Source organism: Sphingomicrobium sp. (assembly GCA_036563485.1).
Lineage (GTDB): Bacteria > Pseudomonadota > Alphaproteobacteria > Sphingomonadales > Sphingomonadaceae > Sphingomicrobium.
Genome location: DATCMI010000001.1, coordinates 1511346 through 2331341 on the forward strand (window position 1 = coordinate 1511346; position 819996 = coordinate 2331341).

Below are 819996 nucleotides of genomic sequence, written 5' to 3' on the forward strand. Positions count from 1 at the left end.
TGCGCCCGATCTCCTTCGCCTCAGCCTGGGTGATGGCGTAAGGCGGCACCGCCGTCGCGAGCGAAAGGAGCCTGCTGTGGATCATGGTGAGCCTCTAGAGCGAAGCACCTCTGTCCTCGTTCCCCCTACCGACTAAAGGATAGCACATGACCGTCCGTTCGGCCCTTCTTGCGACTGCCCTGCTCATCGCCGGGTGCGGCAGCCCGGCTTCATCGCCGGCGGCCCAGCCCGCGAGCGGCAATAGCGCGCGCCCGTTCACCACCGCTCAGGTCGCGACGTTCGATTCGCCCTGGGCGATGGATTTCCTGCCTGGCTCGGGAGTCCGCATGACCAACCGGGCGCTGGTGACGGAGCGCGGCGGCAAGCTGTGGCTGGTCGATGTCGCCACCGGGCAAAAGCAGGAGGTGAAAGGTGTCCCGGCCGTGCAGGTGGCGGGGCAGGGCGGCCTTGGCGACGTGGTCGTCCACCCTGATTTCGCGGGCAACCAGCGCGTATATTTGAGCTTTGTCGAGCCGGGCCCGAACGGGACCAGCGGCGCAGCGGTCGGGTACGGGCGACTGCTTTTCACCAGCGCGGCCGCGCCGGGGGCGCCGGTGGGCGTGTCGCTCGACGGTTTCAAGATCATCTGGCGGCAGACGCCGAAGGTGTCGGGGGGCGGCCACTTCGGTCACCGTATCGCCTTCGCTTCGGACGGCACGATGTACGTGTCCTCAGGCGAGCGGCAGAAGATGCAGCCGGCGCAGGATCGCGGCAGCGACCTCGGCAAGGTCATTCACTTGACCGCGGAGGGACAGCCGATCGGCGGCCGGTTCGTCACCATGGGCCATCGCAATCCGCTCGGCCTCGCCTTCGCGCTGGACGGTCGTCTATGGGAAGTGGAGATGGGCCCCGAAGGCGGCGACGAGCTCAACCTCATCGTGGCGGGCCGCAACTACGGCTGGCCCGAGGCTTCGTACGGCAGCCATTATGGCGGTGCCGAGATCGCCGACGATCATCGCGGCCGCGGCTTCGAGGAGCCGAAAATCTGGTGGAACCCGTCGATCAGCCCGTCGTCGCTCCTGATCTATTCCGGCGACCTGTTCCCGCAATGGAAAGGTGACGCGCTGATCGGCGCGCTGTCCGGCCAGGCGCTGATCCGCGTCGATGTGGACGGGGACAAGGCGCGCAAGGTGGACCAGTGGGACATGGGCAACCGCATCCGCGCGGTCGACCAGGGGCCGCGAGGCGAGGTCTATCTGCTGGAGGACGGAGACGGCGCGCGGCTGCTGAGGCTCGAGCCGCTCAAGTAGAGCGGGCGAGCGCGCCGGCATCGGCCTCGATGAGAGCCGGCTCAATCTTCGAAGACGAAGATCCGGGGTGGCAGCGCGGCCTTGAAGCCGGGCGTGTACGTGCCCTCGAGCTTGTTCGGTTTGATCTTCGCGAGCTTGGAAGCCTGGTGCTCCGCATAGGCTTCATAGGTTTCGTAGCGGCGCTGCCGGAACTGAGGGGAGCCGTCCCAAACCACCTCGTCGCTCATGCAGGCCTCCGCACATCCGTAAACAGCGCAGATCACACGCCGCGAAAAGAGGAAATCCCATTGCCCCCGGCAAGGTGACAGTCAATGTCCCGCCGCTCAGGCCACTCGACGGTAGCGGAGGTAATAAGGTCGGCGGCCCTGGCGTCGCGACTTGGCGCCATAACGCGTTTCGATCCACCCACCCGAAGGGTTGAGGAAATCGGCGGGCTTTTCGGCCAGCCATTCGAAGACCTGGCTGTGCCGCTGCATCACCATCAGAGACCAGTTCAAATAGGTCGGATCGTCGGTCGCGAGCCGGAACTCGCCGTTCGGCTTCAGCTTGCTTGCGAACAGCTCGACCGGGCGGTCGTTGACCATCCGCCTTTTGGCGTGGCGGGCCTTCGGCCAGGGATCCGGGTGGAGCAGATAAAGGAAGCTCAAGGCGCCGTCCGGCACGCGCTGCAGCACCTCGAGCGCATCGCCGCGCCAGATCCGCACGTTGCGCAGATTTTTGTCGCGGATGTGGCCGAGCGCTGTGGCGACCCCGTTGAGGAAGGGCTCGGCACCAATGAACGCGTGGTCGGGCAGCATGTCGGCGCGGTCGGCGAGATGCTCGCCGGAGCCGAACCCGATCTCGAAGTGGAGCGGCGCACGCTGGCCGAACAGCCGCTCGGCGGTGATCTCGCCATCGGCGGGCACTTCGATCTGCGGCAGGAGCTTGTCGATCAGCTCCTGCTGACCGTGGCGCAGCTTGTGCCCGCTCGAGCGGCCGTACAGGCGATTGAGGGTCAGCGGGTCGCCGGGCTTGTGGGCGGTCATCGCCGCCGCCTAATCGCTCAAGCCGTCGTTCAGCAAGCGCGGGGCAGGATTGAGCCATGAAGACGCGCATCCTCATCGCTCTGGCTGCCGGCCTCGTAGGCGCGAGCCCCGCTTATGCAAGCGGCGGGCTGGTCTGCCGAACCGCAGGCCCGCAGCCGGTCGAAGTGGCGATGGTGATCAGCCATACGGCGATTTCCTTGGTCGTCTCCGCGCGGCTGACCGACAACGGCCGCGGGGTCGCGGTAGCGCTGGCACAATCCTGGCTGGAGCCGAATGAGGTGCGCCTCGACCTCACCGACCGCAACGCGATGCGGCATGAGTTGCGGCTCCGCGCCAAGCGCAGCGGCAGCGTTTATGATGGGTCGCTGTGGCGCAACGGCCAGCGTCGCTGGGTCCGCTGCCGCGAAGCTTAGGCGCCGCTGAAGGGAACCAGTTCGCCGCCGTAGCCATTAACTTCCCGAAAAGGGGAGTTCGATGGCTGACACTCTGGGGCATCGCCGCTCGCGGCCGCTCGCCATCTCCGGGCGGCGCATTGCCTCAACGCTTCTCGCCATCCCGATTGTCTGCTTCGCCGGCGCGGTGCTGACCGACTGGGCCTATCTTGGCAGCGACGGTCATCTCACCTGGCTGTTCTTTTCGACCTGGCTGATCCCCGCGGGTCTGGTGGTCGGCGGCTTCGCCGCGGTCGCGCTTTTGATCGACGCGGTCCGCTTGCGCGGCGGGTGGCTCGCCTTTTTGCTGTTCGTCGCAGCCTGGGCCGTCGAGCTGATCAACAGCTTCGTCCATATGCGCGACGGTTGGACCGCAGTCGCCGGGCTGGGGATCATCCTGTCAGTGATCGGAGCCGTTCTCGCATTGCTCAGTGGCTGGTTCGCTGCCGGCGACCGGCCCGTCGCGGGATGGGAGGAGCGGCGATGATCCGGCGCTTCCTCATCAGCGCTGCGGTGCTGGCGCTCGCCGCTTGCGGCAAGAACCCGCAGCCGATCGACCCGGCTCAGCAGGTCGGCGCCAACCCGGTGCTGCCGGAGCCTGAGGAAGAGCTGATCGCCGCGGTGGGCGTCGCCAAGGTGGTCGGCTGGAAACAGGGCGAGACACCGCACGTGCCCGAAGGCTTCACGATCCGGGCAATGGCGAGCGGCCTTTCGCACCCGCGGACCGTCACCCCGCTGCCCAACGGCGACGTGCTGGTCGTGGAAAGCGACAAGGCCGGCATGGAGCCGGTCGACCGTCCCAAGGACCCGATCCGCGACTTGATCATGAAGATGGCGCACGGCGGCGGCGGCAAGAAACCGCCACAGCCGCAGCGGATCGTCCTGCTTCGCGACGCCGATGGCGACGGCGTCGCCGAACAGCGCAGCATATTGGTCGACAAGCTCAATTCGCCGTTCGGCATCGTCATGGTTGGCGGCGACCTCTATGTGGCCAATACAGACGCGATCCTGCGCTACCCGTTCACGCCCGGGCAGACGGCGATCACGGCACGGCCGCAGAAGATCGTCGATCTGCCGGCGGGGCCCATCAATCATCATTGGACCAAGGACCTGACGGCGAGCCCCGACGGGTCGAGGCTCTATGTCGGCATTGGTTCGAACAGCAACATCCAGGAGCGCGGAGTCGAGGCGGAAACGAACCGCGCCGCGATCTGGGAAGTCGACCCGAAGACCGGCGCCTACAAGGTCTTCGCCAGCGGCCTGCGCAACCCCAACGGGCTGGCCTTCTACCCCGGCAGCACAACCCTGTGGGCGGTGATCAACGAACGCGACGAGCTCGGGCCGAACCTAGTGCCTGATTATCTGACCTCGGTGCGGCCGGGCGCCTTCTACGGCTGGCCGTACAGCTATTATGGGCAGCATGTGGACCCACGAGTGCGGCCGCAGCGCCCCGACCTCGTCCGCAAGGCGGTCGCGCCGGACTATGCGCTCAGCTCGCACGTCGCGCCTTTGGGGCTCGCCTTCTACAATGGAACGAGCTTCCCGGCCGGCTTCCGCGGCGGCGCCTTCGTCGGCGAGCACGGCAGCTGGAACCGCACCGATCCCAACGGCTACCGCGTCGTCTTCATCCGATTCGAGGGCGGACGGCCGGTCGGCAAGCCGATGAACTTCGTCAGTGCCTTCCTCGACGGCAAAGGCAATGCCCGCGGGCGGCCGGTCGGGGTGGCGGTCGACCGCTCTGGCGCGCTGCTGATCGCCGACGATGTCGGCAACACGATCTGGAGAGTCACGGCCCGGCAGCCCGCCGGCGCGGCGCAACGAACCTAGGAACAGGAGAGAGAGCATGGCCCACGACACACGCTACGGCGACAATCCGCGAAGCACGGCGCAGATCGGCGGTCACCCGCTGCACCCGATGCTGATCCCGTTCCCGATCACCTGCCTGGTCGGCGCGTTCGTCACCGACCTGCTTTACCTGAACAGCGGCGACCGCGGCTTTGCCGTGGCTTCGCACTGGCTGCTCGGTTTCGGCATCGGCACCGCGCTCATCGCGGCGCTGGCCGGATTGACCGACTATATGGGTGACGACCGCATCCGCCGCCTCGGAGTCGCGCTTCAGCACATGCTGGCGAACGTCGCGGCGGTGGTGATCGCAGTCATCAACTTCGTGATCCGGATGGACGACGTGACCGACATCCGCGGTCTCGGCGTTTATCTCTCGGGCGCCGTGGTCCTCATCCTCGTCTATTCGGGATGGCTCGGCGGACACATGGTCTACCGCCACCGAGTCGCGGTGCAGGAAACGCCCGACAAATTCTCGGGCGATTCCGCTGCGTCAGGCGACCGCCGCCCGTAGGTCTTCGACCAGGTCGGTCTTTTCCCACGGGAACAGGTCGCCCTCTGCCTTGCGCCCGAAATGGCCGTAGGCAGCGGTCGCCTTGTAGATCGGCTTGTTGAGGCGAAGGTGGGTGCGGATGCCGCGCGGCGTCAGGCCGCCGAGCTTTTCGATGCGGCCGATCGCAGCCTCGATCTGCTCGTCGCCGACGGTGCCGGTGCCGTGCGTGTCCACATAAAGCGATAGGGGCTGGGACACGCCGATCGCATAAGCGAGCTGGATGGTGCAGCGGCGCGCGAGGCCTGCCGCGACGATGTTCTTGGCGAGATAGCGGGCGGCATAAGCGGCCGAGCGGTCGACCTTCGTCGGGTCCTTGCCGGAGAAGGCGCCGCCGCCGTGAGGCGCCGCGCCGCCGTAGGTGTCGACGATGATCTTGCGGCCGGTCAGGCCGGCGTCACCGTCCGGGCCGCCGATTTCGAAGCTGCCGGTCGGGTTGATGTGATAGACGGTCTCGTTGCCGAGCAGCTCGGCCGGGAGGACGTCGGCGACGACCTTCTTCACATAAGCATGAAGCTCCGCCTGCTTTTCGCCCTGGTCGTAGCCCGGCTTGTGCTGGGTCGACACGACGATGGCGGTCGCCTTGGCCGGCTTGCCGTCTTCGAAGCGAAGCGTGACCTGGCTCTTGGCATCGGGCTCGAGGAACGGGGCGCGGCCGGCGTGGCGGTCCTCCGCCATCCGCTCGAGGATCTTGTGGCTATAGTAAAGCGTCGCCGGCATCAGGTCCGGCGTCTCGTCGCAGGCGAAGCCGAACATGATGCCTTGATCGCCCGCGCCTTCGTCCTTGTCCTCGCCGGCATCGACGCCCTGCGCGATGTGCGCCGATTGCGGGTGGAGGTTGTTGGAGAAGTTCAGGCTCTCCCAGTGGAAGCCCTTCTGCTCGTAGCCGATCTGCTTGACCGTCTCGCGGACCGCTTGCTCGATCTCGGCGGGAACGCCGGGCGCCCAATTGCCCTCTTCGTCCATGATCCCTTGCCCGCGGATCTCGCCGGCCAGGACCACGCGCTGAGTCGTCGTCATCGTCTCGCACGCCACGCGCGCTTCCGGATCCTTCGACAGGAAAAGGTCGACGATGGCGTCCGAAATCTGGTCCGCGACCTTGTCGGGATGCCCTTCGGAGACGGATTCGGACGTGAACAGATAATTGCTGCGCATGGGCTGAAATCGACCTCGATTTTCGGGATATAAAGAAACCTTTATATCGCGCCTCTAGCGGCGCTTACGGCCCAGCACAATGCCGCCCGCCATCACTGCGAACGCGAGGAAGAGCGGGAGCAAATTGCCGAACCGGGCGAACAACGGCACGGCATCGCCGGGCGGCGGCAGAGCGGTCTGGATGACGCCGGCCGTGCGCCACGGGAGCGACTTCACGACATCGCCGCGCGCGTCGATGACGGCGCTGATCCCCGTGGGCGTCGACCGCAGCACGGGAATGCCTTCCTCGGCCGCGCGGAGCCGCGCCTGGGCGAGGTGCTGCGGCGGTCCCCAGGAACCGAACCAGGCGTCGTTGGACGGGTTGAAGATGAAGTCGGGGCGGTTTTTCCGGTCCACGACATGGCCGGAGAAGATGATCTCGTAGCAGAGCTGGAAGCCGACCTTGCCCCATTGGGTGCCGAGGTCGATCGAGCGGGGTCCCGGGCCCGGCGTGAAGTCGATGTCCCCGGGTGCGAGGCGGGACAGGCCCAGCGAGGAGAGGAGCGGCCGCATCGGGAGATATTCGCCATAAGGCACCAGATGCGCCTTGTCGTAGCGGCCGGCGAGACGGCCAGCCGGGCCGAGCACGAAGACGCTGTTCGCGGCCCCGTTCACGCGGACACCGTCGGGCGACGAAAGCGCGATGCCGCCGGTCAGCAGCAAGTCGCCGGGTCCGAGCAAAGCGGCGGCGCGCGTGCGCTGGAACTCGGCGAACGCCTGGTGCTCGCCGGTGCGCGCATCTTCGAGCGGGTCGGTGACGGCAGCTTCGGGCCACAGCAGTAGGCGCGGCTCGCCGGTTGGCCGCCCCGACAGCCCCGCCAGGCGCCGCGCCGCTTCCTCGTCGAAGCCCGGGCGCCATTTGTCTGCCTGGCCGATGTTCGGCTGGACGATGCGCACGGTGCGGATCGTCAGCGGGTCTTCCGGCACCTTCGACGACGGCAGCAGGTAAAGGAACAGGGTGGCGCCCAGGATCACCACCAGGGGCAGCCACTTGCGATAATATTCGAGCCAGATCGCGCCGCCGAGAAGAACGACGATCATCGACAGGCCGTAGGTTCCGATCAGCGGCGTCACGCCGATCAGCGGAGTCGGTACCAGCGCGGCGGCGGCCGGGTTCCATGGGAAACCGGTGAACATGGTGCCGCGCAGCCATTCGGTGATCGCCCATGCGGCGCCGAGGACCGTCACCAGGACCACGCGGTCGTCGCGGCCGAAGCGCCAGGCGAGACCGGCAGCGATCGCCGGATAAACGGCGAGATAGAGCGAGAGAAGGACCACGGCTATCCAGCCGAGCCAGGCCGGCATGTTCGCCTGGTAGGTGAAGCTCGTCGCGATCCAGTTCAGCCCGACGACGAATTGCCCGACGCCGAAGACCCAGCCGAGCAGCAAGCTTCTGCCGAGGGATTTGCTGCGGTCGAGCAGCTCGCAAAGCGCGGCGATGCCGACCAGCAGCAGCGGCCACCAGCCGACCGGCTCGAATGCGAAGGCGGAGACCGCGCCTGCGACAAGGGCGATGAGCAGATGAAGCATCTGGGCTGCTGGCTAGCCGCTACGCCGGAGGAACGAAAGCCTCGACAAGAGATGCGTGTCTTTGCAGGGCACGGGCATGAGCCTGCCGCCCTTCCACCTTGCCTTTCCGGTCGACGACCTTGCTGCCTCACGCCGCTTCTACGGCGGGCTGCTCGGCTGCCCCGAAGGGCGCAGCGCCGACGAATGGATCGACTTCGACCTGTTCGGCCATCAGATCGTCGCCCATCTGGCGCCCGAGGCGGTGCGGGCGCGCGCGTCGAACGCGGTTGATGGTCATGACGTGCCGGTGCCGCACTTTGGGGTCGTGCTGCCGATGGCGCAGTGGAAGGCGCTTGCCAAGCGGCTGGAGGCCGCGGGCGTGGAGTTCGTGATCGCGCCGACTGTTCGATTCGAGGGCGAGCCCGGCGAACAGGCGACGATGTTCTTCCACGATCCGGCCGGCAACGCCCTGGAATTCAAGGCCATGGCCGACCCCGCGAAACTGTTCGCGAAGGCTTAGTCTTCCGCGACCGCGCCGTCCGGCGCGTGCAGCCGGACGCGGATGATCCGCCGCGGGTCGGAATCGACGGCTTCCAGTCGCCAACCGGACGGATGGGTCACGCACTCGCGCTTGGCCGGGATGTGTCCGGCAAGAAGGAAGACGAGGCCACCCAGCGTGTCCACTTCATCCTCGTCCGAGGAGAGGCGCGGGTCGACGGCTTCGGCAAGCTCCTCCAGCTCGATCCGGGCGTCGGCTTCCCACAGCCCGTCCTCGAGCATCGCCAGCATGCCGGCCTCAGCCTCGTCATGCTCGTCCTCGATCTCGCCGACGATTTCCTCGACGATGTCCTCGATGGTGACCAGGCCTTCGGTGCCGCCGAATTCGTCGACAACAATCGCGAGGTGGACGCGCTCGGCGCGCATTCGGGCGAGCAGGTCGATGATGCCCATCGATTCCGGCACGAACAAGGGATCGCGCATCAGCGCGTCGATCGAGCGGTCGCGCTCAGGATCGTTGAGCGCGACGAACACGTCCTTGATATGGACCATGCCGGCGACCTCATCGAGGCTTTCGCCGTAAACGGGCAGGCGGCTGTGGCCGGCGTCGGCGAAGGCGCGGACAAGATCGTCGAAGGTGATGTCCTTGGGGACGGCGATAATCTCGCCGCGGGTCACGCATATGTCGCCCGCAGTTTCCTCGCCGAAGTGAAGCAGGTTGCGCAGCATCTGCCGCTCGGCCGGCGACAGGTCGCCCGGTGCAGGGCGCGAGCTGTCACCTTCCTCTGCTTCGTCGATCGCGTCCTCGATCTCTTCGCGCAGGGTGGGTTCGCTGTCCTCGCCCCAGATCAAATGCTGGATTCCGCGCCACAGCCGCGAGCCGCCGCCATCGTCGCCTCTCGTCGCCATCAGGCGGTCACCTCGTACGGACTGGCAATGCCGAGCGCGGCGAGCGCACGCACTTCGCGCGCTTCCATGTCCGCGGCTTCGGAATCGTCGTGATGGTCGTAGCCGAGCAGGTGCAGCGTGCCGTGCACGAGCAAATGGGTCGCGTGCTGCTCGATGCTCAGGCCCTTGTCCGCTGCTTCCGCCTCGCACACGCCGCGAGCGAGGATAATATCGCCGAGCAACAGTTCGGGTCCGGCAACATTTGCACGCTGCAGATCGCTCTGTTCGGCCATGGGGAAGGAGAGGACGTTGGTCGGCCGGTCCTTGCCGCGCCATTCGGCATTCAGCGCGCGCACCTGCTCGTCGCTGGTCAGCGTGACGGAGATTTCGACCGGCCGCTCCGAGGTCGCGAGCTGGGGGAAGGCGCTCTGCGCGACTGCGGCCTGAGTCGCTTTTCGAGCCAGCTCCTCCCAGGAGCTGCTACTGTCCCAGTCCTCGTCTGCGTCGAGCGCGATTTCGAGCATCACGCGTTCGGTCCCTCATAAGCTTCGACGATGCGGCCGACGAGCGGGTGGCGAACAACGTCGGCGCCGGTGAAGCGGATCGTGGCAATGCCCTTGATCCCGTCAAGCTTGGCGACGGCATCGGCGAGCCCGGACTTGCCGGGGTCCGGAAGGTCGACCTGGTTGGGGTCGCCGCAGATCACCATCCGACTGCGCATGCCGAAGCGGGTCAGGAACATCTTCATCTGCTGCGGCGTGGTGTTCTGCGCTTCATCGAGGATGATGAAGGCGTCGTTGAGCGTGCGGCCGCGCATGAAGGCGATCGGCGCAATCTCGATTTCGCCGGACGTGATGCGGCGCTCGACCTGCTCGGCGGGGAGCATGTCGTACAGCGCGTCGTAGAGCGGGCGGAGATAGGGATCGACCTTCTCCTTCATGTCCCCCGGAAGGAAGCCGAGCCGCTCGCCGGCCTCGACCGCTGGGCGGGAAAGGATCAGCCGTTCGACGCTGCCGGTGATCAGCTGCGACACGGCTTGCGCGACCGCGAGATAGGTCTTGCCCGTGCCCGCCGGCCCAAGCCCGAAGATCATGTCCTGGCTGGCGAGCGCCTCCATATAGGGCGTCTGCATGGCCGAGCGCGGGACGATGGTTTTCTTCCGCGTACGGATCATCACCCGCGGCGCGGAGGTCACGTCCTCCTGGATGATCCCGTCGAGGTTCGGCTGCGCGGCCATGCCGAGCACCGCTTCGACGGCCTCGGCATCCACATCGTGGCCGCTGTCCAGGCGATTGTAGAGGCCGGTCAGAACGTCGCGGGCGCGGGACGCGGATTCCGCATCGCCCTCGATCTGCACGCGGTTGCCGCGCGCCGCGATGTGGACGCCCAGCCGCTGCTCGATAGTGATCAGATGGCGATCGTAATCGCCGAACAAGGGGCCGAGCAGGTACGGCTGCTCGAACTCGACCTCGAGGCGAGCGCGGCCCTGTTCGTTGGCCGCTTCGGCCAGTTCGCGCCGCGCCATCAGGCGGCCGCTTTCTGGACCAGGGCACCGGTCATGCTGTTCGGGCCGGCCGCGACGAAGGTCACGTCGACAATATCGCCGGGCTGCGCCGCCGCCTCGACATGGACGGACTGAAGCCATGGCGAACGGCCGATCATCTGCCCTGCGTGGCGCCCCTTGCGTTCGATCAGCACCTGCGTGGTCATGCCCATGGTCGAACGGTTGAACGCCAGTTGGTGATCGTTGATCCGGGCCTGCAGGCGCTGAAGCCGGTCGTCCATGATTTCGCGTGCGATCTGGTCCTCCATGGTGGCGGCCGGGGTGCCCGGGCGCGGGCTGTACTTGAACGAATAGGCCGCAGCGTAACGCACCGCATCGACGATCTGCAGCGTCGCTTCGAAATCCTCTTCGGTCTCGCCCGGAAAGCCGACGATGAAGTCGCCCGAAATGGCAATGTCGGGCCGGGCGGCGCGCACTTTCTCGATGGTGGCGAGATAGCTGTCGGCGGTGTGGCTGCGGTTCATCGCCTTTAGAATGCGGCTTGAGCCCGACTGCACCGGCAGGTGGAGGTAGGGCATCAGCTTGCCGACCTCACCATGAGCAGCGATCAGATCGTCGCCCATGTTGACCGGATGCGACGTGGTGTAGCGGATGCGCTCCAGCCCATCGATCTTGTCGAGCGCCCGGATCAAGTCCGCAAGGCGGCGGCCGCCGTCTTCCCATGCGTTCACATTCTGGCCGAGCAGGACGATTTCGCGAGCGCCGGCATCGACTAACGCCCGGGCTTCAACGACGATGTCGTCCCACGGGCGGGAGATTTCGGCGCCGCGCGTGTAGGGCACCACGCAATAAGTGCAGAATTTGTCGCAGCCTTCCTGGACCGTCAGGAAGGCGCTTGGGGTGGCGCGGCGGCGCTGGGGGAATGCGTCGAATTTGCTGAGCGGCGGCAAATCGGTGTCTACCGGGCGCGCGCCACCCGTGGCCTGCGCCACCATCTCGGGGAGGCGGTGATAAGCCTGTGGGCCGACGACGATGTCGATCATCTGCGACCGGCGCTTGGCCTCGGCACCTTCCGCCTGGGCGACGCAGCCAGCGAGAGCGATCAGCGGCTTCGAACCGTCCTCGCGCTTCAGTCGGCCGACATCGGAATAGGCCTTTTCGGCCGCCTTCTCGCGGATGTGGCAAGTGTTGAGCACGACGAGGTCGGCATCGAGCGCTTCGTCGGCGGCCGTCATGCCCTGCGCGCTCAGCAATTCGGCCATCCGCTCGCCGTCGTAGACGTTCATCTGGCAGCCGAAGCTTTTGATCTTGAAGGTCTTGGGAGTCATTCTCCCGCACCTATAGGCGAGTGTGCGGGGGACTTGAAGCGGAGCATGGTTGCAATCGCCTCATGCGCCTCCTGTGTCAGTTTCTTCCGGTCTGCGGCGCGGTCCAGCGGCGGCAGGACGTGGATGACGACGGGCAGCGTTCCGCGCCGGCCGAGGATCCGAAGGACATTGTCCTTGCCTGCCTCCTCGAACCAGCCGACCTCTGCCGCCGCATCGCCATAGTCGATCGCGACCGGGCGGATCGCGACATCCTTTGCTGCGTAATTGGCCGCCTCCAGCAGGGTCGAGCGAAAGGGCAGGAGGTGCGTTCCCGGGCCGGTGGTCCCTTCGGGGAAGAGCGCGACCGCTTTGTCGCCCTCCAGCGCGCGGGCGATTGTGAGCGCCTGGTCCTTGGCTCCCTTGCGTTCGGAGCGCTTCACGTAAACGGTGGCGTTCTGGTCGGCGAGCCAGTGGATGAAGCCATGGCCAAGCTCGTCCTTCGACACGAACGCGCAGCGCGTAGCGCCTGCCATGACCAGGATGTCGAGCCAGCTGGTGTGATTGCACAGAAGGAACGTGTGCGGCCGCACCGGATCGCCTTCGAGCCTCACGCGCGCACCGATGATCCAGGCAACCGCGCCGAGAAAAAGCGGCGGCACCGGCGATCGCCTGAGCACGAGCTTCGCCAGCAGGTGAAGCGGGGCGAGCAAGAGGAACAGCAGCACGATCGCGGCGATGCGCAGCACCGCGCGCGTGGTGAGCGCCGCTGGCCTAGCGGTTGCGATCGAGCGCGACTCCGTACAGCTCCATGCGATGATCGACGAGGCGATAGCCGAGCTTCTCCGCGATCCGCCGCTGGAGCATCTCCAGCTCCTCGTCGACGAACTCGATCACATTGCCGGTCTCGACATCGATCAAATGGTCGTGGTGCGCGTCCGACGCGGCTTCGTAGCGCGAACGGCCGTCGCCGAATTCGTGCCGGTCGAGGATCCCCGCCTCCTCGAACAGGCGGACCGTCCGATAAACGGTCGCGATCGAGATGTTCGGATCGACCGCGGACGCACGGGCGTGCAGCGTTTCGACATCGGGATGGTCGTCGCTGTCGCCGAGGACCTTCGCGATCACCTTGCGCTGCTCGGTGATCCTCAGGCCCTTTTCGGCGCACAGCGCCTCGATATCGATCGTCCGCGTCATGACCTCAAACTAGGTCCGCGCCGCGCGGTCGTCCAGCAAGCTTACTTGCCGCCCCGGGTCTTGCGGCGCTTGGTGCCAAGTCCGATCGACTTGGCAAGGGTACGGCGCTGCTCGGCATAATTGGGCGCGACCATCGGATAGTCGGCGGAAAGTCCCCACTTCTGGCGATATTCCTGCGGCGTCATTTCGTGATTGGTCATCAAGTGGCGTTTCAGCATCTTCTGGCGGCTGCCGCATTCCAGACAGGCAATCGATTCCGGCTTCACCGATGAACGGATCGAGACCTTCGGCTCCGGCTTTTCTTCCGGCGCGCTACTCGAGCCGGAAATGCCCGAGAGGGCGGCGTGTACGTTTTGAATGAGGTTCGGCAAGTCATTCACGGCAACGCTGTTGTTGCTGACATGTGCAGCGACAATGTCGGCAGTTAGCGTCAGCAGTGTGTCTTCGGTCGCTTCATTATCGGCCATGTTCGTCCCCGAGCAGATGTTCGCGCGAAAGATTGCGCGCTAAGCTCGGCAGTAAGCAGCGACTGCGCGCAGTGCAACTGGACGAAAGGCAGTAGCGAAAAAGATCAGAGATCGCGGGCGAGCGTAATTGCGTCGAACCTGTCGCCGTTCGGCGCATGATAATAATTGCGGCGGCGGCCGACCGGCGAGAAGCCGGCGGCTTCGTACATCGAGGTCGCGGGATTGCCGTCGCGGACTTCAAGATGGACCCGGGATACCTGTTCGAGCCGTGCGCGGTCGATGAAGTCGGTGAGCAGCAACTTGCCGACTCCCCGCCGGTGATGGTCGGGAAGGACTGCGATCAGCAGCAGTTCGGCTTCGCCGGCAACGGTGCGGAACAGCGAAAAGCCGATCGCGGCATCGCTCCGCCGGTCGATTGCAAGGACCAGGAAGACGCCGCCCATCGGCAGGATTCCGCTCAGCTGCGAGCGCGTCCAGGCCTCGCCATAGCGGTCGCCAAAGGCGCCCTGCATGATGGTCATGACCGGATCGATCTGGTCGGCCGAGCCCGGTTCGATCTTCACGTCTTCGGTGATTGCCGGGGTGGCCATCAGGCGGCCCGCCGCGGCTGCGCATCGGGCGCGCGGGCGTAGACTGGACGCGCGGCAAGGCTGCGCTCGTGCGGGAGCAGGCGCAGCGCGTTGGCGGCGGACGGCCAGGCCTCGCGGGCTTCCCCAAAGCCGCGCGCTTCGACGAGCTGGGCAGCGCCCGACCCGACCACCAGCTGCGCGGACACGAACTGCGCTGCCTCAGCGGGGGCGAGGTTGCGAAGCTCGGACCTAGCTTGTCCGTCTGTGAACTGCTGGACGAACAGCTCGCCGTGACCGCCGACCACGGCAGCGGCGACTTCGCCGGATTGCTCGGCGCCAGCCGCGACAAGCGCGAGTGACGACATGCCCTTGAGCTCCGCCCCCCATCCGATCGCCAGTCCGTGCGCGGCGGCGATGGCCACGCGAATCCCGGTGAAGCTGCCCGGGCCGACGCCGACGAGAATGTGCTCGGCGCGGCGGCCGTCGAGCAGCTCGGCGATCATCGGAACCAGCCGCTCAGCATGGCCGCGGCCGATCAGCTCATCGCTTCGCGCGATGCACTGCGTTCCGTCGAACAAGGCGGCGGTGCAGGCTGAACTGGACGTGTCGAACGCGAGCAGCATCGCTTGGGATAGTGGTCACATGCGGCGCGGCGCCGCAACCCCTCACACCGCTTCGACGGATTCCACTTCGGGGACGTAGTGGCGGATCAAGCTTTCGATGCCGCGCTTCAGCGTCACGGTCGACGAAGGGCACCCGGAGCAGGCGCCCTGCATCGCCAAAAAGAGGCGGCCGTCCTTGTAGCCGCGATAAACGATATCGCCGCCGTCCTGCGCGACCGCGGGGCGGACGCGCGTTTCGATCAGATCCTTGATCTGGTCGATGATGTCGGCGTCCTCCGGGTTCTCGTCGAAGTCGTCGGCGGCGACATGGATGCCCGCAGCCGATCCGGCGGTGAACAGCGGTGCGCCGGTGACGAAATGATCGAGCAGGGTTTCCAACACCAGCGGCTCCAGGTCAGTCCACGAGACGCCGGGAGCGACGGTGACTGAGACGAAGTCGCGTCCGTAGAACACGCCTTCGACCATGCCGCTGTCGAACAAAGCCTTTGCTAGCGGCGAGGCCTCCGCCGCCTCCGCATCGGGGAAGTCACGGGTGCCCGCTTCCATGACCGTCTGGCCGGGCAGGAACTTGCGGGTCGCCGGATTGGGCGTCTGTTCGGTGCGGATCAGCATGGCCGCGATGTGGCCCTGATCGAGGGCTGCTTCAAGGCGCAGGTCATGATGCGCCGAACGTATGCGCCCACAGCTGGACCGCCGCCCACCAGGCCGCGGCAAAGGTGAGGGAGACCAGCACCAGGCTGGCGATGGTGGCGACGAAGCCGGCGATCACCAGCATGCCGTCGCGGTACAGGAGAGCCAGCGCGAAGAGGGTCAGCGCGAGAGCCGGCGCGTGATTGCCAAGCGGGATCGGCAGCCACAGGATGGCCGAGAGCGCGAGTCCGACGGCGCCAATCACGCGCGTTCCGCGGTGGTTGGTCAGCCAACACAGCCGGGGCTTGAGCACGCGGCCGATGCGCTGCTCCCAAGGAGCCATCTTGGCGGCAACCTTGGACAGCAGCGGCTTGCCGATGCCGCGGTCGTCGAGCTTGCGCGGGAACCACGGCCGGCGGCGGCCCCAGGCCATTTGCGCAGTGATGATGATGAGCGGGATGCCGGTGACGGTGGTCGTGCCCGGCGGAAGCGGAAGCAGGTTCACCGCCGCGAAGATCAGCAGCATTCCGCCCCAGGCGCGATCGCGCAGCCGCGCCGATAACTCGCGCAGCTTCAGGCGGTCGCTGCCGTGCCGCTCGGCAATGTGCGCGAGCAGCTGCGCGAAGGGCAAAGGCTGGGCCGTGGCGTCGATCGGGTTGCTGCTCATGCGGGGCGCTTAGGGGAGAGGTGCGCCGCCGACGACCCACCGCGTGACGGCGAGCGCAACGGCGAGGCAGAGGAGCGCCGCCCACCATTTGGCGCGCCGCATCGGCTCGACGCCCGCCGCGGCTTCGCCTCCGCCGGTGATCATCGGCATGATCAGCTTCTGGCCCCGCAAACGATAGAAGAGGATTGCCGCGACATGGAGCGCGATCAGCGCGAGGATGACGTTGAACAAGCTTTCGTGAATCTCGGTGGCGGCCGCCGAGGTTTCGAAGGACACAAGGCTCGCGAGCGGGCCGGCGAACAGCCCGTCCTCGTCCTCGGCGACGAGGCCGAGGCCCACCTGCGCGGCGATGACCACGAGCATGGCGATGACGCTAAGCGCTCCGAGCGGGTTGTGGCCGATGCCCTGCCACTTGCCGCCGAGATAATCGCGCACCGCCGACGGGCCACGGACGAAGCTGGAGAAGCGCGCCGTCGAGCTCCCGAAAAAGCCCCACAGCAAGCGAAAGAGCAGGAGCGTCATGACGCCGAAGCCGGACCAGATGTGCCAGTCCATGTGGTGGTTTTCCGCCGACCACCAGCTGAAACCGATCAGGCCGGCGAGCGTCCAGTGGAACAGTCGGAGCGGAAGATCCCACACCGGCTGCGTGCGGCTTCCGTCGTTCAGTGCTTCATCTCCGCCCGATACTTGTCGTGGCACGCCTTGCAGGTGCCGCCGAGGTCGGCGAAGCTCTTCTTGATCGCCGCGATGTCATTGCCGCCGGCCGCCTGGTTGAAGGCTTGCGCCGCTTGCTGGAAGTTCGCGGTTTTGGCGGTGAAGTCCTGAGCATTGGCCCAGATTTCCGGCTTCGCTCCCGTCTTGCCGACGTCCGGCCCCGAGCCCTTCGGGAACTGCGATGCCGTATATTTCGACTGTTCGGCAATGGTGCTGGCGGACTGCCGGATTGCGCCGAGATTGGGAGTGTCGGACTCGAGCTCGCGCCGAACCGCCTTCGACGCCTTGCCAATCTTCTCCATCGACTCATGGCGCTCGTGCATGGCGAGCTTCGCTTCTTCCTTGCTCACCGCCGCGCCGGTCATGGCGCTGAGGTCGGTCGAGGTCGCCGTCGCCGGCACGCGCTGGCCCATGCTGATGTTCGCCTGCGCATCATTGGCCTGGCTTTCCTGCGGGCCGCCGCAGGCAGCGAGCAGCGCGAGGGGCAGGGTGGTTGCGAGAAAGGCAATGCGCATGTCGGCTCCTACTTGTCCTGAGGCGGGATCCAGCTGTCGTCGATCATCTTGATCAGCGCCGAGAAATCCTTGTTGGCGCCGCCGCGGTCGACGAAGCGCTGGTACAGTTCCTCCGCCTCGGCGCCCATCGGCGTATAGGCCCCGACGCTCTGCGCGGCTTCCTCAGCGAGCTTCAAGTCCTTGAGCATCAGCGCGGCGGCGAACCCGCCTTCATAGTCGCGGTCGGCGGGGGTCTCCGGGCCGACGCCGGGCACGGGGCAATAGCTCGTCATCGACCAGCTCTGGCCCGAAGCCTTGGACGAAATGTCGAAGAAGGTCTGAAGGTTGAGGCCGAGCTTCTGCGCTAGCGCAAAGGTTTCGCAGGTGGCGGCCATCGTCGCGCCGAGGAGCATGTTGTTGCAGATCTTCGCCGCCTGTCCGGCGCCGGCCTCACCCGCATGGATCACGGCCTTGCCCATCTGCTCGAGGAAGGGCCGCGCGCGCTCGAAGCCCTCGTCCGAGCCGCCGACCATGAAGGTCAACGTGCCCTGGTTCGCCGCAGCGATGCCGCCGGAAACCGGCGCATCGACGAACTCGAAACCAAGGCCGCGTAGCGCTTCGCCGACGGTCTTGGCGGTCGCGACGTCGATGGTCGAACAGTCGATCATCATCACGCCCTTGGCGGCGTTCGGCGCGACCTCCTCATTGTAGACGGCTTTCACATGCTTGCCGGCCGGCAGCATGGTGATGACGACTTCCGCGTCCTTGACTGCGTCCGCCGTGGACGCTGCGCGGATCGCCCCATGACCTTCGGCACGCGCGAGCGCATCGTCGGAAAGGTCGAAGGCGTGAACTTCGTGCCCGGCCTTGACCAGGTTCGCGGCCATGCCGCCGCCCATGTTGCCAAGCCCGATGAATGCAATACGCGCCATCAGCGTCCCTTCCAGTTACCCGGCCGTTTTTCGACGAAGGCGGCCATACCCTCTTTTTGGTCCTCTGTGCCGAACAGGCCGTGGAACAGGCGGCGCTCGAAACGGATGCCTTGGCCGAGCGGAAGCTCGAGCGCGGCATTGACCATTTCCTTGCAGGCGATCGCCGCGAGCGGCGGCATGCCGGCAATCGTCTCGGCAGTCTTCATCGCCTCGTCGAGCAGCTGATCGGCCGGCACGACTTTGGCGACCAAACCGGCTCGCTCCGCTTCTTCGGCGCCCATCATCCGGCCGGTCAGGCACATCTCCATGGCCTTGGCCTTGCCGATCGCCCGAGTCAGGCGCTGCGAACCGCCCATGCCGGGCGTCACGCCGAGCTTGATCTCTGGCTGGCCGAACTTGGCCGTGTCCGCCGCGATGATGAAGTCGGCCATCATCGCCACTTCGCAGCCGCCGCCAAGTGCGAAGCCTGCGACCGCGGCGATCCACGGCTTGCGCGTCGCGGTGACTCGCTCCCAGCCCGCGAAGAAGTCCGACGAATACATGTCGGCAAAGCCTTGGCTCGACATCTCCTTGATGTCGGCGCCGGCCGCGAACGCCTTTTCGCCGCTGCCGGTCAGCACCAGGCAGCGCTGGCTGTCGTCGGCATCATACTTGCCGAACGCATCGATCAGCTCGCGCAGAACCTCGCTGTTGAGCGCGTTCAGCGCCTGCGGGCGGTTGAGGGTGACCAGCGTCACCGCGCCGCGCTGTTCGACGAGGATGTTCGTGTAGTCGCTCAAGAAACCGTCTCCACCTGGGGGAAGGGCGTCCATTCTTCGCTCGAGGGCAGAGGCGCGAAGAGGATGTCGAGCATTTCGTCGGTCACCGCTTCGGGTGTCGCCGGATCCCATTGCGGGTCGCCGCTTTTGTCGATCAGAAGCGCGCGCACGCCTTCGCGGAAATCATGTGTCCGGACGACCCGCGAAGCGAGCGCATATTCGGCGCGCATCTCGTGCTCGAAGCTCTCGCGCTTGCCGCCCTCCGCGAGAAGGCGCAGCGAAACCTTGCACGACAGCGGGCTCTTCGAACGGAGCGTCGCAAGCTCGCTGTTCGCCCAATCGCTGTCCTCGGCTTCCAGTGCGGCAAGCACGTCTTCGTAGCGGTCGGACGCGAATAGCCGGGTGATCTGGCTGATATTCGCTTCGATCTTCGCTTCCGGCGCGGTGCTGGCCGCTGCGCCGATGGCGCCCTGCACCCGGCCCGGGGACTTCATGATCCGGTCGAGCAGGTCCGCGATCCCGGCCTGTTCGACATAATGCGTCGCCAGGTTGAGGTAGGCGCAATCCGAGCCGTCGAGCCGGGCGCCGGTCAATGCCATATATTCGCCGACCCGGCCCGGCAGGCGCGACAAATACCAGCCGCCGCCGACATCCGGGAACAGGCCGATGCTGGTTTCCGGCATCGCGAACCGCGTGTTCTCGGTAGCCACGCGGTAGGTGCACGGAAGCGAAATGCCGACCCCTCCGCCCATGGTGATGCCGTCCATGATCGCGACCGTCGGCTTGTCGTAGGTGAACAGCAAATGGTTGAGGCAATACTCGGCGAAGAAAAAGCGCTTGGCGTCTTCCGCATCCTCGGCGCCGCTACGCGCAAGCATGACGACATCGCCGCCGGCACAGAAGCCGCGGCCTTCGGCATGGTCGATGACGACGACCTGCACGGCATCGTCGCTGCGCCAGTCGAGGAGCGCGCGGCTCATCTTCTCGCACATTGCGGTGGTCAGCGCGTGGATCGCCTTGGGGCGGTTGAGCCGAATACGGCCGACCCCGCTTTCGACGCTGGTCAGAACATCGTCAGTCACTGGCGAAGCATGTCCCGGCTGACGATCACGCGCATGATCTGATTGGTGCCTTCGAGGATCGAATGAACGCGAAGGTCGCGCCAGAAGCGCTCGATCGGATAATCCTGCAGATAGCCGTAGCCGCCATGCAGTTGCAGCGCGCGGTCGACCACCGACGATCCGGTGTCGGTGGCGAGCCGCTTGGCCATTGCCGCGAAGCGCGTCTTGTCGGGCGCGTTGGCGGTCACCTTCGCCGCTGCGACGTAAAGTAGGTGGCGGGCGGCCTGAAGCTCGGTCTCCATGTCGGCGAGCGTGAACTGCGTGGCCTGAAAATCGGCGATCGGGGTTCCGAACTGCTTGCGTTCCTTGGTGTAGTTGACCGCTTCGTCGAGGCAGCGCTGGGCCCCGCCGAGAGAGCAGGCGCCGATGTTCAGGCGGCCTCCATCGAGGCCCATCATGGCGATGCGGAAGCCTTCGCCTTCGCCGCCGACGCGGTTGGCTACGGGTACGCGAACCTCGTCGAAATTGACCTGCGCGGTCGGCTGCGAATGCCAGCCGAGCTTCTTTTCCTCCGCGCCGAAGCTGACGCCCGGCATGTCCTTCTCGATCACCAGGCAAGAAATGCCCTTCGGACCTTCTTCGCCGGTGCGGACCATGGTCACATAGACCTCGTTCTCGCCGCCGCCCGAGATGAAGGCCTTGGAGCCGCTGACAACGTAGTGGTCGCCGTCCAGCACCGCCTTCGTCTTGAGCGCGGCGGCGTCGGAGCCGGACGAGGGCTCGGTCAGGCAATAGCTGCCCATCCGCTCCATCGTGATCATCGACGGCAGATACTTCTGCTTCACTTCCGCCGAGCCGAAGCGGTCGATCATCCAGCTCGCCATATTGTGGATCGAGATGAAGGCGCTCGTCGACGGGCAGCCGTAAGCCATGGCTTCCATGATCAGCGCCGCCTCAAGCCGTCCGAGGCCGATTCCGCCGCTTTCTTCCGACACGTAGATGGCGCCGAAGCCGAGCTCGGCGGCTTCGCGGATCGTGTCGCGCGGGAAGATGTGCTTTTCGTCCCACTCGGCCGCGTTGGGCGTGATCGCGTCGGCGGTGAACTTGCGGGCCATCTCCTGGATCTGGAGCTGGTCTTCGGTCAGGTCGAATTGGCTCATATTGCGGGCGCTCTAGGATGCAGCCCGAAAGTCAGCAAGGGTGGGCAGGGGCGTTCATTCGGCGTTTTCGGCTGCCTCGTTGGCTTCGGGCGCCGTGATGCCGTTTTGCAGCTCGGACGAGGGCGTGGCGCTGCTCTCGTCGGCCGGAAGCATCTCGACATCCGCATTGGCGGGGATCTGCCCGGTCGGCATGCCTTCGTCGACGTCGATGTTCTCCTCGTTGGTGGCAGCCTTCTCGCCACCGCCGCAAGCAGTCAGCAGGGCAGCGGCGAGGGCGACGATGTAAAATCTAGCATTTGGCATAAGTGAAGCTCGCTGCTGGGTCGGTTTCGGTGCGTACCAGCTTGTTACCCTGAACCTGGAGCGCCTGAAACTTGCTCCATTCCATGCCTTCGCCGGTGAAGTTGAAACGGCCTTTGACGCTATCGTCGTCGAACACCACGTCGGCCCCGGGAACGGCCCGCGATTCGTAGAAGCGAAGCTCGGTCGCGCTGACGGTCAGGAGCCCCTTGGCATCGCCGCGCGTCGAGGTGCAGTCCGCCGGGTTGAGCCCCCAGCGGCCATGTAATGAGGCAGGGATCGACCCAGCCGACGTCGCGGTGACCGGCGCGACATCGCTAGTGGGCGCCTCGCCCGCCGCCTCGGGCCCGCGGTCGGTGCTCGGTTGCGGCAGGCTGGCGCCGTTCGCGTCGTTGTCGACGGGGTCGGGTCCGCCGCCGCACGAGGCTAGCAGAAGGCCTGCTAAAAGAAGGGAGAACCGGAACCGCATCGCAAAGGTAACGCGACGCGGCCCCGGTCGTTTCAACCGTCCGACTAGGGACTTAGCCCATGGTCGGGATGACGAAGGCGTTCTCGCCCGTCACCGAACCATCCGGCCAGCGCTGCGTCACGACCTTGTTCTTGGTCCAGAAGCGCAGGCCTTCCATGCCGTACTGGCCAATGTCGCCGAAGCCGGAGCGTTTCCAGCCGCCGAAGCTGTGATAGCTGACCGGCACCGGGATCGGCACGTTGACGCCGACCATCCCGACGTTGACGCGCGCGGTGAATTCGCGTGCCGCATGGCCGTTGCGGGTGAAGATCGCCACGCCATTGCCATACTGGTGCTCGGACGGCAGGCGAACCGCTTCCTCGAAGTCGCGGGCCCGGACCATCTGCAGGACGGGCCCGAAGATCTCGTCCTGGTAGCTCCGGAAGTCCGGCTTCACATGGTCGAAGAAGGTGGGGCCGATGAAGAAGCCTTCTTCGTGCCCCTGCAGCTTGAAGCCGCGGCCGTCGACGACGAGCTCGCCGCCCTCGTCGATGCACATCTGGATGTACTGCTCGATCCGCTCCTTGTGCGCCGAGCTCACGACCGGGCCGTAGTGGGCCTCGGCATCGGTCGATACGCCGACCCGCAGCGCCTCGATAGCTGGGATCAGCTTCTCGCGGAGGCGCTCGGCGGTTTCGTCACCGACGGGCACCACGACCGGCAGCGCCATGCAGCGCTCGCCTGCCGAGCCGAAGGCGGCGCCGGTCAGGTCGTTGACGACCTGGTCGAGGTCCGCGTCGGGCATGACGATGCCGTGGTTCTTGGCGCCGCCGAACGCCTGCACGCGCTTGTTGTGCGCAGTGCCGCGCGAATAGATGTACTGGGCGATGTCGGAGGATCCGACGAAGCTGACTGCGGCGATGTCCGGGTGGTCGAGGATCGCGTCGACCATTTCCTTGTCGCCGTGGACGACGTTGAGGACGCCGTCCGGCAGGCCCGCTTCCTTCATCAGCTCGGCAAGGCGCACGGGGACGCTCGGATCGCGCTCTGAAGGCTTGAGGATGAAGGCATTGCCGCAGGCGATCGCCATGCCGAACATCCACATCGGGATCATCGCGGGGAAGTTGAACGGCGTGATTCCGGCGCCGATGCCGAGCGGCTGGCGCATCGAATAGACGTCGATACCCGGGCCGGCGCCGACCGTATATTCGCCCTTCAGCGCCTGCGGGATGCCGCAGCAGAATTCGATGACTTCGAGGCCGCGCTGGATGTCGCCCTTGGAGTCGGCGATCACCTTGCCGTGCTCGGAGGAGAGCAGGTGCGCGAGCTCGTCCATGTTCGCTTCGACCAGCTCTTTATACTTGAACATGACGCGGGCGCGGCGCTGCGGGTTGGTCGCGGCCCAGGCCGGCTGGGCGGCCTTGGCGGCGTCGACCGCCGTCTGGAGGTCGGCTGCGGTGCCGAGCCTTACGCTCGCCTGCGGCTTGCCCTGATTGGGGTCGAAGACCTCGCCGGTCCGGTCGCCGGACACATAGCTCTCGCCGTCGATGAAATGGTCGATGTCACGCAACATGGGGGGTCGATCCTGCGCTGGTTTCTAGGGGTTGCGGCTCCCCTAGACCCCGCCCGGCTCAATTTCCAGTTGGGCAGTTCGCGTAATGGCCCCTGGTCAGCGCCTGCCATGCGGCTCGCCCTTTGGGCTGCAGCCGCTCCGCTGGCTATTGGTCCTTGGCCATCTTGGCGCGGTACGCCTCGATGCTGATCGGCCGGCCCAGGAAGTCCTGCACCAATTGTGCGGCGGGCTTGGTGCCGCCGGGCTCCAGGACCAGCCGGCGGTAGCGTTCGGCCGTGGCTCGGTCGTGCAGCCCGTTCTTCGCGAAAGCGGTGAACAGGTCGTCCGAAATCACCACTGACCAGCGGTAGGTGTAATAAGCGGCGCCATAGCCGCCGAGGTGGCTGAACGAGTCCTGGAACTGGGTGAATTCCGGGAGCGCCAGGAGGTTGTACTTGGCGTCATATTCGCGCGCCGCCGCGCCGAGGTCCGCCGGTGCCGGTCGCGAATAATATTGCAGCGCGATGTTCGACAGGCCGAGCTGGCGCATGTCGTCCATGCCGATGCTGAAATAGCGCGCCTTGTTCATCTTCTCGACAAGCTCGGCGGGGATCGGCTTGCCGGAGTCATCGACCGCGAACTGCTTCAGCGTGTCATAATCATAGACCCAGTTCTCGAGCATCTGGGACGGCGCTTCGACGAAGTCCCACTCGGTCGCGACGCCGCTCTGCGCCGCCCAGCGCTTGTTCTGCCCGCCGAAGATGGCGTGGAGCAGGTGGCCATATTCGTGGAGGAAGGTCTCGACATCCTCATGTTCCATCAGCCCGGTCTTGTGACCGCCGGCGGGCAGGTTCATGACCAGGGCAGCGACCGGCACGGAGCCGCGCACGCCGTTGCGAAGCGGGACCGCATTGGCATGCTCGTACTTGCCCGGGCGGGGGTGTGAATCGAAATAGAAGCGGCCGATCAGCTTGCCGCCGTCGTACATTTCATAAGCTTCGACCTTCTTTGCCCACAGCGGCGTCTTCCACGGGCGGATGTCGACGCCGAACAGGCTCTCGGTCAGCTTGAGAACGCCGTCGCGAACATTGTCGTAGGCGAAATATTTGCGCGCTTCCTGCCGGTCGTAGCCGTACATCTGCTTCTGGACGAGCTGGCTGACATAGCCATTGTCCCACGGCTGCAGCTTGGTCGCACCGGGCTGCAACTGCTGCAGGACGGCGAGTTTCTTCGCATAGTCGCGCTCCGCCGCAGGCCTTGCAGCCGCGGCCATCTCGTCCATCAGCGCCTGCACCTTTTCAGGCGTGTTGAGCATCCGGTCCGCGAAATTCAGCGAGGCGTAGTTCGGCCGGCCGACGAGCTTTGCAAGTTCGTCTCGTTTGTCGATCAGCTGGCGAAGCACGGGATCGTTCGCCGGATAGGCGCGCTGCATATATTCGCGGTAGAAACGCTCCCGGACCGCGCTGCTCTTCGCGTAAGTCATGACCGGGCCGTAGTCGGTATAGTCGGTCTTCAGCGTGATCTTGCCCTCGGTGCCGGGCTTGTGCGCGTCCATGAAGTCCTGCGGCAGTCCGTCGAGCTCGGCCGCAGTGGCCGTGATGCTCCGCTGGCCCTTGGGGACGTTGGCTTCGAACTCGGTAGTAAGCTTGGCGATCTCATCGCTCAGCGCCTGCGCCTTCGCGCGGCCGGCGGCGTCGAGGCCGATACCCGCGAGCTCGAAGCCCGTCAGAACTCGAGACAGATAATATCTGGTGGTTTCGTCAGCGGGTGCCGGAATGGCATTGATCCGCTCGTAGATCGGGCGCGACAGGGCCATTTTGTTACTCTCCGCCGCCGCCCGCACCTCGCACTTTTCGCCTGCGGTCCGCGCAGCCGCCGTGGCGCCGGTCTCGCGATAGAGCGTCACCTCGGCGTTGGTGGCGGCAACCTGGTTGACGAGATCGTCGAACGCGCGGAGCGTCCCGTCGACGGTCGCCGAGCCCTTGCTCTTCTCAAGCGCGGTTCGCATCGCTGCTGCCCGCCCGATCATCAGGTTGCACCGCTGGTTGATCTGCGCTGCCGTCGGCACACCGGTAAGGATGGGCGGGATCGCCGGGGCGCTCAGCGCCGCCGAACCGACCAGGCACGAGCTCGCGAACAGAAGCTTGGCAAAGTGACGCATCAGATCCCCCCGACGAATATGTGGCGCGCAGCCTAGCGGAGGCACTGTGCCTAGCCAATCGGCGGTTCGGCCCGCTAGGCAGCGGCGCGATGGCATCCCGCAAGAGCCGCCTTACCGACCAGCCGGCCGAGCAGCGCCCGCTGCTGGCCATCGCACTTCGGCTGGCGGCAGCCGTGCTCCTCGCCTTGATGTTCGCGGGCGTGAAATGGGCAGGGCGGCACGGCGTCGGCGTGATCGAGAGCTTGTTCTATCGCCAGCTCGGCACGGCCTTGTGCGCGCTCGGCTGGGTCGCGGTGGGGCCGGGGTTCGGCTCGCTGCGGACGCAGCGCGTCGGCGCCCACGTCGCACGGATGCTGATCGGGCTGGTGGCGATGGGCCTGAACTTCTTGGCCTTCATGCTCCTCCCGCTCGCCGAAGCGACGACGATCGGCTTTTCGGTACCGATCTTCGCGACCATGCTGGCGGCGCTGGTGCTCGGCGAGCCGACCGGCAAATGGCGGTGGGGCGCCGTCGTGATCGGCTTTGCGGGCGTCCTCGTGATCGTTCAGCCGGGGTCGAGCCACATCGGCCTTTATGGCGGTGCCGTGGCGATCGCTGCGGCCCTAACCACGGCGTGCGCGATTATCGCCATCCGCCGCCTCGGGGCTACCGAAGCGGTCGGGACCACCGTCTTCTGGTTCGGCGCCAGCTCGCTCGTGCCCCTGGCGCTGGCGATGCCCTTCCTCGGACAGTCGCATGCGCCGTCGACCTTCGCCGTCATTGCGGGGTTCAGCCTCGCCGGAGGGCTTGCCCAGCTGGCGCTGACCGGATCGTTGCGCTTCGGCCCGGTCGCGCTAGTCATGCCGATGGATTATAGCTCGCTGCTCTGGGCGAGCCTGCTCGGCTGGCTGCTGTTCGCGCAATTGCCGTCGCACTGGACGGCGCTCGGCGCGCCCATCGTCATCGCCGCGGGCCTGGTGATCCTGTGGCGCGAGCAGAAGCTGCGCAAGGCGGCCATGGCGGCTCCGGCACTCGGCGGCTGAAGCCAAGTCTGCGTTCGTGCGTTACGGGTACGAAAGGAGCTTGGCATGGCCGGCGGATGGACGCGCGACGGCGCGGTTCAGGACCAGATCGACGATACGGTGAAGGACGCCATCGCGCGTGCCCGTGCGCTGGCGCCGAAGGGTGAGAGCGCCGAGGAATGCGACGATTGCGGAGAGCCGATCCCGAAGAAGCGCCGTGAAGCGTTGCCGGGCGTGCGCACCTGCGTCGCCTGCCAATCGGAACGCGACAAGGCGATCGTTCATTCGACCATCAACCGCCGCGGCAGCAAGGACAGCCAGCTGCGCTAGTCGCTGTTGCAACTTGCGCGCTTTGCAGGCGTAGGAGAGGGGATGCCCCGCAAGCGCCAACCCGCCGAACTGCCCAGCCGCAAGCAGATCCTCGACTTCATCGCCTCGTCCGACCAGCCGGCCGGCAAGCGCGAGATCGCCAAGGCTTTCGGGATCCGCGGCGATGCGAAGATCCAGCTGAAGAAGCTGCTCAACGACATGGGCGACGAGGGGCTGATCGAAAGCGGCCGCGGGCGCGCCTTCAACAAGATGGGCGGCATTCCGCGCGTCACGGTTCTCAGGATCGTCGACAGCGACGACAGCGGCACCGTCTATGGAACGCCAGAGCAGTGGGAGGCGGATACGCCTGCCCCCAAGCTGCGCGTGATCGAAAAGGAGCGGCGCGGCGCGCTCGGCATCGGTGACCGCGTGCTCGCCCGCACCGAGGAGCGTGGCGGGAAGCATGTGGCGCACCCGCTCAAGAAGCTCGCGAAGAAGACGGAACTGGTGCTCGGCGTGCTCCGGCAGGACGGCAACCGCTTCTGGTTGACTCCCGTCGAGAAGAAGGAGCGGCGGGAGCTTGCCGTCAGCGACGCCGGAGAAGGCGAAGCCGGCGATCTCGTGCTGTGTGAGCTTTCTGGCCGCGGGCCGCGGGTCACCGCGCGCGTGGACGCGGTGCTCGGCGACCCGTTCGCGCCCAAGAGCTTCAGCCTGATCGCCATCCACAAATATGAGCTCCCGCACGAGTTCCGGCAGGCCGCGCTCGACGAGGCTGCGCGCGTGTCCAAACAGCCGCTCGGTGAGCGCGAGGACCTGACTCACCTGCCGATCGTCGCGATCGACCCGCGCGACGCGCGCGACCATGACGATGCGATCTGGGCCGCGCCGGACGACGCCGAGGACAATAAGGGCGGCTGGAAGGCGATCGTGGCGATCGCCGACGTCAGCTTCTATGTCCGGCCCGGATCGGAGCTCGACAGGGGCGCCCGTGCGCGCGGCAACAGCGTCTATTTCCCGGACCGCGTCGTGCCGATGTTGCCGGAGGAGCTGTCCGCCGACATCTGCTCGCTCAAGGAGGGCAAGGAGCGGGCGGCGCTGGCCTGCCACCTGACCGTCGCCAAGGACGGAACGCTCAAGAGCTGGCGCTTCACCCGGGCGAAGATCCGCGTCGCTGCGAACATCGCCTATGAGGACGCGCAGGTGGCGATCGACGCGGCATCGGAAGAGCGCACGTACGTGTCGTCTCCGACCTGTTCGATGCCCGACATCGAAACGGCAGTGCCGAAGCAACTCGTCGATGATGCGCTGAAGCCGCTGTGGGGCTGCTGGCGGGCGCTTCTCTCCGGCCGCAACAAGCGCGAGCCGCTCGAGCTCGACCTACCGGAGCGGCAGGTGGTGCTCGACGAGAAGGGGCGGATCACGTCCGTGGCGGCGCGCGAGCGGCTCGACGCGCACCGACTCGTCGAGGACTATATGATCGCCGCCAATGTCGCGGCGGCGCGGGCGCTCGAAGCCAAGAAGGCGCCCGTCATGTACCGCGTCCACGAGGCGCCGAGCCGGGAGAAGCTCGAAGCGCTCAAGGACTATCTCGAGACGTTCGGGATCGAATTCACGCTTGGCCAAGTGATCAAGCCGTCGACCTTCAACCGCATCATCGACCGGGTCGGCGAGAGCGACTTCCGGCCCGAAATCATGGAACAGCTGCTGCGGACGCAGATGCAGGCGCGCTATGGCCCTGAGCGGCTCGGGCATTTCGGGCTCGCGCTCGCGACTTATGCCCACTTCACCTCGCCGATCCGCCGCTATGCCGACCTGCTTGTCCACCGGGCGCTCGTAACTGCCTACAACCTCGGCGACGGCGGCCTTCCGGTGGAGGACGCCGGCAAGTTCGACGAGATCGGCGAAGCGATTTCGCGGCTTGAGCGGCGGGCGATGGAAGCGGAGCGCGAGACGGTCGACCGCTACGTCGCGGCTTACCTTGCCGACCATGTCGGCCAGATCGTCGAATGCCGGATCACCGGCGTGCAGCCGTTCGGCTTCTTCGCGACGGTCGTTGAGTTCGGTGGCGACGGGCTGGTGCCGGTGTCCACCATCGGCAGAGAATATTTCCGCTACGACGAGAAAGCGCAGCAGCTGGTCGGCGAAGACAGCGGCACGGCCTACCGGCAGGGCCAGAAGATCAGGCTGCGCATCGCCGAGGCCAATCCCGTCTCGGGCTCGCTGCGCTTCGAGCTGCCGGGCGAGAGCGAAGGTTTCCGTGATGAGGATGGGCCGCAGCGTGACGAACGCAAGCCACGCCGGGACCGGGTCCGCCATCCGCAGGGCCGCCGCGGGCGGCCCGGCAACATCAGACATCAATCGAAGCGGCGCTGAGCAGGAGAACAGTCATGGCTTACAAGATCGCGATCATCGTCGGCAGCTTGCGTGAGGAAAGCATCAACCGAAAAGTCGCGCGGTCCATCTGCGCCCTTCGCGACGACGGGCTCGACTGCTCGATGGTCGAGATCGGCGACCTGCCGCTCTACAATCAGGACTATGATGCGCTACCGGAGCAGCCGGAGGCTTATTCACGCTTCCGCGAGCAGGTCGGGTCGGCCGACGGCGTGCTGTTCGTCAGCCCGGAATATAACCGCGGCGTCCCAGGCGTGCTGAAAAATGCCATCGACGTCGGTTCGCGCCCGTATGGACACAGCGTGTGGAATGGGAAGCCGGCGGCGATCGTCACCGCGTCTCCAGGCTCGATCGGTGGGTTCGGCGCCAACCACCAGATTCGGCAGGCTGCGGTGTTCCTGAACATGCCGGTGATGCAGCAGCCGGAAGCCTATCTAGGCCATGTGACGGACGACAGCTTCGACGAAAGCGGCCGCCTCAAGGAAGCCGGCCTCAAGGACGTCGTCACGAAGCTCGCGCACGCGTTCCACGAGTGGGTCGACATGGTCCATCGCTCCCGCGCCGCGCTCGCCGCCGAATGAAGGACCACGCCTGACACTTGGCTCCGGCGCAGGAACCGGTAAGCTCCCGCAACGAACTGGGGAGGACGATCGATGCACATGACCTGGCTTTCACGCTTCGAGCCGCAGCTTCACGCGATCCTGCGGATCGTCGTCGGGCTGCTGTTCCTCGAACATGGAATGCAGAAATTCCTGTCCTTTCCGCCGGGCGACTATGCCGGCATGGGACTGGCGCTCGACAATCCGGCGGCGTTCGCAGGCATCGTCGAACTCGTCTGCGGTTTCCTGGTGCTGATCGGTCTCTTCACGCGTCCGGCGGCTTTCCTTGCATCCGGCACGATGGCTGTCGGCTATTGGATGGCGCATGCGCCGCAGAACCCGTTCCCGGTGAACAATGGCGGCGACGCGGCGATCCTCTACTGCTTCGTCTTCCTCTATCTTGCCGCTGCCGGCGCAGGGCCGTGGAGCGTGGACGCAGCGCGGCGCGACAACACGCCTAGGTGACCTTGGATCGCGCCTTGAAGCGCGGCTGATTCCATTCGCCGGTGCTGAGGATGTCCGCGAGGATCGCTGCAGCGCCGACCGCATCGGCGTAGTTGTTGTAAAGCGGCGCGAAGCCGAAGCGCATCAGATTCGGCGCGCGGAAGTCGCCGACCACGCCGCGCGCGATCAGCGCCTGCATCACCGCGTAAGCCTCCGGATGAGCGAAGACGACGTGGCTCCCGCGCTGCGCCGGGTCACGCGGTGACGCGAGCGTTACTTGCGCGCCGCAGCGACTTTCGACCTCGTCGATGAACAGTTGCGACAGCTTGCGGGACTTGGCCTGCAGGTCGGCCATCGCGATGCCGTCGAACGCGTCGAGCCCGGCGCTGAGCGCAGCCATGCCGAGGATCGACGGCGTACCGGTGAGGAAGCGGGAAATGCCGCCGACCGGCCGGTAATCGTCCGCGAAGGCGAACGGCTCGGCATGGCCCATCCAGCCTTGCAGCGGATTGGCGAGCTCCCCCTGAAGCCGCTCGGCGACATAGATGAAGGCCGGCGCGCCCGGCCCGCCGTTGAGATATTTATAGCCGCAGCCGACCGCGAGGTCGCAGCCGCTGCCTGTCAGGTCGAGTTCGACCGCGCCAGCGCTGTGCGAAAGATCCCAGACGGTGAGCGCTCCCGCCGCATGCGCGGCCTCGTTGATCGCGCGCATGTCCTGAACGGCGCCCGATCGATAATCGATGTGGGTCAGGGTGACGACGGCGGTCTGGCGGTCGATGGCGCTGATCAATTCATCCGACGCGACCGTGCTCAGCTCCAGCCCCAGCATGTCCGCCAGGCCCTGCGCGACATAGAGGTCGGTCGGGAAATTGCCACTTTGGCTGAGGATCGTCCGCCGTTCCGGCCGCGCTCGGACGGCTCCCGCCAGCAGCTTGAACAGGCAGACGCTCGTCGAATCGGCGATCAGCAGCTCGTTCGGCTTCGCGCCGACGATCGGTGCCAGCTTGCCGGCAATGCTCGCCGGCCAGTCGATCCAGCCATGCTTGTTCCAGCTGGCGATCAGGTCGTCGCCCCATTGCCGCTCTGCCGTCTCGGCAAGCGCCGCCGGCGCCGCCTTCGGCAATGCGCCTAGCGAGTTGCCGTCAAGGTAGATGACGCCTTCCGGCAACCGGAAGCGATTGCGTGCAGAAGCTAGCGGGTCGGCCGCGTCGAGTTCCTGTGCGTCTTCGGGGCTCACAGCCGCGGAAGCGTAACCCCGCGCTGGCCCATATATTTGCCGGCGCGGTCGGCGTAGCTGACTTCGCACGGCTCGTTGCCCTGAAGGAACAGGAACTGGCACGCGCCTTCGTTGGCGTAAACCTTTGCCGGCAGCGGCGTGGTGTTCGAAAATTCGAGCGTCACATGGCCCTCCCAGCCGGGCTCCAGCGGCGTGACGTTGACGATGATTCCGCAGCGCGCATAGGTCGACTTGCCGAGGCAGATGACGAGCACGTCGCGCGGTACCCGGAAATATTCGACGGTCCGCGCAAGCGCGAAGCTGTTGGGCGGGATGATGCAACAGTCGGTCTTTCGGTCGACGAAGCTGTTCGACGCGAAATCCTTGGGGTCGACGACGGCATTGTCGACGTTGGTGAAGATCTTGAATTCGTCCGCGACGCGCGCGTCATAGCCATAGCTCGACAGGCCGTAGCTGATGCAGCCTTCGCGCCGCTGCGCCTCGACGAACGGCTCGATCATGCCGTTCTCCTGCGCCTGTTCTCGAATCCAGCGGTCGGACAATATCGCCATGACAGACGCCTAACCGCGCCTCCGGACGCCTTCAATCGAGCCAATCTTTTTGCTGTGGATAGCGGGGCCGCGGATTGTGCCACTTTCGCAGACCCTGCATTGGGGAACTCACAACCTATCCACAGTTGTGCTATGTTTGTTCTCCTTGGGCCCGAGTGCCGCACAAGCCTAGGAGCACCGCCATGGCCGAGATCATCCGTATCGCCGAGTCTGCGTCAGAGACCGGCACCCCGTTCCTTCCGCAGAATGTGGAAGCCGAAGCGGCGCTCCTCGGCGCGCTCATGATCGACAACCGGCTGGTCGAGGACGTCCAGCTCAAGCTCAAGCCGCATCACTTCTTCGAGCCGCTGCATGGGCGCATTTACGAAGCGATCCTCAAGCTCACGGACTCGAATCGCGTCGCCAACCCGGTCACCCTTCGGCCGCTGTTCGAAGGCGATGAGTCGATCAAGGAGGTCGGCGGACCTTCCTATTTGGCCCAACTTACCGGATCGGGCGCAGCCGTGATCGGCGCGCGCGACTTTGCCGGGCAGATCTACGATCTCGCCTTGCTTCGCGCGCTCGTCGGCGTCGGCCGCGACCTGGTCGAAGGCGCGCTCGACACGAGTGAGGATGTTGCCCCCCTTGCTCAAATCGAGCGCGCCGAGACCGAGCTTTACAAGGTCGCCGAGCAAGGCGGTGTCGAAGGCAAGGCCAAGAGCTTCGCAGAAGCGACCCGCGAAGCCCTCAACATGGCCGAAAAGGCGCTCAACAGCGGCGGCCATCTATCGGGCTTCACTACCGGCCTCGATGCGCTGAACTCGAAGATCGGCGGCCTTCACAAGTCGGACCTGATCATCGTCGCCGGACGCCCGGGCATGGGCAAGTCGGCGCTCGGCACCAACATGGCCTTCGCCGCCGCCAAGCGCTTCCTGCAGGACAGCGCCGACGGCATCGAGCCTGAAAAAGCGGCGGGTGCGCCCGCGGCCTTGTTCAGCCTCGAGATGTCCGCCGACCAGCTGGCGACCCGTATCCTGTCGGAACAGTCCGGCATTACGTCCGAAAACCTGCGCACCGGACGAATCAGCCAGGCGGAATTCCGCGACCTCGCACGGGCCGCGGCGGAACTGGAGAGCCTGCCGCTGTACATCGACGATACGCCGGGCCTGACCATCGCGGCGCTGCGCACTCGCGCCCGGCGGCTGAAGCGGCAGAAGAATATCGGGCTGATCGTCGTCGACTATCTCCAGCTGCTTCAGGGCTCGGGGAGAAACGGCAGCGACAATCGCGTGCAGGAAATCTCCGAGATCAGCCGCGGCCTGAAGCAGCTGGCCAAGGAACTGGATGTCCCGGTGATCGCGCTGTCGCAGCTCAGCCGTCAGGTCGAGCAGCGCGAGGACAAGAGGCCGCAGCTGTCCGACCTTCGCGAATCCGGCTCGATCGAGCAGGACGCCGATATCGTCATCTTCATCTACCGCGAGGATTATTATCTGAAGGCGGTCGAGCCGGATTACCCGATGCCGAACGAGACGGAGAAGCTCGCCAAATATGAAGAGTGGAACGCCAAGTTCGCGGCTGCGGCCGGCAAGGCCGAAGTGATCGTCGCCAAGCAGCGCCACGGTTCGACCGGCATCGTCCGCGTCCGCTTCGACGGCCGCATCACCAAGTTCAGCGACGCCGTCGACGAAAACCACATGCCGGAACTGCGCGGCTAGCGCGATCGATCCTGGGGAGGGGGGATGAGGGCGCCGGTCGATCCGGCGCCCTCAGTCTTTCCTACGGCCCGACGTCGTCGCTGCTTTCCGGCTGGTCGATCTTCTGCGGGTTGCCGGGCGCGAGCTCCAGCGCCTTGGCGACGTTCGCGTCCCAGCCGTAATAATCCTTCGCGAAGCGGATCTTCGACCCGTCCCAATAGGCGGTGCGGTACAGCAGGCGCACGGTGATCTCCTGGGGGAGCGGGACGAACACCGGATCATCCTTGCCCATCGCTTCGCTGAACTTGTCGGCGACGCCCTCCTGCTGGGCGATCAGATTAGCGAATTCCACGGCATTCTCGACCCGAACGCAGCCGTGGCTGCGGTGGCGATTGTCGGCGGCAAACAGCGCCTTCGCAGGCGTGTCGTGAAGATAGATGGCCTGGTCGTTCTTCAGGTCGAACTTGACGAGCCCGAGCGAATTCTTCGGCCCGGACTGCTGGACGTACTGGCCGTTCTCGACCTTGAAATTGTTCCTGCTCAGCCAGCCGGAGCCTTTTTCGGCGAGTTCCTTTTCGGCGATGCCCTTCGGCACCGTCCAAGTCGGATTGGCGACGAGCCGGTACAGCGGCGACTGCAGCTGCGGCGTATTCTTGTCCGGTTCGCCGGCGACGACCTTGCGCTGCCCGACGAGCTGCCCGTCGCGATAATATTGCAGGACTGTCGCGGCAGTGTTGACGTCGATCCGGGTCTTGGGCGGATCGCGCTGCAGCCAGCGCAGCCGTTCCATCGAGACCGCGAGCTGGCGGGCGCGATCGACGGAGCCGTTGTTCAGCGATCCGAGCGTCTCGCCGCCCAGGACGCCGTCCGGCTTCAGTCCGGATTCTTCCTGAAAGGCTTTGACGGCCTGCACCATTTGCGGCGTGTAGGTCTGGTCGGCGCCCGCATTTTGGGCCGGCTGCGCGTCGCTCGCATTCTGCTCGGCTGCCTGGCCATCACCTTGCGCGTCGGCCTGCTCGCCGCCCTGAAGGTAGCCTGCGGAGCGAAGGAAGGCGGCGATCTTCGGAATGCGGGGATCCTTCGCACCCGGCTTGATGGCCTGGCTCGTGTCGATCGTCTCGTCCTGCTGGTTGCCGGCGATCTTCGCGTAGCGCTGGAAGGCTTCGCCGAGAGCGCGATATTCGTCGGTCTGCGGCGCGAGCGAGTTCAGATATTCCGCGACATTGCCGTCCTGCAGCGCCTTCTGCAGGCCGAGGCGCACGTCAGTGTTCGGGCGCGGGATGGTGTAGACTTCGAACAGCTTCTTGGGGTCGCTGTACCCGTTGGCGAGCGCGTTCGCATATTTCAGCGCGGCCTGGACCAGCTGGTCTCCGGACTCGCCGCCCTTCAGGAACAGGTCTGACCTCAGCCCATGCTGCGGTGCGTTGGCGATCGCCTCGCGGATCTGCTTTTCGGCGCGCGAATCGGCGGTCAGGCCGCTGCTCTCGCCCGACGCATTGCCGTTGGAGTTGTTGCCGACCGAGCAGGCGCTGACGGTGAGGCTCGAAAGGGCAAGCGCAATGGCGGTGCCCAGCATATGCTTTTTGTACGTCACGGCTGTTGAACGCAGCGGATCGCAAAACCGATCCAAGCTCAACGCTTTGGCCGGTCAGTCTTCGATCAGATTAGGGTCGCGCAGGCCCTCGCCGATGGCGCCGCGCGCCTGGTCCGCTTCGACGCTGGTCACCGGATAGGCGCAATAATCGGCGGCGTAGAAGGCGCTCGGACGATGGTTGCCGGACAGGCCGACGCCGCCGAACGGTGCATTGGACGGCGCGCCGTTGGTCGGCTTGTTCCAGTTGATCACGCCGGCGCGGACGTTCGCCCAGAAGCGGTCGTACATCTCAGGCGAGCCGCCGACGAGGCTGGCCGCGAGGCCGTAGCGGGTGTTGTTCGCCTCATCGATCGCGGCATCGAAATCCTTGACCCGGATCAGCTGGAGCACGGGCCCGAAAATCTCCTCGTCAGGGCGATCCTTGATGTCGGTGACGTCGATCATCGCCGGCGTCAGGTACGGGCGCTCCTCGAACGGACGGTCGAGGCGGCGGATCGGCATCCCGCCCTTCATCATCAGGTTGAGCCACTGCTCCTGCACATGGTCGGCCGCGCCATTGTCGATGACCGGACCCATGAACGGTTGCGGGTCGGCGAACGCTTCGTCGACGATAATCCGGTCCATCAGGTCGGTGATCGCATCGATCAGCGGCTGATGCTTGCCGTCCTCGACGATCAGCCGCCGCGCGCAGGTGCAGCGCTGGCCGGCCGAGAGGAAGGCTGACTGGACGGCGATCGCAGCGGCGGCGTCGAGATCTTTCGCGTCCCAGATGACCAGTGGATTGTTGCCGCCAAGCTCGAGCGCCAGGATCTTCTGCGGGGTTTCGGCGAATTGCTTGTGAAGCGACAGACCGCCCCGCACCGATCCGGTGAACAGCAGCCCATCGATGCCGGGATCGCCGGCAAGCGCACGCCCCTGGTCGGGACCTCCGGTGAGCAGGCGGACCACGCCTTCCGGAATGCCGGCCTCATGAAAGCAGTCAACCAGCATGGCGCCGGTGCCCGGCGTCTTTTCCGACGGTTTGAACACCACCGCATTGCCGGCGATCAGGGCCGGGACGATGTGGCCGTTCGGAAGGTGCGCGGGGAAATTGTAAGGCCCGAGCACGGCAAGCACGCCATGCGGCTTGTGGCGAACGGCGACGCGGTTACCCATCGCCGCTTCTTTCTTCCGCTGCGGCGTCCGCTCGGCATAGGCCTCGACGGAGATGTCGACCTTGTTGACGACCGCGGCGACTTCCGTCTTCGCTTCCCAGAAGGGCTTGCCCGTCTCGAGCGAGATGAGTTCCGCCAGCTCCTCTTCGCGCTTGCGCACCACGTTGGCGAAGCGGCGCAGCGCCTCGATCCGGTAGGCGTGCGAATGGGCGGCCCAGGCCGGCCAGGCGGCGCGCGCGGCGGCGACCTCGGCGGCGGCATCGCCGATCGGGCCAGACCAGACTTGTTCGCCCGTCGCAGGGTTGGTGGATGTCAGCATCTCGGCCACGGGCGCCCGCTCCACCACGGCGGGCATTTCGTCAAGCTGCTGGTCCATCCTGCTCCATTGCTTCGCCCATGCGGCGGATCGCCTCGACCTTTTCCTCGAACGGCTGCCAGTCGTCGCGCTCGGCGATGGCGGCCCAGATCGCCTCGACCTCGTCGATGTGCAGCGAACAGGGCCCGGCGTCCGACCAATATGGGTGCGACGGCGGCTTTTCACGACCCTGCAGCAGCCGTGCGAGCTTGCGGAACTCCGGCTGGGGGTATCGCTCGCTCCCCGGATCGCGTCCGCCGCGCCAGTCGAAGAAGATAGCGTCGATCGTGCCGGCGCGAGTCGCAAGCGCTTCGATCAGGGCCGCGGCGACTTCGCGATCATTGTCGCCGGGCGTAATGCCGAGCCGTCGGATGAACGCCTCGACCAGCGCATCTTCGAAGCGCGGGCTCCAGGCGGCGAACAGGTCGGCGATCGCCGGTGCGTCCGCGATCATCGAGAGACAGCCGGCAAGTTGGGCCAAATCCCAGTGGATCGCTTCGGGCTGGCGGCCGAAGGCGTAGAGGCCATAATGGTCGAAATAAGCGGCGGTGAAGTCCGGCTCCCATTCGGGCGTGAAGCGCCACGGGCCATAGTCGAAGCTCTCGCCGGCGACGTTGATATTGTCGCTGTTGAGCACGCCGTGGACGAAGCCGGCGGCGAGATATGATGCGGCGAGCCGCGCGGTTGCGCCGCTGACGAGGTCGAACAGACGAAGCGCATCCGCGCCGTCGTCGCCAGAGGGCTGCTCGGCGTAGAGGTTCTCGAGGCAGTAGCGGGTCAGCTTGGCGATATTCTCCGCCTGTCCGAAGAAGGCGAGGCGCTGGAAGCTCCCAATGCGGATGTGCCCGTGGCTCAGCCGCGTCAGCACCGCCGAGCGGGTCGGCGAAGGCTCGTCGCCGCGCTCCAGCTGCTCACCCGTTTCGACCAGGGCGAAGGTTTTGGACGTGTTGACGCCGAGCGCTTCCAGCATCTCCGTCGCGAGAACTTCGCGAACCCCGCCTTTCAGTGTCAGCCGGCCATCGGCGTGGCGGCTGTAGGGCGTCTGGCCAGAGCCCTTGGTGCCGAGGTCGAGCAATCGGCCACGATCGTCGCGAAGCTGGGCGAACAGGAAGCCGCGGCCGTCGCCGATCTCCGGATTGTACACCCGGAACTGGTGCCCGTGATAGCGGAGCGCCAGCGGCCGTTCGAGATTATCCGGCAGCGGTTGGAACCGGCAGAAGTGCGACGTCCACTCTTGCTCGCCGAGTTGGAATCCGATGCGCTCGGCACATCGTCCGTTCGCGAACCGGAGCGTGCATTGCGGAAAGTTCGCGGCTTCGACGGGATCGTAGAAATCCGTCCCGAGCGTCAGGATTTGCGGGTCGGGCCGGTAAGTCGTCATCGTTCCACAGCGCGCCCCGGCCATTAGGGTTCCGGCTTCAGCTAAGGCCCTTCAACGTGGCAAGCGCCTGCGCATCCGGCTCGGTGGCCGAGATGGTGCCCGCGAGCTTGCCGGCGCTGTCGAACAGCAGGGTGCTTCCGGTGTGCGCCATCTCCTGCCCCGCGGGCCCGTGCGGCACCGGTTCGGCGTAAATGCCATATTGCTTCTTCACCGCGTCGATCTGCGGCTGGGAACCGGTCAGGCCGATGATCGGTGAGTTGAACAGCTCGGCATATTGGCCGACTTCCTTCGGCCCATCGTTCTTCGGGTCGATGGTGACGAAGACGATGTTGAACGCGTCCGCGCCGCCGGCCTGGTTACGCAGGTTCACCAGCCGCGAAAGGGTGGTCGGGCAGACATCGCCGCAGCGCGTGAAGCCGAAGAAGATTGCGTAGGGTTTGTCCTTCAGCGCGGCGCTGGAGAACGGCTTGCCGTCGCCGCCGAAAAGGGTGAACTCGCCGCCCAAGCTTGCCTTGGCAGGCGCCTGCGTGTGCTCCGGCGAGCTGTCGCGGCGGGTTAGAAGCAGCGCCGCAAGCCCCAGCAGGGCGACGGCGACCAGCACCCACAGCAGCAGCCGAAATTGCTTCAGTCCTGATCTGGTACGGCTTGTGTCGGGCATGGTCACCGGCAGTTTCGTGGAACCCGCCGCCTAGGTCGCAGCGTCGACGCGTGCAACCGGGCTCGACCGCGTGTCGGGCTCGATTGTCGTGACCGCGGGTGCGAAGTGCTTGACGATCCTAGGCTTTTACCCGATCAGGCCGGCGCCGAATCGGCAGTTGCGGCCGACAGCCGCGCCGGACGGGAGGGGCTTCGGGACGCCGCTGAGACGGGCTTAGGCAGGTTCGGCCGCGCGGCTGGATACGGCGGCTGCCCTGCTCTATTCGGCGGCACGCGAGAAAGCCGCGAGGGTTGCGCCCGCGGATGGACTGCGGTTCACGCATGGGGATGGGGCGAATGAGCAAAGGCGGACAATTTTGATCGAAGCTTTGGGGACGCTTCCGGCGGCATTGCGCGCCGGGCTTGAGGCCTGCCGCCGCCATTTCATCTACGCGATGCTGTTCAGCGCCTTGCTGAACCTGCTGTTCATAGCGCCCATGCTCTACATGCTGCAGGTCTACGACCGGGTGATCCCGACTGCCGGCGGCGTCACTCTGCTGTTCCTGACCTTCGCGCTGCTCGGCGCGCTGGCGACGCTGTCGCTGCTGGACGCGATCCGCTCGCGCCTGCTGGTCCGTGCAAGCATCCGCCTCGACAAGGCTTTGTCGCGCGAAATCCTGCTGGCAACCCTGTCACGGCCGGAGCTCGGATCGCAGCGGATCGCCAAGCAGGCGCTGCGCGAGTTCGACGTGCTTCGGCAGGTGCTGACGGGCCCGGCGATCGTCGGCGCCTTCGATGCGCCCTGGGTACCCGTCTACGTCCTGATCGCGGCGCTGATCAGTCCGTGGATTGGCCTTCTTGCCTTCTTCGGCGCGGCGCTGACCTTGTTCCTTGCCTGGCGCAACGAAAAGGCGACCAGCACGCGGTTGCAGCAGGCAAACGAGGCGGCCGGCCGCGCTTATGCGAATTATGAATTCACCGTCGCGCAGGCCGATATCGTTCGCGCGCTCGGCATCCGCAGCGCGCTTGTGTCCGGTCACCTGAATGATCGCGACCGGATGATGGACCTGCAGTCCGGCGCGAGCTTCGACGGCAGCGGCTGGGCAGCGGTCAGCAAGTTCGTCCGCCTCACGCTTCAGTCGCTTGCGCTCGGCCTTGCCGCGCTTCTCGCCATCGATGCCAAGATCAGCCCCGGCGCGGTGTTCGCGTCGAGCTTCATCGTCGGCCGCGCGCTGGCTCCGATCGACCAGCTGGTCGGAAGCTGGAAGGCGATCGTCCAGGCTCGCGGCGCATTCCGCACGCTGAAGGACCTGTTCAGCGAAACCGCCGAGCAGCGGTCGCTCACGCAATTGCCGCCGCCGACCGGCCGCCTCGATGTCGAGAATCTGACGGTCGCGGATCCCAATGGGCGGGTGATCATCGGCAACATCAGCTTTCAGGTGAAGCCGGGCGAGATGATCGCGATCATCGGCCCCAGCGGCGCCGGCAAGTCGACGCTCGTTCGTGCGCTCGCCGGCGCAGTCGTGCCGCACGCCGGCACGGTTCGCTTTGACGGCGCGGATCAGCGCAACTGGGACCCTGAACGGCTGGCCGAACATGTCGGCTTCATGCCGCAGGAAGGCTCGCTGTTCGCCGGCACCGTGAAGGAAAATATCGCCCGCTTCACCGATCGCCTCGGGGAAGATCCCGCGGAGATCGATGAAGCCGCTGTCAAGGCAGCGCAACTTGCCGCCGCGCACGAGATGATCCTGCGCTTCCCCGGCGGTTACGATTATCAGCTGGGGCTTGGCGGCCGCGGCCTGTCTGCCGGGCAGGGCCAGCGCATCTCGCTCGCTCGCGCGCTGTTCCGTGATCCGAAATATCTGATTCTCGACGAACCGAACGCCAGCCTCGACGCCGAAGGCGACCAGCAGCTGGTGCAGACGCTTGAGAATGTGAAGAAGCGCGGCACGACCATCCTCGTCGTCGCTCATCGCCTCAGCGTGCTGCCGATCGTCGACAAGCTGCTGGTCATCCAGGAAGGCCGGCTGGCGATGTTCGGCGAACGTGACGAAGTCCTGCGCAAGATCGCGCCGCCGCAGCCGCCTGCCGGCCGCGTGGTCGCACGAGGGAAGGTCGAACAATGAGCACCGTCATCCGCGAAGGCGATATCGTCGAGGTCCCGGCGCGCCGCGTCGAGGTCGCCGACCACCAGCCGAGCGGCGATCCGTCGCGCGAAATCCGCATCGGGCTGATCATCGCCGGAATCTTCTTTGTGCTGTTCCTCGGCTGGGCCGCCGTGGCGCGGCTCGACGCTGCGGCCATGGCGCAGGGGCGGCTGACGGTTTCGGGGCAGCGGCAGACGGTCCAGCACCGTGAGGGCGGGGTCGTCAGCCAGATCCTCGTCAAGGAAGGTGCACGCGTCCAGAAGGGCCAGGTGCTGATCCGCCTTGCCGGCGCCGATGTCCGCGCCCAGGAGCGGGCATTGTCCGGCCAGGCGATCGGCCTCCTCGCACAGCGGGCACGGCTCAAGGCCGAGGAGAGCGGCCGCCGCACGATCACGCCGCCGGTCGAATTCGCCGACCTTCCGCCGGAGGACCGCGCGGCCGCGACCGAGGCGCTGCAGATCCAGGCGCAGCAGCTGCGTGCGCGGGCCGCCGTCCTTGCGGCGCAGCGGGGCGCGTCGGGCTCGCGTACGGCGCAAGCCAACAGCTCCGGCCAGGGTTATGGCCGCCAACTCGCCGCGCTCGATGAGCAGATTCGCCTGATCAACGAAGAGCTGAACGGCATGCGCTCAGCGGCGGAGAAGGGCTTTGTTTCGCAGAACCGACTGCGGGCGCTCGAGCGCGCAAAGGCCGAGCTCGAAGGCCAGCGCGGCCAATATGCCTCGACCATCGAGCAGACCCGCGGGCAGGCGGGCGAGTCCCGCCTTCAGGGGCTCGAAGCGCAAAGCAGCTACTTCGACAAGGTCGCGGCCGAGCTGCGCGAAGTCGAAGCGAGCCTCGCCGATGTCCTGCCAAAGCTGAACGCCGCGCGCGACCAGTTGGCCCGGACCGAAATCCGCGCGCCGGTGTCCGGGACCGTGGTGGGCCTGACGGTCTTCACGCCGGGAGGCGTGATCGAACCCGGCCAGAAGCTGATGGATATCGTTCCGGAGCGCGCAGCGCTGACGATCGAGGCCAAGCTGTCGACGACCGACGGCGACGACGTGACCGTCGGCAAGGAAGCGTTCGTGCGGTTCGAGGCCTTGCACGAGCGGTCGCTTCCGGCGCTCAAGGGCACCGTAACGCGGGTCTCAGCCGACGCCTTCACGGACGAGAAGACCGGGATGCCTTATTATACTGCGGAGGTGTCGGTGCCGCCCAGCGAGCTCGAGAAGATCAACGAGATTCGCGGGCCGGACGTGCTTCGCGCCGGGCTCCCGGTCAGCGTCCAGATCCCGCTGCGCAAGCGCACCGCGCTCCAATATGCGTTCGAGCCTCTGACTGGCGCGCTCGAGCGATCGTTCCACGAGCATTGATCGGGTGATGGACGGCTCACCGCCCTGCAGGGAGCGGCGGGGCGATTCGTCAGCTGATTTCTGGAAGGAAGTGGAGGCCCGAGCCGGAATCGAACCGGCGTGCAAGGATTTGCAGTCCTCTGCGTAACCACTCCGCCATCGGGCCGCCGTGAAGCGCCTTTCGGCGAGCTTAGGCGGCGGGTCAAGTCGGCAGTGGGCCGTTCCGGTGCGGCAGGAGCACAGCTGCCCGTCTTTCGATGAATGGCGGTTGGCCTAGGCGGCTGCTGCCGATATGACGACCTTGAACTTCAAGTGTATTACAGGCATATAACAGCCATGACGTTCCAGAGCCGCATCCCCGACTTCGCCGCTGCCCGGCTCGCGATGGTCGAAAGCCAGCTGCGCCCCCAAGGCGTGACCGACCGCGCCGTCCTCGACGCGATGGGTTCCGTTCCGCGCGAGAAGTTCCTCCCGCCGCAGACGCGCCCGCTCGCTTATGTCGACCGCGCGGTGCTGATGGGCGACGGCCGCTTCCTTCCCGCCCCTACGGTGCTCGGTTCGCTGCTGACCCAGATGATGCCGCTGAAGGACCAGCGCGCGCTCGTCGTCGGCTCGGGCAGCGGCTATTCGGCCGCTATCCTCCAGGCGATGGGGCTGCACGTGACCGCGCTCGAAAGCTCGGCCGAGCTTGCGGCGATGGCGCGGGACAATGGGCTCGACACGGTCGAAGGCCCCCTGGAGGCCGGCTGGAAGAAGGGCGCGCCCTACGACCAGATCCTGATCGATGGCGCAGTGGAAATCATCCCTGACACAATCGTCGCCCAGCTTGCCGACGGCGGCCGCCTCGGCACCGCTTTGCTTGACCGCGGCATCAGCCGCCTGGTGGTCGGGCGCAAGGCCGGCGGAGCGTTCGGCACGCTTTCCGTGAGCGATGCGGGGGTTCCGGCGCTTCCGGGCTTTTCGCAGCCCAAGACATTCACGTTCTGACGAGAAGGTATTTCAGGTGGTTCGCAAATTCATCACCGGCACGCTGATGGCCGCTCTCCTCGGCGGCACCGCTTCCGCCGACACGCTGCGCGAAGCGCTGGTCGCCGCCTATCGCACCAGCCCGACGATCAGCGCCCAGCGCGAAGCGCTCCGCGCCACCGACGCGACGGTCGCGATCGCCCGCGCCGCTGGCCGCCCCTCGGTCAGCGCCACGGTTGGCCTCAACCGCGATCTCGCGCGCAGCGGCATTCTCGAAGCGAGCGGCGGCAGCGGCCCGAAGCTCTCGGCAGGCCTCGACCTCAGCTACCCCTTGTTCAACGGCGGTAGCGTCAAGAACAACATTCGCGCTGCGCAGACCCGCGTCGAAGCGGGCCGGGCGACGCTGCGCGCCGTGGAAGGCGACGTCTTCACCCAAGCGGTCGCGGCCTACATGGACGTGATCCGCGATCGCGCCATCGTCGAGTTGAACCAGAACAATGTGAAGGTTCTCGGCACGAACCTCGAGGCGACCCGGGACCGCTTCCAGATCGGCGACCTCACCCGCACCGACGTCGCCCAGTCCGAATCGCGCCTGGAAATCGGTCGTTCGCAGCTCGCGACCGCACAAGGCCGCCTGCTCGCCAGCGAAGCTACCTACCGCCAGGTGATCGGCAACCCGCCGGGCACGCTGGCGCCGCCACCGCCGCTTCCGCCGCTGCCGCAAACGGCCGAGGAAGCGGTGCGTATCGCGCTTGCCAACAATCCGGACCTGATCGCCATCAGCCGTCAGGCGATCGCCGCCGGCTATGACGTCAGCGTGGTGCGCGCCAGCCGCCTGCCGACTCTGTCCGCGGGGCTTAGCGAAACCTATGTGAACAACCTCGGCGGCAACAACAGCGGCTTGCCGTCGACCGGCACCCAAACGACCGCCGGCCTCAACGCTCGCGTGCCTTTGTTCCAGGGCGGGCTTCCGGCGGCACGCATCCGCCAGGCGCAGGCGCAGCAGGGCCAGGTCCTCGAACAGGTCGTCGGCACCGAGCGCGCCGTCGTCCAGGCGACCCGCGCCGCCTTCGCCAATTATACCGCTGCGCAGGAAGCGATCCAGGCGCAGACCGTGGCCGTGCAGGCGAGCGAGCTCGCGCTCGAAGGTAACCGAGCCGAGCAGACGGTCGGCACCCGCACCATCATCGAAGTGCTGAACGCGGAGCAGGAGCTGCTCAACGCGCAGGTCGGCCTGGTGACCGCGAAGCGGGACGCTTACGTCGCCGGCTTCCAGCTGCTGAACGCCATGGGCCAGGCCGAAGCGCAGGACCTTGGCCTCGACGGTGGGCCGCTCTACGATCCGCTCGGCAATTACCGCCGCGTGTCGAGCGGCTGGAACGACTGGGCCAGCGACCTGACCCACCGCGTGACCTCGACGCGGACGGTGACTCCGCTGGAAATGCCGGCCAACCCGGTCGTCACGCGCCAGGTGCTGCCGTACACGACCACCACGGAGCCGGTGGTCACCTCAGGCGTGACTCCGCAAGCACAATAAGCGATAGCCGCGGCCGTCATGGCGTCCCGCGAACCTTCGATGGAAGACATTCTCGCGTCGATCAAGAAAGTGATCGCGGAGGAGAAGGAGCTGCGCGCGACCGTTCGCCCCGGCGGAGCCGGCGACGACGAGCCGCTGCCTGACGACGAAAGGGCCGAGCACGAAGAGGTGCTCGAGCTCGACCAGCCGCTCGCGCCGCCCGCCGACCTCGGCCCGCCGCTGATCGATGCGGAAGTCGCAGGGCAGAGCCGCCACGCGCTTGAACAGCTGCAGACGGTGGCGGCGAGCGTGCCGGCGATGCCGCAGGTCAACCCGCTCGAGGAGATGGTGCGTGAGATGCTGCGGCCGCTGCTCAAGCAATGGCTCGAGGAACATCTGCCGCAAATGGTCGAAGAGCATGTGAAGCGGGAGATTTCGCGGATCACCGGCCGCCCGCTCTGACGCTTGTTGAAGGCCTAACCACGGGCGGCTAGGTTCGCCCGATGACCAAATTCCCGCTCCTCCTCGCCGCCGCAGCCGTCGCGCTTGCGGCTTCGCCTTCTCACGCGCGGCCGATGACCGCTGTGGACATGCACTCGATGCACCGGCTCGGCAGCCCGGTCGTGTCGCCGGACGGTCGCCGCTCGGTGTTCACCGTGTCGAACACCGATTGGGCGAAGAACCGGCGAACCAACACGCTCCACGCGCTCGACTTGACGCGTCCGGGAGCGAAGCCGCAGCCGATCGCGGGGGCGGAAAAGGGCCACGACGCGATGTTCACCCGCGACGGGTCCCTGTGGTTCCTGATGACGGTCGGAGAGCGAGACCAGCTGTTTCGGATGGCCCCCGGCAGGAAGCCGGTGCAGGTCAGCGATTTCTCGGTCGACATCAGCGGCTTCAAGGTTTCCGACGACGGCTCGACGGTCGTGGTGTGGGCCGACCGCCCCGATTGCCCGGACCTCGCCTGCGCGACGGCGCAGTTCCCGGCGAAGGCGCAGGGTTCCGGCCGCACCTATGACAAATTGTTCGTCCGCCACTGGGACACTTGGGCGGAGCCCGGCACGCGCTCGCGCATATACGCCTTTCCGGTCCGCAACGGGCGGCTCAGCGGCGGGGGCACCCGCGTCACCACGGGGCTGGAGGGCGATACGCCGTCCAAGCCGTACGGCGGTGGCGAGGAGATCGCCTTGTCGCCCGACGGCCGCACCGTCTGGTTCGCGCTCCGCGAGGCGGGGCGTATCGAGGCGACTTCCACCAATCTCGACATCTTCCAGGCGCCGGCCGACGGATCCGCGGCTCCGGTGAACCTGACTGATGCCAATGACGGCACCGACAATCTGCCCACGCTTTCGCCCGACGGGCGCACTCTCGCCTATGTCGCGATGGCGCGCGCGGGATACGAATCCGACCGCCAGGTGCTGATGCTGAGAGACCTGGCGACGGGCGGCGTGCGGCCGCTCACGCAGGGCTTCGACCGCTCGGTCGGCTCGATCGAATGGGCGCCCGATGGCCGCAGTCTCCTGATCACTGCCGAGGACCGGATGGACGCGCCGGTGTTCCGCGTCGACGCCGCTACCGGCCGTGTTGCGCGGCTGACGACGGACGGTCACGCCGGCAATGTCCATGCGTTGCCCGACGGCAGCCTGCTGCTCACCGTCAACACCATCTATGCGCCGGACGACCTGTTCCGCCTCGATACAGGCGGACGGCTGATCAAGCTCACCACGCTCAACGACGGGCTGCTTGGGCAGCTCGACCCTGTCGACTTCCGCAAGTTCAGCTTCACCGGCGCGAATGGCGACCAGGTTTGGGGCATGACGGTGAAGCCGGCGACCAACAAGCCGCTGCCGATCGCTTTCGTCGTCCACGGCGGGCCGCAGGGCAGCTTCGGCAACGCCTGGTCTTACCGCTGGAATTCGCGCCTGTTCACCGCGCCTGGCTATGCCGTGGTCAGCGTCGATTTCCACGGCTCCACCGGCTACGGCCAGGCCTTCACCGATAGCATCAACCGCAATTGGGGCGGCTGGCCGCTCGAGGACCTGCAGAAGGGCCTTGCCTTCATCACAGCGCAGGACCGGCAGCTCCAGGCGAACAATGCCTGTGCGCTCGGCGCCTCCTACGGCGGCTACATGATGAACTGGATCGAAGGGAAATGGCCCGACCGCTTCAAGTGCATCGTCCAGCATGACGGGGTCTTCGATGCTCGCGCCATGGCTTATGAAACCGAAGAGCTGTGGTTCGACGAATGGGAGCATGGCGGAAAGCCCTATTACGAAGCGCCGGAAGAATATGAGCGCTGGAACCCGGTCCACCATGTGAAGAACTGGCGGACGCCGCAGCTTGTGATCACCGGCGAAAAGGACTTCCGCATCCCCTATACGCAGGGGCTCGCCGCCTTCACGGCGCTGCAGCGGCGCAACATCCCGTCCAAGCTGCTGGTGTTCCCGGACGAGAACCATTGGGTGCTGAAGCCGAAGAACTCGGTCCAATGGTATGACGAAGTGTTCGGCTGGATGCGCCGCTGGCTTGGCGAAGGCACGCCGGTTTCGGCGGAGGTGCCGGGCGGCAGTTGATGCTGCATCGCCGCACCGCTAGTCGCGGGCGGCGATGACCGAGCTTCCCAAGACCTTCGACCCTGCTGCGATCGAGCAGCGCTGGTACCAGCATTGGGAGAGCCGCGGCCTGTTCCGGCCGGAGCGTTCCGACGCGGAGCCGTGGACGATCGTCATGCCGCCGCCCAACGTCACCGGATCGCTGCACATCGGCCACGCTCTCGACAATACGCTCCAGGATATCCTGACCCGCCGCGAACGGATGCGCGGCAAGGATGCTTTGTGGGTCGTCGGTACCGACCATGCCGGCATCGCGACGCAGATGGTCGTCGAGCGCAATCTTGCGAGCCAGGGCCTCGACCGCGCGGAGATGGGGCGCGAGGCTTTCCTGCACCATGTCTGGGAGTGGAAGGCGCAGTCGGGCGGCGCGATCACCCGCCAGCTTCGGCGGCTCGGCGCTTCGTGCGACTGGGCCCGCGAGCGCTTCACCATGGACGAGGGCTTTTCGAAGGCGGTCACCCACGTCTTCGTCGAGCTGTACAAGCGCGGCCTCGCCTATCGCGACAAGCGGCTCGTCAACTGGGATCCGAAGTTCCAGACGGCAATCAGCGACCTCGAAGTCGAGACGCGCGACGTGCAGGGCAAGTTCTGGACCTTGCGCTACCCGCTCGAGGACGGCAGCGGCGCGATCGAGGTCGCGACGACGCGGCCCGAAACAATGCTCGCCGACATGGCGGTCGCGGTGCACCCCGAGGATGAGCGCTACCGGGCGCTGATCGGCAAAAATCTCAAGCATCCCATCACCGGGCGGCTGATCCCCGTCGTCGCCGACGAACATGCGGATCCGGAGCTCGGTTCGGGCGCGGTGAAGATCACGCCGGGCCACGACTTCAACGATTTCGAGGTCGGCAAGCGCGCCGGGTTCAAGTCCGCGGACATGCTCAACATGCTCGATGCCGAAGCGCGGGTGGTGCAGACGCAGGACGGGCTGATCCCTCAGGACCTGATCGGCCTCAGCCGGGAAGAGGCGCGCAAGGCGGTCGTCGAGCGCCTCGAGGCGGAAGGCACTCTGGTCCGCGTCGAAGACCGTGTCATCCCGACCCCGTTCGGCGACCGCTCGGGCGTGGTGATCGAACCGTGGCTGACCGATCAATGGTATGTCGATGCCGCCAAGCTCGTCGGCCCGGTGCTCGAGGCGACCCGGTCCGGCGAGATCAAGATCGTGCCGGAGACCTGGTCCAAGACCTGGTTCCACTGGCTCGAGAACATTCAGCCGTGGACCGTGTCACGCCAATTGTGGTGGGGGCACCGCATCCCCGCGTGGTTCGATGCGGACGGCAATATTTTCGTCGCAGAAACTGTTGATGAGGCACAACAGCAAGCCGGCGAGGGCGTGTCGCTGTGCCAGGACGAGGATGTCCTTGATACCTGGTTCTCCTCGGCGCTGTGGCCGTTCGCAACGCTCGGCTGGCCCGAACAGACTGAGGAACTCAAGCGCCACTATCCGAACGACGTGCTCATTTCCGGGTTCGACATCCTGTTCTTCTGGGACGCGCGGATGGCGATGCAGGGGATCGAGTTCATGGGGCAGGCCCCGTGGAAGACGCTCTACCTCCACGGCCTCGTCCGTGACGACAAGGGCGCTAAAATGTCCAAGTCGAAGGGCAATGTGGTCGACCCGCTCGGGCTGATCGACAAGTTCGGTGCGGACGCGCTTCGCTTCACCCTGGCGGCGATGGAAAGTCAGGGCCGGGACATCAAGCTCGATGAAAAGCGCGTCGAGGGCTACCGCAATTTCGCGACCAAGCTGTGGAATGCCGCGCGCTTCCTGCAGATGAACGGCGTCGGCGCCGGCGACAGCATCGCCGCGCCAAACGCGACGCTGCCGGTCAACCGCTGGATCATCGGCGAGGTGGTCGACACGCTCGCCAAGCTCGACCGCGCCTTCGACGAGCTCCGCTACGACGAGATGGCGGACGCCATCTACCACTTCACCTGGGGCACCTTCTGCGACTGGTATGTCGAGCTGGTGAAAGGTGCGTTCGACGAGGAGACCAAGCGCGTCGCCGCCTGGGTCTTCGACCAGATCCTGGTCATGCTCCACCCGCTGATGCCCTTCATCACCGAGGAGCTGTGGAACGCCAACGAGCGGCCATACGAGCTGATCGTCGCCAAATGGCCGCAGCCGGAGGCCCAGGTCGATGCAGCGGCAAAGGCCGAGGTCGAATGGCTCATCGACTTCGTATCTGAGGTCCGGGGCATGCGCGCCGAGCTCAACGTCCCGTGGAGCGCGACGCTCGAGCCGCTCGCGATCGGCGGCTCAGCAGACAGGCTCAACGCCCATGCGTCCACCGCCAACCGGCTTGCGAAGCTTAAGCCGGCGAGCACCGCCGATGCGCCGCCGCCTGGCTCGGCGCAGATCGTGGTGCGTGGGCAAACCTTCGCCTTTCCGCTTGCCGAGCATATCGACCTCGAGGCGGAGAAGGCGCGGCTTCAGAAAAGCGCCGCCGCGGCCGAGAAGGAGCGCGACAGCCTGGCTGGCCGCCTGTCCAACCCAAGCTTCACCGAACGGGCCAAGCCCGAAGCCGTCGAAAAGGCGCGTTCCGACCATGAGGCGAAATCGGCGGAGGCCGAAAGGCTTCGTGCGGCGTTAGAGCGCCTTGGTAGGTGAAGCTCCACAACGATCCGCAGCCGCGGTGGTGAACTTCACCCAGCCTTGAGGTCCTCGATCTCGACCTGCGTTCGGCGGACCGTGTCCCGGACCGTCTCCTGCCGCTCGTGGACGGATTTGCGGACGATGATCTCCTCGCGGACGACCGCGATCTTGCTGACGACCGGTTCCTCGCGCATTTCCGTGATCTCGAACATGCGTTCCTTGAACAGACCGGTGTCATCGAGGTCTCTTTCGGACAGGCGCCGCTCGGCAGGGCGGCGCTCGATGTCGACAATTTCATCCTGAAGCGAGACCTGCGCCTCGATAGGCTCCTCGGCCGTGAAGGAGCGCACCCGGGCGCCGCCGCGAGCGACCTGCCGCTTGCCGATGCGAAGCTCTTCCTCGACGACCGGCACCCGTGCTTCCTCGATGAGCTCAGCCGGTGGCTGCGGCGGTTCGGGAGGCTGCGGCGCTTCGGGCGGCTGGGGCGGCTCAGGCGGCGGGGCGGCCGCGCGTACCGGCGCATCGTGTGACTGCGCAGTCGGTAGCGCATCTGCCCGGTTGTGGGCTTCCGCGATCGGCTGAGTGGGGGGCTCCGCGACGGCGCGCTCGTCGCGCGCGTTGCCGACGTCGGGCAGTCTCACCTCGACACCTTGGCTGCGTTGAATTGGTCCGGGGTCATCCTGAGCATCGGCAGTCTTGTCAGCCGGTCGCTCGAGCATCTCGACGATGCGCGCGGGATCTGACCCGGCCGGTAGTTGCGCGACGAGCAGGTGAGCGCCCTGACGCAGGCTGTCCCGGTACTGCTGGACATCTGCAGGTGTGAAGCCGAGGCTATCGACCGCTGCCGCCGTTTCCCGCGAAATTATGCGCGGCGACATCGCGCCGGCTTCCGAAATAAGGCGTTCCCGAGCCTCCTCGGCCTCGGTCCGGCTGTCGTACAATATTGCGATATTCCTAGGCATGCTGCGACTCCTCGGCCTGCCGGGTTTCGGCAGTGGGCTCGCGCTCGACCCTCGCCTGCTCAACGCGCAGCGTCACCGGGATCTGAGCCTCGGTGGAGACCGACCGCCGGCTGACGTGGATTTCCTCCACAAGGACCAGGACCTTCTCCACCACCACCACTTCCTCGACCACGGGGACGATGGTGGTGTTGCCTTCATGACGAACGCGCGGGACTTCGGTCAGCCGGATGTTGCGGGGAACACGGTCGATCTGCAGCTCATCATGGGCGACCGCCTCGGTGACGAGCTCCTCATGTTCCTCGACGTCGACGTGCACCCGAACTCGGCCGCTTTCGACTTGGCGCTTACTGACGGACACCCGCTCCTCGACGAGCGGAATCGCCGCGATTTCCTCGACGAGCGCGCCGCCGTCCTTGCCGTCGCCAGCCCACCTGCTGTCCCTCTCGGCCATTACGCTACTCCTCGACGTATAATCAGGATTTCAACAACTTATGCGCCCATCAGCCGTTCCGACCGTTTCGGTGATGGACCGGAATGCCGGTCGGAACGAGAGGCCGCGGCGACGGTTGGAGAAAGCTCGCCGGCTTGAACCGGCAGGTTCACCAGGAGGATAAAATGCGCACCATGGCCCTGTTCATCGCCGCAGCTTTCCTAAGCCCGTCCGCAGCCGCGATCGCCCAGACCACGGACACCGGCGAAGTCGACGTGCGAAGCGACAGCGACGACAACGGAGACGATAATTCCAAGCTCGGGCTTCTCGGCCTGCTGGGCCTCGCCGGACTGCTCGGCCTCAAGCGCCGCGAACCTGACATCCACGTCGACGCCCGCCGCGGCAGCCGCGCCGACCGCTAGAAGCCGCCGTTCATGATTGCGCGGATCTCGCCGATGCGCGCGCGGTAAGAGTTGGCGATGCACGCTTCCGAGCCGCAGGCGTCGCGCACCCGGAGAAATCGGTTGCGCGACCGCTGCAGCATCGCCTTTTGACCCGGGCGCGCGACAGCCAGCGCGCTGTAGAACTCGGCGGCCATCTGGCGGTCAAGGCTGGCAAGACCTGAATTGCGGCAGACCGCGATCTCGCCCCGGGTCCGTGCGTAGCGGCAGTTGAAGCTCGGCCGGACAGCGGCCACCGGCGCCGGTCGCGCCTCGGCCGCCACCGGGCGGGGACTGGCCGCGGTACGCGGCGGGGCCGGCTTGCGCTGCGCGGAGGCCGTCTGGCTCTTGCGGGGCGGCGTGGGCGCTTTCGGCGGCTGGATGCGGCGCGGCGGCGCGGGCGGCGGCGCTGACCGGGTGACCGGTGGCCGCTGCGCTGCCCGCGGGATCGGTGGCGGCGCTGGCACGGTGACTGGCGGCGCGCTTTCCCCGCGCTCCGCCACAACCGGCTCCGTGACCTGAGTATTCGAGGGAGGCTGACCGCCCAGTGCGGCGAGGGGCACGACAAGTGCGTCGGCCTTATCAAGCTCGGTCAGGCGGACGCCGCCGTTGATGGACCGAAGCTCGTACGAGAGCGTGCCCGAGACGTTCCGCCTGCCGCCAACGATCGCGACGCCTGGCGGCAGGTCGATCGCGATGGTGCCCGTGCAGCTGGCCGAGCCGTTGCCCGGCCGTCGGGTCATGCGCGACGCGGCGCGGACTGACGACGCTTGGGCAGCTTGCGCAAAGCCGGGATCATTGCCGCCGCGGACTGCCGCCGCTCGACGGAACAGCTCGCGCTTGACCGCCTCTAGCGCAGCGGCATCGACGCAGTGGGGCGCCGAGGCCCGCTTGTCGCTGCGCCCGCTGGGGAAAAATACGAATGCTATCAGCAGCAGCGCGAGGACGGCAGTGATCGCCACTATGGCCGTGGTGCTGATTGAACGCATGGACTTGGTAACGCCCGGTTCGCGCGTCTGCTCCTTCAGCTGCGGGAGCACTTCAGCGCAATAAAAGCGCACCCAGGGGAGCGCCCTTGCTGACACGCAGCTACTCCTCACGGAGTGGGCTGCTCCTCGACGATCTTGCCGCGATCGGACGCAAGCGGCTCGCACAGGGGTTGATCTCAACAGCCGTCGTCTGTAGAGGCGCCTTCACCGACGGGGATTCGTCACCGTCACCAACATTCAGCTGAGGTCGTCCGTTAGCCCGAACCCGGGCCAAACGGGTGCGGCCTCTTTGTTTTCGGGCTGGCAACAGCCCGGCGGCTCTTTCGCATCGGTAGGGACATGGAAACGCAGAATATCCGTATTCGCCTGAAGGCTTTCGATCATCGAGTGCTCGACCAGGCGACCGGCGATATCGCCGACACGGCGCGCCGCACGGGTGCTCTTATTCGCGGTCCCATTCCCCTTCCGACGCGTATCGAGAAGTTCACCGTCAACCGTTCGCCGCACGTCGATAAGAAGTCGCGCGAGCAGTTCGAGGTGAGGACCTACAAGCGGCTGCTCGACATCGTGCAGCCGACGCCGCAGACGGTTGACGCGCTGATGAAGCTCGACCTCGCCGCCGGCGTCGATGTGGAGATCAAGCTGGCCTAACCAGCCAGGCGCGGCCGAACGGCCCGCGCGAGATAGGGTGATACCGCCGGAGGTTCTCTCCGGGCTGCGTCCCCGCCGCTCCCTTCAAGGGAGCAAGAGCCCAGGCGGGGCACGCAAGACAATTTGGGCTGCAAGCACCCGAAATCGGTCGGGTGCCTCTGTGGAGGAGCTAGATCATGCGCACTGGCGTGATCGCGAAGAAGGTCGGGATGACCCGCCTGTTCCAGGCGGACGGACGGCATGTGCCGGTCACCGTCCTGCAGCTGGACGGCGTGCAGGTCGTCGGCCGTCGTGAAATGGATCGGGACGGCTACACCGCCGTCCAGCTCGGCGCGGGCAAGGCCAAGGCGAAGAATGTCGCCAAGCCGCAGCGCGCCGCTTTCGGGAAGGCCGAAGTCGAGCCGAAGATGAAGGTCGTCGAGTTCCGCGTCGCTGAAGACGCGCTGCTTGACGTCGGCGCCGAAATCAGCGCCGACCACTTCGTCGCCGGCCAGATGGTCGACGTCGCCGGCGTGACGCAGGGCAAGGGCTTTGCCGGCGCCATGAAGCGCTGGAACTTCGGCGGTCTTCGCGCCACTCACGGTGTGTCCGTGTCGCACCGTTCGCACGGTTCGACCGGTAACCGCCAGGACCCGGGCCGCGTCTTCAAGAACAAGAAGATGGCCGGTCACATGGGCGCGCGTAACCGCACGCAGCAGAACCTCGAGATCGTCCGCACGGACCCGATCCGCGGCCTGCTGTTCGTCAAGGGTTCGGTCCCGGGCCACAAGGGCAGCTGGCTGACCGTCAGCGACGCGATCAAGCTTCCGCGCAACGAAACGGCGCCGTACCCGGCAGGCATTCTCGACAAGAAGGCGCTGGACGAAACCGAAGTTCCGGCTCCGGGCCTGGTCGACGACGCCGCCGTCCACGAGATCCCGGCGCTTCCGGGCGACGATGAAGTCGCCGCGATTGCTGCCGAGCAGGATGCCGGCGCTTCCGCCGACACCAACGAGACCACTGACGCTCCGGCCGGCGAAGCAACGCCTGAGTCCGGCGACGAGAGCAAGGAAGGCTAAGCGATGAAGGTCAAGGTACAGACCCTCGACGCCAAGGCTGGCGGCGACATCGAGCTCAACGACGAGATTTTCGCCGTCGAGCCGCGCGCCGACATCCTTCACCGCGTCGTCACCTGGCAGCTGATCAACCGCCGCGCTCCGGCCCGTGCCGCGCGCGAGCGCAGCGACGTCGCCCGCACCGGCAAGAAGTTCGGTCGCCAGAAGGGCGGCGGTACGGCCCGTCACGGCGATCGCCGCGCCCCGATCTTCATCGGCGGCGGCAAGGCACACGGCCCGCGGGCCCGCATCTTTGCTTCGAGCCTGAACAAGAAGGTTCGCGCGCTCGGCCTGAAGATGGCGCTGTCGTCGAAGGCTCAGGAAGGCAAGCTCGTCGTTCTCGACAACCTCGACGTTGCCGAGGGCAAGACCAAGGTGCTCAAGGAGCAGCTCGGCAAGCTCGGCTTCGGCAAGAATGCGCTGGTGATCGACGGCGACGCGCTCAACGTCGGCTTCGCCCGCGCCTCGTCGAACCTCGAGAGCATCAATCTTCTGCCGGCGGTCGGCGCGAATGTTTACGACATCATGCGCCACGACACGCTGGTCCTGACCCGCGCCGCGGTCGAGAAGCTGGAGGGGCGCTTCGCCCTCCCGGGAGGGGCTGAATAATGGCTAAGAAGCCGCAGGGCGTAACCGACGCGCGTCACTTCGACGTCGTCCTCGCGCCGCACATCACCGAAAAGTCGACCATGGTGTCGGAGCACAACGCGGTTGTGTTCAAGGTCGCGTCGAAGGCGAGCAAGCCGGAGATCAAGGCGGCCGTCGAGGCACTGTTCAACGTCAAGGTGACGAACGTGAACACGATCGTCTCCAAGGGTAAGACCAAGCGCTGGAAGGGCCAGCCCTACCAGCGTTCGGACATGAAGAAGGCGATCGTCACCTTGGCCGAGGGCCAGTCGATCGACATCACCGAAGGGGTCCGCGGCTAATGGCTCTCAAGCAATATAAGCCCACGTCGCCCGCGCGCCGTGGCCTCATCCTCGTCGACAAGTCGGCGCTGTGGAAGGGCAAGCCCGTCAAGGCGCTGACCGAAGGCAAGCGCAAGAGTGGCGGCCGCAACAACAAGGGCCATGTGACCAGCCGCGGCATCGCCGGCGGTCACAAGCAGAAGTATCGCTACATCGACTTCAAGCGCCGCACCTGGGATGTGCCCGCGACCGTCGAGCGGCTCGAGTATGACCCGAACCGGTCGGCGTTCATCGCGCTCGTGACTTACGAGGGCGGTGCGCAGTCCTACATCATCGCGCCGCAGCGGCTTGCGCCGGGCGACCAGGTGATCGCCGGCAAGAAGGTCGACGTGAAGCCGGGCAATGCGATGGAAATCGGCCAGATGCCGATCGGCACCATCGTCCACAATGTGGAGATGAAGCCGGGCAAGGGCGGCCAGATCGCCCGCGCGGCAGGCACTTATGTGCAGGTCGTCGGCCGCGACCGCGGAATGGTCATCGTCAGGCTGAATTCAGGCGAGCAGCGCTATGTGCGCTCCGACTGCATGGCCACCGTCGGCGCAGTGTCGAACCCCGACAATGCCAACCAGACGCTGGCGAAGGCCGGACGCACCCGCTGGCTCGGCAAGCGCCCGCTGACCCGCGGCGTCGCCAAGAACCCGGTCGACCACCCGCACGGCGGTGGTGAAGGCCGGACCTCGGGCGGCCGTCACCCGGTCACCCCGTGGGGCAAGCCGACCAAGGGTGCGCGCACCCGTCACAACAAGGCAACGGACAAGTTCATCATCCGTAGCCGTCACGCGAAGAAGAAGGGTTAATCCATGGCCCGTTCCGTCTGGAAAGGTCCGTTCGTCGAGCTTTCGCTTCTGAAGAAAGCGGAAGCTGCACAGGACAAGGGTGGCCGCGCGCCGATCAAGACCTGGTCGCGCCGTTCGACGATCCTGCCGCAGTTCGTCGGCCTCACCTTCAATGTCTACAACGGCCGCAAGTTCGTGCCGGTGTCGGTCAACGAGGAAATGGTCGGCATGAAGCTCGGCGAGTTCGCGCCGACCCGCTTCTTCCCCGGCCACGCCGCTGACAAGAAGGGCAAGCGCTAATGGGCAAGGCAGCAGCTCCCCGCAAGGTCGGCGACAAGGAAGCGCTCGCCGTCGGCACCACGATCCGTGGTTCGGCGCGCAAGCTCAACCTCGTTGCCCAGATGATCCGCGGCAAGAAGGTCGAGCAGGCCCTCAACATCCTCCAGTTCTCGCCCAAGGGAATGGCCGAGGACGTCCGCAAGGTGCTCGCTTCGGCGGTCGCCAATGCGGAGAACAACCACAACCTCGACGTCGACGCTCTGGTCGTTGCGGAGGCGAGTGTCGGCAAGTCGATCTCGATGAAGCGGTTCGCGACCCGTGCGCGCGGCCGTTCGAGCCGGATCGTCAAGCCGTTCAGCCGCCTCCGGGTCGTCGTTCGCGAGCAGGAAGAAGCCTAATGGGTCAGAAAACCTCCCCCGTCGGTCTGCGCCTGCAGATCAACCGCACCTGGGACAGCCGCTGGTTCGCGGAAGGCCAGGATTACGGCCGCCTGCTGCTCGAAGACCTCAAGATCCGCCGCTACATCATCGAGAAGCTGCCGCAGGCCGCGATCTCGAAGGTGGTGATCGAGCGTCCGGCCAAGATCTGCCGCATCTCCATCTATGCCGCGCGCCCGGGCGTGATCATCGGCAAGAAGGGTGCGGACATTGAGAAGCTGAAGCAGCAGCTTTCGAAGATGACGGGCTCGGAAGTCAGCCTGAACATCGTCGAGATCCGCAAGCCTGAAGTCGACGCCAAGCTCGTCGCCCAGGGCGTGGCCGACCAGCTCGAGCGCCGTATCGCCTTCCGCCGCGCCATGAAGCGCGCGGTTCAGTCGGCCCTCCGCCTTGGCGCGGAAGGCATTCGCATCACCTGCTCGGGCCGTCTCGGCGGCGCCGAGATCGCGCGCACCGAATGGTATCGCGAGGGCCGCGTTCCGCTGCACACGCTGCGCGGCAACGTCGACTATGCGGAAGCGCAGGCCCACACCGCTTATGGCGTGTGCGGCGTCAAGGTTTGGGTCTTCAAGGGTGAAATCCTTGGTCATGACCCGCTCGCTCAGGACCGGCTGATGATGGAGGCTCAGACCTCCGGCGTCCGTCCGGCGCGCGAAGAGCGCGGCAACCGGTAAGCCGAAGGTAAAAACAGATGCTGCAACCCAAGCGCACCAAGTTCCGCAAGGCCTTCAAGGGCCGCATCCATGGCAATGCCAAGGGCGGGACCGAGCTCAATTTCGGCGCCTTCGGCCTCAAGGCCATGGAGCCGGAGCGGATCACCGCCCGCCAGATCGAAGCGGCCCGCCGCGCGATCACGCGTCACATCAAGCGTAGCGGCCGTCTCTGGATCCGCATTTTCCCGGACGTTCCGGTCAGCTCGAAGCCGGCCGAAGTCCGCATGGGCTCCGGTAAGGGCAGCCCGGAATTCTGGGTCGCCCGCGTCAAGCCGGGCCGGATCCTGTTCGAGCTCGACGGCGTCCCTGGCTACCTCGCCAAGACCGCTTTCGAGCGTGCGGCCGAGAAGCTGCCGATCAAGACCAAGGTCGTTGCCCGCCTGGGCGAGACCCTGGCCGGAGAGGAAAAGTAAGATGCCTGCGATCGACGATCTCAAGCAGAAGACCGACGACCAGCTGCAGCAGCAGCTGATCGAACTGAAGCGCGAGCAGTTCAACCTGCGCTTCCAGTCGGCGACCAACCAGCTCGAGAAGCCGAGCCGCGTGCGCGACGTTCGCCGCACCATCGCTCGCATCAAGACGCTGCAGACCCAGCGCTCCAAGGCGCAAGGAGAATAACGAGATGCCCAAGCGCGTCCTCACCGGCACCGTGGTGTCCGACAAGGGTGACAAGACCGTGGTGGTCCGTGTCGAGCGGCGGGTGAAGCACCCGCTGTACGGCAAGATCATCAAGCTGTCGAAGAAGTACCACGCTCACGACGCGGCCAACGAGTTCCGCGCCGGCGAGATCGTCCGCATAGAAGAGTGCGCGCCGATTTCGAAGCTGAAGACGTGGACCGTCGTCGACCGGCTCGGCACCGCCAAGGCGCAGAAGTCGGACATCGACGACACCGAAGCCGCGCTTCCGCCGCAGCCCTCCGCTCCTGCGGAGCCGTCGGGTTCGAAGGGCAAGAAGGCCAAGGCCGAAGACGTCGCAGACGCGGACGCCTGAGAAGATTTTGAGAGGATAAGGGTCGAACAATGATCCAGATGCAGTCCAACCTGGACGTTGCGGACAACAGCGGCGCCAAGCGCGTCCAGTGCATCAAGGTGCTGGGCGGGTCGAAGCGGCGTGTTGCCGGCGTCGGCGACATCATCGTCGTTTCCGTCAAGGAAGCGGCGCCGCGCGGCCGCGTGAAGAAGGGCGACGTTCACCGCGCGGTGATCGTCCGCACCGCCAAGGACATCCGCCGTCCCGACGGTTCGGTGATCCGGTTCGATTCCAACGCCGCGGTGCTGGTTAACAAGAACGAGGAGCCGATCGGCACCCGTATCTTTGGACCCGTAGTGCGTGAGCTTCGTGCGAAGAAGCACATGAAGATCATCAGCCTTGCGCCGGAGGTGCTGTAACCATGGCTGCTGCGAAGATCCGCAAGGGCGACCGCGTCGTGATCCTGTCCGGCAAGGACAAGGGCCGCACCGGTGAAGTCGTCAAGGCGATGCCGAAAGAGAACAAGGTGATCGTGTCGGGCGTCAACGTCCACGCGCGTCACCGCAAGCCCGACCAGGCGAATCCGCAGGGCGGCATCGAGCGCAAGGAAGCGCCGCTGCACGTCTCCAAGGTTGCGATCGCCACCGACGACGGCAAGCCGACCCGCGTCCGCTTCGAAGTGCGCGACGGCAAGAAGGTCCGGGTCGCGGCCAAGACCGGAGAGCTGATCAATGGCTGACCAGAAGTACACCCCGCGCCTGAAGGGCGATTATGAAGAGCGCATCGTCGCGGCGATGATCGAGCGGTTCGGCTACAAGAACCGCATGGAGGTCCCGCGCCTCGAAAAGATCGTCATCAACATGGGCGTGGGCGAAGCGACGCAGGACAAGAAGAAGGTCGAGACGGCCGCTGCCGAAATGGAGCGGATCGCCGGTCAGAAGCCGGTGATCACCAAGGCCAAGAAGTCGATCGCCCAGTTCAAGCTGCGCGAAGGCATGCCGATCGGCGCCAAGGTCACCCTGCGCCGCGACCGCATGTACGAGTTCCTGGACCGGCTGGTCACGATCGCGCTCCCGCGCGTCCGCGACTTCCGCGGCCTGAACCCCAAGTCGTTCGACGGCCGTGGCAATTACGCCATGGGCCTGAAAGAGCAGATCATCTTCCCGGAAATCAATTACGACCAGATCGACAAGGTCCGGGGAATGGACATCATCATCACCACTACGGCGAAGACGGACGAAGAGGCACGCGAACTGCTGCGCCTGTTCAATTTCCCGTTCCCGTCCGAGGAGCAGAAGCAGGCCGCGTAAGCGGGCCTGCTTCGTAAGGAGAAGAACTTAAGTCATGGCGAAACTGAGTTCGATCAACAAGAACGAGCGTCGCAAGAAGCTCGTCCAGCAGAACGCGGCGAAGTACGCGAAGCTGAAGGCGATCGCGGACGATGAGTCCAAGGACGAGACGGAGCGCCTGATCGCGCGTCTCAAGATGGCGGAACTGCCGCGCAACGGGAATCCGACCCGGGTTCGCAACCGTTGCGAGCTGACCGGCCGTTCGCGCGCTTATTACCGCAAGTTCCGCCTGTCGCGGATCATGCTTCGGGAACTGGCCAACAAGGGCCTGATCCCCGGCGTGATCAAGTCGAGCTGGTAAGGGTTAAAGAATGGCGATGACCGATCCTCTGGGTGATATGCTCACCCGCATCCGCAACGGCCAGTCGGCGAAGAAGGATAGCATCCTGACGCCGGCGTCAAAGCTGCGCGCCAACGTGCTCGATGTGCTTCAGCGCGAAGGCTATATCCGCGGCTATTCGGAAGAAGAGCTCGCCGGCCAGAAGGGCCTGCGCATCGAGCTCAAATATTTCGAAGGCCAGCCGGCGATCCACCATCTGGCCCGCGTCTCGAAGCCGGGCCGCCGCGTCTATTCCGCGGCGCGTGAGCTTCCGCGCATCCGCAACGGCCTCGGCACTGTGATCGTGTCGACCCCGCGCGGCGTGCTGTCGGACGCCGAAGCGCGCGAGCAGAATGTCGGCGGCGAAGTGCTGGCGGAGGTATTCTAATGTCCCGTATCGGAAAACGGCCCGTGCCGCTGCCTTCGGGCGTGACGGCGAGCAAGGAAGGTGAGATCCTTTCCGTCAAGGGTCCCAAGGGCCAGCTGCAGCTGCAGATGCGCGACGAAATCGCGTATGAGATCGGTGATGACGGCATTCTCGTGAAGCCGGCCAACGACACGAAGCAGGCGCGCGCCTTTTGGGGCATGCAGCGCACGCTGGTGGACAACCTCGTCACCGGCGTGACCGAGGGCTTCACCAAGGTGCTCGAGATCAGCGGCGTCGGCTACCGCGCTACGGCCCAGGGCAAGAACCTGAGGCTGCAGCTCGGCTACAGCCACGACGTGAACTTCCCGGTGCCTGAAGGCGTCGACGTCAAGACTCCCGACCAGAATACGGTCGAGATCAGCGGCATCGACAAGCAGAAGGTCGGGCAGGTCGCGGCGGAAATCCGCCGTTGGCGCAAGCCGGAGCCCTACAAGGGCAAGGGCATCAAATATCGCGGCGAGTTCATCTTCCGCAAAGAAGGCAAGAAGAAGTAAGCCATGGCGAAACTCTCTCTCTTCGATCGTCGCCGCCAGCGCGTGCGTACGGCCCTCCGTGGCACCGCTTCGGGCAAGCCCCGTCTGTCGGTGCACCGTTCGGGCCGTCACATCTACGCGCAGGTCATCGACGACAGTGCCGGGCGCACGCTCGCTGCGGCCTCGACGCTCGAGCAGGACCTCAAGAACAAGGCCGCCGCGACCAAGGAAGGCGCAGCGCAGGTCGGCAAGGCCGTTGCCGAGCGCGCCAAGGCTGCCGGCGTGTCAAAGGTCGTTTTCGATCGTGGCGGCTTCCTCTTCCATGGCCGGGTGAAGGCCCTCGCCGACGCTGCCCGCGAAGGCGGACTGGAGTTCTAAATGGTGCAAGAGACTGAAACGACCCAGGAAGGCGCCGCCGAGGCGCAGACCGAAGTCACGATGGATGCCGGCGTTGCCGAGCAGACGCAGCCTGTCGAGCAGGCGCCGCAGGGCCGTGGCCCGGGCGGCGGGCGCGGCGGCCGTGGCCGTGGCGGTCCGGGCGGCGGACGCGACAATCGTGGCGGCCGTGGCGGGCGTCGCGACGATCGCCGTGGCGGCCGTGGCGGCGACGACGATGGCGGCGAGGAGCTGATTGAAAAGCTCGTCCACATCAACCGCGTCTCGAAGACCGTGAAGGGCGGCAAGCGCTTCGGCTTCGCAGCGCTCGTGGTCGTCGGTGACGGCAAGGGCCGCGCCGGCTTCGGCCATGGCAAGGCTCGCGAAGTGCCGGAAGCGATTTCGAAGGCGACTGCCGCTGCGAAGAAGGCGATGATCCGCGTTCCGCTGCGCGATGGCCGCACGCTTCACCATGACGGCCTCGGCCACTTCGGCGCTGGCCGGGTGACGATCCGCACGGCTCCGGCCGGTACCGGCATCATCGCCGGCGGCCCGATGCGCGCGATCTTCGAAAGCCTCGGTGTTGCCGACGTCGTCACCAAGTCGGTGGGCACGTCGAACCCGTACAACATGATCCGCGCGACATTCGAGGCGCTCAAGGATCAGTCGAGCCCGCGCGCTGTGTCGCAGCGCCGCGGCAAGAAGGTCGCCGACCTGCTCGGCCGCGGTGGCGCCAGCGCTGCCGAAGCCGAGGCTCAGGCCGAAGCGATGGCGGAGTAAGCAAGATGGCGAAGATCAAGATCACCCAGACCGGCTCGCCCATCCGGCGCGACAAGACGCAGCGGGCGACGCTCGTCGGTCTCGGCCTCAACAAGCTTCACCGCTCGGTGGAGGTCGAGGCGACGCCGGAAGTCATGGGGCAGGTCCGCAAGGTCCAGCACCTCATCCGCGTCGAAGAGAACGCCTAAAATCCCTGCCCCGCGAGGGGCTGCGCGACAAAAGCGAAAGCGAGTGCAACGATGAAACTGAACGAACTCAAGGACAACGAAGGCGCACGCAAGGGCCGCATGCGCGTCGGCCGGGGCATCGGTTCCGGCAAGGGCAAGACTTCGGGCCGCGGCCAGAAGGGCCAGACCAGCCGCTCGGGTGTGTCGATCAACGGCTTCGAAGGCGGCCAGATGCCGCTTCACATGCGGCTGCCGAAGCGCGGCTTCAACAACATCTTCGCCAAGGATTATGCCGAAGTGAATATCGGCGCGATCCAGAAGATGATCGATGCCGGCAAGCTGGATGCCAAGGGCACGCTCGACCATGACGCGCTCAAGGCCGCCGGTCTCGCGCGCGGCGGCAAGGACGGCGTCCGCCTGCTCGGCAAGGGCGAACTCAGCGCCAAGCTCGCGCTCAAGGTTGCCGGTGCGTCCAAGGGCGCCCGCGAAGCGGTCGAGAAGGCCGGCGGTTCGATCGAGCTGATCGAGCGCAAGAACCCGGCCGAGCTTGCGGCAGCCAAGAAGGGCTCGCGCAAGTCCGCTGCCAAGACTGACGCCTGACGGGTCTTCGACAAGCGGCAATGAGCCACTATATCGGCGGCGGGGAGGCGCTCAGCCTTTGCGCCGCCGTTTGTTTTTCCGGGGAATATTAGTCGATGGCATCCGCAGCCGAAAACATGGCTTCAAGCATCAGCTTCGCCAATTTCCAGAAGGCGACTGAGCTCAAGAAGAGGCTTTGGTTCACTCTCGGCGCGCTGATCCTATTTCGCTTGCTGTCGTTCGTCCCGGTGCCCGGCATCGACCCGGTCGCCATGCAGGCGCTCTATCAGACGCAGAGCGGCGGCATCCTCGATGTCTTCAACACTTTCTCCGGCGGCGCGCTCGAGCGATTCTCGATCGTGGCGCTGGGCGTCATGCCCTACATTACGGCCTCGATCGTCATTCAGCTCGGCGCGACCCTTTACGGACCGTGGCAGCAGCTCCGCAAAGAGGGCGAGACGGGCCGCAAGAAGCTCAACCAATATACTCGCTACCTGACCGTCGCGATCACGCTGGTCCAAGGCTATCTCGCGGTGCGCGGCCTTGAATCGCAGGGCGTGAACCAGGGCATCCGCGCGGTCGTGATGCCGGGCACTCTGTTCGAAGTCGCGGGCACGGTCAGCCTCGTCGGCGGTACCTTGTTCCTGATGTGGATCGGCGAGCAGATCACCAGCCGGGGCATCGGCAACGGCATTTCCCTGATCATCATGGCCGGCATCGTCGCCCGCCTGCCGCAGGGCCTCGCCCAGCTTCTCGAGGGCAGCCGCACCGGCGCCACCAGCGGCGTCCTGGTCGCCGGCATCGTCGTGCTGACGATCGGCCTCATTCTCTTCATCTGCTTCATGGAGCGCGCGCAGCGCCGCGTGCTGATCCAATATCCGAAGCGCCAGACCGCGCGCGGCATGCAGCAGGAGCGGTCGCACCTGCCGATCAAGCTCAACACCGCCGGCGTCATCCCGCCGATCTTCGCCTCGTCGCTGCTGCTGATGCCGCTGACGGTCATCAACTGGGCCGGCAGCCGCGGCGGCGAAGGCGAGAGCAGCGACTGGCTGATCACTGCCTCCACATGGCTGCAGCACGGCTCGGCGCCCTACATGATCATGTACGGACTCGGCATCGCCTTCTTCACCTTCTTCTACACCGCGGTTCAGTTCAACAGCGAGGAAACGGCCGAGAACCTGAAGCGCCACGGCGGCTTCATCCCCGGCATTCGACCCGGCAAGGCGACCGAGGAATATTTCGACTTCCTCCTCAACCGCATCACGGTGATCGGCGCCGCCTATCTGGTGTTCATCTGCCTCCTGCCGGAAGCGCTGATCGCCCAAGCCGGCCTCAACATCGCGCTCGGCGGCACCAGCCTGCTGATTGTCGTGAACGTGACGATGGATACGGTCAGCCAGATCCAGAGCCACTTGATCGCGCATCAATATGGCGATCTGATCAAGAAGGCGAAGCTGAAGACGACGCCGCGTCGGCGCTAGCGGCGCCCGCGAACAGGGAGAGCGCGGCAATGCTGAACATCATTCTTCTTGGGCCCCCGGGCGCCGGCAAGGGAACTCAGGCCGCGCGGCTCCAGGCGGAACGCGGGATGATCCAGATGTCGACCGGCGACATGCTCCGCGAGGCCGTCGCTGCAGCAACTCCCGTCGGCCTCAAAGCCAAGGAAGTGATGGACCGGGGCGAGCTGGTCAGCGACGCAATCGTCAGCGCGCTGATCGGTGAGCGGCTGGACAGCGCCGCCGACCAGGGCGCGATCTTCGATGGCTTTCCGCGGACCCGTCACCAGGCCGAGGCTCTGGAGATCCTGCTGGGCGAGCGCGGCCGCAGGCTCGACCATGTGATCGAGCTGGCCGTCGACGAAGAGGAGCTGGTCGAGCGGATCACCGGCCGCTTCAGCTGCGCGAAGTGCGGTGCCGGCTATCATGACGCGTTCCGGCCGACCAAGGCTCAGGGGGTGTGCGACGTCTGCGCCTCCACGGAATTCAAGCGCCGCCCCGACGATAACGAGCAGACCGTGCGTACGCGCATGGAGGAATATCGCGCCAAGACCGCGCCGATCCTCCCACTCTACGAGGAGAAGGGGCTGGTGCGTCGCGTGAACGGCATGGCGCCGATCGACGAAGTCGCGGCGCAGATCGACACGATCCTGGACGGCGACGCCTAGGCGCGCTGGAGAGTGACGAAGCGGAAGGCGGGCCGTCCGCCGTCCGTCTCATGTTCCTCGCTGAAGGTTTCGCGCCAGCTGCCGTCCTCTCGCGGATCGGGCATGGTCGTGTCGCCGGCTATGTTCGCCAGCACTTCGGTTAGCTCCAGCCGGTCGGCGAGCGGCAGGAACAAGCGGAAGATGTCGGCCCCTCCAATGACGGAGACTGGCTCTTCTCCGGCAGCTGCCATGGCTTCTTCCACGCTGTGAACGACTTCGGCGCCCGGTGCTGCCCACGCCCGATCGCGTGTCAGAACGATGTGCCGGCGGCCGGGCAGAAGGCCCGGCAAGCTGTCGAACGTCTTGCGGCCCATCACCATCGCGCTTCCCATGGTCAGCGCCTTGAAGCGCTTGAGGTCGGCGGGGATGTGCCACGGCAGCATGCCGTCGCGGCCGATGACGCCATTTTGCGCGCGAGCGACAACGATGGTGATCGGCGACCTTTCCATGCCTCGCCCTCTGCCGGTGTCGCGCCGTCCTGCCAAGCAGGCTAATGAACGGCCATGTCGCATGCGCAGAGCCAGATGATCGCCGAAGCCGAAAAGCGTCTCGGTTCGAAGGCCGTGATCACGAATGCTGCCGATATCCAGCCGTGGCTCACCGACTGGCGCGGGCGCGTCCACGGCAGCGCAGCGGCGATCCTAGCGCCGGGATCGACGGCCGAGGTGGCGGAGGTTGTCAGGCTCGCGTCCGAGTTCCGGGTGCCGCTGGTCCCGCAAGGCGGCAACACCGGCATGGCGGCGGGGGCGACGCCGCCCGGCGATGGAAGCGCCGTCCTGCTCTCGATGCGCCGGATGACCCGGATCCGCTCGATCAGCGCCGACGACCGCCTGGCCGTCACCGAAGCCGGCGTCGTGCTCCAGACCCTCCACGAGGCTGCGGGTGAACAGGGGATGCGCTTCCCGCTGACGCTCGGCGCGCGCGGCAGCTGCACCGTCGGCGGGCTCGCCTCGACCAACGCCGGCGGTACCCAGGTGCTGAAGTTCGGGACCATGCGTGCGCTCGTCGCGGGCGTCGAAGCGGTGCTTCCCGACGGCACGATCCACGACGGCCTGTCGGGATTGAAGAAGGACAATCGCGGTTACAGCCTCGATCAGCTGCTGATCGGCGCCGAGGGGACGCTCGGGGTCATCACCGCGGTGGCGCTGCGGCTGGTCCCCGCCGTCGCGAGCCGCGCTGTCGCCTGGGTCGGCCTCGACAGCCCGGAGCAGGCGCTTCTTCTCCTGCGTTTTCTCGAAGGGCGGACCTCGGCGATAGAGGGCTTCGAACTTGTGCCCCAGGATTCGCTCGACCTGGTCCTGAAGCATATTCCCGGCACGCGGCCGCCGCTCGCCGGCGAGCACAAGTGGCACGTGCTCATGGAGGCGACCACGTCCGACGCCGCGCATGACCTGGCTGCCGAACTCGAACAGCTGCTCGGCAAAGCGCTCAATCAGGGCCTCGCCGCCGACGCAGTGATCGGCGCCAGCGAGGCCCAGGCCGAGGCATTCTGGAAAATTCGCGACAGCATCTCGGAAGCCGAGCGGGCCGAAGGCCAGACGCTCGCCCACGACATTTCGGTGCCGGTCGGCGACATGCCGCGCTTCCTCGTCGAGGCCTCGGCCAAGGTCGAGCAGCGCTTCCCCGGCGTGACCGCCAGCGGCTTCGGCCATCTCGGCGACGGAAACATCCATTTCCACGTCCGCGCAGGCAGCCACACTGCACCCGACTGGTATGAAGGCGAGGGGAAGGAGATCACGCGCTTCGTCCACGACCTGGTGACCGCGGCAGGAGGCTCGATCTCCGCCGAACATGGGATCGGGCAGCTAAAGCGCGACGAACTTGCGCGCCTCGCGCCGCCCGGGCGCATCGCTGCCATGCGCGCGATCAAGCAGGCGCTCGACCCGCTCGGCATCATGAACCCGGGAAAGCTCGTCCCTTAGCGGTCGCGGTCGATCGCGAAGCGCGCGATCTGCGTCAGCAGCGAGGCCGGCCGCCCGTCGACAAAGTGAAGGTGAGCAAGCGCCTGCTCGACGAGCGCTTCGGCCTGGCGTCGGGCCCGCTCGGCGCCGAGCAGCGTCACGAAGTTGGTCTTGCCCTGCCGCTCGTCCTTGCGCAGCTTCTTGCCGCACACACCTTCGTCGCCCTGATGGTCGAGCAAATCGTCGGCAATTTGAAAGGCTAGGCCCAGGCTATGCGCGTAACCGCGCAGGCCGGTGCGGTGCTCGGGCGGCGCTTCGCCCAGGATAGCGCCGGCTTCAACTGCCCAGCCGATGAGCGCGCCGGTCTTGAGCCGCTGGAGCCGCGTTACCGTGGCTACATCCGCGTCCGGCTCCGGGAACAGGTCGAGCATCTGCCCGGCGGCCATGCCCTCCGCACCTGCGGCGCGGGCAAGCTCCACCACCAGTTGGGCGCGGACGGCGCCTGACGGGTGGGTGCGCTCGTCGCCCAGCAGCTGGAAGGCCAGCGCCAGCAGCGCGTCTCCGGCAAGCACCGCTGTCGCATCGTCGAACGCCACGTGCACGGTGGGGCGCCCGCGACGCATGTCGTCATCGTCCATGCACGGCAGATCGTCGTGGATCAGCGAGTGGACATGGACGCACTCGACGGCGAGCCCGGCGCGAAGCGCTTGCCCGAACGGCACGTCGTAAAGCTCCGATGCCGCGCAAACGAGCAGGGGGCGCAGCCGCTTGCCGCCGCCGATCGCCGCGTGGCGGATCGCGTCGGTGAGGCGCCGGCTCGAGTCCGCGGGGGAGCACAGTTCCCGGTTCAGCGCTGCGTCGATTTCGCGGGACACTTCGCGTATCCGCACGGCGAGAGCCGGTTCGGCCGGTGCGGCGGCAGCCTGGCTCATGCGACCGCCAGCCGCTTGAAGGAGACATTCTCCTCGACGCTCTCGAACTCCTGCGTGCTGACGACGAACTGCTCCGCAAGCGCATCGATGATCGCCTGCACGCTGGTCTCCGGGGTCGAGGCTGCGGCGGTGATGCCGATGACGCGCGCCCCCGCAAGGCGATCGCGGTCCAGCTCGTCCGGGCGTGCCACCAGCTGCACCTGCGGGCACAGCAGGCTGGCCACTTCCGCCAGCCGCGTCGCGTTGGACGAGAAGCTTTCCCCGACGACGATCACGGCATCCGCGCGGATGGCGATGTCCCGCACCGCGGTCTGCCGGTTGGTGGTCGCGTAACAGATGTCCGTCGTCGCCGGACCTTCGATGTCCGGGAAGCGAGTGACGAGCGCCTCGACCAACTGCGCAGCATCGTCGACCGAGTAGGTCGTCTGCACGGCATAGGCCATCGGCTCACCGGGCGCGAACCGCAGCGCGTCGATGTCCGCTTCGCTGCTGACCACGCTTGCCGCGCCGTCGGGCAAGTGGCCGACCGTGCCGTCGATCTCCGGATGGCCGCGATGGCCGATGACGATCACGTGCCGTCCGTTGCGCTGATGCCGCTCGACCTCCCGGTGGACCTTGGCGACCAGCGGGCAGACGGCGTCGAACGCGATCAAGCCGCGGTTGCGCGCGTCGCGCAGCACGGCGGGCGGAACGCCGTGGGCGGAGAGGACGACGACGCTGCCGCGCGGCACCTCGCCGAGCTCCTGAACGAAAATCGCGCCTTCCCCTTCCAGCGCCCTGACGACATCGAGATTGTGGACGATCGGCCGGCGCACATAAACGGGCGCACCGTAGATGGAGAGGGCGTCGCGCACGGCGTCGATCGCGCGCCGCACCCCGGCGCAAAAGCCGCGCGGCGTTGCGAGCAGGACTGTCACCTGCCGCGTGGCTGACCGGCTGTTTGAGGACGGATCATTTGCGGGCGGCGGACTGTGGAGCATGCTTTCTCCAGTTAGCCCCTTGATCCTCCTGCTAAGTGCCGGGGCTCCTTGGCTCCATCGCGGCTAAAGAAGGTATTGCATGCGAATGGCCAGACGGGTGTAGCCGGGCGGAATTTCGATGTTCACTTGCTCAAACTTCGGCGCACCGAAGCGCACCACCGGGTTGCGCGAGAAGCCGAAGCCCTCCCGCGGGATTCCGAGCAGGACGTCGAGCCGCTGGTTGGCATTTTCATCGTGAAACAGGGTGACCGCGTAAGTGCCGGGCTTCAGGCCTTGGATGCGCAGCTCGCGCGCGGTTGCCGAAAGCGTCTGCTTGCGCGCGTTCGGGTCCTTGCTGCAGTCGGGGAAGAAGCGCGGGTTCGCGCTGACGCAGGCGTGGATCTGCCCGCGCGCGTTGCGGAGGTTTGCCAACTGGATGTCGAGCGTTGCCGCCGACGCCGCGGCGAGTGCGAGGAACATAAGCATCGCTTCTCGTACTGGCCGGCTCGGCCGCGCGCGATGCCGCCTTTAGGACTGGCGCGATGACCCGAATTGTCATCGCCGGCGGCGGCCTTGCCGGCTGCCTCGCTGCCCTGGCGCTACGGCAGAAGCGTCCCGACGTGGAACTGCTGCTGGTGGAGCAGGAACGCACTTTCGGGGGCAATCACACCTGGTCTTTCTTCGACACCGACGTGCCGCTTCAGCAGCGTTGGCTCTTGGATGGGCTCGTCCACCGGCGCTGGCCCGATCACGAAATCCGTTTTCCGGCGCGCCAGCGGGTCATTCCGCTCGGCTACAACAGCATCCGCTCGCGCGACCTCGATGCCGCGACCCGGCGCGTCCTCGGCCCGCATCAGTATCGGCTCGGCACAAGCATCCAGGAAGTCTCTGAGGCGGAAGTCGTGCTCGGAAGTGGCGAACGGATAGGCGCCGACGCCGTGCTCGATGCGCGTGGTCCGTCTGAGATGACCGGCCTCGACCTCGGCTGGCAGAAGTTCGTTGGCCGCGTCTATCGTTTTGCGGAGGGTCATCGCTGCGAGCGGCCCGTGATCATGGACGCGACCGTCGACCAGCAGGACGGGTACCGCTTCGTCTACCTGCTCCCATTCACCGCTACCGAATTGCTGATCGAAGACACCTATTACTCGACCTCAACCCAGCTCGACCGGCAGGCTCTAGGGAACGGGATCGATCAGATCGCCGCCAAGATCGGGAACGCACCGCAGCAAGTCGAAGAGGAAACCGGCGTCCTCCCGGTCCTCCTCGGTGGCGAGCTGTCGGCCCTGTGGAGCGGCGGCGGCGAGGTCGGGCGCCTTGGCCTGCGCGGCGGCTTCTTCCACCCGACCACCGGCTACTCGCTGCCCGACGCCGTCACGAATGCGGTGCTGCTCACCCAGCAGCGCGACCTCTCGAGTCCCGCGCTCCACGCTTTCTTCCGCAGCCGGGCCGAACGCCTCTGGCGCGACCGGCACTTTTTCCAGCTGCTCAACCGCATGCTGTTCCGCGCCGCCGACCCCGCTGACCGCTACCGAGTGCTCGAACATTTCTACCGCCTTTCCACGCCGCTGATCGGCCGTTTCTACGGCGCGAGGCTAACCGGGCTCGACAAGCTGCGCATCGTCAGCGGACGCCCACCGGTGCCCATCGGCCGCGCGCTTTCCTCAATCCGGAGCAAGGCTGCGTGAGCCGCACCGCCGCTGTCATTGGTTCAGGCTTCGGCGGGCTCGCGCTCGCCATTCGCCTACAGTCTGCCGGCGTGCAGACCACAATCATCGAAGGTCGGGACAAGCCCGGCGGGCGCGCTTACTTTTGGGAAAAAGGCGGGCACGTCTTCGATGCCGGGCCGACCGTCATCACCGACCCAGCCTGCCTTCGCGAGTTGTGGGAGCTGAGCGGCTCCGACATGGCCGCCGACGTCGATCTCGTGCCGGTCTCGCCCTTTTACCGCCTGTCGTGGCCGGACGGCAGCTGGTTCGACTATGTGAACGACGACGCGCTGCTCGAACGGCAGATCGCGGCACTGAATCCCGCCGACGTCACCGGCTACAAGCGCTTCCTCGACTATTCCGCCGGCGTGTTCACGCAAGGCTATGAGAAGCTCGGCGCCGTGCCGTTCCTCGACTTCAAGTCGATGCTGAAGGCCGCGCCGCAGCTCGCCCGTTACCAGGCGTGGCGGTCGGTTTATTCGATCGTCTCGGGCTTCGTGCAGAACGAGAAGCTGCGGCAGGCTCTGTCCTTTCACACGCTGCTGGTCGGCGGCAATCCGATGACGAGCAGCGCCATCTACGCGCTCATTCACAAGCTGGAGCGGGATGGCGGTGTGTGGTTCGCGCGCGGCGGCACCAATCAGCTGGTTGCGGGGATGGTCCGGCACTTCGAGCGGCTGGGTGGCGAAGTGCGGCTCGGCGACCCCGTCGAACGGATCGAGACCGAAGGGGGGAATGCCAAGCGCGTACGCACGAAAATCGGCTGGACGGGCGAGTTCGACGCCGTCGCCTCCAACGCCGATATCGTCCGCACCTACGACATGCTCGACGCGCCGCGCGGCAAGCGGGCGGCGGCACGGCTGCGGCGCAAGCGCTTCTCACCCTCGCTCTTCGTTGTTCACTTCTCGACCCGCGGCGAATGGGCGGGCGTTCCTCACCATTCGATCCTGTTCGGTCCGCGCTACGGCGGCCTCGTCAACGACATCTACCGCGGCAGCAGCCTGGCCGACGATCCGTCCATCTACCTCCACCACCCGACCGCCACCGATCCGGAGATGGCGCCGCCGGGCAAGTCGACCTTCTACGCGCTCGCGCCGGTGCCGCATCTCGGCCGCACCAAGTTCGACTGGGACGAGGAGGGGCCGCGCTATGCTGAGCGGATCCTGCAGATCCTGGAGCAGCGGATGCTGCCCGGCCTTTCCGACCGGCTCGACATCCTGTTCCACTACGGTCCTGCCGACTTCGAGAGCGACCTCAACTCGCACCTCGGCTCGGCCTTCAGCCTGGAACCGGTGCTGACGCAAAGCGCCTTCTTTCGCGTCCACAATCGCGACGACGTGATCCCCAACCTCTACTTCGTCGGCGCCGGCACGCACCCGGGCGCCGGGATCCCCGGTGTCGTCGGCAGCGCCAAGGCGACCGCCGGCCTGATGCTGCAGGACTTTGGCGCATGACCCGCGAAGAGCTGGTCGCCGGCGCCTCCGACGCCATCCAGCACGGCTCCAAGTCGTTCCGCGCGGCCAGCCGGCTGTTCGACCGCGAGACCCGTGAACGCGCGTGGCTGCTCTACGCCTGGTGCCGCCATTGCGACGATGTCTGCGACGGACAGCAGCTCGGTTTCGGAGCGGGTCCGGCGGGCAGCGTCCGCGACCTACGCGAAAAGACGCGGCGCGCCGCGGCACGGAAAGAAATCGGCGAGCTGCCGTTCGACGCGCTCAGGCAGGTGCTGGCCGAGCGTCCGATCCCGCTGCGGTTTCTCGAGGATCATCTTGAAGGCTTCACCCTCGATGAAGGCGGGTGGCGGCCGCGGACCGAAGAAGACCTTGTCCGCTATTGCTATCATGTCGCGGGCGCGGTCGGGTGCATGATGGCAATTGTCATGGGCGTCGATCCGGACGAAACGGAGACGCTGGAGCGGGCCGCCGACCTTGGTATCGCCTTCCAGCTGTCGAACATCGCCCGCGACCTTCGGGAGGATTTCGCTGCCGGCCGCTGCTACGTGCCAACCGAGTGGCTGGACGAGTTCGGCGTGTCCGCCGGCAATCTGTTCACGCTTGAAAACAAAGCGGCGTTGCTCGCCATCGTCGATCGGCTGGTCGACAATGTCGCGATCTATGAAGACAGCGCCCGCAAGGGTGTCCACCGCCTCCCGTTCCGTTCTCGCTTCGCGGTGCTGACGGCGCTCCGCATCTACGGAGCGATCGGCCGCCGCGTAGGTAGCCTCGGCGCGTCGGCATGGGACCGGCGCGTCGTCGTCGGCAAGGCCGAAAAGCTTGCCATGCTGGTCCCCAGCTTCGCCGAGGCGTGCACGGCGCGGCGCCGCGCTTGATGGCGCATTTCGGCTTCCTCGCGCCGCCGCTCCCGGGCCACATCAACCCAATGCTCGCGCTGGCCAGAGAACTCGTCACGCGCGGAAATCGCGTCACCTTTCTCGGCTTCCCCGATCTCGGGCCACGGCTGCCCGATGACGTTCTGTTCTTCCCGTTCGCGGAACAGGAACAGCCGCTGGGCAGCCTGCAGCCCTATCTGGCGCGGCTTGGCCGGCTCGGCGGGCCGCTCAGCCTGATGCGGCTTGTCCGCGATCTCGCGGCCTTCGCGGACACGATCTGCCGCCACCTTCCGGGCGCGCTCGAGCGATTGCAGCCCGATGCCCTGGTCATCGACCAAACTGACGCGGCGGGTAGCCTGGCCGCTACCGCGCTCGGCGTTCCGTTCGTGAATATTGCCAACGCACTGCCGCTCAACCTCGAGCCCGGCGTTCCCCCGCCGGTGCTCGCCTGGGGCTATGACCCGTCCCCCAAGGGGTTGCGGCGCAACCGCGGCGGCTACCGCGTGGCGCGCTGGGTCGAGCGGCCGATTACGCGCGTCATCCGGCAGCACGCCGCGCGGCTCGGCCGCCCCGACATCCGCTTCGCCGACGAGACCTGGTCGCAGCAGGCGCAGATCACCCAGTGCGTGCCCGGCCTCGATTTCCCGCGCGCGCAGCTGCCGGCCAACTTCCACTATGTCGGCCCGATCCGCGGTCCCGACGAGCCGCTCGACTTCCATTTGCCGAATGACCGCCCGCTGGCATTCTGCTCGCTCGGCACCCTCCAGGGCTCGCGCGTTGGTCTGTTCCGGGCGGCGGCGAAGGCAGCGGCGACCCGGGGCGTCAAAATAGTGATCGCTCACGGCGGCGGCTTGTCGGAGCGCGACATGGCCAGCCTACCCGGTAGCCCGATCGTTCGCGCCTTCGTCCCGCAGCGGGCGGTGCTGGGGCGCGCTGATTTCGCCATTACCCATGCCGGATTCAACACGGTGATGGACGCGCTCAGCCTTGGCGTGCCGATGGTCGCCATGCCGATCACCTTCGAACAGCCGGCAACGGGCGCTCGCCTCAAGCGGGCCGGGGCAGCGGTCGTGCTGCAGCGCCGACGCACCGCTGGCCGCATCGCCGCCGCGATCGACAAAGTGCTGGCCGACCCGAGCTACCGACGCAGCGCGCAGTCGCTGCAAGAGGAGATTCAGTCGGCCGGCGGCGTCCGCCTTGCTGCCGACATTATCGAGCGGACGCTCGGCGTCGCCGCTCCGCCGGCAGCCGCCACCAGGGCACGTGCGGCGCCAAATGATGCTCGTGGTGATAGCCGAAGTGGAAGCAGCTCAGCAGCGATCCGATCCAGCTGAAGCCATTGCTCCGCGCCCGATGATCATCGGCGAACGGTGCGTCCTCGTGCCGGTGCGGCAGATAAGTGCCGAAGTAGAATAGCTGCACGGACGACAGGATCGCCGGCACCGCCCAGAACAGCATTACATTGGCGTAGCGCGCGCCGACCAGGAGCAGCGCGACGAATACGATGCTGAGGATCAGCAGCTGCTTCCAGCCGAAATAGCGGCGCATGAATCCGGTGTACCAGCGCCAGAAGTGCCGCGGGTATTCGGCGTCGAAATCCGGGTCGTGCTCGGTCCCCGGCTGGCGGTGATGGCCCATGTGCTTGGGCAGCAGCGCGTCGTAGGAAAAGCCGGCGTAGAGGAACAACGCGACGCGCCCGAAGGCGCGGTTCACCACCGACCGGCCCGGCGCCAGCGACCCGTGCATCGCGTCATGGGCGACGATGAACAGCCCGACATTGAGCCAACTGATCATGGCCACCAGTACGGGTGCAACCAGCAATGCGGTGCCGGTCAGCGGAAGGACGAACAACGCGAAGAACTCGATCGCCGCCCAGCTTCCGATTACGGCGGCGGCAAGCGCGATCCCGATCGTGGCCTGGCGCGGAACGATCATGCGCCCCGGTTCGCCCTTAGGCGCTCGCGCAAAGCCGCCACGGGCGGCGCATAGAGGAAGCCGAACGACACGGCGCCTTCCCGCTCATGGACTGCGTGGTGGAGACGATGCGCCTGAACAAGGCGCTTCAAATACCCGCTGCGCGGCGCCTTCATGAAGGGAAAGCGCTGGTGAACGAGGCCGTCGTGGACCAGGCCGTAAAGAATGCCATAGACGAGCGTCCCAAGGCCGACCCACCATATCAGGGGCCAGCGCGCACCGGCGACGAACAGACCCAGGCTCAATGCTGCGAACAGCAGCGCATAGAGGTCGTTGCGCTCGAACCGCGACCCGTGCGGCTCGTGGTGGGAACGGTGCCAGCCCCAGCCCGGCCCGTGCATGACGAAGCGATGCACGCCGGCGGCGACCAGCTCCATCGCCACGACGGTGATCAGCACGATTGCAACCGGGAGGAGCCAGCTTGGGGCCATGTCGTTGAAATAAGGCTCGTAAGCCCCCCCGTCCACGGTGGACCGCACCGCCTTAAGGGCAGGTCGGCTTGACGGCGGCGGGCTCGTCTGTGCGACAGTTGACGGATGTCCGACTTCGTCTCTTTCGCACTGAAGCTTGCCGAAGCGGCGCGGCGTGAGACGCTCGGCATCGGCTCCGGCGGCGCGGTCGATAACAAGGCAGGCGAGGGCGCTTTCGACCCGGTAACGGAAGCCGACCGCAACGCCGAGCGCGTGATGCGCGGCCTGATCCGCGCGGCTTACCCGGATCACGGGATCAGCGGCGAGGAATATGGCCACGAACCGGGCGCCGGGCCCTACGCCTGGAGCCTCGACCCGATCGACGGCACCCGCTCCTACATCTGCGGCCTGCCGACCTGGACGACGCTGATCGCGCTGCTTGATCGCGACCTACCGGTGCTCGGAGTCATCGACACGCCCCGCCTCGACGAAATCTATGTCGGGTCCGAAGATGGCAGCTGGCTGCGCACCGGTGAAACGCGGCAGCAGCTACGCGTCAGCGGCTGCACGGATTTAAGCGAGGCGCGGGTCGGCACGACCGACCCGTTCCTGTTCGCTGGCGACGCACTGGATCGCTTTCGCCAGCTTGCAATCGCCGCGCGAACGACGCGCTACGGCCAGGACGCTTATGCCTATGCGCGGCTTGCGGCCGGCGGCATCGACCTGGTCGTCGAATGCGGGCTCAAGCCGCACGATTATAACGCGCTGATTCCCGTCGTCCGCGGCGCCAGCGGTACCTTCGGAGACTGGTCGGGCGGGAGTAATTTTGGCGCCGGCAACGTCATCGCCGCCGCCACCCGAGAGCTCTACGAAGCCGCGGTCGAGATCATGACCTGTGCGAATGCCGCCGCTGAAGCACATCCATGATGTCGGTCCAACTCATGCCTCTGGCTTCGAGCAGCACCGCGAGGTGGTAAAGCAGGTCTGCGGCTTCCTCGGCGCAGCCCGCTGAGTCCCGCGTCACGGCCGCAAGCGCCAGTTCGACGCCCTCCTCGCCGATCTTCTGCGCGATCCGCTCCGTCCCCCCATCGAGCAATTGCCGCGTGTAGCTCGCCTCATCGCCGCCCGCCGCACGCTCCGCAACGACGCGGGATAAGTCAGCAAGCCAGCCCGGCCCTTCGACCCATGCGTCGCCGAAGCAGCTCCGCGTGCCCTGGTGGCAGGTCGGCCCCTGCGGGTCGGCAAGCACGAGCAAGGCATCGTCGTCGCAGTCGCTGGCGACGCTATGGAGTTTGAGCACATTCCCGCTGGTCTCGCCCTTGCGCCACAGCCGTTGCTTGGACCGGCTGAAGAAGGTGACAAAGCCGCTCTCGAGCGTCGCCTCGAGCGCCGCCGGGTTCATGTAACCGACCATCAGGACACGACCGGAGCCAGCATCCTGCACGACGGCGGGCAGCAGTCCGTCCATCTTCTTCCCGGCGAGGCTGCCGATGTCCTCGCGCGTCAGCGGCGCATTTCGATCCCGCATGTCGCGAGGAACTCCTTCAGATCGGGGATGGCGATGATCCGGTCGTGGAACACGGTGGCCGCAAGCGCGCCGCTCGCGCCGGCTTCGAACGCCTCGCGGAAATGCGCGGGCTCGCCGGCCCCGCCGGACGCGATCACCGGCACCGTCGCCGCATCGACGATCGCCGCCGTATGCTCGACGTCATATCCGCTGCGCACACCGTCACGGCGCATGCAGTTGAGGACGATCTCGCCTGCGCCGCGGTCCACCGCCTCGCGGACCCAATCGAGCGTCTCACGGCGCGTGTCGCGCGTGGCCTCCGGGTCGCCCGTATATTGCTTCACCCGGTAGATGCCGTCCTCTTCGAAGCTGTCGACCCCGACGACTACGCACTGCGCGCCGAAGTCGCGGGCAAGTTCGTCGATCAGCGACGGGCGCTCCAGCGCGGGCGAGTTGATCGACACTTTGTCGGCGCCCGCGTCGAGGCAGCGTGCGGCGGCATCGCGGCTGCGGATGCCGCCCGCGACCGCGAAGGGGACGTCGATCACCTCGGCAATCCGCCGCACCCAATCGAGGTCGAGGCTGCGGCCTTCGACGCTCGCGGAGATGTCGTAGAAGACCAGCTCGTCGGCGCCTTCGTCGCGATAGCGCATCGCCTGTTCGACAATGTCGCCCGCGTCCCGATGGTCGCGGAACTGCACGCCCTTGACCACGCGCCCGTCCTTGACGTCGAGGCAAGGGATGATCCTACGCGCGGGCAAGGCTGACCGCCTCCTCGAGTGCAATCCGGCCTTCCCACAACGCCTTGCCGACGATCGCTCCGGCGGTGTGCAAGCGGCGAAGGTCGTCAAGCGACGACACGCCGCCGGACGCCTGAACGGCAAGGTGAGGCAGTCGCTCGACGGCTTCGTCCAGCAGCTCGAAGTTCGGACCGGCGAGCTCGCCGTCACGGCCGATGTCGGTCAGCAGCAGGTGACGCGCTTCGGGGAAGCGCTGGGCCGCCGACCACAAGCTGAGCCCGCTGTCCTCCGCCCAGCCGGACACCGCCACCTGCGGCTCGCCGCCGATCATCCGAACGTCGAGCGCCAGCGTGATCCGGTCGGCGCCGAACTCCCCGACCCATCCGCGCACGAGCTCAGGGTCACGCACGGCAAGGCTGCCGAGGACCACCCGTTCAACGCCGCTGTCGAGCAGCGCTTCAACTTGTTCGCGCGACCTAACGCCGCCGCCGACCTGCAGCTTGAGCGGCGTTGCCGCGGCGAGGCTGCCAACGAGATCGTGCTGCGCCGGGGCGCCGGCCCGCGTGCCGTCGAGATCCACGACATGCGCCCATTCGGCGCCAGCATTGGCAAACGCCCGCAGCGCGTCGGCGGGCTCGGCCGGGTACAGCGTGGCTTCGTCGAACCGCCCCTGGCGCAAGCGCACGATTTGACCGCCCATCAGGTCCATCGCCGGATAGACGATCATGCGAGGAAGCTTTCGAGGAAGCGCGCGCCGGCAGGGCCCGACCTCTCCGGGTGGAACTGGGCACCGGTCCAATTGCCCTGACGCACAACCGCAGGGATCGGGCGGCCGTAATCCGCCACTGCGACTGTCGCGGTTCCGTCGTCGCAGGCGAAGCTGTGCGCGAAATAAAGATAGTCGCCGTCGTCCAGCCCGATCGAGCCGTCGCGTACCGCCACCCGGCTCCAGCCCATGTGCGGCACCGGCCTGCCGGGTGCCGGCTCCAGTGCCCGCACGCTCCCCGAGATAATCCCGAGGCACCCCGTGTCCGCTTCGTCGCTGCGCTCGAACAGCAGCTGCATGCCGAGGCAAATGCCGAGCGCCGGCTGCTTTAACGCGACCAGCGTTCGGCGAAGGCCGAGCGCCTCGATCCGCTCCATTGCGTAGCCCGCCGCGCCGACTCCCGGCAGGATCACCTCGTCCGCGCCCCCGATGGTCTCGGCATCGGCGCTGACCACCGGCTCGATCCCGAACCGCTGCATCGCCAGCCGTACCGATCCGATGTTGCCGCAGCCGAGGTCAACGATGACCAGCTTCACAACATGCCTTTGGTGCTCGGCAGTTCGGTGGCATTGCCTTCGCGGCGCACCGCCTGGCGAAGTGCGCGGCCAAACGCCTTGAAGCAGGCTTCGGTCTTGTGATGGTCGTTGTCGCCGCTGACGCTGACTTGGATCGCCGCGCCCATGCTGTCGGCCAGGCTGCGGAAGACGTGGGCCGTCATTTCAGTGGGATAGGCGCCGATGTGGCTTGCCGCGAACGTGCCGTCGAAGCGGCTGAAGGGGCGGCCCGACAGGTCGATGAGCACCTGCGCGCTTGCCTCGTCCATCGGCAGCGCGAAGCCGAAGCGGCCGATGCCACGCTTGTCGCCGAGCGCCCGCGTGAGCGCCGTTCCAAAGGCGATGGCGCAATCCTCGATGCTGTGGTGGCCGTCGATATCGAGGTCGCCGTTGCACTTCAGCGTCATCGCAAAGCCGCCATGCGCGGCGACCTGGTCAAGCATATGGTCGTAAAAGGGAATGCCGGTGTCGATCCGCCGCGGCTCACTGCGGTCAAGGTCGACGGCGACGGAGATCTTCGTCTCTTTCGTGTCGCGCACCACTTCCGCCCTACGCGCGGCGCCGGTGGGCGTACCGACATCAAACGCTGCGAGCGCTGCTGCATTCTCTTCCGGCGTGCCGATCGTCAGCCGCAGTCCGCCAGGCGCGGCGTTGGACCGAAAGCGGACCCGAATGCCAAGCCTGCGTAGCTTCGCCGCGAGCGACTCCGGATCCTCGACTTCAAGGAACAGGAAATTGCCGCCGCCCGACCGAACGGACTTCACGATCGGCGACGCGGCGAGAAGCGGCGCGAGCCGCTCGCGCTCGGCGATGATCGTCGCAATGCGCTCGAGGTGCAGCGGCCGGCGCGCGGGGGCCAGTGCGGCCACTGCGGCTTCGATCGACAGGGTCGGAAGCGGGTAGGGGGGCAAAGCCCGTGCGGCGATGGCGATAAGCTCCGGCTCGCCGATCGCACAGCCGGTGCGCGCGCCCGCAAGTCCGAACGCTTTCGACAAGGTCTTCAGGACCACGAGGTTGGGTCGCTGAGCCGCTTCGCCTGCCAGGCTCGGCACCGCCGAGAAGTCGAGATAGGCTTCGTCGACGACGATAAGCGTATCCGGCAGCGCCTCGGCAATGGCGAGGGCATCCTCCGGCGCCACTTCGTTCCCGGTCGGGTTGTTGGGCGAACAGATGAAGGCGACCTTCACATTGCCAGCTCGCCGTACCGCGTCGATGTAGGCGCCGCACTCGAAAGCGAAGGCCTCGCCCAGCGGCACCTCGACGACCGCCGCACCCTGCACCCCCGCAAAGTGCGCATATGCCGAAAAGGTCGGCGTGGGCACCGCGATCGCATCCCGGGCGGGCTGGCAGAAGGCGCGCACCAGCATGTCGATCGCATCGTCCGCCCCGCGCGTGACGATCACATTGTCTGGTCCGACGCCGTAGAGCGCCGCCATTGCCCGCGTCAGCCCCTGGGGCCGTGGCTCGGGATAGCGGTTGAGCCCGCGCGCCAGCGGCCCGTCCGACAACGGCGGGAACGGGTTCTCGTTGGCGTCGAGCTTGATGGCGTCCGGCCCGAAGTCGGATCCGCCGGCGATGTCGAAAGGCTCGAGTGCAAGAATCTCGGGCCGGGCGAGCCTTTGTGCGGTGGAGGTCATCAGACGATCTCCAGCCGCGCATCGGCGGCGCGCGCGTGTGCCTCGAGGCCCTCCATCCGTGCCAGGAGCGCCGCCGGCTTGGCAATGCGGCGCGCAGCGTCATCGGTGAGCGACTGGACCGTCATCGCTTTCATGAAGCTGTGGACGCCAACGCCGCTCCACACGCGCGCCGCGCCGTCGGTCGGCAGCACATGGCTCGACCCGGCGAGATAGTCGCCGAAAGTCTCGGCGACAGCCCGTCCGGCGAACACCGCCCCGGCGTTGCGGATCAGCGGGACGAGCTGTCCAGGCTGTGCGACCGCCAGCGAAAGATGCTCGGGCGCGTAGAGGTTCGCGACCTCGATCGCCTGTGCCAGGTCCGCCGTGACGATCACCCGCGCCTGCTGGAGCGAAGCGCGAGCCGTTTCGGCGCGGGGCAAGGTCGCAACCAGCGCCTCGACTTCGTCGACCACGCGCTTTGCCAAGATCCTCGAAGGCGTGACCAGCAGCACTTGCGCCGCGGCATCATGTTCTGCCTGGCTCAGCAGGTCGGCTGCGACCAGCCGGGGGTCTGCAGTATCGTCCGCGACAACCATCAGCTCGCTAGGGCCCGCCGGCATATCGATCGCCGGTCCGCCGGCCGCACTCGCAACCTGCCGCTTGGCTTCTGCGATCCATGCGTTGCCGGGCCCGCAGATCTTGTCCACCTTTGGGATCGATCCTGCGCCGAACGCCAGTGCTGCAATCGCCTGGGCGCCGCCGACGGTCCAGATCGCGTCGATGCCGCTCAGCTCCGCCGCGAGCGCAACCAGCGGCGACAGGCTGCCGTCCGCGCTAGGCGGCGTGGTGACGACGATCTCTGTTACGCCTGCCACGCGGGCCGGGATCGCGAGCATCAGCAGCGTCGAAAAGAGCGGCGTCGCTCCGCCCGGGACGTAGAGTCCGACGCGGTCGATCGGCCGCCAGACCTTGCTGACCAGTAAGCCGGGCGCGGTTTCGACCGTCACGTCCGCAGGCCGGCTCGCCTCGTGGAAGGTTCGAATGTTTGCGGCTGCAAGCTCGATCGCGCCAAGCTCATCGGAAGAAAGCCTCCGTCGCGCTTCCGCAGCACCGCCTGCCACCTCGACCAGCCGCGGCTCGGCGCCATCGATCTCGCGCGCGCGGTCGCACAGCGCTTCCCATCCGCTTTGGCGCACGGCCGCCAGGATCTCGGCAACGGACTGCTCCAGCGCCGCGTCGGTCCGCTGCTGCGGCCGCGCCAGCGCGGCTTCGCGGCCGCGCTCGTCCAGCGAGTTCCACTCGATCATGTCAGATCATCATCTTTTCGATCGGCACGACCAGGATCGACGAGGCGCCGGCGCCTTTCAGCTTCTCCAGAGTCTCCCAGAACACGGCTTCCTGGCACACGGCGTGAACCGCGAAATGGCCCGCGCGGCCGTGCAGCGGGACGATGGTCGGCGCCTCTGCGCCAGGCAGGATACGCGTAATCTCCCGCAGCGACTCGCTCGCCGCGTTCAGCATGATGTACTTCGAACCCTTGGTCGCGAGCACGCCGTCGACCCTCGTCATCAGCCCGTCGAGGATGGCAGTCCGCGTCTCGTCCAGCGGCTTGCGGGTGCGGATCAGCAGCGCCTGGCTGTCGAGCACCGTCTCCACCGGCCGCAGCCCGTTCGCTTCAAGCGTCGCGCCAGTCGACACCAGGTCGCAGATGAAGGGCGCGATTTGCAGCCGCGGCGCCAGCTCGACCGCGCCGTTCATCTTCACCACCGATGCGCTGATCTCGCGCTCTTCGAGCCAGCGCCGCAGCAACCGCGGATAGGAGGTAGCGACCCGCTGGCCGGCCAATGACTCCGGTCCTTGATAAGCAGCGCTTTCCGGCGCCGCGATTTTGAGGCTGCACCCGCCGAAGCCGAGCTCGGCCACCATTTCGATCCGCTCCTCGTCTTCACCTAGCGCGAACTCCTCGAGCACGTTCTGCCCGACGATGCCGAGTTCGCACACGCCGTCGCTGACGAAAGTCGGAATGTCGTCGTCGCGTACGAACATCAGCTCGGCGGGGAAATTCTCGACCCGCGCAGTCAGGCTGTTCTTGGTGCTCTGGATGCGCAGGCCCGCATCGCGCAGAAGGTCGCGGCTGAGGTCCGAGAGCCGTCCCGATTTCTGCAGGGCGATGTGCAGCCGCGTCCGGTCAGCGAGCATCGCGCGCCTCCATGCGGTCGATTGCCATTCGGTAGCCCTTGTGCGGCTCCTGCCGGAGGAACCGGCCGACGCGGACGATGGTCGTCGTGCTGACCCCCGTCGCTTCGTGGATGTCGCGGTAGGAGAGGTCGGTGCCGTCGAGCAGGCGAGCGACGTGCCAGCGCTCGGACAAGGTCCGGATCTCGGCCGGCGTGCACAGGTCCATCAGCAGCGCGCGCATCTCGGCGCGGCTCCCCGGCGTCAGCAGTGCGTCGCACAGCTGGTCGAGCAGCACTTCGGGATCGCGGGTTGGAACCGCCGTCGAAAGCTTCGTCTTCACCCTGCACCGTGTTACAACGTGTTAAAACGCTACAACGAGATAGTGACAGGGCGCGCAGAGTCAACACACGCGGTGAGGCCTTGATCCGGAGGAGGGGGGCTGGCGCGCCCGGCAGGATTCGAACCTGCGGCCCCAAGCTTAGAAGGCTCGTGCTCTATCCAACTGAGCTACGGGCGCGCGCCGATCCGGAAAGTAGCCGCAATTGACGCGGAGCGGAACTGCGCTACCCGTTGCCCATGGGGGATCGCCGGCCGCAGGCAGTGAATGCCGACGCGCTCAAGGGGCGCGACTTTCGCTATTTCGACTTCGTCATGGCGGCGTTCGTCGCCATCCTCTTGCTCTCGAACGTGCTCGGCGCCGGCAAAATCGCGACGATCACGATCCCCGGCGTCGGTCCGTGGCCGTTCGGCGCGGGCATCTTGTTCTTCCCATTGTCCTACGTGATCGGCGACGTCCTGACCGAGGTATACGGCTACGCCCGCGCTCGCCGCTGCATCTGGGCCGGCTTCGTTGGCCTGATCTTCATGGCGTTCATGAGCTGGGTGGTCGTGGCGCTTCCGCCCGACGCAAGCTGGTCCGGCCAGTCGGCTTATGAAAGCGTGTTCGGCCAGGTGCCGCGCATCGTGCTCGCCTCCATCTGCGCGTTCTGGGCCGGCGAGTTCGTCAACAGCTTCGTGCTGGCAAAGATGAAGGTGTGGACCGAAGGCCGGATGCTGTGGACCCGCACCATCGGGTCGACGGTCGTCGGGCAGGGCATCGATAGCCTGATCTTCTACCCGATCGCCTTCCTGGGCATCCTCGACGGCGAAACGGTGCTCAAGCTGATGCTCACCCAATGGGTGCTGAAAGTCAGCTGGGAAGCGCTTCTCACCCCTGTCACCTACGTGGTGGTCGGCTGGCTCAAGCGGCGCGAGGGCGTCGACGTCTATGACTCGAAAACGGATTTCACGCCCTTCGCCACTGGTGTATAGGACTAATTCACCTGCTGTTCAGTGTCGGGAGCCAAACATTCGCACCTGACAAGGGGATGATGATGCGTGCTGTTCGCTGTGCCGTTTTCGCTGCCGCGCTCGCCTGTGCCGGTGCTGCCCAGGCCAAGACCGTCATCATCTTCGTCGAGCCGATGACCCTGGAGCGCTACACGCAGGTGGTGGAAACGCCGGGTCCGGACCGCTTCCTCCTGTGCATGCAGCCGCCGTCGCTCAGCGGCTGCCGCGAAGTGCAGGCGAAGAAGCGCGCTTAGGCGACGGTTTCCAGCAGCCCTTCGAAAAGGCGCCGTCCGTCCGTGCGGCCATGCGCCGCTTCGACGACCCGCTCCGGGTGCGGCATCAGCCCCAGCACATTGCCCGCGTCATTGACGATCCCGGCGATGCTCCGCGCGGACCCGTTCACATTGTCGAGGTAGCGGAAGGCGACTCGCCCTTCGCCTTCAAGCCGGTCGAGCGTCTCGGCGTCCGCCTGGTAATTGCCGTCATGATGCGCGACCGGAAAGACGATCTCTTCGCCGGCTTCATAAGCAGAGGTGAAAAGGCTCTGACTGTTCTCCACCTTCAGGCGCGCATCGCGGCAGACGAAGCTCAGCCCCGCGTTCCGCATCAGCGCGCCCGGCAGCAGACCCGCTTCGGTCAGCACCTGGAAGCCGTTGCAGATGCCGATCACCGGCACGCCCCGCTCCGCCGCTTCGCGGACCGCACCCATGACCGGCGACCGGGCCGCCATCGCGCCTGAGCGCAGATAGTCACCGTAGGAAAAACCGCCCGGGACGCCGATGAAGTCGACGCCCTGCGGAAGCTCGGCGTCGCGGTGCCAGACCATTTCCGGCTTGCGGCCTGTCACCTGCTCCAGCGCGACGGCGAGGTCGCGGTCGCAATTGGACCCCGGAAAAACGATGATCGCGCTCTTCATGGCTCAGGCGTTCTCCAGCCGCTCGATCCGGAAATTCTCGATCACCGTATTGGCGAGCAGCTTGCGGCACATATCCTCGATGTCCGCATGGCTGGTGCCGTCGGCAAGGTCGAGCTCGATCAGCTTGCCGGCGCGCACGTCGTTGACGCCGGAAAAGCCCAGCCCCTCCAGCGCATGGTGGATGGCCTTGCCCTGCGGGTCGAGGACCCCGGACTTGAGGGTGACGAAAACGCGCGCTTTCATGTGCTGCCTGCCGGTTCTTGAGCGGTTCCCGCCCTATGGCCGGGGCGCATCGCACGGGCAAGCTTTACCCTCTGTTTACCGTCCTGCGCGCAAATGGCCTGGCGGCTGGTCAGTTCTTCACCGGCTGGTGGGAGGGACGCGATGATCGGCATCGCCATCGCCATGTTCATTGCCGTGTTCGGCTGGGGCTCGACCTATTTCGGTTGGTCGGACCCTGACGGAAAGGTTCAGTTGGCGCTCGCGGCCAGCTTCATCCTCGGCGCCATCACCGGCTTCAAAGGCAAGAGCTAAAAAGCGTCACGACCAGCCCTGGTCCGGCTGCGGTGCAAGCTCCCTGGCGGCCTCGACCACTTCCGTGAGGTCGATCGGCTGGTCGTAAGGGTCCTCGTCGAGTTCAGTGACCCGCCTCAGTCGCTCCTGCCATTGCCGCAGCGCCGAGGTGTACGGCAGGAACGGCTTCCGCATCAGCGCCCCGCTCGGCAACTCCTCGACATCGGCGATCCCCATGTGCAGCCACTCACCGGTGTGCCAGTCGGTCATGTCGACAGCTGGAAACAGGCAGATGCCGTGCAGGTCGACGCCGCGGTTCACCGCCGCCAGCGCTTCGCACGTGATGTCGTTGAGCCAGTCCGGCCGGCCGCCGTGAAGCCCCGAGGTTTCAGCGACGATGCACGGCCGTTTGTACTTGGCCCAGGCTTCTTCCAGCAGGTCGCAGACCGGGCGGATCCGGTCGTCGCCGGGCTCCAGCGGCTGGTTGGGCTTTCCGCCGCCCTGATATTCCATCTGCCCGAAGCTGTAATTGTTGAAGCCCAGGATATCGATCAGCTCCAGGCTGCCGCCATACTCCGGATTCTTGAACCCGGAGATCGTGTCCCAGGCGATATAAGCATCGTCATAGGCTTCTCGATGCGCCTCTTCCGCAAGGTCCGGCCGATCGCGCGGCGGCACTACCCAGACCAGCGGGTCGATGTGGACGAAGCGCGCGTCCGGGAACTCCGTCCTGATCGCTTTGCAAGCGGCGATGTCGGCGCGCGCCAGGGCGAGCGTGAAGCGGCGCCGGTCGTCCGCCGACTTGCCGAACGGCGCGCACCAGCCCCATTCGCCGCCCATATAGCCCCAGAAGGTCGGCTCGTTGACGGGCGTGATGCACAAAGGTTCGTGGTGCGCATGCTCGGCGACATGGCGGACCACCGCCAACGCATAAGCGACGAAGCGGCGGACGAAGCCGTCGACATCGTTCAGCGGGTCGAGGTCGTCGGGATAGCCGTAATGGCAAAGGTCCCAGATCGGCAGGATCTTGTGCCGCCGTTGCGCCGCCAGGAACGGGTCGATCAGCGAGAAATCATACTCGCCATTGCCCTTGTCGACGAGAGGCCACGGAATGCCTTCGCGAGCGACGGCGATGCCGAGCGGCGCGAGCATCGCATAATCCTCATCCGCGTGGGCGTAATGGCCAAGCTCGGCCGAGAGGTCGCGGCGCTTCTTCTCCTTGCCCCACAGGAAGCTTGAACATTCGAAGCCCGAAAGGAAGAAGGTCGGGAAAATACCATCGCGCCGGGACATGCCCGACCTACGCGTGAACGGCGGTTCCGTTGCACTTGCAACGCTGTCAGTAGCGCCTTAGCGCGTTGGGCATGAGCAGCCCCATCTCGACCCGCAAGCACGGCGACGTGCTGATCATCCTTTCGAATAATCCGCCGGTAAACGCGCTTAGCGCCGCGGTGCGCAAAGGCCTGGTGGAAGCAATCGAGGAGGCCGAGGCCGACGAGAGCGTCAATGCCGTCGTCATCGCCTGCGAAGGCCAGACCTTCTTTGCCGGCGCTGATGTCAGCGAGTTCGGCACGCCCAAGGCGTTCGAGCAGCCGATGCTTCCGCAGGTCGTCGACATCATCGAAGGCTGCAGCAAGCCGGTCGTCGCGGCGATCCACGGCACCGCGCTCGGCGGTGGACTCGAGGTCGCGCTGGCCTGCCATTACCGCGTCGCGGATCCCACAGCGAAGCTCGGCACGCCCGAAGTGAAGCTCGGCCTGCTGCCGGGTGCGGGCGGTACGCAGCGCCTGCCGCGCGTCGCCGGGGTCGAAAAAGCTCTCGAAATGTGCGCGGCGGGCAATCCGATCGGCGCCAAGCAAGCTGCGGAATGCGGCTTGGTAGACCGTCTAATCGAGGGCGATCTGATCCCCCACGCCGTCGCTTATGCTGAGGAAGTGCGCGACGTCCGCCCGCTCCAGAAAAGCTCCGAGCGCCAGAGCCGCGTCGACAATGTCGACCCGTCGGTGTTCGACGACTTTCTGAAGGCCAACGGGCGCAAGTTCCGGGGCTTCGATGCGCCGCTTAAGAATGTCGAGGCAGTGCGTATCGCTACCCAGAAGCCTTATGCCGAGGGCGTGCTCGAAGAGCGCAAATTGTTCATGGAGCTGATGAACGGCACCCAGGCGAAGGCGCAGCAATATTTCTTCTTCGCCGAGCGCAAGGCGAACAAGATCGAAGGCCTCGCCGAGGACGTGCGGCCGCGCGACATCAAGCGCGTCGGCGTGATCGGCGCCGGGACGATGGGCGGCGGCATTTCGATGAACTTCCTGTCGGCCGGCATCCCGGTGACGATCATCGAGATGCAGCAGGACGCGCTCGACCGCGGTACCGGCGTGATGCGCAAGAATTACGAAGCGAGTGCCGCGAAGGGCAAGCTCACGACCGATCAGGTCGAAAAAGCCATGGGGCTCCTCAACCCGACGCTCGACTTCGACGCGCTCGCCGACTGCGACCTCATCATCGAGGCCGTGTACGAGAATATGGACGTGAAGAAGGAAGTGTTCGGCCGGCTCGACAAGATCGCCAAGCCGGGCGCGATCCTCGCCTCCAACACCTCCTATTTGAACATCAACGAGATCGCAGCGAGCATCTCGCGGCCGCAGGACGTCGTCGGCATGCACTTCTTCTCGCCGGCCAACATCATGAAGCTGCTCGAGGTCGTGCGCGGCGACAAGACGGCGCCCGACGTGCTTCTGACCGCGATGCAGCTCGGCAAGAAGATCCGGAAGGTGCCGGTCGTCGCCGGCGTCTGCCACGGCTTCATCGGCAACCGCATGCTGATGCCGCGGCAGATCGAGGCGACCAAGCTGCTGCTCGAAGGCGCGACGCCCGAACAGGTCGACCGCGTCCATGTCGAATTCGGCATGCCCATGGGGCCGTTCCAGATGGCCGACCTCGCCGGCGTCGACATCGGCTGGCACCGCGACCCCAGCCGTATCGAGAATGTCCGCGACGCGCTCTGCGCGATCGACCGCTGGGGCCAGAAGAAGGGCGCCGGCTTCTACGACTATGACGACAAGCGCCGGCCGAGCCCGAGCCCCAAGGTCCAGCAGATCATCGAGGAATTCGCCGCCAAGCAAGGCGTCGAGCGTCGCGAGATCAGCGACCAGGAAATCGTCGAGCGCACGCTCTACACGATGGTCAACGAGGGCGCGAAGATCCTCGAGGAAGGCATCGCCCAGCGTGCGTCGGATATCGATGTCGTTTGGGTCTACGGCTATGGCTGGCCGGTCTACCGCGGCGGCCCGATGTTCTGGGCCGACACCGAAGGCGCGGCCAAGATCGTCGAAGGCCTGAAGCGCCAGGAAGAGCGGATGAAGCCGGAATTCAGCTTCTCGCAGCTCCTCCTCGACAAGGCCGAGAAGGGCGAGCGCTTCGGGCGCTAGTCCAACGTGGTCCGGTAGGCGCGGACCGCAAGGGTCGACACCACAGCCATGAACAGCGCCAGTGCGCCGATGCTCGGCAGCGCCGCATCCACGCCGACGCCTTTCAGCATTGCGCCGCGCACCACGCGCAGCATGTGTGTCACCGGAATGACGCTGCCGATCCACTGCGCCCACTGCGGCATGCCCTTGAACGGGAACAGGAAGCCCGACAGCAGGATCGACGGCAGGAAGTAGAAGAAGGCCATCTGCATCGCCTGCAGCTGGTTGCGCGCGACGGTCGAGATCAGGAAGCCGAGCGCCAGGCTGCCGATGATGAACAGGAAGATGCCGAGCACCAGCGCTGCCCAGCCGCCGCTCAACGGCACGCCGAACAGGAAGTGCGCGACGGTGATGATGATCGTCGCCTGCGTCAGCCCGACAAGCACATAGGGCGTCAGCTTGCCGACCATAACCTCGAGCGGCCGAAGCGGCGTGGCGAGCAAGGTTTCCATCGTCCCGCGCTCGGACTCCCGGGTCATTGCGAGCGCCGTCATCATCACGAGGGTCAGCGACAGCACGATCGCGAGCAGCCCCGGGACGATGTTGTAGGACGTGATCGATTCCGGATTGTAGCGCCGCTGGACGACTACCTCGAACGGCTCCGCGCTTGCGCCGCGGCTCGCCAGCGGGCCGGTCAGGTCGTGGCGCAAGGCATATTGCGGGAGTGCCGCCAGCGCCGAGACGCCGCCGCCGGTCGCGGTCGGATCCGATGCGTCTGTTTCGACCAGGATCTGTGGCTTCTCACCGCGCACTAAGCGCCGGCTAAAGTCCCCCGGGATAGTAACAGCGAACAGCACCTCGCCGCGCTCGATCATCCGGTTGAGCTCGCGCGGCGTGTTCGCGCTCCGCTCGATGTCGAAATATCCGCTGTTCTGCATCGATGCGATGATCGAGCGCGGATATTCGCCTTGGTCCTGCGCCAGCACCGCGGTCGGCAAATGTTTCGGGTCAGTGTTGATCGCGTAGCCGAACAGAAGCAGCTGGATCAGCGGAATCCCGAAGATCATCCCGGCGGTCAGACGGTCGCGGGACAGCTGCCGGAACTCCTTCGTCAGCACCGCGAGGATGCGTGAAAGCGACAGGCCGGTCATGCGGCCTCCTTCGGCCGCTCGGACAGCATCAGGTGGATGAACACGTCTTCCAGCGTCGGCTCGACTTCCGTCCAGCGGAACGGCTCGCGCCGGTAAGGGGCGATCGCCGCGTCGAGCGCAGCCTTGTCGGTGCCGCTGACGTGAAGCGCCGGGCCGAACGGCGAGACCATGCCGATGCCGGGCTTGCCGCGCAGCTCGCTTGCCAGCCGGTCCGCCCGCGGCCCCTCCGCCTCGAACGTGACGAGGCGCGAATCCGCAATCAGCTCGTCCGCTGTGCCGCGCGCGATCAAGTCGCCGTTGAAGATGTAGGCGATATCGTGACAGCGCTCCGCCTCGTCCATGTAATGGGTCGAAACGAGGACGGTGATTCCGCCGTCCGCGAGCGCATGGATCTCGTCCCAGAACTCGCGCCGCGCCTGGGGATCGACGCCCGCGGTCGGCTCATCGAGCAGCAGCAGCTTGGGTTCGTGGAGCGTCGCGGCAGCAAGCGCCAGCCGCTGCTTCCACCCGCCCGACAATTGCCCGGCCAGCTGGTGCCGCCGATGCGCAAGGCCGAGCTTTTCGAGCGCGTCATCGACCCGGCTTGCGACCTCGTCGAGGCTGTAGACCTGAGCGACGAACATCAGGTTTTCGTCGATGGTCAGGTCTTCGTAGAGCGAGAAGCGCTGTGTCATATAGCCGGTCTGGCGCTTGATCGCCGCGGCTTCGCGCGGGAAGTCGAGGCCCAGCACCTCGCCCGATCCGCTGTCGGGGGTCAGCAGCCCGCACAGCATCCGCAGGGTCGTCGTCTTGCCCGAGCCGTTCGGCCCAAGGAAGCCGGTGATGTGCCCGCGTTCGACCTGCAGCGCGACGTCCTTGACGACGCGGTTGCCGCCGAAGCTCTTGTTGAGTCCGGTAACGTCGATGGCCAAGGTCACGGCAGCGGCACCACCTCGACCGGCTGGCCTGGGTTCAGCTTGCCGCCGTTCGCTACCAGCGCTTCGACCATGAACACCATGCGGTCGCGGCTTTCGCGGCTGAAGATCACCGGCGGCGTGAATTCCGGATCCGGGCTGACGTACCTGATGCGGCCACTCAGCCCCTGCGCGCAGCCGTCGCAGGAGAAGCGCACGGTCTTGCCCGGCTGGTATTTTGCGACCGCCTTTTCGGGGACGAAGAAGCGCAGCTTCACCTTGGCATCGGGGATGATGCTGACGACCGGCTGGTTGGCCGCGACCCATTCGCCCTGCTGGTAATAAACCTGGCTGACGCGCCCCGCGGCCGGCGCGCTCGGGGAAAGCTGGGCCATCTGAATGTCCACGCTGCGCTTGCCGCCCTCGGCCTGCCGGGTCTGCGCCTGCGCTGCACCGATCTCGGCGCGGCGCGCGTCGGCGGCCTTGCGTGCTGCCACGACGGCGGCTTGGGCCTCGCGATAGGCCGCGCGGGCAGCATCCAGGTCCTTGCCGGCAACTGCTGCGGGATCGTCGCGCCGCACCGCCTCGAGCCGCGCGAGATCGCTCCGCGCCCGCTCCGCCGCCGCTGCGTTCGCCGTCACGTTGGCTAGCGCTTGGGTCAGGTTCGCCTGCGCGGTTGCGATCTGCGTCACCGTCGCGCTGATGTTCGCGCTCGCCTGCTGGCCTTGCGCTTCCAGCGTCGCCGGCGCGATGCGGAACAGCGCCTGTCCAGGCGTCACTCGCTGCCCGTCCGTGACCGCCACGCTTTCGACCGTGCCCGACACCGGCGCCGCCATGTCGAGATTGTCGCTGACGACGTATCCGGACAAATAGCTGCCCTCCTTCGGCGAGGCGAGCAGCCGCCAGGCGACGAGCGCCGCAGCGATGATCACGACGGCAATGACGATCGGGCGGGCTCGGCTCATGAGCGGGCTCCCAGCTCGGGCCAGCCGCCGCCAAGCGCCTTGGTCAGCGCGACGCTGTGCCTTGCAAGCTCGCCTCTGGTTTCGATCACTTGACCCTCCAGTGCGATGCGCCCGGCCTGCGCCTGCAGGACGTCGCTGTAGGTGACGAGCCCGCCGCGGTAGCGGGTGCGCGCAAGTTCCTCGGCACGCCGGGAAGCGGCGAGAGACGCATCCAGACTCGCGAGCTGGCGCCGGTCTTTCTCGATGTTGGACAGCGCATCCTCCACGTCGCGAAGCGCGAGGAGGATGGACTTGCGATAGGCGATCAGCGCCTGTTCCTGCCGCGCGTTCGTCACAGCGACATTGGCTTTTCGGCGGCCGCCATCGAATAGAGGCCAGTCGACCGCGCCTCCCGCCGTGAAGGCGCGGCTGCCCCATTCGAGCAGGCTGCCGAGCGCGGTGCTGACTAGGGCAGGGGCGGCGGTCAGGGAGAAGCGCGGGTAGAGGTCGGCGGTGGCGACGCCGATGTCCGCCGTCGCCGCGGCAAGGTTGCGCTCGGTCGCGCGGATGTCGGGGCGGCGCCGAAGCAGGTCGGATGGCAGGCCGGCGGGAACGTCGGGCACCCGCGGCAGTGCTTGGGGCTCGGCGAGGATGCCGATCAGCGATTCCGGGCTCGTGCCGGTCAGCACACCGAGCGCATGCATCTGCGCCGCGGCTTGCGCCTTCAGCGGCGGGAGCGCCGCGCTCGCTTGCTCCAGCGTCGAGCGCTGCTGGGCAAGATCCTGGCCCGTCACCAGGCCGCCGCGCACCCGTGCGTCGACGATGTCCAGCGCCCGCTGCTGCCGCGCCACTTCGGCTTCGGCGATCGCGATGCGCTGCTGCAGCGTGCGGAGCGTCAGGTAGGCATTAGCCGTCTCGGCGGCGACGCTGACCTGCACGTCGCGCCGGTTCCACAGCGCGGCTTCGCTGCGCCCGCGCGTTGCTTCGATGCTGCGGCGGTTGCGCCCGAACAAGTCGATCTCCCAGCTTGCATCGAAGCCGGCGCGGAAGGTCGTGAACTCTGATCCGGGCAGCCCGAATCCGCCGCCCTGCGGCCCGCCGGCACCGGGCGGTGCCGGAATCGCATTCTCGCTGATCCGCTGCCGAGCCACGGAGCCTTGGCCCGCGACCTGCGGTGAACTAGCGGCACCGGCCGCGCGCTCCTGCGCCCGCGCTTCACGGATGCGCGCCGCTGCGCTCTGGACGTCGAGGTTCTGCGCCACCGCGCGGTTGACGAGGTCGTCGAGCAATGGATCGCCGAACGACTTCCACCACTGGCCGAGTTCTTCGTCGCTCATTGCCTCAACCGGGGAGGCTTCCGCATAGGACGGCGGCACCGGCACGTTCGGGCGGGCATAGTCCGGGCCGACGGTGCAACCCGCAAGCAACAAGCTGGCCAACGCGACGCGCTTCACGGCGCCTGCTCCGTCAGCAGCCCGTGAAGCACCGTCTCGGCATGCTGCATCGCCAGTGCGTTGAGGTCGATCGGCGCCCCGCCGACCGGCTCGAGCGTCTCGCGCCAGATCAGCCCCATCAGCATCGCGCCCATGACGCTGACGGCGTGCAGGCGCGGATCGCCGGGGCGAATGTCACCGCGGTCCTGCGCTTTGGCCACCGCGCCGGCGAGCGTCGCCAGCGCCTTGCTGACCACCTCGTCGTGCCAGACCTTGGCGAGCTCGGGGAAGTTGCGGGACTCGCCGATCACCATCTTCGCAACCGAGCCGATGCGCCCCTCGGTCGCCTTCATCGCCACCATCGGCAGCAGCATGCGGACGACCGTCGGGAAGGGGACTTCCGCCGCTTCGATCTGGCTGCGGACTGCATCGACATTGGGCGATACCGTGTTGCGCACGACCGCGCGGAACAGCTCCTCCTTGCTTTGGAAATAAAGGTAGAGCGTGCCCTTGGAGACGCCCGCGCGCTTGGCGATTTCGTCGAGCTTGGCGGCCGCGAAGCCCTTCTCCGCGAACACATCCAGTGCCGCGGCGCAGATCTCCTGCGGGCGGTCCTCGGCGCGGCGTTGCCACCGTGGTTGTTTGTTGCTTTGTTTCATAACTGACCGGTCAGTTATATACGCGAGTAAACATTTTCTCGCAAACGCTAAGAAGCGCGGCGACTCAGTGGGTTGTGGTTTTTGGCCCCTCGTCGTGCAGCAACGCCAGCATGGCGATGGCGACGGCCGCGACTCCGGCGCTGGCGATGAAGGTCGCCGCGGCACCGTCCCGGTCCCAAATGATTCCGGCAGCCAGGCTGGCGAGCAGGGAACCGATGCCTGTCACGAAGTAGAAGGCGCCGAAGCTGGTGGCGCGCAGCTTCTCCGGCGCGCTGTCAGCGATCATGCGCGCGAAGATGCCCTGCGTCAGCGCCATATGGGCGCCCCACAGAACGGTGCCGGCCACCAAGCCCGCGAAGGTGTCGGTGTTCGCCAGCACGAGATTGCCCGCGATGAGCAGGCCGATGCCAGCCATCAGGATCGTCCGCGGGCTCATGCGGTCGCTCAGCGATCCAGCCGGATAAGCGAGCGCGACATACGCGAGGTTGAAGATGGCCAATGTCAGCGGTGACATGGCCTCGCTGAGCCCGACATCGAGGCCCTTCAGGATCAGGAAGGCTTCGGAAAAGCGGGCGAGCGCGAACAGGAAGCCGACGGCAAGCAGCCGCGTCGTCTGGCGGTCGAGCTCGCGAAAGCCGGCGAAGAAAGGCGACGCCTTCGTCGGCGCGGCACGCTGCTCCGGCTCGCGCAGCGCCAACCACGCGAGCAGGAAGGACAGAGCCGCCGGGATCACTGCGATCCAGAACACCGCACGGATGTTGCTCGCCAGAAGCGCCATGAGGCCAATGGCGGCGAGCGGCGCGAGCAACGCCCCGGCGGTATCCAGCGCCTGCCTGAGGCCGAAGGCGCGGCCGCGGATTTCCGGCGGCGTTTCGTCGGCGATCATCGCGTCGCGTGGACTTCCGCGAAGTCCCTTGCCGACGCGGTCAGCGAAGCGCGCCGCCATTACCGCGGGCGCGCTGCCGGCGAGCGGGAACAAGGGTTTCGACAGCGCCGCCAGCCCATAGCCCGCCATGATCCACGGCTTGCGCTTCCGGCTGCGGTCGGACAGCCGCCCCGACAGCAGCTTGCCGAAGTTCGCCGTCGCTTCGGCGATGCCGTCAATGGCGCCGACCGCCGTCGCGGGCAGCCCCAGGACGATGGTGATGAAGGCCGGGAGCAGCGAGTGATAGATCTCGCTCGACAAGTCCATCAACAGGCTGACGAAGCCGAGCACCCAGACGTTTCGAGGAAGGCGAGGGCGGCTGCTCACCTGCACCTGCTAGATGCAACATTGCGCGCCTGCAAATCTTTGCTACGCTGCAATGATGATCGGGGGCTCAACGCCAGAAGCGCTAGCGGCACGGTTCACCGGCGTCGCGCACATGTGGGTCGCCGACGGGCCAAGCGAACGCGCGGACAGGGCAAAGAGGCAATTGCTCGCGGCGATCGCCGCGGCAGAGCCTGCAACCCTCAACGACGTCGCCAAAGCCGTCGGCCGCGGCGCTCCGGCCGTCAGCCGCTCGGTGGACAGCCTGGTGCGCGCGGGCCTGGTCGAACGGACCGCCGACCCCGGCAACCGCCGGCGCCTTGCGCTACGCCTCACCGCCGCGGGGCGTGATCGCCTGCAGAGCGGCAATGCGGCGAGCGCCAACCTGCGCACCAAGCTGGAGCGGCTCGCCAACAGCGAACTCCGCGCCGTCGAACGCGCGATCGAGATCCTGGAGCGCGGTCCCTAGTCGCCACGCGGGCGTCCATGTTGCATTGCAACAGAGCGGCTTTTCGGCTACGGGCGCGCGACATCTTTTCCGGGAAAAATCAATGAACCTGCGTAACGTCGCGATCATCGCGCACGTCGATCACGGCAAGACGACCCTCGTCGACCAGCTCTTCCGCCAGTCCGGCACCTTCCGCGACAACCAGCGCGTTGAAGAGCGGGCGATGGATTCCAACGACCTCGAAAAAGAGCGCGGCATCACGATTCTTGCCAAATGCACCTCGGTCGAGTGGAACGGCACGCACATCAACATCGTCGACACGCCGGGCCACGCCGACTTCGGCGCGGAGGTCGAGCGCATCCTCAGCATGGTGGACGGCGTCATCCTGCTCGTCGACGCCGCCGAAGGCCCGATGCCGCAGACCAAGTTCGTGACCGGCAAGGCACTGAGCCTCGGCCTCAAGCCGATCGTCGTGGTCAACAAGATCGATCGCCCGGACGCGCGCGCCGCCGAAGTGCTCGACGAGGTGTTCGAGCTGTTCCTGAACCTCGAGGCCAACGACGAGCAGCTCGACTTCCCGACGCTCTACGCCTCGGGCCGCTCCGGCTATGCGGGCCGCGAAGACAGCGTTCGCGAAGGCGACCTGACCCCGCTGTTCGAAACCATCGTCAGCCACGTGCCGGCGCCGGCGCTCGATCCCGCGGGCGAGTTCAAGATGCTTGCGACGCTCCTCGACCGCGACAATTTCCTCGGCCGTATCCTGACCGGCCGCATCGAAAGCGGCACGCTCAACATCAACGATCCCATCCGCGCGATGGACGTTAGCGGCAAGGTCGTCGAGGACGGCCGCGTCACCAAGCTGTTCGCCTTCCAGGGCCTTGAGCGCGTGCCGGTCGAAAGCGCCAAGGCGGGCGACATCGTCGCCATCGCCGGCCTGATGAAGGCCACCGTGTCCAACACCATCGGCACGCCCGAGATCGCCGAGCCGCTTCACGCACGCGAGATTGACCCGCCGACGCTCAGCATGACCTTCGCGGTCAACGACTCACCCTTCGCCGGCAAGGACGGCGACAAGGTGCAGAGCCGCGTCATCCGCGACCGCCTGATCCGCGAGGCCGAAGGCAATGTCGCGATCCGTGTTACGGAGACGCAAAGCGGCGAGGCCTATGAAGTCGCCGGCCGCGGCGAGCTCCAGCTGGGCGTCCTGATCGAGACGCTGCGCCGCGAAGGTTTCGAGCTTGGCATCAGCCGCCCGCGCGTGCTGTTCCGCGAAGGTCCGAACGGCCGCGAGGAGCCGTACGAGACCGTCGTCGTCGACGTGGACGATGAATTCTCCGGCACCGTCATCGACAAGATGGCGATGCGCAAGGCGGAAATGACCGACATGCGCCCGTCGGGCGGCGGCAAGACGCGCCTGACCTTCTCGGCGCCGTCGCGCGGCTTGATCGGCTATCACGGCGAGTTCCTGTCCGACACGCGCGGCACCGGCATCATGAACCGGCTGTTCGAGAAATATGGCCCCTACAAGGGCCCGATCAGCGGCCGGCAGAACGGCGTCCTCATCTCGATGGAGCAGGGCGCGGCCGTCGCTTACGCGCTGAATGCGCTGGAAGAGCGCGGCATCCTGTTCGTCTCGCCCGGCGAGATGCTCTACGAAGGCATGGTCATCGGCGAGAATGCGAAGCCGCAGGACCTCGAGGTCAATCCGCTGAAGTCGAAGCAGCTCACCAACTTCCGTGCCAGCGGCAAGGACGAAGGCATCCGCCTGACACCGCCGCGCCGGATGAGCCTCGAGCAAGCGATCGCCTACATCCAGGACGATGAGTTGGTCGAAGTGACGCCCAAGGCGATCCGCATCCGCAAGCGCTTCCTCGACCCGCACGAGCGCAAGCGCGAAGCGAGGAAGCTCGAAGCGGCCTAGCCGCAGCCAAGCCGCTATGCTGACCATCAACGGCATCACCGTCCGGCTTGGCGGCCGCACGATCCTCGACCGCGCGTCGGCGGCCATAACCCCGCGCAGCCGCGTCGGCCTGATCGGCCGCAACGGCGCCGGCAAGTCGACGCTGATGAAGGCGATCATCGGCCAGATCGATCCGGACGAAGGCTCGATCGACCTGCCGCGCCGTACCCGCGTCGGCTACATCGCCCAGGAGGCGCCGGCCGGAACGGCAACGCCGTTCGAAACGGTGCTCGCTGCCGATGAAGAGCGCGCTCGGCTGATGGACGAGGTCGAGCATATCGACGACCCGCACCGCATCAGCGACATCCACGAACGGCTGCTGGCCATCGACGCCTACACGGCGCCCGCGCGCGCCGCCCGCATCCTGCTCGGCCTGGGTTTTGACGAAGAGATGCAGGGCCGCCCGCTCGACAGCTATTCCGGCGGCTGGAAGATGCGCGTCGCGCTCGCCGCGCTGCTGTTCTCCGAGCCCGACCTGCTGCTGCTCGACGAGCCGTCGAACCACCTCGACCTCGAAGCGACCCTGTGGCTGGAGAACTTCCTCAAGAGCTATCCGGGCACTTTGCTCGTGATCAGCCACGAGCGCGACCTGCTCAACAATGTCGTCGACACCATCGCCCACCTCGAGCGCGGCAAGGTCACGCTTTACAGCGGCGGCTACGACAGTTTCGAGCGGCAGCGGGCCGAGCGCGCGGCGCAGCTCGCCGCGGCCCAGGCGGCGCAGGATGCGCAACGCGCCCGGCTCCAGGACTATATCGCCCGCAACAGCGCCCGCGCCTCGACCGCCAAGCAGGCGCAATCGCGCGCGAAGATGCTGGCGAAGATGCAGCCCATTGCCGCGCTCGTCGATGATCCCAGCCTCAGCTTCGACTTCCCGAGCCCGTCGGAATTGAAGCCGCCGCTGATCACCCTCGACATGGCCGCCGTCGGCTATTCGGACGTGCCCGTGCTTCGTCGCCTTAACCTCCGCATCGACCCGGACGACCGGATCGCGTTGCTCGGCCGCAACGGCAACGGCAAGACGACCCTTGCCCGCCTCCTCGCCGCGCAGCTGCAGCCGATGGAGGGCGAGGTTCACGCGTCGGGCAAGATGCGCGTCGGTTACTTCACCCAATATCAGGTCGAGGAGCTGCACGGCGACGACACGCCGCTCCAGCACATGACGCGCGCCATGGCGACGGCTTCGCCCGCTGCGGTGCGTGCCCAGCTCGGCCGCTTCGGTTTCTCGGGCGACAAGGCAACGACACTGGTCGGCAAACTGTCGGGCGGCGAGCGCGCGCGGCTTGCGCTGGCGCTGATCACCCGCGACGCGCCGCACCTTTTGATCCTCGACGAGCCGACCAATCACCTCGACGTCGATGCGCGCGAAGCGCTCGTGCAGGCGCTCAACGGCTATGACGGCGCGGTCATCATCGTCAGCCACGACCGCCACATGATCGAACTGACCGCCGACCGGCTGGTGCTGGTCGACAATGGCTCGGCGGTCGAATTCACCGGCAGCATCGACGATTATATCGACCTGGTCCTCGGCCGGAACCAGCCCGCCGCCGACGCGAAGCCCAAGGCCGCCAAGCAGGATCGCAAGGCCGCCGCGAAAGCGCGCGAGGATGCCCGCGCGCTCAAGAAAGCCGCCGCGGAAGCGGAAGCCGCAAGCGCGCGGCTGGCGAAAGAATGTTCGGCAATCGACCGCGCGATGTTCGACCCCGCGAGCGCCGCGCCCGAACTCGCCTCACTGCCGATGAGCGAACTTAGCCGCCGCCGCGCGAAGGTCGTGGCCGAACTCGAAGCCGCCGAAGCGCGCTGGATCGAGGCCAGCGAACAGCTGGAGCAGGCGGAGGCCGCCTAGGCCGGTTTCGGCCGCCGCGGCTTCTTCTTCATGCGCGGCTTGTCGTGCGCCTGCTCGGGCCGATAGGTCGACTGCGCTGCCGGCGGAGCATCGCGCGGCGGCGCGGGCTCGATCACCATGCCTTCGTCCTCGGGCGCAAGCGCCGCCCGCTTCAATGCTTTCACGAACCCCGGCGTCGCGCGACGCGTGACCTGGAAATAGCTTTCGTTCGCGGCAACTCGGATGGCGCCGATGTCGGCCCGGCCGACGTGCCCGTAGCGGCAGATCACGGGCAGCAGCCAGCGCGCTTCGGCATTGTGGCGACGGCCGGCGTTGATCCGGAACCAGGTCGCATCTTCGAAGCCGGCCCGGTGCCCTTCAGTACCGCGCGCTTCGCTGCGCTCGGACGCCGATAAGATGTCTTCCGGCGCGGGCATGTCCGTGCGCAGCGAGTTCACCAATGCAGCGGCGATCGTCTCGGGCGAAAGCTCGGCCATCAGCTGCCGCGCAAGCTCCTGGTCTTCTTCTTCCAGCTCCACGGGCGCCGACAGTTCGCTGAGCAGGCGGTCCCGGTCGCGGCTGCGGATCTCGCCCGCCGTCGGCACGCCGATCCATTCGACATTGATCCGCGCGCCGCGCAGCATCCCTTCGATGCGCTTGCGGCGTTGATAGGGCACGATCAGGATCGCCGTGCCCTTGCGCCCGGCGCGGCCGGTGCGGCCGGACCGGTGCTGCAGCGCTTCGGCGTCGCGCGGCAGTTCGACGTGGATGACCAGCGAGACGGACGGAAGGTCGATTCCGCGCGCCGCTACATCGGTGGCGACGCAGACCCGCGCCCGCCGGTCGCGCAGCGCCTGGAGTGCATGGTTGCGCTCGCTCTGGCTATGCTCGCCCGACAGCGCCACCGCATCGAAGCCGCGTTCGGTCAGGCTCGCGTGGAGCCGCCGCACCGCATCGCGCGTCGCGCAAAACAGAATCGCCGTTTCCGCCTCGTGGAAGCGGAGCAGGTTGACGACCGCATGCTCGATGTCCGTCGGCGACACCGCCACGGCCTGGTAGGCGATGTCGTGATGGCCTTCCTTGTCGCCGGTCGTCTCGATCCGCAGCGCGTCTCTCTGATAGCGCTTGGCCAGAGCGACGATCGGCCGCGGCATGGTCGCGGAAAAGAGCAGGGTGCGCCGCTCCTGGGGCGTTGCGTCGAGGATCTCCTCCAGCTCCTCGCGAAAGCCCATGTCGAGCATCTCGTCGGCCTCGTCGAGCACCGCGACGCGAAGCGACGACAGCTCCAGCGCGCCGCGTTCGAGATGGTCGCGTAGCCGACCCGGCGTCCCGACCACGATATGCGCGCCGCCGTTCAGCGCGCGCCGCTCCTTCATCGGGTCCATGCCGCCGACGCAGGTGACGACGCGCGCGCCGGCATTGGCGTACAGCCAGTCGAGTTCGCGGCTCACCTGCATCGCGAGCTCGCGCGTCGGCGCGATCACCAGCGCCAGCGGTTCGCGCGTGAAGGGCAGGCGGTCCGCTTCGATCAGCTGCTCGGCCATCGCCATCCCGAACGCGACGGTCTTGCCCGATCCGGTCTTGGCGGAAACGATCAGGTCGCGCCCGGCCGCATCCTCGCCAAGCACCGCCGCCTGGACCGGCGTAAGCGCCTCATAGCCGCGCGCGTTCAGCGCCTGAGCGAGGGCGTCGTGAAGCCTGTCATGTTGCATGAGGTCGCGGTAGGCGCGCGCGTCCGAATTTGCCAGTGCGCGAAGCGGAGGGGAGCTCGACTTAGTCTTCAGCGGGCTTCTTGCCGCGAGGCGCGCCGCGCTTGCCCTCGCGTCGCCGCTCGTCCGCGCTCAAATGCCCAAGCCGTTTCAGCGGCTCCATCATCCACAAGGTGAACACGGTCGCCACGGCCAGCATCAGGGCGACGTCGTAGCTGCCGAGCCCGCAAGCGGCGCCGATCGCGCCGGTCACCCACAAGCTCGCCGCCGTGGCGGTACCCTTGACCGATTCCGTCTGCCGAAGGATCGCGCCGCCGCCGATGAAGCCCATGCCGGTGATCAGCCCCTCGATGATCCGGGCCATTGCTTCCGGGCTGTCGGCCGTGAGGTTTTCGGCGGCCTGCACAACCCCGCAAGTTGCCAGCGCCACCAGCGGAAAGGTCCTCAGGCCGGCGCTCCGCTCCTCCCGCTCGCGGTTCCAGCCGATCGGAATGGCCAACACGTAAGCGACCAACAGCGCCACCAGGTGGGGCAGCAGGTTGAAATCGTGTGCTCCGAGAATCGTGTCGGTCATGAGCGCCTTAACGCGCGTACGGAGGCTTGTGCCGCGAAACTAGCGGCGGCAACTGCTTTTGCTGGCGCCCATTTCAGCACCGACCAACAGGAGCCAGTCGTGTCGCGCGCGAAGTCGGCTTGAGACGGCGTTGCTCCCCAATCTCGATCCGGGGTTTCCAAAGCCGAAGAAGGGCGAGGTAATCCGCGGCGTTCCCAAGAGCGGGCCGGCATATTCCGCCGGCCTTCGCGACGGGATGATCTTCCTCAACGGGAAGATTTCGATCTCTGCCAGCAGCGGCACGGCAGAGATCGCATTTCGGGTCCGTGACGGGAATCGTGAGCGGGTGATCAATTTCCCGCCCGCGAGCAAGGAGCCGATCAAGGCGCAGGAGCTGAAGGACGTCGCTAATGGCGCCGCCGGTTCACCTTGTAGCGTACATGCAGCCCAATCCACACGTGCGACACGGTAACGTTTAGTGCGGCGCACCGACTGCACGAAAACTCTGTCCTACAGCGCGCAGTTTGTGCCTTAAGCTAGTGCATGGGGAACCCGGGCACCGCCACGCTGAAGTCATCATCCGGTCGAACTGGATTATGCCTCGGCCGACACCGGGGGCGAGGGCAGCCACCATGTCGAGGCGTCAACTTGGCCAACTTCCGGATGCGTTCGTCAGTTAGCATGCGCTCGCGTTCAGGTGACCGCTTTGGCAACTTTGGCCGCGCAGGAAAGGTCACAGCCGCGTGCGGCGACCGCTGTTGTTTCCCTCTGCTCGTCCGCAAGCCGTCCCCAATCGGCGGTGAACGTTGTGACCTTCGCTCAACCGTGCTCGCCGGCCATCTCCAGGATCACCTTCCACTCCTCCTCGCGAACCGGCGCGACGGACAGCCGTGACTGACGGATCAGCTCCATCTTGGCGAGACGGGGTTCGGCCTTGATCTCGGCCAGGGTGACGGGGCGGGCGAGGGGGCGAACCGGTTCCACGCGGACGCTCACCCAGTCGGCATCTTTAGGATCGGGGGCCGCTTCGCGAGTGATCTGCATGATGCCGACCACCGCCTTGTCGGACATGCTGTGGTAGAGGAACGCTTCGTCGCCCGGCCCCATCGCCTTGAGGTGGAGCCGCGCAGCATTGTTGCGGACGCCGTCCCATTCGGTGCCGCCGTCGCGCACCAGCTGGTTCCAGCTGTAAGCCGCCGGTTCCGATTTCATCAGCCAATATGCCATGATTCGCTCGCCTAAAGGCGCATTCATCTGGGGGAAAGCAGCGGAACGCCGAGCCGGCTGCGGTTAATCGTGCGGTGTCATCGACGAAACGCATAAAGTCTAATTAGTTCCGGCGCTTATCGCTTAGCTGGCTCGGTTCATCGCCGATCGCTGTCATCCGGCAAAAGGTTAACGTAAACGGGTTTCAGCGAATGAGAGCGAAGAGCCCAGCGGTTTTGAGCGGGCTCCAACGGCAAGACGGGCACGGGCCCGCTGGAGTTTCAAGGGCGCACGGGAGGCGCCGCCAGCGGACCGCCCGCCAACGAGGGCAAAAGAAATTGGTCAAGCTGCTTGGTGGACGCGTTGCGTCCGCGATCGTCGGTCTGTCTGCACTTGCCACCGGCACCAGTGCCGCTGCGCAGGACTATTCGAAGCTCAACGTCGCGGCGGCCGTCAAGGCTGCTGACGTAGACACGTCGGCCCAGGCGCTCGGCCTCGTCAAGAAGCCGGCGGCCGCGCTGGTCCAGCAGGCTGTCGCTTCGACCGCGACCGCCACGACCACGACGACCGGCACCATCGTCCAGGCGGAGCCGGCCAAGTCCGTGACCGTCTCGCTGATGCCGTCGATCGCCCGCGAGGCCGCCTGGCTGTTCAAGGGCGGTTGGGGCCTCCACGCGCTGGTCGACAAGTTCGCGACCAGCGCCCCGCTCGACCAGCAGACCAACTGCCTCGCCACCGCCGTTTATTTCGAAGCGCGCGGCGAGACTGTCGAGGGTCAGCTCGCGGTTGCCCGCGTCGTCATGAACCGCGCCGCCTCGGGCAAATATCCGGGCGACTGGTGCAGCGTCATGACGCAGCCTTGGCAGTTTTCCTTCGTGAACCCGCGCACGGGCGCGGTGCCGCAGGCCGACGTCAATTCCGCTTCGTGGCGCAAGGCGCAGGCTGTGGCGCTTCTCGCTGCGGCGAACATCGTCCCGAGCGTCGGCGAAGACGTGCTTTGGTACCACGCGACCTACGTCGCGCCGTCGTGGGGCCGCCGCCTCCAGCTTGCCGACCGCATCGGCACCCACATCTTCTACCGCGCTTAACAGCGTTAATTCGAGGGGGGCGAGAAGGCGCTCCGGGCTCACGCCCGGGGGCGTCTTTTTCGTTCGGGCGCAGCAACGACTCGGCTCGGCGTAAATCCGGTTCATGAGGGATTCGCACGGGACTCGGCCTAGCGCAGCATCGCGGCAGCGGAGCCCTTCAACGGCTCCCGTGAGTTCGGGGAGGGCTCGCCGATGCTACGGATCCTGATCGTCGAAGACGATTCACAACTTGCCGTCACACTCAAATATCTAGTCGAGGACAATCCGCGCTACCGGGTGATCGCCATTGCCGAGGACGCGGACAGCGCAGTCGCGGCGGCCGAAGCGGAGCAGCCGGACCTCGCGCTTGTCGATCTTCACCTGGCGCGGGGCTCAACCGGCTTTTCGGCGGCCGTGCGCCTCAACGACCTGGGCGTCGCGTCACTGTTCGTGACCGGGAAGGCGCCTGGTTTCGCAATGCCGGACCTGGCCCTTGGCTGCCTCGTCAAGCCGTTCACGGCCGAAGACGTGCACCGCTCCCTGTCGATGGCCGAAGACCTGCTGCGCGGCCGCGAAACGTTGCGGCCGAAGCTGCCCCGCAACCTCACCATCTACGAGCCCGAGGAGGAGGTTCCGGTGATGGAGGCGGGCTACATTCCCTCGCGGCGCTCGCTACGGACGCGCCTCGAGCACTGGATTTCCGGTCACCACCACTAAAGCCGCATCATCCCCGGGCGGGGTTCGCGCAGGCCGAGCGTCTCGGCCGTGAGCGGCGCGCCGGCGTCGAGCAGCGCCTGGCGTCGGCCCTTGATCTTGGCGCTGCGCTGCACGTCTTCGAAGCGAAGCAGGTCGGCGAAGCATGGGTGGGCGAGCGTGCGCTCAAGGAACGCCGCGGTGTGCGGCCAGCGGTCCGGATCGGTCTCCCACCCGGCATAGCTGCCGTTGCGAAAGAAGCTGGCGACGCTGATGTCGGCAGCGCCGATGTCGCCGAACAGAAAGCCGTCGCGGGGCACTTCACCTTCCAGGTAATCGAGCGCGGCGGGGATCTCCTCGTTCTCGGCGCGAGCGATGCGCGCCTGGTCCCCCGGCTCTCCCCAGACCAGCGGGTGGACCACGCGCTGATAGAAAAAACTCCAGATGAAAACCTCACCCAGGCGGGAGTCGGCGAATTCCTCGAACCAGCGCGCTCGTGCCCGATCCTTCACGTCGGCAGGGAACAAGGAGTGGCCGGGATAAGCCTCGTCGAGATAGGCGCAAATGACCGACGAATCGCTGGTGTGGAAATCGCCGTCGATCAGCACGGGAATCCGCCGCAACGGGCTCAGCCGCTGGAACTCGTCATTCCCGTAAAATGGCGTGATCGGGTCGACTTCATAGTCGAGCTGCTTGAGGTTCAGGCAGGCGAGAACCTTGCGAACATAAGGGCTTACGAAGCTGCCGATGATCCTGATCATGGGCCGTGAATGATCGCTTTCTCCAGCTTCGGCAACATGGGCTAGACACGCTGCAAATGTAGCGCTACAAATGTAGCACACACCGCCCGAAAGGACCTACAGATGCTTCGCTCGACTCTCCCGCTGTTCGCGTTCGCCTTCGCAGCTTCCGCGCCGGTGGTCGCTGCCGAGCCGATCGCGCTCCCCTTGTTCAAATCCATCGAGCTGCAAGCAGGCGGCGAGGTCACCATCGTTCGTGGTCCGGTGCAACGCGTGACCCTGGTCAACGGGAGCCGGCAGTTCACGAACTTCCAGGTTCGCAGGGACGGGCGGCTCGAAATCGCCACCTCCTGCCACATGCGCTGCCCGCGCAATTACAACCTGCAGATCCAGGTCGAGTCCCCGACAGTCCCGGATGTGGCCGTGGAAGCGGGCGGCACGATCCGCGTCGAGCCCGGCTTCGCGCCGCAGCGCCATGTATCGGCAGCCGTCAACGCCGGCGGCACGATCGATCTTCGCGCACTGGCCGTCGTCGGTGCCTCGGCGGCAGTCAACGCAGGCGGCAACATCTACGTCCGCGCGCGCGACCACCTGAACGCCGCCGTAAACGCCGGCGGAGACATCGAATATGTGGGCAATCCGCAGGTCACCATGGCAGTTGCCAACGGCGGCAACGTCACGCGCAGCCGCTAAGCCGCGCTAGCATCGCCGAGCGGGACGATATCGACCCGCTCGGGGGTGAACTTCAGCCCGACGGTGAGCAGCGCACGAAACGCATTGTAGCCGCCGTCGCCGGGATGGAAGGCGTGGAAGAACAGCTGCGGCTTTCCGTCGCGCCCCGGCGCCACCGACGCATGGCCGGGCGCAACCCACTCCTTTGTCGACTTCAGCAATGGCTCGCCTTGCTTGGTGTAGGGGCCGAGCGGGTGGTCCGCGACCGCTACGCCAATGCCATAAGCGGGCGTGCCGAAATCGTTACCAGCATAGAATAGCCAATAACGGCCGGCTTCGTAGGTCACGAACGGACCTTCGATCAGATGGCCTTCCCAATCCTGATCATTGGTGAGGACGATGCGGTCTTCCCCGATGAAGGAGCGTCCGTCGTCGGCAATCCGCTGGCCGTGGATCGGCGTCGTCATCGCGTCGACGATCGTGGTCGCGCCCAAGCCGAAATCGGAGAGCACCGAGCGCACCTGCTGCCAATTGTCGAGCGCGGCCTCGATCAGCGGCCCCATCGCGAAGAAGCGCGTCATCGGCCGGGCCTGGTTCGCCCAAGGGACGAGCGCCGCTGCGAAATGGGCGGACATCTGGTCGGCCTCGTTCGGGAACAAAGCGTCAATCAGCTCCGGGTGGCGGCCGAGAAGCATTGCCAGCGGCCGCGGCCACACGCCGTTAGTATCGTCCTTCCAGAAGACATATTGCTCGCCGGTCTGCGGATCGATGAAGAGGTGGGAGTCGATGACGCCGCCGCTCATGCGCGGCTGGCTGTCGTCATAGCCCAGGCCAGTGGTGTTGATTGGGTGGCCGGTGATCAGCGGGTGGCCGTTATCGACCCAGGGACCGGCCGGAGCCGGGGCACGGGCAAGCCCGATCGCGAGCGCATTATTCTTTTGCCGGGCGGTGAAGACGGTCCAATATTCATCGCCGATCTTCGCCATTTCCGGCGCCCAGAAGTCCGACACCTGGCGGCCCTTCGCCGCCCATTCAGGCTCCTGTCCCTGCGGGAAGATGAAGCCCCGCGGCTCCCACCGCTCGAGGTCTTCGGAATGGAGGATCGGGAATGCGTTGGGGGCGTCGTTCGATGTGGCGATGAGCCACCATCCATCGTCCGTCCGAAGGACAGCCGGGTCGCCGTAGCCGACCAGAATTTCGTCGTGGACGTTCTCGGTCAGGAGCGGCTGCCACGGGAAGGGTGCCGACTCCCGCTGCGTCATGCGCGTGTAGATGTGCGGCAGGCGCGTGCCGAAATCATCCGCGAGCTCGCGGTAGAAGGCATTGAAGTCCTGGTAGGTAGCGGTCGGCACGAAATAGCTGCGCTGCTTGCCGCGCGATCCGACATTGAACTCGAACCCGTCGCCACGCTCATGCGCGTTGACGGTGAAGAGGATCCCATCAGTGGGCCTTGAGAGCGTGTCCGGCATGCAGGCCGAGCTCCTGCGCAGGAGTGGATGCCCCGTGAGGATTCGAACCTCAATTGACGGAGTCAGAGTCCGTAGTCTTACCATTAGACGACGGGGCAGCTTGGGAAGCGGGCAGATAGAAAGCGGGCCCTGTACTGTCAACGCCGGCGGCGGCCCGGCGCGGACTTGCTCACAGCTATCAACTTGTGATTAAACCCACCTCAAGTCAGCCGCTCCATTCGGGGCGGTGAAGAAAGAGTGGGCTTGTGTGATGGCGCAGGGAGTCGCCAGTGCGCCGGCCCTGCGGCAGGACTATCGAGCGCAGGGCAGGCCGTCGGAGCAGGGTTTTTCGCCGAGGCGGGAACCGCACCGCCACACCTATGGCGCCATCGATCTCGGCACCAACAATTGCAGGCTGCTGATCGCCCGTCCGACAGAGGAGGGCTTTACCGTCATCGACGCATTCTCGCGCATCGTGCGACTCGGCGAAGGTCTGTCGCACACGGGGGCTTTGTCGCAGGCGGCGATGGACCGCGCGGTCGGTGCTTTGTCGGTCTGCGCCGACAAGCTTCGCCGAAGAAACGTTTCGCTGTCCCGCTCGGTAGCCACGGAAGCGTGCCGCCGCGCCACGAACGGGCGCGAATTCGCAGAGCGGGTTCGCGAGGAGACTGGCATCGCCCTCGACATCATCGCTCCGGCGGAGGAGGCGCGGCTGGCCGTGCTCGGCTGCCACAAGCTCCTCGAACCCGGCGACGGACCGGCGCTGATCTTCGACATCGGCGGCGGCTCTACGGAGCTCGTGCTGATCGACCAGGAAGAAGGAACGCCCAGGATCCGCGCCTGGTGGAGCGCGCCGTGGGGCGTCGTGTCGCTGACCGAAAGCGAGGGCAGGGAGGCGCTGGAAGGGCCGGACCGGCTGCTGGCCTATAACCGCATGCGCGAACGCGCCCGCCGGGCCTTCGCGAATTTCGCGATCATGTTGCCGCAGGCCCGCGAAGACATTCGCCTGCTCGGCACCAGTGGAACGGTGACGACGCTTGCCAGCGTCCACCTTGCGCTTCCTGTCTACGACCGACGCGCGGTGGACGGCCTCCACGTGCCGATCGAGGCGATGCAGAAGATAAGCGGCATGATCGCCGGCATGGACTTCGGCGAACGCTCGGCCCTGCCATGCATCGGCAGCGAGCGGGCCGACCTCGTCGTCGCCGGCTGTGCCATCCTCGATGCCATCATGGAGATTTGGCCGGCGCGAAACCTGGGCGTTGCCGATCGCGGCATTCGCGAAGGCATCCTGAGGTCGCTGATGGCCCGCGACGGCTGGGACCTGTGAAGCGGGTCAAGACCGCCAAGGGCCGCAAAGTTTCGTCGACGCGGTGGCTCGAGCGGCAACTCAACGATCCCTATGTGAAGCGCGCGAAGGCGGAGAATTACCGCAGCCGTGCCGCCTACAAGCTGATCGAGCTCGACGAGCGGTTCGGGTTCTTGCGGGGCGCGAAGGCTGTCGTCGACCTCGGCATCGCGCCGGGAGGTTGGAGCCAGGTGGTCCGCCGAAAGGTCCCGCAGGCGAGCGTGGTCGGCATCGACCTGCTGCCCACCGACCCGCTCGAGGGCGTCACGATCCTTCAGATGGACTTCATGGACGACGCGGCGCCGGACACGCTGCGCGAGGCGCTCGGCGGGCCCGCGGACCTCGTCCTCTCCGACATGGCGGCGAACACCGTCGGCCACCAGCAGACCGATCACCTGCGCACGATGGGCCTGGTCGAAGCGGGGCTCGAATTCGCTCGCGAGGTGCTGCGCCCGGGAGGCGCTTATGTCGCCAAGGTGCTTGCCGGGGGCGCCGACAACAATCTGGTCGCGGAGCTCAAGCGCAGCTTCACGACTGTGAAGCACGCCAAGCCGCCTGCCAGCCGCAAGGATTCATCGGAATGGTATGTCGTGGCACAGGGCTTCAAGGGAGCTGAGCCCGCCTAGCGCCCCGCGCTGGCAGCGGAGTTTCGGTATCGCCTGCGTAATCCTCGGAACTGCGAGCACTGCCGAGCGCTGGCACGACCAAACTAAAATTACAGGTGTTTCGATGACTGTTGATATGGAGTCCTGGGCCTGGAAGGTCCGGCTGGGATTTGGCGCGCTCATGGCGCTTTCCTTCACTGGGTGCATGCTAACCGGCTGAACCGACTAGGTCAGCCGTTCTTGCGCGCGGCCGCGATTGCGTCCTTGAGAGCGTCATAGCCGACAGCGCCGTTCAGCACCCGGCTTCCCACCACGAAAACCGGCGTACCGGTTGCGCCAAGCTGCCCGGCAAGTTGGAAGTTCTGCTTGAGCTCCGCCTCGACCGCAGGGTCGGGCTTCGGCTCGGCCGGGATCCCTGCGACCCTGGCCGCTGCGCCCGTCGTTTCCGGTCCCGGCTTGCCGGCATTCCATTGCGCGCCGTGGAACTGGTTGAAGCGGCCCTGCTTGGAGGCTGCCAGCGCGAGGCGAGCGGCGGTGACACTTTCCGGCCCCAGGATCGGCAGCTCGCGATAGACTACCCGGAGGCCCTTATCCTCTTGCAGCAGGCGGTCGACAATCGGGTTGCTCGCCTTGCAGTAAGGGCAGGCATAATCGTAAAATTCGACGAGCGTGATCTCAGGTTTCTCGGCGCCGCGCCACGAGCTTCCAAACGGCTTCTCCAGAGCCGCGCGATGAGCCGCCAGCACCGGCTCATATTGGGAGTCCCGCAGCGCATCGACGGTCTCGCTGAGGATCTTCGGATCGGACAGCAGCCCTTGGCGGACGATCCGGCTGCTGATCGCATTCGGCACAGCGAACAGCAGCAGGGCGGCCGTTATCAGCGCGCCGATGACGCCGCCGATCAGCGCCGGACCAAAGACGCCGCGCGGTTTCGCGGCCATGTTCGCTTCACTCACTTCTTGGCGTCTTCCCTGTAGCGCTTGTCTTTCTTAGCGAGCTCAGCCTTGGACACCATCATGATATCCTGCGCCCGCAGGTAATCCGGTGTGCCGGCGGGGATGCCGCGCATCGCCACCTGAGCGCTCGCCAGCGCGAGCTTCGGATTGCCTTCGAGATTGTTGCGCTCCGCGGTCGCCAATGATGCCCGCGCCGCGTCACCTTCGCGGTCGTAGATGATGCCGAGCTGGTACCAGGCGAACGGGTCCTGATTGTCCCGGTTGACCGCGGCCTTGAGCACTTGCTTCGCCTCGGCAAGGTTCTTGGGGTCTTGGGTTTCCACCAATGCGTGGCCCAGCATTGCGGCGATCATCGGCGCATTGCCCGACCGTTCGACCGCTTCGCGGAGCACCGGCAGTGCTTCGGCAGGCTTGCCGCTTTCGAGCAGGATCTGTCCCTTGAGCTCTAGGAAATAAGGATCTGTCCGATCCACAGCGAGCAAGGCGTTCGCCTCCGCCAGCGCCGTGTCCGGGTAGCCGCCGAGGTGATAGGCGTAGGCGCGCGCATAATGGGCCGGCACGCTCTTGTCGGATTGGGGATAGCGCTGGGCCGCCTGCTTCGCGTTGGTGAAGCCGAGCAGCTTTGCCTTCACACGCTGGAACCGCGCTTCGAGCGCCGGGTCCGTCGCTTTCTTCCACGAAGGATCGGCTTCAACCTTCTGCCTCAGCGCCTGGATACGCTCCGACGACAAAGGGTGAGTCCGGTCGAAGCTGTCCTTTGCATAGATCGCGAGACGATATTCCTGGTTCTGCAGCTTGCCGAAGAAGTCGAGCATGCCCTGGCCGCTGATTCCCGATTGCGAGAGGAGCCGCACGCCGGTCGCGTCCGCAGTCGACTCCTGCGTGCGCGTGAACGCGAGCAGTCCGCCGAGCGCCGCCTGCTGGCCGGCCATCATGATGCCGAGACCGGCGTCGCCTGCTCCTGCGGCCATGGCGGCAGCGCCAAGTACGAGCGAGAGGATGGTGATGCCGGTCGCTTGCTTTTCGCCCTGGCCGCTGCGGATCACATCGCCCGCCATGACGTGCCCCAGCTCGTGGGCGACGACGCCCTGCACCTGGTTCACATTGTCGGCGACGGCGATCAGGCCCGACTGCAAATAGACGGTCTGCCCCTGGGAGACGAAGGCGTTGATCTCGGGATCGTTGATCAGGACGACTTTGACGCTGTTCGGGTCGAGCCCGCCGGCGCGGATCAGCGGTTCGGCCATGTCGCTGAACAGCCGCTCCGTCTCCGTATCGCGGAGCACCTGGCCGGTGCCACTCTGCTGTGCGGCGGCGGGCTGCCAGGCCGACATGACCAGCATCAGCGCGAGCATCAGCATCCGCACGAAGCGGGAAATCGGCGACTTCATGGGCGAGCGATTACCATTTCCGCCGCTGAACCGGGCCTGAAAGCGAGAGCGCAGGCCGTCCGCATTGGCGTCGGACGGCCCACACGCTGCAGCCTAGCCGAACGTGCGCTGCCACCATCCGCGGCGGGGCGGCCCGCTCGATTCTTCGACGGCGGTGTCGTTGTTCGCAGCGGGCGCGGGCTTCGCCTCGGGCGCACTGGCCTCCGGCTCGGCAGTTGCCTGGGCTTCCGCGTCGACCGGCGCAGCCTCGTCTGCGGCAGCGGCCTTGGTCCGCCGCTTGCGCGCGGGCTTTGCCGGCGGCGCGGCCTGGTCGACGGTTTCGGCCGGCGGCGCGTCGGCGGGCGCAGGCTCTGGGACCGTGACTTCGGCTTCCGCAGCGGCCTTTTTCGACCGGCGGCGCTTCGGCTTCGGTTCCTCTGCCGGAGCGGTCTCGGCGATCGGCGGCTCGTCCTCGATCGGGCGCTCGACCATTGGCGAGCTGTCCGGCTGAACGCTCACTTCGGCCTCCTGCTCGGCCGGTGCAGCCTTGCCCCGGCGGCTGCGCGTACGGCGGCGCTTGCCGCCTTCCGGCTCATCAGCGGGCGCTTCGGCCTCGACCGGCGCTTGCTCCGGCGCGACATCGGCCTGGTCGCCAGCAGCGGAAGCATCGCTGTCCTGATGCTCGTCCTGGCCGCCTTCGCGGCGATTGCGGCCGCGGCCGCCACGACGCCGACGGCGCCGACGGCGGCCATTGCGCTCATCCGCTTCGCCGCGGCTCTCCGCCTGCTCTTCGGATTCCTCGTCCTCGTCGTCGCTGTCGACGATCGCGTCTTCCTCGTCCTCGTCCTCGAACTGCGGCGGCGCTTCGGCGACCGGCTGCGGGACCGCGACAGGCCGCGGACCTGAGCTCTCGACGGTCATCCGCGCGCCTTCAAAGCTTTCGTCGATCAGCACTTCGATCGAGACGCCGTAGCGCTGCTCGATTTCGGCGAGCTCGCCGCGCTTCTTGTTGAGCACGTAGACGGCCGCCTCGCGACCGGCGCGCAGGCATACCTTCTGGCCGCGGCCGCGCGCCGCCTCGTCCTCAATGATTCGAAGCGCCGAAAGGCCCGCCGACGCGGCGGTACGCATGAGCCCGGTGCCTTCGCAATGCGGGCACGCCTTGGTCGACGCCTCGAGGACTCCGGTGCGCAGGCGCTGGCGGCTCATCTCCATCAGGCCGAAGCTGGAGATGCGGCCGACCTGGATGCGGGCGCGGTCGTTCTTCAGCGCCTCCTTCATCGCCTTCTCGACCTTACGGACGTGGCTCGACTGCTCCATGTCGATGAAGTCGATGACGACGAGGCCGGCCATGTCGCGGAGGCGAAGCTGGCGCGCGATTTCCTGCGCCGCTTCGAGGTTCGTCATGAAGGCGGTCTGCTCGATGTTGTGCTCGCGCGTGGAGCGACCCGAGTTGATGTCGATCGAGACCAGGGCTTCCGTCGGGTTGATCACTAGGTAGCCGCCGGACTTCAGCTGCACGACCGGCTGGTACATGGCGCTGAGCTGGTCCTCGACCCCGGAGCGCTGGAACAAGGGCGTGCTCTCGGTGTGCAGCTTCACGCGCTTCACGTGGCTCGGCATGAGCAGCTTCATGAAGCCGCGCGCCGCCTTATAGCCTTCCTCGCCCTCGACGCAGACTTCGTCGATCTCGCGATGATAGAGGTCGCGGATCGCGCGCTTGATGAGGTCGCTGTCGCGATAGATCAGCGCCGGCGCGGTGCTGCCGAGCGTGCGCTCGCGAATCTCATCCCACAGGCGGGCGAGATAGTCGAAGTCGCGCTTGATCTCGGTCTTGGTGCGCTGAAGCCCCGCCGTGCGGACGATTAAGCCCATCGACTTCGGCAGGTTCAAGTCGCTCATGATCGACTTCAGCCGCTTGCGGTCGGCGCCGTTGGAGATCTTGCGGGAAATGCCGCCGCCGTGGCTGGTGTTCGGCATCAGCACGCAATAGCGGCCGGCGAGGCTGAGATAGGTGGTCAGGGCCGCGCCCTTGTTGCCGCGCTCTTCCTTGACGACCTGGACCAGCAGCACCTGGCGGCGCTGGATCACATCCTGGATCTTGTAGCGGCGGCGCAGCGCCTGACGCTTCTTGCGAAGTTCGTCCGCGGCGGACTCGTCTACCGGCGATCGGGCGGAGCCGGTGCCGGTTTCCTCGGCGCCATGGTCGCCTTCATCGCCGTGGTGATCCTCGGCATCCTCGCCGTGATCGTCATGATCGCCCTCGTAGCCGTTGTCATATTCGGCGGACCGGAGCCGCTCTTCCTCCGCGGCGTGCTCGGCTTCTTCGCGGAGCAGCGCTTCGCGGTCGGCCTTCGGGATTTGATAATAATCCGGGTGGATTTCGCTGAAGGCCAGGAAGCCGTGACGGTTTCCGCCATAATCAATGAACGCCGCCTGGAGCGACGGTTCTACCCTGGTGACCTTGGCGAGATAGATATTGCCTTTGAGCTGCTTGTGCTCAGCGGATTCGAAGTCAAACTCCTCGATCCGGTTTCCTTTGACGACCGCGACCCGGGTCTCTTCCGGGTGGCGCGCATCGATCAGCATGCGCATGGACATTGAATTTTCTCCGTGCGCGCGGGTTCAGCGTTCGGACGCTCCGGCGCGCAATGACTGTGGCCTCGCCGCCGGCGCGAAGGCGCGGCGGGACGGCAGACCTGTTGAAAAGCGTGTCTGCTCGAACAGCCATCCGGCAACGGTGCACCGGGAATGCGCCGGCCGCTTCCTTGCAGAGCGGACCATGGGCATTCTGTGGCGTCATTCGAGCGTCAACCTCGTGAAACCGCGCGCCGTCGCACCGGCCGCGGCATGGTTATTCCGGGCAGGAGCGCCGGAAAGCAGTTTCGGTTAGCACCGCAGAGTCGCACCCGCAACACTTCCTGCCGGCTCTTGAGCGCGTTTCCTTGGCTCCCGACGCTGGGTTAGCGGAGCGCGATTGCGCTGCGATCAGCCGCAATTTTCCGTTAACCATATCCGCGTGATACAAGGGCGTGTGAGATCAATGGGTTGGGGCATGGAACGGGTGGGCAGACGAGGGCTGATCGCCGGAGCCGGGCTGCTCGTCCTCGTGGGCGGGGGCGCGGCGCTGTCGCTGACCAGCCGCAGCGGCGCTGCCGCGCAATCCAGCCTTACGGTGAATGTGCCGCCGCCCGTCAGCGACCGCATCTATGCGGCGCCGCAAGCGCGCGGACGTCCGATTGTCGTGCTCGACGCGGGCCATGGCGGCCACGACCCCGGAGCGACGAGTGTCTCGGGCCAGGTGAGCGAAAAGGATTTGACGCTCGAGCTTGCCCGTGAGCTTCGCGACAAGCTGGTCGAACGGGGCCGGGTTCGCGTCGCGATGACTCGCGATGGCGACCGTTATCTGCTCCTCGACGACCGGGCAGCGGTTGCGCGCCGGCTCAACGCGGCGATGTTCGTGTCGCTGCACATGGACAGCGCGCCCAATCCGCTCGCTCGCGGTGCTACGGTATATTCGTTGTCCGACGTCGCTTCCGATGCCGAAGCCGCACGCGTCGCGGCGGCGGAAAATGCCGGCGCCCGGACCGATGCTCGCGCGGGCACCGTCGAGGCTGCACTGGCCGACCTCGCTACGCAGTCGCAGATGGCCGCGTCGGCGGGTCTTGCGTCGCGGCTCGTCAGTCGTTCAGCGGGGCGTTTTGGCCTGCGCCCGGACCCGCACCGGTTTGCGGCCTTCCACGTCCTTCGGCGCGCCGAAGCGCCCGCCGTGTTGTTCGAGGCGGGCTATATCAGCAACGCCGACGATGAAGTGCTCCTTCGCTCGCCCGATCAGCGCGCGAAGATGGTGCTTGCGCTTGCCCAGGCGATCGAAGCCGACGTTGCGGCGCACGCGCGTCGCTAACGGCATTAACCGGCTTTCCGCACCAGCGCCGAACGGCTAGACGCACCAGTCGAATGAATTCCGAGCCGCTGACCGTCCCCCGCCGCCGATCCCCGGACCTCGTCGCCTTCAACCGGAGGGTGCGTGACCGGCTCGACCCCTTGTGGGCGCACAAATGGGTGCGGTGGCTGGTGTGGCTTTTCGCCGGCGGACTTCTCCTGTTTGCCGCAATGTGGGTCTATTTCGCGAGCGGCCTTCCGTCGTCCCAAACCCTGCTCGCCTACCAGGCGCCGCTGCCCACCAATGTCCGCGGCTATAACGGCGACCCGATCCAGACCTTCGCCCGCGAGCGGCGGGTCGAGCTGTCCTACGACGAATATCCGCCGCTCGTTCTCCAGGCCTTCATTTCCGCCGAGGACAAAGGCTTCTTCAGCCATCACGGGATCGACATTCCGGGCCTGATCGGCGCCGTCGCCGACTTCACCGCGAAGAGCGTAACCGGCGGCGGCCGCGCGAAAGGCGGTTCGACGATCACCCAGCAGGTCGCCAAATATCTGCTGAAGGACGACACCTACAGCGTCGGCCGTAAGGCCCGTGAGGCGATCCTGGCCTTCCGGCTGGAGGACACGCTTTCGAAGCAGCAGATCCTGGAGATCTACCTCAATTCCATCTTCCTCGGGCGTAATGCTTACGGCGTACAGGCCGCATCACGCGCTTATTTTGACAAGGACGTCAACGAGCTGACGCTGCCGCAGGCCGCATATCTCGCGGTGCTTCCGAAGGCGCCGGCCAATTACGACCCGGTCCGGGCCACGCAGCGTGCACTCGACCGCCGCAACTATGTCCTCCGCGAAATGTACCGCAACGGCTACATTAGCGAGGCGCAGTGGGAAGAGGCCGCCGCGACGTCGCTCGGCACCATCCGCTACGGCAGCAATGAAAAGTTCGTGCAGCAGGGCGGCTACTTCATGGAAGAAGTCCGGCGCGAGCTGATCAAGAGGTTCGGCGAGGATGCCGACAACGGCTCCAATAGCCTCTATGCCGGCGGCCTGTGGGTTCGTTCGTCGATGGACCCGAAGATGCAGGATCCGGCCGCCGAGGCGCTGCGCGACGGGCTCGTGAAATTCGGCGGCGGCACCGCATGGGCCGACACCGGGCTCAGCGTCCATGTCGACAAGGACTGGGCGGGGCAGCTCGACCGGGCGCCCGTCGGTACCGGCTATCCCGACTGGATCAAGGCCGTGGTGCTGTCGAAGGCCGGCGGCGCGGCGACGATCGGCTTCAAGAATGGCACGACCGGCACGCTGCCCGCATCGGGCGCGTCGATGCCGATCCGCGGGGTCGGCGGCGCAGCCTTCGGCGCGCTCAAGCCGGGCATGGTGATCATCGTCAAGGAAAGCTCGCCCGGCACCTATGCTCTGCGATCGGTGCCGAAGATTTCGGGCGGCATGCTGGTCGAGGAGGTGAAGACCGGGCGCGTCCTTGCGATGCAGGGCGGATTCGACGTTCTCGGGTCGAGCTATAATCGTGCGACGCAGGCCCTTCGCCAGCCGGGTTCGACGTTCAAGCCGATCGTCTACGTGACCGCACTCGAAAACGGCATGACCCCGTCGACCATCCTCGTCGATGCGCCTTATTGCGTCTGGCAGGGCGCCGGCCTCGGCCAGAAGTGCTTCGTCAACTTCGACCGCCGTTCGGCGGGCCCCCACACGCTGCGCTGGGGTGTCGAGCAGTCGCGCAACTTGATGACCGTTCGCGCCGCATCGGCAGTCGGCATTCCGAAGGTCACGGACACTGCCCGCAAGCTCGGCGTCGGCGACTATGACAATTATCTCTCGATCGCGCTCGGCGCCGGCGACACCACGGTCGCGCGGCTCGTCAACGCTTATGCGATCCTGGCCAATCAGGGCCGGTCGGTGAAGCCGACGTTCATCGATTATGTTTCCGACCGCAATGGCAAGGTCATCTACCGCGCCGACGACCGCTGCGCCGTCATGGGGACCTGCAATGCGCGGGACTACAATGGCGGGGCGATGCCGCGCCCGCCGAGCCGCACGCGGCAGGTCCTCAACCCGATGGCGGCGTTCCAGATGGTCCACGTCATGGAAGGCGTGATCGAGCGCGGCACCGCGACCGTCCTCCGCGACCTCGACCGCCCGCTGTTCGGCAAGACCGGCACCACCAACGGCCCGACCAATGTGTGGTTCGTCGGCGGGACGCCGGACATCGTTGCCGGCGTCTATGTCGGATACGACAACCCCAAGCCGATGGGCGGCTGGGCGCAGGGCGGACGCATCTCGGCGCCGATCTGGAAGCAGTGGGCGAAGGTTGCGCTGAAGGATGCGCCGAAGACGCCGTTCGTCGCGCCCAAGGGCATTCGCTGGGTGCGCGTCGACCGGGCGAGCGGAAAGCCGGTGTTCGGCACCTTCCCAACGACCGAGGACCCGAAGTCGGGCGTGATCTGGGAGGCATTCCAGCCGCAGACGGATGTCGTCGAACGCGGGCGCAGCTCGATGGGCGACCCTTATGGTCCGCAATATCTGTCGCTGTGGCAGGAAGCGGCCCGCGCTGCGGCCCAGCCGAGGCCTGAGGAAAGCTCCGACGAGCCCGCGCCGGTGCCCGCACCGCGGCGGAGGCCCCGACCGCCGGTCGCCACCGCGCCTGAACCTCAGGCGCAGCCTGGCAACTTGCCAACTCAGAACGCGCTCTAGTACGCGCCTCGCCAGAAGAGGTTTTGAACAATGCGCGCCGAAGCGCAGGCCCATATCGACCAGATCAATGCCGCGACTGCGCTGCTGCGCCGGTTCCTCGACTGGGACCGGGCGCTCAAGCGCCTCGACGAGCTGAACGCCAAAGTCGAGGATTCAACGCTCTGGGACGATCCCAAGGCGGCGCAGGACGTCATGCGCGAGCGGCGGCGCCTCGAGGAAGCGATCGGTGCGACGCGGACGCTCGAGCGGGAGCTGGCGGACACGTCCGAGTTGATCGAGCTTGCCGAGAGCGAAGGCGACGATGCGCTGGTCGATGACGCAATCCGCAGCCTCGGCGAACTGGCGGAGCGCGCCGAGAAGGACAAGGTCGCCGCGCTGCTCGCCGGCGAGGCCGATCCCAACAACGCTTATGTCGAGATCAACGCCGGCGCCGGCGGCACCGAGAGCCAGGACTGGGCCGAGATGCTGCTGCGCATGTATACGCGCTGGGGCGAGCGGCACGGAATGAAGGTCGAGATGATCGATCACCATTCGGGCGAGCAGGCGGGGATCAAGTCCGCGACAATCCTCGTCAAAGGCGAGAACGCCTACGGCAATCTGAAGACGGAGAGCGGCGTCCACCGGCTGGTCCGGATCAGCCCGTATGACGCCAACGCCCGCCGCCACACCAGCTTTTCCAGCGTCTGGGTCTATCCGGAAGTCGACGACGACATCGACATCCAGATCAATGAAGCCGAACTGCGCATCGATACCTATCGCGCGTCCGGCGCTGGCGGGCAGCACGTCAACACCACCGACAGCGCGGTGCGGATCACGCACATTCCGACCGGGATCGTCGTCGCCTGCCAGAACGAGCGATCGCAGCACAAGAACCGCGCCTCCGCGTTCAAGCAGCTGAAGGCGCGGCTTTATGAGGCAGAGCTTCAGAAGCGGGAGGCGGAGGCCAATGCCGCCAATGCGGCAAAGACCGACATCGGCTGGGGTCACCAGATCCGGTCTTACGTGCTGCAGCCGTATCAGCTGGTGAAGGATCTGCGCACCGGGGTGACTTCGACAGCGCCAGGTGACGTGCTCGACGGCGACCTCGATCGCTTCATGGCCGCAGCCTTGTCGCAGCGCGTGACTGGTGAAACCGTCGAGGTCGAGGATGTGGAATAGAGCCGCGGCGCTTAGTGCGCTGCTGCTGCTGATTTCCTGCCGTTCGGAGCCCGACGAGCCGCAATTTCCGGCCGCGAAGCGCGACGTCGCGCCGATCGTCAGCGACCGCTTTTCGACCGAAGATGCACGCGACCGCCGCGGAGAAGCGGAGGAGGTCATGCAGCTTGCCGGCGTTTCGCCGGGCATGTGGGTCGCGGATGTCGGGGCAGGCGAGGGCTATTATGCCGTGCGGCTGGCGCGGATGGTCGGTCCGAAGGGTAGGGTGCTCGCCGAGGACATCGTCGAGGATGTCACCGCGAATCTGGGCGAGAGGGTGTCGCGCGAGCGGCTCGACAATGTCGCAATCCGCCTCGGCACGGCCGAGAACCCGATGCTGCCGGCGCGCTCCTTCCACCGGGTTTTCCTCGTCCATATGTATCACGAGGTGACGTCCCCTTACGCCTTCCTCTGGCACCTTCGCGATGGATTAAAGCCGAATGGCGAGATCGTCGTCGTCGACGCCGACCGCCCGATCGCCCGCCACGGAACGCCGCCGCAGCAACTGAAGTGCGAGTTTGCGGCCGTTGGACTCGCGCCCACGCGGTTCGCGATGCTGAGCGGTGGCGAGGCTTATTTCATGGCGTTCCGCGCCGCAGCGCCGCGTCCCGAGCCCGGCGCCATCAAGCCATGCAGGGACTAAAGGTAGCCTAAAGCCCTCAAGCTAGTGCAGTCGCCGCTTCCGAACACGAGGTGGTCGGCGATTTCGCATCCCAGCGCGCGGGCCGCGGTGGCGAGCTCCCGCGTGGCGCGCATGTCGGACTGGCTGGGTGTCGGATCGCCGCTCGGATGATTGTGGGCGAGGAGGATCGCGGCGCTGTTGTTGCGCGCCGCATCGACGATAATTTTGCGCAGCGGGAACTCGATCCCGGTACGATCGCCCTCATGACGGGTGAGCTGGACGCAGCGCGCCTCTTCATCGAGGTGCGCCACCCACAGACTCTCCCTGCCAGAGTCTTGGTCGGCGAAGCAGCCCGAGAAGAAATCGCGGGCCGCTTCCGGTCCGTCCAGCTTCTGCGGGGATTCGACACGCTGATACCGCACGGCGGAGGATGTACCGGACGGTCGCCGCCCATTCGAGGCGAACCGAGTCCGGTTTCGCAGGCAAATTTATCCGAATTGACGCAAAGCGGGCGTGGCGGGCGACGAGCGGCGACAAGCCCCTTCACAAGCGTGAAAATAGGATTATATCGGCCTCATCCAAGAAATAGACGGCTCCGCCGCACGTTTTCGTGCGCCCGGAGCTTTTCCCGTCCTCTCCGGGACAGGGTCCGGTTAAGCGCCCGGGCCGCAAGCATTGGAGAGGGTCGCGGGGCAAGCGCTCCACTCAATCGGCCGGCGCCACGCCGGCACATCAGCGGGGGCGCCCTTTCTTGCGCCTTCGCGTAGCGCAGGGAAGCACATGGCCACCAAAGCGATCGACGCACCCCGGAACACCTCGAGCGGGGCGAAGACCAAGCAGCGGCGCATCCGCAAGATCTTCGGCAACATCCACGAAATTTCCGACATGCCGAACCTGATCGAGGTTCAGCGCGAGAGCTACGAGCAGTTCCTGCGCTCGGATCCGAAGACCGGCTATGTGTCGGGCCTGGAAAAGACCCTGCGTTCGGTGTTCCCGATCGTCGATTTCGCCGGCACGGCGCACCTCGACTTCGACCATTATGAGCTCGAAGAGCCGAAGTACGACACCGACGAGTGCCGCCAGCGCGGCCTGACCTATGCCGCGCCGATGCGCGTCACCCTGCGCCTGACCACGTTTGAGATCGATCCCGAGACCGAGGCCAAGTCGGTGATCGATATCAAGGAGCAGGACGTCTACATGGGCGACATGCCGCTCATGACGATGAACGGCACCTTCATCATCAACGGCACCGAGCGCGTGATCGTCAGCCAGATGCACCGCTCGCCGGGCGTCTTGTTCGACCATGACCGCGGCAAGACCCACGCCAGCGGCAAGTATCTCTTCGCAGCGCGCGTGATCCCGTACCGCGGCAGCTGGCTCGACTTCGAATTTGACGCCAAGGACATCGTCAACGTCCGCATCGACCGCAAGCGCAAGCTGCCGGTCACAGCTCTTCTCCACGCGCTCGGCATGACCAGCGAGGAGATCCTCAACCAGTTCTACAACCGCGTGACCTACACCCGCGGCAAGAACGGCTGGCAGATCCCGTACAGTGCGGAGTCCTGGCGCGGCCAGAAGCCGAACCACGAGGTCGTCGATGCCGACACCGGCGAGGTGATCTTCAAGGCTAATGAGAAGATCAGCCCCCGGCTCGCCAACAAGGCGGCCAAGGACGGCCTGCAGAACGTCATCATCCCGACCGAGGAAATCTTCGGCCGCTATTCGGCCTATGACCTCATCAACGAGAAGACCGGCGAGATCTACATCGAGGCCGGCGACGAAGTGAGCGAGGAGAATCTCGCCAAGCTCGATGCGGCGGGCGTCAAAACGCTCGAGCTTCTCGACATCGATTTCGTGAATACGGGCCCGTGGATCCGCAACACGCTGAAGGCGGACAAGAGCGAGGACGGCGACAGCGCGCTGGCCGACATCTATCGCGTCATGCGCCCTGGCGAACCGCCGACGCGCGAGACCGCGGACGCGCTCTTCTACGGCCTGTTCTTCGATCCGGAGCGCTACGACCTTTCCGCCGTCGGCCGCGTCAAGCTCAACATGCGCCTCGGCCTCGATGCCGAGGACACGGTGACGACGCTGCGCAAGGAAGACATCCTCGCCGTCGTCCAGGAGCTGGTGAACCTCAAGGACGGCAAGGGCGACATCGACGATATCGATAACCTCGCCAACCGCCGCGTCCGCTCGGTCGGCGAGCTGCTGGAGAACCAATATCGCGTCGGCCTCCTCCGCATGGAGCGTGCGGTCAAGGAGCGCATGAGCAGCGTCGACGTGTCGACGGTCATGCCGAACGACCTGATCAACGCCAAGCCGGCGGTTGCCGCGGTGCGTGAATTCTTCGGCTCGTCGCAGCTGTCGCAGTTCATGGATCAGACCAACCCGCTGTCGGAAGTCACCCACAAGCGCCGCGTGTCGGCGCTCGGGCCGGGCGGCCTCACTCGTGAGCGCGCCGGCTTCGAAGTCCGCGACGTCCACCCGACGCACTATGGCCGTATCTGCCCGATCGAAACGCCGGAAGGCCCGAACATCGGCCTGATCAACAGCCTCGCCAGCTTCAGCCGCGTCAACAAGTACGGCTTCATCGAGACGCCGTACCGAAAGGTCGTGGACGGCAAGGTGACCGACGAGGTTGTCTACCTCTCGGCGATGGAAGAAGCGAAGCACACGATCGCGCAGGCGAACGCCGAGCTGACGGCCGAAGGCGGCTTCGGCGAAGAAATCGTCTCGGCCCGCCGCAACGGCGACTTCCTGATGGCTCCGCGCGATCAGATCACCCTGATGGACGTCAGCCCCAAGCAGCTGGTGTCGGTCGCGGCCTCGCTGATCCCGTTCCTTGAGAACGACGACGCGAACCGCGCTCTCATGGGCTCGAACATGCAGCGCCAGGCGGTGCCGCTCCTCCAGGCCGAAGCGCCGCTGGTGGGCACCGGCATGGAAGAGACGGTGGCCCGTGACTCGGGCGCCGCCATCGCGGCCCGCCGGCCGGGTGTCGTCGACCAGGTCGACGCGACCCGCATCGTCGTTCGCGTCATGGGCGACTTGAAGCCGGGTGAATCGGGCGTCGACATCTACACGCTGATGAAGTTCCAGCGCTCGAACCAGAACACCTGCATCAACCAGCGCCCGCTGGTGAAGGTCGGTGACACGGTCGACGCGGGCGAGATCATCGCCGACGGTCCGTCGACGCAGTTCGGTGAGCTCGCGCTCGGCCGCAACGTGCTCGTCGCGTTCATGCCGTGGAACGGCTACAACTACGAGGACTCGATCCTGATCTCCGAGCGGATCGTGAAGGACGACGTCTTCACGTCGATCCATATCGAAGAGTTCGAGGTCATGGCCCGCGACACCAAGCTCGGGCCGGAAGACATCACCCGCGACATCCCGAACGTCGGCGAGGAGGCGCTGCGCAACCTCGACGAAGCGGGCATCGTCTACATCGGCGCCGAGGTCGAACCGGGCGACATCCTGGTCGGCAAGATCACGCCGAAGGGCGAAAGCCCGATGACGCCGGAAGAAAAGCTTCTCCGCGCCATCTTCGGCGAAAAGGCGTCCGACGTCCGTGACACCTCGCTCCGCCTTCCGCCGGGCGTTGCCGGCACGGTGGTCGAAGTCCGCGTCTTTAACCGTCACGGCATCGACATCGATGACCGTACGCGGGCGATCCAGACCGAAGAGAAGGAGCGCCTGAAGAAGGACGCCGACGACGAGCGCGCGATCCTCAACCGCGCGACCTTCTCGCGCCTCAAGGAAATGCTGCTCGGCCAGACGGCGACGGCGGCTCCGAAAAGCATCAAGAAGGGATCGACGATCGACGATGCGGCGCTCGAGGCGACCGAGCGTCACGATTGGTGGAAGATCGCCGTCAAGGACGATGGCCGCCAGGCCGACATCGAAGCGCTGAAGGCGCAGTACGACGAAGCGGTCAACGTGATCACTGGGCGTTACCAGGACCGCGTCGGCAAGCTGGAAGCCGGCGACGAACTGCCGCCGGGCGTGCTCAAGATGGTCAAGGTCTTCGTCGCCGTGAAGCGCAAGCTTCAGCCGGGCGACAAGATGGCCGGCCGTCACGGGAACAAGGGCGTCATCAGCCGGATCTTGCCGATCGAGGACATGCCGTTCCTCGAAGACGGGACTCATGCCGATATCGTGCTTAACCCGCTGGGCGTGCCGAGCCGCATGAACGTCGGGCAGATCTTCGAAACGCACCTCGGCTGGGCATCGCGCGGTCTCGGCCGTCAGATCCAGGAGATGCTCGAAGGCATTCACGACCGCGGCAAGGATGTCGCCGGCAAGGATGCCAAGGAACTGCGGGCGAAGCTCAAGGACGTCTACGGCGACAATTATGCCGCCGAGATCGACGCCCGCGACGACAATGGCGTTCTGGAGCTGGCGTCGAACCTGACCGCGGGTGTCCCGATGGGAACGCCGGTGTTCGACGGCGCTCGTGAAGCCGACGTCAGCGCGATGCTGGAGAAGGCGGGGCTCAACACGTCGGGCCAGGTCACGCTCTACGACGGCCGCACGGGCAATCCGTTCGATCGGAAGGTGACCGTTGGCTACATCTACATGCTGAAGCTTCACCACCTTGTGGACGACAAGATCCACGCCCGTTCGATCGGACCGTACAGCCTCGTCACCCAGCAGCCGCTGGGCGGTAAGGCGCAGTTCGGCGGACAGCGCTTCGGCGAAATGGAGGTGTGGGCGCTGCAGGCTTACGGCGCTGCCTACACGCTTCAGGAAATGCTGACGGTGAAGTCGGACGACGTGATCGGCCGCACCAAGGTCTACGAAGCGATCGTCAAGGGCGACGACACCTTCGAAGCCGGCATTCCGGAGAGCTTCAACGTGCTCGTCAAGGAGATGCGCAGCCTCGGCCTCAACGTCGAGCTAGACAGCGTCGAAGACGAGGACGGCGAAGCGCCGACCGCACTGGCCGCAGAATAATCAAGGACTTGAACCCAGCCCCTCCGGTGCGCCGGAGGGGTCAGGAGCTGATATTATGAACGAACTGACGAACTTCGCGAACCCGGTGGCCAAGCCGGAGACCTTCGACGAGATCAAGATCGGCATCGCTTCGCCCGACAAGATCCGCAGCTGGTCCTTCGGCGAGATCAAGAAGCCGGAGACGATCAACTACCGCACGTTCAAGCCTGAACGTGACGGCCTGTTCTGCGCGCGCATCTTCGGTCCGATCAAGGACTATGAGTGCCTGTGCGGCAAGTACAAGCGCATGAAGTACAAGGGCATCGTCTGCGAAAAGTGCGGCGTGGAAGTGACCGTCTCGAAGGTCCGCCGCGAGCGCATGGGCCACATCGAGCTCGCCGCGCCGGTCGCCCACATCTGGTTCCTGAAGAGCCTTCCGAGCCGCATCGGCCTGCTGCTCGACATGCAGCTCAAGCAGCTTGAGCGCATCCTCTACTTCGAGAGCTATGTCGTCATCGAGCCGGGCCTGACCGCGCTCGAAAAGTACCAGCTGCTGACCGAGGACGAACTCCTCGCGGCGCAGGACGAATATGGCGAGGACGCCTTCTCGGCCGGGATCGGCGCCGAGGCCGTCAAGCACATGCTGATGGACCTCGACCTCGAAGGCGAGCGCACTGCGCTTCTCGACGAGCTGGCGACGACCAAGTCGGAGCTGAAGCCCAAAAAGATCATCAAGCGCCTCAAGGTCGTCGAGAGCTTCCTCGAATCCGGCAACCGTCCGGAGTGGATGATCCTGGAAGTCATCCCGGTCATCCCGCCCGAGCTTCGCCCGCTGGTGCCGCTGGACGGCGGCCGCTTCGCGACGTCGGACCTCAACGACCTCTACCGCCGCGTGATCAACCGTAACAACCGCCTCAAGCGGCTGATGGAGCTGCGCGCGCCGGACATCATCGTCCGCAACGAAAAGCGCATGCTGCAGGAAGCCGTCGACGCCTTGTTCGACAACGGCCGCCGCGGCCGCACGATCACCGGCGCCAACAAGCGTCCGCTGAAGTCGCTGTCCGACATGCTCAAGGGCAAGCAGGGCCGCTTCCGCCAGAACCTGCTCGGCAAGCGCGTCGACTATTCGGGCCGCTCGGTCATCGTCACCGGTCCGGAGCTCAAGCTCCACCAGTGCGGCCTGCCGAAGAAGATGGCGCTCGAGCTGTTCAAGCCGTTCATCTACTCGCGCCTTGACGCCAAGGGTCTGTCGATGACCCTCAAGCAGGCGAAGAAGTGGGTCGAAAAGGAGCGCAAGGAAGTCTGGGACATCCTCGACGAAGTCATTCGCGAGCACCCGGTCCTCCTGAACCGCGCGCCGACGCTTCACCGCCTCGGCATCCAGGCGTTCGAGCCGGTGCTCATCGAGGGCAAGGCGATCCAGCTTCACCCGCTGGTCTGCGCCGCGTTCAACGCCGACTTCGACGGCGACCAGATGGCCGTGCACGTTCCGCTGAGCCTCGAGGCCCAGCTGGAAGCGCGCGTCCTGATGATGTCGACCAACAACATCCTGTCGCCCGCGAACGGCAAGCCGATCATCGTCCCGTCGCAGGACATGGTCCTCGGCCTCTATTACCTCAGCCTCGAGAAGGAGAATGAGCCGGGCCAGGGCATGCTTCTCGCCGACATGGCGGAAGTGCACCAGGCGCTCGCCGCCGGCGCGGTCACGCTTCACAGCAAGATCGTGAGCCGCGTCCCGCAGACGGACGAGCAGGGCAACACCTACATGAAGCGCTTCGAGACGACGCCGGGCCGCATGCTGCTCGGCGAGACGCTCCCGAAGAGCCACAAGGTGCCGTTCGAGACGGTCAACCGGGTCCTGACCAAGAAGGAGATCGGCGATGTCATCGACACCGTCTATCGCCACACCGGCCAGAAGGAGACGGTGCTGTTCGCCGACGGCATCATGCAGCTCGGCTTCCGCCACGCGTTCGCGGCCGGCATTTCGTTCGGCAAGGACGACATGGTCATTCCGGCGGCCAAGGAGAGCCTGGTTGAGGAAACGCGCGCGCTCGTGAAGGATTACGAGCAGCAGTACCAGGACGGCCTGATCACCCAGCAGGAAAAGTACAATAAGGTGATCGACGCCTGGTCGCGTTGCGGCGACCAGGTCGCCAGCGCGATGATGAAGGAGATCCAGGCGACTCCGGTGCTCGACAACGGGCGCCAGGCGGACCTCAACTCCATCTACATGATGGCGCACTCCGGTGCCCGTGGTTCGCAGGCCCAAATCAAGCAGCTGGCGGGCATGCGCGGCCTGATGGCCAAGCCGTCGGGCGAGATCATCGAAACGCCGATCATCTCGAACTTCAAGGAAGGTCTGACCGTCCTTGAATATTTCAACTCGACCCACGGTGCCCGTAAGGGCCTTGCCGATACGGCGCTCAAGACGGCGAACTCGGGTTACCTGACCCGCCGTCTCGTCGATGTGTCGCAGGACGCCGTCATCATCGAGGAAGATTGCGGTACCGAGCAGGCGCTCGAAATGCGCGCGATCGTCCAGGGCGGCGCCGTCATCGCGTCGCTCGCGGACCGCATCCTCGGCCGCACGACGGCTGAGGACATCGTCGATGCGAAGAGCGGCGATACCATCATCCCCGAGGGCGAACTGCTCGACGAGGCGATGGTCGCCCGCGTCGAGGAGCTTGGCGTTCAGGGCGTGAAGATCCGCTCGCCGCTGGTCTGCGCGGCCAAGCAGGGCGTTTGCGCCAAGTGCTACGGCCGCGACCTCGCACGCGGTACGCCGGTCAACATCGGTGAGGCGGTCGGCGTCATTGCCGCCCAGTCGATCGGTGAGCCGGGCACCCAGCTGACGATGCGGACTTTCCACATCGGCGGCGCGGCGCAGCTCAACGAGCAGTCGAACCTCGAAGCGCCGGTCGACGGCACGATCGAGTTCCGCGACATGCCGACGATCACCGATCCGCGTGGCCGTCACCTGTCGCTGTCTCGCTCGGGCGAGATCGCGATCCTCGACATGGACGGGCGTGAGCTTTCGACGCACCGCGTTCCCTATGGCGCGCACCTGCTGTGCGAGAGCGGGCATATCGTCAGCCGCGGCGACCGCATCGCCGAGTGGGATCCGTCGTTCAGCCCGGTGGTCACCGAAAAGGCCGGTACGGTTAAGTACCAGGACCTGATCGAGAACCGGACCATGACGGAGCAGGTCGACGAGTCGACCGGCATCACCCAGCGCGTCGTCACCGAGGACACCGGCAGCAAGTCGAAGAAGGAAGCGCTTCACCCGCGCCTGACGCTGACCGGCGCCAAGGCCGAGGAAGCCGGCGTCTACCGTCTCGCGGCTGGCGCCATCGTCGCGGTCGAGGACGGCCAGCAGGTCGAAGCCGGCGAAGTGCTCGCTCGTATGCCGCGGGAAGCCGCGCGTACGCGTGACATCACCGGCGGTCTGCCGCGCGTCGCCGAGCTCTTCGAGGCCCGCAAGCCGAAGGAGAATGCGATCATCGCCAAGGTGTCGGGCAAGGTCAGCTTCCTGCGCGACTATAAGGCGAAGCGGAAGATCGCGATCGTTCCGGACGACGGTTCGGAACCGGTCGAGTATCTGGTGCCGAAGTCGAAGCTGATCGAGGTCCAGGAAGGCGACTTCGTGAAGCGCGGCGACAATCTCGTCGGCGGTTCACCCGATCCGCACGACATCCTGGAAGTGCTCGGCGTGGTCGCACTCGCCGAATATCTCGTGAGCGAGATCCAGGAAGTCTATCGACTCCAGGGCGTGAAGATCAACGACAAGCACATCGAGGTGATCGTTCGCCAGATGCTGCAGAAGGTCGAGATCACCGACGGCGGCGACACCACGCTGCTGGCCGGCGAGCAGGTCGATCGCGAGGAGATGGACGAGGTCAACTCCAAGCTGACCAAGGGCCAGAAGAAAGCCGAAGGAAAGCCGGTGCTGCTCGGCATCACCAAGGCGTCGCTGCAGACCCGCAGCTTCATCTCGGCGGCCTCGTTCCAGGAGACCACCCGCGTCCTCACCGAGGCGGCGGTCCAGGGCAAGGTCGATACGCTGAACGGTCTCAAGGAGAACGTGATCGTCGGTCGCCTCATCCCCGCCGGTACCGGCGCGGGCATGAACCGGATGCGCGTTGCGGCTTCGTCGCGCGATACGGCTCTTCGTGCGGCCCAGCGCCGCATGGCGGAAGCCCTCGTCGCGCCGGACTCGGCCGAGGAGCTTCGCGCGGCCGAGCTCGCGCGCAGCCCGCGTGACGACACGGCCGGCATCGGCGAGGACCCGCTCGCCGAAGTCACGCCGAGCGGCCACGGCACCGACGCTGACGCCGGGGACTATCTGCAGAGCTAAGCCCCGCAGCCCAGCGCAAACAAAAAACCCGCCGGAGAGAGCATCTCCGGCGGGTTCTTTTTTGCCGGTCAGGCCGGCAACGGGCTTACTTGCAATAGCCGCTCTTGATTGTGTTCTCGGTGCAGTTCGCAACCGACTGAACGTCCTGGCCAACGCCGCGGACCGCATTGCAGCCCGCGATCGCGAGACAAGCGCCAGTCAGCGCGACGACGACCAATTTCTGAACCATTGTCACTCCTCCTTGATGTTTCGGAGTGACAATGAATCAGTCGGCGGCTGTCTGTCTAGTGAACGATCAGCACTTACCCGTGCCGTCGATCGCGTTTTCGCCGCAGTTTGCCACTGACTGGACGTCCTGGCCGACACCGCGGACGGTGTTGCACGCGGCAACGGCAAGCGCCGCGCCAAGGACCGCAAGTGTGGTGAGCTTCTTGACCATCTCTCGTCTCCTGTTCTGACGAGGTTTGGTAACGCTGCGATTCCGAAACAGCTCCCTAACGGCGCCTTTTTCGAGCTTAGGCCATTGCCGGCACCAGCGGCGACGAAGCCGCTTGCGCGTCATCCGTGCGCCCTTGGAGCGCTTCGAGTTCCTTGGCGTCGTGCGAGCAGAAGATCGTGACTTCACGTCCGTGATCGCGCTTGAGCTCGCGCAGGCGCTCCTGGTTGGCGAAGCGAAGCTCCCGGTCGGTGTCCATCAGCCGCTGGTAGAAGCGAAGGCCGGGCGTGCAGCGGCGCCGGTCGGCATCGAGCTCGCGCCGATAGAAATAAGCGTCACCGGCGTTGAGCACCCATCCGTCCGGCCCCTGGACGGCGATGCCGGCGTGACCGAGGGTATGGCCGGGCAGCGGCACCATCAGGATTTCCGGCGGCAGGCCGTCCAGCGAACGTACCGCGTCCAACCCGAACCACTTGTCGCCTTCTCCGCCGCCATAGGTCCGCCAGTCGCGAACTTCATTCCATTGCGCCGGGCGATAGCGCCGCCGGGCGATGAAGCCCTGCCGTTTGCGTTCGGCGGCCTCTCGCTCGACCTCCATCACGTGGACTCGGGCGTTCGGAAAGTCCTCGAGCCCGCCGGCATGGTCGAAATCGAGGTGCGTGAGGACGATGTGCCGGACGTCATTTACCGAATAGCCGAGCGCGCGGATCTGGTGCAGGGCCGTCTCCTTCAGGCGGAAGCGGATGTTCAGCAGTGCATGGAATGTCTTGCTAAGGCGCGGGTGCGGGTGGCGCACGTCCTCGGTGCCATAGCCGGTGTCAATGAGGACCAGGCCTTCGTTCGTCTCGATCAGCTGGGCCGCGCACGGGATGAGGCCAAGGAGACCCTTGCTGAACCCGTCGAAGAGGGCGCCGCCTACCGGGCAGTCGGTCCCGCATTTGAGATAATGAATACGCATTGAGGGCGAACGCCCCCGCCGCGCTGCCCGTTCCTACCGCTGTTTCAGCTTAGACGGCGACGGGCGCTGAAATGTGCGGGTGCGGGTCGTAATTCTCGAAGACGAAATCGTCCGGCTCATAGTCGAACAAGCTCTGGCCGCGGTCTTTGACGACCAGCTTGGGCAGCGCCCTGGGCTCGCGGCTCAGTTGCAGCCGCGCCTGCTCGAGGTGGTTGGAATAGAGATGCACGTCGCCGCCGGTCCACACGAAGGTGCCGGGTTCGAGGCCGCATTCCCGTGCGAGCATGTGCGTCAGGAGGGCATAAGAGGCGATGTTGAACGGCACCCCCAGGAAGAAGTCGGCGCTGCGCTGGTAAAGCTGGAGGTTCAGCCGTCCGGCGGCGACCTGCGTCTGGAACAGGCAATGGCACGGCGCCAGCGCCATCTTGTGGATCTCGCCCGGGTTCCAGGCGGTGACGATTTGCCTGCGCGAATAAGGATCCTTGCGGATCAGCGCGACCAGCTCGGCAATCTGGTCGATATGGCGGCCGTCCGGCGCCTCCCAATCGCGCCACTGCTTGCCGTAGACGGGGCCGAGGTCGCCGTTATCGTCCGCCCACTCGTCCCAGATGCTGACCTTGCGGTCCTTGAGCCACCGGACGTTGGTGTCCCCGCGCAGGAACCACAGCAGTTCGACGATGATGGAGCGAAGGTGCAGCTTCTTCGTGGTGACAAGCGGAAAGCCGTCGGCGAGGTCGAACCGCATCTGCGCGCCGAACCACGATAAGGTGCCCGTGCCGGTCCGGTCCTGCTGCTCGACGCCCTTGTCGAGGATCAGCTGCATGAGGTCGTGATATTGCTGCATGCCGCGACCCTAAACGGGACGGCTCGAAACGAAAAGCGAATGACCGCTAGCAGCGCCGTGCTACGCGACGGTTCATGATTGCAGACGCCAAGTTCGAAACCGGCCACATCCGCGTGCGCGATGGGCTCAGCCTCTTTTATCGCGACTATCCTGGCTCGCCCGGCAAAGCGCCGCTGCTGTGTCTGCATGGGCTGACCCGCAACTCCCGCGATTTCCTCGAGTTCGCGGAGCGCTACTCGCCGCAGCGGCGTGTGATCACCCCTGATTTCCGCGGCCGCGGGCTGAGCGACTACGACCCGCTGCCCGCCCGCTATACGCCGCTCACCTATGCGACGGACGTCATCGAACTGCTCGACCAGCTCGGCATCGAAGAAGCGGTGTTTGTGGGAACGTCGCTCGGCGGGCTCGTCACCATGGCCGTCGCCGCGGTGGCGCCACAGCGGATCGCCGCGTCGATCCTCAACGACGTCGGCCCGGAACTGACGGACGCCGGGCTCGAACGCATCCGCACCTACGTCGGAAAGGACATTCGCTTCGCCAGCTGGGCCGCCGCCGCCGCCGCCATCAAAGCAAACAACAAGGGCCTGCCGGCCGGCTACAGTGATGAGGACTGGCTGAAGATGGCCTGGCGCAGCTGCCGCGAGGAAGATGGGCAGGTCGTCTTCGATTACGACATGGCGATCGCCGTGCCGTTCATGACCAGCGGAGCGGCTCCGTCGGTCGACCTCTGGCCGGTCTTCAACATGCTCGGCGCCAAGCCGCTGCTCCTCGTCCGCGGCGCGGAGAGCGACCTCGTCAGCGCCGACGCGCTCGCTCGAATGCACGCGGCCGTTCCCGACATGCAGTCGGTAACCATCCCCGGAGTCGGCCACGCGCCGATGCTTGACGAACCCGAGGCCGTCGCGGCGATCGACGCCTCCCTGGGCGGCATCTAACCTTCCGCTCGCGCGACGCGGGGCCTCCACAGGATCGGCGCGTAGACCACAGCATAGAGCAGCAACGCTCCGCCCCATGCCAGTCCGCCAAGCCGCAGGCCTACGTCATAAGGCAGCCACTGGAGCGAAGCCGAGACACGCAGCACTGCGCCGAGCGTGACGAGGCCATAAGCAACGGTCACGAGCGGTACGGCCTTCAGCTCGCGCCCCGTGTGGCCGAGGCTCGCGCGGCTCATCACGGCCAGGATCATGGTGGTCATTGCCCCGGCGCTGAGCGCGTGAATGGCGGCGCTGCGCGGCGCCAGCGCCAGGTCGGCAAGGCCGAGCAACGCCAGTCCAACCGGCACCCACGCGTAGCCGATGTGGAGAATCCACACGAGCGGGTCGGGCCAGGTCCGCATACCGCGCCAGCGAGCCAGGCGCGCTGCCTGGAACGCCGAGGCGAGAAGCAGGGGGGCGCCGGCAAACGCGCCTCCATCGGCGATCCACGCCAGAAGCGACACGGCCGTGAGCAGCAGCACGGCGACATCGAACCGATCCGGCTGCGTCGGCAGCGCTCCAGCGATCCGCTGCTTCGCCATCCAGTTGCGGGTGAACGAAGGGATGATGCGCCCGCCGATCAGCGAGATCAGCAGGATGATGATGGCTAGGGCGAGGCGCCAGCCGAGATCGGGCGCAATGACGGCACTGAAGCCGAGATAGTCGAGAAGGTTCGCGGCCGCGAATGCGCACACCATGGCGACAACGGGCAGGTTGCGCCTGTTGCCGCACGCCAGGATCTCTCGCGCCGCGACGCCTCCCACCACCGCGAAGAAGCCGACGTCGAGCACGGCAGCCGCGCCGAGCCCAACCACGCTTGAGAATAGCAGCGCGAGGCGTCCGGCGATCCACAAGGCGAAGAGGGCTGCTAGCGGAGAGCCGGCGATCGGCAGCCTGCCGGTCCAGTTGGGGATGGCGGTCAGCAGGAAACCGGCGATCGCCGCGCCGACAAATCCGAACAGCATCTCGTGACGGTGCCAGGCAAGCGGATCGACAGCGGCGGGAAGGGTGACCAAGCCCGACAGCCAGCCCAGCCAGAGCGCCAGCGCCACCACCGCCCACAGCGGCCCGCCAAGGAAGAAGGGACGAAAGCCGCCGCGGAAGAAGGGGTGCGAACTCGCCTCGCGGGCGCGGCGGAGCGCCAGCATCTGCTCGCCGCGAGTGACATAAGCTTGGTCGGCCATCGCCGCCGCCTAAGCGCTGTTGCGATCGGCCCGCACTACGCAATGTCCGCAGCGCAAACAAAAAGGGCGGCCCCGAAGAGCCGCCCTTCCTTGTCTCGAGTGGTTGAGAAAGAAGCTTACTTGAGGTCGACGGTGCCGCCGGCATCCTCGATCTGCTTCTTGATCTTCTCGGCTTCGTCCTTGCCGATGCCTTCCTTGATCGGCTTCGGAGCGCCTTCGACCAGCGCCTTGGCTTCGCCGAGGCCGAGGCCGGTGATGGCGCGGACTTCCTTGATGACGTTGATCTTCTTGCCACCGTCGCCGGTGAGAATCACGTCGAACTCGGTCTTCTCTTCAGCAGCCGGGGCAGCAGCGCCGCCAGCAGCCGGACCGGCAACCGCAACGGCGGCAGCGGCCGAAACGCCCCACTTCTCTTCGAGCGCCTTGGCGAGGTCAGCCGCCTCGAGGACGGTCAGTTCGGAAAGCTGGTCGACCAGCGAATTGATGTCAGCCATTTGATACTCCTTGGTGGGGCTCCACGGCCCCTGATTGTCGTGCGTTGAAAATCGAAATGCGTCTTAGGCAGCCTGGGCTGCGTAAGCGCCGAAGACCCGTGCCAGCTGGGCACCCGGCTCGTTGATCGTGCGGGCGATCTTGGTCGCGGGCGCCTGGATGAGGCCCACGAGGGTCGCGCGCAGTTCGTCGAGCGAGGGAAGCTCGGCCAGCGCCTTGATCCCGTTCACGTCGAGGACCGTGTCGCCCATCGCGCCGCCGACGATCTCGAACTTGTCGGTCGTCTTGGCGAAATCGACGGCCACCTTGGCCGCCGCAACGGGGTCGACGGACGTCGCAAGCGCGGTCGGACCCTTGAGCAGGTCGCCGATCGGCTTGTAGCGCGTGTCCTCGAGCGCAATCAGGGCAAGTCGGTTCTTCGCAACTTTGAACTGGGCGCCAGCATCGCGCATCTTCAGGCGCAGGTCCGTGGACTGCGCAACCGTCAGACCGAGGTTGCGAGTGATCACAACCACGCTCGTCTCGGAGAAGACGCTCTTCAGCTCGGCGACCAGATCGGCTTTTTGCGAACGATCCATGCCAACTCCAAATATTCATCCGAAGCCAAAGCTTCGAACGAGGTTCAACAAAGTCCCGCAGCAGCCGAAGCAGCCGCGCGACATCCGTGTCCGTGGGGTTGGGATCGATGGCGCTGCGCATATGCAACGCACGACGGGCGCGGCAACGCCGCCTCCCGAATGATTCCTGTCCCCGTCTAGGCCGGCAGAATTAAGCCGTTGCTCCTATGGAGCGCAGGCACCAGCTGTCTCGGACGGTCGCAGCGTCATGGACAAAGCCGTGCCGCTGCGGTCCGGGGCCTATAGCGAAAATCGCCCGCCAATCAACCTCTTTCGCCTTTGACCGGAGCCACGGCGGCGGCCGGCGCACTGGCGAGGCCCGGGTGGGCCGCAAGCCAGTCGATCACCTGCTGACGCACGCGCGGCCGGGTTTCCTGACGCACCCTGATGACGTTGATCGTCTGGTCGATCGGCTTGCGCGCGCTCGCCTCGAGGTTCGCCGCCGCATAGGACTGCAGTTTCGCGATCGTCTCGGCCTTCTCGCTGGCCGCGGCAATGCGCGCCACATAGCGCGACTGGGACGTCGCATCCACGAACTGCGACACCTTCGCCCAGTTCGACGTCACGAAATCGAGCGCCATCTCCGGGTGCCTGTTGGCGACCGAGGTGATGATGCCGGCGCTGACCGTCTTGCCCGGCTCGGCGGTAAGCGCGAGATCAAGCGCGCGGCGGGCAAGAGCCTCGTTCTCGACCGAACCGAGCAGCGAATAGAGGTTCTGCCGTTCGGTCGCGCTGGTCGCATTCCGCGCCATCTGATGGAGCCGTTCCCAGGTGGCGGCGTCGGCGTTCGCGGCGACGCGCGCAAGCCAAGTGCGCTTCAGGCTTCCGGGCACCGCCGACGGATTCGTCTGCAAGGCCGCGAACAACCGGCGCGCTTCGGCATTCACTTCCGCATTCCCGATCCGCCCGAGGGTGCCGATCAGCTGCGGACGAAGCGTGGCGATGGTCGGCGCTTCGCCCTGCCGCGGCACGTAACCGATCTGCGCGAGCACCGGTGCGAAGCGGCTCTGGATGATCGCGCCGACCTGCTTCTGGGCCGCAGGATTGGCATCGAGGATCCCGTAGAGATCGCTCCACTCACCCAAAGCCAGGGAGATGAGTTCCGGGCGAGCATTCGCCGGGATGGCGTTCACCAGGTCCAGCGCAGTGCCCATCGGCTGGTAATTGGCCCAGGCGAGCGCGACCTGGTCGGCAACCAGACCGAACTGATCGACGGCATCCAGCTGCGTGAAGGCGGTGCGAAGCTGCTCGGCCGCGGCAGGCTGGTAGAGGGTGCGGTAATAGCCGGTCTGGCCGGCGTTGATCAGCAGCGGACCGCAGCCCGGAACCGTCAGCGCCGTCTGCGGCCCTTGAGTAACTGCGCTCACGGGCGAGCCGCCGATCGTCATCGCCCGTACAGGCACGCGCCAGCTCAGCGGCTTGAAGGTGCCGGGCTTGCGATCGGCGGAGAATTCGTCCTGCTGCAGCGTGACCAGCGTCGACCCGCCTTGGCAGGTCGCGTTAGCGACGCGGATCAGCGGCACGCCCGGTTGGCTGGTGAAATCATGGGCGGTCTGGATCAGGCCCTTGGCGCCCGCTTGCTCGACCGCACGCCACAGATCGTCGGTGCGCGTATTCTGATAGGCGTGGCGGCGCATGTAGGCCTGAATGCCCTTCTGCCACACGTCCGCGCCGGCGAAGCCCTCCAGCATCGTGATGACGGCCTCGCCTTTCGAATAGGTGATGCCGTCGAATGCCTGGTTCGCCTGCTCGACCGTGCGCACGTCCTGGACGATCGGATGGGTCGTGACGAGCGCGTCCTGGCCCATCGCCCCTTCGCGCGAGCCGACGCTCTCGAACTCGGCACCCCAGTCGGGGTGGAAGTGCTTGGTTGCCTTGGTGGCCATCCAGCTTGCGAAGCCTTCGTTCAGCCAAAGGTCGTCCCACCAAGCCATGGTGACGAGGTCGCCGAACCATTGGTGTGCCATCTCGTGCGCCTGGACGCCGAAAATCGCCTGGCGTTCGCCCTCGGTCGTGACCGCCGGATCGTCGAGCAGGATGCGCTCGAAGGTGAAGATCGCGCCCCAGTTCTCCATCGCGCTGAAGAATTGCGACTGGCCCGGGCCGGCGACGTTATCGAGCTTCGGCAGCGGGTAGGGGACGCCGAAATAATCATTGTAATAGGGCAGGATCTGCGCCTCGGCGTCGAGAGCGGTCTGCGCCTTGGCTTCATTGCCGCGGCCCATCACGATCCCGACCTCGGTCTGGGGCGTCGCCATCTTCTTGATGCGGGAAAATTCGCCCGCGCCGAGGAACAGCAGGTAGGTCGACATCTGCGGCGAAGTCTGGAACTTCACCCGCTTCAGGCCGCCGGCAACATTCGCACTGCTGAGGGCCGGCATGTTGCTGACCGCCATCTGGTCGGCCGGCACGATCGCCGTGACGTCGAAGGTCGCCTTGTAATCCGGCTCGTCCCAGCTCGGAATGAAACGCCGCGCGTCGGCCGGCTCGAATTGGGTGAACAGCGCGCGCTTCTGCGCGCCCGCCGGGTTCTTGTAATCGAGCGCGAACAGGCCGTTCGCCTGCTCGTTGATCTTGCCCGAATAATCGATCGTCAGGCGGTATGCGCCCGGCGCAAGCGTGCCGCCGAAGGCAAGCGTCGCGGTTTGGTCATCGGCATTCATCGTCACGGTCGCGTTGCGCGGACCGCCCGGCCCGGAGAGGCTCGCCTTCGAAAAGGTCATGTCGAGCACGTTGAGGACCAGGGTGCTGGTCGGTTTTACGACCTGCAGGTCGATCACGACCTGCCCGTCGAAGGTCATCTTCTCGGCATGCGGGGTGATCGTCAGGGCATAATGGCGCGGCACCGCCGTGCGCGGCAGCTGCGTCGGAACCCGGGTGTCGACCGTGTCCTTCTGGACAGCGGGAGCGGCGGCGGCCGGCGCCGCGCTGACCACGGCCACCGAAGCGAGAAGAACCTTCAGCGATTTCATTGCGATTTCCCTCCAGGCAGCAGAGCTGCGGTTAACTTCCGCTAACGGGCAGCGTACCCAATGGAAAGCCGCTGCTTTGCCGTTTGTCGATTTGAAGCGCCCGCTCGTGTCTGGCCATGCGCCTGCACCCGCCGCTTGTCCGTTCATCGAAGCGCCGTTTGCGCCGGTCGCCAGCCGCCATAGCACGGAACCAACTGCTCAGGGGGAGATGTCATGTCCGTTCGCGTGTTTCTGGGGTCCGTCCTTCTTGCATCCGCCGCTACCGCGCCGGTCCATGCTGCAGTCGCTCCGGCAGTGGCGCCTTCGGCCGCTCCGACCGTGCCGCCGATCGAGTTCACGCAGCGGACGTTGAAGAACGGCCTCAAGGTCATTGCAATCCGCGACACGTCGACACCGAACGTGATGGTGTCGATGTGGTACGAGGTCGGCTCGAAGCATGACCCTGCGGGCCGCTCCGGCTTCGCTCACCTGTTCGAGCATATCCTCAGCCGCAAGACGGTGAACATGCCGTACAATGAGATCAACCGCATGGTCGACGACATCGGCGGCACCCGCAACGCGTCGACCTGGTACGACCGCACCAACTATTACGAGATCGTGCCCGCCGAATATCTCGAGCGGATGCTTTGGACTCATGCCGAGCGGATGGCGCGTCCGGTCGTCGACAAGGAAGTCTTCGAAACCGAACGCGGCGTCGTGAAGGAGGAGCTGCGCCAGCGCGTGCTTGCGCCGCCCTACGGCCGGCTGTTCAACTTCGCCGTCGGCGAAAACGTGTACAATCGATTGCCGCACCGCCGGCCGACGATCGGCAGCATCGCCGACCTCGACAGCGCGACGCTCGAGGACGCGCGTGCCTTCCACCAGGCCTATTATGGCCCGGACACGGCGACGCTGATCGTCTCGGGCAACTTCAAGCCCGCCGAACTGGACACGCTGGTCGACAAGTACTTCGCCAGCATTCGGCGCCGCGCCCGGCCGGTGCCGCTCGCCATCGCCACCAAGGACACGCCGATCAAGGCTCGGACGGTGACCGCAACGGGTCCGAACGTTCCGCTGCCTGTGGTCGGCAGCGCTTATCAGACGCCCGCGGCAAGCCACCCCGACAATGCTGCGCTGGAAGTGCTCCAGACGCTCCTTGCAGGCGGCGAGCACAATCGGCTCGACAGCGCGCTGGTGAAGACCGGACTTGCGACTGAGGTCGAAACTGATTTCAACCAGACCGAAGAGCAGGGTTATTTCGGCGTCTACGGCTATGTCGCGGGCGGCAAGGACCCGAAGGCCGTCGCGGCGGAGATGGACAGCGCGCTCGCCCGCCTTCGTACCGCGCCGCCGACGGCCGACGAGCTCAGCGAGGCGAAGAACGAGCTCCTGTCCGATACGCTCTCGGGCCGCGAGACCTTTTCGAGCCGCGCGTTCGAGCTTGGCGAAGCCTACGTCCGCACCGGCGACCCGCGCAGTGCCGACAAAAGATTGCAGAACATCGCCAAGGTGACGGCCGCCGACGTGCAGCGCGTCGCCCGCACCTACCTCAACCCGGCACGGCGGCTGGAGCTTCGCTATGTGAAGGGCGACGGCGATCCGAAGCAGTGGGCGAACCCGAGGCCGCTGCCCAAGTTCCGGACCGTGCCGCCCGCGACCGGTCCCGGGAATGCGCTTCGCCCTGAAGCCGAGCGCGAGAAGCCGCCCGCGCCAGGCGAGCGAGTCGCCTTTGTCGCGCCCAAGTTCACCGACGCGCGGCTGGCGAACGGCGTGCGCTTCATCGCCGCGCGCACGGGCGAAGTGCCGCTTGCGACCATGACCGTGCTGATCGACGCCGGTTCGGCGGTCGATCCGCGCAGCAAGGCGGGCCTCGCGAACCTCGTCGCCTCGATCGCCGACAAGGGAACGCCGACCCGCGACGCCGAGGCGATTGCCGCCGGGCTTGAGCAGCTTGGTGCCTCGCTGAGCGCCCAGGCGAATTCGGACGGCACCTACATCTCCTTGACCGCGCCGGAGGCGACGCTCGGCGCGGCGAGCGAGATCCTGGCGGACATCGTCCGCAATGCGTCCTTCCCGGACGAGGACTTCACCCGCGAGCGCAAGCGCGCCCTCGATGCGCTGAGCGTCGCTACCAAGGAGCCGGGGCAGCTCGCCGCGATGCTGGTCAATCCGGTGGTCTATGGCACGGCTCCGTACGGCAACATCGCCGGCGGCACCGAAGCGACGCTCGCCGGCCTTACACGCGCCGACCTGCTGAACTTCCGGCAGACCTGGTGGCGGCCGGAGACGACGACCGTGCTGGTGTCGGGCGGCATTGATCCGGACAAGGCGCGTGCCATCGCCGATCGCGCGTTCGGCGCCTGGCAGGTTTCCGGGACAGCTCCGGCACGCCCGGCCAATCTTGCCGGAAACGCCTTGGCCGGCCGCACGCTGGTGATCGACTTGCCCGGTTCCGGCCAGGCGGCGGTCTATGCGGCGGCTCGCGGACTGTCGCGCGCCGACCGCGCTTATTACGACGCGCTGATCGCCAATGCCGTGCTCGGCGGATCGACGACCAGCCGCTTGTTCGAGGAGATCCGCGTCAAGCGCGCGCTGAGCTACGGCGCGTCCAGCAGCCTGGCTGCCCAGAAAGGCGGCGGTGCGCTGATCGCCGCGGCCCAGACCAAGAACGAAAGCGCCGCGGAGGTCGCCAAGATCTTCCTCGACCAGTTCGCGCGGGTCGCCGCCGAGCCGCTGTCGCCGAAGGAGGTCGAGAACCGCAAGACCTTGCTGACCGGCAGCTTCCAGCGGCAGGTCCAGACCAGCGCCGGATTCAACGGCACGCTTGCGGGCGGCGTGCTGCGCGGCCTCGATCCGACCGAAGTGATCGCCTATCCAGAGCGCGTCGCAAGTGTCAGCGGTTCGGCAGCAACCGCCGCGATGGCGCAGCTGCTGAAACCCGAAGCGATCAGCCTGGTGATCGTCGGCGATAGTGCGAAGTTCGTCGACAAGCTGCGCGCGCTCAGGCCCAACGTCGAAGTCGTTCCGGCCGACCAGCTCGACCTGTCGACCGCCTCCGCCCGCCGCTGACACGAAAAAGGGCGGAGCCTCGCGGCTCCGCCCTCATCCGTTCGCGAGAAGCCTCGAGGGAGCCTTAGGCGCCCTGCACTTCCGCGAGGTCGATCTTGACGCCCGGGCCCATCGACGAGGTCAGCGCGACCTTCTTGATGAACTTGCCCTTGGCGCCCGTCGGCTTGTTGCGCACGATCGCGTCCATGAACGCGTCGAAATTTTCCTTGAGGTCCTCGGCCGCGAAGCTCGCCTTGCCGATCCCGGCATGGACGATGCCCGCCTTTTCGACCCGGAACTCGACCTGCCCCGACTTGGCGTCGTTGACGGCCTTGGCGACATCCATGGTGACGGTGCCGAGCTTCGGGTTCGGCATCAGGCCCTTGGGACCCAGCACCTTACCCAAGCGCCCGACGACCCCCATCATGTCGGGCGTGGCGATCACGCGGTCGAAGTCGATCGTGCCGCCCTGGATCGTCTCCATCAGGTCTTCGGCACCCACGACATCGGCGCCGGCCGCAGTCGCTTCGTCGGCCTTCGCGCCCTTGGCGAAGACGGCGACGCGGACGGTCTTGCCGGTGCCCTTGGGGAGGTTGACGACGCCGCGGACCATCTGGTCGGCGTGGCGCGGATCGACGCCGAGGTTCAGCGCGATCTCGACCGTTTCGTCGAACTTGGCGGTCGCGTTCTGCTTGACCAGCGCCAGCGCCTCATCGACGCCGTAGAGCTTGTCGCGGTCGACCGCGGTGAAAGCCTTCTGCTTCTTCGTCAGCTTCGCCATCCGATCAGCCCTCCACAACCTGGAGGCCCATCGCGCGGGCGCTGCCTTCGATGATCTTGGTCGCCGCCTCAATGTCGTTGGCGTTGAGGTCCTTCATCTTGGTCTCGGCGATTGCGCTAAGCGCCGAGCGCTTGATGGTCCCCGCGGAAACCTTGCCGGGCTCCTTCGAACCCGACTTCAGGTTCGCCGCCTTCTTGAGAAGGAAAGAGGCCGGCGGCGTCTTGGTCGCGAAGGAGAAGGAGCGGTCCGCATAGACCGTGATCACGGTCGGGATCGGCGCGCCTTTTTCCATGTCCTGCGTCGCGGCGTTGAACGCCTTGGTGAATTCCATGATGTTGACGCCGCGCTGGCCCAGGGCCGGGCCGATCGGCGGAGCCGGGGTCGCGGCGCCAGCCGGGACCTGCAGCTTGATATAGCCGGTAATCTTCTTTGCCATTATCTCACTCTGTTGCTTCGGTCGAAGTGGTACTTCGAGCGAGGTTCAAGTTTAGTGGTTCAGACGACAGCCGAAGCTGTCTCCCACACATTTGCGCGGTCAAACCATCCCCCGGACGGTCCGCTCCGCTCAATTCCGGTTGTGACGGAAGCGGCGCCCTTAGCCGAAGACCGCTGGAATTGGAAGGGGCGGCGCGATTGAGCGGTCGCATTGGTGGGGGGAGGGGGGTGTGTCGGCTTTGTCGGTTTCGACGATGAGGCGGCAAGCTTCGCATCGGCCATGATAAGCCACAGAAGGGATGACGTAGGACAGGATTTTCTTGCCGCTCTCTTCGCGCGCGCCAGGGCGCAGTCGCTCGGGGAGGCGGCCGGTCGGTTCCCGTAGCTCAACTCACATGAAAAGGGCCGCCCGAGGGGGACGGCCCTGCTCGTTCGAGGACGGCGGCTTAGTCGTCGCTGTCGAGGTCGTAAGCGGATGCGTCGTACATGAAGGCATATTCGCCGGTCTGCGTGCGCTCGCACGTGGTGGTGGCGCGGCTGGCCTTATTGAACTCGCTGCCGGAGAGGTTCTCATAGCCGGCGCCGCGAGCCTTTTCGCCCTTGCGCTGAGCGTTGCGTTCCTTGGCGAGGGCGGATTCGCACTGACCACGGCTGGCGAAGGTGCCATATTCGGTCAGCGGAATACTCTGCGCGAAGGCGGGGGTGGCGAGAAGGACGGCCGAAGCGGCCAGAAGTACGCTCTTCATACTGATATTCCTCAATTACTCGGGGAGAAGCCGGCTCAACGCGCGGGGCGCCGGGGCGTTGCTCCACCGGCCCGACAGGCGCACCCACGTACCGTAGGCGGACGGAAATCTTAGCGGCACGGGCTTGCGCGCCACGACAAGGGGTGGGGTAGCGGGCCGGCGTTCGCCGAGCAAAACATTGGCCGCTGCGCGCCCAGGCCGTTACATTCATCTCGTGATCGTCATCCCCCACATCCCCGATCCCGATGTCGAGCCGGCGATTGCTCTCGGCGCGCAGCTCGGGGCGGGGACCTTGTTGCTGGTGATCTCGGTGGTGATCCATGCGGCCGGGATATTGGCGGCGACGCGGTTTTTAGGGCTGGAGGACCGTAGCCTTCGCGCGCATCGGCTCGACATCCGCGCCTTCGGGCTGCTGGTGTCGATCGCGATCTGCCTGTTCGCGCTTCACTTCATTGAGATCGGGCTGTTCGCAGGTTTCTATCTGGCGGTGGGAGCGCTGCGCGATCTGGAAAGCGCGCTCTATTTTTCCGCCTCGGCTTATTCGACCTTGGGGCAGCCGGACCTCGATTTTCCCGACGACTGGCGGCTGCTCGGCGCGGTTGAGGGGCTGGTCGGCTTCGTGCTGATCGGATGGTCGACCGCGGTGTTCATCACCGACATGACCAAGGTGCTGCGCGAGGAAGAGGAGAAGGGGGAGCGAGAAGCTGGGTCACGGGAATAATCCCGTGACCGCGTCGGACGGGCTCGTCGCGCTTAGGCGCTCCGCCCCGCCGGCCGGGTCAGTGACCTCTCTTCGACACAAGCTCACGTTTGCGGTGCAAACGCTCCCTTGTGCTCGGGGTCACTTGACGCGTTCGACCTGCTCAAATTCCAGCTCGACCGGCGTGGCGCGGCCGAAGATGCTGACGCTGACCTTGACGCGGCCGCGGTCGAAATCGAGTTCTTCGACGGTGCCGTTGAAGGTCGCGAACGGCCCGTCGAGGACCTTCACCGCATCGCCGATCTCATAGTCGACATTGACCTTCTGCTTGGGCGCGTTGGCGGCTTCCTGCTCGTTGGAGAGCATGCGCGCGGCCTGGCTGTCGGGGATCGGCTGCGGCTTGCCGCCGGGTCCCAAAAAGCCGGTGACCTTCGGCGTGTTCTTGACGAGGTGGTAGACCTGGTCGTTCATCTCGAGCTTGGCGAGGACGTAGCCGGGCATGAACTTGCGTTCCGACTGCACCTTCTTGCCGCGCTTGATCTCGGTCACGGTTTCGGTCGGGACTTCGATCTGCTCGACGAGGGGCTCGAGCCCGAGGCGCGTCGCTTCGGACATGATCGCGTCGCGAACCTTGTTCTCGAAGCCGGAATAAGCGTGGATGATGTACCAGCGGGACATGGGTTTCTGTTCTCTTGTCTTTTGAGCGCTAGCCGAGAAGGCCGACGAGATAGCGGACGACGACCGAGAAGACGGCGTCGGTGCCGGCGAAGAAGACGGCGAGCAGGCTGGTCATGAAGACGACCATGATGGCGGTGGCGATGGTTTCCTTGCGGGTCGGCCAATGGACCTTGGCGCCTTCGCTGCGGACCTGACGGATGAATTCGCCGGGGGAGGTGTTGGCCACGTGTCGCTCGCTTCCAGATAGAAAAGCGCCCCGCGAGACCTGACGGCCGGCGGGGCTGGGTGCGACTTAGCGCTGCGCCGCTGAGTCTTCAAGGTTGCACCGTTGTCACGGCAGTAAATCCCGTGACGTCAGACGGGTTCGGCTGCGCCGACCTGCTGGCCGGCCGTTCGCATCCGCTTCGCGGAAGCAGCGTCTAGCGAGCGCTAGCAGCCTTGTTCCGGCGTGGCAGGGGCAGAGGGACTCGAACCCACGACCCTCGGTTTTGGAGACCGATGCTCTACCAACTGAGCTATACCCCTAGGCCGCCGCGCGAGGTAGCCAGCCGCGGGCGTTGACGCAAGGTTGGAAGCTCGTTCCCAGGCTCAAGTGTCGAGGCCTTTCCGTCAGTTCGCGAGATAGGGCGCGACATTGTCGGCAATATCGCGCAACTCCGCGTCGGTGAGCGGCATCCGCCGCTTGAACGTCGCCCATTGCTGGAGCGGCATCGGCCGCTGCCCGACGATCGGCGTGTCGGACCCGTAAAGGATCCGTCCGAAGCCCGCCTGGCGGAGCAGGACCGCGAGGCGCTCCACATCCGCTTCGGCCGTGTCCTCGCGCACCCAGTCGGCGACATCGATATAGAGGTTGGCGGCGCGCGGGTCGCGGTTGGCGAGCGCTTGGCTGTAGACGGCGAGAACATCGTCCCACTGGTCGCCGGCGCCGCTGCCGACATGCGCGATCTGAACGGGAATGTGCGGGCTTTGCGGCAGCACCTGTTCAAGAAAGATGCGGGAGTATTCGGCGCCGCCCTTCGGCCACAGGTGGACGACGATCGCGAGCCCCTTGCTGTCCGCCGCCCGGAAAAAGGCTTGAACCCTGGCGAGATGATCGGCGCGCTTCAGGTCGATCTTGTTGTTGTTGAAGTGAAGCTTCATGCCACGCACGCGAGAGTTGGCGGCGCAGCGGTTCAGCTCCTCGATCGCGAACGGCGCGAGCGGGCTGACGCTGCAGAAGGGGACAAGGCGGCCCGGATAGCGGCCGGTCTGTTCGATTACCCAGTCGTTGGCGGCGCGGGTTGCCGCGGCCTGTTCCGCGACCGGTTTGGACCGCAGGCGGCCATCCAGCCAAAAGGCCGTCGACAGCACCGTCGCTCGCTCGATACCCGCCTCGTCAAGACGCATGATCAGGGTCTTCGCATCGACTGGGGTGCGGAAGGGGTTGCGGACCTTATCGGTGATGCTTTCCGAAACGATGCGCCACGCGCCCTTCTGCTTTTCGAAGGCGATGATGAAATGCTTGTCATATTCGCCTTCTTCGTCCGCGAATGCGACGCCGGCGACCACGGCGACATTCTTGTCGATGGCAAAGCTGTTGGGAACGAACCGTAGACCTGTCCCGTGGCCTTCCACCACCGCCCCGATCGCCGCGCGCCCAGTGACCCAATAATCCGTGTCCCAGAAGATGTTCAGGACGATGGCATTGTTGGCGTAAAGGTTGCCGATCTCGCCGGTTCCCGAGATCCTCTCGCGCTTGCGGACCGCCGCCCGGAGCGAGGGCGGCAAGACGACTTCGGGCAGCAGCTTGGTCGGCGGGTCGATTAGCGCCTCTCCGAAGACATGCTGGTGATGATCGGTGAGCGGGACGATCTGCGCGCGTGCTGCGACAGCACTCGTGGACTTTTGTCCTTGCGGTGGAGCGGCCGCCATCGGCTCCACGGCCGAGGCGCAGGCGGCGATCCCCACCAAAAGGAGCGCCGCGAACATGTTGGTACTTTTGAACGTCGTCATGATCCCCGAACCCGCCTTTGCATCAGCACGGTCGATTATTGCCTTCGCTGCGAACAGTATTGGACGTTTCCAAGGCGGCCCGGCACAAGCAACGCCGAATGATACGATCGCATGATCATGACCGGCGGGAAATCGCCCGCGGGATCCAGCAGCCGCTGCGCTCGCTATCTGGGGCGAAAGCGTTCCGGGTCATCGATCCGGCCGCCTCCTGGATCGCGGAGCACACGCACGATTGGCCGGTGCTGTCGATCTACGTCATGGGTGACGTCAACAAGCTTCAGCAAAGCGGCGACGTGCGGGTCAACCGCCCCGCGGTCACGCTTCATGGCCCGGGCGAGGCGCATGCGGCGCGGGTCGGCTGCGACGGGCTGGAGCAGATCGACGTAGAATTCGATCCCGATTGGCTGCCCGAGGGCTCAAGACTGGCGCGCGATCGGACTGTGACGGTGTGGAATGGCGGCCGGGTCGCGGCGGCGGGCCGAAAGCTCGGCGAGCTTTGGCAGGCCGCGGGGACTTCGGAAGCCGAGCTCCGGAAGGCGACCGCGCAGCTGCTCCGTACAGCCAGTGTCGAGAAGGATAAGCAGGTGCCGCAGTGGCTTGGCACCGCGGTCGAGCGGGCGCACAGCCTTGACGACCTGAGTACGACCGGATTGGCGCGCGAGCTGGGCTTGCACCCTGGGTGGTTCGCGCAGGCCTATCGCGCACTGGTCGGCGAAGGCGTTCGCGAAACCGCACAACGCGCGCGGGTCGAGCATGCGGCGAGGCTGCTTCGCTATTCGAACCTCCCGCTCGCCGACATTGCTGCCGATGCCGGCTTTTGCGACCAAAGCCACATGAACCGCTGTTTCCGCCGGCTACTCGCGCGGACCCCGGCAATGATCAGGAGCGAGGGCGCGCAACTCAGACCCGCTGCGGAGCGTCTGGCGAACGCTTAGTTGCCACGGACCGAGCCCGGGCCAAAGAAATCACCTAACGACCGGGAGCCCGATCCAGGTGCCTTGCGCGCCGGTAAAGACCTTCTGCGTTGCGGCTTTGTAGTCGCTCCGCTGCGCGAAGAAGATGTTGGGGACGAAGGTCTGCGGGTTGCGGTCGTAGAGTGGGAACCAGCTCGACTGGACTTGGACCATCAGCCGATGGCCGGGCTGGACGACATAGTTCACGGCAGGAAGCGCGAATTCATAAGTTAGCGGCGCGTTGGGGGTCAGCGGCTGGGGATTGGCGGGATCGGCGCGGTAGCGGCCGCGGATGACATCCATTGCGATCGGCAGCTGGTAGCCGGCCATCGCGGGTCTCCCGGGCACCTCGGCGGGATAGACGTCGATCAGCTTGACGATCCAGTCGCTGTCACTGCCGCTGGTGGCGGCGACAAGGTGGACGAGCGGCGTGCCTTCGAGCGACAGCGGCGCTTCGAGCGGCCCTGTCGAGTAAGTGAGGACGTCCGGCCGAGCGGCGGCGAAGCGCTGATCGTCGGTCAGCCAGAAGCGCCAGGTCGAGCCGTCCGCCCAGGGCGAGAGGTTGGGCCTGGCGCGATACGGGACCGGCTTGGCAGGGTCGGAGACATAGCTGTCGGACGCCATGCCTGCCGGTGCGGTGAAGGCGAGCTGCTTGCCGGGCGCGAGGTAGAGCGGCGTCAGCGCGGTGGGACAATTGCGGGCGCAGGCGCGGGGCCAGTCGCCGAGGCGCTCCCACCGGTTCGTGCCCGCTTCGAAGGCCGTGACCCTGGCGATGCGCGGGTCCGGGCCGCCTTTCAGGTGCCGGTCGAGGAAGGGAATGAGGATGTTGCGGCGGAACCACCGGGCGGTGTCTGCGCGCCAGTCCAGCGGACCGAGCGCAATGCCGACGTGATTGGCCTGGCCGTGGTTCCACGGTCCGAGGACGAGGTGGGCATCAGGGCTGGACTTGATGGCGTTGAAGGCGGCCGGCGCGCCGTAAATGTCTTCCTGGTCCCAGAGGCTGCCGACAACCAGGGTCGGCACGCCGAGCGGCTTTCGCGCGAGGATTCTATCGACAGCCTGGTGCTTCCAGTAGGCGTCATATGCGGGGTGCAGGGTCAGGCGGCGCCAGAAGGGCAGCTGGTCCATGCCCATCGCGCGCCCGTACGCACCGGCGGAGCCGTAGCGGAGGAAAGCGTCATAATCGTCCCGCACGCGGCTGACCCATTTCCGGTCCGACGCGCGGCTGGCGGTCTGGCCGTAGACGTAGCTGGTCATCTCCTGCCGGAATGCGCCGTTGTGGAACCAGTCGTCGCCTTTCCAGACATCAACCATTGGGTTGATCGGCACGGCGGCCTTCAAGGCAGGGTGCGGATCGACGAGGCTCATGAGCGTCGTGAAGCCGTCGTAACTGGTGCCGTAGGTGCCGACGCGGCCATTGCTCTGGGCGACGTTCTTCACCAGCCAGTCGACCGTGTCGAAGGCGTCCGTCGAATGGTCGACAGCGGTGGCGTTGAGCGGACCGCGTATCGGCCGGTTCATCACATAATCGCCCTGTGACCGGTACTTGCCGCGCACGTCCTGCACGGCAACGATGTAGCCCGCGCGGACCAGCTCCGCCGACAAAGGCGGGAGGATGTTCTCCGGCAGCGGCCCTGCGCCGCCGTAAGCTGTCGCCTTGTCGGCGGAGTATGGCGTGCGGTCGAGCATGATCGGGAACTTGCCGCGGCCGAGCGGGATGATGAGGACGGTGTAGAGCTTCGTGCCGTCGCGCATCGGGATCATCACCTGGCGGCGGACATACTGGAAGTGGACGATGGGCGCGGCAAAGGCCTGCGGCATGTCCCCGCGCTGCGAAGGCGAGCGGAACGGCGGCCGGAATTTACGCGGGATATCGCCACCGGGCTGCACCGCCGGCTGGACCTGCGGGTCGGCGATCGAGGGTGAAGCGAGCGCAACGGCTGCGGGTAGGAGGGCGAGCTTCCCGAAGATCGACCGGAGCTTCATCTCGGCCGCTTGGCATGGACTTAGCGACGCGATCAAGCAGACCGTGCTTCTTCGGCGCTAGCTCACATTTGCTGGGGCGAATGCTCCCTTGTGCCCGGGCGCTTAGGCCGGAAAGTCGCTCTCGGCGAGAAACTGCGCGCCGGCGCTCCCCGGCAGGGCCCAGCGGACCTGGGCCTTGACCTGGCCCATGCGCGGAATGGCGATTTCAAGGCGTTCGCCGATCCGGAAGTCGCGGTCGGACTCGAGGCGGCAGCCTTCGTCGGAGAAGTTGCTGAGCTTGACCGGCGACTTGCTGCCGTCGACGCGGTGCACCACCGCCTCGATCTCGACGTCCTGACGGTCCCTACGCCCTACCCATCCATGCATTCGCTGCACGACAGACACTCCCCATTCGACACCAGCGTGCCTTGTAGGGGTGCGCCGTAAAAGAATGCTTAAGCCGGACTAAGGAAGGTTAGGCGCCAGCGAGCCGTCACGAGAGTGAATCTCGTGACGTCAGACGGGTTCAGCTGCGCGGACCCGCTGGCCGGCCGTCGCGATCTCTTCGCGCTGCTCGCGATTGCGCAGCAATCGCAGCGCTGCGCTCGGCCGCTCAGGCCGCGATGTCGAAGGGGACGATCTCACCGGATAGGTAGAGGTTGCGCGCCTTGGTGCGCGACAGCTTGCCCGAGCTAGTGCGGGGCAGGGTGCGTGGCGGGACAAGCTCGACCACCGGCGTGATGCCGGTGATGGCCCGGACGCGCTCGCGGATCTCGTCGCGGAGGCGGCCGCGCTCTTCGTTATCGCTGACGCGGCAGTGGACGAGGACCGCCGGCGTTTCCTCGCCGGACGGGCCGGTGATCGCAAAGGCGGCGATGTCGCCGGACTTGAAGCCCGGCAGCTGCTCGACCGCCCATTCGATGTCCTGCGGCCAGTGGTTGCGGCCATTGATGATGATCATGTCCTTGGCGCGGCCGACGATGAAGATGTAGCCGCCCGACATGTAGCCCATGTCGCCGGTGTCCAGCCAACCGTCGTCGCTGAGGCAGGCGGCGGTGGATTCGGGGTCGCGGAAATAGCTGTGCATGACGCTCTGCCCGCGCACGAACACCTTGCCGATGCCGCGGTCGGGAAGGAGGTCGCCTTCCGCGCTGCGGACCTCGATCTCCATGCCGGTGACCGGCTTGCCGCAATTGACGATCGCGCGGTAGCGCTTGGGCCGGTCCTGGCCGCCGTCGCCGCCGCCCGAAAGCTCGGTTTCCTCGACCAGTTCGAGCCGAATGCCCTCGCCCGGCGGCATCAGCGATACGGCAAGCGTCGCTTCGGCAAGGCCGTAGCTGGGGCAGAAGGCGCTCGCCTGGAATCCGGCTGACGCGAAGCTGTCGACGAACGCCTGCATGACGTCCGGGCGGATCATGTCGGCGCCGTTGCCGGCGATCCGCCAGCGCGACAGGTCGAAGCGGTCCTCGGCCTTGGTCTGCGAGCTCATGCGGCGCGAGCAAATGTCGTAGCCGAAGGTCGGCGAATAGCTGACGCTGGTGCCCGGGTTGCGGGTGATCATGTCGAGCCAGGCAAGCGGGCGGCGCGCAAAGTCCTCGGTCTTCAGATAATCGACCGAGATCTGCAGCGAGACCGGCGACAGGAAGCAGCCGACCAGGCCCATGTCATGATACCAGGGCAGCCAGGAGATGCAGCGGTCGCTGTCCTGGACCTGAAGGCCGATGCCGTGGGCGCGGAGGTTGTCGAGGAGCGCTCGGTGGGTGACCGCGACGCCGTGCGGGAAGCGCGTGGAGCCGCTGGAATATTGCAGATAGGCAATGTCGTCCGGCGACGCGTGCGGAAGAGCCGCATCGGCGGCCTCGACATCGGCGAGCGTGTCCCACGACTGGCTGCGCGCACCGGCCTTGCCAGCGGCGGCGGCGCCATATTCGGCGAGTTCGGGCGGGTAGATGAAGAGAGCCGGATCGCAGCTGCCGAGCTGGACGGCGAGCTGGTCGACATAGGTTTCGCGGCCGCCGAAGCTGGTCGGTAGCGGAAGCGGCACCGGCCAGGCGCCGGCATAGACGGCGCCGAAGAAGCTGCTGGCGAATTCAGGGCCGGTCTCGGCAACCATCGCGACGCGGTCGCCGGGCTTGATGCCGAGGGCGATGAAGCGCTGCGCCTGGCCAAGCGCGTCCTTGCGGAGCTGGGCGTAAGTATAGGCCAAGGCAAGCGTGCCACGGGCGTCGTGGAAGTTCAGGCCGCGTCGTCCCTGCGCCGCATAATCGAGTGCGTCACCGATCGTCGCGAAGTCGGCGAGCCGCCGCGGCTGCGCGTCGAGGGTCGGCGTTGCGCCCGGCGGGGCAAGCTCGTTCTTCACTGAGGCGTTGCGTTCGAGCACGCCGTCCCTTCCTATTAGTTGCGCATTCGTAAGCGCTGCTGCAGCCAGCTTCCTGAATGGTTACCGACTGTGGCACAAATTGGGCGTGAACGCACGCAAGACGCCCCGGCGAGAGCGGCCGCCGCTCGATGCTTCGAAGCTTGAGGAGCTTGCCGTGCGCTATGTTGGGCGCTTCGCGACGAGCCGCGCGAAGCTGTGCGCCTATCTGGCGCGAAAGGTTCGCGAGCGCGGCTGGGACGGGGCAGGGCCGCCGGACTTCGACGCCATCGCCGAGCGCTTCTGCGAGCTCGGCTATGTCGATGACGCTGCTTATGCGCTGGCGAAGTCGCAATCGCTGGTCAGCCGCGGTTATGGCCGTCGGCGGGTGGACCAGAAGCTTCGGGTGGACGGAATCGGCGAAGAGGATGGCGCAGCGGCGCGCCAGCTCGCCCAAAGCGAGGCGGTCGAGGCTGCCCTGCGCTTCGCCAAGCGGCGGCGGATCGGCCCGTTCGGCGCCGGGCACGACGACCCGCGCGATCGGGAGAAAGCCGTCGCGGCGATGGTTCGCGCCGGCCATCCCTTCGCACTCGCTCGAGCGATCGTCTTCCTGCCTCCGGGAGCGGAGGTGGATAGTGAGGGGCTGCGCGACCAGGCGCGGTTTGCCGACCGCTAAAGTCGGTTTGCCGACACTCGCGCCCATGGTAATGGGGTCCTATGGTAAGCGCGTTGATCAGCCTGGCCGAGGGAGGGGCAGCGCCCATCGTCGAATCACCTCAAGACCTGCATGAGGAAGAGCTTGCCCCGATTACCGGGCGCGTGAAGTGGTTCGATGCGACCCGCGGCTTCGGCTTCCTGGTCAGCGATGACGTCGACGGCGACGTGCTGCTCCATTTCAGCGTTCTTCGCGAACATGGCCGCCGTAGCCTGCCCGAAGGCGCGACGATCGAGTGCGTGCCGGTCCGCCAGCAGCGCGGGCTGCAGGCGAAGCGAATCCTTTCGATCGACTTGAGCTCGGCCTTGCCGCCGCAGCCGCGCTCGTCCATTCCTTCCGGCGAACGGGCCGACCGCAAGGCGCTTGCCGACGCGGCCGGGGAGTTCGAGCCGGTGGAGGTCAAATGGTTCAATCGCGTTCGCGGCTACGGTTTCGTCAAGCGTCCGGAGGAAGCGGGCGGGGACGACGTCTTCGTGCATATGGAGACGGTCAGAAACGCGCAGCTTCCCGAACTGGAGCCCGGCCAGAAGCTGGAGGCGCGGGTCGCGACCACCGGCAAGGGATTGACGGCGGTCGACCTGCGCGATTGCGCCGACTCGGCGGCCTAGCCCTCGCGACGATTGCCTTTGCGGCATGCAGCCCGCAGGCGCCCGCCCAGAATGCCAACGACAGCGCACCGATTGAGAATAACGCCGCCGCCGCCGTGCCGACGGACGGCGTGCCGCAGACGGGGCTCCGCCAGGTGCCGCTGACGATCCGGTCCGCGACGGGCAAGCACGCGTTCACGGTGCAGGTCGCCGCGACACCCGAAGAGCAGGAGCGCGGGCTGATGTTCACCCGGACGCTCGCGCCCGACCGCGGGATGATCTTCCCGTACGAGCCGCCGCGCGACATCGCTTTCTGGATGAAGAATACGTTGATCCCGCTCGACATGATCTTCATCCGCACCGACGGCACCATCGCCAGGATCTATACGGCGCAGCCGCTCGACATGACCCCGGTCCCGTCGCTGGAGCCGGTCGCGGCGGTGCTGGAAATCGCCGGCAGCCGGGCCGCCGAGCTCGGCATCCGCGAAGGCGACCGTGTGGAGTGGACGCGCTAGCTTGCGCTCCGACCGTTGAGCGGGCAGAGGCACGCACCCATGGGTTTCTGGTCAAGAACATTCACCTGGTGGAACGGCGCGACGTGGGGCACGGCGCTGTTCACCAAGAGGTTCGGAAACAAGGTCGGCACCGACGACCTTGGCAATATCTATTACCAGGACAAGAAAAGGCCGTGGCGTCGCTGGGTCATCTATGAAGGCAGCAACGACGGCAGCCGCGTGCCGCCGGGCTGGCAGCTGTGGCTGAAGGGTACGATCGACGAGCTTCCCGACAAGGCACTGCCGCCGGTCCGCAAGTTCCAGAAGGATCCGGTGCCGAACCTGACCGGCACGATGGCCGCGTTCCGGCCTGACGGAGCGCTCGGCAGCGGTCGGATCCGGCCCGCATCGACCGGCGATTACGAGCCCTGGATTCCCGAATAATTGTGGTTTCGCGCGCCGCACCGCTGTTGATCGCGCTTGCGCTCGCCTCGTGCGGGAAGGAGCCGCAGCGCGAGCAGAAGGCCAAGGCGCCGGCGCGGCAGAACAGTGCGCCGGTCACGGCGGCCGGGCAGGGCGGCGTCACGCCGATGGCGCAGCGCGTCGCGGTGCTTGGGCTTCTCAACAAGCGCAACGGCATCGTCCAGAACGTGACATTGAAGCCGGGCCAGTCGGTGCGCTGGAAAGGCGCGATCGTGCGTCTCCGCGCCTGCGAGACGACCGCGCCGTGGGAAGACGAGCAGCTGACCGGCGCCTTCGTCCAGCTCGATGTCCAGCAGCCCGACAAGACCTGGGACCGCGTCTTTTCCGGCTGGATCTACAAGGAATCGCCGTCGCTGAACGTCGTCGAGCACCCGGTCTACGACGTCTGGCCCAAGAGTTGCGCGATGACATATCCGGCGGGCCCGGGTGCATCGGCACCGGCGAGCTCCAACAAGGCGTCGAGCGCGGCGAAGTCGGGCGGCGAGTCCGCGCCTTCGAGGCGTGCAGCGCCCGCCGCTCCGCCAGCGCCGCCGAGCGCGGCTGAGAGCAACGCGACGTAGGTATCCCTCGGGACGCTGATTGCGCCCAGGGACTCGAGGTGCTCGGTCATGAACTGGCAGTCGAGCAGCGAGAAATTTCCGGCGAGCAGGCGAGCGACGAGCCAGGCGAGCGCCACCTTCGATGCATCGGTCCGGCGGCTGAACATGCTTTCGCCGAAGAAGGCGCGGCCGAGCTTTACGCCGTAGAGACCGCCGACCAGGGTTTCGCCTTCCCAAACCTCCACCGAATGGGCGTGGCCTGAGCCGTGGAGCGCGAGCATCGCGCGCTCGAGCTCGGCGTTGATCCAGGTTTCCTCCCGATCGGCACAGGCCGCGATGACGTTCGCAAAGTCGCGGTCGCGGGTCACCGCGAACTTGCCGGAGCGCAGCGTCCGCCGCAGCGAGCGGGACAGATGGAAGCGGTCGAGCGGGATGATCGCGCGGTGGCGCGGCTCGACCCAGAACAGCTCGTCGGCATCGCGGCTGTCGGCCATGGGGAAGATGCCGGTGGCATAGCCCTGCAGCAGCAGTCGTGGATCAAGGCGGCTCACGCGGGCCTATATGGGCGCGGGCGAGTGCGCTGTCAGGTCAGAGGATTTCGCGGACCTTGTCCTGCGGCCGGCAGAGGCGGACGCCGTTTGCAGTCTCCACGATCGGCCGTTCGATCAGGATCGGGTGCTGGACCATGGCGTCGAGCACTTCGTCGTCGCTGACGTCGGGACGCTTAAGCCCGAGTTCCTCGGCCAGCGGTTCCTTGGTGCGCAGACCTTCGCGCGGACTGATGCCGGCGCGCTTGTAGAGGCTCTTGAGCTCATCGCGGGTCGGCGGGTTCTTCAAATACTCGTGGACCCAGACATCGCATCCGGAATCGCGCAAGATGTCGAGCGTCTTGCGCGACGTTCCGCACAGCGGGTTGTGGTAAATGGTTGCTTTCATTGCCGATTATCCAAGCCTCTCAACTTACCCGAACGAGTTCATTGCGGAGTCAGAATGATCTTCTTAGCCGGTCTTTGTCGCGGTTGCGGAACGATGCGCCTGAATCGTCGTTCCAGCGTCCGTAACATGGACCGTGTGCGGCGCCAGCGCCGTTTGCATGGACCATGTTCTGGCAGCTCAACAATATGGGAGAAAGAGCGATGCGGAAGTCCATTCTAGCCCTTACGCTTGCAAGCACGGTTACGCTCAGCGCGTGCGCGAGCAACCCCGCGGTCACCCGCGATGCGGCGATCGGCGGTCTCGGCGGCGCGGCGGTCGGCGCGGTGGTTCCGGGCCTCGGCGTGCTTGAAGGCGCGGCGGTCGGTGCCGCCATCGGCGGTCTCGCCGGCGCGGTCTGGGCCGACAACAACAACGACGGCTATGTCGACGGCTATGTCTCGAACGGCCAGTACTACTCCGGTGCCCCGCAGGGTTATGACCCGAACACCCGCAGCGTCCTCGGCGGCGCGGCGACCGGTGCTCTCGGCGGTGCGGCGCTCGGCGCTGCGGCCGGTGCGGTCCTTCCGGGCCTCGGCGTCCTTCAGGGCGCAGTGATCGGCGCTGCCGTCGGCGGCCTCGCCGGCGCGATCTGGGCCGACCGCAACAACGATGGCCAGGTCGACGGCTACATGTATAATGGCCAATATTATCAGGGTGCGCCGCAGGGCATGCAGTCCGCGCCGACCTACTCGGCCCCGGCTCGCAGCGGCGAGCGCGGCTAACAGGGCTCCGCCGGGCGGAAGCCCGGCGGGACACTGGGAGAAGAAGTGAAAAGTTTGCGTAACTGGTGCACCGGCCGGCGGCCGGTGCACTATTTTCACAAGGGAATGGCCGCTGCGCTGATGTTCGGTGCTGCGGCCGTTGCCGTACCTGCGCCCGCGGCGGCCCAGGCGCGTCCTGCAGCGGTCACGCTCGCCGGGCAGACCGTGGCCGATTTCTACAAGGCGCGGAAGAACGCCCCCTTGTGGTTCGGGCCGAGGGCCGGAGACGCCGCGCAGCAGCTCGTCGCGCTGCTGAGCACGGCGAGCATCGACGGGCTCAATCCCGACAAATATCGCGCTGCGGCGCTGCAAGCTGCGGTCGAGAACGCGCGCGTTGGGGACTCCAGCGACGTGCTCCGCGCCGACGAGCAGCTTTCCGAAGCCTTTGCCGCTTATGTCCGCGACCTCCACCAGGACCCGGGTATCGGCTTCACTTATGTCGATCCGGTGCTTCGCCCGAAGCCGCCGTCAGCTCTGGCGGCGCTGATCCAGGCGGCGAATGCGCCGTCGCTGTCCGATTATGTGTCGAACCTGCGCTGGATGCACCCCTTCTATGGCGAGCTTCGCCAGGCTGTCACGCAGCACAAATATAGCAGTGACGAGCAGCGCGCCCTCATCGAGATCAACCTCCAGCGCGCGCGGGCGCTGCCGTCGTTCAGGGACCGCTACATCCTCGTCAATGCGGCGCAGCAGCGGCTCTACATGTACGAGAATGGCAAGCCGGTGGACTCGATGCGGGTCGTGGTCGGCAAGCCCAAATATCCGACGCCGATGATGAGCGCGCTCGTGCGGTTCGCGAGCCTAAACCCTTATTGGTTCGTGCCGCCGGATCTGGCCGCGGACCGGATCGCGCCCAATGTCGTCAAGCGCGGGCTGAAATATCTCGACGAGCTCGGTTACCAGGTGCTCGACGAGTGGAGCGAAAACCCGACCATCATCGACCCGAGCACGGTCGACTGGAAAGCGGTTGCCGAGGGCAAGGTCGAAGTGCGGATGCGGCAGCTGCCGGGGCCGCACAATGCGATGGGGCGGATGAAGTTCATGTTCCCCAACGAGGAAGGCATTTACCTGCACGACAATCCGGACCGCGGTTTGTTCGAGCAGGCGTCGCGCCTGTACAGCGGCGGCTGCGTGCGGCTGGAGGATGCAGCGCGCCTCGGCCGGTGGATGTTCGGCCGCGACCTGGTGTGGGAGACGGTGGGTACCGAACATAAGATGCCGCTGGCCGCGCCGATCCCCGTCCACATCACCTATCTGACCGCCATGCCGGACGGTTCGTCGATCACCTTTCTCGATGACGTTTACGGCCGCGACAAAGCGCAGCTTGCAGCGAGCGGCGTGTCTGCGAGCAGCAGCGGCGCCAGCCGCTAGAGGTTAGCGCGGCGACCAGTTCGGCGCCCAGGTGACATCCTGTGCCACCGGGCGGCCGCTTGGATCGCGCGCGGGGCTGAAGCGGATATATTGCTGGGTGAGCTGGCACATCAGGCCGTCCGCATAGCTGCTGCCGCTGGTCCGCACGACGCGGCAGTTGGATGGCGTGCCGTCGGGATTCACCCTGATGCTGATCGCGACGCTGCCGACCGGCATGCCCGTCGCGGCAAAGCGGCGGTACTGGCTGTCCGGAATCTTGGTGATCTTCCGCGCCGGGGTGAAGCGGGAATAGTCCACATTGCCCCCGCCACCCGGGCCGTTGCCGCTGCCGCCGGCGCCCGTGCCATTACCGGCAGCCGCCGCGCCGGAGGTCGAGGCGCTGCCGCTGCCGGCCACCTTGGCGGCGGGGAGCGGCGTTTCGACCGGGATGCGCGGCTTGGGCGCGACGACGGGTGACGCTTCAGCCTTCTTGGCGGGAGCGCCCGCTTCCTTCTTGGCGCTGTCCTTCGGCTGCGGCTTGGGCGGTGGAGGGGGCGGCGGAGGCGGCGGCGGGTTGCGAAGGTCGAAGGTCTTCAGGCGATCGACGGCATCGCGGACCATCTGCACGTGAAGGCCTGAAAGGATGACGAAAGCGAGGGCCGCGTGAACTGCGACGACGGCGGCGATCGCCTTCGCCTGCGACGGTCCGTCAGCGCTTCCGCGGTAGCTCGACACTCTTCACTGTCCTCCAGCCGACAAACGCATTTGCGCGGCTGAAGTTTTCGTCGACGGACTATTCGGCGTTGCGGCCCTTTTCGAGCCATTGCTCGAGCCATTTGATCGTATAGTCGCCGGCGAGGAATTCCTCGTCCCGGACCAGCTTCTGGTGCAGCGGGATGGTGGTCTTCATGCCTTCGACCACGAATTCCTCGAGCGCACGCTTGAGGCGCATGATGCAGCGTTCGCGGGTGGTGCCGTAGACGATCAGCTTGGCGATCATGCTGTCGTAATAAGGCGGCACCTTATAGCCGGTGTAGAGGCCGCTATCGACGCGCACGTGCATGCCGCCGGGCGCGACATAATTCTTCACCAGGCCGGGCGACGGGGCGAAGGTCTCCGGATCCTCGGCATTGATGCGGCATTCGATCGCGTGGCCGTGGAGACGGACGTCGGCCTGAGTCACGGACAATCCCTCGCCGCAGGCGACGCGGATCTGTTCGCGGACGAGGTCGATGCCGCTGATCATCTCGGTCACCGGATGCTCGACCTGGAGCCGGGTGTTCATCTCGATGAAGTAGAATTCACCGTTCTCGTAGAGGAACTCGATGGTGCCGGCGCCGCGATAGCCCATGTCGCTCATCGCCTTGCGGACGACCTCGCCCATGCGCTCGCGCTCTTCCGCGGTAAGGACGGGGGACGGCGCTTCCTCGAGAACCTTCTGGTGGCGGCGCTGCAGCGAGCAGTCGCGCTCACCAAGGTGGATGGCGCCGCCATTGCCGTCGCCGAAGACCTGGAATTCGATGTGCCTCGGATTGCCGAGATATTTTTCCATGTAGACGGTGTCGTCGCCAAACGCGGAGCGCGCTTCCGACGCCGCCTGGCTCATCAGGCTTTCGAGCTGGTCCTCGGACGGCACGACCTTCATGCCGCGGCCGCCGCCGCCCGACGCCGCCTTGATGAGGACGGGGTAGCCGATCTCCTCCGCGAGCGCCTTGGCGTCCTCGATGCTGGTCAGCGGGCCGTCGGAGCCGGGGACGAGCGGGAGGCCGAGCTTGGCGGCGGTGCGCTTCGCTTCGATCTTGTCGCCCATCGTCCGGATGTGCTCGGGCTTCGGCCCGACCCAGAGGATGTCATGGCTTTCGACGATTTCGGCGAACTGCGCGTTCTCGCTCAGGAAGCCGTAGCCAGGATGAATGGCGTCGGCATGCACGATCTCGGCGGCCGAGATGATGTTGGGGATATTGAGGTAGCTGTCGGTCGCCGGCGGCGGACCGATGCAGACGGTCTCGTCGGCCAGGCGGACGTGCATCGCATCGGCGTCGGCGGTCGAGTGAACGGCCACCGTGCGAATGCCCATTTCGTGGCATGCGCGGTGAATGCGAAGCGCGATCTCGCCGCGATTGGCGATCAGAAGCTTTTCGATTTTGGCCACGCGCGGGATCAGCCGATGACGACGAGCGGCTGGTCGAACTCGACAGGCTGCGCGTCGGAAACCAGGATCTTCTTGACGACCCCGCCTTCCGGCGCGGTGATCGGGTTCATCACCTTCATCGCTTCGACGATCAGGAGCGTGTCGCCGGCTTTCACCGCGTCGCCGACCGCGACGAATGGCTTTGCGCCGGGCTCGGGCGAGAGGAAGCAGGTGCCGACCATCGGCGATTTGACGGCCGTTCCGCCGGCGGCGTCGCTGTCTCCGCCGAAATCTTCCTTCGCGTTCATCGGCGGTGCGCTGAGCGCCGGCGCTGGGGCGGTCTGGGCCGCTTGAGCAGCGGCGGGAGCGGCGGTGAGGATCGGCGCTGGCTCGCGGCTGACCTTGATGCGGCGGTCGCCGTCGGCGACTTCGATCTCGGTCAATTCATTATCCGACAGCAGCTGTGCGAGTTCGCGCACGAGGGCCGGATCGATACGCATGGCGCCGGGCTTGTCGCCGGAAGCTTCCTTCGGTGAGGGCATGTTCGTTCCTGCTCTTGGGTCGGCGGAGCCTCTGTCAGACGATGTGCCCCACGTCCACCCTCAACCGACTTGGCGCGAGCGTAGGCGGCTCCTAAGTCAGGCGTGATGAGTATCCCTTCGACAAGCTCAGGACAGGGCGACGACAGCCTGTCCGTAAGGATCAATGGAGAGCATCGGCGGGTCGCCGGCGGCACGACCATAGCCGAGATGGTCAATCTGCTCGGCCTCGACCCGCTGCGCGTCGCCGTCGAGCGCAATCTCGAGATCGTGCCCCGCGGCACGCTGAGCCAAGTCTGCGTGGAGGACGGCGACGATTATGAAATCGTGCATTTCGTGGGAGGGGGTTAAGTGAACGCGCCGCAGTCAGTTCAGGCGGACACATGGTCCGTCGCCGGCCGCACCTTCAGCTCACGGCTGATCGTTGGCACCGGCAAGTACAAGAGCTTCGAGGAGAATGCCGCGGCCGTCGAGGCTTCGGGCGCGGAGATCGTCACGGTCGCCGTGCGGCGGGTCAACATCTCCGATCCGAACCAGCCGAAGCTCACGGACTTCATCGACCCGAAGAAGGTCACTTATCTTCCGAACACCGCCGGCTGCTTCACCGCCGAGGACGCGATCCGCACCCTGCGCCTGGCGCGGGAGGCGGGCGGCTGGAACCTCGTGAAGCTGGAAGTGCTCGGCGAAGCCAAGACGCTCTACCCGGACATGCGCGAGACGCTGCGTGCGACCGAAATCCTCGTCAAAGAAGGGTTCGAGCCGATGGTCTATTGCGTCGACGATCCGATCGCCGCCAAGCAGCTCGAGGAAGCGGGCGCGGTCGCGGTCATGCCGCTCGGCGCGCCGATCGGATCCGGCTTGGGCATCCAGAACCGGGTCACGATCCGGCTGATCGTCGAAGGCGCAAAGGTGCCGGTGCTGGTCGATGCCGGCGTCGGAACCGCTAGCGACGCCGCGGTGGCGATGGAACTCGGCTGCGACGGCGTGCTGATGAACACCGCGATCGCCGAGGCGAAGGAACCGGTGCTGATGGCGCGAGCGATGAAGTCGGCGGTCGAGGCGGGGCGCCTGTCCTACCTCGCGGGGCGTATGGGCAAGCGCCGCTACGCCGATCCGTCGAGCCCGCTTGCGGGGCTTATCTAGTCGCGGTCACGATGTGCGCCGACAATGTCGTCGGCTTGCCGTCGAGGTCGGCCAGCGCGCGCGTGGCCGCATCGGTGATCTCCTGAAGGCGGCTGGCGTCGCGGGCCTCGATTTCGGAGCGGAGCGGCGAGCCCTGGCATAGGCCGTTGGCGGCGGCCTTTGCGTCCAGCGTGCCGGAGACTTGGACCGTCTCTATCTTCACGGACTCGAAGCCGGCCGCGCGCATGTCGCTCTCGATCCGCGCCTTGTCGGAATAGCCCCACGGCACGCGGCTGAGGAAGCTCGGCGGATCGTCGGGGAATGCGTCGGAGGCGGTTCGGGCGATGCGCACGGCAGGCTCGGCAGTGTCGAGCGAGTCCCAGATTGCGGCGATGTAGCGCCCGCCGTCGCGAAGTACGCGCCGTGCCTCCCCATTGCCCTTCACCCGGTCGGGGAAGAACATCACGCCGAACTGGCAGATGACGAGGTCGAAGCTGGCGTCCTCGAACGGCAAGTCCTGCGCGTCCGCGGCTTGCGCCGCGACGGTCGCGACCCGTGCCTGAAGCACCTTCAGCATCGCTTCGTTGAGGTCGGTCGCGACGATCTCCGCTTGCGGCAAAGCTTCGGCTAGCGCCTGGGTCACGATTCCGGTCCCCGCCGCCGTCTCTAGCACGCGCCTGGGCGCGAGAGCCTTCGCGCGGCGCGCGACCTCCCTGGCATAGCCCTCGAACAGCCAAGGCCCGAGATCGCGGTCGTAGATGGCCGGAATCGAGCCAGCGAATGCAGCATCGGTCGAAGTCATTGGACCACCCCCTTGCAGCTCCAGCAGCTTGAGTCGGCAAAATGACAGACTTTGCAACCGACCGCGAGGACGCGGCCGGTGCAGCAGTCGGAGCCTCGACGCCCGCGCTTCGTTCCCCTGACCGGACGAGAAGGACTTGAAGATGATCGACGCCGAACTCGAGACACTGCCGCGGCTGATCGCCGGAGCGGCCGAGCCGCTGCCTGATATCGACGACGAAAGCTTCGGCGCCTTTTTCGATCGCTTCGGCGATGCCAGGGTCGTGTGCCTCGGCGAAGCCAGCCACGGGACCAGCGAATTCTACCGTGCCCGCGCCGCGATTTCGAAGCGGCTGATCGAGCGCCACGGGTTCAACATCGTTGCGGTCGAAGCCGATTGGCCGGACGCGGCGACCATCGACCGCTATGTCCGCCATCGCCCCTGGCGCGAGGGCGAACTGACGGCGTTCGACCGCTTCCCGACCTGGATGTGGCGCAACGAGGAATTCGACGCCTTCGTGCGCTGGGTGCGCGGGTTCAACGACAGCCGCGAGCATGAGGCGATGTGCGGCTTTTACGGGCTGGACCTCTACAACCTCAGCGGGTCCATGCGCGCGGTCATCGACTTCCTCGAGAATGAGGACCCCGAGCTCGCGCGGCTGGCGCACCGCCGCTACGGCTGCCTCGAGCCGTGGGCCGAGGAGCCGCAGCTCTATGGCCGCAACGCGCTGATGGAAGGCTATGCGCGCTGCGAGGTCGGCGTCATCGAGATGCTCAAGGACCTGCTGCAGACGCGAGTCGATTGCCTGTCACCCGAGTGCGACGAATGGCTCGATGCGCAGGCCAATGCCCGCCTCGTGAAGGATGCCGAGGCCTATTATCGGGTCATGTACCATGGCTCGGCCGAGAGCTGGAATTTGCGCGACCGGCACATGTTCGACACGCTGAAGATGATCCTCGACGCCAAGGGGCCCGAGGCCAAGGCGATCGTCTGGGCCCACAACAGCCACATCGGCGATGCCCGCTTCACCGACATGGGGATGCAGCGCGGCGAGCTGAACATCGGCCAGCTGGTGAAGGAGGAATATGGCGAGCGGGCCCGGCTCATCGGTTTCGGCACCCACAGCGGCACGGTGGCCGCTGCCGACGACTGGGATGAACCAATGCGGATCAAACAGGTGCGGCCGTCGCTTGCCGACAGCTACGAGCGCGCTTCCCACGAAGCCGGTGTGCCGAGCTTCCTGCTTGACCTTCGGACCGGCGAACTGGACGGCGAGACGCGCGCAGCGCTGATGCAAGCGAAGCTCGAGCGCTTCATCGGCGTGATCTACCGGCCCGAGACTGAGCGCTGGAGCCACTATAGCGAGGCGGTGCTGCCGAAGCAGTTCGATGCCTGGGTATGGTTCGACGAGACGCGCGCGGTGAGCCCCCTGCCGGGCGAGCAAAGGCCAGGCGGAGACGAGACCTATCCGTTCGGCCTGTGAACCCTCCAGACTGGACTTACTTGCTGTGGATGCGACTCGTGAGCGCTCGGTAAACGCCTGAGCTTCGGTCTTCTTTCGGGGAGAGGATCATGTCTCGAGTGAGTAAGCGTTCCGCGATGGTGCCGCCCCGGGATCTGGGCGTGCCGGAATTCGCGATTTCCCAGCACCAGATCGAGCTCGCCGCCGATCCGCGGGTCAGCATCAGGGCTTTGTTAGGGTCCGAGCCGCAGCCGCAGCGCTTCGTGGGACGGCCGTGGTTCGTGTGGCGGGACGACCCGGACCTGGCGCGAGAGGTCAACGAGCGGCTTGCGCCCAGCGAGCTGAATTAGCCGCAGCGGCCGGTCAGGTCCGCGACTTCTCCCGCAATGCCGCGATGGTCGTAGCGTTGCTGATCGCTTCGACATCGGTCTTGCAGTGGAGGAGGCGGATGCCCTTCTGCTCCATCGCCCGGTCGAGCGCGGGAGCGAAATCCTCCGTGCGCTCGACGGTTTCGGCCCAGCCGCCGAAGGCGCGGGCGAGTGCGGCGAAGTCGGGATTGCGCAGCTCGGTGGCGCTGATCCGTTCGGGATATTCGCGCTCCTGGTGCATGCGGATGGTGCCGTAGGCGCTGTTGTCGACCAGAATGACGAGCAGGTCGGCGCCATATTGCTGCGCGGTCGCAAGCTCCTGCCCGTTCATCAGGAAGTCGCCGTCGCCGGCGACGCAGACGACCGGGCGATCCTTGAAGCGGAGCGCGGCGGCGACGGCTGCGGGCAGGCCATAACCCATCGTTCCTGAGGTCGGCGCAAGCTGCGTCGGCATCGAGCCGTAGCGCCAGTAACGGTGCCACCAGCCGGAGAAATTGCCGGCGCCGTTGCAGATGATGCTATTGTCCGGAAGCCTGTCGCGCATGGCCGCGACGCACGGCCCGAGATCTAGCGTCACGCCGTCGCGTGCCTTGGGCTCCGACCATTCGAGCCATTCGGCGTGCGCCTGCTCGCCGCACGAAAAGCGGACCAGGTCGGGATCGACCCAGCCGTCGATCATTTCCGCAAACTCGCCCATGTCGGAGCAGATCGGCAAGTCGGCGTTGTAGACGCGGCCGAGTTCGTTCGGATCCGGATGGACGTGGACCAACGTCTGTTCAGGGTGGTCGGGCGTGATCAGTGTGTAACCGTCGGTCGTCGACTCGCCGAGGCGCGCGCCCGCAGCGATGATCAGGTCAGCTTCGCGAATGCGCTGCTGCAGCTTCGGGTTCGGGCCGTAGCCGAGATTGCCGGCATAGACGCCGCACGTGTTGCAGATCGCGTCCTGGCGGCGGAAGGCGGCGGCCACGGGAATGCCGTAGCGGAACGCGAAATTGGCGAAGTGGTGCGCGGCGCGCGGGCTCCAGTCGGCACCGCCGACGATCGCGATTGGCGCCGCGGCGCCCTTCAGAAGCTCGAACAGCGCCTGTACCGCGCCGGGATCCGGCGCTTCGGCGAGCGGCGGGACGGCAGGGCGGTCGGCCGCCTCGACTTCGTCGCGGAGCATGTCTTCCGGCAGCGCGAGCACGACGGGGCCGGGGCGCCCGGCCGTCGCGACACGCCAGGCGCGGGCGACATATTCGGGGATTCTGCGGGCGTCCTCGATTCGCGCCGCCCATTTGGCGATGGGCGAGAAAAAGGCGGGGAAGTCGATTTCCTGGAAGCCCTCGCGGTCGCGGTCGCCGCGCGCGACATCGCCGATGAAGAGGATCATCGGCGTCGAGTCCTGGAACGCGACATGGACGCCGGCGCTGGCGTTGGTGGCGCCGGGCCCGCGGGTCACGAAAGCGATGCCCGGACGTCCGGTCATCTTGCCGTCGGCATCGGCCATGTAGGCGACGCCGCCCTCCTGCCGGCAAACGATCGTGTCGATCTCCGGCGTATCGTGGAGCGCGTCGAGAACGGCGAGGAAGCTTTCGCCCGGTACGGTGAAAATGCGGTCGCAGCCCTGGATGCGGAGCTGGTCGACGAGGATGCGTCCGCCGGTTCTGGCGCCGGTGCGTGTAGTCATGGGCGGCGCGTTAGCCGCAGCCGCCCAATCTTTCCACTAGGCGCCCGGGTCCCAGAACAAGGCGAGTGCAAGGCTGCCGAGCAGTACGGCGTCGCGCTCGGCACCGGGCGTTGCCGGCGCGTAGACCGTCTTGGCGCCATTGAGATTGACCGCGCCGATCTGGCGGCCACCGACGCTGAAGCTGTAGCCGAGCGGCGTGCCTGCCGGCAGCGACCCGCCTGCGGCATTGTGGATCGCCTCGATTGCGACCCGCTCACTGCCTATGCGGATTTCGCCTGCCCGCGAGCGGCCTGCAAGCAAGCCCGTGCCGTAGGGCACTTCAGCCAGGAACAGCTCGCCGCCGCCGTCGAACCGGCAATTGTAGGTGAGACGACCGGCGGGGAGGACCGCAAGCCCGGCATCGAACTCGCCTTCGCGGAACCCGCAAGTGGCCCCGGCACGACCGTTCAATTCCGGGCCCGAAGCCTCGAATGTCGCCATGCCGCGGTTGCGCACGAAGATGTCGAAGATGCGCGCCTGTTCGGCCCTGCGGCTGAAGCGGCCTTCGGAAGCGCCGAGACGGAAGCTGCCGTCCTGCCAGCCGCCGATCCCGGTCAGCGCCAGCTGCTGGGTGCCAGCCGCGACATCCGACGGAACGGCGATGCGGGCTTCCGTGCAGGCGGAGAGCGCCGCCGCCGCAAGCAGAGCGGCCAACGTCAATTTACGCATTCGTACCTCTTGATCTTTGTTTCGCGTGCGGAACGCGTTGGCGGCGCGCAGCTTGCCGGTGGATGAACGCTGCGCGCCGCTTTTGGACTAATGCGGCTGGTGCGCCGGCCGGTCGTCCTCTTGCGCGCCGCGCGTCTTCCACAGCGAATAGCCGATGCCGGCGGCGATCAGCGCGGCGGTGACGCCAAGGCTGAGCACCGGCGGGAATTTGCCGCCGTCCAGGAGGAAATCCGACACGAAGATCTTCGTGCCGATGAAGACCAGCACGGCGGCGAGCGCGTACTTCAGATAGTGGAAGCGGTGCACCATGGCCGCCAGCGCGAAATAGAGCGCGCGCAACCCCAGGATGGCCATGATGTTCGACGTGTAGACGATGAAGGTGTCGGTGGTGATCGCAAAGATTGCCGGCACGCTGTCGACTGCGAACACCAGGTCGGCGAGGTTGATGACCACGAGCGGCAGGAACAATGGCGTTGCGGCGGTCACCAGCTTGCCGGTCTTCTCGTCGGCCACGCGCACGAAGAAATGCTGCGCGTGCAGTTCCTTCGTTACCCGCATGTGCCTGGAGATGAACTTGACGACCGGATTGCCGGCAACGTCCATCGGCTTGTCGCCGGCGAAGAACATCTTGATCCCGGTCGCGATCAGGAAGGCGGCGAAGATGTAGAGCACCCAATAGGCTTCGGCCACGAGCGCCGCGCCGCCGGCGATCATCAGCCCGCGAAGGACAATGACGGCGACGATGCCCCACAGGAGCGCGCGATATTGGTACTTCGCCGGAATCGCGAAATAAGTGAAGATCAGGCTGATCACGAAGACGTTGTCGATCGACAGCGCCTTCTCGATGAAGAAGCCGGTGAAATATTGCATTCCGGGCTCGGCGCCCTTGGCCATCCACACCCAGCCGCCGAACAGCAAGGCTATGCCGATGTAAAAGGCGGAGAGCTTCAGGCTCTCGCCGATGCCCATCTCCTTGTCCTCCTTGTGGAGGACGCCGAGGTCGAAGGCGGTGAGCGCGACGACGATGGCCAGGAACGCCAGCCAGAACCAGGCCGGCGTTCCCAACCAGTCAGCGAATAGCAGGTCCATGATCCACGCCCCTGTCCGCGAGGGTTAGTCGAAGAGCTCTTCGAGGAAGGACTTGCGGCGCTTGTGCTTGTGATGGCCGTAGCCGTGCGGCTGCGGCGCGTAGCCGGGGTGGGGATGCGGCTGGGGCGCCTGCTGCACGGGAGGCTGCTGGACCGCCGATCGCTCGATGATCTTGTCGAGCTCTCCGCGGTCGAGCCATACGCCGCGACACGAGGGGCAATAATCGATCTCGATCCCCTGGCGCTCCGACATGGTGAGCGGGGTCTTGCAGGTTGGGCAGAGCATGGCCGTCAGATCCTTTCGGGGCGGAGGGTGAGGCGGTGGATCAGGTCCTTGGCGCGCAGCTTCAAACGCTTGAGCTGCATGACCTTGCGCCAGTTGGGCAGGCGCCGGCGTTCTTCGCTGATCAGTTGTTCGTCGAGCCGCTGGTGGACTTCGAGCAGGCGGTAAAGCCTCGGGTTCATCGGTCATTCTCCTCGTATCGAAACAAAGTTCGATCGGAGGATCCGATGCTTCTTGGGGGAGAGGGAAGAGAGCCCCGTCGACGCACCGGATCCATCCGATGCGGTCCGACATCACGAGGCCCTGCTGTAGGGCGGGGCTTCGCCAGAGGGGCCCGGTCCGCGCGCTCTATCTTGGGGCGAACATGCGCGGCGTCAAGGGCGCCCGTGTTTGGACTGGGTCGTAAGGAGCGGCAGCGGTGGCGGTCACGGGAATGAATCCCGTGACGTCAGACGGGCTCAGCTGCGCTGACCCGCTGGCCGGCTTTCGCGCATTCTTCGACACAAGCGCCGATTGCTGCGCAATCGCTCACTTGTGCTCGGGCGCTCAAGCCTGATGAATCGCCTTCACCACCTGGTAGCTCTCGAGGCCTTCCTTGCCGCCTTCGCTGCCGAAGCCGGAGTCCTTGACCCCGCCGAACGGCGCGTCGGCGACCGAGATCGCGAAGCTGTTGATGCCGACCATGCCCGCCTCGATGGCGTCGCCGAGCAGGTTGGCGCGACGTCCGTTCTCCGTGAAGGCAAAGGCGGCGAGGCCGTAGGGCAGGCGATTGGCCTGCTCGATGGCTTCGTCGAAGTCCTTGAACGGGCGCGAGACCGCGACCGGGCCGAACGGCTCGGTGTTCATGATGTCGGCCTCGAGCGGAACGTCGGCGAGAAGCGTCGGCTCGAAGAAGAAGCCGGAGTTGCCGCGGTGCCCGCCTGCAAGGACCTTCGCGCCCTTTGCGCGCGCGTCCTCGACCAGCTTGTCGATCGCTTCGGGACGACGCTGGTTGGCAAGCGGGCCCATCTTGCTGCCCTCATCGAGGCCGCTGCCGACCTTCACCTTTGCGGTGCGCTCGGCGAAGCCCTTGATGAAGGCGTCGTAAATGCCTTCCTGGACGTAGAAGCGGGTCGGCGACACGCAGACCTGGCCGGCGTTCCGGAATTTCTGGGGCACGACCATGTCGAGCGTCTTTTCGAGATCGCAATCGTCAAAAATGAGCACCGGCGCGTGGCCGCCCAGCTCCATCGTCACGCGAGTCATGCTGTCGGCGCACAGGCGCATCAGATGCTTGCCGACATTGGTTGATCCGGTGAAGCTGACCTTGCGGATGACGCGGCTGGCGATGAGGTGCGAGCTGACCTTGTCGGGGACGCCGAAGACGATCTGGAACACGCCCTTGGGCAGGCCGGCATCGTCGAGTGCCTTGGCCAGCGCCTGGGTGCAGCCGGGGGTTTCTTCGGGCGGCTTGGAGATCACCGAGCAGCCGGCCGCAAGCGCCGCCGCGACTTTCTTGGCGAGCAGGTAGATCGGGAAGTTCCACGGCGTGAAGGTGGCGACCGGACCGACCGGCTCGTGCATCACACGGCTGAGCTGGCCCGCGGGGCGGACGAGCACGCGGCCATAATCGCGCTTCGCTTCCTCGGCATACCAATCGAACAGCTGGGCCGACCCGAGCACTTCCGCCTTCGCTTCGGGGAAGATCTTGCCTTGCTCCTGGGTCAGCAAGCGGCCGATTTCGTCGGCGCGCTCACGCAGCAGCTTGGCCGCCTTGTGCAGGATCGCGCCGCGCTTTTCGACGTCGGTCGCACGCCATATGGGATAGCTACGCTCGGCGGCAGCAAGCGCCTCGTCGAGGTCGGCTTCCGTGGCGAGCGGAAGCTCGGCGATCGGCTGCGCGTCGGCCGGGTTGACGACGGTGAAATGGTCGCGGTCCTCGCCCGCTTTCCAGGCGCCGTCGATGAAGAGCTTGAGGTCGGTTTCATATCCCATGGGCGGGCAGATAGGCGCGGCTTGATGCAGCCGCAACGGCTCGCTACCGCTACTGACAAAGGAGAAAGTAGCGATGACCAAGCAAGAGCTCGTGGCCAAGATGCAGGAGAACAATGCGTTCGTTCCCGGCAAGCGCGTGAAGATCGACTTCGGCGGCGAGCAGGGCGTGGTCATGCTCGACGGCGCGGCCAGTCAGGTCAGCGAAGAAGACGGATCCGCCGACACGACGATCAAGGTCGGCTGGGACGATTGGCAGCAGATGGCGTCGGGTCAGCTCGACGGCATGACCGCGTTCATGATGGGCAAGCTGAAGGTCGAAGGCGACATGACCAACGCCATGCAGCTGCAGGGTGTGCTGGCGAAGCTGAAGGGCTAGCCGCGCTCGCCGGCCGTTCCGCCCACGCACCGGGTGCGCGCGGTGTCGAGCAGGGGCCCCAGCGCGAGCGCTTTGGGATATTCTTCCCGCCACTGCGGCCAGCACGCCTGGATGAGCATCGCTTCGCCGGTGCCGTAGGCGTAGACGACCTCGCGTTTTTTGTCGGCCATGACCGGGTTGGCGAGTTCCTGTAGCGTCGCCTGTTCCAGCCGCGCCGCAGTTTCTCGAACGTCGGCGCGCGGGTACCATTTGCCGAGCCGGATCTCGGTCCAGCGAGCGACGCCCTCCTGCCAGAGCTGGAATTCGAAATAGCGCCAGTTCTTTTCGCCTGCGGCCGCGGCGAGCTGAGCGCGGGCGTGCATGTAATCGGCGAATGCACGCCCGAATTGCGGCGTCCCCCGAGCGGCGACTGCGGCGGAAAGTTTCAGGGACGCAGCGTTGAACGCGGCAATCACTTCGGGGCGGTCGTAGGGAAAGGCATAGTTGAGCACCCACATGCCGGTCGTGTCGCCGCCGTGAAGGTCGAGGGCATGGGTGCGCGCGAAGTAATCAGGCAGCGCATATTGCCACTGGTGAAAATGTTCGTGGAGGATGGTGCGAATCCAGCTTGGCTCCGCCCTTCCTGTCGATTGCGGTGTTCCCATCACGATGACCGATGGCGGCCCGAACAGCGGCATCGCCGCGAGCAGCTTGTCGGGCATGCCGGAGCGCGGCCGCGCGTAGCTTTTGCACCCGGTCGCACTGTCGATCCCCGCCGCGGTGAAACCATTAGGAACCTGGTCCCGGCACAGCAGCACCTCCTGCTTTCCGTCGATCAGGAGGAAGCCGAACGGGGCCTTGCCGTAACCGGGCCAGACGCGCTCGCCTTCGTCGGCCGAGAAGGTGCGGACCTGGGCCAAGGTCGGCCCCAGCTTTTCGGTCGTGCCGGGCGCGGCACCTGCACTGGTCGAAGCTGAAATGGCGGTCAGCAACAGCCCCAGAACGATACGCTTTTCCATCTCAATGCCCCCCGTCGACAGCAGCCTAGCTTGTTTCGGAAAGTGAATGAACAGGCCACTCCGTCGAGGCTCGCTTGACCGGCGACCGCGCTTTTCCCATGGGCGAGCCATGCAGAAGATCTACGACAATGCGGAAAGTGCGCTTGAGGGACTGCTTCACGATGGCATGACCATCGCCGCCGGCGGCTTCGGCCTCTGCGGGATTCCGGAGCGGCTGATCGACGCCATCGTCGCCAGCGGCGTCAAGGACCTGACGATCGCATCCAATAATGCCGGCATCGACAATGAAGGCCTCGGCAAGCTGCTGCGCACCCGCCAGGTGAAGAAGATGATCTCGTCCTACGTCGGCGAGAACAAGGAGTTCGAGCGGCAATTCCTCGCCGGCGAGCTTGAGGTGGAATTCTGTCCGCAGGGCACGCTTGCCGAGCGGATGCGGGCCGGCGGCGCCGGGATCCCGGGCTTCTACACCAAGACGGGCTACGGAACGCAGGTCGCCGAGGGCAAAGAGGTCAAGGAGTTCGACGGGGAGGAATATATCCTCGAGCGCGGCATCCGCGCCGACCTCAGCATCATCAAGGGCTGGAAGGCGGACGAGAGCGGGAATTTGATGTTCCGCAAGACGGCGCGCAACTTCAACCAGCCTGCCGCCACGTGCGGCAAGATCTGCGTTGCCGAGGTCGAGGAGATCGTGCCCGTCGGGTCGCTCGATCCGGACTGCATCCACCTGCCGTCGATCTTCGTCAAACGGCTGATCCTCGGCGCGCCCTACGACAAGAAAATCGAGTTCCGGACTGTTCGGGAGAGGGAGGCAGCATGATCAACTTCGCACTCGCACTAGCGGCGGCAGCGGCGACCAGCGGCCAAGCGCCGGCCCAGGCACCTGCTCCGGCACCGCAGCCGAGCCCGTTCGTGGTCGTGACGCAGGGACCCGTCGCCGCGAACTCCGCGGACGTCGCGAGCATCGATGCGATCATGAAGGCGGTCTATGACGTGATTTCCGGCCCGGCCGGGCAGAAGCGCGACTGGAACCGCATGCGCTCACTGTTCACGTTAAACGCGCGGATGATGCCGCTCGGCAAGGCGGGGCTGAGGAGCGGCGGCGTCGAGGATTATATCAAGACGAGCGGGCCGTTCTTGGAAGAGAAAGGCTTTCACGAGATCGAACTGGCGCGCCGCGTCGAGCAATATGGCGACATCGCGCACGTCTTCTCGACGTACGAAGCGCGCAACGCACTCAGCGGCCCTGTGATCATGCGCGGCATCAACAGCTTTCAGCTGGTGCGCCACGGCGGCCGCTGGTGGGTGGTGTCGATCATGTGGCAGCAGGAAACGCCCGACAATCCGATCCCGGCGAAGTATCTCGCCACCAGCAAGAGCGAGCGGGGCTAAAGGTCGACCATGGCGACAGCAGTTGAAGCGAAGGGTTGGTCACGCGACCAGATGGCCGCGCGCGCCGCGAAGGAGCTGCGCGACGGTTTTTATGTGAACCTAGGCATCGGTATCCCGACTCTCGTGGCCAACCATGTGCCGCAGGGCATGACGGTGACTCTGCAGAGCGAGAACGGCATGCTCGGCATCGGGCCCTTTCCTTATTCAGGTGAGGAAGACCCCGACCTCATCAACGCGGGCAAGCAGACGATCAGCGAGCTTGCGCAGTCGAGCTATTTCGACAGCGCCACCAGCTTCGCGATGATCCGCGGTGGCCATATCGACCTTGCGGTGCTCGGCGGAATGGAAGTCAGCGAAGAGGGCGACCTCGCTAACTGGATGGTGCCGGGCAAGATGATCAAGGGCATGGGCGGCGCGATGGACCTCGTCGCCGGGGTCAAGAAGATCATCGTCGTCATGGAGCATGTGTCCAAGAACAGCGACGCCAAGTTCATCCCGGAATGCACGCTGCCGCTGACCGGCAAGAATGTCGTCGACATGATCATCACCGACCTCGCCGTGTTCCAGCGCCAGGACCATGACAGTCCGTTCAAGCTGATGGAGCTGGCGCCCGGCGTCACTGCCGACGAGGTGCGCGAGAAGACGACGGCGAACTACACCGAGTGACGGAGCGGGCCGGCGCGCGCCGCGCGGCATTTATCCGGCTTCTGTTCTGGGGCGCGGCGCTGATTGCGCTGGTGATGGCGGTGCTGCCGCATCCGCCGGCGCTGCCGGGAAACCCGTCGGACAAGGTCCAGCACGTCATGGCCTTTGCGGCCCTCGCCGGCCTCGGCGCTGCCGCTTACCCGCGCTTGCCGGCGATCCGGCTGGCCGCTGCCCTGTCGATCTTCGGCCTTGGCATTGAAATCGTCCAGGCGATCCCGGCGCTCAACCGCGACAGCGATTGGGTGGACTGGGCTGCCGACACTCTTGCCTGCGCCGCCGTGCTGATCGGGATCGCGCTGTGGCGGAGGCGCCGGCGCTAGCGCGTTGCGCCGGCCCGGCCGCGCGCCTATTTGCCACGACGAACAAGAAGAGGATCGCATGGGCCAGTTCGAAGATCGTGAACGCGCGTTCGAAACCAAGTTCGCGCACGACGAGGAAATGAAGTTCCGCATCACCGCGCGGCGCAACCGGCTGCTCGGCGAATGGGCGGCGCGGCAGATGGGCCTGTCCGACGTGGAAACCGAATCCTACGCGAAGGACGTGGTCCGGTCGGACTTCGAGGAAGCCGGCGACGAGGACGTGATCCGCAAGGTCTTGGGCGACCTGACCGCGGCGGGCGTCGAGACCAGCGACGAGGCCGTGCGCGAAGCAATCCGCCACAAGGAAGTCGAAGCGCGGCGCCAGATTATCGAAGCGACGAACATCTAATGCCGATGCCGGCGAGCGAGATCGAGCGGTTGATCAAGGCGTCCATTCCGGATGCCGAGGTCAGCATTCGCGACCTTGCCGGCGACGGCGACCATTATGCGGCACGGGTGGTCAGCGGCAGCTTTGCCGGCATGAGCCGGATCAAGCAGCACCAGGCCGTCTACGCCGCGCTCGGGGGACGGGTCGGGGGAGAGCTTCATGCACTGCAGCTCGAAACGGCAGTGCCAGCGGAGATGAAAAGTGAGTGATGCAAATAGCCGGATTGCCGAAATCGTGAACGGCAACGACGTCGTGCTCTTCATGAAAGGCACGGCGCTGTTCCCGCAGTGCGGCTTCTCAAGCCGGGCGATCGCGATCCTCGATCGCCTCGGCGCGAATTACGAAACCGTCGACGTGCTGCAGGACCAGGAGATCCGCCAGGGCATCAAGGAATTTTCCGAATGGCCGACGATCCCGCAGCTCTATGTGAAGGGCGAGTTCGTCGGCGGGTCGGACATCATGATGGAGATGTACGAGAGCGGCGAGCTCCAGGAACTGCTCGGCCAGGCGGCCTAAAGGCCTGACAAAGAAGAAGGGGCGGAGCAGGGGACCAGAGAACCGCTGCACCGCCCCTTCGTGGTGTGGAACCAAGTGGACCCGATACTAGTAGCAATCGGCGTGCCAATTTGAATTAGTGGCGGAATACCGCGATTTTCTTCTCTCCTGCTGAAGGGTCTTCATCGCTTTGCGTAAAGTTTTCCGACACAGGAGAGTAGAAGCAGCCCTTGGCACTTTCGGCTCCGGGCGGGGTTGAGCCGCGGTGAACCGCAGCGACCCTCCCTCCGCAACGTCGAAGCTGTTCTGCGACCTGACGCAGAGCTGGTCCGACGTCGGCGGCGGCGTCGGCACCTATTTGCTGCACAAGCGCCGGCACATTCTGGAGACGACGCCGCATCGGCATCTACTGATCGTGCCCGGGCCCCGCGATGAAGTGATCGAGGAAGAGCGGGCGACGACGGTGACCATCCGGTCGCCGCGGGTGCCCGGCAGTCCCCATTACCGGCTGATGCTTCGGAACGGTGCGGTTAAAGATGCCCTCGACTGTTATCGGCCCGACCTGATCGAGTGCCAGGACGCGTATAATCTTCCGTGGGCAGCGATCGCGCATCGCAAGCGGAATCCCGCGACGGCGCTGGTTGCGGCCTACATGACCGACTTCCCGACCGTCTATGTCGAACGGCCGCTGTCGAAGTTCATCACGCCCTGGTTGGCCGGTGTGCTTGGGCGGACCTGCTACCGCTACTGCGGGCGGCTCTACAGCCACTTCGATGCCGTATTCGCGCTGAGCGAGAATGGCGGCGCCTCCAAGCTTCGGCTGCTCGGGGTCGAGCGCGTCGATGTCGTGCCGCTCGGGGTCGAGCTCGGCGAATTCGCCATGTCGCGGCGGGACGACGGCCTGCGCCGGCAGCTTGGCGTCGCGCCCGACCAGCCGCTGCTGATCTATGTCGGACGCCTGGATGGCGAGAAGAAGCCCGACGTCGTCGTCGAGGCATTCCGCAAGCTGCCGCAATCGCTGGGCGCGAAGCTGGTGCTGATCGGGGAGGGACCGCTTCGCGCCGAGATCGAGGAGCTCGGCGACAGAAGGATCCTGATGCCGGGCTATATGAAGAACCGCGGCGAACTCGCGCGCTGGCTGGCAAGCGGGGACATCTACGTTTCGGCGATGGCGGACGAGACGTTCGGCATTTCCGTGGTCGAAGCGCAGGCATCGGGGTTGCCGGTGGTCGGCGTCGCCGCCGGAGCGATGATCGACCGGGTCACCGATCAGGTCGGGCGGCTCGGTGCTGTCGGCGATGCCGACGCGATGGCGGATAACATTCTTCAGGTGTGGAACGGCGACCGCCGCGCGATGGGCGAGAAGGCGCGCGCCGAAGCGCTTCGGTTCAGCTGGGACCATAGCATGGAAGCGCTGTTCGAACGGCTCTACCCAGCCGCTTTCGCGCGCCGTGCGGCGCTTGCGACGGAGGCAACAGCGAAGATTGCGGCGCAGCCGCGGGCGGCCCACGCCGGCAGCTGAGTTCATTTGCCGTTCAGCTCGCGACTACAAATGTAGTCGAATGGCTCAGGACGATGTTCGAATCAGCGAAGCCGAGCTGCAGTTGCTGCAACTCCTGTGGGATGAGTCGCCGCTCGGCGCAGCCGACATTGCCAAGCGTGTGCCCAAGGAGCGGTCGTGGAGCCTGACCACGGTCAAGACCCTGCTCGCGCGGATGGTCATCAAGGGCGCGGTGGAGGCCGAGGCTGAAGGACGACGCCATCTCTACCGTCCCGCGATCGCTCGCGAGACCGTCGCGGCGCGTCAGGCCGGCGGGCTGATCGACCGGTTGTTCGGCGGCCGCGTCTCGCCGCTGGTGGCGCAGCTCGCCGAAGAGGGGCAGCTTTCGAGCGAGGACCTCGACGAACTCGAGGCCTTGGTGCGGAGCCTGCGGCCGTGACCGCGTGGCTGACCGAGGCACTGATTGCGTCATCGCTGTTGATGGCGCTGATCCTGCTGATCCGCGGCCCCGTGGCGCGCACGTTCGGGCCACGGGCTGCCTTCGCCCTGTGGCTTGCGCCGCTCGCCCGGCTGCTGTTGCCGCCGCTCCGCGTCGAGGCGCCTGCAGCAGAGATATTCGTCGAGACCCAAGCTTCGGCGGCCGCTGCCGTCGCTCCTGTCCAGGCGGTCTTCCCACTCGGATCGCTGCTTCTGGGCTTGTGGGCCGGCGGAGCACTGCTGTTCCTTGTCTATCACCTGCTGAGCTATCGGCGCTTCGTCCAGCAAGCCGTTGCCGAGGGCCGGCCGGTTGTCGCCCCGGGAGTGCACGACGCGGCAGTGATCGAAACGCCTGCGGTTGGCGGTCCGGCTGCCAGCGGTTTGCTGACCAAGCGCATCTTCGTGCCGAGCGGCTTTGCCGAAAACTACCCGGTCGACGCGCAGCGGCTCGCGGTCCTGCACGAGGCGCTCCACCACCGCAGGGGCGACCTGTGGGCAAGCACCGCCGCGCTGCTGGTCCTCGCCCTCCACTGGTTCAACCCGCTTGCTTATGCCGCGCATCGCGCCTTCCGCCGCGACCTTGAAGCGGCCTGCGACGCCCAGCTTCTCGCAACCGCGGAGCCGCAGGAGCGCGAGCTTTATGGCCGAACCATCCTTCGCTGCGCCGCGCGCGCCACCCCTCAACCCGTTTGCGCCCTTACCGACACGCAAGAACTGAAAGGACGATTGGAAATGATGAAGCGCAATTTTTCCGCTGCGCAGCGCGCTTGCGGGACCCTGATTGCCGCCGGGCTGACTGTTGCCGGCCTGACGGTCGCCAACCCTGCCGCTGCGAACCAAGAGGCGAATGGCAAGACCGAGATCGTCGACAAGCGGATCGTCCGGACAATCGGTGGCGATCATGTGCGCCCCACCACCAATCTGCGGGAACTGGTCGACAAGTGCGAAAGCAAGCCGATCGAAGCCGAGGTGAAAGGCGACGTGGGCGGCAAGAAGCAGCACACCCGCATCGTCCTTTGCGCGAAAGGCAGCGGCGCCGACGCCGCCAGCCGGCTCGACGACGCGGTGCGGAAGCTCGAGGCGGACTCCGATTTGCCGGCCGCGGCCAAGGCCGAGATCATCGCCAAGCTGCGCGCCCAAATTGCGGAACTGCGCGCGGGAAAGTGAGGTAAGGGCGCTTCCCGCGCGTTCGGGCCCCGGGTCGCGCAGGCGGTCCGGGGCTCTTTTGCTTGGTTCGCGGAGAGGCCCATGGCAGAGGCGGCCCGTGGATGCGCCTTATGCCAGGTTGGAGCAGGTCGAACCGGGGATTGCCCGGGTGCTCGCCCATAATCCGTCCGCTTTCACTTACACCGGAACCCAGACCTATTTGCTCGGGGAGCGAGAGGTCGCGGTTATCGATCCGGGCCCGGACGCGCCGGAGCATATCGATGCGCTCGTGGAAGCGATCGGCGGGCGTCCGATCGTTGCGGTCATGTGCACCCACACCCATCGCGACCATAGTCCGGCGGCGCGGCCCTTGGCCGAGCGCACAGGCGCCCCGGTCATCGGCTGCGCGCCGCTGGCGCTGGAAAGCGTCGGTCCGCGTGCAGACGCGGCGTTCGACGGCCACTATCGGCCCGACCGGGTGCTGGGCGACGGGGACTCAATCATCGTCGACGGCGTGCCGGTCATTGCCGTCGCCACTCCCGGGCACACCTCCAACCACCTCTGCTTCGCGTACGGCGACGCGTTGATGACCGGCGATCATGTGATGGGCTGGTCGACGACGGTGGTGGTGCCGCCGGACGGGGAAATGGCGGATTATATGGCGAGCCTCGACAAGCTGCGGCAGCGCGCGGACCGCGTCTATTATCCGGCGCACGGGCCGGCGGTGACGAACCCGCAGCAATATGTCCGGCACCTGATGGGGCACCGGATGCAGCGCGAGAAGCAGATCCTGCGCCTGGTCGGCGAGCAGCCGCGGCCTATCCCGGACATCGTCGCGAACGCTTATCCAGGCCTCGACCCGCGCCTGACGGCCGCGGCGGGCGGTTCGGTGCTCGCCCACCTGGTGGACCTTGAGCGGCGCGGGCTCGTTCACCATTCAGGAGACGAATGGACAGCCGCCTGAAACGCTACGCCTGGATTGTCGCCGCAGCCATTGCGCTGATCCTGGGCGTGCTGATCGGGATTGCGACGGGCGTTGCCGATCGTGTGTTCGGAGGGCCCAAGCCGACGACGATCGCAACGGCGAGCCTGGAGTCGATGCGCGCGCAGAACCGGCTGACGGTATTTGCTGCCCGCTACGTCTCGGTCGTGACGAGCCGCCAGGACCGCTTCGGCGGGCTGGTTAGTGCGCAGCGGACGCTGATCCTGCCGGGCGATGTCCGCTACGAGGTCGACCTGTCGAAGCTGCAGGCGAAGGACGTGACCTGGGACGAAGCCGCGAAGACTCTGAAAGTGCAGCTGCCTGCGGTCGAGATCGCCGGTCCGGATGTCGATATCAACGCGGTGCGCGAATATGGCGGCGGCGGGGTGCTCTCCGCCCTGACCGACGCCGAGACCCAGCTTGACCAGAACAATCGCGCCCGGGCCGTGGCGGACCTGCGCAAGCAAGCGACGGGCGCCGTGCCCATGCAGCTGGCCCGGCAATCGGCGCGGGCGGCGGTGGAGCGCAGCTTCGCAATGCCGCTGCGCGCCGCCGGGTTCGAGGACGTCAAGGTGCAGGTCCGCTTCCCCACGGACGGCAATGACGAGCCTTCATATATCAACCTGTCGACCCCATATGAGGAGGCGATCAAACAAGCGGAACGGCTCCGCGCCGCCGAGGGGCAGAAGTGACCATCCAGACCGAAACGTTGCGGGGGCTCGACCTCCTGAGCGAGATCGAGCGGCTGAAGCGCGAGCGCAACGCCGTAATCCTCGCCCATTATTACCAGAAGCCGGAGATCCAGGACCTGGCGGATTTCGTCGGCGACAGCCTCGATTTGTCGCGCAAGGCGGCCGAGACGGACGCCGACGTGATCGCATTCTGTGGCGTCCGGTTCATGGCCGAGACCGCGAAGATCCTCAGCCCCGAAAAGACGGTGATCCTGCCCGACATGGACGCCGGCTGCAGCCTCGAGGACAGCTGCCCGCCGGACCAGTTCGCTGCGTTCCGCGCGGCTCATCCGGACCATATCGCGCTCACCTACATCAACTGCTCGGCGGCGGTGAAAGCGCTCAGCGACATCATCGTCACGTCGTCGAGCGCGCAGACGATCCTCGACCAGATCCCCAAGGACCAGAAGATCATCTTCGGCCCCGACCGCCACCTCGGCGGCTATCTCGCGCGCAAGATGGGGCGTGAGATGCTGCTGTGGCCGGGCATCTGCATCGTCCACCAGGCCTTCAGCGAAACCGAGCTCCTGAAGCTGAAAGCCGAGCATCCGGACGCGCCGGTCGCGGCGCACCCCGAATGCCCGCCGCACATCGTCGACCACGCCGACCTTGTGGGCTCGACCAAGGCGATCCTCGATTTCGCGCTGACTTCACCGGCGGAGACGATCCTTGTCGCGACCGAGCCGCACATCATCCACCAGATGGAGAAAGCGGCCCCGCACAAGACGTTCATCGGCGTGCCCGGCGGGGACGGGAACTGCAACTGCAACATGTGCCCTTACATGGCGCTGAACACGCTCGAGAAGCTGTACGTTGCGCTTCGCGACCTGGAGCCGAGGATCGAGCTTTCGCCCGAGGTCCTGGAGCGCGCGAAGGTGCCGCTGGAGCGGATGCTGGAGATGGCTGGGCGCACGGTCGGCCAGGGGGACGTCGGCGCGCCGGTGATCCATGAGGAGGCCGACGGCGGCGTGCCGCCGGAAGACATCGACAACAAGCATATCAGCGGCGACTGAGCGGCAAAAAATGTTCAGCGCGCATTAGGCTTGCGCGTGGCATATAGGGGCACGTTTTCCGGGGGGAATTCACGATGTCCAGACTGCTCATCGGGTGCGGCATTGCGGCGCTTGCCGCGAACTCCGCCGCTCCTGCAAGTGCGGCGCAGCCGCTGATCGCCAGCCAGTTTCCGGCGCGTATCCTCGCCTCGCACAATGCGGTGCGCGCTTCAGTCGGCGTGCCGCCGCTGGCGTGGGACAATGCGCTCGGCAACAGTGCCGCCGCTTATGCGCAGCGGCTGGCCCTCACCAACGTCTTCCAGCACTCGGACCGCAAATCGCGGCCGGGCGTCGGCGAGAATTTGTGGATGGGCACGCGCGGCGCCTATTCGCTCGAAACGATGGTTGGCGGCTGGGCGTCGGAGCGGCGCTACTTCGTCCCCGGCATCTTCCCGAACAACAGCACGACCGGCAATTGGATCGACGTCGGCCATTATACGCAGATGATCTGGCCGAGTGTGCAGCGCGTCGGCTGCGCGGTCGCCGCAAACGCGCGCACGGAATATCTCGTCTGCCACTATTCGCCGAAGGGCAATATCGACGGGAAGTGGGTCGGCCCGGGCCGCGCCGAGCGCGGCTAGCTATGGCGCCCGGCGAGCCTCCGCCTCGATGGTGCGGGTGCCCGGGTGGTGCTTGTCGAGGTGGCGCTTGATCATCCGCAGGTTGCGGGTGTTCGACCGAAAGAAGAAGTCGGGCACTGCGCCGACGAACGGGATGAGGCCCAAGAGCCAGTCGACGCCGACATTGCCGGCCATTCGGCTGATATGCCATTTCGACATGCCGAGGTTGCGCGCTTCCCAGGCGAGATAGGCGCCGAGCGCGGCTGCTGCCGTCGGCCCGACACCCGGGATGAAGTCGAGCAGGACGTCGAGGCCTACCGGGCGGTTGATCCCCGGAATGACGACGATCCGCTCGAGGATCTTCTCCATCGCTTCGACCCGCTGCCGGACAGCCTGCGGATCGGTGCCGACGGGCGGAAAGGAGCTTCTGCGATCCGTCACGTCAGTCTCCTGCGGGCTTTCCTTCGAGGTCGGTGAGCGTGTGACGGGCGTAACGGTTCCCGGCGAAGGTCTGGATGCGCCGCGACACGAGTGACCAGCGGACCGGCGCCGCAATCGGCATGAACAGCTGCGCGTCGTCGATGCGCCCGGCCGCCTGCGCGAGCAGCGCGTAGCGCTCTGCCGGGGTCGCAGACTGACGCGCCGCCTCCATCATCGCGTCGATCTCCGAGTTGCAGACGCGCGCCGCGGCGCAGCGGAAATAGCGCACGAACCAGGCGGGGGATGCCGAGGGTGCGACCTCGTCGATCAGGGCGAAGTCTGCGTTTCCGCGGCTGGCTGCCCGCTCGACGGTAAAGCCGAGCGCGCCCCAGCTGTGCTGAATCACACCAAGCAGCATGTCGGCGCCCGGCCCGTCGGGCAAGGCTAGCCGGATCGGCCGCTTCGGCCCGGTGCCGCTCAGCCGAGCGGCCTCCGCCTGCAGCGCGGGCAAGCGCTCGGCGAGCGGCGTTGCAGTCCAAGGCGGGGCAGCAGGCGCCGGAACGCCGTCCAGGCCAGGCTCGAGCAGCGTGGCGCGCGGGGTGAGGCCGGGGACGCTGAGCGCGGTGACAAAGGCGTCGCGGTCGATCGCGCGGTTCAGCACATCCCGGAGCTCTGAATTTGCCAAGGGCCCGTCCTTGGCAAGCGGCACGAGCCCGAACAGCCCCGAAGCAGGATCGAAGCGAAGAGCGTTGCGGTCGAGCTTCGTGCCCCGTGCCCAGGGCAGGTCCACGAACGTCCCGCCGAGCACCAGGTCCGCCTTGCCTGCCGCGAAGCTGCGGACCGCGTCCTCGGCGTCGGCGGCGTCGAGGACGAGCTGCTCTTTCGTGGTCTGCTCATCGTCCACGGTGACGATCTCACGCGTGAGCTTGAAGGCTCCGTTGCTTCGTTCGGCGGTAAACGGCCCTGTGCCCTTGCCGTCGCGCAGGATCCCCATTTCCGGTTGAGCGAGCAGCGCCAGCAGGTCGGTTCGGGGCGAGATCAGACTGATTTCGATCACGCGGTCGGTCATCGCGACGATGTCTTCAACCGACCCGAACCGGTCTTTCAGGTCGTTCTTGCTGCGCGCCGCGATTTGGCGCTTGAGGATCCGGACCACCTGCTCGGCAGTGATCTTCCGCCCGTCGGGCCAGGTCGCCGGCTGCAGTCGAAAGATGTAGCTGAGCCCATCGGGACTGACCGTCCAGCGCTCGGCAAGGCCGGCCACAATGTTCCCCGCAGCATCGAAGCGAACAAGGCCCTGCGCGGTGGTGGCGAGGAGCAGTTTGTCGGGCGCGGTTAGGGGTCCCAGCGCCGGGTCGCGGAGCTTCGGCTCGTTTCCGATCACCAGCACCTTGATCGTGCCTTCGGGTTGCTTGCGGCACGCAGCGGGCGCGACGGCAATCGCGGCGAGCATGATCAGTGCGGCGATGCGCATCGCCAGCGGTTTAGCCGCAAGTGACGGTTCAGCAAGCGTCTGGATTATTCGTGCGTGCTGTTTTACTGGACTAAGGCAGCGTAAGCGCTTGCGCGGGAAGGTTTGACGCGTCGATGGTCGATACGGACGGGATCTGGAGCCGCGACGGCGTTCCCATCGAGGAGCTTCCCGACCCGCTCGCGCCGGAATGGCCGGTCCCGCCGCCAGCCGAAGCCGAGGAGCCGGCAAAGAAGAAGCGCCGGCGCTGGCCAATCTACCTCTACACGGTGTCGGCGATCCTGCTGCTCACGCTCGTCTGGCTGATCTTCACGGCACCCCTGTCGCGCGCGCTCGAGCCGCTCGACGATCCGGCGCTGCTCCTGCAGGCCGATGACGGCCGGGCCATCGCGCGCCGCGGTGCGGTCAAGGAAGCGCCGGTCGACGTCACGAAATTGAATGCAATCACGCCGGCGGCGTTCGTCGCGATCGAGGACCGCCGCTTCTACCGCCACTGGGGGATCGATCCGCGCGCAATCGGGCGGGCATTCGTCACCAACCTTCGTGGCGGGGGTGTGCGCCAGGGCGGCAGCACCATCACTCAGCAGCTGGCCAAGACCAACTTCCTGTCGGGCGACCGGACGATCAAGCGCAAGGCGCAGGAAGTGATCATCGCCTTCTGGCTCGAAGCCTGGCTGACGAAGGAAGATATCCTCTCGCGTTACCTGTCCAGCGTCTATTTCGGCGACGGCGTCTACGGCCTTCGAGCCGCTGCGCACCATTATTTTGACCGCGATCCGGAGCGGCTGACGCTGGCGCAGTCGGCGATGCTCGCGGGCATGGTGCAGGCGCCGTCGCGGCTGGCGCCGACGCACAATCTCGCTGGCGCCCAAAAGCGCGCAGGGCTGGTGCTCAAAGCAATGGCAGACACCGGCGCGATCACTCCGGCACGGGCGAAGGCGGTGAAACATGCACGGCCGGTCCCGCAGGGGTCGACCCTGCCGACCGGGTCCTATTTTGCCGATTGGGTCACGCCGCAGGCGCAGGGCGTGCAGCCGCCCGATTTCGGCGAAGTGAAGGTCCGCACCACGCTCGACCGCACACTCCAGAAAATGGCGGAGCGGGCAGTCGCCCGTGCCCCTGCCGGAGCCCAGGCGGCGATCGTCGCCATGCGCCCGGACGGTCGCGTCGTGGCGATGGTCGGGGGCCGCAGCTATCGCGAGTCCGCGTTCAACCGCGTTACGCAGGCGCGGCGGCAGCCGGGCTCCGCCTTCAAATTGTTCGTCTATCTTGCGGCGCTGCGCAGCGGCTGGACGCCGGACAGCATGATCGAGGACGAGCCGATCACCATCGACGGCTGGACCCCGGCGAACAGCGACCGGGTCTATCGCGGCAAGATCACGCTTCGCGAGGCGTTCGCCCGGTCGAGCAATGCGGCGACGGTGCGGCTGGCCGAGCAGGTCGGGCGCGGCAATGTGATCCGCGCCGCGCGGGACCTCGGCATTACCACTGCGCTGCCGGACAAGCCGAGCCTGGCGCTGGGGACAGCGGGAGTGAGCTTGCTCGAACTGACGTCAGCCTATGCGGCGATTGCCGGCGGGCGCTATCCGGTGGTCGCGCGCGGCTTGCCGGAGCGGCCGGAGGAGGGCGCGTTCGCGAGCTTCTTCCGGGGCGGCGGTTCTCTCGATCCGCGGCGTGACCGGGCAGCGATGCTCGACCTGCTCTACGCGGCTGCGAACAGCGGCACGGGGCGGCGGGCGGCGCTGTCCGTCGCGACCTTTGGCAAAACCGGTACGACGCAGGACAATCGGGACGCCTTGTTCGTGGGGTTCGCCGGAAACCTGGTGGTTGGCGTGTGGGTCGGGCGCGACGACGACAAGTCGCTTGGCGGCAAAGTCAGCGGCGGGACGGTGCCGGCGCAGATCTGGCGCAACTTCATGGCTTCGGCGCTGTCGGTCGACCGTGCGGCGGGCCCGCCGGTGCCGGAGCGCTACCGGCGCAAGCAACTGCCGTCGCAGAGTCCGCTGCCGCCCGCTTGGAGCGACGCGACCAAGGAACTGCGCGATGCCGCGGAGGCGTTGCAGGAGATTTTCGGAGCTTCCGAACGCTAGTTATCTAAAGTAAAAAATTTCGGCGGAACTTAACCGTTCTTCAACCACATCGGCGCAGATTGCCCACATCGACGCGCTGGACGCGGAGGTGAGGCGTATCTGTTAAGCCATGTGGGAGACCGGAGATGGCGAAGTTCCTGAAGCTTCTTAAGAACAACAAGGGCGCGACCGCCATTGAATATGGTCTGATCGCGGCCCTGATTGCGGTTGCGGCGATCGCTGCCATGGGCAACATCGGCAACGGCCTGAAGAACACGTTCAACAACGTGGGCAACAACCTGGCGTAACCGCCGGGCCGAGCCGAAAACACAAAACGGCGGCGCCGAAGGGTGCCGCCGTTTTCATATGCGCTTAGCGCAATTTGGAAGGTGGTGGAGCCGAGGGGGATCGAACCCCTGACCTTCGCAATGCCATTGCGACGCTCTCCCAGCTGAGCTACGGCCCCACGTCTTCAAGCGCCTCTAGGCCAAATTTCCCCCGCTGGAAAAGGGGGAAATCTTCAGCCCGGGCGCTGCACCTCGCGAATTTAGCTTTCGTCGTCCTCACTGGCGGTCTCGACTCCAAGGTCGTCGTCGCCGGTTTCGAGATCGACTTCCTCGTCGGCGCTGACTTCCTCATCCTCGTCGATCGCGAGATCGTCCGCGGCGAGATCGTCGTCGGCCTTTTCGGGTTCCTTGGCGGTCGGCGCCGCTTCAAAGGCGAGCGGCTGCTTCGACTTCAGCACCGGTTCCGGGACCCAGTCGTTCCCGCATTCGATGCAGTGGACCGGATCTTCGTTGCCGAGGTCGTAAAAGCGGGTCGAGCACTTGGGGCAAGTGCGCTTGGTGCCCCATTCGGGCTTCACCATGGTGAGTTTCAACTCCAGTAGAAAAGGCGTGGTTTGCCGGTCTCGCCGGCTTCGGCGGGGCGCCTTGCCATAGGCATATGCCCCTGTCAAAGCAGCCGCCTCACCGGAGGAAATGGGATTGGCAGACAGCGATAAAAAGGGGGCGGTGATCGCGGTCGACGGCCCGGCGGCAAGCGGAAAGGGTACGGTTGCGCGGGCGCTCGCCGAGCATCTCGGCCTGCCGCACATGGACACCGGCCTGCTGTATCGCGCGGTCGCGCTCAACCTGTGGCGCTGGGGCGGCAATCCCGGCAACGAGTTCGAGGCGCTCCGCGCTTGTGACGATTTGAGCTTCGACCCCGACGACCCGGAGCTGCGGAGCGAGCCGGTCTCGCGCATCGCGTCACATGTTTCCGTCTATCAATCCGTCCGTTCGGCGCTTCTCGAGCGGCAGCAGCAATTCGCCGCGCAGGACGGTGGCGCGGTGCTCGACGGGCGTGACATCGGCACCGTCGTCGCCCCCAATGCCGACGTGAAGCTGTTCGTGACCGCGGCGCCGGAAGTACGCGCGGAGCGCCGGCTGAAGGAGCTGAAAGGCCGGGGCATGGACGCCCATTTCGACGAGGTGCTGACCGACATCCGCGCCCGCGACGAGCAGGATTCGAGCCGGGAGGCCGCGCCGCTTCGCACCGCCGAGGATGCCATTGTCCTCGACACCAGCGACCTTGATGTCGAGGCGGCGATCGCGGCTGCAATCAGGCTCGTCGAAGAGCGCCTCCCCGCCCGAAACTGACGGGTAGGAGAATTTTCACCTCCGTCTGGCATCAGGGTCAGGGGCAAGAGGTGAATGATTGTGAACCGAGGTAGAAACCAGGCCGTCCGCATCGCGAGCAGCCATGTGATCATCACGTGCGCGACGCTGGCGGCGATATTGCTGTTTGTCGCGCTTGCGAGCCGCGTCCTCCCCGCCGCAATGCAAGGCGTCGCGTCTGATCCCGCAGGTATCCTGCCGGTTGCCTTGATGCTCAACATCGCAATCATTCTGTTCGGCTGGCGCCGGTCGAAGGACCTTAAGGAAGCGCTCGACGCCTATGAAGCGGCCGAGCGGCTTGCCCACCGCAATGCCAACACGGACCCGGCGACAGGCCTCGCGAACCGTCGCGAGCTCATGCGGGTGTTGAACGAACGGTTGGCCAGCGCCGAGCCCGGCGTCCTGCTTCTCCTCGACCTCGACCATTTCAAGCGCGTCAACGACCTCCATGGGCATGCGGCCGGCGACAGGATCCTTACCGCAGTTGCCGAAGCGCTCGAGAAAAGTGCGCCCGAAGGGGCCTGCTGCGCACGCATGGGCGGCGACGAGTTCGCGATGCTTCTGCCGGCCGCTGATCCGCCCGGCGCGGAGCGCGTGGCGCGCGCCATTCAGTCGCACTTGACCCGCCCGGTGACGGTCGAGGGCGCACAATTGCAGATCTCCGCCTCAATCGGTCTCGCGGGCCTCGATGCACGGTCGGACGAAGAAACGGCGCTGCGGCGAAGCGATGTCGCGCTTTACGCTGCCAAGCGCGGCGGCCGAAACAGTTTCGCCTGGTTCGACGAGCACCTCGAGATCGAGTTGTCGGACCGCTTGAAGCTCGAGGAAGATATTCGCCTCGGCATCCGCCGCGGCGAGTTCGTGCCTTATTTCCAGCCGCTGATCGATCTGGCCAGCCAGCAGATCGTCGGGTTCGAGGCGCTGGCGCGCTGGCGTTCCGCGGACGGCAGCGTGCTCGATGCCGAGAATTTCATCGAGGCCGCCGAGCGCACCGGGCTGATCGGTCCGCTGACGCTCAGCATCGTGGAGCAGGCAATGCGCCACGGCCGCGACTGGCCGGGCGATCTCAAGCTTGCGGTCAACATCTCGCCGATCCAGTTCCGCGACGCGTCGCTCGCCGAGCAAATCCTGAAGTTGCTGGCAACGACGGGCTTTCCGCCGAACCGGCTGGAGATCGAGATCACCGAAGCCTCACTGCTCGAGGACCGCGAACAGGTGATGACGATCATCGAGAGCCTGAAGAATGTTGGCGTGCGGATCTCGCTCGACGATTTCGGCACCGGTTATGCGAGCCTGGCGCAGGTCAACCGCCTGCCGCTCGACCGCATCAAGATCGACAAGAGCTTCATCACGACCATCGTGAAGAGCAAGCGGACCGCGGAGATCGTTAACACGATCGCGGCGCTCGGCCATACGCTGGACGTGCCGATCAGCGCGGAGGGTGTGGAGTCGGAGCAGATCCGCGCTGCCCTCGAGCAATTCGGCTGTTCGGAAGCCCAAGGCTGGCTGTTCGGCCGTGCCGTTTCGAGCGACGCGGTGAAGACGTTCCTGCGCATGAGCGAGGCCGGCATCGGCCCCGAGCAGGGACTGCCGGGCGCGATCCCCGCGCGGGTCCGCCGCAGCCGCTCGGCCTAAGCGTTCGCCGAGCGCATCCGCGCGATCAATTCGCGCACCCCCGGCCGCTGCCCCTGCGACAGAAGGCTGGCCCGGAACAGCCGCCCGAGGAGCACGAGCTCTGCGGCGGTGAACAGCGCCAGCACGACCGCGGTGCCGAGCACCTCCCAGGTCGGAATGCCCATGCCCAGCCGCGCCAGCACCGCAAACGGCGTCCAGATCGGGAACCAGGTAATGACCTCGATGAGCGCGCCGCCATTGTTGCCGCGGATGACCGCCTGCATCAGCAAAGTGATCGGCATGAGGATGAGGAGCAGCACGGGCATCAAATAGCCCTGCGCATCGCGCATCGAATCGCTCATCGCACCGATCGCAACGAACAGGATGGCGATGGCGACGTAGCCGACGATGAAGAAGTAGATCATTGCGAGGATGGTGCCGGGCGAGCTCAACGGGTCGAGGGCCGGGCGGATGAGGTCGGCGATGGCGCCGTGCGTCGCATAAGCAGCGAACAGGCCGGCTGCCGTCCACACTGCGATCATGAAGAGGCCGACGCCGGCGGTGCCGAGCAGCTTGCCGTACATCAGTTCTTCGGGACTGACGCAGGCGAGCACCGTTTCGAGGAGCTTGTTCGAGCGCTCCTCGACCGTGCCCTGGAGCATCCAGCTGCCCGACAGCATCAGCGCCATCATCAGCATGTAGGAGGCAGCGAGCGGAAGGATCGACCGAACCAGCATGGATTCGCGGGCGCCGCCCCCCGGTGGCGGGGTGGAGATGGAGAGGGCGGGGGTGATCGTGCTGGCGCCCTCAGCCGCTTCCGCTGACACGCCCTGCGTTTCGAGGAAGCGGGTGCGCAGGTCACGGGTAAGCACCTGCTGGACCACGGCCACGAACTGAGGGGAGGGATCGCGATTGGCCCAAAGGCGGGCAACCGGGCTGGGTCCGAAGTCGGCCGGGATCAGGAGCACGTAGTCGACCGGCTCGGCCTTCTTGTCGGTCGGTTTGAGGACCGGCTGCAGCGCGGCGTCGAGGCCGGCATCCGGCACCTTCGCAACCGAGGCCGGGGCGGCGACCAGTTCATATTCGGGCTTCGGCGCCTTGAACTCGGGCGTGTCCTCGTCCTTCACCCGAGCGATCGTGGCCTGGGCCGCGGCGACGCCGCCGGCGGCGATGAAGCGCTCGACATCGGCGTCGCTGTACCAACGGTCATGCTGCGCCCAGAGCGCACGCGGGTCGGCACGCTCGAGGCGGTGGCGCTGAACGTAGCGGGACAGCTTTGCCAGCGCCTCTCGGTTCTGGTCGAGCGCCAGGCGCTGCTGCAGGGCACGCGCTTCGCCGCCGCTGCGGTCGATGATCATGACCCGGTCGGGCTCATCCTTGTCGATGAACCGCGGTGCGACGGCACCGAGCGCAATCGACAGGGGAAGGATCAGGAGCGTCAGCCAGAAGCTGCGCATGCTCGCGATCTGGCGAAACTCGCGAGCGGCGACGATCAGGATGTTCTTCATTGGCGGGTCTCCGCAGAGCCCACGATGTGGACGAACACGTCGTGAAGGCTGGCTTGAACCTGTTCGAAACGGCGCAACGGGAATTGGTCGGCGATGCAGCGTTCGAGAACGTCCCCGGGAGCGACGCCCGGCGCCAAGCCGACGTTCCACAGCCGCCAACCGTCTCCCGCTTCATCCCCGTCTTCGGCACTGTCGACGCCGGCGAGGCGGGAAGGGTCGTCCCGGGACACGACCGTTAAGCGGGCGGGCAGCTCGCCGCGTGCTTGCTCGAGCGTGCCTTCAAACCGTTTCCGGCCCTTGGCCAGCAAGAGAAGCCGGTCGCACAAGCGCTCGGCGTGCTGCATGATGTGGGTCGAGAAGAGCACGGTGGCGCCGCCGTCCGCGGCGCGGCGGATCTCGTCCTCCAGCAGCCCCTGGTTGACGGGATCGAGCCCGGAGAAGGGTTCGTCGAGGATGAGCAGGCGCGGTTGATTGACCAGCGCGGTGGCGAGCTGGACCTTCTGCGCCATTCCCTTCGACAGCTTGTCCATCGTCGAGTTGGTGTTTGCGGCGAGCCCGAAGCGATCGAGAAGCACCGCGCCCTCGCGCTTCGCATCCGCAGGCGTCATGCCCTTCAGGCGGCCGAAATAGACGATCGTGTCGAGCGCCGTCATTTGCCGGTAGAGGCCGCGCTCCTCCGGAAGAAAGCCGATCTCGCGGGCATTCGCGCGGCCCGGCGCGCGGCCGAGCACCTCGATCCGGCCGCTGGTCGGACGAATGATGTCGAGCACCATGCGCAGCGATGTCGTCTTGCCCGCACCATTGCCGCCGAGGAAGCCGAAGACGGTGCCGGGTTCGACGCTGAAGCTGAGATCGTCGACTGCCAGCGTCTGATCGAAGCGCTTGCTGACGCGCTCCAGTGTCAACACACTCACCTGTTCCGCCCCCCTTGCAGATCCGTGAGCTTTCTTACGGGCCAGGGAGGCGGCGGCAACGCCCGCCGTCGAAGATTCTCAGCGCTTCGCCGAACTGGTGCCCGAGGCGAGGGGCTCGGTCGTGTCGAGCTTGTAGATGTCGGTCGCAAAGGCGACCCGATTGCCGTCCGGCCGCGCGGTCAGATAGCTGATGTAGATCGGCACGCCCTTGGCGATCAGCACATTTTCCTCCGGCCCGTCTCCCGATGGAACGGGGTCGCGCCCGAGCAGCCAGGTGGCGAGGCGCTCGGGATGTTCGAGGCGGACGCAGCCGAGGCTGAGCGTCCGCTTGGCTTTTGCGAACAGGTTCTTGTGCGGCGTGTCGTGAAGGAAGATGCCCTGGTCGTTGACGAAGCCGAACTTCATCTTGCCCATCATGTTGTTGCCGCCGGCGCGCTGGCGCACGTGGGCTTCGATGTCGCCCGCTGCGACAGCCTTCCAGTCGATGCTTTCCGGGTCCACCGGAACGGCCTTGTCGCCGCCGAACGCCGCGACCGTGTCGTAGCGAGCGGCCTTGAGGTAGGAGACGCCGCGCTTGAGCACGAGCGGCGCGACGACGCGCTTCGTGACGTCTTGCGGAATGTGCCAATATGGGTTGAGCGTCACATAATGGATGGTGCCGGCGAGCAGCGGCGTCTGGGCGCTTTGCTTGCCGACGATCACCTTCATGCTGTCGACGACCTGCCCGTCCTGGAGCATCATCATCTCGGCATTGGCGACGTCGACTAGGATGGCCCGGCCTTTGCCGGGTACGAGCCGGAGGCGGTCGAGCGTGGCCCGAACCCGGGGGTCATCCTGCTGGCCCTGTTCAATGGCAGCGGCGCGAAGGGCCGAATAGATCGGGTTGACGTTGGCGACGGCGTCGATATGCGCGGCGAGCGACGGCGCGGAGAGCGCTTCGAGCAGGATCGGCGTCGCGTCGGGCGCCTTGAGCTGAAGCGCGGGGTCTCCGAACCCGAAGCCCTCGACCGGCGCCTTCAGCGCCTGCACGTAGCGCACCCATGCGCGCGAGATCTGCTGGTCGTCCAGCGGCGTGCCGCTGGCCAGCGCAGCTTCGACGGAGGCGGCGAGCATTGGGCCGTCAGCCACACCGTCCGCGGGCGCGCGCTTCAGGATCTCGGCGAGGCGCGACGCTGCTGCGCGGGAGGTTGCGTCGCGCAGCCAGATGAGCGTCGCTGGCCGGGCTGCATAGAATCGCGCAACGTTCGAGTCCGGAGGGGTTGCGACGATCCGGGCCGCTGGCTGGGCCGGCACCGCTAGCGGGGCGACATCCTGCGCGTGGGCGGAAGCGGACAGGGCCGCAGCGACGACAAGGCTCCAACGCAGCATGGGTCGAGCCTAGCCCATCGCGCCCTTGAGCGGGAGTGGCTTTCGGCCCGATTTCAAGAGGATCAGGATTTTCTCCGGACCGCCCAGACAAACGCGGAAAGGCTGGTGATCAAAGCGGACAAGGCGATGATGAGCGGGGCATCGAGAACAAGCATGAGCGGCGACTCCGAGCAGAGACGCCATTGTTCCCTATTTGTTCCTAGCGAGCAATAGGAGATTTCCTATTCACCGATCTCCCCGCCCGGAGGAACGCGCAGCGGACGCCGTCTTGCCGATAAGGGCACTCTCGGCTAAGGGGCCGGCGTCCAGCGGGCGCTAAGCTGCTCGCGGAAGCCCGCTTTTTTGCGAGCGCGTGCGGTTGGCGGCTGAAAGGTCCGGCACCGGAACGCGCTTTTTGCGCATGGCGGGCCCGCGAGTGCTTCGAGCCTTTTAGGACGCCGCGACCGGATGAGCCGGCCTCGGCACTGTAAGGAAACCAGGTCCGCATGTTGGAGCTGCGCCATGGTGGCGCTGCGCGGCAGGCCGATTTGAACGACGGAAGACCTCTACCCTATGGCGACTACGACATTCCCGACCCGCGACGATTTCGCGGAGCTCCTCAACAAAAGCCTCGGCGGCGAAAACGAAGCCTTCGAAGGCAAGGTGGTGAAGGGCACCGTCACGGGGATCGAGAATGACCTCGCCGTGATCGATGTCGGCCTCAAGAGCGAAGGCCGCGTTCCGCTGCGCGAATTCGCCGCTCCCGGCCACAAGGCCGAGCTGAAGGTCGGCGACGAAGTCGAAGTCTATGTCGACCGGGTCGAGAACGCGAACGGCGAAGCGATGCTGTCGCGCGACCGCGCCCGCCGCGAAGCGGCCTGGGACAAGCTCGAAAAGGAATTCGAAGCCGGCAACCGCGTCGAAGGCGCGATTTTCGGCCGCGTGAAGGGCGGCTTCACCGTCGACCTCGGCGGCGCCGTGGCCTTCCTTCCGGGCAGCCAGGTCGACATTCGCCCGGTCCGCGACGTCCAGCCGCTGATGGACCTGCCGCAGCCGTTCCAGATCCTGAAGATGGACCGCCGCCGCGGCAACATCGTCGTGTCGCGCCGCGCGATCCTCGAAGAGACCCGCGCCGAGCAGCGCAGCGGCCTCATCCAGAGCCTCGCCGAAGGCCAGGTCATCGAGGGCGTGGTCAAGAACATCACCGATTACGGCGCCTTCGTGGACCTGGGCGGCATCGACGGCCTGCTCCACGTCACCGACGTCAGCTACAAGCGCGTCAATCACCCGTCCGAGGTGCTGAACATCGGCGACACGGTGAAGGTGCAGATCATCCGCATCAACCGCGAGACCCAGCGCATCAGCCTCGGCATGAAGCAACTCGAGAGCGATCCGTGGGAAGGTGCGTCGGCCAAGTATCCGATCGACGGCGTGTTCCGCGGCCGCGTGACGAACATCACGGAATATGGCGCATTCGTCGAGCTGGAAGCCGGTATCGAAGGCCTCGTCCACGTTTCGGAAATGAGCTGGACCAAGAAGAACGTCCACCCGGGCAAGATCGTCAGCACCAGCCAGGAAGTCGACGTCAAGGTGCTCGAGGTCGACGAGGAGAAGCGCCGGATTTCGCTGGGCCTCAAGCAGGCGCAGGAAAATCCGTGGGCGGCCTTCGCCGAAAAGCACCCGGTCGGCTCGACCGTCGAGGGCGAAGTCAAGAACGCCACCGAATTCGGCCTGTTCGTAGGCCTCGAAGGCGATGTGGACGGCATGGTCCACATGTCCGACATCGCGTGGGGCGTATCGGGCGAGGAAGCGCTGGCGCTTCACCGCAAGGGTGAGACCGTCACTGCGCAGGTCCTCGACGTCGATGTCGAGAAGGAGCGCATCAGCCTCGGCATCAAGCAGCTCGAGGGCGGCGGCGGTGCCGGTGCCGGCACTGGCGGCGGCGCATCGGTCGGCGGCGTCAAGAAGGGCGACGTGGTGACGGTTACCGTTCGCGCTGTCCAGGACGCGGGCCTCGACGTGCAGGTCGGCGACGACGGCGCAGTCGGCTTCGTCAAGCGCGGCGACCTTGGCCGCGATCGCGACGAACAGCGCGCCGAGCGCTTCCAGGTCGGCCAGAAGTTCGACGCCATGGTCATCGGCTTCGACCGTTCGAAGAAGCCGAACTTCTCCATCAAGGCGATGCAGATCGCCGAAGAGAAGCAGGCGGTCGCCCAGTACGGCAGCTCGGACTCGGGCGCGTCGCTTGGCGACATCCTTGGCCAGGCGCTCAAGGAAGCGCAGGACAAGAAGGCGAAGTAACGGGAAAGGCGGCGTTTCTTTTTCGAAGCGCCGCCTATTCTTCTTGCTTGGCGGGCTGTTTCCTGACAGCTTGCGCAAGCGAACGGTCCTCGCGGGGGCAGGACCGGATTTTTCCGTGGCGGGGTGCCGATGATCCGTTCTGAACTCGTGCAGAAGCTTTGCAGCGACTTTCCCGACCTGACGCAACGCGAGGTCGAGGGCGTCGTCGGCGCGATCTTCGATTCCATCACCGACCAGCTGTCGAAGGGCGGCCGTGTCGAGCTGCGCGGCTTCGGCGCTTTTTCCACCCGCCAGCGCGACGGCCGCGTAGGCCGCAATCCGCGAACTGGCGAAGCGGTCTCGGTCGACGCCAAGCGCGTGCCCTATTTCAAGCCGGGCAAGGAAATGCGCGAGCGCTTGAACCTCAAGGAAGTCACGGCGGAGTAAAGCCGGCGGGCTCACCCGTCGCGGTGGCCGGATCAGCGGACGTGGCGGAACGGTAGACGCTGGGGACTTAAAATCCTCTTCCCAATTGGGAGTGTGGGTTCGATTCCCACCGTCCGCACCATCGACGCCTGCAGACGGTCCGGGGGACCGGGAACCGTCGATCATCCGCTTAACGCAGCTTTGCAGCTCCCCTTTTAAGCACACCAAAATTTAAGTGTTCCCCTCTAGCTAGGGGAGCATGTCGGGCAGTGGATCAAGGCCGGTGCGTTCAGGCCTGCTCAGCGCGCGGCGCGACGCCGTCGTGCTTGCGATCCTCATCAGCGCCGTGCTGCTCCTGATCTGGAACGGACGCGCCTTCTTCAGCAACTTCGTGGTCGACAGCGAAAAGCTTGCAACCGACGTGCGGATCGCGAGCACCGCGCTGACGTTGAACGTGGCGCTGATCCTGTTTGGATGGCGGCGCTACGTCGACCTTCAGCATGAAGCGGAAGCCCGCGCGGAGCAGGAGCGGCGCGCCGCCTTGCTCGCGACCACCGACCCCACGACCGGCCTATACAACCGCAAGGGCTTTGCCGACCGGGGCGCGCAGCTCTGCAGCGAAGCGGCGGAGCGCGGCGACAATCTTGTCATCATCTCCTGCCAGATTCAGCGGTTCAAGACGGTCAACGACCAGCATGGCTATGACGCCGGGGATTGGCTGCTCAAGTCGCTGTCGGCAGCACTGAACGAGGAACTCGGCCCCGACGCGGTCATCGCGCGCTTGAGCGGCGACGAGTTCGCGGTCGCGCTTGCGCTTGCTGCGGACCGGACGGCCTCCGCCGAAGAATGCGCCGAGACGGTGCTCCGGACTGCCACGCGGCCCCTGATGCTCAACGACCGGATCATTCAGGTCGGGGCATTTGCCGGCATTGCCCTCGCACCGGCGGCGACCGCGCGAATCCCGGATGTGCTGCGGCGCGCCGACATCGCGATGGATCGGGCGCGCAGCGGCCGGGTTGCACGGCCGGTGTGGTTCGATGCTGGCATGGAACGCGCGCTCATCGCCCACGGCGAGATCGAGCAGGGTATCCGCTACGGCCTCGAACATTCGCAGTTCCTTCCATATTTCGAGCCGCAGGTGGACCTGGGCACCGGCGAGATCGTCGGCTTCGAAGTGCTCGCCCGGTGGAAGCATCCGCTGTCCGGAATCATCGGACCCGACGTATTCATCCCGGTCGCCGAAGAGATCGGCTTGATCGGGCGCCTTTCCGAACAGGTGATTTCGGAGGCCCTGCGGGAGGCGGCCAATTGGGATCCGTCGATCAAGATCTCGGTCAATATCTCTCCGTCCCAGCTGGCGGACGGGTGGCTGGCACAGCGCGTCGTCCGCATCCTTGCCGAGACGGCGTTCCCCGCCGAGCGGCTGGTCGTCGAAGTCACCGAAAGCTCCCTCTTCGCCGACCTCGAGCTCGCCAAGACCATTGTCACCAGCCTGAAGAACCAGGGCGTGCGCCTCGCGCTCGACGACTTCGGCACCGGCTTCTCGTCGCTCGCGCACATTCGCTCGCTGCCGTTCGACATCATCAAGATCGACCGCAGCTTCGTGTCCAACGTCAGCACGAAGAAAGAGAGCGCGGCCATCATCCGCGCGGTGACCACGCTGGCCGCGGCCCTGTCTGTGCCGGTCTGCGTCGAGGGAATCGAGAATGAAGAGGTGTTCAAGGCCGTCGTCCGGCTCGGCTGCTCGATCGGCCAGGGCTGGTACTTCGGCAAGGCGATGACCGGCGAACAAGCCCGCGAGCTGCTTGCTGCGCGTGACCGCGGTGACGAGGCAGCGCTCTCCTCAGCCGCCAACGGCTAATCAAAACCGTGAAATCCTGACCTCCTGTCCCATGCCGGGACAGGGGGAGCCGCGCGCCCTTGCGGTGCGTTGGGACGTGGTTAACACCGCGTTAGGATTTACACGATGCAAGCCGCCCGTCCCCTCTTCGCCATGCACCCGCTGCGCTTCGGGCGCGGCCCGGTGCGCGTGCTTGCCGCGGCTGAGCCGGCGAGCGGGAGCGGCATTGGCGGGGACCTGAAGCTGTTCGCGACGACCTTCGCCGCCGGGTTCCTGTTCGTCTCGATCCTGATCGGCTGAACGGGCGCGCTGCCTTAGTCGTCGGCGCGGTGGAGCTTCCAGGCAAGCCAGGCTGCAACGACGCTCGCAATCGCCACGATCAGCAAGCTGTCGGCGACGGTGATTCCCGCCAGAACGGCAAGGGTCAGGACTAATGTCGCGGCGACCATGAAGCCGGAATTGACGATATTGTTCGCTGCGATGGTTCGCGCGGTTTCCGATTTCGGCACCGTAGTCGTTAGGAACGCGTAGAGCGGCACGACGAACATGCCGCCGGCGATCGCGACGCCGAGCAAATCGACGACCACCATCCAGCTGTTGGGGACGGTGAGGAAGGTCTGGATGTCATGGAGCTCGCCGCTGTGGACTGGCCAATTGCGGACTCGGCGGAACAGGTCGAGGACGAACACGCCCATGAACAAAGCCGCCAAGGGCGAATAGCGTGCCGAGACCTGGCCCTTGAGCAGCCAGTTGACGAGCACTGAGCCGATCGCGACGCCGACCGAGAAGATGGCGAGGAATAAGGTGGCGACCGTCTGGTCGGAGCCGAGGCTGTTCTTCACCAGCGGCGGAAATTGGGCAGCGAGGACCGCGCCCATCGCCCAGAAGAAGCTGATGGAAAGGATCGCTAGGAACAGGCGCCGCACGTGCAGCGTCGCGCTAACGAGGGTAATTGACGCACGCACGATGTGCCAATCCATGCCGCGGCTGGGAAAGCCGGGAAGCTCCGGATCATTGGCCGGTGGGGCAGGGGGAACCAGCCCGCCGGCGATACGCCCGACCACCGCAACCGCGAGGACAGCGGCCGCGGCCCATTCCGCATGATAGCTGCCGTCGGGACGCTGGAGGACCAGAAGGCCGCCAAGGATCGTACCGCCGAGGATGGCGATGTAGGTCCCCGCCTCGACCAAGCCGGTGCCGCCGAGGACTTCGTCGTCCTTCAGATGCTGCGGCAGGAGTGCATATTTGATCGGGCCGAAGAAGGTCGAGTGAACGCCCATCGCGGTCAAGGCCGCGAGCAACAGCGGGATGTTGTGGAGCAGCAGTCCGCCGGCGCCGACCACCATGATCAGGATCTCGGCGGTTTTTACGATGCGGATGATCCGCGCCTTGTCATTACCGTCGGCAAGCTGGCCGGCGAGCGCGGAGAGAAGGAAGAACGGCGCGATGAACAGGCCGCCTGCAATGGCGCTGAACGTCGCCTCCTGCTCCGCGTCGCCGTAGATGCCGTAGATGACGAGAAGCACCATCGCGGTGCGGAACAGATTGTCGTTGAACGCCCCCAGGAACTGGGTGACGAACAAAGGCAGGAAGCGGCGCGTACGCACCAGGTGAAGCGCGTCGTGCATCAGGCGTTGTTGAGGCAGGGCCGCTTCGGGCGAATGGTCATCGGCAAACCTGTAGCGGCTCCGCCAAGAGCAGCAAGGAGCAGCTTCGCGATGGTCTTTCGCAGCGTCGAAGGTTTGGCGTAGAGGCTAACCAATGTTGTCGTTGCCGAACCTGCTGACGCTGTCGCGGATCCTTGCGGTTCCGATCCTCGTCTTCCTGCTGTGGCGGCCGACGCCGATCGATTACGGCTTCACCTTCGTTCTCTACTGCCTTGTCGGCATCACCGATTATTTCGACGGCTACCTGGCCCGCGCGCACGGGCAGATTTCGCGCCTCGGGCAGTTCCTCGATCCGATCGCCGACAAGATCATGGTCGCGGCGGTCATCGTTATGCTGGTGTCGACCCGCAAGATGAGCGGCGAACCGGTCATCCACGGGCTCCACATCGTCCCCGCGCTGGTGATCCTGCTGCGGGAGATCATCGTCTCCGGCCTTCGCGAGTTCCTGGCGCCGCTTCAGGTGTCGATCCCGGTGAGCAGGCTCGCCAAGTGGAAGACGACCTTCCAGCTGGTGGCGCTCGGCGCGCTGATCCTGGGCGGCGCGGTGCCGGATCAATTGTGGGTCCACAATGTCGGGCTGGCGAGCCTGTGGGCCGCGGCAGCGCTGACGCTCGTCACCGGCTACGATTACCTGCGGATCGGCATCAAGCACATGGACTGAGCGCCCGTTCGTCCGGGCGACTAATCGGTTTTGTAACTCTCACTGACGCAATCAACTTGTTTCCCGGGCGCCAACGCGCCTCCTACCGTCTTCCTCAAACCATCAGCATGGAGGCGAGCAGTGGACGCAAAGACGGGTGAGATGGGCGGTTGCCCGATGAAGGGCGCCAGGGTTCGTTCGCTGCTCGGCAGGACCAACAAGGATTGGTGGCCCGAGGCGCTCCCCGTCGACATGCTCCACCAGCATGGCGTCTCGCCGGACCCGATGGGTCCCGATTTCGACTATGCCGAAGCGTTCAAGAAGCTCGACTATCAGGCGCTGAAGAACGACCTTCACGCCTTGATGACGGACAGCCAGCCGTGGTGGCCGGCCGATTACGGGCATTATGGGCCCTTCATGATCCGCATGGCCTGGCACGCAGCCGGCACCTATCGGGTGACCGACGGCCGCGGCGGCGCCTCGAGCGGGCAGCAAAGGTTCGAACCGCTCAACTCGTGGCCCGACAACGGCAACCTCGACAAGGCCCGGCGGCTGCTGTGGCCGATCAAGCGGAAGTACGGCCCCTCGATCAGTTGGGCCGACCTGTTCATTCTCGCCGGCAATGTCGCGATCGAGAGCATGGGCGGGCCGGTGTTCGGCTTCGGCGCTGGTCGCAAGGACGTCTACCAGTCCGAAGGCGACACCTTCTGGGGCGCCGAGGAAATCTGGGTCAACCAGGGCGCAAAGACCCGCATCAGCGAGGACCTGCCCGAGCTGGAAGGGCCGCTGGCCGCGATCCAGATGGGCCTCATCTACGTCAATCCGGAAGGTCCCGGCGGCAACCCCGATCCGCTAATGTCCGCGCGCGACATGAAGGCGACCTTCCTGCGCATGGCGATGAATTCCGAAGAGACGGTCGCCCTGACCGCCGGCGGCCACGCCTTCGGCAAGGCGCATGGCGCCAAGCCCGCCGAAAGCTTCGGCAAGGATCCGGCGTCGGAGGCGATCCACCTTCAAGGACTTGGGTGGCTGACCGACGACGAACAAATCCGGACGGGCAACATCACGACCTCCGGCATCGAAGGCGCGTGGTCGAACAACCCGACCAAGTGGGGCGGCGATTATTTCCGGCTGCTTTTCAAATATGATTACGAGCTCGTCGAAAGCCCGGCGGGCGCCAAGCAGTGGACGCCGATCAACCCCGATCCGGAAGACCTGGCCCCCGACGCCCGCGATCCGTCGAAGCGCGTGCCAACGATGATGACCACCGCCGACATGGCGCTGAAGATGGATCCGGAGTTCCGCGAGATCTCGCTTCGCTTCAAGGACGATCAGGCGGCGCTCGACGACGCTTTCGCCCGCGCCTGGTTCAAGCTCACTCATCGCGACATGGGTCCGAAGATCCGCTACCTCGGGCCGGAAATCCCCGAAGAGACGCTGATCTGGCAGGACCCGGTGCCGGAAGGCACCGTGCCATCGGACGCCGACATCGCGGCGTTCAAGAGCAAGGTGCTCGACAGCGGCCTGACCGTGTCGCAGCTGGTCAAGACAGCCTGGGCGTCGGCCTCCACCTATCGCAAGTCGGACCATCGCGGCGGCGCCAACGGCGCGCGCATCGCGCTCGAGCCGCAGCGGAGCTGGACGGTCAACGAGCCTGAAGAGCTCGCCATGGTCCTCGATAAGTTGAACGAGCTGCGCGGGTCGATGTCGCTGGCCGACGCGATCGTGCTCGCCGGTTCGGCGGCGGTCGAGAAGGCGGCTCGCGACGGCGGCTATGCGATCGAAGTGCCGTTCACTGGCGGCCGCGGCGACGCGACGCAGGAGTGGACCGACGTCGAGAGCTTCGTGTGGATGGAGCCGCAGGCCGATGGCTTCCGCAACTTCCTGAAGACGCAGCAGAGCGTCAAGACCGAGGAGCTGCTGCTCGACAAAGCGTCGCTGCTCGGGCTTTCGGGGCCGGAGATGACGGTGCTTCTGGGCGGACTTCGCGTGCTCGGCGCCAACTATAAGGACGCGCCGGAAGGCGTGTTCACCGATCGCAAGGGGCAGCTGACCAACGACTTCTTCGTCAACCTGCTCGACAACGACACCTTCTGGGAGCTGGAGGACGCGTCGAGCGACGAAGAATTCTTCGGCTACACCCGGGAAGGCCGGACCGAGAAGTGGCGGGCAACGCGGACGGACCTGATCTTCGGGTCGAACAGCCAGCTCCGCGCAACGGCCGAAGTCTATGCCGAACGCGGGTGCGAGGAGAAGTTCGTGCGCGACTTCGTCAAGGCCTGGGTAAAGGTGATGAACGCCGACCGCTTCGACCTCGACCGCAACGGTACGGCGGGACGGGCGGCAAGCTCCTAAGCGGCTGCCAGATCCTCGGAATGAAGCTCGGCGACGATCCGCGACAGTGTCGTCGCCAGCATCCGGAACTCGCCCTCGCGCGGGCTCGACCTGCGCCAAATGAGCGCGATGCGGCGGTAGTTGTGCTCTGAATCGAGGGGTCGGGCGTCGACTCCGGTGCCCTCGAGGATGCCGGCGTCGATCGCCATGCCGGGGACGAAGGTTACCCCAAGACCGTTATCCACCATCTGGACGAGCGTGTGGAGCGACGTTCCCATCATCGCCGCATGGGCCCGCAGCTCCGGGCGGTTACAGGCGGACAGCGCATGGTCCTTCAGGCAATGCCCGTCCTCCAGCAGCAGCATCCTTTGCTCGTCGATGGCACTGACATCGACAGTTCCGTTGTCCGGCGCTTCGCCAGGCGGGTAAGCGACGAACAAAGGGTCGTCGAACAGCGCCGCGGAATCCACTTCGCCGCATGAGAAGGGCAGGGCGAGCAGCACGCAATCGAGCTGTCCCCGGTGAAGCGCCTCGCACGCAGCCTGGCTGGTCTCCTCGCGAAGGTAGAGCTTGAGGCTCGGCCATTCGGCGCGAAGCCGCGGAAGCATGGTCGGGAGCAGGAACGGCGCGATCGTGGGGATAACGCCGAGACGAAGCTCGCCGTGCAGCGGCTGGCCTTCGGCGCCGGCGATGGCGGCAAGCTCCTCCGCCTCGCGAAGCACCCGGGTCGCCTTGTCGGCGACCTTCTCCCCCAGAGCGGTGAAGCGCACCACCCGCCGCGTCCGCTCGACCAGGATGACGCCGAGCAATGTTTCGAGCTCGCGCAGTCCGGCGGACAGTGTCGATTGAGTGACGAAGCAGGCATCGGCCGCCCGGCCAAAGTGACCGTGCTCACGCAAGGCGACGAGATATTGCAGCTGTTTGAGCGTTGGCAGGTGCACGATCATGCTAATCGAAAATTCCAATCAGTTCGGCAGGCTTAATGCACTTGAACGATTGGGGCCAGCTCCATAGATGCTGCAACGCAACAGCTGCATATTGCAGTGCAAGATCACACAAGAGGAGATCGAATGCTTACCGTTGGTGACAAGCTTCCCGAACTGAAACTTCCGGTCCAGCAGGGCACCTCGGCGTTGCCGGCGGACGAGACGATCGACCTCGGCCAGACCAACGGCAAGTGGAAGGTGCTCTTCTATTGGCCGAAGGACTTCACCTTCGTCTGCCCGACCGAGATCGTCGGTTATGGCGAGCTGAAGCAGGATTTCGAAGACCGCGACGCCGAGCTGATCGGTGCGTCGACGGACACGAGCCACGTCCACTTCGCGTGGCGCCGCTCGGACGAGCAGCTGGCCAATGCGGACTTCCCGTGGATTGCCGACAACAAGAAGGAACTGGCGGAAGCGCTCGGGATCATCGACCGCAATGAAGGCGTGGCGTTCCGCGCGACCTTCATCATCGATCCGGACAACGTCATCCAGCACGTGACTGTCAACGGCCTCAACGTCGGCCGCAATCCGGCGGAGACGCTGCGCGTCCTCGACGCGCTGCAGACCGACGAGCTGTGCCCTTGCAACTGGACGGCCGGCGAAGAGGTGCTGAAGCCCGCCGCTTAACGAGGTCCACCCGCGGCAGCGAGCCGCAGGGTTCGCAGCCGGTGCTTCCCCTAGCCGGCTGTGACCAAGGGGCGGGCTTCCCCAGGCCCGCCCCTTTTTTCATGCCTTCAACGGAGTTTTGCCCCCATGTCGCTCAAGCAATTTGCTGAAGTGCTTCCCGATTATGCGAAGGACATCCGCCTCAACCTCGGATCGATCCTCAGCGACCAGCTGATGGGTGAGGAGCGCAAGCTGTCGCTGCTGCTCGCCTGTGCCCATGGCTCCGGATACAAGCCGCTGGTCGAAGCCGCCGAGGCGGAAGTCGCGGGCAAGATTCCCGACCAACTCGCCAATGCGGCGCGCGGCGCGGCCGCCGTGATGGCGATGAACAATGTCTATTACCGCTTCGTCCACCTCGTCGCGAACCCAGAGTATGGCAAGATGCCGGCGCGGCTGCGGATGAACTTCATCGGCAGCCATGGGATCGCCAAGGAAGAATTCGAGCTGTTCAGCCTGGCAGTGTCAGCGATGAACGGCTGCGGCATGTGCATCGACAGCCACGAGCGCGTGCTCCTGGAGCATGGGGTCAAGCCCGATGCCATTCAGGCGGCGGTGCGGGTCGCCGCGGTGATGAAGGCGCTCGCGACGGTTCACGCCACCCTCTGACTGTCCGGCGCTCGGCGCCTTTAGGCGAGCGCGCGATAAAGTCCGTAGACGCTGGTCACCGTCACCAAGGCGCCGACGAAGGTCAGCAGCGTGTCGGGATTGACGCGCTTGGCGATGAACGCGCCGAAGGGTGCGGCAAGGACGCCGCCGATCAGCAAGCCCAAGGTGGCGATCGTGAACGCCTCCCAGCCCAGCGCCGCGAGGAAGGTCAGGGAAATCGTCACGGTAAGGAAGAACTCGGCAGTGTTAACCGTGCCGATCGTCTTCCTGGGGTTGCTGCCCTGAACCAGCAGGTTGGAAGTGACGATGGCGCCCCAGCCGCCGCCGCCCGCAGCGTCCAGGAAGCCGCCGACGAGGCCGAGCGGCGACACGACCTTCGGTGTCTTCTCGGTGTGGCGGTGCATGATGCCACGGTAGAAAAGATAGACGCCGAGCGCGGTGAGGTAAGCGAGGACGATCGGCTTGGCGGTGCCGGCGTCGACCTGCGTCAGGACGTATGCGCCGAGCACGCCGCCGATGACGCCAGGGATGGCGATGCGGAAGAACAGCTTCCAGTCGACGTTGCGGTGCGCGACATGGCTGATGCCCGAAACCGCAGTGGTGAAGGTTTCCGCCGTATGGACCCCGGCAGACGCGGCCGCGGGGGGCACGCCCATGCTGATCAACAGCGTGCTCGAGATCTGGCCATAGGCCATGCCGAGCGCGCCGTCGACGAGCTGCGCCGCAAAGCCAATGAGCAGGAATGGTAGGAGCGCCGACGGATCCGTCAGCATTTCCGGGACGATGGCTTGGCTCCCAACCTGTTGTCGGCGCCATTTGGCCGAGCCCGGCCCTCACGGCAAGGGCGGTGAGATCCGCGGTTTGAACGATCTGGTAATTGACCGCCCTCAGACATAGATTGCGGATTGAAACGGCTAGAGGTGTTACGTTGCAATCGGGCCTGATCGCCTATCTCGATTCCGTCAAATCGCGGGATCCGGCAGCGCGCTCGCGCTGGGATGTCCTCTTCTATCCCGGTGTGCTGGCGCTCGGCCTGCATCGCATCGCGCACTGGCTATGGGAAGGGAAGCTCACCTTCCTCGCGCGCCTGGTCAATCATCTGTCGCGGTTCCTCACGTCGATCGACATTCATCCTGGCGCGACGATCGGGAAGCGCTTCTTCCTCGACCATGGCTTCAGCGTCATCGGCGAGAGCGCGACCATCGGCGAGGACGTGACCATTTACCAGCACGTGACGCTTGGCGGCACCAACCCGACGACCGGCGTCGGCGGCAAGCGCCATCCGACCATCGGCAACGGCGTGGTGATCGGCTCTGGTGCGCAGGTACTCGGTCCGATCGAGGTCGGGGACGGCGCCAAGATCGGCGCGAACTCGGTGGTGACCAAGGACGTCGCGCCCGGCCAGACCGTGGTCGGCATCCCCGCCAAGCCGGTACCGGTCGACGTCGTCCACTATAGCCCCGGCTTCATGCCCTACGGCACGCCGTGCGGCGAGGACCTCGACCCTGTACGAGCCAAGCTGGTCGAGCTGGAGGATGAGCTTGCAGCCCTTCGCGCCGAGCTTAAGGCCGTCAGGGCGACGCGGCAGCCGCAGCCTAAGGTGAAGAGCGCTTGAGGGCCGAACCAGGGATAAGGAGCGCCGGCCGTTGAGCGTTGTCACGCCGTTCCCGCGAGAATGGGAGCGGCGCCCGGTCGCGACCTTCGATCGCAAGGAGCTGACGCGGATCATGGACCTTTACGGCCGCATGGTCGCCGCTGGCCATTGGCGCGATTATGCGCTGCGGATCGATGCCGACGTCGCGGTGTTCGCCGCTTACCGCCGCCACACGGAGCGGCCGGAGATCCGCATAGAGAAACGCCCCGCGCTTCGGCTGAAGCAGGGGGCGTTTGCATTGGTGAGCGAACATGGTGCCGTGCTCAAGCGGGGCCACGACCTGAGTTCGGTCATGGCCCCGCTCGAGCGCCGGCTCATGCGGCTGGTTGGCTGACGGCAGTCCGGTCGAGCAGCGGAAGCCGATCGCGCAGGCTGGCCGGCAGGGGGCCGACGATCGCGGCGCGGGCCTGGTGCCAGAAGGCCGACAGGAGCAGCAGGCCGGAGCCGATCACGAGCGCGGTGAGCGCGACGTTCAGCTCGACCGCCCCAAATTCGCGGAACAGCTGCTGCAGCGCGAACAGCACGTAGGCCAAGGCTGAAACCAGCAGCGCGCGACGGTCGACTGCAAGCGCGGTGAGGCCGAGCGCGATGTAAAGGCCGACCACCGCCAGGCCTTCGCCGACGCCGACGTGCCCGCCGGTCAGTCCAAGCAGGGTGAAGATCGGATGGACGATCATCGGCGCTGCCAGCAGGTGAAGCCAGAAGGCGACGTCGCTCCGCCGGGTGAGGCGGCCGCGGTCGGACGAATCCCACCACATGGCGAACAGGAACATGCCGACGCCGAGCAGCAGGACGAAGCCGAGGATCAGGTTGCGCGACTGGTCGAGGTCCTGGCCGAGCGCGGCGATGACGATGCCGATGACGATCGCGGCTGCCGCGCCGGCGCCGACTGCCACGGTGATGGGTACGCGGAACGTCGACCAGTGAAGGTGGGCCGCGGCGGCGCTGATCGCTGCCGAGACGGCCAGGATGACGCCGGCAAGGACGTTGTTGTTGTCCAGCTGATCCGGTCCGATCGCGATGGCGATGCTGGTTATCGCGGTGCCGAACACGCCGATAATGAAAGCGATCAGCAGCAGGATCGATGGCAGCGCCATGCGCCGGCGCTTCGTGAAGAACAGCGCCAGCGGCCAGGCCGTGGCGGCGACTGCGAGCGGCGCGAGGGGCGAGGGTCCATCGACGTCCAAGGTGAGGCCGCTGTGCTGGCCCACCCATTGGCCGATCCAACCGACCGCGAACAGCAGGATCGCCGCGGCAATCGAGACGAAGATGTCGTTGAAGCCGGTGATGAGCCTGAACTGCTCTTCATCCGGAATTGCCGTTGAGCGCTGCCGTTCGATGTGCGCGCGAAGCGCATTGGCCGCGTCCTGGCTAATCGCTCCCGACGCGACTGCGTCGTCGAGCTCTTGCTGACTGTACATGCCTATCCTCCCGTTAATTGCCGGGGAGAGTAGACCTACTGTATTATAGTGTCAATACAGCACGCCAGCAGTGCTGTGGCTTAGTCCCAGCGACTCGAGTCGCGCGGCCGTTTCTGAACAACGGTTCAGCCGCGGAACGTTCTCGCCAGCATTGTCAACAGTTTTTTTGAACCTCTTCCATTCCTCCCGCGTTGAGGCGGCAAGAACTGAATTTACAAGGTTTTTGAACGTGAAAACTCGCTGGATCGCCGGCGCCGCTTGTGCGGCGCTGATGGGCATCGCATTGCCCGCAAACGCCGCCACGAGCCCTGGGCTCCCAAGTGCGGCCATTCAAGTTTCGCCGTCGGCGGAGCAGGCCGTCGACGCTTTCTATGCAAGCCGCGGCGGTTCTCCTTTGTGGCTGCGCAGCGGTGCCGACAGCGGCGCTGCGCGTGAGCTGTTGGGCGTGCTCGAGCGCGCGACGCTCGACGGCTATGCCAGCGGCCCGGCGCTTGCGGCGCATGCCCAGACCCTGATGACGCGCGCGCAGGCGGGCGACATCGAAGCGCTCAGGGCAGCCGACCGGCTGCTGACGGTCGCCTGGGTCAGCTATGTCCAGAAGCTGCAGCGCCCCTCGAGCGGCATGATCTACGGGGATCCGGCGGTGACGCCGAGGACGCAATCGGCCGCGCAGATCCTGTCCGTCACGGCTTCTGCGCCGTCGCTGCTTAGCCATGTGCGCAGCATCTCGCAGGTGAACCCGCTCTACGCGCAGCTGCGCGATGCGGCTTGGGCGGAAATGCAGGCGAACGGATCCGTCGACGGACGCGTGCTCGCCAGCCTCGACCGTGTCCGCGAAGCGCCGGCGCACGGCAAATATGTGATGGTCGATGCCGCTTCGGCGCGCCTCTACATGATCGAGGACGGCCGGATTGCAGACTCGATGAAGGTCGTCGTCGGCAAGCCCGGCGCGGAGACCGAAACGCCGATGATGGCCAGCACCATCTATTATGCTACGCTCAACCCTTATTGGCACGTGGGCGGCGAGATGGTCCGCTCGCTTACCGCGAAGAATGTGCTCCAGCAGGGCGTCAGCTATCTGACGGAGCGTGGCTACCAGGTGATGCCGGCCGATCCGAACGACAATCGCGTGCTCGATCCGTCGACCGTCGACTGGAAAGCGGTTGCCGATGGGACGCTGCAGGTTCGCGTCCGGCAGCTTCCCGGGCCGGCCAATTCGATGGGCCGGATGAAGATCGGCTTCCCGAACTCGCAGGACATCTATCTGCACGACACGCCGTCGAAGGCACTCTTCGCGCAGGATGACCGTGGCGTCAGCCATGGCTGCGTCCGGCTCGAGGATGCCGACCGGCTCGCGCGGTGGATGTTCGACGGCCGCAGGCCGCAGGCTGCATCGGACGCTCCGGAGCAGCATGTGCAGCTTCCAACGCCGGTGCCGATCTATTTGACCTACCTGACGGCGCAGGCGCGTGGCGGCCAGCTTGCCTATGTGGACGACATCTACGGGCGTGACGCCAACGCTTCGATGCGGGTCGCAGCCGCCCGCTAATTAGTTCAGAGCCAGCGAGGGCTGCCTCGTCCGCGATAAGCGGGCGGGGCAGCTTCGCGTTCAGGCGGCTGCTTTCTGCTCCAGCATCAGGATGTGGCGGCGCAGGTGATCGTAGATGAAGTCGAGCACCGTGCGGACCGGGACGCTGTGGCGAACGCGCTCATGGGTGAACAGCCAGAGCACCCGGCCATGCTCCGTCCTGGGCGGAAGACACTGGATAAGCTCCGGATCGCCATCGGCGACGATGCAGGGAAGGACCGCGACGCCGAAGCCTGAGCGCACGCCGGCCAACAGGCCGCCGGAAGTCGCATGGTGCATCGCCACCTGCTCCTCGAGGCCGAGGGCCTGGAGCCAAGCCTGGTAGTGACGCCAGAGATTGCCGCCGCCGCCGCCGATGATCGGATGGTTGCGAAGGTCCTCAAGGCTGGTCGGCGCGCCATGTTTCGCCGCATAATCGCGGCTGCAGTAGAGCGCCCAATCGTCGATGCACAACTGCCGCCCGACGACGCCGGCGGGCTGCGCCACGCTTGTGCTGCGAAGGGAAACGTCGGCTTCGCCGGCGCCGAGGTCGCGGACGATCTGGGACGTGTCGAGCTCGATCCGGATCTCCGGATGAAGCTGGTGCAATTCGGGGAGGATCGGGGCGAGCAAGGCGGTCGCGTAAATCTCCTCGGTGGTGATGCGGACCGTGCCCGCGCGCTGACGGCCCTGCGCAAGCGCGGCTTCGGAGAAGGCGGAGGCGCTCCGTTCGACATCTTCCGCGCGGCCGAGCAGCGCCTCGCCGGCGGGAGTCAGCGCGTAGCCAGCCTGGCGCTTGTCGAAGAGGGGATAGCCGATCTGGTCCTCGAACGCGGCGATACGCCGAGCGACGGTCGTCTGGCTGACGCGCATCATGCGCGCGGCGGCGAGCGTGCTGCCTTCGCGCGCGACGGCCACGAAGTAGCGCAAGTCGTTCCAGTCGAACATCATCGTCAGACTAAAGGCTCCAGCTTCCGCGGGCATTCTGCGAATCTGCAGAATGATAGCACGGACTCGTTGCTGCCCTTCAACGAAAAAGCGGAATATCTGGACGGTCGTACTCGAGAACAGGAGTTCGACATGAAACAGGCTCTCAAGATCGTCGCCATTTCCGCGCTCGCCACTGCAGCGTTGCTCAAGGGCGTTCCCGCGCTCGCCGAGCCGGTAACCGAGTTGAACGTCAGCGTCGTCCGCACCGCGGACCTCGACCTCAACAGCGAAGCGGGCAAGCGCGCGCTCGACCGCCGCATCGCCAATGCTGCCGCCGAGGTGTGCGGCAGCGCGTCCGACACCGACGTCGCCGGCAAGAATGACGCTCGCCAGTGCCTTCATGATGTGATTGCGGACGCCCGCGCCAGGTCTGCCGCGCTCGTGGCAAGCCGCGCTGTCCACGGTTCGATCGTCATCGCCGCTCGCTAATCGCGAGCACCACAGCGAAGGGCGCGGCGCACCTGCTGCGCCCTTCGGCTTGTCCGAAGCCTGGTGGCATTCTAGCGCGGCATCGCAGACAGACTCTGGGACGCGCAATGCACGCTTCACATGACCCCAAGGCGCCCGCCGAAGCGCCGATCAGCTTTGACGAGTTCCTGAAAGTGGATGTCCGCGTCGGCACGATTATTGCCGCGGAGCCGTTTCCGGAGGCCCGCAAGCCGGCCTACAAGCTGACCATCGATTTCGGACTGACGATCGGGACCAAGCGCAGCTCGGCCCAGATCACCAGCCACTACAGCCTCGAAGAGCTTGTCGGGCGGCAGGTGGCGGCAGTCGTCAATTTCCCGCCGCGGCAAATCGGCCCGTTCATGTCGGAAGTCCTGACGCTCGGCTTTCCGGACGCAGGCGGCGAGGTCGTGCTGGTCGGCCCCTCGACGCAAGTGCCGAACGGCGGCCGCCTGTTCTAAAGCCGCTCGACCCCACAAAGCGTGGGCGTTAGGGCGCGGCCATGCACCGCCCGCTGCGCCTGACCATCGACCGCTCCGCCGTTCAGGCGAACTGGCGCTGGTTGCAGGAACAGGCCGGCGTAGCCGCCGGGGCAGCGGTGAAGGCAAACGGTTACGGGATCGGCGCTCGCGAGACGGTGGACACGCTGGCGGAGGTGGGCTGCCGCGACTTTTTCGTCTCCACCTGGGCCGAAGCCGAGGCGCTCGGAAGCCTACCGAACGGTGCCAGCCTGGTGATCCTCCATGGGGTGGGTGGCGAGGATATCGCGACAGCCCTGCAGTCGAGTGCACGCCCGTGCCTCAACAGCGTCGAGCAGATTGCCCGCTGGAAAGAGATTGCGCCGGATCGCCCCTGCGACGTCATGGTCGATACCGGCATGAACCGGCTAGGCCTGAGGCCGACACAGATTGCGCTGCTCGACGGCCTAAGGATCAATACGCTGCACAGCCATCTCGCCTGCGCGGATGAGGACAGTGTGATGAACGGCATGCAGCTGGAGCGCTTCCGGGCGGTGGTATCGGCGGTGCCGGCCGTGCGGTACAGCCTGGCGAACAGCGCCGGCATCTCGCTTGGCCGCGACTATAGCTTCGACCTCGTGCGCCCCGGGATCTCGCTTTACGGCGGCGTCCAGCGGGACGAGGCGAAGGGCAACATCCGGCAGGTCGCCCGCCTCGAAGCGCAGATCGTGCAGCGGCGGACGATCCCCGCGGGGGAGAGTTGCGGCTATGGCGCGACCTTCATCGCCCACGAGGATACCGAGGCTGCCATCCTCAACATCGGCTATGCCGACGGCTATCTTCGTGGCTTCTCGTCGCGCGGCTGCGCCTTCGCGGGCGAATATGCGCTGCCAGTGCTCGGCCGCGTGTCGATGGACCTGATCGCGATCGACGTCGATGCGGCGCCCGAACTCAGGGAAGGGGATTGGGTCGAGATCGACTACGACCTGCCGTCGGCTTCGGAGCAGTCCGGCCTTTCGCAATACGAGCTGTTGACGACGCTCGGCTCCCGGTTCGAGCGGCGCTGGGTTTAGCTTTCGCCCGCTCTTCGGGTGGCGGCGTCTTGGGCTTGTAACGGCAGAGGTCGATCACCGGGCAGCGCCAGCATTCCGGCAGCCGCGCCTTGCACGTGTAGCGGCCGTGAAGGATCAACCATTGGTGCGCGTCGCGGCGGAAGGGCTGAGGGACGATTTTCTCGAGCTTGGCCTCGACCTCATCGACGGTCCTGCCGGGCGCGAGGCCGGTGCGGTTGCTGACGCGGAACACATGGGTGTCGACGGCGAACGTCTCGTGGCCGAAGGCGGTGCCGAGCACGACATTGGCGGTCTTGCGGCCTACTCCCGGGAGAGTCTGCAGCTCTTCGCGGGTCTGCGGGACTTCGCCGCCGAAGCGCTCGATCAGCGCCTGGCTGAGCGCGATGACGTTCTTCGCCTTGGTGTTGAACAGGCCGATGGTCTTGATCGCGTTGCGAAGCGAGTCTTCGCCGAGGTCGACCATGTCCTGCGGCGTCGCGATCCGCTTGAACAGCGGACGGCAGGCGATGTTGACGCTGACGTCGGTCGCCTGCGCCGAGAGGACTACCGCCACCAGCAAGGTGTAGGGGTTGGTATATTCAAGCTCGCCCTGCGGGGCCGGATTGGCTTCCGCGAGCCGACGGAAGAATTCGAAGACCTCGTCGCGCTTCAACGATCAGCTTCCGTGCGCGCCGATCACGTCCCGCATCGAATAGAGGCCGGGCGATTTGCCGACGAGGAAGCGGGCGGCGGCGAGCGCGCCGCGCGCGAAGATCATGCGGTTCTCCGACCGGTGGGAGAGGATCAGCCGCTCGTCCTGGCCAAGGAAAAAGACGTCATGGTCGCCGGCGACGCTGCCGCCGCGCATCGAGGCGAAGCCGATCGCGCCGCGAGCCCGCTTGAGGCCGGTGCCGTCGCGGCCGCGCTCCGCCTTCAGCGCGGTGCCGCGGCCCTTCGCCGCCGCTTCGCCGAGGAGCAGCGCGGTGCCTGAAGGCGCGTCGGCCTTCATGCGATGGTGGGTTTCGGCGACCTCGACATCCCAGTTGGGACCGAGCACCGCCGCGGCGCGCTCGACCAGGTCGGCGAGCAAGGCGACTCCAAGCGAGGTGTTCGCCGCTCTGAGCACGGGAATCTGGCGGGCGGCCGAGAAGATCCGCTCGTCGGCAGATTCATCAAGGCCGGTAGTGCCGATCAGGATCGGGATGCTGGCGGACATGGCGCGGTCCAGGCTCTGCTCGAGCGCTCCGGGCGCGGAAAAGTCGACGAGCACGTCGCCATGGTCCTGGTCCAGTTCGAAAGAAGCGTCTTCGGCCACGGCGGTGGCGATCGCCTGGCCCATGCGGCCTTCGGGCGCGAACAGGCTGATACGGATGGGCTGGTCGTCAGTGCGCATCGCGGCTGACTAGCGAAGCCGCTCCTGCAGCGCCAGCGCGGCTGCGGGCGCGCGCTCCTTGGCGCCATTGATCAGGTACACATAGGTGTCACGGCCGGCGCGGCTCCACTTGCGGGCAAGCTTCGCGAAGCGGTCGAGCTCGGGCTCTTCATAGCCAGTCGGGACGTCGGAGCGCATGCGCTGAAGACGGGCGTAGGCAAAGTCGGCCGTGTCCGCCTCGATCAGCGGGTAATCGTCGGCATCCTCGTGAACGACGGCGATGTTCCGGGCGCGGCAGAGGTCGAAGAACTTGTCGTCTCGAAAGCTTTCGTCGCGCGGCTCGATCGCGTGGCGGAGCTTCAGGCTGCCGAGCTTTTCCGGGAGCAGGTCGAAGAAGCGGGCGATATCGTCGACGTCGAACTTCCGCCGCGGCAGGAACTGCCAGAGGATCGGTCCGAGCTTCGGGCCGAGCGCTTCGAAGCCTTGCGCGAAGAAGTTCTGCAATCCTTCAGCGCCGTCGCCGATGTTCTTGCGCGACACGCAAAAGCGGGAGCCCTTGATTGCGAACTGAAAGCCGTCGGGCACGGTTTTCTCCCACGCCTGCCAGCTCGCCGGCTTCTGGCGGCCGTAGAAGGTCGAGTTGATCTCGATCGTGCCGAGCTGGGCCGCGGCATATTCGAGCTCTTTCGAGTGCGGCAGGCCGTCGGGATAGAAGTTCTTGCGCCAGTCCGGGTAGGTCCAGCCACCGATGCCGACGCGGATCGTCATGGACGCGCTTGTGCCCGAGCGGCGCGCGAAGCGCTACGGGCGCGTGGATCCATCCTCGGGAAGGAAGCGAGCGACGACGTCCCGAGCAAGGCGGGCGGGCCGGCGGGTCGCTGCGTCGAGGCAGCACCAGACGCTCTGGACTTCGGCAAGAACCTCCTCGCCACGCCGGATCACGGTGGTGAAGACGGCGCGAGCGCCCTGGACCCGCTCGGCAATGACGTCGGCAACAACGCTGTCTTCGAGGAAGGTCGGGCGCCGGTAGCTGATCTCATGCTTCAGCGCGACCCACAGGTGGGCGCAGACCGCCTCGGCCGGTGCGACTTTCTCCCAATAGCGCACGACCGCATCCTGAACCCATTTGAGGTACACGCTGTTGTTGACGTGCCCCATATGGTCGATGTCGTCGGCGGCGATCCCGATCGGATGGCGGAACATGGTGCGCTCCATGACGGCTAGCCTGATTGCTGCTGACAATCATGTCAACAACTCCTTAGGGCAAAGGTTTCCAGCTTGAACCCCGACATCAGAAATATCGTCGTGCTGACAGGTGCCGGCGTTTCCGCCGAGAGCGGAGTAGCCACGTTCCGCGGGCCGGACGGCCTCTGGGAAGGTCATCGTGTCGAGGACGTCGCGACCCCCGAAGCCTTCGCCCGCGATCCCGCGCTGGTGCACGCTTTCTACGACGCGCGGCGGGCGAAACTCGGGACTGTCGAGCCGAATGCCGCGCATGAAGCGCTGGCACGGCTGGATGCCGAATGGCTTGGCGAGTTTCTTCTGGTGACGCAGAATGTCGACGACTTGCACGAGCGGGCCGGGTCGAAGCGGCTGATCCACATGCATGGCGAGCTCAAGAAGGGCTGGTGCCTTGGCTGCGACGAGCGTTTCGCCTGGCAAGGGCCGATGGGCGAGGGCGCGGCATGCCCGAGCTGCGGGACCAGCGGGACTGTGCGCCCGGACATCGTCTGGTTCGGGGAGATGCCCTACGCCATGGACCGGATCGAGGAGGCGCTTCACGCCTGCGACCTGTTCGTGTCCATCGGCACGTCGGGCGCCGTCTACCCGGCCGCCGGATTCGTGCAGACGGCCCGCTATTGCGGCGCGCGGACTCTGGAGATGAACCTGGAGCCGAGCCTCGGCAGCATCTTCTTCGACGAGAGCCGCACCGGCCCCGCCGGCACGCTGGTGCCGGCCTGGGTCGACGAGCTGTTAGGAAGCTAGTCCGCCCACTCGAGGCCGATCTCGCGGTACAGGCCGCGGTCCTCGTCCCAGCGCGGATTGACCTTCACATGAAGGAACAGGTGGACGGGCCGGCCGAGGTGCTGCGCGATTTCTGCGCGGGCGGCTGCGCCGATGGCCTTGAGGCGGCGGCCGCCCTTACCGATGACGATCGCCTTCTGGCTGTCGCGCGCGACGAGGATCTGCTGGCGGATGGTCGTCGAGCCGTCCTGGCCATCTTCCCAGGTCTCGGTCTCGACTGCGGTCGCGTAAGGCAGCTCCTGGTGAAGCTGGTTGACGACCTGCTCACGCGTCAGCTCGGCGGCGATCATCCGGTCGGTGGCGTCGGAGACTTCGTCCTCGGGGAAGAGCCACGGACCTTCCGGCATCGCGCTCGCCAGCGCGGACTTGAGATCCGCCACGCCGTCGCCAGTCGCGGCACTGACCATGAAGATGTGATCCGGTTCGAGCCGCTGGCTGAGCTCCGACGAAAGGCCGAGAAGCGCGCCCTTGTTGGCGAGGTCGACCTTGTTGAGGACGAGGAACAGCGGGTGCTGCCGCTCGCCCAGAGCGGCGATGATCCGCTCGACCTCCGGCTTCAGACCGGCTGCGGCGTCGATGACGAAAAGGATCAGGTCGGCGTCCTGTGCACCGGTCCAGGCGGCGGCGACCATCGCGCGATCGAGCCGGCGGCGCGGCTCGAAGATGCCGGGCGTGTCGACGAGCAGGATCTGCGCGCTTTCGTGAAGAGCGATGCCCATGAGCCGAGTCCGGGTCGTCTGCGGCTTGTCGCTGATGATCGCTACCTTCTGCCCGACGAGGGCATTGACGAGCGTGGACTTGCCGGCGTTGGGGGCGCCGATCACGGCGACGAAGCCGGCTCGTGTGCTCCCCTCCCTTTCAAGGGAGGGGTGGCGCGAAGCGCTGGGGTGGGTGTGTTCAGTCATTCCCCACCCCTACCCTCCCCTGAAGGGCAGGGGAGAGCTGGTCCAACAGCGCGGTGGCGGCTTCGGTTTCCGCTTCCTGCTTGCTGGTGCCTTCAGCGCTAGCTTCGCCGAGACCCGGAACGGAGACTCGGATGGTGAACCTCGGCGCATGATGGGCACCGGTGCGGCCGACAACTTCGTAGACTGGCGGCTTGCAGTCGCGGGCGGCGGCCAGTTCTTGCAAGGCCGACTTGGGGTGCTTCGGGGCCTTGCGCTGTTCGGCGAGGTGCGGCTCCCAGATGCGGGACACGAATGCTTGTGCGGCTTCGAAGCCGCCGTCGATCAACAGCGCACCGATCAGCGCCTCAACGACGTCGCCGATGACATTGTCGCTTTGGCTGGCGCCGTCTTCCCGCGCTTGCTTGCCGAGGTGAATGACTGCCGGGAGACCGAGCTCCCGCCCAATCTCGGCACAGGTCTCGCGCGCGACCAGCACATTGTAGCGGCGCGAGAGGTATCCTTCGGGCTCGTTAGGGTGGCGGTCGTACAAGGCGCGCGCGATGACGTGACCGAGCACGCGGTCGCCCAAGAACTCCAGCCGCTCATAATCCTCGCCGCTGCCGACGCTCTTGTGGGTCAATGCCGTCTCGAACAGCCGTAACTGCTTGGGCTCGTAGCCGAGCTGCTCGAGCACGAACTTGCCGACGTCGGGCTTCACTCCGCGGCTCCGGTGTAGCCATTGCCGATGCGCTCGGAGCGCAGCGCACTGAACCAGGTCCAGGGCTTCACGTAGGAAGCGCCGCCGTCGGTCGACCAGAAGGTGATCGTCGCGCGGCCGATCAGATGGTCTACCGGAACCATGCCGATGCCGCCGACCGCCGTGGCAAAGCGGCTGTCGAGACTGTCGTCGCGATTGTCGCCCATCAGGAAGACACGGCCGGCGGGCACGCGCACCGGCTGGAAGTCGTCGGCCGGGCCGCCGCCCACCTGGTCGAGCACCGTGTAGGACGGCCCGCCCGGCAGCGTTTCGAGATAGGCCGGGTAGACGCATGACGGCCGGCCGGTGTCGTTGCGCACGACCGGTTCGGCGGGCGGCACGGTTCGGCAGGGGCTGTTCGGCGACACGGCAACGCGGACCGGCGGCAGCTCGCGTCGCGCGACGCGCTTGCCATTGAGGATCAGTTCGCCGCCGCTGACCGCGACGGTATCGCCGGGCAGCGCGATTACGCGCTTGATTAGGTCGTTATCGGCAACCGGATGGCGAAAGACGACCACATCGCCGCGCTCCGGCAGCCTGCCGAGGATGCGGCCCTCGATCGGGGGGAATTCGAAGGGAAAGCTGTAGCGCGAATAGCCGTAGGGCCATTTCGCGACTGCGAGATAATCGCCGATGTAGAGCGTCGGCAGCATCGATCCCGACGGGATGCTGAACGGCTGGATGACGAGGCTGCGGAACGCCCAGGCGGCAAGCATCAGCAGCAGGATGAAGCGGGCTAGGCTCCAGGCGCTCTCGGGCTTGTCTTCGGGCTGCGAGGCTTCGGGATCGGCGGGGGAGCTCATCGGCTCCGCTGATTGGCGCGGCGGAAGCTGAGGTCAAGCCGGGGTGGCATTTGCGACCCGCTCCACTATGTCGCCGCCATGCCTCAGGAACAGCAGCGGACGCTCGAGCAGCTCTTCAGCCAGGAGCCGGACCGGCTCAGCCGCCTCAGCTTCGATGTCGGCGGAATTCATTTCGACTGGGCCAAGACTCACCTGGACGGCGAGCTGATCGCCGAGTTCACGGGCCGCGCCGAGCGGATGGGCTTCGACGCCGCGCGCGAGGCGCTGTTTGCCGGCGAGATCGTCAACCCGAGCGAAGGGCGGCCCGCCACCCATGTCGCGGAACGCGGCAGCGGCGCGCCGGAGGACGTGGATCTCGCGACAGCACGACGGCAGCGGATGCGCGCGCTTGTCGACGCAATTGAAGGCGGCGCGTTCGGGCAGCTGACGGGCATCCTCCACATCGGCATCGGCGGTTCGGTGCTCGGCCCGGCATTGCTCGTCGACGCGCTTGGCAGGCGGCGGTCGACCCTCAATGTTCGCTTCCTGTCGAACATCGATGGCGCCGCGTTCGACGAGGCGGTGGAGCCGCTCGACCCGGCAACGACGCTCGTGGTCGTTGCATCGAAGACTTTTTCGACCCTCGAGAGCCTCACGAACCTGGAAGCCGCGCGGCAATGGCTGCGCGACGCAGGCGTGGCCGATCCTGACGGGCAGATAATCGCCTTGACCGCCAAGCCCGAGGCAGCGCTCGATCAGGGCGTCGACGAGAGCCGCATCCTCCAGTTCGGCGAGGGCGTCGGCGGCCGCTATTCCCTGTGGAGCTCGGTCGGACTGAGCGCGGCCCTTGCGCTCGGCTGGGACGCGTTCGAGGAGCTGCTGGAAGGCGCTGCCGAAATGGACCGCCACTTCCGCTTCGCCGAACCAGCGGAGAATGTCCCGCTGATCGCGGCTTTCGCCGACCGGCTCTACGTCGAGCGCTTCGGCTGTCAGACGCGTGCGGTCTTCGCCTATGACGAGCGGCTGCGGCTCTTGCCCTTCTATCTCCAGCAGCTGGAGATGGAATCGAACGGCAAGTCCGTGACGACGGACGGCAAGATACCCGAGTTTCCGACAGCGCCCGTCACCTGGGGCGGGACCGGCACCGACGCGCAGCATGCCGTTTTCCAGTTGCTCCATCAGGGCACGATCGTCGCGCCCGTAGAGTTCGTGGCAGTGACCGAAGACGACGACGCGCAGGACCCGGAGCATCACCGCATGTTGCTGCTCAACGCCTTTGCGCAGGGCGCGGCGCTGATGGCCGGGCGCAAGAGCGACGATCCGCAGCGCAGCTATGCAGGCAATCGCCCGAGCGCGACGATCCTCCTCGAGCGGCTGGACGCGCGGGCGCTCGGTGCGCTGATCTCTTTCTACGAGCACCGGACTTTCGCCAACGCCGTGCTGCTCGGCATCAACCCGTTCGACCAGTTCGGGGTCGAGCTTGGCAAGGACATCGCGCGGCAGCTTGCGGAGGGTGCGGACGGAGCGTCGCTCGACCCCTCCACGCGCGCGCTCATGGAAAGGGCTGGCGTCTGATGGCCGACTTCGACCTGTTCGTAATTGGTGCCGGTTCCGGCGGCGTGCGCGCCTCGCGCATCGCGTCGGGCTATGGCGCGCGCGTCGCCATTGCCGAGGAATATAAAGTCGGCGGCACCTGCGTCATCCGCGGCTGCGTGCCGAAGAAGCTGCTCGTCTACGGCGCCCACTTCGCCGAGGATCTGAACGACGCGGCGATGTTCGGCTGGGACGTTCCGGAGAAACGATTCGACTGGCCGGTGCTGCGCGACAATGTGCTCGCCGAAGTCTGCCGGCTCGAAGAGGCCTATACCGGCACGCTGACCAATCACGACGTGACGATCTTCCACGAGCGGGCGGTGGTTACCGGCCCGAACTCGGTGCGGCTCGCGAGCGGGAAGGAAGTCACGGCGGACAAGATCCTGATCGCGACCGGGGCGCGTCCGGTGATGCCGGACCTCGAGGGCGTCGAGCATGCGATCAGCTCGAACGACGTGTTTCACCTCGAAGAGCTTCCGAAGCGGATCGTGATCGTCGGCGGCGGCTATATCGCCAACGAATTCGCCGGCGTGTTCAACGAGTTCGGCAGCCATGTCACCCTGGTCAACCGGACTGACGTTCTGCTGCGCCACTACGACCAGCAGATCGTCGACCGGCTGATGCAGATCAGCGTCCGCAAGGGCATCGACTTCAAGTTCAACGCGATGATCAACCGCATCGAGCACCGCGACGGCGGCCTCCATGTTTCAATGACCGGTTGCGACGACCTTCAGGCCGACCAGGTGCTGTTCGCGACGGGCCGCCGGCCCAACGTCGAAGGCTTGGGTCTAGGGGATGTCGGCGTGGAAATCGCCGACCGCGGCAAGATCAAGGTCGATGAGCACAACCGCACCTCCGTGCCTTCGATCTTCGCGATCGGCGACGTCACGGACCGCGTGCAGCTGACGCCGATCGCGATCCGCGAAGGCCATGCGTTCGCCGACAATTTCTTCGGCAACAAGCCGACCCGCGTGGATTACGGCTGCATTCCCTCCGCAGTGTTCAGCCATCCGCCGCTGGCCGGGGTCGGGCTTACCGAAGGGGCGGCGCGCAACAAGCTGGGCGCGGTGAAGACCTATACGTCCGACTTCCGGGCGATGAAGAATGTGCTCGCCGGCCGCAACGAGCGGTCGCTCTACAAGATCGTTGTCGACGAGGGCACCGATGAGGTCGTCGGGATCCACATGATCGGTCCCGACGCGCCGGAGATCCTCCAGGCGGCGGCGATCGCCGTGAAGGCAAAGCTCAAGAAGAAGGACTTCGACGACACGGTTGCGCTGCACCCGACCATGGCCGAAGAGCTAGTGCTGATGCGCTAAGCCGGAGGGGTTGTTTGAGCGACGCGATTGTCATTGGCGCAGGCCATAACGGCCTGACCTGCGCTTATTATCTTGCGAAGAAGGGGATGAAGGTCACGGTGCTGGAGGCGGCCGGCACCGTCGGCGGCGCGGCGGTCACCGACGAGTTCCTGCCCGGCTTCCGCAACAGCGCGGCCAGCTACACGGTCAGCTTGCTGCAGCCGAAGGTCATCCGGGACATGCAGCTGGAGCGGCACGGGTTGAAAGTCGTGCTGCGCAAGACCGACAATTTCCTGCCGGGCGATGGCGATTATCTGCTCGCCGGACGCAACGGGCTGACGCGCAAGGAGATTGCGCGCCACCACAAGCCCGACGCCGAGGCCTATGACCGCTATGTCGGGGAACTCGAAACCGTCGTGCGGCTGCTCAAGAAATGGCTGCTTCGCGCGCCGCCGAATGTCGGGCGGCGGGCAAGCGCGATCCCGAAGCTGCTGAGCCTCGGGCGCGACATGGCCGGCCTGTCCGTCGAAGAAACCCGGATCGTCCATGACTTCGCCGTGCGGAGCGCGTCGGACATCCTCGATCGCCATTTCCGAAGCGATCTCACCAAGGCTTTGTTCGGCTTCGACGGCGTCGTCGGCAATTTCGCCTCGCCGGAAACGCCTGGCACCGCTTACGTGCTGCTCCACCACCTGTTCGGCGAGGCTGCAGGGGTTCCCGGCGCCTGGGGGCATGCGATCGGCGGCATGGGGTCGATCACGCAAGCCATGGCGCGGGCGTGCCGCGAAGCGGGAGTCGATATCGTGCTCGGCACGCCGGCCGAGGAGATCATCGTCGACGGCGGGCGCGCGGTCGGTGTCGTTGCCGGCGGGAAGGCGTGGCGGGCGAGCAGCGTCGTTGCGGGGATCAATCCCAAGCTGCTGTTCGACCGGCTCGTACCTGACGGGGCAGTCGACGCGGATGTCGCCGCACGAATGAACGGCTGGAAGTGCGAGAGCGCCACTTTTCGCATGAATGTCGCTTTGTCCGAGCTGCCGAAGTTCACGGTGCTGCCGAAGAAGGGCAATCACTTGACTGCGGGCATCATCATGGCGCCGAGCCTCGGCTACATGCATCGCGCCTATCTCGACGCGGCGGTGAACGGCTGGGCAAAGCAGCCGATCATAGAAATGCTGATCCCTTCGACGCTGGACTCGACGCTTGCGCCCAAGGGGCAGCATGTCGCCAGCTTGTTCTGCCAGCATTTCCGCTACGACCTCGGGCCGAAGCGCAGTTGGGACAAGGAACGCGAGAAGGCTGCCGATCAGATCATCGCCACAGTCGACGCCCACGCGCCCGGCTTCGCCAAGTCGGTAATCGGGCGGCAGATCCATTCGCCGCTAGACCTCGAGCGCCGGTTCGGGCTGATCGGCGGCGACATCTTCCACGGCAAGATGGGGCTCGACCAATTGTTCAGCGCGCGGCCGATGATCGGCGCCGCGGACTACCGCATGCCGTTGAAGGGCCTGTACCTGTGCGGATCGGGCGCTCACCCGGGCGGCGGGGTTACAGGCGCGCCGGGCCATAATGCTGCGCAGGCGATCCTGTCCGACCGCCGCTTCTGGAAGAGGCGGCATTGAGGCCGCTCGAAGGCATCAAGGTCCTCGACCTCAGCCGCGTGCTTGCGGGCCCGTGGTGCACGCAACTGCTTGCCGACCTGGGCGCGGAGGTCACCAAGATCGAGCGGCCTGGCGTGGGCGACGACACACGGCACTGGGGTCCGCCGTGGCACGGCGAAGGCGACGAGCGCGTCGCCGCATATTTCCTGAGCTGCAACCGCGGAAAGAAGTCCGCCGCCATCGATTTCGCCCGCCCTGAGGGCGCGGCGCTGGTGCGGCAGCTCGCCGCCGAAGCGGACGTTGTCGTCGAGAATTTCAAGGTCGGCGGGCTCGAGAAGTTCGGGCTCGACGCCAAGTCGCTGCGCGCCGCCAACCCGCGGCTCATCTATGCGTCGATCACGGGCTTTGGGCAGGACGGCCCGTACGCCGAGCGTGCCGGCTACGATTACATCATCCAGGGCATGGGCGGGCTGATGAGCATCACCGGCCTGCCTGACGGCGAACCTGGTGGCGGTCCGATGCGTGTCGGCGTTGCCGTCGTCGACCTGTTCACCGGGCTTTACACGACCGTGTCGATCCTTGCGGCACTCTACGCGCACGAGAAGAGCGGGCAGGGCGCGCATATCGACATGGCGCTGTTCGACACGCAGCTGGCGATGCTCGCCAACCAGGCGTCCAATGCGCTGATTTCGGGCAAGGACCCGGTGCGGCAGGGCGTGACGCATCCCAATATCGTCCCGTACCAGCCGTTCGAAGCAGCCGACCAGCCGATCATCATCGCCATCGGCAACGACCGCCAGTTCGCGCGGCTGGCGGGAATTTGCGGCCATGCGGAATGGACGGAGGACGAGCGGTTCGCGTCGAACGGCGCACGCGTCGCCAACCGGGAGGCGATGGTTGCCCTCGTCGCGGAGGTCATCCGCAGCAAGCCGGCCGCCGACTGGCTCGAACAGCTCGAAGCCGCCGGCATCCCCGCCGGTCCAATCAATCGCATCAGCCAAGCCCTGAGCGACGTGCAGGCGCAGCACCGCCAGATGGTGCGGACGATGGCGGGAATCCCGATGGTTGGCTCGCCCGTGCGGATCGACGGTGAGCGGGCGGACAGCGACCTTCCGCCGCCCGCGCTGGGGGAACATACGGGCGAAGTGATTGCGCGCCTGGGGCTTAGCGCGGCCGAAGTTGAGCAGCTGAGGTCCGCAGGCGTGGTCGGCGGCTAGCGCCGCCGCTGCTTACTTCTTCGCGGGAGCGCTCGCGCTTTCGATCAGGAGATCGAGCTGCTTCTGGCAGCCGTTCTCGATCAGCACCTTGGCCGCGCCCATCAGGTCGGATGGCGGCGTAGCGACGAGGACGACATCCAGGCTGCTCGTCTCGCCCGTGCCCTGCCATTCGACCTGGTAGCTGGCGCCGGCCTTGACCGGCAGCGCCGCCGGCCATGCAGCGAGTGCCTTGCCGGCGGCCCAGCTGAGCTTTTGCGACGTGCCGTCGGCGGCGCGAATCGTCACCGTCGCGTCGGCCTCGCTGTCCGGACGCCAGAGGTTGAGCTTTGCGGGATTGCTGACGCAGACTTTGCCGCCGCTGACATCCACGTCCCAGATGCTGGGGTTGTGCGCGACTTCGGCCGCCCGGAGCGCCCCGAAGCGGCCGCGCTTGCCGGAAGCGGTCGCAAGGCTGACCTGGCCGGCATCGAAATTGCCCGGGCCGCGCAGCGTCTGTGCAGCGCTCGGGCCGAGGAGGGTGACGACGTCCCCGCCGCGGAGAGTAATCTTGGCGCTCGGCGGCAGGGTCTTCCCGGGCGGGTAAGCCTTGGCCGAGGGTCCGAGCGACTTCACGACGACGACATTCGCCAGCGCTGCCGTCGAACCGAGCGCCAGCGCAAGCGCCGCGCCGCACAGCATCGTCTTCCTACCCATGGCCTACTCCTTGCCGCGATCGCAGCGGCAGGGTCGAGGCGGGGCCGGTGAGCGGCGGCGAGTCGAACCTGGGGCTGCGCGAGGGAAATTATTCTTTAGTTTGAATGCGGTCAATCAAGCGGGAGCAAACCACCGCGCGGTTCAGGCCGTCTTCGGCCGGCGCTTGGCCGCGGTGCCGGCGAGCGTGTCCTCGATGGCGCCGATCCGCCGCTGCGTGTCGGCGATCAGGTCGGCGAGTTCAGCCTCCTTGGCCTCGCGCTTGATGACGGTGCGGATCGCGCGGGCGATGCTTTCGCACACCTCGCCGAGCGCCTTCTGCTCCTCCCGGCTCGGGATCGATCCGTCGGGCCGCGGGCCGACGAGCAGGACGCCGATCGGCTCTTCCCGGTCGGAACTCGGAACGAGCGGCAAGCGGATCGGGAAGGTGCGATCGGCAGGCTCGCAGATGTCGCTCTTATAATCGACCGCAGGAGCGCTCTGCCGCCACGCTTCGACCTCCTCGACGGTGAGCCCATGCGCGGTGGCGATCTTGCCGTTGACGATCGCCGCGCCACGGATGGACCGCACGCCGTTGCCGATCCGCTCGAGAATCTCGTGCAGCATCTCATCGAGCGATGCGGTCTCGCGCATGTCGCGGACCGTCTCGGGCAGATCGTTGCGAAGCAGGAAGAGGTTCTTCTGGAAGCGCTTTTCCGACCAGGATTGGACGCGTTCCTGGATCGGATTGACCATGATCGTCGCGAGTGCCGCGGCGAAGATGATCGGGCCTTCGCTGTTCGTATTGCCGGAGTAATTATAGACGATCTGCTTCAGCGCGTCGCCGGCAGCCGCGAAGATGGCGGCGACGCCCAGGGTCACGACGGCGAAATTGACAGACCGGCCAATGACGACTTCCGCATCGTACAAACGGTAGCGAAGCAGCGCGACGAGCAGTCCGACCTGAAGGAACAGGGCTGCAAGGGCGAAGCTGATGCCTGCGGCAACCTCGACAAGAAGCTGGTGGCCGAGGGTGTCCATCGTCCACTTGAAGTAATCGAGACCGATCGAGAGGCAGCGCAGCAGCGCATAGGCGCTGATCCCGAACAGGGCCCAGCGGATCTGCTGTCGCTGGTCGCTCGACGCCGTGTTCTGAAGGCGGCGGATCATCATCAGGACGCCGAGGATCATGAAGGCGACGAAGACCGCCTGATACAGCTGTCCCTGAAGGAACATCATGAACGGCAGGCAAGCCATCAGGATGACCACGCGCCACGACAAATTGCCGTGCGGGAACAGCAGGATGCCGGCGAGCAGCAGGATATTGCCGAGGTCGAACAGCGCGACGTTGAGCCCCCTCGGCGCGCCGATGTTGGCGAGGAAGGCGGACGAGGGCTGTTCAGCGCCGATGCTGAGCAGGACCGCAAGCGACAGGATCGAGCTGACCACGTCGCGGGCATTGCGGCGGTGAAGCAGCCAGGCGGCAAGCAGCAGGAACGGATAGAAGAGCAGCTGCAGCGTATCGATGAAGCTCAGCAGCTTTGGCGAGATGCCGCGTTCCCTCGCGCCATTGTCGATATGCTGCTCACCGGTGGTGACCGTGACGTCGCGGATTTTCCCGTCCGGGCCGCGAATTGTCAGCGGGACTTCGGAGACGTCCGTCCCGAACAGCACATTGCCCATTGCGATATAGGCAGGGTCGTCGGCATGCTCGGCGAGTGCCTGTTCGTCGACCGGCATCGTGCGGGGAAGGGGCAAGCCGTAAACGGCAATGATCCGGTCGCCGGAGACGATCCCTGACCTTTCCGCTTCCGGACCGACGGGGAAGCGGACCAAGGTCGCGTCACGGGGCGATACTGCAAATCCCGCGCGGCTTCCCAACAGCAGCTGCGAGTTGTTGTCCGGCGCCGTGTAGCGCATGCGGAAACCCGCAACCGGGCCGACGATCGCGAGAATGAATGCGAGCACCCAGACAAAGGTGAAAAGCCGGTAGGTGAAGGTATTGAAGTGCGGGGTGACGGGCGGCAGCCGGAAGCGAGGCCCGGGCTGATGCTCTTTATTCGGCAAGGCAAGCTGTATCCCCATCAGCTGCGGCCCCCGGTCACCTGCTGGTCATCATGAGCGGCGCGGCTCCGTCGCGCAATCGCTAAGTGTTTGGCGATTCTGAGCTCTCGACCCCTTGCTCACCGTAACGGGAGGCGATGAAGCGGCCCTGCGTTTCGAAGGCGGCGAGGTCCTGCCGGGCCAGCTGCTCGGACACTTCGTTGAGCGCGGTACGCGCCGCGGCAAGGCTTTCGACCAGCCGCTCGTCGACGGTCTTGCCTTCACCGTCCTGCTCGTTGCGGTACGACGAAGGCACGTTGCGGTAGCGGTCGACGAGGCCAGGGAGGTGGATCGACATCAACCGGCGCGCGTCCTGGGCGCGCGGATCGAGCGTGTCGACGCGCTCAAGCGTTTGGCGCAGCGGCGGGAGCGCGGCACTGATCGCATCAATCTGCGCCTGCGCCGGGGCCGGCAGAGCAGGGCGAACGCGGTAGATGTAACTGTCGAAGCGCTCGACCATTTGGCCGTTCGGCAAGTCCGGCGACGGCGCCGGCGCGCTTATCGTGCGGCGCCCTCCACGGGTCAGTATCAGGCCGCCGACGACGACGCTCACAAGCACGGCGGCAAGGAAGCCGAACATGCCGATCGGCTGGACGAAGCCGATGATCATCGCGGCAAGCCAGATGATCCCGATTGCCGACAAGGCGCCGACGATGCTTTTGCCGAAGCCGGTATTTAGCCGCTGCCGTTCACGGCGCGCGGCCTGCTGCACCGCACCGCCGCGCTGATCGAGCTGCTGCGTGACTCGATCGAAGCGCGCGATCGCCCGCTCAACCTTGTCCGTGACGTCCGTCACTTGAGCTCGATCGGCGTCAGCGGCGAGCTAGCCGAACTTCCGAGCTTGGCCTGGTTCACGCCTTCGGCGCGGGCGATATAGCCCTTGGACTTTTCGACTTCCTTGCCGAGCGTATCGACCGTCTGCTTCATGTTGCCGAGCGCCTGAAGCTTGAACTGGTCGATCTGATCCATCGTGTCGTAGATGTTCTGGAACGCCCGCTGGAGCGTCTCCAGCGGGATGGTCGAGCTTGCCGCCTGCTGGTGGATGGCACCGGTTTGGGTGCGGAGCATTTCGCCCGTGGAATCGATCATGCCCGCCGTCGTCGTATTGAGCGCGCCGATCTGTTCGAGAACGAGCTTCTGATTGCTCATTGCCTGGGCGACGGTGACGGCGGTGCGCAGCGCGGCGACCGTGGTCGTCGAGGCGCGGTCCACGCCCTTCACCAGCTCGACATTGTTCTTCTTGACGAGGTCGAGCGCGAGATAGCCCTGAACGGTCACCGCCATCTGGGTCAGCAGGTCGGTCGTGCGCTGGCGGGTGTAAAAGAGGGCGGTTTCGCGGATCGCCTTGGCCTTGGCGGGATCGGTTGCGTCGAGCTCGTTCGCCTTGTCTTCGAGCCGCTGGTCGAGCGTCTTCGAGATGTGGATCATCTGCTCGAGCTTGTGCATCGTCTTCCACAGGTTCGCGCGCTCGGTGTCGATCGCAGCATTGTCCATCAGCAGCTCGTCCTTGCCGTTCGCAAGGCTGCCGAGGATCTTCTGGATGTGGGTCTGCGAGCTGCGGTACTTGTCGAAATAGCGGTCGATGCGGTTGCCGAACGGGATGATGCCGAGCAGCTTTTTCGTCTTCGTCGCTTCCTTGGGATCGAGCGCCTCGACGGTGCGACGCAGCTCGGTCAGGTCCGCGCCGATGCCGGTGTCCTTGTCGATTGCCTTTACCGGCCGGTCGAGGAAGCGGTTCGATGCGCCGGCGGCCTCGGCAATTTCCTTTCGGCCCATCGAGGTCAGCTGGTCGACCTTCTTGCCGAACTCCGGGCTGTTGGCATCGAGCGCCGCAAGCTCGTCGACAAATCCCGCGACCTTTTTGTCGAGCTCGGACGTCTCTTCGGTCTTGAGCGGGACCAGGCCCGCCGCTTCGGCAACCGGCACCGGCTGCAGCGCCTCAGGCGGGTCCAGTTTCAGCTTTGTCGCAGTGGTCGTTTCCGTTGCCGGTCCGGTGGCCATGGTTCGATATCCTTCCTTCGCACCTTCTTGCGGCGGTCGAACCAGCGGGTCAACGCCGCAAGACATGCAGCTGTATTGTAAGGGTAATACACAATAAAACAAGCGAAGGGTGGCTATTCCGAGATCGTAAACGCCCATTAACCAAGCCGCTGAACGCTTCGCTTACCCTGTCCGCCGTAGAGCCAGCCTGATGCGCAATCCGGCTGAGGTGTAGACAGCGATGTTCAGGTTCCTGAAGAAGCTCGCGCGCGACCGGCGCGGCAACGCCATCGTCATTGTCGCGGGGGTCTTCCCTTTGTTCGTCGGCGCTGCCGGCCTTGCGACCGACACCATTCAGTGGACCCTGTGGAAGCGCCAGTTGCAGCGGGCAGCGGATTCGGCGGCTATTTCGGGCGTCTACACCAGCCTCAAGACGGATACAGACACCGCAGTAACCGCGGCGGTCACGCATGACCTCACGCTCAACCTCCACACCTGGATGGCGCTCAACGCAACGCCGACGGTCACCCGGCTGGGGACTAGCGGCCAGATGCGCAACCGCGTGTCCGTCGAGCTGCAGGTGAAGCAGTCGCTTCCGTTCAGTTCGATGTTCATGACCGCGGCGCCGACGATCATCGCGCGGGCGACCGCGGCCAGCGTGCCGTCGGGCGGCGAATATTGCGTTATCGGCACGGACCGAAGCGCCGCCGTGACCGGTATCGAAATCTCCGGCAGCACCTATCTCGATCTCGGGACCTGCTCCCTGATTGCGAATTCCGCGAATCCGACTGGTGCTGCGTCGAACGGCACCAGCAGTACGAACGGCGGCTCCGGTTCGACGGTCAAGGCAGCCTCGCTCGATGCGGCGGGTGGCGTCAATTATTCGAGCCAGTGGCAGGTCAGCAGCTACAACCCGTACAGCTCGCCGATCGACGACCCGTTTTCCGGCTTCCAGTCGAACATTCCGTCCAGCAGCAGCGGCTGCAACAAGACGGGCACGATCAACAAGGTGGGCAGCACCAAGGATTACAACCGCTCGACCGACACCGCGACGGACACTGTCTGCCTGAGCGGCGACCAGACCATTCAGGGCGACGTGGTCCTCGGGCCGGCGACCTACGTAATCGACGCAGGCAACCTGACCATGAACACGAACGGGGCGAGCCTGACCTGCGACGGCTGCACCATCATCCTTACGAACTTCAGCAATCCGGCGAATACCGGCACCGTCAGCCTGACGGGCGGCTCGATCAGCCTGAAGCCGCCGCGGCCGGTCTATGGATCCGACGGAACGACCGTCACCAGCACCATCGGCAATCAGACCTGGAAGGGCATCGTCCTCTATCAGGATCCGCGCGCCAGCGATAACGGGGGAACCGGCCAGAACAAGATCAACGGCAACTCGGACCTTTCCGTGCAGGGCGCCGTCTATTTCGGCAACCAGTCGCTTCAATATGTCGGTGGCGGAAGCACGACCGCGGCTTGCCTCCAGGTGGTTGCGAAACGGGTCAACTTTGGCGGCAACTCCAAGATTAAAGCCGGCAGCCAGTGCAGCGGCTTCGGCATGAGCGGCCTGGGTGGCACGCGCCGCGTGAGGCTGGTCGCATGATCGGATTCTCGAATCTGACGAGGAAGCTCCGGTGGCTTCGCGACGATCAGCGCGGCGCGGCGTTGATCGAACTCGCCATCGTCGCGCCGGTGCTCGTTCTTGCCGTCATGGGTATCATCGACGTCAGCAACGGCTTCAGCCGCAAGCTTGCGCTGGAGCAGGGGGCGCAGCGCGCGATCGAAAAGATCATGCAGACAACGCAGGACGAGACCGTCGACAATACGGTGAAGAAGGAAGCTGTCTGCCAGGTCAACGGCACGAACACCGACGGGACCTGCAAGACCGGACTGATCACCTCCAGCGACGTGACCGTCACCTACCGGCTGGAATGCACGAGTTCGAGCGGGGCCATGACGGTCTACACCGGCGTGGCGGCTGCCACCGACTGTCCGTCCGGCCACACGCAGGCGCAATATGTGTCGGTCAACGTTCAGGGCAAATATTCGCCGATGTTCCCGTTCAAGCTTGCGAGCCTGAACGCCGACGGAACCTATCACGTCTCGGCGACCGCGGGGATGCGGACCCAATGATGTTGCGCCGTAAATTGCACGGTGACGTTCGCGGCGCCGCCACTATCGAGATGGCGTTTGCGCTGCCGACTCTGATCGCGTTGATCTGGGCGTTCGTGCAGCTGGCGCAGATCTACCGCGCCACGGCCGGCATCCAGCAGGCGCTGGGCGAAGGCGCCCGCTACGCGACGCTTTGCTTGAATGCGACGACCACGGGCTGCACGATCCCTAGCCCCGGGACCGGCACCAATCCTGCCGCGAACACCATCAAGCGCGTGATCTACGATTCCGTCTACGGTATCGGCCCCGGAACCTTTACCGTGCCCGATCCAAGCCTGGTGACCGACACCACCGGCGGCGGCAAATATTACGATTTGACCGTGACCTACAGCCAGCCGACGAACCTGCTGATGTTTGCTGGGCCGACGATCACCGTCAGCCGCTCCAAGCGGGTGTGGGTCGCGACGACCTGAGCTCAGGCGGGACGGCGCTTCTCGAAAAAGGCGCTGATCGCCTGCTTCACTTCGGCGGACGCGAGCCGCTCCGCAAATAGGCCGCTCTCCAGGCGCATCCGCTCGAGGATCTCGTCGCGAGCTCCGGTCCGAAGGAGGTGCTGGGTCTGCCGCAGCGCTTCGGCGGGTTTTGACATGAGCCTGCTGACGACGTCCTCGGTCGTGGCGGCGAGCTCGCCGGCAGCGGCCCTGTGGCTCACGAGCCCGATCTCGATCGCTTCGTCGACACCGAAGGGTTCCGCGAGAAGCAGGTAGCGCGCCGCGCGGCGTCGGCCGGCGAGGCGCGGGATGAGCAGCGAGCTTGCCGCCTCGGGGACGAGCGCCAAATCGACGAACGGCAGCGAAAAGCGCGCGCCTTCCTCGGCGACGACGAGGTCGCAGTGGAGGAGCATGGTGGTGCCGATCCCCACGCAATTGCCGTGAACGGAAGCCAGCAGCGGCGTTTCGCAATCGGCGAGTGCGCGGAGGAAGCGCCAAACCGGGATTTCCTCGTCGATGCGCGGGGCGGCGTTGAGGAAGTCGACGAGGTCGTTGCCTGCGGCGAAATCCGCGCCCTCACCGCGGAAGGCGATCAGGCGGATGTCGGGATTGCCCGAAGCCTGCTGCACCGCATCGGCCAGCGCCGCGTACATCGCGACCGTCAGGGCGTTCCGCCGTTCGGGGCGGGCCAGCGTGACCGACAGGACCGGCCCTTGCTGCTCGACCTTCACATGTTCGCTCATCGGCTGTTCCCCCGAATCTGGTGACGTGCGCTTTCGCACCGGCTATCGCGCACACATCCTGTAAAAGCCGAGAGCATCGCAAACAGCCATGAAATTCTTCGCAGACACCGCCGAAATCGCCGAGATCCGCAAGCTTGCCGAAACCGGCCTGCTGGACGGAGTCACGACGAACCCTTCGCTGATCCACAAGTCCGGCCGCAACTTCCTGGAAGTGGTGAAGGAGATTGCATCGGTGGTGAGCGGCCCGGTGTCCGCCGAGGTGGTCGCGCTCGACCATGAAGAGATGATGCGCGAGGCCGAAGTGCTTCGGAAGATCGCCGACAATATCACAATCAAGGTGCCGCTGACCCCGGCGGGCCTGCGCACCTGCAAGGCGCTGACGGACGACGGCACGATGGTGAACGTGACCCTGTGCTTCTCGGCGGCGCAAGCGCTGCTCGCGGCGAAGGCGGGCGCCACCTTCATTTCGCCGTTCGTGGGCCGGCACGACGATGTCGGGTTCGACGGCATGCAGCTGATCGCCGACATCCGGCTGATCTACGACAATTATGACTTCGCGACCGAGATCCTGGTCGCGTCCGTCCGCCACCCGATGCACGTCGTCGAAGGCGCGAAGCTGGGCGCAGACGTGATGACGGCGCCCCCGAAGATCATCTGGCAGCTGTTCAACCATCCGCTGACCGAGAGCGGGATCGCCGCCTTCCTCGAGGATTGGGAAGCGACCGGCCAGAAAATCTGATTGGCCGCATATGCTTAACGCCGTCGTAAGAGGCGGCGGTAAGAATTTCTCAACCGGTCACGCGGTAAAGCTCATCGCATCCTGCATGTGGACCAGCAGGTCGGGGCGGCAACGTCCCTGCACTTGGAACCAAGGAGCGAAGACCATGAGCAAGTTTCTGAAGCTGATCAAGAATAACAAGGGTGCGACCGCCATCGAATACGGCCTGATCGCCGCCCTCATCGCGGTTGCCGCGATTGCCGCCATGGGCAACATCGGCAACGGCCTGAAGAACACCTTCAACAACGTCGGCAACAACCTGAAGTAATCGCTTCAAGGTTGCTGACAGGAGCGGCGGTGCCGAAAGGCGCCGCCGCATTTGTTTTGTCCGGCGCGGCGAGCGCGTTGTAGGAAATTAACCGCTTCGCGCGTATCCTCCCGCGCCATGGCATCGGTCATCCCCTTCGAAGAGCGCGCGGTGGCGCACCTGCGCGAGCGGCTGGGGGAAGCGCGCGAGGCGAATGAAGACCTGATCGCCTTTGCCCGCGGTCATTCGGGCGCAGTCGCGTCGATCCACGAAGCGGTGCTCGCGGCGATCGAGTCTCACGGCGTCGAGGGCCTGCTCCATGTCGTTACGCAGGAATGGACGCTGATCCTCGGGATCGACGCTGTCGCCTTGTCACTGATCGTCGGTGAGCAGGGCTTCCGCGCGGATGGCAGCGGCGTCCAGCTCGTCGATCCGGCGATCCTTCGCCGCGCGATTGACCAGGTTGACGGCGTGGAGATGCGCAAGGTCGAGCGCGGACATCCTTTGTTCGGCCCGGCCTGCGAGCTGATCCGCGCCGAAGCGCTGATCCGTATCGAGAGCGAACCGCCTTTGCCTTGCGGCCTACTGGCGCTCGGCCAGCGCGCGGAACTCAGCCTGGACGCACGTCACGGCTCTGAATTGCTGATGTTCCTTGGCCGGACGCTTGCGGCTATGATCCGCAAGTGGCTGACGCACCCGCAAGCCTAGTTCACCCGGCCGCCGCGCTTGCGGCGCAATGGTCGGCCTATCTGCAGCATGATCGTCGCCGGTCTCAGCACACGGTTCGTGCCTATGTGTCGACGGCGCATCGGCTGATCGACTTTCTTGGCCGTTACCGGGGCGAGGAGATCGTACCGGCCGGCCTGATCGGCCTCTCCGCGTCGGACCTTAGGGCCTTTCTTGCGCATCGCAGGGGCGAGGGGCTTGGCGCCTCATCCGCAGCGCGCGAGCTGTCCGGCGTTCGCGCCTTCCTGTCCTACGCCGCCGAACAGCAGGGGGAGCATGCACAGCTGCCGCGAACGCGTGCGCCCAAGCGGCCGCGCACGCTGCCGCGGCCGGCCGCGCCCGACGAGGCGATGGAGCTGGCGCATAACGCAGCCGACGCGGCGAGCGCGCCGTGGGTCGGTACTCGCGACCTCGCGATCCTTCTTCTGCTTTACGGCGCCGGCCTGCGCGTTGCCGAAGCGCTGTCGCTGACCGCGTCGATCCTGCCGCTTGGCCAGACAATTCGAGTGACCGGAAAAAGGTCCAAGACCCGCCTCGTCCCCATCGTCCCCGCGGTTCGCGAAGCGGTCGAAGCCTATGTGCGCGAATGCCCTTACCCGCTGAGCGGCGACGCGCCGCTGTTCGTCGGCGCACGGGGCGGGCCGCTCAACCCCGACCTCGTGCGGCGCTCGGTGGCGGCGGCGCGGCGGCGCCTCGGCCTGCCGGACACGCTGACCCCGCACGCGCTGCGGCACAGCTTCGCAACTCATTTGCTTGCGCGCGGGGCCGACTTGCGGGCGCTCCAGGAACTGCTCGGCCATGCGAGCCTGTCGTCGACGCAAATCTATACGGCGGTCGATGCAGCGCGGCTGCTCGACGTCTACCGCCACGCCCATCCGCGCGCCTGAGGGAGGAGTTCGCCGCGGGAGCCGGCAAGTGGGGATGCCAGCTCCCGCGACCAGCAAAGCGCTATGTCTCGCCGGTAAAGCGAATCCTAAATAACCATTTTGGACGAACGGCTTGCGCGCAGCTGCAGAGGGCAGCTTGCGCCGGAGTGGAGCTATTTCCGTTCGGCCAGGCGGCGCTCGATCGCCGACCAGATGAGCCCCGCCGTGTCAGTGCCGTTGAACGCATCGATCGCGACGATCCCGGTTGGGGACGTCACGTTGATCTCGGTCAGCCACTTGCCGCCGATCACGTCGATACCGACGAACAGCAGTCCGCGCTTCTTCAGCTCGGGGCCGAGGCGGGCGCAAATTTCCTGCTCCCGCGCGGTGAGCTCGGTCTTTGCCGCAGTACCCCCCACCGCGAGGTTGGACCGGATCTCGCCCTGGCCCGGCACGCGGTTGATCGCGCCCGCGACTTCCCCGTCGACGAGGACGATCCGTTTGTCGCCCTCGCTGATCTCCGGGAGGAAAGCCTGCAGAACGTGCGGCTCGCGATAGGTCTGGTTGAAGACCTCCATCAGCGACGCGAGGTTGCGGCCATCGGCGCCGACGCGAAACACCGAGCTGCCGCCGAACCCGTGGAGCGGCTTGATGACGATCTCACCCTGTTCGGCGAGAAAGTTGCGGGCGAGGCCGAGCGAGCGGGTCAGCAGCGTCGCCGGCATGAAGTCGGCGAAGTCGAGCACCCACAGCTTCTCAGGCGCGTTCCTGACATTTGCGGGATCGTTGACGACGAGCGTCTCGTCGCTGATCCGCTCGAGCAAATGGGTCGCGGTAATATAGCCGAGGTCGAACGGCGGATCCTGGCGCATCAGCACGACGTCCACGTCGCGGCCGAGGTCGAGCAGGCGCGGTTCGCCGAAGCTGAAATGGTCGCCCTCGACGCGCTGTACCCGAGCCGGATGCGCCATCGCCCACAACCGCCCGTCCGCCCAGCTCAAATCCTCCGGCGCATAGTGCAACAGTTCGTGCCCGATGTCCTGCGCCTTCAGCATCAGCGCGAAGGTGGAATCGCCCGCAATTTTGATCCGCTCGAGCGGGTCCATCTGCACGGCGACGCGAAGCGGCATAAGAGGTGCGCCTATCACCCTTGCCAGACGTTCGGAAGGTGGCGCGGCCAGCGGCCTGGCACGACGAACATGGCGTCGATCCTCACTTCGTCGCCATCTCGCATGTAGCGGGGCATCAGCCGTTCGGCGGCGACGCGGACACGACGCAGGCGCCATTCGTCGAGGGAGATGGCGGCGGCCTTCTCGGTTCCGCGCGCCTTCACTTCGACGAAAGCGAGGGTCCGTCCCTTCCGCGCGACTATGTCGACCTCGCCGCCGGGCACCCGGGCGCGGCGGGCGAGGATCCGCCAGCCTTTGAGGCGCAGGGCCCAGCAGGCGAGCGTTTCGGCGCCGCGGCCGCGCTTCTCCGCGGCCTGGCGGTTCACTGGCTGCGCTCCAGGGCGCGGGCGTAGACGCGTTTTCGAGGCAGCTTCAGCTGCTCGGCGACTTCGGCAGCGGCGCGTGAGGGCGACAGCCGCTTGAGCGCTTCGTCGAGCGCAGCATCCATATCCGCTTCGCTTGCCGCGGCGGGCGCGCTCGGCGGGCCGACGACGATGACGATCTCGCCTTTGGGACCATGATCGGCATAGCGGCTGGCAAGTTCGGACAGTGTGCCGGTCACGCATTCCTCATGAAGCTTGCTGATCTCCCGCGCGACGGCGGCGTCGCGGTTTCCGAGCCCGGCCGCCAGCGCAGCGAGCGCGTCGCCGAGGCGAGGGCCGCTCTCATAAAGGACGAGGCTCGCGCGAATGCCGGCGACTTCCGCAATAGCATCGGCGCGCGCCTTCGCCTTGGACGGGAGAAAGCCCAAGAACAGGAAGCGGTCAGTCGGCAGCCCCGCCAGCGTCAGCGCTGCAATCGCCGCCGAAGGGCCGGGGATCGTGTGCACCGCATGGCCGGCGGCGCGCGCCGCGCGGACCAGTTTGTAACCGGGATCGGAAATCAGCGGCGTGCCCGCATCGCTGACTAGCGCAATCGCGTGGTCGGCGAGCTGGGCGACGACGCGGTCGCGCTCGGAGTCGCTCGAATGGTCGTCGTAGCGGCTCATCGGCACCTTGGCGCCGATGTGGTTGAGCAGCTTGCCGGTGACTCGCGTATCTTCGGCAAGGATGCGGCTGGCGCGGCGAAGCGTGTCGGCTGCGCGCGGCGACAGGTCGCCAAGGTTGCCGATCGGCGTTGCCACGATGTGCAGCCCAGGCGGTAGAGGCTCAGTCATCGGCAAGGATTAACTGCTTTCAATTCAATCGGAAAAGAGTCATCGTGCAGCCACCTGGTCGTGTTCGGGGGAGATGAACGATGATCATGATTGTAGCGGTTCCTGCGATCGCCTTGTCTATGCTTCAGGCGTCTGTCGCGGCGCCGACCGACGCGTTTCGCGGCTGCATCAGGAGTGCGGCGGAAAAAGCGAAGACCGAGAAAATAGCGGGCGACAAGATCGAGGATTATCTGCGGACGTCCTGCACCGTACAGATGGGAACGCTCAAGGACGCGCTCATCGCCTTTCGCATGAAGAACGGCATGACCAAGAAGGTCGCCGCCGCCGATGCCGAGATGACCGTCGAAGACTATGTCGCCACTCCGGCGGACACCTATCGGTTTATGGCGGATCTTGAGGCGAAGCGGGGCCAGGCGACCGCTGCCCCGGCAGCAGCCGCGGCTAACCCGCAACCGCCAAAACCTTAGGCAAGTCGGCCTGTTCGGCCGCGATCTCGCCAAGGATGTGATCGAGAAGCAGGCGGCCGTCGCGTGTCAGCCGGATGTGGGTGCCGTCGCGCTGCAGATGGCCTGACGCGACCAGCCGGTCGACCCGCTTCCAGTTGACGATTGCTGCAACGCCGAACCGCTTGGCGATAGCGCCGACATCGACGCCCTCGCGCAGGCGCAAGCCCATCACCAGCGCTTCGTCAGCGGCTTCGGTGTCCGAGAGCAGCCCTTCCTCGACGATGCCGTGGCCATTGCGGCGGACGGCGGCGAGGAAGTTCTCCGGCTTGCGGTGACGAACGGTGCGCATCTGCTGCCGGCGGCCATGAGCGCCGGGCCCGATCCCGGCATAATCGCCGTAGCGCCAGTAGGTCAGGTTGTGGCGGCTCTGCTGGCCGCGGCGTGCGTAGTTGCTGATTTCGTAAGACGGCACGCCCGCGCTCGCCGTCATGTCTTCGGTAAGCTCGTACAGCGCCGCGGCGGTGTCGAGGTCGAGCGGCTGGAACTGGTTCTTGGCGACCATGGTCGCAAAGCGGGTGCCAGGCTCGATCGTCAGTTCGTAAAGCGACAAATGGCTGGTGCCGAGGCTCAGCGCCTGGGCGAGCATCGCCGACCAGCGTTCCTCGCTGTCGCCGGGCAGAGCGTAGATCAGGTCGAAGCTGACGCGGCGGAAATAGCGTTGCGCAATCTCCAGGGCACGGAAGCCGTCGCGTGACGAGTGGGCGCGGCCAAGGAAACGAAGCGCCTCGTCGTCGAAGCTTTGGAGACCGAGCGAAAGGCGATTGACGCCGGCCTGCGCGAGATCTGCGAAGCGGGCGGCTTCGACGCTGTTCGGGTTCGCCTCTAGCGTGATTTCGATGTCCGGCGCCGGCTGCCAGTGGTCCTTCGCTGCAGCAATGACGGCTTCGACGGTCGCCGGATCCATCAGCGACGGGGTGCCGCCGCCGAAGAAGATCGAGGTAAGGGTGCGGTCCGGCAGAAGCCGCGCTTCATGCGCCAGGTCGGCGAGCAGGGCGTCGCGCCAGGCTTGCTGATCGACGGCCTCGCGGACGTGGCTGTTAAAGTCGCAGTAGGGGCACTTGCTGACGCAGAACGGCCAGTGGACGTACAGTGCGAGCGGTTCGCCCCCGCTCATTCGTTGAGCGCCGCCGTTAGCTTGCGGAAGGCGTCGGCGCGGTGGCTGATCCGGTGCTTCTCCTCCGGGTCCATCTCAGCGAACGTCTGGTCGTAACCGGCGGGAACGAACATCGGGTCATAGCCGAAGCCCTTGTCGCCGCGGGGCGGCCAGACGAGCGTACCGTCGACGCGGCCCTCGAAGGACTCGGCCTGGCCGTCCTCGGGCCATGCGATGGCGAGCGCACAGGCGAAATGCGCGTCTCGGCTGGCGTCCGGTCCTGCGGCTTCGATCTCTTCCCAGGCGCGGGTCATGGCGCGCATCCAGTCGCGGTTGCCTGCTTCGTCCTCGGCCCAGTTCGCGGTGTAGATGCCGGGCCGGCCGCCGAGCGCGTCGATGCAGATGCCGCTGTCGTCGGCCAAAGCGGGAAGGCCGGTCAGGTCGGCCGCCTGCCGAGCCTTGAGGTCGGCATTGTCGACGAACGTAACGCCGGTCTCGTCAGGGACCGGCAGGTCGAGCTCGGCCGCGCCGACGCACTGGATCCCGAACGGCGCCAACAGCTGCGAAATCTCGCGCAGCTTGCCCGCATTATGCGTGGCGATCACCAGTCTGTCGCCGAGGCGGCGGATCATCGGCCGCTGGCCTTCAGCTGGGCCTGGAAGATCTCGCCGCAGCCGATCCGGGCCAGGCGCAGGAGGCGCAGCAGGCCTTCCTCGTCATAGCATTCGCCTTCGGCCGTGAGCTGCGCTTCGACGATCAGCCCGTCGGCGGTGAGCACGAAATTGCCGTCGCACCCGGCCTGGCTGTCCTCTTCATAGTCGAGGTCGAGCACCGCGGTGCCGTTGTGGATGCCGCAGCTGACGGCGCCAACCTGGGTGCGGATCGGGTCGCTTGTGATCGCCTTCGACGCAAGCAGGTTGTCCACGGCCATGCGCAGCGCCACCCAACCACCGGAGATGGAGGCGGTGCGGGTGCCGCCGTCCGCCTGGATGACGTCGCAATCGACGATCACCTGCCGCTCGCCGAGCGCTTTCATGTCGACGACGGCGCGCAGCGAGCGGCCGATCAAGCGCTGGATCTCCTGGGTCCGGCCCGACTGCTTGCCCTTGGCCGCCTCGCGGTTGCCGCGGGTGTGGGTGGCGCGGGGAAGCATGCCATATTCGGCGGTGACCCAGCCCTGGCCCTTGCCGCGGAGGAACGGGGGCACCTTCTCCTCGACGCTTGCGGTGCACAGCACCCGTGTGTCGCCGAAGCTGACCAGCACCGACCCTTCCGCGTGGCGGGTGAAATTCGGCTCGAAGCTGAGCTCGCGCATTTGATCGGGGGCGCGGCCGGACGGGCGCATGGACTCTCCTGTTCCTGATAACGGTTCGCGGGCGTCCCTAGACCCGTCGATGCCGCAATCCTAGATGCAGGGGCATGACGCAGCCGATCAGTGAATTGTCCGAGCGGATGCGCGAGATTTTCGGGCTCGTGGTCGAAAGCTATCTCGAGCGCGGGATGCCGGTCGGGTCGAAAGCGCTTGCCGGCTCCATCAGCCTGTCGCCGGCGTCGATCCGCGGCGTGATGCAGGAGCTGGAGGAGCGAGGGCTGCTCACCCATCCCCATACGTCGGCGGGGCGGATCCCGACCGAGAGCGGCCTTCGCCTCTTCGTGGACGGGATCATGCAGGCGGCGGCACCGGACCCGCGCGAACGGCGCGAGATCGAGCGGCAGATCGTCCGCGACCAGCCGATCGAAGATGCGCTTGCGGCGGCGTCCGCGGCCTTGTCGGGGCTAAGCCAGGCGGCCGGCGTGGTGCTCGCCCCGAAAAGGGAGCTGACGCTCAAGCAATTGAGCTTCGTGCCGTTGAGCCCGACGCGCGCGCTCGCGGTGCTGGTCGGCTCCGACGGGAGTGTCGAGAACCGCATCGTGTCGCTCGACGGGACGATCACCCCGAGCGCTCTCAACGAAGTCAGCAACTTCATCAATGCGCGGCTTGCGGGACTGACGATCCCCGAAGCCGAAGCGCGGCTCCGTGCCGAAATCCGCGACCGGAAGGAGCAGATCGACGCCGCGGCGGCCGAACTGGTCGCGTCCGGCCTCGCCGCCTGGAGCCAGGACCATGCGCGTCGGCCGGTGCTGATCGTGCGCGGCCAGGGCAATTTGCTCGATCCAAGTGCTGCCGAGGACCTGGAACGAGTGCGCAAGCTTCTCGACGAGCTGGAAGAAGCGCAGGAGATCGCCCGTCTGCTGGAAGGCGCGCGCGACGCGCCGGGCTGCCGGATCTTCATCGGTTCGGAAAACCGGATGTTTGCGCTTTCGGGATCGTCGGTGATCGCGGCGCCCTATCGGGGGAGCCAGGGCGAGGTGGTCGGCGTTGTCGGGGTGATCGGCCCCACGCGGTTGAACTATGCGCGCGTGGTGCCCATGGTGGATTTCACAGCGAAAGCACTGACGAGATTAATGGCATGACCGAAGACGAGAAGTTGCACGAAGAAGCGGAAGAACTGCGCGAGGAAACGGCCGAAGGCGCGCCGGAGCTTCAGGAGCATGACCGGCTCGCCGAGCTCGAGAAGCAGCTCGACGAAGCGAGGTCGAAGGCGCTTTATGCCGCCGCCGAGACCCAGAACGTGCGCCGCCGGCTCGAGCAGGAGCTTCAGCAGGCGACCAGCTACGCCGCCGCCGGGTTCGCGCGCGACATGCTGGCGATCAAGGACCATCTCGACCGGGCGCTGGCAGCCGTCAGCGACGATCTGCGCGGCGACAAGACGGCCAGCCAGTTCCTGGCCGGCATCGAGGCGACCGCGCGCGAGCTCGAGCAGGTGTTCAGCCGTCATGGCGTCACCCGCATCAAGGCGAAAGGCGAAATCCTCGATCCCAACCGCCACCAAGCGATGATGGAAATGCCGAGCGATCAGGCCGAGCCCGGCACGATCGTCGAGGAAATGCAGGCCGGCTATATGATGAAGGAGCGGTTGCTTCGCCCGGCGCTGGTCGGGGTCGCCAAGAAGCCCGACTGACGGGGCTGCTCTAGAAGGGGAAGTATAGCCGGATCGCGACGATTGCCGCGGCCCAGGTGATCAGGTTGAGCGGAATGCCGACCATCATGAAGTCCAGGTAGCGATACCGGCCCATCTGGTAGACGATGGCATTCGTTTGGTAGCCGAAGGGCGTCGCAAAGGCTGCGCTCCCGGCGATCATCACAGCCACCAGGAACGGCCTTGGGCTCACGCCGAAGGCCTCGGCCATGGACACGGCCACCGGCGTGAACAGCACCGCCACGGTCGCGTTCGACAGGATTTCGGTCGCGAACAATGTGACGCCATAAAGGATGATCAGCGCCATCAGCGGGCTGACGCTCTGCATCGTTCCGATCAGCGCTTCGGTCGCTGACGAGGCGAGCCCCGTCTCGTCTAGCGCGATGCCGAGCACGACCATTCCCGCGATAAGCATCAGCACTTCGGGCCTGAGGCCGTGATAGGCTTCGTCGGCCGTAATCACGCGGGCGAGGATCAGCAGCACGGCTCCGGCAAAGGCCGAAGCGGCGATCGGGGCGATGTTGAAGGCGGCGAGAGCAACGACGCCGACGAACACGCTAAGCGACGCGATTGCCTTTAGCGGCTTCAGCTCGACCTGCTCGGCGAACGCCCCCGCTGAACCGACCAGCCCGCCGGTTAGCCCGGGCTCGTTGAACTTCTGGGCCGCTTCGGCGGCGTCAGCGGTCGACATCCCTTCGCTGTCGTCGTCGTCGCGGCCGCGGACTAGCCGGCTTCCGAAGAAGAACAGATAGATGCCGCCGGCGATCGCGACGGCGAGGCCGACGGGCGTGATCTCGAACATGCCGAAGCGCGGCTGCCCCGCGACCGCGGCCATGTCGTTGACGAGGAGGTTGGTCGAAGTGCCGATCAACGTGCAGCAGCCGCCGAGGACGGCCGCATATGAAAGCGGCATCAGGTAGCAGCGCGGGGAACGATTGAGCGACTTGGCGGCATCGCGCACGACGGGCGCGGAAAGCACGACGATCGGCGTATTGTTGAGGAAGGCGGACGCGCTTCCAGCAGCGCCGATCAGCACCCATAGGCCCGCGGTTCCGATGCGCCGGCACAGCGCGACCATGCGCCGGATGGCGGCGTCGAGCAGCCCCGAAAGCTCCATCGCGTAGGCAATCACGAACAGCGAGGCGAGGGCTACGATCGCCGGACTGGCAAAGGCGCTCTGGACTTCGACGGGGCGGACGATCCCGGTGATCAGCAGGAATGCGGCACCCGCAAGCGCCACGACGTCGGCGCGCATCTTGTCCCGGATCAGCGCTGCCACGACGGCAGCGAGCACCAGCAGGGTGATCGCCTGGTCGAAATTCATCTGTCCGCCAACACTCCCTTGCGCCGCGAACGCCCAATGGCCGCATTCGGCCCCTCGGCCAAGGCTCGTGCCTCGCGGAACGGGGCAATTGTGGTATCAGCGCGTTCGATGGTCACTATCCGCCGATTGCCGTCCCTCGCTCCGGCGGCCGTCCTGCCGATTGCGCTTCTTGGATTGACGGCGAGCTGCGGCGGACCCGAGCCGGCGAACGTCGACGCGGTTGCGAACGAAGAGTCTCCGGCACCGGAATTCACGAAGAAGGCATCAATCTCCGAAGGCCTGATGGACAGGGCGGCACTGCTTGCGGCCGTCGCCCAGGCGGCAAGCGCTTCGACACTCCAGCAGGACGATTCGGCTGCGCAGCGCGCCTTGGAAGGCAAGCAGTTCGAAGTTCGGATCCGCTTCGGCTGCTCCGGCCCCGCTCAAGACCTCGACAGGGCCGAACTCGGCTGGACCTACGACGGCGAAAATCGCGTGCTCCGAGTGCGCGCGATGCCGACGCTCGGCAGCGACGACACGCTGGTCGAAACAATAGCCGCCGAGCCGATCGAGGCCGTCGAAGGCTTCTGGCTTCCTCGTCCCTGGGTGCTTCAGGCTGCATGTCCGGTCCCCGCACAGCGGCAGGGCGCGAACGGCGAGTCAGTGCCGGCACAAAGTGAGGCGGATCGTCCGGCCGTGACGACATCACCGCGAATCGGCATCGCTCAATTCTTTACTGCCGACGAGTCCCGGACCGCCCGGCGTGGTGGGCGTCCTTACCAGGCTACGCAGACGCTCGCAGCCGGTGCGACCGATGTGGGCCAGCAGGGATTCGACTTGATCCTGTCTGGACGTTTGCGCGCGGTGCCGGGCGGCCGCGTCATCCGGTGTGTCGGGAGCGGGGGAAACAGGCCACCGGACTGCATCATCGGCGCTCAGTTCGACCGGGTGCGGATCGAAGAGCCCCGGACCCGCGAGCTGATCGCGCAATGGGCCAAGAGCTAGGGCCTGGGCTCGATCGGCAGCAGCCACAGCACCGCCAGCAACGCCAAGGTCGCGGCGGTCGAGAGGTAGGAGATCGCCCGGGCCCGCTTCGTGCCGAGCGATTTCACATGATGCACGTGGAGCCGCTGCATCACCGCGCACATCCGCCGCTCCGCCGCGATGAAGATGAGGATTCCGATGATCAAAAATGTCGTCGCGATCAGCCGTGGAACCCAGGGTGGTTCGACGCGGCCGAACAAGGCGTTGAAGGCGAGGCCGATGCCCAGCGCCGCAAAGCCGGTGCGGAGCCAACTCGCGAAGGTGCGCTCGTTGGCGAGCACCGTCCGGTCCTCGGCAAGGTCCGTTTTGATGTGGGCGGTGTCGCCTTGCTGAAGTTCGGTAGCTGGATCGCTCATCCGTCACGCCTTGGTCGACGGATCAATGCACCTCGCGGCGATGGGTTGCGGCCTTGGAGGCGAGGCTGAAGCGCGGTTCGACCTCGGTTGAGCCGATCAAGCGGCCGGCGGCGTAGCGGCCGACCTCCGGACCATGTTTGAAGCCGTGCCCGGATCCGCCGCCGACCAGCAGGACATTCGCAAGCTGCGGGTGGAAGTCGATCAGGAAGTCGCCGTTGGAGCTGTTCTCGTATTGGCAGACCCGCGCCTCGGTGAGCGGTGCGCCTTTGAGGAGCGGGAAGCGACGGTCGCGAAAGGCGACCACTTCGGCAAGCGCGGCTTCGGTCGGACGCCGGTCCTGCGTGTCGGGGTCGACCGGAACGCCATGCTGGTCATGAGCGAACTTGACGCCCCGGTTCTCGAGGTCGGGAAATCCGTAGAAGGTGTCGCCGCCGTTGAAGTCGGCCCAGCCGGGCATCATCCCGGGAAGGAAGCGGCGGTCGCCTGACGGCGGCGCGAAGAAGAACACTTCCTGCCGCGTCGGCAGGATCCGCGGGCCGACGACGTCGGGGAAGACCTTCGGCAGCCAGGGGCCGAGCGCGAAGACGAACTGGTCCGCTTCGATCAGGCGGCCGTCCTCGAGTCGGACCCTGGCGAGCCGGCCGCCGCGGCTCTGTCCCGGCTGCGCCGCGGCGCGCTCGTAGCGGCCGCCGCGCTGGGCGAAGATGTCGACCAGCATCTGGACCGAGCGGCGGGCCATCAAGGCGCCGAAGCCGGGCTCGAAAAGCCCGACGCTGATCCCGCTGAAGTCGATCATGGGGAAACGCCGCGCCATCTCCTTCGCGCTTAGCGCTTCGGTGCGGATGTCCATGGCTTTGTGCGCGGCAAGGCTGTCGCGGACATAATCCTCTTCCTTGGGGAAGAAGAACAACACGCCGCATTCGTGGAAGATCGGCAGGCCGGAAACCGCGCTGAGCGCCTTCCATTCCTTGAGGCTGTCGAGCGCCATCCGCGTATAGATCGCGTCCTTGCCGTAAGCGCCGCGGGTCATCCGCGATTCTCCGCCGGAAGAGGCGCGGGCATGACCTGGGCCCCAGGCGTCGAGCAGGGTCACTTGGTGACCCTTGCGGAGCAGGTGGACGGCGGTCCAGGCGCCGAACACGCCCGCACCGACAACGACGACACGCTGAGCATTTGGACCGGCCCCAGCCGCGTCGGCGAGCAGCGGGTAAACGGCAGCGCCGCCCGCCCCGATTAGGAGCGAGCGGCGCGTTACCTTTGGCATCAGCCTGCGATCAGCCGCGTTCGCCGCGCTCGACCGGTGCCGGCGGAGGCGGGGGCGGGGGCGGCGGAGCGACCGGCTCCGGAGCTGCCACTGGCGGCGGAGGCGGCGGGGCGATCATTGGCGTAGGCGCTGCGACCGCGACCGGTGCCCCCCAGCTCTTGCGGACCGTCAGACCGATCATCCGCGGCTGGCCGATGTTGTATCCGAAGCGCGCGCGAAGCCCGCGCTCGCGGTCGATAGAAAGCTTCGGGCTCGCGTCGAACAGGTTCTTTACGTAAAGCGACACGTCAAGACCGTTGAACCAGTGCACGGCCGTCGAGAGATTGACGAGCGTGTATCCCGGAAGCCGCAACGAACCAATGTCGTTCACGCGGCCGCCGAGTGCTCCGGTGGCCGGATCGAAGAAGATTGCGTTCGGTACCAATCCGGCACCCGCAACCTGATCCCCAGGTTCCCCGAATCGATTGCCGACGCGCTGCACGCTGCCGCTGACGGACCATTCGGCATCCGAGCTGATCGGCTGGCTGTACGTCGTTGACGCGGCGACCTGGAACTTCGGCACCGTCGGCAGGCGATTGCCCTCTTCGATGCCGCCCAGAACCGCTCCGGTGCCGGTCAACACTGTCGAGTCGAACTTGGCGTTCTGGACGTTGCCGGAGAGGCTGAACTCGAGATTCGGCAACGGCCGCGCCGAGAGTTCAGCCTCGATGCCCGTGGAGTGCGCCTTCGGCACGTTGAACACGACGCGCGACGAGCAGCTGCCCGCCGTCTGGGTAACCTGCAAGTTCCGGATCTTGTTGTGGAACACGGCCGAGTTGAGGGTGAACCCTCCGCGAGAGAATTTGACGCCGGCTTCGTAGTTCCACAGCGTCTCATCCTTGTACGAGCCTTGGCCGCCGAAGATCTCCAGATCTTGCGGAGTGCAGAGCGGCACGTTCAGCGGGTCGTTGGTGCCTCCGAGGCGGAAGCCTTTGGCCGCCTGCAGGTTCACGCTGAAGTTGCGGTTCGGCTCGTAGCTGACGATGAAGCGGGGCGAGATGCCGTCGCTGCTCGTGCTGTCGCCGATATTCGTGCTGATGTCCGAGAACACGCCGCCCGACACGAAGTCGCGGGTTTCCTTGAACTTGTAGTAGCGGGCGCCGGCAGTCAGCTTGAACTGGCCGAAGCGGTAGGTGCCCTCGCCGAACGCCGCATATTGCTTGATGTCGTACGGAAGCGACGAATTGTAGGGCGAATTGATGGCGAAGCCATTGGTCACTTGAGCGGCCGTCAGCGGCACGCGGTTCGCCGGGTCTACAGCATCGACCGCGCACGTTTGGTTGGCGACCGACTCGTCCAGGCAGATCATCTGCAGGATGAGGTTCGTTGCTTGCTCGGCATTAGCGGTGGGCAGGACCTGAAGGTACTTGCGGTCAACCTTCGAATAGAAGCCGCCGATAACCCACTGGAAAGGGCCGCTTCCGGTCGACGACAGCCGCAGTTCCTGCGTGAACTGCTTGAGCTTTGTGGTGTCCCTGAGGTTGGAGGCCGATGGGATGAGGTCGGCAAGGGCAGCGCCGCGCGCTCCGCCATAGCCGGTGAAGCTGACATAGATGGAGTTCGTCAACGCGGACGCGTCGCGGCTGACCAGGATGTCGCGGTCGATGTAGCTGCTGACGCTAGTCACCTCGGCCGGCCCGAAGTCGTAGCTGGCAACCAGATCCGCGATCATCGTCTTGTCCCGGAACTTCTCGCGGAAAAGCAAATATTGTTCACGCTCGCCGATGGTGTCGCCGCCGGTGGTGAATTGGTTGTTGAAGATGATGTAGCGGTCTTCACGGTTGAACCCGCCGGCTTCCACCTTCTGGTAAACGAAGCGCGGCGTCAGCTTGAACTCTGGCGTAGGCTGGAACAGCAGCGAGACGCGGGTGCCGATCCGGTCGCCATCATTGACGTTCTTCTTCGAGTAGGGGCCGACTGCATCGATGAACCCGCCGAAGTGCGTGCCATAGCCGACAATGCGAGCGGCCATGGTGTTGCTGAGCGGCAGGTTAACCGCACCGCGAAGCGAATAGCCGATGTCGCCACCGCGCAGGACGTTGACGTCACCCTCGACCGTGCCTTCGGTCCGGTCGGTGCGCGGCTGGTTGGTGATGTAGCGCAGAGTGCCGCCGACGCTGCCCGATCCGAAGAGCGTGCCCTGCGGTCCGCGAAGCGTCTCGACGCGGTTCAGGTCGAACAGATCGAAATCGGGCGTGAACAGCGACAGGGAGGTCACCGTCTCGTCGAGGTAGGTGCCGACCTGTTCTTTGACGCCCGGTTGGTCGCGAGCGATCTGACCAGCCGAAACGCCGCGCACTGACACCTGACTCTGGCCCGGCCCAAGGTTCTGGACAGTCAGGCCCGCGACGTTGCGGCTGATGTCCTCAAGCGTTTGCGCATGGGCGCGCTGGATGTCGGCCTGGGTTTGCGCGTTGATCGAGAAGGGGACTTCCTGCACGCGGCTTGCTCGCTTGGTCGCCGTGACGATGATCTCGCCTTCTTCGCCCGAGGACGGCTGCCGCGTAACGGGGCCGCTGCCTTGCTGCTGGTTGGCTGCTTGGGCGGCATCCTCCTGAACCGTCTGGCTGAGCGCCGGCGTGGCGACCGCGAAGAGAGACGTGCCGATGAGCAATGCTGTGGAGACGCGCATGAAGACCCCCTGTCTTTTGTTGCGTTGCCGACACTATGCGAAAACTGCGGTAGCGTAGGAAGTGCCGACGCGAGGGGCAGATGCGCTTCGCTGGACGCCTGTTGCACGATTGTGACAGCTGACTTTTGGTAAGTGCCTGAGTTCAAACGAAGCGGATGAGGTCCGGCGGCGGGACTTCGGCCAGCCGCGCGCCGCGATCGGCAAGGAAGCGATGGCGGACGATTTCCGCTTGTTGTTCAAGGCCGTAGTTTCGGAACGGCTTTCCGGCTTTCAGCCGGTAAGCGTAGCGGCAGAACGGATGGCGCATCAGCGGCAGGTAGAAACGGCCACCCTTCTGAGCCTGCCAGACATGAGTCATTTCATGGATGAAGAAACCCTGGCGGTGCAGCGGCTCGCGATCAAAATCTTCCGACCAGCCGCCATCGGCGGGGTGGAAGTAGATATTGCCGTCGGGCGCCATGGCTGCGTTGCGCGGGTGGAAGGGCCAATATTTGCCCTTGATCATCTGCACCTTCGAATAATCGATAGCATCGCCGAAAACCGCTCGCGCAAGCTCGATCTCGCCTTCGGTGAGGGCACGTCTTTCGCTCATCGGCTCTCAAAAACCCCGATCGGCCAAGCGGGTCCATCCTCTTGCCCGGTGCAAAGTGCATCGCTAGGGCAGCGGCAAAGCAAAAAACGGAGGAAGCTTTCCATGAGCGAGACTGCCGATCGGGTTAAGAAGATCGTTGTCGAACATCTCGGCGTTGAAGCCGACAAGGTCACCGAGGACGCGAGCTTCATCGACGATCTCGGCGCCGACAGCCTGGACATCGTCGAGCTGGTCATGGCGTTCGAAGAGGAATTCGGGGTCGAGATCCCGGACGACGCGGCCGAGAAGATCACGACCGTCCGCGACGCGATCGAATATATCGACCAGAACAAGGGCTAACCCTCACACACCGTTCGCCCTGAGCTTGTCGAAGGGCTGCCCTGCTCTTAGCGCAGGGGAGAAGAACAGGGCTGTGAGGGCTCCCACAAAAGTATTACTTTTGTGGGTCCCGTTTACAGGCTCAGCCCGAACGGGTTGGGCCTGTTTTGCTATCGGAGATTGTGCATGCGCCGTGTCGTGGTGACAGGTCTGGGTCTCGTGACGCCGCTTGGCGGCGACGTCGAGACGACGTGGAAGAACATCCTCGCGTCGAAAAGTGGCGCCGGGCCGATCACGCACTTCGACGCCAGCGACCAGAAATGCCGCATCGCCTGCGAAGTGAAGCCAGCCGATCACGAATATGGCTTCGATCCTTCGCGGCGCGTCGATCACAAGGTGCAGCGTCAGGTCGATCCGTTCATCGTCTTCGGCATCGACGCGGCAGGCCAGGCGATGGAGGACGCAGGCCTGACGGACATGGACGAAGCGACGAAGCTTCGGGCCGGCTGCTCGATCGGTTCGGGCATCGGCGGCCTTCCCGGCATCGAGAGCGAAAGCCTGGTGCTTCACGAAAAGGGCCCGGGCCGCGTGTCGCCGCACTTCGTGCACGGGCGGCTGATCAACCTCATCTCCGGCCAGGTCTCGATCAAATATGGGCTGATGGGGCCCAACCATGCGGTGGTGACCGCATGTTCGACGGGCGCCCACTCGATCGGCGACGCAGCGCGGATGATCAAGGATGGCGATGCCGACATCATGCTCGCCGGCGGCGCGGAAGCGACGATCTGCCCAATTGGCATCGCCGGCTTCGCGCAGGCGCGCGCGCTCAGCACCGCCTTCAACGACCAGCCGGAAAAGGCGAGCCGCCCCTACGACAAGGCGCGTGACGGTTTCGTGATGGGCGAGGGCGCCGGCGTCGTGGTGCTGGAGGAATATGAGCATGCCAAGGCTCGGGGTGCGAAGATCTACGCCGAAGTCGTCGGCTATGGCTTGTCGGGCGACGCGCACCATGTGACCGCGCCGCATCCCGAAGGATCGGGCGCCTACCGGTCGATGGAAATGGCACTCAGGAAGTCGGGGCTCACCCCGTCGGACATCGATTATGTGAACGCGCACGGCACCTCGACGCCGCTCGGTGACGAGCTGGAACTCGGCGCGGTGCGGCGGCTGTTCGGCAATGCCATTGCCAATGTCTCGATGAGCTCGACCAAGTCCGCCATCGGCCACTTGCTTGGCGGCGCCGGCGCGGTCGAAAGCATCTTCTGCATTCTGGCCATGCGCGACCAGATCGTGCCGCCCACGCTCAACCTAGACGATCCCAGCGAAGGCACCGAAGGCGTCGACCTGGTCCCGCACAAGGCGAAGGAACGGCAGGTGCGCGCCGTTCTCAACAACAGCTTCGGCTTCGGCGGCACTAACGCCAGCCTGATCATGAAGGCCGTACAATAAGCCGCGTGCTCCGCCGCGCGATCGTCATCGCCGCACTCGTCGGCTTGGCCGTCGGCGTCGGCGGCTTCTGGTTCCTGTGGCTCGCGTCGGGCCCGAAGGCCGGACCCCACACGATCGTCATCAAGGAAGGCACGACACTCGGATCGGTCTCGCGCCAGCTTGCCGGGAAAGGCGCGATCCCCGGCAGCGCGCGCACTTACTATGCAATGGCCCGCCTGTTCGGGTCCGGCGACCCAATCCAGGCCGGCGAGTTCGAGATCCCGAAGGGGATGGGCGGATCGGCAATCCTCGACCTGCTGCAGCACGGCCGGCCCAAGCTCCGGCTGATCACGGTGACGGAAGGCATGCCGTCGATCATCGTCCGCGAGAAAATTGCCGCGAGTCCCTATTTGACCGGACCGACGCCGGAGATCGGCGAAGGAAGCGTGCTTCCGGACAGCTACAGCTTCGAGCGCAACGAGCCTCGCGCGGCCGTGGTGAAGCGCATGCAGGCGGCGATGAGCAAGACGATCGCCCAGCTCTGGCCCAAGCGAAACGGCGTCTGCCCGGTCGCTTCGCCGCAGGAGGCGATCACGCTCGCGTCGATCGTCGAGAAGGAAACGGGCAAGGCGTCAGAGCGGCCGACCATTGCTGGCGTTTATTGCAACCGGTTGAAGATCGGCATGAAGCTGGATGCCGATCCGACCGTTATCTATCCCGTGACCAAGGGAAAACCGCTCGGACGCCGGATCCGCAAGTCCGAGCTTGCTGCCGACAATGGCTACAACACCTATCGCCGCGCCGGGCTGCCGGACGGGCCGATTGCCAATCCGGGCAGGGAAAGCATTGCGGCGGTGCTGAACCCGGCGCCGACCAAGGCGCTCTATTTCGTCGCGGACGGCACCGGCGGCCATGTGTTCGCCAGCACGCTGGCGGAGCATAATGCCAACGTAGCCAAATGGTTCGCGCTGCGCCGCCAGCGAGGTGAGATGTGAGGAACCGCGGGATCACGCGAGGCCGCATCTTCTTTGGCGGCCTGCTTCTCTTCTCGGCCTTCATCGCCTGGACGACGTCGCTGTGGATGAGCCCGCACGGCGACTCTGTCGCCCAGGGCACCGAGCATGTCCGGCCGGTGATCGTCACCTTCATCCGCAACAGCGCGATCGGAACGCTCCTGCTCAGCGCCGTGTCGGCATGGCTGCTGTTCCCCACGCGCCGTCCGAAGTGGCCGATGCGCGACTACGCGATCATGGCGCTGCTTGCGGTGATGGTGCTGTCGAGCCTTTACCAGCTGTTCTGGCTCTACTCGCGAGTGGTCTAGGGCCGCAGCGCGTCCGAGCGGACATAGCCGACGCGGCGATCCTTGCCGGCATAGCCCCACGCCCAGCCGAGGCTGTCATCAAGCATCAGGAAGCGGTCACCCTTTTCGAGGTCGGCGACCGAAGCGCCGTCATCGGCGGGTCGGTCGAGCAGCGCGGTCCCCGCAGCTACCTGCCGCTCCACCGGCTCGGCATAATGTGAGGCGATGACGCGGCCGGCCAGAGCGGCGTCCGCGAGGTCCTTGCGATAGGCGTAGTAGTGGGGGTCCGGCAGGTCGGACGGGCCAGCGAGCGCGAAACCTTCAGCGCTGGTGGGCGTAGGCTGGCGCTTGTCCGATGATGGGCCGGTGGGCCGGATCGCTCCGTCCGTCCCCGCCTTCGCGGAGGTTGCGCTTGAAGCCTTCAAGAAATTCTGCCCCGTTGCTGGTGCGGACGACGAACACATTACGCCGGTCGTCCTGGTCGCGTTCCCGGCGCAGATAGCCGAGCGCACCAAGCGTATTCAAGGCGCGCGTGACGACCGGCTTGGATACGCCAAGGACGCGCGCCAGACCGCGCACGGTGTGAGGCCCGGGGGTGAGGTAAACGAGCATCAGCAGCGCCATCTGCCGGTTCGTGAGGTCGGGTTCGCCGGAACGGACATAGGCGATCAGGGCCTTCATCCATCCCGTAAGCGAAACTTCGCTCATTGCCGCCAGTCTCCGTGTGCTTGTGCCGCGTAGCCTGTCCCCTAAACCGGCAAGGGAGCGAATTGTTGCAGCGCCGTACCCGGAAAATCGCGCGCTTTTTCAGCGAGTCGTTCAATCAGCCGCGCGAATAGCGCTTTTCGACGACTTCGAAGATGGTCCTGAGACCGAGCGCTTCGCCGCCTTTTGGGCGGCCAGGCTTGGCCGCATCGCGCCAGGCGTAAGTATCGAGATGCGCCCATGGCGTGTTCTCGGGAACAAAGCGCTTGAGGAACATGGCCGCGGTGATGCAGCCGGCCATCGGCGAGTTGGCCGAATTGGCGAGATCGGCAATGTCGCTCTTGAGCATCTCGTCATAAGGATCCCACAAGGGCATCCGCCACAGCGGATCCTCGGTCCGCTTCGCGGCCTCAGCCGCCTCCTCGGCGAGTTCGTCGTCGCTGGAGAAGAAGGCCGGAAGGTCAGGTCCGAGCGCAACGCGCGCCGCGCCGGTCAGCGTCGCGAAATCGACGACCAGCTCGGGCTTGTCTTCGGCAGCCTTGTCGAGCGCATCGGCAAGGATCAGACGGCCTTCGGCGTCCGTATTGTCGATCTCGACGAACAGCCCCTTACGCGACTTGATGACGTCGCCAGGCCGGAAAGCGTTGCCCGAGACGGCATTCTCGACCGCCGGGATCAGCAGGTGGAGCCGCACGGCGAGCCGCGCGTCGATGATGAGCTGGGCAAGGGCGAGCGCATGGGCCGCGCCGCCCATGTCCTTCTTCATCAGGCGCATGCCGGAGGCGGGCTTCAGATCGAGGCCGCCGCTGTCGAAGCAGACACCCTTGCCGACGATGGCGACGCGCGGGTCGTCGGGCTTTCCCCATTCAAGCTCGATCAAGCGTGGCGCGCGGTCCGGCGACGCGGCACGGCCCACCGCTTCGATCAGGGGATAGTGTTCGGCGAGTTCGTCGCCCTTGGTGACGCGGAGGTCGGCGCCGCTGCGGCTCGCTAGGTCGGCGGCGGCCTTTTCGAGCTCGGCGGGACCGAGGTCGGCGGCGGGCGTGTTCACGAGGTCGCGGACAAGCGCGGTTGCGCTCGCCAAGCGCACCGTCTCGTCGACTCGCGCAGCTTCGCCGGTCAGCAGCACGCGCGGGCCGCGCTCCTGATCGTCCTTCTTCGAGCGGTAGGCATCGAAACGGTGCTGGGCGAGCAGCCAGCCGAGCGCGGCGGCGCCGGGCTCTCCGGCGGCGAGCTTGTAGCTGCCCTCAGGCAGTTTCTCCGCGAGCGTCGCGAGGCACCAGGGCGAAAGTTCGGCGCTGTTCTTGACGGCGGCAACGACCTCGAACTCATTACCGCGCGGCAGGATTACCCATGCTCCCGGCGACTTGGCATCAAACCGTTGCGCTTCGACGATCGCCCGGTCCTCGGCAGGCCGGGGCTTCAGCCACGCATCGAAGCCTTGCTTGTCGACCAGGTGGATGCTGCGCGCCCGCTGGCCCCGGTCGGGGGCCAGGAGGGAGGTGAAGTCGGTCATTCGTCTTCGCTGATCAGGAACTGCTCGATGCGCCCGTTCGCGCCGGGTTCGTAGAAGGTCGACAGGCTGAGCGTCTTGTTCGGATATTTGACCGTATAGCCCTGGATGACAAAGCCGCCGCGGAGGACCGAGCTGCCCGACGGCTCGAACGCGCTCGGCTCGCCGAGCGGCGCCAGGCTGGCGCGGAAGTCAGCGAGGGCCTGCGGCGTGAAATAATAATTGGCATTGTCGGTCAGCTGCGTGCGGTCGAGCTTGCCGGCTCGCAGTTGGTCGAACACCGACCGCGCTTTCGCTGCAGCGGCGACCGCCTCGGCCGCCTGAGCAGGCGGCGGCAGGACGATCTTCGTGATCTCCCGCGCGATGTCCGAATAAGCGCCGCCCGACCAGCTGTTGGTGAAGACGGCGATCGCGGCCTTCTGCTGCGGATAGACATTGTTCGCCGACAGGAAACCGACGGACTCGCCGCCGTGGCTGACCAGCTTGCGGCCGTTCGCGTCGCGTACGAAGACGCCGAGGCCGTAATGCGTGTCGGTGCCGTCGTTGAGCTTGACCGTCTTCTCCTGCTCTTCCCAATCGTCGCGCGGCAGCACGGCGCGGTTGATCCGCGCGATGTCCCACTTTGCCATGTCCTCGGCGGTCATCGACAATTCGCCGGCGGCATAGAGCCACCCGCGCGCGGCCGGCGTGACGGCCCGGACCGGTCCGAGCGCATAGCGGCCGTAGCCGGTCGGATAGCGCGGACCGATCGCATCGTCCTGGCTCATCACGCTCGTCATCCCGAGCGGCTTGAAGATCCGTTCCTGGAGGAACTGGAGGAGCGGCTTGCCGCTGACCTTCTCGGCGATCATCCCGGCAACGACATAGCCGGTGTTCGAATATTGCCATTTCTCGCCCGGCTCATAATCGAGCGGCTTCTTAGCCCAGCGGTCGACGATGCCTTGCGCCGTCACCGGGCTCGCCATCGCGGCGAAGCTATAGTCCTGCGGCCAATAGTCCTGCAGCCCGGACGTGTGGGACAGCAGCTGGCGCAGCGCAATCTTGTCGGCCCCGCTGATGTCCGGGAAATATTTGGACACCTTGTCGTCGAGGTCGAGCTTGCCGTCGTCCTCGAGCAGAAGGAGCGCCATGGCGGTGAACTGCTTCGAGTTGGAAGCGATCTGGTAGGGCAGCTTGGCGGTGGCCGGCAGTCCTTCATTGGCCTTGCCGTAGCCCTTGCTGAGGACCAGCTGCCCGTCGCGAACGACCGCGACCTGCGCCGACGGCACCTTGCTGTCCGCCAGCGTCTTGGCGACCATGGCGTCGATCTTGGCGGCTTCCGCGGGGGAAAGCGGTTGGGCGTGGATGGGAACGGCGGCGAGCGCGACCAGCGCAAAGGCAAAGCGAAGCATGCGGATCAGCTTAGCCGTGCCGCGGGCGCAGTAAAGCTTAGACCGGCACCCCGTAGAGATCGTGCTCGTCGGCGTCTTCGACCTGGACGGGCACGATGTCGCCGGGCTTGAGCCCGCCGGCGTCGCGGAGGTGGACTTCGCCATCGATCTCAGGCGCATCGGCCTTCGAGCGTCCGGTGGCGCCGCCGCTATCCGGGTCGACGGCATCGATGATCACGTCGGTCACGGAGCCGATCTTGCGCGCCAGCTTTTCTGCCGAGATGCGGGCCGAGAGCGCCATCACAGCTTCGTAACGTTCCTGCTTCAGGTCGTCCTGCACCTGCTCGTCCATGCCCGTCGCCGGCGCACCTTCGACCGGCTCGAACTTGAAGGCGCCGACGCGATCGAGCTGCGCTTCCTCGAGCCAGGCGAGAAGATAGGCGAAATCCTCTTCCGTCTCGCCGGGGAAGCCGACGACGAAGCTCGAGCGAATGGCGATGTCCGGCACCTGTGAGCGCCAGCTGCGGATGCGTTCGAGAACCTTCGCATCATTCGCTGGACGGCGCATGCGGCGGAGCACGTTCGGGCTCGCATGCTGGAACGGGATGTCGAGATAGGGGAGGACCAAACCCTCAGCCATCAGCGGCATGACGTCGTTCACGTGCGGATAGGGGTACACGTAGTGGAGCCGGACCCAGGCGCCGAGCTTCCCTAGCTCTCGCGCAAGGTCGGTCATGTGCGCGCGCACCTCGATCGGTGCTGCCGCGTGGGGGCCGCCCTTCCACGGCCAGGCCTTGTGGCGGACGTCGACGCCGTAGGCAGACGTATCCTGGCTGATCACCAGCAATTCCCTCGTCCCGGCGGCAATCAGCTTTTCGGCTTCGCGAAGAATGGCGTCCGGGCGGCGGCTGACGAGATCGCCGCGCAGCTGCGGGATGATGCAGAAGGCGCAGCGGTGATTGCAGCCCTCGGAGATCTTCAAATAGCTGTAGTGGCGCGGCGTGAGCTTGAGCCCCGCTTCGGGCACCAAATCGACGAAGGGTGAAGGGATCGGCGGCGCCGCTTCGTGAACTGCGGCGACGACCTCTTCATATTGGTGTGCGCCCGTGATCGCGAGCACGTCGGGAAAGCGCTCGCGGATGACTTCCGCTTCCTTGCCCATGCAGCCGGTGACGACCACCCGGCCGTTCTCGGCAATGGCTTCGCCGATGGCTTCGAGGCTTTCTTCCTTGGCTGAATCGAGAAAGCCGCAGGTGTTGACGAGCACCACGTCGGCGCCGGCATAATCGGGCGACATGTCATAGCCTTCTGCGCGCAGCTTGGTCATGATCCGCTCGCTGTCGACCAAGTTCTTGGGACAGCCGAGCGAGACCAGCCCGACGCGCGGGGGCTTGGGGAGAGTTGTGACGTTCATCGGAAGGGCAGCGCCAATATAGGAATTATTTGGCGAAATCGAGGCGCTTGCGCGTGCTGTGCCGGTCCGCCTCTACTGACGGCGCGGTCCCGTCCGGACCTGCGGGTCCGCGGCGCGCTCTTCGACAGAGAGAATGCCGTCCTTGTTGGAGTCGATACGATCGAAATTCGCGAGCGGCTCCACGGACAGTTCCGCAAGGGTCACTCGTCCGTCCCGGTCCGCATCCGACTTGTCGAACCAGCTCTCGTCAGGCCCGGAGCCCGGGATGTCGCTGACCATCCGGCGCCCAGGACTAGCCTGCAGCGCGGCAGCCGCCGCCACGGCCGCCGCATGAGCCTCGTCCTTGTCGATGCCGCCATCGGAATTCGCGTCGAGGACTGCGAACCGGGTGCGGACCATGGCTTCCGCCTGAGCCCTTGGCAGCGGCCCGGGCGCCACCATTCGTTGGCCTTGCTGAGCCATCAATAGTGCCAGTGCGAGTGCGATCATCTGCGGTTCCTTGCGTCAGGAACTCTGCTCCTGCTCAAGCCCGGTTGTACAACTGGTGAACGGCGCGGCCGCTGCCGCCCACGTGGCAAGGCTCAGGCGCCGTCGATGATCTCGAGAATGCGGTCGCCCGCCTGCAGCTTCTCGAAGGCGCGGTCGGTCGGCACGTGAACTTCGCCGTCGCGGATCAGCCGAACGACCTGGCCGGTGCAAATGTCGGCCGGCGCGCGGCCGGCCTCCTCGGCGCCGACCACGCGTTCGCGGAGCATGACACTGCCCTCCGAAGTCGCGAGGTCCGAAAGGTAATCCGCGCGGTACGGGCCCTCGAGCGAGCTTGCGAGCAGCAGGCCCGAAAAGCTGACAGGGTTGATGACGGTGTCGGCGCCGGCCTGCCTGGCGATATCTTCATTGTCGCTTTCGCGGATCGTCACGCTGACCTTCGTCGTCGGTGACAGCTTCCGAGCGGTAAGCACGATCAGGATGTTGCTGTCGTCGCGGCCTGCCGAAATCAGCAGCGCCGCCGCGCGTTCGACGTGCGCGGCTTTGAGCGTCTCGTCACGGCTGGCATCGCCAAGCAGCACCGCGACGCCGCACTCCGCGGCGCGATCGAGCGCCTCCTTATCCTTGTCGATGACGACGATCCGCTGGCGGTCGGTGCCGCGGGCGAGCAGCTCTTGCATGGCCTTGTCATTGCTGGTGCCGAAGCCGGCGAGCAGGATGTGATCGCTGAGGTTCTTCTGGATGCGTTTCATGAGCCACTTGTTCCAGGTTTGCCGGATCACGAACGTGTAGGCGGTTCCGGCGAGGATCAGGATGAAGAAGATGCGGATCGGGGTGACGATCAAAGCGTCGAACAGCCGCGCGCGCTCGGTCACCGGCACGACATCCCCGTAGCCGGTCGTTGTCGCGCTGATCATCGTGAAATAGATGACGTCACTGAAGGTGACGTGGCCGTCGATCTGGTCCTTCAGGCTGTCGCGCTCGAACCAGTGGAAAGCGACGATAAAGGCGATCAGCGCGACCAGGACCGCCATGCGGATCCCGAACTGAAGCCATGGGCGCGGCGGCGGGCTTCGCCGCAGCGTCATGTGCATCGGATCGGCGTGCCACTGCCGCGGTGTCATGATCCTGGCCGATGACGCTGCATTAGCCGCTCCTTAGACCCGCCCCGGGCCGCTGGCCAATGCCGAAACCCGTGGCTAAGAGCCGCCGCAAGTTCAGGCACGGGAGAGTACATGCGCATTGCGATGATCGGCACTGGCTATGTGGGACTGGTGTCCGGTGCCTGCTTCGCCGACTTCGGCCATCAGGTCTGCTGCATCGACAAGGATGAAGCGAAGATCGACGGCCTGAACGCCGGCAAGATGCCGATCTGGGAGCCGGGGCTTGAAGCGCTGGTCAAGGCCAATGCCGAGCGCGGCCGCCTGCGGTTCACCAAGAGCCTCGCCGAAGGGGTTAAGGACGCCGAAGCCGTGTTCATCGCGGTCGGAACGCCGGCGCGCCGGGGTGACGGTCATGCCGATTTGACCTTCGTCTTCCAGGCCGTTCGTGAACTGGCCAAGGAAATCAGGCCGGGAACCGTGGTGGTCACCAAGTCGACGGTCCCGGTCGGCACCGGCGACGAGATCGAGCGGATCCTTCGCGAAGAGGGCGTCACCGACGTCTCCGTGGCGTCGAACCCCGAATTCCTCCGTGAAGGCGCGGCGATCGCCGACTTCAAGCATCCGGACCGCATCGTCGTCGGGGCGAACGACCAGCGCGCGCAGGATGTCCTCAAGGAGATCTACCGCCCGCTGTTCCTCAATCGCGCGCCGATCCTGTTCACCGCTCGCCGCACTGCCGAGCTCACCAAATATGCGGCCAATGCGTTTCTCGCGGTGAAGATCAGCTTCATCAACGAGATCGCCGACCTTTGCGAAGCGGTCGACGCGGACGTCCAGGACGTGGCGCGCGGGATCGGGCTCGACAACCGCATCGGGCCGAAGTTCCTGCACGCGGGCCCCGGTTACGGCGGCAGCTGCTTCCCCAAGGATACGCTGGCGCTGCTCCAGACCGCCGATGCGGCGGGCGTCGACCAGCGGATCGTCCGCACGACGGTCGAGGTGAACGACGATCGCAAGACGGGCATGGTTGAACGCGTCGCCCGCGCCGTCGGCGACCTCGGCGGCAAGCGCATCGCCATCCTCGGCCTCGCCTTCAAGCCGAACACCGACGACATGCGCGACGCGCCGTCGATCCCGCTCGTCAACGCACTGATCGAGCGCGGTGCCACGGTCAGCGCGTTTGATCCAGTCGCGCGCGAGCAGGCCGAGAAGGTCTTCGACGGCATCGAGTTCGCAGCTGATGCCTATGAGGCTGCGGCGGGCGCCGATGCCCTGGTCATCGTCACCGAGTGGGACGAATTCCGGGCGCTCGACCTCGACAAGATCGCCGCTTCGCTGCGCGGCAAGGTCCTGGTCGACCTCCGCAACGTCTACGACCGCGACGAAGCCAGCGAGGCGGGGCTCACTTACTACGGGATCGGCCGAGGCAAGCTCCAACCCGCGTGAGGCGGGAGCGCGTCAGCCGCGCTCCTCTTCTCCCAAATCCTCCTCATCCCGGCCGCGCGAACGCGACCAGAGGTACAGGCCGCCGCCAATCGCCGCTGCGATGCCGATCTTCGCGGCAAGCCCTTTTTTATTGTGCTGCCACTCGGCGCGGACGCCCATTTCCTTGGGGATGTTCGGGATCTTGGCCTGGGCAAGGTCTTCGACGAGCCCTTCGACCATGTTCACCCGGTCCGCGCCCATCAGCAGCAGCCAGTGCGCCCAATGCGACTCGCTCCAGCGGAAGGCCGCCCGGCGCATCATCCCGCTGACCCACTTCGGCGGGCTCGAGGTGCCGAAGACCGCGGGCAGCTGCTTGTGCTCGACGGACTGCAGGAGCTCGACGTCAGGCTGCTGGAGCGTCGGGCGCTTCCACTCGCCGCTGTGATCATCCTTCGAGCGGTCGCGGTAGGAATAGGTCGGATCATTCTCCGTATCCGCGTCGAAGCCCCAGCCGACGATGCGCGAAACATCGACCGGCCCGCTCGACGTGTGGACCATCGGCGAGCTCTCGGCATCGGAACCGGCGCGAACGTCGGAGGAGGGGCGGATCGCCAGATCAGTGTCGCTCATGTTCGATACTCCTTACGCGTTCGCAAGCACGAGGACCGGCTTGATGCAATTGTCGAGCTTGGCCGAAAACAGGTGGTAGGCGTCGGCGATGTCATCGAGCGGCACCTTGTGGGTGATGATCTTCTTCGGCTCGATGCGGCCTTCCTTCACATGCTCGATCAGCTTCGGCAGCAGCCGCTTCACGCTCGCCTGATTGGCGCGCAAGGTGAGGCCCTTGTTGACGACATTGCCGATCGGCACGAGGTTGCCGGTCGGGCCGTAAACGCCGACGATCGAGACGATCCCGCCTTTCTTCACCGAGTTGATCGCCCAGTGGAGCGCGATCGCCGAGCCGGCTTCGAGCTTCATCCTTTTGCCGATGATCGACTGAAGGATGTTGCCGCTGGCTTCCGCGCCCACCGCGTCGATGCAGACGTCGGCGCCGAGGCCATCGGTCGTCTTCTTCATGAAGACGACGACGTCGTCGAGCTCCTTGAAGTTGTATACCTCGGCCGGCGCGAATTCGCGGACGAACTCGAGCCGGTAGTCGATATGGTCGATGACGATCACGCGGCCGGCGCCGAACAGCCAGGCTGAGCGGGCCGCCATGATCCCGACCGGGCCCGCGCCGAAGACGACGACCGTGTCGCCCTTCTGGATGCCGCCCATCTCCGCCGCCTGATAGCCGGTGGGGACGACGTCGGTCAGCAGCACCGCATCGTCCGGGTCCATCCAGTCCGGGATCACCGTCGGGCCGAAGTCGGCATAAGGAACGCGGGCATATTCGGCCTGCCCGCCATCATAGCCGCCGGCCGTGTGCGAATAGCCGAAGATGCCGCCGACGGCGGTCGCGGCGGGGTTGGACTCGTGGCAGTTGCCGTACAGGCCCTGCTTGCAGAAATGGCACTGACCGCAGGCGATGTTGAACGGCACGAGGACGTGGTCGCCGACCTTCAGCTTCTCGACCTCCGAGCCGACCTCCTCGACGATGCCGCAGAATTCGTGGCCGAAGGTCTGGCCGATCCGCGTGTCCGGGACCATGCCGTGGTAGAGGTGCAAGTCGGACCCGCAGATGCAGCTGCGAGTGACCCGAACGATGGCGTCGCGGGGATGCTGGATCTCCGGCATCGGCTTTTCATCGACGCGGACTCGGTAGGGGCCGCGATAATCCATTGCACGCATGTCACATTCCTCCTGCCGGGCGGGCTTGTCGTGATGCGAACGCGCGCGGTGCAGCGAGGTTGCCGACCGCGCCGACCGGCGAAGCGCCGGCTAGGCAGGGCGCGCGCAAACGGCGACGGACGGATCAACGCTGCGGCGAAGAGGCGCCGATCGGCTCTGGCGCCTGATGTTTGTTCCTCATATGTTCTGGGCATGACAGGGCGAATCGTGGTCGAAGGCGTGAAACTGGCGGTGGTCATCCGAAACTGGCTGCGTTCGACTCCCGACCGGCTGTGGGGCGCCGATCCCAATTACGAAGCGCTGAAGAAGCTGAAGCGCCACGACCCCGAGCTTGCCCCCGATCCGAGGCGGGAAGTGGCCGATTATATCGTCGCCCGGATCGAGGAGCTGGACTGGGAAGTCACCCAGCCGGAGCCGGAAATGCCCGTCTCCCCGCCGCCGTACCGCGGCGACGGCTGAGCCGCCGCCGCGCCGGCACGCCTACCTACATCGAATTGTTGGTCGAGCCCATCGTCTGGTTGCCGCCGGTCACATCGCCGCCGGTCGAGATCTGCTGCTGGATCGCCTGCGTCAGCTGCGGCGTCGTCGTCGTCGCGGTGCAGCTTCCCTGGCCATTGGCGACGGCCGCAGCGAGCGCATCGACCGACACGCCGCACACCGTCGCGGCGACGCTGATCGGCACCTGTGCGTTGACGGGGATATTGTTGCGGTCGACCTTCAGCGACACGGACAGGTCGTTGAGGACATTCTGAAGGTTGACGCTGACGAGCGCAGGGACGCTCGAGCCGGTGCCGGTGCCGGTGCCGGTGCCGGTGCCGGTGCCGCCGGTACCCGTCGTCGTCCCGCCGCTGACGTCCCCGGCGCTGACTTCGCCGGCGCTCGAGGGCGCAGGCGTCTGGGTGGTCTTGCAGCCGGCAATCGCCAGGGTCATGCCGCCGATCATTGCGGCGCCGATCTTCCAAGAACGCGCGATCATCTGATCTTCCTTCCTTATTGCGGTGTGGTGGTGGTGGACGGCGCCGGCGTCGTTGTCGTCGTCGGGCTTGTCTGGCCGGTGGTCGCCGGCTGGGTTCCGCCGGTCGTCTGCGCGCCGCCGCCGACCGATCCGTTGGCGGCAAGCTGCTGCTGGATATATTGCTTGAGTTCGGGCGAGATGCTGTTCGCCGTGCAGCCGTCGCTTGAGCCGCCGCCCGCGCCGATCGACAGCACGTTGATCGAAACGCCGCAGACGTTGGCGGCGATGGTCACCGGGATCTGGGCGTTGATCGGGATGTTCGCCTTGTCGATGTTGAGGTCGAGCGCGAGATTGTTGAGGACGTTCGACAGGTTGACGTTGACCAGCGAGGGGACGGCGCTGACGGCGCTTGCCGCGCCTTCCGCGACGGTCTCGCCGACGCTCGCGACTCCATTGGCCGCTTTCTTGGCGGTGCTGCATGCCGACAGGGCGAGAACCATCGCCAGTGCCGGAACGGCGATTGAACTGCGCATAAACTGAGCTCCCTTTGTAGTGACGGCTAACGCCGCGCCGCTGAACTTTGTTTCAGCAGCCTGTTCGAGAGCGGTTCGCGGCGTCGATGTCCCGCTTCAGCGAGGCGAAATAAGCGTCGCGGTGCGCTGCATCCTCGCGGACGAGCTGTGCATCCATCGCCGCCTCATGGCCGTCGAGAAGCGCGCACTCCTCCTCGGTGCAGGCGCGCTCGTAATAAACACTGCCGTCGCAGGTGCCCTTTTCATAGCCGGTGAAGCCCGAAGGCGGCGGGAAGGTGGTGATCCACTTGCCGGCGGCGTCCAGCCAGCAGCGGTCGGCCATGTCCAGGCCGGGTGGGGAGGGGGGTGTGTCGGGTTCGTCGGTTTTGGCCTCGAGCAAGGCGGAGGCGGCAGCCGAGCCGCCGCTGCGGAAGGCGTCGAGCATGTGGTGCCAGTCGCCGGCGATCTCCGCCGACAAAGCGCCGTCGGCGCGGTCGTCGGCCGCCTGCTTGTCGAGGCGTTTGAGGACGGCGAGGCCGAGCCAGCTTTCATAATGACGCCGCTCTCCCACCAGCACGCCGTCGCGGTAATAATGTTCGACGGTACCGGTGATGCTGCGCTCGAGCAGGCCGTCGGCGACGACCGAGCGCGAGCGCGCCAGCGCGGCGGCCATGGCGGCGGCGAACACCGGATCGCGGTCGCGAAGCGCATAAGCGCTGTCGCGGTGCATGCCCGCGGCGCGGCAGGCCTCGGTCACCATGCCGGTGGAGGACAAGGCTTCGAGGAAGGCGGCGATGCGCTCCCCGGTCCAGCCGTCGTGGCGGGCGGGGATGGTGCGGGCGCGCGTCAGGACTTCCGCCACCGCTTCCGGATTGTCGAGGACGAGGGCGATCGCCGCCTCAAGCGCTTCGGCGGGGGTCGGCGGCGGCGCGGCCGGCGGGCCGGACTTCAGCCAGGCGACCGGCGCCGAGTGCGGGGTGGCGAAGGCGCGGGGCGGGACACCGTCAGGAAACGGTTCGTATCTTTGCTGTTCCATGAACCATATTGGAACATAGAAGGGCGTGTGTAGGAAAGTTGTTTGTGTCTGCTGTCGACCCATAGCAGACACTGATTAGACGAGTTTAGAGTCCTTACCGGGGCACCAGAGAGAAGCTCCTCGTAGAGCGCTGCGGGACTCATACGTCCTTTCAGTTGTAGCTCATTCTTCCTCGGGATACGGACCCTTGCCGCCCTCGGCGATGAAGCGGTCGATGCGCCTGTCCAGCACGGGTAGCGGGACTCCTCCAAGCTCCAGAATGGCGTCGTGGAACGCGCGAATGTTGAATTTCGCGCCCAGAGCCGTTTCGGCCCGCAAGCGGTTGGACCTGATAGCCCGTTCGCCCAAGTAATAAGCCAGGGCCTGACCAGGCCAGCTGATGTACCGGTCAACTTCCGTCTCTACCTCACGGGGAGACAAAGCAGTATTGGCGGACAAGAAAGCCTGCGCCTGCTCCCGGGTCCAACCTTTCGAATGGATGCCAGTGTCGACCACGAGACGCGCCGCCCGCCACATCTGATAGCTCAGCATGCCGAACCGGTCATATGGCGTCTCGTAGATCCCCATCTCGTCACCAAGCCACTCGCAATAGAGCGCCCAACCTTCCCCATAAGCGTTGAAGTAATAGTTTCGTCGAAACTCAGGTCGTTGCGTATTCTCGCGCGCCAGTGGCATCTGGAAGGCATGCCCAGGAGCCGCCTCGTGCAGTGTTAGCGCGCGCAAAGAATAAAGCGGCCGCGATCTCAGATCATAGGTGTTGACGAGATACGCTCCAGGACCACCGCGGCCTGCGGTGTAGGACGGCGCCAAGTCTGCGGGCACCGGAAGCACGGTAAAGCGCTGACGCGGCAAATGCCCAAAGTACAGCGGCAGCTTGCCGTCGATCTGTTTGGTAATCCACGCCGCTTCGCGCAACAGCTGGTCTTCGCTTGTGGCATAGAACCGCGGGTCCGACCGAAGCATCTGCAGAAACGCGGGGAAGCTACCTGAGAAGCCGGTTTTCCGCATCTCGGTCACCATTTCGGCATGGAGCTTGTCCACCTCCGCAACGCCGATCGCGTGAATTTCCGCCGGTGTCAGATTGGTGGTCGTAAACTCGCGAACGAGTGATCTGTAGTAAGCATGACCGGCTGGCAGCGCCTCGGCAGCCAGTGTTTTCCGGGCGGCTGGTATGTATTCCGCGCGCAGGTACTTAAGCAACTTGGCATATGCAGGTATGACCAAAGCATTGATCAACTGCTTCGCCTCAGATCGAAGAGCCGCCTGCGCGGGAGCAGGGATCACCGCCGGCATGGTCCGGAACGGCTCATAGAAGAGAGTTTCCTCCGGCGATCTCGCTGCAGCTACGGACGAAACTGTTGCCTCGCGCCCTTTCAACGTCACCGCGGGCGGGGTGAAGCCGCGCGCCGCGCCAGCGCGCATATTCGCGATTTGCTGGTCGAAGTAGCGCGGCAACTCGCGCATCTGCGTCAGCCAATTACGATAGTCGCGCTCAGTCTTGAACGTTCCGCGAGCGACGAATCCGATGTCCGTCCAGAAGCTACTGTCGGCGTTGAGCGGCTTCTCATACTCGCGGAAGCGGAGCCGTTCGACCATCGTCTCGATCTGAAACCGGTAGACGTCGTAGTCCGCCTGGCGCGCAACAGACAAGCTGTCGCGCGAAATGCCGTCTAGCTCACGCAAAACTTCCCTGAGGTAGGCGAGCCGCGCCCCCTGAGCCGCGGGCGATAGATCCGGCAAGTGCGGCCTGACGGCAGTGTTATCCTCGCCCCCTGCCTCTTGATTCTGGCGCCAACTCCACTCTCGCGCTGCAACCTTCCCGAAGCGGGAGTCCGCGCTTGGCGAAGCGTACACGACGTTGCTGCCGATGGTGAGCATCGCACCTGCGGCAAATCGGACAAGGGAGGTCTTCATGGTGCAAGGGTAACCATAAAGGGCCATTCGGCAAGGCGGGTTACCTCTGCTCCAACCCATCGCGCGAGGATCGCTCCTCAGCTCAGCCCACGATGGACCACCTCTGCAAAAGTCCAGTCCAAACGAGGTGACCGGAGTTGGGGCTTCAGACTAGGTCCGCCGTCGACCCGTTTGCGGACATTAGTTGCTCCCTCGTTGCAGCTGCTCGAGCAGCGATCGGGCGGCTGTGCCCAAAGGACGGTTGCGCTGATGGACTGCGTAGACGGGTATCGCTCCGGGCAGGATAGCGGGATCGTCGATCGGCAAGCGTCGAAGTCGCCCGTCCGCCAAATGCTCTTCGACAAGGTGCGATGGCATGGTGGCCCAGCCGAAGCCTGCCAGAAGAAAGTCGAGCCGCCGTCCGAGATCTACGAAGCGCCACACGCGGGGGCTGACGATACTGTAGCTCGGCCCGCCCTGGTTCTCTGGGTCGGTGAGCACCAGCTGCACGTGCTCGGCAAGCACTTCGCGCTCCAGGCGACGGCTCTCGCTGGCCAGCGGGTGCGACGGAGCGACGACGGGCACCAGTTCGATGGATGTGATCGGGTAGGCTTGAAGGTCCTGCGCCTGGTTCGGCAGCATGATGCACAAGCCTAATGCAGCAGTCCCCGACCGGACGCGCCGCTCGGCACCACCAAGGCCCTCGGTGAATAAAGTAACCGCGAGGTCGGGAAAGCGCTGCTGCAAGTCGGCAAGCGTCCGGATTACCGGTCCACTCGGAACCATGTTGTCGACTGCGAACGTCAGCTCCGGCTCCAGCCCTCCCGCAATCGCGCTCGCAGTCCGCTCGAACAGTTCGGCCTGGCGCAGCACTTGCCGAGCTTGCTTGGCCAATGCGCGGCCCGCCTCCGTCAGCACGGGCGCCCGTCCTGACCGATCGAACAGCCGGACGCGCTGCATGTTCTCCAGGGTCTGCACCGCGTGGCTGATTGCCGACTGCGCCCGCTGCAGCTTCCTGCCTGCTGCGGAGAAGCTGCCGGTCTCCTCGATCATAACCAGCACGCGCAACTGGTCGAGCGTCAAAGTGCCAAGCACGTCCTATCTCCAAAGCAGATGGATAACATCGATCTTTTATCTCTCCTGCTGAGGGTCTGTCGAGACTATCTCCCCTCAACATGGAATGTCCGGAGGCTATCATGAACACCTTATCGGCTGCGGCAGTCGTGCCGACTTCGAGCGCCAGCCGCTACCTTCAGCAGCTTGCCAAGCATTGGTCCCACAAGTTTCCCGTCGAGTTCACGCCGACGGACGGCAGCATCACCTTTCCTAAGGATGTTAAGGGCGCGGCCTTCGCCCGTGACGCCATTGTGAAGCTACATGCCACTGACGCAGCGCTCGAAGTCCGGGTGGAAGCTTCAGAGCCGGCACAGCTCGAAGGCGTCAAAGGTGCCGTCGCCAGCCACCTCGACCGCTTTGCATTTCGCGAAGCTCCGCTCCCGTTCGACTGGCGCTGAGCGCCCCCACATAATTCAAGAAGGAGAGCTCCAATGAGCACCCGTCTTCCGACCTACTTCATCAGCCATGGGGGCGGCCCCTGGCCCTACCTGGACGGCCCGTTCCGGCGCATGTTCGATCAACTGGAACAATCGCTGTTCGACATCCGCAGCGAACTTCGCGACGCGCCGAAAGCGGTGCTGGTCATCACCGGTCACTGGGAGGAGAATGGTTTCGCCATTTCCTCGGCAGAGCAGCCGGGCATGGAATATGACTATTCCGGCTTCCCGCCGCACACTTACGAGATCAAGTACAAGGCACCCGGCTCGCCTGAACTGGCGAAGCGGGTGCAGGCACTGCTGGCGGACGGCGGAATTGGTGCCCGCCTCGACCCAAGCCGCGGGTTCGACCATGGCACCTTCAGCATCATGAAGCCGCTCTATCCCGGCGAGGACATCCCGCTGGTGCAGCTGTCGATCGATCGCAGCTACGATCCCGAACTGCACCTTCGGCTCGGGCGACTGCTTGCGCCGCTTCGCGATGAAGGCGTGCTGATCATCGGCAGCGGGCTCAGCTATCACAACCTGCGGGAGGCGCGTGGCACCGAGGGTGTGGAACCGTCACGGCAGTTCGACGCGTGGCTGCAGCAAACTCTGGTCGCTGCCAGCCCGAGCGAGCGAACCGAGCGCCTGCTGCATTGGGAGCAAGCGCCGCTCGCCCGCGCCGCTCATCCGCAGGAGGATCACCTGATCCCTCTCATGGCGGCGGTCGGTGCAGCTGAGAATGAGAGTGGCGCCGCTGTCTACCATCAAGAGGACCTGTTCGGCGGGATCACCGCTTCGAGCTTCCGTTTCGGCGATGTGCCGAGCGTCCAGTAACCCGCGTTTAAGCTGATCAAGGAGATACCCATGTCCAAACTCGACCGCTATGCGCCCCACGCGCTGGCCGCTCTTCGCATCATCACGGCATTGCTCATGATCGAGCATGCCACGATGAAGTTCTTCGCCTTTCCGGCTCCAATGCCGATGCCCGGACCCTTGCCGACGATCATCGTTGCTGCCGGGGTAATCGAGCTCGTCACGGGCACGCTGATCAAGCTCGGGCTGTTCACGCGCCCCGCTGCTTTCCTCGCCTCTGGCACGATGGCTGCAGCCTATTTCATGGGTCATGCGACGCAGGGCTTCTGGCCGGCCCTCAACCAGGGCGAGCCGGCAATCATGTTCTGCTTCGTCTTCTTCTACCTGATCTTCGCAGGCCCCGGTGCGTTCAGCGTCGACGGCCTGCGCCGCCGCGGCACTTCGGAAGCTGCTGCTCGCTAAGCACAAGCGCTGACGAAAGGAACATCGGATGCAAATCGTTGGATTCCCCTTGGTCCACTAAGGCGTGGGTTCCTGAAAGGAATGTTCAGATGAAAGTTGAAGGAATCACGTGGCACGCAATCACTCTTGAAGAGGGTGCATTCACTGCCGCCAAGCGGTTTTACATCGACACCATGGGCCTAACGCCGATGATGGAGATGGACGGCGTCGCCGTATTCCAGATGGCCAACGGTTCATTGCTGGAGCTCTACCTTCCGACCACCGTCCCGCCATACGGCTACAATGGAAGCCTATCGTTCGGCTTCCGCGTCGACGACATCGAGAAAGCGTCGCACGAGATAGAAGCGGCAGGCGGCGAACTCCTCGGCGAGATCACGCGGGTGCAGGATATGGGCTACGCCTACCGCCACTTCCGCGGACCTGATGGCCGGGTCTACGGGCTGAATGAGCAAGGTTGAGAGCCCTAACGTCCGCTTTCCACCCAGTCCGGACGTAGATGGCTTAGGTCTGCTTTCGACCCCATTGCGGACAAAAGCGGTTGCTGGGACAATGTGGTCTGATGACCAGGTCGAAGCCTCTCGCCTTAGCCTTGTTCTTGGTCTGGGAGGGCTATTGGGCTTACGTCTTTGCGACAGCACCCAACCCTGATGAGAAGATGGATACGGTCTTCGCCTTGCTGATGGCTGTATTCCTGCCCCTGCTCATTGCTGCCGCGGCAGGGTTGATCGTGCTCGGCAAGCGACTGGGCCAGGGCTAAGCCGGTCGATGATCGAAGGCGAAGCTAAGCCCGGTGGGACTGAGCAAGACCAACAATAGCCGGTGATTCCGTCCCGACGAGCCGGAGCGTGAACAGCGTCAGCCCGCATTCGTCGGTGACAGTCATGTTCCAATCGCTGGAGTTCCAGAACTCGCCCGCGTGGTCACAGATTAGGCGTCCGGCGTAGCGGACCGCCTCGCACTTCGCTTCCGCTATGCTCGGTAGCTCCATGCCTACATCGTCATGGAGACCCGAACCGTCTTCGATATTGAAGTAGTAACGACCCACTGTGCGCTCCCCCGCAGTGGTGGGCGGGAGCGCGATAGTCTCTCAGCCGTCAGCGCCGAATCATGCTAACGATCTTACTGATATACCTTAGCTTTTTTGTTCCGTCGCGGGTTGTTTCGCCTGCGCGAACGGATTTCGTCTGCTCCTGGGGGCTCACGGGCGCCGCATCCTTGGCCAAGTAGAGTGTATAAGTGCCACATGGACGAGCGTGTCCAGGAAAAGCTTTTGTCGATCAGCCTGCTGCCGACCTGCGAGCCTTTTCCAGCGCTTCGGTGAGTGCTTCGGCCGAATAGGGCTTCTGGAGCAAGGGGAAGCCGTGGCCGCTTTCCTGGCTCAACACATGGCTATAGCCGCTGGTCAGGACGACCGGCTGTTGCGGCCATTGCTTGCGGACGATCTTCGCGAAGTCGAGGCCGCTCATCCCGGGCATGACGACATCGGTGAAGATCACGTCGAACTCCTCGCCTTTTTCCAGGACGCCCAGCGCTTCGTCTGCCGATGCAGCGACCGTCAGTTCGAAGCCGAGATCGCCGAGCAATTCCGCCGTGAAGGCGCGGACATCGTCATTGTCCTCGATCAACAAGACGCGCCCGCCGCGTTCGGGACGCGACATGGGTGCCGAAGTCGGATGGCTCACTTGCGGCTGATCCGTGGTGGCGGGCAGCAACAAGGTGAAGGCCGTGCCTTGCCCTGGCTTGCTTTCGACCAAGACCTCACCGTCGGACTGCTTGACGAAGCCATAGACCTGGCTGAGGCCGAGGCCGGTGCCCTTGCCGACTTCCTTGGTCGTGAAGAAAGGCTCGAAAATCCGTTGGAGAGAGTCTTCGTCGATCCCGTGGCCGGTGTCCGCGACGATGATCTCCACGAAGTCGCGCTCGGCCCGCTTCTCCTTGCGGATCGTGATCCGAAGCTCCCCGCCGGACGGCATGGCATCGCGTGCGTTCACCGCCATGTTGACGATCGCCGTTTCGAATTGGGCGACATCGGCTTCGACGAAGCAGTCCGGGCAGTCGGCGACGATGTCGAGCATGCGCTGCGAGCCGAGGACGGTGCGCAACATGTCCCGAAGGCTTTCCACCTGTGATGCGACATCGAACAATTGCGGGCGCAGCGCCTGGCGGCGAGCGAAGGCGAGCAGCTGCCCGGTCAGGCGAGCTGCGCGGTCCGCGGTCTCGGAGATTGCGTCGATATAGCGGCGGCGTTTCTCGTCCGGGACATTGTCGCTGCGCAGGACGTCAGCGGAGCCGCGAATGACCGTCAGCAGATTGTTGAAATCATGGGCGATGCCGCCGGTGAGCTGGCCGATCGCTTCCATCTTCTGACTTTGCCTGAGCGCTTCATTTGCGACCTCGAGTTCACGCGTGCGCTCCTGGACCCTTTGCTCGAGGTTGTGATTGGCGCGCTGCGCCGCCTCGAACAGGCGGGCGTTGTCGATGGCGACGGCCGCCTGGCCTGCAAGGCCCAGGAGCAGCTGCTCGCTCTCCGCGGTGAAAATGCCGACGTCGGAATGGGCGAAGAACAGGCCGCCAATCACTTCGCCGCTTCGCGACGTGACGGGGACTGCAAGGTAGCTGCGAACGGGCAAATGGCCTTTCGGCATTCCGTGGTGCGGGCTGTTCTTGCCGTAGCGCGGATCCTTGGTGATGTCGTCGGAACGCACCACGCCCTCGCCCTTGAACGTCGGCGCGAAGACTTGGGTCGCTCGAGGGTGCCCGAAAGAGTCGAAGTCCGACCGCTCTGCGCCGGATAGCGAGTAGAGCAGGAAACTTTCACCAGCTTCGTTGATGACGTTGTAGAAGAAGGCCCCGAACTGGGCGCCGCTCAGTTGGACTCCGGCGTCGGTGACGATCTGCACGATGCGGCTCAAGTCGAGCTCGGACGCGAGTGCCTGACCTGCCCGGTTCAGCGCGTCGAAGCGGGCCTGTTCGGCTTTATCCTGCTCGACGTTGCGCGCCTCGATGACGGTGCCGATCGGGTTGCCGGCTTCGTCGAGGAGCGGGCTTGCGGTGAAGGCTACGGGATAGAAGCTTCCATCCGGGGCAACGAACAGTTCCTCGCCCTGAACCTGCGCGCGGTCGGGGAATGCGCGATCGATCGGGCATTCTTCGACAGGGTAGGGCGAGCCATCCGGCTTGGTGTGGTGAATGGCGTCGTGAAGACGGCGGCCCTGCAGTTGCTCGAACGAGTAGCCGGTAAGCTGCTCGGCGGCCGCATTGGCATAAACGCACTGCTGCCGGTCATCCATGAGGAAGACGGCCATCTTCGTGTTGCTGAGGATCGCGTCGAGACGGCGGCTGGTCTCCTGCAGCTCCTCCTCAGCGGAACGCGCATCCGAAACGTCCCTGTAAAACACCGCGACGCCGGCTTTGACAGGGACGATGCGCGATTCCAGCCAAGCGCTGTTTCCGCCCTCGAACACATGATGGTGGACGTGGGTGCGGATTTGCCGCTCGTGCATGACCTCTTTGAACAGCTGCCCCAGCTCGCTCTCTTCGAGGCCTGGCGTGACTTCCCAAAGCGTCCGGCCGAGCAAGCTGGCCTTCGGCCTTCCATCCAGCGCCAAAGCGGCAGCATTCACGTCGAGAAGCCGAAAATCATGATCGAGGAGGAAGAAAGCCTCCGACATGTTTTCGAGTACGTCCCGAGCGAAATCGGGAATCTCGTGAGCTGGGCCTTCCGACGGGTGTGACAAAGGCTTTCCTACGCTACCGGGCCCCCAGGACGCGCTAGGGTCTGCGGGGCGCGTCGGCAAGATGGAAGGTCATTTGCCTGGGCGCCGAGACAGGCAAAATCAGGCGTCGATGGCCTCTTCATCGACGGCGGCGGCGCTGCGCTGGATGAAGTCGAAGCGCTTGGCGGGGTCCTTGCCCATGAGTTGTTCGACGATGTCGCGGGCGGGCTGGCGCTCTTCGAACGAGGCGGGCAGCGTGACCTTGAGCAGGGACCGCGTCTTCGGGTCCATGGTCGTTTCCTTGAGCTGGTTCGGGTTCATTTCGCCGAGGCCCTTGAAGCGGCTGACCTCGACTTTCTTGCCCTTGAACTCGGTGGCTTCGAGCTCGGCGCGGTGGGCGTCGTCGCGGGCGTATAGGGTCTTGGCGCCGGCGGTGAGGCGGTAGAGCGGCGGCTGGGCGAGGAACAGGTGCCCGCGGCGGACGAGCTCCGGCATTTCCTGGAAGAAGAAGGTCATCAGCAGGGTGGCGATGTGGGCGCCGTCGACGTCGGCGTCGGTCATGATGATCACGCGTTCGTAGCGCAGCGCGTCTTCCGACCATTTGTCGCGGATGCCGCAGCCAAGCGCGAGCTGGAGGTCGGCGATTTCGCTGTTGGCGCGAATCTTGTCCTGCGTGGCCGAGGCGACGTTGAGGATCTTGCCGCGGATGGGGAGGATCGCCTGCGTCTTGCGGTCGCGGGCCTGCTTGGCCGAGCCGCCGGCGCTGTCGCCTTCGACGATGAAGATTTCGGTGCCCTTGGCGTCGTCATTGGCGCAGTCGGTGAGCTTGCCCGGCAAGCGGAGCTTGCGGGCGGAGGTGGCGGTCTTGCGCTGCACCTCGCGCTCGGCGCGCCGCTTGAGGCGCTCCTCCATCCGCTCGAGGATCGAGCCCAAGAGCGCGCGGCCGCGGTCCATATTGTCGGCGAGATAATGGTCGAAATGGTCGCGCACCGCGGCCTCGACGAAGCGCGCCGCCTCGAGGCTGGTCAGGCGGTCCTTGGTCTGGCTCTGGAAATGCGGATTGCGGATGAAGACCGAGAGCATCAGCTCGACGCCGTTGAAGACGTCGTCGGCGGTGATGTCCTTGGCCTTCTTGTTGCCGACCAGCTCGCCGAACGCGCGGATGCCCTTGGTGAGCGCGGCGCGGAGGCCCGCTTCGTGGGTGCCGCCGTCGGGAGTCGGGATAGTGTTGCAGTAATAGGACTCGCTGCCGTCTGAATAGAGCGGCCAAGCGACGGCCCATTCGGCTGAGCCCTGCGACTTGCCTTCCGCGTCGGCCGGAAAATCCTGGCGGCCGGTGAAGGGCTGATTGGTGACGGTGGGCCGCTCGCCAATCTGGTCGGCGAGATTGTCGGCGAGGCCGCCCGGGAAGTGGAAGACGGCCGTTTCGGGCACGCCTTCGGAGGCGAGGCTCGGGTCGCAGCGCCAGCGGATCTCGACGCCGGCGAAGAGATAGGCCTTGGAGCGCGCGAGCTTGTAGAGCCGCGCAGGGGTGAAGGCGGCGTCGGCGCCGAAGATTTCCGGATCGGGCGTGAAGGTGACGCTGGTGCCGCGGCGGTTGGGCGCGGCGCCGACTTCCTGCAGCGCGGACGTGGCGAGGCCCTTGGCGAAGGACTGGCGGTAGAGCTTCTTGTCGCGCGCGACCTCGATCACCGTCTCGGTCGAGAGGGCGTTGACGACGCTGACGCCGACGCCGTGGAGGCCGCCGGACGTGGAGTAGGCCTTGCCCTCGAACTTACCGCCCGAGTGGAGGGTGGTCATGATGACCTCGAGCGCGCTCTTGCCCGGGTACTTCGGGTGCGGGTCGACGGGGATGCCGCGGCCGTTGTCGGTGACGGTCAGGCGGTTGCCCTTGTCGAGCACGACTTCGATGCGGTTGGCGAAGCCGGCGACCGCTTCGTCCATGCTGTTGTCGATGACTTCGGCGGCGAGGTGGTGGAGCGCGCGGTCGTCGGTGCCGCCGATATACATGCCGGGGCGGCGGCGGACGGGTTCGAGGCCTTCGAGGACCTCGATCGCGCTAGCGTCGTAAACATTGTCGCTCGAAGGCGCTGCTGAAGAGGCGAAGAGATCGGACATGTGCCGACCAGCTATAAGGTCGGCCCGCGAGCGCTGCCAAGGCGGCGGCCGGGGTTATCCACAGCCGCGAATCAGGCGCGCTGCCTCAGCGGGCCGCCATTACCGCTTCGATCTCGGCGACGGTGCGCGGGATGAAGCGGCTCATGTTCTCGGCGCCGGTCGCGGTGAGGAGATATTGGTCCTCGATGCGGACCCCGAGGTTGCGCTCGGGGATGTAGATGCCGGGCTCGAGCGTCAGCACGGTATTGGCGGGCATCGGCGCGGCATAGTCGCCGACGTCGTGGACATCGATGCCGACGAAATGGCCGAGGCCGTGCCAGAAATCGTCCCGGTGGCCGGCTCGGTCGATCACCTGGGTGGCGGCGACCTGCGCGTCCTCGTGGATCGCGCCGGCGCGCAGCTTGCTCGCCGCCGCATTTTGGGCGGCGAGGACGGTTTCGTAGACGCGGCGCTGTTCGGGCGTGAAGCGGCCGTCGACCGGGAAGGTGCGGGTGATGTCGGACGCATAGTAGCGATATTCAGCGCCGGCATCGACGAGGATCAGGTCGCCGGCGCGGATGACATTCTCGCCATTCTGATAGTGGAGAACGGTCGAATTGCGGGCGACGCCGACGATCGACGGATAAGCGAGGCGGTCGGTGCCGCCGCGGCGGAACGCGTCCTCGATGATCAGGCGCAGCTGCCGCTCGGTCATGCCGGGGCGGGCGGCCTTCATCGCGGCAACATGCCCCATGCCGCTGATCTCGACGGCCTTGCGCATCAGCTCGAGCTCGCGCGGTTCCTTGGCGACGCGCATGGCGCGGACCAAATTGGCGTTGTTGACGATCTGGGTGCCGGGCACGCGGGCGGCGATCTTGCCGTAGAGCTCAAGCTCGCGCGGCACGGGGGAATTGGCGCCGACCAGGGCGCCGAGATAGCGCAGCCTGCCGGCGCGGGCGGCGATCTCGCTGAGCCCGCCGCCGAGCGCGCCGATGCGGGTGACCCGCTCGAAGCCGGTGCGGCGGCGGACCTCGTTGCTGATCGGCAGCTGCACGCCTTCGTAGCGGTCGGTGTCGGGGTTGCGGTTGGGGAGGAACAGCACCTCCCGGTAGCGCTCGCCGGGCGCGAGCAGCAGCGCGGCGCCGGCGACGTCGCGAATGCCGGTCAGGTAGAAGAAGTCCGTCTCGATGCCGTCGACCTCGGGCACATTGGAATCGAGATTGATCTTCGCGGGCCCGTAGATGACGGCGGCGCCGTCCTTCATCTGCGCCATCAGGCGGGCGCGCCGCTCGCGGTACACGTCGGGGCCGAACGGCGCGATGGTGCCCGGATAGCCGTAGAGCCGGTCGTCGGCGACGGCCTGTGCAAGGCCTCTTGCCGGTACGACGGCCGCTGCCGCGGCGCCGGCGGCCATGAATCCACGCCTGTCGAACATGTCGGTTCCCCCCACCAAGAACGAGCGAGCGTAGCTGCCGACGGAGGGAACGCAAGGCACAGTGAAATTGGGGACTTGAAAGCAAAAACGTCCGTACCAAATTTTTCTTCGCCGGGTGCCTGATGGGCCCGGCGACGGAGCAGCAAGGGCTCCACCGAACTGCTCCGCCTGGTCGCTCAAACGAGGACAAGAAGGAGAAACAACATGCGTAGTGCTTTCGATTTCGCGCCGTTCCGGCGTTCGACCGTGGGCTTCGACCGGCTGTTCGACATGCTCGAGAACAGCAATGTCGGCGGCGCCCAGGAAAATTACCCGCCCTTCGACCTCATCAAGGAAGGCGAGAACGAGTATCGGATCGAGCTGGCGGTCGCCGGCTTCAAGCCCGAAGAACTCGACATCACCGCCCAGCAGAACGTGCTGATCGTCTCCGGCCGCAAAAGCGATGAGAGCGAGGAGAAGGGCTCCAACTATATCTATCGCGGGATCGCCAACCGCTCGTTCGAGCGCCGCTTCGCGCTTGCCGACCATATCCAGGTCCGCGGCGCCGACATGAAGGACGGCCTGCTGTCGATCGAGCTGAAGCGCGAGATCCCCGAAGCGATGAAGCCGCGCAAGATCGACATCGGCGGGGTCCAGCCCAAGCACGACCAGATCGAAACAACGGCGACCAAGGAAAAGGCCGACGCCTAAGCGCCGCGCCTGAGCTCAAGAAAGACCCCGGGGAGCCCGTGCTCTCCGGGGTTTTTTCGTTCGGGCGCTAGCGCTGATCGAGGGTCCCGTTGTCGATCACGAAGCGGTACTTCACGTCGCTGCGCTGCATTCGTTCGTAGGCGTCCTCGATCTGCTGGATCGGGATCATCTCGATGTCGGCGACGATCCCATGCTCCGCGCAGAAGTCGAGCATCTCCTGCGTTTCGGCGATCCCGCCGATCAGGGAGCCGGCGATGCTCCGGCGCCGCGCGATCAGGTTCATGACGTTCGGCGATGGATGGCCATGTTCGGGAGCGCCGACCAGGGTCAGCGTTCCGTCGCGCTTCAGCAGCGTGGTGAACATGTCCAGATCATGCGAGGCGGCGACGGTATCGAGAATGAAGTCGAACGTGCCGGCGTGAGCCGCCACTTCCTCGGCATTGCGTGAGTTGATCACCTCGTCGGCGCCGAGCTTGCGCGCATCATCGCGCTTGCTCTCCGACGTCGTGAAGGCGACCACGTGAGCACCGAGCGCGTGGGCCAGCTTGACCCCCATGTGGCCAAGGCCGCCGATGCCGACGATGCCCACCTTCTTGCCCGGACCGGCATTCCAGTGGCGAAGCGGAGACCAGGTGGTGATGCCGGCGCACAGCAGCGGCGCGACGGCGGCGAGCTGGTTCTGCGGATGGGTGACCTTGAGCACGAACCGGTCGCTGACGACGATCCGCTGCGAATAGCCGCCAACGGTATGACCCGGGGGATCCTGCGTCGGCGAGTTGTAGGTGCCGACCATGCCGTTCTCGCAATATTGCTCGAGACCCTCGTCGCACGAGTGGCAATGCTGGCAGCTGTCGACCATGCAGCCGACGCCGACGGTGTCGCCGACCTTGAAGCCCGTCACTTCGCTTCCGATCGCACTGACGTGACCGACGATCTCATGCCCCGGAACGCACGGGTAAAGCGTCCCCGCCCACTCCGATCGAACGGTGTGGAGATCCGAGTGGCAGACGCCGCAATAGGCAATGTCGATCTGGACATCGTTGGGGCCGGGATCGCGCCGGTCGATCTGCAGCGGCTCGAGCGGCCTGTCCGCCGCGAATGCGCCATAAGCACGAACTGCGCCGCCGCCGTCAGTTGCGGTCGAGGGACGGGGCTCTGCGATGGAGGCCATGATGTTTGTTTCCTTGTTTCCTGGCGCGAACGCTTCAGCGAGGGCCGGTCGAGCGGCCTACGTAAAGCTACTTAAGGGACAATCCCGATGCCGGAGATGGGACCGGCCGGCTAATTCTCCAACTCGCAAGCGGGCCGGACGGTCCATGCAAGCCAGGGAGTTTCGACGTGAACGCGCCATTCATCGACCTTTCGGTCCACCATCAGCCCAAGGGCGCGTCCGACCGCGTCGCTTTCGCCTTCACCAAGGTCCTGCGCTGGTGCGCCGACACCTTCTTTGCCGAACGCTACGGCCACCGCGCGGTGGTGCTGGAGACGGTGGCGGCGGTGCCGGGAATGGTCGGGGCGACCATCAACCACCTGCACGCGCTGCGCCGCATCTGCGACGACCGGGGCTGGATTCGCACCTTGATGGACGAAGCCGAGAACGAGCGGATGCACCTGATGACCTTCATCGAGATCAGCAAGCCGACCTTCTTCGAGCGGGCGGTGATCATCGGCGCGCAGTGGATCTTCTACTGCTTCTTCTTCGCGCTGTACCTGATCAGCTCGAAGACCGCGCACCGGGTGGTCGGCTATTTCGAGGAAGAAGCGGTGATCAGCTACACCCACTATCTCGCCGAGATCGACGAAGGACGCTCGGAGAACGTACCGGCGCCGGAGATCGCCAAGCGCTATTGGGGACTTCCGGAAGACGCGACGCTGCGCGACGTGGTGCTGGTAGTCCGGGCCGACGAAGCCCACCACCGCGACGTCAACCACGGCTTCGCCAACGAGCTTGGCGGGCTGCCGGTCGGGAAAGTGGCGGAGTGCCCGCCGCACGTGGAGCTGCAGCCGCAGTGGAAGCAGGCGGCGTAACGCAGCCTTAGACAAAAGCAGAAACAGCCCCGGAGCCGCTGCGGCCCCGGGGCTTTTTCGTGCCTACCAGAGGCGCGTCGCGGCGATCTCGGCCCGGGCGACGAGGGCGAGCAGCGGATCGTTGATCTCGTCGACCAGCCCTTGATTGTCGTTGGCGGTCGTAGCGGCCGTGCGCGTGTGCCCCGCTTCTTCGCGAGCCCATTCGGCCACGATGTCGGGGAACGCAGCGGCGTTCAGCGGAAGGTTGGTCATGCTCACGTGCTTTCGTTTGAGGGTGGTCAATTCTTCGTGACCGTGACCTTGAGGAAGGTCGCGTCGACGGCGGTGTTCGCGCCGCCTTTGTTCTGGGCCTCGAACAGGTCGGAAAGCTCGCGCTGCAGGTCGGCCTCGCGGCCGTCTTTGGCTGCCGCCTCGAAGGCGTTCATCGTCGGGCCGTACCAGTGCCGGAAGATGGCGAGCAGGCCGGCCGGCGGGCCGTCCATGCGGAAGGTCCAGGTCGCCCGTTCGAAGGCGATGTCGCCGCGCGCGATGCCAGCGGCGGTGAAGCGCTGGCGCACCTGGTCCTCATCGCCCCAGGTCATCGGGCTGATAAAGCCTTGCGGCGGCGGCGGCGTGTAGGCGCTGCTGATCTTCAGGATCTGCGCGACGAGGGTCGGATCGCCGGGGATCCAATTGCCCATGACGATGCGGCCGCCGCGGCGGGTGACGCGCACCATCTCGCTGGCGACGTCGTTCGGGCGCCGCGCGAACATGGCGCCGAATAGGCTGACCACCAGGTCGAAGCTTTCGTCGTCGAGGCCATCGAGGTTGCTGGCGTCGCCCTGCTGGAAGCGAAGGTTCGACAGGCCGGCGGCAGTGGCGCGGGCATTGCCGGCCGCGACCAGGTTGGACGCGATGTCGACGCCGAGGACGTCGGCGCCGAGTTGCGCTTCGGGGAGCGCGGTGGTGCCGTCGCCGCAGCCGAGGTCGAGGACCTTCATGCCGGGCCGGATGCCGAGCGTGGCGACGAATTCCTCGCCGCTTTGGCGCATGGTGTCCGCGATGCGGGTGAAGTCGCCCTTTTCCCAAAGGGCGCGGTTCGGATTGACGGCGGCGTTGCCGGGTTCGATCATTCTATTCTCCGTTGGCCGGGGGACGCGGCGGTTCCCCGCCTGCGCCCCCGATTGCTCAGCCGACCCGGATTGCGCCGTTGACGCGGATCGGGCGGTTCAGGTTGAAGTAGTTGGGCGAGGTCTTCATCACGTTCTGGTGGATTTCCTCGAACTGCTCGGGGGTGCCGTCGCCCTTGATGCGGACTTCGAACGCGACCTGTTCATAGCCAGGCGGAACGTCGTCGCTGAGCCCGAGGAAGCCGCGCAGGTCGAGCTGGCCGCGAGTGCGAATTTCGAGGCTGTCGAGCTTGATCCCGCGGGTCGCAGCGCCGGCGACATAGCCGACCGTGATGCAGGCGTTGAACGCCGCCATGAGCAGCTCTTGCGGGTTGGGAGCGCTGTCGGTGCCGAGCAGTTCGGCGGGCTCGTCGGCGACGATCTTGTGGGCGCGTTCGACCCGCTGGCCGCTGATCGTATAGCCGTCGACCACGGTCTCGGAGCGGGTCTGGCCGGTCCAGCTGGTGGTGACGTTGAATTCGACGAGCGCCTTCGACGGGTCGGCCTTGACCGCTTCGACGACTTCGCCGAGCGCGCCGACGTCGAGGCCGTTGACGCGGTTCTTCACAATATCGAGCATGTTGGTGCTCCTTGTTGAGTGGGTCTTGCGGGACCTGCGACGATTAGATGTGCACGATCGCGGGAACGAGGGCAGTCGAGACTGCCGAAAGTCCGCTGACCAGCGCGAAGACGATTGTCAGGAGCCTGCGCGAGCGCAGTTCATCCAAGTTCAACATTATCATTCCCTTTCGTTTTTCAGGGCGCGATTCGCCATTCCCGAAAAGATGTTGTTTCGAGTTATTCCGAGAGCCGTCCCGATTTGGTGAGCGCTACCTAGCCAGGCGTGCGGTTTGCCAAAATGACTGGTTTACCGGATAAGTTGACCGAAACGCCGCGTTGGGGCTGCGGCGCGGGAGTCCGTCGATGGACGTTCTCAAGGATATTCTCGGTTCGCTGCGCCTGACCGGCGGCGTCGTGATCGATGGGGTGATGCGCGGCGACTTCTGCCTGTTGTCGCAGATGACGCCCGAATATTGCGCGCCCTTCTTCCCGGTGCCGGAAACCTTGATCGGCTATCACTACGTGCGCTCGGGCGAGATGATGGTCGAGGTCGAGGGCCTGCCGCGGGCGACCGTCAAGGCGGGCGAGCTGGTCATGTTTCCGCGCAACGACCCGCACCTGCTCGCCAGACGGCCGGGGCTCGAGCCGATCGACGCCGCCGAGGTGAGCTGGGTCACAGGCGACGGCATCCATCATGTCGCCTGCGGGAACGGTCCCGAGACGACGGAAGTATGGTGCGGCTTCCTCGGCACGGCGCGGGAGTGCGCGCATCCGCTGCTCGATGCCTTGCCGCCGATGCTGACGCTGGACGTGGGCGCTGGCCAGGAAGCCTGGCTCGACGCGTCGATGCGCTTCCTCGCCAAGGAGAAGCCTGCGCCCGAGATGGTCGCCAGGCTTGCCGAACTGTGCGTCGCCGAGGCGATCCGCGACTATGTGGAGAGCCAGCCCCAGGCCGCGACCGGATGGCTGCGCGGGCTTGCCGATCCGGCGGTCGCCAAGGCGCTCTCGATCATCCACAATCGCTATGCCGAGGATCTGGACATCGAGATGCTGGCGCGGGAGGCGGGCGTGTCGCGCACGGTGCTGGGCGAGCGGTTCGTGGAGCTGCTCGGGGAGCCGCCGATGCGCTATTGCGCGCACTGGCGGATGCGGGTTGCCGCCAACATGCTGCGCGAAGGCCGGCAGAACACCGCCAACATCGCTTATTCGGTGGGGTTCAACAGCGAGGCCGCGTTTAATCGCGCCTTCAAGCGCGAATATGGCGAGCCGCCCGCAACGTGGAAGCGGCGGGTCGAGGCGGAGGAACAGGCCAAGGTCGCCTTCGACGGCGAGACACGAAACTACCTCGAGACCGACCCGGTCACCGCGGTCGCCGCGGAATAGGCTAGGCGCCGTCCATCGGGCGGCGCTTGCCGACCGCGCGCCAATGCTGCTGCGCCCAGCCGCGGCGGTCGAGCCGGTCGAGAATCGCGGCGGCCCAGCCGGCGCGGCGCTCGGCGAGACCGGGGAGCGACAGCGGATCGAGGCCGGTCCAAGGCAGGAAGGGTGAGCGGCGGCTGTAGGCCCACAGCTCGACGCGCAAGGTCGGGCGGTTCGAATCCGCGCGGGCGTGGAAGCCGCAGGTGTCGACCGCGACCAACGTGTTTGCCGGGACCGCGAAGTGGATCGGCTGCGGCAGGTTCAAGGCGCTAAGTTCCTGCGGATCGACGCGGAAGGAGCCGCGCTGGGTCAGGCGGTCGGCGCCGGCGATGGCGACGCTGCGGGCCTGTTCCCAGGCAAGGCGCTCCGGCGTCAGCCGGTGGGAGCCGGGGACGTAGGTCAGCGGGCGGTCGTCCTCGCCGACATCGGTCAGGAACAGCCAGGCCTTCAGCGACGGGTGAAAAGTGTCGGAATGGAGCTGCAGCTGCGGGTCCGGCGGGCCTTCGGCGACGCCGGCGGCGATCGTCTGCACATAATAAAGAGGCTCGCTGCGGGTGCTGCCGATGTAGGAGAGCAAAGCTTTCCAGTCGCGGCGGGCGAGCAGCGCGCGCAATTCCGGGATGCGCTTCAGCAGCGGCGGCCCGACGGCGACGCGGCGGGTGACGGTGTCGCCCTGCTGATGGGCGCGGGTGTCGAACTCACTGTTGAGCAGCGCCTCGCGCAGGCGGGCGAACTGATCCGGGTCGAGGAAGTCGCGGACCATGACGAAGCCGTCGCGGTCGAACTGTTCGCGCCAGTCGCGCGGAACCGCGGCGGCGAGCCGGCGGCGGCGCGCCCAGGCGAGGCGGTGCGCGAGCTTCACCCGGTTGGCGTGAAGCCCGGCGCGGTTCAGCCGCGGCGAGCCGAGGATCGGGTTGTCGGCGAAGCTCTTGTAGCCGGTCGCCAGCTCGAGCAGCCATAAAGGCGCCCGCCACCAGCGGGTCGACTGCCGAGCGTCAGCCAAGCTGGCGGCTTAGCGTACCCGCGGTCCGCCGAACGGCAAAGGCGGCGGCGGGCGGCGATCGCGGCGCGGCAGCTGCGCCTGGTAAGCGACGCCGCAATGCTCGACGCAATAAGGGAAGCCTGGGTTCGCGGCATTGCCGCAGAAGTGGAAGTCGGGCTCGCCGGGATGGCCGATCGGCCATTTGCAGATGCGGTCGTTGAGGTCGAGCAGGCTGGTCTTGTCGGCGACTTCCGGGCTCGGCTTCGCCGGCACCAGGCGGCGCGGCGGAGCCGGCGGGATCGGCGCCTGCTGGTCGCCCGGGCCCTGACGAACGAAGCCGCCGGGACCGATCGAGCGGTACTGGATCTCGCCGCCGTTGGGGCCGCGCTGCGGGGCGTTGCCCTGCGGCGCTGCCGGGGCGGCTTGCGTGGACGTGGCCGGCGCTGCTGCCGGAGCGGGCTTGGCGGGCGCTTCGGCCTTTGGCGCGGACTTCGGCGCAGGAGCGGGGGCGGGCGCGGCCTTCTTCGCTTCCTTTTCCTCGCCGGGCTTCACCGGCGACGGCCGCTGTTCGAGGCCGAGGCGGTGCGCCTTGCCGATGACGGCGTTGCGGCTGACGCCGCCAAGCTCGTCGGCGATCTGGCTGGCGGTGGCGCCATCGGCCCACATCTTCTTCAGCCGTTCAATCCGCTCGTCCGTCCAAGCCATTCTTTTCTATCCTGCTCCAAACTTGCCCGGCTGGCTGCCAGCCGATAGGCGCCTTTGCCGATGGATTCCCCTTCCGCCAAGGACCAAGCGACCGACTGGGTGCGCTTTGCGCCCGGTCAACCGGTGCTGAGGGGCGTCAATTGGGGAGGCCTCAAGACCCTTTATATCAAGGAGGTGCGTCGGTTCTTCAAGGTGCAGATGCAGACGGTGTGGGCGCCGGCGATCACGACCTTGCTGTACCTGGCGATTTTCACCGTTGCGCTGGGCCGCGGCGGCAAGACCGTGATGGGGGTGCCGTTCGCCGATTTCATCGCGCCGGGGCTGATCGTCATGGCGATGATCCAGAACGCGTTCGCTAATGCCAGCTTCTCGCTGCTGGTCGGCAAGATCCAGGGCAATATCGTCGATTATCTGATGCCGCCGCTGTCCACCGGCGAGCTGATCGCGGCGCTGATCGGCGCGGCGGTGACGCGCGCCTTCCTGGTCGGTGTCGCGGTCTGGCTGGTGATGCTGTTGTGGCCGGGTGTGTCGGTCGAGGTGCGGCACCCGCTGCTGGCCTTCTGGTTCGGCCTGATGGGCGCGCTGCTGCTCAGCTTCCTCGGCTTGCTGACGTCCGTGTGGGCGGAGAAGTTCGACCATGCTGCCGCTGTCACCAACTTCGTGGTGACGCCGTTGTCGCTGCTGTCCGGTACCTTTTACTCGATCCACTCGCTGGCGCCCGCCTTCCAGACGGTCAGCCACGCCAACCCGTTCTTCTATGTGATCTCCGGCTTCCGCGCCGGTTTCCTCAAGGTCAGCGATTCACCGTTGCTGGTCGGCTCGGTCGGCTTGCTGGTCCTGAACCTGGCGCTGTGGGCGCTCTGCTACGTGCTGCTGAAGCGCGGCTGGAAGATCAAGGCATAAGGTGAAGTCGCCGACCCAGCTCGCGAGCTTCGTGCTTCCGTTCGCAGGCTGGCTGCTGCTCGCGCTCGGGTTCGCCGGCATGGCGTCGCCCCTGATCACCGGCATCGTCCTCATCGGCGTCGTGATGGCCGCGGTGCATCATGCCGAGGTCGTCGCGCACCGGGTCGGCGAACCGTTCGGCACGTTGATCCTGGCAATTGCCGTGACGGTGATCGAATCCGGGCTGATCGTCTCATTGATGCTCGCCAACCGCGAGGCGGCGACGACCCTTGCCCGGGATACAGTGTTCGCGGCGGTGATGATCATCCTCAACCTTTTGCTCGGCCTGTGCCTGGTGGCGGCCGCCAAGCACCAGCGCGAGGCGCGGTTCACCCGCACCGGCGCGACCGCGGCGCTCAGCACGCTCGCGACGTTGGCGGTGCTGACGTTGATCCTTCCCAACCATACGACGACCATCCGCGGACCCATCTATACGCCCGCGCAGCTGACCTTCATCGCCGGCTTCCTGCTGCTGCTCTATCTGACGTTCGTGTTCGTGCAGACGGTGGGCAACCGGGACTATTTCCTGCCCAAGGGCGACCTCAAGACCGCGCCGAAAGCCCATGCGGAGCCGCCGTCCGACCGCGCGGCATGGCTGTCGTTCACCATCCTCCTCATCAGCCTCGCGGCGGTCGTGCTGATGGCCAAGTCGCTGTCGAAGCCGCTCGAGGATGCGCTGGCCGCGGCCGGTGCGCCGCGGGCGCTGGTCGGCATCGCGATCGCCGGAATCGTGCTCCTGCCCGAAGGGGTGGCGGCGGTGCGGGCCGCGCACGCCAACCGGCTCCAGACGAGCCTCAACCTGGCGCTGGGTTCCGCGCTGGCGACGATCGGGCTGACCATCCCCGTCGTGACCGTGACGTCATTCCTGCTCGGCCTGCCGCTGGTGCTGGGGCTCGACGGCAAGAGCACGGTCCTGCTTGCGCTGACATTGTTCATCTCCGGGCTGTCGCTGGCGCGGGGGCGGACCACCGTGCTCCATGGCGCCGTCCATTTGGCGATCTTCGGCGCTTACGTGCTGACCACCGTGCTGCCCTAAAGGCAGGATCGCCATTGCTTGTCAGCGGGGTTCAGTCCCACCGCCGACGCTTCAATCCTATCAAGAGAGCATCCGTCGTCGGGCAAGAGCGTTCCGCGGCGTTAACGATCGTGAACGGCTCATAACGGGCGCGTTCAGACCTGCATCAAGCGAATCGGCGCACAAGCAACGCATCAACCGCTCAATCACGGAGAGCCGTCATGCGTAAGGTCATTCTTTCTCTTGCTGCCGCAGGTGCGGCTCTCGTCGTCGCCAGCCCGGCGTCGGCGCAATATTTCCCGCAGCCGCAGGGCTACGCCTACGGCTACCAGAACAATTATGGGCAGGTGCGTGCGCTCCAGGCCCGCGTCGACAATCTGCAGCGGCAGATCGAGCGGCTCGATCGCCGCGAAGTGATCCGCGAGCGCGAAGCACGCCGGCTCCGCGACCAGGCGCGCAGCATCGAGCGGCGCCTGTGGTCGGCGCGCAACGGCGGGCTGAGCCCGTGGGAAGCCAACGACGTCCAGATGCGCCTCGTGCGGCTGGAGCAGAACGTTCGCGTCGCTTCCATGGCGCGAGGCGGTGGTTACTACCGTGACCGCGACGATCGCGACGGCCGCCGCCACGGACGCGACCGCGACCGCGACGACGACTAAGTCAAAGAAAGGGCGCTGGAAGTATCCGGCGCCCTTTTTCGGTTCCACCACCAATTGAATGAACCGGACATAAAATCATCGTTCAGCACCGCCACACACCGGACGTGCGAAAAGCGATGCAACACAAGAGGAGACGCAACATGCGTAAGTTTTTGATCCCGATCGCCGCCGCTGCTTCGACCCTTGCGGTCGCCAGCCCGGCAGCCGCGCAGTGGGCGCCGGCCCCAGTTGCGGTGCAGTGGGCGCCGCCGGTCTATCAGTACCAGCCGTACAGCTACGGCACGGGCTTCCGTTACCAGAGCTTCGCCAATTCGATGCAGGCGCGGGTGCAGCGCATCCGCAACGACATCCGGGTGATGGATGCGCGTAACATCCTCAGCCGCAGCGAAGCGCGGTCGCTCGACCGCCAGGCGCGCAACGTCCAGAACAACATCTACCGTGCGTCGCGCTACGGCCTGCAGGTGCAGGAAGCGCGTGCGATCGAGCGGCAGATCCGCAACCTGGAATATCGGGTCCAGCGCGAAGCCCGCGACTGGAACAACCGTCCGGGTCGCCGTTACCGCTAAGGCCTAGCCCGAGCGGGGCTTCGATGAGAAGGCGCGGGGAGCATCACGCTTCCCGCGCCTTTTTCTTTTGCGGGCGCCCTCGCTATAGGCTCCGCAACCAAGCCAAAAGGAGCCGAATACCCATGGCCATCACGCCGCTCATGCCCGTTTATCCGCGTTCGCCGGTGCGCCCGGTGCGGGGCGAAGGGCCGTATCTGTTCGGCGAGAATGGTGAGAAGTATCTGGACTTCGCGAGCGGCATCGCGGTCAACCTTCTCGGCCACGGGCACCCGCACCTGACCAAGGCGATCCAGGATCAGGCGGCGACGCTGATGCACGTGTCGAACCTCTACGGCTCGCCGCAGGGCGAGGCGTTCGCGCAGCGGCTGGTCGACCTGACCTTCGCCGACACGGTGTTCTTCACCAATTCGGGCGCCGAGGCGGTGGAATGCGCGATCAAGACCGCGCGCCGCTATCATTTTGCCAAGGGCAACGCGCACAAGCACAACCTCATCACTTTCTCGAACGCCTTCCATGGGCGGACGATGGCGACGATCAGCGCGACCGACCAGGCGAAGCTGCGCGACGGCTTCGCGCCGCTGCTGACGGGCTTCACCGTGGTCGAGTTCAACGACCTGGACGGCGCGCTTGCGGCGATCGACGAGAATACGGCCGGCTTCCTTGTCGAGCCGATCCAGGGCGAGGGCGGCATCCGCCCGGCGAGCCACGAATTCCTCGCCGGCCTTCGCGCCGCCTGCGACGAGAACGACCTTTGCCTCGTCTTCGACGAAGTGCAGTGCGGCGTCGCCCGCACCGGCCACCTCTACGCATACCAGCATTATGGCGTGGAGCCGGACATCATGGCCTCGGCCAAGGGCATCGGCGGCGGCTTCCCGCTCGGCGCCTGTCTCGCGACCGAGAAAGCGGCGGCCGGCATGGTGATCGGCACCCACGGGTCAACCTATGGCGGCAACCCGCTGGCGATGGCCGCCGGGCAGGCGGTGTTCGACATTGTCGCCAATGACGAATTCCTGAGCGGTGTCCGCCAGACCGGCGATCGGCTCCGCGCGGCCCTCGAGCAGATGATCCCGAACCACGACCATCTGTTCGAAAGCGTCCGCGGCGTCGGCCTGATGCTGGGCGTCAAGATGAAGACCGACAGCCGCGCGTTCGTGACCTATTTGCGCGACAAGGGGCTGCTGACGGTCGCAGCCGGGGACAATGTCATCCGCGTGCTGCCGCCGCTCAACATCGAGGAGAGCCACGTCCGCGAGTTCGTCGACATGCTGTCGTCGGCGGCGGCGGACTATGAGGTTCCCGCCGAAGCGGCCTGATGGGCCGGCTGCAGGACAAGGTCGCGCTGGTCACCGGCGCTGCGAGCGGCATCGGCGCGGGTATCGCGCGCGCGTTCGCGGCCGAGGGCGCGACCGTCTGGCTGACCGACATCGACGAAGTGGGCGGGCGCAAGCTGGCGGATGATCTCGGGCCGCCACACCGGTTCGCCAAGCTGGATGTCGCGGTGGAGGCGGATTGGGGCATCGTCGATGAGCTGGTCGCGACCGAGGGCAAGCTCGACATCCTCGTCAACAATGCCGGGATCACCGGCTTCGAGTTCGGGCCGCAGCCACACGATCCGGAACATGCGAGCCTCGACGAATGGCATCGCGTCCATGCGGTAAACCTCGACGGCACCTTCCTCGGCTGCCGCGCCGCGATCCGCGCAATGCGGCCGCAGGGCAAGGGCGCGGTCGTCAACATCTCGTCGCGGTCGGGCCTTGTCGGCATCCCGCGCGCCGCCGCTTATGCATCGTCGAAGGCGGCGATCCGCAACCACAGCAAGAGCGTCGCCTTGTACTGCGCGTCCGAAGGGCTCGAGATCCGCTGCAACTCCGTCCACCCGGCGGCGATCATGACGCCGATCTGGGAAGCGATGATCGGCAACGGCCCCGACCGCGAGGAGCGGATCGCCAAGCTGGTCGCCGACACGCCGGTCAGGCGCTTCGGCACGGTCCGGGCGACGAACTCCTGAAGCGGCAGCGCTGCGAGCAAGGTGGCGGCGATTTCGGCGGAAGGGCGGTCATGAGCAGCCTTCGCCTGCGCCAGTCTTGCGCACAGGGCCGGCCCGTGGCCCGACAGCTTGGCGGGTTGTTCGACAAGGAAGCGCCAGCTGCGCAGGGCGATCCGGGTGGGATCCCCGCTGAGCCACCGGTTGAGATCTGAAGCGGCTTCGTCGGTGCGGCGGGCCTTCGCCTCCTGTTCGTAGCGCCGCAACCGCAGGATCTGCGGCATGTTCGGTTTCAGGAGGGCCTTCAGGTCTTCTTCCGACACTTCAAGCGAGGGATTTTGCGGGACCAGCGCCGCTTCGACCAGCGCGTGCGCGGTGCGATCGCCGAGCACCACTTCGCGCCTGGGAAGGAAGGTCGCAAGCCACGTCCCCTTGGCTGGTCCGCCGCTGAAGATGCTCAAATAATAAGCGAAGACGAACAACGGCCAGTTGCCGACGGGCGCCAGCCGCCCCGCACTTAGCCGCTTTCGCGTCGCGCCGTCTTCGATCGTCACTGAGGTCAGATTGCCGGCGACCAGCCATGACCGACCTTCGCGCGTCTTGATCGTCACCGTGTCGACCGATGACGGAATTTGGACGTCGTCGGTGCGCAAGCCACCGACGTCGGCGTGAAATTCGCCGGGCTCGAGCATGGTCCGCAAGACGATGGCGGCCTGTCGCGTGGCGCGAAAGCGCAGCTCGCTCCTGCTGTCCGAATGCCGGGACGAGGTTGCCAGCCAGGCGAGGCCGAAGTGTTCGAAAAGCTGACGGGCGAGATTCGCCCTGTGCGAGGCGCTGCCCGCCAGTCGATAATGGACCAGCCGGTCGCCCGGATCGACGGGTGTGAACGCGGCATTTTCCGCGTGCAGGCGCGCGATGAGCCGCGGCCCCGCGATCCGCTGAACCGCGAAGAGCCCAAAGAAGGCGAGCGGAAGAAGGCCGTAGGACAGCGGACGAACCCCCACCGCGACCTCGGCGGCCAGGACGGCCATCCCGGCTAGGAAGCAGAAACCCTGGAGCAGCTGCACCCGGAAGGCGACCAGGATCATGTTGAGGATCGGCACCGACAAGGGAATGGCGAGCAGCAGCCCCGCCAGCAGGAAGTCGAAGGAAGAGACCGGGGAACGGCCGGTGCGGAAGAGATAGAAGCCTACCCAGCCGGCGATTGCGACAGGGACGAACGGGAGCAGTAGCGCGATCAGGCGGTGATAGGGGTAGGGCAGCGTCCACCAGAAGCGGACCTGGAAGCCAAGCAGGCGAAGCAGGCGGGCGAGCGGCAGCATGACCCACCGCATCCAGAAACCCAGCCTTGGCAATGCTGCTGACGACACGCGCGGCGACCCCCTAAAGGGCCTATCGCACGTCAGTCGTCAAGAATCGGTGACTGCCCGCGAGCGGCGGGCGCCGGCGTGGCTTACTTCCCGCGCTTCTTCCGGTGCTCGTCGAAGTCCAGCACGGCGACTTCCTCGTCGGGCTGGAGAAGACCGAGGCGCCGCGCCACTTCCTGATAGGCTTCCTCAACGCCGCCGAGATCTTGACGGAAGCGGTCCTTGTCGAGCTTCTGGCTGGTCTTCGTGTCCCACAGGCGGCAGCCGTCCGGGCTGATCTCGTCGGCGAGGATCACGCGGCTGTAATCGCCGTCCCAGACGCGGCCGAACTCCAGCTTAAAGTCGATCAGGCGGATGCCGATCGCCGAGAACATGCCCGACAGGAAGTCGTTCACGCGGATCGCCATGTCGGCGATGTCGTTCATTTCGTCCTGCGTCGCCCAGCCGAAGCAGGCGATATGTTCGTCGGCGATCATCGGGTCGCCCAGCGCATCGTCCTTGTAATAATATTCGATGATCGTGCGCGGGAGCTGCGTGCCCTCCTCGATCCCGAGGCGCTTGGACAGCGAGCCGGCCGCGACGTTGCGGACCACCACCTCGATCGGCACGATCTCGACCTGGCGGATCAGCTGCTCGCGCATGTTGACGCGGCGGATGAAGTGCGTCGGAACGCCGATCGTCTGCAGCGCCGTGAAGATATGCTCGGAAATGCGGTTGTTGATCACCCCCTTGCCGCTGATCGTGCCGCGCTTCTGCGCGTTGAAGGCGGTCGCATCGTCCTTGAAGTATTGGATCAGCGTGCCCGGCTCTGGACCCTCGTAGAGGATCTTGGCCTTGCCTTCGTAGATCTGGCGGCGACGAGCCATAACTGGGGCGGCACTCCAACGGCGGGAAAGGAGCGGGGGCTATAGGCGAGCCGCTTGGGCTCCGCAATTCAGCGGGGAGCCTCCAGCGCGCATTTCAGGGCGGGCGCCTGCATCGGCACGTGATTGCGGCCGACGACCACGAACGGACGCTCGCCGGATTTCACCGCGGCGGTGAGGAGCTCGACCATGTGGCGGTTGCGGTTGTTGCTGTCGGCCCGGTTGATCGCAGCGACGAAAACGCCGCCGGTTTTGTTGTCGTCTGCAAGCGGCGAGAACCAGCTCGCCGGCAGCGTGCGCCAGTCGCGGTGAGGCCAGTAACGGGCTGCGGCGGCGGTCAGCCCGGCCAGGTCGGTAAAGGGCAGGGCTTCGGGGGGCATCATCTTCGCGGCTTTGGCGAGCAGGGCCGTCATCGCGGCATTGAGCTGGGCGCCGCTTTTGTTCTCGCGGTCTCTGAGGCGCGCGGCTTCGCGCAACGTGAAGAAGAGGAAGACCTGGTCCGGCGGGAAGCTTGCCGCGAGGCTTTTCAGCTGAGCGCCGGGCGACGGTTCGAGCGAGCGAGTGGAGATGGCGGCCTTCTTGGCGAGGAAGCGGACGTAGCCCGCCTCGCCGGTTTCACGAATGGTGGTCTCGGCATCGGCGCGGATGCCGCGGTCAGGACCCTCGAAGAAGGCAAGCGTCGGCTTCGCGGTGACGAAGTTGCGGGCGATGCGGGTGAATTGTTCGTGCGCCGGATCGCGCGAATGTTCCGCGCCGATGATCGTCAGCGTCGGTGCGGACGCGGCAGGCCAACGGAAGTCCCACTGCTGGTCGGGCTCTTCATGCCATGCGGCATAGTCGATCAGGTCGCACTTTGCGGGAGCCTGCGGAGCAGCGGCGACGGCGGATACTGCGAGGAGCAGCGATGAAACGGCGAGCATGAAAACGGCCTCACAAACTAGTGTGTTGCTGCTATGATACAGCAGGTCGTTTGTAAAGCCCGTGAGGCGAGGAGCGCGGCTGCGTGCGACCGCGCTCCCCTAATCTGTCAGTGCGGGCGAACGCGCTTGGGCTGCTCACGCCACGGGGCATCGAACTCGATGCGGTGAAGGGCCTCTAACGTGGCGACAATCGCACGGCCGAGACGGGCGAAGCCCGCGTCCAGCGCCCTGTTCATCTCGGCGCGGCCCGCCTGGTAGTTCCGGTCATAAATTTCATCGACCATCGTAACCATCCTTTCGTGCCTTCTTGAGCGCTTCAAAGAGCGAGTGAATATTCGTCGACCAGCCCGTCGGTGGTGCGCAGGACCTGGTCGATCAGCTGCAGCCGGCGCTCAGCGTCAAGACGGCGCCAGGGGGCCACTCGCCGGGTGGGGTTCATTGCAGTCGAAAAGCTCACGTTGCGCTCTGCGTGGGCGCTGGACGCAGCAATGTTGTGGCCATGAATCACGGCGCGTCTCCTTGCCTGTTCGGGGCCGCCGGCGATGGGGGCTGGGGAGGGGAGGGATCTCATCCGCCGGCGGCTTGGCGATCATCTAGGATTCGCCAGTTTGTTTCGCCAATCAAACGCTCGACAGCAGCTATAAACCTGACTTATGATTGTGCCTGCTTCCGCTAGGATTCAGGCCGATGCGACGACTTCCCCCGCTTGCTTCCGTTCGCGCGTTCGAGGCTGCGGCCCGGACCGAGAATTTCACCGCCGCCGCGGCCGAACTTGGGATGACCCAGGCTGCCGTTTCCTACCAGGTGAGGAGCCTGGAAGAGCGGCTGGGAGCGCCGCTGTTCGTGCGCGAAAAGGGAAGGGTGCGGCTGACCCCGCTCGGGCAGCGACTGCTGCCGTCGCTGTCGAGTGCGTTCGACGCCATCGAGACGGCGTTCGCGAGCCACCGCGAGGAAGACGAGTCGCTGCTGACGGTCACAACGACGCATACGTTCGCGAACACGTGGCTGGCGTGGCGGCTCGGCGCCTTCCAGATGGAGCATCCGGACTTGGCCGTCCGCATGACCACCAGCAACGAGGTCATAGACCTGCGCTCCGGCGACGCCGACGTCGCGGTGCGGGCAGGGCGCGGCGGTTGGGAAGGGCTGGAGGAGCATCGGCTGTTCACGTCGAGCTTTACGCCGATGGCGAGCCCGGACTGCATCGCCGAGATCGAGCGGAAGCTCGGCCGCTCGATCGAACCCGCCGATCTCTTAGATCAGAACCGGATCAGCGCTTCGGATGAATGGTGGCACCAATGGTTCGCCGACAATGGCGTCCCCGCCGATGAGTCGGTGTTCCGCAGGCCCGGCGTGCGCCTCGAGAACCAGGCGAACGAGGGGCACGCGGCTATGGCGGGGCAGGGCTTCGCGCTGCTGACGCCCTTGCTGTGGAAGGGCGACATTGTGGCTGGCCGACTGTGCCCCGTGTTCCCCGACCGGATTTCCAGCCGCGGCTGGGCCTATTGGCTCGCCTATCCGACGGAGCGGCGGATGGTGCCGAAGGTCAAGCGCTTCCGCGAATGGCTGCTGACCGAAATGCGGGGCGCCGTCGAGCAGATGGGCGACGCCGAGCCGAGCAACGCGGAAGTCGCCTCGGCGCAATCACGCGCCGCCTAGATTTCTGTGGAAGGTGTGGGCGCGAAGCGGTGACAGCGCGCGGCGGCCGTTGCTAGGCTTGGTACATGGCCGACACTGACGACCTTTCCTCGATCATAGAGACCCCGTTCGATGCGGCGCTCTCCGAGCGCTACCTCGTCTATGCACTGTCGACGATCACCGCGCGATCGCTCCCGGACGTCCGTGACGGGTTGAAACCGGTGCATCGGCGGCTGCTGTGGGCGATGCGGCTGCTTCGGCTCGATCCTGCCGGCGCCTACAAGAAGAGCGCGCGCGTGGTCGGCGACGTCATCGGCAAATACCACCCGCACGGCGACCAGTCCGTCTACGACGCGATGGTCCGCCTCGCGCAGAGCTTCGCCCTTCGTTACCCATTGGTCGACGGGCAAGGGAATTTCGGCAACATCGACGGCGATAATGCCGCTGCCTACCGCTACACCGAAGCGCGGCTGACGCCGATCGCGATGCAGCTGATGGCCGGCCTCGACGAAGGCACGGTCGACTTCCGGGCGACCTACAACGGCGAGGAAGAAGAGCCGGAGGTTTTTCCTGGCCTGTTCCCGAACCTGCTCGCCAACGGCGCGAGCGGCATTGCCGTCGGCATGGCCACCAGCATCCCGCCGCACAATGTCAGCGAGCTGATCGATGCCGCCATCCACCTAATCGACAATCCCAAGGCCGAGCCGCAGGCGCTGATGGACTTCGTCGCTGGACCCGACTTTCCGACCGGCGGCGTTTTGGTCGACAGCAGGGCGAGCATTGCCGAAGCCTATGTGACGGGTCGCGGCTCGTTCCGCCTTCGCGCGCGGGTGGAGAAAGTCGCGGAGAAGGGCGGGAGCTGGCACCTGCTGGTCAGCGAGATTCCGTACGGGGTGCCCAAGGCAAAGCTGATCGAACAGATCGCCCAGCTGATCGCCGACAAGAAGCTGCCGATCCTGGCCGACGTGAAGGACGAGAGCGACGAACAGGTGCGGCTGATCCTGGAGCCGCGCGCACGGACCGTGGATCCGGACCTGCTGCTCGAGAGCCTCTATCGCCTCACCGACCTGGAAGTCCGATTCCCGCTCAACCTCAACGTGCTCGACGCGACCCGCACGCCGGGAGTGATGAGCCTCAAGGACGCGCTGGCGGCGTGGCTCTCCTTCCAGTTCGAGGTGCTGGTCCGCCGCAGCCAGGTGCGGATCGGCAAGATCGACGATCGCCTGGAGCTGCTCGAGGGCTTCCTCATCGCTTTCCTCAACCTCGATCGCGTCATCGAGATCATTCGCGCCGAGGATGAGCCCAAGCCGGTGCTGATGAGCGAATTCTCGCTCACCGACCGACAGGCCGAAGCGATCCTCAACATGCGGCTGCGATCGTTGCGGCGCCTGGAGGAAATGGAGATCGGGCGCGAGCGCGACGCTTTGTCGAAGGAGCGTGAGGAGCTTGCGCGCCTGATCGAGGACAAGGGCCGGCAGCGCCGGCGGATGAAGAAGGACCTCGAGGCGGTGAAGGCGAAGTTCGGCGACGACCGGCGGACGCGCATCGAGGAAGCGGGCGTCGCACGCGAGATCGACTGGTCGGCGATGATCGAGAAGGAGCCGATCACGGTCATCCTTTCGCAGCGCGGATGGATCCGGGCGATGAAGGGGCATCTCGCGCTAGAGCAGGTTACCGACCTCAAGTGGCGCGAAGGCGATGGCCCGTTCATCTATTTCCACGCGCAGACCACCGACCGGCTGGCGCTCTTCGCGTCCAACGGGCGGGTCTACACGCTTGCGGGCGACAAGCTGCCGAGCGCGCGCGGCTTCGGCGAGCCCGTGCGCCTGCTGATCGACCTGGATGCCGAGGTCGAGATCGTCCAGCTGATCGTCGCCAGGCCCGAGATGAAGCTGCTAATCGCCACCAGCGACGGGCGCGGGTTCGTGACGAGCGGCGATTCCACGCTGGCCGAGACGCGCAAAGGCAAGCAGCTCGTGAACACCCGTGCCGGCTCGAATGTGTCGGTGGTGAAGCCGGTGCCGCAGGGCGCCGACTCCGTGGCGGTCGTCGGCGAGAACCGGAAGATGGTCGTCTTTCCATTAAGCGAGCTGCCGGAGCTGGCTCGCGGGCAGGGGGTCATGCTGCAACGGTACCGCGACGGCGGCTTGAGCGACGCCGTCGCCTTCCGGCTCGAGGACGGCCTCAGCTGGGCGCTCGGAGGCGAGACGGGGCGGACGCGAACGGAAACGGACCTGTCACCATGGCGAGCCGCGCGCGGTGCTGCAGGACGCATGCCGCCGATCGGCTTTCCGCGGAATAACCGCTTCGGCTGAGCCGTTAACCAACCGCAGTTAACAATTGCGCGCAGCACGTAAAAGATACTTCGAATTAACCCATCTCGCCCATAGAGGCGCACATGCCGGCTCTAGCACCCCGGCCGGTACCTCTGCCGAGGCGCCGGCGGATCGACGATCAAGCTTCGCATCCGCACCTCGCCGCGGCTGACGATCGCGGTCTGCTCGACGCGCTCCCGATCGCGGCCGCCATCTTTACCCTGAACGGCCGCAAGCTGTGGGTCGAGGCGATGAACTCGCGGTTCCTGGAGCTTGCCGGATGCAGCGGTGATGCGGCGGGCTTTGCCGAGACGTTCAAGCGCTATGCACAGGACTCAGGCGGTCCATTCATCGCCGCCTTCCTGAATGATTGCGCAGGAGCACCCGACGAACTCGAGATTTCCGAGGGCGAGGGGGTCAGCCGGCGGTTCTTGACGCTCAAGCTTTCGCCGCTGGCGAGCGGCCCTGGCGGAACGCCGCGGGTGCTGCTTAGCGTCGTCGACCGCACCGTCGAGGTCAGGGCGGAGAACAACCTGCGCGCCGAAATGCTGCGCGACAGCCTTACTGGCCTGCCGAACCGCCTAGGCTTCAGCGAGGCTGTCGAGAAAGCGGGCGAGAGCATCGAGCGCGACCTCGAACATGCGGTGCTGGTCGTCGACATGCTGCGCTTCAGCCGAATCAACGAGTCGATGGGCAGCCTGGCCGGCGACGAACTGCTCATCACCTTTGCGCGACGGCTGATCCTGGCGCTTCGGGCCGGCGACGTGCTGGCGCGGACCGGCGGAAACGAATTCGGTGTGCTAGTGTCGCTGCGGCGCGGTGTCGAGGATGCGCTGAAGGCGGCCGAGCGCATCCAGGAAGTCATGGCGACGCCATTCAAGCTCTCCGAGATGGAGATTCGCGTCGAGTGCGCGATCGGCGTCGCGCTGATGACCGCCGGGCAAGACCCCGAAGAGCTGTTCCGCAACGCGCAGTTCGCGGTCAAGCAGGCGAAGGTCGCGGGACGCCCGCAGGTTTACGAGCCGAAGCAGGCGACGGAGGCGCGGCGCCGCTTTTCCGTCGAGACGGAGCTGCGGAGAGCTCTCGACAAGGATGAGCTCAAGCTTTTTTATCAACCGCTGATCAATCTGAAGAGCGGCGAGGTCGCTGGCTTCGAGGCTCTTGCGCGCTGGACTCATGTGGACCGCGGCGAGATCAGCCCGACCGAGTTCATCCCGGTCGCCGAAGAATCTGGCCTGATCCTTCAGCTTGGCCGCTGGGCGATGGATAAGGCGGCGCAGACGCTTGCCGCCTGGGACCGAGAAGTCGGCGAACCTCTACCACTTTACGTTGGCGTCAACCTGTCGGCAATTCAGGTCGCGCGGGACGACATCGCCGCGGTAGTATCCAGCGCGCTCAGGTCGAGCGGGCTGACCGGCGATCGGCTGACTCTCGAGCTGACCGAAAGCTCGATCGTGCAGGACCCGGCGCGCGCGACCCGCGTCTTCGATGCGCTCAAGGCCCTCGATGCGACCGTCGCAATGGACGATTTTGGGACAGGTTATTCGAGCCTGGCCTATCTCCAGCGGCTGCCGATCGATGTGTTGAAAATCGACAAGAGCTTCGTCTCGGGAATGATGGTCGACCCGGACGCGGTCGCGATCGTCCGGGCGGTGCTTAGCCTTGCCGAGGCGCTCGGCATGTCGACAACGGCCGAGGGGATCGAGACGGTCGAGCTTGCAACGACTTTGGCGACGCTCGGCTGTGCATCCGGGCAGGGTTATTATTTCGCCAAGCCGCTCGCGGCGGAGGCGGCCCTCGAGTTCTGGAGATCGCGCAAGCGCGCATAGCCGCGGGGCGGCGGGAACTCTGAAGTTCGATCGCGGTTGAAATCTCCGACAGGGGAGACGATCGCGCATGCGCAAGCCGCTTGCCATCGCTGGTGCCCTGGCTGCGCTGCTGCCGAGTGCGGCCATGGCACAGATGAAGATTATCGAACCGGCCGAGGTGGCCGACGTCGCCCGAGCACGCGCGCTCGACCTGCGGATCACGGAAATTTCTCCCGCGACTCCGGGGCCCCCACTGGTTCGCGGCATGATTGTGAGCCGAGAGGTGGCACCAGACGCGAGGATCGGGATCGGCCTGTCCAGCCTTTACGCGGAAGAAAGGCCCCGGTGAGTTCCGCGTCGATGGTGGACCGCACCGCGGACGGAAACCTGCCGTGACCTTTACGATGCGGTTCTGAACGCACACGCAAATTGCGCTAAGTTATAGCAAAGGCGTCATATTCGACGGATATCCGGTCAGCCGAACCGAGGTCGTCAAAAAGGATTTCAAGGTGCAGAGCGACAATTTGGACTATTTGCGCCGGCGTGAGCTGGCAGAGCGCGCTGCCGCGAAGAATGCGACGTCCGGCGCCGCGCGCCGTGTCCATCAGGAACTGGCGCAAAGCTATGCCGAGCTTTCGCGTAGCGTCAGCGCCGCGACAGCCGGCCCGGGGAGCGCTTCCTAAGCCGCTTCGGCAATGGCCGAAGCTACGATTCCTTCGAACGCTTCGCCGGTCGGAAAATTCGCACCAACCCATTGATCTTCGATGCGGCGCAAGGTCCGCGCGACGATCGGTCCCGCGGGCAGTCCGCGGGCGATGAGGGCCCCACCGCCAATCGGCAGGCGCGGCGGCTGCCACTCGCGAATGCGGCGGGCCTCATCCGCCCTGCCGGCGAGCAGCAGCAAATCCACCGCGCAATCCGGGCCAAGGCGGTAGGAGAGTGCTTCGGGCGAGGCTTCGTCATGCGGCTGCGCGACGCAGGAGAGCCGCTTGCGCGCCTTGTTGGACAGCTTGAGCCTAACAGCGACGCTCTCTGCGACTTGGGGGGCGCGCGGCAGCAAGGCTGAAAGACGGCGAAGGCCGCTCGGCTCGAGGCCTGCCCCTCTCTCCGCGGCGAGCAGTCGCTCGAGTTCTTCAACTCGGCCTGCCGAGATCTCTGGGAGCACGGGCTTGAGAATCTCGCGGGCCAGCATGGTGGCTACCGTCATGCTCGGGTCGGTAAGCGCAAGGAGCTTCAGCAACTCATCGGCTATCCGCTCGCGCGACAATGCCATCAGGTCGTTGGCGCGGGCGGTGCACGCGTCCAGCGCATCCTGGTCCGGCTCTCCAGCCCCGAAGCGGGCGTGAAAGCGGAAAAAGCGGAGAATTCGGAGATGATCCTCGGCGATGCGCTTGAGCGGGTCGCCGATGAAACGGACATGCCGCGCCCTCAGGTCGTCGAGGCCGCCAAAATAGTCGAACAGCTCGCCGCTCGCCGGATCGGCCGAGAGCGCATTGATGGTGAAATCGCGCCGGGCCGCGTCCTCCTTCCAGTCGTCGGTGAACGCGACCGTGGCCCGGCGTCCGTCCGTCGTCACGTCCCGGCGCAACGTAGTCACTTCATAAGGATGTCCGTCGCTGACGGCAGTGACGGTGCCGTGGTCGATGCCGGTCGGCACCGCCTTGATACGCGCTGCCTCGAGGCGGCTCACAACCTCGTCGGGTTGAAGCTTCGTAGCGAGGTCGACGTCGCTGACCGGCAAGTCGAGGAGTTCGTCGCGAACCGCACCCCCGACATAGCGGGTCAAGCCTTCGTCGCCGCCGAGCGCAGCGAGCAGCCGTTGCATGCCCGGCCGCGAGCGCCACTTGTCTGGATCAAGGCTCAGCTCCACCGCAGCCTCCGCGACAGGTTGACGAGCATCGCCGCGGTCGCGCCCCAGATTCTTCGCTCGCCCCACATGATCTCGTAATAGTGCCGCTCTCGTCCCTGGAACAGCGCGCTTCGCCGTTGCTGGTTCGCCGGATCCAGGACGAAGGCGAGCGGCGCTTCGAACAGGTCGGCGACCTCGCGTTCATGTGGCCGAAGTGGCAGCCCGGGCGGGATCACCGCGACTACGGGCGTCACGATGTAGCCGGTTATGGTGCGATACTGGTCGACCTGGCCGACGACCTCCGCGGCTGAACGAGGGAGGTCGATCTCCTCATGGGCTTCGCGCAGCGCCGCGGCGACGGCGTCCTCACCATCGTCGATCCGTCCGCCCGGCAAAGCGATTTGACCGGCGTGCGTGCGCATGTCTGCGCGGCGAACGGTCAGGATCAGCCCGGGATCGGGGCGATCGGTCACCGCCACCAGGACGGCAGCATGAACGGAGGCGTTGGCGCGGACCTCGACATCGTCGCCGCCGATCAGGGGTCCTGGGCTTGGCTCGGCGAGGGAAGCGCGCAGCCGCTCGGCAATTCCGGTCACGAAGCATCCAGGGGGAAGAAGTGCCCGCTGCTCCAGACGCCCGGCGGATCCGCGCCGTCGGCGAGAGCAAGTTCCGCGAGCTCGTAATAGACCGGCCGCGCGAGCTCGGCCTCAAGGCCGTGACGGACGAGCAGGCGGGGCGAGGGGCCTTGGTCTGTCTCGACGATCTGCAGGGGATGATCGGCGTCGAGGATCACCGCATCGCCGCTGTCCAGGCGGAAGGCGATTACACCGTCGCGGCCTTCGCCTTCGCTATGCAGTTCGACGGCGCGGAACGCGGTGCTCTCCACTTCGATGTCGAGCTTTTCGACTGGGGTGACGAGGACGTGACTGCCGTCCGCCTCGCGCCGTAGGATGGTCGAGAAGAGGCGGACCATCGCTTCCCGCTCGATCCGCCTTCCCTGATGGTACCAGGTGCCGTCCCGGGCGATCCGCATGCCGGATTGGCCGCAATGATCGGGGTTCCAGCGATCGACCGGCGGCAGGCGGCGCTCGTCGAGCAGCTGCTGAAGTTGCGAAAGGCTGACGCCTTGCAAGTCGATCGGTGGGCGGCTCTCGGGCACGGCTCCACTAGGCACGCGAAGGCAGGCGAGGCAATCCAAAGCCTTGCGCGAGCGCCTCTGCTCGGTCAGTCGGTGGCGCATGACGCCACAGCGCACCGCGATCGTCACCGGCGCTGCCCGACGGGTGGGGCGAGCGATCGCCGATGCCCTTCTCGCCGACGGGTGGGCCGTAGTCGCGCACGTGCATCATGAGAATGACGACGTGCCTGCCGGCGCGGCCAAGGGCGTCGCGGACCTTGTGGACCCTGGCTGTGCCGAAACGATCTTTGCGGCGGCGGAGGGGCTGCCGCCGGTGCGTTTGCTGGTGAACAATGCCGCGCGCTTCGCCTGGGACGGGTTTGGCGAGTTCAACGCTGGCGAGTTCGACACGCACATGGCGGTCAACGTGCGAGCGCCGGCGCTGCTGATCGAGCGCTTTGCGGCAGTGCAAGAGAATGAGCGGGATTCGCTGATCGTGAACATCCTGGACGCCAAGCTGGCCGCGCCGAACCCCGACTATCTCAGCTATACTCTGTCCAAGCAGGCGCTTGCCGGCTTGACCGAACTGGCGGCGCGCGCACTTGGGCCCCGCGGGATCAGGGTCAACGCGATCGCGCCTGCGCTGATGCTTCAGTCGCCGGGGCAGAGCGAGGAGAATTTCAAAAGGATGCACGGCCACAATCCACTAGGGCGCGGCGTATCACCGGCGGAGGTCGTCGAGGCGCTGGGCTATTTCGTCGGGGCGCAGTGCGTCACCGGCCAGACCATTGTCATCGACGGTGGGCAGCGGTTCCTTGGGCTGGAGCGCGACGTACAGTTCATGGAGGGCGAATGAGCGAGCCTAAGCTGGTGGGGCTGGTACCCGAGCGGCTGCGCGTCCGAAGCGCGCGTATCCTGCTGGAAGGCATGGAAGTGGTTACCGACATCGGCTTCCACGACTTCGAGGTCGGAGCGCCGCAGCGGCTGCTGGTGACGGTTGAAATCTGGCTTGAGGACAGGGACCTTCCGGCTGAAGACGATCCGGAGCTTGCCTGGAATTATGACTTCCTCCGCAGGGAGGTCGAAGAGGTTGCGAAAACCCGGCGATTCAACCTGCAGGAGACTTTCGCCCACGTGGTGTTCGAGCGTCTGGCTGCTTTCCGTGGTGTCCGGGATCTCAGGGTCCGCACGTCGAAGCCGGACGTCTATGCGGACGCGCAGGGCGTCGGTGTTGAAATTGCGTCCTTTTCCGGAGTTTGGCCCGACGCTTAGATGATGTTTGCGCGAAAGGGGGTTTCACGCCTTCCGCCTCTGGAACAAAATCCGTTGCGCGGCCTTTGAGCCAGTTATAAGGAAGCGCGCTTGCCGCTGATGTCATGGTATTACATCGGCGGATCCAAGAAGCGGCAGGGCGCGCGTCGGAACGCCCAGTCTTGGCCGCGGGCAACCGCGGCGTGTCGAGGAGAATTGCGGGTTAAATGTCCTACGCGCAACGCAAAGAGCTGACCGGCAACCGGACGTTCTCGATCGTGATGACTGCTGCCGTCGTGGGCGGCCTGATGTATGCGATCGTGACCGGCCTTGCTTACCAGGTCATCAAGAAGACGGCTGAGGACCTCAAGGTCGTCGATATCGAGCAGCCGCCGCCCCCTCCGCCGGAGGAGCCGCCTCCCCCGCCGAAGGATATGCCCAAGGTCCCGCCGCCGCCGATGACGCCGCCGCCGGTGGTCAGGATCAATACGCCAGAGCCGCCGATCCGGACGGTCGAAGCGCCGCCGGTGCTTCCGCCGGTCGCTCCGCCGGTCATGTCGCCGCCCCGCCCGCCGGCGCCCCCGGCTCCGGCACCGGCGCCGCGCAAGGTCCAGTCGGCGCAGAGCTCGAAGGGTGACCTTCGCGGCCTGTTCACCGGCGATGACTACCCTGCCGCAGCCATGTCTTCGGGTGCGGAGGGAACTGCCCAGGCGCAGCTGACGATTGGCGCTGACGGCCGCGTGACCGGGTGCAACATCATCCGTTCGGCCGGCAACGGTGCCCTGGATTCGGCGACCTGCAACATCCTGCGCCGCCGCGCCAAGTTTACCCCAGCGCGCGACAGCAACGGCAATGCGACGACGGATACGATTACGACGCCGCCCATTACCTGGCGTCTCGAAGGCTAATCACACTTTAGATCGTCTGAACCCAGATATTTTCAGAAGGAAGTTCGAGCATGCAAGAAGCAGCACACGGTGGTGAGAGCCCTTATGGCCTCCTCCCGGCTCTCCAGCAGGGCGGTATCATCGCTTGGTCGGTGTTCATCATCCTCGTCGGAATGTCGATTTTCTCATTCTACATTCTCTTTACGAAGCTGATGCAGCAGCAGAAGATCATCAGCCAGGGCCGCAAGGTCCGGTCCAGCTTCTGGAATTCCAGCAATCTGCGCGAAGCCGCGACGAAGCTGGATGACCGCAGCGCCTACCGCTCCATCGTCGACGACGCGCTCGTCGCCCAGGACCAGCACGGCAAGCTGACCGACCCGATCGACCAGCATGACTGGATGGCCAACAGCCTGGCGCGCAGCCAGGGTGCGATCGGCGCCCGTCTCGGCGAAGGCCTGGCCTTCCTCGCGACCGTCGGTTCGACCGCGCCGTTCATCGGCCTGTTCGGTACCGTCGTCGGCATCTACCGCGCGCTGATCAAGATCGGTGCTGCTGGCCAGGCGTCGATCGACGCGGTCGCCGGCCCGGTCGGTGAGGCGCTCATCATGACCGCGCTCGGCCTGGTCGTCGCGGTTCCGGCTGTGCTTGCCTACAACTGGCTGATCCGCCGCAACAAGTCGATCATGGAAGACCTCGCGGCCTTCACGAACGACCTTCACGGCTATCTGATGTCTGACGGCAAGGTGAAGCCGCAGCTCGGCGGCCGCACGGGTCCGGCCGTCAAGGAGACTGCCGCGACCAAGACTGGCGGAGCCCCGACGCAGCCGGGCAGCGAACCGCTTCGTACCGGCCGCACCCAGAGCTCCGCTCAGGCGACGCCGACCGTCAAGTAAGCAGCAAAACGGGCGGAGCCCGGCTCATGCAGCCGCGGTTCCGCCCCGTTTGAAGCAGGAAAGAAACCAGCCGTATGGCAGGAACAGTAATCCAAGACGGCGATGAAGACGCCGCCATGTCGGACATCAACGTCGTTCCGTTGACCGACGTCATGCTGGTGCTTCTGATCATCTTCCTGATCACCGTGCCGGTCGTAGTCCAGCAGGTGCCCGTCGAAATTCCGAAGCTCCGCTATGAGCCGACGACGACCAAGCCGGAGAACGTCTCGCTGAGCGTTCGCAGCGGCCCTGGCGGTGCTTGCGAAGTCTACTGGCTGCTTGAGAAGGTCGACCAGAAGCAGCTGCTCGACAAAGCGGTCAAGAAGCTGGAAGACCAGATCAAGGCCGTCGGCGGCACCGCGAACATCACCGAAGACAATATGCCGGAAGCGCATATTCGTGGTGACGTGAACACCCAGTACAAGTGCATCGGTGCAGCGATCGTGACGATGCAGGCAGCAGGTTTCCAGCGCGTCGGATTCATTTCCGAGCCGCCTGCGAACAACGCTGCAGGTTAGGAGTAGCTCGCCATGTCAATGCAGACCACTAGCGACAATAACAGCGGCGAGCCGATGCTGGACATCAACGTGACGCCGCTGATCGACGTCATGCTGGTTCTCCTGATCATGTTCATCATCACCCTGCCGATCCAGACTCATGCCGTGAAGCTGGACCTGCCCCAGGCGACGAACGAGCCGCCGCCGCCCGTCGATCCGGTGAAGAACACGGTCGGCGTGACGGCGCAGGACCAGATCACCTGGAACGGCAATCCGATCAACGCCGCCCAGCTGCGCGAATATCTCGACGTTACGCAGCAGATGAACCCGGTTCCCGAGCTGCACCTGCAGCCGGACGCGACTGCGCGCTACGAGACGGTTGACCAGGTGCTGGTCATCACCAAGCAGGCGCACGTCCAGAAGATGGGCTTCGTCGGCAACGAATATTACCAGAACGTCTTCTAAGCGCGCGCGCTTAGAGGCGGAGAGGGCGGTTCCTTCGGGAGCCGCCCTTTTCATATGTCCAGCATACTGGCGCTCGAGAAACTGCCATGCCATTGCTCGCACCAATGAATGACCAGCGCCGCTTCGCCGTCGTCATCCTTGCCGCCGGGCAGGGCACGCGCATGCGCTCCGACACCCATAAGGTCTTGCACCCGATCGCCAGCAGGCCGCTGCTGCTCCACCTGCTCGACTGCGTCGATGCGCTCGGTGCCGAGAACAGGGTTGTCGTCGTCGGCAAGGGCCGCGAGCAGGTCGAGAAGGCGATCAACGGGCGCAACGTTTCGATTGCGATCCAAGCAGAGCAGAAGGGCACGGGTCATGCCGTGCAGCAGGCCGAGGAAGCACTCCGCGCCTATGACGGTCCGGTCATCATCCTCTACGGCGATACCCCATTCGTCGAAGCCGATACGTTGCGGCGGATGCTCGACCGCCTTGAAGGTGACGACGGCCCGGGCATCGTCGTGCTCGCCTCTCGGCCCGACGATCCGCTGAAGTACGGGCGCATCATCCTTGGCGAAGGGGACCGCATCGCCAAGATGGTCGAGTATAAGGATGCGACCGAGGCAGAGCGCGCGGTGCGCTTGTGCAATTCGGGCATGATGGCCGTCCGCGGCCCGGACCTGTTCCGCTGGCTTACGAAGGTCGGCAACGACAATGCGGCGGGCGAATACTACCTCCCTGACATCGTCAACATCGCGGCTGCGGAGGGTCGCGAGGCGGTGGTGATTGAGGGCGATCCGTACGAGACGGCGGGCGTGAACAGCCGCGCCGAGCTCGCACATCTGGAGCTGGAATGGCAGCGGCGCCGGCGCGAGCAGGTGCTCGACGAAGGCGCGACGTTGATCGATCCGGAAAGCGTCTGGTTTGCCTACGACACCAAGCTCGGCCGCGACGTCACGGTCGAGCCGCACGTCGTCTTCGGTCCGGGGGTGCAGGTGGGCGACGGCGCGACCATCCATGCATTCAGCCATATCGAAGGAGCGAGCATCGGGGCGAAGGCGAGCATCGGCCCGTTCGCGCGGATCCGGCCCGGCACGCGGCTGGCCGAGCGGACCAAGGTCGGCAATTTTGTCGAGCTGAAAAAAGCGACGGTCGGCGAAGGCGCCAAGGTCAATCACCTGTCGTACGTCGGCGACACGGCGGTCGGCGCGCGCGCCAACATCGGCGCCGGCACGATCACCTGCAATTATGACGGCTTCGGCAAGTATCAGACCGACATTGGCGAGGGTGCGTTCATCGGCTCGAACACGGCGCTTGTTGCGCCGGTGAGGGTTGGTCAGGGGGCAATCGTCGGCGCCGGATCCGTGATCACGCGCGACGTGGAGCCGGATAGCCTGGCCGTCGAACGCAATGAACAGAAGACGATCGCCGGCTGGGCGCGGCGGTTTCGTGAACGAATGACCGGGAAGGCGGCCGAGTAGATGTGCGGAATTGTCGGGATCGTCGGCACCAGCGACGTAGCGCAGCGGCTGTTCGACGGGCTGAAGCGGCTTGAATATCGGGGCTACGACTCGGCGGGCATCTGTACGATCAACAATGGCGCGCTCGAGCGGCGCCGGGCGGAAGGCAAGCTCGACAATCTCGCCCGTGAGCTGCAGGCCGAGCCGCTCCGCGGGATCACCGGGGTTGCGCATACGCGCTGGGCGACACACGGGGCACCGACGGTCAGCAACGCCCATCCGCATATCATCGGCGGCGTGGCGCTGGTCCACAACGGCATCATCGAGAATTTCAAGCCGCTTCGGGACGAGCTGATTGCCGAGGGACGCGAGTTCAGGAGCGAGACCGATACCGAAGTCGTCGGCCACCTCGTCGCTCGTGAGATCGAGCGCGGCGCCGGGCCGCAGGACGCGGTCGCGACCGTTCTGCCGCGGCTGACGGGCGCATTCGCGATCGCATTCCTGTTCCGCGATCACCCCGACCTGATCATCGGCGCACGGCGCGGGGCGCCGCTGACCGTCGGCTATGGCGACGGTGAGAATTACCTCGGCTCCGACGCACTTGCGGTTGCGCCGTGGACCCAGCGTATTGCCTATCTCGACGAGGGCGACTGGGCGGTGGTTCACCGCGACCACATCGAGATCTTCGACGCCAACAACAATCGCGTCGAACGCGAGGTCGTCCAGTCCGGCGCGTCGTCGGCGCCGGTCGAGAAGGGCAATTACCGCCACTACATGCAAAAGGAGATCTTCGAGCAGCCGATCGTGGTTGCCCAGACGCTCCAAAGCTATGTCCGGCCATTCGAAGGCGAGGTCGCGCTGCCGACCGGCGACCTTGATCTTGCCGAGGTCAACAGGGTCACCATCGTCGCCTGCGGCACGAGCTATTATGCGGGGCTCGTCGCAAAATATTGGATCGAGCAGTTCGCGCGCGTGCCGGTCGACATCGATGTGGCATCCGAGTTCCGCTACCGCCAGCCGGTGCTGGAGCCGGGCGGCCTGGCGCTGTTCATCAGCCAGTCGGGCGAGACGGCGGACACGCTGGCGGCGCTGCGGCATGCTCGAGCGGAGCAGCAGCGCATTGCCGTTGTGGTCAACGTGCCGACCAGCTCAATGGCGCGCGAAGCGGACCTGTTGCTGCCGACGCATGCGGGGCCGGAGATCGGCGTCGCATCGACCAAGGCGTTCACGTGCCAGCTCGCGGTGCTTGCGGCGCTCGCGGCCAACCTAGCGCGCGCGAAGGGGCGTCTGAGCGGCGACGAGGAGCGCGATGTCGTCGAGAATCTGCAGATGGCCCCGGCTGCGCTCAACGCTGCGCTCAACCATGACGACGATATTGCAGCGATGGCGCACCTCGTCGCTCCGGCTCGCGACGTGCTCTACCTCGGCCGCGGGCCCGATTACCCGATGGCGCTCGAAGGTGCGCTGAAGCTCAAGGAAATCAGCTACATCCACGCCGAAGGTTATGCCGCGGGCGAGATGAAGCATGGGCCGATCGCACTGATCGACGACAATGTGCCGGTCATCGTCCTCGCCCCGTCAGGGCCGCTGTTCGAGAAGACGGTCAGTAACATGCAGGAGGTCCGCGCCCGCGGCGGCAAGATCGTCCTGATCAGCGACGCCGAAGGGATTGCCGAAGCGGGCCATGGCTGCATTGCGACCATCGAGATGCCGCGCGTGCATCCGTTGATCGCACCGCTCGTCTATGCCGTACCGGTGCAGCTGCTCGCCTACCATGTGGCGGTGCTCAAAGGCACCGACGTCGATCAGCCGCGCAACCTGGCCAAGAGCGTTACCGTCGAGTGAGGAGTCTCTAGACCGAGACTTCGTTCATCGTCGTCAGTTCGGGCTCCGGCAGGCGGTCCTTGAACTGAGCCTTCAGCTCCTTCTTGCGCGCGGCGAGCTGCTCACCGATCGCGTCGAGGTCGAGCTTGCCCTTGCGCGCCTGCGAGAAGATGCCGCCGGCACCTTCCTCCTCCTCGACATGATGCTCGATTTCTTCCTGGAGCACCTTCACCTTGGTGTCGAAGAAGTCGTCAGACCCGCTTTCATTCGCTTCAATTTCCGCGATCATCAGCTTGGCCGCGTCGTGTTCGACATAACCTTCCTTGATGTCCTCTTCGTCCACCACCTCTTTGCAGGCCGGGTAGAAGATTTCCTCTTCGAGCATCGAGTGGATCGTCAACTCGAGGCAGATCTGCCGCGCAAGCTTTTGCTTTCGCCCGTCGCCCTTGGCTGATTCGAAGTCCTTGAACAGCTTTTCGACTTCGCGATGGTCTTCCTTGAGAAGCGCAATGGCGTCCTGGGATTTGCTCTCGGCCATTTGGCTCGTCTCCTGTTGATCTTTCAGGAGGCGAAACAAACCGGCGTGCTCGTATGTTCCTGCCGGCGCGATGCGTCATGAGAATGTCACATTGGCCAAGGGCGCAAGCCTCGACTGGAAGGCCGCAGGCTATCTGATCTCGATCGCCAGCGTCCTGTTTCTGGGGGCGGTCGCCGCAGCGAAGGAAAATCCGCCTTCCTGGTATTATCCCGCGCTGATCATCGGCATGCTGACTTCAATCGCCGGCATGGGCTGCCGCTACATGGCGCACCTGCACCAGAAGCGGGAGATCGCGAGGGCGAAGCAGGGCGGCGCCTAGCGCGGATTGTCGCCGCTGCTTTCGGGCTCCGCTGCCTCGGCAGCTGGCTCGCTGGGCTTCTTGTCGAGCTCCAGCCAATCGCGGGCGGGCAGGTGGTGGATCATGTCCATGACTTCGAATTCAAGCCCACCCGGCTGCCAAGTGTCGCTGTTCCACAAGGCGACGACGCCGCTTTTCTTCTGCGGGTCGAAGAGGATGAAGGAGCGGTAGCCGCGGATGCCGCCGCGGTGGCCGACGATGCGGTGACCCGCATAATCGTAGCTGCGCCAGCCGTATCCGTACCAGGCGGTGCCGATGCGCTCGAGGAACTTGCGGAGGCGGGCCCGTTCGCCGGGCGTCTTCACATAAGGCGCATGGAGGATCCTGAGTGCCTTGGCGTCGAGCACGTCGGGCATGTCACCCATTTGGGCGATCATCCACAGGGCCATGTCCTTGATGTTGCTGTTGACGCCGCCGGCGGCCGGAACCTTGTAGTAAGTATCGACAATCGGCGCCGGACGGCGGCCACTGAAGTGGGGACGAGCCCAGCTTCGGTTCGATTGAAGCCCTGCCATCGAGACGCTGCCGCTGGTCATGCCGATGGGATTGAACAGCTTGCGCTTGACCGCCTGTTCGTAAGGCATGCCGGTGACGCGCGACACCGCTTCGCTGGCCGCGTCATAGGCGACGTTCTGATAGGCCCAGCAGGTCTTGGGCGCGCAGATGCCGTCGAGGGTGACCAGCTGCGATCTAAGGAAGCTCGGGTCCTGTCCTTCCTCGAGCTTGTTGTCGAAGGCATGCCGGTAGAGGCCGAGGCGGTGGGACAGGACGTCGCCGACAGTTGCGACATTTTCATTGCCGCGGGGGAGGTGAAGGTCTGGGGCGTAGTTGGCGATCGGCGCGTCGAGGTCGATCTTGCGTTCTTGAGCGAGCTTCACAACCATCGTCGCGCCGAGGCCCTTGGATACCGAGGCCCAGCGGAAGACCGTCTGCGGTGTGACCGGATCGCCCGAGCCCGCCAGCGTTTCACCATAGCCCTTGAGGAAGGTGATCCGCCCGTTTTCGACGATCCCCACCGCGAGTCCGACCATGGTCGGACGTTGCATCAGAGCCTGCAGGCGACGGTCTATCGCGTCATAGTCGATGTCCTGGCGTGCGGCCGTCGAGACTTTGCCGAGGGTAACTTGTGCGGCAGTGGGCTTGGGCGTGTCCTGGCCCGCAGAGTCCGGGCGCAAGACCAGCAGCGACCCGGCAACGACAGCGGCCAGCGTGCTGAGCCCAAAGACATGACCGAGCTTCAAAGGAAATTTCTCCCAACCCCGGAAGCATCTGTGGCGGGCCCGGAGTCGGCTCTCAAGACGCTTCAGCTGTGTTGCGGTGAAGCGAGTCGGTTGCGCGACGAACTGCGCTGCTGCTGGAAATGACGAGACGCGTCGCGTAGACGCGGCCGAATGCGATTTCTCTCGACGGTCATCTGGGCACTGTTGGCGGTGGTGATCGCCCTTTTCGCCTACCGCAATTGGGCAGACGTCACGCTCAACCTGTGGGGCAACATCCAGGCCGATGTGAAGATACCGGTGCTGCTGTTCACCTTTTTCCTGCTCGGCTTCCTGCCGACATGGCTACTAATGCGTGCGAGGCTTTGGGGGTGCAGGCGCCGGCTGGAGGCGGTGGAGCGGACGCGTGCGTCAATCGGTCCGGCGGAGCCGCCCGCTGTGCAGGAACCGATCGTCGAATGAACCCGATCTTCGTCGCGATCGACACGCCGGAGCTGCCCCGCGCGATGGAGATTGCGCAGGCGGTTCGGGACCATGCAGGGGGGCTGAAGCTCGGGCTGGAGTTCTTTTCGGCTCACGGGCCCGGCGGCGTAAGCGAAGTGGCGTCGCTTGGACTGCCGATCTTTCTCGACCTGAAGCTGCACGACATTCCGAACACTGTCGCCAAGGCGGTCAAGGCGCTTGGCCCTATTAATCCGGCGATCCTCACAGTGCATGCGGCAGGGGGCGGGGCGATGTTGCGGGCCGCGAAAGAGGCGGCTTCGGCGGTTACCAAAGTGGTCGGGGTGACCGTTTTGACCAGCCTCGACGAAGCCGATCTGCGGGAGGCGGGCGTGAGCGGGTCTCCTGCGGAGCAGGTCCAGCGCCTCGCGGCACTCGCACGCAAGTCCGGGATCGACGGGATCGTCTGCTCGGGCGCGGAAGTCGGTGCGGCGCGTCGGGCATGGGGCGACGGCTTCTTCGTCGTGCCGGGGGTCCGTCCAGCCGGGGCGGAAGTCGGTGACCAGAAGAGAGTGACGACGCCGGCACAGGCGCTGGAAGACGGGGCGTCGGTGCTGGTTATCGGCCGGCCGATCACCGGCGCCACCGATCCTCGGCAGGCGATCATGGACATTGCCGCGTCCCTGGCGCAGACGCCCGCCTGAAATCTTAGGAAGCGAAGACGATGAGCTGGTTGAGCCGAGTCCGCAGCGGCATTCCCTTCTTGCCGAAGCGGCAGAGCGTGGAGAACCTTTGGCACAAATGCTCCAAGTGCAGCACGATGGTGTTCGTCAAAGAGTGGGAAGAGAATTACAGCGTCTGCCCGCGCTGCAACTTCCACGACCGGATCGGGCCGCCGAAGCGCTTCGAGCAATTGTTCGACGCCGGGCAGTATGAACTGCTGCCGGCGCCGGAGGTCCGCGAGGACCCGCTGCGGTTCAAGGACACCAAGCGCTACACCGATCGCCTGAAAGCGGCCCGATCCGCGAACGGTGAGCGGGACGCGCTGGTGAATGCTCGGGGCAGGATCGACGGGCACAAGGTGATCGTCGGCGTGCAGGATTTCGCGTTCATGGGCGGCTCGATGGGGATTGCCGTGGGCGCCGCATTCGTCGCCGGCGTGCGCGCGGCGATTGCCGACAAATGCCCCTACATACTCTTCACGGCTGCGGGCGGTGCGCGGATGCAGGAGGGCATCCTCAGCCTGATGCAGATGCCCAAGACGACCGTCGCGCTCGCGGAGCTCAAAGAAGCGGGGCTGCCTTACATCGTCGTGCTGACGGACCCGACGACGGGCGGGGTCACGGCATCTTATGCGATGCTGGGCGACGTGCAGATCGCCGAGCCGGGCGCGCTGATCGGTTTCGCCGGGCAGCGGGTGATCGAGCAGACCATCCGCGAAAAGTTGCCGGAAGGGTTCCAGCGTGCGGAGTATCTGCTCGAGCACGGCATGATCGACATGGTCGTGTGGCGCGGCGACCTGAAGGAGAAGCTGGCGCTGCTGATCGGGTACCTGGCGCCGGAGACGAAAGAGGCCGCCTGATGGCGGACTTTGCTCGGTCGGAGCATCCTGACGTCCAAGCGCAGCTGAACCGCCTTTCGAAGACATCGCCGCTTGGAGACCGGCTTGGCCTCGAACGCGTGTCCGCGGTGCTTGAGCGGCTCGGCCGGCCGCAGGACCAGCTCCCGCCCGTGTTCCATGTCGCCGGGACCAACGGCAAAGGATCGACGGTTGCCTTCCTCCGCGCGGCACTCGAGGCGGCCGGCCATAAAGTGCATGTGTTCACCAGCCCGCATCTGGTGCGGTTCAACGAACGGATCAGGGTTGCCGGCAAGCTGATCGAGGACGAGGCGCTCGCCGCCACGCTGGCGGAGGTCATCGATGCGGGCGAGGGGATCGAGCCAAGCTTTTTCGAAGTCGCGACAGTGGCGGCATTCGTGGCTTTCGCGCGCGAGCAGGCGGATGCCTGCGTGCTGGAGGTCGGCCTCGGCGGGCGGTTGGATGCGACCAACGTGATCGATTGCCCGCTGGTGACGGGAATCACGAACCTGGGGCTGGATCACCAGCAGTTCCTTGGAAACTCGCTGCCGGAGATCGCGGGTGAGAAGGCGGGCATTGCGAAGCGCGGCGTGCCGCTGGTGACGCAGCCTTATCCAGCTGCTGCGGCGAGCCGGGTCGGGGAGATCGCTCATGAGCGCGCCGCGCTCTGGCTGCCGCGCGGCGGTGAGTGGGACGCGATCGCTCAGCAGGGCAAGCTCCGCTACCACGATCACCGCGGTGAGATCGAACTGCCGCTCCCGAGATTGGCGGGGCGTTTTCAGACGATGAATGCAGCGCTGGCGGTCGCGATGCTCCGCCACCAGGACGCACTTCGGGTGCCCTTGTCAGCCATGGCGGCGGGAATCGGCTGGGCCGACTGGCCGGCACGGCTGCAGCGGCTGAATCAGGGCCCGCTCACCGGCGAGCGCGAGGTGTGGCTGGACGGCGGTCACAACCCGAGCGCCGCCCGCCAAGTCGCCGCGTTCGTGAAGCAGAAGTTCGCGGACGGACGCCCGCTGCACCTTGTTTTCGCGAGCCTATCGACGAAGGACCCGCGGGGAATGCTCGAGCCGTTCAGCACGCTGGTCGCTGGAGTGCACATGGTCCCCATTCCGGAGCACGCCTGCTTTCCACCGGTCGAGCTGTTGGAAGACGCTAGGGGACTCGGCCTGAGGGCCGAGGCTCACGAGGGGGTCGCAGACGCGCTCGAGCAAATACCGGCTGGAGCGCGGGTGCTGATCTTCGGCTCGCTTTACCTCGCGGGGAGCGTGCTTAAGGCGAACGATCAAGTTCCGGACTGAACGGGTTTTCCCGTTTCCTGCTGGGGATGTTCGGCACGGACGTCCCCGCTGCCCTCGACACCGGCGGTGCCAATCGACTGGTCGATGAGTCCGGCCCGCATCATGATCCAGAAGAGGATGATGCCCGGAAGCGCCGCTGCGGTTGTGAGCAGGTAGAAGTTCACATAACCCATGGCATCGATCAGCGAGCCCGCGGTGGTGCCGGTCAGGAACCGTCCGACGATGCTCGCTGCCGCCGAGATCAAGGCATATTGGGACGCGGTGAAGCGCAGGTCGCAAAGCGCCGAGAAATAAGCGACGACACAGACGCCGCCGATACCGCTGGCCGTGTTCTCGAACCCGATGGCGGCGGCCATACCGATGTTGCTGTGGCCGCTCATCGCCAGCAGCGCGAAGCTGAAGTTGGAGACCGCCATCAGGATGAGGCTGATCAGAACCGAACGCTTCATTCCGAGCTGGGCGTAGAGGATGCCGCCGATGAAGATGCCGATCAGATAGGCCCAGAAGCCAACGCCGACATCCCAGATAGCGATCTCGTCATTCGTGAACCCGAGATCGTCGAAGAGCAGGCGGAAGGTGAGGTTCGCGAGCGTGTCACCGATCTTGTGCAGCAGGATGAAGAGCAGGACGAGGAACGCGCCCTTGCGCTGGAAGAACTCCACAAACGGCCGCCAAACGGCAGCGACGGCACCCCCGACGCCTTTGCGTTCGCTCCGGACGTGCCGCCGTTCGGGTTCGCCCATGATCAGAGCCGTCAGCATCGCGGGGAGAGCCAAGGCCGCGCAGGCGAGGTAGGCGGCCTCCCAGCCTTGGCGGGCGGCGACGACCAACGCTAGCGCGCCGGCCCCGGCCGAGCCGATCCGCCAGCCGTACTGCGACATGCCTGAGCCGACGCCGAGCTGCCGCGGCTCAAGAATCTCAATGCGATAGGCGTCGATGACGATATCGAAGCTGGCGCCGGCAATGCCCAGCAGGATCGCGGCAGTCACGACGCCGCTGATTCCATCCGCGGGATCGACCAGGGCGAGATTGGCGACAGCGGCGATCACCAGCGCCCCTGTGACCAGCATCCACGAAACGCGCTGCCCGAGGCGGCCGAGGACCGGCAGGCGAACGCCGTCCACGATCCACGCCCAAAGAAATTTGAAGTTGTAAGCCAGGAAGACCAGCGTGAAGGCGGTGATCGTCGACTTGTCGATGCCGCCCTGCTTGAGGCGCGTCGTCAGCGTCGCGCCGATCATCGCATAGGGAAAACCTGACGAGATGCCGAGGAAGAGCGCCGCGAGAGGTGCGGATTCGGTGTACGGGCGCACACCCGCCGGCAGCACAGCCCGCCAGCCCGATACCTCTTGCGCCTGTGCTTCCGCCATCGATGAACCCCCTTGCAACCTGATTGCCGCCGAAGATTAGCCAGCTTTCACGGGCTGCCTAGCCCCGCGATGAACGGAAGCTCTTTAGCTGTCGCCGTCGGTGGCGATGAACAGCTCTACGCCCTTCGGCGGCTTGACCTTTTCACCTTGCATGTGGCGATCGACGCATTCGATCGCCTTGCACAGCTGGCGTTCGCTGTAAGGCTTGAGCACGCAGCCAATTGCGAACTCGGCGGCGCTTGGGAATGCGTGACCCGTTGCGAAAAGCGTGGGGATGCCCTTCTTTTTCGCGACGCGGGCGAGGTCGATGCCCGTCTGGTCCTTCTTCAGGCGAACGTCGCTGAGGATCAGGTCGACCTGCTCGCGGTCGATGATCTCTAGCGCTTCTTCGAGGTCGTCGACCGTCGCTACGACCTCGTAGCCTGCGTCGCCGAGCATATTTTCATTCTCGAAGGCGGTCAGCGGTTCATCCTCGACGATGAGGATGCGCTTGACGACGCGCTTGCGCTTCCCGAACAGCATGTGAAACCCCAATGACCTCGCCACCGCAACGTCCGAATAAGCGTCAAGTGCCGCCGACGCGCAAGCGAGGCCGCGCTGTGCCCGCCGCGCCACAACCACGCGAGGGCGGGGCGCAGCGCATCGCCAAGCTCCTCGCCCGCGCCGGTATAGCATCGCGCCGTGAGATCGAGCGGATGATCGCCGACGGGCGCATCAGCCTCAACGGGGAAAAGCTGACCACGCCGGCAACGCTTCTGGAGAGCCTGGAAGGCGTGACAGTCGACGGAAAGGCGGTGCGTCCGGCAGCGGCGACACGCTTGTTCCGGTTCTACAAGCCGCAGCGAGCCATCACCGCAGAGCGGGATCCCAAGGGACGCCCGACGATCTACGACAAGCTGCCCTCCGGGCTGCCGCGGTTGATGCCAGTTGGGCGGCTGGACTTCCTGACCGAGGGCCTGCTGCTGCTGACGAACGATGGCGAGCTGAAGCGTCAGTTGGAGCTTCCGCGCACGGGAATCGTCCGCACCTACCGTGCGCGAGCCTTCGGTGAGGTGACGCAGGCGCAGCTCGAGGATCTGGCGGATGGCGTCACGATCGAAGGCATGCATTACGGCTCGATCAACGCGAACCTGGAACGGAGAACCGGGCGCAACTGCTGGATCGAGATGAGCCTTACGGAAGGCAAGAACCGAGAAGTGCGGCGGGTTCTCGAGCATTTGGGGCTACAGGTGTCGCGGCTGATCCGGACCTCTTACGGGCCGTTCACGATTGCGGGCATGGAGCCGGGGGACGCGGACGAGATCGCCGCCAGCGATATCGGCGCATTCCGCAAAACGCTGGGATGAGGATCATCGCCGGCGAATGGCGCGGGCGAACCATCGACGCGCCGCAGGGGGGCACGCGTCCGACTGCCGACCGCGTTCGCGAAGCCCTGTTCTCGATGCTGATAAGCCGTCTCGGCAGTTTTGATGGACTGCGCGTCGCGGACCTGTTCGCCGGGAGCGGCGCATTCGGCCTCGAAGCCCTGTCGCGTGGCGCCGCGACGGCCACATTCGTCGAAAACGATGCCGCTGCAGCCGCGGTGATCAAGCGCAACGCGGAAAAGCTCGGCGCGACTGAGCGGACACGCGTTTTGTTGGGCTCGGCGCTGGCATTGCCCCGCAGCGAACCGTTCGACCTGGTTTTTGCAGACCCGCCCTATGCGAGCGGATCAGGCACGGAAGTTGCCCAGGCTATCCAGCAAGCGGGCTGGGCTGCGGCCGGGGCGTGGATCGCGATAGAGACAAGCCGCGGGGAGCCGGTCGAGCCGGGCTCCCTAGCGGTCGATGCGGTCCGCGAAGCGGGGCGCGCGCGGCTTACGCTTCTGCGCTGCCCTTAGACTGCTTGGCGGCTTCGCGGATCTCGTCGAATTCATTGGCGAGACGGCGGCCGATCGCCGCAGCCGCGGCTTTGCCGGCTTCCTTGACGGCCTTGCCCGCCTTCTTGCCACGGCGCCCGTCCTGACTGTTGAACCCGTGCTCAGCCAGAGCGGCGAGGGCGGCGGTGGCCGCCACAGCCATCAGCTCGGCGACGAGCGGGCTCTGAAGCAGCTTGATGAAAGCATCGCCCATGCCTTCCTTGGCCGAGGAGCCGCCGCCGTTGCCGCCGCTGGTGGAGGAGGTGGTTGCGACCGCGGTGGTCTTTTTCTCGCCGCTGCCGGTCTTGCCGCCGCTGGTGCCGCTCTTGGTGCCGCTCTTCGTTGTGGCCTTGGCCATTCTGTTCTCCTGGTTGGCTGTTGCACCTCAAACTCGCGGGAGACGGTGCGTATCCCGCGAGCGAGGTTCGGCCCAAGAAACGGGCCTATGCCGCTGGGGCCGCGCCGGGTACGCAGCGCGGCCCTCGGCAGCTACGCGCCGATATAAACGGGTGTCCCGACGTCGGTCACCGAATAGAGTTTCTTGGCAAATGACGCGGGGAGACGGACACAGCCGTGGCTGGCGGGCCGTCCCGGAATGGCGCCGGCGTGCAGCGCAATTCCGTATTGATCGATGAACTGAGTGAACGGCATCGGAGCGTTGTCGTACTTGCGCGAGCGATGCATCGTCTTCTTGGTGTGGACTGAGAAGATGCCGGTCGGCGTCGGATGCGAGCTCCTGCCGCTGGACACCGTGGTCACGGCCATCAGCGTATCGCCACGATAGAGGTAGGCGAGCTGATCGCTGAGACTGACGACGACACGTTCAGTGCCGGCGCTTTCCGGGACATCGCGCCAGACATATTGTCCGGGCTTCAAAGTCTTCGGTCCGAACGCCTCAAGCATATCGGAACGCGCCTGCACGGCGGCGTCGGTCGCCTGCATCTTGGCTTCATAAGTCTCCAGCGCGGACGCCGGCGTAATCGCAGTCGTAGTCGCAAAAACGCACGAACCCGTCAGCGCCAGCGCGAGTGCTAGCTGCTTCATTTTACACCTGAAATTAGTTGTTGACTTTTGCGGTGGAAATGCATCGGCAGCGAGTCGGGTTCCGCGGAATCGACTTGTTGCCCGTTCGGCTCCGATCAGGCGCCCCGGAAATGAACCGGGTCAGCCTCGCCGAGTTAGGTCATTCGAAAGGCAGGGTGACCGATGTCAGACCGCGAAGAGCTGGTGCAGGAAGAAAAGCGCAAGTCGCCACTTTCCGGCCGTGAAATTGAGGAAGCGAGCGAGAAATCGAGCACAAGCGCGAAGGTCGTCCACGAGGCCGTCCGCATCGAAGGCACCGAGGAAATCGAGCGGCCGGCAAGCTCGCTGTGGTGGTCCGGGCTCGCGGCGGGGCTGACCATGGGATGCTCGATGATCGGGCAGGGCCTTTTGATGGCCGAGCTTCCCGAAGCGCAGTGGCAACATCTGGTTGCGAGCTTCGGCTACACGCTCGGCTTCCTGTTCGTGACGATGGCGCGGCAGCAGCTGTTCACGGAAACGACCCTGACTGCCATGCTCCCCTTCCTGCATGGGACCCATCCGGCGCGCGATGTCGTCCGCTTTTGGGCGATCGTGTTCGCGGCCAACATGGTCGGAACGCTGCTTCTGGCGGCAGCGGCCACCATCCCTGGATTGTTTCCACGGGAGACCGTGCACGCTTTTACAAAGCTTGGCGTCGAAGCGGTTGAGCCCGGCTTCTTCGCTGTCCTGATCAAGGCGGTGTTCGCAGGGTGGCTGATCGCCCTGATGGTGTGGCTAATGCCTGCAGCTTCGTCCGCCAAGTTCCTCGTCATCGTTGCAGTCACGTGGCTGATCGCTGCGGCGAAATTTTCCCACGTCATCGCCGGTTCGATCGAAACAGCGTTCGCAGCGATGCAGGGCGATATAAGCTGGGGACAACATCTGGTCGGCTTTCTGATCCCGGCGTTCATCGGCAATTCGATCGGCGGGATCGTCTTCGTCGCGCTACTCAACCACGCGCAGGTCAAACAGGAAATCTGACGAGTTCGCGCGATCTAACATGAATTATTTCACGCAACCCGTTGATGCGGTGGGCGTTTAGGGAGCCAAGTAGCAACTGCTCTGGTTCGACAATGAATGTCTCTTCGCCCGATTGGGCCAGTTTCCCCGCGGCGCTCCAGCCCCTGAGCTCGGCGCTGCGTTCAGCTTTCAAAGCCGAGAATGGATTGCCGGCAAACTTGCTCCGGCTGCTCAGCAGGATGGGTGGTGAGTCGGGGGGCGGCCGTCCCGAGGAGCGGCGTTAGAAGCCCGTTCCTAAGGCGCGCATGAGTGCAATTGCGTCCCCTGCACCTGCCGACGACGCAGTATTATCGAAGATACACCAGCAATCTCTAGCGTCGAAGGCGCCGATCGCGGCGGCGAGTTCGTCGATGCGGTCGCGGTAACTCGAACGGTAGGCCACCGGCGATCCGTGCAGCCGCCAGTAGTTCAGTCCTCCCCATCCTCCGGGCCTTGCCGCAGCCTCGTTGAGGGCAGGATCGGCCGCGACCCGCGCCACCCGGAACTCAGTGAGGAGGGCATCGCCTTCTGAGGTGAACCAGCTGAGATGGCGCGGCTCGCATACGATCGCGGCGGCCGTTCGTCTCTGAAGGCTGGAGAAGAAGACGGTGACCACGTCAGCGTCGAACTCGAGCTTGGGCGGGAGCTGGATCAGCAGCACGGCCAGCTTGTCGCCCAACCTCCCAGCTTCGCTGATGAAGGCATCAAGTTCGTCTTCGCACCCTACGAGCTTGCGTACGTGCGTGATCGCCTTCGGCACCTTCACCGAGAAGCGAAAATCAGATGGAACGCTCTCGCGCCAGCGTTCCCAGGTCGAAAGTCGGTGGGGTCGATGAAACGAGCTGTTGATCTCGGCGACGGGAAAGTGGGCGGCATAGCGCTCGAGCCCCGAACCCTCGGTCGGGAAGACGCTCGCGAGGTCACGCGGGATCGACCATCCGGCAGTGCCGATTTTGACGTTCATGAGGGCGACAACGACGCGACCCGGCGCGCGGTTCTTTCACCCGGTCGAAGCAGGAAGGTTTCGGCCGGAACGGGCGGCCTCCTCGAACGCTGGACGGGCAAAAGGAGAAGCAAGATGTTGAGACGAATGATCTTTGCAGCCGGCATGGGCTATCTGATGCGCCGCTTCATGGGCGGGCGCGGGATGTCCCCCGGCTATTCGCGTTCGGGAATGGGCTGGGGCCGCTCCGGCTTTGGTGGCCGCGGCCGCTGGTAGTCCATGACGATCAGCCGGCCGTGACGAAGCTGTCTAAGACCTTCTTGCGGCCGGCATGTTCGAAATCGATCTCGAGCTTGTTGCCTTCGATCACGGCGATGGTTCCGTAGCCGAACTTCCCGTGGAACACGCGTTGGCCGAGGGACAAGTCGGTGCGGCCCTTGTTGCCCAGGGACACGGCTGACGCGCGTGATTCGATTACCCGCGCCGGCTCGGCGTTGAACCGGCCGCCGCTGGCGCGCTGCCAGCCGGGACCCCGAGTGCTTGCGCGGTTCGACTGAGCGGCAGCAAGGTGAGCGAACGGATCGGTCCGCCCCGACCATTGCGCCCGCCACAGGCTCTCGCCCCCCGTCATGGTGGTCTCTTCCTCGATGTGGTCCTTTGGCAGTTCGCCCAGGAACCGCGACGGTATCGAGCTGGTCCACTGACCGTAGATGCGCCGGTTCGCGGCGTGCAGGATGGTACAGCGGCGCCGCGCGCGGGTGATCGCGACGTAAGCGAGACGGCGTTCTTCCTCGAGGCTAGCGAGCCCGCCCTCGTCCAGCGCCCGTTGTGACGGGAACACGCCTTCTTCCCAGCCGGCGAGGAAAAGGGTGTCGAACTCAAGTCCCTTGGCCGCGTGGATTGTCATGATCGTGACGCGTTCGCCTTGGCGCGCCTCGTCATTGTCCATGACCAAGCTGACATGCTCGAGAAAAGCCTGGAGCGATTCATATTCTTCCATGGCGCGCGTGAGCTCGGCGAGGTTCTCGAGACGGCCCGCGCTTTCGGCCGAGCGGTCGGCCTGAAGCATTGCGGTGTAGCCGCTTTCGTCCAGCATGATCCGAGCGAGCTCGGGGTGCGGTAGCTCCGACGCCATCTGCCGCCATCGCGCAACTTCGGCGACGAAGGCTCCAAGGCTGCGGCGGGCTTGGGGAGTCAGCTCATCGCTGTCGAGGAGGGTTGCTGCGGCGAGGAGCAGCGGCTGTCCGGTCGCCCCGGCATGACGATGAATGGTCGCGATCGCTTTGTCGCCGAGTCCCCGCTTGGGCGTGTTGACGATCCGCTCGAAAGCAAGGTCGTCGGCGGGCTGGGTGATCAGGCGAAGATAGGCGATGGCATCCCGGATCTCGGCGCGCTCATAGAAGCGGAAGCCGCCGATGATCTGATACGAAAGCCCGATCGCGATGAAGCGCTCTTCGAACTCGCGGGTTTGGAACTGAGCGCGAACGAGGATGGCGATGTCGTCAAGGCTGCCGCCGGAGCGCATATGTGATTCGGCCTGCTCGCCGACGCGCCGTGCTTCTTCGGGACCGTCCCATACCCCAATGATGCGCACCTTCTCGCCTTCGCCGGTGTCGGTCCAAAGCCGTTTGCCGAGACGCCCGGTGTTGTGGGCGATCAGCCCGTCGGCCGCCGCGAGGATGTGCGAGGTCGAGCGGTAATTCTGTTCGAGGCGGATGATGGCCGCGCCCGGGAAGTCCTTTTCGAAGCGAAGGATGTTAGCGACCTCCGCCCCGCGCCACGAATAGATCGACTGGTCGTCGTCACCGACGCAGCAGAGGTTCCGGCGCGGCTCGGCGAGTAGGCGCAGCCATTCGTACTGGCCCTGGTTCGAGTCCTGATATTCGTCGACGAGAATGTAGCGGAAGCGGTCGCGATAGGCTTCGAGCACGTCGGAGTGAGTGCGGAAGATGACGAGCATGTGGAGCAGCAGGTCGCCGAAATCGCAGGCGTTCAGCGTACGCAGGCGCTGCTGGTACTGAGCGTAGAGTTCAGCGCCGCGGCCGGCGGCGAAAGCTTCCGCTTCGCCTGCGTCAATTTGCGACGGCGTCCATCCCCGGTTCTTCCAGCGGTCGATCAGGCCGGCGAGCTGACGGGCCGGCCAGCGCTTCTCGTCGAGGTTCGCGGCCTGGATCAGCTGCTTGAGCACGCGCAGCTGATCGTCGGTATCGAGGATGGTGAAGTTCGATTGCAGGCCGACCAGTTCCGCATGGGTCCGGAGCATGCGCGCGGCTACGGAGTGGAAGGTGCCGAGCCACGGCATCCCTTCAATCGCGCCGCCGGAGATGCGGGACACGCGCTCCTTCATCTCGCGCGCCGCCTTGTTCGTGAAGGTGACGGCCAAGATCTGGCTTGGCCATGCCCGGCGGCTGGCAATCAGGTGCGCAAGGCGAGCGGTCAGCGCGGACGTCTTGCCTGTGCCGGCGCCGGCCAGGACCAAGACGGGCCCCTCGGTGGTGAGCACAGCCTCCCGCTGCGGCGGGTTGAGCCCGTGAAGATAGGGCGGATCGTGGGCGAGAGTGGCGGATTCGGGCACAGGTCCGAAGTAGGGGGAGGGGAACGGAACGGCAACCGAGGAGGCGCGATCCGGCAGTTGCGGGAAGGTTCCCCTGATTGTGCCCGATATCCACGGTATCCACAGGGTCAACCCCGCATTTTCCGCTTCCGCGACTCGGCAGCGAGGAGCATAAGGAATGGGTGATCGGGACGGCGGTCCCGGCCTCATCGGAAGACCGGAAACGGGAAGAAGATGCGGCAGGTGACCAAAGGTCCGATCTCCGCCGGCAGGAATTGGGAAGCACCTTTCGAGGTTCTTCTCGGGCCAGCCGGGAAGAGGCGCCGGAAGAGTCGATTTTCCTCAAGCGCGACGCGGCTCCTGAAGGTCTTCGGACCGGAGGTGAGCAAAGCGAAACGCGAGAGAGGTCGACCCAAGAAGGGCCGCGGAACACCGGGCGGTTTTGGCCCATGAGACCTCGGTTTCATGAGGACGGGCCGGAAGAGCGAAAGGCAAGCGAACCTTCGGGCGGCGCAGTCGAGTAGGTCCAAGGCTCCTCGCAAGAGGGAGCGGCACGGTAGGAAGCGACGCCTGAGCTGGTGAGCCAGGATCGAGAAGCGGGGTCACAAACGGTTTTACCGGGAGGGACCAAGGTAGATCGAACACCGGCAGATCCTTCGCTCGGCGCAGTGGGGGCTGGCAGAAATGCCGGCCCCCATTTCTGTTTGAACTCGCCGCATTCGATGCCCTGCGCGACCCCTAATCTTTAAAATCATGCCTTTGTTGAAGAAGGCGGAAACGAAAGTCAGCCTGCGCGTTCAGCGATTCAGGTGGGCGGCGGCAATTGTGCCGCTGGAGCGGCGGGTGACCCCGCGAAGTACTCCTTTGCGGGACCCGTGTTGGGCGCGAAGGAGTGTCACGTGCTCAAGATCGCCGCTCTCATCATCGCCTCGGCCGCAGGATCGCTGGCCACCGCAGCAACCACCAGCAGCTCCGAAGCGATGCTCGCCTCGCATTCGCCGTGGTGGGAAAAAGTGACGGTCACCATGAGCGGCGACGGCAACCCGCAATCCTGCCGCTACGAAACAAGCGTGAAGCCCAGCGCGACCGAACATTGCGATGTTGCGTCCACCCAAGCAGCTGCGATCGGCAAGAGTTCGTCGGGCGACGGCACCGTTACCCGGATCACTTTCGAGCGCCGCTTCACGCCCGGCGAGACGCCGGTGAAACCGGAACTTTCGACGGGCGACACTTTGCTCGGTGGGCAGGTGATGGCGATCAACATTGGCAATGACGGCAAGGTCAAAGGCTGCAAGGTAGTCGCCATGTCGGGAGCGATGCGTCCGGAATATAGCTGTGCCGACGCAAGCGCGGAGCGGTTCGAGGCCAGCCTTGGGACCGGTAAGCCGACAGAGCGGCAAGGCTATATGACCATCATCGTGTACGGCCATTCTGAATATATGGTTTGAACGAACCAAACGGGTAAATAGTTCTTGACATCGTAACGCTCTTTAGGTACACGTCAGGAACAGTCAAGAATAGCGAGTCGGGCCAGCCGGTCCGCTCCGAACGGGCGGCGCCTTCAAAGAGGCGGCCGCCCGTTTCTTTGGTGATCAGCGCCACGCGCCGGTCGGTAACGGTCGGGCAAATGAGTGGTGCGAAGCGACGTTGAGGTGTCGAACGCCGCTCGCGGGCGGCTGCGGCACTTGATCAGTCAGCCGCTATCGGTCGGCGGGCTGCTGGAGTTCGATGCGGAGTTCGAACTCTGCGCGCATCGCAACCAGCTGCCGCCCAGGATGGAGGGTTGGCGGACATGGTTGCTGCTTGCTGGGCGGGGATTTGGAAAGACGCGCGCGGCGCCGAATGGGTCTTCAACCTTGCGAACGGCAAACCGCGGCTGCGGATCGCCCTTGTCGGCGGGACGATCGCGGAAGCTCGCCCAATCACAGGTTCGGTTGGTTCATGCGCTGCGCGGCAAAAGCGCGCGCGCCGAACCGATCGCCCTGAAGTTCGAGAGCGGGACGGCCTTCTTTGCCGGTGAGTTTCCGGACCTCGAAGCGGAGCTCGGCGGATTGATCGCGGGCGGCGGGTATCAGGGACCGGAAGATCGCCGGACCGCGCGGACGCGATGGTTTGAGCTATGACGGTCCTGAGCGAGACGAGGAGCGGAGTGCCGCGCGTGCGGAGGTTGTGATAAGAGTAGCAGCGAGTCGAACGGCAAGGGGGACGTGCCATGGCGACCGTTGCGGGCAATTTCGAAATTCGTGAACGCAGGCCGGACAATTTGTCTGGGACACCGCGCGCCCATTCCGTCGATCGCTGGATCTTCGTCGGGATGGCGCTTTGGTTTATCTTGATCGTGCTGGTCGGGTTCGTGCCGGATTCGATGATGAAGCTGGGCATGATCAAGGCCGGCATGCGGCCGCCGTTCCCGCTGGTGCTGCACCTTCATGCGTTGCTGATGGGATCGTTCTTGCTGCTCCTTCTGGCGCAGACGGTAATGGTCGCAACCGGTCGCTGTGGGCTGCACAAGCAGGTTGGCATCGCCGCGTTCTTACTGGTTCCGGCGCTGGTGGTCGTCGGCCTGATCCTGGCACCGACGATGTATTACCAGGTGTGGGGCGGAGCGAAGTTCGGCCCGCCGCCGGTTCGTGAGGCACTGGCTCCAGTGGTGCCGCTCGTCGAGAACATCCTGCTGCTGCAGATCAGCGGCGGGCTGCTGTTCGCTTTGTTCATGGGCATTGCACTTGGAGCGCGAACCAACCGCCCGGGTCTGCACAAGAGAATCATCTTCTTGGCGACAGCAGTGCCGATCGAGGCCGCAATCGATCGGATGTTCTGGTTGCCGTCGACAATGCCCGCGGCTCCCTTGTCGGGGCAGATGTTTGTGTTGCTGGCGGTCGCGCCGATGTTGGTGTGGGACGTGCTGCGCAACCGGCGGGTTCATGAGGCCTATAAGGTTTGGCTTGCGGTGTTCCTGCCGGTGATTGCGCTGGTGAATTTGGCCTGGGACAAGCCGTGGTGGCATGCTGCGGCGCAGCGGATCATGGGGGTTTAACCGCGTGGTTCGGCGCAAGCCGTCAGTGGATCGACTGTAATGACGACAAACGGTCGTCGTCCCCGCCAACTCTCGTACTCTCTTCGACGCAAAGGCTGCGTTCGCCTAGCGAACATGCGTTTACGCTCGGGTACTCAGTCAGGAACGATCGATGGGGTGATCGTTCGCGACCATCCCCACGTTCTAAATCTTTGCTGACGACGGGTCGGTGCCCTCCTCTCGGACGGCTCCGACGGACACATAAAACTCAACATCACGGGCGCCGAGTTGGCCGGCTATGCGGTTTACGGCAGCTCCGTCCGAGCGGCCTTGGAGCCGCTGGTAAGCAGCTTTGTTGTGCACCTATACGACGGCGGGTCCGCTTTGCGGCCGCCCGATCAACAGACCGCGTGGGCCACTAGCGATCACCAGCTTGGCAGCAGCTGGAATGGAAAAGAGGGAGCTCGCATTGAGCGAGAGCATCAGGCCTCAGGCGGCCCCGCGGTGTTGAGGATGTCGTACTATGATGCCGCACGCGACTATCAGTCGGCGGAGGCGAGAGCCCGTGCGGGTGGCAAGGGTGTGCGTGAGGAGCAGATTGAGCTCCCAGCCGTACTTGCCGCGTCGGACGCAAAGTCGCTCGTGCATGAGATCATCGCAGCGCGGTCGACACGCCGGGACAGGCTCACTCTCCGGCTGCCGCCGTCCTTCGCCGCTCTCGAGCCAGGTGAACACATCCGCTTACCCACCGATCCGAGAACGTGGACGGTGGAAAAATGCACCATAGAGGGGTTTGTCGTGACCGCGGAACTTACCCCCCGATGAGGCAACTTCCCACGATAGCTGCCGAGCCTGGTCGGATCATCGGCAGTCCGGACAATCCACTCGAACCGGTCATGCTCGCGCTGTTCGAAGCGCCGACGGAGTTGCGGCAGAACCCGGAGCCACTGCTCTTGCTCGCAGCGAGTTCTCCCGGCCCCAGCTGGAGACGCTATGGCGTAGAAATCCGCCACGCGGAGCAGAGCTACGCCATGCGGACGTCCGGACGAAGGTCGGTGCTAGGCCGTGCCGCCGCAGGGATCGAGGCCACGGCGGACTGTTGTGAAGTCATGCTCCATGATCCGGAGCAATGGCTCACCAGCTGTACCGACGAAGACCTGCGGAGCGGCGCAAATCTTGCTCTGCTAGGCCGAGAGGTCATTCAGTTCGGTCGCTGTACGCCGAAGGGGGGCGGGCGCTTCGAGCTCGGGCGATTGGCGCGTGGACGACTTGGCACGAGCGGGATTGAACATCCACGATCTGTTCCGTTTGTGCTTCTTGATCGCGGTTCGTTGGAACCGGTGCGCTTGCCCGTTTGGGTGCCCGGCGAGACCGTGGAAGCAACCATTCCCGGCACAGAGGCACGAACAGTGCTTACGCCGACCATTGCTGGTCAGGATCCAGTCTTCACCAAATACTAGCTACCGTTCGAAGCCATCCGCGGCGCCTTCGTATCCCAGCCGTAAACGTCGGGAAGATAGGTCAGCTTGCCGTCGCGTACCTGCGCGGTGGTATAGGTCAGGTAGATGGGAACTCCGCGCGGCAGCTGCACCTGAATTTCAGCGTCAGTGCCTGGTGCCACCGGCTCCGATCCGAGGAGCCAACGGCCGAAGCGCTTGGCATCTTCAAGACGAACACAGCCGTTCGACAGGTACCGGCTGGAGCGCGCGAAATACTCCTTGTGCGGCGTGTCGTGGAGGAAGATGTCGAGGTTGTTGGGGAAGGGAAATTTCAGATCCCCCATGCTATTGTCGTCCTGCGGCTTCTGACGAATGCGAATCTGCGTCTTGCCTGAAGCCACCGATTTCCAATCAACCTTGCTGTTCGGCACGACCTCTGCAGCGGCGGTCCAATCCTTCATGACTTGGTAGCCACGGCTCCTCAGGTAGGAATCCCCCATAGTCAGATAGTTCTGAGCGATCTTGCGGACGAGGTGGTCAGGCGCGTTCCAATAGGGATTATAGACCATGTAGTACATGATGCTGGCGATCATCGGCGTCTTGTAGTCGGTCTTGCCCACGACGATTTTCATCGAGTCCACGGGGCGGCCATTCTCGAACATCGTCATCAGCTGAGTGCCGGAATCGACGACGATGAACTTGCCCGTGGCGGGAATGGAGCGGACGCGGTCAAGGTTTGCGAGCAGCCGCGCGTCGGGCGCCATTGTGCCGCTGGCCTGCGCCTGCATCCAGGCAGCATCCCGCAACTGCTTGTACAGCGGGTTGATGTCCGAGACTGTCGCGACGTGGCTAGCAAGCGAGGGGGCAGCCTTCGCCGTCAGAAGAATGGACTCAACGCCGGTCCCTTGCGGGCGCAACTGGTCATAGGAATAAACCATGCCCGGCGTGGGCCGTTTAACCGCCTGCACATACTGAACCCATGCGCCGGAAAGCACGCGATCGGCAGCGGCAACATCAGCCGGGTTGCCCGTAGCAGCCCGAGCAGTTGCTGCACGCACTTGCGCGGCGAGCTGCGGCCCACCCGCGAAGCCATCGATGGGTGCACGATCCAGGACTGCCGCCAGCTGCGCAGCTGCCTGTACTTGCCCGCCCCCCCGGAACCAGATTGGTCCGGGGTTGAAGGTGCGGTAGAAATTGTCGACGGCTGCAGCGAGTGCTTCCTGCGAATAGCCGGACACAGCGACCGGCTGCGCGACTGACACGCTGGCACTCGATGCCGCCACAGCGCCGAGCCACAGACCCGCAGATTTCCAATTCACCAGCCGCACACCATCCCCCTTCAGTTTGTTCGATAAGGCTACGCGGCTTTATTCCATAGCCAAGCTGCATTCGGCATGAACCGGCATTCGCTTGGGGGCTGTTGCCTGTACGCAACCCGTGGTGGTCAGCGCTTGTCTTTTTCTCTCCTGCCGCGATAGGCGGGCCGTTCAGAAAAGCACGCTGAAGGGATATCCATGAAGATCGACGGCACCGCTGCAGTAGTCACGGGAGGCGCATCTGGCCTTGGCGAGGCAACTGCCCGCGAACTGGCGCGCCGCGGCGCGAAGGTTGCAGTGTTCGACCGGGACCAAGAGCGTGGTGAGAAGGTCGCAAGCGAAATCGGCGGCATTTTCTGCGAAGTCGACGTGACGTCGGACGAAAAGGTCGCCGCAGCGTTCGCCAAAGCCCGGGAAGCCCACGGGCAGGAGAGGATCCTGGTTAACTGCGCTGGCGTCGCGAACGCAGCAAAGACCGTTGGACGAGACAAGGAAACCAAGGCTGCGAAGCGATACCCGATTCAGCAGTTCGAACTGGCGATACAGATCAACCTGATCGGTACGTTCCGCTGCATCGCCAACGCTTCTTTTGGAATGGTCGATGCCGAGCCGATGGAAGACGGCGAGAAGGGCGTGATCATCAATACGGCGTCCGTGGCCGCAGAAGACGGGCAGATCGGCCAGGCTGCCTATTCCGCCTCGAAGGGCGGGGTTCTGGCGATGACCCTACCGATTGCTCGTGACCTGATGGGCGAGGGTGTCCGAGTCAACACGATCCTACCCGGCGTGTTCAAGACACCGATGGTCGGCATGATGCCGCAGAACGTCCAGGATGCGCTGGGCGCGCAGGTGCCGTTTCCCAAGCGGCTCGGGCAGCCCGAAGAATATGCGCGGCTCGCCTGCTTCCTCATCGAAAACCCCTACATGAACGCGGCATCCGTTCGGCTTGACGGCGGCATTCGGATGGCGCCGCGTTGAACTCCGACTATTTGGGGCTAGTCGATGAACTAGCCGAGGCGGCGAAGCAGGCAGGCGAGGCGATCCTTCAGATCGTCAGGCGCGGCTTCGAGGTCGAGCTCAAGAGCGATACGTCGCCGGTCACAGAGGCGGACCGTGCGGCAGAGCTGGTGATCCTCGCCGCGCTGGCCCGAGCCGCACCGGGAGTGCCGGTGATCGCCGAGGAAGAAGTCGCCGCAGGCCGCATTCCGGCACACGATGATACCTATTTCCTGGTCGATCCGCTCGATGGCACCAAGGAGTTCATTCGAGGTGGCGACGATTACACGGTCAACATCGGCCTGATCGAGCGCGGCACTCCCAAAGTGGGCGTCGTTTTCGCACCTGCAACGAGACGGTTGCACGGCGGCTGCGTCGGGGAGGGCGCCTGGCTGGACGAAGGCGATGGGCGGCAAGTCATCAAAACCCGTGAGCGGCCGCAGGAGCTAACCGCCGTCGCATCCAAGTCGCACCTCAATCAGGCGACAATCGACTATCTGCAAGCGGCGGCCGGCAAGTGCGGCTATGTTTCCGTGGGCTCGTCCTTGAAGTTTTGCATCGTCGCGGAAGGGCGCGCTGACATCTATCCACGGGCAGCGCCGACCAGCGAGTGGGATACGGCCGCAGGCCATGCAGTCTTGGTTGCGGCCGGAGGCCTTGTCGACGGTCCCGACGGCGATGCGCTTCGCTACGGCAAGCGCGCATTCCTCAATCGAGCCTTCGTCGCGACATCCGGTTGGAAGGCGCCACGGCTCGAACCATTCCTCGAGCCCTTCTCCGGCGGTGGAGAGCTGCCCGCCGGCGTCTAAGCGGCGGGATTTTCCTCGACCTGACCCTCCGCGTCAGGGGGTTGAATCGGCCAAGGTTGTATCCATTCTGGACGAAAATTCGGCCGTGGGAGCGTGGGCCGTCGCAGCTGCATCGCTTCGACCTGCAACCTCACAAGCTCGATATGTGCACAAAGTTCGACGGCCTCTAGCCGTCCCTCGGCCGCACCGAGCTCCCTCGCAAGACGCCGCGCCTCGCCAAGCGCTACGGAGAGCTCGGCAAGCCAGCGTGCGCGCTCTGCCGCAAGTGACTCTCTTGATCCTTTCACGAACACGCCCCCGGGTCGCTTGCGCTGCTTCTATCGTCCTCAGTTAGTTTTTCATTAGCTCTGCACCGTTCTGGAGCCGAAATTGCCTGACTTTTCTCCAGAATGCGCGTTATCCAAGTCATGCTCGGTCAGTTTCGATTGCCAGGGGACACCCATGGACGCGATCCAGACGTTCACAGCCGAGCACTCCTATTTAGATCAGCCGCCAGTCCTGATTAGCGCAAGCAGCGAAGCCGCGCAGGAACGGGCCGTGCGGACGGTGACTAGCACAGGGCGGCGTATCGCCGGTTGTGTTCCGATCGAAGCCGCCATGGAGCGGATCGACCTGCAGATCTCGGCGACCGCTGTGTGGATCGAACTCGATCGGGATTGCGGCGGCGCCATGGATGCGCTGCTGACCGGCGTCAGCGATGACGTGCGCGCGGGCCGTTACGCGGCGGTTGTATCGAGCACCCGTCCGCTGGTCGATGCCGTCGCTGCCGGCGTCGATGAGGGGCGCGTCGAATTCCTCGTGGACGCGGATGAAGCGGAACGCGCTGCCGCGCTGGCTATCGCAACGAGCGAAGCAGTTATTCGAGGCCAAAGGTTGTCCGATATCGCTTCGGACCAAAACGCCGCCCGGCTGCGGCAGCTTAGCGATGAGGTGAGCCGGATCGCAGCCACACTTTCACGGCTTTCGGCTGCTCCGCCGGCCGTTGCGGCCAGGGCGGAGGTCCCTAGTTCCGCCGAGCCGGCGCCCGAGGTCTCTGCGGATACCGTCCGCGGCGTTATCCGCGCGCGGCGGCTGAGGACGCGTTATTTCGCTGACCACCTGTTTGCCGACCCCGCATGGGATATGCTTCTCGACCTTTTCCAGGCCGAGATCGCGCAGCTTCGCGTGCCGGTTTCGAGCCTTTGCATTGCCGCGGCCGTGCCCGCTACCACCGCGCTTCGTTGGCTCAAGACCAGGGTGGAGGAAGGCATTTTTATCCGCCGTGCCGACCCGCACGACGGCAGGCGCGTGTTCGTCGAACTCGCCCCGGCGTCGAGCGACGCGATGCGCCGCTACTTCGCGGAGGTTGGCAAAGCCGCGGCGATTTGATGGTGGGCGGTGACGGGCTCGAACCGCCGACCCTCTCGGTGTAAACGAGATGCTCTACCAACTGAGCTAACCGCCCGGGCTTGATGCGCGGTGCCATGCCAGGCCGATCAGGTCAAAGGCTTATCCAGCCTGTGAGCGCAAGCAGGATCAAAGTGCCGGCAGCACTGAGGAGCAGCGAAAGCATGCAGCCGGTGCGGTTCGAGAAGAACAGGAACATGCCGGCCCAAACGCTGCGCCGGCCCTACAAGGTCCGCACGAGTTTCACCGCCACGCCTAGCCAAGGAGGATTGGCCACGATCTGTTGCCTACCACCGGGTTCCAGCGGCAAGATCTGCAGCTTCTCGGCGTCACGATTGATTAGCCTCCCAAAGAGGAACCGACCGGCCGGACGGGGCACGAGCACATCGCGGTTCAACGCCCGGCCATAGTCCTCCGGAACTAGGCTTTCGCACCATAGCTCGTCGCCCGAGCGGTAATCGCCGAGGCTCCCGGCGACGATCAGCGCCATCTGCCCAGCTTCGACCCGCGGCGGGACGACGATCGCCGCCTTCCTCGGCGCCGCAGCACCGCCGGGTCCGAGGATCGCAACCACATTGAGCTCGCTCACGTCCCCGCCGCCGGCGACAAGATCCTGGGCATCGACACCGAGCGCATTGGCGATGCGGTTCAGCCAACCAACGGAGACAGTTCGCGTGCCGGTCTCGAGACGGCCGATGGTTTGTGCGGTCGTCGGCGGGTCGCAACGGCGAGCAACGTCATCGAGCGTCAGCCCGCGCGCACGGCGCACTTCTCGAATTCTCGTAATCATGCCCCCTCCGCGATAACCAAACCGGTTTTTCTCCTGTCCTACATCTTCGCCGCTGTGGCAAGCGGAACCTAACGATTCGGAGGAGCGGCGGGGATGCAAGGAATGAAGGAAGCTAAACTGTTGGAAGAGCAGCCGATGATCGGGGATGCGTCGGCCGTCGGCGGTGTTCAGTTGAGCCGTAGCCGCTCAGTCACCGTGAACATCACCGAGTCACCCCTGGGATGGCTGTTCGCGCGGGGGCATCTAACGAGGCGCCAGTTCGACGCCGGCGAACGCTTGCGGTCTGATTGGGAGCGGGCGCAGCTCGCGCCCCGGCTCACCATGTCGTGGGATCAGGCCCCGATGGCACGAACCCGCGGCGGAGCAGCGCACGCGCCGGACCTGAACGGATCCCAACTCGACGCCAAGCGGCGCTTCGACGAAGCCGTGGCGGCGGCTGGGCCCGGCCTTGCTGACATCCTGTGGCGGATAGTCTGTGCCGGCGAAGGCATGCGGGAGGCGGAGACGGCGCTGGCCTGGCCTGCGCGGGCCGGCAAGCTGGTTCTCACGCTCGCGCTGGACCGCGTCGCAGCTTATTACCGAATAGGCTGAAGCCTAGTCCTTGCGGCTGCCGCGATGATCGGCGGGAGCACCTGCATGCGAGACGCTCGAGCTCTTCGCGTCTTTGTCTCGCTTTTGAACACGGTCGCGGACCGTCGGATCCCGCATGTTGTTGCGGGCTTCGTCCTTGCCGCTGTTGCTGCGCATCTGCTCACCTTTCGCTGTGATATTGTCCAGCTCAACGAGCGGCGGCAGGGGAGTTTCCGTTCGACAAGAAGGATTAGGCGCATGATTCTGTACGGTTCGTCGCTCTCGCCATTTGTACGCAAGGTCCTGGCCTTCGCGGCCGAGAAGGGCATCGAACTCGAACTTCAGGCGGGCGGCATTCCACGGCCAACCGCGGAATTCCTCGAAGCGAGCCCATTCGGGAAGATGCCCGCCCTTCGCGACGAAGATTTCGCGCTCGCCGATTCCAGCGCCATCATCCACTATTTGGAAGCAAAGCAGCCCGAGCCGGCGCTGATTCCGAGCGATCCCCAAATGCGTGGCAAGACGATCTGGTTCGAGGAGTTCGCGGATACGATCCTTTTCGCCTGCGGGGCGAAGATCTTCTTCAACCTAGTGGTCGCGCCGCGCTTTCTCGGTCGTCCCGGCGATCCCGAGGTTGCCCGGAACGCCGAGCTCAACGACTTGCCCCCAGTGCTGGACTATCTTGAGCGGGTCGTGCCGGACGGGGACGGATATCTGGTTGGGGACCAGCTTACGCTCGCGGACATCGCCGTTTCGTCACCTTTTGCAAACTTCCGCCACACTGGGACGCGGGTCGATCCGGATCGCTACCCGCGGACGGTCGCTTACGTCGACCGCATTCTCGCGCGGCCGTCATTCGCGCCGTGGATCGAGCGCGAAACCGAAATTCTGGCGCGTACAGCGGCATGAACGAAAAGGCGCCGCGCCTCGGCTGAGGCGCGGCGCCAATTTGGTAGGCGAAGACTCGGTTAGAAGCCGCCGCCAGAGCCGCCGGAGCCGCCGCCGCCCGTGAAGCCGCCGCCGCCGCCGGTCGAACCGGAGCCGGATTCGTCTTCTTCATCGTCGAGCGCGCCGCGGCCCTGTTCGGCGAAATCGCTGCCGCCGGTGGCATTGGCGCTGGATGCGCTGCCTTGGCCGCCGCTTCCGCCTTCCTGCAGGTAATCGTCCGAGCCGGTGCCCTGGGCTCCGATGAACCCTTCACCGGTGGTCGCAGTGTCGCTGCTGCCGCCGCCCGGGCCGCCCTGGCTGCCGTAGCCGGTCTCGCCGCCGCCCAGATCGGAAGCATTGCCGAGGTCACCGGCGCCCGCGGTTCCGCCGCCCTGCTGGTCGAGCGTCGCCGTATCGCCGCCTTGCGAGCCCTGGGCCTGACCGCTCGAGCTCTGGCCGCCAAAGTCCGCGCCCTGACTCAGCGTCGTACCGCTGCCCGTCGCGCTGTCATTGCCGCCGATCGGCTGGCCACTCATGCCGCCACCCTGGCTCGTCTCGTCGCTGCTCTGGCCGCCGAAGCCGCCATCCGAGCCCTGGCTGCTCATCGTCTGCTGCGAACCCAGGCCGCCGGACTGCTGCTGTCCCTGCTGCCCGAACTCGTTCTGCTGGCTCTGCTGGCCGGTCGTCTGCTGCTGACCACCGCTGCTCGCGTTGGTGTCGAACCGATCGTCGTCCCGTTCTTCAGCCATATCGGAATCTCCTCCTATGGCCCCCGCTGTGCTCTGCGACGTTAAACATGGGGTGGGCGGCCCCCGTTCCGCTTCGCCAACGAGCTTTGCGACGAACGGCTCGGCGCAAAGAAAAGGCCGCCGCCCGGCGGGGCAGCGGCCTTGAACTTTCCAGTCGGAGGAGAAGCCTAGGCGTTCTCGTCCGCGCCCTCATCAGCCGGAGCAGCAGCCGCGGCTTCGGCGGTGGCGCCCGGCTCGGCGTTCGGATCGTAATCCTCGGTGAACGCCGCGGTGTCCCGCTCGAACATCTGCGCCATGACGTCGACGCCCTGGGCCTGCAGTTCGGCTTCTTCCGGCGAGCGGGCGACGTTGACCTTGACCGTCACCGACACTTCCGGGTGAAGCGCGATCTTCACGTCGTGCATGCCGATCGCCTTGATCGGGCGGTCGAGCACGACCTGGCTCTTCGTCACGCTCGCGCCGTCGGCCTCAAGAGCTTCGATGATGTCACGAGCACTTACCGAACCGTAGAGCTGGCCGGTGTTCGACGCTTGGCGGATGAGCTGGACGGTCTTGCCGTCGATGCCCTTCGATGCCTTTTCGGCGTCGCCGCGACGGTTAGCGTTTTCTTCCTCAATCCGCGCGCGGTTCGCCTCGAACAGCTTGCGATTCGATTCATTGGCGCGGAGCGCCTTCTTGCGCGGTAAAAGATAGTTGCGGGCGAACCCGTCCTTGACCTTCACCACGTCGCCAATGGCGCCGAGCTTCTCGACGCGCTCAAGCAGAATGACTTCCATGACTTAAGCGCTCCTTACTTCACGACGTAGGGAAGAAGGCCGATGTGGCGGGCGCGCTTGATGGCGCGGGCCAGCTCACGCTGCTTCTTCGAGGAGACCGCGGTGATGCGGCTCGGAACGATCTTGCCGCGCTCGGATACGAAACCCTGAAGCAGGCGAACGTCCTTGTAGTCGATGCGCGGGGCGTCCTTGCCCGAGAACGGGCAAGACTTGCGGCGGCGGAAAAATGCACGGGCCATTATTCAGCCTCCTCTTCGCGGGCGCGGAAGCTGCCGCGTTCCTCGCGGTCACCGCGCTCGCCGCGGTCACCACGCGAGCGCTCTTTCTCGCTACGGCGCATCATCGCCGAAGGGCCGCTCTCATGCTCATCGACCTTGAGGGTCAGAAAGCGGATCACGTCTTCGTTGATGTTCGACTGGCGCTCGAGTTCGGCAACGGCCTGCGCCGGCGCATCGAGGTCGAGCATCACGTAGTGAGCCTTGCGATTCTTGGCGATGCGATAGGCGAGCGAACGGAGACCCCAGGTCTCGGTCTTCACGACCTGCCCGCCATTGTCCTGGACGATCTTGGTAGCGTTTTCCGCAAGCGCATCGACCTGGGCCTGGGCGAGGTCCTGACGCGCGAGGAAAACATGCTCGTAAAGCGGCATGCTTCTTCTCTTTGTTGGCCGATCGCTGACGCCGCCCAATGCGAACGCCCCTCCGGCTGTCGTTCCAAAAAACACTGGGGCGCGAGACCTGCTCGCACCCCATCTCCGGCGCCTATGGCCAAAAGGCCGCGGAAAATCAAGCTGCAGAGGCGGCCTGGCCTAAGTCTGGGCAGCAGCCGCGAAGCCGGTCGAGCAGGCCAGCGAGCTGCGCCGCTTCGTCATCGCTTAGATGATCGCCGATCAGCGACTGGATGGCGGCCGCATGGGCCGCCCACATCCGCTTGCGCAGGTCCTTGCCCGCCTGCGTGATCCTCACGATCTGCCCGCGCCCGTCCTCCTTGCAAATGTCGCGCTCGACAAGGCCGGCGCTCTCCAACCGGTCGATCAGGCGCGAGAGATTGGATTGGGGGAAGAGCAATCGGTCCTGGACATCGCGGGGGCGGGACGGCCCCTCGCGCTCCAACTCCCAAAGCAGGTCATACCACTCGATCGGCGGGAAGCCCGCGTCCTTCACGGCGCGCTCGATGCCGAGGACGACGCAGCGCTGGGCGCGCACGAGTCGCACGAATGCGGCCACGACCGGGTCGCTCGGGATCACTGGTGTGCAATCGTTCATGAAACTTCCTTAGCATTTACATGCATTTGCATCAAGTTTGACATTTAGATGCAAATGCATCATGTTCAATGCAGTTGCATCGAAACGGAGCGACCCAATGCCTGAACGCCTTCGCCTCATCAGTCACAAGCTGTGCCCCTTCGTGCAGCGCGCCGTCATCGTCGCCAAAGAGAAGGAGATCCCGTTCGAGCGAGTCGACGTCGATCTCGCCAACAAGCCGGACTGGTTCCTGAAGCTCTCGCCAACCGGCAAGGTCCCGGTGCTCGAAGTGACCGAAACAGACGGCTCGACTCACGTGCTGTTCGAAAGCTCGGTGATCGCCGAATATCTGGACGAAATCTCCGGCGAGCCGCTGCTGCCGCGCCAGCCGATCTCCAAAGCCCGGCAGCGCGCCTGGGTCGAGTTTGCTTCGGCGACCATCGCCGACATCGGCAAGCTTTATACCGCGCCGACCGAGGACGCCTATGCTGATGCGGCGCGGGCCTTGCGCGACCGGCTGCTCCAGCTTGAGCAGCAGGTCGAAGGTCCTTGGTTCGCGGGCAGCCGTTTCGGGTTGGTCGATGCAGCGTTCGCGCCGGCCTTCCGCTACCTCGAAGTGTTTGATTGGCGCATCGGGCGTGAGGTCGTGGAGCGGCCTGCAAAGGTCCGCGCCTGGTCGGATGCGCTCACAAAAAGGGACTCGGTCCGGACTGCCGTCCGCGACGATTATCCTGAACAGCTTATCGACTTCGTCATCGCCAAGAACTCGCATTTAGGCCGGTTGCTCGAGCGGCACGCACTCGAACTGGCCTGAACCGGTGGCGCCCTCCCGGTCTTCCCTCCTCCCCAGCCGCGGGAGGGCGTCACCTTACCTTCCGGAGAACTGAAATGCACAACGAACAATCCTCGTCGATCACCGCCGGCGTGACGCTTCTCAGGGTCGCCCTCGGTATCATGTACCTCGCGCACAGCATCGTCCTTAAAGTCATGGTGTTCGGGCTTGCCGGCACTGCGGGCTATTTCGTCTCGCTCGGCCTGCCTCGGTGGCTCGCTTATGCGACGATCGGTGCGGAAGCGATCGGCGGCGCCGCCATCCTGCTTGGCATCAAGGCAAGATGGTTCGCGCTCGCGCTTAGCCCCATCCTGGTTGGCGCCTTGTTCACTGCCCATGCCAATAATGGCTGGGTCTTCAGCGCACCTGGGGGCGGATGGGAATATCCAGCATATCTCGTCGTCCTCTCGTTCGCACAATTCCTGCTTGGGGACGGGGCGCTCGCCCTCAATCCGTCGAAGCGCCTTGGTGCGTCGGTCCGCCCCAGCGGGAACGTGAATCCGGCGCTCGCCTGACAACCACTTCCTAATTGCAAGACCTGGCGTCGCCGTGGCACATCCGTTGCCATGGCGACGCCTCTTAGATCTGTCGAGCCGACGCTCGATCCGCTCGACGACATGAGCCTGCCCGGCTGGCTCTATTGCCACCCGGAGTTCTTCGCCGCCGAGCAGAAGGCGTTCCTCCGCGCCGCGCCGCAAGTCGTTTGTCACGAGAGCGAGATCGCCCAGCCCGGCGAATGGCGCAGCCTCGAATATCTCGGCGAGAGCGTGATCGTCATGCGCGGCGACGATGGCGAGGTGCGCGCCTTTTCGAACGTCTGCCGCCACCGCGGCTCCCGCCTGGTCGACGGAACCGGCGGCTGCGCCAAGGTCCTGACCTGTCCTTATCACGCCTGGAGCTATGCCCGCGACGGGCGGCTGGTCGGCGTCCCGCATCGGCATGAGTATCCGGGACTGCAGACCGAAGAGCTGAGCCTGGTTCCCGTCGCACTGGAGAATTGGCGAGGCTTCCTGTTTGTCACCCTGCAGCAGGGCGCGCCATCGGTGGCCGAGATGATGGCGCCCTATGAAGAGGAAGTGGCACCTTATCGCTTCGAGGACCTGCGTGTGCTCGGCCGGGTCACGCTCCGCCCGCGGCCACTCAACTGGAAGACCATTGCCGACAATTATTCAGACCATTTGCACATCGCCGTCGGCCATCCAGGGCTCAGCCGCCTATTCGGCCGCAATTATCGGATTCAAGCGGAAGAGTGGGTCGACCGCATGGAAGGCGACCTGGTCGACAAGCCGTCGGCCAATCCGTCGGAACGCGCCTATCAAGCGCTGCTCCCACGCGCCGACCACCTGCCCGAGAGCCACCGGCGCAAGTGGCTCTATTACAAGCTGTTCCCGAACGTTGCCTTCGACATCTACCCTGACCAGGTCGATTTCATGCAGTTCCTGCCGGTCAGCGCCACGGAGACGGTGATCCGCGAGATCAGCTACGTGCTTCCTGACGACGGGCGCGAGATGCGGGCGGCGCGCTACCTCAACTGGCGCATCAACCGCCGCGTCAATGCCGAGGACACGGAGCTGATTACCCGCGTCCAGCTCGGCATGCAGTCGCCGACCTACGAAGCGGGACCGTTGGGAAGGAGCGAGGTGTGCCTGCGCAGCTTTGCCAACAAGCTCCGCACCCTTATTCCCGAGGCGCGGCTCGCATCTCCGCCGCCACCCGGCTGGAGCGGCTGAACCGCCGCGCGATGAGGCGGACGGGCAGGCCCGCGATGGCCAGCCCGAAGCCCCAGAGAGTCGCTTCGAGCCCCGCGCCAACGAACATCACCAGCGAATAGACGACGCCGATCAGGGCGATCACCGTCCATTTGCCCATCACTCCGAGCTTCATCGCTGCGGCCGCGCAAACGACGTACAGAACCAGCGCCGCCACGGTCGAGACAAGCGTGATGAACACGTAGACGCCGACGAAGTCCTTCGAAGAGCTCGCAAGGACAAGGATTGCGGCAATGGTGGCCACGACGAGCAAGGCACCGACAGGCGCACCGAAGCGATTGGTGCGGACAAACAAGCGCGGAAGGTCGCCCGCATTGGCGATCGTCCGGCTGAGCTCTGCGGCGAACAGCAGTAGCGCATTGGCGGTGCCGAAAGCGCTCACGGCTGCAATGATGGCGACGAGGATGCCGGCGATCGAACCGAGGATCGGAGCGATCGCGTCTGCGAAGGGGGCGCCGCTCGTCGCTGCCGCTGCACTCGGCAGGAGCATCAGGCAGGCGACGGTCGAAAGCAGGTAAATGACCGCCGTGAACCCGGTCCCGAAGATGGTGGCCTTCGGCACCGTGTCCGTCGAGTTTCGAGTGACATTCGCCGTGACCGCTGCAGCCTCGAACCCGGTCAGTGAGAACAGCATCAGCGCACCCGCAATTGCGATGGCGCCCAGGGACAGCGGCACTGGGTCGAGCGGTTCGAGCGGCTGGCCAGAGAGCAGGCGAATGATGACGAGCAACACGACCGCAATGAGCGGGATCAGTTTGATCAGTGTGGCGACGACCTGAAGGACGCCTGCCGAACGAGCGCCCCTCATGTTGACCATGGTGAGGATGGCGATGCTTGCAAGCGCGACGGCAATCAGCCCCGGTCCGGACACGACGATGGGCCACACATGGCCAAGGGCGCCGGCGACTGCGACCGACACCCCGGCAACGCCGGTGATCTGTGAGATGATGTAGCTCCACAGCGTGACGAACGCCGCGGTCTCGCCAAAGGCGCTTGTCACATAAGCGAACGGGCCGCCCGGGATCTGCGCCGCCAGCCGCGCCAGGCAGAAGGCGAGGCACATGGTCCCGAAGCCCGTGACGAGGAATGCGACGACGAGGTTGAGGCCGTGCGGCGCAAGCGTGGTCGGCAGCAAATAGATGCCGGAGCCGACCATCGTCCCGACGACCATGGCGGCGCTCATCCATTTGCCGAGCATCCGCGATGCGGGCTCGGGATGAGTGTCGATCGGCGGAATTTCGTGGGCCATGGCGCCGCTTTGCACTCCTCGCCAGGGTTGGCAATCGGATTGGCCGCGCCTAACCGCCCCGGGTTCGACCAAGTGCAGAGGCTTCAATGCGGGCTTTCATTTTTCCGGGCCAGGGTAGCCAATCGTTGGGCATGGGCGCCGCCCTCGCGGATGCGAGTCGCGCCGCCAAGGACGTGTTCGACGAGGTCGACGAGGCGCTGGCGCAGAACCTCTTCCGGATCATGCGCGAAGGTCCGGACGATGAGCTGAAGCTTACCGAAAATGCCCAGCCGGCGATCATGGCCCATTCGATCGCAGTGTTGCGGACGCTCGGCGTGGATGTCGGAGACGCGGCAAGCTTTGTCGCCGGGCACAGCCTCGGCGAATATTCGGCCTTGTGCGCGGCCGGCTCGTTCGATCTTGCGAACACCGCCAAGCTGCTGAAGCTACGCGGGCAGGCGATGCAGGCGGCAGTGCCGGTGGGGGAAGGCGCCATGGCAGCGCTACTCGGCGCGGACCTCGACCTTGCGCAGAAGATCGCATCGGCCGCCGCTGAGGATGGCGTGTGCACCGTCGCAAATGACAACGACCCCTCGCAGGTCGTGGTTTCCGGAAGCAAGGCCGCGATCGACCGTGCGATCGCCATGGCGAAGGACATGGGCGCTAAGCGGGCCGTCCCCTTGCCGGTTTCGGCGCCGTTCCATTGCCCGTTGATGCAGCCGGCCGCCGACGCCATGCGCGACGCGCTCAGCTATGTCATCGTCGAGCAGCCGGCGGTTCCCGTTTACGCCAATGTCACCGCGCAGCCGGAAAGCGATCCCGACACCATCCGCAACCAGCTCGTCGATCAGGTTACCGGCATGGTTCGCTGGCGCGAGAGCGTCGCCAATATGTTCGAGTCCGGCGTGCACGAGTTCGTCGAGGTCGGCGGCAAGGTGCTCGGTCCGATGGTCAAGCGGATCGCGCCGGATGCGAAAGTAATTAGCCTCGTCACCATCGAAGACATCGAAGCCGCGGCCAAGGAGATTGCATGATGTTCGATCTCAGCGGAATGACCGCCCTGGTCACCGGCGCTTCAGGCGGTCTCGGCAGTTCCATTGCCAAGGCGCTTGCGGCACAGGGCGCGCGGCTCGCCGTTAGCGGCAGCAATGTCGAGAAGCTTGAGCGGTTTCGCGGGGAGCTGGGCGGCGACCATGTCGCGCTCGGCTGCAATCTCTCCGATGGCGCCGCCGTCGACCAGCTCATCCCGCAGGCTGTTGAAGCGCTCGGCGGCAAGCTCGACATCCTCGTCAACAATGCCGGCATCACCCGCGACAATCTGCTGATGCGGATGAAGGACGACGAATTCGAGGAGGTCATCCGCGTCAATGTCGAAGCTGCGTTCCGCCTGATGCGCGCGGCGGCCAAGCCGATGATGAAGGCGCGCTTTGGGCGCATCATTTCGATCACCTCCGTAGTCGGCGTGACCGGCAATCCGGGCCAGGCGAACTACGTCGCCTCCAAGGCGGCGCTGATCGGCATGACCAAGGCGGTTGCGCAGGAGCTCGCCAGCCGAAGCATCACCGTGAACGCGATTGCGCCGGGCTTCATGGCGTCGGCGATGACGGACGCGCTGAACGAGCAGCAGCGCTCAGCTATTTTGTCGCGCATCCCGATGGGAGCGATGGGCAGCGGCGACGATATCGGCGCCGCCTGCGTCTACCTCGCCAGCCGCGAAGCCGGCTATGTGACCGGCCAGACGCTGCACGTGAACGGCGGCATGGCGATGCCCTAAAGGGCAGCTTGCCCCGTGCAGCTGCATTGTAGCTGCACTCCTTGTCGTCGGTTCCGCCGCACCTATATCCCGAAGAGAAATCAACGGACCGGCTGCCTGATGGGGGCCGGTCGTGGGGCTGAAGAGAAGAGGGATATAGAAATATGGCCAAGGTCATTGGTATCGACTTGGGCACGACCAACAGCTGCGTCGCCGTCATGGAGGGGGGCACGCCGAAGGTCATCGAGAATGTGGAAGGCGCGCGCACTACGCCTTCGGTCGTCGCTTTCACCAAGGACGGCGAGCGCCTGATCGGCCAGCCGGCGAAGCGCCAGGCGGTCACCAATCCCGACAATACGGTTTTCGCGGTCAAGCGCCTGATCGGCCGTCGCTTCGACGACCCGATCACCAAGAAGGACACCGAGCTGGTGCCCTACAAGATCGTCAAGGGCGCCAATGGCGACGCCTGGGTCCAGGCCGGCGGCAAGGACTATTCGCCGTCGCAGATTTCCGCCTTCATCCTCCAGAAGATGAAGGAAACCGCCGAGGCCTATCTCGGCGAGAACGTCACCCAGGCGGTGATCACCGTTCCCGCTTACTTCAACGACGCGCAGCGCCAGGCGACCAAGGACGCCGGCCAGATCGCTGGGCTTGAAGTGCTTCGCATCATCAACGAGCCGACCGCGGCCGCGCTCGCCTACGGGCTCGACAAGGACGACGGCAAGACGATCGCTGTCTACGACCTTGGCGGTGGCACGTTCGACGTCTCGGTGCTCGAGATCGGCGACGGCGTGTTCGAAGTGAAGTCGACCAACGGCGACACCTTCCTCGGCGGCGAGGACTTCGACGCGCGGATCGTCAACTGGCTCGCCGACAAGTTCAAGGCGAAGGAAAATATCGACCTTCGCACCGACCGCCTCGCTCTGCAGCGCCTGAAGGAAGCGGCCGAAAAGGCGAAGATCGAGCTGTCGTCTGCACAGTCGACGGAGATCAACCAGCCGTTCATCACCGCGCGGATGGAAGGCGGCGCGACGACGCCGCTCCACCTCGTTGAGACGATCAGCCGCGCCGACCTCGAGAAGATGGTCGACGACCTGATCGAGCGGACCATGGAGCCCTGCAAGAAGGCGCTCAAGGACGCCGGCGTCGACGCCAAGGACATTTCGGAAGTCGTCCTCGTCGGCGGCATGACCCGCATGCCGCGCGTGCGCGAGCGCGTGAAGGAATTCTTCGGGAAAGAGCCGCACACCGGTGTGAACCCGGACGAAGTCGTCGCCATGGGCGCCGCGATCCAGGCCGGCGTCCTCCAGGGCGACGTCAAGGACGTCCTGCTGCTCGACGTCACGCCGCTGTCGCTCGGTATTGAGACGCTCGGCGGCGTCTTCACCCGGATGATCGACCGCAACACGACGATCCCGACCAAGAAGAGCCAAGTCTTTTCGACGGCCGAGGACAATCAGAATGCGGTGACGATCCGTGTTTTCCAGGGCGAGCGCGAGATGGCCGCGGACAACAAGCTGCTCGGCCAGTTCGATCTGGTCGGCATCCCGCCGGCGCCGCGTGGTGTGCCGCAGGTCGAGGTCACCTTCGACATCGACGCCAACGGCATCGTCAACGTGTCCGCGAAGGACAAGGGCACGGGCAAGGAACAACAGATCCGCATCCAGGCCTCGGGTGGTCTCGCCGACAGCGACATCGAGAAGATGGTCCGCGAAGCCGAGCAGTTCGCCGAAGAGGACAAGAAGCGGCGTGCTGCGGCCGAAGCGAAGAATAACGCCGAAAGCCTCATCCACACGACCGAGAAGCAGCTCGCCGAACATGGCGACAAGGTCTCGGGCGACGTGAAGTCGGAAATCGAAAAGGCGCTTGGCGAAGCCAAGACGGCCGTCGAGAGCGGCGATGCCGACGAGATGCAGCAGAAGACCGCTGCGCTCACCCAGGCCGCGATGAAGCTCGGCGAGGCGATGTACAAGGCGCAGCAGGCTGAAGCTGGCGCTGCGCCCGGTGCCGATACTGGTGCTTCGGACTCGGCTGAACAGCCGGCCGGTGCAGAGGAAGAGGTCGTTGACGCCGAATTCTCCGAAGTCGACGAAGAGAATAAGGGCTGATCATGCGGCGCGGCTTCCCAGTGCGGGGGGTCGCGCCGTCTGCTGTAATGCGTAGGGGCGGGACCGAGTGATGGTCGAGCAGGACTATTACGAGCTGCTGGGCATTCAGCGCGGCGCTGACGATGCGACGATCAAGGCCGCCTATCGGCGGATGGCGAAGGAATATCATCCTGACCGCCACAATGGCTGCGGCGACAAGGAAGCGCAGTTCAAGGCCATCAACCAGGCCTATGACGTCCTCAAGGACCCGCAGAAGCGTGCGGCTTACGACCGCTTCGGCCATGCTGCCTTCCAGAATGGCGGCGGCGGCGCCGATCCTTTCGGTGACGCCGGCTTCAACGGCTTTTCCGACATATTCTCGACCATTTTCGGCGAGTTCATGGATCAGCGCGGCCCGCGGCAAAACGCCGCGCGCGGGGCGGATCTCCGCTACGATATTGAGCTCAGCCTCGAAGAAGCGTTTAACGGGGTCGAGAAGACCATCACCATCGATGCGCTCGCGACCTGCGAGAGCTGCGAGGGGCGCGGCTGCACCGGCCTCGACCGTTGCGCCAGCCATTGCCAGACCTGCGGCGGGGCCGGGAAGATCCGCACGCAGCAAGGCTTCTTCATGGTCGAGCGCGGCTGTCCCAACTGCCGCGGTTCCGGCGAAGTCATCAGCAACCCCTGTCCAACCTGCCATGGCGAAGGGCGCGCAATTGCCCAGCGCAAGCTATCGGTGAAGATCCCGGCCGGTGTCGATGAAGGCACCCGCATACGCGTTGCCGGCGAAGGCGAGGCGGGTGTGCGCTCCGCCGCCAGCGGCGACCTCTACCTGTTCGTGCACATGAAGCCGCACCCGATCTACGTGCGCGACGGAACGACTCTGGTCGCCGACTGCCCGGTCAGCTTCACGACGGCGGCGCTCGGCGGCGCGATCAGCCTCCCCGGCATCGACGGCAATATGGTCGAGCTGAAGATACCCGCGGGCACCCAGTCCGGCGAACAGCTGCGTCATCGCGGCTCCGGCATGAGTGCGATCAACGCTCGCGGCCGCGGCGACCTGGTCGCGCGTGTCCATGTCGAGACGCCAACGCGCATGTCGGCCAAGCAGAAGAAACTGCTGGAAGAATTTCGTGAGACGGAAACGGGCGACGAATGTCCGGCGTCGAAGAGTTTCTTTGGTCGCGTCCGCGATTATTTCGGCGCCTAGAGTAGCATTCCGAAAATCTGCGCGAACAGCTCCGCCGCCGCGTGGAGCTCGAACGAAGGCGGCCGCGCGGCACGGTTGTCGCATTCGAAGTGGCCGATCGTTTCTCGGTCGACGATGACGGGCACCCGCAGCACCGATGAAATACCGGCGCTTCGTAGAGCCTCAAGCTGATCGGGCGAGGGCGCACGCAACATCGCGCCGGGGATCGGATGATCGTGCTTCGCCGGGAACAGCGAAATCGGTTCGGCATTCGCGTCCGCGACGATCGGCGGCAGCTCGCCGGCCACCTCCAGCGCAGCCATTGACCCGCGCGCGCTTTCGATCCGCTCTCCGCCCATGGTCAAGATGGTCCGGTCGAAGCCGGTGAGCGCGCGCATCCGCCGCGCGGCGCCGTCCATCAGCCGTTTGCGGTCGCCGCGTTCGAGCCCTTCAATCAGCCGGCTTACGGAACCGAGCCAGTCGCCGACGCCCTGTTCCGGGCTCTCGAGTGCTTCCAGCAAGATGGTGGAGTCCAGCGACTGAAATGCAAAGTCGAACCGCTCCGGCTGGTCGAACAAGCGCACGCGGTAGGCGCGAGCGATGCCGCTGCTGCTGCGCTGCCTCGCCAGGCTGTTGCGCAGGTCATGCAGCGGCTGCGCCATCGTGAATTCGGAGATCGGCTCGCCGACGAGGCGCTGGTGATATTCGCCGATGAACCCATGGGCGTTGCACGAGGCGCGAAGGATCAGCCAGTCCGGCGACAGTTCGAGGAAAAAGCCGGCCGACTGGATTTGCGCTTCACTCACTGGCCAAACACCCGGTCAAAGATCGTGTCGACGTGCTTCAGATGGTAATCAAGGTCGAACAGCTCATCGAGCTGCTCGCCGGATAGCCGCTCCGCCACCTGCGGATCGTCCTTCAGCAATTGCAGCAGCGAAAGCTGTCCGTCCGACTCCCAGACTTTCATCGCGTTCCGTTGGACCAGCGAATAGGAATCCTCGCGGCTCAGGCCAGCCTGGGTAAGCGCGAGCAGCACCCGCTGCGAGTGGACGAGCCCGCCCATCCGGTCGAGGTTCTTCTGCATCCGCTCGGGGTAGGCGACGAGCTTGTCCACGACGCTCGTCAGCCGCGCGAGCGCGAAGTCCAATGTGATCGTCGCGTCGGGCCCGATGAAGCGCTCGACCGACGAGTGGGAGATGTCGCGCTCATGCCACAAGGCGACATTCTCCAGCGCCGGCGTGACATACCCACGGACCATGCGCGCGAGCCCGGTCAGGTTCTCAGTCAGCACAGGGTTGCGCTTGTGCGGCATCGCCGAGCTGCCCTTCTGGCCGGGCGAGAAATATTCCTCAGCCTCCAGCACCTCGGTGCGCTGCAGGTGGCGGACTTCGACGGCGAGCCGTTCGATCGACGAGGCAATGACGCCGAGGGTGGCAAAGAACATCGCGTGTCGGTCACGCGGGATCACCTGGGTCGAGACGGGCTCGACCGATAGGCCGAGTTCGCCAGCGACGCGCTCTTCGACCCGCGGATCGATGTTGGCGAATGTGCCAACCGCACCGGAGATCGCGCAGGTCGCCACATCGTCGCGCGCGGCCCGGAGCCGCTCGCGATTGCGCGCGAACTCGGCATAGGCCTGGGCAAGCTTCAGCCCGAAGGTGACCGGCTCAGCATGGATTCCGTGGCTGCGGCCGATGGTTGGCGTCATCTTATGCTCCAGGGCGCGGCGCTTGATCGCTTCGAGCAGTGCGTCGAGGTCCTTAAGCAGCAGATCGGCAGCTTCCTTCAGCTGCACGGCAAGTGCGGTGTCGAGCACGTCGGAGCTGGTCATCCCCTGGTGCAGCCAGCGCCGCTCGGGCCCGAGCTTCTCGCCGGCCCACGTCAGGAAAGCGATCACGTCATGCTTGGTCACCGCCTCGATCGCATCGATCGCGTCGATGTCGATGTCGCCGAGGGCGTTGCTGTCATAAGCCGCGCGAATGGTCCTCGCGTCCTGCGCAGGGATCATCCCGATTTCACCCATCGCCTCGGCGGCGAAGACTTCGATCTGCCACCAGATGCGGTAGCGGTTTTCCGGCGACCAGATGGCCGCCATCTCGGGACGGGAATAGCGGGGAACCATGGCCGCGGCGGCTAGCAGAGCCGCCGCGGGGGTTCAAATATGCTTCGGCTGCTTCAAGCCGTTCGGCACTAGCTGAGGAAGCTGGCGACGAACGGCGTCGCGGGAGCCGTAGCTACCTCGTCGAGCGGCGCGAACTGCTCGATGCGGCCGCTGTTGAGCACGGCCACGCGGTCGGCGAGCGCGAACGCCTCCTCCTGGTCGTGGGTGACGAAAATCGAGGTGAGGCCGAGCTCGTCGTGGATCGTGCGAAGCGCGCCGCGCAGCTCGCGCCGGACTTTTGCGTCGAGGGCGCCAAACGGCTCGTCGAGCAGCAGGATACGAGGCTCGCGCGCAAGTGCCCGTGCCAATGCGACCCGCTGCCGCTGCCCGCCTGACAGCTGGCTCGGATAGCGGCCGCCAAGGCCGGGCAACTGAACAAGGTCGAGCAATTGGTCGACGCGCTGCATGATGTCCGCCTTCGATGGCCCGCCTTTCATCACCTCCAGGCCGAAGGCGATGTTCCGCGCGACTGTCATATGCCCGAACAAGGCATAATGCTGGAACACGAACCCGATCCCGCGCGAGGCGGGTCTGTCGGACGTCACATCCTGGCCGTCAAAGTAGACGCGTCCCTGCTGCGGCGCCTCCAGTCCAGCCAGGATCCGCAACAGCGTCGTCTTGCCCGACCCTGATGGGCCGAGGAGTGCGACGAACTCGCCGTCGCTGATGGCAAGCGACACGTCTTCGAGTGCCGGATAGGCGGAAAAGCTCTTCGAGACATTCTCGACGCGGATCGACATCTCAGTGACGCCCTGTTGCTGCGAGCTGCGCGCGGTGCCGCCATTCGAGCGCGGTCTTGAGCGCGAGCGTGACGAGGGCGAGCAGCGTAAGGAGGGAGGCGACCGCAAAGGCGCCGACGAAATCATAGTCGTTGTAAAGCGCCTCGACCTGCAGCGGCATGGTATTGGTCTGTCCACGTATATGCCCCGAAACGACGCTGACCGCGCCGAACTCGCCCATCGCCCGGGCGTTGCACAGCAGCACGCCGTAGAGCAGCGCGAAGCGGATGTTGGGAAGCGTGACGTGCCAGAAGGCCTGCCATCCGCTCGCGCCGAGCGTCAGAGCCGCTTCCTCGTCGGCGCGCCCCTGCGCGGTCATCAGCGGCACGAGCTGGCGGGCGACGAAGGGCAGGGTCACGAACACAGTCGCAAGCACCAGTCCCGGAAGCGCGAATATGATGCGAATGTCCTTGTCTTCGAGCCAGGGACCGAACCACCCCTGCGCGCCGAACAGCAGGACCCAGACTAGGCCCGACACAACCGGCGACACCGAGAAGGGGAGCTCGATCAAGGCGATCAGCGTCGCCTTGCCGCGGAAGTCGAACTTGGCGATGGCCCACGCCGCGGCGACACCGAAGATGGTGTTGAGCGGTACGGCGATCGCGGCGACCAGCAGCGTCAGCTTGATCGATGCTCGCGCGTCGGCTTCGCTGATCGAGGTCATCCAGAGCTCGATCCCCTTGCGAAACGCTTCGACCAGCACGGCGCCGAGGGGCAGCACCAGCATCACGCCGACATAAAGGAGCGCCGCTCCGATCAGCAGCACCTTGACCCCGCGCGTCTCGCCAAGGCCGCCCGCGCTCACGTCATCCTCTTGTGCTGCCAGTTCTGCAGCAGGTTGAGCGCGAGCAGCGCGGCGAAGGAGATGAACAGCATGACCGTCGCGATGGCGGCTGCGCCGGCATAATCATATTCTTCGAGGTGGGTGATGATCAGCAGCGGCGCGATCTCGGACTTGAACGGCATGTTCCCCGCGATGAAGATCACGGAGCCATATTCGCCGGCGCCCCGAGAGAAGGCGAGGGCAAAGCCCGTCGCAAGGGCAGGCGCCAGCGTCGGCAGGATGACGCGGAAGAAGGTCTGCAGCCGCGTCGCCCCAAGCGTGAGCGCGGCTTCCTCAATCTCCTTCGATGCCTCGGCGAGTACGGGCTCGACGGTCCGCACGACGAATGGCAGGCCGATGAAGGTGAGCGCCAGCACGACGCCCGCGGGCTTGTAGGCGATCGGCAAGCCCAAGGGATCGAAGATCCGCCCGACCGGCCCTGTGTCGGCATAGAGCGCCGTCAGAGCGATACCGGCGACGGCCGTTGGCAGTGCAAAGGGCAGGTCGATCAGCGCGCTCAGGAAACGGCGGCCAGGGAAGCGGTAGCGGACGAGAACCCACGCGACGAGCAATCCAAAGACGCAGTTGATCGCCGCCGCAATCGCCGCGCCGCCGAACGACAGACGATAAGCGGCGATCGCTCGCGGCGAGCCTGCGGCTTTCCAGAACTCGCCCCATCCGTCGGTGACGCTGCGCAGCAGCACAGCGCTCAACGGGATCAGGACGATGAGCGAAAGCCAAAGGATCGTGATGGCCAGGGAAAGGCCGAATCCCGGGAGTGGGGAGGACCGGCGCGCAACTCCGCTGGGCATCACGAAGCTTGTGCTCCCGTCAGAAATCGAGGTGAAGACGGGTGGCGAAGGCGTCGCCCTTCGTCTTTGCGCCGACGGGATCGAGCGGCGTGTTGTCGCCGCTGAAGCGGATGTAGTTCACCATCAGCTTCGCATAGGGGTTCAGGTACCAGTTCAACCCGGCGGTGAGGCTCGTCGCTTCATTGCCGGCGCGCGCCGCGACCGGCGTGTCCTTGAGGTTGAGGTGGTCGTACCGCAAGGCGATCTCGAAGGCGCCGAGCCCACCGTCGCCAAAGGAGCTGAACGGCTTGATGCGGTCGAAATTGCCGCCCTTGAACCCGCGCGTCTCTCCAGTGAGCATGTAAGCGGCGTACCCGTAAAAGCCCGTGAAATGCGCGTTGGGCGCATCCGTGCGGTCGAGCCATAGTCGCCCGGCCTCGCCTGCGACAGTGAGTGCTCCGAGCACGCCGGCCGCCTCCACGCCGCCATAACGCAGCGAGCGCGTGTTGATAATGACGCCGCTGTCGGCGATGTTGCCGCCGTCGACACGCACGTTCGGCCGGTCGTTCAGCCTCACCGCGTCCGCCACGTCGCCGGACTTCAGGTGCGTCCGGTAAAAGCCCGAGATGCCAAGGTGCAGCACCTTGCCCGTGTCGAAGATCGGCTCCCAGGTGGCGCGGCCGTTGACGCCCCAGCTCTCCCCGGGCGCAGCACCGCTACCCCGGCTGATGCTTTCATTGTCGCCGAACAGCCCTGCTGCAATGTTGATATTCTCCTTGGGCGCGTACGCCGCTGAGAAGCCGATCCGGCGCTCGGCACCGGCATTGCCGAACGCGTTGGTGAACATGCCGCGTTCCAGGAAGACGTTGTAATTGTCGCTGTTGTTGGACTCGAGCCCGAACGGCGCCTTGTGCTGCCCGAGCGTCAGCACGGTCTTGGGGATCTTGGTGTACTGCAAATAAGCGTCGGTGATGCCGACCGAATTGCCTGCGAAATCGACCTCCACGCGATAGTTCAGCCATTTGAATGCCGTGCCTTCAAAGCCCAGGCGTGCGCGGCGGAACGCCGTTCCGTCATTGTAGGCGTAGCTCCCTTCGCGCTCGTTGAAGACCCCGAAATCCGCATCGATGACGCCGCGCGGCTTGAAGGTGAAGCTGCCGTCCGGATCGGAGATCGTCGGCGCCCAGCCGAACTGCGCATTCTTGGCCGCACGCGTCTCAACGCTTTCGATTCGGCCTTCGTTGAGCTCCGCCTGCTGCTCGAGCTGCGCGTTGCGTGCTTCGAGCTGCTTTATGCGCGCTTCCAAGGCGTTGAGCCGGTCCAGCACGGGATCGCCGGTGAGCTTTGCCGGTTCGGCTTGCGGCTGCTCGTCATCGGCAGGCGCGAGCGTGTCGAGCGTGGAATCGTCGGCCGTCTGCGGCTGGGCTTGCTGGGCGAATGCGGGGGTGGTGAGGGCGAGCGCCGAGGCGCCCGCAAATAGCAGGATGCGCGTCATCATCGTCTATGTCCCTGTGGCTTAAAAGCTTAGCGCTTGGCTGCTTCGAATTCCTGGTCGAACAGGCCGCCGTCGTTGAAGTGCACGGATTGGGCCTTGGCCCAACCACCGAAGTTCCGGTCGATCTGGAACAGCTGCATGTTGCGGAACTGCCCCTTGTACTTCGCCGCCACCGCCGGGTTGCGCGGACGGAAGTAATTGCGCGCGATCACTTCCTGCGCCTCAGGCGTATAGAGGAACTTCAAATAGGCTTCCGCCGCGGCGCGCGAACCCTCCCGGTCGACGACCTTGTCGACGACGGCGACCGGCGGCTCCGCGAGGATCGAGACCGACGGATAGACAATGTCGAACTTGCCGGGCGCCAGCTTCTTGACGGTGAGTAGCGCTTCATTTTCCCAGGCGATCAGCACGTCGCCCTGGCCGCGCTCGACGAAGGTCGTCGTCGCGCCGCGGGCGCCGCTGTCGAGCACCGGAACGTTGCGCAGGACCTTGGCGAGGAAGAGCTTCGCCTGCTGCGGCGACCCATACTTCTTCTGCGCGTAGCCCCAGGCCGCGAGATAATTCCAGCGCGCGCCGCCGCTCGTCTTCGGGTTGGGCGTGATCACCTTGATGCCCGGCCGGATGAGGTCGTCCCAGTCCTGGATCTTCTTCGGATTGCCTTTGCGGACCAGAAGCACGATCGTCGAATAATAAGGCGTGCTGTTGTTCGGCAGGCGCTTCTGCCAGTTCGGCGCGATCAGCCCCTTCTTCGCAATGGCGTCGACGTCATAGCCCAGCGCGAGCGTGACGACGTCCGCGGGAAGGCCGTCGATCACCGCGCGCGCCTGCTTCCCCGACCCGCCGTGACTTTGCTTGATGGTGATCGGCTTGCCGTAGCGCTTTTTGAAGACGGCATTGATCTGCTGGTACAGCTCGCGGGTCGGATCGTAGGACACGTTGAGCAGTTCGGTAGGTGCGGCGCTTGCGCTGGCCGGCAAAATGGCCGTCGACAATGCCGCGGCTAAGGCGAACTTCCTGATGATCGTCATGGACCGACTCCCCTATTGAGCGGCCTGCTTCTAGATCCCTAGTCAATGACTAGACAATAGATGTGATTCTCATTTTGGCGCTGCCGGACAACGCTTCGGCGACGCTGATGAATGCTGGCTAGATCAGTCCCATGGCGCGCATGCTGGTGCGGCCCTCCGCGCCGACAATCACATGGTCGTGCACCGTCACCTTCATGTGCCTGCCAGCTTCGACAAGGTCGCGCGTTAGGCGGATGTCCTGGCTGCTAGGCGTCGGATCGCCGCTCGGATGATTGTGGACGATGATGATCGCTGTGGCGCCCAGCGCAATGGCTCGGGCAATGACTTCGCGGACGTGGACCGCGGCTTCGTCGACCGAACCCTGCCACAGCGCCTCGTTGGCGATCAGCATGTTCTTTGCGTTGAGGAACAGGATCCGCACTTCCTCGACTCGGTGATGCGCCATTGCCGCGTGCAGGTAATCGCCGAGCGCGTCCCAGCTCGAGAGCACAGGGCGGCTCTCCATCCGGGTCTCCAGCAGGCGCAGGGCCGCCGCCTGAGCAATCTTCAGCGCCGCGATGGTCGCATCGCTCAGCCCTTCGCGGCGCAGCGTGTCGGCGCTTGCGGACAGGAGAGGGCCGATTCCGCCAAAGTCGTGGATCAGTCGCTTGGCAAGCGGCTTGGTGTCGACGCGCGGCAGCGTCAGCGTCAGTAAATATTCAATCAGTTCATAGTCTTGGAAGGCGTCTGCTCCGGCATCGAGCAGTCGCTTGCGCAATCGGGCGCGATGTCCGCCGCTGTCATTCTTGCGATCGATGCTGACGTGCCCGTTCATGCCGCTCCTGCCGCGACCAATCCGAGCAGTTGCGACTAGAACACAGCTGCGGCTTGGATGAAAGAGGTCGTGCCGCATCTGGAACGGTGATGCTTGGCGAGGGTTAGAAGGCGCGATGGATCGACGGACGGGAGACGAGGGGGTCGCAGCGGCGGGGGAGACGCGCGTCGTCCGCGCCCGTCGCCCCTTATGGGCCCGTGTCGCGGTTTATGTCGGCGTCGGCATCCTCGCCTTACTTGTTCTCGGCGTTGCGGCGCTGTGGATTCAGCGCCGGCCCGTCGCTCGGCACTTCCTCAAGCAGGAGCTGCAGAGCCGCGGCGTCGACGCGAGCTACAAGCTCGACCGCGTCGGCTTCCGGACGCAGCAGGTCAGCGACCTCGTCATCGGCGACCCCAAGAACCCGGACCTCACCGCCAGGTTCGCGCAGATCCAGACGCGGCTGAAGCTAAACGGCAGCTTCGAAGTCTATCGCATCGTCGCTCGCGGGGTCCGGCTGAAAGGCAAGCTGGTGAACGGCCGCGTCAGCTGGGGCCAGATCGACAAGCTGATTCCGCCGCCGAGCAACAAGCCGTTCGCGCTTCCAGACTTCGCGGTCGATATCGCCGACAGCAGCATCGCGCTTGCGACGCCGTTCGGCCCGGCCGGGATCGCGGTCCAGGGCAGCGGCAAGCTGAGCGGCGGCTTCAAGGGTCGCGTTGCGCTTGCGAGCCCCCGAATCACCCCCGGCCGCTGCACTGCGGTTGGGCTGAATGCCAACGTGGCCATCTCCGTGGTCGCGCGCAGGCCAAGGGTTGCCGGTCCGGTCGGACTCGACCGGTTCGCATGCCCGGCAAGCCAGCTGGAGCTCGATCAGCCACGCTTCGAGGCTGAGGCAACCTTCAACGAGTCCTTCACCAACGTCGATGGCCGCGGCCGGATGGCGACGCGCAGGATGGTGGCGGGCGCAAACGGGCTCGCCGCCTTCGTCGGCGACATCACTTACAAAGGACCGCTGACGAACGTCCGCGGCCATGTGAAGCTTGCGGCCCAGAAGTCGCGGCTGGCGACGATCCTTGCCGATCGCACCGGCCTCGACGGCGATTATAGCCTCGGCCTCAAAGCCGGGACGTTCAGCCTGGTCGGCGGCTTCAACGCCACTAGCGCACAGCTCGCACCTTCGATGCTCGCCAGCGTGGTCGAGCCGCTCGCCGCAGCAAGTGGAACGCCGATCGGGCCGGTTGCGACCAGCATCGCCAAAGCGCTTCAGCGCACCGCGAGCAATTTCGACGCGCAGGGCCGGATCACCGTCGTCAATTTCCCCGGCGGCGGCGCGGCGCGGATCGGCGACGCCAATGTACAGGGGCCGACCGGCGCCAAAGCGCGGATCACGGGCGGCAGCGGCGTGACCTACTACTGGCCTCAATCGGCGCTGAGGATCGACAGCGCGATCGAAATGGGCGGCGGCGGCCTGCCTTCGGGGCGCGTCGTGCTGCGGCAGCCCGGGCCGGGTGCCCCGCTCAGCGGGGTCGCCGATCTTGCGCCATACAGCGCCGGTGGCCAGCGGCTCGCGCTCGCGCCCATCCGCTTCGGCCCGGGTCCGCGCGGCTCGACGCAAGTCAGCACCGTGGCGCTGCTCGACGGCGCATTCCCGAACGGCCGCGTACGAGCCCTTCGCCTGCCGATCAATGGACGGCTCGGCCCCGGTGGAGCCTTTGCGGTCGGAACCGGCTGCGCGGTTGTCAGCTTCGATTATCTCAAGATCAGCGATCTCCAGCTTGGCGCCGCGCGAGTGCCGGTGTGCCCGGTCGGCCCGGCAATCGCTTACCGCGGGCCGAACGGCTCGGTGGTCGTGAGCGCGCGGCTGAACAACACCAGCCTTGCCGGCCGCATCGGCAGCTCGCCGATGCGCGTTTCCGCGGCCAGCGGTATCGTGAACGGCAAGCAGTTCGCGTTCAACAATGTCGCGCTGCGGCTCGGCAAGTCTGCGTCGCCGCTCGTCCTCAACGCCTCGCGGCTGGGCGGCAATTTCGCCGGTGCCGGCGTGGCGGGGACTTTCGACGGCGCGCACGGCAAGATCGGCAACGTTCCGCTCCTGCTCAGCAAGGCTTCGGGCAAGTGGAGCTTCGGCCGCAGCATCCTCCAGGTCGACGGTGCCGCGACGGTGTCGGACGACAATCCCGATCCGCGCTTTTATCCGCTGCGCACGAACGATCTTCGCTTCAGGCTCGCGGGTGATCGCATCACCGCCAACGGTTCGCTCCGGAATCCCGCAAGCGGGCGGCTGGTGACGAACGTCGATATCCAGCACCGGCTATCGAGCGGCGCCGGCCAGGCGCTGCTCGACGTTCCGGGCCTCGCCTTCGGTCCCGACTTCCAGCCCGACCAGCTGACGCGCCTCACGGAAGGCGTCGTGGCGCTCGTCAACGGCACCGTTACGGGACAGGGGCGGATCAACTGGAGCGGCAGCGGCAAGGTCACCTCGACGGGCGATTTCGCGACGCGCGGCATGGACCTCGCAGCGCCGTTCGGGCCGGTGACGGGGCTCAGCACCAACCTCCACTTCACCGATTTGCTCAACCTCGAATCCGCGCCGGGCCAGCTCGCCACCGTCGCTTCGATCAACCCCGGCATCGAGGTCACGAATGGCGAGATCCGCTATTCGCTCCTGCCCAACAATCTCGTGCGTATCGAGCGCGGCGAGTGGCCGTTCATGGGTGGGCGACTGATCCTTCACGAAACGGTGCTCAACTTCGGAAGTCCGAGCGCCAAGCGCCTGACCTTCGAGCTGCAGGGATTCAACGCGAAGATGTTCGTCGACAGCCTCGGCTTCGAAGGCATTGAGATTACCGGCATCTTCGACGGCGTCCTGCCGATGATCTTCGACGAGAGCGGCGGGCGGATCGTGGGTGGGCGGCTCGAGTCCCGGCCGCCTGGCGGTCGGCTGCAATATCACGGCACCCGGCCGGCAGGCATGATGCCCGGCATCGCCTTCGACCTGTTCAGCGACATTCGCTACCGCTCGATGGTCGTGCGCTTGAACGGCGACCTGGCCGGCGAATTCGCAACCCGGCTGACCATCGAAGGTCCGTCGCTTGGCCAGAGCAAGGGCTTCATCGCCGGCATGGTCAAGCGCGTCTTCTCGCAGATCCCGCTGCGGCTGAATGTGAACATCAACGCGCCATTCCGCGCCCTCATTCAAACCGCCAAGGCGTTCAAGGATCCGACCCAGGCGATCGCGCCGGTGATGCCGTTCCCGATCGATTCGCCGGCGCTGAAGGTCGAGGTGATCAATACCACCAAGCAGGAAGAGCAGACCGTCGAACCCGCGGCGCCGCGGGAGCGTAGCAAGCAGTCACCACCACCCGGAGGAGCGAAGTGAGAAAGAGAGCAAGAACAGCCGCGCGGCTCGCCGCCGGCATCGCGGTCGCGGTGCCCCTGGCCGGCTGCATCACGGTGAAGACACCGGAAAAGCCGATCGACGTGAACCTCAACGTCGATATCAAGCAGCAGGTGACCGTCCGGCTGCAGGAAGATGTCCAGCAGATGATCCGGAAAAACCCGGACGCGTTCCCGCCTGCGCCGACCAGGCCGTGATGCGCTGCAGAATAGTTTTCCTCGTAGTTGCGCTGGCCGGTGCGGCTCCGCTCGCCGCGCAAGGACCCTCCCAGGTCTCGGCAGCGGTTGCAGCCGGCACGGTCGGTGAGCGCTACGACGGCTTCTTAGGGTTTGTGACGCCGCCCGGCGCCGAGCTTCGCCGGCAGGTGAACGCCATCAACATCAAGCGGCGCAGCCTCTACTTCCAGCTCGCTACCGGCAGGAACGCGACCGCCGACCTCGTCGCGCTTACCACTGCATGCGAGCTTTTCGCACGCCTCCCGGTCGGTCACGCCTACATGCTTCAGGACGGCGCCTGGCGCCGACGCGCGGCCGGGCAGTCCGCTCCCGTGCCCGATTACTGCCGCTGAACCTCGAACGCGCTCCGGTAAGCGGGCTTCAGCGCTCCGATCAGCCGCGGCGTCACCGCGACCGACACTTCATATTCTCCCTCGGCATAAGGACCGGCGACATAAGGCGCCGCCACGAACTTCAGCGCTTCGAAGCGGCCGTTCCCGTCGGCATCGGCGGGAACGATGGCGAGCTCATGCAATTGCGGGCAGGCATCGAAGTCGCCGCCCAGCCTTTCGCCCTCGCGGCGCTTGAGGCGTTCGGCATCGAGCGCACGGCAGTAGCTTCGGCGAGTCAGTCGCTCCAGCGAAGCGCCGCTCGCGAACAGCGCGGTGGCAGCGATCTCGCGATTGGCTGTGCGGTCCCATAGCAATGCGCTGAATTCGTGATTGGGGTGCGCGCCGCCGGTGAAGCTTTCGATCGTGCCCTCTAGCGACAGCAGCTGTGGGGACTGGCCTGCCGTGTCCCACCCGACGGCCAGATAATGCTTGTTGAATGGCCGCTCGTCGCTGCGCGCCATGACCTCGTCCTCGCGCGCCATCTTCTGCGCATCCTTCAGCGCGGCGGCGGCTTTTGTCTTCAACCGAGCATTAAGGGACGGGATTGCGGCTGCCTCGGCCGACCATTGGTAAGAGAAATCGAGCGCCTTCGTCTCGCGCTCGATCAGGACCGGCTTCGCAGAGGCTGCGCCGACCGGGTCGAAGAGGAACAGAAGCAGTGCGATCGTCATGCGTGCCAGCCTAATGCCGACGCGCGCGGTTGACTATCGGCACCCCCCTTCATAAAGGAGCCGCGCCTTGGCGGTGCCGCTTTCCGCCATGTTCCTCGTCCGTGTCTGGCCCGTGAGTTTCAGCAGGGGCGACGCACAGGGGAGAAGCATGGCTGAGGACGATACCGGCGAGGTCCCGAAGCTTCCAACAGATGCACGGCTCGAATCGCTCGATCAGCGGCTCGAGCGTTTGCAGCAGGCGGAAGCGAAGCGGACCGCAAGGGCGCAGCCGAACCCGGGCGACCGGCTCTGGCAGCAGCTTTTCGGTCATCTGATCGGGGCGCCGGTTGGCGGTGCCGTGATCGGTTGGGGTCTGGACAGCGTGGCCGGAATGTTCGGTCACCGGACCTTTCCGCTGTTCTTCCTGCTGATGCTGTTCTTCGGGTTCGGCGTCGGCGTGAGGAATATCATGCGACTTTCCAAGACCCGGAACACCTCCGGGCACTGAACGAAGGCGAGAGGCAAAGCGTGGCCGCCGAAGGCAAGATCGACCCGATGCACCAGTTTGCGGTGGAACCCATCGTTCCGCTGCACCTTGGCAAGTACGACATCAGCTTCACGACCAGTTCGCTGTGGCTGCTGATCGCGCTGGCGCTGATCTTCGGCTTCATGGCCATGGGCATGAAGCGCCAACTCGTGCCGGGCCGCTGGCAGATGGCGGCCGAGGGGCTGACCTCGTTCATCGACGACATGGTCCGGGTGAACATCGGCCCTGAGGGCAAGAAGTACGTCCCCTACATCTTCTCGCTGTTCAGCTTCATCCTGGTCGCCAACCTGCTGGGCCTGTTCCCGCTGGCGATCGTGCCCGGCCAGCACCAGTTCACCACCACCAGCCACTTCAGCATCACCGGCGTGCTCGCCGTGATGAGCTTCGCGATCGTCCTGATCGTCGGCTTCTGGCGCCACAAGCTTCACTTCTTCTCGCTGTTCGTGCCGCACGGCACGCCCGCGGTGATGGTCCCGCTTATCGCCGCGATCGAGTTCATCTCCTTCATGGTCCGTCCGTTCAGCCTCGCGCTGCGACTGTTCGTGGCGATGATCGCCGGCCACATCCTGATGGAAGTGTTCGGAAGCTTCATCGTCAGTGGCTTCAGCGGCGGCGCCGTCGGCTGGGGCGTCAGCCTGCTCAGCTTCATCTTCATCGTCGGCGTTTCGGCGCTCGAACTGCTCGTCTGCGCGATCCAGGCCTATGTGTTCGCGCTGCTGACGACGCTGTACCTAAACGACGCGATCAACCTTCACTAAGCTTTTCACTCAAGGAGTACCCACATGGATTTCGCTTCCGCTCAGGTCATCGGTGCCGGTCTTGCGGCAATTGGCGTCGGCGCTGCCGCGGTCGGCGTCGGCAACGTGTTCGGCTCGTTCCTCGAGAGCGCGCTTCGCAACCCGGCGGCTGCTGACAGCCAGCAGGGCCGTCTGTTCATCGGCTTCGCGGCCGCCGAGCTTCTCGGCCTGATCGCGTTCGCCGTCGCGATGATCATCCTCTACGCCCGCTAAGAGCGCAAAAAGGCCCGAAGCGGCCGAGGACTGACATGCCTCAGATCGAGCAACTTCCCTTCATCTTCTTCTCGCAGCTGTTCTGGCTGCTGCTGGTGTTCGGCACCATCTTCTTCGGCATCGGCCGCGGGATGCTGCCGAAGATCCAGGGCACCGTCGAGGAGCGTGAAAAGAAGATCTCCGGCGACCTCGAGCGTGCGCAGGCCGCGCGCGCCGAGGCCGAAGAGACCGAGGCCGCGTGGCGCGCCCGCATGGATGCGGCGCGCTCCGAAGCGGCCCGGGTCTCGCAGGAAGCCAAGCAGGAAAGCGCTCGCGAAACCGAGGCTCGTGTCCGGGCCGCGGCGGACAAGATCAACCTGAAGGTCGAAGGCGCCGAGGCCCAGATCCGCGAGGCCGTGACGTCGGCGCGAGCCGAGATCGAGGCCGTCGCTGCGGAAGCCACGCAGGAGATGGTCCGCCGCCTTACCGGGCTTGAGATCGACAGGCAGGAAGCCGCGCAGGCGGTAAAGGCAGAGCTCAATGTCTGAATCGCCGCAGCCGCAGGATCCGGGTCAGCCGGCAGCCCACCCCGACGCTCACGCGTCCGTGGCGCATGAAGGCACGCCGCCGGCTCACGAAGAGCCCGGCGCCTTCTATCTCGCGCCGCCGTTCTGGATTTCGCTGGCGATGCTCTCGGTCATCGCGCTGCTGATCTGGAAGAAGGTGCCCGGCGCGATCGCCGGCGCACTCGACAGCAAGATTGCGGCGATCCGCGAGCAGCTCGCCGAGGCCGAGACGCTGCGCAAGGAAGCCGAAGCGCTGAAGGCCGAATATGAGTCCAAGGCTGCTGCCGTGGACAAGGATCGCGAGGCGCTGCTCGAGCGCGCGCGGCACGAAGCCGACGAAATCGTCGCGAAGGCCAAGACCGACGCCGAGGCGCTGATCGGCCGCCGCACGCGCATGGCCGAGGACAAGATCGCGGCCGAAGAGCGCAGCGCCGTCGAGCAGCTGCGCGCCACCGCCGCGGACGCTGCGGCCAAGGCCGCCGCGCGCATCATCGCCGAGCGCCATGACGCGTCAACGGACGCGCAACTCGTCGACCGCGCGATCAAGGAAATCGCTGCCCGATAAAGCGTGCTTCGGCGAAAGCCGGAGGCCGGAGACGCAAAGGACTTCCGGTCGCCGGCTTGTCGCCGGGACCAGTCCTTTAGCCTTGGCTGTGGCTGCCGCCGGGCTCGCTGACGCCTTCGAGCGCCTGGTGCGCGCTCTCGTCGTTCGTTTCGCGAGCTAGATCGCCGAGGCTGACGATACCGCACAGCCGCTCGTTCTCGTCGACGACGGGTAGCCGGCGGACCTGCGCCTCGCTCATCCGGCTGGCGACATCCTGGATGTCATCGTCCGTTCGCGCTGCGACGATGTTGTCGGTCATCAGCTCACGCACCGGCGTTTCCGGCCCGTAGCCCCTGGCAACGCCGCGAACGGCGATGTCGCGGTCGGTGATCATGCCGACGAGCCGGTCGCCGTCCGTGACCGGGATCGACCCAGCATCGGCGCTCAGCATGAACGAGGCTGCCTGCTGCGCGGTCTCGTCCGGACGAACGGTCTGAACGTCGCTCGTCATGACTTCACTGACTTTCATGATGGGTCTCCTTTAGGGAATTCGTTGGCTCGAACGAACCGCGGGAGACCCATGTTCCTCTCGTTACGGCACGTTCTCGGTCAGCAGGTCATAGGTAGCGACCAGTTCGTCGCGCTGGTTGAAGACCTCTACCGCCCATCGCACGACGCCGGTTTCCTCGCTCTTCAGCGACTTGGCGCGCACGGTCAGCTCGACCCGCATCGAGTCGCCGGGGTAAAGCGGTGTTAGGAAGCGCAAATTCTCCAGGCCAGTATTGGCGAGCACCGGGCCGGGATCCGGATCGACGAACAGCCCGGCCGCGAAGCTCAGGATCAAATAGCCGTGCGCGACCCGGCCTTCGAAGATCGGCGAGGCTTTCGCTGCCTCTTCGTCCATGTGGGCGTAGAATGTGTCGCCGGTGAAGTGGGCGAAATGCTCGATATCCTCGAGGCTGACGGTCCGGCCCTTCGTTTTGAGCGTGTCGCCGATCTCGAGCTCGCCCATCCGCTTGCGGAACGGGTGCGTGTCGATGACGTGCTTGGGTCCGCCGGGGATATACTGCTCGGTGATGGCAGCGATCATCGCGGGCGAGGACTGGATGGCGGTGCGCTGCATGTAGTGCTTCACGCCGCGCACCCCGCCCATTTCCTCGCTGCCGCCGGCCCGGCCTGGGCCGCCGTGGACGAGGACGGGCAGGGGTGAGCCATGGCCGGTCGATTCCGCGGCATTGTCGCGGTTGATGACCAGCATGCGCCCGTGAAAAGCGGCTGCGCCCTGGATGAAGTCGCGTGCCGCATCTGATGAATGAGTGAAGAGCGACAGCGCCAGGCTTCCGCGGCCGCGGTTGGCGAGCGCGATTGCATCGTCGATGTCGCGATAGGGCATGATCGTCGAAACCGGCCCGAACGGCTCGCAGTCGTGGACCGCCTGCGTGCCCCACGGATCATCGGTCCGCAGCAGGACCGGCGGCAGGAACGCGCCGCCGGGGATTGGCGGCTCGGCATTTGGATCACCGGCGACGATCCGTGCGCCCGCTGCTTCGAGCTGGCGGATCTTCTCGATTACGTCGTCGCGCTGGCTGGCGTTGACCAGCGCACCCATGCGCGTGTCGTCCGCGCGCGGGTCGCCGACCTTCGTCTTTGCTAGCCGCTCGGCCAACGCTTCCTGCACAGCGTCGAGATATTGCGCGGGCGCCATCGCGCGGCGGATGGCCGTGCACTTCTGCCCCGCCTTGACCGTCATCTCCGTCGCGACTTCCTTGATGAAGAGGTCGAACTCGGGCGTGCCGGGCGCCGCGTCCGGGCCAAGCAAAGAGGCGTTGAGGCTGTCCTGCTCGGCCACAAACCGGACGGACTCGCGAACCACCGTCGGGTGCGACTTGAGCTTCAGCGCCGTATGCGCCGACCCGGTAAAGCTCACCGCGTCCTGGCCGGTCAGATGTTCGAACAGGTCGCCGACGCCGCCCACGATCAGCTGGATCGCGCCGGGCGGAAGCACCTCCGCCTCGATCATCACCCGAAACGCCGCTTCGGCAAGATAGGCCGTCGCCGAGGCCGGCTTCACGATGCAAGGCACGCCGGCCAGCAGCGTGGGCGCGATCTTCTCCAGCATGCCCCAAACAGGGAAGTTGAAGGCGTTGATGTGCACTGCCGCGCCGTGCAGCGGGGTAAAGATGTGCTGGCCGACGAACGTGCCCTTTTTCGACAAGCCTTCCAGCTGCCCGTCGAGCAGGACGCGGGCGTCGGGAAGCTCGCGGCGCCCCTTCGAGGAGAAGGAGAAGAGGGTGCCCGCGCCGCCCTCGATGTCGATCCAGCCGTCCTTGCGTGTCGCGCCGGTCTGGTAATTGAGCTCGTACAGCTCTTCCTTGCGCGCCATGATCGCAAGGCCGAGTGCCTTCAACATCCGCGCGCGGTCATGAAAGGTCAGCTTGCGAAGCGCAGGCCCGCCGACTTCGCCGGCATGCTGCAGCATGGCGGCAAAATCGATCCCGCCCGAGCCCGTCGTGGCGACCGGCGCACCGTCGATTGCGCTCGGCAGCACGGTCGCGCCATCGCCGGCGACCCATCGGTCGCGCTCGTAGTTGAGAAGTTGAAGTGTCTTCATCAGTTCCTGTCCATCATGGCGTGCTGCGGATTTCGCGCAGCTTGAAGCCGTTGATCTGCTGACCGAAATCGCACTGGAAGGAGCGCTTAGACGCGCCCTCGCCGACGGTGCCCCAGACGATGATCTTGCCTACCGAGCGCTGCTCGACATCGATCACGTGAACGGCCCCATATTGCTGCGCCCGAGCCACGCATTGCTGCCGTGCGATCGGCTGCAGCGCTTCGTTGCTCTGCGGCGCGCCGCGCGCGCTGGCGGCGACCGTCGACACCGCCGAAGCGGCCATCATCGGCACGCATCCGCCGACCAAGAGGGCGCACAGCGAAAGCGCGGCTGCATGCTTCATGTCACACCATCCTCAGCTTGTAGGTGCGGGCCTCCGGAAGGCTCGACGACAAGCCGCCATCGACGACGATCGCCTGCCCATTGACGTAGCTCGCCTCGTCCGACGCAAGGAAGAGAGCGGCGCGGGCGATCTCTTCCGGCTCGCCGCCGCGCTGGAGCGGGTTCAATTCGCCGATCCGGTCTTCCTTGCCGCTCGCCCGTGCTCGCTCGTACATCGGCTTGGTCATGCCGGTCTCGATCAGGCCGGGGCAGATCGCGTTGACGCGAACCCCGGTGCCCGCGAGCTGCTGCGCGGCATTTTGGACGAGGCTGATCACGCCTGCCTTCGAAGCCGAATAGGCGGCGCCGCCTGCGCCAGAGCGTACGCCGGCAACGCTCGCCGTGCAGACGATCGAACCCCGGCCGCGCCCGGCGATCAGCGGCGCCGAATATTTGATCGCCAGGAACGGGCCGATCAGGTTGATCCGCAGCGTCTCGGCCCACTCCGCCGCGCTTTGCACCGCGATCGAGTCCCAGCCGCCGGAAATGCCGGCATTGGCGAACATGATGTCCAGCCCGCCATGCCTTTCGGCCGTGCGCTCGACCAGCTCGCGAATTTGTTCGTCGTCGCCCGCGTCGCACTGGAAGTCTGCGCCCGGGCTAATGTCCGCGCCGACGACGGTGGCGCCTTCGCTCCGGAACAATTCCAGGCTCGCTTTTCCGATCCCCGATGCCGCGCCGGTGATGATTGCAACCTTGCCTGACAGTCTGCCCATCTGCCGCTCATAGCCACGCACGCGACTTGCTGATAGCGCTTGCGTCATGGACTTCAGCCTTGCTCCGCAACAGACCGAGTGGCGCGACAAGGTTCGCGCTTTCATGGACGAACATGTCCGGCCCCGGTGCGGCGATTACGATGCCCAGCAGCGCGAGGGCGAGCGGTGGAAAGTCCTGCCGGTTGTCGAAGACCTGAAGGAAAAGGCCCGGGCCGAAGGGCTGTGGAACCTGTTCATGCCGCCGTCCCATGGCGCAACACCGGTCGACGAGAGCTTCACCTTCGACGGACCGGCGCTCAGCAACCTCGAATATGCCTTTTGCGCCGAAGAGATGGGCCGCGTCGCCTGGGCGTCGGAAGTGTTCAACTGCTCGGCGCCGGACACCGGCAATATGGAGGTGCTCAACCGCTACGGCACGCGCGAGCAAAAGGACGAGTGGCTGAAGCCGCTGATGGATGGCGAGATTCGCTCCGCCTTCCTGATGACGGAGCCCGGCGTTGCTTCGTCGGACGCGACCAACATCGAATGTCGCGTCGAAATGCGCGGCAACGAATATGTGATCAACGGCCGGAAATGGTGGTCGAGCGGCGCGGGCGATCCTCGCTGCAAGGTCGCGATCCTGATGGGCAAGACCGACCCGAAAGCCGAGACCTATCGCCAGCAGTCGATGATCCTGATGCCGCTAGATGCGGAGGGCGTCACCATCACCCGCCACTTGCCGGTGTTCGGCTATGACGACGCGCCGCACGGGCACATGGAGATCGAGCTGAAGGCCGTACGGGTGCCGCCTTCGAACATGCTGCTTGGGGAGGGGCGCGGCTTCGAGATCGCGCAGGGTCGGCTCGGTCCAGGGCGCATCCACCATTGCATGCGCACCATCGGCGCTGCGGAAGAAGCCCTCGAGGCCATGGTCAAGCGGCTGATGAGTCGCACCGCCTTCGGCAAGACCATCTCCGAGCAGGGTGTCTGGGAAGAGCGCATCGCGGATGCCCGCATCAACATCGAAATGACCCGCCTGCTGTGCCTGAAGGCCGCCGACATGATGGACCGCGCGGGCAACAAGGCGGCGCAGGGCGAGATCGCCATGATCAAGGTCGCCGCGCCGCTGATGGCGCTGAAGATCATCGACGATGCGATCCAGGCGTTCGGCGCTGCCGGCGTGTCCGAGGATGTCGGCCTGGCGCGCGCTTATGCCTCGATCCGCACCTTGCGTCTGGCCGACGGCCCCGACGAAGTGCACCGCCGCGCGATTGCCCGGCTCGAGTATAAGAAGCACCGGTGAGCGATCAGGCACTGGACGACGAAGCGCTCGGGCGCTGGCTCGAAGCCAATGTGCCGGGCTTCCGGACGCCGTTCGATATCAGCAAATTCCCGTCGGGGCAGTCGAACCCGACTTACCGGATCACGACGGTTGCCGGCGAATATGTGCTGCGCCGCAAGCCGTTTGGGCCGCTGCTGCCGTCGGCTCACGCTGTCGATCGCGAATATCGGCTGCTCGCCGCCTTGTTCCCGCTCGGCTTTCCCGTGCCGCGGCCGCTGGCGCTGTGCGAGGACCAAGCAGTCATCGGGGCGATCTTCTACGTGATGGAGCTGGCGCCCGGCCGCGCCTATGCGGATGGGGCGCTCCCAGGTTTCGCGCCGGATCAGCGGCGGCGCGTCTACGAGCAGCTGGTCGACACGTTGGCCGACCTCCACAACATCGACCCCGAAGCTGCCGGCCTCGGCGATTACGGCAAGCCCGGCAATTATTTCGAGCGGCAGGTCGCGCGGTGGACCAAGCAATATCGCGACAGCCAGACGGACCAGCTTCCGGCGATGGAAAAACTCATCGACTATCTGCCCGCGAGCCTTCCCCACCAGTCGCGCGTGTCGATCGTCCATGGGGATTATCGCATCGACAATGCGATGTTCGACGTTCAGCCGCGGCTGACCGCAGTGCTCGATTGGGAACTGTCGACCCTTGGCGATCCGCTTGCCGATTTTTCCTATTTAGCCATGCAGTGGGTGATGCCGGCCGACGGCGGTGCGGGTCTTGCCGGACTGAACCTCGAGCAGCTGGGCATTCCGACGCTGGAGGAGATGGTCGAGCGCTATTCCGGACGGGCGCAAGTGCCCGTCGCCGACAAGCTCGACTGGTATTTCGCGTACAATCTGTTCCGGCTCGCCGGCATCATCCAGGGCATTAAGAAGCGTGTGATCGACGGCACCGCCAGCCATGCGCAAGCGGCGGAGATCGCCAAGCGCGTGCCTTTCCTTGCAGACGCCGCCTGGGCCTTCGCGCAGAAAGCCGGCGGCTAGCCTGCTGCAATCTCCAGCGGGACGCCTTCGCGGACCGAATTGCCGATGATGGTGATCTGGCGCGCACGATCGATCAGCTCGCTCGGGTCGCTCCCGTCGGCAAGCGTGCAGCGGACATGCATGCGGGCTGCCGTCGCGCGTCGGGGCGAGCCGCCGAAGTCGACGCTGACGCTGACGCCGAGATCCTCGATGATCAGGCCCATCTCGTCCGCGAGCGCCTGAAGGTCGTTGCAGAAGCAGCCGCCGATCGCCAGCGCCAGGAGCTCGCCACCGTTGAAGCCGAGGCCCATGCCTCCCGCGGTCCCATCGGGGCGATCAGCAATGACGCTGTGGCCGCGTGATCGGCCGACGGTGGCCCGCGTACCGGGCAGCAGCCGATACTCGATGGTTGTCGTTCCCAAGGCTCAGCGCCCTTTGAAGCTTGGCTGGCGTTTTTCCAGGAAGGCAGCGACGCCTTCCCGGTAATCCTCGGTGAAGCCGAGGCGGCGCATAGCGGCGGCCTGGCGCTCCAGCTCTTCGTCGAGGCTGTGCTGCCAGCTCGACCGAATCATCTCCTTGATCGCGGCCAGCCCAAGCGGCGGCAGCGAGGCGAGTTTGGCAGCAAGGGCGTCGACCTCGGCGTCCAGCGCTTCGTCCTCGACCGCTTTCCAGATCAGGCCCCATTCGGCGGCCTTGTCAGCCAACAGCGGCTCGCCGGTGAGCGCCAGCCCCAGCGCGCGTGCTTGGCCGACCAACCGCGGCAGCGCCCAGGTCCCGCCGCTGTCCGGGATCAATCCGATCGCTGAGAAGCTCTGAATGAACTTCGCCGATTTGGCGGCAACGACAAGGTCGCAGGCGAGCGCGATGTTCGCACCCGCGCCCGCGGCGACCCCGTTGACCCGTGCGATCACCGGTTGCGGAAGCGACGTGAGGATGTGGATCAACGGGTTCCAGCACTGTGTTACGGTCTCCCCAAGGTCGACCGCCTGGCCAGGCGCGACCGCACGGTCGTTCAGGTCCTGGCCCGCGCAAAATCCGCGTCCTGCTCCCGTCAGCACGACCACGCGCGCATCGCCGAGCCGAGCCAACGCATCGCGAAGCTCCTCGTGCATCCGCACGGTGAAGCTGTTCAGGCGATCGGGCCGGTTGAGCGTGATTCGGGCGACCGGCCCGTCCGCCTTGAAGTCGATCGTCTCGTAGCCGCTCATGCCCGCGCGTAGCTTTCGAGATAGCCGCAGCGCCCGCAGCGATAGGTCGTGACCTCCGCCTGGTCGTCCTTCGACTGCTTGACTCCGGTCCAGATGCTCTTGCGCGGCTCGCCGCCTTGCCAGGTCGCCACCCCGGCCATGCCGTAGGAGCCCTGGTCGACAAGGAAGCCTTCATCCATGCGCCCGCCGCACTTTGGACAGTCTCCCACGCCTTGCATAAACCCTCCTTTTCGTGGCTGCGGCACGGGTCGCACGACCGATTGGCAGGTGCAAGACGGGGGAGCGGGATGACCGAAGACGAACTGGCCCGCCGCGTTGCTGAGTGCATGCTCGCCGCAGAGGGCACCGGTCCGGCATGGGGCATCGTCATTGAGGAAGCGCGCGCCGGCTATGCGCGGCTGTCGATGAAGGTGCGTGGCGACATGCTCAACGGGCATGGCATCGTCCATGGCGGGATGGTGTTCGCGCTCGCCGACACCGCCTTTGCTTACGTCTGCAACGGACGAAACGAGAAGACCGTAGCCGCGCAAGCGAGCGTCACCTTCCTTGCCAGTGCGGAGGAGGGGCAGACGCTAGTCGCCGAAGCCGAGGAAGTTGCTACGTCAGGCCGCAGCGGCGTTACGCGGGTTTCGGTGCGCACGACCGAGGGCCGGACAATTGCCGAGTTCACAGGCACTTCGCGCACAGTCGGCGGAGCGGTTGTCGACATTTGAACGTTCACGCCTGACAGACTAGATCGGAAGCCATGTATACGACCGAGCTTCAGAAGAGCGCCAAGATCGAGAATCTCGAGGACCCGAAGCTGCTCGAGGCCTTCGAGGGGCGGGTTGCCGCCGACGAGTTTATCGAGCCCAAGGACTGGATGCCCGAGGCTTATCGCCGGACCCTAACGCGGCAGATCAGCCAGCATGCACATAGCGAAATCGTCGGCATGCTTCCGGAGGGCAATTGGATCACGCGGGCGCCATCGCTTCGGCGCAAGGCGATCCTGCTCGCCAAGGTGCAGGACGAGGCTGGCCACGGCCTCTATCTCTATTGCGCCGCGGAGACGCTCGGCACGAGCCGTGAGCAGATGATCGAGGCGCTGCACAGCGGCAAAGCCAAATATTCGACCATCTTCAATTATCCGACGCTGACCTGGGCCGACATCGGCGCGATCGGCTGGTTGGTCGATGGCGCCGCAATCATGAACCAGGTGCCGCTGCAGCGGACGTCCTATGGACCCTATGCGCGGGCGATGGTTCGCATCTGCAAGGAAGAGAGCTTCCACCAGCGCCAGGGCTATGAGATCATGATCGCGCTTGCGAACGGCACGGCCGATCAGAAGCGCATGGCGCAGGACGCGCTCAATCGCTGGTGGTGGCCGAGCCTGATGATGTTCGGCCCGCCCGATGAAAATTCGCCCAACACCGCGCAATCCATGCGCTGGCGGATCAAGCGCGAGACGAATGACGAGCTCCGCCAGAAGTTCGTCGACATCACCGTGCCGCAGGCTGATTTCCTAGGCCTGACCGTCCCCGACCCCGATCTCAAGTGGAACGAGGACAAGGGTGGCTACGACTTCGGGGAAATTGACTGGGACGAATTCTACGCCGTCGTGAAAGGCGAAGGTCCAGTCGCCAAGGAGCGCATGAAGGCCCGCCGGGACGCTTGGGAAGACGGCGCGTGGGTCCGCGAAGCCGCCGAGGCGTACGAAGCCAAGCGCCGCGCGAGGAAGGCGGCGTGAGTGGTGACTGGCCGCTCTGGGAAGTCTTCGTCCGTGCCAAGGGCGGTCTTTCGCATCGCCACGTTGGCAGCGTTCATGCTCCTGACGCGCAGCTCGCGCTCGCCCATGCGCGCGACACCTACACGCGGCGCCTCGAAGGGGTGAGCCTGTGGGTGGTGCCGTCGAACGAGATCGTCGCGTCCGATCCTGACCACGCCGGCGAGCTGTTCGAACCGGCGGAAAGCAAGATCTACCGCCACCCGACATTTTACGAGATCCCGGACGAGGTGAAGCACATCTAATGCCGTCGCTGCCGCCGATCCGGCCCGAAGACGAGGCGGTCGCTGCGCGCGTGCGCCCGCTTGGTGCGTTCGATGCACCGGACCTTGAGGACCATCACGCCGTCCGCACCGAGATGCTGCTGCGGCTCGGCGACGATGCGCTGGTGCTCGGCCAGCGCCTCAGCGAATGGTGCGGGCACGGTCCGGTGCTCGAAGTCGACATCAGTCTCGCCAATCTCGCGCTGGACCTTGTCGGACAGGCTAACCTGCTGCTCGGCGAAGCGGGGGACGCGGACGATCTCGCCTTTCGCCGCGACGTCCTCGATTTCGGCAATTGCCTGCTGGTGGAGCAGCCGAATGGCGACTTTGCTCAGACCATCGCGCGGCACCTGCTCTACACCAGCTGGCAGCACATGCTGCTGCAGCGGCTGACCCAATCTCCGGACCAGTTCCTGCGCGAATTCGCCGCCAAGGCGGTGAAGGAAGTCGCCTATCACCGCGACCTTGCGTCCGAATGGACGATCCGGCTCGGCGACGGCACCGATAAGAGCGCTCGGCGCATGGCCGACGGGCTTGAGTGGAACTGGCGTTTCGTCCCCGAGCTGTTCGAGGTCGATGAGGTCATGCAAGCCGCAATCGACAGCGGCAACGTGCCCGATCCGCGAGACTTCGAAGCCGATTATCGCGCAGCTATCGGCAAGGTCCTCAAGGAGGCTCAGCTGGAAACACCAGGCGACCAGCGCCCCATTCTGGGCGGCCGGCGTGGGCACCACAGCGAGCATCTTGGGCACCTTCTGGCAATCATGCAGTTCCTGCCGCGCACTTACCCCGACGCGACCTGGTAGAATGGCCGAGCATTTCCACGCGCTGCGCGTCGCCGAGGTGATCGCGGAAACGAGCGACGCCAATTCGATCCGCTTCGAAATGCCGCCCGAGCTGCGCGAGCGCTTCGCATTCCGGCCGGGCCAGCATTTGACGCTGCGGGCCGAGATCGACGGCGAGGATGTTCGGCGCAACTACTCGCTCTGCACCGCTCCCGACGAGAATGACTGGATGGTCACCGTCAAGCGCATCGCCGGCGGCCGCTTTTCCAACTGGGTCGGCGACAATGTGAGGGCCGGCGACACGATCGAGGTTATGCCGCCGCACGGCAGCTTCACGACGGACTTTAGCGCAGGTCGCTCTCGGCACCTGGTCGGCATTGCGGGCGGCTCAGGCATCACGCCGGTCATGTCGCTGATCCGAAGCACGTTGAAAGCCGAGCCGAACAGCCGCTTCACCTTGCTCTACGGGAATCGCGACAGCAGCTCGGTGATCTTCCTCGAGCAGCTCGCGGCGCTCAAGGACAAGCATCTCGGGAGGCTCGAAATCTATCACTTTCTCGATGCCGAGGAGCAGGACATCGAGCTGTTCAACGGCATGCTGACCCGCGAGCGGCTCGACGAAATCATCCCCGCGCTGATCCCCGACGCCAAGGACGTTGACGGCTGGTTCATCTGCGGTCCCGGGCCGATGATGGACGCTGCCGAAGGCGCGCTTCTGGACGGCGGCACGCCCAAGGAGCGCATTCACATCGAGCGTTTCACCGCTGATCGCCCGCCCGAGGCAATCGCGCGCGAAATGGCTCATCTGCAGACGCAGGCGGAAGGCGTGACCATGACGGTGACGCTCGACGGCCGCACCCGCAAAGTGCCGTTCACCGCCGGCAACATCCTCGACAGCGCACGTGAGGCGGGGCTGCCGGCACCATTCGCCTGCAAGGCCGGCGTCTGCGCGACCTGCCGTGCGCGGATCACGGGCGGCAAGGTCGAAATGGCAGCGCGCTACGGGCTCACCGACGAAGAGGTGGCTGCCGGCTACGTCCTGACTTGCCAGTCGGTACCGCTGGGTGATGGAGTGGCGGTAGATTACGACGCCTGAGTTCGCTAATCGCCTCTGATGCTGACCGAGACCAAGGGCCGCAGCCTTTCCGACCTACCACCGGTCAAGTCGGATTCGCTCCTCGAACTGATCGCGCTGTGCAACGCCGATCCAAGGCCCGAGAAGATCGATGTCGGTGTCGGCGTGTTCCGCGACGGTGCGGGCAACACGCCGATCCTGAAGGTCATCAAGGAGGCCGAGCAGCGGCTCGTCGATAGCCAGCAAACCAAGGCTTACCTCGGCAGCGCCGGCGACAAGCGTTACGCCGAGCTGCTGCGCCCGGTCCTGCTCGGCGAGCATGCCGGTGACGAGCGGATTGCCGGCGTCCAGACCCCCGGCGGCTGCGGCGCGCTTCGCCTTGCCTTCGAACTCATCGGTGCGATCAACCCCGGCGCGAAGATCCTGGTCGGCACCCCGACCTGGCCGAACCACGCCGCGATCATCAAGGGCGTCGGTCTCGAGATCAGCGAATATTCATATTACGAGCGCGGGCAGGGGGCGATCCGCTTCGATGCGATGCTGGACGCTCTTCGGTCAGCGCGCGCCGGCGATGTCGCCTTGCTCCATGGCTGCTGCCATAACCCGACCGGCGCCGACCTTGACGAGGACCAATGGCGGCAGGTCCGCGATGTCGTCGTCGAGCGCGGGCTGATCCCGCTGATCGATATCGCTTACCAGGGTTTCGGCCGCGGGCTCGACGAAGATGCCTACGGCGTGCGCCTGATGATCGAGAGCTGCGACGACGTCGTTGTCGCGCAAAGCTGCGACAAGAATTTCAGCGTCTATCGCGATCGGGTCGGCTCCTTGTGGGTGAAGACTGCTTCTGTGGAAGCGACCGCAACGGCGGTGGCGCACGTCTTTCAATTGGCCCGCGAGATGTGGTCGATGCCGCCTGATCATGGCGCCGCGGCGGTCGGCATCGTGCTGGACGATCCCGAGCTGCGCACGCGCTGGCTGAGCGAGCTCACCGCCATGCGTGACCGCATCAATGCGGTGCGCCAGACCATCGCGTCGGCCGACCCGCGTCTCGCCTTCATCGGCCGCCAGTTCGGCATGTTCTCCATGTTGCCGCTTTCCAAGGAGCAGGTGCTGAAGCTGCGCGAGGACAAGGCGATCTACATGGCCGACAGCGGCCGCTTCAATGTGGTCGGCATGAGCGACGAACAGGTCGAGCGATTTACGGCCGCGGTCGTGGACGCGATGAATGGCTGATCGCGACCCGGGCCGCGTCACCGCCGAAGTGGACTGGCGCGAGGTTGCGCGTCTCGTCCTCACCAGCCGGGAGCTGGACCGGCTCGAGGAACAGGAGCTCGTTCCGGCCCGGAAGGTCCTCTACCAATTCAGCGCCCGCGGCCATGACATGGCCCAGGTGCTGCTCGGGCTGCACCTCAAGGACGGCGACGGCGCGTTCGGCTACTACCGCTCGCGGCCGATGCTCTTATCCTTGGGCGTCCCGCTTGCCGATGCGCTCGGCTCCGGCATGGGCCTCGCCGGCGGCTATTCGAACGGGCGCGACATCGGCGTGGTGTTCAACTTCCCCAACGTCGGCGGGGCGCACGCCTTCCCGATGGCGGGCGGGGTCGGCGCGCAATATACGCCGGCGGCGGGTTGGGCGCAGGCGATCGCCTATAAGCAGGAGGTCCTCGGCCAAGGCCCGTCGGACGCGATCAGCCTCGTGCTCGGCGGGGACGCGAGCTGCGCGACCGGCGGATTTTGGTCTGCGCTAACAATTGCAACGACACAACGTTTGCCGCTGCTCATCTACGTTGAGGACAACGGCTACGGCATCTCCGTGCCGTCCGAATACCAGACGCCGGGCAAGGACATCGCCGCGAACCTCGCGAGCTTCAACGGGCTGAAGATCTTCAACGGCGATGGCACCGATCCGGCCGAAGCCGCGCTGCTGGTCGAGCAGGCGGTGCGCTATGTGCGCACGGAGCGCGCGCCGGTGCTTCTGCGCCTGCGCGTGCCGCGGCTCGAGGGGCACAGCGCTCAGGACACGCAGGCCTACAAGAGCGAGGCGGAGATCGAAGCGGAATGGTCACGCGACCCGCTGCCGAAGCTGAAGGCGCATTGCGCAAAGCTGCAGATCGGCGACGAAGCCTGGAGCGACCTTGAGCGCGAGGTCGGCTGGCAGGTTCAGGCGGCGCTTGCGGAAGCGGAGAGCCGCGGCATTTCGTCGCCAGCCGATGTCACTCGCCACGTCTTCTATGAAGGCGAGATGCAACAGGTCGGCGGGTTGTGGAACAGCGGCTACACGCCGCCGGCCGCATCGAGCGAACCGCAAGGCTCAGGCCAGCGCATCAATATGGTGACAGCCATTCGCCGGGTGCTGGAGCAGGAGCTCGAAGCCAACCCCCGCGTGCTTGTGTTCGGCGAGGACGTCGGACCGAAGGGCGGAGTCCATGCGGTGACTCTCGGACTTCAGGAGAAGTTCGGCCGCAACCGCGTGTTCGATACGTCGCTCAATGAAGAAGGCATCGTCGGGCGGGCGCAGGGCATGGCGCTGGCCGGGCTTATGCCGGTCCCTGAAATCCAGTTCCGCAAATATGCCGAGCCCGCGACCGAGCAGATCCACGATATGGGCACGATGCGCTGGCGCACCCACAATCGCTTCGCGGCGCCAATGGTGCTTCGCGTCCCCGGCGGTTTCTTCAAGTGCGGTGACCCGTGGCATTCGATGACCAACGAAGTCGAGTTCGTGCACAATCCCGGTTGGAAGGTGGCCGTGCCCTCGAACGCGGAAGATGCCGTCGGATTGCTGCGCGGCAGTTTGCGGGGCAACGACCCGGTGCTGTTCTTCGAACATCGCGCAATGCTCGACGACAGCTGGGCTCGGCGATCCTGGCCGGGCGATGATTATGTGCTCGAGTTCGGCCGCGCCAAGAAGACTCGCGAAGGCGACAAGATCACGATCGTCACCTGGGGCGCGATGGTGCCGCGCTGCGAAGCGGCCGCGGAAGGCTTTAGCGCCGACGTGATCGACTTGCGCACCCTGCAGCCGTGGGACCGCGTGATGGTCCTGGAAAGCGTACGCAAGACGCGCCGCTGCCTGATCGTTCACGAGGACCTTCGCACCGGCGGCTTCGGGGCGGAGATTGCCGCGGTCGTCGCAGACGAAGCCTTTCTCGACCTCGACGCGCCGGTTGCGCGGGTGACGATGCCCGACATTCCGAGCCCGCATCACCCGAAGCTTCTCGAATGGGCAGTGCCGTCGCCGCAGCGGATCCGCGACGAGATTGAACGGCTGGTGGGCTTTTAAGGCATGATCGAAGTCCGCGTTCCCGACGAGCAGGAAGGCACCAAGGCGGTCGTCCGCGCCTGGCTGAAGCAGGTCGGCGATGCGATCGCCGAGAACGATCCTTTGGTTGAGCTCGAAACCGACAAGGTGACTCAAGAAGTGCCCGCGCCGGCCGCTGGCGTTCTAGCTGAGATCCTCCTCGACACTGATGCGGAAGCCGTGCCCGGCGCATTGCTGGCGCGCATCAGCACCGAAGACGGCGTTCGTCTCGAGCGCAGTGCGGAGCACGAGGTCGAACGGCGTTTTGCACAAAGGGCTGAGCAGCGCCCTTCGACTTCGCTCAGGACGAACGAAGCTGGCGCCGGGCAGGAAACGCGCCTGTCTCCCTCCGTCCGTCGCGCTTGCTTGCAGCACGGGATCGACGCGAGCCGAATAGAGGGGACCGGCCGCAACGGCCGCGTGACGCGCGAGGATGTCGACCGGGCGGTTGCCATGGCCACCGTCAGCCATGTCGACGATGGACCGAAGGCAATCTCGCAGCCGCGCGTCGCGGAGCCGTTCAGTGCGACCGACATCCCGCACGACCGGATGCGCAGGAGCATCGCCGACAATATGGCGCGGGCGGTGGCCGAGCAGCCGCACGTTACCGCCGTGTTCGAAGCGGACTTTTCGGCCATTGCCGCGCACAAGGCGGCGCTCGCGGCCCGTGGCACCAAGCTCAGCTACACTGCCTACATCGTCAAAGCCGCCGCCGATGCCATGGCAGTCGCGCCCGCGATCAATGGTCGCTGGGAAGAAGACCGGATTGCCATCTCGCCGACCATCGACATCGGCGTCGGCACCGCGCTCGGCGAAAAGGGTCTTGTCGTTCCCGTGGTCAAGGACGCCGGCAACCTCAGCCTTGAGCAGATTGGCGCCCGTCTCGATGACCTGACGCGCCGCGCGCGGGAAGGTAAGCTCGAGCGGTCGGACGTATCCGGCGGCAGCTTCACCATCTCCAACCACGGGGTCTCCGGCTCGTTGGTCGCCGCGCCGATCATCCTCCACCAGGGTCAGGCGGCGATCCTGGGCGTCGGCAAGCTCGAAAAGCGCGTCGTCGTCCGCGAGATCGGCGGTCAGGACGCGATCCTCGTTCGCCCGATGGCTTTTGTGACCCTCACCATCGACCATCGCGTCGTCGACGGGCACCAGACCAACGCGTGGCTGTCGCGCTTCGTCGAGATCGTCGAAAGCTGGCCGGCCCCGTAGGAACCTAAATCGTCTTGAACGCTTCGTCTTTGGCGAAGGTGATGGAGAAGACGATGGCGCAACGCGATAACCGCACCCGGCCGGGCGGAAGTGATCGCTCGGGCAATGCGACGCAGCTCGCGGTAATTGGAGCAGGCCTTGCGGCTGCGGCCGGCACCGCTGCATTTCTTCTTGCCAAGCGCACCGGAAGCGGCGGCGCACCGATCGAGAATATCAGCGATGCCCCGGACCACGTCTGGCGTCGCGGCACCGAGCGTTACGACGCCAATCTGGTCGGCAACACAGTGACGATCGGCAAGCCGGCCGATGAGCTCTACCGCGAGTGGCGCGACTTCACGAAATTCCCTCGCTTCATGGAGAATGTCGAACAGATCGTCTCGGACGGAAACGGCGTATCCGAATGGACGATCAAGGCTCCGGCCGGGACCACGGTCCGAGTTCGCACCAGAATCACCGAGGACTCGCCCCGCCGGATCGCGTGGGAAAGCGAGCCCGATTCACAGATCAGGACCGAAGGCGCCGTCGAGTTCATCGAGGCCGCACCAGGCCGCGGCACGATGGTGCGCCTGACCATGCGCTACGATCCGCCGGGCGGCATCCTCGGCAAGGGGTTCGCAAAGCTGATGCAGCGCGAGCCAAAGATCCAGGGCCGGCGCGACCTTCGCCGGTTCAAGCAGCTGATGGAAAATGGCGAGATCGCGGTGAACGCGTCGCCCTCGGGCCGTGCGTCTGAAACACCCACCGAAGCCCGAATTTAGGAGGAATTCATGCGCGCACTGACCTGGCATGGACGCCACGACGTTCGGGTCGACACTGTCCCCGATCCGGAAATCGTCAATCCACGAGACGCGATCCTGCGGGTAACCTCAACCGCGATTTGCGGCTCCGACCTTCACTTGTACGACGCCTATATTCCGACGCTTCGCGCCGGCGACGTCCTGGGTCATGAATTCATGGGCGAAGTGGTCGAGGTCGGCGCGAAGAGCACGCTGAAAAAGGGGCAGCGCGTCGTCGTTCCATTCACGATCAGCTGCGGCCAATGCTTCTTCTGCAACAAGCAGCAATTTAGCGCCTGCGATAACAGCAACCCGACCGAGACGTTCGAAGCGTCGCGCCTGCTGATGGGTCATCCGATGGGCGCGGCTTTTGGTTATGCGCATCTCACCGGCGGCTACGCCGGTGGGCAGGCGGAATATGTGCGCGTGCCGTTCTCCGACGTGGGGCCGATCGTCGTTCCGGACCATCTGGAGGACGACGAAGTGCTGTTCCTGTCCGACATTCTGCCGACCGGTTGGATGGGGGCGGAAAATGCCGACATAGAACCCGGCGACACGGTGGCCGTGTGGGGCTGCGGCCCGGTTGGCCTGTTCGCAATTCAGTCGGCCAAGCTGTTGGGCGCGCACCGCGTGATCGCCATCGACCATTACCCGCGCCGGCTCGAGCTGGCGAAGCAAATGGGCGCGGAGGTCCTCGATTATCGCGAAGTCGACGTTCGCGAAGCGCTCGACGAAATGACCGGCGGCATCGGCCCCGATGCGTGCATCGACTGCGTCGGCATGGAAAGCCATGGGCTGACCGTCGACAACATCGTCGATACCGTGAAGGCCCATACCTTCCTCGGCACCGAGCGGCCCCACGCGCTGCGTCAGATGATCCTGGCCTGCCGCAAGGGCGGACGGATTTCCATTCCCGGCGTCTACGGCGGGTTCGCCGACAAATTCCCGCTCGGCCAAATGATGGAGAAGGGACTGACCGTGAAACAGGGTCAGACCCACGTTCAGAAATATACCAAGCCGCTGCTCGAACTGATCGAGCAGGGAAAAGTCGACACCACGTTCCTGATTTCACACCACGCGCCGCTGGAGCAGGCCGCGGAGATGTACCGCCACTGGCACGACGAGCAAGACGCCTACACCAAGATCGTCCTCAAGACCGAGGCGGCAACCCCCAGCAAGACCTCCAAGGAGCAAAAGCATGAGCTCGCGTAAACTCGCCATCGTCACTGGTGCTTCGAGCGGTATCGGGCTCGAGCTCGCCAAATGCGCGGCGCGTGACGGTTATGACCTCATCGTCGCGGCAGACACGCCCTTCGTGGAAGCTGGCCCAGCGCTCCAGGAGTTCGGTGTCGACATCGATCAGTTCGAGGCCGACCTCGCGACGCAGCAAGGTGTCGATCAACTGTTGCAGAAGATCGGCAACCGGCAGGTTGACGTGCTGGTGGCGAATGCCGGCCACGGGCTCGGCCACGGCTTTCTCGATCAAAGCCCGCAGGAATGGCAACACGTCATCAACACCAACATCACGGGAACGCTGCTGTTGATCCAGCCGATCGTCCAGAAAATGGTCGAGCGCGGCGAGGGCCGCGTCCTGATCACCGGTTCGATCGCTGGTCATTTGGCGGGCGCCTTCCAGGCCGTCTACAACGGATCGAAAGCGTTCATCGACAGCTTCGCCGCAGCGCTGAATGAAGAGATCAAGGACAGCGGCGTCACGATTACCTGCCTCAAACCCGGCGCTACGGAGACGAACTTCTTTCACCGCGCCGAACTTGAGGACACAAAAATCGGGCAGGCCAAGAAGGACGATGCCGCCGATGTCGCGAAGGCCGGCTGGGACGGCATGAACAGCGGCGAACCGGCAGTCATATACGGTCTCAAGAACAAGATGCAGGTCGCGGCTGCCGGCATGATGACCGACGCCACCACCGCGAAGCTTCACCGCGCCCAGACGGAGCCAGGCTCAGGCGAGTAACGCTTCGGCGGAACAGTTTCGGCCGCGAAACGCTAGGCGGTTGTGGAGCTGAACACGAAAGAGGCAGCAGCAGGCGAGGACACGCGCTTCGTGCGCCGGGTGGTTGTCGTCATCGGGCTCGTTGCACTCGCCTTCGTCGCGTGGAAGCTTCGCGAAGTCCTGCTGATGCTGTTCGGCGCCGTCGTCGTGGCCTCGATTGTCCGCGCGATCGCCGATCCGATCAGCCGCTGGAGCCGGCTGCCGAGCGGCGTCGCCGTCGCCTTGGCGGCTCTGATCATCTTCGCCATCATCGGCTCGGTTGTCTGGCTAATCGGCGGAATGTTCGCCGAGCAGTTCGACGTGCTGACGAAGACGCTTCCGCAGTCGATCGACAAGCTTCAGGCATGGATTGCCGAGCTCGGCCTGACGACCCAGCTGCAGAACTGGCGCGCGGCCATCAGCAGCGGCAGCGGCATCCTGTCCACGGTCAGCAGTTTCGCCAGTTCCGCGGCCAACGCAGTGGCCAACATCCTGATCGTCATCTTCGGCGGCATCTTCCTTGCGGCCGAGCCGAAATTCTACCGCACCGGCGCGATCAAGCTGATCCCGCAGGACAAGCGCGCAACGGTCACCGAAGCGATCCTCGAGTCCGAACGCGCGCTGCGCCTGTGGCTCAAGGGGCAGTTGATTGCGATGATTGTCATCGGCTTCCTCACGGGTGCGGCCTTGTGGCTGCTCGGCGTCGAGTCCTGGCTCGTGCTCGGCCTGCTCGCCGGGCTGCTCGAATTCATCCCGTTCGCCGGGCCGATCATCGCCGCCATTCCCGCAGTCCTGATCGCGTTAGCGCAGAGCACCGACCTCGCCTTGTGGGTGATTGGCGCCTACGTGCTCGTCCAGCACGCCGAGGCCTATCTGCTGCAGCCGCTGATCCAGCAATATGCTGTCGATCTGCCGGCAGTGATCCTGCTGTTCTCGCTGCTGACGTTCGGCGTGCTGTTCGGCACGATCGGCGTCGTCCTCGCGGCGCCGCTGGCTGTCGTGTCCTATGTCCTGGTGAAGCGCCTGTACGTCATCGAGACGCTGGAGACGGACACGCCGATACCAGGCGAAGAGAAGAGCTAGATTTCCAGCACCGCGTAACGCTTGCCGAACAGCGGCTTCAACACGAACTGCGCGACATTGTAGACCGGCTTGCCGACCGGCGTGCGCCCTTCAAAATTGCCGTGGTGGGCATGGCCGTGGACGACCGCCTTTACATGGTCGAAGCGGTCGATCGGCTCGGCAAGCCGCTGTGAGCCCAGATACTGATAAATTTCCGCGGGTTCGCCGGTCAGCGTTTCTTCTGTGGGCGAATAGTGAAGCACGGCAACGCTGCGCTCGGTCCGCAGCGTGCGCAGCTGGTTCTCCAGCTTGCGCGCTTCGGACATCACCTCGTCGACGAACGCCTTGGCGATCGGCTCTCCGAAGGGGGCAAGCTCGCCGCGGCCGTAGCCGCCCATGAAGCCTTTGACGCCCGCAAAGCCCACCCCGTCGATCTCCACCGCCTGTTCGTCGAGCACGGTCATGCCGGCGTCACGCAAAATTTCGGTGACATGCTCCGGCTGCCCGCACTCATAGTCGTGATTGCCGAGGACGCCGACGACCGGGATCGAGCAGGTGCGGATGTCGTCCGCCAGGATCTCGGCCTCGCGCGTCTTGCCAAAATTGGTGAGGTCGCCGCACAGCACCAGCACGTCCGCTTCCGCCGAGATCTCGTGGAAGAGATCGCGGTAGGGCGCGCTGTCGCTCTCCTGCACGTGCAGGTCGCCGATCGCTGCTACGCGCAGCTTGCCGTTTTCATTCGCCATATTGTTCTTCGAGGTTCCCGACTGCTTCCGAAAAGCCCCATTTCTCGACATCGACCGCATAGTCACGGGGGCTGAAGATGCGGCCGCGGCAGACCTTCTTGCCGGGGCCCTCGATGTCCTGCTGGTCACGCAGCCGCTCGAGCAGCTCGTCCATCAGCCATTGCGGCACCAGGTCGCGCTCGCTCGGATAGACAAAGCGGAAGTTGAGCAGCGCCATCAGCAGCACTTCCCAATAAAGCTCCATGTGGCTGAGCAGCCGCCGCCAGTCGATCTCGTTGTGGCGTTTGAGGATCATGTGGGCGACGTCCGCGCCGTCGTAGCGGTGATGGTCCTGGACGAAGATCTTCGACCAGATGAACTGCGTCGGCGGCACCAGGTTGACCTTGGCGCCGAACAGCTCCGTCTCCGGCGCATTGACGAACCATTCGTCAGTCACGTGCGTCGTAACTGTGGGCATGTTCGTGATCACGTCCACGAACAATTCGCCGCGGGTGATGCGGGACAGCCAGCGCTCGTCCACGATCTCGACGCCGAAGCCGTGCTCCTTGAAGAAGTGGAGCAGTTTCAACGCGTCCCCGGCCTTGGTGAACACGTCGACGTCCTTGGTCGGCCGGTCGATGCCGGTGTAGCAGGACAAAGCGTAGGTGCCGGACACCAGGAACGGAATCCCCGAGTCCGCCATCAGCTGGAGCACTTGCGAATAGAAGGCCTCCGCCGCGGGCGGCGGCTGAATCAATGGCGCGCGTTTCTCTTCGACCTGCTGGTCCATGGGCCGGTCAACGGGAGCCGGGCGCGGCGGTTCCCGCGTGCCGTTTCGGCGCGCGAAAGAGGGAGCGGGTCAGTTCAGCGGGGTGATGTCCGGCTCGCAGGTCTTCTCGAGCCACTGGCTGAAGCGCGCGTAAACGATCAGCGGCCCGCCGATCAGCACGAGCAGCACCAACGACAGCGGGAAGGCCAGGAACCTCTCGGTAACGAGCGAGCCTGTCATGGCGGCGTGTGGGACCGCATAACCGGCCCAGTGCAGGCCATCGGCCACGGTCACCGGCGGCCAGGTCCCGGAGTTCAGATACTCGCGCCCCTGGTAGAACCAGATGCCGGGCACGACGAGCAGCGCGAGGCAGCCGATCGGAAAGATGAGCCCACCAAGGTTGCCGATCGGCGCAACGACGGAGCGCAAAGCATGGCTGACGGACATGGCGATCCCCCTGAGACTTGAACGTGAATCTCGTTTACTTTGCGCTAAACGAGCTGCGATTTCCAGAGGATGGCGCACCCAAGAGGATTCGAACCTCTGACCTCTGCCTTCGGAGGGCAGCGCTCTATCCAGCTGAGCTATGGGTGCGTGCCGGCGCGGCTTAGCCGCGAGCGGCGTCAGCGGCAAGGCGCGAGGAAAGCCTTAAGTTCACGATGTAGCGCTGCACGCGCCGAACCCACGATCATGCCGACGTGGCCGGACGCTATGCCGACCTTGTCGCCGCTCGGGGCTGTGACAGCTGGCGCGATGCGGTCGTGGTCTGCGGTGAGATGGAGTTGAGGAACGCCGATCCTGTCGGTCACCAGCCTGCCGCCGACGTTCCACTCGCCGGACCCAGTCAGATCGCGGCCGAACAGCTCCGCAATCAGTTCTTCGGCGGCTCGGTAGGGCAGCGGTTCGCCCTCGTTCGCCCATTCCTCCAGTTCGACGAAGCGCCGAGCCTCGGCACTGCCGGGCGCGAGCTTGGCGAACTGCGCGAACTTGCCGACCGTGCGTTCCGGATCGAGCGACCAGAAGGCGGCCTGCAAGACCTCCATGGGCAAGGCGCCGAGCTGCCGCGCGGCTGCTTGCGAGTGTCGCCACATGTCTTGCAGCGCGGCCTTCGAGGGATCTGGGTAAGCGGCGAACGTCCACGGCGCGGCGATCGTCGCGAGGCGCTCGACATTGGTCAGGTTTGCGGCGGCAATGGCCATCGTCCCGCCAAGGCAATAGCCGACCAGCGCTGCAGGCTCGCCAGCTTGCGCGAGCATGGGCAGCAGCAGCTCCTCGACGTGGCCCGCGACGGTCAGGCCCGCCCGTTCGCGCGCCGGGCCCCAGTCGAGGAGCAGTGCGCGCCGGCCCATGCCTGCTACGGCATCCGCGAGCGACACCTGCTGATCGAGGTCGAGAATGCGCGGCGGATTGATCAGCGACGGGACGAGCACTGCCGGCGGACCGTCGCCGCCATGATCGCGGAGCGAAGCACCGCCGACCCGTGCAACTTCCGGCCTGGGCGTTGCGCGTTGGTGGCCCGGCGCCCGTTCGTAAGCTCGAAGCCCGGCGAGCGCATCGGCGCCGAGCTGCGGATCGCGCGCCGAGACCTCGCGCACCAGCTCGAGGAACAGCGGCAGCGGACGCGGTGCGCGTTCATGTTGCGGCGCACACTGCTCCGGTAGTAAGCCGTCATCCGCGTTTCGGGAGCTGTTCATGGCGAAGTCTTCGGGCAAGGTGACGATCAAGAAGTACGCGAACCGGCGGCTTTATGACACCGAAAGCTCCGCATACATCACGCTCGACCGCCTCGCGCACATGGTGCGTGAAGGCCGGGAGTTCGAAGTTGTCGATGCGAAGACAGGCGAGGACATCACCCGCCAGGTGCTGACGCAGATCATCGTCGATGAAGAAGCGCGCGGTTCGACCATGCTTCCGATCAACTTCCTGAAGCAGCTGATCGGGCTGTACGGAAACTCGATGCAGAGCTTCGTGCCGCAATATCTCGAGGCAGCGATGGAGGCTTTCCAGCGCAACCAGTCGGCGGCGCGCGATGCGTTCGGCGGCAATATGTTTGCCGAGATCGCGAAGCGGAACATGGCGATGTTCGAGGATGCGGCGCAGGCGCTGTCGGGCAAGGCGAAGCCGGAGGCAAAATCGGCCGGCAGTGATGTCGACCAGCTGAAGGCCGAACTCGCGGCCTTGCAAGCCAAGGTCGACAAGCTAAGCCGCTGACGATCATGAAGCCCATCTTGTTCGGAGCGCTCGCGCTCGCCGCCGCCGCGCCCGTCGTGGCCCAGACCGGACCCGACCTTAGCTACGCAAATCCTGTCGCAGGCAATTGGCGCTATGGGCCGACGGCGACCGGCAGCGAGGCGGCGTTCGTGACGGCCGCCGGAGGCCCGCAATTGATCCTCCGCTGCACGCGCGCGACGCGACGCATCGCGATCATCAAGCCGGCGCCTGCTGCCGCACCGAACCTTTGGGTGTGGACCAGCCTCCAGGCGCGGAGCGTTTCGGCAACCTTCGATGCGGCGACAGGAAGGGCCAGCGCCGAACTTACCGCCTTCGATGGGTTGTTTGATGCGATGGCGTCGAGCCGCGGGCGCATCGGATTCAGCACGCCCGGCACAACGCCGCTGGTCGTCCCGGCATGGGGAGAAGTCGCGCGCCTTGTCGAGGATTGCCGCGCCTGAGCCTGGACCCTGCTCCCGGCGCGAAGCTGCGAAGTCTGACCGAATCTTGCGCGAATACAAGACTTGTCTTGCAACTGCGGAAGACGGATGTTCGTTTCGGCTTCAACGCAGCGAAAGGAGGTGATCCGATGTCTCATGGTTCAGCAGGGAGGTCGGAAAGGGGTGTTCGTAGGCCCTAAGAGCTGACGAACGGCCACACCTTCTGGCCGCTGACCATGTCGAAGGGCATCGCTGCTTAGGCAGCGGTGCCCTTTACATTATCTGCAGTAGCGAAGTTCTGACTTCATTAGGGAACCGGAACGGCTTTAAAGTGTCTTTCGCTCCAACAACGGAGGGAAACGAGAAAATGGCTAAATCCGCACGGAAATCCTCTTCTGGTTCCAATTCATCCAAATCTTCGTCGCAGGGGTCCTCGGGCTCCGAAAACACGGTCGACAAGCTCGCCAAGGCAGCGATGAGCAAGGAAATGCTCGCTGCCGGCCTTGCCGCCGCAGCCGCGGCGATCAGCGCCAGCCCTGCGGCGCGCAAGAAAATCCGCGACGCCGGCCTCGACGCCGCGGACACCGCCGAGCGTGCTGCCGGAAGCGTCCTGTCAAGCGCGACCAAGCTCGGTTCGATTATCGCCGAAGCGGTTGCCGACGCGGCCCAGCGCGTGATGAGCGGCAAGTGGACGGGCGAATCGGGAAGCGGCGGCTCAAGTTCGTCGGCGCGCGGCAGCTCCGGTCGGTCGAGCGGCGGCGCGTCGTCGTCCGGTTCGTCGCGGAGCTCGAAATCCAGCTCGTCCTCGTCGCGCGGCAGTGCGTCGAAGGCATCGGGCAGCGGCGCATCGCGGTCGCGCAGCAGCGCCTCGAAATCTGGGGCGAGCAGTTCGAAGTCGAGCGCCAGCGGCAGCAAGTCGGGCACCTCGCGTGCGAAATCGTCGAGTGCCGGGTCGAGTCGCTCGAGCGCCGGCAAATCTGCTGGCAGCAAGTCGACGTCGTCGCGCAGTAGCTCGGCCAAGTCGGGCGGCGCGAAGCGCGGCGGCAGCAGCTCGCGCGGGGGCCGCGGCTCCAGCGGCGGCACCTCGGGCAGCGGCAATCCGGGCGGCGGGAACTCCTAAGCCGCTCGATCCTCGAACTGCAGGCGAGCCAAGCGCGCGTACAACCCTCCGCGCGCGCTTAGGCTCGCATGCGTTCCTTCCTCAACGATCCGGCCGTGGTCCATCACGACGATGCGGTCGGCAGCGCGCACTGTCGCAAGCCGATGCGCGATGACGATCGTCGTCCGCTCCTCCATCAGCCGATCGAGCGCGTCCTGCACCAGCCGCTCGCTTTCAGCGTCGAGGGCCGATGTCGCTTCGTCGAGCAGCAGCAAGGGGGCATCGCGCAGCAGCGCCCTCGCGATCGCAATGCGCTGGCGCTGACCACCTGAAAGCCGCGCGCCGCCTTCGCCCATGAATGTGTCGAGACCTTGGGGCAGCGCGCGCAGGAACTCCTCGGCATTCGCATCCCGCGCCGCTTGCCACAGCTCGTCTTCACTGGCGTCCCAATTCCCGTAGCGAAGGTTGTCGCGCGCCGTCGCGGCGAAGATCACCACCTCCTGCGGGACCATGGCGATGCGCTGGCGGACATCCGCGGGATCGGCGTCGCGCAGGTCGACGCCGTCAAGCAGCACGCGCCCGTCAAGCGGGTCGTAGAAACGCTCCGCGAGCTGGAAGAGCGTTGTCTTGCCGGCGCCCGACGGTCCCACGACGGCAAGCCGTTCGCGCGGCGTAACTGTCAGCGTGAAGCCGTCCAGCGCGGAAACTTCCGGCCGGGTCGGATAGCGGAAGCTGACATTTTCGAACGCAAGGCTGCCGGACGCCGGCTCGGGAAGCCGCTTCGGCTCCGCCGGCGCTCGGATTTCCGGCTCGGCGTGAAGTAGTTCGGACAAGCGCTCCGACGCGCCGGCGGCGCGAAGCAGGTCGCCATAGACCTCCGACAAATTGCCGAACGCGCCGGCAAGCAGGCCGCCGTAGAGCACGAACGCCGCGATCGTGCCGCCGGTGATCTTGCCCGCTGCGACCTCGATCGCACCCTGCCAGATGATCAAGGTGATCGCCCCGAAGATCAGGAAGATGACGATTGCAGTCATCACCGCGCGCACCAGGATCCGCCGCTTCGCGGTTGCGAAGACATTTTCGACCGCCGCGGTGAAGCGGGACGCCTCGCGCGCCTGCTGGTTGAATGCCTGGACGATCTTCATCGCGCCGAGCACCTCGCTCGTGACCGTCCCGACGTCGGCAATCCGGTCCTGGCTTCGCGTCGAAATCGTGCGCACCCGCCGGCCGAGGATGGCGATGGGCAGGACGACCAGCAGCGATGCGCCAAGGATCATCAGCGCCAGCTTCGGCGCAAGCGCCAGCAGGATGCCGATGCAAACGATTCCAAGGATGGTGTTGCGAAGCGCCACCGACACCGTCGTGCCGACGACCTGTTCGATGATTGTGGTATCGACGGTGATGCGCGACGTGATTTCCGCCGGCCGGTTCTCCTCGAAGAAGCCTGGAGACAGCCGCAGCAGGTTGCGATGCACGGCAAGCCGAATATCGGCGACGGTCCGCTCGCCGATCCACGAGACGAAATAAAAGCGGACGGCAGTCGCGAGCGCCATCACGCCGACCAGCAGCAGCAGATACTGGAACCAGCGGGCGATATCGCGTCCAGTGCCGCCGCCTGCGCTGAAGCCTTTGTCGATGATCAGCTTGAAGGCGTAGGGCACGCCCGACGTCGCCGCGGCGGCGACCAGCAGCGCCAGTGCTGCAACGGCGATATGCCCTGGGTAGCGGAGCGCGAAGCTCCACACCATCCGCAGGTTCTTGATCGATCGGCCCTTGGGTCGGCTATCTGGGTTGGCGGCCATGCGCGCTCCCTAACAGCGGTGGCGCGACCCCTCAAATCGTCTAGGTTCATCGCGGAACGTGGAAAGGGTAGGGCCGTTTCGATGGTGATGGATTCACACGCAACCAGGCTCCGCCAGCTCGGACGGGTGCTCGTCTGGATCGGCCAGTTCATCGGCGGCGCATTGGTCGTGCTGGTGCCCGTCGCCATCGTCGTGTTCGACCTCGACATCCTCCAGACGACACTGGTCAGCCTTGTCCTGATGGTCGCGGTGATCGGCATGGTGCTGGCCGGCGACCGGCTCGCGCGGCCCGCGATTGATCCAACCCTCGTCCGTCCGGAAGGTGAGCCGGACCGGCGCCTGGAGGCGCTCTCCGACTCTTACGTGGAACGGATCGATCGGCCGAAGCGCTCGCGCGCCAAGGTCTAGGCCGAGTCGAGCTTATCCACAGTCAACTATCGCAGTGCAGCAGCTGCGGCGCAGCATCGCTTGCCTGTGGAGCAAAGCAACGCCACATCTGTTCTCCTTGGGGGCAGTGGAAGAGGTTGAATGCTTTACGACGCCTATGAAGTGCAGCGCTCGCTTCTCGCAGGTGCGAGCAAGCTGGCCGGAATGGGCGCCGGATGGCTGAACAATCCCGCAAATCCCCTCGGCTACAGCGCCATGGGGCCGATGGTGGCGGCCAGCCTCGAGGTCTTCGCCCATGCATCGGCTCCCCGTGGCAAGCCGGAGTTCGGCATTCATAGCGTGAAGGTCGGGCGCAAGGACGTGCCGGTCCATGAAGAAGTGGTGCTCCGCAAGCCTTTCGGGCAGCTGAAGCATTTCGCGCGCGAAGGCGGCGGCAAGGGTCCGCCGCTGCTGATCGTGGCGCCCATGTCCGGCCATTATGCGACCTTGCTGCGCGGCACCGTCCATCGGATGCTCGAAAGCGCCGACGTCTACATCACCGACTGGCGCGATGCGAAGCTGGTGCCGGTCAGCGAGGGCAGCTTCGACCTCGAAGATTATGTCGATTACCTGATTGAGTTTCTCGAGCATATTGGTGAAGCCACCGGCGAACGTCCGCACATGCTCGCCGTATGCCAGCCGTCGGTTCCGGCCTTTGCGGCGACTGCGGTGATGAACGCCGCAAAGAACCGCTGGCGTCCGAAGACGCTCACCATGATGGGCGGGCCGATCGACACGCGTAAGGCGCCAACGGCGGTCAACACGCTTGCGACCGAGCGTCCGCACGCCTGGTTCCAGAGCAATGTGATCGCCACGGTGCCGATGATCTATCCGGGCGCGGGGCGGAAGGTCTATCCAGGCTTCCTCCAGCTCGCCGGGTTCATGACCATGAACCTCGGCTCGCACCTCGTCAGCCATTGGGAGATGTTCAAGCATCTTGTCGTCGGCGACGAAGAGAGCGCAACGGCGACCCAGAAATTCTATGAGGAATATCGTTCCGTCTGCGACATGACGGCGGAATTCTACCTGCAGACCGTCGACGTCGTGTTCCAGCGGCACCTGCTGCCCGACGGGCAGATGGAGCACCGTGGCCGCATCGTTGACCCGGCTGCGATCCGCGACACAGCGCTGCTCGCGATCGAAGGCGAGCGCGACGACATTTCGGGGATCGGTCAGACGAAGGCCGCGCTCGACATCGCGACCAAGCTGCCGGCTGCGAAGAAGCAGTACCTTCTTGCGAAGGAGGTCGGCCACTACGGCATTTTCAACGGCCGCAAGTGGCGCGACAGGATTGCGCCTGTCGTTGAGAAGTTCATCGCTGCCAACGATTAAGCTATTGAACTTGCAGGATTGAATCCCATCTTCCGCTCAGTTTCAACAAGCGAAAGGAGGTGGTCTGATGTCTCATTGTCATATGCCCAAAGCGGCTAAGGTGAGCGCAGCCTCCAATGGAGTGCGTGCTTAACGTCAGGCCGCTTTCTTAGGCAGGACAATGGAAAGGCCGTCCGGGGCTCCCCGGGCGGCCTTTTGATTATGTGCCGCCCCGCGCGCGCACCGGGCGCAGCACCGTCAGCGACACCAACGCGCCCGCCGCCGCGACGGCGGCCGCCACCAACATGGCATTGCGGAAGCCGGCGAACAGTGCATTCCCTTCACTTGCGAGCACGGAGCCGAGCAATGCTGTGGCGATGAGGCCGCCGGCCCGGGCGACGGCGCTGTTGAACCCTGAAGCCATGGCGACATGCTGCTCCTCGACCGAGCCCAGCACGGACGAGGTCAGGGGTGCCACCGCGATCGTCATTCCTGCCGCCATCACCAGGATGGCGGGGAACGGACCCGTCCAGTAGCGGCTCTCCGGCGTGATGAGCAGGGCCATGGCTAACCCCGCGGCGACGACAAGCGGCCCCGCAGCTAGTTGGACACGCGCGCCCACGCGCGCGGCGACGCTGCCCATGGTCGGCGACAGCAGGGTCATCAGGATCGGCAGCGGCAGCATCGCCAACCCCGCCTGCGATGGCGAGTAGCCGCCGCTGCTGATCAGCACGTACGGGATCAGCAGCATCGCCGAGCCGAAAGCGCCGTAGAGCAGGAAGGTCAGCAGGTTCAGGCCTGAAAAGCAGCGGTTGCGGAACAGGTTGAGCGGCATCATCGCGCGGCTTCCCCGCCGGTGCTCGATGAACAGGAACAGGCCGAACAAGCCCACTCCCGCCGCAAGCGACAGGACGGCGGCACCTGTGAAGCGGCCCACCGCCGACCACAAGGTCAATCCGTAAGTGAGACCGCCGAGCGAAAGCGTCGCAACGACAGCGCCGCCATAGTCGGTGCGTCCGCCCGCACCTTCGCGGCTCTCGGCAACGAACCGGACCGCGAGAACGATCGCCCCAAGCGCGAGAGGAAGGTTGATGTAGAAAATGGCCGGCCAGCCGACGTTCGCCACAAGCCAGCCGCCGATGAGCGGGGCCAGGGCGGCAGACGCCGCGCCGGCAGCCGCCCAGATGCCCACGGCCCGGCCGCGCTTTTCACCGGAGAAGGCGGCGTTGAGCAGCGCCAAGCTGTTCGGCAGCAACAGCGCTGCGCCAATGCCTTGGCCGGCACGCGCGGCGAGCAGGAGCGGGAGGGTCGGCGCAAGGGCGCAGACCAGCGAAGTGACTGCGAAGATGGAGGTGCCGACGACCAGCAGCCGACGTCGTCCAAAGTGGTCGCCGAGCGCACCGCCGAGCAGCAACAGCGCGGTCAATGGCAGAAGGTAGGCGTTCACCACCCACTGCACGTCCTGCGCCCCGGCCGAATAACTCTCGCGAATTGCCGGGAGGGCGACGTTGAGAACTGACCCTTCGACGAAGCTCAGGCTCGACGCGAGGATGCAGGCGACGAGCGTCCACCGGGGATCAGTATCCGCTGATCTCCCCGCCAGCCGGCTACGCCCCCCGGCGCGGTTCAATCGACGTGTTCGGCCAATGCCGCTTCGACCATCCGGCGCCACGTTTCGGGGTCGCCTTCGGCGGCCATCCGCTCGTCGGGCTCACGCATGGTATGAAGAACCGCAAGCGCCTGGTTCACATGTTCGCGCCAAACCTGGTCGATCTTCTCGCCGGCTGACGGGTCGCTGCCTTCGGCATTGCTGCTGTGCGCGGCGCCTGCGAGCACCCGGGCGACGCGTTCGATGAGCGGCATTTCAGAAACGGGCATGTTCGGTCCTCCCTTTTGTTCCTTCAAACCGCTTGCCGGGCTTTAGGTTCAAGAAGTGCCCGCGTTCAGCCGCGCTCGCCTCCGCTCGCCTTGCCCGTGGGACAGCTTGCCATTTGGGCGAGGCTGGCCTCGATCAGCGGACGCGCCTGATTTAGCGTCAGGCTCGCCAATTGCTTCAGCGTTCGGGTGCGCCCGACATCCTGCGCGACCAAATAGCCGACGTAATAAGCATAGCGTGGCGGGAAGGCGCCGTCCGGGTTCGGACGACCCTGGAACATGGCGGCGAGATCCTCATTTGCCGTTGAATCCAGCTTTGTGGCAATCGAGCAAACCGCCCCCCGACGATCCTTTTCGACCGCCTCGCGAAGGGAAACCGGAAACGTCAGGAGCAAGGAGGCGTCGTCCGCGCCTGGGTTGAGCTGCGCCGCCACGTAGACTGCAAGTCCCTCGCTCCACAGGCCGCACCACACCGCCTCGCATTCGTCGAAGCTGCGGCTATGATAAAGATGGAACAGCTCGTGGTGGAAGAAGGGCTGGATCGGCGTCGTCTTGTAGAGCTTGTCGATCATGTCCGCGCCGAACATGAGATAACCCTTGCCCTCTAGGGTCCGCGTTCCGCCGTCAAATTCGCCGAGGCTGTTGACAAGCAACACGGGCGGATAGCCGGTCATTGGCCCGAACGCGCGTTCGAAGCTCGCCTGTGATGGAGCCATGGAGGCGGCAAACTCCCGTGCCACGCGCGTGATGCCTTGGCGTTGCTCGGGATAGGCCTTCAAGCCCTTGAGCAGGTGGGCGTCATACTTCTCCTCGGTGGCCCCACGCATCCGGCGGTGATCGTAGAATCCCGGTAGGATTTTCGCGAACTCGCTCTTGAACCGGGCAGTGCGCTCGGCGTCAGGAAGACTTGCGGTGGCCTCCCAAACGCGCGCGAACTCGTCTGTGTAGTCGACGAGCTGCAAACCCTTGGATGCCGGCTGCGCGAACGCAGGCGCCGCGGTGAGCGATAGCAGCACCGCGAGAAGGACAGCGATGCGACGCAGGCCGCTCATCACAGGATCTCGAACAGCCCCGCCGCACCCATGCCGCCGCCGACGCACATCGTGACGACGGCATATTTCTCGCCGCGGCGCTTGCCTTCGATCAGAGCGTGGCCGACGAGCCGCGCGCCGCTCATGCCGTAAGGGTGACCGATTGAGATCGCGCCGCCGTTCACGTTCAGCCGCTCCTCGGGGATGCCGAGCTTGTCCATGCAGTAGAGCACCTGCACGGCGAAGGCCTCGTTGAGCTCCCACAAGCCAATGTCGTCGACCTTCAGCCCGAAGCGCTCGAGCAGCTTCGGCACCGCGAACACCGGGCCGATCCCCATCTCGTCCGGCTCGGTCCCCGCAACCGCCATGCCGACATAGCGGCCGAGCGGCTCGAGGCCGCGCTTCTCGGCAAGTTCGCTGCTCATCAGCACGCTGGCCGACGCGCCGTCGCTCAGCTGGCTGGCATTGCCGGCGGTGATGATCTTCTCCGGGCCGCGCACCGGCTCCAGCTTTGCGAGGCCATCCAGCGTCGTTTCCGGCCGGTTGCCCTCGTCGCGGTCGAGCGTGATCTCCTGGAACGAGACTTCGCCCGTGTCCTTGTTTTTCACCCCCATCTTGGCCGTCACGGGAATGATCTCGTCGTCGAACTTGCCGCTGCGCTGGGCCTCGGCGGTGCGCTGCTGCGAGCGGAGTGCGAACTCGTCGCAGCGCTCGCGGCTGATGCCATAGCGGTGGCCGACCACTTCGGCGGTGTCGATCATCGGCATGTAGACGCCGTTGTGCATGCTCAGCAGCTCCGGATCGGGCCCGAGCCGCATTTCACCGGTCTGGACGAGCGAAATGGATTCGACGCCGCCGGCGACGACCACGTCCATGCGATCGACGATGATCTGCTTCGCGGCGGTGGCAATCGACATCAGGCCCGACGCGCATTGGCGGTCGAGCGACATGCCGGCGACCGTCACCGGAAGGCCTGCCCGCAACGCCGCGGTCCGGCCGATTGTCGTCTGCACACCCTGCTGCAGCGCGGCGCCCATGATCACATCGTCGATCTCGGCCGGGTCGACCTTCGCCCGCTCCACGGCGGCGCGGATCGGATGGGCCGCAAGGGTCGGGGAGGGGGTCGCGTTGAACGCGCCGCGATAGGCTTTGCCGATGCCGGTACGGGCAGTCGAAACGATCACGGCGTCACGCAAAGTCATTCTCCCTCAAAGGATCACCAGGCCGAGCCACAAGGCGGAAAGTGCAGGCTTCTCCTGCCCCTCAATTTCCACCGTCACCTCGTGGCGCATCAATATCTGTCCCGGCCCTTTCTCGTCGACCGAGTCAAGCGTGAACCGCCCGCGAACACGGCTTCCGCACCGCACCGGCGCAAGGAACCGAACCCGCTCGAAGCCATAGTTCACGACCATCTTCAGGCCGTCGGGCAGAAGCATCGCTTCCGCCCCCATCCGCGACAGTAGGGACAGCGACAGGAAGCCGTGGGCGATGGTACCGCCGAACGGCGTCTGCGCTGCGGCGGCAGGGTCGATATGGATGAACTGCCGGTCCTCCGTTACGTCCGCAAACGCATCGATCCGCGCCTGGTCGATGGTGAGCCAGGACGATACGCCCACCTCGCTTCCGACGCGATCGCGGATGTGGTCGAGCGCTGCGATCGGCATCAGCCTTTCGCCTGCGGTGCGGCGTAGGGCATTACCAGGGTCCCGTCTGGGGCCGCGGTGTAGGTCGTCTGGGTCGGGTAGGCGAATTCCATCCCGCGCGCCGCGAATTCCCGGAGCAGGCGCATCATGATCGCCGCACGGTCGTCGGCATTCACATCGGGGTCGAGGCTGCCGCTGTCGTAAATCAGCTCATGGTCAAGGCTCGACGGTCCGAACGCGGTGACGGCGCAGCGGACGAAGGTGCAGCCGGCCCGCGCGCACACTGCGCTTTCGGCCACTTCCGGAACCGTCGCCAGCAGGTCCGGGTCGGTATGATAGACCAGCCCGAACGTGATCGTCGCGCGGCGGCTGTGCCCCTCGGCGAGATTGTGAATCTCCCGCTCGAGCAGCTTGGTGTTGGCCATCACCACCTGTTGCCCAGTGATCGCCCGCAGCCGCGTCGTCTTCAGTCCGATCCGCTCAACGGTGCCGGTGGTCTGGTCGAAACGGATGGTGTCGCCCCGGCGGAACGGCTTGTCGAACAGGATCGCAAGCGCCGCGAACAGATCGGAAAAGATGCCCTGCGCCGCCAGGCCGATGGCGATGCCGCCGATGCCGAGCCCGGCCACCAGGGCAGTGACGTTGACTCCGAGGTTGTCGAGGATGACGATGATCGCGATCGCGAACAGCGCGACGCTGACCAGCACACGGATCAGCGAAAAGGCATTGCCGAGGGTCGTCTCTGCATCTTCCCGCACACGCCGCCCGATGACCCCAAGGATCAGCTCGCGCGCCCAGATGGCGCCCTGCGCCGCGGCAGCGATGATGAAGAGGATGTCGAACAGCCGCCCGACCCGCGGCGGCGGCTCGGCGAAGGTAGTCACCACGTCGATCGCGGCAAAGATCATAAAGGCGAGGGTGGTCTTCGCCAGCACCCTGCCGATTACGGACTTCCAGGTCGTGCAGTCCGGATCGGCCGCGCTGATCCGGGCGCCGATGCCGCGCAGGATGAGCATGACGACGACCAGCCCCGCCGCGACGGCTGCGCCGAGCAGCAGTGCGTCGAGGTTCGCGGAGAACCAGGCAAGGGTTCGCTCGACCTTCGGCGTCATTCAGCCGCCTCTTGGCGGCGACCGGCAGCCTGGGTCAAGCGGCGGCCGCCGCCTCCTGCGCTGCGGCTTGCTCGCGGACCGCCGCCGCGCTTGCTGCGCGTTCCTGCGGCTTCGGCTTGCGCCTGCGGACGCGTCGCGCTCCCTGCGCCAGATATTCAAGCAATCCGACCTCGGTGCTCGACAGGCGCTTGCGCGGCCGCGGCCGTTCAAGTCCGCCGAGTGGGTCGCGCGGATCCTCTTTCACGGCTTCGAGAAGACGCGGGTGGACATAGGACTTGCGGCTGATCGCCGGCGTGTTGCCGAGCGCCTCGGCTACCGGCTCGACCACGGTCTTGACGCTGATCCGGGTATCGTCCGCCTTTTTCAGCATCTGGTCGAACGCAATGACGCTCGCGCCCCAGGTGCGGAAATGCTTGGCGGTGAAGTCGCTGCCTGTCGCTTCCTTGATATAGTCGTTGACGTCGCCTGACGAGATCGGCCTCGGCTCCCCATCGTCGCCGATATACTGGAACAGCATCTGGCCGGGCAGGTCCTGGCAGCGCTTGCAGATGCGCTTCAGGTTGCTGTCGGTGATCTTCACTTCGTGAACGATGCCGTGCTTGCCGGTGAACTTCATCGACAGCGACTGTCCTTTCCGCCGCAGGTGCCGCGTCCGCAAGGTCGTCGCGCCGAAGCTTTTGTTCTGCTTGGCATATTGCTCATTGCCGATGCGAATATGCTCGTGGTCGAGCAGGCGGACGATGGCGGCGAGCACCGTCTCACGCGACAGCTTGCGCTTGCGAAGGTCCTGTTCGACACGCCTGCGCAAGCGAGGCAGCGCCTTGCCGAATTCGAGCAGGCCGTCGAACTTCGCCGTCTCCCGCTTCTCGCGGAACAGCGGATGATAGCGATATTGTTTGCGGCCGCGCGCGTCGACGCCGGTGGCCTGAAGGTGCCCGTTCGGGTCGGCGCAGAACCACGCATTCTCATAAGCGGGCGGAAGGCCGATCGCGTTCAACCGGTCGATCTCGTCGCGGTCAGTGATGCGGTTGCCTTCGGCGTCGAAATAGCCCCAGGCGTTCTTGATCCGCTGGCGGCTGATCCCCGGTTCCGTATCGCTGCTGTGCCTTAGCAATGGCTTCACTCGTCTCCCTGGCGGTCTTAAGCGAGCGAGAGAGCGCGCAGGTTCCTGACGCTGGTCGAAAGGATGTCCGATGAAATTGCGTGACGCGCGGGTGTTGATCGTGGCCGCCGACGGCTTTGAAGAGTGGGAGCTGTTCGGGCCGCGCCAAATCTTGCGCGAGCGTGGGGCCGATGTGCGCCTCGCGTCGCTGACCCGCGATCCGATCCAAGCGACGGTCCGGGACGACCCGGGCAAGACGATCCGCCCAGACCTCGCGATTGACGCGGTCGACGTCGAAGCGTTTGACGCGCTGATGCTCCCCGGCGGGCTCCGCAATCCGGATCAGCTGCGCATGCACGCCAATGCGATCGCCCTGATCCGCCGCTTCGCCGAGCAGGGCAAGCCGATTGCTGCGATCTGCCACGGCCCGTGGCTGCTGATCGAAGCTGACCTGGTCCGCGGCCGTATCGTGACGAGTTGGCCCTCCATTCGCACCGACCTCAAGAATGCAGGTGCGCAGGTCGTCGACGAGCCGGCAGTGACGGACGGCAACATTGTCACCAGCCGTAACCCTGACGATGTCGACGCTTTCACGGCCGCACTCGGCGAATTGATCGAGAAGGCGCCGGAGCGGACGACGTCCTAACCGTCTGGAAACCATTTACGCCTTACTCCTGCTTGCATGCAGGCAGCACTCGCAACCAAGATCGAAGACAATGTCATCCGCGCGGCATGCGCGAGCTTCGGCGCCGCATGCGCCATTGCCGCGTACGTCTGGCTTTCGGCCTCGCTCGCTCAGCCGACGCTGGGCGCGTACGCCGGAGGTGCGGGCGCTCTCGCCTATCTGTGTTGCGGGCGCGTGCTCGCCGCTCTCGTCGGCAACTCGGAGCGGATGGCAACCCCGCCCTTCGAGCTTCGCCACTACGAAGCGCCCGAACTTGAAGAGCTTCTGCTTACCGAGCGCGTCCAGCCAGACGCCGGCGATGCGCTGGTGCTCGACGACATCCTCGAACAGCTCGGCCCCGACTCCCGCGTCGTTCGGCTGTTCGATCGAAGCGCAATGCCGACGCCTGCGGAGCTCAAGTCACGGATCGACGACCATCTGGGGCGCAGCGCCGGCGACGCCGAGAGTTCGGACGCGTCGCAGGCTCTTCACCAGGCGCTTGCGGAGCTGCGCCGCTCGATCCGCTAATCGTCGGCGACCGTCAGCGCCTCGATCATCAAGTCTGTCGAACCGTCGGGCTGCGTCGCGGCTTCACCGACGCGCGCAATGTCGGCGAGGATCGCTCCAGGTACTCTGATTTCCGCCTCGCCAAGCCCGGCGCAGATGCGATCCGCAACTCGATCCGAATCGGCGCCGATGATGCGCAGATTGAGCTTGTGACGTTCCCCCGTGAACGTCAGCGACTGCCAATCCACGCTTTCCACCATGCTAAGCAGAATCCTATCCGGCTCGACTTCAGCTCGCGCGACCAGCGCGCGCAGCAGTGCCGACGCTGCCGGCGACATCGCCAGCCGCATCATTGGTCCCCCTCCCGAAGGAAAGCCGAACGCGAGCGACGGTTCTCGGACGCGGATCGCGCCCGTTCCGCAGATCGAACACAAACCTTGGATCCCCCATGGCTTCCCGGCCGAACGTCGTTGGACTCGTGTCGTTCAGGCGCAGGAATTTTTCCACCTCTCTAAGCAAATGCACTTGTCGTATTCCTCATCAGTCGTTGCGCGACTCGGCTGCCGTTTTCTTCCCAACGCATTTCCTACTTGTCTAGGAAAATTCCTATAAGTAATGAGCCTTCAACCATGTTGCCGGATCCCCGCCTGACCCTGGAGCGCCTGTGCGCCGAACGCGGGGAGGACTTCGCCGGCCTGTCCCGCATGCTCGGGCGCAACCCTGCCTACATTCAGCAGTTCGTCCGCCGCGGAGTGCCCAAGCGGCTGAAGGAGGAGGAGCGGCGCAAGCTCGCACGCTACTTTTCGATTTCGGAAAGCCTGCTCGGCGGTCCTTCGGAGCCCAGCGAAGGGGCCGGCCTCGTCTCGATCAAGCGGCATCCGGTGTCGGTTTCGGCAGGCCCGGGCGCAGTCGTGAACGAGGAGCTTGGCAAACCTTATTTCGGCTTCAACGAGCGCTGGCTGAAAGCGCTGACGGCGAGCGGCCCCGCGAAATTGTCGATCGTCCGCGTCGACGGCGATTCGATGGCGCCGACGCTCAATGACGGCGACGACATCCTGGTCGATCTCGGCGATTGCCTCGACCGGCTACGCGACGGAATCTACGTTCTTCGCATCGACGATGCGGTGGTGGTGAAGCGCATCGCCCTCCATCCCAGCGGTAGGCGGGTGACGATCCAGTCCGACAATCCGGCCTATCCCGACTGGCCCGACTGCAGCATGGACGACATCAACTGCATCGGCCGGGTGATCTGGTCAGGGCGCCGGATCGTCTAGCCCGCGGCTGACGCGACGGCGATCGAACAGCCAGACGGCGACGGCGATCGCTGCTCCGGCGGCGAGCCCGAGCAGCGATCCGCCCACGGGGTCGCCGACCGCCAACCCGGCGACGAAGCCGATCGGGATGAACAGGGTCAGGAAACATCCCCCGGCGCGGGCGCGGCTGCTCTGCATGACCGGCCCCATGGCAGAGCGCGGTCACCAACGCCACCGCGGCATGGTCAACGCTTTGTTCACGACATTTGTCGGCAGTCGCGAAACGGCAGTGCGCTAATGCGCTCATCATGGGTCCTGCCTACATCAACAATCGTGCGTCACTCGCCGACGCTTCAGAGCTGATCGAGCGCTATGGCGACCAGGCGTTCGGCAAGGCTGCAGCGCTTGCCGAGCAGAGCCGCGACGCCGGCAATGTCCGCCGCTTCTGCCACTGGCGACAGATCCAGCGCGTCATCGCCGCGCTAAGCAGCCCCGAACCGATCGGCATCGTCCACTAAACCACTGAATCCCCAAGCCGACCCGCGCCCGCCGTTCAGACTGGCGCCGTTCAGGAGCGCTGGCTAAGGCTGCTCTCCACATGAGTGGGCGGGGATCAGGTGTTTCGGCCGCGCGGCGGCTGTGCGCGGCTGCGTGCGCCCTTGCATGGGCAAGCGCAGCGGCGGGACAGGCCGTCCAGCCGCTGCCGGATCCCGCCGAACTCGACCCCAATGCACCGCTTGCGCCGCTGCCCGACCTTGGCGTGGACTGGCCTGACCTCAACACGGCGGAGCCAGCGCCTGTCGTACCGGCTCCCACCGCACCGGCGCCGACCCGCTCGCACGCCCTTGCCGCTGACGCTTCCGGTGAGGTCCGCTATGCCGTGAGCATCCAGGGCATGACGGCCATCGGCAATTCCGAAGAATTGCTCGAAAGCTTCCGCCGCCAATCAACCCTCGAGGCCGAGCGGAGGGAAGCGGCCAACGCCGCGCAGATCGGCCGCCGCGCGAGCGCCGATGCGGAGCTGCTCACCGAATTGCTGCGCAGCCAGGGCTATTATGATGCCGAGGTCGTGGCACGGACCGAGCGCACCGGTGGCCTGGTCCAGGTGATCCTCGATGCGGAGCCGGGCACCCAGTACCGCTTCGCATCCGTCGAGCTGCCGGGCCTCGAGGCTGCGGGGGCGGAGACCGCAAGGCTTCGCGACACCTTCGGCATCAAAGCCGGCGACCCGGTGATCGCCGAAGACGTGATCGCCGGCGGCGTTCTGCTGACCCAGGCGCTGGGCGAAGAGGGCTTTGCCCAAGCGAAGCTCGGCGAGCAGGACATCGAGGTCAATCACCAGACCCATCTCGCGACCCTGTCGCTGCCCGTCGATCCGGGGCCGGTCGCGCGGTTCGGCACCATAAGGGTCAACGGCCGGCCGCCGTTCAGCGCACGCCACATCGGCACAATCGCCCGCTTTAAGCGCGGCGACCGGTTCCGCCGCTCCGACGTCGACGACCTTCGCCGCGCGCTCATAGCGACCACTTTGGTGTCTGCCGCCGACATCAAGCTGGTGCCCGTCGCAGGCGGCAATGTGGTCGACGTGGAGGTCGCGCTGGAGCCGGCGCCGAGCCACACCATCGCGGGAGAAGTCGGTTACGGCACTGGCCAAGGGGCGCGCCTCGAAGCGAGCTGGACCGACCGCAACTTCTTCAACCCCGAAGGCGCGCTCACCGTCCGGGCGATCGCCGGCACCAACGAGCAGCTCGGCGGCCTGCAGTTCCGCCGCGCGAATTTTCGCCGCCGCGACCAGGTGCTGAACCTAACCTTCTCGGCCTCGCACCGCCGCTTCGACGCTTATGAGGCGCGCACCGTGCTTCTCGCCGGCAATATCGAACGGCAGAGCAACTTCATCTGGCAGAAGAAGTGGACGTACAGCTATGGCGCGCAGTTCCTCGGCACTGACGAGCGCGGCGTGTTCAGCCCCTCCGGCACGAAGGACACCCGCAAGTTCGCCATCGCCGCATTGCCGCTCAGCCTCGGCTATGACGGCAGCGACAGCCTGCTCGACCCGACCCGCGGCTTCCGCCTGAGCGGCTGGCTAAGCCCTGAATTCTCCCTCGGCTCCGACCGGCTAGGCTATGGACGAATGCAGTTCGACGCCAGCGCGTACCGGCCAGTGTCGGAGCGTGTCGTCGTCGCCGGCCGCGTCCGCCTGGGCACGATCCTCGGCGCCAGCTCGTTCGATCTTGCGCCCTCCCGGCGCTTCTACTCGGGCGGCGGCGGTTCGGTGCGCGGCTACGGCTACCAGCAGCTTGGTCCCAAGGACATCGACGGCGACCCGATCGGCGGCCGCGGCCTCGCCGAGTTCGCGCTGGAAGCCCGCGTCCGCCTGCCGCAATTCGGCGGCAATTTCGGCATCGTGCCCTTTGTCGACGGCGGGTCGCTCAGCACCGATGCGACTCCCGGTCTCGACAACTGGCGCTTCGCGGCCGGCGTTGGCCTGCGCTACTATTCGACTTTCGGGCCGATCCGCCTCGACCTCGGCGTCCCGCTCAATCAGCAGAAGGGCGATGGCCCTGTCGCGGTCACGGTCTCGCTCGGCCAGGCCTTCTGATGACCGAAGTCGCCGTTGAGGAACGGCAGGACAGCGCAGTTCGCGAGAAAGTCGTTCTTCGCCGCGACTGGCCGACCCGCCTCCTCAACGAGCTGTTCGCTCTCTTTGTCGGCCTGCTTTTCGCGGTCGCCGCGATCATCGTGCTCCTCGACACCGCGCCCGGCCATCGCTTCGTCGCCGACCGCATCGCCGGCCTCGAGACCGCGTCGGGGTTGAAGTTTCACATCGGCCGCATCGACGGTTCGATCTTCGGCAAGGCGCACCTGCGCAACGTCCGCGTCGCCGACCAGCAGGGCGTGTTCCTGACCTCGCCCGACATTGTCCTCGACTGGACCCCGGCCGCCTGGCTCGGCAACAAGCTGTCGGTCGATGAGCTCACTGCCGAGCGCGTCACGCTCATCCGGTTGCCCAAGACGAAGCCGAGCACGAGCAAGGGCCCAATCCTACCTGGCTTCGACATCCATATCGGCGAGCTTCGCATCGATCGCCTCGAGATCCGGCCGCAGGTCAGCGGCAGGGCGCGAAGCGGGCGGCTTTGGGGCAAGGCCGACATCCGCTCCGGCCGCGCATTGGTCGAGCTCAACGCGCTGATCGACGGTGGCGGCGACCGCATCGCCTTCCGTCTCGATTCCGAGCCGGATCACAACAAGTTTGACGTTGCGGCGCGCGTCGTCGCGCCCGCGGATGGGCTTCTTCCGGCGCTCGTCGGCGTAAAGCGCGCCATCAACGTCGACGTGGATGGGGCGGGCAGTTGGTCGCGCTGGCGCGGGCAGGCGTCGCTCGACCTTTCCGGCCGCCCGACGGCTCGGCTCGCGATCGGCGTCGATCAGGGGCGCTACCGGCTTCAGGGCCGCCTCGCGCCGGCGCAGTTCCTGCGCGGAAAGCTTCAGCGCCTGACCAGCCCGGCCATCAATGTTCGCGGCGACGCGCGCTTCGTAAACCGGATCCTCGATGGCCAGCTCACGGCCGCCTCGCCGCAGCTCCGCGCGGTAGCGAGGGGCGCCGTCGACCTCGCCAACAACCGGTACCGGGGCGTGCGGCTCGGCGTCGACCTGCTCCGCCCGCCCGCGCTGTTCCCGAACATGACGGGCAGGAACGTGCGTATGCTTTGGACGCTGGACGGCGCCTTCGGCAGCGCGGAATACTCGTACCGCCTGACATCCGAATATGTGAGGTTCGACGACACCGGTTTCACTGGCTTGCGCGCGGAGGGGCGGGGCCGTCTCAGCGCCTGGCCGATGCGCGTTCCGCTGCGGCTCTCGGCGAAGGCGATCACCGGCGTGGGCGATGTCGCCGGCGCGATGCTCGCGAACCCCAGGATCGAAGGCTGGCTCGACATCACGCCGAAGCTCGTGCGCGGCTCGAACCTCCGCCTCACCAGCGCCAAGTGGACGGGCAAGCTCTCGGTCTTGCTGGATCTCGCCACCGGGCGCTTCGAAGTCCTGCTTTCGGGCGCCATGCAGCGCTACCTCATTCCCGGTCTCGGCGTGGTCGATGTGATGACCGACCTGCGCGTGGAGCCTGGCCCGGGGGGCAAGGGCAGCCATGTGGTCGGCACGGCCAAGGCATGGGTCCGCCGCCTCGACAACAGCTTCTTTCGGGAGCTGACCGGCGGCCTGCCTTCGCTCACCACGAACCTTGAGCGCGGCAATGACGGCAGCGTGCGCTTCACCAACCTGCAGCTCTATTCGCCCAAGCTCAGGCTTTCGGGCTCCGGCCAACGGCTGCGCGACGGCAGCTTCCACATCGTGGCGAGCGGCCGGCAGGCTCGATACGGTCCGCTGCGGCTGACGCTCGATGGGGACATTGAGCGGCCCCGGCTCGACATCTTCCTTGATCGGCCGAACGAGTCGCTCGGCATCCGAGGCATGCGGCTGCTCCTGAACCCGGTCCCTGCCGGCTTCGATTATCGCGCCAGCGGCGGGTCCAAGCTCGGCCCGTTCACCAGCAGTGGGCAGATCCTGCTCGCACCGAACAGGCCCACCGTAATTGCGGTGGACAGCCTCGAGGCCGGCGGTGCCCGGGCAAGCGGCCGCCTTCGTTCCGACCCGGGGGGCTTCACCGGGCGCCTGACCCTGGCCGGCGCGCTCGCAGGGACGCTCGACTTCTCGCCGATTTCGGGCGCTCAGCGGATCGACGCGCACCTGACAGCGAACAATGCCCGCTTCCCTGACGCCTTCGCGGTGCGCAGCGGCCGCATCGACGGTGCCATTCTCCTCGCCGAAGGGCGCACGACACTAGACGGCGTCGCCGATGTCCGCGGCGTGGAGGTAAGCGGCCTCACGCTCGCCCGGCTCACGGCCAATGCCAGGCTGGTCAACGGCGCAGGCCAGGTCCGCGCCGCCTTCGCGGGCCGACGCGGCGCTGCTTTTGCTTTTTCGACGCTCGCCGAAGTCTCGCCCGACACGATCCGGCTGACCGGTAGCGGGCGCATCGAGCGGCAGCCGCTGGTGCTGAGACAGGCGGCGGTCCTGACCCGAGCCGGCGATGGTTGGGCGCTCGCGCCGACCAGCCTGGCGTTCGGCGGCGGCAGCGCGACCGTCTCTGGCCGCAGCGGCTCGGCGCCCGAGGTCCACGCCCAGGTGGCCAGCATGCCGCTCGAAGTGCTCGACCTGTTCTGGCCTGGGCTCGACCTCACCGGCTCCGCCAGCGGCCGTGTTGATTATGCATGGAAGTCGAACCGCAGCGGCCGTCTCGACCTGAAGGTCCGGGGCCTGAGCCGCGCGGGGCTGGTGGTCGCGTCCAAGCCGATCGATGTCGCCGTCGCTGCATTGGTCACCGGCAACCAGGCCGGCCTGCGCGCCGTCGCAGCGAGCGACGGGAAGATCGTTGGCCGGGCTCAGGCCCGCTTCGCGCCGCTCGGCGGCGGCGCTCTGGTTGCCGAGCTGATGAACGCACCCCTGTTCGCCCAGCTTCGCTATTCCGGCCCGGCGGACACCTTGTGGCGGCTGACGGGCAGCGAAGTGATCGACATGTCCGGCCCGCTCGCGGTCGCTGCCGATGTCGGCGGTCGAATGGCCGATCCGGTGATCCGGGGTTCGCTGCGGACGCAAAATGCTCGCCTCGAGAGCCAGGTCACCGGAATGGTGGTCGACCAGCTGGCGGCGAGCGCGCGCTTCTCCGGGCCGCAGCTGATCTTCAGCCAGATTGCCGGCCGCACCAGCGGCGGCGGCTCGGTCAGCGGCAGCGGAAGCGTGACCTTCGCACAAGGGCAGGCGCTGATGAACCTCGCCTTCCGCGCGGAGGACGCCTTGCTGCTGAACCGCGACGATGTCGCTGCGCGGGTGACCGGCCCGCTGCGGCTTCGCTCCGACGCGAACGGCGGAATCATCTCCGGCGATTTCCGGCTCAACAAGGGCCGCTTCCAGCTTGGTCGGGCGAGCGCTGCCGCCGCCGTGCCGCGGCTCAACGTCCGCGAAACCGGGCTCGATGAAGATGAGGTGATCGAAAGGGCGGCCGTCCACCGCTGGCGGCTCGATCTAGACGTCGCCGGCAGCAACCTCGCCGTTACCGGCCTCGGCATCGACAGTCGGTGGACCACGGACCTCAAGATCGGCGGATTCGCGGACGCGCCACGCTTCACCGGCCGCGCCGACCTCGTCCAAGGCAATTACGATTTCGCCGGCCGCATCTTTCGCCTCGATCGGGGCGTCATCCGCTTCCAGGGCGAAAGCCCGCCCAATCCGCTGCTCGACATCCACGCGGAGGCTGCGGTCCAGGGGCTCGATGCCAATGTCATCGTGCAAGGCACAGGGCTTAAGCCGGAAATCACCTTCACCAGTTCGCCGGCTCTTCCGCAGGACGAGCTTTTGTCGCGCCTGCTGTTCGGCACGTCGATTACCAACCTCTCGGCACCCGAAGCGCTTCAGCTCGCGTCGGCGGTGGCGGCGCTGCAGTCGGGCTCCGGCAGCCTTGATCCGATCAACGCCTTGCGGCGCGCAGTCGGGCTCGACCGCCTCCGCATTGTCTCCGCAGACGTCGCGACTGGACAGAAGACGTCGATTGCCGCCGGCAAGTACATCACCCGCAGGCTGTTCGTCGAAGTCGTCACGGACGGGCAGGGCTATTCGGCGACCCAGGCGGAATATCAGATCACGCGGTGGATCTCGTTGCTCGCGACCCTCTCCACGATCGGTCGGTCCAGCACCAGCGTCCGCTTCAGCAAGGATTATTAGGCGCGCGTTGCCGACTGTCGGGGGTGCATTGCCTGCCAGCGCTAACCTTGGCTAGGCTGCGGCTGAGCAGGGGAGGGCGCGATGAGAAACTGGAACTTCCGCAAACGGGTGATCTCGCGCGAGGAGATGCCCGAGGAGCATCGGCTCAAGCAGTCTTTGTCCTGGCCTCACCTGGTCGCGCTCGGCGTCGGCGCGATCGTCGGCACCGGCATTTTGACGCTAATCGGCGTGGGCGCGGGGAAGGCGGGCCCGGCCGTCATCCTTTCGTTCGCGATCGCGGGAATCATCTGCGCCTGTGCGGCGCTCGCTTATGCCGAGGTCGCGACGATGATCCCGGCGTCCGGCGCCGCCTACACTTACTCCTACGTCGTGTTCGGTGAGCTTCTCGCCTGGATGGTCGGCGTGGCCCTGATCCTCGAATATACGCTTGTGGTCAGCGCAGTTGCCGTCGGCTGGTCAGGCTATGCTTCCGGGTTCCTGGAATCCGTCGGTCTCGGTTTGCCGGCAGCGCTGATCAACGGCCCCGAATTGGGCGGCGTCCTCAACGTACCCGCCATCTTCATCATTTTCGTCGTCGCTCTGGCGCTGATCGCCGGCACCCGGGAAAGCGCGACGGTCAACGCGGTCCTCGTGCTGGTCAAAATCGCGGCGCTCGCGCTGTTCATCGCCGTGACCCTGCCGGTGTTCGACCCGGCGCACTTCCACCCGTTCATGCCCAACGGCTTTCCGCGCAACGGACCTCCGGGTCACGAGGTCGGGGTGATGGCGGCCGCAGCGATCATCTTCTTCGCCTTCTACGGATTCGATGCGATCGCCACCGCCGCGGAGGAAGCCAAGAACCCGAGCCGCGATCTTGCCATCGGAATCGTCGGATCGATGTTGGTATGCGTGCTCATCTACATGGCGGTCGCTGCCGCTGCGATCGGTGCTGTCGTTTACACCGGCTTCGCGGACAGCGCCGAGCCGCTCGCTCTGATCCTGAGAGAGATCGGCCAGGACTGGGCGGCGCGGATCCTCGGGGCGTCCGCCGTGATCGCGCTGCCGACGGTGATCCTCGCCTTCTTCTACGGGCAGAGCCGCATCTTCTTCACCGTCGCGCGCGACGGCCTGCTGCCCCCCAGCCTTGCCCGTGTGTCCAGCCGCGGATCGCCGGTGCGGATCACCATCTTCACCGCGATCGTCTGCTCAGTATTCGCGGGGCTGATCCCGCTGACCGCTATCGCCGCGCTCGCGAACGCCGGCACGCTTGCTGCGTTCGTCGCCGTTTGCGCCGCAATGCTCGTCCTGCGGCGCCGCGAGCCCAACGCCGAGCGCCGCTTCCGCGCTCCGTTGGCGCCGCTGGTCGGCACGGTCGGCATTCTGGGCTGCCTTTACCTGTTCATCAGCCTGCCGAACCGAACGCAGATCTTCTTCCTCGCCGCACAAGCGATCGGTCTCGTCCTATACTTCGTCTACGGCAGCAGGGCCGCGGAACGGGCGCGGAGCGCTAGCGCTTCAGGAAGCCCTCAAGCTCCTGCTTGAGCTCAGGCACCGATAGCCGCTGCCACCGCGGGTCCCAGGGTGAATCGAGTGCGTCGACCCTATTGAGGTAGGCCGGGCGAACCCATTCGCTCGGCGCCACCGCGGGCGACGAGCGGCCCAGCAGGGCCATGTCGAATTCGGAGTGGAACCGCAGGCCGACCTGATCGCCGACCGCCCAGGTGACAGTGCCTGACACCGAAACCGCGGGGCCAAGCTCCAGCAGGGGTTCGGCGCCGACCCTTACCGGCTCGCGGCACTCGAGCATCGCGCCCGTCGCGGAGATGTTGCGGACGCGAACGGTCGACGTCTGGTAATCGTGATAGAGCGTGCCGGACCAGATCAGAGGATGTCGCGGCGCGCGCCGCTGCTCATCGCCGGGCTCCTGCCTTGCGGCCCCGGCGGGTTGGTCGGTCGCTGCGACGAAATCCATATCGGGAAAGGAGCGGCTGATCGCGTCGCGGAGCACGGCGGCGCGCTGGTCGTCCGAACAGTCGAGCTGAGTCTCGTGGGCGAATTCCAGGCCGATGCGGTCGCCGCGAATCCAGCGGACGGCACATTCGATGGTGCCGTGCTCGCCGAGGTGGAGGTCGACGCGGTCCCACAACTTGGCGGCGATTTGACCGCTGATCATCGCTCCGCCACCGGAGAGGTTCACGAGCGTGACCTGGTGGCGGGTGCCCTCGTGGCTGAGTTCCACCGTCTCTGCGGTAAGTCGGTGACGATCGGTGCCGCGGCTATTGGCGCGCCGGCTTTCTTCCCGCGGCACGGCGACGCTTTGCAAGTCGTCGCTCTTCGTGCCCTTTGGCATCTTGGCCTTCAGGATCGGCTGCTCCGCGCGGCTCTGCCCGCCAAAGATCTTCGCTCTGATATTCATCCGCTCGTTCCGTAGACCTTGCCCCGGTACAGCTTAGGCGCCGGGTGGTTACGGAATCGTGCATTGGTTCGGATGAGGATGCCGGTGATGCCGATGGAGGGATGGGAAGGTGGGAGGGTCCCTCCACCGGCGTCCCGAAAGGATCCAAGTTACCGCAAAATTAAGAAGAATAATACATGTCGAATTCGACCGGGCTCGGTGTCGTTTCCCAGCGCATCACTTCGTCCCACTTCAGCTCGATATAGCTGTCGATCTGGTCGTCGCTGAAGACGTCTCCGCGGGTCAGGAAGGCGCGGTCGGCGGCAAGGCTGACGAGCGCTTCGCGAAGCGAGCCGCACACGGTGGGCACGTTCACCAGCTCCTGCGGCGGCAGGTCGTAGAGGTTCTTGTCCATCGGATCGCCGGGGTGGATGCGGTTCTGGATGCCGTCGAGCCCCGCCATCATGATCGCCGCATAAGCGAGATATGGGTTGGCCATCGCATCGGGGAAGCGGAACTCGACCCGCTTCGACTTCTCGCCCGTGCCGTAGGGGATGCGGCAGGACGCCGACCGGTTGCGGCTTGAATAGGCGAGCAGGACCGGCGCCTCGAAGCCCGGCACCAGCCGCTTGTAGCTGTTGGTCGTCGGATTCGTGAAGGCGTTCAGCGCGCGGGCGTGCTTGATGACGCCGCCGATGAAATTGAGCGCCATCTCGCTAAGGCCGGCATAGCCGTTCCCGGCGAACAGCGGCTTGCCGTCCTTCCAGATCGAAAAGTGGGTGTGCATGCCGCTGCCATTATCCTTAGCGATCGGCTTGGGCATGAAGGTCGCCGTCTTGCCGTAGGCATGGGCCACCATGTGCACGACATATTTGTAGATCTGCATGCGGTCGGCGGTCTCGACGAGGCCACCGTAGGTAAGGCCGAGCTCATGCTGCGACGCGGCGACTTCATGGTGATGCTTGTCGCACGGCAGGCCCATGTCGAGCATGGTCGAGACCATCTCGGCGCGGATGTCCTGGGCGCTGTCGACCGGCGCGACCGGGAAGTAGCCGCCCTTCGCGCGCGGCCGGTGCGCCTGGTTGCCGCCTTCATATTCGCGGCCGGTGTTGGTCGGCAGCTCGATATCGTCGATCCGGTAATAGCTGACGTTGTAGCCGTCCTCGAAGCGCACGTCGTCGAACATGAAGAATTCGGCTTCAGGCCCGACGAACACGGTGTCGCCGATGCCGGTCTGCTTCAGATAGGCTTCGGCGCGCGTGGCCGTCGAACGCGGGTCCCGGCCGTAAAGCTCGCCGGTCGAAGGCTCCACGACGTTGCAGAACAACACCATCATCGGCGTCGCGCTGAACGGGTCGACATAGGCCGCGTCGAGATCCGGCTTCAGGATCATGTCGCTCTCGTTGATCGCCTTCCAGCCGGCGATGGACGAGCCGTCGAACATGAAACCGTCGGTCAGCTGGTCCTCATCGATGACGCCGGAGGCCATGGTCAGGTGCTGCCACTTCCCCTTGGGATCGGTGAACCGGAGGTCGACCCACTCGATTTCCTCGTCCTTGATGCGCGAAAGGATCGTGCCTGCGTCGTTGGCCATGATGTTTCCCGATGCTCCTGCCTGCCGTTGCGCCCGATCGCATGCCGCCGTCACCCGGCGGGCGGCCGGGTTCGAGCGAGGTGATTCGAGCTTGTGAGTCCAGATTCCCCAGCAGCGCGCCGGAGTCAGGGGTGCGGCGAATATTTCACGGGCGACGTCGCAATCACTTCGCCGATTGCCTCCTTCTCGCGGCCATGCGAGTTGGCGCCGCCATGATGACCATAGCGATCACCGTTTCGGTGGTGACAGCAATCCTGTTGATTCACTGGGCCTATGTGGACTTCCGCTTCCGCTATCGCGAAGGAATCATGTGGTTCTGGATGTTGAACCCGGCGCCGCCCCTGATGTGGATTGGCCGTGCGCTGCTGGTCGCTGCGCTGATCTTCGCTTTGTGCATGTATTGGATTGGGGCGAGCAAGCTGTTCATCATCATCCTTGGCGCATTGTTGCTTCTTCATCTCATCAGCCTGATCTTGCTTGAGGTTCTTGAACCGCGGTGAGCCGGTCGGCGAAGCGCCACCAGAGCCGTTCTTCAGCCCCTTCACAGACCGAAAAGGCCTCGCTATCAGACCCGCCAATCGCACCGCTTCAGCAAGCGGTGAGAGCGCGCTCACCTGCCTCCCGGCATGTGCAGTACCATCGCGTCAAAAAGGGGAATGATGGCCACCAGGGCAGGGTCCGCTGAGGTTCCGGAAACCGCAGGCGAGATGAATGAGGAAAACGGGGTTCGCCGGCGCGACTTTCTCAATGTCGCCGCTGTGAGCTTCGCTGGCGTGGGCGGCGTCGTCGCCCTTGCGCCGTTGCTTATCCAGATGGCGCCGTCGGCGGACGTCCTGGCGCTGTCGACGACTGAAGTCGACATCGCCAAGGTCCAGCCGGGGCAAGGCATCAAGGTTAGCTGGCGCAAGCAGCCGGTGTTCATCCGCAACCTGACGCCCAAGGAGATCGCCGAGGCGAATGCCGTGCCGATGTCGCACCTTCGCGATCCGCAGACGCTCGCACAGCGCACCAAGCCCGGCAAGGCAAACTGGCTGATCACGCTCGGCGTCTGCACGCACCTCGGCTGCGTGCCGCTCGGCATCGGCGAGGGTGAGAACCGCGGACCGTTCGGCGGCTATTTCTGCCCGTGCCACGGGTCAGCCTACGACACTGCAGCGCGCATCCGGTCCGGCCCCGCGCCGATCAACCTGGTGGTGCCGGAATATTCGTTCACGGGGCCGACGACCGTCGTCATCGGCGCGGAGGGGTAAAGCGAAGCCATGAGTTTTTCCTGGGCGAAGGCCTACGAACCCAAGCACCCGCTCATGCGCTGGTTCGACGACCGGCTGCCGCTTCCGCGCCTGGTCTACGGGGCGATCGGCGGCGGCTATCCGGTGCCGCGCAACCTCAACTACTTCTGGAATTTCGGCGTCCTCGCCGGGATCTTCCTGATGATCCAGATCATCACCGGGATCGTCCTGGCGATGCATTATACGGCGTCGGTCGAAGGCGCGTTCAATTCGGTCGAGCACATCATGCGCGACGTGAACGCGGGTTGGCTGCTCCGCTATGTTCACATGAACGGGGCGAGCTTCTTCTTCATCGTCACCTACGTCCACATCTTCCGCGGCCTCTACTACGGTTCGTACAAAGCGCCGCGTGAGCTGGTTTGGATGCTCGGCCTCGTCATCTACCTGCTGATGATGGCGACCGCCTTCATGGGCTACGTGCTTCCCTGGGGCCAGATGAGCTACTGGGGCGCGCAGGTCATCACCGGCTTCTTCTCGGCCTTCCCGATCGTCGGCGAGCCGCTGCGGGTCTTCCTGCTCGGCGGCTATGCGCCGGACCAGGCTGCGCTCAGCCGGTTCTTCGCGCTTCACTATCTGCTTCCGTTCGTGATCGCCGCCGTGGTGATCCTGCACATCTGGGCGCTTCACATCCCCGGTTCGAGCAACCCGACCGGCGTCGATGTGAAGGACGAGCGCGACACTTTGCCGTTCCATCCTTACTATACGGCGAAGGACGGCTGGTTCGCCGGCGCGGTGCTGCTGGTATTCGCGTTGGTCACCTTCTTCACGCCGAACCTTCTCGGCCACCCCGACAATTACATTCCGGCAAACCCGCTGGCGACACCGGCGCACATCGTGCCGGAATGGTATTTCTGGCCGTTCTACGCGATCCTTCGCGCCTTCACGGTGGACTTCATCCTGCCCGCGAAGCTGTGGGGCGTGCTCGCCATGTTCTCGGCGATCCTGCTGCTCTTCTTCCTGCCGTGGCTGGACAAGTCGCCGGTGCGCTCGGGTTCCTACAGGCCGGTGTTCAAGCGCTTCTTCTGGATCCTCGTCGCCGACATCCTCCTTCTTGGCGTCTGCGGCGTGATGCCGGTCGAGCAGCCGTGGATCGCGCTCAGCCAAATCGCGACCATGTATTATTTCCTTCACTTCCTGGTGATCCTGCCGCTGGTGTCGGCCTTTGAAACGCCGCTTCCGCTGCCGAGCTCGATCAGTGAATCGGTGCTCCACGGCGAAGAGGCCGAAGCGGCGCCCGCCGGATCGAAGAAGCGCCCCGCGGCCGGCGCAACGACTGCAGCCGAGTAAGAGAGGGCGACTAGAACATGCGTTTCATCCTCGGCTTCATCGGCGTCGTCTTCGCCGGGATCCTCGCCATCTCGCTGATCAGCAGCGGGCTCGATTACTTCAACAATCCGCCCGAAGAGACGGCTCAGCACAAGCTGCACAAGCATCCGAAGGACCTGCACCTCGCCAGCGACGGCGCGTTCGGCAAGTTCGACAATGCCCAGCTGCAGCGCGGCTTCCAGGTGTACACGGAGGTCTGCGCGGCCTGCCACGCGCTCGAGCGCGTTTCCTTCCGGGACCTCCATGCGCTTGGCTATAGCGAGGCGGAGATCAAGAAGATCGCGTCCGACTGGAAGACGCAGGTGCCGTCGATCAATCCTGACACGGGTGAAGTTGCGGGCCGCAAGGCGCTGCCGTCCGACCGCTTCCCGTCGCCGTTCGCCAACGAAACTGCGGCGCGTGCGGCGAACAACAACGCCTATCCGCCGGACCTGTCGCTGATCACCAAATCGCGTGAGGGTGGGGCTGCCTACATCTATTCGCTGCTGACCGGATATCAGAACCAGTCGCCGGCGCTGGTGAAGGAATTCCCGGACGCGAAGACGCCTGCGGGGCTGCACTACAACCCCTATTTCGCCAACCTCAACATCGCCATGCCGCCGCCGCTCACCAGCAACGGGCAGGTCACTTATGCCGACGGTACGCCGGCCACGGTCGACCAGATGGCGAAGGACGTCTCGGCGTTCCTCGTTTGGGCCGGTGAGCCGAAGCTGGACTCGCGCCGCGCCTCGGGACTTGCCGTTACGATCTTCCTGCTGATCGCGTCGATCCTCGGCTATCTGGCTTATCGCCAGACCTGGCATCAGGTGAAGCGGGGCGTCCGGGTCACTGGGGCACTCGATCCGGAGAACCAGGCGAAGAGCCGCCACGCGAAAGCCGATGCTGGCATCGCGGGCTGAGCCGCCCGTCGAAATTGATTAGCTTGCCGCCGGCGTGCCCAATAGCACGTCGGCGGTTTTCTTATGGCATTGCCGTTTTGTGGGGGAGACGCATCGTGCGCACATTCAATTCGCTGTTACTGACATCCGCTGCCTTGTTCCTGGCGGCGCCCGCCGCTGCCGCGCCGAACGACATGGCACGGGTCATCGACGAAGGCATGAACCGCAGCCAGGTGATGCTGACCGCCCATGAGTTGATGGACGGCATCGGCCCGCGCCTGACCAAGTCCACCAACATGACGCGCGCGGAAAATTGGGCGATCGCCAAGTTCCAGCGCTACGGGCTCACCAACGTCCATCGCGAGCCGTTCGACTTCGGCCGCGGCTGGGACCTCATCGGCTCCAGCGTGCGGATGGTCTCGCCGCGCGCCATCGAGCTGACCGCCATTCCCGTCGCCTGGACCCCGCCGACCAACGGCGCAGTCACCGCGCCGATCGTGGTCGCGCCGATGAACAAAAGGGAGCAGTTCGCGGCATATCGCGGGAAGCTCGCGGGCAAGATCGTCCTGACCAGCCTGCCGGGCGAGGGCAGCGAGCCCAAGGAAGCGCCGTTCAAGCGCTTGTCCGGCGAGGAAATCGGCAAGCTCGACCAATATGAGCAGCCGAAGTACGACCCCGACAGCGCCGCGAACATCCGCAAGCAGGTGCAGTTCGCCCGCGATCTCGACGCCTTTCTTGCAAGCGAGGGCGCGGTTGCGCGGGCGAAGATCGCCTATCGCGACGGCAAGCTGGTGTCGGGCGAAGGCTACAACCACCAGGTCGGGGCAACGGACAAGGTGCCGACGGTTGAGATCGCGGCCGAGGATTATCGCCGATTGGCTCGGCTCGCCAGGACCGGCCAGGCGCCGGTCCTAGAGATCCGCATCGACGCTCGGTTCCTGGACGGCGACACGATGGCCAACAACATCATCGCCGACATTCCAGGGGCCGATCCCAAGGCCGGTTACGTCATGGCTGGTGCTCACTTCGACAGTTGGATCGCGGGTGACGGCGCGGCCGACAATGGCGCCGGCAGCGTCGTCGTCATGGAAGCGGCGCGCATCCTTCGGCAACTTGGTGTCCGGCCGAAGCGGACGATCCGCTTCGCCCTCTGGTCTGGAGAGGAACAGGGCCTGTTCGGCTCGATCAACTATGTCCAGAATCACATCGCCAGACGCCCCGTTACGATGGGACAGGTCGGCTTCGTCAATTACATCGCCGGCAAGGATGCCTATCCGATGACGCCGCTGCCGGGCTATTCGGATCTGAAGGCCTATTTCAACATGGACAATGGCTCGGGCAAGCTGCGCGGCGTCTATGCGGAAGGCAATGCCGCCGCGGTTCCCCTGCTCCGTGAATGGCTGTCGCCGTTCAACAGCATGGGCGCGAGCGCGGTCGTGGCCGGGCCAACCCGCGGCACCGACCATGAGTTCTTCACTTATGCCGGGCTGCCGGGCTTCCAGTTCATCCAGGATCCGCTGGATTACGAAAGCCGCGTCCATCACTCGAGCATCGACACCGTCGACCATCTGAAGGCCGCGGACCTGCGCCAGGCTTCGGTGGTGCTTGCCGGGATGCTGCTCCAGGCGGCGAACAGCGACAGGGAGCTGCCGCGCATGCCGCTGCCGGGTCAACCCGTGCCGACGGATCCGTTCAAGTACGAATATCCCGATCCCAAGTAAGGGAGGGGAGGGCGCTAGGCCTCCCGCGCTGCCGCGGCTAAGTTGTTGAGGAACGGAGGTTCCTCAGGATCGTTGCACGCCTGTCTCCTCTTGGACTTGGCAGGTGTAACATGCGTATCCCGTATATTTCCGCTCTTGCTGCCGGAGCGCTCGCGCTCGGCGGTTGCGCTTACGGCGGCCTCGGTGTCGGCGTCGGTGACCCTTATTACGGCTATGGCTACAACTCGAACTACGGCTACGGCAGCGCGGCCTACGGCTATTACGACCGCTACGCCTATCGCAGCCCGTACGGCTATGGCTACTCGCCTTATGGGTACTCGCCCTACGGCTACAACGGTGGCGGTTCCAGCATCAGCATCGGCATCGGCACTGGCGGCGGCTATTATGGCGGCTACTCGCCATTCGGCTGGTATAATAATTACTATTATCCGGGCAGCGGCTACTATGTGTACGACCGCTATCGCCGGGCGTACCCGATGACGACCCAGCAGCGTCAATATTGGTCGCAGCGCTCGCCTGCAGTCACCACCCGAAGCACGACGACGAGCAGCACGCGCGTTCGCCCCAACTGGAGCGGATTCGACCGCCAGACGGCGAGCCGCGAACAGCGGCAGGCCGTCCGCCAACAAAGGCAAGCAGTCCGCGAGCAGCGCCGGGCTACGCGGGAGCAGCGGCGCACCTCGACGCGCGACGAGTAAAGGTCCGCTGGCGACAGAAGGGCGGCCTTCCGGCCGCCCTTTTTCATGCGGCTGCCGGCCGCCGAGCGATCAGTACGATCGACGTGTAGGTCATCACCTCGACACCGTCCTGGTTGGTGACGACGGTCTTGGACCGGAAGGAGCCCATTTCCGGGCGGCTCGTGGACGGACGCTTGTCGACGATCGTGCTATGTACGTGCAGCTTATCGCCGGGGAACACCGGCTTTTTCCAGCGCAGCTCGTCGATGCCCGGAGAGCCGAGCCCTGCCTGCTTGCTGTCGATCACATGGCGAGCGATGACAGCCATCGTCATCGCGGTCGTATGCCAGCCGCTGGCGGCAAGCCGGCCGAAGTGGGTTTTTGCGGCCGCCTCGTCGGATAAGTGGAACGGTTGAGGATCGTACTTTCGGGCGAAGTCGATCACTTCCTCGCGCGTGACGTCGTAGGAGCCGAAATAAGTTTCGGCTCCCACGTCGAGGTCTTCGAAATAGATCATCGCCAGTCCTTCGCCGCAAAGCTGCGGTGAAGCAATCGGAACGCCGCTCCTAGAAGCGGCGGCCGACCTTGAGCCCGATCATCCGCGGGCGCGTGTAGCTGGTGTAAATGCGTCCGCCGAGCGGGGTCAGGTTATCCGGATCGCCGCACGTCGTCTCCAGGCACTGGATCGCCTTCGAAACCTGGCCGCGGGTATCGAACAGGTTCTTGACGTAGACGTCGGCAGTCCAAGCTCCGCGGTCAATGCCGGCAGACAGGTCCACTTGGGTGTAGCTCGGCATGTTCCCGAAGACGCTGTTCTCGAACAGGCGAAGGTCACGGGTGCGCTTGCCTTCATAAGTGATGAGGCCCTGCACGTTCGCCTTCATCTGGGGCGCGACCTGCCATTCGTACCGCAATTGCGAGCTGCCCTTGAACTTGGCGGTCAGCGGCAGACGCGTTCCCGATGGTGCCAGCAAGGCATTTTCTTCCGGGACGCCATCCCCGTCGAGATCAACGTCGAGGGCGCAATTGAAATCCGCATTGGCGATCAGGCAGAAGTCGCGGGTGATCTTCGCATCGTTGTACGAAACGCCGGTGCTCCAGGTGAGGCCGGGGGCAGGGCGCAGCAGAAGATCGGCTTCGACGCCCCAGATGCGCGCTGACCCAGCATTGCGCACTTCGGTCAGGCCGTTCTGCCCGAGGAAGGACAGCTGCACATCGTCCCAGTCCTCACGGTAGCCGGCGACATTGAAGTGCGCGCCGCCACCAAGCTTGTACTTCGCGCCGATCTCATAATTGGTGAGGAAATCGGGCTTGTACGGGGGTAGCGACCCGCGCCGGTTGATGCCGCCCGGCCGGAAGCCGCGCGACCAGGTCGCGTAGGTGAGAAGCCGGTCGTTCGGCTTCCACGTGACGTTCAGGCGATGCACGAACCCGCTGTCCTTCGTCCCCTTGTCCACGTTCGTGCATGGGGTGCCGGACAATTCGGCGGGGCCGAAGCAGGTGGCAATGCCGGTGCTCAGCCAATTTTCGCTGGCGCCGAAGAAGCCGAACAGCGTATTGTTGTACTTGTAATAGCGGGCGCCGCCGGTGACGGTCAGCGTCGGCATGACGTCATAAGAAAGCTCGCCGAACGCCGCATAGTCGCGGTCGATACGGTTCTGGCGGGTCAGCCAGATGTTGCTTTCCGTGCCGGGGACGGTGATCTCGTCCGCGATATTGTCGATGACGTAATTCTCTTCGATCTTGTCGACCTGCCGCTGGTAGAAGAGGCCCGCAACCAGCCGCAGCCGCTGGTCCGCCGGGGAAACGAAGCGCAGCTCCTGGCTCAGCTTGCTGTAGCGGTGGTTGGAGACGACCGCCTGGTTTGGGTCAATCGTGTTCCCCGCGTTGTCGAACAGCGTGGACCCATAGAGCGCGTCGTAGAAGTAGCTGTAATCGCTATAGTCCGCCTCGATATCGACCCGGCGCTTCATGTAGGCGCCCGCATAGGTCATATCGAAAATGCCGACCTTGCCTTCAATCGTCAGCGCCGCCTGAACCCACTTGTCCCGCGTGGACTCCGGGTTGAACTGCATCGTCTGATATTTGCCCTGGATATTCTCCTCGGCGAAGTTGCCATTGGATTTCTGCCGCTGACCCATGATCGACGGGGTCACGGTCCATTGATCGTCAAGGTCGATCTTCAGCGCTGCACGCGCGCCGGTCGTAGAGCTGTGGTTGTAATCGTCCTCCGCCAGGTCGGCATTGTTGATCGTGATGCCGGCAGTCGGGAAGACCATCTCGCCCAGCACATTGTCGATCCAGCCGGAATCACGGCGATGCCAGCCGACGACGCGCAATGCCATGTTGCTGGTCAGCGGCGTGTTGATGAAGCCTTCGCCGAGATAGCCGAAGCCGCCGTGCGCGACATGGTTCACCTCGAGATTGGCCTGCCCATAGGTGCCGGAAAGATCGGGCTTGTTGGTGATCAGCCTGATCGTGCCGGCCTGACTGGAGGCGCCGTAGAGCGTGCCCTGCGGTCCGGCCAGCGCCTCGATCCGCGCCATGTCGAACACATGGACGTTGAGGGCGCCGCTGATCGTCGTAATCGGCTGTTCGTCCAGATAGGTGCCGACGCTCGGCAGCGAGGTGCTGTGGTTCGCATTCTCGCCCGACGCGACGCCGCGGAAGTATACGGTGTTGGTGCTCGGGCCGGCATTGCCGCCGCCGCCGCCGCCACCTTTGACGGAGAGTGACGGGACCAGCCGCGCATAATCTTCGAACTGATTGACGTGCAGGTCCTCGAGCGTCTTCGTCGTAATTGCGGTGATCGCCGCCGGGACGTTTTGAAGGTTCTCTGCGCGCTTCGTGGCCGTGACGACGATTTCCTGCTGGTCGACCGGGACCGCGCTCGATCGATTGGCAGGATCGGCCGGGGTGGGCGAGGTCGGCTGCGATGCGGAAGCGTCCTGCGCGAGTGCCGCGGTCGGCGCGGCGAGCATCGAACTGGCAAGGAGCGTCGCCACGAAAGCCGCTCGTGACGTGATGTGAGAAGTCGCGCGCATAGATCCCCCTGAATGCGAGTGTCACGAACCTGACACAGACGCTCGCGGCGTCAATGCTGATGTCGATGGCGTAACGAACTTTACGGGACTAGCGACGCCAATCTGCAACAGTGTCGCCGAGGGCGTCGGCGAGCGGCCCGAGCCAGGGCTCGTAATGCCGCCACTGCTCGGTTCCGGAAGCGTTGATCGGCTGGCGGACCTGCTCGGCGCTTGGGGTGCGGATCGGACGGCGGGTTTCGTGATGCGCAAGGCACGCATCGTCCCACTCCAGGCCCAGCGAAGCGACCAGCCGGCGGATTTCGCCCTCGGGATCAGCGACCAGATCCTCGTTGACAATGCGCGTCACCCATCCGGGCAGAACCTCGTCGATGTGGCGCATCATCCTGACATATTGCCGGTAGTAGTTTCCGATGTCGGAGAGGTCGTAAGTGAACGGCTGGCCTCGCGCGAAATGCTGTTTGAAATTCGAAAAGCCGCAGGCCAGCGGGTGGCGCCGCGCATCGACGATCTTCGCGTTCGGCAGGATAAGTTTGATAAGTCCGAGAAAAGCCCAATTGTTCGGCAGCTTGTCGATAAAGAACGGCCGGTCGGTGACGCGCTGCGGCGCGATGCGCTGCAGATATTCCTCGCCGAGTGCCCGGCATTGGTCCGCGGTCAGGCTCTCAAGGAAAGCCGGATAACGGCGCGTGCCCTTCTCGCCCTCCGCGCCGGCAAGGCGGCGCGAAATCATCGGAATATCCGGATGTTCGGTCGTGCCCTCGACCTTGGGGTGGGAAGAAAGGATCTGCTCCACCAGGGTCGATCCTGCGCGCGGCAGGCCGACGATGAAGATGGGGTCGGGCGAGGGGCAGCCGAAACCCTTTCGCTCCGCAAAGAATTCAGGTGTCAGCACGGAGATCGACCGATCGACCTGCCGCTCGATCTCACCCGGATCGTAATCGAGTGCAGTGCGCCGCTCGCGGTTCGCCGTTTCATAATGCGCGAAGCTTTTCGCCCACTGCGCGCGGTCCTCCATCGCTTTGCCTAGCGCGAAGTTCAGGTGAACCTCGTTCTCCGGGGTCAAACCTTCATGCGCGAGTGCTTGCCTCATCGCGTCGACTTCGCGGTCCGAAAAGCGGAAGGTCTTGAGGTTCGCGAGGCTCCACCAGATTTCACCGAACTCGGGACGCAACTCGGCGCCCTTGCGATAAGCGGCGATCGCTTCGTCGACGCGCCCCAAAGTGCGCAGATTGTGACCGACGCTCATCCAGATGCGCGGGTCACCGGGGTGCCGTTCGAGCACCTGCCGGTAGAGCGCAATGGCTTCCTCGTGACCGCCGAGCCGCCCGACGGCGGCTGCGCGCAAGCTGGAGTGCGCCAGATCCGATTCGCCTTGGGCGGTGATGCGGTCGAGTTCCTCGAGCGCTTCAGCGGGGCGCTGCTGCTTGTAAAGGACGGTCGCAAGGTTCGCGCGGGCGGCGGTGAAGGCAGGCGCAAGCTCGAGAGCTCGGCGCAGCAGGTTTTCGGCATCGCCAAGCCGCCCAATCCGCGCCGCTAGCTCGGCCATCATGCGGATCGCGGCAACGTCAGTCGGACGCCGCTTGAGCACGGGCCGCAAGATGCTCTCCGCGAGCGGCAGGTCGTTGTCGACGAGTGCGGACGCTGCCGAGATCAGCTCTGGGTCTCGAACGGACGCGCTGATCGCCGAAAGCTCCGCCTCGGTTGCGCCGTCATCATCGCCCAAGAGGCGAAGCGCGGTGCCGAGCAGCCGGTAAGCTTCAGCGCATTCGGGCGCTCCGGCGAGGACCTCACGCGCCTTCTCCGCCGCCCGCTCCGGCCGGTCCGGGAGCAATTGCCGGCAGTCCGCGAGGGCAGAAGCGAGGTTCAGTGCAGGCGCGGCGCTCGAAGCTGCGTTCATGCGCTGGAGCCTAGCCGCTGCTGGTCAGCCGGCAAGTGGCAACGCTGCGCGGGCTCGTAAGTTTGATCGGCCAATGACTAGCGAACGCAACCTGAGCTGGACCCACGTAGGCGCGATCGTCGTCCTCGCGGCGCTATGGCTCAGCATGCTGCTCCTCGGCACGGGCTCGGTCGACCAGACGATCTACCGCGCAATGTATGTCGGCGGCGATCCGGTGCTGGTCGGCATCGCCAGGTTCTTCACCGAACTCGGCGAGCCGACGTTCCTGATCGCCGCCGGCGTCGCGTGCTGGCTCTGGCTCTGGTATGCCGGACGCGCGCGGCTCGGCCTCGTGCTGCTCGCAATCGCGCTGCTCGGGCGCGGGCTCAGCCAGATACAGAAATATTGGTTCGGGCGACCGCGTCCCGACCTCAACGAACATCTGGTCCTGGTGAAGACGCAGTCTTTCCCGAGCGGCCACGCGAACAGTTCGATGATCTTCTTCCTGACCCTGGCGCTGGCGCTTGCGGGCGGCACGAAATGGGCGAGGCCGGCGGCAGTCGCAGCAATCCTCACTTCGCTGTGCGTCGGGACCAGTCGAGTGATGCTCGGCGTCCATTGGCCGAGCGATGTGATCGGCGGCTGGTCCTTCGGCTTGCTCTGGGTCCTGCTGACCCTTCGCCCCGCCGAGCGCCTGTTTGCCGGGCCGCGGGTTAGCGCCCCTAAACGTTGAAGCGGAACAGCAGGACGTCGCCGTCCTGCACCACATATTCCTTGCCTTCCGCGCGCATCTTGCCGGCGTCCTTGGCGCCTGCTTCGCCACCGCAGGCAACGAAATCTTGGAACCCGATCGTCTCGGCGCGGATGAAGCCGCGCTCGAAGTCGCTGTGGATCTCGCCCGCCGCTTCAGGTGCCTTGGCGCCCTTGCGAACGGTCCAGGCCCGCGCTTCCTTGGGTCCGGCCGTGAAGAAGGTGATCAAGCCGAGCAGCTCGTAACCGGCGCGGATGATGCGCGAGAGACCGGTTTCCTCAAGCCCGAGGTCGGCGAGGAAGGCATCCCGCTCGTCCGCCGGCAAGGTCGCGATCTCCGCCTCGATCGCCGCTGAGACGACCACCGAGACGGCGTCTTCCGCAGCCGCTTTCGTTGCGACCTTCTCCGACAGCGCATTGCCAGTCGCTGCGTCACCCTCGTCGACGTTGCACACGTAAAGCACCGGCTTGGCGGTCAGGAGCTGCGCGCGCTTTAGCGCCTTTTCCTCTTCGACGTCCTTTGGCTGGGTTAGCCGCGCTGGCTTTGACGCCCGCAGCAACTCGAGCGCCTGGCCGAGCACCGACGCTTCGATCTTCGCTTCCTTGTCGCCCTGCTGAGCCTTCTTCGCGAGGTTCGGCACGCGCCGCTCAAGGCTTTCCAGGTCAGCGAGCATCAGCTCTGTTTCGACAGTCTCCGCGTCGGCGATGGGGTCGACCCGGCCCTCCACATGGGTGACATCGCCTTCTTCGAAGCAGCGCAGGACATGGACGATCGCGTCCACCTCGCGGATATTGGCGAGGAACTGGTTGCCCAAGCCTTCGCCCTGGCTGGCGCCCCGAACCAGGCCGGCAATGTCGACGAACTCGATCTGCGTTTCGATTTCCTGCGCCGACTTGGCGATCTCGGCGATCTTGTCGAGCCGGGGGTCAGGCACGGCAACGCGGCCGACGTTCGGCTCGATCGTGCAGAACGGATAGTTGGCGGCCTGCGCCGCGGCCGTTTCGGTCAAGGCGTTGAAAAGCGTAGATTTGCCGACGTTCGGCAGGCCGACGATGCCGCAGCGGAAGCCCATTGATTGTCCTTGAATTTAGGGGTTGGCCGCCCCTTAGGCGAAGTTGAACGAAATGCTCAACCGTTCGCCCTTGGCGGTGCCGGGGAGAACCTCGTGACGAAGCCAGCTTTCCCACAGCAGCAGCAGCCCGGCCCGAGGCTCGACGATGACGAAGGTGTCGGCGCGTTGCGGCGCCGCCATCATCAGCGGCAGCCGGGGATCTTCGAAGCGGATGGCTCCAGACCCCCGCGGCACTTCGACATAAAGCGTGCCTGATAGGATGCTGTGCGGGTGGATATGAGCGCTATGGTGCCCGCCGCCCTTCAAGAGGTTGACCCACAGGCTGTCCAGCTTCGGCTTCACCTCCCATGCAAGCTCAGCCGCGAACAAGCGGGCGTGGCGAGTGAGGAGCTTCGCCAGCTCGGCGAACGCGGGGTCGCGGCGGGGGAGGTCGTCGAGCGAAGAGTAACTGGTGTAGCCGCGGTAAGCGTGATCCTTGGACCAGCGGCGGCCCGCTTGATCGTCCTCGGCAAGGCTGCGGATCGAATGCGCAAGCTCATCGAGGAGCGGGCCAAGTTCGAGATCCGCCTCGTACAGCTGCGTCGGAAACACCGAGCGGACGGCCATCAGCTTTGCATCCGAAGCGCGACTTCGCTCATGAACCGCGCGTCGTCGCCGTCGGCCAGCCACTCTGCTTCGGCGGCGATCGCGGCGAGCATGTCCGACAGCGGCTCCATTTCGGACTTGGCATAATTGCCGAGCACGTGCGGCGTCACGAGGTGCTTCAATCCAGGACCGGGATGGCCGATGCCGATCCGCACCCTGCGGAAATCCGGTCCAAACGCCGCATTGATCGATCGCAGACCGTTGTGACCGGCGAGCCCGCCGCCGACCCTTACCTTGACCTTGAAAGGCGCGAGGTCGAGTTCGTCGTGAAAGACGGTCAATGCACCAAGATCGAGCTTGTAGAAGCCAAGCGCCTGCTGAACCGCATCGCCGCTGTCGTTCATGAACGTCTGCGGCTTGAGCAGCATGATGCGGTTTCGTCCGATCCGTCCTTCCGCGATGACGCTTCTAAACTTCTTCTGCCACGGCCCGAAGCCGTGCACCTCGGCGATGATGTCGGCGGCCATGAAGCCGACATTGTGCCGGTGCAGCGCATATTGAGCGCCAGGATTGCCGAGACCGGCCCAGATCTGCATCGCGTTCCCCTAGCGTCTCGCCGCGGCAAAAAGAAACCGCCCGCCGGTAAGGGCGAGCGGTTCCTTTGTGTTCGCGAAGGCGGCGGTGCTTAGCGCTCGCCAGCCTCGTCCTGCGCCGCTTCGTCGGTTTCGCCCGCGTCGGCTCCGCCTTCGATCGTCGGGACCTCGCCGGCCGGCGTTGCTTCCGCGTCGTCCTCTTCGGACTTCATCGCCGACGGAGCGACCAGCGTCGCGACGGTAAAGTCGCGGTCGTCGATCGCCGGCGTCACGCCCTCCGGCAGCTTTATCTGGCTGATGTGGATCGAATCGCCGATCTCCAGACCGGTGACGTCGACGTGCAGCTCGTCCGGAATGCTCGCAGCATCGCAGATGAGCTCGATTTCGTGCTGGACGACGTTGAGGACGCCACCGCGCTTCAGGCCCGGCGAAGCTTCTTCATTTTCGAACCGGACCGGGATCGCCACCGTCACCTTGGTGTGCTCGCCGATGCGCAGGAAATCCGCGTGCACCGGGCGGCTGGTCACCGGGTGGAAGTCGATCGCCTTCGGCAGCGTACGATGCGCCTTGCCGCCGACATCAATCATCACGACCGAGTTCATGAAGTGGCCGGTCGAAAGCATTTTCGACAGCAGCTTTTCCTCGACGTGGATCGAGAGAGGTTCTTTCTTCTCGCCGTAGACGACGGCGGGTACCCGGCCTTCGCGGCGCAGTGCACGGGAGGCTCCCTTGCCAGCCCGGTCGCGCGCCTCGGCGGGCAGCGTCAGCTGTTCGCTCATTTTCGCATTCTCCGATTGCTAAAAACCCGCGCCACGCCTCCAGGGATGACCATTGGTGCGGGAAGCCGGCGCCTATAGGGTAGGGGCGCCGACATGGCAAGGAAGAGCCGGACGAGACCGCCCTCCGTTTACTTCGGGCATTCCCCGCCGAGCACCTGGGACATGAACCCCGCATCGTAACCGAGTTCCTGCCTCGAGCGTTTCGACACGAAGTAGCTGACGCTGCGCTTATCATCGACCGGGATTTCGATCACCCACGCGGGCTCAGGACCCGACGGCGTCTGCACGGCCTTTTCGCCGACCACCTTGAACGTCGAGGTTCCAAGCCCCTGGTTATACTTGAATACCGGCACGCTGAAGGTCACGCCCTTGCGCAACGGCAACGCGGCCAGCATTGGGCCGATCAGCGTTCCTTCCCAAACGCGATGGTCCAGCGGCTGAGCGATGTCGACCATCTTGCCATCCACTTCGCGCCTGCCGGTCACCTGCTTGTCGCCGTAGGTGAGTTCGATCTTCGTCTCGCCCTTGACCTTGTTCAGATAGGACACGGGGCGAAGGTCTGCGCGGCGCATGACGTAAACGTCCCTCATGTCGAAGCTGCCCCGCGCTCCCGACCCGGTCTGCCGGGTCGCCACCTCGATCAGTCCGCCCCTGGGACCCGGAAGGATGCGAATTCGCTGATGCGTGGTTCCGAACGGGACCGCACCATCCTTGCCCTCGCGTCGCATCGTGTAGCAGGCTTCGCCGGGCCGAATCGCGCGCCCATTGATCGGCGGCAGTGCGGCGACCTGTGTCGCTGCAAGAAGCGTGATAAGCATGGCCGACCTCCCTTTGCAGCGATCCGCTGCATCAATGCGTGTGGGTCGGCCGGTCTAGTCGAAGGGGCTAGGCGCGATCTTCGAACCCTTGGGCCGGCTCGACGAACGGCGAGTTCCGGCCGGCTTCAGTTCACCCGCCTCGACTCGATGCCTTTCTCGGCAAGCCGAACCAGAAGGCTGTCCGCCCCCGCGAGGTGCCCGGTGCCGACAGCAACGAAGACCACGCCCGGCGAGCGCATGCGGGCCGCGACCCAGTCCGCCCAGCGGGCGTTCCGCTCGGTGAACATCATCTTGTAGGTGCTGGGCGACCCGGCGCGCAGCTGGTCGAGCATATGGACGAACACGGCCTGGTCCCCGCGCTTCCACGCGGCCTGCATCTCGCCCATCGTTCGCGACAGCGTATCCGAGGAGCGTGCCGCAGCAGGAGGGGCGGCTCTTGCGGCTTTTGCCGGAGACGCGACGCGCATCTTGTTGAACATGTTGAGCTGGAACTCGAGTGTTTCCAGGCCCTCGACGGGCTTGCCGGCAGCTTCGGCCACGTGACGGAGCACCATGTCGGCGCCCTGGTCTATGCGCATGCCCTGGGAGCGGCCAGCATTGATCGCCATTCTGGTCGTCGCCAGCACCGATGCAGACGGTGTCACCGACGGCGCGCGCAGCGGTCGGTTGAACAGTTGCGGCGGCTCGCCCGGTTCGGGAAGCAGTGTTTCAAGCACGAGTTGATCGGACTGGTCGAACGCTGCGCGCACGCGCTCGTCGAACCACCGCGCATCGCCATCAAGCGCGTGGAATGTGCCGAACAAATAGATCGTGGTGTCGCTGTCTTCGATCTTGAACATGGCTGGCTGCGCCGCAGGCGCATCCGGCATGACCGGTGATGCGGCGGCTAGCGCGGCAGCGACGAACAGATTGACCATCCAGCACCCTCCCCGAGGCGGACGGAGCTGCGGAGATTTTCAGCGGAAGAAGGGCCGGGCGCACCTTGCCCGTGGCGGGAAAACGCCCCGCATTTCATCGACTTCCTGCATCAGACCCCCCAGCCCGATACCGAAGAGGATGGTTCACCGACTCACTAAAGAAAGTCTAGCGAAATCAGCGGCAGTTGTACTTTTTTCATGCCGCATGTGGAACGATCGGCTATTGGAGCCGACGCACGCGATAGCCGTCGCGCTTCAGCATCGACACCAGCGAATATTTCCCTGCCAGATGGCCGGCCCCGACGGCGACCATCACTGCACCCGGCTGCGCCATGCGCTTGCCGATCCAGCGGCTCCAATTCTGGTTGCGCTCGGCAATCAGGATCTTCTGGAGGTCGGGGGTCGAGGACATGTCCTGGTCGAAGGTCTTGGCCACTGCACTCACGTCGCCAGACGCCCAGGCCCTGAGCATCGCCGAGAATTGCTTGTCCATGCCCCCTTGCGCCGGCTCTAGCGCGCCTTCGAGGAGAGCGCGCTGCGCACCTTCGGGAAGGGCGTTGAAGAAGGTCAGCTGTTCGACATTGCTCTCGAGCTCGCCGACCGACTTGCCTTCCGACAGGAACTTGTTGCGCAGCACCGCTTCCACGCCATCGCCGCCTTTGAGACCCATATCCTTGAATTGGTCGCCCATCAGCAGGAAGGCGGCGGTCCAGGTCTTCATGCGGTCGAACGCCGCCGGAGGCATCTTGGTCCTGGCGATCGCCGCCTGAAGCGCGGCTCGCTTCTCCGCGGGGACGCGTTCAGCGAGGGGCGGCAAGCCCTCGGCAAAACCGAGGCTGGCGATCGCGGCCATCAGCTTGCCCGGATCCTTCTCGTCGATCACCGTCTCGACCACCAACTCCTGCGATCCGTTCAGTGCCTGGTCGAACTTGGACGTGCGCCATTGGTAATCCTTCGGCAGCAGGTGGATGGTGCCGAACAGGTAGATGGTCGTGTCATGGTCGGACACTTCCCACAGCGCGGGTTGCGCCTGAGGCGTTTTCGACGCGGCCGGCGCGCCGACGAGGAGGGTCGCGAGCCCAAGCGCGGACAGCGCCCGGTGGAGAACGGATTTCAGCATCGATTCAAAAGCCTTTCGTCCCGCCGTTCGCATTGTCTGGCTAAGGCCCGCAAGCTGAACCTCCACTTGCCCCTCTGGGAAGCATCCGCCAAAGCGCCCGCGACCGATATTCTTCACGGGGCACCTCCGCTTGAGCCTGAGTTTCCAGGACCTGATCCTTACCCTCCACCGCTATTGGGGCGAGCAGGGATGCGCGATCCTTCAGCCCTATGACATGGAGATGGGCGCGGGGACTTTCCATCCCGCGACGGTGCTTCGCGCGCTTGGCCCGAAGCCATGGAAGGCGGCCTACGTGCAGCCGTGCCGCAGGCCGACCGACGGCCGCTATGGCGAGAACCCCAACCGCCTCGGCCATTATTATCAGTATCAGGTGGTGCTGAAGCCGAGCCCGGAGAACCTTCAGCAGCTCTACCTGGGTAGCCTGACCGAGATCGGCATCGACCCGCTGGAGCACGACATCCGCTTCGTCGAGGACGACTGGGAAAGCCCGACACTTGGCGCCTGGGGCTTAGGTTGGGAGGTGTGGTGCGACGGCATGGAAGTGACTCAGTTCACTTACTTCCAGCAGGTCGGCGGGTTCGAATGCCGGCCGGTTACCGGCGAGCTGACGTACGGCCTCGAGCGGCTCGCAATGTACATCCAGGGCGTCGACAACGTTTACGACCTCAGGTTTAACAATGAGGGCGTCACCTACGGTGATGTGTTCCTCGAGAATGAGCGCGAGGCTTCCGAGTATAATTTCGAGGTCGCCGACACCGACCGGCTATTCGACGGCTTCCGCAAGGCGGTCGCCGAGTGCGAGCTTTGCATCGAGCGCCAGCTGCCGATCCCGGCCTATGAGCAGGCGATCAAGGCCAGCCACCTGTTCAACACGCTTCAGGCGCGCGGCGTCATCAGCGTTGCCGAGCGCCAGGCCTATATCGGCCGCGTCCGGGACCTCGCGAAGGCGGCATGTGGCGCGTGGGTTGAGAAGGCTGCCTGATGGCCGATTTCCTCCTCGAACTTCTGTCGGAAGAGATCCCGGCGCGCATGCAGGCGACTGCGCGCAACGAGCTTGCGCGCATGTTTGCCGAGTGCACCAGCGAGGCTGGGCTTGCGACGGGCGCGATCGACGTCTTCTCGACGCCGCGGCGGTTGGCGCTGATCGCCCGCGACGTCGCGGAGCAGACGCAAGCCAGCCGTGAGGAGATCAAGGGGCCGCGCACCTCGGCGCCGCCTCAAGCGCTCGACGGATTCCTGCGCAAGACCGGGCTGAGCCAGGACCAGCTTGAGGAGCGCGAGGGCGTCTATTTCGCCGTGGTGGAGCGGCCCGGACGCGGCGCCGCCGAGATCCTCGGCGAAGCGATTGCGCGGATCGTCGCCAACTTCCCCTGGCAGAAGTCCATGCGTTGGGGTGCCGGATCGATGCGCTGGGTCCGCCCACTGCATTCGATCGTCGCGATGATTGGCGAGGAGATCGTGCCGGTCGAGGTCGAGGGCGTCACGTCCGGCGCAACCACGGTGGGCCATCGCTTCCATCACCCCGGTCCGATCACGCTCGGCGGCGCTTCCGATTATCTGCAGAAACTGCGCGCCTGCCACGTCATCGTCGATCATGAGGAACGCGAGCGCATCATCCGCGACGGTGCCGACGCTGCGGCTACGGCGCGCGGGCTGACGTTGCTGGCGGACGAAGGGCTGGTGGTCGAGAATGCCGGCCTGACCGAATGGCCAGTGCCGCTGATTGGCGAGTTCGATCCTGAGTTCCTTGAAGTGCCCCGCGAGGTGATCGTCCTCACCATGCGCACCAACCAGAAATATTTCGCCTGCACCGCCAGCGACGGCGGCCTGGCCGCCGCTTTCGTGTGCGTCGCCAATATCGAGGCGAGCGATGGCGGGAAGGCGATCGTCGAAGGCAACAAGCGCGTGCTCGCCGCCCGGCTGTCGGACGCGCGCTTCTTCTGGGAGCAGGACCTTAAGGTCCCACTCGAGCAGCAAGCACAAAAGCTTAGCGGCATCGTCTTCCACGAAAAGCTCGGCACTGTCGCCGACAAGGTCGAGCGCATCGCAAAGCTCGCGCGATGGCTGGCGGAAAGTGGGGCCGTCCACGCCGATCCCGATGAGGTCGAGCGCGCGGCGCGGCTGGCGAAGGCCGACCTCGTCACCGGCATGGTTGGCGAATTCCCGGAGCTGCAGGGCGTCATCGGCGGCTATGTCGCCGAGACGCAGGGCGAGAGTTCGTCGGTCGCTGCCGCCGTTCGCGATCATTATAAACCGGCGGGGCAGGGCGACGACCCGCCCACGGCGCCGGCGACGATTGCCGTCGCCCTCGCGGACAAGCTCGACAGCATCGCTACCTTTTTCAGCGTCGGACTGAAGCCGACCGGCTCCAAGGATCCGTTCGCGCTGCGCCGCGCGGCGATCGGCTGTATCGAGATCATCACCAGCAACCGCCTTCGGCTGCCGCTTACCGAAGCGCTCCGCGGTGCGCTCGCGAACCGTGCAGGCCAGGGCAGCGACGCCGAGGCCGTTCACCGCTTGGACGGCACGGCGGTCGACCTTCTCGAATTCTTCGCCGACCGCCTCAAGGTGCAGCAGCGCGGCGCCGGCGTTCGTCACGACCTGATCGATGCGGTGTTCGCGCTCGGCGGTGAGGACGACCTTGTTCGCCTGCTCGCCCGCGTGCAGGCGCTTCAGGCCTTCGTCACGACGGGGGAGGGTGCGGACCTGCTGACCGCCTACAAGCGTGCCGCCAACATCCTCAAAAAGGAGGATTGGAGCGGGCCGCAGGTGATGAGTTCACGCGCCGAGCAGGGCATCCCGCAGACCGGTGAGGAAGACCCGCTGGTGCTCGTCGATGATCCGATCCTCGGCGACGCTATCGCTGAAATGGCCGCAGGGCATGCAGGCGCCGACCTGCCGCAGGAGCAGGCGCTGATCGATGCCCTCGACGCAGCCGAACCAAGGGCGATCGAGGCGATCCAGCAGGAGGACTTCACCGCCGCCATGGGCGCGCTGGCGCTGCTGCGGAAACCGATCGACGACTTTTTCGATCATGTGACCGTCAACGATCCCGACCCGGCCAAGCGCGAGCGCCGGCTTAACCTGCTCACCCGGTTCCGCGACGCCGTGAACCAGGTCGCGGATTTCTCCAAAATCGAAGGTTAGCGACTAGAGCGGGCGGTCGTCGCGGACGCCGTCGCCATCCCGGTCGCGGATCGCAGCGCCGCGCAGGCTGTCGCGATGCCGCCATTCTTTCTCCTGGTCCGTCCAGTGGCGCTCACGCTCTTCGTGCGTTTTCTCGAGCTCACGGCGGCGCGTCACTTCAGCTTCGTAGCGCGACTTCCACTTGCGGCGGCCGCCGGCGGTCAGGAACATGCCGATCAGCAGGCCAAGCAGGAAAACGAGCCCGCAAATGGCCCACAAGTTCGGATCGCTGGTGATGTTCATTGCGCTTCCTTAACGTCGAGTGGTTTGCGGCGACTACGCATCAGCGAGCCGCCGCGTTCCACTTAGGCGTTGAGGAGGTTGTCCTTGATCGAGCAGGCGGCCGGGCCAAGGATGACGACGAACAGCGTCGGCAAGATGAAAAGGATCAGCGGCACGGTCATGATCGCCGGCAGGCGGGCGGCTTTTTCTTCCGCGCGCATCATCCGCTGGTGGCGGAATTCGGCCGAAAGGACCCGCAGCGCGGACGCTAGCGGCGTACCGTACTTCTCGGTCTGGATCATGGTCGTGACCACGCCGCGAACAGCTTCCAGGTCGACGCGCTCGGCGAGATTCTCGAAGGCTTGGCGGCGTTCGTTGAGGAAGCCGAGTTCGATGGCCGTGAGGCCGAATTCGTCCCCCAGTTCCGGATAGGCCTTGCCGAGTTCCCTCGACACGCGGCCGAAGGCGGCGTCGACGGTCAGGCCGGCCTCGGCGCAGATGACGAGAAGGTCGAGCGCGTCAGGCAGGCCCTTGCGGACCGCGTTGCTGCGCTTGGTGACCTTGTTCTTCAGCCAAATGTCGGGTGCCTTGTAGCTGCCGACGAGGATCCCGGCGACGGTCATGTAACGGCGGAGCGGCGACCAGTCGGGTTCGAACCCGAATACGTAGAGCATCAGGATTGCGGCGATGCCGAGCACGACCGGCAGTACGAAGCGCGCAAAGATGATGAAGAAGGCCAGGTCCTTGGTCCGGATGCCGGCCTGCATCAGACGCGTCTGCGTCTTCTTCAGCTGGTCGTCCTGCAGCATCTTGAACTGCGTCAGGATGCCGCGGACACGGTCCGCCGCCTGGTTGCGGTTGGTCAGCTTCTTGCGCTTGTTGGTCGAGGCGACGATGCCCGCCTTCAACTGCTCGCGCCGCTCGTTCAGCGCTTTCACGCGCCGGGCCATCGGGTCCTTGACCGTGGTCGCCGCGTAGATGGCGAGGAGCACGGCGAAGGCTGCGACGGCGCTGAGCATCGTCGCGATCCAGATGACGTCGAAGCCGAGGATTGTGGGGCCGCTCGGGACCTGCTGCATGGCTCGGTTTCTCCGTCAGATCTCGAAATTGACCATTTTGGCCATGATGAAGACGCCGACGCCCATCCAAATCAGCCCGCCGATCCCCGCGACGATCAGCCGCTGGTCGGTGAAAAAGCCGCCCATGTAGGTCGGGTTCACGAACCACACGAGCGTGAACACCACGAAGGGCAGCGAGCCGACGATGTAGGCGGAGGCCTTCGATTCCGAGCTCATGGCCCGGATTTTCAGCTTCATCTGCGCGCGCTTGCGCAGCACGTCGGCAAGGTTCGACAGCGTTTCGGCAAGGTTGCCGCCGGTCTCGCGCTGGATCGCCAGCGTGATGACGAAGAACTGGAACTCCGGCGTGCCGAGGCGGTCCGCGGTTTCCTGAAGGGCGGCTTCCATCGTGCGGCCGATCTTCATCTTGTCCGCGACCATGCGGAATTCGACGCCGACCGGTCCGGGAACCTCGCTGGCGACGATTCCGAGCGTTTCGGTGATCGGCAGGCCGGAGCGAAGGCCGCGCACCATCAGCTCGATCGCGTCGGGGAAGTTCGAGGTGAACTTGTTGACCCGCCGGTTGATCAGCTTGCCGATGATGAAGTGCGGGCCGCCGATGCCGAAGAAGATGCCGACCAAGACGGAAAGGATCAGCGGCGCGCCGCGGAACATCAGCAGGAGGGCGATAAAGCCCGTCGCGCCGAGGCAGATCATCGCATATTTGCCGAGGCTGATGTCCTTGCCGGTCATCTCCAGCCGCTTGCGCAGCAGCGCCGGCTTAGGGATCAGCGTGGTGGCATAGCCTTCGAACTTGGACGCGCGTGCGGCAAGCAGCTTGCGGATCTGCGCCTGGGCATTGCCGGCGATGACGTCGCCGTGGCGCTCCTTGATCAGCTCCATGCGGCGCTTGACCGCTTTGGAGGGAGAAGGACCGCTCATCGCCATATAGGCGAGGAAAAGGGCGCCGAAACCGCCGACAAGGAGTAGCCACAACAGCATTCGCGTTTTCGCCTCTCACTTCATGCAGGTGCCTGCGGCGCCCGCGCGGGAATTCAGGCCGCTTTTTCTTTCGGCTTCGACAGCATCGACTTGAGGTTGGTGACGATCGACTTCGCCGCCGCTGCCGGAGCAGCACCCTCGCCCGACGCGCCTTCGGCGCTGGCATGGCTGAGCACCATGTTGGAAAGCGCATTGAACGGCGCGGCCATCTTGCCGCTTGCGACTTCCGCCATCGGCTTGCCGAGCTTGGCGGCCTGGGCCGCAAGCTTGCCGTCGAACGGGAAGACGATGTCCACGGGACGTTCGATCGACTGCTCAAAGTCCTTTCGCGTGATCTCCAGGGCACCGCCCGAAGGGACGCTGTTCGCCACCACGATAACCTTGGTCTGCGGTGCGTTGGACTTCAGCCATGCGAGGATCCGGATGGTGTCCCGCGTCGCCGACAGCGTCAGCTCCGCCACCACGACCGCGACATGGGCGTCGTGGACGAGGTGCGGATGCTGGATCAGCATCTGGCGCGGCAGGTCGAGCACGGTCGACTCGAACGCATTCCGCATCTCTTCCTGAAGCGCGAAGAACGCGCTTCCGTCCGTCACCAGCGGCTGGTGGATCGGAGCTTCGGCAGAAAGGACCGAGAGACGCTCATTGGCTCGCACCATGGCGCGCTCGATGAACAAGCCGTCGATGCGGCTCGGGTTCTCGATGGCGTCGGTAAGGCCACGGCCAGGCTCGAGGTCGAGCGCAAGCGCCCCCGTTCCGAAGTGAACGTCGAGGTCGAGAAGCGCGGTCGAGCGCCGGGCCTTTTCGCCGAGCAGCCACGCGAGCGAGGTCGCTAGCGTCGACGCGCCGACGCCCCCACGGACGCCGATCACGGCGGCCATCACGTGCGGCTTCTCGGCCTGGGCTTCACCGCGCGGGCCGGACAGGATCATCTGCGCATGGGCGAACGTGTCGCGCAGCTGGTCGGCCGTGAATGGCTTCAGCAGATAATCGTGGATGCCGCTTGCGACGAGGTCGCGATAGAGGCGGACGTCGTTGACCGTGCCGGCCGCGATCACGATCGTCCCCGGCTCGCAGACTTCCGCAAGCGCGTTGATGTCGTTGAGCGGGTCCGCCGACTCGCTGAGGTCCACGAACAGAATGTTCGGGCTCGCTGAGACCGACAGGGCCTGAACGGCATTGCGCAGTCCGCCCTTGTTGACCTTTTCCGGAGACCAGCCGTGCTCGACGGCGATCGGCCGAAGCATGTCGGCGGTCGCATCGTCGCACACGAAGGCGGTGAAGGGATCGCGCAGTCCGGCGCGTGCTTGGAACGGAGCGTTCATCACTGACCCTTTGTGCTGATGTCCTGCAGACCCTTGGTGCCGGTCGGCGGAGTGCTGCGATAATATTGGACGGCGCGAGAGCCGGTCCGGACGTCGATGGTCCCGTCGCCGTCCTGACCGTGGATCAGGTCCTCAGGGTTGGCGACCATCGCTGCGAGGTTGGCGTTCACGCCGCACCCGAAGTTCGAAATGTTGCGGTTTTCGAAGTTCGGCTGGGACGGGCGGCTCCAGTCCGGGCAACCCGGAACCTCGGCCCGGCGGCGGCTGACCACGACCCGGACGTTGCCGGGCTGCACCATGCCGGCGGTGACCGGCGCGCCTTCAGCGACCATCATGCCGTACTGGCCGGCGATGGCAGCGACCTGGGCGCGCGCGGCATTGGCGTAATCGCCGTCGACATAGATGCGGTCGCCGTAGCCAAGGCCGAGACCCTGGAACCAGCCGTTGAGCCGGTCTGGTTCACCCGGAGCAAGCCCGCCATCGGGCGCCGCCGCGTTGAAGACGTAGTCGGCGCTCGTGACGACCGGGACATGAACCGCTGCAACGCCGGTGTCCGGCAGGTCAGCAGTGCTGCACGCCGCAATAGTGGACGCGAGAGCGATGAGGAGGAGTTTGGAACGCATTGTCGTTTCCTTCCTGGATGAGCCCTGCATCACAACTTGAAGCCGGGAGCGGCGACCGCGCCCGTGATTGGTGCCGCCGGAGCAGCCTGGACCGCCGTCGGCGTGACAGCGCCGCTCTTGCCCATGAACGTCTGCCCGAGCAGGTCGCGCTGCGCGTCGTTCGGAACCCGAAGGCCGTCGGTCGGCGTCGCAAGCTGGCCGGAGACCGGGCGCACCAGGTAAGGCGTCACGATGACGACGAGCTCGGTTTCCTGCTTCTGGAAGTTCGTCGACCGGAACAGCGCGCCGAGCACCGGAAGGTCGCCAAGGAACGGCGCCTTCTGAATGCTGTTGTTTGCGGTGTTGCGCAGCAGGCCCGCGATCATGATCGACTGGCCGGAGCCAACCTCGACGGTCGTTTCGGCGCGGCGCGTGGTCAGCGCCGGGACCGTATAGCCGTTCAGCTTCACGGAACCGGCGTCGCTCAGCTCGCTGACTTCCGGACGGACCCGCATCGAAATGCGGCCATCCGCAAGCACGACAGGCGTGAAGGCGAGGCCGACGCCATATTGCTTGTACTCGATGGTCACGGCGCCAAGCGACTGTGACACCGGGATCGGGAATTCGCCGCCGGCGAGGAAGCTGGCGGTTTCGCCCGACAATGCGGTGAGGTTCGGTTCGGCGAGGATCGACACTAGGCCGTCCTGCGCGGCGATATCGAGCGAGCCGATCAGATCCAGGCCGAACAGCTTGCCGCTGGCCGAGAAGGTCGAGCCGATCGCCGTGCGGATGATGTCGCCGGCACCCTTGCCGTCGCCACCCGGGGCCGGAAGGTAAATCCCGCCGCCCTGCGCAACGCCGAACTGGAAGCCGCCGGTCGGATCGCTCGACAGGAGATTGACGCCCATGCGCTTGACGGCGGTGCGGTTGATCTCGGCGATGCGGACCTTCAGCGTCACCTGCAGCGGGGTCGCGACACGAAGTCGGCTGACCGGGACCATGGTGAGTGGCGCGCCGGGTTCGTTGACGTTGACGCCGGGATTCAGCGCCGCTTTCACCAACATCTCCGCCTGCGCCGCATCTTCTGGCGAGGCGACGGTGCCGTTGAGGATGGCGACCTGGCCGACGGTCGTGACGCGCACGTCGGAGCCCGGCATCGCTTCACGGACGATCTCGTTGATCGCGCTGATGTTCTGGTTGACGCGGACATTGGCGCCATAGACCACGGAGCCGTCGGCGGCGGTCGCGATGATGGTCGCTTCGCCAGGCTTCTTGCCGAACAGGTTCATCTGGCGCGGGCCGTTGACGTAGACGTCGGCAACTTCGGGGTTCGAAGTCCAAACGCTCGCGACGCTGCGCGACAAGTTGAGCATCTGGCCTTCGCCCACCGACAGCAGGACCTGCGTCGACGGCCGGTAGGCGCCCGAAGTGTAAGCCTTCGGCTGCGCTGCGGCGGGGACCGCGAGGCCGGCCGCGGCAACGCTGGCGGCAAGCGCCGCGACAGCAGTGCCGACACGGGCGCGGCGAGTGATTGCGTGCATATTCATTTTAGCGAGCTCCCACCGGAACGACGGTGACATCATTGCCACGAGCAACACGGACCACCGGGCCGACGCGGACCGGGGCAGCCCCCGGCACGCCAGCGCTTGCCGGCGAGGCGGCAGGCGCTTCGGCGGTCTTCGCCGGGACGCTGCGGCGCTGGAAGCGCGACACGTCGCCACCCGTCGTGAAGGTCGTATTGTTGTCCATCGGGCGGCCGGCATAAGCGAGCAGCATCTGCCGCTCCTGCAGGGGCGAGGCATTGTTGGGGACCTTGATGTCGCCCGATGCGACCGCACGCTGAAGGTCGGCGCTGGTGTCCGCGATGGAGCGCAGCGACAGCGACAGCTGACCGACGCTCTGCGCGACCGCAACCTTTTCGGCGATCCGCGGAGTCACTTCGATCGTGACGTTGGAGAAGGCGCGGACTTCCGTTTTGCCGTCGGCGTCCTTGTCGGTGATCCGCTGGTCGGTCGCGAGGACGCGGACGTTGCGGACGATCGTTTCGGACACCTTGAGCGGAGGCCCGTCGCCGCCGCCGGTTACCTGCTGCGTCAGCACCATGTCGACGCGGTCGCCCGGAAAGACGAAACCGGCGACGCCCGATGATGCATTCACCGGGACGGTGATGGCGCGCATGCCGGGGCTGAGCGCCGCAGCCAGGAAGCCGCGGTCCTGCGGGCCGACGAGGGAGCCCCGGGTGACCGGCTGGCCGGCGGTGATGGCGTAGCGAACGACGGTGCCGAGCAGGCGCTTGGGATCGCCGTCGGGCTGGCCTTCGACGTAGTAAGCGTTCTGCATCAGCTCCTTGGGCCAGGGCTGGAGGGTGAAGCTGTCGGCATCGATGATCGTGCCGACGGGCAGCGCCTTCTTGGCGACCAGCACCTTGGGACCGACCGGCACTGCGGGCGCCGCGGCAGCCTGCGGCGCGGCGGCGCCAGCAAACATGTTCTTGGCCATCACGGCGGTGATCACCGCGATAACCAGCGCTCCAACGAGCAGAGCGAGCTTTTTCACATCCATGGCGCGACGGCCTCCCCTTGGGCTCTCTGAGCAGCCTCAGACATCAGACAAATTGGTTAAGAAAGCGTTGGGTGAGAATCGCGAGACCGCCGAACGCGATTGCGACTCCGTATGGAATTTCCGGCCTGCCCTCGCGCTTCCGGGCGCGGTGCCAGGCAAGCACGATCAGGGTCAGAACCCCGCCGGCCAACGACATCAGCACGAGGAAACGCAGCGTTCCTTCGGGCGAAAACCAAAGGGCGAGGGCGGCGGCCAGCTTGACGTCTCCACCGCCCATCATCCCGGCGTAAAATGCGAGCGCGAGCAGCACGAACACCGTCAAGCCGGCCGCGAGCTGGATCGCCATTCCCGGCCACGGGCTGAGCGCGATCGAAAACCAATAAACCGGCGCGAGCAAAGCCACCGTCAGGTTCAGCCGGTTCGAAATGGTGAACGTGCGCACGTCAATGACGGCTGCGACCACCAGAAGCGCGGCGAGGCCGAGCAGCAGCAAATCGGTAAATGCGCCGTTGATCATGGCCTCACCACTAGACGGCGCGGCTTTCCAATTCGTAACCGGCACCTGCAGTGAGCGATTTTGACGTCATTATCGTCGGCGGCGGCATCGCCGGAGCGAGCCTTGGCGCGGAGATCGCCGCCAAGCGGCGTACGCTGATCGTCGAGGCGGAAGACCAGTGCGGCTATCATTCGACCGGGCGCTCGGCGGCATTCTACCTCGAAAGCTATGGCGGTGCCGACGTCGCTAAGCTCACCCGCGCATCACGCGCTTTCCTCGATTCGCCGCCTCCGGAATTCGCCGCGGGGAGCTTTCTGCGGGTACGCGGCGATCTCCACATTACTACGGACGAGTTGCCGAACTTGCCCAGCTCTGTGGAAGTCCGCGTGGTGGAGCGGGCCGAGCTCGCAAGGCTGATCCCGGGAATTCGGCCGCAGTGGCGGAGAGCCTTGTTCGAAGCAGGCTGCGCAGACATCGACGTCGCGCGGCTGCACGCGGCGTACCTCGCTCAGTTCCGGCGCCGCGGCGGGCAGATCATGACTGGGGCACGTTTCCAGTCCGCCGACCGCCGCGGCGGTGGTTGGCATGTGCGGCTGGAAACAGGCGATTCGCTTACTGCTTCATTGCTCGTGAACGCCGCAGGAGCCTGGGCCGACGATATAGCACGGACATCGGGTGCGAGGCCGCTCGGCGTCCTGCCGAAGCGGCGGACGATGGTTCAGCTCCGGGTCGGCCGCACCGGCCTCAAGGACCTGCCGCTCGTCGATGCCGCCGACGGCACCTTTTACTTCAAGGGCGAAGGCGACAGTTCGGTCTGGCTGAGCCCGCACGACGAAATTGCCACAGACCCCTGTGATGCAGCGCCGGAAGAACTGGACGTCGCCGTCGCGATCGACCGATTCGAACAGGTCGTCGATTGGCCGATCGAGCGCGTCGAGCGTACCTGGGCAGGGCTCAGGAGCTTCGCGCCGGACCGGTTGCCGGTGTACGGCTTTGCGCCCGAAGTCGACGATTTCTTCTGGTGCGCCGGGCAGGGCGGTTTCGGTATCCAGACAGCGCCGGCGGCCGCCAAGATGGCGGCAGCAGTCCTGCTCGACGCCGATCCGGATGCTTCGATCAGTCATATCGATCCGAAGGAGTTCGCGCCCGGGCGGCTCGTCAGCGACCTTTGACGCGCCGTCTAGCGCGCGTCTCGTCGATCAATCGATAAGCCGTCTCCAGGACGGTGTCGCGGCCGGCGAAATAATCTTTCGCCGTCATCTGCACCGGCACCTGCGGGCTGATCTCACGCCGCGTATCGTACGGGTCGCTGAGGTTCCATTTGATCACCGGCATGGTGCCGCCGATCTTGCTGTACGGAAGCACGAAGGTGCTGAAGTCGCCGTTGAGATTGCAGCATTGGCTCGCCGGCTCGCCGATAAATACCGGGTTCGCGAGATGCTCGAGCTCGGTGATGAAATTGGACGCCGCCGAGTAGGTGCGCCGCGCGGTCAGCACATAGACTTGGTTGCCGGGTTCAAGGCTGAAGGCCGTCAGCGTCCGCAACAGATTGGCATAGTCCGAGGTGCTGCCGCCGGCGTTCGCCCTCATGTCGAGCACGATATTCTTCGGTCGAGACGCACGGAGCACTCGGTTTAGCCGGGTGCCGAACTCAGCAAGAGTCTGCTTCTCCTCGTTCCTGACCTGGTTGAACAGCACGTAGAGCGCGTCATGTTCCGGAACCGCTCGCTCAACATGGTAGCGCATGCCTTTGTACCCGTTCAGGTTGAACGCGTGCTTTCCCGGTGCAATCGAATCGAACCAGCCGAGGTCGGACGTGGTCTTGAGCGGGACCGTGCGCCGAGCGCCCGAGGAATCTTCGAGCGTGACGTCGAGTGCATCGACCTCGTCGATAATGCCGAGGCCCTTCAGCAACGGTGCGTAGGACGTGAGATATGCCCCCTTCCAGACATATTCCATTGGGCCATCGCCGCTGACCGTTTCGGAGACCATGCGCAACGCTTCCAGCGCGGGCGTCTTGTTGATCGCCACTACCTTCGAACCGATTAGGCCGTGGTGCGCCGGCGCCGCGTTGATAATGAACAGGCCTTCGCGAAAAAGGTGAAATCCGAGCGGAACGATACGCGGGTTCATCGGGCCCTTGCCCTTCGGCTCCCACAGGTTCGTGTGTCCCTGGTGCAAGGTCGCGAGCACCCGGTTCAGCTGCACGAAGACTCGTTCGTCGCTCAGGCGAGGAATGTCGCGTCTGAGGTGGGCGATGCCGGAGATGAATTCCTCAGGGAGCGGTCGGTCACGATATTCCGCGTTGGCGCGACTGATCTCGTTTAGGAGGAAGTCGATGTCCTTATTCCATCCTTCGGTCCGACTCCACGAAGATGAGTCGATCCGGCCGACGAGCGCGAGGAACTCAGGATCGTCGCGAAGCGGCGCGAGTTCGTCGATGTCGTAGTAGGCGGCGCGGTTGTTCGTAGCGCGCTCGAGAATTTGCCGCCGAACGAGGTCCATCGCCGCGCTTTTGTTGCCGGCAAGGACGTGGTTCACCATGGCACCGATGGCGGCTTCGGGATCCCAGCCTGCAAGCGCACCCTGCCGCTCATAGGCAGCGGCCGCCTCCGCATGCTTCTTGAGCAGCTTTTTGGCCGTCGCCAGCAGGAGCCAATTGTCCGGGTCGCGAGGGTAGGCGCGAACGAGCTGTTCGGCGAGCGGCTCCGCCTCGGAAGCGGCCGCGGGCGATACGTCTCCTTCTGTAATGCGGTAGCGGTACTTGTGTACTTGGAGCAGCTGGCGAGCGCGTTCCTTCATGCGGAAATATTTTAACGGGTCGGACGGCCCGGCGAGCAAGTTGAGCGGGGATTCTCCCGACCGCGGATCGTACATCGGTGCGCGTCCCAAGCGGTCGGTCATCTGCGACTGAGCTCCATTCGAGTTCTGTGCGGCGACTTGCGCAGGCACGCTGACCGTGAGGCTGGAGGCCAGAGCCACAAGCGAAACTCGGGCGGCCTTTGCGCTGGTGCGTTTACGGTTCATTCGATCGATCCCCCCATGGGGCCGGGTAGTCACCGGCTGTGTTGCTAAATCAACACACAGGAGAGGCGACGGTTAGCCGGGTCGAGGCTTTTGGGATGAAATGCGGCCTGGAGGTGCGGACCGCGGGCGAGCGGTCAACGAGTCGGCGATGAACTCGGTTTTCTTCCGAGACGCGCGAGGATGGCGTCGCGGTATGTGCGGCTCACGACGATTTCGGCGCCGGACTTCATGGTCAGCCGCCACGATCCATCGGAGAGGGAGTCCGCCGCTGCAACCGCGCTGAGGTTGACCAACGAGCCGCGGTGGGCGCGCGCGAAAAGGTCGGGATCAAGACCCCTCTCAATATTCTGGAGCGATTCCCGGATGAGGCCTTCCTGCCCGTTCCAGTTCACTACCACGTAGTTGCCGGCCGAACCGAACCACTCGACCGCGGAGACCTCGACGATCGCACCGCGGGAGCCCACGGAAACCTGCATACGCTCGAGGCGATCGGGCCGCTGCTCTTTGCGGGCGAGGGCGACGCGGGCCGCGCCCAGAGCGGACTTGAGGTCGGCCGCGGACTCGGCCTCCTCTGCAGCGCGCGCCTGGAAGAATGCAGCCAAGGCGAGGATCCCGAAGCTTGCGTAGAGTAGGAAGTCGACATGCGCCCGCTGCGCAGCCAGCGACTTCAAGTCGATCGAGCCCGGCGTCGCCCAATGCGTGTCGAAAGCGAGCATGGACAGAATTGCGTGCAGTGGGATGATGAGCGCGCCGGCGACGAGATATTTGGTGATTGCCCGGGCGACCAGCCCGCGGCTTCTGAACAATTGCCAAACCCAGAACCCGACCGGAATCCAAAAGCCGTAGATGATGCCCTGCCACACCAGCATGCTTCGGAACGAGGGTTCCTCTCCGGCCAGGGTCAGTGTGCGATAGTTGTAGAATCCGATGGCCAGGACGGTGACGACAAAGGTGAGGGCGGAAAAGCCGACCAGGAACGCCGCGGGTTTAAGCCGCATCGCTAGGCGGACCGAAAGCTGTCCGCCGCCGCGCAAGCCAAGGCGTCGACGCGGTCATTTTCCGGATGGCCGCTATGCCCTTTAACCCAGCGCCAATCGATACGGTGCGCGGCGACCGCGTCGAGCAATTGCTGCCAAAGCTCGGCATTCTTCACCGGCTTCTTGTCGGAGGTCCGCCAGCCGTTGCGGCGCCAATTGTGGACCCACTTGGTGATCCCGTCGCGAACGTAGATACTGTCCGTGTAGAGTTCGACACGACAAGGGCGCTTCAGCGCCTCGAGGCCATTGATGGCGGCGAGCAATTCCATTCGGTTGTTGGTTGTCAGCTTCTCGCCGCCGGACAGCTCCTTTTCGGTCGCGCCCATCCGCAGCAGCGCCGCCCAGCCGCCAGGACCGGGATTTCCGCGGCACGCACCGTCAGTGAAGATCTCGACGAACGGCGGGTCGCTCACGTCAGGCGACGAGCTCGCGCGGCAGCTTGAAGACCATGCGCTCGGGCGTGTGGTCGGCGATTTCCTCAGTGACCTCGAACCGCTCCGACAAGGCGGCGAGGACCTCCTTGACCAGCAATTCGGGTGCGGAAGCGCCGGCGGTCAGGCCCAGGGTGCGCGGCTCGCCGATCCAGTCCCAGTCGATCTCCGAGGCACGCTCAATCAGGCGCGCCGGGATTCCGAGCCGTTCGGCCACCTCGACCAGGCGCAGCGAGTTGCTGCTCTTGGGCGAGCCGATCACCAGCATCCGGTCGCATTCCGGCGCAATCGCTTTCACGGCGGCCTGGCGGTTCGACGTTGCGTAGCAAATGTCTTCGCTGCGCGGAGCACGGATGTCAGGGAAACGCCGCGTCAGTGCGTCGACGATCGCGGCCGTGTCGTCGACGGACAAGGTCGTCTGGGTGAGGAAGGCGAGGTTGGCCTCGTCAGGGACAGCGAGCCGGTCGACGTCTTCAGCCGTCTCGACGAGCGTCATCGATCCTTCCGGGACCTGGCCGAACGTACCGATGACCTCAGGATGGCCGCCGTGGCCGATGAACAGGATGTGGCGTCCGTCCTCGATCAGCCGCTCGGCCTGCCGGTGCACCTTCGACACGAGCGGGCAAGTTGCGTCGACGAAGGACAGGCCCCTGTCGCGTGCCTGCGCCGGAACCGTCTTCGGAACGCCGTGCGCGGAGAAAACTACCGGGCGGTCGTCCGGCACTTCGTCCAGCTCAGTGACAAAGACGGCGCCGAGTTCGCGCAGCCGCTCGACGACGAAGCGATTGTGAACGATCTCGTGCCGCACATAGACGGGCGCGCCGAACCGCTCGAGCGCAAGCTCCACGATCTGGATCGCACGGTCGACGCCGGCGCAAAAGCCGCGCGGCGCCGCGATCAGCACTTTCAGGGGAGAACGGTTAAGCATCTGGACAGCCACATAAGGCTTCGCTTGCAGCCATAGAAGGGCCTTCCTATGAACGCGCCCACGTCAATTCGCCTTCGTAAGGACCTGTCCCACGTGAAGCTCCGCTATACCGCACTCGCTGCTGCCCTCCTGCTTGGCGCCTGTCAGCGCGTGGGCGACGTTACGACGGAAAACGGCGGAGGCGTCTATGCGGTCCGCAGTGTGTGCCCGCTTGCCGGCGTTCCGGCCGGCACCGGCGACATCACCCTCTTCAATCCCGCCGGAAGCACCGATGCCGCGGCCATCGACGTTTCGGCGGCTATCACCGGCGTTCGCGCGACTTGCCAGGAAGGGGCGAGCGAAGTCGTATCGACGGTCACTTTCTCGATCACTGGCCAGCGGCGTCATGCGGGCGAGGCGCGGCAGGTCCTGCTTCCCTATTTCGACGTGGCGGTCCGCGGCGGCACAAACGTGGTGGCAAAGCAGGTCGGCCAGGCGCTGCTAAACTTCGCGCCGGGTCAGTTCCGTGCAGGGACCCGAGTTCAGGCGGTGATCCGGGTGAACCGTGCAGCCGCGACCTTGCCGGCGAATGTCCGCGCTACCCTGACGAAGCCGCGCAAGGCTGGCCAGGCGGACGCAGCCATCGATCCGCTGTCGGATCCGGCGGTTCAGCGGGCGGTCGCCAATGCGACGTTTGAGCATCTCGTCGGCTTCGAACTGACCGACGATCAGCTTCGCTACAACGCCACGCGCTAACGCGTTGACTCGGCTATAAAGCCCGGCCAAGGCTGACTGGGTCACCAGCGTGTCGGCGCTGGACGGCCGCGCGGGAGAGACCGTCAGGATTCGCAAGGATCGTGGCGGCGCCGAAGGAGCAACCGCCCCCGGAATCTCTCAGGCTCAAGGACCGCGCGCGCTTGGACAGTCTGGAAAGTGCCCGTCGGCGCCTGAACGGCACCGGTGGACCGCCGAAGGGGCAAAGCTCTCAGGCGCAAAGGGACAGACGGGGGCGGCAGCCGGCGCGCTTGGCAGGCGCTGTGTCGTCGCACCCTATGCCGGAGCGCTTTAGATGAGCAGTCCACGATGAACCGGGTCACTCACAACGGTCCCACCGACGACAATCAGGCGCGCGGCAATCCGTTCAGCGGCGATCCTGAAGGCGGCGAGGGCACGCAGCCGCAGCCGCTCGGCAAGCTTCCGCTCGATGCCTGGCACCGCGCCCGGGGCGGCCGCATGGTCCCGTTCGCCGCCTACGAGATGCCGGTCCAATATGAAGGGATCATCGCCGAGCATCTTTGGACTCGCGAGAATGCCGGCTTGTTCGACGTCAGCCACATGGGCCAGCTGCTGATTCACGGCAGGGATGTCGATGCCGCGCTTGAAACCTTGATGCCTGGCGACTTCCGCGCCGCCAAGGACATGAAGCCCAAATATTCGCTGCTCCTCGACGACAATGGCGGGATCATCGACGACCTCATGGTCACGCGCCGGGGCGACGATTTCTACGTCGTCGTCAACGGTGCCACCAAGCACGGCGACATCGAAGACATGCGCCGGCGGCTGCCTGGCGGGGTGATCGTCGACTATATGAAGGAGCAGGCGCTGCTCGCCCTGCAGGGGCCGAAGGCCGTCGATGTGCTGGAAGCGATCGTCCCCGGCGTAGCTGAGCTCGGCTTCATGCAGGCCGGCCCGTTCCAGTGGAACGGTCATAATTTGTGGATCAGCCGCTCCGGCTACACCGGCGAGGACGGCTTCGAAATCTCGGTCCCCGGCACTGCCGTGACCGAGCTCGCGGACGCGATCGTCGCCAACCCGCTCGCCAAGCCGATCGGCCTCGGTGCGCGCGACTCGCTGCGGCTCGAAGCCGGGCTGCCGCTCTACGGGCACGACCTCGACACGGAGACCACGCCGGTCATGGCGGGCCTCAACTTCGCCATCAACAAGCGGCGCCGAGCCGAAGGCGGTTTCGCCGGCGCGTTGCGGATCCTCGCAGAGCTGGAGAATGGCGCGCCGCAGAAGCGGGTCGGCCTGAACGTCGAAGGGCGCCAGCCGGTCCGCGAAGGCGCGCGGGTGCTGGACGGCGAAGGCAATGAAATCGGCAAGGTCACCAGCGGCGGCTTCTCGCCCTCGCTGCAGCGCCCGATCGCCATGGCCTTTGTGGGGGCTTCCTTCGCAGAGCCCGGCACCGCACTGAAGCTCGAGCAGCGCGCCAAGCTGTTCGACGCGGCGGTTACCGAAATGCCATTCGTACCCCACCGCTACCACCGCAAGGGAGCTGCCTGATGAGCCTCTATTTCACCAAAGAGCATGAATGGATCCGCGTCGAAGGCGACACCGCCACGATCGGGATCTCCAACCATGCGCAGGAAGCGCTCGGCGACATCGTTTTCGCCGAGGTGCCGGAAGCCGGACGCAAGGTCGCGAAGGGCCAGGAAGCGGCGGTTGTCGAGTCGGTGAAAGCCGCGTCGGACGTCTACGCGCCGGTCTCCGGCGAGGTCGTGGAGGGCAACAGCCAGGTCGCGGACGATCCTTCGATCGTGAATAGCGATCCAGAGGGCGAAGGCTGGTTCTTCAAGCTCAAGCTCGACAATCCGTCGGAGCTCGACGGGTTGATGGACGAGGGCGCCTACCGCGAGTTTCTGGCGACGCTGTGAGCCCGGCTGCCGCCTCGACCAGCAAATGGGATGCGCGAGATTATGCCCGCGTCGGCAGCTTCGTCGCCGAGCTCGGTGGGGCGGCGTTGGACCTGCTCGACCCGCAGCCCGGCGAGCGGATCCTGGACATCGGCTGCGGCGACGGGACCTTGACGCGCAAGATCATCGAGCGCGGCGCCAGCGTTCTGGGGATCGACAATTCCGAAGAGATGATCGCTGCGGCGCGCGACAAGGGCGTCGACGCCGTCCTGCTCGCCGCCGAAAACATGCAGTTCCTCGCCGACTTCGATGCAGCCTTCTCCAACGCCACCCTTCACTGGGTGCTCGATAAGGAGCAGGCCGCGCGGGCGATCTTCCGCGCGCTCAAGGCTGGCGGCCGCTTCGCGGGGGAAACGGGGGGGGAGGGCAACCTCAGGAAGTTGCGCGACGCACTCGATGAGGAGCTTGTCATCCGCGGCTATGTGCCGCCGCTCGAGGCAAGCAACTGGTATGCCTCGCCTGAAGAATTCGCGTCAGTCTACGAAGATGCTGGCTTCGGCGAGATCGACGCCCGCCTGATCGAGCGTCCGACGGTGATCGACCATGGCGTCGCCGAATGGGTGACGACCTTCCGCCGCGGTTGGCTCGACCGTGCCGCCGTCCCTGAAGACGAACGTGCGGAAATCGGCGCTGCCGTCGCCGACCGGATCGGCTCGAACATCGCGGATTATGTCCGCCTCCGCTTCATCATGAGAAAGCCCAACTGATGCGTTACCTGCCACTGAGCGATGCCGATCGAGGCGAAATGCTTCGAGTGATCGGCGCCTCTTCCGTCGACGAGCTGTTCCGCGATGTGCCCGAAGAGGTTCGCCTCTCCGGTCCGGTGGAGGGCCTGCCGATGCACGCGTCGGAGATGGCCGTGGAGCGCCACATGGCGGCGCGTTCGCGCAAGAATATGGTCGCCGGCGACGTGCCCTTCTTCCTCGGCTGCGGCGCCTACAAGCATCATATTCCCGCGAGCGTCGATCATCTGATCCAGCGCGGCGAATATCTGACCAGCTACACGCCCTATCAGCCGGAAATCGCGCAGGGCACGCTGCAGATGCTGTTCGAATTCCAGACGCAGGTCGCGCGTCTTTACGGCTGCGATGTTGCCAATGCGTCCATGTACGATGGCTCGACCGCGATGTGGGAAGCGATCGGGATGGCGGCACGCATTACCCGGCGGAAGCGGTCGATCGTCTCGTCGGGCGTGCACCCTCATTATGTCAGCGTCGCCACGACGATGGCAAAGTTCACAGGCGACTTTCTCGACACGTCGCTGCCGGAGCTGACCGCCGAGACCGACGCGGAGCGCCTCATCGCCGCCATCGATGACAGCACTAGCGCCGTCGTCGTCCAATATCCCGACATTCTCGGCCGCGTCACCGACCTGACGCCGATCGCCGAAGCGGCGCATGCGGCCGGCGCGCTGCTGATCGCGGTCGTGACCGAGCCGGTCGCTCTCGGCCTTATCCGCTCGCCCGGTGAGATGGGCGCCGACATCGTCGTCGGCGAAGGCCAGTCGATCGGCGTCGGCTTGCAGTTCGGCGGGCCCTACGTCGGCCTGTTCGCAACCCGCGACAAATATGTCCGGCAGATGCCCGGCCGCCTCACCGGTGAGACCGTCGACGCCGAAGGCAAGCGCGGCTTCGTGCTGACGCTCTCGACCCGTGAGCAGCACATCCGGCGGGAGAAAGCGACGTCGAACATCTGCACGAATTCAGGCCTCTGCGCTCTGGCATTCACGATTCACATGAGCTTGCTCGGCGAGAAGGGCCTGCGCCAGCTCGCCTCTCTCAACCACGCCCGCGCGTGCGATGTCGCCGAGCGCCTCGCTGCAATTCCGGGCGTGGAGCTGGTCAACGACAGCTTTTTCAACGAATTCACGATCAAGCTTCCGGTCGAAGCGCGGCCGGCGGTTCACGCGATGGTCGAAAAAGGCGTGCTTGGCGGTGTCTCCCTCGGGCGGCTCTATCCCAATGCGGCTGCGCTCCAGAACGGGCTCGTGATCGCGGTCACGGAAACCGCGACCGACGAGGATATCGCCGCACTTGAAGCAGCCCTTAAGGAGGTCGTCCGATGACCGCGAACCCCGCGGGCTGGCGCCCGACCGCTCCTGCCAACGAAGAGGGCGAAGCGCGCACCGTAACCGGTAATCGCGCGCTGATGCTCGAAGAGGCGCTGCTGTTCGAGATCGGCGGCCTCGATCAGACGGGCGTCGACATTGTCGAAGCGCCACAGCGGCCCACCCGTCTCGGCGGGCTGGAGCGCAATCGCGAGATCGGCCTTCCGGGTCTCTCGGAACCCGAGGCGGTGCGCCACTACACGCGGCTGTCGCGCCAGAATTACGCGATCGACCTCGGCCTCTTTCCGCTCGGATCGTGCACCATGAAGCACAATCCGCGGCTGAACGAGAAGGTCGCGCGCATGCCGGGCTTCGCCGACGTCCACCCGCTGCAGCCGCGCGAAACGGTGCAGGGCGCGCTGGAGGTCATCAACGAGCTCGCATTCTGGCTGATCGACCTGACGGGCATGCACGGCGTGGCGATGAGCCCGAAGGCCGGCGCGCACGGCGAACTATGCGGCTTGCTCTGCATCCGCGCGGCGCTCGAGGCGCGCGGCGACAAGCGCGAGGTCGTGCTCGTCCCCGAAAGCGCGCACGGCACGAACCCGGCCACCGCGGCCTTCGCCGGCTACCGGGTTGAGAATATCCCGGCGAACAGCGCCGGCCGAGTCGATCTCGATGCGTTGAAGGCACGGCTGGGACCGGACGTTGCTGCGGTGATGATCACCAATCCGAACACTTGCGGGCTGTTCGAGCCGGACATGAAGGCGATCAGCGACGCGGTCCACGCGGCCGGCGGCTTCGTTTATTGCGACGGCGCCAACTTCAACGCGATCGTCGGCAAGGTTCGTCCGGGCGATCTCGGCATCGATGCCATGCACATCAACCTTCACAAGACCTTCTCAACGCCGCACGGCGGCGGCGGGCCTGGCTCGGGACCAGTGGTGTTGTCGGAGGCGCTCGCACCGTTCGGGCCTCTGCCCTACACGGCACGGACCGCCGACGGCGTCGTCCACCTGATCGAGGAAGAGCAGGCGGACGAGTTTTCGCAGACCCACTTCGACGGCAAGGTGCAGAGCTTCGGCCGCATGGTCGCGTTCCACGGCCAGATGGGCATGTTCACCCGCGCGCTCACCTACATCCTCAGCCACGGCGCGGATGGCTTGAAGCAGGTCGCCGAGGATGCGGTGCTCAACGCCAATTACATCCTGCGCAGCCTTGAAGACGTGCTGGATGCGCCCTTCGCGGCGAGCGGGCCGTGCATGCATGAGGCGATCTTTTCGGACAAAGGCTTCGCCGAGGGCGTCAGCACGCTCGATCTCGCCAAGGCGCTGATCGACGAGGGCTATCACCCTATGACCATGTACTTCCCGCTCGTGGTGCACGGCGCGATGCTGGTCGAACCGACGGAGACCGAGTCGAAGGCGACGCTGGATCAGTTCATCGCCGCGCTGCGCTCGATTGCCGAGCGGGCGAGGGCAGGGGATCCGACGCTCAAGGCGGCGCCGATCTATGCGCCTCGGCGCCGTCTCGACGAGACGCTCGCCGCCCGCAAGCCGGTCCTAACCTACCAGGAGCCAAGCCAGGCCGAGGCCGCCGAGTGACCGACGGCCGCCGTTTCTACGAAGCGGCGGCGGCAGGAGCGCGGCGCTCAGCTCCCGCGGCGCTGAGGAACCGTGAACCGATCGCCGACGTGCTCGGCGCATGGCTACCGTCGAGCGGCCTCGTCCTCGAAGTCGCGAGCGGCACCGGCGAGCATGCCGTCCACTTCGCCGAACGCTTTCCCGCGCTCGAATGGCAGCCGAGCGACCGAGACGAGGCCGCGCTCTCTTCCATCACAGCGTGGCGTGCTGAGGCAGCGCTGCCGAACCTGCGTACGCCCATCGAACTTGACGCCGCGGCGACCGACTGGCCCATCCAGTCGGCGGATGGAGTGATGAGCATCAATATGGTGCACATCAGCCCCTGGGAATCGGCGCTCGGGCTGATCGCCGGTGCAGCGCATATCCTCAGCGCGGGTGCGCCGCTGATCCTTTACGGTCCCTGGCTCGCGGGCGATGTGCAGACCGCGCCGTCGAACCTGGCGTTCGATGCCGACCTCAAGCGGCGTGACTCACGATGGGGGCTGCGCCGGGTCGAAGACTTTGCCGCAGCGGCCGAAGCGTCTTTTGAGTTCGCCGACGGCCGATCGATGCCCGCCAACAACATGATGCTGCTTTTTCGCCGTCGTTAAACGAAGTTTTACCTCGCTCGGCCTAATCCGTCCGCATGGACGAGAGCAGCATGATCAAGAACCGGCGGTCGCGCCGCTCGCCGGTGCTCCTGGCGGCGACGATCGAGGTCGCCGGCGCTCCCGTTCCGGTCAAGCTGCGCAACCTTTCCGAAGAAGGGGCGCTCATCGAGGCCGACAGGCTGCCGCTTGAGGGGTCGACGACCTTCTTCCAGCGCAACGAACTCAGGCTCAAGAGCCGGATCGTGTGGGTCCAGGGCCGCTTCGCTGGAGTGGCGTTCGACGAGCAGCTGAAACCGGAACAGGTGCTTCGCCACGTCCCGACGCCGAAGCCCAAGGTGAACATCGGGCACCGCCGGCCGGGCCTCGCCTGCCGTCCACTCACCGATTATGAGCGCCGCATGCTCGAGCAGTGGATGACCGCCGCGCCGTTCGCCTCGCCGGGCGACTGAGCGGAGGCGACTTCAGCTGGCGAGCCGCGCGTGCTGCTCCTGCTGTTGCTGTTCCTGAAGCCAGTCCACCAGTTCCGACAGCACCAGCGCGCGGTTGAAGCTGATTCCATAGCTTTCGCCTGAGCTCCACGCGACGACCCCGGCTGCGGGCGTAAGCCCGGGCAGGGTCACGACCACGTCGCCCCCGACCACAAGCGGTTGTTGCGAGACGATGCCGATGCCGCCCTGTGATACGTTTGTCGCTCGGACGCGGATCAGCGCCGACTCCTGCCGGACCCACGCCATGCATTCCATGTCGATGCGCGGCAGGCGCGGGCGCGGCCCGCCGCCAGATGGCGCAAGCAGGCTTAGGACGTCGATCGGCGCGTCGAAGCCGATCCCCGTGAGCCCGTCTTTCGCCCAGTGCACAATCCCGCTGACGGGTTTCCCCTGCTTGAACTCGACGGAGACCGCGGCGCCGATCGGGATCTCGGAATAGGCACGGATCATCAGCCCGCCCGCGGAGATATTTCGGATAAGGCAGAGCTCGCGCCGGCCATCCACGACGATTGCGCCGACCCGCAGCAGCCGGACGAACCGCTCGTCCGAGCGGCGCTCGGGCTGCGCCGGCGCGGCGGCGGAGATTGAATAGCCGGTAGTCTCGACCTGGTTTTCATTCATGCGCGGCTCCGACGAAGCGACCTTATGCCCCATCCAACCGGACGGACGTCCGGGCGGCCCCACTGAGCTCATGCCTATCAGCCAAGACTTACCAGATTCTTGCCATCCGCGGCCAAAGGGCAGAAGGGGGACGCGCAATCGCGGCTCCTCGCTTTCGACGCGTTGGAGCCCCCAACAACCAAGAGGAGTTGCCGTAGCGATGGCCTTTGTCCTGCCCCCACTTCCCTATGACGAAAACGCACTGGCCCCGCACATGTCGGCCGAGACGCTGCAGTTCCACCATGGCAAGCACCACAATGCCTATGTGAACAAGACGAACGAGCTGCTGCAGGACGACGCCAATCTTCGCGGCGCGTCACTGACCCAGGTCGTGCGCGAGGCGCGCCGCTCGGGGAACAACAAGCTGTTCAACAACAGCGCCCAAATCTGGAACCACAGCTTCTTCTGGCAGTGCCTGGCGCCGGCAGAAGGGCAGCAGCCGACAGGCAAGCTCGCCAAGCTGATCGAGGACGGTTTCGGCACCACCGCGACGATGCTGGAGCAGCTTCATACCGAAGCCGTGAACCACTTCGCCAGCGGCTGGGCTTGGTTGGTCCTCGACCGCGGCGCGCTTCGAATCACGTCGCTTCACGACGCCGACAGCCCGGTCGCCCATGAAGGCATGACTCCGCTCTTCACACTCGATGTGTGGGAGCATGCCTATTACATCGATTACCGCAACGAGCGGCCGCGCTTTGCGACGACGGTGCTCCAGAACATCGTTAACTGGGACTTCGTCGGCCAGAACCTCGACGGCAACGGCGAGCAGCGCGCCGACCAGGAAGGCGCGAACGCGTCCGTTACGGCTTGAGCGATTACTGCTTGAGGCGGTAGCCGGTGCGGAACATCCACGCGATCACCGCCATGCAAATGGCGATGATCGCAAGGGTGACCGCGACGCTCAACCATACCGGCACGTCCGCGACGGAGTAAAAGCTCCAGCGGAAGCCGCTGATCACGTGGACGATCGGGTTGAACAACGTGATCGTGCGGAACGGCTCGGCGAGCGCCTTCACCGAGTAGAAGGCGCCGCCGAGGAAGGTCAGCGGCGTGATGATCAGCATCGGGATGATCTGCAGTTGCTCGAAATTCTGCGCCCAGATCCCGATCGCGAATCCGAACAGGCAGAATCCGGCGCTGATCCCCACCAGGAACAGGATCATCGCGACGGGATGGTCGATCTGCAACGGCACGAACAGCAGCGCGGTCGCGAGCGTCACGAGCGCAAGGATGACCGACTTTGTGACCGCGGCACCGACATAAGCGAGGACCGCTTCAAAGCTTGAGATTGGCGCTGACAAAAGCTCGTAGATGGTGCCCGTAAACTTCGGAAAATAAATGCCGAAGCTGGCATTGAAGATCGACTGCATGAAGACTGAGAGAAGCGTCAGGCCGGGGACAATGAAGGCGCCGTAGCTGACGCCGTCCATGTCGGCCATGCGGCTCCCGAGTGCCGACCCGAACACGACGAAGTAGAGCGCGGTGGTGATCACCGGCGTGATCAGGCTTTGCCACAAAGTCCGCTTCCAGCGCGCCATCTCGAACCGGTAGATTGCGGAAATGCCGTGCCAGTTCATTTCGCGCCTCCGCTGCGGCCACCATGGACCAGCTCGACGAAAATCTCCTCGAGGCTCGACTGGTGCGTCGACAGATCCTTGTACGCGATCCCGAGCTCGCCCAGCCGGCGCATCAGCGAAGCGATTCCGGTGCGATCGGCGTGGCTGTCGAACTGGTAGCGCAGCATGTGACCCTCGTCGCCGAGCTCGACATTCCAGTCGCCAAGCTCGGACGGCACCGCGGACAAGGGCTCCGCAAGCACCACCTCCAGCGTCTTGCGGCCCATTTTCGCCATCAGGTCGCGCTTCTCGTCGACGGCGATCAGCTCGCCCTTGCTGATGACGCCGACGCGGTCCGCCATCTCCTCCGCCTCCTCGATGTAATGGGTGGTGAGGATGATCGTCTTCCCGTCGTCGCGGAGCTTCCGCACCAGCTCCCACATGTCACGGCGCAGCTCGACATCGACACCGGCGGTCGGCTCGTCGAGGAACAGGATGTCGGGCTCGTGGCTCAGCGCCTTGGCGATCATTACGCGCCGCTTCATGCCGCCTGACAGGTGCATCATGATCGTCTTACGCTTGTCTCCCAACGACAGGCGTTTGAGCAGATCGTCGACGAAGGCATCGTTGCGCGGCTTGCCATACAGGCCGCGGGAGAAGGTGACGGTGTTCCACACCGGCTCGAACGCCTCGCTGGTCAGCTCCTGCGGCACCAGGCCGATGCGCTCGCGGGCATGCCGGTAATCGCTCTGCCAATTCTTGCCGTCGACGAGCACCTCACCGCTCGATGCCGTGACGATGCCGCAGACGATGTTGATCAGTGTCGTCTTGCCGGCTCCGTTCGGGCCCAGCAGGGCGAATATCTCGCCGCGACGGATGTCGAGGTCCACCGACTTCAGCGCGTCGGTGCCGGTGCCGTAGGTCTTACGAAGGCCGCGGATGGACAGGATGGGATCGCTCATTCAACAGGTCCTGGTTCAACCAGCTCGGCATTTTCCTTCATCAGGCCGTGCCGCATCAGCATCGGGATGTTGGCGGCGGCGAACAGGAAGGTGAGCGGGAGCGCGCCCCACAGCTTGAAGCCGATCCAGAAGTCGGTCGAGCTGTTGCGCCACACCGCCTCGTTCAGCAGCGCCATGAAGGCGAAGAAGATCGCCCAATTGCGCGTCAGCTTGGCCCAGCCGCGCTGGTCTAGCCCGGGATAGGCGCTGCCTAGGACGCGCTGAAGGAGCGGGCGGTCGGTGGCGAGACCGAACCACAAAAGTCCCGACACCAGCGCATAATAGATCGTCGGCTTTATTTTGATGAAGCTTTCGTTGTGCAGCCAGATCGTCAGCCCGCCGAGCAGCACGACCATGATCCCGGAGAACCACAGGAGCGGAGAGATGTGGCGGTAGCGGATTGCCGAGAAGATCATCGCCGCGACCATCGCGACCATGAAGGCACCCGTCGCGACGAAGATCTTCAGCACCGACGGGACCGGCGCCAGGAAGTTGACTGCAAAGAAGACGAGCAGGGGGCCAAGGTCGATAAGAAGCTTGGCGCCGCCCTGCGGCTCGGACTTGTCGCTCATTCGGGCGGCAGTCCGGCAATGGCGCGGGCAACGGCTCGCGGGTCGAACGGGCGCAGGTCGTCGGCCTGTTCGCCCACGCCGATCGCATGGATTGGCAGACCGAAGCGCTCGGCTGCGGCAACCAGGATGCCGCCGCGCGCGGTGCCGTCGAGCTTGGTCATGATCAGGCCGGTCACGCCCGCCGTCTCGCGGAACACCTCGACCTGGGCAAGGGCGTTCTGGCCGGTTGTCGCGTCGAGGACGAGGAGGATGTCGTGCGGGGCTTCGGGGTTCAGCCGGCCGAGCACGCGGCGGATCTTGGACAGTTCGTCCATCAAGTGCGTCTTGTTCTGGAGCCGCCCGGCGGTGTCGACGATCAGCACGTCCTCGCCGGTTGCCGTCGCCTGCTTGACCCCGTCGAACACGATCCCCGCCGCGTCACCCCCTTCCTTGCCGGAGATGACGGGTGCGCCGATCCGGTCGCCCCAGATCTTCAGCTGTTCGATCGCGGCCGCCCTGAAGGTGTCCCCGGCGGCGAGCAGGACGCCATAATCCTCACCCTTCAGCCAATGCCCGAGCTTGCCGATGGTCGTCGTCTTCCCCGACCCGTTGACGCCGATCACGAGGATAACGTGCGGGCGCGGAAAGCCTGTGATTTCCAGGGGCTTGGCAACCGGCGCTAAGATCTTCTCGATTTCTTCGGCAAGGATCGTGCGGAGGCCTCTCTCGTCGAGCCTTTCGAACCGCTGGCTGGCGATCGCTTCCCGGATCCGGTGCGAGGCTTCGGGGCCGAGGTCGGACGCGATCAGGGCTTCTTCGATGTCGTCGAGAGTCGAGGTATCGAGCGCGGCGCGGCTGGTGAGGCCGGTCAGATTGTCCGCGACCCGGTCTGCGGTCTTGCTGAAGCCGCCGCGCAGGCGATCAAGCCAGCTCATGCCCAGGCTCCCACAAGCGTGTCGCCGTCCCGGCCAACGATCTGCGCCACTCCCGTCTCTCCGCCGACCGTTCCGGGAATCGACACCGGGGCGAAGTTGTCGGCATGACCTTTGGCATTGTTCTCGATCAGCACGTGCCGGGCCGAGCCGACGAGGCTGTCGAGCCACCGACGGCGGCGCTCGGCAGCAGCGTTCCGGAGGCGTGCGGCGCGAGCCTTTACGAGCTCGCGTGGCAGCTGCGGCATGCGTGCGGCCGGCGTGTTCGGGCGCGCCGAAAAAGGAAAGATGTGAGCGGCGATGATGTCGCAATCCTCCAACAATTGCAGGCTGTTGATGGCCATGTCTTCAGTTTCGGTCGGAAATCCGGCGATCAGGTCGGCACCGATGGTTGCGTCCGGCCGTGCCGTCTTGATGCGCTCCACGGTGCGCACCGCGTCGGCGCGGCTGTGGCGGCGCTTCATGCGCTTCAGGATCATGTCGTCGCCAGCCTGCAGCGAAAGATGAAAGTGCGGAAGAAGGCGCGGCTCGCCGGCGATGAGTTCGAATAGTGGCGGGTCGACCTCGACCCCGTCGAGTGACGACAAGCGCAGCCGCTGCAACCGTGGTTCGGAAGCGAGCAGGCGCTGGCACAAAAGGCCGAGGCCACCCTCATAGTCGGTGATGTCGACGCCGGTCAGCACGATCTCCTTCGCGCCGCGGTCGATCTCGCGCGCGACAGCGTCGCGGATCAGCTCGAAGGCTAGTGAGCGGCTTTCCCCACGCGCCTGCCAGATCGAGCAGAAGGTGCAGCGATGGTCGCATCCCGTCTGCACCGCGACGAAGCTTCGGACGTGCCCTTGGAACCCTGCTGGCGCCATGACGTCATTAGCGGCCAGGCTGTTGAGCTTGCGGGCATTTCCCACCACCCGCGCTACGCCCGGCATCTCCGCGAAGGTAGCCGGCTCAAGCTCGGCCGCACAGCCAGTGACGAGGATATTGGCGCCCGGCTTATCGCGGTGCGCACGCCGGATCGCCTGCCGCGTCTGGCGCACCGCTTCGTTCGTCACGGCGCAGCTGTTCACGACGACCCATTGCTCCCCGGCAGGGGCGGTGCGGGCGATCGTCTCGCTCTCCGCGAAGTTGAGACGGCAACCGAGCGTGATCGTTTCGACGCTCATTGCAGCGCCTCAAGGTCGAGCTCGCCCTCGAATACATGGGTGGCCGTTCCTCGCATCCGGATCGGCTCACCGGGCGCCCAGGCGATCGTCAACGATCCGCCCGGCATCGTTACGTTCACGGGCGAGGCGACCCGTTTCGACTTGATCGCCGCAACGGCAGTCGCGCACGCGCCGGTGCCGCAGGCTAGGGTCAGCCCGACACCCCGTTCCCAGGTTCGCAGGCGAATGCCGTCACCATCTACCTGCGCCACATTGACGTTCACCCGATCCGGGAATATTGCATCATTCTCGATCCTTGGACCGAGCTCTTCCAGCGAAATCGAATCCGGATCGTCCACGAAGAAGACGACGTGCGGATTGCCGACATTGAGCGCCATGCCGGCTTCGAGATCGTCCCAGCGCATCGGAAGCGCACCGGTGTCCATTGCATAGGCGAGGGGTACCTCGTCCCAGCCAAACCGCGGCTCTCCGAGGCTGACTTCAACCTCACCGCTTAGCTGCTCGCCGCCGAGCAGCCCGCCGGCGGTTTCGATGCGGGTTGCACCCGTCAGCTGCACGACGCAGCGCGCGGCATTGCCACAGCTCTCGACCTCGCCGCCGTCGGCGTTCCAGATGCGCATCTTGAGGTCCGCGGCTTCGCTCGGCTCCAGGACGATCAGCTGGTCGCATCCAATGCCCGTGCGCCGGTCCGCGATCGCCTTGGCGAGCGGTGGCGCCACGTCGAACGGCTCCTTTCGCCCATCGACGACAACGAAATCGTTGCCGAGACCATGCATCTTGTGGAAGTGCCGCCGCATCGGCGCGACTTAGGGAGCGCTAGGAGCCGAGTCTAGCGAGGGACCAATGGCGAGAGCCGCGACCGACGTCATGCAATCGATCATCTTTTCCGCGGTCCTTGAAGGGCTGGCGGCGTTGAAGCGCGCCTCAGGTGGCTTGCCGAACCAGCTGCTCCGCGACGTGCAGGCGATCCACCCGAACGTCACTTTCGCCGACCTTCCGAAGGAGCTCCAGGACGCGATCGCGGAAAGCACCCGCACGGCCTTCACCCAGCTCCTGAAGGAAGGCTATGCGGTCGGGCCGCGCCAGCAGATGCAGCAATCGCGGCCGCTCGACCGCGTTCCGGAACGCGACCGACGTGGACCTCCGCGCGGGCCGCGCGCCGGGGGCCGCGCTGGTTCCCCGAAAGGCGGTAAGCCAGGTGGCGGCGGAGGCAAGCCGCGCGGCGGGGGCGGCAAGCCGGGCGGCGGGAAGGCCTAGGGGCGCGTCAGGCCCGCAGCCGTTCGACGTTTGCTAGACGGCCATTGTCGAGCCTTATGAGCATATCGGCACGGGCGATCGTCGATCGCCGGTGAGCGATCATGAGGATCGTGCGTCCCTCACGACGCAGTCCGTCGAGCGCGTCGATCACCGCGCCTCCGTCGCCTCATCGAGCGCACTGGTAGCTTCGTCGAGGACGAGCACCGGCGCCTGCTTGTAGATCGCCCCGGCAAGGCCAAGCCGTTGCCGCTGCCCGCCAGACAGGCGGACGCCGCGTTCGCCGATCAGCGTGTCAAATCCGTCCGGAAGCGATTCGACGAACGCATGTAGCTGCGCCTGCCGCGCCGCTTCGATCACTCGGTCCATGTCGAGCGCGTCGTCCCCAAGGGCGAGCGCAATATTGCGAGCGATGCTGCTGTCCGCCAGGAAGATCGTCTGCGGCACATGGGCAATGCTCCGCTGCCAGCGAACCCGCGTTTCGCCGATCAACGGCACTCCATCGATGGTAATCCGGCCGGAGCCGGGTTCGAGCAGGCCCATCAGCAGGTCAGCGAGAGTGCTCTTGCCGCTGCCCGTTTCGCCGACCAGGGCAACCGCCGATCCCGCAGGAATCTCGAAGGTCACAGCCTCGAGCGCCGGGTCGGCACGTCCCTTGTAGGTGAAGGTCAGGTCTTCGATGCTGATGCACCGGCGCAGCGGAAGCGGCTCGCTGTTCTTGGGGCCGTTCGGATCGACCTTCAACCGCAGCAGGTCGGTGGCCTGGGCAAGCACCGAGAGGTATCCGGACGCGGTCGACCAGCCATGATAGACCTGCTGAACAACCGGCAACAGCCGTTGAGCCCCGAATGCCATGGCTCCAAGAACCGGTAGAGCGGCGGCGACCCCACCGGTTCGGCCGGCATACCACGCCGCCGCAATGGCGATGATCACGATACCGACGGTTTCGATCACGTAGCGCGGCGCCGCAGCGATAAAGCCGGTGTCCGCGCGGGCTGCAGTCAGCTCCTTGTCGATGCTCTCGAAGGCACGCGCATGAAGCTCGGCAGTGCCGTCGATGATGATATCCCTGATCCCGCCAAAGCTTTCCTGGGCGACCTTCAGCCGCGAATCGAAAGCTTTGCTCATCACCGCAGAGCTCTTGCTCAGCCGCGCGCGAGCGAGTGCGGAGACTGCGACATAAACGAGAATACAGACGGCGCCGTGAGAAGCGCGACGAGCGGACTGACCCAGAACATGCCGACCAGGATGAACAGTAACAGCACAGCGCCGGTAAGGCCCTGGACCCCGGCAGGATGAGGTCGAAGACCAAGACTTCTACCTGATCGATGGCGGCGAGGAGCGTGCTCGAATTCCGCTCCAGGTGGAAACAATATGGCTGCAGCAGGACGCGCCGCTGGATGTCGATGGTCAGGTCGTGGCCAAGCCCGTAAGAGAAGTCCTGGCCCGAGTGGACGAGCTGCAGACGAATGGCGCCGGAAACCAGCGCCAAGGACGCAAAGACTAAGGCGCCACCTACGAGCGGCCTGACGTTTTCGCCGAAGATTGCGCGGAGCGCAGCGCTGCCCGACCCATCCGTCAGCAGCGACAGAAAGGGGAGCAACGAGCCGATGGTCGCGAGCTCCGCGACTGCTCCGGCCAGCATCAGCAACAGGAGGAGATAGAACTGGCGTCGGCGAGCCGTCGTCATGTGCACGAAGATTTCGCGCAGGTCGGACCGGACTCTCGTGCCTGACGCTTGCTTCGTCATGCGACAGCGCGCGCTGCCACCGTCACAGGATAGGCGGGATCGAAGCTGTCGAGCTTTTCCGCCGGGATCTCCTCTACAGCCGCGCCATGAAGGAAGGCTGTCGCGGCGAACAGATTGCCGAAGGTTTCCACGGAGACGGCGGCGGGATCGAAAGCCTGTGCAAGGAGCCGCGGTAGGGAGTCCTCGGTCACCGACCAATGCCAACTATAGTCGCGGCCAGGGCGCACCGGAGTGATGCCCGGTACCGTCATCAACAATATGCCGCCCGGCCGAAGCGAGCGCCGCAACTGCTTCACCGCCGCCGCCATGTCGTAAATCAGGTGGAGGGTTTGCGTGATGATGATGCAGTCGAACGTTCCGTCCGGGAGGACCCCGGGGTCGGCGAGATCGCCGACAATCGTCGCTGCTCGCGCGTGCCGCAGTCGAGCGGCAGCTCCGCGAACCGCTCATTGTGCAGCGCTGCCAGAGCTCCCCGGTCGATCGTCACCACTTGAGGCTGCAGCCCTCGGCACCGGCTGTCCAGCATGCTTAACGAGAAAGGGCGACCAATCGGCCGCCCTTTCCAAAAACCATCGCTCGGCCGGATCAGCGCGAGTAGAACTCGATCACGAGGTTCGGCTCCATGCGTACCGGGTAGGGCACCTCGTCCAGCTTCGGGACGCGGGTGTAGGTCACCTTCGATGTGCCGTCCGGAACGACGTAGTCGGGGATCTCGCGCTCGGCGAGGCTCTGCGCCTCGATGACCAGCGCCATTTCCTGCGCCTTCGAGCCGAGCTCGATGACGTCGCCGACATTCACGCGGCGGCTGGCGATGTTGCACTTCACGCCGTTGACGCGGACGTGGCCGTGGCTGACCAGCTGGCGCGCGGCCCAGATCGTCGGCGCGAACTTGGCGCGATAGACGACCATGTCGAGGCGGCGCTCGAGCAGGCCGATGAGGTTCTGCGAGGCGTCGCCCTTCATCCGCGAAGCGTCGATATACTGCTTCTTGAACTGCTTTTCCGTGATGTCTCCGTAATAGCCCTTCAGCTTCTGCTTGGCGCGGAGCTGGATGCCATAGTCGGAGAGCTTGCCCTTGCGGCGCTGACCGTGCTGGCCAGGGCCGTACTCGCGGCGGTTAACCGGGCTCTTGGGACGTCCGAAGACGTTCTCGCCCATGCGGCGGTCGAGCTTATACTTGGCGCTGGTGCGCTTCGTCACTGTATGTCTCCAATTTGCTTCGTTTCAGGTGCCCGGAACCGCACCGGCCAGCCAGTTGCTGGACGCGATCACCGCTTCACCGGGCATGCGGGATCAATTGCGAAGGCGCGCCACTAGGCGGAGGAGGCGCTAAGGTCAAGTTTTTGCGCCTGAACCGCCCACTCGCTTGCGCGCCCGACGGCTCCACGGCAAGCAGCAGTCTGAAGAGGGGACGAGCATGAAATATCTGTTGATGATCGGCGTAGCGGCTGCGGCGATGGCGAGCAGCGCGGGAGCGACGGTCAATTATGCGATCGACCTGACCGCGCCCGAGCACCACACTGCCACGGTGACGACGACCTTCCCGGTGACGTCGGGCCCGTATCTCGATGTGAAAATGCCGGCCTGGCGGACCGGCCGCTACACGATCATGAACCTCGCCAATGGCGTCAGCCAGTTCGCGGCGACGGATGCGAACGGCAACCGCCTCGCGGCGGAGAAGATTGACAAGTCGACCTGGCGCATTCGCTTGGCCCAGCCCACCGCGGTCCGGATCAGCTATGAACTGTACGGCAATGAACTGGGCAGCCGCAGCCGGCACATCGACGACAGCCATGCATATCTCGATGCCTCGGCGGTCCTCATGTACGCGGACCAATATCGCGGCGACGACGTGCGCGTTGCACTCCAGGTGCCGCAGGGGTGGCGCAGCTTTTCGGGCATGCAGTCGCCGGCGCCGCAGCAATTCGTCGCGCCCAATTGGGACGTGCTGGTCGACTCACCGATCGAAACCGGCGTCGAACAGGCGACCAGCTTCACCGAAGGCGGTCGCGAATATCAGGTGACGGTCTGGGGCGAGGGCAATTACGACCTGCAGAAGATCGCCGGTGACTTGAGGAAGATCGTCGCGCAGGCGCCGTCGATCTGGGGCGGGTATCCGTTCCAGAAATATGTTTTCATGGTCCATGCTACCGACGGCGTTGGCGGCGCCACCGAGCACAAGAATTCGACCGTCATCCAGGTACCGCGCTACATCTTCGGCCCGAGCGGTCGCTACACCGCCTTCCTTTCGACCGCGGCGCACGAGTTCATCCACACCTGGAACGTGAAGGCCTACCGCGACGCGGCGATGGTGCCCTACGATTATCAAAGGGAGAATTATTCCAACCTGCTTTGGATGCACGAGGGATCGACCGAATATTTCACCGGTCCGTTCCTGCTCCGCGCCGGGCTCGTCAGCCTCAACGACTATCTGGGCGAGCTCGCCGACGCTATCGGGGACGACCAGAACCGTCCCGGCCGTCATGTCCAGTCGGTCGCCGGCGCTTCCTGGGACGAATGGATCTCTCCCTCGGACCAGCAGCGGTCGCAGAACGCCTGGGTGAACATCTACGACCAGGGCGCCATCGCATCGTGGATGCTCGACATCGCCTTGCTTCAGCAGACCGGCGGCAAGGTGTCGTACCGCGACGTCCATCGTGAGCTCTACAAGCGCTTCGGCGTGGGGACGCGCGGGTTCACGGAAAGCGACGTGCTGGCGATCCTCAAGGACCTGACCGGGCGGCCCTGGGACGCGTGGTGGGCAGCCAACATCCACGCTCCTGCTAATCCTGACTATGCTGCCTTGCTGCAGCCGGTCGGGCTAAAGCTCAGCTATCCCGAGCCGTCCAAGGCATGGGCCGGCTGGCGGGTGAGCCCGTCCGACGGCTGGATGAAAATCGACGCAGTGCAGAAAGGCAGCCCCGCCTGGGATGCCGGGTTCGAGTCCGGCGACGTGCTGGTGGCCGCCAACGGCCAGCGGCTGACCGAATCGCGGTTCAAGAGCTTTCTCTCCGAGCGCAAGCCGGGCGACACGGTCAGCATCAGCTACTTTCGGCGCGACCGGCTAATGCAGAAGGTCCTGAAGATCGGCTCCTCAAGGGGTTCACCAAAGATCGTTCAGGTTGAACGCCCGACTGCCGCACAGAAGGCGCTGTTCCAGCGCTGGCTCGGCGTGCCGTACGGAAGCTAGCGGCCGCGCACCGGGCCAACCAGCGCACGGATCACGCCGCGGATCGCCTTCACCTCGCGCGACGACCAGCGAGTCTTGGTGAAGATGGTGCGCAGCGTGTTCTTCGTTGCCTGCGTTCGCGACGGCGGATGGAAATAGCCTTTGGCGTCGAGCTCGTCGTTGAGCTGCCCGATCAGTCCCTCGAGTTCCGTGTGAGGCGCTGGCGGCTCCAGGTCCTTGGCGGGAGGCACCGCCAATTCCGACCGCTTCGACCATTCGTAGGCGAGCAGGATCACCGCCTGGGCAAGGTTTAGAGAGCCGAAATCCGGATTGATCGGCACTGTCACGATGGCGTTGGCGAGCGCCACTTCCTCCGTCTCGAGGCCTGACCGCTCGGCGCCGAAAAGGATGGCGCTCCGCTCCGAGGACGCCGTGATGCGGTCCGCCATCTCGTCCGGGCGGACAACGGGCATCACGAGGTCGCGCCGGCGGACCGTCGAGGCAAAGACGTGGCTGCAATCCGCGATCGCCTCTTCGGTGGTGGCGAACACCTGCGCCTGCTCGAGCACGAGATCGGCGCCGCTCGCTGCGGGGCCGGCGTCGGGGTTTGGCCAGCCATCGCGAGGCGCCACCAGACGCAACTCCGTAAGCCCGAAGTTCAGCATCGCCCGCGCCGCCTTGCCGATATTCTGGCCAAGCTGCGGGCGGACGAGGACGATGACGGGCTTGTTCGGCTCGCTGCTCACAGCAGCCGGTCCGGCGGTGAAGCTTTGGGCTTCTCCTCCGCCGGCTCTTCGCGGACAGCGCCGGCGATTTCGGCGAAGTCGCCCGGATCGCTGAAGTCCTTATAGATGCTTGCGAAGCGGATGTAGGCGACATGATCGAGCGCCTTGAGACCGTTCATCACCGCTTCGCCGATCCGGGTCGAGGTGACTTCATCCCCCGAGGTTTCCATCTGCCGCTGAATGCCACTGACCAGGCGATCGATCTTCGCAGCATCGATGTCGCGCTTGCGGGTTGCATGGCCGATCGCACGGACCAGCTTGTCGCGGTCGAACGGCTCGCGCTCGCCGTTCTTCTTCACGACCGTCAAGTCGCGCAGTTGGACACGCTCGAAGGTCGTGAAGCGCGCTCCGCATGCCTCGCACTGTCGGCGCCGGCGGATGGCGGCGCCGTCCTCCGTCGAGCGGCTGTCCTTAACCTGGCTGTCTTCGTGCGCGCAGAAGGGACAGCGCATCCTTGGCCCTGACTAGCCCTGGTAAATCGGAAAGCGGGCGCAGAGCTCGCGGACGCGCTCGTTCACCCGGGCTTCCACGGCGCCGTTATTCTCGAGCCCATTCTCCTTGAGCCCGTCGAGCACGTCGGCGACCATGTCGGCGATGTCGCGGAATTCGGCCTCGCCGAAGCCGCGGGTGGTACCGGCGGGTGAGCCGACTCGGATGCCGCTGGTCTTCATCGGCGGCAGCGGGTCGAATGGCACGCCGTTCTTGTTGCAGGTGATGCCCGCCCGCTCGAGGCTCTCGTCAGCGTCCTTTCCGGTCACGCCGAGCGGCCGCAGATCGACCAGCGCCAGGTGCGTGTCGGTGCCGCCGGCAACGAGGTCGGCGCCGCGCTCCTTCAGGCGGTTGGCGAGCATGCGCGCGTTTGCGATGACGGCCTTCGCATAAGCCTTGAACTCCGGCTGCAGCGCTTCGCCGAAGGCCACCGCCTTGGCGGCGATGACATGCATCAGCGGACCGCCCTGGAGGCCGGGGAACACGGCCGAGTTCACCTTTTTGGCGATCTCTTCATTGTCGGTGAGGACCATGCCACCGCGAGGGCCGCGCAGCGTCTTGTGGGTCGTCGTCGTGACGACGTCGGCGATGCCGAAGGGGGACGGGTGCTCGCCTGCCGCGACCAGGCCCGCGAAATGCGCCATGTCGACCATCAGCAGCGCGCCGACCTCATCAGCAATCTCGCGGAATCGCTTGAAGTCGAAGTGGCGCGGATAGGCCGATCCGCCGGTGATGATCATTTTGGGCCGGTGCTCTTTGGCGAGCGCCAATACTTCGTCGAAGTCGACCAAATGGTCCTCTTCGCGAACGCCGTACTGGACCGCGTTGAACCATTTGCCAGACTGCGCGGGCGGCGCGCCGTGCGTCAGGTGTCCGCCGGCGGCGAGGCTGAGGCCCATGATCGTGTCGCCGGGCTTCAGAAGGGCCATCATCACTGCGCCATTGGCCTGCGCGCCGGAATGCGGCTGGACGTTCGCAAAGGCGCACCCGAACAGCTTCTTCGCGCGCTCGATGGCAAGGGTCTCGACGGCGTCGGACGGCGCGCAGCCCTGATAGTAACGGCGCCCCGGATAGCCTTCGGCATATTTGTTGGTGAGCACGGAGCCCTGCGCTTCGAGCACCGCCTTGCTGACGATATTTTCGGAAGCGATCAGCTCGATCTGGGTCTGTTCGCGATGCAGCTCGTCGCGGATTGCGTCCTCGACGGCGGAGTCCTTGTCGCTCAGCCCGCTGCTGAAGAAACCGTGCGGCACGCGGTAGTTCTGGTCCTGATCAAGCTCGGCGGCACTGGCCATCAGTCGGATTCCTGCAGTGATTGTGAAAGTTGGTCGACGCGGCGCTGGTGCCGGCCTCCGGCGAACTCGGCACCGAGGAAGGCGGTCACGCAAGCCTTCGCCATGTCGCTGCCGATCAGCCGTGCCCCGAGGGCGAGGACGTTGGCGTCGTTATGCTCGCGGGCAAGCGCCGCCGAGACCGGATCATCGACGCGCGCGCAGCGGCATTTGGGCTCGCGGTTTACGGCGATCGAAATGCCGATACCGGAGCCGCAGACGGCAATGCCGCGGTTGGCTTGGCCGGCAGCGACCGCTCTGGCCAGCATCGCCCCATATTGCGGGTAGTCGACGCTATCGGCGCTGTTGGTGCCGAGGTCGGTCACTTCATGCCCCTGGTCGCGCAGCCAGCCGGCAAGCTCGTCCTTCAGGACGTACCCGGCGTGATCGGCGGCAAGAGCGATGCGCATGCCGAAACTCCTAGCCTTCCCGCCGGTGCGACGCCACCGGGCTTGTGTTTCTAATTCGCGGCTGCCGCTCCGCTGTTGGAGAGCCAGCCGCGGCCCTTCAATGGCTGCACGCTTGAGCCCGCAATCCTGACTTCCCCGCCGGTGCGCAGGACGACGGCCCAGCCGCGGCCCCGGCGCTCGATCGCATGCACGGCGCTCGCGGCGACCCAATGACCGCGCCGAACGATCGCGCCCTCCACGTCCCCGGCCTCCGCAATCACGTCAGCGAACCGGCCGAGCAGCAGCCGGCTCGACCCGTCGGCAAGGGAGACGCGGCAATAATGGTCCTCGGCCGTGATCGCCGTGACCGCAGCGAGATCTCGGACGCCGGCGCGCCACAGCTTGCCCTTGACCTGCGGGACGGGGTCCGGGCGGCGGAGCATGCGCGCGCCGGTAACCACCGCCATCAGGATCGCGAGCGAGACGGCGCCCGCGTGCAGCCAGGTCAGGTGCCAGTCGCTCGCCGTCTCCCCGCCTGCGAGGCGGAGGAACAGGAAAATTTCGGCGGGGATCGGAAAGTTGATGACCAGCGCGCCCAACAGAGCGGCGCGCCACCAGTCGCTGCTGCTCTTCACGCGCCAGGTGAACCAGCACACCCACAGCGACGTGTTGAGTCCGATCAGCAGCGTCCAGAACAGCAACCGCCGAGGGAGCGCGATGGATTCGGTGCCGAACGCCCCGGACAAGGTGGCGATCACTACCGCGGCGGCGGAGCAGGCAGCGATCAAAGGCAGGCCGGGTAGCTGCAAGGCGCGTTTCGCGAACCGGCGTGCGGGGTTCACGAATTCCCGCTTGGCATTCGGCGCTTGAGGCGCGCTCGATGGGGCGACTGCCGGCGGCACGGAGGAATTGCTGCCAGCATCCACAGGAGGAAACAAGAATGAACACTCGCCTTGCTTTTGTGCTGCTTGCTGCCGCTACGCCGCTTGCTGCGCAGCCGATGCAGGATCCTGCGGCAATGATGGCCGCCGAGCGCGAAGCGATGAAGGCGTTCGACTGGACGTCGGGCGAATGGCGCGGGGAAGCGGTGACCCAGACCCCGTCCGGGGAGCATCGCGTCACCCATACAGAGCGGAGCGGGACCCTGTTGGCCGGCACCGTGCGACTGATCGAGGGCCATGCCTATCGCGCCGACGGAAGCACCGGCTTCAATGCGCTCGCGATGCTGAGCTACGATCCGGCCGGCAAGAAGTACCGGATGTCGAGCCATGCGGAAGGGCGCTTCGGAACCTTCGAGATCGTGCCGACCTCAGACGGCTACGTATGGACGGTGCCAGCCGGGCCGATGACCATCCGCTACACGGCGCACCATAAGGACGGCGTGTGGACCGAAATCGGCGAGCGCGTGGCCGAGGGCAAAGCGCCGCAGCCCTTCTTTCGCATGGAGCTCAGGAAAGTCGGCCCGACCAGCTGGCCGGCCGCCGGAGCCGTCAAGCCGCGTTAGGCGGCGAGGCGGATCTCTTCGCGGCTGAGGATCTCGACCAGCGCGCCGACGAGCTCGTCCATCATCTCGGCGCTGTGCTGCGGGCCGGGCGTGAAGCGGAGGCGCTCGGTGCCGCGCGGGACGGTCGGGAAGTTGATCGGCTGAACGTAGAGGCCGTATTCGGCGAGGAGGATGTCGCTGACGCGCTTGGCCTTGACCGGGCAGCCGATCAGCAGCGGCACGATGTGCGTGACGCTGTCCATCAGCGGCAGGCCGGCCGCCGCGAACTTCGCCTTGAGCGCGGCCGCGGCGTCCTGCTGCGCCTTCCGCTCCTCGTCGCGGGCCTTGAGGTGCCGGACGCTGGCGAGCGCGCCGGCGACCAGCACCGGCGATAGCGACGTCGTGAAGATGAAGCCCGGCGCGTAGCTGCGGATGCAGTCGACGATCATCTTGTCGGCAGCGATATAGCCGCCCATCACGCCGAACGCCTTGCCGAGCGTGCCTTCGATGATGGTCAGCCGGTCGGCGACGGCGTCGCGCTCGGAAATGCCGCCGCCATGTTCGCCGTACATGCCGACCGCGTGCACTTCATCGAGGTAGGTGAGAGCGTTGTACTTGTCGGCGAGATCGCAGATCGCAGCGATCGGCGCGATGTCGCCGTCCATCGAATAGACGCTTTCGAAGGCGATCAGCTTGGGCGCGGCGGCGTCCTCGGCTGCGAGCAGCTCCTCGAGATGCTCGAGGTCGTTGTGGCGGAACACGCGCTTCTCGCAGCCGGAATTCTTGATCCCGGCGATCATCGAGGCGTGGTTGAGCTCGTCGGAGAAGATCACGCACCCCGGAAGCAGCTTGCCGAGCGTCGACAGCGCCGCCTCGTTCGACACGTAGCCGGACGTGAAGAGGAGCGAGCCTTCCTTGCCGTGAAGGCTTGCGAGCTCCGCTTCGAGCTCGGTGTGATAATGCGTGTTGCCGCTGATGTTGCGGGTGCCCCCGGACCCCGCGCCGACCTCGTGGAGGGCGGTCTCCATCGCTTCGACGACCGCCGGATGCTGACCCATGCAGAGATAGTCGTTTGAGCACCAGACGGTGATCGGCTTTGGCCCGTTGCCGCCGAAGCAGTGCGCGTTGGGGAAGCTGCCTTTGGTGCGCAGGATGTCGACGAACACCCGGTACCGTCCCTCGTCATGAAGGCGGTCGATCGCCGACTTGAAAATGCGCTCGTAGTCCATCGTGCCGTTTTACCCGCCCCGCGCTCTGCTGCCGCTACGGGCTTTCCCTTATCTCCGCTGGGCCGGGCATTTACCTTTGCCCGTCGGGGAATGCCATTGCGAACGACTCGCAACTAAGCGCCTCAGAGCCGCTTCACCTCGCCGATACCGTAGCTTGCGAGCGCTGCAAGCGAGGGCGTGCGCACGTCGGAGGTGAAGAGCATAACCCCCGGCGTGGCACCGGCAGGCCACGCCTGCTCACGGGTCAGCCAGGCGATCCGCCGGGCAATTCCTGCCCCGCCGTCGACATAGAAAATGTCTGGGTAAGCCGCGCCAAGCTCCTGCTCGAGCAGCGGGAAGTGAGTGCAGGCAAGAACGACGGTGTCGATGCGGTCGCCCGCGGCAGCCTCGAACATCGGCGCGGCGGCTGCGCGTACATCGTCGATTCCGACCTCGTCACCGCCCAGCTTCGCTTCGGCCAGCTCCACCAGCTCGGGGGAACCATGGCGGACGATGGTGCAATCGGACGCAAATTGTGCCGCGAGATCGTCCACATAGGGCTGGCGGACGGTCGCTTCGGTCCCGAGCACGCCGATGACGCGGCTCTTCGACATCTCGGCCGCAGGCTTGATCGCGGGCACAGTGCCGACCACCGGCACGTCGAGCGCCGAGCGGACATGGTCGAGCGCAATGGTCGAGGCGGTGTTGCAGGCGATGACGGCGAGGCGCGGCTGGAACCGCTCGACGAGGCGGCCGAGGAGGGCCGGCACGCGGCTCGCGATCTCGGCTTCGCTGCGCTTGCCATAGGGGAAGCCGGCGCTGTCCGCCGCGTAGACGATCGGCGCGGTTGGCAGCAGATCGAGCGTCGGCCGCAACACGGAAAGCCCGCCGACGCCGGAATCGAAGAAGAGGATGGGGGAGGCTGGATCCACGGCCGCTCTGTGGCGTGCCCCGTCGCGGGCTGCAAGTTGCACCACGGCCGCGGTTTGCTACTCACGGGCCATGACCCGGGAGATGCTCTTCGCGCTGGCGCTCGGCTATTTGCTCGGGTCGATCCCCTTTGGGCTGATCCTGACGCGGTTCACTGGGCGCGGCGACGTCCGCAAGATCGGGTCGGGTAATATCGGCGCGACCAACGTGTTGCGCACCGGCAGCAAGCCGCTGGCGGCGATGACTCTGATCCTCGACATGCTCAAGGCTACGGTCGCGATCGCCGCCGCGCGACTCCTCTTCGGTTATGAAGCGCAGCCCTTCGCAGCGGCCGGCGCATTCATCGGGCACCTTTATCCGGTCTGGCTTGGCTTCCGGGGCGGCAAGGGCGTCGCCACGCTCCTCGGCGTTCTGATCGCGCTGCTGTGGCCGGCTGCGCTCATCTACGCCGCCATCTGGATCCTCCTGCTGCTGACGATCCGAATCTCGTCAGTCGCGGGAATGACGGCCGCGATCAGCGCGCCAATCGCCGCACTTCTACTCGACCCTCGCTACTTCACCCTGCTGCTCGGTTTCGCTTTGCTCGTCCTCTGGAAGCATCGCGAGAACATCCTCCGCCTTCGGAAAGGAACCGAGCCACGCATAGGATCGAAGACCTCGTCGACCGCCTGAGGCTGCTGAGGTCGCCAGGCATTGGGCCGGTGACCTTCCGCCAGCTGATCGCCCGCTTCGGCACAGCCTCGGCAGCGCTCGCCGCCGTTCCCGACCTTGCGCGCCGAGGTGGGGGAAAGCCGCCGGTGCTGCGCTCGCGAGACGATGCGGAGCGCGAGATTGCGCGGGTCGAGAAGCTCGGCGCCCGTTACCTCGCGCTCGGGCAGGGGCTCTACCCGCGGCTGCTCGCCGAGCTGGAGGACGCGCCGCCGCTGCTGGTAGCGAAGGGCGACGTCCAGCTGCTCGACCGTCAGGCGGTGGCCATTGTCGGCGCCCGCAATGCTTCCGCGGCTGCCTGCCGCTTCGCCCGCGGCCTCGCCCATGATCTCGGGCAGGAAGGGCTGGTCGTGGTGTCCGGCTTGGCGCGCGGGATCGACAGCGCCGCGCATGACGGCGCGCTCGCCAGCGGCACCGTCGGCGTGATCGCAGGCGGCGTCGATGTCTTCTACCCGCCGGAAAATCAGGCGCGGCAGGAGGCAATGTTTGAACGCGGCCTGGTGATTGCCGAAATGCCGCCGGGGACCGAACCGCGTGCGCGCCACTTCCCCTATCGCAACCGGATCATCGCCGGCATCGCCAGCGGCACGGTAGTGGTCGAAGCGGCGCCGCGTTCAGGCTCGCTCATAACGGCGCGCCTCGCGGCAGAGGCGGGGCGCGAGGTGCTGGCGGTGCCAGGCTCGCCGCTCGACCCGCGGGCGCAGGGCTGCAACCAGCTGATCCGCGACGGCGCGACCCTGATCCAGAATGCGGCGGACGTGGCCGAAGCGATCCGTCCCTATGCCGCCCAGGTGCGCTCGACGGCGGCACCCTTCGATCATGCGGCCCCCGACCTTGTGGAGAGCGATGACGTGCTGGCAGCGGTGGAAAGCCTGCTCGGCCCGTCGCCGGCGCCCGTCGATGAGATCATTCGCTTGTCGGGTGCAAGCTCGGGCGCGGTGCAGATGGCGCTCCTCGAACTGGACCTTGCCGGAAGGCTTGACCGGCACGCCGGCGGGAAGGTGAGCCTGCGAGAAGCTTGACGACTGGAATCCCCGGCTCCCACCTTACGCGTATGCGTGAGGAAAGATTTTGAAGCTCGTCGTCGTCGAATCGCCGGCCAAGGCGAAAACCATCGAAAAGTATCTCGGCAGCGGGCACCGGGTGCTCGCGTCGTTCGGCCATGTGCGTGATTTGCCGCCCAAGGACGGATCGGTCGATCCGGACAAGGGCTTCGACATGCTGTGGCAGGTGTCGCCTGATCGCTCGAAGCAGCTGAAGGCGATTACTGACGAGGCGAAAAAGGCCGACACTTTGATCCTCGCCACGGACCCGGATCGCGAGGGCGAAGCAATCAGCTGGCACGTCCAGGAAGTGCTTCGGGCGAAGAAGGCGCTGCCGAAGGACGTGCAGCGCGTAGCGTTCAACGCGATCACCAAGGCCGCGGTCACGGAAGCCATGACCAAGCCGCGCAACCTCGATGAAGACCTGGTCGACGCTTACCGGGCACGGCGCGCGCTCGACTATCTGGTCGGGTTTACATTGTCGCCAATCCTGTGGCGCAAGCTTCCGGGCGCGAAGTCCGCTGGCCGCGTACAGTCTGTGGCGCTGCGCCTGATCGTCGACCGCGAGCGCGAGATCGAGATCTTCCGCCCCCAGGAATATTGGGCGGTGAGCGCGACGTTCGAAAAGGATGGGCAGAGCTTCACCGGCCGGCTCGTGCAGTTCGACGGCAGGAAGATCGACCGACTGACGATTGGGAACAAGGGCGAGGCGGACGCCGCCAAGGCTGCGGTCGAAGCCGGCCGGTTCACTGTCTCTTCGGTCGAGACCAAGCCGTTCGCCAAGAACCCGCCGCCGCCCTTCACCACCTCGACGCTGCAGCAGGAGGCGGCGCGCAAGCTCGGCTTTGCCGCCAGCCACACGATGCGGATCGCGCAGGGCCTCTATGAAGACGGGCTGATCACTTACATGCGGACGGACGGCGTCGACATGGCGCCCGAAGCGGTGAGCGCGGCGCGCAAGGCGATCGCCAGCCGCTACGACGCGGGCTTCGTCCCCGACAAGCCGCGCCACTACACCAGCAAGGCGAAGAATGCGCAGGAAGCCCACGAAGCGGTCCGCCCGACCGACTTCAGCAAGGCGCGCGCCGGCTCGGGCGATCATGCGCGGCTCTACGAGCTGGTCTACAATCGGGCGCTCGCGAGCCAGATGGCGTCGGCGCGCCTGGAGCGGACTACGGTCGAGCTGAAGGACGGAACCGGCAAGGCGGTACTTCGCGCGACCGGGCAGGTCGTGCTCTTCCCAGGCTACCTCACGCTCTACGAAGAGGGCCGCGACGAAAAGGCGGAGGACGAAGAGGGCGCGCGCATGCCGATGCTGCGCGAAGGCGACGCCCCGACGAAGACCGGCGTAGAGGCGACCCAGCACTTCACCCAGCCGCCGCCGCGCTATTCGGAGGCCAGCCTCGTCAAGCGACTGGAGGAGCTCGGGATCGGGCGTCCGTCGACTTACGCGTCGATCCTTCAGACGCTGAAGGACCGCGAATATGTCCGTACCGACAAGAACCGCTTTATTCCTGAGGAGAGCGGCCGGCTGGTGACGGCCTTCCTCGAGCGCTTCTTCGAGAAGTATGTCAGCTATGACTACACGGCCGAGCTCGAGGAAGAGCTGGACGACGTGTCCGGCGGGCGGCTCGATTGGCAGAAATTGCTCGACGAATTCTGGCGCGACTTCAAGCCGAAGGCCGGCGAGGTCATGGACCAGCAGCCGAGCGAGATCACCAAGGCGCTGGACGACTTCCTCTCACCCTGGCTGTTCCCCGACAAGGGCGACGGCAGCGACCCGCGGCTATGCCCGAATTGCGGTAACGGACGGCTGGCGCTTCGCGGCGGGCGCTTCGGCGCCTTCGTCGCCTGCTCGAACTATCCGGAGTGCAAATATACGCAGAAGTTCGGGCAGGGCGGTGATCAGGCGCAGAGCGACGGCCCGCAGGATCTCGGTAACGACATCCAGCTGAAGAGCGGACGGTTCGGTCCTTATGTCGAACGCGGCGACAAACGCGCCTCGATCCCGAAGGACATCCCTCTGTCGGACGTCGATGCCGCAGTCGCGGAGCGGCTGCTGTCGCTGCCGCGCGAGGTCGGCACGCATCCGGAGACCGGCAAGCCGATCACCGCCAGCATCGGGCGCTACGGACCCTATCTCGCGCACGACGGCAAATATGCGAAGCTCGGCTCAACCTCGGAGGTGTTCGAAACCGGCATGAACGCGGCGGTGGCGAAGCTCGCCGACGCGGCGAGCGGTGCGGGCCGCGGCCGCGGTGCTGCGCGCGAGCCGATCGCCGTACTCGGGCCTCATCCCGAGAGCGGCAAGGAGATCAAGGTCATGGACGGCCGCTATGGCCCGTACGTGACCGACGGTACGACCCATGCGACGATCCCCAAGGGCAGCGAGCCTAAGTCGGTAGTGCTCGAGGAAGCGGTGCAGTGGATCAACGAGCGTGCCGCCAAGGGACCGGCCAAGAAGAAGGGTGGCCGTAAGGCGCCGGCGAAGAAGAAAGCCAAATGATCGAGATCGAACTCAAGCGCCTGCCGCATGGCGAAGGCTTGCCGCTGCCGTCCTATGCGACCGACGGTGCCGCCGGGATGGACGTAGTCGCGGCCGAGGATCTGACCCTCTCGCCCGGTCAGCGCCATGCCGTTGCCACCGGCTTCGCGATCGCCATTCCGCCGGGGTACGAAGTTCAGGTGCGGCCGCGCTCGGGGCTGGCGCTGAAAAACGGCATCACCTGCCTCAACACGCCTGGCACGATCGACGAGGATTATCGCGGCGAGGTGAAGGTCATTCTTGCCAACCTTGGAAGCGAGCCGTTTGAGGTCCGCCGCGGGGAGCGGATCGCGCAGCTGGTACCCGCGCCGGTGCTCAAGGCGAGCTTCCTGGAAGTTACCGAGCTCAGCGAAACGGGCAGGGGAGCTGGCGGCTTCGGCTCCACCGGCCGGTGAACCTCCGGGACGAAGAACTGGAGCGCTACGCGCGCCATATCGTGCTGCCGCAGGTCGGCGGCGTCGGGCAGCGCAAGCTCAAGGAAGCGAGCATCGCCATCGTCGGAGCCGGCGGGATCGGCAGCGCCGTCATCCCGGCGCTCGCCGGAGCGGGCATCGGGCGGCTGACGATCATCGACGACGACGTCGTGTCGGTCGAAAACCTCCATCGCCAGCCGCTCTTCCGGGAGCGCGACATCGGTTATTCCAAGGCGGACCTCGCATTGCAGTTCGTCCAGCGGCTCAACCGCTTCGTGCAGGCGAAGCCCGTGCAGCAGCGGGTCAGTCCTGAGAATGCGCGTCGCCTGCTCGAAGGACACGATCTCGTGATCGACGGCAGCGACAATTTCGCAACACGGCTGGCAGTCAGCGACGCGTGCGTTGGGCTCGGTATCCCGCTGCTTTCCGCGGCGGCGGTTCAGTTCCAGGGGCAGGTGGGGCTGTTCCGCGCAACGCCCTGCTATCGCTGCTTTGTCGGCGACGCCTTCGACAGCGACGATTGCGACAATTGTGCGGAGCTCGGCGTGCTCGGGGCGCTGACGGCGACCGTCGGAAGCTTCGCGGCGCTACTGGCCGTCAATTCGGTCGTCGGCGTCGGTCCTGACCAGGGGGGCACGGTGCACATTTTCGACGGACAGAAGCTCAGCTGGCGGCCGGTCCGGATTCCGCCGGACGCGGGGTGCCGCGCCTGCGGTCAACCTAGGGCCTGAGCAATCCTGGCGACGAGGTGCCGCGCCACCTCGTCCTTCGCACCCTCCGGCCAATCTTGGACGCCGTCGGCGGTCACGAGATGGACGCGGTTGCGCTGCCCGCCCATGACGTCGCCGGAAACGTCATTTGCGACGATCCAGTCGGACTTCTTGGCGGCGCGTTTCTCGACTGCATGTTCCACCACATGGTCCGTCTCCGCGGCGAAGCCGATCAGGAGTCTTGGACGCTGCTCCGACGCGCCTAGCTCCGCTAGGATATCGCGCGTTGGCTCGAACTCGAGTTGAGGCGGACCGCTGCCCTTCTTGAGCTTGGTCGGCGACGGTCTGACCCGCCAATCGGCGACGGCGGCGACGAGCACGGCGGCGTCGGCGGGCAATGCGGCGAACACGGCGTCGGCCATCTGCTCAGCCGTCTCGACGTCGATCCGATCGACACCCGCGGGCGTGTCGAGCGCCACCGGTCCGGCCACCAGAGTTACGCGCGCACCTGCTTCCGCAGCCGCGGAGGCAATAGCAAAGCCTTGGCGTCCGGACGAGCGATTGGCGATCACCCGCACCGGGTCGATCGGCTCGTGCGTCGGCCCGGCCGTCACGAGGATGTGCTTGCCCTGCAGAGTCACTTCAGCAGGTCGGCGAGCTGTTCCAGGATGTGCTGCGGCTCAGGCAAACGGCCTGGCCCGAATTCCCCGCACGCCATTTCGCCTTCGGCAGGCTCGATGACGCGGATGCCGTCGGCTTTCAGCTGGTCGACGTTCCTGCGCGTCGCGGCATGCAGCCACATGCGCACGTTCATCGCCGGAGCGACCACGACCGGCTGGTCGGTCGCGAGCAGCAAGGTGGTGGCGAGGTCGTCGGCAATGCCGGCCGCCATCTTCGCCAGCAGGTCTGCCGTCGCCGGGCAGACCAGGATGAAGTCCGCAGCGCGGCTGAGCTGGATGTGGCCGATCTCGACCTCGTCCTTCAGCTCCCAAAGGGACGTATGGACCTGGCTTTCAGCCAAGGTGCCGAGGCTCATCGGGGTGACGAACTGCTCGCCGGCCCTGGTCAGCACCGGGGTCACCGAATGCCCGCTTTTCTTGAGCAGCCGGATCAGCTCCAGGCTCTTGTAAGCCGCGATCCCGCCGCCAACGATCAGTAGCACTCGCGCCATGACCGCCACCTAGCGCCGCACGGCCGTCCAAGTCGAGTGGGCCCGATTGCGCCGGTTGGCCGTTCGGCAGTCCATGAACCTGGACAAGCAAAAACGGCGCGCCGGAAGGGCGCTTCTGAACATCGATCATCAGGCGCATGAGCTGCTCGGCCCGTATGCCGAGAGCAAAGCGATGGACGCGCTTCACCCGGTCAGCAAGCTCGCCGACCAGCCGCAACTGCGCATGATCTCCGGGGCGCTGCTGCTTGCCGGGCTGCTGCGACAGGATCGCCGCCTTGCACGCGCCGGGTCACGGATGATCGTCGCTCATGAGGCGGCCACGATCGCCAAGGACGCGATCAAGACGGAGATCGAGCGCACGCGCCCGCGAAGTGCGGAATCGAAGGACGACAAGAAGCCGAAGCGCGGCAAGCGCTCCGACAAGGAAGTGACGAGCTTCCCGTCAGGTCATAGCGCCGGCGCGATCGCCGCCGCGCGCGCGTTCAGCCGCGAGTTTCCCGAATACGGCATTGCGGCGGTCGGCGGCGCGACGCTTCTCGCGCTTCTGCAGATCGTGCGCTGCGCCCATTATCCGACCGACGTCACGGCCGGTCTCGCTCTTGGACTTGCAGCGGAAAAGGCGACAGACCTCGCCTGGTCGGCGGCGACCCGCGATGAGCTAAGCGAGGAAGAGGAAGCCTAGCGCGCCGAGCAGTGCGCCGATCAGGCCGGCAAGCACATACCCACCGACATTCCGGTGCTCGATGATCTCGACATCGGCGAGCGGCGGAGCAGGGGGCGCGGCACCGCGCGGCGGGTAATATTCATCGAGCCGGTTGATCAGTTCCGGCACCTTCTTTGCGGCGCGCACCAGGTCGATGATCCGGTCCGCATAATAAGCCTCGGGGCCGAGTTCGTCGCGGATCCAGTCGCGGATGAAGGGCTCGGCCGTCTCCCACATGTTGATGTCCGGATCGAGCGCGCTTGCGACGCCCTCGTTCATCACCATCGTCTTCTGCAGAAGCAGCAGATGCGGCTGGGTCGGCATGTCGAAATCGCGGGTGATCGAGAAGAGGCTCTCGAGCATCCGGCCGACCGAGATCTCCTTGACCGGAAGCCCGCGGATCGGCTCGCCGGCTGCACGGAGAGCAGTCGCGAACTCTTCGACATTGTGGTGCGCTGGCACATATTGCGCTTCGAAATGGATTTCGGCGACGCGCCGGTAATTGCCGGTAATCAGGCCGTACAGGATCTCCGCCAGCCAGACGCGGGCGCGGCGGTCGACGCGGCCCATGATTCCGAAGTCGATGGCGGCGATGCGTCCGTCCGGAAGCGCAAACAGGTTTCCGTGGTGGAGATCGGCATGGAAGAAGCCGTCGACCACCGATTGGCGCAGGAAGGCGCGCACGAGGATCTGTGCAAGCGCCGAGCAATCATGACCGGCGGCAATCAGGCCTTCGCGGTCGTTGAGCTTGACCCCGTCGAGCCATTCCAGCGTCAGAACGCGACGCGCGGTGCGGCGCCAGTCAATCGCCGGCACATAATAGCCCGGAATCGCGACCATGTTCTCGCGCAGCTCGGATGCCGACGCGGCTTCGCGCTGCAGGTCGAGCTCGCGAGCGGTCCACTGGCGGAAGTGAGCGACGACGAGGCGCGGGCGCAGCCGCTGCGCTTCGCCGCCATAGCGCTCGACATGCGCCGCTGCCCATTCGTAGGTCTCCAGCGCCTTGGCGAACTCTTCCTCGACGCCGGGCCGCAGCACCTTGACGGCAACCTCGACTCCGTCGGTGGTGACGGCGCGATGGACCTGCGCGATCGAGGCTGCGCCGACCGGCACTTCGTCAAAGCTTGCGAACAGCCTCTCGAGCGGCGCGTCGAACGAGCTTTCGATGATTTTGCGGATTTCGGCAAAGGGCGCAGGGGGCAGGTCGTCCTGGAGCAGCGACAGGTTCGCGGCCGCTTCGGCTCCGACCAGGTCCGGCCGGGTCGACAGCGCCTGGCCCAGCTTCACCGCCGCCGGGCCGATCGCCACCAGCGCGTCGGCATATTGCGGCGTGTCGCGCCTGCGCGTGCCGATGCTCAGGATTCGCACCAGCCGGCGGACCTGCGGCGGAGTCATCGGGTCGCGGGCAATGCCGCGCAACGCGCCGTGGCGAGCCAGCGTGCGTCCCCACTTCGCAAGCCGCCAGAGGTGAGTGACGGCGGTCGTCAAATCTTCCAGCCTGAATGGATGGTCACGAGGCCGCCAAGCATCGGCTCGGCATTGGCGCGGACGAAGCCTGCGTCCGTCACCATCGCACGGAAGGCATTCGGCCGCGGGAAGCGGCGAATGCTTTCGACCAGATAGCGGTAGCTTTCTTCGTCATTGGCAACGGCCTTGCCGATGCGCGGGATCATGGTCGAGGCCCAGGCATCGTATAGGTCCGAAAAGCCCGGCCAGTCGCTCGACGAAAATTCCATACAGAAGAAACGGCCGCCGCGCTTCAGCACGCGATGCGCTTCCTTGAGCGCTGCAGGGATGTCGGTCACGTTCCGGATGCCGAAAACGATCGTGTAGGCGTCGAACGCAGCATCATCGAACGTCAGGCTCTCGGCATTCTCCACCTGCCAATGCACGCCACTCAGCCCGCGCTGCCGTCCTCGCTGCTTGCCGACCTCGAGCATGTCGGCGTTGATGTCGGACACCGTCACCTCGGCGCCGCGCCTTGCCATGCGGAACGCGACGTCGCCGGTGCCGCCCGCCATATCGAGGATCTGCTCGCCCGCGCGCGGCTTCACCCGATTGACGAAGCGGTCCTTCCACAGCCGGTGCATGCCGCCCGACATCAGGTCGTTCATCACGTCGTAGCGCCGCGCGACCGAGCTGAAGACCTGGCCGACGCGCCGCGTCTTCTCCTCGGGGCTGACGAGCTCGTCGCCGAAATTTACTTTGTCGCTCATTCGCGTGCGGCTCTAGCGGCCTTGAGGAGCCTCCGCCATATCGCTGGTGAATGCCGGAGCTTCCCGAAGTCGAGACCACCATCCGCGGCCTTTCGCGCGTGCTTAAAGGCCGCCGGGTCGAACGGGTCGAAGCGCGCCGGCCCGACCTGCGTCGAGCTTTGCCTGAGGGACTTGGCCAGCGGCTGACCGGCTCGACCGTGACGGATCTCAGACGGCGCGCGAAATACGGGCTGATCGACACCGACCGCGGCGACACCCTGGTCTTCCACCTCGGCATGTCGGGGCGTTGGCGGATCGACCCGGAGGAGATCGGCAAGCACGACCACTTTATCATCGACACGGATGACGGGCACCGCCTCGCGCTCAACGATCCACGCCGGTTCGGCTCGCTCGACCTCGTACGCACTGAGGAACTGAACGAATTGCCGGCGGTCAAGGCGCTCGGGCCGGAGCCGTTCGAGATCGACGCCAGCGAGCTCAAGCGGCGGCTCGCCGGCCGCAAGGCGCCGATCAAGCAGATGCTGCTCGACCAGGGGATCGTGGCCGGCCTTGGCAATATTTACGTCTGCGAAGCGCTGCATCGCGCTCACATCAGCCCGAAACGGGCGGCCGGTAGCGTGTCCCGGGAGCGCCTCGAGCGCCTTGTCCCGGCCATCAAGGACGTGCTCGACGAGGCCATAGCGGCGGGCGGATCGACATTGCGCGATTTCGCCGCTCCTTCCGGTGAACTCGGCTACTTCCCGAAGAGCTTCGGCGCCTATGACCGGGAAGGGGAGCCTTGCGGGTGCGGCGGGACGATCCGCCGCTTCGTCCAGGGCGGCCGCTCGACCTTCTATTGTCCGCGTTGCCAGCGTTGACCTGAAGGGCACTTGCAGCTAGGGGAGCCTCACGTCGGCGCAGCCGTTTGGCTTTGCGCCGCTTTTTCATTGAGCTGAGCACTAAAGAGGATTTCATGGCGAACACGCCGCAGGCCAAGAAGCGCATCCGTCGCAACGCCAATCGGGCGACGATCAATCATTCGCGCGTCAGCCGCATTCGGACCTTCATCAAGCAGGTCGAATCGGCGATCGCTTCGGGCAAGAAGGCCGATGCCGCCGAGGCGCTGAAGGCCGTTCAGCCGGAGATCGCTCGCGGCGTCGCCCGTGGAGTTATCCACAAGAACACGGCCGCCCGGAAGATTTCGCGGCTTTCCAAGCGGGTTGCCTCGCTGGGCTGAAAACAGTCCTCAACAAGGTTCAAAACGGGCCGTCGGGAAACCGGCGGCCCGTCTTGTTTTGGGACTGACCAAAAAACGTAGCAATTCCCGCGATTCGCGGCCGCGTTAACTTGAAGATAACCAAAAAATTGGCGGTTTTCTGCGGCTTTCGTTGAGTTTCCCCACCTTTCCTATGTCAAGCGCTTTTATTTCACCTGTGTGAAAAAACGGCCCTTGCATGCCGCCCCCGACAATCACACAAAGACCCTTCCGGGCGCGAATCCGCGCTGGGGGCAAGAGAGAAAAACAGCTTCGAGCGCGCGACTCGCATCGCGCGCAACGGAGATGCTTTGTCTCGTGGCTGGGGGCTGAGGAAGGGAGGCACGCGAGAGTGCAGGCGGAGGGAGCGAATTCGATCGTGGGGCGCAGCGAGGCACCGGTTACGGCGCCGCTCGAGGCCGCCTGGGACTCCATTCGCAACGGACTCCGCCGCGACCTCGGCGCGCGCACATTCGACGGCTGGCTGAAGCCCGCCGAACTGGGATCGTTCGAGCCGGACAGCGGCGCTCTCGACCTGGTAATGCCGAGCCAGTTCATGGCCGACTGGGTGCGCTCGCATTTCGGCGAGCGGCTGGCCCTCGCATGGAAGACGGTGCTGCCGATCGTCCGTGAAGTCCGCGTCGTCGCCGCGTCCGACGCACCGCGGCCGGCGCCGCTGCTGATCCTGGACGAAAGCCCCGCGCCGACGGAGCGCGACCCGAGCGCGCCGAACTTCGACCCGCGCTATCGTTTCGAGACCTTCGTCGTCGGCAAGGCCAACGAAGTCGCCGCGACGGCCGCCCGTACCCTCGCGACGTCGCCGACGGTCAGTTTCAACCCGCTGTTCATCCACGGCGGCACCGGGCGCGGGAAGACCCATCTGCTTCACGCCATCGGCCACGCATTTCTTGCGCGGAACCGCGGCGCCCGCGTGGTGTCGATGTCGGCCGAGAAGTTCATGGTCGAGTTCATTCGCGCGCTGAAGGAAAACGATACAATCGGTTTCAAGCAGCGGCTGCGCAATGCCGACCTGCTGCTGATCGACGATGTCCAGTTCATCGCCGGCAAGGATTCGACCCAGGAAGAATTCTTCCACACGATGAACGAGATCATCACCGCCGGACGGCGGCTGGTGATTACTTCCGACCGTGCGCCGCAGGACCTCGACGGCATTGCGCCGCGCATCTTGTCGCGCCTGTCCTGGGGCCTCGTCGCCGATATCAACCAAGCCGACTATGAGCTGCGCTTTAACATCATCTGCGCGAAGCTCGAGGCGCTGCCGGGTGTCGAAATGCCGCGCCCCGTCATTGACTTCCTCGCGCGGCGCGTGACCTCGTCGGTGCGCGAGCTGGAAGGCGCGCTCAACCGCATCGGCGCTTATGCAATGATGACGGGCCGCACGATCGACGTTGCGTTCGTCGAGGAAGTGCTCGCCAACGTGCTGCGCGCCAACCAGCGGCGGATTTCGATCGACGAGATCCAGACCCAGGTCGCCGAGCATTATCGGATCCGTAAGGCCGAGATGACGTCTGCCCGCCGTGCCCGCGAAGTCGCCCGGCCGCGGCAGGTCGCCATGTATCTGTCCAAGCAGCTGACGCCCAAGTCATTGCCGGACATTGGCCGGCGCTTTGGCGGGCGCGATCATACGACCGTGATTCACGCCGTCCGCCAGATCGAAAAGCTGCGCGCGAGCGATGCCGAACTGGATGCCGACATCCGCTTGCTGACGAGGCAATTGGAGGGCTGACCCAGCACGCGTCCACTCGGACGCGTGTTGCTTGTCAGCGGGAGGGTGCCTTTCCGGTGCCCCGAAACGCCGGAAAGAAAAGGGCCCGCCGGATCACCTCCGGCGGGCCCGCTTCTTCTCTACGCCTTGGCCTCCGGCTTAGCGGCCGGGCGCGCGGGCCGGGATCGTGATCCGCACCGTCTCACCGCTGCGTCCCGGGAAGCCCGTGAACAGCGCATCGACGAGGCTCGGCACCACGACGTCCGGGCGACCCGTGATCGAACGGGCCTGAGCGCGGCCGTCGAACAGCGGCTGGTTGGTGCCGGCTGCGCGGATATGGAGATCGACCTGGCTCTGATATTCGACATAGCTGTCGACGCCACGGCCGTACCAGAACGGGTCGTTCCAACCCATATAGTAAGGCGAGCCGTAGCCGAACCGCGGGTAGAACGGATTGTAATAGCCGCGCGAGAACGGGCTGTAGCCGAAGCCGCCGAAACGATAGCGATCATAATAGAAGGGATCGCTGACGACGCGAACCTGGCCCGGTCCGACATTATAGCCGAACTGGACGACCATGTTGGCGCTCTGGGCATTGGCTGCCGGCGTGTAGCCGCGCGCCTGAAGCTGCTGAGCGACGATGCCCGCATACCTCTGGAACTCGAGCCCGCCATTCGCGGCCATTCCGCTGCCCGGCGTGATGTAGAAGGTCTGGCCCTGCGGCGCCGGCATGGCCTGATAGCGCGACACGGTTGTGTTGAGAGTTTGCGCGCAAGCCGAGAGGCCAAGCGCGGCAACGCCGAGCATCGCGGCGGAAGCGAGTTTCGAGATACGCATGTTACACCCTTCGATTCGGAAAAATCGCGTTAGGACCATGGCTATAGCGCGAAAGTGCGTGAACCGTCGATGAAGCGTGCTGACCGGGCGGTGAAGCGTCGGGAATCCGACGGAGACTTCAGTCGCTGAGGCCTACGGCAACCTTGGCCTGAGCCAGCACCGGCCCGGCAATCGCCTGCGCCCGATCTGCGCCTTCTGCCAGGATGCGGTCGAGCTCGCCGGTGTCGCGGCGCAGCTCTTCGAGCCGGCGGCGGATCGGCGCAATCAGCGACACCAAGACGTCGGCAAGCTCCGGCTTTAACGAGCCGAAGCCTTGGCCGGCGAACCGCGCCAGCACATCCTCGACGCTCTCGCCTGTAACCGCGCCGTAAACGCCGACGAGGTTCTTGGCTTCGGGCCTGCCTTCGAGACCGGCAGGATCATCCGGCAATGGCTCCGGATCGGTCTTCGCCTTCCGGATTTTCTGCGCAATGGTCTCGTCGCTGTCCGTCAGGTGGATGCGGCTCATTTCCGACGGGTCCGACTTCGACATCTTCGAGTTGCCGTCGCGAAGGCTCATCACCCGCGCGGCCGTGCCGCCGCCGATGAACGGCTCGGGCACCACGAACAGCTCGACGTCGAAATCATTGTTGAACTTGAGGGCGATGTCGCGGGTCAGCTCGACATGCTGCTTCTGGTCTTCCCCGACCGGTACGTGCGTTGCCTGGTAGAGCAGGATGTCGGCGGCCTGGAGCACCGGATAGTCGAACAAAGCGACGGACGCGCCTTCCTTGTTCTTGCCGGCCTTGTCCTTCCACTGCGTCATGCGGTTGAGCCAGCCCATCCGCGCCGTGCCGTTGAGGATCCAGCACAGCTCGGCATGGGCCGGGACCGCGCTTTGCCGGAACAGCGCCGACTTCGCGGGATCGATGCCGCTGGCGATCAGCGCCGCGGCCATTTCCCGCACGTTGGAGCGAAGCTGCGTTGGGTCGACCTCGATCGTCAGCGCATGAAGGTCGGCCAGGAAGAACAGGCATTCCGCCTCGTCCTGCATGCGGACCCAACGAAGGATGGCGCCCAGCAGGTTGCCGAGGTGCAGGTCGCCTGTCGGCTGGATGCCGGAAAGGACGCGCATCGGGCGAGGATCAGCCGGCATCGGACACGGGCCTCTTGCGGCGGAGCAATGCCTTGAAGGCTTCCTTGTCCACGCCCCCGAGGAGCCAGACCACAGGGAAATAGATGGCCATGCCAACACCCACGAGCGCAGCGACCCCGACGAGACGATGACCAACGCCGCCCGTGAACCAGTCGCCAAGGACGAGCCGGACACCGTAGAGCGCTGCCGCCATCGCACCGGCGGCAATCAGCTGGCGGATTACGCGGCTCGCCAGCCAGCCCTCGATCCGGAAGTGACCGCGCCGGTGCAGGATGACGTAGAGGATCAGGCAGTTCAGCCAGCTGGCAATTGCGATTGCCGCAGCAAGGCCCGCGATGCCGAACGGCGGAATCAGGAGGAAGTTGAGCGCGATGTTGGCGACAAGCACGAAGGCGGCCGTCTTGACCGGCGTCGCCGTGTCGTGCCGTGCGTAGAAGCCGGGCGTAAGCACCTTCACGAGCACATAAGCGGGGAGGCCGAGCACGATCAGGCTGAGCACGGTCGCCGTCGTGGCTGCGTCGCTGGCGTTGAATTCGCCGCCCTGGAACAAGGCGCCGATCAACGGTCCGGAAGCGACCGCAAGCGCGACCGTGGCAGGGAGGCACAGCAGCATGGCCAAGTCGGCCGCATCGCCCTGTACCCGCGCAGCCTTCGCCGCATCGCCGGCGCCGACGAAGCGGCTGACTTGCGGCAGGATGGCAGTGCCGAGCGCGGCGCCGATCACCCCAAGAGGGAGCTGGTTCAGTCGGTCGGCATAATTGAAGATCGCCGGCGCGCCTTCGCTGATCCGGGCAAGGAAGAAGGTGTCGATGAAGGCGCTGATCTGGTAGACGCCGGCCCCTAGCGTCGCGGGGATCACGACCCGGACGAACTGGCGAACCCCGGGGGTCATTCGCGGCCGGCGAAGCTTCAAATAGATGCCGGCGCGCTTCGTGGCGGCAATCAGGAGGGCAAGCTGGAGGACGCCGCCCAGCGTGACGCCGATCGACAATGCTACCGCCGAAGGCTCGCCGCCGTCACGGACCAGCAGCAAAGCTGCAAGCATCGCCAGGTTGAGAAGCGCCGGCGCGAAGGCGGCGGCCGTGAACCGCGCCAGCGAATTGAGGATCCCCGAGAACAGCGAAACCAAGCTGATCAGCAGCAAATAGGGAAAGGTGATCCGCGTCAGGAAGGTGGTCAGCGCCAGCTGCTCTCCCCGGTAGCCGGAAAGCGCCGCGACGAAGAGCGGCATGATGATTTCGAAGATCAAAGTGAAGATGAGTAGCGTCGGCAGGAAAACCGCGAGCACTTCTTCACTGAACTTGCGCGCGTCCTCTTCGCCGCCTTTGCCGTGCAGGCGCTGGCTGAACAAAGGCACGAAGCCTGCCGAGAAAGCGCCTTCGCCAAACAGGCGGCGGAAGGTGTTCGGAAGCCGGAAGGCTATCACGAATGCCGAAGCCTCGGCGCTCGCGCCAAGGATCCGGCTCATCAGCATCTCGCGAGCAAAGCCCGCGACGCGGCTGACCATCGTCAATCCGCCGATCGTGCCGGTGGCTTTTACGAGGTTCATGGGCGCGCTCGACCCCCGTTCGACGTCGCGCTTAGGCGTCGGTCGGACCTTCGGCACCGCCTTGGCCGACGGCGCCCTGCTCCTGCTGGCCGTGGTACTGGGCCATGTAGGCGCCGGCGAAGTCGATCGGATCGAGCAGCAGCGGCGCGAAGCCGGCGCCGGACACCGCCTCGGAAACCACTTGGCGCGCGAACGGGAAGATCAGGCGCGGCGCTTCGATCAGCAGGAAGGGCTGAAGTGCTTCTTGCGGCATGTTGCGAAGGCCGAACAGGCCGGCGTAGGTCAGGTCGACGACGAAGTGGACGCCGTTCTCCGAACGCGCCGACACTTCAATCTTCAGCGCGACCTCGTGGACGTCCTCGGCGGCGGTGTTGACGGCGATGTTGAACTGCACGTCGAGGGTCGGCTGCGTTTGCCAGGAGAAGACCTGCGGCGCGCTCGGATTTTCGACCGAAAGATCCTTGGTATATTGAGCGAGGATCGAGAGCTGCGGCTCGTTCGCATTCTCGCCGGAGCCATTCGCACCCGGGGCCGGTTCCTGGTCCGCCATTTTATGCTGTCCTTGCAAGCTGTTGCATCATGTTGGGAGCGGCCGCGAGCCGCGGCACGTCAGGCGAGAGCGCCTAGCAGGGGCAATTATGAGGCGCAATGCCGCCTTCGTGCGTTTGGCGGTGTTGGAATATTCAGGCGGCGCGCATTATGTTGGCCGGGTAATCTGATAGGAAGCTTCCTTGACCGTCATCGTCATCCTCGCGCTTGTCGCCTTGTTCATCGGCCTTCGCCTCTACAGCGTGCTGGGCGAACGCACCGGGCATGAGCAGCAGCCGATCCTGAAACCCGCCGATCCGGAAGCCAGGGTCGAGCCGCGCGTCACGACGCCGCCCGTCGCGGCTCCCGCCGCGGATGCCGGTGCCGACCTCGCCTATGTGCCGCTCGCAGGTCCCGGCGTGCGCGCCATCCTCGCCGCGGATCCGAGCTTCGACGTCGCGCGCTTCCTCGAAGGGGCCAAGGGCGCCTACCGCATGATTCTCGAGGCGTTCTGGAAGGGCGACGTCGACGCGCTCAAGCCGCATGTCGACGACCATGTCTATGAGACGTTCGCCGGCGCGGTCGAGCAGCGCGCGAAGGACGGTCTTAGGCTGGATAACCGTTTGGTCGCGATCGAACAGGCGGTTATTTCCGAAGCGAATGTCGACCGTTCGGTCGCGGTCGTCACGGTTCGCTTCGAAGCCGACATCGCCGCCGTGACTCGTGACGCCGAAGGCCAGGTGGTCGCCGGTTCGCTCAGCGACGCCGTGCAGACGCGCGACCTCTGGACGTTCCGCCGTGACCTCTCGTCGCGCGATCCGAACTGGACCTTGATCGAAACCGACGAGGAAGCGTGAGGCTTCTCGCCCAGGCGGCGCTCGCCGCATCGATCGCTTTGCTGTCCGCTTGCGCCACCCGGCCGATTCCGGAGCCGCAAGTTTCCGCCCCGGTGTCGCGGCCGACACCGACACCTGCGCCGATCCAGCCGCAGCCGCAGCCGCCCTCTCCTCGGGGCGTGAACGCCGTTGCGACCGGCGTGACGCTGCAGGCGCCGCGCGTGCTCAAGCAGGATGAAGCGGCGCGCGCCCTCGCGGCGTTCCGCCTCAGCTGCGGCCCAGTCACCCGGCGTACCGACAGGTCCGGGCTGACCATGCCCGCCGACTGGCAGGGCGTATGCAATCAGGCCCGGTCGCTCGACGCCAGCTACGCGCCGGGCTTCTTCTACCACAATTTCGATTGGGTGCGGGTTGGCGACGGCCGCGCCTTCGCGACCGGCTATTACGAGCCGGAGATCGAGGGCTCTCGAGTGCCGCTGCCCGGCTATGTGCCCATTCACATGGTACCACGCGACCTCATCCGCTGCACCAAGCCGGATGGCAGTTCGGGCCGCGGCCGGATCGACCAGAACGGGACTTGCGTCCTCTATTACACGCGCGGCGAGATCGAGGACGGGGTGCTCAACGGGCGCGGCCTTGAGATTGCCTGGGCCAAGGACCCCGTCGACCTGTTCTTCCTAGAGATCCAGGGGTCGGGCAGGGTGCGCTTCCCGGACGGCACGGTAATGCGCCTCGGCTATGCCGAGCAGAATGGCCGCGAATATGCCGCCATCGGGCGGCTGCTGCGCGAGCGCGGAATCCTGCCGCCGGGCGGCGCCAACATGGAAGCGATCAAGGCTTGGATCCGCGCCAATCCGGAGCAGGGCAAGGCGCTGATGCGCGAAAACCTGTCCTACATCTTCTTCAAGGAGCTCACCGGTCCGGGGCCGCTCGGTGCGTTGAACGTGCCGGTGACCCCGCGCGGAACGGTCGCGGCCGACCCGAACTATGTGCCGCTTGGTGCGCCCATCTACCTCGAGAATGCCGACCGCAGAGAAGTGCTCGGCCTGTGGGTGGCGCAGGATACGGGCGGCGCGATCAAGGGGCCGAACCGCTTCGACACTTTCTGGGGCGCTGGCCCGGAGGCGACAGTGCTTGCGGGCGGCATGTCGGCAAACGGTCAGGCGCTGATCCTCATCCCCAAGGGCACGGCCGCCCGTGCGCTCGCTCAGCCCTGAAGAAACGGAGCTGTGGGCGAAGGTCGCAGCGACCATTCGCCCGCTTTCCCGGGAGAAGCCTGACCTCAAGGGCGTCGCCGCGGCTGCCGAGCCGGCGCCGGTAACAAAGCCACGGCCGCGCCCGGCGGCTGCGCCAAAGATCGCTGCACCGCCTTCTCGGCCCGTCCCTGGAACGACGCTCGACGGCAGCTGGGATCGGCGTCTTGCTACCGGCGCGGTCGAGCCCGACCGGATCGTCGACCTCCATGGCATGAGCCTCGATCGTGCCTGGCATGCGATCGACCGAGCGCTCGAGGAAGCGATCGGGCGCGGGTCGCGGCTCGTCCTGCTGATCACCGGCCATCACCGCCCCGGCGAGCCGCCGATCAAGCGCGGCGCCATCCGCGCCGCAGTCCACGACTGGCTTGCTGCTTCGCGGCATGCTGGCGACATTGCGGCGGTGAGGGGCGCCCACCGGCGCCACGGCGGTGGCGGGAGCCTCTATATCGTCCTGCGCCGCCAATCCCGCGCCCGCTGACAATTTCTTAACCCTGCTTCTTTAACGCGTGCGCAGAGGCGGGCGACCCGCTGCGAGGCGCACATCCACCATGAAAGCTGGCACTGCCCAGAAGATCAGCAACGCGATCCTGTCGTGCGCTGCCGGCTTCGCGTCCTTCCTCTTCTCGCTGACGGCGCTTCTCTACATCACCGAATTCGACACCAAGATCATCGCCGCCCTCGCGGCTGGCGCCTTCTGCCTGCTGGTCAGCTATGTCGCTTCCGAACGGCCGAACAGCGAAAGCGCCCGCGCGCTCGCAGCGCTCGCCGAGCGGCTTCTCGCCGTCGAGAAGGGTGACTTGATCTCGCCGGCACCTGAGTCGGTGCGCCGTGCCATGCCGAAGGTTGCATCGGCGGTGGACAGCCTGTTCGCCGAGGTCCGGTCGTCGATCGAGAACGCCCACGCGCTCGGCATGTACGACCCGGTGACGTCGCTCCCGAACCGGCTGCACTTCCGGTCGGAAGCCGACAAGCTCCTGAGCGAGGTTCCCGCGGGCACGTCGTCGGCGATGCTGTTCGTGGATCTCGACCGGTTCAAGATGGTCAACGACAGCCTCGGCCATGCTCGTGGCGACCAGCTGCTCGTGATGGTGGCGAACCGCCTGCGTGTGGTCGTGAACGCTGAATTCACCGGCAAGGCGATGTCTCGTCCGCTGCTTGCTCGGCTGGCCGGCGACGAATTCACCTTGTTCTTCCCGGAGGCGAAATCAGCCGAGGAGATCGAGCGGGTCGCGCGCCGCATCGTGCTCGCCATCTCCGAATGCTTCGAGCTCGACTCGCACAGCATCGACATCGGCGCCTCGGTAGGAATTGCCATGTCGCCCGACCATGGATCGACGGTCGAGGCGATGATGCGCGCCGCCGACATCGCCATGTATCGCGCAAAGTCGAACGGCGGCGGTCAATATTGCCTGTTTAACGCCGGCCTCGCGTCCGAGCACCAGCAGCGCATGGAGACGGAAAAAGCGCTCGCCGAGGCCGTGCAGCGCGGCGAGTTCGTCCTCGCTTTCCAGCCGCAGATGAGCCTCGTCACCGGGGAGTTGCGCGGGGCTGAGGCGCTCCTGCGCTGGAACCACCCGCGCGAAGGGCTGCGGCTGCCATCGACCTTCGTGCCGATCGCGGAGCGCACCGGGATCGTCACAGAGATCGGCGAGTGGGTGATGGGCGAAGTCGCGGCGACTCTCGGGATGTGGCGGCGGAAGGGCTTTGCCGGCCGCTTGTCATTCAACATCAGCCCGCGTCAGGTCGAGCGTCCGGATTTCTTCGCGAAGTTGCGCCAGAGCTTTGTCGATGCCGATGTCCCGCTGTCGATGGTCGAACTGGAGTTCAACGAGAGCGCGGCCATGGAAATCGGCGGCCAGGTGCTGGAGGAAATGGCGGCGCTGCGCAGCGACGGGGCGCGCATCGCCATGGACGACTTCGGCACCGGCTTTTCGAACATCGCGCGCCTGCGTTCGATGCCGCTCGACCTCGTCAAGCTCGACCCCTCGCTAATCGCGGACATCCAGACGAGCGAGACTGCCCGTGTCGTCGTACAGGCCGTCATCCACCTGGTGAAAGGCGTCGGCTGCGAAGTAGTCGCCGAAGCCGTCGAGACCGTCGAGCAGGCCGACATCCTGCGCGCCATGGGCTGCGACATCGTCCAGGGATTCATCTTCGCTCCGGCGATGTTCGAGCAGGACTTCCTCGCGTGGACGGCAAGCAGCCGCGGTTCGGCGCGCTCGGTCGCCTAGCTGAGCACTTTTCCGAGCACACGCTCGTAGATGTTCGCCAGCGTGCGGATGTCCTCAACCGCCGCGCATTCCCCCACCTTGTGCATCGTTGCGTTCGGCAGGCCGAAATCGACCACCGGGCAGAGCTGGATAAGAAAACGGCCGTCGGAGGTGCCGCCGCTGGTCGACAGCTCCGGCGCGACACCGGTCTCCTCCTCGATCGCCGAGACGATGACGTCGTAAAGCTCTCCGGGCGGCGTTATGAACGCCTCGCCCGAAATGCGGGCGCGGACCTTGGCACCAGGCGCCTCCCGGTCAGCGATCTCCTCGACCAGCTTCACCAGATCTTCCCCGCGCTGGAGGTTGTTGAACCGGACGTTGAGCTGCGCCGTCGCGCTCCCGGGAATGACGTTGCTGGCCTGGGTCGGCGTGGACACCGATGTGAACTCGAGGTTCGAGGGCGGGAATTGCTCGGTCCCGTCGTCGAGGTGGACGGCGTCAAGCGCCGCAATCACTCGGGCGAGCGGACCCACCGGGTTCTTGGTGCGATGAGGGTAAGCGACGTGACCCTGCACACCCGGCACGTCGATCCACATGTTCACCGAACCGCGACGCCCAATCTTCACCGTGTCGCCGATCCGGTCGACCGATGTAGGCTCGCCGATCAGGATCATGTCGGGGCGGATGTTCCGCTCGTTCAGCCAGTCGATGATCCGTGGCGTCCCGTACGTCGCATAGCCTTCCTCGTCGCCGGTAATCAGGAAGGAGAGGGTGCCGCGCTGCTGCTCGAACCGCGAGACCGCCGCGACGAACGCAGCGATGGCGCTCTTCATGTCGTTGGCGCCCCGGCCGATCAGCAGGCCGTCCTCAACAACCGCCGCGTACGGATCTGAATTCCAGCCCTCGCCCGCAGGCACGACATCGAGGTGGCCGGCAAATCCGAAGTGCGGAGCGCCGCTGCCGCGGATCGCCACCATATTCTCGGTCGGCCCGTCGGGCGCTTCGCCCATCACCCAGCGGTGAACATCGAAGCCAAGCGCCTCGAGCGCGCTCCCGAGGATATCGAACACCTCGCCGCTGGCCGGCGTCACGCTTGGGCAGCGGATCAGGTCGGCGGCGAAGGCAACTGGGTCGATCGATTGCTGCATCCGAGCCGAAGTAACGCAGCGCACAGGACACGCAAGCGACGGCCACAAACCGAGCGATGAACGGCCGTTTGTCGGTTCGTCGAAACTTTCGCCGAAAAAGGACTTGCGCGTCCGCTACAAATGTAGCACGCTACAAATGTAGCACGCACTTGTGCGTAACAGGGATGAGGGGATTATCGATGTTCGTGTCGCGTTTTTGCCGGGCCACGCTTCTGGCCGGCACTGCTCTCTTGGCATCGACCCCCGCACTGGCCCAGACTGCGACCCCGCCGACGACCGACCCCGCCGTGGTGCCGCCGCCGACTGCGACGACGGTGCCGACTGCCGGCACGAGCAAGAGGGTCTACACGCCGGCTGACTTCGCCCGCTTCGCACCGAAGACTGCCTACGACATGCTGGTGCAGGTGCCGGGCTTCACCATCCGCACGGACGATAGCGGCGACCGCGGCCTCGGCCAGGCGAAGGAAAATGTGCTCATCAACGGTGAGCGCATCGCCAACAAGAATTACAGCGGCGGCAGTGCCGGCGCGGTCGACGAGCTCCAGCGCACCGGCATCGGCAACGTCGAGCGGATCGAGATTGTTGAAGCGGCAAGTCTCGGTATCGCGGGCCTCTCCGGACAGGTCGCGAACGTCATCATCAAGGCGCAGAAAAAGGCCAGCGGGCAGTTCGAATGGAACCCCGAGTTCCGCGCCCATTTTGCGCCGGCGCGCGCGTTCGCCGGGAACGCCAGCTATTCGGGCAAAAACGGCCCGGTAGACTGGACGGTGTCGGTGACCAACAACACGGGCCGCGGCGGCTTTGGCGGCCCGATCGTCCTGCGCGATGCCTCCGGCAATATCTACGAAACTCGCGACGAGATTTTCGGATCTCGCAGTGACCTCGTCACCTTCCAGACGAAGTTCGGCCTTGACGGTCCGGGATCGTCGGTCGGCCACCTGTCACTGGGTTATACGCCTTATTGGAGCCCCACGTTGGTCCGCGACACGCGCACGCGGGTCGACGGCAATGACAGCACTCGCCGCACGCACACCGAACTCGACGGCTGGTATTATGACATCAACGCCGACTACGAGTTCGCGTTTGGGCCGGGGCGGCTGAAGCTGATCGGGCTTCAGCACTTCGACCACGAGCCGGTGGTCAACACGCAGATCCAGAAGTTCGCCAGCGGTGCTCCGGACTTCGGCGTCAAAGTGCTTCGCGACTCCGAGATCGTCGAGCGCGTCGGGCGCGGCGAATATCACTGGAAGACCGGGCCCAACGACTGGCAGATCACGTTCGAGCGCGCGTTCAACTCGCTCGACCAGCGCGGCGGGCTTTTCTTCCTCAACGACGATGGGGAGTTCGAGGAGGAGCCGTTCCCGGAAGGCACGGGCAAGGTGCAGGAGGTCCGCTACGAAAGCATCGCGACCTTCAGCCGGCCGCTAGCGCCCAACCTGGACCTGCAGATCGCGGCGGGCGGCGAGATTTCGCACCTTGATCGGGTCGACGACCCGGAGCCCGCGCGGAAGTTCTTCCGCCCAAAGGGGAGCCTCAACCTCGGGTGGCGTCCGGCGAAGGGCTGGGACGCGAGCCTGAAGATCGCGCGCCGGGTCGGGCAGATCAGCTTCTACGACTTCCTCGACCAGCTGAACCTGCAATCCGACACGGAAAATGCCGGCAATCCCGACCTCGTGCCGCCGCAGAGCTGGGAAGCCGATGTGGAAGTCGGCCACGAGATGGGCGCGTGGGGCAAGACCCGGCTGCGGGTCTACGGACGCCGCATCGAGGACATTATCGACGTCATTCCGATCGGCGCCACGGGGCAGGGCATCGGCAACCTTCCGCGCGCGACCCGTTACGGGTTCGAGAGCACCAGCACGATCCAGTTCGACCCGATCGGCTGGACCGGTGCCAAGCTGGACCTGAACTTCGGCATCGAGCGCAGCCGCGTGCGCGATCCGTTGACTGGCGAGAGGCGGCCGATCAGCGGCAATCGCCAGCGCTGGATCTCGATGGAGTTGCGCCACGACATTCCGGGCACGGATTTGGCCTGGGGCGCGGACGCTAGCTACAGCCGCTATGGCCTTCGCTACCGGCTCAACGAGCTTTCGATCAACAACGAAGGCCCGTGGTGGATCGGCGCATTCGTCGAGCACAAGGATATCATGGGGCTGACGGTGCGCGCGCAAGTGAGCAATATCTTCAACGCTCGCCACCGCGTGTTCCGGACCTTCTACGGCGGTTTCCGCAACACCAGCCCGATCACCGGAACCCAGGAGCACAACCAGCTGATCGGCCCGATCTTCAGCTTCACCGTGAAGGGCAACTTTTAGCGAATGCTGCACCTCTGCTAGGATCCCCAATCCCTGGCGGAGGTGCAGCAGTGCCGAAGATCAACCTGGACGAGATCGAGCAGACGAACCGTACCGGCTATCCGCCGCCGTTCGACCGGCAAGTCGCCGGCCGCTTCGTTCGGCGGCTCTCGCCCGCGACCGGGCTGACCGATTTTGGGGTCAGCCATGTGGTCCTGAAACCCGGCGCCTGGTCGTCACAGCGCCACTGGCACGACGGCGAGGACGAGTTCCTGGTCATGATCGAAGGCGAAGCGGTCCTCGTCGAGGATGAGGGTAAGACCGTCTTGAAGGCTGGCGATTGCGCGGCCTGGCCGAAGGGCACGGGCAACGGCCATCACATCCGCAACGACGGGAATAGCGACTGCGCATTCATCGTCATGGGCGGGGGCAAGAATGCCGGCGGCGGCTATTCAGACATCGACATGCTGTTCACCGCCGAGGGCACCTACACCCACAAGGACGGAACGCCGTACGACGCGAAGCGAGCGCCTTAGGCGGCTTCGTACTGCTCGATCACCCAGGGTTCGTCCTGCGCCTTGTCGATCCACTCAATGACGTGCGGGTGCGACAGCACCGCTTTCATATAAGCGCCGGCAAAGCTCGGCACGGCCACCCCATAAGTGATGAGGCGTGTGACGACCGGCGCATACATCATGTCGGTCGCGCACCAGGACCCGAACAGGAAGTCGCCGGTGCCGCCAAACCGCGCCCGGGCCTGCGCCCATAGCTGGAGAATGCGGTTGATCTCGCCGGCTACGTCGTCGGTCAGCTCCTTCGGCGGATAGCTCTTGCGAACGTTCATCGGCAGCTCGCGCCGCAGGTGCGGGAAGCTCGAGTGCATTTCGGCTGCCATGGACCGCGCCATGCCGCGCGCGCCGCTGTCCTCGGGCCAATATTTCTCGCGGCCCACGCGGTCGGCGAGGAACTCGATGATGGCAAGGCTGTCCCACACGACGCAGTCGCCGTCCCACAGGATCGGCACTTTGCCGAGCGAAGGCGCGAACTCGTCGCCCTCACGCCTTTTGTCCCACTCGGCGTCGAACATCGGCACGACGAGCTCCTCGAACTCCTCGCCCGACTGCTTGCAGGCAAGCCAGCCGCGGAACGACCAGCTTGAATAAGCGCGGTTGCCGATGATCAACTTGAGCAAGAGCGGCTCCTACGTCGTGGCAGCTTCGAGGATTGCAGTGCGCAACTCGGCGATGCCGCTACCGGTTTCGCTCGACGTCGTGAAGATGTGCGGGTGGGCGGCGGGATGCCGCCTTGCTTCACCGGCGACCGCTCCGAGCATCCGCTCCAGCTCCGTCGGTTTCACCTTGTCACCCTTGGTGAGCACGAGGTGATAGCTGACCGCTGCATCGTCGAGCATCTTCATGACGTCGCGATCGACATCCTTGAGCCCATGCCTGCTGTCGACCAGCACCAGCGCTCGCTTCAGCACCGCCCGTCCGCGCAGGAAATCGTTGATCAGGAAGCGCCAGCGCTTGACCATGTCCTTCGGCGCTTCGGCAAAGCCGTAGCCCGGCATGTCGACGAGCCGCAGCTGGAGCGGATCGCCCACGTCGAAGAAATTGAGCTCCTGCGTGCGGCCCGGCGTGTTCGATGTCCGCGCCAACTTGTTGCGGTTGGTGAGCGCGTTCAGCAGCGAGCTTTTGCCGACGTTCGAACGGCCCGCAAAAGCGATCTCCGGCACGACCGGATCAGGCAGGAAACGCAGCTCTGGCGCAGACTTCAGGAAGCTGATCGGCCCGGCAAACAGCTTGCGGGCACGCTCGGATAGCTCTTCGTCCGCCGCCTCGCTCATGTCTGGACCGGGTGCGTATCGCTAAGGTGCAGCCCGTACTTGCGGTACAGCCACCATTGTTGGGCGATGGTCAGCAGATTGTTGGTCATCCAGTAGAGCTGAAGCCCGGCGGCGAAGGGCGCCATGATGATGACCAGGAACCACGGCATGATTGCGAAGATCTGCGCCTGCGCCGGATCCATCGGCTGCGGGTTGAGCTTCATCGACGCCCATTGCGTGGCGCCGACGAGGATCGGCAGCACGCCGATCGCCAGGATCGAAGGCGGCGTGAAGTCGAGCAAGCCGAACAGGTTCACCGGCGTCAGCGGGTCGGGCGCCGACAGGTCCTTGATCCACAAGGCGAAGGGCTGGTGGCGCATTTCAACGCTGACCAGCAGCACCTTGTAGAGCGCGTAGAAGACCGGGATCTGCAGCAGGATCGGAAGGCAGCCGGCCGCCGGGTTCACCTTTTCGGCCTGGTAAAGCTTCAGGATTTCCTGCTGCTGGCGCTGCTTGTCGTCCTTGAAGCGCTCCTGCACCGCTTTCATCTTCGGCTGCAGCTTTCGCATCGCGGCCATCGACTGGAACTGCTTCTGGGCGATCGGGAACATCAAGGCTCGGACGATGAAGGTCAAAGCGATGATCGCCAGGCCGAAATTCCCGAACGTGTGAAACAGGAACATCAGCAGGTCGAAGATCGGTCGCATGAAGAATTCGAACCAGCCCCAGTCGATCGACTTTGACAGCTTGGGGACACCCGCATCCTCGTAGCGGTCGAGCCACGCCTTCTCCTTGGCGCCGGCGAACAGGCGTGCCTGGGTGGTGCGGCCCTGGCCAGGCGCCAGGCTGATCGGCGCAAGGGCATAATCGGCCTGGTAACCGCCACCCGGGCTGCGCCGGAAATCGCCGGTCACCGCGCCGCTTGGGACCAGCGCCGTCAGCCAATATTTGTCGCTGAAGCCGAGCCAGCCGGAAACGTTGTTGAAGCTCTCGGCCGAATTCTCGTCGAGGTCCTTCCAGTTGACGTCGTAGTTGGCCTTGCCGTCGAACACGGCGATGGGACCGACGTGGTTGGTCCAGGAATCCGCATCGACCGACTTGGCCGACCGGCTGACGAGGCCGAGCGGCCGCACGATGATCGGCTTGCCCGACGCGTTGAGGACCGACTGCTGGACGGTGAAGAGGTATCCGTCGTCGACCGCGATCTTGATCTGGTACCGCGTCCCGTCCGGCGTCTGCGTGCTGAGCGTGACGGGCTGGCCGGGTACGAGCTGCTGCTTGTCCGCAGTCCAAACAGTGTCGAAACCGGGTGCCTGGGTCCCTTCGGCGGTCCAGCCGAAGCTCGCGACGTACGCGCCGGGCGCGCCGAGCGGTGAGAGGAGCCGGACCGGCCGTGCGTCTTTGGCGAGCGTCTGCTTCTGGTCGACCAGCAGAAGGTCGTCGATCTGGGCGCCCTTGAGGTTGATCGAGCCGGTCAGCGACGGCGTCCGGATAGCGACGCGCGGGGCAGAGCCCAGCGCTTGCGACACCGACTGCCGCACCTTGGCCGTGGCGGGCGCGCTCGGCTGCGCCTGGGCCGTCGGCGGAAGCGGCTGCTGCTTGCCGTCCACGATCTTTGTGCTGGGCGGATTGGCCGTCGGGAAGAACGTGTTGGCAGCCCAGCTCCATCCGAGCAGCACGAGCATGCTCAGCACGACCGCAACGATCAGGTTCTTCGAATCATTCACTTGTGGGGCCTCACGGTACCGGATCGGGGCCTTGGCCGCCCCAGGGGTTGCAGCGGAGGATGCGCTTCAACGCCATCCACCCCCCGCGCAGCGCGCCATAGCGTTCGATTGCGGTGATCGCATAGGCCGAACAGCTGGGCTGGTAGCGGCAGCTGGGCGGGAGCACCTGGCTCGGGCCCTTTTGCCACGCACGCGCCATTAGGATCATCGCCTTGGCGATCATCGCGCACGCAGCCTGTCGAGTGCGCTGCTGAGTTCGCTGCGAAGCCGGCCGAAGTCGCGCTCGACGCCATTGGCGCGGCCGATCATCACATGGTCGGCGCCTGCAAAGCCCTTTGTCGGCACGATCTCACGGGCAAGGGCTCGAAAGCGGCGCTTCATGCGGTTGCGCACGACCGCTCCGCCGATCTTCTTGGTCACCGTGAATCCGACGCGCATCTGCGGGTCGTCGTCAGCGCGATGGCGGACGAGGAGCACGAAGCCGGGGGTCGAAGCGCGCAGGCCGCCATTCGCGGCCAGGAAGTCGGCGCGCCTTGAAAGCGTGATTAGGCGCTGAGCTTCTTGCGGCCGCGGGCGCGGCGCGCGTTCAGCACCTTGCGGCCGCCCACCGTCGCCATGCGGCTCCGGAACCCGTGACGCCGCTTGCGGACGAGATTGCTCGGCTGGAAGGTGCGCTTCATCGCTCATGCCTCAAATATCTAAAGAAAAAGGGCCGCCGTTGAGGCAGCCGCTGTCGTGCGCGCCGATAGTCGAGAGGGGCGGGCAAGTCAACTTCCGGTGCCCGGTCCCGCAACTCCCGAGCGCTGCTCCTGTTGCTGCTGTTCCTGGCTCTTCCGAAGCTGCTCGCGACGTTTGGCGCTTTGCCGTCGCAGCGCCCAATCGGCGTAGCGCCCGGCCTTCGGCTGCCATCGCTTGAATTTCACATAGCGGCGTTTGGCCCACATGCTGGTCCGAAGCACCAGCGCCGCCCCAGGGGCGATGAAGAACACGCCGCCAGGTCCCGGCAGCGGCGAGACGATGATGCCGATGATGATCAGGACGACCCCGAGGACCAGAAGCCCCCATTCGACCCACGGCTGGTCGAAGAATCTCCTGAACCGGTCGCGCGAACTCATCGTCCGCATGTGGTCTTGCGGGCGCGCCGCTGCAAGCGCTTGCGGGAATGCACCCGAACCGACTAGCGTTGAAAAGCCGAGCTAGGGGGAAGTCTGCAAAATGTGAGACGTTCGGGGGACGGGGCCTGATGGCTGCGACCGTCGCCACCGTCGCATATCTCGGCCTCGAAGCGCGCGGCGTCGAGGTCCAGGTCCAGCTGTCGTCCGGCCTTCCGGCCTTCATCATCGTCGGGCTTCCGGACAATGCCGTCCGCGAGAGCCGCGAGCGGGTGAGGGCGGCGCTTGCCGCCATCGGCCTCGCCCTCCCGCCCAAGCGGATCACGATCAATCTGTCGCCCGCTGACCTGCCGAAGGAAGGGTCGCATTACGACCTGCCGATCGCCTTGTGCCTGCTCGCGGCCATCGGTGCAACCGATGCCGAAGCGTTGTCCCACTATGTCGCCGTCGGTGAGCTGTGTCTGGATGGGCGCATCACCGCGTCGCCCGGCGTCCTTCTCGCCGCGCTCCACGCCTCCTCAGAGGACAAGGGCCTGATCTGCCCGGCCGCGCAGGGCAGCGAAGCGAGCTGGGCAGGGCAGCTCGACGTCATCGCCGCGCCGGACCTGCTGGCACTACTCGCGCATCTAAAGGGCACCAGCCTCGTCCCGCCGCCTCCAGCCGCGGACGCGGAGGCTCCGGACGGCGGACCCGACCTTGCGCAGGTCAAGGGGCAGGAGGTCGCCAAGCGCGCGCTCGAGATCGCCGCGGCTGGCGGCCACAATCTATTGATGAGCGGGCCGCCGGGCGCCGGCAAGTCGCTGCTTGCTGCCTGCCTGCCCGGCATCCTCCCGCCGTTGCAGCCGAGCGAGGCGCTGGAAGTCTCGATGGTCGCTTCGGTCGCCGGCGAACTGTCGAACGGCAAGATCCGCCGCCGCCGACCGTTCCGTTCTCCGCACCATAGCGCATCGATGCCGGCGCTGGTCGGCGGCGGGCTGCGCGTGCGCCCGGGGGAGATCAGCCTCGCCCACTTGGGCGTGCTGTTCCTCGACGAGCTTCCCGAATTCCAGCGGCAAGTGCTCGATTCGCTTCGCCAGCCGCTTGAGACCGGCTCGGTCAGCGTCGCGCGAGCGAATACGCACGTGACCTTCCCCGCGCGCGTGCAGCTCATCGCGGCGATGAACCCGTGCCGCTGCGGCCATCTTGGCGACCCGGCGCTCGCCTGCAGCCGGGCGCCGCGATGCGCCGCCGACTACCAGGCCCGCGTTTCCGGGCCGCTGCTCGACCGCATCGACCTGCATGTCGAAGTTCCCGGCGTCTCCGCTGCCGACCTCACGCTGCCGCCACCCGCGGAGGGAAGCGCCGAGGTCGCTGCCCGGGTCGCCAAAGCCCGAGCGCGCCAGGCGGAGCGCTATAACGGGCACGGGCCGCGCACCAATGCCGAAGCGGACGGCGAGTTGCTCGACCGCGTGGCGACGCCGGATGAGCCCGGGCGCAAGCTTCTCGCCGACGCCGCCGCGGCGATGCGGCTTTCAGCCCGCGGCTTTCACCGGGTCTTGCGCGTGGCGCGGACGATTGCCGACCTCGCGGGCTCCGAGCAGGTCGGCCGCATCCACGTCGCCGAAGCGCTCAGCTACCGGCGGCAAGCTCCGCGCAATTGATTAGGCGCTCCCGCTCGCCTAGCTAGGCAGCACGCGCAGGGCCCCTGTGGCGGAATGGTAGACGCGCTCGACTCAAAATCGAGTTCCTTGCGGAGTGTCGGTTCGAGTCCGACCGGGGGTACCAACGGAACAGTACAGTCGGGCAGCTTGCCGCCCGCGACAGCGACCACGCTGGAGAGCAATCCGTGCACCTCGATCGAGGTGCCGATCGTGCCTTGCCTGGGTGTGACCACGATGCGATCGATGAGGGCGCGGACGGCTTCGCGGGCGGCGGGCACGTCGTCGGCGGCGAGGGATCCGGTCAGGTCCGCGATTCGCTTGCGGTAGACGCCGGCGAGGCCGGGGTGGAGCGCGACGACCTTCTCGGCGGCGATCTCCGCCAGCTCGGCGTCGCAGCGGGCACGTTCCGCCTTGGCCTCGGCCAGCGGTTCGGCAATGTCCGACGCATCGATCCTGCCATCGGCGAGCGCCGCGATCAGGCGCGCGACGCGGGCGTCGGCATCGGCCCGCTTCCGTTCGATGCGCCCGCGGTCCTTGCGGCCGCGCTTCGCCTCCTCGGCCCAGGCGGCGCGATATTCCTCGACATAAGCGGCGACCAGGTCGGGGTGCAGAAGGCGCTCCGACAGGCCGGTCAGCACGCGCCGTTCGAACGATGCACGCGTGATCGTCCGCCCGTTGCCGCAGGTCAGGCCGTCGCGATGGTTGCCGCAGCCCCAGCGATCCTTGCCGACGACGCGCCAGGGGCCACCGCAGGCGCCGCACACGGCCTTCCCCGACAGCAGGTGGCGCGACCGCCGGACCGGCGCCTTGAGGCCGCCGGCATATCGCCGCAGCTGCGCCTGGGCAGCGTCCCACAAATCGTCGTTGACGATCCGCAGCTCGGGCACATCGACGATCGTCCATTCGCTTTCCGGGTTGATCCGCAGGGTCTTCCTGCGGCTGACCGGGTGCTGCACCTTGCGGGTGCGGTTGTAGATCAGCTTCCCGCGGTAAAGGTCGTTGCGGAGGATGCCGTTGCGGCGCTCGGCATGGCCATGGACGGTGCTGATCCGCCACAGCCCGCCGCTGGGCGATGGCACTCCATGCGCGTTCAGCCCGGCGATCACGGCGCGAACGCTCCGCCCCTCGCCGATCTCCTCGAAGATGCGGCGCACGATCGCGGCCTGGTCCGGGTGGATTTCGCGAAGGCCGGGCACCGCCTGGCCCCGCTCGTCGAGGCGCCCGATCTTCCGGTAGCCGTAGGCCATGCCGCCGGGGTTCATGCGAGCAAGCGCTCGGCCGCGCTGACCGCGGCGGATATTGTGGGCGGTGTCCTTGCGCTGCTGCTCGTCGATCAGCGCCTTGACCGTGCCCTTGAAGCTGTCGAGCTCCCCATCGGCGAGGCTGAACAGGCGGGCACCGTGGAAGGTGAGCAGCTTGCGCAGGCGGTCGAAGTCGCCGAGGTCGCGAGCGATGCGGCTCGAGGTGTCGGCGAGCACCTGGTCGATGCCGCCGGCCTGGACGCACTGCAGCAGCGCGGACATGCCGGGCCGTTGCCCCTCGCCGATGCCGGCGCCGCCGCTGATCGCATAATCGGCAAAGACGTCGACGACGGTCCAGCCCTCGCGGTCGCAGCGGGCGCGGCAGTCGGCGAGCTGGTCGTCGATCGAGCGGTCGTTCTGAAGGTCGCTTGAAAACCTTGCGTAGATCAGGGTGCGCATCAGCGCTCTTCCATGCTGCCGACGATCGGCGTCGAGCGGATCTCGCCGTTGCTTCGGTAGCGCAGGGCGGGCGTGCCGATGCCGACCAGGTCGACCGGCGTGCCAAGCAGGCTCATGTCGCCGACTGCCGTGAAGGTGTCGCCGGCGTCGATCGGCTGCCGCTCCTCGGCCGCGCGCTTGGTTGCCTCCCACAAATCGTCGGGCAGTTCCCATTCGACCGGCTCATCGCCGTTGGCGACGAGCATGTGCCAGCATTCGACTAAATCTTCGGGAGTGACCGCCACGTTCAGCCTTTGCGCTGCTGTCCGGCGGCATAGTCGCGCTTCGCGTCCGCGCGCGCAAGGGCACGCACGAGCGCACGCAGGTGCTCCACCGCCATGTCCGTGCTCGCATGCCCCCCGGGCATGCTGCGCGCAGCCATGGGCAAGTCCGCGCGGGAGTGGAGCGTCTCGTGTTTCATGCAGCGAGCAGTCGGGCGGGGGCTTGGCGGCCGTTTTCGGTGCGGATTTGGACGCCCTGGCGGATCGCGGAGGGGATCAGGAGGCTGCGGATCTGCCTGAGCGCGAACAGGCGATTCCCCTGATCCGGCTTCCCGACCCGGTGCTCGACCGCGGCGTGGATGACGGCGAGCAGCTCGGCCCAGGCGATCGCCGGCGTCTCGCCGAGGCACGGCTCGAACGTCGTCTCGCCATGCTCGAGCAGCGCGACAATCGCGCGCCATGCGGCGATGCCGCGTCCGGCCTCGTCGGCCGACATGGTGCCGGCGACCACGCGGTCCGGATAATGGGCCTCGCGGGACGCGAGCTCGGCCTGGGCGTGAGAGGCGAGGTCGCGGCGGGTCATTTTGCCGGCTCGAACCATCGGCCCTGTGGACCGCATGGAAGACGGTCGCGCCGAAACAGCCGATCAAACAAGCCGCCATGGTCCCGGCGTTCGCTCTCGCACCTCCGCATATTTTCCTGTTGACCGCGAACAGGATCGATCCGCGTCCACCTGGTTCGCTCGCAGCCGGGCCCACGCAACCCGCCTCGGCAACGATGGCGACAGGCGGCGCAGATGGGAACGTCTTCGTGGCCCTCGCTGTGAGCCTGTCCCCCGGACAGACTCACCAGTGCCACCCCTTCGAAGCGCTAAGCCAGGCGGCGAGAAGCGCGAGGGCGACGATCACGAACCCGCCGAGGCGGTCCATCAACGACCGGCGCGGGCGGTGCCAGATGGCGTTGTGGCGGCTGTGGCGGCCGTCGCGGCCATCGTGGACCCACTGGTTGCGGCCCTTGAAGGTAACGCGCGCGTTCATGCCACATTCCTGAGCAGGCCGGTGTCGCGGAGGGTGTCGGCGATGACCTGGCCGGTTGAGCCGCCGCCGCGGCGGAGGCCGCGGGCTTCGGCGGCGTGGAGCTTGCGCAGCTCGGCCTCGAGCAGGACCGAGGCGACCTGCCGGTTCTTGAGCGCCTCGGCGCGGGCCGCCTGTTCCTTCAGCTTGGGCGAGAGGCGAGTGCGGCCGAACAGGTGCCGCTGAAGATCGGCAAGCTCGCGCTCCTCATCCTTCGTCAGCGGCGTGCCGTCGATCAGCGTCCATTCGTCGACGATCCGGAAGCTGCTGGCGCCGACCCGCAGCGGGAAGGCGATTGCAGCTTCACCCGAGGAAGTATCGCGGCGCTGCACGCGGACCAGCTCGGCACGCTGCTGGCTGACCGGCAGCGCCTCGTCGACGATCAGCGCGTAACTGCCAACCTGCGGGAATGGGGCGGGGACTCTGAGCATGGGACCTCCGTTCGGTTCGGAGGCCCTTATCTGTTGAACAAAACAAACAGTCAAGCGGCTGTGTTCGTTTTCTTCAACAAAGACAGGCGCGGTTCTATGGGGGTAAGGTCCTCGCGCTCGGAGAGGAGGGGCGATGGGAACTTATCCGATCGGGATCGTCGGTGAGAGCTTCAACAATGAGGACGGGAGCAGCCGGCAAGCCGAGCTAGCCCGCTGCAAAGACGGGGAGTCCGTCAGGCTGGTCCGGGATCCAGAGAATAGCCACGATGCGAACTGCGTGAAGGTGGTTTCGAAGCGTGGCGTCCAGATCGGCAACATCAGCCGCAGTGATGATTGGATCGCGTCGCGGATGGATTCCGGCAAGCCGATCACGGCGAAGATACTCAGCGTGGGCACGGGGGAGCGGAACCTGCTCGGCGCCGTGATCGAAGTCAGCACCGAAGACGGAGACGTTGTGCACGGCGGTCAGAGGCGAACAGGATGCCTCGGGAGCTCGGCGGCAATCTCCGTCATTTTCATCGTCCTCGCTGCTGCGCAGGTGCACGCGCTGCCGCTGCCGGACAAAGCGCCGCCCTTCGACATGAGCCGAATCGGCGAATTGCGGCGTCAACGATGCGCCGCCGAGTATCCAGACAGCTTCACGATGCAGCGGCTGTGTCAGCAGGCGGAGATTGACGGCATGCGAAGGTTCCGGGACGCGAGCCAGCGGGTTGGGCGGCCGTTGAACAAGGCCCTTGAGCGTTGCGTCGAGGAATACACGACCGCCGGGATCCCGAACTTCACGCTCATTGGACTGTGCGCGCAGTCGGAAGCTGATTCCTACTTGGCCTTCAATCCTGAGCGCGGCTGAGTGAGGTCAGAGCCGGCCCTTGACCCGGTGAATGCGGCGGACGCGAGCGATCGGCACGCGGAAGGTGCGGTCCGGATTGAACTGCTTCAGTTCGAGGAATGAGGCGCTCCGCTTCACCAACCGCTTGATCAGCACCATCGTCACGCGCCGTTCGAGATCGCCTTCGGCGTCCGGGTCAGTGAGCTGAACGACCACATCGTCACCTGGCCGCACGGCGGCCTTGGGAGAGACGAATGCGTGCTCGCCGGGCTCGAACCGCGGTGCCATGGAGTCGCCGACGATCTCAATCGCGTAGGCCTCTTCGTCGTTGGCAAGGCTCGGCGGCCGCGCCAGATTGTCGAGCACCTCTGACAGGTTGAGCTCGGTCAGCTCGACGCCTTCCAGCTCTTCCCAGTCGCCGCCGAATGCGGTTCCGAGAAGTGGCACCGCCTTCGCCTGCGGCATGGACCATGCTGCGCGCGCTTCCTGCGGCGACATGCCGGTTCCGCGGACCTCGGTTCGAACCGGCGTGCGTCTTTCCTCGAAAGCGGCGCGACTGACGCCGATCGCGTCGAGCAGGCGGTCAATGGTCCTGTCGGTCGGGTTACCGTGTGCCCTGATGCCGTTGAAGATCGAGCGATGAATACCGGCGCGGGTCGCCCACTCGTTGTTCGACAGACCTGCCGGCCTCACCGCCATCAACGCAGCGTACACCGGATTGTCAGGTTCTGCCTCTGCCATGTTGTGAATATCCAACAAACAGGTCGGCGCGTCGATTGTGGATAAGTTCAACAAAGCCGCTTGACCTTGTTTATTTTATGCAACATCAATCGCGCCCATGGATGTTCCCACCCATGACGAGCTGATCGGCAGGATTGAGCGCTTCTGCGCCAGGCACAACCTTGCGGAGTCGGCATTCGGTCGTCTGGCGCTTGGCAACAGCGCCTTCGTCAACGGACTGCGCCGGGACCCGCCGGTGTCGCCGACGCTCGACACCCTCAATCGCGTCGCCGACTTCATGGCCGAGCGAGACGCCGAGGCCGAGCTCGCTTGCCGCGAGGAAGCGGCGCGGAGGGTCGCATGATCGGGCTGTTCGCGCACGGTGCCATCGCGCATTCCGGCATCGTGCGTGCAGCGCGCGGAGGTGGAAAGGCTTGCCTGTTGGCCGCCACGTTCCGCGCGCTGCGTCGTTTCGCGGGATCGCGCGCCCACGCCAACAAAGGCGAGCTGTCGCCGAAGCTCAGCGGCATCCTCGTTGGCTCGCCCATCCCGACCAACCGGAGCGAGCAGATGGAGATCAAGAAGGTCGTTGCGTTGCATCGGGGAGCCGTTTCGCACGGCGACCGCTGCGCGTCGCCCGGTATCGGCGGCGGCTTTACCGGAGGCGATCGGTGAAGCCGCCCCGGGACGCCACGCTCGACGAGCCGCGGCTGCGGCTGAAGCTTGCGACGCGCAAGGCGGTGAAGGCGGTGCACGGCACCGCGCTCGCGGCCGAGGTCGCGGGCTGCCGGCAGCAGCGGATCAGCGATTGCCAGCTGCCCAACACGCCCGACTTCCTGCGGCTCGATGAAGCGCAGGCGATCGAGGAGGCGGGCAGGGGCTCTCCGGACTTTCCGGCGATCACCCGGGCGATGGCGCGCAACCATGGCTTCGCTTTGCTGCCGCTGCCCGATGCATCGAGCGTCATCGGGACGACCGATTTTCACCGCGCGCTCGGCGACGTCAGCCGCGAGGCCGGCGAAGTGGTGGCGCGGGTGTGCGCCGCGCTCGCCGACGGCAAGGTCGACGCGCACGAGGTCCGCGACGGCCAGTTCCGCGACGAGATCGCCCAGGCGATCGCCAGCCTCGCCAAGCTGGATGCGCTGTGCGCGCATGCCGAACGCGGGGAGGGGTGAGGATGGCGGCCGACCTTCTCGCGCTCGCGGAGCGCTGCGAACAGGCGACGGGGCCGGATCGCGATCTCGACGCTGAAATCGCCGAGCGGGCTTATGGATGGAGGCCCGCGCCGTGTCCCGCCGACGGTAAGGGAGAGAACGCTGGCGAAGTTCTTACCCCCGACGGCCAACCGTTCAAGGTCAACGGCGAGCACTGGCGATACCCGCCACTCGGAAAGGTGCATCGGGCTTATCACTGCCCCGAGTACACCCGCGATTGCCGTGATCCCGCGTTCCCGCGAGACGCGATCCGCCAGCAGACTGCCGCCGCCTTACGCGTACGGGCTGCCCAAGCAGGGGAGCGCTGACCATGGCCGGGGGGCAGGCTGCACGGCCACACTTCACCGGAATGCAGTCGGTGGCGACGGCTGACGACCTCGACGCCTGGGTGCGGCGGGCGAACGCGGGCGAGCAGTTCACATATTGCGAGGCGCCAGAGCTGATCCGCGGCGAGACGTCCATGCGGGTCACCGCGCTCGAGCGCGAAGGGCTGGTGCGCCCGCACCGGGCGCGGCGCGAAGGCGGGGGCTGGACCTTCTTCGTCGTGCGCACGGCGCGCGGCTGCAAGCGCGAGGCGAGCCCCGCCGACAAGGCGCTGAGCGAAGGCGCGACCGACCTCATCTTCCGGGCGCTGAAGCGCGCCGCCAACATGGGCCAGCCATGCCCGACCGACGCCGACCTGGCGCGCGGCGCCGGGCTCGTCCGCCGCCAGGACGCCGCGTGGCGGATCCGCCGCCTGATCGACCTGAAGCTGATCGCGTCGGAAGTCGAATATCGCGCCGGCGTGCCGTTCCGCGTGGTGACGATCGCGGAAAGCGGGAAGTCGACGCTGCGTCCCAGCGCCACTGCGCTCGGCCGCACACCAACCCTCTCGCGCAGCGGCGGAAAGGCAGAGAGATGACCGCGACGAAGCCGATCAGCGACGGCGACAATTATTCGAACGCCCAGGAGGGACGCACCGGCAACTGGATGCAGATGTATTCGGGCGGGCAGTTCTGGCCGCTCGATCCCCGCGCCGAGGAAGTGCGGATCGAGGACATCGCCCATGCTTTGTCCAACATCTGCCGGTACGGCGGCCATTGCGAGCGCTTCTACAGCGTCGCCGAGCACAGCGTCCTGGTCAGCTACGCCGTGCCGCCTGAGCATGCGCTGATTGCGCTGCTTCACGATGCGACCGAGGCGTATGTCGGTGATGTGGTCCGCCCGCTGAAGCGATTACTGTCTGGATATGCGGCGATCGAGCGCCGGGTTTGGGAGGCGATCGCTTCCCGGTTCGGCATGGCGGTCGAGCTGCCGGACTGCGTCAAAGTCGCGGACAATGCCGTCCTGCTGGCTGAGCAGCAGCAGATCATGAAGCCGGCACCCGCCGACTGGTGCATCGAGGGCGAGCCGGCGGACTGTGAGATCGACTGCCTTGCGCCGTCCGATGCCGAGGCCGCTTTCCTCTTTCGTTTCTGGCAGCTCACAAAATGAGTCCCGACAAGAAGCTTTTGCGCCGCATCGCGGCGATTCCGGCGGGCGAGAAGCTGCCGGTTGGCCGCTTCGCGCGCGAGTTCAATTGCTCGCAGTCGGTGATGGTCGACATGATCGGCGGCCTCGTCGAGCGCGCGCAGGTCGACGCGATCACGCTGCGGCCGACAGCCGCGTCTGGCCACATCGGAAAGGGGCGCACGGCAAGCGACGTCGGCTCCGAGCTGCTGGCGGAAATCGAGCAGTTCCTGAAGCGCACCGGCATGGCCGCGAGCACCTTCTCGAAACGCGCGACGGCAAGCTTTTCGTTTGTGTCGAAGCTACGCCAAGGCCAGGTTGTGCGCGCAAGGACCGCGGTGCGGGTGCGGCGGTACATGAGCGAATATATGGCAGGGCCGACTCCCGGCGCTGCCGATTGCGAAGGGACGGACCCGCACGCCAAAGCGACCGTCCCTTCGCCTGGCGCAGTCGACGGCCAGAAGCTGTACGACGAGCTGGTCGCCGCCGCTGCGGCCGCCGGCATGGGCCTCAAGCGTTTCGCGCAGCCGCTGTGGAATCAGGACTCAGGTTGGAAGCTCGAGCAGCTGCGGATCGCAAAAAGGCCGCAGGCTGCGACGATCGCGCGAGTGCGGGCGCTGATCGCCGGCGATCCGCTGCCGCCACCGCATAACGCGCCTTCTGCCGACCGCGACGATGACGGTTTGCGCAGGCCGGACAGCCGCAGCAATCTGGAGGCCGTCAACAGGGATCGCGCGAAAGTGGCGCATCTGCGCGACGTCAATGAGACCCGACATGAGGAACATGCCCGCCGCCTGCGCGAAGTGACCAGGCGGGAAGCGGCCGAGCGTGCGGCGCGGCGCGGCAAGGCGCACCTGCCGAGCCGGGCCATCGACCTGACGGATGCCGTCGGCGACGCGCTGGTCGACCAGATCGACACGGCGGCCGACCGGCGCGCACGCGAATATGAGGAGATCGCCTCGCCATCGTCGCTGCTGCGCCGGGCGCAGCGCGACTGGCCCGACCAGTGCGTGAAGGTGAAGACGCTGGCCGAGGAGCTCGGCGTCACGCTCGCCGAAGCCTGGCGCCGCGCCATCGCCGCCGGCGTCGACTGTTTGAGCGAGTGCGAGGACGTCGACTTCGGGGAAGTCGGCCAAACGAGCACTGGGGCGGCGTAATGAACGACAAGCGCTGCTCGGTCGAAATCGCCCGCGATGCGACCCGCGTCGAGCGGGAGGCGTGCATCGACTTCATCCGCGACAAGATGGCGGAGGTCGACGGGCTGCAGAAGCGCGGGCGGGTGCGTGCGGAGGAAGCGACGATGCTCAACCGCCGCCTCGACGCGATCGCCGACGGCATCGCCGCGGGGCTGCACAGATGAGGGTGTCCGGGGGACAGCCGAAAGCTGTGCAGCAGGTGAGCGCGGACCGGATCACGGACCGCATGGACGCGGCATTCGAGCGGGCACGCTGGCGCTTCCCGGGTGATCCGCCAAAGGCGATTTACCTGAGCGGCGCAGAGTGGGCGCAATATGACGACGAGGTTCGCGAGACCTGGCCGTCGGCCGTGCGCTGCTTTGCCTATCGCGACGTGCAGATCCGCAGCGGCAACCGCTCGCGCCTGGTCACCAAGACCGGCTGCCTAGTGGCGATTCCGAAGCGGTTGAGCGTGCGCGTGAGGGCCGCAGCGTGACCTTATTTGCGGAGCAGCCCTGCAATCGTCGACAGGCTGAGGTCCAGCGTCGTCATGTGGGCGGCGATCTCCATCGTCGCCTGTTCGACCCCGGGGCCGAACGGGTCTTCCTCCATCTTCTCGATCCTGCCGAGCAGCCATTGCTCCTCAAGGTCGAGACGTTCGATCCACGAAAGCGCGTTGACGGCCGACGCGCTGTCGGGCGTGCACCATTTGCGCGACTCGCGCAGCCCTTCGAGCTCCATCTTCAGGAAGCCGAGCCTGGTGCGCTTCATCGTCGGCTCGAGGTTGGCGGCCGTGGACCCGTCGCCCTCCTTCAGAAGCTCGATCGTCCTGCGCATGCGATGGATCTGGTCGAGCAGGAGCCTCTTTCCGCGCCGGGTCGGCGCTGCGATCTGAAGCTCGACAGCGATGAAAGCGCCCGCGACGGTGACCATTGCGCCGGCCATGGTGCCCGCGAAGGCCATCCAGTCGGACGTTGCGACGCCCGCCGGGCCCGCGCTGATCTTGCCGATGGCGAGGCCGAGCAGCAGCATGGTGACCATCCCGAACGCTGCCGCGGCGTAACGCATGCTGAGGTGCTGCCATGAGCCGCGAGCAACCGCAACGGCTCGACGAGGCGACGATCGAGCGGGCGCGGTCGGCGGTGCCGCTGGCGTCGCTGGTCGCCAAGCGCGTCAAGCTCAGCCGCATGGGGCGCGAGTGGAAGGGGTTGTGCCCGTTCCACACCGAGAAAACGCCCAGCTTCAACGTCGTCGAGAGCAAGGGGTTCTACCACTGCTTCGGCTGCGGCGCGCACGGCAGCGCGATCGACTGGCTGATGGAGGTTGAAGGCCTGGGCTTCCGCGAGGCCGTGACTTCGCTGCTGGGCGGCGTGCTGCCCGACGGCCGCAAGGCGTTCCATCCGCCCGAGCGCACTCCAACAGCCAACCTCGCACGCTCGGGCGGGAGGTTCGACTTCGTCAGCTCGGCGACCGCGGGGCGGTGGATCTTCCGCACCAGCGGACCGGCTCGAGGCGAGATCGTCGAGCGCTGGCTCGAGGCGCGGGGGCTCGACCCGGCGTTCGAACCGCTGCCCGGTTTCCCCGCGATCGACCAACTGCGCTTTCATCCGCGCTGCCCGGCGTCGGTCTGGCGGGTCGACGAGGATCCGCATGCAAGCCGGCTGACGGCCCCGGCGATGGTCGCGCCGATCGGCGATGCCGAGGGCGCGGTGTGGGGCGTGCATGTGACCTATCTGTCGGCCGACGGGCGGTCGAAGGCGCGCTTTCCGCTGGTGCAGGGGCGCGAGCGGCCGACGCGCAAGATGTTCGGGAAGGTCGGCGGCAATGGGGTGTTCCTGACGCCGCCTGACGCGATGTGCAGCGAGTCACCGCTGGTCGTTGGCGAGGGGATCGAAACGACATGGGCCTTTGCTCAGTCGCGGGCGCCGTGCCGGATGGTCGCGACGCTGAGCCTCGAGAATCTGCAGGGCCATGCGGTGAAGCTGCGCGACGGCGCGCTGCCGCTGTGGAAGGTGGAGGCGGACCCCGATCGGGCGCCGTTCACGCTGCCCGACGCAGGCGAGGTGGTCGTCGCGGTCGATGCCGACATGAAGCCGCTTCGCGACCAGAAGGTGCAGGTGTCACGCGGGGGCAAGCCAGTCCGGCGCGACCTTTCCGGCCTCGATCGCGCGGAGATCTGCGCGACCCTCGCCGCGCAAGCCTGGCGCCGCGCCGGCGCGAGCTCGGTCAAGTGCGTCCGCCCGCGCATGGGCATGGATTTCAACGATCAGATCAGGAGCGCGGCATGACATTTATGCGAGACCAGAGGGTCGCGTGCACCCGCAAGGAACACCGCTGCGATACCTGTGAGCAGGTCATCCCGATTGGCAGTCCGGCGGTCCATTGGGTCGGCGTCCAGGAAGGGCACCTGCAACGGGCATCACACCATGAGGACTGTCGAGAGGCTGAGGTCGCCTTCAATCGCGAGTACGGCCTCTCCGGCGACGACTGGGCGTCCATCGCCTTCGACCGGGAACCGGAAGACGACGCTTGGCTTCTGAAGAGCTTTCCTGCGGTCGCTGAGCGTCTCGGAATTGTGGCGATCCCGTGAGCGACGATGTCGAGCAAGTCGAAGGCGTCGAGGAGCCCGCCGACGGCGGCGTCGGCCACCTGAACCCCGTCTACTTCCGCGCGCTCGTCGCGGCCATCGAGGAGCAGGTCGCGCTTCGCAACGAGGTGAACCAGCGGATCCGCGACTTTCGCGCGGGTGCCAAGGATCGCGGCATCAACATGAAGGCGCTCTCGGAGCTGCTGAAGCGCCGGGCGATGGATTCGCGCACCCGCGACGACTTCGACGAGAGCCTGGCGATTTACGAGGCTGTCGCGGGGCTGACCCCCGGCCTGATCGCCGGCGGCGAATTGCGCGCGCAGCCGCAGCGGGTGCTGACCGGCGCGACGGGAGCGAAGGGGCGGGCGCTTCAGGAAGCGCTCGCGTGGGCAGGATGTGGGGGGAGCGTGGCGCTTTCCGTGCCGTCCCCAGCCAACCAACCGGGGGACACTGTTGTCACAGAGTGAAGTCATTGACGTGTCGCCGGCGGACCCGGCGCAGCTGGCGTGGAAGGAGCTCAGCGACCTCGGCAATGCCGAGCGGCTCGAGGCGCGATATCGCGGTCGCCTGGTCCATGTCGAAGGGCGGGGCTGGATGGCCTTTGCCGACACGCACTGGTCGGCCGAGATCGGTGAAGTGCTGGCGCACAAGGCCGCCCATTCGGTCGCACGCGCCATGCGCGAGGAGATCGCCGCGCTGGCCGAAGCGATCGCCGAGCGGCGGCTGCCCCCGAACCTGAACGAGGAGATCGCGAAGGAGCGGCTGCTCAACCTGCGCCGCTGGTCGGTGATGAGCGGCAACGCCAACAAGACGGGGGCGATGCTGAACCAGGCGTCGAACCTGATGTGCGCGCGGCGCGACGAATTCGACAGCGAGCCGCTGGCCATCAACTGCCGCAACTTCACGCTGCGCGCCGTCCAGGACCGGCAGGGCAAGTGGTCGATCCGCAAGGCGCCGCACGATCCGACTGACATGATCAGCCGCGTTGCCGATGTGGATTACGATCCGGACGCCACCTGTCCCTTGTGGGAGGAGCGGCTGACGGTCGTTCTGCCCGACCCGGAGGTGCGCAAGTTCTTCCGCCAGTGCGTCGGCTATGCGCTGACCGGGCTGACGCGCGAGCAGTGCATCTTCCTGCTGCAGGGGCGCGGCGGCGACGGCAAGTCGACGACGATGGACGAGCTGCGCGGGCTGATGGGCGGATATGCCGTCGCCTGCGACGTCCAGACCTTCATGGCCGGGGCGATGCGCAGCGGCGCGGACGCCTCGCCCGACCTGGCGCGATTGGCTGGCGACGTGCGCCTGGTGTCGACCGGGGAACCGCGGCGCGGCGGGCAGCTCGACGAAGCGAAGATCAAGTCGATCACCGGCGGGTCGCCGATCGCGGCGCGCGGGCTTCACGAAGATTTGTTCGAATATGTGCCCGGCTTCAAGCTGTTCCTGGAATGCAATGCCAAGCCGCGGATCAGCGGTGACGACGACGGCATCTGGCGGCGGATCGTCGTCATCATGTTCCCGCATCAATTTGGCGCTGGAAGCCGCTCGGGCTCGCCGCCGCACACCAACCCTGGCGATCCCGAGCGGGAAGAGGCTGCCCGGCGCTGGGATCGACCGGATAAAGCGATCAAGGACAAGCTGGCGGCCGAGCGGCCCGGCATCCTCAACTGGGCGCTTGCCGGCATGCTGGAATGGCTCGAGGCCGGCGAGCTGGTGCCGCCCAAGGCGGTGGTCGAGGCGGTGGAGGACTACCGGCGTGGTGCCAACCCTTTTGGTGAGTGGATGGCAGAGCGGGTCGACACGTCGGATCCGAATTCGCTCATCCTCGCCGCTGATCTGTACGCCGACTACAAAAAGTGGTGCGAAGACCAAGGGGTCGGCGATCGCGACGTGATGACGTCCACGGCGTTCGGTCGTTCGTTGGGTGATCGCCAAATCCTGAAGGGGCCGCGCGATGGCGCGGGTCGCGTCCGTCGAAGAGGGGCGCGGCTTCGCAACGGGCAAGATCCGCGCAGCAACGGGAATATCGATGTGGCAGGCGAGATGCTCGAGTCCCGCATCTCCCAACGCTTCGACGGCGATGAGGATGTCCCATGAGAAAAGGCCGAGTTTACTTTGTCGGCGCACCCGGCGGTGAAATTAAGATCGGCTATTCTGTCGATCTGCGCCGGCGGCGCAATGAGCTCCAAGTCGGCTCATCCAAGAAAGTGCAAGTTCTAGCCAGCGTTCCGGGCGGCAGAGAGGAAGAAGCAGCGATGCACCTCCGCTTCCGGCATCTTCATCTGCGAGGAGACTGGTTCGAGCCTGGGCCCGATTTGCTGGCTTACATCTGGCAAGTGGCTGGGTGGTCTGCCGCTCCAAGCAGACGGGAAGCGGCGTCGATCGATCGCTCCGTGTACGACTTTCGTGAATGGTCAAAGCAGCGAATTGCTGCCTCCGCACCCGAAAACTGGGTTCAGTCCAGCTTGCTGTGGCGTGATTACCTGACCTGGTGCGATCTGATGGGAATAGCTCCGCGATTTCGCCTGACGCGTACGGGTTTCGGGCGACAGCTTGGTGCGATGGGCTATTTCCCTCGCAAGGATGGCAGAGGGAACATTCGCCGTCACGGCCTAAGTTTCCGTTTGGACGAACAGTATCTGAACAGTTCGGCCAAACCATTCGTGCTTTCTGAAGACGACGGTTGCTTATCCACAGAGCGTTTCGTGACGCCACTCCAGAAGTATGAATTTGGGCCTCTTGGCGCGGGCTGATCTGTTCGTCTGTTCAGAAACGGTTCGTGCCAGATCGTGGCGGAAAACAGCCAAAGCCGAACGGTTCGAACAGATTGAACAGTTGGCTTCGTGTTGCCCTCATGTGCGCGCCCACATGTGCGAAAAATAGGCGACCGTCAGTCTGTTCGTATTTGAAATTGAGGATCGAAGAATGTTGAAGTGGCAGGAAGTCGAAGAGGAGCTGGTCCAGGCGGTGCGGTTCTACTGGCGATCCGGCCAGCGGGCCGCGGCGGCGCCGAACGGGCGGCCCGGCGGCTTCGCCACCGATGCGCCCTGGCAGCTGATGACTCGCGAGGGCCGCGCCGACGGCGCCGCGCTCCAGGTGTGGCAGCAGGAGCGCGAGGCCGAGGCGGTTCGCGAGATGCGCAACCGCCCGCAGGACCTGCCGCTGACCGCCGAGCAGGTGACGTGGATGGAAGGGCGGCTGAGCTGGCTGCTGCTGGTCGGCGACGCGGACCGCAAGCTGGTCGAGCTGGCGGTGAAGGCGAAGGCCGGGGGTGCGGGGCGCGTCGACTGGGCGCGGATCCGGGCCAAGCTGCCGATCGAGATCGGGCGCGTGGGGCTGTACCGGCGCTATGTGCGGGCGCTGCAGGGCGTCGCGAAGGCACTGGATCGCTCGCAATGTGCGTGGGCGGCCTGAAGAATGGCCGATTTCCGCCATGCAAGGTCGTCAAGGTGCAAGATTGCGAAGAGCGAAAATATAGGCTGTTCACCTTGCACCCCCGAAAGTGGCACCAAGTCGATAGGCTTGGCGAAGCTGTGAGCCGATGATGTCGGCGACCCCTTCGGCTGAGCGGCGGTGCCTAGCATCGCGACGCCGGGCGGAGCTGCCAGGCATGCGGGACGGGCTGCCCTCCACATCCGGAAGGCCCGTCCCGCTTTACATTCGGGTGATGCAATGGCGAGGCTGAGCGCTCCGCCGTCGCGGCTAACCGCGCAGCCGTTGCGGTTGCGGCAGCCGCCGAAGAGTGCGGAGCCTTTCTATTCCTCGGCCGAGTGGCGGCGATTGGTCGCAAGGCGGAAGTTGGATCGCGATTACTTCGAAGCGCTGAGCCGGGCGAAGTCGGGCGAGCGGTTGATCCTCGACCATGTGCGCGAGCGCAAGGATGGCGGGGCCGACCTCGACCCGGCGAACACCGAGTGGCTCACGTTCAGCGAGCACCAAGCGAAGACGGCGAAGGCGAAGGCTCGGCGCGCGCGTGGCCAGGGGGGCGGGTCAAAAGTTTAGAACCGTGGGCTTCCCTGCACCGCCGCCCCTCTCACGCGGAGATTTTTTTCGTGGCTGACGGAAATTCGGTGCTGGACCTGTTCGGCGACCCCGTCGAGGAATGCGCCAGAGGCCGCGGGAGGCCCGAACACAAATGGACCCTTCGAAACTCGAACAAGGTCCTGCTGCTGTTCGCTGCGCGCCGCAGCAAGGCTGACGCCGCCGCGGCGATCGGGGTCTCGGTCCGCACGTTGGAGAAGCATTATTTTCGCGAGCTGTCGCACCGCCACACGGCGGCGCTGCGGTTCGAGGCCGAGCAGCTGGACCGGCTCAACGAGCAGGCGAAGGCCGGCAACGTCGGCGCCGAGAAGGAATTGCGAAAGATGCTCGAGCGGTCGGTGCTCGAGCAGCTGCCAAAAAGCATGAAGCCGGCCAAGCCGGAAAAGGTCGGCAAGAAGCAGCAGCGCAAGATCGACGCGGCCGAACCGCCGAAGTCGAGCTGGGGAGAGCTCCTGGAGGGAAGCGCTGCCGGCAGCGCGTGACGGTTGGGACTTCGCCTGTCCCGACTGGAAGCAAAGGCTGGAGCGTGGCGACAGCCTGGTCCCCGAGCTGCCGCTTGACGAGAAGGAAGCGGCGCGAGCGATCGCGATTTTCAACCGGCTGCGGTTGCCGGACGTGCCGGGAAACCCGGCGCTGGCGGATTCAGGCGGTGAATGGGTGCGCGACCTGGTCGCGCCGCTGTTCGGGTCGATCGACGCCGACGGGGTTCGCCATGTCGGCGAGTTCCTGACGCTGGTCCCGAAGAAGAATATCAAGACGACCGGCGGCGCCGGCATCATGCTGACCGCGCTTCTGGCCGAGGATCCGAAGCTCAGCCGCAACCAGCAGTTCCACCTCTACGGACCGACGCAGCCAATCGCCGAGCTCGCCTTCTGGCAGGCCGTGGGCATGATCCGTGCCGACCCGGAAGGCTATCTGCAGAAGCGGTTTCACATCCGCGAGCATTTGAAGTCGATCAAGGATCTGGCGACCGACAACGAGCTAAAGGTCAAGACGTTCGACATGAAGGTGTCGACGGGAACGATCCCGAAGGGCGTGCTGGTCGACGAGCTGCACATCCTCGGCTCGATGCACTACGCCCAGCGGGTGATCGGCCAGATACGCGGCGGGCTGATCACGCGCAGAGATTCGTTCCTGGGCTTCATCACGACGCAATCGGACGAGCCGCCCGCCGGTGCGTTCCGGGCCGAACTGATGATGGCGCGGGCGATCCGAGACGGGCGAATGACCGGCAAGGGCGCGCGCATGCTGCCCCTGCTGTACGAATTTCCGGAGGAGGTTCAGACCGGTGACGTTTGGCGCGAGCCGCGCATCTGGCACCAGGTCAATCCGAACCTGAACTTCTCGGTGACGCTCGACCGGCTCGAAGCCGATTGGGAGCAGGCGCAGGAAAAAGGCGAGGAGGAGGTGCGGCGCTGGGCGTCGCAGCACCTCAATGTCGAAGTCGGCCTGGCGCTGCACAGCCAGCGCTGGCGCGGCGCCGATCATTGGCAGGCGGCGGCCGAGCCGAAGACCTGCGGCACGCTGAAGCAACTGCTCGAGCGGTGCGAGGTCGTGGTGGTGTGCGCCGATGGCGGCGGCCTTGACGACCTGTTCGGCCTATGCGCCGGCGGCCGCGAAAAGGGCAGCAAGCGCTGGCTGTACTGGCAGCACGCCTGGGCGCTTCGTGATGTGCTGGAGCTGCGCAAGGAAATCGCGCCGAAGCTGCTGCGGTTCGAGAAGGACGGCGACCTGACCTTGGTCGACAGTGCCGCCGAGATCATCGCCGGCGTGGTCCGGATCGTCGAGCAGGTGAAGGCGTCCGGGCTGATGCCAGCGAAGGCGGCCGTCGGGGTCGACCCGTTCGGGATCGGCGCGATCGTCGAGGCGCTGGAGGATATCGGCCTGGAGGTCGGCGAGCCAAATTACCAGGTCGTCCCGGTCGGCCAGGGCAGCAAGCTGAGCTCGGCCGTGTGGAGCATGGAATGGAAGCTGCGCGACGGGATGCTGGCGCATTCCGGGTCGCCGCTGATGAACTGGTGCGTCGGGAACGCGAAAGCCGAGCAGAGGGGTGACGCCGTGCTGATCACCAAGGAAGCTGCCGGCAAGGCGAAGATCGACCCGCTGATCGCGACCTTCATGGTCACCAAGCTGCTGGAGGCGAACCCGGAGGCCGGAGACGGGGTAGTCAGCGACGAGCAATGGATCGCCAGCATGAGAAGTGCGGCGTGAGCAGCACAGCGGACAAGGGCTGGTTGCAGTCCTTGTGGGACAAAGTGAAGCGCGAATGGACGCTGGACGGCGGTCGATCGGGCGGTAGCGACCGGGACAATTTCGTCACCAATCGCGTCACGGTCGCTGACTATGACGACGCTGCGGCGTACGGGTCCGTCGCCGCAGTTGGACTTACGGCAACCTGGGCGTGCGTGACCCTCATCGCCGGCACAATCGCTTCGCTGCCGCTGTTTGTTTACCGAACCGACGCCAAGGGGACGAGAACGGTTGCTCGCGACCACTCGCTCTTCGCCCTGCTGCGCGGAAGTCCGAACGCGGACCAGTCGGCGGTCGAATTCTGGGATTTCATGTCGGCTTCCGTCGAGCTGGCGGGGAACGGATATGCCCCAATCGATCGGAGCGGCGACCGGATTGTCGCTCTGTCGCCAATCAATCCCGACGGCGTTCGAATTGAGCGGCGCGAGATGGGCCGGCTTTGGTATCGCTGGTCGGAGGACGGACGGGTTCGCGAGGTTCCGCAGGAGCAGATGCTGCACCTGCGCGGTCCAGGCGGTGGCCCGCTCGGCGGCGCCTCTCCGTTGGCCAAGTGCCGGCAGGCGTTCAATGCGGCGCTAAGCGCGCAGCATGCCGCAGCGGCGACCTTCAGGAATGGCGTGCGGCCTTCCGGTGTCCTGACGCAGGAGGCCCGCTTCTCATCGGCCGAGATCCGGGCCGAAGCCGAGGCATTGATCCAGGAGAAGTTCGTCGGATCGATGAACGCGGGGCGGCCGATGCTGCTCGATGGTGGGCTGAAGTGGGAGCAGCTGTCGATCAACCCGGAGGATGCTCAACTCCTCGAGACGCGGCGCTTTTCGGTGGAGGAGGTCTGCCGCATCTTCGGCGTGCCGCCACACATGATCGGCCACAACGAGAAGTCCACGAGCTGGGGCAGCGGTCTCGAGCAGCAAACGATAGGCTTCGTCATCTACACGCTGCGGCGTCGACTGAAGCGGATCGAGGCGGCGCTCGAAAAGCAACTGCTGACGCCCGCAGAGCGAGCTGCAGGCATGACCATCGAGTTCAACCTCGAAGGCTTGCTCCGCGGCGACAGCAAGGGTCGCGCGGAATTCTACCGCACAATGACCGGCATCGGCGCGATGACGATCAACGAGGTGCGGGCGAAGGAAAACCTTCCGCCGGTCACCGGCGGCGATGTCCCGCGCCTGCAGATGCAGAACGTGCCGATCAGTGCGGCCGACCAGAACGCCCTCGGCGAGGAAGAGTGACCATGCTCCTGACGAAGAACAGCGCGGCACCGCTCGAGATCAAGGCCGTCGGCGATGCCGGCGAGATCGAGGGCTATGGTTCCATCTTCGGCAACGTCGACAGCTACGGCGAAGTCGTGATGCCAGGCGCCTTCACGGCGAGCCTTAAAGCGGCGGCGCGGGCAAATCGCACGGTGAAGATGCTGTGGCAGCACTATCCCGATCAGCCGATCGGCGTCTGGCACTCGCTCGAAGAGGATTCGAAGGGGCTCTATGTCAAAGGGCGGCTTCTGGTGGATGCCAGCGCCCAAGCGCGCGAGACACACGCACTGCTCAAGGACGGTGCGCTCGAGGGCCTGTCGATCGGATACCGCCTCGAGAAGTATCAGGAAGACCCGGACCGCCAAGGCGTGATCCAGCTGATGAAGCTGGACCTGCGCGAGGTCAGCGTGGTCACCTTCGCGGCCAACGAGAAGGCGCGCGTCGAAGCGGTCAAGCACGTCCTTGCCGCCGGCGGCGTGCCGACGGTGAGAGAATTCGAGGAGCTCCTGCGGGAGGCAGGCTTCTCCAAGTCCCTGGCGACGGCAATCGCCACCAGGGCAGCGCCATGCCTGCGGGGGGATCCCGACGGTGAGGCGAGCGCAGCTGTGAAGTTCCTCAAAAGGCTCCACGCGGGGCTCGGAATCTCCGGCTGATCTCGGCGCCGCGGTGGTCGCGGCGTGTCTCTTCGAAAGGACTGAACATGAAGCATCTGATGCTGGTCGCGTCGGCGGCCATGGTTGCGCATACCGCAGGTTTCTCGCTCACCGAAAACGAACGCCGTCTCGGCCGCCTTATGCGCGACGCTGGTGGCCACAACGGCACCGGCGACGGTCGCCGCGAGATCGATCCCGAGCAGATCGCCGCCGATATCAAGAAGTCGCTCGAGAAAGCGACTGACAGCGTCAAGGCGATCGCCGAGGACGCGCTCGGCAAAGCCAAGTCCGGCGAGACTCTCGGCCAGGACGCGAAGGAAAAGGCCGACGCGGCCCTCACCGAGCTCAATGGCCTGAAGGCGCAGCTCGGCGATATCGAGCAGAAGCTCGCCCGCGGTTTCAGCCGCGACGAGCAGGGCCGGACCGCCGGCGAGCGCTTCATCGAAGACGAAGCGTTCAAGGCGTTTGCGGCGCAGACGCGGCCGCGCGGGCGCATTGTGGTCGATGTGAAGGACATCTCGTCGCTGACGACCGACGCCGCCGGCTCGGTCGGTGCGCTGATCCAGCCCCAGCAGGCGTCGGCGCCGCCGCTGCCGCAGCGCCGGATGACCATCCGCGCGCTGCTCGCCTCGGGCAACACGAACTCGAACCTGATCGAGTTCGACCGCGAGAAGGTGTTCACCAACAACGCGGACGTGGTCGCCGACGGCGCGACCAAGCCGCAGTCGGAAATCCAGTACGAAGATGCGACCGCTCCGGTTCGCACGATCGCCCACTGGATGCGGGTCAACGTGCAGACGCTGGCCGATGCGCCGGCGCTGCGCTCGATCATCGACCAGCGGCTTCGCTACGGCCTGGCGTACAAGGAAGAGGTGCAGCTGCTGACCGGCTCCGGTTCCGGCCAGAACCTCAACGGCCTCGTCACGCAGGCGACCGCTTATGCTGCTGCGGGCGGCCTCACGGCGGCCACGCCGCTGGAGGTTATCCGCCTGATGATCCTCCAGGTCGTGCTCGCCGAATTCCCGGCGAACGGCATCGTCATGAACCCGATCGACCTTGCGGCGATCGAGCTCAGCAAGGACGGTGACGGCCGCTACCTGGTCGGCGATCCCCAGGGCACGCTCCAGCGTCGCCTGTGGGGTCTGCCGGTCGTCGAGACGCAGGCAATGGCCGTCGACAAGGCGCTCGTCGGCGCCTTCGACATGGCTGCGCAGATCTTCGATCGCCAGGACGCGACGGTCGAGGTTTCGACCGAGGACCAGGACAACTTCATCAAGAACAAGGTGACGATCCGCGCCGAAGAGCGGCTCGCGCTGGCGGTCTACCGTCCGCAGGCGCTGGTCTACGGCGACCTCGGGCGCGTCGCCTAAGCAAGCGGCAGAATTGGGTGGGGCGGGCTTCGGTCCGCCCCGCTTCCTTTCCCCGACGAGCGGCGCTGCGGCGCCGTTCCTCCGGCAAAGGAAGGACGAAGCAGATGGCGGACAAGCAGATCAAGGTGCGGCTCTTGCGGCCGCTCGACGGTCGTGAAATCGGCGAAACCGCGAGTTATCCCGAAACCGATGCGCGTCGGCTGCGCGACGCGGGCGTCGTTGAATATGCGGCCAAGGCGCAAGGCGCTACGCCGCGCAACAAGGCGGAAGGCGCCAGCCCCAGCAACAAGGCACGCCAGGCGCCGTCGAAAAAGTCGGGCGGCCGCACGCGCCGTCGCTGACGGACAGTTACGGACAGTTCGGCTCAACCATGTTTGCTTTTAGAGGAGCGCGGGTCAGATGACGATCCAGTTTGCGCAGTCGACGGCGCATGCCATGCTCGACGCGATCGAGACCGATATCGGCGGCTCGCCGGTGCTGTACCTGCGTTCCGGCGCGCAACCCGCGACCTGCGGCGCGGCGGACACCGGCACGCTGATTGCGACGATCGCCATGGCAGCGGATGCGTTCAGCAACGCGACGAGCTGGGCGAAAGCCATCGCCGCCACGATTTCCGACTTGTCCGCCGACAATGCCGGCACGCTCGGCCACTGGCGGATCAAGACCAGCGGCGGTGTCACCAAGCTGCAGGGATCCATCACCGCGTCCGGCGGTGGTGGCGACATGACCGTCGACAACACCAATGTTACCGCGGGGCAGCAGGTCGACGTGACCAGCTTCGCGATCAACTTCCCCTCAGCTAATCAGGGATAGCTGAGTGGCTGATACCAAAATCAGCGCACTCACAGCGGTCACATCCCCTGCTGGTACGGACGAGCTTGCTGTAAACCAGGCCGGCACGTCGAAGAAAGCGACACTGGCGCAGATCACATCGGTTGTGGGTGGCGCTGTCCAGTATAGCGCAACGGGTTCGGCTATTGGCCCTGCAATCGCTGATTACTTCACGTCCACCTTGTCGCTCGACGCCTCTAGCACTTACGAGGTTGAGGTTTGGGCCTATTTCGCCAAAACTACGGCGGGCGCGGTAACTTGGACGTGGGCGCTTAGCTCGGCCTGCATTGCGCTGCATAGTTCCTACGAAAGCACGCCGGTTACCGGCTTCACGACGACGACGATCACGGGCACGCCACTATTCGCGGAAGCGACCAACGAAAGCGCGACGACGATAGCCCATGCGCCTAGCGGCTCGCTGACAACTGCGGTGCGTCATTCGTTCAAGTTCTACGTTAAGCTGCGCACGAACGCCGCCACGACGTTGCAACTGCGCGTAACGAACAGTGCGGGCACAGTCACCCCGCAGCAGGGCAGCTATATGCGCGCAACTAAAATCATCTAAGCCACATGGCCGACAAATATCTCCTAGAGGACGGCAGCGGCGGCTACACCCTGGAGGATGGTAGCGGCTATTACCTGCTTGAAAACGCATTCACCGACAATTTCGATGACAACAGCCGCGACACGTCCAAGTGGAACCTTGGGCTAACCGGCTGGACCGGGATCACCAACAACGGGATCAGCGAGACCAACGGCAGGGTTGAAGTCCTCCCGCCTGCTGGCACCACGGACGGCGGCGGCGGTTACGAGAGTGTCAATAGCTACGACATAACCGGCGGCAGCATCTATTTGAACGTGCAGGCGTCGGGCACGCTAAGCATCGGGCAAGAAGTTCATTTTGGCTTCCGTTCCGCGTCAGACGGATATTTCATCTTCCGCGACAACACGACGCTCTATCTTTATCGCCGTGTTGCCGGTGCGAACACATCGGTCGGATCAGTCGCATATTCCGCCACCACGCACCGCTGGTGGCGTCTTAGGCACAACAGTGCGGACGATACGGTCCATCTTGAGACCGCGACCAGCACTGCCGCTAACCCACCTGCTTCGGGCGACTGGACAAGCCGCGCCTCGGAGACGTGGAACGCCAGTGTTCCCAAGACCAACAAGATCAGCTTCGGCAGTTCGAACTGGCAGAATGTCGCCACACCCAGGACAATCTACTTCGACGACTTCAACACTGCTTTTGCCACTAGCTCTCCAGCAAACATAACAGCGACAGCGAGCCCATCGCTATCAACCTTCCTGAGCACATCAGCCGCAAAAGCTCTTGTCGAGGGTGTTGGCGCGGGAACGATCAACAGCTTCGGCTCGTCGGGCTTGGGCAAGGCGCGCGTCAAAGCCGCCGCATCTGTGGCTCCGAGGCCGTTCACGGCATCCGCCGCGGGCGTGGTCCGGGTCAAGGGTGCTGGTTCGGTATCGTTGTCGCCGTTCATTTCAGCGGCTGCTGCGCGAGCTGTTATCGAGGGCGTCGGGTCGGGAACGCTCAACACCTTCGGGTTGAGCGCCGCCGGACGAGCTCGGGTCAAGGCCACGGCCGCTCCGGCGCTTGGGGCCCTGGACGGCGCGGCGACCGCATCGTCGCCGGTGCGGGGAACGGCCAACATTGCGGTCAGCTCCTTCCTCTCCGCGTCGGCGGCGGCGGTCCTGGTCGAAGGCGCGGGCTCAGGAGCGCTGAACGCGTTCGCCAGCGCGGCGGCGGTCAGGATCAGGATCTCGGCGGCTGCAGCGGCTTCGCTGCAGGCGTTCACGACGACCGGCACCGCGGACGTGGTGCAGTCGGGAATTTCGGCTTCGGCATCGCCGGTGCTCGCACCATTTGCGAGCGCGGCGGCCATGCGAGCGCTGGTTGAGGGTGTTGGCGGCGGCGCACTCAATCCGTTCGCCGCCGCTGCTTCAGCGCGAGTCCGCGCCGGCGCGAATGCGGTGGCGATCCTTGATGGATTTTCCACGGCAGCGAGCGCGCGAGTGCGGATCGGCGCCTCGGCCTCGATCGAGATCGGCGAAGTCACCGCCGTGTCGGCGCTCCGCAAGTTGGTGCCGACCCCGGTGCCGGCAAGGCGCGTCGGAATGGCCGCCGCGGAAGAGCGGGGCGCCCTGGTGGAGGCGGAGAGCCGGGTCGGCGCGGCAGCGCGGGCGGCGCGGTCATTATCAGTTTCACGGGCGAGGAGGGCAGCATGATCATCTGGCCTCCAAAGGGTCCGGGCGAGGTCGCCGACTTCGCGTTCGACTTTGTGCGGGTCCTGCAAGACGACGAGACGCTTTCGGGCCGCACCGTCGTGGCCGAGGGCGTGACCCGCGACAGCGACGCGATTGACGCCAGCCAGGTCAAGGTCTGGCTGAGCGGCGGAACGGCGGGGACGGTGGCGAAGGTCGTCGTTACGGTTACGACCAGCGGCGGGCGGACCTATTCCGAGGTCGCGGTGCTGGAGATCGGCGGCGAGGCGGTGAGCCTTGCCCAGGCCAAAGCCTGGCTGCGGGTTGAGAGCGAGGATGAAGATGCGCTGATCTCCGGCTTGGTGCGGGCGGCGGTGCGGCATATCGAGAGGGCAACCGGCAAGAAGCTGGTGCAGCGGATCGTCAGCCAGGTTGCGGCGGGCTTTCCAAGCCGCGGACTGCGGCTGTGGTACGGGCCCGCTGCCGAGATGCTGAGCGTCGATTATGACGATGGCGCGGGCGCTGCACAGGTGCTGACGGACTTTCGCCTCGTCGAAGGCGCCGGCGCGCAGCTGCTTCCGGCGTACAATTCGGCGTGGCCTTCGGCTGCCGCCGGTGCTGGATCGGTTCGGCTGCAATATGTCGCCGGGTACGACCCGACCGAGCTGCCGCCGGAGCTGACCCAGGCGGCGCTGATGCTGGTCGCGCACTGGTACATGAACCGCGAGGCGGTCAATGTTGGCAACATCACGACCGAGCTGCCGCTGGGCGTCGAGGCGTTGATCGAGCCGTTTCGGCCGATCGGATTGGGTTGATGCCGCTGAACCTGAATATCGGCGCTCTGGACCGACGGGTGACCATCGTCCGGGACGGCGCACCGACCGAAGATAGCTGGGGCCAGTCGGTTCCCGGCGCGGCAAGCGAGGTCACGCGTTGGGCGGCCGTCAAGCCAGCACCGGGCACCGAACGATTCCAGAATGCGGAGAATGCCGCATCGGCGCCGATGCACTTCTTTTTCCGGTGGAGCGCGGGGCTGGTGGAGCCGACGGACCGGCTCCGCTTCGACGGACACGACTTCGAAGTAGTCACTCCGCCGGAGGAGATCGGGCGCCGTGAATTCCTCCGGGTCCAGGCTGTGGCGAAGGTCTGAACGATGGCCCGAAAGCGCTTCGGCGGTTCGAACCGCATCCATGTCGGGCGGGCGCAGCTCCAAGGGTTCGACGAACTGGCGGCCGCCCTCGCGTCCTTGTCGCGGGGTGTCGAACGCAATGTGTTGAAGCGGGCGGGGGTGCGGGCGATGGGCATCGTTGTCGAACGCGCGCAGTCACTCGTCCCCGTGCGAACGGGCGCCCTTCGCGGCAGCATCATGATCGAAACGAAAACGTTGCGCGACGCCGGTTTTCGGGCGGCCTGGGCGCAAGCCAAGCGCGAAGGCCGCTCGACCCGAGGCATTCGGGCGGAGAAGGGCGCGAAAGGTTCGGTGCGGGTGCAGGTGGTTGCCGGCGGGCAGGGCGCCCGCCATGCAACCCTGATCGAATTCGGCACGAGCAAGATGGCGGCCCGACCGTTCCTGCGGCCAGCGTTCGACAACACAAGCAACATGGTGCTGTCGTCGCTTTACGACGCGCTGGGAACCGAGATCGACAAAGCGGTGAAGCGGCGGGACCGCCGAGCGGCAGCGAAGTCGCGCGGCTAAAATGCACCTTGGCGAGGCCTTGATCGCACGGCTGAAGGCCGATGCGGGGGTGCAGGCCCTGGCCGGCAGCCGGATCTTTTGGGTCGCGAGACCGCAGAAGGGTCCGGGCAATCAGCTGCCGGCAGTGGTCTTGCAAGTCATCAGCGGAGATCGGCCGCAACATCTCGACGGGTTCGAGGACATGGCAACGGCCCAGGTGCAAGCGAACAGCTTCGCCCGCGAATATGGGGAGTCGCGGATCCTTGCCGAGGCGGTGAGCGGCGCACTCGTCGATGAAGCCCAGGTCGACGACATCGTCTTCTGGCGCGGCGACGTCGGCGAACCGCGCGACCTTGGCGAGCAGACGGACGACGGTTTCATTTTCCACGCCGCCGTCGAGGTGACGGTGCGCTGGGGCCGGGCCGAGGCGGCCTAATCAAAGGAGAAGGACATGGCGGACGACCAACTCGCCGGAACCGGCCATCGCGGCCAGTTCTGGCTCGACAATGCAAGCGGAACGCTGACCCGCCTCGGGCAGGTGGTCAGCTTCAACATCCCGACGGCCGAGCGGGACGAGGTCGAGACGACCCACCTCGACAGCGACGCAAAGGAGTTTGCGCCGGGGCTGATCGACTTCGGGACATTCGAAGTCGTGCTGAACTTCCGTCCAGGTTCCGACACGGACGAGCTGCTCGAGGACGCCGCGTCGGATGAAGGCGTGCGCGAATTCAAGGCGGTGGTGCCGATCCGGGGCGAGCTGGCCAAGGATTATACCGGCACCGGATTCGTCCGCGGCTATGAGCGCGGCGACATCACGCCCGACGGCAAGATGGAAGCGACGGTGACCATTCGGGTGACCGGCGCAGTGACGGGCGCTGCCCATGCGGCCTGAAGCCAAAACCTTCCGGACGAAGGCGGGCAAGGAATATGTCTTCCTGTTTTCGTTCGCCGGCATCGTTGCAGCGGAGGACGCTGCAAATGCTTCGTTCAGCGACCTGATCGCTGGCGCGGCCAACAGCCGCGTCGGCTATCTGGCGGCACTGATCTACGGCGGGCTGAAAGCCTGCCAACCCGAGCTGACGCTGGCCGACGTCTGGGAGCTGATGCAAAGTGAGGACGGCACAGCGCTCGGCGCGGCGATGTGGCCGGCGATCGAGGCGGCGATGCCGCGCCGGACGGGCGAAAACCCTCAGAAGGCGGGGAGTGGGACTGGTTCGCGCTCCTCGCCGTCTGGTGCGAAGAAGAGCTCGGGCCGCAGGACTTCTGGCGGGAAAGCCCGCGCAGCTTCGCCGTCATCGTCGAAGCGACAAGGCGAGGAAAGCTAGAACGGACGATCGTCGCGGCGCACCAACGCGAGGTGTTCCGGCGCATGGACAAGCTGAAAGGAAGCCCGGAGCCCTATCTCCGCAAGCTCCGCAAGCCGAAACGGCGTTCCGACCAGAGCCGCGAGTTGGCGAAGATGTTCGACCGAATGATCGAGCGGCAGCGGGGTTAGGGGGCAGGATGAAGGGCGATCGAGGCCTTCAAGGAACAATTGCCGATACCCGCCCAATTTGGCACGCCGTCGCTGGTCCATGTCGCCTGGCACCTGCGGAGATGAGGCTGGATGAGACTCCCCAACCGGCCGGCAAAAATGAATTGCTTTAGCCCGTTCATTTGGACTTTTTCGCAAGCGACCAACCCTTCCGGCGGGTCAGACGGATACCTCCTCTTGCAGTACAGCTTCATCACTTCGGCCTGTTCTGCGAGCAAATTGCTGTCGGCGGATCCGTGAAGCTCTCGGTATGAATCTTGTTGGTTCCTCGAACACGCGCCCGCCATCTGATAGTCTGTTTGGCCTCTCGGGTCGGTGTAGCGCCGTAAGCAAAGACCGAGAGCCCGCCGCAAATCCGGTGGCGCGTCTCGATAGATACGTTGCCAGTCGGCCCGGCCTTCGCGCTGATTGCGCTCGCATGCCGCTTGCATCTGGAAGTCGTCAGGCCACCGAGAGACGCAGTGCGGGCTTGCCGACACCAATAGTCCGCCGAGAATTACTCCGAACATCGCATACCCTTCCTGACCAAGCGTCGGATGGCCTCGGTTCTTGATGGGATCACGGACTGCTCGCGACGCCAGTCGTCAACGAGACGGAGAAATTCCTCGTCAACTCGCATGATTAGTCGGCGGTCCTGTGGCATCGCGACAAAGGGTGAATGCTGGCTTGTTGACGCGCAAGGTGCATTGTGCGTACAAAAGACAGGCCGAAGCGAAGCGGTAACTTCGCCCCGGCCCTGACCCAGCAACGGAGGTTCCCGTGTGCCAAGCTGACCAAAGCGATATCATTGCCGCGCAAGCCGCGTCACCCAGTAAAATCGAGCGAGTTACCGAAACGGCGCTGTACGACGCCGGCTGCGAGCTCGGTCAGATGATCGACCTGATCGACACGATGGTCGACGTGACCGACGAGGATTGGGTCGATCCGGCCAAGACGCTGCGGCGGATCGGGAGCCTGCTGCGGATCGCGCGCGACCATACGTCGCGGACGCTGGCGACGGTGCTGGCGGCGGAAGGGGCGCCGGCGTGAGCGCGGTTGCACTCCAGAGCTTCGGCTTCGGCGACCAGCTGGTGCGGGTGGCAGATCGCAACGAGGCGGCGTGGTTCGTCGCCAACGACGTGTGCGCGGTCCTCGATATTGTGAACAGTCGCCATGCTGTATCCCGCTTGGAGGAAGATGAGCGCGATTGCGTCGTCATTAGCGACGCAATGGGCCGCGAGCGCGAGACCACTGTGGTTTCCGAGTCCGGCGTGTTCGCGCTGATCTTCCGGAGCCGCAAACCCGCGGCGCGGGCGTTCCGCAAGTGGGTGACGAGCGAAGTGCTGCCGGCGATCCGGCGCACGGGGCGGTTCGAGGCCGAACGGGCGAACGACGAAAGCGGCGAGTGGCCGGCGCTGGCGCAGCTGCCGGAAGCGCCGGACGAGTTCGAGCGGGTCCGAGTGCGGCTGCAACTGGTGCGGGAAGCGCGGATCGCGTTCGGCACGCGGGCGGCGCGGAAGATGTGGGCATGGGCCGGGTTGCCTGACCTGTGCGAGCCAAGCCGCATTGCGGCGGCCGAAGTCCTTGGCGAGCGGTACCGGTCGGTGATCGACTGGATGGAAGCCCGCACAGAGGTTCGCGCCGGAAACCGGATGTCCGCCGCCGGGCTATATGCCGATTATCGACAGTGGCTTCGCAACGAAGGTCGGATCGCCGAGCTGCAAAGCCAGACCGGTTTCGGTCGCGCGCTTACCGAGTGCGGCTTCATCGGGGTGAAAATCGCCGGCGGGCGCATGGGGCGGGTCGGGCTGAAGCTGAACGACTGACGAGCCGCAGCAAGATCGATCGAGGGCCGTCCAGAGGGGCGGCCCTTTTCATTTGGAGAGACGGATGCCGACGACGTTGCGCGACCTGGCCGTCAACCTGACGATGAATGTCGCGGACTTCACGCGCAACGCCAGCGTGGCCGAGCGCCGGGCGGACGCGATGAAGGCGAAGTTCGACGGCATCGGCAGCAAGATCACGAGCGGGATCAAGGGCTCGGTCGTCGGCTTCGCGACCGGCCTGGCCGGCGCCTTCACCATCGACGCAATCGTCGGCCTGGCAAAATCCGGCCTCGAATATGCGAGCTCGCTCGGCGAAGTGGCGCAGCAGCTGGGCGTCACGTCGACCGAGTTGCAGGAATATCGGTACGCAGCGACGCAGGTCGGCATCGCCCAGGACGAAATGGACCAGGGCCTGGCGAAGCTGACGCGATCGCTGGGCGTCGCTTCGAGCGGCACGGGCGCGCAGGCCAAGGTGTTCGCCGAGCTGGGGATCAGCGTCCGCGACGCGAACGGCCATGTGAAGACGGCGGGCGCGGTGATGCCCGAGCTGGCCAACGCTTTGGCGAAGATCCCCGATCCGGCGAAACGGGCGGCGATCGAAGTCACGCTGTTCGGCAAGTCCGGGCAGAAGCTCGACACGCTGCTTTCAGGCGGGGCGTCGCAGATCAACAATTTGCGAGACGCCGCCCAGAAGCTGGGCGTGGTGCTGTCTGAAAAACAAATTCAGAAAGCCGACGAAACCGCGGACAAGCTGGCGGCGCTCAAGACGGTGCTGCAGGCACAGATTGCCGGCGTGGTCGCCGACAATGCGGACGCGATCATGAAGCTGGCGGATTCGTTCGCCGATTTGGCGACCGAAGCGGTAAAGGCCATGCCGAAGGTCAAGGCCTTCTTCGAGCGGATGCAATATTATCGGGACTGGCTGGCCAAGAAGCCGCTGGACATCCGCAGCGCCGTCGGGGCGGCGAGTGCCCAGGAGGAAGCCGAGCGCCGGCGGCTCGGCAAAGCGATGGAGGGCTACGAGAAGTCGCACGGCGGTAGCCCCGTGCGCGTCGATCCGCGCGGCGGCGGCGGGTCGTGGCTGACCGCCAACGACAATGCCGTGCTCTCCGGGTGGAACGAGACGCTTCGTGCGATCCGCGCCACAGCGTCGGGCATCGGCGAGCTTTCGGCAAAGGCTGAGGCTGGGGCCAAAACCGTGCCGACACTTCGTGACGAGATTATCAAGCTGGCGATGCCAACCGAGGACGCCGGGGAGAAAGCGCGGCGCACTGCGGAGGAGTTTCAGCAGCTCACGGAGGAGCTCAACCCGGACACGGTGCGGGCCGAGCAATACGTTCACCAGTTGGACGTCCTGCGGCAGGGGCTGGAAGCGATCAACGCGCCGGCGGAGAAGCTGAACGAACAAATCGGCAAGCTCACGCTTGCGCGCTACCCGGAAGTGATCGAGGCGATTGCCGCCTCGTTTGGTGCGATGAACGGGCAGACCGGCGCGGCCATCGAGGCCAATGACAATCTGGCGGCGAGTGCAGAGTCAACTCGCGGCCGGGTCGGCTTTGCCTTTCAAGGAATTGCCGAGCAGGCGGCGGGCGCGTTCGGCGACCTTGTCGCCAATGCCGACTCCCTCAAGGGCTTCTGGCACGGCCTCGTCGACCTGATCGACGACAGCGCGCGGTCGATCATCGCCTCGCTTGTGGAGATGTCGGTCAAGTTCCTGCTGTTCAAGGCGATCAGCGGGATTTTCGGCGGCGGAAGCATGTCGCCCGGAGGCCCGACCAGCATCGGCGGCGGGCTCGGCGACTGGTTCGCCGCCCATCCGTTTCCGATTCCGCACGCGCAAGGAGGCCCGGTGGTGCCGGGGCGAACCTACCTGGTGGGCGAGCAGGGGCCAGAATATGTCCGGTTCGGAAGCCGCGGCTATGTCACGCCGAACCGTAACATGGGACGAGGCGGCGGGATCACGGTCAACCAACATTTCGCGCCGAACTTCGCCGGCAATGCCGCGACTCACGAGGACCTCGCGCGAATGGGAATGCTGGCCAAGCATGGGGCCATCCAAGCCATTCGCGAGGAGCGTCGCCGCGCATGAGCCGCGACCTTCCGACCGCTCTTGTGGACGCGATCGACGAGCCGGTCGTTCGCCCGTTCCAGGCGTTGCGCATCGAGCTGCCCGATCCCCTGTACGTGTGGACGGGTCTCGGTACCCTCATCTTCGCCGACGCGGACGGCAACACGCGCAACTGGATCGGCGCGGGCGGGCTTGGCTCGATCGATACGACCGGAGAGGCGACGGATGGGAGCGCCACCGGCATACGTGCAGCGCTCTATCAGGTGCCAGCGGAATTCCGCGACGACATCGCGCAGCAAGCGGTTCGCGGCGTAGTATTCGAGGTTTATGCCGGCGCGCTGAACGAGACCTACCAGCAAGTCGAGGCAACCGCGCTCATCTGGAAGGGTCGCCTCGACGAATATAAGATCACCGATGCCGGCGACACGCTGACCGTCGAGGTTGCGGGTGAGAGCCGCGGCATCGACCAGCGCCGCCCGGCAATCAAGCGGTTCACCGACGAATATCAGCAGCGCAAGCATCCCGGCGACAAGTTCTTCGAATATGTTTCGCGCATGACGGAGGTGTCGATCCTCTGGGCCAAAGCCGAGCAGACCACGGCGGGAGTTGGCGGTGGCGGTAGAGCGAGCGGCGGAAGTCCGTCATATCGCGGCGGGCGGGACGGCCTTTTGTGATCGGCTGGGAGCAGCATTGCGCCGACGTCGCCGCCGCGCATGTGAAGGCTGAAACCGGGCGAGACATTTGGGCCGAGCTCGGGGGTGCACCGCGCAATGCTCGCGAGGCCGCCGAGCTGTACCGGAAACTCAAGGCGCGGACGCTCAAGTCGGCAGTCAGCAAGGCGCTCGGAACGAAAGCGCACAAGCCGCTGATGGCGATGCGTGGCGACCTGGTGCTGGTGAAAAGCGGTGAGCTCTCCGCGCTCGGCATCTGCCGCGGCGACCTAATCGAGTGCGCTGATAACATGCTCCCGATGTCGCGTGCGGAGTGCTGCTGGAAAGTGAGCCGCTTCCGTGAGTAAGACCATCGTTTCGATCATCGGCGTCGCGGCCGCGATTGCGATTGCCTTCGTCGCACCGCCTTTGGGGGCTGCGATCTTCGGAACCGCTGTGTCTGCTTCGGTGGCCACGGCGATCGTCACCATCGGCCTTTCGTTTGCCGTCAGTCTGGCGCTGTCCTTCGCGATGAAGAAGCTGGGCTCCGGTGCTCCAAAGGCCGAAGACCAGGTCGGACCCCCGCAGGTATTCCGCCAGGCGGTGACGAGCAGCTTCATCGTGTACGGGAAACGGCGCGTCGGCGGACTGCTGACCTTTTTCCACTCTCGAGCGTCGGGCGGCCAGCATTACCGCTATTTCGTCATCGCGGCTGCCGGGCATCGCTGCAAAGGCGTCGTCACTTGGTATCTGAACGACGAAGCCGTGACGGTAGACGGGTCGGGCAAGGTCACCAGCGGCAAATATGCGAACGCAGCCTGGCTGTGGTTCCAGCGCGGTTTGAGCAGCGAGACGGCGAACGCGACCTTCGTTTCGGAGTGCGGCGGCAAGTGGACGAGCGCGCACAAGGGCAACGATGTTGCCGCGATTTACGCCAAGTTCCAGATGACGGATGCGGTCGTGCAGGCGGGAATGCCGAACATCACCGCGGTGATCGAAGGAAAGGATGACATCCTCGATCCTCGCACGGCAGTCGCTGGGTATACCCGGAACGCTGCGCTGATCTTTTACGACTGGATGAAGACTGCGCGCGAGGAAGGCGGCTTCGGTGCATACGAAGACGAGATCCCCGACGATGCTTGGATAAGCGCGCAGGCGAACGTCTGCGACGAGGTGGTGAACAGCGCGCCGCGTTATGCGATCGACGCGGTGATCCAGACAGGGGCGTCCCCGGCTGAGGTACGGGACGCACTCGTCGTGAATATGGCTGGCAGCTACACCTTCTCGGGCGGCAAGCATCTGATGCGCCCAGGCTTTTATGTGCCGGTCAGCGCGACCTTGAGCGAAGGCGACCTGGCCGGGGCCATTCAGGTCTCGCCGTTCATGCCTTCCGACGTCGGCGCGAACGAAGTCCAGGGCACCTACATCAACCCGAACGAGGGCTATCAGGGCTCACCGTTCCCGACGCAGCGTCTGACCCCCGCTCCCGACGACGTGAGGCAATCGGATCTCGACCTCGCCTTCACGACAAACCTCGACCAGGCGGTTCGGGTCGCGCGGATCATGCTCAACCGAGCGCAAGCCGAGAAGACCGTCGTCTGGCCGATGAACATCGTTGGATTGAAGGTGAAAGCGCTCGACACGGTGCAACTGGACACGCCGCGGTACGGGCTCAGCAATTACGCCTGGACGGTGCTCAACTGGGGCTTGTCCCCGGACTGGGGCGTCGTCGCGTCGCTGCGCGAGGAGAACCCCGAAATCTATGACGAGCCGGTTGCGGCCTCTCCGGTGACGCCCCCTACCGTGAGTGTTCCGGCTCCGCTGCTGACCTCTTCGGAAACCGCGCAACTGATCGCCAATAGCTATGCGACTGGTCTGACGTTCTCCGTTAGCTCAGCGGGCGCCGTGACGATATCCGGCCACACGCGCGTCTATTCAGACAAGAATGTCACGGTGAACGGGACTGGCGGAACGCCGATCGCTACTGGCGCAGCTTCTGGAGCCTTGGTTTACATTTATTATGATGACCCGGATCGCGCTGGCGGCACGGTAACGTACCAAGCGCTCGTTCTTGCCGGCGGCGTCGGTGATTACAGCAGCGCATTCGCATCCTCTTCGAACCCTTATCGGCATTTCGTCGCGACTAAGGCGGTTCCTGCCAGCGGTTCGACCGGCGGCGGTTCAGGCGCTGGCAGTGGCGGCGGCGGCTCCGGTGCGTGCGTCGCCACAGACACGCCGGTGCTGCTCGCCGACGGCTCGGTGATCGAGGCGGGGGCGATCGAGCGGTACATGCAGCTGCGGACCGTTCACGAGGAAAGCGGCCTCGAGGGCATCTATCACGTCTCGGCCCATCGCATCGTCCCCGATCAGCCAGTGTTCCAGGTCACCGCCAGCGGGAAGACTATCCGCGCGACCGCTGGCCATCGCATCCTGATTGATGGCGAGTGGAAGACTGCCGAGGAACTGGGAACGCCCGACGGAACAGCGGACGTCGTGCAGATGACCGTCGCGGACGCGCACACCTACGTCTCGGGCGGCCTCGTCAGCCACAACATGAAGATTGAAGGGCTCTAGCCGATGGCGGATTATGCGTGGCCGGAAGACCTCGTTCCGTATGCGGTGGAGTTCTGGCTTCAGCCGCACACTGGAGGCAGCGAAAGCCCCTTCACACGGCAGGGCAAATATTACGGTCTCTCAGCGCCCCGTTGGGTGTGTTCGATGTCGTTTCGCGGCGCTGACTCCTACCGAAACTGGGGTACGGGCCCACATGTCACCGGACCGCAGATGGACGCCTTTCTTGCGAAGATGCAGGGTCGCCTCAACCGGGTCTCTATCTTCGACTTCAGGCGTCGCGAACCGACCGATCCAGATTGGTCACTGTCTGCAAGCAACTTGGCGGCCGCTGCTGGCTCATCCTCCATCACGATCACAGGATTGACGCCGGGAACAGTCGTTTATGCCGGCGACTACATCGGTGGTGACGGGCGGCCGCACATCTTCACGTCTTCGGATTTGGGCCGTGTAGCAGGCACCGCCGACGGCACGGGGCAGGCAACAGTCTCGTTTATGCCGCCGCTCGCCGCTGACTTGGATGCCGGAGCCGCGACGTTCGCAGATGCCACCGGTATGTTTCGCTTGGTTTCCGACGACGCCGGGCAGAACGGGAGCGAGGTTGGCCAGCTAACCACTTACTCGCTGACGTTCCTTGAGGACATGAGCCCCGACTACAGCGTCACGTTCAACGACGACACTGTCACGTACAGCCTCTAAGCTCCGGAGAGAAGATGCCTGAGATCCGCGCTGGTGCGGGGATCGCGCTGTCGCGCGACCCAATCACTGACATTCTCACCGTTGAGGCGACCGGCGATGGAGGCGGTGGCGGCAGTGGTGGTCTCTCAATCGACAATAGCGCGTATGACGCAACGACATGGGACGGCGAGGGAACCATCGCGCCGTCCAAGAATGCATTGCGCGACAAGTTCGTCGCGATCGACGCTTTGGTCTCGACGGCGCTAAAGAGCGGGGTCGTCGCGCAAGGCGCGTTGCCGGCGGGCACAAATGAATTGTGGTTTAGGCAGGTAAACTTCACCGGTGCTGCGGCGAATGCTTCTCGCGCCGATATTGTGAAGCTCTTTAGCCAGCTCAGCGGGACGAACGGCCTGGCTGAGCACCGTCCTTTTGAGATCGGCTCAGACCTCTACCACACCGGTGGCGACGTTGCCGACAGTCGTTCGATCGTCGCATATAACCGCCTCGGTCTGGCGGGATCAGCGAACTTGGGGACCGCCGGATTCCTGATTGCTTTCGATGGCCACAACGCCATCGAGGGCAACGGAAACGCCCAGTTCTGCATGGGCTTCAACTGTTCGGCTATCGACCTCGACACCCCCGGCGCCGGGACCGGTAAAACGCTTGCTGCCTATGGCTTTAGAGCCGACAACCAGGGCCATGCCTCCAAGGTGACTTCGGTCGCCGCGGGCTTCGTCAGCGAGAACATGACCGCGGGCGCTCCCACCACCATCGGCTTCATCAGCAAAATGACGGCGGGAACTGGAAAGTGGGGGTTTGGCGACGACGGCGGGGCCAACAACTACTTCGTCGGCAAGGTGAAGCTCGGGGAGAAGTCGACGCCCAGCGTCGCGCTTGACGTCAAAGGCTACGCGCGTTTTTCGAACGACGGTACTTATCCGTCGACGGCGAACACCGTGCATGAGTTCGTGCAGTCGGGGAACACATACGGTCTGCGGGTCCACAACAAGCACGCTTCGGCGCCCAACGGGATCCGGATCAGCTACACAGCTTCTCCGAATGCGGCGTCAAATCAGTTCGTTCTCTGCGAGGACGGCACCCAGACCAAGTTTGTTGTTTGGTCGAACGGCAACGCAGTAAACGCAAACAACAGCTACGGAGCGATCTCGGACGCGAAGCTCAAGACGGGTATTCGCGATGCCACTCCGCAACTGGACGACATCCGCAGGCTGCGCGTCCGCAAGTACCGACTGAAGGCTGATCCCGACGGTCCGGAGCAGATCGGCCTCATTGCCCAGGAGGTGCAAAAGGTTTCGCCGGGGCTGGTCGCCTCGTCGCCCGATTACGAGACGTACACCGACAAGAAGGGCAACGAACGCCGGCGCAAGCTGAGAACGACGACGAAGAGCGTCAACTACTCGATCCTCTACATGAAGGCGGTGAAAGCGCTTCAGGAACTTGCCGAGATCGTCGAGCAGCAGGGCAAGGAGATCGAAGCGCTGAAGGCGAAAGCCTGATGCCCGCAATCGTCACCATCCTCCAGATCGTCAGCGGCGGGCTCTGGTTCGTCGTTGCGATGCTGTTCGTGCCGGCGGTGACGCGGATATGGCGCTCGCCGCGGCACGGTCCCGCACGCCCTGACCCGATCGACGTGATCGTCAGCCCGCTCGCCTTCGTCGGCTTCCTTCAAGCCGGCTTCGTCATTCGCTGGCTGATCTTTCCGGACGCCATCGCCGTCATGTCCAGCGCCGAACTGGTCGTGTGGGCGGGGCTTTACACCCTCTCAACCCTTGGCGCGCTCGGCGCCGCTGTAGCGTGGCGGATCGCCAGGGGGCTGCGATGAACGAGTTTGATGTTGCTGCAAAGTTCCTTCCGCTTGCTCCAGGCCTCGGCGTCTGGAGCCTCGTATTCCTGGCCATCATCACCCTGATCAAGGGGTGGCCTGCGCTCACCAAGCTGAAGAATGAATCCGACGGCTCGCTGCGGCAGGACCTGCTCAAGCGCGTTGCCGAGCTGGAAAGCCAGCAGCGTATCGATCGGGCCCAGTTCGAGGAAGACATGCGCGCTGAGCGCAAGAGCTGCGACGATCGCCTGAGAGATCAGGAGGATCGTCACAAGCAGGACATCGCCGAGCTCAACGGCAAGGTGGACGCGCTGATGCGGACGATTGCCCAGAACAGCCAGTCTCGCGCGCATCTGATCGGCGACCTGCGCCGCGAACGACCGGAGTAGCCCGTGAACCGACGGCCGATCTTCGACGCGGTGCGGCGGCTCCGCGGGCGGGCCTTCACGCCAAGCGAAGTCGCGCGGCTCGACGCGGCGATCGACGCGGCCGAGCGCGCGGATCCGCCGTCGAAGGCGGCATCGCCGCTGTCCACCGGCGCGTCGGCGGTGCTCGACAGCAAGAAAGGACCGCTCGCGGCGATCGTCGGGGCCGTGGCGGCGACGAGCCTGTTCGCGAGCGTGCCCAAGCATGAAGGCACGGAATATCGAGCCTACCGCGACGTCGCCGGCATCTGGACCATTTGCCAGGGCGACACGCGCGGCGTGCGCGCCGGGATGGTCGAGACCCCGGAAGGGTGCCGGCAGCGGCTCGAGGCGCAGCTCGTTGCCCATGCCAGCGGCGTCATGGCCTGCACGCCTCGGCTGAAGGAGGAGGGCCGCGACTGGCAACGCGCCGCCGCGACTAGCCTCGCTTACAATATCGGGGTCGGGTCCTGGTGCCGGTCGAGTGCCGACAAACGCTTCGACCGCGGCGACTTTCGCGGCGGCTGCGACGCCTTCCTTTCGTGGAACAAGGCGCGGGTGAACGGCCAGCTGCGGGCGGTGCGCGGCCTCACCACACGCCGCCAGCAGGAGCGTCAGGTCTGCTTGAAAGGACTGGTATGAAATTGCTTCGCGACCTGTTCATGGGCGTCGGCAACGAACATTGGGACATCGGGCGCATCGGCGGCGCGCTGTCCGTGCTGGCGATGTTTGGCGGGGCGGGGTGGAATATCTCGCTCGGGCTGCCGATCGAGCTCGGCCCGACGGGATTTGGCGGCGGACTGGCCGCCGTGCTCGGCGGTGCCGCGGCGTGGATTTACGCCAAGGACCGGGCGCGCGCCGAAAACACGGTCGCGAAGGCGGTCAGCGACTGCCCGCCCGAGCCGCAACCTGCGGCCAAGGCTCGCCCGGCGAAGGCGCGGTCGCGCCGTTGAGCGGTTTCGTCGCGGACCGCAGTTTCGCGGTGCCGGCGGGCGCGATCGTCAGGACCGGATATGTCGCCGTCGACAAGGTGCGGCTCAAATGCCGGGCGCGGATGGCGATCGGCGACGTCGAAGCCGCCCACCGCCGCCTGCTGCAACTCGGCTCCGCCTGTTCCTTTCCGCCGCCGAACGGCCGCTGGGACGGCGAGACCTTCGAGATTGCCGACGGCCGCCACGAATATGTCGCCGCGCTGATGCTCGGCCGAAGCCACATCCTGGTGGCCTGGATGGAGGAACGCCGATGAACGAGTTGCCGCTGCGCCTGATCGGGATGCTGGCCGCCCTGGTGCTGCTGATCGCCACTGTCGGGCTGACGGTACGGTCGTGCGACAAGCGCCGATCAGAGGCCGCGCAGAGCCGCCTCGAGCGCGGACAGACCGGCGCGCTGGCCAACAGCGCCGCCGATGCCGTCGGTACCGTCGCGAGCTCCGGCGAGCGCGAGGCCGCATCCGAGACCCTCACCCGAACCAACGAACAGGAGATCCGCAATGCGCCTGGCGCCAACGATCCGGTCAATCCCGCTGCTCGCGATGCTGGCCTGCGCAGCTTGTGCAGGCGCGCCGCCTATCGTGACAGCGAGCGCTGCCGGCTGCTCCAGCCTCGTCCCTGAAAGCTGGAAAGCCGGTGTCCCCGGCACCGAGCTGCCACAGGGCGACAATGTCGGCGACTGGATCGCCTTCGGTGACGCGCAGACGGGGCGGCTCGACCAGGCCAACGGGCGCACGGCCGACGCGATCGGCATCGTCGAGCGCTGCGAGAAGCGCGACGCGGATGCGGTGAAGAAGGCGACGCGCGGGTGGCTGGGGAGGCTGTTCGGATGAAGTTGGCCGAACTGGATCCGCACTGGCTCACCAGAGGCGGGCGGCGGTTTGGGCTGATCTTCCGGTGTCCGACTGATCACGCGTGGTGGCAGGTCGTGATCGTAGAACCGGCCCCGATCTTTCGGGGTGCTGACAGCCAGTTTGAAGCAATCAAGCGGAGCGGTGCAGCGACTGACGGAAAGTGGCAGCCGGCCAATGCTGCCGCCCCATGGCGCATCGACAACATCGAGCAAGCGACGTTCGATGATGTGACGGTTTCGCCTTCCATCGACGGCTCCGCAGGAGGGTTGTGGCACGGCTTTATCACCAACGGTGAGATCGTCGGCGGCCTGTAGATGTTCCCGAATCGTTCCGCTGCGCGTAAGCGGCGGACGTGTCGAACAAGAACGTCCGCGAAGCCTGCGACCTCATGCGGTTCAACTGCGTGGTGCGGATCGACTGCGCCTGCGGCAACAGCCGGCTGATGGGCGGGCTCGAGGCGCTCCGCACCTTCGGCAAGACACCGATCAAGAGCTACGCCGAGCGGCTGCGCTGTTCGCGCTGCGGCGGCAAGCGGGCGCGAGTCCAGGTGGACACCGTCCCGCTGCGCTGACGCTGCTGCTCCACCGCCGCAAAATGGGTCGAGGAGGACGCCGCGGCGCATTTTAGCTGTTAGCAAATCTGCAAAGGTGCGTTACACCCGTGACGCTCGTAGCTTGTTTGGTGTGGGCTCGGCAGGATTCGAACCTGCGACCGGGGACCTACGAAGAACCTGCTCTATCCAGCTGAGCTACGAGCCCCACACCGTCTTCCGGTAAATGCGTGAGTCGGCCCCGACGCAAGCATTGACCCGCCATTATCCCCAAAATTTTCGTCTCAGCGGAGGCGACAGGCGCGCCGGACGGCGAATCCGTTGTCGTAGTCGGGGATGTATCGGGCGACTCGCTGCTCGATCTGGCGGCAGTTGAGGTTCACCTTGCCGGCCCAGGCGATCGCCAGCAGTCGGCCGTACCGGTCTCGTCCAGCTCGTTCGAGACGAAGGACTTCGCCCCGCGCGCGCAACGGCCGAATGAGACGCATCAGCGACGCCTTTCCCGCCTTGGCGAGCCGATCGTCGCAGCGATGGTTGCCGAACCGCTCCCGACACGGCCGCGACGAGCGCCGGTCGGCGGCGTCGATCCCGAGCAGCCGCACTTCCCCCACATATCCGCCGGGTCCGCGGCAGCGCAGGCTGTCGCCGTCGACCACCCAGGGCGAGAAGCAGGCCACGATTGCGAAAAGCATGGCTCCCAGTGCCTCAGCAGGCGATCTTCAGCAATGTACTGCTGCGCCCGATCCTCCCCGGGGGTACCAAGCAGCTAGCGGCGCAGCGGCCGTCGCCCTATGCTGCTGTTCATGGACGCGCGGACCCGCAGGCAGCTCGACGACACTGAGGATGACGCGCGCGTCATCGCCGAGACGATCACCATCAAGCGCGACCGACTGCTCGCCTCGCTGACCCTGATCGCCGGCATCGGCCTGATCGTCGTCCTCCCGTTCGCGCTCCGCGGCGGCGCCGAATTCTTCATGCCGGTGACGGCCGCGCTGGTGGTCGCGATCGCGCTGGTGCCCCTGCTTGAATGGTTCGAGCGGCGGGGCCTTCCGTCGAAGCTCTCAGCGGCGCTGTGCGTCGTCATCTTCCTGCTGCTGGCGATCTTCGCCTTGGCCTCGATCGTGCTGCCGGCCAGCAACTGGGTGGCGCAGGTTCCAACGAAGATGCCGCAAGTGCGGGAAGCGCTGGAGCCGGTCCTCGATCTCTACAAGAGCCTCGACCGCTTCATCGACCGGACTGTCTCGCAGATCGCGATCACGCAGGAAAGCACTCGGGCGGTGCGGATCGAGACTCCGAATTCGATGTCGAGCCTGCTTCTGAGCTCGGCGCCGCACCTGCTCATCCAGCTGTTCTTCGCGCTGCTCGTGATCTTCTTCTTCCTCGCCGGCTGGACGGCCATGCGCAAGAAGACGATCGTCAGCCGCGGCAGCTTCGAAGGGGCGCTGACCACCGCGCGGGTGATCCAGCAGGTCGTCGACGCGACCTCGACCTATCTTGGCACTATCACCCTCATCAACGTCAGCCTGGGCGCGATCACCGCGCTCGCCTTGTGGTGGGCGGGCATGCCGTCGCCGATCATGTGGGGCGGCATCGTCGCGGTCGCGAACTACATCCCGTACTTGGGCCCCATCGTCGCGGCATTGCTGCTGTTCATGGGCGGGCTGATGACATTCGGCGACATCTGGGGGGCACTGGTGCCGCCGGCGATCTTCATCGGACTGCATCTCGTCGAGGCGAACTTCTTCACGCCGCTGATCGTGGGCCACCGGCTCACCATCAGCCCGCTGTCGATCCTGGTTTCGCTGTCCTTCTGGGCGTGGATCTGGGGGACGACGGGCGCGCTTCTTGCTGTGCCCTTGCTGATCATCATGAAGACGATCTTCTCGGCCGCGGGCACGCCCGACATCGCCGGCTTCCTGTTCGAGCATGGAACTTTGACCCATGCCGGGGAGGATGACGAAGAGGAGATTGACGAACGGCAGGAAATGCAGCCGGCGATGGTTGACACTCCAAAGGCCGCCTCGTAACCGCCCCCCACGCCAAAACGCGGGTGTAGCTCAGTTGGTTAGAGCGCCGGCCTGTCACGCCGGAGGTCGCGGGTTCGAGCCCCGTCACTCGCGCCACTTCACACATGATGTTTCAGTGGGTTAGGGCGCCGGTCGCATGGCCGGACGAGCCTCCGCATTTGCCGTTCTCGGGCTTGAGCCGGGCGCAGACGCCGCCGCGATCGATGCCGCCTATCGCCGGCTGATCAAGCAATATCATCCGGATCGGGAGGGCGGCGACGGGGTGCGCGCAGCCGAGATCATCCATGCCTACCGGGAGCTCCGGGGCGGCAGGGCGCTCGTCGATCCCTTGCAGTTCAACGAGAACCTTCGGCCACGCCGAAGGCGGCGCCGCTGGCCGTGGACGGCGGCGCTTGCGCTACTGACATTTGGAGCCGGCGGCTACCTGGTCGCCACCGAAGTTCCCCTGCAGCTTACGGAGCGGTTCGCACTCCCGAAGCCCGCCGCGCCCAAGCACCGCGGCCGCCACCCGGTAAACGCGATGGAGGAGCCGCTGAATTTGCGTGCGATCGACAATGCAATCGCCGAAGCGGTGGACCTGCACGAAACGAAGGACGAGATGGCGCTCGCCGCGTTTAGCCGCGAGTGTCACCGGCAGCTGCGCGAGCGGCCCAGCGTCGAGCTGCTCGACCGCTGCGCCGCCTTCGACAATGCCGTGGTCGGGCTAGAGGACCGCGATCCGCTCCGTGACGCTGGACCCTTCGCGCCACTTGCGGTGACCGGACGTCAATGGAGCGCCGCGTCGGTGCTATCGGACGATTATCTGGCGATCGACGGCCGCCTCGACAAAGTCAGGCTTCGCGTCGAGCTTGCCCTGGCTCCGCGCGAGCCTCCGCCTGAAGTCCCCCGACACTCGGAGGACACAGCCTCCGATTAGCGCTCCGCGCCGCCGAGCACAGCGCCGCCGGACTTCACCGCTGGTGCAGGCTTGCCGAGCGGCTGCTGGTCCGCGGCGGTGGTGTCGGAAGACAAAGACCATTTGAGGTTGTCCGAGGCCTCGAACTTCTTCTCGTAAACCTCGGGAACGGCCTTGTTCGACGCCTCGCGCGCGGCAAGGTTGAAGCGGACGGCAACGCGCTTGTCGCCGCGCATCGACGGCTCGAGCTTGACCGCTTCCGCGCCGGGGATTTCCTTCACCGCCTCGGCGAGTTCCTGCTCCGGAGGTGTCTGGACGGTGCGCGGCACAGCCAAGGCGGCACTTCGCAAGGCCGCGGCGATCGGCTCACGGCCGGCATAAGCTTCGTTGAACGCTGCGGGCTGCCCCCAGGCGCCCGCCCAACGATAGAACATGTGCGCACCGAGCACTGCATTCTTGGCAAGCGTCGGCGCCCAGTAGGGCAGCACATAATTGGCATGGTAGTGAGTGGCCCAGCCGACCGGCGCGAACACCGCGCCTCCGAGGGCGTCCTCGGCAATCTTGTAGGCGCGTCGCCAGACGTCCGCGGCCGGAGCCCGCGCAAGTGAGCCGTCGCAAGTGAACGTGAACTGGCAGCCGGTGGTGCGCGTCGATCCTTCGTAGACGACGCCGCAGACCGTCGCCGGGAAAGCCGGGTGACGGACGCGGTTGAGCACGACCTGGGCAACCGCACGTCCGCCGTCGGCATCCTGGTTGCCAGCTTCGTAGTAAACGGCGCTGGCGAGGCACTGGAGCGCCTGCGCGCGCGCCGTATCGCTGCCGCGGAAGACGAACGGCCGCGCGGCCGGGTTGGGGCCGCTCGCAAGCGGGATCTCGGCATTGACCTTGACCGCCTGGTCGGGCGCGATCTGCTTCATGATCAGCGGCGGCGGGGCCGGCGGCGCCGCGTGCGCGGCCGGGGCAGTGACACCCGGCAGGACAGCGGTGCCGACCGCGACAAAGGCTACGAAGCCAAGCACACCCAGGCCGATCGTCTCACGCGGGTACGCGCGGGCAAGCAGCTGCGCACGGTTCTTCAACCGCATCGCAGTCGCCGGCAGCCCGCCAAACGGGCGTTCAAGGACAATAGCCTCAGGCATTCTTGGTGGTATACCCCCCTAATACACTCAGTTCAACGTTTCGGCGCCTGCGGATTTCGCAAGCTGCCCGTCTGCATCCATCTCACCAGCGGTTTCAACGGGATGATCCAGGCTATTCCCATAACGAGATAGAATAGAGCCTGAACGATTACAGGCCATGTCCCGACCAACTGGGCAAGACTCGCGACGAGTCCCGCCCAAATGAGAATCAGCAGCAGAATCATGCATATGCCGACAAGCTTGCGGGCGGACGGCGGGTGAAATGTGGGCACGACGAAGGCTATGAGCCGTTAGCAGAATCTATAAACACGCTCATGCTCGACAGACTGGAAAAACACGCTTTAGTAACCTTCTGAAAAAAACGCGAGCAAATCGGCCATCAACGCGTTGCTCCTGAGCCAGATTGGCGGCTCTTGCGGCGCGGCTCAGCTTCGCTGCTGGAATCCCCCCGAAATCGCGGGAATCCGGTCGCGCCTCTGCGCGATCTTACGTGCAGCCGGGCGGGACAACTGCCGCCCCGCGTTGCGGTTCGGCTGCTCTGCACAATGTTCGGCCCATCTTGCAACGGAGATAGCACCTTCGACGTATATCGCTCCCGAACACCGCAGACCGCCATTTTGAAGCGCTCGCTTAGAAATTGCTTATGATACCGCAGCGGCGCGGCACCACTTCTGGCGCTCCGGTCGAACTGCACTTTCGTATAGAAATTCTTTACTCCGATTCTGTATAAACCGAATTTCACTTACTGAACCTAGTGGGGGCAAATCATGACAGGTCAGAATAAGACCCGTAGCGTACTGGCCGCGGGCTGCGCCTTGTTCGCGCAACCGGCAGTGGCTGCTACGCAGGGAAGTCTCGGTAACACATCAAACGGGTCGGTTCAGATCACTGCAACAGTTCCAGCACAAGTGCAGATCAGCGGACTGTCCGACTTCTCCTTCGGCACGCTTGATCCCTCAACGGCCGCATCGAGCGCGAAGAATGTCTGCGTCTGGAGCAACACCTCGACGCGCGGCTATAATGTTAAGGCAACCGGCAGCGGTACCGGCGGCGCGTTTACCTTGAGCAATGGCAGCTCGACGCTTGCCTACGGTGTCGAATGGGCCGGAAGCACGGGCCAGACTTCCGGGACCACCCTCACGACGAACACCGCGCTGACGGGGCTCACGTCGACGGCAGGGAGCCCAACCTGCGCAAGCGCCCCGACGACGACCGCTAGCTTGATCGTCAAGTTCAGCACCGCGCAGATGCAGGCAGCTGCAGGCAGTGCCACCGCATACACCGGGACGCTGAACCTGGTGGTCGCTCCCGAATAAGTCTGGGCGGTGCCGCGGCTAACCACTGCCGCCCCGCTAGGGCGGCGCGGACGACGTGGACAACGCGGACGAGCGCTTCGTGGCGGCTTGTTCACTTTGCTGGTTGCAGCAGTCAGCGGCTTCGCGGTGTCCGCGGCACATGCTCAGAAGGTCAGTATCGACGATCTTAGCGATGTGACGTTCGGAACGCTGAGCGACCTCTCGATCGATGCGATTTCCGCACAAAACATTTGTGTGTTTAGCGGCTCGAAGACCGACGGCTATAATGTGACTGCGGTCGGCGGCGGGGCGGGCGGCGCCTTCACCTTAAGCTCGGGCGGGCAGTCGCTCGGGTATGAGGTGCAGTGGAACAGCGGGACCGGACAATCCTCCGGATTTCAGCTAGCGCCCAATGTGCCGTTGACTGGGCAGGTTGCGGCGGGCGCGAAGCAAAGCTGTAAAAACGGCCCGATCTCCACCGCAACCCTGATCGTCGTGCTGCGCTCCGCCGCTTTGTCGAGAACTACCGCCGGCGCGTACAGTGGAACGCTGTCGCTCACCATCGCGCCCGAGTGAAGTATGCTGCTCGCGATCTTCTTGAGGATGGCAGCGGCCATCGCAGTGCCGAATGCCACTGTCTCGTCGGCCGAGAAGGGGTCTGAGGCCTCCGGCGGAATCACCGTCATTTCAGCGCCGGATGGGTTCGAACAGCTTGGACGGCCTCGAGCGCTGCTTATCGACGTCTATTTCGGCGGGGAGAAAATTGGCGAGGCGCGAGTGATCGCGCGGCCGGGGTTCATCCGATTCGGTGATCCGACTAAGGTTTCTGCTCTCATCCCAGATCTTGCAGATCGGAATCAGCTCGTGCGCGCTTTATCTGGCGAGCTGCCCAGCCACGCTGATCTCGCCTGCGGTTCATCGGCGACCCCGAACTGCGGCGATCTGGCGCCCAGCACCGCTGCGACCATTTTCGATGAGGACCGCTTCCGCGTGGATGTATTTGTTGCGCCCTGGCTTCTAAAGCCCCGCGCCGCATTCAGTCGGTCGTATCTTAGGCCACCCACCGCCCCCTTGTCGCTGACGAGCGCCATCGGAGTGGCAATCTCGGGGTCAGCGCGCAGCTCGACGACCTACAATGTCCAGAACCGCACTCTGATCGGCTTTCGTAACGCTAGGCTGCGCGCTGACGGCGCCTTTGCGTCACACAGCGGCACGCTCGTCGACGATCTGGTGGTCGAGATCGACCGCAACGACCTTCGATTGTCGGGAGGCCTGTTTTGGGCACCCGGCGTGGATTTTGTTGGACGGCGACGAATGCTCGGCATTGGTGCCGCGACTCAGTTCGACACTCGGACCGACCGCGACAACCTTCAGGGCACGCCGCTAGTTTTGTTTCTAAACCAATCGTCGCGCGTCGACCTGCTAATCGACGGGCGGCTCGTCAGTTCACGAGGGTATGACGCGGGTAACAACATCATCGACACCGCCGCCTTGCCCGAAGGGGCCTACTCGATCGTCCTTCGTGTTCATGAGTTGGGGGGGCGAGTTCGCGAGGAGCATCGCTTTTTCGTTAAGAACGGGCACATCGCCCCCGTCGGCAGGCCGATGTATTTTGCTTACGCCGGCCTCTTAGGCAACACCGGCGACCGGCCGCTGGCCAAGCGTTCGCGGGAGCTCTTTTACCAGATGGGCACCGCGCGCCGCCTGAGCGAGGCTGTGGCCGCGGACATTTCCGTCATCGGCACAGGCAAAAAGACATTAGTGCAGGCAGGCGGTTGGCTTATCATGAAACCCGCTCGGCTACGCGCCGCGGCGCTCCTTTCGTCTGTTGGGGATCGGGCAGCGCTTCTTCAGGTGCAATCGGCAGACCTTGCGGGATTCTCGCTTAACCTTGATGCGCGCCGCGTTTGGACTAAGGACGGGGGACCGTTGCTGCCGGTCCAAGAGGAAGTTCCAGCCTTCAACTCGGTTCCACTTACGGCGGCGCAGCTTGGGGGCTCCTATCTGCAGGCGAGTGGCAGCATCGGCTACGCTTTTGGGCGCGCCTACCTGTCCGTCATTGGTTCATTGCGCAAGGATAATGGGCACCGAGCCGGTTTTTCGATCGGCCCCGATCTACGCTGGACGGTGATCAACCGCGGTCCAGTCCAGCTTGTGCTGCAGGCGAATGCGCAGCGAACCCAGAATACGATGGCGAGCTTCGTCGGCTTTCAGATTCACTCAGCCGTTGGCCGGATGTCGTTCGTTAACTCGGCTGGCCACGCGAGCCGCAGCGGCTCGTCAGGGGTGGGCAGCCGGATAACGCGCGGGGTCGGCAGTCTTTCTGGGCAATATGCATACCAGGGCGGTGATCGGACCCAAGTGACGCTTACTGCCGGAGTCGATCGCTCGATGGACTCGACGGTCGGGCATGCCAAAGTTAGTGCGTTAACCCGGTTTGGCTCGGCGCAAGGTGACATTTGGCGGACGCTTCAAGGCCCGAAGGACACTCAGTTCGGTCTTAACTTCTGGACCGCAGTCGCCGGCGGCCAGGATCAGATTGTTCTTGGCGGTCGCGATCTAACTGATAGCGCGCTTGTGGTGGCCGTTGATGGACCATCACCCAGCCGGTTTGAGGTTCTCGTCAACGGCCAGCCGCGGGGCCATCTCAGTGCTGGATCGCGCCTTCCGCTCTTCCTGCAGCCTTATCATTCTTATGCTGTACGCTTGCGAGCGCTAACTGCCGGTGCGGTCAACTTCGACGCAGGCTTGCGCGAGGTCACGCTCTACCCCGGCAATGTGCAGCAGCTTCGCTGGAGCGTGCAGAAGACCGTCACGATATATGCCCAGGCGCTGACACCCGCTGGTTTGCCAATCTCGGATGCAATCGTTCAATCGTCTCAGGGCGTTGGCCAGACCGACGCGGCAGGGCATTTCCAAGTGGACGTGGTAGCGGGTGAGACTATCCGGGTAAGCGGGTCGTCGGGGCAGCCTTGTAACATCGCGCTTGGTAAGGTGAACGCGCCTAGAGACTTCGCATCGCTTGGGAAGCTGATATGCCGCTGAAAAGGATAAGTTACCAGATCGCCATTGCGCTGGCGATGACGGCTCCACCCGCTGGGGCTGCGGCGCAGCAGCTGGTGCTTAGTTCCCTGATCGTGGAGCTTGAACCAGGTAAGCGCGACCGTCACGATGTGGAGGTGATCAATCGCTCAGCGGAACGTGCCTTCGTGGCGGTCGAGCCGCGGGAGATCGTCGCGCCGGGTACCGCAGACCAGCGCGACCGGCACGAACGCGATCCGGAAAAGCTCGGATTGCTCGTCGCTCCGGACCGGATCATCCTTGAGCCCGGGCAGCGTAAGCTTCTGCGTTTTGCGGCCCTTACGAGCGATCCCGTGCGCGAAAGGGTCTTCCGCGTCACGGTGAAGCCTGTCGCAGGCCAGCTGCAAAGCGCTGCGTCGGGGATTAAGGTGCTGGTGGGTTACGACGTTTTGGTGCTTGTGCGGCCGTCTTCCGCCCACGTGCAGCTGATCGGCATCCGCAGCGGCCAGAAGATTGATTTCCGCAACGACGGGAATGCAAGCCTCGTGCTGCATCATGGGAAGCAGTGCGATCCATTCGGAAAGTGCACAGCCCTGCCGGGCAAGCGGCTCTATGCCGGCACAACCTGGACCACCACGATCGATGCCGCCGCGGCTGTAGAATATCAGGTTGATGGCCCAGAAAGCTCCGCGCTGCAGCGTTTCTGAATAGTGTCATTCAGGGATAATGAGCATCGTGTGCACGCCTGCGTCCTTTCCGCCAATCCCGTTCAATACCGCGCAGGTGCCGTTCCCGGTCTGAGTTGCCCGCACATCATCGGACTGGTCCAAGGAAAGGTAAAATTTGTCGGGCTTGCCGCTGACGCACACGACCGGATTGATGCCGAGGTTGGAGGGAAAGCTCACGGTCACCCGCGGCGGCAGGTAGGCGAAAATCCCTACGGTTGCTCGCGAGACGGTTTCCACCCCCCCCGCGGTGGCGCTCATCGGCAGGCACGCGATCAACGCACCCAAGTGTCGCCATCGCTGCATCGGCCGTGCTCCCTTCCCAGTTGGCACCTCAGGTAAAGGGAAGGGCAGCTTACATGGTCTTAAAGATAGTCCCGAAGTGGACGATGTCCTGCTTCGAACCAGTTTCCGATCGTGCGGCGAGTTCGGGTGAACGGAGACGGATCGTCGTGCCCGGCCACACATAGAGCGTGTGGGCTGAGCGTAGGGGAAGGGCTCCAGCCGCAACAGGACCTGTGCACTTGCTACTGTTTTCCGTGCACCTTGAAGTGGGCCGCGCATCCGGCTAAGCGCCGCAGCGTCTTAACGGACATATATCGATGCCGAGCGCCCGATAGCGGGCACGAAGCGCGTTCACGCTGGCCGACGAGGTTTCGTCCGCCGGCGTATTTTGCGTTTCGCACCCCATATCGGGCGCCCGGCACGATGAGGAGATTTGAATGTTCGACACGTTGAGCGATCGGCTCGGCAGCGTATTCGACCGGCTTCGCGGGCGCGGCGCGCTCACGGAGACGGACGTGCGCGCGGCGATGCGGGAAGTGCGCGTTGCGCTGCTCGAAGCCGACGTTGCGCTGCCGGTGGCTCGCGACTTCGTCGAACAGGTCACCGAAAAGGCGGTGGGCCAAGAAGTCCTCCGCTCGGTCACGCCGGGACAAATGGTCGTCAAGATCGTCAACGACGCTCTGGTCGAGACGCTCGGTTCCGAGACCGCGGAACTGAACCTCAACGTCACGCCGCCGGCCGTAATCATGATGGTCGGCCTCCAAGGCTCGGGTAAGACGACGACTACGGCGAAGCTCGCCAAGCGCCTCAAGGATCGCGAGAACAAACGCGTCCTGATGGCGTCGCTCGACGTCGCTCGCCCGGCTGCGCAGGAACAGCTGGCGGTCCTTGGGCGCCAGGCGAATGTGGACACCCTGCCGATTGTCGCCGGCCAGCAGCCGGTCGACATCGCCAAGCGCGCGCTGCAGTCGGCCAGGCTCCAAGGCTACGACGTGGTGATGCTCGACACCGCCGGCCGTCTCCACGTCGACGACCAGCTGATGAGCGAGATGAAGGCGGTCGCTTCGGCGTCTACTCCGGCCGAGACCCTGCTCGTCGTCGATGCGCTGACCGGCCAGGACGCGGTGAACGTCGCCAAGGGCTTTGCCGCCGATGTCAACCTCACCGGTGTCGTGCTCACCCGAATGGACGGCGACGCCCGCGGCGGCGCCGCGCTGTCGATGCGCGCCGTCACCGGCAAGCCGATCAAGTTCGCCGGCGTCGGCGAAGCGCTCGACAAGATCGAGGCTTTCCACCCGGATCGTGTCGCCGGCCGCATCCTCGGCATGGGCGACGTCGTCAGCCTCGTCGAGCGGGCCGCCGAGACGATCAAGGTCGAGGACGCCGAGAAGCTCGCGGCCAAGATGGCCAAGGGCAAGTTCGACCTCGACGACCTGCGCGCCCAGCTTCAGCAGATGCAGCGCATGGGCGGCCTCGGCGCGCTCGCCGGCATGATGCCGGGCCTCAAGGGCATGAAGGACGCGGCGAACAAGGCCGCGGACAGCAAGGCACTGGTCCACATGGAAGCAATGCTTTCGTCAATGACCGCGAAGGAGCGTGCGAAGCCTGAGCTGATCAACGCCAAGCGCAAGATCCGCATCGCCAAGGGTAGCGGCACGACGGTTCAGGAGATCAACAAGCTCCTGAAGATGCACCAGGAAATGTCGAACGCGATGAAGCGGCTCAAGAAGATGGGTGGCCTCGGGAAACTTGCAGCGATGTTCGGCAAGGGCGGCCTTGAAGGTGCGCTCGGTGGCCTTGCTCCTCCCGGCGCGCTGCCGGCCGGCGGCCTCGGCGGCGGGGCAGGTCTCCCCGGCCTCGGCGGAGGCAGCCCGTTGAACCTCCCACCCGGCTTCGACAAATTTTCAAAGAAATAATCGAACTCACTGAAAGGACTTAAGGAATGGCAGTTTCAATTCGTCTCGCCCGCGGCGGCGCCAAAAAGCGGCCCTATTACCGCATCGTCGTTGCGGACAGCCGCAATTCGCGTGACGGCCGCTTCATCGAGAAGGTCGGCACCTACAATCCGCTGCTGGCGAAGGATTCGCCGGAGCGCGTGAAGCTCGACGCCGACCGCATCAAGCATTGGCTGAGCGTCGGCGCTCAGCCGTCGGACCGCGTCCTCCGCTTCCTCGACGCCGCCGGCATCAAGGAGCGCGCCGCGCGCAACAACCCCAACAAGGCGAAGCCAGGCGAGAAGGCGACCGAGCGCGCGGAGGCCCGCGCGACGAAGGAAGCGGAAGCCGCTGAAGCCGCCGCCGAAGCTGCTGCTACCCCGCAGGAAGAGGCTGCCGCGCCGCAGGACGAGGCTGAGGCCGTGACCGCCGAAGCTACCGAAACCGCGACGGACGCGCCCGCTGAAGAAGCTGCGACCGAAGAATCGCCGGCCGAAGCTCCTGAGGAGCAGGGCGCCTCGACCAACGAGCCGGCCGAAGGCGGCGACGAAACCGCTCCGGCGACCGAGGGCTCGCCGGAAGCGGCCACTGCGGACGCTCCGGCGGTCGAAAGCACGACCGAGCCTGCCGAAGGCGCCGCCGAGAAGGCCGAGTAATTGGCTGCTGACGATCGCGGCTGGCGCAAGGTCGCGCTTGCCGCGGTCGCCGGCGCTCACGGTATTAAGGGCGAGGTTCGCCTGAAGCTTTTTGCCGGCAGCGCCGAAAGCGTCGGGCTTCATGAAAGTGTCTATGTGGGAGGCGTCGAAAGGCGCCTCCTTTCCGTTCGCGACAGCGGCAAGCTTGCGGTGGCGCGGTTCGAAGGCATATCCGACCGCTCCTCCGCCGAAGCGCTGCGCGGCAGTTTGGTCGAAGTCGAGCGCGACGCGCTCCCGCCGCTTGAGGAAGGCGAATATTATCACGCCGATTTGATCGGCCTCGCGGCAGTAGACGGCGAGGGGAATGCGGTCGGCACGGTCGCGGCGGTCGAGAATTACGGCGCCGGGGACCTGCTCGAAATCGAACTGGGTGACGGCAAGACGTCATTGATCCCGTTCCGGGACGGCATTGCCGACCTGGTCGACGGCAAGATCGTCCTGGACCCGGAGTTCCTCGCCTAACGCGGGGTGATGCGCCAGATTCGCACGCGCCCGTCGTCGTCGGACGTGACGACGTGCCGTCCGTCCGGCGCATAGGTCATCTGAAATACATCGTTCGGCTGCGGCAGCGCCGCGACCAGCGCGCCGTCCGCCACTCGCCAGATGTGCACCGGCGCAGTGCCGCGGCCGAGCCCGGTGAACCCGTAGATCAAGGTGCCCAGCGCCGAGCGTGACCGCCCGGCGCTCGCAAGCCAGCGGCCGTCGGGGCTGAAATCCACATTGTAGGTGTGGTTGCCCGTCTTGATGACGCGCAGCTGCCGGCCGTCACCCGGCCGCCACAGGCGGATCGTGGAATCGTCGCCGGAAGTGGCGATCATCCGCCCGTCGGGCCGGTAGTCGAGCCCTACGATCGCCTGGCTGTGCTTGGTGAAGTCGCGCAGCGGCTTGCCGGTCGCAAGGTCCCACACCCGCGCCCGATAGTCGAAGCTCCCGGTCGCCAGCTGTTTCCCGTCCGGGCTGAAGCGCACCTCCCAGATGTTGCGATCATGGCCGCGCAGCGTGAGGGGAGCCTGGCCGAGCCTGTCGAGACGGAACACTCGCGCCGTGGCATCCTCGCCGGCGGTCGCGAGCCGCGACCCGTCGGGTGACACGTCCATGCTCCAGATGGTGGTGGGCGAGGCCTGTATGGCGTGGATCGGGCGGCCTGCGGCCATGTCCCAGACACGCAGCGCGCCGTCGTAGCCAGCGGTGTAGAGCGTCCGTCCCTCTTGGCCGAATGCGACCGCGGTTGCGCCGCCTCGATGGTGGAAACGGCGCACGGGCCGCCAGTCGGCGGCCCGCAACACGGTTACGGCGCCGGCGGCATTGCTGACCGCGAGGAAGCGGGAATCCGCGCTGAACCGCGGCTGCCGCCCCGGCGAATCACCCATGCTGATCGTCCGCTCGAGCGAGGCGCTGACGCTCGCGCCGGTGGTGACGACTTCGGGCCGGTCGACGCGCAGTCCGTAAGCGAGGGCGGCGACGGAGGCAGCGGCGAGCGCCGCGGCTATGGCACTGGTACGCAAGGCTGATTTCTCCGTAGCACGGGGTCAGCCTACCACAGTGTATTAGACTTGCAATACAGTTGATTCAGGTGCCGCTCTCGGCTTCTTCCAGGACGCGTAGCGGCTCACGCATCAGCGGCCTTAGCTTGTGGAGGTCATTGCGGATGGTGGTCGCGGCGACGCCTCCTTCGCCCATTGCATGGCTGATCTGGTCGAGCCCGTGCACCACGTCGCCGGCCGCATACAGGCCCGGCACCGTCGTCCGCTGGTGATCGTCGCAGACGAAGCAGCCGTCGTCCGCCACCTTTGCTCCAAGCATGTCGCCGAGCTGGGTGTGCGTGTCCGACCCGAGCGCCGGATAGACGCTGTCGAAGGCATAATGGCCCTGGGCAGTATCGACGACGATGCACTTGCCGGTAATCGCGACAGCCTGCGCGGGGCCGTCGACGCACTCGATCCCTGCCTCTTCAAGCTTCTGCTGGTCTTCCTCGGAGAGCTGTAGCGCCGCATCCGGCGCAATCAGGGTGATGTCGGGCGTGTAGCTGCGGATGAACAAAGCTTCGGCAACGCCATGGCTGCCGCTGCCGATCACGCCGACCTTCTTGTCTGTGACCTCATAACCGTCGCAGATCGGGCAATAGCGGATCAGCCCCTGGGAAAGGGCCTCGTCATGCAAGTCCTCGTCCATCGGCGGGCGGCGGTTGGTCAGGCCGGTTGCCAGCAGAACGCTGCGGGCACGCTCGCAGCCGGATCCCCAGGTCGCGGTGAAGATGCCGTCCTCGTCCCGCTCCAGCTTGGTCACCTGCTCGGTCTTGATCTTCGCGCCGTATTTCTGCGCCTGCTCGCGCATCAGGCGAAGCAGCTCCTTGCCATTGATCCCGTCCGGGTAGCCCGCATGATTGTGGCTGCACGGGATCCAACTCGCGCGGCTTTTGCCGCCGTCCACCACCAGGATGTCGAGGTGGAAGCGGGCGAGGTAGATCGCGGCCGTCAATCCAGCCGGCCCGCCGCCGATGATCAGGCAATCGAGAATGTCGTCGTCCATCGTCCGAAGAGCGCGCGCACGGGCGGCTTGTTCCCGAGACTGGCCGTTATCCCGTGGCGCGACTAAGCGCATTTCCCATGAACTTGACCCTCGTTCTGATCGGCTTCTCGCTCGCGGTCCTGATGGGTGCGGGTTGGACGAAGGTGCTGGCGCAGCTGCGGCCGCAGTGGAGTGCCCGCCGCCGTATGCTCACCGCGGCCTCGTTCCTTCCCCTCATCACGCTGATCATTACCGTTGCCGGGGTGGTCTGGACGGCTTCGCTCGATCATCCGGGCGGCGGCGACATGCGCGACCTTGCGGTCCGCGCGATTGCCGTGCTGGGGTTCGCCTTCACTTGCCTGGCTATGGTCGGCGGGTTGATCGGTGCAGGCATGGCGCAGCGGAAATGGCGGCAGCAGTGACCTTCCGCGCGTCGGTCCTCACGCTCTACCCGGACATGTTCCCGGGGCCGCTCGGCACCAGCCTCGCCGGCAAGGCGCTTCACGAGAGCATTTGGTCGCTCGACGTCCGCAACATCCGCGATTTCGCGACCGACAAGCATCGCAGCGTCGACGACACGCCGGCGGGCGGCGGGGCAGGGATGGTGCTCCGCCCCGACGTGCTCGCGGCAGCGATCGACAGCGTCGCCGACGGTCGGCCGATGCTGGCGCTCACCCCGCGCGGTGCGCCGCTCACCCAGGCCCGGGTGCGGGACCTTGCGGCGGGCGAAGGGGCGGTCCTGCTATGCGGCCGCTTCGAGGGCTTCGACGAGCGGATCTTCGAAGCGCGCCAGCTCGAGGAAGTCTCGATCGGCGACTTCGTGCTCTCCGGCGGCGAGCTGGGCGCGATGGTCGTTCTCGATGCTTGCGTGAGGCTGCTTCCCGGGGTAATGGGCGCGGCCTCCAGCGGAGAGGAAGAGAGCTTCGAAACCGGGCTTCTCGAATATCCGCATTATACCCGACCAGTCATATGGGAAGGGCGCACGATCCCCGAAGTGCTGCGGTCGGGGGATCATGCGAAGATTGCCGCGTGGCGACACGAACAGGCGATCAACGATACACGGCTAAGGCGGCCGGACCTGATCGAGCGCCACGGGGGCGCATCGCAGGCACCGCCCTCTGGCGCGCGGCGACGAAACACGAAGGCTGATTTGAAATGAACCTGATCCAGACCCTCGAGCGCGAGGCCATCGACGCCCTCACTGCCGAGAAGCCCGTTCCAGAATTCCGCCCCGGCGACACTTTGCGCGTCGGCGTCAAGGTCATCGAAGGCGACCGTACCCGCGTCCAGGCGTTCGAAGGCGTGTGCATCGCCCGCTCGAACAAGGGCGTCGGCTCCAGCTTCACGGTTCGCAAGATCAGCTTCGGCGAGGGCGTCGAGCGCGTTTTCCCGCTCTATTCGCCGATCATCGACAATATCGAGGTCGTGCGCCGCGGCGCCGTTCGCCGCGCAAAGCTTTACTACCTGCGCGGCCGCACCGGTAAGGCCGCGCGTATCGCCGAGCGCCGCGACGTCCGTCGCGATGTCGCCGGTGGCGAGGGCGCCGCGGCCGAGGCCCAGAAGAGCAAGACGGAAGCCTAAGCACTTCCCAAAAGCCTTCGAAGGCGCAATGAGAAGGGCGTCCGGTTCTCCGGGCGCCTTTTTCTATTCAGCCTGAAAGGTCTGGCCTTGCGTTATGCGCTCCTCCTTGCCGCCGCGGCGGCGACGCTGATGCTTCCTGCTGCTGCTTCTGCCCAGACGGCCGCCCAGCCGCTGACGCTCGAACGTGTGTTCGCCAGCCCGTCGCTGACGGGCGCGACGCCGCGCTCGGTCAAGCTCTCTCCCGACGGCAGGCTCGTAACGCTGCTCAAGCCACGCGCCGATGACCTTGAGCGCCTCGACTTGTGGGCGATCGATCCGGCGACCGGCCAGTCCCGGATGCTCGTCGACAGCAAGAAGTTTGAAAGCGGCGCGGTGCTCAGCGAAGCGGAGCGGATGCAGCGCGAACGCGCCCGCATCGCCAGCCTCAAGGGCATTGTCCGCTACAGCTGGTCCCCGGACGGCAAGTCCATCCTGGTGCCGCTCGACGGCGACATCTTCCTTGCCGACCTCAACGGCAATGTCCGCCGGCTCACCAACAGCAAGGATAGCGAGCTCGACGCGACCGTCAGCGAAAAGGGCCGCTACGTCTCCTACATTCTCGACAACAACCTTCACGTCCTCAACGTCGGCACCGGCAAGACCGCTAAGGTCACCAAAAGCGGCAAGGACACGGTAAGCTGGGGCCTGGCGGAGTTCATCGCGCAGGAAGAGCTTGGGCGTACGCGCGGCCACTGGTGGTCGCCGGACGACCGCAGGATCGCGGTTGCACGGGTCGATGAAAGCGGCGTCGAACTCGTCACGCGCGCGGCGATCGGTGCCGACAAGACGACCATGGTTGAGCAGCGCTATCCGCGCGCGGGCACGGACAATGCCGTGGTCGACCTTTACCTGATGAACCCGGATGGCACGGGGCTCGTGAAGGCGGACCTCGGCAAGAACCCCGATTATTACCTCGCGCGGGTCGACTGGCTTCCCGACAGCAGCGCCGTCGTCGTCCAGCGGCTGAGCCGCGACCAGCACACGCTCGATTATCTGAAGGTCGATGCGAAGACCGGCCGCTCGTCCAAGCTGCTGACCGACACGGCGGCCAACTGGATCAACCTTGGAGACGATTTCCACCCGCTCAAGGATGGCAGCTTCCTGCTGACCTCCGAGCGCTCGGGGTACAATCACATCTACCGGCTTGAAGGCGACAAGCTGTCGCCGCTGACGTCGGGCCCGTGGGTCGTCGGCGGGATCGTCGGCGTCAACGAGGAGGCGGGGCGCCTGTTCTTCAGCGCCAACCGTACCCGGGCCATCGACAGCCAGATCTACGCGCTCGATTACCGCCGCGCGGGTTCGGAGCCGGTCCAGCTGACGCCGGAGGGCACGGCGAACTTCGGCCAGTTCGACGAATCCGGCAAGCTCGGCCTGATCAGCACCAACTTCCCCGGACAGCCTTCCCAAGTGTGGCTGAGCGACACCAACGGACGCCGCCTCGCCTGGATCGAGGAGAATAAGGTCGCGGGCGACCATCCGCTAGCGCCTTACATCGGCGCGTTCGTGCAGCCGACCTATGGCCAGCTGATGGCGGCCGACGGCAAGACCGCGCTCGATTACCGGATCCTCTCGCCCAAGCTCGCGCCGGGGCAGACGTCGCCCGTCCTGTTCAAGGTCTACGGCGGTCCGCAGTCGCGCGACGTCGGCTTCGGCTTCGTCGGCCCGATGGACCAATATCTCGTGCAGCAGGGCTGGACCGTCTTTCAGGTCAACAACCGTGGCCAGGAAGGGCGGGGGACGGCGTTCCAGACCCCGGCCTATCACAAGCTCGGCGGTGTCGAGGTCGAGGACCAGTTGGCCGCGCTCGCGTGGCTCAAGCGGCAGCCCGGCGTCGATCCGAACCGCATCGCCGTCTACGGTCACAGCTATGGCGGCTACATGGTGCTGAAGCTGCTCGAGGCGCAGCCGGGCGCGTTTGCCGCCGGCATCGCCGGGGCGCCGGTGACGCGCTGGGACCTTTACGACACCCATTATACCGAGAAGTACATGGGCGATCCGCGCGTCGAGAAGGCGGGCTACGCTAAGGCCAGCGCGCTCGAAGACGCCCTGAAGATCAGCGACCCGCTGCTGATCATCCACGGCCTGTCGGACGACAATGTGCTGTTCCAGAACTCGACCGAGCTGATGGCCAAGCTTCAGGAAGGCAAACGCCCGTTCGAAGTGATGGTCTATCCGGGGCTCGGCCACGGCATCTCGGGGACCAACATCTCGGTTCACCAGTGGACCACGATCCTCGACTTCCTCAAGCGCCGCGGCATCGCCCCGGCGGCGCGCTAAGGATCAGGGCTTCGTAGACGCGACGGCGATTGTCTGGTCGGGCGCATATTGCGGGCCGGCCAGGCGCGGCCGCGCCTCGACGAGAGGCTTGGCTGAGGACGGCAGTCCGTTCCGCATGCCGACGATAGTCCAGGTGACCGGTTTGGCGCTCGGCTGCTCCACGATCAGCTCGGCGCCGTCGCAGCTTCGGCCCGAGCAGGCGATCGTGAACTCGCCTGGAGAGTCGCTCGCCCTTAGCGGGCGTTCGTAGCCGGCCAGCCCGGCTGACCGGATCCGTGCCTCCGCGGGTGCGATGATCGCGACCCGCTCGGCGCCGTTCGTCCTCAGCCGCAGCCGCAAAGTCCGTGCGCTTCCGTGGCTCAGCTTTTCGATGATCTCAAGCGACGGCGGCTTCATACCGGCAACTCTTGGCGCGTCGGCAACCCAGCGCTTCCGCGGCCCGAAGTCGAGCTTTTCCCAGCTCCACTTGCCGAGCTGATCATAAGATTCGGGCAGCGCGGCGCCGTCGGTCGCCAGGGACCAGCGGCTCTTGCCTGACCTGAAATCCGTCACATGTTCGATGGTGAAGCGCTGCTTGCGGTCGGCCGAATAGGTCGGAGCCGCGAGCGCGCCGCCAATGGCGAGCGCCGCCAGCATTGCGCCACCGCCGACAGCAGCGCGGCTGCTGGCGCGGATGAGCGGATGAAGTTCGACAACCGCCGCCAGCATCAGCAGGGCCCCCACGGGCGCGACGATCCAGAGCGGGCCGGGACTGAACAGCTGCTCGAGCAGCGCGAGCATCTCGCCCCAGCTGAGATAAAGCAGCGCAAGCGCCACGAGAGCTCCGGCCGTCTCGGCGCCCCGCCACCAGCGCGACATTGCAATGCCCAGGAGCAGCGCGGAAGGCGGCGCCAGGAAGTAGATGAGCACTCCGGGCGCGAACAGCGCCAGTGCGCCGCCGATGACGAGAAAGAGGGTCCAGAAAGCCGCGCGGAGCTGGCGGGTCTCCGCGCACCGGCCAAGCGTCGCCGTGGCGATGGTGATCGCAAGCAGCCCCGCCGCATAGACGGACAGAAAAGCGACGTCCGGATGCGCACGCCAGTAAGTCCCGCCGCGGATTGACCCGACTAGCAGTGCCGCCAACCACCCGAACAGGCCGGCCCCGACAAAGCCGAGCGCAACGGCTGCAAGCGCTTGCCCGTATGCCTTCCAACGAAAGGTCAGCACCGCGAACGCCGCGACCAATGTGATGAAGAGGACGAGCCCGGCAGAAAGCGGCGTGACGATGAGCGCCCGGCCGAGCACATCGACGAAGATCCGCTGTCCGCCCGCCTGTGGCACACCTCCGGCAAGCTCCTGCGACAATGCCAGCGCCTGATCGCCCATGTGCTGCACACTGCCCAGGTCGAGCGCGGCAAGGTCGTCGCTGGGACTGTGGTAGCGCGTCTCGTTGCCGATCAGCGCGAAGTTCAGCGCCGTCCACCCGCGCTCCCTGAACACGCTGACATCCGTGTCGTTCGGCATCTGCCGGTAGGCGTCCGTCATCAGGCTGCTCGCGAACGGCCGCTCGGCTGCCCTCGCGAATGCAGCGACCGCAGTGCCGTTGGGCTGGCTGGTCTCGAACATCACCGCCGGCCCGGTCACTCCGCGCGCCTCGAAGTTGAGGACGCTGTCCACTTGGCGGCTCAGGGGATCGGCCTGGAACGCGCGGGCTCCTAACAGCCCCAGCTCCTCGCCTTCGTTGAAAAGCAGGATCACGGGCCGGGTAAGCTGCCGAGTGCCAAGGTTCGCCGCGACTTCGAGCAGCGTCGCCACGCCGATCCCGTCATCTCCCGCTCCAGGGCCAACGGGCACGCTGTCGTAATGGGCGTTGAGGAGCAGCGCCTTGCCAGGGGCCGGGCCCATAACAGCGATCACGTTGCGGACCCGCGCGCACGCGACCAGCCTCGCCTTCTGGAAGTCGTTACACGCATATTGATCGCGGACGAGGGGCTGAAGCCCGAGCGCGCGAAGCTCCGCCACCAGCCGTCCCCGCATGGCATCGCTCGCTTCGCTGTCGGCCGGGTGCGGCCGCTGATCGCCCAGGACGCGCGCCAGCCGCGCCTTGGCCCGTGCCGCGTCGAATTGCCCCGCTGCCGTATGCGCTCGTACAGGCGGCACCTGCACGAGCCAGGACTTGGCGGCCATGGCGCCGAGGATTAGCGCCAGGAGGGCGATGGTCAGCAGGCTGGTGCGTCGCATGGAGGCCCCCCTTGTCGCGGCCGCCCTGCGTATCGATTTCACCGGCACTTTTCGATAGGGCGCCCGTTCGAGAGTGCACGGAAGGATTTGCACATGGGTTACCGGGTCGTCGTCGTTGGAGCGACGGGCAATGTCGGCCGCGAAATGCTGAACATTCTCGCCGAGCGCCAATTCCCGCTCGACGAGGTCGCTGCCGTCGCGTCGGCGCGCTCCACCGGTGACGTCATCGACTTCGGCGACAGCGGCGAGGAGCTGCGCGTCAAGAACCTCGAACATTTCGATTTCACCGGCTGGGACATGGCCCTGTTCGCCGCCGGTTCGGCAGTTTCGGAAATCTACGCGCCCAAAGCGGCGGAGGCGGGCTGCACGGTCATCGATAACAGCTCGCTTTATCGCATGGATCCCGACGTTCCGCTGATCGTGCCGGAAGTGAATGCCGACGCGCTTGCCGGTTACGGGCGCAAGAACATCATTGCCAATCCCAATTGCTCGACGGCGCAGCTGGTCGTCGCGCTGAAGCCGCTCCACGATGTCGCGAAGATCAAGCGCGTCGTCGTCGCCACCTACCAGTCCGTGTCCGGCGCCGGGAAGCAGGGCATGGACGAATTGTTCAACCAGTCGCGCAACATCTTTGTCGGCGATTCCAACGAGCCGGAATATTTCACGAAGCAGATCGCCTTCAACGTTATCCCGCACATCGACAAGTTCCTCGACGACGGCTCGACCAAAGAGGAATGGAAGATGGTCGTGGAAACCAAGAAGATCCTCGACCCGAAGATCAAGGTCACCGCGACCTGTGTCCGGGTGCCTGTGTTCGTCGGCCATTCCGAAGCGGTGAACCTGGAGTTCGAGAACGAGATTTCCGCGGACGAGGCGCGCAACATCCTGCGCGAAGCGCCAGGCGTCATGGTCGTCGATAAGCGGGAAGACGGCGGCTATGTGACGCCGGTCGAAGCGGTCGGCGAATATGCGACCTATATCAGCCGCATCCGCGAGGATCCGACCGTCGAGAACGGGCTCAACCTGTGGGTCGTCAGCGACAACCTGCGCAAGGGCGCAGCGCTGAACGCGGTGCAGATCGCCGAGCTGCTCGGCCGCAAGCATCTCCAGAAAGCGGCGTGAGCGGCGAGGTCACGCTAGCCGGCGGCTGCGCCTGCGGGCGCATTCGCTTCACGGCTGCCGTCATTCCGCACGAAGCTTACCTCTGCCACTGCCGCATGTGCCAGCGTGCTAGCGGGTCGATCTCGCTGGCGATGGTCAACGCCCGCATCTCCGAGGTGCATTGGGAGCATGAGCCCGACTGGTACGACAGCTCGCCAATCGCAGAGCGCCCCTTCTGTCGCGAGTGCGGCACCACGCTGGGCTTCCGCTTCAAGAATCCGGACCTGAACATGGACCTGACCGTCGCCGCATTCGACGATCCGGCTCGTTTCACGCCGCGCCACCATTTCGGCGCCGAGAGCATGCAGCGCGCCTGGCTGAACACAGAGGGGCTCAAGGAAATCCGGACCGACGAGCACCCGACGCTGAAAGATCGGTGGATCGACGCTACCGGCGAGTTCCCGGGTTGAGCAGCGTCGAGACGCATCGATGGACCGCTTCGGACGGCGTCGAGCTTGTTTATTACGAGACGGGACATGGCCGGCCGGTCGTCCTCCTTCACGGCCTATTTTCCGACGCCCACATGAACTGGATCCGCTTCGGCCATGCGGCGCGCATCGCGGCCGAAGGGTTTCGGGTCATCATGCCGGACCTCAGGGCGCACGGACAAAGCGCCAAGCCGCACGAGGCGGAAGCTTATCCAAAGGGCGTGCTTGCCCGCGACGTGCGGGAGCTTGTCCAACGTCTAAACCTCGGTGAGTTCGACCTCGGCGGCTTTTCGCTCGGCGCTCGGACCACCGTGGAAGGGATAGGGGAGGGCCTGCAGCCGCGGCGCGCGATCCTCGCCGGTGCCGGGCTCGAGGGGCTGCGTAACTGGAAGCGGCGCAAGACCTTCTTCGTCGATGCGATCGCCATGTTCGACCAGGTGCCCCGCGGCGATCCGCACTGGCTCTCGGTGCAGTTCATGAAGAGCCAGAAAGTGGACCGCATCGCCGCCGCGCATCTTCTCGAGACGTTTGAGGACGCGTTCGTGTCGTGGCTCGAAGCGTTCGCCATGCCGACCCTGGTGGTTTGCGGCGATCAAGACGACGACAATGGCTCGGCCGAAGAGCTGGCCAACGTGCTTCCGCATGCCGTCTTCCGAGAGATTCCCGGCACGCACATGAGTTCGGTGACGAAGCCCGAGCTCGGAGAGGAAATCGCCCGCTTTCTCGCGGCTTGACGAGGCTTGTTTCGGACGGCACTCGCATCGGCAAGGGGGATGAGGGAGAGAAGTCTGATGAGGCTTGCCGTTTCCGTATCCGTTCTCGCGCTGGCGCTGACTGCCTGCGCGACCGTTACCACCGCGCCGACCGGCGCTGCCGTCGCCACTGCCCAGCCTCTGCCGCCGCCGCCCACCGTCGACGAGGGGCCGGTGCCGACCGCCGAGCAGGCGCGCGAGTTCGTGGCCAAGGTCGAAAAAGACCTGTTCGACTATAGCGTGATCGCCGGCCGCGCGTCGTGGATCAACGCCACTTACATCACCGACGATACCGACGCGGTGAACGCTTATTTCGGGACCATCGGCACCGAAAAGACGATCGAATATGCGAACGCCGCGGCTCGCTTCTTGAGGACGCCTGGGCTCGACTACGACACCGCCCGCAAGCTCAACATTCTGCGCACCGCGCTGGTGCTGCCGGCGCCCTCGACACCCGGCGCCGCGGCCGAGCTGAACGAGATCGCCACCCGGCTTCAGTCGCAATATGGCAAGGGCCGGGCGACGCTGAACGGCAAGACCATCACCGGCGACGAGGCCGAGGAGCGGATGGGGACGCTCCGCAACCCCGAGCAGCTCAAGGAGGTCTGGACCAGCTGGCACAACAATGTCGGCCGGCCGATGCGCCAGGATTATGCGCGGATGGTCGACATCGCCAACGCCGGCGCCAAGGAACTCGGCTTCGCCGACACCGGCGCCTTGTGGCGGTCGAACTACGACATGACCCCGCAGGAATTCTCGGCGATGTACGATCGGCTGTGGAGCGAGATGAAGCCGCTCTACGACCAGCTTCATTGCTACACGCGGACCAAGCTCAACCAGAAATATGGCTCGGCGGTGCAGCCGGCGACGGGGCCCATCCGCGCCGACCTGCTCGGAAACATGTGGGCCCAGGAGTGGGGCAATATCTACGACGTCGTCGCGCCGAAAGGCGCGGGCGACATCGGTTACGATCTCACGGACCTGCTAGTGAAGGCGAAGTACACTCCGGAGCAGATGGTGAAGACCGGCGAGCGCTTCTACACCTCGATCGGCTTCAACCCGCTGCCCGAAAGCTTCTGGCAACGCTCGCAGATCACTCGGCCGCGGGACCGCGAAGTCATCTGCCACGCCTCGGCGTGGGACCTCGACAACAAGGAAGACCTGCGGATCAAGATGTGCACGCGGGTCAATGCCGACGACTTCGTGACCATCCACCACGAGCTCGGCCATAATTTCTACCAGCGCGCCTACAATCAGCAGCCCTATCTCTACCTCAATGGCGCCAACGACGGCTTCCACGAGGCGATCGGCGACTTCATCGCTTTGTCGGTGACGCCCGAATATCTGGTGCAGATCGGCCTGTTGGACCGCTCGCGGGTGCCGTCCGCGGACAAGGACACCGGCCTGCTGCTGCGCCAGGCAATGGACAAGGTCGCCTTCCTGCCGTTCGGCCTGCTGGTCGACAAATGGCGCTGGGGCGTGTTCGACGGCTCGATTCCGTCGAGCGGCTATGAAGCGGGCTGGACCAGCCTGCGCCAGCAGTACCAGGGCATCGTCCCGCCGGTGCCGCGGACGGAGGCGGACTTCGACCCCGGCGCCAAATATCACATCCCCGGCAACACGCCCTATGCCCGCTACTTCCTGGCGCGGATCCTTCAGTTCCAGTTCTACAAGGCGGCCTGCGACATGGCCGGGTGGAAGGGGCCGCTCCACCGCTGCAGCTTCTACGGCAACAAGCAGGTCGGCCAGCGGCTGAACCAGATGCTGGCGCTCGGCGCATCGCGGCCGTGGCCGGAAGCGCTCGAGGCATTCACCGGCACCCGTGAGATGTCCGGCAAGCCGATGCTGGAATATTTCGCGCCGCTGCAGGCCTGGCTCGAAAAGCAGAACGCCGGCCAGCAGTGCGGCTGGTCCTGATTTACGGATGAAAAAAGGGGCGCCCCGGAAGGCGCCCCTTGTCTCGTCTAGCAGCGGCCAGCGTTTAGCTGGTCGGCGTGCCCGAACCGCCGGTGCTGGCGCCCAGGCCGGCATTGCCGCCGCCGGTCTCGCTCATGCCGCCGGTCATGGTCTTACGGCTACCGGCCGAGCGGCTGGTCCGCGCCGAGGTGCTGCCCATGCTGGCCGGGCTGTCGTTCCCGGCGCCCGTCGTCAGGCCGCCGGTGTCGTCCTCGCTCCAGCTCGACGAATTGCCGCCGCCGAAGTTCATGTTCTGCGTCCACTCGCCGATCTGGTCGCTGAGGTTGGTGATCTGGTCGCTGATCTGGTTGCGGCGCGACCACAGGAACACGCCTGCGCCGACCGCCGCCGCGGCAGCCGCCGCAGCCGCCACCGGCCGCTCACGGGCCAGCTCGCGCACGCCGCCGCTATATTGGTTGCGGCCTTCCGGATTGTTGTTCCGGCCGCGGTTGTTGTTGCTGTTGTTCCGACTTCCGCTGTTTCTTGCCATTTTCGGCTCTCCTCTTGATGTTGTTACGCTCTCAATCTGACCAAACGACTGAAAGCGCCCGCCGTTCGCCGCAATCGGGCGCGGAGCGGTGAGGAGAGCCGCCGCAGCGGTGAAAGGCGTCAGCCGTTGCCCAGTTGCTCCAGCATATATTCGGCGCTCGACGCACGATATTCGCCGGGCGCCTCGACGTTGAGCTGCTCGACGACGCCGTCGTTGACGATCATCGAGTAGCGCTGCGAACGCTTGCCCATGCCGAACTTGCTGCCGTCCATCGCCAGCCCGGTCGCTTCGGTGAATTCGCCATTGCCGTCGGCGATCATGACGATGTCCTCGCTGCCGTCGCGCTGGCCCCAGGCGCTCATCACGAACGCGTCGTTGACCGAAATGCAGGCGATCTCGTCGACGCCCTTGCCCTTAAGGTCGCCGGCCTTTTCGACGTATGATGGCAGGTGACGCGCCGAGCAGGTCGGGGTGAAGGCGCCGGGAACCGCGAACAGCGCAACCTTCTTGCCGGCGAAATAGTCGCTGCTGCTGGTCGGCTTCGGACCGTCGGCCGTCGCGATCGTCAGCTGCACGTCGGGAAGGCGGTCGCCCACATTGATCGTCATTTCGGTTCTCCTGGACAAAGGAACAAGTCGAAGCGGCCAATAGGCTCGGCATATGACAGCTTCAACACTTGCCCGGCGAAGCCCGCCGTCGCATGACCGAGGGCATGGTCGAGCAGCCGAGTTTCCTGTCCGGCAAGTTGCTCCTGGCGATGCCGGGGATGGCCGATCCGCGCTTCGAGCGCGCTGTCATCGCCATGTGCGTGCATGACGAAAATGGCGCGATCGGCGTCGGCATCGGCCACAAGCGCGCGGGCATGAGCTTCCGCGGGCTGCTCCGCCAGCTGGAGATCGACCCGGGCAAGGCGCCCGACTGTGCGGTTCACCACGGCGGGCCGGTGGAGCCCGGGCGCGGCTTCGTCCTCCATTCCACCGACTGGGGCGGACAGGATACGGTTCAGGTCAACGGCGGGGGTGGCGAGCTGTTCGGCATGACCGGCACCATCGACGTCCTTCGCGCCATTGCCGAAGGCCGCGGCCCGTCCAAGTGGATCGCCTCGCTCGGCTATGCCGGCTGGGGCGAGAGGCAGCTGGACGAGGAGATGACCCGCCACGGCTGGTTCGCCGCGAATGCGGACGCGAAGATCCTGTTCGACACGCCGACCGACGAGCGCTGGGCCGCGGCGTTCAAGGCGGAAGGCGTCGATCCGCGCCTGCTCACCAGCGAGACCGGCGTGGCCTGAGGGAAGGAGTCGCGAAAGTCACAAAGTTCGTGCCCGTTGACCTCGGCAGCATCGCCACGCCCCTTCGCGGCAGCTGTTTGCAACCGCTCATTGTGTGACCTTCGAACGACGATCGGCGTCCCAGCCCCCGGCCACGAGCGGCTGATCCAAGTTGTTGAAAACAAGCGTCGCGAGGCAGAGTAACAGGTCGGCCTAGCAGGCACGTTCCGTGCATCGTTGTTCCGGCGGAATGTATTCGCCTTCTTGCCCCTGACGAGGTAGCTTGCCGCAAGAGGGGACCAGCTGATGAGCCATAGATCTACGATCGCGGCGGAAGACTTGCTGATCACGGATCAGCTCTACCGCCGTTCACCCAGAGCGGCCGACCTCGAAACCGAACTCGCCGCATACCGTGAGCTCTCCTCGCTCATGGCTGTTGAACCAGTCGAGGCAATTCAGCGCTTCCTCGATCTGGCGCTTGAGCTGTGCCCGGCTGCAGGGTCGGCCGGTTTGAGCGAACTGCCGCTCGACGGAGCGTCAGATGCCGTCTTCACCTGGACTGCGATGAGCGGTGCATTCGCACCCTATGTCGGCGGCACCACGCCACGGGACTTCAGCCCATGTGGTCTCTGCCTCGACCATCATCACACGATCCTGGTTGAGCGCCCTGGCCGTGTTTTCACCTATTTCAACGACGCTGAGCCGGAGATCATTGAGGGCCTGATCGTGCCTCTGTACGACACCGGGAAGCGGCCGATTGGCACCTTGTGGGTGACCAGCCACGAATATGGGCGACCCTTCGACGCAACGGACGCCCGCGTGATGGAGCAGCTCGCTGTCCAGCTGGTCCTCGCCATCAAGCTGCGACGCAAAGCTGCGCTCTACTCGAAGCTCGAAGAAGCCATGCACGACAAGGACGTTCTGGTGCACGAGGTTCGTCACCGCGTGAAGAACATGATCCAGATGACCTCAGCTTTGCTGGTGCTGCAGGAGCGCGGTGTTCAATCTGGCGAAGCGCGCTCGGCGCTGCGTGAGGCCCAGAACCGCTTGCTCGTCCTCGCTAGCGTCTACGAAGCCCTTCTTCTCCCGGATGCCGATGCTCGGCGTGTCGACTTGGCTGCCTTGATCAAGAACTTGGCAGCAGCCCTGAAGGGGAGCGGCTCGCAAGGCGACGGCGTGGAGATCACAACCGATTGCGACGAAGCACTTCTGGGAGTGTCGCACGCGGTGCCGGTTGGTCTCTTCGTCAATGAAGCCATCACGAACGCACTCAAGCACGCTTTCAACGGACGCTCTTCCGGACGTGTGGACATTCAGTTGCGCAAGTCAGGCACTCAATGCGTTCTGGTCGTTCGCGACGACGGGAGCGGCTTCGATACTCCGGCGCGCAAGGGTAGCTTGGGCATGCGGTTGATGAAGAGTCTTGCCCGCCAAGTCGGCGGCCGCATGTCGATCGACGGCGCAAGCGGAACCACGGTGCGGCTCGAGTGGGAGTGCGAAGACGACGCCGCAATGGGTACAGAGCTTTCCCACGCAGCACTCCAACCGGCGTAATTCCTTCCAGCGAACGCTGCCGTCGTGCGCTTTGGATGATCGTTTCGCGACAATGTCAGCAGAAGTCAGCTAGAGCGTACCTTGATGGCCTCCGAGTAGCTCACCCGCGCGACCAGGACGCGGTATTCATCCGCGATCTTAATGTATCGGAGAGATCCATCTATCCGCGCTTCACGTCGACGCTGATTATGGATTGAGCGCCTTGCGCGCGCCCGAGAATAGCGGCTTGCCAAGCTTGGTAGTTCAGCGCCCGCGCCAATCTCCTCACCCCAGAGCTCATGCACCCAAATAGTAGTTGTGCACTGGGCTGTCCCGGCAAACGCTGCGGGTATCGCCATTAACGCCAATCAAGCTTAATAACGGCTGGTGCAAACGAATGCTTCAATGAGCGAGAGCCCACTTGTAAGAAAGCTACGTACTGTCGCCGACTTGAATGCCGACGAGGTCGATGCTCTCAACGCATTGAGCAAGCGAGTTGAACGAATAAAGCGCCGTGACGACATCATCAGTGAAGGGGATCGACCAGAGTTTGTTCATCTGATGATCGAGGGGTGGGCAGCTCGTTATAAGATTCTGCCTGATGGTTCTCGCCAGATAATGGCGATCCTGATCCCCGGCGACTTCTGCGATCTTCACGTCACGATTTTGGGCGAGATGGACCACGGCATTGTCGCACTGTCCCCGTGCAAGGTAGCTTACGTCGTGCCCGGCGACCTCGACGCACTCACCTCAGAAAACAGCCGACTTGCTCGTGCGTTATGGTGGGCCACTCTCCTGGACGAGGGCGTCCTGCGGTCGTGGATTGTGAGCGTTGGTCGCCGAGATGCGCACGAGCGTGTCGCCCATCTCCTTTGCGAGATGCACACGAAAATGACCATGATCGGGCTTGTTCATGGCGACCGGCTTGCGCTCCCGCTGACACAGGATGAACTTGCTGATGCGACCGGCCTGACCAGCGTACACGTCAACAGGACACTCCAGCAACTTCGCAGTGAAAACCTGATTGAGATCGGAAGCGGGAGCCTGACCGTGCTCGACGTCGCCCGCTTGCGGGACGCGGCTGGGTTCAACCCGAACTACCTCCACGCGAAGCGGCAGATCCGGTAGCCGCTACGCTCGGCCGCTCCAGCACATATAAAGCTTTCCTTATATGTCGCCCTCGGCTAGTGGCCGCGCATCGGCGCCCGGTACGGCGCGGTCATTCATTCATTCGGAGAATCTTACGTGGCGACGCAGGTGGAAACCCGCTTCAACGACTATGTTGTGAAGGACATCGGCCTTGCCGATTTCGGCCGCAAGGAGATCGAGATCGCCGAGACGGAGATGCCGGGCCTGATGGCGCTCCGCTCCGAATATGGCGCGTCGAAGCCGCTGAAGGGCGCGCGGATCACCGGTTCGCTGCACATGACGATCCAGACCGCGGTGCTGATCGAGACGCTGATCGAGCTCGGCGCCGAAGTGCGCTGGGCCAGCTGCAACATCTTTTCGACCCAGGACCATGCCGCCGCGGCGATCGCAGCGCGCAACATCCCGGTGTTCGCGATCAAGGGCGAGACGCTCGAGGAATATTGGCAATATGTCGAGCGCATCTTTGACTGGGGAAGCGACCAGACCTGCAACATGATCCTGGACGATGGCGGCGACGCGACGATGTTCGCCCTATGGGGCGCGCGCGTCGAGGCAGGCGAGGAGCTGTTCGCGCCGTCGAACGAGGAAGAGGAAGTGTTCGTCGCGACGCTTCAGCGCTTCATCAAGGAGCGTCCGGGCTACCTCACCAAGACGGTCGAGACGATCAAGGGCGTGTCGGAAGAAACGACCACCGGCGTCCACCGCCTCTATGACCTCGCCAAGAAGGGCAAGCTCCCGTTCCCGGCGATCAACGTCAACGACAGCGTCACCAAGTCGAAGTTCGACAATCTCTACGGCTGCAAGGAGTCGCTGGTCGACGCGATCCGCCGCGCGACCGACGTGATGCTGGCCGGCAAGGTTGCCTGCGTCGCCGGCTTCGGCGATGTCGGCAAGGGCTCGGCCGCTAGCTTACGCAACGGCGGCGCGCGCGTCCTTGTGACCGAAATCGACCCGATCTGCGCGCTGCAGGCGGCGATGGAAGGCTATGAAGTCGTGACGATGGAAGAGGCGACCCAGCGCGCCGACATCTTTGTCACCGCGACCGGCAACATGGACGTCATCACGCTCGACCACATGCGGGCGATGAAGAACATGGCGATCGTCTGCAACATCGGCCACTTCGACAGCGAGATCCAGATCGGTGCGCTGTCCAACATGAAGTGGACCGAGATCAAGCCGCAGGTCGACGAGGTCGAATTCCCGGACGGCAAGAAGATCATCGTCCTGTCGAAGGGCCGGCTGGTGAACCTCGGCAATGCGACCGGGCACCCGAGCTTCGTCATGAGCAGCAGCTTCACCAACCAGGTGCTGGCGCAGATCGAGCTGTGGCAGAACACCGACCAGTACAAGAACGACGTCTATGTGCTGCCGAAGCACCTCGACGAGAAGGTCGCGGCGCTTCACCTCGACAAGCTGGGCGTGAAGCTGACCAAGCTCAACGACAAGCAGGCCGCCTATATCGGCGTGACGCCGGAAGGGCCGTTCAAGCCCGAGCACTACCGCTACTAAGCGAAATTGCTGCTGCACCCGCCGCATCACCGCCCTAAGGTGATGCGGATGGGGTGGGGTTCGTTCCTTTGAGCGGCACGGTGGCGATCGCGATTGCCGCTTTGGCCGTCCTGTGGCTCGGCATTGCCGCGGCCGTGGCAATTGCGGCTGCGCGGCGCCTGCGCGCGGCAACCCAGGTGCTTGAGGCAGCGCGGTCGAACGCCCGGCTGCTGGAAGCCATGCCGGCGCGGCCGCTGCTGATCCGACCGGACGACCGGATCGAAGCTGACGAGCGGCTGCTTCGCGACCTCGGCCTCCATGGCCCCAAGAGCCTTTCCGACCTCAGCAGCGACGAAGGCGGGATCTCCGTCGAAGATTTGGCGATGCTGACCGAGAAGGTCCACGCGGCGCGGGCGTCCGCCGAGCGCATCGCCGCGAAGGTCCGCGCCCATGGCTCGGCGCGCGTGTTCGACGTCACGGGTGCGCTAGCGCCAGCCAGCGAGCCGCATGGGACATTGCTGCTGTGGTTTTCCGATGCCAGCAGCGCGGAGGAGGAGAAAGCGCGGATCGCGCTCCGCCTGCGCCAGAGCGAGGGGGCGCTCGGCTCGCTGACGCAGCTGATCGAAGCGGCGCCTTTCCCTATGTGGTTCCGCGGGCCCGACCTGAAGCTCGGCCTGGTCAACAGCGCGTTCGTCCAGTCGGTCGAGTGCAAGGACGCTCACGAGGTGATCGAGCGGGGCGCCGAGCTCGTCGATGCCGAGGGCGCCGACAGTGCGAGCGCGACGGCTCGGGAGGCGCAGGAGAGCAAGCGCGTCGTGTCGCGGATGCAGCCGGCGATCATCCGCGGCGAGCGGCGGATGCTGCGGATCGTCAACGTGCCCTTGTCGACGGGAGCGGTCGCCGGCTTCGCGATCGACGTCCAGGACCTTGAGGATGCGCGGACCGAGCTGTCGCGCCACGTCGAATCGCAGCGCGAGCTTGCCGATCGGATGACGGCAGGCACGGCGCAGTTCGACGCCGACCGCTCGCTCAGCTTCTTCAACCGGCCGTTCGCCGCTATGACCCAGCTCGATCCCGAATGGCTCGGCGAGCGGCCCGAGTTCGACCGGGTGATCGAGCGGATGCGCGACAATCACCGGCTGCCTGAAGTGCGCGACTTCCCGGCGTGGAAGGAAGAGCGGCGCAGCTGGTTCACCAGCGCCGACGAAGTGATCGAGGAAGAGTGGATGCTGCCCGGCGGCGACCATCTGCGCGTCGTTGCCCAGCCGCTGCCCGACGGCGGGCTGCGGCTGTTCATCGAGGATCGGACGGAGCAGCTTCGGCTTGCGTCCGCCCGCGATACGCTTCTGCGGGTGCGGGCGGCGACGTTCGACAATCTGTTCGAGGCGATCAGCGTCTTCGCGAGCGACGGCCGACTCTATCTGTGGAACCGCCGCTTCCTCGAGGATTGGGCATTCGACGAGGAATGGCTCTCCACCCATCCGCGAGTCGACGAGCTGGTGCCGGCCATGGCCCGCAAGCTGGTTAACCCGACGGCGGCCGCGCAGATCCGCGAGATGGTGCGGCAGACGACCAACGAGCGGCAGTCGTCGAACGGCCGGATATCGATGACCGACGGGCGCCACTTCCAGTTCGCCGCGGTGCCGCTGCCGGACGGGAACGCGCTGTTCACGATGGTCGACGTGACCGACTCGACGCGCATCGAGGCGGCGCTTCGCGAGCGCACGTCGGCGCTCGAGGAAGCCGACCGGGTGAAGACGGATTTCGTGGCCAACATGAGCTACGAGCTTCGCACCCCGCTGACGTCGATCGGCGGGTTCGCCGAGCTTCTGGGCGGCGGCTATGCCGGCGAGCTTGGGCCCAAGGCCAAGGACTATGTCGGCGCGATCCTGGAATCGGTCGAGCGGCTGTCGAAGCTGATCAACGACGTGCTCGACCTGACCACGAGCGACCTGCGGGGCATCGCGCTGGAGAAGGAGCGGGTCGATATCGGCGGGCTGTGCCGGGCAGCGGTGGACACGGCCAAATCCCGGGCAGCGGAGAAATCCCAAAAGCTGGAGCTCGAAGTATCGGACAATGCCGGGCACGTGTTCGGCGACGCGCGGCGGCTTCGCGAGTCCATCGAGCACGTGCTCAACAATGCGATGGCGTACAGCGATCGCAAGGGCTTGGTTCGGATCCTCGCCGATGGTGACGATGAGCAAGCGACGATCCTCATCAGCGACAATGGGCAAGGCATTGCCGCCGAAGACCTACCGCGCGTGTTCAACCGCTTCGATCGCGTTGCCGAGCCCGGGTCGGGCGGCGATGCGGCGCTCGGCCTCGGCCTGCCGCTGACCCGGCAGTTCGTCGAGGCGCATGGGGGCAAAGTCGAGCTGCAGTCGGAGAAGGGGAAGGGCACGACGGTGACCCTCACCGTCCCGCGGGGATCCCGGTGATCCTGGCCGACGAGCAGGCGACGGCCGATTTCGGCGCCAGCCTCGCCCCCCTCGCGCGCGGCGGGGACGTGATCACCCTGTCGGGGCCGCTCGGCGTCGGCAAGACGGCCTTCGCGCGCGGCTTCATCGCCGCACTCGGCCACGAAGGCGACGTGCCGAGCCCAAGCTTCGCGATCGTCCAGCCATACGAGGAACTGGATCCGCCAGTGTGGCACACGGATCTGTACCGGATCGAGGACCCGTCCGAGATGGACGAACTGGGGCTCGATTCGGCCGCCGATGCGGTCCTGCTGGTCGAATGGCCGGAACGCGCGGGACCGGCCGCCTGGCCGCATGCGCTTCGGCTCGTCCTCGACTTTGCGGCAAGCGGCGCGCGCCGCTTGACAGCAGAGGTGCCCCCGGCATGGGAAGGGCGATGGCCTCCAGCATGAAACCGCCCGAGCACGCGCCCGATTTCCTTGCCGCCGCGGGCTGGCATGGGGCCGAAATCCTGCCGCTCGCCGGCGACGCGTCGTTCCGCCGCTATTTCCGCGTCGTACAGGGGGACAGCACCGCCGTGCTGATGGACGCGCCGCCGCCGCACGAAGACCCGCGCCCGTTCATCGGCGTCGCTGAATGGCTGGTTTCGCTGGGGCTGAGCGCGCCGGAAATCATTGCGCGGGACCTCGACAAGGGCCTGCTTTTGCTCAGCGATTTCGGCAGCGCGCGGCTTCGCGAGACGGTCGATGAGGACCCGGCGCGCGAGCGGGAGCTGTACGAGATCGCGACCGACCTGCTCGTCGAGCTTCACGGCCATCCGCCCATGGAGGGACTGCCCGAGCATGGGCTCGACCAGTGGCTCGAAGAGCTGAAGCTGTTCACCGACTGGTATTGCCCGGCAGTCGGGATCGAGGTCGATGAGGAGGCGTACCTGCAGGCGTGGCGCGAGGTTCTCGAGCCCGTTGCCGACGACGAGCTGGGGCCTGTCACCGTCCTGCGCGATTACCACGCCGAAAACATCATGCTGGTTCAGGGCCGCGACGGCGTTGCCCACCTTGGGCTGCTCGATTTTCAGGACGCCCTGGCCGGCCACCCGGCCTACGACCTTGCGTCTGTCCTGGAAGATGCGCGGCGCGATGTGCCGGTCGAAATCGAGCGCGCGATGATCGACCGCTATGTCGGCAGGACCGGTCATGAGGACGATTTCGAGCGTGCTTACTGGGCGCTCGCTGCGCAGCGAAACACGCGAATCCTCGGCGTCTTCACTCGGCTTTGGAAGCGCGACGGCAAGCCGCATTACCGCCGCTTCCAGCCGCGCATGTGGGGCCTGCTGGAGCGCGACCTCGAGCAGCCACACCTGAAGCCGGTCCGCGACTGGTTCGATGCCAACATCGCGCCGGAGCACCGCCGCGAACCGTGGAAAGAGGCGGCATGAGTCAGTCGAAGCAGGCGCTGCGGCTTCGCGCGGAGGTGAAAGGCGAGGTTCCGCGCACGGCCATGATCATGGCCGCGGGGCTGGGCAAAAGGATGCGGCCGCTGACCGCGACCAAGCCGAAGCCGCTGGTCGAGGTCGGGGGCAAGGCGCTGCTCGACCATGTGCTGGAGAAGCTGCGCGCCGCCGGGGTCCAGCGGATTGTCGTCAACGTCCATTATCTCGCCGGCGCGCTTGAGGCGCACCTCAAGAGCCGGGCGGACGGGCTGGAAGTCGCGATTTCCGACGAACGCGACCTGCTGATGGAGACCGGCGGCGGGCTGGTGAAAGCAGCGCCTTTGATCGACTGCGACCCGTTCCTGGCGCTCAACAGCGACAATCTGTGGATCGACGGTCCGGCGGATGCACTGAAGCTGCTCGCGTCGCAGTGGGACGGCGAGCGGATGGACGCGCTGCTTTTGCTGGTGCCGCAGGCGCGCGCCTTCAACCATAGCGGCATGGGCGATTTCCACATGGACCGGAGCGGCCGCCTGCGCCGGCGCGAACGGAGCCATGTCGCGCCGTTCGTCTTCACCGGCATCCAGATCGCATCCAAGCGGCTTCTCCGCGACGCGCCCGAAGGGCCGTTCTCGACCAACATCCTGTGGGATCGGGCGATGGAGGAGGGGCGCTGCTTCGGCGCCGTCCACCAGGGCCTGTGGTTCGATGTCGGCACGCCGGGCGCCATCAAGCTGACGGAAACGGCGCTCGAGAATGCGTGACCCGAGGCGGGTCAATGTCTTCACCATCCCGTCGAACCGGTCCTTCGCGGACGCGCTCGCAGCCGGGCTGATCGCCAGGTTCGGCAAGGACCCGCTGGGGCTCGCGCGCGGGCGGATCCTGCTTCCGAACAATCGCGCGGTCCGGTCGGTCACCGAAGCCTTCGTCCGTGCCAGCGGCAGGGGGCTGCTGCTGCCGAGGCTGGTGCCGGTCGGCGATCCCGATCTCGGCGAGCGGATCGGCGGAGCGCTCGATCCGATCGGCGGCGAGGCGGTGCCGCCCGCCATCGAACCCACCGAGCGGCTGCTGCGGCTGGCGACGCTGGTCGGCGCGGATGGCTCGGCGGAAGGGTTGCGCCTCGCGGCGGACCTCGCGCGCACGCTCGATGCCTTGCTGGTCGAGCAGGTCGAGCCGGGCGAACTTCGCACTGCGGTGGCCGAAAGCGACGAGCTTGCGCAGCATTGGGCCAAGTCGCTCGCCAAGCTCGAAGTCATTTATGCGCTCTGGCCGGCCATCCTGCGGGATTCGGGCGCCCTCGATCTCGCCGAACGGCGCAATCGCCTGCTTCGCGCGCTCGCCGAACGCTGGGCAAGCGAACCGCCGCCGGGCTTTACTGTTGCTGCCGGCATTACGACTGCGGCCCCGGCAGTTGCCGCGCTGGTGGCGCGGGTGGCCCGAATGGAGGAGGGCATGGTGGTGCTGCCGGGGCTCTGGCTCGCCGATGTCCTTCCCGACGAGGAGTGGGAAGCGCTCGGCCCGGACGACAGGGGCCGAGGGGAGCAGTCCCACCCGCAATTCCACCTCAAGCTGCTGCTGGAGCGGATCGGCGTGGCGCGGGCGGAGGTGCAGCGGTGGCGCTGGGCCGGGCGGTCGGCTTCGCCCGCGGCGCGCTCGCGAGCGGTGGCCAATGCGATGGTTGCGCCGGATTTCTCGCATAAATGGGAGACGCTGAAGCCCAGCGAGCGGCGGTTGAGCGGGGTTCGCTTCGCCGAGCTGGCGGATCCCGCGGCGGAAGCGCAGGCAATTGCGCTCGCGCTGCGGCAGGCGCTTGAGACGCCGGAGAAGACAGCCGCGCTGGTCACGCCCGACCGCCAGCTAGCCGGGCGTGTGTCGGCGTTGCTCAAGAGGTGGGGCGTCGATGCCGACGACAGCGCCGGCAAGCCGCTGTCGCAAGTGGCGGCGGGGACATTGCTGCTCGGCATCGTGTCGGCGGCCGCAGAGGATCTGGCGCCGGTGCCCTTGCTCGCGCTGCTCAAGCATCCGCTAGCCGGCGGGGCGGCGGACGAACGGGCGCAGTGGCTGGAGCATGTGCGGCGGCTCGACATGGCGTTGCGCGGGCCGCGGCCGCCTGCTGGGCTCAGCGGGCTCGACACGCACTTTGCAGGCAGGGGTGCGGTGGCGGCCTGGGGCGCGGTGCGCGATTGCATTGCCGGTCTCGATGGCCTCCTGCGCGAACCGCTGCCGCTGTCGGTCTTGGCGGGCAAGCTGGTCGAGGCGGCGCAGGCGCTTGCCGGGGATCGCGCGTGGCGCGGGACCGACGGGCGGATCGCCGCGGAGCTGCTCGCCGAGCTGCAGGGGTCGGAAGCGGCGGGGCGACTGATTGTGAGCGCGGAAGAGGCGCTCGCGCTGTTCCGGCAGTTGCTGGACAGCCAGGCGGTGCGGCCGCCCTACGGCGGGCATCCGCGGATCTTCATCTGGGGACTGCTCGAAGCGCGGCTGCAGCGCGCGGACCTGCTGGTGCTCGGCGGGCTCAACGAGGGGGTGTGGCCGGCGCTGCCGGCGCCCGACCCGTGGCTGCCGCCCAAGGTGCGCGCGAAGCTGGAGATACCGGGGCTGGAGTTCCGGATCGGGCTTGCGGGGCATGACTTCGCAAGCGCGCTCGGCGCGCCGGAAGTGCTGATCACCCGCGCCAAGCGCGACAGCCGCTCGCCGACCGTGGCGTCGCGCTTCCTGCTTCGGCTCGACGCGATGACCGGCGGGCTGCCGCGCGACCATGTGCACGAGCGGATTACGCGCGCGCTCGACGATCCGGGGCCGCCGCAGCCGGTCGAGCGGCCGGCGCCGTGCCCGCCGGTCGAGCAGCGACCGGAGCGGATTTCGGTGACGTCCGTCGACCGGCTGAAGGCCGACCCGTTCACTTTCTATGCGAGCTCGATCCTGAAGCTGCGCGTCGAAGAGCCGGTCGACGCCGACCATACGGCAGCCTGGAAGGGCAGCGCCGTCCACAAAGTGTTCGAGGAGTGGCTGCGGCACGACGATTGCGACCCGGACAAGCTGCGCGGCCGCGCGGAGCGGCTGCTCGGCGATGCAGCGATCCACCCGATGCTGCGCGCCTTGTGGGCGCCGCGGTTATTGGAGGCGATCGATTGGATCGCCGAGCTGGAGCGGAGCAACCAGGCAGAGGGGCGGCGGCCCCTCGATGCCGAGATCGAAGGCGAGGCCGTGCTTGCCGGCATTGCGGTGCACGGGCGCGCGGACCGGATCGATCGTCTGCCAGACGGCGGGCTGGCCATCGTCGACTACAAGACCGGAAAGCCGCCGGCGAAGAAGGCAATCGAAGCGGGGTTCGCGCTACAGCTGGGGCTGCTTGGCCTGATCGGTCGGGCAGGAGGGTTCGACGGGGTTCGCGGGGAACCGGAAGTGTTCGAATATTGGTCGCTCGTGCGCGAGCGCGACCGGTTCGGCAAATGCATGCGCGCCGACAAGGACATGGAGGGCGAGTTATTCCTCGACCACGCCTTCAGCCACTTCAGCGAAGCGGTGCGGGACTATCTCAACGGCACCAAGCCGTTCACGGCCAAGCTCAACCCGGCCTATGCGCCTTATGGCGATTACGACCAGCTGATGCGGCTGGAAGAATGGTACGGCCGCAAATGAGCCTAGCTGCGCGGCTTCTTCTTGACCTTGGAGGCGTAGAGAAGCGCGGCGACGATCGCCGCCGATCCGACCCCGACTGCTACACCGGCCTTGCGCAGCTTGGCGCTGCGCTGTTCGCTCGCTTTGTCGTCTTCGTCGCTCATGGTCCTGCTTTTATGGCGGGGCGCACCGCATGAGCAAGCCTTTCAAGCCGCTTCCGGAGCTGAGGGACGAGCAGGCGCTGGCGGCCGAGCCGACCGCGCACGTGGCGCTGTCGGCGTCGGCGGGCACCGGCAAGACGCAGGTGCTGACCGCGCGGGTGCTGCGGCTGCTGCTGAAGGGCGCGCGACCGGAGTCGATCCTCTGCCTGACCTTTACCAAGGCGGCGGCGGCGGAGATGGCCAACCGGATCGGCGCGCGGCTCGCGACCTGGGTGCGGCTGAAGGACAGCGAGCTTGCGACCGACCTCGACCATCTCGGCGAGTCGGCCGATCCCCGGACCCGAGAGCGGGCGCGGCAGCTGTTCGCGCGGGTGCTCGATTGCCCGGGCGGGCTGAAGATCCAGACCATCCACGCCTTTGCCCAGTCGCTGCTTGCCGCCTTTCCGGCGGAGGCGGGGATCACGCCGGGGTTCCAGCCGATCGAAGGCAGGGCCGAGCAGGAGCTTGTGCGGCGGACGTTGGCGGAGCTGATGGCGAATGCCGAGGAGCGCGGGGACGAGCAGCTGATCTGCGACGTTCAGTGCCTGAGCCGCCGGCTGGGCGAGGCTGGGGCGGTCGAATATCTCCAGGCCTGCGCGAGGAAGCCGGAAGCGATGGAGGCGTTCGGCAGCTCGGCGGCGATCGAGCCCAAGCTGCGGGCGCTGATGAACCTGCCAGACGGATCGGTGGAAGATTATCTGCGTACGCGCTGCGCCGACGATGGCTTCGACTGCGACCTGCTGCGGGCGATTGCCAGTGCCAATCGGCAGTGGGGCACCAGCACCGGCACGAAGATCGTCGACGTGATCGAGCGCTGGCTGGCGATGGGCGCCGACGCGCGCGCCCAAGCGCTGCCCGAAGTCGCCTCAATCGTCTTCACCGCCAAGGGTGAGCTCAAGCAGGTGCAGAAGGGGCAGTTGAAAGCCGACCCTTCTTACGACCGCCATGTCGAGAGGCTCGCGGCGGCGGTGGCGGAGTTGCTTCAGATCCAACGTGCATCCAGGCTTGCTGCCGACATGGCGGCGGGGCTGCGGGCGGGGCAGGCGTTCGCCGGGGCGTACACACGGGCGAAGCGCGCGGCGGGGGTCGCCGACTTCAACGACCTCATCGACTGGACGCGCAAATTGCTGGCGCAGGACGGCATGGGCGACTGGGTTCGCTACAAGCTCGACCGCGAGGTCGACCATGTGCTCGTCGATGAAGCGCAGGACACGAATGCTGCGCAGTGGGAGATCATCGAAAAGCTGGTCGAGGAATATTTCAGCGGGTCGAGCGAGGCCGAGCGGCGGACGCGGACCCTGTTCATGGTCGGCGATTTCAAGCAGGCGATCTACGGTTTCCAGGGCACCGACCCCAAGCGCTTCCGCGAGGCGCGCCGGCACTTCCAGGGGCTGGCCGAACAGCTTTCCGAAGCGGAGGAGGATGCCACCGAGTTCCGGAACCTCTCCATTGCGGCCAGCTTTCGCTCGGCTCAGCCGGTGCTCGACGTGGTCGATGGCGCGATCGATACGCTCGGCGCCGAAGCGCTTGCCCTGAGTGCGCCACCGCCGCGCCACCGGGCTTTTCACAGCCAGCGGCCGGGCCAAGTGGAGCTGTGGCAGCCCTTTGCGCCCGAGGTCGAGGAAGAAGGCGACGAAGGCGAGGAGAGCTGGGTCAGCCTGCGGGCGCGGCAATATGCGCAGTCGCTGGCCGAGCGCATCCGGGCCATGGTTGAGGAGGCGCCGGTGCTGCCTTCGACCGGCAAGCCGCTGACGCCCGGCGACATATTGGTGCTGGTGCGAAGCCGCGGCGAGCTGGCGTCGCTGATCGTCGCCCGACTCTTTTCCGCGGGAGTGCCGGTCGCCGGCGTCGACCGCCTCCATTTGCACGAGCCCTTGGCGGTGCAGGACCTGCTCGCCGCCGTGAAGTTCGCGGTGCAGCCGAACGATGACCTCAGCGTCGCCTGCCTGCTCGTCTCGCCGCTGATCGGCTGGGACCAGGAGCAACTTCGCCAGCTTGCGTACGGGCGCGACGGCAAGAAGCTGTGGGCCGAGCTGCGCCGCCGCGCGGGCGAGAGCGACGCGTTCGGCGCGGCGTACGAGGTGCTCAGCGAATTGCTGCGGATCGCCGATTTCACGACGCCGGCGGTGTTCCTCGAAACCATCCTGTCCGGGCCGATGCAGGGGCGGCACAAGCTCTACGCGCGGCTCGGCATGGCGGCGCGCGACCCGATCGACGAGCTGGTCAACAGCGCGCTGGAATTCGAGCGGAACGAGACGCCCTCGCTCGACCGCTTCCTCGCGTGGTTCTCGCTCGGCACGGTCGACGTGCAGCGCGACCCCGGCCGGCCCGGCAATGAAGTGCGGGTGATGACGGTGCATGGCGCCAAGGGGCTCGAAGCGCCAGTCGTGATTCTCGCCGACGCAACGGCCGACCCGGCTAAGCTCGGGCGGACGCCGATCACGCTGGATTTCGACGTCGAGGGGACGGGTGCGGCGCCGCTCCTGCGCCCGAAGAAGGACGAGCGCTGCGCTCCGTTCGAGGAGAAGATTGCCGAGGAGGAGAAGCGCGACCTCGAGGAGCATTGGCGGCTGCTTTACGTAGCGCTGACGCGGGCCGCCGACCGGCTGGTGGTCGCCGGGGTGGCACCCAAGCCAAAGAAGGACGGGTCCGAAGCGCGTCCGCAGAACTGCTGGCACGTGACTGTCGAGCGCGCGCTGACGTCGCTGAACGCCGAGCCCGCCGCTCACGGGCATTGGGGGACGGGGCTGGTCTATGGCAATGCCGGGACGCGCGCTCGTGCCGCGGTGGCAAAAAGCGAAGCATCGCCGTCGGCGGTACCGGATTGGGCACGCACGCGGGCGCCGCCTGAAGCGCGGCCGCCGCGGCCGCTCGCGCCTTCTGCGATCGCCACGGACGACGAGGCCGCGCCGCCGCCCACCGAAGCCATGCGCGCCGCCGCTCAGCGCGGGACATGGATCCACCAGCTGCTGGAGCGGCTGCCTGCGGTGCCGGCGGCAGACCGCGCAGCCGCTGCCGAGCGCTGGCTGGAACGCTCTGCCGGCCTGGCCGACCCCCATCTTCGCGGCGAGATCGTGCAGCAGGTGTCCGGCATTCTTTCGGACGCGCGCTTTTCGACGCTGTTCGGGGAGGGCTCTTTGGGCGAAGCGCCGCTTGCCGCAACCTTGCCCGACGGCCGGGTGATCGCCGGAACGGTGGACCGGCTGCTGATCGACGATCGATCGGTTTCGGTCATCGACTTCAAGACCGGTCGGGTGCCCGCTTCCGAAGCCGAGGTCCCGAAGTCCCACCTTGAACAGATGCGGGCCTATTCGGAAGCGCTGCGGGTGATCTTCCCCGGCCGGCAGGTTCGCGCGACCTTGCTCTACACGGCCGGGCCCAAGTTGCTGGAAGTGACGCCTTGAGCGCCTAGCGGCGAACGCCCATATGCACGTTAACTTTTGCAGGAGATGCTTTCCCCATGGCTACCAAGTCCGTCACCGACGACAGCTTTGCCACCGACGTTCTCGGCGCCGACAAGCCGGTCCTGGTCGATTTCTGGGCGGAATGGTGCGGGCCGTGCCGGATGATCGCCCCGGCGCTCGAGGAGATTTCGAACGAGCTGGGCGAGAAGGTCACCATCGCCAAGCTGAACATTGACGAGAACCCGGACATCCCCGGCCGCTATGGCGTGAGAGGCATTCCGACCATGCTGCTGTTCAAGGGCGGCCAGCCCGTCGCGCAGAAGGTCGGCGCCGCGCCGCGCAGCCAGATCCAGCAATGGCTCGAGGGCAACCTCTAAAGCTGATCAGTCGCCCGGGGGCTCGGTCCCGCTGAGCCCCCGCGTACCCGGGCGGAACTTGTCGTGCCGGGGTAGTTCGTCCTTCGGCTCGAACCAGCCAATCTTGCTCCCCCAGAAGATATGGAAGCCTGGGCCGATCGCTTCCGGTTCGTCGAGTGTTGCGACGCTGAAGTCCACCGTCTCGGGCTGGTGATCGACCTTCATCAGGAAGGGCGTGCCGCATTTCCCGCAGAACTCCCGGTGTCCGAAGCTGGAGGATGGCACCGACTTCACCGTGTCGCCTCCCTGAGTCCACACGAGGTCCCCTTCAGGCACGCTTGCGAACACCATCGCGGGCGCGCCGCTGCTCAGCTGGCAAGTCCGGCAATGGCAGTAACCCGTATCGAACGGCTCCGACCGAAGCTTGTAGCGCACCGCTCCGCACAGGCATCCGCCGGTCAGTCCCGCCATTTGTTCACGGCTCCTTTAATTGACTAGGGCTAGGCCGCTCCTTACATCGCCGGGCGCGGTTTCCGGTAGACGCGTTGGCGACAATTTCGCCGCATCCAACGTCCGGACTTTTAAGGGATTTCAATGTTCGCCTCAGTGGCAAAGAGCATCTTCGGATCGGCCAACGACCGGTATGTCCGCGGGCTTGGCAAGACTGTCGACGCGATCAACGCGCTCGAGACCAATATCCAGGCTTTGTCGGACGACGAGCTGAAGGCGCAGACGGAGCGCTTCCGCGAGCGGCTGGCGAACGGCGAGAAGCTCGACAATTTGCTGCCCGAAGCATTCGCGACCGTGCGCGAGGCGGCGGTCCGCGTCCTTGGCCAGCGCCACTATGACGTCCAGCTGATCGGCGGCATCGCCCTTCACCGCGGCGAGATCGCCGAGATGAAGACGGGCGAAGGCAAGACGCTCGTCGCCACGCTCGCCACCTATCTGAACGCGCTGGAAGGCAAGGGCGTCCACGTCGTCACCGTGAACGACTATCTCGCCCGCCGCGACGCGGAATGGATGGGGCAGATCTACCGCTTCCTCGGCCTGACGGTCGGCGTGATCATCCCGAACCTTACGGAGCCGGAGCGTCGCGACGCCTATAATTGCGACATCACCTACGCGACGAACAATGAGCTCGGCTTCGACTACCTTCGCGACAATATGAAATACAGCCGCGACCAGATGGTCCAGCGGCCCTTCAACTTCGCCATCGTCGACGAGGTGGACTCGATCCTGATCGACGAGGCGCGCACGCCGCTGATCATTTCCGGCCCGACGGACGACAAGTCCGACCTCTACATCTCGGTCGACAAGATCGTGAAGACGCTCCAGCCGGCGGACTACGACCTCGACGAGAAGCAGAAGAGCGTCGTGCTGACCGAGGAAGGCACGGAGAAGGCCGAGCGGATGCTCGAGGAAGCGGGCCTGATCGAAGGCCGCAACCTCTATGACATCGCCAACACGCAGGTCGTCCACCACCTGAACCAGTCGCTCAAGGCGAACGTCATGTTCCGCAAGGACATCGACTATATCGTCAAGGACGAGAAGGTCGTCATCATCGACGAATTTACCGGCCGAATGATGGACGGACGGCGCTGGTCGGACGGTCTCCACCAGGCGGTCGAGGCGAAGGAAGGCGTGGCGATCGAGCCGGAGAACCAGACGCTCGCCTCGATTACCTTCCAGAACTATTTCCGCATGTATCCGAAGCTGTCGGGCATGACCGGCACGGCGATGACCGAAGCGCCGGAATTCTTCGACATCTACAAGATGAACGTGGTCGCGATCCCGACCAACGTGCCGGTCCAGCGCAAGGACGAGGACGACGTCTTCTACAAGACGATGACCGAGAAGTTCGCGGCGATCGCCAAGGAGCTGAAGGAAAAGCAGGAGCTCGGCCAGCCGGTGCTGGTTGGCACCGTCTCGATCGAGAAGTCCGAGATGCTTTCGGAATATCTCCAGAGCCAGGGCGTCAAGCACACGGTGCTCAATGCCCGCTTCCACGAGAGCGAAGCGCATATCGTGGCGCAGGCGGGCCGCATCGGCGCGGTGACCATCGCCACCAACATGGCCGGCCGCGGCACCGACATTCAGCTCGGCGGCAACCTCGAGTTCCGGATGCAGGACGAGTTCCCGGCGCTTGAGGCGGGCACGCCGGAATATGAAGCCCAGGCGGAGAAGATCCGCGCGGAGATCATCGAAGAGAAAAAGCGCGTGCTGGAACTCGGCGGCCTCTACGTGCTCGGCACCGAGCGCCATGAAAGCCGGCGCATCGACAATCAGCTGCGCGGCCGTTCCGGACGCCAGGGCGACCCGGGCCTCAGCAAATTCTACCTCAGCCTCGACGACGATTTGCTGCGCATCTTCGGCCCGCAGACCATGTTCGCGCGGCTGATGAACAAGAATTTGGAGGACGGCGAAGCGATCGTCAGCCCCTGGATCAGCAAGGCGATCGAGACTGCGCAAAAGAAGGTCGAAGCGCGCAACTACGACATCCGCAAGCAGGTCGTCGAATTCGACGACGTGATGAACGACCAGCGCAAGGTCATCTACGAGCAGCGCTCCGACATCATGGACGCGGAAAGCGTCGGCGAGACGATCGAGGACATGCGCGCGGAGACCGCGGCAGCGATCGTCCTGGTGAACTGCCCGGAGGGGACATACCCGGAGCAGTGGAATGTCGACGGGCTGAAGGAGAGCCTGCAGGTCGTCTTCGGCCTCGAGCCGCCGATCGACGATTGGCTGCAGGAAGAGGCGGTCGACCCGGAAATGGTCATGGAGCGGGTGCAGAAGCTCGCCGACGAGAAGATGCAGGCGAAGCTCGCCGAGGTGGAGCCCGAGCAATGGACCAACCTCGAGAAGCAGATCCTCATCCAGACGCTCGACCATCACTGGAAGGAGCATCTGGCGACGCTCGACGCGCTGCGTCAGGTCATCCACCTGCGCAGCTATGCGCAGAAGAAGCCGATCGACGAATATAAGCAGGAAGCCTTCCTGCTGTTCGAGCGGCTGCTGGTCGCGATCCGCGAGGAAGTGACGCGGATCCTGATGAATGCGCAGATGCAGCTGGAGCCGCCGCCGATGCCGGAGCTGCCGGACTTCATCACCCAGCATCTCGATCCCTTCTCGGGCGACGACGACACGGCGGACATTGACGCGTCGACCGGCGCGGTGATGTCGAACATCCCGTTCGGCAACATCCCGCAGCCGCAGATGCCGCAGTCCGCTGGCCAAGGCGGGGTCGCCGAAGCGCCGCTCAGCCGCAACGCGCCGTGCCCGTGCGGGTCGGGCAAGAAGTACAAGCATTGCCACGGGCAGCTGGCCTAGCCGCGCCGGCGGTGCCGGTGGCCCAGATCGACCGCAGCCGGGTCCGCGAGGCTTACCGCGCGGACGAGGAGCGGGTCGCCGCCGAGCGGATCGAGCAGGCGCGGCTGGAGCCCGGCCAGCTCGGCGAAGCGACGGCGATGGCGCGCGCGCTCGTGAAGGGCGTGCGGGGGCACAAGCCGTCGGGCGTCGACGCTTTCCTGCATGCCTACGACCTCGGCTCCGAAGAAGGCATTGCGATGATGTGCCTGGCCGAGGCGCTGCTTCGGATCCCGGATGCGCATACCGCAGACGAGCTGATCGCCGACAAGCTGGCGGGGCCGGACTGGTCGGACCAGCTCGGCAAGTCGGGGTCGGCGTTCGTCAATGCCGCGACCTTCTCGCTGCTGCTGACCGGCAAGGTGCTGGAAGGCGCCAACGACCGGTCGAGCAATTGGAAGGCGGCGCTCGGGCGCGCGGTCGGGCGGCTCGGCGAGCCGGTGGTGCGCACCGCGGTGCGCGAAGCGATGAAGATCCTCGGCCGGAATTTCGTGTTCGGCCGCGACATCGATGAAGCGCTGAAGCGGGCAGCGCCCGAGCGGCGGCAGGGGCTGAGCCATAGCTTCGACATGCTGGGCGAGGCGGCCAAGACCTATGCCGACGCCGAGCGCTATGCGCAGTCGTACCGCGCTGCGCTCGACAGGATTGCTCAAGAGGCACAGGAAGGTTTTCGCCGCTCCCCGGGAATTTCGGTCAAGTTGACCGCGCTCCATCCGCGCTTCGAGTGGAGCCACGCCGAGGAAGCCGTCGCTGCCGTCGTCCCGGTGGTGCGCGAGCTGGCGTTGAAGGCATCGCGTGCCGACGTTCACCTGACGATCGACGCTGAAGAGGCGGACCGGCTCGAGCTGCAGATGGACGTGTTCGAGGCGTTGCTCGCCAACGACGAGCTGTTCGCGAACGGCTGGGGCGGGTTCGGGATTGCGCTGCAGGGATACCAGAAGCGCGCCGCGCCCTTGTGCGACTGGGTGATCGACGCGGCGCGGGCGCACGGCCGCAAGCTGATGGTGCGGCTGGTCAAGGGTGCTTACTGGGATACCGAGATCAAGGCCGCGCAGGTCGGCGGACTGCCCGATTATCCGGTGTTCACGCGCAAGATCGGCACCGACGTGTCCTACCTCGCCTGCGCGAAGAAGCTGCTTGCGGCGGAAGACGCGATCTATCCGGCATTCGCGACGCACAATGCGAATACGATCGCCCAGGTGAAGGCGCTCGCCGGCGGCCGTGAGTTCGAGTTCCAGCGCCTGCACGGCATGGGCGAGGAGCTGTACGACCAGGTCGCGAAGCTGGAGCGCGCCATCGGCGACAAGCCGACGCCGGTGCGCATCTACGCGCCGGTGGGCAGCCACAAGGAATTGCTCGCTTATCTGGTCCGCCGGCTCCTGGAGAACGGGGCCAATAGCTCGTTCGTCAACCGCATCGCCGACGAGCAGGTCTCGGCCGAGGAGCTGGTGCGCGACCCCGTCGCGGAGCTGAGCGCGCTGGAGCCGAAGCGCAATCCCAAGATCATCCTGCCGCGCGACGTGTTCGGTGTGCAGCGGCACAACAGCGCCGGGTGCGACCTGTCGGACCCGCTGGTGCGCGAACCGTTGCTCCAGCGACTGAGCGCGCTGGAGAGCCGCAGCTGGAGCGCCAAGCCGTCGATCGGCGCCGGGACGGAGAAACCGGTTACGTCGCCGCACGACCGGCGCATCACGGTCGGCAGCGTGTTCGAAGCGAGCGCGGAGGACGTCGACCGGATGGTGCGGGCCGCCCATGCGGCGCAGGTCGCCTGGGACATGCGCGGCGGCGACGAGCGGGCGCGGCTTCTCGAGCGGACCGCCGACCTCTTCGAAGACAATCGCGAGCTCTTCTATTCGCTGTGCATTCGCGAGGCGGGCAAGACGCTTCCGGACGCCGTGCTGGAAGTCCGCGAGGCGGTCGATTTCCTTCGCTTCTACGCCGCGGAAGCGCGGCGCCAGTTTGTCGCGCCGCTTCCGCTGCCCGGGCCGACGGGCGAGCATAATGAGCTTCGCCTGCACGGACGCGGCGTGTTCGCCTGCATCAGCCCGTGGAATTTTCCGCTGGCGATCTTCATCGGTCCGGTTGCCGCGGCGCTGGCAGCGGGGAACACCGCCATCGCCAAGCCTGCCGAGCAGACGCCCCTTATCGGCGCCTTTGCCGTCGAATTGATGCACCGCGCCGGCGTCCCAAGCGATGTCGTCCAGCTTGCGCCGGGCGATGGGCGCGTCGGTGCGGCGCTGACCGGCCATCCGCTGCTCGGCGGCGTGGCGTTCACGGGGTCGACGGAAACGGCGCGGCTGATCAACCGCCAGCTGGCTGAGCGGGACGGCCCGATCATCCCGTTCATCGCCGAAACGGGCGGGCAGAATTCAATGATCGTCGATTCCTCGGCGCTTCCGGAGCAGGTCGCGCGCGACGTCGTCTCGTCGGCCTTCCAGAGCGCTGGCCAGCGCTGCTCGGCATGCCGCGTCGTCTTCGTCCAGGAGGATGTCGCCGACGGGATCATCGAGATGATCGCGGGCGCGGCGCAAGCGCTCAAGGTCGGCGACCCGCGCGACCTTGCGACCGATGTCGGCCCGGTGATCGACGAGGAAGCAAAGCAGGCGCTCGATGAGCACCTCGCCTGGCTCGACGCCAATGCGAAAAGGATCGTCCGCCTGCCGCAACCCAACGAGGCTGCGCACGGCAGCTTTGTTTCCCCGGCAATGTACGAAATCCGGTCGCTCAGCGAACTCAACCGCGAGAATTTTGGGCCGATCCTGCACGTCATCCGCTTCGCCGGCGACAAGCTCGACAAGGTGGTCGAGCAGATCAACGCCACCGGCTACGGCCTGACGCTTGGGCTTCAGAGCCGGATCGACACGGTTCGTGACTATGTCGAGGAACATGCGCGGGTCGGCAATTTTTACGTCAACCGCAACCAGATCGGCGCGGTGGTCGAAAGCCAGCCGTTTGGCGGCGAGGGACTTTCCGGCACCGGACCGAAGGCCGGCGGCCCACATTATGTGGCGCGCTTCGCGATCGAGCGGGTGACCTGCATCGACACGACCGCAGCGGGCGGCAATGCCAGCCTGATGGCCTCGATCGACGCCTAGGCGCTTCGCCGGACCTCAGGCCAGGCCGCCGGTGCCTGGTAGCGCTCGTCGGCGATGAACAGGCGGGCGAAGCTGCGGATCTGATTCCTGATCTGCCCGTCTTCGACATGGTTCGTGAGGTGGTGGACGAGATCCGGGAAACGGTCGAACTCGCCCAGGCGCGGCTCGCTTCGGAAGGCCATGGACCAGCCGTCGAACGACGGCTTCGGAATGATCCGGTTCAACAGGGTGCTCACGCCCAGGTGACGGCGGTCGGCGCGGATGCTCGCGTAAAGTCGGTCCACCGCGTCCCTCGGCCCTTCGATGATCTGCATGTAGCGGTTGCCGCCGGCAACGAGCAGCCCGGTGATCTGGTCGCGGCGGTTATTGATGCGCGAGGTAATGAGGATGTTGTGGATCAGCTGGTTGGTCTGCGGCTCTGCGGCGGTGCTGAAATAAGCGATCTGGCGCACTGGATCGGCTCCCCCTTGTGGAAGCCGCCCCTTGGCGGGTCTTTGCTTGTCGCGCGATTGACGATGGGTCCGGAACGGATGCTTCACTGCTGAGCGAGCGGGAGCTTCTAGTTCTCCCAATCGCCCCGGATCCGGCGAACCATCTCCACGCCGCACCTCTTGCACTCGGTCACGACGCGCTGCCGGTCATAGTCGAAGCGGAGGTTTCGCATCGCGGGCTTGTGGCCAAACAGGCGGCACAGGTAGAACAGCATGGTGCCGGCAGGTCCAATGGGAGAGCTGGCGCTCCCGAGACGGAAGAATGGCTCCCCGGGCCTGATTCGAACAGGCGGCCGTCCGATTAACAGTCGGATGCTCTACCGCTGAGCTACCGGGGAACACCTCTGACGAAGCGTCGCGGCTAAATAGCGAACGGGACCTCAAAGGCAAGTAGTCCGTGCTCAAATTGCGCCCCGGCAATTCTGCGCGCGGACTATGTCGCGAACTGCTCCATCGTGATCCGCTCGTCGAGCGCATGTTCGGGATCGAACAGGAGGGTCAGCGACTGTTCGCGGTCGAGGCGGATGTCGACACGCACGACATCGCGGACCTCGATCTGATCGGCGACGGCCGAAACGGGCCGGTTCTCGGGCTCAAGGATCCGCAAACAGACCGCCGTATCGTCGGGCAGGATGGCGCCGGACCAGCGGCGCGGGCGGAAGGGGCTGATCGGCGTTAGGGCAAGCATCCTGGCCGCCAGCGGCAGAATTGGGCCCCGGGCAGAGAGGTTGTAGGCCGTCGAGCCCGCGGGCGTGGCGACGAGAACGCCGTCGCAAGCGAGTTCCGGCAGCGCGACGCGGCCGTTGACGCTGACTTCGATCTTCGCGGTCTGGCGCGTTTCGCGGAGCAGCGAGACTTCGTTGATCGCAGCATGGGTGAAGCTCTCGCCGGATACGGTGGTCGCACACATTTCGAGCGGCGCGACATGGATCGGCTTGGCCGCGCCGATCCGGTCCGCAAGCCCATCGATCCGCCAGTCGTTCATGAGGAAGCCGACGGTGCCGCGGTTGATGCCGAACACCGGCTTGTTGGGGCATTCGCCCTGAAGCATCCGGTGGAGCGTGTGGAGCATGAAGCCGTCGCCGCCGAGCGCGATCATCACTTCGGCGTGGTCGGCGGGAGCAAAGGAATAGCGGCGGCGGAGCATCGCTTCGGCAGCCTGCGCGACCTCGCGGTTCGAGGCGAGCAGGCCGATGCCGCGGCTTGCGAGGTCGATGACCCCCTTGGCGCCTGGTGTCGATGCGTCGGCGTTCAAACCTCTGCTCCTCGTCGGCCTGTCACGAGCAAGATAGGCGGATAAAGGGCCAAGGTCACGCCGGCGCTCAGGCCGCCTGCTTCTTCTCGCCGGCAGCAGCGACCCGGGCGAGCCCGCGCGAGAGCTGCAGCGCGCCGTTCAGCCGCGCATCGGCGCTCGCCCATTCGCGCGAAAGCGCAAGCTTGCTGTCGGGGCGTAGCTTGGCCGCGCCCTTCAGGCGATCGATGTAGGCGAGCAGGCCGGCGATGTCCGGGAAGCCGCTTTCCGCGAAAGTGACGACCGCGCCCTTCGGCCCGGTGTCGAGCTTCGCCACCATCGCGTCGCGGCAGTTCAGCTTGACCTCGACGATCTTGAGGAGGTTTCCGGTTTCCTCCGGGAGCGCGCCGAAACGGTCGATCAGCTCGGCCGCGAACGCCTCGATGGCATTGCGGTCGTCGAGCTCGCCGAGGCGGCGGTACAGGCCCATGCGCAGGTCAAGATCGGGGACATATTCTTCCGGGATCATGATTGGCGCATCGACGCTGATCTGCGGCGTGAATTCCTCGCGCGGCGCAGTGCCGCCGGCCTTCACCTCGACAATCGCGTCCTCGAGCATCGATTGGTAGAGCTCGAACCCGACTTCCTTGATGTGTCCGGACTGCTCGTCGCCGAGCAAATTGCCGGCGCCGCGAATGTCGAGGTCGTGGCTGGCGAGCTGGAAGCCGGCGCCGAGATTGTCGAGTTCGCTGAGCACCTGGAGGCGCTTCTGCGCGGCTTCGGTGATCGAGCGGTTCGCCGGCATCGTCAGATAGGCATAAGCGCGGGTCTTCGACCGGCCGACGCGGCCGCGCAGCTGATAAAGCTGGGCGAGGCCGAAGCGGTCGGAACGGTAGACGATCAGCGTATTGGCGCTTGGAATGTCGAGGCCGCTTTCGACGATCGTCGTCGACAGCAGCACGTCATACTTGCGGTCGTAAAAGGCGCTCATCCGCTCCTCGACCTCGGTCGGGCTCATCTGGCCGTGGGCGGTGATGAACTTCACTTCCGGCACCTGGTCGCGGAGCCATTCTTCCATGTCCGGCAAGTCGGCGACGCGCGGCACGACGAAGAAGCTTTGACCGCCACGGAAATGCTCGCGCAGCAAAGCCTCGCGAAGGACGACGCCGTCGAACGGCGTGACGTAGGTGCGGACCGCCAGGCGGTCGACTGGCGGGGTCTGGATGACGGACAGCTCGCGAAGGCCGCTCATCGCCATCTGCAGCGTGCGCGGGATCGGCGTCGCGGTGAGCGTCAGCACATGGACGTCGTTCTTGAGCGCCTTGAGCCGCTCCTTGTGAGCGACGCCGAAGTGCTGCTCCTCGTCGACGATCACGAGGCCCAGGCGCTTGAACTCGATGCTCTTGGCGAGGATCGCGTGCGTGCCGATGACGATGTCGACAGTGCCGTCGGCAAGGCCTTCCTTGGTCTTCTTTGCTTCCGCGGCGGTGACCAGGCGCGACAGGCGGCCGACCTTCAGCGGGAAGCCGTGGAGCCGCTCCTCGAAGTTCTTGTAGTGCTGGCGAGCCAGCAGGGTCGTAGGGCAGATCAGCGCGACCTGCTTGCCGGACATGGCCATGACGAAGGCGGCGCGAAGCGCGACCTCGGTCTTGCCGAAGCCGACATCGCCGCAGACCAGCCGGTCCATTGGGCGGCCCGCGCCCAGGTCCTCGATGACGTCGGAGATCGCCCGGTCCTGATCGTCGGTCTCCTCATAGGGGAAACGGTCGACGAATTGTGGATAGCTGGCGTCGGGCTCGGCAATGACGCCGGGGCGCGTCGCGCGCATGGCGGCGACCTTGATGAGCTCACCCGCGATTTCGCGGATCCGCTCTTTCATCTTGGACTTGCGGCGCTGCCAGGCTTCACCGCCGAGGCTGTCGAGCGTCACGCCCTCGCTCTCGCTGCCGTAGCGGGTCAGCAGCTCGATATTCTCGACCGGGACGTAGAGCTTGTTGCCCTTGGCATATTCGAGCGCGACGCAGTCGTGCGGCACCTTGCTGACGGGGATCTGCGTCAGGCCCTCGTAGCGGCCGATGCCGTGGTCGGCGTGAACGACGAGGTCGCCGGGCGAGAGGGTCGCCAGCTCCTCGAGGAAGGCGGCGGCGGCCTTGCGCTTCTTGCGGCGGCGGACGAGCCGGTCGCCGAGCATGTCCTGCTCGGTGAGGACGGCGACGTCGGGCGTGGTGAAGCCGTGGTCGAGCGGCAGGACGAGCAGGGCGGGCTGGGCTTTGGAACCGAGCGCTTCCTGCCAGCTGTCGGCCTGCTTCTGGCTCTTGACCCCATGATCTTCGAGTAGGCCGGAGAGCCGCTCGCGGGCGCCGCGCGTGTAGCTCGCGAGCACGACCTTGCGGCCGCCGCGGCGGAGGTCAGCGATGTGCTTGGCAACGGCTTCGTAGATGTTCGACTGCTGCGTGCGCTCGGGCGCGAAATCGCGGGCCGGATCGACGCCGAAGTCGATGATCAGCTCGGACTCCGGCTCGTGGAAGGGCGAGGCGAGATGAATCGGCCGGTCGGTGAGGAAGGCGGACCAGTCGTCCTTGCCGAGGTACAGGGTGTCGGGCTCGAGCGGACGATAGCTGCCGGGTTCCGCGGCCATCGCCCGGACGCGGTTCTGATAATAATCCTCGATCGCTTCCTGCCGGGAGTCGAGCGCCTTGTCGGCGGCCGCGTCGCGGATCACGAGGTCGTGCTCGCCGAGATGGTCGAAGAGCGTCGCCAGCTTGTCTTCCAGGAGCGGCATCCAATGCTCCATGCCGCTCATCCGCCGGCCTTCGGACAGCGCCTGGTAGAGCGGGTCTTCGGTCGCGCGGGCGCCGAACTTCTCGCGGTAGCGCGAGCGGAAGCGCTTGATGCTCTCGGCGTCAAGCAGGGCTTCGGATGCGGGCATGAGCGTGAACGCGTCCGCCTTGTCGGTCGAGCGCTGGTCGACGGGGTCGAAGCGCCGCATGCTGTCGATCTCGTCGCCGAAGAAATCGACGCGGAGCGCCTGCTCCTCGCCGGCGGGATAGAGGTCGATCAGCGAGCCGCGAACGGCATATTCCCCATGCTCCGCGACCGCGTCGCTGCGCTGGTAGCCCAATGCATTGAGCTGCTCGATCAGCGCTTCGCGCTCGATCCGCTCGCCCTCGGCGATGCGGCGGGTGAGCTGGCGGACACGGAAGGGGGTGAGGAGACGCTGCGACGCCGCGCTGGCTGTCGCGACCACGAGTTGCGGCTTTTCGCGCTTGACCTGCAGCGCGCTCAAGGTGGCGAGCCGCTCGGCCATCACCCGGAGTGCCGGGGACGCGCGGTCGTAGGGCAGGCAGTCCCAGCCGGGGAGGGAGAGGACTTCGACCTCCGGCGCGAACAGGGGCACGGTTTCGGCAAGCGCGCGCATCGCCGCTTCGTCGGCGACGATGACCACGGCGCGGCCGCCGCCGCTCGTCCCGTGAGCCGCGCGCGCGAGGTCGGCGGCAAGCCACGGCAGGAAGCCGGAGGGCACGCCCGCGAGGGTAAGCGGCTGGTTGGCGCGGAGGACGCGCTGGAGCGGTTCGCTCATCGGGAAACCGGCACGTAATCGAGCGTCTTCAGCGCATTCAGCATCGAACCGGCGAACCGCTCGGGCGCCTCTGCGGTTCCGAGCGCCCAGGCCATGATGTCGACATCCTGTTCTTCGAGCAGGTCGGCGAACAAGGCGCGCTCCTCCGCGCTCCAGCTTTCATGGTGCGCATCGAAGAACCCACCGATCAGCAGGTCGGCTTCCTTGGTGCCGCGATGGTGCGCGCGCCACGCCAGGCGCTTCAGTTCGGGGTCGGATGGCATGGCGTGCATGTAGTCAGCTGCAGCGCCGATTGCGAGCCGCGGACAAGACGCTAACAACCGCACATGCGGCCCGAAATCCTCAACCCCTTGTTCACCGAGGTGGAGGCGCTGCCCGGAGTCGGGCCGCAGGTCGCCAAGCTGCTCAAGAAGCTGGGCATCAGCCGTGCCGTCGACCTGCTCTATCATCTGCCGACCGGCTCGATCGAACGAGTTGCCGCGCCGGCCGCCAGCGCGGCGCTGCTCGGGCGCAATGTGATCCTTGAGCTGACGCCGTTCGACAGCCGCGGCCCGCGGCCGGGCGGGCGCGGACCGACGCGCGTCTACGCCTCCGATCGCGAGGGCAACACCATCTCCCTCACCTATTTCAACAATCCGGGCTGGGCGAAGAAAAGCCTGCCCATGGGCGAGACGCGCACGGTCTCGGGCAAGCTCGAGGCTTATGGCGACGAGTGGCAGATCATCCATCCGGAAGTCGCGGAGCCGGGCAAGGGGGCGGCGCCGCAGCTCCGCGAGGCGGTCTATCCGCTGACCGAGGGACTGACCAACAAGAGGATCGGGCAGCTGGTGCGCGATGCGCTCGAACGCGCGCCGGAGCTGCCGGAGTGGATCGAGCCGGGGCTGCTCGGGCGCGAGGGCTGGAGCGGGTGGCGCGGCTCGCTCGCGCTGCTTCATCGCGAACCTTCGGCCGAGCAGGCGCGCAAGCGGCTCGCCTATGACGAAATCTTCGCCAACCAGTTGGCCTTGCTCCTGCTTCGGCAATCGCAGCGGCGGCATCGCACGGTGCCGCTGCCGGGCACCGGAGCGCTGATTGGCAAGCTCAGCCTGCCCTATGAACTCACGGGCGCCCAGCGGCGCGTGATTGGCGAGATCCACGGCGACATGGCGCAGAGCGCGCCGATGCTTCGCCTGCTGCAGGGCGATGTCGGGTCGGGCAAGACGCTGGTCGCGCTTATGGCCATGCTTGCCGCGGTCGAGAGCGGGGCACAGGCGGCGCTGCTGGCGCCGACCGAGATCCTCGCGCGGCAGCATCATGCGACCTTGCTCAAGCAACTCGACAGCATCGGCGTCCGCGTCGCGATCCTGACCGGGCGCGAGAAAGGGAGGGCTCGTGACAGTGTGCTGATGGGCCTTGCCGACGGCTCGATCGACATCCTCGTCGGCACCCATGCGATCTTCCAGGAGAAGGTCGGGTACAAGAAGCTCGGCCTTGCTGTGATCGACGAGCAGCATCGGTTCGGCGTGTCGCAGCGGCTGCTGCTCGCGTCGAAGGCCGAGCATCCGCCGCACCTGCTCGTGATGACCGCAACGCCGATCCCGCGGACCCTGACGCTGACCCAATATGGTGAGATGGACGTCAGCCGCATCGATGAGATGCCGCCGGGACGAACGCCGATCGAAACGCGGGTGATCAGCGACGAGAAGCTGCCGGAGATCGTCGAAGGACTAGGCCGGCACATCGCCTCGGGCGGGCAGGCCTATTGGGTGTGCCCGCTGGTCGAGGAGAGCGAGAAGAGCGACGCCGCCGCGGCTGAGGAGCGGGCGCGGGTGCTCCAGCAGCGGTTCGGCGCCGACAAGATCGGCTTGGTGCATGGGCGCATGAAGGGGCCGGAAAAGGACGATGTGATGGGGCGCTTCGCCTCGGGCGAGCTGGCCGTCCTCGTGGCGACGACGGTCATCGAGGTCGGCGTCGACGTGCCGAACGCGACTTTGATGATCGTCGAGGGGGCGGAGCGGTTCGGGCTGGCCCAGCTTCACCAGCTGCGCGGGCGCGTCGGGCGCGGGTCGGGCAAGAGCACCTGCCTGCTGATCCGCGGCGGCAATTTGACCGAGGTCGGCCGCGCCCGCCTGTCGCTGATGCGCGAGAGCAATGACGGTTTCCGGATCGCCGAGGAAGATCTTCGCCTGCGCGGCCCCGGCGAGATCCTGGGCACGCGCCAGTCGGGAGAGGAGGCGTTCCGGGCCGCGACGCCGGAGGATGTCGCAAGCTTGGCGCCGATCGCCCAGAGCGACGCGCAGCTGCTGCTCGACCACGACGGCGGGCTGAAGGGCGAGCGCGGCCAGGCGGCGCGCATCTGCCTTTATCTGTTCGAACGCGACCAGGCCGTCGGCCTCATCAGATCAGGATAGGAAATAACGAATGCCAGCAGCGCCACTTCTGCCGATCCTGCTCGTGCTGTTCGCGGGCGGGATGATTGCGCTCCAGGCGCCAACCAACGCGATCCTTGCCCGCGCCGGGGGATCGCCGGTGCTCGCCGCGCTGATTTCCTTCGCGGTGGGCACCGTCGCATTGCTTGCGGCCTGGGTCGCCAGCGGCAACCGGCCGGGCACGGCAGCCTTCGGCAACTTGCCGGCCTACGCCTGGATCGGCGGGCTTTACGGCGCCATCTATGTCGCCGTTGCCGCTTATGCAGCGCCCCGGATCGGCGTTGCCGCGCTGATCACTATCGGCATTGCCGGGCAGATTGCCGTTGCGTTGCTGCTCGACCATTTCGGGGCGCTCGGGCTGGCACGCGAGCCGATCAACATCGGCCGGGTGGCGGGCGCCGTTCTCGTCGTTGCCGGGGTCGTGCTCGTCCGCCGCAGCTAGCGGACCAGCAGCCCGTGCTTCTTCTTGCCGAGGCTGATCTTGCCTTCAACCGCTGGTGACGCCGGATCGCTGACTGGCTGGTCGTTGAGCCGCACCGCGCCTTCCGCGACCTTGCGCTTCGCTTCGCCGTTCGACGCCGTGAACCCGAGGGCGGTCAGCGCTTGAGCGACGGTCATGCCGTCGGAGAGCGTCAACGACGGCAGGTCCTCGCCAGCGCCGCCGCCGGCAAAGGTCTCCGCAGCGGTGCGAGCCGCCGCTTCGGCAGCCTCGCGGCCGTGCAGCATTGCCGTCGCTTCGGTCGCCAGCACGATCTTGGCCTGATTGATCTGGGCGCCTTCGAGCGATTCCAGCCGGCGCACCTCGTCGAGCCGTAGTTCGGTGAAACGCCGGAGGAAGGTGCCGACATTGCCGTCATCGGCATTCCGCCAGAACTGCCAATAATCATAGGCGCTGAGCAGGTCTTCATTGAGCCACACCGCGCCCTTGGCGGTCTTGCCCATCTTCGAGCCGTCGGGGTTGGTGATCAGCGGGGTGGTCACGCCGAACACCTCGGTGCCGCTGACCCGCCGCGTCAGCTCGATCCCGTTGACGATATTCCCCCACTGGTCGGACCCGCCCATCTGCAAGCGACAGCCGGCGCGGCGCGACAGCTCCAGGAAATCATAGGCCTGGAGGATCATGTAATTGAACTCGAGGAAGGTCAGCGGCTGTTCGCGCTCGAGCCGCAGCTGGACGCTGTCGAAGGTCAGCATGCGGTTGATCGTGAAGTGCCGCCCGATGTCGCGCAGGAACGGGATATATTCGAGCTTCGCCAGCCAGTCGTCATTATTGACCATGACCGCATCCGTCGGGCCGTCCCCGAAGGTCAGAAAGCGTTCGAAAACCTTGCGGATGCCGGCGATGTTGTTCGCGATGTCCTCGTCCGAAAGGAGCTTGCGCGCTTCGTCCTTGCCGGTGGGATCGCCGACCTTGGTGGTGCCGCCGCCCATCAGCACGATCGGCTTATGCCCCGCCTGCTGCAGCCCGCGCAGGAGCATGATCTGGACGAGGCTTCCGACGTGGAGGCTCGGCGCCGTCGCATCGAAGCCGATATAGCCGGTCACGACCTCCTTCTGCGCGAGGGTGTCCAGCCCTTCGGCGTCGGTCAGCTGGTGAATGTAGCCGCGCTCGTCGAGGAGCTTGAGGAGGTCGGAGCGGTATTCGGTCATCGGTGCGGCGCGTAGCGCGCCGGCACCGCGGTCGCAATCAGGCGGTGGCCGGCTGCAGGGACGGGATGGCCAAACGGGCCTTCCGACGCAAGTAGAACTCGGCGATAGCGAGGTTCGTCATCCACGAGATCCACGCGATCACACGGTAGGCGGGGGTGAAGGGGATGGCGAGGACGAGGCCCGCGAAGGGCAGCATCAGGCGCAGCGTCAGCGCGGCGGCGGTTAGCGCATAGGAACGAATCATCCATGCGCGATGATCTTCGAAGCGGCCGTCGATCGCGGCCTTGATGCCGAGCGCGGTGAGCACCGGCCAGAGGATTGCCATCAATGCGAACCCTGCGCCGGCGATCGGACCTGCCGTCGTCCCGAGCGAGAGCATCAGGCCCGCGGGCGCGCCGATTGCGATCGCGACGGCATAGATGCGGCCGCTGGCGCGGTGCAGCTGCGGCATACGCTCGCGGACGCGGGCGACGAACTGGAGCGGGCCGAGCAGGAGCGCCGTGACGCCGCCTGCCACGTGCAGGACCAGATAAGGATTGGCGAAGGCGTTGTCGGTGACCACTTCCGGACGCGCCAACACATCGGTGAAGTAGCGAAGCAGCGACACGGCGGCGACCTCGAGCGTGAGGAGGGCGAGCAGCGTCGCATAGGTGTAGAAGCCGATGCGAAGAGGGAGCGTGCGGTTCATCGGTCAATCCCTGACAGCATGTGTATTGCTGATATAGTACAGTAGAGCAACTGTCAAGAAGGACCGGAGCAGGGTAGATAGCCGCCGTGCAGCTGACCCTTGTTCCTCACCCTGCGACTGCGCCTGCGGACCCGCAGCTCAAGCTCTGGGCCACGGTCGACCATGCCGGAGCATTCGGAGCGATGGCGACCACCAATATCTGGTTCGGTATTGGCGCGCCGGCCGACCGATTCGTAATCCCCGAAGCTGCAGGCGAGCGGCGCGATGGATTGTGGCAGACGACCTGCTTTGAAGCCTTCCTGCGCGCGGAGGGCGACGAGGCTTATCGCGAGTGGAATTTCGCGCCCGGCGGCGCCTGGGCTGCCTACGATTTCAACAGCTATCGCGAGGGGATGCGCGACGCCGACGTCGGCGCCCCTCCTTATATACGAATGGAGGACAACCTCACCTGGTGGACGCTCGGCGCGACCATCGCCGTGCCGTCAGGAGTGCATTGGCAGCTCGGGCTTTCGGCGGTGCTCGAGGAAAAGGACGGCGCCAAGTCCTACTGGGCCCTCGCGCATGGCGGAGAGAAGCCCGACTTCCATGACCCCGGTTGCTTCACTGCGCGGCTCGCCTAATCAGCGGCCATGACCCTGTTCGGAATCGACCGGCTTCTCGCCGACCCTGAGCTTCGCCGGCCGCTGGAGGGCAAGCGCGTGGCGCTTCTTGCCCACCCGGCGTCGGTCACCCGTGACCTGACGCACAGTTTGGATGCATTGATGGCGGCGGGGCTGAACCTGACGGCGGTGTTCGGGCCGCAGCATGGCGTTCGCGGCGACCTCCAAGACAATATGATGGAGTCGCCCGACTTCACCGATCCGACCTACGGCATCCCCGTGTTCAGCCTCTACGGCGAGGTCCGTCGGCCGTCCGGCCAATCGATGGGCACGTTCGACACGATCCTCGTCGACCTCCAGGACCTCGGCTGCCGTATCTACACCTACGTGACGACGCTGCTCTACGTGCTCGAAGCGGCGGCGGAGCATGGCAAGAGCGTCTGGGTGCTCGACCGGCCCAATCCCGCGGGACGGCCGGTCGAAGGACTGACCTTGCGCGAGGGATGGGAAAGCTTCGTCGGCGCCGGGCCGATGCCGATGCGGCATGGGATGACGCTCGGAGAACTCGGGCGCTGGTTCATCGACCATTTCAAGCTCGACGTGGATTACCACGTGGTCGAAATGGACAGCTGGCGGCCGGAAGAGGCACCGGGCTTCGGCTGGCCCGAAGAGCGCGTCTGGATCAACCCGAGCCCAAATGCCGCAAACCTCAACATGGCGCGCTCTTATGCCGGGACGGTGATGCTGGAAGGCGCCACGCTCAGCGAGGGCAGGGGCACGACGCGGCCGCTCGAGCTGTTCGGCGCGCCGGGCATCGAGCCGCGCAAGGTCATTGCAGAAATGCAGGCGTTTGCGCCGGAGTGGCTTGCGGGGTGCAAGCTGCGCGAAATCTATTTTCAGCCGACCTTCCACAAACATGTCGGCGAGCTGTGCAACGGCGTCTTCATCCATGCCGAAGGGCCGTTCTACGACCATGACGCATTCAAGCCGTGGCGGCTGCAGGCGCTCGCCTTCAAGGCGATCCGCCGGCTCTATCCCGACTACGATTTGTGGCGGGACTTCCCGTACGAATATGAGTTCGACAAGCTAGCGATCGACGTCATCAACGGCTCGCCGCTGCTTCGCGAGTGGGTCGACGATGCGGATAGCAACGCCGGCGACCTCGACGCGATCACCGTCCCCGACGAGCGTGCCTGGGACGAGGAGCGGAAGCCGCACCTGCTCTACTGAGGAGCGTGGTTAACGAAGAAGTAGGACGTTCCCCGTATCTCCGCCCGTGAACATTTGCGGGAGCTCGGCTCGACATGGCCACTGCGGGGATCGAGGAAGTCACGGAAAACGCCATTCGCGCCGTTGCGCGCGATTGCGGGTCGCTGTCGATGGAGTGCAGCGATGTCGCCGGCTACGTCCAGGGCGTCGCGACACGGATTAGCGAGCATCTCAAGATGCTCGACCAGCTCGAGGAAGTGACGACGCGGCTGCTCGCCGACCAGGCGCGCGTGTCGGATTCCACGGACGAAGCGCGGCTGCTCTCGGAGCAGGCGAAAGCCAAGCTCGACGCAGGCCGTGAAGCCATCGAAGGCACCATCGACGGGTTCAAGGGGCTGACCGAACTGGTCGTCCAGCTCGGCGAGCGCATGGCCGGCTTCGCTTCGGCGATGAACCAGGTGCAGACGGTGTCGTCGACGATCGAGACCATCGCCCGCAAGACGAACATGCTGGCGCTCAACGCCACCATCGAAGCCGCGCGCGCCGGCGATGCCGGGCGCAGCTTTGCGGTCGTTGCCGCCGAAGTGAAGAAGCTGGCGCACGACACCCGTGCGGCGACCAGCCAGATCGCCTCGACCATCGGCGAGCTGACCCGGGAAGCGAGCGCCGTCACCAACGAAATCAAGACCGGCGTCGAGCGCAGCCGCGCCGCCCAGTCGGGCTTCGGCACCATCAGCGACACGGTTCGCGAAGTCAGCGAGATCGTCGGCATGGTCGACCGCCAGACCGAAGGCATCGCCCACTCGACGAGCATGATCCAGACCAGCGTCGATCGGGTGAAGGCGGGCCTGACCGACTTCGCCGCCGACGCCCGCGACAACGGCCAGGAACTGAAGACCGCCGAAAAGCGGCTCGGCCACCTCGAGCTTTTGTCGAACACCATGCTGGACACGCTTGCGAATTCAGGCGCGGAGATCGACGACACGCCGTTCATCCTCAAGGCGCAGGACGCCTGCCGCCAGATCCGCATCGCCATCGAGCGGGCGATCGACAGCGGCGAGGTCAGCGTCGAAGATGTCTTCGACCGCGATTACAAGATCGTCGAAGGCTCCAACCCGGTGCAGTACGACGTGCGCTTCAACGGCGCGGCAGACCGCCACGTTCAGCCGATCCTCGACCGCATCAAGGGCAGCGACAGCCGCATCATCGGCTCCGCGATCGGTGACATGAACGGTTACCTGCCGACCCATTTATCGGAGCGCAGCCATCCGCAGGGTCCCGACCCGGTGTGGAACGACGAACATTGCCGCAACAAGCGGATCCTGATCGACGACACGACGCGCATGGCGCTCGCCAGCGAGAAGCCGGCGACGCTCGCCACCTATCGCATGGAGCTCGGCGACAAGTTCATCCCGGTGAAGAACGTGTTCGTGCCTTTGTTCGTGAAGGGCCGCCGCTGGGGGAATTTCGAACTGGCTTACCGGGACGATTGATCGCCTGGAGCTAGTCCGGGGAACTAGCGAAGCCGATCAACGGCGCGTGCGGGTAATCGGCCGGTGAACCAACAGGGTTCCCGAAAGCTTACCTCCCCATAAACCCGGTCTTTACGCCCTCGGCGCTAGGATCGTCGCCTTGAAGACAGTTCCGCGGAAGCACGAGGGGAGATGGATGGCGAGTAACCGGTCAGTCGAAACGAGCCCGGTGATCAGCGTTGCCGCGAGCCAGCTCGCCCGCGTCGCCGGCGAAGGCTCGGCGCGGCACCCGCATCTTGCCGCCTTGCTCGAAGGCACCGGTCCGCACACCGCGCGCGACCTGTCCGACGCCGTCCACCTGCTGTGCAGCCTTCACGGCCGCTATCCTGGCCTCATCGAACTGGCGCTTCAGCGCTGCCCCAAGGGCAGTGTCCACGATTGGCTTTCCCGCGCATCCGACGGCTTCGAGCGCGAGCGCCTGTACCTGGTTCGCTTAACGTCGGCAGTGGGGCCGCTTCCGAGCACGCCCGGCGCCATGGAGACGGAGACGAGCCTCGCGACGGCGCGCAATGCGCTGGAGACTCTCGCCAATTCGGAACGCGACGGCTGCTCGATCGGCGCCGCAACGGCGCTGGTCTGCGACTGGTGGCCGGTGCGCCGCCTGCTCGACCGCGCTGCTGCAAGGGTAGGCACGGAGCCGCCGGCGCCATCGCTGCCCGACGAGGCTTCGGTCTTGGATGTGGTGGACGCCGCGGCCGAGACGCCGGGAAGCGCTCGTGCGCTTGCGTTCGGCGGAGAGCAGTTGCTGCTCCAGCACCGCGCCTTGTTCGATCTTCTCGAAGCGCGGGCGGAAGCGCGCGGCGACTATTAAGCCGCCGCGGCTGCCGGATTAAGCGGCCTTCGCCAACTCCCGCTGTTCGTTCGCCGCAACCGGCGCCGCTTCGGCGACGCTCGTTTCCACGGCGGCCGAGGGCTGCGCCTTCGCCTTCGGGAAGAGCAAGCGCGAGATCAGCACGATGACGCCGAGCGCCAGATAAGTGCCGACGGCGATCTGCGGGGAGAGAATCACCGAGGCGGCAAGCGGCGCGCGCAGGTAGACGGGGTTGAAGCCGAAATCCTCGCCGATCGCCTCGCACACGCCCAAAATCGTGTGGGACCGAAAGGGCAGGGCGACCTGATTCTGTTGCGCTTCCATTTGCTCACTCCATGGCAAAAATCTTGTGCCCAATGCTGAGCAAGACCCGTGCCAAATTCGAAAAGTGAAAGAATCCAACGCGGTACTGACGACGACTAGCGCCGGGTTCGGAAAACCCGCCAAGTCGCGCAGCTGACAGTTGGGAATTTGCACCGCGTGCTGCAAGTGCGATATTGCAATGCAGCATATGGTTTCGACGAACAGTCCCTATATACAGGCCAACATGGGGACCATTGGAGCGCTATTCCGATGATGCGGATCATGATGAAGTCGAAGATCCACCGGGCAACGGTGACGCAGGCCGACCTGCATTATGTCGGGTCGGTCACGCTCGACTCCGACCTGATGGAGGCCGCCGACCTGCTTGAAGGCGAGCAGGTGGCGATCGTCGACATCACCAATGGCGCCCGCATCGAGACTTATGTGATCCCCGGCGAGCGCGGCAGCGGCGTGATCGGCATCAATGGTGCCGCGGCGCACCTCGTCCACCCGGGCGACCTCGTCATCATCATGAGCTATGCGGTGCTCGACAATGCCGAGGCCAAGGCGCTGAAGCCGACGGTGGTCCATGTCGACGAGCAGAACCGCGTCGTGAAGATCGGCAACGACCCGGCCGAACCCGTGCCCGGCACTAACGATCAGCAGCGCGGGGACGTCGTGGCGCTTGCGGGACATCGCCCGTCGTAAGCAGCCGCCACGGCTGCGGCAGATAATCCGTCGACATATAATAATAAAAGACGCAGCGGCCGCCTTCGTTGCGGTTGATGCCCTTGGCGATGCCGAAGGCGACGTCACCGCTGAATACCGGGCCGCCGCTGTCGCCGGGCATGCATGACGGGCCTTTGACGGTGACCCAGGTTGGCGAGCAGGGGCCGCCGCACAGGTCGCCGGGCGGCGCATAGTCGGTCAGCTCGACGATAGAACAACTGTAGCCGGTGCTCTCCCCATAATGGCAGACGAACTCGCCGGCGCGGGTGCTTGCGACGTTGCGCCAGGTGGCGAGCCGCCGGGCGGCGTCTGCGCCGCGGTCGGCGTGAAAGATCGGCTCGGGTGAATTGTCGCTGCCGTTGATCTGCACGTCTTGGTACGCCGCACCCCAAGACCCGATCATCGGCAGCTCGGCAGTATCGCCGCCACGCGACACATAGGTCAGCTGGTCGGGGCAGTGGGCGGCGGTGGTGATCGCGTTCGTTTCGCCATTGGTCACGACGAAAGCCGTGGTGCAGCGGCTGCGCTTGCCGGTTACGGCGCTGACGCCTTCGACCCGGCTTCCGCCGTCGATGGTCATGTTGCTCTCGTCGAGTTCGTTCACCGCGATCGAGACCGGCACGCCACTAATCTTCTCGGCACGGGCGCGCAGTTCGTCGATGCCGAACCGCGTCGCGTCGGCTGGCGTGACGAGCAGGACCACCTGTCCCGTGCGCTGATCATAACCGGCGCCTCGCGCGCCTGGCAGGTCGGTGCGGATGTCGATCAGGTGGCGGCGCATGGCGGCGACGGCTTCGGCATGCGTCGCCTTGGCGCCTGTCTTGAAGACGACCGGGACGCCGGCCGCACGCCGCTCCGCGACGGGCTCGTCGCCCTTCAGCAGCACGATGATCCGGTATTCGGGCGCATGTTCGATCGAGATGCCGGCCAGGCGATCGGCAAATTCAGCAGCTAGGGCAGTCGTCACGGCAACGCTCGCCTGCTGCGCCTTGAGGCGGCGAAGCGCCTCGGCCGGGCTGACCCGGAGCTGGAGCGCATATTCCTCGGCATCGCGTGCAAGCGCCTCTCTGCCGGACAGCGGCGACTGTGCGGCCGCGGCCGCAGAAACGGCGAACAGAAGCAAGGCGAGGATCCAGCGCATCGACAGACGCCCATCGCATTCCCATGTTAAACGGCAACTGAAGGAGAAGCCGATCCATGGCCGACACCGCGACGACATCCGCGTTCGATCTCACACCCCCGAGCGAACAGCAATTGCAGGAGTTGGTCGCCGACCTGAGCAGCGAGGAGCGGCACGTCCTGCTCGAGCACGGGACCGAAGCGCCGTTCTGCGGCACCTTCCTGCACGAGAAGCGCGCCGGCGTGTTCACCTGCCGGCTGTGCGGCCTGCCTTTGTTCAACGGCGGCACCAAGTTCGAAAGCGGCACCGGCTGGCCGAGCTTCACCCAGCCGTTCGCGGAAGGGCACCTCGAATATATCCGCGACACGAGCTACGGCATGGTGCGCACGGAGATCGTCTGCGCTCGCTGCGGATCGCACCAGGGCCATGTGTTCGACGACGGACCGCCGCCGACCGGGCAGCGCTACTGCATCAACTCGGTCAGCCTCGACTTCACGCCCAACGGTGAGAACCTTCCCGACAAGCTCGGTCGGGGAGCGCCCGAGGGCGAGCCGGTGCAGGGCTGACGCAGTCGATGAATGAGCGTCCGGGCGTCGCGCCCAAGTTCCCGTTCCTGCTGCTGTTCGTCTTCCTGCTGATCGCCGCGGTGATCGGCGGCGTCGTCTCGCGGCTGCTGCCGATCGGCGGGACTGCGCCCGCCGAGCCGCGGGTGCTCGCCGGGCCGGCAGAGGAAAGCCTCTCGCCCCTGGTCAAGAAGACCGCGCCGGCGGTGGTGAACATCGCGACCATCCAGCCGTCGCCGGCGGAGCAGAATCCCTTGCTCCAGGATCCGTTCTACCGCCGCTATTTCGGCATTCCCGACGCGGCGCTTCAGCCGACCGTCGCTGCCGGCTCGGGTGTGATCGTCGACGGTGCACGTGGACTGGTGATCACCAATTTCCACGTCATCCAAAATGCCCGCGCGGTGCAGGTGGGCCTCAAGGACGGGCGGCAGCTTGCCGCGGTGCCGGTCGCGATGGCGCCGCAGCTCGACCTTGCGGTGCTTCGGATCGAGGGACGCGACCTGCCGTCGATTGCGCTCGGCGACAGCAGCAAGCTCGAGGTCGGCGACTATGTCGTCGCCATCGGCAATCCGTTTGGGCTCGGCCAGACGGTGACCAGCGGCATCGTCAGCGCCACCGACCGTCCGATTGCGCAGGGCGATCCGCGGCGGATGATCCAGACCGATGCGCCGATCAACCCGGGGAATTCCGGCGGCGCGCTGATCGACCTCAACGGGCGCGTGATCGGCATCAACTCGGCCCTGTTCAGCCCCAGCCGGAACGAAGCCGGCGCCGGCAATATCGGCATCGGCTTTGCGATCCCGAGCAACGACGTGCGCAAGGTTCTTGCCGAGGCCGAACGGGCGCGCTGAGGGGGTTTCGTCGGCGCGCCCTTACAATCCGGCCGCCAATGGCCTACATAGTCTTCGCTACTAGTCGCAAATGGACGGTCTTCAGGCGCTTTGCGGCTCCTCTCTTCCTTCTCTCTGGGCTCCTAGCCGCCACGAAGCGGACGGCACTTCTTCGCCGCCCGTGCACTGAAGGAATGACTATGACGACCGGAACTGTGAAATTTTTCAACGAGAGCAAGGGCTATGGCTTCATCGCGCCGGATGGCGGCGGAAATGATGCCTTCGTCCACATCAGCGCCGTCGAGCGCTCGGGGATGCAGAGCCTGCGCGAGAACCAGCGCGTGACTTTCGACCTCGAGGAAGACCGCCGCGGCAAGATGGCCGCAGTGAACCTCAAGTCCGCCGACGGCGAATAATCTTGGCCGGACCGATCATCCGCAGCTCCAACCTGCAATTCCTGCTCGATAGGGCGGAAGAAGCACGAGGGCAGGCGGAAGCGGCAACGCTCGACCATGTGCGAGAGCGTTGCCGCCGGTCCGAAGCCGCGTGGCAGGCGCTCGCCGACAAGGCTCGGCGAAGCGAGACGCTGCGCAACGAACTAGCAGAAAGGAAAGCGGCGATTGCCGCACCAGATACGAATGAAATCGACAACCAGTCCGACGAGCTGGAAACGCCGGCCGTCCCTTAGACCGTTCTACCCCAAGCCGGCCGATGCGGCCGCGCAGCCGCGCTTCGACGCGGTAGCCTATGCCGCCGCACTCGAAGTGCTCGGCTAACCCACCCTACAGCCAGGCAAGCCGCCTCGTTTCCGCCGTTCGGTCCTGATCGGGTCAGTCGACCCGCTGGGCGAGGCCGCGGCTGAGCGCGTCGGCGACGAGCGCGCGGAGCCGATCGCTGGCGATGTGGCTGAGCCGAGCCTGCTCGCGGCCGAGGTCGCCCTGCTGGCGCCCGAGCGCTGCCTGCTGCGCCCCGAGCGCGGACTGCTGGCGGCCGAGTTCCGACAGCTCGCTGAGCCGCGCATTGGCCATCAGCTGCCCCAAGGCAGCTTGGCGGCGGCCGAGCGCCGATTGCTGCTCGCCGAGCGCCGACTGGCGCGCCCCAAGCGCACGCTGCGGCTCCATCAACTCATTGGCGCGGCGCAGCGTCGCGGCGTCGCGGATGACGTAAGCGGAACCGCCGTTACGGAAGTAGAGCAGGGGTTCGCCGGCGGTGCGCAGCGCCTTGGCGCGCGCCCAGTCGCCGCTGCCGCCGTTCATCGTCGACGAGCTGTCGCCCGATCCGAACAAGACATAGCTGAACCGGTCGGCGGATTCGCCGGCTGGATGCGCCCAAGCCGGACCAGCGGTCGCGGTCAGGGTCAGAGCGGAAACGGCGAGCGCGGCAGCAGCGGCGACGCCGCGGGCGTTGAAGCGCAAAGAAGCGATCGGCTTGGTCATGGTCGAAGTCCCTTGTTTTCCCGAGTCGCACATGATGTGCTACAATTGTAGCGCTGCTGCAAGCAAAATCCGCTACAAATGTAGCGTTAGCCTGGTTGCGGGGCGGCGCGGTGAAGCGGCGGGCTTGAGGCTCAAGGGGGGAAATGAAGAGCAGCGAAACCTGATCGAGATCATTTCGCGTTCATGAAAAGCCTTATATTCCAGCCGCATAACCATGGGGTGGGGAATGCAGGAATATCGTTTGTACGTGCTCGACGGGTCGGGCACGCTTCAATTTCCGCGCGAGATCGTCGCGCCGGACGACCATGAGGCGATCGCGCTTGCCGACGCCGAATGCGGCGAGGGGCACCAGATGGAGCTTTGGCACGCCAAGCGCAAAGTTCATTGCTGGGGCTTTGCAGCCTGCCCGTCCAAGTGCGAGCGCCCCGCCGCGCATTAGCGCGACGGGTGCCCTTGCGGCTGCGGCAGCCGCCGGTCGGCTTCGTCGATGGCCGCGATGAGACCGCCGAAACGCGGCGTTTTGTCCACGGGCCACAAATTTTCGAACGACGGCGTCAACAACCGCGCGTCCATTCTTTCAAGCGAACCGACGGCTACGAACTGGTCGTAGTCCATCGTAAACCTCACAACTTCTTTTGCCGAAACAACGCGCTGGCCTCGCGCCGGTTGCCGCGGCGGGCGGCAGTGCGCGGCCAGTCGGGCGTCCCGAGCGACGGGGCGCGACGCCCTGGAAACTGTCATTGTTGCGCCCTCGGCCCCTTCGCCGAAGCGGGGGGAGGGGGGGTGTGTCGGCTTTGTCGGTTTCGGTCCGGACGGCTCGGCTCTCGCATCGACGAGCTTAAGCCACAAAAGGGGTGATGTAGGACAGCGAAATTGCGGGCTGGGCTGGCTTGGAGAGGGCAGCCGTCACGCGAGTGAATCGCGTGACGTCAGTCGGGCTCTGCTTGCGCAGCCCCGCTGGCCGGCTCTCACCATCTCTTCGACATAAGCCGATATTCGCGACGCGAATTTCGTCTTATGCTCGGTGGCTCAAGGCTATGTGCAACCTCTACAAACTCAAGCAATCGGCCGAGGAAGTCGCGCAGCTGTTCGACGCGGTTGCCGACAAGGGCGGCAATGCCGGCGACACCGTTTATCCCGGCTACCCGGGGCTGGTGGTCGCGCCGGACCTCGGGATCGGCGGCTTGCGGGTCCGGCAGATGAGCTGGGGCTTCCCGCTGACGCTGAAGGGCAAGAACGGCCAGCCGCTGAAGCCCAAGCCGGTCAACAATTGCCGCACCGACAAGCTCGACAGCTTCATGTGGCGCCACAGCTTCCGCGAGCGCCGCTGCCTGATCCCCGTCACCGCCTTCTGCGAAGCGGAAGGGGAGAAAGGATCAAAAACGCGCACCTGGTTCTCCCTGCCCGATGAAGAGCTGTTCGCCGTCGCCGGCATCTGGCGCGACACGGCGGAATGGGGGCCGGCTTACTCGATGGTGATGACCGAGGCGTGCGAGCATGTGCGGGGCGTCCACGATCGCATGCCGGCGATACTGCCGCGGGAGGATTGGGGGGACTGGCTCGACGGGCCGCCGGATGCTGCCGGGTTGCTGTGCCGGCCTTGGGAGTTGGGGATGACGGTGCTCCGAACCGAAGAACCCTGGGTTCGTCGGGCGTAGGCCGAGCCTGAGCTAAGCGGGGCAATGCGAGCGCAGCTTAGGCCGAAGAGCCGTTGAGCACCCGGCCAGCGGGTCGGCGCAGCCGAGCCCGTCTGACGTCACGGCATTTACTCCCGTGAGACCTGCGCTACTCTCTAAGGGCTCGGGTTAGGGGGGGATGTGGGACTATTTCCGAAGTGGCGTGGAACGGTTTTCCTTCCAGCTCTTCCGGATCGCAAAAAGAAGATCGGGCAAAACTGGATCTATCAGGAGGTTTTTCGCGGGATTGTTCGCAAAGCCGAGCTGTCGGATTCGCAGTACAAAGGGCATGATGAGTTAGTTCTTCGTGACATCTCTGCGCCCTTCGATCGCCTGCTTGTCCGTCACAAAGGTGCGCGAAGGTTGGAGACTTCGCAGCCAGTGGTCAAAATCCACGGTTCCGCAGACGGCGACCATTTGGAACTTAGGTGGGAAGCCCTTGGCCGCCTCGAAACCTATGCCGATACTCCCGAGAAGGTGTTGGCTAGTTGGACCAATGCGTTCGCTTTTCGTGAGGAGGACGAGGACGCCGGTTCAGCAGGACTACGCAGGCCCCAAGTTGGCGCACTTCACGCGATCTCTGCCCATTTCGCAGTGGGCCGCACATTCGACGCCGCTACAGTCGTGCTCCCGACTGGGACCGGCAAAACAGAGACTATGCTTGCGGCGCAAGTTTATCGACGCCCAGCACGAACACTCGTGCTCGTTCCGAGCGACGCGTTGAGAACTCAGATCGCTCGAAAGTTTGTCTCGCTCGGCGTGCTTCCCACTGCCGAAGTTGTCCCAGAGGAGTTGCCAGGGCCGCGGGTTGCCGTCGTCAGCGGGGGTTTGAAGAACTTAGACGAGGCTCGAGAGCTCCTGAACGAAGCGAACGTAATTGTTACTCTACCGAACACTCTGCGAGCTAGTAATCCTGACGCCCTCGTCGCACTTACGGATGGTTGCTCCGACCTTTTCGTCGACGAGGCGCACCACGTGACAGCTGCTAGCTGGGCGACGATCAAGTCTCAGTTCGCAGACAAGCGCATCGTTCAGTTCACGGCTACTCCGTTTCGGCGCGATGGGAAGCGCGTCGATGGCAAGATCATCTTCAACTACAAACTTGGCGATGCTCAAGCGGCTGGCTATTATCGCCCCATCCATCTCCACACCGTCGAGGAGTATGGGGATCAGCACGACCGCGACCGGGCGATTGCGATAGCTGCCCTGAAAGCGCTGCGGGATGACTTGTCGGCTGGCTACGACCACTTGATTATGGCTCGCACCGAGACTCGGGAACGTGCGGATGAAGTAGGAAACATCTATCGCGAACTAGGCGCCGAATTTCATCCCGTGGTTGTGTATTCCGGCACGGGGCAAGCAAGCGCGAACAAGAAGGCGTTAGATGCGATCCGCTCCAACGCGTCAGACAAGTCGCGGGTCGTTGTTTGCGTCGACATGCTCGGCGAGGGGTTCGACCTGCCTAATCTGAAAATTGCTGCTCTTCATGATGCTCACAAATCGCTGGCAATTACTCTGCAATTCATCGGGCGATTCACGAGAAAAGGTGCCTCGGGCACCGTCGGCGATGCGACAGTAGTCACGAACATCGCCGACCCGGTGGCAGAGAAGAAGCTCTCAGATCTGTACGCTGAAGGGGCAGATTGGGATCAGCTAATCCAGCGCCTGAGCGAGGAGCGGATCGAGACGGAAGTCGACCTGCAGGAGGTGGTGTATGCGCTTCGCGAAAAGGGCGACCTGCACGGGCTCCTTTCGCTCTGGAATCTACGACCCGCACTCTCGGCCCAGTTTTACCGAACAACATGCGACGAATGGAATCCTGAAGCATTCCGTTCTGTGCTTCCGAAGAGCGCCGAGGCTTGGTTTTCGCTCAATGAGGAGAGGGCGCTTCTCGTCGCCGTCGTTTCATTGGAAAGGAAGGTTGGTTGGGGCGACTATGATGACCTTCTAGATAGAACCTACGACCTACTTATCCTGAAGTGGGATAAATCCGATGGCTCCCTGTGTCTCTTCGCTAGCGACTACAACGGCTTAAACTCCGAGAAGATGGCGCAAGCGGTCACGGACGAAAGCACGGAGTTGGTGAAGGGCTCGCCGATATTTCGCATCCTGAACAACGTTGAGCTGCCGCTCGTGAAAAGCCTCGGGTCGTCACGGATCGGGGCAATTAGCTTTACCTCGTATTTCGGCCCAAACGTGACTGAAGGCTTGGCTCTGATCGAGAAAGCTCAGTCCGAACTGAACAACGTAGCTTGCCTTGGATACGAAGACGGAGAGCGTGTCCTTTGGGGCGGGACGCAGCGTCGAGGTAAGGTCTGGCAGCAAAGACGAGGAACAATCACTGAATGGATGGACTGGGCTGCCCGTACCTTCTCCAAGATTTCTACTGAAAGCGAGGACGTCGCAAACATCATCAAAGATTTTCTGCGACCAGTGCTCCTCACGAGTCCCCATGAATCGCATCCGATTTCCGTGCAGTGGGGCGAGCAAGCCCAGATGCGCTTCGGCGATAGGCAGGTGCTCTTTGGGTCACGAGAGGTGCCACTGTTCTTAATCGATCTTGATATCGAGGCAGTGGCCGATGACGGCGCGATTGACTTCCGTCTATCGACGGACGGAATCCACGCGACTTATCGACTAACGATCTCCAGTTCCCTGCCGGGCGGATATCGACATGATCAGATTTCGGGCCCGCCGGTGCAATTCGTCCGACGAGGTGCAGGGGCGGTGCCCATCATCGACTATTTCAAAATTGATCCGCTTATCATGCGCTACGCGGACGGCACTTACTCGTACAATTGCTATCATATTCCTGCACGGCTCAGTGCAGGTGAATACCCAGTTGAGCGACTTGAGGTCTGGGATTGGAAGGGTATTCCGCTCAATAGAGAATCGATGGGTAAGTCGAGGGACGCTGACACCATCCAGTTTAGGGCGTTCGAAAAGATCAACGACGACTTTGAACTCGTTTTCAACGACGATGGTCCCGGGGAAGCTGCCGACCTAGTTGCCCTCAGGAATGTTGATGAATCGACGATCCGGCTATGTTTAGTCCATTGCAAGAACGCTCATGAGGGGCGGATCTCTGGCGATATCCGCAATTTTTATACATTGTGCGGTCAAGCGCAAAAATCCATTGCTGTTAAGCACAGCGGCATGACGGCGCTCTATCTCGATCTCAAGCGGCGCCAGGACCTGTGGGGAAAGCAGGGTTACTCAAGATTTCTCAAAGGTGGCATGAAGGAGCTTTCATTCTTCAAGGAAAAAGCGAGAAGATCGAAAGTCGAGTTCGAAGTCATCATAGCTCAACCAGGCGCCTCCGCGGATTCAATCAGCCACGACGCCCGCAAGCTTATTGCGACAACGGATCTGTTCCTTCGGAAAACGACCGAGGCAATTTTTCGCGTGGCAGTGTCGCCGTAGATTCAAGCAGCTTTTGGTCGAGGACCGACCGCATCTTCCGTGACCGCGACGGATGCTTCAGCTTCCGCAGCGCCTTGTCCTCCGGCTGGCTGCACCAGCCTACGTTCGTCTTCGACTCCGCCTCGATCTACCGAATAGCTCACGCGTAACGCTGAACTGCTGCCCAACCTCCTCCAGCGTATGATCTGCACCATCCTCGCCAGTGCCCCGCACTGGCTGCGCGTGGAGCATCATGCCGTACCAAGCGCATGCGCAGCGGGGGTTATTCCCGGACGCTCGGCGGCTCGCTGACAGCACCTCAACGCACCACAGCATCGCCTTGCCTGCACGCGGCTTCAGGAGAGGAACGGGCGCCTCTTGCGACTGTTGGGTGAGGGCGGGCGAAATGCCCCGACCCCCGATCATCATACAGGAGGATTTCCATGAGTGAGCGTATTGCATCGGCCGTGTTCGACAGCCGTGAAGAAGCCGAGCGCGCGCTGAGCGAGCTGCGGTCGGCCGGCGTCCGCGACGACGCCATCTCCGTCATCGGCCGCCACGGCGAGCATAGCGACACCAGCGGCGGCATTAACGACGACGATGGCGACGGCGTGAACGGCAGCGGCGCGGTCAAGGGTGCGATCGGCGGCGGCATCGCCGGCGGCCTGCTCGGCCTTGCAGCGCTCGCCATTCCCGGCGTCGGCCCGCTCGCCGCTGCCGGCGCGATCGCGGCCTCGGCGGCTCCCGAAGCGGCCGGGCTCGGCGCGGCGATCGGCGCCACTGCCGGCGGCCTGTCGGGCCTGCTGAGCAAGCATGGCGTCAGCGACGACGATGCCAAATATTATGAAGAGCGCATCAACCAGGGCGGCTATTTCGTGTCGGTCGACGCGAGCGACGCCGGCGTGCCGATCGAGACGGCGCGCGAGATCCTGTTCCGCAGCGGCGGCCACAATTCGAGCCGCCAGCGGGAGAGCGCCAGCTTTTAAGCCGAAGCGAAGGGCTGCCGCCGAGGCGGCCTGAGAAGGTGAGGGCCCGGCGGCGAACCGGGCCCTCTTTTCATTTTAAAGGCGGGTGCCGGTGGTGCCGCGCGTGGTGCCCATGTCGCGGTCGATATGATCGTGATGATGGTCGCGGTCGCGGCGCTTGAGGCCGAGCAGGCCGGCAAGGCCGAGGAGGCCGAGCAGGCCCCACTTGCCGCTGTCGTCGTCGTCATCATCGCGGTTGCGGTCGCCTTCCGTGGTCGCGCGGTCGTTCGTGTTCTCGGTGGCGGCGACGCTGTTGTCGAGCTGCGCAACGCTCTGCTGAAGCTCTTCGGCCTGCTGCGCGACCTCGTTCGCCTGGGCGGCGACATTGTCCTGGGCGAGCGCGGCGGCGGGAAGCGCGAGCGCGGTGGCGGCAAGCAAAGCGTGCTTGATCTTGATGGTCATGGTTTTTTTCCTCCTGTTCGTCCTCGCTCGGCAGGGCCCGCGAGGTGCAGGCGGAACAACGGGCGCCCAAGCACCGCTGTTCCAACCGGCCCGGATCAGGACAGGAGGGGCGGGAGAGGGGGAAGCGCCGTCACGGAGTGAATCCGTGACGTCGGACGCGTCTGCGCAGCGCGGCTTAGGCCGCTCGCTTGCGCGCCGGCCGGCTGAATGACGCCCTTCGACTTCGCTCAGGACGAACGATCAGTAAGCCGCAGGCTTACTGATCGAGAAACGAACGCATTTTCCTCGAACGCGACGGATGCTTCAGCTTCCTGAGCGCCTTCGCCTCGATCTGCCGGATACGCTCGCGTGTGACGCTGAACTGCTGTCCGACTTCCTCCAGCGTGTGATCGGTGTTCATGCCGATGCCGAAGCGCATGCGCAGCACGCGCTCTTCGCGGGGGGTTAGGGACGCGAGGACGCGGGTGACCGTTTCCTTGAGGTTGGACTGGATCGCGGCGTCGACCGGGATGACCGCGTTCTTGTCCTCGATGAAGTCGCCGAGGTGGCTGTCTTCCTCGTCGCCGATCGGGGTTTCGAGGCTGATCGGCTCCTTGGCGATCTTGAGGACCTTGCGGACCTTTTCGAGCGGCATGGAGAGGCGCTCGGCAAGCTCCTCCGGAGTCGCTTCGCGGCCGGTTTCGTGGAGGAACTGGCGGCCGGTGCGGACCAGCTTGTTGATCGTCTCGATCATGTGGACCGGGATGCGGATGGTCCGCGCCTGGTCGGCGATCGAGCGGGTGATCGCCTGCCGGATCCACCAGGTCGCGTAGGTCGAGAACTTGTAGCCGCGGCGATATTCGAACTTATCGACCGCCTTCATCAGGCCGATATTGCCTTCCTGGATGAGGTCCAGGAACTGCAGGCCGCGGTTGGTGTATTTCTTGGCGATGGAGATGACGAGGCGGAGGTTCGCTTCGACCATTTCCTTTTTCGCGATGCGGGCCTCGCGCTCGCCCTTCTGCACCATGTTGACGATGCGGCGGAACTCGGTGAGCGAAGTGCCGGTCGCCTGGGCGATCTCGCTGATCTCGGCGCGGATGCGCTCGACCGTGTCCGCTTCGTTGTTGGCGAAGGCGGCCCATTTCTTGTCGATCTTCGCGACGTCCGCGACCCAATTCTCGTCGAGCTCGTGGCCGGTGTAGGCGTCGAGGAAGGCCTTGCGGTTGACCTTGTGGCGCTCGGCGAGGCGGAGCATCTGGCCGCCCAGCGCCATCAGGCGCTTGTTGTAGGCGTAGAGCGCCTCGACCAGGGTCTCGATCTTCGAGCCGTGGAACTGGACGCTTTCGACCTCGGCGGTCAGCTGCTCGCGAAGCTTCTGATACTTCTTCTCTTCGGCGGCCGGGAGCTCGTTGCCGAGCTGCAGCGCGTCCATGCGCGCGGCCTGAACCTTGGAGAATTTCTTGTAGATGGAGGTGATGGTCGCGAACTTCTCGAGCGCTGAGGGCTTGAGGGTCTCTTCCATCTGGGCGAGCGACAAAGTGTTGTCGTCGTCGTCATCGTCGGACGCCTGCGGCTTGGCGCGGCGGTCGACCATGTCCTCGTCGTCCTCGGACTTCTCCTCGGGCTCGTCCTCGACTTCCTCTTCTTCCTTGATCGAGGGGCCGGCGACCTTCTCGCTGATTTCGCCTTCCGCGTTCTCGCCGCCTTCCTCGGTCTCGGTCAGCTGCTCGGCCGTCGGGCCCTTCGAGAGCATGGCTTCCAAGTCCATGATCTCGCGCAGCTGCATGCGGCCTTCGTTGAGCGCGTTCGACCAGTCGATGATGGCGTTGAAGGTGATCGGGCTTTCGCAAAGGCCCCAGATCATGATGTCGCGGCCGGCCTCGATGCGCTTGGCGATGGCGATCTCGCCCTCGCGGCTGAGCAGCTCCACGGCGCCCATTTCGCGAAGGTACATGCGCACCGGATCGTCGGTGCGGTCGGTCGGCTCCTTCTTGGTCGCCGCGGCGGGGCGCGGCCCGCCGTCGTCCAAGGGATCGACCTCGTCCTCGGTCGAGGAATCGGAGTCCTTGTCGTCCTCCTCGTCGTCCTCGCCCTTTTCCTCATTCTCGACGACCTGGACGCCCATGTCGTTGATCGCGGACATGATGTCCTCGATCTGGTCGGGGCTCATCTGGTCGGAGGGGAGGGCTTCGTTGAGCTCGTCGACAGTGATGTAGCCGCGCTTCTTGGCGCGGGCGATGAGCTTCTTAACCGCCACGTCGTTGAGGTCGATGAGGGGCGCATCGCCCGCATCGCCGTCATTGACTTCCTGTGCTTCGTTTTTCGCCATAAGTTTTCGCCGCTTAGTCGGTGCCGGCAAGCTGCGCCAGCCTCTGTGTCAATCCACGCCGCGCCGCCATCAGGCGCTGCTGCTCCTCCAGGGCTTCTTCGGTGAAATCCCGCTTCAGCCGCTCCGTTGCATCCTCCAGCGCGCGGTCGACCTCCTCGGCCGCCGAAATGATCTCGACGGCTGCGGCCAGATCGCTTCGGGCGCGGTCCGGGTCGCTGTCGCGGCGGGTGAATGAAAAACCCATGGTTCGCTGGGCGGTTCGGCCCGTCGCTCCATCGGCGCCTAATATGGTGGCAAGGCTGTCGCGATCAAGCGTGGCGCCGGAGAAGGCGGCGTTGACCAGCTCGTCGCGCATCTCCGCGGTCGACTTGTCGGGGATGGGAAGCGCCGCCAGCTGCTCGCAATGGGCGGGCAGTTCCTCGGGGAAAAAGGCGAAGCCGAGGATCAGGGCGCGGGCGGTGGGCGCATCGATGCCGGAGCTGGCGATGCCGCGGGCTTCCTGGCCGACCGGCGGGGCAGGGGGCACGAAGCGGCCGTTCTTGAAGCTGCCGCGGGGGCGCGGGGTAAAGGCGCCGCCTTGGGGTGCGCCCTGCGGCCGGCGCTGCGCGTAGAAGCGATTCAGCCAATCCTCGCGGTACATGCGGCTGAGGTCCGGGTGCTGGATGGCCGCGGCATGGTCGATGAGGCGCTGCTTGAGCCCGGCCCAGGCTTCGGGCGTGGTCAGCGGCTCGGCCTCGAGCTCGTGGCGCCACAGGCGGGCGTCGAGCGGCTCAGGCGTGGCGAGGAGCGCTTCGATCGCCTCGCGGCCGCCGGCCTTGACGACATCGTCGGGATCCTGGCCGGCGGGCAGCTCGACGAAGCGCAGCGTGCGGTCGGGGCGGAGGTGGGGAAGGGCGCGCGTCGCGGCACGGATCGCGGCCTTGCCGCCGGCGCTGTCGCCGTCGAAGCAGAGGATCGGCGAGGCGTCGAGGCGCCATAGCCGCTCGAGCTGGGCCTCGGTGAGCGCGGTGCCGTTCGGCGCGACCGCTTCGGAAATGCCGGCGCGGTCGAGCGCGATGACGTCCATATAGCCTTCGACGACGATCAGGCGCTTGGCCTGGCGGCTCGCGGGCGCGGCGCGGTCGATGTTGTAGAGCGTTCGGCCCTTGTCGAAGAGCGGCGTGTCGGGGCTGTTGAGATATTTGGGCTCGCCTTGCCCGAGGATCCGCCCGCCGAAGCCGATCACCCGGCCGCGCGGGTCGCGGATCGGGAACATCAGGCGGCCGCGGAAGCGGTCGTAGCTGGCGCCGCCGTCCTCGGGCCGGATCAGCATGCCGGTTTCGACCAGCCTGTCCTCGCCGAGCTTGTCGAGCGCGCTCTTGAGCTTGGCGCGGCCTTCCGGTGCGAAGCCGATGCCGAAGCGCTTCACCGTCTCCGCGTCGATGCCGCGGGTCTTCAGGTAATCGCGGGCCGTCGCGCCTTCGAGGCCGTGAAGCTGCTCGCCGTACCATGTGGCGACGTCGGCCATAACATCGGTCAGCGAGGCGGTGCGGTCGGCGCGCTCCTTGGCTTGCGGGTCGGGCGCGGGCACGTCCATGCCCGCCTTGGCCGCAAGCTCCTTCACTGCATCCATGAAGGGCATGCCGCGATGGTCGGTCAGGAAGCGGATCGCGTCGCCATGCGCGCCGCAGCCGAAGCAATGGTAGAAATGCTTGTCGTCGTTGATGGTGAAGCTTGGCGTCTTCTCGTTGTGGAAGGGGCAGCACGCTTTCCACTCGCGCCCCGCGCGGACGAGTTTCACCGAAGGCGCGATGATGGCGCTGAGCACGGTCCGCGCGCGCAGTTCGTCAAGCCAGGCGGGGGAGAGGGTCACCGGCGGCGCCCTTCGACTACGCGCTTCGCGCTCCGCTCAGGACGAACGGGCTGCCGGTCGGACGCTTGGGCTTCGCGTCTATCGACTACGCGCTTCGCGCTCCGCTCAGGACGAATGGGTTCGTCTGTGCAGGTCGCCTCATCGTTCGTCCTGAGCGAAGTCGAAGGGCGCTCGCGCGGCGCTCGTGCAAGCCAACTGATGCGATCCCAGTCGCTGGCGATCAGCGCTTCCTTCTTTGCCCGCGTCCAACCTTTTACTCGGCGTTCAAACGCGAGCGCTTCATCGCGCGTCGGGGCGGCTTCGCACCAAACGAGTTCAACGGGGCGCCTCCGGCGCGTCCAATCGCAGCAAAGCCCTTGCTCATGCTGCGCAAGCCGCGCTTCCAGATTGTCCGTTTGGCCTGTGTAATATGAACCGTCGGCGCAGCGCAGGAGATAGACCCAGAATTGCATCGATGTTGTGCCAGCGCCCTTCGACTTCGCTCAGGACGAACGAAGGGGTGAGATTGGCACCGGGGCACACCGAGTCGCAAGCGAATCGGCCGATTTATCCACAGGTCAGCTGACCAGCGCCGCCTTCACCAGCGCACTCGCCCTTGCCGGTTCGATCGCGGGGCCGAGGCGTTCTTTCACCAGCGCCATAACCTTGCCCATGTCCTTCATCGAGGTGGCGCCGGTTTCGGCGATGATGTCGCGGATCTGGGCGCTCGCTTCTTCGTCGCTGAGCTGCTGGGGGAGGAAGCGTTCGATGACGGCGATTTCGGCTTCCTCGGCGGCGGCGCGGTCTTCGCGGTTGCCCTTGCGGTAGACCTCGGCGCTTTCGCGGCGTTGCTTGATCATCTTCTGCAGCACTTCGGTGACCAGCGCGTCGTCGTCCTTCGGGGCGCCGCCGGTGCGCGCTTCGATGTCGCGGTTCTTGATGGCGGCGGAAACCATGCGCAGCGTCGCCGTGGTTTCCTTGTCGCCGCCTTTCATCGCGGCGACGGTCGCGGTCTTGATGTCGTCCCTGATCATGGCCAGCTCTTTTGAAGAAAGCGCGTGACTAGCTGTGGATTCTTGCGCTGACCAGCATTGACGGCCCCTCGCGAAGTGCATAGCGGGAATGGCTTAGCGACATCGCTGGCAAACCTAGAGACGGAAGGCTTCTCCCGCCCATGGCCGACGCACATCTCACGCGCGCCCAACAACCCGAGGGCGCGACGGGAGTCGTGGTGTTTGCCGATGGCCGGACGGTGTGGGGAAGCGGGTTCGGCGCAGAAGGCGAAGCGGTCGGCGAGCTGTGCTTCAACACCGCCATGACCGGCTACCAGGAAGTGATGACGGACCCGAGCTACGCCCGGCAGGTCATCGCCTTCACCTTCCCGCACATCGGCAATGTCGGCGCCAACGACGAGGACGTGGAAGCGGGCGAAGCGCACGCGCTCGGCTGCCTGGTGCGCGAGGTGGTGACCGATCCCAGCAATTACCGCGCGAACGGCGGGTTTGCCGACTGGATGGGGCGGTCCGGCCGGATCGGCATCTGCGGGGTCGACACGCGCGCGCTGACCAAGCTGGTGCGCGAGGAAGGACCGCCGAACATCGCCATCGCGCACAATGCCAAGGGCGAGTTCGACCTCGACACGCTGCAGCGGATGGCGGCCGAATGGGCGGGGCTCGAGGGAATGGACCTCGCCAAGCACGTCAGCCGTGAGCAGGTCGAACGGTGGACCGGCGGCAAATGGGCGTGGGGGCAGGGCTACGACCTCGGCCCCGAGGACGAGGGGCGGCCTCACGTCGTCGCGGTCGATTATGGCAACAAGCGCAACATCTTCCGCCTGCTCGTCGAGGCCGGCGCGCGGGTGACGGTGGTGCCGGCGACCGCCAGCTTCGACGAGATCATGAGCCACGAGCCGGACGGATTCTTCCTGTCGAACGGCCCGGGCGATCCGGCGGCGACGGGTGAATATGCAATTCCCGTGATCCGGCAGATGCTGGAGACGAAGAAGCCCTTGTTCGGCATCTGCCTCGGCCACCAGCTTCTCGCGCTGGCGGTTGGCGGCATGACGTCAAAGATGTTCCAGGGCCACCGCGGCGCCAACCATCCGGTCAAGCGCCTCGCGGACGGCCGGGTCGAGATTACAGCCATGAACCACGGCTTCGCGGTCGCGCGCGAGGGAATGCCGGACAATGTGCGCGAGACCCACGTCAGCCTGTTCGACGGCAGCAATTGCGGGATCGAGCTGACCGACCGCCCGGCGTTCAGCGTGCAATATCACCCCGAGGCGAGCCCGGGGCCGATGGACAGCTTCTATCTGTTCGAAAAGTTCGTCGGGGCGATGAAGTGAGGGCTTTGCTTGTGGCAGCGCTTGTCGCTGGGCTCTCCGCCTGCGTGACGCCGGCGCGGATGCATGATGAGGCGCAGCTCAACACCATCGCGACCGGGTGCGGGATGGCGCTGGGCGAGCTGATCCAGGACGAGGAGCAGAAGAAGTTGCTGCTGGTCATCCGGCAGGAGCCGACGGCGCAGCAGCGTGCCTGCGTCGCGAAGTGGGCCAAGCGCAACGGCCTCAAGACCGTATTCGTCGCCATGAACTTCCCGGAGGGCTGATTGCCGAAGCGTACCGACATCTCCTCCATCCTGATCATTGGCGCCGGGCCGATCGTCATCGGCCAGGCGGCGGAGTTCGATTATTCCGGGAGCCAGGCCGTCAAGGCGCTGAAGGAAGAGGGTTACCGGGTCATCGTCGTCAATTCGAACCCGGCGACGATCATGACCGACCCGGAGCTTGCCGACGCGACCTATATCGAGCCGATCACGCCTGGGATCGTCGCCAAGATCCTGGAGAAGGAGCGGCCCGATGCGGTGCTTCCGACGATGGGCGGGCAGACCGGGCTCAATACTGCTCTGGCGCTGTTCAAGGACGGCACGCTCGACCGGCTCGGCATCGAGCTGATCGGCGCCAATGCCGAGGCGATCGAGAAAGCCGAGGATCGGCAGAAATTCCGCGACGCGATGGACAAGATTGGGCTGGAAAGCCCGCGCTCGGCGATCGTCCATACGATGGAAGAAGCGGCCGAGGCGCTGGAGACGGTCGGGCTGCCGGCGGTGATCCGTCCGAGCTTCACGCTGGGCGGGACGGGTGGCGGCATTGCCTACAACCGCGCCGAATATGAAGCGATCGTGCGCAACGGGCTCGACGCATCGCCGACTACCGAAGTGCTGATCGACGAGTGCCTGGTCGGGTGGAAGGAATATGAGATGGAAGTCGTGCGCGACCGCGCCGACAACGCCATCATCATCTGCTCGATCGAGAATATCGACCCGATGGGGGTGCATACCGGCGACAGCATCACCGTCGCCCCGGCGCTGACGCTGACCGACAAGGAATATCAGCGCATGCGGTCGGCGAGCATTGCCGTGTTGCGCGAAATCGGCGTGGAAACAGGCGGTTCCAACGTCCAGTTCGCAGTCGATCCAAAAACCGGGCGGATGATCGTCATCGAGATGAACCCGCGCGTGTCGCGGTCTTCGGCGCTGGCGTCGAAGGCGACCGGCTTTCCGATTGCCAAGGTCGCGGCGAAGCTGGCGGTCGGCTACACGCTCGACGAGATCAGGAACGACATCACCGGCGGCGCGACGCCGGCGAGCTTCGAGCCGACCATCGATTACGTCGTGACCAAGATCCCGCGCTTCGCCTTCGAGAAGTTCAAGGGGGCGGAAGCGGCGCTGTCGACGGCGATGAAGTCGGTCGGCGAAGTGATGGCGATCGGCCGCAGCTTCTCGGAAAGCCTCCAGAAGGCGCTCCGCGGCCTGGAGACGGGGCTGACCGGGCTCGACCGCGTGCGCGAGCTCGAGGACGCCGATCCGGCGACGATCGAAAGCCGCCTGGCGCGGCAGACGCCCGACCGGCTGCTGGTCGCGGCCGAAGCGCTGCGCCAGGGGTTCACGGTCGAGCGGATCAACGAGATCGCCGGCTTCGACCCGTGGTTTTTGAAGCGCTTGGAAGAGATTGTTCGCGCCGAGGAGGAAGTGCGGCTGAACGGGCTGCCGACCGATGCACGCGGCATGCGGCGGCTCAAGGCCATGGGCTTTTCCGACGCGCGGCTTGCCGAGCTGGCGCTCCGCTCGGCGCGGATCGACCGCCGGATGGGCGAAGCGGTGGCGGCGGGCGGTTCCGGTACGGTGCACAGCGCGGTGCGGGCGATGACCGGCGGCATTACGGAAAGCGAGGTGCGCGAGCATCGGCTGAAGCTTGGCGTGCGGCCTGTGTACAAGAGGATCGACAGCTGCGCGGCCGAGTTCGATGCCGCAACGCCCTACATGTATTCGACCTATGAAGCGCCCTTGTTCGGCGAGGCCGTCGACGAGGCGGAGGTCTCGGACAAGCGCAAGGTGATGATCCTCGGCGGCGGGCCGAACCGGATCGGCCAGGGGATCGAGTTCGACTATTGCTGCTGCCACGCGGCCTTCGCGCTCGGCCGCGACCGAGGGGCGCAGAAGGGCGCCGGCTTCGAAGTCATCATGGTCAATTGCAATCCGGAGACGGTCTCGACCGACCCGGACACGTCCGACCGCCTCTATTTCGAACCGCTGACGGTCGAGGACGTACTGGAGATCGTCCGGCGCGAGGCTGAGAAGGGCGAGCTGCTGGGCGTGATCGTCCAGCTCGGCGGGCAGACGCCGCTGAAGCTGGCCGCGGAGCTGCAGGCGGCGGGCGTGCCGATCCTCGGCACTTCGCCCGACAGCATCGACCTGGCCGAGGACCGCGAGCGCTTCGCGGCCCTTGTCGCCAAGCTCGACCTCAAGCAGCCGGCGAACGGCATTGCGCGGAGCCGCGAGGAGGCGCTGCGGGTCGCCGAGCGGATCGGCTATCCGGTGCTGCTGCGTCCGAGCTACGTGCTTGGCGGGCGCGGCATGGAGGTGGTCGACGGGCCGCAGCAGCTCGAACATTATATCGCGACCGCAGTGCAGGTGTCCGGCCGCAGCCCGGTGCTGATCGACCGCTATCTCCGCGACGCGATCGAGGTCGACGTCGACGCCATTTGCGACGGCAAGGACGTGGCGGTGTGCGGCGTCCTCCAGCATATCGAGGAGGCGGGCGTCCATTCGGGCGACAGCGCTTGCGCGATCCCGCCGCACAGCCTCGACAAGAGGATCGTCGCCGAGATCGAGCGGCAGACGCGGGCGCTGGCCCTTGCGCTTGGCGTGAAGGGACTGATGAACGTCCAGTTCGCGGTCAAGGATGGCGAAGTCTATCTGATCGAGGTCAATCCGCGCGCCAGCCGGACGGTGCCGTTCGTCGCCAAGGCAGCGGGGCGCCCGATCGCCAAGATTGCTGCGCGAGTAATGGCGGGCGAGCCGCTGGCGAGCTTCGGCGAGATCAACGAGAAGCTCGACTATATTGCGGTCAAGGGGCCGGTCTTCCCGTTCGCGCGCTTCCCCGGTACCGATCCGGTGCTTGGACCGGAAATGAAGAGCACCGGCGAAGTGATGGGAATCGATCGGGATTTCGACATCGCCTTTTCCAAAGCGATGCTCGGCTCGGGGATGATCCTGCCGCAGAGCGGGACGGCGTTCGTGTCGGTCAAGGATGCCGACAAGGACAATATCATCCCGGCGGTGCAGAAGATGGTGGAGCTCGGCTTTTCGATCATCGCCACGGGCGGCACCGCGGCGCACCTGCAGTCGAAGGGGCTGCCCGTCGAGACGGTGAACAAGGTTGCGCAGGGGCGGCCGCACATCGTCGACAAGCTGTCGGACGGGGACGTGGATCTGGTGTTCAACACCACCGAAGGCTGGCAGTCGCTGAAGGACAGCCATTCGATCCGGGCGACCGCGCTGGCGAAGAAAGTGCCCTATTTCACGACGGCTGCGGCGAGCCTTGCGGCGGCCCGGTCGATCGAGGCGGTGCGGGGCCACGCGCTTGAAGTCGCGAGCCTGCAGTCCTATTATTCCGCCTCCGAAAGCTAGGCTTCCACGACATTCTGGCTGCTGAGCGGGCCTTTTGGGCACGCCGGGGCAGGTTTTGAGAAAAAGGATTTGAGAACATGGCGAGCGCCGAAAAGGTACCGATGCTCGAAGAGGGCTACCGCAAGCTCAGCGACGAGCTGAAGCGGCTCAAGACCGAGCGGCCGGAAATCGTCGAGGCGATCGAGACGGCGCGCGCGCACGGCGACCTCAGCGAAAATGCCGAATATCATGCCGCCAAGGAGCGCCAGGGCCAGATCGAGGCGAGCATTGCCGACCTCGAGGACAAGCTCAGCCGGGCGATGGTCATCGATCCCAAGTCGCTGTCGGGCGACAAGGTCGTGTTCGGCGCCACGGTCACGCTGATCGACGAGGACGACAAGACCGTCCGGTACCAGCTCGTCGGCTTGGCGGAAGCGGACGCGAACCAGGGGCGGATCAGCTATAATTCGCCGCTCGGCCGGGCGCTGATCGGGCGCCAGAAGGGCGAGGACGTCGAAGTGTCGACGCCGTCCGGCGACCGCTATTACGAGATCGCCAAGATCGAATTCATCTAGGCCGCCGCGTGGAGCGCCTGGCCCGCAATCTCACGACCATCATCGCCGCGGTCACGGCGCTGGCGTGGCTGTTCGCGGTGCTTGCCGGCTATCAGGAGCAAGCGGCGCTGGCGCTCGGGTTCATCCCGCTTCGCCTGAGCGGCGGGGCGGTGCCCTGGCCGGCGGTGCCGGCATGCCTGACGCCGCTGACGGCGACGCTGGTCCATGGCGGCCTGCTGCACCTGGTCTTCAACCTCGTCGTGTTCCTGTGGTGCGGGGCGCAGGTCGAGCGAGTGCTCGGCAAGTCCGGGCTGCTGACGCTGTACCTGGTCGGCGCCTATGCGGCCGCGCTGGCGCAATGGGCGACCGACCCAATGAACGCGGTGCCAATGATCGGCGCGAGCGGTGCGATCAGCGCCGTGATGGGCGCCTTTGCGCTCAGCTTCGGGCGAGCGAAGCAGGTCACGCGCTCGGCGCGGCTCAACCGGTGGATCAATGCCCTCTGGCTGCTTGCCGCCTGGGTCGTGCTCCAGCTGATGATGGGCTTCATCGCCGGCGGGCAGGGCTATCTGCTCGCCACGCCGGCACATATCGGCGGGTTCGTCGCCGGGCTGCTGCTTCAGCGGCCCCTGCTGCTGTGGCGGTATCGGACGGCTTAGTCGCCTGACCCCTCCACCATGCTGCGCATGGTCCCCCTCCCCAGCGGCGGCTGGGGAGGATATTACTTCGGGCGGGCGATGCCGCCGACGCCGCCTTCGAGGTCCGGCTCGAGGAGCCGGTGAAGGTGGACGACGACATATTTCATCTCGGCATCGTCGACGGTGCGCTGGGCGGCGCTGCGCCAGGCATCCTCGGCGGCCGAATAGCTGTCGTACAGGCCGACCATGTCGATCGTGCCCATGTCGAAGTCGAGGCCGCGCGGATCCTTGACGCGCCCGCCGAAGACGAGGTGAAGCTTGCTCATGCGGGTCTCGCTAGCCGATTTGCCGCCGGGCGTCAGCCTTAAGCGCGCTTTTGTTCGTCGGCGTTGCGCGCGGCGTCGAGCGCTGCGGTCGCCGAGGCCTTGGCGGCTTCGGTGACGTCGCGCAGCAGGTTGCGGATCGTTTCTTCCGCTTTCTCGCGCGTGAAGCCGATTTCCTCGAGGCGCTGGGTGCCGGTGTCGCGCGCCGCGCCGATGGCTGCCTGGGCGCCAGCCTTGGCCCGGCGGGCGCCGGGGCGGATCGCGCGGGTTTCGGCGTCGGTGCGGGGAAGCAGCGCCGCGATCAGCGCGCCGGCCGCGAGGCCGCCGGCAAGGGCGATCAGCGGTGCCTGGCTGAGCGTATCGGCGGCGCTGTCGCGGGCGCCTTCATAAGCTTCGATCGCGCGCTGGCGGGTGCCGGGGGTGGCGGTGCTGTTGCTGTCTTCGGTCATTCAAACAGTCTCCGTCTTCTTGTCCTCAGGCGCGGCCTTGCGCGCCTTCGACTTGGTTTTCGCAGGCTTGTCCTTGCCGCTGCCGACGAGCTTGCCGGCGAGGTTGATCAGCGGTTCGCGCGCGAGGAACATGGTGATCGCAGCCACCACGCCGGTGGCCGTCAGCGGCCGCGCCTTGACGGCGTCGACCGCATCTTCGGCGAGATCGGCGCCTTTCTCCTTCGCGCCCTGCCAGGTGTTCCTGGCGAGGGTGCTGGGAGCCAGGCGGCCCTGCAGCTCGTGCGCGACGGCCATCAGCCGCGCCCGGCGGCGCTCCACCTCGATCCGCGCGGCGGTGATTTCCGGCGTATCGGTCATAAGGTCCGCTTCAGCCGCTCGACGCCCCACCAAACCAGGCCGCCGGCGATCGCCGCAAGGATCAGCATCCCCGCGACTCCCGCGGCGAGCGGGCCGATGAACCGTGCAAGCGCCAGGACGAGGCCGACAGCGAGCGCATTGAGCGCCGCCATGCCGATGAAGAGCGCGACCCCGAACAGCGCCGTCGGCAGCGCAAGCGCCTTCGCCTTGGCCGCGGCGATGGTCTTTGCGAGACCAGCCTCGGCCCGGGCATAGGCTTTCCCTTCCTCGACGAGCTCATGAACGAGCTCGCCGATCGGGCGCTCCGACGGCGTCGGCTCCGCCGGTTTGCGCATCAGGCGCGGTCGCCCTCGCCATCGCGGTCGCCGTCGTCTTCGTCATTGCCGCTGACGCCCGAGATGCCGCTCTTGACGAGCCGGGCGACGACGAAGCCCACCACGGCGGCGCCGGCGAGCGCGATGCCCGGGCTGTTGCGCACGAAGTTGCGGGTGTCGTCCATCAGCTCGTCCGGGTTCTTCTCGGCAAGGCTGTTGGCGACGTTCTCGATGGCGCCTGCAGCACGGCGGGCATAGTCGCCATATTCGGCGCCGAGGCGCTCCTCGATGCCGGCGGCGGTGTCGCCGACCATGCGCGAGACGTTGGCGAGCGCTTCGGACGAGCGCTCGAGGCCCTGACCGACAAGGCCGCGGGCCTTTTCGCCGGCCTGGCTGGTCAGCTGTTCACGGCCGCTGCGAAGACGCTCGGTGATCGTGCCCGAGCTGCCGGTGCTGGTGCCGCTGCTGCCGGTGCTGGTGCTGCCGGTGCTGGTGGCGGTGCCGCTTTCGGACGCGCTGCCGAGCATGCTGTCCTCGGAAGCCGCAGCCATGCCGGTCGGATCCGCACCGCCGCTGGTGTTCGCGGCGCCTTCGATAATGGTGTCGGTGCCCTCGGGCAGGTCGTCAGTGCGTTGGTCAGCCATTCAAGTCCTCCTTTTCGCCCTCTCAACCCGGCGCGCGGGCGCGCGTTCCGGGGATAAGAAGCGAAAGTTGCACGCTCCGGCGCGCGGCCTATAGCCGCTCGCATAACCCCATATTGTTACGCCTCCGCAAGAAGGGAAGACATGACTGCCATTATCGACGTCCACGCTCGCCAGATCCTCGACAGCCGCGGCAACCCGACGGTCGAAGTCGACGTCACGCTTGAAGACGGAAGCATGGGCCGTGCGGCCGTGCCGTCGGGCGCGTCGACCGGCGCGCATGAGGCCGTCGAGCTTCGCGACGGCGACAAGAGCCGGTGGGGCGGCAAGGGCGTCGGCAAGGCCGTCGAGGCCGTGAACGGCGAGATCGCCGAAGCGATCATCGGCCTGGAAGCCGAGGACCAGGCCGGCATCGACGCGGAGATGATCGCGCTCGACGGCAGCGACAACAAGGGCCGGCTGGGCGCCAATGCGATCCTCGGCGTCAGCCTCGCCACGGCCAAGGCTGCTGCCGACGCGATCGGCCTGCCGCTCTACCGCTATGTCGGGGGCGTCGATGCGGCGACCCTGCCGGTGCCGATGATGAACATCCTGAACGGCGGCGCGCATGCCGACAATCCGATCGATTTCCAGGAGTTCATGGTGATGCCGGTCGGTGCGCCGAGCTTCGCCGAAGCGCTGCGTTGCGGTTCCGAGATCTTTCACGCGCTGAAAAGTGCGCTCCACCAGCAAGGCTGGTCGACGGGCGTCGGCGACGAGGGCGGCTTCGCACCCGATATCGCATCAACGCGCGAAGCCCTGGATTTCATTATCCAAGCGATTGAGAGCGCCGGTTATTCCGCAGGCAAGAATGTCCTGATCGCGCTCGACCCGGCAGCGACCGAATTCTTCAAGGACGGCACTTACGTGCTCTCCGGTGAGGACAAGGTGCTTAGCCCGGAGCAGATGGTCGATTACCTGGCTGGGCTGATTGCCGATTATCCGATCGCCTCCATCGAGGATGGGCTTGCCGAGGATGATATGGCCGGCTGGAAGTTGGCGACCGAGCGGCTCGGCAGCAAAGTGCAATTGGTTGGCGACGACCTCTTCGTGACCAACGTCAGGCGTCTCGAGCAGGGGATCAATGACGGCCTCGCCAACTCCATCCTCATCAAGGTCAACCAGATCGGGACGTTGAGCGAGACGATTGCAGCCGTCAGAATGGCGCAGCGGAACAGCTACACGGCGGTCATGTCGCACCGGTCGGGGGAGACCGAGGATTCGACAATCGCCGACCTCGCGGTCGCGCTCGGCTGCGGGCAGATCAAGACCGGCAGCCTTGCGCGTTCGGACCGCACCGCGAAGTACAACCAGCTGCTGCGCATCGAGGAAGAGCTGGGCGACGGCGCGCACTATCCGGGTGCGGCTGCGATCCGGGCGTATCGCTCAAACTGATCCACAACTTATCCCCGGATTGTCCACCAAATCATTCTTTTTGCTTGCAACTGTGACTCACTCGTGATTCTTTGACGTCATGCGGGGTGGGAACCGGATTTTCGGGATGATCAGGCGTTCGGCGATGCCGGCGCTGGCGTTGATCGTCGTCGGCACCTTTGCCGGTCACGCGGTTGCCGGGCCGAACGGCATCCTCGCCTGGGGCGGCTATCACCGGGCGCTCAAGGAGCGGCAGGCTGAGCTTGCGCAGCTCGAGGCGCAGAAGGCGCAGCTGAAGCATCGCTCGCAGCTGCTCGACCCGCGCAAGGCCGACCCGGACATGGCCGACGAGCTGGTGCGCAAGGACCTCGGCCTAGTGCGCGCCGACGAGGTGATCGTCCCCCTCAACTAAGCTGGCTGGTTGCCGCATGCCGCACCGCCACTTATAGGCGGGCGCGCTTCAGTCATGAGAGAGATTGCCGTGGCGCGTTCCGCGAAGAAAAGTGCCGTTCCGCAAGCGTCCGAGACCCGCAACGAGGAGCGGCCGCCGCAGCCGCAGCGCTACGAAGCGTTGAAGGACGAGCTGCTCGCTCTCTACCGCGAGATGCTGCTGATCCGCCGCTTCGAGGAGCGGGCGGGGCAGCTCTACGGCCTCGGCCTCATCGGCGGCTTCTGCCACCTCTACATCGGCCAGGAAGCGGTCGCGGTCGGGCTGCAGAGCGCGATGACGGTGGGCAAGGACAGCGTCATCACCGGCTATCGCGACCACGGGCACATGCTGGCGTACGGCATCGACCCCAAGGTCATCATGGCCGAGCTGACCGGCCGCGAAGCCGGCATTTCCAAGGGCAAGGGTGGCTCGATGCATATGTTCAGCGTCGAGCATGGCTTTTACGGCGGCCACGGCATCGTCGGCGCGCAGGTGCCGCTGGGCACCGGCCTCGCCTTCAAGCACAAATATAGCGAGGATGGCGGCGTGTGCCTCGCTTATATGGGCGACGGCGCGGTCAACCAGGGCCAGGTCTACGAGGCCTTCAACATGGCCAAGCTGTGGGACCTGCCGGTCATCTTCGCGATCGAGAACAACCAATATGCGATGGGCACGAGCATCAAGCGCTCGTCCGCCGAGCCGGAGCTGTTCCGCCGCGGCCAGGCGCACCGCATCCCCGGCCTACAGGTCGACGGCATGGACGTGCTCGCGGTGCGCGGCGCGGCGGAAGTGGCGCTCGAATGGACGCGGAGCGGCAAGGGCCCGATCATCATCGAGTTCCTGACCTATCGCTATCGCGGCCATTCGATGTCCGACCCGGCCAAATACCGGACGCGCGAGGAAGTGCAGGACATGCGCGAGCACCGCGACCCGATCACTCATGCCGAGCGCGAGCTCATCGCCCTCGGTGTCAAGGAAGAAGAGCTCAAGGCAATCGACAAGGAAATCAAGGACGTGGTCGTGGGTGCTGCGAAGTTCGCTGAAGAAGCGCCGGAGCCGGGGCCCAGCGAACTTCATACCGACGTGCTGGTGGAGAGCTATTGATGGCGACCGAGCTGAAGATGCCGGCGCTGTCGCCGACCATGGAGGAAGGCACGCTCGCCAAGTGGCTCGTCAAAGAGGGCGACGAGGTGAAGTCGGGTGACATCCTGGCGGAGATCGAAACCGACAAGGCGACCATGGAATTCGAGGCCGTCGACGAGGGCACGATCTCGAAGATCCTGGTTCCGGAAGGCACGGACGGGGTGAAGGTCGGCCAGGCGATCGCGCTGATCGCGGGCGACGGCGAAGCGGGTGGCGATGCTGCCCCTGCTCCTGCGGCGCAGGAAGCCGCGGCGCCGACGCCGTCCGACCAGAAAACCGAAGCGAGCCCGATCGAAAGCGCCGGCGAGCAGAAGAAGCCGGACACGGGCACGACGCAGTTGACCTCGAACCCCGCCAGCGACCCGGAAGTGCCCGAAGGCACCGCGGTGGTCAGCACCACGGTGCGCGAGGCGCTTCGCGACGCCATGGCCGAAGAGATGCGCGCCGATAGCCGTGTCTTCGTGATGGGCGAGGAAGTCGCCGAGTACCAGGGCGCCTATAAGGTCACGCAGGGGCTGCTCGACGAGTTCGGGCCCAAGCGCGTCGTCGACACGCCGATCACCGAATATGGCTTTGCCGGCATCGGCGCGGGCGCGGCGATGGGCGGGCTCCGGCCGATCGTCGAGTTCATGACCTTCAACTTCGCAATGCAGGCGATCGACCACATCATCAATTCGGCGGCCAAGACCAATTATATGTCGGGCGGCCAGATGCGCTGCCCGATCGTCTTCCGCGGGCCCAATGGCGCGGCGTCGCGGGTGGCCGCGCAGCATAGCCAGAATTACGGACCCTGGTATGCAAGCGTGCCCGGCCTGGTGGTGATCGCGCCCTATAGCGCGGCCGACGCCAAGGGGTTGATGAAGGCGGCGATCCGCAGCGAGGACCCCGTCGTCTTCCTCGAGAATGAGTTGCTCTACGGCCAGCATTTCGACGTGCCGCAGATGGACGATTATGTCCTTCCGATCGGCAAGGCGCGGGTCGTTCGCGCGGGCAAGGACGTGACGATCGTCAGCTACTCGATTGGCGTCGGCGTGGCGCTGGAAGCAGCGCAGGAATTGGCCGGCCAGGGGATCGAGGCGGAGGTGATCGACCTTCGCACGCTTCGCCCGCTCGACAAGGCGACGGTGCTGGAAAGCCTCAAGAAGACAAACCGCATGGTGGTGGTCGAGGAAGGCTGGCCGACCTGCTCGATCGCCAGCGAGATCATCGCGATCGCGATGACCGAAGGCTTCGACGATCTCGACGCGCCGGTGCTTCGCGTGACGGACGCCGACGTGCCGCTGCCTTATGCCGCGAACCTCGAGAAGATGGCGCTGATCAAGGCGGCGGACGTGGTCGAGGCCGTCAAGCAGGTCACCTATCGCTGAGCGTCGCCTAGACGCCGACCGCCAGATCGCGCTTGATGCGCTGCCTGCCGCCATTGGCCCGGCGATCGGCGCATTGTGGGATCTCGATCTCGCCTTTGCCGACGTCATCTCCAGCAGCAGCGACCCGCGGCTGGGCGCCATAAGACTAGCCTGGTGGCGCGAGCAGCTTCAGCAGCTCGACGATCCCGAAGCCCCGCCGCCGGCCGAGCCGCGGCTGCAGGCCGCTGCGCGCGAGTTGGTGAGCCGCGGCATCAGCGGGCAGTCCCTGTCGTTCCTCGAAGATGCGTGGGAGCCGCTGCTCGAGCCATTTCCCTGGGACAGCCTGAGGGCAGGGGCTTTCCGGTTACGCGGGCGGCTGCTGTTCGGCTTTGCGGCGCGCCTGATGGGGGCCGACGAGAAAGACGCAGACCATGCCGGCGCGCTCTGGTCACTGCACGACGGCGCCACGCACTGCAGCGATAGCCCGTCGCGCGCCATGCTGGAGGCGGCGGCGCGCGAGCAGCTGCCTTATCTGCCGAACAAGGTGGAGCGCAGGTTCCGCCCGATCAGCGTGCTTGCGGCGCTCGCCGCCCATGACCTTCTAAAGGGCCCGCGCGGGCGGGGCAAAGCGGCGCTTGCGCATCGGCTGTTCGGCACCTTTCCGCGCTAGTTGACAGGAACAGCTCCGAAACGGATGGATGCGGCCGTGCCGAATCTCCTTGAGTTGAAGGAGATTCCCAATGTTTCGCTTCCTCGCAGGCGCCGCGTCCTGCTTCCTGCTGCTGACCGGCGCCTTCCTGTTCTGGCAGTCACGTGCCGAAAAAGCGCCCGGCCTGCCGCCGGCGCCGGCGCCGCGCGCCTACACGGCGTCGCTCGTCAGCGGCCAGGAAGTGCTCGAAGCGCCGGAGGCGACGCCCAAGAGCCGCGAGCAGAAGCGTTTCAGCCGCGCCGACAAGAACAAGAACGGGCGGATCGAAGCCGAAGAGCTGCTCGCCGCGCGGCGCAAGGCGTTCGCCAAGCTGGACGTGAACGGCAACGGCACCTTGTCGTTCGACGAATGGGCGGTGAAGACGATCACCAAGTTCAAGGGCGCCGATCGCGACCGCAGCGGCTGGCTGACGCCTGCGGAATATGCGACGACCGCGCCCAAACCCACCAAGCGGAAGAGCTGCAGCTGCGCGCCGACCTTCGCCTCGCGATCGGCTCCGGCTGCCGAGACCAGCGACGATTGAGACCCGCCTCTCTTGCCTAACATAAATTAGGATGTACGAGCGAGGCTGTGCTTAAGTCTTTGACATATACCAGCCTTGCCCGGCTCGACCTCGATACCGCCGACATTGAGGCGATCCACCGTACCGCCCGCGACCTCAATGCCCTGGACGCCATCACCGGGCTGCTGATCTTCAACGGAACGCACTTCCTGCAGATCGTCGAGGGCACGGCGCCGCGCCTCGACAGCCTGCTTGCGCGGTTCCGCGCCGACCCGCGCCACAGCGGCCTGGAGATCAGGGAAGAGCGGCGGATCGACCAGCGCAGCTTCCCCGGCTGGTCGATGGAGCTGGTACGTGTGAGCGCGAGCTATTTCGAAGCGCGCGAGACGGTGGCGGAGCGGATCCCGGTGGCGACGTCGAGCGACGTGCGCGACCGGATCATCAGGATGACGGAGGCGATCTCCGGAACCGTGGCGCTTTAAGCGGCGGCGACGAGCATCGACTAAGCGTAGACGGTCCCCGCGGGATCATCGATCCGTTCACCGGGGACGACATAGTCGGCGATGAGGTGGACGCGCCCTTGCTCGCTCAAGTTGCGAACTTCGTGCGGCTGCCGGTTGTTGATTTCCCAGATTTCCCCCGCCGCGAAGTGATGCTTGCGATCGCCGACATAGAATTCGACGAGGGGGTTGGTGGTGACCGCCAGATGGTGCCGGTGGGAGCGCGCCAGCGACTCTCCGCCGTCGCGGTGGCGCGGAATGGCGCCGCCGGGAACGAGGCGGGTGAGAATGATCCGGACGAAATAGCCCGGCTTGTCGCTGACCGGCGGATAGTCGCCGCGGATGAGATCGAGGGCAGGGCGGAGCGCCGGCTCAAGCGCGGCAAGGCGCGGCCACTCCGTGGGATCCGTGTGGCGGGAGTCCTCGTCGAAGAGGAGCGGGATCGTCTCGGTGGCGGAATGAACCTTAAACTGCTGCTGCCGCTTCTGGTACTCGCCCCAGGCGTCCTCGCCGAGCGCGTCGATGGCATCGGCGAGCGGCTTGGGGTCAACGGCGCCTAGCCGGCGGCACAGGCCATCGAAGTGCATAAAGTCGACTCTTTGCTGATGGGCGGCAAGCGCCTCAAAAGGATGCGCTTTCGCACGGCATCTTACCGGGCGCGCAAGCGCTGCGCAACGCGCCGGTCAGAGCGCCGGTCCGAATGGACGGTGGTTCAAGCGGATGCTAGCCGCGCCGCCATGATCGTCACCGACCGAATGGTGTTCCTGCACCTGCAAAAGAGCGGCGGGACCTTCCTCAACAAGATGCTCGAACATTGCGTTCCGGCCGCTCGGCGGATCGGATATCACCTCCCGTATCGCGAGGTTCCTGACGAGGGGCGGCACTTGCCGGTGGTCGGGACAGTCCGCAGCCCGTGGGCCTTTTACGTCTCCTGGTTTCATTTCCAGCTTGGCTTGCCAAAGCCCAATCCGCTGTTCGTGATCGTGTCCGACGCAGGCGTGCTGAATTTCGATGCGACAATTCGAAACCTCGTCGCCCTGGGATCCGACGAGCAGCGGCTGGCGCGGCTCGAGGCTGCGCTTCCGGAGCAATATCAACGCGGCGGCATCAATCTGATCAAGGCCGACATAGCCGACCTGCGGCGCTGGGACGGTGGCTTCTACAGCTTCCTTTATGACCGGCTCTATTCCGGAGCAGCCGACCCGGTGATCGTCCTCACCGAGCAGTTACGAAGCGACATCAAGCCAGTGCTCGAGCGGCTTGGCCATTTGCCCGACGCCTGCATCAGCAGCTTCCTTGCCGACGCGCCGCCCTTCAACGTTTCGAAGCACGGTGCCCCGGCCGCTTATTACGACCAGGCCCTTGCGGAGCTAGTTGGACAGCGCGACCGGATCGTTGTCGAGCGGCACGGCTACACCTTCGGTGCCGATCTCTCCTGAGCCCAGCCAACGGGCCAGCGCCGCCCGGGCGCGGTCCGTGTAGGCTTTCTTGCGGTCGGCCTTGCGGAAGCGCTGGGGTAGCGGCGGCATCAGGCCGAAGTTGACGTTCATCGGCTGGAAGGTCTCGACGTCGGCGCCACCGGTGATGTGGCCAAGGAGAGCGCCCAAGGCGGTTTCGACCGGCGGCGGCGCTAGCGTTTGGCCAGCCAGTTCCGCCGCGGCGAAGCGGGCGGCAAGGATGCCGATGGCGGCGCTTTCGACATAGCCTTCGCAGCCGGTAATCTGGCCAGCGAAGCGGATCCAAGGTTTCGACTTCAGGCGAAGTTCGCCGTCCAGCAGCTTGGGCGAGTTGATGAAGCTGTTGCGGTGAATGCCGCCGAGGCGCGCGAACTCGGCATTTTCAAGACCCGGAATGGTGCGGAAGATGCGCACCTGCTCGCCATGCTTCAGCTTGGTCTGGAAGCCGACCATGTTCCACAAGGTGCCGAGCGCATTGTCTTGGCGCAGCTGGACGCAGGCATAGGGCCAGCGTCCGGTTTTCGGATTGTCGAGGCCGACGCCCTTCATCGGCCCGTAGCGCAAGGTTTCGCGTCCGCGCTCGGCCATGACTTCGATCGGCATGCAGCCTTCGAAGTAGGGCGTGTCCTTCTCCCAATCCTTGAACTCGGTTTTCTCGCCGGCATTCAGCGCGGCGACGAAATCCTCATATTGCGCCTTGTCGAGCGGGCAGTTGATGTAGTCCTTCCCGCCCTTGTCCCAGCGCGCCGCCATCCAGGCGACGTCCATGTCGATGCTGTCGCGGTGGACGATCGGCGCAATGGCGTCGAAGAAGGCGAGGGCGTCCTGGCCGGTTTCCGCGGCGATACTCTCGGCGAGCCTGGAGCCGGTGAGCGGGCCGGTGGCGATGATCGTCGGGTGATCGGGCAAGGCGTCGATCCGTTCGCGGACGACGGTGATATTGGGGTGCCGCTCGATGGTGCGGGTGACTTCGGAAGCGAAGGCCTCGCGGTCGACCGCGAGCGCTGAGCCGGCAGGCACCCGATGCTTGTCGCCGGCGCTCATGATCAGGGAGCCGAGCGCGCGCATTTCCTGATGGAGCAAGCCGACCGCGTTGTTTTCCGGATCGTCCGAGCGGAAGCTGTTGGAGCAGACCATTTCGGCGAGGCGGTCGCTTTCGTGTGCCGGCGTCATGTCGCCGCCGCCGCGCATCTCGCTGAGGCGCACGCGGTAGCCGGCCTCGGCAAGCTGCCAGGCGGCTTCGGAGCCGGCGAGGCCGCCGCCGATGATGTGGATGTCGAACGACATGAGGGCGCCCATAGCCGCCTCAGTCTGATCCGTCATGCCGGGCTTGACCCGGCATCCGCCTTTTCCCCAATCGCGGGAGGAAAGCAGACCCCGGATCAAGTCCGGGGTGACGAGGCAAGAATGCGCATCTTCACCATCGGGTATGAGGGAACGACGGTCGCCGAGTTCCTCGCGGCGCTCACCGCGGCGAAGGTCGAGCGGGTGATCGACGTGCGGGCGCTGCCGCTTTCGCGCAGGCCCGGCTTTTCGAAGAGCGCGCTGCGCGGTGCGCTCAAGGAGGCTGGGATCGAATATGCGCACCTCAAGGCGCTGGGCACGCCGGCCGACGGGCGGGCGGCGGCGCGGGCGGGGCGGCATGCCGACTTGGAGCGGATCTATGCCGGGCAACTGGAGCTGCCGGAGGCGATTGCGCAGGGTGCGCAGATGATCGAGCTCGTGAAGGAGCGGCCCAGCGCCTTGCTGTGCTACGAGCGCGAGCCGGCGCATTGCCACCGCATGCTGTTGATCAATGCGGTCGCGCCTGACGCCGAGGTCGTGCACCTCTACACATGACTACGGTAGATCAGCTGTAGGAACTGCCGCCCGTTCAGGCGGTTACCCTTGCGCAACAATCGCGAAAACAAGGGAGATCGAGATGAAGAAATTTGCCATGCTGGTTGGCGGGGCGCTCGCGCTTGCTGCCTGTTCGACGACACCGCAGACCGCCGCGCCAGTCGACCTTACGAACCCGATGATGGCGCCGGGCTATCTCGCGATGGCGGCGAGCAGCGACATGTTCGAGATGCAATCGGCGCAGCTGGCGCACCAGATGACGCAGAATCCGGCGATCCATAGTTTCGCGTCGATGCTGCAGACGGATCATACCCAATCGACGCAGATGCTGATGGCGACGGCCCAGGCCGCGCGGATCACACCGCCTGCGCCGACGCTGATGCCGCAGCACCAGGCGCTGCTCGACCAGCTGCGCGCCGCGGGTACAGGCTATGCGTTCGACCAGGCGTTCAAGGACGTTCAGGTCCAGGCGCACCAGCAGGCGCTCGGCCTTCACCAGGGCTATGCGACGGGCGGCGACGTGCCGGCGCTGCGCACGACCGCGGGACAGATCGTGCCCGTGATCCAGAAGCACCTGAACATGGCGCAGTCGATGAGCGTGATGGCGCCGCCGCCGCCGCCCGCTCCGCAGATGACCCCGCCATCGACTCGCGGCGCCGGTGAACGCGGCTAAGGTTTAAGCCCCGACGAGAAAGGGCCCGGCTCATCACCGGGCCCTTTTTTGTTGGGGTTGCAGGGCAGCTCAGACGGTCGGCAGTTCGGCGGCCTGGGTCGCATTCTCGATCAAGGCTTCGATGTCGGGCACGGGACGGCCGCTCATCTCCTTGTTGATCGTGCAGATCACGCGCTTTTCGACTTCCTTGTGGAGCTCCTTGCGAAGCACGCCGAGCGCCTTGGGCGGGGCGACGATCGCTAGCGCCTCGAAATCGTTGCGAAGAACCCTCTTCTTGAGCTCTTCGGCCGCTTCCTTGATCCAGCGGTCTTCCTCCTGCTGGTGGAAGTCGGTTTCGCTATAGGCGGGCCGGTGGACGTCGGCGCCGCCCGACGCGCCGGCGGCCGCAGCGGTGCCGGGCGCATCGGTCCTCAGCTCGCGGTCCTTATAGTCTTCCCGTTCGTCATGCGCCTCGGTGCGCAGATCGATCTGCTGCGCGTCCCCTTCGTTGCGGAAGAACAGCATCTTGCGACCGTCGGCGACCAGCACGAGCGCATTGTGGGGAAGGGGCATCGATTTCTCCTTTTCTGGTTCGAACAAGAGAACGCCGATGCCCGCGCCCGGTTGCCGATAAACCGGTCCAGCCATGCCCCCGGCATGGCCGGCTGCGGTTTATTCCTCGGGTTCCGGGTCCACCGTCTGCTCGAGCTCGCTTTCGCCAACGACGGCGTCTTCGGTTGGCGCGATATCTTCCCCGCCTTCCAGCTCGATCTCTTCTTCCTCGCTCTCGTCGATCCTGGCGACGCTGACGACCTGCTCGCCATCGGCGACCTTGAAGATGGTGACGCCCATGGTGTTGCGCCCGGCGATGCGGATGTCGCCGACCGTGGTGCGGATCATCTTGCCCTGGTCGGTGACGAGCATCAGCGCTTCGCCCTGCCGCACCGGGAAGGACGCGACGACGCAGCCGTTCCGGGCCGAAGTGTCGATGTTGGTGATCCCCTGCCCGCCGCGGTTGGTGCGGCGATATTCATAGGCCGAGGAGCGCTTGCCATAGCCGTTCTCGGTGATGGTGAGGATGAACTGCTCCTTGTCCGCCATCTCCGCCATCCGCTCGGCGCTGAGCGACGGTTCGCCTTCCTTTTCGCCCTTCCACGGAGCGAAGCGGAGATAGGCTTCGCGCTCCTCCTGCGTCGTGCCGGCGCGGTGGAGGATCGACATGGAGATCACCTGGTCGCCCGGCTGCAAGCGGATGCCGCGGACGCCGGTCGAGGTGCGCGACTGGAATTCGCGGACGTCCGTCGCCTTGAAGCGGATCGCCTTGCCGTGGCGGGTGGCGATCAGCACGTCGTCCCCTTCCGTCAGCAGTTCGACGCCGATCAGGCGGTCGCTGGTGTCGCCCTGATCCTCGCTGTCGTCGCCGCCGTTCTCGCTCTCGTCGGCAGCGCCGACGCCGAACTTCATCGCGATTTTGCCGTTCGACGGGATGTTGGTGAATGACGCCATCGAGTTGCGGCGGACCGTGCCCTGTGCCGTCGCGAACATGATGTGGAGGTCGTTCCACTCATTTTCGTCCTGAGGCAGCGGCAGCACCGTCGCGATGGTCTCGCCCTCGCGCAGGGGCAGGAGGTTCACCATCGGCCGGCCCTTGGTGTTCGGGCCGCCCTCGGGCAGCTTCCAGACCTTCATCCGGTAGACGCGGCCAAGGTTGGAGAAGAACAGCACCGGGTTATGGGTCGAGGTCACGAACAGGTTGGTGACCGCGTCCTCGTCCTTGGTGGCCATGCCGGCGCGGCCCTTGCCGCCCCGCTTCTGCTCGCGGAAGATCGAGAGCGGGGTACGCTTGATGTAGCCGGCCATGGTCACGGTCACGACCATGTCCTCGCGCTCGATCAGGTCTTCGTCGTCGATGCCGTCCCAGGCGGCGGCGAGTTCGGTGACGCGCGGCGTTGCGAATTCGGCTTCGACCGCGTCGAACTCTTCGCGCATGACCTCGTAGAGGCGGGCGCGGTTGGCGAGGATTTCGAGAAGCTCGCCGATGCTGGTGGCGAGGCCTTCGAGCTCATTACCGATCTCGTCGCGGCCGAGGGCGGTCAGGCGATGCAGGCGGAGGTCGAGGATCGCCTTCACCTGCGCTTCGGACAGGCGGTACGTACTTTGGCCCGACTGCGGTTCGACCGCTTCGACGAGCGCGATGTAGGAGCGGATTTCCTCCATCGGCCATTCGCGCGAAAGCAGTTTCTCGCGGGCTTCGGCCGGCGAGGCCGAGCCGCGGATCATCCGTACGACTTCGTCGAGGTTGGTGACCGCGACCACGAGGCCGAGCAGGATGTGGGCGCGCTCGCGAGCCTTCAGAAGCTCGAACTTCGAGCGGCGGGTGATCACTTCCTCGCGGAACTTGACGAAAGCGTCGATGAAGTCGCGCAGCGTCAGCGTTTCCGGACGGCCGCCGCGGATCGCCAGCATGTTGGCCGGGAAGCTGCTCTGCGCCGGGGTGTGGCGCCACAGCTGGTTGAGCACGACGTCGGGGGTGGCGTCACGCTTGAGGTCGATGACGATGCGGACGCCTTCGCGGTTGGACTCGTCGCGGATGTCGCTGACGCCCTCGATGCGCTTGTCCTTGGCCGCTTCGGCGATCTTCTCGACAAGGCCGTTCTTGCCGACCTGGAAGGGGATCTCGGTCAGCACGATCGAGCGTCGGTCGCCGCGCCCTTCCTCGACATGGTGGCGCGAGCGCAGCATGATCGAGCCGCGGCCGCTCGTGTAGGCGCTGTTGATGCCGGCCTTGCCGAGGATCAGGCCGCCGGTCGGGAAGTCCGGCCCCTTCACATGCTCCATCAGCTCTTCGGAGGTGACGGCGGGGTTTTCGATATAAGCGCGGCAGGCGGCGAGCACTTCGCCGAGATTGTGCGGCGGGATGTTGGTCGCCATGCCGACCGCGATACCGCCGGCGCCGTTGACGAGCAGGTTCGGGAAGCGCGCAGGGAGGACCTGCGGCTCGCGCTCCGACGCGTCATAGTTGGGCGTGAAATCGACCGTGTCCTTGTCGATGTCGCCAAGCAGGAAGTTGGCGACCTTGGCGAGCCGCGCTTCGGTGTAGCGCATGGCCGCCGGGGGATCGGGGTCCATCGAGCCGAAATTGCCCTGGCCGTCGATCAGCGGCACCCGCATTGACCAGTCCTGAGTCATGCGGGCAAGGGCATCGTAGATCGCGCTGTCGCCGTGCGGGTGATATTTACCCATGACGTCACCGACGATGCGGCTCGACTTGCGGTAGGGCCGCCCGGCGACATAGCCCGCTTCCTGGCAGGCGTAGAGGATGCGGCGGTGGACCGGCTTCAACCCGTCGCGGACGTCCGGCAGCGCGCGGCTGACGATGACGCTCATCGCATAGTCGAGGTAGCTGGTCTTCATCTCCTCGACGATGGAGATGGGAGCGATGTCGCGGTCGCCGCCGGAAGGCGGATTGCTGTCGGAAGGAAGGTCGTCGACGGGCGGTTGCGTGGCCAAGAAATGGTCCTGTCTTTTGGGTGCGCGAATGGGAAGGCGGCATGTGCCGCGCCCCCCGCTTCCTACCTAGGGCATGGGACCGCCTAGCGCCACCCCGCGCGCGTGCGCACGCGAGGGCATCTGTGGAAAACGGCTAAAGTTCCGCGGAAGCTGGTCGGTTCGGCCGCGCCGCGGGCGCTGTGCCGTTTCGGGATGGTTAACGAATTCTTACTTAAGCTGGATTGAACAGGTGCGTAGAGACGGCGAACTTGCCTGAAGAGGATATGAGTTCGCGTGCGCTTCGACGACCGCCTGATGACGGTTCTGAACCAGCCCGGCGACGACGCCCGGGACCTGGCTGTGCGCTGGCGCCAGCTAGTCGACCTCGTCGCGCGCGCCGGGGGGCAGGCGGGCACTCCCGCCGTCGGTGAAGCGCTGGAGACGATCAGGGCGGATGCGCCGCGCGTCGACGAGCCTCTGCGGGCCGCCGCGGCCCGCGCCGTAGCCGCGCTTCCGCTGCCGCTCGGCCTGCTGGAAGTCTTCGCGTCCGACCGCTTATCGGTTTCGGCGCCGGTGCTTGCCGCCGCGACCCTCGATGCCGAGCAATGGTCGGCCCTGCTCGAGGTCGCGGACGAGGAGACGCGGCAGTTCATCCTGGCGCTCCATCCCGAAGTCCGGCCGCATGCCGCGCCAGCCGAGGAGCCGTCCACATCCCCCGCCGAAGAGCCGGAGTCGCTTGCGCCATCGCTTCACGACGTCGTCGAGCGGATCGAACGGCGGCGGCGGACCCGCGCGGCGATGCGCGCGGCTGCCGCACCTGCAGGAGACGCAGAGCCGGGCCTGTTCCGCTGGGAATGCGGGCCGACGGGTGAGATCGCTTGGGTCGAAGGCGCGCCGCGCGGGGCCCTCGTGGGGCGGTCGATCGCCAAGGCGCAGACAGGGGCAGGGGACCGGATCGACGCCGATGTCGTGCGGGCATTCGCGCTTCGCGCGCCGTTCCGTGACGCGGCGCTGACCTTCAGCGGCGAAGGGGCGCTGGCCGGCGAGTGGAAGATCAGCGGCGTGCCTGCCTTCGAGCCGAGCGACGGCCGGTTCGCGGGGTATCGCGGCATCGCGCTGCGTGATCAGGAGCCGGATGTCGGGGGAGGTGCCGACCCCAAGTCGGACGCGGATTCGGTCCGCGAGCTGGTCCACGAGATCAAGACGCCGCTGAACGCGATCATGGGGTTCGCGGAGATCATCGAGGGCCAGTATCTCGGCCCTGCGGAGCAGGCCTATCGCGAACGCGCGCAGGAGATCGTGCGCCAGGCGCGGCTGCTGCTGATGGCGATCGACGATTTGGATTTCGCCGCGCGGGTGCAATCGGCTGCGGCGGGCACGCAGTCGCGCACCGAGCTCGGTGAGCTGCTCGAGCGGCTGACGCCTGCGCTTCGCGAGACTGCAAGCGAGCAGGGGGTGGAGATCGATGCCTCGCCGCCGACGCGTGAAGCGCTCGCCGCCGCCGAGCCGGAGCTTGCCGACCGGCTGATCTTCCGCCTGTGCAGCGCGGTGCTCGAACAGGCGAGCGCCGGCGAGCGGCTCCGCCTGGCGGTCGAGCAGGCCGGCGATCGCTGGCGGGTTTCGATCGGGCGGCCCCGGCGGCTGGCGGGAACATCGCAAGAGCAGCTGTTCGGTCCGGCCGAGCCGTTCGGCTTCGCCTTTCCGCTGCGGCTCGTGCGCGGGCTTGCCCGAAGCGTCGGCGCGGATGTCATTGCTGCCCCGGCTGCGCTGGCGGTGAGCTTTCCGCGCGCCTGACTTGGCGCGCGGCGCGCCGGCGTCTATCGACCAGGCGCCGGGCAGGGCCTGTAGCTCAACGGTAGAGCCGGCCGCTCATAACGGCTAGGTTGCAGGTTCGAATCCTGCCGGGCCCACCGGTATTCGGCGAGGATTTGCGAAGCACCGCTTCGCCTGAGATCGTCGGGGAGTAGCGCAGTCTGGTAGCGCATCTGCTTTGGGAGCAGAGGGTCGCAGGTTCGAATCCTGTCTCCCCGACCATTTTTTCGAACGACTAGGCCGTAATCCGGCGCCACCTCGACGCCTGCGATGGTTCGAGCTAGGTTCGACACCGTTGTCGGAAGGGAAAGGCCGGGGGGCTATGCGGAGCGGGGAAGGCAGGCGGGTGACGATCCGCGAGGTTTCCGCCGCCGCGGGCGTGTCGATCAAGACAGTGTCGCGGGTGTTGAACCGCGAACCGCACGTCAAGGACAAGACGCGAAAGAAGGTCGAGGCGGCCGTCGAGCGCCTGAACTTCCGGCCGAGCAGCGTCGCAAGAACGCTGGCGGGCCATCGCTCCTTCCAGGTCGCGCTGCTCTACGACAATCCGAGTCCTTATTATATCAACGAGGTGCAGACAGGAGCGCTCGAGCGCTGCGCCGAGGAAGGGTTCAGGCTGATGTTCCAGCCTTGCGATTCTTCGAGCCCGACGCTCGTCGATACCGTCCTCGACTTCATCGAGGAAACGCATGTCGACGGGCTCATCCTGACGCCGCCGGTCGGCGACAATTTTCCACTCCTCGATGAACTGCAGCGCCGCAATGTGAGGTTCGTCCGGGTGGCGCCGGGGGACGACCGGCCGATCGCACCGGCGGCCGCGATGGACGACGTCGCGGCGGCGCGCGAAATGACCGAGTTCCTTCTTTCCTTAGGGCACCGGCGGGTGGGGTTCATCGTCGGCCATCCGGCGCACGCGGCGAGCGGACAGAGGCTTGCCGGCTACCGGTCGGCCTTTGCCGCCAACGGCATGCGCGTCGATCCGTCGCTCATCCAGCCCGGGCATTTCGACTTCGAGTCGGGGAAGGCGGCAACGGCCAAGCTGCTCGACCTGCGCAACCCGCCAACTGCGATCTTTGCCAGCAACGACGACATGGCTGCGGGAGCACTCGCGGTCGCCCATGAGCGCGGGATTTCGGTCCCGGACGAGCTGGCGATCGCCGGTTTCGACGACACCAACCTCGCCAATGCGGTCTGGCCGCCGTTGACGACTGTGCACCAGCCGATGCGCGCGCTGGCCCGTGAAGCTGCGGACCTCCTGCTTGCAAAGTCCGGTTCGGCCGAGCGCCGGATCTTGCGTCACGAGATCGTCGTTCGCGGCACCACCGGCGTGTCGATCAAGCAGCTTGACAGATGATCCATTTGCCGAGAACCTAGACAGCGTTGTCATTACGCGCAGGGGGTTTGCAGGGAAGCAGTGGCTAAAGCGGCGGCGCGTGCGGTGCCGTTTACACCCTGAAAGCTTCATCTTTTATCGACCACCTCGGGTTCGGCGGATGCTTAGCCGGAGTGTCTTAAATCGGATTTTTTTCCTCGCCGCTGACACCGATGTCAGACGCGAGCTAAGAGGGGAGCATCGCACATGAGAAAGGGTTCAACCGCCGCGCTGTCGTTTTCGGCGCTGATGCTGGCGAGCGCGGCAATGTCGCCTGCCTATGCGCAGTCGGTCGAGAAGAAAGACCAGCAGCCCGCAGCCGAGACTGCTGAAAACCCCGATGCGATCATCGTCACCGCGAACCGGCGCGAGGAGCGCCTTCAGGATGTGGCGGGCGTCGTCCAGGCACTGACCGCGGACGAACTCCGCCGCCTCGGGATCGGCAACGACATCCGCAACCTTCAAGCGGCGGTCCCGGGACTGAACATTGCGAACCAGGAAGGCAATATCGAGATCTTCATCCGCGGCGTCGGCTCGGCGAACAATACGGAGCTTGGCGACCCGGCGGCGGCGCCGCACATCAACGGCGTTTACATCCCGCGTCCGCGCGGCCTTGGCCTCCAATTCTACGACCTCGACCGTGTGGAGGTGAACAAGGGCCCGCAAGGGACGCTCTACGGTCGCAACGCGCTCGCCGGCACGCTGAACATCGTCACCAAGGAACCGGTGCTCGGTGAACTCGGCGGCTTCGTCCAGGGGCAGATCGGCACGCGACACAGCTATGGCGGGGAAGCGGCCCTCAACGTGCCGATCGGCAGCACGAGCGCTCTTCGCTTCGCCGGCTATTTCGACAAGCAGGGATCGTCGTTCAAGAATGCCGGGATCGACAAGACGCTGAAGCCCGCGGGCATTCAGGACAATGTCGCCGGCCGCGTTTCGTTCAAGAGCAACATCAACGAGCGCCTGTCGATCTTCCTGATGGGCGATTACGGCCAGGAAAGCGGAACCGGCTATCCGGGCGCGAACATCTATTCGGCCGTACGTGCGACCGGTGACCGCGCTGAGGACCTGCCGATGCGCGACGTCGTCTATCGCGGGTGGCAAGGCGACCTCGATAATGTGATCTGGGGCGTGCAGGGCCGCGTCAGCTACGACTTCGGGCCGTTCACCGCTCAATATCTCGGCAGCTACCGCAAGGTCGACTTCGAGCAGACGAACTCGGGCCAGGACGGCATCGCGTGGGAGGGCCGCGACGTCAGCGAGGACGGCGTCCAATACGACAATTACTCGACGCAATTCTGGCAGACTCGCTCCAAGGCGCAGACCCATGAAATCCGCCTAGTCGGCGACACCGCCCAGCGGCTGCGCTGGACGGTCGGTGCGTTCATGTTCGACGAGAAGCAGCAGGTCGGTTTCCTCAGCCTCGTTGACCGTGGTTACTGCTGCTATTCGGGCACCGAGTTCACGATGCCTGACGTGCGCGGCAAGTCGAAGGCGGCTTATGCGGACGGAACGTTCGACATCACCAAGCAGACCCGGCTGACTGCCGGGCTTCGCTACACGGACGAGAAGAAGTCGCGCTACGGGATCGGCGGCAACTGGGCGCTGGTGCTTGGCGGCGAAGATTTCGCCTGCTGCTTTGCCACGCGGCTCGGCACGCCGGGCTTCCGCCCCTCGCTGCTCGACCGTCCGAATTTCAATGTCGGCGCGCTCGACACGCCGCAGGAGCTCGCGAACTTTCTCATCGAAGGTATCGCCAGCATCGGCTCGCGCGACACATTGGTCGACCAGATCGGGTCGATTGCGGCGGGCACCAATCCGCTCGGCACCTGTTTCGTGCGCAGCGACATCGACAACGGCTTCGTCCGCTGCCCGGCCAACAATCCGAACAACACCAATGGCGGGTTCAGCTACGCGAACCTGACCATCCCGGGTCAGCAGGTCGGCAGCAGCAAGTTCAATTATTGGGACTGGCGGCTTGTCGGCGAGCACGACCTGACGCCCAACAACATGCTCTATGCGAAGGTCTCGACCGGTCACAAATCGGGCGGCTTCAACGACAGCTTCGACGCCGATTTGATCCCGGAAACCTTCAAGCCTGAAAAGCTGGTGGTTTACGAGGTCGGCTCGAAGAACAGCTTCAGCTTCCGCGGCCGCCGCGCAATCGGCAATGTCAGCGCCTTCTACTACGACTATAGCGATCAGGTCTTCCAGGACCTGACGACAATCGCGGTGGATCCGCAGACCGGCAATGCGACCGGCTTCTCGCTGGTCAACCGCAACGTCGGCAAGTCGCGCCTGTGGGGCATCGAAGGCGAGGCGATCCTGCCGCTTTCGGCGATGACCCGGCTGCACCTCAACGCCGTCTATCTGGATACGGAGATCACGAAGGGCCAGGTCGCCGACGCGCGCGCCCAGGACTTCAGCATCGGCGGGTTCGCACCGCTGATCGATCTGAAGGGGAGCCGCCTGCCGCTCGCGTCCAAGTGGAACCTCACCGGGCGGTTGCAGCATACGGTCAAGCTGCAGCGCGGGAGCGTCGATGGCCAGGTGCTCGCCAGCTATCGTTCGTCCTTCTACCTGACGCAATACAACGAACTGCCGGTCGTGTTCGCCACGCCGGATGGAACGGTGACGCGCGTCGAGACGGCGCTGGAAGCGGGCTTCCCGGACCGACAGGAAGGCTTCGTCACGGTCAACCTCGGCGTCGGCTACACGTCGGAGGACGGCCGCTGGCGCGTTGAAGGCTATGCCACCAACCTGTTCGACGTCGATGCGTCGCAAAAGGCGCTGGTCGGATCGGGCATCAACGTGCGCTTCCTCAACGAAGCGCGCTCCTTCGGCGTCCGCGTGCGGAGCTCGTTCTAGGGCGCCAGGGGGGGAGTCGCGGCGACCAGGCCGCGACTCCTCCCCGCCATCGAGCTCATCGATCCGCCGCTGCCGGGAAGGAACCTGATGCTTCCTATTCGCGCCTTCGAAGCGCCTTGCGATGCTCCGCGCCATGTAGGATGCGGTGCGCGCCGCAACGGCCGCCCATGACCGATATCGTCGTCGCCGACGTCGGCGGCACCAACGCCCGTTTCGCGATTGCGACCCTTGATGGGCCTGAACCGCGATTGAGCGAAATCCGCCGCTACGACACGGCCGATCACAGCAGCCTCGCGTCCGCCTGGCGGAGCTTTGCGTCCGACCTCGGCCGCAGCCTTCCGCGAGCGGCCTCGATCGCGGTCGCCGGCGGTCTCGGCGGCGACGTCGTGAAGCTTGCCAATTGTCCGTGGATCGTTCGCCCAAGCACGCTTGCGGATGAGCTCGGGCTGGACCGGCTAACGCTCGTCAACGATTTCGGCGCGATGGCTCATGCCGTCGACGCCTTGGCGGACGATTCTCTCGAATGGATCGCGGGTCCGCGTTCCGGCCGGCCTGCGGAGGGGGTCATCAGCGTCATCGGCCCGGGGACCGGCCTCGGCGTCGCCATGGTGCTGCGGCGCGCCGGGCATCACCACGTGATCGAGACCGAGGGCGGTCATATCGATTTCGCTCCGCTCGATACGCTCGAGGAGCAGATCCTTGCCCGGCTTCGCAGCCGCCACTTGCGGGTGTCGGTGGAGCGGATCGTTTCCGGGCCGGGGCTGGCCAACATCTATGAAGCCATTGCCAGCATCGAAGGGACGCCGGCGCGGATCCGCGACGATGCGAGCCTTTGGGCAGCGGCGACCGACGGGTCCGACCCGCTCGCTTCGGCGGCGCTCGACCGGCTGTGCATGAGCTTCGGCTCCGTCGCGGGCGATCTTGCCCTGGCGCAGGGAGCGAGCGCGGTGGTGATCACCAGCCAGCTTGCGCGCCGGGTGGTCGATCGCTTGCGCGGCGGCGCCTTCGTCGAGCGCTTCCTCGCCAAGGGCCGCTACCGCAGCCGGATGGAAGCGATGCCGGTCCTGCTCTGCCGTCACCCCGAGCCGGGGCTGTACGGCGCCGCGGCTGCATTTCAGAAAGAGCATATGAGCTGATGGTCGGCTCACGGGAGGCTTGTTGATGGCTTATCGCGCATTGGTGCTGACGATCTTGCTGGCGTCTTCCGCCTGCACCGCGCCGCAACAGATGGCGGAGCAGCCCATCGCCGCCGCTGCGCCTCGTGCGCCGGGCGAGTGGCCGAGAGCGGCAAGCGCGGTCCCCAGGGACCCGGCGCAGGAGGGCCGCATCGACGCGCTTCTCGCGCGGATGACGATCGAGGACAAAGTCGCGCAGATTATTCAGCCGGATATCGCCAGCATCACGCCGGCGGACGTCCGCAAGTACAAGTTCGGCTCCGTCCTCAACGGCGGCAATTCGTCACCCGGCGGCAACGAGACCGGCCCGGCCTCCGAATGGTTGAAGCTTGCGGACCAGTTCTGGGCGGCGTCGATGGACGGCCCGGAAAGCGCGCTGAAGATCCCCGTGATGTGGGGATCCGATGCCGTCCACGGGCACAGCAACATCGTCGGCGCGACGCTGTTTCCCCACAATATCGGCCTCGGGGCGACCCGCAATCGCGAGCTCATCCGCAAGATCGGCGAGATCACGGCGCTGGAGATGGTCGTGACCGGGCTCGACTGGGATTTCTCGCCGACCCTTGCGGTGGTCAGGGACGACCGCTGGGGACGGACGTACGAGGGTTTCTCCGAAGATCCGCAGATCGTCGCCAGCTTCGCCGGAGCGATGGTCGAAGGTTTGCAGGGGAAGGCCGGCACGCCGGGGTTCCTTGGGCCTGGCAAGGTAATCGCGACGGCCAAGCATTTCGTCGGCGACGGCGGAACGCTCGGCGGGAAGGACCAGGGCGACAATCCGTCGACGGCCGAGCAGCTAATCACCATTCACGGCGCCGGCTACCCGCCCGCGATCGAAGCCGGCGTCCAGGCGGTGATGGCGTCCTTCTCCAGCGTTCGCGGCGAGAAGGTCCATGGCGACGCCGATTTGCTTACCGGCGCGCTCAAGCAGCAGATGGGGTTCGACGGGCTGCTCGTCGGCGACTGGAACGCCCACGGGCAAGTCCCCGGCTGCTCGAATACATCCTGCCCGCAGTCGGTCAACGCCGGGCTCGACATGTTCATGGCGCCGGACAGCTGGAAGGGCCTCTACGACAGCACGCTCGCACAAGCGCGCTCCGGCGAAATCCCGGCTGAGCGCCTGAACGACGCGGTGCGGCGCATCCTCAGGGTCAAGATGCGCGCCGGACTGTTCGAGAAGGGACCGCCGTCGTCCCGCCCGTTCGCCGGCAGGTTCGAGCTTCTCGGCGCTCCGGCGCACCGGGCAGTCGCGCGGCAAGCCGTGCGGGAGTCGCTCGTGCTCCTGAAGAACCAAGGCAAAATCCTGCCGCTCCGTGCCGACGCTCGGATCCTGGTCGCAGGAGACGGCGCCGACAATATTGCCAAGCAGGCGGGCGGCTGGACGCTCACCTGGCAGGGGACGGGCGTCACCAACAAGGACTTCCCCAACGCCACCTCCATCTATGGCGGGATCAAGGAAGCGGTGAATGCGGCGGGCGGCACCGCGGTGTTGAGCGCCGACGGCAGCTATACCGCCAGGCCCGACGTCGCGATCGTCGTCTTCGGCGAGGACCCTTATGCCGAGTTCGTCGGCGACCGGCCGACGCTCGAATATAGCCCTGCGGACAAGAAGGATTTGAAGCTGCTGCAGCGGCTCAAGGCGGCGGGGATACCAACGGTTGCCGTGTTCCTGTCCGGGCGGCCGATGTGGGTGAACCCCGAACTCAATGCGTCGGACGCCTTCGTCGCGGCCTTTCTGCCGGGCTCCGAAGGCGGCGGCGTCGCCGACGTGCTCTTCCGCGCAAAGGACGGCGCCGTCCGCCACGACTTCAAAGGCAAGCTTTCCTACTCCTGGCCGAAACGCGCCGACCAGACGCCGCTCAACAAGGGCGACGCCGACTACGATCCGCTCTTCGCTTATGGTTACGGGCTGACCTATGCCGACGCTGGCGACCTTCCCCGGCTGTCGGAGGAGAGGCCGGTCGGCGTCGCCGCTGCAAGCGACGGAATCATCTTCGGGTCGGGCAAGCTTCCGGCCGGGTGGAGCCTTGGGCTGCGCGAAGAAGGCGGCGTGGTCGTGCCCGTCGACGGCAATTCCGGCGCAACCGGAAGCGGACGGCTTCGCGTCGCCGGCGTCGACCGGCGCGCGCAGGAGGATGCGCGGCGCTTCACCTGGGACGGGAGCGGCGGAGCGGCCGCGGTCATTTCTGCAGCGCAGCCGCTCGACATTTCGCGTGAAGCGAACGGCGAACTCAGCCTCGTCGTGGATTATCGTGTCGATGCGCGGCCTGCGGGGAACGTCACCCTCGGGCTCGAGTGCGGGCCGGGCTGCACGGCCTCTGTCCCGGTCGCGGGCACATTGCGGGCGGCCAAGATCGGCGAGTGGCGGACGCTTGCCGTTCCGCTGCGCTGCTTCGCCACCACAAGCGTCGACATGCGGCGCGTCAGTGCGCCGGTGGTGATTAGCAGCAGCGGCGCCCTTACCCTGTCGATTTCCGACGTGAGGATCGCCAGCGCGAACGTGCCGCAAAGTCAGTGCCAGCAGTAAAGGCCGAGGGGAAGCGGCCGCAGCGCGGCAAGCTGCTGGCGCTGCTGCGCCTCTAGGCGGCGATGTCTGGCAGCGTCTTCGCGGTGTCGATCATCCGGTTGCTGAGGATGCCGTAAGCTGTCTCCCAGGCTTCACGGGTTTCGCCCGTGAAGCTTTTGCCGAGCGCGAGTGCGAGCGTGTCGATCAAGGCTCGGCCAACGACCGGATAATGCTGATCCTTGACGCCATAGCCGTTGTGGCGGCGGGCCAGGTCGTCGATCGAGGGCAGCAGCGAGGCGAGGTTGGTGAGATTGCGGACGACGACGGCAAGCACCTGCATCAGCTTGGTGCCCTGATCGCTAAGGTCGCCCTTGAACATCGAGCGGGTTTCCGGCGCCAGCTCGAACAGGCGCGCGTAGAAGAGCGTGGCGGCCTGCTCGCGGTTCGGAACGACGAGGGCAAAGCTGTCCTGAACCAATTCGATCTGGCGAGGGGTCATCACTCAGGTCTCCTGTCTACATGCAGGAGAAATCGCCGGTGCCGGTCAGAACCTCATGTTGAGGTCGGCAGAGAATTGTTTCAAATGTTTCAGCCGGCACAAGGGGAGGGCATGTGGCGTACAGTGCGCATCTGGTCGTCGTCGACGACGAACCCGACATTCGCGACCTCCTTCAGAACTATCTGTCCCGTCACGGTTTCGCCGTAAGCGCGGTCGAAAGCGGCAAGGCGCTTCGGGCGCTGATGGCCGAGCGGCCGGTCGACCTCGCCATCCTCGATGTGAACATGCCCGAGGAAGACGGGATCAGCATCGCGCGGGAGCTTCGCTCGATGGGGCGGATCGGCATCATCATGCTGACCGCCAACAGCGACGGCGTCGACAAGGTCGTCGGGCTGGAGGTCGGCGCGGACGACTATGTGACAAAGCCCTTCGACCCGCGCGAACTGCTTGCGCGCGTGCGGAGCGTCCTACGCCGGGCGAGCCTCGAGGAAGAGGCGCCCGCGACGCTGGGCCGGGAAGTCGTGATCGGGACCGCGCGGCTGAACCTCGACAGCCGCAAGCTGTTCGCGGCGGACGGCAGCGAACTGCCGCTGACCGCCATGGAGTTTGACCTGCTGCGAACCTTTGTCGAGCATCCCAACCGGGTGCTGAACCGCGACCAGCTGCTCGACCTCGCCCACAACAAGGAGGCGGACGTGTTCGATCGGTCGATCGACACGCGGATCGTGCGCCTGCGCAAGAAGATCGAGGCCGATCCGCGGCATCCGCAGGCGATCAAGACCGTCCGCGGCGGCGGTTACCTGTTCACGCCCGCAAAGGCGTAGCGAAGCCGATTACTTGTTCTCGGCGGCGTTCGCCGGAGCATCACCGTCGCCGTCGGTGCGCGCGTCGACCTTGTCGGCGGTTTCGCTGACATCGTTGCTGATGTGGCCGGCGATATTCCCGGCCGTGTTGCTGACGTCGGCGACCGCATTTTCCGCGGTGTTCTGGTCGTACTGAACGGAAACCCCGTTTTCGTCCTTGTTGACGTTGCAGGCGGCGAGCGCGAGCACGGCTGAAGCGGCGATCAAATAGCGCATAGTCGTTCCTCCTCGATTGAGATCAACGCCGCCGGCGCGGCTTCGGCTCCGGTGCGATCGGGCCGGCAAGCACCGCCAGCATCGCCGTCCACGCCGCGACGTTCTGCCGCAGCTCCTCGCGGTCGACCTTGTCGAGCGTGTCGTCCGGCGTGTGGTGAAGGTCGAAATATTTGGTGCCGTCCTGGCTGAGCCCGACACCCGGCATGCCGGACTGGAGCATCGGCCCGATGTCGGAGCCTTCCGCTTCGTCGAGCGCGCCCGGGACGATGCCGAGCGGCGCCAGCGCGCTCTGGATCATCCGCGCCTCCGCTTCACGGCCTTTCCCGAGATTGCTGTTCACGCGCCAGATGCGGCCGGCGCCGAAGTCGCTTTCGGCGAGCGCATGGTGCGGCTCCTTGCCGTGCCGCTTCATATAATCGAGGCCGCCGTAGAGGCCGGTTTCTTCCGATCCGAACCAGACCACGCGAATGGTGCGGAGCGGGCGCCCGGCGTCCATGATGCGCTTGGCCGACGCAGCCGCGATGGCGACGCCGCTCGCATCGTCGATGGCGCCAGTGCCGAGATCCCAGCTGTCGAGGTGGCCGCCGACGAGGACCGGCGGCAGCGAGGGATCGCGGCCGGGGACCTCGGCGATGACGTTGCCCGACTCTCCCTGACCTTTCTGCGACACCAAAGTCAGGCGCATCGTGACCGGCTGGCCGCGTTTGAGGATGCGCTGAAGCTGTTCGGCGTCGGGCAGGCTGAGCGCGCCGGCGGGGATCGGGGTCACGCCCTCGGCGAAGCTCATGACGCCGGTGTGCGGATTGCGGTGATAGTCGGTGCCGATCGAGCGGATAACGATCCCGATCGCGCCCTTGGCGCTGGCGATGCTCGGCCCCTGGCGGCGCGGGCCGCCGAAATAGCCGTAGCCGGAGCCGTCCTGCGTGCGCGGCATCGCGTGGCTGACGAAGACGATCTTTCCGCGAACGGCGGATTCGGGCGCGTTCTGAAGGCCGGCCAGGGTGTCGAAGCCGACTACCTGGCCGGTGATGCCGGTTGCGCTCGTCGAAGCGCTGTTGCCGAGCGCAGCGACGGTCAGCCTCTGCGGGAAAGGCCCCAGGATCTCGGCGCCTTCCGCGCCGCGCGTCCAGGTCGGGATCGGGAAGGTTTCGACCCGCACGTTCGAAAAGCCGAGCGCCCGGAGCTTGGCGACGGCCCAGGTCCGGGCCCGGGCTTCGGCTTCGGTGCCGGCGAGGCGCTGGCCGACTTCGGTGGTCAGGCCTTCAGTAATGTCCCAGGCGATGTCGTCTTGGAGCGCAGCATCGCGCAAGGCGGCGACGGCGGCGGGCACGGGCGCGGGCGGAGCGGGCGGCTGCTGCGCCATCAGCGGAGCGGCGGCGACAAAGGCGAGGAGCGGGAGGAGGCGAGCTTTCATCCCGCTTTGCTAGGCAAAGACCAAGCCAGAGTCACGCCGATCAAAGGAGGCGCATCTGGGCTCCCTCCGGCGGGCGGAACAGGTCGGTGCGAAGACCGAACTTCGACTGCGGCAGGCCGTACTTCTTGGCGGCGATTTCGAACCGCGTCTTGAGAAGGTCGGCCCAGGCACCCTGGCCACGCATCCGGCTGAAGAAATTGGGGTCGTTGTCGCGGCCGCCGCGGAGCGAACGGATCGTCGCCATCACCTTGTCCGCGCGGTCCGGATAATGTTCGCGAAGCCAGGCGCGGAACAAGGGCGCGACCTCGTGCGGCAGGCGCACGGGCAAGTAGAAGCCGCCCCGCGCACCGGCTTCGGCAGCGGCCTGGACGATGTCCTCGAGCTCATGATCGGTGATCTGGGGTACCACCGGAGCGATCGCGACGTGGCAGGGTACGCCCGCGTCGTTGAGCGCCTTGACGGCGGCAAGCCGCTTGCGCGGCTGCGGCGCACGGGGTTCGAGCGTGCGGGCGACCTTCGAGTCGAGCGACGTGATCGAGATTGCCACCGAGGTCAGCCGGAAGTCGGCAGCCTGCTTGAGAAGGTCGAGATCGCGGAGCACGCGGTCCGACTTGGTGGTGATGGAAAAGGGGTGGCGCGTTTCCACCAGCAGCTCGATGAGCGATCTCGTGACTCGCCAGCGCTCCTCGATCGGCTGGTAGGGGTCGGTGTTGGTCCCCATCGCGATTGAGCGGCATTCGTAGCCGGGCCGCGACAGCGCCGCATGCAGGAGTTGCGCAGCATCGGGCTTCACGAACAAGCGGGATTCGAAGTCGACGCCGGGGGAGAGGTCGTGGAAGGCGTGGGTCGGGCGCGCGAAGCAGTAGATGCAGCCGTGCTCGCAGCCGCGATAAGCGTTTACCGAACGGTCGAAGCCGATGTCCGGCGAGCTGTTCCTGGTGAGGATGGTTTTGGGTCGCTCAACCGTGACCGTCGTGCGCCGCTTGGGCACGCCGTCCAGCGCTTCGACCTGGTCGAGCCATTCGCCCTCGACGATCCGCTCCTTTAGGTTGAAGCGGACAGGTGTCGGATTGCGGGTCGCCCCGCGTCCATGGTTCGACTCGACTGGCATGCCGAAAGCATAGCGGCACACGAGAACAAAACAAGAACTTAGCTAATGAGCTAGCCGCGATGTACCCGTCGGGAAGGCGGGCCAATGGTGCTGGACCATGCTGCGCAAGGTCGCCTGGTCCTGATGGTTGAGGCCTTGGTAGACCCACATGTTCCGGAGCACCGACGGCACGTAGTAGCGCGTTTCCCAATAAGGCAGGGATTCGATCCACAGCAGCGGATCGCCCTTGTCGTTGATGGTCGTCCAGCGGCTGACCGGCGTCGGTCCTGCGTTGTACGAGGCGATCACCCGCGGGAGCTGCCCTCCGGTGGACGAGAAGCGCCGCATGCGCTCGATGAAGCTCTGCCCGAATTCGAGATTGTAGCGATGATCGGTCAGCGATCCGCGCGAGAACGGAATGCCGCGCGTGCGGGCCTCGTCGGAGGCGGTGCCGGGAACGACCTGCATGAGCCCGACGGCGCCGGCGGAGCTCACCGCCGTTCGGCGGAACGACGATTCCTGGATGATGTGGCCGAAGGCGAGCGCCGGATCGACGCGCCAGCCGGTCAGCGGCTCCCACTTTGGATTGGGGAAGCGGTCGGTGGCGTCGGCGCGGGCACCGGCCTGGCCATATTTGGCGAGCCAGAGCTGGGCGGCCGGGAGGTCGAGCCGCTTGGCGAGCTGGATCAGCGCATGATGCTCCGTCGACAGGCCGATCATCGCCTGATGCTGGATCATCTCCTCGGCGCGCGCGGTCTCACCGATCCTGACGAACTCGATCGCGCGCCTGACATTGGGCAAATGGTCGACCGGCGGGTCGAAGCCGATGAAGGGGTCGTTGCCGAGCTTGGTCGGCATCCCGAGCGCCTCGCGGGCGAGAAGCCCGTAGAAGCTTTCCTGCGCCTGCCACGGGGTCGCGGCGGCACGCAGCAGCCCCTCGACGGCGGCGGGGCGGCCGGCGGCCTGTTCCGACCGTGCGGCCCAATAATAAGCGCCGGCGCGAAGCTCGCGCTGGTCGGCGAGGCTGGCCGCCTGGCGGAAGGCGACGGACGCGGCGTTGAAGTCGTTGAGCCGCCACGAGGCGAGGGCGGAGATCCAGGCCGCCTGGCTCGACCATTCGCCGGTCGCGCCCTGGCGCCAGGTGTCAGCGACCCGCCGCGCGTCCATGTCGAGGCCGCGGACATAATACATGAAGGCGACGCGGGTCCCGGCTTCGGCACGAGCGTTCGCCGACAGCATCGGTCCCTGCGTCGCGAGAAGGGCTTCGGCGCCGGCGGCATCGTCGGCTTTCACGAAGGGGTCGATGGCGGCGCGCAGCTGGTCGGCCGCGGGTTCGCCCGTCACCGGCTTGGCTCGGTAGCGCACGGGGGAGAAGCCGAGCACGACCTGTGGTTTCTTGCCGTAGATTGCCGGCGTGTTGGTCGCGCCGCGCTTCAGGGCCATGCGGGCGAGCTGGTCGGCCTGCGGCAGTTCCGGCGCCTGGGCGAGCAACGTCAGAAGCGAGCCCAAGTCCACGACCGGCGAGCCCTTGGCAGTATAGAGTTCGGCTTTCGCCGCGGCCGTCAGGACACTCGGCGGAAGCGCGGCAATCCCGGCCTGCGCGGAGGCCCAATTGCCAAGGTCGATCGCATCGAACACGCCGCGCCAGTCGCGAGGCACCGGAACGGTGGCGGCGGGCGCCGGCAGCGGCACTTGCGGAATGGTTTGGATGAGCGCCGGCTGCTGCGGCAGCGGCTGCGTGCGGACGGTCGGAAGCGGGGCCAGCGGATCGGCGCCCGGCTGCGCGGTCTGCGCGGCGAGCGGCGCCGAACATAGCAAGGTTCCGAAGGCGATCAGGCGAGAGTTCAAGATTCGTCCTCCATGAGGAGCAAAAGGTCTTTCCATGCCAATGACTTGTCTGCCGGTCTTTTGATGAGGTGACGGGGGTGGAAGGTAGCGACGGCGCGCACGCCTTCGACCTTGTGAAGGTGGCCGCGGGCCTGGGCGATCGGCTTGCCGAGCAAGGCCTGCGAAGGACCGTCGCCAAGCAGGAGCAGGCGCTTCGGCCTCGCAAGCGCGATGTGGCGGCGCGCGATCTCGGCGCAATCCTCGCGGTCCTTGGCGCTCATCCGCACGCCGGGCGCGTTGAAGCAGGAAAGCGACGCGCAATAAGCATGATCCGCCTTGATGCCGATCGCCGCTAACATACGCTGCGCAAGCGCCCAGGAGTCGCCGCCGATCGGCTGGCCCGCGGCATAATCTTCCAGCGTCGGAATGTCCGTCAGCAGCATCACGGGAGCCTCTTCGGGCCCCTGCGGAAGAATACGCTTGGAGGTCGATGACGCGAGCGGCAGATGGGCGCTGGTGGCGAGCCACTCCTGGAGCTCGGCGAGCGTCTCATGGCTTGGCCGGGTGACGTTCGGCGCTTCGGCGGGGGCTGCGGCGGAAACGGCTTGCTTTGGAACGGGCGGCTTCAGCCAGTCGCGCGCGTCTTCCTGGATTGCGATATCGACGCCGGACTCGAGCCACCAGGCGAGCGCGCTGCGCGCTTCGGCAATCCCGATGCTGTCCAACTCCCCACCCACGCGACTTTCCTCTCCGCCATTGACGCCACGGTCAAGGAATTGGCAGGGCAGGCAGGGCCAAACCGAGTCAGAAGCGCGACGAATTTCGTGGATAACCCGCTTGGGGCACATCGAGGGAGGAACATGAGCCAGCGCGAGTCCATGGAATATGACGTCGTGATCGTCGGTGCCGGCCCTGCCGGGCTGAGCGCGGCGATCCGCCTGAAGCAGCTGGCAAGCGAGGCCGGGCGCGAGCTTTCCGTCTGCATCCTCGAGAAGGGCAGCGAGGTCGGCGCGCACATCCTTTCGGGCGCCGTTGTCGACCCCCGCGCGCTCAACGAGCTGATCCCCGACTGGAAGAACAAGGGCGCGCCGCTGACGGTGCCCGTCACCGAGAACCACCATTGGGTACTGAGGAAGAATGGCGGCAAGTTCGCGATGCCGCACATGCTGATGCCCCCGTTCATGAACAACAAGGGGACCTATACGCTCAGTCTCGGCAACCTCTGCCGCTGGCTTGCGGGCCAGGCGGAGGAGCTCGGGGTCGAGATCTTCCCGGGCTTTCCGGCCGCCGAGATCCTGTTCCACGACGACGGGTCGGTGAAGGGCGTCGCGACCGGCGACCTCGGCATCGCCCGCGACGGCAGTCATCGCGCCGACTACCAGCCTGGCATGGAGCTGCACGCCCACTACACCTTCTTCGCCGAAGGGGCGCGAGGCCATCTGACCAAGCGGCTGACCGAGCTGTTCGGCCTTCGCGACGAGAGCGGACCGCAGGTTTACGGCATCGGAATCAAGGAATTGTGGGACGTTCCTGCCGACAAGCATAAGCCCGGGCGAGTGATCCACACGCAGGGCTGGCCGCTCGAGGACGCGTGGGGCGGGGGGTTCCTGTACCATCAGGAGAACGGGCAGGTCGCGCTCGGCTTCGTCGTGTCGCTCGACTACAAGAATCCCTATCTGTCGCCGTTCGACGAGATGCAGCGCTGGAAGACCCATCCGGCGATCCGCGCCGAGATCGACGGCGGCCGCCGCGTTTCCTACGGCGCGCGGGCGATCAACGAAGGCGGCTACCAGGGCGTGCCGAAGCTGGTGTTCCCCGGCGGGGCGCTGATCGGCTGCTCCGCCGGCTTCGTGAACGTGCCGCGGATCAAGGGCACGCATACGGCAATGAAGACCGGGATGATGGCAGCGGAAGCGGCGTTCGAAGCCGTCGCTGCCGACCGCTCGGGCGATGTGCTCGACGCTTATCCCGCAGCCTACGAGACGAGCTGGGTGAAGAAGGAGCTGAAGGGCGTCCGCAACGCACAGCCCTCGGTCGCCCACTTCGGCGGCGTGATGGGCACGCTCTACGCCGGGCTCGATCTGTGGCTGAACCAGCTCGGCATCGGCGTGCCGTGGACCTTGAAACTGCGGCCCGACCACAAGGCACTGCGCCGCCGCGATCATGCGCGGCCGATCGACTATCCCAAGCCCGACGGGGTTCTAACCTTCGACAAGCTGTCGTCGGTGTTCATTTCGAACACCAATCATGAGGAGGACCAGCCGGTTCACCTGACGCTCAAGGACGCGGACATACCGACGGCGATCAACCTGCCGGTCTATGCGGGACCCGAGCAGCGCTACTGCCCGGCTGGGGTGTACGAATATGTCGAGGACAATGGTGCGCCGAGGCTTCAGATCAACGCCCAGAACTGCGTCCACTGCAAGACGTGCGACATCAAGGACCCGACCCAGAACATCAACTGGGTCACTCCCGAAGGCGGCGGAGGCCCCAATTACCCGAACATGTAGGTTCCTTGGCGCTGTAGCGGTCGCCGCTTTGCTCGTTCCTGCGGCGCCTGCGGCGGCCGCGCTGTCGACCCGCAATCCGGCGCTGACCTATGTCGAAGCGCGTGCGGCGGCGATGAACGGCGAACATGCGCGAGCCGCCGAACTGCTGGCGGCGCTCGCCGGTTCACGGCCCGACCAGGCGCAGTTCGCACAGCAGGCGCTGAGCGAAGCGATCGGCGCTGGGCGCATGGACCTGGCGCTGCGCCTGATCCCCAATGTTCCGGCGGGGAAGCTGAGCACCGACGCCCGGCTGCTGATGGTCACCGAAGCGGTGAAGCAGCGGCGGGTCGACCGTGCGGTCCAGTGGCTCGGCGGGGGCGGGCCGGGCGGCCTCGGTTTCCTCGCCCCGCTGCTGACGGGCTGGGACGCAGCCGAGCGGGGCGACGCGGCGAAGGCGCTGTCGGCGATCGGCGAAATCCCGGAGAAGGGGCTGCTGTCGCCGCTCAAAGACGAAGAGACGGCGCTGATCCTGCTGAAGCTGCGCCGCCCTGCCGAGGCGGAGCCATACGCGCGACGGGCGATCGGCAATGCCGGCAGCCGAGAGGGACGAGTTCGCCTTGCGCTCGCCGACGGCTTCCTTGCTGCCGGCGACCGCACGCGCGCGGCGGCAATGATCGAAGGCATGGACAGTGACGGCATTGCCGCGCGGCAGCGCATCCTTGCCGGCCGGATGAGCGGGGAAGGGATCGATACGGGCGCGAAGGCGCTCAGCGTTGTGCTGACGGCGCTAGCCGGGGACGTGATGCGCGCGCAGCAGGGGGCCGCTCCTGTGGGCCTGGTGCAAGTTGCCCGTTACGCCGACCCGAAGAACAGCAGCGCGACGGGGCTGCTCGCAATGCTCCTCGACAATCGCGACCGGACCGCGGAGGCGCTTGCGCTCCTCGCTTCGGTTCCGCGCGAGGACGCGCTGATCTCCGCGATCCGCGACGCACAGGTGCGCATCCTCGCCGGGAGGAAGCGCTACGACGAAGCGCTCGCGATCGCCTCCGCTGCGGTGCGCGGCGCCGATGCCGGGATGACCGATTTTGCGCGCTATGGCGACGTGCTCGAGGCGATGGGCCGCCACCTCCCTGCGGCGGAGGCCTATCAGCGGGCGATTGCGATTGGCACGGCGCAGGGCCTCAAGGGCGAGCTTTGGACCTTGCGCTTGCTTCACGCCGGCGCGCTGGAAGAGGCGAACCGCTGGCCCGAAGCCAAGGTCGTGCTCGAACAGGCGCTGCTGACCAACCCGGACCAGCCGCTGCTGCTCAACTTCTTGGGTTATGCGAAGCTCGAGCGCGGCGAGGATGTCGCTGCCGCCGAAGCGATGATCCGCAAGGCCATCGAAATGGCGCCGGACAATGCTTCGATCATCGACTCGCTGGGGTGGGCTCAGTTCAAGCTCGGCCGGACCGATGAAGCGATTGCGACGCTCCAGTCGGCGGCGGAGAAGGACCCCGGGCAGGCCGAAATCCACGAGCATTTGGGCGACGCCTTGTTCAAGGCGGGGCAGCGGATCCAGGCGCGGTTCGCGTGGAGCGCTGCGCTGGTGACGGCCGAGGACGAGATCGCGACGCGGGTGAAGGCAAAGCTGCAGTCCGGCCTGACCAGCGCCAACGCCGCACCTTGACCGCAGCGAAAGAGATCGCGCCGGCCAAGATCAACCTGGCGCTCCATGTCCGGGGCAAGCTGCCCGACGGCCGCCACGCGATCGAGACTCTGTTCGCATTCTGCACCGACGGCGACCGGCTCGAAGGCGAGAGCTTCGAGGCGGAGCGGACTGGCTTTTCGCTGGCGGTCGGGGGTGAGTTTGGCGGCGACCTCTCCGGCGACGAGCAGAACCTGGTCGAAAAAGCATGGGCTGCGCTGACCGCGGCCGCGGGCTTGCCCCGGCAGACCTTCCTGAAGCTCGATAAACGGCTTCCGATTGCCTCCGGGATCGGCGGCGGTTCGGCCGATGCCGCGGCGGCACTGCGCCTTCTTACCAGCTTGTGGGGCACCGACCCGGCGCTCGCGAGCGCGGTTGCGCCGAAGCTCGGCAGCGACGTCCCGGCCTGCCTGCTGAGCCTGCCGTGCCGAGGCGAGGCCGCGGGGGACTTATTGTCGCCGGTTGACCTGTCGGGACTTTCGGGAAAGCCGGTTCTGCTCGTCAATCCCCGGGTGCCGCTGTCGACCGCTTCCGTGTTCGCGGCGTGGGACGGCGTGGACCGGGGGCCGCTCAGCGACTGGCGCGAGGGACGCAACGACCTGGAGGAGCCGGCCATCGCACTGGTTCCGGAGATTGCCGAGGTGCTCGACTGGCTTCGCCAGCGCGAAGGCGTGTCCTTCGCGCGGATGTCCGGGTCCGGCGCGACCTGCTTTGGCTTGTTCGACAGCGATGAGGCCCGGGATGCTGCCGCCGAAGCCGTGCCCGACGGCTGGTGGCGCCTGGCGACCTACCTGCGCTAGGGAGCCGCGATGAGCGGACGCCCGATCCTGACTGCCGACGCGATGCGTGCCGCCGAACAGGCGGCGATCGATTGTGGGGTGAGCGTCGACGCGCTGATGGACCGGGCTGGGGCGGGGCTTGCCGAAGCGGTCTACCGCTTTGCGGGGCCGATGCCGGTGTTGGTGCTCTGCGGGCCGGGCAACAATGGGGGCGATGGCTTTGTCGCAGCGCGCGTCCTCGCCGAACGCGGTGTGTCCGTTCGTGTCGCGGCACTGGCCGAGCCGGCAAGCGAGGCGGCAAAGGCCGCGCGATCGCGCTGGCGCGGCGAAGTAGAGACGCTGGATAGCGACACGACCCCGGCACCGATCGTCATCGACGCTTTGTTCGGGACCGGTCTCAAGCGCGGGCTTGAAGCGGCTGTTCAGGAACAGCTTTTTCGCCTCTGCAATGCCGCGGTGGTGCGCGTGGCGTGCGACCTGCCGAGTGGCGTCGACAGCGACAGCGGGGCGGAGCTCAGCGAGGTCGCCGCGTTCGACCTGACGGTCGCGTTCGGCGCGCTGAAGCCGGCGCACCGCCTCATGCCCGCGATGCGCAAGTGCGGCCGCGTCGTGCTTGCGGAGATCGGCATCGAGGCTTCAGCGCCCTGGCATGAGATTGCGGCGCCGCGGCTGCCGGTCCTCGCGCCCGATGCGCACAAATACACACGCGGGCTCGTTCATGCGCTCGCGGGAAAGATGCCGGGGGCGATCGCACTAGCGGCCACTGCCGCGGCCACCGCCGGCGCCGGCTATGTCCGAGTCAGCACGTCCCGCAGCATCGACGGTTTGCCGGCGTCCATCGTGCAGACGGACACGGCGGTGCTCGCCGATGAGCGGATCGGCTGCATCCTCGTCGGGCCGGGCATGGGCGATATCCCCCAGGTGCTGACGCTGGCACTGACGTCGCGCGCGCCCAAGGTGATCGATGCCGATGCGATCGGCCATCTCGGCGAGCCGGAGCGGCTGAAGGGGCAGGACGCAATCCTGACGCCGCACGAAGGCGAGTTCGTCCGTCTGTTTGGCGATCTGCCTAGAAGCAAGGCGGATCGTGCGCTGGAGGCGGCGCGGCGCTCAGGTGCGGTCGTCGTGTACAAGGGAGCGGACACCTTGGTGGCTGCCCCTGACGGACGGCTCGGGTTCAGGGCGCCGGCCCCGGCATGGCTGGCGACCGCCGGAACCGGCGACGTGCTCGCCGGCGCGATTGCGGCCCTGCGCGCGCAGGGCATGCCGGCGTTCGAGGCGGCCTGTGCGGGCGTATGGCTGCAGGCGAAAGCCGCTGAGCTGGCGGGTGCTCAGATGATTGCCGACGACCTCGCCCGAGCGATCCCTAAAGCCATCGCGTCCCTATGAACGAGCTGGTCGTGCGCATCGCAGCGCGCGGCGACGGCGTGACGTCATCCGGACGCCACGTCGCGTTCGGCGTGCCGGGCGACGCCTTGCTCGAAGACGGCGCGCTCGCGCCCGGACCGCACCATCAGCAGCCGCCTTGCCGCCATTTCCCGGAATGCGGCGGGTGCCAGCTGCAGCATGCGGACGACGAGGCCTATCGCGCATATCTGACGTCGCGCATCGAGACGGCGCTCGCGCAGCACGAGCTTGCAGCCGACATTCGTCAACCGCATCTGTCGCCGCCATGCTCGCGCCGCCGCGCGACCCTGCGCGCGCTGAAGGCGGGCAAGGGAGCCGTAATCGGTTTCAACGCCGAGAAGTCGCACAGCATCATCGACATGCGCGAGTGCCATATCCTTCGGCCCGAGCTGTTCGCGCTGGTCGCGCCGCTGCGCGCGCTGTTGTCAGGGCTGCTGACGCCAAAAAGGACGGCAGAGGTGCAGCTGACGCTCGTCGACCAAGGCGTCGACGTGCTGCTCAAGGGCGTCTCGGCCGACGGGCTCGAAGCGCATGAGCTGTTGACGTCATTTGCGATCGAGCATCGCCTCGCGCGGCTCAGCCTTGACCAGGGGCTCGGTCCCGAAGCCTGGTTTGAGCCGCAGCCGGCGACAATCACTTTGTCGGGACGTGCCGTCGGCTTCGCGCCCGCCAGCTTCCTTCAGGCGACGGAAGACGGCGAAGCGGCCCTGGTAGCATGTGTTCGCGAGGCGCTCGGCGAAGGACAGCCGATCGCTGACCTGTTTGCCGGCCTTGGCACCTTCGCGCTCGCTACCGGCGCCGCTTACGCCGCCGAGGCGTCACGCGACGCGGCGGCAGCCCTCAAGCGGGCCGCGCCCAACATGGCAGTCGATCATCGTGACCTGTACCGGCGGCCGCTCGATTCCGCCGAGCTGTCCAGGTTCGCCGGCGTGGTCCTCGATCCGCCGCGCGCCGGCGCGGCCGAGCAGGTCGCGGCGCTCGCCGGCTCGTCAGTAGCGCGGATCGCTTATGTCAGCTGCAATCCGGCAACCTTCGCGCGGGATGCCAAGACGCTGACGCAAAGCGGCTACACGCTCTCGTGGGTGCGGCCTGTCGGACAGTTCCGCTGGTCCACCCACGTCGAACTGGCGGCCTGCTTCAGTCGATGAGGCGCAGCGCGGCGTGCACCGTAAGGCCGAGCAGGCACAGGCTCGCCAGCAGGAACAGCAGGAAGCGGTAGCGGACGACGTTGACCGTCGCCTGGACAAGGCTGTGGAGGATGCGGAAGCCCACATAGGCCCAGGCGAGATAGACGTTGATCGGCGCATCGAAGCGCATGAGGATCAGCGCGAAGACGATCGCGTAGAAGACCGTCGGCTGCTCCATCAGGTGCATGTAATTGTGGGCGGGCCACTGCCCTTGCGGCGTGGCTTTGCCTTCGAGGTCGGCCCCGCGCGAGCCGTTCGGGATATTCGAGCGAGTGACGCCCAGGCGCTTGAACTCGCGACCCCGCGCGAGCGCCATCCACACCATCATGACAAGCGACCATGCGACCAGCGCGACGACTGGCCCGAGCAGCGGACTATGTTCCATCGATCCCCCCTTTAAGAACGCTCCAGCCTAGCAGCAGCAATGGCCTACGTCAGGGCCCCTAACGTGCGAGGGTGAAGCGGATTGCGGCGCCGGCATCGGGACGGCTGTCGCGGATATTGCCCGGCTGCAGCCGCGCGAAGCTATGCAGGCCGAGGAAGCCGCCGAATGCAGGCCTTGTGTAGGCGACCTCCACGTCGCGCTCACGTCCCTTTGGAGCAAGCCCCAGGAAGAGGTTGCCGTAGCGTGCCTCGCCGGTTTCGTAGTTCCAGCTGGAAGGCGCCAGGAGAGTGAGCCCACCTGCAGTTACGCGGAGCGGCTCGCTGTAGCCGAGGGAGAGGGTGCCCAGCAGGCCGAACGGCCGCTGCTTGACCGCATCGACAGCCAGGGAGCGGCTGGACATCCGCCCGGATTGCGCGAGCCCGAGGCCGGCGCCGAGCGACGTCCAACCGCCTCGATAGCTTGCCGACGTGCTCCAGCCGCTGCCGAGATCTACATCCAAGCTGGCGTCCACGAAGTGGCTGGTCGCCCCGCCACCGTAGATCGCATCGGCGAAACGCGCGCCGAGGACAGTGCCGCTTTCATGCTGGCGCGAAGCGGTGAGGGTCAGCCTGGCCGGACCCGCTGCGGCGTCGAGCGAAAGCGCGTCGATCCGATATTCGGGCATGTGCGCGTCGGCGAGCCGCTTGCCGGTCCAGCTCTTGCCGCGTTCTTCGGTGAGCGACACCCCGACAGCGCCGATCTGGTAACGAACGCCGATTGCCGTGGACGGAAGCGTCTGCACGCCGCCGCGGCTTCCCGGATCGCGAGCGACGAGGAAGGCGCGATCGGCGGCGTTGCTGAGCTGCCGCTGAAGCGCGCGCGTACTTTGGGATAGGCCGAGCGCCATCTTGGTCCGGCTGGAAAGCTGGGTGATGGCGAGCAGGGCGACTCGCTTCGCCTGCTGGCGGTCGGTCTCGTGAGCCCAAAGCTTCTTCAACAGCGCGGTGGTGGGCTGATCGGTCTGGCTGGTCAGCCTCATCGAGACTGGGCCCGCGGCGAGGCTGACCGTCTCGACCGCCGTGGAGCCGAAGCTTTCGGACAGCGGGCGATCCGGCGCCGCGGAGCCGACGGTCTTGGCAAGGTCCACGGTGTAGGCGCGCGAATATTGGTCGAGGACGATCGTCTTCGCAGTCGAAGAGGCCGCAGCGTCACCCATCGGTCCCGAACCGGAGCCATTGTCGAAGAGCGATACCGGCTGGCCGGTGCCGGCGATGCTGGTCTGCCCCTTCGGCTTGAAGGCGCTCGCGATGTTGAGGATGCCGCGCCCGAAGACGGGGTCCGTCCCCGGCGCTCCGGCGTCGTCGGCGGTGGACAGCAGGAGATCGACGATCTGCGGGCCGGTGAGGTTGGGGAACGCACTGGCGAGAAGGGCGGCGGCACCGGCGATCGTCGGCGTCGCGAACGACGTGCCGCTGACGTTCACATGGGTGCCGAATTGGTTGACGGTCGCGTTGTTGCGCCCGAGCGCCACGAGATAGGACTCGGCAGCTTCCGTCGTTCCCGCCCGGTCGGAAAAGGAGCTGATGTTGCGGTTTGCGTCCATCGAGCCGGCGATGATGAACAGGCCGCTGCCGCCATTGTTCTCGATGTTCTTGAGCGCGAAGCCGTTGGGGTTGGCAGTGCCGGAATTTCCCGCCGCCAGCACCATGACGATCCCCGCGTCGACAGCGCGCTGCATGGCCGGCCAGACGGCATCGGTCATGCCTTCCTCATCGCCGAACGACATGCTCATGATCTTGGCTTGGTTGACCGTTGCGAGGTCGATCGCCGCGTCGATCCTGTCGTCGAGGAAGCAGTCGTTGCCGTTCTTGCACCCGGCCGGGTCGTAGACGTTCAGCGACAGGATCGTGGCGTTGTACGCGACGCCTTGCATATACTGCCCGTCGCGGTTGGCGGCGAGCACGCCCGAGACCATGCTGCCGTGGCCCTGGTGGTCTACAAGGCCGCGGTTGGCGGCCACGTCCTGGCTGGCAGGATCGAGCCGGCCTTTGAACTCGGGGAGGTTGGGGTTGATGCCGGTGTCGATGACGGCGACCTTCACGCCCGCGCCGGTCGCCCCGGCTTCGTAGGCGGTGATCGCATCGGCGAGGAGAGCTGAATTGGACGCCTGATATTCCGCATCGTTCAAGCCCGAACTGGGCGTTGGCGTCGGAGTGGGAGTCGGTGTCGGCGTAGGGGTGGGGGTCGGAGTGGGGATGGGCGAGGGGCCGCCGCTGCCGCCACCGCCGCAAGCGCTCAGCAACAGGCCGAGCGAACAGGTCCCAACGAGAAGAGCGTATCGACGCAACATAGCAGCCTCCCCAAGCGAAGACGGGAGGCTGAACCGGTAAACGCGGCAGGTAAAGCCCCGAAAGACTTACCTGCCGCGCTTTTTTCGTCCTTAATCGAACAGCTTGGCGAAGCGGCGCTTCTCGCGGTTCTTCCAGGCGCCGCGATGATAGGCGTCGCTGGCGAGGAGCGGGAGGACGCTCGTCGCTTCGGCGAACACCATCTGCTCCTGCGCCGTCGAGACCTTGCCCCAGCTTGCAGCTTCCTGGAGCGTCGAGGAGGAGCAGGCGCCGTCGCGCACGTCGGCCACCGTGATCTGGATGGCGTACTTGTGCACTTCGACATCGTCGTGGCCGAGGATCTCCGCGCAGACGACGGTGTCCTGCGTGAAGTTCTTCGGAACGCCGCCGCCGATCATCAGCAGGCCCGTGGTGCCGGCCTCGATCTTGAGCTGCGTGAGCTCGCGGAAGTCGGCGATCGCGTCGAGCACCATGTAAGGCTTGCCTGCCTTCATGGCGTCGACCTGGTGCTTGACCAGGCCGAAGCCCGCCGACGAGTCGACGAACGCCGGGCAGAAGATCGGCACGTCATGCTCGTAAGCGAGCTGGACGAGGCTGCCCTGCTTCTTGGCGTTGCCCTCGCTCAGCCACTTGCCCATCTGGCGGATGAACGCGCGGCTCGAGTAGGCGCCGGGCTCCAGGCTGTTGGCGATCGCACCGATGGTGTGATCGGTTTCCTGAAGCTGCTCTTCATCGATATAGGTGTCGTAAATGCGATCGATGTAGAGCGAACGCAGCGTATCATCGTCAGGGATTTCATTCGCTTGGTAGTGCTTGTGACCAAGCGCTTCGAAGAAATCCATGTCGACGATCGTGGCGCCGGTGGCGACGATCGCGTCGACCATGTTCGAGCGCACGAGCTCGGCATAGAGGTCCATGCAGCCGCCGGCCGAGGTCGAACCCGCGACGACGAGGATCACCGAGCAATCCTTGTCCTCGAGCATCGTGTTGTAGATGCCCGTCGCGCGCGCGAGGTCGCGGCTGGTGAAGCTCATCTTGCCCATGGCGTCGACGATCGGGCGGGCATCGAACTTGGTGATGTCGATGTGCTCGATCGGGGTCGACAGCAGTTCGGCCTTGCGGGTGTCGTTGATCCGCTGCGGATCCTGCACCTTGATCAAAGTATCGGTCGTCATTCTCATGCTCCAATAGCTCTCCCCCTCCCGCAAACGGGAGGGGTAAGGGGAGGGTTTGTCCTTGGTCCTTGAAAGGACCGGCTATTGGCCGTCGTTCTCCTCCGGGGGACAGGCCCACCCCTCGATCCCCTCCCGCAAGCGGGAGGGGAGGATTTCTACAGCTGAACCACGTTGGTCAGCGCCGGTGCGCTTGCGCCATAGAGGCTCGCCATCGGCTCGTCGTCGACGATCGCCGATTCAACGACTCCGAAGCCGTTGAACTGGGTCCGCATCGCACAGCCGTACGCGCCGAGCATGCCGACCTCTATATAATCGCCGGCCTGAACATCCGCTGGCAGCTCGAACGGGCCGGCCATGCGATCGAGATCGTCACAGGTCGGGCCATAAAAGCTGAATGCCGTCGGACGGACGTGCGATTCCTCGTCCCGGACCAGCCGGACCGGATAGCGCCAGCCGATATGCGCGGCATCGAACAAAGCGCCATAGGCGCCGTCGTTGATGTACAGCTCGTCGCCGCGGCGCTTCTCGACCCGCACGAGGACGCTTGCATATTCGGCGCACAGGGCGCGGCCCGGCTCGCACCAGAGCTCGGCAGAATAGCTGATCGGCAGCGATTCGAACGCCTGGTGGATCACCGCGAAATAGGTCTCGAGCGGTGGCGGCTCCATGCCCGGATAGGACGAGGGAAATCCTCCGCCGACATCGACGATGTCGACCGTGACCGCCGCTTCGACAATGGCCGCGCGAACGCGGGTCATCGCCTCTGCGAAGGCGGCCGGAGTCATTGCCTGGCTGCCGACGTGGAAGCAGATGCCGAGCGCGTCCGCCGCCTGGCGGGCCGCGATCAGCAGCGCCTTCATTTCCGCCGGATCGGCGCCGAACTTGGACGCGAGGCTGAGCTTCGCATGTTCGGAGCTGACGCGGATGCGGACCAGCAGGTTGAGATCGCTGGCCGCGACGCCGTCCGTAGAGGTCGCGCGGACGATCTTCTCCAGCTCCTCGGTGGTGTCGAGGCTAAAGGTGCGCACGCCGTGAGCGAAATAGGCCTCGGCGATCGCTTCCTCAGCCTTGACCGGGTGCATGAAGCACAAGGTCGCTTGCGGAAGCGTGTCGTGAACGAGCCGGACTTCGCCGAGCGACGCGACGTCGTAATGCGTGACGCCGGCATCCCACAGGACATTCAGAAGCTCCGGGGACGGGTTCGCCTTGACCGCATACAGGGACTTGCCCGGGAACTTCTCGACGAAGAAGCGGGCAGCCCGACGCGCAGCGTGCGGACGAACGAGCGTGACCGGCTGAACCGGACGCTGCATGGCGATATCGAGAGCCCCCCGGCTCCCGGTCGGGGCGGTCGCTAGCCCCAGCGCGCGATGCTGCTTGTGCAACTCAAGGGACCTCCAAATGCCTGTCGGCAAACGTTGACGAAAGCTGCCTTGCGGTTGGAAGTCCCATGGGGCAGCGGGGCGCGATATATGGACGGGGGTGCCCCCTGTAAAGAATATTTAGCCTGTGGCTGGGGATTGCGGACGCGCCCTGTCGCCACTGTGCAACAATTCGTCGGAAAGGTGCTGAAATCAACAACTTAGCTGATGAGCCGAACGTCTCCCGAAGCGACGTTCTTGCGGCCGCCGAGCGCATCCATGGCCTGGTGGAGCAGACCCCGTTCGTGATGAGCGAGATCAACCACGTCTTCCATCATCTGAAGTGCGAGTGCCTGCAGACCGGCGGAGCCTTCAAGCTTCGGGGTGCGACGAACCGGCTGCTGAAACTCAGCGAAGAAGAACGTGCGCGGGGCGTCGTCGCTTTTTCCTCAGGAAATCACGCGCGCGGAGTGGCCATCGCCGCCAGGCGGCTCGGGATCCGGGCGACGATCGTCATGCCTTCCGACGCGCCGGCGGTGAAGGTCGAAGGTACACGATCCGAAGGAGCGGAGATCGTCTTCTACGACCGGCGCACCGAGAGCCGCGAGGAGATCGCGGCCGCTCTCGCGGCTGAAGGCGGCGCCACGGTCGTTCCCAGCTTCGACGACGTGGACATTGTTGCAGGACAGGGATCAGTCGGGCTCGAGATCCTGGGACAGCTCGGGGACGATCCTGACGCGGTCGTCGTCCCCTGCGGCGGCGGCGGGCTCGCGGGCGGTATCGCGCTGGCGCTGCCCAACAGCCGGATCATCGCGGTGGAGCCGGAAGGATGGGACGACATGCGACGCTCGCTCGAAGCGGGCGAGATCGTGCCGGTTGGCGCTGACGCCCCAGCGACCCTTTGCGACGCGCTTCAGACGCCGCGCGTTTCACCGATCACCTTCGGCATCTTCCAGGATCGCGGGGTTGAGGTGGTGACCGTCACCGACGCGGAAGTGGAAGCGGCCGTCCGCTTCGCGTGGAAGAAGCACAAGCTGGTCGTCGAACCGGGCGGAGCAGCGGCCTTGGCCGCGGTAATGGCAGGCAAGGTCGAAATGCAGGAAGACTCGGTGATCGTGCTGTCCGGAGGGAATGTGGACCCGGCGCTTCACGCGCGGATCCTCAGCGAGGCGCCTTAAGCGACGTTGCGGGTGCGATATTCGCCGGCGTCGACGTGAAGCGGGCTCGACAGCTCGACCGCCTTGGTCAGCTCCTCGAGTTCGGCGGCCAGGGTCTGGAGCTCGCCGACCAGGAACCGGCGCTCGCCTTCTGCGACGGATTCCGACGCGTCGATGAGCGTTTCCAGCATCATGGCGATGCATGGCAGGATCGTCTCCTCGATCCTCTCGAACGCCTCTTCAAGGCGCGCCTGCTGCTCGGTTTGCGGCATGCTCGCCAATGTGAACCTAAGTTGGTTAAGTCTTGGTGAAAACGGAGCAGAGGAATGCAGAGTTTTTCGGCCGCCGCGCTCGCGCTGGCAATGATCGCCGTGTTCCTGCTCGTGGGCGGCGGGGTGAAGCTTGCGCTTGCCCGTCAGACGCGGTCGCGCGGCGTGCTGATGATCGTCGCCGCGCTCGTGCTGCTCACGAACGTGATGATCTGGACGGTATAGACGGCTTGATCGGGTCCGTGGCGAGCCGCATGTCGAGATAATCGTCGACCGACTTCATCAGCTGCTCAAGCTCGTTCGCGAAGAAGTGGTTCGCGCCCGGGATCAGGTCGTGGCTGATGGTGATGTGGCGCTGCGTGCGGAGCTTGTCGACGAGCTTCTGGACCGCGCTCGGGGTCACCACCTCGTCGGCCTCGCCCTGGATGATGATGCCCGACGAGGGGCAGGGAGCGAGGAAGCTGAAGTCGTACATGTTTGCGGGCGGCGCGATCGAGATGAAGCCACGGATTTCCGGGCGGCGCATCAGCAGCTGCATGCCGATCCAGGCGCCAAAGCTGACGCCCGCGACCCAGGTCGTCTCGGCTTCGGGGTGGATGCTCTGCACCCAGTCGAGCGCGCTTGCCGCATCCGACAACTCGCCGACGCCGTTGTCGAACACGCCCTGGCTCTTGCCGACGCCGCGGAAGTTGAAGCGAAGGGTCGCGAAGCCGCGCTTGACGAAGGTTTGATAAAGCAGCTGGACGATCTTGTTGTTCATCGTCCCGCCGGCCTGCGGGTGGGAATGGAGGATCAGCGCGACCGGTGCGCGGGGGCGGGTGCCGGGATGGAAACGGCCTTCGAGACGTCCCTCGGGGCCGGGAAAAATGACTTCGGGCATCGGCGGTGAAAGCTCGCGAGAAGAGAATAAGGTCGGCCGACGGGTGCGCCGCGGCGTGCGGTCCTATATAGGCGCGAGCCTTCTTGTGGCAATCAGCAGGAATAACCACCGTTGAACGCGCCGGAACGCCTTTACCTCGACCACGCGGCGACCACGCCGGTGCTGCCGCAAGCGCGCGAGGCGATCGCCCGCGCTTACGAACACTGGGCGAACCCCAGCTCGCCGCATGGGGAGGGGCGCGCGATCGCCGCCATCATGGAGCAGGCGCGCAAGGACATCGCGGACGTGCTCGGCTGGCGGCATGACGTCATCTTCACCAGCGGGGCGAGCGAAGCGATCGAGATTGCTGCGGCCCGGGCATTGGTCGCGGGACGGGCGCACGGCGCCACCGAGCATCCCATCGTTCCGCACGCGATGGGCGAGGCCTCGCGGGTCATCGCCGTCGATGGCGACGGACTGATCGACGAAGCCGGGCTGGATTCCGTGCTGGCAGAGGGGCCGGCGCTGATCGCGATCCAGCAGGTGAACAATGAAACGGGCGTTATTCAGCCGCTCGGCGGGATCGCGGAAAAGGTTCGGGCAGCGGGCAGCCTGCTGCTTGCCGACTGCGCGCAGAGTGCCGGCAAGCTGCCGCTGCCGGACGCCGACTTCATCGCGGCCTGCGCCCACAAGCTCGGCGGTCCGCCGGGCGTAGGCGTGCTGCTCGTGCGCGACCTGGCGACGCTGAATGCCGTCGGCGGGCAGGAAAAGGGCTATCGCCGCGGTACCCAGGACGTGCCGGCAATTGCCGGTTTTGCGGCTGCATTGAAGGCGCGGCCGTACGACATGGAGCGCCATGCCGAGCTTCGCCGCATCCTGGAGGAGCAAGTGAAGAGCTTGGGCGGGACGATCATTGCCGAGACTGCTCCGCGGCTGCCGACGATCGGCGCGATCGCGCTTCCCGGTTCATCGAGCGCCTCGCTGCTGGTGCAACTGGACCTGGCCGGAATCGCCGTCTCCGCCGGAAGCGCCTGCTCGTCGGGCAAGATGAAGGGGAGCGAAGTCCTCCAGGCCATGAACGTGCCGCCCGAAATTGCCGCCAGCCTGATCCGCGTCAGCTTCGGCCCTCACACGGACCAGCGGGACATCGAGCGGTTCCTGCTCGAATGGCGCAAGATTGCCGAGCGCGTGCAGGCAAAAGCCGCGTGATCTACCTTGACTATCAAGCGACCACACCGATTGCGCCTGAAGTCGCGCAGGCGATGATGCCGTGGCTCGAGGAGAAGTTCGCCAACCCGCACTCGCCGTCGCGGCGGGGGCGGGAAGCCGATGCGGCCGTCGAGGTCGCCCGCAAGCGGGTCGAGCAAGCGGCGTCGCTGAAGGGCGGCAGCATTGCTTTTACCGGCAGTGCGACCGAGGCGATCAATTGGGCTTTGAAGGGGACCGTCAGCAGGGCTCCGCACGGTCGAAACCGGATTATCACACTCGCCACTGAACACGCCGCGGTGCTCGATACCTGCGAATGGCTGGCGGGGAGGGGCATCGACCTGACGATCTTGCCTGTGGGCAGGGATGGGCTTCTCGACCTAAAGCTGCTCGAGCGCGAGCTCGACGAGCGGGTGCTGTTGGTCGCGGCGATGCAGGTGAACAATGAGATCGGAGTCACGCAGCCGATCACCGAAATCGCCCGGATGGCGCACGAGTGCGGTGCACTGATGCTGTGCGATGCCGTTCAGGCGTTCGGGCGCATGGAGCTTTGCGACGGTCCTGACCTGGTCGCCGTATCGGCGCACAAGGTTCACGGGCCGAAGGGGATCGGGGCCTTGTGGATGCGCAAGGGCGCCGAGCCGGAGCCGTTGATCCATGGCGGGGGCCAGGAGCGAGGCCTTCGCTCAGGGACGTTATCGCCGATGCTGTGCGTGGGATTCGGCGCCGCCGCGCAGCTCGCTGCTGAACGGATGTCCGGCGACACCGAGCACGTCGAGCGGTTGTGGAGCGCGGCTCGGGAAGCGCTCGGGCCGGGCTGGACCGTCAATGGCAGCACTAGGCACCGATACAGAGGCAATCTGAACATTCGGCGAGAAGGCGTTGACGGAGCTCGGCTAATTGCCGATCTGCGCGACATCGCATTTTCGCTGGGCTCCGCCTGCGCCAGCGGTTCGGGGCGGCCGAGCCATGTGTTGCGAGCGCTTGGCCTCAGCCAAGCTGAGGCGCGCTCGTCGATCCGTCTCGGCTTCGGCCGCTATACGACCGAGGAGGAGCTGGTGGACGCCTGCGCGCGCATCGCCGCTCATGCCGCGGCGCAGGAGAAGCTGGACGCGTGACACGAGTGCGGTTCCTGCGGCCCGACGGCACGCTCGACAAGGAAGTGGAAGGCGAAAGCGGCGAGCGGCTGCTGGACGTCGCGTGGGCGGCGCGCGAGCCGCTCGAGGGCGCGTGCGAAGGCGTGATGGCCTGCTCGACCTGCCATGTCATCGTCGATGCGGGCGACTTCGCGAAGCTGCCGCCGGCGAGCGAGGAGGAAGAAGACCTGCTCGACCTTGCATCCCACGCAAGCCGCACGTCGCGGCTGGCATGCCAGATCATCCTGTCGGACGAACTAGAAACGCTGACCGTGCGGATCCCGCCAGCGGCGACGAACTGGATGGGCCGCTAAGCTCTTAGTACTTCCGATACTCGGCGGCATTCGGGTCGGAGGAGGGGCCCGCTTCGCGTGCCGGCTGCCGATTGGCGGCTTGCGCGGCGGCGCGCCGGATATCTTTCAACTGCGGCAAGGTGAGGCGACCAGCCGCAGCGGCGTCCAGCATCTGAAACCGGCGGCGAGCCGCGGCCCGCAACTCGTCGCGAGAGACGCCGCGGTTGAAATTGCGGTCCGCCGAAGCAACCGGCTGCGGAATTTTCATGAGGCCATAGCGCCCGGAGGCAGACTCATTGTCGACATGCTCAGCCGTCTCGCCGCCTGGTCGGGTGGTGACCGTCACGATCGACTGAGCGCGCAGCTGCGGGGCGAGAACGCCTTCATAATAAAGCATGTCGTCGGGATCGATCTCGCCGTCTCCCGCTCGATCGAGCATCGCGAAAAAACGGTCGGAATCGGCAACCATCTCGTCGGCGGTGATGGCGCCGTCGTGATTGGCGTCGGCTCGCTGGAACCAGACGATGAGCCCATCCTCGCCCGAGGTGCGGCCGTAGAAGGGTTCCCCCATCGGGCTCACGAAAAAGCGCCCTGGACCGCGCTCGGGCGCATCCTCCGCTGCGGGCGCGGCTTGGCCGGCGATTGCCAGGGCAAAGAGCAACGGAATGAGCATGAACGGCCTTTCTTCGGTGCGACCAGCTTCTTAGCGGCAGCGAGGCCTAGGCAGAAGAGGCTTGATGCCGCGTGAACTTGCGCCAGCGGCTCTTTCCAACCATATGCGCCGCCGGAAGTCGGCGGACGGCGCTGTCGCCAACCTGGTCAGGCCCGGAAGGGAGCAGCCACAACGATTTCGTGCCGGGTCGTCGGCTTCCACCGCTCGCGTTCGGCGGCGCACCCCCTTACATCAGCAGCAATGGACGCTGACGAATCGCCTATGGACATGCCGGGTCTCGGGCTCGACCTGCCGGAAGTACCCGCGCCTAGCGCGCCAGGCGGAGCCTACCGCGTCCTCGCCCGCAAATATCGCCCGCAGACCTTTTCCGAGCTGATTGGCCAGGAGGCGATGGTGAAGACGCTCGGCAATGCGATCGAGCGCGACCGCATCGCCCATGCCTTCCTGCTCACCGGCGTTCGCGGCGTTGGCAAGACGTCGACGGCGCGGCTCATCGCCAAGGCGCTCAACTGCATCGGTCCGGACGGGCAGGGCGGGCCGACCATCGACCCGTGCAACGTCTGCGAGCCGTGCCGCGCAATTGCCGAGGGACGGCACATCGATGTCATCGAAATGGACGCCGCGTCGCACACGGGCGTCGAGGACATCCGCGAGATCATCGACGCGGTCCGCTACGCCTCCGTCAGCGCCCGCTACAAGATCTACATCATCGACGAAGTCCACATGCTTTCGAAGAACGCGTTCAACGCGTTGCTCAAGACTCTTGAGGAGCCGCCTGAGCATGTGAAGTTCTTCCTCGCCACGACCGAAGTGAACAAGGTGCCGGTGACGGTGCTGTCGCGCTGCCAGCGGTTCGACCTGCGCCGCATTCCGGCCGAGAAGCTGGCGCAGCATTTCGGCGAAGTGTCGAAAGCGGAAGGGGTCGAGGTCGAAGCGGAAGCACTGGCGATGATCGCAAGCGCTGCCGAGGGCTCCGCGCGCGACGGTCTGAGCATTCTCGACCAGGCGATCGCGCACGGGGCGGGGGCGGTGACCGCCGAGCAGGTGCGCGACATGCTTGGCCTAGCCGATCGTGCCCGGGTCCGCCGCTTGCTCGACCTTGTCCTTAGCGGCGACGCGGCGGCGGCACTCGGCGAACTGGACCAGGCGCACGAGCTTGGAGTCGAGCCGACGCAATTGCTTCGAGGGCTGATGGAGACGCTCCATGCGGCGACGCGCGCGAAAGCCGGAGCATCGCCGAGCGCGCTCGAGTCTGCCGAAGAGCGGGAGAGCGCGAGCAACATTGCCGGCAAGCTGTCCTGGGCGATGCTCCACCGCCTGTGGCAAATGCTGCTCAAGGGGCTGCAGGACGTGCAGGTCGCGCCGGACCCGCGCGAAGCCGCAGAGATGGCGCTGCTGCGCCTGATCCACGCGGCGGACATGCCGGATCCGGGCGCGCTGATGTCGCGGATGACGGACGATGGCGGGTCGAGCGCGCCGCGGGCCGCTCCGGCGCGCGAACCCGCTGGAGCGACGGCGCGGCTGCCCGACAGCTTCCGCGCGCTGGTCCAGCTGCTGGAAAACAACGGCCGCCACCAGCTTGCAGTGCAGTTGCACGACCAGGTGGGCGTGGTTCGCTACGCGCCACCCGAGCTGGTTCTGAAGCCCATGCGCCCATTCGGTCATGATTGGCCGCGCGACCTTGCGGCGGCGCTCAAGTCGGCGACCGGTGCCACATGGCAAGTGTCGCTGTCCGACGAAGCCGGCGAACCGTCGCTGCTCGACCAGGAGAAAATGGCCGAGGAGCGCGTCCGCGCCGATGTCCTTGCCGACCCCAACGTTCGCGCCGTCTTGGACGCATTCCCCGGCGCCGAACTTGAATCCTATTCAACGAGAGGTTCTTAACACCATGCCCGAAATGCCTGATTTCGAAGAGATCATGAAGATGGCGCAGAACGCCCAGGCGGAGCTGCAGAAGGCGCAGGACAATCTCGACAATATCGAGGTCGAGGGCGCGGCAGGCGGCGGCATGGTCAAGATCCGCGCCACCGCGAAGGGGCGGATCCTCGGCGTCGATCTCGACGAAAGCCTGCTCCAGCCGTCGGAGAAGACGATGGTCGAGGATCTGATCGCGGCCGCGATCAACGACGCGCGCGGGAAGGCCGATGCGGCGGCCGCGCAGGAAATGCAGAAGATGCAGGGCACGCTGCCGCTGCCGCCGGGCTTCAAGATGCCCTTCTAGGGCTGGAACTTGGCGGCGCGGTGCACTAACTCGCCGCCAACTCCACAGACATTCAAGAATAGGACCTCGCGACCCGATGGCCGCTCAATATGCTTATGTGATGAAGGACATGACCAAGTCCTTCCCCGGCGCGCAGAAGCCGGTGCTCAGCAACATCAACCTGCAATTCTATCACGGCGCCAAGATCGGCATCGTCGGCCCCAACGGCGCCGGCAAGTCGACGCTGATGAAGATCATGGCGGGCATCGACAAGGACTATCAGGGCGAGGCCTGGCCGGGCGAGAATGTCACCGTCGGCTATCTCCCGCAGGAGCCGCAGCTCGATCCGAGCAAGAACGTGCTCGAAAACGTCAAGGACGGCGCGCGCGAGACCGCGGACATGGTCGACCGCTTCAACGCCATCTCGGCGGAAATGGGCGACCCGAAGGAAGACACCGACTTCGACGCGCTGATGGAGGAAATGGGCGAGCTCCAGGGGAAGATCGACGCGGTCGATGGCTGGACGCTCGACAACCAGCTCGAGGTCGCGATGGAGGCGCTTCGCTGCCCTCCGTCCGACTGGTCGGTCGAAAGCCTGTCGGGCGGTGAAAAGCGCCGGATCGCGCTCACCCGCCTGCTGATCCAGAAGCCGTCGATCCTGCTGCTCGACGAGCCGACCAACCACTTGGACGCCGAGAGCGTCCAGTGGCTGGAACAGCACCTCAAGGAATATCCTGGCGCGGTGCTGATGATCACCCACGACCGCTACTTCCTGGACAATGTGGTGAGCTGGATCCTCGAGCTCGATCGCGGGAAATACTTCCCGTACGAAGGCAATTACTCGACCTATCTCGAGAAAAAAGCCAAGCGCATGGAGCAGGAAGAGCGCGAGGAGTCCGGCCGGGCGAAGGCGATCAAGGACGAGCTCGAATGGATTCGGCAGGGCGCCAAGGCGCGCCAGACCAAGTCGAAGGCGCGTATCGCCAAGTTCGAGCAGCTGGTCGCCAGCCAGGAAAAGCGGGTTCCGGGCAAGGCCGAGATCCTGATCCAGGTGCCGGAGCGCCTCGGCGGCAAGGTCATCGAGGTCGAGAACATCAGCAAGTCCTATGGCGACAAGCTATTGTTCGAAAACCTGTCCTTTACGCTGCCGCCGGGCGGGATCGTCGGCGTGATCGGGCCCAACGGCGCCGGCAAGTCGACCCTGTTCAAGATCATCACCGGTCAGGAGAAGCCGGACACTGGCACCGTGGACATCGGGCCGACCGTGCACCTCGGCTATGTCGACCAGAGCCGCGATCACCTGGACGACAGCAAGAACGTCTGGGAGGAGATCTCGGACGGGCTCGATTACATGAAGGTCAACGGCCACGACCAGTCGACGCGGGCTTATGTCGGCGCGTTCAACTTCAAGGGCCAGGACCAGCAGAAGAACGTCGGCAAGCTGTCCGGCGGTGAACGCAACCGCGTCAACATCGCCAAGATGCTGAAGCGCGGCGGCAACGTGCTGCTGCTCGACGAGCCGACCAACGATCTCGATGTCGAGACTTTGGGCGCGCTCGAGGAAGCGATCGAGAATTTCGCCGGTTGCGCGGTGGTGATAAGCCACGACCGCTTCTTCCTCGACCGCCTCGCGACGCACATCCTCGCGTTCGAGGGCGACAGCCACGTCGAATGGTTTGAAGGCAACTTCCAGGCCTATGAGGAGGACAAGGTCCGCCGCCTGGGCGAGGAAGCCACCCGCCCGCACCGGACGAGCTACCGCAAGCTTACGCGCTAGGGATTAGCCGCGCCTCAGGCGCTGTCGCCCTGTTGCTGGTCGGCGGGGTGGTCGTTCTCGTAGCGCTGCGCGTGGTCGATATCGTGCTGCTTGTCGGAGCCTTCGCGCGCTTCCGGGTCCTCGACGCGCGCAAGCTCGACCGCCGAGGCGATGTCGCGCTGCATATTGCCGCCGTAGCTGCCGCCGAAATCCGGTCCGGGTTCGGCATTGTCGATGATGTCGCTGTCGTCGTTCTCACGCGCGCTCTGGGTGCGGGGATGTTCCATGTCGGTCTCCTTTGCTGGGGCGAACGGACCGGGCGGGACCGCGTTCCCGCGCTAGAGACCTGTGGTGAGCTACATAAGACGGAAGCCCCGGTCGGACGAGTTCGGAACGAACGTCGGGTCGCCCGGTTGATCGGGTATGCAGGGGCTTTTGAACCTCGCACCTGCCGCGAACGCCGCCGCCGGCGCTTCGCCAGATGCATTGAAACTGTTTGGCGTGACGCTGATCGGCGCGACGCCCGAAAACCTGCGCAAGCTCGTCCTGTCCGTCCTCTTCATCGCAATCGCGCTGCTGGCCGCCTGGCTGCTGCGCCGCCTGTTCAGGCTGTCGCTGGGGAGCAGGGCTGGCACCCGCTTCTATTTTTGGGCCCGGCAGGCGCTCAGCCTGCTGATTGCCGTGATCATGATCCTTGGGATAGCTTCGATCTGGTTCGACAGCCCGCAGCGGCTGGCAACCGTGCTCGGGCTCGTCACCGCCGGCGTGGCATTCGCCTTGCAGCGGGTCGTCACCGCCGTCGCCGGTTATTTCGTGATCCTGCGCGGCAAGACCTTCAATGTCGGCGACAGGATCGTCATGGGCGGCGTGCGCGGCGACGTCATCGCGCTCAGCTTCATGCAAACCAAGATCATGGAAATGGGCCAGCCGCCGCCTGTCCAGAAGGACGAGCCGGCGATGTGGGTGAAGAGCCGGCAATTCACCGGGCGGATCGTCACCGTCACTAACGACAAGATCTTCGACGAGCCGGTGTACAATTACACTGACCAGTTTCCCTATGTGTGGGACGAGATCAGCCTGGGCATACATTACGAGGGGCCGCACGAGGAGGTCGAGCAACTGCTCATCGATGCTGCCCGGCGCCACGCCTTGTGCAGCGAGCATATGGCCCAGGACGAAGTGCGCAATCTCGAGCGGCGATACAACCTTGCCGTCGGCGACATCGACCCGCGGGTCTATTGGCGCATCACGGACAATTGGCTGGAATTGACCGTGCGGTTCCTCTGCCCCGACCATGGAGTGCGCGACATCAAGGACGCCATGAGCCGCGACATCTTGAAAGAGCTGAACCGGAAGAAGATCAGCATCGCTTCGACGAGCTTCGAGATCGCCGGAACGCCGACATTGAGGATCCAGCGCCAGGGGCGCGGCGAGACTAACGCAGGCGCTTGACCAGCAGCCCTCCGTCGTCGTCGCTCTTCACTTCGAAATTGGGAACCGCCTTGATGAGGTCGGAAAGGCGCGTGTAGCCGTAGTTGCGGGCGGCGAAGCTCGACACGGCCTTGGCGCGCTGGCCGAGCTCCGAAAGCGGCGCATAACCCTCTTCATCGCGTTTCGACGCCTTGTAGGCATCCCCGAGCACTTGCAGCAGTTCGGGGTCTACGGGCCGTTGCTTGTTGCCGGTCGCTGGCTGCTCCAGCTGGTCTTCTTCGTCCGGGGCAAGCGCACCGACATCGAAGAAGCGCGTGCATGCCTGGCGGAAGGAGTGGGGGGTCTTGGCCGTGCCGAAGCCCCAGACCTGCAGGCCCTGTTCCCGAATTCGCTGGGCGAGCGGCAGGAAGTCGCTGTCGGACGACATGATCCCGAAGCCGTCCACCCGGCCGCCGTGGAGCAGGTCCATGGCGTCGATCGCCATGCGCATGTCGGTGACGCTCTTGCCCTTCGTGGGATCGGGCTGCTGCACCTGGATGACGGAATGTTCGAGCGAGAGGTCGGCCCAGCCCTTCAGGCTCGCCTTCGACCAGTTCCCATAAGCGCGGCGGATGTTGATGGTGCCAAGTTCGCCGAGCACCAGCAGAACCTGGTTGAAATGGTCAGGGCTCGCATTGTCGGCATCGATCAGCAGAGCGATATTCGCTTCCGGCTCGGGCAATCTCTCGCGCATTCGCGACTCCTTCCCCTCATCTCTAGCGCGGTGTCGCGGGATAACCACAGCCTGCCGAAATCTGCCGTTCATCACGGGTCCGATACGACCGTGGCGGGAACGAAACGGCCCCTTGAGCACTAATAGCGCCACAGGGGGCGAGATGTGGAAGGACGAGAGAGATGAGGAAGCTTGGACTTACTGCAGCCCTTGCCGCCGCCAGCGTGTCGGTTGCGGGTTGTGCGACGTATCCGAACCAGTACGGCTACGGCGATCCCTATAATAACGGCTATTACGGCTCCGGGTACGGCTCCGGCTATGGTTCGACGGGCAATGCCGTCGCCGGCGCCGCAGTCGGTGCAGGCGCTGGCGCACTGGCCGGCGCGGTTCTTCCGGGCCTGAAGCCGGGCACCGGCGCTGCGGTTGGCGCGATCCTTGGCGGCGTGCTCGGCGCGCGCGTCAACGGCCGTCAGATGTACCGTGATACCCGCGGCTATTGCTATTACGTCGACCAATACGGTCAGCCGCACTACGATTATAACGTTCGCTGCTAGTCTTCGCGGCGGCGTCATGACGCCGCTCCTAAGCGAGGCTCTTAAGCCCGTTGTAAGCTGCTAGACGGGGCGGAAGTCACCTTCCGCCTCGTCGAGCACGTACAGGCGCCCTTCCGCGATCGAGAAATGAGCGCCGTGGAGCTTCAACTCTCCGGCTTGCTCCGCTTCAGCGATCCACGGGAACGTGCGAAGGTTGGCGAGGCTGACCTTCACAGCTTCGCGCTCCATGTCCAGGAAAGCATCGCGATCGAGCTCGTCGTGTCGGTGCAGCACCTTGTCGCGCGCGCCTGAAAGCATTCCCACCCAATCGGCGATGAAGTGACCCTCGCCGGGCGAGCTGTCGTCGAACTGGCCGGTCAGCGCCGCCGCGCAGCCGCCGCACAGCCCGTGGCCCATCACCAGGATTTCCCCGACCTTCAGCTGCGTCACCGCGAATTCCAGCGCTGAAGAGACGCCGTGGTAGCCCCGCGTCGTTTCATAGGGCGGCGCCAGCGCGGCGATGTTGCGGACGACGAACATCTCGCCAGGGCGAGCGTCGAAAATCTGGGCCGGGTCGACCCGGCTGTCGGCGCAGGAGAGGATCATCACGCGGGGGCTTTGTCCGTCTGCAAGCTCCGCCCAGCGTTCCCGCTCGTGCTGCCAGTCCTTTTCACGGAAGCGGCGATAGCCGTCGATCAGCTGCTGCATGTAAGGCATGGCGCTGCCGCTAGCGCCAGCAGGGCAGGGGTGGCAAGCGGGCAGCGCAATCGCTATCTCCCGCGCCATGAACGCCCCCGCCGCCGTACCCGCGCCCAAGCAGCGCAAGCCCGACTGGATTCGCGTCAAGGCGCCGGTCAGCGAAACCTATCACGCCACGCGGCGGCTGATGCGCGACCTCAACCTGGCGACCGTGTGCGAGGAAGCGGCGTGCCCGAACATTGGCGAATGCTGGACCAAGAAGCACGCGACGGTGATGATCCTCGGCGACACCTGCACGCGGGCCTGCGCCTTCTGCAACGTGAAGACCGGGATGCCGCGCGCCGTCGATCCGCTCGAGCCCGAACATGTCGCCACCGCGGCCGCAGAGCTGGGCCTTGAACATATCGTCGTGACGTCGGTGGACCGCGACGATCTGCCCGATGGCGGCGCGTCGCAGTTCGTGAAGGTGATCCAGGCTCTTCGCCGGAACACGCCGCAGACAACGATCGAGATCCTGACGCCGGATTTCCGGAACAAGAGCGAAGCGGCAGTCGAGGCGATCATCGAAGCCGGGCCGGACGTCTACAACCACAATCTCGAGACCGTGCCGCGGCTGTATCCGACGATCCGCCCTGGCGCGCGCTACTATGCGTCGCTGCGCCTGCTCGAGAGCGTCAAGCGCAAGGCGCCGCACATCTTCACCAAGTCGGGTGTCATGGTCGGGCTCGGCGAGGAGCGGATGGAGGTCCACCAGGTGATGGACGACATGCGTTCGGCGGGCATCGATTTCCTGACCATGGGCCAATATCTTCAGCCGACGCCGCGGCATGCGAAGGTGCAGGAGTTCGTCAGCCCGCAAGCGTTCAACGCTTATGGGGCGATTGCCCGCGCCAAGGGCTTTCTGTTGGTCGCGGCGTCGCCGCTGACCCGGTCGAGCTATCATGCCGGCGATGATTTCAAGAAGATGCAGGAGGCACGCAACGCCCAGCTGGAGCGTTCGAACGGCTGATGCCGCGTCACAGCGAAACCAAACACCTTCCCTATACGCCGGAGCAGCTGTTCGACCTGGTTGCGGATGTTGCCCGGTACGACGAGTTCCTGCCGTGGGTCGTCGCGGTGCGGGTGCGATCGTCGAGCGAGAAAGAGACGATCGCCGACCTGGTCGTCGGCTTCAACGCCTTCAAGGAGCGCTTCACGAGCAAGGTCGTGAAGGACCGGCCGCGCAGCATTTGCGTCGACTATGTCGAGGGGCCGCTGAAATTCCTGCATAACGAGTGGCGGTTCGACCCCGCCGACGACGGCGGGACCAACGTCCACTTCTCGGTCGATTTCGCCTTCAAGTCGCGGATCTTCGAGAGCCTGGCCGGCGCCATGTTCGACCGTGCTCTCAGGCGCATGACCAATGCGTTCGAGCAGCGCGCCGCCGCGCTTTACGGCATCAGCAAGTCGAGCGCGCAGAGCGCCGCCTGAAGCCTGACCCCGGCGCGGGTCTTTTCATCGAACAGCTTTTGATCGGCGACGATCCGCGCCGGGTCGGCGTCGCGTTCGGCAAGCGCAAAGACCACCGTTCCGACAGGCTTGCCGGGCGTGCCGCCGCCTGGCCCGGCAATGCCGGTGATGGCGACCGCAACATCGGCACCGGACGCGGCGAGGGCGCCTCGTGCCATCGCCCAGGCCGTCGCAACACTGACGGCGCCGAACGTTTCGACCACTTCCTGAGACACTCTGAGCTGCGCGATTTTCGCGCCATTCGAATAGGTTACATAGCCTGCTTCAAACACGTCCGAAGATCCCGCGATCTCGGTCAGGGCGGCGCTGATCAGCCCGCCGGTGCAGCTCTCGGCTACAGCGATCCGACGATCGGCGGCGCGGTTGGCCTCAATCACCTCTTGCGCCTTCCGCACCAGCTCTTCGGGAAGCAGATAGTCGTTCACTTGGGCAACCCCATCCGAATGCTGGCAATCGCCTGTGCGGCAATGCCTTCGCGCCGCCCGGTGAAGCCGAGGCCTTCCGTGGTGGTCGCCTTGATGCTCACCTGGTCGATGCTCAATCCCGCGATTTCGGCAACCCGCGCACGCATGGCCTGCCGGTGAGGGCCGACCTTCGGCGCCTCTGCAATTACTGTACAATCGACATGGTCGATAATCGCTCCTCTTTGCCGAGCGAGCTCGGCCGCGTGGGCCAGGAACAGGGACGAGGGGGCGCCCTTCCACTGCGGGTCGGAAGGCGGGAAGTGGTCGCCGATGTCGCCAAGCGCCACCGCGCCGAGGAGCGCATCGGTGATCGCGTGGAGGACGACGTCGGCGTCGCTGTGCCCTGCCAGCCCGCGGCTGTGCGGGACTCCGATGCCGCCGAGCATCAGCGGGCCTTCGCCTTCGAAGGCGTGGACGTCGAAGCCGATGCCAGTACGCGGGATCAGGTTGGCCGAGAGCCATTGTTCGGCACGAGCGAAGTCAGCGGGGTGAGTGAGCTTCTCCAGGGAAACATCGCCGGCCACGGCGGCAACCTGCATTCCGGCCGCCCTGACGACGGTGGTTTCGTCAGTGGGAGAGGGGCCTGTCCATTGGGCATAGGCCGACTTGAGCTCGGCGGTGCGAAAGGCCTGCGGAGTCTGTACGCGTACTAGTTCGTTGCGATCGACAGGATCGCCGAGCGTCTCCTGTGCCCGCGCAAGCGTGTCGCCGATTGAAAGCACCGGCGCCGCGCCTTCGAAGAATTCGAGGCGGGCGATCAGCCGATCGATGACGTCTGGCGGGCAGATCGGCCGCGCCGCGTCGTGAACGAGCACGGCCTCGGCTTCGACCTGGGCGAGGCCCGCACGGACGGAGTCAGCGCGCTCGGCGCCACCCTCGATCAGGGTGCCTACATCGAGGCCCTCGAGCGCCGCAGCGGCCGGCTCCTGCTGCCCGCGGCCGACCACGACCCGCGCGGACTGCACAGCGGGGTGCCGGATCAGTGATTCCACTGCCCAGCGGAGGACGGGCTTGCCGCCGAGCGAGCGATATTGTTTCGGAACGCCGCCGCCGAGGCGCTCGCCTTTGCCGGCCGCGACGATCAGGGCGGTGACGCTCATTGGGCGCGCCTTGCCCCTCAAGGGCCGCTCCTGTAAAGCCGCGGCCTCTCATGCAGACGCTGAAACCCATCAGGATCGGCCCGGTCGAGGTCGCGTCGCCAGTCATCCTGGCGCCGATGACGGCCGTCACCGATCTGCCGTTCCGGCGCGCTGTGAAGAAATTCGGCGCCGGCCTGACGGTCACCGAGATGATCGCCAGCCAGGCGATGGTCCGCGAAACCCGCCAGTCGCTGCAGAAATGTATGTGGGATCCGGCTGAAGAGCCGATCTCGATGCAGCTTGCCGGCTGCGAGCCGCAGGTGATGGCTGAAGCGGCGCGGCTGAACGAGCAGCGCGGCGCCGCGATCATCGACATCAACATGGGCTGCCCGGTGAAGAAGGTCGTGAACGGCTGGGCAGGCTCCGCGCTGATGCGCGACCTGCGGATCGCGGCGGCGATCATCGAAGCGGTCGTCAAGGCCGTGAAGGTGCCCGTCACGCTGAAGACGCGCATGGGCTGGGACCACAACAGCCTGAATGCGCCGGAGCTCGCGCGGATTGCCGAGGAGCTCGGCGTTCAGATGATCACCATTCACGGGCGCACGCGGTGCCAGATGTACAAGGGCGAAGCCGACTGGTCGTTCGTGCGCAGCGTCAAGGAAGCCGTGTCGGTGCCGGTGATCGTCAACGGCGACATCTGCTCGACAGACGACGCACGGGAAGCGCTCGCGCAATCGGGCGCCGACGGAGTGATGATCGGCCGCGGTGCTTACGGGCGCCCGTGGCTGCTGGGGCAGGTGATGAGCGATCTGATGGGCGGCGCGCAGCGGCCCGAGCCGAGCCTCGACGAGCAGCTCGAAACGATGCTCGCGCAATATGACGAGATGCTGTCGCTCTACGGCACGCACACCGGCGTCAATCTCGCGCGCAAGCATATCGGCTGGTACACCAAGGGCCTGCCCGGCTCCGCGGAACTCCGCAACACGGTCAACCAGCAGGACGATCCCGCAGTCGTCATCCGGCTGTTGCAGGATTTCTATGCGCCGTGGCTTGCGCGCTCCGCGGCCTGACCTGACGCCTGACCATACAAGTGTGTTGTTGATGCAACGGTCGTGCTAGGGCGCGACCGAATGGACGCGCGCACGGCCGAATCGCGGGTGACTTCGAGGCAGGAAAGCTGGCTGCAGCGCGAACGCGTGAGCGGCCGTTTCTACGACCGCGTCGCGATCATCGTTGCCTTGTTCCTGGTTGCCATGCTGGTCGTCAGCGCCATGGTGGTCGGGCGAAGCGCAGAGCCTGGCGCCCTGCTGTCGCCGCCGCTGATCGCACTCTTGCTCGTTGCAATCCTTCTGCCGGCCAGCGCCTTGATGGCGCTTTATGCGCGCCGGGTAGCCTTGAGCCGTGCGGAGCAGGGTGGCCTCGGCAGCGGCCGGCTTCACATCCGCCTCGTCGTGCTGTTCACCGCCATTGCTGCCGTCCCGACGGTGCTGGTCGCCATCTTCGCTTCGCTGCTGTTCCAGAGCGGTCTCGAGTTCTGGTTCTCGAAGAGCGCCCGCAACATGCTCGAGAACACGGTCGAGGTGGCGCAGTCGACCTACAATTACGAGCTTGGCCGGGTTGGCGCTGAAGGCGTGGCCATGGCGGCCAACATGGCGGAGGGGCTGTCCCGGGTCCCGATCGACGACCCTCGGGTGTCGGAGGCGCTGGCCGCGCAAACATATCTGCGATCGCTGAACGAGGCCGTCATTCTTCACCTGGAGCCGGGCAAGGAGTTGCGCACGCTAGCCGTCGCAAGCGGAAGCTACGGCCTGTCACTGAACGACGGCAGGGCCCGTGCGGCGGCCGCGCGCCTTCAGACACTCGGCGCTGAGGCGACCGTCGACGCAAAGGCGCCTGGCCGTGTCGCTGTACTGACGCGCCTCGGCAGCCTGCCGAACACCTATCTGTACGTCGGACGCGTGGACCCGGAAGTGTCGGGCCAGATTGCGCGGGCGAACAATGTGCTGGGCGATTATCGTGCGCTCCTGACCAAGTCGCGGACTAACCAGCTGAAGTTCAACATCGCATTGCTTCTCGGGTCGCTGGTCATCGTCGCTCTGGCCATCCTCACCGCACTCCGCCTTGCCGACCGCCTGGTGCGTCCGGTCGGTGAGTTGGTGAGCGCGGCTGGGCGCATTGAAAGCGGCGACTTCTCCGCGCGCGTGCCGGTCACCGGGGCCGAGGACGAAGTGCAGACGCTCGCGACGGCGTTCAATCAGATGACTGGCCGCCTGGAGGAGCAGACCAACGAGCTGAGGTCGGCGAACACACAGCTCGAAACTCGGCGGGCGTTCATCGAAGCCGTGCTGTCCAGCGTCACCGCGGGTGTGCTTGCCGTCGACGGGCAGCACCGAATCCTGCTGCTCAACCGCTCGGCCGAGACGCTGCTGGCGCACGGCACGCCAATCGAGGGCAAGCCGCTCGGTTCGGCTTCGCCGGAGCTCGAAGAGTTCATGAGCGGCCAGCAGTCCGAGGCGAATGTGCTCATGAACGTCGACGGCGGGCAGCGCACGCTGGCCGTCAAGCGAATGCGCTATCAGGACGGTTCGGTGTTGACGTTCGATGACATCACCGACCAGCTGACCGACCAGCGGAGGGCCGCCTGGTCCGATATCGCGCGGCGGATCGCGCACGAGATCAAGAACCCGCTGACTCCTATCCAGCTTGCGGCCGAGCGGCTGCAGCGCCGGTTCGCGGCGGAAATCTCCTCCGACAAGGAGACGTTCGAGCGTCTGACCGGAACGATCGTCCGCCAGGTCGGCGACTTGCGGCGGATGGTCGATGAATTCTCCAACTTCGCCCGCATGCCCAAGCCGGTGTTCCGCGAGGAGAATGTACACGATATCGCCCGCCAGGCCTTGTTCCTGCATGAGGTGGCCCATCCCGCAGTAACCTTCTCGATCGAGCCGCAAACCGGCGAGTTCCGCATGGTCTGCGACCGGCGTCAGCTTTCCCAGGCGCTGACGAATGTCGTCAAGAACGCCGTGGAAGCGATTGAAAGTCGAAGGAATCGCGGTGAGCATAGCCTTGCCGGCGACCGCGTCGACGTGAAGCTTCGGCAGTCCGACGGGCTGCTGATCGTCGATGTGCTCGACACCGGCGTCGGGCTGCCCGAGGACCGCGAGCGCATCACCGAGCCGTACATGACGACGCGGGTGCGCGGCACCGGGCTCGGCCTCGCGATCGTCAAAAAGATCGTCGAGGAACATCTGGGCGAGATCGCCTTTCTCGACCGGGCGGGAGGAGGGACTCACGTCCGCATGTCGTTCGATGCCGCGAGGCTGACGTCGCTGGCCAATGAGCCGGGGCAGGAAGAGCCGCAGGACAGCGGCAAGGGGTCCGAGGAGAGCTGATGGCGCTTGAAGTTTTGGTAGTCGACGACGAAGCGGACATCCGCGAGCTCGTATCCGGGGTGCTCGAGGACGAAGGCTATGCCGTGCGCACCGCGGCCGACAGCGATTCCACTCTCGACGCCATCGAGGAGCGGCGGCCGTCGATGGTCCTGCTCGACGTGTGGCTGCAGGGGTCGAAGCTGGACGGGCTCCAGCTGCTGCAGGAGATCAAGCGGCGGGATTCGACGATCCCGGTGCTGATGATTTCTGGCCACGGCAATCTCGACACGGCGGTTGCGGCGGTCAGGGAAGGGGCCGTCGATTTCATCGAAAAGCCGTTCGAGGCCGAGCGGCTGATCTACCTTGTCGATCGCGCAACCGAGACGGAGCGCTTGCGGCGCGAGAACGAAGCGCTGAAGCGCCAGGCCGGCCAGGAGGACCAGCTCCACGGCAGCTCGATCGCCATCAACACGGTCCGCGCGACCTTGAAGCGGGTGGCGCCGACCGGAAGCCGCGTGCTGATTTCCGGACCGCCCGGTGTGGGTAAGGAAATCGCCGCGCGGATGATCCACCAATGGAGTCCGCGGGCGCGCGCGCCCTTCATCGTCCTTTCCGCGGCGATGATGAGCCCCGAGCGGGTCGAAGAGGAATTGTTCGGGAGCGAGGATGGCGGCGCGATGCGGCCGGGCCTGCTCGAGCATGCTCATGGCGGCACCCTGTTCCTTGACGAGATCGCCGACATGCCCCCGACAACCCAAGCGAAGATCCTGCGGGTGCTCACCGACCAGAGCTACCATCGTGTCGGGGGCCAGCGGCCCGTGCGCGTGGACGTCCGCGTGCTTTCGGCGACGTCGCGCAACCTGCAGGAGGAGATAAACGCCGGCCGCTTCCGCGAAGACCTCTACTATCGCCTCAATGTCGTGCCGGTGCGGCTGCCTCCGCTGCGCGAAAGGCGCGAGGACATTCCTGAGCTCGTCAGCCACTTCTTGGCGCGCTTCGCCGCCGAGCGGCGGATGCCGCCGCCGACAATCTCGGCGGAAGCAATGGCGGCCCTCCAAGCGCACGATTGGCCCGGCAATGTCCGGCAGCTGCGGAACATTATTGAGCGAACACTGATCCTTGCGCCGGGCGACCGGGTGTCGTGCATCGAGGTGGACCTGCTGCCGCCCGAGATCATCGATAGCCACAATGCGATGGGCGGAGCGTCGACGACCATGGCGATCATGGGCAGCCCGCTTCGTGAAGCCCGGGAATCGTTCGAGCGCGAATATCTGAAAATCCAGATCCGGCGCTTTTCCGGCAACATCTCCCGCACCGCGTCGTTCATCGGCATGGAGCGTTCGGCCTTGCACCGGAAGCTTAAAGCCCTCGGTATCGGCGAGAAGAAGGAGGGAGAGGAGTAGGATCGAAGCTTATGGCAGTGCGGCCGCTCAGTTTGCAGGATCATTTCCTCAACAGCGTCCGGCGCGCCAAGCTTCCGGTCACCATCTTCCTCGTCAAGGGCGTGAAGCTCCAGGGGGTGATCACCTGGTTCGACGCTTTCTCGCTGCTGGTTCGCCGCGACGGCAATGCGCAGCTGGTCTACAAGCATTCGATTTCGACGATCATGCCGTCGCAGCCTCCGCCCGACCTCGTGCCTACGATGGATGTGCCTGGCGGCGGAAAGGCGCAGCTCCAGGACCTGTTCCTGCAAGCGGCGAGCCGCGACGGCGAGCGGATGACCTTGTTCCTGGTCAACGGCGTCATGTTGCAGGGATCCGTCACCGGCTTCGATCAGTTCAGCCTGCTTCTCGAACGCGGCGGCCAGGTGCAGCTGGTGTACAAACATGCGATTTCGACCCTTCAACCGGCGCATCCGCTGAAACTCGGCGGCGAAGCCGAGGGTGAGGGGCCGGATCAAGAAGAGGAAACTCAGTCCTGAACAGCTTTGACGGTAATGGCGCGATCGAGGTCGCAAGGGGCGAAAAGGCGATTATCGCCGTGCCGGAGCTGCCGCGTGAAGGTGCGCGGCGGTCCGCCGAGGCGCGCGTGGAGGAAGCCGCGGGGCTCGCCGAAGCGATCGGTATCGACGTGGTCGGGTCACGGGCCCTGCGCGTTCGCACCGTCCGGCCCGCGACCTTGCTCGGGAAGGGGCAAGTCGAGGAGATCGCCGCGCTTGCGAAGGAGAATGATGCCCATTTGCTGATCGTCGATGCGGCGCTGACGCCGATCCAGCAGAAGAATTTGGAGACCGAAGCCGGCACCAAGGTCATCGACCGAACGGGGCTGATCCTCGAAATCTTCGGCGAACGCGCCGCAACCGCGGAAGGGCGGCTGCAGGTGGAATTGGCGCATCTCGACTACCAGGCCGGACGCCTGGTGCGGAGCTGGACCCACCTCGAACGGCAGCGCGGTGGCTTCGGCTTCCTCGGCGGTCCGGGCGAAACGCAGATCGAGGCCGACCGGCGGATGATCCGCGATCGAATGGCGAAAATCCGCCGCGAACTCGATCAGGTGAAGCGCACGCGCACGCTGCACCGTGACCGCCGGCAGCGCGCGCCGTGGCCGGTGATCGCGCTGGTCGGCTATACGAACGCGGGCAAATCGACGCTGTTCAACCGGCTGACCGGCGAAGATGTATTCGCCGAGAACCTGCTGTTCGCCACGCTTGACCCGACGATGCGCGACATTCGCCTGCCGGGTTTCGACAAGGTCATCTTGTCCGACACGGTCGGGTTCGTTTCCGACCTGCCGACGGAGCTCATCGCTGCGTTTCGCGCGACTCTCGAAGAGGTCGCGTCGGCCGACTTGCTGGTCCACGTCAGGAACATGGCGCATCCGGATACAGAAGCGCAGCGCGACGACGTGGATGACGTCTTGGCGTCACTCGGGCTTGCAGAGGAGGGGGCTCCACCGCGCATCGAAGCCTGGAACAAGGTCGATCTGCTTTCCGAAGAGGATCGCGAGCGGCTGACGGAAGAAGCTCGCCGCCGCGAGGATGTCGTGCCGATCTCCGCAGTGACTGGCGAAGGCCTGGATGAGCTGCGCGAGCGGCTCGCCGAGGGGTTGAGGAGCGGCGAGCAGGTGCACCGCATCCGCATCGCGGCGAGCGACGGCAGCCGGATCGCCTGGCTGCATTCGCGAGGCGAGGTCATCGATCAGCAGGTCGAAGATAGCGAAATCGAGCTTTCGGTTCGGCTGTCACCCGAGAACTGGGCGCGCTTTCAGGCGCTCGAATCCGCCTGATCCTCCTTCGCGGCCGTCCATAGCTCTTCCATCTGGTCCAGCGTCATGCCGGAAAAGCCCGGTGCCGTCTCGATCGCCCGGAAGCGCTTTTCGAACTTCGCATTAGCCTGCCGAAGAGCGGCTTCCGGTTCGATGTTGAGATGCCGTGCGAGGTTGACCACGGCGAACAAAAGGTCGCCGAGTTCTTCCTGCATGCGAGCCGGATCGCTCTCCGCCTCAAGCTCGGCCAATTCTTCGTCGATCTTGGCGCGTGGCCCTGAAGGATCGGGCCAGTCGAAACCGGTTCTGGCGGCGCGGCGCTGGAGCTTCATTGCTCGTTCCAGCGCCGGCAAGGCGAGCGCGACACCGGCAAGCGCGCTGCCGTCCGGCGACTTCTGACGCTCCGCGGCCTTGATTTCCTCCCAGCTTGGGCTGTGCTCGGCATCGCCGAAGATGTGCGGGTGGCGCCGCTCCAGCTTGTCGGAGATGCGCGTCAGCACGTCCTGCAGCGTGAACTGGCCCGCTTCCTCGGCCATTTGCGCGTGAAAGACGACCTGCAGCTGCAGATCGCCGAGTTCGTCGGCAAGCGCATCCATGTCGCTGCGCTCGATCGCGTCGGCGACCTCATAAGCTTCTTCGATCGTGTAGGGCGCGATCGTCGCAAAGTTCTGCTCGCGGTCCCATTCGCAGCCCGTCTCCGGATCGCGCAAGCGCTTCATGATCGCCACGAGCCGTTCAAGCGACATCGGGGGCCCCTCTGCTCGGGTAATCTGTAAGTATGATAATATGCATTATGTAAAGTACCGCATAGATCAGGACGTCAGGATCAGCCAGCGGCCCTCTACGCCCCACCGGCTCAAGGTCGACAGAAAGTTCATGCCTAAGACGTTCAAATCTTCGTTGTCCGTCACCTGAAGGCCAACGTCCCGTCGAGCGATCCCGCCGACGCTGATCTCGTCCGCGCGGCCTCTCGACACCTTGATGACGCCATTCCCGGTCCGCACGAACGCGTTGGCCTTGGACGCGACGTCGACGCCAGCACGGCGCGCAGTGCTTCGCCCGATCGTCGTCATGGTGGCACCGCTGTCGACCAGGAATCGGACGTCCTCGCCATTGACCTTGGCGTCGACCCAGAAATGTCCGTCCACTGCCATCGGGATTCTGGTTTCCTTGCCGTCGGTCACCGGCGTGCCGACCGCCTCAGCCTTCAGGCGCTGGAAAACCCAGCCAAAATTGTCGCGAAACGTGAACAGCACGAAGCCGGCGGCAAAGATCACGACCCAAGCGAGCGCCATCTTCAGCATCTTCGCCGCCGGCTCACGCCGCGCCATCAGCGAACCGAGCACCAGCATCACAGCCATCAGGATGTAAACCGTGCCGGCCATGAGGTCGCTGGAGAACATCAGCCGATCTCCAGCCCGTCATAAGCCGGCGCGGCCCAGTCCGGCAGCTCCGCGACCAAGGTCTGGTAGTCGAGGCCGTTGCCCATGTGGACGAGGTAGACCTGCCCAACCTTCAACTCGCGAGCCCAGCTGAGCACGGCGTCGAGATGGGCGTGCGTCGGATGCGGGCGACGGGTCAGGCAATCGGAAATCCACACGTCCGCGCCTTCATACAGCGCCGCCATATCGTCCGTTAAGTCGCTGTAATCGATGGCGTACACAACCGAGTGGCCATCCTCGTCAAAGCGGATGCCGAGCGAAGTCGGACCGCCATGCGGCTGCTCGACAAAGCGCACGCGGGCGTCGCCCAGCCTGAGCTCGCCGGAGATTTCCCGCGCTTCCGCAATGGGCCGATAAAAGTCCGAGCGGTTGAACGCATAGCCGAAGCGCTGCTTCAGTTCGTCCAGGTCGGCGGCGCGGGCGTAGAGCGGCACCGGGCCACCGATTGCCTGTGACACGGGCCTCAACTCATCGAGGCCGTGGCAATGGTCGCCGTGCGTGTGGGTTACAATGACGCCATCGAGCCGGTTCACTCGGGCTGCGAGGAGTTGCTGGCGAAGGTCCGGCCCGCAGTCGACGAGCATTCGCTCGCCGCCGCTTTCCACGAGAATGGACGACCTCAGGCGATGGTTGCGCGGCTCCGCGGGATCGCATTCGCCCCATTCATTGCCGATCTTCGGAACGCCGGTCGAAGTCCCGCAACCGAGGATCCGGACCTTCAAGTTATTGCCCGACTTTGCTGAACAGCTTGAAGAAATTGTCGGTCGTACGCTCGGCGAGCGCCTCAGTCTCCTCCCCGCGCAGCTCCGCGACAAAGGCGGCAGTGTCGGCCACGAACGCCGGCTCGCACTTCTTGCCGCGATGCGGCACGGGCGCGAGGAACGGCGCGTCCGTTTCGACCAGCATCTGGTCAGCCGGGAGCCACTTGGCCGTGTCCTGCAGGTCGGCCGCGTTCTTGAACGTCACGATGCCGGAAAGGGACACATAGAAGCCCAGGTCGAGCCCCTTGCGCGCCAGCTGCGCGGAGCCGGTGAAACAATGGAGGACCCCGGTCACGCCCCCCTCCTTCACCGCAGCTTCGAGGATCTCCGCCGTGTCGGCTTCGGCGTCGCGGGTGTGAATGACCAGCGGCAGCCCGGTCTCGCGCGCCGCGTCGATATGCGCCTGGAATCGCTCGCGCTGTGCGTCACGGTCCGACTTGTCGTAATAATAGTCGAGACCGCACTCGCCGATGGCGATCACACGCGGATGCTGCGCGGCATCGACCAGGGCGGAAGCGCCGAGATCCGGATGAGCGTCCGCCTCGTGCGGATGGACACCGACGCTGGCCCAGACGTCCGGCTCCCGCTCGGCCACGGCGACGATGTCCTTCCATTCGCACTGACGGGTCGAAATGTTGAGGAAGCCGCTGACGCCACGTTCCCGTGCGCTGGCCAGGACCTCGCTTTGCCGCTCCACCAGGCCCTCGTAGTTCAGGTGGCAGTGGCTATCGATCAGCCTCACGCCGCCTCCTCTTCCTCTAGTTCGAGGCGCGGGAACAATGGTGTCGGCTGCGCGATCGGCGTTCCGCCCTCGCCGGCGTCGATCGCTGCTATCAGCTTCTCGGCCGATGCCGGGATGATGGGAGCGACTGCCAGGCTAAGCTCACGCACCGCGGCCACGAGCGTCCCGAGCACTGCAGCCATGCGCTCCGGATCGGTCTTGCGAAGCGCCCACGGCGCCTGCGCATCGACATAAAAGTTGCAGGCGAACACGGCCCGCATCCACGCTTCGAGCCCAACAGAAAAAGCAAAGCGCTCGAATGCCTGCGGCACCTCGTCCCGACAGGCCTTGCGGACCTCAGTGAGCAGCTCGCGGTCCGCTTCGTCTTCACCGACAGCAGGAAGAATGCCGTCCAAATTCTTGAAGACCATCGACAATGTGCGCTGCGCCAGATTGCCGAAGCTGTTCGCAAGCTCCGCATTGGCGCGGCTGACAATGGCTTCGGCGCTATAGCTTCCGTCCTGCCCGAAGGTGACCTCGCGGAGCAGGAAGTAGCGTAAAGCATCCACCCCGAAGCGGTCGGCAAGCGCGATCGGATCGACGACATTGCCGACGCTCTTCGACATCTTCTCGCCGCGGCTGAGCAGGAAACCGTGGCCGTAGACCTGGCGCGGAACCTCGATGCCCGCCGACATCAGGAAGGCCGGCCAGTAAACGGCATGGAAGCGGACCACATCCTTGCCGATCATGTGGACGTCAGCCGGCCAGTAGCGGCGCCAGAGCTCGCTATCGTCGGGGTAGCCGAGGCCGGTGATGTAGTTGGTCAGCGCGTCGAGCCACACGTACATGACGTGATTGTCGCTGCCCGGCACCGGAACACCCCAGTCGAAGCTCGTGCGTGAGATGCTGAGGTCCTTGAGGCCGCCTTCGACGAAGCGGACGACCTCGTTGCGGCGGCTGTCAGGCTGGATGAAGTCGCGGTTCGACGCATAGAGGTCGAGGAGCGGCTGCTGGTACTTGGAGAGGCGGAAGAACCAGCTTTCCTCAACCGTCCATTCGACGGGCGTACCTTGCGGCGACAATTTGGTCCCGTCCTCGCCCGGGGTCAGCTCGTCCTCTTCGTAATAAGCCTCGTCGCGGACCGAGTACCAGCCTTCGTAGCGGTCCAGGTAGAGGTCCCCCCTCTCCTCCATCGCCTTCCAGATCGCCTGGCTGGCGCGATAATGGTCGGCCTCCGACGTACGGATGAAGCGATCGTAGGAGATGTTAAGTCTGTCGCACATCTCCTGGAAAAGCTGCGACATTTCTGTTGCGAAGGCGCGGGGCTCGACCCCCTTGGCGCGCGCCGCCTGGGCCATTTTGAGGCCATGCTCGTCCGTTCCCGTCTGGAAACGCACGTCGCGGCCTTGCGAGCGCTGGAAGCGGGCGATCGCGTCGGCGGCGATGGCTTCATAGGCATGGCCGATGTGCGGCGGGCCGTTCGGATAGCTGATCGCGGTGGTGATGTAGAAGGGCTCGGCCATGTGCCAGCGCCCTAGCCGTCCGCCTCTAGCGCTTCAACTCACTCCGGCCGGGCACGTCGGCGAGGTAGCCAGCAATCTGGAACACCGTCGCGCCCGCCTCCAGCGAAACGCGGGGTGCAATGGCGGCAAGCTCGCGGGTCTTCGCATAAGCCTCCAGAGCGCGAGCGAGCGGCGGCCCCTGAAGGCCGCGAGCTTCGCGGGCGATCAACGCCGGTGCGAGCTCGAGGAAAGCCGCATAGCGCTCGGCCGCGCCTTTCTTGCTCAGCTCCTGGGCGAGTTCGGCGCGACGCTCGTTGGTCGGATCGCCTTGGCGAAGGATGGCAACCGCTGCCTCTTCCAGCTTGGCGAGCCCGAGCTCGGCCACAGCAAGCGCACGCCCGGCCGAGCCGAACGACATGGCGACGATCCGCTTGCGTTCGGCATCGCTGAGGTCCGGCGACTGAACGTCGAGGATTGACGTCATGGCGTCATCAGCGAGCAGCTCGAACTGCAGGCGGCGGCAGCGCGAGCGGATGGTCGGCAGGAGCCTTCCAGGCGCATGGCTGACGAGGAAGAACAAGGTGTTCGGCGGCGGCTCCTCGAGCATCTTGAGGAGGGCGTTGGCGGCCGAAGCCTCCAGATCGTCGACGCTGTCGATCACCGCCACGCGCCAGGGCGAGAGCGCCGCGGTCATGCCCATGAACTCGCCAAGCTCACGAACCTGATCGACCTTGATGTTGCGGTTGACGTTGCCGGTCTTCTCGTTGGTCAGGCGTTCGAGCCACCGCATGTCGGGATGGCTGCCGGCCTCCACCAGCTTGACGATCGGGTGCTCGTCGGGACTGGCAATGCCCGATAGCTGCACCGCCGGTCCGGCACCATCGGCGAGAACACGGCGCGCTGCCTGGTGAGCGAAGGTGGCTTTTCCGACGCCGCGTGGCCCGGCGAGCAGCCAGGCGTGGTGCAGTTTGCCCGTGGCCCAGGCGGCCGCGAACTGCGCGACCGCTTTGTCCTGCCCGACGATCACGGTAGCAGGTCCGCGATCGCGTCGAGGAGCCGGGTCGTGACCTCTTCAGGCGAGCCGGACGCGTCGATGATCCGGACCCGATCAGCCTCCAGCGACGCGATCTCGCGGAAAGCGAGGTCGACGTTCTGGTGATAGCTTTCCGGGCGGCCGCCGATGCGGTCGCTCAGCTCGTTGTCGCGCGCGCGCGCCCGAGCGCCGCCTTCGGCGAGCGCCAGCACGAGCGTCCGGTCCGGCAAGCAGCCGTCGAGCCCGAACTCGTTGATGCTCCGGACCTTGTCGATCCCCAGTCCGCCCGCGCCGCCCTGATACGCAAGCGAGCTGTCGAGGAAACGGTCGCAAAGCACCCAGCGGCCGCTGTCGAGCGCGGGCCGGATTGTCTTATCCACATGATCTGCGCGGGCGACCGCGAACAGCAGTGCCTCCGCGCGTGCGCCCCAGCGGTCCTCGGCCCCAGAAAGCAGCAGTTCGCGGATCTTCTCGGCGCCTTCGCTGCCGCCGGGCTCGCGCGTGACCAGCACGTCGATGCCGCGCGCCGCCAAAGCATTCGCGAGCGCCTTCACCTGGGTCGACTTACCGACCCCCTCCCCGCCTTCGAGGCTGATGAAACGGCCGCGGGCCGTCACGCCATCCCGAAGAGCGACTTGAGCCCCAGCCAGATGCGGCCGAAGAAGCCGGCGCGGCCGACGTCCTCCGCGGCGACCAGCGGCACCACCTGCGGCGGCGTATCGCCGGTGGTGATCACCAGCTGGGCAACTTCCTGGCCCTTCTTGATCGGCGCCACGAGCGGGCCGTCATAGCGGACCTTCATGCTGGTGGTGCCCGTCGCCAGGCCTGCGGGAACGGTGACCGACAAGTCGCGCGGCGCGATCAGCTGCACTTCGCTGTCGCTGCCCATCTGGACCTGGGCGCTGCCGACCTTCGCGCCGGCCTTGAACAGCGGCTTGAGCTCCCAGGCGTTGAAGCCCCACTGCATCAGCCGCGTCGACTCGCTCACCCGCTCGTTCCAGCTGCCCATGCCGGCGAGCACTTCGATCAGGCGGCGGCCGTTCTGCTCGGCCGAGCCGGTGAAGCCATAGCCTGCCTCTTCCGTATGGCCGGTCTTCAGCCCGTCGGCGCCTGGCACCTTGCCGAGGATCGGGTTGCGATTCGCCTGAGTGATGTCCTGCCCGGAACCCAGGGTCTTGCCCCAGGTGAAGCTCGGTTGCCCATAGAACTTCTTGTAGAGCTTGGGATGGCGGCTGATCTCCGACGCCGCGAGCGTCGCGAGGTCGCGCGCGGTCACATAGGTCCGGCCTTCGTCCGGCCATCCGTTCGAGGTCCCGAAGTGGCTATTGGTGAGGCCGATGCGCTTGGCGAGCGCGTTCATCTGGCCGGTGAACGCCTCCTCGGTGCCGGCGATGCACTCGGCCAGCACGACGGACGCGTCATTGCCGGACAAGGTGACGATGCCGTGCAGCAGGTTCTCGACGCTGACCTGCTCGTTGGCGCTGAGGAACATGGTCGAGCCCGCGGCGGGTCCGTGCCACTTCTGCCACGTCTCCGGCCGGACGGTGCACAGCTTGCCCAGCGACAGCTTGCCCTGGTCGATCAGCTCGAACGCGACGTCGACCGTCATCATCTTGGCCATGGACGCCGGCGGCATGCGCATGTCGGCGTTCTTGGCAAACAGCACCGCGCCTGAATTCACGTCGTAGAGGAAGGCGACCTTGGCGGTCGTGTCGAACTGCGGGGCCGCCGCCGGAGCGCTGGTTGCGAGGAGGATCGAAGCGGTAGTGGCAAGAACGACGATGCGCGGCATGGAAATGCGGATTCCCCCGATTCAGGCGTGAAGCGGCCTGTCTAACGGCGCGCGATTGCGTTCGCCAGCAGCCCGATCGACATCGCGTAATAGTTCGAACAATTATAATCGAGGATGGCGCGGTAATTCTCGGTCAGAAGGTAGGCCGGTGCGTAGGCGCCGGGCGTCTCCATCAGCGTTGCCAGTTCGTTTTCCGGCAAGCCGCTGCCCATCGGCACCACGCCGAGAGCGCGCCACTCGGCGACGGTGAGCCAGCGGCTGTGGCGGCGGAAGACCGCCGGGCAGCGGGGCGGGTTAATCCTTGTCTGGATAGCCGCGCGGTTGAGGTTGGCCGGCACTTGCGCCGGCACGCCCCACGGGATGTTCGGCTTCCACCCCGCATTGCGCAGGTAATTGGCGATCGATGCGAAGGCGTCGTCCTCGTTCCGCCAGATGTCGGCATAGCCGTCGCCGTCGCCATCCGCACGCAACCGCAAGGCGACGGTCGGCATGAACTGCGGATAGCCAGTAGCTCCTGCATAGCTGCCCTTGAGCGTCCACCGCTGAACGCCCCGGTCGAGCAGCTTCAGCGCCGCGATGAACTCCTCGGTGAAGAACTCGCGCCGGCGGCCTTCGTAGCCGAGGCTGGCAAGAGCCTCGAGCAGGTCGAAGCTGCCGGTGACGGTGCCGTAGCTCGTCTCCTTGCCGTAAATGGCGATGATCACCGCGGGATCGACGCCATAGAGGCTCTGGATCCGCGACAGGTTCGTCCAGTGGCTGAAATAGCGCGCGTAGCCGCGGTCGATCAGGTTCCGGGTGATGTGCTTTTGCAGGTAATTGCCGAATGCCGGCGGCGCGTAGCCGGTGCTGGTGCCGGTGGGCCGCTGCGCGCGGTCGAGCTCCATCACCCGCTGGTTGAGCCGCAGGCCGGGAATCACCGCCCGGATGGTGGCCTCGCGAACGCCGGCGGAGCGCGCCCGGCCCATCAGATAGGCTTTCCATTGCTCATAAGGGTCGCTGCTTGAGGCCTGGACGAGCGGGCGTTGGTAGACCTGTGGCTGCGCCTGGGCCATTTGCGTCGGTGCGACATTCGGCGCTGCCGTGTGGACGGGACGATTCTGGAAATTCTGCGCGCTAGCCGCGCTCAGCGACAGCGCTGAAACACCTACCCACCCCCACACACTCAATTGCCGCACTCCACCTGTCCTCAACTACGCCCGAGGCTAGAAGTGTTAACCCCCCACATGCCAGCGGGTTCATCGCGCGGCTTGCACAGCTTGGCGCTGCAAGCGATAGCAGCGCCCGCGCGGAGAGGTGGCCGAGTGGTTTAAGGCAGCGGTCTTGAAAACCGCCGTGGGTGCAAGCTCACCGTGGGTTCGAATCCCACCCTCTCCGCCACCGCGAGCTTACCTCTTCCTGACAGCAGTCACACTGCGTCGGGCCGTCAGCTTCGCATGGGAGGATTCAACGACCATGACATCGGTCGCGAACCGCACGCGAACCTGCCTTCCCGTGTTCGGCGCCCACGTTAGAAACGTGCCATCCGTTTGCGGCGCTAGATAGATAAACCGCTGAAAGTGCTGAGGCATCCAGTCGATGTAGATTTTGCCTGTCGGGTAGTGGATGATCCCAACGACGACAGATCCATGCGAAAAGCGAAGAAGCGCCAGTGTCCGGCGCTGACCGGGTTCAAGTTCAACCGTTCCGACCAGATCGGCTCCCAAGTAACTTCCGTGTGCCACAAGCCATTGCGGCCACTCTTTTGCCCAAAAAGCTTTCTCCTCCTCCGGGGAGAAGCGATCCTGCAAACGGGAAAGCACCGGCAGATAATCGCCCCGCGCTATTCCGTTCATGAGCGTGTCGACCAAGGCTTGTCGGTCGGGAAGATCGGCTATGTCGGCCTGGGGCAACATGGGCCAAGGGGAAAAGGCACGCAGCGTTGCCGCGTTCTCGACCTCGATAAAAAGATGTCCATCTTGAAAGCGCACAGGCATGCGCTCCCTTGTCGGCAGGCGGTAGTCACCAGCGACTCGTGACATGCTCGTCCGGACGTTTTTGCCGACGCGAGGTATGTCGAGCGGCAGACCGGCAAGTGCGTTCTGCGCCTTTGGCAGAAAGCCGCGCCACGGTGACCGTTCTTGCGTGTTGAAGGCGACGAGCGTCGCGTCCAGATCCGGGTAGAAGGCCAGGAAGTCGTAGTGCACCCCGGCCGAGCCATCGTGCGCAATGCGGCATGAACCATCTGGATTGCTGAACAAGGCCCAGCCATATCCGTAAAACGACGTGCGCCGCTTACCTTCGGCGACATGCGGCCAGAAGAGCTTGCGCCTTGAGGCGTCTGTGAGCACCCGACCTTGGCGCAAAGCATTCATCCAGCGCGCCAAGTCGCTCAGCGTCGACAACATGTAACCGGCTCCACGGACCAGCCAATTCGGTCCGTCTCGATCCGGTGTGCGGTACAGATTCGGGGGCAGCGGCCCATCGAACATAGTGCCCTCGGCGACACTTTGGTGGGGCAATCCACCGAGAACCATGCCCGTCCGCTGCAAACCGGCCGGAAGCCACAGCTCGCGACGCATGAATCCCTCGAAGCTCTCCCCAGAAGCTTTCTCAACGATCGCCGCCAAGAGGGCATAGCCGGCATTGCTATACGAGTGGTGGGCTCCTGGCGGGCTTTCCAATGGCGCTCCAAAGATTTCGGCAACCGCCTGGTCGCGAGTCCGGTGCGTCTGATTGTTGCCGACGTCGTGCGGCAGTCCAGCTGAGTGGGTAAGGAGCTGGTGAATCGTTATATTGCGCTTGTCCGGGGGTACGCCGTCCAAATACTTCGATATGCGATCTTCCGTCCTGAGACGCCCCAGTTCTTCCAATCTCAAGATCGCCGCCGCCGTGAACTGCTTCGACACTGATCCAATGTCGAAAATCGTGTCGGCGGTCATCTCAGTTCGACGTGCGCGGTCTGAATAGCCGAAGGTCTGCGAATAGATGGGGTGGCCTCGCTGGGCGAGATGAACGCCGCCCGTGAAGCCGAACACGTCTGCCCTTCGAAAGAATTCCCGAAGATTTGCGGCGTCCATCACTGGTGCGGAAGGCTGCGAGACCGGCTGAGGCGAAGCCTTTGCTGCACGGAATGCGCGACAAGCGGCATCCATCGCCCCTTCGCCTGACGGCGACGAAGGTTGGGCCATTGCGGCTCGCGACTCGGCGGACGTCCCCTCGAGCATGGCGATCGCGATCGCGATCGTTGCTGCAGCTTTCCGGTGCATGCTAATATTTCCCTCCCCGACGCCTCGTTCGGCGGTCGCATGGCAAGCGCCGCAAGACGATTGTGACAAGGTGCAGTCTAGCGGTGACGAAGGGCTAGCATCTGCCTGACCGCTGCCCGGTACTTGCGGCCGACCTGGAAACTGGTTCCATCGGAAAGGATCAATCGAAGCTCGCGGTTGGATGATTCCAGGCGCGCGACGCGCTCGGCATTGACGAGGATCGAGCGGTGGACCCTTACGATGCCATGCGGTGCCAGCTCCGCCTCCATGGAAGCGAGGGTACGCCTGACCAGGCGGGTTGAGCCTTCAACGCTGACCCGGCAGTAATTTTCGTCGGCGCACACCCAGTCGACCATGGGTGGCGCTACAAGTTCCGTTCTTTTGCTCGACCGGAGCATGAGGACCGGGCGGGTCTCCGGTTTGCCGTGGCTGTTGTTCCCCGGCGCCGCAGCGAGCCGCAACTCCCCTGTCGCCATCGCATAAGCGTAAAGCAGGCCAGTGACGGCCCAATAGAACATCAGCTTCGCCAGGAAATCCGATCGGAGCGAGTCACCGACACTCCGCATGCGCGATGGATCGACCCAACCTTCAAGAGGTACATAGATGACATATTTGAGCACTGCCGCGGCAACTGTTGCTGCAAATAGCGCCGGCAATGTCCGGAGCCAGAAACTGCGTCCAAACCGGGTGCGGATCACGATGAGATAGATGAATGGCACCCACAATGCGCAGGTGCTCCAGTCGAGCAGCCGCAAGCCGATCAGTGACGGCCATTCGATTGGGCGCGCGGAAGCTGCTCTGTAGACGGCGCCCTCGCCGGCGGTAATCGCGGACATGAGAACGACGGCCGTCACGAGGACCGCGGCAAATCGTGCGTTCGGCTCCATTGGTTCGGAACGGGATAGAGCCATCGCTATTTTCCGACCTTCACCGGCTGGAACGATAGCTTGAGGTGGTGGTGGCATCCATCACAAAAAAAGCGCTTGCAACCGCGCTACAAATGTAGCACTCTACAAATGTAGCGCGACGAATCCGTCGTGCGTGAAGGGAATATTTCTTTATGCTCAGCAAGCTTCCTCCCCGTGAACGACAGATCGTCGACGTGCTTTACGAGCGCGGCCCGATGCTGGTCGCCGACATTTGCGAGGCCCTTCCCGACCAGCTGAGCGGCTCGGCCGTCCGCGCGATGCTTAAGCGCCTGGAAGATAAGGGCTATGTTCAGCGCAGCGAATCGGAGCGCGGCTTCCTCTACAGCCCTGCTGTGGCGGATACGGTCGCCAAGAAGTCGGCGTTGAGCGAAATCGTTCGCGTCTTCTTCAACGGTTCGCCGGCGAGCGCCGCGTCCGCCCTGCTCGGCATGTCGGACCAGCTCAAGAAGAATGAGCTCGACGAGCTCGAGCAGATGATTGCTCGCGCCCGCCAGGAAAAAGGGGGCAAGTAAATGTCCGTCTTGATCGCGATTGCTTTGAAGTCGCTGCTGATTGCCGGCGGCACTCTTGGCCTGCTGGCCGTGATGAAGAAGCGTTCGGCGGCCGAACGCTCGTGGGTCGCCCACATCGGCCTCCTGGCTCTCGTGATCATGGCCATCGCGCCGCTCGTGCTGCCGAGCTGGACGGTGGAGACCCCCGCCATCTTCGCCAGCGATCCGGCTCCGGTCTCGAAAGAAGCGGCAGCGCCGATCATCAAGGAGCAGATTGCCGCCGCCGTGCAGGCGAAGGTCGACGCGAATGCAGCGCCGGTGGCCGCCGCAGCGTCCGAACCGTCGATCAGCGCCACCGCTGCGGCGGTTGCGCTCTATGCGGTTCCGGCCGCGATCCTGCTTTTCATCACCCTGCTGGCGCTTGGCCGGCTCATCACGCTGCGCGCCCGTGCCGACGTGCTGGTCGACGGCCATTGGTTGAGCGCCCTCGCCCGCGCGCAGCGCCGCATGGGCTTCAAGCACGGCACGGCCTTGCTGACCAGCAACGAGCTCGCTTCGCCGATCAGCTGGGGCCTGATGCGCCCGGTGATCCTGCTCAACAGCCGGGCCGTCGAAGCCTCGAATGAAGCGGAAGCCATCATCGCCCACGAACTTGCGCACGTCGCTCATGTCGATTGGGTGAAGCTGCTGCTGGCCCGCGTCGCCACGGCGCTTTTCTGGTTCAACCCGCTCGTTTGGATGCTTGCCCGCGAGGCGCACCAGCTGCGCGAAGAAACGGCCGACGACACCGTGCTCGCCGCCAATATCCCGGACACGGACTATGCTCAGCTGCTGGTCGGGGTTGCCCGCCACGAATGCCCCGGCATGCTCCTGGGAGCGCATGGCGTCGCCCCGTCCAAGAGCTCGCTCGCCCGCCGCGTCGCTCGCGTCCTCGACGGCAAGTCGGTGCGTGGACCGGTCGCCCGCTCGTTCGCCCTTGGCGTGCTTGTCGGTGCGGTGCTGATCGCCACTCCCCTCGCCGCGCTCACCGTTGGCCCGAAGTCGGGCGGAAGCACCAAGCTCGGTAAGGCCGTAGCGTCGGATAGCCCCTTGGCACCCTATTATCCGGAGACGGAGGCGGAAGGGCTGCCGACCGACCTGCCGAGCCTGATCACGTCCGGCGTGTCGACGTCAGTGCAGACCGCACTGGCGGCAGTGAACCCGAACTCGACGCTCACCAGCGGTTCTGGCGGCGTGATCGAAACGCGCGCTCCGAGCGGAGCCACCGTGCGCCAGGCCAACGGAATGACCGTGGCGACGGCCCCGAGCGGCGCGACGGTGACGATGTACCCGCCCGACCAGCATGGCCGCCGCAAGGTCGTGGCGCGCGCACCGAATGGCGCGGTCGCAGTGTCCTATGCGGATGACGAAGACGAGATCCCCGGTTTTTCACAGCATCATGAGAAGAAGATGGAGAGAGCGATCGATCGCGCCATCTCGATGAAGGCTGTTGGCGTGACCTCCGAATATGTCGCCGCAATGCGCGCCAGCTCTCCTGCGCTCCGCGATCTAGATGCCGGCGAATTCGTCGGCATGAAAGCGGTCGGCGTGACGCCGCAATATGTCCGCGACCTCGTCGCTGCCGGGATCGGCGATTTCGACAGTGACGACCTCGCAGGTGCGCGTGCAGTCGGTGTCGACGGCGCCTATGTGCGCGCCATCCGGTCCGCGGGCCTGGGCGATGCGGATCTAAGCGACCTCACCGGCGCACGGGCGGTCGGTGTCACGGTCGCTTACGTCCGGGAAATGCGAGCGCTCGGTTTGGGTGATCTCGACCTCGACGACCTGACCGGAGCCCGGGCCGTCGGCGTCACTGCCGATTACATCCGGCAGATGCGCGCGCGCGGATATGACGGCGACCTCAGCGACTATACGTCACTAAGGGCGGTGACGGGTCACTTCGGGCGTGCGCGTCCGACGCCGCCCGCGCCGCCTCGGCCGCCGAACGGCTGACCGCACGGCTCAGCAGAGCCAACCGCAACTCACTTCGACTGAATTTTGACCGCCTCTCCCGAGGCGCATGGGCGAGCTTTGCCCGCCGTACAGACAAGAGGAGACCGAAAATGAACCGCTTTGTCGCTTTGATCGGTGCCGTTTTCCTGACGATGATCAGCGTTGCGTCGGCATGTACCGCCGCGCCCGTGGACCTGATCCGCTTCACGCTCGAGCCGAAGGATGGGAGCGGCCTCGTGCAGGCCAACTTTCGCACCGGCGAAGCTCCGCGCCACCAGAGCAACTGGTCGAGCGGTTTCGCGCCCTCCGAACTCGCCGGACTGGACCTTGCCGCTTTTCGCGCCGCCGGCAGCCGCCCGCTTGCTTTTGCCCTGAACCGCGAAGCCGGCCGGCTCGACTGCGTCGGACGGGGCGGAGAATCTTACGCGCACGGCGATTGCCGCTTCACGCCCAACCCGGCGTTCGCCCAGCTTCTTCAGTCCCGCGGGATCGGCCGCCCGACCGAGAAGGAGGCCTTCACGCTTATGGCCGTGAACGCCACCAGAGCGTTGATCGATGCCCTCGCAGCCGCGCGCTATCCGACCCCGAGCATCGACAAGCTGGTCCCGCTGGCCGCTCTCGACGTCGACGCTGCTTATATCGCCGGCATGGCACGCGCGGGCTATCGCCCCGAAGATCTCGGCGCGTTGATCCAGTTCAAGGCGCTCGGCATCGACCCTGCGTGGGTCGGCCAGGTCCGGCGCATGGGCTATGCCGAGGCGTCATCGGGCGAGCTGGTGCAGCTCAAGGCGCTCGACATCACGCCGGAATTCATCGCCGGCTTCGAGCGGATCGGTTACCGCCACCTTCCCGTCAGCCAGCTTGTCCAGCTCCGGGCGCTCGATATCACGCCCGAGTTCGTGCAGAAGGTCGCGGCCATGAGCGGGGACACTGCGGACGTCGGCAAGGTGGTCCAGGCAAAGGCGCTCGGCCTCGTGCGCTGACCCGCTTCGGTGGGGGTGGCGCGCGGCCGCAGCCGTGGTAAGGGCGCGCGACCCCTTCAATTCCGGAGCCGAAACGCCGTGGGTGAGCCCAAACTCCTGCCCTTCGATTGGCAGGATCCATTCGATCTCTCGTCGCAGCTGACCGACGAGGAGCGCCTCGTCCGCGACACTGCCGAAGGCTATGCGCAGGAGAAGCTCCTGCCGCGGGTCACCTCGGCCTATCTGAACGAGCGCTTCGACCGCGAAATCATGAGCGAGATGGGTGAGCTCGGCCTTCTCGGCGCGACGATCCCCGGGGAATATGGCGGCGCCGGGCTCGGCTATGTCAGTTACGGCCTGATCGGACGCGCCGTCGAGCGGGTCGACAGCGGCTACCGCTCCGCAATGTCGGTTCAGTCGAGCCTCGTGATGTATCCGATCTATGCCTACGGGTCGGAAGAGCAGCGGATGAAATATCTGCCGAAGCTCGCGAGCGGCGAATGGGTCGGCTGCTTCGGCCTGACCGAGCCGGACGCCGGCTCCGACCCCGCCGGCATGCGCACCCGCGCCGAAAAGACCGACGGGGGTTATCGCCTCACCGGCACCAAGATGTGGATCACCAACTCGCCGATCGCCGACGTGTTCGTGGTCTGGGCCAAGTCCGACGCGCACGGCGGCAAGATCCGCGGCTTCGTGCTCGAAAAGGGCATGGCTGGCCTCTCCGCGCCTGCAGTGAAGGAGAAGCTTTCGCTTCGCGCCTCGATCACCGGCGAAATCGTGATGGACGGGGTCGAGGTCGGCGAAGACGCGCTGCTCCCCAACGTCGAAGGCCTCAAGGGCCCGTTCGGCTGCCTTAACCGCGCGCGCTACGGCATCGCCTGGGGCTCGATGGGCGCGGCGGAGGCCTGCTACGCGGCGGCGCGTCAGTACATGCTCGATCGCAAGCAGTTCGGGCGGCCCCTCGCCGCCAACCAGATCCCGCAGCTCAAGCTTGCCAACATGATCACCGAGATCACGCTGGGCCTGCAGGCGGCGCTTCGCGTCGGCCGCCGGCTGGAAGCCGGAGAGCTGGTCCCGGAGACGATCAGCCTGATCAAGCGCAACAATGTCGGCAAGGCGCTCGATATCGCGCGCGTCGCGCGCGACATGCATGGCGGAAACGGCATCAGCGCCGAATTCCACGTCATCCGCCACGCCGCGAACCTCGAGACCGTGAACACCTATGAGGGCACGCACGACGTCCATGCGCTGATCATGGGACGGGCGATCACCGGGCTGAGCGCGTTCTAGCGACCCATCAGGCCTTTTTATCGGCTTTCGATATTATCGATTGACAATAAGCGCCCGCTGCCGTTTATCGCTCTTCGATATCAAGCGGAGGAACGATAATGAGGCAATTGTTCGCGCAGATCGGCCTGTCGGGCGAAGGGGCTCGCGCATTGGATCCGCTGCTCACGGCAGCGCGCGTGCTATTGTTCGTGCTGCTGGCCGGCGTGATCCTGGCGATGGCGTTCAGCGTCTTCGGCCTGGTCATCTATGTAATCGAGCACCTGCGACAGCTGTTCACCGCCGACGAGCGGACCGTCTGGGACCCCGTCGGCACGCACCTGTTCGGGCTTGGCGCGCTGAGCCTCGTCGCTTCGTCCGTTCTTGCGCTGCTGGCGATGATCGGTGCCGTGGAAAAGGCCGAAGCGTTCGACGAGGGCAATGTCGGCCGCATCGAGAAGATTGCCGGCAACATTCTTGGCCTGCAGCTGCTCGGCCTGGTCGCCTTCTGGTCCGGGTTCCCGGTCCGCGGCGACATCAACGGCTTCGACATCGCGCCACGGCTGTCGCCGGGCGGCGTTGCGATCGTCCTCCTGCTGTTCATCCTCGCCCGCGTGTTCCGCCAGGGTGCGGCGATGCGCGAAGACCTGCAGGGCACGGTTTGATGGCGGTGCTGATCACGCTCGACCGACAATTGGAGGAGGCAGGCATGACGCTGACCGAACTTGCCGAGCGGGTCGATATCACGCTGGCCAACCTGTCGATCCTGAAAACCGGCAAGGCCCGCGCCATCCGCTTTTCGACTCTGGATGCGATCTGCCGGGAACTAGACTGCCAGCCTGGCGACATCATCAGCTATCGCCCGTAGCGTCGGGGCCGCGAACGACGGCTAGTCGACTCTTCCAATCGCCCTTATGCTCGGCGGCGGGCAAGAGGGGGCAAACATGGGATTGACCGGTTGGATCGTGCTGGGCGTCGTCGTCCTGGTGCTTCTCTACATCATCGCAACCTACAATCGACTGGTGCGGCTCCGCGCGCTCGTGAAGGAGGCGTTCAGCGGCATCACCGTGCAGCTCCGCCGGCGGGCCGACCTGATCCCCAATCTCGTCGAAACCGTATCCGACTATGCCACGCATGAGCGCGAGGTCTTCGAGCAAGTCACCAAGGCGCGCGCGGCGACGGTGAACGCGGGCAGCGTCGAAGCCACTGCCCAGGCCGATGCCCAGATGACCGGGCTGCTCGGCCGGCTTTTCGCAGTCGCCGAGGCTTATCCTGACCTCAAGGCCAACACCAACTTCCTCCAGCTGCAGGACCAGCTGTCCAGCATCGAAGGCGAGCTGCAGGGCGCGCGGCGCTACTACAATGCCACCGTTCGCGACCTGAACGCGAGTGTGCAGAGCTTCCCGCCGGTGCTGATCGCCCGGCCGCTCGGCTTTACCGAAGAGCCATTCTACCAGGACGACGATCCAGCAATCCAGAACGCACCCAAGGTGGCCTTCCCCAAACCGGCTGCGTGACGTGTTGAGAGGCTGGCGCGCCGCCTTCGCGCTCCTCCTGCTTGCAGCATCCACCGGCGCAAGCGCCCAGGAACGGATCCTCCGCTATCTCAGCGATGTTGCCGTGCAGAAGGACGGCGCGCTCGACGTTACGGAAACGATCGACGTCCGGGCTGAGAACGACCGCATCAACCATGGCATCTATCGGGATTTCCCGACCCGCTACAAAGGCCGCAACGGCAGCCGCATCCGCGTCGGCTTCACGTTCAACGGCGCGACGCTCGACGGGCAGCCGGTGCCTGCCGAAACCAACGCCTACGGGAATGGCGTCAGGATCAAGATCGGCGATCCGGACACATTGGTCGATGTCGGCGAGCACCGCTACGTCATCCGCTACCGAACGACGCGGCAGATCGGGCGCTTCCCGCAATTCGATGAGCTTTACTGGAACGCGACCGGCAATGGCTGGGAATTCCCGATCGAGGTCGCCGAGGGGCGGCTCCGCCTCCCCTCGCCTGTCCGGTTCGGTCAGCGCGCCGCCTACACGGGCTTTCAAGGGTCGACGGCCACGGACGCAGAGGTCGTTGAAGAGAGGCCCGGCGAGATCCTGTTCCGGACTACAGTGCCGCTCGAGGCCTATGAGGGCCTCACGGTTGCCGCCGCCTTCCCGAAGGGCGTTGTCGCCGAGCCCACATCGCAAAGCCGCTTCCTCGATTGGCTGGCCGATAACGGACCGCCGATCGTCGGAGGTCTCGGCCTGCTCGGCCTGTTCGCTTTCTATTATTTCGCTTGGCAGCGGGTGGGACGCGATCCCGCGGCTGGAACGGTCGTGCCGATCTTCTCGCCTCCAGACAGCTTGAGCCCGGCCGCGGTTCGCTACGTCACGAGGATGGGATCGGACAATCGCACCTTTGCCGCGGCGCTCGTCGACATGGGCGTGCGCGGCCACATCAAGATTGTCGAGGATGATGGCGGCTGGTTCGGCAAGGACAAGAGGACCATCATTCGGCAGGTCGGCGGCACCGACCTGACCGATGACGAAAGCGCTGCGCTCGGCAAGCTGTGCCAGCCCGGCGAATCGATCGAGATGGAGCAGGCGAACCACGCCCGTTTCTCCTCCGCCCGCACCGCTCTCGAGAAGGTGCTGAAGGAGAAATATGAGGGCAAGCTGTTCAAGAAGAATTGGGGCTGGGTCTTTGCCGGCTTGCTGCTGTTCCTTGCCAGCCTCTGGCTCGTTGCAGCCGCCATCGTTGCTGCGTCCGGGCTCGATGTGCGGTTAGTGTTGGTAGCCCTCGGTGCGGCGATCGTCGTCGCCTTGCTGCTCCTGTGGGTGCAAACTGCGACCACTACCGGCAAATGCTTCGTCGGCGGTGTCGCCTTCATCTTTGCCGGGCTGGCGTTCATTACAGGCGGCCCTGTCGTCTTCGAAGCGCTGGCGACGGGCTGGCTGCTGCCGTTCGTTCCCACCCTTCTTTCGCTGCCGGTCGTCATATCCGCATTCTTCTGGATCGACGCACCGACCAAGGAAGGCCGCGGCGTGCTCGACCGCATCGCCGGCTTCAAACAATATCTGTCCATTACCGAGCGCGAGCGGCTCAACCGCATGCATCCGCCGGAAGACACGCCCGAGCTGTTCGAGCGCTATTTGCCCTATGCGATTGCGCTCAGTGTCGAGAACCGCTGGGCTGCGCGTTTCGCGTCGGTCCTCGCCGCTGCGTCTACGCAGGGGCAGCAAGGCTTCGGCTGGTATTCCGGGTCGAGCAATCCGTGGCACGACCCGAACGGTTTCGCCGAAAGCGTCGGATCTTCGCTGTCGAGCACGATCAGTTCGGCATCGACGGCGCCCGGCTCGAGCAGCGGCTCGGGCGGCGGCGGGTCGTCAGGTGGCGGCGGCGGCGGAGGCGGTGGCGGCGGGTGGTAAGCGCCTAAGCCCAGGCCGGGCGGCGTAGCACCGCGGTCGGTTCGCCCTGATACGGGGTGTCGTGGAGCCGCTCGAACCCTAGCTTCGCCGCAAGCCTCAGGCTCGGTTCGTTGGCCGGCGCAATGATCGCCCACAAGGGCGTGGGCTGGAGGTTGGCCTCGATCCAGGAAATCGCTGCCCGGCACGCCTCCGAAGCCATGCCGGTCCCATGGGTGTCGCTCGAAAAGATCCAGCCCATCTCCGGCTCCTCGCCGAAGCAGGGGTCAAGATCGCGCCAAGCAGTGAATGGACCGACATTGCCGACGAGCTTGCCGTCCGTCTTGCGCTCGACCGCCCAGGTGCCGAAGCCGTTCCACTGCCACCCGCCGACGGCTGCGGTCAGGCGCCGGAAGCAATCTTCGGCGCTGATCGGCTGCGGCCCGAAATGCTTGTGCACCTCGGGCTCGCTCAGGATCGCGTGCCACGGCCGAAAGTCGTCCTTGCGCCAGTGGCGCAGGACAAGCCGTTCCGTTTCGATCCGCGGTGCTTCGCGGATCAACTTTATTTCTTAGTGAGAGAGAGGCCGCCGAAGCGCTTGTTGAAGCGCGCGACTTGGCCGCCTTCCTGGACCTGTCGCGTGCCGCCGGTCCATGCCGGGTGCACCTTCGGGTCGATCTCGAGGTGGAGGGTGTCCCCTTCCTTGCCCCAGGTCGAGCGGGTCTGGAACTTGGTCCCGTCCGTCATTTCGACGGTGATCATGTGATAATCGGGATGCGTATCGGACTTCATGTGGATTTTCCTTGGCTTAGCCGCTGGTTTCCGACCAGCAGCGACAAGTAGAGCGGCGCCTCTACAGGGAGAGGCCCGAAGTTGCAACGCTAAGGGGCGTCAGGCGGCCTGCGGCTCCCCCGCCCTCAGCTGCGGCACCATCCGCTGCAGCAGCGCAAAGCCGCCGAACAGCAGCGCCGAATAGAAAAGGTCGCCGGCGAGGCTGTTCTGGAAGAACGGGATTGCCGCGACATAGCATTCGGCGAGGCCTGCGGCGGTGCGAGGATAGAAGCCGCTGTTGAGCCACATCGCGAAGTTGGTGATCACGAAGAAAAGGACGGAGCTCGCAAGCGCGGCGCCGCCGATGCGAAGCGCGCTCTGGCGGTTGGCCAGGCTCCAGCCGACGAGCACCGCAAGTGCCGTCGCGAGATAGACGACCGTCATGCCGGCGTAGAAGCCGAGGACGAGGTCGCTGAGCAGCAGCGCCCCCAGCGGCGCGAGGAACGCTAGCGCTCGGCGGCCGAGATAGGCGCCGCTGAACAATGCCATGGCGCCGATCGGCGTGAAGTTCGGCGGGTGCGGCACGAGGCGCAAAGCGGCTGCTGCGCCGATCGCGGCGAGGAGCACAAGCAAGCGGGTATGGTTGCTGGTCATGCCAGCGCCAATAGCCGCGAAATTGCCCGTTTGACAGTCCGTCTGCTGCAGCACTAGCAGCGCGCCAGGATCAGGGTGCCGCCCACCGGCTTTTGCCGGGCGGGGGCGGTTCAAAGGGAAGCCGGTGCAATTCCGGCGCTGTGCCCGCAACCGTGACGCCGAAGCTCCTCGCGGAGCCGAAGCTTAGTCGGGAACCTGCCTTTGTCCGTCGTCCGTTTCCTCGGCCGGGACCAGCCGCGGGACGTGGGCAGTGCTGCGCTCGGCGCAGCGCAACCCTCCGTGACGACAATGTTCGTCAACGGAAGGACCACAAAGCATGCAAGCTCTACCTGTTCCCATCGACCAGATCGTCATTACCGCGTCGCGGACGCCGGACAGCGAGGCGAACAGCCCCGCCAGTGTCTCAATCCTCGACAAGGAGGAGATCGACCGGCTTGGCGAGCCCCTGGTTACCAATTTGCTCCGGCTGACACCGTCGGCCGCGGTGACTAGCCAAGGGCCCGCGGGGTCCTTGACCGAGGTCCGCATCCGCGGGTCGGAATCGAATCACAGCCTGCTGTTCGTCGACGGCATCAAGATCAATGATCCCGCCTCGGGCGACGTGGCCCGTTTCGAGCTCCTCAACGCCGATCTAGCCTCGCGCATCGAGGTCGTGCGCGGACCGCAGTCGGCGCTTTGGGGCTCAGACGCGATCGGCGGCGTCATCGCCGTGAACGGCCTTGACGATGCGCCGGGCTATTCAGCCTCGGCGGAAGCGGGATCGTTCGGCCTGCTGAGAACCAGCGCGTCGGGCGCCGTCACCAGCGGCCGAGCGAGCGTCTCCGGCGCAGTGGGGTTCCAGCGCGCGACCGGTATCGACAGCTTCGGTGTGCCCGGCGGCGACAAGGACGGCTATCGCAACCTGTCAGGCCGCGTGCGTGCGACTTTTCGCGTCAGCCCCTCCGTCCGCGTGGGCGCTTCCGCGCTGGCGTCAACCGGCACCAGCGAGTTCGATGGCTACGATCCGGTGACGTTCGAACATACCGACACCCTGGACGAAAGCCGCAACCGCTTGGCCGCCGGGCGCTTGTGGGCCGACTTCGGCAGCGACGCTTCGCATTGGAGCGGGCGGGTCAGTGGTTCGCTGCTCGGCTCGACCAACCGCAATTATCTCGACGCCGATCCGCTGAACCGCACGCGCGGCACGCGGCGGGTCATCGATGCGCAAGTCGGCCGCCGCCTGCAAAGTGGATCCATCACTCACCAGCTGATCCTTGCCGCGGAGACCGAGCGCGAGACGTTCGAGGCGCGCGACACGGTCTATGGCGGTTTTTCGAACCAGGACCGAACGCGAAGCCACAATGCCCTTACCGCGGAGTGGCGCGCCACGGCTCCGCAGTTCACTGCCGATGTCGCGGTGCGGCGGGACATCTTCAATCGCTTCCAGGACGCCACGTCATTGCGCGCGTCGGCACTGGCGAGGCTCGGCGGCGGTTTCGCGGTCACTGCCGGCTACGCCCAAGGCATCGCACAGCCGACCTTCTTCGATCTCTATGGGTTTTTCCCCGGGACCTTCGTTGGAAACCCGTCGCTTAAGCCGGAAAGCTCCCGCGGGTTCGAAGTTGGCCTGCGGTATCGGGCGGGTCGGTTCAGCGGCTCCCTGACCGGTTACCGGCAGCGGCTTCACGACGAGATCGTCGACATTTTCGATGGGGCGACAGGCACGCAAACGAGTGCGAACCGTTCCGGCAACAGCCGGCGAGCGGGGGCTGAAGTTGAGGGCCGTTGGTTACTGTCGCCCAAGCTCCGGCTGACGGCTAACTACGCCTACCTGAAAGCCAGCGAGCCAGACGCGGCCGCCGAACGTCAATCGCCGGAATTGCGCCGGCCCAAGCACAGCGGTGCCGTGGCCGCCGACGGCGCAGTAGGCCGCTGGAGCTATGGCGCATCCCTCGCTTATGTCGGACGGCGCCTTGACCGCTCCGACAACTTCCCGTTCGGGATCGTCCAGCTCGACTCTTACTGGCTTGCAGGCGCGCAGGTTGCATATGCCGTCAGTAAAGGCGCGCAAGTCTACGTGCGCGGTTCGAACCTGCTGGACTCTGATTATCAGGATACCGCCGGTTATCGCACCGAAGGTCGCGGGCTGTTCGTCGGGTTGCGGCTGAGCCGCTAATCCTCAGGCGCTGGGCGGGTCCGCGATCATCGCCGTGAAGTTCGCCTCCGCGGCGAGCTTCCCGTCGACAATGGCTCGCCCGGCGAACTTGCAGACAGAAGCGCGCTTCTGGACGAACTCCACCTCGAGCCGCAGAAGCACGCCCGGTTCAACCGGTTGGCGGAACTTCGCGCCCTCGATGGCCATGAAGTAGACCAGCTTGCCGGAGCCCGCGAGGCCGAGAGACTCCACCGCGAGCACGCCGGCGGCCTGCGCCAGCGCTTCGACGATCAGCACGCCGGGCATGATCGGGCGGCCGGGGAAATGGCCCTGGAAGAAGGGCTCGTTGATCGTCACCGCCTTGATGGCGACGATCCCCTGGTCGGGGTCGAGGCTTTCGACCCTGTCGACCAGGAGCATGGGATAACGGTGCGGCAGCGCCGCCATCACCCGCTTGATGTCAAGCGGAGCGGAAGCGCTGCCGGACGTTTCGCTCATCGGGCTTAGCGGCCCTGCGGCTTCGCCTGGGTCTGCGCCGGCGCCGTAGTGCTAAGCGTGGGCAGCGCGGCATTGAGCGCTGTCAGCACGTCGCTGGTCACATCAAGCCCCCTATCGGCAGCGAGGGTGGCGCCGATCTCGACCATCACATTGGCGCCGCGGCGCTGCATCACCTGCGAGAAGATGGGGCCCAGCTTATCCTGGATCTGCTTCTGGACATATTGCTGGTTGCGCTGGATCTGCTGCTGCTGGCCGGCAAGCTCCTGCGCCGCCTGCTGGCGCTTGGTTTCCCACGCCTTCGCTCGCGCTTGCAGCGCTGCGTCGGGCTCCTTCCCATTCAGGGCTTCGACGGCCTTCTGGATCGACTGGCCTTCGGTCTGAAGCGGGCCGGTCAGCGCCTTCTCGCGGTTCTGGAGCCCCTGGACTTGGCTCTTGAGAGCCGCAGCGGCGGTCTTGCATGCGTTGCACTCGCCCGTGACCCGATCGAGGTCGACGAGCGCGATCGTCGCCGCCGGCACGTTCTGCGCGCTCGCGGGAGAAGCAACGAAAGCGGCGGCGACCGCAACGGCCGCTGAGGTCAGCAGAGTCTTCATCAGAATTGTGTTCCTACGTTGAAAGTGAAGAGTTTCGGATCGTCGCCTTCTTGCTTCAGCAGCGCTTTGGCGAGGTCGAGGCGCAGCGGCCCGAACGGCGAGTTCCAGTTGGCCCCGATGCCGATCGACAAGCGCGGCTTGGCCGAGTTGCCAAGGAACAGCTCGCGGAAGCCGGGGGTCGCGTTGAACTTGGTCGGGTCGACGCCCGTCGGCAGCGCGCCGCCGGTCGCATTGGTCGTGCAGTCAGGCGACATGCTCTGATAGACCGTGCCGGACGTGTTCGCCTTCGGCGAACAAATGGCGACGATGTTCTGGAGAACCGGCGGCCTGACGTTCCAGAGAGAGGCGGCGTCGACATAGATCGACGGCCGGATGCCGAGGCTCCTCACGCTGCTGCTGACGGGGATCTCCAGTTCGGCGCGGGCAAGATAGAAGGCCTTGCCGCCGAGCGCGTTGCTGGCCTGCGAGTTAATGTCGATTTCGCCGAGCACGCCTTCCGCCGTGTAGGGCACGCGAACGACCCGCGGCCCAATGCCGCGAATGTCGAAGCCGCGGATCTGCCCGCCGAAGAAGCGGTCGCTCAGCCGGATCGGGTCACGCCCGGGACCCGGCGAGTCCTGCAGCGACTTGATGAACCCACCCTCGGCGTGAAGCGAGAAGATCCAGCTGCCGAAGCTCTTGTACTTGGTGCCGTACGCTTGTGTGCGGAGGTAGCGCACGTTGCCACCCAAGCCGGCGAAATCCTGCGAGATGGTCAGCTGCTGGCCACGGGTCGGGTGAATGCCGTCCGTGTCGTCGTAAACGGTTGAATAGCCGAGCAGCGAAGTCACGCGCCCGCCGAGCTCGTCACACAAGTAGGAGCCGGCCTTGAGCGGGTCGCAGACGGCCGGCAGCGGCCCGTTCGCACCGTCCGGATCGGTGTAGAACGAGCTCTTGTCCAGACTGATCTTGTCGTTGCTCAGCGAGTAACGGGTGCCGAGGCTCCAATATTCAGAAATAGGGAAGCCGAGGTTCAGACCGGTACCGGTGCTGACCTGCTTGTAGGTCGTGTTCCGCTGGTTCCCGATATAGTTGAAGCTGCTGTAGTCTCGGCGGAACAGCCGCCCGCCGAGCAGGATGCGCTTGTCGAGGAAATAGGGGTCCGCAAAGCTGAGCTCGGCGGACTTCGAATAAGCGGAATAGTTGACGTTCGCGCCGAGCGACTGGCCTTTCCCCATGAAGTTGTTCTGGGAAACGCCGAGCTGAACGACGAAGCGCTCAAGGCTCGAGTAGCCGCCGGAGACCGAGAGCTGACCGGTCGGCTTTTCCTCTACCGCGACACCAAGCACGATGCGGTCCGGCGCCGATCCTTCGCTCTGCTTGATTTCCAGCTTGTCCTGGAAATAGCCGAGGCTTTGAATGCGGTCCTGGCTTCGCTTGATCCTCTGGGCATTGAAGGCGTCGCCTTCGTTGATCCGGAACTCGCGCCGGATCACCTTGTCGCGAGTGTTGGTGTTGCCCGTGATGTCGATCCGCTCGACATAGGTGCGCTGGCTCTGCGCGATCCGCAGCGTCAGGTTCATCACCCGCTTCTCGGCGTCGCGCTCGTAGGACGGGCTCACTTCCGCGAATGCATAGCCAAGGTTCCCGGCAACCGCGTTCAGCGCGGTCGTAACATCCTCGACGCGCTTGGCATCGAACCAGGTTCCCGAACGGATATTCGCGAGCTTCACCACTTGCTCGTTGGTGAGGTCGCGGATGGCGCTGTCGGCCTCGATCGTGCCGAAGCGATAACGCGGGCCCTCTTCGACCACATAAGTGATCACGAAGTCGCGGCGATCGGGCGTCAGCTCCGCCAAGGCCTGGACGACGCGGAAATCCGCATAACCCTGGGTCAGGTAAAAGGCGCGGAGCTTCTGCTGGTCAGCTGCCAAACGGTCCGGATCGTAGGTGTCATTCGACCGAAGGAAGCCGAGCACCCCGCCGGTCTGCCGGGAGAACATCTCCTTGCGCAGGCGCCCGTCGGCAAACTGCCTGTTGCCGAGGATGTTGATGGCGCGAATCTTGGCCGGGTCGCCTTCCTTGATCTCGAAGATGACGTCGACGCGGTTCTGGTCGAGCTGCACGATCTTCGGCTCGACGCGCGCTGCGAAGCGGCCCTGGCTGCGGTACAAAGCGAGGATCCGTTCGACGTCGGCGCGAACCGACGGCCGGGTGAAGATCTGACGCGGAGCAAGCTTGATCTCCGGCGTGATCTTGTCGTCCTTGAGCTTCTTGTTCCCCTCAAGGATGATGCGGTTGATGACCGGGTTTTCGCGGATGTTGATGACGATATTGCCGGTCTCGCCGCCGGTGATCGTCACATCGGCGAACAGGTTGGTCGCGTAGAGGTCCTTCAGCGCCTGGTCGAGCGTTCCAGCGGTGTAGGGCAGGCCCGGGCGGATATTGGCATAAGCGCGGATCGTCTCCGGCTCGAGGCGCTGGTTGCCCCGGACTGCGACGGACTGGATGATGCGCTCCGCGGCCGGCGCGGCAGCAGGTGCAGGAGCAGCCGCCTGAGGAGTGGCCGCAGGCTCCTGTGTCGGCGCGGTCTGCGCGAACAGCGGGGTAGCGAGACCGCCGCCGAGCGCGGTGCCGATCAGAAGCAGCGCACCGGCGCGCCGGCTAAAACTCGTCGTTCCTGAAATCACCCGTCCCCGCCTTCAATTGAATTGGTGCATGCGGCGCACCCCGCCGCGAGACCCCGTTACTGCCCCTGCCCCAAGCCTCCTAGCCAATCAAGCGCTGAAGCCGGTCCCACAGCCCCAGCGAGCCAAGATCGTTGAAGGTCGTGAAGATCATCAGGGCAAGCACTGCCGCAAGTCCGCCGCGGAACGCCCAGTCCAGCGCCTGTGCGCTGAGCGGCCGGCGCCGAACTGCTTCGACTGCATAGAAAAACAGATGTCCTCCATCCAGCATCGGGACTGGCAAGAGGTTGATGAATCCGAGATTAATTGAGAGCAGCGCCAGAAGGCCGATGAACGGGAACAGGCCCAGCTCTGCCCCTTGTCCGGCGACTCGCGCGATGGTGATCGGTCCGCCGAGCTGCTTGCTCGAGACCTTGCCCCTGATCAGCTGGATCAGCCCATCCAGCATCGTGGCCGTCAACCTTGCCGTCTGGTCGACGGCCATCGGCAGTGCACGATAGAAGGGCACCGGCGCGCCGACACGGGTTTGAGACTTCACGCCGAGCACGCCTCCGCGCATGCTTCGGCCAGTCGCATCGCGCATCGTAGCGGCGCCGAGCGTGACGTTCAGCTCGCGCACCGCGTCGCCTCGTTCGACTTTCATCGCCACCGTTTCGCCCGGGCGGACGACGACGGTGCTCGCGACATCGTCGAAGGTCGGCGTCTTGCGCCCGGCGACGGAGATGATGCGATCGCCAGACTGGATTCCGCCTGCAGCGGCGGGCGAGCCGGCGACGACTTCATCGACCATGTTCGCGCGCGGCGTTCCGACGAGGGTGAAGAAGCCCCAGAAGATCAGGATTGCGAGGACGAAGTTCGCAACTGGCCCGGCGAGCACGACGAGGAAGCGCTGCCAGACCGGCCGGAACTGGAAGGCGCGGTCGCGGAGCTCCGGCGGGATCGTCTCTTCAGGGGCGGGCGCACTCGCAGCGCTCATGTCGCCGACGAACTTCACATAGCCGCCCAAGGGCAACCAGCCGACCTTCCAGCGAGTGCCTTGGCGATCGGTCCACCCGACGATCTCGCGTCCGAAGCCGATCGAGAAGACTTCGGCCGGGATCCGGAACATGCGCGCGACGAGATAATGGCCGAGCTCATGGAAGAAGACAAGCGGACCGAGCGCGCCGACGAAGGCGAGCAGGATCAGCCAGAGCGGCGGTTGCGCCACTAGTGACAGGCCTCAGCCATGAGCGCTGCAACCCGCGAGCGAACGGCCTGGTCGATGTCGAGCACCTCCGAGATCGAGCGCGGCGCCGGAAATGACGCCTGATCCAGCGCACTTTCTACAAGCCGCGTGATGTCTGGGAAATTAAGATGCGCGGCGAGGAAAGCGGACACCGCAACCTCATTTGCGGCATTGAGGACGATCGGCGCCGCGCCGGCGGCCTCGAGCGCCTCGCGCGCCAGCCGCAAAGCTGGAAACCGTTGGAGGTCAGGCGCTTCGAAGTCGAGCCGAGCGATTGCGGCAAGGTCGAGGCGCTGCGCCGGCGTGGCAATCCGCTCCGGCCAGCCGAGCGCATAAGCAATGGGGATCCGCATGTCCGGGCTGCCGAGCTGCGCCAGGACCGATCCGTCGACATATTCCACCAGCGAGTGAACGACCGATTGCGGGTGGATGAGGATGTCGATCCGCTCCGACGGCATCGCGAACAGGAAATGGGCTTCAATAAGCTCCAGTCCCTTGTTCATCATTGTCGCGGAATCGACGGAGATCTTGGCGCCCATCGACCAATTGGGGTGCGCGACGGCCTGTGCGGGCGTCGCGTTGGCGATGTGTTCGGCTGAAGCGGTGCGGAACGGGCCGCCACTTGCAGTCAGGATGATCCTTGCGACATCCTGTTCATTGCTGCCTGCAAGGCATTGGAAGATCGCATTATGTTCGCTGTCGATCGGCAGCAGGTTCGCGCCGGTCGCACGAGCGCGGCTCATCATCAACTCGCCCGCCGTGACCAGCGCTTCCTTGTTCGCAAGCGCGATGGTCTTGCCGGCTTCGACGGCCGCCATGACCGGCGTCAGCCCGGCGCAACCGACGATTGCGGCCACGACCAGATCGGCATCGCCAGTCGCCGCCTCGACCAGCCCCGCCTCCCCCGCCGCCGCATGGCAGTTCGTACCCGCAAGCGCCGCCTGCAGTTCGCTCAGCCGCCGTTCGTCGGCGATCACCGCAAGCGACGCGCCGGTCCGCCTGGCAATGTCGGCCAGGTCCTGGACATTGGTCGCGGCGGTCACTGCACTGACCTCGAAGCGGTCGGGATCACGGTCGATCAGGTCCAGGGTGGACTTGCCGACCGATCCCGTGGCGCCGAGGATCGCGACCTTTTTCATGCCAGGCCGGCCATGTGCGCAGCCGCGGTGAGGACCGCGACCGGTACCAGGCCGTCCAACCTGTCCAGGAAGCCACCGTGGCCCGGCAGCCACGACCCGGAATCCTTCACGCCGGAGCGACGCTTGAGGCTACTTTCGAACAGGTCACCGCCTTGTGCGGCAATTGCGAAGAGCGGGGCGAGAAGCAGCAGCGGCTGGCCGAGCCCCGTCCAAAGGACCCAGGCTCCGCCGAACAAGGTCGCCGCGGCGATCCCGCCATAAAGGCCCTCGACCGTTTTCCCCGGGCTTATGGTGGGCGCCAGCTTGCGCTTGCCGAAGCTGCGTCCAGCGAAATAGGCGCCGATGTCGGTCGCCCAGGTGACGATGAACACCCACAGCAACAGGTCGATGCCCGAGCGTTCGCGGATCCACAGCAGCGCCAGTGCCGGCAATAAGGCGTAGAAGATCCCGGCAATGTACCAGCCGGCACCCCAGCCCTTCACCAGCCGGGTCCATTCGTAGAACATGGCGGTCGCAAGCGCCGCGACGACCAAAGCGAACAGATATCCGCCTTCGAACGCCGTCAGCAGCGCCGCGACGATCATGATCAGCCCGGTGAGGGTGCGGATGAGAAGCTCGTTCACCGCCCACCGAAGCGCCGCTCGCGCGCGGCATATTGATCCAAAGCGGCGCCCAATGCCCGCTCGTCGAAGTCGGGCCAGAGCACGTCGAGAAAGATCAGCTCGGCGTAAGCTGCCTGCCAAAGCAGGAAATTCGACAGGCGCACCTCGCCGGACGTGCGGATCAGCAGGTCGAGCTCAGGCAAGTCGCGGGTCTGCAGCTCGCTCGCGATCGCGCTTTCGTCGATGGTGGCGGCCTCGATCTCACCAGCCGCTGCCTTTTCGGCAAGCCGCCGCGCCGCTGCCGCAATTTCGCCGCGCGATCCGTAATTGAGGGCGACGACGAGGGTCAGCCGCTGGTTCTTCGACGTATAGTCGACAGCACGTTCCAGCTTCGCGCGCAGTTCCGGCCCGAACTTGGAATAGTCGCCGATCAGCTTGATCCGCACGCCCTCTTTGTGGAGCGTCGCCAGCTCCCGCTCGAGGTAGAAGCGCATCAGCCCGGTAAGGTCGGAGATCTCTTCGTCGCTCCGCCGCCAGTTCTCCGAAGAGAAAGCGTAAAGGGTCAGCACCTCGACCCCATGGTCGACGCAAGCCTGCATCGCCCGCCGCACGGCCTCGGCGCCGGCCTTGTGCCCAGCGACACGCGGAAGACCACGCTTCTGCGCCCAGCGGCCGTTCCCATCCATGATGATGGCGACGTGCCGCGGGATCTTGCCGCCTGCGGTGAGCCCGGCCGCGCCCTCGGGGGCGAGTGCTGAACTCACTTGTTGAGGATTTCCTTTTCCTTGGTAGCCGCCGCGTCGTCGATCTCCTTGATCGTATCGTCGGTGAGCTTCTGCACTTCGGTCTCGAGGCGCTTGCGCTCGTCCTCGCTGATCTCGTGCTTCTTTTCGTCCTGCTTCAAGCCGTCCATGCCGTCGCGGCGGACGTTGCGGACGGCGATCCGCGCCTTTTCGGCATATTGGCCGACGAGCTTGGCGAGTTCCTTGCGGCGCTCCTCGGTCAGCTCCGGGATCGGCAGGCGGATCATCTGTCCGTCGGTCACCGGATTGAGGCCAAGGCCAGCCGAGCGGATCGCCTTTTCGACAGGCCCGATGTTGGATCGGTCCCAGACCTGGACCGAGATCATCCGCGGCTCGGGCACGGAGACGGTCGCCACCTGGTTGAGCGGCATGTTCGCGCCATAGACTTCGACCTGGACGGGATCGAGCAGCGCAGTGGACGCGCGTCCGGTACGAAGGCCGCCGAGATCGTGCTTCAGCGCTTCGACGGCGCCCTGCATGCGCCGCTTCAGATCAGCCGTGCTGACAGTCATTCCTTACTCCTCGTTCTGAACGATCGTCGCGGTCCCCTCGCCCGCGAGGACGCGGGCAAGATTGCCCGGCTGGCGGACATTGAAGACGATGATCGGAATCTTGTTGTCGCGGCACAAAGCGACCGCTGCGGCATCCATCACCTTGAGGTCGTCGCTGAGGACCTTGCCGAAGCTCAGCGTGTCGTAGCGCGTCGCGTTGGGATCCTTCTTCGGGTCGGCGGTATAGACGCCATCGACGCTCGTCCCCTTGAACAAGGCGTCGCAGCCCATTTCGGCAGCGCGAAGGGCGGCCGCAGTGTCGGTCGTGAAGTACGGGTTGCCGGTGCCGGCCGCGAACAGCACGATCCGGCCTTTCTCCATGTGGCGAAGCGCGCGGCGGCGAATGTACGGCTCAGAGACGCTCGCCATCGGGATGGCCGACTGGACGCGGGTCGCGGCGCCCTGCTTCTCGAGCGAGCCCTGAAGCGCTAGCGCGTTCATGACGGTTGCGAGCATGCCCATGTAATCGGCTGTAGCGCGGTCGAAACCTTTCGCGGCGGCCGCCATGCCGCGGAAGATATTGCCGCCGCCGACCACGAGGCAGAGCTCGGGACATTGCTGACGCGCGTTGATGACCTCGGCGGCCAGCGCGTCGACCGCGTCGGGATCGAGCCCGAACTGCCCCTGCCCCATGAGCGCCTCGCCCGAAAGCTTCAGCAGGATCCGGTTGAAGCGTGGGCGGGTCATTCGCTGGTGCATTCCTGTAAAGAAAAAGGCGGACACGCTTTAGCGTGCCCGCCCCAATTTCCAACCGCTAAGCGGACACCTTTGGCTTAGGCGACCGGCTCGGTCTTGTTGACGCCCGCGGCGGCAGCGACTTCGGCCGCGAAATCGTCCTGCTTCTTCTCGATGCCTTCGCCAAGCTGGAAGCGGACGAAGCCCTTGAGCGCGATGCCCGTGCCCGCATCCTTGGCGGCCGCGGCAACGACCTCGGCGACCGGAGTCTTGTTGTCCATCACGAACAGCTGGGTGAGCAGCGCATTTTCCTTGCGGAACTTGGCCAGGCCGCCCTCGACCATCTTCTCGATGATGTTCTCCGGCTTGCCGCTCTCGCGCGCCTTTTCCATCGCGATCGCCTTCTCGCGCTCGACAAGCGCGGGATCGAGATCGTCGGCGCTCAGCGCCTGCGGGTGAGCAGCAGCGACGTGCATCGCAATCTGCTTGCCAAGAGCCGTAAGCGTCTCGGCCGAAGCCCCGCTCTCGAGCGCGACGAGCACGCCGATCTTGCCGAGGCCCGGAGCCGCCGCATTGTGGACGTAGGGCACCACGGCGCCTTCGGTCACTTCCAGCACCGCAGCGCGGCGAAGCGATTGGTTCTCGCCGATCTTGGCGATGTTGTCGGTCAGCTTCTCCTGGACGGTGCCGCCTTCCGGATATTGGGCCGCACCGAGCACTTCCACGTCAGTGCCGTGCTGAAGCGCGAGCGTCGCGACATTGCGGACGAAATCCTGGAAGATCTCGTTCTTGGCGACGAAGTCCGTTTCCGAGTTCACCTCGACGACGGCGCCGCGCGTGCCTTCGACGGCAACGCCGACGAGACCCTCGGCAGCGGTGCGCCCGGCCTTCTTCGCGGCAGCCGCGAGGCCCTTGGCACGCAGCCAGTCGATCGAGGCTTCCATCTCGCCATTGTTCTCGGCGAGCGCCTTCTTGCAATCCATCATGCCGGCGCCGGTGCGCTCGCGCAGTTCCTTCACACTCGCGGCCGTGATCTCAGCCATTTCCATTATCCTTTCGTTCCCCGGCGAAGGCCGGGGTCCAGTCAAAGAAACAATATAGGTGCGGACCCCGGCTTTGCCGGGGACCAGTCGAGTTAAGCGACCGCAGCTTCCATCGGCGGTTCGGCCATGGAGCCGATGTCCTCGCCACGAGCCGCGGCATTGCCGCTGCGCCCTTCCATCGCCGCCTGGGCAATGGAGTCGGTGTAGAGGCGGATCGCGCGGCTGGCGTCGTCATTGCCCGGGATCGGGAAAGAGATGCCGCTCGGGTCGCTGTTCGAATCGAGGATCGCGACGACCGGGATGCCGAGCGTGTTGGCTTCCTTGATCGCCAGCTCTTCCTTGTTGGTGTCAACGACGAACATGACGTCCGGCAGGCCGCCCATGTCGCGAATGCCGCCGAGGCTCTTTTCGAGCTTGTCACGCTCGCGAGTGAGCTGGAGGACTTCCTTCTTGGTCAGGCCGGCGGTGTCACCCGACAACTGCTCTTCAAGGCTCTTGAGGCGCTTGATCGAGTTGGAGATCGTCTTCCAGTTGGTCAGCATGCCGCCGAGCCAGCGGTGATTGACGAAGTGCTGATTCGACTGGCGCGCGGCTTCCGCGATCGCGTCCTGCGCCTGCCGCTTGGTGCCGACGAACAGCACCTTGCCGCCGCGGGCGACGGTCTGCTGGACGAAGTCGAGCGCGCGAGCGAACAGCGGAACGCTCTGCGACAGGTCGATGATGTGCACCCCGTTACGATCGCCGAAAATATACGGCTTCATCTTGGGGTTCCAGCGGTGGGTCTGGTGGCCGAAGTGCGCTCCGGCTTCGAGCAATTGCTGCATCGTGACGACGGTGGTCGCCATAGGTCTTTCTCCTTCCGGTTATGCCTCGGTGGAGCCAGTCACCAGCCTTTCGGCCGGCACCGGTATGTCAGCTCCACCTGTGGGATGCGGGGGCCCCTAGCCGAACTTTCCCGCACTTTCAAGCGATTGGCAGCCCGCGAAAGAAGGCGCTTGACAGGTGAGAACATAACAGGAACATTGTTTCGTATCAACGGAGCGCCGCAGGGCTCGTCCGGAACAAATCAGGTCCGGCCGGGTTGGCGCTCAAAAGTAAGGACAGATGCGATGATGGCAGCAATCGGCACCCTCGTCTTCCTTGGCACCCTGTGGCTGATGGTGGTCGTGGGTGCAGCGGTTCTTGAGGAGAGCGGGGCGAAGATCGCCGCCGCCCTCAAGGGCAAGCCTGCCGCGCCGAAGGCGGCCTTCGTTCCGGTACGTATTCGCACTCGCACGCGGATCCAGCAGCCGATGCGCGCTAGCGCGAAATGGCGCGCCGCCGCTTGACCTTCGCATAGCTCGTCATCGCGACGGGGATCATCAACAGATAGAGCGCTGAGACGCCGAGAAGCGTCACCCACGGCGCGGTCAGCAGTGCCGCGCCGAGCACCGCGACACCGGCCAGTGCGAACAGCCGCCATTCGCGGCGGATCCTGATCGAAGACCAGCTATAGGTCGGCAGGCTCGAGATCATCAGCGTGGCGACGAAGAGCGTCCACGGCATGACCAGGTACCACGCCCTGAACAGGTCGATGCCGGTCACCAGCCACAGGAAAATTGGGACGAACGCGATCCCCGCCCCTGCCGGCGCCGGAACGCCGGTGTTGAAGCCGGCTGATTTGTGCGGCTGTTCGGCGGCGTCGATCCGCGCGTTGAACCGCGCGAGGCGGAGCGCGCAGCATACCGCCAGCGCAAGCGCCGCCGTCCATCCGAATTTCGGGGCGAACTGAAGCGACCACAGGAAAAGGACGAGGGCCGGCGCGGTCCCGAACGCGATATTGTCGGCCAGCGAGTCCAGCTCCGCCCCGAACTTGCTCTGCGCCCGCAGCAGCCGGGCGATGCGCCCGTCCATGCCGTCGAGAACGCCGGCAAGGACGATTGCGCCCAACGCCTTCTCCCACTCATCGCCGATTGCGAAGCGGACGCCCGTCAGTCCCATGCACAAGGCGAGCGCGGTAATCGCATTCGGGATCATCGCGCGGAAGGAGATCCCGCGCGGCCCGCTGTCGTCGTTCACTGGCTGATGCCCGTCAGCGTCGCGTCGACGCCGGCCTCCGCGATGACGGTTTCGCCGGCGATCGCACGCTGGCCGAGGAGGACCTTGGGCGACGTGCCCGCCGGCAGATAGACGTCGACGCGGCTGCCGAAGCGGATCAGGCCGATGCGCTGCCCCGCTTCGACGACATCCCCCTCGCGCACGAAAGCGAGGATTCGCCGAGCCACGAGACCGGCGATCTGTGTGAAGCCGATCTTCAGGCCGTCGCTCCCTTCGACCATGAAGTGCTGGCGCTCATTATCTTCGCTCGCCTTGTCGAGGTCGGCGTTGATGAATTTGCCGGGCACGTAAGCGACGCGGCGGATGACGCCGCTGATCGGCGCACGATTGATGTGCACGTCGAAGACACTCATGAAAATCGAGACGCGGGTGCACTCAGCATCATCGAGCCCGCCCGTACCCCTCAATTCCGGCGGCGGCGAGACGCGAGCGATCATGGTGATCAGTCCATCGGCGGGCGCGACGATCAGCCGGTCGCCCCGCGGCGTCGTGCGCACGGGATCGCGGAAGAAGGTCGCGACCCAGATCGTCACCCCGACGAACAGCCAGGCGAGGAAATGGCTGATCAGCATATAGGTGACGGCCGTCACCGCAGCCGAGATCACCACATATTTGCGGCCTTCCGGATGGACGGAGGGGAAGCGCCATTTGACGGTGGTCGTCGGCAGCGGCGTGTCGTGCTTGTCGAGTGCGGGCATGGCGCGACCCTTAATCGTCCATCGCCATCGCCACAACGCTCCGGTTGCACGCGCGCTTTGCCCATCCTAAGGCCGCGCCCAATCCGAAAATCGCAGGAAGAATGATGGCCAAGATCAAGGTGAAGAACCCCGTCGTCGAGCTCGATGGCGACGAGATGACCCGCATCATTTGGCAGTGGATCCGCGAACGATTGATCCAGCCCTATCTGGACGTGGACCTCCGTTATTACGACCTGTCGATCGAGAACCGCGATGCGACCGACGACAAGGTCACCGTCGAAGCCGCCAATGCGATCAAGGAGCATGGCGTCGGCGTGAAGTGCGCGACGATCACGCCCGACGAGGCTCGCGTCGAGGAATTCAAGCTCAAGAAGATGTGGAAGTCGCCCAACGGCACGATCCGCAACATCCTCGGCGGCGTCGTCTTCCGCGAGCCGATCGTCATTTCCAACGTCCCGCGGCTGATCCCCGGCTGGACCGATCCGATCGTCGTCGGGCGTCACGCCTTCGGCGACCAGTACAAGGCGACCGACTTCCGCGTGCCAGGCGCCGGCAAGCTGACGATGAAGTGGACCGGCGAGGACGGCCAGGAGCTCGAATTCGAAGTGTTCGACTTCCCGAGCTCGGGCGTCGCCATGGGCATGTACAATCTGGACGAGAGCATCCGCGACTTCGCCCATGCCTGCTTCAACTACGGGCTCAACCGCGGGTGGCCGGTCTATCTCTCCACCAAGAACACGATCCTCAAGGCCTACGACGGGCGCTTCAAGGACTTGTTCCAGGAGATTTACGACAGCGATTACAAGGCGAAGTTCGAAGCTGCTGGCATCGAATATCAGCATCGCCTGATCGACGACATGGTCGCCTCGGCGCTCAAGTGGAGCGGCAAGTTCGTCTGGGCCTGCAAGAATTACGACGGCGACGTGCAATCCGACCAGGTCGCGCAGGGCTTCGGCTCGCTCGGCCTGATGACCTCGGTGCTGATGACGCCCGACGGCAAGACCGTCGAAGCGGAAGCGGCCCACGGCACCGTCACCCGCCACTATCGCATGCACCAGCAGGGCAAGGCGACTTCGACCAACCCGATCGCATCCATCTTCGCGTGGACCGGCGGCCTCAAGTACCGCGGCCGGTTCGACGACACGCCGGATGTCGTGCGCTTCGCCGAAACGCTCGAGCAGGTCTGCGTCGAAACGGTCGAGAGTGGGCAGATGACCAAGGATCTCGCCATCCTCGTCGGCCCGGAACAGCCGTGGATGACGACCGAGCAGTTCTTCGAGGCGATCCGCACCAATCTCGAGAAAGCGATGGCGTCCTGGGCGTAAGCCCGGGACAACCACGACTTCCGAAGTCATGACGTCAGTCATGCGGCTTCGCGGGTGAGCACCTTTTCCCGGCGAATGCCCAAGGCGATCGCGCGGCCGATCACGCGCCGGATCGCCGGCTGCGAGTGTGCGAGGCGCAAGGGCAGCGGCGGCCGACGCATTGGGCGGTCACGCCACAGTATCGGGGCTAGAACCCAGTTCTGCGCCACTTTCTGCACCGCCTGGATGACCCCGGCGGAAAAAGCGCGCCGCGCCTGCACTTTTCGGAGCAGGTGGTCCACCCGCTCACCTCGGGAGAGCGGCTCGGCCAGCAGATTGGCAGCCGCAACCGCGTCCTGAATGGCGATGTTGATGCCGATGCCGCCCATCGGCGACATCGCGTGGGCAGCGTCGCCGATTGCCAGCAGCCCCGGACGCGACCAGCGCCGAAGCCGGTCCAGGCTGACTTCCAGCAGATGGAGCTGATCCATGCTGACGAGGTCGCCGCCGATCCGGCCGAGCCGCGGCTCCAGTTGCTCCAGCTGTTCGACTAACTGGTCGATCCCGCGTCCCCGCACTTCCGCTGCGCGTCTCTTCGGGAAGACGAGAGCGCACTGCCAGTAATGCCCGCGATCCACCCGAACCAGGATCTGGCCAGCCTCGACGGCAATCCGCAGGGTGCCGCGTTCATCGCTGCGCTTGGGCAGCTCGAACCAGAAGACGTCGATCGGCGATCCCAGATCCTTGATTGGCAGGACGTCCTGCTCGCGAACCAGGCTGCGCCGCCCGTCGCAGCAGAGGACGAGCGGGCATTGCACCTCCTCACTGGAGGTCAGCCGGACGCCGGAAATCCGCGTACCGCTGAAGAGCAGCCGTTCGGCAGCTACGCCCATCTGCAGTTCAAAGTTCGGGAGGCGCTCGGCCTCGCTGCGAAGGAAGTCGAGGAAGTCCCACTGCGGCATGATCGCCACGAAGGGTGTCGACCCGCGGACGCCTGACAGATCGCCGACGACCATCTCCTCGCCGGCGATCCGCAACTCAGCGCGCCACAGGCGCTGGTGCGGTCGCTCGAGAAAGCGGTCGAGCAGGCCGATGTCCCGGAGCACGCCCATCGTTGAAGGGTGGACCGTGTCGCCGCGGAAATCGTGCAGGAAATCCTCATGCTTTTCGACCACTCGCACGCGGCAACCGCTGCGCGCGAACAGCAGGCCCGCCATCAACCCAGCGGGACCGCCGCCGATGATCAGCAGATCGGGATGCCTCACGCCTTGGTGAGGGCTTCCGGCTTGTGCGCCGCCTGCTTCCCTTCGTCCGTCTCGACCAGAAATTCGGGGTTGTCCTTCGACGCCGCGACCTTGTGGCCCTTGATCTGGCATTCGGACGTCAGCTTTTTCACGACCTTCCCGTGCGCGGTGCCGCCGTGCGATTTCCACGTGACCTTGTCGCCCGCCTTGAGCTGCTTCGCCATGTCATTCTCCTCCGCCCCAGCAACGCACAGGCGGTGACAGTCTGTCCCTCACCTGCTCTAAAGCGGGTATGCACGGCGACGAATTCAGCACCTCGGGCCTTAGCGATGCGCTGGTGATCCTCGGCGCTGCCGGGATCGTCATCCCGGCCTTCGCGCGCTTCCGCATCAGCCCCATCATCGGCTTCATCCTGATCGGCTTGCTGGTGGGGCCGGCAGGCCTCGGCTCAATGGCGAACGACGTGCCCTGGCTTAGCTATGTCACCATCTCCAACCCCGAGGCGATCGAGCCGTTCGCCGAGCTTGGCGTTATCCTGCTCCTCTTCTCGATCGGGCTCGAGCTGTCGTTCCGGCGCTTGTGGTCGATGCGAAGGCTGGTGTTCGGGGTCGGGGCGGCGGAGCTGCTCCTGTCCGGCGCACTGATCGGGTTTGGCCTCTACCTGATGGGCCAGGGAATGGCCGGAGCAATCGGGCTCGGCCTTGCACTTGCCCTCTCGTCCACCTCGCTCGTCATCCCTCTGGTCGGCACGCACAGTGCAGTCGGACGGTCATCGCTGGCGATGCTGCTGTTCGAGGACGTGGCGATCGTGCCCATCGTCTTCTTCCTCGGCGCGATGGCGCCGACCGCCAACGCGGGCGTCGATTCGCTGTTGCTGACCATGCTGTTCGGCGGTGTCGCAGCGGTCGGGCTGCTGCTGGGGGGCCGGTTCCTGTTGCCGGGGCTGTTCGCACAAGCGGCGCGGACGAAGAGCCCGGAGCTGTTCCTCGCTGCCTGCCTGGTTGTGGTGATCGTCTCCAGCCTCATCACCTCGGCGATCGGCTTCTCGCCCGTCCTCGGCGCGCTGATCGCCGGCATCGTCATCGCCGAGACAGATTATCGCGGCGAGGTGGAGGTGGTGACCGCTCCATTCCGCGGGCTCGGCCTCGGCATCTTCCTCATCACGATCGGCATGAGTGTCGACCTGAGGCTGGTGATTGCCAACTGGCAGGAAATCCTCGTCGCCGTCCTTGCAGTGCTGGGCATCAAGGCGGCCGTCACGGCGGCCCTCCTGCGGATCGAAGGCGCCAGCTGGGCGGTCGCGGCAGAGACCGGCGTGCTGATGGCGTCGCCATCGGAAACGACACTGATCGTACTCGGCGCAGCGACTGCCGCGCAACTCGTGCTGCCCGAAACCGCGGCCTTCTGGCAGATCGTGACCGCGATCGGGCTGACCATCACGCCGCTGCTCGGCAAGCTCGGCAAGCTCGCGAGCCGCGTCGATCGGCATAACCAGTCAGAAGTCGCCGATGCACTGAGCAATGAAGGTCCGCCAAAGGTCGTCCTGCTCGGCTTCGGGCGCGTCGGGCAGATGGTAGCCGACATGCTTGACGCCCATGCGCGGCCCTATGTGGCGGTCGACTCCGACGTCGATGCTTGCCAGCGGGCGAAAGATGCCGGTTACCAGGTCGTGTTCGGCGATGTGTCGCATCCCGAGATCATCGAGCGGCTGCAGCATGCCATACCGGCGGCAATCGTGCTGACGATGGACAATCCGGTGCTGGTCGCCCGCATTGCCAAAAGGCTGCGGGCCAGCTTCCCCGACCTGCCGATCATCGCCCGGGCGCGCGACACCGCCCATGCCGCCAAGCTCTACAGGGCTGGGGTCACCGACGCCGTTCCAGAAACGCTCGAAGCGTCGCTACAACTGGCCGAAGCGACCCTCGTCGATCTCGGCATCGCCATGGGGCCGGTGATCGCAAGTATTCATGAAAAGCGCGACGAGCTGCGCGCGGAAATCAAATCCGAAGCGGACCTTGAGGAGAAGCCTTCCTTGGGCCGTCGACGACTCCGCGAGGCCGCTCCCGCGCCCAACACAGGAACTCGCTAGGCGGGCGCTGCATTGAAGCGGCATGAGAGTTCCGACGCTTCTGTTGCTGTCCGCCGGACTGACGGCTTGTGCGACGGTGGACCCCGATGCTCCGCCGCCTCCCGATCCGATCCCCAGCGTTCGGCCCGCTGAAGTCCTTCAGCCTGGCTTCGACCCGGCATTCGCGCGGTCGGACCTGCTGGCCACAGCCCGCGAGCGCTTCGGCGAAGCCGCGGTGCAGCGGGCGCTGGCTTCGTCCACCTACCTGTTCGCGAAGCGCTTCTATGGGATGGTCCCGCCACCGCCGCCCGGTGCCGGAGCCGATTGGCGCGCGCCGACGCCCACCGCGCTGCTCATCCGTGAAGGCGGCCAATGGCTGTTCGCGACTGCCGATGGTTGGCGCCCGGCCAAGGCCGACGTCGCCGCCGACATCGACAGGCGCATTGCCGAGGCACGGCTGTGGAGCGAGCAGGCTTATACGCCGCCCTGCCCTGATTTCGGCGCCAACCTGCTTTTGCTGAAGGTGCCCGGCAAGGCGGAAACCGTCCGCCAGAGCCTGTGCAGCGGCGCGGCCGCGGACTTGGTGCAGGCGGCACTTACCGCCTGACGTCAGGCGTCCCCCGGCTCGAAACGCAACCGCCCCGCGACGTAGCTCTTTCCGTCAGGATCGTCGCTCGGGTGGCGCTCGCCATCGTTGACCACCACCTCGGGAAAGTCGAACGGCGACACGCCGTTTAGGCAGGCGACGTTGATGCCTAGCTCGTCTGGGTTCGAGCGGCGCTTGTGGTGCGTGTAAATGCCGCAGCGGGTACAGAAATGATGTTCCGCGACTCCGGTGTTGAACCGGTAAGTCGCAAGCTTGTCCTCGCCTTGATGGAGCCTGAAGCCTTCGACGCTGCCAGTCACTGCGATGGCGCCGCGCATCCGGCATATCGAACAGGTGCAGCGCCGGGCTGAGGCGAGGCCATTCGGCAATTCCGCTGTGAACTTGACGGCACCGCAGTGGCACGCGCCGTCGAGCGTGACAGGCTCGGGTGAGCTGGTGTCGATCAAGCCGCCACCTTCTCCAGCGCGTCTTTCACGGCGGCGATCGCCTCGCCCGCCTTCGATCCGTCCGGGCCGCCGCCCTGGGCCATGTCGGGACGTCCGCCGCCGCCCTGGCCGCCAAGCGCGGCAACCGCCGCCTTGACCAAGTCGACGGCGCTAAGCTCGCCGGCAAGGTCCTCGGTCACCCCCACGGCAACGCTTGCCCGCCCCTCGTTCACGGCCACGAGCGCGCCGATACCGGATCCGAGCTGCTTCTTCAGGTCGTCAACAGCGCCACGTAAGCCCTTGGGATCGAAGCCTTCGACGACTCGACCGAGAAATTTTCGCCCACCGACGTCCTCGGGCGCCGGAGCATCGCTCTTCGCGCCGCCGCCCATCGCCAGCGCCTTCTTGGCATCGGCAAGCTCGCGTTCTAGCCGCCGCCGCTCCTCGACTAGGGCGGCTATGCGCGCGGGCACTTCATCGGGCGCGCTTTTCAGTGTCGTGGCGGCCTCCCGCAGCTTGGCTTCACGGCCGGTGAGCCACTGGCGCGCCGCTTCGCCGGTCAGAGCCTCGATGCGGCGGACACCGGCAGAGACGGCGCTTTCTGAAATGATCTTGAGCAGCTGGATATCGCCAAGCGCACGCACGTGGGTGCCGCCGCACAATTCGACCGAATAGTCGGCATCGACCCTACGCCCCATGGAGAGGACGCGAACTTCGTCGCCGTACTTCTCGCCGAACAGCGCCATGGCACCGGCCGCAATGGCCTCGTCCGGGCTCATCAGCCGCGTCGTCACCGGCTCGTTCGAGCGGATCTGCTCGTTCACTTCCGCCTCGACAGCCTCAATTTCTTCGCGGCTCAGCGCTTTCGGGTGCGAGAAGTCGAAGCGGAAATAATCGTCGGCGACGAGGCTGCCCTTCTGGGTGACGTGCGAGCCCAGGTGATGGCGCAGCGCGGCATGAAGGAGGTGCGTGGCGCTATGGTTTGCCCGAATCCGGTCGCGCCGCGCGCTGTCGACCTTCTGTTGCACGGTCTCGCCGACCGACAACTCGCCGGCAATCACCTTCGTGCGCAGGACATGAAGCTTGCCGAGCGGCTTAGATGTTTCCTCAACCTCTCCATCAAAGCCTTTGAGCGTCGTTAGTTTTCCTGCGTCGCCAGTCTGGCCGCCGCTCTCGCCGTAGAATGGGGTCTGATTGAGCAGGACCTCCACGGTCTCGCCCACTTCGGCGCGGTCGACAGGCTGGCCGTCCTTGACCAGCGCGAGGACCACACCCTCGCCCTCATCGCCGGCATAGCCCGTGAACTCGGTCGCCCCATGCTCCTCGGCAAGGTCGAACCAGATGTCCTCGCTCGCCTTGGCGCCTGAGCCCTTCCAAGCCGCGCGCGCTTTGGCCTTCTGCTCGGCCATGGCTGCGTCGAAACCTTCACGGTCAACCGCAATGCCTTTGGCGCGGAGCGCGTCCTCGGTGAGGTCGTAAGGGAAGCCATAGGTGTCGTAGAGCTTGAAGGCGGTCGCACCCTCGAGCGTGCCGCCCTCGCCGAGCTCCGAACTGGCTTCGTCGAGCAGCTTGAGCCCGGTTGCGAGCGTCTGGCGGAAACGCGTCTCTTCCTGCTGGAGCGTCGCTTCGATCAACGGCTGCGCCCGGACCAGCTCCGGATAGGCGGCGCCCATCTCGGCGACCAGGGTCGGGACTAGCCGGTACATCAGCGGGTCATTGGCGCCGAGCAGGTGGGCATGACGCATTGCCCGCCGCATGATCCGGCGAAGCACATAGCCCCTGCCCTCATTGGCCGGCAGTACGCCGTCGGCGACAAGGAAGCCGCAGGCACGCAGATGGTCGGCGATGACCCGGTGGCTGGCCTGAGTCTCCCCTTCCGCCTTGGTGTGGGTCAGCTCCTCGCTAGCGGAGATCAGCCGCTTGAACAGGTCCGTGTCGTAATTGTCGTGGACGCCCTGGAGCACCGCTGCCACGCGCTCGAGGCCCATCCCGGTGTCGATGCTCTTCTTCGGCAGCTCCGACACGATCTCGCCGGCCGCCTGCTCGTATTGCATGAAGACGAGGTTCCAGATCTCGACGAACCGGTCGCCGTCCTCGTCCGGGCTGCCCGGCGGGCCGCCGGGGATGTGGTCGCCATGGTCGAAGAAGATTTCCGAGCAGGGTCCGCATGGGCCGTCGTCGCCCATCGCCCAGAAATTGTCCTTGGTTGGAATGCGAATGATCCGGCTTTCCGGAAGGCCGGCGATCTTCTTCCACAGGTCGAAGGCTTCATCGTCGGTATGATAGACGGTGACGGTCAGGCGGTCCGCGCTGAGCCCCCACTCCTTCGTGACCAAATTCCAGGCGAGCTCGATCGCGCGATCCTTGAAATAATTGCCGAACGAGAAATTGCCGAGCATTTCGAAGAAGGTATGGTGCCGGGCCGTATAGCCGACATTGTCGAGATCGTTGTGCTTGCCGCCCGCGCGCACGCATTTCTGCGAGCTGGTTGCGGTGCTGTACGGCCGCGTCTCGAGACCGGTGAAGACGTTCTTGAACGGGACCATGCCGGCGTTCACGAACATCAGGGTCGGATCGTTCTGCGGCACCAGCGGCGCCGAGGCGACGCGCGCGTGCCCTTCCTTCTCAAAATAGTCGAGGAAGGAGCGGCGGATATCCGCCATCGTCATCAGCGCGTTCGAAGCCATGGCTCGCATGTAAATGCGCTGCTGCACTGCGGCAAGGAGAGGCTAGTGCACCTGCTCTTCTATCCAGCGGGCGATTGCAGCGATGACATGTTCCTGTTCGGCCGCCGTCAGCGGCTTGCCCGCAGCGATATTGTGCCACTTGGCGAGACAGGACCGGCAGCAAGTTGCCGTGGCATGCTGGGCGATGAAGACTGGGTGCCCGCGCATCGGTGTCTGCTTGCCGTCGTTGAGCGGCTCTGCGGTCGCCAGGCGCTTGGCGATGAAGTCGCGACCATGGTCGAGCACGGTCGGCAGGCCGCGCTGATCGAGGTAAGCGCGCTCTTTCGGGCCAAGCCGAAACCGCCGCCGGAAGGCCGAGCCGGTCAGCCGATCGAAAACATCGTCGAGGTTGCGCACCTCGTAAGGGTGCAACTCTCGACGCGCTTTGTCAGCCTCGCTAGCAGTCGAGCATGGCGCGACGGCAGACTTCCTCGATCCCCAAGTACAAGCGGCGGCGGCAGCGCTCGTTCGGCGGGCGCCTGCTTCGCTGGCTCGCCACGCTGATCCTCGTCTTCCTGCTCGGTTCGCTGCTGTGGGTCCTCGCCTATCGCTTCGTGAACCCGCCGATCACTTTCAACATGCTTGGCGACATCGTCGCCGGCCGCGGCGCGACAAAGGAATGGATGCCGATCGGCCAAATCGACCGCGACATGGTGCGCGCGTCGATCGCTGCCGAAGACAGCAAGTTCTGTTCGCACGGGGGCTTCGACCTTGAAGCCATTGAAGATGCGATGAAACGGAATGCATCGGGCGGCCGCATCCGCGGTGGGTCGACGATCAGCCAGCAGACGGCGAAGAACGCCTTCCTGTGGAACGGCGGCGGCTATTTCCGCAAGAGCCTGGAGGCCTGGTTCACATTTCTGATCGAGCATCTTTGGGACAAGCGCCGGATCATGGAAGTCTATCTGAATGTCGCAGAGACGGGGATCGGCACCTACGGCGTGAACGCCGGAAGCGAACGCTATTTCGGCCATGACGCGAGCGCCATGAGCGCGACCGAAGCGGCACGCATCGCCGCGATCCTGCCATTGCCTAAGAAGCGCGGCGCAACCGCGCCCAAGGGCTTCACCCGCCGCTATGGCAACACGATTGCGGCTCGGCTCGGCGTGGTGGGCCGCGATGGGCTCGACGCCTGCGTCTATCAGGGCGCGTCGGCGCCCGTGAACAAGGCGCCGCCTGCGGCTACGAAGAAGGCTCGCCCGCTCCCTGGCGAGGAATATGAAACGGCAAAGCCGCTGCCGCCGGTCGAGGATGTTGTGCGTGAACTTCCCCCCGCCGCCGAAGAGCCGATGGTGGAAGAGCCGGTGTTGAACAATCCGTCGCCGGCAGCCGAGCCGCCGGCTGAACCCGAGAACGCCATCTAGCTTCGCGCCGAAGCGAGGGTTGCGAGCGTTTCGCAACAGGAACGCCCTCCCGTGCCTGTCCGTTTACGGAGCAAAATCAGGCAAGGAGGAATTCAATGGCCACCCGTACCGAGAGCCGTTCGTCAAACCGCAGCACGTCCACTCGCAGCCGGTCCACCGGCAGCGGAAACAATACGAGCCCGAAGCGGAGCGGCTCGACCGAAAACCGCAGCAGCTCGAACGAAAGCCGCGAAAGCGGAAACCGCAGCGCCTTTTCATGGGGCGAAGGCGCAGGCCCGATCATCGCCGCGGCGATCGGCGGTGCTGCGATTGGCTTTGCCGCCAATTATGCCCGCAAGGGCCTGATGCAGGGCATGGAAGCCGCGATCGGCGATTGGGACGAGATCCTCGCTGCCGAACATGATGCGACGCTCGCCGTCTTCGACAAGATGCTGGCGACGGACCAGAGCCAGACGTTCAAGCGCAAGATGCTGTTGATGAAGCTCACCCATGCGCTCGACAAGCACGCGCACCAGGAAGAAATGGTCGTCTATCCGGCGCTTCGCGAAGCGAACATCGTCGTCGAGGCCGATCAGCTCGAGCAGGAGCATGGGCAGGTGAAGACCTACCTCTACGAACTCCAGCAGATGGGCGCCGATAGCCCGAACTGGCTTGACACCGTTCGCGAGTTTCGCGGGCTCGTGTCGCGCCACGCCCATATGGAGGAAGAGGAAGTCTTCCCGGCGTTCAAGCGCGACCTTTCCGAGCAGCAGAACGCGAAGATCACGAGCCTTGTGAACCGCGACGGCTTCTGGATGGCTTAGCCGACCAGGGCGAGCTTCGGCGGCTCCTGAACGGAGAGGTCGACGCTCCCTTCCCCGACGATGCGCTCGATGCGGGCCGAAAGCTCCGCGTCGAGCGCACAGTCGCGTCCGGCGACCACGACCGCTTCGCCGCCGCTCGCCAGCGGCAGCAGGAAGCGGACCAGCCCGTTCGAGCCGCGCGACTCTGCCAATTCTGCGGCGACGCGCTGCGCGGCGGACTGGTCGGCAAGCCTGATCGTCATCTGGAGACGCGTTCGCTTCGCCAGGTCCGCGAAGGGCTGCACGCGCTTGATGGTGACCCTCGGCATTTCGTCACCGGCGCGGCGGTCGAGCTCGACGCTTAGCAAGCCGCACTGCCCGGCCTTTGCCGCAGTCTCCAGTGCAGCGGTCACTTCATCGTCGAACGCGGTGGCGATGAACTGGCCTGAACTGTCGCTCAGCGTCGCCATCATATAGCGGCGGCCACGTGCCGAGGTGCGCCAGCGCGCTTCCTCGACAAGCCCGGCCATCATCGCCCCAAGCCGCTCGCCTTCCGCAATCCGCATCTCGCTGATCTCGGCGAAGGTCTTGACCTTGTGCGCGGCAAGCAGGTGGCGAGCAGCGTCAACCGGATGAGCGGAGAAGTAGAAGCCGAAGGCGTCGCGCTCGGCCGCCATGCGTTGGGCCATGGTCCAGGCGGCGTCTCGGGGAAGCCGGATCGGCGCCGCCTCGGCCGGTCCGCCGCCGAACAGCGCGGCCTGCCCCGTCTCCCGCTGATCATGGGCGCTCGCCGCATGGGCGAGGATCGTCTCTGCTCCCGCGAATACTGCGGCGCGGTCAGGGTTTACGGCATCGAACGCGCCGCCTCCGGCAAGGCTTTCCAGCTGACGGCGGTTGAGCATTCGCGGGTCGATGCGTGCCGCAAAGTCTTCGAGGCTGGCGAAGGCGCCTCCCCGGTCCCGTTCCTCGACCAGCGCTTCCATCGCCTTCTCGCCCACACCCTTGAGCGCACCAAGCGCGTAGCGAACGCAATTGCTATCGGCGCCACTCTCGACCGTGAAGTGCGCGTGGCTGGCATTGATGTCGGGCGGCAGGCACTCGACGCCGCCGCGGCGCATGTCCTCGACGAAGATCGACAGCTTGTCGGTCAACGCCATGTCGAAGCTCATCGACGCCGCGTAGAATTCGGCGCGGTGGTGCGCCTTCAGCCAGGCGGTGTGATAGGCGACGAGCGCATAAGCGGCCGCGTGGCTCTTGTTGAAGCCGTAGCCCGCAAACTTGTCGATCAAGTCGAACAGCTCGTTGGCCTTCGCAGCCGGGATCTGGTTGTGCTCGGCGCATCCCTTCACGAAGGTCTCGCGCTGGGCGTCCATCTCCGCCTGGATCTTCTTGCCCATCGCGCGCCGCAGCAGGTCCGCGCCGCCGAGCGAGTAGCCGGCGAGGATCTGCGCCGCCTGCATCACCTGCTCCTGGTAGACGAAGATCCCGTAGGTCTCCTTCAATATGCCTTCGAGCAGTGGGTGCGGATATTCGATCTCTTCCTCGCCGTTCTTGCGGCGGCCGAACATCGGAATGTTGTCCATCGGACCCGGCCGATAGAGTGCGACGAGCGCGACGATGTCGCCGAATGCGGTCGGGCGCACCGACGCCAGGGTCCGCCGCATGCCTTCGGATTCGAGCTGGAAGACGCCGACCGTGTCGCCGCGCTTGAGCAGCTCGTAGACCGCCGGATCGTCCCACGGCAGCGCGCCATAATCGAGCTCGATGCCTTGCTCCGAAAGCAGGCGCTGCGCCTCCTTGAGGACGGAGAGCGTCTTAAGGCCAAGGAAGTCGAATTTCACCAGGCCCGCAGCCTCGACATATTTCATGTCGAACTGCGTCACCGGCATGTCGGAGCGCGGATCGCGGTAGAGCGGGACTAGCTCGTCCAGCGGACGATCCCCGATCACCACGCCCGCTGCGTGGGTCGAGGCGTGACGCGGAAGCCCCTCGAGCTTCATCGCCAGGTCGAACAGCCGCTTGACCTCTGGATCCTTATACTCGGCCGCGACTTCGGAGACGCCGTTGAGCGACCGCTCCAGGGTCCACGGGTCGGTCGGGTGGTTGGGGATCAGCTTCGCAAGCCGGTCCACTTGCCCGTACGACATCTGCAAGACGCGGCCGGTGTCCTTGAGCACCGCCCGGGCCTTTAGCCGCCCGAAGGTGATTATTTGGGCGACCTTGTCGCGGCCGTACTTCTGCTGGACGTAGGAAATGACCTTGTCGCGATGGGTTTCGCAAAAGTCGATGTCGAAGTCCGGCATCGACACGCGTTCGGGGTTGAGGAAGCGTTCGAACAGCAGCCCGAGTGCAAGCGGGTCGAGGTCGGTGATCGTCAGCACCCAGGCGACGACCGAACCGGCGCCCGATCCGCGACCCGGACCGACCGGAATGTCGTTGGCCTTCGCCCATTTGATGAAGTCGGCGACGATCAGGAAGTAGCCGGCGAAGCCCATGCCGATGATGACATCGAGCTCATAGTCGAGCCGCTCGCGATAGGGCGCCTTCTCCTCTTCGGAGCGCCCGGCGAGCCGCGCATCAAGGCCGGCATAAGCGTCGGCCCGCAGCTGCTCGTCCTCATCCTCGCCGAGACGCGGCAGGATCGGCTTGCGCTTGGGCGCGGCGACGGCGCAGCGCTGCGCAATCACCGCTGTGTTCGCCAGCGCCTCGGGCAGGTCCTCGAACAGCTCGGCGATGGCTTCGCTATGTTTGAGCCACGCATCCGGTGACGACGTCACGCGATCGCTGCTTTCGACATAGGCCGAGCCGGCGATGCACAGCATCGCGTCGTGCGCGGAATGAAAACTGGGATCAAGGTAGGCGGCCGGGTTCGTGGCGACCAATGGCAGGTCGCGGGCATAAGCGAGCTCGATCAGGCCATGCTCCGCCGCCTCCTCTACCGGGTCGTTGCGGCGGGAAATCTCGATGTAGAGCCGGTCAGGAAAGAGCGCCTGCAACCGGTCGAGGTAGGCTTCGGCCTTGAGCTGCTGACCGTCGGCGAGGAGCTTCGCAAGGGCACCTTCCCCGCCCGCGGTCAGGGCGATCAGCCCGCCATTAAGCTCATCCAAGGCTTCGAACGGCACATGCGGCTCTTCCTCGATCGGCCGATCGAGATGCGCCGCGGACACCAGCTTGCAGAGGTTCGCATAACCGCGATCCTCCTTGGCCAGCAGCACCAGCCAGTCGATTGCTGCCTCGCCTCCGAGGTCTTGCGGTCGCTTCACGGCGAGCATCGCGCCGATGATCGGCTGAACGCCCTTGCCGATGCAGGCGTCGCTGAACGGCATGACGCCGTAGAGGCCGTTGCGGTCGGTTACCGCAATGGCTGGGAAGCCGAGCTTGGCCGCGCGTTCGGCAATCGTCTTCGGCTCCATCGCTCCTTCGAGCATGGTGAAAGATGAAAAGACGCGGAGCGGAACGTACGGCTGAGTCACGCCGGCGAGTATGAAGCTTGAGGGCGCCGCGCGACAAGCACGGGTGCCCACTTATCCACCGCTTATCGCTACGGGCTCCAATCCCCGTTCGCGATGTCGCGGATCTCGCGCATGCGCCCGCGATACGCCTCGGCGATGCAGGCGTCCGATCCGCAACGCTCGCGATAATTGAGGAAGCGGCCGCGAGTCTGCTGGAGCAAGGCTCGCTCGCGCGGACCGGCGTCCGACAACGCGCGATTGAATTGCGACGCCATCTGGCGGTCCAGCGAGGCGAGACCGGAGTCGCTGCACACCGCCCTTTCGCTCCGCGTGCTCGCGTTCGCGCAATTGAAGCTTGGACGCGCGCTGGTAGTCTGCGGTGCGGCCGGAGCTGGCGATGGGGCAACGGGTGGCGGGCTTGGCGCGGCGGGCACCGCGTCCGGAGCGTCGGCGCCCTCGTCCACGGCTGTGTCATCAGCATCATCGGTCTGGACGGCTGCCGGCTGGGACGTGCGGGCGAGCGTCGCCAACGGCGTGACGATCGAATCGGCGTTGCGAAGCAGGACGACATTGCCGCTGCCGTCGGCGGCCGGCTGCACAGTGTAATCGATGTCGGAGCTGAGGGTGCGGCGTCCGCCGACCGCGGCAACACCGGGCGGCAGGTCGAGGGCCAGCGATCCCGAGCAGTTCACCCGGCCATTGTCGCCGTCCTCGCTCTCCATCACCGGGTTCTGCATCCGCAGCGATGCGTAGGCCGACAAGCGGTCGAACGCGGCCTGATCGCTGCCGCGGACCTGAGCGGCGCGCCGGAACAGCTCGCGTTTGATGAGGTCGTAAGTCTGCTTGCTCCCGCAGAGCTTTTCCGGATCCGCTGCCGCGGCCGCATTCGAGCTCTCGGCACCGGTGAGCTTGTCCTGGTCGGAATTGCCGCGGCCGACGAACAGCCACAGGAGGAGCAGCAGCAGGACGACGCCGCCCAGCGCGATGTAGATCGGATTGATGCCGTTGCGGCGGCTTTCGACCCGCGTCTCCGTGCGACTGCGCGTTCGGCGCGCCGGTTCAGGCCGCGGCTCGGACACCGGTTCGGTCGTCTCGATCCGGTCCCTTCGCCTGTTGATGGGCCATTCCGGTCCGCTGCCGCGATCGTCGCCGTTCATCGGTTCGTGTGTCCCTCTTCCTGTTCAGCAGCGGAACGCAGCGAAGCGCCCGAGGATGCAATCAGGCGGCGGGTTGCAACCTACCTTCGTGAAGCCGCACCACTCGATCCATGCGCGCGGCGAGACGTTCATTGTGGGTCGCCACCAAAGCGGCGCTTCCCTCGCCGCGCACGAGGCTCAGGAATTCGGCGAAAACCGCGTCGGCAGTCTGCTCGTCGAGATTGCCGGTAGGCTCGTCGGCAAGCACCAACGGCGGCTTGTTGGCGAGAGCGCGAGCCACGGCAACGCGCTGCTGCTCACCACCCGAAAGCTTCGAAGGCCGGTGCTCGAGCCGTGCGCCGAGCCCAAGCGCGCTAAGCAGATCCCGGGCGCGCTGCTGCGCCGGCTCCATCTCGGCCCCGCGCACCAGTTGCGGCAGGACGACATTCTCGACCGCCGTGAACTCGGGCAGGAGATGGTGGAACTGATAAACGAAGCCGAGCAGGTCGCGGCGGAGACGCGTCCGGCCCTCATCGTCGAGGTCGGCGGCTTCCTCGCCGTTCAGGCGGATCGTTCCTTGGAAGCCACCTTCAAGCAGTCCGACGGCCTGGAGCAGCGTCGACTTGCCCGAGCCCGACGGCCCAAGAAGCGCGACGATCTCGCCCGGCTGGATCGCCAGTTCGACGCCGCGCAGCACGTCGATAGTGACGTCGCCCTGCGTGAAGCTGCGCCGGAGCTCGCTGGTAAGAAGGACCGGCTCACTCATAGCGGAGCACCTGAACGGGGTCCGTCCTTGCCGCCCGGCGAGCCGGGAACAAGGTGAACAGGAAGGTCAGCACGAGCGTCACGACGATGATTGCCAGCACCTCCAACGGGTCGGTCTTGGACGGCAGCTCGGTGAGGAAACGGACCGAGGGATCCCACAGGTTCGCGCCGGTGACGAGCTGGATGAAGTTTACGACGCCTTGGCGGAAGAACAGGAAGATGGCGCCAAGAATGGCGCCGAGCACGATGCCGATCCCGCCGATCGTCAAACCAACGGTCATGAATACGCGCGTCATTGCCTTGCGGCTCGCGCCCATGGTGCGGAGGATTGCGATATCCCGCGTCTTCGCCCGCACCAGCATGATCAGCGATGAGGCGATGTTGAAGGCGGCGACGAGGATGATCAGCGACAGCACGACGAACATCGCCACGCGTTCGATCTCCAGGGCCTGGAACAGGGCCGAGTTCATCTGACGCCAGTCGGTAATGATGCCCTTGCCCTGCACGACCCGCTGCAGCGGCGTGAGGATGTCCTGCACCTTGTCGGGGTCGCTGGTCTGGATCTCCACCGTGCTGACCTGGTCGCCGAGCAGGAGAAGCTCCTGCGCGTCCTGCATCGGCATGACGACGAATGCCTTGTCATAGTCGTAGACGCCCACCTCGAAGATCGCGCCCACAGTGTAGGTGACTTCACGCGGAACGGTGCCGACCACCGTCGAGCGGCCTTCGGGATTCCACAAGGTAATCTGGCTGCCCGGAAAAGCACCGAGCGTGCTTGCGAGCCGCGAACCAATTGCAACGCGTCCGGCTCCAGAAACGATCGATCGAATGTCGCCGGCCTGGACGTTCGACGTGATCGTCTTGTTGGCGCGGATGTCCTCGACCCGCATGCCGCGCACGAGCACGCCTTCGAAGCGGCCGTTCGCCGTGGCCATCAGCGGGGTTTCGATCAGCGGAAGCGCGGAGGTGACACCGGGCGTCTTCTTGGCCGTGTCGGCAATTCGCGCCCAATCGTTGAGCCGGCCGTCATAGCCCTGGACCACCGCATGACCGTTCAAGCCGACGATCTTGTCAAACAGCTCGGCGCGGAAGCCGTTCATCACGCTCATGACGATGATCAGCGCCGCGACGCCAAGCGTCACCGCGCCAATCGAGAAGGCGGCGACGACGAAGATGAACCCCTCGCCCTTGCCGGGAAGCAGGTAACGCCGAGCAAGCATGCGCTCGTAGCGGTTGAGGATCATGCGGTGAGCCTCGCGAGTGCGGACTCGATGCTCAGTTCCTCGCGCTCGCCGGTGCGGCGGTTCTTCAGCTCGACCGTGCCGCTTGCGACCCCGCGCGGGCCAACGATGAGCTGCCAGGGCAGCCCGATGAGGTCCATGGACCCGAGCTTGACGCCGCCACGCTCGTCGCGGTCGTCGTAAAGCGTCTCCACCCCGGCGCCGGTGAGCTTTTCGTAAATCTGGTCCGCGGCCGCGGTGGTCGGCTCGTCATCCGAGCGCATGGTGACCAGTCCGACACGCCACGGCGCCACCGCCTCGGGCCACACGATGCCGGCCTCGTCATGGCTCGCCTCAATGATAGCGCCGACAAGCCGCGAGACGCCGACGCCGTAGCTGCCCATGTGCGGGACGACCGGGCTCCCGTCCTTGCCGGAAACCTTCAGGCCCATGGCGCTCGAATATTTCTCGCCGAAGTAGAAGATATGGCCGACTTCGATGCCACGGCCGGTGCGGCGCTTGTCCTCGGCTACCGCGTCCCACTTCGCCTGATCGTGAGTCTCGTCCGTCGCCGCGTAGGTCGAGTTCACGCGGTCAAACAGCCCCTGCAGCCCGGCCTCATCGCCGTAGCGCAGGTCTGCCTGGCTCCAGTCGAACTCGTCATAGGCCGCGTCATAGAAGACTTCGCTCTCTCCAGTCGGCGCAAGGACGATGAACTCGTGGCTGAGGTCGCCGCCGATCGGCCCCGACGCCGCCTTCATCGGCACCGCCTGGATGCCGAGGCGCTGAAACGTCCGCAGGTAAGCCAGCATCTGCGTATAATAGCTCTGGCGCGCGCCGGCTTCGTCGAGGTCGAAGCTATAGGCGTCCTTCATCAGGAACTCGCGTCCGCGCATGACGCCAAAGCGGGGGCGAACCTCGTCGCGGAACTTCCACTGGATGTGATAGAGCGTGCGCGGAAGATCGCGATAGCTCTTCACCTCGTCGCGGAAGAGCGCGGTGATCATCTCCTCATTGGTCGGGCCGTAGAGGATCTCACGATCATGGCGGTCGCGGATACGGAGCATCTCGGGCCCGTAGGCGTCATAGCGGCCGCTCTCGCGCCACAGGTCGGCCGACTGCAACGTTGGCATCAGCAATTCCTGCGCGCCTGACCGGTCCTGCTCCTCGCGAACGATCTGCTTGATCTTCTGGAGCACGCGGAAGCCGAGCGGCAGCCACGCATAGATACCGGCCGCAGTCTGGCGTACCAGCCCGGCGCGCAGCATCAGCTTGTGGCTGACGATCTGGGCGTCGGCGGGGCTCTCCTTGAGAACCGGAAGAAAGGCTCGGGACCAGCGCATGGCGCCGCGCTGTAGGGGGGGCTCACGCGCCACGCAACCGCGCACCCCTACCGACCGATATGTGGCGCAGTCGACACATGCCGGGCGTAAAAGCAACGGCAACTGACGTCGCCCCGTGACAGGTGCCTTTTCCCGGCATAATCAGCCGCTTGTCCGGACAAGGCGGCCCTCGGCTCCGCGTTCGGAGGTCGCGGCGGAAGTGACGAGCTGGTTGGTCTGGGGACGCCAGGTCGGAACTATGGGGACTTCCTGCCGTGCCGCACTAAGGGGGCTGACGAGCAATCGTCACGCAAGGCGCCCGGATCGCTCGTCGATCCGGGCGTTTTGCTTTTCAGGCATCCTCGACAAGATCGACGGCACGAAAGTTGGTAGCGGAGGAGGGACTTGAACCCCCGACACGCGGATTATGATTCCGCTGCTCTAACCAGCTGAGCTACTCCGCCCCAAGGCCTGGATCGCCCCCGAGGGGGGGCGGCTGGAGGCGCGCATATAAGAGCGAGCGCCGGACCGGTCAACGAACCGCAAGGCTTTAGGAACCGCTTACTGCTGCTGTCGTTGAGGGGCCGACAATAAGAGGCATTTGATGGACCCGTTGACCCCCCTCGAAACCTTGTGCCGGATCATTCTCCGGGCACGGGAATATGAAGCTCAGACCGCGAGCGACTATGATGACGACGAAGCCGCCGACAATGTCGACGATGAGCAGGAAGGCATGCTCAGCGTTCTCGAAGACGAGATCAACGATGGCGTTGAGGAGGAGCTGAAGGCCGCGTTCGAGGATCTCGGCGAAGACCAGCTCGCCGAAGTGATCGCCTTCTGCTGGGTCGGGCAAGGCACTTACGAGACCGGCGACTGGGACGAAGCGATGGAAGAAGCGCAGGACCTGGTCAGCAGCGGGACCGACGGTGCCATCGACGAGCTGATGGACCAGCCGATGCTCGCCTCGGTGCTGGAATCCGGAATGGCGGCGTTTGAGCTGACTTGCGAAGGGGTCGGCGAAGTCTCCTAAGGCCGGAAGGGGTAGCGCGCGAGCGCTTCCCACGGACCATCCAAATAGCGATGCAGCGCCAGGCCGGCGATTCCCAGCGGCCGTGGCGAGAATTCGCGCTGCATCTTCTCCAACAAAGCACGTGCAACCTTCGGGGCGACCTTGTTCTGGATAGTGATGTGGGGCCGCCATCCGCCGCTGTCCTGTGCGCTTAATAGGCCGTGGAAGCCTTCGGCCAGCTCGTTGCGGACGAAATCCAGGTCGGGGGAGACGATACGGTATGCGACACCGCCGCCGAGATTCATCAGCCCTTCGATGGTGGCGCGCGGCACCCGCCTGCGAACCGCATCGGCAAGGCGGGAGCGGACTTCCGGCTCGGCCGACGGCGGCAGCGCGTGAAACATGGTGAGGTGCGCTGGAACGAAATTGCGTTCCGGCGGGAAATGCGCACGGCGCAGGCCTTCGAGCCAGGAGAAGTCGCCCGCCGCAATCTCGGCAGTGACGATCAGCGCGCCGGCCACTTGTCCCGCTCGAGCGCTTGAAGCTGGTCGAGGTCGCCTTCGGTCGACAATTTGCCATCATCCATGTGGGCGTCGCTCCATGGTAGCCGGCGCAGCGTCTCACCCACCCCTGCGACGCCGCCCTGCGAGACGACGACATAGTTGAGCTTGCCGCTCCCGCAGCCCGCCATCGCATCGACGCAGCGACCGACATCCTGTCCGCGCACAACGACCGGAGCGCTGGTCAGCAATGACACAGGGAACAAGGTTTCGCCCGGGGCGCGAACGCTTGCCTTAGCAGCGGCATGAGCCCCCTCCTCCACTCGTGCCTGGCGGCCAAGCCATCTCCAGACGCCGAACAGGTCAACGAACAGCAGGACGGCGTTCGTCCACAGCAAGGCAGGCTGGTCCGTCAGCACCCCGACCGCGATCCAGCAGATCGCGCCGACCGTGAAGACCGCAAAGCCGTAGCCGGTCACGCGCGAGCCGAGGTTCGCCGCGGTCATCAGCGCCGCAATGATGGTGAGCCCAGTCGCGGCCCAGGAGAAAATGTCAGCCATGCCGCGGCAAATGCGCGGGCATGGCGGAAGGTTCAGATCTCGACCTGGCTCCCAAGCTCGACGACGCGGTTGGTCGGCAGCTTGAAAAATTCCATCGCGCTTTCCGCGTTGCGAAGCATCCAGGCGAACAGCTTCTCTCGCCAGATCGCCATGCCGGGCCGCGACGAAGCAAGCAGCGTTTGGCGCGCAAGGAAGAAGCTGGTGTCCATCATTCGGCACTGCGAACCGAAGGATTTGACCTGAGCCAGCGTCGCGGGAACGTCGATCTCTTCCATGAAGCCGAAGCGGAGCACTGTGCGGTAGAAGCCCGCGCCATAGTCGCGCGTCTCGATGCGTTTCTCGTCCGGCACATAGGGCACGTCTTCGATCCGCACGGTCAGCAGGATGACGCGCTCGTGAAGCACCTTATTATGCTTGAGATTGTGCAGCAGCGCGTGCGGCACGCCGCTTGCCGAGCTGGTCATGAACACCGCGGTACCGGGCACGCGCGCAGCGCTCGGCGCCGCCGACTTGATGAAAATCTCCATCGGCAGGCTCGCCTCGTTCATGCGGGCGATCATCAGCTGCCGGCCCTTCGCCCAAGTCGTCAGCAGCGTGAAGGCGATGGCGCCGACGAGCAGCGGGAACCAGCCGCCCGCGGGGATCTTGAGCAGGTTCGCCGAGAAATAGAGCAGGTCGATGCCGAAGAAGACGAACAGCATCGCGAAGACCAGCCAGCGGTTCCACTTCCACAGCGCCAGCAGCACGACGCTGATCAGCACTGCGTCGATCAGCATCGCCCCCGTCACTGCGATGCCATAGGCCGCGGCCAGGTTTGAGGAGTTGCGGAAGGTGAAGACCAGCAGCAGCACCATCACCAGCAGCGCCCAGTTGACCACCGGAATGTAGATCTGCCCGGCGGCGCTTTCGCTGGTGTGGGTGATCCGCAGACGCGGGATGAAGCCGAGCTGTATCGCCTGCTGCGTGACGGAGAAGGCGCCGGAAATCACCGCCTGGCTGGCGATGATCGTGGCTAGCGTTGCCAGCAGGACCAGCGGCAGGCGGAACATGTCGGAAGCCATGTAGAAGAACGGGTTCTTGACCGTTTCGACAGCTTCGGCAGGCGACAGCGACAGGATCATCGCCCCCTGCCCCATATAGTTGAGGAGGAGCGCCGGGAGCACGAAGTACAGCCACGACACGCGGATCGGCCTGCGTCCGAAGTGGCCCATGTCGGTGTAAAGGGCTTCAGCGCCGGTAACCGCCAGGACCACCGATCCCATGGCAACGAAGGCGCGCACCGGCTCCTGGATGTAAAACTCGATCGCGTTCCACGGATTGAGCGTGTTCAGGATCACCGAAGGCCGCTCGAGAATGTAGTAGATACCGAGCGCCGCAAGCGTCGTGAAATAGATGATCATGATCGGCCCGAACATCGCGCCGACCTTCGCCGTGCCGCGCGACTGGATCGAGAACAAGGCGATCAGGATCACGACCGCCAAGGGAATGACATAGGGCTCGAACAGCGGGTTGACGGTCGTCAGCCCTTCCACCGCCGACAGGACCGAGATCGCCGGCGTGATCATCGAATCGCCGTAGAAAAGCGCCGTAGCGAACACGCCGAGCAGGACGATGCCGCCCGTCCATTTCGCGCGTTTCGCGAGCGAGCGGTTGATCAGCGCCAGCAGCGCCAGGCTTCCGCCCTCCCCCTTGTTGTCGGCTCGCATGATGATCGTCAGATATTTGAACGTGACGATGATCATCATCGACCAGAAGATCAGGCTGAGCACGCCCCAGATGTGAAGCTGGTCGGGCACCAAAGTATGATGGCCGGCGAAGGTCTCGCGGAACGAATAGATCGGGCTGGTGCCGATATCGCCATAGACGATCCCGATCGCGGCGACCGCCATCTTGCCGAGCGGCCCCTGGTGCCCGTGCGCGATCAGGTCGTGATCCGGGGTCCCCGCCTCGGCTCCACCCGTTGCATCGATGCTCATGCTGCTTTGTACTGACCGCCCAAGTTGACGCACTATGGCCCCCGCGGTCGCGCGGCGGTCGCGCCCCACTAGCACTGCGCACATATAGCTGCAATCGAGCGGGACAGCGCCGAAAACCCGGTCTATAGGCCCGGCAAATCTTCAGACGGAGCAATGGAAATCCATGCGCATTGGTGTGCCCAAGGAAATCAAGGTTCATGAATATCGCGTCGGCCTGACGCCCGCATCGGTGGCGGAGCTGGTCAGCCACGGCCACGAGCTGTTCGTCGAGACGAACGCCGGGAACGGCATCGACTGTCCCGACAAGGCCTATGAAAAGGCGGGCGCCAAGATCCTGCCGGACGCCAAGTCGGTGTTCGAAACCGCCGACATGATCGTCAAGGTCAAGGAGCCGCAGCCGGGCGAGATCGCCATGCTCCGCCAAGGCCAGATCCTCTTCACCTACCTCCACCTCGCCGCCGACAAGGATCAGGCGCTGGGTTTGATCAAGTCGGGTGCAATCTGCATCGCTTATGAAACGGTGACCTCGCGCACCAACTCGCTTCCGCTCCTGAAGCCGATGAGCGAAGTCGCTGGGCGCATGTCGGTCCAGGTCGGCGCTCACTATCTCGAAAAGGAACAGGGCGGCCGCGGCGTGCTTCTCGGCGGCGTTCCCGGCGTCGCGCCCGCTAAGGTGGCGATCCTCGGCGGGGGCGTTTCCGGCGTCAACGCGGCGCAGATGGCGACCGGCATGCGCGCCGACGTGACCATCTACGACATCAACAACGATCGCCTCGCCGAGCTCGACATGTTCTTCTCGAGCCAGATCAAGACGGCCTATGCCTCACGCGCGGCGATCGCGAATGCGGTCAAGGAAGCGGAGCTCGTCATCGGCGCGGTGCTCGTGCCCGGGGCTGCTGCGCCCAAGCTCGTCACTCGCGACATGCTCAAGACGATGAAGCGCGGCAGCGTCCTCGTCGACATTGCCATCGACCAGGGGGGATGCTTCGAAACCTCGCACGCGACGACCCACGCCGACCCTGTGTACGAGGTCGACGGGATCATCCACTATTGTGTCGCCAACATGCCGGGCGCCGTCGCGCGGACCAGCGCCTTTGCGCTCAACAATGCGACCCTGCCCTTCGCCATCAAGATCGCGAACCTCGGCGCCGAAGAAGCGATGCGGCAGGACCCGCACCTCGCGAATGGCCTGAACGTCTCGGACGGCAAGATCCGCCACCAGGCGGTTGCCGAAGCGCTCGACTTGGAGTTCGAACCCGTCGCCGCCTAGCGGAACAGATGAAGAACATCGGCGTTGATGCACCGACCAAGTGATTGAAAAGGTGCATCAATGTCGACCAACATTTCTGACGACCCGAAGCAGCATCCGACTGGTAATGCGGTCAAGGATCCGGACCATTGGGTCACCGGTGACGAGCCGATGACCGGTGCGCAGGCCTCCTATCTGCAAACGCTCAGCGAGGAAGCGGGCGAAGAGTTCGATCCGGAGCTCAGCAAGGCGGACGCTTCGAAGAAGATCGACGCGCTGCAGGAGCAGACCGGGCGCGGCGAACATTAAGGCGAAGCTCGGGGCGCCAGCGTTGCCGGCACACTCAGTGCCTGCACGCCCTGCTCAACAAGCGGTCGCCATTTGGCGTCGGCTGGTGCTTGGGCGAGGATCTCGCGCCACAGCTCGACTGCCCGCTCTTTCTGACCGGAGCGCGCGAGTGCAAGCCCATAGAAGAAGCGCGGTGCCGGGCGGTTCGGCAGCACCTGATCGGCTCGCCGGTAGGCAAGTTCGGCTGCCGGCGTCAGCCCTCCCGCGTGATCGACAAGGGCGTTGCCAAGCGCAATCCAGAGATGCTGGTCGCCGGGATATCGCCGGACGGCGTTCTGGAGGATGCCGACCGAATCCTCGTCTTGCCCGTCGCTCGCAAGCGCTTCCGAAATGCGAACCCAGCTCTCGGCCGCGGAGAAGTTACCGAAAAATGCGTGACGAGCCTGAGTGAGCGGGACGACCGTCGACGTCCGATCGCGTTTAGCGGGCGCTCCGCTTAGGCTCGGGCTGCCCTGAAGAGCATAACCTGCAGCGCCGAAGAGCAGCGCTGCTGCACCTGCCGTCAACGCACCGCCACGAACGCCGAACAGGCGCAGTGCCGCCACACAGGTGACGATGAGCAGGAGCAGGATGAGCCAGCCCATCACCGGCTCTTCAGCTTGATGCGCCGGCGGATTAGCCACGCTCCGATGCCAAGCAGCGCCAACGGCGCCAGCCACAACGGCCAGGCGGCCGGCTCCGCCGTCGGCTTGTAGGTGATCCAGCTGCCGTAACGCTGGACCAACCAATCGCGGATCGCACCTGGCTGTTCACCCGCGGCGATACGCCGCCGCACCAGATCGCGCATGTCGCCGGCCATCTCCGCGTCGGAGTCGGCGATCGACTGCCCCTGGCAGACGAGGCAGCGAAGCTCTTCCATCAGCTGCTGGGCCTGGGCCTCCTGGCGCACATCCGGCAACTGGCGGTTCGACCAGTAAGCGGGCGGCAAATTGCTGTCGGCGTCCAGCGGTTGCCCCAGCAGCAGCGCGAGCAAGACGAAAAAACGCTTCATCGCGCCTGCTCCAGCTCCTTGAGGATCGCCGGAACGTCCGAGGCTTCGATGGCGCCGATATGCTGCTTGCGGATGATCCCTTTGCCATCGACGATGAAGCTTTCAGGCACGCCCGATGAGCCGAGCGCAATCTGTAAGGCGCTCTGCGGGTCCGCGCCGATCCGCTCGTAAGGATCGCCGTGCCGAGCCAGGAAGCCCGCAAGATCGTCCGGCCTGTCGCGGATCGCGATGCCGTCCACCTTCACGCCGCGGGCCTTGAGCTCCTGGAGTACCTTCACCTCGGTTGCGCAGGGCACGCACCAGCTTGCGAAGATGTTGAGCAGGCGCGGCTCGCCCGTTGCGAGATCGGAAGAGGACAGCGCCGGCTTGCCGCTGAGCGCTGTGTCGAGCGTGAAGCTGGGCACAGGCTGGCCTTCGAGGCCTGACCGGACGCTGGTGTCGGCCGGCGTCGCCAGGCGCCACAGCAGCGCGCCCACGACCAGGACCAGCAGCACCAGCGGCGCGAAGCGGAGGGCGCGGCTCATGCGTAGCCCGCCCCACGCCACTCGCTTTCCGGAGCAGCCAACCGTCGCCGCCGGCGCCACAAACGGCCGACTAAGGCCATCAGGCCGCCCAGGGCGATCAGCCCGCCGCCTGCCCAGATCAGCGTCACGAACGGCTTCCACCACAAGCGCAGCTGCCAGGCGCCGGATGCGTCCTGCTTGCCGAGCACGGAATAGAGCTGGCCGTTCCAGAAGGTCCGGATGTCGGCCTCGTTGGTCTCCATCGGCGGATCGGAGAAGAAGCGGCTCTGCGGCCGCAAGGTGATCGGGCCGGCGCCGCGGCTGGCGCTCAAATCCGCTTCGATCCCGGTCCAGTTCTTGCCCGCTGTCGGCGTGACGCTTTCGAGCTGCACGAGCCACGGCCCGACACTCAGCCGCTCGCCCGGATCGGCGATCGCCAGCCTCTCCTTCGTGAACGCGGCATTCGCCGCCATGCCGGCCAGCGCAACCGCAATCCCGAAGTGGGAGACGACCATTCCCCAGGTGGCGAGCGGCGCCCGAAGCGGATTGCGGCCACTGATCGGCAGGATGCTGGCGGCGGCGAGGAAGGCCGCAACGAGCAGCCCCAGTCGCGGGAGCAGGCCCATGCTGGGTGCGAGCAGGAATGTGATCGCGAGCGCGGTGATTCCAAGCAACGCCGGGATGATCAGCCTTTTGAATACCGGTCGTCGCTCTCGCCGCCAGGCAAGCAACGGCCCCGCTCCCACCAGCAGTGCGAGCAGCAGCGCGAGCGGTCCCGCGACCAAATTGAAATAAGGTGCGCCGACGGACATCTTCTCGCCGCTCACCGCCTCCACGAACAGCGGATAGAGCGTGCCGACGAATACCACGCCAAGGATGACGCTGAGGATCAGATTGTTGATCACCAGGCCGCTTTCGCGGCTGACCAGCTCGAACGGCGCGCCTTCCTTCAGGCTGGCGCCGCGCACCGCGAACAAGACGAACGCCGCGCCGACATAAATGCCGAGCAGCGCCAACAGGAATGTCCCGCGCTGCGGATCGATCGCGAAGGCGTGGACGGAGGTGAGGATGCCCGAACGGACGAGGAAAGTGCCGACCATCGACATCGAGAAGGCGATGACCGCCAACATCATCGTCCACGCCTTGAGCGCACCGCGCGCGGCCAGGACGTTGATGGAATGGAGAAGCGCGGTCGCGGCGAGCCACGGCATCAAGGACGCATTCTCGACCGGATCCCAGAACCAGTACCCGCCCCAGCCAAGCTCGTAATAGGCCCAATAGCTGCCCGCGGTAATGCCCACGGTGAGCAGGACCCATGCCGCGAGCACCCACGGGCGCATCGCGCGAGCGAGCCGGCTGTCGACTTCGCCCGTCAGCAACGCGCCGACCGCCAGGCTGAATGCGACCGACAGGCCGACATAGCCGAGGTAGAGGGTCGGCGGGTGGAACGCGAGGCCGGGGTCCTGAAGCAGCGGATTAAGGCCGCGCCCGTCGGCAGGCGCCGGAACCAGCCGCGCAAACGGGTTGGAGGCAAGCAGCAGGAAGCCGTAGAAACCCAGCGCCAGCGCGCCCTGCGCACCAAGCGCCGCGACCAATGTCCGTTCGCTCGCCCGGCGGGAAAACAGGCCGAGGAACGCGCCGGAGGCGGCAAGGATGGTCACCCACAGCAGCATCGATCCTTCGTGGTTCCCCCACGCGCCGGCCACCTTGTAGATGAAGGGCTTGGCGCTGTTGCTGTTCTCGAACACCAAAGCGACCGACATGTCGCTGCGCGCGAACAGGATCAGCAGCATCGCGAAGGCGATGATCGTCAGCATCCCCTGAACCACGGCCACCGCGCGCATTGGGCGGCCAATTTCAATCTGGGTACGAAGCGCGAGCACCATCAGCAGCAGCTGCAGCGCCGCCAGTGCGGCCGCGAGCCAAAGTGCCGCTAGCCCGGCCTCTGCAATCATTGCTCCAGCGTCTTCCCGGCCTTGTGCTCGGCGGCGAGATTGCCCAGCTCCGGCGGCATGTAGCGCTCGTCATGCTTGGCGAGGATCGTGTCCGCGACGAAGATGCCGTCGACCAGGCGCCCTTCTGCCACCGCGCCCGAGCCTTCCCGGAACAGGTCCGGCACGATGCCGCGATAGACGACGCGGGTCTGCGCCTTGCCGTCAGTCAGGACGAAGCGGATCGTCACGCCGTCCGGCAGGTGCTTGATCGAGCCCGCCTCCACCATGCCGCCGAGCCGCATCGCTTTCGCTTCTTCGGCCTTCCCGGCAGCAATGTCGGCGGGGGTGAGGAAATAGGACGCCTGGTTCCTTAAGCCCCACATCGCGAGCAATGCCGCAACCAGCAGCGCTGCAATGGCAGCACTCACCAAGACGAGGCGCTGGTTCTTGGGCTTCACTTGCGAGTGAGCGCGTCGGCCGCAGCCTCGGCCCGGCGCATCGAAGCATAGGCCCAGGCCAGCAAGACCGCGGTGAGCGCGATGGTCACGCCATAAGCGGCGATCACGAATGGCCACGGGTTCATGCGCTCATCCTCCGCATCCGGGCTTCGACCTTCGCTTCGGCAAGCTCGGCGCGCATGCGCATCAGCACCGCCGCTGCGAACAGGGAGCTGAATCCCATCAGCGTCAGCGGCAGCGGCCAGAGCAGCGAATTGTCGATGCTCGACCCAGTGACGCCGATGCTCGAGCCCTGATGGAGCGTTCTCCACCAGAGCACCGAATAGTGAATCACAGGCAGGTTTACCGCGCCGACGATGCCGAAGATGGCAGTGATGCGTCCCTCCCCGCCCCGCTCCCGCTCTGCGCCGGCAAGCGCAATGTAGCCGAGGTACAGGAAGAAAAGGACGAGCATGGAGGTCAGGCGACCGTCCCATTCCCACCAGGTGCCCCAGGTCGGCCGTCCCCAGATCGACCCTGTCAGGAGGCAGATCGCAGCGAATGTCGCCCCTGCCGGCGCCATGGCTCGGCCGGCAATGGCAGCGAGCGGGTGGCGCCACACCAGCTGGCTGATTGAGGCGGCGGCGATGCCGAGCCAGCCTGCCATGCCAAGCCATGCGGAGGGCACGTGGATGTAGAGGATGCGCACGGTCTCGCCCTGGAGGTAATCGGGCGGAGTAAGGATCAGGCCCGCAAGCATTCCCGCGCCAGCAAGCGCGAGCCCGACCAGCAGCAGCCACATGGTCGCGGGCCGGGCAATGCGCAGGAAGCGCGCTGGATTTGCGAACGCGTGCACGTTGCGCGGCTTATGCCCTGCCGATGAGCCTTTGCGCCATAGCGTCGGCGACAGCAGCCGGGTCGCGGCCACTGTTCGCGCTTTCGGCCCAGATCTGCTCGAGACGGACCGGTATGCCCTCGATCCGTTCGCGGACCAGGGTCGCGTCGCCGTCACCGACATATTCGGTGCAGACGTTGATGATGCCGCCGGCGTTGATGACATAATCGGGTGCGTAGAGGATGCCGCGCTGTTGCAGGCGCTCGCCGTCTTGCGGCGTAGCCAACTGGTTGTTGGCGCCGCCGGCCACGATCGGGGTCCTGAGCGCAGCGATGCTCTCTTCCGTCAGCACGGCGCCGAGCGCGTTGGGGCTGACGACATCGGCTTCGAGCGAGAGGATGTCATCGGTCGAGACCACCGTGCCGCCGGTCAAACCGGCGAGCTTCTGCGCCTTCGCTTGGTCGATGTCGGCGATGCTGAGCTTTGCGCCTTCCGCACAGGCATGGAGTGCAACGCCGCTGGCGACGCTACCCGCGCCTTGCATGGCGATGTGAAGGCCGTCGAGGCTGTCCTTACCGAGCGCCCGCTTCACCGCCGCCTTGATCCCAAGGAACACGCCAAGCGAGGTATGCGGCCCCGGGTCGCCGCCAACTTCACCGCCCTCTTTGGGAAGGCCGGCGACGAACTTCGTCGAGCGATGAACCTCGATCATGTCGGCGACGCTCATGCCGACATCTTCCGCGGTGACGTAGCGGCCGCCGAGCCCATCGACGGCCTTGCCGAATGCATGCAAGAGGTCGGGCGTCTTGCTGCGGTCTTCCGGCGCCAGCAGCACCGACTTGCCGCCGCCGAGCGGCAGCCCGGCCATGGCATTCTTGTAGCTCATGCCGCGCGACAGCCGCAGCGCGTCGATCAACGCGTCCTCGTCCTTGGCATAATGCCAGAAGCGCGCTCCGCCCGCGGCGGGACCCAGATGGGTCGAGTGCACCGCAATGATGGCACGAAGGCCGCATTCCTCATTGGTGACGAACTGAACGGCTTCGTGGTCGTCGAAATCGGCAAGGCCCCAAGGCGTAGTCATCGAGTGCGCTAACTCTTTGCTCTATAAGGAAATGGGGCGACCGAGGGGACTTGAACCCCCGACCCCTGGTACCACAAACCAGTGCTCTAACCAGCTGAGCTACGATCGCCACGGCGCGTGTCGGGAGAATGCTCCCTCGCCCGCGGCCGGCACTTAAGAGGGGCAGCCGAGGAACGCAAGAACGGCGACGCTCGAAGCGAGCAAAGGCAGCGCGATAGCCCTTACCCGAAGTTAGGGAGCTTGCGTGACCTGCGGTTGACCCGCATTCTGCGCCGGGGAGACCAAGCCCATGACGAGTCGGCGTACCATGTCGACGCAAGGCATTCCTCTGCGAGAGACATTGATCTCGGCAGGCCTCGCCCCGCATCTTGCCGACCTCCTCGATCGGATGCCGCAGCGGGTCATCCAGGTCGATCCGCGCCGCCCCTTCCGCGAACCTGGTGCCAAGCGAGACGAAGTGATCTTCGTCCGGTCAGGAATCCTTTCCAAGTTCAAGGTCGACGGCTCGGGCCGGCGGCAGATCGTCGCCCTTCGCTTCGCCGGTGAAGGCATCCTGCCGCGTAGCGGCGCGGCCGCTTACGGTTTGCAGGCGATTGTGAAGACGGAGCTGCTGGTTGGCAGCGCCGGCGACTTTGACCCGATCGTCGATGCAAACCCGGAACTGCCGCGTTTCTTCTGGCGGCTAATCCAGCGCGCCGAAGCGATCGGCTACGAATGGCTGCTCAACTGCGGCCGCCGCGATTCCACGGCCCGCGTTGCCCACCTGCTGTGCGAAACTGCAGTCCGGATGAATGCGCCCGAGGGCCAGCTGTCAAACCCATTCACCCAGCAGCAGATCGCCGACATCACCGGACAGACGTCCGTGAACGTCAACCGCGTCCTCGCAGAGCTCGAGCGGCACGGGTTGATCCGGCGCAAGGGCCGCGAAATCCAGTTCGTGGATTGGAGCGAGATCCAGCGGGTCGCGAGCTTCCAACCGGAATATCTCGCCTTCGCCTGAGCCCTGTCCCTTCGGCGGAGCACTTGCCAACAGCGGGGCGACGCCCGATCAAGCCACCATGATCCGCCCAGTCATCCTCTCAGGGGGCGCAGGCACGCGCCTTTGGCCCATCTCGCGGCTGAGCCATCCCAAGCAGCTCCTGCCGATCGCCGGCGAGGATACGATGCTGCAGACCACTGTCGCGCGCGTCATGGGGCCGGGCTTCGCTGCCCCGGTCATCGTTGCCGACGAAGAGCATCGTTTCTTCATCAAGGACCAGCTGCACAAGATCGGCCAGGACGCCGCCGCGATCCTGCTGGAGCCCGCCGGGCGGAACACGGCGCCGGCGATCGCATTTGCGGCCCTGTGGAGCTTGCGGCAATTCGGGGACGAGCTTCTGCTGGTCCTCCCATCCGACCATCTGGTTCGAGACACCGACGCATTCGCCGCTGCGGTACAGGCAGGGATGCCCGTTGCCGAAGCCGGCGGCCTTGTGACCTTCGGCATCAGGCCGGATCGGCCGCACACCGGCTATGGCTACATCGAGCTGGGCAGCGAAGCACAAGCCGGGAGCCGCGTGCACAAGGTCGCGCGGTTCGTGGAAAAGCCGAACGAGGAGCTTGCGCGCGAGTATCTCGCCGACGGCCGGTTTGTCTGGAACAGCGGCATGTTCCTGTTCCGCGCGAGCGCAATGGTCGATCAGCTCGAGCGGCTTGCCCCCGACGTCGTTGCCGCCATCTCCAGCGCCGTTGCCGAAGCAGCGGCCGACGGCCTTTTCGTCAGGCCCGATCGCGAGAGCTTCGTGTCGGCTCCCAGCATCTCCATCGACTATGCGGTCATGGAAAAGACCGATGCCGCATTCGTGCTTCCGGTCGATATCGGGTGGTCCGACGTTGGGTCATGGCAGTCGCTGTGGGAGATTTCGCCGAAGGACAAGCGAGGCAATGCGGTCCAGGGCAAGGTCGTGCCGATCGACAGCAGCAATTCCCTGGTCCGCTCCGAACATGGCAAGCTGGTCGTCACGATCGGCATCGATAATCTTGGCGTCATCGTAACCCGCGACGCGGTGCTGGTCGCCAATCTCGGACGTTCTCAGGACGTGTCCAATGCCGTCGCCATGCTGCGCAGCAGCGGCGAGGAAACGGCCGTCCAAACTTCGCAGGTGTTTCGGCCGTGGGGATCCTACCAGACGATCGACCGCGGCGACGGCTTTCAGTCGAAGCGCATCATCGTTAACCCTGGCGCGCGCCTGTCCCTGCAGAAGCACCACCAGCGGTCCGAACATTGGGTCGTGGTCCGCGGCACCGCCGAAGTGACCACCGGCGATGAGGTGCGGCTGCTTCACGAGAATGAGTCGACCTACATTCCGGTCGGCACGCTTCATCGGCTGGCAAACCCGGGCGAGGACCCGCTGCACCTGATCGAAGTGCAGTGCGGTTCGTATCTCGGTGAAGACGACATCGTCCGCGTCGAGGACGAATACGGCCGCAGCCGTTCCTGATCGGATTTGTGCTGGCTGCACCCGCTGCCCGCCTGCCAGGCAGCGGAAGCGAATGGTGGGCGCGACAGGGATTGAACCTGTGACCCCACCCGTGTGAAGGGTGTGCTCTACCGCTGAGCTACGCGCCCGCCGATTTGCGGAAGCGCGGGATATAGCCGCCCGCGCGAACCTGTCCAGCCGCTACTGAACCGCGTCCTTCAGGACCTTGCCGGGGCGGAATTTCGGCTGCGAACTGGCGTCGATCTGCATCGGCTCACCGGTGCGCGGGTTGCGGCCGGTCGATGCCTTTCGCCGAGTGACCGAGAAATTGCCGAATCCGACCAGGCGCACTTCATCGCCGCGCTTGAGGGTGGAGGTAATGACTTCAAGCATGGTCTCGACAGCACGCGACGCATCGTTGCGGCTGAGCCCGGCGCGGTCCGCGACATGGCCGATGAGTTCCTGCTTGTTCATGCCCCGCGTCTCCCTCGTAGCGCCAAGACTCGCCCTTACCTTAAGTCAGGACTTCACCGACCTGTCCAGCCTGTGGCCTAATGCCGAACGGCAGCTCCCGGCTCGCCGACGCCTGGGTGGACCGGCGGTTCCGCGGCATGCTCGTCCGCATCGGTCCATTCGATTGCCTGAAGCGGTTCGACCAGCGCTCGCGACAGCACTTCGTCGACATGCGCGACGGGCACGATCTCAAGCCCGTCCTTCACCGCCACCGGCAGCTCGGCCAGATCCTTTTCGTTCTCAGCCGGGATCAGCACCGTGGTGATGCCGCCGCGAAGCGCCGCGAGGAGCTTTTCCTTGAGGCCGCCGATCGGAAGCACGCGGCCCCGGAGAGTCACCTCGCCGGTCATCGCAACATCGCGGCGCACCGGAACCCCCGTCAGGGTGGAGATCATTGCGGTTACCATGCCGATACCCGCGGACGGACCATCCTTCGGCACCGCTCCTTCGGGCAAGTGGACGTGGATGTCCTTGCGCGCGAAAATGGAAGGCTTCACGCCATAAGCGGGCGCACGTGCCTTGACGAAGCTCATCGCCGCCTGGATCGACTCCTGCATCACTTCGCCGAGCTTGCCGGTGGTCTTGATCTGTCCCTTGCCGGGCACCGTCACGGCTTCGATCGTCAAAAGCTCGCCGCCGACTTCGGTCCAGGCGAGGCCGGTGACCGCGCCGATCTGGTCCTCTTCCTCGCCCATCCCGTAACGATATTTCCAGACACCGAGGAATTCGCCGATATTGTCTGGGGTCACCTCGACGCGTTCGACCTTGCCCTCGAGGATCTGGCGCAGCGACTTGCGCGCAACCTTGGCGAGCTCGCGCTCAAGCGTGCGGACGCCGGCCTCGCGGGTGTAGTGCCGCATGACGCTGCGCAAGGCATCATCCGAAAAGCTCAGCTCTTCGACCTTCAACCCATGCGCGTCTATCTGCTTCGGGATCAGGTGACGCTTGGAGATCTCGACCTTTTCGTCCTCGGTGTAGCCCTCGAGGCGGATGATCTCCATGCGGTCGAGCAAAGGCTGCGGCATGTCGAGCGAGTTCGCGGTGGTCACGAACATCACGTCGCTGAGGTCGTAGTCGAGCTCCAGATAATGATCCTGGAACTTGTTGTTCTGCTCCGGATCGAGGACCTCGAGCAGCGCCGACGCAGGGTCGCCGCGGAAGTCCTGGCCAAGCTTGTCGATCTCGTCGAGCAGGAACAGCGGGTTCGACGTCCCAGCCTTCTTGATGTTCGAGATGATCTTGCCCGGTAGCGACCCGATGTAGGTGCGGCGATGGCCCCGGATCTCGGCTTCGTCGCGGACCCCGCCCAATGACTGTCGGACGAACTCGCGGCCCGTGGCACGGGCGATGGAGCGGCCGAGGGAAGTCTTGCCGACCCCCGGCGGCCCCACGAGGCAGAGGATTGGACCCTTCAGCTTGTTGGTGCGCGCCTGGACCGCGAGATATTCGACGATGCGGTCCTTCACCTTTTCCAGGCCGTAGTGGTCCTCGTCGAGGATGTTCTGGGCTTCGGCGATGTCCTTCTTCAGCTTCGACTTTTTGCCCCACGGCAGGCCCAGGAGCACGTCGAGATAATTGCGCGCGACTGTCGCCTCGGCAGACATCGGCGCCATCGCACGCAGCTTCTTCAGCTCGGCATTGGCGCGGGTCCGCGCTTCCTTAGACAGCTTGGTCTTGCGGATCTTCTCGGCGAGCTCGGCAAGCTCGTCGCCGCCCTCCTCGCCTTCGTTCCCGAGCTCGCGCTGGATCGCCTTGAGCTGCTCATTCAGATAATATTCGCGCTGGGTCTTCTCCATCTGCCGCTTCACGCGGCTGCGGATCTTCTTTTCGACCTGGAGCACGCCAAGCTCGCCCTCCATGAAGGCGAACACCATTTCGAGGCGGCGCGACGGGTTCAGCTCGCCGAGCAGCGCCTGCTTGTCGGATACCTTCACCGACAGGTTCGATGCGACAGCATCGGCGAGCACGGACGGGTCTTCGATCTCCGAAAGCTGGATCCCGGTCTCCGGCGGCAGCCGCTTGTTGAGCTTGGCGTAGTTTTCGAACTGCTCGATGACCGAGCGCATCAGCGCCTGCGCTTCGGGACCGGCGACCGGCTCCTCGTCTACCTCTTCGATCTCGGCGGCGGTGTAGCCGTCGCGCTCGACCAGGTTCACGAGGCGCGCCCGCTTCACGCCCTCGACAAGGACGCGAACGGTGCCGTCCGGAAGTTTCAGGAGCTGCATCGCGGTGGCGATGACGCCGAGATCGTAAAGCGCGTCGCGGTCGGGATCATCTTCGCCCGGATCGAGCTGGGCGACGAGGAACAGCTCCTTGTCGGCAGCCATCGCCGCTTCGAGCGCCGCCACGGATTTGTCGCGGCCGACGAACAGCGGGACGATCCGGTGGGGGAAAACAACGATGTCGCGAAGCGGAAGGATCGGGAGAGAACGAGTCATTGCCGGTATATGGGCGGCCCTCCGCACCGGCGCAACAAAGGGGAACATTAAGTCGCCGCCGCTCGCTTGCAGCACGCATGTGCAAGGAGAGGAACATGGCGGACGACTGGGAAAAGATCAGCAACGGCCCGAACGAACGGCCGGTCAACGAGACGATCGCCGGCACTGGCCCCGGCATCCCCGACGATGCGCTCACGCCGGGCGAAAACATGCCCGAGGCGCCGTCGGACGAACAGGTCGATGAGATGGCGCGAAAGCTCGGCAGCCCGGCTGCTGAACGCGACACGTTGCCGCTGGAAGGCGAGTAGTTGCCGCCGCAGACCGTCGATTCTGTAATCGTTCAGCTTCGACTGCTATCTTGGCCAACGTGAACATTCGTAAGACTTTTGTCGCGCTTGGCGCGCTTTCGCTGTCGGCCACTGCGGCCGCCCAGGTGAATTGGCCGGTGCCGGGCCCCTACGCGCCGCCGCCGCGCGTGGTCCGTCCCCCGAAGCAACCGCCGATGCGGGCTCCCGCGCAGCCGACCGGGCGCGCGCCCGTTGCGGAGCCGTGGATGGTTCAGCCTGGGGCGGTGCCGACCGGCCAGCCTTGGCAATCGCCCGTCGCGGAGTCGACCAAGAGCACGGCGCTCGAGCCGATCGACCTCCCGCCGGCGATCGAGCAAGGTGTCGACATGATCTACATCGACGAGGCCCTCGTGCCTCGTGCGGTGCATGACCGCGGCTTCCTTGCTGGTGCCAGCGATGCGGCCTGGAGTGGCGCGCCGGTCGACCTCTTCACCTCCGTAAACCCGGTCTACACCGACCTGCGGCGCGGCCTTGTCCGATACCAGCAGGAATGGGGCAGCCTGCCCGACCTGGCGATCCCCGCCGGTCCGACTCTCAAGTCCGGCATGACTGGCGAGCGCGTGGCCATGCTCCGCGCGCGTCTTGGCCTTGCTCCGGGCGGCCTCTTCGACGCGGCGCTCGCGGCGCGCGTCAAGGCGTTCCAGGCGGTCCATGGAATGAAAGCCGACGGCATCGCCGGCGCCGGCACGATCCAGGCGCTCAACCGCGGCGCCGATTATTACGAGAAGCTGATCCTCATCAATATGGAGCGCGCCAAGCGCCTCCCCGCGCCTGAGGAGCAGTCGAAATATCTGCTGGTGGACTCCGGCAGCGCGCGTCTGTCGATGTGGCAGAACGGTCGCAAGGTCGACGAGATGAAGGTGGTGGTCGGCAAGGCCGAGACCGCGACGCCGATGATGGCCGCCTACATCAAATATGCTAGCGTGAACCCCTATTGGAACGTTCCGCCCGAACTGGTGCGCGGACTGATCGCGCCACGCGTCGTCGCGCAGGGCGTCCGTTACCTGACCGACCGCGAATATGAGGTGATGACCGACTATTCGGAAAATGCGCAGACGATCGATCCAAACCAGGTCGACTGGCGCGCGGTCGTTGCGGGAACGCAGGAAGTGCGCCTGCGCCGCCTTCCGAGCCCGGCGAATTCGATGGGCATGATGAAGTTCATGCTGCCCAACTACTTCGGCATCTATCTTCATGATTCGCCGGAGAAAGATCACTTCACCAAGAACGAGCTGTGGATCAGCAACGGCTGCGTGCGCGTCGAGGACTATAAGCGCGTGGCACGCTTCCTGTTCAACGGCAGCGTGCCGCGGGGCGAAGATCCCAAGGTCGAAAAGGAAGTCGACCTGCCGCAGCAGATCCCGGTCTACATGACCTATTTGACGGTCCAGCCGACGGCGGACGGGGTCCAGTTCGTGCAGGACCATTATGGCCGCGACGAGCATCTGCTCGAGCGTTACGGATCGCAGCTGCGCTCCGGGTTACGCGGCCAATAAGCTAAGCGAGTGAAAGTGACGGGGCGGACGCGCGGCGCTTAGGCCGCGTCGTCCGCTTTATCTTGTTGCGCGTAGACGCGGACGGGCTCCTTGCGGCCCTCCACCACGTCCTTGTCGACATGGACTTCGTCGACCCCGTCCATCGACGGCAGGTCGAACATCGTGTCGAGCAAGATGCCTTCCAGGATCGAGCGCAGGCCGCGGGCGCCGGTCTTCCGTTCGATCGCCTTCTTCGCGACCGAATGAAGCGCGTCGTCGGTGAATTCGAGCTGCACGTCTTCCATGTCGAACAGCTTCGCGTACTGCTTCACCAGCGCGTTCTTCGGTTCGACCAGGATCTTCACGAGCGCGGTCTCGTCGAGATCTTCCAGCGTCGCGATCACCGGCAGGCGGCCGATGAATTCGGGGATCAGGCCAAAACGGAGGAGATCCTCCGGCTCGGTATGCTTGAGCGTTTCGCCCGTGCGCTTCTCTTCCGGAGCCGCGACATGCGCGCCGAAGCCCATCGACTTGCCTTGCATGCGGTCGTCGATGATCTTTTCCAGGCCGGCGAAGGCGCCGCCGCAGATGAACAGGATGTTCGTCGTGTCGACCTGAAGGAATTCCTGCTGCGGGTGCTTGCGGCCGCCCTGCGGCGGAACCGAAGCGGTCGTGCCTTCCATTAGCTTGAGAAGCGCCTGCTGCACGCCCTCGCCCGATACGTCGCGGGTGATCGACGGATTGTCGGATTTGCGGCTGATCTTGTCGATTTCGTCGATGTAGACAATGCCGCGCTGCGCCTTCTCGACATTATAGTCGGAAGCCTGAAGCAGCTTCAAAATGATGTTCTCGACGTCCTCGCCGACGTAACCAGCCTCGGTCAGCGTCGTTGCGTCGGCCATGGTGAACGGCACGTCGAGGATGCGGGCCAGCGTCTGGGCAAGCAGCGTCTTGCCGCAGCCCGTCGGGCCGATCAGCAGGATGTTCGACTTGGCGAGCTCGACCTCGTTGCCGGCCTTCGCGCCGTGCGACAGGCGCTTGTAGTGGTTGTGCACGGCAACCGAGAGGACGCGCTTGGCACGTGCCTGCCCGATCACATAATCGTCGAGAACCTTGCAGATCTCCGCGGGCGTCGGGACGCCGTCCCGCGTCTTGACGAGCGCGGACTTACTCTCTTCGCGGATGATGTCGTTGCACAGCTCGACGCACTCATCGCAGATGAACACGGTCGGCCCGGCGATCAGCTTCCTGACCTCGTGCTGCGACTTGCCGCAGAACGAGCAATAAAGGGTGCTCTTGCTGTCGCCGCCGCCTGAAAGCTTGGTCATTCCCGTCCTTGCATCTCGGCCGCTTGCCGACCGTCCTCTAATGGGCATGCTAGCCCGCTTTATAGCACAATCAACTCTGAGCGATCGTTAATGTATCCCCCGCCCAGGGAATGATGTTTCTTTTCAGGAATATGGATGCCCGGCCCCACAGGGGCAAGGCCTCAGGCTCCGCAGGCGTCCAGCGCTTCGCGCATCGCGTGCTGGAAATCCGAGCGGAAGTAGATGTCATTGTGTCCGGTCCGCTTGATGGTGCGGTCGAACACAAGCCGGCGTACCTTCTTCCGCAACGCGTCTGTCCGCTCGGCGGGAATGAGTTCGTCCCGCTCCGCCGCCACGATCGCCACGGGGACGTCCGACTTTGCAAGCGGTTCCGCGGCATCGATTTCGTGAGAGAAGAACGGGCCGATCGGCAGCCACGGGTACATCGACTGGGCGACCGCCTTCAGAGAGTCGAACGGCGTCACCAGGATCACGCCGTCCAGGTCGCGCACAGCAGCAAGCTGGGCCGCAACGCCGGTGCCGATACTGAAGCCGACGGCGACCACCCGTGCGGGCTTGAGCCGTTTCACGACATAATCATAGACCAGCGGGGCGTCCGCGATCAGCGCCTCGGCCGACGGGGAGCCACCCGAGGGACGGTAACCGCGAAAGTGGAACACAACCACGTCATCTTCGGGATAGAGCTGATGCAGATATTCGGCGACATCCTGCGCATTCCACGCATTGCCGCCGAAGCCGAGGACGAGCGTCGGATCAGAACCGCGCTTGTCCGCCGGAATATGGACGCCGGCGAGCTCATGCCCATCGCCCGAACGCACTGACAGCGCTTCCGCGCCGCGCGGCAAGGGACCCGCCTTTGGAACGGCGTGGGTCGGGAAGATGAGGTGGCTCTGGAATTCAAACATGGCGAAGACGGCCGCGCATGCGGCAAAGCCAATGATTATGGAAGTGAGGCTTAGGCGGCGAACGCGGCGTCGATGGCCGGAGTCACCCGATCGACCGTGTACGGCTTCTCGATCACCGGCGCGTCGTTGAATTCGGGCGGCGGCGGATCGACGTGGCCGCCGGTCGCGATGACGAACGGCACGTTCTTCTCGCGAAGCTTGCTGGCGACCGGCCAGACATTCTCGCCTTTGAGGTTCACGTCGAGAATGGCTTGGGCAAGAAATTGACGTTCTCGATGTCGATCGACTTGCGCAGCTGCTCCTCGGCATATCCGGACATGAAGAGAATCTTGAGGTCCGGGCGATTTTTGCGCGCCTCGGCAACCATCGTCGGGCCGTCCATGCCCGGCATGACGACGTCGCTGATCAAAAGATCGATCTGCTCGCCAGCTGAAAGGATTTCCAGCGCGTCCTCGCCATTGTCCGCAGTCATCACCTTGTAGCCGTGGCGGGTGAGCGCCCGTTCGGCGACGGTCCGGACCATCGGTTCGTCCTCGACCAGCAGGACGGTGCCGCTACCCCACAGCTCATCCTTCTTGGCCTTCGGAGCGGCGCGGGATCGGCCGCTGCCCGACTGTTCGCGGTGCACGGGCAAATAGATGACGAAGCGCGTGCCCTCGCCGACCTTGGAGTCGGCGAAAATGAAGCCGCCCGACTGCTTGACGATCCCGTAGACGGTCGAAAGGCCGAGGCCCGTCCCCTTCCCCACTTCCTTGGTCGTGAAGAAGGGCTCGAAGATCTTGCCCAGCACATTGGGCGCAATGCCGGTGCCGGTGTCGGTTACCGACAAGGCGCTGTAGTCGGCGACGGGAAGGATATCCGACCCGAGTTCGGCGACCTGATCGGCGCGGACCGAATAGGTCTGGATCGTCAACGTACCGCCGCCCTTCGGCGCCATCGCGTCGCGCGCATTGACGGCGAGGTTGATGATCACCTGTTCGAGCTGGCCGGGGTCGGCACGGACTGGCCCAAGGTTGCGCCCGTGCTTCACCACCAGCTCGACGGTCTCGCCGAGCAGGCGCTTCAGCAGGTGAGAAACTTCGGATACGACGTCGGGCAGCTGAAGCACCTGCGGCCGAAGCGTCTGCTGGCGCGAGAAAGCGAGTAGCTGGCGTGTCAGGCCCGCGGCACGGTTCGAGTTCGACTTGATCTGCTGGATGTCGTCATAGTCGCTGTCGCCAGGCGTGTGACGCATCAGCATCAGGTCGCAGTGGCCGATGATGGCGGTCAGGATGTTGTTGAAGTCGTGCGCAACGCCGCCGGCGAGCTGGCCAACGACCTGCATCTTGGTCGCCTGCGCGACCTGGCGCTTGAGCTTCGCTTCCTCGCTATTGTCCTTGAGCAGCAGGAGCACCGCGGCATCCCCGAGCCCGCGCAAGCCGGCGATGGTGAGCGCGACCGGCTCGGTCGGCTGGCGTGACAGGCGAACCGCAAGATCGCCCGACATCGCCGGGCCCCGGGCATTGCGGCGCACAGCATCGGCAACCGCCGCTTTGTCTTCCTTGACCACCAGGTCGCCGGGGTAAACGGGCATCGCCGACCCGCTGATCCCCGCCGCTTGGCAGAAGGCGTTGTTCATCGTGAGGAAGCGGCCGTCACCGTCGACCAGGGCTAGGCCGATCGGCAGCATGTCGAGCAGGGCCTGGAGGTGCGACGAGCTCGACATCGGCAGGGTGTCGGGGCTGTCGAACAGGTAGAAGTTGCCGTAATCGCGCGCCGCCGGATTATCGAGCGGCAGCAAGACCGCGCGCAAGGGACGGCCACCTTCCCCTTCGGCAACCAGCAGGAAGTGCCCCTCTTCTTCCGACTCGACGATGAGGTCGGTCAGGCGGGGCTTGTCTCGCTCGGCCACGGCGCCGAGCGCGCGGGCTTCGAACAGCGAATTGGCAGCAAGCACCCGTCCTTCGGGGTCGACGAAGGCGGCGAGAACACCGGCGCGGGCGAGCAGCTGGCCGGCGGAGCCCGCGAGCCTGCTGGTGGCGACGGCGACCGGATCGGGCGGCGGCGGGCTGACGAAGCGCCACAGAAGCAGATCGCCGTTAAGCCCCGCGCGCTCGACTTCCACGGGGCTGCTGCCGCGCTCGGTCTCGATTCCGGCGACGCACCCGGCGCCGTCGCGCAAGGCCATGGCCTGGGCGAATTTGAGATCATCGCGGGCCTGGTCGCTCGCGGCCAGGTCGAGCGGTGTGCGTCCGGGACCGAACCGCTCGCGATAAGCGGCATTCACGAGCAGCAGCGAACCTTCGGCGTTGGTCAGCGCCACAGGGTCCGACGTCAGGCCGAGCGCGGAGCCGACCAGCGAATAATCCGGACCTGCCGCCAGAAGCTCGCTGCTTGCCGGGGGCGCGGGCGCCCGGCGATTGACGGCGAACGCGGCCGCGCAGCCCCCGACCGCAGCAAACAGCGCGACCCACGGCAGGCCGGCGAGCAGCAGCACTGCTGCAATCGTCAGCCCCGCCACGACCGCCAGGGCCGGCGCGAGCCAGCGTCCCCAGCCGTCGAGCGGGGTCGATTCGATCTCTGGTAGTTCCTGGTACAGCATGGGCTCTGATGCCCATGCTACCAGAAGCGCGTCATCCTACCAGATGCGGACGCGTTCGGCCGGCGCGAGATAGAGCTTCTGCCCCGGCTGGACGTTGAACGCCTGGTACCAGGGGTCGAGGTTGCGGACGACGGCGGCCCGCTGCTCCGACGGCGAGTGCGGGTCGGTGATCAGCCGCTGGCGAAGATTCGCCTCGCGGTAGTTACGCCGCCACACCTGGGCCCAGCCAAGGTAGAAGCGCTGGTCGCCCGTGGTCCCGTCGAGCACCGGCGCCGTTCCGCCTGCCAGCGAGTGCTTGTAGGCGTCATAGGCAACGGTCAGGCCGGCAAGATCGCCGATGTTTTCGCCCAGCGTGAAGTTGCCCTTCACGAACGCGCCGGGGAAGACCTCATATTTATCGTACTGGGCGGCCAGGGCCTTGCTGGCAGCTTCGAACGCCTTGAGATCGGCTGGAGTCCACCAGTCCCGAAGCTGACCGGTCTCGTCATATTTCGAGCCCTGGTCGTCAAAGTGGTGGCTGATCTCATGGCCGATGACGGCGCCAATGCCGCCATAGTTGATGGCCGGGTCGGCGGCTGGATCGAAGAAGGGCGGCTGGAGGATGGCCGCCGGAAAGACGATCTCGCTCATGCCGAAATTGGCATAAGCGTTGACCGTCATCGGAGTCATGCCCCACTCCCACTTGCGCACCGGCCCGCCGAGCTTCCCGAAATTATATTCGTGCTCGAACGTGTTCGCCCGCATCGCATTGCCGAGCAGGTCGTCGCGGCGGATGTCCAGCGCCGCATAGTCCCGCCACTGATCGGGGTAGCCGATCTTGGTCGTGAAGTTCGCAAGCTTGGCCCGAGCCCGAGCCTTCGTTTCCGGCGCCATCCACGTCAGATTGTCGATCCGCCGGCCCATCGCCGCGACCACGTTGCGGACAAGCTCGTCCGCCGCCGCCTTGGTCTCGGGCGGGAAGTAGCGCTGCACGTAGATTTTGCTGACTTCGTCGGACAGCGTGCCGGTAGTGAAGGAAACGGCGCGCTTCCAGCGGGCTTCCTGCTCTGGCGTTCCCGACAGCGTCGTGCCGTAGAAAGCGAAGCTCTCCTTGTCGAACGCCGACGGCAAATAAGCGGAATAGGAATCGAGCGACCGGACCAGCAGATGGTCCTTCAGCACCGAGATCGGCGCCTTCGCCACCTGCGCGGCGATGCCGGTGATCGCGCTCGGCTGCTGGACGATCAGGTCAGTGATGTTCGCGCCGCTGTCGCGGAAGTAGGTCGCGAAGTTGAAGCCCGGCGCCCGGCGCTGAAGCTCGGCGAGCGACATTTTGTTGTAGGTCTTCGTCGCATCGCGGCTTTCGACCTGCGTCCAGTGAGCGCGGGCAATCGCCGTTTCGAAAGCCATAATCGCCTTGGCGCGCGCCGCTGCATTCGGCTCGCCGGCAAGCGACAGGACGTTCGTCAGGTGCTGGAGATATTTGGCGCGAATGTCGGCAAGCTTCGGGTCCTTGCTCAGATAATAATCGCGGTCGGGCATACCGAGGCCGCTCTGGACAAGGTTCATCGAATATTGTGTGTTCGTCTTGTCATCGACGCCGACGTACGAGCCGACGACGGACGAGATACCGAGCCGGTTCGCGCGCGCAGACAGCGCCGCATAATCGCCCTTCCGCGACAGCGACTTGATGTCGTTCAGCCACGGCTGGAACGGCGTGAGACCCTTCGCCTGGACCGCCGCCTCGTCGAGGAAGCTGGAATAAGCAGCGCCGATCTTGCTGTTGGGGTCGTTGGCCGCAGCCTTCAGGATCTCCTGGGTCCGCTCGCGCGACAAATCGTCGAGCATGGTGAACATGCCGTAGTTCGACTTGTCCGACGGGATCTGGGTGGTCTTCGCCCAGGTGCCGTTCGCATATTGGTAAAAATTGTCGCCCGGCAGAACGGTCGTGTCCATGCCTGCCTTGTCGAAGCCGTAGGTGCCGAGCTGCGGGCCGGGCGCTGCCGGCGGAGCGACGGGGCCGACTGCCGCGTGCTCGGCCGCCGGAGCAACTGCAACGGGCGCCGGCGCCTGCGTCGCGCAACCTGCAAGCGCGGTCGACGCCAGAACGACGGTGAGAAGCTTACTCATTACAAATCCCCTCCAAGAAACAGGCGCGTCTTTTGTCTCGCCAAAATTCCCTGCGCAAGTGCGCCTAAAGGGGATTGAAGGCCTCACCGCCCGGCGTGGCGCTGGTCCCAGCGGCTGCGCGCCCAGACACGCCAGGCGAGCGATGCGACGCCGTAACCGACCAGCGCCGCCAGGGTAGCGATCGTGAGCACCCCCAGCGCGATCGGCCCCGATGCCTCGTGGATCCAGAACAGGAACCGGCCCAGCTCGCTTGAGAAGCGTTGAGTGGCCTCAGCGTCTACCAGCGGCGAGTCATAGCGCAGCTCCCACAGGCCGAGGCGGTAGGCCGCATAATAGATGGGCGGGATCGTCAAAGGATTGACCGCGAGGGTGAAGGCGGCGGCGATCGCGATGTTCGCGCGCGTCGGAATCGCCAGCAGTGCGGCAATCACCGTGTGCATGATCGGGATGAGGACGGCGACGAATAGCCCGACGGCGACGCCGCGCGGGACGGAACGCCGGGTCATACGCCACAAGGATGAATGACCGAGATATGGAGCGAACGGGCGCAGCAACCGATGGCTGTTGAGGCTCTCACGCGTCGGAATGTGGCGCTTCAGCCAGCGCCACCTGCCGCCCCGGTCAGCCATTATGGCGAAGCAGCCGCTGCTGCTCCCGCTTCCAGTCGCGCTCCTTCACCGTTTCGCGCTTATCGTGCACCTTCTTGCCTCGTGCGAGGGCCAGCTCGACCTTCGCGCGGCCGCGGCCGTTGAAATACATCGACAGCGGCACGAGGGTCAGGCCCTGGCGTGTGATCGCGCCCTGAAGCTTGGTGATTTCCCGCTGCTTCAGGAGCAGCTTTCGCGCCCGCCGCGGCTCGTGGTTGAGGCGGTTGCCGTGGCTATATTCCGGAATGTGGCTGTTGATCAGCCAAACCTCTTCACCGTCTACGGTCGCATAGCTCTCGGCGATCGATCCCTCCCCGCCGCGCAAGGATTTCACTTCCGTGCCGCTGAGCTGAATGCCGGCCTCGAACCGGTCCTCGATGAAATAGTCGAAGCGCGCGCGCCGGTTCTCGGCGACGACCTTCTGCTTGTCGAACGGCTGGACCGGCGGCTTGGACATGAGGCGCTTAAATCAGCCCCGCATGGTCGAGCGCCGCGTCGACCGCGCGCTTCGAGGCGTCAGAAGCCTCGACCAGCGGCAGGCGCAGCTCGGCAGGAAATCCGCTCCGGACGCGCGTCAGCGCATATTTGGTCGGCCCGGGCGAGGCGTCGGTGAAGAGCGCTGCGTGGAGCGGGTAAAGGCGGTCCTGCAGCTTCAGCGCATCGTCCCAGCGCCCTTCCCCCGTGGCTGCCTGGAACTCGGCGCAGAGCTTCGGCGCTACGTTGGCGCTGACGGAGATGCACCCGACGCCGCCCATGGCGTTGAAGCCCAAGGCCATGTCGTCGTTGCCGCTGAGCTGGATGAAACCTTCGCCGCATTCGAGCCGCTGGGCCGTGACTCGCCCGAGGTTCCCGGTTGCATCCTTTACGGCAACAATCTTCTCGTGCCTGGCAACGGTGGCCAGCGTTTCCACCGAAATGTCGGCCACCGTCCGCGATGGGACGTTGTAGACGACGATCGGGATCGGCGACGCGTCCGCAATCGCCAGGAAATGCGCGGCAAGCCCGGCCTGGCTTGGCTTGTTGTAATAAGGGACTACCACGAGTGCGGCATCGGCGCCGAGGTCGGCTGCCGTCTTCGCGCGTTCGATAGAGGCCGCCGTCGAATAGGTGCCGCAGCCGGCGATGACCGGCACCCTCCCCGCCGCCGTGCGCACCGTGATTTCGATGACCTTGCGATGTTCGTCGGCGGTCAGCGTGGCGACCTCGCCCGTCGTCCCGCACGGCACCAGGCCGTTCGTCCCCTCGGCGATCTGCCAGTCGACGAACTCGGCCAATGTGTCTTCAGCGACACGGCCACCGGAAAAGGGGGTCACAAGCGCCGGAATCGAGCCGAAAAACATGAACTTGCCTCCGGTTTGGGAGTTGGGGAACGAGCGAGGGGCCGGCGTTCAGGGCCTGATAAGGAGCGGGACACCATTATGTCCAGCATGTGGCGTGCTGTCCTGTTTTTGCCGGTTCTGCTGGCGCCCGCAGCGTCGACATCGGCGCAGTCCATGGTTCAGCCCGGCTATTCTGCTGCTCCCCCCACGGCTTATGCCGCGCCCAGCGTCGCTTATGCGCTCAATCAGTGGCGCCAGTTGCGGCAGAGCAGCGGATATAGGTTCGCCGACTATGCGAACTTCCTGATCGTCAATCCCGATTGGCCGGACGCCGCCAAGATGCGCGCATGGGCCGAAAAGGCGATGCGCCCGGGCGAGAACGGCGCGACGGTCATGGCCTTCTTCGCGAAGGAGAAGCCGGCGACCGGCAACGGTTGGGCCCGGCTTGCCGAGGCCTATGCTGCCGCCGGTCAGGGGGGCCAGGCCTTCGAGGCTGCCCGACGCGCCTGGGGTTCGGCAGACCTGGATAGCACCGACGAACAGGCGATCTGGGCCCGCTACGGCCAGAGCTTCTCACGCGCGGACCATGACAAGCGCGTCGATGCGCTGTTGTTCGCGAAAAAGCCGGACACTGCCGCGCGCTTCGTCGCCCTTGCGAGCCCGGAGCGGCAGGCGTCTTTCGGTGCGCGAGTGGCCATGCTTCAGAACGGCACCGATGCCGAAGCGCGCTACCGCGCAGTCATCGCTCATGTGACGCGAGACGCCGGCCTGATGATGGACCGGGCGAGGTATCTCCGCGCTCAGAACTTCAGTGCCGCGGCGCAGACGCTCGCTGCCCGCGATCATCAGTTCGTGTACAAGCCCGCCGATCCGGAGCGCTTCTATGAAATGATGCTACTGCTGGCGCAGGACGCCGCGGACGCAAGGCAGTGGCAGACCGTCTACAACATCACTCGCCAGATCGACGACGTGCTCCCCGCGGGCGCATCGGTGGCCGATCAGCCGCTGGGCGTGCGCGACGAATATACCAGCCTGGCCTGGCTCGGTGGGATCACCGCACTCGACCGGATGCACCAGCCGGCGCGCGCTGTCGCTCTCTTCGACCGGTACGCCCGCGGCGGCCGCTCGCTTCAGGTCCAAACCAAGGGCGATTATTGGGCCGGCCGTGCCGCCGCGCGCGCGAACAACATGCAGGCGGCCAACAGCTACTTCCAGCGCGCCGCCGGCCATCCGGATCTGTTCTACGGCCAGCTCGCGCTGGAGCGGCTCGGCCGGGCCGTGCCGGTGCCGGCGGCAGCGATGCCCCAATATTCGACCACTTCGGTCCAGCGGGCGGCCTTCTCCAACCGTCGCCTGGTTCAGGCGCTGAGGCTGCTCGGGCAGCAGGGCCGCTCCAGCGAACAGGCGCTGTTCGTGCAGGCGCTCGGGCGAGCGCTCGACAATGACGCCGACCGGATGCTCGCGCTCGAGCTCGCGCAGCAACTCGGGCGGCAGGACATCCCGGTGTGGGTCGCACGGCAGGCCCGGATCAAGGGGTCGAGCTTCTACTATCGACAGGCCTATCCGACCCTGAACGCTTCAGTGTCGGGCAGCATCTGGCCCCTCGCGCACGGGATCAGCCGCCAGGAAAGCTCGTTCGATCCATATGCGGTCAGTCATGCGGGCGCCCGCGGCATCATGCAGCTGATGCCCGGCACCGCCCGCGAGCAGGCAGGCAAAATGGGGCTTGGCTATGACGGCTCGCGGCTCCTCACTGACCCCAGCTATAACGTGACGCTGGGCTCCGCCTACATCCAGCGCATGCTTAACATTTGGGACGGCAACGTGCCCATGGCGGTGGCGAGCTACAACGCCGGCTCCGGCAACGTCAGCAAATGGGTGCGCCGTTACGGCGACCCGCGCGGTGCCGTCGACGTCGTCGGGTGGATCGAGGCGATCCCGTTCCTGGAGACGCGCGGCTATGTGCAGCGCGTGGTCGAAAATAGCGTCGTCTATGACGCCATGCGCACCGGCCAGCCGCAGCAGACGTCGATGCACGTGTCGCGCTATCTTGGGAAGAACCGCCCCGGCTGATAGCAGGCGGGCATGGCCGGTCCCCCGCCCCGTTTCATCACGCCGCAAGGGTTCGCGCGCATTCGCGCCGAATATGACGAACTGTTCTCGACCGAACGGCCGAAGCTGGTCGAAACGATCAGCTGGGCCGCGGCCAATGGCGACCGATCTGAAAACGGCGATTACATCTACGGCCGCAAACGCCTGCGCGAGATCGACCGGCGTCTCGGCTATCTCGCCAAGGTGATGAAACAGGCGAAGGTCGTGGACCCGAGCTCGCAGTCGACCGACCAGGTGCGGTTCGGCGCGACGGTCGAACTGGCTGACGAGGACGACAACCGCCGCACCCTGACGATTGTCGGGGACGACGAAGCCGACGCGTCGGCGGGCCGGATTGGGTGGAGCGCTCCGCTCACTCGCGCGCTTGTCGGCGCCCGCATCGGCGACGAACGGGTCGTGCGCTTGCCCGCAGGCGAGAAAAGCTACGAGGTGATGGCGATCAGCTATCCCGGCGGCGCTTAGGGATCGCGAGCAGCAGGCCCGCGATAAGCAGATGAATTGCCGCCGTTTCGAGCCGGAACGCGTCGGTTCCGCTAATGTCCAGCGGCACGAGTGCGGCGCCGCCGTTCCAGCCGAGGTGGAGGCCGAACGCGGCCCACAGGGAATTCAGGCGCCACGCTGCAAGTGCATAAGCGATCCCCATGCAAAACAGGCGGACCTGTTCGGTAACTCCCCAGTCGAAGCGCCAGACATGGTTGAGCATGAACATCAAAGCGCTGATGCTGACGAGCAGCCACGCGGGGCGCGCCCCCCGTGCCGCAAAAAGCGGAAAGCCCCGGGTCAGGATGTCCTCGGCCAAGGCGGGAATCGCGCCGATCGCGAGCGCCATTGAGAAGCTTCCGAGCAAACTGCCCGCCGTGCCGGCCGCGTCGTCAGTCGCAATGCCGCTTGCGACGGCAAGAGCCCCTGCGGCGAAGCGGCAGGCGGTCGCCAGGAGAAGGCCCGCAAGGATGATCGGCAACGTCGATCGATCGAAGCTCAGCCCGAACGGGTCGGGAAGCGACCGCCGCGCCAGCCACCAGGACGCCAGGAAGGCCACCAGCAGCGACATCGCCATGAGAGTGGGACCCAAAGGTCCGCCGAACTCGAAACGCTCCTGGAGCCCCACCGCGGCTTGATAGGGAATCCAGACAGCAAGGAACGCGCACGCCAGCACGCCCCAGGCAGGCCGCGCGGCGCCCGAAGCCTTATTCCTGTGCAACCGCCTTCGCCGGGTTCGCTGCAGCAGGTTGGGCCGTCTCGCCCACGACCTTGATGTGCAGCTCCTTCAGCTGCTTGGCCGTGACGGCCGACGGCGCGTTCATCATCAGGTCCTCGGCCTTCTGGTTCATCGGGAAGAGGATGACTTCACGAATGTTCGGCTCGTCGGCGAGGAGCATGACGATACGGTCTATGCCCGGCGCCGAACCGCCGTGGGGCGGAGCGCCGAACTTGAAGGCGTTGATCATGCCCGAAAAATTGGTGTCGACGTCCTGCTGCGAGTAGCCGGCGATCTCGAACGCCTTGTACATGATGTCCGGCCGGTGGTTCCGGATCGCGCCCGAGCTCAACTCGATGCCGTTGCAGACGATGTCATATTGCCAGGCGAGGATGTCGAGCGGGTCCTTGCTCTCCAGCGCTTCCATCCCGCCCTGCGGCATCGAGAATGGATTGTGGCTGAAGTCGACCTTCTTCGCGTCCTCGTCATATTCGTACATCGGAAAGTCGACGATCCAGCAGAAGCGGAACGCACCCTGCTCGATGAGGCCGAGCTGCTCGGCAACGCGGGTGCGCGCGGCGCCCGCGAGCTTCGCTGCTTCGATTTCCTTGCCCGCCGCGAAGAAGATGCCGTCGTCGGGACCAAGGCCCATCGCTTCGGCAATGCGGTTCATACCCTCTTCGCCGTGGTTCTTGGCGATCGGCCCGCCCCATTCGCCACCCTTGCGCGTCGCATAGCCGAGGCCTGCATAGCCCTCGCCGCGAGCCCATTCGTTCATGTCGTCGAAGAACTTGCGGCTCTTCTCTGCCGTGGCGGGTGCCGGGACGGCGCGCACGACCATGCCCTTGTCGACCAAGCCGGCGAACAGGCCGAAGCCGGAACCGCGGAACTGATCGGTGACGTCGGTGATCAGCAGCGGATTGCGAAGGTCGGGCTTGTCGCTGCCATATTTCAGCAGCGCTTCCTTGTACGGGATGCGCGGATATTCACCGGCGGGCGTGACGGTCATCCCGTTCGCGAATTCCTGGAACACGCCTGACAGCACGGGCTCGATCGCCGCGAAGACATCGTCCTGGGTGACGAAGCTCATTTCAAAATCGAGCTGGTAGAATTCGCCGGGGCTGCGGTCCGCACGCGCGTCTTCGTCCCGGAAGCAGGGCGCGATCTGGAAATAGCGGTCGAAGCCCGCCACCATGATCAGCTGCTTGAACATCTGCGGCGCCTGCGGAAGCGCGTAGAACTTGCCTGGATGGACACGGCTCGGGACGAGATAGTCGCGGGCGCCCTCGGGCGAGCTGGCGGTGAGGATCGGCGTCTGGAACTCGGTGAAGCCCTGGTCGATCATCCGGCGGCGGATCGACGCGATCACCGCCGAGCGGAGCATGATGTTCGCGTGAACCTTCTCGCGGCGCAGGTCGAGGTAGCGGTTCTTGAGGCGGATCTCCTCAGGATATTCGGCATCGCCGGCGACCGGCATCGGCAGCTCGGCGGCCTGCGACTGGATCTCTACCCCTCGGGCGAACACTTCGATGTCGCCGGTCGCGAGGTTGGCGTTGGTGGTCCCCGTCGCGCGCGCCTTTACCGTTCCGTCGATGGTGACGACCGACTCGACCCGCAGCTTGTCGAGCACCGGAAGCGCCGGACTGTCGGTATCGGCGACGATCTGCGTGATGCCATAATGGTCGCGCAGGTCGATGAAGAGCACGCCGCCATGGTCCCGCTTGCGGTGGATCCAGCCCGAAAGCCTGACGGTCTCACCGACGTCGCTATCGCGAAGCTCGGCGCAAGTATGGGTACGATAGGCGTGCATGAGGGACTTGGGCCTTCTGGTTCCGTGATGGGCGGGAAAACGCGCGCCGCGCTTCACGTGCCACTCTCTTTTTGTCAACCCGACAGGGCGCGGCTATGGGCTCGCCCAGAACCATGCATATCCATCCCCTGATTACAAAATCCGACGACCTCAAGGCTCTCGTCGACCGGCTCTCCACCCATGATTTCATCGCCGTGGACACCGAGTTCATGCGCGAGAATACCTATTGGCCGGAGCTGTGCCTGATCCAGGTCGCCAGCATCGACGAGGCGGCCGCGGTCGACCCGATGGCCGACGGCCTCGATCTTAAGCCGCTGCTCGACCTGTTCGTCGAGAATGCGGAGGTCCTGAAGGTCTTCCATGCCGGCGGCCAGGACCTCGAGATCATCCACAATCTCACGGGCAAGGTCCCCCACCCTTTGTTCGACACGCAGATCGCGGCCATGGCACTCGGCCATGGCGAGCAGATCGGCTATTCGAACCTGATCGAAAGCCTGCTCGGCCACAGCCTCGACAAGGGCGCGCGCTTCACCGACTGGAGCCGCAGGCCGCTCGACAAGCGCCAGATCGACTATGCCATCGCCGACGTCACCCACCTCGCGGCCGTGTTCCCGCGGATGGTGGAGAAATTGCGCCGGAGCGGGCGCGGCGCCTGGCTCGACGAGGAGATGGAGCGGCTCGCCGACCCATCGAGCTTCGCCTTCCCGCCCAGCGATGCGTGGAAGCGGCTGAAACTGCCGAGCCGAAACCCGACAGTGCTGGGGCGGCTGAAGGCCGTCGCAGCCTGGCGCGAAACCGAAGCGCGGTCGAAGAACCTGCCGCGCGGACGCATCATCAAGGATGACACGCTGAACGAAATCGTTCTCCACCCGCCCAAGACCCAGGACGATTTGGGACGGGTGCGCGGGCTTTCGGCCGGCTGGAAGAACAATGACATCGGCAGCCGTCTCATGGCGGCGGTTGAAGGTGCCAAGCCGCTGTCGAACGACGAAATGCCGGATCGAGAGCCCAAGCGCCCCGGGCTTACCAAAGATGCCGCGCTGGTCAGCGACCTTCTGAAGCTCCTGTTGAAGATCCGCGCGAAGGAGACGGGTGTCGCTGCGCGCTTGATCGCCCGGTCAGACGACCTCGAGGCGCTTGCCGCGGGCGTACGCAAGAACCTGAACATCCTCAATGGCTGGCGGTTCGAGCAATTCGGCAAGGACGCACTCGACCTCGTCGAGGGCCGCCTCGCCTTTGCGATCGAGAATGGAAAGCTCAAGATGAGCCGGGTGCGCGATGAAGAGGTGGTCGATGCGTAAGCTGCCGCTACTGCTGCTGTCCGGCGTCGCCACCGGATGCGCCACTGTACCTGCCGAGCCGCAGGTCCGCGGAGAGACGCCGGGGCGCACCTGCAGCAGCGATGGGGCAGCTCAGTTCGTCGGCCAGCTTGCGTCGCAGGAGAGCGGCACCGCGATCCTTCGCGCCACCAATGCGGCCAAGCTGCGCTGGGCGCCTCCGGGCGTGATGCTGACCATGGACTTCCGCGCCGACCGGGTGACTGTCAGGACCGGCCCCGACGGAAAGATCACCGCCGTCAACTGCGGCTAGGCCGCTTCCCCGATCATTCCGGCCTCGGCGAGCGCTCGTCGGACCGTCGGCAGTGAGAGCCGCGCCCGTTCGGCAATCGCATAGCGGTCGATCGCCTCGACCGCGCGCTCGGCCGTCCAATAATCGCGGTGGAGCCGCTCGCGCATGAAGCGGAGCGCGTCGGCCGGAACGTAAAGACCCCGGTCTGAGAACTGAAGCTGGATCAGGGCGGCGAACAACCGGTCGTCAGGCAGGCTGATCCGGGCCACGGGCGTGACCGCGAGGCGCGTCTTCAGGTCCGGCAGCGCCGGCGCCCATGCCGGGGGGGCTTGGTCCGCGATCAGCACGACGGGGCGGCCGCTGTCCTGGGCCTGGTTCCAGGCGTGGAACAGCTCTTCCTCATCCCGCTGCTCGGCATCGTCGAACAATCGGCCGCCCACGCGCTCGACGAAGCTCCGCGCCAGCAAGGTGCGTCCGGACCGGCGCGGCCCGGTGAGGATCGTCGCCTTGACCGGCCACAGGCTCCACTTGCGAAAATGCTCGAAGGCGTCGCTGTTTGCGTCCGAGACGATGAAGCGAGCGTCGCCTTCGCTTTGGGGCCAGTCGAGCGGGAGCGCGATCTGGTCCGGCCCCTGCTTCACTGGCGAGTGCCCGTCTGGTTCGTCACCGGCGAGGCGGGCTGCGTAGGCTGAGGCGGCGGCGGCGCTTGCGGCTGCGGCTGCGAAGGCGGCGGAGGCAATGCGGGGGGACGGTCGCTTCCCGAGCGGATGGTGATCACCGTTCCGGACGCATCGACGATCCACCCGCGGGCGCGGAGCGAGGACACGAGCTGGCCGACATCTCCCTTGTAGGAGATGAGAACGTAGCTGGTGCCGCCGGGGTTGATCTGCTGCGGGCTAGCCGATTCGACGCCACCGACCGTGCGCAGGTGCGCCATCGCGAAATTGTAGACGGTGACGTCCCTGCCGCTGATCTGCACCTGGAACGCGCGGGCCGTTTCGACTGGCTTTACGCCCGCGGTTGGCTTCTCGACCTCGGTCTCCAGCTCGGGAATGACCGGCGGCGGCGGCAGGTTGAGTGACGGATCGCGCGTCAACTCGCCGGCCACGAGAGCGCGCGTGAAGAGCGCGTCCAGCCGCTGCACCCCTTCAGCCAGCATTCTTTGCAGCGCCTCGCTGTTCGACGCGGTCAAGGTGAAGCCGCCGACAATCTCGCCATCCGGACCGTGACGGCCGATGAACCGCGCCCGCGCCGGCCCGCCCGGATAAGCGCGCTGAAGCTGCACTTCGGCAACCAGCACGTCCTGCGCGCCGTACATGTCGAGGAGCGCGCGCCACCAGCCCCGGCCGGGGCGGCTCGTTTGCGCGGCATTGATCAGCAGCGGGTCCGCTCCGAGCCCGCTCACGCGGACATAGCTGATCGGGCTTCCGGCGGTACGGAATTCCGCCCAGGCGCGCTGCCATTGGTTGCGATATTCGACGCTGGTTTGGGTGCCGCCGGAAACCATCACCGGGAACAGCAGCATCGGGACCGAGCGTTCGGCGACCTCGCTGCCGCCCATGCCCAGCAGCCCAGCAGCCTTTGCGCGATCGAATTCGACGGTCAGGTCGGCGATGTAGCGGTTGGGCCCGATCTCCTCATTGTCGACGTTGATCGAGCTGACGATCTGGTCGAGCGTGCTGTCGGGAGGCAGCGGCGCTTGGTTGGCCGGCGCATTGTGCGCCTTCGCCCAAAGCGCGCGGAAGCCCAACCGCTGCGCCATCCGCCACCCGTTCAGCCGCGCCGTGTCCGAATCTTCTGCGGTCACATCGACATGCACGCCGGAGACCTGCAGCGTATTGGAGGTGTCGAGCGGCAGGATGCCGCGATCGCCGGTTTCAAGCTGCGCGTAAACGGCCGCACCGATCCCGGCGGCGGCAAGCAACAGCAAAATAGGCAGGAGAAGACGGCGGCGGAGCATTCGCGAGGTCTTTTGGCGACAACGGCGTGGAAATCCAAGCGGCTTGTCTCTAGTGCCCGCGCCAATGAGCGAAAAGCCACTGACCTACGCCGAGGCCGGCGTGTCGATCGAGGCCGGCAACGCGCTGGTAAAAACGATCGGTCCCCTCGCCCGCTCCACCGCGCGCCCTGGTGCCGATGCCGAGCTCGGCGGCTTTGGCGGCTTTTTCGATCTCAAGGCTGCCGGCTATAGCGACGCGCTGCTGGTGGCCGCCAACGACGGCGTCGGCACCAAGCTCAAGCTCGCCATTGAGAGTGGGCGGCACGAGGGGGTCGGCATCGATCTCGTCGCCATGTGCGCCAACGATCTCGTCGTCCAGGGTGCGGAGCCGCTGTTCTTCCTGGATTATTATGCAACCGGGAAGCTCGACAATGACGTGGCCGCCTCGGTCGTTGCCTCGATTGCCGAAGGCTGCCGCCGCGCGGGCTGCGCGCTGATCGGCGGCGAAACGGCGGAGATGCCGGGCATGTATGCCGATGGCGACTACGATCTTGCTGGCTTCTGCGTCGGCGCCGTGGACCGCGACAAGGTGCTGACCGGCAGCGACATCGCGCCCGGTGACGTCATCCTGGGGCTGGCCAGCTCCGGCGTGCACAGCAACGGCTTCTCGCTCGTCCGACGCATTATCGAGCAGGAGAAGTGGAACCTGGACGAGCGGCTGCCCGCGCAAGGCGACCGCCTTCTCGGCGAGGTCCTGCTGGAGCCCACCCGTATCTATGTCCGATCGTTGCTCCCTGCCGTCCAGCAAGGCCGAATCAAGGGCCTTGCACATATCACCGGCGGCGGACTTCTCGAGAATATTCCGCGGGTTCTGCCGGAAGGCTGCCACGCCTTCGTAGACGCGGACCGCTCGCCCTTGCCGGCAATCTTCGCCTTGCTCCAGGCGGGCGGCCGCATAGCGGCTGACGAAATGGCGCGCACCTTCAACTGCGGGATCGGCATGGCCGTGATCGTGGCACCGGCCGAGGTTGCTCACGTCACCCAGACTTTGAAAGGCGCTGGAGAGCAGGTTTTCGAAATCGGGCGGATCGAGGCGGGCCAGCGTGGCTGCACTGTGGCGGGACGCGCCGGCGCCTGGAATGCCGCAGATGCCTGGTCGACAACCCATCATGCCTGAACGCAGCCGCGTCGCCGTCCTGATTTCGGGGCGCGGGTCGAACATGGCAGCGCTCATCTATGCCGCCCGCGCCGACGATTGCCCTTACGAGGTGGTGCTGGTCACCGGTGATAGGGCGGACGCGCCCGGCCTCACCCTTGCAGAAGCCGAAGGCGTGGAAGTCGTCCGGCTATCTGCTACGGACAAGGAGGCATTCTTCTCCGATCTTCAATTGGCGCTGGAGGCCGCCAGCGTCGATCTTATAGCCCTTGCCGGGTTCATGCGCATCATCCCCGCCGATTTTCTTGAGCGCTGGTCGGGGAAGATCCTCAACATCCACCCCTCACTGCTGCCGAAGTACAGGGGGCTCGGAACCCACGAGGCCTGCCTCACGGCCGGCGACCGGGTCACGGGAGCGACCGTTCACCTCGTCACGCCGGAGCTGGATTCGGGAGAGGTGCTGGGCCAGGTCGAGGTCGCGGTGCTTCCTGGCGACACCGCCGAAACGCTCGCGGAGCGGGTCCTCATTGCCGAGCACCAATTATACCCGCGAATTCTCGCGCAATATGCGGCTCGACCGTTCGACGCCGGCTGGATCGAATCTCAGGTCGACGAACTCGCACGCGAGCTGCCCGAGGTCTGTCGCAAGAGCAGCCACGGCTCTCCCGGGTGGGCTGTCGGCGGCGAAAAGGGCAAGCTTTTCGCGATCATCGCCGACCACCATCATGGCGAAGACGCGATTGGCCTGCTCGTCCGCTCGAGCGGAAGCGACGAGATGCACGGGCTGATCGAGGCCCAGCCGGATGTCTATTATTGGCCGAAATATTATGGGGCCAGCGGCTGGCTCGGGATCAAGCTCAACCGCCGAGACGTCGATTGGACGCACGTCGGCGATTGGCTTAGCCGCAGCTGGGAAGCCTCCGCGCCGCGCCGGCTCCTGGAAGCCGGCGGGCGCTAAGGCGAAGTTTAGCCGACGATCGCCGCCTACGACCGTCCCCCGGACGGTCTAGCCGACGATCTCTTCAGGCTTGAAGAAATAGTCGATCTCGATCTTGGCATTTTCGTCGCTGTCCGAGCCATGGACCGAATTGGCTTCGATCGATTCCGCATAGGTCTTGCGGATCGTGCCTTCGTCGGCCTGCTCCGGGTTGGTCGCGCCCATCGCCTCGCGGTTGCGCTTCACGGCATCCTCGCCTTCGAGCACCTGAACGACGACCGGGCCGGAGGTCATGAAGGTGCAAAGGTCGTTGAAGAACGGCCGCTCCTTGTGAACGGCGTAGAAGCCTTCAGCCTGCTCGCGCGACATCTGGATGCGCTTCGACGCGACGACGCGAAGGCCTGCGTCTTCCAGCATCTTGGTGACAGCGCCCGTCAGATTGCGGCGGGTTGCGTCGGGCTTGATGATCGAAAAGGTGCGCGTCACGGCCATGCCGGGCGGTCTCCTATATTAAGTTGGTTGGAATTGCTGGGCCGCCTAGCGGCGCTCCCGCTTAGGGGCAAGCTTCAAGCCTTCTTCGCCCACCTTCCATTCTCCTGCGCCCAATAGCGCCGCTCGACTCCTTCGCGGCCGGCAAGGAGCTTCCAGGCGAGACGCGCCGCTTCGAGCGTCGCATCATCGAACAAATAGAATGCACGGTCATAGGAGAGAGCGGCATCGCGCCACTGTCCGTCGGCGATCAGCATGTTCCTCGCCAGGTTCGGCGCATCCGCCGAGGTCGACAGCAGGATCGGCTGGCGCGCCGCGTCGACGCCGCCCGCGAGCCCATGCGGAAGAAAGCTGATCGGCCCCTGGTCCCACAACTGACGGTCGAGCCGCGCCAGCAGCAATTCGTCGGCCGCGACGATCAGCAGCCGGCCCTCGCTACCAAGAACCTTCTCCGCAATGCTTGCGATCACCTGCTCGATGGGGGTACCGGCGAGCTGGTAGAAATCGACCTGCACGGCCGCGCCTCAGCTCTCGAGGACATCCTCGACATATTTGTCGAGCAGCCGGACGCCGAAGCCGGTCGCGCCCTTGTCGTAGGTGGAGCTTGGCTTGTCCGACCAGGCCTTCCCTGCCATGTCGATGTGCGCCCATTTCACGCCGTCATCGACAAAGCGCTTGATGAACTGGGCAGCAGTGATCGACCCGCCCTCGCGCGGACCGACATTCTTCATGTCGGCGATCGGCGAATCGATCAGCCGGTCGAACGGCTCGCCCATCGGCATGCGCCAAAGCTTGTCACCGGACTCGGTGCCCGCCTGCGTCAGCTTCGACGCGAGATCCTCATCGTTCGAGAAGAGCCCCGCCCATTCATGCCCGAGGCTGATCAAGATCGCGCCGGTCAGCGTCGCCAGGTCGACGATCGTCTTCGGCTTGAAGGTGCCCTGGACATAGCAAATCGCGTCGGCGAGCACGAGCCGACCCTCGGCGTCGGTGTTGATCACCTCGACGGTCTGGCCTGACATTGTGGTGACCACGTCGCCCGGGCGCTGGGCATTGCCGCCCGGCATGTTCTCGACCAGCCCGCAGACTCCGACGACGTTGGCCTTCGCCTTCCGCAGCGCCAGCGCCTTCATCGCGCCGGCGACCGCGCCTGCGCCGCCCATGTCCCACTTCATGGCTTCCATGCCTTGGGCAGGCTTGATCGAAATGCCGCCGGTATCGAAGGTCACGCCCTTGCCAACGAAGGCAACGGGTTCGCCCGAACCGCCGCCGTTCCACTGCAGGACGAGCATGCGTGCCTCGCGCACCGAGCCTTGAGCGACGCCGAGCAGCGCGCCCATGCCGAGCTTCTCCATCTGGGCACGGTCGAGGACGTCAACTTCGAGCCCTGAGCCCTCCACCGAAGCGCGAACGCGCTCGACGAAGCTTTCAGGATAGATGATGTTCGCCGGCTCGGTAACGAGCTCACGCGTAAGGGCGACGCCTTCGACCACAGGGGCCCAGCGCGAGCTGTAGCGCTGCTCGGCAGCGTTGCCCCCGCCGACGATCACGACTTCCTCGAGGGTCGGTTTCTGATTGTCCTTCAGCTTGGTGCGGTAGCGGTCGTGCCGCCACGACCGCAGGGCCGCCGCCATGCCGACCCGAGCTGCGGCGTCGGCCTCATAGCCAAGCCCTCCAAGGTCGATCACCACACGCGTTTCGCCCGACGTGAGCAGCCGCCCCACCGCTGTGCCGCCAAGCTTCTCGGCCCCATCGCCGTTCGAAGACGCGCCGACGCCAACCACCAGCAGACGGCGGCTGTTTCCATTGTCATCGATGAATTGCTCGGCGACGCTGGAGCCCTCGCCTTCGAACCGCTGACGGTCGAGCGCCGCAGCGACGGACTGCTGCGCCTGCCCGAGCGAGGAGAGGCTCTTGCGGTCCTTGCCCGCGACCGGCAGCACGAGCGCATAATCTCCGGTGGGCCGGCTGTCGGCGAAGCGAATTTGCATTGGTGGCAATCCCTTGGAAGGCGAGTGTTTGGGCTGCCTTTAAGGCGCAAGGCGAAGCTTGGCAAAGACCTGCAAGAGAGCGGCTTGGCCGATTGTCGAGCGGGAATTGAGGTGCGATAGGCGGGCACTAGGCAGCATCGGCAAGTAGCGGGCGGACACGGGTTGGCGGCAAGGTTTGTTTGGTGGTCAGCGCTCCCGGTGCTGATCGGTGTACCCGGCGCAGCGGTCGCGCAGACCGTCTCCGCGCCTGTGGCCGCGCCTGCAGGCCAGGAAGCAGAGGTCGTCGAGTTCACTGCCGACCAGGTTGCCTACGACAGCGATGCCGAGGTGGTGACCGCGACCGGCGCGGTGCGGATGAACCGCGAGGGCAATCACCTCGCCGCCGACGAGGTCGTATGGAACCGGAACTCCGGCCGGGTCTTCGCGCGCGGCAATGTCGTCTTGCTGACGCCCACGGGTGACAAGCTGGTCGGCGACAATGTCGAGCTCACCGATACGCTGCGTGACGGGACCGTCAGCAACCTGGCCATCGTCCTCGAAGGTGGCGGCCGGCTCGCTGCGGCGCGGGCGGTCCGGACGGGTTCGGTCACAACGCTCGACAAGGCGATCTACTCGCCTTGCCCGGTCACGACGCCGAGCGGCTGCCCCAAGCGGCCGAGCTGGTCGATTACCGCCACACGGGTGATCAATGACGAGGCGACGCAGCGAATCCGCTTCATCGGCGGCCGACTGCAGCTCTTCGGCCTGACCTTGCCGCTGCTTCCGGTATTCAACATCAACCGTGGCAGCGAAGGGGCGACGGGCGTGCTGATGCCCGACTTCAGCGTCTCGACCCGCAAGGGCTTTGAAATCGCTATCCCCTACCATTGGCAGATTGCGAAGAACCGGGACCTGACGCTGACGCCACATCTGTACACAGGCGTTCTGCCGGCGATCGAGGCGAAGTACCGCCAGCTGAACTCTCTGGGCGCCTTCCAGGTCGGCGGGTTCCTGACGCACGGCCGCATCGAAAGCCTCGATCCGGTCGTGACCGACACCCGCAAAGGGGTCCGCGCCTATGTCGAGGGGAACGGCAAGTGGCAGCTCGACCCCTTGTGGAGCATCACCACCGCCTTACGCGCGGCGACGGACAAGACAGTCACCCGCCGCTACGACATTACCAACGACGATCGCCTCCGCAGCGTCATCAATGCCGAGCGGATCAGCCCCAATTCCTACATTTCGATCGCCGGTTGGGCATTCCAGGGTCTTCGCGTCGACGACCGCCAGCGCGAGATACCGATTGCGCTCCCCGCGATTGACGCGCGCTTCCGCCACGAGCGCATTGCGGGGGGCACCCTGCAGCTGCAGGCGAACAGCCTCTCCATCATCCGCCGCGACGGCCAGGACACGCAGCGGGCGTTCGCCAGCGCCCAGTGGGACCTGCGGCGGCTGACCAACTGGGGCCAGGAACTGACGCTGACCGCTCTTGCGCGGGGCGATATCTACCATACGGAAAATGCCGAAAGCACGCTCGTCCCAATCTATCGCGGCGAGAACGGCTGGCAGGCTCGGGCAATCGGCGCCGTTGCGCTCGACGTGCAATGGCCGTTCATCGGGTCTCTTCTCGGCGGCTTCCAGCGCCTGGTCCCACGGGCCCAGCTCGTGTTGACCCCGCCGACCCGCAACCTCGAAATCCCGAATGAGGATGCGCGTTCGATCGATCTTCAGGAAAGCAACCTGTTCGCGCTGAACCGCTTCCCCGGCTATGATCGGTGGGAAGACGCGTCGCGGATCACTTATGGTGTCGATTGGTCGCTGCAGCGGCGCAATTTCGCGATCGACACGAGCATCGGCCAAAGCATTCGCGTCGCCAAGCGCCGCCAGATCTTTCCGGAAGGGACGGGCCTTACCGAGCGCCTGTCCGACATCGTCGGCCGCACCAATATTCATTATGGACGGCTTTTAGATCTCACCCACCGCTTCCGCGTCGACCGGCACAATTTCGCCGTTCGCCGGAACGAGCTGGACCTGACGTTCGGCACCACCCAGACCTATGTGCAGCTGGGCTACCTGCGGCTCAACAGGAACATCGATGCGACCATCGAAGACCTTCGCGATGTCGAGGAGCTTCGGCTGGCCGGCCGGGTACTGTTCAGCCGTTACTGGTCGATCTTCGGCGCGACGGTCGTGGACCTCAGCGACAAGAGCGAAGACCCGCTGTCGATCGCGGACGGGTGGGAGCCGGTACGCCATCGCCTCGGCATCCAGTATGAAGACGAATGCCTGCAGCTGGGCGTGACGTGGCGCCGCGACTATGAGCGCGTGGGCGCGTTCCGGGCCGGCAACCGCTTCGCCATCCACTTGGCATTCAAGGGTATCAACCGCTAAGGCTGCGTTCAGCGGAAACCGATAAACCGCAAGCACCAGCAGCAGGCTGCAAACCAAGGGAATTTTGAAAATCGTGTCTCGATCTTTGCGATTGATTTCCGCGCGCACACTCCTCGCCGGCACCGCCGCGATGCTGGCGCTTGCGACTGCCGCAGCCGCTCAGCAAGCGGGTGACCAGGCGACGCAGCCAATCAACAGCAGTCGCGCGCTGAACCTCCCCCAGAATCCGCAGGTATTCGGGAGGGCAATGCCGTCGGTCATCAAGGCGACGGCCATGGTCAATGGCGAGGTCATCACGCAGACGGATGTGGACCAGCGCGTCGCCTTGCTTGCCATCGCCAATGGAGGCGAGATTCCAGCCGATCAGATCGACGCCGTGCGGCAGCAGGTCCTTGGTCAGCTGGTCGACGAAACGCTGCAGATCCAGGCAGCGAAGTCGCAAAAGATCGACATCAAGAAATCGGAGATCGACCGCGCCCTGGAACGCGTTGCCGCCAACGTGAACCAGACGCCGCAGCAGATGGCAGAGTATCTCTTGCAGCACGGGTCGTCGATGAGCGCGCTTCGCCGGCAGGTCGAAGGGCAGCTTGCCTGGCGCCGTCTCCAAGAAACCAATATCGAAAGCAGCATCAACGTCGGCGACGACGAGGTCAAAGCCATCATCGACAGGATGACTGCGCAGAAGGGCGCCGAGGAATATCGCGTCGGCGAAATTTTCCTGCCCGCCACTTCAGCAAATGAAGCCGAAGTTGTTCAGAACGCGGGTAAGATCCTGCAGCAACTGCGGGACGGCGCGTCCTTTTCCGGCTTTGCGCGTCAATTCTCCCAGGCCTCGACCGCGGCCGTAGGTGGCGATCTCGGCTGGGTTCGTCCGGAACAATTGCCCGAGCCGCTCGCAGCGGCTGTCCGACAGATGCGGCCCGGGACCGTCAGCAACCCGATTCCGGTGCCCGGCGGCGTTTCGATCATCGCCGTGCAGGATTCTCGAAAAGTCCTTACTGCAGATGCGCGCGACGCGATTCTGAGCCTCAAGCAAGTGTCGATTGCCTTTCCTGCCGGGATCACCCGCCCCCAGGCTGAACCTGTCGTTGCGCGGTTCGCAGAGGCTGTTCGCAACATCGGCGGCTGCGGCGGGGTCGACAAGCTCGCCTCAGAATTCAACGCCCAGGTTGTTGAAAACGATCAGGTCAAGATCCGCGACCTGCCGCCTGCAGTTCAGGAACTGGTCCTCCCAGTGCAGGTCGGGCAGGCAACGCAGCCGTTCGGCAGCCTCGACGAGGGTGTCCGGACGCTGGTGATCTGCGGACGCGACCAACCGCAGTCGACGGCGCCAAGCTTCGACGACGTCTACAACCGGCTGAGCGAGGACCGCGTGAACTCGCGGTCCCGTCGCTACCTTGCTGACCTCCGGCGCGACGCGGTGATCGAATTTCGCTAATCCGTAGCTTCGGCTAAGGCGACCCGATGTCGTCAGCGCCGCTCCACTCGCTTGCCGTTTCGCTGGGCGACCCGGCAGGCATCGGGCCCGAAGTCATTGCGAAATGCTGGGATGCCAGGAACGATCTGGGGCTGCCGCCCTTCGTCGCGATCGGAGACCCTCGCTCCGTCGCGGCCGTCTGGGATGGCCCGATCGAGATCATCGATGACCCGCGGCAGGCGGATTATGCGTTCGACGTTGGCCTGCCGCTGATCCAGATCAATGCCGCTGACGCAGACGTGCCTGGACACCCGAGCGTTTCCGGAGCGCACTGCTCGCTCGATTCGCTGGAGATTGCCGTCGGCCTCGCCCGGTCGGGATCGGCCGCGGCGGTGGTCACCGGACCTGTCGCCAAGGAACAGCTTTACGCCATCGGCTTCCAGCATCCTGGACAGACGGAGTTCGTCGCCGAACGCTGCGGCGTAGCGCCCGGCAACGTCGTCATGATGTTGGCTGGCCCGACATTACGGACGATCCCGCTGACCACCCACCTGCCGCTCGCGCGGGTGCCGGAAGCGATTACCAGCGGGCTGATCGAATCCCGAGGCCGCGCGGCGCTCCGCGGGCTGCAGCGCAATTTCGGCATCCCCGAGCCGCGGCTGGCCGTATCCGGGCTCAATCCTCATGCCGGTGAAGGCGGCCGCGTTGGACTGGAAGAGCGAGAAATCATCGAACCCGCGCTGGCGGCGCTTGCCGCGGAAGGCTGGAGGGTCAGCGGGCCCCATCCCGCCGACACTATGTTCCACACGAGGGCCCGCGCTAGTTACGACGCCGCGCTGTGCATGTACCATGACCAGGCCTTGATCCCGATCAAGGCTCTCCACTTCGAGGACGCGGTCAACGTCACCTTGGGCCTGCCGATCGTGCGCACAGCCCCTGACCATGGCACTGCCTTCGACATCGCCGGGCAAGACCGCGCCGATCCGCGCCCGATGGCTGCGGCGATGCGGATGGCGGCGCACATGGCGGTAGTGCGGGCGGAGACTGCTTGAGCGCCGATCCTGAGCCACTGCGTCAGGTCATCGCCCGCCATGGCCTCAGCGCAAGCAAGGCGCTCGGGCAGAACTTCATCCTCGACCGGCAGCTGCTCGCGCGCATCGCGGCCATTCCCGGCAGCCTGGACGGCGAACGGGTTTACGAAGTCGGCCCCGGGCCGGGTGGGTTGACGCGCGCGCTGCTCGATACCGGTGCCGTTGTAACGGCAGTCGAACGCGACCGCCGCTGCCTCCCTGCCCTGGCCGAACTGGAAGAGGAATTTGCCGGCCGGCTCACCGTCCTGGAGGCAGATGCGATGCAGGTTCAGGAGCGCGAACTGGTCGGCGAAGGCGCACATGTCGTGGCGAACCTGCCGTACAATGTCGGCACGGCGCTGCTGCTGCGCTGGCTCTCAGGCCCCTGGCCGCCGTGGTGGCGCTCGCTCACGCTCATGTTCCAGAAGGAAGTGGCGGATCGGATCGTCGCTGCGCCCGGCAGTGATGCTTATGGGCGTTTGTCGGTCGCAGCGCAGTGGCGCACGCGGGCGCGCATCGCCATGACCGTCAGCCGCTCGGCCTTCGTGCCACCGCCGAAGGTCACGTCGGCGGTCGTGCACCTTGTTCCCACCGAGCAGCCCGAGGGCATCGACCCAGCCATTATCGAGAGGCTCACGGAAGCAGCTTTCGGGCAGCGGAGGAAAATGCTCCGATCGAGCCTCAAGCAGATGGACGGCGCACTCGAAGCGGCAGAACGGGTCGGGATCGACCTTCAGCGCCGCGCGGAGACGGTCTCGGTCAGCGAATGGGTCGGGCTCGCAAGAGCCCTATCCTAGTTGGACTTGGGCGCATCCGGGGTCTTGGCGGCCGCGACAGTCGGCCCACGCGAGATCGCCGACGAGAGCTGCGCGACCTGCGGACAGGCCCGGCGTGCGCAAAGCGTCTGCAGCTTCTGCAAATTCTCCTGAGCGCGCGCGACGGCGCCGAGTTCGACCATCGCTTCGCCCTGAACGGCGATCGCGTCGACATCGTTGGGCTCGATCGCGAGCGCCTTGCTCGTCATGCGGATCGCCTTGCCATAGAGGCGCTGCCTCTCGGCGACGCGGGCCAGCTCCACATAAGCCCATCGATTGCGCGGATCGACCGCCAGAGCGGTCTCGAGCATCCCCGCCGCATCTTCCAGCTTGCCGGCAGCCATCAGCGCGTGGCCGCGCTGCATCAGCTCGACAGACGTCGGATTGATCTGGTCGTCTGCGCGCTGGCCGATAACCGGCGAAGCAAGCGCGGCAGCCGCGAGGCCGGCAATCAGAAGACGAGGAAAGACCTGCATATTTTCTCCATCTCTCGAACCGGCACCTAGCATGGCCGGCGAAGCCGCGCGACGAAAAAGCCGTCGGTGCGATCGTTCGCCGGGGTCAGCAGGAAACCTGCCCCATCGGGACGTCCGGCACTGATGCCGGTTCCCTCACTAATCCAGGATGAATGCCGCTCGAGAAAGCGCTCGACCTGCCCTGCGCCTTCGTCCGTCAGGATCGAGCAAACGGCATAGACGAGGCGACCGCCGGGGCGAACCAACTCGGCACCGATGTTGAGCAGCCGCTCCTGCACGCTCAACAGACGATCAAGACGCTCGGGCGTCAGCCGCCAGCGCCCTTCCGGATTGCGGCGCCAGGTACCGCTGCCGGAGCAGGGTGCGTCGACGAGCACCACATCCGCCTCGCCGCGCACGTCGTCGAGCTCGTCCAGCTCGCGTGGGGGGTTGAGGAGACGGCTCTCGATCATGGCCCGTGCCCGCTCCGCACGCGGGTCGAGGTTCGCCAGACGGGCGCGATTGCTGTCCGTCGCCAGGATCGCCGAACCGGGTGCGGCTGCGGCAAGCGCCAGCGCCTTACCGCCGGCCCCGGCGCACAGATCGACAATCCGCTGCCCATCCTCGGGCGCACAGGCGAGCGCGATCAGCTGGCTGCCCTCGTCCTGGATCTCGACCAGCCCGGCTTCGAACGCCGCATGATCGTCGACACGGCTGTCGGGCGGCAAGCGGATGCCCCATGGACTGATCGGCGTCGGCTCAGCATCGGGAATGTCGGAGAGCAGCTGTTCACGGCTGGCGCGGGCGATGTTCACCCGAAGGTCCAGCGGCGCACGTTCTAGGAGCGCAGACCATTCTTCCGGTTCCACGAGCGGCGACAGTCGGGGAACGATCCACTCGGGGACAAAGCTGGCCTCTGTCGCTGTTTCGCCGTCCCCCAGCGGCTCTGGCCCGCGAGGCTGCCCGAACAATTCGAGCAGCGCCGACTCCTCTTCCGCGAGCCCAAGCACTGCAGCGCGGCCGCTTGCAGGCCGCTTGGCCGAACGCCGGATCGCGCGGAACACCAGCTCGCGAACTGCGCGCCTGTCCTTCGACCCGGCATAGCGCCGCGTCTTGAAATAGCGCGTGACGATCGCGTCCGCTGGTGGGCCGTCCTCGCGCGCGGAAGCGACCACCTCATCGAGCACCTCGATCGCCGCCTGCAGGCGTGCGGCGGGAGTCATCCTTTACCGCGTCGGATAGTTGGGCGCCTCGCGCGTGATCGCGACGTCGTGGACGTGGCTTTCGGACAGGCCAGCATTGGTAATCCGAACGAACCGCGCCCGCTCGCGCAGCTCGGCAATGCTCGTCGATCCGGTATAGCCCATCGCCGCCTTCACGCCGCCGACCAGCTGGTGGATGATCTCGCGAACCGGACCCTTGTAAGGCACCTGCCCCTCGATTCCTTCGGGCACCAGCTTCAGATGATCCTTGATGTCCTGCTGGAAATAGCGGTCCGCCGACCCGCGCGCCATGGCACCCACCGAGCCCATGCCGCGGTAGGATTTGTAGCTGCGCCCCTGGTACAGGAAGGTTTCGCCCGGCGCTTCCTCGGTCCCGGCGAGCAGCGAGCCGACCATCACGGTCGACGCGCCTGCGGCAAGCGCCTTGGCGATGTCGCCGCTAGTGCGGATGCCGCCATCGGCGATGACCGGCACGTTTCCGGCGCCGCGGCAAGCCTCCATTACTGCCGTCAGCTGCGGAACGCCGACACCGGCGACGATCCGCGTTGTGCAGATCGAGCCCGGGCCGATGCCGACCTTGATCGCATCGGCGCCGGCGTCGGCTAGCGCCTTGGCTGCGTCGGTGGTCGCCACATTACCGGCGACCACCTGCACCGAGTTCGAGAGCGATTTTACCCGCTCGACGGCCTTCGACACGTCGACATTATGCCCGTGCGCGGTGTCGATAACGATGCAGTCGCAGCCGGCCTCGATCAGCGCTTCGGAGCGCTCGAAACCCTTGTCGCCCACCGTGGTGGCGGCCGCAACGCGAAGGCGGCCCTCCCCGTCCTTGGTGGCGAACGGAGCCGCGACCGCCTTCTCGATGTCCTTGACGGTGATCAGCCCGACGCAGTGGTTGCCCTCGTCGACCACGAGCAGTTTTTCGATGCGGCGCTGGTGAAGAATCCGCCGCGCTTCCTCCTGGCTGGTCCCGACACGAACCGTCGCGAGATTGTCCCGCGTCATCAGCTCGCTGACCTTCTGGCGCGGGTTTTCCGCAAAGCGCACGTCGCGGTTAGTGAGGATGCCCGCAAGCTTGCCCGATTGTTCGACGATCGGGATGCCGCTGATGCGGTTCGCCTTCATCAGCTCCAGCGCTTCGGCGAGCGTCTGGTCCGGAGTCATGGTGATCGGGTTGACGACCATGCCGCTTTCGAACCGCTTCACCTGGCGCACAGCGGCAGCTTGTTCATCGACGCCAAGGTTGCGGTGAAGGACGCCGATGCCGCCAAGCTGGGCCATTGCGATGGCCATGTCGGCTTCGGTCACCGTGTCCATCGCCGAAGACAGGATCGGGATGTTCAGCGGTATCTCGCGGGTCAGGAAGGTCTTCGTTTCCGCCTGGCTCGGCAGGACCGAAGATTGCAGCGGCTGCAGGAGAACGTCGTCGAACGTCAGTCCAAGCGGGATGTCAGATGCGCTATTGAGTTGGGCCATATCGGCCCATGACAGGCAGAAGCCGATTCGCCAACCCTCGGCTCAAGCGCCGGCGCGCTGAAGCACCCGCCGCGCGGACTCCACGTGCATGCGCTCGATCATCTCATCGCCGAATCTCTCGGCCCCGCCCTGGAAGGCGTCGACCAGCGCCTGTGCCCGATTGACCTCCTCGCCGCTCGGGGCGAATGCGCGGTGGCATGGCTCGATCTGGTCGGGGTGGATCAGGCTCTTGCCGTCGAACCCCAAGCGCCGGCCGTCCTCGGCCTCGCGCAGCAAGCCTTCCGCATCGGCAAGTCCGTTGAACACGCCGTCGAACACCGGAACGCCCGCCGCTCGGGCAGCCAAGACGATCAACTGCAGCGCGGCGGAAATCGGCTGGCGGTCGGCGGATAGCGGCAAACGGAGGTCGGCGCGAAGATCGTTCGTGCCGGCAATCAGGCCCGCAGTCTCCGGTCCGATGTCGGCAGCAGCAAGCACTCCGGCAGCCGTTTCGATCATCGCCAGCACCGGCTTGGAGGTGGTGTTCCGCACGTCGCCGATCAGATGAGCCGATGCGGCCCGCGGAACGACCACAAAGTCGGCGCTCGAAGCAGCCACGGCATCCAGGTCCAGCGAGTGCCATTCAGTGCCGGCGCCGTTGATCCGAATAGCCACCGGCATGCGCCAGTCGCCGCCGACGGCCTCTACGGCCGTGGTGCGCGCACTCGCCTTGTCAGCCGGTTTCACGGCGTCTTCGAGGTCGAGCACCACCAGGTCGGCGGCGCTGTCGTGCGCCTTGGCGATCGCCCGGGGGTTGGACGCCGGCAGGAATAGCACCGACCGCACCGCAAACAGGTCCGCATGCCCGTCGTTTTTCGCTTCCGCTTGCATCATCGCCGTCGCATCATGCCCGCAATCGGGGACAGGGGGAAAGAGACGAAATGCTGACCACTTTTTTGAGCGCAGTGGCGATCCTGGTGCTCATGTACATCATCATGGGCGTGACGATCGTTCGCCAGGGCTATCGCTATACGATTGAGCATTTCGGCCGCTTCGTCCGGGTCGCGGAGCCGGGCTTCAACTATGTGACGCCGTTCTTCTACCGCGTCGGCCGCAAGATCAACATGATGGAGCAGGTGCTCGACATCCCCGGGCAGGAGATCATCACCAAGGACAATGCGATGGTGGCGGTCGACGGCGTCGTCTTCTTTCAGGTGCTGGATCCGGCCAAGGCCGCTTATGAGGTCAGCGACCTCTACTCGGCGATCATGGCCCTTTCGACGACCAACCTGCGCACCGTCATGGGCTCGATGGATCTCGACGAGACTTTGTCGAAGCGCGACGAGATCAATGCCCGGCTTCTGGCCGTCGTCGACCAGGCGACCGAGAGCTGGGGCGTGAAGATCACCCGCGTCGAACTGAAGGACATCAGGCCGCCGGCGGACATCTCAAACGCTATGGCTCGGCAGATGAAGGCGGAGCGCGAAAAGCGCGCCGCCATCCTCGAGGCGGAAGGCCTGCGTGCCGCCGCCATCCTCCAGGCGGAGGGTCAAAAGCAGGGTCAGATCCTGCAAGCCGAAGGCCTCAAGGAGGCGGCGTTCCGCGAAGCGGAAGCGCGCGAACGTGCCGCAGAGGCGGAAGCCAAGGCGACGACTCTGGTCTCGCAGGCAATCTCCGAGGGTAACGCGCAGGCGATCAATTATTTCGTCGCACAGAAATATGTCGAAGCGGTTGGAGAGTTCGCTCGCTCGCCGAATGCGAAGACGATCCTGTTCCCGGTCGAAGCGACCCAGCTCATCGGCACGCTCGGCGGCATCGGTGAGCTCGCCAAGGAAGTGATGAGCCGGGACGACAAGCCTGCCCGCATCGCACGGAATGCGCCGTCGGTGCCCAAAGCCTCGCAATGAACGGCATCGACCTCGATCCCGAATGGCTGTGGCTGATCGGCGGCGTGGTGCTGCTGATCGCCGAACTAGTCGCGCCTGGCTTCTGGCTCGCCTTCGTCGGTGTCGCGGCGATTGCGACAGGGGTCGCTGCCATCGCGCTGCCGATCGGCGTTCCGCTCCAGCTCGCGCTGTTCGCCGCCTTGGCGCTGCTCGTCACGCGCGTTGGCAGCCGCCGCTTCTACGCAGCCCGCTACGACTATAGCGCAAACCCGCACCTCAACGATCGCGTGCACCAGATGCTGGGCCGCGTCGTGATGGTGGTCGAACCCGTCAACTCCGACGGCGGCCGGGTGCGCGTCGGCGATAGCGTCTGGTCGGCGCGCGGCAGTCCCGCCTCGGTGGGCGAGCGCGTCCGCATCGTCGATGTCGAAGGCAATTGCCTGAAGGTCGAGCCGGAGCACGCCCTGCCGCCATCCTGATTACCAACATTTCGACGAGCGGCAGGTACAGCGCGTTGACCCTGAAGCTGCGGCGTGGAACCGAGGATCGAACCTCCATCGCCAGGAGCAACGAGTGCCTGATCTCCAATTGAGCCGCCGCCAGACGTTGACCGGCATGCTCGCTACGGCGGCTATCCCTGCGTTTCCGACCGTGGCGTCGGCGCAAGCCGTCAACCAGGAAGCGGATGCGCGGGCCAGCGCCCTTCTCGACGACGTCGCGACGCGCTTGCTCAACCACTATCCCGAAAGCGCCACCTCACTCGGCATCGACAAGGGCGAGCATGCCGGGCTGCGGTCGCGGCTGACCGACCGGTCCGGCATCGGCCAGCAACGGCTGGCGCAAACCCTCCGCGCCGATCTCGCCCAGGTGAATGCAGTCGACGTGGCGCCCCTCTCCCACTCGGTCCGCACCAGCGTGGAAGTGGTGCGCAGCGCTTATTCGACGTCGCTTGAAGGGTTCATGCTCCCCTACGGCGACGTGTCGGTCGGTGGGTGGCGCAACACGCCCTACGTCGTCATTCAGAATGTTGGCGCCTACCTCGACGTGCCGCGCTTCCTCGATGCCGACCATCCGATCAACGACGCCGCCGACGCACAAGCATATCTCGCGCGGGTCCAGTCCTACGCGCAGCAGCTCGACAATGAGCTCGGACGAGTCATCGCCTACCGCTACAAAGGCTTGATCCCGCCGGCGTTCCTGATCGACAAGGCGCTGAACCAGCTCCAGGCGTCATCCAAGGCAGCGCATGAGGGCTCAAGCGGTATCATCGAGTCCATCGAGCGGCGCACGCGGCAGAAGAACATCGCAGGCAATTGGGCCGAGCGCGCCCGCGCCATCGTCCAGAAGAACGTTGCTCCGGCGCTCGATCGGCAGATCGCCGAGCTGAAGCTGCAGCGCGGGCTAGCCAGCGACGCGCCGGGCATCTCGGCGCGTCCGAATGGGGACGATTACTACCGCTGGGCCCTCAAGGCTTCGACCACGACCAGGATGACGCCTGACGAGGTCCACCAGATGGGCCTTGAGGAGTTGCGCGCGCTTCAAGGGCGCATGGACCCGATCCTGAAGAGCCTCGGCTACACGAAGGGGTCGGTGGGCGAGCGGATGCAGGCGCTCGGACGCGACCCGCGCTACAAATTTTCGCCAGGCGACAAGGGCCGGGCCGAGATCATGGCTTTCATCGAAGAGCGGCTGCGCATCATCCGCACCAAGCTGCCGCAGATGTTCAACACCCAGGTCCGCGGCAATCTCGCGGTTCGCCGGCTGCCTCCGGAAGAAGAACCCGGCGCGCCGGGCGCGTACGGGGGAGCCGGTTCGATCGATGGGTCCATCCCGGGTAAATTCTGGATCAACCTCCGGTCGACCGACCTCCACACGAAGTTCGACCTGCCTGACCTCACGCACCACGAAGCGATCCCCGGTCACGTCTGGCAGGGCGAATATGCGAACAAGCTGCCGCTGATCCGCAGCCTCCTTTCCTTCAACGCTTATTCGGAAGGTTGGGCGCTCTACGCGCAGCAGCTGGCTGATGAATTTGGGGCTTATGACGACTTCCCCGCAGGGCGCCTTGGCTATCTTCAGGGCATCGCGTTCCGCGCGTGCCGGCTGGTCGTCGATACGGGGCTTCACGCCAAGAATTGGAGCCGCGAGCAGGCGGTGCGCTTCTTCATCGACGAGAACGGCACCAAGGAGCCGGAAGCGCGCAGCGAAGTCGACCGCTATTGCAGCTGGCCGGGCCAGGCCTGCGGCTACAAGGTCGGCCACAGCGAAATCAATCGCCAGCGCGAGCGCGCCAAGGCCGCCCTAGGCGCCGGTTTCAACATCAAGGCCTTCAACGATGCGCTGGTCCTCGGCGGCAATGTGCCGATGGACGTGCTCGCCAAGAACGTGGATCAATATGTCGCCGGCGCGAAGCGCTGACGTTTAACGGGGGAAGTCACTTGAAGAACCTATCGACGCTTGCCGTCCTGCTGCTTGCCACCACAGCCTGCACTACGGTGGCCCCTGTTGCGCCCACATCTCCCCCGCCCGTCGCGGCCGTTCCTGCGCCAGCGCCTGCAGCGGATCCGGAGGCGGAGGACCGGCGGCTGACCGCCTTCTTGGACGCCGCCTTTGAAGAACAGGTCGCGCGCTCGCCGCAGGCGCTGACGTCGCTCGGCCGCAAGGTGCAGTACGACCGGCTCAACAACTACACGGACGAATACCGCCAGCAGGGGCTGGCGCTGGAGCAGGCCCAGCTGGCGCAGCTCCGCGCGCAGTTTGACCCGGCGAAGCTCACGCCCGCGGGACGGCTCAGCTATCGCTTGTTCGAAGAGGAAGTCGAGCAGGACGTCGCCGATTTCCGCTGGCGCTGGCACGGCTTCCCGGCGAGCACCAACGGCAGCCCGGCAGGTTCCATCCCCGTCTTCCTGATCAACCAGCATCGCGTGTCCACCGTCGCCGATGCCGAGGCCTATGTGTCGAGGCTTCGCGAAGTCGAACGGGTGATGGGCGAAATCACGGCGAATATGCGCCGGCAGGCGGCAATGGGGATGGTGCCGTCGACCTTCAACTTCGCTCCCGTCCGCAAGGATGCGGAGAAAGTGATTGCCGGAGCGCCATTCACGAAGGGCGCAGACGTGCCGGTGTTTGCCGACTTCAAGGCGAAGGTCGCAAAGCTCGACGTGCCTCAAGCAGAGAAAGACCGTCTGGTGGCAAGCGCGCGAGAGGCGCTCACCGGGCCCGTTCGCCGCGGGTACCAGACGTTCCTGACCACCTGGAGCGACCTCGAAGTGCAGGCCAAAGGCAATCGAGGTGCGTGGAGCCTGCCCGAGGGTGATGCTTATTACGCCAATCGACTTCAGGGCTCGACGACCACGGAGCTCAGCGCCGACCAGATCCATAACATCGGCCTTCAGCAGGTGGCGCGCCTCCATGGCGAGATGGAGCGGATCAAGCAGCAGGTCGGGTTCAAGGGAACGCTGCGCGAGTTCTTCGCGCACATTCTCAAAGAGCGGCAGTTCAAATATCCGAACACCGCCGCCGGGCGGGAGCAATATCTGGCCGATGGCCGCCGCTACATCGCCCAGGTGATGGCGGCGGCACCGCGATGGTTCCGGCGCTTGCCGAAGGCGCCGCTAGAAGTCCGCGCCGTCGAGACTTGGCGGCAGGACACCGCCGCCGTCGCTTTCTACAACAGCCCGTCGGAGGACGGTTCGCGGCCGGGCATCTACTACGTCAACCTGGCCGACATGAATCAGGTGGTGAAGCCCCAGACCGAGGCGATCAGCTATCACGAGGGCGCGCCCGGCCATCACTTCCAGATCGCGCTGGCGCAGGAGCTTCCGAACCTTCCGAAGTTCCGCCGCTTCGGCGGCTATGGCGCCTATGCCGAAGGCTGGGGCCTCTATGCCGAGGGCTTGGGCAAGGAGATGGGCTTCTACGACGATCCCTATTCCGAGTTCGGCATGTACTCGACGCAGCTTTGGCGCGCGGTCCGCCTGGTGCTCGATACGGGCATCCACTCCAAGCGTTGGACCCGCGAGCAGGCGATCGACTATTTCCGCACCAACGCCCTGCTCTCCGAGCGCGACGCGACCAAGGAAGTCGAGCGCTACTTCAACAATCCGGGCCAGGCGACCAGCTACATGGTCGGGCAGCTCAAGATTCTCGAGCTGCGGGACAAGGCGCGGCGAGAGCTTGGGCCGAAGTTCGACATCCGCGATTTCCACGCGGTCGTGCTCGAAAACGGTTCGCTCCCGCTCGACGTCCTAGAAGAGCTGGTGAACGCTTATATCGCCGAGCGCCGCTAGGGCAGCGCGGCGATATCCGGGGCGACGAAGGCGCGCCGCGCTTCGACCGAGAACAGGCGCTCGGGCGAATATAAGCGCAGTGGCCAGTCGCGCCGGCCGATCGGCGACAGCAGCAGCTCGTTCACCAGGTCGTGGAGCGATTCGGTGACGTCCGCTTCGGCCAGGAACAGGCGAACGCCGTGAAGAAACACGCGGGTGATCGTGTCGTGATAACCCTGGGTGTCGTCGTTGATGCCGCCGACGCTCTCATTGTAGCTGCTGATGATGTCCGGCAGCCGCATGTCGAGGTCGATGTCGGGCCGCTTCACCAGCAGATAAGTCGTGGCGGCGAGATGCGCTTCGTGGGTCCATTCGGCACGCGGCAGGGTGCGCGCGAGGAGGCCTTCGCCGATATGCGTGACATCGGCGTCGGACGTGAACAGGCAAGGTCTGTAGTCGGTCATTGATCGGGTCCTTGTGGAGGGCCCGATCAGCGACCGGGCCGTTTAAGCGAGGGTGGCTTGCGCTGCGCTTTGTTGCGCTTGTTGCTGGGCCTTTGGCGCAGCTTGGCGGACGCCCTCGTCCACGTGGTCCGCGAACTGCGCGAAATTGTCGTTGAACAGGTCAACGAGCTTCGCCGCGGTGCGGTCGTACTCGTCCTTGTCCGCCCAGGTGTTGCGCGGATCGAGGATGGCGGTGTCGACGCCCGGCACTTCGACCGGCACTTCAAACCCGAAGTTCGGATCCTTGCGGAACTCGGCATTGTTCAGGCTGCCGTCGAGCGCGGCATTCAGAAGCGCGCGCGTCTCGCGGATCGGCATGCGCTTGCCGACGCCGTACTTGCCGCCGGTCCAGCCGGTGTTCACCAGCCAGCACTCCGCGCCGCCCTTGGCGATCCGCTCCTTGAGCAGGTTGCCGTAGACGCTCGGCGGCCGCGGCATGAAGGCGGCGCCGAAGCAGGTCGAAAAGGTCGCCTGCGGCTCCGTCACGCCGATTTCCGTCCCGGCGACCTTCGCGGTGTAGCCGGAGAGGAAGTGGTACATGGCTTGATCCGGAGTCAGGCGTGAGATCGGCGGGAGCACACCGAAAGCGTCGGCGGTCAGGAAGATGATCGTCGACGGCGGCGGCCCGAGATTATCCCGCGAAGTGTTCGGGATGTACTCGATCGGATAAGCGCCGCGCGTGTTCTCGGTCTTGCTTGCGTCGGTGAAATCGAGCTCGCGGGTGACCTCGTCCATCGCCACGTTCTCGAGGATCGTGCCGAACATCTTGGTCGTCGCGTAAATCTCCGGCTCGCCCTCGGCCGAGAGGTTGATCATCTTGGCGTAGCAACCGCCTTCGAAGTTGAAGACCGCCGTGTCCGACCAGCCATGCTCGTCGTCGCCGATGAGCGTGCGGCTGGCGTCCGCGGACAACGTCGTCTTGCCGGTGCCCGACAGGCCGAAGAAGATCGCGCTCTTGCCGTCGGCGCCGATATTCGCCGAGCAGTGCATCGGCATCACGCCCTGCGCCGGAAGCAGGAAGTTCAGAAGGCCGAACACGCCCTTCTTCATCTCACCCGAATATTCGGTGTTGCCGATCAGGATCAGCTTTTCCGAAAGGTTGACCGCGATGACGGTGTCGCTGCGGCAGCCGTGCCGGGCCGGATCGGCCTTGAAGCTCGGCAGATTGATGATCGTATATTCCGGCTCGAACCCGGGCAGCTCTTCCGCCTTCGGGCGAACCAGCAGGGTCCGCACGAACAGGTTGTGCCAGGCCATCTGCGTGATGACGCGGACGTTGACGCGATATTCGGGCTGGCTGCCGCCGTAGAGGTCGGAAACGAACAGCTCTTCCTGACCCTTCAGCGCTTCGAGGAAATCGGCCTTCAGGTTCGACCAATGCTCGCCGGACATTTCCTGGTTGATCGCGCCCCAGTTGATCGTGCTTTCGGTGACGGAATCGCGGACGACATATTTGTCCTTCACGCTGCGCCCGGTGAACTTGCCGGTATCGACCAGCAGCGCACCATCCTTGGTCAGCTGGCCTTCGCCACGGCGAACGGCCTGCTCCACCAGGGGCGCAGTGGTCAGGTTCCAGAAAAGCTTGGCGCCGGTAGCGATGCCCTGTGCGTCAAGTCCGCGACGCGGTACGCGATCGTTCACGAAACTGCTTCCCTTCCAATGTTAAAAGCGGCGGCGACCAATGGCTGCCGCCGCATACGTATGCGTTGCCGGCCTATAGGCACGAAAGTCTCACCTCGTCAAAACGGCCGGGCCGCCGTTTGCGTCTTCGTGCCGCATCCGAAACCAGCTCCCGACCCGCTTGCGACTTTCCTTGTTTCGCGGTGACGGGGTGGCTAATCCCGCGGACTTGAACCGGCTGGGGCACAGGCAAAAGGACGCATGAGCCAGGTGATCGCGCTGGTCGACGACGACCGGAACATCCTGACCTCGGTGTCGATCGCGCTCCAGCAGGAGGGGTTCGTGACCCGCGTCTATTCCGATCCTGCGGTGGCGCTCAAAGCGATCAACGACAATCCGCCGGACCTCGGCATCTTCGACATCAAGATGCCGGGCATGGACGGGATCGAGCTGCTCCGGCGCGTGCGCGAGTCGAGCGCGATGCCGGTCATCTTCCTGACCTCGAAGGATGACGAGCTCGACGAAGCGCTCGGCCTCGCAGTCGGAGCGGACGACTATATCGCCAAGCCTTTCTCGCAGCGGCTGCTGATCGCCCGGATCCGCGCGATCCTGCGCCGGCGCGACCTGGAACGGGGCGAAGCGACGGCGAGTAACTCGGACGCGGAGCCGGCGCCGCTGGAGCGCGGACGCCTGATCATGGACCCAGCGCGGCACAAGGTGCGCTGGGACGGCAAGGATGTCAGCCTGACCGTGACCGAATTCCTCATCCTCGAAGCGCTCGCGCAGCGCCCGGGCGTTGTGAAAACGCGCAACCAATTGCTCGATGTCGCCTATAGCGACGATGTCTATGTCGACGACCGCACCATCGACAGCCACATCAAGCGTATCCGGCGCAAGTTCCGGACCGCCGCTCCCGAATTCGATGCAATCGAGACCCTTTATGGCGTCGGCTACAGATTCGACGAAGCCTGACGCCGGCGAACCGCAGCTGAGGTCGCTCGGACGCTGGAGGCTCACCTACCGGATCCTCGCGCTCAACCTTCTGACGGTGCTGCTGGTGATCCTCAGCACGCTCTATCTCGACGTGTTCCGGAACCGGCTGACCAAGGAACGTTCGCGGCAGACGCGCATCGAGGTCTCAAGCGCCGCCGCTGCGATGAGTCACATGCCGAAGCAGGAATGGTCCGCGCTGCTGGCGACTACATCGCAGGTCACCGGCAACCGCTTTCGCGTCTACGGACCGGACGGCGCATTGCTGATCGACAGCTGGCGCCAGACAGGACCGACATACGAGCTCCGCGACCCCGCCACCCAGGCGTGGAACAAGGCCCTGGCGCGCGGCGCTGATCGTGCGTTCAACTTCCTGGTCGGCGCAGAAAGCCTGGACGACTATGTCGAGCCGGCTACCGACCGACTTCAGGCTTGGCCGGAAGCGCTGCAGGCGCGCGAGCGCGGCAAAGCAACCTCGGCCATTCGCAATGCCCCCGACCTGACGCCGGTCATTTCCGCCGCTGCGCCTGTCGCCGGCAACGTCCTGCTCGCAACGGAGAACGACCGCTCGTTCACGCGTACCGTCAGGCGCCAGCGGCGCATCATCCTCGGCGCCATGGCGGTGATCCTCGCCGTCTCGATATTCCTGTCGATCTTTCTCGCCCGCACCATTGCCCGGCCGCTGCGCCGGCTGGCGATTGCCGCGCACCGCGTGCGGCTCGGACGATCGCGTGAGGTCAACGTTCCGCGCCTACCCAACCGCACTGACGAAATCGGGCTGCTGGCTCGAGCGATTTCGGACATGAGCCACTCGCTGCGCCAGCGGATCGACAATATCGAATCTTTCGCAGCCGACGTGACCCACGAACTGAAGAACCCCCTCGCCTCTCTGCGGTCCGCCCTCGACGGGCTCGACAAGGTTGACGACCCGGCGTTGCGCAAGCGGCTGATGGGTATCGCGCAAGACGATGTGCGGCGTCTCGATCGGCTGATCAACGACATCAGCGAGGCGGCACGGACCGACGCCGAACTCGCCCGCGCGACCTTCGAGAGGGTCGATTTGGGCCCGCTGATCGAGGCGCTGGTCTCGAGTTGGGAAACGCGGCGCGAGAAGGGCGATGCACGGATCGCTTTCGCACGCCCGCGCAAGGGGACGGCAGCGGTGATGGGAAGGCCTGACCGGCTTGCCCGCGCGATCAACGCGATCCTGGACAATGCGGTAAGCTTCTCGCCCGCCGGCGGCCTCGTCGAAATCGCTGCGGCGCGCGTCGGCGACGAAGTGCGGATCCGCATCGACGACGAAGGTCCCGGTGTCCCTCCGGAAGCACGCGAAGCGATCTTCAACCGCTTCCACTCGGTTCGTCCCGAAGGCGAGAAGTTCGGGCGGCACTCCGGCCTCGGGCTCGCGATCGCCCAGGCGATCGTCCAGGGCCACGACGGCGAAATCGACGTGCACGACAGGGACGATGCACCCTCGGGCGCGCGCTTCACGATCCGCTTGCCCGCGGCAGATCGGCAATGATGGCGGCGTCCGCCCCTCGCCTGTCGGCCGAGACGATCCACGGTACCGCCGTTTCCATCGATGGCCGCGCCGTGCTGATCACCGGCCGGTCGGGATCAGGAAAATCCGACCTCGGCCTCAGGCTAATCGACCGCGGCTTTACCCTCGTCAGCGATGACCAGACCTTGGTCAAACGGCACGGCGATCGGCTTTTAGCCGCAGCGCCCGCAACGATCGCCGGCAAGCTCGAAATTCGCGGCATCGGCATCGTCGAGATCGGCCATGTCGACGATGTGCCGCTCGCGCTGGTCGTCGAACTCTCCAGCGACATCGAACGATACCCGGAAGACGGTCGCGAGCGCCTGATCCTCGGTGTCTCCGTGCCGGCCGTCGCGGTTGACGCCATGACGCCATCGGCAGCGGCTAAGGTCGTCGTCGCGCTCGACCGGCTCGGGCTTAAATGACTCCGCGCCGCCAGCCTCGCCTGCTGCTCGTCACCGGCATGTCCGGCGCCGGCAAGTCGACTGTCCTCGACACACTCGAGGACATGGGCTGGGATGTGGTCGACAATCTTCCCGCCGACCTACTGCGCAATTTCGTCCATGGCACCGACCAGTGCCGGACGATCGATGCCGCGGTGGCGATGGATGCGCGCAGCCGCGGCTTCGACGCCGAGCGGCTGCCGGAGCTCGTCCGTTCGATCGACGGCGTCGATCCCGAAATCCTTTTCCTCGACTGCTCGGAACGCGAGCTCATCGCGCGCTACAGCGCCACTCGCCGCCGCCACCCGCTCGCCGGGGAACTTCCTGCCGAGGAAGGCATCGCCCGCGAACGCCAGCTTACCGCTCCGGTCCGCGCCGCCGCCGACAGCGTGCTCGATACGACCGACCTCACTCCAGCCGACCTCGGTTCCGAGCTCAAGCGACGCTACGGCAGCCACTCGGACCATCCCGTGCTCACCCTGGCGTCCTTTTCCTTCGCCAAGGGCGTTTCACGAACCGCGGACCTGATGTTCGACCTCCGCTTCCTTCCCAATCCGCACTGGGTCGAGGAGCTGAGGCCGCTGACCGGGCTCGACCAGCCGATCCGCGACTATCTGGCCAAGGAGCCTGCCTGGGGCGAGGCGCTGGACCGTGTCGAGGCGCTTCTCATCGATTGGATTCCCCGCTACTGGGCGGCGGGCAAGAATTACGTGACCGTAGCTTTCGGATGCACAGGAGGACGCCACCGTTCGGTGGCCGCCGCAGCCGAAATGGCCGACCGGTTGCGCAACGCCGGATTTGCTCCGAATGTGCGTCACCGTGATCTCCATTCTTCGCCGAGAGACACGATCGAGCAGCACCCCGGGCGCGCGTCGGCGAGCGAGGCTGAGGACGAGTTGAATCGATGATTGGATTGGTGCTGGTGACCCACGGCCGGCTTGCTGCCGAGTTCGTCACCGCGATGGAACATGTCGTCGGCCCGCAGGAGGCGATCGAAGCGATCTGCATCGGTCCCGACGACGACATGGAAGCACGCCGCAAGGACATCGCGAAGGCGATTGCCGACGTCGACCGCGGCAAGGGCGTGATCATCCTGACTGACCTGTTCGGCGGCACGCCGTCGAACTTGGCGATCAGCCTAATGAAGGGCGAGAATGTCGAGGTGATTGCCGGCGTCAACCTGCCGATGCTGATCCGCCTGGAGGGCGCCCGCAAGGTCATGCCGGTGCATGCGGCGGTTGCGGCCGCCCGCGAAGCCGGACGCAAATATATCTCCGTCGCGTCGGAGATTCTCGGGGAAGCGGCGGCTTGAGCGAAGCCTCGCAGTCCGTCCAGATCACCAATCAACGCGGGCTCCATGCGCGGGCCAGCGCGAAGTTCGTCAACCTCGCCGCCGAGCTCGGCTCGACGATCGAGGTGGAAAAGGACGGCAACCGCGTATGCGGGACGTCAATCATGGGCCTGATGATGCTCGGCGCAGCGATGGGCGATACGATCACCATCCATGCCGCCGGTGACCTCGCCGGCGAAGAGCTGGGCAAGCTCGTCGCGCTCGTGGAGGATCGGTTCGGGGAAGAATAATGCCCCGCGAAATCACTTCTTTTTCAAATACTACCGTCAAGTTGCTGCGATCCCTTCGAGACAAGAAGGCGCGGCGCAGCGAAGGGCTGTTCCTGGCCGAGGGCTTGCGTATCCTCGCCGAAGCGCGGGACAGCGGCCGGCTGCCGGAGATCGTCGCATTTTCCCCTGACGGCGCGCGGCACCCGCTTGCGGCGGAGATCATCGCCGCGACCGAAGCGGCGGGCGGCGACGCCGTCGAGACCAACGCCGACATCCTCGCCAAGATGAGCGGCAAGGACAATCCGCAGATGCTGCTCGGCGCCTATCGGCAGCCGGACACCGCACTCGCTCAGATCGACCGCAGCTCGGCGCCGTTGTGGCTGGTCGCGCAGGCGCTGCGCGATCCGGGGAACATCGGCACGATTCTCAGGACTGGCGACGCCGTGGGTGCCGGAGGGCTGATCCTGGTCGACGATTGCGCCGATCCCTTTTCAGTCGAGGCCGTGCGGGCGTCGATGGGTGCTCTGTTCACTCAAAGGATCGCCGCTGCTCGCTGGGACGAGTTCCTGCCTTGGTTGCGGTCTGGCGAAGGGCAACTTGTCGGCACCAGCCTCAAAGCCACGCACGATTATCTCGACGCCGAGTACCGGCAGCCCTGCTTCCTCCTGATCGGCAATGAGCAGCAAGGCTTGCCGCAGGCCTATGAGGCGGAATGCGACAGGCTGGTGAAGATCCCGATGGCCGGGCGCGCCGACAGCCTGAACGCCGCGGTTGCCGCGGCCGTCATGGCTTTTGCAATCACCGCCAGCTGGCGATGAGGGAACCTGACACCAGCAACAAGGTTGTTCCGCCTATGAAACGCGCGCTGATCTTCATCCTCCCGGCGCTTGCCGGCGCCTGCATGCCGATCCCCGGACCGCCGCCCGCCCCTTATCATGCGGTCGGCACCGAGCCGTTCTGGAACCTCCTCATCGACGAGAAGAATTTGACGTTCGTCGAGCCGGAGAAGGCGCCGCTCACCCAACCGGTGCCGCCGGCGATCAACGGGTTCGCCGGTCCGATCTATCAAACGCCGCGGATCAACGTGAACATCGTCAAAGGTGTCCAGTGCAGCGATGGCATGAGCGACCGGGTCTATCCCGACAAGGTCCAGGTCACGGTCGACGGGCGCCGGTTTGACGGCTGCGGCGGGCTTTAAGGCCCTCGCCCTCGCGCTGGCGCTCGCCTGCGCCGCGGTGGCGGGCTGCGCGACGGTTCCCGCCGATGGCGGCAGCCTGGAGAACTCGCGTTGGCGCGTCGTCGCCCTTAGCGGCCAGACAACGCCCGCCGACGGTGACTATCGGCTGAGCTTTGAGAATGGCCGCATTGCCGGCCGCTTCGGCTGCAATCAATTGAGCGGCAGCTATCATGTCACCGGGCAGGTGCTGGTAACCGAGCAGATCGCCTCGACGCGCATGGGCTGCCCGGAGCCTGCAGCCACTTTGGAGAGCCGCGGCCTTGCCGTGCTCCAGCAGCCGCTGCAATTCACCATGGCGCCGGGCCCAAGGCTCGCTCTTCGCAATGCGATCGGCTTGATCGAACTGGAGCGGCTGCCCTAGCTTCGCTGAGAGCTGGGACGGCCAATCTTCGCTATGACGAGCGAGGCATGCGAAGATTGGGAGCCGAAGCGCTGTCGTTTCGAAGAACCGTGATGACGGCTGTCACACGAAATCCAACATTGCAACGAAGCGCTATTCGGCGGCGATTTGCGGCGGGTCGTCGTTGGAGGGTGCGCTCATCTTGGTGAGCGGACGGGGGCTTGCCTCGAGCATCGGAGCGACGCCGATCTCCTTGGCGCTGCCGGCGCCAAAATCCTCGAAGCGGCGGGCCTGCGTCAGCACCTGGCTTTCGAGACTGCCGACCATCTTGTTGTAGGCGTTGGTGGCGCGGCCGAGGTTGGTGCCGACCGAGGCGATGTGTTCGGCCATGGTCGCGAGCCGCGAATGAAGCTCGCGGCCGAGTTCGGCGATCTTCCCGGCCTCGGCTGCAAGTTTCTCCTGCTTCCAGACGGTAGCGACGGTGCGGGCGATGGCGACCAGGTTGGTCGGCGTCGCGAGCAGCACGCGGTCCTTGAACGCTTTCTCCCAAAGCTCGGGATCCTGCTCGAGCGCGGCGGACAGGAAATGCTCGCCGGGAATGTACATGACCACGAACTCGGCGGAGTCGCCGAACTGCGCCCAGTAGGTCTTGCTGCCGAGCTGCTGCGCATGGCGCACGATCGACGCGAGGTGCGCGCGGAAACAGGCGGAGCGCTTGTCGTCGTCGACCTCGTCGCACGCGTCGAGGTAAGCGTTGAGCGAGCATTTGGCGTCGATGATCAGCTTGCGGCCGTCCGGCAGGTTGACGATCGCGTCGGGGCGCAACCGACCCTCGTCGCCTTCAGTCGAGACCTCGAGCTGGAAGTCGATGCCCTTCACGAGGCCGGCCTGAGTCAGCACGTTTTCCAGGCTTTTTTCGCCCCAGCGGCCGCGCTGCTTCGGCGACGAGGTCAGCGCGGTGACCAGGCGACGCGCCTCGTCGCGCACTTGCCCCTGCCCTGCCCGCACCAGTTCGACGGCTTCGCGAAGCCCAGCATAATGGTCGACGCGTTCCTTTTCGACGCGCTGAAGGCCTTCTTCATAGCGCTTGAGCGTCGCTTCGACGGGCTGCAGCAGCGCCTTCAGCTTGGCTTCGCTCTGCTGGTCCGCCTGGCTGAAGCGCTGGCCGGCCTTGTCGAGGAAATCCTTGTGCGCCTTTTCAAGCAGCTGGTCGCCGACGGCGCGGAACTGCGCGATCAGCGCGTCCTTGGATTCGGTGAGGTCCTTCATCCGTTGGTCGAAGTTGCGGGCGTCCGCCTGGAGGGTGGCGAGCTCGCGCGAGGCGGCATCGCAGTTGGTGCGGGCTTCGTTGCGCTCCTTCACCACCTCGTCGAGCTGGAGCCGGAGGCTGTCGACCGTGTGCCTGGCGGCGGTGGCGTCGCGACTGCCGAGGAGCCAGCCGAGCAATGCGCCAAGGCCAAGCCCTGCGACGATGAGAACGAGTATCAGGCCAGTGCTCATCATTTCCCCCGCGGAACAGAATGGGAACTGTAAGCTCCCGAAGAGCACGCCTCAAGCCTGTTCGTCAGCTCAAGGGAGCGAAGCCCTGCAGCCGTCGTTTGCTCTTGTGGATTGCTTCGTCGCTGCACTCCTCGCAATGACGGAAAGAAGAGGAGAAACGCATGTCCATTCGCAAGATGATCGCCCTTCACCCCGACGTGCAGGGCCATGTGAACCAGCCGCTCGCGGATGCCGCCCATCACCTGATGTATTGCGCGCGCATGTGCCTGAGCTGCGCCGACGCCTGCGCGGCGGAGGAGATGGACATGGCGCAGTGCATCCGGCTGTGCAGCGACTGCGCCGATGTCTGCGATGCGACGGGCAAGCTGGCGGTGCGGCGCACCGGATCGAACGAGCAGGTGCTTCGGGAGATGCTCGAGCTATGCGCCCGCGTCTGCGACGAATGCGCGGCGGAATGCGAGCGCCACGATCACGAGCATTGCAAGCTGTGCGCGCAGATGTGCCGCGAATGCGCCGCGGACTGCCGGCGTGCGGCTGAGAGCATTGGAGCGTAAGAAGCGGATTCCGCCTCAAGGCCGGGATGAATTAAGCGGCTGCTTTCCGCTGCTTAGCGATCTTTCTTAGGATCATGTCGCGCTTCAGACGCGAGAGATGGTCGATGAAGAGCACGCCGTTCAGGTGGTCCATTTCGTGCTGGAGGCAGGTCGCCAGCAGACCGGTGATCTCTTCATCGTGCGGCTTGCCGTCGAGGTCGAGCCAGCGGGCGCGGACACGGTCCGGACGGTCGACCTCGGCATATTGGTCGGGGACCGACAGGCAGCCCTCAGTATAGGGCACGTCCTGGTCCGAGGTCTCGACAATCTCGGGGTTGATGAACACCCGCGGGTCGCTGACCGGCTTGCTCTCCGGGTCGTCCGCATTCTCCGGCTCCTGAAGGTCGATGACCAGGATGCGGAGCGGGACGCCGACCTGAATCGCGGCGAGGCCGATGCCGGGGGCGTCGTACATCGTTTCGAACATGTCGGCGACGAGCGTGCGGATCTCGTCCGTCACCTCGGCAACCGGCTTTGAAATCTCGCGCAGGCGCGGATCGGGAACTTCGACGATCGGACGGATGGCCATGGCCGCTATATCGCCGCGAACAGACGGTTTTTCAACTTGCAGGCGGCTCCCACAACTCGATCGGATTGCCTTCGGGATCGTGGATGCGGGCGAAGCGCCCGGTCTGCGGGTCGTTCCACTCTTCCTTCGTGATCACCTCGATGCCCGCGGCGCTCAGTTGCTCAAGCAAGTCATCGAGGTCGGTGACGCGAAGGTTGAGCATGTACTGCCGGTCGGGCGGGAAATAGTCGCTGTCCTGCGGGAAGGTCGCGAAGACGGTGGTCCCCGCCTCCTGTTCCCACATGCCCCACGAGCCGCCGACGCCGAGATGCTCGGCGTACCAGGCCTTGAGCGCTTCGGGATGCTTCGAGCGCAGGAACAAGCCGCCGATTCCAGTCACAGGCATAATCGTCTCCCCCTCAAGACACCGGCCGACGCGCACGCAAGGCCTGGGCCAGCGTGCCTTCGTCGAGATAGTCGAGCTCACCCCCGACAGGAAGTCCGTGCGCCAACTGGCTGAGACGAATGGGAAATCCTTCGAGGCGCTCGGCCACATAATGGGCGGTCGTCTGGCCTTCGAGCGTGGCGTTCATCGCCAGCACCACTTCGTCGATCCCGCCTTCCGACACTCGCCGGACCAGCTGGTTGATGGTCAAATCGTCCGGTCCGACGCCCTCGAGCGCCGACAAGCGGCCGCCGAGGACGTGGTAGCGGCCAGGAAAGAGGCGGGAGCGATCGAGTGCCCAGAGGTCTGAGACTTCCTCGACCACGCACAGCATCTTCTCGTCCCGGCGCGGGTCGCGGCATACCGTGCAGGGATCGGACGTATCGACATTGCCGCAGGTCGAACAGGTCGACAGCTTGTCGGTGACTTCCTGAAGCGCGCGGAGGAGCGGCTGGAGCGCCGTTTCGCGCCGCTTCATCAGGTGAAGCACCGCGCGACGAGCCGAGCGCGGGCCGAGCCCGGGAAGGCGCGCGAGGGCCTGGCTCAGCGCTTCGATCTCGTGTGACGCCATCGTGCTCCCCATAAACCGATCGTCCTGAGCTTGTCGAAGGACTGCTTTTGCTTCTAGCGGCGCAAAAGAAGGACACCCCCTCGACAAGCTCGGGGCGAACGGAGGTTGGTGAACTGCGGATCGTCTTCATGGGATCGCCGGATTTCGCGGTGCCGAGCCTCCGGGCGCTTGTCGCTGCGGGGCACGACTTGGCGGCGGTCTATGCGCAGCCGCCGAGGCCGGCGGGCCGCGGCAAGACCGATCGCAAGACCCCGGTGCATTTGACGGCCGAACAGCTCGGCATCGAGGTGCGGACGCCGCGGACGCTGCGCGACGCCGAGGAGCAGGCGAAATTCGCGGCTCTCGGGGCCGATCTCGGCGTGGTGGCCGCCTACGGGCTGATCCTGCCCAAGGAGATCCTCGACGCCCCGGAACGCGGCTGCGTCAACGTCCATGCCTCGCTGCTGCCGCGCTGGCGCGGGGCTGCGCCGATCCAGCGCGCGATCCTCGCCGGCGATGAAGTGAGCGGCGTCACCATCATGCAGATGGACGAAGGGCTGGATACGGGGCCGATGCTGCTCAAGCGCGAGCTGTTGTTGTTTGGAAAGACTGCCGGGCAAGTTACGGAAGAAATGGCGAAACTCGGCGCCGACGCGTTGGTCGAATGGCTCGCCAACCCGACTGCCCCGCAAGCACAGCCCGAAACGGGTGCGACCTATGCGAAGAAGATCGACAAGGCCGAGGCGCGGATCGACTGGAGCCGATCGGCGGAGGAAATCGAGCGGCAGGTGCGGGCGTTCAACCCGGTGCCGGGCGCCTGGTTTGAAGCCAATGGCGAGCGGATCAAGCTCCTCGATGCCGAGTGCGTCGACGGCGCGGGTGCACCGGGCGAAGTCATCGGAGCGCCGTTGGTCATCGCCTGCGGCGAGGACGCTCTTCACTGCCGCTTGGTCCAGCGGGCCGGCAAAGGCGCGATGGGTGTCGAGGAGCTGCTGCGTGGTTTTCCGATCGCAGAGGGGACGATCCTGCCGTGACCCGCTGGCGGCTCACGGTTGAATATGACGGCGGCCCGTTCATGGGCTGGCAGCGGCAGGACCATGGTCCGTCGGTGCAGCAGGCGCTCGAGGATGCCCTGGAGAAGATGATCGGCGAGAAATCGGCGTTCACCGCTGCCGGTCGCACCGATGCCGGTGTCCATGCCTTGGCCATGACGGCTCATGTCGACGTCGAACGAGCGCTGACGGCGCACCGGTTGCGCGAGGGGCTGAATGCGCTGGTTCGGCCGCAGCCGGTGTCGATCCTGTCTGTGGAACCGGTCGCCGACGACTGGCACGCGCGCTTCTCCTGCACCGGGCGCCGGTACCTGTATCGAATTCTCAACCGACGTGCGCCGCCGGCGCTCGATAGTGGGCGGGTGTGGCATATTCCGGTGCCGCTTGACGCCGGGGCGATGAGCGAGGCCGCGGCGCACCTGGTTGGACGTCATGACTTCACCACGTTCCGGTCGGTTCATTGCCAGTCGGAGAACCCGGTGAAGACGCTCGACCGGCTCGAGGTCAGCCGCGTCGGCGAGGAGATCCACGTCAGCGCCGCGGCGCGCAGCTTCCTTCATCACCAGGTGCGTTCGATGGTCGGCTGCCTGGCGTTGGTCGGGCGTGGGCAGTGGTCGCCACACGACATGCGAACGGCGCTTGAAGCGCGCAATCGCGCCGCGCTCGGGCTCAATGCGCCGCCTCAGGGACTGTATTTCGTCGAGGCGATCTACCCGAACGAGTGAACGGCTCCGCTCCTCGCGCGTTCGCTGGGGCGAGGAGAATGAGATGACCGATCACAAGAAGAAGGGCGACTTCGACCAGTGGCAGCGCGAGGACAAAGGCGGCAACCAGAAGGCGCACGAAAAGGGTGAGTCCAACAGCCGCACCGGCCACAAGCAGAATTCGGGTGGCGGCGACCGCAACCCCTAGGATCTACTCGGCCGCGAGTGCCTGATATTCCTCGGCGGCGAGGTAGCGCTCGGCGTCGAGCGCGGCCATGCAGCCGGTGCCGGCGGCGGTCACCGCCTGACGGTAGGTCTTGTCCATGACGTCGCCGCAGGCGAACACGCCTTCGATGCTGGTGTTGGTCGTGCCTGTTTCGACCTTGATATAGCCGTCCTCGTCGAGCTCGAGCTGGCCGGCGAACAGCTCGGTCGCGGGGCTGTGGCCGATGGCGACGAACGCGCCTTCGACCTCGATGCGGCTGATCTCGCCGGTGCGGCGGTTGCGGATGTCGAGGCCGACCAGCGCCTCGGGATCGCCGCCGCCGACGAACTCGACGACTTCGCTGTCCCACACGACCTTGATCTTCTCGTTCGCGAACAGCCGGTCCTGGAGGATCTTCTCGGCGCGGAGGGAATCGCGGCGGTGGATCAGGGTGACGTCATGGCTGTGGTTGGTGAGGTAGAGCGCTTCTTCGACCGCGGTATTGCCGCCGCCGATGACGGCGACCTTCTTGCCGCGGTAGAAGAAGCCGTCGCAGGTCGCGCAGGCCGAGGCGCCCCTGCCCTTCATATGCTCTTCCGACGGCAGGCCAAGCCATTTGGCCTGAGCGCCGGTGGCAATCACCAAGGCATCGGCGCTGTAAACAGTGCCGCTGTCACCCGTGAGGCGGAACGGACGACCTGACAAGTCGACGCTGGAGATGTGATCCCAGACGATCTTGGTGCCGACATGTTCGGCCTGGGCCTGCATTTCCTCCATCAGCCAGGGACCCTGGATGACGTCGCGGAAGCCCGGATAGTTTTCGACGTCGGTCGTGGTGGTGAGCTGGCCGCCGGGCTGGATGCCCTGGATCACGATCGGGCTGAGCCCGGCGCGGGCCGCGTAAATGGCCGCGGTATAGCCAGCCGGTCCCGAGCCCAGCACCGCCAGGCGCGTCGAAATACTGTTCGTCATCGCGCTGATTTAGGAGCCGTTAACCGGCCCCGCAACGCCTGTTTGACTGGCGTTAGACGACCCGCCGGCCGGCAACGAAATTCCAGATCAGCACAATTAGGCCGATGACGAGCAGGAGGTGGATCACGGAACTGGTCACAAAGCCGCCCAGGAAGCCGAGCGCCCACAGGATCAGCAGGATGATGGCAATGGTCAGTAGCATGGCAGACCCTCTTCGTTATAGCCGCGCAACGGCCGCCTAACGGGTCAGCAGCAACAGCGTTCCTTTGAAGCTAGACGAGCCGGCTCTGCTTGACCGCTGCTTCGATGAAGCCGGCGAAGAGCGGATGCGGCTCGAACGGGCGGCTCTTCAGTTCCGGATGGAACTGGACGCCGACGAACCAGGGGTGGTCCGGCCGCTCGACGATCTCCGGCAGCTGGTCGTCGGGCGACATGCCAGAGAAGACGAGCCCGGTCTTTTCCAGCGGGTCGCGATAGTGGACGTTGACTTCGTAGCGGTGACGGTGACGCTCGCTGATCGTATCCGTGCCGTAGATCGACCGGACGACGCTGTTGCCGTCGAGCTTCGCCGGATAGGCGCCGAGGCGCATGGTGCCGCCGAGATCGCCGCCCGCGGCGCGCTGCTGCAGGCCCTCCTCGCTCATCCATTCGGTGATCATGCCGACGACGGGTTCGGGCGTGTCGCCGAATTCGGTGGTCGACGCCTGTTCGATGCCGGCGAGATTCCGCGCCGCTTCGATGCAGGCCATCTGCATGCCGAGGCAGATGCCGAAGAAGGGGATGTCGCGTTCGCGCGCGAATTTGACCGAGGCGATCTTGCCCTCGCTGCCGCGCTCGCCAAAGCCGCCGGGGACGAGGATGCCGTGAAGCGGCTCGAGCTGGGCGACGATGTCGCTGTCGTCCTTCTCGAACAGCTCGGCGTCGATCCATTCGATTTTGACCTTGGCGCGGTTGGCGATGCCGCCGTGGACCAACGCCTCGCGGAGGCTCTTGTAGGCGTCGGGCAGGCCGACATATTTGCCGACGACGCCGATCGTCACTTCGCTGTCGTGATGATCGATACGGTCCATGATCTCGTGCCAGCGGTCGAGCGCCGGCGGCGGCGCATCATGGATGCGGAAGGCGCGGAGGACCTCGTCGTCGAGGCCGGCCTGGTGGTACTGGAGCGGCACGTCGTAGATGTTGCGCGCGTCGAGCGCCGGGATGACCGCGGACTTGGGCACATTGCAGAAGAGCGCGATCTTCTCACGCTCGCTGTCCGGAAGCGGGCGGTCGGAGCGGCACAGCAGGACTTCGGGCTGGACGCCGAGGCTGGAGAGTTCGCGGACGCTCTGCTGGGTCGGCTTGGTCTTGAGCTCGCCCGCCGCGGCAATCCACGGCACCAAAGTGGTGTGGACGCTGACGGTGTTGTCGCGGCCCAAATCGTTCCGAAGCTGGCGGATCGATTCGATGAACGGCAGGCTTTCAATATCGCCGACGGTGCCGCCGATCTCGCAGATCACGAAGTCGACATCGCCGATGTCAGCGAGGGCGAATTCCTTGATCGCGTTGGTGACGTGCGGGATGACCTGGACGGTGGCGCCGAGATAGTCGCCGCGCCGCTCCTTGGCGATGATGTCGCGGTAGATACGGCCGGTCGTGATATTGTCCGACTGCTTGGACGAAACGCCGGTGAAGCGCTCGTAATGGCCAAGGTCGAGGTCGGTTTCCGCACCGTCGTCGGTCACGAAGACCTCGCCGTGCTGGTACGGCGACATCGTGCCGGGATCGACGTTCAGATAGGGATCGAACTTCCGGATGCGGACCTTGTAGCCACGCGCCTGGAGAAGCGCCCCCAGCGATGCCGAGAGGAGACCTTTACCAAGCGAGGAGACCACGCCGCCGGTGACAAAAATGAACCGCGCCATGGGATTCGAGGCTTAGGGGGACAGACGGTGCCGACGCAACCCGCGCGGCGAAAAAAGCTGGGGATCAGCGGCGGTTTACCGGATCAACTGGCTATTACTGGGCGAGCGGGACAGCCGGCGCCTGTTGCGGCTGCTGCTGCGCCGGCTGCTGCGGCTGGACCGGCTGCTGCTGGACGGGGGCCGCGACGTTCGACAGCGAGGTGTCGATCTTCGGCGTCTCACGCGTTGCGCCGGCGATTGCCGCCATCACGATCGATAGGATGATGAAGAGCCCGCCAAGGATCGCGGTCCCGCGGGTCAGAAAGTCCGCCGCGCCGCGCGCGGTCATGAAGCCCGACGAGCTGCCGCCGACGCCGAGCCCACCGCCTTCCGAGCGCTGCATCAGGATGGTGCCAATCAGCGCAAGGGCAATCAGCGACTGAACGATCAGCAGGAAGGCGAACATCGGCAAGCTTTCGAAAGATGTACGAGAACGCGCCGGCACTTAGTCGCCGCAGGCTAGGCTTTCAACTGCGGAACGGGGACTCAGCCTTGTGCGGCGGCGACGATCGGCAGGAAATCGGCGGGCTTGAGGCTGGCGCCGCCGACAAGCGCGCCGTCCACATCGGGGACGGCGAAGATTTCCGCCGCATTGGAGCCCTTGACCGACCCTCCGTATAGAATCCGCACCTGCCCGCCGGCCGCGCCGTAGCGCTCCTTGAGCTTGCCGCGGAGCGCCGCGTGCATTTCGCCGATCTCGGCGTTCGTCGGCACCTTGCCCGTGCCGATCGCCCAGATGGGTTCATAGGCGATTGCGAGCTCGGCTCCGGCGGCGGGCTGCGGCGGAAGCGACGCATCGAGCTGGTCGAGCACGAAGTCGATTGCCCTGCCCTGCTCGCGCACCTCGAGCGGCTCGCCGATGCAGAGGATCACGTTCAAGCCGCACTGAAGCGCTGCGCTCGCCTTCGACTGCACTTCCTCGCTGCTTTCGCGCTGGGCGTCGCGGCGCTCGGAATGGCCGACGATGGTCAATGTTGCGCCCGCATCAAGAAGCATCTGCGCCGAAACGCAGCCGGTGTGAGCCCCTTTTTCCGCATGGTGGACGTCCTGGCCGCCGATCGCGAAGCCGGGGACCGCCCGCGCGGCGCGCTCGATCAGGATTGCCGGCACGCACAAAGCGACGTCGACGCCGGGATAGTCTCTCGCGCCATCGGCAATCGCCTTCACCTCCTGAAGGTCGGACGACAGCCCGTGCATCTTCCAATTTCCGGCAACAAGCTTCTTCAACGCCATGCAATCTTCCCCTTTTGCGGGCGGCGACTAGCGCCGCCGCTTGATGCGCGCCAGCCCGCCCCCTAAAGCGAGCGCCCTCTTCCACCGCACCGGAACCCCGATGCTCCGCTTTTTCCGCCGCGCTTCAAAATCGAAAATCGGCACCTGGATCATGGCCGCCGTCCTGATCGCCATAGTCGGCGGCTTCGCCGTCGCCGACATGTCCAATTTCGGGTCGGGTAACCTCGGCTTCGGCGGCGGCAGCTCCAACCTCGTCAAGGTCGGCAATCAGCAGCTCACCGACCGCGAGATTTCCGAAACCATGCAGCGGCGCCTTCAGCAGGTGCGGCAGCAGCAGCCCGAAGCGGATTATCCGTCGATCATCGGCGACCTGATGCCCATGATCGAGGAGTTCATCGACCAGAAGACGATGATCGCCTTCGCGCAGAAGTTCGGCTTCCCTCTGTCGAAGCGGCTGGTCGATGCGGAAATCGCGCAGATTCCCCAGACCAAGGGGCTGAACGGCCAGTTCAACGAACAGGCCTACCAGGCCTTCCTCGCGCAGCAGCGGCTGAGCGACGCCGAAGTCCGCGAAGTGCTCGGCAGCGGGATCCTCCAGCGGCTGATGCTGACGCCGGTCGCCGCGAACGCGCGCGTGTCGGTCGGCATGGCCCGGCCTTATGCCTCGATGCTTCTTGAAGCCCGTGAGGGTGAAGGCGCGATCATCCCCGTGACGGCGTTCCAGGCTGGGCTGAATCCGAGCGATGCGGAGCTTCAGCAATTCTACACGGGCAACCGCAGCCGCTACATGGTGCCTGAGCAGCGGTCGCTGAGGATTGCCAGGATCGGGCCCGATCAGGTCGCCGGCGTCACCGCTTCCGACCAGGAAATCACCCAATATTATAACGCGCGCAAAGCGGAATATGCCGGCCGCGAAACGCGCAACATCAGCCAGGCCGTGGTCCAGGACCAGGCAACCGCGAACGCCATCGCCGCACGGGCGAAGGGCGGTGCGACCATGCAGGCCGCCGCGGCGCCCGCCGGCGCCAATGCCGCCGTCACCATGCTGACCGACCAGACCCGGCAGGCTTACAGCTCCGTCGCGGGCGAGAAGGCCGCGGCGGCCGTGTTCGCGGCTTCGGCAGGAACGGTGGTCGGCCCGGTCCAGACGGATTTCGGTTGGGCGGTTGCCAAGGTCGACGCCGTGAAGAGCCAGAGCGGCAAGTCGCTAGCGCAGGTGCGGGCGGAGATCGCGCCCAAGCTGACGGCCGACAAGCGCAAGGCTGCGCTCGAGGAAATCGTCGACAGGGTCCAGACCGCGGTCGACGATGGCGCGAATTTCGCCGAAGCCGCTGCCGCGGCGAAACTGCCGGTCACGACGACGCCGTTGCTGACGGCAAACGGCACGTCACGCAGCGACGCCGCGTTCAAGCTACCGCCCGAGCTTGCGCCGGCGCTGAAGGCCGCTTTCGAGATCGCGTCGGGCGATCCGCCGGAGATCGTCTCCCTCGGCGCGGACCGCGGCTATGCGATGGCAGCGCCCGACCGGATCGTCCCTGCAGCCGCAGCGCCGATCGCCGAAGTGCGCGACCGGGTGCGCGCCGACTGGATCGCCAACAAGGCCGCTGAGCGGGCGCGTGTGGCGGCCAAGCAGATCGAGGCAAAGGTCGCTCGCGGCATGCCGCTGGCGCAGGCGGTTAAGGAAAGCGGCGTCAGCCTTCCCGCCGTCGAGCAGCTGGCGGCGCGGCGCATCCAGATCGCCAACGCCCAGGGCGAGGTGCCCCCGGCCATGCGGATGCTGTTCACTTTGGGCCAGGGCAAGAGCCGCATGTTCGCCGACCCGCAGGGCCGCGGCTTCGTGATCGTCAAGGTCAACAAGATCACGCCGGGCAATGCGGTGGCGCAGCCGGAGCTGATCAGCCAGATGCAGGGCGAAATGAGCCAGGGGCTGGCGCAGGATTATGCGCGTGAGTTCCTGGCGGCGATGCGAAAGCAGGTCGGCGTCAAGCGCAACGAGAGCGCGATCGAAGCGCTGCGCAAGAGGCTGGTGAGCGGCACCGGCGGCTGATCCTTCGGGCCGCGCTTGACCTGAGCTGGTTTGTTGCCTACACGTTCCCCGTTCGTTCCGTCTCGTTCGGGGGATTGCCGGTCATGCTCACTGCCAAGCAACGCGAACTGCTCCTGTTCATCGATGAAAGCCTTAAGAAGGACGGTGTCAGTCCGAGCTTCGACGAGATGCGCGAAGCTCTGGACCTCAAGTCCAAGTCGGGCGTGCACCGGCTGATTTCGGCGCTCGAGGAGCGCGGCTTCATCCGACGGCTGCCCAACCGGGCGCGTGCGCTCGAGGTCATGAAGCTTCCGGAGACCCGCTCGGCGACGGTGACGCAGCTGCGTCCCGCGGCGCCGGCGCCCGCGAACGACACGCTGGAAATCCCGCTCCACGGGCGGATCGCGGCCGGTACGCCGATCGAGGCGCTGCAGGGGACGGAGAGTTTTTCAGTTCCAGCGGCGCTGCTCGGCCCCGGCGAACATTATGCGCTCGAAGTGTCCGGGGACTCGATGGTCGATGAAGGCATTCTCGACGGCGACTTCGCACTCATCCGCAAGGTCGACACGGCGCGGGACGGCGAGATCGTGGTTGCGCTGATCGACGACGAGGAAGCGACGCTGAAAACCTTCCGCCGCGAAGGCAATATGATCCGCCTCGATCCCGCGAACCGCCAATATGAGGCCCAGCGCTACGAGCCGCGGCGCGTCCAGATCCAGGGACGGCTCGCCGGCCTGATCCGGAGGTACTGATGGCGGGCGCGCGCATCGATTATGTCGAGCTGCCGACCGCGACCGCGCATGAGCTGACGCGCGCCTTCTACTCAAAGGCGTTTGGTTGGCAGTTCGCGGAATATGGGCCGACCTATTCGGCGACGACCAATGGCACGACCGACGTCGGCCTCCA

Annotated in this window: 848 protein-coding genes, 18 tRNA genes, 1 other RNA gene, 10 pseudogenes and 2 riboswitches (1 of these 879 cut by a window edge); of the genes and pseudogenes, 456 read left to right on the top strand and 421 right to left on the bottom strand. The window is 65.5% G+C overall.

The window, feature by feature from the left end:
- Nucleotides 1-85: the 5' end (the start) of a type III polyketide synthase gene (locus VIL42_07805; GenBank protein ID HEY8592754.1), read on the bottom strand. 959 nt of this gene lie to the left of the window's left edge; only the first 85 of its 1044 coding nucleotides appear in the window; the start codon lies at nucleotides 83-85; its stop codon lies off the left edge, out of view.
- A gap of 61 nt (nucleotides 86-146) precedes the next feature.
- Between VIL42_07805 and VIL42_07810 the strand changes: the two genes are divergently transcribed.
- Nucleotides 147-1289, top strand: coding sequence for a PQQ-dependent sugar dehydrogenase (locus tag VIL42_07810; protein HEY8592755.1), 1143 nt, complete (start codon nucleotides 147-149; stop codon nucleotides 1287-1289).
- Between the two features lie 41 nt (nucleotides 1290-1330).
- Here VIL42_07810 and VIL42_07815 read toward each other — a convergent pair whose 3' ends face one another.
- Nucleotides 1331-1516 carry a hypothetical protein gene (locus tag VIL42_07815; GenBank protein ID HEY8592756.1) on the bottom strand — a complete coding sequence of 62 codons (186 nt, stop codon included), beginning with the start codon at nucleotides 1514-1516 and terminating at the stop codon, nucleotides 1331-1333.
- Nucleotides 1517-1612: 96 nt separating this feature from the next.
- On the bottom strand, nucleotides 1613-2314 hold the full coding sequence (gene trmB / locus VIL42_07820; protein ID HEY8592757.1) for a tRNA (guanosine(46)-N7)-methyltransferase TrmB: 702 nt from the start codon (nucleotides 2312-2314) through the stop codon (nucleotides 1613-1615).
- A 56-nt stretch (nucleotides 2315-2370) separates the two neighbouring features.
- Here trmB and VIL42_07825 point away from each other — a divergent pair, with 56 nt between their 5' ends.
- The 4 genes from VIL42_07825 (at nucleotide 2371) to VIL42_07840 (ending at nucleotide 5101) form a co-directional block, all read left to right on the top strand.
- Nucleotides 2371-2727 carry a hypothetical protein gene (locus tag VIL42_07825; protein HEY8592758.1) on the top strand — a complete coding sequence of 119 codons (357 nt, stop codon included), beginning with the start codon at nucleotides 2371-2373 and terminating at the stop codon, nucleotides 2725-2727.
- 61 nt (nucleotides 2728-2788) lie between these two features.
- Nucleotides 2789-3232: a DUF2231 domain-containing protein gene (locus VIL42_07830; GenBank protein HEY8592759.1), complete on the top strand. Its 444-nt coding sequence runs from the start codon at nucleotides 2789-2791 to the stop codon at nucleotides 3230-3232.
- A complete protein-coding gene (locus VIL42_07835; protein HEY8592760.1) occupies nucleotides 3229-4572 on the top strand; it encodes a sorbosone dehydrogenase family protein in 1344 nt (447 codons plus the stop codon). Before VIL42_07830 ends, VIL42_07835 begins: the two co-directional genes overlap by 4 nt.
- Before the next feature lie 16 nt (nucleotides 4573-4588).
- A complete protein-coding gene (locus VIL42_07840) occupies nucleotides 4589-5101 on the top strand; it encodes a DUF2231 domain-containing protein (protein ID HEY8592761.1) in 513 nt (170 codons plus the stop codon).
- Here the strand turns inward: VIL42_07840 and metK are convergent.
- Entirely contained in the window at nucleotides 5081-6292 is a 1212-nt protein-coding gene (gene metK / locus VIL42_07845) for a methionine adenosyltransferase (protein ID HEY8592762.1), read from the bottom strand. The two genes, VIL42_07840 and metK, sit on opposite strands and share 21 nt — an antisense overlap.
- A gap of 54 nt (nucleotides 6293-6346) precedes the next feature.
- Nucleotides 6347-7861, bottom strand: a complete 1515-nt coding sequence (gene lnt, locus VIL42_07850; GenBank protein ID HEY8592763.1) for an apolipoprotein N-acyltransferase — start codon at nucleotides 7859-7861, stop codon at nucleotides 6347-6349.
- A 76-nt stretch (nucleotides 7862-7937) separates the two neighbouring features.
- Here lnt and VIL42_07855 point away from each other — a divergent pair, with 76 nt between their 5' ends.
- Entirely contained in the window at nucleotides 7938-8360 is a 423-nt protein-coding gene (locus tag VIL42_07855; GenBank protein HEY8592764.1) for a VOC family protein, read from the top strand.
- On the opposite strand, the gene VIL42_07860 is transcribed toward VIL42_07855, so the two are convergent.
- The 21 genes from VIL42_07860 to VIL42_07960 all read right to left on the bottom strand — a co-directional run bounded on the left by VIL42_07860 (nucleotide 8357) and on the right by VIL42_07960 (nucleotide 25767).
- Nucleotides 8357-9247: a hemolysin family protein gene (locus VIL42_07860; protein ID HEY8592765.1), complete on the bottom strand. Its 891-nt coding sequence runs from the start codon at nucleotides 9245-9247 to the stop codon at nucleotides 8357-8359. The genes VIL42_07855 and VIL42_07860 overlap by 4 nt on opposite strands.
- Entirely contained in the window at nucleotides 9247-9750 is a 504-nt protein-coding gene (gene ybeY, locus VIL42_07865; GenBank protein HEY8592766.1) for an rRNA maturation RNase YbeY, read from the bottom strand. Before ybeY ends, VIL42_07860 begins: the two co-directional genes overlap by 1 nt.
- Nucleotides 9750-10751, bottom strand: coding sequence for a PhoH family protein (locus VIL42_07870; protein ID HEY8592767.1), 1002 nt, complete (start codon nucleotides 10749-10751; stop codon nucleotides 9750-9752). Before VIL42_07870 ends, ybeY begins: the two co-directional genes overlap by 1 nt.
- A complete protein-coding gene (miaB, locus tag VIL42_07875) occupies nucleotides 10751-12058 on the bottom strand; it encodes a tRNA (N6-isopentenyl adenosine(37)-C2)-methylthiotransferase MiaB (GenBank protein ID HEY8592768.1) in 1308 nt (435 codons plus the stop codon). The genes VIL42_07870 and miaB overlap by 1 nt, the downstream gene beginning before the upstream one ends.
- The gene (locus VIL42_07880; GenBank protein ID HEY8592769.1) at nucleotides 12055-12783 is read right to left on the bottom strand and encodes a lysophospholipid acyltransferase family protein; all 729 of its coding nucleotides are present in this window, start codon (nucleotides 12781-12783) and stop codon (nucleotides 12055-12057) included. The genes miaB and VIL42_07880 overlap by 4 nt, the downstream gene beginning before the upstream one ends.
- A gap of 25 nt (nucleotides 12784-12808) precedes the next feature.
- Complete coding sequence (locus VIL42_07885) at nucleotides 12809-13231, bottom strand: Fur family transcriptional regulator (protein ID HEY8592770.1); 423 nt, start codon at nucleotides 13229-13231, stop codon at nucleotides 12809-12811.
- Between the two features lie 41 nt (nucleotides 13232-13272).
- Nucleotides 13273-13698: a MucR family transcriptional regulator gene (locus VIL42_07890; GenBank protein HEY8592771.1), complete on the bottom strand. Its 426-nt coding sequence runs from the start codon at nucleotides 13696-13698 to the stop codon at nucleotides 13273-13275.
- A gap of 104 nt (nucleotides 13699-13802) precedes the next feature.
- A complete protein-coding gene (locus VIL42_07895; GenBank protein HEY8592772.1) occupies nucleotides 13803-14288 on the bottom strand; it encodes a GNAT family N-acetyltransferase in 486 nt (161 codons plus the stop codon).
- A complete protein-coding gene (gene tsaB / locus VIL42_07900; protein HEY8592773.1) occupies nucleotides 14288-14890 on the bottom strand; it encodes a tRNA (adenosine(37)-N6)-threonylcarbamoyltransferase complex dimerization subunit type 1 TsaB in 603 nt (200 codons plus the stop codon). Before tsaB ends, VIL42_07895 begins: the two co-directional genes overlap by 1 nt.
- Before the next feature lie 42 nt (nucleotides 14891-14932).
- Nucleotides 14933-15502: a NifU family protein gene (locus tag VIL42_07905; protein HEY8592774.1), complete on the bottom strand. Its 570-nt coding sequence runs from the start codon at nucleotides 15500-15502 to the stop codon at nucleotides 14933-14935.
- Nucleotides 15503-15545: 43 nt separating this feature from the next.
- Entirely contained in the window at nucleotides 15546-16187 is a 642-nt protein-coding gene (locus VIL42_07910) for an exopolysaccharide biosynthesis protein (GenBank protein HEY8592775.1), read from the bottom strand.
- Between the two features lie 9 nt (nucleotides 16188-16196).
- Nucleotides 16197-16886 carry a cytochrome b/b6 domain-containing protein gene (locus tag VIL42_07915; protein HEY8592776.1) on the bottom strand — a complete coding sequence of 230 codons (690 nt, stop codon included), beginning with the start codon at nucleotides 16884-16886 and terminating at the stop codon, nucleotides 16197-16199.
- The gene (locus VIL42_07920) at nucleotides 16850-17416 is read right to left on the bottom strand and encodes a cytochrome c (GenBank protein ID HEY8592777.1); all 567 of its coding nucleotides are present in this window, start codon (nucleotides 17414-17416) and stop codon (nucleotides 16850-16852) included. The genes VIL42_07915 and VIL42_07920 overlap by 37 nt, the downstream gene beginning before the upstream one ends.
- 8 nt (nucleotides 17417-17424) lie before the next feature.
- Nucleotides 17425-18327, bottom strand: coding sequence for a 3-hydroxyisobutyrate dehydrogenase (mmsB, locus tag VIL42_07925; GenBank protein HEY8592778.1), 903 nt, complete (start codon nucleotides 18325-18327; stop codon nucleotides 17425-17427).
- The gene (locus VIL42_07930) at nucleotides 18327-19106 is read right to left on the bottom strand and encodes an enoyl-CoA hydratase (protein HEY8592779.1); all 780 of its coding nucleotides are present in this window, start codon (nucleotides 19104-19106) and stop codon (nucleotides 18327-18329) included. Before VIL42_07930 ends, mmsB begins: the two co-directional genes overlap by 1 nt.
- Nucleotides 19103-20167 (bottom strand): enoyl-CoA hydratase/isomerase family protein, encoded by a 1065-nt coding sequence (locus tag VIL42_07935; GenBank protein ID HEY8592780.1) that lies wholly within the window; start codon nucleotides 20165-20167, stop codon nucleotides 19103-19105. Before VIL42_07935 ends, VIL42_07930 begins: the two co-directional genes overlap by 4 nt.
- Entirely contained in the window at nucleotides 20164-21306 is a 1143-nt protein-coding gene (locus VIL42_07940) for an acyl-CoA dehydrogenase family protein (GenBank protein ID HEY8592781.1), read from the bottom strand. The genes VIL42_07935 and VIL42_07940 overlap by 4 nt, the downstream gene beginning before the upstream one ends.
- A gap of 54 nt (nucleotides 21307-21360) precedes the next feature.
- Nucleotides 21361-21609, bottom strand: a complete 249-nt coding sequence (locus VIL42_07945) for a hypothetical protein (protein HEY8592782.1) — start codon at nucleotides 21607-21609, stop codon at nucleotides 21361-21363.
- The gene (locus VIL42_07950; GenBank protein HEY8592783.1) at nucleotides 21596-22075 is read right to left on the bottom strand and encodes a hypothetical protein; all 480 of its coding nucleotides are present in this window, start codon (nucleotides 22073-22075) and stop codon (nucleotides 21596-21598) included. The genes VIL42_07945 and VIL42_07950 overlap by 14 nt, the downstream gene beginning before the upstream one ends.
- Before the next feature lie 52 nt (nucleotides 22076-22127).
- A complete protein-coding gene (locus VIL42_07955) occupies nucleotides 22128-23624 on the bottom strand; it encodes a CoA-acylating methylmalonate-semialdehyde dehydrogenase (GenBank protein HEY8592784.1) in 1497 nt (498 codons plus the stop codon).
- Nucleotides 23625-23772: 148 nt separating this feature from the next.
- On the bottom strand, nucleotides 23773-25767 hold the full coding sequence (locus tag VIL42_07960) for a M3 family metallopeptidase (GenBank protein ID HEY8592785.1): 1995 nt from the start codon (nucleotides 25765-25767) through the stop codon (nucleotides 23773-23775).
- 89 nt (nucleotides 25768-25856) lie between these two features.
- Here VIL42_07960 and VIL42_07965 point away from each other — a divergent pair, with 89 nt between their 5' ends.
- The 5 genes from VIL42_07965 (at nucleotide 25857) to VIL42_07985 (ending at nucleotide 30532) form a co-directional block, all read left to right on the top strand.
- Nucleotides 25857-26789 carry a DMT family transporter gene (locus VIL42_07965; protein HEY8592786.1) on the top strand — a complete coding sequence of 311 codons (933 nt, stop codon included), beginning with the start codon at nucleotides 25857-25859 and terminating at the stop codon, nucleotides 26787-26789.
- Between the two features lie 45 nt (nucleotides 26790-26834).
- Complete coding sequence (locus VIL42_07970; protein HEY8592787.1) at nucleotides 26835-27098, top strand: DksA/TraR family C4-type zinc finger protein; 264 nt, start codon at nucleotides 26835-26837, stop codon at nucleotides 27096-27098.
- A gap of 42 nt (nucleotides 27099-27140) precedes the next feature.
- Entirely contained in the window at nucleotides 27141-29450 is a 2310-nt protein-coding gene (locus VIL42_07975; protein HEY8592788.1) for a VacB/RNase II family 3'-5' exoribonuclease, read from the top strand.
- A gap of 14 nt (nucleotides 29451-29464) precedes the next feature.
- On the top strand, nucleotides 29465-30049 hold the full coding sequence (locus VIL42_07980; GenBank protein HEY8592789.1) for an NAD(P)H-dependent oxidoreductase: 585 nt from the start codon (nucleotides 29465-29467) through the stop codon (nucleotides 30047-30049).
- 78 nt (nucleotides 30050-30127) lie between these two features.
- Nucleotides 30128-30532, top strand: coding sequence for a DoxX family protein (locus VIL42_07985; protein HEY8592790.1), 405 nt, complete (start codon nucleotides 30128-30130; stop codon nucleotides 30530-30532).
- On the opposite strand, the gene kynU is transcribed toward VIL42_07985, so the two are convergent.
- Together kynU and dcd are read right to left on the bottom strand one after the other, a co-directional pair.
- Entirely contained in the window at nucleotides 30525-31748 is a 1224-nt protein-coding gene (gene kynU, locus VIL42_07990; GenBank protein HEY8592791.1) for a kynureninase, read from the bottom strand. The two genes, VIL42_07985 and kynU, sit on opposite strands and share 8 nt — an antisense overlap.
- A complete protein-coding gene (gene dcd / locus VIL42_07995) occupies nucleotides 31745-32299 on the bottom strand; it encodes a dCTP deaminase (protein HEY8592792.1) in 555 nt (184 codons plus the stop codon). The genes kynU and dcd overlap by 4 nt, the downstream gene beginning before the upstream one ends.
- Nucleotides 32300-32481: 182 nt before the next feature.
- Between dcd and VIL42_08000 the strand changes: the two genes are divergently transcribed.
- Nucleotides 32482-33993, top strand: a complete 1512-nt coding sequence (locus VIL42_08000) for a replicative DNA helicase (protein HEY8592793.1) — start codon at nucleotides 32482-32484, stop codon at nucleotides 33991-33993.
- Between the two features lie 61 nt (nucleotides 33994-34054).
- On the opposite strand, the gene VIL42_08005 is transcribed toward VIL42_08000, so the two are convergent.
- From VIL42_08005 to VIL42_08020, 4 genes are read right to left on the bottom strand one after another with little or no spacing between them, the layout of a single operon-like run.
- Complete coding sequence (locus VIL42_08005; GenBank protein ID HEY8592794.1) at nucleotides 34055-35566, bottom strand: L,D-transpeptidase family protein; 1512 nt, start codon at nucleotides 35564-35566, stop codon at nucleotides 34055-34057.
- Nucleotides 35567-35620: 54 nt separating this feature from the next.
- Nucleotides 35621-37048 carry a succinylglutamate-semialdehyde dehydrogenase gene (gene astD / locus VIL42_08010; GenBank protein HEY8592795.1) on the bottom strand — a complete coding sequence of 476 codons (1428 nt, stop codon included), beginning with the start codon at nucleotides 37046-37048 and terminating at the stop codon, nucleotides 35621-35623.
- Between the two features lie 31 nt (nucleotides 37049-37079).
- The gene (locus tag VIL42_08015; GenBank protein HEY8592796.1) at nucleotides 37080-38456 is read right to left on the bottom strand and encodes a YdiU family protein; all 1377 of its coding nucleotides are present in this window, start codon (nucleotides 38454-38456) and stop codon (nucleotides 37080-37082) included.
- A 37-nt stretch (nucleotides 38457-38493) separates the two neighbouring features.
- A complete protein-coding gene (locus tag VIL42_08020) occupies nucleotides 38494-39114 on the bottom strand; it encodes an SCO family protein (protein ID HEY8592797.1) in 621 nt (206 codons plus the stop codon).
- 355 nt (nucleotides 39115-39469) lie between these two features.
- On the opposite strand from VIL42_08020, the gene VIL42_08025 reads away from it, so the two are divergent.
- Complete coding sequence (locus VIL42_08025; GenBank protein ID HEY8592798.1) at nucleotides 39470-41218, top strand: type I secretion system permease/ATPase; 1749 nt, start codon at nucleotides 39470-39472, stop codon at nucleotides 41216-41218.
- Nucleotides 41215-42591 carry an HlyD family type I secretion periplasmic adaptor subunit gene (locus VIL42_08030; protein ID HEY8592799.1) on the top strand — a complete coding sequence of 459 codons (1377 nt, stop codon included), beginning with the start codon at nucleotides 41215-41217 and terminating at the stop codon, nucleotides 42589-42591. The genes VIL42_08025 and VIL42_08030 overlap by 4 nt, the downstream gene beginning before the upstream one ends.
- Nucleotides 42592-42662: 71 nt before the next feature.
- Here the strand turns inward: VIL42_08030 and VIL42_08035 are convergent.
- A tRNA-Cys gene (locus VIL42_08035) sits at nucleotides 42663-42736 on the bottom strand.
- Between the two features lie 170 nt (nucleotides 42737-42906).
- Here VIL42_08035 and VIL42_08040 point away from each other — a divergent pair.
- From VIL42_08040 to VIL42_08060, 5 genes are read left to right on the top strand one after another with little or no spacing between them, the layout of a single operon-like run.
- Nucleotides 42907-43557 (top strand): protein-L-isoaspartate O-methyltransferase, encoded by a 651-nt coding sequence (locus tag VIL42_08040; GenBank protein HEY8592800.1) that lies wholly within the window; start codon nucleotides 42907-42909, stop codon nucleotides 43555-43557.
- Between the two features lie 16 nt (nucleotides 43558-43573).
- On the top strand, nucleotides 43574-45073 hold the full coding sequence (locus VIL42_08045; protein ID HEY8592801.1) for a TolC family outer membrane protein: 1500 nt from the start codon (nucleotides 43574-43576) through the stop codon (nucleotides 45071-45073).
- Between the two features lie 18 nt (nucleotides 45074-45091).
- Nucleotides 45092-45514, top strand: coding sequence for a DUF2497 domain-containing protein (locus VIL42_08050; protein ID HEY8592802.1), 423 nt, complete (start codon nucleotides 45092-45094; stop codon nucleotides 45512-45514).
- Nucleotides 45515-45555: 41 nt separating this feature from the next.
- On the top strand, nucleotides 45556-47625 hold the full coding sequence (locus VIL42_08055) for a S9 family peptidase (protein HEY8592803.1): 2070 nt from the start codon (nucleotides 45556-45558) through the stop codon (nucleotides 47623-47625).
- Between the two features lie 34 nt (nucleotides 47626-47659).
- Nucleotides 47660-50275: a valine--tRNA ligase gene (locus VIL42_08060; protein ID HEY8592804.1), complete on the top strand. Its 2616-nt coding sequence runs from the start codon at nucleotides 47660-47662 to the stop codon at nucleotides 50273-50275.
- 35 nt (nucleotides 50276-50310) lie between these two features.
- Here VIL42_08060 and VIL42_08065 read toward each other — a convergent pair whose 3' ends face one another.
- Together VIL42_08065 and VIL42_08070 are read right to left on the bottom strand one after the other, a co-directional pair.
- Nucleotides 50311-51222: a YsnF/AvaK domain-containing protein gene (locus tag VIL42_08065; protein ID HEY8592805.1), complete on the bottom strand. Its 912-nt coding sequence runs from the start codon at nucleotides 51220-51222 to the stop codon at nucleotides 50311-50313.
- Nucleotides 51215-51673: a DUF2382 domain-containing protein gene (locus VIL42_08070; protein ID HEY8592806.1), complete on the bottom strand. Its 459-nt coding sequence runs from the start codon at nucleotides 51671-51673 to the stop codon at nucleotides 51215-51217. Before VIL42_08070 ends, VIL42_08065 begins: the two co-directional genes overlap by 8 nt.
- Nucleotides 51674-51837: 164 nt before the next feature.
- Between VIL42_08070 and VIL42_08075 the strand changes: the two genes are divergently transcribed.
- Nucleotides 51838-52074: a WGxxGxxG family protein gene (locus VIL42_08075; protein HEY8592807.1), complete on the top strand. Its 237-nt coding sequence runs from the start codon at nucleotides 51838-51840 to the stop codon at nucleotides 52072-52074.
- Here VIL42_08075 and VIL42_08080 read toward each other — a convergent pair.
- Nucleotides 52071-53177, bottom strand: a complete 1107-nt coding sequence (locus VIL42_08080; protein HEY8592808.1) for a hypothetical protein — start codon at nucleotides 53175-53177, stop codon at nucleotides 52071-52073. The two genes, VIL42_08075 and VIL42_08080, sit on opposite strands and share 4 nt — an antisense overlap.
- Nucleotides 53178-53420: 243 nt before the next feature.
- On the opposite strand from VIL42_08080, the gene rpsJ reads away from it, so the two are divergent.
- The 23 genes and pseudogenes from rpsJ to VIL42_08195 all read left to right on the top strand — a co-directional run bounded on the left by rpsJ (nucleotide 53421) and on the right by VIL42_08195 (nucleotide 65602).
- Complete coding sequence (gene rpsJ / locus VIL42_08085) at nucleotides 53421-53732, top strand: 30S ribosomal protein S10 (GenBank protein ID HEY8592809.1); 312 nt, start codon at nucleotides 53421-53423, stop codon at nucleotides 53730-53732.
- Between the two features lie 176 nt (nucleotides 53733-53908).
- Nucleotides 53909-54790: a 50S ribosomal protein L3 gene (gene rplC / locus VIL42_08090; GenBank protein ID HEY8592810.1), complete on the top strand. Its 882-nt coding sequence runs from the start codon at nucleotides 53909-53911 to the stop codon at nucleotides 54788-54790.
- A gap of 3 nt (nucleotides 54791-54793) precedes the next feature.
- A complete protein-coding gene (rplD, locus tag VIL42_08095; protein ID HEY8592811.1) occupies nucleotides 54794-55435 on the top strand; it encodes a 50S ribosomal protein L4 in 642 nt (213 codons plus the stop codon).
- Entirely contained in the window at nucleotides 55435-55755 is a 321-nt protein-coding gene (locus tag VIL42_08100; GenBank protein HEY8592812.1) for a 50S ribosomal protein L23, read from the top strand. Before rplD ends, VIL42_08100 begins: the two co-directional genes overlap by 1 nt.
- Nucleotides 55755-56591 (top strand): 50S ribosomal protein L2, encoded by an 837-nt coding sequence (gene rplB, locus VIL42_08105; GenBank protein ID HEY8592813.1) that lies wholly within the window; start codon nucleotides 55755-55757, stop codon nucleotides 56589-56591. The genes VIL42_08100 and rplB overlap by 1 nt, the downstream gene beginning before the upstream one ends.
- Nucleotides 56592-56594: 3 nt before the next feature.
- Complete coding sequence (gene rpsS / locus VIL42_08110) at nucleotides 56595-56870, top strand: 30S ribosomal protein S19 (protein HEY8592814.1); 276 nt, start codon at nucleotides 56595-56597, stop codon at nucleotides 56868-56870.
- On the top strand, nucleotides 56870-57247 hold the full coding sequence (gene rplV / locus VIL42_08115) for a 50S ribosomal protein L22 (protein HEY8592815.1): 378 nt from the start codon (nucleotides 56870-56872) through the stop codon (nucleotides 57245-57247). The genes rpsS and rplV overlap by 1 nt, the downstream gene beginning before the upstream one ends.
- Nucleotides 57247-57960, top strand: coding sequence for a 30S ribosomal protein S3 (gene rpsC, locus VIL42_08120; protein HEY8592816.1), 714 nt, complete (start codon nucleotides 57247-57249; stop codon nucleotides 57958-57960). The genes rplV and rpsC overlap by 1 nt, the downstream gene beginning before the upstream one ends.
- Nucleotides 57961-57977: 17 nt before the next feature.
- Nucleotides 57978-58412 (top strand): 50S ribosomal protein L16, encoded by a 435-nt coding sequence (rplP, locus tag VIL42_08125; GenBank protein HEY8592817.1) that lies wholly within the window; start codon nucleotides 57978-57980, stop codon nucleotides 58410-58412.
- A 1-nt stretch (nucleotide 58413) separates the two neighbouring features.
- Complete coding sequence (gene rpmC, locus VIL42_08130) at nucleotides 58414-58617, top strand: 50S ribosomal protein L29 (protein ID HEY8592818.1); 204 nt, start codon at nucleotides 58414-58416, stop codon at nucleotides 58615-58617.
- Between the two features lie 4 nt (nucleotides 58618-58621).
- Nucleotides 58622-58858: pseudogene (gene rpsQ / locus VIL42_08135) on the top strand (30S ribosomal protein S17).
- 161 nt (nucleotides 58859-59019) lie between these two features.
- Nucleotides 59020-59388, top strand: a complete 369-nt coding sequence (gene rplN, locus VIL42_08140) for a 50S ribosomal protein L14 (protein HEY8592819.1) — start codon at nucleotides 59020-59022, stop codon at nucleotides 59386-59388.
- Nucleotides 59389-59390: 2 nt separating this feature from the next.
- Nucleotides 59391-59708: a 50S ribosomal protein L24 gene (gene rplX, locus VIL42_08145; GenBank protein HEY8592820.1), complete on the top strand. Its 318-nt coding sequence runs from the start codon at nucleotides 59391-59393 to the stop codon at nucleotides 59706-59708.
- On the top strand, nucleotides 59701-60279 hold the full coding sequence (rplE, locus tag VIL42_08150; protein ID HEY8592821.1) for a 50S ribosomal protein L5: 579 nt from the start codon (nucleotides 59701-59703) through the stop codon (nucleotides 60277-60279). Before rplX ends, rplE begins: the two co-directional genes overlap by 8 nt.
- 34 nt (nucleotides 60280-60313) lie before the next feature.
- Nucleotides 60314-60619 (top strand): 30S ribosomal protein S14, encoded by a 306-nt coding sequence (gene rpsN, locus VIL42_08155; protein HEY8592822.1) that lies wholly within the window; start codon nucleotides 60314-60316, stop codon nucleotides 60617-60619.
- Nucleotides 60620-60629: 10 nt separating this feature from the next.
- Nucleotides 60630-61025 (top strand): 30S ribosomal protein S8, encoded by a 396-nt coding sequence (rpsH, locus tag VIL42_08160; protein ID HEY8592823.1) that lies wholly within the window; start codon nucleotides 60630-60632, stop codon nucleotides 61023-61025.
- Complete coding sequence (gene rplF, locus VIL42_08165) at nucleotides 61025-61558, top strand: 50S ribosomal protein L6 (GenBank protein ID HEY8592824.1); 534 nt, start codon at nucleotides 61025-61027, stop codon at nucleotides 61556-61558. The genes rpsH and rplF overlap by 1 nt, the downstream gene beginning before the upstream one ends.
- 3 nt (nucleotides 61559-61561) lie before the next feature.
- Nucleotides 61562-61915, top strand: coding sequence for a 50S ribosomal protein L18 (gene rplR, locus VIL42_08170; GenBank protein HEY8592825.1), 354 nt, complete (start codon nucleotides 61562-61564; stop codon nucleotides 61913-61915).
- A gap of 60 nt (nucleotides 61916-61975) precedes the next feature.
- Nucleotides 61976-62692, top strand: coding sequence for a 30S ribosomal protein S5 (gene rpsE, locus VIL42_08175; protein ID HEY8592826.1), 717 nt, complete (start codon nucleotides 61976-61978; stop codon nucleotides 62690-62692).
- A 5-nt stretch (nucleotides 62693-62697) separates the two neighbouring features.
- Nucleotides 62698-62880, top strand: coding sequence for a 50S ribosomal protein L30 (gene rpmD, locus VIL42_08180; GenBank protein ID HEY8592827.1), 183 nt, complete (start codon nucleotides 62698-62700; stop codon nucleotides 62878-62880).
- Nucleotides 62881-62931: 51 nt separating this feature from the next.
- Nucleotides 62932-63459 (top strand): 50S ribosomal protein L15, encoded by a 528-nt coding sequence (gene rplO, locus VIL42_08185; GenBank protein HEY8592828.1) that lies wholly within the window; start codon nucleotides 62932-62934, stop codon nucleotides 63457-63459.
- A gap of 95 nt (nucleotides 63460-63554) precedes the next feature.
- Nucleotides 63555-64919 carry a preprotein translocase subunit SecY gene (gene secY, locus VIL42_08190; protein HEY8592829.1) on the top strand — a complete coding sequence of 455 codons (1365 nt, stop codon included), beginning with the start codon at nucleotides 63555-63557 and terminating at the stop codon, nucleotides 64917-64919.
- Nucleotides 64920-64951: 32 nt separating this feature from the next.
- Entirely contained in the window at nucleotides 64952-65602 is a 651-nt protein-coding gene (locus VIL42_08195; protein ID HEY8592830.1) for an adenylate kinase, read from the top strand.
- On the opposite strand, the gene VIL42_08200 is transcribed toward VIL42_08195, so the two are convergent.
- Nucleotides 65599-66090 carry a dihydrofolate reductase gene (locus VIL42_08200; GenBank protein ID HEY8592831.1) on the bottom strand — a complete coding sequence of 164 codons (492 nt, stop codon included), beginning with the start codon at nucleotides 66088-66090 and terminating at the stop codon, nucleotides 65599-65601. The two genes, VIL42_08195 and VIL42_08200, sit on opposite strands and share 4 nt — an antisense overlap.
- 54 nt (nucleotides 66091-66144) lie before the next feature.
- Between VIL42_08200 and VIL42_08205 the strand changes: the two genes are divergently transcribed.
- Entirely contained in the window at nucleotides 66145-67563 is a 1419-nt protein-coding gene (locus VIL42_08205; GenBank protein ID HEY8592832.1) for an FAD-binding oxidoreductase, read from the top strand.
- On the opposite strand, the gene VIL42_08210 is transcribed toward VIL42_08205, so the two are convergent.
- From VIL42_08210 to VIL42_08220, 3 genes are all read right to left on the bottom strand, one after another.
- Entirely contained in the window at nucleotides 67560-68474 is a 915-nt protein-coding gene (locus VIL42_08210) for a farnesyl diphosphate synthase (GenBank protein ID HEY8592833.1), read from the bottom strand. The genes VIL42_08205 and VIL42_08210 overlap by 4 nt on opposite strands.
- On the bottom strand, nucleotides 68471-69391 hold the full coding sequence (gene ispH, locus VIL42_08215; protein ID HEY8592834.1) for a 4-hydroxy-3-methylbut-2-enyl diphosphate reductase: 921 nt from the start codon (nucleotides 69389-69391) through the stop codon (nucleotides 68471-68473). Before ispH (VIL42_08215) ends, VIL42_08210 begins: the two co-directional genes overlap by 4 nt.
- A gap of 126 nt (nucleotides 69392-69517) precedes the next feature.
- On the bottom strand, nucleotides 69518-69913 hold the full coding sequence (locus VIL42_08220) for a DUF2141 domain-containing protein (protein HEY8592835.1): 396 nt from the start codon (nucleotides 69911-69913) through the stop codon (nucleotides 69518-69520).
- 62 nt (nucleotides 69914-69975) lie between these two features.
- Between VIL42_08220 and crtY the strand changes: the two genes are divergently transcribed.
- From crtY to VIL42_08240, 4 genes and pseudogenes are all read left to right on the top strand, one after another.
- A complete protein-coding gene (crtY, locus tag VIL42_08225) occupies nucleotides 69976-71118 on the top strand; it encodes a lycopene beta-cyclase CrtY (protein HEY8592836.1) in 1143 nt (380 codons plus the stop codon).
- The gene (locus VIL42_08230) at nucleotides 71115-72593 is read left to right on the top strand and encodes a phytoene desaturase (GenBank protein HEY8592837.1); all 1479 of its coding nucleotides are present in this window, start codon (nucleotides 71115-71117) and stop codon (nucleotides 72591-72593) included. Before crtY ends, VIL42_08230 begins: the two co-directional genes overlap by 4 nt.
- A complete protein-coding gene (locus tag VIL42_08235) occupies nucleotides 72590-73468 on the top strand; it encodes a phytoene/squalene synthase family protein (protein HEY8592838.1) in 879 nt (292 codons plus the stop codon). Before VIL42_08230 ends, VIL42_08235 begins: the two co-directional genes overlap by 4 nt.
- Nucleotides 73469-73704: 236 nt before the next feature.
- Nucleotides 73705-74637: pseudogene (locus tag VIL42_08240) on the top strand (nucleotide disphospho-sugar-binding domain-containing protein).
- Nucleotides 74638-74677: 40 nt separating this feature from the next.
- Here VIL42_08240 and VIL42_08245 read toward each other — a convergent pair.
- Together VIL42_08245 and VIL42_08250 are read right to left on the bottom strand one after the other, a co-directional pair.
- Nucleotides 74678-75403, bottom strand: a complete 726-nt coding sequence (locus VIL42_08245) for a fatty acid desaturase (GenBank protein ID HEY8592839.1) — start codon at nucleotides 75401-75403, stop codon at nucleotides 74678-74680.
- On the bottom strand, nucleotides 75400-75909 hold the full coding sequence (locus VIL42_08250; GenBank protein HEY8592840.1) for a beta-carotene hydroxylase: 510 nt from the start codon (nucleotides 75907-75909) through the stop codon (nucleotides 75400-75402). Before VIL42_08250 ends, VIL42_08245 begins: the two co-directional genes overlap by 4 nt.
- Nucleotides 75910-75978: 69 nt before the next feature.
- On the opposite strand from VIL42_08250, the gene VIL42_08255 reads away from it, so the two are divergent.
- Nucleotides 75979-76779 (top strand): inositol monophosphatase family protein, encoded by an 801-nt coding sequence (locus VIL42_08255; protein ID HEY8592841.1) that lies wholly within the window; start codon nucleotides 75979-75981, stop codon nucleotides 76777-76779.
- Here the strand turns inward: VIL42_08255 and hisIE are convergent.
- The 9 genes from hisIE to VIL42_08300 all read right to left on the bottom strand — a co-directional run bounded on the left by hisIE (nucleotide 76739) and on the right by VIL42_08300 (nucleotide 83730).
- On the bottom strand, nucleotides 76739-77380 hold the full coding sequence (hisIE, locus tag VIL42_08260) for a bifunctional phosphoribosyl-AMP cyclohydrolase/phosphoribosyl-ATP diphosphatase HisIE (protein HEY8592842.1): 642 nt from the start codon (nucleotides 77378-77380) through the stop codon (nucleotides 76739-76741). The two genes, VIL42_08255 and hisIE, sit on opposite strands and share 41 nt — an antisense overlap.
- Nucleotides 77356-78120, bottom strand: a complete 765-nt coding sequence (gene hisF / locus VIL42_08265) for an imidazole glycerol phosphate synthase subunit HisF (GenBank protein HEY8592843.1) — start codon at nucleotides 78118-78120, stop codon at nucleotides 77356-77358. The genes hisIE and hisF overlap by 25 nt, the downstream gene beginning before the upstream one ends.
- Nucleotides 78107-78826: a 1-(5-phosphoribosyl)-5-[(5-phosphoribosylamino)methylideneamino]imidazole-4-carboxamide isomerase gene (hisA, locus tag VIL42_08270; protein ID HEY8592844.1), complete on the bottom strand. Its 720-nt coding sequence runs from the start codon at nucleotides 78824-78826 to the stop codon at nucleotides 78107-78109. The genes hisF and hisA overlap by 14 nt, the downstream gene beginning before the upstream one ends.
- On the bottom strand, nucleotides 78823-79401 hold the full coding sequence (gene hisH / locus VIL42_08275; GenBank protein ID HEY8592845.1) for an imidazole glycerol phosphate synthase subunit HisH: 579 nt from the start codon (nucleotides 79399-79401) through the stop codon (nucleotides 78823-78825). The genes hisA and hisH overlap by 4 nt, the downstream gene beginning before the upstream one ends.
- On the bottom strand, nucleotides 79398-81056 hold the full coding sequence (gene hisC / locus VIL42_08280) for a histidinol-phosphate transaminase (GenBank protein ID HEY8592846.1): 1659 nt from the start codon (nucleotides 81054-81056) through the stop codon (nucleotides 79398-79400). The genes hisH and hisC overlap by 4 nt, the downstream gene beginning before the upstream one ends.
- On the bottom strand, nucleotides 81056-82342 hold the full coding sequence (gene hisD, locus VIL42_08285; GenBank protein ID HEY8592847.1) for a histidinol dehydrogenase: 1287 nt from the start codon (nucleotides 82340-82342) through the stop codon (nucleotides 81056-81058). Before hisD ends, hisC begins: the two co-directional genes overlap by 1 nt.
- A gap of 1 nt (nucleotide 82343) precedes the next feature.
- Nucleotides 82344-83234, bottom strand: a complete 891-nt coding sequence (gene hisG, locus VIL42_08290; GenBank protein ID HEY8592848.1) for an ATP phosphoribosyltransferase — start codon at nucleotides 83232-83234, stop codon at nucleotides 82344-82346.
- Nucleotides 83224-83553, bottom strand: a complete 330-nt coding sequence (locus VIL42_08295) for a YerC/YecD family TrpR-related protein (protein HEY8592849.1) — start codon at nucleotides 83551-83553, stop codon at nucleotides 83224-83226. The genes hisG and VIL42_08295 overlap by 11 nt, the downstream gene beginning before the upstream one ends.
- 100 nt (nucleotides 83554-83653) lie before the next feature.
- Nucleotides 83654-83730 (bottom strand) — tRNA-Arg (locus VIL42_08300).
- A gap of 59 nt (nucleotides 83731-83789) precedes the next feature.
- Here VIL42_08300 and VIL42_08305 point away from each other — a divergent pair.
- Both VIL42_08305 and VIL42_08310 read left to right on the top strand, forming a co-directional pair.
- Nucleotides 83790-84524 carry a queuosine precursor transporter gene (locus VIL42_08305; protein ID HEY8592850.1) on the top strand — a complete coding sequence of 245 codons (735 nt, stop codon included), beginning with the start codon at nucleotides 83790-83792 and terminating at the stop codon, nucleotides 84522-84524.
- Between the two features lie 62 nt (nucleotides 84525-84586).
- The gene (locus tag VIL42_08310; protein HEY8592851.1) at nucleotides 84587-84796 is read left to right on the top strand and encodes a hypothetical protein; all 210 of its coding nucleotides are present in this window, start codon (nucleotides 84587-84589) and stop codon (nucleotides 84794-84796) included.
- Here the strand turns inward: VIL42_08310 and purQ are convergent.
- On the bottom strand, nucleotides 84793-85458 hold the full coding sequence (purQ, locus tag VIL42_08315; protein ID HEY8592852.1) for a phosphoribosylformylglycinamidine synthase subunit PurQ: 666 nt from the start codon (nucleotides 85456-85458) through the stop codon (nucleotides 84793-84795). The two genes, VIL42_08310 and purQ, sit on opposite strands and share 4 nt — an antisense overlap.
- A gap of 3 nt (nucleotides 85459-85461) precedes the next feature.
- The gene (gene purS / locus VIL42_08320) at nucleotides 85462-85701 is read right to left on the bottom strand and encodes a phosphoribosylformylglycinamidine synthase subunit PurS (GenBank protein ID HEY8592853.1); all 240 of its coding nucleotides are present in this window, start codon (nucleotides 85699-85701) and stop codon (nucleotides 85462-85464) included.
- A 141-nt stretch (nucleotides 85702-85842) separates the two neighbouring features.
- Between purS and VIL42_08325 the strand changes: the two genes are divergently transcribed.
- Nucleotides 85843-85992 carry a hypothetical protein gene (locus VIL42_08325; GenBank protein ID HEY8592854.1) on the top strand — a complete coding sequence of 50 codons (150 nt, stop codon included), beginning with the start codon at nucleotides 85843-85845 and terminating at the stop codon, nucleotides 85990-85992.
- Nucleotides 85993-85998: 6 nt separating this feature from the next.
- Here the strand turns inward: VIL42_08325 and VIL42_08330 are convergent, their stop codons facing one another.
- Nucleotides 85999-87264, bottom strand: coding sequence for a hypothetical protein (locus VIL42_08330; protein HEY8592855.1), 1266 nt, complete (start codon nucleotides 87262-87264; stop codon nucleotides 85999-86001).
- 71 nt (nucleotides 87265-87335) lie between these two features.
- Here VIL42_08330 and VIL42_08335 point away from each other — a divergent pair, with 71 nt between their 5' ends.
- Complete coding sequence (locus VIL42_08335) at nucleotides 87336-89396, top strand: 3-hydroxyacyl-CoA dehydrogenase NAD-binding domain-containing protein (GenBank protein ID HEY8592856.1); 2061 nt, start codon at nucleotides 87336-87338, stop codon at nucleotides 89394-89396.
- On the opposite strand, the gene VIL42_08340 is transcribed toward VIL42_08335, so the two are convergent.
- The 6 genes from VIL42_08340 to VIL42_08365 all read right to left on the bottom strand — a co-directional run bounded on the left by VIL42_08340 (nucleotide 89393) and on the right by VIL42_08365 (nucleotide 95707).
- The gene (locus tag VIL42_08340; protein ID HEY8592857.1) at nucleotides 89393-90526 is read right to left on the bottom strand and encodes an ABC transporter permease; all 1134 of its coding nucleotides are present in this window, start codon (nucleotides 90524-90526) and stop codon (nucleotides 89393-89395) included. The genes VIL42_08335 and VIL42_08340 overlap by 4 nt on opposite strands.
- Nucleotides 90523-91443: an ABC transporter ATP-binding protein gene (locus tag VIL42_08345; protein HEY8592858.1), complete on the bottom strand. Its 921-nt coding sequence runs from the start codon at nucleotides 91441-91443 to the stop codon at nucleotides 90523-90525. Before VIL42_08345 ends, VIL42_08340 begins: the two co-directional genes overlap by 4 nt.
- The gene (locus VIL42_08350; protein HEY8592859.1) at nucleotides 91440-92384 is read right to left on the bottom strand and encodes an HlyD family efflux transporter periplasmic adaptor subunit; all 945 of its coding nucleotides are present in this window, start codon (nucleotides 92382-92384) and stop codon (nucleotides 91440-91442) included. Before VIL42_08350 ends, VIL42_08345 begins: the two co-directional genes overlap by 4 nt.
- On the bottom strand, nucleotides 92381-93802 hold the full coding sequence (locus VIL42_08355; protein HEY8592860.1) for an efflux transporter outer membrane subunit: 1422 nt from the start codon (nucleotides 93800-93802) through the stop codon (nucleotides 92381-92383). Before VIL42_08355 ends, VIL42_08350 begins: the two co-directional genes overlap by 4 nt.
- 11 nt (nucleotides 93803-93813) lie before the next feature.
- On the bottom strand, nucleotides 93814-94455 hold the full coding sequence (locus tag VIL42_08360) for a TetR/AcrR family transcriptional regulator (protein ID HEY8592861.1): 642 nt from the start codon (nucleotides 94453-94455) through the stop codon (nucleotides 93814-93816).
- Nucleotides 94456-94519: 64 nt separating this feature from the next.
- Complete coding sequence (locus tag VIL42_08365) at nucleotides 94520-95707, bottom strand: MFS transporter (protein ID HEY8592862.1); 1188 nt, start codon at nucleotides 95705-95707, stop codon at nucleotides 94520-94522.
- 52 nt (nucleotides 95708-95759) lie between these two features.
- Here VIL42_08365 and VIL42_08370 point away from each other — a divergent pair, with 52 nt between their 5' ends.
- The 3 genes from VIL42_08370 to VIL42_08380 all read left to right on the top strand — a co-directional run bounded on the left by VIL42_08370 (nucleotide 95760) and on the right by VIL42_08380 (nucleotide 99958).
- Nucleotides 95760-96173: a MarR family transcriptional regulator gene (locus VIL42_08370; protein HEY8592863.1), complete on the top strand. Its 414-nt coding sequence runs from the start codon at nucleotides 95760-95762 to the stop codon at nucleotides 96171-96173.
- Nucleotides 96174-96255: 82 nt separating this feature from the next.
- Complete coding sequence (typA, locus tag VIL42_08375) at nucleotides 96256-98073, top strand: translational GTPase TypA (GenBank protein ID HEY8592864.1); 1818 nt, start codon at nucleotides 96256-96258, stop codon at nucleotides 98071-98073.
- A gap of 16 nt (nucleotides 98074-98089) precedes the next feature.
- A complete protein-coding gene (locus VIL42_08380) occupies nucleotides 98090-99958 on the top strand; it encodes an ABC-F family ATP-binding cassette domain-containing protein (GenBank protein ID HEY8592865.1) in 1869 nt (622 codons plus the stop codon).
- Here VIL42_08380 and VIL42_08385 read toward each other — a convergent pair.
- A complete protein-coding gene (locus tag VIL42_08385; protein HEY8592866.1) occupies nucleotides 99955-101649 on the bottom strand; it encodes a DEAD/DEAH box helicase in 1695 nt (564 codons plus the stop codon). The genes VIL42_08380 and VIL42_08385 overlap by 4 nt on opposite strands.
- A gap of 61 nt (nucleotides 101650-101710) precedes the next feature.
- Nucleotides 101711-102220, bottom strand: a complete 510-nt coding sequence (locus tag VIL42_08390; protein HEY8592867.1) for an MgtC/SapB family protein — start codon at nucleotides 102218-102220, stop codon at nucleotides 101711-101713.
- Nucleotides 102221-102350: 130 nt separating this feature from the next.
- Here VIL42_08390 and VIL42_08395 point away from each other — a divergent pair, with 130 nt between their 5' ends.
- Entirely contained in the window at nucleotides 102351-102671 is a 321-nt protein-coding gene (locus tag VIL42_08395; protein HEY8592868.1) for a hypothetical protein, read from the top strand.
- 347 nt (nucleotides 102672-103018) lie between these two features.
- Here the strand turns inward: VIL42_08395 and VIL42_08400 are convergent, their stop codons facing one another.
- The gene (locus VIL42_08400; GenBank protein ID HEY8592869.1) at nucleotides 103019-103426 is read right to left on the bottom strand and encodes an EVE domain-containing protein; all 408 of its coding nucleotides are present in this window, start codon (nucleotides 103424-103426) and stop codon (nucleotides 103019-103021) included.
- A gap of 317 nt (nucleotides 103427-103743) precedes the next feature.
- On the opposite strand from VIL42_08400, the gene VIL42_08405 reads away from it, so the two are divergent.
- Together VIL42_08405 and VIL42_08410 are read left to right on the top strand one after the other, a co-directional pair.
- Nucleotides 103744-104493, top strand: a complete 750-nt coding sequence (locus VIL42_08405) for a cell wall hydrolase (protein ID HEY8592870.1) — start codon at nucleotides 103744-103746, stop codon at nucleotides 104491-104493.
- Nucleotides 104494-104685: 192 nt separating this feature from the next.
- Nucleotides 104686-105189, top strand: a complete 504-nt coding sequence (locus VIL42_08410) for a response regulator (GenBank protein HEY8592871.1) — start codon at nucleotides 104686-104688, stop codon at nucleotides 105187-105189.
- On the opposite strand, the gene VIL42_08415 is transcribed toward VIL42_08410, so the two are convergent.
- A complete protein-coding gene (locus VIL42_08415) occupies nucleotides 105186-105926 on the bottom strand; it encodes a glutathione S-transferase family protein (protein HEY8592872.1) in 741 nt (246 codons plus the stop codon). The genes VIL42_08410 and VIL42_08415 overlap by 4 nt on opposite strands.
- Nucleotides 105927-106028: 102 nt before the next feature.
- On the opposite strand from VIL42_08415, the gene VIL42_08420 reads away from it, so the two are divergent.
- Nucleotides 106029-106598 carry a DUF2807 domain-containing protein gene (locus tag VIL42_08420; protein HEY8592873.1) on the top strand — a complete coding sequence of 190 codons (570 nt, stop codon included), beginning with the start codon at nucleotides 106029-106031 and terminating at the stop codon, nucleotides 106596-106598.
- Here the strand turns inward: VIL42_08420 and VIL42_08425 are convergent.
- Both VIL42_08425 and VIL42_08430 read right to left on the bottom strand, forming a co-directional pair.
- On the bottom strand, nucleotides 106595-108046 hold the full coding sequence (locus VIL42_08425; protein ID HEY8592874.1) for a family 43 glycosylhydrolase: 1452 nt from the start codon (nucleotides 108044-108046) through the stop codon (nucleotides 106595-106597). The genes VIL42_08420 and VIL42_08425 overlap by 4 nt on opposite strands.
- A 24-nt stretch (nucleotides 108047-108070) precedes the next feature.
- Nucleotides 108071-108144 (bottom strand) — tRNA-Gln (locus tag VIL42_08430).
- 152 nt (nucleotides 108145-108296) lie between these two features.
- Here VIL42_08430 and VIL42_08435 point away from each other — a divergent pair.
- Both VIL42_08435 and VIL42_08440 read left to right on the top strand, forming a co-directional pair.
- Entirely contained in the window at nucleotides 108297-109355 is a 1059-nt protein-coding gene (locus VIL42_08435) for a Ppx/GppA phosphatase family protein (GenBank protein ID HEY8592875.1), read from the top strand.
- Complete coding sequence (locus VIL42_08440) at nucleotides 109343-109999, top strand: RlmE family RNA methyltransferase (GenBank protein HEY8592876.1); 657 nt, start codon at nucleotides 109343-109345, stop codon at nucleotides 109997-109999. Before VIL42_08435 ends, VIL42_08440 begins: the two co-directional genes overlap by 13 nt.
- A 209-nt stretch (nucleotides 110000-110208) precedes the next feature.
- On the opposite strand, the gene VIL42_08445 is transcribed toward VIL42_08440, so the two are convergent.
- The 3 genes from VIL42_08445 to VIL42_08455 all read right to left on the bottom strand — a co-directional run bounded on the left by VIL42_08445 (nucleotide 110209) and on the right by VIL42_08455 (nucleotide 114905).
- Complete coding sequence (locus tag VIL42_08445; GenBank protein ID HEY8592877.1) at nucleotides 110209-110919, bottom strand: DsbA family protein; 711 nt, start codon at nucleotides 110917-110919, stop codon at nucleotides 110209-110211.
- A gap of 11 nt (nucleotides 110920-110930) precedes the next feature.
- Complete coding sequence (locus tag VIL42_08450) at nucleotides 110931-112325, bottom strand: M48 family metalloprotease (protein HEY8592878.1); 1395 nt, start codon at nucleotides 112323-112325, stop codon at nucleotides 110931-110933.
- A 93-nt stretch (nucleotides 112326-112418) separates the two neighbouring features.
- The gene (locus VIL42_08455; GenBank protein ID HEY8592879.1) at nucleotides 112419-114905 is read right to left on the bottom strand and encodes an Rne/Rng family ribonuclease; all 2487 of its coding nucleotides are present in this window, start codon (nucleotides 114903-114905) and stop codon (nucleotides 112419-112421) included.
- On the opposite strand from VIL42_08455, the gene VIL42_08460 reads away from it, so the two are divergent.
- From VIL42_08460 to VIL42_08480, 5 genes are all read left to right on the top strand, one after another.
- The gene (locus tag VIL42_08460; GenBank protein HEY8592880.1) at nucleotides 114898-115197 is read left to right on the top strand and encodes a hypothetical protein; all 300 of its coding nucleotides are present in this window, start codon (nucleotides 114898-114900) and stop codon (nucleotides 115195-115197) included. The genes VIL42_08455 and VIL42_08460 overlap by 8 nt on opposite strands.
- Nucleotides 115198-115359: 162 nt before the next feature.
- Nucleotides 115360-116208 (top strand): N-acetylmuramoyl-L-alanine amidase, encoded by an 849-nt coding sequence (locus VIL42_08465; GenBank protein HEY8592881.1) that lies wholly within the window; start codon nucleotides 115360-115362, stop codon nucleotides 116206-116208.
- Nucleotides 116209-116261: 53 nt separating this feature from the next.
- A complete protein-coding gene (locus tag VIL42_08470) occupies nucleotides 116262-118898 on the top strand; it encodes a PBP1A family penicillin-binding protein (protein ID HEY8592882.1) in 2637 nt (878 codons plus the stop codon).
- Nucleotides 118899-118928: 30 nt separating this feature from the next.
- Complete coding sequence (prfB, locus tag VIL42_08475; GenBank protein ID HEY8592883.1) at nucleotides 118929-120056, top strand: peptide chain release factor 2; 1128 nt, start codon at nucleotides 118929-118931, stop codon at nucleotides 120054-120056.
- Complete coding sequence (locus tag VIL42_08480; protein ID HEY8592884.1) at nucleotides 120046-120735, top strand: class I SAM-dependent methyltransferase; 690 nt, start codon at nucleotides 120046-120048, stop codon at nucleotides 120733-120735. Before prfB ends, VIL42_08480 begins: the two co-directional genes overlap by 11 nt.
- Here the strand turns inward: VIL42_08480 and VIL42_08485 are convergent.
- Entirely contained in the window at nucleotides 120732-121136 is a 405-nt protein-coding gene (locus VIL42_08485; protein ID HEY8592885.1) for a JAB domain-containing protein, read from the bottom strand. The genes VIL42_08480 and VIL42_08485 overlap by 4 nt on opposite strands.
- 358 nt (nucleotides 121137-121494) lie before the next feature.
- Between VIL42_08485 and rpoB the strand changes: the two genes are divergently transcribed.
- Both rpoB and rpoC read left to right on the top strand, forming a co-directional pair.
- Complete coding sequence (rpoB, locus tag VIL42_08490) at nucleotides 121495-125670, top strand: DNA-directed RNA polymerase subunit beta (protein ID HEY8592886.1); 4176 nt, start codon at nucleotides 121495-121497, stop codon at nucleotides 125668-125670.
- A gap of 55 nt (nucleotides 125671-125725) precedes the next feature.
- The gene (rpoC, locus tag VIL42_08495) at nucleotides 125726-130003 is read left to right on the top strand and encodes a DNA-directed RNA polymerase subunit beta' (protein HEY8592887.1); all 4278 of its coding nucleotides are present in this window, start codon (nucleotides 125726-125728) and stop codon (nucleotides 130001-130003) included.
- Nucleotides 130004-130088: 85 nt separating this feature from the next.
- On the opposite strand, the gene VIL42_08500 is transcribed toward rpoC, so the two are convergent.
- The 4 genes from VIL42_08500 to VIL42_08515 all read right to left on the bottom strand — a co-directional run bounded on the left by VIL42_08500 (nucleotide 130089) and on the right by VIL42_08515 (nucleotide 132241).
- The gene (locus VIL42_08500; protein ID HEY8592888.1) at nucleotides 130089-130232 is read right to left on the bottom strand and encodes an Entericidin EcnA/B family protein; all 144 of its coding nucleotides are present in this window, start codon (nucleotides 130230-130232) and stop codon (nucleotides 130089-130091) included.
- 66 nt (nucleotides 130233-130298) lie between these two features.
- The gene (locus VIL42_08505) at nucleotides 130299-130442 is read right to left on the bottom strand and encodes an entericidin EcnAB (GenBank protein HEY8592889.1); all 144 of its coding nucleotides are present in this window, start codon (nucleotides 130440-130442) and stop codon (nucleotides 130299-130301) included.
- A 76-nt stretch (nucleotides 130443-130518) separates the two neighbouring features.
- Complete coding sequence (locus VIL42_08510) at nucleotides 130519-131397, bottom strand: MBL fold metallo-hydrolase (GenBank protein HEY8592890.1); 879 nt, start codon at nucleotides 131395-131397, stop codon at nucleotides 130519-130521.
- A 49-nt stretch (nucleotides 131398-131446) separates the two neighbouring features.
- A complete protein-coding gene (locus VIL42_08515) occupies nucleotides 131447-132241 on the bottom strand; it encodes a thymidylate synthase (protein HEY8592891.1) in 795 nt (264 codons plus the stop codon).
- 74 nt (nucleotides 132242-132315) lie between these two features.
- On the opposite strand from VIL42_08515, the gene VIL42_08520 reads away from it, so the two are divergent.
- Nucleotides 132316-133176 (top strand): alpha/beta hydrolase, encoded by an 861-nt coding sequence (locus tag VIL42_08520; GenBank protein HEY8592892.1) that lies wholly within the window; start codon nucleotides 132316-132318, stop codon nucleotides 133174-133176.
- Here VIL42_08520 and VIL42_08525 read toward each other — a convergent pair.
- The 4 genes from VIL42_08525 to VIL42_08540 form a co-directional block, all read right to left on the bottom strand.
- Nucleotides 133173-134399 carry an NnrS family protein gene (locus VIL42_08525; GenBank protein ID HEY8592893.1) on the bottom strand — a complete coding sequence of 409 codons (1227 nt, stop codon included), beginning with the start codon at nucleotides 134397-134399 and terminating at the stop codon, nucleotides 133173-133175. The two genes, VIL42_08520 and VIL42_08525, sit on opposite strands and share 4 nt — an antisense overlap.
- Nucleotides 134400-134515: 116 nt before the next feature.
- Nucleotides 134516-134893 (bottom strand): 50S ribosomal protein L7/L12, encoded by a 378-nt coding sequence (gene rplL / locus VIL42_08530; protein ID HEY8592894.1) that lies wholly within the window; start codon nucleotides 134891-134893, stop codon nucleotides 134516-134518.
- A 63-nt stretch (nucleotides 134894-134956) separates the two neighbouring features.
- A complete protein-coding gene (rplJ, locus tag VIL42_08535; protein ID HEY8592895.1) occupies nucleotides 134957-135469 on the bottom strand; it encodes a 50S ribosomal protein L10 in 513 nt (170 codons plus the stop codon).
- Between the two features lie 302 nt (nucleotides 135470-135771).
- Nucleotides 135772-138480, bottom strand: coding sequence for a M1 family metallopeptidase (locus VIL42_08540; GenBank protein HEY8592896.1), 2709 nt, complete (start codon nucleotides 138478-138480; stop codon nucleotides 135772-135774).
- Nucleotides 138481-138693: 213 nt separating this feature from the next.
- On the opposite strand from VIL42_08540, the gene VIL42_08545 reads away from it, so the two are divergent.
- Nucleotides 138694-141528, top strand: coding sequence for a pitrilysin family protein (locus tag VIL42_08545; GenBank protein HEY8592897.1), 2835 nt, complete (start codon nucleotides 138694-138696; stop codon nucleotides 141526-141528).
- Nucleotides 141529-141592: 64 nt separating this feature from the next.
- On the opposite strand, the gene rplA is transcribed toward VIL42_08545, so the two are convergent.
- The 3 genes from rplA to VIL42_08560 all read right to left on the bottom strand — a co-directional run bounded on the left by rplA (nucleotide 141593) and on the right by VIL42_08560 (nucleotide 143469).
- A complete protein-coding gene (gene rplA, locus VIL42_08550) occupies nucleotides 141593-142288 on the bottom strand; it encodes a 50S ribosomal protein L1 (GenBank protein HEY8592898.1) in 696 nt (231 codons plus the stop codon).
- Between the two features lie 4 nt (nucleotides 142289-142292).
- Complete coding sequence (gene rplK, locus VIL42_08555) at nucleotides 142293-142724, bottom strand: 50S ribosomal protein L11 (protein ID HEY8592899.1); 432 nt, start codon at nucleotides 142722-142724, stop codon at nucleotides 142293-142295.
- 445 nt (nucleotides 142725-143169) lie between these two features.
- Nucleotides 143170-143469, bottom strand: a complete 300-nt coding sequence (locus VIL42_08560) for a hypothetical protein (protein HEY8592900.1) — start codon at nucleotides 143467-143469, stop codon at nucleotides 143170-143172.
- A 214-nt stretch (nucleotides 143470-143683) separates the two neighbouring features.
- On the opposite strand from VIL42_08560, the gene VIL42_08565 reads away from it, so the two are divergent.
- Nucleotides 143684-144190, top strand: coding sequence for an ion channel (locus tag VIL42_08565; protein ID HEY8592901.1), 507 nt, complete (start codon nucleotides 143684-143686; stop codon nucleotides 144188-144190).
- Between the two features lie 120 nt (nucleotides 144191-144310).
- On the opposite strand, the gene nusG is transcribed toward VIL42_08565, so the two are convergent.
- The 4 genes from nusG to VIL42_08585 all read right to left on the bottom strand — a co-directional run bounded on the left by nusG (nucleotide 144311) and on the right by VIL42_08585 (nucleotide 146839).
- Nucleotides 144311-144847, bottom strand: a complete 537-nt coding sequence (gene nusG / locus VIL42_08570) for a transcription termination/antitermination protein NusG (GenBank protein ID HEY8592902.1) — start codon at nucleotides 144845-144847, stop codon at nucleotides 144311-144313.
- A gap of 28 nt (nucleotides 144848-144875) precedes the next feature.
- Nucleotides 144876-145073: a preprotein translocase subunit SecE gene (secE, locus tag VIL42_08575; protein ID HEY8592903.1), complete on the bottom strand. Its 198-nt coding sequence runs from the start codon at nucleotides 145071-145073 to the stop codon at nucleotides 144876-144878.
- A 223-nt stretch (nucleotides 145074-145296) separates the two neighbouring features.
- A tRNA-Trp gene (locus VIL42_08580) sits at nucleotides 145297-145372 on the bottom strand.
- Between the two features lie 84 nt (nucleotides 145373-145456).
- Nucleotides 145457-146839: an amidohydrolase family protein gene (locus tag VIL42_08585; protein ID HEY8592904.1), complete on the bottom strand. Its 1383-nt coding sequence runs from the start codon at nucleotides 146837-146839 to the stop codon at nucleotides 145457-145459.
- Nucleotides 146840-146937: 98 nt separating this feature from the next.
- Here VIL42_08585 and VIL42_08590 point away from each other — a divergent pair, with 98 nt between their 5' ends.
- Nucleotides 146938-147774, top strand: coding sequence for an AraC family transcriptional regulator (locus tag VIL42_08590; GenBank protein ID HEY8592905.1), 837 nt, complete (start codon nucleotides 146938-146940; stop codon nucleotides 147772-147774).
- Between the two features lie 30 nt (nucleotides 147775-147804).
- Here the strand turns inward: VIL42_08590 and VIL42_08595 are convergent, their stop codons facing one another.
- The 3 genes from VIL42_08595 to VIL42_08605 all read right to left on the bottom strand — a co-directional run bounded on the left by VIL42_08595 (nucleotide 147805) and on the right by VIL42_08605 (nucleotide 152137).
- A complete protein-coding gene (locus VIL42_08595; GenBank protein HEY8592906.1) occupies nucleotides 147805-149778 on the bottom strand; it encodes a CocE/NonD family hydrolase in 1974 nt (657 codons plus the stop codon).
- A 102-nt stretch (nucleotides 149779-149880) separates the two neighbouring features.
- On the bottom strand, nucleotides 149881-150144 hold the full coding sequence (locus tag VIL42_08600; protein ID HEY8592907.1) for a PilZ domain-containing protein: 264 nt from the start codon (nucleotides 150142-150144) through the stop codon (nucleotides 149881-149883).
- Between the two features lie 226 nt (nucleotides 150145-150370).
- Entirely contained in the window at nucleotides 150371-152137 is a 1767-nt protein-coding gene (locus tag VIL42_08605; protein ID HEY8592908.1) for a fatty acyl-AMP ligase, read from the bottom strand.
- 85 nt (nucleotides 152138-152222) lie between these two features.
- Between VIL42_08605 and VIL42_08610 the strand changes: the two genes are divergently transcribed.
- Genes VIL42_08610 through VIL42_08625 form a run of 4 tightly spaced genes read left to right on the top strand, consistent with a single transcriptional unit; the run spans nucleotide 152223 to nucleotide 154353 of the window.
- Entirely contained in the window at nucleotides 152223-152789 is a 567-nt protein-coding gene (locus VIL42_08610; protein HEY8592909.1) for a RecX family transcriptional regulator, read from the top strand.
- Nucleotides 152790-152830: 41 nt separating this feature from the next.
- Nucleotides 152831-153436, top strand: coding sequence for a cold shock domain-containing protein (locus VIL42_08615; protein ID HEY8592910.1), 606 nt, complete (start codon nucleotides 152831-152833; stop codon nucleotides 153434-153436).
- On the top strand, nucleotides 153415-153930 hold the full coding sequence (locus VIL42_08620; protein ID HEY8592911.1) for a DUF192 domain-containing protein: 516 nt from the start codon (nucleotides 153415-153417) through the stop codon (nucleotides 153928-153930). The genes VIL42_08615 and VIL42_08620 overlap by 22 nt, the downstream gene beginning before the upstream one ends.
- Nucleotides 153931-153969: 39 nt before the next feature.
- Entirely contained in the window at nucleotides 153970-154353 is a 384-nt protein-coding gene (locus VIL42_08625; protein ID HEY8592912.1) for an NADH:ubiquinone oxidoreductase subunit NDUFA12, read from the top strand.
- On the opposite strand, the gene VIL42_08630 is transcribed toward VIL42_08625, so the two are convergent.
- Nucleotides 154329-154652 (bottom strand): hypothetical protein, encoded by a 324-nt coding sequence (locus VIL42_08630; GenBank protein ID HEY8592913.1) that lies wholly within the window; start codon nucleotides 154650-154652, stop codon nucleotides 154329-154331. The genes VIL42_08625 and VIL42_08630 overlap by 25 nt on opposite strands.
- Here VIL42_08630 and VIL42_08635 point away from each other — a divergent pair.
- Nucleotides 154575-154733, top strand: a pseudogene (locus tag VIL42_08635) (DUF2155 domain-containing protein). The gene VIL42_08630 and the pseudogene VIL42_08635 overlap by 78 nt on opposite strands.
- Before the next feature lie 35 nt (nucleotides 154734-154768).
- Here VIL42_08635 and aat read toward each other — a convergent pair.
- Together aat and arsC are read right to left on the bottom strand one after the other, a co-directional pair.
- Entirely contained in the window at nucleotides 154769-155482 is a 714-nt protein-coding gene (gene aat / locus VIL42_08640) for a leucyl/phenylalanyl-tRNA--protein transferase (GenBank protein HEY8592914.1), read from the bottom strand.
- Nucleotides 155483-155519: 37 nt separating this feature from the next.
- Nucleotides 155520-155867: an arsenate reductase (glutaredoxin) gene (gene arsC / locus VIL42_08645; protein HEY8592915.1), complete on the bottom strand. Its 348-nt coding sequence runs from the start codon at nucleotides 155865-155867 to the stop codon at nucleotides 155520-155522.
- 200 nt (nucleotides 155868-156067) lie between these two features.
- On the opposite strand from arsC, the gene VIL42_08650 reads away from it, so the two are divergent.
- Together VIL42_08650 and VIL42_08655 are read left to right on the top strand one after the other, a co-directional pair.
- Nucleotides 156068-156628 carry a hypothetical protein gene (locus tag VIL42_08650; protein HEY8592916.1) on the top strand — a complete coding sequence of 187 codons (561 nt, stop codon included), beginning with the start codon at nucleotides 156068-156070 and terminating at the stop codon, nucleotides 156626-156628.
- A gap of 45 nt (nucleotides 156629-156673) precedes the next feature.
- Nucleotides 156674-158038, top strand: a complete 1365-nt coding sequence (locus VIL42_08655; protein HEY8592917.1) for a L,D-transpeptidase family protein — start codon at nucleotides 156674-156676, stop codon at nucleotides 158036-158038.
- A gap of 3 nt (nucleotides 158039-158041) precedes the next feature.
- Here VIL42_08655 and VIL42_08660 read toward each other — a convergent pair whose 3' ends face one another.
- From VIL42_08660 to accB, 3 genes are read right to left on the bottom strand one after another with little or no spacing between them, the layout of a single operon-like run.
- On the bottom strand, nucleotides 158042-158752 hold the full coding sequence (locus VIL42_08660) for a hypothetical protein (protein HEY8592918.1): 711 nt from the start codon (nucleotides 158750-158752) through the stop codon (nucleotides 158042-158044).
- Nucleotides 158753-158810: 58 nt separating this feature from the next.
- On the bottom strand, nucleotides 158811-160169 hold the full coding sequence (gene accC, locus VIL42_08665; GenBank protein HEY8592919.1) for an acetyl-CoA carboxylase biotin carboxylase subunit: 1359 nt from the start codon (nucleotides 160167-160169) through the stop codon (nucleotides 158811-158813).
- Nucleotides 160170-160177: 8 nt separating this feature from the next.
- Entirely contained in the window at nucleotides 160178-160690 is a 513-nt protein-coding gene (gene accB / locus VIL42_08670; protein HEY8592920.1) for an acetyl-CoA carboxylase biotin carboxyl carrier protein, read from the bottom strand.
- A 105-nt stretch (nucleotides 160691-160795) separates the two neighbouring features.
- On the opposite strand from accB, the pseudogene thiS reads away from it, so the two are divergent.
- Nucleotides 160796-161830 (top strand): annotated as a pseudogene (gene thiS / locus VIL42_08675) (sulfur carrier protein ThiS).
- On the opposite strand, the gene VIL42_08680 reads toward thiS, so the two are convergent.
- Nucleotides 161823-162611 (bottom strand): methyltransferase domain-containing protein, encoded by a 789-nt coding sequence (locus VIL42_08680; protein HEY8592921.1) that lies wholly within the window; start codon nucleotides 162609-162611, stop codon nucleotides 161823-161825. The pseudogene thiS and the gene VIL42_08680 overlap by 8 nt on opposite strands.
- A 142-nt stretch (nucleotides 162612-162753) precedes the next feature.
- On the opposite strand from VIL42_08680, the gene VIL42_08685 reads away from it, so the two are divergent.
- Nucleotides 162754-164073 (top strand): erythromycin esterase family protein, encoded by a 1320-nt coding sequence (locus VIL42_08685; GenBank protein ID HEY8592922.1) that lies wholly within the window; start codon nucleotides 162754-162756, stop codon nucleotides 164071-164073.
- 98 nt (nucleotides 164074-164171) lie between these two features.
- Nucleotides 164172-164402 (top strand): hypothetical protein, encoded by a 231-nt coding sequence (locus VIL42_08690; protein ID HEY8592923.1) that lies wholly within the window; start codon nucleotides 164172-164174, stop codon nucleotides 164400-164402.
- A gap of 13 nt (nucleotides 164403-164415) precedes the next feature.
- Here the strand turns inward: VIL42_08690 and VIL42_08695 are convergent, their stop codons facing one another.
- From VIL42_08695 to VIL42_08720, 6 genes are all read right to left on the bottom strand, one after another.
- A complete protein-coding gene (locus VIL42_08695; protein HEY8592924.1) occupies nucleotides 164416-166089 on the bottom strand; it encodes a thiamine pyrophosphate-binding protein in 1674 nt (557 codons plus the stop codon).
- Between the two features lie 36 nt (nucleotides 166090-166125).
- Nucleotides 166126-166797 (bottom strand): hypothetical protein, encoded by a 672-nt coding sequence (locus VIL42_08700; GenBank protein HEY8592925.1) that lies wholly within the window; start codon nucleotides 166795-166797, stop codon nucleotides 166126-166128.
- 87 nt (nucleotides 166798-166884) lie between these two features.
- Complete coding sequence (locus VIL42_08705; GenBank protein ID HEY8592926.1) at nucleotides 166885-167886, bottom strand: TerC family protein; 1002 nt, start codon at nucleotides 167884-167886, stop codon at nucleotides 166885-166887.
- Between the two features lie 24 nt (nucleotides 167887-167910).
- Complete coding sequence (locus VIL42_08710) at nucleotides 167911-168171, bottom strand: zf-TFIIB domain-containing protein (GenBank protein ID HEY8592927.1); 261 nt, start codon at nucleotides 168169-168171, stop codon at nucleotides 167911-167913.
- A gap of 5 nt (nucleotides 168172-168176) precedes the next feature.
- Entirely contained in the window at nucleotides 168177-168350 is a 174-nt protein-coding gene (locus tag VIL42_08715) for a DUF465 domain-containing protein (GenBank protein ID HEY8592928.1), read from the bottom strand.
- A gap of 364 nt (nucleotides 168351-168714) precedes the next feature.
- Nucleotides 168715-170142, bottom strand: a complete 1428-nt coding sequence (locus VIL42_08720; GenBank protein ID HEY8592929.1) for an NAD-dependent succinate-semialdehyde dehydrogenase — start codon at nucleotides 170140-170142, stop codon at nucleotides 168715-168717.
- A gap of 73 nt (nucleotides 170143-170215) precedes the next feature.
- Here VIL42_08720 and VIL42_08725 point away from each other — a divergent pair, with 73 nt between their 5' ends.
- On the top strand, nucleotides 170216-170518 hold the full coding sequence (locus VIL42_08725) for an SCP2 sterol-binding domain-containing protein (GenBank protein HEY8592930.1): 303 nt from the start codon (nucleotides 170216-170218) through the stop codon (nucleotides 170516-170518).
- Here the strand turns inward: VIL42_08725 and VIL42_08730 are convergent.
- Nucleotides 170515-171516, bottom strand: a complete 1002-nt coding sequence (locus VIL42_08730; GenBank protein ID HEY8592931.1) for a hypothetical protein — start codon at nucleotides 171514-171516, stop codon at nucleotides 170515-170517. The genes VIL42_08725 and VIL42_08730 overlap by 4 nt on opposite strands.
- A 109-nt stretch (nucleotides 171517-171625) precedes the next feature.
- On the opposite strand from VIL42_08730, the gene VIL42_08735 reads away from it, so the two are divergent.
- The 14 genes from VIL42_08735 to VIL42_08800 all read left to right on the top strand — a co-directional run bounded on the left by VIL42_08735 (nucleotide 171626) and on the right by VIL42_08800 (nucleotide 181322).
- Nucleotides 171626-172333: a CoA transferase subunit A gene (locus tag VIL42_08735; protein HEY8592932.1), complete on the top strand. Its 708-nt coding sequence runs from the start codon at nucleotides 171626-171628 to the stop codon at nucleotides 172331-172333.
- On the top strand, nucleotides 172330-172905 hold the full coding sequence (locus VIL42_08740; GenBank protein HEY8592933.1) for a hypothetical protein: 576 nt from the start codon (nucleotides 172330-172332) through the stop codon (nucleotides 172903-172905). Before VIL42_08735 ends, VIL42_08740 begins: the two co-directional genes overlap by 4 nt.
- Nucleotides 172906-172914: 9 nt before the next feature.
- Nucleotides 172915-173571 (top strand): CoA transferase subunit B, encoded by a 657-nt coding sequence (locus VIL42_08745; GenBank protein ID HEY8592934.1) that lies wholly within the window; start codon nucleotides 172915-172917, stop codon nucleotides 173569-173571.
- Nucleotides 173568-173930, top strand: a complete 363-nt coding sequence (locus VIL42_08750; protein ID HEY8592935.1) for a hypothetical protein — start codon at nucleotides 173568-173570, stop codon at nucleotides 173928-173930. Before VIL42_08745 ends, VIL42_08750 begins: the two co-directional genes overlap by 4 nt.
- A gap of 58 nt (nucleotides 173931-173988) precedes the next feature.
- Nucleotides 173989-174318: a DUF1476 domain-containing protein gene (locus VIL42_08755; GenBank protein HEY8592936.1), complete on the top strand. Its 330-nt coding sequence runs from the start codon at nucleotides 173989-173991 to the stop codon at nucleotides 174316-174318.
- On the top strand, nucleotides 174318-174566 hold the full coding sequence (locus tag VIL42_08760) for a BolA family transcriptional regulator (protein ID HEY8592937.1): 249 nt from the start codon (nucleotides 174318-174320) through the stop codon (nucleotides 174564-174566). Before VIL42_08755 ends, VIL42_08760 begins: the two co-directional genes overlap by 1 nt.
- Nucleotides 174559-174873 carry a Grx4 family monothiol glutaredoxin gene (grxD, locus tag VIL42_08765; protein ID HEY8592938.1) on the top strand — a complete coding sequence of 105 codons (315 nt, stop codon included), beginning with the start codon at nucleotides 174559-174561 and terminating at the stop codon, nucleotides 174871-174873. Before VIL42_08760 ends, grxD begins: the two co-directional genes overlap by 8 nt.
- A gap of 244 nt (nucleotides 174874-175117) precedes the next feature.
- Entirely contained in the window at nucleotides 175118-176374 is a 1257-nt protein-coding gene (locus tag VIL42_08770) for a glycosyltransferase (GenBank protein HEY8592939.1), read from the top strand.
- A gap of 40 nt (nucleotides 176375-176414) precedes the next feature.
- Nucleotides 176415-176792: a BlaI/MecI/CopY family transcriptional regulator gene (locus VIL42_08775; protein HEY8592940.1), complete on the top strand. Its 378-nt coding sequence runs from the start codon at nucleotides 176415-176417 to the stop codon at nucleotides 176790-176792.
- Nucleotides 176789-177997, top strand: coding sequence for a M56 family metallopeptidase (locus tag VIL42_08780; protein HEY8592941.1), 1209 nt, complete (start codon nucleotides 176789-176791; stop codon nucleotides 177995-177997). The genes VIL42_08775 and VIL42_08780 overlap by 4 nt, the downstream gene beginning before the upstream one ends.
- Before the next feature lie 97 nt (nucleotides 177998-178094).
- Nucleotides 178095-178940: an MBL fold metallo-hydrolase gene (locus VIL42_08785; protein ID HEY8592942.1), complete on the top strand. Its 846-nt coding sequence runs from the start codon at nucleotides 178095-178097 to the stop codon at nucleotides 178938-178940.
- Nucleotides 178925-179650, top strand: coding sequence for a DUF4230 domain-containing protein (locus VIL42_08790; GenBank protein ID HEY8592943.1), 726 nt, complete (start codon nucleotides 178925-178927; stop codon nucleotides 179648-179650). Before VIL42_08785 ends, VIL42_08790 begins: the two co-directional genes overlap by 16 nt.
- Nucleotides 179647-180702 (top strand): quinolinate synthase NadA, encoded by a 1056-nt coding sequence (gene nadA, locus VIL42_08795; GenBank protein ID HEY8592944.1) that lies wholly within the window; start codon nucleotides 179647-179649, stop codon nucleotides 180700-180702. Before VIL42_08790 ends, nadA begins: the two co-directional genes overlap by 4 nt.
- Nucleotides 180703-180776: 74 nt before the next feature.
- Nucleotides 180777-181322, top strand: coding sequence for a CAP domain-containing protein (locus tag VIL42_08800; GenBank protein ID HEY8592945.1), 546 nt, complete (start codon nucleotides 180777-180779; stop codon nucleotides 181320-181322).
- Here VIL42_08800 and VIL42_08805 read toward each other — a convergent pair whose 3' ends face one another.
- Nucleotides 181323-181742, bottom strand: a complete 420-nt coding sequence (locus VIL42_08805; protein HEY8592946.1) for a DUF4112 domain-containing protein — start codon at nucleotides 181740-181742, stop codon at nucleotides 181323-181325.
- Between the two features lies 1 nt (nucleotide 181743).
- Nucleotides 181744-183195 carry an ABC transporter substrate-binding protein gene (locus VIL42_08810; GenBank protein HEY8592947.1) on the bottom strand — a complete coding sequence of 484 codons (1452 nt, stop codon included), beginning with the start codon at nucleotides 183193-183195 and terminating at the stop codon, nucleotides 181744-181746.
- Between the two features lie 113 nt (nucleotides 183196-183308).
- On the opposite strand from VIL42_08810, the gene VIL42_08815 reads away from it, so the two are divergent.
- Nucleotides 183309-185282, top strand: a complete 1974-nt coding sequence (locus VIL42_08815; protein ID HEY8592948.1) for a transglycosylase domain-containing protein — start codon at nucleotides 183309-183311, stop codon at nucleotides 185280-185282.
- Between the two features lie 125 nt (nucleotides 185283-185407).
- A complete protein-coding gene (locus VIL42_08820; GenBank protein HEY8592949.1) occupies nucleotides 185408-185569 on the top strand; it encodes a Flp family type IVb pilin in 162 nt (53 codons plus the stop codon).
- A gap of 82 nt (nucleotides 185570-185651) precedes the next feature.
- Here VIL42_08820 and VIL42_08825 read toward each other — a convergent pair.
- Nucleotides 185652-185727 (bottom strand) — tRNA-Ala (locus VIL42_08825).
- A gap of 81 nt (nucleotides 185728-185808) precedes the next feature.
- Complete coding sequence (locus VIL42_08830; protein HEY8592950.1) at nucleotides 185809-186129, bottom strand: TIGR02300 family protein; 321 nt, start codon at nucleotides 186127-186129, stop codon at nucleotides 185809-185811.
- A 118-nt stretch (nucleotides 186130-186247) separates the two neighbouring features.
- Between VIL42_08830 and cmk the strand changes: the two genes are divergently transcribed.
- Nucleotides 186248-186901 carry a (d)CMP kinase gene (gene cmk, locus VIL42_08835; GenBank protein HEY8592951.1) on the top strand — a complete coding sequence of 218 codons (654 nt, stop codon included), beginning with the start codon at nucleotides 186248-186250 and terminating at the stop codon, nucleotides 186899-186901.
- Nucleotides 186902-186961: 60 nt separating this feature from the next.
- Nucleotides 186962-188554: an EAL domain-containing protein gene (locus VIL42_08840; protein HEY8592952.1), complete on the top strand. Its 1593-nt coding sequence runs from the start codon at nucleotides 186962-186964 to the stop codon at nucleotides 188552-188554.
- Here the strand turns inward: VIL42_08840 and VIL42_08845 are convergent.
- From VIL42_08845 to VIL42_08855, 3 genes are all read right to left on the bottom strand, one after another.
- Nucleotides 188551-190041 carry an ABC transporter permease gene (locus VIL42_08845; GenBank protein HEY8592953.1) on the bottom strand — a complete coding sequence of 497 codons (1491 nt, stop codon included), beginning with the start codon at nucleotides 190039-190041 and terminating at the stop codon, nucleotides 188551-188553. The genes VIL42_08840 and VIL42_08845 overlap by 4 nt on opposite strands.
- Nucleotides 190038-190955: an ATP-binding cassette domain-containing protein gene (locus tag VIL42_08850; protein HEY8592954.1), complete on the bottom strand. Its 918-nt coding sequence runs from the start codon at nucleotides 190953-190955 to the stop codon at nucleotides 190038-190040. The genes VIL42_08845 and VIL42_08850 overlap by 4 nt, the downstream gene beginning before the upstream one ends.
- Nucleotides 190956-191033: 78 nt before the next feature.
- Complete coding sequence (locus VIL42_08855; protein ID HEY8592955.1) at nucleotides 191034-192323, bottom strand: L,D-transpeptidase family protein; 1290 nt, start codon at nucleotides 192321-192323, stop codon at nucleotides 191034-191036.
- 552 nt (nucleotides 192324-192875) lie between these two features.
- Here VIL42_08855 and rpsA point away from each other — a divergent pair.
- The 5 genes from rpsA (at nucleotide 192876) to VIL42_08880 (ending at nucleotide 197148) form a co-directional block, all read left to right on the top strand.
- Nucleotides 192876-194603: a 30S ribosomal protein S1 gene (gene rpsA, locus VIL42_08860; protein HEY8592956.1), complete on the top strand. Its 1728-nt coding sequence runs from the start codon at nucleotides 192876-192878 to the stop codon at nucleotides 194601-194603.
- A gap of 129 nt (nucleotides 194604-194732) precedes the next feature.
- The gene (locus VIL42_08865) at nucleotides 194733-195029 is read left to right on the top strand and encodes an integration host factor subunit beta (protein HEY8592957.1); all 297 of its coding nucleotides are present in this window, start codon (nucleotides 194733-194735) and stop codon (nucleotides 195027-195029) included.
- Nucleotides 195030-195064: 35 nt separating this feature from the next.
- A tRNA-Leu gene (locus VIL42_08870) sits at nucleotides 195065-195150 on the top strand.
- Between the two features lie 141 nt (nucleotides 195151-195291).
- Entirely contained in the window at nucleotides 195292-196869 is a 1578-nt protein-coding gene (locus VIL42_08875) for a bifunctional diguanylate cyclase/phosphodiesterase (protein HEY8592958.1), read from the top strand.
- 105 nt (nucleotides 196870-196974) lie between these two features.
- Entirely contained in the window at nucleotides 196975-197148 is a 174-nt protein-coding gene (locus tag VIL42_08880; protein ID HEY8592959.1) for a hypothetical protein, read from the top strand.
- 14 nt (nucleotides 197149-197162) lie between these two features.
- Here VIL42_08880 and VIL42_08885 read toward each other — a convergent pair whose 3' ends face one another.
- Nucleotides 197163-198476: an MFS transporter gene (locus tag VIL42_08885; protein ID HEY8592960.1), complete on the bottom strand. Its 1314-nt coding sequence runs from the start codon at nucleotides 198474-198476 to the stop codon at nucleotides 197163-197165.
- 133 nt (nucleotides 198477-198609) lie between these two features.
- Here VIL42_08885 and pgsA point away from each other — a divergent pair, with 133 nt between their 5' ends.
- The gene (pgsA, locus tag VIL42_08890; GenBank protein ID HEY8592961.1) at nucleotides 198610-199176 is read left to right on the top strand and encodes a CDP-diacylglycerol--glycerol-3-phosphate 3-phosphatidyltransferase; all 567 of its coding nucleotides are present in this window, start codon (nucleotides 198610-198612) and stop codon (nucleotides 199174-199176) included.
- Nucleotides 199177-199317: 141 nt separating this feature from the next.
- A complete protein-coding gene (gene katG, locus VIL42_08895; GenBank protein ID HEY8592962.1) occupies nucleotides 199318-201510 on the top strand; it encodes a catalase/peroxidase HPI in 2193 nt (730 codons plus the stop codon).
- Here the strand turns inward: katG and VIL42_08900 are convergent.
- A complete protein-coding gene (locus VIL42_08900) occupies nucleotides 201507-202436 on the bottom strand; it encodes a hydrogen peroxide-inducible genes activator (GenBank protein ID HEY8592963.1) in 930 nt (309 codons plus the stop codon). The two genes, katG and VIL42_08900, sit on opposite strands and share 4 nt — an antisense overlap.
- A gap of 123 nt (nucleotides 202437-202559) precedes the next feature.
- Here VIL42_08900 and VIL42_08905 point away from each other — a divergent pair, with 123 nt between their 5' ends.
- Nucleotides 202560-203102: a peroxiredoxin gene (locus VIL42_08905; GenBank protein HEY8592964.1), complete on the top strand. Its 543-nt coding sequence runs from the start codon at nucleotides 202560-202562 to the stop codon at nucleotides 203100-203102.
- Nucleotides 203103-203228: 126 nt separating this feature from the next.
- Complete coding sequence (locus VIL42_08910) at nucleotides 203229-203747, top strand: carboxymuconolactone decarboxylase family protein (protein ID HEY8592965.1); 519 nt, start codon at nucleotides 203229-203231, stop codon at nucleotides 203745-203747.
- Nucleotides 203748-203767: 20 nt separating this feature from the next.
- Here the strand turns inward: VIL42_08910 and VIL42_08915 are convergent, their stop codons facing one another.
- On the bottom strand, nucleotides 203768-204520 hold the full coding sequence (locus VIL42_08915) for a sulfite exporter TauE/SafE family protein (GenBank protein HEY8592966.1): 753 nt from the start codon (nucleotides 204518-204520) through the stop codon (nucleotides 203768-203770).
- 155 nt (nucleotides 204521-204675) lie between these two features.
- Between VIL42_08915 and cysE the strand changes: the two genes are divergently transcribed.
- Nucleotides 204676-205362, top strand: coding sequence for a serine O-acetyltransferase (cysE, locus tag VIL42_08920; protein HEY8592967.1), 687 nt, complete (start codon nucleotides 204676-204678; stop codon nucleotides 205360-205362).
- A gap of 31 nt (nucleotides 205363-205393) precedes the next feature.
- Nucleotides 205394-205735: a DUF2794 domain-containing protein gene (locus VIL42_08925; GenBank protein ID HEY8592968.1), complete on the top strand. Its 342-nt coding sequence runs from the start codon at nucleotides 205394-205396 to the stop codon at nucleotides 205733-205735.
- Here VIL42_08925 and VIL42_08930 read toward each other — a convergent pair.
- Nucleotides 205716-206822: a hypothetical protein gene (locus tag VIL42_08930; GenBank protein ID HEY8592969.1), complete on the bottom strand. Its 1107-nt coding sequence runs from the start codon at nucleotides 206820-206822 to the stop codon at nucleotides 205716-205718. The genes VIL42_08925 and VIL42_08930 overlap by 20 nt on opposite strands.
- Nucleotides 206823-207051: 229 nt before the next feature.
- Here VIL42_08930 and VIL42_08935 point away from each other — a divergent pair, with 229 nt between their 5' ends.
- Nucleotides 207052-208371: a L,D-transpeptidase family protein gene (locus VIL42_08935; GenBank protein ID HEY8592970.1), complete on the top strand. Its 1320-nt coding sequence runs from the start codon at nucleotides 207052-207054 to the stop codon at nucleotides 208369-208371.
- Between the two features lie 60 nt (nucleotides 208372-208431).
- On the opposite strand, the gene VIL42_08940 is transcribed toward VIL42_08935, so the two are convergent.
- The gene (locus VIL42_08940; protein ID HEY8592971.1) at nucleotides 208432-209340 is read right to left on the bottom strand and encodes a LysR family transcriptional regulator; all 909 of its coding nucleotides are present in this window, start codon (nucleotides 209338-209340) and stop codon (nucleotides 208432-208434) included.
- A gap of 129 nt (nucleotides 209341-209469) precedes the next feature.
- On the opposite strand from VIL42_08940, the gene VIL42_08945 reads away from it, so the two are divergent.
- The 3 genes and pseudogenes from VIL42_08945 (at nucleotide 209470) to alr (ending at nucleotide 211351) form a co-directional block, all read left to right on the top strand.
- Nucleotides 209470-209808 (top strand): UrcA family protein, encoded by a 339-nt coding sequence (locus VIL42_08945; protein HEY8592972.1) that lies wholly within the window; start codon nucleotides 209470-209472, stop codon nucleotides 209806-209808.
- A 107-nt stretch (nucleotides 209809-209915) separates the two neighbouring features.
- Entirely contained in the window at nucleotides 209916-210287 is a 372-nt protein-coding gene (locus VIL42_08950; GenBank protein HEY8592973.1) for a tRNA-binding protein, read from the top strand.
- 41 nt (nucleotides 210288-210328) lie between these two features.
- A pseudogene (alr, locus tag VIL42_08955) lies at nucleotides 210329-211351 on the top strand (alanine racemase).
- Here alr and nth read toward each other — a convergent pair.
- The 4 genes from nth to VIL42_08975 are packed head-to-tail and all read right to left on the bottom strand — an operon-like array spanning nucleotide 211236 to nucleotide 213911.
- Nucleotides 211236-212009, bottom strand: a complete 774-nt coding sequence (gene nth / locus VIL42_08960) for an endonuclease III (GenBank protein HEY8592974.1) — start codon at nucleotides 212007-212009, stop codon at nucleotides 211236-211238. The pseudogene alr and the gene nth overlap by 116 nt on opposite strands.
- A 3-nt stretch (nucleotides 212010-212012) precedes the next feature.
- Nucleotides 212013-212729 carry a 4-hydroxy-tetrahydrodipicolinate reductase gene (gene dapB / locus VIL42_08965; protein HEY8592975.1) on the bottom strand — a complete coding sequence of 239 codons (717 nt, stop codon included), beginning with the start codon at nucleotides 212727-212729 and terminating at the stop codon, nucleotides 212013-212015.
- A 9-nt stretch (nucleotides 212730-212738) separates the two neighbouring features.
- A complete protein-coding gene (locus tag VIL42_08970; protein HEY8592976.1) occupies nucleotides 212739-213476 on the bottom strand; it encodes a DUF72 domain-containing protein in 738 nt (245 codons plus the stop codon).
- Between the two features lie 33 nt (nucleotides 213477-213509).
- Nucleotides 213510-213911 carry a thioesterase family protein gene (locus VIL42_08975; GenBank protein HEY8592977.1) on the bottom strand — a complete coding sequence of 134 codons (402 nt, stop codon included), beginning with the start codon at nucleotides 213909-213911 and terminating at the stop codon, nucleotides 213510-213512.
- A 75-nt stretch (nucleotides 213912-213986) separates the two neighbouring features.
- Here VIL42_08975 and VIL42_08980 point away from each other — a divergent pair, with 75 nt between their 5' ends.
- Entirely contained in the window at nucleotides 213987-214694 is a 708-nt protein-coding gene (locus tag VIL42_08980) for an NAD-dependent deacylase (protein ID HEY8592978.1), read from the top strand.
- Here VIL42_08980 and era read toward each other — a convergent pair.
- The 3 genes from era to lepB are packed head-to-tail and all read right to left on the bottom strand — an operon-like array spanning nucleotide 214691 to nucleotide 217177.
- Nucleotides 214691-215638: a GTPase Era gene (gene era, locus VIL42_08985; GenBank protein ID HEY8592979.1), complete on the bottom strand. Its 948-nt coding sequence runs from the start codon at nucleotides 215636-215638 to the stop codon at nucleotides 214691-214693. The genes VIL42_08980 and era overlap by 4 nt on opposite strands.
- On the bottom strand, nucleotides 215631-216335 hold the full coding sequence (gene rnc / locus VIL42_08990) for a ribonuclease III (GenBank protein ID HEY8592980.1): 705 nt from the start codon (nucleotides 216333-216335) through the stop codon (nucleotides 215631-215633). The genes era and rnc overlap by 8 nt, the downstream gene beginning before the upstream one ends.
- Complete coding sequence (lepB, locus tag VIL42_08995) at nucleotides 216332-217177, bottom strand: signal peptidase I (protein HEY8592981.1); 846 nt, start codon at nucleotides 217175-217177, stop codon at nucleotides 216332-216334. The genes rnc and lepB overlap by 4 nt, the downstream gene beginning before the upstream one ends.
- A 78-nt stretch (nucleotides 217178-217255) precedes the next feature.
- On the opposite strand from lepB, the gene pgi reads away from it, so the two are divergent.
- The 4 genes from pgi to VIL42_09015 are packed head-to-tail and all read left to right on the top strand — an operon-like array spanning nucleotide 217256 to nucleotide 222862.
- Nucleotides 217256-218731 carry a glucose-6-phosphate isomerase gene (gene pgi / locus VIL42_09000; protein ID HEY8592982.1) on the top strand — a complete coding sequence of 492 codons (1476 nt, stop codon included), beginning with the start codon at nucleotides 217256-217258 and terminating at the stop codon, nucleotides 218729-218731.
- Nucleotides 218731-220068: a glutathione-disulfide reductase gene (gene gorA, locus VIL42_09005; GenBank protein ID HEY8592983.1), complete on the top strand. Its 1338-nt coding sequence runs from the start codon at nucleotides 218731-218733 to the stop codon at nucleotides 220066-220068. Before pgi ends, gorA begins: the two co-directional genes overlap by 1 nt.
- 14 nt (nucleotides 220069-220082) lie before the next feature.
- Nucleotides 220083-221666, top strand: a complete 1584-nt coding sequence (locus VIL42_09010) for an NAD(P)/FAD-dependent oxidoreductase (protein HEY8592984.1) — start codon at nucleotides 220083-220085, stop codon at nucleotides 221664-221666.
- Nucleotides 221663-222862, top strand: a complete 1200-nt coding sequence (locus VIL42_09015) for a CaiB/BaiF CoA-transferase family protein (protein HEY8592985.1) — start codon at nucleotides 221663-221665, stop codon at nucleotides 222860-222862. Before VIL42_09010 ends, VIL42_09015 begins: the two co-directional genes overlap by 4 nt.
- A 12-nt stretch (nucleotides 222863-222874) precedes the next feature.
- Here VIL42_09015 and VIL42_09020 read toward each other — a convergent pair whose 3' ends face one another.
- The 4 genes from VIL42_09020 to VIL42_09035 all read right to left on the bottom strand — a co-directional run bounded on the left by VIL42_09020 (nucleotide 222875) and on the right by VIL42_09035 (nucleotide 227635).
- Complete coding sequence (locus VIL42_09020; GenBank protein ID HEY8592986.1) at nucleotides 222875-223555, bottom strand: hypothetical protein; 681 nt, start codon at nucleotides 223553-223555, stop codon at nucleotides 222875-222877.
- Nucleotides 223556-223696: 141 nt separating this feature from the next.
- The gene (locus VIL42_09025; GenBank protein HEY8592987.1) at nucleotides 223697-225598 is read right to left on the bottom strand and encodes a hypothetical protein; all 1902 of its coding nucleotides are present in this window, start codon (nucleotides 225596-225598) and stop codon (nucleotides 223697-223699) included.
- A gap of 79 nt (nucleotides 225599-225677) precedes the next feature.
- A complete protein-coding gene (locus tag VIL42_09030) occupies nucleotides 225678-226430 on the bottom strand; it encodes a hypothetical protein (protein ID HEY8592988.1) in 753 nt (250 codons plus the stop codon).
- Nucleotides 226427-227635, bottom strand: coding sequence for a toxic anion resistance protein (locus VIL42_09035; GenBank protein ID HEY8592989.1), 1209 nt, complete (start codon nucleotides 227633-227635; stop codon nucleotides 226427-226429). The genes VIL42_09030 and VIL42_09035 overlap by 4 nt, the downstream gene beginning before the upstream one ends.
- 220 nt (nucleotides 227636-227855) lie before the next feature.
- Between VIL42_09035 and VIL42_09040 the strand changes: the two genes are divergently transcribed.
- Genes VIL42_09040 through VIL42_09050 form a run of 3 tightly spaced genes read left to right on the top strand, consistent with a single transcriptional unit; the run spans nucleotide 227856 to nucleotide 230205 of the window.
- Complete coding sequence (locus VIL42_09040) at nucleotides 227856-229223, top strand: Tad domain-containing protein (GenBank protein ID HEY8592990.1); 1368 nt, start codon at nucleotides 227856-227858, stop codon at nucleotides 229221-229223.
- Complete coding sequence (locus VIL42_09045; GenBank protein ID HEY8592991.1) at nucleotides 229220-229753, top strand: TadE/TadG family type IV pilus assembly protein; 534 nt, start codon at nucleotides 229220-229222, stop codon at nucleotides 229751-229753. The genes VIL42_09040 and VIL42_09045 overlap by 4 nt, the downstream gene beginning before the upstream one ends.
- The gene (locus VIL42_09050) at nucleotides 229750-230205 is read left to right on the top strand and encodes a TadE/TadG family type IV pilus assembly protein (protein ID HEY8592992.1); all 456 of its coding nucleotides are present in this window, start codon (nucleotides 229750-229752) and stop codon (nucleotides 230203-230205) included. Before VIL42_09045 ends, VIL42_09050 begins: the two co-directional genes overlap by 4 nt.
- 2 nt (nucleotides 230206-230207) lie before the next feature.
- Here the strand turns inward: VIL42_09050 and VIL42_09055 are convergent, their stop codons facing one another.
- Nucleotides 230208-230966 (bottom strand): enoyl-CoA hydratase-related protein, encoded by a 759-nt coding sequence (locus VIL42_09055; GenBank protein HEY8592993.1) that lies wholly within the window; start codon nucleotides 230964-230966, stop codon nucleotides 230208-230210.
- An 88-nt stretch (nucleotides 230967-231054) separates the two neighbouring features.
- On the opposite strand from VIL42_09055, the gene fsa reads away from it, so the two are divergent.
- The 4 genes from fsa (at nucleotide 231055) to VIL42_09075 (ending at nucleotide 233604) form a co-directional block, all read left to right on the top strand.
- Nucleotides 231055-231705: a fructose-6-phosphate aldolase gene (fsa, locus tag VIL42_09060; GenBank protein ID HEY8592994.1), complete on the top strand. Its 651-nt coding sequence runs from the start codon at nucleotides 231055-231057 to the stop codon at nucleotides 231703-231705.
- 145 nt (nucleotides 231706-231850) lie between these two features.
- Complete coding sequence (locus VIL42_09065; GenBank protein HEY8592995.1) at nucleotides 231851-232012, top strand: Flp family type IVb pilin; 162 nt, start codon at nucleotides 231851-231853, stop codon at nucleotides 232010-232012.
- Nucleotides 232013-232129: 117 nt separating this feature from the next.
- Complete coding sequence (locus VIL42_09070; GenBank protein ID HEY8592996.1) at nucleotides 232130-232699, top strand: DUF484 family protein; 570 nt, start codon at nucleotides 232130-232132, stop codon at nucleotides 232697-232699.
- On the top strand, nucleotides 232675-233604 hold the full coding sequence (locus tag VIL42_09075) for a tyrosine recombinase XerC (GenBank protein HEY8592997.1): 930 nt from the start codon (nucleotides 232675-232677) through the stop codon (nucleotides 233602-233604). The genes VIL42_09070 and VIL42_09075 overlap by 25 nt, the downstream gene beginning before the upstream one ends.
- A gap of 152 nt (nucleotides 233605-233756) precedes the next feature.
- On the opposite strand, the gene gshB is transcribed toward VIL42_09075, so the two are convergent.
- The 3 genes from gshB to rsmI are packed head-to-tail and all read right to left on the bottom strand — an operon-like array spanning nucleotide 233757 to nucleotide 235908.
- On the bottom strand, nucleotides 233757-234713 hold the full coding sequence (gene gshB / locus VIL42_09080; protein ID HEY8592998.1) for a glutathione synthase: 957 nt from the start codon (nucleotides 234711-234713) through the stop codon (nucleotides 233757-233759).
- Between the two features lie 14 nt (nucleotides 234714-234727).
- A complete protein-coding gene (locus VIL42_09085) occupies nucleotides 234728-235078 on the bottom strand; it encodes a YraN family protein (protein HEY8592999.1) in 351 nt (116 codons plus the stop codon).
- Complete coding sequence (gene rsmI, locus VIL42_09090; GenBank protein ID HEY8593000.1) at nucleotides 235075-235908, bottom strand: 16S rRNA (cytidine(1402)-2'-O)-methyltransferase; 834 nt, start codon at nucleotides 235906-235908, stop codon at nucleotides 235075-235077. The genes VIL42_09085 and rsmI overlap by 4 nt, the downstream gene beginning before the upstream one ends.
- Before the next feature lie 80 nt (nucleotides 235909-235988).
- Between rsmI and VIL42_09095 the strand changes: the two genes are divergently transcribed.
- Nucleotides 235989-236375 carry a hypothetical protein gene (locus VIL42_09095; GenBank protein HEY8593001.1) on the top strand — a complete coding sequence of 129 codons (387 nt, stop codon included), beginning with the start codon at nucleotides 235989-235991 and terminating at the stop codon, nucleotides 236373-236375.
- Here the strand turns inward: VIL42_09095 and hemW are convergent.
- From hemW to rph, 3 genes are read right to left on the bottom strand one after another with little or no spacing between them, the layout of a single operon-like run.
- Complete coding sequence (gene hemW / locus VIL42_09100; GenBank protein HEY8593002.1) at nucleotides 236350-237528, bottom strand: radical SAM family heme chaperone HemW; 1179 nt, start codon at nucleotides 237526-237528, stop codon at nucleotides 236350-236352. The two genes, VIL42_09095 and hemW, sit on opposite strands and share 26 nt — an antisense overlap.
- On the bottom strand, nucleotides 237525-238139 hold the full coding sequence (gene rdgB / locus VIL42_09105; GenBank protein HEY8593003.1) for an RdgB/HAM1 family non-canonical purine NTP pyrophosphatase: 615 nt from the start codon (nucleotides 238137-238139) through the stop codon (nucleotides 237525-237527). The genes hemW and rdgB overlap by 4 nt, the downstream gene beginning before the upstream one ends.
- On the bottom strand, nucleotides 238136-238852 hold the full coding sequence (gene rph, locus VIL42_09110) for a ribonuclease PH (protein HEY8593004.1): 717 nt from the start codon (nucleotides 238850-238852) through the stop codon (nucleotides 238136-238138). The genes rdgB and rph overlap by 4 nt, the downstream gene beginning before the upstream one ends.
- A 74-nt stretch (nucleotides 238853-238926) precedes the next feature.
- On the opposite strand from rph, the gene hrcA reads away from it, so the two are divergent.
- Both hrcA and grpE read left to right on the top strand, forming a co-directional pair.
- Nucleotides 238927-239961 carry a heat-inducible transcriptional repressor HrcA gene (gene hrcA / locus VIL42_09115; protein HEY8593005.1) on the top strand — a complete coding sequence of 345 codons (1035 nt, stop codon included), beginning with the start codon at nucleotides 238927-238929 and terminating at the stop codon, nucleotides 239959-239961.
- Nucleotides 239958-240509, top strand: coding sequence for a nucleotide exchange factor GrpE (gene grpE / locus VIL42_09120; GenBank protein ID HEY8593006.1), 552 nt, complete (start codon nucleotides 239958-239960; stop codon nucleotides 240507-240509). The genes hrcA and grpE overlap by 4 nt, the downstream gene beginning before the upstream one ends.
- Nucleotides 240510-240519: 10 nt before the next feature.
- Here grpE and VIL42_09125 read toward each other — a convergent pair whose 3' ends face one another.
- Entirely contained in the window at nucleotides 240520-241851 is a 1332-nt protein-coding gene (locus VIL42_09125; GenBank protein ID HEY8593007.1) for an SLC13 family permease, read from the bottom strand.
- A gap of 108 nt (nucleotides 241852-241959) precedes the next feature.
- On the opposite strand from VIL42_09125, the gene VIL42_09130 reads away from it, so the two are divergent.
- The gene (locus VIL42_09130; protein ID HEY8593008.1) at nucleotides 241960-242835 is read left to right on the top strand and encodes a hypothetical protein; all 876 of its coding nucleotides are present in this window, start codon (nucleotides 241960-241962) and stop codon (nucleotides 242833-242835) included.
- Here VIL42_09130 and VIL42_09135 read toward each other — a convergent pair.
- From VIL42_09135 to VIL42_09150, 4 genes are all read right to left on the bottom strand, one after another.
- Nucleotides 242832-243230 carry a DUF202 domain-containing protein gene (locus tag VIL42_09135; GenBank protein HEY8593009.1) on the bottom strand — a complete coding sequence of 133 codons (399 nt, stop codon included), beginning with the start codon at nucleotides 243228-243230 and terminating at the stop codon, nucleotides 242832-242834. The genes VIL42_09130 and VIL42_09135 overlap by 4 nt on opposite strands.
- A 22-nt stretch (nucleotides 243231-243252) precedes the next feature.
- A complete protein-coding gene (locus VIL42_09140; GenBank protein ID HEY8593010.1) occupies nucleotides 243253-244494 on the bottom strand; it encodes an FAD-dependent oxidoreductase in 1242 nt (413 codons plus the stop codon).
- Between the two features lie 10 nt (nucleotides 244495-244504).
- Nucleotides 244505-247165, bottom strand: a complete 2661-nt coding sequence (locus tag VIL42_09145; protein ID HEY8593011.1) for a TonB-dependent receptor — start codon at nucleotides 247163-247165, stop codon at nucleotides 244505-244507.
- 142 nt (nucleotides 247166-247307) lie between these two features.
- Nucleotides 247308-247757 carry a vgr related protein gene (locus VIL42_09150; GenBank protein ID HEY8593012.1) on the bottom strand — a complete coding sequence of 150 codons (450 nt, stop codon included), beginning with the start codon at nucleotides 247755-247757 and terminating at the stop codon, nucleotides 247308-247310.
- Nucleotides 247758-247859: 102 nt separating this feature from the next.
- Here VIL42_09150 and VIL42_09155 point away from each other — a divergent pair, with 102 nt between their 5' ends.
- The 4 genes from VIL42_09155 (at nucleotide 247860) to VIL42_09170 (ending at nucleotide 250824) form a co-directional block, all read left to right on the top strand.
- Nucleotides 247860-248096, top strand: coding sequence for an acyl carrier protein (locus tag VIL42_09155; GenBank protein HEY8593013.1), 237 nt, complete (start codon nucleotides 247860-247862; stop codon nucleotides 248094-248096).
- A 165-nt stretch (nucleotides 248097-248261) separates the two neighbouring features.
- Entirely contained in the window at nucleotides 248262-249524 is a 1263-nt protein-coding gene (gene fabF / locus VIL42_09160) for a beta-ketoacyl-ACP synthase II (protein HEY8593014.1), read from the top strand.
- A gap of 5 nt (nucleotides 249525-249529) precedes the next feature.
- The gene (gene mltG / locus VIL42_09165; protein HEY8593015.1) at nucleotides 249530-250498 is read left to right on the top strand and encodes an endolytic transglycosylase MltG; all 969 of its coding nucleotides are present in this window, start codon (nucleotides 249530-249532) and stop codon (nucleotides 250496-250498) included.
- Nucleotides 250495-250824, top strand: a complete 330-nt coding sequence (locus tag VIL42_09170) for a hypothetical protein (protein ID HEY8593016.1) — start codon at nucleotides 250495-250497, stop codon at nucleotides 250822-250824. The genes mltG and VIL42_09170 overlap by 4 nt, the downstream gene beginning before the upstream one ends.
- Here the strand turns inward: VIL42_09170 and VIL42_09175 are convergent.
- The 7 genes from VIL42_09175 to VIL42_09205 form a co-directional block, all read right to left on the bottom strand.
- A complete protein-coding gene (locus VIL42_09175; protein HEY8593017.1) occupies nucleotides 250821-251228 on the bottom strand; it encodes a hypothetical protein in 408 nt (135 codons plus the stop codon). The genes VIL42_09170 and VIL42_09175 overlap by 4 nt on opposite strands.
- On the bottom strand, nucleotides 251125-251511 hold the full coding sequence (locus VIL42_09180; GenBank protein HEY8593018.1) for a MarR family winged helix-turn-helix transcriptional regulator: 387 nt from the start codon (nucleotides 251509-251511) through the stop codon (nucleotides 251125-251127). Before VIL42_09180 ends, VIL42_09175 begins: the two co-directional genes overlap by 104 nt.
- A 115-nt stretch (nucleotides 251512-251626) precedes the next feature.
- Nucleotides 251627-253024: a leucyl aminopeptidase family protein gene (locus tag VIL42_09185; GenBank protein ID HEY8593019.1), complete on the bottom strand. Its 1398-nt coding sequence runs from the start codon at nucleotides 253022-253024 to the stop codon at nucleotides 251627-251629.
- The gene (locus VIL42_09190) at nucleotides 253021-254412 is read right to left on the bottom strand and encodes a serine hydrolase domain-containing protein (protein ID HEY8593020.1); all 1392 of its coding nucleotides are present in this window, start codon (nucleotides 254410-254412) and stop codon (nucleotides 253021-253023) included. The genes VIL42_09185 and VIL42_09190 overlap by 4 nt, the downstream gene beginning before the upstream one ends.
- 37 nt (nucleotides 254413-254449) lie before the next feature.
- On the bottom strand, nucleotides 254450-255805 hold the full coding sequence (rimO, locus tag VIL42_09195) for a 30S ribosomal protein S12 methylthiotransferase RimO (GenBank protein ID HEY8593021.1): 1356 nt from the start codon (nucleotides 255803-255805) through the stop codon (nucleotides 254450-254452).
- A 72-nt stretch (nucleotides 255806-255877) separates the two neighbouring features.
- Nucleotides 255878-256204, bottom strand: coding sequence for a hypothetical protein (locus VIL42_09200; protein HEY8593022.1), 327 nt, complete (start codon nucleotides 256202-256204; stop codon nucleotides 255878-255880).
- Nucleotides 256205-256386: 182 nt separating this feature from the next.
- On the bottom strand, nucleotides 256387-257415 hold the full coding sequence (locus VIL42_09205; protein ID HEY8593023.1) for a potassium channel family protein: 1029 nt from the start codon (nucleotides 257413-257415) through the stop codon (nucleotides 256387-256389).
- Between the two features lie 111 nt (nucleotides 257416-257526).
- Between VIL42_09205 and VIL42_09210 the strand changes: the two genes are divergently transcribed.
- Entirely contained in the window at nucleotides 257527-258840 is a 1314-nt protein-coding gene (locus VIL42_09210; GenBank protein HEY8593024.1) for a UDP-glucose/GDP-mannose dehydrogenase family protein, read from the top strand.
- Between the two features lie 12 nt (nucleotides 258841-258852).
- Here the strand turns inward: VIL42_09210 and VIL42_09215 are convergent, their stop codons facing one another.
- Together VIL42_09215 and VIL42_09220 are read right to left on the bottom strand one after the other, a co-directional pair.
- A complete protein-coding gene (locus VIL42_09215; protein ID HEY8593025.1) occupies nucleotides 258853-259449 on the bottom strand; it encodes a hypothetical protein in 597 nt (198 codons plus the stop codon).
- Between the two features lie 12 nt (nucleotides 259450-259461).
- Nucleotides 259462-260610, bottom strand: coding sequence for a zinc-dependent alcohol dehydrogenase (locus tag VIL42_09220; protein HEY8593026.1), 1149 nt, complete (start codon nucleotides 260608-260610; stop codon nucleotides 259462-259464).
- 192 nt (nucleotides 260611-260802) lie between these two features.
- Between VIL42_09220 and VIL42_09225 the strand changes: the two genes are divergently transcribed.
- Nucleotides 260803-261069, top strand: coding sequence for a hypothetical protein (locus VIL42_09225; GenBank protein HEY8593027.1), 267 nt, complete (start codon nucleotides 260803-260805; stop codon nucleotides 261067-261069).
- Between the two features lie 25 nt (nucleotides 261070-261094).
- On the opposite strand, the gene VIL42_09230 is transcribed toward VIL42_09225, so the two are convergent.
- From VIL42_09230 to VIL42_09250, 5 genes are all read right to left on the bottom strand, one after another.
- Nucleotides 261095-261586, bottom strand: a complete 492-nt coding sequence (locus VIL42_09230) for a hypothetical protein (GenBank protein ID HEY8593028.1) — start codon at nucleotides 261584-261586, stop codon at nucleotides 261095-261097.
- 14 nt (nucleotides 261587-261600) lie between these two features.
- Nucleotides 261601-262098: a hypothetical protein gene (locus VIL42_09235; GenBank protein HEY8593029.1), complete on the bottom strand. Its 498-nt coding sequence runs from the start codon at nucleotides 262096-262098 to the stop codon at nucleotides 261601-261603.
- A gap of 52 nt (nucleotides 262099-262150) precedes the next feature.
- On the bottom strand, nucleotides 262151-263113 hold the full coding sequence (locus VIL42_09240; protein HEY8593030.1) for a hypothetical protein: 963 nt from the start codon (nucleotides 263111-263113) through the stop codon (nucleotides 262151-262153).
- 162 nt (nucleotides 263114-263275) lie between these two features.
- On the bottom strand, nucleotides 263276-265027 hold the full coding sequence (locus tag VIL42_09245) for a DUF885 family protein (protein HEY8593031.1): 1752 nt from the start codon (nucleotides 265025-265027) through the stop codon (nucleotides 263276-263278).
- Nucleotides 265028-265207: 180 nt separating this feature from the next.
- Nucleotides 265208-266101 carry a LysR family transcriptional regulator gene (locus VIL42_09250; protein ID HEY8593032.1) on the bottom strand — a complete coding sequence of 298 codons (894 nt, stop codon included), beginning with the start codon at nucleotides 266099-266101 and terminating at the stop codon, nucleotides 265208-265210.
- Between the two features lie 101 nt (nucleotides 266102-266202).
- Here VIL42_09250 and VIL42_09255 point away from each other — a divergent pair, with 101 nt between their 5' ends.
- The 5 genes from VIL42_09255 (at nucleotide 266203) to VIL42_09275 (ending at nucleotide 268576) form a co-directional block, all read left to right on the top strand.
- Complete coding sequence (locus VIL42_09255; protein HEY8593033.1) at nucleotides 266203-266520, top strand: DUF2218 domain-containing protein; 318 nt, start codon at nucleotides 266203-266205, stop codon at nucleotides 266518-266520.
- Between the two features lie 33 nt (nucleotides 266521-266553).
- Nucleotides 266554-267378: a class III extradiol ring-cleavage dioxygenase gene (locus tag VIL42_09260; protein ID HEY8593034.1), complete on the top strand. Its 825-nt coding sequence runs from the start codon at nucleotides 266554-266556 to the stop codon at nucleotides 267376-267378.
- Nucleotides 267379-267408: 30 nt separating this feature from the next.
- Nucleotides 267409-267819 (top strand): DoxX family protein, encoded by a 411-nt coding sequence (locus tag VIL42_09265; GenBank protein ID HEY8593035.1) that lies wholly within the window; start codon nucleotides 267409-267411, stop codon nucleotides 267817-267819.
- An 89-nt stretch (nucleotides 267820-267908) separates the two neighbouring features.
- The gene (locus VIL42_09270; protein ID HEY8593036.1) at nucleotides 267909-268277 is read left to right on the top strand and encodes a VOC family protein; all 369 of its coding nucleotides are present in this window, start codon (nucleotides 267909-267911) and stop codon (nucleotides 268275-268277) included.
- A gap of 101 nt (nucleotides 268278-268378) precedes the next feature.
- A complete protein-coding gene (locus VIL42_09275) occupies nucleotides 268379-268576 on the top strand; it encodes a hypothetical protein (GenBank protein HEY8593037.1) in 198 nt (65 codons plus the stop codon).
- A gap of 520 nt (nucleotides 268577-269096) precedes the next feature.
- Here the strand turns inward: VIL42_09275 and VIL42_09280 are convergent.
- The 3 genes from VIL42_09280 to VIL42_09290 form a co-directional block, all read right to left on the bottom strand.
- Nucleotides 269097-271616 carry a PAS domain-containing protein gene (locus tag VIL42_09280; GenBank protein HEY8593038.1) on the bottom strand — a complete coding sequence of 840 codons (2520 nt, stop codon included), beginning with the start codon at nucleotides 271614-271616 and terminating at the stop codon, nucleotides 269097-269099.
- Nucleotides 271617-271655: 39 nt separating this feature from the next.
- The gene (gene parE / locus VIL42_09285; GenBank protein HEY8593039.1) at nucleotides 271656-273653 is read right to left on the bottom strand and encodes a DNA topoisomerase IV subunit B; all 1998 of its coding nucleotides are present in this window, start codon (nucleotides 273651-273653) and stop codon (nucleotides 271656-271658) included.
- 85 nt (nucleotides 273654-273738) lie between these two features.
- Nucleotides 273739-275067 carry a Xaa-Pro aminopeptidase gene (locus VIL42_09290; GenBank protein ID HEY8593040.1) on the bottom strand — a complete coding sequence of 443 codons (1329 nt, stop codon included), beginning with the start codon at nucleotides 275065-275067 and terminating at the stop codon, nucleotides 273739-273741.
- Between the two features lie 204 nt (nucleotides 275068-275271).
- On the opposite strand from VIL42_09290, the gene VIL42_09295 reads away from it, so the two are divergent.
- Nucleotides 275272-275757, top strand: a complete 486-nt coding sequence (locus VIL42_09295; GenBank protein HEY8593041.1) for an Hsp20 family protein — start codon at nucleotides 275272-275274, stop codon at nucleotides 275755-275757.
- Nucleotides 275758-275824: 67 nt separating this feature from the next.
- Here VIL42_09295 and VIL42_09300 read toward each other — a convergent pair whose 3' ends face one another.
- Nucleotides 275825-276928 carry an NAD(P)-dependent alcohol dehydrogenase gene (locus VIL42_09300; GenBank protein HEY8593042.1) on the bottom strand — a complete coding sequence of 368 codons (1104 nt, stop codon included), beginning with the start codon at nucleotides 276926-276928 and terminating at the stop codon, nucleotides 275825-275827.
- A gap of 167 nt (nucleotides 276929-277095) precedes the next feature.
- Here VIL42_09300 and VIL42_09305 point away from each other — a divergent pair, with 167 nt between their 5' ends.
- Entirely contained in the window at nucleotides 277096-277785 is a 690-nt protein-coding gene (locus tag VIL42_09305) for an alternative oxidase (protein HEY8593043.1), read from the top strand.
- Between the two features lie 63 nt (nucleotides 277786-277848).
- Here VIL42_09305 and VIL42_09310 read toward each other — a convergent pair whose 3' ends face one another.
- Genes VIL42_09310 through VIL42_09320 form a run of 3 tightly spaced genes read right to left on the bottom strand, consistent with a single transcriptional unit; the run spans nucleotide 277849 to nucleotide 279513 of the window.
- Complete coding sequence (locus VIL42_09310; protein ID HEY8593044.1) at nucleotides 277849-278037, bottom strand: hypothetical protein; 189 nt, start codon at nucleotides 278035-278037, stop codon at nucleotides 277849-277851.
- Nucleotides 278038-278063: 26 nt separating this feature from the next.
- Nucleotides 278064-278897, bottom strand: a complete 834-nt coding sequence (locus VIL42_09315; GenBank protein ID HEY8593045.1) for a methyltransferase domain-containing protein — start codon at nucleotides 278895-278897, stop codon at nucleotides 278064-278066.
- Nucleotides 278898-278952: 55 nt separating this feature from the next.
- Entirely contained in the window at nucleotides 278953-279513 is a 561-nt protein-coding gene (locus VIL42_09320; protein ID HEY8593046.1) for an OsmC family protein, read from the bottom strand.
- 344 nt (nucleotides 279514-279857) lie between these two features.
- On the opposite strand from VIL42_09320, the gene VIL42_09325 reads away from it, so the two are divergent.
- Entirely contained in the window at nucleotides 279858-280877 is a 1020-nt protein-coding gene (locus VIL42_09325) for an AraC family transcriptional regulator (GenBank protein ID HEY8593047.1), read from the top strand.
- A 1-nt stretch (nucleotide 280878) separates the two neighbouring features.
- Here VIL42_09325 and VIL42_09330 read toward each other — a convergent pair whose 3' ends face one another.
- Together VIL42_09330 and VIL42_09335 are read right to left on the bottom strand one after the other, a co-directional pair.
- A complete protein-coding gene (locus tag VIL42_09330; protein ID HEY8593048.1) occupies nucleotides 280879-281916 on the bottom strand; it encodes a phytanoyl-CoA dioxygenase family protein in 1038 nt (345 codons plus the stop codon).
- Nucleotides 281917-281925: 9 nt separating this feature from the next.
- Nucleotides 281926-282600 carry a GcrA family cell cycle regulator gene (locus VIL42_09335; protein ID HEY8593049.1) on the bottom strand — a complete coding sequence of 225 codons (675 nt, stop codon included), beginning with the start codon at nucleotides 282598-282600 and terminating at the stop codon, nucleotides 281926-281928.
- A 60-nt stretch (nucleotides 282601-282660) separates the two neighbouring features.
- On the opposite strand from VIL42_09335, the gene VIL42_09340 reads away from it, so the two are divergent.
- From VIL42_09340 to VIL42_09365, 6 genes are all read left to right on the top strand, one after another.
- Nucleotides 282661-283503, top strand: a complete 843-nt coding sequence (locus tag VIL42_09340) for an ABC transporter permease (GenBank protein HEY8593050.1) — start codon at nucleotides 282661-282663, stop codon at nucleotides 283501-283503.
- A gap of 1 nt (nucleotide 283504) precedes the next feature.
- Nucleotides 283505-284578 (top strand): ionic transporter y4hA, encoded by a 1074-nt coding sequence (locus VIL42_09345; protein ID HEY8593051.1) that lies wholly within the window; start codon nucleotides 283505-283507, stop codon nucleotides 284576-284578.
- Between the two features lie 200 nt (nucleotides 284579-284778).
- On the top strand, nucleotides 284779-285213 hold the full coding sequence (locus tag VIL42_09350; GenBank protein ID HEY8593052.1) for a hypothetical protein: 435 nt from the start codon (nucleotides 284779-284781) through the stop codon (nucleotides 285211-285213).
- A 140-nt stretch (nucleotides 285214-285353) separates the two neighbouring features.
- On the top strand, nucleotides 285354-285779 hold the full coding sequence (locus VIL42_09355) for a hypothetical protein (GenBank protein ID HEY8593053.1): 426 nt from the start codon (nucleotides 285354-285356) through the stop codon (nucleotides 285777-285779).
- 122 nt (nucleotides 285780-285901) lie between these two features.
- Nucleotides 285902-287092, top strand: a complete 1191-nt coding sequence (locus tag VIL42_09360; GenBank protein HEY8593054.1) for an aspartate aminotransferase family protein — start codon at nucleotides 285902-285904, stop codon at nucleotides 287090-287092.
- A complete protein-coding gene (locus tag VIL42_09365) occupies nucleotides 287092-287787 on the top strand; it encodes an SDR family oxidoreductase (protein ID HEY8593055.1) in 696 nt (231 codons plus the stop codon). The genes VIL42_09360 and VIL42_09365 overlap by 1 nt, the downstream gene beginning before the upstream one ends.
- Before the next feature lie 1429 nt (nucleotides 287788-289216).
- Here the strand turns inward: VIL42_09365 and purC are convergent.
- The 4 genes from purC to VIL42_09385 all read right to left on the bottom strand — a co-directional run bounded on the left by purC (nucleotide 289217) and on the right by VIL42_09385 (nucleotide 291421).
- A complete protein-coding gene (purC, locus tag VIL42_09370; protein HEY8593056.1) occupies nucleotides 289217-289996 on the bottom strand; it encodes a phosphoribosylaminoimidazolesuccinocarboxamide synthase in 780 nt (259 codons plus the stop codon).
- Between the two features lie 68 nt (nucleotides 289997-290064).
- Nucleotides 290065-290913, bottom strand: coding sequence for a hypothetical protein (locus VIL42_09375; protein HEY8593057.1), 849 nt, complete (start codon nucleotides 290911-290913; stop codon nucleotides 290065-290067).
- A 107-nt stretch (nucleotides 290914-291020) separates the two neighbouring features.
- The gene (locus VIL42_09380) at nucleotides 291021-291197 is read right to left on the bottom strand and encodes a hypothetical protein (protein HEY8593058.1); all 177 of its coding nucleotides are present in this window, start codon (nucleotides 291195-291197) and stop codon (nucleotides 291021-291023) included.
- Between the two features lie 32 nt (nucleotides 291198-291229).
- Complete coding sequence (locus VIL42_09385) at nucleotides 291230-291421, bottom strand: hypothetical protein (protein ID HEY8593059.1); 192 nt, start codon at nucleotides 291419-291421, stop codon at nucleotides 291230-291232.
- A 179-nt stretch (nucleotides 291422-291600) separates the two neighbouring features.
- On the opposite strand from VIL42_09385, the gene VIL42_09390 reads away from it, so the two are divergent.
- The 5 genes from VIL42_09390 (at nucleotide 291601) to VIL42_09410 (ending at nucleotide 297354) form a co-directional block, all read left to right on the top strand.
- Complete coding sequence (locus tag VIL42_09390) at nucleotides 291601-292569, top strand: LysR substrate-binding domain-containing protein (GenBank protein HEY8593060.1); 969 nt, start codon at nucleotides 291601-291603, stop codon at nucleotides 292567-292569.
- A 65-nt stretch (nucleotides 292570-292634) separates the two neighbouring features.
- Nucleotides 292635-294863, top strand: a complete 2229-nt coding sequence (gene parC / locus VIL42_09395; GenBank protein ID HEY8593061.1) for a DNA topoisomerase IV subunit A — start codon at nucleotides 292635-292637, stop codon at nucleotides 294861-294863.
- A gap of 83 nt (nucleotides 294864-294946) precedes the next feature.
- Nucleotides 294947-296692 carry an EAL domain-containing protein gene (locus VIL42_09400; protein HEY8593062.1) on the top strand — a complete coding sequence of 582 codons (1746 nt, stop codon included), beginning with the start codon at nucleotides 294947-294949 and terminating at the stop codon, nucleotides 296690-296692.
- A 67-nt stretch (nucleotides 296693-296759) separates the two neighbouring features.
- The gene (locus tag VIL42_09405) at nucleotides 296760-297020 is read left to right on the top strand and encodes a hypothetical protein (protein HEY8593063.1); all 261 of its coding nucleotides are present in this window, start codon (nucleotides 296760-296762) and stop codon (nucleotides 297018-297020) included.
- A 160-nt stretch (nucleotides 297021-297180) separates the two neighbouring features.
- Nucleotides 297181-297354: a hypothetical protein gene (locus VIL42_09410; GenBank protein ID HEY8593064.1), complete on the top strand. Its 174-nt coding sequence runs from the start codon at nucleotides 297181-297183 to the stop codon at nucleotides 297352-297354.
- Here VIL42_09410 and VIL42_09415 read toward each other — a convergent pair.
- From VIL42_09415 to VIL42_09425, 3 genes are read right to left on the bottom strand one after another with little or no spacing between them, the layout of a single operon-like run.
- The gene (locus VIL42_09415) at nucleotides 297351-298535 is read right to left on the bottom strand and encodes a CCA tRNA nucleotidyltransferase (protein ID HEY8593065.1); all 1185 of its coding nucleotides are present in this window, start codon (nucleotides 298533-298535) and stop codon (nucleotides 297351-297353) included. The two genes, VIL42_09410 and VIL42_09415, sit on opposite strands and share 4 nt — an antisense overlap.
- A complete protein-coding gene (locus tag VIL42_09420; protein HEY8593066.1) occupies nucleotides 298532-299116 on the bottom strand; it encodes a CoA pyrophosphatase in 585 nt (194 codons plus the stop codon). Before VIL42_09420 ends, VIL42_09415 begins: the two co-directional genes overlap by 4 nt.
- Complete coding sequence (locus VIL42_09425) at nucleotides 299113-299679, bottom strand: DUF1285 domain-containing protein (GenBank protein ID HEY8593067.1); 567 nt, start codon at nucleotides 299677-299679, stop codon at nucleotides 299113-299115. The genes VIL42_09420 and VIL42_09425 overlap by 4 nt, the downstream gene beginning before the upstream one ends.
- Before the next feature lie 79 nt (nucleotides 299680-299758).
- Between VIL42_09425 and VIL42_09430 the strand changes: the two genes are divergently transcribed.
- The 8 genes from VIL42_09430 (at nucleotide 299759) to glmS (ending at nucleotide 306953) form a co-directional block, all read left to right on the top strand.
- Nucleotides 299759-300493 (top strand): SDR family oxidoreductase, encoded by a 735-nt coding sequence (locus VIL42_09430; GenBank protein ID HEY8593068.1) that lies wholly within the window; start codon nucleotides 299759-299761, stop codon nucleotides 300491-300493.
- On the top strand, nucleotides 300490-300909 hold the full coding sequence (locus VIL42_09435) for a dihydroneopterin aldolase (protein ID HEY8593069.1): 420 nt from the start codon (nucleotides 300490-300492) through the stop codon (nucleotides 300907-300909). The genes VIL42_09430 and VIL42_09435 overlap by 4 nt, the downstream gene beginning before the upstream one ends.
- 206 nt (nucleotides 300910-301115) lie before the next feature.
- Complete coding sequence (locus tag VIL42_09440; protein HEY8593070.1) at nucleotides 301116-301796, top strand: TonB family protein; 681 nt, start codon at nucleotides 301116-301118, stop codon at nucleotides 301794-301796.
- Nucleotides 301797-301846: 50 nt separating this feature from the next.
- Complete coding sequence (locus tag VIL42_09445; protein ID HEY8593071.1) at nucleotides 301847-302668, top strand: MotA/TolQ/ExbB proton channel family protein; 822 nt, start codon at nucleotides 301847-301849, stop codon at nucleotides 302666-302668.
- Between the two features lie 74 nt (nucleotides 302669-302742).
- The gene (locus tag VIL42_09450; GenBank protein ID HEY8593072.1) at nucleotides 302743-303225 is read left to right on the top strand and encodes a biopolymer transporter ExbD; all 483 of its coding nucleotides are present in this window, start codon (nucleotides 302743-302745) and stop codon (nucleotides 303223-303225) included.
- 12 nt (nucleotides 303226-303237) lie between these two features.
- Nucleotides 303238-303669, top strand: coding sequence for a biopolymer transporter ExbD (locus VIL42_09455; GenBank protein ID HEY8593073.1), 432 nt, complete (start codon nucleotides 303238-303240; stop codon nucleotides 303667-303669).
- Between the two features lie 104 nt (nucleotides 303670-303773).
- Nucleotides 303774-305129 carry a bifunctional UDP-N-acetylglucosamine diphosphorylase/glucosamine-1-phosphate N-acetyltransferase GlmU gene (gene glmU / locus VIL42_09460; protein HEY8593074.1) on the top strand — a complete coding sequence of 452 codons (1356 nt, stop codon included), beginning with the start codon at nucleotides 303774-303776 and terminating at the stop codon, nucleotides 305127-305129.
- Entirely contained in the window at nucleotides 305130-306953 is a 1824-nt protein-coding gene (gene glmS / locus VIL42_09465) for a glutamine--fructose-6-phosphate transaminase (isomerizing) (protein HEY8593075.1), read from the top strand.
- 7 nt (nucleotides 306954-306960) lie between these two features.
- On the opposite strand, the gene VIL42_09470 is transcribed toward glmS, so the two are convergent.
- Complete coding sequence (locus VIL42_09470; protein HEY8593076.1) at nucleotides 306961-307470, bottom strand: hemerythrin domain-containing protein; 510 nt, start codon at nucleotides 307468-307470, stop codon at nucleotides 306961-306963.
- A 91-nt stretch (nucleotides 307471-307561) separates the two neighbouring features.
- On the opposite strand from VIL42_09470, the gene VIL42_09475 reads away from it, so the two are divergent.
- Nucleotides 307562-307789, top strand: coding sequence for a hypothetical protein (locus tag VIL42_09475; protein HEY8593077.1), 228 nt, complete (start codon nucleotides 307562-307564; stop codon nucleotides 307787-307789).
- Here VIL42_09475 and VIL42_09480 read toward each other — a convergent pair.
- On the bottom strand, nucleotides 307786-309069 hold the full coding sequence (locus VIL42_09480) for a serine hydrolase domain-containing protein (protein HEY8593078.1): 1284 nt from the start codon (nucleotides 309067-309069) through the stop codon (nucleotides 307786-307788). The two genes, VIL42_09475 and VIL42_09480, sit on opposite strands and share 4 nt — an antisense overlap.
- A gap of 150 nt (nucleotides 309070-309219) precedes the next feature.
- On the opposite strand from VIL42_09480, the gene VIL42_09485 reads away from it, so the two are divergent.
- Genes VIL42_09485 through VIL42_09500 form a run of 4 tightly spaced genes read left to right on the top strand, consistent with a single transcriptional unit; the run spans nucleotide 309220 to nucleotide 312366 of the window.
- Nucleotides 309220-309507 (top strand): hypothetical protein, encoded by a 288-nt coding sequence (locus VIL42_09485; GenBank protein ID HEY8593079.1) that lies wholly within the window; start codon nucleotides 309220-309222, stop codon nucleotides 309505-309507.
- A complete protein-coding gene (gene pyrF / locus VIL42_09490; GenBank protein ID HEY8593080.1) occupies nucleotides 309504-310190 on the top strand; it encodes an orotidine-5'-phosphate decarboxylase in 687 nt (228 codons plus the stop codon). The genes VIL42_09485 and pyrF overlap by 4 nt, the downstream gene beginning before the upstream one ends.
- Before the next feature lie 20 nt (nucleotides 310191-310210).
- The gene (gene accD, locus VIL42_09495) at nucleotides 310211-311068 is read left to right on the top strand and encodes an acetyl-CoA carboxylase, carboxyltransferase subunit beta (GenBank protein HEY8593081.1); all 858 of its coding nucleotides are present in this window, start codon (nucleotides 310211-310213) and stop codon (nucleotides 311066-311068) included.
- Nucleotides 311068-312366 (top strand): folylpolyglutamate synthase/dihydrofolate synthase family protein, encoded by a 1299-nt coding sequence (locus tag VIL42_09500; protein HEY8593082.1) that lies wholly within the window; start codon nucleotides 311068-311070, stop codon nucleotides 312364-312366. The genes accD and VIL42_09500 overlap by 1 nt, the downstream gene beginning before the upstream one ends.
- Here the strand turns inward: VIL42_09500 and VIL42_09505 are convergent.
- Together VIL42_09505 and VIL42_09510 are read right to left on the bottom strand one after the other, a co-directional pair.
- Entirely contained in the window at nucleotides 312351-313736 is a 1386-nt protein-coding gene (locus VIL42_09505) for an MFS transporter (protein HEY8593083.1), read from the bottom strand. The two genes, VIL42_09500 and VIL42_09505, sit on opposite strands and share 16 nt — an antisense overlap.
- Nucleotides 313737-313820: 84 nt before the next feature.
- Nucleotides 313821-314258, bottom strand: coding sequence for a response regulator (locus tag VIL42_09510; protein HEY8593084.1), 438 nt, complete (start codon nucleotides 314256-314258; stop codon nucleotides 313821-313823).
- 11 nt (nucleotides 314259-314269) lie between these two features.
- On the opposite strand from VIL42_09510, the gene VIL42_09515 reads away from it, so the two are divergent.
- Entirely contained in the window at nucleotides 314270-315082 is an 813-nt protein-coding gene (locus VIL42_09515) for a pseudouridine synthase (GenBank protein HEY8593085.1), read from the top strand.
- Nucleotides 315079-315615 (top strand): 16S rRNA (guanine(966)-N(2))-methyltransferase RsmD, encoded by a 537-nt coding sequence (rsmD, locus tag VIL42_09520; GenBank protein ID HEY8593086.1) that lies wholly within the window; start codon nucleotides 315079-315081, stop codon nucleotides 315613-315615. The genes VIL42_09515 and rsmD overlap by 4 nt, the downstream gene beginning before the upstream one ends.
- On the opposite strand, the gene VIL42_09525 is transcribed toward rsmD, so the two are convergent.
- Entirely contained in the window at nucleotides 315593-315991 is a 399-nt protein-coding gene (locus VIL42_09525) for a hypothetical protein (GenBank protein ID HEY8593087.1), read from the bottom strand. The two genes, rsmD and VIL42_09525, sit on opposite strands and share 23 nt — an antisense overlap.
- 131 nt (nucleotides 315992-316122) lie before the next feature.
- Complete coding sequence (locus VIL42_09530; protein ID HEY8593088.1) at nucleotides 316123-316677, bottom strand: L,D-transpeptidase family protein; 555 nt, start codon at nucleotides 316675-316677, stop codon at nucleotides 316123-316125.
- Between the two features lie 162 nt (nucleotides 316678-316839).
- Between VIL42_09530 and VIL42_09535 the strand changes: the two genes are divergently transcribed.
- A complete protein-coding gene (locus tag VIL42_09535) occupies nucleotides 316840-317676 on the top strand; it encodes a formate/nitrite transporter family protein (protein ID HEY8593089.1) in 837 nt (278 codons plus the stop codon).
- 259 nt (nucleotides 317677-317935) lie between these two features.
- On the opposite strand, the gene VIL42_09540 is transcribed toward VIL42_09535, so the two are convergent.
- The gene (locus VIL42_09540; protein ID HEY8593090.1) at nucleotides 317936-318658 is read right to left on the bottom strand and encodes a DUF72 domain-containing protein; all 723 of its coding nucleotides are present in this window, start codon (nucleotides 318656-318658) and stop codon (nucleotides 317936-317938) included.
- Nucleotides 318659-318772: 114 nt separating this feature from the next.
- On the opposite strand from VIL42_09540, the gene VIL42_09545 reads away from it, so the two are divergent.
- Nucleotides 318773-318913, top strand: a complete 141-nt coding sequence (locus VIL42_09545) for a hypothetical protein (GenBank protein HEY8593091.1) — start codon at nucleotides 318773-318775, stop codon at nucleotides 318911-318913.
- Between the two features lie 10 nt (nucleotides 318914-318923).
- On the opposite strand, the gene VIL42_09550 is transcribed toward VIL42_09545, so the two are convergent.
- Nucleotides 318924-321212, bottom strand: a complete 2289-nt coding sequence (locus VIL42_09550) for a UvrD-helicase domain-containing protein (GenBank protein HEY8593092.1) — start codon at nucleotides 321210-321212, stop codon at nucleotides 318924-318926.
- A gap of 878 nt (nucleotides 321213-322090) precedes the next feature.
- Here VIL42_09550 and VIL42_09555 point away from each other — a divergent pair.
- From VIL42_09555 to VIL42_09565, 3 genes and pseudogenes are all read left to right on the top strand, one after another.
- Nucleotides 322091-322639: a hypothetical protein gene (locus VIL42_09555; protein HEY8593093.1), complete on the top strand. Its 549-nt coding sequence runs from the start codon at nucleotides 322091-322093 to the stop codon at nucleotides 322637-322639.
- 480 nt (nucleotides 322640-323119) lie between these two features.
- Nucleotides 323120-323307, top strand: a pseudogene (locus tag VIL42_09560) (ATP-binding protein).
- Nucleotides 323308-323403: 96 nt separating this feature from the next.
- Nucleotides 323404-324228, top strand: a complete 825-nt coding sequence (locus tag VIL42_09565) for a hypothetical protein (protein HEY8593094.1) — start codon at nucleotides 323404-323406, stop codon at nucleotides 324226-324228.
- A gap of 1435 nt (nucleotides 324229-325663) precedes the next feature.
- On the opposite strand, the gene VIL42_09570 is transcribed toward VIL42_09565, so the two are convergent.
- Nucleotides 325664-326974, bottom strand: a complete 1311-nt coding sequence (locus VIL42_09570) for a L,D-transpeptidase family protein (GenBank protein ID HEY8593095.1) — start codon at nucleotides 326972-326974, stop codon at nucleotides 325664-325666.
- A 186-nt stretch (nucleotides 326975-327160) separates the two neighbouring features.
- On the opposite strand from VIL42_09570, the gene VIL42_09575 reads away from it, so the two are divergent.
- The 3 genes from VIL42_09575 (at nucleotide 327161) to VIL42_09585 (ending at nucleotide 330135) form a co-directional block, all read left to right on the top strand.
- On the top strand, nucleotides 327161-327940 hold the full coding sequence (locus tag VIL42_09575; protein HEY8593096.1) for an SDR family NAD(P)-dependent oxidoreductase: 780 nt from the start codon (nucleotides 327161-327163) through the stop codon (nucleotides 327938-327940).
- On the top strand, nucleotides 327937-328767 hold the full coding sequence (gene cysQ / locus VIL42_09580) for a 3'(2'),5'-bisphosphate nucleotidase CysQ (protein HEY8593097.1): 831 nt from the start codon (nucleotides 327937-327939) through the stop codon (nucleotides 328765-328767). The genes VIL42_09575 and cysQ overlap by 4 nt, the downstream gene beginning before the upstream one ends.
- 441 nt (nucleotides 328768-329208) lie before the next feature.
- On the top strand, nucleotides 329209-330135 hold the full coding sequence (locus VIL42_09585) for a MarR family transcriptional regulator (GenBank protein ID HEY8593098.1): 927 nt from the start codon (nucleotides 329209-329211) through the stop codon (nucleotides 330133-330135).
- On the opposite strand, the gene VIL42_09590 is transcribed toward VIL42_09585, so the two are convergent.
- Both VIL42_09590 and VIL42_09595 read right to left on the bottom strand, forming a co-directional pair.
- Nucleotides 330136-330211: transfer RNA gene (locus VIL42_09590), tRNA-Val, on the bottom strand.
- A gap of 165 nt (nucleotides 330212-330376) precedes the next feature.
- Complete coding sequence (locus VIL42_09595; protein HEY8593099.1) at nucleotides 330377-330943, bottom strand: helix-turn-helix domain-containing protein; 567 nt, start codon at nucleotides 330941-330943, stop codon at nucleotides 330377-330379.
- Between the two features lie 135 nt (nucleotides 330944-331078).
- Between VIL42_09595 and VIL42_09600 the strand changes: the two genes are divergently transcribed.
- Nucleotides 331079-331534: a DUF6456 domain-containing protein gene (locus VIL42_09600; protein HEY8593100.1), complete on the top strand. Its 456-nt coding sequence runs from the start codon at nucleotides 331079-331081 to the stop codon at nucleotides 331532-331534.
- 3 nt (nucleotides 331535-331537) lie between these two features.
- Here VIL42_09600 and VIL42_09605 read toward each other — a convergent pair whose 3' ends face one another.
- Nucleotides 331538-331690: a hypothetical protein gene (locus tag VIL42_09605; protein HEY8593101.1), complete on the bottom strand. Its 153-nt coding sequence runs from the start codon at nucleotides 331688-331690 to the stop codon at nucleotides 331538-331540.
- Between the two features lie 81 nt (nucleotides 331691-331771).
- On the opposite strand from VIL42_09605, the gene VIL42_09610 reads away from it, so the two are divergent.
- Nucleotides 331772-332422: a glutathione S-transferase family protein gene (locus VIL42_09610; GenBank protein ID HEY8593102.1), complete on the top strand. Its 651-nt coding sequence runs from the start codon at nucleotides 331772-331774 to the stop codon at nucleotides 332420-332422.
- Nucleotides 332423-332481: 59 nt separating this feature from the next.
- Here the strand turns inward: VIL42_09610 and VIL42_09615 are convergent, their stop codons facing one another.
- The 5 genes from VIL42_09615 to VIL42_09635 all read right to left on the bottom strand — a co-directional run bounded on the left by VIL42_09615 (nucleotide 332482) and on the right by VIL42_09635 (nucleotide 335230).
- Nucleotides 332482-333189, bottom strand: coding sequence for a hypothetical protein (locus tag VIL42_09615; protein ID HEY8593103.1), 708 nt, complete (start codon nucleotides 333187-333189; stop codon nucleotides 332482-332484).
- A gap of 167 nt (nucleotides 333190-333356) precedes the next feature.
- Entirely contained in the window at nucleotides 333357-333965 is a 609-nt protein-coding gene (gene rplI, locus VIL42_09620) for a 50S ribosomal protein L9 (GenBank protein ID HEY8593104.1), read from the bottom strand.
- 14 nt (nucleotides 333966-333979) lie between these two features.
- Nucleotides 333980-334204: a 30S ribosomal protein S18 gene (rpsR, locus tag VIL42_09625; protein HEY8593105.1), complete on the bottom strand. Its 225-nt coding sequence runs from the start codon at nucleotides 334202-334204 to the stop codon at nucleotides 333980-333982.
- A complete protein-coding gene (rpsF, locus tag VIL42_09630; GenBank protein HEY8593106.1) occupies nucleotides 334204-334614 on the bottom strand; it encodes a 30S ribosomal protein S6 in 411 nt (136 codons plus the stop codon). Before rpsF ends, rpsR begins: the two co-directional genes overlap by 1 nt.
- 136 nt (nucleotides 334615-334750) lie before the next feature.
- Nucleotides 334751-335230: a MarR family winged helix-turn-helix transcriptional regulator gene (locus VIL42_09635; protein ID HEY8593107.1), complete on the bottom strand. Its 480-nt coding sequence runs from the start codon at nucleotides 335228-335230 to the stop codon at nucleotides 334751-334753.
- A gap of 97 nt (nucleotides 335231-335327) precedes the next feature.
- Here VIL42_09635 and VIL42_09640 point away from each other — a divergent pair, with 97 nt between their 5' ends.
- The 3 genes from VIL42_09640 (at nucleotide 335328) to VIL42_09650 (ending at nucleotide 337771) form a co-directional block, all read left to right on the top strand.
- Complete coding sequence (locus VIL42_09640) at nucleotides 335328-336023, top strand: glutathione S-transferase family protein (GenBank protein HEY8593108.1); 696 nt, start codon at nucleotides 335328-335330, stop codon at nucleotides 336021-336023.
- Nucleotides 336024-336097: 74 nt separating this feature from the next.
- Entirely contained in the window at nucleotides 336098-336556 is a 459-nt protein-coding gene (locus VIL42_09645; protein HEY8593109.1) for a DoxX family protein, read from the top strand.
- A gap of 51 nt (nucleotides 336557-336607) precedes the next feature.
- Nucleotides 336608-337771, top strand: coding sequence for an aromatic ring-hydroxylating dioxygenase subunit alpha (locus VIL42_09650; GenBank protein ID HEY8593110.1), 1164 nt, complete (start codon nucleotides 336608-336610; stop codon nucleotides 337769-337771).
- Here the strand turns inward: VIL42_09650 and VIL42_09655 are convergent.
- On the bottom strand, nucleotides 337719-339059 hold the full coding sequence (locus tag VIL42_09655) for an amino acid permease (GenBank protein ID HEY8593111.1): 1341 nt from the start codon (nucleotides 339057-339059) through the stop codon (nucleotides 337719-337721). The two genes, VIL42_09650 and VIL42_09655, sit on opposite strands and share 53 nt — an antisense overlap.
- Nucleotides 339060-339145: 86 nt before the next feature.
- Between VIL42_09655 and fabD the strand changes: the two genes are divergently transcribed.
- The 4 genes from fabD to dnaJ all read left to right on the top strand — a co-directional run bounded on the left by fabD (nucleotide 339146) and on the right by dnaJ (nucleotide 344091).
- A complete protein-coding gene (gene fabD / locus VIL42_09660) occupies nucleotides 339146-340072 on the top strand; it encodes an ACP S-malonyltransferase (protein ID HEY8593112.1) in 927 nt (308 codons plus the stop codon).
- Nucleotides 340072-340812 (top strand): 3-oxoacyl-[acyl-carrier-protein] reductase, encoded by a 741-nt coding sequence (gene fabG, locus VIL42_09665; protein ID HEY8593113.1) that lies wholly within the window; start codon nucleotides 340072-340074, stop codon nucleotides 340810-340812. Before fabD ends, fabG begins: the two co-directional genes overlap by 1 nt.
- 143 nt (nucleotides 340813-340955) lie before the next feature.
- Nucleotides 340956-342899 (top strand): molecular chaperone DnaK, encoded by a 1944-nt coding sequence (gene dnaK / locus VIL42_09670; protein HEY8593114.1) that lies wholly within the window; start codon nucleotides 340956-340958, stop codon nucleotides 342897-342899.
- A 70-nt stretch (nucleotides 342900-342969) separates the two neighbouring features.
- Nucleotides 342970-344091, top strand: coding sequence for a molecular chaperone DnaJ (dnaJ, locus tag VIL42_09675; protein HEY8593115.1), 1122 nt, complete (start codon nucleotides 342970-342972; stop codon nucleotides 344089-344091).
- On the opposite strand, the gene VIL42_09680 is transcribed toward dnaJ, so the two are convergent.
- The 8 genes and pseudogenes from VIL42_09680 to radC all read right to left on the bottom strand — a co-directional run bounded on the left by VIL42_09680 (nucleotide 344088) and on the right by radC (nucleotide 351961).
- Nucleotides 344088-344876 (bottom strand): GAF domain-containing protein, encoded by a 789-nt coding sequence (locus VIL42_09680; GenBank protein HEY8593116.1) that lies wholly within the window; start codon nucleotides 344874-344876, stop codon nucleotides 344088-344090. The two genes, dnaJ and VIL42_09680, sit on opposite strands and share 4 nt — an antisense overlap.
- Complete coding sequence (purB, locus tag VIL42_09685; protein ID HEY8593117.1) at nucleotides 344873-346192, bottom strand: adenylosuccinate lyase; 1320 nt, start codon at nucleotides 346190-346192, stop codon at nucleotides 344873-344875. The genes VIL42_09680 and purB overlap by 4 nt, the downstream gene beginning before the upstream one ends.
- Nucleotides 346193-346326: 134 nt before the next feature.
- A pseudogene (locus VIL42_09690) lies at nucleotides 346327-346971 on the bottom strand (ATP-binding cassette domain-containing protein).
- Nucleotide 346972: 1 nt separating this feature from the next.
- Complete coding sequence (cysW, locus tag VIL42_09695; GenBank protein HEY8593118.1) at nucleotides 346973-347815, bottom strand: sulfate ABC transporter permease subunit CysW; 843 nt, start codon at nucleotides 347813-347815, stop codon at nucleotides 346973-346975.
- Nucleotides 347812-348645 (bottom strand): sulfate ABC transporter permease subunit CysT, encoded by an 834-nt coding sequence (cysT, locus tag VIL42_09700; GenBank protein ID HEY8593119.1) that lies wholly within the window; start codon nucleotides 348643-348645, stop codon nucleotides 347812-347814. Before cysT ends, cysW begins: the two co-directional genes overlap by 4 nt.
- 19 nt (nucleotides 348646-348664) lie before the next feature.
- The gene (locus tag VIL42_09705) at nucleotides 348665-350122 is read right to left on the bottom strand and encodes a porin (protein HEY8593120.1); all 1458 of its coding nucleotides are present in this window, start codon (nucleotides 350120-350122) and stop codon (nucleotides 348665-348667) included.
- A 26-nt stretch (nucleotides 350123-350148) separates the two neighbouring features.
- Nucleotides 350149-351147 carry a sulfate ABC transporter substrate-binding protein gene (locus VIL42_09710; GenBank protein ID HEY8593121.1) on the bottom strand — a complete coding sequence of 333 codons (999 nt, stop codon included), beginning with the start codon at nucleotides 351145-351147 and terminating at the stop codon, nucleotides 350149-350151.
- A 118-nt stretch (nucleotides 351148-351265) separates the two neighbouring features.
- Nucleotides 351266-351961, bottom strand: coding sequence for a DNA repair protein RadC (radC, locus tag VIL42_09715; protein HEY8593122.1), 696 nt, complete (start codon nucleotides 351959-351961; stop codon nucleotides 351266-351268).
- A 115-nt stretch (nucleotides 351962-352076) separates the two neighbouring features.
- Here radC and VIL42_09720 point away from each other — a divergent pair, with 115 nt between their 5' ends.
- From VIL42_09720 to VIL42_09730, 3 genes are read left to right on the top strand one after another with little or no spacing between them, the layout of a single operon-like run.
- Nucleotides 352077-355319 carry a YdbH domain-containing protein gene (locus VIL42_09720; GenBank protein ID HEY8593123.1) on the top strand — a complete coding sequence of 1081 codons (3243 nt, stop codon included), beginning with the start codon at nucleotides 352077-352079 and terminating at the stop codon, nucleotides 355317-355319.
- Complete coding sequence (locus tag VIL42_09725; GenBank protein HEY8593124.1) at nucleotides 355316-355534, top strand: YnbE family lipoprotein; 219 nt, start codon at nucleotides 355316-355318, stop codon at nucleotides 355532-355534. The genes VIL42_09720 and VIL42_09725 overlap by 4 nt, the downstream gene beginning before the upstream one ends.
- Nucleotides 355534-355905, top strand: coding sequence for a YdbL family protein (locus tag VIL42_09730; protein ID HEY8593125.1), 372 nt, complete (start codon nucleotides 355534-355536; stop codon nucleotides 355903-355905). The genes VIL42_09725 and VIL42_09730 overlap by 1 nt, the downstream gene beginning before the upstream one ends.
- On the opposite strand, the gene VIL42_09735 is transcribed toward VIL42_09730, so the two are convergent.
- Complete coding sequence (locus VIL42_09735; protein ID HEY8593126.1) at nucleotides 355893-356615, bottom strand: DUF4163 domain-containing protein; 723 nt, start codon at nucleotides 356613-356615, stop codon at nucleotides 355893-355895. The genes VIL42_09730 and VIL42_09735 overlap by 13 nt on opposite strands.
- A gap of 148 nt (nucleotides 356616-356763) precedes the next feature.
- Here VIL42_09735 and VIL42_09740 point away from each other — a divergent pair, with 148 nt between their 5' ends.
- From VIL42_09740 to VIL42_09760, 5 genes are read left to right on the top strand one after another with little or no spacing between them, the layout of a single operon-like run.
- Nucleotides 356764-357102 (top strand): F0F1 ATP synthase assembly protein I, encoded by a 339-nt coding sequence (locus tag VIL42_09740; GenBank protein ID HEY8593127.1) that lies wholly within the window; start codon nucleotides 356764-356766, stop codon nucleotides 357100-357102.
- 20 nt (nucleotides 357103-357122) lie between these two features.
- Nucleotides 357123-357899 (top strand): F0F1 ATP synthase subunit A, encoded by a 777-nt coding sequence (locus VIL42_09745; GenBank protein HEY8593128.1) that lies wholly within the window; start codon nucleotides 357123-357125, stop codon nucleotides 357897-357899.
- 24 nt (nucleotides 357900-357923) lie between these two features.
- Nucleotides 357924-358151 (top strand): F0F1 ATP synthase subunit C, encoded by a 228-nt coding sequence (locus VIL42_09750; GenBank protein HEY8593129.1) that lies wholly within the window; start codon nucleotides 357924-357926, stop codon nucleotides 358149-358151.
- Nucleotides 358152-358186: 35 nt separating this feature from the next.
- Complete coding sequence (locus tag VIL42_09755) at nucleotides 358187-358678, top strand: ATPase (protein ID HEY8593130.1); 492 nt, start codon at nucleotides 358187-358189, stop codon at nucleotides 358676-358678.
- Complete coding sequence (locus VIL42_09760; protein HEY8593131.1) at nucleotides 358671-359261, top strand: hypothetical protein; 591 nt, start codon at nucleotides 358671-358673, stop codon at nucleotides 359259-359261. The genes VIL42_09755 and VIL42_09760 overlap by 8 nt, the downstream gene beginning before the upstream one ends.
- A 76-nt stretch (nucleotides 359262-359337) precedes the next feature.
- Here VIL42_09760 and VIL42_09765 read toward each other — a convergent pair whose 3' ends face one another.
- The 4 genes from VIL42_09765 to VIL42_09780 all read right to left on the bottom strand — a co-directional run bounded on the left by VIL42_09765 (nucleotide 359338) and on the right by VIL42_09780 (nucleotide 362948).
- The gene (locus VIL42_09765; protein HEY8593132.1) at nucleotides 359338-359769 is read right to left on the bottom strand and encodes a CBS domain-containing protein; all 432 of its coding nucleotides are present in this window, start codon (nucleotides 359767-359769) and stop codon (nucleotides 359338-359340) included.
- A 63-nt stretch (nucleotides 359770-359832) separates the two neighbouring features.
- Nucleotides 359833-361851: a phenylacetic acid degradation bifunctional protein PaaZ gene (gene paaZ, locus VIL42_09770; protein ID HEY8593133.1), complete on the bottom strand. Its 2019-nt coding sequence runs from the start codon at nucleotides 361849-361851 to the stop codon at nucleotides 359833-359835.
- A 13-nt stretch (nucleotides 361852-361864) separates the two neighbouring features.
- A complete protein-coding gene (locus VIL42_09775) occupies nucleotides 361865-362194 on the bottom strand; it encodes a hypothetical protein (protein ID HEY8593134.1) in 330 nt (109 codons plus the stop codon).
- Nucleotide 362195: 1 nt separating this feature from the next.
- Entirely contained in the window at nucleotides 362196-362948 is a 753-nt protein-coding gene (locus VIL42_09780; GenBank protein ID HEY8593135.1) for an SDR family NAD(P)-dependent oxidoreductase, read from the bottom strand.
- 46 nt (nucleotides 362949-362994) lie between these two features.
- Between VIL42_09780 and VIL42_09785 the strand changes: the two genes are divergently transcribed.
- Together VIL42_09785 and VIL42_09790 are read left to right on the top strand one after the other, a co-directional pair.
- Nucleotides 362995-364230, top strand: a complete 1236-nt coding sequence (locus VIL42_09785) for an acyl-CoA dehydrogenase family protein (protein ID HEY8593136.1) — start codon at nucleotides 362995-362997, stop codon at nucleotides 364228-364230.
- Nucleotides 364227-365246, top strand: coding sequence for a phosphotransferase family protein (locus VIL42_09790; GenBank protein ID HEY8593137.1), 1020 nt, complete (start codon nucleotides 364227-364229; stop codon nucleotides 365244-365246). Before VIL42_09785 ends, VIL42_09790 begins: the two co-directional genes overlap by 4 nt.
- Here VIL42_09790 and VIL42_09795 read toward each other — a convergent pair.
- The 3 genes from VIL42_09795 to VIL42_09805 are packed head-to-tail and all read right to left on the bottom strand — an operon-like array spanning nucleotide 365243 to nucleotide 366651.
- Nucleotides 365243-365647 carry an OsmC family protein gene (locus VIL42_09795; GenBank protein ID HEY8593138.1) on the bottom strand — a complete coding sequence of 135 codons (405 nt, stop codon included), beginning with the start codon at nucleotides 365645-365647 and terminating at the stop codon, nucleotides 365243-365245. The two genes, VIL42_09790 and VIL42_09795, sit on opposite strands and share 4 nt — an antisense overlap.
- 3 nt (nucleotides 365648-365650) lie before the next feature.
- Entirely contained in the window at nucleotides 365651-366433 is a 783-nt protein-coding gene (gene paaG / locus VIL42_09800; protein HEY8593139.1) for a 2-(1,2-epoxy-1,2-dihydrophenyl)acetyl-CoA isomerase PaaG, read from the bottom strand.
- Nucleotides 366430-366651 (bottom strand): PF20097 family protein, encoded by a 222-nt coding sequence (locus VIL42_09805; protein HEY8593140.1) that lies wholly within the window; start codon nucleotides 366649-366651, stop codon nucleotides 366430-366432. Before VIL42_09805 ends, paaG begins: the two co-directional genes overlap by 4 nt.
- A gap of 69 nt (nucleotides 366652-366720) precedes the next feature.
- On the opposite strand from VIL42_09805, the gene paaI reads away from it, so the two are divergent.
- Genes paaI through VIL42_09865 form a run of 12 tightly spaced genes read left to right on the top strand, consistent with a single transcriptional unit; the run spans nucleotide 366721 to nucleotide 378680 of the window.
- The gene (gene paaI, locus VIL42_09810) at nucleotides 366721-367146 is read left to right on the top strand and encodes a hydroxyphenylacetyl-CoA thioesterase PaaI (protein HEY8593141.1); all 426 of its coding nucleotides are present in this window, start codon (nucleotides 366721-366723) and stop codon (nucleotides 367144-367146) included.
- A 32-nt stretch (nucleotides 367147-367178) separates the two neighbouring features.
- Nucleotides 367179-368159 carry a 1,2-phenylacetyl-CoA epoxidase subunit PaaA gene (paaA, locus tag VIL42_09815; protein ID HEY8593142.1) on the top strand — a complete coding sequence of 327 codons (981 nt, stop codon included), beginning with the start codon at nucleotides 367179-367181 and terminating at the stop codon, nucleotides 368157-368159.
- A complete protein-coding gene (paaB, locus tag VIL42_09820) occupies nucleotides 368156-368440 on the top strand; it encodes a 1,2-phenylacetyl-CoA epoxidase subunit PaaB (protein ID HEY8593143.1) in 285 nt (94 codons plus the stop codon). The genes paaA and paaB overlap by 4 nt, the downstream gene beginning before the upstream one ends.
- Complete coding sequence (paaC, locus tag VIL42_09825) at nucleotides 368440-369264, top strand: 1,2-phenylacetyl-CoA epoxidase subunit PaaC (protein HEY8593144.1); 825 nt, start codon at nucleotides 368440-368442, stop codon at nucleotides 369262-369264. The genes paaB and paaC overlap by 1 nt, the downstream gene beginning before the upstream one ends.
- Nucleotide 369265: 1 nt before the next feature.
- Nucleotides 369266-370339, top strand: coding sequence for a 1,2-phenylacetyl-CoA epoxidase subunit PaaE (gene paaE / locus VIL42_09830; protein ID HEY8593145.1), 1074 nt, complete (start codon nucleotides 369266-369268; stop codon nucleotides 370337-370339).
- Between the two features lie 18 nt (nucleotides 370340-370357).
- A complete protein-coding gene (locus tag VIL42_09835; protein HEY8593146.1) occupies nucleotides 370358-371551 on the top strand; it encodes an amino acid aminotransferase in 1194 nt (397 codons plus the stop codon).
- Nucleotides 371544-373601, top strand: a complete 2058-nt coding sequence (locus VIL42_09840; protein HEY8593147.1) for a transketolase C-terminal domain-containing protein — start codon at nucleotides 371544-371546, stop codon at nucleotides 373599-373601. Before VIL42_09835 ends, VIL42_09840 begins: the two co-directional genes overlap by 8 nt.
- Nucleotides 373602-373604: 3 nt before the next feature.
- Entirely contained in the window at nucleotides 373605-374828 is a 1224-nt protein-coding gene (locus tag VIL42_09845) for a dihydrolipoamide acetyltransferase family protein (protein HEY8593148.1), read from the top strand.
- Nucleotides 374829-374881: 53 nt separating this feature from the next.
- Nucleotides 374882-375586: an SRPBCC family protein gene (locus tag VIL42_09850; GenBank protein HEY8593149.1), complete on the top strand. Its 705-nt coding sequence runs from the start codon at nucleotides 374882-374884 to the stop codon at nucleotides 375584-375586.
- Nucleotides 375587-375595: 9 nt separating this feature from the next.
- Nucleotides 375596-376816 (top strand): zinc-dependent alcohol dehydrogenase, encoded by a 1221-nt coding sequence (locus VIL42_09855; GenBank protein HEY8593150.1) that lies wholly within the window; start codon nucleotides 375596-375598, stop codon nucleotides 376814-376816.
- Nucleotides 376803-377579 carry an SDR family NAD(P)-dependent oxidoreductase gene (locus VIL42_09860; protein HEY8593151.1) on the top strand — a complete coding sequence of 259 codons (777 nt, stop codon included), beginning with the start codon at nucleotides 376803-376805 and terminating at the stop codon, nucleotides 377577-377579. The genes VIL42_09855 and VIL42_09860 overlap by 14 nt, the downstream gene beginning before the upstream one ends.
- A gap of 42 nt (nucleotides 377580-377621) precedes the next feature.
- Nucleotides 377622-378680: an AI-2E family transporter gene (locus VIL42_09865; protein ID HEY8593152.1), complete on the top strand. Its 1059-nt coding sequence runs from the start codon at nucleotides 377622-377624 to the stop codon at nucleotides 378678-378680.
- Here VIL42_09865 and VIL42_09870 read toward each other — a convergent pair.
- The 5 genes from VIL42_09870 to VIL42_09890 all read right to left on the bottom strand — a co-directional run bounded on the left by VIL42_09870 (nucleotide 378677) and on the right by VIL42_09890 (nucleotide 381847).
- Nucleotides 378677-379405 carry a metallophosphoesterase gene (locus tag VIL42_09870; protein HEY8593153.1) on the bottom strand — a complete coding sequence of 243 codons (729 nt, stop codon included), beginning with the start codon at nucleotides 379403-379405 and terminating at the stop codon, nucleotides 378677-378679. The genes VIL42_09865 and VIL42_09870 overlap by 4 nt on opposite strands.
- On the bottom strand, nucleotides 379395-380174 hold the full coding sequence (locus tag VIL42_09875; GenBank protein HEY8593154.1) for a nucleotidyltransferase: 780 nt from the start codon (nucleotides 380172-380174) through the stop codon (nucleotides 379395-379397). Before VIL42_09875 ends, VIL42_09870 begins: the two co-directional genes overlap by 11 nt.
- Nucleotides 380175-380243: 69 nt before the next feature.
- On the bottom strand, nucleotides 380244-380600 hold the full coding sequence (locus VIL42_09880; GenBank protein HEY8593155.1) for a hypothetical protein: 357 nt from the start codon (nucleotides 380598-380600) through the stop codon (nucleotides 380244-380246).
- Nucleotides 380601-380670: 70 nt separating this feature from the next.
- A tRNA-Arg gene (locus tag VIL42_09885) sits at nucleotides 380671-380747 on the bottom strand.
- Between the two features lie 29 nt (nucleotides 380748-380776).
- Nucleotides 380777-381847, bottom strand: a complete 1071-nt coding sequence (locus VIL42_09890; protein ID HEY8593156.1) for an alpha/beta hydrolase — start codon at nucleotides 381845-381847, stop codon at nucleotides 380777-380779.
- Between VIL42_09890 and phaR the strand changes: the two genes are divergently transcribed.
- Entirely contained in the window at nucleotides 381846-382364 is a 519-nt protein-coding gene (phaR, locus tag VIL42_09895; protein ID HEY8593157.1) for a polyhydroxyalkanoate synthesis repressor PhaR, read from the top strand. The genes VIL42_09890 and phaR overlap by 2 nt on opposite strands.
- A 5-nt stretch (nucleotides 382365-382369) precedes the next feature.
- Nucleotides 382370-382825 carry a hypothetical protein gene (locus tag VIL42_09900; GenBank protein HEY8593158.1) on the top strand — a complete coding sequence of 152 codons (456 nt, stop codon included), beginning with the start codon at nucleotides 382370-382372 and terminating at the stop codon, nucleotides 382823-382825.
- A gap of 252 nt (nucleotides 382826-383077) precedes the next feature.
- Here the strand turns inward: VIL42_09900 and VIL42_09905 are convergent, their stop codons facing one another.
- Both VIL42_09905 and VIL42_09910 read right to left on the bottom strand, forming a co-directional pair.
- On the bottom strand, nucleotides 383078-383719 hold the full coding sequence (locus tag VIL42_09905) for a hypothetical protein (protein HEY8593159.1): 642 nt from the start codon (nucleotides 383717-383719) through the stop codon (nucleotides 383078-383080).
- 201 nt (nucleotides 383720-383920) lie between these two features.
- Entirely contained in the window at nucleotides 383921-385705 is a 1785-nt protein-coding gene (locus VIL42_09910; protein HEY8593160.1) for an ABC transporter transmembrane domain-containing protein, read from the bottom strand.
- Nucleotides 385706-385792: 87 nt separating this feature from the next.
- Here VIL42_09910 and VIL42_09915 point away from each other — a divergent pair, with 87 nt between their 5' ends.
- Nucleotides 385793-386113 (top strand): hypothetical protein, encoded by a 321-nt coding sequence (locus VIL42_09915; protein HEY8593161.1) that lies wholly within the window; start codon nucleotides 385793-385795, stop codon nucleotides 386111-386113.
- 120 nt (nucleotides 386114-386233) lie between these two features.
- Entirely contained in the window at nucleotides 386234-387463 is a 1230-nt protein-coding gene (phaZ, locus tag VIL42_09920) for a polyhydroxyalkanoate depolymerase (protein ID HEY8593162.1), read from the top strand.
- Nucleotides 387464-387662: 199 nt separating this feature from the next.
- Here phaZ and VIL42_09925 read toward each other — a convergent pair whose 3' ends face one another.
- The 7 genes from VIL42_09925 to VIL42_09955 form a co-directional block, all read right to left on the bottom strand.
- Complete coding sequence (locus VIL42_09925) at nucleotides 387663-389072, bottom strand: MFS transporter (GenBank protein HEY8593163.1); 1410 nt, start codon at nucleotides 389070-389072, stop codon at nucleotides 387663-387665.
- Nucleotides 389069-389320, bottom strand: a complete 252-nt coding sequence (locus VIL42_09930; protein ID HEY8593164.1) for a hypothetical protein — start codon at nucleotides 389318-389320, stop codon at nucleotides 389069-389071. Before VIL42_09930 ends, VIL42_09925 begins: the two co-directional genes overlap by 4 nt.
- Before the next feature lie 65 nt (nucleotides 389321-389385).
- A complete protein-coding gene (locus tag VIL42_09935) occupies nucleotides 389386-390369 on the bottom strand; it encodes a hypothetical protein (GenBank protein ID HEY8593165.1) in 984 nt (327 codons plus the stop codon).
- The gene (locus VIL42_09940; protein ID HEY8593166.1) at nucleotides 390369-391544 is read right to left on the bottom strand and encodes an acetyl-CoA C-acyltransferase; all 1176 of its coding nucleotides are present in this window, start codon (nucleotides 391542-391544) and stop codon (nucleotides 390369-390371) included. The genes VIL42_09935 and VIL42_09940 overlap by 1 nt, the downstream gene beginning before the upstream one ends.
- A gap of 12 nt (nucleotides 391545-391556) precedes the next feature.
- Complete coding sequence (locus VIL42_09945; protein HEY8593167.1) at nucleotides 391557-392012, bottom strand: MaoC family dehydratase; 456 nt, start codon at nucleotides 392010-392012, stop codon at nucleotides 391557-391559.
- Nucleotides 392012-393103: a mechanosensitive ion channel domain-containing protein gene (locus VIL42_09950; GenBank protein HEY8593168.1), complete on the bottom strand. Its 1092-nt coding sequence runs from the start codon at nucleotides 393101-393103 to the stop codon at nucleotides 392012-392014. Before VIL42_09950 ends, VIL42_09945 begins: the two co-directional genes overlap by 1 nt.
- Before the next feature lie 34 nt (nucleotides 393104-393137).
- Nucleotides 393138-394226 (bottom strand): DNA topoisomerase IB, encoded by a 1089-nt coding sequence (locus tag VIL42_09955; GenBank protein HEY8593169.1) that lies wholly within the window; start codon nucleotides 394224-394226, stop codon nucleotides 393138-393140.
- Between the two features lie 70 nt (nucleotides 394227-394296).
- Between VIL42_09955 and VIL42_09960 the strand changes: the two genes are divergently transcribed.
- Together VIL42_09960 and VIL42_09965 are read left to right on the top strand one after the other, a co-directional pair.
- Nucleotides 394297-394851: a type 1 glutamine amidotransferase domain-containing protein gene (locus tag VIL42_09960; GenBank protein HEY8593170.1), complete on the top strand. Its 555-nt coding sequence runs from the start codon at nucleotides 394297-394299 to the stop codon at nucleotides 394849-394851.
- 36 nt (nucleotides 394852-394887) lie between these two features.
- A complete protein-coding gene (locus VIL42_09965; GenBank protein HEY8593171.1) occupies nucleotides 394888-395397 on the top strand; it encodes a hypothetical protein in 510 nt (169 codons plus the stop codon).
- Here VIL42_09965 and VIL42_09970 read toward each other — a convergent pair.
- Both VIL42_09970 and VIL42_09975 read right to left on the bottom strand, forming a co-directional pair.
- The gene (locus VIL42_09970) at nucleotides 395394-395729 is read right to left on the bottom strand and encodes a hypothetical protein (protein ID HEY8593172.1); all 336 of its coding nucleotides are present in this window, start codon (nucleotides 395727-395729) and stop codon (nucleotides 395394-395396) included. The two genes, VIL42_09965 and VIL42_09970, sit on opposite strands and share 4 nt — an antisense overlap.
- Nucleotides 395665-395901 (bottom strand): hypothetical protein, encoded by a 237-nt coding sequence (locus VIL42_09975; GenBank protein HEY8593173.1) that lies wholly within the window; start codon nucleotides 395899-395901, stop codon nucleotides 395665-395667. The genes VIL42_09970 and VIL42_09975 overlap by 65 nt, the downstream gene beginning before the upstream one ends.
- A 104-nt stretch (nucleotides 395902-396005) precedes the next feature.
- Between VIL42_09975 and VIL42_09980 the strand changes: the two genes are divergently transcribed.
- Complete coding sequence (locus tag VIL42_09980; GenBank protein HEY8593174.1) at nucleotides 396006-396650, top strand: S24 family peptidase; 645 nt, start codon at nucleotides 396006-396008, stop codon at nucleotides 396648-396650.
- Here VIL42_09980 and VIL42_09985 read toward each other — a convergent pair.
- Nucleotides 396630-396827, bottom strand: a complete 198-nt coding sequence (locus VIL42_09985) for a hypothetical protein (protein HEY8593175.1) — start codon at nucleotides 396825-396827, stop codon at nucleotides 396630-396632. The two genes, VIL42_09980 and VIL42_09985, sit on opposite strands and share 21 nt — an antisense overlap.
- Before the next feature lie 110 nt (nucleotides 396828-396937).
- Here VIL42_09985 and VIL42_09990 point away from each other — a divergent pair, with 110 nt between their 5' ends.
- From VIL42_09990 to VIL42_10005, 4 genes are all read left to right on the top strand, one after another.
- Complete coding sequence (locus VIL42_09990) at nucleotides 396938-397147, top strand: hypothetical protein (protein HEY8593176.1); 210 nt, start codon at nucleotides 396938-396940, stop codon at nucleotides 397145-397147.
- Nucleotides 397148-397227: 80 nt separating this feature from the next.
- A complete protein-coding gene (locus VIL42_09995; GenBank protein ID HEY8593177.1) occupies nucleotides 397228-399228 on the top strand; it encodes a BamA/TamA family outer membrane protein in 2001 nt (666 codons plus the stop codon).
- Nucleotides 399228-403403, top strand: coding sequence for a translocation/assembly module TamB domain-containing protein (locus VIL42_10000; protein ID HEY8593178.1), 4176 nt, complete (start codon nucleotides 399228-399230; stop codon nucleotides 403401-403403). Before VIL42_09995 ends, VIL42_10000 begins: the two co-directional genes overlap by 1 nt.
- A gap of 126 nt (nucleotides 403404-403529) precedes the next feature.
- Complete coding sequence (locus VIL42_10005; GenBank protein ID HEY8593179.1) at nucleotides 403530-404924, top strand: amino acid permease; 1395 nt, start codon at nucleotides 403530-403532, stop codon at nucleotides 404922-404924.
- On the opposite strand, the gene VIL42_10010 is transcribed toward VIL42_10005, so the two are convergent.
- Both VIL42_10010 and glnA read right to left on the bottom strand, forming a co-directional pair.
- Entirely contained in the window at nucleotides 404890-405798 is a 909-nt protein-coding gene (locus tag VIL42_10010; GenBank protein HEY8593180.1) for a PilZ domain-containing protein, read from the bottom strand. The genes VIL42_10005 and VIL42_10010 overlap by 35 nt on opposite strands.
- A 160-nt stretch (nucleotides 405799-405958) precedes the next feature.
- Entirely contained in the window at nucleotides 405959-407371 is a 1413-nt protein-coding gene (gene glnA / locus VIL42_10015) for a type I glutamate--ammonia ligase (GenBank protein ID HEY8593181.1), read from the bottom strand.
- Nucleotides 407372-407382: 11 nt separating this feature from the next.
- On the opposite strand from glnA, the gene VIL42_10020 reads away from it, so the two are divergent.
- The 6 genes from VIL42_10020 to VIL42_10045 all read left to right on the top strand — a co-directional run bounded on the left by VIL42_10020 (nucleotide 407383) and on the right by VIL42_10045 (nucleotide 413283).
- Nucleotides 407383-407871, top strand: a complete 489-nt coding sequence (locus VIL42_10020; protein ID HEY8593182.1) for a hypothetical protein — start codon at nucleotides 407383-407385, stop codon at nucleotides 407869-407871.
- Between the two features lie 207 nt (nucleotides 407872-408078).
- Entirely contained in the window at nucleotides 408079-408621 is a 543-nt protein-coding gene (gene petA, locus VIL42_10025; protein ID HEY8593183.1) for a ubiquinol-cytochrome c reductase iron-sulfur subunit, read from the top strand.
- Between the two features lie 9 nt (nucleotides 408622-408630).
- On the top strand, nucleotides 408631-409947 hold the full coding sequence (locus tag VIL42_10030; GenBank protein HEY8593184.1) for a cytochrome b/b6: 1317 nt from the start codon (nucleotides 408631-408633) through the stop codon (nucleotides 409945-409947).
- A 17-nt stretch (nucleotides 409948-409964) separates the two neighbouring features.
- Entirely contained in the window at nucleotides 409965-410885 is a 921-nt protein-coding gene (locus VIL42_10035; protein HEY8593185.1) for a cytochrome c1, read from the top strand.
- Nucleotides 410886-411058: 173 nt separating this feature from the next.
- On the top strand, nucleotides 411059-412585 hold the full coding sequence (locus tag VIL42_10040; protein ID HEY8593186.1) for a M20/M25/M40 family metallo-hydrolase: 1527 nt from the start codon (nucleotides 411059-411061) through the stop codon (nucleotides 412583-412585).
- Between the two features lie 110 nt (nucleotides 412586-412695).
- Nucleotides 412696-413283, top strand: coding sequence for a hypothetical protein (locus VIL42_10045; protein ID HEY8593187.1), 588 nt, complete (start codon nucleotides 412696-412698; stop codon nucleotides 413281-413283).
- 43 nt (nucleotides 413284-413326) lie between these two features.
- Here the strand turns inward: VIL42_10045 and VIL42_10050 are convergent, their stop codons facing one another.
- The 3 genes from VIL42_10050 to VIL42_10060 all read right to left on the bottom strand — a co-directional run bounded on the left by VIL42_10050 (nucleotide 413327) and on the right by VIL42_10060 (nucleotide 418203).
- Nucleotides 413327-413779, bottom strand: coding sequence for a MaoC family dehydratase (locus VIL42_10050; GenBank protein HEY8593188.1), 453 nt, complete (start codon nucleotides 413777-413779; stop codon nucleotides 413327-413329).
- A gap of 49 nt (nucleotides 413780-413828) precedes the next feature.
- Nucleotides 413829-416306, bottom strand: a complete 2478-nt coding sequence (locus VIL42_10055; GenBank protein HEY8593189.1) for a TonB-dependent receptor — start codon at nucleotides 416304-416306, stop codon at nucleotides 413829-413831.
- A gap of 88 nt (nucleotides 416307-416394) precedes the next feature.
- Nucleotides 416395-418203 carry a sulfotransferase gene (locus tag VIL42_10060; GenBank protein ID HEY8593190.1) on the bottom strand — a complete coding sequence of 603 codons (1809 nt, stop codon included), beginning with the start codon at nucleotides 418201-418203 and terminating at the stop codon, nucleotides 416395-416397.
- A 73-nt stretch (nucleotides 418204-418276) separates the two neighbouring features.
- On the opposite strand from VIL42_10060, the gene VIL42_10065 reads away from it, so the two are divergent.
- A complete protein-coding gene (locus VIL42_10065; protein HEY8593191.1) occupies nucleotides 418277-418915 on the top strand; it encodes a phosphatase PAP2 family protein in 639 nt (212 codons plus the stop codon).
- On the opposite strand, the gene ychF is transcribed toward VIL42_10065, so the two are convergent.
- The 7 genes from ychF to VIL42_10100 form a co-directional block, all read right to left on the bottom strand.
- Complete coding sequence (ychF, locus tag VIL42_10070) at nucleotides 418905-420005, bottom strand: redox-regulated ATPase YchF (protein HEY8593192.1); 1101 nt, start codon at nucleotides 420003-420005, stop codon at nucleotides 418905-418907. The genes VIL42_10065 and ychF overlap by 11 nt on opposite strands.
- A gap of 33 nt (nucleotides 420006-420038) precedes the next feature.
- Entirely contained in the window at nucleotides 420039-420611 is a 573-nt protein-coding gene (locus VIL42_10075; protein HEY8593193.1) for a TIGR02466 family protein, read from the bottom strand.
- Nucleotides 420611-421186, bottom strand: coding sequence for an aminoacyl-tRNA hydrolase (gene pth / locus VIL42_10080; GenBank protein ID HEY8593194.1), 576 nt, complete (start codon nucleotides 421184-421186; stop codon nucleotides 420611-420613). Before pth ends, VIL42_10075 begins: the two co-directional genes overlap by 1 nt.
- An 89-nt stretch (nucleotides 421187-421275) precedes the next feature.
- A complete protein-coding gene (locus tag VIL42_10085) occupies nucleotides 421276-421962 on the bottom strand; it encodes a 50S ribosomal protein L25/general stress protein Ctc (protein ID HEY8593195.1) in 687 nt (228 codons plus the stop codon).
- Nucleotides 421963-422090: 128 nt separating this feature from the next.
- Nucleotides 422091-422780, bottom strand: coding sequence for a hypothetical protein (locus tag VIL42_10090; protein HEY8593196.1), 690 nt, complete (start codon nucleotides 422778-422780; stop codon nucleotides 422091-422093).
- Between the two features lie 125 nt (nucleotides 422781-422905).
- Nucleotides 422906-423697: a TraB/GumN family protein gene (locus VIL42_10095; GenBank protein ID HEY8593197.1), complete on the bottom strand. Its 792-nt coding sequence runs from the start codon at nucleotides 423695-423697 to the stop codon at nucleotides 422906-422908.
- Between the two features lie 220 nt (nucleotides 423698-423917).
- Entirely contained in the window at nucleotides 423918-424817 is a 900-nt protein-coding gene (locus tag VIL42_10100; protein HEY8593198.1) for a TraB/GumN family protein, read from the bottom strand.
- 130 nt (nucleotides 424818-424947) lie between these two features.
- Here VIL42_10100 and VIL42_10105 point away from each other — a divergent pair, with 130 nt between their 5' ends.
- Both VIL42_10105 and glyS read left to right on the top strand, forming a co-directional pair.
- Entirely contained in the window at nucleotides 424948-425799 is an 852-nt protein-coding gene (locus VIL42_10105; GenBank protein ID HEY8593199.1) for a glycine--tRNA ligase subunit alpha, read from the top strand.
- Complete coding sequence (glyS, locus tag VIL42_10110) at nucleotides 425799-427964, top strand: glycine--tRNA ligase subunit beta (GenBank protein ID HEY8593200.1); 2166 nt, start codon at nucleotides 425799-425801, stop codon at nucleotides 427962-427964. Before VIL42_10105 ends, glyS begins: the two co-directional genes overlap by 1 nt.
- 3 nt (nucleotides 427965-427967) lie before the next feature.
- On the opposite strand, the gene VIL42_10115 is transcribed toward glyS, so the two are convergent.
- The 8 genes from VIL42_10115 to VIL42_10150 all read right to left on the bottom strand — a co-directional run bounded on the left by VIL42_10115 (nucleotide 427968) and on the right by VIL42_10150 (nucleotide 435291).
- Entirely contained in the window at nucleotides 427968-428246 is a 279-nt protein-coding gene (locus tag VIL42_10115; protein ID HEY8593201.1) for a hypothetical protein, read from the bottom strand.
- Between the two features lie 62 nt (nucleotides 428247-428308).
- Nucleotides 428309-429304: a type II secretion system F family protein gene (locus VIL42_10120; GenBank protein HEY8593202.1), complete on the bottom strand. Its 996-nt coding sequence runs from the start codon at nucleotides 429302-429304 to the stop codon at nucleotides 428309-428311.
- 15 nt (nucleotides 429305-429319) lie between these two features.
- Nucleotides 429320-430285 (bottom strand): type II secretion system F family protein, encoded by a 966-nt coding sequence (locus tag VIL42_10125; GenBank protein ID HEY8593203.1) that lies wholly within the window; start codon nucleotides 430283-430285, stop codon nucleotides 429320-429322.
- Nucleotides 430286-430338: 53 nt separating this feature from the next.
- The gene (locus VIL42_10130; protein ID HEY8593204.1) at nucleotides 430339-431610 is read right to left on the bottom strand and encodes a pilus assembly protein CpaE; all 1272 of its coding nucleotides are present in this window, start codon (nucleotides 431608-431610) and stop codon (nucleotides 430339-430341) included.
- A complete protein-coding gene (locus VIL42_10135) occupies nucleotides 431610-432233 on the bottom strand; it encodes a CpaD family pilus assembly lipoprotein (GenBank protein HEY8593205.1) in 624 nt (207 codons plus the stop codon). Before VIL42_10135 ends, VIL42_10130 begins: the two co-directional genes overlap by 1 nt.
- 29 nt (nucleotides 432234-432262) lie before the next feature.
- Nucleotides 432263-433759, bottom strand: a complete 1497-nt coding sequence (locus VIL42_10140; protein ID HEY8593206.1) for a type II and III secretion system protein family protein — start codon at nucleotides 433757-433759, stop codon at nucleotides 432263-432265.
- Between the two features lies 1 nt (nucleotide 433760).
- Complete coding sequence (cpaB, locus tag VIL42_10145; protein ID HEY8593207.1) at nucleotides 433761-434774, bottom strand: Flp pilus assembly protein CpaB; 1014 nt, start codon at nucleotides 434772-434774, stop codon at nucleotides 433761-433763.
- A 43-nt stretch (nucleotides 434775-434817) separates the two neighbouring features.
- Nucleotides 434818-435291: a prepilin peptidase gene (locus tag VIL42_10150; protein ID HEY8593208.1), complete on the bottom strand. Its 474-nt coding sequence runs from the start codon at nucleotides 435289-435291 to the stop codon at nucleotides 434818-434820.
- Between the two features lie 50 nt (nucleotides 435292-435341).
- On the opposite strand from VIL42_10150, the gene VIL42_10155 reads away from it, so the two are divergent.
- Nucleotides 435342-436442 (top strand): FAD-dependent oxidoreductase, encoded by a 1101-nt coding sequence (locus tag VIL42_10155; GenBank protein HEY8593209.1) that lies wholly within the window; start codon nucleotides 435342-435344, stop codon nucleotides 436440-436442.
- Here VIL42_10155 and VIL42_10160 read toward each other — a convergent pair.
- From VIL42_10160 to ispH (VIL42_10175), 4 genes are all read right to left on the bottom strand, one after another.
- Nucleotides 436429-438174, bottom strand: a complete 1746-nt coding sequence (locus VIL42_10160) for a hypothetical protein (protein ID HEY8593210.1) — start codon at nucleotides 438172-438174, stop codon at nucleotides 436429-436431. The genes VIL42_10155 and VIL42_10160 overlap by 14 nt on opposite strands.
- Nucleotides 438175-438431: 257 nt before the next feature.
- Entirely contained in the window at nucleotides 438432-439295 is an 864-nt protein-coding gene (locus VIL42_10165) for a LytTR family DNA-binding domain-containing protein (GenBank protein HEY8593211.1), read from the bottom strand.
- A 2-nt stretch (nucleotides 439296-439297) separates the two neighbouring features.
- The gene (gene rnhA, locus VIL42_10170) at nucleotides 439298-439747 is read right to left on the bottom strand and encodes a ribonuclease HI (protein HEY8593212.1); all 450 of its coding nucleotides are present in this window, start codon (nucleotides 439745-439747) and stop codon (nucleotides 439298-439300) included.
- Between the two features lies 1 nt (nucleotide 439748).
- Nucleotides 439749-440693, bottom strand: coding sequence for a 4-hydroxy-3-methylbut-2-enyl diphosphate reductase (gene ispH, locus VIL42_10175; GenBank protein ID HEY8593213.1), 945 nt, complete (start codon nucleotides 440691-440693; stop codon nucleotides 439749-439751).
- Between the two features lie 48 nt (nucleotides 440694-440741).
- Here ispH (VIL42_10175) and VIL42_10180 point away from each other — a divergent pair, with 48 nt between their 5' ends.
- The 8 genes from VIL42_10180 to VIL42_10215 all read left to right on the top strand — a co-directional run bounded on the left by VIL42_10180 (nucleotide 440742) and on the right by VIL42_10215 (nucleotide 448094).
- Nucleotides 440742-441428, top strand: a complete 687-nt coding sequence (locus VIL42_10180) for a hypothetical protein (GenBank protein HEY8593214.1) — start codon at nucleotides 440742-440744, stop codon at nucleotides 441426-441428.
- A 61-nt stretch (nucleotides 441429-441489) separates the two neighbouring features.
- A riboswitch (glycine riboswitch) is annotated at nucleotides 441490-441592 on the top strand.
- Nucleotides 441593-441755: 163 nt separating this feature from the next.
- A complete protein-coding gene (gene gcvT, locus VIL42_10185) occupies nucleotides 441756-442955 on the top strand; it encodes a glycine cleavage system aminomethyltransferase GcvT (protein HEY8593215.1) in 1200 nt (399 codons plus the stop codon).
- The gene (gcvH, locus tag VIL42_10190; protein ID HEY8593216.1) at nucleotides 442955-443326 is read left to right on the top strand and encodes a glycine cleavage system protein GcvH; all 372 of its coding nucleotides are present in this window, start codon (nucleotides 442955-442957) and stop codon (nucleotides 443324-443326) included. Before gcvT ends, gcvH begins: the two co-directional genes overlap by 1 nt.
- Complete coding sequence (locus tag VIL42_10195) at nucleotides 443323-444072, top strand: methyltransferase domain-containing protein (GenBank protein HEY8593217.1); 750 nt, start codon at nucleotides 443323-443325, stop codon at nucleotides 444070-444072. The genes gcvH and VIL42_10195 overlap by 4 nt, the downstream gene beginning before the upstream one ends.
- Nucleotides 444072-445430 (top strand): aminomethyl-transferring glycine dehydrogenase subunit GcvPA, encoded by a 1359-nt coding sequence (gene gcvPA, locus VIL42_10200; protein HEY8593218.1) that lies wholly within the window; start codon nucleotides 444072-444074, stop codon nucleotides 445428-445430. The genes VIL42_10195 and gcvPA overlap by 1 nt, the downstream gene beginning before the upstream one ends.
- Nucleotides 445427-447016 carry an aminomethyl-transferring glycine dehydrogenase subunit GcvPB gene (gene gcvPB, locus VIL42_10205; protein HEY8593219.1) on the top strand — a complete coding sequence of 530 codons (1590 nt, stop codon included), beginning with the start codon at nucleotides 445427-445429 and terminating at the stop codon, nucleotides 447014-447016. The genes gcvPA and gcvPB overlap by 4 nt, the downstream gene beginning before the upstream one ends.
- Entirely contained in the window at nucleotides 447013-447645 is a 633-nt protein-coding gene (locus tag VIL42_10210; GenBank protein ID HEY8593220.1) for a DUF938 domain-containing protein, read from the top strand. Before gcvPB ends, VIL42_10210 begins: the two co-directional genes overlap by 4 nt.
- Nucleotides 447646-447680: 35 nt before the next feature.
- Nucleotides 447681-448094: a PilZ domain-containing protein gene (locus tag VIL42_10215; GenBank protein HEY8593221.1), complete on the top strand. Its 414-nt coding sequence runs from the start codon at nucleotides 447681-447683 to the stop codon at nucleotides 448092-448094.
- A 12-nt stretch (nucleotides 448095-448106) separates the two neighbouring features.
- Here VIL42_10215 and VIL42_10220 read toward each other — a convergent pair whose 3' ends face one another.
- Nucleotides 448107-448754 (bottom strand): PilZ domain-containing protein, encoded by a 648-nt coding sequence (locus VIL42_10220; protein ID HEY8593222.1) that lies wholly within the window; start codon nucleotides 448752-448754, stop codon nucleotides 448107-448109.
- A gap of 199 nt (nucleotides 448755-448953) precedes the next feature.
- On the opposite strand from VIL42_10220, the gene VIL42_10225 reads away from it, so the two are divergent.
- On the top strand, nucleotides 448954-449604 hold the full coding sequence (locus VIL42_10225; GenBank protein HEY8593223.1) for a superoxide dismutase: 651 nt from the start codon (nucleotides 448954-448956) through the stop codon (nucleotides 449602-449604).
- A gap of 4 nt (nucleotides 449605-449608) precedes the next feature.
- Here VIL42_10225 and VIL42_10230 read toward each other — a convergent pair whose 3' ends face one another.
- From VIL42_10230 to dapF, 6 genes are read right to left on the bottom strand one after another with little or no spacing between them, the layout of a single operon-like run.
- Nucleotides 449609-450370, bottom strand: coding sequence for an ABC transporter permease (locus VIL42_10230; protein HEY8593224.1), 762 nt, complete (start codon nucleotides 450368-450370; stop codon nucleotides 449609-449611).
- Nucleotides 450367-451311 carry an ABC transporter ATP-binding protein gene (locus VIL42_10235; GenBank protein ID HEY8593225.1) on the bottom strand — a complete coding sequence of 315 codons (945 nt, stop codon included), beginning with the start codon at nucleotides 451309-451311 and terminating at the stop codon, nucleotides 450367-450369. The genes VIL42_10230 and VIL42_10235 overlap by 4 nt, the downstream gene beginning before the upstream one ends.
- Nucleotides 451308-451922: a septation protein A gene (locus VIL42_10240; protein ID HEY8593226.1), complete on the bottom strand. Its 615-nt coding sequence runs from the start codon at nucleotides 451920-451922 to the stop codon at nucleotides 451308-451310. The genes VIL42_10235 and VIL42_10240 overlap by 4 nt, the downstream gene beginning before the upstream one ends.
- Nucleotides 451919-452836, bottom strand: a complete 918-nt coding sequence (gene ftsY / locus VIL42_10245; protein ID HEY8593227.1) for a signal recognition particle-docking protein FtsY — start codon at nucleotides 452834-452836, stop codon at nucleotides 451919-451921. The genes VIL42_10240 and ftsY overlap by 4 nt, the downstream gene beginning before the upstream one ends.
- A complete protein-coding gene (locus VIL42_10250; GenBank protein HEY8593228.1) occupies nucleotides 452833-453993 on the bottom strand; it encodes a MiaB/RimO family radical SAM methylthiotransferase in 1161 nt (386 codons plus the stop codon). The genes ftsY and VIL42_10250 overlap by 4 nt, the downstream gene beginning before the upstream one ends.
- Nucleotides 453990-454790 (bottom strand): diaminopimelate epimerase, encoded by an 801-nt coding sequence (gene dapF / locus VIL42_10255; GenBank protein HEY8593229.1) that lies wholly within the window; start codon nucleotides 454788-454790, stop codon nucleotides 453990-453992. The genes VIL42_10250 and dapF overlap by 4 nt, the downstream gene beginning before the upstream one ends.
- 46 nt (nucleotides 454791-454836) lie before the next feature.
- Between dapF and VIL42_10260 the strand changes: the two genes are divergently transcribed.
- Nucleotides 454837-455250, top strand: a complete 414-nt coding sequence (locus VIL42_10260; protein ID HEY8593230.1) for a hypothetical protein — start codon at nucleotides 454837-454839, stop codon at nucleotides 455248-455250.
- A gap of 7 nt (nucleotides 455251-455257) precedes the next feature.
- Here VIL42_10260 and VIL42_10265 read toward each other — a convergent pair whose 3' ends face one another.
- From VIL42_10265 to rpsD, 4 genes are all read right to left on the bottom strand, one after another.
- A complete protein-coding gene (locus tag VIL42_10265) occupies nucleotides 455258-455401 on the bottom strand; it encodes a hypothetical protein (protein ID HEY8593231.1) in 144 nt (47 codons plus the stop codon).
- On the bottom strand, nucleotides 455398-456375 hold the full coding sequence (locus VIL42_10270; GenBank protein HEY8593232.1) for an ATP-binding cassette domain-containing protein: 978 nt from the start codon (nucleotides 456373-456375) through the stop codon (nucleotides 455398-455400). The genes VIL42_10265 and VIL42_10270 overlap by 4 nt, the downstream gene beginning before the upstream one ends.
- 618 nt (nucleotides 456376-456993) lie before the next feature.
- Nucleotides 456994-457419, bottom strand: a complete 426-nt coding sequence (locus VIL42_10275; GenBank protein ID HEY8593233.1) for a methyltransferase domain-containing protein — start codon at nucleotides 457417-457419, stop codon at nucleotides 456994-456996.
- Between the two features lie 163 nt (nucleotides 457420-457582).
- On the bottom strand, nucleotides 457583-458197 hold the full coding sequence (gene rpsD, locus VIL42_10280) for a 30S ribosomal protein S4 (protein HEY8593234.1): 615 nt from the start codon (nucleotides 458195-458197) through the stop codon (nucleotides 457583-457585).
- Nucleotides 458198-458414: 217 nt separating this feature from the next.
- On the opposite strand from rpsD, the gene VIL42_10285 reads away from it, so the two are divergent.
- Nucleotides 458415-460187 (top strand): PDZ domain-containing protein, encoded by a 1773-nt coding sequence (locus VIL42_10285; protein HEY8593235.1) that lies wholly within the window; start codon nucleotides 458415-458417, stop codon nucleotides 460185-460187.
- On the opposite strand, the gene VIL42_10290 is transcribed toward VIL42_10285, so the two are convergent.
- The 5 genes from VIL42_10290 to VIL42_10310 are packed head-to-tail and all read right to left on the bottom strand — an operon-like array spanning nucleotide 460184 to nucleotide 464002.
- On the bottom strand, nucleotides 460184-460912 hold the full coding sequence (locus VIL42_10290; protein HEY8593236.1) for an RNA methyltransferase: 729 nt from the start codon (nucleotides 460910-460912) through the stop codon (nucleotides 460184-460186). The genes VIL42_10285 and VIL42_10290 overlap by 4 nt on opposite strands.
- Nucleotides 460909-461403, bottom strand: coding sequence for a transcriptional regulator NrdR (gene nrdR / locus VIL42_10295; protein HEY8593237.1), 495 nt, complete (start codon nucleotides 461401-461403; stop codon nucleotides 460909-460911). The genes VIL42_10290 and nrdR overlap by 4 nt, the downstream gene beginning before the upstream one ends.
- 12 nt (nucleotides 461404-461415) lie before the next feature.
- A complete protein-coding gene (gene glyA, locus VIL42_10300) occupies nucleotides 461416-462735 on the bottom strand; it encodes a serine hydroxymethyltransferase (GenBank protein HEY8593238.1) in 1320 nt (439 codons plus the stop codon).
- On the bottom strand, nucleotides 462735-463181 hold the full coding sequence (gene rpiB / locus VIL42_10305) for a ribose 5-phosphate isomerase B (GenBank protein ID HEY8593239.1): 447 nt from the start codon (nucleotides 463179-463181) through the stop codon (nucleotides 462735-462737). Before rpiB ends, glyA begins: the two co-directional genes overlap by 1 nt.
- Before the next feature lie 50 nt (nucleotides 463182-463231).
- Entirely contained in the window at nucleotides 463232-464002 is a 771-nt protein-coding gene (locus VIL42_10310; protein HEY8593240.1) for a hypothetical protein, read from the bottom strand.
- Nucleotides 464003-464100: 98 nt separating this feature from the next.
- Here VIL42_10310 and VIL42_10315 point away from each other — a divergent pair, with 98 nt between their 5' ends.
- Nucleotides 464101-464664, top strand: a complete 564-nt coding sequence (locus tag VIL42_10315; GenBank protein HEY8593241.1) for a DUF1579 domain-containing protein — start codon at nucleotides 464101-464103, stop codon at nucleotides 464662-464664.
- Here the strand turns inward: VIL42_10315 and hemA are convergent.
- Entirely contained in the window at nucleotides 464661-465872 is a 1212-nt protein-coding gene (gene hemA / locus VIL42_10320; GenBank protein HEY8593242.1) for a 5-aminolevulinate synthase, read from the bottom strand. The genes VIL42_10315 and hemA overlap by 4 nt on opposite strands.
- A gap of 122 nt (nucleotides 465873-465994) precedes the next feature.
- Nucleotides 465995-466783 carry a glutamate racemase gene (murI, locus tag VIL42_10325; GenBank protein ID HEY8593243.1) on the bottom strand — a complete coding sequence of 263 codons (789 nt, stop codon included), beginning with the start codon at nucleotides 466781-466783 and terminating at the stop codon, nucleotides 465995-465997.
- 70 nt (nucleotides 466784-466853) lie between these two features.
- Here murI and plsY point away from each other — a divergent pair, with 70 nt between their 5' ends.
- From plsY to VIL42_10350, 5 genes are read left to right on the top strand one after another with little or no spacing between them, the layout of a single operon-like run.
- Nucleotides 466854-467453 (top strand): glycerol-3-phosphate 1-O-acyltransferase PlsY, encoded by a 600-nt coding sequence (gene plsY, locus VIL42_10330; GenBank protein HEY8593244.1) that lies wholly within the window; start codon nucleotides 466854-466856, stop codon nucleotides 467451-467453.
- A 20-nt stretch (nucleotides 467454-467473) separates the two neighbouring features.
- On the top strand, nucleotides 467474-468511 hold the full coding sequence (gene dprA / locus VIL42_10335; GenBank protein HEY8593245.1) for a DNA-processing protein DprA: 1038 nt from the start codon (nucleotides 467474-467476) through the stop codon (nucleotides 468509-468511).
- Between the two features lie 49 nt (nucleotides 468512-468560).
- Entirely contained in the window at nucleotides 468561-471038 is a 2478-nt protein-coding gene (topA, locus tag VIL42_10340; protein ID HEY8593246.1) for a type I DNA topoisomerase, read from the top strand.
- Nucleotides 471035-471472, top strand: a complete 438-nt coding sequence (gene dut, locus VIL42_10345) for a dUTP diphosphatase (GenBank protein HEY8593247.1) — start codon at nucleotides 471035-471037, stop codon at nucleotides 471470-471472. The genes topA and dut overlap by 4 nt, the downstream gene beginning before the upstream one ends.
- Complete coding sequence (locus VIL42_10350) at nucleotides 471469-472221, top strand: HesA/MoeB/ThiF family protein (protein HEY8593248.1); 753 nt, start codon at nucleotides 471469-471471, stop codon at nucleotides 472219-472221. Before dut ends, VIL42_10350 begins: the two co-directional genes overlap by 4 nt.
- Here VIL42_10350 and coaBC read toward each other — a convergent pair.
- Nucleotides 472206-473371, bottom strand: a pseudogene (gene coaBC, locus VIL42_10355) (bifunctional phosphopantothenoylcysteine decarboxylase/phosphopantothenate--cysteine ligase CoaBC). The gene VIL42_10350 and the pseudogene coaBC sit on opposite strands and share 16 nt — an antisense overlap.
- Nucleotides 473372-473444: 73 nt before the next feature.
- Between coaBC and VIL42_10360 the strand changes: the two are divergent.
- Nucleotides 473445-474053 (top strand): phosphatase PAP2 family protein, encoded by a 609-nt coding sequence (locus VIL42_10360; protein HEY8593249.1) that lies wholly within the window; start codon nucleotides 473445-473447, stop codon nucleotides 474051-474053.
- On the opposite strand, the gene ubiB is transcribed toward VIL42_10360, so the two are convergent.
- On the bottom strand, nucleotides 474030-475562 hold the full coding sequence (ubiB, locus tag VIL42_10365; protein HEY8593250.1) for a 2-polyprenylphenol 6-hydroxylase: 1533 nt from the start codon (nucleotides 475560-475562) through the stop codon (nucleotides 474030-474032). The two genes, VIL42_10360 and ubiB, sit on opposite strands and share 24 nt — an antisense overlap.
- Entirely contained in the window at nucleotides 475559-476290 is a 732-nt protein-coding gene (locus VIL42_10370) for a class I SAM-dependent methyltransferase (protein ID HEY8593251.1), read from the bottom strand. Before VIL42_10370 ends, ubiB begins: the two co-directional genes overlap by 4 nt.
- A gap of 50 nt (nucleotides 476291-476340) precedes the next feature.
- On the opposite strand from VIL42_10370, the gene mutM reads away from it, so the two are divergent.
- The 3 genes from mutM (at nucleotide 476341) to dnaA (ending at nucleotide 479271) form a co-directional block, all read left to right on the top strand.
- Complete coding sequence (gene mutM, locus VIL42_10375; protein HEY8593252.1) at nucleotides 476341-477147, top strand: bifunctional DNA-formamidopyrimidine glycosylase/DNA-(apurinic or apyrimidinic site) lyase; 807 nt, start codon at nucleotides 476341-476343, stop codon at nucleotides 477145-477147.
- Nucleotides 477148-477242: 95 nt separating this feature from the next.
- A complete protein-coding gene (gene rpsT, locus VIL42_10380; GenBank protein HEY8593253.1) occupies nucleotides 477243-477506 on the top strand; it encodes a 30S ribosomal protein S20 in 264 nt (87 codons plus the stop codon).
- A gap of 397 nt (nucleotides 477507-477903) precedes the next feature.
- Entirely contained in the window at nucleotides 477904-479271 is a 1368-nt protein-coding gene (gene dnaA, locus VIL42_10385) for a chromosomal replication initiator protein DnaA (protein ID HEY8593254.1), read from the top strand.
- 138 nt (nucleotides 479272-479409) lie between these two features.
- Here the strand turns inward: dnaA and VIL42_10390 are convergent, their stop codons facing one another.
- The 4 genes from VIL42_10390 to secB all read right to left on the bottom strand — a co-directional run bounded on the left by VIL42_10390 (nucleotide 479410) and on the right by secB (nucleotide 483321).
- On the bottom strand, nucleotides 479410-480087 hold the full coding sequence (locus tag VIL42_10390) for a DUF4136 domain-containing protein (protein ID HEY8593255.1): 678 nt from the start codon (nucleotides 480085-480087) through the stop codon (nucleotides 479410-479412).
- A gap of 118 nt (nucleotides 480088-480205) precedes the next feature.
- Nucleotides 480206-481201 carry a tryptophan--tRNA ligase gene (gene trpS, locus VIL42_10395; protein ID HEY8593256.1) on the bottom strand — a complete coding sequence of 332 codons (996 nt, stop codon included), beginning with the start codon at nucleotides 481199-481201 and terminating at the stop codon, nucleotides 480206-480208.
- A 10-nt stretch (nucleotides 481202-481211) separates the two neighbouring features.
- Nucleotides 481212-482771, bottom strand: a complete 1560-nt coding sequence (gene murJ / locus VIL42_10400) for a murein biosynthesis integral membrane protein MurJ (protein ID HEY8593257.1) — start codon at nucleotides 482769-482771, stop codon at nucleotides 481212-481214.
- 31 nt (nucleotides 482772-482802) lie between these two features.
- Nucleotides 482803-483321, bottom strand: coding sequence for a protein-export chaperone SecB (secB, locus tag VIL42_10405; GenBank protein HEY8593258.1), 519 nt, complete (start codon nucleotides 483319-483321; stop codon nucleotides 482803-482805).
- Nucleotides 483322-483502: 181 nt separating this feature from the next.
- Between secB and VIL42_10410 the strand changes: the two genes are divergently transcribed.
- The 4 genes from VIL42_10410 (at nucleotide 483503) to VIL42_10425 (ending at nucleotide 487622) form a co-directional block, all read left to right on the top strand.
- Nucleotides 483503-484156 (top strand): Tim44/TimA family putative adaptor protein, encoded by a 654-nt coding sequence (locus tag VIL42_10410; GenBank protein ID HEY8593259.1) that lies wholly within the window; start codon nucleotides 483503-483505, stop codon nucleotides 484154-484156.
- On the top strand, nucleotides 484153-485352 hold the full coding sequence (locus VIL42_10415) for a murein transglycosylase A (protein ID HEY8593260.1): 1200 nt from the start codon (nucleotides 484153-484155) through the stop codon (nucleotides 485350-485352). The genes VIL42_10410 and VIL42_10415 overlap by 4 nt, the downstream gene beginning before the upstream one ends.
- Nucleotides 485333-485869, top strand: coding sequence for a Smr/MutS family protein (locus tag VIL42_10420; protein HEY8593261.1), 537 nt, complete (start codon nucleotides 485333-485335; stop codon nucleotides 485867-485869). The genes VIL42_10415 and VIL42_10420 overlap by 20 nt, the downstream gene beginning before the upstream one ends.
- A gap of 70 nt (nucleotides 485870-485939) precedes the next feature.
- Entirely contained in the window at nucleotides 485940-487622 is a 1683-nt protein-coding gene (locus VIL42_10425) for an EAL domain-containing protein (protein ID HEY8593262.1), read from the top strand.
- On the opposite strand, the gene dapE is transcribed toward VIL42_10425, so the two are convergent.
- On the bottom strand, nucleotides 487619-488749 hold the full coding sequence (gene dapE / locus VIL42_10430; protein ID HEY8593263.1) for a succinyl-diaminopimelate desuccinylase: 1131 nt from the start codon (nucleotides 488747-488749) through the stop codon (nucleotides 487619-487621). The two genes, VIL42_10425 and dapE, sit on opposite strands and share 4 nt — an antisense overlap.
- 179 nt (nucleotides 488750-488928) lie before the next feature.
- Between dapE and VIL42_10435 the strand changes: the two genes are divergently transcribed.
- Together VIL42_10435 and VIL42_10440 are read left to right on the top strand one after the other, a co-directional pair.
- Nucleotides 488929-491064 carry a TonB-dependent receptor plug domain-containing protein gene (locus VIL42_10435; protein HEY8593264.1) on the top strand — a complete coding sequence of 712 codons (2136 nt, stop codon included), beginning with the start codon at nucleotides 488929-488931 and terminating at the stop codon, nucleotides 491062-491064.
- Between the two features lie 50 nt (nucleotides 491065-491114).
- The gene (locus VIL42_10440; GenBank protein ID HEY8593265.1) at nucleotides 491115-491579 is read left to right on the top strand and encodes a cupin domain-containing protein; all 465 of its coding nucleotides are present in this window, start codon (nucleotides 491115-491117) and stop codon (nucleotides 491577-491579) included.
- Here the strand turns inward: VIL42_10440 and VIL42_10445 are convergent.
- The 7 genes from VIL42_10445 to VIL42_10475 form a co-directional block, all read right to left on the bottom strand.
- The gene (locus VIL42_10445; protein ID HEY8593266.1) at nucleotides 491576-492235 is read right to left on the bottom strand and encodes a glutathione S-transferase family protein; all 660 of its coding nucleotides are present in this window, start codon (nucleotides 492233-492235) and stop codon (nucleotides 491576-491578) included. The two genes, VIL42_10440 and VIL42_10445, sit on opposite strands and share 4 nt — an antisense overlap.
- Before the next feature lie 9 nt (nucleotides 492236-492244).
- Nucleotides 492245-492889 (bottom strand): ribosome biogenesis GTP-binding protein YihA/YsxC, encoded by a 645-nt coding sequence (yihA, locus tag VIL42_10450; GenBank protein HEY8593267.1) that lies wholly within the window; start codon nucleotides 492887-492889, stop codon nucleotides 492245-492247.
- Nucleotides 492886-494595: a membrane protein insertase YidC gene (gene yidC, locus VIL42_10455; protein HEY8593268.1), complete on the bottom strand. Its 1710-nt coding sequence runs from the start codon at nucleotides 494593-494595 to the stop codon at nucleotides 492886-492888. The genes yihA and yidC overlap by 4 nt, the downstream gene beginning before the upstream one ends.
- A 10-nt stretch (nucleotides 494596-494605) precedes the next feature.
- Entirely contained in the window at nucleotides 494606-494818 is a 213-nt protein-coding gene (gene yidD, locus VIL42_10460) for a membrane protein insertion efficiency factor YidD (GenBank protein ID HEY8593269.1), read from the bottom strand.
- Entirely contained in the window at nucleotides 494815-495141 is a 327-nt protein-coding gene (gene rnpA, locus VIL42_10465) for a ribonuclease P protein component (GenBank protein ID HEY8593270.1), read from the bottom strand. The genes yidD and rnpA overlap by 4 nt, the downstream gene beginning before the upstream one ends.
- Entirely contained in the window at nucleotides 495141-495275 is a 135-nt protein-coding gene (rpmH, locus tag VIL42_10470; protein ID HEY8593271.1) for a 50S ribosomal protein L34, read from the bottom strand. The genes rnpA and rpmH overlap by 1 nt, the downstream gene beginning before the upstream one ends.
- A gap of 87 nt (nucleotides 495276-495362) precedes the next feature.
- Nucleotides 495363-495710, bottom strand: a complete 348-nt coding sequence (locus tag VIL42_10475; GenBank protein HEY8593272.1) for a PGPGW domain-containing protein — start codon at nucleotides 495708-495710, stop codon at nucleotides 495363-495365.
- Nucleotides 495711-495838: 128 nt separating this feature from the next.
- Here VIL42_10475 and VIL42_10480 point away from each other — a divergent pair, with 128 nt between their 5' ends.
- Nucleotides 495839-497347: a YifB family Mg chelatase-like AAA ATPase gene (locus VIL42_10480; protein ID HEY8593273.1), complete on the top strand. Its 1509-nt coding sequence runs from the start codon at nucleotides 495839-495841 to the stop codon at nucleotides 497345-497347.
- Nucleotides 497348-497387: 40 nt separating this feature from the next.
- Nucleotides 497388-497471 (top strand) — tRNA-Leu (locus tag VIL42_10485).
- A 562-nt stretch (nucleotides 497472-498033) separates the two neighbouring features.
- Here VIL42_10485 and VIL42_10490 read toward each other — a convergent pair.
- From VIL42_10490 to VIL42_10510, 5 genes and pseudogenes are all read right to left on the bottom strand, one after another.
- Nucleotides 498034-499047 (bottom strand): annotated as a pseudogene (locus tag VIL42_10490) (recombinase family protein).
- Nucleotides 499047-499331 carry a hypothetical protein gene (locus VIL42_10495; protein ID HEY8593274.1) on the bottom strand — a complete coding sequence of 95 codons (285 nt, stop codon included), beginning with the start codon at nucleotides 499329-499331 and terminating at the stop codon, nucleotides 499047-499049. Before VIL42_10495 ends, VIL42_10490 begins: the two are co-directional and overlap by 1 nt.
- Before the next feature lie 172 nt (nucleotides 499332-499503).
- Entirely contained in the window at nucleotides 499504-499890 is a 387-nt protein-coding gene (locus tag VIL42_10500) for a hypothetical protein (GenBank protein ID HEY8593275.1), read from the bottom strand.
- A 262-nt stretch (nucleotides 499891-500152) separates the two neighbouring features.
- Nucleotides 500153-500344, bottom strand: coding sequence for a hypothetical protein (locus VIL42_10505; protein HEY8593276.1), 192 nt, complete (start codon nucleotides 500342-500344; stop codon nucleotides 500153-500155).
- Nucleotides 500341-500811 (bottom strand): hypothetical protein, encoded by a 471-nt coding sequence (locus tag VIL42_10510; protein ID HEY8593277.1) that lies wholly within the window; start codon nucleotides 500809-500811, stop codon nucleotides 500341-500343. The genes VIL42_10505 and VIL42_10510 overlap by 4 nt, the downstream gene beginning before the upstream one ends.
- Nucleotides 500812-500944: 133 nt before the next feature.
- Here VIL42_10510 and VIL42_10515 point away from each other — a divergent pair, with 133 nt between their 5' ends.
- Nucleotides 500945-501661: an HIRAN domain-containing protein gene (locus VIL42_10515; GenBank protein ID HEY8593278.1), complete on the top strand. Its 717-nt coding sequence runs from the start codon at nucleotides 500945-500947 to the stop codon at nucleotides 501659-501661.
- Between the two features lie 6 nt (nucleotides 501662-501667).
- On the opposite strand, the gene VIL42_10520 is transcribed toward VIL42_10515, so the two are convergent.
- Nucleotides 501668-502381, bottom strand: a complete 714-nt coding sequence (locus VIL42_10520; protein ID HEY8593279.1) for a S24 family peptidase — start codon at nucleotides 502379-502381, stop codon at nucleotides 501668-501670.
- Nucleotides 502382-502478: 97 nt separating this feature from the next.
- Here VIL42_10520 and VIL42_10525 point away from each other — a divergent pair, with 97 nt between their 5' ends.
- Genes VIL42_10525 through VIL42_10565 form a run of 9 tightly spaced genes read left to right on the top strand, consistent with a single transcriptional unit; the run spans nucleotide 502479 to nucleotide 506733 of the window.
- Entirely contained in the window at nucleotides 502479-502724 is a 246-nt protein-coding gene (locus VIL42_10525) for a hypothetical protein (protein HEY8593280.1), read from the top strand.
- A complete protein-coding gene (locus VIL42_10530; GenBank protein HEY8593281.1) occupies nucleotides 502721-503035 on the top strand; it encodes a hypothetical protein in 315 nt (104 codons plus the stop codon). The genes VIL42_10525 and VIL42_10530 overlap by 4 nt, the downstream gene beginning before the upstream one ends.
- Nucleotides 503032-503535, top strand: a complete 504-nt coding sequence (locus tag VIL42_10535; GenBank protein ID HEY8593282.1) for a phage regulatory CII family protein — start codon at nucleotides 503032-503034, stop codon at nucleotides 503533-503535. The genes VIL42_10530 and VIL42_10535 overlap by 4 nt, the downstream gene beginning before the upstream one ends.
- A 2-nt stretch (nucleotides 503536-503537) precedes the next feature.
- A complete protein-coding gene (locus tag VIL42_10540; protein HEY8593283.1) occupies nucleotides 503538-503882 on the top strand; it encodes a hypothetical protein in 345 nt (114 codons plus the stop codon).
- A gap of 2 nt (nucleotides 503883-503884) precedes the next feature.
- Nucleotides 503885-504475: a hypothetical protein gene (locus VIL42_10545; GenBank protein ID HEY8593284.1), complete on the top strand. Its 591-nt coding sequence runs from the start codon at nucleotides 503885-503887 to the stop codon at nucleotides 504473-504475.
- A complete protein-coding gene (locus VIL42_10550) occupies nucleotides 504472-505047 on the top strand; it encodes a hypothetical protein (protein HEY8593285.1) in 576 nt (191 codons plus the stop codon). The genes VIL42_10545 and VIL42_10550 overlap by 4 nt, the downstream gene beginning before the upstream one ends.
- Nucleotides 505044-506219: a hypothetical protein gene (locus VIL42_10555; protein HEY8593286.1), complete on the top strand. Its 1176-nt coding sequence runs from the start codon at nucleotides 505044-505046 to the stop codon at nucleotides 506217-506219. Before VIL42_10550 ends, VIL42_10555 begins: the two co-directional genes overlap by 4 nt.
- The gene (locus VIL42_10560; protein HEY8593287.1) at nucleotides 506219-506422 is read left to right on the top strand and encodes a hypothetical protein; all 204 of its coding nucleotides are present in this window, start codon (nucleotides 506219-506221) and stop codon (nucleotides 506420-506422) included. The genes VIL42_10555 and VIL42_10560 overlap by 1 nt, the downstream gene beginning before the upstream one ends.
- A 35-nt stretch (nucleotides 506423-506457) precedes the next feature.
- Nucleotides 506458-506733: a hypothetical protein gene (locus VIL42_10565; GenBank protein HEY8593288.1), complete on the top strand. Its 276-nt coding sequence runs from the start codon at nucleotides 506458-506460 to the stop codon at nucleotides 506731-506733.
- A gap of 2 nt (nucleotides 506734-506735) precedes the next feature.
- Here VIL42_10565 and VIL42_10570 read toward each other — a convergent pair whose 3' ends face one another.
- Nucleotides 506736-507305, bottom strand: a complete 570-nt coding sequence (locus VIL42_10570) for a hypothetical protein (GenBank protein ID HEY8593289.1) — start codon at nucleotides 507303-507305, stop codon at nucleotides 506736-506738.
- Between the two features lie 14 nt (nucleotides 507306-507319).
- Here VIL42_10570 and VIL42_10575 point away from each other — a divergent pair, with 14 nt between their 5' ends.
- From VIL42_10575 to VIL42_10770, 40 genes are all read left to right on the top strand, one after another.
- Nucleotides 507320-508525 (top strand): CHC2 zinc finger domain-containing protein, encoded by a 1206-nt coding sequence (locus VIL42_10575; GenBank protein ID HEY8593290.1) that lies wholly within the window; start codon nucleotides 507320-507322, stop codon nucleotides 508523-508525.
- Nucleotides 508522-508827, top strand: coding sequence for a hypothetical protein (locus tag VIL42_10580; protein HEY8593291.1), 306 nt, complete (start codon nucleotides 508522-508524; stop codon nucleotides 508825-508827). Before VIL42_10575 ends, VIL42_10580 begins: the two co-directional genes overlap by 4 nt.
- Nucleotides 508824-509291 (top strand): GapR family DNA-binding domain-containing protein, encoded by a 468-nt coding sequence (locus VIL42_10585; GenBank protein ID HEY8593292.1) that lies wholly within the window; start codon nucleotides 508824-508826, stop codon nucleotides 509289-509291. Before VIL42_10580 ends, VIL42_10585 begins: the two co-directional genes overlap by 4 nt.
- The gene (locus VIL42_10590; GenBank protein ID HEY8593293.1) at nucleotides 509278-510918 is read left to right on the top strand and encodes a phage/plasmid primase, P4 family; all 1641 of its coding nucleotides are present in this window, start codon (nucleotides 509278-509280) and stop codon (nucleotides 510916-510918) included. The genes VIL42_10585 and VIL42_10590 overlap by 14 nt, the downstream gene beginning before the upstream one ends.
- Nucleotides 510915-511574, top strand: coding sequence for a GIY-YIG nuclease family protein (locus VIL42_10595; protein ID HEY8593294.1), 660 nt, complete (start codon nucleotides 510915-510917; stop codon nucleotides 511572-511574). Before VIL42_10590 ends, VIL42_10595 begins: the two co-directional genes overlap by 4 nt.
- 172 nt (nucleotides 511575-511746) lie before the next feature.
- Nucleotides 511747-512235: a hypothetical protein gene (locus VIL42_10600; protein HEY8593295.1), complete on the top strand. Its 489-nt coding sequence runs from the start codon at nucleotides 511747-511749 to the stop codon at nucleotides 512233-512235.
- 384 nt (nucleotides 512236-512619) lie between these two features.
- Nucleotides 512620-512823 (top strand): HNH endonuclease signature motif containing protein, encoded by a 204-nt coding sequence (locus VIL42_10605; GenBank protein ID HEY8593296.1) that lies wholly within the window; start codon nucleotides 512620-512622, stop codon nucleotides 512821-512823.
- A gap of 50 nt (nucleotides 512824-512873) precedes the next feature.
- Nucleotides 512874-513344 carry a hypothetical protein gene (locus VIL42_10610; protein HEY8593297.1) on the top strand — a complete coding sequence of 157 codons (471 nt, stop codon included), beginning with the start codon at nucleotides 512874-512876 and terminating at the stop codon, nucleotides 513342-513344.
- Between the two features lie 175 nt (nucleotides 513345-513519).
- Nucleotides 513520-515073 carry a terminase TerL endonuclease subunit gene (locus VIL42_10615; GenBank protein HEY8593298.1) on the top strand — a complete coding sequence of 518 codons (1554 nt, stop codon included), beginning with the start codon at nucleotides 513520-513522 and terminating at the stop codon, nucleotides 515071-515073.
- Nucleotides 515070-516341: a phage portal protein gene (locus VIL42_10620; protein HEY8593299.1), complete on the top strand. Its 1272-nt coding sequence runs from the start codon at nucleotides 515070-515072 to the stop codon at nucleotides 516339-516341. The genes VIL42_10615 and VIL42_10620 overlap by 4 nt, the downstream gene beginning before the upstream one ends.
- 2 nt (nucleotides 516342-516343) lie before the next feature.
- Entirely contained in the window at nucleotides 516344-517015 is a 672-nt protein-coding gene (locus VIL42_10625; protein HEY8593300.1) for an HK97 family phage prohead protease, read from the top strand.
- Nucleotides 517016-517062: 47 nt separating this feature from the next.
- On the top strand, nucleotides 517063-518385 hold the full coding sequence (locus tag VIL42_10630; GenBank protein ID HEY8593301.1) for a phage major capsid protein: 1323 nt from the start codon (nucleotides 517063-517065) through the stop codon (nucleotides 518383-518385).
- 104 nt (nucleotides 518386-518489) lie between these two features.
- Nucleotides 518490-518726: a hypothetical protein gene (locus VIL42_10635; GenBank protein ID HEY8593302.1), complete on the top strand. Its 237-nt coding sequence runs from the start codon at nucleotides 518490-518492 to the stop codon at nucleotides 518724-518726.
- Nucleotides 518727-518784: 58 nt separating this feature from the next.
- Nucleotides 518785-519198 carry a hypothetical protein gene (locus VIL42_10640; protein HEY8593303.1) on the top strand — a complete coding sequence of 138 codons (414 nt, stop codon included), beginning with the start codon at nucleotides 518785-518787 and terminating at the stop codon, nucleotides 519196-519198.
- Between the two features lie 4 nt (nucleotides 519199-519202).
- A complete protein-coding gene (locus VIL42_10645) occupies nucleotides 519203-519781 on the top strand; it encodes a hypothetical protein (protein HEY8593304.1) in 579 nt (192 codons plus the stop codon).
- Nucleotides 519782-519786: 5 nt separating this feature from the next.
- Nucleotides 519787-521460, top strand: a complete 1674-nt coding sequence (locus VIL42_10650) for a hypothetical protein (GenBank protein HEY8593305.1) — start codon at nucleotides 519787-519789, stop codon at nucleotides 521458-521460.
- Nucleotides 521457-522251 carry a head-tail connector protein gene (locus VIL42_10655; GenBank protein ID HEY8593306.1) on the top strand — a complete coding sequence of 265 codons (795 nt, stop codon included), beginning with the start codon at nucleotides 521457-521459 and terminating at the stop codon, nucleotides 522249-522251. The genes VIL42_10650 and VIL42_10655 overlap by 4 nt, the downstream gene beginning before the upstream one ends.
- A complete protein-coding gene (locus VIL42_10660) occupies nucleotides 522251-522586 on the top strand; it encodes a head-tail adaptor protein (protein HEY8593307.1) in 336 nt (111 codons plus the stop codon). The genes VIL42_10655 and VIL42_10660 overlap by 1 nt, the downstream gene beginning before the upstream one ends.
- A 3-nt stretch (nucleotides 522587-522589) precedes the next feature.
- Nucleotides 522590-523132 carry an HK97-gp10 family putative phage morphogenesis protein gene (locus VIL42_10665; GenBank protein ID HEY8593308.1) on the top strand — a complete coding sequence of 181 codons (543 nt, stop codon included), beginning with the start codon at nucleotides 522590-522592 and terminating at the stop codon, nucleotides 523130-523132.
- 1 nt (nucleotide 523133) lies between these two features.
- On the top strand, nucleotides 523134-523547 hold the full coding sequence (locus VIL42_10670; protein ID HEY8593309.1) for a DUF3168 domain-containing protein: 414 nt from the start codon (nucleotides 523134-523136) through the stop codon (nucleotides 523545-523547).
- A gap of 15 nt (nucleotides 523548-523562) precedes the next feature.
- The gene (locus VIL42_10675) at nucleotides 523563-524003 is read left to right on the top strand and encodes a phage tail tube protein (GenBank protein HEY8593310.1); all 441 of its coding nucleotides are present in this window, start codon (nucleotides 523563-523565) and stop codon (nucleotides 524001-524003) included.
- Entirely contained in the window at nucleotides 523993-524436 is a 444-nt protein-coding gene (locus VIL42_10680) for a hypothetical protein (GenBank protein ID HEY8593311.1), read from the top strand. The genes VIL42_10675 and VIL42_10680 overlap by 11 nt, the downstream gene beginning before the upstream one ends.
- A gap of 44 nt (nucleotides 524437-524480) precedes the next feature.
- Nucleotides 524481-524606 carry a hypothetical protein gene (locus VIL42_10685; GenBank protein HEY8593312.1) on the top strand — a complete coding sequence of 42 codons (126 nt, stop codon included), beginning with the start codon at nucleotides 524481-524483 and terminating at the stop codon, nucleotides 524604-524606.
- Between the two features lie 798 nt (nucleotides 524607-525404).
- Nucleotides 525405-525674: a hypothetical protein gene (locus VIL42_10690; protein HEY8593313.1), complete on the top strand. Its 270-nt coding sequence runs from the start codon at nucleotides 525405-525407 to the stop codon at nucleotides 525672-525674.
- Entirely contained in the window at nucleotides 525671-526450 is a 780-nt protein-coding gene (locus VIL42_10695; GenBank protein ID HEY8593314.1) for a BRO family protein, read from the top strand. The genes VIL42_10690 and VIL42_10695 overlap by 4 nt, the downstream gene beginning before the upstream one ends.
- A gap of 64 nt (nucleotides 526451-526514) precedes the next feature.
- Nucleotides 526515-528539 carry a phage tail tape measure protein gene (locus VIL42_10700; protein ID HEY8593315.1) on the top strand — a complete coding sequence of 675 codons (2025 nt, stop codon included), beginning with the start codon at nucleotides 526515-526517 and terminating at the stop codon, nucleotides 528537-528539.
- Entirely contained in the window at nucleotides 528536-529192 is a 657-nt protein-coding gene (locus VIL42_10705) for a hypothetical protein (protein HEY8593316.1), read from the top strand. The genes VIL42_10700 and VIL42_10705 overlap by 4 nt, the downstream gene beginning before the upstream one ends.
- Nucleotides 529189-529536 (top strand): hypothetical protein, encoded by a 348-nt coding sequence (locus VIL42_10710; GenBank protein ID HEY8593317.1) that lies wholly within the window; start codon nucleotides 529189-529191, stop codon nucleotides 529534-529536. The genes VIL42_10705 and VIL42_10710 overlap by 4 nt, the downstream gene beginning before the upstream one ends.
- A complete protein-coding gene (locus VIL42_10715) occupies nucleotides 529529-531742 on the top strand; it encodes a Hint domain-containing protein (protein HEY8593318.1) in 2214 nt (737 codons plus the stop codon). The genes VIL42_10710 and VIL42_10715 overlap by 8 nt, the downstream gene beginning before the upstream one ends.
- A gap of 3 nt (nucleotides 531743-531745) precedes the next feature.
- On the top strand, nucleotides 531746-532438 hold the full coding sequence (locus tag VIL42_10720; protein ID HEY8593319.1) for a hypothetical protein: 693 nt from the start codon (nucleotides 531746-531748) through the stop codon (nucleotides 532436-532438).
- Nucleotides 532439-532452: 14 nt separating this feature from the next.
- Nucleotides 532453-533934, top strand: a complete 1482-nt coding sequence (locus tag VIL42_10725; protein ID HEY8593320.1) for a tail fiber domain-containing protein — start codon at nucleotides 532453-532455, stop codon at nucleotides 533932-533934.
- Nucleotides 533934-534260: a hypothetical protein gene (locus VIL42_10730; protein HEY8593321.1), complete on the top strand. Its 327-nt coding sequence runs from the start codon at nucleotides 533934-533936 to the stop codon at nucleotides 534258-534260. Before VIL42_10725 ends, VIL42_10730 begins: the two co-directional genes overlap by 1 nt.
- Nucleotides 534257-534649: a hypothetical protein gene (locus VIL42_10735; protein ID HEY8593322.1), complete on the top strand. Its 393-nt coding sequence runs from the start codon at nucleotides 534257-534259 to the stop codon at nucleotides 534647-534649. The genes VIL42_10730 and VIL42_10735 overlap by 4 nt, the downstream gene beginning before the upstream one ends.
- Before the next feature lie 3 nt (nucleotides 534650-534652).
- Nucleotides 534653-535306: a lysozyme gene (locus tag VIL42_10740; GenBank protein HEY8593323.1), complete on the top strand. Its 654-nt coding sequence runs from the start codon at nucleotides 534653-534655 to the stop codon at nucleotides 535304-535306.
- Nucleotides 535303-535617, top strand: a complete 315-nt coding sequence (locus VIL42_10745) for a hypothetical protein (GenBank protein ID HEY8593324.1) — start codon at nucleotides 535303-535305, stop codon at nucleotides 535615-535617. The genes VIL42_10740 and VIL42_10745 overlap by 4 nt, the downstream gene beginning before the upstream one ends.
- On the top strand, nucleotides 535614-535910 hold the full coding sequence (locus VIL42_10750; protein HEY8593325.1) for a hypothetical protein: 297 nt from the start codon (nucleotides 535614-535616) through the stop codon (nucleotides 535908-535910). Before VIL42_10745 ends, VIL42_10750 begins: the two co-directional genes overlap by 4 nt.
- Nucleotides 535907-536275, top strand: coding sequence for a hypothetical protein (locus VIL42_10755; GenBank protein ID HEY8593326.1), 369 nt, complete (start codon nucleotides 535907-535909; stop codon nucleotides 536273-536275). The genes VIL42_10750 and VIL42_10755 overlap by 4 nt, the downstream gene beginning before the upstream one ends.
- Nucleotides 536235-536486 (top strand): hypothetical protein, encoded by a 252-nt coding sequence (locus tag VIL42_10760; GenBank protein ID HEY8593327.1) that lies wholly within the window; start codon nucleotides 536235-536237, stop codon nucleotides 536484-536486. Before VIL42_10755 ends, VIL42_10760 begins: the two co-directional genes overlap by 41 nt.
- The gene (locus tag VIL42_10765; GenBank protein HEY8593328.1) at nucleotides 536483-536821 is read left to right on the top strand and encodes a hypothetical protein; all 339 of its coding nucleotides are present in this window, start codon (nucleotides 536483-536485) and stop codon (nucleotides 536819-536821) included. The genes VIL42_10760 and VIL42_10765 overlap by 4 nt, the downstream gene beginning before the upstream one ends.
- Nucleotides 536822-536859: 38 nt before the next feature.
- Nucleotides 536860-537078: a hypothetical protein gene (locus VIL42_10770; GenBank protein ID HEY8593329.1), complete on the top strand. Its 219-nt coding sequence runs from the start codon at nucleotides 536860-536862 to the stop codon at nucleotides 537076-537078.
- Nucleotides 537079-537191: 113 nt separating this feature from the next.
- Here the strand turns inward: VIL42_10770 and VIL42_10775 are convergent.
- A tRNA-Thr gene (locus VIL42_10775) sits at nucleotides 537192-537265 on the bottom strand.
- A gap of 76 nt (nucleotides 537266-537341) precedes the next feature.
- Nucleotides 537342-537749 carry a thermonuclease family protein gene (locus VIL42_10780; protein HEY8593330.1) on the bottom strand — a complete coding sequence of 136 codons (408 nt, stop codon included), beginning with the start codon at nucleotides 537747-537749 and terminating at the stop codon, nucleotides 537342-537344.
- A gap of 111 nt (nucleotides 537750-537860) precedes the next feature.
- Between VIL42_10780 and VIL42_10785 the strand changes: the two genes are divergently transcribed.
- The 3 genes from VIL42_10785 (at nucleotide 537861) to VIL42_10795 (ending at nucleotide 540000) form a co-directional block, all read left to right on the top strand.
- A complete protein-coding gene (locus tag VIL42_10785; GenBank protein HEY8593331.1) occupies nucleotides 537861-539084 on the top strand; it encodes an AI-2E family transporter in 1224 nt (407 codons plus the stop codon).
- 19 nt (nucleotides 539085-539103) lie between these two features.
- Nucleotides 539104-539180: transfer RNA gene (locus VIL42_10790), tRNA-Asp, on the top strand.
- Nucleotides 539181-539220: 40 nt separating this feature from the next.
- Nucleotides 539221-540000 carry a J domain-containing protein gene (locus VIL42_10795; GenBank protein ID HEY8593332.1) on the top strand — a complete coding sequence of 260 codons (780 nt, stop codon included), beginning with the start codon at nucleotides 539221-539223 and terminating at the stop codon, nucleotides 539998-540000.
- Here VIL42_10795 and VIL42_10800 read toward each other — a convergent pair.
- Complete coding sequence (locus VIL42_10800; GenBank protein HEY8593333.1) at nucleotides 539997-541118, bottom strand: cell wall hydrolase; 1122 nt, start codon at nucleotides 541116-541118, stop codon at nucleotides 539997-539999. The two genes, VIL42_10795 and VIL42_10800, sit on opposite strands and share 4 nt — an antisense overlap.
- Nucleotides 541119-541150: 32 nt before the next feature.
- Entirely contained in the window at nucleotides 541151-541390 is a 240-nt protein-coding gene (locus tag VIL42_10805) for a DUF2842 domain-containing protein (GenBank protein HEY8593334.1), read from the bottom strand.
- A 636-nt stretch (nucleotides 541391-542026) separates the two neighbouring features.
- Between VIL42_10805 and VIL42_10810 the strand changes: the two genes are divergently transcribed.
- The 4 genes from VIL42_10810 to VIL42_10825 all read left to right on the top strand — a co-directional run bounded on the left by VIL42_10810 (nucleotide 542027) and on the right by VIL42_10825 (nucleotide 546141).
- Nucleotides 542027-542434, top strand: a complete 408-nt coding sequence (locus VIL42_10810) for a hypothetical protein (GenBank protein ID HEY8593335.1) — start codon at nucleotides 542027-542029, stop codon at nucleotides 542432-542434.
- 87 nt (nucleotides 542435-542521) lie between these two features.
- Nucleotides 542522-542989, top strand: coding sequence for a hypothetical protein (locus tag VIL42_10815; GenBank protein ID HEY8593336.1), 468 nt, complete (start codon nucleotides 542522-542524; stop codon nucleotides 542987-542989).
- A gap of 3 nt (nucleotides 542990-542992) precedes the next feature.
- Nucleotides 542993-545458 carry a TcfC E-set like domain-containing protein gene (locus VIL42_10820; GenBank protein ID HEY8593337.1) on the top strand — a complete coding sequence of 822 codons (2466 nt, stop codon included), beginning with the start codon at nucleotides 542993-542995 and terminating at the stop codon, nucleotides 545456-545458.
- Nucleotides 545449-546141, top strand: a complete 693-nt coding sequence (locus tag VIL42_10825; protein ID HEY8593338.1) for a hypothetical protein — start codon at nucleotides 545449-545451, stop codon at nucleotides 546139-546141. The genes VIL42_10820 and VIL42_10825 overlap by 10 nt, the downstream gene beginning before the upstream one ends.
- 6 nt (nucleotides 546142-546147) lie before the next feature.
- Here the strand turns inward: VIL42_10825 and VIL42_10830 are convergent, their stop codons facing one another.
- Nucleotides 546148-546447 (bottom strand): hypothetical protein, encoded by a 300-nt coding sequence (locus VIL42_10830; protein HEY8593339.1) that lies wholly within the window; start codon nucleotides 546445-546447, stop codon nucleotides 546148-546150.
- A 434-nt stretch (nucleotides 546448-546881) separates the two neighbouring features.
- Between VIL42_10830 and ffh the strand changes: the two genes are divergently transcribed.
- From ffh to rimM, 3 genes are read left to right on the top strand one after another with little or no spacing between them, the layout of a single operon-like run.
- Entirely contained in the window at nucleotides 546882-548360 is a 1479-nt protein-coding gene (ffh, locus tag VIL42_10835) for a signal recognition particle protein (protein HEY8593340.1), read from the top strand.
- Between the two features lie 26 nt (nucleotides 548361-548386).
- Nucleotides 548387-549034, top strand: coding sequence for a 30S ribosomal protein S16 (gene rpsP, locus VIL42_10840; protein ID HEY8593341.1), 648 nt, complete (start codon nucleotides 548387-548389; stop codon nucleotides 549032-549034).
- Nucleotides 549035-549535, top strand: a complete 501-nt coding sequence (gene rimM / locus VIL42_10845; GenBank protein HEY8593342.1) for a ribosome maturation factor RimM — start codon at nucleotides 549035-549037, stop codon at nucleotides 549533-549535.
- Here the strand turns inward: rimM and VIL42_10850 are convergent.
- Both VIL42_10850 and VIL42_10855 read right to left on the bottom strand, forming a co-directional pair.
- Nucleotides 549532-550578, bottom strand: coding sequence for a WD40 repeat domain-containing protein (locus VIL42_10850; GenBank protein HEY8593343.1), 1047 nt, complete (start codon nucleotides 550576-550578; stop codon nucleotides 549532-549534). The genes rimM and VIL42_10850 overlap by 4 nt on opposite strands.
- 64 nt (nucleotides 550579-550642) lie before the next feature.
- Nucleotides 550643-551602 (bottom strand): NAD(P)/FAD-dependent oxidoreductase, encoded by a 960-nt coding sequence (locus tag VIL42_10855; protein ID HEY8593344.1) that lies wholly within the window; start codon nucleotides 551600-551602, stop codon nucleotides 550643-550645.
- Nucleotides 551603-551679: 77 nt separating this feature from the next.
- Between VIL42_10855 and VIL42_10860 the strand changes: the two genes are divergently transcribed.
- The 4 genes from VIL42_10860 to VIL42_10875 all read left to right on the top strand — a co-directional run bounded on the left by VIL42_10860 (nucleotide 551680) and on the right by VIL42_10875 (nucleotide 555478).
- Nucleotides 551680-552003: a hypothetical protein gene (locus VIL42_10860; protein HEY8593345.1), complete on the top strand. Its 324-nt coding sequence runs from the start codon at nucleotides 551680-551682 to the stop codon at nucleotides 552001-552003.
- Nucleotides 552000-552740: a tRNA (guanosine(37)-N1)-methyltransferase TrmD gene (gene trmD, locus VIL42_10865; GenBank protein ID HEY8593346.1), complete on the top strand. Its 741-nt coding sequence runs from the start codon at nucleotides 552000-552002 to the stop codon at nucleotides 552738-552740. The genes VIL42_10860 and trmD overlap by 4 nt, the downstream gene beginning before the upstream one ends.
- Complete coding sequence (gene rplS, locus VIL42_10870; GenBank protein HEY8593347.1) at nucleotides 552737-553162, top strand: 50S ribosomal protein L19; 426 nt, start codon at nucleotides 552737-552739, stop codon at nucleotides 553160-553162. Before trmD ends, rplS begins: the two co-directional genes overlap by 4 nt.
- 87 nt (nucleotides 553163-553249) lie before the next feature.
- Entirely contained in the window at nucleotides 553250-555478 is a 2229-nt protein-coding gene (locus VIL42_10875; GenBank protein HEY8593348.1) for a DPP IV N-terminal domain-containing protein, read from the top strand.
- A gap of 3 nt (nucleotides 555479-555481) precedes the next feature.
- Here the strand turns inward: VIL42_10875 and VIL42_10880 are convergent, their stop codons facing one another.
- Nucleotides 555482-557698, bottom strand: a complete 2217-nt coding sequence (locus VIL42_10880) for a M28 family peptidase (protein HEY8593349.1) — start codon at nucleotides 557696-557698, stop codon at nucleotides 555482-555484.
- 93 nt (nucleotides 557699-557791) lie between these two features.
- Here VIL42_10880 and VIL42_10885 point away from each other — a divergent pair, with 93 nt between their 5' ends.
- The 4 genes from VIL42_10885 to VIL42_10900 are packed head-to-tail and all read left to right on the top strand — an operon-like array spanning nucleotide 557792 to nucleotide 561956.
- Nucleotides 557792-558820 (top strand): aspartate-semialdehyde dehydrogenase, encoded by a 1029-nt coding sequence (locus VIL42_10885; protein ID HEY8593350.1) that lies wholly within the window; start codon nucleotides 557792-557794, stop codon nucleotides 558818-558820.
- Complete coding sequence (locus VIL42_10890) at nucleotides 558817-559269, top strand: GFA family protein (GenBank protein ID HEY8593351.1); 453 nt, start codon at nucleotides 558817-558819, stop codon at nucleotides 559267-559269. The genes VIL42_10885 and VIL42_10890 overlap by 4 nt, the downstream gene beginning before the upstream one ends.
- Nucleotides 559236-560021 (top strand): alpha/beta fold hydrolase, encoded by a 786-nt coding sequence (locus VIL42_10895; protein HEY8593352.1) that lies wholly within the window; start codon nucleotides 559236-559238, stop codon nucleotides 560019-560021. The genes VIL42_10890 and VIL42_10895 overlap by 34 nt, the downstream gene beginning before the upstream one ends.
- 57 nt (nucleotides 560022-560078) lie before the next feature.
- Nucleotides 560079-561956: a M2 family metallopeptidase gene (locus tag VIL42_10900; GenBank protein HEY8593353.1), complete on the top strand. Its 1878-nt coding sequence runs from the start codon at nucleotides 560079-560081 to the stop codon at nucleotides 561954-561956.
- 64 nt (nucleotides 561957-562020) lie between these two features.
- On the opposite strand, the gene VIL42_10905 is transcribed toward VIL42_10900, so the two are convergent.
- Together VIL42_10905 and VIL42_10910 are read right to left on the bottom strand one after the other, a co-directional pair.
- Nucleotides 562021-562485 carry a hypothetical protein gene (locus VIL42_10905; GenBank protein ID HEY8593354.1) on the bottom strand — a complete coding sequence of 155 codons (465 nt, stop codon included), beginning with the start codon at nucleotides 562483-562485 and terminating at the stop codon, nucleotides 562021-562023.
- A gap of 119 nt (nucleotides 562486-562604) precedes the next feature.
- Nucleotides 562605-563093, bottom strand: coding sequence for a peroxiredoxin (locus VIL42_10910; protein ID HEY8593355.1), 489 nt, complete (start codon nucleotides 563091-563093; stop codon nucleotides 562605-562607).
- 92 nt (nucleotides 563094-563185) lie between these two features.
- Between VIL42_10910 and VIL42_10915 the strand changes: the two genes are divergently transcribed.
- From VIL42_10915 to VIL42_10955, 9 genes are all read left to right on the top strand, one after another.
- A complete protein-coding gene (locus VIL42_10915) occupies nucleotides 563186-563773 on the top strand; it encodes a YqgE/AlgH family protein (protein HEY8593356.1) in 588 nt (195 codons plus the stop codon).
- A gap of 285 nt (nucleotides 563774-564058) precedes the next feature.
- Nucleotides 564059-565306 (top strand): histidine kinase dimerization/phosphoacceptor domain -containing protein, encoded by a 1248-nt coding sequence (locus VIL42_10920; GenBank protein ID HEY8593357.1) that lies wholly within the window; start codon nucleotides 564059-564061, stop codon nucleotides 565304-565306.
- Between the two features lie 384 nt (nucleotides 565307-565690).
- Complete coding sequence (locus VIL42_10925; protein HEY8593358.1) at nucleotides 565691-566413, top strand: Crp/Fnr family transcriptional regulator; 723 nt, start codon at nucleotides 565691-565693, stop codon at nucleotides 566411-566413.
- 117 nt (nucleotides 566414-566530) lie between these two features.
- Complete coding sequence (ahcY, locus tag VIL42_10930; protein HEY8593359.1) at nucleotides 566531-567943, top strand: adenosylhomocysteinase; 1413 nt, start codon at nucleotides 566531-566533, stop codon at nucleotides 567941-567943.
- An 80-nt stretch (nucleotides 567944-568023) separates the two neighbouring features.
- A complete protein-coding gene (locus VIL42_10935; GenBank protein ID HEY8593360.1) occupies nucleotides 568024-570360 on the top strand; it encodes a PAS-domain containing protein in 2337 nt (778 codons plus the stop codon).
- The gene (gene tsaE, locus VIL42_10940) at nucleotides 570357-570791 is read left to right on the top strand and encodes a tRNA (adenosine(37)-N6)-threonylcarbamoyltransferase complex ATPase subunit type 1 TsaE (protein ID HEY8593361.1); all 435 of its coding nucleotides are present in this window, start codon (nucleotides 570357-570359) and stop codon (nucleotides 570789-570791) included. Before VIL42_10935 ends, tsaE begins: the two co-directional genes overlap by 4 nt.
- Nucleotides 570788-571774 (top strand): phosphotransferase, encoded by a 987-nt coding sequence (locus tag VIL42_10945; GenBank protein ID HEY8593362.1) that lies wholly within the window; start codon nucleotides 570788-570790, stop codon nucleotides 571772-571774. The genes tsaE and VIL42_10945 overlap by 4 nt, the downstream gene beginning before the upstream one ends.
- On the top strand, nucleotides 571771-572532 hold the full coding sequence (locus VIL42_10950) for a nucleotidyltransferase family protein (protein HEY8593363.1): 762 nt from the start codon (nucleotides 571771-571773) through the stop codon (nucleotides 572530-572532). Before VIL42_10945 ends, VIL42_10950 begins: the two co-directional genes overlap by 4 nt.
- The gene (locus VIL42_10955; protein ID HEY8593364.1) at nucleotides 572525-575407 is read left to right on the top strand and encodes a PD-(D/E)XK nuclease family protein; all 2883 of its coding nucleotides are present in this window, start codon (nucleotides 572525-572527) and stop codon (nucleotides 575405-575407) included. The genes VIL42_10950 and VIL42_10955 overlap by 8 nt, the downstream gene beginning before the upstream one ends.
- Before the next feature lie 2 nt (nucleotides 575408-575409).
- Here VIL42_10955 and VIL42_10960 read toward each other — a convergent pair whose 3' ends face one another.
- On the bottom strand, nucleotides 575410-575550 hold the full coding sequence (locus VIL42_10960; GenBank protein ID HEY8593365.1) for a hypothetical protein: 141 nt from the start codon (nucleotides 575548-575550) through the stop codon (nucleotides 575410-575412).
- A gap of 29 nt (nucleotides 575551-575579) precedes the next feature.
- On the opposite strand from VIL42_10960, the gene addA reads away from it, so the two are divergent.
- Together addA and trxA are read left to right on the top strand one after the other, a co-directional pair.
- Nucleotides 575580-578990: a double-strand break repair helicase AddA gene (gene addA, locus VIL42_10965; GenBank protein ID HEY8593366.1), complete on the top strand. Its 3411-nt coding sequence runs from the start codon at nucleotides 575580-575582 to the stop codon at nucleotides 578988-578990.
- Between the two features lie 56 nt (nucleotides 578991-579046).
- Nucleotides 579047-579367 (top strand): thioredoxin TrxA, encoded by a 321-nt coding sequence (gene trxA, locus VIL42_10970; protein ID HEY8593367.1) that lies wholly within the window; start codon nucleotides 579047-579049, stop codon nucleotides 579365-579367.
- A 6-nt stretch (nucleotides 579368-579373) separates the two neighbouring features.
- On the opposite strand, the gene VIL42_10975 is transcribed toward trxA, so the two are convergent.
- Nucleotides 579374-579817, bottom strand: coding sequence for a GFA family protein (locus VIL42_10975; GenBank protein ID HEY8593368.1), 444 nt, complete (start codon nucleotides 579815-579817; stop codon nucleotides 579374-579376).
- A gap of 123 nt (nucleotides 579818-579940) precedes the next feature.
- On the opposite strand from VIL42_10975, the gene secA reads away from it, so the two are divergent.
- Both secA and putA read left to right on the top strand, forming a co-directional pair.
- A complete protein-coding gene (secA, locus tag VIL42_10980; protein HEY8593369.1) occupies nucleotides 579941-582676 on the top strand; it encodes a preprotein translocase subunit SecA in 2736 nt (911 codons plus the stop codon).
- Nucleotides 582677-582693: 17 nt separating this feature from the next.
- Nucleotides 582694-585807 carry a bifunctional proline dehydrogenase/L-glutamate gamma-semialdehyde dehydrogenase PutA gene (gene putA, locus VIL42_10985; GenBank protein ID HEY8593370.1) on the top strand — a complete coding sequence of 1038 codons (3114 nt, stop codon included), beginning with the start codon at nucleotides 582694-582696 and terminating at the stop codon, nucleotides 585805-585807.
- On the opposite strand, the gene VIL42_10990 is transcribed toward putA, so the two are convergent.
- The 6 genes from VIL42_10990 to VIL42_11015 form a co-directional block, all read right to left on the bottom strand.
- Nucleotides 585804-586259, bottom strand: coding sequence for a BLUF domain-containing protein (locus VIL42_10990; protein HEY8593371.1), 456 nt, complete (start codon nucleotides 586257-586259; stop codon nucleotides 585804-585806). The two genes, putA and VIL42_10990, sit on opposite strands and share 4 nt — an antisense overlap.
- Nucleotides 586260-586366: 107 nt before the next feature.
- Complete coding sequence (locus VIL42_10995) at nucleotides 586367-586513, bottom strand: DUF1660 family phage protein (GenBank protein ID HEY8593372.1); 147 nt, start codon at nucleotides 586511-586513, stop codon at nucleotides 586367-586369.
- A 48-nt stretch (nucleotides 586514-586561) separates the two neighbouring features.
- Nucleotides 586562-586636: transfer RNA gene (locus VIL42_11000), tRNA-Asn, on the bottom strand.
- Between the two features lie 95 nt (nucleotides 586637-586731).
- A complete protein-coding gene (locus tag VIL42_11005) occupies nucleotides 586732-587487 on the bottom strand; it encodes an NAD kinase (protein ID HEY8593373.1) in 756 nt (251 codons plus the stop codon).
- 133 nt (nucleotides 587488-587620) lie between these two features.
- Nucleotides 587621-591109 carry a transcription-repair coupling factor gene (gene mfd / locus VIL42_11010; protein HEY8593374.1) on the bottom strand — a complete coding sequence of 1163 codons (3489 nt, stop codon included), beginning with the start codon at nucleotides 591107-591109 and terminating at the stop codon, nucleotides 587621-587623.
- Nucleotides 591106-591381 carry a succinate dehydrogenase assembly factor 2 gene (locus VIL42_11015; protein HEY8593375.1) on the bottom strand — a complete coding sequence of 92 codons (276 nt, stop codon included), beginning with the start codon at nucleotides 591379-591381 and terminating at the stop codon, nucleotides 591106-591108. The genes mfd and VIL42_11015 overlap by 4 nt, the downstream gene beginning before the upstream one ends.
- Before the next feature lie 54 nt (nucleotides 591382-591435).
- Between VIL42_11015 and recG the strand changes: the two genes are divergently transcribed.
- Both recG and VIL42_11025 read left to right on the top strand, forming a co-directional pair.
- Entirely contained in the window at nucleotides 591436-593499 is a 2064-nt protein-coding gene (gene recG, locus VIL42_11020) for an ATP-dependent DNA helicase RecG (GenBank protein ID HEY8593376.1), read from the top strand.
- Nucleotides 593500-593509: 10 nt separating this feature from the next.
- A complete protein-coding gene (locus VIL42_11025) occupies nucleotides 593510-593959 on the top strand; it encodes a DMT family transporter (protein ID HEY8593377.1) in 450 nt (149 codons plus the stop codon).
- On the opposite strand, the gene tyrS is transcribed toward VIL42_11025, so the two are convergent.
- The gene (gene tyrS, locus VIL42_11030; protein HEY8593378.1) at nucleotides 593956-595167 is read right to left on the bottom strand and encodes a tyrosine--tRNA ligase; all 1212 of its coding nucleotides are present in this window, start codon (nucleotides 595165-595167) and stop codon (nucleotides 593956-593958) included. The two genes, VIL42_11025 and tyrS, sit on opposite strands and share 4 nt — an antisense overlap.
- A gap of 37 nt (nucleotides 595168-595204) precedes the next feature.
- Nucleotides 595205-595855, bottom strand: coding sequence for a DUF2306 domain-containing protein (locus tag VIL42_11035; protein HEY8593379.1), 651 nt, complete (start codon nucleotides 595853-595855; stop codon nucleotides 595205-595207).
- A gap of 86 nt (nucleotides 595856-595941) precedes the next feature.
- On the opposite strand from VIL42_11035, the gene VIL42_11040 reads away from it, so the two are divergent.
- From VIL42_11040 to VIL42_11055, 4 genes are all read left to right on the top strand, one after another.
- Nucleotides 595942-596475: a DOMON-like domain-containing protein gene (locus tag VIL42_11040; protein HEY8593380.1), complete on the top strand. Its 534-nt coding sequence runs from the start codon at nucleotides 595942-595944 to the stop codon at nucleotides 596473-596475.
- Nucleotides 596476-596484: 9 nt separating this feature from the next.
- The gene (locus VIL42_11045) at nucleotides 596485-597684 is read left to right on the top strand and encodes a DUF1343 domain-containing protein (GenBank protein ID HEY8593381.1); all 1200 of its coding nucleotides are present in this window, start codon (nucleotides 596485-596487) and stop codon (nucleotides 597682-597684) included.
- 74 nt (nucleotides 597685-597758) lie between these two features.
- The gene (locus VIL42_11050) at nucleotides 597759-599156 is read left to right on the top strand and encodes a methyl-accepting chemotaxis protein (protein HEY8593382.1); all 1398 of its coding nucleotides are present in this window, start codon (nucleotides 597759-597761) and stop codon (nucleotides 599154-599156) included.
- Between the two features lie 175 nt (nucleotides 599157-599331).
- Nucleotides 599332-600006 carry a hypothetical protein gene (locus tag VIL42_11055; protein ID HEY8593383.1) on the top strand — a complete coding sequence of 225 codons (675 nt, stop codon included), beginning with the start codon at nucleotides 599332-599334 and terminating at the stop codon, nucleotides 600004-600006.
- Nucleotides 600007-600024: 18 nt separating this feature from the next.
- On the opposite strand, the gene VIL42_11060 is transcribed toward VIL42_11055, so the two are convergent.
- The gene (locus tag VIL42_11060) at nucleotides 600025-600330 is read right to left on the bottom strand and encodes a PspC domain-containing protein (GenBank protein HEY8593384.1); all 306 of its coding nucleotides are present in this window, start codon (nucleotides 600328-600330) and stop codon (nucleotides 600025-600027) included.
- 249 nt (nucleotides 600331-600579) lie between these two features.
- On the opposite strand from VIL42_11060, the gene panD reads away from it, so the two are divergent.
- Complete coding sequence (gene panD / locus VIL42_11065; GenBank protein ID HEY8593385.1) at nucleotides 600580-601017, top strand: aspartate 1-decarboxylase; 438 nt, start codon at nucleotides 600580-600582, stop codon at nucleotides 601015-601017.
- Here the strand turns inward: panD and VIL42_11070 are convergent.
- A complete protein-coding gene (locus tag VIL42_11070; GenBank protein ID HEY8593386.1) occupies nucleotides 600962-602179 on the bottom strand; it encodes a hypothetical protein in 1218 nt (405 codons plus the stop codon). The two genes, panD and VIL42_11070, sit on opposite strands and share 56 nt — an antisense overlap.
- 56 nt (nucleotides 602180-602235) lie before the next feature.
- Between VIL42_11070 and msrB the strand changes: the two genes are divergently transcribed.
- The 4 genes from msrB to VIL42_11090 all read left to right on the top strand — a co-directional run bounded on the left by msrB (nucleotide 602236) and on the right by VIL42_11090 (nucleotide 604239).
- Nucleotides 602236-602724, top strand: a complete 489-nt coding sequence (gene msrB, locus VIL42_11075) for a peptide-methionine (R)-S-oxide reductase MsrB (protein HEY8593387.1) — start codon at nucleotides 602236-602238, stop codon at nucleotides 602722-602724.
- Between the two features lie 8 nt (nucleotides 602725-602732).
- Complete coding sequence (locus VIL42_11080; protein ID HEY8593388.1) at nucleotides 602733-603572, top strand: trypsin-like peptidase domain-containing protein; 840 nt, start codon at nucleotides 602733-602735, stop codon at nucleotides 603570-603572.
- 173 nt (nucleotides 603573-603745) lie between these two features.
- Nucleotides 603746-603967, top strand: a complete 222-nt coding sequence (locus tag VIL42_11085; protein HEY8593389.1) for a cold-shock protein — start codon at nucleotides 603746-603748, stop codon at nucleotides 603965-603967.
- A 2-nt stretch (nucleotides 603968-603969) separates the two neighbouring features.
- Entirely contained in the window at nucleotides 603970-604239 is a 270-nt protein-coding gene (locus VIL42_11090) for a hypothetical protein (protein HEY8593390.1), read from the top strand.
- A gap of 142 nt (nucleotides 604240-604381) precedes the next feature.
- On the opposite strand, the gene VIL42_11095 is transcribed toward VIL42_11090, so the two are convergent.
- Nucleotides 604382-604987 carry a hypothetical protein gene (locus VIL42_11095; protein HEY8593391.1) on the bottom strand — a complete coding sequence of 202 codons (606 nt, stop codon included), beginning with the start codon at nucleotides 604985-604987 and terminating at the stop codon, nucleotides 604382-604384.
- A gap of 226 nt (nucleotides 604988-605213) precedes the next feature.
- Here VIL42_11095 and VIL42_11100 point away from each other — a divergent pair, with 226 nt between their 5' ends.
- A complete protein-coding gene (locus tag VIL42_11100; protein ID HEY8593392.1) occupies nucleotides 605214-605426 on the top strand; it encodes a hypothetical protein in 213 nt (70 codons plus the stop codon).
- On the opposite strand, the gene VIL42_11105 is transcribed toward VIL42_11100, so the two are convergent.
- Entirely contained in the window at nucleotides 605423-605602 is a 180-nt protein-coding gene (locus tag VIL42_11105) for a hypothetical protein (GenBank protein ID HEY8593393.1), read from the bottom strand. The genes VIL42_11100 and VIL42_11105 overlap by 4 nt on opposite strands.
- A 422-nt stretch (nucleotides 605603-606024) precedes the next feature.
- On the opposite strand from VIL42_11105, the gene VIL42_11110 reads away from it, so the two are divergent.
- From VIL42_11110 to VIL42_11120, 3 genes are all read left to right on the top strand, one after another.
- Nucleotides 606025-606645, top strand: a complete 621-nt coding sequence (locus VIL42_11110) for an SOS response-associated peptidase family protein (protein HEY8593394.1) — start codon at nucleotides 606025-606027, stop codon at nucleotides 606643-606645.
- Nucleotides 606646-606804: 159 nt separating this feature from the next.
- The gene (locus VIL42_11115) at nucleotides 606805-610086 is read left to right on the top strand and encodes a DEAD/DEAH box helicase family protein (protein ID HEY8593395.1); all 3282 of its coding nucleotides are present in this window, start codon (nucleotides 606805-606807) and stop codon (nucleotides 610084-610086) included.
- 422 nt (nucleotides 610087-610508) lie between these two features.
- Nucleotides 610509-611051, top strand: a complete 543-nt coding sequence (locus VIL42_11120; protein ID HEY8593396.1) for a hypothetical protein — start codon at nucleotides 610509-610511, stop codon at nucleotides 611049-611051.
- A 75-nt stretch (nucleotides 611052-611126) separates the two neighbouring features.
- On the opposite strand, the gene VIL42_11125 is transcribed toward VIL42_11120, so the two are convergent.
- The 5 genes from VIL42_11125 to VIL42_11145 all read right to left on the bottom strand — a co-directional run bounded on the left by VIL42_11125 (nucleotide 611127) and on the right by VIL42_11145 (nucleotide 616668).
- Nucleotides 611127-611492 (bottom strand): WGxxGxxG family protein, encoded by a 366-nt coding sequence (locus VIL42_11125; GenBank protein HEY8593397.1) that lies wholly within the window; start codon nucleotides 611490-611492, stop codon nucleotides 611127-611129.
- Between the two features lie 256 nt (nucleotides 611493-611748).
- Nucleotides 611749-613803: an RNA polymerase sigma factor RpoD gene (gene rpoD, locus VIL42_11130; protein HEY8593398.1), complete on the bottom strand. Its 2055-nt coding sequence runs from the start codon at nucleotides 613801-613803 to the stop codon at nucleotides 611749-611751.
- 13 nt (nucleotides 613804-613816) lie between these two features.
- Nucleotides 613817-615655, bottom strand: coding sequence for a DNA primase (gene dnaG / locus VIL42_11135; GenBank protein HEY8593399.1), 1839 nt, complete (start codon nucleotides 615653-615655; stop codon nucleotides 613817-613819).
- The gene (locus VIL42_11140) at nucleotides 615652-616107 is read right to left on the bottom strand and encodes a GIY-YIG nuclease family protein (protein HEY8593400.1); all 456 of its coding nucleotides are present in this window, start codon (nucleotides 616105-616107) and stop codon (nucleotides 615652-615654) included. The genes dnaG and VIL42_11140 overlap by 4 nt, the downstream gene beginning before the upstream one ends.
- 105 nt (nucleotides 616108-616212) lie before the next feature.
- Nucleotides 616213-616668, bottom strand: a complete 456-nt coding sequence (locus VIL42_11145; protein ID HEY8593401.1) for a GatB/YqeY domain-containing protein — start codon at nucleotides 616666-616668, stop codon at nucleotides 616213-616215.
- Between the two features lie 140 nt (nucleotides 616669-616808).
- Here VIL42_11145 and carA point away from each other — a divergent pair, with 140 nt between their 5' ends.
- The 5 genes from carA to VIL42_11170 all read left to right on the top strand — a co-directional run bounded on the left by carA (nucleotide 616809) and on the right by VIL42_11170 (nucleotide 622796).
- A complete protein-coding gene (carA, locus tag VIL42_11150) occupies nucleotides 616809-617978 on the top strand; it encodes a glutamine-hydrolyzing carbamoyl-phosphate synthase small subunit (protein HEY8593402.1) in 1170 nt (389 codons plus the stop codon).
- Between the two features lie 11 nt (nucleotides 617979-617989).
- Nucleotides 617990-618241 (top strand): hypothetical protein, encoded by a 252-nt coding sequence (locus tag VIL42_11155; protein HEY8593403.1) that lies wholly within the window; start codon nucleotides 617990-617992, stop codon nucleotides 618239-618241.
- Nucleotides 618242-621604: a carbamoyl-phosphate synthase large subunit gene (carB, locus tag VIL42_11160; GenBank protein ID HEY8593404.1), complete on the top strand. Its 3363-nt coding sequence runs from the start codon at nucleotides 618242-618244 to the stop codon at nucleotides 621602-621604.
- 77 nt (nucleotides 621605-621681) lie between these two features.
- Complete coding sequence (gene greA, locus VIL42_11165) at nucleotides 621682-622158, top strand: transcription elongation factor GreA (protein HEY8593405.1); 477 nt, start codon at nucleotides 621682-621684, stop codon at nucleotides 622156-622158.
- Nucleotides 622159-622166: 8 nt separating this feature from the next.
- Nucleotides 622167-622796 (top strand): rhomboid family intramembrane serine protease, encoded by a 630-nt coding sequence (locus VIL42_11170; GenBank protein ID HEY8593406.1) that lies wholly within the window; start codon nucleotides 622167-622169, stop codon nucleotides 622794-622796.
- A 62-nt stretch (nucleotides 622797-622858) separates the two neighbouring features.
- On the opposite strand, the gene VIL42_11175 is transcribed toward VIL42_11170, so the two are convergent.
- From VIL42_11175 to VIL42_11195, 5 genes are read right to left on the bottom strand one after another with little or no spacing between them, the layout of a single operon-like run.
- Nucleotides 622859-623101, bottom strand: a complete 243-nt coding sequence (locus VIL42_11175) for a DUF4170 domain-containing protein (GenBank protein HEY8593407.1) — start codon at nucleotides 623099-623101, stop codon at nucleotides 622859-622861.
- Between the two features lie 38 nt (nucleotides 623102-623139).
- Nucleotides 623140-623547: a hypothetical protein gene (locus VIL42_11180; GenBank protein HEY8593408.1), complete on the bottom strand. Its 408-nt coding sequence runs from the start codon at nucleotides 623545-623547 to the stop codon at nucleotides 623140-623142.
- A complete protein-coding gene (locus VIL42_11185; protein ID HEY8593409.1) occupies nucleotides 623548-623904 on the bottom strand; it encodes a DUF3618 domain-containing protein in 357 nt (118 codons plus the stop codon).
- Nucleotides 623901-624239, bottom strand: a complete 339-nt coding sequence (locus VIL42_11190; GenBank protein HEY8593410.1) for a phage holin family protein — start codon at nucleotides 624237-624239, stop codon at nucleotides 623901-623903. Before VIL42_11190 ends, VIL42_11185 begins: the two co-directional genes overlap by 4 nt.
- The gene (locus tag VIL42_11195; GenBank protein HEY8593411.1) at nucleotides 624239-624862 is read right to left on the bottom strand and encodes a hypothetical protein; all 624 of its coding nucleotides are present in this window, start codon (nucleotides 624860-624862) and stop codon (nucleotides 624239-624241) included. The genes VIL42_11190 and VIL42_11195 overlap by 1 nt, the downstream gene beginning before the upstream one ends.
- Nucleotides 624863-625003: 141 nt before the next feature.
- Here VIL42_11195 and eno point away from each other — a divergent pair, with 141 nt between their 5' ends.
- The 7 genes from eno to VIL42_11230 all read left to right on the top strand — a co-directional run bounded on the left by eno (nucleotide 625004) and on the right by VIL42_11230 (nucleotide 630884).
- The gene (eno, locus tag VIL42_11200; protein HEY8593412.1) at nucleotides 625004-626293 is read left to right on the top strand and encodes a phosphopyruvate hydratase; all 1290 of its coding nucleotides are present in this window, start codon (nucleotides 625004-625006) and stop codon (nucleotides 626291-626293) included.
- A 106-nt stretch (nucleotides 626294-626399) separates the two neighbouring features.
- The gene (locus VIL42_11205) at nucleotides 626400-626684 is read left to right on the top strand and encodes a septum formation initiator family protein (protein ID HEY8593413.1); all 285 of its coding nucleotides are present in this window, start codon (nucleotides 626400-626402) and stop codon (nucleotides 626682-626684) included.
- Nucleotides 626685-626738: 54 nt separating this feature from the next.
- A complete protein-coding gene (gene pdhA / locus VIL42_11210) occupies nucleotides 626739-627806 on the top strand; it encodes a pyruvate dehydrogenase (acetyl-transferring) E1 component subunit alpha (protein ID HEY8593414.1) in 1068 nt (355 codons plus the stop codon).
- Nucleotides 627806-629212, top strand: coding sequence for a pyruvate dehydrogenase complex E1 component subunit beta (locus VIL42_11215; protein ID HEY8593415.1), 1407 nt, complete (start codon nucleotides 627806-627808; stop codon nucleotides 629210-629212). The genes pdhA and VIL42_11215 overlap by 1 nt, the downstream gene beginning before the upstream one ends.
- 73 nt (nucleotides 629213-629285) lie before the next feature.
- Nucleotides 629286-629861, top strand: coding sequence for a hypothetical protein (locus tag VIL42_11220; protein HEY8593416.1), 576 nt, complete (start codon nucleotides 629286-629288; stop codon nucleotides 629859-629861).
- Nucleotides 629862-629931: 70 nt separating this feature from the next.
- A complete protein-coding gene (locus VIL42_11225) occupies nucleotides 629932-630423 on the top strand; it encodes an EF-hand domain-containing protein (protein HEY8593417.1) in 492 nt (163 codons plus the stop codon).
- A gap of 47 nt (nucleotides 630424-630470) precedes the next feature.
- Nucleotides 630471-630884 (top strand): BLUF domain-containing protein, encoded by a 414-nt coding sequence (locus tag VIL42_11230; GenBank protein HEY8593418.1) that lies wholly within the window; start codon nucleotides 630471-630473, stop codon nucleotides 630882-630884.
- Between the two features lie 20 nt (nucleotides 630885-630904).
- Here VIL42_11230 and VIL42_11235 read toward each other — a convergent pair whose 3' ends face one another.
- Complete coding sequence (locus tag VIL42_11235) at nucleotides 630905-631489, bottom strand: aspartyl/asparaginyl beta-hydroxylase domain-containing protein (protein ID HEY8593419.1); 585 nt, start codon at nucleotides 631487-631489, stop codon at nucleotides 630905-630907.
- A 150-nt stretch (nucleotides 631490-631639) separates the two neighbouring features.
- On the opposite strand from VIL42_11235, the gene VIL42_11240 reads away from it, so the two are divergent.
- Nucleotides 631640-632341, top strand: a complete 702-nt coding sequence (locus VIL42_11240; protein ID HEY8593420.1) for a hypothetical protein — start codon at nucleotides 631640-631642, stop codon at nucleotides 632339-632341.
- Here the strand turns inward: VIL42_11240 and trmFO are convergent.
- A complete protein-coding gene (gene trmFO / locus VIL42_11245) occupies nucleotides 632273-633646 on the bottom strand; it encodes a methylenetetrahydrofolate--tRNA-(uracil(54)-C(5))-methyltransferase (FADH(2)-oxidizing) TrmFO (protein ID HEY8593421.1) in 1374 nt (457 codons plus the stop codon). The two genes, VIL42_11240 and trmFO, sit on opposite strands and share 69 nt — an antisense overlap.
- Before the next feature lie 120 nt (nucleotides 633647-633766).
- Here trmFO and VIL42_11250 point away from each other — a divergent pair, with 120 nt between their 5' ends.
- Nucleotides 633767-634198, top strand: coding sequence for a DUF488 domain-containing protein (locus VIL42_11250; GenBank protein ID HEY8593422.1), 432 nt, complete (start codon nucleotides 633767-633769; stop codon nucleotides 634196-634198).
- An 82-nt stretch (nucleotides 634199-634280) separates the two neighbouring features.
- Nucleotides 634281-634871 (top strand): DUF4142 domain-containing protein, encoded by a 591-nt coding sequence (locus VIL42_11255; protein ID HEY8593423.1) that lies wholly within the window; start codon nucleotides 634281-634283, stop codon nucleotides 634869-634871.
- Between the two features lie 69 nt (nucleotides 634872-634940).
- On the opposite strand, the gene VIL42_11260 is transcribed toward VIL42_11255, so the two are convergent.
- Nucleotides 634941-635423: a host attachment family protein gene (locus tag VIL42_11260; GenBank protein ID HEY8593424.1), complete on the bottom strand. Its 483-nt coding sequence runs from the start codon at nucleotides 635421-635423 to the stop codon at nucleotides 634941-634943.
- Between the two features lie 99 nt (nucleotides 635424-635522).
- Nucleotides 635523-638291 (bottom strand): DNA gyrase subunit A, encoded by a 2769-nt coding sequence (gene gyrA, locus VIL42_11265; protein ID HEY8593425.1) that lies wholly within the window; start codon nucleotides 638289-638291, stop codon nucleotides 635523-635525.
- Nucleotides 638292-638633: 342 nt separating this feature from the next.
- Here gyrA and VIL42_11270 point away from each other — a divergent pair, with 342 nt between their 5' ends.
- From VIL42_11270 to VIL42_11300, 7 genes are all read left to right on the top strand, one after another.
- Complete coding sequence (locus VIL42_11270; GenBank protein HEY8593426.1) at nucleotides 638634-640133, top strand: histidine kinase dimerization/phospho-acceptor domain-containing protein; 1500 nt, start codon at nucleotides 638634-638636, stop codon at nucleotides 640131-640133.
- Between the two features lie 44 nt (nucleotides 640134-640177).
- Nucleotides 640178-640249: transfer RNA gene (locus VIL42_11275), tRNA-Ile, on the top strand.
- A 47-nt stretch (nucleotides 640250-640296) separates the two neighbouring features.
- A tRNA-Pro gene (locus VIL42_11280) sits at nucleotides 640297-640373 on the top strand.
- A 100-nt stretch (nucleotides 640374-640473) separates the two neighbouring features.
- Nucleotides 640474-641505: a LacI family DNA-binding transcriptional regulator gene (locus VIL42_11285; protein HEY8593427.1), complete on the top strand. Its 1032-nt coding sequence runs from the start codon at nucleotides 640474-640476 to the stop codon at nucleotides 641503-641505.
- Nucleotides 641506-641730: 225 nt separating this feature from the next.
- A complete protein-coding gene (locus tag VIL42_11290) occupies nucleotides 641731-644391 on the top strand; it encodes a TonB-dependent receptor (protein HEY8593428.1) in 2661 nt (886 codons plus the stop codon).
- A 140-nt stretch (nucleotides 644392-644531) separates the two neighbouring features.
- Nucleotides 644532-645527, top strand: coding sequence for a glucokinase (locus tag VIL42_11295; GenBank protein ID HEY8593429.1), 996 nt, complete (start codon nucleotides 644532-644534; stop codon nucleotides 645525-645527).
- 25 nt (nucleotides 645528-645552) lie between these two features.
- A complete protein-coding gene (locus VIL42_11300; protein HEY8593430.1) occupies nucleotides 645553-648090 on the top strand; it encodes an exo 1,3/1,4-beta-D-glucan glucohydrolase in 2538 nt (845 codons plus the stop codon).
- 52 nt (nucleotides 648091-648142) lie between these two features.
- On the opposite strand, the gene VIL42_11305 is transcribed toward VIL42_11300, so the two are convergent.
- Nucleotides 648143-648568: a globin family protein gene (locus VIL42_11305; GenBank protein ID HEY8593431.1), complete on the bottom strand. Its 426-nt coding sequence runs from the start codon at nucleotides 648566-648568 to the stop codon at nucleotides 648143-648145.
- Between the two features lie 113 nt (nucleotides 648569-648681).
- Here VIL42_11305 and VIL42_11310 point away from each other — a divergent pair, with 113 nt between their 5' ends.
- Complete coding sequence (locus VIL42_11310) at nucleotides 648682-649392, top strand: response regulator (GenBank protein ID HEY8593432.1); 711 nt, start codon at nucleotides 648682-648684, stop codon at nucleotides 649390-649392.
- A 9-nt stretch (nucleotides 649393-649401) separates the two neighbouring features.
- Here VIL42_11310 and VIL42_11315 read toward each other — a convergent pair whose 3' ends face one another.
- From VIL42_11315 to VIL42_11335, 5 genes are read right to left on the bottom strand one after another with little or no spacing between them, the layout of a single operon-like run.
- Complete coding sequence (locus VIL42_11315; GenBank protein ID HEY8593433.1) at nucleotides 649402-649647, bottom strand: hypothetical protein; 246 nt, start codon at nucleotides 649645-649647, stop codon at nucleotides 649402-649404.
- A 22-nt stretch (nucleotides 649648-649669) separates the two neighbouring features.
- The gene (locus VIL42_11320; protein HEY8593434.1) at nucleotides 649670-651061 is read right to left on the bottom strand and encodes a M28 family peptidase; all 1392 of its coding nucleotides are present in this window, start codon (nucleotides 651059-651061) and stop codon (nucleotides 649670-649672) included.
- 40 nt (nucleotides 651062-651101) lie between these two features.
- Nucleotides 651102-652172, bottom strand: coding sequence for a PA0069 family radical SAM protein (locus tag VIL42_11325; protein HEY8593435.1), 1071 nt, complete (start codon nucleotides 652170-652172; stop codon nucleotides 651102-651104).
- A 42-nt stretch (nucleotides 652173-652214) separates the two neighbouring features.
- Nucleotides 652215-653999 carry a lytic transglycosylase domain-containing protein gene (locus VIL42_11330; protein HEY8593436.1) on the bottom strand — a complete coding sequence of 595 codons (1785 nt, stop codon included), beginning with the start codon at nucleotides 653997-653999 and terminating at the stop codon, nucleotides 652215-652217.
- Entirely contained in the window at nucleotides 653996-654715 is a 720-nt protein-coding gene (locus tag VIL42_11335; protein ID HEY8593437.1) for a uracil-DNA glycosylase, read from the bottom strand. The genes VIL42_11330 and VIL42_11335 overlap by 4 nt, the downstream gene beginning before the upstream one ends.
- 123 nt (nucleotides 654716-654838) lie before the next feature.
- Here VIL42_11335 and VIL42_11340 point away from each other — a divergent pair, with 123 nt between their 5' ends.
- The 5 genes from VIL42_11340 to VIL42_11360 are packed head-to-tail and all read left to right on the top strand — an operon-like array spanning nucleotide 654839 to nucleotide 661488.
- Nucleotides 654839-656488: an electron transfer flavoprotein-ubiquinone oxidoreductase gene (locus VIL42_11340; protein ID HEY8593438.1), complete on the top strand. Its 1650-nt coding sequence runs from the start codon at nucleotides 654839-654841 to the stop codon at nucleotides 656486-656488.
- A 28-nt stretch (nucleotides 656489-656516) separates the two neighbouring features.
- Complete coding sequence (locus tag VIL42_11345) at nucleotides 656517-658136, top strand: tetratricopeptide repeat protein (GenBank protein HEY8593439.1); 1620 nt, start codon at nucleotides 656517-656519, stop codon at nucleotides 658134-658136.
- Nucleotides 658133-658954, top strand: coding sequence for a 4-(cytidine 5'-diphospho)-2-C-methyl-D-erythritol kinase (locus VIL42_11350; protein ID HEY8593440.1), 822 nt, complete (start codon nucleotides 658133-658135; stop codon nucleotides 658952-658954). The genes VIL42_11345 and VIL42_11350 overlap by 4 nt, the downstream gene beginning before the upstream one ends.
- A gap of 9 nt (nucleotides 658955-658963) precedes the next feature.
- Entirely contained in the window at nucleotides 658964-660322 is a 1359-nt protein-coding gene (locus tag VIL42_11355) for an NAD(P)H-hydrate dehydratase (GenBank protein ID HEY8593441.1), read from the top strand.
- Nucleotides 660319-661488 carry a class I SAM-dependent RNA methyltransferase gene (locus VIL42_11360; protein ID HEY8593442.1) on the top strand — a complete coding sequence of 390 codons (1170 nt, stop codon included), beginning with the start codon at nucleotides 660319-660321 and terminating at the stop codon, nucleotides 661486-661488. Before VIL42_11355 ends, VIL42_11360 begins: the two co-directional genes overlap by 4 nt.
- On the opposite strand, the gene VIL42_11365 is transcribed toward VIL42_11360, so the two are convergent.
- The 4 genes from VIL42_11365 to VIL42_11380 form a co-directional block, all read right to left on the bottom strand.
- Entirely contained in the window at nucleotides 661478-661912 is a 435-nt protein-coding gene (locus VIL42_11365; protein ID HEY8593443.1) for an MAPEG family protein, read from the bottom strand. The two genes, VIL42_11360 and VIL42_11365, sit on opposite strands and share 11 nt — an antisense overlap.
- Before the next feature lie 58 nt (nucleotides 661913-661970).
- Nucleotides 661971-664079, bottom strand: a complete 2109-nt coding sequence (locus VIL42_11370) for a S8 family peptidase (protein ID HEY8593444.1) — start codon at nucleotides 664077-664079, stop codon at nucleotides 661971-661973.
- A gap of 252 nt (nucleotides 664080-664331) precedes the next feature.
- Nucleotides 664332-665414, bottom strand: a complete 1083-nt coding sequence (locus tag VIL42_11375; protein ID HEY8593445.1) for a deoxyhypusine synthase — start codon at nucleotides 665412-665414, stop codon at nucleotides 664332-664334.
- 155 nt (nucleotides 665415-665569) lie between these two features.
- Complete coding sequence (locus VIL42_11380; protein HEY8593446.1) at nucleotides 665570-666799, bottom strand: type III PLP-dependent enzyme; 1230 nt, start codon at nucleotides 666797-666799, stop codon at nucleotides 665570-665572.
- A gap of 260 nt (nucleotides 666800-667059) precedes the next feature.
- Here VIL42_11380 and VIL42_11385 point away from each other — a divergent pair, with 260 nt between their 5' ends.
- A complete protein-coding gene (locus VIL42_11385; GenBank protein HEY8593447.1) occupies nucleotides 667060-667953 on the top strand; it encodes a pyridoxal-phosphate dependent enzyme in 894 nt (297 codons plus the stop codon).
- Here the strand turns inward: VIL42_11385 and VIL42_11390 are convergent.
- A complete protein-coding gene (locus tag VIL42_11390; GenBank protein HEY8593448.1) occupies nucleotides 667950-668204 on the bottom strand; it encodes a hypothetical protein in 255 nt (84 codons plus the stop codon). The genes VIL42_11385 and VIL42_11390 overlap by 4 nt on opposite strands.
- A gap of 54 nt (nucleotides 668205-668258) precedes the next feature.
- On the opposite strand from VIL42_11390, the gene VIL42_11395 reads away from it, so the two are divergent.
- Nucleotides 668259-668426 carry a hypothetical protein gene (locus VIL42_11395; protein HEY8593449.1) on the top strand — a complete coding sequence of 56 codons (168 nt, stop codon included), beginning with the start codon at nucleotides 668259-668261 and terminating at the stop codon, nucleotides 668424-668426.
- On the opposite strand, the gene VIL42_11400 is transcribed toward VIL42_11395, so the two are convergent.
- Entirely contained in the window at nucleotides 668398-669081 is a 684-nt protein-coding gene (locus tag VIL42_11400) for an alpha/beta hydrolase (protein HEY8593450.1), read from the bottom strand. The two genes, VIL42_11395 and VIL42_11400, sit on opposite strands and share 29 nt — an antisense overlap.
- Nucleotides 669082-669192: 111 nt before the next feature.
- Here VIL42_11400 and VIL42_11405 point away from each other — a divergent pair, with 111 nt between their 5' ends.
- The 3 genes from VIL42_11405 to VIL42_11415 are packed head-to-tail and all read left to right on the top strand — an operon-like array spanning nucleotide 669193 to nucleotide 671716.
- On the top strand, nucleotides 669193-670269 hold the full coding sequence (locus VIL42_11405) for an aminotransferase class V-fold PLP-dependent enzyme (GenBank protein HEY8593451.1): 1077 nt from the start codon (nucleotides 669193-669195) through the stop codon (nucleotides 670267-670269).
- On the top strand, nucleotides 670266-671384 hold the full coding sequence (locus tag VIL42_11410) for a cysteine desulfurase family protein (protein HEY8593452.1): 1119 nt from the start codon (nucleotides 670266-670268) through the stop codon (nucleotides 671382-671384). The genes VIL42_11405 and VIL42_11410 overlap by 4 nt, the downstream gene beginning before the upstream one ends.
- Nucleotides 671381-671716 (top strand): 2Fe-2S iron-sulfur cluster-binding protein, encoded by a 336-nt coding sequence (locus tag VIL42_11415; protein ID HEY8593453.1) that lies wholly within the window; start codon nucleotides 671381-671383, stop codon nucleotides 671714-671716. The genes VIL42_11410 and VIL42_11415 overlap by 4 nt, the downstream gene beginning before the upstream one ends.
- 4 nt (nucleotides 671717-671720) lie before the next feature.
- Here the strand turns inward: VIL42_11415 and VIL42_11420 are convergent, their stop codons facing one another.
- The gene (locus tag VIL42_11420; protein ID HEY8593454.1) at nucleotides 671721-672368 is read right to left on the bottom strand and encodes a hypothetical protein; all 648 of its coding nucleotides are present in this window, start codon (nucleotides 672366-672368) and stop codon (nucleotides 671721-671723) included.
- Between the two features lie 110 nt (nucleotides 672369-672478).
- Between VIL42_11420 and ffs the strand changes: the two genes are divergently transcribed.
- From ffs to ettA, 4 genes are all read left to right on the top strand, one after another.
- An RNA gene (ffs, locus tag VIL42_11425) (signal recognition particle sRNA small type) lies at nucleotides 672479-672573 on the top strand.
- Nucleotides 672574-672635: 62 nt separating this feature from the next.
- Nucleotides 672636-674252 carry a DNA polymerase III subunit gamma/tau gene (locus tag VIL42_11430; protein ID HEY8593455.1) on the top strand — a complete coding sequence of 539 codons (1617 nt, stop codon included), beginning with the start codon at nucleotides 672636-672638 and terminating at the stop codon, nucleotides 674250-674252.
- Nucleotides 674253-674265: 13 nt separating this feature from the next.
- A complete protein-coding gene (locus VIL42_11435) occupies nucleotides 674266-674589 on the top strand; it encodes a YbaB/EbfC family nucleoid-associated protein (GenBank protein HEY8593456.1) in 324 nt (107 codons plus the stop codon).
- 76 nt (nucleotides 674590-674665) lie between these two features.
- The gene (ettA, locus tag VIL42_11440) at nucleotides 674666-676345 is read left to right on the top strand and encodes an energy-dependent translational throttle protein EttA (protein HEY8593457.1); all 1680 of its coding nucleotides are present in this window, start codon (nucleotides 674666-674668) and stop codon (nucleotides 676343-676345) included.
- A 14-nt stretch (nucleotides 676346-676359) separates the two neighbouring features.
- On the opposite strand, the gene VIL42_11445 is transcribed toward ettA, so the two are convergent.
- Entirely contained in the window at nucleotides 676360-676611 is a 252-nt protein-coding gene (locus tag VIL42_11445; GenBank protein ID HEY8593458.1) for a hypothetical protein, read from the bottom strand.
- Between the two features lie 148 nt (nucleotides 676612-676759).
- Here VIL42_11445 and VIL42_11450 point away from each other — a divergent pair, with 148 nt between their 5' ends.
- Nucleotides 676760-677776 (top strand): mechanosensitive ion channel domain-containing protein, encoded by a 1017-nt coding sequence (locus VIL42_11450; protein ID HEY8593459.1) that lies wholly within the window; start codon nucleotides 676760-676762, stop codon nucleotides 677774-677776.
- On the opposite strand, the gene VIL42_11455 is transcribed toward VIL42_11450, so the two are convergent.
- Entirely contained in the window at nucleotides 677760-678488 is a 729-nt protein-coding gene (locus VIL42_11455) for an NYN domain-containing protein (protein ID HEY8593460.1), read from the bottom strand. The two genes, VIL42_11450 and VIL42_11455, sit on opposite strands and share 17 nt — an antisense overlap.
- 161 nt (nucleotides 678489-678649) lie before the next feature.
- On the opposite strand from VIL42_11455, the gene VIL42_11460 reads away from it, so the two are divergent.
- Nucleotides 678650-679021, top strand: coding sequence for a hypothetical protein (locus tag VIL42_11460; protein ID HEY8593461.1), 372 nt, complete (start codon nucleotides 678650-678652; stop codon nucleotides 679019-679021).
- A gap of 60 nt (nucleotides 679022-679081) precedes the next feature.
- Here the strand turns inward: VIL42_11460 and VIL42_11465 are convergent, their stop codons facing one another.
- Nucleotides 679082-679717 carry a carbonic anhydrase gene (locus VIL42_11465; protein ID HEY8593462.1) on the bottom strand — a complete coding sequence of 212 codons (636 nt, stop codon included), beginning with the start codon at nucleotides 679715-679717 and terminating at the stop codon, nucleotides 679082-679084.
- Nucleotides 679718-679784: 67 nt separating this feature from the next.
- On the opposite strand from VIL42_11465, the gene lipA reads away from it, so the two are divergent.
- Together lipA and VIL42_11475 are read left to right on the top strand one after the other, a co-directional pair.
- Nucleotides 679785-680708, top strand: a complete 924-nt coding sequence (gene lipA, locus VIL42_11470) for a lipoyl synthase (protein ID HEY8593463.1) — start codon at nucleotides 679785-679787, stop codon at nucleotides 680706-680708.
- Entirely contained in the window at nucleotides 680708-681169 is a 462-nt protein-coding gene (locus VIL42_11475) for a type II toxin-antitoxin system RatA family toxin (GenBank protein ID HEY8593464.1), read from the top strand. Before lipA ends, VIL42_11475 begins: the two co-directional genes overlap by 1 nt.
- Here VIL42_11475 and VIL42_11480 read toward each other — a convergent pair.
- Together VIL42_11480 and VIL42_11485 are read right to left on the bottom strand one after the other, a co-directional pair.
- The gene (locus tag VIL42_11480; GenBank protein HEY8593465.1) at nucleotides 681130-681633 is read right to left on the bottom strand and encodes a CinA family protein; all 504 of its coding nucleotides are present in this window, start codon (nucleotides 681631-681633) and stop codon (nucleotides 681130-681132) included. The two genes, VIL42_11475 and VIL42_11480, sit on opposite strands and share 40 nt — an antisense overlap.
- The gene (locus tag VIL42_11485; GenBank protein HEY8593466.1) at nucleotides 681630-682772 is read right to left on the bottom strand and encodes a bifunctional 2-C-methyl-D-erythritol 4-phosphate cytidylyltransferase/2-C-methyl-D-erythritol 2,4-cyclodiphosphate synthase; all 1143 of its coding nucleotides are present in this window, start codon (nucleotides 682770-682772) and stop codon (nucleotides 681630-681632) included. Before VIL42_11485 ends, VIL42_11480 begins: the two co-directional genes overlap by 4 nt.
- A gap of 50 nt (nucleotides 682773-682822) precedes the next feature.
- On the opposite strand from VIL42_11485, the gene dusB reads away from it, so the two are divergent.
- The 5 genes from dusB to hflX are packed head-to-tail and all read left to right on the top strand — an operon-like array spanning nucleotide 682823 to nucleotide 689347.
- On the top strand, nucleotides 682823-683821 hold the full coding sequence (gene dusB / locus VIL42_11490) for a tRNA dihydrouridine synthase DusB (protein HEY8593467.1): 999 nt from the start codon (nucleotides 682823-682825) through the stop codon (nucleotides 683819-683821).
- 60 nt (nucleotides 683822-683881) lie between these two features.
- Entirely contained in the window at nucleotides 683882-686143 is a 2262-nt protein-coding gene (locus VIL42_11495; protein ID HEY8593468.1) for an ATP-binding protein, read from the top strand.
- Nucleotides 686143-687525 carry a sigma-54 dependent transcriptional regulator gene (locus VIL42_11500; protein HEY8593469.1) on the top strand — a complete coding sequence of 461 codons (1383 nt, stop codon included), beginning with the start codon at nucleotides 686143-686145 and terminating at the stop codon, nucleotides 687523-687525. The genes VIL42_11495 and VIL42_11500 overlap by 1 nt, the downstream gene beginning before the upstream one ends.
- An 11-nt stretch (nucleotides 687526-687536) precedes the next feature.
- Nucleotides 687537-688043: an RNA chaperone Hfq gene (gene hfq, locus VIL42_11505; GenBank protein ID HEY8593470.1), complete on the top strand. Its 507-nt coding sequence runs from the start codon at nucleotides 687537-687539 to the stop codon at nucleotides 688041-688043.
- Nucleotides 688040-689347, top strand: a complete 1308-nt coding sequence (hflX, locus tag VIL42_11510; GenBank protein HEY8593471.1) for a GTPase HflX — start codon at nucleotides 688040-688042, stop codon at nucleotides 689345-689347. Before hfq ends, hflX begins: the two co-directional genes overlap by 4 nt.
- Here hflX and mazG read toward each other — a convergent pair.
- The 9 genes from mazG to VIL42_11555 form a co-directional block, all read right to left on the bottom strand.
- Entirely contained in the window at nucleotides 689326-690072 is a 747-nt protein-coding gene (gene mazG, locus VIL42_11515; protein ID HEY8593472.1) for a nucleoside triphosphate pyrophosphohydrolase, read from the bottom strand. The genes hflX and mazG overlap by 22 nt on opposite strands.
- A 66-nt stretch (nucleotides 690073-690138) precedes the next feature.
- Nucleotides 690139-690729: a TIGR02281 family clan AA aspartic protease gene (locus VIL42_11520; GenBank protein ID HEY8593473.1), complete on the bottom strand. Its 591-nt coding sequence runs from the start codon at nucleotides 690727-690729 to the stop codon at nucleotides 690139-690141.
- Nucleotides 690729-691490, bottom strand: a complete 762-nt coding sequence (locus VIL42_11525; protein ID HEY8593474.1) for an MBL fold metallo-hydrolase — start codon at nucleotides 691488-691490, stop codon at nucleotides 690729-690731. The genes VIL42_11520 and VIL42_11525 overlap by 1 nt, the downstream gene beginning before the upstream one ends.
- A gap of 1 nt (nucleotide 691491) precedes the next feature.
- Nucleotides 691492-692271: a TatD family hydrolase gene (locus VIL42_11530; GenBank protein ID HEY8593475.1), complete on the bottom strand. Its 780-nt coding sequence runs from the start codon at nucleotides 692269-692271 to the stop codon at nucleotides 691492-691494.
- A complete protein-coding gene (metG, locus tag VIL42_11535; protein HEY8593476.1) occupies nucleotides 692268-693773 on the bottom strand; it encodes a methionine--tRNA ligase in 1506 nt (501 codons plus the stop codon). The genes VIL42_11530 and metG overlap by 4 nt, the downstream gene beginning before the upstream one ends.
- Nucleotides 693774-693798: 25 nt before the next feature.
- Entirely contained in the window at nucleotides 693799-694779 is a 981-nt protein-coding gene (locus VIL42_11540; GenBank protein HEY8593477.1) for a DNA polymerase III subunit delta', read from the bottom strand.
- Nucleotides 694776-695402 (bottom strand): dTMP kinase, encoded by a 627-nt coding sequence (tmk, locus tag VIL42_11545; GenBank protein HEY8593478.1) that lies wholly within the window; start codon nucleotides 695400-695402, stop codon nucleotides 694776-694778. The genes VIL42_11540 and tmk overlap by 4 nt, the downstream gene beginning before the upstream one ends.
- Nucleotides 695399-696577: a D-alanyl-D-alanine carboxypeptidase family protein gene (locus tag VIL42_11550; protein ID HEY8593479.1), complete on the bottom strand. Its 1179-nt coding sequence runs from the start codon at nucleotides 696575-696577 to the stop codon at nucleotides 695399-695401. Before VIL42_11550 ends, tmk begins: the two co-directional genes overlap by 4 nt.
- Before the next feature lie 41 nt (nucleotides 696578-696618).
- Nucleotides 696619-697629 carry a lytic murein transglycosylase gene (locus VIL42_11555; GenBank protein ID HEY8593480.1) on the bottom strand — a complete coding sequence of 337 codons (1011 nt, stop codon included), beginning with the start codon at nucleotides 697627-697629 and terminating at the stop codon, nucleotides 696619-696621.
- 235 nt (nucleotides 697630-697864) lie between these two features.
- Here VIL42_11555 and VIL42_11560 point away from each other — a divergent pair.
- Nucleotides 697865-697954, top strand: a tRNA-Ser gene (locus VIL42_11560).
- 8 nt (nucleotides 697955-697962) lie between these two features.
- Here the strand turns inward: VIL42_11560 and VIL42_11565 are convergent.
- Together VIL42_11565 and VIL42_11570 are read right to left on the bottom strand one after the other, a co-directional pair.
- Nucleotides 697963-699822, bottom strand: a complete 1860-nt coding sequence (locus VIL42_11565; protein HEY8593481.1) for a serine hydrolase domain-containing protein — start codon at nucleotides 699820-699822, stop codon at nucleotides 697963-697965.
- Between the two features lie 77 nt (nucleotides 699823-699899).
- Nucleotides 699900-700733 (bottom strand): LytTR family DNA-binding domain-containing protein, encoded by an 834-nt coding sequence (locus VIL42_11570; GenBank protein HEY8593482.1) that lies wholly within the window; start codon nucleotides 700731-700733, stop codon nucleotides 699900-699902.
- A 149-nt stretch (nucleotides 700734-700882) separates the two neighbouring features.
- Between VIL42_11570 and VIL42_11575 the strand changes: the two genes are divergently transcribed.
- The 8 genes from VIL42_11575 to VIL42_11610 all read left to right on the top strand — a co-directional run bounded on the left by VIL42_11575 (nucleotide 700883) and on the right by VIL42_11610 (nucleotide 708879).
- Nucleotides 700883-701263 (top strand): BlaI/MecI/CopY family transcriptional regulator, encoded by a 381-nt coding sequence (locus tag VIL42_11575; GenBank protein ID HEY8593483.1) that lies wholly within the window; start codon nucleotides 700883-700885, stop codon nucleotides 701261-701263.
- The gene (locus VIL42_11580) at nucleotides 701264-703234 is read left to right on the top strand and encodes a M56 family metallopeptidase (GenBank protein HEY8593484.1); all 1971 of its coding nucleotides are present in this window, start codon (nucleotides 701264-701266) and stop codon (nucleotides 703232-703234) included.
- 110 nt (nucleotides 703235-703344) lie between these two features.
- A complete protein-coding gene (locus VIL42_11585; GenBank protein HEY8593485.1) occupies nucleotides 703345-704217 on the top strand; it encodes a hypothetical protein in 873 nt (290 codons plus the stop codon).
- A 78-nt stretch (nucleotides 704218-704295) separates the two neighbouring features.
- Nucleotides 704296-705486, top strand: coding sequence for an acyl-CoA dehydrogenase (locus VIL42_11590; GenBank protein HEY8593486.1), 1191 nt, complete (start codon nucleotides 704296-704298; stop codon nucleotides 705484-705486).
- 98 nt (nucleotides 705487-705584) lie between these two features.
- Nucleotides 705585-706127, top strand: coding sequence for a DUF2975 domain-containing protein (locus tag VIL42_11595; protein HEY8593487.1), 543 nt, complete (start codon nucleotides 705585-705587; stop codon nucleotides 706125-706127).
- A complete protein-coding gene (locus tag VIL42_11600) occupies nucleotides 706127-706330 on the top strand; it encodes a helix-turn-helix transcriptional regulator (protein ID HEY8593488.1) in 204 nt (67 codons plus the stop codon). Before VIL42_11595 ends, VIL42_11600 begins: the two co-directional genes overlap by 1 nt.
- Before the next feature lie 76 nt (nucleotides 706331-706406).
- The gene (locus VIL42_11605) at nucleotides 706407-706979 is read left to right on the top strand and encodes a LemA family protein (protein ID HEY8593489.1); all 573 of its coding nucleotides are present in this window, start codon (nucleotides 706407-706409) and stop codon (nucleotides 706977-706979) included.
- Nucleotide 706980: 1 nt separating this feature from the next.
- Nucleotides 706981-708879, top strand: a complete 1899-nt coding sequence (locus VIL42_11610; GenBank protein HEY8593490.1) for a DUF2207 domain-containing protein — start codon at nucleotides 706981-706983, stop codon at nucleotides 708877-708879.
- Nucleotides 708880-708883: 4 nt separating this feature from the next.
- Here VIL42_11610 and VIL42_11615 read toward each other — a convergent pair whose 3' ends face one another.
- The 3 genes from VIL42_11615 to VIL42_11625 all read right to left on the bottom strand — a co-directional run bounded on the left by VIL42_11615 (nucleotide 708884) and on the right by VIL42_11625 (nucleotide 710280).
- The gene (locus VIL42_11615) at nucleotides 708884-709417 is read right to left on the bottom strand and encodes a GNAT family N-acetyltransferase (GenBank protein HEY8593491.1); all 534 of its coding nucleotides are present in this window, start codon (nucleotides 709415-709417) and stop codon (nucleotides 708884-708886) included.
- Nucleotides 709418-709419: 2 nt separating this feature from the next.
- Nucleotides 709420-709647 carry a 50S ribosomal protein L31 gene (gene rpmE / locus VIL42_11620; GenBank protein HEY8593492.1) on the bottom strand — a complete coding sequence of 76 codons (228 nt, stop codon included), beginning with the start codon at nucleotides 709645-709647 and terminating at the stop codon, nucleotides 709420-709422.
- Nucleotides 709648-709746: 99 nt separating this feature from the next.
- Nucleotides 709747-710280 (bottom strand): DUF6580 family putative transport protein, encoded by a 534-nt coding sequence (locus VIL42_11625; GenBank protein HEY8593493.1) that lies wholly within the window; start codon nucleotides 710278-710280, stop codon nucleotides 709747-709749.
- Nucleotides 710281-710336: 56 nt separating this feature from the next.
- Nucleotides 710337-710498: riboswitch (cobalamin riboswitch) on the top strand.
- A gap of 98 nt (nucleotides 710499-710596) precedes the next feature.
- Here VIL42_11625 and VIL42_11630 point away from each other — a divergent pair.
- On the top strand, nucleotides 710597-712435 hold the full coding sequence (locus VIL42_11630; protein HEY8593494.1) for a TonB-dependent receptor: 1839 nt from the start codon (nucleotides 710597-710599) through the stop codon (nucleotides 712433-712435).
- A gap of 3 nt (nucleotides 712436-712438) precedes the next feature.
- On the opposite strand, the gene fabZ is transcribed toward VIL42_11630, so the two are convergent.
- The 11 genes from fabZ to rpsB form a co-directional block, all read right to left on the bottom strand.
- Complete coding sequence (gene fabZ, locus VIL42_11635; GenBank protein ID HEY8593495.1) at nucleotides 712439-712912, bottom strand: 3-hydroxyacyl-ACP dehydratase FabZ; 474 nt, start codon at nucleotides 712910-712912, stop codon at nucleotides 712439-712441.
- A 5-nt stretch (nucleotides 712913-712917) separates the two neighbouring features.
- Nucleotides 712918-713505, bottom strand: coding sequence for an OmpH family outer membrane protein (locus VIL42_11640; protein HEY8593496.1), 588 nt, complete (start codon nucleotides 713503-713505; stop codon nucleotides 712918-712920).
- Nucleotides 713505-716174: an outer membrane protein assembly factor BamA gene (bamA, locus tag VIL42_11645; GenBank protein HEY8593497.1), complete on the bottom strand. Its 2670-nt coding sequence runs from the start codon at nucleotides 716172-716174 to the stop codon at nucleotides 713505-713507. Before bamA ends, VIL42_11640 begins: the two co-directional genes overlap by 1 nt.
- Before the next feature lie 79 nt (nucleotides 716175-716253).
- Entirely contained in the window at nucleotides 716254-717378 is a 1125-nt protein-coding gene (rseP, locus tag VIL42_11650; GenBank protein HEY8593498.1) for an RIP metalloprotease RseP, read from the bottom strand.
- On the bottom strand, nucleotides 717378-718535 hold the full coding sequence (locus VIL42_11655; protein ID HEY8593499.1) for a 1-deoxy-D-xylulose-5-phosphate reductoisomerase: 1158 nt from the start codon (nucleotides 718533-718535) through the stop codon (nucleotides 717378-717380). The genes rseP and VIL42_11655 overlap by 1 nt, the downstream gene beginning before the upstream one ends.
- On the bottom strand, nucleotides 718532-719158 hold the full coding sequence (locus VIL42_11660) for a phosphatidate cytidylyltransferase (protein HEY8593500.1): 627 nt from the start codon (nucleotides 719156-719158) through the stop codon (nucleotides 718532-718534). Before VIL42_11660 ends, VIL42_11655 begins: the two co-directional genes overlap by 4 nt.
- On the bottom strand, nucleotides 719155-719901 hold the full coding sequence (locus VIL42_11665; protein HEY8593501.1) for an isoprenyl transferase: 747 nt from the start codon (nucleotides 719899-719901) through the stop codon (nucleotides 719155-719157). The genes VIL42_11660 and VIL42_11665 overlap by 4 nt, the downstream gene beginning before the upstream one ends.
- Nucleotides 719898-720452 carry a ribosome recycling factor gene (gene frr, locus VIL42_11670; GenBank protein HEY8593502.1) on the bottom strand — a complete coding sequence of 185 codons (555 nt, stop codon included), beginning with the start codon at nucleotides 720450-720452 and terminating at the stop codon, nucleotides 719898-719900. Before frr ends, VIL42_11665 begins: the two co-directional genes overlap by 4 nt.
- Nucleotides 720453-720455: 3 nt before the next feature.
- Nucleotides 720456-721178 carry a UMP kinase gene (pyrH, locus tag VIL42_11675; protein ID HEY8593503.1) on the bottom strand — a complete coding sequence of 241 codons (723 nt, stop codon included), beginning with the start codon at nucleotides 721176-721178 and terminating at the stop codon, nucleotides 720456-720458.
- An 86-nt stretch (nucleotides 721179-721264) separates the two neighbouring features.
- Nucleotides 721265-722209 (bottom strand): translation elongation factor Ts, encoded by a 945-nt coding sequence (gene tsf, locus VIL42_11680; protein ID HEY8593504.1) that lies wholly within the window; start codon nucleotides 722207-722209, stop codon nucleotides 721265-721267.
- Nucleotides 722210-722301: 92 nt separating this feature from the next.
- Nucleotides 722302-723054 carry a 30S ribosomal protein S2 gene (gene rpsB, locus VIL42_11685; GenBank protein HEY8593505.1) on the bottom strand — a complete coding sequence of 251 codons (753 nt, stop codon included), beginning with the start codon at nucleotides 723052-723054 and terminating at the stop codon, nucleotides 722302-722304.
- Nucleotides 723055-723318: 264 nt separating this feature from the next.
- Here rpsB and VIL42_11690 point away from each other — a divergent pair, with 264 nt between their 5' ends.
- The gene (locus VIL42_11690; GenBank protein ID HEY8593506.1) at nucleotides 723319-723537 is read left to right on the top strand and encodes a hypothetical protein; all 219 of its coding nucleotides are present in this window, start codon (nucleotides 723319-723321) and stop codon (nucleotides 723535-723537) included.
- Here VIL42_11690 and VIL42_11695 read toward each other — a convergent pair.
- Both VIL42_11695 and VIL42_11700 read right to left on the bottom strand, forming a co-directional pair.
- Complete coding sequence (locus VIL42_11695) at nucleotides 723509-724225, bottom strand: phosphatidylcholine/phosphatidylserine synthase (protein ID HEY8593507.1); 717 nt, start codon at nucleotides 724223-724225, stop codon at nucleotides 723509-723511. The two genes, VIL42_11690 and VIL42_11695, sit on opposite strands and share 29 nt — an antisense overlap.
- 38 nt (nucleotides 724226-724263) lie before the next feature.
- Nucleotides 724264-725004, bottom strand: a complete 741-nt coding sequence (locus VIL42_11700) for a phosphatidylserine decarboxylase (GenBank protein ID HEY8593508.1) — start codon at nucleotides 725002-725004, stop codon at nucleotides 724264-724266.
- Nucleotides 725005-725108: 104 nt separating this feature from the next.
- Between VIL42_11700 and VIL42_11705 the strand changes: the two genes are divergently transcribed.
- Nucleotides 725109-726329, top strand: coding sequence for an NADP-dependent isocitrate dehydrogenase (locus VIL42_11705; protein HEY8593509.1), 1221 nt, complete (start codon nucleotides 725109-725111; stop codon nucleotides 726327-726329).
- Nucleotides 726330-726367: 38 nt separating this feature from the next.
- Here VIL42_11705 and VIL42_11710 read toward each other — a convergent pair whose 3' ends face one another.
- Together VIL42_11710 and VIL42_11715 are read right to left on the bottom strand one after the other, a co-directional pair.
- Nucleotides 726368-727573 carry an FAD-dependent oxidoreductase gene (locus tag VIL42_11710; protein ID HEY8593510.1) on the bottom strand — a complete coding sequence of 402 codons (1206 nt, stop codon included), beginning with the start codon at nucleotides 727571-727573 and terminating at the stop codon, nucleotides 726368-726370.
- A complete protein-coding gene (locus VIL42_11715) occupies nucleotides 727570-727776 on the bottom strand; it encodes a DUF2945 domain-containing protein (GenBank protein ID HEY8593511.1) in 207 nt (68 codons plus the stop codon). Before VIL42_11715 ends, VIL42_11710 begins: the two co-directional genes overlap by 4 nt.
- 68 nt (nucleotides 727777-727844) lie before the next feature.
- Here VIL42_11715 and VIL42_11720 point away from each other — a divergent pair, with 68 nt between their 5' ends.
- Together VIL42_11720 and VIL42_11725 are read left to right on the top strand one after the other, a co-directional pair.
- A complete protein-coding gene (locus VIL42_11720) occupies nucleotides 727845-729641 on the top strand; it encodes a cation:proton antiporter (protein ID HEY8593512.1) in 1797 nt (598 codons plus the stop codon).
- Nucleotides 729642-729663: 22 nt separating this feature from the next.
- Nucleotides 729664-730227 (top strand): hypothetical protein, encoded by a 564-nt coding sequence (locus VIL42_11725; GenBank protein HEY8593513.1) that lies wholly within the window; start codon nucleotides 729664-729666, stop codon nucleotides 730225-730227.
- Nucleotides 730228-730229: 2 nt separating this feature from the next.
- On the opposite strand, the gene VIL42_11730 is transcribed toward VIL42_11725, so the two are convergent.
- The 3 genes from VIL42_11730 to VIL42_11740 are packed head-to-tail and all read right to left on the bottom strand — an operon-like array spanning nucleotide 730230 to nucleotide 733750.
- Entirely contained in the window at nucleotides 730230-730673 is a 444-nt protein-coding gene (locus VIL42_11730; protein HEY8593514.1) for a GFA family protein, read from the bottom strand.
- The gene (gene alaS / locus VIL42_11735; protein HEY8593515.1) at nucleotides 730670-733324 is read right to left on the bottom strand and encodes an alanine--tRNA ligase; all 2655 of its coding nucleotides are present in this window, start codon (nucleotides 733322-733324) and stop codon (nucleotides 730670-730672) included. The genes VIL42_11730 and alaS overlap by 4 nt, the downstream gene beginning before the upstream one ends.
- A gap of 57 nt (nucleotides 733325-733381) precedes the next feature.
- A complete protein-coding gene (locus tag VIL42_11740) occupies nucleotides 733382-733750 on the bottom strand; it encodes a DUF4186 domain-containing protein (GenBank protein ID HEY8593516.1) in 369 nt (122 codons plus the stop codon).
- 38 nt (nucleotides 733751-733788) lie between these two features.
- Here VIL42_11740 and mtgA point away from each other — a divergent pair.
- Nucleotides 733789-734517, top strand: a pseudogene (gene mtgA / locus VIL42_11745) (monofunctional biosynthetic peptidoglycan transglycosylase).
- A gap of 320 nt (nucleotides 734518-734837) precedes the next feature.
- Complete coding sequence (locus VIL42_11750; GenBank protein ID HEY8593517.1) at nucleotides 734838-735545, top strand: hemerythrin domain-containing protein; 708 nt, start codon at nucleotides 734838-734840, stop codon at nucleotides 735543-735545.
- Here VIL42_11750 and dnaE read toward each other — a convergent pair.
- The 6 genes from dnaE to VIL42_11780 all read right to left on the bottom strand — a co-directional run bounded on the left by dnaE (nucleotide 735542) and on the right by VIL42_11780 (nucleotide 743883).
- The gene (gene dnaE / locus VIL42_11755; GenBank protein ID HEY8593518.1) at nucleotides 735542-738997 is read right to left on the bottom strand and encodes a DNA polymerase III subunit alpha; all 3456 of its coding nucleotides are present in this window, start codon (nucleotides 738995-738997) and stop codon (nucleotides 735542-735544) included. The two genes, VIL42_11750 and dnaE, sit on opposite strands and share 4 nt — an antisense overlap.
- Nucleotides 738998-739065: 68 nt before the next feature.
- Complete coding sequence (locus VIL42_11760) at nucleotides 739066-740133, bottom strand: hypothetical protein (protein HEY8593519.1); 1068 nt, start codon at nucleotides 740131-740133, stop codon at nucleotides 739066-739068.
- A 61-nt stretch (nucleotides 740134-740194) separates the two neighbouring features.
- Nucleotides 740195-740878, bottom strand: a complete 684-nt coding sequence (locus tag VIL42_11765) for an ABC transporter ATP-binding protein (GenBank protein ID HEY8593520.1) — start codon at nucleotides 740876-740878, stop codon at nucleotides 740195-740197.
- The gene (locus VIL42_11770) at nucleotides 740871-742121 is read right to left on the bottom strand and encodes a lipoprotein-releasing ABC transporter permease subunit (GenBank protein ID HEY8593521.1); all 1251 of its coding nucleotides are present in this window, start codon (nucleotides 742119-742121) and stop codon (nucleotides 740871-740873) included. Before VIL42_11770 ends, VIL42_11765 begins: the two co-directional genes overlap by 8 nt.
- Entirely contained in the window at nucleotides 742118-743440 is a 1323-nt protein-coding gene (locus tag VIL42_11775; protein ID HEY8593522.1) for a proline--tRNA ligase, read from the bottom strand. The genes VIL42_11770 and VIL42_11775 overlap by 4 nt, the downstream gene beginning before the upstream one ends.
- Nucleotides 743441-743806: 366 nt before the next feature.
- Nucleotides 743807-743883, bottom strand: a tRNA-Met gene (locus VIL42_11780).
- Between the two features lie 140 nt (nucleotides 743884-744023).
- Between VIL42_11780 and VIL42_11785 the strand changes: the two genes are divergently transcribed.
- Complete coding sequence (locus tag VIL42_11785; GenBank protein HEY8593523.1) at nucleotides 744024-744449, top strand: DUF3775 domain-containing protein; 426 nt, start codon at nucleotides 744024-744026, stop codon at nucleotides 744447-744449.
- Here VIL42_11785 and VIL42_11790 read toward each other — a convergent pair.
- The 3 genes from VIL42_11790 to VIL42_11800 are packed head-to-tail and all read right to left on the bottom strand — an operon-like array spanning nucleotide 744446 to nucleotide 747377.
- Nucleotides 744446-744949 carry a 2'-5' RNA ligase family protein gene (locus tag VIL42_11790; GenBank protein ID HEY8593524.1) on the bottom strand — a complete coding sequence of 168 codons (504 nt, stop codon included), beginning with the start codon at nucleotides 744947-744949 and terminating at the stop codon, nucleotides 744446-744448. The genes VIL42_11785 and VIL42_11790 overlap by 4 nt on opposite strands.
- Nucleotides 744934-745488, bottom strand: coding sequence for a PRC-barrel domain containing protein (locus VIL42_11795; GenBank protein ID HEY8593525.1), 555 nt, complete (start codon nucleotides 745486-745488; stop codon nucleotides 744934-744936). The genes VIL42_11790 and VIL42_11795 overlap by 16 nt, the downstream gene beginning before the upstream one ends.
- A 32-nt stretch (nucleotides 745489-745520) precedes the next feature.
- On the bottom strand, nucleotides 745521-747377 hold the full coding sequence (locus tag VIL42_11800; GenBank protein HEY8593526.1) for a potassium transporter Kup: 1857 nt from the start codon (nucleotides 747375-747377) through the stop codon (nucleotides 745521-745523).
- 250 nt (nucleotides 747378-747627) lie between these two features.
- On the opposite strand from VIL42_11800, the gene ald reads away from it, so the two are divergent.
- Both ald and VIL42_11810 read left to right on the top strand, forming a co-directional pair.
- Nucleotides 747628-748734: an alanine dehydrogenase gene (gene ald / locus VIL42_11805; protein HEY8593527.1), complete on the top strand. Its 1107-nt coding sequence runs from the start codon at nucleotides 747628-747630 to the stop codon at nucleotides 748732-748734.
- Nucleotides 748735-748794: 60 nt separating this feature from the next.
- On the top strand, nucleotides 748795-749022 hold the full coding sequence (locus VIL42_11810) for a DUF3072 domain-containing protein (GenBank protein ID HEY8593528.1): 228 nt from the start codon (nucleotides 748795-748797) through the stop codon (nucleotides 749020-749022).
- Here VIL42_11810 and VIL42_11815 read toward each other — a convergent pair.
- The 9 genes from VIL42_11815 to VIL42_11855 form a co-directional block, all read right to left on the bottom strand.
- A complete protein-coding gene (locus tag VIL42_11815; GenBank protein ID HEY8593529.1) occupies nucleotides 749019-749645 on the bottom strand; it encodes a cytochrome C biosynthesis protein in 627 nt (208 codons plus the stop codon). The genes VIL42_11810 and VIL42_11815 overlap by 4 nt on opposite strands.
- Nucleotides 749645-750052 carry a cytochrome c-type biogenesis protein gene (locus tag VIL42_11820; GenBank protein ID HEY8593530.1) on the bottom strand — a complete coding sequence of 136 codons (408 nt, stop codon included), beginning with the start codon at nucleotides 750050-750052 and terminating at the stop codon, nucleotides 749645-749647. Before VIL42_11820 ends, VIL42_11815 begins: the two co-directional genes overlap by 1 nt.
- Nucleotides 750049-750576 carry a redoxin family protein gene (locus VIL42_11825; GenBank protein HEY8593531.1) on the bottom strand — a complete coding sequence of 176 codons (528 nt, stop codon included), beginning with the start codon at nucleotides 750574-750576 and terminating at the stop codon, nucleotides 750049-750051. Before VIL42_11825 ends, VIL42_11820 begins: the two co-directional genes overlap by 4 nt.
- Nucleotides 750573-752510 carry a heme lyase CcmF/NrfE family subunit gene (locus tag VIL42_11830; protein HEY8593532.1) on the bottom strand — a complete coding sequence of 646 codons (1938 nt, stop codon included), beginning with the start codon at nucleotides 752508-752510 and terminating at the stop codon, nucleotides 750573-750575. The genes VIL42_11825 and VIL42_11830 overlap by 4 nt, the downstream gene beginning before the upstream one ends.
- Nucleotides 752507-752947, bottom strand: coding sequence for a cytochrome c maturation protein CcmE (gene ccmE, locus VIL42_11835; GenBank protein HEY8593533.1), 441 nt, complete (start codon nucleotides 752945-752947; stop codon nucleotides 752507-752509). Before ccmE ends, VIL42_11830 begins: the two co-directional genes overlap by 4 nt.
- Nucleotides 752944-753072 (bottom strand): hypothetical protein, encoded by a 129-nt coding sequence (locus VIL42_11840; protein HEY8593534.1) that lies wholly within the window; start codon nucleotides 753070-753072, stop codon nucleotides 752944-752946. Before VIL42_11840 ends, ccmE begins: the two co-directional genes overlap by 4 nt.
- Entirely contained in the window at nucleotides 753069-753782 is a 714-nt protein-coding gene (gene ccmC / locus VIL42_11845) for a heme ABC transporter permease CcmC (protein HEY8593535.1), read from the bottom strand. Before ccmC ends, VIL42_11840 begins: the two co-directional genes overlap by 4 nt.
- Nucleotides 753783-753792: 10 nt before the next feature.
- Nucleotides 753793-754842, bottom strand: a complete 1050-nt coding sequence (locus VIL42_11850) for a Glu/Leu/Phe/Val dehydrogenase dimerization domain-containing protein (protein ID HEY8593536.1) — start codon at nucleotides 754840-754842, stop codon at nucleotides 753793-753795.
- A 32-nt stretch (nucleotides 754843-754874) separates the two neighbouring features.
- Nucleotides 754875-754951, bottom strand: a tRNA-His gene (locus VIL42_11855).
- A gap of 180 nt (nucleotides 754952-755131) precedes the next feature.
- Here VIL42_11855 and VIL42_11860 point away from each other — a divergent pair.
- Nucleotides 755132-755842 (top strand): Crp/Fnr family transcriptional regulator, encoded by a 711-nt coding sequence (locus VIL42_11860; GenBank protein HEY8593537.1) that lies wholly within the window; start codon nucleotides 755132-755134, stop codon nucleotides 755840-755842.
- Nucleotides 755843-755900: 58 nt separating this feature from the next.
- The gene (locus tag VIL42_11865; GenBank protein ID HEY8593538.1) at nucleotides 755901-757322 is read left to right on the top strand and encodes a mannose-1-phosphate guanylyltransferase/mannose-6-phosphate isomerase; all 1422 of its coding nucleotides are present in this window, start codon (nucleotides 755901-755903) and stop codon (nucleotides 757320-757322) included.
- Between the two features lie 53 nt (nucleotides 757323-757375).
- Here VIL42_11865 and VIL42_11870 read toward each other — a convergent pair.
- The 3 genes from VIL42_11870 to lon all read right to left on the bottom strand — a co-directional run bounded on the left by VIL42_11870 (nucleotide 757376) and on the right by lon (nucleotide 760252).
- Nucleotides 757376-757450: transfer RNA gene (locus VIL42_11870), tRNA-Val, on the bottom strand.
- Between the two features lie 52 nt (nucleotides 757451-757502).
- Nucleotides 757503-757775 carry an HU family DNA-binding protein gene (locus tag VIL42_11875; GenBank protein ID HEY8593539.1) on the bottom strand — a complete coding sequence of 91 codons (273 nt, stop codon included), beginning with the start codon at nucleotides 757773-757775 and terminating at the stop codon, nucleotides 757503-757505.
- A gap of 77 nt (nucleotides 757776-757852) precedes the next feature.
- Nucleotides 757853-760252: an endopeptidase La gene (gene lon, locus VIL42_11880; GenBank protein ID HEY8593540.1), complete on the bottom strand. Its 2400-nt coding sequence runs from the start codon at nucleotides 760250-760252 to the stop codon at nucleotides 757853-757855.
- 95 nt (nucleotides 760253-760347) lie between these two features.
- Here lon and VIL42_11885 point away from each other — a divergent pair, with 95 nt between their 5' ends.
- Together VIL42_11885 and VIL42_11890 are read left to right on the top strand one after the other, a co-directional pair.
- Nucleotides 760348-760560 (top strand): hypothetical protein, encoded by a 213-nt coding sequence (locus VIL42_11885; protein ID HEY8593541.1) that lies wholly within the window; start codon nucleotides 760348-760350, stop codon nucleotides 760558-760560.
- A 59-nt stretch (nucleotides 760561-760619) separates the two neighbouring features.
- A complete protein-coding gene (locus VIL42_11890; GenBank protein HEY8593542.1) occupies nucleotides 760620-762095 on the top strand; it encodes a L,D-transpeptidase family protein in 1476 nt (491 codons plus the stop codon).
- Between the two features lie 38 nt (nucleotides 762096-762133).
- Here VIL42_11890 and clpX read toward each other — a convergent pair whose 3' ends face one another.
- From clpX to dapA, 8 genes are all read right to left on the bottom strand, one after another.
- A complete protein-coding gene (gene clpX, locus VIL42_11895) occupies nucleotides 762134-763402 on the bottom strand; it encodes an ATP-dependent Clp protease ATP-binding subunit ClpX (GenBank protein HEY8593543.1) in 1269 nt (422 codons plus the stop codon).
- Nucleotides 763403-763563: 161 nt separating this feature from the next.
- Nucleotides 763564-764307, bottom strand: a complete 744-nt coding sequence (locus VIL42_11900; protein ID HEY8593544.1) for an alpha/beta hydrolase — start codon at nucleotides 764305-764307, stop codon at nucleotides 763564-763566.
- Nucleotides 764308-764357: 50 nt separating this feature from the next.
- Complete coding sequence (locus VIL42_11905) at nucleotides 764358-764546, bottom strand: hypothetical protein (protein ID HEY8593545.1); 189 nt, start codon at nucleotides 764544-764546, stop codon at nucleotides 764358-764360.
- Nucleotides 764543-766888: a response regulator gene (locus tag VIL42_11910; protein HEY8593546.1), complete on the bottom strand. Its 2346-nt coding sequence runs from the start codon at nucleotides 766886-766888 to the stop codon at nucleotides 764543-764545. Before VIL42_11910 ends, VIL42_11905 begins: the two co-directional genes overlap by 4 nt.
- Before the next feature lie 36 nt (nucleotides 766889-766924).
- Nucleotides 766925-768997: a M13 family metallopeptidase gene (locus tag VIL42_11915; protein HEY8593547.1), complete on the bottom strand. Its 2073-nt coding sequence runs from the start codon at nucleotides 768995-768997 to the stop codon at nucleotides 766925-766927.
- Between the two features lie 83 nt (nucleotides 768998-769080).
- Entirely contained in the window at nucleotides 769081-769626 is a 546-nt protein-coding gene (locus VIL42_11920; protein ID HEY8593548.1) for a DUF2062 domain-containing protein, read from the bottom strand.
- The gene (gene smpB / locus VIL42_11925) at nucleotides 769619-770101 is read right to left on the bottom strand and encodes an SsrA-binding protein SmpB (protein HEY8593549.1); all 483 of its coding nucleotides are present in this window, start codon (nucleotides 770099-770101) and stop codon (nucleotides 769619-769621) included. Before smpB ends, VIL42_11920 begins: the two co-directional genes overlap by 8 nt.
- Before the next feature lie 7 nt (nucleotides 770102-770108).
- A complete protein-coding gene (dapA, locus tag VIL42_11930) occupies nucleotides 770109-770984 on the bottom strand; it encodes a 4-hydroxy-tetrahydrodipicolinate synthase (GenBank protein ID HEY8593550.1) in 876 nt (291 codons plus the stop codon).
- A gap of 153 nt (nucleotides 770985-771137) precedes the next feature.
- Between dapA and VIL42_11935 the strand changes: the two genes are divergently transcribed.
- Together VIL42_11935 and greB are read left to right on the top strand one after the other, a co-directional pair.
- On the top strand, nucleotides 771138-773036 hold the full coding sequence (locus tag VIL42_11935; GenBank protein ID HEY8593551.1) for a lytic transglycosylase domain-containing protein: 1899 nt from the start codon (nucleotides 771138-771140) through the stop codon (nucleotides 773034-773036).
- Between the two features lie 12 nt (nucleotides 773037-773048).
- On the top strand, nucleotides 773049-773537 hold the full coding sequence (gene greB, locus VIL42_11940) for a transcription elongation factor GreB (protein ID HEY8593552.1): 489 nt from the start codon (nucleotides 773049-773051) through the stop codon (nucleotides 773535-773537).
- Here greB and VIL42_11945 read toward each other — a convergent pair.
- Nucleotides 773515-774276: a type II CAAX endopeptidase family protein gene (locus VIL42_11945; protein ID HEY8593553.1), complete on the bottom strand. Its 762-nt coding sequence runs from the start codon at nucleotides 774274-774276 to the stop codon at nucleotides 773515-773517. The two genes, greB and VIL42_11945, sit on opposite strands and share 23 nt — an antisense overlap.
- Nucleotides 774263-776083 carry an aspartate--tRNA ligase gene (gene aspS, locus VIL42_11950; GenBank protein ID HEY8593554.1) on the bottom strand — a complete coding sequence of 607 codons (1821 nt, stop codon included), beginning with the start codon at nucleotides 776081-776083 and terminating at the stop codon, nucleotides 774263-774265. The genes VIL42_11945 and aspS overlap by 14 nt, the downstream gene beginning before the upstream one ends.
- Before the next feature lie 113 nt (nucleotides 776084-776196).
- Between aspS and rnd the strand changes: the two genes are divergently transcribed.
- Nucleotides 776197-777384 (top strand): ribonuclease D, encoded by a 1188-nt coding sequence (gene rnd, locus VIL42_11955; protein ID HEY8593555.1) that lies wholly within the window; start codon nucleotides 776197-776199, stop codon nucleotides 777382-777384.
- Nucleotides 777377-777673 (top strand): I78 family peptidase inhibitor, encoded by a 297-nt coding sequence (locus VIL42_11960; GenBank protein ID HEY8593556.1) that lies wholly within the window; start codon nucleotides 777377-777379, stop codon nucleotides 777671-777673. Before rnd ends, VIL42_11960 begins: the two co-directional genes overlap by 8 nt.
- Here VIL42_11960 and VIL42_11965 read toward each other — a convergent pair.
- Nucleotides 777670-778293 (bottom strand): DnaA/Hda family protein, encoded by a 624-nt coding sequence (locus VIL42_11965; protein ID HEY8593557.1) that lies wholly within the window; start codon nucleotides 778291-778293, stop codon nucleotides 777670-777672. The two genes, VIL42_11960 and VIL42_11965, sit on opposite strands and share 4 nt — an antisense overlap.
- The gene (locus VIL42_11970) at nucleotides 778290-779612 is read right to left on the bottom strand and encodes a heavy-metal-associated domain-containing protein (GenBank protein HEY8593558.1); all 1323 of its coding nucleotides are present in this window, start codon (nucleotides 779610-779612) and stop codon (nucleotides 778290-778292) included. Before VIL42_11970 ends, VIL42_11965 begins: the two co-directional genes overlap by 4 nt.
- 64 nt (nucleotides 779613-779676) lie before the next feature.
- On the opposite strand from VIL42_11970, the gene purM reads away from it, so the two are divergent.
- Nucleotides 779677-780768, top strand: a complete 1092-nt coding sequence (gene purM / locus VIL42_11975; GenBank protein HEY8593559.1) for a phosphoribosylformylglycinamidine cyclo-ligase — start codon at nucleotides 779677-779679, stop codon at nucleotides 780766-780768.
- The gene (gene purN, locus VIL42_11980; protein ID HEY8593560.1) at nucleotides 780761-781705 is read left to right on the top strand and encodes a phosphoribosylglycinamide formyltransferase; all 945 of its coding nucleotides are present in this window, start codon (nucleotides 780761-780763) and stop codon (nucleotides 781703-781705) included. Before purM ends, purN begins: the two co-directional genes overlap by 8 nt.
- 48 nt (nucleotides 781706-781753) lie before the next feature.
- Here purN and ndk read toward each other — a convergent pair whose 3' ends face one another.
- From ndk to VIL42_11995, 3 genes are all read right to left on the bottom strand, one after another.
- Nucleotides 781754-782176, bottom strand: coding sequence for a nucleoside-diphosphate kinase (gene ndk / locus VIL42_11985; protein HEY8593561.1), 423 nt, complete (start codon nucleotides 782174-782176; stop codon nucleotides 781754-781756).
- Nucleotides 782177-782250: 74 nt separating this feature from the next.
- A complete protein-coding gene (locus tag VIL42_11990; protein ID HEY8593562.1) occupies nucleotides 782251-782688 on the bottom strand; it encodes a DNA polymerase III subunit chi in 438 nt (145 codons plus the stop codon).
- A 9-nt stretch (nucleotides 782689-782697) separates the two neighbouring features.
- Nucleotides 782698-784164, bottom strand: coding sequence for a leucyl aminopeptidase (locus tag VIL42_11995; protein HEY8593563.1), 1467 nt, complete (start codon nucleotides 784162-784164; stop codon nucleotides 782698-782700).
- Between the two features lie 198 nt (nucleotides 784165-784362).
- On the opposite strand from VIL42_11995, the gene lptD reads away from it, so the two are divergent.
- The 4 genes from lptD (at nucleotide 784363) to rsmA (ending at nucleotide 789818) form a co-directional block, all read left to right on the top strand.
- Complete coding sequence (gene lptD, locus VIL42_12000) at nucleotides 784363-786534, top strand: LPS assembly protein LptD (protein HEY8593564.1); 2172 nt, start codon at nucleotides 784363-784365, stop codon at nucleotides 786532-786534.
- A 73-nt stretch (nucleotides 786535-786607) separates the two neighbouring features.
- Entirely contained in the window at nucleotides 786608-787972 is a 1365-nt protein-coding gene (locus VIL42_12005) for a peptidylprolyl isomerase (GenBank protein ID HEY8593565.1), read from the top strand.
- A gap of 26 nt (nucleotides 787973-787998) precedes the next feature.
- The gene (pdxA, locus tag VIL42_12010; protein ID HEY8593566.1) at nucleotides 787999-789003 is read left to right on the top strand and encodes a 4-hydroxythreonine-4-phosphate dehydrogenase PdxA; all 1005 of its coding nucleotides are present in this window, start codon (nucleotides 787999-788001) and stop codon (nucleotides 789001-789003) included.
- Nucleotides 789000-789818, top strand: coding sequence for a 16S rRNA (adenine(1518)-N(6)/adenine(1519)-N(6))-dimethyltransferase RsmA (gene rsmA, locus VIL42_12015; GenBank protein HEY8593567.1), 819 nt, complete (start codon nucleotides 789000-789002; stop codon nucleotides 789816-789818). Before pdxA ends, rsmA begins: the two co-directional genes overlap by 4 nt.
- Here rsmA and VIL42_12020 read toward each other — a convergent pair.
- From VIL42_12020 to VIL42_12035, 4 genes are read right to left on the bottom strand one after another with little or no spacing between them, the layout of a single operon-like run.
- Complete coding sequence (locus VIL42_12020; protein HEY8593568.1) at nucleotides 789815-790312, bottom strand: tetratricopeptide repeat protein; 498 nt, start codon at nucleotides 790310-790312, stop codon at nucleotides 789815-789817. The genes rsmA and VIL42_12020 overlap by 4 nt on opposite strands.
- A 26-nt stretch (nucleotides 790313-790338) precedes the next feature.
- Nucleotides 790339-791514: an RsmB/NOP family class I SAM-dependent RNA methyltransferase gene (locus VIL42_12025; GenBank protein HEY8593569.1), complete on the bottom strand. Its 1176-nt coding sequence runs from the start codon at nucleotides 791512-791514 to the stop codon at nucleotides 790339-790341.
- A gap of 3 nt (nucleotides 791515-791517) precedes the next feature.
- Nucleotides 791518-792990 (bottom strand): IMP dehydrogenase, encoded by a 1473-nt coding sequence (gene guaB, locus VIL42_12030; GenBank protein HEY8593570.1) that lies wholly within the window; start codon nucleotides 792988-792990, stop codon nucleotides 791518-791520.
- Nucleotides 792991-793032: 42 nt separating this feature from the next.
- Nucleotides 793033-793863 carry a CoA ester lyase gene (locus VIL42_12035; protein HEY8593571.1) on the bottom strand — a complete coding sequence of 277 codons (831 nt, stop codon included), beginning with the start codon at nucleotides 793861-793863 and terminating at the stop codon, nucleotides 793033-793035.
- Between the two features lie 47 nt (nucleotides 793864-793910).
- Between VIL42_12035 and VIL42_12040 the strand changes: the two genes are divergently transcribed.
- From VIL42_12040 to VIL42_12055, 4 genes are all read left to right on the top strand, one after another.
- Nucleotides 793911-794876, top strand: coding sequence for an SPFH domain-containing protein (locus tag VIL42_12040; GenBank protein HEY8593572.1), 966 nt, complete (start codon nucleotides 793911-793913; stop codon nucleotides 794874-794876).
- Nucleotides 794873-795334: an NfeD family protein gene (locus VIL42_12045; GenBank protein ID HEY8593573.1), complete on the top strand. Its 462-nt coding sequence runs from the start codon at nucleotides 794873-794875 to the stop codon at nucleotides 795332-795334. The genes VIL42_12040 and VIL42_12045 overlap by 4 nt, the downstream gene beginning before the upstream one ends.
- 136 nt (nucleotides 795335-795470) lie before the next feature.
- A complete protein-coding gene (locus VIL42_12050) occupies nucleotides 795471-797273 on the top strand; it encodes a DUF885 domain-containing protein (GenBank protein ID HEY8593574.1) in 1803 nt (600 codons plus the stop codon).
- 20 nt (nucleotides 797274-797293) lie between these two features.
- Entirely contained in the window at nucleotides 797294-799144 is a 1851-nt protein-coding gene (locus tag VIL42_12055; protein ID HEY8593575.1) for a DUF885 domain-containing protein, read from the top strand.
- On the opposite strand, the gene VIL42_12060 is transcribed toward VIL42_12055, so the two are convergent.
- Together VIL42_12060 and VIL42_12065 are read right to left on the bottom strand one after the other, a co-directional pair.
- Entirely contained in the window at nucleotides 799141-799587 is a 447-nt protein-coding gene (locus VIL42_12060; GenBank protein ID HEY8593576.1) for a hypothetical protein, read from the bottom strand. The two genes, VIL42_12055 and VIL42_12060, sit on opposite strands and share 4 nt — an antisense overlap.
- A gap of 42 nt (nucleotides 799588-799629) precedes the next feature.
- The gene (locus tag VIL42_12065) at nucleotides 799630-801267 is read right to left on the bottom strand and encodes a phosphoenolpyruvate carboxykinase (GenBank protein ID HEY8593577.1); all 1638 of its coding nucleotides are present in this window, start codon (nucleotides 801265-801267) and stop codon (nucleotides 799630-799632) included.
- Between the two features lie 240 nt (nucleotides 801268-801507).
- On the opposite strand from VIL42_12065, the gene VIL42_12070 reads away from it, so the two are divergent.
- The 9 genes from VIL42_12070 to VIL42_12110 are packed head-to-tail and all read left to right on the top strand — an operon-like array spanning nucleotide 801508 to nucleotide 807377.
- The gene (locus VIL42_12070; GenBank protein ID HEY8593578.1) at nucleotides 801508-802218 is read left to right on the top strand and encodes a response regulator transcription factor; all 711 of its coding nucleotides are present in this window, start codon (nucleotides 801508-801510) and stop codon (nucleotides 802216-802218) included.
- Complete coding sequence (locus tag VIL42_12075) at nucleotides 802187-803758, top strand: stimulus-sensing domain-containing protein (protein ID HEY8593579.1); 1572 nt, start codon at nucleotides 802187-802189, stop codon at nucleotides 803756-803758. Before VIL42_12070 ends, VIL42_12075 begins: the two co-directional genes overlap by 32 nt.
- Nucleotides 803755-804201 (top strand): aldolase, encoded by a 447-nt coding sequence (locus VIL42_12080; protein HEY8593580.1) that lies wholly within the window; start codon nucleotides 803755-803757, stop codon nucleotides 804199-804201. The genes VIL42_12075 and VIL42_12080 overlap by 4 nt, the downstream gene beginning before the upstream one ends.
- Nucleotides 804198-805127 carry an RNase adapter RapZ gene (gene rapZ, locus VIL42_12085; protein HEY8593581.1) on the top strand — a complete coding sequence of 310 codons (930 nt, stop codon included), beginning with the start codon at nucleotides 804198-804200 and terminating at the stop codon, nucleotides 805125-805127. The genes VIL42_12080 and rapZ overlap by 4 nt, the downstream gene beginning before the upstream one ends.
- Complete coding sequence (locus VIL42_12090) at nucleotides 805124-805531, top strand: PTS sugar transporter subunit IIA (protein HEY8593582.1); 408 nt, start codon at nucleotides 805124-805126, stop codon at nucleotides 805529-805531. The genes rapZ and VIL42_12090 overlap by 4 nt, the downstream gene beginning before the upstream one ends.
- Entirely contained in the window at nucleotides 805528-805800 is a 273-nt protein-coding gene (locus tag VIL42_12095; protein ID HEY8593583.1) for an HPr family phosphocarrier protein, read from the top strand. The genes VIL42_12090 and VIL42_12095 overlap by 4 nt, the downstream gene beginning before the upstream one ends.
- Nucleotides 805800-806597 (top strand): RNA methyltransferase, encoded by a 798-nt coding sequence (locus VIL42_12100; protein HEY8593584.1) that lies wholly within the window; start codon nucleotides 805800-805802, stop codon nucleotides 806595-806597. The genes VIL42_12095 and VIL42_12100 overlap by 1 nt, the downstream gene beginning before the upstream one ends.
- Nucleotides 806598-806632: 35 nt before the next feature.
- Nucleotides 806633-806977 (top strand): hypothetical protein, encoded by a 345-nt coding sequence (locus VIL42_12105; protein HEY8593585.1) that lies wholly within the window; start codon nucleotides 806633-806635, stop codon nucleotides 806975-806977.
- The gene (locus VIL42_12110; protein HEY8593586.1) at nucleotides 806955-807377 is read left to right on the top strand and encodes an META domain-containing protein; all 423 of its coding nucleotides are present in this window, start codon (nucleotides 806955-806957) and stop codon (nucleotides 807375-807377) included. The genes VIL42_12105 and VIL42_12110 overlap by 23 nt, the downstream gene beginning before the upstream one ends.
- Nucleotides 807378-807509: 132 nt before the next feature.
- Here VIL42_12110 and rmuC read toward each other — a convergent pair whose 3' ends face one another.
- Nucleotides 807510-808856: a DNA recombination protein RmuC gene (gene rmuC, locus VIL42_12115; GenBank protein HEY8593587.1), complete on the bottom strand. Its 1347-nt coding sequence runs from the start codon at nucleotides 808854-808856 to the stop codon at nucleotides 807510-807512.
- Nucleotides 808857-809017: 161 nt separating this feature from the next.
- Here rmuC and VIL42_12120 point away from each other — a divergent pair, with 161 nt between their 5' ends.
- Nucleotides 809018-809410: a four-helix bundle copper-binding protein gene (locus VIL42_12120; GenBank protein ID HEY8593588.1), complete on the top strand. Its 393-nt coding sequence runs from the start codon at nucleotides 809018-809020 to the stop codon at nucleotides 809408-809410.
- Between the two features lie 31 nt (nucleotides 809411-809441).
- Here VIL42_12120 and def read toward each other — a convergent pair whose 3' ends face one another.
- From def to recR, 3 genes are read right to left on the bottom strand one after another with little or no spacing between them, the layout of a single operon-like run.
- Nucleotides 809442-809978, bottom strand: a complete 537-nt coding sequence (gene def / locus VIL42_12125; GenBank protein ID HEY8593589.1) for a peptide deformylase — start codon at nucleotides 809976-809978, stop codon at nucleotides 809442-809444.
- A gap of 31 nt (nucleotides 809979-810009) precedes the next feature.
- Nucleotides 810010-810363 (bottom strand): VOC family protein, encoded by a 354-nt coding sequence (locus VIL42_12130; protein ID HEY8593590.1) that lies wholly within the window; start codon nucleotides 810361-810363, stop codon nucleotides 810010-810012.
- Between the two features lie 13 nt (nucleotides 810364-810376).
- Nucleotides 810377-810973: a recombination mediator RecR gene (gene recR / locus VIL42_12135; protein ID HEY8593591.1), complete on the bottom strand. Its 597-nt coding sequence runs from the start codon at nucleotides 810971-810973 to the stop codon at nucleotides 810377-810379.
- Nucleotides 810974-811086: 113 nt separating this feature from the next.
- Between recR and fmt the strand changes: the two genes are divergently transcribed.
- From fmt to VIL42_12150, 3 genes are read left to right on the top strand one after another with little or no spacing between them, the layout of a single operon-like run.
- A complete protein-coding gene (gene fmt, locus VIL42_12140; protein HEY8593592.1) occupies nucleotides 811087-811986 on the top strand; it encodes a methionyl-tRNA formyltransferase in 900 nt (299 codons plus the stop codon).
- Complete coding sequence (truA, locus tag VIL42_12145) at nucleotides 811983-812729, top strand: tRNA pseudouridine(38-40) synthase TruA (protein ID HEY8593593.1); 747 nt, start codon at nucleotides 811983-811985, stop codon at nucleotides 812727-812729. The genes fmt and truA overlap by 4 nt, the downstream gene beginning before the upstream one ends.
- Before the next feature lie 43 nt (nucleotides 812730-812772).
- Nucleotides 812773-812916 carry a hypothetical protein gene (locus VIL42_12150; protein ID HEY8593594.1) on the top strand — a complete coding sequence of 48 codons (144 nt, stop codon included), beginning with the start codon at nucleotides 812773-812775 and terminating at the stop codon, nucleotides 812914-812916.
- Nucleotides 812917-812919: 3 nt separating this feature from the next.
- On the opposite strand, the gene trxB is transcribed toward VIL42_12150, so the two are convergent.
- From trxB to tpiA, 5 genes are all read right to left on the bottom strand, one after another.
- The gene (gene trxB, locus VIL42_12155) at nucleotides 812920-813885 is read right to left on the bottom strand and encodes a thioredoxin-disulfide reductase (protein HEY8593595.1); all 966 of its coding nucleotides are present in this window, start codon (nucleotides 813883-813885) and stop codon (nucleotides 812920-812922) included.
- A gap of 52 nt (nucleotides 813886-813937) precedes the next feature.
- The gene (locus VIL42_12160; GenBank protein ID HEY8593596.1) at nucleotides 813938-814087 is read right to left on the bottom strand and encodes a lmo0937 family membrane protein; all 150 of its coding nucleotides are present in this window, start codon (nucleotides 814085-814087) and stop codon (nucleotides 813938-813940) included.
- A gap of 70 nt (nucleotides 814088-814157) precedes the next feature.
- Nucleotides 814158-815792, bottom strand: a complete 1635-nt coding sequence (locus tag VIL42_12165) for a CTP synthase (protein HEY8593597.1) — start codon at nucleotides 815790-815792, stop codon at nucleotides 814158-814160.
- Between the two features lie 94 nt (nucleotides 815793-815886).
- Nucleotides 815887-816237 carry a preprotein translocase subunit SecG gene (gene secG / locus VIL42_12170; GenBank protein ID HEY8593598.1) on the bottom strand — a complete coding sequence of 117 codons (351 nt, stop codon included), beginning with the start codon at nucleotides 816235-816237 and terminating at the stop codon, nucleotides 815887-815889.
- A gap of 80 nt (nucleotides 816238-816317) precedes the next feature.
- Nucleotides 816318-817064: a triose-phosphate isomerase gene (gene tpiA, locus VIL42_12175; GenBank protein HEY8593599.1), complete on the bottom strand. Its 747-nt coding sequence runs from the start codon at nucleotides 817062-817064 to the stop codon at nucleotides 816318-816320.
- 100 nt (nucleotides 817065-817164) lie between these two features.
- Between tpiA and VIL42_12180 the strand changes: the two genes are divergently transcribed.
- Together VIL42_12180 and lexA are read left to right on the top strand one after the other, a co-directional pair.
- Entirely contained in the window at nucleotides 817165-819111 is a 1947-nt protein-coding gene (locus VIL42_12180; protein HEY8593600.1) for a peptidyl-prolyl cis-trans isomerase, read from the top strand.
- Nucleotides 819112-819194: 83 nt separating this feature from the next.
- Entirely contained in the window at nucleotides 819195-819842 is a 648-nt protein-coding gene (gene lexA / locus VIL42_12185) for a transcriptional repressor LexA (GenBank protein ID HEY8593601.1), read from the top strand.
- Nucleotides 819843-819996 lie beyond the last annotated feature (154 nt).

Excerpts from the sequence above, each read along its gene's own strand:
- VIL42_07810 (HEY8592755.1), top strand. The coding sequence starts at position 147 with ATGACCGTCCGTTCGGCCCTTCTTGCGACTGCCCTGCTCATCGCCGGG.
- VIL42_07815 (HEY8592756.1), bottom strand. The coding sequence starts at position 1,516 with ATGAGCGACGAGGTGGTTTGGGACGGCTCCCCTCAGTTCCGGCAGCGC.
- trmB (HEY8592757.1), bottom strand. The coding sequence starts at position 2,314 with ATGACCGCCCACAAGCCCGGCGACCCGCTGACCCTCAATCGCCTGTAC.
- VIL42_07825 (HEY8592758.1), top strand. The coding sequence starts at position 2,371 with ATGAAGACGCGCATCCTCATCGCTCTGGCTGCCGGCCTCGTAGGCGCG.
- VIL42_07830 (HEY8592759.1), top strand. The coding sequence starts at position 2,789 with ATGGCTGACACTCTGGGGCATCGCCGCTCGCGGCCGCTCGCCATCTCC.
- VIL42_07835 (HEY8592760.1), top strand. The coding sequence starts at position 3,229 with ATGATCCGGCGCTTCCTCATCAGCGCTGCGGTGCTGGCGCTCGCCGCT.
- VIL42_07840 (HEY8592761.1), top strand. The coding sequence starts at position 4,589 with ATGGCCCACGACACACGCTACGGCGACAATCCGCGAAGCACGGCGCAG.
- metK (HEY8592762.1), bottom strand. The coding sequence starts at position 6,292 with ATGCGCAGCAATTATCTGTTCACGTCCGAATCCGTCTCCGAAGGGCAT.
- lnt (HEY8592763.1), bottom strand. The coding sequence starts at position 7,861 with ATGCTTCATCTGCTCATCGCCCTTGTCGCAGGCGCGGTCTCCGCCTTC.
- VIL42_07855 (HEY8592764.1), top strand. The coding sequence starts at position 7,938 with ATGAGCCTGCCGCCCTTCCACCTTGCCTTTCCGGTCGACGACCTTGCT.
- VIL42_07860 (HEY8592765.1), bottom strand. The coding sequence starts at position 9,247 with ATGGCGACGAGAGGCGACGATGGCGGCGGCTCGCGGCTGTGGCGCGGA.
- ybeY (HEY8592766.1), bottom strand. The coding sequence starts at position 9,750 with ATGCTCGAAATCGCGCTCGACGCAGACGAGGACTGGGACAGTAGCAGC.
- VIL42_07870 (HEY8592767.1), bottom strand. The coding sequence starts at position 10,751 with ATGGCGCGGCGCGAACTGGCCGAAGCGGCCAACGAACAGGGCCGCGCT.
- miaB (HEY8592768.1), bottom strand. The coding sequence starts at position 12,058 with ATGACTCCCAAGACCTTCAAGATCAAAAGCTTCGGCTGCCAGATGAAC.
- VIL42_07885 (HEY8592770.1), bottom strand. The coding sequence starts at position 13,231 with ATGACGCGGACGATCGATATCGAGGCGCTGTGCGCCGAAAAGGGCCTG.
- VIL42_07890 (HEY8592771.1), bottom strand. The coding sequence starts at position 13,698 with ATGGCCGATAATGAAGCGACCGAAGACACACTGCTGACGCTAACTGCC.
- VIL42_07895 (HEY8592772.1), bottom strand. The coding sequence starts at position 14,288 with ATGGCCACCCCGGCAATCACCGAAGACGTGAAGATCGAACCGGGCTCG.
- tsaB (HEY8592773.1), bottom strand. The coding sequence starts at position 14,890 with ATGCTGCTCGCGTTCGACACGTCCAGTTCAGCCTGCACCGCCGCCTTG.
- VIL42_07905 (HEY8592774.1), bottom strand. The coding sequence starts at position 15,502 with ATGCTGATCCGCACCGAACAGACGCCCAATCCGGCGACCCGCAAGTTC.
- VIL42_07910 (HEY8592775.1), bottom strand. The coding sequence starts at position 16,187 with ATGAGCAGCAACCCGATCGACGCCACGGCCCAGCCTTTGCCCTTCGCG.
- VIL42_07920 (HEY8592777.1), bottom strand. The coding sequence starts at position 17,416 with ATGCGCATTGCCTTTCTCGCAACCACCCTGCCCCTCGCGCTGCTCGCT.
- mmsB (HEY8592778.1), bottom strand. The coding sequence starts at position 18,327 with ATGGCGCGTATTGCATTCATCGGGCTTGGCAACATGGGCGGCGGCATG.
- VIL42_07940 (HEY8592781.1), bottom strand. The coding sequence starts at position 21,306 with ATGAGCCAATTCGACCTGACCGAAGACCAGCTCCAGATCCAGGAGATG.
- VIL42_07945 (HEY8592782.1), bottom strand. The coding sequence starts at position 21,609 with ATGCCAAATGCTAGATTTTACATCGTCGCCCTCGCCGCTGCCCTGCTG.
- VIL42_07950 (HEY8592783.1), bottom strand. The coding sequence starts at position 22,075 with ATGCGGTTCCGGTTCTCCCTTCTTTTAGCAGGCCTTCTGCTAGCCTCG.
- VIL42_07960 (HEY8592785.1), bottom strand. The coding sequence starts at position 25,767 with ATGCGTCACTTTGCCAAGCTTCTGTTCGCGAGCTCGTGCCTGGTCGGT.
- VIL42_07965 (HEY8592786.1), top strand. The coding sequence starts at position 25,857 with ATGGCATCCCGCAAGAGCCGCCTTACCGACCAGCCGGCCGAGCAGCGC.
- VIL42_07970 (HEY8592787.1), top strand. The coding sequence starts at position 26,835 with ATGGCCGGCGGATGGACGCGCGACGGCGCGGTTCAGGACCAGATCGAC.
- VIL42_07975 (HEY8592788.1), top strand. The coding sequence starts at position 27,141 with ATGCCCCGCAAGCGCCAACCCGCCGAACTGCCCAGCCGCAAGCAGATC.
- VIL42_07980 (HEY8592789.1), top strand. The coding sequence starts at position 29,465 with ATGGCTTACAAGATCGCGATCATCGTCGGCAGCTTGCGTGAGGAAAGC.
- VIL42_07985 (HEY8592790.1), top strand. The coding sequence starts at position 30,128 with ATGACCTGGCTTTCACGCTTCGAGCCGCAGCTTCACGCGATCCTGCGG.
- dcd (HEY8592792.1), bottom strand. The coding sequence starts at position 32,299 with ATGGCGATATTGTCCGACCGCTGGATTCGAGAACAGGCGCAGGAGAAC.
- VIL42_08000 (HEY8592793.1), top strand. The coding sequence starts at position 32,482 with ATGGCCGAGATCATCCGTATCGCCGAGTCTGCGTCAGAGACCGGCACC.
- VIL42_08015 (HEY8592796.1), bottom strand. The coding sequence starts at position 38,456 with ATGACGACTTACCGGCCCGACCCGCAAATCCTGACGCTCGGGACGGAT.
- VIL42_08020 (HEY8592797.1), bottom strand. The coding sequence starts at position 39,114 with ATGCCCGACACAAGCCGTACCAGATCAGGACTGAAGCAATTTCGGCTG.
- VIL42_08030 (HEY8592799.1), top strand. The coding sequence starts at position 41,215 with ATGAGCACCGTCATCCGCGAAGGCGATATCGTCGAGGTCCCGGCGCGC.
- VIL42_08040 (HEY8592800.1), top strand. The coding sequence starts at position 42,907 with ATGACGTTCCAGAGCCGCATCCCCGACTTCGCCGCTGCCCGGCTCGCG.
- VIL42_08050 (HEY8592802.1), top strand. The coding sequence starts at position 45,092 with ATGGCGTCCCGCGAACCTTCGATGGAAGACATTCTCGCGTCGATCAAG.
- VIL42_08055 (HEY8592803.1), top strand. The coding sequence starts at position 45,556 with ATGACCAAATTCCCGCTCCTCCTCGCCGCCGCAGCCGTCGCGCTTGCG.
- VIL42_08060 (HEY8592804.1), top strand. The coding sequence starts at position 47,660 with ATGACCGAGCTTCCCAAGACCTTCGACCCTGCTGCGATCGAGCAGCGC.
- VIL42_08065 (HEY8592805.1), bottom strand. The coding sequence starts at position 51,222 with ATGCCTAGGAATATCGCAATATTGTACGACAGCCGGACCGAGGCCGAG.
- VIL42_08070 (HEY8592806.1), bottom strand. The coding sequence starts at position 51,673 with ATGGCCGAGAGGGACAGCAGGTGGGCTGGCGACGGCAAGGACGGCGGC.
- VIL42_08075 (HEY8592807.1), top strand. The coding sequence starts at position 51,838 with ATGCGCACCATGGCCCTGTTCATCGCCGCAGCTTTCCTAAGCCCGTCC.
- rpsJ (HEY8592809.1), top strand. The coding sequence starts at position 53,421 with ATGGAAACGCAGAATATCCGTATTCGCCTGAAGGCTTTCGATCATCGA.
- rplC (HEY8592810.1), top strand. The coding sequence starts at position 53,909 with ATGCGCACTGGCGTGATCGCGAAGAAGGTCGGGATGACCCGCCTGTTC.
- rplD (HEY8592811.1), top strand. The coding sequence starts at position 54,794 with ATGAAGGTCAAGGTACAGACCCTCGACGCCAAGGCTGGCGGCGACATC.
- VIL42_08100 (HEY8592812.1), top strand. The coding sequence starts at position 55,435 with ATGGCTAAGAAGCCGCAGGGCGTAACCGACGCGCGTCACTTCGACGTC.
- rplB (HEY8592813.1), top strand. The coding sequence starts at position 55,755 with ATGGCTCTCAAGCAATATAAGCCCACGTCGCCCGCGCGCCGTGGCCTC.
- rpsS (HEY8592814.1), top strand. The coding sequence starts at position 56,595 with ATGGCCCGTTCCGTCTGGAAAGGTCCGTTCGTCGAGCTTTCGCTTCTG.
- rplV (HEY8592815.1), top strand. The coding sequence starts at position 56,870 with ATGGGCAAGGCAGCAGCTCCCCGCAAGGTCGGCGACAAGGAAGCGCTC.
- rpsC (HEY8592816.1), top strand. The coding sequence starts at position 57,247 with ATGGGTCAGAAAACCTCCCCCGTCGGTCTGCGCCTGCAGATCAACCGC.
- rplP (HEY8592817.1), top strand. The coding sequence starts at position 57,978 with ATGCTGCAACCCAAGCGCACCAAGTTCCGCAAGGCCTTCAAGGGCCGC.
- rpmC (HEY8592818.1), top strand. The coding sequence starts at position 58,414 with ATGCCTGCGATCGACGATCTCAAGCAGAAGACCGACGACCAGCTGCAG.
- rplN (HEY8592819.1), top strand. The coding sequence starts at position 59,020 with ATGATCCAGATGCAGTCCAACCTGGACGTTGCGGACAACAGCGGCGCC.
- rplX (HEY8592820.1), top strand. The coding sequence starts at position 59,391 with ATGGCTGCTGCGAAGATCCGCAAGGGCGACCGCGTCGTGATCCTGTCC.
- rplE (HEY8592821.1), top strand. The coding sequence starts at position 59,701 with ATGGCTGACCAGAAGTACACCCCGCGCCTGAAGGGCGATTATGAAGAG.
- rpsN (HEY8592822.1), top strand. The coding sequence starts at position 60,314 with ATGGCGAAACTGAGTTCGATCAACAAGAACGAGCGTCGCAAGAAGCTC.
- rpsH (HEY8592823.1), top strand. The coding sequence starts at position 60,630 with ATGGCGATGACCGATCCTCTGGGTGATATGCTCACCCGCATCCGCAAC.
- rplF (HEY8592824.1), top strand. The coding sequence starts at position 61,025 with ATGTCCCGTATCGGAAAACGGCCCGTGCCGCTGCCTTCGGGCGTGACG.
- rplR (HEY8592825.1), top strand. The coding sequence starts at position 61,562 with ATGGCGAAACTCTCTCTCTTCGATCGTCGCCGCCAGCGCGTGCGTACG.
- rpsE (HEY8592826.1), top strand. The coding sequence starts at position 61,976 with ATGGATGCCGGCGTTGCCGAGCAGACGCAGCCTGTCGAGCAGGCGCCG.
- rpmD (HEY8592827.1), top strand. The coding sequence starts at position 62,698 with ATGGCGAAGATCAAGATCACCCAGACCGGCTCGCCCATCCGGCGCGAC.
- rplO (HEY8592828.1), top strand. The coding sequence starts at position 62,932 with ATGAAACTGAACGAACTCAAGGACAACGAAGGCGCACGCAAGGGCCGC.
- secY (HEY8592829.1), top strand. The coding sequence starts at position 63,555 with ATGGCATCCGCAGCCGAAAACATGGCTTCAAGCATCAGCTTCGCCAAT.
- VIL42_08200 (HEY8592831.1), bottom strand. The coding sequence starts at position 66,090 with ATGGAAAGGTCGCCGATCACCATCGTTGTCGCTCGCGCGCAAAATGGC.
- VIL42_08205 (HEY8592832.1), top strand. The coding sequence starts at position 66,145 with ATGTCGCATGCGCAGAGCCAGATGATCGCCGAAGCCGAAAAGCGTCTC.
- VIL42_08210 (HEY8592833.1), bottom strand. The coding sequence starts at position 68,474 with ATGAGCCAGGCTGCCGCCGCACCGGCCGAACCGGCTCTCGCCGTGCGG.
- VIL42_08220 (HEY8592835.1), bottom strand. The coding sequence starts at position 69,913 with ATGTTCCTCGCACTCGCCGCGGCGTCGGCGGCAACGCTCGACATCCAG.
- crtY (HEY8592836.1), top strand. The coding sequence starts at position 69,976 with ATGACCCGAATTGTCATCGCCGGCGGCGGCCTTGCCGGCTGCCTCGCT.
- VIL42_08235 (HEY8592838.1), top strand. The coding sequence starts at position 72,590 with ATGACCCGCGAAGAGCTGGTCGCCGGCGCCTCCGACGCCATCCAGCAC.
- VIL42_08245 (HEY8592839.1), bottom strand. The coding sequence starts at position 75,403 with ATGATCGTTCCGCGCCAGGCCACGATCGGGATCGCGCTTGCCGCCGCC.
- VIL42_08255 (HEY8592841.1), top strand. The coding sequence starts at position 75,979 with ATGTCCGACTTCGTCTCTTTCGCACTGAAGCTTGCCGAAGCGGCGCGG.
- hisIE (HEY8592842.1), bottom strand. The coding sequence starts at position 77,380 with ATGCGGGATCGAAATGCGCCGCTGACGCGCGAGGACATCGGCAGCCTC.
- hisA (HEY8592844.1), bottom strand. The coding sequence starts at position 78,826 with ATGATCGTCTATCCGGCGATGGACCTGATGGGCGGTCAAATCGTGCGC.
- hisC (HEY8592846.1), bottom strand. The coding sequence starts at position 81,056 with ATGACCTCCACCGCACAAAGGCTCGCCCGGCCCGAGATTCTTGCACTC.
- hisD (HEY8592847.1), bottom strand. The coding sequence starts at position 82,342 with ATGATCGAGTGGAACTCGCTGGACGAGCGCGGCCGCGAAGCCGCGCTG.
- hisG (HEY8592848.1), bottom strand. The coding sequence starts at position 83,234 with ATGCTCGCTGACCGGACGCGGCTGCACATCGCCCTGCAGAAATCGGGA.
- VIL42_08305 (HEY8592850.1), top strand. The coding sequence starts at position 83,790 with ATGGGGGATCGCCGGCCGCAGGCAGTGAATGCCGACGCGCTCAAGGGG.
- VIL42_08310 (HEY8592851.1), top strand. The coding sequence starts at position 84,587 with ATGCGTGCTGTTCGCTGTGCCGTTTTCGCTGCCGCGCTCGCCTGTGCC.
- purQ (HEY8592852.1), bottom strand. The coding sequence starts at position 85,458 with ATGAAGAGCGCGATCATCGTTTTTCCGGGGTCCAATTGCGACCGCGAC.
- purS (HEY8592853.1), bottom strand. The coding sequence starts at position 85,701 with ATGAAAGCGCGCGTTTTCGTCACCCTCAAGTCCGGGGTCCTCGACCCG.
- VIL42_08325 (HEY8592854.1), top strand. The coding sequence starts at position 85,843 with ATGATCGGCATCGCCATCGCCATGTTCATTGCCGTGTTCGGCTGGGGC.
- VIL42_08330 (HEY8592855.1), bottom strand. The coding sequence starts at position 87,264 with ATGTCCCGGCGCGATGGTATTTTCCCGACCTTCTTCCTTTCGGGCTTC.
- VIL42_08335 (HEY8592856.1), top strand. The coding sequence starts at position 87,336 with ATGAGCAGCCCCATCTCGACCCGCAAGCACGGCGACGTGCTGATCATC.
- VIL42_08340 (HEY8592857.1), bottom strand. The coding sequence starts at position 90,526 with ATGACCGGCCTGTCGCTTTCACGCATCCTCGCGGTGCTGACGAAGGAG.
- VIL42_08350 (HEY8592859.1), bottom strand. The coding sequence starts at position 92,384 with ATGAGCCGAGCCCGCCCGATCGTCATTGCCGTCGTGATCATCGCTGCG.
- VIL42_08360 (HEY8592861.1), bottom strand. The coding sequence starts at position 94,455 with ATGAAACAAAGCAACAAACAACCACGGTGGCAACGCCGCGCCGAGGAC.
- VIL42_08370 (HEY8592863.1), top strand. The coding sequence starts at position 95,760 with ATGATGATCGGGGGCTCAACGCCAGAAGCGCTAGCGGCACGGTTCACC.
- typA (HEY8592864.1), top strand. The coding sequence starts at position 96,256 with ATGAACCTGCGTAACGTCGCGATCATCGCGCACGTCGATCACGGCAAG.
- VIL42_08380 (HEY8592865.1), top strand. The coding sequence starts at position 98,090 with ATGCTGACCATCAACGGCATCACCGTCCGGCTTGGCGGCCGCACGATC.
- VIL42_08385 (HEY8592866.1), bottom strand. The coding sequence starts at position 101,649 with ATGCAACATGACAGGCTTCACGACGCCCTCGCTCAGGCGCTGAACGCG.
- VIL42_08390 (HEY8592867.1), bottom strand. The coding sequence starts at position 102,220 with ATGACCGACACGATTCTCGGAGCACACGATTTCAACCTGCTGCCCCAC.
- VIL42_08400 (HEY8592869.1), bottom strand. The coding sequence starts at position 103,426 with ATGGCATATTGGCTGATGAAATCGGAACCGGCGGCTTACAGCTGGAAC.
- VIL42_08410 (HEY8592871.1), top strand. The coding sequence starts at position 104,686 with ATGCTACGGATCCTGATCGTCGAAGACGATTCACAACTTGCCGTCACA.
- VIL42_08415 (HEY8592872.1), bottom strand. The coding sequence starts at position 105,926 with ATGATCAGGATCATCGGCAGCTTCGTAAGCCCTTATGTTCGCAAGGTT.
- VIL42_08420 (HEY8592873.1), top strand. The coding sequence starts at position 106,029 with ATGCTTCGCTCGACTCTCCCGCTGTTCGCGTTCGCCTTCGCAGCTTCC.
- VIL42_08425 (HEY8592874.1), bottom strand. The coding sequence starts at position 108,046 with ATGCCGGACACGCTCTCAAGGCCCACTGATGGGATCCTCTTCACCGTC.
- VIL42_08435 (HEY8592875.1), top strand. The coding sequence starts at position 108,297 with ATGGCGCAGGGAGTCGCCAGTGCGCCGGCCCTGCGGCAGGACTATCGA.
- VIL42_08445 (HEY8592877.1), bottom strand. The coding sequence starts at position 110,919 with ATGGCCGCGAAACCGCGCGGCGTCTTTGGTCCGGCGCTGATCGGCGGC.
- VIL42_08450 (HEY8592878.1), bottom strand. The coding sequence starts at position 112,325 with ATGAAGTCGCCGATTTCCCGCTTCGTGCGGATGCTGATGCTCGCGCTG.
- VIL42_08460 (HEY8592880.1), top strand. The coding sequence starts at position 114,898 with ATGGACATTGAATTTTCTCCGTGCGCGCGGGTTCAGCGTTCGGACGCT.
- VIL42_08455 (HEY8592879.1), bottom strand. The coding sequence starts at position 114,905 with ATGTCCATGCGCATGCTGATCGATGCGCGCCACCCGGAAGAGACCCGG.
- VIL42_08465 (HEY8592881.1), top strand. The coding sequence starts at position 115,360 with ATGGAACGGGTGGGCAGACGAGGGCTGATCGCCGGAGCCGGGCTGCTC.
- VIL42_08470 (HEY8592882.1), top strand. The coding sequence starts at position 116,262 with ATGAATTCCGAGCCGCTGACCGTCCCCCGCCGCCGATCCCCGGACCTC.
- prfB (HEY8592883.1), top strand. The coding sequence starts at position 118,929 with ATGCGCGCCGAAGCGCAGGCCCATATCGACCAGATCAATGCCGCGACT.
- VIL42_08480 (HEY8592884.1), top strand. The coding sequence starts at position 120,046 with ATGTGGAATAGAGCCGCGGCGCTTAGTGCGCTGCTGCTGCTGATTTCC.
- rpoB (HEY8592886.1), top strand. The coding sequence starts at position 121,495 with ATGGCCACCAAAGCGATCGACGCACCCCGGAACACCTCGAGCGGGGCG.
- rpoC (HEY8592887.1), top strand. The coding sequence starts at position 125,726 with ATGAACGAACTGACGAACTTCGCGAACCCGGTGGCCAAGCCGGAGACC.
- VIL42_08500 (HEY8592888.1), bottom strand. The coding sequence starts at position 130,232 with ATGGTTCAGAAATTGGTCGTCGTCGCGCTGACTGGCGCTTGTCTCGCG.
- VIL42_08505 (HEY8592889.1), bottom strand. The coding sequence starts at position 130,442 with ATGGTCAAGAAGCTCACCACACTTGCGGTCCTTGGCGCGGCGCTTGCC.
- VIL42_08510 (HEY8592890.1), bottom strand. The coding sequence starts at position 131,397 with ATGCGTATTCATTATCTCAAATGCGGGACCGACTGCCCGGTAGGCGGC.
- VIL42_08515 (HEY8592891.1), bottom strand. The coding sequence starts at position 132,241 with ATGCAGCAATATCACGACCTCATGCAGCTGATCCTCGACAAGGGCGTC.
- VIL42_08520 (HEY8592892.1), top strand. The coding sequence starts at position 132,316 with ATGATTGCAGACGCCAAGTTCGAAACCGGCCACATCCGCGTGCGCGAT.
- VIL42_08525 (HEY8592893.1), bottom strand. The coding sequence starts at position 134,399 with ATGGCCGACCAAGCTTATGTCACTCGCGGCGAGCAGATGCTGGCGCTC.
- rplL (HEY8592894.1), bottom strand. The coding sequence starts at position 134,893 with ATGGCTGACATCAATTCGCTGGTCGACCAGCTTTCCGAACTGACCGTC.
- rplJ (HEY8592895.1), bottom strand. The coding sequence starts at position 135,469 with ATGGATCGTTCGCAAAAAGCCGATCTGGTCGCCGAGCTGAAGAGCGTC.
- VIL42_08540 (HEY8592896.1), bottom strand. The coding sequence starts at position 138,480 with ATGAAATCGCTGAAGGTTCTTCTCGCTTCGGTGGCCGTGGTCAGCGCG.
- VIL42_08545 (HEY8592897.1), top strand. The coding sequence starts at position 138,694 with ATGTCCGTTCGCGTGTTTCTGGGGTCCGTCCTTCTTGCATCCGCCGCT.
- rplA (HEY8592898.1), bottom strand. The coding sequence starts at position 142,288 with ATGGCGAAGCTGACGAAGAAGCAGAAGGCTTTCACCGCGGTCGACCGC.
- rplK (HEY8592899.1), bottom strand. The coding sequence starts at position 142,724 with ATGGCAAAGAAGATTACCGGCTATATCAAGCTGCAGGTCCCGGCTGGC.
- VIL42_08560 (HEY8592900.1), bottom strand. The coding sequence starts at position 143,469 with ATGAAGAGCGTACTTCTGGCCGCTTCGGCCGTCCTTCTCGCCACCCCC.
- nusG (HEY8592902.1), bottom strand. The coding sequence starts at position 144,847 with ATGTCCCGCTGGTACATCATCCACGCTTATTCCGGCTTCGAGAACAAG.
- VIL42_08585 (HEY8592904.1), bottom strand. The coding sequence starts at position 146,839 with ATGACGACGTTCAAAAGTACCAACATGTTCGCGGCGCTCCTTTTGGTG.
- VIL42_08590 (HEY8592905.1), top strand. The coding sequence starts at position 146,938 with ATGATACGATCGCATGATCATGACCGGCGGGAAATCGCCCGCGGGATC.
- VIL42_08595 (HEY8592906.1), bottom strand. The coding sequence starts at position 149,778 with ATGAAGCTCCGGTCGATCTTCGGGAAGCTCGCCCTCCTACCCGCAGCC.
- VIL42_08600 (HEY8592907.1), bottom strand. The coding sequence starts at position 150,144 with ATGCATGGATGGGTAGGGCGTAGGGACCGTCAGGACGTCGAGATCGAG.
- VIL42_08615 (HEY8592910.1), top strand. The coding sequence starts at position 152,831 with ATGGTAAGCGCGTTGATCAGCCTGGCCGAGGGAGGGGCAGCGCCCATC.
- VIL42_08625 (HEY8592912.1), top strand. The coding sequence starts at position 153,970 with ATGGGTTTCTGGTCAAGAACATTCACCTGGTGGAACGGCGCGACGTGG.
- arsC (HEY8592915.1), bottom strand. The coding sequence starts at position 155,867 with ATGAAAGCAACCATTTACCACAACCCGCTGTGCGGAACGTCGCGCAAG.
- VIL42_08650 (HEY8592916.1), top strand. The coding sequence starts at position 156,068 with ATGCGGAAGTCCATTCTAGCCCTTACGCTTGCAAGCACGGTTACGCTC.
- accB (HEY8592920.1), bottom strand. The coding sequence starts at position 160,690 with ATGCCCTCACCGAAGGAAGCTTCCGGCGACAAGCCCGGCGCCATGCGT.
- VIL42_08680 (HEY8592921.1), bottom strand. The coding sequence starts at position 162,611 with ATGACTTCGACCGATGCTGCATTCGCTGGCTCGATTCCGGCCATCTAC.
- VIL42_08685 (HEY8592922.1), top strand. The coding sequence starts at position 162,754 with ATGATCGACGCCGAACTCGAGACACTGCCGCGGCTGATCGCCGGAGCG.
- VIL42_08695 (HEY8592924.1), bottom strand. The coding sequence starts at position 166,089 with ATGACTACACGCACCGGCGCCAGAACCGGCGGACGCATCCTCGTCGAC.
- VIL42_08700 (HEY8592925.1), bottom strand. The coding sequence starts at position 166,797 with ATGCGTAAATTGACGTTGGCCGCTCTGCTTGCGGCGGCGGCGCTCTCC.
- VIL42_08705 (HEY8592926.1), bottom strand. The coding sequence starts at position 167,886 with ATGGACCTGCTATTCGCTGACTGGTTGGGAACGCCGGCCTGGTTCTGG.
- VIL42_08710 (HEY8592927.1), bottom strand. The coding sequence starts at position 168,171 with ATGCTCTGCCCAACCTGCAAGACCCCGCTCACCATGTCGGAGCGCCAG.
- VIL42_08715 (HEY8592928.1), bottom strand. The coding sequence starts at position 168,350 with ATGAACCCGAGGCTTTACCGCCTGCTCGAAGTCCACCAGCGGCTCGAC.
- VIL42_08720 (HEY8592929.1), bottom strand. The coding sequence starts at position 170,142 with ATGGGATATGAAACCGACCTCAAGCTCTTCATCGACGGCGCCTGGAAA.
- VIL42_08725 (HEY8592930.1), top strand. The coding sequence starts at position 170,216 with ATGACCAAGCAAGAGCTCGTGGCCAAGATGCAGGAGAACAATGCGTTC.
- VIL42_08730 (HEY8592931.1), bottom strand. The coding sequence starts at position 171,516 with ATGGAAAAGCGTATCGTTCTGGGGCTGTTGCTGACCGCCATTTCAGCT.
- VIL42_08735 (HEY8592932.1), top strand. The coding sequence starts at position 171,626 with ATGCAGAAGATCTACGACAATGCGGAAAGTGCGCTTGAGGGACTGCTT.
- VIL42_08740 (HEY8592933.1), top strand. The coding sequence starts at position 172,330 with ATGATCAACTTCGCACTCGCACTAGCGGCGGCAGCGGCGACCAGCGGC.
- VIL42_08745 (HEY8592934.1), top strand. The coding sequence starts at position 172,915 with ATGGCGACAGCAGTTGAAGCGAAGGGTTGGTCACGCGACCAGATGGCC.
- VIL42_08755 (HEY8592936.1), top strand. The coding sequence starts at position 173,989 with ATGGGCCAGTTCGAAGATCGTGAACGCGCGTTCGAAACCAAGTTCGCG.
- VIL42_08760 (HEY8592937.1), top strand. The coding sequence starts at position 174,318 with ATGCCGATGCCGGCGAGCGAGATCGAGCGGTTGATCAAGGCGTCCATT.
- VIL42_08775 (HEY8592940.1), top strand. The coding sequence starts at position 176,415 with ATGGCTCAGGACGATGTTCGAATCAGCGAAGCCGAGCTGCAGTTGCTG.
- VIL42_08790 (HEY8592943.1), top strand. The coding sequence starts at position 178,925 with ATGGACAGCCGCCTGAAACGCTACGCCTGGATTGTCGCCGCAGCCATT.
- VIL42_08800 (HEY8592945.1), top strand. The coding sequence starts at position 180,777 with ATGTCCAGACTGCTCATCGGGTGCGGCATTGCGGCGCTTGCCGCGAAC.
- VIL42_08810 (HEY8592947.1), bottom strand. The coding sequence starts at position 183,195 with ATGCGCATCGCCGCACTGATCATGCTCGCCGCGATTGCCGTCGCGCCC.
- VIL42_08815 (HEY8592948.1), top strand. The coding sequence starts at position 183,309 with ATGGTCGATACGGACGGGATCTGGAGCCGCGACGGCGTTCCCATCGAG.
- VIL42_08820 (HEY8592949.1), top strand. The coding sequence starts at position 185,408 with ATGGCGAAGTTCCTGAAGCTTCTTAAGAACAACAAGGGCGCGACCGCC.
- VIL42_08830 (HEY8592950.1), bottom strand. The coding sequence starts at position 186,129 with ATGGTGAAGCCCGAATGGGGCACCAAGCGCACTTGCCCCAAGTGCTCG.
- VIL42_08845 (HEY8592953.1), bottom strand. The coding sequence starts at position 190,041 with ATGAAGAACATCCTGATCGTCGCCGCTCGCGAGTTTCGCCAGATCGCG.
- VIL42_08855 (HEY8592955.1), bottom strand. The coding sequence starts at position 192,323 with ATGCTGCGTTGGAGCCTTGTCGTCGCTGCGGCCCTGTCCGCTTCCGCC.
- rpsA (HEY8592956.1), top strand. The coding sequence starts at position 192,876 with ATGGCGACTACGACATTCCCGACCCGCGACGATTTCGCGGAGCTCCTC.
- VIL42_08865 (HEY8592957.1), top strand. The coding sequence starts at position 194,733 with ATGATCCGTTCTGAACTCGTGCAGAAGCTTTGCAGCGACTTTCCCGAC.
- VIL42_08880 (HEY8592959.1), top strand. The coding sequence starts at position 196,975 with ATGCAAGCCGCCCGTCCCCTCTTCGCCATGCACCCGCTGCGCTTCGGG.
- VIL42_08885 (HEY8592960.1), bottom strand. The coding sequence starts at position 198,476 with ATGCACGACGCGCTTCACCTGGTGCGTACGCGCCGCTTCCTGCCTTTG.
- pgsA (HEY8592961.1), top strand. The coding sequence starts at position 198,610 with ATGTTGTCGTTGCCGAACCTGCTGACGCTGTCGCGGATCCTTGCGGTT.
- katG (HEY8592962.1), top strand. The coding sequence starts at position 199,318 with ATGGGCGGTTGCCCGATGAAGGGCGCCAGGGTTCGTTCGCTGCTCGGC.
- VIL42_08900 (HEY8592963.1), bottom strand. The coding sequence starts at position 202,436 with ATGATCGTGCACCTGCCAACGCTCAAACAGCTGCAATATCTCGTCGCC.
- VIL42_08905 (HEY8592964.1), top strand. The coding sequence starts at position 202,560 with ATGCTTACCGTTGGTGACAAGCTTCCCGAACTGAAACTTCCGGTCCAG.
- VIL42_08910 (HEY8592965.1), top strand. The coding sequence starts at position 203,229 with ATGTCGCTCAAGCAATTTGCTGAAGTGCTTCCCGATTATGCGAAGGAC.
- VIL42_08915 (HEY8592966.1), bottom strand. The coding sequence starts at position 204,520 with ATGCTGACGGATCCGTCGGCGCTCCTACCATTCCTGCTCATTGGCTTT.
- VIL42_08930 (HEY8592969.1), bottom strand. The coding sequence starts at position 206,822 with ATGTACAGTCAGCAAGAGCTCGACGACGCAGTCGCGTCGGGAGCGATT.
- VIL42_08940 (HEY8592971.1), bottom strand. The coding sequence starts at position 209,340 with ATGATGTTCGACTGGAACGACTTGCGCTACTTCGTGGCCGTCGCGCGC.
- VIL42_08945 (HEY8592972.1), top strand. The coding sequence starts at position 209,470 with ATGAAACAGGCTCTCAAGATCGTCGCCATTTCCGCGCTCGCCACTGCA.
- VIL42_08950 (HEY8592973.1), top strand. The coding sequence starts at position 209,916 with ATGCACGCTTCACATGACCCCAAGGCGCCCGCCGAAGCGCCGATCAGC.
- dapB (HEY8592975.1), bottom strand. The coding sequence starts at position 212,729 with ATGCGCACTGACGACCAGCCCATCCGTATCAGCCTGTTCGCGCCCGAA.
- VIL42_08970 (HEY8592976.1), bottom strand. The coding sequence starts at position 213,476 with ATGACGATCCGCGTCGGCATCGGTGGCTGGACCTACCCGGACTGGCGC.
- VIL42_08975 (HEY8592977.1), bottom strand. The coding sequence starts at position 213,911 with ATGTTCCGCCATCCGATCGGGATCGCCGCCGACGACATCGACCATATG.
- era (HEY8592979.1), bottom strand. The coding sequence starts at position 215,638 with ATGACTGAACACACCCACCCCAGCGCTTCGCGCCACCCCTCCCTTGAA.
- lepB (HEY8592981.1), bottom strand. The coding sequence starts at position 217,177 with ATGAGCTCCCCCGCCGATCCCGAAGCCTCGCAGCCCGAAGACAAGCCC.
- pgi (HEY8592982.1), top strand. The coding sequence starts at position 217,256 with ATGCCTCAGGAACAGCAGCGGACGCTCGAGCAGCTCTTCAGCCAGGAG.
- gorA (HEY8592983.1), top strand. The coding sequence starts at position 218,731 with ATGGCCGACTTCGACCTGTTCGTAATTGGTGCCGGTTCCGGCGGCGTG.
- VIL42_09020 (HEY8592986.1), bottom strand. The coding sequence starts at position 223,555 with ATGGGTAGGAAGACGATGCTGTGCGGCGCGGCGCTTGCGCTGGCGCTC.
- VIL42_09035 (HEY8592989.1), bottom strand. The coding sequence starts at position 227,635 with ATGGCCACCGGACCGGCAACGGAAACGACCACTGCGACAAAGCTGAAA.
- VIL42_09040 (HEY8592990.1), top strand. The coding sequence starts at position 227,856 with ATGTTCAGGTTCCTGAAGAAGCTCGCGCGCGACCGGCGCGGCAACGCC.
- VIL42_09045 (HEY8592991.1), top strand. The coding sequence starts at position 229,220 with ATGATCGGATTCTCGAATCTGACGAGGAAGCTCCGGTGGCTTCGCGAC.
- VIL42_09050 (HEY8592992.1), top strand. The coding sequence starts at position 229,750 with ATGATGTTGCGCCGTAAATTGCACGGTGACGTTCGCGGCGCCGCCACT.
- VIL42_09055 (HEY8592993.1), bottom strand. The coding sequence starts at position 230,966 with ATGAGCGAACATGTGAAGGTCGAGCAGCAAGGGCCGGTCCTGTCGGTC.
- fsa (HEY8592994.1), top strand. The coding sequence starts at position 231,055 with ATGAAATTCTTCGCAGACACCGCCGAAATCGCCGAGATCCGCAAGCTT.
- VIL42_09065 (HEY8592995.1), top strand. The coding sequence starts at position 231,851 with ATGAGCAAGTTTCTGAAGCTGATCAAGAATAACAAGGGTGCGACCGCC.
- VIL42_09070 (HEY8592996.1), top strand. The coding sequence starts at position 232,130 with ATGGCATCGGTCATCCCCTTCGAAGAGCGCGCGGTGGCGCACCTGCGC.
- gshB (HEY8592998.1), bottom strand. The coding sequence starts at position 234,713 with ATGCCGCTTCGCGTCGCCGTGCAGATGGACCCGCTCGAGCGGATCAAA.
- rsmI (HEY8593000.1), bottom strand. The coding sequence starts at position 235,908 with ATGACTGAGCCTCTACCGCCTGGGCTGCACATCGTGGCAACGCCGATC.
- VIL42_09095 (HEY8593001.1), top strand. The coding sequence starts at position 235,989 with ATGATCATGATTGTAGCGGTTCCTGCGATCGCCTTGTCTATGCTTCAG.
- hemW (HEY8593002.1), bottom strand. The coding sequence starts at position 237,528 with ATGAGCGGGGGCGAACCGCTCGCACTGTACGTCCACTGGCCGTTCTGC.
- rdgB (HEY8593003.1), bottom strand. The coding sequence starts at position 238,139 with ATGATCCGCCGCCTCGGCGACAGACTGGTGATCGCCACGCATAATGCG.
- rph (HEY8593004.1), bottom strand. The coding sequence starts at position 238,852 with ATGCGCCCGTCCGGCCGCGCCCCCGATCAAATGCGCGAGCTCAGCTTC.
- hrcA (HEY8593005.1), top strand. The coding sequence starts at position 238,927 with ATGACGCAGCCGATCAGTGAATTGTCCGAGCGGATGCGCGAGATTTTC.
- grpE (HEY8593006.1), top strand. The coding sequence starts at position 239,958 with ATGACCGAAGACGAGAAGTTGCACGAAGAAGCGGAAGAACTGCGCGAG.
- VIL42_09125 (HEY8593007.1), bottom strand. The coding sequence starts at position 241,851 with ATGAATTTCGACCAGGCGATCACCCTGCTGGTGCTCGCTGCCGTCGTG.
- VIL42_09130 (HEY8593008.1), top strand. The coding sequence starts at position 241,960 with ATGGTCACTATCCGCCGATTGCCGTCCCTCGCTCCGGCGGCCGTCCTG.
- VIL42_09135 (HEY8593009.1), bottom strand. The coding sequence starts at position 243,230 with ATGAGCGATCCAGCTACCGAACTTCAGCAAGGCGACACCGCCCACATC.
- VIL42_09140 (HEY8593010.1), bottom strand. The coding sequence starts at position 244,494 with ATGCCAAAGGTAACGCGCCGCTCGCTCCTAATCGGGGCGGGCGGCGCT.
- VIL42_09145 (HEY8593011.1), bottom strand. The coding sequence starts at position 247,165 with ATGCGCGTCTCCACAGCATTGCTCATCGGCACGTCTCTCTTCGCGGTC.
- VIL42_09150 (HEY8593012.1), bottom strand. The coding sequence starts at position 247,757 with ATGAGCGAAAGACGTGCCCTCACCGAAGGCGAGATCGAGCTTGCGCGA.
- VIL42_09155 (HEY8593013.1), top strand. The coding sequence starts at position 247,860 with ATGAGCGAGACTGCCGATCGGGTTAAGAAGATCGTTGTCGAACATCTC.
- fabF (HEY8593014.1), top strand. The coding sequence starts at position 248,262 with ATGCGCCGTGTCGTGGTGACAGGTCTGGGTCTCGTGACGCCGCTTGGC.
- VIL42_09180 (HEY8593018.1), bottom strand. The coding sequence starts at position 251,511 with ATGAGCGAAGTTTCGCTTACGGGATGGATGAAGGCCCTGATCGCCTAT.
- VIL42_09185 (HEY8593019.1), bottom strand. The coding sequence starts at position 253,024 with ATGACCGACTTCACCTCCCTCCTGGCCCCCGACCGGGGCCAGCGGGCG.
- VIL42_09190 (HEY8593020.1), bottom strand. The coding sequence starts at position 254,412 with ATGCTTCGCTTTGCCTTTGCGCTGGTCGCGCTCGCCGCCGTTCCCATC.
- rimO (HEY8593021.1), bottom strand. The coding sequence starts at position 255,805 with ATGAACGTCACAACTCTCCCCAAGCCCCCGCGCGTCGGGCTGGTCTCG.
- VIL42_09200 (HEY8593022.1), bottom strand. The coding sequence starts at position 256,204 with ATGGTCCGCACCCGGTTCGCAGTCCTCGACGCGAATTCCGATGGCGGC.
- VIL42_09205 (HEY8593023.1), bottom strand. The coding sequence starts at position 257,415 with ATGACACCGCGGCAGTGGCACGCCGATCCGATGCACATGACGCTGCGG.
- VIL42_09210 (HEY8593024.1), top strand. The coding sequence starts at position 257,527 with ATGCGCATTGCGATGATCGGCACTGGCTATGTGGGACTGGTGTCCGGT.
- VIL42_09215 (HEY8593025.1), bottom strand. The coding sequence starts at position 259,449 with ATGAGCGACACTGATCTGGCGATCCGCCCCTCCTCCGACGTTCGCGCC.
- VIL42_09220 (HEY8593026.1), bottom strand. The coding sequence starts at position 260,610 with ATGCGTGCAATGGATTATCGCGGCCCCTACCGAGTCCGCGTCGATGAA.
- VIL42_09225 (HEY8593027.1), top strand. The coding sequence starts at position 260,803 with ATGACAGGGCGAATCGTGGTCGAAGGCGTGAAACTGGCGGTGGTCATC.
- VIL42_09230 (HEY8593028.1), bottom strand. The coding sequence starts at position 261,586 with ATGATCGCGCGTTCTTGGAAGATCGGCGCCGCAATGATCGGCGGCATG.
- VIL42_09235 (HEY8593029.1), bottom strand. The coding sequence starts at position 262,098 with ATGCGCAGTTCAATCGCCGTTCCGGCACTGGCGATGGTTCTCGCCCTG.
- VIL42_09240 (HEY8593030.1), bottom strand. The coding sequence starts at position 263,113 with ATGGAACAGCAAAGATACGAACCGTTTCCTGACGGTGTCCCGCCCCGC.
- VIL42_09245 (HEY8593031.1), bottom strand. The coding sequence starts at position 265,027 with ATGAAGACCTCCCTTGTCCGATTTGCCGCAGGTGCGATGCTCACCATC.
- VIL42_09255 (HEY8593033.1), top strand. The coding sequence starts at position 266,203 with ATGAACACCTTATCGGCTGCGGCAGTCGTGCCGACTTCGAGCGCCAGC.
- VIL42_09260 (HEY8593034.1), top strand. The coding sequence starts at position 266,554 with ATGAGCACCCGTCTTCCGACCTACTTCATCAGCCATGGGGGCGGCCCC.
- VIL42_09265 (HEY8593035.1), top strand. The coding sequence starts at position 267,409 with ATGTCCAAACTCGACCGCTATGCGCCCCACGCGCTGGCCGCTCTTCGC.
- VIL42_09270 (HEY8593036.1), top strand. The coding sequence starts at position 267,909 with ATGAAAGTTGAAGGAATCACGTGGCACGCAATCACTCTTGAAGAGGGT.
- VIL42_09275 (HEY8593037.1), top strand. The coding sequence starts at position 268,379 with ATGACCAGGTCGAAGCCTCTCGCCTTAGCCTTGTTCTTGGTCTGGGAG.
- parE (HEY8593039.1), bottom strand. The coding sequence starts at position 273,653 with ATGTCCGATCTCTTCGCCTCTTCAGCAGCGCCTTCGAGCGACAATGTT.
- VIL42_09290 (HEY8593040.1), bottom strand. The coding sequence starts at position 275,067 with ATGTTCGACAGGCGTGGATTCATGGCCGCCGGCGCCGCGGCAGCGGCC.
- VIL42_09295 (HEY8593041.1), top strand. The coding sequence starts at position 275,272 with ATGCGTAGTGCTTTCGATTTCGCGCCGTTCCGGCGTTCGACCGTGGGC.
- VIL42_09300 (HEY8593042.1), bottom strand. The coding sequence starts at position 276,928 with ATGGCCTCCATCGCAGAGCCCCGTCCCTCGACCGCAACTGACGGCGGC.
- VIL42_09310 (HEY8593044.1), bottom strand. The coding sequence starts at position 278,037 with ATGACCAACCTTCCGCTGAACGCCGCTGCGTTCCCCGACATCGTGGCC.
- VIL42_09315 (HEY8593045.1), bottom strand. The coding sequence starts at position 278,897 with ATGATCGAACCCGGCAACGCCGCCGTCAATCCGAACCGCGCCCTTTGG.
- VIL42_09320 (HEY8593046.1), bottom strand. The coding sequence starts at position 279,513 with ATGCTCGATATTGTGAAGAACCGCGTCAACGGCCTCGACGTCGGCGCG.
- VIL42_09325 (HEY8593047.1), top strand. The coding sequence starts at position 279,858 with ATGGACGTTCTCAAGGATATTCTCGGTTCGCTGCGCCTGACCGGCGGC.
- VIL42_09335 (HEY8593049.1), bottom strand. The coding sequence starts at position 282,600 with ATGGCTTGGACGGACGAGCGGATTGAACGGCTGAAGAAGATGTGGGCC.
- VIL42_09340 (HEY8593050.1), top strand. The coding sequence starts at position 282,661 with ATGGATTCCCCTTCCGCCAAGGACCAAGCGACCGACTGGGTGCGCTTT.
- VIL42_09350 (HEY8593052.1), top strand. The coding sequence starts at position 284,779 with ATGCGTAAGGTCATTCTTTCTCTTGCTGCCGCAGGTGCGGCTCTCGTC.
- VIL42_09355 (HEY8593053.1), top strand. The coding sequence starts at position 285,354 with ATGCGTAAGTTTTTGATCCCGATCGCCGCCGCTGCTTCGACCCTTGCG.
- VIL42_09360 (HEY8593054.1), top strand. The coding sequence starts at position 285,902 with ATGGCCATCACGCCGCTCATGCCCGTTTATCCGCGTTCGCCGGTGCGC.
- VIL42_09365 (HEY8593055.1), top strand. The coding sequence starts at position 287,092 with ATGGGCCGGCTGCAGGACAAGGTCGCGCTGGTCACCGGCGCTGCGAGC.
- purC (HEY8593056.1), bottom strand. The coding sequence starts at position 289,996 with ATGGCTCGTCGCCGCCAGATCTACGAAGGCAAGGCCAAGATCCTCTAC.
- VIL42_09375 (HEY8593057.1), bottom strand. The coding sequence starts at position 290,913 with ATGCTCGCCGTTTCATCGCTGCTCCTCGCAGTATCCGCCGTCGCCGCT.
- VIL42_09380 (HEY8593058.1), bottom strand. The coding sequence starts at position 291,197 with ATGGTCGATGAAATTTATGACCGGAACTACCAGGCGGGCCGCGCCGAG.
- VIL42_09390 (HEY8593060.1), top strand. The coding sequence starts at position 291,601 with ATGCGACGACTTCCCCCGCTTGCTTCCGTTCGCGCGTTCGAGGCTGCG.
- parC (HEY8593061.1), top strand. The coding sequence starts at position 292,635 with ATGGCCGACACTGACGACCTTTCCTCGATCATAGAGACCCCGTTCGAT.
- VIL42_09400 (HEY8593062.1), top strand. The coding sequence starts at position 294,947 with ATGCCGGCTCTAGCACCCCGGCCGGTACCTCTGCCGAGGCGCCGGCGG.
- VIL42_09405 (HEY8593063.1), top strand. The coding sequence starts at position 296,760 with ATGCGCAAGCCGCTTGCCATCGCTGGTGCCCTGGCTGCGCTGCTGCCG.
- VIL42_09430 (HEY8593068.1), top strand. The coding sequence starts at position 299,759 with ATGACGCCACAGCGCACCGCGATCGTCACCGGCGCTGCCCGACGGGTG.
- VIL42_09435 (HEY8593069.1), top strand. The coding sequence starts at position 300,490 with ATGAGCGAGCCTAAGCTGGTGGGGCTGGTACCCGAGCGGCTGCGCGTC.
- VIL42_09440 (HEY8593070.1), top strand. The coding sequence starts at position 301,116 with ATGTCCTACGCGCAACGCAAAGAGCTGACCGGCAACCGGACGTTCTCG.
- VIL42_09445 (HEY8593071.1), top strand. The coding sequence starts at position 301,847 with ATGCAAGAAGCAGCACACGGTGGTGAGAGCCCTTATGGCCTCCTCCCG.
- VIL42_09450 (HEY8593072.1), top strand. The coding sequence starts at position 302,743 with ATGGCAGGAACAGTAATCCAAGACGGCGATGAAGACGCCGCCATGTCG.
- VIL42_09455 (HEY8593073.1), top strand. The coding sequence starts at position 303,238 with ATGTCAATGCAGACCACTAGCGACAATAACAGCGGCGAGCCGATGCTG.
- glmU (HEY8593074.1), top strand. The coding sequence starts at position 303,774 with ATGAATGACCAGCGCCGCTTCGCCGTCGTCATCCTTGCCGCCGGGCAG.
- glmS (HEY8593075.1), top strand. The coding sequence starts at position 305,130 with ATGTGCGGAATTGTCGGGATCGTCGGCACCAGCGACGTAGCGCAGCGG.
- VIL42_09470 (HEY8593076.1), bottom strand. The coding sequence starts at position 307,470 with ATGGCCGAGAGCAAATCCCAGGACGCCATTGCGCTTCTCAAGGAAGAC.
- VIL42_09485 (HEY8593079.1), top strand. The coding sequence starts at position 309,220 with ATGCGATTTCTCTCGACGGTCATCTGGGCACTGTTGGCGGTGGTGATC.
- pyrF (HEY8593080.1), top strand. The coding sequence starts at position 309,504 with ATGAACCCGATCTTCGTCGCGATCGACACGCCGGAGCTGCCCCGCGCG.
- accD (HEY8593081.1), top strand. The coding sequence starts at position 310,211 with ATGAGCTGGTTGAGCCGAGTCCGCAGCGGCATTCCCTTCTTGCCGAAG.
- VIL42_09500 (HEY8593082.1), top strand. The coding sequence starts at position 311,068 with ATGGCGGACTTTGCTCGGTCGGAGCATCCTGACGTCCAAGCGCAGCTG.
- VIL42_09505 (HEY8593083.1), bottom strand. The coding sequence starts at position 313,736 with ATGGCGGAAGCACAGGCGCAAGAGGTATCGGGCTGGCGGGCTGTGCTG.
- VIL42_09510 (HEY8593084.1), bottom strand. The coding sequence starts at position 314,258 with ATGCTGTTCGGGAAGCGCAAGCGCGTCGTCAAGCGCATCCTCATCGTC.
- VIL42_09515 (HEY8593085.1), top strand. The coding sequence starts at position 314,270 with ATGACCTCGCCACCGCAACGTCCGAATAAGCGTCAAGTGCCGCCGACG.
- rsmD (HEY8593086.1), top strand. The coding sequence starts at position 315,079 with ATGAGGATCATCGCCGGCGAATGGCGCGGGCGAACCATCGACGCGCCG.
- VIL42_09525 (HEY8593087.1), bottom strand. The coding sequence starts at position 315,991 with ATGGCCAAGGCCACAACGAAGAGCGGCACCAAGAGCGGCACCAGCGGC.
- VIL42_09530 (HEY8593088.1), bottom strand. The coding sequence starts at position 316,677 with ATGAAGCAGCTAGCACTCGCGCTGGCGCTGACGGGTTCGTGCGTTTTT.
- VIL42_09535 (HEY8593089.1), top strand. The coding sequence starts at position 316,840 with ATGTCAGACCGCGAAGAGCTGGTGCAGGAAGAAAAGCGCAAGTCGCCA.
- VIL42_09540 (HEY8593090.1), bottom strand. The coding sequence starts at position 318,658 with ATGAACGTCAAAATCGGCACTGCCGGATGGTCGATCCCGCGTGACCTC.
- VIL42_09545 (HEY8593091.1), top strand. The coding sequence starts at position 318,773 with ATGTTGAGACGAATGATCTTTGCAGCCGGCATGGGCTATCTGATGCGC.
- VIL42_09565 (HEY8593094.1), top strand. The coding sequence starts at position 323,404 with ATGGCGACCGTTGCGGGCAATTTCGAAATTCGTGAACGCAGGCCGGAC.
- VIL42_09575 (HEY8593096.1), top strand. The coding sequence starts at position 327,161 with ATGAAGATCGACGGCACCGCTGCAGTAGTCACGGGAGGCGCATCTGGC.
- VIL42_09585 (HEY8593098.1), top strand. The coding sequence starts at position 329,209 with ATGGACGCGATCCAGACGTTCACAGCCGAGCACTCCTATTTAGATCAG.
- VIL42_09595 (HEY8593099.1), bottom strand. The coding sequence starts at position 330,943 with ATGATTACGAGAATTCGAGAAGTGCGCCGTGCGCGCGGGCTGACGCTC.
- VIL42_09600 (HEY8593100.1), top strand. The coding sequence starts at position 331,079 with ATGATCGGGGATGCGTCGGCCGTCGGCGGTGTTCAGTTGAGCCGTAGC.
- VIL42_09605 (HEY8593101.1), bottom strand. The coding sequence starts at position 331,690 with ATGCGCAGCAACAGCGGCAAGGACGAAGCCCGCAACAACATGCGGGAT.
- VIL42_09610 (HEY8593102.1), top strand. The coding sequence starts at position 331,772 with ATGATTCTGTACGGTTCGTCGCTCTCGCCATTTGTACGCAAGGTCCTG.
- VIL42_09615 (HEY8593103.1), bottom strand. The coding sequence starts at position 333,189 with ATGGCTGAAGAACGGGACGACGATCGGTTCGACACCAACGCGAGCAGC.
- rplI (HEY8593104.1), bottom strand. The coding sequence starts at position 333,965 with ATGGAAGTCATTCTGCTTGAGCGCGTCGAGAAGCTCGGCGCCATTGGC.
- rpsR (HEY8593105.1), bottom strand. The coding sequence starts at position 334,204 with ATGGCCCGTGCATTTTTCCGCCGCCGCAAGTCTTGCCCGTTCTCGGGC.
- rpsF (HEY8593106.1), bottom strand. The coding sequence starts at position 334,614 with ATGCCGCTTTACGAGCATGTTTTCCTCGCGCGTCAGGACCTCGCCCAG.
- VIL42_09635 (HEY8593107.1), bottom strand. The coding sequence starts at position 335,230 with ATGAACGATTGCACACCAGTGATCCCGAGCGACCCGGTCGTGGCCGCA.
- VIL42_09640 (HEY8593108.1), top strand. The coding sequence starts at position 335,328 with ATGCCTGAACGCCTTCGCCTCATCAGTCACAAGCTGTGCCCCTTCGTG.
- VIL42_09645 (HEY8593109.1), top strand. The coding sequence starts at position 336,098 with ATGCACAACGAACAATCCTCGTCGATCACCGCCGGCGTGACGCTTCTC.
- VIL42_09650 (HEY8593110.1), top strand. The coding sequence starts at position 336,608 with ATGGCGACGCCTCTTAGATCTGTCGAGCCGACGCTCGATCCGCTCGAC.
- VIL42_09655 (HEY8593111.1), bottom strand. The coding sequence starts at position 339,059 with ATGGCCCACGAAATTCCGCCGATCGACACTCATCCCGAGCCCGCATCG.
- fabD (HEY8593112.1), top strand. The coding sequence starts at position 339,146 with ATGCGGGCTTTCATTTTTCCGGGCCAGGGTAGCCAATCGTTGGGCATG.
- fabG (HEY8593113.1), top strand. The coding sequence starts at position 340,072 with ATGTTCGATCTCAGCGGAATGACCGCCCTGGTCACCGGCGCTTCAGGC.
- dnaK (HEY8593114.1), top strand. The coding sequence starts at position 340,956 with ATGGCCAAGGTCATTGGTATCGACTTGGGCACGACCAACAGCTGCGTC.
- dnaJ (HEY8593115.1), top strand. The coding sequence starts at position 342,970 with ATGGTCGAGCAGGACTATTACGAGCTGCTGGGCATTCAGCGCGGCGCT.
- purB (HEY8593117.1), bottom strand. The coding sequence starts at position 346,192 with ATGGTTCCCCGCTATTCCCGTCCCGAGATGGCGGCCATCTGGTCGCCG.
- cysT (HEY8593119.1), bottom strand. The coding sequence starts at position 348,645 with ATGCCCAGCGGAGTTGCGCGCCGGTCCTCCCCACTCCCGGGATTCGGC.
- VIL42_09705 (HEY8593120.1), bottom strand. The coding sequence starts at position 350,122 with ATGATGACGCGCATCCTGCTATTTGCGGGCGCCTCGGCGCTCGCCCTC.
- VIL42_09710 (HEY8593121.1), bottom strand. The coding sequence starts at position 351,147 with ATGACGATCATCAGGAAGTTCGCCTTAGCCGCGGCATTGTCGACGGCC.
- radC (HEY8593122.1), bottom strand. The coding sequence starts at position 351,961 with ATGAACGGGCACGTCAGCATCGATCGCAAGAATGACAGCGGCGGACAT.
- VIL42_09720 (HEY8593123.1), top strand. The coding sequence starts at position 352,077 with ATGGATCGACGGACGGGAGACGAGGGGGTCGCAGCGGCGGGGGAGACG.
- VIL42_09730 (HEY8593125.1), top strand. The coding sequence starts at position 355,534 with ATGCGCTGCAGAATAGTTTTCCTCGTAGTTGCGCTGGCCGGTGCGGCT.
- VIL42_09735 (HEY8593126.1), bottom strand. The coding sequence starts at position 356,615 with ATGACGATCGCACTGCTTCTGTTCCTCTTCGACCCGGTCGGCGCAGCC.
- VIL42_09740 (HEY8593127.1), top strand. The coding sequence starts at position 356,764 with ATGGCTGAGGACGATACCGGCGAGGTCCCGAAGCTTCCAACAGATGCA.
- VIL42_09750 (HEY8593129.1), top strand. The coding sequence starts at position 357,924 with ATGGATTTCGCTTCCGCTCAGGTCATCGGTGCCGGTCTTGCGGCAATT.
- VIL42_09755 (HEY8593130.1), top strand. The coding sequence starts at position 358,187 with ATGCCTCAGATCGAGCAACTTCCCTTCATCTTCTTCTCGCAGCTGTTC.
- VIL42_09760 (HEY8593131.1), top strand. The coding sequence starts at position 358,671 with ATGTCTGAATCGCCGCAGCCGCAGGATCCGGGTCAGCCGGCAGCCCAC.
- VIL42_09765 (HEY8593132.1), bottom strand. The coding sequence starts at position 359,769 with ATGAAAGTCAGTGAAGTCATGACGAGCGACGTTCAGACCGTTCGTCCG.
- paaZ (HEY8593133.1), bottom strand. The coding sequence starts at position 361,851 with ATGAAGACACTTCAACTTCTCAACTACGAGCGCGACCGATGGGTCGCC.
- VIL42_09775 (HEY8593134.1), bottom strand. The coding sequence starts at position 362,194 with ATGAAGCATGCAGCCGCGCTTTCGCTGTGCGCCCTCTTGGTCGGCGGA.
- VIL42_09780 (HEY8593135.1), bottom strand. The coding sequence starts at position 362,948 with ATGGGCAGACTGTCAGGCAAGGTTGCAATCATCACCGGCGCGGCATCG.
- VIL42_09785 (HEY8593136.1), top strand. The coding sequence starts at position 362,995 with ATGGACTTCAGCCTTGCTCCGCAACAGACCGAGTGGCGCGACAAGGTT.
- paaG (HEY8593139.1), bottom strand. The coding sequence starts at position 366,433 with ATGAGCGGCTACGAGACGATCGACTTCAAGGCGGACGGGCCGGTCGCC.
- VIL42_09805 (HEY8593140.1), bottom strand. The coding sequence starts at position 366,651 with ATGCAAGGCGTGGGAGACTGTCCAAAGTGCGGCGGGCGCATGGATGAA.
- paaI (HEY8593141.1), top strand. The coding sequence starts at position 366,721 with ATGACCGAAGACGAACTGGCCCGCCGCGTTGCTGAGTGCATGCTCGCC.
- paaA (HEY8593142.1), top strand. The coding sequence starts at position 367,179 with ATGTATACGACCGAGCTTCAGAAGAGCGCCAAGATCGAGAATCTCGAG.
- paaC (HEY8593144.1), top strand. The coding sequence starts at position 368,440 with ATGCCGTCGCTGCCGCCGATCCGGCCCGAAGACGAGGCGGTCGCTGCG.
- paaE (HEY8593145.1), top strand. The coding sequence starts at position 369,266 with ATGGCCGAGCATTTCCACGCGCTGCGCGTCGCCGAGGTGATCGCGGAA.
- VIL42_09835 (HEY8593146.1), top strand. The coding sequence starts at position 370,358 with ATGCTGACCGAGACCAAGGGCCGCAGCCTTTCCGACCTACCACCGGTC.
- VIL42_09840 (HEY8593147.1), top strand. The coding sequence starts at position 371,544 with ATGGCTGATCGCGACCCGGGCCGCGTCACCGCCGAAGTGGACTGGCGC.
- VIL42_09845 (HEY8593148.1), top strand. The coding sequence starts at position 373,605 with ATGATCGAAGTCCGCGTTCCCGACGAGCAGGAAGGCACCAAGGCGGTC.
- VIL42_09850 (HEY8593149.1), top strand. The coding sequence starts at position 374,882 with ATGGCGCAACGCGATAACCGCACCCGGCCGGGCGGAAGTGATCGCTCG.
- VIL42_09855 (HEY8593150.1), top strand. The coding sequence starts at position 375,596 with ATGCGCGCACTGACCTGGCATGGACGCCACGACGTTCGGGTCGACACT.
- VIL42_09860 (HEY8593151.1), top strand. The coding sequence starts at position 376,803 with ATGAGCTCGCGTAAACTCGCCATCGTCACTGGTGCTTCGAGCGGTATC.
- VIL42_09870 (HEY8593153.1), bottom strand. The coding sequence starts at position 379,405 with ATGGCGAATGAAAACGGCAAGCTGCGCGTAGCAGCGATCGGCGACCTG.
- VIL42_09875 (HEY8593154.1), bottom strand. The coding sequence starts at position 380,174 with ATGGACCAGCAGGTCGAAGAGAAACGCGCGCCATTGATTCAGCCGCCG.
- VIL42_09880 (HEY8593155.1), bottom strand. The coding sequence starts at position 380,600 with ATGTCCGTCAGCCATGCTTTGCGCTCCGTCGTTGCGCCGATCGGCAAC.
- phaR (HEY8593157.1), top strand. The coding sequence starts at position 381,846 with ATGGCGAAGTCTTCGGGCAAGGTGACGATCAAGAAGTACGCGAACCGG.
- VIL42_09890 (HEY8593156.1), bottom strand. The coding sequence starts at position 381,847 with ATGAACAGCTCCCGAAACGCGGATGACGGCTTACTACCGGAGCAGTGT.
- VIL42_09900 (HEY8593158.1), top strand. The coding sequence starts at position 382,370 with ATGAAGCCCATCTTGTTCGGAGCGCTCGCGCTCGCCGCCGCCGCGCCC.
- VIL42_09910 (HEY8593160.1), bottom strand. The coding sequence starts at position 385,705 with ATGGCCGCCAACCCAGATAGCCGACCCAAGGGCCGATCGATCAAGAAC.
- VIL42_09915 (HEY8593161.1), top strand. The coding sequence starts at position 385,793 with ATGGATTCACACGCAACCAGGCTCCGCCAGCTCGGACGGGTGCTCGTC.
- phaZ (HEY8593162.1), top strand. The coding sequence starts at position 386,234 with ATGCTTTACGACGCCTATGAAGTGCAGCGCTCGCTTCTCGCAGGTGCG.
- VIL42_09930 (HEY8593164.1), bottom strand. The coding sequence starts at position 389,320 with ATGCCCGTTTCTGAAATGCCGCTCATCGAACGCGTCGCCCGGGTGCTC.
- VIL42_09935 (HEY8593165.1), bottom strand. The coding sequence starts at position 390,369 with ATGAGCGGCCTGCGTCGCATCGCTGTCCTTCTCGCGGTGCTGCTATCG.
- VIL42_09945 (HEY8593167.1), bottom strand. The coding sequence starts at position 392,012 with ATGCCGATCGCAGCGCTCGACCACATCCGCGATCGCGTCGGAAGCGAG.
- VIL42_09950 (HEY8593168.1), bottom strand. The coding sequence starts at position 393,103 with ATGACGCCGAAGGTCGAGCGAACCCTTGCCTGGTTCTCCGCGAACCTC.
- VIL42_09960 (HEY8593170.1), top strand. The coding sequence starts at position 394,297 with ATGAAATTGCGTGACGCGCGGGTGTTGATCGTGGCCGCCGACGGCTTT.
- VIL42_09965 (HEY8593171.1), top strand. The coding sequence starts at position 394,888 with ATGCAGGCAGCACTCGCAACCAAGATCGAAGACAATGTCATCCGCGCG.
- VIL42_09970 (HEY8593172.1), bottom strand. The coding sequence starts at position 395,729 with ATGATGCGGCTGGCGATGTCGCCGGCAGCGTCGGCACTGCTGCGCGCG.
- VIL42_09980 (HEY8593174.1), top strand. The coding sequence starts at position 396,006 with ATGTTGCCGGATCCCCGCCTGACCCTGGAGCGCCTGTGCGCCGAACGC.
- VIL42_09985 (HEY8593175.1), bottom strand. The coding sequence starts at position 396,827 with ATGCAGAGCAGCCGCGCCCGCGCCGGGGGATGTTTCCTGACCCTGTTC.
- VIL42_09990 (HEY8593176.1), top strand. The coding sequence starts at position 396,938 with ATGGGTCCTGCCTACATCAACAATCGTGCGTCACTCGCCGACGCTTCA.
- VIL42_09995 (HEY8593177.1), top strand. The coding sequence starts at position 397,228 with ATGAGTGGGCGGGGATCAGGTGTTTCGGCCGCGCGGCGGCTGTGCGCG.
- VIL42_10000 (HEY8593178.1), top strand. The coding sequence starts at position 399,228 with ATGACCGAAGTCGCCGTTGAGGAACGGCAGGACAGCGCAGTTCGCGAG.
- VIL42_10005 (HEY8593179.1), top strand. The coding sequence starts at position 403,530 with ATGCCCGAGGAGCATCGGCTCAAGCAGTCTTTGTCCTGGCCTCACCTG.
- VIL42_10010 (HEY8593180.1), bottom strand. The coding sequence starts at position 405,798 with ATGAATATCAGAGCGAAGATCTTTGGCGGGCAGAGCCGCGCGGAGCAG.
- glnA (HEY8593181.1), bottom strand. The coding sequence starts at position 407,371 with ATGGCCAACGACGCAGGCACGATCCTTTCGCGCATCAAGGACGAGGAA.
- VIL42_10020 (HEY8593182.1), top strand. The coding sequence starts at position 407,383 with ATGCTCCTGCCTGCCGTTGCGCCCGATCGCATGCCGCCGTCACCCGGC.
- petA (HEY8593183.1), top strand. The coding sequence starts at position 408,079 with ATGAATGAGGAAAACGGGGTTCGCCGGCGCGACTTTCTCAATGTCGCC.
- VIL42_10030 (HEY8593184.1), top strand. The coding sequence starts at position 408,631 with ATGAGTTTTTCCTGGGCGAAGGCCTACGAACCCAAGCACCCGCTCATG.
- VIL42_10035 (HEY8593185.1), top strand. The coding sequence starts at position 409,965 with ATGCGTTTCATCCTCGGCTTCATCGGCGTCGTCTTCGCCGGGATCCTC.
- VIL42_10040 (HEY8593186.1), top strand. The coding sequence starts at position 411,059 with ATGGCACGGGTCATCGACGAAGGCATGAACCGCAGCCAGGTGATGCTG.
- VIL42_10045 (HEY8593187.1), top strand. The coding sequence starts at position 412,696 with ATGCGTATCCCGTATATTTCCGCTCTTGCTGCCGGAGCGCTCGCGCTC.
- VIL42_10050 (HEY8593188.1), bottom strand. The coding sequence starts at position 413,779 with ATGATCTATTTCGAAGACCTCGACGTGGGAGCCGAAACTTATTTCGGC.
- VIL42_10055 (HEY8593189.1), bottom strand. The coding sequence starts at position 416,306 with ATGCGCGCGACTTCTCACATCACGTCACGAGCGGCTTTCGTGGCGACG.
- VIL42_10060 (HEY8593190.1), bottom strand. The coding sequence starts at position 418,203 with ATGAACGCAGCTTCGAGCGCCGCGCCTGCACTGAACCTCGCTTCTGCC.
- VIL42_10065 (HEY8593191.1), top strand. The coding sequence starts at position 418,277 with ATGACTAGCGAACGCAACCTGAGCTGGACCCACGTAGGCGCGATCGTC.
- ychF (HEY8593192.1), bottom strand. The coding sequence starts at position 420,005 with ATGGGCTTCCGCTGCGGCATCGTCGGCCTGCCGAACGTCGGCAAATCT.
- VIL42_10075 (HEY8593193.1), bottom strand. The coding sequence starts at position 420,611 with ATGGCCGTCCGCTCGGTGTTTCCGACGCAGCTGTACGAGGCGGATCTC.
- pth (HEY8593194.1), bottom strand. The coding sequence starts at position 421,186 with ATGCAGATCTGGGCCGGTCTCGGCAATCCTGGCGCTCAATATGCGCTG.
- VIL42_10085 (HEY8593195.1), bottom strand. The coding sequence starts at position 421,962 with ATGAGCGAACAGCTGACGCTGCCCGCCGAGGCGCGCGACCGGGCTGGC.
- VIL42_10090 (HEY8593196.1), bottom strand. The coding sequence starts at position 422,780 with ATGCTTATCACGCTTCTTGCAGCGACACAGGTCGCCGCACTGCCGCCG.
- VIL42_10095 (HEY8593197.1), bottom strand. The coding sequence starts at position 423,697 with ATGGTCAATCTGTTCGTCGCTGCCGCGCTAGCCGCCGCATCACCGGTC.
- VIL42_10100 (HEY8593198.1), bottom strand. The coding sequence starts at position 424,817 with ATGCTGAAATCCGTTCTCCACCGGGCGCTGTCCGCGCTTGGGCTCGCG.
- glyS (HEY8593200.1), top strand. The coding sequence starts at position 425,799 with ATGGCCGATTTCCTCCTCGAACTTCTGTCGGAAGAGATCCCGGCGCGC.
- VIL42_10115 (HEY8593201.1), bottom strand. The coding sequence starts at position 428,246 with ATGAACATCACCAGCGATCCGAACTTGTGGGCCATTTGCGGGCTCGTT.
- VIL42_10120 (HEY8593202.1), bottom strand. The coding sequence starts at position 429,304 with ATGCAGCAGGTCCCGAGCGGCCCCACAATCCTCGGCTTCGACGTCATC.
- VIL42_10125 (HEY8593203.1), bottom strand. The coding sequence starts at position 430,285 with ATGCTGTTGTGGCTACTCCTTGTCGGCGGTTTCGGCGCCCTTTTCCTC.
- VIL42_10130 (HEY8593204.1), bottom strand. The coding sequence starts at position 431,610 with ATGAACGCTCCGTTCCAAGCACGCGCCGGACTGCGCGATCCCTTCACC.
- VIL42_10135 (HEY8593205.1), bottom strand. The coding sequence starts at position 432,233 with ATGCGTTCCAAACTCCTCCTCATCGCTCTCGCGTCCACTATTGCGGCG.
- VIL42_10140 (HEY8593206.1), bottom strand. The coding sequence starts at position 433,759 with ATGAATATGCACGCAATCACTCGCCGCGCCCGTGTCGGCACTGCTGTC.
- cpaB (HEY8593207.1), bottom strand. The coding sequence starts at position 434,774 with ATGGATGTGAAAAAGCTCGCTCTGCTCGTTGGAGCGCTGGTTATCGCG.
- VIL42_10150 (HEY8593208.1), bottom strand. The coding sequence starts at position 435,291 with ATGATCAACGGCGCATTTACCGATTTGCTGCTGCTCGGCCTCGCCGCG.
- VIL42_10160 (HEY8593210.1), bottom strand. The coding sequence starts at position 438,174 with ATGACCGACCGCTTGGGACGCGCACCGATGTACGATCCGCGGTCGGGA.
- VIL42_10165 (HEY8593211.1), bottom strand. The coding sequence starts at position 439,295 with ATGCGGCTTAAACCCGCGGCGTTCCTGGTCGGCTTTTCCGCCCTCACC.
- ispH (HEY8593213.1), bottom strand. The coding sequence starts at position 440,693 with ATGCTTAACCGTTCTCCCCTGAAAGTGCTGATCGCGGCGCCGCGCGGC.
- VIL42_10180 (HEY8593214.1), top strand. The coding sequence starts at position 440,742 with ATGAACGCGCCCACGTCAATTCGCCTTCGTAAGGACCTGTCCCACGTG.
- gcvT (HEY8593215.1), top strand. The coding sequence starts at position 441,756 with ATGAACCGGGTCACTCACAACGGTCCCACCGACGACAATCAGGCGCGC.
- gcvH (HEY8593216.1), top strand. The coding sequence starts at position 442,955 with ATGAGCCTCTATTTCACCAAAGAGCATGAATGGATCCGCGTCGAAGGC.
- gcvPA (HEY8593218.1), top strand. The coding sequence starts at position 444,072 with ATGCGTTACCTGCCACTGAGCGATGCCGATCGAGGCGAAATGCTTCGA.
- gcvPB (HEY8593219.1), top strand. The coding sequence starts at position 445,427 with ATGACCGCGAACCCCGCGGGCTGGCGCCCGACCGCTCCTGCCAACGAA.
- VIL42_10215 (HEY8593221.1), top strand. The coding sequence starts at position 447,681 with ATGGACGAGAGCAGCATGATCAAGAACCGGCGGTCGCGCCGCTCGCCG.
- VIL42_10220 (HEY8593222.1), bottom strand. The coding sequence starts at position 448,754 with ATGAATGAAAACCAGGTCGAGACTACCGGCTATTCAATCTCCGCCGCC.
- VIL42_10225 (HEY8593223.1), top strand. The coding sequence starts at position 448,954 with ATGGCCTTTGTCCTGCCCCCACTTCCCTATGACGAAAACGCACTGGCC.
- VIL42_10230 (HEY8593224.1), bottom strand. The coding sequence starts at position 450,370 with ATGAACTGGCACGGCATTTCCGCAATCTACCGGTTCGAGATGGCGCGC.
- VIL42_10235 (HEY8593225.1), bottom strand. The coding sequence starts at position 451,311 with ATGAGCGATCCCATCCTGTCCATCCGCGGCCTTCGTAAGACCTACGGC.
- VIL42_10240 (HEY8593226.1), bottom strand. The coding sequence starts at position 451,922 with ATGAGCGACAAGTCCGAGCCGCAGGGCGGCGCCAAGCTTCTTATCGAC.
- ftsY (HEY8593227.1), bottom strand. The coding sequence starts at position 452,836 with ATGAGCTGGCTTGATCGCCTGCGCGGCGGCTTCAGCAAGACCGCAGAC.
- VIL42_10250 (HEY8593228.1), bottom strand. The coding sequence starts at position 453,993 with ATGAGCGTCGAAACGATCACGCTCGGTTGCCGTCTCAACTTCGCGGAG.
- dapF (HEY8593229.1), bottom strand. The coding sequence starts at position 454,790 with ATGCGGCGGCACTTCCACAAGATGCATGGTCTCGGCAACGATTTCGTT.
- VIL42_10260 (HEY8593230.1), top strand. The coding sequence starts at position 454,837 with ATGGCGAGAGCCGCGACCGACGTCATGCAATCGATCATCTTTTCCGCG.
- VIL42_10270 (HEY8593232.1), bottom strand. The coding sequence starts at position 456,375 with ATGAGCAAAGCTTTCGATTCGCGGCTGAAGGTCGCCCAGGAAAGCTTT.
- VIL42_10285 (HEY8593235.1), top strand. The coding sequence starts at position 458,415 with ATGAAATATCTGTTGATGATCGGCGTAGCGGCTGCGGCGATGGCGAGC.
- nrdR (HEY8593237.1), bottom strand. The coding sequence starts at position 461,403 with ATGCGCTGTCCCTTCTGCGCGCACGAAGACAGCCAGGTTAAGGACAGC.
- glyA (HEY8593238.1), bottom strand. The coding sequence starts at position 462,735 with ATGGCCAGTGCCGCCGAGCTTGATCAGGACCAGAACTACCGCGTGCCG.
- rpiB (HEY8593239.1), bottom strand. The coding sequence starts at position 463,181 with ATGCGCATCGCTCTTGCCGCCGATCACGCCGGGTACGTCCTGAAGGAC.
- VIL42_10315 (HEY8593241.1), top strand. The coding sequence starts at position 464,101 with ATGAACACTCGCCTTGCTTTTGTGCTGCTTGCTGCCGCTACGCCGCTT.
- hemA (HEY8593242.1), bottom strand. The coding sequence starts at position 465,872 with ATGGACTACGAGCGCATTTTCAAGTCGGCGATCGACCGCCTTCATGAC.
- plsY (HEY8593244.1), top strand. The coding sequence starts at position 466,854 with ATGACCCGGGAGATGCTCTTCGCGCTGGCGCTCGGCTATTTGCTCGGG.
- dut (HEY8593247.1), top strand. The coding sequence starts at position 471,035 with ATGATCGAGATCGAACTCAAGCGCCTGCCGCATGGCGAAGGCTTGCCG.
- VIL42_10360 (HEY8593249.1), top strand. The coding sequence starts at position 473,445 with ATGAACCTGGACAAGCAAAAACGGCGCGCCGGAAGGGCGCTTCTGAAC.
- VIL42_10370 (HEY8593251.1), bottom strand. The coding sequence starts at position 476,290 with ATGAGCGACAAAGTAAATTTCGGCGACGAGCTCGTCAGCCCCGAGGAG.
- mutM (HEY8593252.1), top strand. The coding sequence starts at position 476,341 with ATGCCGGAGCTTCCCGAAGTCGAGACCACCATCCGCGGCCTTTCGCGC.
- rpsT (HEY8593253.1), top strand. The coding sequence starts at position 477,243 with ATGGCGAACACGCCGCAGGCCAAGAAGCGCATCCGTCGCAACGCCAAT.
- VIL42_10390 (HEY8593255.1), bottom strand. The coding sequence starts at position 480,087 with ATGCGTATCTCGAAACTCGCTTCCGCCGCGATGCTCGGCGTTGCCGCG.
- trpS (HEY8593256.1), bottom strand. The coding sequence starts at position 481,201 with ATGCGCGTCCTTTCCGGCATCCAGCCGACAGGCGACCTGCACCTCGGC.
- murJ (HEY8593257.1), bottom strand. The coding sequence starts at position 482,771 with ATGAACCTCGTAAAAGCCACCGGCACGATCGGCGGATTGACGATGGTC.
- secB (HEY8593258.1), bottom strand. The coding sequence starts at position 483,321 with ATGGCGGACCAGGAACCGGCCCCGGGTGCGAATGGCTCCGGCGAGAAT.
- VIL42_10425 (HEY8593262.1), top strand. The coding sequence starts at position 485,940 with ATGAAAGCTGGCACTGCCCAGAAGATCAGCAACGCGATCCTGTCGTGC.
- dapE (HEY8593263.1), bottom strand. The coding sequence starts at position 488,749 with ATGCAGCAATCGATCGACCCAGTTGCCTTCGCCGCCGACCTGATCCGC.
- VIL42_10435 (HEY8593264.1), top strand. The coding sequence starts at position 488,929 with ATGTTCGTGTCGCGTTTTTGCCGGGCCACGCTTCTGGCCGGCACTGCT.
- yihA (HEY8593267.1), bottom strand. The coding sequence starts at position 492,889 with ATGAGCGAGGCGGCGGACGAAGAGCTATCCGAGCGTGCCCGCAAGCTG.
- yidD (HEY8593269.1), bottom strand. The coding sequence starts at position 494,818 with ATGATCGCCAAGGCGATGATCCTAATGGCGCGTGCGTGGCAAAAGGGC.
- rpmH (HEY8593271.1), bottom strand. The coding sequence starts at position 495,275 with ATGAAGCGCACCTTCCAGCCGAGCAATCTCGTCCGCAAGCGGCGTCAC.
- VIL42_10475 (HEY8593272.1), bottom strand. The coding sequence starts at position 495,710 with ATGAGTTCGCGCGACCGGTTCAGGAGATTCTTCGACCAGCCGTGGGTC.
- VIL42_10480 (HEY8593273.1), top strand. The coding sequence starts at position 495,839 with ATGGCTGCGACCGTCGCCACCGTCGCATATCTCGGCCTCGAAGCGCGC.
- VIL42_10500 (HEY8593275.1), bottom strand. The coding sequence starts at position 499,890 with ATGACCCGCCGCGACCTCGCCTCTCACGCCCAGGCCGAGCTCGCGTCC.
- VIL42_10505 (HEY8593276.1), bottom strand. The coding sequence starts at position 500,344 with ATGAACGCGCGCGTTACCTTCAAGGGCCGCAACCAGTGGGTCCACGAT.
- VIL42_10510 (HEY8593277.1), bottom strand. The coding sequence starts at position 500,811 with ATGCTCAGAGTCCCCGCCCCATTCCCGCAGGTTGGCAGTTACGCGCTG.
- VIL42_10515 (HEY8593278.1), top strand. The coding sequence starts at position 500,945 with ATGGGAACTTATCCGATCGGGATCGTCGGTGAGAGCTTCAACAATGAG.
- VIL42_10520 (HEY8593279.1), bottom strand. The coding sequence starts at position 502,381 with ATGGCAGAGGCAGAACCTGACAATCCGGTGTACGCTGCGTTGATGGCG.
- VIL42_10525 (HEY8593280.1), top strand. The coding sequence starts at position 502,479 with ATGGATGTTCCCACCCATGACGAGCTGATCGGCAGGATTGAGCGCTTC.
- VIL42_10530 (HEY8593281.1), top strand. The coding sequence starts at position 502,721 with ATGATCGGGCTGTTCGCGCACGGTGCCATCGCGCATTCCGGCATCGTG.
- VIL42_10540 (HEY8593283.1), top strand. The coding sequence starts at position 503,538 with ATGGCGGCCGACCTTCTCGCGCTCGCGGAGCGCTGCGAACAGGCGACG.
- VIL42_10545 (HEY8593284.1), top strand. The coding sequence starts at position 503,885 with ATGGCCGGGGGGCAGGCTGCACGGCCACACTTCACCGGAATGCAGTCG.
- VIL42_10550 (HEY8593285.1), top strand. The coding sequence starts at position 504,472 with ATGACCGCGACGAAGCCGATCAGCGACGGCGACAATTATTCGAACGCC.
- VIL42_10555 (HEY8593286.1), top strand. The coding sequence starts at position 505,044 with ATGAGTCCCGACAAGAAGCTTTTGCGCCGCATCGCGGCGATTCCGGCG.
- VIL42_10560 (HEY8593287.1), top strand. The coding sequence starts at position 506,219 with ATGAACGACAAGCGCTGCTCGGTCGAAATCGCCCGCGATGCGACCCGC.
- VIL42_10570 (HEY8593289.1), bottom strand. The coding sequence starts at position 507,305 with ATGCGTTACGCCGCGGCAGCGTTCGGGATGGTCACCATGCTGCTGCTC.
- VIL42_10575 (HEY8593290.1), top strand. The coding sequence starts at position 507,320 with ATGAGCCGCGAGCAACCGCAACGGCTCGACGAGGCGACGATCGAGCGG.
- VIL42_10580 (HEY8593291.1), top strand. The coding sequence starts at position 508,522 with ATGACATTTATGCGAGACCAGAGGGTCGCGTGCACCCGCAAGGAACAC.
- VIL42_10595 (HEY8593294.1), top strand. The coding sequence starts at position 510,915 with ATGAGAAAAGGCCGAGTTTACTTTGTCGGCGCACCCGGCGGTGAAATT.
- VIL42_10600 (HEY8593295.1), top strand. The coding sequence starts at position 511,747 with ATGTTGAAGTGGCAGGAAGTCGAAGAGGAGCTGGTCCAGGCGGTGCGG.
- VIL42_10625 (HEY8593300.1), top strand. The coding sequence starts at position 516,344 with ATGCTCCTGACGAAGAACAGCGCGGCACCGCTCGAGATCAAGGCCGTC.
- VIL42_10630 (HEY8593301.1), top strand. The coding sequence starts at position 517,063 with ATGAAGCATCTGATGCTGGTCGCGTCGGCGGCCATGGTTGCGCATACC.
- VIL42_10635 (HEY8593302.1), top strand. The coding sequence starts at position 518,490 with ATGGCGGACAAGCAGATCAAGGTGCGGCTCTTGCGGCCGCTCGACGGT.
- VIL42_10640 (HEY8593303.1), top strand. The coding sequence starts at position 518,785 with ATGACGATCCAGTTTGCGCAGTCGACGGCGCATGCCATGCTCGACGCG.
- VIL42_10650 (HEY8593305.1), top strand. The coding sequence starts at position 519,787 with ATGGCCGACAAATATCTCCTAGAGGACGGCAGCGGCGGCTACACCCTG.
- VIL42_10655 (HEY8593306.1), top strand. The coding sequence starts at position 521,457 with ATGATCATCTGGCCTCCAAAGGGTCCGGGCGAGGTCGCCGACTTCGCG.
- VIL42_10660 (HEY8593307.1), top strand. The coding sequence starts at position 522,251 with ATGCCGCTGAACCTGAATATCGGCGCTCTGGACCGACGGGTGACCATC.
- VIL42_10665 (HEY8593308.1), top strand. The coding sequence starts at position 522,590 with ATGGCCCGAAAGCGCTTCGGCGGTTCGAACCGCATCCATGTCGGGCGG.
- VIL42_10670 (HEY8593309.1), top strand. The coding sequence starts at position 523,134 with ATGCACCTTGGCGAGGCCTTGATCGCACGGCTGAAGGCCGATGCGGGG.
- VIL42_10675 (HEY8593310.1), top strand. The coding sequence starts at position 523,563 with ATGGCGGACGACCAACTCGCCGGAACCGGCCATCGCGGCCAGTTCTGG.
- VIL42_10680 (HEY8593311.1), top strand. The coding sequence starts at position 523,993 with ATGCGGCCTGAAGCCAAAACCTTCCGGACGAAGGCGGGCAAGGAATAT.
- VIL42_10685 (HEY8593312.1), top strand. The coding sequence starts at position 524,481 with ATGGACAAGCTGAAAGGAAGCCCGGAGCCCTATCTCCGCAAGCTCCGC.
- VIL42_10700 (HEY8593315.1), top strand. The coding sequence starts at position 526,515 with ATGCCGACGACGTTGCGCGACCTGGCCGTCAACCTGACGATGAATGTC.
- VIL42_10705 (HEY8593316.1), top strand. The coding sequence starts at position 528,536 with ATGAGCCGCGACCTTCCGACCGCTCTTGTGGACGCGATCGACGAGCCG.
- VIL42_10720 (HEY8593319.1), top strand. The coding sequence starts at position 531,746 with ATGGCGGATTATGCGTGGCCGGAAGACCTCGTTCCGTATGCGGTGGAG.
- VIL42_10725 (HEY8593320.1), top strand. The coding sequence starts at position 532,453 with ATGCCTGAGATCCGCGCTGGTGCGGGGATCGCGCTGTCGCGCGACCCA.
- VIL42_10730 (HEY8593321.1), top strand. The coding sequence starts at position 533,934 with ATGCCCGCAATCGTCACCATCCTCCAGATCGTCAGCGGCGGGCTCTGG.
- VIL42_10735 (HEY8593322.1), top strand. The coding sequence starts at position 534,257 with ATGAACGAGTTTGATGTTGCTGCAAAGTTCCTTCCGCTTGCTCCAGGC.
- VIL42_10745 (HEY8593324.1), top strand. The coding sequence starts at position 535,303 with ATGAAATTGCTTCGCGACCTGTTCATGGGCGTCGGCAACGAACATTGG.
- VIL42_10755 (HEY8593326.1), top strand. The coding sequence starts at position 535,907 with ATGAACGAGTTGCCGCTGCGCCTGATCGGGATGCTGGCCGCCCTGGTG.
- VIL42_10765 (HEY8593328.1), top strand. The coding sequence starts at position 536,483 with ATGAAGTTGGCCGAACTGGATCCGCACTGGCTCACCAGAGGCGGGCGG.
- VIL42_10780 (HEY8593330.1), bottom strand. The coding sequence starts at position 537,749 with ATGCTTTTCGCAATCGTGGCCTGCTTCTCGCCCTGGGTGGTCGACGGC.
- VIL42_10785 (HEY8593331.1), top strand. The coding sequence starts at position 537,861 with ATGGACGCGCGGACCCGCAGGCAGCTCGACGACACTGAGGATGACGCG.
- VIL42_10795 (HEY8593332.1), top strand. The coding sequence starts at position 539,221 with ATGGCCGGACGAGCCTCCGCATTTGCCGTTCTCGGGCTTGAGCCGGGC.
- VIL42_10800 (HEY8593333.1), bottom strand. The coding sequence starts at position 541,118 with ATGCCTGAGGCTATTGTCCTTGAACGCCCGTTTGGCGGGCTGCCGGCG.
- VIL42_10820 (HEY8593337.1), top strand. The coding sequence starts at position 542,993 with ATGCTGCTCGCGATCTTCTTGAGGATGGCAGCGGCCATCGCAGTGCCG.
- VIL42_10825 (HEY8593338.1), top strand. The coding sequence starts at position 545,449 with ATGCCGCTGAAAAGGATAAGTTACCAGATCGCCATTGCGCTGGCGATG.
- ffh (HEY8593340.1), top strand. The coding sequence starts at position 546,882 with ATGTTCGACACGTTGAGCGATCGGCTCGGCAGCGTATTCGACCGGCTT.
- rpsP (HEY8593341.1), top strand. The coding sequence starts at position 548,387 with ATGGCAGTTTCAATTCGTCTCGCCCGCGGCGGCGCCAAAAAGCGGCCC.
- VIL42_10855 (HEY8593344.1), bottom strand. The coding sequence starts at position 551,602 with ATGGACGACGACATTCTCGATTGCCTGATCATCGGCGGCGGGCCGGCT.
- VIL42_10860 (HEY8593345.1), top strand. The coding sequence starts at position 551,680 with ATGAACTTGACCCTCGTTCTGATCGGCTTCTCGCTCGCGGTCCTGATG.
- rplS (HEY8593347.1), top strand. The coding sequence starts at position 552,737 with ATGAACCTGATCCAGACCCTCGAGCGCGAGGCCATCGACGCCCTCACT.
- VIL42_10880 (HEY8593349.1), bottom strand. The coding sequence starts at position 557,698 with ATGCGACGCACCAGCCTGCTGACCATCGCCCTCCTGGCGCTAATCCTC.
- VIL42_10885 (HEY8593350.1), top strand. The coding sequence starts at position 557,792 with ATGGGTTACCGGGTCGTCGTCGTTGGAGCGACGGGCAATGTCGGCCGC.
- VIL42_10900 (HEY8593353.1), top strand. The coding sequence starts at position 560,079 with ATGAGGCTTGCCGTTTCCGTATCCGTTCTCGCGCTGGCGCTGACTGCC.
- VIL42_10905 (HEY8593354.1), bottom strand. The coding sequence starts at position 562,485 with ATGGCAAGAAACAGCGGAAGTCGGAACAACAGCAACAACAACCGCGGC.
- VIL42_10910 (HEY8593355.1), bottom strand. The coding sequence starts at position 563,093 with ATGACGATCAATGTGGGCGACCGCCTTCCCGACGTGCAGCTGACGATC.
- VIL42_10915 (HEY8593356.1), top strand. The coding sequence starts at position 563,186 with ATGACCGAGGGCATGGTCGAGCAGCCGAGTTTCCTGTCCGGCAAGTTG.
- VIL42_10920 (HEY8593357.1), top strand. The coding sequence starts at position 564,059 with ATGAGCCATAGATCTACGATCGCGGCGGAAGACTTGCTGATCACGGAT.
- VIL42_10925 (HEY8593358.1), top strand. The coding sequence starts at position 565,691 with ATGAGCGAGAGCCCACTTGTAAGAAAGCTACGTACTGTCGCCGACTTG.
- VIL42_10945 (HEY8593362.1), top strand. The coding sequence starts at position 570,788 with ATGAAACCGCCCGAGCACGCGCCCGATTTCCTTGCCGCCGCGGGCTGG.
- VIL42_10950 (HEY8593363.1), top strand. The coding sequence starts at position 571,771 with ATGAGTCAGTCGAAGCAGGCGCTGCGGCTTCGCGCGGAGGTGAAAGGC.
- VIL42_10955 (HEY8593364.1), top strand. The coding sequence starts at position 572,525 with ATGCGTGACCCGAGGCGGGTCAATGTCTTCACCATCCCGTCGAACCGG.
- VIL42_10960 (HEY8593365.1), bottom strand. The coding sequence starts at position 575,550 with ATGAGCGACGAAGACGACAAAGCGAGCGAACAGCGCAGCGCCAAGCTG.
- addA (HEY8593366.1), top strand. The coding sequence starts at position 575,580 with ATGAGCAAGCCTTTCAAGCCGCTTCCGGAGCTGAGGGACGAGCAGGCG.
- trxA (HEY8593367.1), top strand. The coding sequence starts at position 579,047 with ATGGCTACCAAGTCCGTCACCGACGACAGCTTTGCCACCGACGTTCTC.
- VIL42_10975 (HEY8593368.1), bottom strand. The coding sequence starts at position 579,817 with ATGGCGGGACTGACCGGCGGATGCCTGTGCGGAGCGGTGCGCTACAAG.
- secA (HEY8593369.1), top strand. The coding sequence starts at position 579,941 with ATGTTCGCCTCAGTGGCAAAGAGCATCTTCGGATCGGCCAACGACCGG.
- VIL42_10995 (HEY8593372.1), bottom strand. The coding sequence starts at position 586,513 with ATGCTGTTCTACCTGTGCCGCCTGTTTGGCCACAAGCCCGCGATGCGA.
- mfd (HEY8593374.1), bottom strand. The coding sequence starts at position 591,109 with ATGAGCGAACCGCTCCAGCGCGTCCTCCGCGCCAACCAGCCGCTTACC.
- VIL42_11015 (HEY8593375.1), bottom strand. The coding sequence starts at position 591,381 with ATGCACGCCATGCCATCCGACCCCGAACTGAAGCGCCTGGCGTGGCGC.
- recG (HEY8593376.1), top strand. The coding sequence starts at position 591,436 with ATGCGGCCCGAAATCCTCAACCCCTTGTTCACCGAGGTGGAGGCGCTG.
- VIL42_11025 (HEY8593377.1), top strand. The coding sequence starts at position 593,510 with ATGCCAGCAGCGCCACTTCTGCCGATCCTGCTCGTGCTGTTCGCGGGC.
- tyrS (HEY8593378.1), bottom strand. The coding sequence starts at position 595,167 with ATGACCGAATACCGCTCCGACCTCCTCAAGCTCCTCGACGAGCGCGGC.
- VIL42_11035 (HEY8593379.1), bottom strand. The coding sequence starts at position 595,855 with ATGAACCGCACGCTCCCTCTTCGCATCGGCTTCTACACCTATGCGACG.
- VIL42_11045 (HEY8593381.1), top strand. The coding sequence starts at position 596,485 with ATGACCCTGTTCGGAATCGACCGGCTTCTCGCCGACCCTGAGCTTCGC.
- VIL42_11050 (HEY8593382.1), top strand. The coding sequence starts at position 597,759 with ATGGCCACTGCGGGGATCGAGGAAGTCACGGAAAACGCCATTCGCGCC.
- VIL42_11055 (HEY8593383.1), top strand. The coding sequence starts at position 599,332 with ATGGCGAGTAACCGGTCAGTCGAAACGAGCCCGGTGATCAGCGTTGCC.
- VIL42_11060 (HEY8593384.1), bottom strand. The coding sequence starts at position 600,330 with ATGGAAGCGCAACAGAATCAGGTCGCCCTGCCCTTTCGGTCCCACACG.
- panD (HEY8593385.1), top strand. The coding sequence starts at position 600,580 with ATGATGCGGATCATGATGAAGTCGAAGATCCACCGGGCAACGGTGACG.
- VIL42_11070 (HEY8593386.1), bottom strand. The coding sequence starts at position 602,179 with ATGCGCTGGATCCTCGCCTTGCTTCTGTTCGCCGTTTCTGCGGCCGCG.
- msrB (HEY8593387.1), top strand. The coding sequence starts at position 602,236 with ATGGCCGACACCGCGACGACATCCGCGTTCGATCTCACACCCCCGAGC.
- VIL42_11080 (HEY8593388.1), top strand. The coding sequence starts at position 602,733 with ATGAATGAGCGTCCGGGCGTCGCGCCCAAGTTCCCGTTCCTGCTGCTG.
- VIL42_11085 (HEY8593389.1), top strand. The coding sequence starts at position 603,746 with ATGACTATGACGACCGGAACTGTGAAATTTTTCAACGAGAGCAAGGGC.
- VIL42_11095 (HEY8593391.1), bottom strand. The coding sequence starts at position 604,987 with ATGACCAAGCCGATCGCTTCTTTGCGCTTCAACGCCCGCGGCGTCGCC.
- VIL42_11100 (HEY8593392.1), top strand. The coding sequence starts at position 605,214 with ATGCAGGAATATCGTTTGTACGTGCTCGACGGGTCGGGCACGCTTCAA.
- VIL42_11105 (HEY8593393.1), bottom strand. The coding sequence starts at position 605,602 with ATGGACTACGACCAGTTCGTAGCCGTCGGTTCGCTTGAAAGAATGGAC.
- VIL42_11110 (HEY8593394.1), top strand. The coding sequence starts at position 606,025 with ATGTGCAACCTCTACAAACTCAAGCAATCGGCCGAGGAAGTCGCGCAG.
- VIL42_11120 (HEY8593396.1), top strand. The coding sequence starts at position 610,509 with ATGAGTGAGCGTATTGCATCGGCCGTGTTCGACAGCCGTGAAGAAGCC.
- VIL42_11125 (HEY8593397.1), bottom strand. The coding sequence starts at position 611,492 with ATGACCATCAAGATCAAGCACGCTTTGCTTGCCGCCACCGCGCTCGCG.
- rpoD (HEY8593398.1), bottom strand. The coding sequence starts at position 613,803 with ATGGCGAAAAACGAAGCACAGGAAGTCAATGACGGCGATGCGGGCGAT.
- VIL42_11140 (HEY8593400.1), bottom strand. The coding sequence starts at position 616,107 with ATGCAATTCTGGGTCTATCTCCTGCGCTGCGCCGACGGTTCATATTAC.
- VIL42_11145 (HEY8593401.1), bottom strand. The coding sequence starts at position 616,668 with ATGATCAGGGACGACATCAAGACCGCGACCGTCGCCGCGATGAAAGGC.
- carA (HEY8593402.1), top strand. The coding sequence starts at position 616,809 with ATGGCCGACGCACATCTCACGCGCGCCCAACAACCCGAGGGCGCGACG.
- greA (HEY8593405.1), top strand. The coding sequence starts at position 621,682 with ATGGCGAGCGCCGAAAAGGTACCGATGCTCGAAGAGGGCTACCGCAAG.
- VIL42_11175 (HEY8593407.1), bottom strand. The coding sequence starts at position 623,101 with ATGAGCAAGCTTCACCTCGTCTTCGGCGGGCGCGTCAAGGATCCGCGC.
- VIL42_11180 (HEY8593408.1), bottom strand. The coding sequence starts at position 623,547 with ATGACCGAAGACAGCAACAGCACCGCCACCCCCGGCACCCGCCAGCGC.
- VIL42_11185 (HEY8593409.1), bottom strand. The coding sequence starts at position 623,904 with ATGACCGATACGCCGGAAATCACCGCCGCGCGGATCGAGGTGGAGCGC.
- VIL42_11190 (HEY8593410.1), bottom strand. The coding sequence starts at position 624,239 with ATGCGCAAACCGGCGGAGCCGACGCCGTCGGAGCGCCCGATCGGCGAG.
- VIL42_11195 (HEY8593411.1), bottom strand. The coding sequence starts at position 624,862 with ATGGCTGACCAACGCACTGACGACCTGCCCGAGGGCACCGACACCATT.
- eno (HEY8593412.1), top strand. The coding sequence starts at position 625,004 with ATGACTGCCATTATCGACGTCCACGCTCGCCAGATCCTCGACAGCCGC.
- VIL42_11205 (HEY8593413.1), top strand. The coding sequence starts at position 626,400 with ATGATCAGGCGTTCGGCGATGCCGGCGCTGGCGTTGATCGTCGTCGGC.
- pdhA (HEY8593414.1), top strand. The coding sequence starts at position 626,739 with ATGAGAGAGATTGCCGTGGCGCGTTCCGCGAAGAAAAGTGCCGTTCCG.
- VIL42_11215 (HEY8593415.1), top strand. The coding sequence starts at position 627,806 with ATGGCGACCGAGCTGAAGATGCCGGCGCTGTCGCCGACCATGGAGGAA.
- VIL42_11225 (HEY8593417.1), top strand. The coding sequence starts at position 629,932 with ATGTTTCGCTTCCTCGCAGGCGCCGCGTCCTGCTTCCTGCTGCTGACC.
- VIL42_11235 (HEY8593419.1), bottom strand. The coding sequence starts at position 631,489 with ATGCACTTCGATGGCCTGTGCCGCCGGCTAGGCGCCGTTGACCCCAAG.
- VIL42_11240 (HEY8593420.1), top strand. The coding sequence starts at position 631,640 with ATGATCGTCACCGACCGAATGGTGTTCCTGCACCTGCAAAAGAGCGGC.
- trmFO (HEY8593421.1), bottom strand. The coding sequence starts at position 633,646 with ATGTCGTTCGACATCCACATCATCGGCGGCGGCCTCGCCGGCTCCGAA.
- VIL42_11250 (HEY8593422.1), top strand. The coding sequence starts at position 633,767 with ATGCGCATCTTCACCATCGGGTATGAGGGAACGACGGTCGCCGAGTTC.
- VIL42_11255 (HEY8593423.1), top strand. The coding sequence starts at position 634,281 with ATGAAGAAATTTGCCATGCTGGTTGGCGGGGCGCTCGCGCTTGCTGCC.
- VIL42_11260 (HEY8593424.1), bottom strand. The coding sequence starts at position 635,423 with ATGCCCCTTCCCCACAATGCGCTCGTGCTGGTCGCCGACGGTCGCAAG.
- VIL42_11285 (HEY8593427.1), top strand. The coding sequence starts at position 640,474 with ATGCGGAGCGGGGAAGGCAGGCGGGTGACGATCCGCGAGGTTTCCGCC.
- VIL42_11290 (HEY8593428.1), top strand. The coding sequence starts at position 641,731 with ATGAGAAAGGGTTCAACCGCCGCGCTGTCGTTTTCGGCGCTGATGCTG.
- VIL42_11295 (HEY8593429.1), top strand. The coding sequence starts at position 644,532 with ATGCGGTGCGCGCCGCAACGGCCGCCCATGACCGATATCGTCGTCGCC.
- VIL42_11300 (HEY8593430.1), top strand. The coding sequence starts at position 645,553 with ATGGCTTATCGCGCATTGGTGCTGACGATCTTGCTGGCGTCTTCCGCC.
- VIL42_11305 (HEY8593431.1), bottom strand. The coding sequence starts at position 648,568 with ATGACCCCTCGCCAGATCGAATTGGTTCAGGACAGCTTTGCCCTCGTC.
- VIL42_11315 (HEY8593433.1), bottom strand. The coding sequence starts at position 649,647 with ATGCGCTATTTGATCGCCGCTTCAGCCGTGCTCGCGCTCGCCGCCTGC.
- VIL42_11320 (HEY8593434.1), bottom strand. The coding sequence starts at position 651,061 with ATGAAAGCTCGCCTCCTCCCGCTCCTCGCCTTTGTCGCCGCCGCTCCG.
- VIL42_11325 (HEY8593435.1), bottom strand. The coding sequence starts at position 652,172 with ATGCCAGTCGAGTCGAACCATGGACGCGGGGCGACCCGCAATCCGACA.
- VIL42_11340 (HEY8593438.1), top strand. The coding sequence starts at position 654,839 with ATGAGCCAGCGCGAGTCCATGGAATATGACGTCGTGATCGTCGGTGCC.
- VIL42_11355 (HEY8593441.1), top strand. The coding sequence starts at position 658,964 with ATGAGCGGACGCCCGATCCTGACTGCCGACGCGATGCGTGCCGCCGAA.
- VIL42_11360 (HEY8593442.1), top strand. The coding sequence starts at position 660,319 with ATGAACGAGCTGGTCGTGCGCATCGCAGCGCGCGGCGACGGCGTGACG.
- VIL42_11365 (HEY8593443.1), bottom strand. The coding sequence starts at position 661,912 with ATGGAACATAGTCCGCTGCTCGGGCCAGTCGTCGCGCTGGTCGCATGG.
- VIL42_11375 (HEY8593445.1), bottom strand. The coding sequence starts at position 665,414 with ATGACGACCGATACTTTGATCAAGGTGCAGGATCCGCAGCGGATCAAC.
- VIL42_11390 (HEY8593448.1), bottom strand. The coding sequence starts at position 668,204 with ATGCCGCAAACCGAGCAGCAGGCGCGCCTTGAAGAGGCGTTCGAGAGG.
- VIL42_11395 (HEY8593449.1), top strand. The coding sequence starts at position 668,259 with ATGCAGAGTTTTTCGGCCGCCGCGCTCGCGCTGGCAATGATCGCCGTG.
- VIL42_11400 (HEY8593450.1), bottom strand. The coding sequence starts at position 669,081 with ATGCCCGAAGTCATTTTTCCCGGCCCCGAGGGACGTCTCGAAGGCCGT.
- VIL42_11420 (HEY8593454.1), bottom strand. The coding sequence starts at position 672,368 with ATGCTCATTCCGTTGCTCTTTGCCCTGGCAATCGCCGGCCAAGCCGCG.
- VIL42_11430 (HEY8593455.1), top strand. The coding sequence starts at position 672,636 with ATGCCGGGTCTCGGGCTCGACCTGCCGGAAGTACCCGCGCCTAGCGCG.
- VIL42_11435 (HEY8593456.1), top strand. The coding sequence starts at position 674,266 with ATGCCTGATTTCGAAGAGATCATGAAGATGGCGCAGAACGCCCAGGCG.
- ettA (HEY8593457.1), top strand. The coding sequence starts at position 674,666 with ATGGCCGCTCAATATGCTTATGTGATGAAGGACATGACCAAGTCCTTC.
- VIL42_11445 (HEY8593458.1), bottom strand. The coding sequence starts at position 676,611 with ATGGAACATCCCCGCACCCAGAGCGCGCGTGAGAACGACGACAGCGAC.
- VIL42_11455 (HEY8593460.1), bottom strand. The coding sequence starts at position 678,488 with ATGCGCGAGAGATTGCCCGAGCCGGAAGCGAATATCGCTCTGCTGATC.
- VIL42_11460 (HEY8593461.1), top strand. The coding sequence starts at position 678,650 with ATGAGGAAGCTTGGACTTACTGCAGCCCTTGCCGCCGCCAGCGTGTCG.
- VIL42_11465 (HEY8593462.1), bottom strand. The coding sequence starts at position 679,717 with ATGCCTTACATGCAGCAGCTGATCGACGGCTATCGCCGCTTCCGTGAA.
- lipA (HEY8593463.1), top strand. The coding sequence starts at position 679,785 with ATGAACGCCCCCGCCGCCGTACCCGCGCCCAAGCAGCGCAAGCCCGAC.
- VIL42_11475 (HEY8593464.1), top strand. The coding sequence starts at position 680,708 with ATGCCGCGTCACAGCGAAACCAAACACCTTCCCTATACGCCGGAGCAG.
- VIL42_11485 (HEY8593466.1), bottom strand. The coding sequence starts at position 682,772 with ATGAGCGTCACCGCCCTGATCGTCGCGGCCGGCAAAGGCGAGCGCCTC.
- dusB (HEY8593467.1), top strand. The coding sequence starts at position 682,823 with ATGCAGACGCTGAAACCCATCAGGATCGGCCCGGTCGAGGTCGCGTCG.
- VIL42_11495 (HEY8593468.1), top strand. The coding sequence starts at position 683,882 with ATGGACGCGCGCACGGCCGAATCGCGGGTGACTTCGAGGCAGGAAAGC.
- VIL42_11500 (HEY8593469.1), top strand. The coding sequence starts at position 686,143 with ATGGCGCTTGAAGTTTTGGTAGTCGACGACGAAGCGGACATCCGCGAG.
- hfq (HEY8593470.1), top strand. The coding sequence starts at position 687,537 with ATGGCAGTGCGGCCGCTCAGTTTGCAGGATCATTTCCTCAACAGCGTC.
- mazG (HEY8593472.1), bottom strand. The coding sequence starts at position 690,072 with ATGTCGCTTGAACGGCTCGTGGCGATCATGAAGCGCTTGCGCGATCCG.
- VIL42_11520 (HEY8593473.1), bottom strand. The coding sequence starts at position 690,729 with ATGTTCTCCAGCGACCTCATGGCCGGCACGGTTTACATCCTGATGGCT.
- metG (HEY8593476.1), bottom strand. The coding sequence starts at position 693,773 with ATGGCCGAGCCCTTCTACATCACCACCGCGATCAGCTATCCGAACGGC.
- VIL42_11550 (HEY8593479.1), bottom strand. The coding sequence starts at position 696,577 with ATGCCGCGCATCGTCGTTCTTGCCACTACCGCTTCGATCCTCCTCGCA.
- VIL42_11555 (HEY8593480.1), bottom strand. The coding sequence starts at position 697,629 with ATGGCCCAGGCGCAGCCACAGGTCTACCAACGCCCGCTCGTCCAGGCC.
- VIL42_11565 (HEY8593481.1), bottom strand. The coding sequence starts at position 699,822 with ATGCACCGGAAAGCTGCAGCAACGATCGCGATCGCGATCGCCATGCTC.
- VIL42_11570 (HEY8593482.1), bottom strand. The coding sequence starts at position 700,733 with ATGGCTCTATCCCGTTCCGAACCAATGGAGCCGAACGCACGATTTGCC.
- VIL42_11575 (HEY8593483.1), top strand. The coding sequence starts at position 700,883 with ATGCTCAGCAAGCTTCCTCCCCGTGAACGACAGATCGTCGACGTGCTT.
- VIL42_11580 (HEY8593484.1), top strand. The coding sequence starts at position 701,264 with ATGTCCGTCTTGATCGCGATTGCTTTGAAGTCGCTGCTGATTGCCGGC.
- VIL42_11585 (HEY8593485.1), top strand. The coding sequence starts at position 703,345 with ATGAACCGCTTTGTCGCTTTGATCGGTGCCGTTTTCCTGACGATGATC.
- VIL42_11595 (HEY8593487.1), top strand. The coding sequence starts at position 705,585 with ATGAGGCAATTGTTCGCGCAGATCGGCCTGTCGGGCGAAGGGGCTCGC.
- VIL42_11600 (HEY8593488.1), top strand. The coding sequence starts at position 706,127 with ATGGCGGTGCTGATCACGCTCGACCGACAATTGGAGGAGGCAGGCATG.
- VIL42_11605 (HEY8593489.1), top strand. The coding sequence starts at position 706,407 with ATGGGATTGACCGGTTGGATCGTGCTGGGCGTCGTCGTCCTGGTGCTT.
- rpmE (HEY8593492.1), bottom strand. The coding sequence starts at position 709,647 with ATGAAGTCCGATACGCATCCCGATTATCACATGATCACCGTCGAAATG.
- VIL42_11625 (HEY8593493.1), bottom strand. The coding sequence starts at position 710,280 with ATGACCAGCAACCATACCCGCTTGCTTGTGCTCCTCGCCGCGATCGGC.
- VIL42_11630 (HEY8593494.1), top strand. The coding sequence starts at position 710,597 with ATGCAAGCTCTACCTGTTCCCATCGACCAGATCGTCATTACCGCGTCG.
- fabZ (HEY8593495.1), bottom strand. The coding sequence starts at position 712,912 with ATGAGCGAAACGTCCGGCAGCGCTTCCGCTCCGCTTGACATCAAGCGG.
- VIL42_11640 (HEY8593496.1), bottom strand. The coding sequence starts at position 713,505 with ATGAAGACTCTGCTGACCTCAGCGGCCGTTGCGGTCGCCGCCGCTTTC.
- VIL42_11655 (HEY8593499.1), bottom strand. The coding sequence starts at position 718,535 with ATGAAAAAGGTCGCGATCCTCGGCGCCACGGGATCGGTCGGCAAGTCC.
- frr (HEY8593502.1), bottom strand. The coding sequence starts at position 720,452 with ATGACTGTCAGCACGGCTGATCTGAAGCGGCGCATGCAGGGCGCCGTC.
- pyrH (HEY8593503.1), bottom strand. The coding sequence starts at position 721,178 with ATGACCCGCCCACGCTTCAACCGGATCCTGCTGAAGCTTTCGGGCGAG.
- tsf (HEY8593504.1), bottom strand. The coding sequence starts at position 722,209 with ATGGCTGAGATCACGGCCGCGAGTGTGAAGGAACTGCGCGAGCGCACC.
- rpsB (HEY8593505.1), bottom strand. The coding sequence starts at position 723,054 with ATGGCGACCACCGTCGTCACGATGCAGCAATTGCTCGAAGCCGGAGCG.
- VIL42_11690 (HEY8593506.1), top strand. The coding sequence starts at position 723,319 with ATGATGGCAGCAATCGGCACCCTCGTCTTCCTTGGCACCCTGTGGCTG.
- VIL42_11695 (HEY8593507.1), bottom strand. The coding sequence starts at position 724,225 with ATGATCCCGAATGCGATTACCGCGCTCGCCTTGTGCATGGGACTGACG.
- VIL42_11700 (HEY8593508.1), bottom strand. The coding sequence starts at position 725,004 with ATGCCCGCACTCGACAAGCACGACACGCCGCTGCCGACGACCACCGTC.
- VIL42_11705 (HEY8593509.1), top strand. The coding sequence starts at position 725,109 with ATGGCCAAGATCAAGGTGAAGAACCCCGTCGTCGAGCTCGATGGCGAC.
- VIL42_11715 (HEY8593511.1), bottom strand. The coding sequence starts at position 727,776 with ATGGCGAAGCAGCTCAAGGCGGGCGACAAGGTCACGTGGAAATCGCAC.
- VIL42_11720 (HEY8593512.1), top strand. The coding sequence starts at position 727,845 with ATGCACGGCGACGAATTCAGCACCTCGGGCCTTAGCGATGCGCTGGTG.
- VIL42_11725 (HEY8593513.1), top strand. The coding sequence starts at position 729,664 with ATGAGAGTTCCGACGCTTCTGTTGCTGTCCGCCGGACTGACGGCTTGT.
- VIL42_11750 (HEY8593517.1), top strand. The coding sequence starts at position 734,838 with ATGGCCACCCGTACCGAGAGCCGTTCGTCAAACCGCAGCACGTCCACT.
- VIL42_11760 (HEY8593519.1), bottom strand. The coding sequence starts at position 740,133 with ATGAACGGCGACGATCGCGGCAGCGGACCGGAATGGCCCATCAACAGG.
- VIL42_11765 (HEY8593520.1), bottom strand. The coding sequence starts at position 740,878 with ATGAGTGAGCCGGTCCTTCTTACCAGCGAGCTCCGGCGCAGCTTCACG.
- VIL42_11770 (HEY8593521.1), bottom strand. The coding sequence starts at position 742,121 with ATGATCCTCAACCGCTACGAGCGCATGCTTGCTCGGCGTTACCTGCTT.
- VIL42_11775 (HEY8593522.1), bottom strand. The coding sequence starts at position 743,440 with ATGCGCTGGTCCCGAGCCTTTCTTCCGGTTCTCAAGGAGAGCCCCGCC.
- VIL42_11785 (HEY8593523.1), top strand. The coding sequence starts at position 744,024 with ATGGACCCGTTGACCCCCCTCGAAACCTTGTGCCGGATCATTCTCCGG.
- VIL42_11795 (HEY8593525.1), bottom strand. The coding sequence starts at position 745,488 with ATGGCTGACATTTTCTCCTGGGCCGCGACTGGGCTCACCATCATTGCG.
- VIL42_11800 (HEY8593526.1), bottom strand. The coding sequence starts at position 747,377 with ATGGCGGTCGCCGCGATCGGGATCGTCTATGGCGATATCGGCACCAGC.
- ald (HEY8593527.1), top strand. The coding sequence starts at position 747,628 with ATGCGCATTGGTGTGCCCAAGGAAATCAAGGTTCATGAATATCGCGTC.
- VIL42_11810 (HEY8593528.1), top strand. The coding sequence starts at position 748,795 with ATGTCGACCAACATTTCTGACGACCCGAAGCAGCATCCGACTGGTAAT.
- VIL42_11815 (HEY8593529.1), bottom strand. The coding sequence starts at position 749,645 with ATGGGCTGGCTCATCCTGCTCCTGCTCATCGTCACCTGTGTGGCGGCA.
- VIL42_11820 (HEY8593530.1), bottom strand. The coding sequence starts at position 750,052 with ATGAAGCGTTTTTTCGTCTTGCTCGCGCTGCTGCTGGGGCAACCGCTG.
- VIL42_11825 (HEY8593531.1), bottom strand. The coding sequence starts at position 750,576 with ATGAGCCGCGCCCTCCGCTTCGCGCCGCTGGTGCTGCTGGTCCTGGTC.
- VIL42_11830 (HEY8593532.1), bottom strand. The coding sequence starts at position 752,510 with ATGATTGCAGAGGCCGGGCTAGCGGCACTTTGGCTCGCGGCCGCACTG.
- VIL42_11840 (HEY8593534.1), bottom strand. The coding sequence starts at position 753,072 with ATGAACCCGTGGCCATTCGTGATCGCCGCTTATGGCGTGACCATCGCG.
- VIL42_11850 (HEY8593536.1), bottom strand. The coding sequence starts at position 754,842 with ATGACTACGCCTTGGGGCCTTGCCGATTTCGACGACCACGAAGCCGTT.
- VIL42_11860 (HEY8593537.1), top strand. The coding sequence starts at position 755,132 with ATGACGAGTCGGCGTACCATGTCGACGCAAGGCATTCCTCTGCGAGAG.
- VIL42_11865 (HEY8593538.1), top strand. The coding sequence starts at position 755,901 with ATGATCCGCCCAGTCATCCTCTCAGGGGGCGCAGGCACGCGCCTTTGG.
- VIL42_11875 (HEY8593539.1), bottom strand. The coding sequence starts at position 757,775 with ATGAACAAGCAGGAACTCATCGGCCATGTCGCGGACCGCGCCGGGCTC.
- lon (HEY8593540.1), bottom strand. The coding sequence starts at position 760,252 with ATGACTCGTTCTCTCCCGATCCTTCCGCTTCGCGACATCGTTGTTTTC.
- VIL42_11885 (HEY8593541.1), top strand. The coding sequence starts at position 760,348 with ATGGCGGACGACTGGGAAAAGATCAGCAACGGCCCGAACGAACGGCCG.
- clpX (HEY8593543.1), bottom strand. The coding sequence starts at position 763,402 with ATGACCAAGCTTTCAGGCGGCGGCGACAGCAAGAGCACCCTTTATTGC.
- VIL42_11900 (HEY8593544.1), bottom strand. The coding sequence starts at position 764,307 with ATGTTTGAATTCCAGAGCCACCTCATCTTCCCGACCCACGCCGTTCCA.
- VIL42_11910 (HEY8593546.1), bottom strand. The coding sequence starts at position 766,888 with ATGCTGTACCAGGAACTACCAGAGATCGAATCGACCCCGCTCGACGGC.
- VIL42_11915 (HEY8593547.1), bottom strand. The coding sequence starts at position 768,997 with ATGAGTAAGCTTCTCACCGTCGTTCTGGCGTCGACCGCGCTTGCAGGT.
- VIL42_11920 (HEY8593548.1), bottom strand. The coding sequence starts at position 769,626 with ATGGCTGACCGGGGCGGCAGGTGGCGCTGGCTGAAGCGCCACATTCCG.
- smpB (HEY8593549.1), bottom strand. The coding sequence starts at position 770,101 with ATGTCCAAGCCGCCGGTCCAGCCGTTCGACAAGCAGAAGGTCGTCGCC.
- dapA (HEY8593550.1), bottom strand. The coding sequence starts at position 770,984 with ATGTTTTTCGGCTCGATTCCGGCGCTTGTGACCCCCTTTTCCGGTGGC.
- VIL42_11935 (HEY8593551.1), top strand. The coding sequence starts at position 771,138 with ATGGTTCAGCCCGGCTATTCTGCTGCTCCCCCCACGGCTTATGCCGCG.
- greB (HEY8593552.1), top strand. The coding sequence starts at position 773,049 with ATGGCCGGTCCCCCGCCCCGTTTCATCACGCCGCAAGGGTTCGCGCGC.
- aspS (HEY8593554.1), bottom strand. The coding sequence starts at position 776,083 with ATGCACGCCTATCGTACCCATACTTGCGCCGAGCTTCGCGATAGCGAC.
- rnd (HEY8593555.1), top strand. The coding sequence starts at position 776,197 with ATGCATATCCATCCCCTGATTACAAAATCCGACGACCTCAAGGCTCTC.
- VIL42_11960 (HEY8593556.1), top strand. The coding sequence starts at position 777,377 with ATGCGTAAGCTGCCGCTACTGCTGCTGTCCGGCGTCGCCACCGGATGC.
- VIL42_11970 (HEY8593558.1), bottom strand. The coding sequence starts at position 779,612 with ATGCTCCGCCGCCGTCTTCTCCTGCCTATTTTGCTGTTGCTTGCCGCC.
- purM (HEY8593559.1), top strand. The coding sequence starts at position 779,677 with ATGAGCGAAAAGCCACTGACCTACGCCGAGGCCGGCGTGTCGATCGAG.
- purN (HEY8593560.1), top strand. The coding sequence starts at position 780,761 with ATGCCTGAACGCAGCCGCGTCGCCGTCCTGATTTCGGGGCGCGGGTCG.
- ndk (HEY8593561.1), bottom strand. The coding sequence starts at position 782,176 with ATGGCCGTGACGCGCACCTTTTCGATCATCAAGCCCGACGCAACCCGC.
- VIL42_11995 (HEY8593563.1), bottom strand. The coding sequence starts at position 784,164 with ATGCAAATTCGCTTCGCCGACAGCCGGCCCACCGGAGATTATGCGCTC.
- pdxA (HEY8593566.1), top strand. The coding sequence starts at position 787,999 with ATGTCGTCAGCGCCGCTCCACTCGCTTGCCGTTTCGCTGGGCGACCCG.
- VIL42_12020 (HEY8593568.1), bottom strand. The coding sequence starts at position 790,312 with ATGCAGGTCTTTCCTCGTCTTCTGATTGCCGGCCTCGCGGCTGCCGCG.
- VIL42_12025 (HEY8593569.1), bottom strand. The coding sequence starts at position 791,514 with ATGACTCCCGCCGCACGCCTGCAGGCGGCGATCGAGGTGCTCGATGAG.
- guaB (HEY8593570.1), bottom strand. The coding sequence starts at position 792,990 with ATGGCCCAACTCAATAGCGCATCTGACATCCCGCTTGGACTGACGTTC.
- VIL42_12035 (HEY8593571.1), bottom strand. The coding sequence starts at position 793,863 with ATGATGCAAGCGGAAGCGAAAAACGACGGGCATGCGGACCTGTTTGCG.
- VIL42_12040 (HEY8593572.1), top strand. The coding sequence starts at position 793,911 with ATGCTGACCACTTTTTTGAGCGCAGTGGCGATCCTGGTGCTCATGTAC.
- VIL42_12045 (HEY8593573.1), top strand. The coding sequence starts at position 794,873 with ATGAACGGCATCGACCTCGATCCCGAATGGCTGTGGCTGATCGGCGGC.
- VIL42_12050 (HEY8593574.1), top strand. The coding sequence starts at position 795,471 with ATGCTCGCTACGGCGGCTATCCCTGCGTTTCCGACCGTGGCGTCGGCG.
- VIL42_12060 (HEY8593576.1), bottom strand. The coding sequence starts at position 799,587 with ATGACCGACTACAGACCTTGCCTGTTCACGTCCGACGCCGATGTCACG.
- VIL42_12070 (HEY8593578.1), top strand. The coding sequence starts at position 801,508 with ATGAGCCAGGTGATCGCGCTGGTCGACGACGACCGGAACATCCTGACC.
- VIL42_12075 (HEY8593579.1), top strand. The coding sequence starts at position 802,187 with ATGGCGTCGGCTACAGATTCGACGAAGCCTGACGCCGGCGAACCGCAG.
- VIL42_12080 (HEY8593580.1), top strand. The coding sequence starts at position 803,755 with ATGATGGCGGCGTCCGCCCCTCGCCTGTCGGCCGAGACGATCCACGGT.
- rapZ (HEY8593581.1), top strand. The coding sequence starts at position 804,198 with ATGACTCCGCGCCGCCAGCCTCGCCTGCTGCTCGTCACCGGCATGTCC.
- VIL42_12090 (HEY8593582.1), top strand. The coding sequence starts at position 805,124 with ATGATTGGATTGGTGCTGGTGACCCACGGCCGGCTTGCTGCCGAGTTC.
- VIL42_12100 (HEY8593584.1), top strand. The coding sequence starts at position 805,800 with ATGCCCCGCGAAATCACTTCTTTTTCAAATACTACCGTCAAGTTGCTG.
- VIL42_12105 (HEY8593585.1), top strand. The coding sequence starts at position 806,633 with ATGAAACGCGCGCTGATCTTCATCCTCCCGGCGCTTGCCGGCGCCTGC.
- rmuC (HEY8593587.1), bottom strand. The coding sequence starts at position 808,856 with ATGAGCACTGGCCTGATACTCGTTCTCATCGTCGCAGGGCTTGGCCTT.
- VIL42_12120 (HEY8593588.1), top strand. The coding sequence starts at position 809,018 with ATGTCCATTCGCAAGATGATCGCCCTTCACCCCGACGTGCAGGGCCAT.
- def (HEY8593589.1), bottom strand. The coding sequence starts at position 809,978 with ATGGCCATCCGTCCGATCGTCGAAGTTCCCGATCCGCGCCTGCGCGAG.
- VIL42_12130 (HEY8593590.1), bottom strand. The coding sequence starts at position 810,363 with ATGCCTGTGACTGGAATCGGCGGCTTGTTCCTGCGCTCGAAGCATCCC.
- recR (HEY8593591.1), bottom strand. The coding sequence starts at position 810,973 with ATGGCGTCACACGAGATCGAAGCGCTGAGCCAGGCCCTCGCGCGCCTT.
- VIL42_12150 (HEY8593594.1), top strand. The coding sequence starts at position 812,773 with ATGACCGATCACAAGAAGAAGGGCGACTTCGACCAGTGGCAGCGCGAG.
- trxB (HEY8593595.1), bottom strand. The coding sequence starts at position 813,885 with ATGACGAACAGTATTTCGACGCGCCTGGCGGTGCTGGGCTCGGGACCG.
- VIL42_12160 (HEY8593596.1), bottom strand. The coding sequence starts at position 814,087 with ATGCTACTGACCATTGCCATCATCCTGCTGATCCTGTGGGCGCTCGGC.
- VIL42_12165 (HEY8593597.1), bottom strand. The coding sequence starts at position 815,792 with ATGGCGCGGTTCATTTTTGTCACCGGCGGCGTGGTCTCCTCGCTTGGT.
- secG (HEY8593598.1), bottom strand. The coding sequence starts at position 816,237 with ATGTTCGCCTTCCTGCTGATCGTTCAGTCGCTGATTGCCCTTGCGCTG.
- tpiA (HEY8593599.1), bottom strand. The coding sequence starts at position 817,064 with ATGGCGTTGAAGAAGCTTGTTGCCGGAAATTGGAAGATGCACGGGCTG.
- VIL42_12180 (HEY8593600.1), top strand. The coding sequence starts at position 817,165 with ATGCTCCGCTTTTTCCGCCGCGCTTCAAAATCGAAAATCGGCACCTGG.
- lexA (HEY8593601.1), top strand. The coding sequence starts at position 819,195 with ATGCTCACTGCCAAGCAACGCGAACTGCTCCTGTTCATCGATGAAAGC.